Genomic DNA, 906,097 nt, shown 5'->3' on the forward strand with positions numbered 1-906,097 from the left:
CGAACCTACGGCATCAGTCGCGGCCCGCTGCGCGAAGCCATCCACCGCCTGGAAGGCCAGCGCCTGTTGGTGCGTGTGCCTCATGTCGGGGCCCGGGTGGTATCCCTGAGTCACGCCGAGCTGATCGAACTCTACGAAATCCGCGAATCCCTGGAGGGCATGGCCTGTCGCCTGGCGGCGGAGCGCATGACCAGCGAGGAAATCGACGAATTGCGCCGGGTGCTCGATACCCATGAGCGCGATGCGGCGTTCCAGGCCGGGGTCGGCTACTACCAGCAGGAAGGGGATTTCGACTTCCACTACCGGATCATCCAGGGCGCGGGCAACCGCACCCTCACGCAAATGCTCTGTGGCGAGCTGTATCAGTTGGTGCGCATGTATCGCATCCAGTTCTCCGCGACCCCCAACCGCCCGCACCAGGCCTTTGCCGAACACCACCGGATTCTCGACGCCATTGCCGATCGCGACGGCGAACTGGCCGAGCTACTGATGCGCCGCCACATCGGCGCCTCGAAACGCAACATCGCGCGTCACTACCAGGACAGCGCCCATCAGACAGCCACTCCACGAGGTGAGTCATGAGTTCCAACAAGAGCACTCCAGGCCAGCGTTTCCGCGATGCGGTCGCCAGCGAACAGCCATTGCAAGTGGTGGGCACGATCAACGCCAACCACGCCCTGCTGGCCAAGCGCGCCGGCTTCAAGGCGATCTACCTGTCTGGCGGCGGGGTCGCCGCCGGTTCCCTCGGCGTGCCTGACCTGGGCATCACCGGCCTCGACGACGTCCTCACCGACGTGCGCCGCATCACCGACGTCTGCGACCTGCCGCTGCTGGTGGACGTGGACACCGGCTTTGGCTCCTCGGCCTTCAACGTGGCCCGCACTGTCAAGTCGATGATCAAGTTCGGCGCGGCGGCGATCCACATCGAGGACCAGGTCGGCGCCAAGCGCTGCGGTCACCGTCCTAATAAAGAGATCGTGTCCCAGCAGGAAATGGTCGACCGCATCAAGGCTGCGGTGGATGCTCGCACCGACGACAGTTTCGTGATCATGGCGCGTACCGATGCTTTGGCGGTGGAAGGCCTGGAGTCGGCCCTGGAGCGCGCCGCGGCGTGCATCGAGGCCGGTGCCGACATGGTGTTCCCGGAAGCCATCACCGAGCTTGAGATGTACAAGATCTTCGCCGACCGGGTGAAGGCGCCGATCCTGGCCAACATCACCGAATTCGGCGCGACCCCGCTGTACACCACCGAACAACTGAAATCCGTGGATGTTTCCCTGGTGCTGTACCCGCTGTCGGCGTTCCGCGCCATGAACAAGGCGGCGGAAAACATCTACACCGCGATCCGTCGCGACGGCACCCAGCAGAACGTGATCGACACCATGCAGACCCGCATGGAGCTCTACGAGCGCATCGACTACCACAGCTTCGAGCAGAAGCTCGACGCGCTGTTCGCGCAGAAGAAAGGTTGATTCGCGAACCACGAACAAACCGTTGATGAAGTTGCCAAGTCCCTAACAAATTCAAGATTGGAGAGAGCAATGGCCGAAGCAAAAGTATTGAGTGGCGCAGGTCTGCGCGGCCAGGTGGCCGGGCAAACCGCGCTGTCCACCGTGGGCCAGGCCGGTGCCGGGTTGACCTATCGCGGCTATGACGTGCGCGAACTGGCGGCCGATGCGCAGTTCGAGGAAGTGGCCTACCTGCTGTTGTACGGCGATCTGCCGACCCAGGAACAGTTGGCCGCCTACAGCGCCAAGCTGAGCAAGCTGCGGGACCTGCCTCAGGCGCTCAAGGAAGTGCTGGAGCGGATTCCGGCCCAGGCCCATCCGATGGACGTGATGCGCACCGGTTGCTCGTTCCTCGGCAACATCGAGCCGGAGAAGGACTTCTCCCAACAGCATGACGTCACCGACCGCCTGCTGGCGGCCTTCCCGGCGATCATGTGCTACTGGTACCGCTTCAGCCACGAAGGCGTGCGCATCAGCTGTGTCAGCGACGAGCAGACCATCGGTGGCCACTTCCTGCACTTGCTGCACGGCAAGAAGCCCAGCGACTTGCACGTCAAGGTGATGAACGTCTCGCTGATCCTTTACGCCGAGCACGAATTCAACGCTTCCACCTTCACCGCCCGGGTCTGTGCCTCGACCCTGTCGGACCTGTACTCGTGCATTACTGCAGCCATCGGTTCGCTGCGCGGCCCGCTGCACGGTGGTGCCAACGAGGCAGCCATGGAACTGATCGAGCGCTTCCAGAGCCCCGAGGAGGCGACTGCCGAGTTGCTGCGGATGCTGGAGCGCAAGGACAAGATCATGGGCTTTGGTCACGCGATCTACAAAGACAACGACCCGCGCAACGAGGTGATCAAGGGCTGGTCGAAGAAGCTCGCCGACGAAGTGGGCGACAAGGTGCTGTTCCCGGTATCCGAAGCCATCGACAAGACCATGTGGGAGCAGAAGAAACTCTTCCCCAACGCCGACTTCTACCACGCCTCGGCGTACCACTTCATGGGCATTCCCACCAAGTTGTTCACGCCGATCTTCGTGTGTTCGCGCCTGACCGGCTGGGCTGCTCATGTGTTCGAACAGCGTGGCAACAACCGCATCATCCGTCCAAGCGCCGAGTACATCGGCGTTGACCAGCGCAAGTTCGTGCCAATCGAACGCCGCTGACCGGGAGGGCGCCGGCATTGTGGCTTGAATGAACCACAAACCTGTAGGAGCGAACTTGCTCGCGATAGCGATGGATCAGCCGACAGCAATGTCGGATCTGATTCAGTCATCGCGAGCAAGCTCGCTCCGACAAGGGATAGATGTCCATTCAACACGGTGCCAGGCGCTCCCTTTGAAACTACCGTGATCGAGTCCCCTGACCATGAACACTGAATTTCGCAAGACGCTGCCCGGCAGCCAGCTGGACTACTTCGACGCCCGTGCGGCGGTCGATGCGCTTCAGCCAGGCGCTTACGACAGCCTGCCCTATACCTCCCGCGTGCTGGCGGAGAACCTGGTGCGTCGCTGTGATCCGGCGACCCTCAAGGCGTCCCTGGGCCAGTTGATCGAACGTCGTGACGACCTGGACTTTCCCTGGTTCCCAGCCCGCGTGGTGTGCCATGACATCCTTGGCCAGACTGCGTTGGTGGATCTGGCCGGCCTGCGCGACGCCATCGCCGACCAGGGCGGTGATCCAGCGCTGGTCAACCCGGTGGTGCCGACCCAGTTGATCGTCGACCACTCCCTGGCCGTGGAGTGCGGCGGCTTCGATCCGGACGCCTTCGACAAGAACCGCGCCATCGAAGACCGGCGCAACGAAGACCGTTTCCACTTCATCAACTGGACCAAGAAAGCCTTCAAGAACGTCGACGTGATCCCGCCGGGCAACGGCATCATGCATCAGATCAACCTGGAGAAAATGTCCCCGGTGATCCAGGTGCGCGACGGGGTGGCCTTCCCGGATACCTGCGTCGGCACCGACAGCCACACCCCCCACGTGGACGCCCTGGGTGTGATCGCCATCGGCGTCGGCGGCCTGGAAGCCGAGAACGTCATGCTCGGTCGCGCTTCGTGGATGCGCTTGCCGGAAATCATCGGCGTCGAGCTCACCGGCAAGCTGCAACCGGGGATCACCGCCACCGACATGGTGCTGGCGCTGACTGAGTTCCTGCGCAAACAGAAAGTGGTGGGGGCCTGGCTGGAGTTCTTCGGCGCAGGCGCCGCGGCCCTGACCCTGGGCGACCGAGCCACCATCTCCAACATGGCCCCGGAATACGGCGCCACCGCGGCGATGTTCTACATCGACCAGCAGACCATCGACTACCTCAAGCTCACCGGTCGTGAAGACGAACAAGTGCGTCTGGTGGAGAGCTACGCCAAGCACACCGGCCTGTGGGCCGACAGCCTGAAGAGCGCGCGTTACGAGCGCGGCCTGCAGTTCGACCTGTCGTCGGTGGTGCGCAACATGGCCGGGCCGAGCAACCCCCACGCCCGGGTCGCCACCCGCGACCTGGCGGCCAAGGGCATTGCCGGGCAGTGGTCCGAAGTGCCGGGGCAGATGCCCGACGGCGCGGTGATCATCGCCGCCATCACCAGTTGCACCAACACCAGCAACCCGCGCAACGTGATTGCTGCCGGCCTGCTGGCGCGCAACGCCAACAAGCTGGGGTTGACCCGCAAGCCGTGGGTCAAGTCGTCCCTGGCTCCAGGTTCGAAAACCGTGGCCATGTACCTGGAAGAAGCCGGCCTGGGCCATGAACTGGAACAGCTGGGCTTTGGCGTGGTGGCTTTTGCCTGCACCACCTGCAACGGCATGTCCGGCGCCCTGGACCCGGTGATCCAGAAAGAGATCATCGATCGCGACCTGTACGCCACCGCCGTGCTGTCGGGCAACCGCAACTTCGACGGGCGCATCCACCCTTATGCCAAGCAGGCGTTCCTGGCTTCGCCGCCGCTGGTGGTGGCCTACGCGATTGCCGGCACCATCCGCTTCGATATCGAGAAGGACGTGCTGGGCCTGGATGCCGACGGCCGGGAAATCCGCCTCAAGGACATCTGGCCGAGCGACGAAGAGATCGACGCCGTGGTCAAGTCAGCGGTCAAGCCGGAGCAGTTCCGCAAGGTCTACATCCCGATGTTCGCCATCCACGAAGACACCGGCCCGAAAGTCGAGCCGCTGTACGACTGGCGCCCGCAGAGCACCTACATCCGCCGTCCGCCTTATTGGGAAGGGGCGCTGGCCGGGGAGCGCAGCCTCAAGGGCATGCGCCCGCTGGCAGTGCTGCCGGACAACATCACCACCGACCACCTGTCGCCGTCCAACGCCATCATGCTCGACAGTGCGGCCGGTGAGTACCTGGCGAAAATGGGCCTGCCGGAAGAGGACTTCAACTCCTACGCGACCCACCGTGGCGACCACTTGACCGCCCAGCGTGCGACCTTCGCCAACCCGAAACTGTTCAATGAAATGGTCGAGGAAAACGGCAAGGTCAAGCAGGGCTCCCTGGCGCGCATCGAGCCGGAAGGCAAAGTGACGCGGATGTGGGAAGCCATCGAAACCTACATGCAGCGCAAGCAGCCGCTGATCATCATTGCCGGCGCCGACTACGGCCAGGGTTCGTCCCGCGACTGGGCGGCCAAGGGCGTGCGCCTGGCGGGCGTGGAAGCCATCGTCGCCGAAGGCTTCGAGCGCATCCACCGCACCAACCTGGTGGGCATGGGGGTGCTGCCGCTGGAGTTCCTCGCGGGCACCGACCGCAAGACCCTGGGCATCGACGGCACTGAAACCTACGACGTGATCGGCGAACGCACGCCACGGGCGCAGTTGACCCTGGTGATCAACCGCCGCAACGGCGAGCGGTTGGAGGTGCCGGTTACCTGCCGCCTCGACACCGCCGAAGAAGTGTCGATCTACGAGGCGGGTGGGGTGCTGCAACGCTTCGCCCAGGACTTCCTGGAATCGGCCGTAGCCAGCTAAGCAACGTACCGGGGGCGGGCCGCAAGGCACCGCCCCCGGTCATTATCGGGACCTGAAATTCATGGCATTTGTAGCGCAAATCAAGATTCCCGCCACCTACATGCGTGGCGGCACCAGCAAGGGTGTGTTCTTCAACCTGCAGGACCTGCCCGAGGCCGCGCAGTTGCCGGGCGCGGCCCGCGATGCCCTGCTGCTGCGAGTGATCGGCAGCCCCGATCCCTATGACAAGCAGATCGACGGCATGGGCGGTGCCACCTCCAGCACCAGCAAGACGGTGATCCTGTCCAAGAGCATCAAGGCCGATCACGACGTCGATTACCTGTTCGGTCAGGTGGCCATCGACAAGGCCTTCGTCGACTGGAGCGGCAACTGCGGCAACCTCTCGGCGGCGGTCGGCTCCTTCGCCATCAGCAGCGGCCTGGTGGACCCGGCGCGCATTCCGCAGAACGGCGTGGCGGTGGTGCGCATCTGGCAAGCGAATATCGGCAAGAGCATCATCGCCCACGTGCCGATCACCAACGGCGAGGTTCAGGAAACCGGTGATTTCGAGCTGGATGGGGTGACCTTTCCGGCGGCCGAAGTGCAGCTGGAATTCCTCGATCCGGCGGCCGAGGAAGAGGGCGCCGGTGGTTCGATGTTCCCCACCGGCAACCTGGTGGACGACTTGGAAGTCCCCGGTGTCGGCACCTTCAAGGCGACTCTGATCAATGCCGGGATTCCGACGATCTTTGTCAACGCGGCGGACATCGGTTATCGCGGCACCGAACTGCAGGGCGACATCAATGGCGACCCCAAGGCCCTGGCGATGTTCGAGACCATCCGCGCCCACGGTGCCCTGCGCATGGGGCTGATTCAGCACCTGGACCAAGCCGCCCAGCGTCAGCACACGCCGAAAGTGGCCTTTGTGGCGCCGCCGGCGGATTACCAGGCTTCCAGCGGCAAGGCGATCAAGGCCGGGGACGTCGATCTGCTGGTGCGGGCCATGTCCATGGGCAAGCTGCATCACGCGATGATGGGCACCGCCGCGGTGGCCATCGGCACCGCGGCGGCAATTCCCGGGACCCTGGTCAATCTGGCGGCCGGTGGCGGTGCACGCAGCGCGGTACGTTTTGGTCACCCTTCGGGCACCTTGCGCGTCGGCGCCGAAGCCACTCAAAGCGGCGCTGACTGGACCGTGGTCAAGGCCATCATGAGCCGCAGCGCCCGAGTGCTGATGGAAGGCTGGGTGCGAGTGCCTGGCGACAGTTTCTAAGCAGAGCCACGCTGGCGTGGTGGTGGGGCTTGCTCCCTCGCCACCACCGCCAGTCGTGATGTTGTTATTGAATCGCTGAGCAGGCGCAGACCTGCCATGCCGTTATTGACCTGTACCTGAGGAATCACCGCCACCCACAACCTTGCAACAGGAGTGAAGCACTCATGAGCGCCAACGTTGACCTGAACAACCGTCCCGATTACGACCCGGTTTTGCGGGACATTGCCGACTATGTCCTGGACTACGTCATCGACTCCCGGGAAGCCCTCGATACCGCCCGCAATTGCCTGATGGATACCTTGGGCTGCGGCTTGCTGGCCCTGCGTTTCCCTGAATGCACCAAGCACCTGGGACCGATTGTCGAAGGCACGGTGGTGCCCTTCGGTGCCCGGGTTCCCGGCACCAGCTATCGTCTGGACCCGGTGAAGGCGGCCTGGGACATCGGCTGCATCGTGCGTTGGCTGGATTACAACGACACCTGGCTCGCGGCCGAATGGGGGCATCCCTCGGACAACCTCGGCGGCATTCTCGCGGTGGCCGACCATCTCTCGCAAAAGCGTGTGGCCAATGGTGAAGCGCCGTTGACCATGGGCGATGTGCTGCGAGCGATGGTCATGGCCCATGAGATCCAGGGGGTGATGGCCCTGGAAAACTCCTTCAACCGGGTCGGTCTCGATCATGTGCTGTTGGTAAAGGTGGCCTCCACAGCGGTCTGCGCCAAGTTGATGGGCGCCAACCGCGAGCAGTTGCTGGCGGCGCTGTCCCATGCCTTTGTCGACGGCCAGGCGCTGCGGACCTATCGTCATGCCCCCAATGCCGGTTCGCGCAAATCCTGGGCGGCGGGCGATGCTTCAAGCCGTGGGGTGCGCCTGGCGGACATCGCCCTGCGTGGCGAGATGGGGATTCCCGGCGTCCTGACGGCGCCGCAATGGGGCTTCTATGACGTGCTGTTCAGTCACACCAACAAGGACCTGGCGTTGAAGCCCGAGGCGCAGCGCTGTTTCAGCCTGCCGCAGAAGTACGCCAGTTACGTGATGGAAAACGTACTGTTCAAGATCAGCTTCCCAGCGGAGTTCCACGCTCAGACCGCCTGTGAAGCGGCGGTGACTCTGCATCCCCTGGTGCGCAATCGCTTGCCCGAGATCGACCGGATCGTCATCACCACCCATGAATCGGCGATCCGCATCATTTCCAAGGTCGGCCCCTTGGCCAATGCCGCCGATCGTGATCATTGCCTGCAATACATGACCGCCGTGCCCCTGGCGTTCGGTAACTTGGTGGCCGAGCACTATGAAGATGATTTTCACGCTGCGCATCCGATCATCGATCAGTTGCGGGGCAAGATGGAGATCGTCGAAGACCCGCGTTACACCCGGGAATACCTGGAGGCCGACAAGCGCTCCATCGCCAATGCCGTGCAGGTGTTCTTCAAGGACGGCTCCAGTACCGAGCAGGTGGCGGTGGAATATCCCATCGGTCACCGTCGTCGCCGCGCCGAAGGCATTCCATTGCTGGAGGACAAGTTCAAGGCCAATCTGGCCACGCGCTTCACCGCCCAGCGTTCGACGCAGATTTTCCAACTGTGCAAGGACCCAGCACGCCTGGAGGCAACACCGGTGCATAGGTTCGTCGATCTGCTGGTGATCTGAGGCAACCTTCTCCCTTTGTAGGGACGAGCTTGCTCGCGATGAATGTCAGTGATGACACCGGTTCGCCGGGCGGCCCCGGCGTTCCGATGGGCTTGGTGAGCAAACTCGCCGCTACTGAGTTCCTTTAGTCTTGGGCAGGTGTTCTGGACAGCCATTTATCCAATGGCAATTTGGTGATGGCAAAGCCGCCGAGCAGGGTGGCGGAGTACAGCAGCAAGTCCCGGGACAGGCTCTGTCCTTCGTACCAGGCGCCGATGATCACCGCGAACACCGGGAAAATGATGAACACGAAGGACAGGATCACCGGGTTCAGTCGCTTGAGCAGGAAGAAGTAGACAATGAACCCGCCCACCGAAGCGGCCAGCCCCAGATACAGCAAGGCGCCCCAGGAACGCGGGCTGATGGCGGCAAAGTCCGGTTGCTCAATCCCCAGCCCCGTCAGGCACAGCAGTAAACCGGCGATGCCGATTGGCAAGGTGTTGTAGGTGATGACACTGATGGCGCTGCCGTGTTTCTTGGTGACCACGTAGCACAGTGCATGCAGCAGCGCCGCGCCGAGAATCGCCAGTACCCCCGACAGTTCGTTGTGATCGCTGAGCAGGCCCTGGCCGCGGATGATCTGGAACAGGCTGGCGAAGCCGACAGCGATGCCCAGCAGTTGTGCCAGATGAATCTTCTCGCGCAACAGCAAGGCGGAAAAAATCAGGATGAACACCGGCATGCAGCTGAACAGCAGCGCGGTCAGGCCCGAGGAGACGTGGACCTCGCCGTAGTTGAGCAAGGTGTAGGGCAGGCTGAAGTAGCACAGGGTGACGAACAGCAAGAAACCGCGGCTGCCTTTGGGAAACATCAGTGGTTCGCGGCGCAGCCAGGCAAAGCAGGCGAACAGCGGGAAGGCGATCAGAAAGCGCAGCCCGGCGGCGGTCAGCGGCGGCACGCTCTCCACGGCAATCTTGATGCCCAGCCAGGTGGTGCCCCAGCTCAGGCAGACAATCAGGAACAGGGTGCAGGTCACCAGCGTGGCGAGCCACTGGCGCGATGACACAGGCGTGTTAGGTGCTGCCGTGAGGGTGTTCACACTGACATTCCTTTCGTGATTGGCAATTGACCCCTATATTTGGCGAGTCATTTCCGGTGATTGAACCTGTAAAGCACGTTATTGGGGTAAATGATGGCTGTCAAAGTAAGTATTGACATGGTGTCAATGTTGCGTTCCGCGTTGCAGGAGGGCTCGGGACCCAAGTACAAGCGGCTGGCAGAGGCCCTGGACCAGGGCATCGAGCAAGGCCTGCTGGCGCCCGGTAGCAAACTGTCTCCCCACCGGCTGCTGGCCGATCAACTGGGCGTGACCATCGGCACCATCAGCCGTGCCTATGCCGAACTGGAGCGCCTGGGGCAGGTGGTGGCGCGGGTCGGTGATGGTACGTACGTGCGTCAGGACGGTTTGCAGCGTCAGCGCGACACCGGCTTTCGTCATGTGGGTGCGGAGTCGCCCGAGCTGTTCGACATGAGCCGCAACACCCATATCCCCGGGCCGGAGAGCCGTTTCATCGCCCAGAGTCTGCGGGCTTTGGCTGACGATCCTCAGGGGTTGCTGGAGGTGGCTCGCTACAGTCCGGAAGCCGGGCTGGCGCGCTATCGCGAGGCCGGCGCCCGCTGGCTGAGCCAAGAGGGATTGCAGGTTGATCCCCAGCAGGTCATTTGCGTCAACGGGGCTCAGCACGGCTTGCATGTCGCCTTGCTGGCGCTGCTCAAGGCCGGGGATACCCTGGCTACCGAACACCTGACCTATCCGGGTCTGATCAGCACTGCACGGATGCTGGGGATCAAGTTGCTGGGGCTGTCCATGGATGAGCAGGGGCTGTTGCCCGAAGCGCTGGAGGAGGCGTGCCGGCATCACCGGCTGGCGGCCCTGTATTGCACGCCGACCTTGCAGAATCCCAGCACGGCGGTGCAGTCCCCGACGCGGCGGGAGGCCATTGCCGAGGTCTGTCGGCGACACAATCTGTTGATTCTTGAAGACGAAACCCATGCCGTGCTGATGGATCGGCGCCCGGCGCCGTTGGCGCATTTTGCCCCGGAGCGCACGGTCTTGATCAGCAGCCTGAGCAAGGCTGTGGCGGCTGGGTTGCGGGTCGGTTTCCTGTGCGGGCCGCCGCCACTGGTGGGACGATTGGCCGCAGCGCTGCGGGCAACCTGCTGGATGGCCACGCCGTTGGTCCTGGAGCTGGCTGCCGGGTGGATCGACGACGGTATTGCCGAACGCCTGCGTCAGCAGCAAATGGCCGAGATCACTCGCCGCAAGGGGCTGGTGGCGGGTTTGCTGCAAGGGTTGGAGTGGCGCAGTCCGCAGGCATGCCCGCATTTCTGGATTCAGGTTCCCGAGCCCTGGCGGGCCTCGGAGATCGAAGCGCATCTGAAGCAGCAGCACTATCTGGTGGCCACGGCCGAGGCCTTTGCCGTAGGCCAGGCAGGGGTGCCGCAGTTCATTCGTGCCAGTGTCTGCAATACCACGGCCGATGATCGGAAACTGACTGAGGGCTTTGCTGCGCTGGCTGCGGCGTTAAGCCAGGAGCCTGGATTGCCGGGGTGGTGAGACGCTGAAGGCGGTGTGGATGTGGCAAGGGTGCGTCCTTGCCACATCGGATCGGCTGAAGTGGCGTCGATGCTTACTTGAAGCGCCGCTCCACGCCTTTTTCCACGAGGATCTTGGCCGAGATCTCCTCCACCGAGAAATGCGTGGAGTTGATGTGGGGAATGTTTTCGCGGCGGAACAGATTTTCCACTTCACGCACTTCGAACTCGCACTGGGCGTAGCTGGAATAGCGACTGTTGGGCTTACGCTCGTTGCGGATCGCGGTGAGCCGGTCCGGGTCGATGGTCAGGCCGAACAGCTTGTGCTTGTGGGCGCGCAGGGCGTTGGGTAGTTGCAGGCGCTCCATGTCTTCTTCGGTCAGCGGGTAGTTGGCCGCACGGATGCCGAATTGCATGGCCATGTACAGGCAGGTCGGGGTCTTGCCGCAGCGCGACACGCCCACCAGGATCAGATCGGCCTTGTCGTAATAGTGAGTGCGGGCACCGTCGTCGTTGTCCAGGGCGAAGTTCACCGCCTCGATCCGTTCCATGTAGTTGGAGTTATGGCCAATGGAATGGGACTTGCCGACGGAGTAGGAGGAGTGCTCGCTGAGTTCCTGTTCCAGGGGAGCGAGGAAGGTCGAGAAGATGTCGATCATGAAACCATTGGAGGTGGCGAGAATCTCACGAATGTCCTGATTGACGATGGTGTCGAAGATAATCGGCCGATAGCCGTCTTTTTCGGCGGCTATATTGATTTGTTGTACCATGGCCCGCGCTTTTTCCATGCTGTCGATATACGGCCGCGTGAATTTGCTGAAGGTAACGTTTTCGAACTGCGCCAACAGGCTCTGGCCGAGGGTTTCCGCTGTGATGCCGGTACCGTCGGAGATAAAGAAAGCAGATCGTTTCATTTGCGGCTTGGGCCTTAAGCTAGTGACGATTCTTGGATATGATAGGCGCGATTTGTCGGCCGGGAATGGCCCGCATTCTCACTTATTTTCCAGGTCCAGGCCATATAGCGGGCAAACGCTCCAAAGAGCAGCCGGCTTCTGAGCTTTTCCAACACAGTTAGTGGAGAGATCACCTTGGTAGAGTACGTAGTTTCCCTCGATAAGCTCGGCAAACACGATGTTGAGCATGTGGGGGGCAAGAACGCATCCCTGGGCGAGATGATCAGCAACCTCGCAGGTGCGGGCGTATCGGTCCCTGGTGGCTTCGCCACGACAGCTCAGGCTTATCGTGATTTTCTTGAGTTGAGCGGTCTGAACGACCAGATCCATGCCGCCCTCGATGCGCTGGATGTCGATGACGTGAATGCCCTGGCCAAGACCGGCGCGCAGATCCGTCAATGGATCATGGAAGCCGAGTTTCCCGAGCGCCTGAACACCGAAATCCGCACCGCTTTCGCCGCTTTGTCGGCGGGCAACCCGGACATCGCCGTAGCCGTACGTTCCTCGGCTACCGCTGAAGACTTGCCGGACGCCTCCTTCGCCGGCCAGCAGGAAACCTTCCTCAACATCCGTGGCGTGGATAACGTGATTCGCGCGGCCAAGGAAGTGTTTGCTTCTCTGTTCAACGATCGCGCCATTTCCTATCGCGTGCATCAGGGTTTCGACCACAAGCTGGTGGCCTTGTCTGCGGGTGTGCAGCGCATGGTCCGTTCGGAAACCGGCACCGCCGGCGTGATGTTCACCCTCGACACCGAGTCGGGCTTCCGTGACGTGGTATTCATTACCGGCGCCTACGGCCTGGGTGAAACCGTGGTTCAGGGTGCGGTCAATCCGGACGAGTTCTACGTCCACAAGAACACCCTTGCAGCCGGTCGTCCGGCCATTCTGCGCCGCAACCTGGGCAGCAAGGCGATCAAGATGATTTACGGCGATGAAGCCAAGGCCGGGCGTTCGGTGAAGACCGTCGACGTGGACGCGGCCGATCGCGCGCGTTTCTGCCTGACCGATGCGGAAGTCAGCGAGCTGGCCAAGCAGGCGATGATCATCGAGAAGCACTACCAGTGCCCGATGGACATCGAATGGGCCAAGGACGGCGACGACGGCAAGCTGTACATCGTCCAGGCCCGTCCGGAAACCGTGAAGAGCCGCACCCAGGCCAATGTCATGGAGCGCTACCTGCTCAAGGAAACCGGCACCGTGCTGGTGGAAGGTCGTGCCATCGGCCAGCGCATCGGCGCTGGCAAGGTGCGGATCATCAAGGACGTTTCCGAGATGGACAAGGTCCAGCCGGGCGACGTGCTGGTCTCCGACATGACCGACCCGGACTGGGAGCCGGTGATGAAGCGCGCCAGCGCCATTGTCACCAACCGTGGCGGCCGTACCTGCCACGCGGCGATCATCGCTCGCGAGCTGGGTATTCCTGCGGTGGTCGGTTGCGGCAACGCCACCGAGCTGCTGAAAGACGGCCAGGGCGTGACCGTTTCCTGCGCCGAGGGCGACACCGGTTTCATCTTCGAAGGCGAACTGGGCTTCGACATCAAGAAGAACTCTGTGGATGCCATGCCGGAGCTGCCGTTCAAGATCATGATGAACGTCGGTAACCCGGATCGCGCCTTCGACTTCGCCCAACTGCCCAATGCCGGCGTGGGCCTGGCTCGCCTGGAATTCATCATCAACCGCATGATCGGCGTGCACCCCAAGGCGCTGTTGAATTACGCCGGGCTGCCGCAGGAGATCAAGGACAGCGTCGACAAGCGCATCGCCGGTTACCACGATCCGGTGGACTTCTATGTCGACAAGCTGGTCGAGGGTATCAGCACCCTGGCGGCAGCGTTCACGCCGAAGAAGGTCATCGTGCGTCTGTCGGACTTCAAGTCCAACGAGTACGCGAACCTGATCGGCGGCAAGCTCTACGAGCCGGAAGAAGAAAACCCGATGCTGGGCTTCCGCGGTGCTTCGCGTTACATCAGCGAATCCTTCCGTGACTGCTTCGAGCTCGAGTGCCGCGCGCTGAAACGCGTGCGCAACGAGATGGGCCTGACCAACGTCGAAATCATGGTGCCGTTCGTGCGTACCTTGGGCGAAGCCAGCCAAGTGGTTGATCTGCTGGCTGAAAACGGCCTCAAGCGTGGCGAAAACGGCCTGCGCGTGATCATGATGTGCGAACTGCCATCCAACGCCATCCTGGCTGACGAGTTCCTCGAGTACTTCGATGGTTTCTCCATCGGTTCCAACGACCTGACCCAGCTGACCCTGGGCCTGGACCGCGACTCCGGGATCATCGCCCACCTGTTCGACGAGCGTAATCCGGCGGTCAAGAAACTGCTGGCCAATGCCATTGCCGCCTGTAACAAGGCTGGCAAGTACATCGGCATTTGCGGCCAGGGGCCTTCGGACCATCCGGATCTGGCCAAGTGGCTGATGGAGCAGGGCATTGAAAGCGTTTCGTTGAACCCGGACTCGGTGCTGGAAACCTGGTTCTTCCTGGCTGAAGGCCAGGGCGCGGCGTAATCGGTGAACGAAGAGCCGGTCGCTCGTGAGGCTGGCCGGCTCTTGAAGATTCAAGCAGGGCGTGCTTCTTCTGGATGCCGCCCTTTTTTGTGCAAGAAGAATATGCAAAGCAGCAGCAATCTATTTCCCGTCGCCTTGATCAGTGCCGAGCGTCGAGGCGACCTCAGCGAAGATGTCTATCGCTTGAAACCCGGCAACAGTCCGGACAGCTCCGTAGAGCTGGCGGTGACCCGCCTGGGGCTGGCCGATGAGCCCGAGGCCCGGGGTGTGCCTGTGGTCTTGCTTCACGGCAGTTTTTCCAACCGGCGTTTCTGGTACTCGCCCAAGGGCATTGGCCTCGGGGCCTATCTGGCCCGAGCGGGCTTTGATGTGTGGATTCCCGAGATGCGCGGTCACGGTCTGTCGCGACGCAATGCCGATTACCGCAAGAATCGGGTGGCTGACTACGCGCGTTACGATCTGCCGGCGATTGCTGCCTTCGTTCGTGAGCAAAGTGCGCAAATACCGCACTGGATTGGCCATTCCCTGGGGGGGACCACCCTGGCGGCGGCTTTGGGCGGGCAGTATCTGGGGGATGCGGGGGTGGCTTCGGCGGCGTTTTTCGGCACCCAGGTCAGTCGCACCTACTGGCCGCTGAAAATTCCTATGGTGGAGTGGGGCGGGCGCCTGGTCATCAAGCGTTTTGCCCAACTCTCTGGTTCCCGGCTCAAGCGCGGTCCGGAAGACGAGCCCATTGGCCTGGCCTTGGAAAGCATGCGCTGGCATGGCCTGTTCGGTCGTTTTGGCGATGCTGATAAGGATTGGTGGGCAGGGCTAGCGGAGGTTTCAGTGCCGGTGCTGGCGGTCAGCGCAACCGGGGATCACCAGGACCCGACCTGGGCCTGTCGCAAGTTGTTCGATCAGTTGGCCAGCGAGCAGAAACAATTTGTCTGCCTGGGGCGTGAGCTAGGGTTCAGTAGCAATTTCGGTCATGTCGAGATGTTGGTGAGCAAGCCGGCGCAGACTGAGGTCTGGCCGTTAGTGGAGCGCTGGCTCAAGGATCAGCACACGCCGTTGCTGGTTTCAGCGCCCGAGCAGGTGGCTGCGGTCTGATGCGAAGGCTCTGAGAAGGGCATTTCGCTCGATAACGCTTGCGGCTAAGATATGACGCATTGTGCTGTTTTGGTCACATTCAGTTTTTGAGTCGACTTTCCGTTCCAGTGAGACGGCTGCAAAATACGCGACAGGCCGACCAGCTTCTCAGGCACTGTGGGTTAAACATCTGCCGCTTGAGCTCGTATTTCCAAGGCAGCCCTGGAATTTGCCGATACCTTCGATCGTGTTCTTTCTGCTACAGGAGTTTCTCGATGAACCATTACCTCACTCCCGACCTGTGCGACGCCTACCCGGACCTGGTACAGGTGGTTGAGCCCATGTTCAGCAACTTTGGTGGTCGCGATTCCTTTGGTGGGGAAATCGTCACCATCAAGTGCTTCGAAGACAATTCGCTGGTCAAGGAGCAAGTCGAACTCAAGGGGCACGGCAAGGTACTGGTGGTTGATGGCGGTGGTTCCCTGCGTCGCGCGCTGCTGGGCGACCTGCTGGCCGAGAAGGCGGCGAAAAATGGCTGGGAAGGTCTGGTGATCTACGGTTGCATCCGCGATGTGGATGTCATCGCGCAGACTGACCTCGGTGTCCAGGCCCTGGCCAGCCACCCGATGAAGACCGACAAGCGTGGCATTGGTGATCTCAATGTGGCAGTGACCTTTGCCGGTGTGACTTTCCGTCCGGGCCAGTATGTCTACGCCGATAACAACGGCGTGATCGTGTCGCCGAGCCCGCTGAAAATGCCTGAATAAGTAGTTGGCCTGACAAGGGATGAGGATGTTCGAGGAAGAAAACGCGCAATGGGGGCTGGTGCATGCCCTGGTGCTGGATGGTGAAGGTGGTGCGCGTTCGATAGCCCGGACTGAGCTTGACGATCTGCAGCTACAGGCCCATGAAAGCCTGTGGCTGCATTGGGATCGCAGTCATCCACAAACCCAGACCTGGTTGCGCCGCTCCAGCGGCTTGAGCGAATTCAGCTGTGATCTGCTGCTGGAGGAAAATACCCGGCCGCGCTTGCTGGCCTTGCCGGAGTCGGAACTGCTGCTGTTTCTGCGGGGCATCAATCTCAATCCGGGAGCCGAGCCTGAAGACATGGTCTCGGTGCGCATCTTTGCGTCCGCGCAGCGGGTGATTTCTCTGCGCTTGCGGCCTTTGCGGGCCACCGATGAGCTGTTGGTGCAACTGGCCGAGGGCAAGGGGCCGAAAACCGCCGCCGAGCTCCTCCTCTATATGGCCGAATACCTGACCCATAAAGTGCAGGATCTGGTCAGCGATCTCTCTGAAGTGGTCGATGCTGAGGAAGAAAAGCTAGATGCCGACGAACGGTATACCCCGGAGCATGGGAGTATTTTGCAGATCCGTCGCCGGGCTGCCGGACTGAAGCGTTTCCTGGCGCCGCAGCGGGATATTTTCTCCCAACTGAGTCGGATAAAACTGCCCTGGTTCGCCGTCGATGATGGTGATTATTGGAATGAACTGCACAACAGCCTTACCCGTTACCTGGAAGAGCTGGAGTTGACTCGAGAGCGCGTGGGGCTTGTGCTGGAGGCCGAAGACCGGCGCTTGAGCGTACGCATGAATCGAACCATGTATCGCTTCGGGATCATCACCGGGATCTTCCTGCCCATGAGTTTTCTCACCGGTCTTCTGGGGATCAACGTCGGCGGCATTCCGTTCTCCGCCAGCCCTTACGGATTCATCATTGCCTGCCTGCTGCTGGTGTCTGTGGCCCTGGGACAATGGTGGTTGTTTCGCCGTTTGCGCTGGGTGTGATGATGCGTCATGTGACCCGAATAAATCTGATCGCGTCTTTTCCAGACATCACCCGAGGTGCGTATGCACGATCCGTTTGAACAGTCTTTGCGTGACATGCTCAAAGCTTCGCCATCGAGCCGCGATGACGATGCCTGCCTGGGCCGCGTACTGAAAACCGCCAACCGCCAGGTTGGGGCGGGGGATCTGTTCAGCCTGCTGGGCCGCTGGCTGCCGGCGCTGATGATCGCCTTGAATAACGGATCGGCCCATATCGCGCCGGTTTCCCGTCGTAAATCTTCTGCTCGCACTGCTGATAAGGCTGATTGAATATGGAACTTGATCTCTGGACGCAGAGCCTCGTCACGGCGATGACTGCCTTGTGGACCAAGGTAGCGAACTTCATTCCGAACCTGTTCGGCGCGCTGGTGGTGCTGTTGCTGGGCTTCGTGGTGGCCAAGCTGCTGGATACCCTGTTGTCGAAATTGCTGGCCAAGCTGGGCCTGGATCGCCTGATGGGCGGTACCGGCTTGACCAAATTGCTGTCCCGCGCGGGCTTGCAAGTACCGATCTCGACCTTGATCGGCAAGATCGTCTACTGGTTCGTTCTGCTTATTTTTCTGGTTTCTGCTGCTGAATCCCTTGGCCTTGAGCGAGTTTCGGCTACGCTCGACATGCTTGCGCTGTATTTGCCGAAGGTTTTCGGTGCTGCGCTGGTGCTGTTGGTGGGGGTTCTGCTGGCGCAATTGGCCAACGGTCTGGTGCGCGGAGCGGCGGAAGGTGTAGGCCTCGATTACGCCAGTGGCCTGGGACGGATTGCCCAGGGGCTGGTGATCATCATCAGTATTTCCGTTGCGATCAGTCAGTTGGAGGTCAAAACCGACCTGCTCAACCATGTGATCGTGATCGTATTGATTACCGTTGGTCTGGCCGTTGCGCTGGCGATGGGTTTGGGAAGCCGGGAAATTGCCGGACAGATTCTTGCGGGAATCTATGTGCGTGAGTTGTACCAGGTTGGGCAACAAGTACGTGTTGGTGAGGTCGAAGGCCAGATCGAAGAGATCGGCACGGTTAAAACTACATTGCTGACCGAGGAGGGTGAGCTAGTCTCTCTGTCCAATCGGATCTTGCTGGAGCAGCATGTAAGTAGCCGCTAACCCGGCAAACCCTGCTAATGTATGCCGCCGCAAAATGCCCTCATCGGGCTGCGGCGGACATTGACCTGACTGTCGGCACGACTCGTTTTGAATAAAACCCAATCGCTATCCACGCGCTATGACCCCCGTGAGCTCTCTGATGAGGAGTTGGTTGCGCGCTCACATACGGAGCTGTTTCACGTAACACGCGCCTATGAAGAGTTGATGCGACGCTATCAGCGGACCCTATTTAATGTTTGTGCGCGTTATCTAGGGAACGATCGTGATGCGGATGATGTCTGTCAGGAGGTGATGTTGAAGGTGCTGTATGGCCTTAAGAACTTTGAGGGCAAATCGAAGTTCAAGACATGGCTATATAGCATCACGTACAACGAATGCATCACGCAGTATCGCAAGGAGCGGCGCAAGCGTCGGTTGATGGACGCTTTAAGTCTTGACCCCCTCGAGGAGGCCTCTGAAGAGAAGGCGCCGAAACCTGAGGAGAAGGGCGGACTTGACCGATGGCTAGTGCATGTGAACCCGATTGATCGAGAGATTCTGGTGCTACGATTTGTCGCAGAACTGGAGTTTCAGGAGATCGCGGACATCATGCACATGGGTTTGAGTGCTACAAAAATGCGTTACAAACGTGCTCTTGATAAATTGCGTGAGAAATTTGCAGGCATTGCTGAAACTTAGTTCGGCGCAAATATCTCTTACGTCTAGGTGAGTTCTGATAGACTTACCGCCGAGTTGTCCCCCGGTATGTGGGACTGCTTTACAATCACCAGATGGGGATTTAACGGATGAAACTGAAAAACACCTTGGGCATTGCCATTGGTTCTATTGTTGCCGTGACTTCGTTCGGCGTTCTGGCGCAAGGCCAAGGCGCGGTCGAGGGTGAACTGTTTTACAAAAAACAGTACAACGACAGCGTTAATCACGTTGAAGACGGCTTCAACCCAGGCGCATCGATCGGTTACTTCCTGACCGACGATCTGTCGTTGAACGCCACCTACGACAAGACCAACCACACCCGTTCTAACGACGGTACTGGTAACCAGAAAATCAAAGGCGACAACTTCGGCCTGAACGCTCAGTACCACTTTGGTACCGTGGGTGACGCTCTGCGTCCATACGTTTCCGGCGGTGTTGCTCACAAGAGCATGACCAACGTGATCGCTGACGGTCACAGCGGCCGCGACCAGTCGACTTTCCTGACTGCAGGCGCTGGTGTTAAGTACTACTTCACCGACAACCTGTTCGCCCGTGCCGGCGTTGAAGCTGACTACAAGCTGGACAACGGCAAGTGGGACTACGCTCCTACTATCGGCCTGGGTGTGAACTTCGGTGGCAGCGGCGGCAAAGTCGCTCCAGCTCCAGTTGCTCCAGCTCCAGCTCCTGAGCCAGCTCCAGAAGCTCCAGTTGCTGAAGTTGTTCGTGTTGAGCTGGACGTTAAGTTCGACTTCGACAAGTCGGTCGTTAAGCCTAACAGCTACGCTGACATCAAGAACCTGGCTGATTTCATGAATCAGTACCCACAGACCACCACCGTTGTTGAAGGTCACACTGACTCCGTCGGTCCTGACGCTTACAACCAGAAGCTGTCTGAGCGTCGTGCAAACGCCGTTAAACAAGTTCTGGTCAACCAGTACGGCGTTGGCGCTAACCGCGTTCAATCCGTTGGTTACGGTGAGTCCCGCCCAGTTGCCGACAACGCAACTGAAGCTGGTCGCGCAGTTAACCGTCGCGTAGAAGCATCGGTTGAAGCTCAAGCTAAGTAATTAGCCTTGTAGCTTGGAAAAACCCGGCCTAGGCCGGGTTTTTCTTTGTCTGCGATTTACCTGGCCCAGAGGCGCGCTCAGGCTTGGCACGCAGAGGCTTGGACAGCGGACTCAGTGGCCGCCACTGCACCGATCACCAGGATCGCCGGGCTCTTCAACTCGAAGCGCAGGGCATCGCGCTCCATCCCCGCCAGATCGCTGCGGCATTCCCGCTGTTCAGGCAGCGAGGCATTTTCAATCATCGCCACCGGCGTATCGGCTGCCAGACCGCCGTCACGCAAGTGCCCGGCAATCTCCGCCAGCTTCGCCACCCCCATGTAGATCACCAGGGTCGTACCGCTTTGAGCCAGAGCCTGCCAGTTCAGGCTGCTGTCATCTTGAGTGTGGGCGGTCACCAGGGTCACGCCCCGAGCCACGCCTCGCAGGGTCAGGGGAATATCACAACGGGTTGCACCCGCCAGCCCCGCGGTGATGCCATTGACCAACTCCACCTCGATCCCACGCTCCTTCAGCCACTGAGCTTCCTCGCCACCTCGCCCGAAAATGCATGGATCGCCACCCTTGAGGCGCACCACGCAGCGCCCTTGCCGGGCATAGCGCAGCATCAGGCGATGAATGAAGGCCTGGGGCGTGGAGCGACAGCCACCGCGCTTGCCCACCGGGATGACCCGCGCTGTGGGGCAATGGTCCAGCACCGCGCTGTTCACCAGATCATCGATCAACACCACATCGGCTTCGCCAAGGGCGCGTACGGCCCTGAGGGTCAACAGCTCGGGGTCTCCAGGCCCTGCACCTACCAGCCAGACTTTTGCGCTCATACGTTTTCCTCACACAGGGATGGCGGCGACAGGTTGCACCGGAGCCGCCAGCAGGCGCTTGATCTCCGGCACGCAGGAGCCACATTGGCTACCGCAACCCAGTTGTTGTTTCAGTTGGTCGAGATTCAGGCCTTCAGCGATACCGGCACAGACCGCCCGGTAGCTGACGTTCTTGCAGTTACACAGGGTCCGCTCCCGTTCCCCGCCCAGGCCGCTGGCCCCCGGCGGACTGCTCATCGGTGCCAGCAACCAGCGTCGTAGTTGCTCATCGGCGCGCCCCTCGAGCCACAGTTCCTGCAGCCAGTGCTGGGCCAGGGTTTCGCCGGCCAGGCGAATCGCGGTGATCCGCCCTTGTTCGATGCGCACCCGCTTGCCGATGGCCCGACGCGGATCGTCATAGGCCAGCACCGGCCCAGTTTCGAGCCCCAAGTGCTGATCGATGAGCTTGAGCAATGCTGGCGGCGGTGCTTCCTGGTGAGCGGCCCGAATCACCAGGGCCGGACGTTCGCGACCGGTCAGGCTCAGGCTGACATAGGCAAAGGCTTCGCACAGGGGGCGCAGAGCCCTGAAGTGCGCCTGCACGTCGCCTTCGATCAGGGCAAACAATTGCCAAGGCAGTTGCACCGGCTCCAGGCGCACGCCGCTGTGTTTGAGTTCCGGCTGTTTGGACAGAGGGTCAAAGGCCGGCTGAGTAACGACATTGATCCCGCCCTTGAGGAAGCGATCCCCCCAGTGCATCGGCACAAAGGCCTGGCCGGGACGCACGCTGTCATCGCTGCTGACGGCGACGATCACACTGCCACGGCGGCTTTTCAGGTTGACCAGATCTCCCTCCCGTAGCCGCTGGCGCCGCAGTTCGTCCGGATGCAGGCTCAGCAGTGCTTCGCTGACATGGCCGAACAGCTGCGCCGCGGTGCCGGTGCGGCTCATGCCGTGCCATTGGTCCCGCAGCCGACCGGTGATCAGGGTCAGGGGAAAGCGGGCATCGCGCTGTTCCTTGGCGGGCAGGTAAGGGTCGCAGACAAAGTGCGCACGGCCACTGGCGGTGGGAAAACGCCCATCCCCATACAAGCGCGGCGTGCCCTGTGTCGCGCCGCTGGGGAAGGGCCACTGCTGGGGGCCGAGACGGTCGATCAACTGGTGACTGAGGCCGGACAGGTCCAGATCGCGGTCCTGGGTCAGGCCTTTGTACTCATCGAACAGCTGGGCTGGGGAGTCGAAGTCGAACAGGCTCGGCAGCCCGGGCCGCAGGCGTCGCTCCAGACGTTGGGCGAAATCCACGGTAATGGCCCAATCAGGCCGTGCCTCACCGGGTGCGATTACCGCCTGACGCACATGAGAAACCCGCCGTTCCGAGTTGGTCACTGTGCCTTCCTTCTCGCCCCAACTGGCGGCAGGTAGCAGCAGGTCGGCAAAGGCCGCGGTTTCCGTGGTGGCGAAGGCTTCTTGCAGGACCACGAACGGGCAGTGCTGCAGGGCCGCACGCACCGCGTTCTGGTCCGGCAGCGACTGCGCCGGGTTGGTACAGGCGATCCACAAGGCCTTGATGCGACCGCTTTGCAGCTGTTCAAACAACTCGATAGCGGTCAGTCCGGGGCTGGCTGGCACCTGTTCCACTCCCCAATAAGCGGCGACCTCAGCGCGATGTTGGGGATCGGCAGCTTCCCGGTGCCCGGGGAGCAGGTTGCTCAGACTGCCGGTTTCGCGCCCGCCCATGGCATTGGGCTGACCGGTGAGGGAGAAGGGCCCCGCACCCTTTCGGCCGATTTGCCCGGTGGCCAGGTGCAGATTGATCAGCGCACTGTTTTTTGCGCTGCCGGCGCTGGACTGATTCAAGCCCATGCACCACAACGACAGGAAACAGGGCGCCGTTCCTATCCATTGGGCGCACAGCTGCAGTTGCTCAAGGCTGATACCACAGAGTTGCGCCACCATCGCCGGGGTGTAGTCGCGGACCAGCACCTTCAGCTCGGCCAGGCCCTCGGTGTGTTCGCGGATGAAGTCACGATCGACCCAGTCCTCCCACAGCAACAGGTGGAGAATCCCGTGGAACAGTGCGACATCGGTGCCGGGGAGGATCGCCAGATGCAGGTCGGCCAGATCGCAGGTGTCGGTACGACGCGGGTCGATGACGATGACTTTCATGTCCGGACGCTGGCTTTTCGCGTGTTCCAGGCGCCGAAACAGCACGGGATGGGCGTAGGCCATGTTACTGCCGACGATCACCACGCAATCGCTGTGCTCCAGGTCCTCATAACTGCAAGGCGGCGCATCGGCCCCCAGGCTGCGCTTGTAGCCCACCACCGCCGAGGACATGCACAGCCGGGAATTGCTGTCGATATTGTTGGTGCCCACCAGGGCCCGGGCCAGCTTGTTGAAGGCGTAGTAGTCCTCGGTCAGCAGTTGCCCGGAGACATAGAACGCCACGCTGTCCGGGCCATGCTCGGCGATGGTCTGGGCGAACACCCCGGCGGCATGCTCCAGGGCGCTGTCCCAGTCGCAGCGGCTGCGAGCCAGGTCCTTGCCCAGGCGCAGTTCCGGGTACAGGGCACGGGCGTTGCGGTCGCCGGTCAAATGCAGGCTGGCGCCCTTGCTGCACAGCTTGCCGAAGTTGGCCGGGTGCGCCGGATCGCCGCTGACCCCGAGGATCTGCCGGCCGTCATGCTCGATCAGCACACCGCAGCCGACCCCGCAGTAGCAACAGGTCGAGGCCGTGCTCTGCAGCTTCATCAGCCGGCATCCCGCAGGGCCAACTGCACCCGGCCACTTGCCACCCGCGCCGGATGGTGATGGGCGCAGCCGGTGTCCGGGGCCTGGGCTTCGCCGGATTCCAGGTCGATCTGCCAGTTGTGCAGTGGGCAGGCCACGCGCTTGCCGTAGATCAATCCCTGGGACAGGGGGCCGCCCTTGTGCGGACAACGATCGTCGAGGGCGAAGACCTGATCGTCGCTGGTACGAAAAATCGCGATATCGCCCTTGGGGCCCTTGATGATGCGCGAGCCCAGGGCATTGATCTCTTCCAGGGCGCAGATATCCAGCCAGTTCATGCCGGCACCTCCAGTTGTTTCACGGGGATCGACTCGTACTCTTTTTTCAGCTGCGGCTCGGCCAGGCGCTGCTGCCACGGGTCTTGCTCGAAGGAGAGGGAGAACTGCAGGCGCTCGTTCAGCGCCTTGCGCCGTTGCGGGTCTTCCAGCACGGCCTTTTTCACGTGCTCCAGGCCGACCCGTTGCAGGTAGTGCACCGTGCGTTCGAGGTAGAAGGCCTCTTCGCGGTACAGCTGGAGGAAGGCGCCGTTGTATTCGCGGACTTCTTCGGCAGTCTTGAGCTTGACGAAAAACTCTGCCACCTCGGTCTTGATCCCGCCGTTGCCGCCGATGTACATCTCCCAGCCCGAATCGACGCCGATGATGCCTACGTCCTTGATCCCGGCTTCCGAGCAGTTGCGCGGGCAGCCGGAGACCGCCAGCTTGACCTTGTGCGGCGACCACATGTTGAACAGGTCGTGTTCCAGCTCGATTCCCAGCTGGGTGGAGTTCTGCGTGCCGAAGCGGCAGAACTCGCTGCCGACACAGGTCTTCACGGTGCGGATGGATTTGCCATAGGCGTGGCCGGACGGCATGTCCAGGTCTTTCCAGACTCCGGGCAAGTCTTCCTTGCGGATGCCCAGCAGGTCGATGCGCTGGCCGCCGGTGACCTTGACCATGGGCACCTGGTACTTGTCGGCGACATCGGCGATGCGTCGCAGCTCGGACGGATTGGTCACGCCCCCCCACATCCGCGGCACCACCGAGTAGGTCCCATCCTTCTGGATATTGGCGTGGGCCCGCTCGTTGATCAGCCGCGATTGCGGATCGTCCTTGGCTTCTCCCGGCCAGGTGGAGATCAGGTAGTAGTTCAGCGCCGGGCGGCAAGTGGCGCAACCGTTGGGGGTACGCCAGTTGAGGTAGCTCATGGTGCCGGCGACGGTCAGCAGATGCTGGTCGCGAATGGCCTGGCGGATCTGCCCGTGGTTCAGGTCGCTGCAGGCGCAGATGGCTTTTTCGCTTTTTGGTTTGACGTCCGCCGCGCCGCCCACGGTGTTGATCAGGATCTGCTCCACCAGTCCGGCACAGGAGCCGCAGGAACTGGCGGCCTTGGTGTGCTTCTTGACCTCGTCGACGCTGAACAGCCCCTGTTCCTGGATGGCCTTGACGATGGTGCCCTTGCACACGCCGTTGCAGCCGCAGACTTCGGCGCTGTCGGCCATGCTCATGGCCTTGTCCTGGCCCTGGTGGCCGACATCCCCGAGGGCCTGCTCGCCGAACATCAAGTGATCGCGGATTTCGCCAATGCCGTGCTGTTCGCGGATCTGCCGGAAGTACCAGCCGCCGTCCGCCGTATCGCCGTACAGGCAGGCGCCCACCAGTATGTCGTCCTTGATCACCAGCTTCTTGTACACCCCGCCAATGGGGTCGGAGAGGGTGATGGTCTCGGTGCCGTCGCCGCCCATGAAATCCCCGGCGGAAAACAGATCGATGCCCGTGACCTTCAATTTGGTCGAGGTCACTGAGCCTTGGTAGCGGGCAAAGCCCAGTTGGGCCAAGTGGTTGGCGCAGACCTTGGCCTGTTCGAACAGCGGCGCCACCAGGCCGTAGGCGATACCGCGGTGACTGGCGCACTCACCGATGGCGTAGATACGCGGGTCGAAGGTTTGCAGGGTGTCGTTGACCAGAATCCCACGGTTGCAGTGCAGGCCGGCCCGTTCCGCCAGCTCGGTGTTGGGGCGGATGCCGGCGGCCATCACCACCAGGTCGGCGGGGATGATCTCGCCATTCTTGAACTGCACCGAGCCGACCCGGCCATTGCCGGCATCGATCAGGGCCTGGGTCTGTTCGCACAGGCGAAACTTCAGGCCACGGCTTTCCAGGGCGCCTTGCAGCAACTGGCCGCTGGTCTGGTCCAGTTGCCGTTCCAGCAGCCATTCGCCGATATGCACCACGGTCACGTCCATGCCCCGCAGCTTGAGGCCGTTGGCAGCTTCCAGGCCCAGCAGGCCGCCGCCGATCACCACCGCATGCGTGTGAGTCTTGGCCGTGTCGATCATCGCCTGGGTGTCGGCAATGTCGCGATAGCCGATCACCCCCTGCAGGTCCTTGCCGGGAATCGGCAGGATAAAGGGTGTGGAGCCGGTGGCGATCAGCAGGCGGTCGTACTCGGCTTCGCTGCCGTCCTCGGCGATCACCCGGCGCTTGATCCGGTCGATTTCCACCACTTTGCGATTGAGCAGCAGCTTGATGTTGTGGTTCAGGTACCAGTCCAGGTCGTTGAGGGCGATGTCCTCGAACGTCTGTTCACCGGCCAGCACCGGCGAGAGCAGGATGCGGTTGTAGTTGGTGTGGGGTTCGGCACCGAACACGGTGATGTCGTACAGCTCGTCGCTCAGTTTGAGCAACTCTTCCAGGGTGCGGACCCCGGCCATGCCGTTGCCGATCATTACCAGTTTGAGTCTTTTCATGGGCTTCTCCGGAGCTCAGGCAGGTTCAGTGCGGCCTGGCTCGAAAAACTGCGCGCAAACAAAAAAGGCGTCCCGTCAGTGGCCTGACGAGGACGCCTTTGTCCGATCCCGTTCTCTCGGGAAGCCTGCCTTCGTCGTTGAAGGCCGGGCTTTATGTCTGTTGTCCGCTCTCATGCAGCGCTTGTGCCAAGTTGCCGAGGGCGCGGTTTTATGGGGCTCCGATGAAGATTCTGCCCTGGCCGAGTTCGGCTGTTGCACCGAATCGAGGCGTCACGCCCTCTTTCGGCTCTTTGCGGCGGCTGCTGGGGGCGATGAATGGCCTGGGGGATCGCCAAGCAAGGTCCTGCGGAGCGTTTCGCAGCCTCGCTATGGCTCGACAGCGGCTACACCTGTTGCCAATGCCGAAGGGGGTTGTAGCCGCTGCCGCAGGCTGCGAACGGCTCCGCAGGAGGCGCAGGTGGGGCTGAGGAGGCTGGAGGTTATCGGGAGATTGAACGGCTGTGCCCGCCACCTGTTGGCTTCAGCGATGCAGCAGTGCCAGCAGCAATATCAGGTTGACTAGCAGGGCGAGCAGGGCAAGGCCGCGCCAGACCTTCAGCGGCTCTCGTTCCAGCAAGGGGCGCGGCCGCAGGCTCAGGCTGCGGCGTTCACCCTGTTCCAGCACCAACAGCCATTCTTCGGCGGTTTCATAGCGCTGGGCCGGGTCGGCACAGACCCCGCGTTCCAGGCTTTGCTCCAGCCATTGCGGCAGATCCGGGCGGTAGCGGCTGGGGGGAACAGCAGCGGTGAAGCGCGGGCGCTGGAAGGCTTCGATCTCGCCATGGGGGTAGTGCCCGGTCAGCAGGTAATACAGGCTGACACCCACCGCATAGAGATCCTGTTGCGGGCTGGGAGGTTCGCCGGCGAAGGCTTCCGGGGCGATATAGCTCGGGGTGCCGGGCAGCAGGTGCGCCAGGTCCGCCGACAAGCCCGGGCAGTAGGCCAGGCCGAAATCCAGAATCCGCAGTTCGCCATCGTCTCCCAGCAGCAGGTTGTCCGGCTTGATGTCGCGGTGCAGGATCTGCCGGCGGTGCAGCAGGCCAATGGCTCGCAGCAGGCGCTCGGCCAGGGACTGCCACTGGTCCAGGGGCAGGGGGCCGTTGTAGCGAAACAGCTGTTGCAGGGTGCGACCGGGGTATTCGCGCATCAGGTAATACAGGTGCTGGCGCGCAGTGCCACCGTGCACCTGGGGGAAATACCGCCCGGCAACGCGGCGCAGCAGCCATTCCTCGGACAGCAGCCCCTGGCAGGCCGCCAGGTCGTTGTGCAGGGCTGCCGGCAGGGTTTTCAGCAGCCAGGCCTGGTGCTGTTCATCACGCACGCGGTATAGCAGCGATTGCTGGCTCTGGCTGACCAGGCTCTCCACCTGCCAGCCTTCGAAGCGTTGCCCGGGTTTCAGCAACGGCGGCAGGGGCCATTGTTGCAAGTGCAGCAGGGCATCGCCGAGGCTGCTTTCGCCAAGCGCGTCGACCCGCACCAGCAGCGCGCTGGCATTGTCCTGACTACCGGCCAGGTGCGCTGCGTTGACCAGGGTCTGTGTTGCGCTGTCCAGGTCGGGCTGGTCCCGCAGAATGGCGGCGATGGCGCTGTCGCCCAGGGTGGCCCAGACCCCGTCGCTGAGCATCAGGAAGCTTTCGCCCTGGCGCAGTTCGCCATCGAGGAAGTCCAGTACCAGATGCTGGTCCAGGCCCAGGGCGCGCTTGAGCACATGCTGCATGCCCGGCTGGTCCCAGACATGGTCCTCGCTGATGCGTTGCAACTGCTGTTGGTGCCAACGGTAGACCCGGCAGTCGCCGACATGGGCCAGGGTAAAGCGCCGGCCCCGCAGTACCAGGGCGCTGAGGGTGGTGAGCAGGGGCTGGCCGCCGCCGTTGGCCTGGAGCCAGCGGTTCTGGGCGCTCAGCAGGCGTTCCAGGGCCTGGGCCACGGCCCAGGTTTCCGGGGTGGCGTAGTAATCCAGGGCCAGGGCCTGCAGGCTCGAACGCGCTGCCAGGCCGCCGTCGGCACACTGACTGACGCCATCGGCGATGGCGAACAGCAGGCCCTTGCTCGCCGCCAGATCCGGCGCCGGGGTGACCCGGCGCAAGGCGTCCTGATTTTCCGCCCGCGGTCCGGTGGCGCTGGCCTCGGCATGGCTCAGTTGCAGGCCCATGGCGCGCTCAGACCCGTGCCGCAGTCACGGCGGCGGAGCCCCAGGTGGTTCTCCAGCGGCGCTTGACCCCGTGCAGGCCGAACCAGGCCAGGACCCCGAGACTGGCGAACAGCCACAGTGCCAGTTGATAGCTGCCGGTGCTCTGCTTGATTGCGCCCATGCCTGCCGCCAGGGCGAAACCGCCGATGCCGCCGGCCATGCCGATCAGCCCGGTCATGACCCCGATTTCCCGACGAAAGCGTTGCGGTACCAGCTGGAACACCGCGCCATTGCCGGCGCCGAGGCCCAGCATGGTGCAGACGAACAGGGCCAGAGCAGCGTAGGAACTGGGCAGGTTGAATCCCACGGCGGCGATGCAGACCACCGCCACGCTGTACATCGCCAGCAAAGTGCGGATACCGCCGAAACGGTCCGCCAGGGCGCCGCCCAGAGGGCGCATCAGGCTGCCGCCGAAGACACAGGCGGCGGTGTAGTAGCCAGCAGTCACCGGGCTCAGGCCGTACTGGTCGTTGAAATAGCCGGGCAGGGCGCTGGCCAGGCCGATGAATCCGCCAAAGGTCACGCTGTAGAAGAACATGAACCACCAGCTGTCGCGGTCCCCCAGGGCCTTGAAGTAGTCGCCCATGGATTTGGCCCGTGGCCGCTCGGGGGCGTTCTTCGCCAGCCAGGCGAACAGCACCAGTGTCAGGAGCAGCGGGATCAGGGCGAAGCCGAAGACATTGCTCCAGCCGAAAGCCGCTGCCAGCACCGGAGCGAGCAGCGCGGCGAACACCGTGCCGGAGTTGCCGGCACCGGCGATGCCCATGGCCTTGCCCTGGTGTTGCGGCGGATACCATTGGGAGGCCAGGGGCAGGGCCACAGCGAAGGAGGCGCCGGCCATGCCGAGGAATACCCCCAGTAGCAAGGCTTGCTCATAGCTGTGTATGCCCAGCTTCCAGGCGCCGAACAGCGCGCCGATGACAATCACCTGGCCGATCAGGCCGGCGGTCTTGGGCGACAGGCGATCGGCCAGCAGGCCCATGATGAAGCGCAGCACTGCGCCGGCGAGGATCGGTGTGGCCACCATCAGCCCGCGTTGCTGGGGGCTCAGGTGCAGGTCGGCAGCAATCTGCACCGCCAGGGGGCCCAGCAGGTACCAGACCATGAAGCTCAGGTCGAAATACAGAAAGGCTGCGAACAGGGTCGGGGTGTGGCCGGATTTCCAGAAGCTTGAATTCATCGCGCACCTCAGCTGATAAGAGTCGTTGGAGTCGTCATGAGCTTGCAGGTGGAGCGCCGCTACGGCCGCGCCACCGACCCCGGTCAGTGGGGCCAAAACGAAAAAACGTCGGCACCCGGCTCGTTGTGGCGAGCAGGGTGCGCGACGTCTTTGTCGTAGGTGGGGCAACCGCCGTTGGTTACCGTTGTGGATTTGATAGCAAGAGCCGAGCCAACCGGCGGCCATGTTGGCTGGCATGGGCAGGCTCGCTGTAGGAGCTGGCTTGCCAGCGAAGGCGCCCTCAAGACTGGCACAAGGTTCAGAGGCCTATTCGCCGGCAAGCCGGCTCCTACGGTGCGCAGGTCAGCCCAGCAGTTCCTGCATGGCGATGATCTGTTCCGCGACCTGGATCAGCTTCTGCTGCTTGCCCATGGCCTGACGGCGCATCAGGGTGTAGGCCTGTTCTTCGTCGCAGTCCTTCATCTTCATCAACAGGCCCTTGGCCAGCTCGATGCGCTTGCGCTCGGCCAGTTGCTGGTCCCGGGCCTGGAGTTGCGCGCGCAGGGCCTGGTCGCTTTCAAAGCGCGCCATGGCCACGTCGAGGATCGGTTGCAGGCGCTGGACCTGGATGCCCTCGACGATGTAGGCGCTGACCCCGGACTTGATCGCCTGGCGCATCACCCCCGGATCGTGTTCATCGGTGAACATCACGATGGGCCGGGGTTGATCGCGGCTGACCAGCACCACTTGCTCCATCACATCACGGCTGGGTGACTCGGTATCGATCAGGATCACGTCCGGGCGCACCGTTTCGACGCGGCCCGGCAGGTCGATGGTCAGGCCGGATTCGTCAATCACCTCGAAGCCGGCTTCGCTGAGGGCGGCCTTGAGCCTTCCGACTTTTTTTGCGGTGTCGTTGATCAGCAGGATACGCAGCATGTTCGCGGACTCCGGTCAGCGCTGGGCGGCAAGGGCAGGGCTGTCGTTGAGGGCATGCAGGCGGAAGCTGCGGGCATAGGCGGCAGGCTCAGAGCCGTCCCACACCTTGCCATCGATCAACTGGCTGCTGCGCATGTCCGGGCCCGAGGTGGTGATGCCCAGCGCGCTGGCGGCTTCGCGATAGAGTTCAAGCTGCTGCACGTGGCGAGCGACGCCCAGGTAGTCCGGGTCTTCCCGCAGCAGGCCCCAGCGCCGGAACTGGGTCATGAACCACATGCCGTCGGATAGGTAGGGCAGGTTGACGGCGCCATGGTGGTGAAAGCGCAGCGCGTGGGGGTCCTGCCAGCGATTGCCCAGGCCGTCGGCGTAAGCCCCCAGCAGCCGCGGCTCGATGCAGTCCAGCGGTGCATTCAGGTAATCGGCGGCGCTCAGCAACTGGGCGGTGCTGCGGCGGTTTTCCGGACTTTGTTCGATAAAGCGGCTGGCCTCGAGGATCGCCATGACCAGGACCCGGGCGGTGTTGGGGTATTGCTCGACGAAGGCGCGGGTGCAGCCGAGGACTTTTTCCGGGTGGTCCGGCCAGATTGCCTGGCTGGTGGCCAGGGTGAAGCCCTGATCCTGCTGCACTGCACTGGCGCTCCAGGGTTCGCCGACGCAGAACCCGTCGATGCGCCCGGCCTGCAGGTGAGCCACCATCTGCGGCGGCGGCACCACCACGCTGTCGACGTCTCGCAGCGGGTGGATGCCCTGGCTGGCCAGCCAGTAGTACAACCACATGGCGTGAGTCCCGGTGGGGAAGGTCTGGGCGAAGGTCAGTCGTGCCCGGCTTTGGTGCACATGGTGGTCCAATGCTTCAGGGCTGGTCACTTTGAGGGCTTGCAGTTCCCGGGACAGGTTGATGCTTTGGCCATTCTGGTTCAGGCCCATGAGCACCGCCATGTCGCAGGGATGGGTCCCGCCGATGCCCAGGTGCACGGCGTAGATCAGGCCGTACAGGCTGTGGGCAGCGTCCAGTTCGCCACTCACCAGCTTGTCCCGCAGCCCGGCCCAGGAACTCTGGCGCTTGAGGTTCAGGGTCAGGCCGTAGGGCTGGGCAAAGCCCTGGGTGGCGGCGACCACCACCGAGGCGCAATCGGTCAGGGCCATGAAGCCCAGGTTGATGGCGGACTTTTCTGGGGCATCGCTGCCGTTGACCCAGGCCAGTGCGCAGTTGGGGTGTTCAGTCATGGCTTGGCACCTTGCATAAAAAAGCGTCGTACCCACTGGCCAGGCAAAGCCTGTGTGGGTGACGACGCCGTTGTCCTTGAACCTGGGCCGCCATTGGCCCAGGTCTGATGAGCAAGTGGGTGCAAGGCATATGCCATTGTCGGGGATTTCATTCTGCGCCTCGCCTGCAAGCCCTGGGCGCGGCTATAATCGGCGCCTTATTTCGCCGCCAACCGAGTTCATCCCGCCCATGTATACCCTGGCCCGCCAGCTGTTGTTCAAACTCTCCCCGGAAACCTCCCACGATCTGTCCCTGGACCTGATCGGTGCGGGCGGGCGTTTGGGCCTTAACGGTCTGTTGTGCAAGGCGCCGGCGCAGTTGCCGGTGCAGGTCATGGGCCTGGAGTTTCCGAACCCGGTGGGCCTGGCTGCCGGTCTGGACAAGAACGGCGCCGCCATCGATGGCTTCGCTCAACTGGGCTTCGGCTTTGTCGAGATCGGCACCGTCACTCCGCGTCCGCAGCCGGGCAACCCCAAGCCGCGGATCTTCCGCCTGCCTCAGGCCGAAGCCATCATCAACCGCATGGGCTTCAACAACCTGGGGGTCGATAATCTGCTGGCGCGTGTGGCCGCCTCCCAATACAAGGGCGTGCTGGGGATCAATATCGGCAAGAACTTCGACACCCCGGTGGAGCGGGCGGTGGACGACTACCTGATCTGCCTGGACAAGGTCTATGCCCATGCCAGTTATGTCACGGTCAATGTCAGCTCGCCCAATACCCCGGGCTTGCGCAGCCTGCAGTTTGGCGAGTCCCTCAAGCAGCTGCTGTCGGCTCTGAGCCAGCGTCAGCAGGAGCTGGCGAGCATTCATGGCAAACGCGTGCCCCTGGCGATCAAGATCGCGCCGGACATGAGCGATGAGGAAACCGTTGAAGTGGCTCGGGCCTTGCTGGAAACCGGCATGGACGCGGTGATCGCCACCAACACCACCTTGAGTCGCGAAGGCGTCGAAGGTATGGAGCACGGCGATGAGGCAGGCGGCTTGTCCGGCGCGCCGGTGCGCGACAAGAGCACCCACACTGTCAAGGTCCTGGCCGCTGAACTGGCCGGTCGCTTGCCGATCATTGCCGTGGGCGGCATCACGGAAGGCAAGCACGCGGCTGAGAAGATCGCCGCGGGCGCCAGCCTGGTGCAGCTGTATTCGGGCTTCATCTATAAGGGGCCGGCGTTGATTCGCGAGTCGGTGGATGCCATCGCGGCCATGGGCCGATAAGAACGGGCGCCAGCGCGGCCATAAAAAAGGGCTCCTCGAAGGAGCCCCTGGGCCGAAGCCCGCCGCCCGGATGGGGCGTGCGTGGTTAAGTCGTCATCTATTCAAGTTGTAGGTGTCGGAATGTGCCCTGATCAGCCGACAGCGCGAAGTTCGTTGAGTCTGTGGATGCCCGCAGTGCCAGTCATACCGTCCCAGTTGTCGCCGCGTCCTTCTCGCCAGCCGTTAATCCAGGCTTGGCGTACCGACGGTAGAGTAAATGGGCAAAGCTCACGGGACTTGCCATTAACGCCATACTGATATCCGCGTAAAAATGCTCTTTCCAACGGATCACGCTTTAGTCTTCTCATAGGGTGTTTCCCTCACTTGTTGACTGTCTTATGTCCCGTCGACCTTCTTCTGAGGTCGGGCAGATTGTCTCTGCCGTTGGTGCTCGCTGCCGGCGTGGCGAGCCTTGATGTTGACGCCATTGCGGCGTCAACCTGTGTTGAGTTCTAACCAATAGGTCACAGCAAGTGAATGATCGTTTTGTCATAAGGACGTAACGATAATGCTGTCCAGGCCATAAGCCGGGACGGGTTTTTTAGCTTGTTTGCCAGGCAAAGCCCGCTGTGATCAGCCTCTCACTAGATGATGAGGTTAATGCTTTAGTGAGAATGTCGAACGGTTGCACTCAACTACTATTCGACGAAGGGTCGACTTATGTCATTTTGTTGCCCTGACTTTTTTATCTGTCCCGGCCTCTAAGCTTTTTTGCCCTGCAAGAAAGCCTGTCTGCCGGGGTGGGACGGCACAGTTTCGTGCCACACGAGCGCTCTTGAAGAAAAGCGCTTGATTGAAAACCGAACGGGCGATGCGTTGTCCGTTCACTTATTGCTAAAGGCCCTGGTACTCCCATGTCGGATCGTTACGAACTCTTCCTCACCTGCCCCAAAGGCCTTGAAGGCCTGCTGATCGAGGAAGCCGTCGGGCTTGGCCTTGAGCAAGCGCGTGAGCACACCTCTGCCGTGCGCGGCATGGCCGACATGGAGACGGCCTATCGGCTGTGTCTGTGGTCGCGCCTGGCCAACCGGGTGCTGCTGGTCCTCAAGCGCTTTCCAATGAAGGACGCCGAGGACCTTTACCACGGCGTGCTCGACGTCGACTGGCAGGACCACATGCTGGCCGATGGCACCCTGGCGGTGGAGTTCAGCGGTCACGGTTCGGGCATCGACAACACCCACTTTGGTGCCCTGAAGGTCAAGGACGCCATTGTCGACAAACTGCGTACACCCACCGGCGAGCGTCCTTCGGTGGACAAGCTCAATCCGGACCTGCGCATCCACCTGCGCCTGGATCGCGGCGAAGCCATCCTGTCCCTGGACCTGTCCGGCCACAGCCTGCACCAGCGCGGCTATCGCCTGCAGCAAGGCGCCGCGCCGCTCAAGGAAAACCTGGCGGCCGCGATCCTGATCCGTTCCGGCTGGCCGCGCATCGCCGCAGACGGCGGAGCCCTGGCCGACCCGATGTGCGGTGTCGGCACCTTCCTGGTGGAAGCGGCGATGATTGCCGCGGACATCGCTCCCAACCTCAAGCGTGAGCAGTGGGGCTTTACCGCCTGGCTCGGCCATGTGCCGGCGCTGTGGCGCAAACTGCATGATGAAGCACAGGCTCGGGCCCAGGCCGGACTGGCCAAGCCACCGCTGTGGATTCGCGGCTACGAGGCCGATCCACGATTGATCCAGCCGGGTCGCAACAACGTCGAGCGCGCGGGCTTGAGCGACTGGATCAAGATCTACCAGGGCGAAGTGGGGACTTTTGAACCGCGTCCGGACCAGAACCAGAAGGGCCTGGTGATCTGCAACCCGCCCTACGGCGAGCGTCTGGGTGACGAAGCCAGCCTGCTGTACCTCTACCAGAACCTCGGCGAGCGCCTGCGTCAGGCCTGCCTGAACTGGGAAGCGGCGGTGTTCACCGGTGCCCCGGACCTGGGCAAGCGCATGGGCATTCGCAGCCACAAGCAGTACTCGTTCTGGAACGGCGCCTTGCCGTGCAAGCTGCTGCTGATCAAGGTGCTGCCGGACCAGTTCGTCACCGGTGAGCGACGCACCGCCGAGCAGCGCCAGGTGGAACGCGAGCAGGCCCAGGCCGCTGCAGACGAGCCGCCGGTGCGCCAGTACAACAAGAATGGCAACCCGATCAAGCCGGCTCCTGCGCCGGCGCCGGTGGTCGAGCAGGCCCGTCTGAGCGAGGGCGGGCAGATGTTTGCCAACCGCCTGCAAAAGAACCTCAAGCTGCTGGGCAAATGGGCCAAGCGCGAAGGTGTCGAGTGCTATCGGGTCTATGACGCGGACATGCCGGAATACTCCCTGGCCATCGACCTGTACCAAGATTGGGTGCACGTCCAGGAATACGCGGCGCCCAAGTCGGTGGACCCGGAGAAGGCCCAGGCGCGTCTGTTCGATGCCCTGGCAGCGATTCCCCAGGCACTGAACGTGGATAAGAGCCGGGTGGTGATCAAGCGTCGCGAGCGCCAGAGCGGCACCAAGCAATACGAGCGCCAGAGCGCCCAGGGCCAGTTCACCGAAGTTCGCGAAGGCGGGGTCAAGCTGCTGGTGAACCTGACCGACTACCTGGACACCGGGCTGTTCCTCGACCATCGGCCGATGCGCATGCGTATCCAGAAAGAGGCGGCTGGCAAGCGTTTCCTCAACCTGTTCTGCTACACCGCCACCGCCAGTGTGCACGCGGCCAAGGGTGGAGCCCGCAGCACGACCAGCGTCGACTTGTCGAAAACCTACCTGGACTGGGCGCGACGCAACTTCTCCCTCAACGGTTTCTCCGACAAGAACCGTCTGGAGCAGGGTGATGTGATGGCTTGGCTGGACAGTTGCCGTGACGAGTTCGACCTGATCTTCATCGACCCGCCGACCTTCTCCAACTCCAAGCGCATGGAAGGGGTGTTCGACGTGCAGCGTGACCAGGTGCAGTTGCTGGACCTGGCCATGGCCCGTCTGGCGCCGGGTGGCGTGCTCTACTTCTCCAACAACTTCCGCAAGTTCCAGTTGGACGAGAACCTCGCCGCGCGCTATCAGGTCGAGGAGATCACGGCGAAAACCATCGACCCGGATTTTGCCCGTAACAGCAAAATTCACCGTGCTTGGAAAATCAGCGCCCGCTGATGGCCGGATAAGTCCCCAACGCCCGTTTTTTCGGGCTTTGGGGGCTGTTTAGCGCTGGTCAAATTAGTGGCTAATAGCTATAACTCACACCAAGTCCGGATGACACCCAAACTCGCTGGCGTGATGAGTTCTACTTATGCCGTTGCATGTGGTACGCCCGAAGATCCTGGGTTTCATTAGTGAAGAAGTCTCTGCCTGGCTAGTGGCTGTGCTGGTGTTGCTTGCGGGCGGCATTCTCACCGGGCTGCTGGCCTGGTCCACTTACAACTCGAACAAACAGCAACTGCGCCAGCGCTTCCAATTGCTCGCCAGTGAACGCTACAGCCGTATCGAAGAGCGCTTTCAAGACCAGGAGCAACGCCTGGACGGTCTGCGGCGTTTCTTTGTCAATTCCGACCTGGTGACCCGCCAGGACTTCGATGGTTACGCCAAGCCTCTGCTGCGCCACACTCAGGCCTATGCCTGGGCGCCTCTGGTGAGTCGTGCCCAGCGGCCGGCGTTCGAACAGGCGGTGCGGGATCAGGGGGTGGCGGGGTTCACCATCCTGCAATTGAACGCCAGCGGCCAGATGGAGCCCGCCGGTGAGCAAGAAGACTTTGCGCCGATTCTGTACAGCCAGACGCAAAGCCCCCTGGGGTCGCCCCTGGGGCACGACTTGCTGGCCCAGCCTCAGCGCCGGGCTACTCTGGAGCGGGCCAGGGAGCTCAACGGCCTGGCGGTTTCGCCGCCTTTGCACCTGGTTGCCGTGGACCCGGCCTATGCCCGGGGCGTGCTGCTGGCGGCGCCGGTCAGGCGCCCCCAGGACAGCCCCTTGCCCGAGGCCAGGCCTTACGGTTATGTGCTGGCGGTGATCAGCCTGCGGCAACTGGTGGCGGACGGCTTGCCAGTGCCGGCCAGCGACAATTTGTCGGTGCGCATTCTCGATCTGTCCACCGAGGGCCAGCACGAGGTGCTCTATGAATCGAACAACCCGCCGATCGCCAGTCACCTGATGGCCAGCCGTCTGTTGCGCCTGGCGGACCGGGATTATCAGGTTGATATCCGCCCCAGCGCGGCGTTCCTGCATGCCAACCAATCTTCCCTGAGCAGCCTGGTGATTCTCGGTGGCTTGCTCAGTCTGCTGCTCAGCGCCTTGCTCTATGTGCTGGTGAGTCAGCGGCAACGGGCCTTGGCCCTGGTGGAGCAACGCACGGGGGAGCTGCGCAGTCGCGAGCAGGAATTGCGCGGCACTCACAGTCAGTTGCGCTGCGTGCTCAATGCCGCGACCCAGGTGGCGATCATCGCCACGGACCTGCGTGGTGTCATCAGTACCTTCAATGCCGGGGCCGAGCAGATGCTCGGCTACAGCAGCAGTGAAGCGGTAGGCCACCTGACCCTGGAAAGCCTGCACCTGCCCCGGGAGCTGGAAAGCTGGGCTCAGAGCCTTACCCAGCGCTATGGCAAGGCCATTCCAGTGTCCCGGGCCATGCTGGTGGAAGAAGGCCTGGCCGGTGGCCACGAGGCGCGAGAGTGGACGCTGGTCAGGCGTGACGGCAGCCACCTGCAAGTGAACATGCTGGCGACCCCGGTGCTGGATGATCAGGGGCTGTGGATCGGCCACCTGGCCATCTGCATCGACATCACCGAGCGCAAGCGGGTGCACGAGGCCCTGGCGGCCCGGGACCGCCTGTTGAAAAGGCTCAGTGCCCATGTTCCCGGAGGGATCTACCAGTTCAAGCTGGATGCCGAGGGACACGCGAGCTTCACCTATGCCAGCGATGGCATACGCGAAATCTACGAGATCGAGCCGCAGGTGTTGCAGGAGGATGCCGAGGCAGTGTTCGAGCGTATCCATCCTGAGGATGTGCAGCGGGTGCGCAAGTCGATCCAGGTTTCCGCCAAGCAGCTCAGTCCGTGGCGCGAGGAGTATCGGGTCTGCCTGCCGCAACGGGGGCTGCGCTGGATGCGTGGCGCGGCGACCCCGGAAAGCCTGCAGGGCGGCGGCGTGCTCTGGCACGGCTATATCTCGGACATTTCCGACCTCAAGCGGGTCGAGGAAGAGTTGCGTGCGTTGTCAGTGACTGACTCCCTGACCGGCATTCACAACCGGCGCTATTTCCAGGAGCAGTTGCAGAGCGAAATGCAGCGTCTTGAGCGTGTTGGAGGCGAGATGGCGGTGATCATGCTGGATATCGATCATTTCAAGCGGATCAACGACCAGTACGGACACGGCGTCGGGGATCAGGTATTGCGGGGGCTCTGTGTCCGCATTGGTGGGCGTCTGCGGCGTACCGATGTGTTCTGCCGTCTCGGCGGTGAGGAGTTCATGGTGCTGTGTCCGGGCACCAACGCCCAGCAGGCGCTGATCCTGGCTCAGGAACTGTGGCAGGGACTGCGCAGTTCGCCGATCGAGCCGGTGGGCAGTGTCACCGCCAGTTTCGGCATTGCCAGCTGGCGCGAAGGCGAGGGTGCGGACGGTTTGTTGTTGCGGGCCGACTCCGGGGTCTATGCCGCCAAGCAGGCCGGACGCGATCGAGTCCAGCCAGAGCTGCCCTGATCGCTGACAGCGGCGGAGCGGGTCCGCCACTGTCGCAACAGCGAGTTAGAGAACGGATGCGCTGGTGGCCAGTTTTGGCTGGCGATACAGATCCAGCAGCACCTGATCCAGCACCGAAGAGGCGCCGAAGGGGCGCGGATCGTTGAGGATCGCCACCACCGCCCAGGTGTTGCCATTGTCATCGCGGCTATAGCCGGCGATGGCGCGCACGGTGTTCAGGGTGCCGGTCTTGATGTGGGCCTCACCGGACATGGCGGTGCGTTTCAGGCGCTTGCGCATGGTGCCGTCCATGCCGGCAATCGGCATGGAGCTGATGAACTCGGCGGCGTAGGGGCTCTTCCAGGCCGCTTGCAGCAGGCCGGCCAGTTCCCGGGCGCTGACCCGTTCGGCACGGGACAGGCCGGAGCCGTTTTCCATTACCAGATGCGGCGCGGTGATGCCTTTTTTCGCCAGCCACTGGCGCACCACACGCTGGGCCGCCTTGGCGTCATCGCCGTCGGCTTCATTGCGGTACTTGGCGCCCAGGCTCAGGAACAGCTGCTGGGCCATGGTGTTGTTGCTGTATTTGTTGATGTCGCGGATGACCTCCGCGAGGTCTGGAGAGAAGGCACGGGCCAGGACCTTGGCATCCTTGGGTACTACCGCGAGGCGGTCCTTGCCCTGGATGCTGCCGCCCAGTTCGCTCCAGATCGCCCGCACCGCACCGGCGGTGTAGGTGGCGTGGTCCAGCAGCGACAGGTAGGTCTGGGAACTGCAGCCATCACCCAACTGGCCGCCAACGGTGACGATCACGCTGCCATCGGCCTGGGGCACGGGGTTGTAGCGAACGTCGCCGGTGCACTGCTTGGTGTTGACTGCCTTGACCTGATTGTCGATGCGGATCTTGGCAATCGGCGGCTCTACCGACACCAGCACCCGGCCGGAGTCATTGCGGGCGACGAAGCGCAGGGCCTTGAGGTTGACCATCAGCGCGTCGGGCTTGACCAGGAACGGCTTGTTCTCGTCGTTGCCGTCGTCATTGAACTCAGGCAACTGCGGTTGCACGAAGTAGTTGCGGTCCAGTACCAGGTCGCCGGTGACTTGCTGCACGCCATTGGCCCGCAGGTCACGCATCAGCAGCCAGAGCTTCTCCATGTTCAGCTTGGGATCGCCGCCGCCCTTGAGATAGAGATTACCGTTGAGAATGCCACCGCTGAGGGTGCCATCGGTGTAGAACTCGGTCTTCCACTGGTGGGTCGGGCCAAGCATTTCCAGGGCCGCGTAGGTGGTCACCAGCTTCATGGTGGAGGCCGGGTTGACCGAGACATCGGCGTTGAAAACCGTCGGCGTGCCAGGGCCGTTCAGGGGAATCATCACCAGCGACAGGGCGTTGTTCGGGAGCTTGCTGGCTTTGAGGGCTTGTTGAACCTTGGGGGGCAGGGTGGTGTTGACCGGAGCCGCAGAGACAGGAAATGCCAGGGGAAGAAAAACACTGGCAAGCAACAGAGGACGCAACGATTTGATCATATGAAGTGGAACCCTGCAGTCGAGGGGAAAAAAGGCGAGGGCATGCAGATAAAATCCCTCAGTGATCATGAAAGTGTCGGCATTATGCCCCAAGGTATAGCGGCTTGTGCCGTGCCACGGGCCGCCGTGGCGGTATTTTTTTTACCAATGGCGGTCCCGCATCCTCATAGAGTCAGGCAATCGCCCGCCTAAACTGGTAAAGTGCCGCCCGTTATTACTTATGAGGATTGTTCCATGGCCACTAACCGTTCCCGCCGTCTGCGCAAAAAACTCTGCGTAGATGAATTTCAGGAGCTGGGTTTTGAGCTGAACCTGGATTTCAAAGAAGATCTGGCTGAAGAAGCTATTGACGCTTTCCTCGACGCGTTCCTCAAAGAAGCGATGGAAGCCAACGGTCTGGGCTATGTTGGCGGCGATGACTTCGGTCTGGTTTGCCTGAGCAAGCGCGGTTCCGTCAGCGAAGCACAGCGTGCAGCTGTTGAAGCCTGGCTCAAAGGCCGTACCGAGCTGACCAGCGTTGAAGTCAGCCCGCTGCTGGACGTCTGGTACCCGGACAACGCGATCAACCCAGTCGCGTGATGTCATGTGTGAGCGGCCCGTCCGGGCCGCTCATGCGTTGCTGCCCTCCCTGGGCGGCCTTTCGAATTTCCCCTGTGTTCCTTGTCTCTGTGCGGGCTTGCCAGGGAGATGCTCGTGGGCGCCGTTCGCCGGCAAGTCGGCTCCTACAGTGGGTGCTGTCTTGGGTAGGAACAGGTAGGCCGGCGAAGTTCTTCAGGCATTGCGCCCATTCAGAATCATCAAGGTCACGACCCCAGCGACAATTCCCCAGAACGCCGAGCCAATGGAAAACAGCGTCAGCCCCGAGGCCGTCACCATAAAGGTGATCAGCGCCGCTTCTCGCTCCTTCACTTCACTCATGGCGATGCTCAAGCCGTTGATGATCGAGCCGAACAGCGCCAGGGCGGCGATGGACAGCACCAGTTCCTTGGGCAAGGCCGCGAACAGCGCAGCCAGGGTGGCGCCGAAGACCCCGGCGATGCCATAGAAAACCCCGCACCACACTGCGGCGGTGTAACGCTTGCTGCGATCTTCGTGGGCGTGGGGGCCGGTGCAGATCGCAGCGCTGATCGCCGCCAGGTTGATGCCGTGGGAACCAAACGGCGCCAGCAGCAACGAAGCCAGCCCGGTGGCGGTGATCAGTGGCGAGGCCGGGACGTTGTAGCCGTCGGCGCGCAGCACCGCGATCCCGGGCATGTTCTGCGAGGTCATGGCGACCACGAACAGTGGAATACCGATGCTGATGGTGGCCGCCAGAGAAAAGTGCGGCGTGGTCCAGACCGGCGTCGCCACTTCCAGGTGGAAGCCACTGAAGTCCAGCAAGCCCATCAGCCCGGACAGTGCAGTGCCGATCAGCAGGGCCGCGAGAACGGCATAACGTGGCGACAGGCGCTTGACCACCAGGTAGGTAAGGAACATCCCCAGTACCAGACCGGTGCGGTGTTGGGCCGCCACAAAGATTTCACTGCCGATCTTGAACAGGATTCCCGCCAGCAAGGCGGCTGCCAGGGATGCCGGGATCTTTTTCACCAGGCGCTCGAAGCTGCCGGTGAGTCCGCAAATGGTCACAAGGACCGCGCAAGTGATGTAGGCGCCAATGGCTTCGCCATAGGTCACCCCCGACAGGCTGGTGATCAGCAGGGCAGCGCCGGGTGTGGACCAGGCGATGGTGATGGGGGTGCGATAGCGCAGAGACAGGCCGATGCTGCACACCGCCATGCCAATGGAGATGGCCCAGATCCAAGAGGAGATCTGACCGCTGGTCAGGCCGGCGGCTTGTCCAGCCTGAAACATCAGTACCAGTGAGCTGGTGTAGCCGGTCATCATGGCGATGAAGCCGGCAACGATGGCGGAGGGCGAAGTGTCCGCGAGGGGGCGTAATTGCGCGGGGGTGGCATCGGACATTACTGCTGTTCCTTGTTCTTGAAAGACGCAAAACCCATACCCGGCGAACGCTGCTTGCAGCCTGAGCAAGCAACGAGCCGGTAATAGGGTTCAAGGTTCAAGCCTAAACTTAAAAGCAACTTTGCATTGCAATACAGCCGTGACTACAAATAGCCGTACAGTCGTTGAATAAGTGGTGGGGCCGATAACACTTTTTGCTAGTGATCCCCAGCGGTTGTGTACAATGTGCCCCTGTTTTAACGCGATACTTGCCAGCGACCCACCGTGGCGTATTAAAGTCACGCCGAAATCGCCGCAGTCCTCCCGACCCGAGTGCCCATGAACGAACAGTTGCAACCTCTCAAGAAACAACCGCGAGCAGGCAAAGCCGGTCGCAGCGGAACCCAGGACGATATTGTCTACGCGCACATCTTTGAGGCCATCCTCGAGCAGCGCCTGGCGCCCGGCACCAAGTTGAGTGAAGAGGCGCTTGGGGAAATATTCGGAGTCAGTCGGACCATCATCCGTCGTGCATTGTCGCGGCTGGCCCATGAAGGCGTAGTCCTGTTGCGGCCCAATCGGGGGGCGGTGGTTGCCAGTCCGAGCGTCGAGGAAGCCCGTCAGGTCTTTCTCGCCCGGCGTCTGGTGGAGCGAGCCATTACCGAGCTGGCGGTCCAGCATGCCACCGCCGAACAGCTGCTGGAGTTGCGGCAGATGGTCAACGAGGAGCGCGACAGCTTTTCCCGAGGCGATCGTGGTGCCGGTATCCGCCTGTCCGGGGAGTTTCACCTGAAGCTGGCGGAAGCTGCGAAGAATGCACCGCTGATCAGCTTCCAGCGTAGCCTGGTGTCCCAGACGTCGCTGATCATTGCCCAGTATGAAAGCGGCAACCGCTCCCACTGCTCCTACGATGAGCACACCCAACTGATCGACGCCATCGAGGCCCGGGACGGCGAGCTGGCGGTGAACCTGATGATGCATCACATGGATCACATCGACAGCAAGCTCAACCTCGACGAGGAAAGCGCCTCGGATGACCTGCATGCGGTGTTCTCGCACCTGCTGCAGACCAAGAAGCCGGGGCGGCCGACGGCCAAGCTGTAAGCTTCGATCAGACTGAAAATCCCTCGCTGCGTAGCCCTATGCAGCGGGGGATTTTTGTTTGGCGGCGGGTCTGCCTGCTGATCAGGAAGATTGTTTTAAATTTTAATTAATATTGTATACAGTGCCTGCTTCGAGGCTCACGGCCGGCAATCCGTGCGCCTCTGGTCCTGCGAAAGGAGCCCGCGGCATGATCGGCAGAACGCTACGCATTCATTCTTCCGCCATCCATTACTTCGACATGGTTCGTCGCTGTCATTCGATCCGCGAAGCTGCTCGGCGCCTGAATGTCGCGTCTTCGGCGGTGAACCGGCAGATCCTGAAGATCGAGGATGAAATCGGCGCGCCCTTGTTCGAACGCCTGCCGGGCGGCCTGCGCCTGACCCTCGCGGGAGAGGTCATGAGCCGTCATGTCAATCTGGTGCTGCAGGACCTGGAGCGGGTGCGCCTGGAGTTCGATGCTCTGCGTGGCCTCAAGAGCGGGCATGTGGAGATTGCCGCTGTGGAAGGCGCGACGGTGGATTTGCTGCCCTCGGTGCTCAAGCGCATGCGCGATCTGTATCCACAGGTGACCATCGGCGTCACGGTGCAGGGCTCGCAATCCATTCCCCAGGCCTTGATCAACAGTCGTGCGGACCTGGGCCTGGCGTTCGCCTTGCCCAGGGCGCCGGAGATCCGCCCGTTGAGCGTCGGTCATTTTCGCCTGGGGGCTCTGGTCAGTCCCGATCATCCCTTGGCCGAGCGGGGCAGCGTCAATTTCGCCACCTGCGCCGAGCACGGGCTGATCCTGGCCAAGAGCGAGCTGTCGATCCATCACTTGCTGGCGCCGTTGCACAAGCGCCTGGGGCTGTTGGACAAACCGCCCTTGCAGAGCAACTCCATGGAGCTGGCGCGGCAGATGGCCCGGCACAACATGGGGGTGGCCTTCCAGACCCGGGTCGGGGTCGAGGGCGACCTGAGCAAGGGCGAACTGGTGCATATCCCGCTGAGCGATCAGGGAGGTATCTACAGCGACCTGGGGCTCTATGCCCGCAGCGGTCGCGATCTGCCCAGCGCGGTGGAGGCGCTGGCGCATCTGCTTGGCGAGGAGATCGCCATTCGCGAGCGGGCCGAGCGCGCTTTCGGCCAGCTAACGCTCTGAGTCCATGGTTGTGGGCGGCTGTTGCCGTTTTGGCAGCGCGCTGATCGATATTCTGTGCTTTGGGGCCTGTGGCGCTTGTGCCGATACTGCGTGTGGATGGCAGCCAGCGAAGCTGCCTTACGCCACACCGCCACAGGACATAATAAAAATGAAAAAGGCATTACAAGGCGCAACCCTGCTGATGACACTGATCGGAGCAGGGGAAGCAGCCGCCCTGGAGTGGATGAACAACAGCGTCGGCTTTCGGTACGGCAAGGAGTTCACCAACCCGAACAATCCGCACTACATCAGCAAGCGCATCTACAGTTTCACCCACGCCAGTGGCTACCAGTACGGCAGCAACTATCTGCACCTGGACCTGCTGCTCTCTGATAGCGACGATCCGCGCAAGGGCACCCACAAGGGCAGCAGCGAAGTCTATGGCGTCTATCGTCACCAGCTCTTCGCGTCCCGGGTGTTCGATACCCCCTTGGGCACCGGCCTCGTCAAGGACTACGCGCTGACCCTAGGCTTCGATGCCAGTCGCAACAACAACCTGGGTTCGGCCAAGAAACGCGCCCTGGTCTTCGGTCCGACCCTGAAATTCAACACCGTCGGCGTGCTGGACCTGAGCTTGCTGTACTACAAGGAAAACAACCATTCCGGCATCCCCGGGGCCAAGGACCCGGATCACACCTTCGACGATACTTACATGCTCAACCTGGCCTGGATGCGTCCCTTCGAAGTTGGCAGTCACGTCGCCAAGTTCCAGGGCTTCGTCAACTACACCGGGGAAAAGGGCCACGACTACAACTATCGTGACACCGCAGCGGAAACCCTAGTGCGGACGTCGCTGATGGTGGCCGTGTTGCCCGGCAAGAACGTCAAGCCCAACCTGTACCTGGGTGTTGGCTACGAGTACTGGCACAACAAGTTCGGGGTGGACGGTGGACGGGGTACGCGGACCACGGCGCCGACCTTGAACATGGAAGTGACGTTCTAGATCTGCACCTGATCGCCTGGGACTCAGGCATGAATAATCCCCCGTTCGATGTTCCGCGAGCGGGGGATTTTTCGTTTGCGGGGTTAGCGCTGGTGGACTGGCTGGCCGGCGGCGTAGGTCTGCAGCACGGTGCGATCGTCCCCCAGGGTCATCAGTACAAACAGGGTTTCAGCGATGCTGTTGGCCTGCTTCAGGCGATAGCTGAGCAAGGGAGTGGCGTGGTAGTCGAGGACCACGAAGTCGGCGTCGGTGCCAGGGTGCAGAGTGCCGATTCGCTCCTCCAGGCGCAGGGCGCGGGCGCCGCCCAGGGTCGCCAGGTACAGGGACTTGAACGGGTTCAGGCGTGCGCCCTGTAGCTGCATGACTTTGTAGGCTTCGTTCAGGGTCTGCAGCAGCGAGAAACTGGTGCCGCCACCGACGTCGGTGCCCAGGCCGACATTGAGTTTGTGTTTTTCCGCCATGGGCAGGTTGAACAGGCCACTGCCGAGGAAGAAGTTCGAGGTTGGGCAGAAGGCCACGGCCGAACCGGTTTCCGCCAGGCGCGCACATTCGTCATCGCACAGGTGCACGCCGTGGGCGAACACCGAGCGTTCCCCCAGCAGTTGATAGTGGTCATAAACGTCCAGGTAACCCTTGCGCTCCGGGAACAGTTCCTTGACCCATTCGATCTCCTGCAGGTTTTCACTGATGTGAGTCTGCATGTAGAGATCGGGATACTCGGTCAGCAGTTTGCCGGCCAGGGTCAGTTGTTCCGGGGTGCTGGTCGGGGCGAAACGCGGGGTCACTGCGTAGTGCAGGCGCCCTTTGCCGTGCCAACGTTCGATCAGTTCCTTGCTTTCCAGGTAGCCGGACTCTGCGGTGTCGGTCAGGTAGTCCGGGGCGTTGCGGTCCATCATCACCTTGCCGGCGATCATCCGCAGGTCGAGTTTCTCGGCGGCGGCGAAGAAGGCGTTGACCGACTGTGGATGCACGCTGCCGAACACCAGCGCGGTGGTGGTGCCGTTGCGCAGCAATTCCTTGATGAAGATGTCCGCCACTTCATCGGCGTGGGCCTGATCGGCGAACTGGCGTTCACAGGGGAAGGTGTAGGTGTTCAGCCAGTCCAGCAACTGTTCGCCATAGGCACCGACCATGCCGGTCTGGGGCAGGTGGATGTGGGTGTCGATGAAGCCCGGGGTGATCAGGGCATCGGGGTAATGATTGATCTCTACATCGGCGGGCAGGCCGGCAAGCAGTTCACTGGCGTGGCCGAGGGCGCTGATCCGGCCGTCCTCGACCACCAGCAGGCCGTCTTCGAAATACTCGTAGGAGGCTTCGATTCCGACTTCGGCCGGGTCGGCGATGCTGTGCAGGATGGCGGCACGGTAGGCTTTGCGAGTCAAAGGCATGGTCGTTCTCAGTGTGTGGCGTGTCAGTTCGAAGTCTGGCTGCGGCGCGAGACCGGCAGCAGCTTGGCAATGGGTTCGGCGCTGGCGCTGGACTGGCCGAAATGGGCGTTGTAGGTAGCGATGATCTCACCGGCAATGGAGATGGCGATTTCCACGGGCAACTTGCCTTTGACTTCAGCGAGCCCCATCGGGCAACGCATGCGCTGCAAGGTGGTTGCGTCGAAACCGCGATCGCGCAAGCGGTGCTCGAACTTCACCCGCTTGGTCTTCGAGCCGATCAGGCCGAAATAGGCAAAGTCGTTGCGCTTGAGCAGGGCGGCGGTCAACTCCAGGTCCAGTTGGTGATTATGGGTCATGACGATGCAATAGCTGCCAGGTGGCAGGTTATCGATTTCCTCCACCGGTTCTTCGCTGACGATCTTGCTCACGCCCTGGGGAATCTGTTCGGGGAATTCCTGTTCCCGGGAATCGATCCAGCGTACCCGGCACGGCAGGCTGGCCAGGAGTGGCACCAGGGCGCGGCCGACGTGGCCGGCACCGAACACGGCGATTTGCGCTTGCACCTGGCCCATGGGTTCGAACAGCAGCACCGTGGCGCCGCCGCAGCACTGGCCGAGGCTGGCACCGAGGCTGAAGCGCTCCAGGTGGGTGGCCTGCTGGCCGCTGGCGAGCAGGTCACGGGCGATCTGCATGGCCTTGTATTCCAGGTGCCCGCCACCGATGGTGTCGAAGGCCTGGGTGGCGCTGACAACCATTTTCGAACCGGCATTACGCGGCGTTGAGCCAAGCTCCTCGATAATGGTCACCAACACGCAGGGTTCACCCTGGGTCTGCAGGTCGGCGAGGGCGCTGATCCAGTTGTACATGTTCACCTCGACATCTTGGTGGTCTGTTCGGGCTGCTTCGGCGGCAAGCCAGCTCCTACGGGCGCGGTGCAGGAGCGGGCTTGCCCGTGAAGGCCGTTACAGCGGCGCCAGCTCGACTTGCTGATCCGCGGCCCTGGTCACCTGCAAGCGACGCATCTGCTCGCAGCCCCACAACACTCGCTCCGGTGTCGCCGGGGCATCGATCTGCGGTTGATGGCGGTAGTCTCCAAGGCTGGCCACTGCGTCCTTGATGGCGCACCAGGCAGCGATGCCAAGCATGAACGGCGGCTCGCCCACGGCCTTGGAGTGGAACACCGTGTCTTCCGGGTTCTTGCGGTTCTCCACCAGCTTGACCCGCAGGTCCAGGGGCATGTCGGCCACCGCCGGGATCTTGTAGCTGGCGGGACCATTGGTCATCAGCTTGCCTTTGGCGTTCCACACCAGTTCTTCGGTGGTCAGCCAGCCCATGCCCTGGATGTAACCGCCTTCCACCTGGCCGATGTCGATGGCCGGGTTCAGCGAGGCACCGACGTCGTGCAGGATGTCGGTACGCAGCATCTTGTACTCGCCGGTCAGGGTATCGACTATCACCTCGGCGCAGGCTGCGCCAAAGGCGAAGTAGTAGAACGGCCGACCCCGAGCCTGACTGCGGTCGTAGTAGATCTTCGGGGTCTTGTAGAAACCGGTGCTGGACAGCGAAACCTGGGCGAAATACGCCTGCTGGATCAGTTCCTCGAAGGTCAGGATATGGTCGCGGACCCGTACGTGGCCGTTGTGGAATTCCACATCCTCTTCGCTGACCTGGTACTTGCGCGCGGCAAACTCCACCAGGCGCGACTTTATGGTCTGCGCCGCGTTCTGCGCGGCCTTGCCGTTGAGGTCGGCGCCACTGGATGCCGCGGTCGGTGAGGTGTTGGGCACCTTGTCGGTGTTGGTGGCAGTGATCTGTACCCGCTCGATGTCCACCTGGAACACCTCGGCCACTACCTGGGCCACCTTGACGTTCAGGCCCTGGCCCATTTCGGTGCCGCCGTGGTTCAGGTGGATGCTGCCGTCGGTGTAGATGTGGATCAGCGCGCCGGCCTGGTTGAGGAAGCTGGCGGTGAAGGAGATGCCGAACTTCACCGGGGTCAGTGCCAGGCCCTTTTTCAGGATCGGGCTGTTGGCGTTGTACAGCCGGATGGCTTCGCGACGCTCGGCGTACTGGCTGCTGGCTTCCAGTTCGGCCGTCATCTCTTCGAGCATGTTGTGCTCGACGGTCTGGTAGTAGTGGGTGACGTTGCGTTCGGTCTTGCCGTAGTAGTTGGCCTTGCGCACCGCCAGCGGGTCCAGGTGCAGGTGGCGGGCGATGGCGTCCATCACCTCTTCAATGGCGACCATGCCTTGCGGGCCGCCGAAACCGCGGTAGGCGGTGTTGGAGGCGGTGTTGGTCTTGCAGCGGTGGCCGTTGATGGTGGCATCGCCCAGGTAGTAGGCGTTGTCGGAGTGGAACATCGCCCGGTCGACGATGGACGCCGAGAGGTCCGGTGAGCAGCCGCAGTTGCCCGCCAGTTCCAGCTGGATGCCGTGCAGGCGGCCGTTGCTGTCGAAGCCCACGTCGTATTCGATGTAGAACGGGTGACGCTTGCCGGTCATGAGCATGTCTTCGACCCGGGGCAGGCGCATCTTGGTGGGCTGGCCGGTGAGGCGGGCGATCACCGCGCACAGGCAGGCGGGGCTGGCGGCCTGGGTTTCCTTGCCGCCGAAGCCGCCGCCCATGCGCCGCATGTCCACCACTATCTTGTTCATCGACACGTCGAGCACTTCCGCCACCAGTTTCTGCACTTCGGTGGGGTTCTGGGTCGAGCAGTAGACGATCATGCCGCCGTCTTCGGTGGGCATCACCGAGGAGATCTGGGTTTCCAGGTAGAAATGCTCCTGGCCGCCGATATGCAGCGTGCCCTGGATGCGGTGTTCGGCGTTGGCCAGGGCGCCGGCGGAATCGCCGCGCTGGTGAGTGTGGCTGTCCAGCACGAAGTGGCGTTTGCGCAGGGCTTCCACCACGTCCAGCACCGGCTCCAGGTCCTCGTACTCGATGATCGCGGCCATGGCCGCCTTGCGCGCGGTTTCCAGATCCTTGGCGGCCACCGCCAGCACCGGCTGGCCGACGAACTGCACGGTATCGATGGCCAGCAGCGGGTCGCCGGGCAGCAGCGGGCCGATGTCCTTGAGGCCGGGAATGTCTTCATGAGTAATGGCGATGCGCACGCCTTCGAAGGCGTAGCAGGGGCCGGTGTCAATGCTGATGACTTTGGCGTGGGCTCGGTCCGACAGTCGCGCGTAGACGTGCAACTGGTTGGGGAATTCCAGGCGGTCGTCGATGTACAGCGCTTCGCCGGACACGTGTTTGTCGGCGCTGTCGTGCTTGACGCTGCGGCCAACGCCCGTGGTCAGGTCCTGGTGAAACAGGGCCGTCAGTTCGGCTTGAGTCTTCTCGACTTTGTGATGATTAGACATAAGCGGTCACCCGGGTCTCGATGTGCGGTGTTTGCAGTTCGATGAAGTACTTGCGCAGCAGGTTCTGCGCACTCAGCAGGCGGTATTCCTTGCTCGCACGGAAATCCGAAAGCGGGGTGAAATCCTCCGCCAGGGCCGCGCAGGCGCGCTCCACCGTGGACAGGTTCCAGGGCGCGCCAATCAGTGCGGTTTCACAGCTCTTGGCTCGTTTCGGGATCGCCGCCATACCGCCGAAGGCAATGCGAGCATCGCTGACCACGCCGTTTTCAATCTGCAGGTTGAATGCCGCGCAGACCGCAGAGATATCGTCGTCCAGGCGCTTGGAGACCTTGTACGCACGGAACAGCCGTTCGGCGCTGGCCCGGGGCACGATGATCTTTTCGATGAACTCGCTGTCCTGACGGGCCGTGACCCGGTAATCGATGAAATAGTCTTCCAGGGCCAGGGTGCGGCGTACTTCACCCTTGCACAGTACGATCTGCGCACCCAGGGCGATCAGCAGGGGCGGTGAGTCGCCGATGGGCGAGGCGTTGCCGATATTGCCCCCCAGGGTGCCCTGGTTGCGGATCTGCAACGAGGCGAAGCGCTGCAGCAATTCGCCGAAGTCCGGGTACTCGGCGCGCAGTGCGTCGTAGCAGTCGGTGAGGGCCGTGGCCGCGCCGATCTCCAGGCGATCGTCGAAGCGTTCGACGCGCTTCATCTCGGCAATGTTACCGACGTAGATCATCACGGGCAGGGTGCGGTGGAACTGGGTGACTTCCAGGGCCAGGTCGGTGCCACCGGCCAGCAGCCGTGCCTGGGGGTAGGCGTCGTAGAGGTCGGCCAGGTCGGCCACGGTCAGCGGCACCAGGCAGCGCTTGTCGCCACTGTTGAGTTCACCGGTGTCCTTGGGCGCGATGGCCTTGAGGCGACTGATGGTCTCGGTCTGGCGGGCGTCGAACTGATCGCTCTGCTGGCCGCAGCAGGCCTGTTCGGCAGCAGCGAGGATCGGCCGGTAGCCGGTGCAACGGCACAGGTTGCCGGCCAGGGCCTCATGGGCCTTGTGGGCGTCGGGTTCACTGCTGTTCTTTTGCAGGGCGAACAGCGACATGACGAAGCCCGGGGTGCAAAAGCCGCATTGTGAACCGTGGCATTCGACCATGGCCTGCTGCACGCTGTGCAGTTGGCCATGGTGCTTGAGGCCTTCGACGCTGATCAGCTGTTTGCCGTGCAAGGAGGAGACGAAGGTCAGGCACGAGTTGAGGCTGCGATAGCGAATGGATTCGCCGCCCTGGGCATCCACCTGCAACTCGCCCACCACCACGGTGCAGGCGCCGCAGTCGCCGCTGGCGCAGCCTTCCTTGGTGCCGGGTTTGCCCAGGTGCTCGCGCAGATAGTTGAGCACGGTCAGGTTTGGGTCCAGGGCGTGCTCGCTACGGAGTTCCTGGTTGAGTAAAAACTGGATCACGGAAGGCCTCGCAGACTCTTTATTGTTGTTAAGCGAACTGAGCTGAATTTAGTCATGTCTGACTTTTCGGTCAATGATTTTCTGACCTTTGGGTCAGGAAATTTCTGTGCTCAACATTTCAAGTATGAACGGCATTTGAGAAACCCTTGAATCAACATCAATCTGCTTGTTTCATGCCAAATTCCCCTGTCGGAGCACTCCGCGATGAGGTAGCAATTGCGCTACACTGCGCCGCTTGTGCCGATTAAAGATTTTGAAGGAAAACCATGACGTTCAAGGCGCCGGACAGCCTCGCCGAGCAGATTGCTCACCACCTCGCCGAACGTATCATTCGCGGGGATCTCAAGCCTGGAGAGCGCATTCAGGAACAGAAGGTCACCTTGGCCCTCAATGTCAGTCGTGGTTCGGTCCGCGAGGCCTTGCTGATTCTTGAGCGCCGCCATCTGATTGCCATCCTGCCGCGCCGTGGTGCCCACGTGACCGAGCTCACCGAGCACAAGGTCCGCAGTCTTTGCACCCTGATGAGCGAGTTGTACATCCTGCTGGGCAACTGCGTGGCCAGTGGCTGGGTGCAGCAGAGCGACATGACGCCGTTCCTGCAGATCCAGCAGCGTCTGGAGGGTGCCTACGAGCGCCAGGACATCCGGGCCTTCGTCGAGGACAGCTTCAGCGTGATGCGCGCGGCCTATCCTTTTGCCAACAACCCTTACCTGCAGGAAACCGTCGAGAATCTGCAGCCGGCCATGAGTCGTGCCTATTACCTGGCACTGGAGCAGCGCAAGGCGTCGATGAGCGAGTACCTGGAGTTGTTCGAGCAGTTGCTGGCCGCAGTGCTGGCCCGTGATCTGGAGCAGATCCGCCAGGTGTTGACGGCCTACGCCCAGCGCAGCAGCGATCTGGTGGTGTCTGCGTTGGCGGATGCTTAAGCGTGCGACTCAAGTGCATCAAGCTGGCGGGGTTCAAGTCCTTCGTCGATCCGACCACGGTGAACTTCCCCAGTAACATGGCGGCGGTGGTGGGGCCCAATGGCTGCGGCAAGTCGAATATCATCGACGCCGTGCGCTGGGTGATGGGCGAAAGCTCGGCGAAAAACCTGCGTGGCGAGTCGATGACCGATGTCATCTTCAATGGCTCCACCAGTCGCAAGCCGGTGAGCCAGGCCAGTATCGAACTGGTGTTCGACAACTCCGACGGCACCCTGGTGGGCGAATACGCGGCCTACGCCGAGATCTCCATTCGCCGCAAGGTCACACGCGACAGCCAGAACAGCTATTTCCTCAACGGCGCCAAGTGCCGCCGTCGGGACATCACCGACATCTTCCTTGGCACCGGCCTGGGGCCACGCAGCTACTCGATCATCGAGCAGGGCATGATCTCCAAGCTGATCGAGGCCAAGCCCGAGGACCTGCGCAACTTCATTGAAGAAGCCGCGGGCATCTCCAAGTACAAGGAGCGCCGGCGCGAGACGGAAAACCGCATCCGCCGCACCCATGAGAACCTCGCCCGCCTGACCGATCTGCGCGAAGAGCTGGAGCGTCAGCTGGAACGCCTGCATCGCCAGGCCCAGGCCGCCGAGAAGTATCAGGAATACAAGGCCGAGGAGCGCCAGCTCAAGGCGCAACTGTCGGCTCTGCGCTGGCAGGCATTGAATGAGCAGGTCGGCCAGCGCGAGTCGGTGATCGGTAGCCAGGAAGTCAGCTTCGAGGCCCTGGTGGCTGAGCAGCGCAATGCCGATGCTGCTATCGAACGCTTGCGTGACGGTCACCATGAATTGTCCGAGCGCTTCAATCTGGTGCAGGGGCGCTTCTATTCGGTGGGCGGCGACATTGCCCGGGTCGAGCAAAGCATCCAGCACGGCCAGCAGCGCCTGCGGCAATTGCAGGATGATCTCAAGGAAGCCGAGCGTGCGCGCCTGGAGACCGAGTCACACCTGGGCCACGACCGCACCTTGCTGGCAACCCTGGGGGAAGAGCTGGCCATGCTCGAGCCCGAGCAGGAGGTCACTGCAGCCGCCGCCGAGGAAGCCGCCGCGACCCTGGAAGAAGCCGAAACCACCATGCACGGCTGGCAGGAGCAATGGGACGCCTTCAACCTGAGTTCCGCCGAGCCGCGGCGCCAGGCGGAAGTGCAGCAGTCGCGCATCCAGCAGCTCGAAAGCAGCATGGAGCGGCTGGCCGAGCGTCAGCGACGCCTGGGGGAGGAGCGCGAATTGCTCTCGGCCGACCCGGAAGACGCGGCGATCCTCGAACTCAACGAACAATTGGCCGCCAGCGAAGCAACTCTGGAAGACCTGCAAGCCAGTGAGGAATCCCAGGTCGAGCGCCTGGAGCAACTGCGTCAGCAATTGCAGCAGGCGACCCAGGCCCAGCAGCAGGCCCAGGGTGAATTGCAGCGGCTCAATGGCCGCTTGGCGTCTCTGGAGGCCCTGCAGCAAGCCGCGCTGGACCCGGGCACCGGTACTGCACAGTGGCTGCGTGAACAGCAGTTGGCCGAGCGTCCGCGCCTGGCCGATGGCATGCAGGTGGAGGCGGGCTGGGAGCTGGCGGTGGAAACCGTGCTTGGCGCCGATCTGCAAGCGGTGCTGGTGGATGATTTCACCGGTATCGATCTGGCCGGTTTCCAGCAAGGCGACCTGCGCCTGCTGAGCCTGCAAGACGATGCGCTGCGCATGCCCGGCAGCTTGCTGGACAAGGTGGAATCCACGGTCGATCTGTCGCCCTGGCTGGGGCAGGTCAAACCGGTGGAAAACCTCGAACAGGCCCTGGCCTTGCGTGGGCAACTGGCAGCCGGGCAGAGCCTGATCAGTCGCGACGGCTACTGGGTCGGCCGGCATTTCCTGCGGGTGCGGCGGGCCAGCGAAGCGGAAAGTGGCGTGCTGGCGCGAGGCCAGGAAATCCAGCAACTGACCCTGGAGCGCGATGAGCGCGAAGCCAGTGTCGAAGCCCTGGAGAGTCAATTGCTCAACCTGCGGGCCCAGCAACGTCAGCAGGAGAACGGTCGCGAACACTTGCGTCGCCTGTTGCAGGATGAGGCTCGCCAGCAGGGTGAATTGAAAGCCAAGCTGTCCGCCGGCAAGGCCAAGGCCGAGCAGTTGAATCTGCGTCGTACCCGCCTCGATGAGGAACTGGTAGAGCTCGGCGAGCAGCGTGAGCTGGAGCATGAACAAGTGGGCGAGGCGCGCCTGCAATTGCAGGAGGCCCTCGACAGCATGGCCCTGGACACCGAGCAGCGTGAGCTGCTGTTGGCCCAGCGCGACAGCTTGCGCGAGCGCCTTGATCGGGTGCGCCAGGAAGCACGCCAGCACAAGGATCACGCTCATCAATTGGCGGTGCGCATGGGCTCCCTCAAGGCCCAGCACGATTCCACGCGTCAGGCCCTGGAGCGCCTGGAGCTGCAGTCCGAGCGCCTGACCGAGAAGCGCGAACAGCTCAGCCTCAACCTGGAGGAGGGCGAGGCACCGCTGGAAGAACTGCGCCTCAAGCTCGAAGAGCTGCTGGAAAAGCGCATGACCGTAGATGTCGAGCTCAAGACCGCGCAGATCGCCCTGGAAGATGCCGATCGCGAACTGCGCGATGCCGAGAAGCGCCGTAACCAGGCCGAGCAGCAATCCCAACTGATCCGCGGCCAGCTCGAACAGCAACGCATGGAATGGCAAGCCCTGACCGTGCGCCGCAAGACCTTGCAGGAGCAGTTGCTGGCCGATGGCTACGACCTGGACGGCGTGCTGGCGACCCTGACCGGGGAGGCCAGCGAGCAGGCCGCCGAAGAAGAGCTGGAGCGCATTGCGGCAAGAATTCAACGCTTGGGCGCAATCAACCTTGCGGCCATCGACGAGTATCAGCAGCAGTCCGAGCGCAAGCGCTATCTGGATGCCCAGGACGCCGATCTGGTGGAGGCCCTGGAAACCCTGGAAAACGTGATTCGCAAGATCGACAAGGAAACCCGCAATCGATTCAAAGATACCTTTGATCAGATCAACGGCGGTTTGCAGGCACTCTTTCCAAAAGTTTTCGGTGGCGGCAGCGCTTATTTGGAACTGACGGGCGAAGATCTACTCGATACAGGGGTAACGATCATGGCGCGTCCTCCCGGGAAGAAGAACAGCACCATTCATTTGCTCTCGGGGGGCGAAAAGGCATTGACTGCCTTGGCCCTGGTATTCGCCATCTTCAAGTTGAATCCGGCGCCATTCTGCATGCTCGATGAAGTTGACGCGCCGCTGGATGACGCTAACGTTGGACGCTATGCAAGATTGGTTAAAGAGATGTCGCAGACTGTGCAGTTCATCTATATCACCCACAACAAGATCGCCATGGAAATGGCCGATCAGTTGATGGGGGTGACGATGCACGAACCCGGTTGTTCGCGCCTGGTAGCCGTGGATGTCGAGGAGGCGATGGCGATGGTGGACGCTTGAGTCCGTGCGACTAAGGCGACTATTGGACGGCAAGCCGGGGGATTTTTCCCATTACCAAGCTGGCCAATCGACATATTGGCCGTAACCGTTGCGACAGACGGTGTAAAGTTGCCTTTGGTCGTGCTAGTTTAATGTCAATTTTTCCTATGCGTGGGCAAAACGCCATTCAGAACATAGAGTTGGCGCCACGTTTTAAAGCGGTTTGCAGATTGTAAACCCCTTATTTTTCAGCATTTTTTATAGAGGCACGGGATTACATGGAAATCGGTCTGCGCGAGTGGCTGATCGTCATCGGCATTATTGTTATCGCCGGTATTCTTTTTGATGGCTGGCGGCGTATGCGCGGCGGCAAGGGGAAGTTGAAGTTCCGTCTTGATCGAAGTCTTTCCAATCTGCCGGACGATGAAGGCAGTGCCGAACTCCTGGGTCCGCCTCGGGTGCTGGATACTCATAAAGAACCGCAACTGGACGAGCACGATCTGCCGTCGGTGAGCATGCCTGCCCGCGAGCCTCGGGATAGTTCTTCGTCCAAGCGCGGCAAGCGTGGGGGCGAGCCTCATCAGGGTGACCTCAATCTGGACCTGGATCTGGATAGCGGCCCAAGCTTCAGTAGCCGCGACGATGACTTCCCGGCGGATGAAGGCAAGGCTGCCAGTCACAGCGACAAGGAACAGCCGCAGGCCGAAGAAGTGCTGGTGATCAGTGTGATCTGCCGCGACAGCGCCGGTTTCAAAGGCCCGGCGCTGTTGCAGAACATCCTTGAAAGTGGCCTGCGTTTTGGCGAGATGGATATCTTCCACCGCCACGAAAGCATGGCGGGCAATGGCGAAGTGCTTTTCTCCATGGCCAATGCGGTCAAGCCCGGCGTGTTCGATCTGGATGATATCGATCACTTCAGCACTCCGGCGGTGAGCTTCTTCCTCGGCTTGCCTGGCCCGCGTCACCCGAAGCAAGCCTTCGACGTGATGGTGGCGGCGGCGCGCAAGCTGTCCCAGGAGCTCAATGGCGAACTCAAGGACGACCAGCGCAGCGTGCTGACTGCCCAGACCATCGAGCACTACCGCCAGCGTATCGTCGAATTCGAACGCCGCGCTCTGACCCAGAAGCGCTAAGCTTCCACAGTCAGTTCCTCTCGCAGGAGCTGACTGTGCAGGAACTGGCTTGCCAGCGAAGCCCACGCCCCCATCTTCAGATCGAGCAGCCTAGGCTGCTCTTTTGCTTTATGAGAGAACCCCCATGACCGCCGCTGAAACCCGCATTCTTGAGCTGCGCGCCGAGCTGGACCAACACAACTACCGTTATCACGTACTGGACGAACCGAGCATTCCGGACGTCGAGTACGACCGCCTGTACCACGAGCTCAAGGCCCTGGAGGCCGAGCACCCGGAGCTGGTCACCAGTGACTCTCCAACCCAGCGTGTGGGCAGCGCGGCGCTCTCGGCCTTCACCCAGGTGCGCCATGAAATCCCCATGCTCAGCCTGGGGAACGCCTTTGAAGAAGTCGACATGCGCGAGTTTGATCGCCGGGTCAACGAGGGCCTGGACCTGCCGGCGGGCGATCTGTTTGGTGGCGGTGCGGCGGTGGAGTACAGCTGCGAGCCCAAGCTCGACGGCCTGGCAGTCAGCCTGCTGTATCAGGATGGTGTGCTGGTCCGTGGCGCCACCCGTGGCGACGGCACCACCGGTGAAGACATCAGCGTCAACGTGCGTACCGTGCGCAACATTCCGCTCAAGCTGCAAGGCAGCGGCTGGCCGGCGACCCTGGAAGTGCGCGGCGAAGTCTTCATGTCCAAGGCCGGTTTCGAGCGCCTGAATGCGGCGCAACTGGAGTCGGGCGGCAAGACCTTCGCCAACCCGCGCAATGCGGCGGCGGGTAGCCTGCGCCAGCTGGATTCGAAGATCACTGCCAGCCGGCCGCTGGAGTTCTGCTGCTACGGCCTGGGCCAAGTCAGTGCCGACATTGCCGACACGCATATCGGCAACCTGGAGCAACTCAAGCAGTGGGGCATGCCCATCAGTCGTGAGCTGCGCCTGGCCAAAGGGGTTGATGAATGCCTGGACTATTACCGTGAGATCGGCGAGCGGCGCAATGCGCTGCCCTATGAGATCGACGGTGTGGTGTTCAAGGTCAACAGCATCGCCTCTCAGCGTGAACTGGGCTTCCGTGCTCGGGAGCCGCGTTGGGCCATTGCCCATAAATTCCCGGCCATGGAAGAGCTCACCGAGTTGCTGGATGTGGAATTCCAGGTCGGCCGTACCGGCGCCGTGACGCCGGTGGCACGCCTGAAGCCCGTCAAGGTGGCGGGAGTCACTGTGTCCAACGCTACCTTGCACAATATGGATGAGGTGGCGCGCCTGGGGCTGATGATCGGCGACACGGTGATCATCCGCCGCGCCGGTGACGTGATCCCGCAAGTGGTGCAGGTGGTCGTTGAGCGTCGCCCTGAAAACGCCCGGCCGGTACAGATTCCGCAAAGCTGCCCGGTCTGTGGCTCTCATGTCGAACGCACGCAACTGGTCAAGCGCAGCAAGGGCCGGGAAACCGTCAGCGAAGGCGCGGTGTATCGCTGTGTTGGTCGTCTGGCCTGCGGTGCCCAGCTCAAGCAGGCGATCATCCACTTCGTTTCCCGTCGAGCCATGGACATCGAAGGCCTGGGGGACAAGACCATCGAGCAACTGGTGGACGAAAAGCTCATTGCTTCGCCTGCGGATCTTTATCAGCTCAAGTACGAACAGATCATCGATCTGGAAGGTTTTGCCGAGGTTTCCAGCAACAAGCTGCTCAAGGCCATCGAGGACAGCAAGCGTCCGGCCCTGGCTCGCTTCATCTATGCCTTGGGTATTCCTGATGTGGGTGAGGAAACCGCCAAGGTCCTGGCCCGTTCCCTGGGAACCCTGGAACGGGTCCAGCAGGCTTTGCCCCAGGTGCTGACCTACCTGCCGGATGTGGGGCTGGAAGTGGCCCACGAGATTCACAGCTTTTTCGAAGACAGTCATAACCAGAGCGTGATTGGTGCCTTGCTGGCCGAGGATCAATGCGGCCTGGTGTTACAGGATCAGGGTGAGCTGGGGGCAGAGTTTGCCGCCAGCACCACGCTGGGCGGCATGCTCGACAAGCTTAATATCCCCTCGGTGGGGCCGGGTGCGGCGCAGAAACTGGCCGACAAGTTCGGTTCCCTGCAGGGCGTGATTGCGGCTGACTGGCTGGATATGCGCCAGGCCCTGCCGGAGAAGCAGGCCAAGTCGGTGCGGGAGTTCTTCGACAACCCGGCCAATGCCCGGTTGGCCCAGGCCATCGAAGAGCAGCTCAAGGCCTTTGGCATGCATTGGCAGAGCGAGAAGAAGGTGGTCGAAGGCCTGCCGTTGGCTGGCAAGACCTGGGTGCTCACCGGCTCCCTGGAGTTGATGAGTCGCGATGTGGCCAAGGAAAAGCTGGAAAGCCTGGGGGCCAAGGTGGCGGGGTCCGTTTCGGCGAAAACCCACTGCGTCGTCGCCGGCCCCGGAGCCGGCTCCAAACTGGCCAAGGCCAATGAGCTGGGGCTCAAGGTCCTGGATGAAGCGGCCTTTGTCGCCTTTCTCGTCGACCACGGCATCCCCATCCCCGCGTGATCCTTGGGAGCCGGCTGGGCAGCGATGGTTTCGCCGGCAAGCCGGCTCCTGACAGGCCGAGGGAACGATGAGGCAGCCAGGATGATCTAGTCTTGGCAAGCCCCAGGGAGGATGCGTCATGTACCGTTTCTTCGAGCAGCTCAGTTCCCGGATCGCCGCGCCCTTCGTCGGCGACCGCTCACGCAACAGCAAACTCTGGTCATGCCGCTGTGGGCAGTCGCTGTTCTTTCGCAACAGCCAGTGCCTGGCGTGCTCTGCCTTGCTCGGTTATGCGCCGCAATCAGGCTGTCTGTCGTCCCTGCAGCCAGGGCCCGCCGCCGGGACCTGGGTGCTGGATGCCGAGCCTGAGGCGGGAACCTTCAAGCGCTGCGCCAACCTCGATACGCCCGCCGCTTGTAACTGGCTGCTGCCGGCCCACCTGACCGGCAATCTGTGCGTAGCCTGCAGCCTCAACCGCACGATCCCCGACTTGTCCGTCCCGGAGAATCCTGAGCGCTGGCGCAAAGTGGAAATCGCCAAGCGCCGCCTGGTCGCCCAACTGATCGCCCTCGGGCTGCAAGTGATCCCCAAGAGCGACGACGAGGAGCGGGGCCTGGCTTTCGACTTCCTTGGTGTTGATCTTGAGGGAAGGACGCCGATTACCGGGCATGCCAATGGCCTGGTCACCCTGGATATCAAGGAAGCCGATGATGCCCATCGCGAGCGGGTGCGGGCGCAGATGCACGAACCTTACCGCACCCTGCTTGGGCACTTTCGCCATGAAGTGGGGCACTACTACTGGGATCGGCTGATTGCCAACAGCCCCTGGCTGGAGTCGTTTCGCAGCTTGTTCGGCGACGAGCGCTACAGCTACGCCGAGGCTCTGGAGCAGCACTATCAGCAGGGCGCGCCAAACGGCTGGCAGCAAAGTCACGTCAGCGCCTACGCCACCATGCACCCCTGGGAGGACTGGGCGGAAACCTGGGCTCACTACCTGCACATGATGGACGCGGTGGACACCGCCCTGGGCTTTGGCATGAGTGCCCGCGACGTCGATCTCGACTACCAGCCTTTTCCCCTGAACAGCCTGTACGACCCGCAGCATCCTGGCGGACCGGCGTTCCTGGCCTTCGTCAACGCTTGGATCGAATTGGCTGGCATGCTCAACGAACTGTCCCGCAGCATGGGCCAGCCGGATTTCTACCCCTTCATCCTGTCGCCGGCGGTGATTGCCAAGCTGCATTTCATTCATTTGGTGATCCAGCAAGAAGGCGGCCGCGCCGACGAAGTGCTGTCCCTGGACTGACTCCACCGTCCTTCAGGCGGTGGGGGAAGGCTTTTACCCAGAGGTGTATCCAAGTGCTTGAAGCTCATCGGATTTTTTAATCTGCAACGAGCGGTTGTAAGTTCAACTCAGATAGGTACAATGGCGCGGCTCGCCGTCAGGCGAACGTCGTTATGGTGACCCCATCGGTCCCCCCGCAACGATTACCCGTGAACCTGGTCAGAGCCGGAAGGCAGCAGCCACAGCGGGAACATTGTGTGCCGGGGTGTGGCTGGTGGGGTTGCCTCCATAACGCTTCTCGTTGGTCCTCAGCGAGATTGATCAAAATTCTTAAAGCACCTGAAAGTCTTCGAAGCCGCGCAGCATCCCTGTTGGCGTGTTTTTTGTCGTGCGCCCGATTTCTGGTTCGCTAATCCCTTGTCCAGCAAGCCCGTGCGGTTCGTTTCTGGAATATCCAACGCCTTTGCATCAAGGAGTGGTCATGGCGCTTACCAGTAAGATTTCCCTCTATGACGATCAGTGGCCTGGTGCATTCAGCGCTGAGAAGGGGCGCCTAGCCAAAGGTTTCGGTTGCGAACTGATAGCGGTACATCACGTGGGTAGCACGGCTGTGCCTGGGCTGGCGGCCAAGCCGGAAATCGATCTTCTGGCAGTGGTCGTGGAGCATCGGGATGAGGTTGCGCGCAACGCCTTCATGGCGACCCTGGGCTATGTCCGGGGCAGTGATCTGTCCCCGGGGCATCACTTTTACCGCCGCGATGTCGAGGGCGTGCGCACCCACAAAGTGCATGTCTGCATCTGTGGTCATGAGCAGGTCGGGCGCATGCTGCGTTTTCGTGATCTGTTGCGTCAGGACAGCGGCATCCGTCAGCAGTATCAGGATCTTAAGCTTCGGCTTGAAGCCGGCAATCGCGAGGGCATTGGCGAGTATCTCGCGCAAAAGGCGCCCTTCATCGATGCGGTGATGGATGGCCTGTCGCAGTGATGCGCGCTGGCTAGATCGCTGCCCGCAGTTCTCGGGGCGAAAGCCCGTAATGTTTGCGAAAGCGCACCGCAAAGCGTGATGCCGAGGCGTAGCCGCTGGCTGCGGCGATTTCACCGATGGGGCGTGGCGTGGTTTGCAGCCACTGCAGGGCCAGGCCCAGCCTGACGTTCTCGAGGATGTTGCTGAAACTGTCGTTCTCGTTCGCCAGCTGGCGACGCAATGTGGAAGCCCCAAGGTTCAGGCGCTCGGCGACGCAGGCTACTGTCCAGTCCCGCGCCGGGTTGCTCATGAGGATCTGTTGCACCCGTTCGCACAGTGGGTCGTGACGATCCAGTAGCAATGGGCCGGCCCAGCCGCCAAGGGCCAGGGCCAGCAGCACCGCTTCGCCGTAGTGGCTGCGCAGGGCGTCCGGTGCATCGCTGGCAATGCACTCCAGCAGGTTGTCCCAGGCCAGGGCGGTGTGCCGCTCCAGGGGGACGCAGAGGTCCGCGCCGCTGCGCCCGGGACGGGTAATGATCTGCTGGCGGTAGCGCAGGCTGAACGCCCGCAAGGCCGGTGCAGGAAAGGTCACGACATCGGCGATGTAGTGACCCTGCGCGCCCGGATAGTTGCTGATGCCCACTTCGCGTCCCGCCGGCAGCAGGATCAGGTGCTGGCCGCCCACGCGCATCTGGCGGTCGTCCCACTCCATGCGTTTCTCGCCCTGGCGCACCCGGCACAGAGCACTGACGAAAATCGGTACCCGTTGCAGGACATGGGCTTGCCGGGCGCGGATGACGCAGGTGTCGATACGGCTTTCATGATGCAGCAGGCCGGCAGGAGCATTCATCGTTACTAGCGTCCGTAAGTAGCGGTCAGTGTGGTCTTGGCCAAGGCGTTGGCGTTGAGCATGTAGCCCACCAATGCACCGCTGGCCTGGGCATCGAGGGGCAGTTTATCCACCTTCAATGCCCAGACGGTGAATTGATAGCGATGCGGTTTATCGCCCACTGGCGGGCAGGCGCCGCCAAAGCCGGGTTGGCCGTAATCGGTACGCCCCTGAATGGCGCCGGGCGGCAGTTGCTCGCCGTTGGCGCTACCGGCGCCCCTGGGCAATTGCTGGGTGGACGTCGGGAGGTTGACCAGGGTCCAGTGCCACCAGCCGCTGCCGGTGGGGGCGTCCGGATCATAAACAGTGATGGCAAAGCTTTTAGTACCCGGTGGGGCATTCTTCCAGGACAGTTCGGGAGAGGTGTTGCCGCCTTCGCAGCCAAAGCCCTGGAACACTTCACGAGGGCTCAAGGGGTGGCCGTCGCTGATGTCGTGGCTGCTGATGCTGAACTCGGCGGCGTGGGCGCCAAGGCTCAGACCCAAGGAAAGCACGCTGAGTAAAAGTCGGTTTTTCATGAGGGGCTCGTCTGGGTGTTGGTGATGAAAGACGAGTCTATTGGCCGGCTGAGTCCGTTGTTGTGCCGGGGCGCTCGTGCATTGTGCCGAAACGCTCGCCGGCTTGCCGGGAAAGGGCGTCATGCTCCCAGCTGTTCCCGCAACAACTGGGCAAACGCATCCCGTGCGCTGTGGCGCTGCACGTCCTGGTGCCAGACAAAGCGGTTGTCCACCGGCAGCAGGTCGCTGAAACGCTGCACGTTCAGGGTCGCCGATTGCGAATAGCGCTCCAGCACGCCTTCCGGTATCAGCGAGACGCCGGCACCGACACTGACGCAGCCGATAATGGTGCCCCAGCTGGCATACCCAGTAATGGGCAGGTTCAGGCCGTGCCTGGCGAGCCAGGTTTCCAGGGCGCGGCGATAGGGGCAGCCCGGTGGCCACATGAACAGATTCTGCCCCTGCAAATCGCTGGCGCTGCGGATGGCGGCGGTGCCTGCACTGGAGATCAGCACCAGTGGCTCGTGGTAGAGCACGGTTTGCTGAAGCTTGGGCGGCAAGGTATCGATGGCCACCAGGGCGCCGTCGATACGCTGGTGTTGCAGTTCTTCAAAGAGTTGCGACCAGGTGCCGGTTACCAGTTCCACGTTCACTTTGGGGTAGCGTCGGTGGTATTGCGCCAGCAGCGGTGGCAGGCGGCCGCCAGCGCAGGACTCGATCGAGCCCAGGCGCAGCAATCCGCTGGGCTCCGCCTGGCTGTCCACGGCGCGTTTGGCTTCGTCGACCAGAGCCAGGATTCGCTCGCTGTAGCCGAGGAATATTTCCCCGGCCGGGCTGATCTTCAGGCCGCGCCCGACCCGGGTGAACAGCGGGGTCCCGAGCTCGTTCTCCAGCTGCTTGAGGCGGTTGGTGATGTTGGAGGGCACGCAATGCAATTGCTCGGCTGCGCGGGCAATGCTGCCGGAGCGGGCCACGGCTTTCACCATCTTCAGTTGGGTCAGTTCCATTGCTCATTTCCAGTGATGGGTGGCGTTAGTATCGGTTAGTTGTGGTGAGTTATGGGGGGCGAGAGACTGCGTTTCTTCTTATTGTCTGGATGCCTGTGCCGTGAAGCGCTTACCTGGGTTCAAGTCATTGCTGGCTACCGCTGCGGTCATTCTGTGCTGGGCCTATTCACCGGTGGGTATCCATATTGGCCTTGAGGGCTACAGTCCGGGGCATCTGGCGCTGCTGCGCTTCCTGATCGCTTCGCTGTTCATGGCGGCAATGGCAGTGGCGTTGAAAATATCCCTGCCGCGCTGGCGTGATCTGCCTTGGCTGCTGGTGCTGGGTTTTTTTGCTATCACCCTGCATCACGTCAGCCTCAATTATGGTCAGCAGGGCTTGAGTGCCGGCGCGTCGAGCGTGCTGGCGCAGTCGGCACCGATCTTCAGCACGCTGATCGCCTTCTTCTGGCTCAAGGAGCCGGTCAGTGGTTGGCGCTGGGGCTGCGTGGGGGTGGGTTTGCTTGGAGTGGTGCTGGTGGTGGCGGCCGACAAGGGGCTGGGCTCGGTCGAACCGCGCGGATTGCTGGTGTTGTTGGCGGCTTTTTCCTGGGGGTTGTACTTCGTTTTGCAGCGGCGCTTTTCCGGGCACTATGGCGTGTTGACCACGGTGTGCTGCATGGTTTGGGGCGGCACGTTGTTGTTGTCGGTGTACGCACCCGGGTTGCCCGAGGCGGTGGCACAGGCGTCGTGGCGGGTAAATCTGGCGGTGCTGTTGCTGGGGTTGTTTCCCAGTGCTTTGGCCTATCTGGCCTGGGCTTACGTATTGGAGCGGGTGGAGGTCAGTCGGGCATCGATCGCCATGTATCTGATTCCGCCGGTGGCGATGCTGCTGGCTGCGATGGTCCTGGGAGAGCGGGTGCAATCTTCTGTGGTGCTGGGGGCGGCCGTGGTGCTGGGCAGTGTGATGGCCATGCAATTGGAAGGGCGTTGGCGGCTGCGGGCCTTGCCGGCGAAGGAGCGAGATGTGTAGGTAAAACAGGGTGGTTGATGAGTTGCAACGCCCCCTCATCATGCGGGAGGCGTTGCACCTTGCAGTCAGCCTTTTTTCTTGAACAGCCGGCCGGCGAACGCGGCAAGTGCGAGCACGCCGATGACAATGAACTTCTTGCCGGCCAGGAGCAGTACCCCCAGCTTGGCGAACAAGCCAGCCTTGCTGGCCAGGCCTCCGGCCACCAGGGCGGCCAGGCCGTAGGACGCCAGTTTGTCGGTGCTTGGGTTGTAGTCGGCGTAGCGGTTGCCGTCGGTGAAGTTGGTGAAGGCCAGTACCTTGGGAATTTCGCGCTTGATAGTTGCCAGGTCGTCCATGGAGGCGACCGCGTTGAGTTCCAGCACGCCTTCGCGTCCCAGCACCCGGATGCTGTAGTTCAGGGTGTGGCTCTGGGCGCCTTCAGCCTTGAGTTCGCGGGCCCAGTACATCTTGTGGGATTGCGCGTCATAGCTTGGCTGTTCGGCCCAGCCCAGCAAGTGGATGGCGCCATAGCCCTGTTCCTTGCGTTGCTTATTGTCTTCCTCGTCCGCTTCCTGCATTTGCTTGAGCAGGTCCTGATAATCGATTTTCGCCGCGTCGTCATCGGAAATGTGGCCGTCATTCTTGTAGCTGATGATCACGCCCCAGCCTTCGGCGGACAGTGGGCTGACTGCGCTGGGCACGATCATGCCCAGGGTGGTGAAGCCGGGCGGGTTGCCCCAGCCCTCGGTCAGCAGCTTCTCGGTGTCCTTGGGGTTGAGGTAGTAGAACTCCTGGCTCAGGTCGAGGCTGGCGATATCACCGGGCAGCTTGACGTTGCCGTGGCGTGGGGAGAGCGAGGCGAGAAACTGTTCGGCGGTCTGGGGTTCGGCGTCCTTGTTCTCGTTCGGCGCGGCGGCAAAGGCAAGGAGGGGCGTGGCGCAGAGGACGGCCATCGCCATGAGGAGGCGCAGGTACTTCATCGTATTCCCTTACAAATTGTGACAAGTCGGAGGGGAGGATAGCGATGAGTGTTGGAGGGCTCAATGAGGTGTTTCTAGTAATCTCTCAGCGTTGGCGGGGAAGGCGCTGGTATAGCGCCTCTGTTGGGGCATGGATTCAGTCGGCAGTGAGATAGAGCACGCGCAAGCGATGTCCGTCCGGATCAAGGGCGAGCAGGGTGTAGCCGAAGTCCATCTGGGTGGGGGGCTGGGCGATGGTCATGTCCAGCGCCTGCCAGCGGCGATGCAATTCGTCCACGGCTTCTCGACTGTCCACGGCCCAGCCCAGTTCGCCGCCACCACCGGTTGATTGGGCGCTCGGTTCAACCGTGTGCCGGGACCAGAGGCCGAGCTTGATCCCCGAGTCGAGGATGAACAGGGCGAAGGATGGGGATGATTCCACCGGCTGTTTGTCCAGCAGGCGGCTGTAGAACTCTGCACTGAGGGGCGGGCTGTCCACATAAAGCAGGAAGTAGGTGTTATTGATCATGACGACTCCAGGGGCCTTTGGGCTGTGCTGTGGGCACAAGCTTATGGGCTGGGTCTGTCAGTTCCTGTCAGGAGTCGTGGATTAAAAAAGAGGCCAACTTATCAGGGGTGATAAGCGTGCCTCTTCTCGTTGATTTGTTGCGGGGCTCAAGGCTTGGACAAGGCCTGGTCTACCGCTGCTATCAGCTTTCCCAGATCCTTCGGGGTGGCTTTGTGAATGACACCGAACAAATAAGCCCGCTGTTCCTCTTCGTCGCCCAGATCGGCGAAGAAGGCTTTCAGCTTCACTCCCAGTACTTCGGCTAGCAGAAATAGAGCTTCAACGCTGGGGGTGTAGGTGCCGGTTTCGAAGCGGCTGATGGTTTTTGGGTCAAAACCGGTTTTTTCACCTAGTTCAGCCTGAGTAAGCCCCGCTACCTTTCGATAACGCTTGATGGCTGCACCCAAACTTGAAATTTGCATCGCTCAATTCCCATTTAGAATCAAGAACTTAACGATAAATATTGGCATTAGACAACACCATGATTCATCACCTTGCTTTGCAAAATGTGATGCATTTCGTAGAATCGGCGCTTCGGACAGGTATTTGGTGATCTAGTTTCAGAGGGCAGGTTTATGAAACAAGAAATCATTGCATTTCCCTTGTTCACCTAAACCGAGGACTTGGCAGAGGCTCGACCGTCTCGTAAATCCCGCCAACGCACCGTCCGCCGTCCCCCACCTGACGCCTTATCTGATCCTAGTTGATCTTCGTCGAATCGACGGTCAACTGCCGCGCAAACCGCTGTACGGCCGCAATCAGGGCGATCCTTTCGATTGAGTCGTACCGCCAGGAAAGTACATTTCGAATCAACCTGTTGCCGGCTTCCCGGTGCTGTTGATCGCAGGCTGTCTATGGAGTTCTAAAGTGCGTCTCAATTTGCCGGTCACCTCTGTTGAGCAGACCTTTCCCGACCAGCAGCGGCTCATATCCGCCACCGATACCAACAGCCACATCACCTACTGCAATGCCGAATTCGCCGCGATGAGTGGTTTCAGCCAGGCCGAGCTGATTGGCAGCACCCATAACCTGGTGCGTCACCCGGATATGCCGGCGGCGGTGTTCGAGTCGATGTGGGGGTATCTCAAGGCAGGGCAGAGCTGGATGGGCGTGGTGAAGAACCGCTGCAAAAACGGCAATTTCTACTGGGTCAGCGCCTATGTCACGCCCATCCTCGAAGAGGGTCGACTGGTGGGTTATGAGTCGGTGCGGGTCAAGCCGACCCGGGAGCAAGTGAACCGCGCTGAAATTCTCTATGCGCGATTGCGTGCTGACAAGGCACCGGTCTCGGCCTGGCGGCACCTGGAGGCAGCAGCCAGGCCATTGCTGTTGCCGGTTGCGGTGGCGGTGGGTTGCCTGGCGGCGTTCACCTGGTTGCCGACGCTGCTGGCCCAGGGGCTGACGGTCACGGGATTCGTGGGGGTCGGGCTGATGGCCCAGCGCCGTTTGGGGCAGCAGCTCAAGCAGATTGTCCGTAGCACTCCAAACACCTTTGCCGATCCGATCTGTGCCCTGGCTTACAGCGACGCGCTGGGACCGGCGGCGCAGTTGCAACTGATCCTGGCCAGTGAAGAGGCGCGGCTGAAAACCGCCTTGACCCGACTCAGCGACCTGGCTCGACAGATGGCTACGGCGGCGGCCGACTCCAGTCAGTTGTCCAGCCGCACTGAGTCGGCGCTGCTGGAGCAGCGAGCGGAGACCGACATGACGGCCGCTGCCATGACCCAGATGGCCGCTTCGATCACCGAGGTTGCCGAACACGTACAGCACACTGCCAGTGAGGCTCACACTGCCAACCTGCTGGCCCAGCAAGGCAGCCAGGTGGCGGGCACTTCCCGTGACGCCATCCAGTTGCTGGCCCGCACTGTTACCCAGATCAATCAGGCGGTGGGTGACCTGGCCGGGCAGACCCAGGACATCATGGTGGCGGCGAGCATGATCCAGGCGATTGCCGACCAGACCAACCTGCTGGCCTTGAACGCAGCCATCGAAGCCGCTCGGGCCGGAGAGCAGGGGCGCGGGTTTGCCGTGGTGGCCGATGAGGTGCGCGCCCTGGCCGGTAAGACTCGTGAGTCCACCCAGCAGATCCAGGGCATCATCCAGAGCCTGCGGGCCGGTGCCGATGAGGCGGTGCAGATCGCCAGCCTGGGCATCGAGGAAGCCGAGCAAGGGGTGCAGCAGGTCTTGCAGGCGCAGCAAGCCTTGCAGGGCATAGGCGCGGCGGTGGAGCGTATCACCGACATGAGTCAGCAGATGGCTGCGGCGTCCCAGGAGCAGTCCCATGTAGCGGAATCGGTTTCCGAACAGATCAACAGTGTCGCCGCCACGGTGCAGCGCACTGCCGAGAATGCCAGTGCCGGAGTCGTTCGCGGCGCGGAGCTGGAAAACATCTCTTCCGGGCTGCGTGCCTTGGTCGAGCGGTTCAACCGCTAGCGACAGTGAGTTCGACTCATGGATGAGAAATACCGCAGGGCCGTCGATGCCGCCGCCATCTTCTCCGAGACAGATCTCGGCGGTTGCATCACCTATGTCAACGACCTGTTCTGCCAGATCTCGGGCTACAGCCGTGAAGAGCTGATCGGAGCCAATCACCGGATGCTCAGTTCGGGTCTGCATCCACCGGAGTTCTTTACCGAGCTGTGGCAGACCATCATCCAGGGGCGGGTGTGGAAAGGTGAGATCTGCAACCGTGCCAAGGACGGCAGCCTGTACTGGGTCGACAGCACCATGGTGCCCCTGGTGGATCAGCGCTCCGGCAAGGTGATGCGCTATGTATCGATCCGCTTCGATGTCAGCGAGAAGCGTCAGTTGCTGCATTCGCTGCAATGGCGGGTTGGACATGACGTGCTCACTGGTCTGCCCAATCGGGCCTTCCTTTCCGACCTGTTGCACCAGGCGCTGGACTTCTCCCGCCAGGAGAATATTCCCCTGGCGGTATGCATGCTCGATCTGGACGGTTTCAAGGCGGTCAATGATGGCTACGGTCACGCCTGTGGTGACCTGCTGCTGGTGGAAGTGGCTGCGCGCCTGCGTTCGATCATCAGGGGTGAAGATGTGGTGGCACGCCTGGCCGGAGACGAGTTCGTGCTGATCCTGCGTTACGTCAGGGACATGCTGGAGCTGCGGGCGGCACTGCAGCGGGTGTTGGCGACCATTTCCCAGCCGTATTCGATCCAGGGCAAGGACATCAATGTGTTTGCCAGCATTGGGGTGACCCTGTTTCCCACCGACAACCATGATGCCGATACCTTGCTGCGCCACGCCGACCAGGCGATGTACGTGGCCAAGCAAAGCGGACGCAATCGCTTCCACCTGTTCGATGTCCTGCGTGATCGTGAAGTGATGGTCACCTACCAGACGGTGGAGCACGTGCGCCAGGCGCTGAACAGCGGCGAGCTGCAGCTGTATTTCCAGCCCAAGGTCAACATGCGCAGCGGCGCGGTGGTGGGGTTTGAAGCCATGTTGCGCTGGCAGCACCCGCAGCGCGGGATGCTGGGTTCCCAGGATTTCCTGCCTCAGGTGGAAGAGACCGACCTCATCGTCGATATCGGCGAGTGGGTCATGGATCAGGTGATGAGTCAGCTGCAACGCTGGCAGGCGGCGGGCCATGTCTGGCCGGTGAGCCTGAACGTCGCGGCCCGGCATTTCCAGCGCACGGATTTTGTCGAGCGGCTCAAGGGGATGCTCGATCGCTACCCGGATGTGTCACCCGTCTTGCTGGATCTGGAGATCGTCGAGTCGGTGGCCATCGACAATATCCAGCGAGTCAGCGATTGCCTCGATGCCTGCCAGGGCTTTGGTGTGCAGTTTTCCCTGGGGGACTTCGGTACTGGGCATTCGTCCCTGAGCTACCTCAAACGTCTGCGTACCCAGACCATCAAGATCGATCGATTGTTTGTCCGCGACATGCTTCACGACCAGGATGACCAGGCCCTGATTCAGGCTCTGGTCGGGCTGGCCCGGGCGTTTGGCCGCCAAGTTGTGGCCGAGGGCCTGGAAAGCCTGGCCCATGGTGAGCGATTGATGGCCCTCGGATGTGAGGTGGCCCAGGGTGAGTTCATTGCTGCGCCCATGCCCGCTGACGCCGTGCTGGAGTGGGTAAGCAACTTCGAGCCGCCGCTGTCGTGGCGGTGCGGCACGCTTCAGGGCGACACGGTGTCGGAGGCCTGAGCGCCGGTCTGTGGGTCGACGTAGCGCTGGACGATGGCCTCGATCTCGCCGGACATCTTCATCTTCAGCAGGGTCCGCAGAATTCGCTGGGCCGGCACTGCCGGGTCATTGCGCACGTAGCAGCCCACGGCTTGCTCCTGCAGCAGCGCGACGCGGTGCAAGGGGTTGCCGGAGGACTGGGTCTTGTTGAACCAGTCCAGGGTCCACTGGCTGGCGATAGCGTACTGGTAGCGTCCTACCTGGAGCTTTTGCAGGACTTGCTCCTCGTTGCGGGCATCGTCACGAATCAGCTGGGCGCTCTCGAACAGGGGTTGCAGCGAGGTGTAGGTGTAGCTCAGTACGGTGCCGATGTGCTGAGTGGGCAACTGCTGCGGGTTGATCGGCTCATGATGGTAGCGGTTACTGACCAGCAGGTTGCGTTGCACGAACAGCGGCACGCTCCACAGGTAATCCCCGGACAGGTTCGGCAGCCAGGCTTGTGCGGCGAAGCAGCGCACGTCGACTTCGCCCTGGGCCATGGCGTTCTGCACCCGGGCGCGAGCCAGGACGTGGAACTCGGCACGGGTGCCCATATGCCGGGCGAGGCTGTTCATGGTGTCGTAAAGGATGCCGGCGGTGGGTTGCTCGCCATCGACCTCGATGGTCGGCATGGCCCAGCTGTCGGCGATGACAAAGCGTAAAGGCGCTTCGGCGGCTTCCAGGCTGGTGCTCAAGAGTAGCAGGGCGCTCCAGGTCAAATGCATACGGTCTCCCACGGTTCCAACGACCGAGCAATCCTTTGCGAAATGCAGCTTAGACAGATTAGACGAGCGCGCCGGATGCAATTTCGCCCTTGCTCCGCTAGCATTACCGGCTTCCGCTTTCCAGTTGCGACGGTTTTCGATGAGTTATCAGGTTCTTGCACGTAAATGGCGTCCGCGCTCGTTCCGCGAAATGGTCGGCCAGACCCATGTGCTCAAGGCTCTGATCAATGCCTTGGACAGCCAGCGGCTGCACCACGCCTATCTGTTTACCGGCACCCGCGGGGTGGGCAAGACCACCATCGCGCGGATCATTGCCAAATGTCTGAATTGTGAAACAGGCATCACTTCCACGCCGTGCGGCACCTGTTCGGTGTGCTGCGAGATCGACGAAGGACGCTTCGTCGACCTGATCGAGATCGACGCCGCGAGCCGGACCAAGGTCGAGGACACTCGTGAACTGCTGGATAACGTGCAATACGCGCCGAGCCGCGGGCGCTTCAAGGTCTACTTGATCGACGAAGTGCACATGCTTTCCAGTCACTCGTTCAACGCCTTGCTCAAGACCCTCGAAGAGCCGCCACCCTACGTCAAGTTCATCCTCGCAACCACCGACCCGCAGAAGCTGCCGGCGACCATTTTGTCCCGTTGCCTGCAGTTCTCCCTGAAGAACATGACCCCCGAACGGGTGGTCGAGCACCTGAGCCACGTGCTGGGTGTAGAGAACGTGCCGTTCGAAGACGACGCATTGTGGCTGCTGGGCCGCGCCGCCGACGGCTCGATGCGTGACGCCATGAGCCTGACCGATCAGGCCATCGCCTTCGGTGAAGGCAAGGTCATGGCCGCCGACGTGCGAGCGATGCTCGGCACCCTCGATCACGGCCAGGTCTATGACGTTCTCCATGCCCTGATCAATGGTGACGCCAAGGCGTTGCTGGAGGCTGTGCGCCATCTGGCGGAGCAGGGCCCGGACTGGAACGGCGTGCTCTCGGAAATTCTCAACGTGCTGCACCGGGTAGCGATTGCCCAGGCGTTGCCCGAAGGGGTCGACAACGGTCATGGCGATCGTGACCGGGTACTGGCTCTGGCCCAGGCGCTGCCGGCTGAAGACGTACAGTTTTATTACCAGATGGGCCTGATCGGCCGTCGCGACCTGCCGTTGGCGCCGGACCCGCGAGGGGGCTTCGAAATGGTCCTGCTGCGGATGCTGGCCTTCCGCCCAGCGGACACCGCCGATGCACCGAGACAGCCGCTAAAGCCAGTGGGGATCAGCCAGGCCACAGTTGATTCCGCCCAAGCCGTGGCGGTACCAGCACCTGCTGTGCCTGTGGCTCCCGTTACTCCTATTGCCAGCGCGCCGGTCGCATTGGCTGCCGCTCCGGCTCCGATTCCAGCTCCGCCGGTCGCGCCTGTACCTGTCGCGCCGCCGGTTGCCGAAGCGGTTGCCGTCGAAGCGGTTGACGTCGAGCCTGAGCCGGTGGCCGCCGAGGAGGTGGTCGACCTGCCTTGGAACGATCCGGTAGTGCCGCAGATCGAGCAGCAACCAGCTGTTGAACCGGTGCTGGAAGTGGTGGCCGAACAGCCCGAGCTGACGCCAATGCCAACTCCAACGCCCGACAGCGTGGTGCCGGATGCGCCGGAGTGGGTCAGTGCGCCGGTGCCCGAGCCGAGCGTGGCCGAGGTCGACGCTGCCACCCCGGGCATTGATCTGGACGACGAGCCGCCCCTGGACGAGGACTACATCGAGCCGGACATGGATTCGGCCTACAGCTACCTGGACGAGTTGGCCAGCGAGCACGTCGCCGATCCGGCCCCGGAGCCCGAGCCCGAACCTGCTGCCAAGCCGGCCACCGGCCTGGCCTTGGAGTGGCTGCAACTGTTCCCGAAACTGCCGATTTCCGGCATGACCGGCAGCATCGCCGCCAACTGCACCCTGATGGCCGTAGAGGGCGACAACTGGCTGTTGCACCTGGACCCGGCCCACAGCGCACTGTTCAACGCCACTCAGCAGCGCCGGCTCAATGACGCGCTGAACCAGTACCACGGACGTACCCTGACCCTGACCATCGAGCTGATCAAGCCCGAGCAGGAAACCCCGGCCCAGGCGGCTTCGAGGCGTCGGGCCGACCGTCAGCGCGAGGCGGAGGACTCGATCCACGGCGATCCGTTCATCCAGCAGATGGTCCAGGAGTTCGGCGCCGTGGTGCGCCAGGATACTATTGAACCTGTCGAGGCCCTGGCCGCTCAGGGTTGATCACTTAAAGGGCGCCGGACCCTGGGTCGGGCGCTGTTTCAATCCCCGTACTTTGAGGTAATTCCCATGATGAAAGGTGGCATGGCCGGCCTGATGAAGCAGGCCCAGCAAATGCAAGAAAAAATGGCCAAGATGCAGGAAGAACTGGCCAACGCTGAAGTCACCGGCAAGGCTGGCGGCGACATGGTCACTGTGGTCATGACCGGTCGTCACGACATCAAGCGTGTGAGCATCGACCCGAGCCTGCTGGCAGGCGTCAGCGAAGATGACCGTGAAGTGCTGGAAGACCTGTTTGCCGCTGCGGTCAATGATGCCGTGCGCAAGATCGAGTCCAACAGCCAGGAAAAAATGTCCGGCATGACTGCCGGCATGCAACTGCCTCCAGGCATGAAGCTGCCGTTCTGAGTCGCCCAGGCGCTTCGGATGGACGCAAAAAGCCAGGCCTTGAGCCTGGCTTTTTTTATCCTGTCGATAAGCACTGCGCTGTTCGTGGGAGCTGGATTGCGGGCGAAGGCTGCCGCCGATCCGTCTGTAGAAACATCGAACGCCACGGCCCTCGCGGGGTCTGCACCCTATACAGTCCTTTCCAACCCTCGATACAGGAGTGTCTGTGATGTCGCAAACATTGACCCTCAACCAGCGTGTGGTGCTGGTCTCTCGTCCCCAGGGTGCACCGGTCCCTGAGAACTTCCGTCTGGAGCGGGTCGCCTTGCCGGAGCTGGCGGACGGCCAAGTCCTGCTGCAGACCCTCTACCTGTCCCTGGACCCCTACATGCGCGGCCGCATGAGTGACGCGCCGTCCTACGCCGCACCGGTGGAAATCAATGAAGTCATGACCGGTGGCGCGGTGAGTCGGGTCGAGCGTTCGCTGAATCCGAAGTTCCAGGAAGGCGATCTGGTCGTGGGGGCCACTGGCTGGCAGAGCCACTGCATCAGTGATGGTCGTAACCTGATTCCGGTGCCTTCCGGCCTGCCCAGCCCCTCCATGGCCTTGGGCGTGCTGGGTATGCCAGGTATGACTGCCTACATGGGGCTGATGGACATCGGTCAGCCCAAGGCCGGGGAAACCCTGGTGGTGGCTGCGGCGTCCGGCGCTGTGGGCTCGGTGGTAGGGCAGGTGGCCAAACTCAAGGGGCTGCGGGTGGTGGGTGTGGCCGGTGGCGCGGACAAGTGCCGCTACGTGGTCGAGGAGCTGGGTTTCGACGCCTGCATCGATCACAAGAGCGCCGATTTTGCCGCTGAGCTGGCCCAGGCCTGCTGCAAGGGCGTGGACATCTATTTCGAGAACGTCGGTGGCAAGGTGTTCGATGCCGTGCTGCCCTTGCTCAATCCCAAGGCGCGCATTCCCTTGTGCGGGTTGATCGCCCAGTACAATGCTCAGGAACTGCCGCCAGGCCCGGACCGTCTGCCGCTGTTGCAGCGCGCCTTGTTGACCAAGCGGGTGCGGATCCAGGGCTTTATCGTCTTCGACGACTATGGTGACCGGCATCCAGAATTCATCAAGGCCATGGCGCCCTGGGTGCGCGAAGGCAAGGTCAAGTTCAAGGAAGATGTGGTCGAAGGCCTGGAGCAGGCGCCTGAAGCCTTCATCGGCCTGCTGGAGGGGCGCAACTTTGGCAAGCTGGTGGTCAAGGTTGCCGCACACGCGAGTATTTGACGCTACCCTGAGGCGCGGGTATAAACCGCGTCTCGTCGTTTTGTCGGACCTTTGCCCATGAGCTTCAGCCCCCTGATTCGCCAACTGATCGATGCCCTGCGCACCTTGCCGGGCGTGGGTCAGAAAACCGCCCAGCGCATGGCCTTGCAGCTGCTTGAACGTGATCGCAGTGGTGGTTTGCGCCTGGCCCAGGCCTTGAGCCAGGCCATGGAAGGGGTGGGGCATTGCCGTCAATGCCGGACACTGACTGAAGACGAGCTGTGCCCGCAGTGTGCCGACCCGCGTCGCGACGACAGCTTGCTCTGCGTGGTGGAAGGACCGATGGATGTGTACGCGGTGGAACAGACCGGCTATCGCGGTCGATATTTCGTGCTCAAGGGGCACTTGTCACCGCTGGACGGTCTAGGGCCCGAAGCGATCGGTATTCCGCAGTTGCTGGCACGGATCGAGGAGCAAGGGAGCTTCAGCGAAGTGATCCTGGCCACCAACCCGACCGTGGAAGGCGAGGCTACTGCGCACTACATCGCCCAACTGCTGACCAACAAAGGCCTGATCACTTCGCGTATTGCCCACGGCGTGCCTCTGGGGGGCGAGCTGGAGCTGGTGGACGGCGGCACCCTGGCCCATTCCTTCGCCGGTCGCAAACCCATAGCGCTTTAACGCGGTAGGAGCCGGCTTGCCGGCGAAAGACCCGCCACACATTTTCTTGAAAACCAAGCAAGCGCTTGGTAAGTTCCCTCGACCCTTCAGAGGAGCTTGCCGATGTCTGCCTGCCAGGAATACTTCGACCCCAGCCACCAGTTGGTCCGTGACAGCGTGCGACGTTTCGTCGAACGGGAAATTCTCCCCGAGATCGATCAGTGGGAGGAGGCTGAAAGCTTCCCCCGCGAGCTGTATCTCAAGGCCGGTGCGGCAGGGATTCTGGGGATCGGCTATCCCGAAGCCCTGGGGGGCAGTCACGAAGGTGACCTGTTCGCCAAGATCGCCGCCAGTGAAGAGCTGATGCGCAGCGGTTCCGGCGGCCTGGTGGCAGGGCTGGGTTCCCTGGATATCGGCCTGCCGCCCATCGTCAAATGGGCTCGACCCGAAGTGCGGGACCGAGTGGCACCCCAAGTGCTGTGCGGCGAGAAAATTTGCGCTCTGGCGGTGACGGAGCCCAGCGGCGGCTCTGACGTGGCCAACCTGCAAACTCGCGCCGTGCGTGATGGCGATCATTATCGGGTCAGTGGCAGCAAGACCTTTATCACCAGCGGCGTACGCGCCGATTTCTACACCGTTGCGGTGCGTACCGGTGAGCCCGGTTACGGCGGCATCAGCTTGCTGCTGATCGAAAAGGGCACGCCGGGCTTCACCGTGGGGCGACAGCTGAAAAAGATGGGCTGGTGGGCCTCGGACACTGCCGAACTGTTCTTTGACGATTGCCGGATACCGGTGGGCAACCTGATCGGTGCCGAGAACATGGGCTTTGCCTGCATCATGGGCAATTTCCAGAGCGAACGCCTGGCCCTGGCGCTGATGGCCAACATGACGGCGCAGATGGCTCTGGAGGAAAGCCTGAAGTGGGCCCGCGAGCGCGAGGCGTTCGGCAAGCCCATCGGCAAGTTCCAGGTGCTCAAGCATCGTCTGGCGGAGATGGCTACGGCTCTGGAAGTCTCGCGGGAGTTCACCTATCGCCAGGCGGCGAAGATGGCCGCCGGCAAGAGTGTGATCAAGGAAATCTCCATGGCCAAGAACGTTGCCACCGATACCGCCGACCGTATTACCCATGATGCGGTGCAGATACTCGGTGGCATGGGCTATATGCGCGAGAGCCTGGTGGAGCGCCTGTATCGCGACAACCGTATTCTCTCGATCGGCGGCGGCACTCGCGAGGTGATGAACGAAATCATCAGCAAGCAGATGGGTCTGTAGAAACCTGCTTGCTGGTGAATACGCGGGTAGATCCTAGCGCTCAGTCAGCGAGAACTGCGTCAGGCAGAAGGTTGGGATGCCCATGTCTTCCAGTTTCTGCGAGCCGCCCAGCTCCGGCAGGTCGATGATGGCGGCGGCCTCGTAGATCTTCGCCCCCATGCGCCGTACCAGATTGGCCGCGGCGATCAGGGTGCCGCCGGTGGCGATCAGGTCATCGAACATCAGTACCGAATCGCCTTCGCACAGACTGTCGGCGTGGACTTCGAGAAAGGCTTCGCCGTATTCGGTCTGATAGCCCTCGGCGAGCACGTCCGCAGGCAGCTTGCCCTGTTTGCGAAACAGGATCAGCGGCTTATTCAGTTGGTAGGCAATGATCGAGCCGATCAGGAAGCCCCGGGCATCCATGGCACCGATGTGGCTGAAGTCTTCTTCGACATAACGCTGGGCGAAACTGTCGGCTACCAGGCGCAAGGCCCGGGGAGACTGGAACAGAGGGGTAATGTCGCGGAAGATCACGCCCGGTTTCGGGAAGTCGATGACAGGGCGGATCAGGGATTTGATGTCGAAGGAATCGAAGGCCATCTTCAGGTGTCCTGGCGGGCAAATAGGCCGCGCCAGTATACCCGCGACCGAGCGGCTTGGCTCAGTCGCAAGTGCTGTGGTTCAGCCGTCTACCGAGCCGCCGGCCAGGGCGCAGAGCTGGATCGGATCGAGGATGTGCACTTCCTTGCCTTCGGCGGCAATCAGTTCGTTCTGTTGGAAACGGGTGAACACCCGGGATACGGTTTCCACCGCCAGGCCCAGGTAGTTGCCAATTTCGTTGCGCGACATGCTCAAGCGGAACTGGTTGGCCGAGAAGCCTCGTGCGCGGAAACGTGCGGAGAGGTTGACCAGGAAGGTAGCGATGCGCTCGTCTGCGGTCTTTTTCGACAGCAGCAGCATCATCTGCTGATCGTCACGGATTTCACGGCTCATGACCCGCATCAACTGACGGCGCAGTTGCGGCAGTTGCAGAGCCAGTTCGTCGAGGCGTTCGAAGGGAATCTCGCACACCGAGGTGGTTTCCAGGGCTTGTGCCGAAACCGGATGGCTTTCGGTATCCATGCCGGACAGCCCCACCAGCTCGCTGGGGAGGTGGAAACCGGTGATCTGTTCTTCGCCGCCGTCACTGAGGCTGAAGGTTTTCAGGGCACCTGAACGCACGGCATACACCGAGTCGAAGCCGTCACCCTGACGGAACAGGAATTCGCCTTTTTTCAATGGGCGGCCACGTTTGACGATTTCGTCCAGCGCGTCCATGTCTTCCAAATTCAAGGAAAGTGGCAGGCACAGAGGGGCCAGGCTGCAATCCTTGCAATGGGCCTGGTTATGAGCGCGCAGTTTAACTGGCTCGGACATTCTAGAATCCTTGTGGGAAAACACACATAAGCCGTAAGGGTAACTCACGGGAGGAGGTTCCGGCCAGTCCGTGCCGTATTGATTGTTAGTCGTAAAGCATTCCTTTTATGAGTCGATAACCAGTTAACAAAGTTAACTTGGAGAGCTGAAACTATGTCCTCTGTTGGCGGTATTACTAATGGCAGCAACAACTTGCAGCTACTTTCAGAGACCTCGAAAGGCAGTGATGACGATGAACTAAGGAACTCTCCATTAGTTGCTGAATCGGTGATCGGAGAGGGCGTCAAAGTGTCGCTGTCGGGCGTTGGATTGCAGAAATCCTCCAGTGCTGCGGGCGATGACCGTGACATCGAGGAAAGCGGCCTGCCCGAAAATATTCAACAACTCCTCAAAATGATCAGAAAATTGCAACAACAGATTGCCGAAAAGCTTGCCCGGCTTCAGGCAGTCATGGCCGACAAACACCTGAGCCCTGAAGAGGCCAAGGCGAAGGTTGCCAGCTTGCAGTCTGCCCTGGCGAGCCTGAACAGCGGTTTGCTGACCGCCAATGCCTCCCTGGCCAAGGCGATGAAAGAGGCAGGTCTGAGCCCCGAGCAGGTGATGAAGGCCGCTTCCCTGATCATGAAGTCCTAGATCACCCGGGAAAAACGCTGGCGATTCTGTTGGCCCAGGTATGCATCGAAGATCATGCACACCGAGCGCACCAACAGGCGTCCTGCTGGAAGTACGATAATCGCCTCGGCGCTGAGTTGAATCAGGCCATCTTCGGCCATCTCCTGCAGATCCGGCCATAGTTCGTTGAAGTAGCCACGAAAGTCGATATTGAATGCTTTTTCTATATCTTCGAACTTAAGACTAAAGTTGCAGATCAGTTGTTGAATAACTTCGCGGCGCAGACGGTCGTCGGTGTTGCATACCAAGCCACGACTAGTGGCCAGTTGTGCACCCGCCAAAGCATTTTGATACTGGGTCAAGTCACTGCTGTTCTGGCAGTAGAGATCCCCGATCTGACTGATGGCCGATACTCCCAGCCCAATCAAGTCGCAATGACCATGTGTGGTGTAACCCTGGAAGTTGCGTTGCAGGGTCGACTCCTCCTGGGCGATTGCCAACTCGTCATCGGGCAGGGCGAAATGGTCCATGCCGATGTAGCGATAACCAGCTGCGGTCAATTGCTCGATGGTGCGTTGCAGCATTTCCAGTTTCTCTGCCGGAGCCGGCAGCTCATTGCCATTGATCCGCCGTTGCGGCATGAAGCGCTCGGGCAGATGGGCATAGTTGAAGACTGAGAGGCGATCCGGTTGCAGGCTGATCACTTCTTCCACGGTGCGGGCGAAGTGCTCTGGTGTCTGCTTGGGCAGGCCGTAGATCAGGTCGATGTTGATGGAGCGAAATTGCAGGGTACGGGCCGCTTCGATCACGGCCCGGGTTTCCTCCAGGCTCTGCAGGCGATTGACCGCCCGTTGTACCGCCGGGTCCAGATCCTGCAGGCCAATGCTGACCCGATTGAAGCCCAGCTCCCGGAGCAGGCCCATGGTGGACCAGTCGGCTTCCCGGGGGTCGATCTCGATACCGTAATCCCCGGAATCATCGTCCAGCAGGTTGAAGTGCTTGCGCAGCAGCGCCATCAGTTGGCGCAGCTCATCGTGATTGAGAAAGGTCGGGGTGCCGCCGCCGAAGTGCAACTGCTCGACCCGCTGGTTGGGCGCCAGGTGGCAGGCGATCAGTTGCATCTCCTGTTCCAGGCGTTGCAGGTAGGGCAGGGCGCGGCTGCGATCCTTGGTGATGACCTTGTTGCAGGCGCAGTAGTAGCAGATGTTGGCGCAGAACGGGATGTGTACGTACAACGACAACGGGCGCTGGGCCTTGCGGCTGTCGCGCAGGGCGTGCAGCAGATCGAAGGCGCCGACCTGGCTGTTGAATTGCACCGCGGTCGGGTATGAGGTGTAGCGTGGTCCCGCCAGGTCATAGCGGCGGATCAGATCTGTGTCCCAACGAATGGCGTCGAGCATGCGGGAATTCCCCCGGATAGGCTGGCAGTGTTCGCGAGTCTAGGGGGTTAGGGCTGCGGCCATCTTGATTTGTATCAAGGGTGTTCGGGAGCCGCTGAGGTAGCGCCGACGGGGCGTGCAAGCCCTGTAGTCGGGCACTTTCCTGGGATCAGTGGCCCATCAGCCAGTGCTGGTGAGGACCAGGCAGGGTCCAGATGCCGAACAGCATGACCAGCAGCCCTCCGGCCATGCGCACGCTGCGACGGCGCAGCAGGGCGGTGACCCGTTCTGCCGCGAGGCCCGTGGCCAATAGCACAGGCCAGGTGCCGAGGCCGAACGCCAGCATTAGCAGAGCGCTGTCCAGAGCGTTGCCCTGGCTCGCCGACCACAGCAGGGTGCTGTACACCAAGCCGCAAGGCAGCCAGCCCCAGAGCGCACCCAGGAGCAGTGCACGAGGCAGGCTGGAAACTGGCAGCAGGCGGTTGGCGACAGGCTGGATATGCCGCCACAGGCCCCGTCCAAGGCCTTCGATGCGGGTCAGGCCGCTCCACCAGCCGGCCAGGTACAGGCCCATGGCGATCAACAGCAAGCCAGCCAGTACCCGCATGAACAGCGCCACCGGGCTGCTGGCCACGGCCCAGCCAGCCAGGCCCAGCAGCAGGCCGGCCAGGGCATAACTGAGGATGCGCCCCAGGTTGTAGGCCAGTAGCAGGCGGAAACGCCGGCTGCGTTGCTCCTGGGGAATGGCCAGGGTCAGAGCGCCCATCAGGCCGCCACACATGCCCAGGCAATGCCCTCCACCCAGCAAGCCAAGGATCACCGCCGAAACCAATAGGGGAGCCAGCTCAAGCATGAGGTGGTTCCGCTTTCTTGACCGGCTCGGCGTCGTTGCCTGGCTGGCCCTTGGCTTCGTCCACCGCTGCGGTGTGGCTAGGGTCTTGATCGTCGAACAGGATGCTGTGGGCCGGGCCGTCGAGGTCGTCGTACTGACCGCTGTCGACGGCCCAGAAGAAGATATAGATGGCGATGGCCACGATCAGCAGGGCGGCCGGAATCATCACATATAGAGCTGGCATCTGGACTCCAGGCCCGGCGGCTCAGGCCGGCAACAGGCGGGTTTCGGGGGCGCCGGCGCTGTCGGCTGACCGCGGCATGCGGGTCAGGCGCAGGGCATTGAGCACCACGGTCAGGGAACTGATGGACATGCCGATTGCAGCCCAGACCGGAGTGATCCAGCCCAGGGCGGCGAACGGCAGCATCAGGCCATTGTACAGCCCGGCCCAAAGCAGGTTCTCGATGATTACCCGGCGGGTCCGGCGGGCCAGGCTGAAGGCCTGCACCAGTGCGTCCAGGCGGTTGGACAGGAGCACTGCATCGGCGCTGGTTTTGGCCAGGTCGGTGGCCGAACCCATGGCCACGCTGATGTCGGCGGCGGCCAGCACCGGCACATCGTTGACCCCGTCGCCGAGCATCAGCACTTTGCGGCCCTGTTGATGCAGCTGTTGCAGTACCTGCAGCTTGTCATCCGGGCGCAGGCCACCACGGGCCTCGTCGATCTGTAGTTCGGCTGCGACGCTGGCCACCATCGGTGAGCTGTCCCCGGACAGTAGCAGGGTATGCCAGCCGCGAGCCTTGCAGGCGGCCAGGAGGGCTGGGGCGTCGCTGCGCAGCCGGTCATCGAGCACCAGCCAGGCGAGGGCACCCTGGCTGTCACCCAACAATAGCCACTGGCCGGCTTCATCGGGCATCGAGGGCACCGGGCAACCGCTGAGTTCGCAGACGAATGCCGGCTGGCCGATGCGCAAGCGCTGTGTGCCCACCAAGCCTTCCAGGCCCAGCCCCGGGCTGCTGGTGACCTCTTCGGCCGCTACTGGAGCACGGCCGAAAGCCCGGGCAATAGGGTGCTCGGAGCGGTTCTCCAGGGCGGCCGCGAGGCTCAGGCAGTCATCGCTGGACAGCGGCCCCAAGGGGCGAATGGCGCGCAGTGCCAGGCGTCCTTCGGTGAGGGTGCCGGTCTTGTCGAAAATCACCGTGTCGATCTGGTTCAGGCCTTCGAGCACATGGCCGCGGGTCAACAGCAGACCGAGCTTGTGCAGAGTGCCGGTGGCGGCGGTCAGGGCCGTTGGGGTGGCCAGGGACAGCGCGCAAGGGCAGGTGGCAACCAGCATGGCCAGGACGATCCAGAAGGCGCGCGAGGCATCCAGTTGCCACCACAGCAGGCCGATGGCTGCTGCAGCGATCAATGAAAACAGCAGGAACCACTGGGCCGCGCGGTCGGCGACCTCCGCGAGCCGCGGTTTCTCTGCCTGAGCCCGATCCAGCAGGCGGACGATGGCGGACAGCCGGGTGTCCTGGCCCAGGGCCTGAACCTCCACCGTCAGCGCGCCTTCGACGTTCAGGGTGCCGGCAGTGACGCTATCTCCCAGGCTGCGTGGTTGCGGCAGGTACTCGCCGGTGAGCAGGGATTCGTCGATGCTCGACTGGCCGTCGAGGATCTTTCCATCGGCCGGCAGCACCGCGCCAGGATGCACCAGTACCCGGTCGCCCAGGCGCAGTTCGGTGAGCAGGATGCGTTCACTCTGGCCGTCCTGGCCCAGGCGCAGGCAGGAGGCAGGCAACAGGTTGACCAACTGCGCTGTGGCCGCTGCGGTGCGTTCCCGGGCCCGACGTTCCAGGTAGCGGCCGGCGAGAAGGAACAGCGCGAACATGCCCACAGCGTCGAAGTACAGTTCGCCGACACCGCTGATGGCGGTCCAGATTCCTGCCAGGTAGGCCCCGCCAATGGCCAGGGACACCGAGACATCCATGGTCAGGTGACGGGTGCGCAAGTCGCGCATGGCGCCCTTGAAGAAAGGTGCGCAGCTGTAGAACACGATGGGAGTGGTGAGGAACAGTGCGACCCAGCGCAGGATGGTGTGCAACTCCGGGCTCAGGTCGATATTGAATTCCGGCCAGGTGGCCATGGTCGCCATCATGGCCTGGAACCACAGCAGTCCGGCGACCCCCAGCTGGCGCAGGGCCAGGCGGTTTTCGCTGGCCAGTTGCTCGGAGGCGCGGTCCGGCTGGTAGGGGTGGGCGGCGTAGCCGATGTGCCGCAGTTCGCTGAGAACCTGGCTCAGGGGCAGTTGGCTATCGGCCCAGCGCACATGCAGGCGGTGGTTGGAAAGGTTGAGGCGGGCCTCGACCACTGCTGGCAGGCTGCGCAGGTGTTTTTCGATCAGCCAGCCACAGGCGGCGCAACTGATGCCTTCCATGAGCAGTGTGGTTTCCGCCAGCTCGCCTTCGTGGCGGACAAAGGGCTGTTGCACGTCGGCACGGTCGTACAGTGCCAATTCGTCCAGCAACTGCACAGGCAAGGCTTCGGGGTTGGCCGAGGCTTCACTGCGGTGGCTGTAGTAATGCTCCAGGCCCCCAGCAACAATGGCTTCGGCCACCGCCTGGCAGCCCGGGCAGCAGAACTCCCGAGGCTCGCCGAGCACGACGGCGGTGAACCGGCTGCCAGTGGGAACCGGCAGGGCGCAGTGGTAGCAGGGCAGTGGCGTGGTCATCGGCGGTCTTTGTGGTCGGGAAAAAACTCATCGCCGGCCAGTCGCCTGCAACCCGGGTGACGGGGAGGGCGGCGGGCCGGCGATGGACGACAGGTGTTGTTCAGTTCAGGTCTTCCGCCCCTTGCAGCGGCTCATCGCCCAGCAGCAGGTCTTTGTCGTGGCTGACTTGTTCCTCTTCGAACATGCGCCAGGTCTTGTCGCCTTCGACTCCCAGCAGCTCGACGAAGCGCCGGCCTTCGACCTGATCGCTCAACTGGCCAATGTAGCGACCTTGTTCGGTTTCGCTGCGGGTGAGGGCGATCTTGCGGTCTTTCTCGGGCTGGGTCGGCGAGATCAGGTTCAGCTCCAGGGTCTTGGGCTGGCTGTTACCGCTCAGGCGCAGTTCCACTTCGCCGGTCAGTTCGTCGAGGTGCACGTTGGCGCGCATCTTCAGGGTCTGGGCCAGCAGTTCACGGTCCAGGGAGCGGTTGATGCCCTTGCCAGCCTCGTAGTAGTTGTCGTTGACCAGGTTGTCCGGGTTGTTCACGGCAATGGTCACCATGGACAGGGTCAGGGTCACCGAGCAGGCGAGGATGCCAATGATGATCCAGGGCCAGAGGTGTTTGTACCAGGGGCTGGTGGTGGTAGCTGCGGGCATGATCACTTCTCTTGGCTCTTAACGAATTTGTGGGCCGATGAACCGGCTCTTGGCTTCAACGTGGACGCTGTCATCGTCGGCATCCTTGAGGATGAACTTCACCTCGTTGGTGGTCGATGGCAGTTGCTCTGGAGCGATGGACAGTTCCACTGGCATGCTGACGATATCGCCGGCCTCCACGTGGATCTCGCGCTTGCCTTGCAGCTTCAGGTCCGGCAGGCCAGCGGCATCGAGCACGTAGGTGTGGTCGCGCTGGTCCTTGTTCATGATCTTCAGGCTATAGACGTTTTCGATCCGGCCTTCTGAGTTTTCGCGGTACAGCACCCGGTCCTTGCTGACATCGAAGCCCACCAGCGAGCGCATGAAGAACGCGGTGACCAGCAGGCTGATCATGGCCAGTAACACCAGGGCGTAACCGATCAGGCGCGGACGCAGTTTATGGGTTTTCTGTCCGGAGAGGTTGTGTTCGGTGGTGTAGCTGATGAGTCCGCGTGGGTACTCCATCTTGTCCATGATGCTGTCGCAGGCGTCGATACAGGCGGCGCAGCCGATGCATTCGATCTGCAGGCCATCTCGGATATCGATGCCGGTGGGGCAGACCTGGACGCACATGGTGCAATCGATGCAGTCGCCCAGACCCTGGGCCTTGTAGTCGGCGCCCTTCTTGCGTGGGCCACGGCTTTCACCACGGCGCGGATCGTAGGACACGATCAGGGTGTCCTTGTCGAACATCACGCTCTGGAAGCGCGCATAGGGGCACATGTAGATGCACACTTGCTCGCGCAGCCAACCGGCGTTGCCGTAAGTGGCCAGGGTGAAGAAACCGACCCAGAAGTACGACCAGCCATCGGCCTGGCCCGTGAAGAACTCGATGACCAGTTCGCGGATGGGCGAGAAGTAGCCGACGAAGGTCATGCCGGTGGCGAAGCCAATCAACAGCCAGAGGCTGTGCTTGCTGAGTTTGCGCAGGAACTTGTTGGCGCTCATGGGCGCCTTGTCCAACTTGATGCGCTGATTGCGGTCGCCTTCGGTGACTTTCTCGCACCACATGAAAATCCAGGTCCAGACGCTCTGCGGGCAGGTGTAGCCGCACCAGATACGTCCGGCATAGACGGTGATGAAGAACAGGCCGAAAGCGGCAATGATCAACAGTCCCGAGAGCAGGATGAAGTCCTGGGGCCAGAACGTGGCGCCAAAGATGAAGAACTTACGTTCCGGCAGGTTCCACCAGACGGCCTGGTGACCACCCCAGTTGAGCCACACGGTGCCGAAGTACAGCAGGAATAATCCGGCGCCGCCCAGCATGCGCAGATTGCGGAACAGGCCAGTGAAGGCGCGGGTGTAGATTTTTTCCCTGGAGGCGTAGAGGTCGACGCTGTTGGTCGCGTTTTTGGCAGGCGGGGTAACGTCTTGTACGGGAATCTGGTTGCTCATCATTGCATCCCACGGCAGTGGAAAAATGCCTCGGCCAGTACATGCCGGCCGGGGTCAAAAGGGGTGTTGCAGTGGCGCAATGATACGCCTGTAGCTCTAGCGCAAGGGTGCGACCTTTGGTCGCGTTGGGGGAAATCAACTGATGGTGTAATGACTTGAATCAATTGACTTACGAATTATGGACCCATTTGCAGGCGGCGCCGTTCAATTCTTCCAGGGAGTGATCAGGCGGACTCCGCAGGCCTCAAAGTCCTTCTTGTTCTAGAAATGTTACTACCGGGTTGCCGGGAAGGGTGATCCACCGTCGAGCACCAGCCGATGCAAGGCGCAAACAAAACGGCCCCGTCAATTTTCATTGGCGGGGCCGTTGGGTATTGCTTTCAGGCGTCGGTCTTACTCGGCGTCGGCCTGCTTGTTACCGTGGGACAGGCTGTAGACATAGGCGGCCAGCAGGTGAACCTTGTCATTGCCTTGCAGTTGTTCCTGGGCAGGCATCACGCCCTGACGGCCATGACGAATGGTCTGCTGCAGTTGGGCGAAGCTCGATCCGTAGATGAAGGCTGCCGGGTGAGTCAGGTTCGGGGCGCCCATGGCCGGTGTGCCTTTGCCTTCCGGACCGTGGCAGACCGCGCAGTTGGCGGCGAACAACTTCTGACCATTGACCGGGTCGGCCTTGATGCCTTCCGGCAACTTGCGGCCGTCGAGGTTGGTCAGGACATAAGCGGCAACGTCACTGACGCCCTGTTCCTTGATCACGTCCACCCAGGCCGGCATCACCGCGTGGCGACCGCCCATGATGGAGGCCTTGATGGTTTCCGGCTCGCCGCCCCAACGCCAGTCGGCGTCAGTCAGGTTAGGGAAGCCATAGGCGCCCTTGGCGTCGGAACCGTGGCAGACCGAGCAGTTGGACGCGAACAGGCGACCGCCCATTTTCAGGGCTTGCGGGTCCTTGGCCACTTCTTCGATAGGCATGGCGGCGTACTTGGCGAAGATCGGACCGAACTTGGCGTCTGACTTGACCATTTCCTTTTCCCACTCATGCACACCGGTCCAGCCGGGCTGGCCGTTGGCAAACGGGGTCTGCTTCTCGTTATCGAGGTAGTTGTAGCCCGGCAGGACGCCTTTCCAGTTGCCCAGGCCCGGGTACAGCACCAGGTAACCCAGGGCGAAGACGATGGTGCCGACAAACAGCATGAACCACCACTGTGGCAGCGGGTTGTCGTACTCCTCGATCCCGTCGAAGGAGTGGCCGACCGTCTCGTCGGTCTGCTCGGTGCGCTGGCCCTTGCGGGTCGACAGCAGCAGCCAGGTCAGGGCGAAGATGGTACCCAGACTGAGGACTGTGACGTACAGACTCCAGAACGTAGTCATTCTTTGTTACTCCTAGAAGCTTGCTCGACGTGCTTGATGGCGTCGGGATCATCCGCGAACGGCAGCAAGGTCGCGTCTTCAAACTCGGACTTGCGCTTGGGGCTGAACACCCAGAGCGCCAAGCCGATGAAGGCCACCATCACAACAAGGGTGCCCAGGCCACGAATCATCCCGATATCCATCTAGATCACCGTTTGCTTTTGATGATGGTGCCCAGGCCTTGCAGATAGGCCACCAGCGCGTCCATTTCGGTTTTGCCCTTCACAGCATCCTGAGCGCCGGCGATGTCTTCGTCGGTGTAAGGGACGCCGAGTGTGCGCAAGACTTCCATTTTCTTCGCGGTGTCTTTGCCGTCGAGCTTGTTTTCTACGAGGAACGGATAAGCCGGCATCTTCGACTCGGGGACCACGTTGCGCGGGTTGTACAAGTGCGCACGCTGCCAGTCATCGGAGTAGCGGCCGCCGACACGGGCCAGGTCCGGGCCGGTACGCTTGGAACCCCACAGGAACGGGTGGTCCCAGACGCTTTCACCGGCCACCGAGTAGTGGCCATAGCGTTCGGTTTCAGCGCGGAACGGACGGATCATCTGCGAGTGGCAGCCGACACAGCCGTTGGCGATGTAAACGTCGCGACCTTCCAGTTCCAACGCGGTGCGCGGCTTCATGCCCTCCACCGGCTTGTTGGTAACGTCCTGGAAGAACAGCGGGACGATCTGGGTCAGGCCGCCGATGCTGACGGCGATGACCATGAAGAAGGCCAGTAGGCCAATGTTCTTCTCGACTACTTCGTGCTTCATCAGTGAGCTCCAACTACAGCGATCTGAGCGGCGGCTTCAGCTTCAGCCGGGTTCGAGGCGCGAACGGTGCGGAACACGTTGTACGCCATGATCAGCATGCCGGCGGCGAAGAACGCACCGCCCAGAGCGCGGACGATAAAGCCCGGGTGACTGGCTTGCAGCGCTTCGACGAAGGAGTAGGTGAGGGTGCCGTCATCGTTGATTGCACGCCACATCAGGCCCTGGGTAATGCCGTTGACCCACATCGAGGCGATGTAGAGCACGGTACCGATGGTGGCCAGCCAGAAGTGGGTGTTGATCAGGCCGGTGCTGTGCATCTGCTGACGACCGAAGACTTTCGGGATCAGGTGGTACAGGGCGCCGATGGAGATCATTGCTACCCAGCCCAGAGCGCCAGCGTGTACGTGGCCGATGGTCCAGTCGGTGTAATGCGAGAGCGAGTTGACGGTCTTGATCGCCATCATCGGACCTTCGAAGGTCGACATGCCGTAGAACGCCAGGGACACCACCAGAAAGCGCAGGATCGGGTCGGTGCGCAGCTTATGCCAAGCACCCGACAGGGTCATCATGCCGTTGATCATGCCGCCCCAGCTGGGTGCCAGCAGGATGATCGACATGGCCATGCCCAGGGACTGGGCCCAATCCGGCAGTGCGGTGTAGTGCAGGTGGTGCGGACCGGCCCAGATGTACAGGGTGATCAGCGCCCAGAAGTGCACGATGGACAGGCGATAGGAGTAGATCGGACGCTCGGCCTGCTTGGGTACGAAGTAGTACATCATCCCCAGGAAGCCGGTGGTCAGGAAGAAGCCCACGGCGTTGTGGCCATACCACCACTGGATCATGGCGTCAGTCGCACCGGCATAGGCCGAATAAGACTTGAAGAAGCTGACCGGCAGGGAGGCGTGGTTGACGATGTGCAGCATCGCGGTCACCACGATGAAGGCACCGTAGAACCAGTTACCGACGTAGATGTGCTTGGTCTTGCGCTTGGTGATGGTGCCAAAGAACACCAGGCCGTAGGTGACCCAGACGATCGCCAGCAGGATAGCCAGGGGCCATTCCAGTTCGGCGTATTCCTTGGTGGTGGTGTAACCCAGTGGCAGGGTCACGATCGCGCCGACGATCACCGCTTGCCAACCCCAGAAGGTGAAGGCCGCAAGGCTGTCGGAAATCAGTCGCGTCTGGCAGGTTCGCTGCACGACATAGTAAGAGGTGGCAAACAATGCACATCCACCGAAGGCGAAGATCACCAGGTTGGTGTGCAGCGGGCGCAGGCGTCCAAAGGTCGTCCATGGCAGATCGAAGTTCAACTCCGGCCAGACCAGTTGCGAGGCGATGAAGACACCGAGCCCCATGCCAAGGATCCCCCAGACCACCGTCATGATGGCGAACTGGCGGACTACCTTATAGTTATAAGCAGTCGGACTGATTGCTGTGCTCATTCTAAGGTTCCACGGTTTGGGTGTTTTATTAGGGATAAAAATCGGCCGCAAGTATGGAGAAAGCAGGGGGTCATTGCAACGCGCCATGACCTGGGTCAATGCGTTCCATGCCTGATTCTGCGGCCTTTCCCTATGCCGAGTAGGGACAAAAATTGCCCTCGGACAAAATGTCGCAGTGGACAAAAAACTTGGGGTGTCAGGTCAGTTGTAACCGGGTGTGTGGAAGTCCGCGGATCAGCTGACAGGTGGTAAGCCAGTCGACAGCCGGTATAAACCAGCCTTTGCGGCCTGTCATCGAGCGAAAGCTTCGAACGTCAAGGATACCGATGGCCTGTGACCGGTCATTGCCAGTCCACTTCGGGGCAAGCTTAGACCTGATTCGGATCAGTGCAAAGGCGGTGGGGGAGAGGGGTGCGACACTTGGTCGCAAAGAGGCAGGAGGGAAAGCTTCAAGCGGCAAGCTGCAAGTGAAATCTCGCAGCTTGCCGTTGATCTTTTACTGGTCGCTTTCTGCTTGTGGCTTGTTGCTGTTGTGGTGGGAGAGGCTGTACACGTAGGCGGCCAGCAGTTGCACCTTGTCATTGCCGAGCAGTTCGCTCTGCGCCGGCATATGACCCTGGCGACCGTGGCGGATAGTCTGCTGCAGTTGCGCCAGGCTGGTGCCGTAGATGAAGCCGGCAGGCTGGGTCAGGTCGGGCGCGCCCATGATCTGGGTGCCCTTGCCGTCGGCGCCGTGACAGGCCACGCAGGTGGTGCTGAACGCTTGCTGCCCGGCCACCAGGTCGGCGTCGCTGTCCGCTGGCAGGGGCAGGCCGGCCAGTTCGTGACGGACATAAGCCGCTACGTTCTTCACGCCTGCTTCCTTGAGCACTTCACCCCAGGCCGGCATGGCCGCCATGCGGCCGCCCATGATGGTGGCCTTGATGGTGTCGGCGCTGCCGCCCCACCGCCAGTTGTCGTCCGCCAGGTTGGGGAAGCCGAAGGCACCCTTGGCGTCAGAGCCGTGGCACACCGAGCAGTTGGACGCGAACAGGCGTCCGCCCATCTTCAGTGCTTGTGGGTCCTTGGCCACTTCTTCCACGGGCATGGCTGCGAATTTGGCGAAGATCGGCCCAAATTTCACATCCGCCTTGGCCATTTCCTTTTCCCATTCCTTGGTCTGGGTCCAGCCGTCTTCATAGCCCGGCAGAATGCCTTTCCAGTTGCCCAGGCCCGGGTAGAGGATCAGGTAGCCCACGGAAAACACCAGGGTCCCGGCGAACAGCAGGAACCACCATTGCGGCAGGGGGTTGTCGTACTCCTCGATGCCATCGAACGCGTGGCCCATGGTCTGGTCCACGCTGCCCTTGGTTTCACCCTTGCGGGTGCCGACCAGCAGCCAGGTCAGGCCGATCAGGCTGCCGATGGTCAGTACGCAGATCCACGTACTCCAGAAGGTGGTCATGGCCGAATGCTCCTTGTTGCAGGCTCTTGAGGTTGAGCGTCATCAGTTGTATTGCCGGCCGGTGCCGCACCCGGCATCGGGTCGTCGGCGAAGGGCAGCAGGCGTGCCTGGGCAAACTCGGGATTGCGTTTTGAGTTGAACACCCAGATCGACAGACCGACGAAGGCGATCATCACCACCAGGGTCCCGAGCCCGCGGATCATGCCGCTATCGAGTTCAAAACCCATGGCTCACCTCTTGCTCTTGATCGCAGTGCCAAGCACTTGCAGGTAGGACACCAGGGCGTCCATCTCGGTCTTGCCCTTGAGCGAGGCGGTGGCCCCGGCGATGTCGTCGTCGGTATAGGGCACGCCGAGGGTGCGCATGACCTTGAGCTTGGTTTCGGTATGGCTGCTGTCCACCGCTGCTGTCACCAGCCACGGGTAGGCCGGCATCTTCGACTCGGGCACAACGTTGCGCGGGTTGTACAAGTGCGCACGGTGCCAGTCATCGGAGTAGCGGCCGCCGACACGGGCCAGGTCCGGACCGGTACGCTTGGAGCCCCACAGGAACGGGTGGTCCCAGACGCTTTCACCAGCCACCGAGTAGTGACCGTAACGTTCGGTTTCAGCGCGGAACGGACGGATCATCTGCGAATGGCACTGTACGCAGCCTTCGCGGATGTAGATGTCGCGGCCTTCCAGTTGCAGGGCGGTGTAGGGCTTCATGCCTTCCACCGGCTTGTTGGTGACGTCCTGGAAGAACAGCGGGACGATCTGGGTCAGACCGCCGATGCTCACCGCGAAGACCATCAGCAGCATCAGCAGGCCGACGTTTTTTTCAATCGTTTCGTGTTTCATGGCGGACTCCTCAGGCCATCTGCGCAGCGGCGTTGACTTCGGCTGGCACGGCGGCACGCACGGTGCGCCAGGTGTTGTAGGCCATCAGGAACATGCCGCTGAGGAAGATCGCACCACCGACCAGTCGCACGATGAAGCCTGGGTGGCTGGCCACCAGGGTTTCGACGAAGGAGTAGGTGAGGGTGCCGTCTTCGTTGACTGCACGCCACATCAGGCCCTGGGCGATACCGTTGACCCACATCGAGGCGATGTAGAGCACGGTACCGATGGTGGCCAGCCAGAAGTGGGTGTTGATCAGGCCGGTGCTGTACATCTGCTCGCGACCGAAGACTTTCGGGATCAGGTGGTACAGCGCGCCGATGGAGATCATCGCCACCCAGCCCAGAGCGCCGGCGTGAACGTGGCCGATGGTCCAGTCGGTGTAGTGGGACAGGGCGTTGACGGTCTTGATCGCCATCATCGGACCTTCGAAGGTCGACATGCCGTAGAACGCCAGGGACACCACCAAGAAGCGCAGGATCGGGTCGCTGCGCAACTTATGCCAGGCACCCGAGAGAGTCATCATCCCGTTGATCATGCCGCCCCAGCTTGGCGCCAGCAGTACCAGGGACATCACCATCCCCAGGGACTGAGCCCAGTCCGGCAGTGCGGTGTAGTGCAGGTGGTGCGGACCGGCCCAGATGTACAGGGTGATCAGTGCCCAGAAGTGCACGATGGACAAGCGATAGGAATACACCGGACGCTCGGCCTGCTTGGGTACGAAGTAGTACATCATCCCCAGGAAGCCCGCGGTCAGGAAGAAGCCCACGGCGTTGTGGCCGTACCACCACTGCACCATTGCATCGGTCGCACCGGCATACACCGAGTAGGACTTGGTGAAGCTGACCGGCAGTTCCAGGTTGTTGACGATGTGCAGGATGGCCACGGTGATGATGAAGGAGCCGAAGAACCAGTTACCCACATAGATGTGTTTGGTCTTGCGCTGCATCACGGTGCCGAAGAACACAATGGCGTAGGCCACCCAGACAATGGTGATCAGGATATCGATCGGCCATTCCAGTTCGGCGTATTCCTTGGAGCTGGTGTAGCCCAGTGGCAGGCTGATAGCCGCCAAGAGGATGACCAGCTGCCAGCCCCAGAAGCAGAACGCGGCGATTTTCGGCGCGAACAACTGAGTCTGACAGGTGCGTTGCACCGAGTAGAACGAGCTGGCAAACAGTGCGCAGCCGCCAAAGGCGAAGATCACCGCGTTGGTGTGCAACGGACGTAGACGGCCGAAGCTGGTCCACGGTAGGTCGAAGTTGAGTTCAGGCCAGACCAACTGGGCAGCGAGAAAAACCCCGAGCCCCATGCCGACGATGCCCCACACCACCGTCATAATGGCGAATTGGCGGACCACCTTGTAGTTGTAGGCGGTACTGATAGAAGTGTTCATGGTTCCCCATCCACGGTTCAGCTGAAGTGAAAGCGACTGCGCACGGCAAGGCGCGCTCACTTCGTCTGGAGTTATAGGCAGACTAAAAGCGAGGCAAGCATGAGCAATGAGCACAAGGCCAGTATTGACGGGGATCAATGGGCGCAGTGCGTGCGAAAACGGGGCTGGTTATGGGAGGTCGCCGCTGTTGCCAGCCCGTTGCAGGCTCCGACCCTGATCCTGGCCCATGGTGCCGGCGCGCCGATGGACAGCGGCTTCATGAACGACATCGCTGTACGCCTTGCCGGGCATGGGGTGAACGTCTTGCGCTTCGAGTTTCCCTACATGGCCCAGCGGCGCCTGGATGGCGGCAAGCGCCCGCCCAACCCGGCACCCAAACTCCTGGAGTGCTGGCGCGAGGTGCATGCCTTGGTGCGACCTTATGTCACTGGGGTTCTGGCGGTGGGCGGCAAGTCCATGGGCGGACGCATGGCCAGTTTGCTGGCCGATGAATTGGCTGCCGATGCCCTGGTGTGCCTGGGCTATCCCTTCTATGCCACCGGCAAGCCGGAGAAGCCGCGGGTGGCGCACTTGGCCGAGTTGGCGACGCCGAGCCTGATCGTGCAGGGCGAGCGTGACGCCCTGGGCAATCGCCAGGCGGTCGAAGCCTACTCACTGGCACCGAGTATCGAGCTGTATTGGCTGACGGCCGCTGATCACGATCTCAAGCCCCTGAAGGCCTCCGGTTGCACCCATGAGCAGCACCTGGAGTCTGCGGCGACCAAGGTCGCTGCGTTCCTGCAAGCACTGGCCTGATCCTGTAGGTGCGGGCTTGCTCGCGAAGCGCTCACCCGGCCCTCGAATTGGTATCGCGGCGTAGATCTGTCGCGAGCAAGCTCGCTCCTGCGGCTGTTGGGCGAGTTCGCAGGCATAAAAAAACCGCAAGCCGGTGCTTGCGGTTTTTTTGTCGCCGGCCCGGGAGCTTAGCGGTTGAAACGCTCCACCAGCGAGTACTGGGTGTGGGCGGTGCGGGTCAGGGCTTCGCTGAGTTCGGCCGAGTGCTGGGCCTGCTCCGAAGTCTGGTCCGCCAGTTGCGCGATGGTGCTGATGTTGCGGCTGATCTCTTCGGCCACCGAGCTTTGCTCTTCGGTGGCGGCAGCGATCTGGGTGGTCATGTCGGTGATGTTGGCCACCGCTTCACTGATGCCCACCAGCGCCTGGTCGGCTTCCAGCACTCGCGCCACGCCTTCTTCGGCCTGACGGTGACCGGCGTCCATGGTTTGCACGGCGGTGGCGGCGGTTTGTTGCAGCTTGGCGATCAGGGTGTGGATCTGCCCGGTGGACTCGCTGGTGCGCTGGGCCAACTGGCGCACTTCATCGGCGACCACGGCAAAGCCGCGGCCCATTTCCCCGGCGCGTGCCGCTTCGATGGCCGCGTTCAAGGCCAGCAGGTTGGTCTGGTCGGCGATGCCCTTGATCACATCCACCACGCCGCCGATCTCGTCGCTGTCCTTGGCCAGCTGGGTCACGGTCAGGCCGGTTTCGCCCACCACCACTGACAGGCGCTGGATGGCTTCGCGGGTTTCCCCGGCGATGTCCCGGCCACGACCGGTGAGGCGATTGGCTTCCTGAGTGGCGTCGGCGGTGCGTTGTACGTGGCTGGCCACTTCCTGGGTGGTGGCAGCCATCTGGTTGACTGCGGTGGCCACCTGCTCGGTCTCTACCCGCTGACGTTCCAGGCCGCTGGAGCTGTTGTGGGCCAGGGTGTCGGACTGGCGAGCCTGCTCGTTGAGGTGCTCGGCGGTGTCCTGCAGGCGGGTCAGGCAGGTCTTCAGGCGCGCTTCCTGGCTCAGGATCGACATTTCCAGGCGTGCCTGGGCGCCGCGGCTGTCGGTGTACATCTGGGCGATCAGCGGGTCGGAGGTGGTCTGCTCGGCCAGGCGCAACAGGCGCTTGAGGCCGCGTTGCTGCCAGCTCAGGCCCAGCAGGCCCAGCGGCACCGAGAGCGCCGCAGCCAGGGCAAAGCCCCAATGGGAGTTGAGCCAGGCGCCGATCATGAAGCTCAGTTGGCTGACCAGAATGAAGGGCAGCCAGTCCTGCAGCACCGGTAGCCACTTGTCACGCTTGGGAATGGCCGACTTGCCGGAGTTGATACGCTGGTAAAGCGCTTCGGCGCGGCGCACTTGTTCGGCGGTGGGCTTGACCCGTACCGATTCGTAACCCACCACCTGGTTGCCTTCGAACACCGGAGTCACATAGGCGTTGACCCAGTAGTGGTCGCCGGTCTTGCAGCGGTTCTTGACGATGCCCATCCATGGCAAGCCTTGTTTCAAGGTGCCCCACATGTGCGCGAACACTGCCGCTGGGACATCAGGGTGACGGACCAGGTTGTGCGGCGCGCGAACCAGTTCTTCACGGGAGAACCCACTGATCTCGACAAAGGCATCGTTGCAGTAGGTGATCACGCCTTTGGCGTCGGTGGTGGAAATCAACCGTTGTTGAGCCGGGAAGGTACGTTCGCGCTGAGTGACAGGCTGGTTATTACGCATGGTTTTTCAATCCGCAAGGCTTTGATGGGTTGTCGGCCGCTTCAGCCGATTATTGAAATTATTTTTCAATAATCGGCGCTGGGTCTCATTAGGCAGAAGCTGTCGCTTGCAAAATGCGCCACCGAGGTTCCGATGGCGTTGGCGAGGCGTTAATCATTGATCTTCTTCCTTGATAGTCAATTGTCCTGAAGTACTGGTTTGGGCAACTTTTCGCTGGGTTATCCGGCGAGCATCGGATAGCTGAACAGGCCGAAATGCAGCAGATTGAGACCGAAGTGCGTAGCAATTGCCGCACCCAGCCCCCCAAAGCGATAGGCCAGACCGTAGCCGACCCCGGCGATGGTCGCCAGTAGGGTCCATTGCCAGCCAGCACCCAGGTGTACCAGGCCAAATAACAGGGCCGCACACAGCAGTGCCAGGTTCTCACCATAGGGAAGGGCCTTGAATTTACGGCTCAGGCCGCCCTGGATGTAACCCCGGAACAGTGCTTCCTCCACCAGGGTGACCAGCAACAGATTGTTCAGCACCCACAACCAGGCCTGATCCGGCCATTTCGGCGCCCAACTGATGATTCCCAGCAGCAATGCTCCGCCCAATGCGGCGATTGCGCACAACGTCAGGGCCAGAACCGTTGCGTAGAGCGACAGACGTAGCGAGCGCCGACCGACGATCCAGGGGCAGACCAAGAGCAGCCAGAAGCCGATCAGCGGTTTGTCCTGATTCAGGTACATGGAGAAGGGCACGGCGTCGTCGGTAAAGCGCTGCGGGTCGATGGCCCGGCCGTTGTAGAAGCCTGGCAGCCAGTGCATGGCCAGAGCCAGGGCGAGCACCACGAACAGGCCGTGGCCCAGGTATTGGCCGATGCGGCTGCGTTGCTGGCGTACGGCAAATCCGGCGCAGAGCAGCAGGAAGATCGAGAGGGCGGCCAGCAGCCCCAGTTGCCCGTAGCTCAGGGCCAGTGCGTAGCCAATAGAAAGGAGTGCCAGATACATCCATGGCAAAGCGGTCATGTGGAATCCTTGTTGCAAAAGAAAGAGGTATTGCAGAAACGTTGTTCAGCGGCGGATCTGTAGTCGCCATTGCGACCGGTGAGTCAGCTTTGGCGGGCGGCAAGTATAACCAGCTGAGTTTTGTTCGACAGACCGACGAAAAACACCGCCCTGAGGCGGTGTTTTATTTCGTGGTGGATCAGGATGCAATCAGTTGGCGCAACACGTAGTGCAGGATCCCTCCGGACTTGAAGTACTCGACTTCGTTCAGCGTATCGATGCGGCACAGCACCTCGATTTTCTCCTGGCTGCCATCCTCACGGGTGATCACCAGGGGCAGGTTCATCCGCGGGGTCAGTTCCACGTCGCTCAGGCCGAGGATGTCCAGGGTCTCCTTGCCGGTGAGTTTCAGGCTCTTGCGGTTCTGGTCGAGCTTGAACTGCAAGGGCAAGACCCCCATGCCCACCAGATTGGAGCGATGGATGCGCTCGAAGCTTTCGGCGATCACCGCCTTGACCCCCAGCAGGTTGGTGCCCTTGGCGGCCCAGTCACGGCTGGAGCCGGTGCCGTATTCCTGACCGGCGATGACCACCAGCGGCGTGCCCGAGGCCTGATATTTCATGGCCGCGTCGTAGATCGGCATTTTCTCGCCGCTGGGGATGTAGAGCGTATTGCCGCCTTCTTCGCCGCCGAGCATTTCGTTGCGGATGCGGATGTTGGCGAAGGTGCCGCGCATCATCACTTGGTGATTGCCCCGACGCGAGCCGTAGGAGTTGAAGTCCCGGGGTTCCACGCCCTTGTCCCGCAGGTAGCGCCCGGCCGGGCTGTCGGCCTTGATGTTGCCGGCGGGAGAGATGTGGTCGGTGGTCACCGAGTCCCCCAGCAGCGCCAGCACCCGTGCACCGTTGACGTCCTTGATTTCCGGCAGGGGGCCGGCAATGTCGTCGAAGAAGGGAGGGTGCTGGATATAGGTCGAGTCGTCCTGCCAGACATAAGTGGCCGCCTGTGGCACTTCAATGGCTTGCCATTGGGCGTCACCGGCAAACACCTCGGCGTATTCCTTGTGGAACATCCGTGTGTTGACCTGGGCCACGGCCTCGGCGATTTCCTGGCTGCTGGGCCAGATGTCCCGCAGGTACACCGGCTGGCCATCCTTACCTTGACCCAGCGGTTCGCTGCTGATGTCGATACGTACCGTGCCGGCCAGGGCATAAGCCACCACCAGGGGCGGGGAAGCCAGCCAGTTGGTTTTGACCAGGGGATGCACCCGGCCTTCGAAGTTGCGGTTGCCCGACAGCACCGAAGCCACAGTAAGGTCGGCTTGCTGGATGGCTTTCTCGATCGGTTCCTGTAGCGGGCCTGAGTTGCCGATGCAGGTGGTGCAGCCATAGCCCACCAGATCGAAGCCCAGTTGGTCCAGGTAAGGCGTAAGTCCGGCGGCTTTATAGTAGTCAGTCACCACCTTGGAGCCTGGAGCCAGCGAACTCTTGACCCAGGGTTTGCGCTGCAGGCCCTTTTCCACGGCTTTTTTGGCCACCAGGCCTGCCGCCATCATCACGCTAGGGTTGGAGGTGTTGGTGCAGGAGGTGATGGCGGCGATCACCACCGCGCCGTTTTTCAGGCGATAGGTCTGGCCTGCATCCTGGTAGTCGGCTTCGCCCACCAGGTCGGCATTGCCCACGGCGACACCGCCGCCGCCCTCGCTTTCCAGGCGACCTTCTTCCTTGCTGGTGGGCTTGAACTGCAGGTCGAGGAAGTCGGTGAAGGCTTGGGCCACATTGGGCAGCGCAACCCGGTCTTGTGGCCGTTTGGGGCCGGCGAGACTGGCCTCCACGGTGCCCATGTCCAAGGCCAGGCTGTCGGTGAACACCGGCTCCTTGCCCGGCAGGCGCCACAGGCCCTGGGCCTTGCTATAGGCCTCCACCAGTTTCACCAACTCGGCAGGGCGCCCGGACAGGCGCAGGTAATCCAGGGTGATGTCGTCCACTGGGAAGAAGCCGCAGGTGGCGCCATATTCCGGGGCCATGTTGGCAATGGTGGCGCGGTCTGCCAGGGGCAGGTCGGCCAGGCCATCGCCATAGAACTCGACGAACTTGCCCACTACGCCCTTCTTGCGCAGCATCTGGGTCACCGTCAGCACCAGATCGGTGGCGGTGATGCCTTCCTTGAGCTTGCCGGTGAGTTTGAAGCCGATGACTTCCGGAATCAGCATCGACACCGGCTGGCCGAGCATCGCCGCTTCTGCCTCGATCCCGCCCACGCCCCAGCCCAGCACGCCGAGGCCGTTGATCATGGTGGTGTGGGAGTCGGTGCCCACCAGGGTGTCGGGGAAGGCGTAGGTGCGGCCATCCTCGTCCTTGGTCCAGACCGTGCGCCCCAGGTATTCCAGATTGACCTGGTGACAGATGCCTGTGCCCGGCGGCACCACGCTGAAGTTGTCGAAGGCGCTCTGGCCCCAGCGCAGGAAGGCATAGCGTTCGCCGTTGCGCTGCATCTCGATGTCGACGTTCTGTTCGAAGGCGCTACTGCTGGCGAACTTGTCCACCATCACCGAGTGGTCGATCACCAGATCCACCGGGGACAGCGGGTTGATCCGTTGTGGATCGCCACCGGCCTTGGCCATGGCAGCGCGCATGGCGGCCAGGTCAACCACGGCGGGCACACCGGTAAAGTCCTGCATCAGGACGCGAGCGGGTCGGTATTGGATCTCCCGGTCGGAGCGACGCTCCTTGAGCCAGGCGGCGAGGGCCTTGAGGTCGGCGCCGGTGACGGTCTTGTCGTCTTCCCAGCGCAGCAGGTTTTCCAGCAGGACTTTCAGCGACATGGGCAGGGCGTCGATATCGCCCAGGCTCTTGGCGGCGTCCGGCAGGCTGAAATAGTGATAAGTCTTGTCGTCGACTTTTAGGGTTTTAAGGGTTTTCAGGCTATCGAGGGATGGCATTGAATGACTCCTTGTGGCCCGCACGGCTACGGGCCTGTGATACGGACAGAGGGTTAACCTAGCTCTGTTTGGGGCTTATAGCTAATCACTGGACTCCTGGGGTCAGTCCAAGGTTCCGAACTCGGTTATGATGCGCCGGTTTTCGTGACAGGCTTTGCTACAGGGCAGGTTTGCGCATCGATTCGTCGCCATTTGCCCAGGAGATTCAATGAACACCCTGTTTATCCATTGCCGGCCCGGTTTTGAGGGCGAAGTCTGCTCCGAGATCGCCGACCACGCGGCTCGGCTGAATGTCGCCGGCTACGCCAAGGCCAAGCCCAGCACTGCCTGCGCCGAGTTCATCTGCACCGAGGACGATGGCGCCCAGCGCCTGATGCAGGGGCTGCGCTTTGCCGAACTGATCTTCCCCCGGCAGTGGGCCCGCGGCGGCTTCATCGAGTTGCCGGAAACCGACCGCATTAGCGTGATCCTGGCCTACCTGGCCGGCTTTCCCCAGTGCGGCAGCCTGTGGCTGGAGGTGGTGGATACCAATGACGGCAAGGAATTGTCGAACTTCTGCAAAAAGTTCGAAGGTCCGCTGCGCAAGGCCCTGAGCGCTGCCGGCAAGCTGGTGGAGGATGCCGCCAAGCCGCGCTTGCTGTTGACCTTCAAGAGTGGGCGTGAAGTCTTTGTCGGCCTGGCGGATGCCGGCAACTCGGCCATGTGGCCGATGGGCATTCCACGCTTGAAGTTCCCCCGGGAAGCGCCAAGCCGTTCGACCCTGAAACTGGAAGAGGCCTGGCACCACTTCATCCCCCGGGATCAGTGGGATGAGCGTTTGCACAGCGACATGACCGGGGTCGATCTGGGTGCGGCGCCAGGGGGCTGGACCTGGCAGTTGGTCAATCGCGGCATGCTGGTGACCGCCGTCGATAACGGCCCTATGGCTGAAAGCCTGATGGACACTGGCCTGGTGCAACACCTGATGGCGGACGGCTTTACCTTCAAGCCGCGACAGCCGGTGGACTGGATGGTCTGCGACATCGTCGAGAAGCCGGCGCGCAACGCCGCACTTCTGGAAACCTGGATCGGCGAGGGCCATTGCCGCGAGGCCGTGGTCAACCTGAAGCTGCCGATGAAGCAGCGTTATGCCGAAGTGAAGCGTTTGCTGGAGCGGATTGAAGAGGGCTTCAAGGCGCGGGGAATTCGGGTGGCGATTGGCTGCAAGCAGCTGTATCACGACCGCGAGGAAGTGACCTGCCACCTGCGGCGCCTGGATGTGAAAAAGCCCAGATCGGCGTAGCCCTCGTCATAGCGCCGGATGCCCCGCAGGAGCCCGCTTCTACATAAGTAGGTTCCTGGGCGTGGGGTGTTGTGGCGACGCCCGCAGGAGCCCGCAACTGATGACCCGATGGCACCATTGCGCGACAATGGCCGCCTGTTTCAGGAGTGAACCATGAGTCAAATCATCGATACGCCGGTTGACGGCACCCTCGACGCCACCGGCCTTAATTGCCCCGAGCCGGTGATGATGCTGCACCAGCACATTCGCGACCTGCCCGCAGGCGGGCTGCTGAAGGTGATCGCCACCGACCCTTCCACCCGCCGCGACATTCCCAAGTTCTGCGTGTTCCTCGACCACGAACTGGTGGCGCAGCAGGAAGAGGCCGGCACCTACCTCTACTGGATTCGCAAGAAGCTCGATTAACCCGCCGAACGGCCGATGCGGATCTGCTTGCGCGCACTGCGTGTCAGGCGGATCAACAGCATCAGCGCGGCGCAGGTCAAGCCGGCAATCAACCCCTCCCACAGACCGCTCGGGCCCCGGGCCGCTCCGAACCAATCGGTCAGGCCCAGGGCGTAGCCCACCGGCAAACCAATCCCCCAGTAAGCGAACAGGGTCAGGATCATGGTCACCCGAGTGTCCTGATAGCCGCGCAGCGCGCCAGCGGCGGTGACCTGAATGCCATCGGAAAACTGGAACAATGCCGAGTACACGATGAGCATCGAGGCTACCTGGATCACCATCGGGTCGTTGGTGTAGATCGAGGCGATGGGTTCACGCAGCAGGTACATCAGGCTTGCCGACAGGCAGGCGTAGGCCAGTGCCGCGCCCATGCCGACTCCGGCGCTGAAGCGTGCGTCGCGCGGTTGCTGACGGCCCAGAGACTGGCCGACCCGTACTGTTACGGCCATGGCCAGGGAGTAGGGGATCATGAACATCAGGGCGCTGACGTTGAGGGCAATCTGGTGTCCGGCCACTACCGTGGCACCCAGGCTGCCGATCAACAGGGCGATGACCGCGAAGATGCTCGACTCGGCGAACACCGCGATGCCGATGGGCAGGCCGACACTCACCAGGCGTTTGATCACCGCCCATTGTGGCCAGTCGAACCGGCTGAACAGCTGGATCTTGCGATAGGCCGGTGCCCAGTGAACCCAGCCGGCCATGCCCAGCATCATGGCCCACATCACGATCGCCGTGGCCCAGCCACAGCCGACGCCGCCCATGGCCGGCACACCGAAGTGGCCATAAATGAAGATGTAGTTGATGGGGATGTTGAGGGCCAGGCCACAAAGCCCGATGACCATGCTCGGCACTGTGCGGCCCAGGCCGTCGCTCAAGCAGCGCAGCACGTAGTACAGCGCTACAGCCGGCAGGCCGCTGGCGATGCCGTGCAGATAACCCATGCAGGGCTTGATCAGTTCCGGATCAACCTTCATCAGGTGCAGTATCGGTTCGGCGCTGATCAATATCAGCGTGGCCGAGAGGCCCGTCACTACCGCCAGCCACAGGGCCTGGCGCACCACTGGACTGATCTCGTGCAGCTTGCCGGCACCAAAGCGCTGGGCCACTTTGGGTGTGGTGGCCAGCAGGGTGCCGGTCATCAGCAGGAACACTGGAATCCAGATTGAGTTGCCCAGGGCTACGGCCGCGAGATCCCGCGGACTGACCCGACCGGCCATGACGGCATCGACAAAGCCCATGGCGGTGGTGGCCACCTGGGCAATCATGATGGGCAGGGCCAGTCGCAGCAGGTCATGCAGTTCGCGGCCAACCCGTGCAGGGCGGCTGGTGGCTGGGGTGATGGGGGTGTCGGTCACGGAATTCACGGGGCGTAGCGTCCATAGGCGTGTTGCGCGGGACGCGACAGTCTACGCGTTGACACTCTGGTCAGGAAAAAATCCAGTGTTGTGGATTTGTAATGGCCGGCCGCGGGGAAATGAGCGCTCGACCTTAAGCCGCGCTGGCTCGGCCTGTCATCTGCGCCTACACTGCGGCTCCGCACGAGGAGCCAGCCATGTTGATTGTTGCCGACGAAAATATTCCCCTGATCGAAGAGTTCTTTGCCGGCTTCGGCGAGATCCGGCGTTTCCCCGGGCGTGCCATTGATCGGGCGACCGTGGAGCAGGCGGATGTATTGCTGGTGCGCTCGGTGACTCAAGTCGATCGCCAATTGCTGGAAGGCAGTCCGGTGCGGTTTGTCGGCACCTGCACCATCGGCACCGATCATCTGGACCTGGATTACTTCCAGCAGGCGGGTATCAGTTGGTCCAGTGCGCCGGGCTGCAATGCCCGTGGCGTGGTGGATTATGTACTGGGCAGCCTGTTGACCCTGGCCGAGATCGAAGGAGCGGACCTGGCTCAACGCTGTTACGGCGTGGTGGGGGCTGGTGAAGTCGGCGGACGCCTGATCAAGGTCCTGCGCGGTCTGGGTTGGCAAGTCCTGGTCTGTGACCCGCAGCGACAGGCGGCGGAAGGCGGCGACTACGTCAGCCTGGAGCAATTGATCGAGCGTTGCGACGTCATCAGCCTGCATACGCCACTGGCTCGGCATGGCGAGCATGCCACCTGGCACCTGCTGGATCGCCAGCGCTTGAACCAGCTCAAGCAAGGTACCTGGCTGATCAATGCAGCCCGTGGCCCGGTGGTGGATAACCAGGCACTGCGTGAAGTGTTGCTGCAGCGTGAGGATTTGCAGGCGGTGCTGGATGTCTGGGAAGAGGAGCCGACAGTGGATCGCGAGCTGGCGGACCTGTGCGTGCTGGCCACGCCCCATATCGCCGGCTACAGCCTGGATGGCAAGCAGCGTGGCACGGCGCAGATCTACCAGGCCTACTGCCGCTTCCTCGGTCAGGCCGAACAGGTCAGCCTGGCCACCTTGCTGCCGGCGCCCTGGGTGCCGCAAGTCAGCCTGAATGCCAATGCCGATCCGGCCTGGGCCCTGGCGATGATCTGCCGGGCGGTGTATGACCCGCGCCGTGATGATGCGGATTTTCGCCGTAGCCTGTCGGATGATGTCGCCCAGCAACGCAGCGCCTTCGACGGCCTGCGCAAGCATTATCCGGAGCGTCGCGAGATTGACGGGCTGCAGGTGCGGATTCAGGGTGATTCGCCAGCCCTGAGCCAGATCGTTCGGGCCCTGGGCGCCAGCGAAGTCTGAACCCGTTCAAGCAGTATTGCGCGGGCATAAAAAACCCGGCCGTCTGGCCGGGTCAAGAGGACATGAGGCTGATTGTCAATCTTGCCGAGCAGGCTTGACCAGTCGCTTTTCCAGCTCGCGGCAGGCGTTCTGGATCATTTCTTCAGTAATAGGTACTTCGCGACCCTGGGCGTCGATGATGGCACACCCCAGAGACTGGTTCGGCTGGGTACGGATTACTTGAATCTTGTCATTGCTGCTGTGTTGCAAGGACATGGCCTGTCTCCTCATCAGGTTGTGTGCTTACTCTAGAATGGCCGGGTGACCAAGCTGTTACAGACCGCCGCAAGGGCTGGCCCGGCGACTTCACTCCAACAGAAATGCCCGGGGAGTGCCAGCCACGGATTAGACCGATAATCTCTAGGCGCTAGTGTCAGCGGTCATAATCAACCTGACTCATTGTGATTTAGCAAAGTTCCTGCGAATTCCTCTCGTTGCCGCCGCTGCAACGGGTCAGTCGCCGGTGCGTCAATGGATTAACTGCATGCTCTCTTCTCGTCACCGCCGGGCGTTGCATCTGGCCAGCCGTTTTATTGCTCCCTACCGTTGGCAGGCGCTCGGCGCCCTGTTGGCATTGATTGTTACTGCGGGCATCACCTTGTCCATGGGGCAGGGGATTCGCCTGTTGGTGGACCAGGGGTTCATGACCCAGTCCCCGCATTTGCTGAACCAGTCCATTGGCCTGTTCCTGCTGCTGGTCCTGGCACTGGCGATAGGCACGTTCGTGCGTTTCTATCTGGTGTCCTGGATCGGCGAGCGCTGCGTGGCGGACATCCGGCGTCAGGTGTTCAATCACCTGATCTACCTGCATCCCGGCTTCTACGAGAACAATCGCAGTTCGGAGATCCAGTCGCGGCTCACGGCGGACACCACCTTGCTGCAGTCGGTGATCGGTTCTTCGCTGTCGTTGTTCCTGCGGAATGCCCTGATGGTGTTGGGAGGGATCGTCCTGCTGTTCGTCACCAACCCCAAGCTCACCAGCATCGTGGTGGTGGCCTTGCCGCTGGTGCTGGTGCCGATCCTGATTTTCGGTCGCCGGGTGCGCAGCCTGTCGCGCTTGAGTCAGGACCGGATCGCCGATGTCGGCAGCTATGTGTCCGAGACGCTGGGGCAGATCAAGACGGTCCAGGCCTACAACCACCAGGCCCAGGACGAGCAGCGCTTTGCCGTGACGGTGGAGCAGGCCTTCGATACCGCGCGCAAGCGTATTGTCCAGCGCGCCTGGCTGATCACCCTGGTGATCGTCCTGGTCTTGGGCGCGGTGGGGGTGATGCTCTGGGTAGGAGGCATGGATGTGATCGCCGGGCGTATTTCCGGCGGTGAGCTGGCGGCTTTCGTGTTCTACAGCCTGATTGTCGGTAGCGCCTTTGGCACCTTGAGTGAGGTCATTGGCGAACTGCAGCGCGCTGCCGGAGCTGCGGAGCGGATCGCCGAACTGCTGCGGGCGGAGAACATTATCCAGGCGCCCAGTAGCGGTCTGGTGAGCTTGCCGGCACGTGTGCAGGGCGATCTGGAGTTGGACGGCCTGAGCTTTTCCTATCCGTCAAGGCCGGACCGCTACGCCGTCGATGGCCTTAGCCTGAAGGTTCAGGCCGGAGAAACCCTGGCGTTGGTCGGGCCGTCGGGGGCAGGCAAATCCACCCTCTACGATCTGCTGCTGCGTTTCTACGACCCGCAGCAGGGGCGGATATTGCTGGATGGGGTGCCCCTGACCCAGCTCGATCCGCTGGATCTGCGGCGCTGTTTTGCCCTGGTGTCGCAAAGCCCGGCGCTGTTCTACGGCAGCATCGAAGAGAACATCCGCTATGGCAATCCTGGTGCCACCCTGGCCCAGGTCCAGGAGGCGGCGAAGATCGCCTATGCCCACGAGTTCATCGAGCAGATGCCAGAGGGTTATCAGACTCACCTGGGGGATGGCGGGCTGGGACTTTCTGGCGGACAGCGGCAACGCCTGGCAATTGCTCGAGCGCTGTTAGTGGATGCGCCGATCCTGTTGCTGGATGAGGCCACCAGCGCCCTGGATGCGCAGAGTGAGCATCTGATTCAGCAAGCCTTGCCCAGTCTGATGAAGAACCGCACCACCCTGGTGATCGCCCATCGCCTGGCCACGGTGAAGAATGCCGACCGGATTGCGGTCATGGATCAGGGCAGGCTGGTGGCGGTAGGTACTCATCAGCAACTGATCGCCAACAGTCCTCTCTATGCGCGATTGGCGGCCCTGCAATTCAACGACGGCCCTCAGGCATCTGCGTAGGAGCCGGCTTGCCGGCGAAAGCGGCCATCAAGCTGGTGCCGAGTCCGAAGGCCTCTTTGCCGGCATGCCAGCTCCCGCAATGGGTGGCCGCCCAATAAAAAGCCCGCATCGCTGCGGGCTTGTAGAAGGCTGGCCTCACTGATCGTCGAAGTAGCGCTCATGCCAGTCCACCAGCGGCTGCGGTGAGTTGAGCTTCTGGCCGTAGATCACCGAGTAGGACAGCACGTTCTGCACATACTGGCGGGTTTCGTCGAAGGGAATGCTTTCCACCCACACGTCGAAACTCAGGTGGTCGGCGCCCTTGAGCCATTGCCGCACCCGTCCAGGACCCGCGTTATAGGCCGCAGATGCCAATACCCGGTTGCCGTTGAACTGGCTGTGGACCTGGCTCAGGTACGCCGCGCCCAATTGGATGTTCTTGTCCGGGTCCAGCACTTGCTGGGGAGAGGCCAGGGGAATACTGAACTTGCGCGCGGTTTCCTTGGCGGTACCAGGCATCAGTTGCATCAGGCCGCTGGCGCCCACGTGGGAACGGGCATCGTCCATGAAGGCGCTTTCCTGGCGGGTGATGGCGAACACCCAGCTGGAATGCAGGCCGCGGACCTTGGCTTCGCGCACCAGGGTGTCGCGGTGAGCCATGGGGAAGCGGATGTCCAGGTCATCCCAGTACTGGGCCTGGCTGATGGTGCGAATGGCCGGGAAGTACCATTTCAGGTCGTAGGCCAGCCTGGCCTGGGCCACCATTTCGTCACGGTTGAAGTGCCGGCTGACGTGGTACCACTCACGGCGCCCATCAACGATCTGGCCCCGGGCATGGAATTCCAGGGCGCGACGCACGCCCGGAGTGTTGCGCACTTTGTTGATGACTGCCTGGCTCAGCATCAGCGGCTGGTTGTTCAACTGATAAGGGGCCTTGGCGTGATCCGCGGCGAGGAATCCGTAGAAGTCACGCTCCCGGGCCAGGCCTTTGAACAGCGCCAGGGCCTGGGGATTCTTCGGCTGGGCCAGTTCCAGGCTGCGCGCCTGCCAGTAGCGCCAGCGGTTGGTGCTGGCCAGGTCCTGAGGCAGCTTGCGGGTCAACTGGTAGGCATCTTCCCAGCGCGCCAGACGCAGTAGCAGGCGCAGGCGCCATTCGGAGACGGTGTTGTCCCGCAGCTCTGGGTCGTACTTGGTCATGACGTCCAGGGCGCGGCTGTCGAAGCGCCGGGCCAGGGTCAGGCCGATTTCGCGGGCAATGGCCACTTTTTCGTCACGTGAGAAGTGCATGCTGCTGGCATAGCCGTCCAGCAGGGCCATGGCCTTGTCCGGGTCCTGGCGAGCCAGTCGGCGCAAGCCGAGGCCGACCACGTCGGACATCGCCTCATCGGCGGGCTGGAAGCGCGAAGGCTGGCTCAGCAGCTCCGGCTTTTGTGCCACGTCCACCAGCAGACGGCCCTGGGGCGCGAGGGTGGTCATGCTCTTGACCAGGCTGTTGGCCAGGGGGTAGTTGCGGGCTTCGGCCGCCAGCTTGGCCCGCTGCCAGCGCTTCTGTTCGGTCAGTTGGCCTTCAGCGGCCCATTGGGCGAACAGCGCGTCACAGGCGGCCGGTTGGGATTTGCCGGTCAGCCAGAGCTTTTCGGTAGCGGCGTAGCCCTGCGCCTTGAGGTTGTGGCCCAGTTGGTACTGGCCATTGAGGCAGTCCAGTTCGGTGAAGTTGAGTTTCGGGTCGTAGTACCGGGTGAAGGTGGCCCAGTCGCCGCGTTCCGCCAGCCAGCGCAGCCAGCGCAGTTTCATCCAGTTGGCTTGAGGCAGGTCGCCATGTTCGGCGAGGAATTTCTCGATCTCGGCGTTGCTGGCGGATTTCAGCCGGGCAGTCAGCTCGTCATAGGCCAGGTAGGGTTCCAGCGGGTAGTCGCGCAGCGCATCGGCGTAACGGAAGTAGGGGCCGGAATCACCCTTGGCCAGGGCGCGCTTGGCTTCATCGTAATACTGGCGTTGTAGAGTCAGGTCTGCCGCCTGGGCGGATTGGACGGCTGCGGCGGTGAGAAGCAGGCAAGATAAAACACTGAAAAGGCGACTGCGCATGAGACATCCGGGCAGAGAAATCATGACAAGTGCCGACAATGCCAACACTGATTGTTCACTAGCTTAGCCTTTTGCCAGCAACCGGTGAAAGCTTTGCCGAGCCCTTGGCATCAGTTGGCAACAAAAGTGCCTTCGGGGTTGCCGGTGGCGAAATAGCGGGCCTTCTGAGGGCGCAAGTCAGGTAGAATGCGCGCCCGGTTTTTGGAGAAGAACATGACCCTGCTCAAATTCAGCGATGTGTCCCTTGCTTTCGGCGCCATGCCGTTGTTGGACAAGGTGTCCTGGCAGATCGCCCGTGGTGAGCGGGTGTGCATCATCGGCCGTAACGGTACTGGCAAATCCAGCATGATGAAGCTGGTCAAGGGCGATCAGAAGCCCGACGACGGCTCCGTATGGCGCGCACCCGGTCTGAAGATCGGCGAATTGCCTCAGGAACTGCCTGTGGCCGACGAGCGGACCGTGTTCGACGTGGTTGCCCAGGGCCTGGACGGTGTCGGCGAGCTGCTGGCCCAGTACCACCACCTGAGCCAGAACATCGTCACCGACGCCGATCTGGAAAAACTGATGCACGTCCAGCACGACCTCGAAGCCCGTGACGGCTGGCGCCTGCAGCAACTGGTGGACAGCACTCTGAGCCGCCTGCAACTGCCAGCCGACAAGACCCTCGCCGAGTTGTCCGGTGGCTGGCGGCGTCGCGTGCTGTTGGCGCAGGCCCTGGTATCCGAGCCGGATCTGCTGCTCCTCGACGAGCCGACCAACCACCTGGACATCGGCGCCATCGCCTGGCTGGAAGAGGCGCTGAAGGATTTCCAGGGCGCGGTCCTCTTTATTACCCACGACCGTTCCTTCCTGCAGAACCTGGCCACCCGCATCCTCGAACTGGATCGTGGCGGCCTGATCGATTGGAACGGCGACTACGCCAGTTTCCTGGTGCACAAGGAAGCCATGCTGGCGGCGGAAGAAACCGCCAACGCGCTGTTCGACAAGCGCCTGGCCCAGGAAGAAGTGTGGATTCGCCAGGGTATCAAGGCCCGGCGTACCCGTAACGAAGGCCGCGTGCGTGCGCTCAAGGCGCTGCGCGTGGAGCGCAGTGAGCGTCGCGAGCGTACCGGCAAGGCCAACATTCAGCTGGAAACCGCCGACAAGTCTGGCAAGCAGGTAATGGTGCTGGAGAATGTCAGCTTCGCTCACCCGGACGGCCCGTTCCTGGTCAAGGACTTCTCCATGGTCCTGCAGCGCGGCGATCGCATTGGCCTTCTGGGCGCCAACGGCACCGGCAAGACCACCTTGCTCAAGCTGATGCTCGGCGGTCTGGTGCCGAGCAGCGGCAAGGTGGAAGAGGGCACGCGGATCGACGTGGCCTACTTCGACCAGTTGCGCCACCAGTTGGACCTGGAAAAGACCGTGATCGACAACGTTGCCGAAGGTCGCGACTTCATCGAGATCGATGGCCAGAGCCGTCACGTGCTGAGCTACCTCGGTGATTTCCTGTTCAGTCCGCAACGTGCCCGTACGCCAGTCAAGGCCCTGTCCGGCGGTGAGCGTGCCCGTCTGTTGCTGGCCAAGTTGTTCAGCAAACCGGCCAACCTGCTGGTGCTCGACGAGCCGACCAACGACCTCGATGTGGAAACCCTCGAGCTGCTGGAAGAAGTGTTGCTGACCTTCCAGGGCACCGTGCTGATGGTCAGCCACGACCGGGCCTTCCTCGACAACGTGGTGACCAGCACCCTGGTCTTTGAAGGCGAAGGCAAGGTTCGCGAGTACGTTGGCGGTTATCAGGACTGGTTGCGCCAGGGTGGCTCGCCGCGGCTGCTGGGGGTTACCGAGAACAAGTCCGGCAAGGCCGAACTGAATTCCGCCGTGGTTGCGCCGGTGCAAGCCGCAGCGCCAGCCCCCGTGCAAGAGGCTCCGGCGAAGAAGAAGCTCAGCTACAAATTGCAGCGTGAGCTTGAGGCGCTGCCGGGGCAGATCGATGCCATGGAACAACAGATTGCCGGGGTCGAGGCGGAGATGGCTGATGCCGGTTTCTATCAGCGCCCGGCGGCTGAAACCGCTGCGGTCATTGCCCGGCTGGAGCAGTTGAATGCCGAGCTGGAGCAGATGGTCGAGCGCTGGGCCGAGCTGGATGCCTGAGTGACCGGTGTTTGATAAAAAAGCCCGACTTTAGCGTCGGGCTTTTTTTCGGAGCAGTGACCGGTCTGGTAACTGTCGGGTGAGGGCTTAGCGTTTGGCCAGGTGCACAGCCAACACGTCACACGGTGCGCCGTGCAGGACGTCATTGGCGGTGGAGCCCAGCAGCAGGGCCAGGCCATGACGGCCGTGGCTGCCCACCACAATCAGATCGCATTCCTGTTCCTTGGCCAGGTGATGTATTTCCTGGCGCGGTTGTCCATAGGTCAGGTGACTGTATTCCTTGGTCAGCTCCGGGTACTTGTGGATCAGCCGGTCCAGGCGTTCCCTGGCCTGATCGAACTGTTGCTGCTGCAGCTGCGAAAGATCCATGGGCACGTCACCGCCGAAGGCCATGGCCATGGGTTCGACGATGTGCACCAGGGACAGCTTGGCTCCATTGCTCACCGACAGCTCGCGAGCACGGTGGATAACAGGATCGCACTCTTCGGTTAAATCTACGGCGACCAGAATATGGTGGTAGGACATGAGGCGCTCCTCCTGAGGATTGCAATAGCTTCAAGTATGGCTGGTTTCAAGCGGGTTGGTTCCACCCAGGCCCCGCTCATCTAAAAATCGAGAGTACTGATATGACGGTCTGGATAGTGGTGTCAATCCTTGCGGTGGTTCTGAGCCCGTTGGCGTGGCTGCGGCCCTCGCGCCGCCAGAGCGGCTTGATCGCCCTACGCCTGGAGGCGCGGCGCATGGGGTTGGCCATGCAACTGGCGCCCCAGGAATGGCCGCACTGGTTGGGGCAGGAGCCGCCCAATCCTTGCCCGCAATACCACCGGCCGAGGCGCAGCGCACAATCGGCTTGCTGGAGTTACTGGCAGATAGCCCCTGGTAGCTGGGTCAACCAGTGGCGTGAACCCTGTGTCGATGAGTTGCTGCTCCAGCATCTGCAGACCTTGCCGCCAGGGGTCTTCAAGGTTGAAGCGGACAAGCAACTGATCGCCCTGTACTGGAGCGAGCGCGGCGAGGCCAGTGTCTTGCAGGATATCGCCTCGGTGCTCAAGGCCTTGGCCTGAAGTCATGGGGGAGGGCGCCCGCGGCAATCGTGGGCGTTTGGCAATAAAAAGCCCGACTCAGCATCGGGCGGGATGGCCAGGCAGGCCGGTAATCTCGTTTGAGCCACCCTGGGGTGGCTTCTTGCTGTCTGGGCTGTGCCCCTATTTGATAAAACTTTCTGACCTTTTCTTCAGATATATCTCCAGCTTAGTCGCTATCGTTCCCTGTGGGCTGACGATTTAGGGCGATTTTTCTAAATATTGATCCTATGAATGGCGATGAATGCAGGGGTGTGTTGATCATCTGGGGAGCAGTGAAGTGACCGCAAAGTCGCGTTTCAAACAGCGTTTTGTACGATTGACAATTGCCGGATTTTCCCTGAATGTGGCGTACCCAAATCAAACGGGCGTATGAAATGAGCGTTTGTATCTCAGGCGGCTCTATACAGAATCCCGACTATCGCGTTGGCGGGTGTGCCTGGCGGATTGGCGTTAGCATCGACGGTGACGTTAGTGCCAAGCCAGAAGTCAGCGTCCGACGTGTACTGTTCAGCTTCCATATCGTGGAGATCAGTTGATGATTTACGAAGGTAAAGCCATCACGGTTAAGGCTCTTGAAAGTGGCATCGTCGAATTGAATTTCGACCTCAAGGGTGAGTCCGTCAACAAGTTCAACCGTCTAACCCTGAATGAATTGCGTCAGGCTGTTGACACCATCAAGGCAGATGCTTCGATCAAGGGCGTGATCGTCAGCAGTGGCAAGGACGTATTCATCGTCGGCGCCGACATCACCGAGTTTGTCGATAACTTCAAGCTGCCGGATGCCGAGCTGGTGGCAGGTAACCTCGAAGCCAACAAGATCTTCAGCGATTTCGAAGACCTCAACGTGCCGACCGTTGCCGCGATCAATGGCATCGCCCTGGGCGGCGGCCTGGAAATGTGCCTGGCGGCGGACTACCGCGTCATGGCGGCCAGCGCCAAGATCGGCCTGCCGGAAGTCAAGCTGGGCATCTACCCGGGCTTCGGCGGTACCGTGCGTCTGCCGCGCATCATCGGTGCCGACAACGCCATCGAGTGGATTGCCGCCGGCAAGGAAAACCGTGCTGAAGACGCGCTGAAAGTCGGTGCCGTCGATGCTGTGGTTGCTCCCGATAAACTCAAGGACGCCGCTCTGGCCCTGGTTAAGCGCGCTATTTCCGGCGAGTTCGACTACAAGGCCAAGCGTCAGCCGAAGCTGGAAAAACTCAAGCTCAACGCCATCGAGCAGATGATGGCTTTCGAAACCGCCAAAGGTTTCGTCGCCGGTCAGGCAGGCCCGAACTACCCGGCGCCTGTTGAAGCGATCAAGACCATCCAGAAGGCCGCCAACTTCGGCCGCGACAAGGCTCTGGAAGTGGAAGCCGCCGGCTTCGTCAAACTGGCCAAGACCTCTGCCGCACAAAGCCTGATCGGTCTGTTCCTGAATGATCAGGAACTGAAGAAAAAGGCCAAGGCCTACGATGAGATCGCCAAGGACGTGAAGCAGGCCGCAGTACTCGGCGCCGGCATCATGGGCGGTGGCATTGCCTACCAGTCGGCCTCTAAAGGCACGCCGATCCTGATGAAGGACATCAACGAACACGGTATCGAGCAGGGTTTGGCGGAAGCTGCGAAACTGCTGGTCGGTCGCGTTGATAAAGGCCGCATGACTGCCGCGAAAATGGCTGAAGTGCTCAACGGCATTCGTCCAACCCTGTCTTACGGGGACTTCGGTCACGTCGACCTGGTGGTCGAGGCGGTGGTCGAGAACCCTAAGGTCAAGCAAGCGGTATTGGCTGAAGTCGAAGGTCAGGTCAAAGAAGACACCATTCTGGCGTCCAACACTTCGACCATCTCCATCAGCCTGTTGGCCAAGGCACTCAAGCGTCCGGAAAACTTCGTCGGCATGCACTTCTTCAACCCGGTGCACATGATGCCTCTGGTGGAAGTGATCCGCGGCGAGAAGTCCAGCGAGCTGGCCGTTGCCACCACCGTTGCCTACGCCAAGAAAATGGGCAAGAACCCGATCGTGGTCAACGACTGCCCGGGCTTTTTGGTCAACCGCGTTCTGTTCCCGTACTTCGGCGGTTTCGCCAAGCTGGTCAGCGCCGGTGTGGATTTTGTGCGCATTGACAAGATCATGGAAAAATTCGGCTGGCCAATGGGCCCGGCGTACCTGATGGACGTGGTCGGCATCGACACCGGTCACCACGGTCGTGACGTGATGGCTGAAGGCTTCCCGGATCGCATGAAGGACGATCGTCGTTCGGCCGTGGACGTACTCTACGAAGCCAAGCGCCTGGGCCAGAAGAACGGCAAGGGTTTCTATGCCTACGAAACCGACAAGAAGGGCAAGCAGAAGAAGGTCGCTGATCCGTCGGTGCTGGAAGTGCTCAAGCCAATCGTCTACGAGCAGCGTGAAGTCACTGACGAAGACATCATTAACTGGATGATGATCCCGCTGTGCCTGGAAACCGTTCGTTGCCTGGAAGACGGCATCGTCGAAACTGCTGCCGAAGCTGACATGGGCCTGGTCTACGGTATTGGTTTCCCTCCATTCCGTGGTGGTGCGCTGCGCTACATCGATTCCATCGGTGTTGCCCAGTTCGTTGCCCTGGCCGACCAGTACGCCGATCTGGGCGCGCTGTACCACCCGACCGCGAAGCTGCGTGAAATGGCCAAGAACGGCCAGAGCTTCTTCGGTTAAGCGCCCACACTAGAGCGAGAGTGAACATATGAGCTTGAATCCTAGAGACGTCGTGATTGTCGACTTCGGTCGTACTCCGATGGGCCGCTCCAAGGGCGGCATGCACCGCAACACCCGCGCCGAAGACATGTCGGCGCACCTGATCAGCAAACTGCTGGAACGCAACACCAAGGTCGACCCGGCGGAAGTCGAGGACGTGATCTGGGGCTGCGTCAACCAGACCCTGGAACAGGGCTGGAACATCGCGCGCATGGCGTCGCTGATGACCCAGATCCCTCACACCTCGGCCGGCCAGACCGTCAGCCGCCTGTGCGGCTCCTCCATGAGCGCACTGCATACCGCTGCGCAAGCGATCATGACCGGGAACGGTGATGTGTTCGTGGTGGGCGGCGTCGAGCACATGGGGCACGTGAGCATGATGCACGGTGTCGATCCGAACCCGCACATGTCCCTGTACGCGGCGAAAGCCTCGGGCATGATGGGCCTGACCGCCGAGATGCTGGGCAAGATGCACGGCATCACCCGTGAGCAGCAGGATGCCTTTGGCGTGCGTTCCCACCAGCTCGCCCACAAGGCGACCGTGGAAGGTAAGTTCAAGGACGAAATCATCCCGATGCAGGGCTATGACGAGAACGGTTTCCTGAAACTGTTCGACTACGATGAAACCATTCGTCCCGAAACCACCCTGGAAAGCCTGGCGGCCTTGAAGCCGGCGTTCAACCCTAAGGGTGGCACCGTGACTGCCGGTACTTCGTCGCAGATCACCGACGGCGCTTCGTGCATGATCGTGATGTCGGCCCAGCGTGCCCAGGATCTGGGCATCCAGCCGTTGGCAGTGATCCGTTCCATGGCGGTGGCGGGTGTGGACCCGGCGATCATGGGCTATGGTCCAGTACCGGCCACGCAGAAAGCCTTGAAGCGCGCAGGCCTGAGCATCAACGACATCGACTTCTTCGAGCTCAACGAAGCTTTCGCTGCACAGGCTCTGCCAGTGCTGAAAGATCTGAAAGTGCTCGACAAGATGAATGAGAAGGTTAACCTGCACGGCGGCGCGATCGCCTTGGGTCACCCGTTCGGTTGCTCCGGTGCGCGTATCTCCGGGACCCTGCTCAACGTCATGAAGCAGAATGGCGGCACCTTCGGTGTGTCCACCATGTGCATCGGCCTTGGCCAGGGCATCTCGACCGTCTTCGAACGCGTTTAAGCGTTGGGTTGATGGAAGCCGGGGCCCTGTGCCCCGGTTTTTGTTTTTCTGAAGATTTATTTGTTTTTATTTTGAAAAAAATTGCACGAGGGCCAGAGCATGCAGTTACAACCCGGGCTCTATCAGCATTACAAGGGGCCGCAGTACCGCGTTTTCAGCGTGGCGCGGCACTCGGAAACGGAAGAAGAAGTAGTGTTTTACCAAGCCCTGTATGGGGATTACGGTTTTTGGGTGCGACCCTTGAGCATGTTCCTGGAGTCGGTCGAAGTTGACGGCGAGCAGGTCCCACGCTTTGCTTTGGTGCAGGCCGAACCCAGTCTTTTTTCACCGACGTAAGTGCAGGTCGCGCAGTACCCTGCGCTTGACCTCACCTTGTTGCCACTATATATAGCGGGGCCGCGTCAGGCGCCAACCGCCTTTCACTTCTCGAATTCAGGAATTTTCTGATCCATGGGCAAATCGCTGGTCATTGTGGAATCCCCGGCTAAGGCCAAGACCATCAACAAGTACTTGGGCAACCAATACGTGGTGAAGTCGAGTATCGGCCATATCCGAGACCTGCCCACCAGCGGTTCGGCGAGCGCCGCCAAAGAGCCAGCCGCCAAGCGTGGCAAGGCCGCTGCGGGCGAAGCCCCGGCCTTGTCGCCGAAGGAAAAAGCGCGCAAGCAGCTGGTTTCACGCATGGGCGTCGACCCCGAGCATGGCTGGAAGGCCAAGTACGAAATCCTTCCCGGCAAGGAAAAGGTCATTGAAGAGCTGCGCCGCCTTGCCAAGGATGCCGACACCATCTATCTCGCAACGGACTTGGACCGCGAAGGGGAAGCCATCGCCTGGCACCTGCGGGAAGCCATCGGCGGTGACGACAGCCGCTACAAGCGCGTGGTGTTCAACGAAATCACCAAGAAGGCGATCCAGGAAGCCTTCTCCCAGCCCGGCGAGCTGGACATTCATCGGGTCAACGCTCAGCAGGCCCGTCGCTTTCTTGATCGCGTGGTGGGCTACATGGTTTCGCCGCTGCTGTGGGCGAAGATTGCCCGTGGCCTGTCCGCCGGTCGTGTGCAGTCGGTAGCCGTGAAGCTGGTGGTGGAGCGCGAGCGCGAAATTCGTGCCTTTATCCCGGAAGAATACTGGGAAGTACACGCTGATCTGGGCACCGCCAAGGGCTCGAATGTGCGTTTTGAAGTGGCCCGTGAAAACGGCGAGGCCTTCAAACCGCTCAATGAAACACAGGCCATGGCTGCCCTGGAGAAGCTCAAGGCTTCGGCCTACAGCGTCGCCAAGCGCGAAGACAAACCCACCAGCAGCAAGCCGTCGGCGCCATTTATTACCTCCACCCTGCAGCAGGCCGCGAGCAACCGCCTGGGCTTCGGGGTGAAGAAGACCATGATGATGGCCCAGCGTCTGTATGAGGCTGGCTACATCACCTATATGCGTACCGATTCCACCAACCTCTCGGCTGATGCCGTGGCGATGGCGCGGACCTATATCGAAGACGAGTTCGGCAACAAGTACCTGCCGGCCTCGCCCAACGTCTACAGCAGCAAGGAAGGGGCCCAAGAGGCGCACGAAGCGATTCGTCCGTCCGACGTGAACACCCATCCAAGCAAACTGTCGGGCATGGAACGTGACGCTGAGCGGCTCTACGAGCTGATCTGGCGCCAGTTCGTTGCTTGCCAGATGCTGCCGGCGCAATACCTGTCCACTACCGTCAGCGTGGCCGCTGGCGACTTCGAGCTGCGCGCCAAGGGCCGTATCCTCAAGTTCGACGGCTACACCCGGGTCATGCCGCAGATCAGCAAGCCAGGTGATGACGATGTGCTGCCGGACATGGCGCAGGGCGAAGTGCTGAAGTTGATCAAGCTCGATCCAAGCCAGCACTTCACCAAGCCGCCGGCGCGCTATTCCGAAGCCAGCCTGGTGAAGGAAATGGAAAAACGCGGCATCGGTCGTCCTTCGACCTATGCGGCGATCATTTCGACCATTCAGGATCGCGGCTACGTAACCCTGCACAACCGTCGGTTCTATTCGGAAAAGATGGGTGACATCGTCACCGAGCGTCTCTCCGAAAGCTTCTCCAACCTCATGGACTACGGCTTCACCGCCGGCATGGAAGAGAACCTCGATGACGTGGCCCAGGGCGAGCGCGACTGGAAGAACGTCCTTGACGAGTTCTACGGCGACTTCAAGAAGAAACTCGAAGTGGCCGAGGGCGCTGACACCGGCATGCGCGCCAACCAGCCGGTGATGACCGATATTCCGTGCCAGACCTGCGGTCGGCCGATGCAGATTCGTACCGCTTCCACCGGCGTGTTCCTGGGTTGCTCGGGCTACAGCCTGCCTCCGAAGGAGCGATGCAAGGCCACCGTCAACCTGGTGCCGGGCGATGAGATCGCTGCGGACGACGAGGGCGAATCTGAATCCCTGGTACTGCGCGGCAAGCACCGTTGCCCGATCTGCAGCACGGCGATGGACGCTTACCTGCTGGATGAAAAGCGCAAGCTGCACATCTGCGGTAACAACCCGGATTGCGCTGGTTACGAGATCGAAGAGGGCAGCTACCGGATCAAGGGCTATGAAGGCCCGAGCCTGGAATGCGACAAGTGCGGGAGCGAGATGCAGCTCAAGACAGGCCGTTTCGGCAAGTTCTTCGGTTGCACCAATCCGACCTGCAAGAACACTCGCAAGCTGCTGAAAAGCGGCGACGCGGCGCCACCGAAGATGGACCCGGTGAAGATGCCTGAGCTCAAGTGCGAGAAGGTCAACGACACTTACATCCTGCGCGATGGTGCTTCGGGTCTGTTCCTGGCCGCCAGTCAGTTCCCGAAAAACCGTGAAACCCGCGCGCCGCTGGTGCTGGAGCTGATCCCGCACAAGGACGAAATTGATCCGAAGTATCACTTCCTTTGCGAAGCGCCGAAAAAGGACCCGGACGGTCGTCCGGCGGTGGTGCGCTATAGCCGCAAGACCAAGGAGCAGTACGTACAGACCGAGGTTGATGGCAAGCCGACCGGCTGGCGTGCGTTCTACGACGGTGGTACCTGGAAGGTCGAAGACAAGCGCTAAGCACTGTTTGTTTCGAGGGGCTTGCTCCTCGATGTAGCGCTGTACAGGGCCGCATGATTCCGTTGGGAGTCATGCGGCCTTTCTTTTGCCTTGCGGTGCGCGGGAGTGATCCTTGAAACTGTGCCGTCCGCATTCGGTTCTCTTCTTGTAGTGGAGGCTGCCTACATGGCCCACGAGCTCTATACCCGTACCAATCAGAAAATCTACTTTGCCGGCCTGGCCCTCGAGTCCCTGGCCCGGGCCGAAGAGGGGCGGGCGATGAATGCCCAGGCACAGGTTCAGGCCGGGCGCGAATCGGTGCTGTTCCACCTGTACGGTGCCTTGCTGGGGCTATGCCACGAAATTGCGGGGTTCTACCGGCTGCCGCAGGCCAATACTGCGCGGGTCGAGCAGATCCTTAGCCGTGAAGTGCTGGATAGCATTGCGATTCCCGAGCTGGCGGAGCTGGTGGAATTGGCGCAGAGCCCGCAGACCTGGCTGGCGCAACTGCTATCCGCTTACAGCGAACTCTTTCAACCGCCGCGAGCACCACACAAGCCCAAGGGTGATGTGACCCAGCCGCTGATCGTGGCGGTCAATCTGGACGAGGAAGAGTCGGAGCAGGAACTGAGCCGGGAAGAGTTGGAAAGTTGGCGGCAGAATCTCAAGGCCCTGGCCATTCGTTTTCGAGATGGCTTGAACGAGTGTTGAGCCTGAGCGTCGCTTGATGCGCGACGCGTTTAATTGATCAAGGAAGATTTATGTTGTTCTTCTTGCGTGACCAAGCGCTAGTTCGCCTGCTGAGCGATTGCCAGATGCGAGTCATCAACGCTCAGTCCAAGGCGGATCTGCTGGAGGTGCTAGACCGGCTGGAGATATTCCCCGGTGGCCTGGAGTTCGATCATGTGCAGTCAATAACGCTCCTGGTGCTGGCGTTTGCCGCGCTAGCGGCTAGGTTGTTGATGGATGGCATGGGCGGAATGTTCTGGGTGTTTGTGGCTCTTTGTTTCTTCAGCTACCGGGTCAGCAAGGGCGTCTCTGGGGCGTTGACGGATCTGGCGGCGAGCATTACCCGCAAGTGCATGATGTTGGGCAACGACTTGAGCGAATTCGACAGCAGTGCCGACTGGCACCTGAAGAGACTGGACAACGAGTTCACCGATTACCAGCGGGGCAGCGAGATTGAGCAGCGCCGTATCCTGGACTCGCTCCAGGGGGGGTATCGAGGAGAGCGGCATTCGCTGGCATTCGAGTATCACCATCTACGATATGTGATCTCCAGTCGCGAACGTGAGGCCAGCGGAGGCTTCAGGACGGTTTACACGAACTACCACCGCTACAGTCTGGTGGTGGATTTCCCTTGGGTGAGAGAGATTGCGGTTCGGTCCAGCCCCTTGGAAATACCGCTGTCTGGACAGCCCTTCAAGACCGACCGCGACGATTTCAATCAGACCTTTGTGCTGCGCGGCATTGACCCCGCCCGTTGCGAGCGCTTCGCCACGCTTGCGACGCTGGATCTGTTGATGGCGCTTTCGCGCCAGCTCCATGGGGTCAATCTGGAGTTCTCCAGCCAGGGACGGCTCTGCCTGAGCTTCAACAATGAAGACATCATGGCTTATGCCGATCCGGGGTTGCTGAGTGATCTGGCGGTCTTTCGTGAGCGGATCGAGGCTGGCATCGAGTTGCCAAAGTTGTATCCGTTGTTGGCGCAGATAGAGCGGTTGGCCCAGCAGCACGACGGTCATGTTGTTACTGCTGTCGTTCCACAGACTTCTGAATCCGGCGAATTGAGCAAGGAAGAATGATGCAGTTTCTCAAGCATGATGCCGAGCTGGTCCGCTTGTTGGCCAACTGCGACGCGGAAGTTGCGCGCGCCAGGTCAAACGAGGATTTGCTGAAGGTTATCGACAAGCTCCGCACTTTCAAAGGTGGGTTGAAATTCGATCATGCCCAGCCCCTGGTGCTGTTGATGCTGGCTATTGCTGCAGCCGTGCCTGCCATGGTTGGTGTGATCCCGATGGTGTTTGTCGCGGCGTGCCTGGGTTTTGCCAGTCTGTACATCTGGATGAGCCGTAAGGCGGCCTTTGACGAGTTACCGAAGAAGATAGCCCGTAAATGTTCGTTCCTCAGTAATGGTCTGTGGGACCCGGGTGGATCAGCTGATGAGCGTTTCAGGCAATTGAGCAGTGAGTTTGATGACTATGACCGTGGCAATGACAGTCGTCGTATCGAGGCTTCGGCCAAGGGGGTCTATCAGGGAGCTCGGCACGAGCTGTCTTTTGTCTTTCACCACCTGCGTTATGTGAACTCTCATATCAAGAAAAAATCCGATGGCGAGTCCGAGCGGGTGTATGAGAGCTTCGATCGCTTCAGTCTGGTGGTGGAGTTCCCCTGGGTGAGGGGCGTGGCAGTGCGCAGCAATCTCCCGGATAAAAAAATTACCAGGCGCAAGGTCTTCGAGACTACCTTCGATGACTTCAACAGGACTTTCATGTTTTGTGGTGAGAGTGAGCTGGCTTGCGCAAGGTTCGCAACGCCCACCACCCTGGTTTTCTTGCTGGGTCTTTGTCGGCAGCTGAAGAATGTGAATCTGGAGTTTTCCAGTCAGGGGCGCTTGTGTCTGAGCTTCGATGATGCCGAAGTCATGGCCTATCAGGCCCCGGGAACCCTTGAGGACCTTCCGGGCTTCTACGCAAAGATCAAGCAGGGGCTTAAATTGCCGAACCTTTTTCCGGTTCTGGCCCTCGTGCATGAGTTGGCGGAGTTGCAGGACAACAATTTCGAGCTTCCGCTGACAGTCACCGATGATATGGAGCAGTAGGGTATGGAATTGTTGTTATTGATTGCGATTGTCTTGGGTGTTCTTGCCTATGTGCATTACAACAAGATCGTCAGCGCTTATAACCGCGTGCAACGGGCCTGGTCAGATGTGCTCACCTACCAGAGGCAGAAGATCAAGGTGCTGGATGTGCTTGAGCCGCAAGTGGCCGGTTTTCAGGATTACGAAAGCCAGTTGCTGGAGAAAATAGTCGGGCTCCGTAGCGCTATCACCAGCTTGCCATCTGTGGCGGATGGCGAGGCGTTGAAGTCGGTGGATCGGGAGACCAAGGCGTTGCTGGGAGGGTTGAACCTGGCGTTTGAAGCCTATCCCGAGCTCAAGTCTGCGGAGCTGATGAACAACCTGATGCGTGAGGTAGCCGAGCAGGAGGGCAATGTCAGCGGCGCCATTACCCTGTTCAATCTGAATGTGGAGCATTTCAATAACAGCATTCAGTTGTTTCCCGGCTCGCTGGTTAATCGGTTGACCCTGAAAAAGTCACTGGTCACGCCGTTTTCCGACAGCCAGGCGTCGGCGGGTTTTGAATACAAGCCGAATTTCTGAGGGGCTCTGCTGCGCCTCTTTGGCGGGTTCGGCTTAGGGGGCATCGGGTGGAGAAGGGAAGGTGGCGCGTCGAGCAGTGGCTGCTGCCATGCAAGATCCTGAGCGAGGTGGGGGTTATGACTGATATAATCCCCGCCTTTCGTGGAGACCAGACTTTTATGCCAACGTCCTTTCTAGAAATTGTCGAATTGCCAGACGGTCGTATTGAGCTGCGCAGAGCTGAGGACGAGGGTTCTCTGGTTACTTTGGATTTTTCCGAGGATGCCAAAGTCTTTTTGCAAGGTCAGCATGTGGAAGTGGCCAAGGCCATGTTGAGCGTCGGCGTGCAGATGGCCGGACGCTTGGTTGAAGGTGAAATCGACAAGGAAGACGGTCCGCGGGTTCTCCACTAAACCCGTTTATCGGTTTTCTTCCGGTTATTCGTCATATTTGTTTCGGCTTCTCAATCCTGGAGAAGCCTCGCGTCATTCAAGCGCATTTACTGTGACTTCCCGGTATTTATCCCAGGCGAATATTCAGGCTTTGCGCATCACCCGTGCGTGCGGCACTGATCAATTGTTGCCGAGCACTGCCGCTTAGCGGGTTCAGCCAACTGACCACGGTATGGCTGCGGCCCAGTCTTAAGGCTTCACAAGCGAGCTGCTGCGGGCTTTGATTACCCCGTGGATGCAGCAGCAGGATGCGCTCGCGATTCAGTCCAGCCTCCCGCAACCAGCTTTGGGTCAGGCTGGATGGAGGGGCGATCAGGGTCAGCCAGCGGGCGTCCTGATCCTGACTCAGCTCCCTGAGGATGGGGGCCAGAAGGTTCAGGCAGTTCCCGGTGGCGCCGCGCAGCGACAGTTCACTGAAGGCTTCTGGATCGTTGTTCCAGGGCGATTCGACCGCTTCCTTGAGTACGGGCGCCAGTGGCTGGGCCAGGAACGCTTCGAACAGTGGTAGTTGTGCTTGCTGTGGTGTCTGGGGGAACTGCATGGAGCCTCCTTTAGCGGCGAATGACGCCGACACTCAAGCCTTCGATCACCAGTTCCTGATCTTTCAGGTTGACTTCGATAGGGGCAAATTCCGGATTCTCGGCGATCAGCCAGACCTTGCTGCCTTCGCGCTTGAAGCGCTTGACCGTGACTTCATCGCCGATGCGCGCTACTACAATCTGGCCATTACGAGCTTCGCGGGTGGTATGCACCGCGAGCAAGTCGCCGTCGAAGATGCCGATGTCTTTCATGCTCATGCCTTGGACCCGAAGCAAGTAGTCGGCGCGAGGATTAAAGAAGGTCGGGTTAATGTTGCAGGACTCTTCGATGTGCTGTTGGGCGAGAATAGGGGCGCCGGCGGCGACACGACCAATGATGGGTAGCGAGTCGTCGGTTTTGGCTTCAAAACCGGGGATGCGAATGCCGCGAGAGGCTCCTGGAGTCATCTCGATAGCGCCTTTGCGGGCCAGAGCCTTGAGGTGTTCTTCGGCGGCATTGGGTGACTTGAAGCCCAGCTCCAGGGCAATTTCGGCACGGGTGGGGGGATACCCGTTGTCTTCGAGGCAGCGTTTGATAAAAGCCAGAATCTCAGCTTGGCGTGGCGTCAGTTTTAGCATGTCGATCGCTCTGTCTTTTTATACAGTGACTGGGATTATATACAGTGAGTGTCACTTGGCAATCCTCCTTTTTCTGGGGGCTACCGGGCGGTCGTCATCCTGATGCTGGAATCCGTTGCCGAAGGCTGGCTACAGAGGTCGGTAGGTATGATTAAATAGCGCGCCGTATGGCCTCTGCAGAGGCCGGCAGGCTTGACATTGCAGAGCCTGAAACGTATGTTTCAAACAAGTGTTTGTCAGGCGGAGTAGCCATGGCCCAGTCGGAAACCGTTGAACGCATTCTCGATGCTGCCGAGCAGTTGTTCGCGGAAAAAGGTTTTGCCGAAACCTCGTTGCGGCTGATCACCAGCAAGGCCGGGGTCAACCTGGCGGCAGTCAACTATCATTTCGGTTCCAAGAAGGCGTTGATCCAGGCAGTGTTCTCGCGCTTCCTTGGACCTTTCTGCATCAGTCTTGATCGCGAGCTGGAGCGGCGGCAGTCAAAACCGGACAGCAAGCCGAGTCTTGAGGAACTGTTGGAAATCCTCGTCGAACAGGCGCTGGTGGTGCAGCCTCGTAGTGGTAACGATCTGTCGATCTTCATGCGTCTGCTGGGACTGGCCTTTAGTCAGAGCCAGGGCCATTTGCGGCGTTATCTGGAAGACATGTATGGCAAGGTATTCCGCCGTTATATGTTGCTGGTTAACGAAGCGGCGCCGCGTATTCCCCCCATCGAGTTGTTTTGGCGTGTGCACTTCATGCTGGGTGCTGCGGCCTTCAGCATGTCTGGTATCAAGGCGCTGCGTGCCATTGCCGAGACCGATTTCGGGGTCAATACCTCCATCGAGCAGGTGATGCGGCTGATGGTGCCGTTCCTCGCCGCCGGCATGCGTGCCGAAACCGGGGTCACGGACGAAGCCATGGCTAGCGCTCAGCTCAAGCCGCGTAGCAAGTCGGCCCCGGCAGTCGCCAAGGCTTGACCTCACGGGTGGGCGCGACAGCTTACATCCGCTAAGCTAGCCGCCCATGCCGATTCCCGTTTTTACCCCTGTGCTTTCCTCTCGTCGATGTCGATCGGCTCGGCTGTGTCCCTCGCGGATACGGCCTTGTCTGCGTCGCCAGGAAGCCATCGCTGATGGCGCGCGTATTTGTGATTAAGGAAATTTTATGACCGTTGGCCTGCAAGGCTCCTTGATGGTGGACGTCGCCGGTACTTGGCTGACGGCTGAAGATCGCCAACTCCTGCGCCAGCCGCAAGTGGGTGGATTGATCATCTTTGCTCGCAATATCGAGCATCCGCGCCAGGTGCGTGAGCTCTGTGCGGCGATCCGCGCCATCCGTCCTGATCTGCTATTGGCGGTGGATCAGGAAGGTGGCCGGGTACAGCGGCTACGCCAGGGCTTTGTTCGTCTGCCGGCCATGCGCGCCCTCGCGGATAACCCGAATGCCGAATACCTGGCTGAACAGTGTGGCTGGATAATGGCCACCGAAGTGCTGGCTGTGGGCCTTGATCTGAGTTTTGCTCCGGTCCTGGACCTTGATCATCAGCGCAGTGCGGTAGTGGGCAGTCGGGCTTTCGAGGGGGATGCGGAGCGCGCGGCGTTGTTGGCCGGTGCCTTTATCCGCGGCATGAACAGCGCCGGGATGGCGGCCACGGGCAAGCATTTCCCCGGGCATGGCTGGGCCGAGGCCGATTCCCATGTGGCGATTCCCAACGACGAGCGCAGCCTGGATGAGATTCGTGCCAAGGACCTGCTGCCATTTGCGCGCCTGAGCAAGCAACTGGCGGCAGTGATGCCGGCTCATGTGATCTACCCGCAAGTCGACCCCCAGCCGGCTGGTTTCTCTCGGCGCTGGTTGCAGGACATCCTGCGCGGCGAGCTGCAATTTGACGGGGTGATCTTCAGTGATGACTTGTCCATGGCCGGCGCTCACGTGGTGGGGGATGCCGCGAGCCGGATCGAAGCCGCTCTTGGTGCCGGTTGTGACATGGGCCTGGTGTGCAATGACCGTGCTGCGGCCGAGCTGGCATTGAGCGCGGCGCAGCGCCTGAAAGTGCAGCCGTCGCCGCGCATTGCACGGATGCGTGGTCAGGCGTTTGCCAGTGTCGAGTACAAGCAGGACCCTCGCTGGCTCAAGGCCCTGGAGGCGTTGAGGGCTGCTCAGCTGATTGACTGAGGACGCCGGACTAATGGGCACCAGGAGCAAGTCCCGGGTGCCCATATCGGGTCAGCGGCCGGCTTTGTTGTCTGGCAGCGGGGCGAACAGGGCTTCGATGTCTTCGCTCTGCAGTTTCCAGTCGCCGGCCTTGCGTCCGTCCAGTACGCCTGCCGCCAGGTCCGACTTCTCCTGTTGCAGGAGCTGGATCTTCTCCTCCACGGTGCCCCGGGCAATGAGCTTGTAGACGAACACCGGCTTTTCCTGGCCGATGCGGTAGGCGCGGTCGGTAGCCTGGCTCTCGGTCGCCGGGTTCCACCACGGATCGTAGTGGATCACGGTGTCGGCCTCGGTCAGATTCAGGCCCACGCCGCCCGCTTTGAGGCTGATCAAAAAGATCTGCAGCTTGCCGCTCTGGAAATCCCGCACCGGCGTGCGCCGATCCCGGGTCTGGCCGGTGAGCAGGGCGTAGGCGATTTTGCGTCGTTTGAGCTCGGCTTCGATCAGGCTCAGCATCGAGGTGAACTGCGAAAACAGCAGAATGCGCCGGCCTTCTTCGAACAACTCCTCAAGCATCTCCATCAGGCTGTCGAGTTTGCCCGACGAGCTGCCCCGTGCCGGGGGCGAGTCGTTGACCAGGCGCAGGTCGCAGCACACCTGGCGCAGCTTGAGCAGCGCTTCGAGGATGATGATCTGGCTGCGCGCCACGCCCTTGCGGGTGATCTCGTCGCGGACTTTCTTGTCCATGGCCAGGCGCATGGTTTCGTAGACATCACGTTGCGCCTCGTTGAGCTCGACCCAATGGATGATCTCGGTCTTGGGCGGCAGCTCGGTGGCCACCTGCTCCTTGGTGCGGCGCAGCAGGAAGGGTTTGATCCGGCCGTTGAGGTGCTGCAGGCGCACTTCGCTGGCGTGCTTTTCGATCGGCACCCGGTAGTCGCGGTTGAAGCTCCTGGCATCGCCAAGCCAGCCCGGCAACAGGAAGTGGAACAGCGACCAGAGTTCTCCAAGATGGTTTTCCAGGGGCGTGCCAGACAGGCACAGGCGCTGCCGGGCGTTGAGTTCGCGTGCGGCTTGGGCGGCCTTGCTCGACGGGTTCTTGATGTACTGCGCCTCGTCGAGGATCAGTACGTGCAAGGGCTGCGCGGCCAGCAGTTCAACATCCTTGGGCAGCAGTGCATAGGTGGTCAGCAGCAGGTCGTAGTCGGCCAGTTGCGCGAAGTGTTTCTTGCGTCCCGCGCCATACAGCGCCAGAACCTTGAGTTGCGGGGTGAAGTGCGCCGCTTCGTCCAGCCAGTTGGGAATCAGGCTGGTGGGCATGACCACCATGCAAGGGCGGTCCAGGCGGCCGGCGTTTTTCTCGCTGAGGATATGGGCCAGGGTCTGCAGGGTTTTGCCCAGGCCCATGTCATCGGCGAGGATGCCGCCCACTTCCAGCTGGCGCAGGGACTGCATCCAGCTCAAGCCTTCCTGTTGATAGGGGCGCAGGGTGGCATTCAACCCTTCTGGCACCGGCGCCGAGTAGTCCTTGATGTCGCGCAGGCGCTGGGCAAAGGTGCGGATATGCTCGCCACCCTCCCAGAGCAGCGGCAGGTCCTGCAGTGGGTTCAGGCGTGTGGCATCGGCACTGCTCAGGCGCAGGGCGGTTTCCCCGGGCTCATGCAGATAGAACTCACCCAGGGTTGCCAGCACCGGTTTCAGGCGGCCGTAGGGCAGTGCCACTTGCAGCGGGCCGTGCAAGGAATTGGGTCGGTTGGGAATGTTCACCAGGATCAACTCATCGTCACGGCGCCTGGCCAGGCGTTCCGGGTTGAGGAGTTCGGTGTGGGAGCGCATCAGGTTAAGTAGGATCGGCAGCAGGCTCAGGCGCTCGCCATTGACGATGATCCCCAGTTCCAGGTCGAACCAGTCGCGCCCTGGCGCTTCGTCGACGCTGGCGTACCAGTCGTCCACGGCTGTCAGGTCGAAGCCGAAGCCTTCGTCGATCTGCAGCTCCCAGCCCTGGTTGCGCAGCTTGGGCAGCTCATTGAGGGTGAAGGTCAGCCAGGCGCTGTCGTTGACCATCTCGAACAGCTCGCCGGCGCTTTCCGGTAACGCCTTGCTCTGCCGGGTGGCGATCTTGAAACCCAGGTTTCGCAGTTGCTCGCGCCAGCCTTGCTCACGCTCGGGGTGGCGCTTTATACGCAGGGTCTGATGCTCCTGGCGGATGATCACATCGGCATACTTCTGGCCGCTGACGTGTTCGCCCATGTAGTTGAATGACAGTGCGGCGCGGTGCTGAATATAGCGCTGCATCTTGCCGTTGCGTGGTTCGAAAGCGCTGAATTCGATGCTTGCCAGCCACAGGCGCGGCACGGGTTGCACATCCTCCAGCAAGTGCTGTGGCGGCGCGGCGGGGCGGCGGCTGTCGAGGACAGCGGAGAGTTTCTCCAGCAGCTCGGCATCCTTGGCGGCGGCGGGGAAGGCCAGGGTTTCTTCCACTTGCAACAGCACGGCGGCGATGTGTTTGCAGTTGCTGCGGACCGGGCAGGTGCAATGAGCGTCGATCAGCAGCAGGTTGCCCTTGCTCGATTCTCGCAGGCTGATGTTCTGCCGATAGACATTGCCACCGGAGCCTTCGCAACTGGCAGTGATAGCGCTGTCTGCGGCAGTCACGATGCGCACGCGTCTTTCCAGGGCGTAACGCCGGCCACGCTCCAAGGTTTGTTCCTTGAAGCGATTGACCCAGGACGGGGCCAGGGGTTTGGTCAGGGGCGGGGTCATAGGGACTTCGATCAGTCCGGTATTTCAGTTGGAGCAGGGCGCGGCGCCGGTGCGGTGAGCGAGGTGATCTTGATCAGCAGCGCCAGGTGGCCGTTGTCCAGGTAGTTGAGCTGACCGTTCTTGGTGTGGCTTTGCTGCTTCAGGCGTTCGCTGCGGGTGACCAGGCCATTGCTGTCGATCTGGTTGATCCAGAAGTCTGCGTCCACATCGGTGAAGCGCCCGAGCTTGAGGTTCAGGGTGCCCTCGATGGGGAACTGGCCGAATTGCTCCGGCCCGTCGCTGAGGGCCACCTTGACCGGGGTTTCCCCCAGGGTCTGCTGCCAGGCCTTGTGCAGCAGCACGCTGTAGTTGCCGCTGGCGTTGAGCTTCTCGACGATCCCGCCCAGGGACGGGGTGCGCTGGCTGTCCGGGCTCAGGTGTTGAGCGCCGGCGGCCCAGTCTTCCGGGGCAGCACGGCTGAGGATCTGCGGCTCGGCATTCTGCCGTACAAGGATCATTTCCACCTGGTACAGGTCGTCGGCAAACGCCATCGGCGCGATCAGAGTCAAGAGCAGGGACAGGGAGCGGAACAGGCGCATGGGGCGTCCTTCAAGCAGTTTTCGGGGTGAGGCGTTCAAACAGCGCCTCCAGTGTATTAAAGCGCTCTTCCGGGCGCTCCATCGGCACCATGAACTTGAACAGGGTTGCGCCTTCGAATTTGTAGCGTTTGGGCTGGCTCTGAATCAGTTTGATCAGTGCCAATGGGTCCACCGGCGTATCCGCGGCAAACTCGATGCGCCCGCCTTGCGGGCCGCCATCGACCTTCTTGATCCCCAGGGTTTCGGCCTGGAGTTTGAGCAGGGTCAGGCGGACCAGGTTCTTGGTCGGCTCCGGCAGCAGGCCGAAGCGGTCGATCATCTCCACTTGCAGGTCCTTCAAGCCGTCCTCGTCGGTCGCCGAGGCAATGCGCTTGTAGAGGATCAGGCGGGCGTGGACATCCGGCAGGTAGTCCTCGGGAATCAGTGCTGGCAGGCGCAGGTTGATTTCCGGGCCGCCGCCCAGGGGCTGGTCGAGGTTCGGCTGTTCGCCCTTGCGGATGGCCTTCACCGCGCGCTCGAGCATCTCCATATAAAGGGTGAAGCCCACAGCCTGGATCTGCCCGCTCTGGCCGTCGCCCAGCAGCTCGCCGGCGCCGCGAATCTCCAGGTCGTTGGTGGCCAGCACGAAACCGGCCCCCAGGTCCTGGGTATTGGCGATGGCTTCCAGGCGCTTTTCAGCGTCCGGGGTGATTTGCTGGCGCGGGGGTGTCAGCAGGTAGGCATAGGCCTGGTGGTGACTACGGCCGACCCGACCGCGCAACTGGTGCAACTGGGCCAGGCCGAACTTGTCGGCGCGCTCGATGATGATGGTGTTGGCGCTCGGCACGTCGATCCCGGTCTCGATGATGGTCGAGGCGATCAGCACGTTGAAGCGCTTGTGGTAGAAGTCGCTCATCACCTGTTCGAGTTCGCGTTCGCGCATCTGCCCATGGCCGATGCCGATCCGTGCTTCGGGCACCAGTTCGGCCAGGTCGGCGGCGCATTTCTCGATGGTTTTCACGTCGTTGTGCAGGTAGTACACCTGGCCGCCACGCAGCAGCTCACGCAGCAGGGCCTCTTTGACCGTGCTCTTGTTCTGCTCCATGACAAAGGTGCGCACCGACAGGCGTCGCGCCGGCGGCGTGGCGATGATCGACAAGTCGCGCATGCCCGAGACGGCCATGTTCAGGGTTCGCGGGATCGGCGTGGCGGTCAGGGTGAGGATGTCGACTTCGCTGCGCAGGGCCTTGAGCTGTTCCTTCTGGCGCACCCCGAAACGGTGTTCTTCGTCGATGATCACCAGCCCCAGGTTCTTGATCTTCACATCGTCCTGCAGCAGTTTGTGGGTGCCGATGACGATGTCGATCTTGCCTTCGGCCAGGTCCGCCACCGCGGCGTTCACTTCCTTGGCCGACTTGAAGCGGCTCATCACCTCCACGGTCACCGGCCAGTCGGCGAAGCGGTCGCGGAAGCTGTTGTAGTGCTGTTGGGCGAGCAGGGTGGTGGGCACCAGGATGGCCACTTGCTTGCCGCCGTGGACCGCAATGAAAGCGGCGCGCATGGCCACTTCGGTCTTGCCGAAGCCGACGTCGCCGCACACCAGGCGGTCCATCGGCTTGCCCGAGAGCATGTCCTCGCGCACCGCTTCGATGGTGCTCTGCTGGTCCGGGGTTTCCTCGAAGGGGAAGCCGGCGCTGAAGGTGGCGTAGTCGGCCTTCGGATCGGCGAAGGCGTAACCTTCCCGGGCGGCGCGCCGGGCATAGATGTCCAGCAGCTCGGCGGCCACATCGCGCACTTGCTCGGCGGCCTTGCGCTTGGCTTTCTGCCAGGCTTCGGAACCGAGGCGGTGCAACGGCGCCAGGGCGTCGTCGCTGCCGGTGTAGCGGGCGATCAGGTGCAGGTTGGCCACGGGCACATAGAGCTTGGCGCCCTCTGCGTATTCCAGGGTCAGGAACTCGGCGGCCTGGTTGTCGATCTCCAGGGTCGCCAGACCCAGGTAGCGGCCGACACCGTGGTCGATATGCACCACCGGCGCGCCTTCGCGCAGCTCGGTGAGGTTCTTGATCACTGCATCGTTATTGGCGTCGGCGCGTTTTTCCCGGCGCCGACGCTGCATCACCCGCTGGCCGAACAGTGGACTTTCCGCCACCAGGGCCAGGGCCGGGTCGTCCAACACCAGTCCCTCGTCCAGAGGGGCAATGGTGATCGCCAGGCGCTCCTTGCTGGCGACGAAATCCGGCCAGCTGTCGACGGTCTTCGGTCGCAGCTTGAGGCGTTCCAGCAGCTCCAGCAGCACTTCCCGGCGGCCGGCGGATTCGGCGGTGAACAACACCCGGCCGGGGAACTCGTCGAGGAAGCCCGAGAGCGCCGCCAGCGGCTGGTTGGCCTTGGCCTCGATGGCCAGGTTGGGCAATTCGTGGGCCGGGAAACGCTCGCGGCCGACGCCGGTTTCGATGTCCTGCTGGCTGGCCACCACCCGTGGCCAGTTTTTCAGGCGGGCGAAGCAGTCTTCCACCGGCAGGAACAGTTCCGCCGGAGGCAGGAGCGGGCGCGATGGATCGACGCGGCGCTCTTCATAGCGGTTGCGTACATCGTTCCAGAAGTTTTCCGCGGCCTGTTCGATGCCCGGCAGGGAGAACACTTGGGTGTCCTGGGGCAGGTAGTCGAACAGGGTCGAAGTATCTTCGAAGAATAGCGGCAGGTAGTACTCGATACCGGCCGGGGTAATCCCGCTGCTCAGGTCCTGGAAGATCGGGCAGCGGCGGAAGTCCACGTCGAAGCGCTCGCGAAAGCGCGCCTTGAAGCGAGTCACTGCTTCTTTCTGCAGAGGGAATTCCTTGGCCGGCAGCAGGCGCACCGAGTCGACCTTGTCGATGGAGCGCTGGTTCTCCGGATCGAAGGTGCGCAGGGTCTCGATTTCGTCGTCGAACAGGTCGATGCGGTAAGGCAACTTGCTGCCCATGGGGAACAGGTCGATCAAGGCGCCGCGCACGGTGAATTCGCCGTGCTCATAAACTGTATCGACGTAGCGGTAGCCGCTGGCCTCCAGGCGCGTGCGCATCTGTTCCACATCGAGCTTCTGGCCAACGTCCAGTACCAGGCTGCTGCCCAGCAGGAACTGGGTTGGCGCCAGGCGGTGCAGGGCGGTGGTGATGGGCACCACCAGTACGCCGTGCTCCAGCTCCGGCAGCCGGTAGAGGCTGGCGATGCGCTGGGAAATGATGTCCTGGTGCGGCGAGAACAGGTCGTAGGGCAGGGTTTCCCAATCGGGGAAATGCAGCACCGGCAGATCCGGTGCGAAGAAGCCCAGCTCCTGTTCCAGCCGGTCAGCGCTTTGGCTGTCGGCGGTCAGCAGGAGGGTAAAGCGCTTGGCGGCGCTGGCGGCTTCGGCGATGGCCAGGCTCAGGGCGGCACCGGGCAGGTTGCCCCAATGCTGTTTACCGGCGGCGGCAGGGAGTAGCGGTAGACGCAGGACGGGCACGGACGGTCAAGCTCCAAGCGTTGCGACGAAAGTCGGTAATTGTAACGGCCCCGGGTGGCCACTGTCAGTGGCTGATGCGTCTATTACGCCGGTCAGGGCAAATGTAGTGGCTATGACAACAAAATGTGCTTTTTTGGTGGAAATGTAGTGCCGAATTTGCTCGGTGTTACGGAGGGTTACATACAGGTTGCTTGGCTGTCCAAAAAATTGACGCGGCTGGAAGCCGCGGTTTTACTGGCCTCCAGCATAGTGGTGTTTTTTTGCAAGGGCTTTTTGTTACGTTCCGCACGACAGGCGCGCATTGCTACGAGAGGGACTCGGCGTCATAATGTAGCCCCTTTTTTCTGCCCCTACATGTGGAAGGTTCCCGTGACTCAGAAGCCCGACCAGTGTCTTGGTGAATGGATCGACCGTGAAGCACTCGCAGAAGCGATGATTCCGCTTATCGGTCAGCTCTACCGCAATAACAATGTGGTGAGCTCGATCTATGGCCGCAGCCTGATCAACCAGTCTGTCATCGCGATTCTCAAGGCTCATCGCTTTGCTCGCCATCGCTCCTCCGACGACAGCGAACTCTCCGTCCACGAAACATTCCCTCTGCTTAAAGCAATGAGCGAGCTCAAGCTCGGCGCAGCTTCGGTAGACCTGGGCAAGTTGGCGTTCAAATTCCGTAACGAAGGCAATGGCCGCAGCGCCGAGCAGTTCGTTCGCGAAGAAATGGCTGACGTGGTTGGCCAGCAAAACGCTTCGGCCCGCAAAGGCACTGACGTTGTCCTGTACGGCTTCGGTCGTATCGGCCGTCTGCTGGCGCGCATCCTGATCGAGAAAACCGGTGGTGGCGACGGCCTGCGTCTGCGCGCCATCGTGGTGCGCAAAGGCGCCGAAAACGACCTGACCAAGCGCGCCAGCCTGCTGCGTCGCGATTCGGTACACGGTTCGTTCAACGGCACCATCACCATCGACGAAGAAAACAACACCATCACCGCCAACGGCAACCTGATCCAGGTGATCTACGCGAAGAACCCGACCGAGGTGGACTACACCCAGTACGGGATCAAGAATGCGCTGCTGGTGGACAACACCGGTGTATGGCGTGATGCCGACGGCCTGGGCCAGCACCTGACCTGCCCGGGTATCGACCGCGTGGTTCTGACCGCGCCTGGCAAAGGCAAGCTGAAGAACATCGTTCACGGTATCAACCACAACGAAATCACTGCTGACGACAAGATCGTGTCCGCCGCTTCCTGCACCACCAACGCCATCGTGCCGGTGCTCAAGGCGGTGAATGACAAGTTCGGCATCATCAACGGTCACGTTGAAACCGTTCACTCGTACACCAACGACCAGAACTTGATCGACAACTTCCACAAGGGCGATCGCCGTGGCCGTAGCGCCGCGCTGAACATGGTGATCACCGAGACGGGTGCTGCTACCGCTGCTGCCAAGGCCCTGCCTGAGCTGGCCGGCAAGCTGACCGGTAACGCGATCCGCGTTCCAACGCCAAACGTGTCGATGGCCATTCTCAACCTGAACCTTGAGAAAGCCGCCACCCGTGAAGAGATGAACGAGTACCTGCGCTACATGGCGCTGCACTCCGATCTGCATAAGCAAATCGACTTCGTCAATTCGCAGGAAGTGGTGTCCACCGACTTCGTGGGTTCGCGTCACGCCGGTGTTGTCGACGCTGAAGCGACCATCGTTCAGGACAACCGCGTTGTTCTGTACGTCTGGTACGACAACGAGTTCGGTTACAGCTGCCAGGTTGTGCGCGTGATGGAAGACATGGCGGGGGTCAACCCGCCAGCATTCCCACGCTAAGCGACTGCTGAAATGAAAACGCCCCGACTTGTCGGGGCGTTTTTGTTTGTGGCTTTCGCCTGCGAGGCCGGCGTCATTTGTAGGTGCCAACTTGTCCGCGCTGTTGGCTGTCAGGCGCTGCCAGCCGCCTGCGCTGTACGCAGTTCGTGGCGGTTGCCACGGAACAGCACCAGTGTCGCAATCAGCCCCAGCACCGCCGCGCCGCTGAGCCAGATGCCCGGTGCCGCCTGGTTGCCCAGAACGTGGATCAGGTAGGTGCAGGCCGCCGGGGTAAAGCCGCCGAAGGTTGCGGTTGCCAGGCTGTAGGCCAGCGAGAAGCCGGTGGTGCGCACTTCCACCGGCATGATTTCAGTCAGGGCCACCACCATCGCGCCGTTGTACGAGCCATAGAGGAAGGACAGCCACAGCTCGACGATCAGCAGGTGGCTGAAGCTGGGGTTGGCCACCAGCCAGGACAGCGCCGGGTAAGCGGTGAAGATGGCCAGGATGGTGGCGCCCAGCAGCAGCGGTTTACGACCGATGCGGTCCGACAGCGAGCCCATGACTGGCAGCCAGAAGAAGTTCGACAGGCCGATGCACACAGTCACCAGCAGGGCGTCGAAGTCCGACAGGTGCAGCTCGGCCTTGCCAAAGGTCGGGGTGTAGGCGGTGATCAGGTAGAAGGACACGGTGGTCATCACCACCAAGGCCATGCCGGCAATGACGACTCCGAAGTTCTGACTGATGGAGCGGATGACTTCCTGCAGGGTGGGGCGATGTTTGCGGGCCTGGAACTCGGGTGTTTCCTCGAGAGAACGGCGGATCATGAAGATTGCCGGAACAATCATGCAGCCCACCAGGAACGGCGCGCGCCAGCCCCAGTCACCCATTTGTTGGGGGCTCAGCCAGTGGTTCAGACCCACCCCCAGCAAGCCGGCAAACACCACGGCCGCCTGTTGGCTTGCCGATTGCCAGCTGACGAAGAAGCCCTTGCGACCCGGTGTCGAGATCTCGGCCAGGTACACCGACACGCCACCCAGTTCCACGCCAGCGGAAAAGCCCTGCAGCAAGCGACCCAGCAGCACCAGCAGTGGAGCGGCGACGCCGAGAGTGGCGTAGCCCGGCACGCAGGCAATCAGCACAGTGCCCGCGGCCATCAGTACCAGGGTAATGATCAGGCCCTGGCGGCGGCCGTGACGGTCGATGTAGGCGCCGAGGAAGATCGCTCCCAGTGGACGCATCAGGAAGCCGGCGCCGAAAGTGGCCAGGGACAGCATCAATGAAGCGAAAGCGCTGTCGGCCGGAAAGAAGGTCTTGGCGATTGCCGTGGCGTAGAAGCCATAGACCATGAAGTCGAACATCTCGAGAAAGTTGCCGCTGACAACGCGAAAGATCGCCTTGCCGTTGCCCGTGGTCGTGGACATTTTTTCACTCACTTTGGCTGTTTTGTTAGCAATCCCTGGTCAGTACTCGTCCTCACTGCAAAGGTGGGGCGCGAGGCAGCACGCTGAACAGTTTTGTAACAATATGTGTGCTGGTGGCGTCAGGCAACAAAAACTCTTGGGTGCTGCGCGATGGCTCTGGGTCGAGCTTCTGGTGCCGGCCAGGCTGGCAGGTCTGGCGCGCATGCCGCATCCGCCTGTCGCATAATGGCCATTTGCGCTGTCAGCTCGCCCTCTGGGGCAATTGATCTGGAGGGGAATCGTGTCGGGAGGGCGATGGTGGTGGAACGCATTGTGGGGTGCGATGGCGCTGTTGGCGGGCTGCGGTGGCGATCGCCTGCACAGCGTCTCCGGGCCGACCATGGGCAGCACCTACTCCGTTCAGTACGTGCAGCGCCCCGGCGTGCCGGATGAGTCGCGGGTCAAGGCCGAGGTCGAGCAAATCCTGGCCGAGGTTGATCGGCAGATGTCCACCTACCGCAGTGACTCGGATATCGAGCGTTTCAACGCCTTGCCCGGCAACAGCTGCCAACCGATGCCTGAGTCGGTGTTGCACTTGGTGCGAGTTGGCGAGCAGCTGTCCCGGGACAGTGGCGGCGCCTTTGATCTGACGGTGGAGCCGCTGCTCGACCTCTGGGGCTTTGGGCCTCAGGGGCGAGAAGAAAAAATTCCCAGTGCGTCAGCCCTGGCCGAGGCTCGGCAGCGGGTCGGACATGGGCACTTGCATATCGAAGGCCTGGAGCTGTGCAAGGATGCGCCGGTGGAGGTGGACTTCAACAGCCTTGCCGCCGGTTACGCAGTGGATCGCATCGCCGCGCGGCTTGCGCAGTTGGGGATCGACAGTTTTCTCGCCGAAGTCACTGGCGAGCTCAAGGCCGTGGGCCGCAAACCGGACGGCGCGCCCTGGCGTATCGCCCTGGAGGAGCCGCGGGACGACCAGCAGGTGGCCCAGCGGGTGATCGCACTGGACGGCTATGGTGTATCCACGTCTGGCGACTACCGTAATTACTTCGAGCAGGACGGCCAGCGCTATTCCCATACCTTCGATGCCAGGCTCGGCAAGCCCATCACTCACAGGCTGGCGTCGGTGACCGTGATTCATCCTTCGGCACTCATGGCCGATGGCCTCTCTACGCTGTTACTGATTCTTGGTCCCGAAGCAGGCTGGGACTACGCACAAAAACACCGTATCGGCGCATTTTTTGTGATGCGTGCCGATAAAGGCTTCGTCACACGTAGCAACCCGGCGTTCGATGCGCTGTTGGCCGGACCAAAACAATAACCAGGCACGCTGTTGTGAATGCTGTAGTGCAGGCAAAAGTAGCCTACGACGCGACCAAGGGTTAATGTGCGCGGCGTTGACGCTTCTATAGACTGTGCCCGGGTTCGTAACCGAGCCAAATTGATCCTTCATGCCGCTGGCCGCGGCATGATTTAGCCGGAGATGCCAGAAGGGCATCTCGGCCTGTTCTGAGGAGTACGCATGGCTGTCTACAACTACGACGTAGTGGTGCTGGGCTCGGGCCCCGCTGGAGAAGGTGCGGCAATGAACGCCGCGAAAGCAGGACGCAAAGTGGCGATGGTCGATAGCCGTCGCCAGGTCGGCGGCAACTGCACCCACCTGGGTACCATTCCGTCCAAGGCCCTGCGTCACTCGGTCCGGCAGATCATGCAGTTCAACACCAATCCGATGTTCCGGGCCATTGGCGAGCCGCGCTGGTTCTCCTTCCCGGACGTGCTCAAGAGCGCCGAGAAGGTCATCTCCAAGCAAGTGGCTTCGCGCACCGGCTACTACGCCCGCAATCGGGTCGACGTGTTCTTCGGCACTGGCAGCTTCGCCGACGAGCAGACCGTGGAAGTGGTTTGCGCCAATGGCGTGGTGGAAAAACTGGTAGCCAAGCACATCATCATCGCCACCGGTTCGCGTCCTTATCGCCCGGCGGACATCGATTTCAGTCACCCGCGTATCTACGATAGCGACACCATCCTCAGCCTTGGCCACACCCCGCGCAAACTCATCGTTTACGGCGCCGGGGTCATTGGTTGTGAATACGCCTCGATCTTCAGTGGTCTTGGGGTGTTGGTGGAACTGGTGGACAACCGCGGCCAGTTGCTCAGCTTCCTGGACTCGGAGATTTCCCAGGCCCTGAGCTACCACTTCAGCAACAACAACATCACCGTGCGCCACAACGAGGAATACGACCGCGTTGAAGGTGTGGACAACGGGGTGATCCTGCACTTGAAATCCGGCAAGAAGATCAAGGCCGACGCCTTGCTCTGGTGCAACGGCCGGACCGGCAACACCGACAAGCTGGGCATGGAGAATATCGGGGTCAAGGTCAACAGCCGCGGCCAGATCGAAGTCGACGAGAACTACCGCACCTGTGTGCCGAACATCTACGGTGCCGGTGACGTGATCGGCTGGCCAAGCCTGGCCAGTGCCGCCCATGACCAGGGACGCTCGGCCGCCGGCAGCATCGTCGACAATGGCAGCTGGCGCTTCGTCAACGATGTACCGACCGGGATCTACACCATTCCGGAGATCAGCTCGATCGGCAAGAACGAGCAGGAGCTGACCCAGGCCAAGGTGCCTTACGAAGTGGGCAAGGCGTTCTTCAAGGGCATGGCCCGTGCGCAGATCGCCGGCGAGCCGCAAGGCATGCTGAAGATCCTGTTCCATCGGGAAACCCTGGAGGTCCTCGGCGTGCATTGCTTCGGTTACCAGGCTTCGGAAATCGTCCACATTGGTCAGGCGATCATGAGCCAGCCGGGTGAGCACAACACCCTGAAGTACTTCGTCAACACCACCTTCAACTACCCGACCATGGCCGAAGCCTATCGGGTAGCAGCGTACGACGGCCTCAACCGGCTTTTTTGAGCGGCTCCGGCCGGTGGCCTGAGCCGGCCGGGGAGACCGATTTCAGTAATTCTCGAGGGTGGCGCTGGCCAAACCGGGAAAGTCTGTAATCAGGCTATCTACGCCGAAGTCGGCGAGCCTGCGCATCAGCGCGGGCTCGTTGACCGTCCACACTGACACATGCAAGCCCTGACGCTGCGCCCTTTGCAGTCGCTCCGGGGTGCACAGGGTCCAGTTCAGCGCAAGAATCTCGCAGCCATAGCTCTGGGCGACCTTCAAGGGGTCGAGCCAGGCGTATTCGGCTACCAGTCCGCGAGACAGGTCCGGGGTCAGTTCGACCGCCGCTTTCAGCACTTCCCGCGAGCTTGAGGTCACGGTGACCTTGTCCAGCAGGCCGAAGCGTTGGGCCATTTCCCGAATCGCCAGCACTGTCGTAGCGGCGCGGGTGCGTGAGGCGCTCTTGACTTCCAGCTGCCAGTGCTCGAAGTCGCATTTCTCGAACAGCTCTTCCAGGCGCGGAATAGGGCAGGGGCTGACCCAGCCCGGGCCGCCTTTGCGTGCGTCGTAGGTCACCAGTTCGGCGGCGGAATGCTCCACCACCTTGCCGCGCCGGTCAGTGGTGCGCTTGAGGGTCGGGTCGTGAATCACCATCAGCTCGCCGTCCATGGACAGGTGCAGGTCGAGCTCGCAGCGGCGCACGCCGTGCTTGAGACATTCCTGAAAGCTGGTCAGGGTGTTTTCCGGTGCTTCGCCTTTAGCGCCGCGATGGCCATAGATCAGGGTCACAATTGCTCCTTCACGGATGTTGTTCCTTAAGAGGGGGTCAGGCTTGCGGCTCAACCAGCGGCGGGGTCTGTCTGGTCCCGGGCCATGCGGCGTTGCTGAGCCTGTTTTTGCAGGATGTAGCGCGCCAGCAGTTGGCGCTGGGCATCGGTCAATGCTTCGAATTCGGTGCCGATCTCGAAGGTGCCGAAGCTCTGTGGCTCACAGTGGATGACCCTGGCTCGCAGCAGCAGGCCCAGGGCTTGCGGCATCAACAGCAGTTTCACCGCCAAGTGGCTGCCGCTGGGATAGCTCAGATGGTGGTTGAACTCGATGCCGCCTTCGGAAAGGGTGACCCGCTGCGGCTCGCCGAACTTGCCGAACACGGTCTGCGCCACCACCTGGCTGAGCAGGTCGATGCGTTTGTTCATGGCCTTGAGGTAGCTGGCCAGGGTGCGATCGCGCTCGCTGACCTGGCGCAGCAGGTGCTGTGATTCGAATTCGCTCAGGTGCAGTTCGCTGAGCAGATTGAACAGCGGAGACTCATCCTGCAACACTTCCTTGCTCGCCGCGTCGTGGGCGGACAAGGGGCTAATTTCCAGTGCGATCGTGTCCTCGATACGGTAGTATTCGCGGCGATCTTCTTCATCTAATGTCGACATGGCGAACCCATGGTAGAGGCAGTGGTCTGAGTGTAAAGCTGCTTACCAGGCCCCGCCACAAGGACGTCTTCTTTTCCTCTGCACAAGCCCCGACATGTTCAGACCTCTGTTTGCTTTTATCGGCACGCGTTACACCCGTGCAAAGCGTCGCAATAATTTTGTGTCATTCATTTCCCTGACCTCGATGATCGGACTCGCCCTTGGCGTGATCGTGATGATCGTGGTGCTGTCGGTGATGAATGGCTTCGATCATGAAATGCGCACCCGCGTGCTGGGCATGGTGCCCCACGCCACCATCGAATCCGGTGAACCCATCAGTGACTGGCAAAGCCTGGCCGACAAGGTCAAGCAGAACCCGAAAGTGCTGGCGGTGGCGCCATTCACCCAGATGCAGGGCCTGCTGACCAACAACGGCCAGGTGCAGAAGGTGCTGCTCAACGCCATAGATCCTGGCAAAGAGCGGCAGGTGTCGATCATCGACCATTTCATGCAGCAGGGGCAGCTGGACGCGCTGGCGTCCGGTAGCTTCGGTATCGTCATCGGCGATAAGGCGGCCGCCAAGCTGGGTGTTGGCCTGGGGGACAAGCTGACCTTCGTTGCCCCGGAAGTCACGGTGACCCCGGCCGGCATGTTCCCGCGGATGAAGCGCTTTACCGTGGTGGGCATCTTTCATGTCGGCGCCGGCGAGATCGACGGCTACCTGGGCCTGACCAACCTGGAAGACCTGGGCCGCTTGCACCGCTGGAAGCCGGATCAGGTCCAGGGTCTGCGCCTGAAGTTCGACGACCTGTTCCAGGCCCCGCGCACCGCTTGGGAAATCGCTCAGCAGTTGGGCGAGAACCACTTCTACGCCCGTGACTGGACCCGTACTCACGGCAACCTGTACCAGGCCATCCGCATGGAAAAAGCCATGATCGGCCTGCTCTTGCTGCTGATCGTCGCGGTCGCTGCATTCAACATCATCTCGACCCTGGTGATGGTGGTGAACGACAAAAAGGGCGACATCGCTATTCTGCGCACCCTGGGCGCTACGCCGGGCACCATCATGGCGATCTTCATGGTCCAGGGCACGGTGATCGGTGTGGTCGGCACCTTGATCGGTGCGGTGCTGGGGATGCTCGCAGCCTTGAATGTCAGTGCTGCGATCTCCGCCCTTGAAGGTCTGATCGGCCATAAATTCCTGAATGCCGACGTGTATTTCATCGACTACCTGCCGTCGCAACTGATGGCCGAGGACGTGTTGATGGTCTGCGGCGCGGCATTGGTCCTGAGTTTCCTCGCCACCCTGTATCCAGCCTGGCGTGCGGCGCGCACCCAGCCTGCGGAGGCGCTACGTTATGAGTGAGTTGGGCATGAGTGAAAAAGCAATCCTGAGCTGCCGTGACCTGGGCAAGTCCTACGAGGAAGGTCCGGAATCGGTGGTGGTCCTGTCCGGCCTGCAACTGGAACTGCATCCGGGGGAGCGAGTGGCCATCGTCGGTACGTCGGGCTCCGGCAAGAGTACCTTGCTCAACTTGCTGGGCGGCCTGGATACGCCCTCCAAGGGCAGCGTCTGGCTGGCCGGCGAAGAACTCTCGGCACTGGGTGAGAAGGCTCGCGGTCAACTGCGCAATCGCGCCCTGGGCTTCGTCTACCAGTTCCACCACCTGCTGCCGGAGTTCACCGCACTGGAGAACGTCTGCATGCCGCTGCTGATCGGCCGTACACCGATTCCTGAAGCCCGTCAGCGTGCTACTGCGCTGCTGGAGCGGGTCGGCCTGGGTCATCGCCTGGAGCACAAGCCGGCCGAACTGTCCGGCGGTGAGCGTCAGCGGGTAGCCATCGCCCGGGCCCTGGTGAACCAGCCGGGGCTGGTGATGCTCGACGAGCCCACCGGCAACCTCGACTCGCACACGGCCCAGGGCATTCAGGACCTGATGCTGGAACTCAGCACTTCGATGCGTACCGCCTTCCTGGTGGTGACGCACGATATGAACCTGGCCCGGCAGATGGATCGTGTACTGCACCTGCAAGAAGGTCACCTGGTCGCCATCTGATGCGGCCGCACGCGGTGTCGGCGGCTGGCCCGTTGACACCGGGTCATTAATTTTTCCAGGGTGCCTTGCCCATGTTCAGACCTTTATCGATCTTTATCGGCACGCGCTACACCCGCGCCAAGCGGCGCAATCGTTTTGTCTCGTTCATTTCCATGACCTCGATGATCGGCCTCGCCCTGGGCGTATTGGCGATGATCGTGGTGCTGTCGGTGATGAACGGCTTCCAGCGGGAAATGAGCTCGCGCATCCTTGGTATGGTGCCCCACGCCACCATCGTCGGGGTCAAGCCCATTGATGACTGGCAGCCAGTGGCCGCAGCGGCCTTGAAGAACCCGGAAGTCACTGCGGCGGTGCCCTTCACCGAGATGGAGGGCATGCTCTCCTACAAGGGGGCGATGCAACCGATCCAGATCAGCGGTATCGACCCGGCCCAGGAGGGCAAGGTGTCCATCGTCGCCCAGCATATTGTCCAGGGCAGCCTGCAAGACCTGAAACCCGGCGAGTTCGGTGTGGTGATCGGTGAGATCACCGCTCGGCGTTTCCGCTTGAATGTAGGCGACAAGCTGACCCTGATCGTGCCTGAAGTGAGCACGGCCCCAGGGGGTATCACCCCGCGTATGCAGCGCCTGAACGTGGTGGGGGTGTTCAAGGTGGGCGCCGAGCTGGATGGCTCCATGGGCCTGATCCATATGGCCGACGCCGCAGAGATGCAGCGCTGGCAGCCCAATCAGGTGCAGAGCGTGCGCCTGGCGGTCAAGGATCTGTATGCCGCGCCACAGGTGGCGGTGGATATCGCCAAGGGGCTGGGTGCGGACTTCCGCGCCGATGACTGGACCCACACCCAGGGCAGCCTGTTCAGTGCAATGAAGATGGAAAAGACCATGATCGGCCTGTTGCTGCTGATGATCGTCGCGGTGGCGGCGTTCAACATCATCGCCACCCTGATCATGGTGGTGAACGACAAGGGCGCGGACATCGCAATCCTGCGCACCATCGGCGCCACGCCGCGGCAGATCATGGCGATCTTCATGGTCCAGGGCACGGTGATCGGGATTGTCGGCACCCTGATCGGCGGGGTGCTAGGGGTCATTGCGGCGTTGAACGTGAGCGAGCTGGTGGGCTGGCTGGAGCGGATCAGCGGTCAGCAGATTTTCAGTTCGGATGTGTACTTTGTCAGCAACCTGCCTTCCGAACTGCAGGGTGGGGATGTGGCGCTGATTTGTAGCGCTGGGTTCATCCTCAGCTTCCTGGCCACTGTGTATCCGGCCTGGCGCGCATCCAAGGTCGAGCCGGCTCACGCTTTGCGGTATTCCTGAGGTCCGCTCTCGCCGGCAAGCCGGCTCCTGCCTGATTGGTGAAGGAGCCGGCTTGCCGGTGAACAGGCTCTCAACGCTTGCTCGGCAACTCGATCACGAAGCGTGTCCAGCCCGCTTCCGATTCGCAACGTATCCGTCCGCCATGGGCGCGAATGATCGACTGCGTGATCGCCAGTCCCAATCCTGCATGTTCACTGCTGCCCTCGCGTCGCGCCGGATCTACCCGGTAGAAACGGTCGAACAACCGCGGCAGTACCTCCCTGGCGATACCCTCTCCGCTGTTTTCGATGCTCAGGTTCAAGCCCTGTAGGCTGTCGCTGATCCGTACCTGGACCGATCCTCCAGGAGGTGTGAAGCGCAGGGCATTGTCCAGCAGGTTGGACAATGCCCTGCGCAGCATGCTGCGATCACCGATAAAGCCGGCATGGCCTTCACGGCTCAGGCTGACGTTTGCGTCTTCCGCCAGGGGGCCATAGAACTCCAACAGCATGTCGGTTTCCTCGGCCAGCTCCAGTGCTTCGCATTTCGGGGTCAGCAGTCCATGGTCGGCCTTGGCCAGGTACAGCATGTCGTTGACCAGTTGCGCCATCCATTGCAGTTCCTCGAGGTTGCTGTGCAGGGCTTCGCGGTAGTCCTCGATCGCTCTCGGGCGGGTCAGGGTGACTTGGGTGTGGGTCAGCAGGTTCGACAGGGGCGTGCGCAACTCGTGGGCAATATCAGCGGAAAAGGCCGAAAGGCGTTGGAAGGATTCCTCAAGGCGGCCGAGCATGGCGTTGAAGCTGCTGGCCAGGTCGGCCAGTTCGACGGGCATCTGTTCCTGGGGCAGGCGCTGGGTCAGGGAACTGGCGGAGACTCCTGCGGCCACTGCGCTCATGCGTCGCAAGGGTCGCAGGCCGCTGCGGGCGGCCCAGGCACCAAGCAGGGCAGTGGCCAGGGCCGAGAGCCCTACTGTGAACCAGATCAGGTGCTGCATGCGCTGCAGAAAGTGCTGGTGATGGGTGATATTCAGCAGCAGGGCCAGCTGTGGCGAGTCGGGTTGACCTGGCTTGAGCGGCGCGGAGTAGATCCGGTAGGCCGCACTGTTCAGATTCAGGTTGTGCAGGCCGGCTTCGCTGGGCAAGGAGGCGGGTAGGGCAGGGGCACTGTCGAACCAGAGTCGGCCGTCACTGCCGATAATCCGCAGGGCCAGGTCCGGTTGATGGCTCAGCTCGTCCTGCAGCCGTGCCTGATGCCGGGCAAAATCTCGGGCCTCGGTCACATCCTGCAAGACGCTGCGCAGGGCGATCAGCTTGCTGTCCAGCAGTTGCTGGTCCAGTTCGATGAAGTGGGCTTCGCTGGCGCGACTGAACAGCACCCCTGCAAATAGCGAGACCACGGCGGTGCAGGCGGCGAACAGCAGCGCCAGGCGTGCGCTGAGTGACAGGCGGCGCATCAGGCCGGACGCTCTTCGAGCACATACCCCATGCCGCGTACGGTATGGATCAGCTTGTTCGGGTAATCGTCATCGATTTTCAGGCGCAGACGGCGGATTGCTACTTCGATGACGTTGGTGTCGCTGTCGAAGTTCATGTCCCAGACCTGGGAGGCGATCAGCGATTTGGGCAGGACTTCTCCCTGGCGTCGCAGGAGCATTTCCAGCAAGGCGAACTCCTTGGCGGTCAGATCAATGCGCTGGCCGCTGCGTTCTACCCGGCGGCGGATCAGGTCCAGTCGCAGGTCAGCCAGTTGCAGGCTGGTTTCCTGGGTCATCACGCTACCCCGGCGCAGCAGGCTGCGAACCCGTGCCAGCAGTTCGGAGAAGGCAAAGGGCTTGACCAGATAGTCGTCGGCTCCCAGTTCCAGGCCGTGGACTCGGTCCTCCACGGCGTCCCTGGCGGTGAGGAACAACACTGGGATGTCCAGGCCGGCGCTGCGTACGGCCTGGAGGATCTGCCAACCGTCGCGCCCCGGGAGCATCACGTCGAGAATCAACAGGGCGTAGTCACCGGTCAGCGCCAGGTGCTGGCCGGTATTGCCATCCGCTACCAGCTCGGCATTGAAGCCGGCTTCGCTCAAGCCTTGGCGCAGGTACTGGCCGGTTTTCGGCTGGTCTTCGACGATCAACAGTTTCATGGTGGTACTCGTGGCTTGTGTAACCCGGGCTTTATACCTTGCCGAGGGGCAGGGCAGATCAAGCTGACAAAGTTGTAATCTAGCCGTCAGCTGGCTGGCAGCGCTGGGCCGTTAGAGTTTGCCACATGCTCAATCCTGATCTTGTTGGAGCCTGATGATGAATCTGCAAAACCTGTTGTTGCGACGCCGCTCGGCCCTGGGAGGCTGTCTGATGCTGTTGAGCGTACCGCTCTGGGCTTCACCGGCGGCCTCTTATGACTTCGGCCAGCCGGCCGCGGCCGCCGAGGCCACTCGGGTGGTCGAGGTGGTGATGGGCGATATGTCGTTCAATCCCAAGGTCCTGGAGATCAAGGCCGGCGAGACTGTGCGTTTTGTGTTGATCAACAAGGGGCAACTGCTCCACGAATTCAACCTGGGTAACGCGGCGATGCATGCCGAGCACCAGCAGGAAATGCTCAAGATGCAGCAAAGCGGGATGCTCACGCCTACAGCCATGAAAACCATGGATCACGCAGCCATGGGCCACGGCTCCATGGCGGGCATGGATCACGGCATGCAGCATGACGATCCCAACAGTGTGCTGGTGGAGCCTGGCAAGCAGGCCGACCTGACCTGGACCTTCAGCAAAAGCGGCAGCCTGGAGTTCGCCTGCAATGTTCCCGGGCACTACCAGGCGGGCATGGTCGGCAAGCTCACCGTCAGCCCGTAAGCGTTCGGGGCTCAAAGGCGGGAGCAAAGGCTGGTAGAATCCGCTGATTCTTCAGTCAGGTTTCCGCCATGCATCCCGCAGCCGAACATTCGCCGCTGGGCAAGTCCAGTGAATACGTTTCCACTTACACGCCATCCCTGCTGTTCCCGATTCCCCGGGCAGCAAAATGGGCCGAGCTGGGCTTGAGTGCCGATACCCTGCCGTATAAGGGAGTGGATTTCTGGAACTGCTTCGAATTGTCCTGGCTGCTGCCTTCAGGCAAGCCGGTGGTGGCCATTGGTGAATTCAGTATTCCTGCAGATTCGCCGAACATCATCGAGTCCAAGTCTTTCAAGCTGTACCTCAACTCGTTGAACCAGACCCCCTTCGCTGATCGAGCGACGCTTGAGGCAACTTTGCGTCAGGATCTCTCGGCCGCCGCAGGCAAGCCCGTAGGGGTGCGTATTCGCAGCCTTGGGGAGGTCGAGGCGCAAGGTGTGGTGGCACTGCCAGGCATCTGCATCGACGAGCTGGATATCAGTGTCGACAGCTATGAGCATCCGCGACCTGAGCTGCTGCGTTGCGATGATTCGCAAGTGGTGGAGGAAAGCGTGCACAGCCACTTGCTCAAATCCAATTGCCCTGTGACCAGCCAGCCGGACTGGGGCAGTGTCGTGGTGGAGTACCGTGGCGCGGCGCTGGATCACGCCAGCCTGCTGGCCTATCTGGTGAGTTTCCGTCAGCACTCGGACTTCCATGAGCAATGCGTGGAGCGGATTTTCCTTGATCTGCAGCGGTTGCTCAAACCCGAGAAACTCACCGTCTATGCTCGCTATGTGCGTCGCGGCGGGCTGGATATCAATCCGTACCGCAGTACCGAAACCATGGAGTTCGCTAATCAGCGATTGGTTCGCCAGTAAGCAGAAGCCCCGCAAATGATGCGGGGCTTTGTTTTTATGGGGCGGTGTTATCGAGCGCTATCAGATACCGATGTTGCCCAGGGTCTGGACGATATTGCGCAGGGTTCCGGCGATGGCCGGATGTTCCAGTTCGAAGCGTTCCACTGCCAGGTTGACGCCGTCGGCGAGGCTGGCGTCGTGGGTGCTGGTCTCCAGCTTGAGTTGCAGTTCGATCTGCTGCATCAGTTCCTGCAGATTGGCGCGCTCGGCTTCCGAAAGCGGTGGGTTCTGCTCCAATTGCTCGCGCAGGGTATCGAGTTGTTCTTGCAGTTCGCGGGCAGGCATGGCGTTCTCCCTTTATTGATAGGCACAGGGATGGACCGCGCGTTTGAGGCAAAGGTCCATGCCCACGGCTTAGAGTAATCCACTCCCGGGCACTGTGCATGATCCTGATCAACAGGCTTATGTCAGGGTTTTTCACCTTTGAGCCGGCGCAGTTCGATGTCCGCCAGGCAGGTGTTCAGGTCTCCCAGGTGGTCGATGACCGAGTGCACCCCCAGGCCGAAGAGTTGCAGGGTGGCCTTGCCGCGCTTGAGTTCGCGCTCCTGCTGGCTCAGAGCCTGCCATTCACTAGGCGTAAGGCCGCACAGGGACCCGCAGGAGGCCAGACCTATGGTCCAGAGACCGGCGTTGAGCCCTGACTGCAGAAGTTGCGGTTCGCCGCTGACCAGTACACAACCCTCGAGGCGGGACACCTTGAGGGTCATCAGCGCCTGCCAGCAGGCGTCGGGAGCGGGCCAGGGAGCGGGGGCGGCTGGGGTGGGTTTGATCCAGTCGGGCAGGGCGGCGGCCAGGTGGCTGCTGCTGGCGCAGGGTAGTTGCTCAAGCCAGGCGCAGGGAATGCCCAGTTGTTGCAGATGACGCAAGGTGTCCAAAGCCCCTGGAGTGGTCCGGACCTGTTCCGGGCCAGGGTGCGTGGTGGTTTGCAGGCGCGTGCGCGCACCGAAATCCACCAGGCAGCCACTGAGGCCGAAGAGCACCGCGGTCAATGGCGCTGCAGTCTGGGCTAAGGCATCGGCGTGGGGCATATCAACGTCCTTGAAATTCTTCTCCAGGCTAGCCGGGGAAGATGACATGCAGGTGACAGTGAGGTGAATGCGAACAGGATTGATTGACTGATGCCTCCAGGCTGCTTGCAGTGATGCTGCCTAAACAGGCCTATCCGCTTTATACTCCTCGACCTAACCTCAGGGCATAGCCCCACGAGAGAACAATCCAAGGAGTTTCCTGCTATGCGCTGGAGCCGTTATCTAGTTCCGCTATGTATGAGTGCCGGTGTGACGCTGGCTCCCCTGGCCGCCCAGGCGGCCGAAGAGGACCCGTGGGAAAGCATCAACCGTCCCATCTTCACGTTCAACGACACCCTTGATACCTATGCCCTGAAGCCGTTGGCCCAAGGCTACCAGGCGGTGACGCCGCAGTTTCTGGAAGACGGTATCCACAACATGTTCCGCAACCTCGGTGACGTCGGCAACCTGGCCAACGACATCCTCCAGGCCAAGCCTCGTGCCGCCGGTGTGGATACTGCGCGCCTGCTGATGAACACCACGTTGGGGCTGGCGGGCTTCTTTGACGTCGGTACCCAGATGGGCCTGCAGCGCAATGACGAAGACTTTGGCCAGACCCTCGGCTATTGGGGCGTGGGCAGCGGTCCTTACGTGATGCTGCCGTTGCTGGGCCCTAGCACCCTGCGTGACGCGCCGGCCAAGTATGTGGACAGCTACACCTTGCCTTATCGCTACATGAACGACATCCCTGCGCGCAACATCACCATGGGCGTGAATGTGGTTGATACTCGTGCCAGCCTGCTGGCTGCGGACAAGCTGATTCGCGGTGATCGCTACACCTTTGTGCGCAATGCCTATCTGCAGAATCGTGAATTCAAGGTCAAGGATGGTCAGGTCGAAGACGACTTCTGATCGGGCGACTGTCTTGCAGAAACTGAAAAGGCGGCCATCAGGCCGCCTTTTTCATGGACGGAAGTTTTACTTCATCTTAAGGATTGTAAGCCCAAGTTTCTGGCCGCCACCCTCCTGTGAGTTGACCCAGACCACTTCGGTCTCCGCTTCCAGGCCTCTGAGGGCTGCATGTTCCGAGTCGATACGCACACTCAGTAGGTCGCCGACCTGAAATGAGCGAGGCGCCTGGACCTGCATGCCGCTGCTGGAAAGGTCAATGCAGACCGCTTCTATCACCTGTCCCTGGTGGATCAGCGTGACCTCGGCATCCACCCGCATACGGATGTAATCGCGCTTTTCACTGTAGTCACGCTGGTTCTGATTCATGGGTTCCATCCTGCGATTGAGTTGCGGTTTTAGCGGTTTTTATAACTCCCGGTGATTTGCGGTGTAAAGACGTCAGGCGACCATCGGCATGAGCTTGAAACGCCCCGCGGATGGGAGTACCGTCTGCGCCTTAGAAGGGCACCTCTGATGAGCGGGCGTGCAGGGCTGAAGGTCCTGGCTCCACTTCAGAGTGGCTAGAAAGCGAATCCAGTAGCGTGCGCCAGGCCTTGGGCCAAGCCACCTACGCCAACCTAATTCTGGCGCCGTTTGCCCACATGCAAAAAACCAGTGCCACGCTGCTGATAATCGATGACGACGAAGTAGTACGCGCGAGTCTCGCGGCCTATTTGGAAGACAGTGGCTTCAGCGTACTGCAGGCTGCTAACGGCCAGCAGGGTCTTCAGGTATTCCAGCGCGACAACCCCGATCTGGTGATCTGCGATCTGCGCATGCCGCAGATGGGCGGTCTCGAACTTATCCGTCAAGTGACCGAGTTGTCGCCGCAAACCCCGGTGATAGTGGTTTCGGGGGCGGGCGTGATGAATGACGCGGTTGAAGCACTGCGCCTGGGTGCGGCGGACTACCTGATCAAGCCTCTGGAAGATCTGGCCGTGCTCGAGCACTCTGTGCGTCGAGCCCTGGATCGAGCGCGCTTGTTGCTGGAAAACCAGCGTTATCGAGAAAAGCTCGAAGCCGCCAACCGCGAACTCGAGGCCAGCCTCAATCTGCTTCAGGAAGATCAGAACGCCGGTCGCCAGGTGCAGATGAACATGCTGCCCACCAGTCCCTGGTCGATTGATGAGTTTAATTTCGCGCACCAGATCATCCCTTCGCTCTACCTGTCGGGGGATTTCGTCGACTACTTCCGCGTCGACGAGCGTCGGGTTGCCTTCTACCTGGCTGACGTTTCCGGCCATGGCGCGTCATCGGCCTTCGTCACCGTGCTGTTGAAGTTCATGACCACGCGCCTGCTGTTCGAGTCCAAGCGCAACGGTACCTTGCCGGAATTCAAGCCTTCGGAAGTACTGGGCCATATCAACCGTGGCCTGATCAGTTGTAAGCTGGGCAAACACGTCACGATGGTCGGTGGAGTTATCGACGAGGAGACTGGTTTGTTGACCTATAGCATTGGCGGGCACTTGCCGTTGCCGGTGTTGTACACACCAGACAGTGTGCGTTATCTGGAAGGGCGTGGTTTGCCGGTGGGGCTGTTCAACGAGGCTACCTATGAAGACCACATTCTGGAACTGCCCCCGGTGTTCAGCTTGACGCTGATGTCCGATGGCATTCTGGACCTTTTGCCCGAACCTACACTCAAAGAAAAAGAAGCGGCCTTGCCTGAACGGGTGAGAGCTGCGGGCGGCAGCCTGGATGGCCTGCGGCAAGTTTTTGGATTGGCCACGCTAGGGGAGATGCCGGATGATATCGCCCTGTTAGTGTTGAGCAGGAACCTTTAATGAGTACCGGTAGAATCCAGTTCGCCGAGCAGGACGGCACTTTTGTCCTGAAGTTCATCGGTGAAGTGCGCCTGACCCTGTGTTCGGCGTTGGATGCGACTATTGAGCGGATTTTCACTGCGCTGAATTTCTCGGCGATCGTGATCGACCTCACTGAAACCCGCAGCATCGACAGTACTACTCTGGGCCTGCTGGCCAAGTTGTCGATCCTATCGCGGCAGAAGGTAGGTCTATTGCCCACCGTCGTCACCACCCACGAAGACATTACCCGGCTGTTGCAGTCCATGGGCTTCGATCAGGTGTTCAACATCGTCGATCGTCCGATTCCTTGCCCGGAATGCCTGGCCGACTTGCCTTCCCAGGACCAGTCGGAAGAAGTGGTGCGGATTAAGGTCCTGGAGGCTCACAAGATCCTGATGGGGCTCAACGACTCCAACCGCGAAGCCTTCCACGATCTGGTGAACGCTCTGGAGCGTCACTGACTCGCTGAAACAACATGCGTAAAAAAGGGCGAACCTGTGAGGGTTCGCCCTTTTTGCGTTGGTACTGAGCAATCAGAGCTTGGCAGCCAGCAGGGCTTCGAGTTTTTCCTGGTCACGGGCAAACTGACGAATGCCTTCGGCCAGTTTCTCAGTGGCCATGGCGTCTTCATTGGAGGCCCAGCGGAACTGCGATTCGTTCAGGCTCTGACGGGCTTCGCCGGTCTTGCCCGGGCTCAGCTTGCGCTCTAGCTGGCCAGTGTCGGCTGCCAGCTTCTCGATCAGGTCTGGGCTGATGGTAAGGCGGTCACAGCCGGCCAGTTGCTCGATCTGGTTCAGGTTGCGGAAGCTGGCCCCCATGACTACGGTCTTGTAGTCGTTGGCCTTGTAGTAGTTGTAGATGCGTGTGACCGACTGTACGCCCGGATCATCGGCGCCGGTGTAGTCGCTGCCGTTGGCTTTTTTGTACCAATCGTAGATCCGACCCACAAATGGCGAGATCAGGAAGACTCCAGCTTCGGCGCAGGCCACGGCCTGAGCGAAGGAAAACAGCAGGGTCAGGTTGGTCTGGATGCCTTCACGCTCCAGCTTCTCGGCGGCACGAATACCTTCCCAGGTGGAAGCGATTTTGATCAGCACTCGATCGCGTCCTACGCCAGCCTTTTCATAGAGTTCGACCAGGCGATGGGCGCGTTTGAGCATCGCGTCGGTGTCGAACGACAGCCGGGCGTCCACTTCAGTGGAAATACGACCGGGAATGACCTTGAGAATCTCCTGGCCGACAGCCACGCCAAAGCGATCGCTGGCCAGACCGACATCACCCTTGCAGTCGCTGACGCAAGCGTTCAACAGGTCGGCATAGCCAGGAATGGCTGCAGCCTTGAGCAGCAGCGAAGGGTTGGTGGTGGCATCCACCGGCTTGACCCGGGCGATAGCGTCGAAGTCGCCGGTATCGGCTACCACGGTAGTGATTTTCTTCAGTTGTTCCAGCTTGGAAGTCATGAGCGTGCTCTGTCCTATGGGTCTGATGACATTACCCGAGCGCTGTCAGGCGCTCAAGGGCGCGGAAGGCTTACAACGGCCCCAAGGGCGGAGGCCTGAAAACAGGTGTTTGAATGCTGGGGCGTGATTCAGGTAATTGAGATACCAAAAGCCACATCAGGTTCAACCCGGCTGATGGTTAACGCCCTTCAAGCAGTTGCCCGGCCTGATCCAGCAGGCCCAATGGGTCCTTGGTCTTGTGAATATCCACCGACAACAACTGGCGAAACTTGCGAGCCCCAGGGAAGCCCGTCCCCAGTCCCAGCACATGGCGAGTGATGTGGTGCATCGCGCCACCGCAAGCCAGATGCTCGGCAATATATGGTCGCAGTTGTGCCAAGGCCTCGGCCCGGGAAATGACCGGTGCGGTGCTGCCGAACAGCTGTTGGTCCACCTCGGCCAGCAGATAGGGATTGTGATAGGCCTCACGACCCAACATCACCCCATCAAAGGTCTGCAGATGTTCATGGCAGGCCTCCAGGGTCTTGATTCCACCGTTAAGGATGACTTCCAGTTGCGGGAAATCCGCCTTCAACTGTGCTGCCACGTCATAGCGCAGCGGTGGAATATCCCGATTCTCCTTGGGCGATAGCCCTTCGAGAATCGCGATCCGCGCATGCACGGTAAAACTGGTGCAGCCGGCATCCTGGACCTGGCCGACGAAATCACACAGTTCGGCATAACTGTCACGACCGTTGATCCCGATGCGATGCTTGACCGTCACCGGAATCGACACCGCATCGCGCATGGCCTTCACGCAATCGGCCACCAGCGCCGGATGCCCCATCAGGCAGGCGCCGATCATATTGTTCTGCACCCGATCGCTTGGGCAACCGACATTCAGGTTAACCTCGTCATAACCATGCTCCTGGGCCATGCGCGCGCAGGCCGCGAGGTCCGCCGGGTTACTGCCGCCCAGTTGCAGTGCCAAAGGATGTTCGGACTGGTGATAGCGCAGGAAGCGCTCATGATCACCGTTGAGCAGCGCACCGGTGGTAACCATCTCGGTGTAGAGCAGGGTGTGTTTGGACAGTAGACGCAGGAAGAATCGGCAGTGACGGTCTGTCCAATCCATCATCGGCGCCACGGAGAAACGACGGGAAAAGGTTTGCTGTAAGGAGGCTTCGTTGTTCAAGGACATGAGGTTCTGCTTTGAGACGTTACGGCGGCAAATGAAGCAAGCTTCTTCGCATCGTGAACAAAAGATCTGATAGCGCGGAGTTTATCAGGAAAGCGCAGGGGTAATTTGTTTGTCCCCGGGATGGACGGGGGACGATTGGTGAGTCATCGAGTTACGCCGACTATCTGCCTCAACCGCACCGCAGAGTAGTACCCCACCATTGCGCCGAACCTCAGCCATACCCCCGCGCAAATGCACCAGGAAAGAACCTTCGGATAATCATCACGAAAGAACTTGCCATAGAAGCGGATCATGCCTCGATGTTTATGCCATTCGACGAACAACGGGCGTGAGCGGCTGCAGGCGCCCCAGGCGTGAAAGATTTTTGCCTGGGGCACGAAGCAGACTTTCCAGCCTTCATGGCGAAAACGCATGCACAGGTCCAGGTCTTCGCAGTGCAGGAAATAGCCTTCGTCCCAGCCGCCGACGCTGTCCAGGGCTTCGCGTTTGACCAGCATGCAGGCGCCGGAAATGGCTTCGACGTTGGTTGGTCGGGTCGGCAGGGGCTCGCGGTGCAGGAGAAAGTCGGAAAACAAGCGGGGTGACAGCCAGGCCAGACCCGAGAGGTTGAGGGCGCGAACCACCGCTCGGCGTGGGGTCGGAAAGACTCGGCGACCACCGGGCTGCTCGCTACCGTCGAAATTGCACAGCAAGCCACCTGCCATGCCCAGGTCTTTGGAGTGGCACAAGGCGCCGATCAGACCTTGGAGTGCCCCGGGTTGCAGCACGGTGTCGGGGTTCAGGAACAGGATATGGGGCTGCGTGCACTGTGTGGCGCCGAGGTTGCAGGCAGCGGCAAAGCCAGTGTTGCTCGGGTTGCGCAGGATACTCAGGCGTTTGTCGGCACCGTAGCGGGTCAGCACCCGTTGCAGGCTGTCGTCGTGGGAGGCGTTGTCCACCAATACCAGTCTGCCGACACCCTGTGCCAGCACTGAGGCGACGCACTCTTCCAGCAGAAGGCCAGCGTTGTAGTTGACCACCACCACGTCACAGGATTGCGGCATGGGCCACCTCGAAACGTTTCGTCCAAGAGTTGGCCTCGCGGAACTGCAGGGTATTCGCCAGCGGCTCGCTGAACGCCAGGGCTTGGCGCATCACTTGGGGAATGTCCGTGGCGGTATCGCTGAGAAAAACTCCCGGTGTATGACGGCGAGCACTCATTTCGCCAAAGTCGGTGCTGACCACCGGCAGGCCCAGGGCCCGGTATTCGTAGTACTTGATCGGATCGACAAAACGGGTGATGTCGTTTCTCTTGAACGGAATCAGCCCGACGTCGAATTCGCTCATCGCCGCCAGTGCGGCTGGGTGCGACAGTGCCGGTAAGCAGCGGATGTTGGCGGCTAGGGCCGGAGGTGAGGTGCCGTGTTGCGGGCCTATCAAGCGCACCTCGGCTTCCGGGAAGGCCTGGGCCAGGGCGAGGATGAAGTCCCAGTCGAACCACTTGGCGAGGGTGCCGATGTAGCCGAATACGGGGCGCGTGGCAGGTGCTGTGGATCGGCACAGTGGCAGGGAGGGCAACCGTTCGCTGGCACAGCCATTGAGTAGCAGGCGTGCATTGACCTGCTGCTGCAACCAATAGTGCTGCAGGTTCGAGCAGGAGGTCAGGGCGGTGGTCACGGCTCTGGCCGTTTCGCGCTGGCGTTGCTGCATGGCGCGCCGGGACCAGCCGCTATAGAAAGCCGGTACGTTGTCCATCACGTCGTAGAAACTGCTGACGAAGAGCGGCTCGCGCAGCAACTGCAGGGCCAGTCGCGAGGGCTTGCCGATGCCTAGCTGGGTCGGTCCCTGAGCGAAGTGCCTGACCTGCTGCATCAGGCGCCCCCAGAACAGTCGATTCAACCACCCCGAACCGGGCAAGGGCTCTATCGGCAGGGCTCGGGGACGGATCAGGGTCAACCAGTCGGGCACCGGTTCGCTGGGAGGGGCTGGGGAGCGCTGCAGCAGGTCGCGGGGCACCGGGAGGCGAGTGGGGTAGGGTTCGATCCACAGCACCGGAGCCCGGGTGCTGGCGTGGAACTGTCGAACCAGTTCCTGGGGCCGTTGGGCGAAACTGTGCCAACTGACAGGCGACAGATAGACCAGTTTCATGGCTCCTCCCTGGAGGTGTGCGGGACCCATGGGCGGTTCCATTTGGCTTCATAGAAAGCCTTGTTGCGGTTGAACAGTTGCTGGCGCTGGCTTCCGGACATCAGTTCGAAGGAGGCGGACAGGTGGTGATGAATGAACACGTCCTCGGCGAAGGCACAGGACAAGCCGGCTTGCTCGACCCGGCGGCAGTAATCGTCGTCCTCGAAAAAACCCAGCCCGAAGGCTTCGTCGAGGGGGCCTAGGCGTTGATAGGTTGACCTGGACATCATCACCGCGAAGAAACCGAGGGTGGCGCAAGGCACGCTCAGGCCGGCGTGGCGCCAGGTGTATTGGCGGGCACGGATGGCCATCTCCCGTGAGTCCTGATAGCGGATGTCGATCTTCGCTTCATTGCCGATATTGTTGGTCACCGGTCCGATCAGGCCGAGCCCCGGGTCGCGCTGCAGGTGGCGGCGCAGGGTTTGTGCCCAGCCGCTGGTGACCTGGGTGTCATTGTTAAGCAGTGCCAGGAACTCGCCCTTGGCCAGGGCCAGGCCCTGATTGCTGGCGGCGGCAAAACCCCGGTTGCTGTTGTTGAGAATCAGCGAGTGTCCGCTGTTCGCTGACCAGTGCTGGAGGAATTCGACGCTGCCATCGGTGGAGGCGTTGTCCACGACGATGATTTCCAGTGGCTCGCTCAGGGAATCGGCAGCCAGGCTCGCCAGGCAGTCCCGAGTGAAGGCCAAGTTGTTGTAGGTCACCACTATCACGCTCACCAGCGGTTGAGAGGCAACATTCTCTGTCAGGTTAAGCAGGGCCTGTACCCGGTGTTGCCAGGTTTGCTGCGCGGCGAAGGCCTGGCGTTGGCAAGAAGCAGCGCTGTATCCAGGTTCCTGCAACGCCCGGGCGATGGCATTGATAAACGCGGGCGTGTCCTCGGCGATGGCGACCTGTTGCTTGAATTCGTGCAATTCAGGGAGATCCACCGCCACAACCGGTTTACCGGCGCTCAGGTACTCGTAGACCTTGACCGGGTTGGTGGCCAGGGTTAGCGGTTCGATGCGGAACGGCAGGATGCAGACGTCGAAAGCCTGCAGGTAGGCGGACAGCTGCGCATAAGGAATCTCGCCCGTGAGCTTGATATTGGCGTGGCCCCGCAGGCGCGCGCCGATACCTGCGGTATCTGCGCCAATCAGCAGCACGGTGCAGTGGGCAAAGGCGCTGGCTATGGCAGACACCAGGTCTACGTCGAACCAATGGGCTAATGCCCCGTAGTAGCCGATCACGGGACGTTTTTGCGGATCTTGATAGCGGCGTTTCGTGGGTGTTGAGAAGTAGTCGAAGTCGGCGGCGTTGCGCAGAATCGCTCGCTGCTGTGCAGCTGTCCTTGGCCTTTGCGGGTGCCAATGTTGTTCAAGCCATGCCGAGGCAAACAGCACCACATCGGCTTCGCGGATCAGGCGGCACTCCAGTTGTTGCAACTGCGCGGCGTTGTTGCCAAATCCCTGATGGTGATCCATGCAGTCATAGACCACACGACTGTTGGGCAGCACTCCCGCCACGGGAGCCCAGAACGGGTGCTGGATCAGCGATACCACCTGGGGCGAATTCGCCCAACTCAGGAGTTCACCGATGCTGCGCCGCAACTGCCAGATCAAGGTTTCATCCGGTACTGCGTGGTAAATGATCGGCGCGGTGTGGGCAAAGAGCCGAACTTCGAACAGGCGCCCCGTTTCATCAAGAGGGCGCAGTGTAAAACCGTCGCGAGGGTCATCCTCCAGAGCTGCCGAGATGTAGAACACACGGCGTCCGCCAAGGCTCAACTGCTCGGCCAGCTGTTGCGGGCGCTGGTGTCGAAAATCCCAGTCGATGACGCCCCAGAATACGTAGTCGGGCGCATTCGCCAGCGGCTCCTGCAAGTTGCAAAGTGGAGGTTGAAACAGACTGTCGGCTATTACGTCGCGGTGCAGGGCTCGTCGTACTGATGTCATTTGGCGATAAATTCGACCCAATAGGACGCGCAGAGGATTGGGCAGTGGCAGTCTCCGATAGGTGTTGCGCAGTTGCCTGAGTAGTGCTTTGGGGTCAGGCCGTGGCATTCCCGGTTTCCTTTGGGGCGATAACGTTGCCAATCAGGTTTGCGTGCGCTTTAGCCATGAGGCCCTTCATAGTCATGCAGAGGAGTCTGGTCTGCGGCTGGCCACATCGAGCTCAGAGAGCCGGGACGGTAGAAGGTTACGGTCATGCTGCGGCGTGAGGTCCGGCAGTTGTCCACTACCTGTGATACGGCGTGCCATGAATGTTCGGCACGCACCAGGACGGCAGAGTTACCGACCAGGGGTGGGATCACCGCTACCACATCCGTTGGATCTGCAGAGCCGAGGATGTTCAGGCAGCCACCCTCTTTGATGTTCCAGGATTCGTTGAAATACAGGATATGGGTCACCAGCTTGTCGCTGAGGTCGGGATGAGGACCCAGGCAGGCCTGCGGCCCGTAGTGGAATACATTGATTTCCATGGGGGCTGTGCGCAGGTCCAGGTCGGTCAGTGTCGACATCGCCAGGCGGTAGGCCGCAGAGCTCAGTTCTGTCGCCAGTGCCAGCCATGCGGGGCTCAGGCCTTCAGGGTGGACGATGCGCCCAGTCCCCATTTCCACCAATTGTCGCGCCTGGTACTCATAGTCTTTTTCTCCGCCATATCCATACACTCGCTTGAAGGCGTCATGGGGGTAGGTCGCTGCCAACGCCGCGGCGTCTTGCGCTGTGTACAGGCCATCGATCTGGCCCCAGCGGAAAGGTTGATTGTGCAGTGGCTGTTTGGTGAGCCTCGTCAGATCTAGCATCCTGTTCATCTTCCCAGTAGATGGTTGAAACGGCGTCGAAGGGAACGCAGTGGCGCAGTGATGCGAAAGGAGCTGGAGCGATACACCCGGTCGAGTTCGCCGCAGGCGTGTCCCATGAGTTCCTGTTGCTGGCGCTGTTGTTGTTTCAGTTGCTCCATTTGCTTATGCAGTGCCTCCAGCTCAGCCTGTTTTTCCAGGCATTCCTCACGCCAGTCCAGGCGGGTTTCTTCCAGTAGTCCAGGCAGTGCTTGCCAAAGTCGGTCGATTGACTGGCGGGTGGGGCGGCGGCCCTGGCTGATGAGTTCGGCCACTCGATCCCAATGGCGCTGCAATTGCTCTCGGGCATCGACCAGTCGGGCGCAGGGGGCTCGCCGTACAAGGCGCTCCAGGAACCACTGGGGATCTATCTCTTGCACAGCGTGCAGGGGGTGGATTCCCTCGTAGTCCCGCAGGGCGGTGTACTTGCCCAGGTCCAGGCGGGCCGAGCTGAAGAGGGGGACACCGAAGGCCAGGGCGGTAATCGCCAGGTGGTAACTGTGGCCGATCACGCCTTGGGCGTGGCCGAGGATCTCGGCCAGCAGCAGCGGTGCTGGCCAGGTAGGCAGGCGTACGGCCCTTGGCAGGTCGTCGCCAAGAATCGATTCGTGATCTCCCAGTACCGGGCCGATGGGCAGCAACAGCAGCTGCCACCTTGCAAAGAGCGGGTTGTGGGTTTTCCACAGTTGTAGGAACCCCTCCAGGCCGGCAATCGCATGCACCACCAGGTAGGGCCTGTTCAGTCCGGCCTGTTCACAGAGTTGGCGGTATTCCACGGAGGGCTGCTGCAGGTCGATCAGGTTGGGCAGGCCGAATGCGGTGTCCGGCAGCACCTCGACTCGGGCCTCATCGCTCAGCGCCGACAGGGTGTCTTGAGACAAGGTGTCCCGTACTTGCACGTGGGGGCTCAGCTCCAGGGCCAGTTTGACCAGAGGGACTGCCCAGGTCGGTACGTTGTTGCAGTGCATGCCCGGGGCATTCCAGATCAGCGGTACGTCATGCTGCAGGGCAATCAGTGCGGGGGATAGCCAATAACCCGTGGGATGGTGGATCTGCGGGTCTGGCGGGTAATACCCCGGGGCCACCTGTTTGTCGAAGCGGATGATGAAACCGCCTCCAATCAGTACCCCGTCCAGGGTCTCGATCAGCCGGGGCAGTTCGCTGACCGAGGTGACGTTGTAGGGCCATTGTGGCGTCGTGCGGGTGTTATAGGAGAAGGCATGCAGGTGCACAGTGCCCAGGCGCGCCTGCAACTCGGCGGCGGCGATCAGGGGAAACAGCAGATCGCCGTAGTTGGCCACGTCAAAGGTACCGAAGATCGCTACCTGCCACTCCTTGTCCTTCATGAGTGTTCCTCGGTCGCCCTGATTGTTTGTCCTTCACGGGTGACGGGCTTGATGTGCAAATCGACGATTCCCAGGAAATGCTTGTTGCCCGGCAGAATGTCGAAGGCCAGCAGGGCGACCTGCTTTTCAATCAGTTGTGAGGTTTCTTCGGTCTCGCCATCCATCAGCTTGAGGGTGATGTGGTAGCGCCCGGCAGCCAGGTTGGCCGCGAACTGCAGGCGGATCGAAGCGCGGCGCCAGCCATTCTCGGATGCGCCGCTTTGCAGGGACGCATTGACTCCGCTGATCACCAGCAGCCTGGCCTCCTGGATGGTCAGGCTGATGTTGGGGCGGCTGACGGCGTCGCTGACGAGCGTGTCGATGGCGATCTCGATGCTTTCGCCATGGACAAAGCTCGAGTACAGCGCTCCGGTGTTGCTGAAGACCGCCGAAGTGATGCGTCCTTCATCGGTGCCAAAAGCCATGCCGTGTTCCGGGTTGAGCGCTGTCTTGACCGTGACCTGGATGGCTCCGGCGCTGGCCCAGCGCCGCTGTTCGTCGCGCATGTCCAGCAGGTAGAGCTCGGCCATCGCTTCCGGCGCGCCGCTGGCGCGGATTTCGCCGTTACGCAGATACAGGGCGCGGTTGCAGAAGCGCTTGATCAGGCTCATGTCGTGAGACACGAACAGCAGGGTCATGCCTTGTCGTGTCAGGCGATCGAGTCGCTCCAGGCACTTGAACTGAAAGGAAGCGTCGCCCACGGCCAGGGCTTCATCGACAATCAGGATGTCCGGCTCCACGCATACCGAGACGGCAAAGGCCAGGCGTACCAGCATGCCGCTGGAATAGGTCCTGGTGGGCTGGTCGATGAACTCACCGATATTGGCGAACGCGGCGATTTCGTCGAAGCGCGCTTCGATTTCCGCGCGCTTGAGCCCCAGCACCGCACCGTTCAGGTAGACGTTCTCGCGGCCGGTGAACTGCGGATTGAATCCCGAACCCAGCTCCAGCAAGGCAGCGATCCGGCCGTGGCGGGTCAGGCTGCCGCAAGAGGCGCCCGTGGTGCCGCAAATCAGTTGCAGCAAGGTCGATTTGCCGCTGCCGTTGCGCCCGATGATGCCCAGGGCTTCGCCTTTGCGAATCTCCAGGGAGACCTCTTTCAGTGCCCAGAACTCGCGATAGCGCGGTTTACCGCGAGGCAGCAGCAATTGCAGCAAGCGATCCCGAGGCTGGTCGTAGATCTGATAGCATTTGCCCAGGCCCTGGGTCTTGATCACAGGATCAGAGCACATCGGCAAACCCCTGGCGGGTCTTCTCGAACCACGCGTGTCCGAGAAAAGCCACAGCGCTGGCACCCACCAGTTGGCCCAGCCATAGGCTGATATCGGGGACGACGCCCCAGATCAGCACGTCGCGGGATGACTCGATGACCAGGGTCAGGGGATTCAGATAGAGCCAGTGCTGATAGGCAGTCGGCAGCGCGCTCACGGGATAGAACACTGCGGACAGCAGCATCAGGGCCGACATTAGCACTCCAATGACCTGGCCGATGTCCCGCAGGTAGACCCCCAGGGACGCCAGGAACCATGACAGCCCAAGCGTGAACAGCACCAGCGGCAGCAGTACCAGGGGAAACAGCAAGGTGGTGAACGGTGGCAGGCCGAAGACCAGTAGATGAAAGATCAGCCAGACGATGAAACTCACCAGGGTATGGAACAGCACGGCCCCGAGTATCACGCCGGGCAGGAGGTCCAGGGGGAACACGACTTTCTTCACGTAGTTGGCGTTGCTCGGGATCAGGCCCGGGGCACGGCTGATGCATTCTGAAAACAGGTTGAAGACCATCATGCCGGTGAATACCAGCAAGGCGAATTGGCTTTTCGAGTCGCTGCCGGTGTCCCAGCGCACCTTGAACACCACGCTGAAAACGAAGGTGTATACCAGCAGCATGAGCAGGGGGTTGAGGAAGGACCAGAGCAGACCGGCGATCGATCCGCGATAGCGGCCTGTGATTTCACGCTCGATTAGCGCCAATAGCAGTTCCCGATGGCGCCAGGGCCTGAACATGAAACGGTTAAGCGTGTTACCCCCAATCAACATCCACTCCTTGGTGATCAACTTCCAACACCGCCATACGCACGACCTGAAAGTACTGAGGAGCGGGACGGTGGTTTGTATCGAAGAATTTTATGAGTTGTGTATAGACCAAAAATGCATGGGCCGACGGCGTTTTTGTGAGCTTTTTGATGATTCGTGCCGATCAGTGCAGGCCTGTTGATAAAAGGGGGCGAGGCGGTGGGAGTTTCGCCTGGGGAACTGTGGAAGGTTGCAGACCGGCGGAAACTGTCAGTCGCTCCACCGGTCTTTTTCGAGTACTAGGGACGGCGGGCTGCCAGTTGCTCGGCCAGGCCGTGTGCCTGGCGCGCGGTCGCTTGCCGGGAGGCCTGGTCGATGTCAGGCCCGAGAATGGTTTTCTCCACCACCAGCGAATGCTGGTCGGCAATGCCGATGAAGTTCAGCCAAGCCTCGATGTAGGGTTTCTGGAAATCGAACGCTTGGGCCGGAGTGTTCGACTGGGCTGAAAAATCCAGGCCGCGGGCGTAGCTCACCACCGCTGTCTTGTTGCGCAACAGGCCCTGCAGCCCGTGCTCGGGGTCGAAGCTGAAGAGGATTCCCTGGTGTGATACCAGGTCAATGAAATGCTTGAGCTTGTAGGGAATGCTGAAATTCCACAGCGGCACGGAGAACACCAACAGGTCGGCCTGATGCAGGGGCGCGGCGAGTTCCTGGAGTCGGTCCCACGCGCTTTGTTCGCTAGCGTTCAACGGCTGGCCACCGAGTCGGGCGTACTTGGCGTCCATTGCTGTCTGATCGAGCTCCGGCAGTTCCAGGCTCCAAAGGTCCAGGGTGCTGACTTGAGTGTCGGGAACCTGTTGTTGATAGCGCTGGATAAAACTGCGGGCGATTTCCAGGGAGGCGGAGCGATGTAAGCGAGGCGAGCATTGGATGTGCAGGAGCCGGGTCATGAACGAATCTCTTGGTGGACAGGGATGACCGCTATTGCAACATAGCTGATTTATAAATATAAATTGTCGATCTAAGGCTTATTGATGGCGATATGAAATATGTTCGATGCCTTGCTGCTTCGTACCTTTGTCGCTGTTGTCGATGAACAGGGGTTCAGTCGTGCAGCACAAAAACTGCATTTGACCCAGTCGGCGGTCAGCGGCCATCTGCGGCGCCTGGAACAGCAGGTCGGCAAGCCGCTGCTGCAACGCACCACCCGCTCACAGCAACTGACAGCCGATGGCGAGCGGCTGATGGCCTACGCCCGAGCCATTCTGGCGTTGAATCGCGACGCCTGGACCGAGTTGACCCGGGTGCCGTTCCATGGGCGTGTGGGGATTGGGTTGGCGGAGGATTTCGCCGAGCCCCGTCTGTTGCGCGCGCTACTGGATTTTGCCGGGCAGTTCCCGGGTATCCAGCTCGATGTGCAGGTGAGCATCCCCGGTACCCTCCTGGATCTTCTGGCTCAGGGCAGTTTGCAGCTGGTGGTGGGGTCCTTGTGCGAAACAGCAGCGCCAGGCCAGTTGCTCTGGTCCGAACCTCTGGTCTGGGCCGGGCTGCCACAATCAGTGGCACCCTTGCCTGAGCCTTTGCCCCTGGCGCTGTTTCCTGAGCCTTGTCCTTATCGGGCGGTGGCCCTGGGGCGGTTGGCCAAAGCCGGCATCGCCCAGCGTACGGCCATGCTCTGCAGCAGCAATGGGGCCTTGCGTGCCGCAGTGCTGTCGGGCTTCGCCGTGGCGCCCATGGCGGTCAGTCAGTTGGGAGCAGGGCTGTGTGCACTGGGGGCGGAATACGGTTTGCCGGAGTTGCCTCAGGCCCAGTTCCGGCTGTTTACTGCGTCCGACGCGGACCCGGCCGTTGTGGCGGCACTGACTCAGGTCATCGTCGAATATTGTTCCAGCCGACGATCCGCGCTTTAGGCATCGTCCTCTGCGGCCGATAACCCCTGCAAGGGGCTAGATCGGATGCGGTTGCGAGCGGCCCCTGGCCTGTGTTTGAACGCCATGGAGCCGATGTTTTACAGGATGCTGGTCAGTGAACCGGTCTCGAAAACAACCAGGGATCTGCCGCGTAGTTCAGGCTTTTCCCGTCAGGACGCCCCTTTTGCCTGTCCCCATTTACGACGCTCAACACGCCCCGGGTGGCACCTTGAAACGCTTGCCGCTGCTCAAGGCCGCGGTGGCCTTTATCGCCACGGTGTTCCTGTGCCTGTGCGGTTTGCTCTACCTCCAGCTAGAGCAGTCCTGGCGCCATGACCTGGCGCAGGCAGAGGTCAACTCCACCAACCTGACTCGGGCCATTGCCCAGCAGGCGGAGGACACCTTCATGGAGGCCGACCTGGTGCTGATGAGCCTTTCCGAGTGGATCCAGGCCATCGGCGAGGGGCCCGTGCAGCGACTGCGTCTGCAACAGATCTTTGCTCGGCGGGTACAGGCCCTGGTGCAACTCAGCGGAGTGTTTCTCTATGACAAGCAAGGCCAGTGGGTGGTCAGTTCCTTTAACGATTCGCCTCATGGCAAGGACGTGGCAGATCGTGACTACTTCAGGTTCCACCAGCAGAACGCTTCGCTGCAGGCCCATATCAGTCCGGCGATTCGCAGTCGCGCCAACGGCGAGTGGATCATTCCCATTTCGCGGCGGATCAATGACCAGAACGGGAACTTCCAGGGCGTGCTGATGGCCGGCATCAAGCTGGCTTACTTCGATCAATTCTTCAAAAGCTTCAATATCGATGAGCAGGGCGTGATGTTTCTCGCCCTGTCCGATGGCACCCTGATCGCGCGGCGGCCATTCGAGGAGCGGCAGGTGGGGGCCTCCTTGTCCCGTGGCGAGATTTTCAGCAAGTACCTGCCTGAGGCCACCTCCGGCAACGCCATGATCACCTCGATCGTGGATGGGGTGACGCGCTTGTATGGCTATCGCCAGTTGCAGGCGTATCCGCTGGTGGTGGCGGCGGCCAACTCCAAGGACTCGATTCTCAAGGGCTGGTACGCCTCGGCCTATCAATCCACGGCCATCGTCGCCCTGGTGCTGCTGGGAGTGGGGCTGTTCGGCTGGGTGTTTGTGAGCCAGGTGCGCAACAACGAGCGGATCGAAACCGATCTGCGCAAGGCCCAGGAGGCTTTGGAGGTGATTGCCACCCATGACAGTCTGACCGGTTTGGGCAATCGGCGGCTGTTCGAGCGTTCCCTGGAGATCGAGTTCGGTCGCGGGGCGCGGCAGAGCACGCCGCTGAGCCTGATCATCGCCGACATCGATTACTTCAAGCGTTACAACGATACCTACGGCCATGTGGCCGGCGATCATTGTCTGGCAGAGGTGGCCCAGGCCCTGAAAGGGTGTTGTCATCGCAAGACCGACCTGGCCGTGCGTTATGGCGGGGAAGAGTTCGCGGTGCTGCTACCCGATACCGATATCCACGGTGCCCTGGCCATGGCCGAGCAGATTCGCCAGAGCGTCATGGAGCGCAACATCAGCCATTCCGGTTCTCCAGTGGGGCGCGTGACCATCAGTCTGGGCTGTTACTCCTTCGTCCCTACGGGGCGCGACAGCATCGAAGTCTTCATAGAACGGGCGGATGCAGCGCTGTATCAGGCCAAGGCCACGGGGCGCAACCGGGTGATGGCCCTGGCGGTGGAGAGCGCCGAGGATCTGCTGCAGCGCTCCGACCGTTGAGTCATTGTCAGGCTTTGCAGAAGATCTGATTGGCGCAGGTATTGCCACCAAGCTCATAGGTGGTGGTGCCTGCGGCGTCATGTCCCTGGTCGCGTTAGAAGCCCCGTGCCGAATGATTTTTGAGCCACAGGCAGGACGCTCGCCGCGCCTGGGCGAGGCCACTGGGGCGGTGGCTACTACAGAATCACCGTCAGCTCTTGGCAAGAGCCAATCCCGGGCCAATGCGATAAAAAATATCAGCCGAATCGATTGTTGGAATGCCTCGTTTCTGGCTTATACCTATCGTTGACCTGGCAGGGACCGGTGCTGGACAAGCGGATCGGCACAAGCATCTCCGGAGCCCTGCGCGACACTCATTTCAAGGATTTGTGCATGAGCCAGCCGCACCTGATGAACATTGACCTCTATTTGCGCCGACTGGGTTACCACAGCGCGCCGCCGCCGACCCTGGAAACCCTGCGAGAACTGCAATGGCGACATGTCTGCGAGTTTGCCTTCGAAAGCCTTTCTACCTTGTTGCGCCTGCCGGTGCCCATCGACCTGGGCACGGTGGAACGCAAGATTCTGCAAGAGGGGCGCGGTGGCTATTGCTATGAACTCAATCAGACGTTCCTGGTGCTGTTGCAGCATCTGGGCTATGAGGCGCGTGGCATTACCGGGCGGGTGGTCATGGGCGGGCCGGAGGATGCGCTCACCGCGCGCAGTCACAGGTTGACGCTGTTGCACCTGGACGGGCAGCGCTACATCGCCGATGTCGGCTTCGGCGGCATGGTGCCCACTGCGCCCTTGCTGCTCGATACCGAAGCAGAGCAGGCAACACCCCACGAGCCCTATCGCATTACCGAGCGAGACGGTAGCTACACCCTGCGCGCCAAGGTCATGGATGAGTGGCGGGCCCTGTACGTCTTTGATCTGCAGATACAGGGCGATGTGGACTACGAAATGGGCAACTGGTACGTCTCGACTCACCGTGACTCGCCTTTCCTCGGTCAGTTGAAGGTGGCGCTGATAGGGCCGGGGGTGCGCCGAACCCTGAACAACGGCAGCTACGCTTTGCATCGCGTGGGGCAGCCCAGCGAGCGGCGGCAGATCACTAATGCGGGGGAGCTGATGCAGTTGTTGCGGGACGAGTTTGCCTTGCGTCTGCCGGAGCATCCCGAGCTGTCGCGAGTGCTCGAGCGCTTGCTGGAGGCCTGATCACCACCTGTCGTACCGGGAGCGGGAGCCGAATACGGAAGCACTTCCCGATTAAAATCCCAAGCTGGCGCTCCATAGAATCCACCGGCAAACCGGCAATTTTCTATGGAGAGAATCATGCAGAAAATACATCGATCCACGGTGTCCGGCAGTACCGCAACACCGCTGAGGCGTTTCAAGCAGGGGCTGTTCGCTGCGCTGCTGGCAGTGGTCAGCCTGTGTTCCACCAGCAGCTTCGCGGTCCCCAACCCCGACGGCAACTACAACCTGAGCATGGACGCGCGGGCCGGGTCGCCCTATCCACCGTCCGACAACTACAGTGCCGATCTCAAGACGTCCGGAGTCGGGCCGGCGTTCACGGTGCCGGTGAGTCGACACCACATCATTGCCTACAACCAATTGCGGGATTTCTACATGTCCGTGGTGCAGCGTGGGCACTTGAAGGAGCTGAAGGGTTTCTGGGACGGCTTTGGCGCACGTTTCCTCAGCTATGGCCAGGACAATCGAGTCAACGTCACTGCGCCGGTGGCGGCGGATTATGACCAGGCCAAGACGTTGCTCGAGGAGATCGGTCGGGGCGTGGTGCGGGCCAATGCGGGCGTGCCGCCACGGCCCCTGGGTTGGGACACCTTTCATGGCTTCTACACCTGGATGCCCTGGAACCTGTTTCTCGGTCCGAACGGTCGCAATGATGATCCGGGTGAGCAATTCGAAACCAATGCCCAGTACATCATCAATAACAAGGACACCTGGAACACCATCATCAATGTGCGCGACAACATGCTCAGCTATCAGCGTGACGGCAACGTGAAGACCCTGGCTAACATCAACTCGCAGCTGTTGCGTTTGTCGGCGCGGACCCGGGTCTATCCGCTGGTCAGCGATCAGTGGATTCGTGTCGCACCCAATGTGTACAAGATCCGCGTACCGTCCAACTGATTGGTCTTTTTGTGTGCAGCGAGGGTCGATCCAGCCAATGGATCGGCCTTTTTTTGCGTTGTGTTTCAGCGGGTGGAGTTGGGGAAGAGGATGTCGGCTTGCTGCACAGGTCCTGCCGGCCCGATGTGGGGCGGTGGCTCTGGGGCGGCCATTCAGGCTGGAAAAGGGTGATCCGTACGACCTGAGCGGGGCTTTTTATCGGTGAATCAGCAGGGGGAAGTGCCCGAAGATTGACCGATAAACTGTATACAATCCTATGGACAGTTGTCTTTGTTGTTGCATACAGTGTGCGCATAACAAAAACAGGGAACCCCACACCATGAATACGCCCCAGGTTTCACAGCAACGTCCCGAAGATGAAAATTTGGGTATTGCCGCGAATATGGCTTATGGCCTGCAACACGTTCTGACCATGTATGGCGGTATCGTTGCGGTGCCACTGATCGTCGGCCAGGCGGCCGGTCTGTCGCCAGCGGAGATCGGCCTGCTGATCGCCGCTTCGTTGTTTGCAGGGGGGCTGGCAACCTTGCTGCAAACGCTCGGCGTGCCGTTTTTCGGCTGCAAGCTGCCGTTGGTTCAAGGGGTGTCCTTTGCGGGCGTATCGACCATGGTGGCGATTGTCACCAGCAGCGGCGAGGGCGGCTTCCAGTCAATTCTGGGGGCGGTGATTGCAGCTTCGCTGATCGGCCTGCTGATTACGCCGGTGTTCTCTCGCATTACCAAGTTCTTTCCCCCGCTGGTCACCGGCATTGTCATCACCACCATCGGCTTGACGCTGATGCCTGTGGCGGCGCGCTGGGCGATGGGCGGTAACAGCCGGGCGGCGGATTTCGGCAGCATGTCGAACATCGGTCTGGCGGCCCTCACCCTGGTGCTGGTGCTGCTACTGAGCAAGATCGGCAGCGCGGCGATTTCCCGGCTGTCGATTCTCCTTGCCATGGTCATCGGTACGGTGATCGCGGTGTTCCTGGGCATGGCGGATTTTTCCGGTGTCACTCAGGGGCCGATGTTTGGCCTGCCCACGCCGTTCCACTTCGGGATGCCGACTTTCCATGTCGCAGCGATCCTGTCGATGTGCATCGTGGTCATGGTGACCCTGGTGGAAACCTCGGCGGACATCCTCGCGGTGGGTGAAATCATCCACACCAAGGTCGACTCCAAGCGCCTGGGGGATGGGCTGCGTGCCGATATGCTGTCGAGCATGATCGCGCCGATCTTCGGTTCCTTCACTCAGAGTGCGTTTGCCCAGAACGTCGGGCTGGTGGCGGTCACCGGGATCAAGAGCCGTTTTGTAGTGGCTACCGGCGGCGTGTTTCTGGTAGTCCTCGGCCTGCTGCCCTTTATGGGGCGGGTGATTGCGGCGGTGCCCACCTCGGTATTGGGCGGTGCCGGTATCGTGCTGTTTGGCACCGTGGCGGCCAGTGGCATTCGTACCCTGTCCAAGGTCGACTACCGCAACAACATGAACCTGATCATCGTTGCGACCTCCATCGGCTTCGGCATGATCCCGATCGCTGCGCCGAGCTTCTACGACCACTTCCCCAGCTGGTTTGCGACGATCTTCCACTCGGGCATCAGCTCGTCGGCGATCATGGCGATCCTGCTGAACCTGGCGTTCAACCATTTCACCGCCGGCAACTCGGACCAGCAGTCGGTGTTCGTCGCTGGCACCGAGCGCAGCCTGCGCTTCCAGGACATTGCCGTACTGCGTGAGGGGGACTACTTCAGCGGTGGCAAGCTGCACGATGCCGAAGGCAATGAAGTGCCGCTGGTAGCTGAGGTTTCGGGACAGTCGTCGAATCCGCTTGGGGACGGCTCGGCACCGAGCCATGCTCGAGGCAGTGCGCAAACTACGCACTGAGTGCAATCATTGCGACATTAAAAAACGGCGCCCTGAAGGCGCCGTTTTTTATGGGTGAGTCATTATTCGAGGTTGTCCAGGGGCTCCAGGGCTTGCAGGGCCTCGGGGTTGTCCTTGTACTGCCCGCGCAAGGTTGCGAGCTGGCGATCATGGCCGATACAGACGTCGTTAATGGCTTTCTCCAGTTCGGCCCGACGCTCCTCGTCATACGCCTCCTCGCCGGCAAAGTGCTGGCAATCTTCGTGACGCTGGATAAAGGCCGTGACCTCGGCCGGCAGCTGTGGGCCGCCGTAGTGACCGCCCAGTTGCAGGCGTTTTTCCTCGACCCAGCCACTGTAGTCCTCACCGTTTTTGGCGATGTACATGACTTGGGCCCAGCCGCTGTCGCTGGAGGCGTACACGGTCAGGCCGTCGCCCGGAATCACATAGAGCTTCTGGTTCACGCAGGCGGCATTCGGCCCACTGTGAAAGTGCAACCGTCCTTGGCCTATGACCTTGGCTTCCAGGGGCGGGCGGTACTCGCCGGCTTCCAGAGAGGCGTTGTCGCTCAGGGTGGCGCAATCCACCGTGGAGGCGGCCAGGGCCTGTAGCGGTAACAGAGACAATAGCCCCCACAGGGACAGGAGGCACAGAGGTCGGTTCATTGCACAGTTTTCATCAGGGGATTCGGATGGCGCGATGGTAATGACAAAGAGGCGGCCTGTGAATGTTTCCAGGCCGCCCTTTGAGCAGCGTGACTTACTCCGTGACCTTGCTGAACTGCCCCTGGCGCACCAGGGACAGAGCCATTACCACCACCACGGCGGCGGCCGCCGACAGGGTCAGGGGCAAACCATAGCTGCCGCCGCTCATGGCGGCGCCACTGAGCAGTGGTCCCAGCAGGCTGCCGATGCCCCAGAGCAGACCGGCGCTGGCATTGGCGGTCACCAGATCCGCTCCGCTGAAGGATTGCCCGATCAGCACGATCGCCAGGGTGTAGATGCCGCCCGCCGCCGCGCCGAGGATGACCAGGCTCGGCCAGAGCAGACCGGGGGATTGCATCAACAGTGGCAGGCACAGGCCGATCAGCAGAGCGATGATGCCGCAGCCGAGGTAGATCCCCGGGCGCCCCAGCTTGTCCGAGAGCCAGCCCAGGGGGAACTGGAACGCCGTATCTCCCAGGAGAATGATGGTCACCATCAGTGCCGCCAGTTTGATGCTGTAGCCATGAGTGGCCGCGTACACCGGAAACAGCGACAGCACGACGCTGTCGAAGAAGGCGAAGAACAGTATGCCCACACACAACGCCGGGGCGATGCGGATAAAGCCCAGCACCGAGAAGGTCCGGCTTTCCTCGTGAGGACTTGGGGAGTCTTCCTGGGGCAGGGTCAGCCAGACCACGGCGATCGCCACGGCATAACCGAGGCTGACAATGGCGAGTACGAGCGGCCCCTCGGTGCCCAGCAGTGATACCAGGCCAGGGCCCAGCAGTTGGAAGAAGGTGAAACAGGTGGTGTAGACCGCCACCAAGCGGCCACGGCTGGCGTCTTCGGCCATTTCATTGACCCAGGTTTCCCCGAGAATGATGATCAGCCCGGCCCCAAGCCCCATGGCGACCCGGGCCAATCCCAGGCTGAAGAGGTTGGCGCCCGGCAGTTCCAGGGCTGCCACGCTCAGGGCGCAGAGGCTGAAACACAGCAGATAGATCTGGCGCCGGGTCAGGCGCTGGCACAAGGCATTGACCAGGAAGGCCGAAAGCATCATGCCCGCCGCAGGCAGGGCTGACATGATGCCAATCTGATTGTTCGACGCGCCGGCCTGGTACAGGCGCAGGGCAAGGATCGGCACTGTGGAGCCGATGCTCAGGCCGACAATGGAAATGCCCAGGATCAAGGCAGCTAACAAGGCTTTGTTCATGATCAAGACTCGCGCCTGAAGCGTCAGGCGCTGAAAAATGGAGATGTTGCGGACGCCGCGTGACAGCATCCGCCGAGATACGGGCGAGAGCCGGGCCTGTGCCCTCGGCGTAGGGGCTGGCTGCTGGCGAAGCGGTCATTGAATGGTGCGGCGCACTTCGAGACGTCTTCGCTGGCGAGCCAGCCTCTGCATCGGCGCCAAAGGTGGCGGGGCGGTGCCAGGCTCAATTGCGGTTAGCGACTGCCTTGGTGCGGGGAGAAGGTGAAGGCGAACAGGACGCTGCGGCGGCGACGGTTGATCGCGCAATCATGCTGGGCAACGGCCAGGGTTGCCGAAGGGCTCATCGAGGGGGAGAGGCACGGGGACTGTGCTGGCAGGAACATCGTTGTCTGACTGGCCGGAAAAATAGGCGCACAGCCTACGTCAGGCCATTGCGGCAAGGCAACCAGACCTTTGTCTGAGCCATTCGGCTCGCAAAGCACTTTATCCGCATGTCTGGCTGACATGCGGATCATGGAACTGATAGTGGTTTTTTTCTGCTGATTTGCCAAAAGAGCAGGGCGCTCTTGTTGGGTTTGAGGCAAATCAGTGTAGGAATATGGCTCCACGACCTGGACTCGAACCAGGGACCCAGTGATTAACAGTCACTTGCTCTACCAACTGAGCTATCGCGGAATGCGCCGTATCTTACTGATTCAGAAAGGGAAGTCAACAAGCTGTGAATGTTTTTTTCAGTGCGGCGAGGTTCTGAATGATCTGCTGACATTACTTCAAGGGTTTTATCAGCTAGCGGGGCTGTACGTGATCCGATAGGGGCTACCATGGCTCCCCGGAAGTGGTTTCACGCGCTGCCGGCCTCAAGCCGCAAAGGTACGTTTTTATGATGCGCTTCGATTTATCCCAGGTTCCCACTCATTTTTTTGCATCGCGATGCGAGGTGCTGTCATGAGCATCGAGCAGATCAACCTGCCCAAGGGAGTCGGGCCTCAGGCCGACAAGTTGTGGGATGCCATTACCCAGGCAGCGGCAGCGGCGGATCTGAACCGCGCGGCGGGCAAGGCCGAAGGTTTTGTCCTGGGGCTGGAGAGTGCCAAGGCCATCAAGAGCCAGGTCGCTGAGGCGTTGTACGTGGCCTTTGATGATGCCGCCAGTCAGCGAATGCGTGAACTGGCGGGTTGAGTCGGTTCAGCCGCCGAAGGTCAGGGTGCCCAGCATCAGCTTGGCCATCAGCGATGTGGCTGCCAGTTGCACCAGCCACAGGGCCAGACCACCGAGGAACACGCCGAGGGCGATTTGCAGTACCAGGCTCTTTTCGCGTTTCTGCGAGCGGGGCAAGTAGTGCTCCAGTTCGTCGCGGTCGGCCCGCAGGTCATCGTCTTTCATCTGGATTCTCGATCGGCAAGGGAGGCGTGGCCTCAGTCTAGAGGATGCAGGGGCTGGACTGGTTATTAGCTGAGCGCGCACAAAAAAGGGGAAGCACCATGGCTTCCCCTTTTTGCGCGACGGCCGTGAATCAGATCACCTGGAGGATGGCCTTGGTCACCACGTCGATGTTGTTCTGGTTCAGTGCGGCCACGCAGATGCGGCCGGTGTCCAGGGCGTAGATGCCGAATTCGTTGCGCAGGCGGGTCACTTGCTCAACGGTCAGGCCGGAGTAGGAGAACATGCCGCACTGGCGGCCGACAAAACTGAAGTCGTGCTCAGGGGCGCCTTTGGCCAGCAAGTCGACCATCTGGGTGCGCATGCCGCGAATGCGCAGGCGCATTTCCGCCAGTTCCTGCTCCCACTGGGCGCGCAGTTCCGGGTTGTTCAGCACCGCGGCAACGATGGTTGCGCCATGGGTTGGCGGGTTGGAGTAGTTGGTGCGGATCACGCGCTTGACCTGGGACAGCACGCGAGCGCTTTCTTCCTTCGAGCTGCTGACGATGGACAGGGCGCCAACGCGCTCGCCGTACAGCGAGAACGACTTGGAGAACGAGCTGGACACGAAGAAGGTCAGGCCCGACTCGGCGAACAGGCGCACGGCCGCGGCGTCTTCGTCGATGCCGTCGCCAAAGCCCTGGTAGGCCATGTCGAGGAATGGCACGAGGTTTTTCGCCTTGACCACTTCCAGGACGTTTTTCCAGTCCTGCGGAGTCAGGTCGACACCGGTCGGGTTGTGGCAGCAGGCATGCAGCACCACGATCGATTGGGCCGGCAGGGCGTTGAGGTCTTCCAGCAGGCCGGCGCGGTTTACGTCGTGGGTGGCGGCGTCGTAGTAGCGGTAGTTCCGCACCGGAAAACCAGCGGTTTCGAACAGTGCGCGGTGGTTTTCCCAGCTTGGATCACTGATGGCGACTACAGCGTTGGGCAGCAGTTGCTTGAGGAAGTCGGCGCCGATCTTCAGTGCACCAGTACCGCCAACGGCCTGGGTGGTGACCACGCGGCCAGCGGCCAGCAGGGGCGAGTCGTTGCCGAACAGCAGTTTCTGTACCGCTTGGTCATAGGCGGCAATGCCGTCGATCGGCAGGTAACCACGGGAGGCGTGTTGAGCGGCGCGAATTGTCTCGGCTTCGACAACGGCGCGCAGGAGTGGAATGCGTCCCTCCTCGTTGCAGTACACGCCCACCCCAAGGTTGACCTTGTTGGTTCGGGTGTCGGCGTTGAATGCTTCGTTGAGGCCCAGGATTGGATCGCGTGGTGCCATTTCGACAGCGGAGAACAGGCTCATTTTTACGGCGGCTCTGAATGGAGTTGTGGAGGGACGTGTCGCGCTCCAGCCGAATGCACTAGAGCGGTGCACAAACGGGGAGCTAGTATAGAGGCCATCATCGCGGGGGGCGACAGCCGATTGACCTTTTGCGACAAGTTTTTCGCTTTATTTTTCGACCGTTAGTCTTATTGCAACCTTCCGGGTGTTAACGGGTGTAAGACCTTTACCTTGAAAGCCGTGGTATCTGCCTCCACATCCAGCTCATTCCGGTTTTTTCCTCGGCGACATGGGTCGTACGCGGTGTTTCTCGTTCCTGTACGGTATAGCCGCGCATGAATGATCCCAGAGGTAGATATGTCCGAATTCCAGCTAGTCACTCGCTTCCAGCCCGCCGGCGACCAGCCGGAAGCCATCCGCCTGCTGGTCGAAGGCATCGAGGCCGGACTGGCCCACCAGACCCTGCTCGGCGTGACCGGCTCGGGCAAGACCTTCAGCATCGCCAACGTCATCGCTCAGGTGCAGCGCCCGACCCTGGTACTGGCGCCGAACAAGACCCTGGCAGCCCAGTTGTACGGCGAATTCAAGGCCTTCTTCCCGAACAATGCGGTGGAGTACTTCGTTTCCTATTACGACTACTACCAGCCCGAAGCCTATGTGCCTTCCTCGGATACCTTTATCGAGAAGGATGCCTCGATCAACGACCATATCGAGCAGATGCGCCTGTCGGCGACCAAGGCGCTGCTGGAGCGCAAGGACGCGATCATCGTGACCACGGTGTCCTGCATCTATGGTCTGGGCAGCCCGGAAACCTACCTGAAAATGGTTCTGCACGTGGACCGCGGCGACAAGCTCGACCAGCGTGCCTTGCTGCGGCGCCTGGCGGACCTGCAATACACCCGCAACGATATGGACTTCGCTCGTGCCACCTTCCGTGTGCGTGGCGACGTGATCGACATTTATCCGGCGGAATCCGACCTGGAAGCGATCCGCATCGAGCTGTTCGACGACGAAGTGGAAAGCATCAGCGCTTTCGACCCGTTGACCGGTGAAGTGATCCGCAAGCTGCCGCGTTTCACCTTCTACCCCAAGAGCCACTACGTGACCCCACGGGAAACCCTGCTGGACGCTATCGAGGGGATCAAGGTGGAACTGCAGGAGCGCCTGGAATACCTGCGCTCCAACAACAAACTGGTGGAAGCCCAACGTCTGGAGCAACGCACCCGTTTCGATCTGGAGATGATCCTCGAGCTGGGCTATTGCAACGGCATCGAGAACTACTCGCGCTACCTCTCCGGCCGTCCCGCCGGCGCCGCGCCACCCACTTTGTATGACTACCTGCCGGCGGATGCGCTGTTGGTGATCGACGAATCCCACGTCAGCGTGCCTCAGGTGGGCGCCATGTATAAGGGCGACCGTTCGCGCAAGGAGACTCTGGTGGAATATGGTTTTCGCCTGCCATCGGCGCTGGACAACCGGCCGATGCGTTTCGACGAGTGGGAAGGCGTCAGCCCGCAGACCATCTTCGTCTCTGCTACCCCGGGCAACTATGAAGCCGAGCACGCCGGGCGCATTGTGGAGCAGGTGGTGCGTCCCACCGGCCTGGTGGACCCCCAGGTGGAAGTACGCCCGGCCCTGACCCAGGTGGATGACCTGTTGTCGGAAATCACCAAGCGCGTGGCGGTGGAAGAACGAGTGCTGGTCACCACCCTGACCAAGCGCATGGCCGAGGACTTGACCGACTACCTGGCCGACCACGGCGTGCGCGTGCGTTATCTGCACTCGGACATCGACACCGTGGAGCGTGTGGAAATCATTCGCGACCTACGCCTGGGCACCTTCGATGTGCTGGTGGGGATCAACCTGCTGCGTGAAGGCCTGGACATGCCGGAAGTGTCGCTGGTGGCGATTCTCGATGCCGACAAGGAAGGCTTCCTGCGTTCCGAGCGTTCGCTGATCCAGACCATCGGTCGCGCCGCGCGTAACCTCAATGGCCGGGCGATTCTCTATGCCGACCGCATCACCGGTTCCATGGAGCGGGCGATTGGCGAGACCGAACGGCGGCGTGACAAGCAGATTGCCTTCAACCTGGCCAACGGCATCACCCCCAAAGGGGTGTTCAAGGATGTCGCCGACATCATGGAAGGCGCCACCGTGCCGGGCTCGCGCAGCAAGAAGCGCAAGGGCATGGCCAAGGCCGCCGAAGAAAGCGCCCGCTACGAAAACGAACTGCGTTCGCCCAGCGAAATCACCAAGCGCATTCGCCAGCTCGAAGAAAAAATGTACCAACTGGCCCGGGACCTGGAGTTCGAGGCGGCGGCGCAGATGCGCGACGAAATCACCAAGCTGCGCGAGCGCTTGCTGACCGTCTAACGGCGTTCGATCCCTAAACCGTGGGATCTGCGAGATGGTGATCATGATCCGCGGCTGCCCCAGGGCGCGAATGATCTGGATCTGATTGCGCTGCGGCCCGGCGAAGTCCGGGTTGAGCACTCCGAAAAAGAGGCTCGCCAGCCCGAACAGGCCAAATCCCAGGGCGCGCGGCCGCAATCAAAAAGTGTAAGAAAAATCACTAGCGGGTGAACCTGGCAGATAGCCCGTGGGTGGTAAATGCCAGGCGCTGATATTTGACCATTCATGGGCTCTGCGGCGGCCTGTAGTCGCAACCTTGGCTTAAATGCCCTCCTTACTGGAGCCGGGCCTGGGTCGCCTGTTACCATTCGCCCCCTGTTTTATTCCTCGTTTTTCTATCTTTTCGAGATATGCCATGACCACCGTCCGCACGCGCATCGCGCCATCGCCTACCGGGGACCCCCACGTAGGTACCGCTTACATCGCTTTGTTCAACTATTGCTTTGCCAAGCAGCATGGCGGTGAGTTCATCCTGCGTATCGAAGACACCGATCAGTTGCGTTCGACCCGTGAGTCCGAGCAGCAGATTTTCGATGCCTTGCGCTGGTTGGGCATCAACTGGAGCGAAGGGCCGGATGTGGGCGGTCCCCATGGTCCTTATCGCCAGAGCGAGCGCGGCGAGATCTATCAGAAATATGCTCAGCAATTGGTGGACCTGGGACACGCGTTCCCATGCTTCTGCACGGCCGAAGAGCTGGACCAGATGCGCGCCGAGCAGATGGCTCGTGGCGAGACGCCGCGTTATGACGGCCGCGCCTTGCTGCTGTCCAAGGAAGAGGTGGCCCGGCGTCTGGCGGCCGGTGAGCCCCATGTGATTCGTATGAAGGTGCCGACCGAAGGCGTCTGTGTGGTGCCTGATCTGCTGCGTGGCGATGTCGAAATTCCGTGGGATCGCATGGACATGCAGGTCCTGATGAAGACCGATGGCCTGCCGACCTACTTCCTGGCCAACGTGGTCGATGACCACCTGATGGGCATCACCCATGTGCTGCGCGGTGAAGAGTGGCTGCCTTCGGCACCGAAGCTGATTCTGCTCTACGAGTACTTCGGTTGGGAGCAGCCGCAGCTGTGCTACATGCCGCTGCTGCGCAATCCGGACAAGAGCAAGCTGTCCAAGCGCAAGAATCCGACCTCTGTGACCTTTTACGAGCGCATGGGCTTCATGCCGGAAGCCATGCTCAATTATCTGGGGCGCATGGGCTGGTCGATGCCGGACGAGCGCGAGAAGTTCTCGTTGCAGGAAATGGTCGATAACTTTGACCTGTCGCGGGTATCCCTGGGTGGGCCGATCTTCGATATCGAGAAACTGTCTTGGCTCAACGGCCAGTGGTTGCGTGACCTGCCGGTGGAAGAGTTCGCCAGTCGCGTGCAGACCTGGGCGCTGAATCCTGAATACCTGATGAAGATCGCGCCCCATGTGCAAGGCCGGGTGGAGACCTTCAGCCAGATCGCACCGTTGGCCGGCTTCTTCTTCGCCGGTGGCGTGACCCCGGACGCCAAGTTGTTCGAATCCAAGAAGCTTTCTGGCGATCAGGTGCGGCAAGTGATGCAGTTGATCCTGTGGAAGCTCGAGAGCCTGCGCCAGTGGGAGAAAGACAGCATCACCGCGACCATTCAGGCAGTGGTTGAATCCCTGGAGCTGAAACTGCGTGACGCCATGCCGCTGATGTTCGCTGCGATCACTGGCCAGGCCAGCTCGGTGTCGGTGCTCGATGCCATGGAGATCCTGGGGCCTGACCTTACTCGTTTCCGTCTGCGCCAGGCCATCGACCTGCTCGGTGGCGTGTCGAAGAAAGAGAACAAGGAGTGGGAAAAACTGCTGGGCGCCATCGGCTGACGGCGCTTCGCAGCAGGGGAGCTACAAGGGACTACGGGCTTTTCGACTACGCTTGATTCTCAGGCGCCAGGTCGATTGGTCGCTGGCCAAGTGGGTTCCAGGCGGCTCGCGGCCCCCCGTTTATGGGAGTTGGCACGGGCCGCTAAGGCTGAAAAAGCCAGGGTTTTTGGGGCAGGGCGGTAAGTGGTTGTTATCCCGGCAAATTTTTTTTCAAAATACGGAAAAAAAATTGACAGCCTTCCGATCGCCCCTTAAGATTCGCCCCGTCCTCACCGACGAGGGGCTATAGCTCAGCTGGGAGAGCGCTTGCATGGCATGCAAGAGGTCGACGGTTCGATCCCGTCTAGCTCCACCAAATTTTCAGTTCAAGGTCTGGCCACACCGGCCTTGAATCGATCAGTACTCAGCACTGATCAGTTGTATAGAAGGGTTTGCGTCCCCTTCGTCTAGTGGCCTAGGACACCGCCCTTTCACGGCGGTAACAGGGGTTCGAGTCCCCTAGGGGACGCCAGTTTTACACAAGTGATGTTGCAAGATGTCGCTGCGCCGCGAGGCGAAAATCCGGGGCTATAGCTCAGCTGGGAGAGCGCTTGCATGGCATGCAAGAGGTCGACGGTTCGATCCCGTCTAGCTCCACCAATTTACAGTTCAAGGCCTGGCCACACCGGCCTTGAATCGATCAGGACTCAGCACTGATCAACTGTTAGAAGGGTATGCGTCCCCTTCGTCTAGTGGCCTAGGACACCGCCCTTTCACGGCGGTAACAGGGGTTCGAGTCCCCTAGGGGACGCCAGTTTTACACAAGTGATGTTGCAAGATATCGCTGCGCCGCGAGGCGAAAATCCGGGGCTATAGCTCAGCTGGGAGAGCGCTTGCATGGCATGCAAGAGGTCGACGGTTCGATCCCGTCTAGCTCCACCAATTTACAGTTCAAGGCCTGGCCACACCGGCCTTGAATCGATCAGAGCTCAGCACTGATCAACTGTTAGAAGGGTATGTGTCCCCTTCGTCTAGTGGCCTAGGACACCGCCCTTTCACGGCGGTAACAGGGGTTCGAGTCCCCTAGGGGACGCCACGTTTACCCGCTATGCGGGATTTTTAAGGGTCATTCAATTATTGAATGGCCCTTTTGTTTTTCTGGCGTCCGGCCAACTTTTACTCTCTTCCTCAGCCTGCACTTCTGACCGGCGGTCACACTGACGACTTGCGGAAAATTATTATGAGAATAATATTTTGTCCGTAATATTCGGAGGCAACGATGAACGATAAAAAAGCTCAAACCCGCGAACGTATTCTCCAGGCTGCCAGTTCAGCGCTGATCCAGCGAGGCCCGGCCGAACCGAGTGTGGGGGAGGTGATGGGGGCTGCCGGGCTGACGGTGGGTGGCTTCTATGCGCACTTCGAGAGCAAGGATGCGCTGATGCTTGAGGCGTTCACCCAACTGCTCGCCCACCGACGTGGCTTGCTCGACGAGCTGGACGCAGGTTTGAGTGGTGAGGAGCGAAGGGCGCTGACGGCAGCGTTCTATCTGTCGCGCAAGCACCGCGACTCCACTGAGCAGGCCTGTCCGATTCCGGCATCTGTGGGTGAGCTGGGGCGGCTTCCAGAGAGTTTTCGCAAGGCTTTGAACGAGCATATGGAGCTGATGGTCGCGCAGTTGGCCGCAAGCCCCGAGGATACGGACAAGGCGTTGGCGGATATGGCGTTGATGGTGGGTGGGCTGTCCCTGGCGCGAGCTCTGGGGCCGGGTGAATTGTCCGATCGTCTACTGCGTGCCGCCAAGTCGGCGGTTCTATGACCTGAAGTTCGGTTGCGAGGTGTTGGGCGATGAGCGGATTGAGCTGGATTCGTGGTGTCAATGGCACTCTGGGCTGGGTGGCTCCTCAGTGGGCGGCGAATCGGATGCGCCAGTTGTTCATGACTCCCCGTGAGCTGCCGCCCCGAGAGTGGGAATTGCCCCTGCTGGAGCGTGCTGAGCGTCTGACCTTGCGCTTTGGCCTCTCTGCCTTGCGTTGGGGGCAGGGGCCGACAGTGTTGCTGATGCATGGCTGGGAAGGGCGACCCACTCAATTTGCCAGCCTGATCGAGGCGCTGGTGGCGGCTGGCTATACCGCAGTGGCGCTGGACGGTCCCGCCCACGGCCGCTCTCCAGGGGAGGAGGCCAATGTGGTGCTCTTTGCCCGGGCGATGTTGGAGGCAGCGGCGGAATTGCCCCCCTTGCGCGCAGTGATTGGTCACTCCATGGGCGGTGCCAGCGCCATGCTCGCTGTGCAGTTGGGACTGCGCACCGAAACCCTGGTCAGTATCGCCGCGCCGGCTCGGATTCTTGGCGTTTTGCGAGGTTTTGCCCGCTACATGCGCTTGCCGCCCAGGGCGCGCTCGGCCTTTATCCGTCAAGTGGAGAAGGATGTAGGGATGCGTGCCGCGACCCTGGACGTGGCTCAGTATCAGTTGGAGATGCCTGGCCTGATCATTCATGCCGAAGATGATCGATTTGTACCGGTCAAGGAGTCGGAGTTGATCCACCAGGCCTGGTTCGATAGTCGCTTGCTGCGCTTGAGTGAAGGTGGTCATCAGCGAGTGTTGGCCGATCCCCGAGTGATCGACGCTGTGATCACTCTGGTCACCGGACGCCATCTGCCGGCGCGCCAATCTGCCTGAGCATCCGCTACACTGCCCCGGTCAAAAAAACTGACCGGGAGTTGGGCATGAGTTGGGATCTGGCAACGCCATTCGTTATCGATCTGCAGGTGGTGGCCGAGGATATCGATGGCTTGGGGCACGCCAACAATGCGGTCTACGTGACCTGGCTGGAGCGTTGCGCCTGGCGTCACTCGCAACGTCTGGGGCTGGATCTGGCCGAGTATCGTCGCCTGGATCGGGCGATGGCCGTGGTGCGGCACGAGATCGACTATCTGGCCGCGGCTTATGAAGGCGATGAGCTGCAACTGGCCACCTGGATCGTCGATTGGGATCAGCGCCTGAAGATGACTCGACGTTTCCAGCTGGCCCGTCCGAGCGATGGCAGTACCTTGTTGCGGGCCCAGACCACTTTTGTCTGCATCGAGCTGTCCAGCGGCAAGCCCAAGCGTATGCCCGCCGAATTCCTTGAGGGCTACGGCCCAGCCCTGCAGGGCTCGTGATCACCTTGGCTCCTGTGTGGATACCGTCTTGCCAGCGAAGGCGTGTTCAAGGGCGCTGTCAGGCCCGAGAGTCCATTTGTCGCTAAGCGCAACGCCGCTCGGCCGTTCCTACAAAATTCCTGTTATCGGGTGAAACCCAGTAAACTGGCGGACGTTTTTTCGCCTGATTTTTCGTTGAGTGTGTTTCATGCAAATTGCCCTGGCGCCCATGGAGGGGTTGGTCGACAACATCCTGCGGGATGTGTTGACTCGTGTTGGCGGGATCGACTGGTGTGTCACCGAGTTCATTCGCGTCAATGACCGTCTACTGACGCCTGCCTATTTCCACAAGCTCGCTCCCGAGTTGCTGCAAGGCGCGCACACCGCTGCCGGCGTGCCATTGCGCGTGCAGTTGCTGGGGTCCGATCCGGTGTGCCTGGCCGAAAATGCTGCGCTGGCCTGCGAGCTTGGCAGCGAGGTGATCGACCTAAATTTTGGCTGTCCAGCCAAGACCGTCAACAAGTCCCGGGGTGGGGCGGTGCTGCTTAAGGAGCCCGAACTGCTGAATCAGATTGTCGAGCATGTGCGGCGAGCGGTGCCTGCGCATATCCCGGTCACGGCAAAAATGCGCCTGGGCTTCGATAGCCCGGACGGTTCGCTGGTGTGCGCTACGGCGCTGGCTGAGGGCGGCGCGGAACATATCGTGGTTCACGCACGGACCAAGGTTGATGGTTACAAGCCGCCCGCTCATTGGGAGTGGATTCCTCGGGTGCAGGATGTGGTCAAGGTGCCGGTGTTCGCCAACGGCGATATCTGGAGCGTCGAGGATTGGCGGCGCTGTCGGGAGATCAGTGGCGTGGAGGACATCATGCTCGGTCGTGGGCTGGTCTCGCGTCCGGACCTGGCCCGGCAGATCGCCGCCGCTCGCGCTGGGGAGGAGGTGGTGGAAATGTCCTGGGCCGATCTGCAGCCCATGCTTCAGGACTTCTGGGCCCAGGTGGTGGTGCAACTGACCCCCCGTTCAGCCCCGGGGCGTTTGAAGCAATGGCTGGCCATGCTGACTCGCAACTATCCGGAGGCGGTTGAGCTGTTTACCGCTCTGCGTCGGGAAACCGATCTGGATCAGGTGGGGCGGCTGCTGGGCATGCCCCGCAGCGAAGCGGCGTAAAAAATTCAAAAAAAACCTCTTGAAATGTCAGGAGCGGTCCCTATCTCTTGGGTACGCGACGCCGAATTCGGGTCGCGGAGATAACCACTCGCTGAAAAATCAGGAGATAGACCCATGAGTACTGCATTTTCCCTGGCTCCACTGTTCCGTTCCTCTGTTGGCTTCGACCGTTTCAACGACCTGTTTGAATCGGCGTTGCGCAACGAACCGAGCAGCAGCTATCCACCCTACAACGTTGAAAAACACGCCGACGACCAATACCGCATCGTCATCGCCGCTGCCGGCTTCCAGGATGACGATCTGGAACTGCAAGTGGAGAAAGGCGTGTTGACCGTGAGCGGTGGCAAGCGCGACGCCAATGAAAGTTTCACTTACCTGCACCAGGGCATTGCCCAGCGTGCATTCAAGCTGTCCTTCCGCCTGGCCGACCATATCGAGGTCAAGGCCGCGGCCCTGAGCAACGGTCTGTTGAACATTGACCTGCTGCGGGTTGTACCGGAAGAGGCGAAGCCAAAGCGCATCCCGATCAACGGTGCGCAGCAGCCGGCTCTGCAACACTAAGACCGCTGTAAAAAAAGGGCGCCCTGGTGGCGCCCTTTTTCGTGCCTGTCATTTCAGCAGCTTCTTGAATTCGCTCAGAGGTAGCGGCTGGCTGTGCAGGTAGCCCTGGTACAGATGGCATTCCAGCCCCTGGAGGAATTCCAGTTGCTGTGGGGTTTCCACGCCTTCGGCGATGACCTTCAGGTTCAGGCTGCGGGCCATGGCGACGATGGCCCGGATGATTTCCGCATCGTTGGGGTCGTGGGTGGCATCGCGGACAAATGACTGGTCTATTTTCAGGGTGTCCACCGGCAGGCGTTTTAGGTACGTCAGGGAGGAGTAGCCGGTGCCGAAGTCGTCCATGGCAAAACTGACCCCGAGTTTTTTCAGTCGACGCATCTTGTTGATGGTGTCATCCAGGTTCTGGATCACGATGCCTTCGGTGATCTCCAGCTTCAGCAATGATGAGGGCAGGGCATAGGCAGTCAGGCTGTGTTCGATTCGTTCGACGAAGTCGTTCTGGCGAAATTGCCGAGGGCTGATGTTGACGCATAGGCTGAAGTGGTGCGGGTCCACCAGGCCTTGCTCGATCAGTTGGCTGAAGGCCAGGCAGGCTTCATCGAGAATCCAGGTGCCCACTTCAAGGATCAGTCCGCTGTCCTCCAGCACCTTGATGAACTCCGTCGGTGATTGCGCCCCCAGCTCCGGGTGCTGCCAACGCACCAGGGCCTCGGCGCCGACGATGCGGTTGTCGCGGGCATCCACCTGTGGCTGGTAGTGCACGCTGAATTCGCCGCGGGACAGGGCCAGACGCAGGTCGGTTTCCATGCGCAGGCGTTCGCTGGCGGCCTTCTGCATGGTGTTGTGGTACATCTGCGTGGTGTTGCGCCCGGAGTCCTTGGCGCGGTAAAGGGCAATGTCGGCGCGCTTGAGCAGGTCGGTGGGGGTCGAGCCGTGATCGGGAATCAGCGCCACGCCGATGCTGGGGGTGACCTGCAGGCGCTGGCCGTCGAGGAACATCGGTTCCGAGAGCAGCTCGCGCAGGGTCCCGGCCAGTTGCCGCACCTGTTCACTGACCTCATTGCGCGAGCCTTCCAGGCCGCTGAGCAGCACCACGAATTCATCGCCGCCGAGGCGCGCGACGGTGTCCTCCATGCGCACGCTGGCTTCCAGTCTGGCGGTGATGATCTTCAGTACGGTATCGCCCACCGGGTGCCCCAGGGAGTCGTTGATGTGCTTGAAGTGGTCCAGGTCGAGGAACAGCAGGGCGCCCCGCAGATTGTGGCGCTTGAGCAGAGCGATCTGCTGGCTCAGGCGGTCCATCAGCAGGGCGCGGTTGGGCAGGTTGGTCAAGGGATCGTGGTAGGCCAGGTGGCGGATCTGCGCCTGGGCATTCTTCAGCAGGCTGACGTCCCGGGCCGTCAGCAGCAGGCACGGGGTTTCATTGAGGATGATCGGCTCCACCGAGACCTCTAGGGTGAGGATTTCCCCGCGCTTGTTACGCCCGAGCATTTCCAGGTGATGCACCCGGCCCTTGAGCCTGAGCTCCGCCAGCAGTGTGGCGAGCTGGGCTTCTTCGGCCCAGATGCCGACCTGATACATGGTGTGGCCGAGCACTTCATCGGTGCGGTAGCCGGTCAGGCGGCAGAAGCCGTCGTTGACCTCCAGGTAGCGGCCGGTGTCGCGCTCGGTGATGGTGATGGCGTCAGGACTGGAGTGGAAGGCCTTGGCGAACTTCTCTTCGCTGGCCTTGAGCGCGGCCTCGGAACGCTGTTGCTGGGTGATATCCCGCAGCGTGGTGACGATGCACGGCTGCTTGTCGACGGTGATCAGGCGGCTGGAAATGATGCAGGTCAGTGCCTGGCCGCTCTTGTGGTTGACCACCACTGCCACGTTGTTCAGCGCCTGTTCGCGAATCACCTGTTCGATCCGCCGCAGACGCGGGGCGGGATCTGCCCAGAAGCCGATCTGTTCGGCGCTGCGGTTGATCACATCTTCCGGGGTCCAGCCGAAGGTCTGGGTGAAGCTTGAATTGATCTCGATGAACTGACCGGTTTCCAGCAGGGTCAGGCAGATGGGGTCCGGGCTGACCTGGAACAGGCTGGCGAACTTCTCTTCCGAAGTGATCAGGCGCTGTTCGCGTTCCACCTGTTCGGTGATGTCCAGCAGCGTTCCGGCCATGCGCAGTGGATTGCCCTGCTCGTCGCGATAGAGGCGAGCGCGGCTTTCCAGGTAGCGCGAGCTGCCGTCCGCCAGTTGCACCCGGTAAGTCAGCTGGTAGTTGCCCGCCGGGCCTTCCCGCAGGCTGCGATAGGCATCGCGCATGCTGTCGCGTTCTTCAGTGGGGACGCCCTCGAAAAAGGCTTCGAAGGATTCATGGAAGGGCGCCGGCTCCAGGCCGTGCAATTGTGCGGCCCGGGCCGAGCCATAGAGCATGCCGCTGGGAATGTGCCAATCCCAGGTGCCCAGTTGCGCCGAATCCAGGGCGAGGTCGAGGCGTTCCTGACTGTCTTTGAGGGCTTGTTCGGCTCTTTTGCGTTCGCTGGTATCGAGAAAGGTGCTGAGCAGGTAGGGCTTGCCTTCCAGTTCGATTTTCTGCGCGCTGAGAATGCCGTCGTGGATCTGGCCATTGCTGGCGCGGAACTGGACTTCGAGGCTGGCGGCCTGGCCCTTTTTCTGCACGGCCTTGATCAGTTGGGCGCGCTGTTCGGGATTAACCCACAGGCCGATCTCCAGGGTAGTGCGGCCTATCACATGTTCGGCGGGCCAGCCGAACTGGCTTTCGAAGTATTGGTTGGCCTCGCTGATCAGGCCATCTTCCAGGCGGGTCAGCAGCACCATGTTGGGGCACAGGTGAAACAGGGTGGCGAAACGTTTTTCCGAGCTGCTGAGGGCTTCCTCCCGCTGGCGTTGGTGGGTGATCTCGCGGATCACCCCGATCATTCGGGGCTTGCCATGCTTGTCCGGTAGCACGCTGCCGTTGATCTCCAGCCAGTGCAGGCTGCCATCGGGCCAGCGAATGCGGTGGTGCATCGCGTGTTCCAGGGGCGCTCCCGCCAGCACTGAATGAAAAGCCCGTATGGTTCTGGCCCGGTCTTCAATGGGGAGCAGATCGAGGTATTCGAGGTTTTCCGGCAGGGGTTGGCGTGGATCGAAGCCAAACAGTGCCTGGGTGCCCCGGGACCAGCTGATCTGTCCGCTTTCAATATCCCAATACCAGGCTCCCAGCCGCGCGCCATTGAGAGCAGCGAGCAACTGCGGTGCGCTTTCCCAGCTTTGCTCCGACTCCCTGGGGTCGACAGCATGGATACGCGGCATGGGTGGAATACGGTCAGCGGGTTTTGGCATGGGTGTCAGGCCTTGAGCTGAGTCATTCGTTTGGCGCGGGATACTCATGACAGTTCGGCTTGGCACGGGCAATACCCGGAAGAGCTATGCCGGGTTCCCTGGCCAATCGACTTGTGCATCCAGTAAGGCCATGAAGGCCCGCGCAGCATTCGACAGCGTCCGTTCGGTATGCAGGATATAGCCTAGCTGGCGTCGCAGTTGTATGCCCGGTAAAGGAATGCGCGCCACTTGATCGTCGAGCATGGTGCGGGGCAGGACGCTCCAGGCCAGACCGATGGAAACCATCATCTTTATAGTTTCCAGATAGTTAGTGCTCATGGCGATGTTCGGCGTCAGGCCTTGGGCCTCAAACAAGCGTTGGACAATATGGTGGGTAAAGGTGTTGCCGCCGGGAAAAACTGCCGGATGCAGGGCAATATCCGCCAGGCTGACCTGGCCGTTGCTGACCAGCGGATGTTCCGGGGCGGCGACAAAGTCCAGCGGGTCGTCCCAGACCGCGGTGGCCTTGATCAGGCTGTGGGGCTCGGGTGCCAAGGTGATCACCGCCAGTTCGGCGCGGCCGTGGAGGATTTCCTCGTAGGCCACCTCGGAATCGAGGAATTGGATGTCCAGCGCCACTTGCGGGTAGCGCCGGGTAAAGGCCCGCAGCAGCGGCGGCAGGCGGTGCAGGCCGATGTGATGGCTGGTGGCCAGGGTCAGGCGGCCGCTGACTTCCCCGGTGAGGTTGGTCAGGGCGCGACGGGTGTCGTCCAGAACGTTGATGATCTGATACGCCCGGGGCAGCAGAGCGCGTCCGGCCTCGGTCAGGCCGACCTCGCGGCCCAGGCGGTCGAACAGCCGCACATTGAGCTGCTGCTCCAGGCCGGCGATACGTTTGCTGATAGCGGGCTGGGTCAGGTGCAGGCGTTCACCGGCGCCGGAAAAGCTGCCGGTCTCGGCGATGGCTATAAAGGCATTGAGGTTGGCCAGGTCCATGGTTGTATTCCAGTTGGTTATCCAAAGCATGAAAAATATGAATTTGAGTTATTTAATCTAACGCCATAGCATCAGCCTCACAAGCCAAGGGGTTATTGATCGGCCGACGGTCAGGGCCCGGGGCATAGAAACAAGCTGATGAGGAATGGTCCGATGGCCGGCAAGACGCTCTACGACAAGCTCTGGGATTCGCATTTGGTCAAGCAGCGCGACGATGGTTCGGCGCTGATCTATATCGATCGTCACATCATCCATGAAGTGACCTCGCCGCAAGCGTTCGAAGGCCTGCGTCTGGCCGGACGCAAGCCATGGCGCATCGATGCCAACATCGCTACCCCGGACCACAACGTACCGACTACGCCTGAGCGCAAGGGCGGGATCGAAGCGATTGCCGATCAGGTCTCCCGGCTGCAGGTGCAGACCCTCGATGACAACTGTGACGAATACGGCATCGTCGAATTCAAGATGAACGATGTGCGTCAGGGCATCGTCCACGTGATCGGCCCGGAACAGGGCGCCACCTTGCCGGGCATGACCGTGGTCTGCGGTGACTCCCACACCTCCACCCACGGTGCCTTTGGTGCCCTGGCCCATGGCATCGGCACTTCCGAGGTGGAGCATGTGCTCGCCACTCAGTGCCTGGTGGCCAAGAAGATGAAGAACATGCTGGTGCGCGTGGAAGGCACCTTGCCCTTTGGCGTGACCGCCAAGGACATCGTCCTCGCAGTGATCGGCAAGATCGGCACCGCCGGTGGCAACGGCCACGCCATCGAGTTCGCCGGCAGCGCGATTCGCGACCTTTCCGTTGAAGGCCGCATGACCATCTGCAACATGTCCATCGAAGCCGGTGCCCGTGTCGGACTGGTGGCGGCGGACGAAAAGACCGTGGCTTATGTCAAGGGTCGTCCATTTGCACCCAAGGGCGCCGAATGGGACTTGGCGGTCGAGGCCTGGAAAGACCTGGTGTCCGATGCCGATGCCCAGTTCGACACCGTGGTCGAGCTCGACGCCGCGCAAATCAAGCCGCAAGTCAGCTGGGGCACTTCGCCGGAAATGGTTTTGGCCGTGGATCAGCGCGTGCCGGACCCGGCCAAGGAAATGGACCTGGTCAAGCGTGACTCCATCGTCCGTGCCTTGAAGTACATGGGTTTGAGCGCCAACCAGGCCATCACCGACATTCAATTGGATCGCGTGTTCATCGGTTCCTGCACCAACTCGCGGATTGAAGACTTGCGTGCCGCGGCGGTGATCGCCAAGGGCCGTAAAGTGGCCTCCACCATCAAGCAGGCGATCGTGGTTCCGGGTTCGGGGCTGGTGAAGGCCCAGGCTGAGTCGGAAGGCCTGGACAAGATCTTCCTCGAAGCCGGCTTCGAATGGCGTGAGCCGGGCTGCTCGATGTGCCTGGCGATGAACCCGGATCGCCTGGAGTCCGGTGAGCATTGCGCTTCGACGTCGAACCGCAACTTCGAAGGGCGCCAGGGTGCCGGTGGGCGCACCCATCTGGTCAGCCCGGCCATGGCCGCCGCCGCCGCTGTCAGCGGTCGTTTCGTCGACGTCCGTGAATTGATCTAAGGAGCGCAGCATGAAAGCTTTCACCCAGCACAATGGTTTGGTCGTGCCTTTGGATCGTGCCAACGTCGACACCGACCAGATCATCCCCAAGCAATTCCTCAAGTCGATCAAGCGCACCGGCTTCGGTCCGAATCTGTTCGATGAGTGGCGCTACCTCGACGTGGGCCAGCCCTACCAGGACAACTCCAAGCGTCCGTTGAACAAGGAGTTCGTCCTTAACGCCGAGCGTTACCAAGGGGCCAGCGTGTTGCTGGCGCGGGAGAACTTCGGCTGCGGCTCGAGCCGTGAGCACGCGCCCTGGGCCCTGGAAGAGTACGGTTTTCGCAGCATCATCGCGCCAAGCTATGCCGACATCTTCTTCAACAACAGCTTCAAGAACGGTTTGTTGCCGATCATCTTGAGCGACGCCGAAGTCGACGAGCTGTTCCAGCAGGTCGAAGCCACGCCGGGTTACCAGTTGCACATCGACCTTGAGGCGCAGACCGTGACCCGTCCCGACGGCAAGGTGTTGAAGTTCGAGATTGATGCCTTCCGCAAGCATTGCCTGCTCAACGGTCTGGACGACATCGGCCTGACCTTGCAGGACGCTGACGCCATTGCCGCCTTTGAGGCCAAGCATCGGGCCAGCCAGCCCTGGTTGTTCCGCGACGCCTGATCACCGGCAGCCAGCTCCTGCGGATTTGTGTTGCAGGAGCTGGTTGGCCAGCGAACGCCGTTCCCCTGATCAAAAGGACCACAGCATGACCAGCAACGCCCATAGCCAGGTGGTACAGAAGCAATTCGGTGAACAGGCCTCGGCCTACCTGAGCAGTGCCGTACACGCTCAAGGCGCCGAATTCGCGCTGCTACAAGCCGAAGTGGCGGGCCGGGGTGCTGCCCGGGTCCTGGACCTGGGCTGTGGCGCCGGTCATGTCAGCTTCCACGTTGCGCCGCTGGTCAAGGAAGTGGTGGCTTACGACCTCTCCCAGCAGATGCTGGATGTAGTGTCGGGAGCCGCGCAGGAGCGTAATCTGAACAACGTCCGCACCGTTAAAGGCGCAGCTGAGCGCTTGCCGTTCGCCGACGGCGAGTTCGACTTCGTCTTCAGTCGCTACTCGGCTCACCATTGGAGCGACTTGGGCCTGGCCTTGAGAGAGGTGCGCCGGGTGCTGAAGCCGGGTGGCGTGGCGGCGTTCATTGATGTCTTGTCGCCGGGCAGTCCACTGCTGGACACTTACCTGCAAAGCGTCGAAGTGCTGCGTGACACCAGTCATGTTCGTGACTATTCGGCTGGGGAGTGGCTGCGCCAGGTCAGCGAGGCAGGGTTGCATACCCGCAGTACCGCTCGTCAGCGTCTGCGCCTGGAGTACAACTCCTGGGTCGAACGCATGCGCACGCCCCAGGTGCTGCGGGCGGCAATTCGCGAGCTGCAGCAGGCAATGGGCAATGAAGTGCGCGAATATTTTGAGATTGAGGCCGATGGTTCGTTCAGTACAGATGTACTGGTGCTGTGGGCCGAGCGATAGAACTTTTCCGGGCGCGCCTGCGGATGCGCCGACAGAGCAAATGAGGAACGCATGAGCAAGCAGATTCTGATTCTCCCAGGTGACGGTATTGGTCCGGAAATCATGGCCGAGGCGGTCAAGGTGCTGGAATTGGCCAATGACAAGTACAGCCTGGGCTTCGAGCTGAGCCACGACGTCATCGGTGGTGCTGCCATCGACAAGCACGGTGTGCCCCTGGCCGATGAGACCCTGGATCGTGCTCGTGCCGCCGATGCTGTGCTGCTGGGTGCTGTGGGTGGTCCGAAGTGGGACAAGATCGAGCGTGATACCCGTCCTGAGCGCGGCTTGCTGAAGATTCGTGCGCAGTTGGGTCTGTTCGGCAACCTGCGCCCGGCGATCCTCTATCCGCAACTGGCCGATGCCTCGAGCCTGAAGCCGGAAATTGTCTCGGGCCTGGATATCCTCATCGTGCGCGAGTTGACCGGCGGCATCTACTTCGGCGCGCCTCGCGGCACCCGTGAGCTGGAAAATGGCGAGCGCCAGTCCTACGACACCCTGCCGTACAGCGAAAGTGAAATCCGTCGTATCGCCCGGGTCGGCTTTGACATGGCGCGGGTGCGTGGCAAGAAGCTCTGCTCGGTGGACAAGGCCAACGTTCTGGCCTCCAGCCAGTTGTGGCGTGAAGTGGTCGAACAAGTGGCGCTGGACTACCCGGATGTCGAGTTGAGCCACATGTATGTGGACAACGCCGCCATGCAACTGGTGCGTGCGCCGAAGCAGTTCGACGTGATCGTCACCGACAACATGTTCGGCGACATCCTCTCCGATGAGGCTTCAATGCTCACCGGTTCCATCGGCATGCTGCCGTCGGCTTCCCTGGATGCCAACAACAAGGGCATGTACGAGCCTTGCCACGGTTCGGCGCCGGACATCGCCGGCCAGGGTGTTGCCAACCCGCTGGCGACCATCCTCTCGGTGTCGATGATGCTGCGTTACAGCTTCAACCTGAATGACGCGGCAGATGCCATCGAGCAGGCGGTGAGCCGAGTGCTGGATCAGGGTTTGCGCACCGGTGACATCTGGTCGGCCGGTTGTACCAAAGTCGGTACGCAGGAAATGGGCGATGCAGTAGTCGCCGCGCTGCGGAATCTGTAATCTTTCGGGCCCACCGCACAGACGGTGGCCCACTTTTGTAAAGGTGTAGTTGCGATGAAACGTGTAGGTCTGATCGGTTGGCGCGGTATGGTCGGTTCCGTGCTCATGCAGCGGATGCTTGAAGAGCAGGACTTCGATCTTATTGAACCGGTGTTTTTCACCACTTCCAATGTCGGTGGCCAGGGGCCGTCGGTGGGCAAGGACATTGCTCCACTGAAGGACGCCTACAACATTGAAGAGTTGAAAACCCTCGACGTGATTCTGACCTGCCAGGGTGGCGACTACACCAGCGAAGTCTTCCCCAAGCTGCGTGAAGCCGGCTGGCAGGGTTACTGGATCGACGCCGCTTCCAGCCTGCGCATGCAGGATGATGCGGTGATCATTCTTGACCCGGTGAACCGCAAGGTCATCGACCAGCAACTGGATGCCGGGACCAAGAACTACATCGGTGGCAACTGCACCGTCAGCCTGATGCTGATGGGCCTGGGCGGCTTGTTCGAAGCCGGTCTGGTGGAGTGGATGAGCGCCATGACCTACCAGGCGGCCTCCGGCGCCGGCGCGCAGAACATGCGCGAGCTGATCAAGCAAATGGGCGCGACCCACGCGGCTGTCGCTGATGACCTGGCCAATCCGGCCAGCGCCATCCTCGACATCGACCGTAAAGTGGCTGAAGCCATGCGCAGCGATGCCTATCCGACCGAGAACTTCGGCGTGCCCCTGGCCGGCAGCCTGATCCCGTGGATCGACAAGGAACTGCCTAACGGCCAGAGCCGTGAAGAGTGGAAGGCCCAGGCCGAGACCAACAAGATCCTCGGTCGCTTCAAGAGCCCGATCCCGGTGGATGGCATTTGCGTGCGTATCGGTGCGATGCGCTGCCACAGCCAGGCGCTGACCATCAAGCTCAACAAGGATGTGCCGATCGCCGATATCGAAGGGCTGATCAGCCAGCACAATCCCTGGGTCAAACTGGTGCCGAACCAGCGCGACATCAGCATGCAGGAGCTGAGTCCGACCAAGGTCACCGGCACTCTGAACATTCCGGTTGGCCGTCTGCGCAAGCTGAACATGGGCTCGCAGTTCCTCGGTGCCTTCACCGTGGGCGACCAGTTGCTGTGGGGTGCAGCCGAACCGCTGCGCCGCATGCTGCGGATCTTGCTGGAGCGTTGATTCTCTAAGCGTTTGAAACAGCCCGCCCCTTGCACAAGGCGCGGGCTTTTTCATGCTCATGTAGCGGACTCGCCCGCGAAGAGTGCTTTAGCCCAACCGGCACTTTCCCCCGCGAATTGCCTCGTCACCCCGTGCCGGGTAAAGTGCCGCTCCCCCCGTTCCGCCTGAGGTAGCACCATGACCCCGTCCTTTGATATTGCTGTTATCGGCGCCACCGGCACGGTTGGCGAAACCCTGGTGCAGATTCTCGAAGAGCGTGATTTCCCCGTTGCCAACCTGCACCTGCTCGCCAGCAGTGAGTCGGCCGGTCACTCGGTGCCGTTTCGCGGCAAGAATGTTCGTGTGCGAGAAGTCGACGAGTTCGACTTTGGCAAGGTTCAGTTGGCGTTTTTCGCCGCGGGCCCTGCGGTGACCCTGAGCTTCGCTCCGCGAGCCACAGCGGCCAATTGCGCCGTGATCGACCTCTCCGGTGCCTTGCCGTCGGCCCAGGCACCCAATGTCGTGCCTGAGGCCAATGCCCAGGCGCTGGCTGGTCTAAAGAAGCCGGTGCAACTGAGCAGTCCCAGTGCTGCGGCCACGGCACTGGCGGTGGCGCTGGCGCCATTGCAGGGCGTGCTGGATATCCAGCGGGTCAACCTGACGGCCAGCCTGGCGATTTCCAGCCAGGGGCGTGAGGCCGTCAGCGAGCTGGCCCGGCAAACCGCCGAACTGCTGAATGTGCGACCGCTGGAGCCGCGTTTCTTCGACCGCCAAGTAGCCTTCAATCTGCTGGCTCAGGTCGGTACGCCAGATGCCCAGGGACACACTCTGTTGGAAAAGCGTCTGGTGAGAGAGTTGCGGGAGGTGCTGGGGCAGCCTTTATTAAAGATTTCTGTCACTTGCATTCAAGCACCGGTGTTTTTTGGCGATAGCTATAGCGTGACTTTGCAGTCAGGTGCCGACGTCGATCTGGCGGCGGTGAATGCGGCGCTGGAGGCGGCTCCCGGCCTGGAACTGGTGGACGCCGGTGATTATCCCACCGCAGTGGGTGACGCCGTGGGCCAGGACGTAGTCTATGTGGGGCGGGTTCGTGGGGGCGTCGACGATTCGGCGGAACTGAATCTGTGGCTGACTTCGGACAACGTCCGCAAAGGTGCGGCCTTGAACGCTGTGCAGCTGGCTGAATTGTTGATAAAAGACCTGCTGTAAAAGATACTTGGCAACAATTTGCAGAATGAATCTAGCTGGGCGCTATGCTTGGCAAGTTGCTGGAGGTGAGTGGCCGTCAGGTGCTCCCGGGGCATGCAGTAAATAATCCCGCGTGGCGGTCGCTCATGATCCCGCGCAGTGCCTTATGGCAGCCGCTACAAAACCTTCTCGCTGGCCGAGGAATGTTCAAACAAAGGATGAGGCTATGGTTCAAGTTCGCAAACTGGTGTTAGCAATAGCGGCCGCCTCGGCGCTGTCCTCCGGTATGGCGCAGGCGCTTGGGCTCGGGGAGCTGACCCTGAAGTCGAGTCTGAACCAGCCTCTGGTAGCAGAAATCGAATTGCTCGATATCAAGGACCTTACTGCTGCGGAAGTGGTGCCCAGCCTGGCCCCGGCAGAAGAGTTCGCCAAGGCCGGCGTCGATCGTCAGGCCTTTCTCAATGACCTGAGTTTTACTCCTGTTCTCAATCCAGGCGGCAAGAGCGTACTGCGGGTGACCTCTAGCCAGCCGTTGTCGGAGCCGATGGTCAAGTTTCTGGTCCAGGTAATGTGGCCCAACGGTCGTCTGCTGCGCGATTACAGCGTGCTGCTGGACCCTTCGAAGTTTTCCCCGCAAACCGCTGCTGCTGCACAGGCGGCACCGGTCAGTGGCCCGGCGGTGAATGCCCCGGTCACTCGGGCCAACAAAATCAGCAAGCCTGAGCAATACACAACTGCGCCTCGTGACACGCTGTGGGAAATCGCCGCAAAGAATCGCAATGGCGCGTCGATCCAGCAAACCATGCTGGCGATCCAGGCGCTGAACCCGGATGCCTTTATCGACGGCAACATCAATCGATTGAAAGCTGGCAGGGTCCTGCGCCTGCCTGACGTGGTGCAGAGCACCGCGTTGCCGCAGCCCAAGGCCATTGCCGAAGTTGCTGCGCAGAATGCTGCCTGGCGTCAGGGGCGTCGCGCTGGTGCACGGAGCCAGCTGCAGGTGGATGCGACTCGTCGTGCGGGTGCCGAAAAGGCGCCCAAGCAGGTCAACACCAAGGACAACCTGAGCCTGGTTTCTGCGGACAGCGGCAAGGCTGGTGGCAAGGGCGTCGCGGGTGATAGCAAGGCCCTGAACAACAAGCTGGCGGTGACTCAGGAAAGCCTGGATGCAACCCGTCGCGATAATGCTGAGCTCAAGGAGCGCATGGCGGATCTGCAGAGTCAGCTGGACAAGCTGCAGCGCCTGATCGAATTGAAGAACAACCAGTTGGCCAAGTTGCAGGCTGAAGGTGCAGCCCCTGTCGCTCAGCCAACAGCGGTGATGCCTGCTGAGCTGGTGGCCAAACCTGAGGCGCCTGCGGCGACGCCAGTGGTTGCGCAAGCTCCAGTCAGTGAGCCAGCAGCCAATCCGGCTCCGGATGTGCCAGCGGCCCAGGCTGACGAAGACAAGTATGGCGACCTGCTGACCAATCCAATCCTTCTCGGGCTGGTAGGTGGCGGTGCGATAGTGGCGGTGTTGCTGCTGTTGCTGTTGCTGGCGCGTCGTCGCAAGGCTCAGCAGGAAGCGGAAAAGCACCTGCGCATGGCGCGGGCGTTGTCCGAGGAAAATAGCGACTTCGCCGAGGAACTGGATCTTCCGGAAGGTAGCTTCGAAGGCCTTGAAGTCCCGCCACCAAGCGTCAAGCTTGCTCCAGCTCCAGCTCCAGCTCCAGCTCCAGCTCCAGCTCCGGTGATGGCGCCAGTTCCGGCGGCGCCGGTTGAGCGAGCCACCGATGTGCTGGGACAGGCGCAGAACCATATCGATGGTGGTCGCCTGAATCAGGCGGCAGCCATTCTTGAAGAGGCGGTCAAGCTCGAGCCGCAGAGCAGTGATCTGCGCCTCAAGCTGATGGAAGTGTATGCGCATCAGGGGGATCGCAGTGCCTTCGTCGCTCAGGAGCGGCAGCTGGTAGCCAATGGCGATAACCACGCTCAGGTCGAGCAGCTCAAGAGCCGTTTCCCGGCGATGGTGGCGGTGGCGGTGGCGGCGACAGCGGGGCTGGCTGCTGCGGCTGTGGCTGCGGAACTGGATGCTCAGTATGTCAAGGAGCTGCTGGATGAGCCTGAGCCCGCGGCGCCTGTGGAAGGTCTGGACGCGGATTTCGATCTGAGCCTGGATGACCTCGAGGCAGCTTCGCCAGCGGTAGTGGCGTCCGAACCTGAGGTTGAGCTGGAGGAGTTCCCTCTGGACGACGACCTGAGCTTTGGTTCGGTTCTTGAGCAGCAGACTGCGGCCCAGGAAAGCCTGGATGATCTGGGGGATTTCGACCTTGATCTCGGAGCGGACCTGCCGGCGTCGACCCAGAGTGACGACGACTTCCTGTTGAGCCTGGAAGACGATCTCAAGGATCTGCCGGCTGGCGATGTGCCTACCGTCACCGAGTCCACGCTGGATGACTTGGATCTGTCGGCGGACTTCGATCTGTCCCTGGCTGATGAAATGGATGCCGCGGCAGAGCCCAAGGACGCCTTTGCCTCCGAACTGGATGATGTCAACGCCGAACTGGATCGTCTGGCCCAGAGTCTGGATCAGGCGGAGCCGGCTACGCCAAGCTTCACGGCTGAAGATGCTGCGGCTGCGCCTGAGGAAGCGGATTTCGACTTCCTCGCCGGCAGCGATGAAGTGGCCACCAAGCTGGATCTGGCTCAGGCCTATATCGATATGGGTGACAACGACGGCGCGCGGGATATTCTGGGCGAAGTGCTCAGCGAGGGTAATGAAGGGCAGAAGAGCGAAGCGCAGGAAATGCTCGCAAGGCTGGCCTGAAACAACCCGATGCTTGAGCAGAACGGCAGCCGATAAGGCTGCCGTTTTTGTTGGTGGCGCTTTTGGCGGTCATTCAGACCAGCAGGTCTTCGTAGAAGGCGCCAAAGGGGCGAGTGGGGTGGGCGATCTGGATTTCCAGGATCCACAGGCCCACTTGTGGGCAGTCGGCGAAGTCCCCCAGGTCTCCAGCGCGATAGATGGCGTGGGGGAAGTCGCTGACCCGATGCCCCTTGATCTCCAGGTTGAGCATCCAGCCCATGGCGCGGGCCTGTTCTTCGGCATATTGGTACAGTTCGGCGCCGGCCACTTGATGGGTTTTCCAGTGATCGTGCACCTGATCGAACAGGCTCTTGGCGGCCGCGGCACAGGCGTGCATTTCCTCGTCGCAACCTACGACGTAAGTCGCTCCACAATCGCCTTCGTGGCGATCCCAGACGACTCCCAGGTCAATGAAGAACAGATCGTTTTCATTCAGCTGGGGGTCGCTGTCGGAGCGTTGCTTGAAGGTCTTAAGGGTGTTGGCGCCAAAACGAATCAGCAGTGGGTGCCAAATACGTTCCATGCCCAGCTCCTGTAATACTTGCAGGCCCATCTCCCTGGCGGTGGATTCGTGCATGCCGGGTCTGATCCGCCTGGCCATTTGCGCGATGGCCTCCCAGGTCATGCGCTTGGCGTGGAGCATGCCTTCCAGGCTGTAGGCCAGGCCCACGGCTTCTTTGTTGGTTGCGATCATTCGTCGGCTCTCGGTCAGGGTGTTTGTTTTTCTACCGCTATGTAGATTGCTATATAGCGATGACCTGGCGGCTGATGCAATCGTTGTCGAGGTGAAGCAATCTGCAACTAAACCGCGGCAGTGCATGGCGTCTGCTCCCGCCAGCCTTATAATGAGCGCCTTTGCGCATATCAGCAGGCTGTAAGTTCTTGGCAAATATAGATAACCCGGCCGCCGAAATGGCGGCCGCAGGCTTTTCCCGCATCGCTCTGGGTGTTGAATACAAGGGATCGCGCTATCGCGGTTGGCAGCGTCAGGCTTCTGGTGTGCCCAGCGTCCAGGAAACCCTGGAGAAGGCCTTGTCCAGGGTCGCGGATTCTCCCGTGGTGGTGGCTTGTGCGGGGCGTACCGATGCCGGTGTGCATGCCTGTGGTCAGGTGGTGCATTTCGATACCCAGGCCGTGCGCTCGATGAAGGCTTGGGTCATGGGGGCCAATATCAACCTGCCTCATGACATCAGTGTCAGTTGGGCTCGTGAGATGCCAGCGCATTTTCATGCTCGGTTCAAGGCGATTGCCCGGCGCTATCGCTATGTGATCTACAACGATCAGATCCGTCCGGCCCATCTCAATGAGGAGGTCACTTGGAATCACCGGCCGCTGGATATCGAACGGATGGCCCAGGCTGCCGCGTTTCTGGTGGGGACCCATGATTTCAGTGCGTTCCGGGCCGGTCAGTGCCAGGCCAAGTCACCGATCAAGGAGATTCACCACCTGCGGGTTACCCGGCACGGCAAGATGATTGTCCTGGACATTCGCGCCAGTGCCTTCCTGCATCACATGGTGCGCAATATTGCCGGGGTCTTGATGACTATTGGTGCGGGCGAGCGGCCGGTGGAGTGGGCGCGGGAGGTCTTGGAGAGCCGGATTCGCCGCACGGGCGGGGTCACCGCCCATCCTTTCGGCCTGTATCTGGTGCAGGTGGAATACAAGGATGAGTTCCAGTTGCCGGAGCGATACATCGGGCCACATTTCCTCACCGGTTGGTCTGAACTTGACGGCTGACGCCCGGAAAAGCATTTGCTACCATCCGGAACTTTCCGAATTTGCCCCCGAGGTTCAAACGACATGTCAGCTGTTCGCAGCAAGATTTGCGGTATTACCCGCATAGAAGATGCGTTGGCAGCGGTGGCGGCGGGGGCCGATGCCATCGGTCTGGTGTTCTATGCCAAGAGTCCCCGGGCGGTGAGTGTGCAGCAGGCGCGGGCGATCATCGCCGCCTTGCCGCCGTTCGTGACGACGGTCGGGCTGTTCGTCAATGCCAGTCGCTGCGAGTTGGGGGAGATCCTCGATGCCGTTCCGCTGGACCTGCTGCAGTTCCATGGCGATGAGTCGGCAGCGGATTGCGAGGGTTATCACCGTCCCTATATCAAGGCGCTGCGAGTCAAGGCCGGGGATGACGTTGCTGCTGCCTGCCTGGCTTATCCGCGCGCCAGCGGAATTCTGCTGGATACCTATGTCGAGGGTGTGCCGGGGGGAACTGGCGAGGCCTTTGACTGGTCCCTGGTTCCTCAGGGGCTGAGCAAGCCGATCATCCTGGCTGGCGGGCTGTCTGCGCAGAACGTCGCCGAGGCCATTACTCGGGTTCGCCCCTACGCGGTGGACGTCAGTGGCGGTGTGGAGCAGAGCAAGGGCATCAAGGACCCGGCAAAGATTCAGGCATTTATGCAGGCAGTGCGTCGTAGCAACGAGTCGATGTGACGGCTGGCAGTCTGCCGCCGTCCATAACACCACTGTACAAAACAGGCAGGCGCCGCCTTAAGGCGGGGTCGGAATCGAGTGGCAACCGCTCTATTGCGGGTTGTCGGGATGGCTGAGGGGCGCTTCATTGCAGGCAGGTCGAGCCCGGTGCTGACCGCGGTAGCGAAGTGATCATCGCCGCACACATGAATTTAGCTCAAGGGCATACGCGGGGTTGCGAACCAGAGCGTTCGGGCCGCCGGTACTGGAGAAAGAAAGCATGAGCAACTGGTTAGTAGACAAACTGATCCCTTCGATCATGCGTTCCGAGGTGAAGAAAAGCTCGGTGCCCGAAGGTCTTTGGCACAAGTGTCCGTCCTGCGAGGCGGTGCTTTATCGTCCGGAGCTGGAAAAGACCCTGGATGTTTGCCCCAAGTGCAATCACCACATGCGCATCGGTGCTCGCGCCCGGATCGATATTTTCCTCGACGCCGAAGGTCGTGCCGAGCTGGGCGCTGACCTGGAGCCGGTTGACCGTCTGAAATTCCGTGACGGCAAGAAGTACAAGGACCGTCTGACAGCAGCGCAGAAGCAGACGGGCGAGAAGGACGCTCTGATCTCCATGAGTGGCACTCTGCTAGGCATGCCGGTCGTGGTCTCGGCCTTTGAGTTCTCCTTCATGGGCGGGTCCATGGGCGCCATCGTTGGCGAACGCTTTGTCCGCGCGGCCAACTACGCTCTGGAAAACCGTTGCCCAATGATCTGCTTCTCCGCCTCCGGTGGTGCGCGGATGCAGGAGGCGCTGATCTCCCTGATGCAGATGGCCAAGACCTCCGCCGTGCTGGCGCGCCTGCGTGAAGAAGGTATTCCATTCGTCTCCGTGCTGACCGACCCGGTCTACGGTGGTGTTTCCGCCAGTCTGGCGATGTTGGGTGATGTAATCGTCGCCGAGCCTAAAGCCCTGGTGGGCTTCGCGGGGCCGCGAGTGATCGAGCAGACCGTGCGGGAAAAACTGCCGGAAGGCTTCCAGCGCAGCGAATTCCTTCTGGAGCACGGTGCCATCGACATGATCATCTCCCGTCAGGAGCTGCGTCCGCGCCTGGGTAATCTGCTGGCCCAGCTCATGGGGCTGCCGACGCCTGAATTCGTGGCTGCTCCCGTTGAACCGATCGTGGTTCCGCCGGCTCCAGCAAACCTATGACCCAGCGTACCCTGGGCGATTGGCTCGCCTACCTTGAGCAGTTGCACCCTTCGGCCATCGATATGGGGCTTGAGCGCTCGCAGCAGGTAGTGGCCCGGATGGGGCTGGGCAAGCCGGCGCCTCGGGTCATCACAGTCACGGGTACCAATGGCAAGGGCTCTACTTGTGCCTTTGTCGCTTCCCTGTTGCGGGCTCAGGGCCTGCAGGTTGGGGTCTACAGCTCGCCGCACCTGCTGCGCTACAACGAACGGGTGCAGATCAATGGCGTTGAGGCCACTGATCAGCAACTGTGCGAGGCCTTTGTTGCGGTAGAGGCGGGGCGTGGTGATGTTTCCCTGACCTATTTCGAGATGGGCACCCTGGCGGCGTTCTGGCTGTTCCAGCGCGCGGCCCTGGATGCCGTAGTCCTGGAAGTGGGGCTGGGTGGGCGTCTGGATGCGGTCAATCTGGTGGATGCCGACCTGGCATTGGTCACCAGCATTGGTGTCGATCATATCGAGTACCTGGGGGATTCCCGGGAGTCCGTGGCTTTCGAGAAGGCTGGAATCTTCCGTGCCGGCGCTCCAGCTCTGTGTGGCGACCTGAATCCGCCGCAGCCTTTGCTGGACAAGGCGCGAGAGCTGGGTTGTCCGCTTTTTCTCCGGGGGCGAGATTTCGACCTCGGGCTCACCGAAGAATATTGGCAATGGCGTGGTCTGGATGCCCGGGGCAATCAGGTTGAGTTGCGGGATCTGCCGCTGCTCGATTTGCCCATGGAAAACGCGGCGTTGGCGTTGCAGGCCTACCTGCTTACCGGGTTGCCCTGGCAGCCTGAGCTGATCGGTGCAGCTCTGCAGCGGACCCGGGTGACCGGCCGTCTGGATCGTCGGCAGATCGAGTGGCAGGGCAAGCGTCTGAACCTGCTGCTGGATGTGGGGCACAATCCCCATGCCGCGCAGTATCTGGCTGAGCGCCTGGCGCGTCGACCCGTAGCCGGCAAGCGCCTGGCGGTATTCGGCCTGCTGGCAGACAAGGATCTGTCGGGAGTTGTCGGCAGTTTGCAGGCCTCGGTCCAGCACTGGGCGGTGGCTCCACTGGATTCGCCTCGGGCGCGTCCTGTTGAGGATCTGCAGGCCGCCTTGGAGAACCTTGGTGCTTCGGTAGCGTCTTATGCCAGTGTCGCAGCGGCGTTGGACGCGCAATGTGCGCAAGCGACTGCAGATGACGAAATTCTGCTGTTCGGATCTTTTTATTGTGTTGCCGAGGCGCTTGAGTGGCTCGCCCGGCGCTCCACGGAGGAAGCTGCACATGGCAATGCTGGATAAGGTCTACAAGCAGCGAATGGTTGGAGCGCTGGTGTTGGTGGCTTTGGCGGTGATTTTTCTGCCGATGCTGTTCTCGCGAGAGGATGAGCAGCGCCACGTAACGGTTGAAGCGCCGCCGGCGCCACAGGCCTCGACCATGCCTCAGGTTCAGGTTGAGCCGGTGGTGGTGCCTGAGTCCCAGGTATTGCCCCAGGAACCGGTGCCTGTCGAGGAGTCCGTGGTGCAGCAGGTTGCACCGTCGATGTCGATTGCTCCGAGTGCGCCAGCGGTTGCGCCAGCACCTGTAGTGGCCAGCAAGCCGGCGCCAGCGCCTAAGCCTGCCCCTGTGCCGGCCCCAGCCCAGCCGATTGCCGTAGCCAAGCCTGATACCAGTCAGAGTCGGATCGATGCCAATGGTCTGTCCATCAGCTGGTCGGTGCAGTTGGCCAGCCTGTCGAGCCGTGAAAGTGCGGAAAACCTGCAGAAAACCCTGCGCAGCCAGGGCTATAACGCATATATCCGTTCTGCTGAAGGCAAGAATCGGGTGTTTGTCGGGCCGTTGATCGAGCGGGCCGAGGCTGATCGTCTGCGTGACCTGTTGGGTCGTCAGCACAACCTCAAGGGGTTTGTGGTGCGCTTCCAGCCGGAGCGTGGCTGAGGCTATCTGGCTGATTTCAAAAGCACAGTGAATCGCAGCTTACCGACAGCCAAGCGCTCTGTTAAAATGCGCCGCCTTATCCGTCTGTAGGCTGCACTGTGCCATTTACCTGGGTTGACTGGGCGATCATTGCAATAATCGCCATCTCCGCTTTGATCAGCTTGAGCCGCGGTTTCGTCAAAGAAGCCTTGTCGTTGCTTACCTGGATCATCGCAGGAGTCGTTGCCTGGATGTTTGGTGGCTCACTGTCCGAGTACCTCGGCGGTTATATCGAAACTCCTTCGGCTCGCGTGATCGCGGGCTGCGCAATCATGTTTGTCGCCACCTTGCTGGTGGGGGCAATGGTCAACTATCTCATCGGCGAATTGATTCGTGTCACCGGTCTCTCCGGAACCGATCGATTTCTCGGCATGGCCTTCGGCGCGGCGCGTGGCGCGTTGCTGGTGGTCGTGGCCGTCGGGCTCTTGAGCCTGGGGCCGGTTCAGCAGGATTCCTGGTGGCAACAGTCGCGACTGGTGCCACAATTTCTATTGGTTGCAGACTGGTCCAAGAACCTCATTCTGGGGTGGAGCAGTCAGTGGCTGGCCAGCGGTATCAGCGTACCCGCTGAAATGCCGTTCAAGGAGCACCTCTTACCGGCCAAAACGCCTCAGTAAGATGTGTTCAGTTCAGTTTCATTAAGTAGGGGTTGCGTCGCATGTGTGGCATCGTCGGTATCGTCGGTAAGTCGAACGTCAATCAGGCGCTGTATGACGCGCTAACCGTCCTCCAGCACCGCGGCCAGGACGCTGCCGGTATCGTGACCAGCCATGATGGCCGGTTATTCCTGCGCAAGGACAATGGCCTGGTTCGTGATGTGTTCCAGCAGCGGCATATGCAGCGTCTGGTCGGTCACATGGGTATTGGCCATGTGCGTTACCCGACTGCGGGCAGTTCGACTTCGGCCGAGGCTCAGCCGTTCTACGTCAACTCGCCGTACGGCATCACCCTGGCGCACAACGGCAACCTGACCAATGTCGAGCAGTTGGCCAAAGAGATCTATGAGTCCGATCTGCGCCACGTCAACACCAACTCCGACTCCGAAGTGCTGCTCAACGTGTTCGCTCACGAGCTGGCCCAGCGCGGCAAGCTGCAGCCTACCGAGGAAGACGTGTTTGCTGCGGTGACTGACGTGCACAACCGCTGTGTCGGTGGTTACGCAGTGGTGGCCATGATCACCGGTTACGGCATCGTCGGTTTCCGTGATCCACACGGTATCCGTCCGATCGTCTTCGGCCAGCGTCATACCGACGAAGGCGTGGAGTACATGATTGCCTCGGAAAGCGTTTCCCTGGACGTGCTGGGCTTCACCCTGATTCGCGACCTGGCTCCGGGCGAGGCGGTCTACATCACTGAAGAAGGCAAACTCTACACCCGCCAGTGCGCCACCAACCCGCAGCTGACTCCGTGCATCTTCGAGCACGTTTATCTGGCTCGTCCTGACTCGATCATTGATGGTGTCTCGGTGTACAAGGCGCGTCTGCGTATGGGCGAGAAGTTGGCCGAGAAGATCCTGCGCGAGCGTCCGGAGCACGATATTGATGTGGTGATCCCGATTCCGGACACCAGTCGTACCGCGGCGTTGGAGTTGGCCAACCATCTGGGCGTCAAGTTCCGCGAAGGTTTCGTCAAGAACCGCTATATCGGTCGCACCTTCATCATGCCGGGGCAGGCGGCGCGGAAGAAATCCGTGCGTCAGAAACTCAATGCAATTGAGCTGGAATTCCGCGGCAAGAACGTGATGCTGGTGGATGACTCCATCGTCCGTGGCACCACCTGCAAGCAGATCATCCAGATGGCCCGTGAAGCCGGCGCGAAAAACGTCTACTTCTGCTCGGCGGCCCCTGCTGTACGCTATCCGAACGTGTACGGCATCGACATGCCAAGCGCCCATGAACTGATTGCCCACAATCGTTCGACCCAGGATGTGGCGGACCTGATCGGTGCCGACTGGCTGATCTATCAAGACTTGCCAGACCTGATCGAAGCGGTCGGTGGTGGCAAGATCAAGATCGAGAGCTTCGATTGCGCCGTGTTTGATGGCAAGTACGTCACTGGCGATGTGGATGAGGCCTATCTGAACAAGATCGAGGACGCTCGTAATGATGCTTCCAAGGCCAAGACTCAGGCAGTCAGCGCCATCATCGATCTGTACAACAACTGATCCAGAGCATTTAAGAAGACATTAGGAGTAGGCGGCATGAGTCAGGATTGGGATGCCGGTCGGCTGGACAGCGACCTTGAAGGCGTAGCGTTCGATACCCTGGCGGTGCGCGCCGGCCAACACCGCTCGCCGGAAGGCGAGCACGGTGATCCAATGTTCTTTACCTCCAGCTATGTGTTCCGTACAGCCGCCGATGCGGCTGCGCGGTTCGCCGGCGAGGTTCCTGGTAACGTCTATTCGCGCTACACCAATCCGACGGTGCGCTCGTTCGAAGAACGAATCGCGGCGCTGGAAGGTGCGGAGCAGGCAGTCGCCACGGCCACTGGCATGGCGGCCATTCTTTCGGTGGTGATGAGTCTTTGCAGTGCTGGAGACCACGTGCTGGTGTCGCGCAGTGTATTCGGCTCGACCATCAGCTTGTTCGAGAAGTACTTCAGGCGTTTTGGTGTTGAGGTTGATTACGTACCCCTGGCGGACCTGTCCGGCTGGGATGCGGCAATCAAGAGCAACACCAAATTGCTGTTTGTCGAGTCGCCATCCAATCCCTTGGCCGAGTTGGTGGACATCGCCGCACTGGCCGAGGTAGCTCATGCCAAGGGTGCGATGCTGGTGGTCGACAACTGTTTCTGTACCCCTGCGTTGCAGCAGCCGCTGAAGCTTGGCGCGGATGTGGTGGTGCATTCGGCGACCAAGTTCATTGACGGTCAGGGCCGTTGTATGGGCGGTGTGGTGGCCGGCCGCAGCGAACAAATGAAAGAAGTGGTGGGTTTCCTGCGTACTGCAGGGCCGACCCTGAGTCCGTTCAATGCTTGGATTTTCCTCAAGGGGCTGGAGACTCTGAGCTTGCGGATGCGTGCCCACTGCTCCAATGCCCTGGCCCTGGCGCAATGGCTGGAGCAGCAGGACGGTGTCGAGAAGGTGCACTATGCAGGTCTTGCCAGTCATCCGCAGCACGAGCTGGCCAAGCGCCAGCAGCGTGGTTTCGGTGCGGTGGTGAGCTTTGAGGTCAAGGGCGGTAAAGAGGGCGCCTGGCGCTTTATCGATGCCACTCGGCTGATTTCGATCACTGCCAACCTGGGCGACAGCAAAACCACTATTACCCATCCGAGCACCACTTCCCACGGGCGTCTGGCGCCTCAGGAGCGTGAGGCTGCGGGTATTCGTGACAGTCTGATCCGCATTGCGGTGGGGCTGGAGGATGTGGCTGACCTGCAGGCCGACCTGGCTCGCGGTCTGGCAGCCTTGTGATCGAGTTGTCCACGCCTCAGGGTGGCGTTAATGGTCGTGTTGCGCTGGTCACCGGCGCGGCGCGGGGCATTGGCCTGGGGATCGCTGCATGGCTGATCAGTGAAGGCTGGCAAGTGGTGCTGACCGATCTGGATCGGGAGCGCGGTTCCAAGGTTTCCAAGGTGCTGGGTGAGAATGCCTGGTTCATCACCATGGACGTGGCGGATGAGCAGCAGGTGGCTCAAGGGGTTGCCGAGGTGCTGGGGCAGTTCGGGCGCCTGGACGCCCTGGTCTGCAATGCTGCGGTGGCCGATCCGCACAACATCACCTTGGAAAGCCTGGACCTGGCCTACTGGAATCGGGTGCTGGCGGTGAATCTTGGCGGGCCTATGCTGCTGGCCAAGCATTGCGCGCCTTATCTGCGTGCCCATGGCGGTTCTATCGTCAACCTGGCTTCTACTCGTGCTCGGCAATCGGAGCCCGACAGTGAGGCCTATGCGGCGAGCAAGGGTGGTTTGCTGGCCTTGACTCACGCCCTGGCAATTAGCCTGGGGCCGGAAATTCGGGTCAACGCCGTGAGTCCTGGCTGGATCGACGCTCGTGATCCAGCGGTGCGACGTGCCGAGCCTTTGTCTGATGCTGATCACGCCCAGCATCCAGCGGGCAGGGTGGGGGCGGTTGAGGACGTGGCAGCGATGGTGGCTTGGCTGCTGTCGCGCAACTCGGGATTCGTTACTGGTCAAGAGTTCGTGGTGGACGGCGGCATGACCAAGAAAATGATTTATCAGGGATGATGCGGTCTTGGCTTTTGCCTGAGCCTCGCAGTGTGTCGCTTGCAGCTGTTTCTGAAAAAAACTTCAAGCCTGCTATTGACTTAGCTTCGGTACCTGCGTAAATTTCGCGGCCTCAGCGAAGCAAAGGGTGATTAGCTCAGCCGGGAGAGCATCTGCCTTACAAGCAGAGGGTCGGCGGTTCGATCCCGTCATCACCCACCATTGCTGAGAGTCTTTCGAGAGAAAGGCGGAAGCTTCCAGGGAAGCCTCCAACCGACGCGCAGCGGTAGTTCAGTCGGTTAGAATACCGGCCTGTCACGCCGGGGGTCGCGGGTTCGAGTCCCGTCCGCTGCGCCATATTTTCCAGATCAGGTTGACCTGGTTTGAGATTGAAAAGTCCAAAAGCTTTTTAGTCAGACGATTTAAACGGTTCACATGGACGCAAGTCCAAGCGATACGCAGCGGTAGTTCAGTCGGTTAGAATACCGGCCTGTCACGCCGGGGGTCGCGGGTTCGAGTCCCGTCCGCTGCGCCATATCAGTTTCAAGGACCACTGAACGCCTTGAAGCAACGAAGAAAGCCAAAGGCTTGATTCGCATAGATAGCAAAGACCCTGGTCGAAAGACCGGGGTTTTTTGTTTTTGCAATAAGCATGGCGCAGTTGTGCAATTTGAGTGGAAATGTCCGAGCATAAAAAAACCGCCTGTTGGGCGGTTTTTTATGGTGTCAGAAAGGCCGTTTATCAGAGGCCGAACTTGTCTCGTAGGCTGTAGTACCAGGCTCCTAGTGCAGTGAATGGAGTGCGTAGCAATTGGCCTCCAGGGAAAGGGTAGTGGGGTAGATCGGCGAAGGCGTCAAAACGCTCTGCCTGGCCTCTTAGGGCCTCTGCCAGGACCTTGCCCGCCAGGTGGGTATAGGTCACGCCGTGTCCACTGCAGCCCTGGGAGTAGTAGATGTTGTCTCCCAGACGGCCAACCTGTGGCAGGCGTGACAGGGTTAGCAGGAAGTTGCCGGTCCAGGCGTAGTCGATCTTCACGTTTTGCAGCTGCGGGAAGGCCTTGAGCATCTTCGGCCGGATGATCGCTTCGATATTGGCCGGGTCACGGGCGCCATACACTACTCCGCCGCCGAAGATCAGGCGCTTGTCGCCGGAGAGGCGGTAATAGTCCAGCAGGTAGTTGCAGTCCTCGACGCAGTAGTCCTGGGGCAGCAGGCTGGCTGCCAGCTCATCGCCCAAGGGTTCGGTAGTGATCACCTGGGTGCCGCACGGCATGGATTTGGCTGCCAGCTCCGGAATCAGGTTGCCCAGGTAGGCGTTGCCGGCGACGATGATGAACTTGGCGCGGACTTTACCCTGCGGGGTATGTACCACGGGGCTGGCGCCGCGCTCGATGCGTAGCGCTGGGGATTGTTCGTAAATGGTCCCGCCCAGGGATTCCACGGCAGCCGCTTCACCCAGGGCCAGGTTCAGCGGGTGGATGTGGCCGCCACTCATATCGAGCATGCCGCCCTTGTACTGGTCGCAGGCCACGACTTCACGAATCCGCCGCTCGTCCAGTAACTCCAGCTGAGTGTGGCCGTAGCGCTCCCAGAGACGCTTTTGCGACTCCAGGTGACCCATTTGCTTGTTGGTCAGTGCGGCAAACACGCCCCCGTCTTTCAGATCGCACTGGATCTGATACTTGGCGACGCGCTCGCGGATGATACGGCCGCCCTCGAATGCCATCTGACCCAGCAGTTGTGCTTGCTTGGGGCCGACAGTGCGTTCGATTACATCGATGTCGCGACTGTAGCTGTTGACGATCTGCCCGCCATTGCGCCCGGATGCACCGAAGCCGACCTTGGCGGCCTCGAGCACGGTCACCCGGAAGCCGTTTTCCAGAAGAAACAGGGCGCTGGACAGGCCCGTGTAACCTGCGCCTATCACGCAGACGTCGGTTTCAACCTCATCTTGCAACTGTGCGCGTTCCGGGGCCGCATTGGCGGAAGCAGCGTAATAAGACTGTGGGTAGGGAATGTTCGCCATCCTGCGACCTCATGTGTTTAATATATTTTACGAGTGCGTCGATGCTACCTGAGTTGAAAATCCGCTACCAGACAGGAAGAAAAACTTCTTCGTGGCCGCGAAATTAAAAAATTCGCATATTCATAGGCTTAGCTGCAAAAAAGGTGTTGACACCCCTTTGGAATTCCGTAGAATGCCGCCTCACAGCAGGCACGTAGCTCAGTTGGTTAGAGCACCACCTTGACATGGTGGGGGTCGTTGGTTCGAGTCCAATCGCGCCTACCAAACAAAATCCGCTCTGCTGGGCGGTCTAGAAGGGGTTCACCGAAAGGTGAGCCCCTTTTTGCTTTGGGCGTTTTAATTGTATTGCGAGGCGCTCTTCAGAACTTCGGTGCGATCTCTGTTTTTCCGCATGGCGCTTCTTGTCCTGATGGCGGCCGGAGTGAGCGGGCTGCTTGGGGATGTCGGGTCAGGGCGCTCGAACGAACTCCTTCCAGTGCTGAAACAACGCCGCGATATTGCTACTGGTCATCAGTTGCATTACCGCTTTTAACTGGTCGTCGCTCCAGTGCCTCCAGTGCCTCCACTGCATCGCCAGAAGCCTCTCGATGCTACGTTTGTCGAAGCGTTTACGGATCGTCTTGAAAGGACTGCCGCCGACGATTGCCTAAGGTTCGACATCTCGTGTCACCAGGTCGCGGGTGCCTATCACTGCACCGTCTCCGATTTTGATGCCGGGCATGACAACGGCTTCGGAACCCATCCAGACATCATTGCCGATCACCGTGTCCCCAGCGGCTTCGTAGCCGTTTTGCGCGCCTGTGAACGCAGGCTCCTCGGACATCCAATAGAAGGGGAAGGTGCTGATCCGCTCGTTCCTATGCCCTTGGTTGCCGGGCATTATGAATGCCGCCCCTGAGCCAATTGAGCAGAAGCTGCCGATAATCAGTTGGTCAGCGCCTTCATCATGAAGAAGGTAGTTTGCGCAGTCATTGAAGCTGTGATCGCGCTAGTAGCCTGAGTAGTAGCTGTAGCGGCCCACCTGGATATCCGGGTGGGTTACTTGCTGATCAAGGGGATGCCTTTGAAGGGGGCTTTCAAAATAGCTGTTAATCAAGGTTTTTACTCCGTGTCTTCAATTGTCCTGGTCGTTGCCGTCCACGGTTCTTTTTGTGGGTGGCGGTCCTGTTGGCGAGCGGGTTGAGGATTTTTTACGTGCGGTTCCCTGTTTGCGCAGGCGAAGCTCGCCAACTTCTGGTGCAGGGAGCCGTCGTGATGGCCGGCTCCCGTGCCGGGGGTCAGTCTTGGGCTATGAACGCGTTGCCGTTGAAACGGCGTACCGGGTTGCCGCGCTCCACTCGGTGATGGGCGTCGCGGCGTTGCAGACGCAGTGCTTCCTCGGATTGCTGTTGCCGATCCGCCAGGCGCTGCTGGATCAGCAGGCGAGCAACGCGCTTGTTGTCGTGCTGACTGCGTTCGGACTGCACTTTCACGCTGATTCCAGTTGCCAGGTGCGTGGCACGCACTGCGGAGTCGGTGGTGTTCACGTGTTGTCCGCCCGGACCTGATGCACGCATGGCTTCAAAGCGGATTTCGCCGTCCATGCTGTCTTGTGGAGCCTTGAACAGTTGCCCGGCGAAATACCAGTTCTTGCGTTTGTGTCCAGGGCGACACGGGCTTTTGCAGGTCCAGAGCAGGGTGCCTGTCCAGCGTTCAGCCAGTCTTGCAGCCTGTTCGCCATCAAGGCTGATCAGGACCGACTTGTGGGTGTCCCGGGTTTGGCCGGGTACCTGCTCGACCAGGCTGGTACGTACGCCTTGTGCCTCGGCTTCGCGATACAGGAGGCGCAAGGCCTTGGTCACCGCCAGCTCGCACTCGGCAGGCCCCTGGGCAGAGGACAGCTGTAACAGCAGCATCAGCAGCACCCCCGGCGTTTGTAAGTCAGTACCGGCTTGAGCCGGGCGATGACCTTTACCAGGCCGGCGTCCCGTAGGCTGCCCACTACGCTGTCGATGCTCTTGTAGGCTTCGGGCGCTTCCTCGTACATCAATCCGCGGTCTTCGCAGATCACTCGGCTGCCCAGTTGCGTGCGCTTGAGCTGGTCGAAACTGAATCGGGTCGCCAGCCGGCCCTTGCAGTCGCTGCGCAGCCATTTGCGTCCGGCGCCGTGGGCCAGGGAGAACAGGCTGACAGGCGTCGGAGTGGGCTGTACCAGGTAGCTGTAGTCACCGCGGGAGCCCGGAATGACCACTGGACCCTGGTCCGATGGTGTGGCGCCCTTGCGATGCAGCCAGCCCTCGACGCCATCGATATTCGCCGGGGACACCAGGTTGTGGTTGATGTCCAGAGCGGCGTGCCCCTTGGCTCGCAGGTTGTGCAGCAGGCGTTCGGCAATCAGTCGTCGGTTGGCTTCGGCGAAGCGCAGGGCCTCATCATGCTCTTGCAAGTACTGGGCGCCAGCGGCGCTGGTCATCTCCAGGCCGTTGTGCCCGTGCTGATCCACATGGCGCCGCAGTATGGCCTCTCCCAGGCCGCGAGAGCCGCTATGCACCAGCAGCAACAAGGCTTTCGGATTCAGTTCCAGAGCCAGCAGGGCTGCGGTGTCGTACACCTGATCGAGCTGTTGCAACTCGGCGAAGTGATTGCCGCCGCCAATGGTGCCCAGTGAGTGCTCGTGACCGGTGAGGGGCAGGCCCAGCTGGGCACGTTCTTCATCCCACTGTTCATCCAGAGGGAGATCGATATTGCCGATTTTCTTTTCCAGCTTGTCCAGATTGAGGCGGCTGCTGGAGAGGTCGGTTTGCCACAGCGCCATGCCGCAGCCGATGTCGTTGCCCACCAGTGCCGGATAGGCCACCTCAGTGGAAAAAAATGCTGCACCCACCGGGTAGCCTCGGCCTGGGTGCAGGTCAGGCATGCCGACGACCTGGCGCATGCCGGGTAGTTGGGCGGTGGTGTGCAGTTGCTGGAGCGCTTTGTCTTCGATCCAGGTGGTGTCGGAGGCGATAAGAGAGACGCCATTCGACAAATGACGGATGCAAGTGTCCATGTCCAATTCCTGATTGGAAAAAAATATTCAGGTAGTGGCAGGACGGAGCGGGGTTAAGCGAAGGCGCTAACGGGTAGCGGATACAGCGTTTAAACCAGGCACGTCCTGCAAGGGGTGATCAGCTGTTGCATGGTGGATCTCCTTGGCAAAAGTGTGGGAAGGGGCGCGAAGGTTAATCCTTTGCCTGAGGCCTTGCAATGGGGTTTGTAAACAAAAGGCAATTGGCATTGTGGCTTCTTTTTTTCTGCTCAAACGCCTTTTCTCCGCCGTGTGAGCGATACTCTCGCGTTTTATGGACGAGGTGGCAGCATGCGGGTTTTGATGGCGGTGATGGTTGCGGTGTTGTTGGCCGGCTGTGCAAGTTCCACCATGGACGATGCCCGGACAAGAACGCCCAACAAGACCCTGACCTCGGCCAAGGCCGATCAGCTGGTGGCGCAATGCGTACAGTTCGCCTGGCAGGATGAGGCGGTCTTTGGTGTGGATGCGGCTGCCTACCTGCAAGCTGGCAAGGTAGGCGGATATACGGTGTATACCCGTGCAGCTGAAGTCTTCGTGGATATCAAGGCCGAGCCCTCGGGCACCGCTGTCCACTATTACGCGATCGAGGACAGCTCTGTTTCGAAGCGTCGATTGGCCGCGTTGGCGACCTGTCTGTAAGCCCAGACAGCGCTTCAGGTGTAGGCGTTCAGCCTTTCTGTCAGCAAACCCGGCAATCGCCGGGTTTTGTTGTTTCTGGGTGCCGTGTTTTCAACGCAAGTTGTATGGCTTGATATTTTCTCTCGGCAGAAAGTATGAGTTTTAGTGTAGAAAAGCGTGTAATACATTGACTCTTTAAAGTGTCAGTTCAAACAAAGAAGTCTAGTGTTTAATAGGGCTGGCGCTGAATTGTGTAAATTGTTCTGGATGGTTAGTTTGTGATGTGGTGAAAAAAATCGAGAAAAGTGCGCTAAGTTAAAGGTGCTCAACAAGGAGCAAGACTTACTTAATCAATGGAGTGAAAGATATGAACAAGCCACAAGCTCAAGTTAAACATGGTCGCGTTGTTTCGCCTTCCAGTCGTGGTGCGGTTGCTGTAGAGCTGGGATTGCTGGGAACCTGGCAGGTGAATGAGATGGAAGGCGGGAAAAACTTTCCGGCTCTGACCGCCGGGCCTTTCCCGAAACCTTACGACAGCGATGTCGGGAGCGCGGTACCTCCCGCAGATGGCCACATTCTCAGTGGTGGCAAGGTGGATGAGCGCGACTGCATCAACTTCACCAACGAGGAAATGTCGAAGAAAATCAATCGTGCCTTCAGCTGGCCGCTGCTCAATGTGGACCCCGGTCAGGTGTTCCGGGTGCAATGGGAGTACACCGCGCCCCACGTCACTCGTGGCTACAGCTGGTTCATCACTAAAGATGGTTGGGACCCGAAGCAACGCATCAGCCGCGCACAACTGGAACCTCAGGCTTTTTATCAGGATTTTTATACCGAAGTTCCATTCGACAAGTTTGGCTCGGTATTGAAGGCCAAGACTAATCATGAAGTTGTGCTGCCAAAAAACAAGAAAGGCCACCATGTTGTGGTGCTGGTGTGGGTTGTCGCCAATACCGGAAACGGATTTTATCAGGCCTTCGATCTGGACTTCAAGTAAGTCTCGGTCGTGCAGCCCCCTTTAACAGTTCTGAAGGATTAGAGCGTGAATAAAATCGATTTTGCATTAAACAAGAGTCAAGCTGCCGATGCGGCCGCCATGATGCCGAGCATTGCCGGCAAGAAGATCCTCATGGGCTTCTGGCATAACTGGGCCGCCGGTTCTGCCGACGGTTATCAGCAGGGGCAATTTGCCAATCTGAGCCTGCTGGATGTCCCCAAGGAGTACAACGTGGTGGCGGTGGCCTTCATGAAGGGCAACGGCATTCCCACCTTCAAGCCCTACAACCTCTCGGACGCCGAGTTCCGGCGTCAGGTCGGTGTGCTCAACAGCCAGGGGCGCGTCGTGCTGATTTCCCTGGGTGGTGCCGATGCGCATATTGAGTTGCGCAAGGGCGACGAGCAGCCTTTGGCCAACGAAATCATCCGTCTGGTGGAGACTTACGGCTTCGATGGCCTGGATATCGATCTGGAGCAGAGTGCAATCGACTATGCCGACAACAAGAGTGTGTTGCCGGCAGCCTTGAAGCTGGTGAAGGATCACTATGCCGGTCAGGGCAAGCATTTCATCATCAGCATGGCGCCGGAGTTTCCGTACCTGACCAGCAATGGCAAGTACGTGGCTTACCTGCAAGCCCTGGAGGGCTACTACGACTTTGTCGCGCCGCAATACTACAACCAGGGTGGCGATGGACTCTGGGTGCCGGAGGCTAATGGCGGGCAGGGCGCCTGGATTGCCCAGAACAATGATCAGATGAAGGAGGACTTCCTGTTCTACCTGACCGACAGCCTGGCTTCGGGCTCTCGCGGTTACACCCGGATTGCGGCGGACAAGCTGGCAATCGGCTTGCCCAGCAACGTCGATGCCGCGGCCACGGGCTATGTCATCGATCCCGCGGCTGTGAGTAATGCGTTCAAGCGGCTGCAGAATGCTGGTCATGCCATCAAGGGCTTGATGACCTGGTCGGTGAACTGGGATGCCGGAGTCAGTCGGCAAGGCGTGCCGTACAACTGGGAGTTCCGCAACCGTTATGCGCCGTTGATCCATGGCGATGGCGCAGAGCCCGAGCGTCCCGGAGCACCTGGCAACCTGCAGGTGCTGGGAGCCACTCGTAGCAGTGTCACCTTGAGCTGGGGCGCCTCCAGTGGTGTGCGCCCGGTGGAGTTCTACACCCTGTATCGCGATGGCAATGCGGTGGGCCAGGCGACTTCCCTGGGCTTCGAAGACAAGGGGCTGAGTGCCGATACCCAGTACAGTTACTTCGTCACGGCCACTGATACTCAGGGTCGTGAATCGTTGCCCAGTCGCAGCCTGAGTGTCAGGACCGCGGGTGGCGCCGTCGATCCGAGCTTTCCTGAGTGGAGTAGCAGTCAACGCTATCTCCGGGATGACGGAGTGAGCTACGAGGGCAATCACTATCTCTGCCTTCAAGAGCACACTTCAAACCCGGCATGGACGCCCTCCGTGGCCTTCACCCTGTGGAGCAAGGTGTTGCTGGAGCGTCATGGCTGAACAGTGACGTCGTTGTTTTTCTCAACGGCAAGGCGGCCCGCACGGATGTTGTCGATCCGAATGCGGGTCGCCTTTTCTTTCTGAAGGCTGTCCATGGATGATCGGCTGCAGGTGGATGGGCGTGGCGCCTGGTGTGGCATTGGCTCAGTTGTAATCATTGGTAAGCGGGGCTGCACTTGGGATCGGCTTGGGCGTAGTCTCGCGGCTCGATCAATGAGCAATGGACTTTTGCCATGTTTCAAATGAATAACCTGGTTCCGGAAATGCTGGTCACGGACTTGGAGCGCAGTCTGATTTTTTATCGCGATACCCTCGGTTTCAAGGTGGAGTATCAGCGTCCGGAACACTTCTTTGCCTTTCTTTCCTTCAACGGCGCTCAGTTGATGCTGGAGCAGGATGATCAGGAGGAATCAGAGTGGCGCGTCGGCCCCTTGCAGGCGCCTTTTGGCCGAGGCATGAACTTGTCCATCGAGTGCCCGGACATTCGCCAGATGGCTGCCGCTCTGGCGCATGCCGGTATCGTCCTGCGCAGGGAAATCCAGGAGTGCTGGTACCGGCATGATGAGTTACTGCATGGTGAGTTGAACCTGCTGGTGCTTGATCCGGACGGCTACCTGCTGCGGTTCACTGAGGATCTGGGGTTCAAGCCAGCGGTCAGCGCCTGACCGCCGAGCCCGGGTGCGACGCCTGTATTGCTGAGGCGCCGCGTACCGGGAGGCCGCGGTTGGTACTTGCCAGAAAAGGGCATAGTCAGTGCTAGACGACAATCCAGTGGGCGGGAATCTGTTATAGCCGCAATCCGGTCAGGGCATGCAGGTGTTCTGTAGGAGAGGTTCAAGACAAATAGGGCACGCGCCGCGCCAGCTGTTGGGCACAGGCAGGGAGCGGGTGCTCATTGGATTCATGGGGTTTCGCGTTTGTCCGGGGCGGTCAGTCCGGCTTGAATGCGTTGATAGATTTCCTCGCGGTGTACCGCGACGTCTTTTGGCGCGTTGATACCGATGCGGACCTGTTGGCCGCTGACGCCGAGAATGGTGATCGTAATGTCGTCACCGATGTTTATGCTTTCACCGACTTTGCGGGTGAGTATCAGCATGATCTTCTCCTTGATGGCTTTGTAGAGCACCAGATTCAAACAGTGCAGAGGTCGGTCTTAGGTATAGATTAGTGCGAAGTTCCACTGAGTGGGTGCCTCTTTCTGACGCGCAGACGATCTATTAATTCCCAAGGCGCAACTATACAGAGGCAATAAATATCATTCTTCCTGTTTCGGCCTGATTTTGTGACGAGGTCTCTTTTGTCTTGAGTGCTAAAATCGCCGCCTCAGACTTTCTAGGGGTAGGTTGTGCGCACAGTAGCGATGATGATGGCGGTGTTGGCGTTGGCCGGTTGCGGTGAAGGCAAGCCAGTCGAGGCGAACAAGAGCGCTTTGGCGACGACGCAGGTTCAGCCGGTTCAGGCTTCTACCGCGCCGCAGTGGGATGTGTGGGTGGGCAGCGAACTGCCCCTGGCGGTCAGTGATCTCACAGGTTGGCTGATCGAGCACGGGATCATGTCCAATGTGGTGACCGTGGAAGGCAAGAAGCGGGTGCTGCTCGGGCCTTTTGCGTCCCAGGCCGAGGCCGAGGCAAAAAAGACCGAAGTGGTCGAGAAACTCATCAAGGCCAAGAAGCGTGACATCGATGTCACGGTTATCGAGCACCAGGCTGCACAGTAAGTAAGTCTGCTCCCGCCTTATCGAGAGGCGCCCACATCAAGGGGCGCCTCTGGGTCAGCCGCAGGCCTTGAGGTTGACGCTTCCGACAAACTCGTTCCCACGCCCCATCACACAGGCCACGCTCTGATTGCGTTGGCGCTCCCAATCCTGCACCGGATAGGTTTTGTTCCAGGCTTCGAAGAGCTGTCGATCCTGTTTCGACAGGCGCAGACCGTATTGCTTGCTCATGTAGAAGTAGGTGCGGGCGATCATGCCGCGAATCGAGGGGCGGGGCATGACTTTCTTGGCCTTGAAATCCACCTGGGTCAGGCATGAGCCATATTGCCCGGATTGCTCCGGCAGCCAGCCGAAACTGAAGTTGCTGCGGTCGCCATTCACTTCGCCAATGCTTGGTACCAGGTTATGCAAGTCCGCTTCGGCCCGCTGATAGACCGGGTCGGTACGGGTGCAATTCTTGCGCCCGCCTTGCTGCCAGCATTGGCGCTGATGACCGATCTGCCAGGCCGGCACTATGTGTTCCCATTCGATGCGCTCCGCACGCTTGGCGTTCTTGCGCGGTATATAGCCGCAAGCGGCGAGGTTTATCCGGTTGCCGTTGTACTTGCAGCCGCAGTAGAACTCGGTTGATTGGGGGGCATAGAGTTTCCAGGCGACTTTCTTGGCTTCGCTGAAGGTGCGTGGGGCATCGGCTTGGGCGGTGAAGGTGACGAAAAACAGCAGTACGGCAAAACAACGGACACTCATCAACTCAGTCTTCCTTCGGTACGACCCAGAAAATTTGCACGCCACCATCGTCGCGATAGGCGAGGGTGACGTTGTCGTTCTCGGCGATTTCCTCCAGCAGGCGTTCCCACTCGTCCTGGGGCTCATCGGCAAGGCGGAAGATCAGGGCTGCCTTGGCTTTCTGTGCGGTAGGGGAGTTGATGATTTTCTGGATGCGTACACCCAGGCGTTCGTAGGAGCTGAGGGGCGTTTGGGTCGTGGCCACGGAACAATCCTTAATAAGCTGTACGTGTATACAGTATTTAACTGTAGGACATTTCGCAACTGCTTAAGATTCAAGAAGTTCCTCTGACCATGCTTTACGCATTTGTCTCACGGATGAGGGAGATTTTTTACGGGGGAGGGCGCGACGAGGCTGTTAGGCGGGGGCGGAACCACTCGCCTGGATGGGCGAGTGGTTGAAGCCTGCTCGACCGGAGTCGGTCGAGCGGAGGGCTGTCAGTATTCCCAGAACATGCGTTGCAGTTCTTTGCTGTCCTGAGTTTTGGTCAGAGCGACCATGGCCAGGATGCGGGCTTTTTGCGGGTTCAGGTCGTGAGCCACGACCCAGTCGTTCTTGTCGTCAGGCTGTTCAGCGTTGCGCAGTACGAAGCCGCCAGCATTGACGTGGGAAGAACGAATGATCTGCACGCCGTTCTTGCGCAGCTCTTGCAAGGCTGGCACTACGCGGGAGGACACGGAGCCGTTGCCGGTACCGGCATGGATGATGGCTTTTGCACCACCTTGTGCCAGGGCCTTGTAAGCGGTGTCGCTGACGTTGCCGTAGCCGTAGGCGATTTCTACGTCAGGCAGGCTCTTGATGTTCTTGATGTCGAATTCCGAATCCATGGTGTGACGCTTGGCAGGCAGGCGGAACCAGTAGGATTTGCCTTCCACTACCATGCCCAGTGGGCCCCATGGGCTCTTGAAGGCTTCGGTCTTGATGTTGATCATCTTGCTGACATCGCGACCGGACTGGATTTCATCGTTCATGGTGACCAGCACGCCTTTACCGCGGGCGTTCTTGCTGCCGGCTACGGCTACTGCGTTGTACAGGTTGAGCATGCCGTCGGCCGACATGGCGGTGCCTGGGCGCATGGAGCCGACGACCACGATCGGCTTGTCGGTCTTTTCTACCAGGTTGAGGAAGTAGGCGGTTTCTTCCAGGGTGTCGGTGCCGTGGGTGATGACGATGCCATCGACGTCTTTGCTGTCGGCCAGTTCGGCAACGCGGCGACCCAGTTGCAGCAGGTTTTCGTTGGTGATGCTTTCCGAAGCGATCTGCATGACTTGCTCGCCACGCACATTGGCCAGTTGGCTCAGCTCGGGGATGCCGGCGATCAGTTGTTCGATGCCGACTTTGGCTGCTTGGTAGGTGGCGCTGTTCGCGGCACTGGCGCCGGCGCCGGCGATGGTGCCACCGGTAGCAAGGACCACAACGTTGGCGAGTTTCTGTTGGGTTTCAGCTTCTTTGGCCTGCACAGCTGCGGGCAGAAGCAGGAGGAGGGCCAAAGCGCCCGGAACGAAGGTTTTGAAGGCAGATTTCATTATTTTCTCTCTAGTAGTGAGACGGTGCTGATGCAGGTTCATCTAGAAACACCCCGATCGCAGATCTGTATGCGGTGAGGCGGTGAGGGTTGAGCAGGATCTGTACCAGCGCTACCTTGGTCCGATAAGTATTTTAAGTTACTGATTTATATCAACTTTATTCATTTTTCTGACGGCGATGGAGTGGTGTGTGTCCGGGTTTCCGAACGTTTGCGTGGCTAGGCGTTCGGCAATCCGAAAATGCCCGTCAGCGGTTTGGTGAAAAGGGGCAGGGGCGGTCATTAAAGAATGTCGCGAGACGGTCGATGACCCGACAGGATCTTTTTTTCAGGAGTTCATATGTCTCTGTCAGTCGGATTTCCTGGCGCAGGAGCGATTTTGATCAATGGCAAGTCACCGGCGACCATTGATGCGTTGAGTAACGCCACTGCCGAGGAGGCGTCCACGGCGCTGGGCACCGATGAGTCGGACACCCTCCGGGTGGGTTCCGGCAAGCAGGCGGAAAAGTCCGAAGCCGCAGACTCGGGTGGAGATAATCAGAGCATCGTCGTCAAGATGCTGCTCAAGCGTATGCAAGAGTTGCAGGAGCAGCTCAAGCAGCAGCAACAGCAACTGGCTGCCGCCCAGGCCGCCGACTATCCGACCCCTGAAGCCAAGCAGACCGTGGTGATGGGCCTTCAAGGGCAGATCGCCCAGACCAACGGGGCCCTGGCCGAGGTATCGGGCAATCTGGTCCGTGAGCTGGCCAAGGACTCCTCCTCGGGCGGCCTGGTAAACACCACCGCATGACCCTCTGAGCCTGTTCGACGCTACGGTGCGGACAGGTTTCTCCTCTCCAGCAGTGGGGTTTTTGCCCCCTGTCTGTCTGCTTTTTCCAGACACTGATCGGCGTTGACAAACTCTGGCTAGGTTCGCATAGTTCGTTTTACGCAAACGTTTGCGCGGCCTTTGGACAACGACAATCGTCTATCTTTCCAAAGTGCGGCACCGGCCTCCCATCCCTGCTGATGACGGCCTGCTCACCCTGCCGTGCGGACGCTGCTCACAATAATCATAAGATCGGAGTGAATTCATGAAGCTGCCCTTCGCTGGACGTCTACTCGCTGTTGCTGTTCTGGCTGCTGCATCCGCTGCCCTCCCTCTCTCTTCGGCCCATGCCGACACCGCGCAGAAACCCAAGGTCGCCCTGGTCATGAAGTCCCTGGCCAACGAGTTCTTCCTGACCATGGAAGACGGCGCCAAGGCTTATCAGAAAGAGCATTCCGCCGATTTCGAGCTGGTGTCCAACGGCATCAAGGACGAAACCGATACCGCCAACCAGATCCGCATCGTTGAGCAAATGATCGTCTCCAAGGTCAATGCCCTGGTGATTGCACCCGCCGACTCCAAGGCCATGGTGCCAGTGATCAAGAAGGCGGTGGATGCCGGGATCACCGTGATCAATATCGACAACCAACTCGATCCCGGTGTGCTGAAAAGCAAGAACATCAGCGTACCTTTCGTGGGGCCGGACAACCGCAAGGGGGCTCGCCTGGTGGGTGAGTACCTGGCCAAGCAACTGAAGGCCGGCGACGAAGTGGGGATCATCGAAGGGGTCTCCACCACCACTAACGCACAGCAGCGCACCGCTGGCTTCAAGGACGCGATGGACGCCGCGCAGATCAAGGTGGTCTCGCTGCAATCCGGCGACTGGGAAATCAACGCAGGCAACCGTGTGGCCTCGGCGATGCTCAGCGAGTACCCGAATCTCAAGGCATTGCTGGCCGGTAACGACAGCATGGCAGTGGGGGCGGTTTCCGCCGTGCGGGCCGCCGGTAAGGCAGGCAAGGTCCAGGTAGTGGGCTACGACAATATCAACGCCATCAAACCCATGCTCAAGGATGGCCGGGTCCTGGCCACTGCCGACCAGTTCGCTGCCAAGCAGGCGGTGTTCGGCATCGAGACCGCGCTGAAGATCCTCAAGGGCGAGAAAGTCGACAGCGGTGCCAACGGTGTGATCGAAACTCCAGTTGAGCTGGTCACCAAGTAGTCCTTCCGGCGGCACAACGGCGCTCGCCCGTTCGGGCGAGCGCATGGAGAGTTTCTTATGTCAGTTTCCGCTGCGAACGCTGTCCTCTCGGTCAGCGGTATCGGCAAGACCTATGCACAACCGGTATTGACCGGCATCGATCTGACGCTGATGCGCGGGGAGGTGCTGGCCCTGACCGGTGAGAACGGCGCCGGCAAGAGCACCTTGTCGAAGATCATCGGTGGTCTGGTCAGCCCCACCACCGGCCACATGCAGTTCAATGGCCAGGACTATCGTCCCGGTAGCCGGACCCAGGCGGAAGAGGCGGGGGTTCGCATGGTCATGCAGGAGCTCAACCTGCTGCCGACCCTGTCGGTGGCCGAGAACCTGTTTCTCGACAACCTGCCCAGCAGTGGTGGCTGGATCAGCCGCAAGCAATTGCGCAAGGCGGCGATCGAGGCCATGGCCCAGGTCGGCCTGGACGCCATCGATCCCGACACGCTGGTGGGTGAATTGGGCATCGGTCACCAGCAGATGGTGGAGATCGCCCGCAACCTGATCGGCGACTGTCATGTGCTGATTCTCGATGAGCCGACGGCCATGCTCACTTCCCGCGAGGTGGAGATGCTCTTCGAGCAGATCACCCGCCTGCAGGCTCGGGGTGTGTCCATCATCTATATCTCTCATCGCCTGGAAGAGTTGGCACGGGTGGCCCAGCGCATTGCTGTGTTGCGTGACGGTTGCCTGGTGTGTGTCGAGCCCATGGCCAACTACAACAGCGAACAGTTGGTGAACCTGATGGTGGGGCGCGAGCTGGGCGAACACATTGACCTGGGCGAGCGCAAGATCGGTGCGCCGGCGCTGACGGTCAGCAACCTCAGTCGCTCGGACAAGGTTTGTGATGTGTCCTTCGAGGTGCGCAGTGGCGAGATCTTCGGCATCTCCGGCCTGATCGGGGCAGGGCGTACCGAGTTGCTGCGGCTGATCTTTGGTGCCGACGTCGCCGACAGCGGCAGCATTGCCCTGGGCACGCCGGCCCGTCCGGTGACCATTCGCTCCCCGGTGGATGCGGTGGCCAACGGCATTGCGTTGATCACTGAGGATCGCAAGGGCGAAGGGCTGCTGCTGACCCAGTCCATCAGCGCCAATATCGCCCTGGGCAACATGCCGGCTATCTCCAGTGGCGGCCTGGTCAATGGCCAGGACGAAGAGCAACTGGCCCGGCGGCAGATCGATGCCATGCGCATTCGCAGTTCCAGTCCGGCGCAATTGGTGTCCGAATTGTCCGGCGGCAACCAGCAGAAAGTGGTGATCGGTCGTTGGCTGGAGCGCGACTGCTCGGTGTTGCTGTTCGACGAGCCCACTCGCGGTATCGATGTCGGCGCCAAGTTCGATATCTATGGCTTGCTGGGAGAGTTGACCCGTCAGGGCAAGGCCCTGGTGGTGGTGTCCAGCGACCTGCGCGAGTTGATGTTGATCTGTGATCGCATCGGCGTGCTCTCCGCCGGGCGTCTGATCGACACCTTCGAGCGTGACAGCTGGACCCAGGACGAATTGCTTGCCGCCGCCTTTGCCGGCTATCAAAAACGAGATGCGTTGCTCAGCGAAGCGACGCCTAGGAATGCATCATGAAAACTGCACCTGCAAGCGGCAAGCGAGGCGGCCATTACTACGGCCTCGGCACCTACCTGGGTCTGGCGGGGGCGTTGTTGGGGATGATCGTCCTGTTCTCCCTGCTCAGCAGCCACTTCCTTTCCTATGACACCTTCAGCACCCTGGCCAACCAGATTCCCGACCTGATGGTGCTGGCGGTGGGTATGACCTTCGTCCTGATCATCGGTGGCATCGATCTGTCCGTGGGATCGGTGCTGGCCCTGGCGGCCTCGACAGTCAGCGTGGCGATTCTCGGCTGGGGCTGGAGCGTGGTACCTGCGGCATTGCTGGGCATGGCCTGTGCAGCGCTGGCGGGAACCATCACCGGCTCGATCACTGTGGCCTGGCGTATCCCGTCGTTCATTGTGTCCCTGGGGGTGCTGGAAATGGCCCGGGGCGTTGCCTATCAGATGACCGGCTCGCGCACGGCTTATATCGGTGATGCCTTCGCCTGGTTGTCGAATCCGATTGCCTTTGGCATTTCGCCGTCGTTTATCATTGCCCTGCTGATTATCTTCCTGGCCCAGGCGGTGCTGACGCGCACCGTGTTCGGCCGCTACCTGATCGGCATCGGTACCAACGAAGAGGCGGTGCGTCTGGCGGGGATCAATCCCAAACCCTACAAGATCCTGGTGTTCAGCCTGATGGGGTTGTTGGCGGGCATTGCAGCGCTGTTTCAAATTTCTCGCCTGGAAGCGGCAGACCCGAATGCGGGCTCCGGTCTGGAGTTGCAGGTCATCGCTGCGGTGGTGATTGGCGGCACCAGCCTGATGGGCGGACGCGGTTCGGTGATCAGTACCTTCTTCGGCGTCTTGATTATTTCCGTGCTGGCTGCAGGCCTGGCGCAAATCGGCGCATCAGAACCGACCAAGCGCATCATCACCGGCGCGGTCATTGTGATTGCCGTGGTGCTGGACACCTATCGCAGCCAGCGCGCCAATCGGCGGGTTTGATTCATGGCAACAATCAAGGATGTGGCAGCGCTGGCGGGGATTTCCTACACCACGGTGTCCCATGTACTGAACAAGACGCGGCCGGTCAGTGAAGAGGTGCGGGTCAAGGTCGAGGCGGCGATCAAGCGCCTCGACTATGTACCCAGTGCGGTGGCCCGTTCACTCAAGGCCAAGACCACCGCGACCATCGGCCTACTGGTGCCCAACAGTCTCAACCCCTACTTCGCCGAACTGGCACGAGGGATTGAGGACTACTGCGAGCGCAACGGTTACTGCGTGATCCTCTGCAACTCCGACGATAACCCAGACAAGCAGCGCAACTATCTGCGTGTGCTTCTGGAAAAGCGCATCGACGGGCTGATTGTGACATCCGCTGGTGGCGACAGTGGTCTGGCCCAGGGCCTGGCCGGGGTGCGCACGCCGATGGTGATTGTCGACCGTGGGCTGGAAGGGGTGGACGCCGATCTGGTGCGTATCGACCACCATTACGGTGCCTACCTGGCGACCCGGCACCTTCTGGAGCTGGGGCACCGGGACATCGCCTGTATCGGCGGGCCGGCCAACACCAGCGTGGCGCAGATGCGTCTGGCGGGGTTTCGCCAGGCGTTGCAGGAAGCCGGTGTCGAGGTGTCAGCAGGGCGCATCCTGGAAAGTGACTTCAGCAGCACTGGTGGTTATCGGGCTGCGGCGCAGTTGCTTGAGAGTCGCCCGCCAAGCGCCATTTTCGCCGCTAACGACATGATGGGCATCGGTGTGTTGCGGGCCGCGGCGGAGCGCAATATCCGTGTGCCCAGTGAGCTCTCGGTGATCGGCTTCGACGACATTCTCATGAGCCGTTATGTCTACCCGGCGCTGACCACGGTGGGTCAGTCGATCCTGCAACTGGGGGAGACCGCGGCAGAGTTGCTGCTGCGCCGGATCGCTGCGCGGGAGTTGCCGGTCGACCAGCGCATCGTTACGCCGAATATTGTCTTGCGGGAATCGACAGCGCCGCTCAGTAGCGCATTTGCCGAGTACCGCTGAATCCAAATGATTGAGTATCGATGTATGCCAGCAAAAGTAGTGGTAGTGGGAAGCCTCAATATGGATCTGGTGACCCGGGCCGAGCGCTTGCCGCGAGGAGGCGAGACGCTGATTGGCAAATCCTTTGCGACGGTGTCCGGTGGCAAGGGAGCCAATCAGGCAGTGGCGGCCGCCAGGCTGGGGGCGCAGGTGTCGATGGTCGGCTGTGTTGGCGATGATGCCTATGGCGAGCAATTGCGCAGTGCCTTGCTCGCCGAGCAGATCGATTGCCAGGCGGTGAGCGCGGTAGAGGGCTCCAGCGGCGTGGCCCTGATCGTGGTGGATGACAGTAGCCAGAATGCAATTGTCATCGTCGCCGGTGGCAACGGCCTGCTCAGCCCCGAGAAGGTTGCGGGGTTTGATCGGGTGTTGCAGGAGGCCGACGTGATCATCTGTCAGTTGGAAGTGCCCCTGGCAACGGTGGGGTACACCCTCAAGCGCGGGCGTGAGCTGGGCAAGACGGTGATTCTCAATCCGGCGCCGGCCAGCGGCCCGCTGCCGGAGCAGTGGTACGGCTCGATCGACTACCTGATTCCCAATGAAAGCGAGGCGTCCTCCCTCAGTGGTGTGGCGGTGGACTCGCTGGAGAGCGCCGAAGCTGCGGCCGGTCGCTTGATCGCCGCCGGTGCCGGCAAGGTCATCATCACCCTGGGGGCACAAGGTTCGCTGTTTGCCAATGGCCGCAGTTTCGAGCATTTTCCGGCACCCAAGGTCAAGGCCATCGACACCACGGCCGCGGGGGATACCTTCGTCGGTGGTTTTGCCGCCGCCCTGGCTGCCGGCAAGAGCGAGGCCGAGGCGATCCGCTTTGGTCAGGTCGCTGCGGCGCTTTCGGTGACGCGCGCCGGGGCACAACCTTCCATTCCCACACTGTCCGACGTACAGGCCTTTGTCCCTTCATGAAAAAGACACCTTTGCTCAATATTGCCCTGTCACGCTTGATTGCCTCTTTGGGCCACGGCGACATCGTGGTGATCGGTGATGCCGGTCTGCCGGTGCCTCCTGGCGTCGAATTGATCGATCTGGCCCTGACCCACGGCGTGCCCGATTTTCTCGGCACGCTCAAGGTGCTGCTCAGCGAGATGCAGGTGGAGAGTCACGTGCTGGCCGAGGAAATTCTGCTCAAGCGGCCGCAGCCTTTACTGGGGCTGGACGTGCTTAACCTCAGTGGCGAGCTCGGGGCGCGCAGACTGATGAGTCACGAAGATTTCAAGGTGCTCAGTCGCCAGGCTCGTGCAGTGATTCGCACGGGAGAGTGCCAGCCGTATTGCAACATCGCCCTGGTTGCCGGGGTGACCTTCTAGGCCGCTGTCCGGCTTTTCCTTACCTTGCACAAGGAGTGCGCCATGCACCGCTATGCTCTGCTGTTTCAACACTGGTTCCGGAGTCTGCTGCTCTTGTCTCTACTCACTGCTACCGGCGCTCAGGCGGCGGAAAAAATCGATCTGATCATCGACACCGACCCGGGGGCCGACGATGTGGTGGCTCTGTTGTTCGCCCTGGCATCGCCCGAGGAGCTGCATATTCGTGCCTTGACCACGGTGGCGGGCAACGTACGCTTGGACAAGACCTCGCGCAATGCGCGCCTGGCCCGTGAGTGGGCTGGTCGCGATGAAGTACCGGTCTACGCCGGGGCGCCAAAACCGCTGCTGCGCACGCCGATCTATGCCGAGAATATTCACGGCAAGGAAGGCATTTCCGGGGTGACTGTGCATGAGCCCAAGGCGCCGCTGGCCAAGGGCAATGCGGTCAACTATCTGATCGATACATTGCGGGCGGCCAAGCCCCACAGCATCACCATTGCCATGTTGGGGCCGCAAACCAACCTGGCACTGGCATTGATCCAGGCGCCGGATATTACCCAGGGCATCAAGGAAGTGGTGGTCATGGGGGGCGCGCACTTCAATGGCGGCAATATCACCCCGGTGGCAGAGTTCAACCTGTTCGCCGATCCTCAAGCGGCCGAAGTGGTGCTCAAGAGTGGCGTCAAGCTGACCTACCTGCCACTGGACGTCACCCACAAGGTGCTGACCAGCGAGGCGCGACTGCAGAAGATCGCCGCCTTGAACAACAATGCCAGCAAGGTGGTTGGGGATATCCTCAATGAGTACGTCAAGGGCGACATGGAGCACTACGGTATTCCCGGCGGCCCGGTGCATGATGCGACGGTGATCGCCTATCTGCTCAAGCCTGAGCTGTTCAGCGGGCGTCAGGCCAACATGGTTGTCGACAGTCGTGAAGGGCCGACGTTCGGCCAGACCATCGTCGACTGGTACGACGGCCTGAAGCAGGAAAAGAACGTGTTCTGGGTTGAGAACGGTGATGCTCAGGGCTTTTTCGACTTGCTCACCGAGCGTCTGGCTCGCCTCAAGTAAGCAGCGCCCCCGCAGGCTCCTGCCTGCGGGGTTCTATTCCCGTTCCGGGTCCTGTGCGCCTGGGTGATCAGCAGGGTACTTCTCGAAAACCTGCTCAATGAACGCCCAGGCGGATTGGGTTCCCAGCTCCTTGACCAGCAGGTCTATGCCAATGATCGCCAACTCTTCCGGGCTCCCTGGGCTGTAGGAGCACTGGCCCTGGGGCCATTTGGCTTTGATGTCGGCGTCGATACTCACGGTGGCCATGAAAGTCTCACGAATTCGGATAAGGCGGGCGCCAGGGCCGGGCCTGGGCGGGTGTTTGCTGCGTCGCAGAGTTAACCATGTTGCCGGGCGTTTGGCACTCCGACTTAGGCATCAAGCGGGGGCTATGCGACACTGGCGCTTTTCCTGCGCTCAAGGAAGCTTCTGTGCAAATCGATTTGAATCAGCCTGATGCCCTGACCCTGGAGGCGGTGCGCCAGCTTCTGGCTTCGGCCAGTGACAACGTGCATACCCAGTTGCGTGTCACCAGGACCGGGATTGCCTACATCTCTTCGGGAGTGGTGGGAGGTGTCGACATCGAGGGTTTGTTGTTTCGCCTGGAAACCTGGGCCGCCGGATCCGGCTATGTCGGTAACGTGGCGGCCAGTGATGAGGTTTGGGTAATGCAGATCTTCAATGCACTCAAGCAGAACTGGCCGAAACCGGCGTTCGACTACATCGATATCTATTGAGTACTGTTCATATTCAGTGACGATTGTCCTGTGAAAGTGTCGCGATGCCTCAGGCAGACTTACTCGCTGTCCGTGACATAGGGCAAAAGGCCATTTTGTTTTGAAACCAAAAGCCAAATCGGCTGTCGCACGATCTCTGCTTAATTTTGAAAAGGAGGCTTCATGCCTTGGAAGCTCGCTTCATTCGGAACCTTGTTGGCCGCTGTTGTCCTCAGTGGATGCAGCACCACCGGGTCGACAAAGGAACCTGTGGCCTCTGAATCCGGGCACACGCGTTGTGAAGCAACAGCTGCCGAATTTGCCGTCGGCAAGAAGGCTTCTCCCGAACTGCTGGAGCAGGCCCGTACTCGCGCAGGAGCGCAATATGCGCGTTTCCTCAAGCCTAATGACATGATTACTCTGGAGTACCGCTCCGACCGCCTGAACCTCAATACCGATGCCGGCCTGGTGGTTACTCGGGTTAACTGTGGTTGAGGGTTAGGCTTTTTGCCCGCGCATAAAAAACCCCGTCACATGGACGGGGTTTTTTTAGCTCGCTGAAAACTTACTCAGGGCGAACTTGTGCAGCTTGCATACCCTTTTGGCCTTTCTCAGCCACGAAGGAAACGGTTTGGCCTTCTTTCAGGCTTTTGAAACCGTCGCTTTCAATAGCTTTGAAGTGTACGAACAGGTCGTCACCGCCACCTTGAGGAGTGATGAAGCCGAAGCCTTTTTCATCGTTGAACCATTTTACGGTGCCGGTTTGGCGATTAGACATGGTGTATCTCCAAGAAACATATATTTTCAGTAGTGCTGTGCTGCTCAGGCCAACTGGGCACACCGAGCTATCATAGTCGAAATGTTCGGCTTGGGAGCCCCCTGTAGGTGCTCTTTGCCCGGTGTGTCCGTGTATTTTGCCGTTCGATTTGCCTGTAGGCCCCGGTTTAAGGGGCTTTCGCGGAAAACAAACGGTGATAAAAAAACCCGTAAAAGCTGCGTAAATTGTGAAAAAAAACGCGTTTTAGGCCTGCTGACATGCCTTGGTACAGCCTGTTTCGAGCGGTGGTTGGTTATTTGACCACTCGGCAAGCAGCGATGGCGTCCAGGGCTCGGGTTCTCAGTTCTGCACTAGGTTGCTTGGATTTACTCATCAGCTCCTTGATTTCATCGGTGGTGAATTTTTCATTCAGCTTGTCTGCACCGCAGGCGCAATGTTTCTCGGCGCTTTTGGCGTCGATGCTTTGGCTGGCTGCTGCAGTGCAATCCTTCATATAGTCGGCACGAGCTCCGGCAGGCCATGCAGCCTGTGCGCTCAAGGGCAGGAGCAGGGCGAGTGGGGCGGCAAGGGTAAGCAATTGGGTAAGGCGCATGAGTCGAGTTCTCCTGAGGTCGATAGCAAGGACGACGATTCTCTTGGTATTTGAGGTTCGGCGTACATCGCAAGTTCACTTTCTTCAATAAAAGACCGGAAAGTATCTTTTGGGAAACTTGCTGCGCGGTGCTTGCGATTTATCTGTGCTAGCATGCCCGGCTTGGGTGTTTTCAAGCTTTGGGTGTTGCACTTCTCCCTCGCGGTCTATGCCTCATTAATTTTGATTTGAACCCCAGTCACTCTGGTTCGGTTTCCCGGTTGGCCGCAAGGCTCTTGCCACTGTGAGGCAGGCGTTTGTTACAGAACGGCCGGACTGAATCGCGTACTGGCTCATCCCAACCCACGTGACCTTTGGTAGGGGTCACCACTAGGAGAGGAGGCGCCATGCCCACCATTACTCTTCCCGACGGCAGTCAACGTTCATTCGATCATGCGGTATCCGTAGCCGAGGTCGCTGCATCTATTGGCGCAGGTTTGGCCAAGGCCACCCTGGCCGGCAAGGTCAATGGCAAGCTGGTCGACGCCTGCGATGTGATCGACAGCGACGCAACCCTGCAAATCATCACGCCAAAGGACGAAGAGGGGCTTGAGATCATTCGCCACTCTTGCGCTCACTTGGTAGGGCATGCGGTCAAGCAGTTGTATCCGACCGCCAAGATGGTCATCGGTCCGGTCATCGATGAAGGCTTCTATTACGACATCGCTTACGAACGGCCTTTCACTCCTGAGGACATGGCTGCCATCGAGCAGCGCATGCAGCAGTTGATCGAGAAAGACTACGACGTGATCAAGAAGGTTACGCCGCGAGCCGAAGTCATCGAAGTGTTCAAATCCCGCGGCGAAGACTACAAGTTGCGCCTGGTGGAGGACATGCCGAATGAACAGACAATGGGCCTCTACTATCACGAAGAATATGTCGACATGTGCCGCGGTCCGCACGTGCCTAACACGCGCTTCCTGAAGTCGTTCAAATTGACCAAGTTGTCTGGTGCCTACTGGCGCGGCGACGCCAAAAACGAGCAATTGCAGCGGGTTTACGGTACTGCGTGGGCGGATAAGAAGCAGCTCGCTGCCTATATCCAGCGTATCGAAGAGGCCGAAAAGCGCGACCATCGTAAGATTGGCAAGCGTTTGGGGCTGTTCCATACCCAGGAAGAAGCGCCGGGCATGGTGTTCTGGCACCCCAATGGTTGGACTTTGTACCAGGTGCTCGAGCAGTACATGCGCAAGGTGCAGCGTGAAAACGGCTATCTGGAGATCAAGACTCCCCAAGTGGTCGATCGCAGCCTTTGGGAAAAGTCCGGGCACTGGGCCAACTATTCCGAGAACATGTTCACCACCGAATCGGAAAGCCGCGACTACGCGATCAAACCCATGAACTGCCCGTGCCACGTGCAGGTGTTCAATCAGGGTCTGAAGAGCTACCGCGAGCTGCCGATGCGCTTGGCCGAATTCGGTGCTTGCCACCGTAACGAGCCTTCGGGAGCGTTGCACGGCATCATGCGTGTGCGCGGTTTTACCCAGGACGATGCTCACATCTTCTGTACTGAAGATCAGATGCAGGCCGAGTCCGCTGCGTTCATCAAGCTGACTATGGATGTCTATGCCGACTTCGGCTTCAAGGACATCGAGATGAAACTTTCCACTCGTCCTGAAAAGCGCGTGGGTTCCGATGAGTTGTGGGATCGTGCGGAAAATGCGCTAGCTGCGGCTTTGGATAGTGCCGGGTTGCCGTATGATCTGCAGCCGGGCGAGGGCGCGTTCTATGGTCCGAAGATCGAGTTCTCGTTGAAAGACTGCCTGGGGCGTGTATGGCAGTGTGGTACCTTGCAGCTGGATTTCAACCTGCCGATCCGCCTGGGTGCTGAATACGTATCCGAAGACAACAGCCGTAAGCATCCGGTGATGCTGCACCGGGCGATTCTCGGCTCCTTCGAGCGTTTTGTCGGGATTCTGATCGAGCATTACGAGGGCGCGTTCCCTGCGTGGCTAGCTCCGACTCAGGCCGTGGTGATGAATATCACTGATAAACAGGCAGATTTTGCCCTTGAAGTAGAAAAAACACTCAATCAAAGCGGATTTCGTGCCAAGTCCGACTTGAGAAATGAAAAGATCGGCTTTAAAATCCGCGAGCATACTTTGCTCAAGGTTCCCTATCTCTTGGTTATTGGAGATCGGGAGGTCGAGATGCAGACTGTCGCTGTGCGTACCCGTGAAGGTGAAGACCTGGGCTCGATGCCTGTGGACCAATTCTCGGCGTTCCTCGCACAAGCGGTTTCCCGGCGTGGTCGCCAAGATTCGGAGTAATTATTATTAAGCGTGATATGAGACAAGATAAACGAGCTGCACCGAAAGCCCCGATCAACGAGAATATCTCGGCACGCGAGGTTCGGTTAATTGGCGCTGACGGCGAGCAGATTGGCATCGTCTCGATTGATGAAGCGCTTCGTATAGCTGAAGAAGCCAAGCTGGATTTGGTGGAGATTTCCGCCGACGCAGTCCCACCTGTTTGCCGGGTGATGGATTACGGCAAATCGATCTTCGAAAAGAAGAAGCAGATTGCTGCTGCGAAGAAGAACCAGAAGCAGATTCAGGTTAAAGAAATCAAGTTTCGTCCAGGGACGGAGGAAGGGGATTACCAGGTAAAACTGCGCAACCTGGTACGTTTCCTGAGTGACGGGGACAGGGCCAAGGTATCCTTGCGATTCCGCGGCCGTGAGATGGCCCACCAGGAGCTGGGGATGGAACTCCTCAAGCGGGTTGAAGCTGACCTGCAAGAGTACGGTTCGGTCGAACAGCATCCTAAGATGGAAGGACGCCAGCTGATCATGGTCATCGCCCCGAAAAAGAAGAAGTAATCAACAGGGCACGGCAGGCCTTCTGATTATGTTTATCAACTGAATGCGGAGTATCCGAACATGCCAAAGATGAAAACCAAAAGTGGTGCTGCTAAGCGGTTTCTGAAAACTGCTAACGGTATCAAGCACAAGCACGCTTTCAAGAGCCACATCCTGACCAAAATGTCGACCAAGCGTAAGCGTCAACTGCGCGGTAGCAGCTTGCTGCATCCGTCTGACGTGGCAAAAGTCGAGCGCATGCTGCGCCTTCGTTAATTTTTGGATCAAGAATAGAGGAAGTAACTCATGGCTCGTGTAAAGCGTGGCGTCATTGCCCGTAAACGTCACAAAAAAATTCTGAAACTTGCTAAAGGCTACTACGGCGCTCGCTCGCGCGTATTCCGTGTTGCCAAGCAAGCGGTAATCAAGGCAGGCCAATACGCCTACCGTGACCGTCGTCAGAAAAAACGTCAGTTCCGCGCTCTGTGGATCGCTCGTATCAACGCTGGTGCTCGTACTAACGGTCTGTCTTACAGCCGTCTGATCGCTGGCCTGAAAAAGGCGTCCATCGAGATCGACCGTAAGGTTCTGGCTGATCTGGCAGTGAACGAAAAAGCGGCGTTTGCTGCGATTGTCGAGAAAGCTAAAGCCACCTTGGCTTAAGTACCCCCGACAGTCATCCGGGCTCACCTTTCGTGGGCTCTGGTGTTAAACGTCATAAATAGGGGAAGAGCCTTCAAGCTCTTCCCCTATTTTGTATCTGGAGTCTGTACATGGAAAACCTGGATGCGCTGGTTTCTCAAGCACTTGAGGCCGTGCAACACGCTGAAGACATCAATGCCCTGGAGCAGATCCGGGTTCACTTCCTTGGCAAGAAGGGCGAGCTGACTCAGGTGATGAAGACCCTGGGCAATCTCCCTGCCGAAGAGCGCCCGCAAGTCGGTGCGCTGATCAACGTGGCCAAGGAGCGTGTGACAGAGGTTCTCAATGCGCGTAAAGCCGCTTTCGAGGAGGCGGAACTCAGCGCCAAGCTCGCCGCCGAATGCATTGACGTAACCCTGCCGGGCCGTGGCCAGACCTCTGGCGGTCTGCACCCGATTACGCGGACCCTGGAACGTATCGAGCAATTCTTTACCCACATTGGCTACGGCATCGCCGAAGGCCCTGAGGTTGAAGACGACTATCACAACTTCGAGGCGCTCAACATCCCTGGCCATCACCCGGCCCGGTCGATGCATGACACCTTCTATTTCAATGCGAACATGTTGTTGCGCACCCACACCTCGCCGGTACAGGTCCGCACCATGGAATCGCAGCAGCCGCCGATTCGCATCGTCTGCCCAGGCCGTGTGTATCGTAGCGACTCCGATATCACTCACTCGCCGATGTTCCATCAGGTCGAAGGCCTGCTGGTCGACCGCGATATCAACTTCGCCGACCTGAAAGGCACCATTGAAGAGTTCTTGCGGGTGTTCTTTGAAAAAGAACTGGCCGTACGTTTCCGTCCTTCCTACTTCCCGTTCACCGAGCCTTCCGCTGAAGTTGATATGGAATGCGTGATGTGCAGCGGTAAAGGCTGCCGTGTCTGCAAGCAGACTGGCTGGCTGGAGGTGATGGGTTGCGGCATGGTTCACCCGAACGTGCTGCGTATGTCCGGGATCGACCCGGAAGAGTTCCAGGGCTTTGCCTTCGGCATGGGCGCCGAGCGCTTGGCCATGCTGCGTTACGGTGTCAATGACTTGCGCCTGTTCTTCGACAACGACTTGCGGTTCCTTGCGCAATTTCGCTAGTCGCGCGTCCGTAACGAATCTATTAGGAGAGCAGGATGAAATTCAGTGAACAATGGCTGCGTGGCTGGGTTAGCCCGCAAGTAAGTCGCGACGAGTTGGTTGCTCGTCTGTCGATGGCCGGTCTTGAGGTTGATAGCGTAACGCCAGCCGCCGGAGATTTCAGTGGGGTAGTGGTGGGTGAGGTGTTGAGCACCGAGCAGCACCCGGATGCCGACAAGCTGCGTGTGTGCCAGGTCAGCAATGGCGCGGAAACCTTCCAGGTGGTCTGCGGCGCACCCAACGTGCGTCCAGGCTTGAAGATCCCATTCGCGATGATTGGCGCCGAGCTGCCGGGCGATTTCAAGATCAAGAAAGCCAAGCTGCGTGGCGTTGAATCCAACGGCATGCTGTGTTCCCAAGCCGAACTGCAGATTGGCGAAGGCAGCGATGGTCTGATGGAGCTGCCGGCCGATGCTCCGGTGGGGGAGGACGTTCGCGTCTATCTGAACCTGGACGATGCCAGTATTGAGGTCGATCTGACTCCAAACCGTGGTGACTGCCTGTCGCTTGCCGGTCTGGCCCGTGAGGTCGGTGCGCTCTATGCCGCTAAAGTGCAGCGCCCTGAAGTGAAAGTGGTTGCCGCAGTGCACGACGAAGTACGCCCTGTGGAAGTACTGGCTCCGACGGCCTGCCCGCGCTATCTGGGTCGGGTTATTCGCAATGTCGATTTGTCCAAGCCGACCCCTCTGTGGATGGTTGAACGCTTGCGTCGCGCCGACGTGCGCAGTATCGATGCGGCGGTGGATATCACCAACTATGTGATGCTCGAATTGGGCCAACCGCTGCATGCTTTCGATCTCGCCGAAATCAACGGCGGCATTCGGGTGCGCATGGCAGAAGAGGGCGAGAAACTGGTGCTGCTCGACGGCCAGGAAGTTACCCTGCGTAGCGATACCCTGGTGATTGCTGACCACACCCGTGCTCTGGCAATCGCTGGCGTTATGGGCGGTGAGCACAGTGGCGTTACCGCAAACACCCGCGATGTGTTTTTGGAAAGCGCTTTCTTCGACCAGATTTCGGTTGCTGGCAAAGCCCGTTCCTATGGCCTGCATACCGATGCTTCTCATCGCTATGAGCGTGGTGTGGACTGGCAGTTGGCTCGCGAGGCCATGGAGCGTGCAACTGGCTTATTGCTGGAGATCACTGGCGGCGAAGCTGGTCCGATCATCGAAGCTGTCAGCGAGCAGCACTTGCCATCTGTTGCACCTGTGACGCTGCGCGCTGAGCGCATCACCCAGATGCTGGGCATGCAAATCGACGGTCCCGAGGTCGAGCGTCTGCTCACGGCGTTGGGCCTGACAGTCACTGCTGATGGTGCAGACCAGTGGCGCGTTGAAGTGCCAAGCCACCGTTTCGATATCAGCCTTGAAGTCGACTTGATCGAAGAGTTGGCGCGTCTCTACGGCTACAACCGTTTGCCGGTTCGTTATCCGCAGGCTCGTCTGGCTCCTCAGGCTAAGGCGGAAGCGCAAGGTGATCTGCCTGCCCTGCGGCGTCTGCTGGTAGCCCGTGGTTATCAGGAAGCAATCACTTACAGCTTCATCGATCCGAAATTGTTTGAGCAGTTCAATCCAGGTGTTGAACCGCTGCTATTGGCCAACCCGATTTCGGCTGACATGGCGGCCATGCGCTGCTCTTTGTGGCCTGGCCTGGTCAAGGCACTTCAGCACAACCTGAACCGTCAGCAAGATCGCGTCCGCATGTTTGAAAGCGGCTTGCGCTTTATCGGTCAACTGGAAGGCTTGAAGCAGCAGCCAATGTTGGCCGGCGTCGTTTGCGGCAGTCGCTTGCCTGAAGGTTGGGCGCAAGGTCGCGACGGTGTCGACTTCTTTGACGTCAAGGCAGATGTCGAGGCAGTGCTGGGCCTTGCTGGCGCACTGGATGAATTCACTTTTGCTCCGGGCAAGCATCCTGCGCTGCATCCTGGTCAGACTGCACGTATCGAGCGTGATGGTCGTGAGGTCGGTTATCTGGGGGCTATTCACCCGGAACTGGCAAAAAACCTCGGCCTGGATCGTCCGGTTTACGTGTTTGAGCTGGTTCTGGGCGAGGTGGCTCAAGGTCGTCTTCCGAAGTTCCACGAGCTTTCGCGTTTCCCAGAAGTACGCCGTGACCTGGCATTGCTGGCGGATCGTGACGTAGCGGCGAGCGCAGTACTGGACGTAATTCGTGAAAATGCAGGCGAATGGCTGACAGACCTCAGGCTCTTTGACGTCTATCAGGGTAAAGGCATTGATCCGCATAGAAAAAGCCTTGCCGTCGGCTTGACCTGGCAGCATCCATCGCGCACTCTTAATGACGATGAGGTGAACTCCACGACACAAAACATCCTCACCTCGCTCGAACAAAGGTTGAACGCCACGTTAAGGAAGTGACGTATGGGGGCTCTGACGAAAGCTGAAATGGCCGAACGTCTCTACGAAGAGCTAGGCCTGAATAAACGCGAGGCCAAGGAATTGGTCGAGCTTTTCTTTGAAGAAATCAGGCACGCTCTCGAAGATAACGAACAGGTCAAATTGTCCGGTTTCGGTAACTTCGACCTTCGGGATAAACGCCAGCGTCCTGGCCGCAACCCGAAAACGGGTGAAGAAATCCCGATCACGGCTCGCCGTGTGGTCACCTTTCGTCCAGGGCAGAAGTTGAAGGCCCGAGTTGAGGCTTATGCTGGAACCAAGTCATAACGACGAGCTCCCGGTCATCCCGGGTAAGCGCTACTTCACCATTGGTGAAGTCAGCGAGCTCTGTGCGGTAAAACCGCATGTGCTGCGTTATTGGGAGCAAGAGTTTCCTCAACTCAACCCCGTCAAACGCCGCGGAAATCGCCGGTATTATCAGCGCCAGGACGTGTTGATGATCCGGCAGATCCGCGCGTTGCTTTATGATCAGGGGTTTACCATCGGTGGAGCGCGCTTGCGCCTTTCCGGTGATGAGGCCAAAGACGACACCACCCAATACAAGCAACTGATCCGTCAGATGATCTCTGAGCTTGAAGATGTGCTTGTGGTGCTCAAGAAGTAATTCATCGTATTAAATACTTCCACTTTTCAAAAGCTTGCGGTATATTCCTCAACGTTTCCTGAGAAGTGAAACAGGTTTCACGCCTAGTCGGGGCGTAGCGCAGTCCGGTAGCGCACTAGCATGGGGTGCTAGGGGTCGAGTGTTCGAATCACTCCGTCCCGACCATATTTTTCAATGACTTAGCCGCTTTCGAGCGGTTTTGTTGTTTCTGCCATAGTGACTTTCCAAGTGACCCTGGCCTTTTTCTTCAGGCCTCCCCCCTTTTCAAAATCGTCAGCGCTGGTGCATGCGAGTCAGTTGCTGATACGTTGTTTGCCGCCTCAATGAGCTGATCCAGTTCTGCTGCCGAGCAGTGCTTTTCGATCCTCCTAAGTCACGCCCGCGGCACGTCGCCTTCCCCCCAAGGTGTCGCGAATGCGGATTCTGACAAAGCCATCATGCGTCGGCCGCAGGAACTTCTCCTGCCACTTTCTCGCCGCCCTGACCCTGGCCTGCTTCCAGGCTGAGTCATTCATGTGGTGGAACGTCGTTTCATTCCCCACGCTATCAGGCTTGCCAAGCGGGAACGCGTAGAGCGGTTGCTTTCCCCGCGGCTTCTCGATTACCGACCTGGCCAACTCTCCGCCCATGGCAAGGACGCTATAGAAGGGCATTCCAACCGGACGAGAAAGCCCTACGGAGTTTGAAAGACTGTCAAAGCATGGCACTCAGCAACCATCCGGCTACACCACCACCGATCACCACCAACCAGGGCGGTTGCTTCCAAAACATCAGAGCGACCAGGCACACCAATGCCAAACCGAAGTCCTGTGGCTTAAGGATCGCGCTCGTCCATACAGGCTGATAAAGCGCCGCTAGAAGCAAACCAACCACCGCCGCATTGATCCCAAGCAACGCTGCTTGGATATGTACGCTGCGCCGCAGTTGTTCCCAAAACGGTAACGTACCAACGATCAATAGAAACGACGGCAGAAAAATGGCTAGCAAACAAATGACCCCGCCGACCCAGCCAGAGGGTTCGACGCTCATCGAAGCGCCTAGAAATGCCGAGAAGGTCAAAAGCGGGCCAGGAACAGCCTGCGTTGCACCATACCCGGCAAGAAAGATTTCATTGCTGACCCAGCCTGAAGGCACTACTTCGGCCTGCAACAATGGCAACACCACATGACCACCACCAAACACCAGAGACCCGGAGCGATAAAACGCATCTACCATGGAGAGCGTCTGGTTGAGTAGCATCTGGCTCATTATCGGTAAGCCGACCAGCAAAGCGAAGAACAGTGATAACCAGAACAAACCTGCTCGGTAACCGACCTTTATAGGCAGTGGATCATGTTCGGCGGCGTGAGCGGGTTTGAATAAAAGCAAGCCGGCAAAAGCCGCGACAACAATTGAGCCGATCTGCCCCCATGCAGACGGAACCAACAGCACCACACACGTCGTAATCGCCATGATCGTGATACGCAACGCATCAGGGCATAGATTCCGTGCCATTCCCCATACGGCTTGAGCGACCACCGCAACGGCCACGACTTTCAGGCCGTGCAGTACGCCAGGCGCAATGATGTCGCCATGGTTGGAAATACCTAACGCAAACAGGATCAGAAGGATGGCCGAGGGCAGCGTGAAACCTGCCCAGGCGGCCAGCGCCCCAGAGTAGCCCGAACGAGAGAGTCCCAGCGCCATACCAACCTGACTACTCGCGGGGCCGGGCAAGAACTGGCAAAGTGCGACCAGGTCAGCATAGCTACGCTCAGTCAGCCATTGCCGGCGCGTGACGAACTCATCGCGGAAATACCCCAAGTGTGCGATGGGGCCGCCAAATGAGGTCAGTCCCAAGCGCAAAAAGATGAGGAATATAAAAAACGGTCGACGGTCACCTTTGCTGTTTATGTTCATGCACATGTTTTCTGCATTGAATTAGACATTCATGACGATGAGGAAAAGAGGGCTGCAAACGGGTCTGCGTCTACGAAAGCTGGGGGCGGAAAAAAGGTCGTGAATCTTCATGTCGTGGTTTTCCTTGCGATTTGCGCCGCGTAGACCAGAGCGCGGTAGAGATACACCTCGAATCTGGGCGCCACCATAGTGTTCGATTGAGGTGCCAAAACTCACTAAGCCAGTTCATACGAACTCGTTGTACCTTGAAAGTCTGACAGTGGCTGCCATGGCATGAAAACAGGAGAGGGTATTCCTCCTTTCATCACGGGCTTCTGTGGCGGACTGACCACCTTTTCCACATTTTCCGCCGAGACAGCTGCCGTGATTCAGGAGGGCAAATGGCTGTGTTCACTCGGCTCGGTTTCATTGCACGCCGCAGGGCTTCTGTCCTAGCAAATGATCGGTACGCGCTGAGGAAATGAAAATGGAAGGTTTTCTGGTGATTTTCTTTACCCCACAGAAGCGTCGTTATCACAGACCCCCCAAGGGGCAGCGCAAGTCCGCAGCTTGGGTCAAAAACCACATCAGCACTAACAGCCGGCTGCGATAGTGGCGGTTTTTCCGTTCATTGATCCGCTTCTCCCGTGATGGCCAGAACGCTGCACGGCACCTGATGCAGAACATGCTCGGTAGTACTGCCAATAAGCTTGTCCACCCCTTTGTGCTGGGTATTTCCCATTACGAAGACATCTGCTCGAGTATGAGTGGCAAATTCGGCCATCGCTTTGGTTGGCGGCCCTGCAATGAAGTGTTGCCGCTCAGGTGGCACGCCATGGCGTTCCGCCAAGGCAATGAAGCACTTTTCAAGTGACCGGCGCACGTCGTCGCTGAAGCCTGGCATCGTCACGGCGCCGGCACCCGCATCAGAGAAATGTGTGTGTGTCAGTTCATAGGCATACAGCATGTGCAATTCAGCCTCACATTGCGTCGCCAGTTCGTTCGCCGCCTGAATGATGCTGTCGTTGATTCCGCTGATCTGACCCTCTGGATGCGATGGGTCAACCGCCGCCACAATCATCCGAGGAAGCGGACACCTGACTTCACTGACCAGATGTAAGGGGGTCGGACATTGACGCAACAACTGCCAATCCAAAGGTGTGACGAATACGCGTTTGAGCGCTGGTTCATGATGTACGTCCTTGATAATCAGGTCCGGCTGCATTTCAGCCACATGCTCAAGGATTGCTTGCAGCGGGTCACGGGTCACTGCAACTTCGGTGGTCACGTTGATGCCCTGCCTGCGCATGAGTTCGGCCTCATCCGTCAACCACTGCAGGTTCTCCTGCCGGCAACTCTCACGAAGTTGTTCGCTGTTGCTCATTAACCGCATAAGGTCGAAGTCTTCGATGAACACTGCGATATGCAGCGCGGCGCCCGTAGCGTCGGCCAGGGCGATTGCCCGCTCCATCGCCGGCGAGTGACGCATGGTGGGACCTGCGATCAGAAAGAGTCGTTGATATTGCCTCATGTGACACCTCCAGCGTTTCGGGTTATCCGCTAGCGCCCCCAGCACCCTCGCTTGTCCCACCATTGGCGACCTTTTGTCGCCTCAACTACCTGGATCGACACTATCAATATACGCCTGCATCAGCGGCTGGCCAGTTGCCAAGACTGTCGAAGTGTCTAGCAGACCTTTGCACGTGCATGGCTACAGCAGAGAGTTGGTGGGCAGCGACGTCAATGGCAACGATCTGCTCATCGTTGGAGGTGGGGCAGAGGCCCGGGTGGCATGCCGCTAGCGCCCACAGATTGCGGTTGCGCCTGGAGCAATTCGTCGAGCACCCCCATGAAGGCGTCCACCAGTAGGCTGCGCCCTTGCTTGCGGGTCAGTACCAGCAGTTGCGCCGTGGCGCCGGGGTCCGTCAGCGGTCGGTAGGTCACGCCTTTTTTGGCCAGGGTCTGGGTACAGCGAGGCACTAGGGCAATGCCCCGGCCGGCGGCGACCAGGGCGATGATCGAGGTGATCTGCCGGCCGCTGGGGCCCGGTCGCAGGGGCAGGCCGTTGCGCCGGTAGAGTTGTTCGATCGCCTCGTTGAGCCCCGAGCCGTAGTCCGCCGGAAACAGGATCAACGGGTGTTCGCTGAGCTCGGCCAGGGTCACCTGATCCTGGGCGGCCAGGGGGCTGTCGCTGGAGATGGCCGCCACCAGGGGTTCGTCCCCCAGGGACAGGGCCTGGATTTCGCTCTGCTCGCTGGGTGGCTGCATCCGGCTCATGCCGATATCGATTCGCCCGTCGACGATCTGTGACCACTGGCTGACCGACGCGCCCTCGACTAGGGTCAGTTGCACGTCCGGGTAGCGCTGGGCGAAGGCCTGGATCGCCTGGCTGAACAGGTCCGACAGGGCGATCGAGCTGGCGTAGCCCAGGGCCAGTTGCCCGGCGCTGCCCTTGGCCAGCTTGCTGGCCATGACCTGGGTCAGGTCCACCTGTTCCAGCACGGCCCGGGCGTAAGGCAAAAAGTGCCGGCCCTGGGCGGTGAGGGAGACGGTGCGACTGGTGCGGTCGAACAGGCGAAACCCCAGTTCGGCTTCCAGTGCCGAAATCTGCCGGGTCAGCGGCGGTTGCGCGAGGTGCAGGCGCAGGGCGGCACGGCCAAAGTGCAGCTCCTCGGCGACGGTCAGAAAGTAACGCAACTTGCGTAGATCGAGCATCCTGTTCCCTGGGTATTGATCGGTCGTAAATCGGTATTGGTCTTGGGGTCGCGGGGTATTTTATAAAGGCCTTTCGTCATAAAACGAGAGGTTTCATGAATCCGCGCCAGCATTGTGCTCGCATCGCCCTGTTTTTGTGCGGTTGTGCGGCCTTTCTCAACCTGTATGCAACCCAGGGCATTCTTCAGGAGCTCGCCCAGAGCTTTCAGGTGAGTATCAGGGACGCGGGCTGGAGCATCACCGTGACCACCCTGGCGGTGGCCATCACCGCACCTTTTGTCAGCCGTTTCACCGGCCGTTTCCAGCAGCGCTCGGTCATGGTCCTGGCGTCCCTGCTGTTGGCGCTGCCGGCGCTGCTGGCGGCCTGTGCCGGCAGCTTTGCCCAGTTGCTGTTCTGGCGTTTTATCGAAGGCATGCTGATCCCGGTGGTGTTCGCCACCAGCGTGGCCTACATCGGCGATCGCTGGAGCGGCGGCACCGTCACCGAAGTCACCAGTCTCTACGTGGCCGGCACCGTGCTGGGCGGTTTCGCCGGACGTTTCGTCACCGGCTTCATGACCGAGTACGTCGGCTGGCGCGAGGCCTTCGCGCTATTGGCCGGCCTGAGTCTGCTGATCGGCGTGGCCATCCATTTCCTGCTGCCGGCCAATGCGCCCGTGGTCAGCAGCCGTGCACAGAACCGCATGCGGGATCTGCGCGAGCTGTGCAGCCGGCCCTTGCTGGCGGCCTATGGCGTGGGTTTCTGCGTGCTGTTCTCCCAGGTGGCCACCTTCACTTACGCCGGGCTCTACCTCAGCCTGCCGCCCTTCGACCTGGGCGCCGCGGCCCTGGGGGCCATCTACAGCGTATTCCTGCTGGCACTGGTGGTGATTCCCATCGCCGGCCGCCTGAGCAAGTCCCGGCCCCAGGCCGAGTTGCTCAAGGTCGCGGCCCTGCTCGGGGTCGGCGGCTCGGCCCTGACCCTGCTGCCTTCGCTGTGGCTGATCGTGCTGGGCCTGGCCTTGAGTTCCACCGGGGTGTTCATGGCGCAGGCCGCCGCCAACTCCTTCACCACCGCCACCGCCCGCCACAACAAGGCCGGGGCGGTGGGGCTGTACCTGACGTTCTACTACTTGGGCGGCAGTTTCGGCGCTGTGGTCCCGGCACTGCTCTGGAGCCATTGGGGCTGGCAGGGCTGTGTGGCGCTGATCGTGGTTTTCCAACTGCTGTCGCTGCTGATTGCCTGGGGCGGCTGGAAGCCCCTCGAACCCGAAGCACCGGTCGCCGATCCCAGGCCGGTGAACCCCCTAGATGCATCATCCAACAAGGAATACGTGAGGTGACCATGAATAACGTACTGACCCGGCAGAGCCAGTTGTTGAAGATTGTCGAACCTGTGTTGAACGACATGCCGGCCAGTGTCTTGAAGCATGCGCTGTTCGAGGCGTTCTGGAGCGAAGAGAGCGCCCTGGTGGACATCGAGCATGCCTTCGAGAAGCTCACCTCGCGCCGCCACGCGCCTGCCGTGCTGCGCAAGTTCTTTGCCAGCTGGTCGAAGACCAACAATTCCGCCACCAGCGTTTCCGGCCTGGCCAACCGCATCACCTTGCTGGCCCGTTCGGGGCAGGGCTCGGCAGCCGCCGACGGCCTCTATCGTGCCTGCGGCAGCCTGCAGCGCATCACCGATGAAGACCTGGGCGCTCTGGGCAACACCCTGCATTCAGACCTGTTCTACAACATGGCAACGCCCATCTGCGGCGACGATCAGTGGCTGCTCAAGGAAAACTGCCTGCCCTCGGCGCAAGGCTTCAAGGACTGGACCGACTTCCGCCGTCTGCGCGATCGCGATCTGCTCCAGGGCCTGCTGACCACCCTGATCCATGAGGTCTATACCCACGGTGAAGTGGAGTTCATCCACCCGCTGTACAAGCAATGGTTCGTGCGCGACATGGGTGTGCCGGCGGAAAAGGCCCGGACCACCGTGGCCTGGGTCACGGTGCACACCGGCGGCACCGAGAGCAACCACTTCGCCCATGCGGTGGCGGCGGTCGAGGAATTCGTCGATGCCATGCAGGTGCGTGTCGACCCCCAGGTGGCGCGGGAAATCTTCTGCGAATACCTGCAGCGCAAGGCCCGGGTGATGCGCGACTGCAGCCAGTTGTTGCGCTGATGGCGTGCGGCCCGGCCCTGGCAACGGGGCTTGTGGCTGGCCCAGGCTTGCCTATCCTGTGACTGATTCCTATCCCTTCGACCTCGCAGCCCGCCCCCAAGATGAATGACCTGAAACACAGCGCCTCCCTGGAGGCCATGCCGGCCACCGACACTTCGGTACGCCGCCGCTCCCTGGTGGCCGGTTGCAGTGCTCATGCGGTACACGACGGTCTCACCGATGTGATCTACGTGCTGCTGCCGATCTGGCAGGCGCAGTTCGCCCTGAGCTATGCCCAGATCGGCCTGTTGCGCGGGGCCTATTCCGGGATGATGGCCGGGTTCCAACTGCTGGCCAGCCGTGCTGCCAAGCGCTGGGGCCGCGAGCGCCTGCTGGTGGGCGGCACGGCGCTGGCCGGGCTGGCCTACCTGCTGGCAGGGCAGGCCGGGGGCTTGAGCGTGTTGCTCCTGGCCCTGCTGCTGGGCGGCCTGGGGGCCAGCACCCAGCATCCGCTGGCGTCTTCCTTGATCACCGACACCCACGAAGCCGGAGGCGGGGTCAAGGAGGCCCTGTCCCAGTACAACTTTGCCGGGGACATCGGCAAGACCCTGATCCCCGGCCTGGTGGGCCTGTTGCTGACGGTGATCAGCTGGCGCGCCAGTGTCACCCTGATCGGCCTCCTGGGGCTGGCCGCCGCGCTGTTGCTGTGGTGGCTGATTCCCTCCCGGGCCGTCACCGCGGCCATGAGCGAGAAGGCGCCCAAGGCGGTCAAGGGCCAAGGCTCGGCCAGCGGAATGCGTGCGTTGATCCTCACCGGCACCCTGGACAGTGCAGTGCGCATGGGCTTCTTGACCTTCCTGCCGTTTTTGCTCAAGGCCAAGGGCGCCGGCACCGCCGGCATCGGCCTGGCCCTGACCCTGTTGTTTGTCGGTGGCGCCTTCGGCAAGTTGCTGTGCGGTTACCTGGGGGCGCGCATCGGCATGATGAAGACGGTGTGGATCACCGAATTCACCACCGCCAGCCTGATCGTGCTGGCGGTGTTTCTGCCCTACAACGGCCTGATGCTGATGTTGCCCCTGCTGGGCCTGGCGCTGAACGGCACCTCCTCGGTGCTGTACGGCGCGGTGCCGGACCTGGCGGGGGCCGGCAAACGCGAGCATGCGTTCTCGTTGTTCTATACCGGCACCATCGGTGGCGGGGCGCTGGCCCCGGTGCTGTTCGGCAGCCTGGGGGACGTTACCGGGATACCCCTGGCGGTGATGGCCCTGGCCGCCACGCTGCTGCTGACGCTGCCGCTGTCCTGGTACGTGCAGCGCGGCCTGGACGCCGATGCCCGGGCATTGTCCAGCCCTGGCTGATGCTTGCTGTCGACCCTTGAATCATCAGGCCCGGGGCTGTTCTGCCCGGGCCTGATGCGTTCTGCGCCCGGGCTCGCGGCAGGGGCCTCGCGATCATCAGATATTTCTTACTTTTGCAGTATCAATCACGACGCAAACGGTATTGGCCGGACATTCTGACTGTCATCAGAATGTAAGAAGACCTGGCTGGAGCCCCCATCCAGGTTGGCTGCGCAGGGTGTTTCCGGTATTCGGGGCGCCTTGTTTCCAGATCGTTTTCGCAGGTAAGAACATGAATAACAGCGAAGCCACTGCAAGCCGATTTTCCTTGTCCAAGCGTGCCCTGGGCCTCAGTGCCCCCGGTACGTCCAGCATGCGCAGCAAAGCCAACGCCCTGAAGGAAAGCGGGGTCAAGGTGATCAACTTCGCCGCCGGCGAATTGTCCTTCGACGCCTGCCAGGACATGCGCACCGGGGCCATCGACGCCATCGAAAACGCGCGCAATCGCTACACCCCGCCCATTGGCCTGCCGGCCCTGCGGGAAAAGCTCGCCCAGCAGGTCAGCCAGCGCACCGGCGTGACTTTTGCGGCCAATGAGGTGGCGGTGACTGCCGGGGCCAAGCAGGCCCTGTACAACGCCTGCATGGTGCTGCTCAACCCCGGTGACGAGGTGATCGTGCCGAACCCGTACTGGGAAACCTTTCCCACCCAGATCCGCCTGGCGGGCGCCACGCCCGTGTTGGTCGAGACCCGGGGCGACGACTACCGGCTGACCCTTGAGGCGGTGCAGGGCGCGCTGAGCGAGCGCACCCGGATGATCGTCATCAACACCCCCAACAACCCCACGGGCACCGTCTATCAACGCCAGCAACTGCTAGCGATCGCTCAGTTGGCCTTCAACCAGGGGCTCTGGGTGATGTTCGACGAGTGCTATCGCGGCCTGGTGCGCGAGCCCCATGAGCATCACAACATCCTCTCGCTGTTTCCGGCACTGAAACCGCAAACCGTGCTGATCGACTCCTTTTCCAAGAGCCAGGCAGTGACCGGCTGGCGGATCGGCTACGCCTGCGCCCCGGCGCCGGTGATCGCGGCCATGCACAACCTCCAGGGCCACACCACCTCCAACCCCAGCAGCCTGTCCCAATACGCCGCGCTCAACACCCTGAACGCCGATTCATCGCAGTTCGCCGACCAGGTCAATCCGTTCCTGCAACGGCAGCTGCACGCTGCCCGCACCTACCTGGATCGCCTGGAAGGCATCCGCTACGCACCACCGGAAGGGGCCTTCTATCTCTACCTGGACGTCTCCTCCCGCCTGGGGGGCTACTACCGCGGCGAGCAGGTGCGGGATGTCGAGCACCTGGCCGACCTGCTGCTGACCGAGGCGCATATCGCCGTGGTCCCGGGCTCGGGGTGTGGCGACCCGCATTGCATCCGGATTTCCTACGCCGTCGAGTACCAGGAGTTGATCGAGGGGCTGGGCCGCTTCAACCAGTTCATGTCGGCCATCGTCATGGACTGAAGGCGCTTCAAGTCGCCCGCCGTTGCACCGTCATCACCGCTGTTCCCGCGCCCCCTGTGGTGGCCCGGGTGGCGTCGCTCGTCTTGCTGTCCGTGAAGTGAACAATAAATACAGGAGAGAAACATGGAGAGTTCCCGCAAAGCGTTCATCGGCTACGTGCACCAGGCCCTGGTGGATGTCGAAGACCGGAATCTGGTGGAGGCCCTGCTGACCGGCTTTGAAAACCATCCCGACAAGCTGGACGGCTACTGCCAGACCTACCAGCGCATGACATCCAGCCGCTGGTCCGAGGATTCGCTGTGCACCTTTTTCTGCGGCTGGCGCAGCCCTGATGGTGCGGCCCACGCGGTGTCCAGCATCATCGTGCGGCTGTTGCAGGAGTCCGCGGACCTGCCCGGCGACGACAACAAACTCAAGCTGCTGGAGGCCGCCCGGCATTGCGGCGAGATCATCGTCGAAGACGTCGGCCTCGGCGAAATGCACGGCCATCCCCACCATTCCAAGCTGTACCACCGCATGGCCTCGGCCATCTGCGGCTCCGACAACTGGCGCCTGCAGGACAAGTACCTGAACCCCATCACCAAGGAGTTCTCCACCTGGGTCGGGGAGAAGCGCCCCCTGGCGCCGAACCTGGTGGAAGCCCTGGAGATGATGGCCCTGACCGAGCTGTTCAACACCGGCGAATACAACCTGATGACGCCGCTGTGGAAGAACTGGCTGCGCGAGTCCTGCGGTTATCCGGCGGGGGAGGCCAACCGCATCGCCGGTTTCCTCAGCGTCCATTGCGGCGCCGTCGAGGCCCGGCATTTCCGCCACGCCACCGACGCCCTGAAGCTCTACACCCAGGCCACCGGCCAGCAGATCAACTACCGGCGCATCGCCGCGCTGTCCGACGAGTACGTGGTTCGGGCCTGCGCGCACCTGGAAAAAATGGCCTCCGTGCTCAAGGCGTAGGGCCCCTGCAAACCATGCCGGGCGCGGCGACGGCCCGGCCTCCCATGACTGACTGTGCTGCATAGCAAAGACTGGAGAACCATGAACATGCGTCTTGAATCCGACTCGATGGGTTCCATTTCCGTACCGTCCAACAAGTACTGGGGCGCCCAGACCGAGCGCTCGATCCTCAACTTCCCCATCGGCCGTTCGCGCTTCCAGTGGGGCGCGCCGATGATCCGTGCCATGGGCATCCTGAAAAAGGCCGCGGCCCTGGCCAACCTCAAGCTTGGCGAACTGCCTGAAGCCATCGCACTGCCCATCGTCAAGGCGGCGGACGAAGTCATCAGTGGGCAGTTGGATGATCACTTCCCGCTGGTGGTGTTCCAGACCGGCTCCGGCACCCAGTCCAACATGAACGCCAACGAAGTGATCGCCAACCGGGCCATCGAGATGCTCGGCGGCGAGCTGGGCAGCAAGAAGCCCATCCACCCCAACGATCACGTCAACCGTGGGCAATCGTCCAACGACACCTTTCCCACGGCCATGTACATGGTGGTGGTGACGGAAATCTTCGAGACCCTGCTGCCCGGGGTGGCAACCCTGCGAGACACCCTGTTCGAGAAATCCCAGCAGTATCGCGATGTGGTCAAGGTCGGCCGGACCCACCTGCAGGACGCCACCCCGATCACCCTCGGCCAGGAAATCGGCGGCTGGGTCGAACAGATCGACTACGCCCTGGGGGCCATCGAACTCAACCTTGGCGGCCTCTACGACCTGGCCATCGGCGGCACGGCGGTGGGCACCGGGCTCAACTCCCACCCGCAGTTCGGCGACGAGTGCGCGCGAATCATCGCCGAGCTCACCGGCTACCCGTTCAAGTCCTGCGCCAACAAGTTCTTCGCCCTGTCGGCCCATGACGCGCTGATCAACACCTCGGCGGCGATCCGCACCCTGGCCATGGCCCTGATGAAGATCGCCAACGACGTGCGCTGGCTGGCCAGCGGCCCGCGCTGCGGCATCGGCGAGATCGACATCCCCGAGAACGAGCCGGGCTCTTCGATCATGCCGGGCAAGGTCAACCCGACCCAGTGCGAGGCGCTGACCATGGTCTGTGCCCAGGTCTTCGGCAACGACGCCAGCGTGGCCTTCGCCGGCAGCCAGGGCAATTTCCAGCTCAACGTCTACAAGCCGGTGATGGTGCACAACGTGCTGGAAAGCATCACCTTGCTGGCCGAATCCTGCCGCGCCTTCAACGACCATTGCGCAGTGGGCATCGAGCCCAACCGAGCGCGGATCGAGGCCAACATCGAGAAGAACCTGATGCTGGTGACCGCCCTCAACCGGCACATCGGCTACGACAAGGCGGCCATCATCGCCAAGACCGCCCACCAGGAGGGCAAGTCCCTGCGGGAGGTGGCGCAACAGCTTGGCTACGTTTCGGCCGCGGATTTCGACCGCTATGTGGTGGCCCTGGACATGACCCATCCCTGAGCCCAGGCCCCGCAGCCAACCCGCTGTTCCTACTCACAAGAGGCGCGTGAATCCCATGCAGGACGCTGATATTCGCCGAACCAACCTCAGCCAGTTGCTGCGCCGCAAGCGCTGTCTGCGGGTCCTTGAAGCCCACAGCCCGATCTCGGCGCTGCTGGCCGAACAATCCAGGCTGGAGCGCGGGCCCGGGCCCAGCCTGAGTTACGACGCCATCTGGTCCAGTTCCCTGACCGACTCGACCCACAAGGGCCTGCCGGATATCGAGATCCTCTCGCCCAGCAACCGCCTGCACGGCATTCGCGAGATCTTCGATGTCTGTTCGCTGCCGATGATTTTCGACGGCGACACCGGGGGCAAGGCCGAACACTTCGCCATCCACGTGAAGATGCTGGACCGGGCCGGGGTCTCGGCGGTGGTCATCGAGGACAAGTGCGGGCTGAAGAAGAACTCCCTGTTCGGCAACGCCGTGAGCCAGCTTCAGGACTCCATCGAGGAGTTCTGCGACAAGATCCGCGTCGGCTGCAGCAGTCGCAGCCACGAGGACCTGCTGATCATCGCCCGCTGTGAAAGCCTGATCCTCGACAAGGGCATGGACGACGCCATCGAGCGCTGCCTGGCCTATGTCGCCGCCGGCGCCGACGGGATCATGATCCACAGTCGGAAAAAGGACGGTCTGGAGATTCTCGAATTCGCCCGGCAGTTCCGTCGCCAATGCCCGCGGGTGCCGCTGATCTGCGTACCCACCAGCTATGCCCACTTGAGTTTCGACGAGCTGGAAGGAGCCGGCTTCAACGCGGTGATCTACGCCAACCACATGCTGCGCAGTGCCTACATGGCCATGCGTGATGTGGCGGTGGGCATTCTCGAACATGGCCGGACCCTGGAGGTGGAACCCCGTTGCCTGGGCATCGAGGAGATCCTTGATCTGGTGCCGGGCACCCGTTAACCGCGGGCGACAGCGGCGGTCCCGAGCATTCTTGGAAGATTCTGGTTTTATCCCCGTCGATTGCGCGACCGAGGATATGCAGGAATAAGAATTTTCTTACATACGTTGCCAGGACCGCTGCTTAGAATTGCCCCGTTCGCCCGGCCAGCCACCACAGGCTCCATGCCCAGTGGTGGTTTCTGGTCAGGGCGGGCTGCAACATCGCAATACCTGCCTGCCCGGTCCGTGTTCTGCCTACTGCCCTTGGCTGGCCGGGTCGGCACTTCAGGTTCGATGCGTTCAACATTCCCCGCTAGCCGCTACTTCCCCCCTCCAACCTAGAATCTCAATTCGGACCTCAAGCCGAGGACCGCGTCAGGGTTGTGCCTGGGTGCCGGCCAGGCTCGGTGCTGCGCTCCAGGCGCCCCCCAGGGCCCGGTACAGGTCGACCTCGGCCAGCAGCTGCGCCAGGTGGTCGTTGATCAGGCCCTGCTGGGCGCTGAACAGCGAGCGTTGGGCATCGAGGAACACCAGGTTGCTGTCCACGCCGATGCGATAGCGATGCTCGGCCAGGTTGTAGTAGTCCTGGCTGGCCTGCACCAGATTGCCCTGGGCCATCAATTGCTGCTGATAGGTCTGGCGAGCGGCCAGGCCGTCGGCCACTTCCTGGAAGGCGGTCTGAATCGACTTTTCATACTGGGCGACGCTGATGTCCTTCTGCAGCCGGGCGTAGTCCAGGCTGGCGCGCAGGCTGCCGGCATTGAAGATCGGCAGGTTGATCTGCGGTTGAAAGGTCCAGCCGCCAGCCCCTCCCTTGAACAGCCCGGAAAGCTCCTTGCTGGAGCTGCCGGCATTGGCAGTCAGGCTGACGCTGGGGAAGAACGCCGCTCTTGCCGCGCCGATGTTGGCGTTGGCGGCCTGCAGTTGGTACTCGGCCTGGAGAATGTCCGGGCGCCGTTGCAACAGGCTCGAAGGCAGGCCCGCGGGCACCTGGGCCAACATGCCTTCGGCCAGCCTGCGCTGGGGCAGGTCGGCGGGGAGGGGCGCCCCCACCAACAGGGTCAGGTTGTTCAGGTCCTGGGCCACCTGGCGCTGGTAGCGGGCCAGGTTGGCCCGGGCGCTGTCGACGCGGGTGCGGGCCTGGGCCACGTCCAGGGCCGAGATCTTCCCGGCATGGCCGTTGCGGGTGGTCAAACGCAGGCTCTGCTCATCCGCGGCCAGGGTCTTGCGGGTCAGCTCCAGCAGTTCCTGGTCGGCGCACCAGGTCAGGTAGGCACTGGCGACATTGGCCACCAGGCTCAACTGCGCGCTGCGCCGGGCTTGCTCGCTGGCCAGGTAGGTCATCAACGCCTGTTGGCTGAGGCTGCGGATGCGGCCGAAGAAATCCAGCTCGTAGGCGCTGATGCCCAGGTTCGCCCCATAGCTGGAATTGATCAGCGCCTTGCCGCCGGTCATCTGCTCGGGCAGCCGCTGGCGCTTGCCGTTGACACTGGCCGCCACCGCCGGCAGCAGGTCGGCGCGCTGGATGCGGTACTGGGCCTGATAGGCCGCGACGTTCAGCGCCGCCACCCGCAGGTCGCGGTTGTTGTCCAGGGCACTGTGGATCAACCGTTGCAGCAAGGGGTCCTGGAACAGGCCGGACCAGTCGGCTCCCGCGGTGCCGGCGGCCGAGGCGTAGGCCAGGCCTTGAGGGTAATGGGCAGCAACCGGCGGCGCTGGGCGCTGGTAGTCCGGGATCAGCGAGCAGCCGCCGAGGGCCAGGGCCAGGGCCGCCAGAATCGAAGGGGAGGTACGCATATCAGCCTCGTGACAAGGACCGCCTGAGGGTGGACGACAGGGGCGCAGCAACCGCGCCTCAGGCGCCGACCATCCACTTGGCCAGGCCGTGGCGGCCACTGACCCCGAGCTTGGCGGCGGCACGCTTGAGGTAGGTTTCGATGGAGCTGTTCTTGACGCTCAGGCGCTGGGCCATTTCCGGCACCGTGCCTCCGGTCAACAGCCCCAGGCAGACTTCTTTTTCCCGGGCCGAAAGGCTGATGTCCCCCAGGGACAGGCGCTCGTCGAACTCCCGTTGCAGGGGCGTCTGCTGACGCGCATCCACCGGGCGGCTGCTCCAGCTGCGCAGGTTCTTCAGGGCCTGTTGCCGGTGCAGTTGGGCATGGCGCTCCAACAGCGGCAGCAGGGTCGCCGACAGGCTCTTGAGAAAGGACAGTTCGGCCAGGGAAAAACCGCCCTGGGAGGGTTCGCGGTAGAGGGCGATGACACAGCGGCGGTTGGCTTTGCGCGAGACCAGATGGCATTGGTGCGGGGTGTGGCGCGATGTTCCGCCCTGGGCCTGGGCATTCATCTGAATCAGCAGCGAGTCGTCCATTTCCAGCATCTTGTGCAGCAGCGGATCATGGCGTCGCGGGGGCTCCGGCAGAGGCAGGTCCTCCTGCAGCCCGGCCCGCCCCAGCAAGGTGATTGCCAGGGAGCTGGCCTGGCGTTCGTCGAGGGTCCACTCACTGAGCAGCAGTTGGCTGACCGGCACCAGCTTGTCCACCAGTTGCAGCATGTCCCTGGCGAATCCGCAATGGCCGGTACTGGAGATCAACTGCCCCAGTTCGAAGTAGAAGGGTGGAGTTTCCATGTTGGCGATACTGCTGGTCAGACCCATATCCTTATCATCCTTGATCGAGACAAATCGCTGATCGAAACGCGGTCGCCACGGTGTCCCGCGGCACAGTGTTCATGCACCTGATTTGGTCGGAAAAATCTGATTTAAGCCTAAGAATTTACTTCGCGTCTGTAGGGGTAAACCGGGACAGGCAGGCCGCATCAGAGCGCTGCCGGGCTGTCCCCGTGGGTCGGCAACAGGCGCGCAATCCCCGCTGGCGTTCGTCCTCGCGGTTGTGCAAGGCGCTGCCGGCACAGGCTCATCAGGCCTTGACGGCAAGGCAGGCGAGGCCAGGAGCCTCATGTACGGGTGGTCAATGTCCTACAGCTATTTCAGCCGATCCGCAGCAGCGTCCCGGCGCTGACGGTGCCTGCGCGGGGGCTTGCCTGGCGGCCTGCCAGAGCCGTTCTCAAGGCCTTGAGCCTGCTCCGACAGGGCTCGGGAATGTCCGGGTTTCGGGTGACATACAGGGTGTGGGGCCGATGCTTAAATCCGCGGACGCTGGTGCCCGGGCCCATCACATGAGAAGGATCTTATGACGCGTTTTTCTGCCTTTGCCGTGGCCGATCTGGTCGCGCCAATCACCCTTGTCATCCACGGTGCGCTGCCTGCTGGACGTTCAGCACCGGTGATGGCATGAGCGCCGGGGCGGAGCTGGCCCAAGGCTTGCCGCTGACCACCGGGCAACGGGATATCTGGCTCGATCAACTGAGCCGCGGTGACTCGCCGCTGTACAACATCGGCGGCTATGCCGACCTCAAGGGACCGCTCCAGCCCGAGCTGATGCAGCGCACGGTGGAGGCGCTGGTGCGCAAGCATGATGTGCTGCGCACGGTGCTGTCCCTGGAGGGCAGCGGCGACGGCCTGCCGTTGCAGTACTTCGACCGCGACTGGCCGGTGCAGTTGGCATTTCACGACTTGTCCGCCGAGGCCGACCCGCTGGCCACTGCCCTGGCGCGGATTCACTGGCAGATGCAGCAGCCGTTCAAACTCAGTGGCGAACGCCTGTGCCGCTTCTCGCTGTTTCGCCTGAGCCCCGAGCATCACCTGATGCAAGCCGAGGCCCATCACCTGATCCTCGACGGTTGGGGCTTTGCCCAGTTATCCCAGTCCTTGGGTAGCCTCTACAGCGCCCTGGTGCGGGGCGAGCAGCCCGGCCCTGGCGCACCGTCCTTTGTCGATTTCATCGAGGACGACGCGCGCTACCAGCAGTCCAGCCGTTATGCCCGCGACCAGGACTACTGGCTGGCCAAGTACCAGAGCCTGCCGGAGCCGCTGCTGCGCCCGCGCCATCGTCCGGGCCAGGAAGCCGGGACGCCCGGGGCGACCCTGGTGCAGGCCTTTCCCGCAGCCCTGCATGAGCGGATGAAAGCCCTGGGCACAAGCACCGGGGCTTCGGCCTTCCACGTGCTGCTGGCGGCCTTGCATGTGTATTTCGCCCGCACCGGCCAGCGCGACCACTGGGTCCTGGGCATGCCGGTGCTGAACCGGCCCAACGCCGCCTTCAAGGTGACCCTGGGCTGTTTCACCCAAGTCAGTGCGGTGCACATGGACTTCGGCCGCGAGCTGAGTTTCGAGGCGCTGGTGGCGGCGGTGCGGGACGTGCTCAAGCAGGATTATCGTCATCAGCGCTTTCCCCTGAGCGAGCTCAATCGCGCCCTCGGCCTGCTGCGTGAAGACCGCGGGCAATTGTTCGAACTGACCCTGTCCTATGAACTGGAGGACCTGCAATACCGCTACGGCGATGCCGTGGCCTCGTCGGTGAAAGTTTCCAATCGCCACGAGCCGACGCCCCTGGCCATCCACCTGCGCAGCAACCGTTTCGACGACAACGCCTGGATGCATTACGTCTACGACACGGGGTATTTCCAGCCCCATGAGATCGAGGCCCTGGCCGCTTGCCTGATCCATGTGCTGGAGCAGGGGTTGGCGAACGTGGCCTTGCCGGTGCAGCAGTTTTCGCTGCTCAGCGCAGAGCAGAACGCGCGTTTGCAAGGGTGGAACGCCACCCGCCAGCCGCTGGCTGCCGAGCAGCGCATCCACAAGCGGGTCGAGGCCTGGGCCCAGCGCACTCCGAGCGCCGTGGCCCTGGTTGCCCAGGGCCAGCAGCTGAGCTACGACCAGCTCAACCGCCGGGCCAATGCCCTGGCCCTGCACCTGCAAGGGCTTGGGGTCGGTCCCGATCAGCGGGTGGCGATCCTGGCCCGACGCAGCCTGGAGACCCTGGTCGGCCTGTTGGCGATCCTCAAGGCCGGTGCTTGTTACGTGCCGCTGGACCCGGCGTATCCCCCTGAGCGACTGGCCTACCTGCTGGAGGACTGCGGGCCGGTGGCGCTGCTGACCCAGGCCGGTTTGCGCGAGCGCCTGCCGAGCCTGGCAGTGCCGCTGATCGAGCTGGACGATCAGCAATGGCAGTCAGGCTCGGCGCCTGGTCCCCAGGTGCCCGGGCTGACGGCGCAGCACCTGGCCTACGTGATCTACACCTCCGGCTCCAGCGGTTTGCCCAAGGGCGTGATGGTGGAGCACCAGAGCCTGTCCGCCCTGGTGGACTGGCATTGTCGGGCCTTCGAGCTGCAGGCCGGCAGCCACACCTCCTGCCTGGCCGGCTTCGGTTTCGATGCCATGGCCTGGGAAGTCTGGCCGGCCCTGTGCGCCGGGGCGACCCTGCACCTGGCCCCGGCCAGTGACGGCCCCGAAGACCTCAATGGGTTGCTCGCCTGGTGGCGGGCCCAGCCGCTGCAGGTGAGCTTCCTGCCCACGCCGGTGGCCGAGTACGCCTTGAGCCAGCGGCTCGGTCATCCGACCCTGCGCACCCTGTTGATCGGTGGCGATCGCCTGCGCCAGTTACCCGAGCCACAGCGCTTTGCCCTGATCAACAACTACGGCCCCACCGAAGCCACGGTGGTGGCCACCTCCGGGAGCATCGAGGCCGGGCAGCCGCTGCATATCGGCCGGCCCATCGCCAATACCCGGGTCTATCTGCTGGATGAGCGCCAACGCCCGCTGCCCATCGGCATTGCCGGCGAACTCTATATCGGTGGCCACGGGGTGGCCCGGGGCTACCTCAATCGCGACGAACTGACGGCCGAGCGTTTCCTCGACGATCCCTTTAGCGACCGGCCCGGTGCGCGCATGTACCGCACCGGCGATCTGGCTCGCTGGCTGGAGGACGGCCGCCTGGAGTACCTGGGGCGCAATGACGATCAGGTGAAGATCCGTGGCCAGCGCGTCGAGCTGGGAGAAATCGAAACCCGCCTGGGCGCCCATCCCGCGCTGCAGGAGGTGCTGGTCCAGGCCCGGGACGGCCAGTTAGTGGCCTGGTTCACCGCCCGCGAGGCCGTGCCGATCAGTGACCTGCGGGACTTCCTGCGCCGGCAGTTGCCCGACGCCCTGGTGCCCGTGGCCTATGTACGGCTCGAGGCATTGCCCCTCACCGCCAACGGCAAGCTGGACCGCCAGGCCTTGCCCGCACCCGGGCCCGAGGCCCTGGTCAGCCGCGAGTACCAGGCCCCCCAGGGCCCGTTGGAAACCACCCTGGCCCAGCTCTGGGCCCAGGTGCTGCAGGTGCAACAGGTGGGTCGCCATGACCATTTCTTTGAACTGGGCGGCCATTCGTTGCTGGCCCTGGAACTGATCCAGCGCATGCAGGAGCAGGGGCTGCATGCCGATGTGCGGGTGCTGTTCGGCCAGCCGACCCTGGCCAGCCTGGCCGCGGCGGTGGAGGGCCGGCAGGACGTGGAAATCCCGGCCAATGGCATACCTGCCGATTGCCGGCACATCACCCCGCAGATGCTGACCCTGGTGGACCTGGACCAGGCAAGCATCGACCGGGTGCTGGCCCAGGTTCCCGGTGGTGTGAGCAACGTGCAGGACATCTATCCCCTGGCGCCGCTGCAGGAGGGCTTGCTCTACCACCACATGACCTTTGCCGCGCATGACCCGTACCAGCAGCACGCGCTGCTGGCCTTTTCCCGTCGCGAGGACCTGGACGCCTTCGCCCAGGCCTTGCAGGCGGTGATCGAGCGCCACGATATTCTGCGCACCAGCCTGGTCTGGGACGCGGCAGAGCAGCCGCTGCAGGTGGTCTGGCGCCAGGCCCGGTTGCCGGTGGAGCAGTGGCAGCCGGCGGCCGAGGGCGGCTCGCTGGCGGAGCAGTTGCGCGAGCATTACCACCCGCGGCACAACCCGCTGGATATCCGCCAGGCACCGCTGCTGGCCCTGGTCTGGGCCGAGGACCGGCCGAACCAGCGCTGGCTCGCGCTGCTGCGCTTTCATCATCTGGTCAACGATGCCACGTCCACGGCCCTGCTGATGGCGGAAATCGCCGCCCACATGAACGGCCGGCAACAGCCGCTGGCGCCGGCCTTCGCCTACCGTGACTACGTGGCCCGCACGCGGTTGGGACAGGCCTCCCATGCTGCGTTCTTCCGTGAATACCTGGCCCAGGTGGACCAGCCGACCCTGGCCTTCGAGTGGCAGGAGCGTGCGGGCGAGCCGCTGGATCAGCAGCATGCCAGTGCTCTGCTGGATCACGACTTGAGCCTGCGCCTGCGTCATCAGGTGCGGCAGTTCGGGGTCAGTGCCGCCAGCCTGTTCCACCTGGCCTGGGGCCTGGTGCTGGGGCGCTCCAGCGGCCGCGAGGACCTGCTGTTCGGCACGGTACTGCTGGGGCGCTTGCAGGCCGGTGCGGGAGCGGACCGGGCCCTGGGCATGTTCATCAACACCTTGCCGCTGCGTCTGGAACTGGCGGGGCTGACGGTGGCGGCCGGGTTGCGCCAGACCCAGGAACGCCTCAGCGCGCTGCTGGCCCATGAGCAGGGGCCCCTGTCCCTGGCTCAGCGTTGCAGCGGCGTGGCGGCGCCGACGCCACTGTTCAATGCCTTGCTCAACTACCGGCACAACGTCGCCGCCGACGCCCAGGCCCTGTTGCAAGGGGTGCCGGGGGCGCAATGGCTGAGCAGCGAAGAAGTGCTCAGCTACCCCTTGATGCTGGCGGTGGACGACCTGGAACCGGGCTTTCGCCTGGGAGCCCGGGCGCCCCGGCGGATCGGCGCGCAGCGTCTGCTGGACTACCTGAGCTGCGCCCTGGAGGGGCTGGTCCAGGCCTTGGAACAGGCACCGCAGACCCTGCTGCAGAGCCTGTCCATCCTGCCGGCGGCGGAGTATCGGCAGCAGATGCTGGCGTTCAACGCCACCGCGTCCGACTACCCCAGCGAGCTGACCCTGCACGGGCTGTTCGAAGCCCAGGTCCGCCGCACGCCCCAGGCGATTGCCCTGCAGGCCGGCGAGCAATGCCTGAGCTACGCCCAGCTCAACCAGCGGGCCAATCAGCTGGCCCATCACTTGCGCGAGCAAGGGGTGGGGCCGGACGTGCGGGTCGGGCTGTGCGTGGAGCGCGGCCTGGAAATGCTCATCGGCCTGCTGGGCATCCTCAAGGCCGGTGGCGCCTATGTGCCCCTGGACCCGGAGTACCCGCCGGAGCGGTTGAGCTTCCTGATCAATGACAGCCAGCCACTGGCGGTGCTGGTGCACCAGCCCACCCGGGCGCTGCTGCAGGCCCAGGCCGTGCCGCTGATCGATTTCGACCGCGACCACTGGCAGCACCCGGGCCAGGATGACCCTGTGGTGCCGGGGCTCGGGGTCAGGCACCTGGCCTATGTGATCTACACCTCGGGCTCCACCGGCAACCCCAAGGGGGTGATGGTGGAGCACCGTGGCCTGGGCAACCTGATGCACTGGAGTTCGCGACTGTGTGGGCCATGTCCGGGCGGCACCTTGCTGCAAAAGACCCCGTTCAGTTTCGACGGCTCGGTGTGGGAGCTGTTCTGGCCCCTGGTCAGCGGCATGCGCCTGCTGCTGGCGCGGCCCGACGGCCAGCGTGATCCGGGCTACCTGGCGCAGCTGGTGCAAGCGCAGCAGGTGACCATGATCAAGTTCGTGCCGGCGATGCTCCTGCAGTTCCTGCAACTGGAGGAGAGCGGACAGTGCCACAGCCTGACCGACGTTTTCTGCGGTGGTGGCGAGCTCACCGAGGCCATCGCCCGGCTGTTCCAGCAGCGCCTGCCCAAGGCCCGGTTGCATAACGTCTACGGCCCCACCGAGGCCACGGTGGACAGCAGTGCCTGGACCCTGGAACCCGGGGCCCCTGTACCGCCGGTGCAGTTGCCCATCGGCCGGGCCATTACCAATACCCGGCTGTATGTGCTCGATGCCCATGACCAGCCGGTGCCCCTGGGGGTCAGCGGCCAGTTGCATATTGGCGGCGTCGGCGTGGCCCGGGGCTACCTGGGCTTGCCGCAGTTGCAGGCCGAGCGCTTTATCGACAGCCCCTTCGTGGCCGGTGACCGCCTGTACCGCAGCGGCGATCTGGTGCGCTACAACGCCGACGGCGACCTGGAGTTCCTCGGCCGCAACGACTTCCAGGTCAAGCTGCGCGGGTTGCGCCTGGAGCTGGGGGAGATCGAGGCACGGCTGGCGCAACACCCGGCCCTGCGCGAGGTGGCGGTGCTGATGCGCGATGAGCGCCTGGTGGCCTATTTCAGCCTGCACCCGGACCAGGCGCCGCCGGGTATCGAGGCACTGCGGGCCCATGTCCTGGAGCAGTTGCCGGAGTACATGGTGCCGGCCGCCTATGTGCGGCTGGCATCGCTGCCCCTGAGCGCCAACGGCAAGCTGGACCGCAAGGCGTTGCCGGAACCCGGGGTGGACGCAGTGCTGAGCCGCGAGTTCGAGGCGCCCCAGGGCGAGCTGGAAACGACCCTGGCGCGGCTCTGGGCCGAGGTGCTGCAGGTCGAGCGGGTGGGGCGCCATGACCATTTCTTCGAACTGGGCGGGCACTCGCTGCTGGCGGTCAGCCTGGTGGCGCGCATGCGCCAGGAGGGCCTGCATGCCGATGCCCGGCTGCTGTTCAGCCAGCCGACCCTGGCGGCCCTGGCGGCCCATACCCAGTGCCAGTTGCAGCGCCTGGAGATTCCCGTCACCACCATTCCCCAGCTCAAGCGCCAGCGGCGTCTCTGAGCCCATCTTCGGCCTTGCAGGGGCGCCACAGGACGGAGGCCGGGACAGCGCCGGGGCATGTCCTGGCTTCCCATGTCAGACACTCAAGGACGGATGTTTTAGCGTTTCCAGGCTGCCGGGAGCCCTGGCGGGATCAGTGCCTGCGGCGTTTGCCCGAGCCGCTGGCCGCTGAGCGCTCGGGCCCTGCGCCGCCTCTGAAAGGTTGCATCTGAAACAAGGACGTTCTCTTCAACCATTTCCGAATTCCCAGGCAGGTTACGACATGCAGTTCAGCGAATTGATGGCCGTTCTTTCGACCCTCGCGATCCGTCTTCAACGGGACGGCGAGGATCTGCTGGTGCAGGGCGATGACGAGTCCCTGGACGACGCACTCTGGGACAGCCTGATCCAGCACAAGGCGCAGCTTCTGCAGCAGGTGAGCGAACAGGGCGGCCACTGGCTGAGCCCGGCCTTCAGGATCACCCCGGACATGCTGCCCCTGGTGTCACTGGAGCAGCCGGCCATCGACCGCATCGTTGCCGGCGTGCCGGGGGGCGCCGCCAATGTGCAGGACATCTACCCCCTGGCGCCGCTGCAGGAAGGCATGCTCTATCACTACCTGTCCGCGCCCCAGGGCGATCCCTATGTGCTCCAGGCGCATTTCGCCTTTGCCGATCGACAACGGCTGCAGGCCTTTGCCGAGGCCTTGCAATGGGTGATCGAGCGCCACGACATCCTGCGCACCGCGATCGTCTGGGAACGCCTCGATGAACCGCTACAGGTGGTCCTGCGCCAGGCGCCGCTGCAGTGTGAAGCACTGCCGCTGGACGCCGCCGGGGGCGATGCCCTGGCCCAGTTGCAGCAGCGCTACGATTCCCGGCATTTCCGCCTGGACCTGCGTCAGGCGCCGCTGTTGCGCCTGGTGCACGCCGAGGACCCGGTCAACTCGCGCCAGGTGGCGTTGCTGCTGTTCCATCACATGGCCCTGGACCACGCCGCCCTGGATGTGGTGCGCCAGGAAATCCGGGCCTGTCTGCTGGGCCAGCGCGAGCAGTTGCCGCTGCCGGTGCCGTTTCGCAACCACCTGGCCCAGGCCCGCCTGGGGCAGAGCGAGGAGCGCCACGCCGCCTTCTTCCGCGACATGCTCGGGGATATCGATGAGCCGACCCTGCCGTTCGGCCTGGGGGATGTGCAGGGCGCAACCGGCCGCATTGAAGAACACCGGCTGCCTCTGGAGCGCCAGCTCAGCCAACGCCTGCGCAGCCAGGCCCGGCAACTGGGGGTGAGTGTGGCAAGCCTGATGCACCTGGCCCTGGGCCGGGTCCTGGGCCAGCTGTCCGGGCGCGAGGCGGTGGTGTTCGGCACCGTGCTGCTGGGGCGCATGGAGGTGGGCGAGGGCGGTGAGCGGGCCCTGGGCATGTTCATCAACACCCTGCCGCTGCGGGTGGATGTGGGAGCGCAAGGCGTGCGCGCCGGGGTGCTGGCGACCCATGCTCGGCTGAGCGCCTTGCTGGCCCATGAGCACGCCTCCCTGGCCCTGGCCCAGCGTTGCAGCGCAGTCAGTGCGCCGACCCCGCTGTTCAGCGCCATGCTCAATTACCGCCACAGCCACCGGGCCGATGGCGACCAGGTCCAGGAGCTGGTGCCGGGCATCCTGGTGCTGGGTGCCCAGGAGCGCACCAACTACCCGCTGACCGTCAACATCGACGATCTGGGCGAGGACCTGCAGATCACCGCCCTGGTGGACGCCAGCCTGGGGGCCGAGCGCATCAGCGGCTACCTGCTGACCACCCTGGAAAGCCTGGCCCTGGCCCTGCAGGCAAACCCCGAGGCGCCGTTGTACAGCCTGGAAATGCTCCCGGCCAGCGAGCGGCGTTACCTGCTGCAGGGCCTGAACACGCCCCTGGGGCAGTACCCCGACAGCCCGCTGATCCATCAGCAGGTGGAGGCCCAGGCCCGGGTCCAGCCCGAGGCGCCGGCGCTGCTTTTCCAGGCGCAGCGCCTGAGTTACGGCGAGCTCAACCGCCGCGCCAATCAGGTGGCCCATCGCTTGCTGGCGCTGGGGGTGCGTGCGGACCAGCGCGTGGCGATCTGCGTCGAGCGCGGCCCGGAAATGATCATCGGCCTGTTGGGCATTCTCAAGGCCGGTGGGGCCTATGTGCCCATCGACCCGGCCGCTCCCCGGGAACGCATTGCCTACACCCTGGAGGACAGCGCCCCGGTGGCGCTGCTGGTGCAGGCCGATACCCAGGCCCTGGTGGCCGACCTGCGGGTGCCGCTGATCGACCTCGACAGCCGCACCCTGGCCCACGAGTCCGCGGACAACCCCGACGTGCCGGGGCTGACCCCGGCCAACCTGGCCTATGTGATCTACACCTCCGGCTCCACCGGTCTGCCCAAGGGCGTGATGGTGGAACACCGCAACGTCGCCCGGCTGTTTTCCGCCACCCGCGACTGGTTCGATTTCAACTGGCGCGACGTCTGGGCGCTGTTCCATTCCTTCGCCTTCGACTTCTCGGTGTGGGAGATCTGGGGCGCCCTGATCCATGGCGGCCAGTTGCTGGTGGTGCCCCAGGTCGTCAGCCGTTCCCCGCAAGCTTGCTACGCACTGCTGTGCGAGGCCCGGGTGAGCATCCTCAACCAGACCCCCAGTGCCTTCCGCTCGCTGATTGCGGCCCAGGGCCAGAGCGGGCTCAAGCACTCCCTGCGCCAGGTGATCTTCGGCGGCGAAGCCCTGGAGCCGGGGATGCTCAAGCCCTGGTACGCCCGGCTGGAGAACGTCGGCACGCAACTGGTGAACATGTACGGCATCACCGAAACCACGGTGCACGTGACCTACCGGCCGTTGCAGGCGGCGGACGCGCAATGGGCGGGCAGCAGCCCCATCGGCCGACGGATTCCCGACCTGCAACTCTATGTCCTGGACGCACGCCGCGAGCCCTTGCCCACGGGGGTGGTGGGGGAACTGTATGTAGGGGGCGCCGGGGTGGCCCGGGGTTACCTCAACCGGGATCAACTGACCGCCGAGCGCTTCATCGCCGACCCCTTCAGCAATCGACCGGGGGCGCGGCTGTACAAGACCGGCGACCTGGCCCGCTGGCGCAGCGATGGCAGCCTGGAGTACCTGGGACGCAACGACGATCAGGTGAAGATTCGCGGTTTCCGCATCGAGCTGGGGGAGGTCCAGGCGCGGCTGGCGGCGTGCGACGGGGTGGGCGAGGCGGTGGTGATCGCCCGGGAACAGAGCCCGGGAGACAAGCGCCTGGTGGCCTATGTGATTCCCCGGCCGGGAGCGGCCCCGGGCGCCGCGCAACTGCGTGAGCAACTGCGCCAGAGCCTGGCGGACTACATGCTGCCCAGCGCCTTCGTGCTGCTGCAGGCCTGGCCCCTGACCACCAACGGCAAGCTCGACCGCAAGGCCCTGCCGGCGCCGGACAGCGCCGCGCTGGCCCGACGCGACTATGAAGCGCCCCAGGGCGAGGTGGAGCAGGCCATCGCGAAGATCTGGCAGGAGCTGCTGCAAGTGCCCCAGGTCGGGCGCCAGGACCATTTCTTCGAGCTGGGCGGCCATTCGCTGCTGGCGGTCAAACTGATGGAACGCATGCGCCAGGTGGATCTGTGCGCCGATGTGCGGGTGCTGTTCGGCCAGCCGACCCTGGCCGCCCTGGCGGCCGCCGTGGGTGGGCAGCGCGAGGTGCAGGTGCCGGCCAACCGGATCGCTGCCGATTGCCGGCGCATCACGCCAGAGCTGCTGCCCCTGGCGGACCTCGATCAAGCGGCCATCGACCGGGTGCTGGCCCAGGTGCCCGGTGGCGCGGCCAACGTTCAGGACATCTATGCCCTGGCCCCCCTGCAGGCGGGCATCCTGTATCACCACCTGAGCAGCACCGAGGGCGACCCCTATGTGCTCCAGGTGCAGTTCGAGTTCGCCAGCGACGACGTCTTGCAAACCTTTACCCTGGCCTTGCAGCAGGTGATCCAGCGCCACGACATTTTGCGCACCAGTGTGGTCTGGCAAGGCCTCGACGCGGCAGTGCAAGTGGTCTGGCGCCAGGCTCCCCTGGAGCTGGAAGTGCTGGAGCTGGACCCCGCCCGGGGGACGATCCTCGGGCAACTGCAGGCCGGTTTCGACCCCCGTCACTATCGCCTCGACCTGGGCCGGGCACCTTTGCTGCGCCTGGTCTGTGCCCGGGACGCTGACCCGCAGCGCTGGTTGGGCATCCTGTTGCTGCATCACCTGGCCCTGGACCACAGCTCCCTTGAGGTGCTGGTGCAAGAGATCAGTGCCGTGCTGCAAGGCCACGGCGCGCAGCTGCCGCCTGCCGTGCCTTACCGCAACTATGTGGCCCAGGCGCGCCTGGGGCTTGGCGAACCGGAACATCAGGCGTTCTTTCGCCAGATGCTGGGGGACATCGACGAGCCGACCCTGGCGTTCGGCCTGCAGGACGTCAATCGCGACGGCAGCGGCATCCGCGAGCAGCAGCTGCGTCTGGAACCGGCACTGTGCCGGCGTTTGCGCCAGCAGGCGCGCAGCCTTGGCGTCAGTGTCGCCAGCCTGATGCACCTGGCCTGGGGCCGGGTCCTGGGGCCGCTGTCCGGCCGCGACGACGTGGTGTTCGGCACCGTGCTGCTGGGCCGCATGCACGGCGGGGCAGGGGCCGACCGCGCCCTGGGCATGTTCATCAATACCTTGCCACTGCGGATCGGCCTGGGCCCCCAGGGCGTGGCAGAGGCCCTGCGCCGTACCCATCAGCAACTGGCGCAACTGCTGGGGCATGAGCACGCCTCCCTGGCCCTGGCCCAGCGTTGCAGCGGCGTACCGGCGGCGCAGCCGCTGTTCAACAGCCTGCTCAACTACCGTCACAGCCCCCAGCAAGCCGCTGGGGACCAGGGGCCGGCGGCCTGGGACGGCATTCGCGTGCTGGCGTCCGAAGAGCGCAGCAACTACCCGCTGGCGCTGAACATCGACGATGACGGCGAGGGCTTGCGCCTGACCCTGCAGGCGGTGGCCCAGGTCAATGGCGAGCGGGTCTGCCGCTACATGGAATGCGTCCTGGAGCACCTGGCCCAGGCCCTGGAGCAGACGCCGGACATGGCCCTGCAACAGATCCCGCTGCTGCCCGCGGCCGAACGCCGGCAGCTGCTGGTGGAGTTCAATGCCACGGCCCGTGACTATCCGCGCCGACAGACCCTGCACCAACTGTTCGAAGCCCAGGCCCAGGCCCATCCGCAGCGGGTGGCGGCGGTGGAGGGCGATGCGCTGCTCAGCTACGCCGAACTCAATACCCGGGCCAACCAGCTGGCCCACCATCTGCTGGAGCTGGGGGTACAGCCCGGGGATCACCTGGCGATTCTGTTGCCACGCTCCCTGGACCTGTTGCTGAGCCAGTTGGCCATCAGCAAGTGCGCCGCGGCCTATGTGCCCCTGGATATCCAGGCCCCGGCCCAGCGCCAGGGCTTCATGGTCAGCGACAGCCGCAGCGTGGTCTTGCTGACCCGCAGCGACGAGGTGCTGGATTGCCCGGCCCGGCGCGTAGACCTGGATCGCCTGCGGCTGAGTGCCTTGCCCACCCACAACCCGGACCTGCCCCAGTCCTCCGAGAGCGTGGCGTACATCATGTACACCTCAGGCTCCACCGGCACGCCCAAGGGGGTACGGGTGCCGCACCGGGCCATCAGCCGCTTGGTGATCAACAACGGCTACGCCGATTTCAATCCCGAGGATCGGGTGGTCTTCGCCTCCAACCCGGCCTTCGACGCCAGCACCATGGACGTCTGGGGGGCCTTGCTCAACGGCGGACGGGTGCTGGTCATTGATCACCACACCCTCTTGGACCCGTTGGGTTTCGGCCAGGCCCTGAGTACCTTGGGGGCCACGGTGCTGTTCGTCACCACGGCGCTGTTCAACCAGTATGTGCAGCTGATTCCCGAGGCCCTCAAGGGCTTGCGGATTCTCCTCTGCGGCGGCGAGCGTGCCGACCCGGCGGCCTTCCGCCGGCTCTTGGCGCACGCGCCGCAACTGCGCTTGGTGCACTGCTATGGCCCCACCGAAACCACCACCTACGCCACCACCCATGAGGTCCGGCAATTGGCGGTCGACGCCGAGCACGTGGCCATCGGCCGGCCGATCTCCAATACCCGGGTGTATGTCCTGGATCAGCACCAGCAGCCAGTGCCCCTGGGGGCCCAGGGCGAGATCGTCATCGGTGGCGATGGCGTGGCCCTGGGTTACCTCAACCGTCCCGAACTGAGCGCCGAGAAGTTCATCCGCGACCCTTTCAGCGACCAGCCGCAGGCGCTGCTGTACCGCACCGGGGACCTGGGCCGCTGGCTGGACAACGGGGTGCTGGAGTGCCTGGGGCGCAACGACGATCAGGTGAAGATTCGCGGCCTGCGCATCGAACCGGGCGAGATCGAAGCGCGCTTGCTGAGCTGTCCCGGGGTCAAGGAAGGCGTGGTCCTGGCCCGCGAGGATGAGCCCGGGGACAAGCGCCTGGTGGCCTACTACAGCGTGCAGGCCGACACCCCGGAGCCGTCCGCCGAATCCCTGCGCCAGGCGCTGCAACAGCAACTGCCGGACTACATGGTGCCCCTGGCCTATGTGCGCCTCGATGCGTTGCCCCTGACCAACAACGGCAAGCTGGACCGCAAGGCCCTGCCGGCGCCGGATCAGTCGGCCCTGCTCAGCCGTGGCTTCGTCGCTCCCGAGGGCGAGGTGGAGATGGCCCTGGCACGGATCTGGAGCGAACTGCTCAAGGTCGAGCGGGTCGGGCGTCACGATCATTTCTTCGAGCTGGGCGGGCACTCGCTGCTGGCGGTGAGCCTGATCGAGCGCATGCGCCAGATCGGCCTCAGCGCCGATGTGCGGGTGCTGTTTGGCCAGCCGACCCTGGCGGCCCTGGCCGCCGCGGTGGGCAGCGGTCGCGAGGTGCAGGTGCCGGCCAATCTGATCGGCGCCGATTGCCAGCGCATCACGCCAGAGCTGCTGCCGCTGATCGAACTGGACCAGCAGGCCATCGATCGGGTGGTGGCCAGCGTCCCCGGGGGCGTGGCCAATGTGCAGGACATCTACCCCCTGGCGCCGCTGCAGGAGGGCATCCTCTATCACCACCTGAGTGCCGAAGAGGGCGATCCCTACCTGCTGCAATCGCGCCTGGCCTTCGACAGCCTGGAGCGTTTGCAGCGCTTTGCCGGGGCCATGCAACAGGTCATCCAGCGTCACGACATCCTGCGCACCGCAGTGCTCTGGGAGGGCTTGCCGCAGCCGCTGCAGGTGGTCTGGCGGCAGGCCGAACTGCAGGTTCTGGAGCAGGTCCTGGACCCGGCCGACGGCGATCTGCTCGAACAACTGCAGCAACGTTTCGACGCCCGCCACTGGCGCCTGGACCTGACCCGCGCGCCGCTGATCCGCCTGGTCTATGCCCGGGTCCCGGGGCAGTCGCGGGTGCTGGCGATCCTGCTGTTCCACCACCTGGCCCTGGATCACACCGCCATGGAGGTGATCGGCGAGGAAATGCACGCGCTGCTGTTCAACCACCACGAGCGCCTGGGCACCCCGAAGCCTTATCGCAACTACGTGGCCCAGGCTCGGCTGGGGGCCGGTCAGGCGGAGCACGAGGGGTTCTTCCGGCAGATGCTCGGTGATATCGACGAGCCGACCCTGGCCTTTGCCGTGGAGGATGTGCAGGGCGATGGCCGGGATCTCGAAGAGGCCCGGGTGCCCGTGCCCGACGCCCTGAGCCTGCGCCTGCGCGAGCAGGCGCGGCAGTTGGGGGTCAGTGCCGCGGCGCTGATGCACCTGGCCTGGGGCCTGGTCCTGGGGCAGGTGTCCAATCGTCGGCAGGTGGTGTTCGGCACCGTGCTGATGGGGCGGATGCAGGGCGGCGAGGGCGCCGACCGGGCCCTGGGGGTGTTTATCAATACCTTGCCGCTGCGGGTGGATGTGGACGCCGGCAGCGTGCGGGCCGGGGTCCGTGCGACCCATGCCCGGCTCAGCGCCCTGCTGGCTCATGAACATGCGTCCCTGGCCCTGGCCCAGCGTTGCAGCGGGGTGCCGGCCAGCTCGCCGCTGTTCAGTGCCTTGCTCAACTACCGGCACAGTGTGGCGGACGCCGGACGCGGCGCTGGCCTGGATATCTGGCAGGGGATTGAGCTGCTGGGGGGCGAGGAGCGCAGCAACTATCCGCTGAGCCTGAGCGTCGACGACCTGGGCCAGGGCTTCAGCCTGTCGCTACTGGCGCTGCCGGCGATTGGCGCACAGCGCATGGCCGGCTACATGCTCCAGGTGCTGGAGCAACTGACCGATGCCCTGGAATGGAGCCCGGACCTGGACCTGTGGCAGCTCTCGGTATTGCCGACGGCGGAGCGCCAGCAGTTGCTGGAAGGCTTCAACGCCAGCGTCGCCGACTATCCCCGTGGACAGACCCTGCACGGCCTGTTCGAGGCCCGGGTGCAGGCCGCGCCCGAGGCCGTGGCCCTGGTGCAAGTGCCATTGCGCCTGAGCTACCGGCAACTGAATCAGCGGGCCAATCAACTGGCCCGGCAACTGCTGGAGCTGGGGGCCGGCCCCGACGAGCGCGTGGCGCTGTGCCTGCCACGGGGGCCGCAACTGCTGACGGCCATGCTGGCGATTCTCAAGGCCGGAGCCAGCTATGTGCCCATCGACCCGAGCCATCCGCCGGAGCGCATCGCCTACCTGCTGCAGGACAGCGCGCCCCTGGCGGTGCTGGTGCAGGGCGCAACCCGCGAGCTGCCGGGCACGCCAGGTCTGGTGCGGATCGACCTGGACGGCTGCGTCTGGCAGCAGGCGCCCCTGGACAATCCCCAGGTGCCGGGGCTGACCCCGGCGCACCTGGCCTATGTGATCTACACCTCCGGTTCCACCGGCCAGCCCAAGGGCGTGATGGTGGAGCACCAGAGCCTGGAGAACCTGGTGCACTGGCACTGCGCGACCTTCGACCTGGGGCCGGGGCGCCACAGTTCCAGCGTCGCCGGCCTGGGTTTTGACGCCATGGCCTGGGAGGTCTGGCCGACCCTGTGCAGCGGCGCCACCTTGCACCTGCCACCGGCCGAGGTCGGCAGCCAGGACCTTGACGCCTTGCTCGGCTGGTGGCGGGCCCAGCCCCTGGATATCAGCTTCCTGCCGACCCCGGTGGCCGAGTACGCCTTCAGCCAGGGCCAGGGTCACCCGACCCTGAGCACCTTGCTGATCGGCGGCGACCGCCTGCGCCAGTTCCCGGCCGATCCGGGGTTTGCCGTGATCAACAACTACGGGCCCACCGAAGCCACGGTGGTGGCCACGTCCGGCCCAATATCAGTGGGCGGCTCCCTGCACATCGGCCGGCCCATGGCCAATGCGCGGATCTACCTGCTGGACGAACGGCTGCGCCCGGTGCCCCTGGGGGTAATCGGTGAGCTCTACGTCGGTGGCGCCGGGGTGGCCCGGGGTTACCTCAATCGCGACGCGCTGACGGCCGAGCGTTTCCTCGACGACCCGTTCTGCGCCGAGCCCCAGGCGCGCCTGTATCGCACGGGCGACCTGGCCCGCTGGCGTGCCGATGGCAGCCTCGACTACCTGGGGCGCAACGACGATCAGGTCAAGGTCCGTGGCATGCGCATCGAGCCGGGCGAAATCGAGGCGGCGCTGCTGAGCCATCCGGCCCTCAAGGAAGCCCTGGTGCTGGTGCGCGAAGGGTGTTTGCTGGCGTACTTCACCGAGCATGCCGAGGTTTCCAACCAGGAGCTGGATCTCCAGGATTTGCGCGACCATCTGCAAGGCCGGCTGCCGGACTACATGCTGCCGGTGGCCTATGTGCGCTTGCTGGCGCTGCCCCTGACCGCCAACGGCAAGCTCGATCGCAAAGCGTTGCCACAACCGGATCAGGACGCCTGGCTGAGCCGCGAATTCGAAGCGCCACAGGGCGAGGTGGAAAACACCCTGGCGCAGATCTGGAGCGAGCTGCTGCAGGTGCAGCAGGTGGGACGCCACGATCACTTCTTCGAGCTGGGCGGGCACTCGCTGTTGGCAGTGAGCCTGATCGAGCGCATGCGCCAGATCGGCCTTGGCGCCGATGTGCGAGTGCTGTTCAACCAGCCGACCCTGGCGGCCCTGGCCGCTGCGGTGGGCAGCGGCCGCGAGGTGCAGGTGCCGGCCAACCGGATCGGCGCCGATTGCCAGCGCATCACCCCCGAGCTGTTGCCGCTGATCGAACTGGACCAGGACGCCATCGAACGCATCGTCGCCACGGTGCCGGGCGGGGTGGCCAACGTGCAGGACATCTACCCCCTGGCGCCATTGCAGGAGGGCATCCTCTATCACCACCTGAGCGCCCGCCAGGGTGATCCTTATCTGCTGCAATCCCATCTGGCCTTCGCCGACCGGCAGCGCCTGGAAGACTTCACCCAGGCCTTGCAGCGCGTGGGCGAGCGCCACGACATCCTGCGCACCGCGGTGCTCTGGGAGGGCCTGAAACAGCCGCTGCAGGTGGTCTGGCGCCGGGCCCGGGTGGCGGTGGAGGAGGTCATCCTCGACCCGGCCGAGGGCGACATCCTTGAGCAGTTGCAGGCTCGCTTCGATGCCCGGCATTGGCGCCTGGAGCTGACCCAGGCGCCGTTGATGCGCCTGGTCCATGCCCAGGACCCGGTCCGGCAACGCACGGTGGCGATCCTGCTGTTCCATCACATCGTTCTGGACCACACCGCCCTGGAGGTGGTCCGCGAGGAAATCCAGGCCTGCCTGTTGGGGCAGGAGCCTGCCGGCACGGCGATTCCCTATCGCAACTATGTGGCCCAGGCCCGCCTGGGGGGCAGTCGCGAGGAGCATGAGGCGTTCTTCCGCGAGATGCTCGGGGACATCGACGAACCGACCCTGCCGTTCGGCCTGCAGGACGTGCAGGGCGACGGTGAGGCCATTGAAGAGTTGCAGCGGGTGCTGGACGCCGACCTGAGCGCGCGCCTGCGGGCCCAGGCGCGGTTGCTGGGAGTCAGTGCCGCGAGCCTGTTCCACCTGGCCTGGGCCCGGGTCCTGAGCGTCACCTCGGGCCAGGAGCGGGTGGTGTTCGGCACCGTGCTGCTGGGACGCCTGCAAGGCGGACTGGGGGCCGACCGGGCCCTGGGCATGTTCATCAACACCTTGCCGTTGCGGGTCGACCTGGACCACAGCGGCACCCGGGCGGCGGTCAAGGCGACCCATGCCCGGCTCAGCGCCTTGCTGGGGCATGAGCATGCCTCCCTGGCCCTGGCCCAGCGTTGCAGTGCCGTGGCCGCGCCGCTGCCGCTGTTCAGCGCCATGCTCAACTACCGCCACGGCAGCGACGCAGCGCCGAGCCCGGCCATGCAACAGGCCTGGCAAGGCATCCAGACCCTGCGCAGCGAAGAGCGCACCAACTACCCCCTGAGCCTCAACGTCGATGACCTGGGCCAGGGCTTCCGCCTGACCGCCATGACCCTGGCGCGGATCGGCGCCGAGCGCATCTGCGGCTACATGGAGCAGGCCCTGCACGCCCTGGTGGACACCCTGGAACAGGCGCCCCAGCGGCCCTTGCGCCAGGTGCCGATCCTGCCGCCGGAGGAGCGCCGGCAGTTGCTGCACGCCTGCAATGCCACGACCCGGGACTATCCGCTGGAGCAGACCCTGCACGGCTTGTTCGAGGCCCAGGTCGTGCGCACTCCCGAGGCATTGGCGGTGCAGGCCGGTGAGCAGCGCCTGAGCTATCGCCAGCTCAACCAGCGGGCCAACCAGTTGGCCGGGCACTTGCTGCAACTGGGGGTGAGGCCCGATACCCGGGTGGCGATCTGCGTCGAGCGCGGCCTGGAAATGGTCATCGGCCTGCTGGCGATCCTCAAGGCCGGCGGCGCCTATGTGCCCATCGACCCGGCGTACCCCGCAGAACGCATCGCCTACATGCTTGAGGACAGCGCGCCCCTGGCGGTACTGGTGCAGGCTGGCGGCCGGCCCCTTCCGGGCGAGCTGAAAGTGCCTCTGGTGGAACTCGACCGCTGGGTCTGGAGCGAGGCGCCCCAGGCCAATCCGCAACACCCTGGACTGAGCCCGAGCCATCTGGCCTATGTGATCTACACCTCCGGTTCCACCGGCCAGCCCAAGGGCGTGATGAACGAGCACCGGGCGGTGGTCAACCGCCTGCTGTGGATGCAGGAGCATTACCGCCTGACGGCCGATGACGCGGTGCTGCAAAAGACCCCCTTCAGCTTCGACGTTTCGGTCTGGGAGTTCTTCTGGCCGCTGTTCACCGGTGCACGGCTGGTGATGGCCCGCCCGGAAGGGCACAAGGACCCGGCCTACCTGCGCCAGGTGATCCGCGATGAAGGCATCAGTACCCTGCACTTTGTGCCGTCGATGCTCGATGTGTTCCTGGCCCATGGTCAGGACGTGGAGGACCTCGGCCTGCGCCAGGTGATGTGCAGCGGTGAGGCCCTGCCAGGCAGCCTGGTGCGGCGCTTCAAGCAGCAGCTGCCCCAGGTCGGGCTGCACAACCTCTACGGTCCCACCGAAGCGGCGGTGGACGTCACCGCCTGGGATTGCGCCGGGCCGTTGGCCGAGACCCCGGACAACACCCCGATCGGCAAGCCCATTGCCAACACCCGCATCTACCTGCTGGACGGGCAGATGCAGCCGGTGCCTCGGGGAGTGGTGGGCGAGCTGTACATCGGCGGGGTGCAGGTGGCCCGGGGTTACCTCAACCGTGAACAACTGACCGCCGAGCGCTTCCTCAAGGACCCGTTCAGCGCGGCCCCCGGGGCGCGCCTGTACCGCACCGGCGACCTGGGTCGCTATCGGGCCGACGGCGCTATCGAGTACCTGGGGCGCAACGACGATCAGGTGAAGATCCGTGGCCTGCGCATCGAGCTGGGGGAAATCCAGGCTCGCCTGACCCAGCTGGACGGGGTCAAGGAAGCGGTGGTGCTGGCCCGGGAAGACGTGCCCGGGGATCTGCGTCTGGTGGCCTACTACACCTGCCACGAAACGCACCGCCAACTGCCCATCGACCGCCTGCGGGCGCAGTTGCGCGAGCACCTGCCGGACTACATGGTGCCGGCCTTGTTCGTGCACCTGGAAGCGCTGCCCTTGAGCCCCAACGGCAAGCTGGCGCGCAAGGACCTGCCGGTTCCGGGGCGCGACGCGGCCCTGGTGCGCGAATACGAGGCGCCCATCGGAGACACGGAGATCACCCTGGCCCGGCTCTGGGCCGAGTTGCTCAATGTCGAGCGGGTGGGGCGCCAGGATCATTTCTTTGAACTGGGCGGGCATTCGCTGCTGGCCGTGAGCCTGATCAGCCGGATGCGCGAAGAAGGCATGGAAGCTGATGTCAGGACGCTGTTCGAACAACCGACCCTGGCGGGCTACGCGGCAATGACCGAACGAATGGAGATCGTCCTGTGAGCGTGACCGAACTGTTGGCGACACTGAAGGAAAAAGACGTGCAACTGGTGCTCAAGGGCGAGCAACTGGTGGTCCAGGGCAACAAGCAGGCCTTGAGCGAACCGGCCCTGCTGGCCCGGCTGCGGGAGTACAAACCGCAACTGATCGAGCTGATCAAGGCCGGGAAATACTCGGCCACCAAGGCCGGGCAGGTCCAGGTGCCGGCCAACGGCATCACCCCGGCGACCCGCCACATCACCCCGGACCTGCTGCCCCTGGCCGACCTCAGCCAGGAGGCCATCGAGCGCATTGTCGCCACGGTGCCGGGCGGGGTGGCCAACGTGCAGGACATCTACCCCCTGGCGCCGCTGCAGGAGGGGATTCTCTATCACCATGTCAGTGCCGTGCAGGGCGATCCCTATGTCATGCAGGCGCATTTTGCCTTCGCCAGCCGCGAGCGCCTGGAGGCCTTTGCCGAGGCCTTGCGCGGGGTCATTGCACGCCACGATATCCTGCGCACCGCGGTGCTCTGGGATGGCCTGGAGCAGCCGATGCAGGTGGTCTGGCGCGAAGCCGCGCTGGTGCTCCAGGAGGTCGAGACCGACCCGGGCGCGGGCGACGTCATGGCCCAGTTGCATGGCCGTTTCGACGCCCGCCACTTTCGCCTGGACATCAGCCAGGCGCCGATGCTGCGCCTGGTGCATGCCTGGGACGCCGCCGGGCAGCGCATTGTCGCCATGCTGCTGTTCCATCACATGGCCCTGGATCACAGCGCCCTGGATGTGGTGCGCCATGAAATGCAGGCGTTGCTCATGGGCCAGGGCGAGCGCCTGGGGCCGGCCCTGGCGTTTCGCAACTACGTGGCCCAGGCCCGGCTGGGCACCCGTGAAGAGGAGCACGAAGCCTTCTTCCGGCAGATGCTCGGCGATATCGACGAACCGACCCTGGCGTTCGGCCTGCAGGATGTGCAGGGCGATGGGCGAGCCATCGAGGAAGCCAGCCTGATCCTGCCGGAGCCGTTGAGCCAGCACCTGCGGGCCCGGGCGCGGCAGGCCGGGGTCAGCGCCGCGAGCCTGTTCCACCTGGCCTGGGGCCGGGTGCTGGCGACCCTGGCGGGCAAGCGCAAGGTGGTGTTCGGCACGGTGCTGATGGGGCGCATGCAGGGGGCCGAGGCCACCGACCGGGCCCTGGGGATCTTCATCAACACCTTGCCGTTTCGCCTGGATGTGGACGAACGCCCCCTGGATGAGGCCCTCAAGGCCACCCATGCGCGCCTGACCACCTTGCTGCGCCATGAACACGCGGCCCTGGCCCTGGCCCAGCGCTGCAGCGGCGTGAGCGCGCCGACCCCGCTGTTCAGTGCCTTGCTCAACTACCGCCACAGCGGCGCCGCCGTCAGTACCGAGGCCCAGGCCGCCTGGGCCGGGATCAGCACCCTGCACTCCGAGGAGCGCACCAACTACCCCCTGACCCTGAGTGTCGACGACCTCGGCGCGGGCTTCGGCCTGACCTTGCTAGCCAGCACCCAGGTCGATCCGCGACCGATCCTCGACTACCTGCTGTGCACCCTGGAACACCTGGCCCAGGCCCTGGAACAGACGCCCGGGCTGGCCCTGGCACAACTGCCGATCCTGTCCCGGGACCTGCGCCAGCAGTTGCTCGAAGGCTTCAACCACAGCGCCGTGGATTACCCCCGGGGCCAGACCATCCATGAGCGCATCCAGGCCCAGGCGGCCCGTACCCCTGAAGCGGTGGCCGCCTGGTACCAGGGCCGGGCCCTGAGTTACGTCCAGCTCAACCGGCAGGCCAATGGGCTGGCCCGGCAATTGCGCGAGCTGGGCGTGCAGCCCGACGACCGCGTGGCCATCGTCGCCCGGCGCGGCCTGGAGACCCTGGTGGGCTTGCTGGCCATCCTCAAGTCCGGGGCCTGCTATGTGCCGATCGATCCGGCCCATCCCGCCGAGCGCCTGGGCTACCTGTTGCAGGACAGCGGCCCGCGGGCAGTGCTGACCCAGGCCGATCTGCTGGGGCGCTTGCCGCCTGTGGCGGTGCCGGTGATCGAGCTCGATCAAGGTCTCTGGCAGGACCCGGCCCAGGACAACCTTGACCTGACCGGGCTGACCCCGGCCCATCTGGCCTATGTGATCTACACCTCCGGCTCCACCGGCCTGCCCAAGGGCGTGATGGTGGAACACCAGACCCTGTGCAACCTGGTGGACTGGCACTGCCAGGCCTTCGACCTGCACGCCGGCAGCCACACGTCGAGCCTTGCCGGGTTCGGCTTCGACGCCATGGCCTGGGAGGTCTGGCCGGCCTTGTGCGTCGGCGCCACCCTGCACCTGGCACCGGCCCAAGAGGGTAGCGAGGACGTGGATGCCTTGCTCGCCTGGTGGCGTGCCCAGCCCCTGGACGTGAGCTTCCTGCCGACCCCGGTGGCCGAGTACGCCTTCAGCCAGGAACTGCAACATCCGACCCTGCGCACCCTGTTGATCGGCGGCGACCGCCTGCGCCAGTTCAGCCATCCGCAGCCCTTCGCCCTGATCAACAACTACGGCCCCACCGAAGCCACGGTGGTGGCAACGTCCGGCCCGATAGCGGCGGGCGGCTCCCTGGACATCGGCCGGCCCATCGCCAACGCGCGGATCTACCTGCTCGATGAGTTGCAGCGGCCGGTGCCCATCGGCGTGGCCGGCGAACTCTATGTGGGCGGCGCCGGGGTGGCCCGGGGTTACCTCAATCGCGATGCGCTGACGGCCGAGCGTTTCCTCGACGATCCCTTCAGCGACCGGCCCGGGGCGCGCATGTACCGCAGCGGTGACCTGGCCCGCTGGTTGGCGGACGGGCGTATCGAGTACCTGGGGCGCAATGACGACCAGGTGAAAATCCGTGGCGTGCGCATCGAACTGGGGGAAATCGAGAGCCGCCTCAACCCGTTCCCCGGGATCAAGGAAGCGGTGGTGCTGGTCCGCGAAGACCAGCCGGGCAACCCGCGGTTGGTGGCCTACTTCACTGCGCACGAGGGGGCTGCTGCGCTGTCGGTGGCGGACCTGCGGGCCCACTTGCTGGCGCAACTGCCGGACTCCATGGTGCCGGTGGCCTATGTGCAGCTCGATGCCTTGCCCCTGACCGCCAACGGCAAGCTGGACCGCATGGCGCTGCCGGCGCCGGATCAGGCGGCCTTGATCAGCCGCGAGTACCAGGCCCCCCGGGGACCCACCGAAACCACCCTGGCGGATATCTGGCAAGAAGTGCTGCACTTGCCGCGAGTCGGGCGCCACGACCACTTTTTCGAACTGGGCGGCCACTCCCTGCTGGCCATGCGCATGGTGTCCCAGGTGCGTCAGCGCCTGGGGGTGGAGCTGGCCCTGGGCGAGCTGTTCGCCAATGCCGAACTCTGCGCGGTGGCGGCGGTGCTCGACCGGGCCGGACGCAGCCAGTTGCCGGAGATCTTCCCGGCGTCCCAGGACCATGACCTGCCACTGTCCTTTGCCCAGCAACGCCTGTGGTTCCTGGCGCAGATGGACGGCGCCGGCAGTGCCTACAACATTCCCATCGGCCTGGGCCTGCGCGGGCGCCTGGATCGCCCGGCGCTGCAACAGGCGCTGCAGGCCATCGTCGCTCGGCACGCCACCTTGCGCAGCCGCTTTGTCCTGGGGGAAGACCAACCTCAGGTGCTGATCGGTGCCATCGAAGAGGCCCTGGAACTGGGCTTCGAAGACCTGCGGGACGCGCCCCGGAACCTGGCCGAACGGGTACGGGCCGAGGCGGCCCAGGCCTTCGACCTGGAACGCGGGCCAGTGATCCGCGGGCGCTTGCTGGCCCTGGCGGACGATCATCATGTGCTGCTGCTGACCCTGCACCACATCGTCGCCGACGGCTGGTCCATGGGGGTGCTGACCCGGGAACTGGTGGCCCTGTACCAAGCCTTCAGCCAGGGCCGCCCGGACCCGCTGCCGCCGCTGGCGGTGCAGTACAGCGACTTTGCCCTGTGGCAGCGCCGCTGGCTCAGTGGCGAGGTGCTGCAGCAGCAGGGCGACTACTGGCGCCAGACCCTGGCCGATGCCCCGACCTTGCTGACGCTGCCCTACGACCGGCCACGGCCGCCGCACCAGGACTTCAGCGGTGGCAGCGTCGAGATCCTCCTCGATGGGCCGCTGAGCGCCCAGCTCAAGCGCCTCAGCCAGCGCCATGGCTGCACCCTGTACACGACCCTGCTGGCGGCCTGGGGCTTGCTGTTGGGGCGCCTCTCGGGACAGACCGATCTGCTGATCGGCATTCCGGTGGCCAACCGCATGCGCGCCGAGGTGGAAGGGCTGATCGGCCTGTTCGTCAACACCCTGGCCCTGCGCCTGGACCTGGACGCCGAGCAGAGCGTTGCCGCCTTGCTGGCCCAGGTCCGCGCCCGCAGCTTCGCCGCCCAGGCCCACCAGGACCTGCCCTTCGAGCAGGTGGTGGAGATCGTCCGGCCCCAGCGCAGCCTGTCCCACAGCCCGCTGTTCCAGGTGGTGCTGACCTGGCTCGACGATTTCACCCAGGACCTGGTGCTCGATGAGCTGACGCTCGAAGGCGTGGCCGGGGCCACTCAGGTGGCCAAGTTCGACCTGACCCTGAGCCTGGGAGAAAGCCAGGGGCAGATCCGTGGCGCCCTGGACTACGCCAGCGCCTTGTTCGATGCAGCGACCGTGCAGCGTTACGTCGGCTACCTGGTGCAGGTACTGCAGGCCATGGTGGCAGACGATCAGCAACGGCTGGCCCAGGTGCAACTGCTGGAGGAGGGCGAGCGTCGACAACTGCTGGAGGTCTTCAACGCCAGTACGCAGGACTACCCCAAGGGCATGACCCTGCACCAGCGCTTGGAGGTACATGCCAGGCAGCAAGCCGACGCCACGGCGCTGCAGGCCGGTGAGCAGAGCCTGAGCTACCAGCAGTTGAATACCCGGGCCAATCAGCTGGCCCACCATCTGCGCGGGCTGGGGGTGGGCCCGGATAGCCGGGTGGCGATCTGTGCACCGCGAGGCCTGGAGCTGGCCGTCGGTCTGCTGGCAATCGTCAAGGCCGGTGGCGCCTATGTGCCCATCGATCCGAGCCATCCGCCGGAGCGTATCGCCTACCTGTTGCAGGACAGCGCACCGCTGGCCGTGCTGGTGCAGGGGGCAACCCGCGCCCTGGTGGGCGATCCGCCGGTTGCGGTGATCGATCTGCAGCAGCCGGACTGGCAGCAGCAGTCCTTGGCCAACCCCCAGGTGCCCGGGCTGTGCAGCGAGCATCTGGCCTATGTGATCTACACCTCCGGTTCCAGCGGATTGCCCAAGGGGGTGATGGTGGCACACGCCACCCTGGAGAACCTGGTGGACTGGCACTGCCAGGCGTTCGACCTGGGCCCGGGGCGCCATGCTTCCTGTGTCGCCGGCCTGAGCTTCGATGCCATGGCCTGGGAGTTCTGGCCGACCCTGTGCGCAGGCGCCACCCTGCACCTGCCGCCGGCCAGCATCGGCCACCAGGACCTCGACCAACTGCTGCAGTGGTGGCGCGCCCAGCCTCTGGACCTGAGCTTCCTGCCCACGCCCGTGGCGGAATACGCCTTCAGCCAGTCGCTCGGGCATCCGACGCTGCGCACCCTGCTGATCGGTGGCGACCGCCTGCGGCAGTTCAGCCAGCCGCAGAGTTTTGCCGTGATCAACAACTACGGCCCCACCGAAGCCACGGTGGTGGCGACTTCCGGGCTGATGGAAGCCGGCGGGCCCCTGGACATCGGCCGACCCATCGCCAACGCGCGGATCTATCTGCTCGATGAGTTGCAGCGGCCGGTGCCCATCGGCGTGGCCGGTGAACTCTATGTGGGCGGCGCCGGGGTGGCCCGGGGCTACTTCAATCGCCACGCACTGACGGCCGAGCGTTTCCTCGACGATCCTTTCAGCGACCAGCCCGGGGCACGCATGTACCGCAGCGGCGATCTGGCTCGCTGGCGGGCGGACGGGCGCATCGAGTACCTGGGGCGCAACGATGACCAGGTGAAGATCCGTGGCGTGCGCATCGAACTGGGGGAGATCGAGAGCTGCCTCAAGCGGCTGCCCGGGATCAAGGAAGCGCTGGTGCTGGCCCGGGAGGATCGACCGGGACAGACCCGCCTGGTGGCCTATTTCACCGCGACCGGCGCCGTGGCAGTGACCCCGGCGGCGTTGCGCAGCCAATTGCTCGGGCTCTTGCCCGAGTACATGGTGCCGGCGGCCTACGTGGGCCTGGAGGCGCTGCCGTTGACCGCCAACGGCAAGCTGGATCGGCGGGCGCTGCCCCGGCCTGAGCTCGATGCGCTGCTGACCCAGGACTACGTGGCTCCCCAGGGCGCCAGCGAGATCGCCCTGGCCGAGATCTGGAGCGAGCTGCTGCAGGTGCAGCAGGTGGGACGCCACGACCACTTCTTCGAACTGGGCGGGCATTCGCTGCTGGCCATGCGCATGCTGTCCCAGGTGCGCCAGCGCCTGGGGGTGGAGCTGGCCCTGGCCGAGCTGTTCGCCAATGCCCGGCTCAGCGCCGTGGCCCAGGCCCTGGAACAGGCCGAGCGCAGCAGCCTGCCGGACCTGCTGCCGGCGCCGCGCAATCAGCCGTTGCCCTTGTCCTTCGCCCAGCAGCGCCTGTGGTTCCTGGCGCAGATGGAGGGGGCCAACACCGCCTACAACATTCCCATTGGCCTGCGCTTGCGCGGGCAGTTGGATGGCGATGCCCTGCAACGGGCCCTGGAGCGTATCGTCGCGCGCCATGAAACCCTGCGCAGCCGCTTTGCCCAGTACGCTGATGAAGCCGAGGTGCTGATCGCGCCCGTGGAGGCGGGCCTGGGCCTGCTGCTGGAAAACCTGCGGGGCCATCCTCAGGCCGACAAAGCCTTGCAGGCCCTGGTGCAAGGAGAAGCCTCGGCGCCCTTCGACCTGCAGCGCGGGCCGCTGATCCGTGGGCGCCTGATCAGCCTGGCGGATGATCATCACGTGTTGCTGCTGACCCTGCACCATATCGTCAGCGATGGCTGGTCCATGGGCGTGCTGACCCGGGAACTGGTGGCGCTGTACGCCGCCTTCAGCCGCGGCCTGCCCGATCCGCTGCCGCCCTTGGCGGTGCAGTACAGCGACTTCGCCCACTGGCAGCGGCGCTGGCTCAGCGGCGCGGTGCTGGAGCAGCAGGCGCAGTACTGGCGCCAGGCCCTGGAGGGCGCGCCGCCCTTGCTGATGCTGCCCGGCGACCGACCACGGCCGGCCCGCCAGGACTACGCCGGCAGCAGCGTCGAAGTCCGCCTCGATGCTGCCCTGACGGCCGGGCTGCGAGCCTTGAGCCAGCGCCATGGCACCACCTTGTACATGACCCTGATGGCGGCCTGGGGGCTGCTGCTGGGGCGGCTGTCCGGGCAGGCCGACGTGGTGATCGGCACCCCGGTGGCCAACCGCATGCGCGCCGAAGTCGAAGGGCTGATCGGCCTGTTCGTCAACACCCTGGCCCTGCGCCTGGACCTGGGCGCCGCGCCACGGGTGGAGGCCTTGCTGGCCCAGGTCAAGGCCCGGACCCTGGAGGCCCAGGCCCATCAGCACCTGCCGTTCGAACAGGTGGTGGAAATCCTGCGTCCGGTGCGCAGCCTGTCCCACAGCCCGCTGTTCCAGACCCTGCTGACCTGGCAGAACGGCGACGGGCCGCAACTGGTGCTGGGGGACCTGCGCCTGGAAGCCATTCACGAGGCCAGCCACTTCGCCAAGTTCGACCTGTCCCTGAGCCTGGGGGAGGTGCAGGACCGGATCGAAGGCAGCCTGGAGTACGCCACGGCGCTGTTCGATGGGTCGACCATGAGGCGGTATGTCGGTTACCTGCAGCGGGTGTTGCAGGCCATGGTGGCGGACGACCAGATGCTGCTGGAGCAGGTGCCGCTGCTGGACGCCGCCGAACGTCGGCAACTGCTGCACGGCGTCAACGCCACCGCCCGCGACTACCCCCTGGAGCAGACCCTGCACGGCTTGTTCGAGGCCCAGGTACTGCGCACCCCCGAGGCACTGGCGGTGCAGGCCGGTGAGCAGCGCTTGAGCTATCGCCAGCTCAACCAGCGGGCCAACCAGTTGGCCGGGCACCTGCTGCAACTGGGGGTGGGGCCGGACAGTCGGGTGGCGATCTGTGTCGAACGCGGGCTGGAAATGGTCATCGGCCTGCTGGCGATCCTCAAGGCCGGCGGCGCCTACGTGCCCATCGACCCGGCGTACCCCGCAGAACGCATCGCCTACATGCTTGAGGACAGCGCGCCCCAGGCGCTGCTGGTGCAGGGTGCCACCCGGGCACTGCCGGGCCGCCCGACCGTGCCCCGGGTGGACCTGGACCAGCCACTCTGGGCGCGCCAGCCCCGGGTCAATCCCCGGGTCAACGGGCTGACCCCCGGGCACCTGGCCTATGTGATCTACACCTCCGGTTCCACCGGCCAGCCCAAGGGCGCGATGAACGAGCACCGGGCGGTGGTCAACCGCCTGCTGTGGATGCAGGAACAATATGCTCTGAGCGCCGATGACGCGGTGCTGCAGAAGACCCCCTTCAGCTTCGACGTTTCGGTCTGGGAGTTCTTCTGGCCGCTGTTCACCGGCGCACGGCTGGTAATGGCCCGCCCCGAAGGGCACAAGGACCCGGCCTACCTGCGTCAGGTGATCCGCGATGAGGGCATCAGCACCCTGCACTTTGTGCCGTCGATGCTGGATGCGTTCCTGGCCTATGGCGATACCCGGGATTGCAGCGGCCTGCGTCAGGTGATGTGCAGCGGCGAGGCCCTGCCGGGCAGCCTGGTACGGCGCTTCAAGCAGCAGTTGCCCCAGGTCGGGCTGTACAACCTCTATGGCCCCACCGAAGCGGCGGTGGACGTCACCGCCTGGGATTGCGCCGGCCCTTTGGCCGAGACCCCGGACAACACCCCCATCGGCAAGCCCATTGCCAACACCCGCATCTACCTGCTGGACGGGCACATGCAACCGGTGCCTCGGGGAGTGGTGGGCGAGTTGTACATCGGCGGGGTGCAGGTGGCCCGGGGATACCTCAATCGAGATGAGCTGACCGCCGAGCGCTTCCTTAAGGACCCGTTCAGCGAGGCCCCCGGGGCGCGCATTTACCGCACCGGCGACCTGGGTCGCTATCGGGCCGACGGCGCTATCGAGTACCTGGGGCGCAACGACGATCAGGTGAAGATCCGCGGCCTGCGCATCGAACTGGGGGAAATCCAGGCCCGCCTGACCCAGCTGGACGGGGTCAAGGAAGCGGTGGTCCTGGCCCGGGAAGACGTGCCCGGGGACCTGCGTCTGGTGGCCTACTACACCTGCGCCGCCGGGCGTCCGGCCCTGGCAGTGGAACAGCTGCGCCAGGCGTTGCTGGAACACCTGCCGGATTACATGGTGCCGGCCTTGTTCGTGCACCTGGAGGCGCTGCCCTTGAGCCCCAACGGCAAGTTGGCGCGCAAGGAGCTGCCGGCCCCGGGGCTGGCGGCAGCCAGCGTGCGCGAGTACGAGGCGCCGGTAGGCGAGGTGGAGATCCTCCTGGCCGGGCTCTGGGCCGAGCTGCTCAATGTCGAGCGGGTGGGGCGCCAGGATCACTTCTTCGAACTGGGCGGGCATTCGTTGCTGGCGGTGAGCCTGATCGGCCGCATGCGTCGGGCCGGGCTCTCGGCGGATGTGCGGGTGCTGTTCGGCCAGCCGACCCTGGCGGCCCTGGCCGCCGCCGTGGGGCGTGGCCGTGAAGTGCAGGTGCCGGACAACCTGATCTACCGCGACTGCCCGCGCATCACCCCCGAGCTGCTGCCGTTGCTGACGCTGGATCAGGCGGCCATTGACCGGGTGGTGGCCACGGTGCCGGGCGGCACCGCCAACGTCCAGGACATCTACCCCCTGGCGCCGTTGCAGGCCGGCATCCTGTTTCACCATCTGGCCGCCGGCCGGGGCGATCCCTATGTGTTGCAGGCGCAGTTTGCCTTCGACACGGCCCAGCGCTTGCAGACCTTCGTCCGAGCCTTGCAGGGGGTGATCGAACGCAACGACATCCTGCGCAGCGCCGTGCTCTGGGAAGGGCTGGACGAGCCGCTGCAAGTGGTCTGGCGCCAGGCGCCCCTGGAGGGCGAGGAAATCGTCCTTGACCCGGGCCAGGGCGACATCCTCGGCCAGTTGCAGGCGCGCTTCGACAGTACGCGCTATCGCCTGGACATTGCCCGGGCGCCGCTGTTGCGCCTGGTCTACGCCCGGGACCCGGTCAACCAGCGGCTGGTGGCGCTGTTGCTGTTCCATCACCTGGTGATGGACCACGTGGCCCTGGAAGTGCTGCAGCATGAACTGCAGGCCTTCCTCCTTGGCCAGCAGCAACGGCTGGGTGACCCCGTGCCCTATCGCAACTACGTGGCCCAGGCCCGACTGGGCATCGGTGAGGCCGAACATGAAGCCTTCTTCCGCGAGATGCTCGGCGATATCCGGCAACCGACCCTGCCCCTGGGCTTGCAGGACGTGCAAGGCGCCAGCGCGCCGCTCAACGAGGCACGCCAACCCTTGGACCGTCTGCTGAGCCGGCGCCTGCGCTTGCAGGCGCGGCAACTGGGGGTCAGCGCTGCGAGCCTGATGCACCTGGCCTGGGGCCGGGTCCTGGGCTGCCTGGCCAACCAGCAGCAGGTGGTGTTCGGCACCGTGCTGCTGGGACGGATGCAGGGCGGCGAGGGTGCCGAACGGGCCCTGGGGGTGTTCATCAACACCTTGCCGCTGCGGGTGGACCTGGGGGACCTGCCGGTGCGCCATGCGCTGCTGGCCACCCATGAACGCCTGGCGCAACTGCTGGGCCATGAACAGGCGCCCCTGGCCCTGGTGCAGCGTTGCAGCGCGGTGGAGGCGGGTACGCCGCTGTTCAGCAGCCTGCTCAACTACCGCCACAGCGCGCCGTCGACCGGGCTGCCTGGGCAAGCCAACGCTGCCTGGGAGGGCATGCAGTTGCTCAATGCCCAGGAGCGCAGCAACTACCCCCTGACCCTGAGCATCGACGACCTGGGGGATGGCTTCATGCTCACCACCGTGGTGGCGGGCATCGATGCCCAGCGCATTTGCCACTACCTGCACGAGGCCCTGGACAACCTGTTGCAGGCCCTGGAGCAGACGCCCGATCTGGCCATCGGCCAAGTGCCGGTGTTGCCGGCTGCCGAGCGCCAGCAGGTGCTGGTGAACTTCAACGCCACCGCCCGCGACTATCCACGCCAGCAGACCCTGGATCAGCGTTTCGAGGAACAGGTGCAGGCCCGTCCCCAGCAGGTGGCGGCGGTCCATGGCGAGCAAGTGCTCAGCTACGCCCGGCTCAATACCCGGGCCAATCAGCTGGCCCATCACTTGCTGGGGCTGGGGGTGCAGCCCGGGGACAGGGTGGCGCTGCTGTTGCCACGCTCCCTGGATCTTTTGCTGGCGCAGTTGGCGGCCAGCAAGTGCGGCGCGGCCTACGTGCCGCTGGACATCAACGCCCCCGCCGAACGCCAGGTGTTCATGCTCCAGGACAGCGGCGCCAGGGTGCTGCTGGCGCACTCGGCGCAGGCCCTGGAGGGGGCGCTGCCGGGGGCGCAGTTACTGCGGGTGGACCTGGATCGCCTGCGCCTGGACCGGCTGCCGGGGCACAACCCGGCCCTGGCCCAGTCCTCCGAGGCGGTGGCCTACATCATGTACACCTCAGGCTCCACGGGCGTGCCCAAGGGCGTACTGGTGCCGCACCGGGCCATCACCCGGTTGGTGATCAACAACGGCTACGCCGATTTCAACCCCGGGGACCGGGTGGCCTTTGCCTCCAACCCGGCCTTCGACGCCAGCACCCTGGACGTCTGGGGGCCCTTGCTCAACGGCGGCCGGGTCGTGGTGGTGGACCAGCAGACGCTGCTGGACCCCGAGGCCTTCGCCGAGTTGCTGAAGGCCGCGGGAGCCACGCTGCTGTTTCTCACCACCAGCCTGTTCAACCAGTACGTGCAACTGATGCCCCAGGCGTTCAGCGGCCTGCGCATGCTCCTGTGCGGCGGTGAACGGGCCGACCCGGTGGCCTTCCGGCGGATGCAGGCCGAGGTGCCCGGCCTGCGTCTGGTCAATGGCTACGGACCGACGGAAACCACCACCTTTGCCGTGACCCATGAGCCCGAGGCACTGGCGGCCGACGCCGACAGCGTGCCCATCGGCCGGCCGCTGTCCAACACCTGCGTGTACATCCTCGATGCCCAGGGCCAGCCGCTGCCCATCGGTGTGGTGGGGGAGATCTACATCGGCGGCCAGGGCGTGGCCAATGGCTACTTGAATCGGCCTGAACTGAGCGCCGAGAAGTTCCTCCCCGATCCCTTCTGCAGCGAGGCCGCCAACCCTGGCTCCGAACCCCTGATGTACCGCACCGGCGACCTGGGGCGCTGGCAGGAGAACGGCCTGCTGGAGTACCTGGGGCGCAACGACCAGCAGGTGAAGATCCGTGGCTTTCGTATCGAACCGGGGGAAATCGAGGTGCGGCTGGCGAGCTTCCCCGGACTGCGCGATGGCGTGGTACTGGTGCGCGAGGAGGCGCCCGGGGACTTGCGCCTGGTGGCCTACTACACCCTGCAGCCACAGGCGCCGGAGCCGGCCGTCGAAGCCTTGCGCAACCACCTGCTGGCGCAACTGCCGGAGTACATGGTGCCTCAGGCTTACGTGCGTCTGCCGGCACTGCCCCTGACCAACAACGGCAAGCTGGACCGCAACGCGCTGCCGGCGCCGACCCCTGCGGCGCAGGTCACCGCCTGTTTTGAAGCGGCGCAGACGCCCCTGGAGCAGACCCTGGCGGCCCATTGGGCGCAGGTGCTGAAACAGCAGCAAGTGGGGCGCCACGAGCATTTCTTCGAACACGGCGGGCATTCGCTGCTGGCGATCCAGTTGGTCAACCGCCTGCAACAGGCCGGGCTCGACGTGAGCCTGGCGCAGTTGTTCCAGCACCCCAGCGTGGCCGCCATGGCGCGTTTGCTGGAGGCGCGCCCGGCGACCCCGCCACAGGCCCCCGAGTGGGTCACGGTGCGCAGCGGCAGTGGCCCGGCGCTGTTCCTGGTGCATGAGTTCACCGGCCTGGATGCCTACTTCCCGGCGCTGGGGCAGCACCTGGAAGGGGATTTCCCCATCTATGGCCTGCCGGGCGTGGCCCTCGGCCAGCCGCAGTTGCGCACCCTGGAGTGCCTGGCCACCCGCTTGCTGGAGGTCATGCGCCGGGTCCAGCCCGAAGGGCCGTATCGCCTGGCGGGCTGGTCTTTCGGTGGGGTGCTGGCCTATGAGATCGCCCAGCAGTTGCTGGGGCAGGATCAGCAGGTGGCGTTCCTCGGCTTGATCGACAGCTACGTGCCGCGCCTGACCGACCAGGGCAAGGCGCGCTGGTCCGCAAGCGATCCCCGCAAGCAGCACCTGCTGTTGCAGTGCAGTGCCTACTGGAGCGCCCAGGGCCCGGCGGGCGTGCAACCGCTGGCGCTCGTCGAACAGCTGCGCCAGGCCCTGGACCGCCTGGACTTCCCCGAGCTGCTGCAGCGCTGCCGGGAACAGGGTCTGCTGTTCGAGCAACTGGCAAGCGCGGCGCCCGAGACGCTGGGGCATTACCTGGACCGTGAGGTGGCTCACGGCCATGCACTGGCCCATTACCGCCTGCAGCCGATCAGTGTGCCGGTGCACCTGTTCTGCGCCGCCCAGCGGCCCAGTGCATTGTCCCGGCGCAGCCCGACCCTGGGCTGGGGCGAGGTGCTGCCGGGGCCATGCCTGCACTGCATCAGCGTGCCCGGGGATCACCTGAGCATGATGAAGGCGCCGCATATCCATGAACTGGGCCAGGCCATGAGCCAGGCCATCGAGCAGGCCGGGGTCGCTGCCAGCACCGGAGCAACGTCCCACCAGCCGTTGCTGCGGATTCAGAGCGGGCGCTGCGGGCAGACGCCGATCTTCTGTGTACCGGGGGCCGGCGACAGCGTTACCGGCTTTATCGGCCTGACCGAAGCCCTGGGGCCGGACTGGCCGATCTTCGGCCTGCAGCCCCGGGGCCTGGATGGCCAGGGCGAGCCCCACACCCGGGTGGAGGCGGCGGCGCGCTACTACCTGCAAGCCATCGAGCAGGAGTACCCCCAAGGGCCGTTGCACGTGATCGGCCACTCCTTCGGCGGCTGGGTTGCCTTCGAAATGGCCGGGGCCCTGCAGGCCGCGGGGCGCGAAGTGGCGTCCCTGACCCTGATCGACAGCGAGGCCCCGGACGGCCACGGCGTGGTGGGGCGGCCCTACACCAGCACGGCCGCGCTGTTGCGGCTGATCGAGTCCATGCAACTGGCGTGCGGCCAGAGCCTGGGCATCGATCCGCAGCTGTTTGCCGCCGAGGACGACGCCATGCAGATGCACCTGCTGCATGCCGGCATGGTCCGGGTCGGCCTGCTGTCCCAGCGTGCCGATCCTCGGGCGATGCAGGGGCCGGCGCGAACCTTCGCCAGCGCCCTGCGCACCCGCTACCAGCCGCAACGCCCTTACCGGGGACCGGTGCGCCTGGTGCTGGCGGACGATCCGCGCCTGGACGCCGCCGGCAACCTGCGTGAGCAGGAGGCGATGGTCCAGGGCTGGCGTGGGCAGGTGACGGAGCTGGGGCTGTGGCAGGGCCCGGGCAACCACTTCAGCCTGCTCAAGGCACCCCACGTCCAGCATCTGGCGGCCTGGTGGCGTGACGGGCTGGCGCTGCCCCAGGGGGAGGCTGTGTCATGAGCCTGGATGCGGCGGCGGGCCGGGTGCCCGCCGCTGGCTGACAGACTTTCATTCATCTGGAACACCGCTCACTACGGCAGCACGGTGTTCTGTAAGGGGGCTCGCCGCTGGCCGGTGGAGCCCGCCCTCAACGCACTTGTGGTCATCTATGGAAAAGTCGAAGTTTCGCAAAATCGGTATGGGGCTGTTGCTGGTGGTTGTGGCCGGATTGATTTTCTATACGGTGCGGGCGCCGGCAGAGCCGCCGCAGTACCTGACCGCCCGGGTCGAGCGGGGAGACATCGAGAACGCGGTCCTGGCCTCGGGCCTGCTGGAGGGCATCAAGCAGGTGGACGTCGGGGCCCAGGTTTCCGGGCAGTTGAAGTCGCTCAAGGTCAAGGTCGGGGACAAGGTGAAGAAGGGCCAGTGGCTGGCGGAAATCGATCCCCTGGTGTTGCAGAACACCCTGCGCCAGGCCCAGGTGGACGAGGAAAACCTGCAAGCCAAGCGCCGCGCCACCGCGGCCCAGCTCAAGGAAACCAAGGCCATCTACGAGCGTTACCGCGACCTGCAGTCGGACGCGTCGATTTCCCAGCAGGACTTCGAGACCGCCGAGTCCAACTACGAGGTGCAGCGTGCCAACCTGCTGTCCCTGGACGCGCAGATCAAGAGCGCCCATATCCAGATCGACACCGCCAAGGTCAACCTGGCCTACACCCGCATCGTCGCGCCGATTGACGGCGATGTGGTGGGGGTGGTGACCCAGGAAGGCCAGACGGTGATCGCCAACCAGCTGGCGCCGGTGCTGCTGAAACTCGCGGACCTGGACACCATGACCGTCAAGGCCCAGGTCTCGGAGGCCGACGTGATCCATATCGCTCCCGGCCAGCAGGTGTACTTCACCATCCTCGGTGAGGCCGACAGGCGCTATTACGCCAAGCTGCGGGGCACTGAGCCGGCACCGCAGAACTTCCTCGAAACCCAGACCGCCGGCACCCCCAAGCAGAACACCGCGGTGTTCTACAACGCCTTGTTCGACGTGCCCAACCCCGACCACCGACTGCGCATCTCCATGACCGCCCAGGTGCGCATCGTCCTCGACACCGCCAAGGATGTGCTGATGGTGCCGGTGGCCGCCCTGGGGCCGCGCAACGCCGATGGCCGCTTCGCGGTGCGGGTGCTGGACGCCAAGGGCCATGCCCAGTCGCGCAACGTCAGCACCGGGATCAACAACAACGTCAAGGTGCAGATCAAGGACGGCCTGGCGGAGGGCGACCAGGTGGTGATCGGTGATCCGCTGCCCGGCACGGCAGGGGCCTGACCATGACCCAGCCATTGTTGGAGCTCAAGGGCATCAGCCGCAGCTTCACCGCCGGGGAGCGGGAGTTCCTGGCCCTGAAACACATCGACCTGAGCATCCAGGCCGGGGAAATGGTGGCGATCACCGGGGCCTCGGGCTCGGGCAAGTCGACGCTGATGAACCTCCTCGGTTGCCTCGACTACGCCACGGCCGGCAGCTACAAGGTCAACGGCCAGGAAACCCGCGACCTGGACGATCAGGCCCTGGCGGAGCTGCGCCGGGACTATTTCGGTTTCATCTTCCAGCGTTATCACTTGCTGCCGCACTTGAGTGCCCTGCACAACGTCGAGATGCCGGCGATCTACGCCGGCACCCCGCAAGTCAAGCGCCATGGCCGGGCCCGGGAGCTGCTGGCGCGCCTGGGGCTGTCCGGGCACCTGGCGAACCGGCCCAATCAGTTGTCCGGCGGCCAGCAACAGCGGGTGAGCATCGCCCGGGCCCTGATGAACGGCGGCGAAGTGATCCTCGCCGACGAACCCACCGGGGCCCTGGACAGCCACAGCGGCAAGGAGGTGATGGGCATTCTCCAGGAACTGCATGCCCTGGGGCATACGGTGATCATCGTCACCCACGATCCTCAGGTGGCGGCCAACGCCGAGCGCATCATCGAAGTGCGCGACGGCGAGATCGTCAGCGACCGGGTCAATGCGCGCGGGGTGGACGAGGAGCCGGCGCAACCCCCGATGAGCACCCGGCCGGGCGGAGCACGACGCCTGGTGGCCAGCCTCGGGCTGTTCAAGGAAGCCTTCGTCATGGCCTGGGTGGCGCTGGTCTCGCACCGCATGCGCACCTTGCTGACCATGCTCGGGATCGTCATCGGCATCACCTCGGTGGTGTCCATCGTGGCCATTGGCGAGGGGGCCAAGCGCTACGTGCTCAAGGACATCCAGGCCATCGGCAGCAACACCATCGACATCTTCCCCGGAGCCAGTTTCGGCGACAGCCGGGCGGCGGCAATCCAGACCCTGATGCCCGCCGACGTGACGGCCCTGAACCAGCTGTACTACGTCGACAGCGCCACGCCGATGGTGGGCCGCAGCCTGCTGCTGCGCTACGGCAACATCGACCTCAATGCCACGGTCAACGGTGTCAGCCACCTGTACTTCAAGGTTCGCGATCTCAAGCTGGCGGCGGGCATCGCCTTCAGCGAGAACGATGCCCGGCGCCAGGCCCAGGTGGTGGTGATCGACCACAACACGCGCAACCGCCTGTTCGGTCCCGATGTGGACCCCCTGGGGCAGGTGATCCTGGTGGGCAACCTGCCGTGCACGGTGATCGGGGTCACGGCCGAGAACAAGAACATGTTCGCCGCCAGCAACCTGCTCAACGTCTGGCTGCCTTACGAGACGGCGGCGGGGCGGGTGCTGGGCCAGCGCCACCTGGACAGCATCAGCGTGAAGATCAAGGACGGCCAGCCGAGCAAAGTGGTGGAGGAGCATGTGAAGAAGCTCATGGAGCAGCGCCATGGCACCAAGGACTTCTTCACCAACAACCTCGACAGCATCATGCAGACGGTGCAGCGCACCAGCCGCTCCCTGGCCTTGCTGTTGTCGCTGATCGCGGTGATTTCCCTGGTGGTCGGCGGCATCGGGGTGATGAACATCATGCTGGTGTCGGTCACCGAACGTACCCGGGAGATCGGCATTCGCATGGCGGTGGGGGCGCGGCAGTCGGACATCCGCCAGCAGTTCCTGGTGGAGGCGGTGATGGTCTGCCTGATTGGCGGGGCCATCGGCATCGCCCTGTCGTTTGCCATCGGCTACCTGTTCACCCTGTTCATCAAGGAATGGGAAATGGTGTTTTCCATGGGCTCGATCGTCACCGCGTTCGCCTGTTCGACCCTGATCGGCATCGTCTTCGGCTTCGTTCCGGCGCGCAACGCCGCCCGGCTGGACCCGATCGAGGCCCTGGCCCGGGATTGAGCGGCCCACAGACAGAACCGCCGGCTCAGGGGCCGGCGGGGCGGGGTTACGGGGTCAAGGCCATTGGCGGATCAGGCCGGCGCGTCATCGCGGGTGCCTGGCGCCTGTGCCTGGGGCGAGTACATCCAGCGCAGCAGGGAGTGGCGACCACTGATGCCGAGCTTGATGGCGGCGCGCTTCAAGTAGCTTTCGACGGTATTGACCTTGAGCTTGAGCTGCTCGGCCAACTGCGGTGCGGTGCGCCCGGCCAGCAGCCCGACACAGACTTCCAGCTCGCGGTTGGACAGGCGCAGCCCGGACTGCTCCAGGCGCTCGGCAAAGCGCAGGCGCACGGTCGCCAGGCCCTCGATGGCGGCGCGGTCCTGCTCGGCAGAGTCGCTGCGCGGCTGCAGCGCGCTGATATGGTTTTCCACCATGGGCAGCAGCAGCGGCGAGATGTCCTCCAGCAGCAGGCGTTCCTGGGGGGAAAAGCTCTGCTCCTGGCTGCTGCGGTACACCGACAGCACGAAGTGGTACGAATCCTTGCGACCGGTCAGGTGCAGTTGCGCCGGGTCCGCGTTGCCCCGGTGCCGCAGCAGTGGCGGGCTGCCGCAGGGCTCGTCGGGCTGCTCGGGAAAGCCTGTGTGCAGCAGCGGGTCATTGCTGGCGTGCAGATCGCTGTACAGCGGGTGACGGCTCTGCATCAGGGTATTGCCGGTTCTGCCAGTGGCTTGTTCCGGGGCGGTGCGCAGTTGGGTGATGTGAGTGGCGTCCACAGCCAGTTGGGTGAGTATCAGGTCGTGCAGCATGCGCGGGAAACTGCGGCTGCCGGTGCTGGCGATGACCTTGCCAATATGTGGAAACAGTACTTGTGAGTTCATCATTTCATCCATGAATGTGAAGGTGTGGAAGGACTGCCTTATAACAACGAGTTTGGGTCGCGCTTGATTTACCTCCTGTTTGCGCTGACCGACAAAGGGTCGCCTCGTATCCTAGTACAGGGTGGCGACTGCTGTTTGATGAAGTGCGCAAAAACTTGCACCGCAGGCGCGCAGGCGCTCGGGCCTGTGGACGAACTGCCATGGCAAAGCCCTTACCGGCCTTGCCCGGAGTTTTTTGGATGGCTGTTCCCTGCTTGCCAGAGCCGCCATGACCGCCGCCGCGCCTGGGGTTGACGCGGTGGCGGCTGGCGCAGGTTACAGGCGCGGTTGCTCCTGGGGCATGCCCAGCAACTGGTGCAGGGTGTTGATCAGCGCCTGCTGGCGCAGGCGGTCTTGCTGGTGCCGGGCCTCGGCTGCGGCGACATCGGCGTGGCAGTGGGGGCAGGTGCTTTCATGGGCGTGGATGTACTCCAGGCAACTGCGGCACAGGGCCAGGCGCGGCGGGATGCGGCCTTCTTCGGGGGAGGCGTGGCCCTGGTTGGCCCAGGCCAGCTTGATCACCTGACCGCTGTCGCTGACGCTGGAGACCGCCTCGCCGGTGTCGATGCGCTCGGTGATCAGGTCGAAGCGGCCCACCGAAAAAGAGGCGGGGCCGGCGTCTTCGAGTTTGACGATGCGCTCGCGCAGGCCTTTTTTCTGCAGGTCCAGGGTCCGGTAATGGCAGTAGGGGTTGTTCCCCGGCTTGCCCAGCAGCGAATGCGAGGTCCAGGTGCAGCCGCCGCGGCACACGTCGTTGTAGTAGCAGGTGCGGCAGTAGCCCCACAGATCGTCCACCGAGCGCAGGCGGCCGAAGTGCATGCCTTCGCTGTAGTGCCAGATGTCGTGCAGGCTCATGCTGCGCACATTGCCGCCGGAGAATCCGACGGTGGCCAGGGACGGACAGCCCTTGACCGTGCCGTCGGCTTCCAGGGCCAGCACCGTCTGCCCGGCGGCGCAGCCGCTCCAGTGCACGCGGTCGTCGCCAAAACCGCGCCACATGTGTTCGTAGGGGCCGTAGTAGCCGATGTTGTTGCCCACATTCATCAGCAAGCCGCGCTCTTCGCCTTCGCGATACAAGCGGGCCAGCAGCGGCATCACTTCCAGCAGTTGATAGGGTTGCAACAGCAGCTCCGGGTGATCCACGGCGTTGCCCATGGCCACTGTCAGTTGGATCTGCCAGTGGCTGGCACCGGCGTCGATGATCAGTTCCATCAGGGCCGGCAGGTCGGGCAGGGTGGCGGCGCCGATCTGGGTGTTGACGCTGACCTTGAGCCCGGCCTGCTTGGCCCGGCGCAGGGTGTCCAGGGCCTTGTCGAACGAGCCGGGTACATTGCGCACCGCGTCGTGCAGCGGCGCCAGGCCGTCCAGGGACACGCCGACGCCATTGAGCCCGGCGTCCACCGCGGCCTGCATCTTGGCGGGGGTCAGGTTGCGTCCGCCGGTCTGGATCGCCACGTACATGCCGTGGTCGTGGATGGCCTGGATCAGCCGCGTCCAGTCCTTGCGCAAATAGGCTTCGCCGCCGATCAGGGTGACTTCCCGAGTGCCCAGGGCGGCGATGGAGTCGATCACCGACAGGCATTCCTGGGTGTTCAATTCGCCGGGGCGCCGATGCCCGGCCCGGGAGCCGCAATGCAGGCACTTGAGGTCGCAGGCGAGGGTGATTTCCCAGACCACGTGCACCGGCACATAGCGCTTGAGGTCGGTTTCGCTGAGGTAGCGGGCGGGGAGACTGTCTGACATGAAAGATCCTTGCGCACCCAGCGGTGCGCGGCACCAACCCATCGAAATAGGCGCGCCTTCCTTGTGCGGCAATGGCGCGATCGGTTTACCGCAACCCTGGGGCCGACCTGTGTCGGCCGGCCCCGGGTGCCTGGACTCAGCGACGTTCCAGGCGGCTGATTTCCGCCTGCAATTGCTGCACTGCCTGGCTCAGGTTGTCACTGTTGGCCAGTTGCTGCTCGCCCTGAGCCACCAGCGCCTTGAGCCGCGTCAGATCGCCGCTGCTCTGGGCCTGTTGCAGCGCCACGGCATACAGTGGCTGCGGATACAGGTGCCGTTGATCGTCCTTGGGCGCCAGATCGGCGTTGGCCGCTTGATCCACCGGCGCCTGGCTCACGGCGGCATGCTGAACCACATGCCAATGGCCCTGGTACTGGTAGCGATAACTGGCGAAACCGCTGGCCCAGTCGAGGCCGAGAATGCCCTGCAGATGGAAGGTTTCGGCAATCTGGCTGGTAGGGCCGCTGGGGTTGCCGGTCAGGTTGAGGATGATATGGCCTTCACTGGAGGGGTCCAGTTTGACCTGGGAGTAGTCGCCCCAGACATCCGCGAGGAAGTGCATCGGTGGCGAGGTGCTCTGAGTCACCCGGGCCACGCCGCTGACTTTCTTCTGCGGCGTGTTGACCAGCAGATCGAGGGGCAGCACCGGCCCTCCGATCACAGGGTTGGCGACGATGAGGCGGGTATGGAACAGTCCGATTGTCATGCTGCAACTCCTTATCTTGTGGAAGACATCAGGTTCGCTGGACGGTCGCCAGTCAGCGCCGCTCGTGCTTGCTGATCTCGGCCTTGGCCGCCTCCAGCGCCGTGCGGATCAACGGCAACTGCTCCAGTTGCTGGGTGGCCACCTTGTGCAGGCTCTTCATCTGCGCCAGGTCGCCGCTGGCGATGGCGCCGTGGATCGGCGCCGCGTACAGCGCCGAGATCGGCGGCAGCGGACGGTTGGGCTGGCCATGGCGGGGGGCCGAGAGGGTGCTCGACTGCACGGGTTCCTGCAGATGGGCGGGGACCTGATTGACCGTTACCCAGCTGTGTCCGTTGTAGTACTGGTAGTTGGCCACGCCTTCCTTCCAGTCATCGCTGACCACCAGATGCAGCTTGAAGTTGATGATGGAGTTGGAACCGGGTCCGCCCTGATTGCCCTGGGCGGTGATGAGGATCTTGCTGGAGCTCGGTGGCATGACCGTCAGGTAGGTGTACTGACCCCAGACATCGCTGTGCAGGTCCAGGGGCGGATTGACCGCCTGAGTGATGGACGAAGTGCCGCGCACGCTGTGCTCGGGGGTGTAGACCAGCAGATTGAGAATCAGGGTCGGGGCCCCGGGTTGCGAGGTACCGATGCGGTAGCTCAGGGGGAACAGGCCTTCTTGGGAGATAGAACCAGACATTTGCTTTGCCTCCATTCAATGACGGGGAAACAGCGATTAGTGCTGTTCCAGGCGGGCGACTTCCTTGGCCAGTTTTTCGTAGGCGGCTTTCAGATCCTTGGGCTCGTCGTGCTTCGGATCGCGCTTGGCCAGCAGGGCTTTCATCTGGGGTAGCTGGCCTTCGGCGATGGCCGACTGGATCGCCACTCCGTAGGGGACAACCGTGTGTTGCGAGGTGGGGCTCATGGTGTGTGCCTTCCTTGGGGGTTAGGGGGGGCTGCGGTACTTGGCAGCTTTTGCAGTTAAGCAGCGCGGGGGGAATTGGCGGGGTAATGGCACATTGATTTTGTGGGTTTCCGACAGGTGGATTCACGGGGGTAAGGGGGGGATTTTTGGGGTATTCCATGGGACGATATGGAGGGGTGGGGGTGATTGCGGATGGCGATAGAGGGGGTGGTTTTGTTCCTGCGGGGGCGGCCGTTGACGGTTGTGCCTTTATGACGACGGGGGGGGGAGTACATATCCGTTGCTGCGGGTGTGGCCACTTATGGTTTCGCCCTTACGGCGAGTCCCTTTTTTTCAAACGCCAAAAAAAGGAACCAAAAAACGCTTGCCCCTCCATGGGCCCCTCGCTAGGGCTCGGGGTTCCCTCTCTCCGGCATTGCTCCGGGGGCCCGCCGCCAACCGGCCATCCATGGCCGGGTGGCGGCTAGCTCGGCATCCATGCCGAGCTGCCCCCTACGCAACGCCTACGCTCGGCCGGCTGGGAAGGGGCCTGAAGATCAAGATCAAGATCAAGATCAAAAGCCAAAACCAAGGTGCGCAGGCCGGCTCCTTGTAGCCGCTGCCGAAGGCTGCGAACGAGCGCTCGCGCTCGCAAAACCAGGCGGCGCGATAGGTCAGGAATATCGGGGAGGCAGGTTTAGCGTCTCCTGCGGAGCCGGTCGCAGCCTGCGGCAGCGGCTACATGTAACGCGAACGGCGATGAAACAGGCCGGCCGGCAGGCCGCCGTCAGATTTTGATCTTGCTGTTGATTTTGATCTTGATCTTGATCTTGATCTTGATCTGAACGCCCCGTTAACCACGATGGCCGAACGCAGGCATTGAGCCGTGGGTAACCCGGCAGGGATGCCGGGTTAGCCGCCACCCGGCCATGGATGGCCGGTGGCGGCGGCCCACGGATCAATGCCGGAGTGAGGGCATGCCGAGCCTAAGCGAGGCACCGAGTGGAGGGGCAGAAGCGTTTTGCTTACTTTTGCGCTTTTCAAAAGTGAGCCGCTGTAAGAGCGGAACCGCCAGCGGCCGCCCCCGCAGGAACGGATATGTACCCACCCCCGCTGTAAGAGCGGAACCGCCAGCGGCCGCACCCGCAAGAACGGCTATGTACCCAAACCCGCTGTAAGAGCGGAACCGCCAGCGGCCGCACCCGCAAGAACGGATATGTACCCAAACCCGCTGTAAAAGCGAAACCACCAGCCGCCACTCCCGCAGCAACGGATATGTCCCCCTCCCCAAAAAAAGCCCCAGGACTCAAACCACCCCCAACTCCCCCAACTGCCGCCGCGTCTCCCCCGCGGCCACGTGATGAATCGCCCGCCACCCCAACGCTCTGGCCGCGACGATGTTCGGCGCATGATCATCAATGAACACCAACTCCTCAGGCGCCACCCCCGGCAAATGCGCACGAATGCGCCCCAAGGCCGTGTGATAGATCTCGGCATCGGGCTTGATCTGCCGCTCCTGCCCCGACACCACAATGTCGCGAAACTTCTGCAAAAACGGGTAATTCTCCCAGGCATAGGGAAAGGTTTCCTGGGACCAGTTGGTCAACCCGAACAGCGGCATCTGCGCCTGGTGCAGATCCTCCAGCAGGGCCACGCCTTCCTCCAGCGGTCCCTTGAGCATCTCCGGCCAGCGCCCGTAATAGGCTTCGATCAGCGGCGCATGCTCGGGATGCTCGGCCACCAGGCTGCGGGTCGCTTCGGCCAGGGGCCGGCCGGCGTCCTGCTGGGTGTTCCAGGCCTGGGTGCAGACGGTGTCGAGAAACCACTGGCGACGCTGGTCGTCGGGGATCAGTTGGCGGTACAGGTGGTGCGGGCTCCAGTCGAACAGCACGCCACCAAAATCGAAAACCACGGCACGAATCGTCATCAGCACTTCCTTTTCAGCGGTTGTGGATCAGGGCGTCATCCTGCGACGCTGCGCCGTGCAATGCAATTTGCCGGTGGCCATTGGTCCGCTGGCCGGCACCCAGGGAACGGATCGCGATCCAACGGCTGTCCCCGTCCTTTTGCGGGCTAGCACAGGAGCTGACCATGGCTGCCAAGACCCCCACGGGGCCGCGCTCGTCCGAGCACGCCTCGAATCACCACGACCCGGGTTTCGACCCCGATTCACCAGACCTCGCCGACCCCCAGGTCGATCCGGTGGGCCCGGCCAGGGCGCCCCTGGATCAGCCCGAACCCGAGCATCAGCGCAAGCGTTCGCGCGCCTACGACCCTCTGGCCAACCTGAGGAAATGACCGAGCGCCGACATGCGGCCGTCGCCGGATGGTTCTGCGGGTGTAAGGTAAAACGGCCAAGCCCCAGGCACGCTGACAAAAAGGAGGTGTCCATGAGTACGCCACTGTTGAACAAGTTGCAGATCAACGGTTATCAGGTATTGAGCGTCAACCACGGCCCCTGGAAGGTCTGTACGGCGGGTGATCGGCTCGCCAGCTTCGGCACCCGGGAAGAGGCCATGGCTTTCGCCGCCGCCTTGCCGGTGCGCAGGGCATCACCGGCCACCCCGCATCGATAGCAGCCGGCAGAAAAAAAGCCCCGATCGGTTCGGGGCTTTTTTCTGTCCGGGCTGCTGCAAGCGCCGGGTCAGTCGACAATGACCTGCTCGTTCGGATCATCGCTCAGGCACACGGTCAATTGCGCCCCGGCCTTGTTGAACGCGCAGCGGGGCAGGGATTGCTGCTTGATGAAACTCAGCGGCGGGAGGATGAACGCCGCCGCCAGGACCAGCGCCCACAGGGTCTGCAGAAACAGCACATCGGCGCTGGTGGCGGCGGGCCGTGAGACGAGGCGTCGGCGCCAGTAGAAGTACAGGCCGCTGATAACGAACAGGCACACGATGCCCATCATGTAGTCCAGTTCCCAGTCCTGGGGGCTGAAGGAGCGGCTGCCATCTTCATCATCCGGGTAGGTGAGCCGCCACCAGGCCCCCAGCAGCAAGGGCACCAGCCCGGCCAGCAGCCACGCCAGGCGCGCGCCGGGCATCCGGGTCAGCAGGGCCAGGACCAGGCCGATCAGGCACAGCACCCAGGCAAACAGGTACAGCTGAAAACCCATGCCCCCGCCGAACAGCGTGCCGCTGACATCCCGCGGTTGCATCATCTGCACGTCGCACAACAGCATCACCGACAGCGGGAGGGCGACGACGATCCAGCACAGGGGGCGGTACAGCCACAACCACAGGGTAAACAGGCGAGACATGGGCACACTCATCAAGGTCAAGAAAAGGAGGAATGAAGTCAGGGGGCCGTTCAGTCGACAATCACCCGGGGGCCCGGGCCCAGGCACACGCTCAACTGATTGCCGGCCCGGTCGAAGGCGCAATAGGGCAGTGGCTTGCGGGTGATGGCCAGCAGCGGTGGGAGCATGAAGGTCGCCGCCAGCACCAGGGCCCACAGGGTGCGCAGCGTGAGCAGATTGCCATTGGCGGGTGGACGCGGCTTGAGCCGCTGCTGACGCAACAGGTAGACGCCGCTGTAGACCAGGGCGAAGCCGAAGACCATCACATAGTCCAGCTCCCGGGGCTGGATGCTGAAGAGCAGGTTGCCGTCGAAATCATCCGGGTAGTTGATCCGCCACCACAGGCCCAGCAGCAACTGCGCCAGCCCGGCGACGATCCAGGCCAGACGCGCGCCGGGCACCCGGGTCAGCAGCGCCAGCACCAGGCCCAGGACGCTGAGGGCCCAGCCGCCCAGGTACATCACAAAGCCCATGGAGCCGCCGAACAAGGTGCCGCCGACCTCCCGGGGCACAATCAGGTTCAGGTTGCAATGGATCATGCTGGCCAGGGGCGCGGCCACGGCGATCCAGCACAGCGGCAGGTAGAGCCAGGAACAGAGGGTGTACAGACGGGACATGAAGGGACTCGATTGGGCAGCGGGTATCCGGCCCGGCGCCACTGGGCGCCAGGCCGGCAGGTTCAGCGTTTGTTGTGTTTCATCGCAAAGGCGATTCGGTTCTGCAGGTCGACCGATTGGCGGTACTCACTGGCCCGGCTCAGCAGTTTCGTGCGCAGGGCCAGCAGGGCAAAGGCCAGTGCCGGAACCAGATAGATCAGCAGCAGCGCGGCGTGGGCCAGGGTGTCGCCGCTGTACAGGCGGTCGATGATGCCGAACAGCTGCAGGCCCACTTCCAGGCAGCAGAGCACGCCAAAGGCCACGATGTACTGCGGTTTCAGCTTGATCAGGTTGATGATCAGCAGCAGTACGCCGCCGAGGATCAGCACCGAACTGACTTGCAACAGCAGCGGCTCATCGGCGAACACCCTTCGCGCTAGCTGGCTCAGAGGGCCGCCGATGCCGATCAGGGCCCAGATCGCCATCAGGTAGATATACCAGGGGCGTTTGCCGGGTTGACGCAGGGCGGCGGCGCCTTCGTTGGGGGTTTGACGTTCCATGTGAACTCCGGAATTTATTCAGGTCGGGCAGGGCTGGAGCGGTTGGGCAACGGGTACCCGTCAGCTGAAAAGCAGCGTAGTTCCTGCGGCGAAAAGCACCAGGGCGAGGCTGATGCCCGCCTGGGGAATACGGAACCAGTAACGGATCGCCAGCAGCCACAGGCTGGCGAGAAAGCCCAGGCCGATCAGCAGCAGGCCGCGGGCTTCCAGCAGCAGGGCCGGGTGCAGCCAGGCCAGGTAGCCATAGACCAGGCCGAACAACATCGCCCCCAGGCTATGGCTGGCATTGAAGCCGACCCAGGCCCGCCACAGGCTGGTCTGGCCGCTGATCATTGGCGACACCTGGCGCATGCGTTCGGCCAGGGCCGGATCACGGGGCTGGAATTTGTCGCTGGCGAAGGTGTAGATCAGGTGCAGGCTGCCGAGCAGCAGCACGATGGCTGAGCTGGCGACGATCAGGGCGGGGGCCAACACGTTTCTTCCTTGGGCGGTGCTCGGGTGCGCGGAGTATGCAGCGGCGCCCGAGGTTTTGCACCTGCGGGCGCGGCTTTTTTACCGGCACGGGGCAGGGCGGCGGGCGCCCTGCCCAGGCCCTCAGAAGTGCTCGGCGTCCAGGCCGAACAGCGAGTCACTGCCGGCGCGAATGCTCTGCTCCAGGCTGAGGATGCGCGGCAGCAGGCGGCTGAAGTAGAAGCGCGCGGTGGCCAGCTTGGCGCCGTAGAAACCGTCGTCCTCGGAGCGCTTGTGCTCGGCCACCTGGGCCATGCGCGCCCACAGGTAGGCATAGGCCACGTAACCGAACAGTTGCAGGTACTCGACGCAGGCGCTGCCCACCGCATTGGGGTTCTGCGCCGCCTGTTCGCGCAACCAGTCGCTGAGGTCTTCCAGGCGTTGCACCGCGTCCAGCAGCTCGGCGGCGTAGGCGGCGCCGGGCAGGTAGGCGTAGTCGCGGATCTCGCCGGTGAACAGGCGCAGGGCCACGCCGCCGTTGCCCACCACCTTGCGCCCCAACAGGTCCAGGGCCTGGATGCCGTTGGTGCCTTCGTAGATCTGGGCGATGCGCACATCGCGCACCAGTTGCTCCTGGCCCCACTCGCGGATGTAGCCGTGGCCGCCGAAGACCTGTTGGCCGAGCACGCAGCTGTCCAGCCCGGTGTCGGTGAAGAAGGCCTTGGCCACCGGGGTCAGCAGCGCCACCAGGGCTTCGGCGTTGTGCCGCTCATGGGGCTGGTCGGCGAACTTGGCCAGGTCCAGCTGCTGGCCGACGTAGCTGGCGAAGGCCCGGCCGCCTTCGGTCATGGCCTTCATGGTCAGCAGCATGCGCCGCACATCGGGGTGGACAATGATCGGGTCGGCGATCTTGTCCTTGGCCACCGGGCCGGCCGGGGAGCGGCTCTGGATGCGTTCGCGGGCGTAGGTGCGGGCGTTCTGGTAGGAGTTCTCGGCGCAGCCGATGCCCTGGATGCCGATGGACAGGCGCTCGTAGTTCATCATGGTGAACATCGCCGCCAGGCCCTTGTTGGCCTCGCCGATCAGCCAGCCGCTGGCGCCGTCGAAGTTCAGCACGCAGGTGGCCGAGGCCTTGATGCCCATCTTGTGTTCGATGGAACCGCAGCTCACCGCGTTGGCCGCGCCGAGCACGCCGTTGGCGTCGACATGGATCTTCGGCACCAGGAACAGCGAGATGCCCTTGGGCCCGGCCGGGGCGTCCGGCAGCTTGGCCAGCACCAGGTGGATGATGTTTTCGGTCAGGTCCTGCTCGCCGCCGGTGATGAAGATCTTGCTGCCGCTGATCCGGTAGCTGCCGTCGGCCTGGGGTTCGGCGCGGGTGCGGATGATCCCCAGGTCGGTGCCGGCGTGGGCCTCGGTCAGGCACATGGAACCGGCCCAGCGGCCTTCGTACATCGGTGGCAGGTACAGCTGCTTGAGGGCTTCGCTGGCGTGGGCGTCGATGGCCAGGCAGGCCCCGGAACTCAGGGCCGAGTACAGGGCGAAGCTGGAGTTGGCGGCGTAGAGCATCTCTTCGAACTGCACCGCGAGCATCTTCGGCATGCCCATGCCGCCGTAGGCCGGGTTGCCGCTCAGGCCGACCCAGCCGCCCTGGATATAGGTGCTGTAGGCCTCCTTGAAACCGGCCGGGGTGCGTACCTGCCCGGCGTGCCAGCTGGCGCCTTCCTCGTCGCCGCTGCGGTTGAGCGGGGCGATCAGATTGCCGGTGACCTTGGCCGCTTCTTCGAGAATGGCGTCGGCGGTGTCACCGTCCACGGTATCGGCCAGGGCCGGCAGACGGGCCCAGAGCTTGGGCGCGTTGAACACTTCATGCAGGACAAAGCGCATATCGCGCAGCGGAGCGTTGAATTCGGGCATTGCAGGAACCTCGGGCAAAAGGGGAGGTTGAACGGCCGTGGCCGCATGAATCGAAAATGACCGCACCAACCCATTGTAGGAGCCGACTGACCGGCGAAGGCGTCGCTGCCAGCGCCTTGGCTGGCAAGCCGGCCCCTGTGGGTGTTGGGGCCGTCAGAGCGCTTTGCGCTGGCAAGCCAGCTCCCTCGGGAGCTGGGTCTGGTGCAGTCAGGCTAGAGGTTTTTCGCCAGGTCGCGCAGGACGAACTTCTGGATCTTGCCGGTGGAGGTCTTGGGCAATGTGCTGAAGACCACGGTGCGCGGCACCTTGAAGCCCGCCAGGTGTTCGCGGCAGAAGGTGATGATCTCGGCTTCGCTCACGTCCTGGTGATCGGCCTTGAGGGTGATGAAGGCGCAGGGGGTCTCGCCCCATTTTTCGTCGGGCCGGGCCACCACTGCCGCTTCCAGCACCGCCGGGTGGCGATAGAGCACGCCTTCGAGCTCAATGGTGGAGATGTTCTCGCCGCCGGAAATGATGATGTCCTTGAGCCGGTCGCGAATTTCGATGTAGCCGTCCGGGTGGGTCACCCCCAGGTCGCCGGTGTGGAACCAGCCGCCCTCGAAGGCTTCGGCGGTGGCCGTGGGGTTCTTCAGGTAGCCCTTCATCACGGTATTGCCGCGCATGAAGATCTCACCGATGGTCTGGCCGTCCCGGGGCATGGGTTCGAGGGTTTTCGGATCGGCCACCATCACCCCTTCCAGGGTCGGGTAGCGCACGCCCTGGCGCGACTTGATCTGCGCCCGCTGCTCCAGCGGCAGTTCGTCCCAGGCCGCGTGCCAGGCACACAGGGTCACCGGACCATAGACCTCGGTCAGGCCGTAGACGTGGGTGACCTTGATGCCCATCTCCTCCACGGCGCCGATCACCTTGGCCGGTGGCGCGGCCCCGGCCACCATGGCGTTGACCGGGTGGTCGATGGCCGCCTTGGCCGAATCCGGCATGTTCACCAGGGCATTGAGCACGATGGGCGCGCCGCACAGGTGAGTGACCTGATGCTCGCGGATCAGGTTGAGGATCTTCTGCGGGTCGACCCGGCGCAGGAACACATGCACCCCGGCCAGGGCGGTGACGGTCCAGGGGTAGCACCAGCCGTTGCAGTGGAACATCGGCAGGGTCCACAGGTACACCGGGTGGTTGCCCATGGCCCAGGTCATCTGGTTGCCCAGGGCATTGAGGTAGGCGCCGCGGTGGTGATAGACCACGCCCTTGGGGTTGCCGGTGGTGCCCGAGGTGTAGTTCAGGGCGATGGCCTGCCACTCGTCGTCCGGCCACTGCCAGGCAAACTCCGGATCGCCCTCGGCGAGAAAGGCCTCGTAGTCCAGATCGCTGACCGGCTGGCCTTCGCCGTACTCGGGGTCGTCAAGGTCGATCACCAGGGGCGGGTGGTCGAGCATGGCCACGGCGGCGTGGATCACCTCATGGAACTCGCGGTCGGCGATCAACACCTTGGCTTCGCCGTGGGCCAGCATGAAGGCGATGGCCTCGGCGTCCAGGCGCACGTTGAGGGCATTGAGCACGGCGCCGATCATCGGCACGCCAAAATGCGCTTCGAGCATCGCCGGGATATTCGGCAGCATCACCGCCACGGTGTCGTTCTTGCCGATACCGCGCCCGGCCAGGGCCGAGGCCAGACGCCGGCAGCGGCTGTAGGTCTGGGCCCAGGTGCGGCGGATCGAACCGTGGATCACCGCCGGATAATCGGGGTAAACCGCAGCGGTGCGTTCGATGAAGCTCAAGGGGGAGAGGGCGATATGGTTGACGGCAGACGGCGCGAGGCCTTGCTCGTAGATGGACATGGTTCGGGTACCCGGTGGCTGATTATTAGCTCTATTGGCCGAGGCTTTTTACAGGCGCTCGGTGACTTATCCGGGGTCTTTTATATACTGTTTGTCGATTGATATGGAAGTACTACCTGAGTTGTATAGTAGTTGTACTATATTGAATCTTCGCTGTTGCCACCCACAGGTTGATCGACCATGCCCACCTCCACCCACCTGAGCCGCTGGTTGCAGCTACAGCTCCAAGGCCAGCTGCCGGACTCGCCCTGGCTCGGCCACGACCCGCAGCCGAGCCTGCTGCTGGACGCCCGGGCGCAGCCGCTGGACCTCAACCCGGCATTGCGCCAATGGCTGGACGATGCGGCCACTGGCGATCTCGCGGCCCTGCTGCCGATCAACCACCCGGCCCTGGTACGGGCCTGCCTGGAGCAGCAGCGTGCCATCGAACAGGTGGAAGCCCAGTGGGGCGAACGCATCCTGCTCTGGAGCTTCATTCCCGACCCCCTGCACCAGCGGGTGCTGGCGCGCTGTCAGGAGGCCACCGCCCAGGTCCAGGCCGAGCGCGAGTCGGCCCGGGCCCGGCGCCTGTACCGGCTGATCACCGAAAACACCACCGACCTGATTTCCCGGCACACCCCGGACGGCACCTTCCTCGATGCCTCGCCGGCCTCCTGGACCCTGTTGGGCTACTGGCCCGAACAACTGCGCGGGCTGCTGGCCCGCAGCCTGTTCCACAGTCAGGATCTGGCCGGGCTGATGCAGCGCACCCGGGACGCCCTGGAGCAAGACGGCTACCACACCATGACCTACCGCATCCGCCATCGCGACGGTCATTACCTGTGGTTCGAAACCGCCTGCCGCGGCATCCGCGACACCTACACCGGGACCGTGGTGGAAGTGGTGGCGGTGTCCCGGGACATCACCGCCCGGGTCCAGGCCGAGGAGAACAAGCGGCGCCTGGCCGAAGTGGTAGAGGCCAACCCCGACCCGGTGCTGTTCATCCAGCCCGGCGGCGCGGTGACCTACCTCAACCCGGCCGCGCGGCGCACCCTGGGGCTTGCCGCCGGGCAGGCGATGCCGGAGCTGGCGGCGATCCTCAGCCAGGAAGTGCTGCAGAGCCTGCAACAGGAAGGCTGGAGCTGTGCCGAGCGCAGCGGCCGCTGGAGCGTCGAGACACGCCTGCAACCGCCGGCCGGCGGCGCCTCGGTGCCGGTGTCGCTGATGCTCCTGGCCCACCGCGCGGCCAGTGGCGAGCGCTTCTATTCCCTGGTGGCCCACGACCAGAGCGAGCGCGAACTGCGCGAGGCCCAGCAGCGCCATCACCAGGATGAACTGGCCCACAGCGCGCGGCTGGTGACCCTGGGCGAACTGGCCTCGGGCATCGCCCACGAGATCAACCAGCCGCTGGCCGCAGTGGTCAACTACGCCAACGCCAGCCAACGTTATTTGCAGGCCCTGGACACCCAGCCCGAGGCGGTCCGCAAGGTCGCCCAGGGCCTGGAGCGAATCGCCGAACAGGCGACCCACGCCGCCGAAGTGATCAAGCGCCTGCGGGCCTTCTTGCGCAAAGGCGGGCGCCGGGTGCAGGCCCTGGACATCGCCGAAGTGGCCCGGGAAACCGTGCGCCTGTGTGCCTGGGAAGCCCAGTCCTGTCAGGTGGCGATCGAGCTGCGCCTGGCCGATAATCTGCCGCCGGTGTACGCCGACCGGGTGCTGCTGGAACAGGTGCTGCTGAACCTGCTGCGCAACGCCATCGAAGCCAATCGCGAAGTGCATCCACAGCAAGGCTCGCACATTGTGCTGGGCGCCGAAGCGGCGGCCGAGGGCGGGGTGCGGATCAGCGTCAGCGACCAGGGCCCCGGGGTGTCTGCCGAGCAGTTGCCCCAGCTGTTCACCCCGTTCTACACCAGCAAGGCCAACGGCCTGGGGCTCGGACTGTCCATGAGCCGCAGCATCGTCGAAGGCTTTGGTGGCGACTTGCAGGCTCAGCTCCAGGAGCGTGGCTTGACGATGTGCTGCCACCTGCCGGCCACGGCCCCGGCCGATCCCGATGCAACTTCCCACCCGACAACAGGAGCAAGGCAATGACAAGTGAGGCGCAGCAGCTGGTGTATGTGGTCGACGACGACCCGGGCATGCTCGACTCCACCGTCTGGCTGCTGGAGTCGGTGGGGCTCAAGGCCGTGCCCTTCACCAGCGGCCGGGAGTTTCTCGAACACTGCGACCCCAGCCTCAATGCCTGCGTGCTGCTGGATGTGCGCATGCCCGGCATGGGCGGCCTGAATGTCCAGGAAGAGCTACGCCAGCGCGATATCCACCTGCCGCTGATCTTTGTCAGCGGCCACGCCGACGTGCCCATCGTGGTCCGCGCCTTCAAGGCCGGTGCGGTGGATTTCATCGAGAAGCCCTACAACGAACAGCTGCTGCTGGACAGCGTGCAGCAGGCCCTGAACCGCGCCGACCGTCATCAGCACCAGAGCGCCGGGCAGGCCCGGGTGCAGGCGCTGCTGGAGAGCCTGACGCCGCGGGAGAAGGACGTGCTGCTGCCTCTGGTGCAGGGCTACAGCAACCGCGAGATCGCCGAGCAGTTGGGGGTCAGCGTCAAGACCATCGACCTGTACCGCTCACGGGTGATGAAGCGCATGCAGGCCGAGCACCTGCCGCAACTGGTGGGCATGGCGATTGCCGCCGGCCTGGTGGACCCGCTGCAACTGCGCTGAGGCTCAGGCCACCGCGCTGTGCAGCGGCGCGCCACCCAGCAGGCGCTCGATGGCGCCGCTGAGCAGGTTTTCCAGCAGCGCCTCACGTTCAGGCTCGGCCAATGGCTGCTCGCTGAACCAGCTGGGGGCGCTGTTGAGCAGGTTGGCCAGGGCATGGGCGGCGGCGCGCTGGGCCTGCGGACCTAGGCCGGGCGGGGTGCCCAGCAGTTGCAGCAGCTGTTGCTCGTAACGCTCGCGCAATTGCCCGACCCGCACCTGCTGGTCGGGATTGAGGCAGCCGCTGTCACGTTCCACCAGGCGAAAATGCCGCGGCAATTCCCGGTGCAGCTTCAGGTGGGCGCGAATCAGCGCCGGCAGGCAGTCGCCCTGCAACTTGCGCCGTTGCAGGCGCTTGAGGGTGCTGTGCAGCTCATCGAAGAACTCTTCGATCAGGTCCAGCAGCAGGTGCTGCTTGCTCGGGTAATGGTGGTACAGCGAGCCCGGGGTCAGCCCCAGATGGCTCGCCAGCTCACGCATGCCGACCTGGCCGAAGCCCTTGCTGGCGAACAGCTCCAGGGCCTTGTCGCGGCTTTCGGCAAAGCGTGAGCAGCGCTCAGCCATAGTGATGGAAACCCCGACCGGTCTTGCGCCCCAGGTAACCGGCGGCAACCATTTCCTTGAGCAGCGGCGCGGGGCGGTACTTGCTGTCGTTGAAGCCGTCGTAGAAGGCTTCGAGGATCGCCAGCAGGGTGTCCAGGCCGATCAGGTCGGCCAGGGCCAGCGGGCCGATCGGCTGGTTGCAGCCCAGGCGCATGCCGGCGTCGATGTCCTCGGCGCTGGCCAGGCCTTCCTGGAACACCAGGATCGCCTCGTTGATCATCGGCACCAGGATGCGGTTGACCACAAAACCCGGGCGGTTGCCGGCGGTGATCGCGGTCTTGCCCAGGCGCTCGGCCATGCCCATGGCCAGGGCGTGGGTCGCGTCGCTGGTCTGCAGGCCGCGGATCACCTCGATCAGGCCCATCACCGGCACTGGGTTGAAAAAATGCAGGCCGATGAAGCGCTCCGGCGCGCTGACGCTGGCGGCCAGCTGGGTGATCGACAGCGACGAGGTGTTGGAGGCGATCACGCACTCGGCGCTGACCTGGGCGGCGATCTGCTGCAGCACCTTGAGCTTGAGGTCGAGGTTCTCGGTGGCGGCTTCGATCACCAGCTGCGCGTCCTTGAGCGCACGGTAGTCGGTGCTGATGCGGATCCGACCCAGGGCGGCGAGCTTGTCGCCTTCGCTCAGGGTGCCCTTGCTCACCTGCCGGTCGAGGTTCTTGCCGATGGTGGCCAGGGCCTTTTCCAGGGCGCCCTGGGCGATGTCCAGCAGGGTCACGTCGAAGCCCGCCTGGGCGCAGACCTGGGCAATGCCGTTGCCCATGGTGCCGGCGCCGATCACCCCGATATTCGCAAGATTCATCTTCAGCTCTTCCTTTGTTCATGGCCTTCGCGGAGCATGGCGCGGTTGCCTTGCCCAGCGCGTTATCCAGCGCGAGTCTAGAGCCGCACACGGTGGCCGGCCTATGCCGAAAGCGGTCAAGGGTGCTGGCGTTTTTTGCCATAGGTCCTGCTACGGGAGCACAGCCTCTACATGCGTGAAACGGATTCGGTCGCGGTCTACTTTGTCCGGGTGATGACCCACGCCCTGCGTGAGCAGCCGCAGCGGCTGGCGGCGGTACTGAGGGAGGCCGGCATCGACCCGGCGCTGCTCGACCAGCCCCGGGCGCGGGTGCCCGGCAGCGCCTTTGCCGCCCTGTGGCTGATCCAGATCCGCGAATTGCAGGACGAATTCTTCCAGCTCGACTCCCGGGGCATGCCGCCGGGGGCCTTTGCCCTGATCTGCCGCGGACTGATCCAGGAACCCAACCTGGAGAAGGCCCTGCGCCAGTGCCTGAACAACTTTGGCCTGTTTTTACGGGACGTCGGCGCCCACCTCAGCGTGCGCGGCAAGCGCGCGGTGATCAGCGTTGAAAGCCACTGCGCCGACCCGCTGCGCGGCCACTACGCCGAAGAAACCCTGCTGGTGCTGATCATCAGCCTGCTGTGCTGGCTGGGTGGGCGGCGGATCCCCATCGACCGCGCCGACTTTCGCCATTCCCGCCTGAGCCTCAGCGACGATGCGCTGCTGTGGGGCAGCAACCTGAGCTGGAATGCCGGGCGCACCGAGATCGAATTCGCCAGCCGCTTTCTGCGCCTGCCGGTGGTCCAGGACCTGGCCTCGCTCAAGGTCTTCCTGCGCAGCGCCCCGCAATGGCTGGTGATCCGTTTTCGCAACCAGCACGGCCTGACCCGCCAGGTGCACCAACGCCTGCGGGGCAGCCACTACAGCCAGTGGCCGACCCTGGAAGCCTTTGCCCGCGAAGTGCAGATGAGCGCCAGCACCCTGCGCCGGCGCCTGGAGCGCGAGGGCGGCTCGTACCAGGAGATCAAGGACGAAGTGCGCCGCGGCGTCGCCGTCGAACTGCTGCGCCGCACCAGCGTCAGCATCAGCGAGATTGCCGAACTCACCGGTTTCCAAGAGCCCAGCGCCTTCCACCGCGCGTTCAAGAAATGGACCGGCGAAAGCCCCGGGCGCTACCGCGCCCGCCTCAACCCCACCCTGTAGCCGCTGCCGCAGGCTGCGCACGGCTCCGCAGGAGACGCGGGGATTTTGAAGGCGCTGAAGATTCGGCGGGAGACCGCCAAGCAAGGCCCTGCGGGCCTTTGCGCAGCTTCGCAGGCTCAGCAGCGGCTACACAGACCGCAGGGATCGCAGGGCCGCTTCCTGTAGCCGCTGCCGCAGGCTGCGAACGGCTCCGCAGGAGACGCGGGGGACTTCTCAGACGCTGAAGATTCGACTGGAGATCGCCAGGCAAGGCCCTGCGGGCCTTTGCGCAGCTTCGCCAAGGCTCAGCAGCGGCTACACAGACCGCAGGGGGGGCGCAGGGGCGGTTCTTGTAGCCGCTGCCGCAGGCTCCGCAGGAGACGCGGGGATTTTGAAGGCGCTGAAGATTCGACTGGAGACCGCCAAGCAAGGCCCTGCGGGCCTTTGCGCAGCTTCGCGGGCTCAGCAGCGGCTACAGGTTTTCATTGGGGTTAGACCGGGCTGCGGCCGGGCATCTGGATGCCGTGCTGTTGCACGCGGCGGTACAGGGTGGCGCGGGAAATGCCCAGGGCCTTGGCCGCCGCGACGGGTTTCCAGCGGTGGCGCACCAGGGCATCCAGCAGGGCCTGGCGTTCGGGGCTGGTGGCGCTTTCCTGGGCGGGCAGGGCGCCTTCGGCTGCTGTGCCGCGCAGTTGTTCGGGCAAGTCATGCAGTTGGATCAGCGGCCCTTCGCACACGGCGCAGGCGTAGCGCAGCACGTGGCGCAGTTGCCGCACGTTGCCCGGCCAGCGGTAGCCCAGCAGGCACTCCAACGCGGCATTGCCCAGTTGCACCGGCGCGCCGCAGCGCTTGGATTCTTCTTCGACAATCTGGGTGATCAGTGCCAGCCGGTCGCTGCGTTCGCGCAGCGGCGGCAGTTGAAAGCGCGCGCCACCGAGGCGGAAATACAGGTCCTCGCGAAAGCTGCCCTCGGCCACCAGGGCGTCCAGGTCGCGGTGGGTGGCGCAGATCACCTGGATGTCCACCGCCTTGCGTTGCGCGGCCCCCAGGGGCGCCACTTCACCCTCGGCCAGCACCCGCAGCAGGCGGGTCTGCAAGGCCAGGGGCATGTCGCCAATCTCATCGAGGAACAGGGTGCCGCCATCGGCCTGTTGCAGCAGGCCCTGCATGCCCTTGCTCGACGCACCGGTAAAGGCCCCGGCGACATAGCCGAACAGCTCGCTCTCGATCAGGTTCTCGGGAATCGCCGCGCAGTTCACCGCGACAAAGGGCCGGTCCCGACGCTGGCTGGCCTGGTGCAACTGGCGGGCGAAGACTTCCTTGCCGGAGCCGGTCTCGCCCTGGATCAGCACCGGCAGATGCCGGTCCTTGACCCGCACCGCCAGGCGCAGGCTCTGTTCCACTCGCGGGTCCAGCGGCTCGCCGGCCAGGCTCAGGCGCGGGCGGCTCTGGGGCCGGCGCGGCGCCTGCAAGCGGCCGTGCAGCTCGGCGGACAGCGGGCACAGGGCCTCGTCCCGGGCGCGTTGCAACAGTTGCGGGTCGAACACCTGGGTGATGTGCTGCGGCAAGCGGCCATAGCGGCGCAGCAGGTAATGGCGCGCCGCCGGGTTCAGTGCCCGCAGGCAGCCGTCGTCGTCCCAGGCCAGCAGGTAGTCCGGCTGGCTGTCGACATAACCCGGGCTGGCATGGGCCCGCAGCACCCAGTAGCCCTGGGCGCTGTTCATGAAGAACGCCTGTTCGATCTCCCGCGCGCTCTGCACCACCATCTGCCGGATCAGGTGCTGGGAACGGCGGTCATCCGGGGAGCGCACCGCCGACACGTCCAGCACCCCCAGCAGCTCGCCCTGGGGATCGAACACCGGGGCGGCGGAGCAGGTCAGGCCGATGAAGGCGGCACGAAAATGATCGCGCTTGTGCACGGTGATCGGCGTGCGCGCGGTGAGCACCGCGGCCACGCCGCAGGTGCCTTCTTCACCCTCCGACCAGCAGGTGCCCAGGTACAGCCCGGCCTTGCGGCAGTCGTTGCGCAGGGTGGATTCCACCCGGTAGTCGATGGTCTGGCCCTGGGCGTCGGTGAGCAGCACGCAGTAGTCGGCGTCGCGCACCCGGCCATGCAGGCGCGCCACTTCTTCGCTGGCGATGCGCAGGAACAGCTCGGAGCGCTCGCGGCATTCCTTGAGCACGTTTTCCGAGAGGATGCGCGGCCCCTGCAGCGAACCGGGGTCCAGCTGGTGCTGCTCCATGGAGCGCCGCCAGGAGTCGAGGATCAGGCTCGGCACCGGCGCCTGGGGCAGGTGCGCGGCGTTTTTCAGGACCCGGCTGACGCAGTCCACATGGGCTTTGGAATGTGCGGAAAGCATGAAGGCCTCCGGTTGCAGCTTCTTATCGTTGTCGGCGCATTAAGCGCCGATCCGCCGCCCTGGACAAGCACCGAACGCCGCCGGGACGGCAGTGAGACGCAACGTCTCAAGGTCTCGCCCAGGCCCCGTGCAGCCTGACATGCGACGTCTCACGGGCGGCTGGCTTCAACGCGTCGCAGCAAGCCTGTCAGCCGCTCTGGAACGGCCTTTTTCAGAGATTTTCCGACAACTGGCACCGGCCTTGCTCTGGCCCTTGGCAACCAGTCCCCGGCAACCCGCGTCGACTGGCCCATCGAAGAATAAGAACGAGGTGCCCGATGTTTTCTCCTGCCTGTGCTCCGCCCGCGGTGAGCTCATGAACCGCCGCCCCCTGACCGTCGGCATCATCGCCAACCCGGCCTCGGGCCGTGATGTGCGCCGCCTCACCGCCAACGCCGGGCTGTTCTCCAGCACCGACAAGGTCTCGGTAATCCAGCGTCTGCTGGCGGCCTTTGGCGCCACCGGCATCGAGCAGGTGCTGATGCCCACCGACATGACCGGCATCGCCGCCGCGGTGCAGAAGAACAGCCGCAGCCGCCAGGCCCGGGAGCAGCACTGGCCGGTCCTGGAGTTCCTCGACCTGACCCTGCGCCAGAGCGTCGAGGACACCCGCCAGGCCGCGCGCTGGATGGCCGAGCGCGGGGTGGCGCTGATCGCCGTGCTTGGCGGCGACGGCACCCACAAGGCGGTGGCCGCCGAGGTTGGCGACATCCCGCTGCTGACCCTGTCCACCGGCACCAACAACGCCTTTCCGGAACTGCGCGAAGCCACCAGCGCCGGGCTGGCCGGCGGGCTCTACGCCAGCGGCCGGGTGCCGGCCGACATCGCCCTGCGGCGCAACAAGCGCCTGCTGGTGCGCGAGCCGGCCCGGGGCCTGTGCGAAGTGGCCCTGGTGGACGTGGCGGTGTCGCCCCTGGCCTTCGTCGGCGCCCGGGCCATCAGCCGTGGCAGCGACCTGGCGCAGGTCTTCGTGACCTTCGCCGAACCCCAGTCCATCGGCATTTCCGCGCTCTGCGGGCTGTGGTTGCCGGTGACCCGCCAGGACCCCCACGGCGCCTGGATGCGCCTGGACCCGCAATCCCCCGAGGCGCTGCTGGTGCCCCTGGCCCCCGGCCTGCTGCAGGGCTGCGGCGTGCTGGAGGCCGGCTACCTGCAACCCAATGAGCCCCAGCCGCTGTGCCTGAGCGCCGGCACCCTGGCCCTGGATGGCGAGCGCGAGATCGAATTCAACCCCCACGACCGGCCCACGGTCACCCTGGATGCCGGCGGCCCGCTGAGCATCGACGTCAACGCGGCCCTGGCCCACGCGGCGCGCCAGCGCCTGCTGGCCATCGACCGCCATCACCGGCAACACCCCGTGAACCTTCAGTCCGAAGACACCCTGGAGAATAAAAATGTCGACACCCCTGACCACTGATCAGTTGCTCCACGCCTACCGGGTGATGCGCACCATCCGCGCATTCGAAGAACGCCTGCACGTGGAATTCGCCACCGGCGAGATCCCCGGTTTCGTCCACCTCTACGCCGGGGAAGAAGCCTCCGCCGCCGGGGTCATGGCCCACCTGCGCGACGACGACTGCATCGCCTCCAACCACCGCGGCCACGGCCATTGCATCGCCAAGGGCGTGGACGTCTACGGGATGATGGCGGAGATCTACGGCAAGAAGACCGGGGTCTGCCAGGGCAAGGGCGGCTCCATGCACATCGCCGATTTCGAGAAGGGCATGCTCGGCGCCAACGGCATCGTCGGCGCCGGGGCGCCGCTGGTGGTGGGCGCGGCCCTGGCCGCCCGGCTGCAAGGCACCGACGGCGTGTCGGTGGTGTTCTTCGGCGACGGCGGCTCCAACGAAGGCGCGGTGTTCGAGGCCATGAACATGGCTTCGGTGTGGAACCTGCCGTGCCTGTTCATCGCCGAGAACAACGGCTACGCCGAGGCCACGGCCTCCAACTGGTCGGTGGCGTGCGACCACATCGCCGACCGCGCCGCCGGCTTCGGCATGCCCGGGGTGACGGTGGACGGTTTTGACTTCTTCGCCGTGCACGAAGCCGCCGGCGCCGCCGTGGAACGGGCCCGGGCCGGGGAGGGGCCGTCGCTGATCGAGGTCAAGCTGACCCGCTACTACGGCCACTTCGAGGGCGACGCCCAGACCTACCGCGCCCCCGACGAGGTCAAGCATTACCGCGAGCACAACGACTGCCTGATGCAGTTCCGCGAGCGCACCACCCGTTCGGGCCTGGTGCAGGCCAGCCAGCTGGACCAGATCGATGCCGACGTGGACGCGCTGATCGAAGACGCGGTGCGCAAGGCCAAGTCCGATCCCAAGCCGAGCCCCGCCGATCTGCTGAGCGATGTGTACGTCGCTTACCCATAACGCCCCACAGAACAACAAGAGACCACCATCATGGCGAGAAAAATCAGTTACCAGCAGGCCATCAACGAAGCCCTGGCCCAGGAAATGCGGCGCGACCCCAGCGTGTTCATCATGGGTGAAGACGTGGCGGGCGGCGCCGGCGCCCCCGGCGACAACGACGCCTGGGGCGGTGTGCTCGGGGTGACCAAAGGCCTCTACCATCAATTCCCCGGACGGGTGCTGGACACCCCGCTGTCGGAGATCGGCTACGTCGGCGCCGCAGTGGGGGCTGCCACCCGTGGGGTGCGCCCGGTGTGCGAGTTGATGTTCGTCGACTTCGCCGGCTGCTGCCTGGACCAGATCCTCAACCAGGCGGCGAAGTTTCGCTACATGTTCGGCGGCAAGGCCCAGACCCCGCTGGTGATCCGCACCATGGTCGGCGCTGGCCTGCGCGCCGCGGCCCAGCACTCGCAGATGCTCACCTCGCTGTGGACCCACATCCCCGGGCTGAAAGTGGTCTGCCCGTCGTCGCCCTACGACGCCAAGGGCCTGTTGATCCAGGCGATCCGCGACAACGACCCGGTGATCTTCTGCGAGCACAAGCTGCTCTACAGCCTGCAGGGCGACGTGCCGGAAGAGTCCTACGCGATTCCCTTCGGCGAGGCCAACTTCCTGCGCGATGGCAAGGACGTGACCCTGGTGTCCTACGGGCGCACGGTGAACACCGCCCTGGACGCGGCGCGCAGCCTGGCCGGGCGCGGCATCGATTGCGAGGTGATCGACCTGCGCACCACCAGCCCGCTGGACGAAGACAGCATCCTGGAAAGCGTGGAGAAGACCGGGCGCCTGGTGGTGATCGACGAAGCCAACCCGCGCTGCTCCATGGCCACCGACATCTCGGCGCTGGTGGCGCAGAAAGCCTTCGCGTCGCTGAAGGCACCGATCGAAATGGTCACCGCGCCCCACACCCCAGTGCCGTTCTCCGACGCCCTGGAAGACCTGTACATCCCCGACGCGGCGAAGATCGAACAAGCCGTGCTCACTGTGATCGAGTGGAGCCGCTGATGAGCCAGATCCATACCCTGACCATGCCCAAGTGGGGCCTGTCGATGACCGAGGGCCGGGTCGATGCCTGGCTCAAGGAAGAAGGCCAGAGCATCAGCAAGGGCGATGAAGTGCTGGACGTGGAGACCGACAAGATATCCAGCAGCGTCGAGGCGCCGTTCTCCGGTGTCCTGCGCCGGCAGATCGCCCGCCAGGACGAGACCCTGGCGGTGGGCGCGCTGCTGGGCATCGTGGTCGAAGGCGAAGCCAGCGACGCCGAGATCGACGCGGTGATCGCGCAGTTCCAGGCCAGCTTCGTGCCCGGCGACAGCGCCGACGAAGACAGCGGCCCGGCGCCGCAGAAGGTCGAACTGGGCGGCCGCCTGATCCGCTATTTCGAGCGCGGTGAAGGCGGTACGCCGCTGCTGCTGGTGCACGGCTTTGGCGGCGACCTCAACAACTGGCTGTTCAACCACGAAGCCCTGGCTGCCGGGCGCCGGGTGATTGCCCTTGACCTGCCGGGCCACGGCGAATCGGCCAAGGCCCTGCAACGGGGCGACCTGGATGAGTTGAGCGAGGTGCTGCTGGCATTGCTGGATCACCTGGAGATTCCCGTGGCCCATCTGGTGGGCCACTCCATGGGCGGCGCGGTGTCCCTCAACACCGCGCGGCTGGCGCCGGACCGCGTGCGCACCCTGACCCTGATCGGCAGCGCCGGGCTGGGCGCTGAGATCAACGGCGACTACCTGCAAGGCTTTGTCGAGGCCAGCAACCGCAACGCGCTGAAGCCGCAGTTGGTGCAGCTGTTCTCCAACGCCGAACTGGTGAACCGGCAGATGCTCGACGACATGCTCAAGTACAAGCGCCTGGAAGGGGTGCAAGCGGCCCTCGGGCAGTTGGCCGACACGCTGTTCGCCGCCGGCCGCCAGCAGGCCGACCTGCGCCCGGTGGTGCAGGACGGCGCGCAGCCGGTGCTGGTGATCTGGGGCAGCGACGACCGGATCATTCCAGCGAGCCACAGCGCCGATCTCAAGGCGCAGATCGAGGTGCTGCCGGGGCAGGGGCACATGCTGCAGATGGAAGCGGCGGAGCAGGTCAACCGCCTGATCCTCGACTTCATTCGCCAGCACTGAGGTGTGCTGCGGCGGCCATGGGGCCGTCGCAGCTCTACAAGAATATGGAGAAGCCAAGATGAGTGTTTCCCTCAAATCCGTCCCGAGCATGCGCGCCGCGGTCTGGCACGGCCGCCACGATATCCGCGTCGAAGACGTACCGCTGCCCGACGCGCCACCCGCCGGCTGGGTGCAGATTCGCGTCGACTGGTGTGGCATCTGCGGTTCCGACCTGCACGAATACGTGGCCGGGCCGGTGTTCATTCCGGTGGACGCGCCGCACCCGCTGACCGGGATCAAAGGCCAGTGCATCCTCGGCCACGAGTTCTGCGGCGAGATCGTCGCCCTGGGCGAAGGGGTCCAGGGTTTCAGTGTCGGCCAGCCGGTGGCCGCCGACGCCTGCCAGCACTGCGGCACCTGCTACTACTGCACCCATGGCTTGTACAACATCTGCGAAAACCTGGCCTTTACCGGGCTGATGAACAACGGCGCCTTTGCCGAGCTGGTCAACGTCCCGGCCAATCTGCTGTACGCCTTGCCGGAGAACTTTCCCGCCGAGGCCGGGGCCTTGATCGAGCCGTTGGCGGTGGGCATGCACGCGGTGAAAAAGGCCGGCAGCCTGCTGGGGCAGAACGTGGTGGTGGTCGGCGCCGGCACCATCGGCCTGTGCACCATCATGTGCGCCAAGGCCGCCGGCGCGGCCCAGGTGATCGCCCTGGAAATGTCCGGCGCGCGCAAGGCCAAGGCTCGGGAAGTGGGCGCGACCCACGTGCTCGACCCCAAGGAATGCGACGCCCTGGCCGAGGTCAAGCGCCTGACCGGCGGGCTGGGGGCCGATGTCAGCTTCGAGTGCATCGGCAACAAGCACACCGCCAAGCTGGCCATCGACCTGATCCGCAAGGCCGGCAAATGCGTGCTGGTGGGGATTTTCGAAGAGCCCAGCGAGTTCAACTTCTTCGAACTGGTGGCCACCGAGAAACAGGTGCTCGGGGCCCTGGCCTACAACGGTGAGTTCGCCGATGTGATCGCCTTTATCGCCGATGGCCGGCTGGACATTGCGCCGCTGGTGACCGGGCGCATCCAGCTGGAAGAGATCGTCGGCCAGGGCTTCGAGGAACTGGTCAACAACAAGGAACACAACGTCAAGATCATCGTGTCCCCCGGTCAGTTGCGACGCTCCTGAGTGAGCGATTTGGCGATGGTCGGCAGCGGCCATCGCACTTTTTTACAGTTTTGCGTTCTATCACCAGGCCTGGCCGCGCCGATCCCCGCCGCAGCCCGTGAATTTCGACCCGGTGCCGATGGCCTACGCTCCCTCTTCTTGCATGATGCAAACCCGCTTTGCGCGCCTTTTCCTGGTGGCGCTGCTGATGCTTGGCACCACGGCCTGCACCCAGCAGCAAGGGCGCGATATCGCCAAACAGTTTCGTGAAGGCAAGCCTGACGAATTCTTCCAGACCAGCGTCGATCGCATGGCCACCATTGGCATGCGCGACAACCTGCAGAGCCTGTACCTGCTGATGGGCAAGCTCTACCTGCGCAATCCCAGCCAGTGGCGCAAGTCGGGGTTCCCCGACGGCACCACGGCCCAGCGCGAGATCCGCAACGCCATCGAAAAACGCCAGCCGCTGCCGGCCCTGGGAGATCGCCGCGACCTGGCGGCCTTGAGTTACTCGTTGAGCCCGGAGTTTGAGGGGGATCGGGTCGGCGCCTTCATCTATGCCATTGGCAGCATGTTGGTCACCGCCCATGGCGGGCGGACCGAGTTCTACATGACCGATACCATCGACCCGCAGTTCATCAGCAATGCGGCGCGCAATATTGAAAAAGCCACCTGGCTGCTGAGCCAGCGCCAGGATGCCAATGGGGTGCTGTTGCTGTTCTCCAACGAGATTTCCGAGGAGGGCAGCAACCTGAGTTTTGCCGTGGAGTTCGGCAAGATTGTGGCGCGGTTGGATTTGCTGACGCAGATTCTGGATGAGCGCTATCGGCGGGTGGGCTTCAATTATGCGCAGAGTCTGTTGCTGATGAATTTTCTGCCGGTGCAGTAAGGGGCCGACCATCGCTTTGCAGGCGCTGGTTTTCGCTGCGGACTCACCCCTCAAAAATGACCCATGGATACAGGCATTCAATCGTTGAAAACGCTGAAAAAATTTACCGTGCATGGCACCGCTGTGGGCAGCGACAGGCGCATTCAACTGGACGAGATTTCGATTCTCGCCGAGCCGGACACGCTCAGGGCGCTGGGTGAGTTCCTGATCAAGGCTGCAACTGACATGGCGGCCGATGGCCTGGAGCACGTGCACCTGCAAGACGTGATCGAGCACTTCTCGCACCAAGCGCATGTGGATGTGATTGCCCTCAACCGGGCGCTGATCAAGCCTGCCTGAGGTAGCGCATTGCGGCCTAGTTACATGTTGCGAATCCGCTCGTCGGCCCGCAGTTCGAACTCAAAGCCAATGCCCACCTCATTCAGGGTTTCGGTAACCCGGGCCATGAAGTACTCGGCCTGCTCGGGCAGTTCATACAAGCCTACGACCTGGATGATCGGGTACTTGCCATAGGCGCCGGGGATCTCGGTGTAGATCTGGCCACCTTCGATGAAGGCGATGTAGCTGTTGATTTTCTCTTGCAGCAACAGCAGGTGTTCGCCTTGTTCCGCCTTGCTGCCCCATTCGAGGTGGTCGGTCATCACCAGCAACAGGCTGTCGGGCGGGTCTTTGGGAATTGCCCAGAAATCGATGACTTTTGGATTGGTGATGGACACGTCTGATCCTTAACGAGGTCGGCTGGCAAGCATTCCATTTACCGGGTCACTGAGCGCCAGGTCACCAGCCCATCCAGGCCATGCTCGGACTTCAGGTAGTTGAGGGTATTTTGTGCCTCGGCCTTTTCTTCGAAGGGGCCGGCAAAAAGGTGCGGTGGTTCATCGAGAACCGTGGGTATATCGATGAGCCCCATCTGGGCCGCCATGCGCGCAAAGTCTTCATCGGTTTGCGGGGTGATGCGGGCCACCCATCCGCTGCGATCCCTCAAGGCGATAGGCTCCACGTCGGCACCGCAGCGCTTGCATCGTGAGGCGTTGGCCTTGATGTCCTGGCCGCAGGCAGGACAAGGGCGCAGATCTTCATGCACCAGCGCGTCAACGCCGGTCTTGGCCAGCCGGGGCATCAACCACAGGGCAAGCAGGGCGACACCCGGAAAGAACAGCCCGATTGCAAACCATCTTGGCCCCGAGCGCCCACGTGTACTGGCCGCGTAAGCGGTCATTGCCGTGAGAATGAGCCAGAGGGGGAGCGAGATGCCCATTGCAACTCCTTGTGTTGAGGTGTGAGTAATGCTCCCGCTGAACGGGGGCTGCAAAATATCCGTTCTTTGGCGGCGACGCCATAAACCATCATGCGAGCGGCCTGGTGTGCGGTAGCGGCCAGTGAGGTCAAGCGGCCGCTCGGTCGGCGCCGCTGCCGTTATCAAACAGGAGCGCCTCTGTGTTGCTGGCGCGCCAGGCCATTGGCTTGCTGTCGAATGATGAGGACAATCACGGCGCGGGGTGATTCAAGGCCTTTCCCCGGGCGGCTGCCACGAACCACCCGGGTGCACCTTGAGCAAGAGCGGCTAGGCGCGTGCCTGCCGGGATAGCCGATCCTGTGCCTACCGTTATTCCCGGAGCCTTTGCCCAGTGCCTGACCTGTCGATCAACGCCGCCTACGCCAAACGCTTCAACGCGGTACTGGCCTACATCAATGAGAACCTTGAAGGCGATCTGTCGGTGAAGACGTTGAGCCGGGTGGCGAACTTCTCCGAGTTTCACTTCCATCGGCAATTCACCGCCTTCGTCGGCGTGCCGGTTGCACGTTATGTGCAACTGATGCGCTTGCGCGGTGCGGCCCATCGTCTGGTGTCCCGGGCGGACTACTCGGTGCTGGAGGCCGCGCTCGGCGCCGGTTTCGAAAGCCCCGAGGCGTTTTCCAGGGCGTTCAGACGGGCGTTCGGCATGAGCCCGAGTGCGTTCAGGAAGCAGCCGAACTGGCAGGTCTGGAATGCGGTATTTGCCATCCCTCATTTTTCCAGGAGCATCATCATGCAGGTACGAATCGTGGACTTTGCCGACATCCGGGTTGCAGCGCTGGAGCACTGCGGGCCTGCCGAGCTGGTCAATGAAAGCGTGCGCAGGTTCATCGATTGGCGGATGCAGAGCGGACAGTCGCCGGTGGCGTCGAGTCGCAGTTTTGGCATTCCCTTCAACAACCCCGATACCACGGCGCCGCAGGAATTCCGCTTTGCCATCTGCGGCGAGATTCATGAGCCGGTGGTGGCCAATGAGGCGGGTATTGGCCAGATGCAGATTGCCGGTGGCCGCTATGCGGTGGTGCGGCATGTGGGCTCGCCGGATCACATTGGTGAAAGCATCTACCCGATCTACCGCGATTGGTTGCCGGGCAGTGGCGAGGAACTGCGGGATCAGCCGATGTTCTTTGAATACCTGAGTATTTATCCGCAGACCCCACTGGAGCAGTGGCTGACGGATATTTATGTGCCCTTGCAGTAGTGGGGATGGGGCAAACCTTGCTCATGACCTCGATTTGAGCATGACCTACGGGTACAGGAGTTCGACCTTTGCCAACGTTGAAACGCTTTAGCGTTCAGGGAACCGCGGTGGGCAGTGAGCAGAGCATCCAGCTGGACGAGATCTCGATTCTCGCCGAGCCGGACACGCTCAGGGCGCTGGGTGAGTTCCTGATCAAGGCTGCAACTGACATGGCGGCCGATGGCCTGGAGCATGTGCACCTGCAAGAGGTGATCGAGGGCTTTTCCCATGAGCGGCATGTGGATTTCATTGCGCTTAACCGGGCGCTGATCCTGCCGGCATAAGGTGGTGCTGCGCGCTGCTCGACCGAGGGGCAGCGCGCAGCTGGCGAGCTACAGGCCGGGAGCCTCTTCGGTCACTTTCAGCTCGAAATCAAAGCCAATGCCGCGCTCGTTGAGGATCTCGCCAATGCGTTTGAAAAACCAATCGACCTGCTCGGGCAGCTCGTGCAAACCCAGGACCCGGATCATCAGCTGCCTGCCGCGGGCATCGGGAATTTCGCGGTAGATCTCCTCACTTTCGATAAAGGTGATGTAGGTGTTGATCTTCTCCTGCAGCAGGAGCAGGTGCTCGCTGTGCGCCGCTTCGTCACCCCATTCGAGAGGGTCGACCATGATCAACAGCAGGCTGTCGGGCGCGGATTTGGGGATTGCCCAGATATCGATGACTGTTGGGTTGGTGATGGACATGGCTGATCCTTCAGGCGGTTGAGGGCGGCATTGTATGCCGTAGCGGCTGGATTCTTCAGTGGGCAGTCGGTTTTTGCCCCGTTCAGGCGCAACCTGGCCGAGCGGTTTTCAAGAGCGGTCGGATCGACGGCAGTGACAAAATGCCATCATCTGCTATGGCTTGTTAGGCCCCCCGGTGGATAGACGCCGGGCTCCAGGTGCCATTGCCCCGAAGCATCGAGACGGCGCGGGCCGCGTTATTCGACTTAACTGATGCTCACCTGCCCGGGAGGCGGTTCATGGGCGCAGGAGGACGGAGTGTGGCCTGCAATCCCGACAGGCCTGGATTGACCCGAGTGAGTATCGACGTTGCCGTGCCGGGTGGGCCGCTACCCCAGTCGTCGGCTTGTTTACAGCTCTCTGACACTCAGTCGATAGCGTGGAATGACAGCAGTGAAGTACCGACCATTCTATTAGAGAGATAAAAAATGAACGTCAGGACAATGAATCTTGCTCCAAGGTCTGCCGCCTTTTTCTCGCTCATTGTCCTGGTGGTGTTTGCCCTGGGCATTGTCGCGGTGCTGCAAATGGGCAAGCTGCGAGACGCGGAACAGGATGTGGAGACCAACTGGATGGCCAGCATCCGCGAGATCGGCAAGATGAAGACCGGCATCTTGCGCCTGCGCCTGGAAAGCATCCGCATCACCGTGACCACCGACGAACAACAACGCCAGACCCGCATCGCCTCCTTGAGCGGTTACCGAAGCGCCCTGCAGAACACCATCAGCCAGTACGTCCCCCTGATCACCGGGCCGGCGGAGCGTGAGCTGTACCAGGCGGTGGCGACCGATGTGCAGGCTTACTTCAAGCTGATGGACGAGCTGGAGCCGCTGCTGCGCAGCGGTGACAACGCCGCGGCCATCACCTTGATCAACACCCGCATCAGCCCCATGACCAACGCCATGCAGGAGAAGATGGACAAGCTCTCGGACTTCAATGACGAGGGCGCCAGGCAGGCGGGGATCACCGCTTCGTCGGTGTACAACAGCGGCCTGACGCTGGTGCTGGTGTTGATGGGGGTGACGGTGGTGCTCACCGTGGTGCTGGCCACCGTGCTGACCCGCAGCATCACCGCGCCCATCGGCGATGCCCTGGCGGTGGCCGAGCGCATCGCCGGCAGCGACCTGTCCCGGGAGATCGGGGTCAATGGCCGCGATGAAGCCGGTCGCCTGCTGGCCGCCCTGGCCAAGATGCAGAGCAACCTGCGGGAAACCATCGCCCACATCGCCGACTCTTCGACCCAACTGGCCTCGGCCTCGGAAGAAATGACCGCGGTGACCGAAGACGCCAGCCGCGGGCTGGTGCGGCAGAACGACGAAGTCAGCCAGGCAGCCACCGCGGTGACTGAAATGAGCGCCGCGGTGGACGAGGTGGCACGCAACGCCGAAGCGGCCGCGCAGTCGTCCCGCGAGTCCATGGAGTTCACCCGTTCCGGCATCGAGAACGTGGCCCAGACCCTGAAGGCCATCGAAGGCCTGGCCGGCAACGTGGCCAGCACCGGCGAGCAGGTCAAGGCGCTGTCCGGCAGGGCCCAGGACATCAGCAAAGTGGTGGAAGTGATTCGCGCGATCGCCGAGCAGACCAACCTGCTGGCCCTCAACGCCGCCATCGAAGCCGCCCGCGCCGGTGAGCAGGGCCGGGGCTTTGCGGTGGTGGCCGATGAAGTGCGGGCCCTGGCCCACCGCACCCAGCAGTCGACCCAGGAAATCGAGCAGATGATCAGCGCGATCCAGGCCGATTCGACCCAGGCGGTGAGTGCCATGAACGTCAGCGCGGAGATGGCCAACAGCTCGATTTCGGTGGCGCAGAACGCCGATGTGTCGCTCAAGCAGATTGCTCAGGCGATCACCCAGATCAATGAGCGCAACCTGCTGATTGCCACCGCCTCGCAAGAGCAGGCCCAGGTGGCGCGCGAGGCGGATCAGAACCTGACCAGTATTCGTGAGTTGTCGATTCAGAGCTCGGCGGGGGCCAGCCAGACGGCCAGTGCCTGCGGGGAGATGGCCAATCTGGCGATTGAGCTGAATCGGTTGGTGGCGCGGTTCAAGGTTTGAGGGTTGCTTCCAGGACAATGACCTTTGTGGGCAGTCACTGCTGCGTTTTGAGTCGATCGGCGAAGGTTGTCTGGGCTCAAAGGGTGATACCGGATGCGGACATAGAGCATTGGGTGAGCGGTTTGAAAATGTGCATCAACACGTTAGTAGCGGCTGCAGCACGTATGTCATTCAATTGTTGCAGGTGGTCTTGAGCGACATCTTGCGGCCCAGAGTGTGTAAAAACGCTTCCGAGAGTTAATCTTGAAGATCGCAGTGTTGTCCGCGCAGATGAGTCAGGTAGGGTGCCAAAGCAAACACGGGGGATATCTAGTGGTTACATCAACGGGCGAGCTGGCGATACGTCAGATCTCAGCGCTTCCTCCGGAAATCCTAGTACTAGAAGCGGAGGCAGTTACAGATGGTTTTAGGTTTCTCACGGCCGGCAGCGGTCATTAGGGTCTAGACAAAGGTACGACTTGGGCGGGTATGGGATGTTTTGTCGAAACCGGCCGGTGCTCATGATCACCGTAAATCTCCTTCCACCCCCAGCGTCCCCCCAGGCAATTTGACTGGGCCTGCCCGACAGACATGCCCTATGGCTATATGATATCGTCGCAGGATTACTCTCAAGGAATCTACGAGCGTGTCTGCAGGCAAGGAGCTGATCTGGCTACATCTTTCCGATATCCACTTTCATCCCAAGACAGGCTGGCGTGATGACCATGTACGGCGGGAGTTGTTGGACTTTCTGCAGGCCGCTTTCATCTGTGGCAGTCTGCCGCGACCGCACTTGGTGTTTTGCACTGGGGATATTGCTTTTGGTGAAACCAGTGGGGCACCGCTGCGGCAGCAGTACGAGGAGGCAGCTAGTTTCTTCGATGAACTGCTGAATTGCTGCGGGCTGCCACGCGAGCGGTTGTTCATGGTGCCTGGCAACCATGACGTCAACCGAATAGAAATATTGAGCGATCAGCAGGACCACCTGATCGCTATGGCTGACAGCGCGGTAGATCATGTCTCGGCCATCAATCAGCGTTTCGACTCCGGCAACAAGGATCATCGCTCGGCGATGGAACGCTTGAAGGAGTACGGTCAGTTTGTGCAGGGTTACCGACCAGAGCTGCACTGGGAGAATTACCATCTCTATGCTAAGCAGCTTGAAGTGGATGGCTGGAAGGTTGGCGTAGCGGGGTTCAACTCGGCTTGGAGCTGTGCCGGCCCAGAGGATGATCGACATGTCTGGCTGGCTGGGCAATGGCAATTCAACTATATGGCTAATGGGTTGCGCGGAGCTGATCTGAAGATCGGTCTTATCCATCATCCCTTTGACTGGCTGAATGTAGCCGAGCACCACGAGGCAGAACAGCGTGCCAGCAAAGACCTGCACTTCCTGTTGCATGGTCATACACACACTGCCTGGGTTCGCCCGACCGATAATTGCGTGCAAGTGGCTGCAGGCGCCACTGGGGCCTCTACCCCGGATCAGTTTGGCATCAATCTGACTCGGTTGAATCGGGTCACGGGTGAGTGTTGCATCCACCTGTATACCTATCAGCAAGGCTGGGTTATCGCACCGGTAGCGAAACACGCCCCCATAGGACAATGGCACCTTAAGTCCGGCCTGCAGCTTCAGAGAAACGTGACGCCCGAGTCCGTTGTATCCATCGCTGGGCCAGAAGCCCTGCCGGCAGAGGCGCCTGAGCCGGCGAGCTCCAAGCGTACCCTATTTGGCCGTGATGGATTGCTCAAGCTACTCTCCCATCACTTGCGGGAAAAACCGGCGCTGGCTTTGTACGGTATGCGTGGCAACGGAAAGAGCGAGTTGATTCGCGCACTCCATCAGCAAGAACCTCTGGCCAGCCTGGAGTCGCTGCACATTACCGTGGCTGCCGATACCACACCGGGCGAGTTATTTCGCCAATTGCTGAATTTGCTCAACGACCATAGTGAGTGTCCGGTTGTACCTGAAGGATCGCTGCTAGAACAGATCAGGAGCCTGCAACAACGCTATCCAAACTCTCGGCCCGCGTGTATCTGGATTGATCGTGCCCATCTGCTGCTGGCGGACAAGCAGTGGAAGAAGCTGGAGCTATTCACCCTAGTGACTGCGTTGCGCAAGGCCTTTGCGAATTGGTATTGGATTTTCGAGCTGCGCGAGAGGCCCGAGCCAGGAAGTTTTGGCGCGGACTGCCACCTTGAAGAAGTGCCTGGACTGGACAAGCTCAGTCTGAGCGAGTTTCTCAACGCCTCTGCGCCCAGCGGACAGGAAAGTGAATGGAGCTATAGCGGGCAGAATCTCAAGTCTTTGTACCAGTGGCTGGGCGGTGGCCATGGGCAACAGGCGCATCCTCTGGCGACTCGGTTGCTGATTGAAGTGGCATATGGAAAGAAACAATCACCCTGGCGGGTGTATCAGCATCTGCGCCAAGAGCTGCTCGGCAAAGTCGAGGAAGGTCTGCTGGGTGAGCTGTACAGAAAAGTCCTTGCTCCCAAAGAGCGTGACCTGCTTCAGGCCTTGGCGTTATATCGGGTGGGTATCCCGCATGATCATGCCGACTGGCTGGAAGAAGCTCTGAGTGCTGGGGGGGGCTGGCAGGCGCTAGAGCGCCGTTGTCTATTGCCGGTCGATGCCGAAGGCCAGCGCTTTTATCTGCACGGTTTCATCAGCAGTTGGATCTGCCGTGAGCAACTGAAAACCGCAGAGCTGGAGGAACATGAAGATCAGGCTCTGCCGGCGGCTGACACTGTGGCGGCAAGGTTGCATCTGCAGGTCGGGCGTTGCTGGCAGCGTCAGCTCGGTAATACTCGGCGACTCAGCAGTGTGAACATCGAACGGGCCAATGAAGCTTGCCATCACCTGTTGAATGCTGGAGCGACTGCGGAGATGGGCGACTGGGTGGAGCATCTGCTGCGTGGGCAAGCCGGTTGGAGTGCTGAAAAACTCTGGGGTTATGAAATTCGAATGCACGCTAACCATGCGCCGTTACAAGCCCAGGTCAATGTATTGCAACTGCTGGTGCGATTGCATCCTAGAGACCCCAAAGCGTGGAGTTTCCTGGGAGAGGGCCAGCAAAAAATCTCCGGATTGGTCAATAGCCAGTCACTGCAGTCTTTTGAGCATGCATTGGAGTTATCTCCAGAAAATCCGCGCAATCTGGCTAATCTTGGCAAGGCTCTGCGTGCACGTGGACCTGTTGGCGCCGAGGAGTTCCTGCGTCGGTTGGCCGGGTACCGTGAGCGATACCCTGAAGCCATTAATGACTATGTGCTCAGCATTGAGGCTGATTGTCTGGAGGCAACTGGGCAGACTGAGGCTGCTTCACTGCAACGGAACGAGCAGATCAAGACTAATGCTAAAAACCCTGTGGCCTACAACGACGAAGCAAGTTACCAGTTGGTGGCAAAGAACGATCCCAAGGAAGCCCTGCGCATCCTTGAACTGGCTGAGTGTAATCGGAGCAGCAATGACCACACTGATGCCATCCGTGGCAAGGTGCTGGAGGCCTTGGGTGAAGGTCACATTGCGTCGGAGTTACGTTGGAAAAAGATAAACGCTGGCAACCTTAATCCAGTGTTTTACGCTGATGAAGCCAACTATCAGCTGGAGCAGTTGAAAGATCCGGAGCAAGCACTGAATGTGCTGCGTTTAATGGAGCAGCGAGGTATTGCCAATGCTTTCACCCAGACTTTGCGGAGCAAGGCTGAGCGTAGGCGGTGATCAGAGGTGGGATCCAGTACCGGCCGGCATTGGTAGCCCTTTACCAAGAGGGTGTCTGGCACGTTTCGGCCACCGTATCGAACGTGGCTGAGTCAGCAGAGGATGGATGTACTAAAAGGGCCAAGCACTTGTTTTGTGCTGTTTACTGCGGGTTGTGATCAATGCCAAGTATGGAGCATTCCGTGGTTTTATCTCTCCTAGCCCTTCGAGTTATCCTCTTGGTCATCTCCTCGGTAGAAAGCTTGACTCGCATTTTTCCTGGATAAGGGTGGACGCGTTCTCCGTAGGAGCTGGCTTGCCAGCGAAGGCGTCGGTCCAGGCAACGCATGGCCTACCGGCCCTGAGGCATGGCCCTCTGCAACCGACCGCTAAGCTGCAAACCATCACGCACGTTCAACCCCATCAATGTGAGGTTGGTGGCCCCGGCGATCAGTTCGATGATCTGCACCAGGTAAAAAACCGTGTCGAAGTTGCCAGCCGACGCCCACCGGTTGAGCGCAATTGCGCAGGGCACGAGCACCAACAGGCCGTTGGCGGCAATGAAGGGCATGCGTTTTTTCTTCGAGGCGATCAGGCGTCCCTGTCGCGCCTGGCTCAGTCCCATGCCGCTGGCTCCTGCCACTGCCATCGCCGGGATCAGCACCCAGAGCCCGGGGCTCACGATCAGTTGCTTGAGCTGAGCGATCGCATGTCGGGTGCCCATGCTTTCCACCAGCAGGGTCGAGACAAAGAACGTGGCGATGCACAGCAGGGCCAGCAGGCTGGCGGTGAGGTGGAGTCGTTTGAGCATGGGGCGCTTTCCGTCAGTCAATGGGGCGGTGTTCAAGCCGTGCAGATGTTCGGCACGGCTACCTTGGTGAACAGATGGGGCATGGCCAGGGCGCTTGAGGGGTAACGGCCCAGGGCGTTGGCGAAGTCCGGGTGATTGAAGGCTTCGCGAAAGCGCTCCACCGACTCCCATACGGCGTAGTTCAGGAACATGCAGCTGCCACCGATGGCCTGGTGGAGCTGCGTGGAAATGTAACCGGCACGCTGTTTCATCCAGTTGGCATCCAGCTCCCAGGCACGCAGAAGCTCGGGTATATCGTCCTCGTCGACGCTGAACAGGTTGACCAGCACCACCGGTGACTCGCTGCACTGGAGTTGCTGATGGATGGGGACTACAGGATCAAGCGGGCGAATGGACAACATGGCGGTCTCCAAGATGTAAACATGATGACAAGATGGTGCTATGGATAAAACTAGCTTGATTGACATCATGATGTCAATGTGGAAAAGTTCGCGGCATGAAAAAACCAAACCACACCCCCGCTGGACGCGCCATGACCGATCTGGTCCTTGAGCTCTTTCGAGCCAGTGCGCGCATGCTCACCGCAGGCGATCGCCTGGTGGCTGAGATAGGCCTCACCAGTGCCCGCTGGCAGCTACTTGGCACGATCGTCGCTGCCGATCGGGCGCAGCCCGTCTCGTGGATTGCCCGCGACATGGGCGCGAATCGGCAGAATGTTCAGCGGATCGTCAACGATCTGGTGAAGGATGGCCTGTTGGAATTTCAACCGAACCCTCACCATCGCCGAGCGCAACTGGTGGTGCTGACGGAGGCTGGAAAGGCGGCATTCGATCAGGCATTGAAGCTTCAAGCGCCCTGGATCAACGACCTTGCTCAGGGGCTGGAAGTCGATGAGATCCAGACGACCCACCGTGTGCTGAACCAGCTGCGCAACCGGTTAGAGCAAGACCAGGACGAATGAGCCGGGCCGGCCTGGAGACGAGCAACTCCTCAGGGGGACTCGGCCACAGGCTATCGGCATCCCCGATGATGATCGTGTCAACATCACCGCCAGCGTTTCAGGACCTGGGCCCTTTATTGGGAGAATGGCCTGTTTCCCATAACGCGCTCTGCCCACCCTGCAGCGATCTTTTGCACAGTTTTAAGGTTGATGTATGAATGCATTCGATTTTAAGAAATTTAATGTGGGTTCCATTGTTCGAACAGCTGATAGTTGCGCTGCGCTCAAACACCAGATCGGATTCTTGATCCAGGTTCTGGAGGCCTTGGATATCAAGTTCTCTGACTGCGAGCAGGACCCTTTGCTTCTGGTGAAAGCCTATGTGGCCGGGGATATTCCCATTGAACAGTGCAAGGCGCAGGCTGCGGTCTGGTGGGCAAAAATCGACGAAAAAGGCGCCGTGCGAGCGTTTCAGGATCGGGACGTCTTGATGGCCCGGCTGGCCATTTGCTTACTGTCGAATGATGAGGACGATATCGCTGTTTTGGGAGATAACCTTTCGTGGTTTTTTGAGGTGTTGGGTTTCTTGAAAGTGGAGCCGATGAAGCCTATTGAGATGATGAAAGAGTACTTTGAATTCAAATAACCTTTAGTTCGCGGCCGACTCGCTCATTGGTGTTCCCCCCTGATGAGTCACAAGATCAAAGACGCCCTTCGTTTCGCAGACTCCCTCCGCCACTCTGGAGTCATACGCGAAGCGTTTTCCCAAACTTAACCCAATGGGTAGCCGATTTGCGGGCGTTGGTCACAACGTCATTTGCTTGCGGTTCAATACCATCCTCTGCAAGGAGCTGGCTTGCCAGCGAAGTTCGCCAACGATGACGTGCAGGTACCTTTACATCGCGTGCGCGTGGTAGCGGGTGGTGGACACATCCGTTGCAGCGGGTGTGGCCACTGGCGGTTCCGCCCTGACGGTGGCTCACTTTCGTAGAGCGCAAAACTGATGGTTGGATGTACCAAAATTCAAACAAATCAGTACTTTAATTGACGTCATTAAAACGCCAACCTAATATCGCCGCCGTTTAATGGCACAAAGCCATGTAGAGGGATCTAGAAATGTGGCGTTTGGTACGTCGGACCAGGCTCAGCTTGCTGTCCGCTTTTTTTTGCCTGGGCACCGTCGGGATGGTCGAGTCCGCGCCCCTGCAGAATGCTCCAGGCGTCACCGACCTGATCCGGGACCGCCAGGATCGCTTGCTCGAAGAGCAACAACGTCGCCTTGAAGAACTCAAGGACCTGCCCGGAAAAATCGTAGCGCCTAGCAAGCAGGCGGCGCCCACCGACACTCGTTGCTTCACCATCAAAACCGTCGACCTCAGTGGTGCCGATGCCTTGTCCGAGCGCGAGCGCAGCAACTTGCTCAAGCCTTACATCGGCCAATGCCTCGGCGTGCCTCAGCTCAATGAATTGCTCAAGGTCATCACCGACCAATACATGGCCAAAGGGTGGGTCACCAGCCGCGCGTACTTGCCACAGCAAGACCTTTCCAGCGGCAACCTGAAGGTGCAGGTGGTCGAGGGCCGATTGGAGGGAATGAAGGGCGCAGAAGGCAGTGGCATCACCGACCGCCAGCTGTTTATGAGCTTCCCCGGAAAAACGGGCGATCTGCTCAATCTGCGGGAAGTTGAGCAGATGGTTGATCAACTGAACCGCTTGCCTTCCAACCAGGCGCAGATGGAATTGGCACCGGGCAAAGCCGTTGGCGGTAGCGAAGTGCTGGTCAAAAACACTCCACAAAAGCCCTGGCGCATTGGCCTGTCGCGCCACAATGGTGGCCAGCGCAGCACGGGGGAGCAGCAGTGGGGCGTCAATCTGGATTGGGATAATCCTCTCGGCCTGGCCGATCAACTCTTGTTGCGCGGCGGCCACGATGCGCTAAGCGATCACCAAAAAACCTCGCGCAACTCGATGCTCAACTACAGCCTGCCGTTCGGCTGGTGGAACCTCAATTACACCTACAGCGAAACCGAATATCGCTCCTTGGCCCAGGCCAGCGGTTTCAATTTCAAGCAATCGGGCGACAGCCAAAATCATCAGTTGCGCCTGGAGCGCGTGATCCATCGCGATGCCCTGAGCAAAACATCCCTCAGCACCGGCGTGGCGTACCTGCGCACCAACAACTTCATCGAGGACAGCAAGCTCGCGTTGAGCAGCAACCGCCTCAGCGAAGCCCAGTTCGGCATTAACCATGGTCGACGCATCGGTGGCTCATTCCTCAACATCGACCTGGGCATGCAGGATGGCATCGGTGCGTTCGACGCCCAGGCCAATCACAACCCGCGCCCCGGCCAGGCCGATGCGCGCTATCGCAAATACACCGCGACCCTGAGCTACCTGTACCCGTTCAAGCTGTGGGGCGAGTCGTTCAGTTTCAGCAGCCTGATGACCGGCCAGCGCAGCGAAGATGTGCTGTTCAGCCCTCAGCGCATGAGCCTCGGTGGGCAGTCGTCGATTCGCGGCTACAAGGATCAAAGCCTGGCCGGCGACAGTGGCGGTTACTGGCGCAACGACCTGCGCTGGAGCCGCCCGGTGACCTGGGCCTGGATGCAGCCGGTATTCAGCGAGTACGGCACCAGCCTGGGGTATGACCAGGGCGTGATCCGCCGCGACCGCTATAACGCCGAACAGCACGGGCGCATGACCAGCAACTCGGTGGAGCTGTTTGCACGCGGCCATAACGTCGCCGCCACCGTGACCTTTGCCCACTCTTTGGAACGACCGGCGCCGATCACTGAGCGTGAAGCGCCGATCTATTTCCGCCTGGATTTCTTTCTCTAAATTTTTACCGCCCTTGGGCATCGAGACATGACATGGACGTTCAACAGCTCGCCTTCCTTGCGCGCCAACCTTCTGCATCCCTGAAAAGCCGCTCCCACTTCATGGGCTTGCCCAAACGCGGGTTGGCGTTTGTTTTGGCGAACGTCATGTTCTGGCAACCGTTGCTGGTGCAGGCGGAGGGGATTGTGGTCAGCGCACCGGGCACCAGCCTGGGCCAGGCGGCGAATGGTGTGCCTATCGTCAACATCAGTGCACCCAATGGCAGCGGGCTGTCGCATAACCAGTTCCAGGACTACAACGTCGGCCAACAGGGAGTGATCCTCAACAACGCCACCAGCCGCACTCAGTCCACGCAGTTGGGCGGGATCATCCTCGGCAACCAGAATCTCAACGGTACGGCTGCCAGGGTGATCCTCAACGAGGTCAACGGCGGTAGCCCCAGCCAACTGCGCGGTTTTACCGAAGTGGCGGGGCAGTCGGCCCATGTGATCGTGGCCAACCCGTATGGTGTTACCTGCAACGGCTGCGGCTTTATCAACACCCCGCAAGCGACGTTGACCACCGGCAAGCCTGTGCTCGAAAACGGCCAGCTTCAGCGGTATCAGGTGGACCAGGGCAGCGTTGTTATTGAAGGGGCCGGGCTCAATGCCAACAACATCGACCGCTTCGAGATCATCACCCGCTCAGCCAAGCTCAATGCCGAAATCCAGGCCAAGAACCTGACAATCATTGCCGGCGCCAATGATGTTGATGCCAAGACCCTGAACGCGACTGCGCGTGCCACCGACCCGGCGACGGCCCCTCAACTGGCCATCGACTCCTCGGCCCTGGGCGGCATGTACGCCGGGGCGATCAAGCTGGTCAGCAGTGAAGCCGGTGTCGGCGTAAAGCTTGACGGCAACATGCTCGCCAGTGGCGGCGATATGCAGTTGGATGCCAATGGTCACTTGAGCCTGGCGCAGGCCACGGCGGCGCAAGCGGTTGTCATCAATGCCAAGAGCCTGGATGCCCAGGGCGCGGTCTATGCCGGTACCCGTGTCGACGCAACCACCCAAGGCACACTGACCAACCGCCATTCCATCGCCGCTCGGGACAGCGTCAAGCTGACCAGTGAAGGTCAGCTCAACAACCTTGGCTTGATCGAGGCCGGTGTCACCCCACAGAGCACCCGCAACCAAACCGGTGATGTGACCCTCACCGCCAAGAACATCGACAACCGTGGCCAGAGCGTCATCGCCAGTCGCGACCTCAAGGCAACCGTCAGCGAGACCCTCGACAACCGCGCCGGCACGCTGTCGGCGAACACCGGGATGACCCTCAACGCCCAGGACATCGACAATCGCGGCGGCACCCTGACCAGCCAGGGCACGCTCAAAACTACCCTCGGTGGTCAGCTCGATAACCGCGCCAACGGTACCCTCGCCAGCGGCGGTGAGCAAACACTGAAAGCGGCAGCGGTGAAGAACACCAACGGGGTCATCAGCAGCCAGGATACCCTTGGCCTGGACGTGGCCAGCCTCGATAACAGCGGCGCTAAGATCACCGCCAAAAGCACGTTGACCCTGGATGGCACCACCGTCGACAACGCTAAGGGGCAGATCACCAGTCAGGGTGACATCCTCGCCACCGCCAAAGCCTTCAACCAGCAAGGCGGCAAACTGATCAGCCAAGGCCAGCTCAGCCTGACCGCTGACACGATCGACAACAGCCTCGACGGCTACATCGCCTCCGTCAATGCCATGGGCCTCACTGCCCATCAGCAACTGATCAACACCGGTAAAGGCATCGTCAGCACCCAGCAGGGCCTGACAATCAACGGCGGTGCGGTGGACAACACCACGGGCAGCCTGCTCAGCCAGAGCGGCATCACCGCGACCTTGGGCGCAGGGCTGAATAACCAAGATGGCAGCGTCATCACCCAGACCGAAAACCTCACCATCGAAGCCCACAACGTTGATAACCGTGGCGGTGTATTGGCCAGTGTTGCGGGCAAGCTCAAGGCCACCTCGGCGACCGTGCTGGATAACGGGAAATCGCTCACCGCAGCTGACGAAGCGGGGCTGATCCAGGCCCAGTCGATCAACCTGGGCGCGCAACAATCGCTACTGAACAATGGCGGCCAGATTGCTGCCCTGAGCGGCGATACCCAGATCACCAGCACGATCCTCGACAACCAGAACGGTGCATTGCTGGCCAAGCAAGCCCTGAACGTACGCGCTACCCATCTCAACAACAGCCAAGGCCGAGCTGCCGCAGATGCCATCGATTTTGGCCTGACCGGCGAACTGAACAACCAATCTGGCTTGGTCGAAGGCGCCAGCGCTTTGCTGATTGACGCCGCGTCCATCAATAACCAGAACGGCAAAATGCGCTCCCTCGGTCAACAGGGCACCGCCAGCGTAGCCAGCGCGCGGTTGCTGGATAATCAGAGCGGCATGATCGAAGCCGCCAACCATGACGTCTCGTTGCGCATGGCCAGCTTCAAGAACGCCGGCGGCAATGTCCGTCACGTCGGCACGGGCACTTTTGGGGTCGATCTGGCGAAGTTCAGCAACATCGGCGGAAGTGTCGCCACTGCCGGCACGCTGACCGTCGACGCCGCCACCTGGGACAACAGCACGGATGTTCAGGCTGATGTGCTGAATGTCACCGTAGGCCAGCTCAACCAGGCAGCCACCGGCAAACTTGCCGCCAGCCAAAGCTTCACCGCCAAGGGCGACAGCTGGACCAATGCCGGACGCATCACCAGCGGCGGAGCGTTCTCCCTGACCGTCGCCAATGTCACCAACACCGGCACCCTCGGCGGCGCCGGCAAGGTCGATCTGAACGCCGAAGCGGTGCGCAACGATCACGGTCTGATCTTCAGCGGCACCGACATGGCGCTGCGCTTCAAGAACCTGACCAACTACTACGCCGACATCTACAGCCTCGGCGGCCTGAGCATGATGGCCCGCGACGGTGTGGCTCGCAGTGCGTCACTGGAAAACATCTCCAGCCATATCGAAGCCGCCAACGATGTGCTGGTGCGCAGCGACAGCGTAATCAACCGCAAGGACGTGTTCAGCACTGTCGACCAACTGGTATCGGGCAGCCTGAATGTGAGGTGCTACGACTGCAGTGGTGACCACCACAACGTCGATTACATTGCCAACGAAGTCTCCAAAAGTGTGGTCGCGACAGATTCGGCCAGCTCATCTATCCAAAGTGGGGCCAAGCTGACCGTCGATGGATCCAGCGTGCTGAATAAATACAGCACTATGGCCTCGGGCGCGGATCTGCTGATCACCGCCGACAACTTCGCCAACATCGGCGCTACCACCGGTACCAGCACACGCACACGCACCTGGAACACGGGCCGCGTTACCGACGGTACGGATGAGCGCTTCCGCGCCAACTGGATCTACCCCTACAACGCCCAACCCAACCCCAAGGTATTGCCGGTGGGCGCGCTCAACTCTTTCAACCTGGTGGGCGACACCACCACCGTGACCCCGGGCGATCCCATTGCCTCGGTGATCCAGGCGGGCGGCAACATCAGCATCCAGGCGACCCAGCAGCTGGAAAACAGCAGCATCGTGCAGTTCACGCCGCCTACGCCCGTCGCGGACAAGGGCGGCGCCACGACCGTGACCAAGCCCGCCGTGGTGGTGCTGAACCCGCAACTGCCACCGGACCTGGCACAGCAACAAGTCAACCCGACCAGCATGCCGGGCTTCGCCCTGCCGAGCGGTACGAACGGGTTGTTTCACGTGGTCGACAGCGCCGCTGTTGCCAAAAACAGCCAGGACCTGAGCCAAGCCAACATCCAGGGCTCGGACGCCAGCCGGGTGTTCGTCGGCCCCAAATATCTGGTCGAAACCAACTCCGCCTTCACCGATCTCAAGCAGTTCATGAGCTCGGACTACCTGCTGGGCAAGCTGGGCTACGACCCTGAAACCAGCTGGAAGCGCCTGGGGGATGGTCTCTATGAACAACGCCTGATTCAACAAGCCGTCACCGCGCGCACAGGTCAGCGTTTTATCGCCGGCCAGAACACCGACGAAGGCATGTTCAAGTACCTGATGAACAACGCCATCGCCAGCAAGGAGCAACTCAACCTATCCGTTGGCGTGACTTTGACCTCGCAGCAAGTCGCCGCACTGACCCATGACATCGTCTGGATGGAAGACCAGGTGATCAATGGCCAGCACGTGCTGGTCCCCGTGCTGTACATGGCCCAGGCGAACAACCGCCTGACGGCGGATGGGGCGTTGATTCAGGGCAAGGACGTCACCTTGATTGCCGGTGCGGATTTGAAGAACTCCGGCACGTTGCGCGCCAGCGAAAACCTTTCGGCAGCAGCGGGGAACAACCTCGTCAATACGCGGCTCGCGCAGGCCGGTGAAAAGCTGAAGCTGGTGGCGGGCAAGGACCTGGTGAACATGCAAGGCGGCATTCTCAAGGGTAAGGATGTTGACCTGAGTACCTTGACTGGGGATATCCGCAATGACCGGACCATCACCACGATTGAAAACAGTGGGAAGGGCTTCAGCTCCAAGACGGCAGTCGTCGATAGCGCCGCGCGGGTTGAGGCCGAGAACAACCTGACGATGCATGCAGCGCGGGATTTGCTGAATGTCGGCGGGGCCATTACCGCAGGCAAGAACGCTGAGCTGGGCGCGGGTAACGACGTGGTGATTGCGGCGGCTCGCGAGGAAACCGGCTCGACGCGCCAGGACAAACGGCATTTCTGGGCGCAGAGCCAGACGGTGCAGCATGCCAGTGAGATCAAGGTCGGTGGGAATCTTGATGTTGTGGCGACGAACGATTTGACGATGGTTGCCAGCCATGTCAAGGCAGGCGGCGACGTCAATTTATCGGGCAAGGATGTGAGCCTCCTTGCGGCTGCCAACGAAGAATCAAGTGAGTACCGCTATAAGCGCAGCGGCAAGAAGATCAAGCAGGAAGAAGACCATGTTCGCCAGCAGGGCACGACGATTGAGGCCGGTGGTGATGTAAACGTTGCGGCGCTGCAAGACCTGACGATGGTCGCCAGCAAAATCAACGCCGGTAACGAGGCCTATCTGGTGGCCGGTAAGCAGTTGAATTTGATGGCTGAACTCAACCGCGACTATTCCCTCTACGACATGAGCAAAAAAGGCAGTTGGGGGAGCAACGCGGCGAAACGCGATGAAGTGACGCAGTACACTAACGTCGGCAGTGAAATCAAGACGGGCGGTGATCTCACGCTCAAGAGCGGCGGGGACCAGCGTTACCAAGTGGCAACCCTGGACAGCGGTAAGGACCTGACGCTGGACAGCGGTGGCCGCATCGTGTTCGAGGGAGTGAAGGACTTCCACGACGAGAGCCATACCAAGAGCAAAGGCGATTTGGCTTGGTACAAGATGAAGGGCGAAGGGAAAACCGATGAGACCCTTCGACAAAGCGCCCTGGTCGCTCAAGGCAAGCTGGTGATCAAAGCTGCCGAAGGTATTCGTATCGATATCAAGCAGGTCGATCAACAGAGCGTTAGCCAAACCATCGATGCGATGGTGCAAGCGGACCCCAAGCTGGCTTGGATGAAGCAGGCGGAGGCCCGTGGTGATATCGATTGGCGCCAAGTCAAAGAAATTCACGACAGCTTCAAGTATGAGTCTTCTGGCCTCGGCGCTGGCGCCAAGATTGCCATCGCTATTCTGATGTCTTTCATCCTCGGCCCCGCTGGTTTGGGGTTGAGCGGGTCAAACCTGGCAGTTGCTGCCAGCCTGAGCACGACCGCGGTCACTAGCACCATTGATAACAAGGGCAACCTTGGTCTGGCGGTGAAAGATACGTTCAGTACGGGGAGTCTGAAGAACGCTGCGATTGCGGGATTTACGGCTGGATTCCTGGATTATGCGGACAAAAATTGGTTTACGGCAGCAGAGGGTACCAGTACCGCTACGCAGGGTATTCAACCTGCAGATGGTTCAACGTTAAGCACCGCCAACTCATCCAAAGATATTTTCCGTTGGAGCAACGCAACGGATGCGGCGACTCGCACCGTAGGGCGAGCGCTAATTTCTAGTGGCGTTTCCTCTGCCATTGGTGGCGGCAGTTTCGGTAGTAACTTCAACGCCGCCCTGATGGGGGAGGCGGGCAATATGGCCATGGCCACGGGATTTAACTGGGTCGGAGACCAAATCACCTTTCCAAATGGAGGCGTTCAAAAGATTGCTGCCCACGCAATCATGGGCGGCCTATTGGCAGAGCTGACAGGGAGTGATTTCAAGACCGGTGCAGCCGCTGCAGGCCTGAACGAAGCCTTGATTAATGTCATGGCCGATATGGCCGGCAAGAATGAAGAGTTGCATCTGGTCTTCTCCCAACTGGCGGGATTGGTTGGAGCTGCTGCTGTTGGGGGGGATCTTAATACCGGTGCGGTAATTGCACAGAAAGCGACTACCTTCAACTACCTATTTCACGAAGAACTCCTTGAGAAAGACCGCAAGCTTAATGCGTGTGCTTCTGAAGATGAATGTCAAAGGGTGCGAGAGTATTACGACAAGTTGGATGTTGCGCGTAATAAAGCGTTTCCAGATTTATGCCGTAATAATCCAACCATGTGCGAGCAGATTTATGAAAGACTCAGGGATGAGACTGCCTCCAATTGGGAGTTGGCGGAGACTATAAGAAAGTCGGGTGCGAAAGATCAGTTTGGACGTTCCATGGCGCACCTGGCCACAATGGAAAGAAATCAACAAGCCATCTATTTAAATATTTCGGAAGGTGTTCGGTCGACGGATGGTAACCTTGCAGCCGCTGCTGCGGACTTTGCGATGGGGGGACTGAGTCCTGGGGCGGATATCTTTTCATCGACAGTCGGTAAACCTGGAGCTATTGGAACTGGAATAAAAAATGGAATTGTTGGTACAAAAGAGGTAACAGGTACAGCCACGAAGGGCGAGACGAAGGTTGTTGCAAGGGAAGGAACGTTCCCGGACGAAGTGTTTACCGGAAAGAAGCCGCATCAGACGACGCCTGGCACAAAAAGTACGACACAAGAGAGATATAACCCAGCGACTGGGAAGCTTGAAAAATCTGTTATCGAGTACGATCAGTACGGTCGGCAGGCTAAGAGAACGGATTACACGAATCACGGATATGGAGACAAATCAAAGCCTGCGGAATATCATTCCGATCCTCATGTGCATACCTATGAATATGGTCCTGGCTATGGACCAAAGGGTAAAGAAACGAGGATAAATAATGATTAAAGTTCCGCAATTGAATGAGTTGCTTGTCGCTCACAACTGCTTGCAAGCCATTAGTATTCAGTTGAACGAAGATGGGGTGGCTTATGATTTGTCTCTGTCGATTTCAGACTCTGACAATGCAGGGGCTGATGTTGTGCGTATCAGATTTATTGATATCAGTCATTTTGCGTCCCGTGATATTGGCGGTGGGTTGACTCAGTTGATGCATATGAGTGTGAGTAAGCTGGATTCGGGTTTCGACAGGATGCGTTATCAATTGATCGATCTTGAAGATGAAAAGTTATCATTTTACTTCTCGTCATTTTTGGTTGAGTAGATGCTGCAAAAGAGACGCAGTCCGTAGTTGGAGTTAGGAGTGCAACTGGTTGTCTCAATGCAGTCAGGTGATGCAGCTATTTGTAAGGCTACAACCCCTGTAGCGAGGGAACTTGCTCCCGCTGGGTTGCGCAGCAACCCCAACCGGCCTCACTCCGCTTGGCCTGCCCTACGCAGCCGCTTTCAGCGTCCGAGCTTTTCCAGCGCGGCATCGGCCAGGAAAGACGACCGGCTCTTGATGTTGTGCTCGCGGACGAAGCGGTCGATCTGCTGAATCACATACCCCGGCAAGGTCACGTTGACCTTCTCGGTCTTGCCCAGGTAAGGCGTGATGTCGATCTCCAGCATGCCCCAGCCCATGCCCGCGAAATCGGGGTGGGTGCGGTGTTTGCCGGTGGGCGAGGGCAGGGGAATGGCGTGCCCGGCTCGGGCCCGTTCTTCGAGCATGACGTGGGCAATCTCGATGGCCGCGCTATAGGCGCTCTCGAAGCTGTCGCCCGCGGTGACAGCACCGGGAATATCAGGAATCTGGATGCCGGTGGCGGTGTGTTCGTCGCCCTACTCGATGCAGATGGGATAGTGCACTGGGATCTCCTCAATAGATGAAGGCTGAAGGGCTAGACCAGTCCAGCCAGTTTCCTGATGGCCCTGACCATCGAAACCTGTAGCCGCTGTCGAGCGCAGCGAGGCTGCGCACGAGGACGTAGTCCTCGCCAAACCTGCCGATGCTTTTCACCTGGCTGCATACGGTTCTGTGGACATATCCGTTGCTGCGGTCACGGCCGCTTAGGGTTTCGCTCTTACAGCGACTCACTTTTGAAAAGCGCAAAAGTAAGCAAAACGCTCCTGCCCCCGCATCCGGCGCCTCGCCTAGGCTCGGCGTTCCCTCGCTCCGGCATTGCTTCGGGGGCACGCCGCCACAGGCCATCCATGGCCTGGGGCGGCTAGCTCGGCATCCATGCCGAGCTGCCCCCTACGCAACGCCTGCGTTCGGCCTTCTGGAGGGGGCAGGAAGATCAAGATCAAAAGCCAGATCAAAAGCCAAAGCAAAGCCAAGCGCGTTTTACGCGCTTGTTGAGTTCAATGGCGTTCAGGGCTCTTGCGCTGTTCGCCACTGAATCACCTCCAGCACCGCGCAACCCTCCCGGGTGAGCAGATGCACCCCTCGGGTGACCCGCGTCAGATCGCAGTCGGCAATGTCTTTCAGGTGAAGGGTGGACAGCGTGTCCATCAGATCCCGCACCACGGTGAAACGATGGGCCGCACTGCTGGCCAGATCGTTCAGAGAGGCTTGGGTGTCGAGGTAGAAAACGGCTTGGTTGGCGTCGTGGGTGTCGACGGGGGAGAAGCGGGAAGTCGATTGATCGTCCATGGTCGTTACTCGTTGTAGAGCTTCCACCGTTTGCGGCCAAGCAAATGGAGGGTGGCAGCTGTGCGAGGGTTGGCCGACCGGCTACAACGACACCGGCACACCCGAAGGTGTCCCGCACACAGCCGCCATAACACAGAATCGCAGGCACAAAAAAAGCGTCTGCAATGGTGTTTTGGACGCTGATGCGTCGTTGTAATTCGACCGGCCAAGGTCGTTCGCGGATTTTGCCGCGAAGTGCGAACTATAGGGGGGGGGAGTGAGAGGTGCAACCGTGTATTGGTGTGGGTGTTTGAAGTGGTGTGTCATGGCGTTAGCCATGGCTAAGACGTGGATATGATGATTTTTGAATCGCCCTCGACAGATATGGAAAACCGCTATGTGCCAGAAGCCAGTCGTTACCGGCGGAAATCAGCCAGCAATCATCCACCGGCTAAGAATGGGGCTTCGGATCGTAGTAGAACGCGCTATAGGATGGTTTAGTATCTTTCGTCCGCGGGGATCAACAGCACATAAGAAATAGGAAGCAAAGGAATGCAATTCATCACTAACGGTCCAGATATTCCGGATGCGCTTTTGCAGTCGCATGAGGAAGGTCGTGTGGTCTTCTTTTGTGGCGCTGGAATTTCCTACCCGGCAGGTTTGCCCGGCTTCAAAGGACTAGTGGAAGATATCTTTCGCTTGAACGGGACTGTGCTTTCAGACATTGAAAGAGACGTCTTCGAGCGAGGACAGTTCGACGCCACGCTTGATCTGCTGGAACGCCGATTGCCCGGGCAACGCCTAGCTGTCCGCCGCACATTGGCAGAGGCACTAAAGCCGAAACTTCGCCGCAAAGGGGCTACTGATACGCAAGCAGCATTATTGCGGCTGGCGCGCTGTCGTGAAGGTTCACTACGGTTGGTTACTACCAACTTCGACCGTGTATTTCACGCAGCAGCCAAACGCATCGGCCAAACCTTCCAGAGCTTCGCCGCGCCAATGTTGCCGATTCCCAAGAACAGCCGATGGAATGGACTGGTTTACCTCCACGGTTTACCTCCACGGTTTACTTCCGGAAAAAGCAGATGACACCGCTCTTAACCGCCTAGTGGTTACCAGTGGCGATTTTGGTTTGGCTTATTTAACTGAGCGGTGGGCCGCTCGTTTTGTAAGCGAGCTGTTCCGCAACTATGTGGTCTGCTTTGTCGGCTATAGCATCAATGATCCGGTGCTGCGCTACATGATGGATGCTCTGGCAGCTGATCGGATGCAGGGCGAGATCACGCTGCAAGCTTGGGCTCTTGGCGACTGCGAACCAGGAAATGAGCAGCACAAAACCATTGAGTGGGTAGCCAAAGGTGTCACGCCCATCCTATATAACGTGCCGGCTGGTACATACGATCATTCGGCGCTGCATCAAACACTACACGCTTGGGCAGACACCTACCGAGATGGGGTGCAGGGAAAGGAAGCCTTCGTTGTTAAACATGCTCTAGCGCGACCACAGGACAGTACGCAGCAAGATGACTTTGTAGGTCGAGTTTTGTGGGCTTTGTCAGATAAGTCTGGTTTGCCGATGAAGCGTTTTGCCGACTCCAACCCTGTCCCATCACTGGATTGGTTGTTGGAAGCATTTGCAGACGAGCGCTTTGGGCACGGTGATTTACCCCGCTTTGAGGTGCCGCCACACGACCAGACCGATACCAAACTGTCCTTCAGCCTAATTCGGCGGCCTGCGCCTTATGATCTAGCGCCACCGATGTTGTTGGCCTCCGGCGGCGGAAATGACAGCCAGTGGGATGATGTGATGTTTCACATGGCCCGTTGGTTAACACGTCATCTGGATGATCCAAGGTTGATTCTGTGGATTGCGCAACGTGGTGCCCGGCTGCATGAACGCTGGCCGTGGCTTATAGAGGAAAGGCTGGATCACTTTGCCGCGCTGAGGCGTGACGGCAAAACTGCCGAGCTGAATGACATCCTCTTGCAAGCGCCAAAGGCCATTCCCGGTCCCTTGATGTGTAAGTTGTGGAGTCTCTTGCTTAACGGTCGAGTCAAATCTGCTTGGCAGAAACGCAACCTGTATCACTGGAAAAATCGGTTAAAACGGGAGGGGTTAACTACCACTCTGCGCTTAGAACTACGTGCGGTACTCGCGCCTTTAGTGACCTTGAGAGAACCATTTCGTTGGGGAGAAGATGCTGACGGCAAAGAGGTGCCCACTCGGATCAAGCAATTGGTGGATTGGGAACTCGTGCTTGCTGCCGATCATGTTCACTCAGTACTAAACGACCTGACAGACACGTACTGGACATCGGCCTTGCCATACCTGTTGGAGGATTTTCAGCAGCTTCTACGTGATGCTCTAGATCTTCTGTTCGAAATGGGAGAAGCCAGTGAGCGAAGCGATTGCTCACACTGGGATTTGCCATCCATTACACCGCACTGGCAGAACAGGGGATTCCGCGACTGGGTCAGTCTGATCGAGTTAGTGCGCGACGCTTGGCTGGCAGTTTTCAAGCAGGAACGAACGCGTGCGACCCGGATCGCACAGGTTTGGTTTGAGTTGCCTTACCCCACGTTTAAGCGCCTTGCGCTATTTGCCGCCAGTCAAGATAACTGCGTACAGCCTGATCTGTGGGTGGAGTGGCTGCTCGTAGATAACTGTTGTTGGCTTTGGTCCACTGATACAGGAAGGGAGGTATTTAGGCTGTTTGTTCTGCAAGGGCGTTTCTTAAAAGGGGCCGCCCAGGAACGTTTGGAAAAGGCAATATTGGCCGGCCCTCCTCGCGATATGTATCGGGAAGACCTCGAATTTGATCGATGGCAGGAGATAGTAGCTCGCTCCGTCTGGCTCCATTTGGCGAAACTGAGCGCATCGAGTCTCACTCTTGGAACACCTGCGGCGAATCGGCTTAGAGAATTGGTTGCAGCCTATCCAGAATGGAAGTTGGCCTCGAACGAAAGCGACGAGTTTTCCCACTGGATGAGTGGTTCCAGTGACCCGGACTACGAGGAAAATCGTTACGTTGACATTGCCCCTCGTAAGCGCCAGGAGCTAGCTACTTGGATCAAGACGCCTCAGCTCGAAAGTCGATCGTTCTACGAAGATACCTGGCGAGATGTTTGCCGCACTCGCTTTTTTCATAGCTTGTGCGCGCTATGCGATCTAGCACAAGACAATATCTGGCCAATAGGTCGATGGCGTGAGGCGCTGCAAACCTGGGCGGAAGAGGGCTTGGAGTTACGTTCTTGGCGGTACGCTGCATTTTTGGTACTACGCATGCCCGAGGCTGTTTTGCGGGATATCGTCCACGCTGTTACTTGGTGGATGCAGGCAGTATCCAAATCAATTAAACACCACGAAGGCCTCCTGCTAGAGCTGTGCCACCGTGTATTAGGGATGCAGATTGATGCTGGGACGGGGATGACGCTCAATGGCGCCCCCATTGAACAGCCTGTCACTGAGGCTATTAATCATCCTGTCGGACATGTCACGCAAACTCTTATCAATATTTGGTTCAAACTCAATCCGAACGACAATGATTCACTTCCGGCCAACCTTAAGATTTTCTTTACCGAACTTTGTGATGTTCAGGTAGACAGATTTCGTCATGGCCGGGTACTGCTGGGTTCGCGACTAATCAGTTTTTTCCGTGTGGACCGGCCATGGACTGAGGAATATCTCTTACCTCTCTTCAGCTGGAGCAATCCTGTAGAAGCTAAAAGCGTTTGGGAAGGTTTTCTTTGGTCTCCCCGTCTGTATCAGCCTTTATTGTTAGCCTTCAAACAACAGTTCCTTGGAAGCGCATGTCACTACGCGGATCTTGGGGAGCACCGGCAACAATTCGCAGCATTTTTGACTTATGCAGCGTTGGGTCCGACTGAGGGATATACCGTAGAGGATTTTCGTTCCGCGGTTGGTGCTCTTCCTCAGACTGGGCTGGAAGATTCTGCACAAGCACTCTGTCAAGCACTGGAAGGCGCTAGCGATCAGCGCGAAGACTACTGGAAAAATCGTGCCCAACCGTTTTGGAAACAGGTTTGGCCAAAGTCTCGCGATTTAGCCACTCCGAGAATCTCCGAGTCTTTGGCACGACTGGCTATTGCGGCACGAGGCGAGTTTCCAGCTGCGTTGACAGCAATACAGGATTGGTTGCAGCCAATCGAGTACTCGGACTACGTTGTTCACCGATTGCATGAGTCTGCTTTGTGTCGACAGTTCCCAGCGGAGGCTTTGCTGCTGCTGAGTGCGGTGCTTGCTGATCAACAGTGGGTCGGAGTGGAACTCGGACAATGTTTGGATGATATCGCCGAGGCCGCTCCACAGCTCGTAAAGGATGCTCGCTACCTCCGGATTCGAGAGTATTCGCGTAGACGCGGGCAGTAGGTAGGCGATTTTTCCTTGCATGAACGAGCTGAACAATCTAATGCAGTTCGCAACCCTTGGCAGCTCCTACAGAGACCGCGAACAGCACTAAAACAGGCCGGCCGATAGGCCGCCGTCTGCTTTTGCTGTTGATCTGGTTTTTGATCTGCCTGCCCCCTTAGACACGATGGCCGAACGCAGGCATTGAGCCGTGGGTAATCCGGCAGGGATGCCGGGTTAGCCGCCACCCGGCCAGGGATGGCCGGTGGCGGCGGCCCACGGATCAATGCCGGAGTGAGGGCATGCCGAGCCTAGGCGAGGCACCGAGTGGAGGGGCAAGAGCCTTTGGTTACTTTGGGCTTTTCAAAGTGACTCGCTGTAAGAGCGAAACCATAAGTAGCCGTTACCGCAGCAACGGATATGTCCACTTACCTCAATGCACAATCTGCGCAAGAAACGCCTTAGCCCTCGGGCTTTTCGGCGCCCCAAAGAACTCTTCGGGCGGCGCGTCTTCAACGATGCGCCCCCCATCCAAAAACAACACCCGCTCCGCCACCTGCCGCGCAAACCCCATCTCATGGGTCACACACAACATCGTCATCCCACTCCCGGCGAGTTTCACCATCACATCCAGCACCTCACTCACCATCTCCGGGTCCAGTGCCGAAGTCGGTTCATCAAACAACATGATCTTCGGCTCCATGCACAACGCCCGGGCAATCGCCACGCGCTGTTGCTGCCCACCTGAAAGCTGGCTCGGGTATTTATCCGCCTGATTCTCAATCCCCACCTTGGCCAGAAACCCCCGGGCCAGTTCTTCAGCCTTTTTCCGCGATAACCCGCGCACGGTCATCGGCGCCAGGGTGCAGTTGTCCAGCACGCTCATGTGCGGGAACAGGTTGAAGTGCTGGAACACCATGCCCACCTGGCTGCGCACCTGGGCGGCTTCGCGGGTGTTTTGCGAGAGGTCGGTGCGGTCCACCAGGATGCGGCCTTTTTCGGCAATCTCCAGGCGGTTGATGCAGCGGATCAGGGTCGATTTACCCGAGCCGGAAGGCCCGCAGAGGACGATGCGTTCGCCCTGGCGCACCTTGAGGTCGATGTCGTGCAGGACGTGGAAGGCGCCGTAGAACTTGTTCAGCCCGGCAATATCGATCACCACTTCACGCGGATCGACGGCGGGGTGAACGGGCGCTTGGGATGCGGCGGGAAGCGGGGCGGTCTGGGTCTGCATGGCGGTTCTCCGTCGGTCAGTTGAAGCGCTCGGCGCGGTAAGGGGTGGGGTCGGTAAATGGGGTTTCGCCGGTGACCAGCTGCGCCAGCAGCTGGCCGCTCACCGGGCCCAGGGTCAGGCCGTGGTGGGCGTGGCCGAAGTTGAACCACAGGCCGGGGTGGCGCGGGGCGGGGCCGATCACTGGGCACATGTCCGGCAGGCACGGGCGGCGGCCCAGCCAGGGTTCGGCGTCGAGGCGTTCGCCCAGGGGGTAGAAGCTTCGGGCCAGGGCTTCGCAGCGGCGCAGTTGGATTTCGTTGATCGGGTCTTCACAGTCGGCGAATTCGATGCCGGTGGTCAGGCGGATGCCGCCCACCATCGGTGCCAGGACGTAGCCGCCCACTGGGTCGAGGATCGGGTGTTGCAGGCGGGTGCCGGGCAGGGCGGCGTAGTGCATGTGGTAGCCGCGCTTGATCGCCAAGGGAATGCGGTAGCCCAGGGGTTCGAAAATGCCGCTGGCTTGCGGGCCCAGGGCCACCACCACTTCCTGGGCGGTGATCGGGCCGAGTTCGCTCTGCACCTGCCAGCCGCCTTCGATCTGGGTCAGGGTCAGGGCATCGCCGATGACGAATTGGCCGCCGCGCTGCTTGAACAGTTCGGCGTAGCCGCGGGTCAGGCCGCCGGGGTCGCTGACGGTCTTGGGGTCGAGCCAGTGCAGGCCGCCCACGATGTCGGGGTGCAGGCCGGGTTCCAGGGCCAAGAGTTCGGCGCGGTCCAGTACCCGGTAGTTGAGTTCGTAGTCCCGCAGGTCGGCGGCGGCGCGTTGGGCGAAGTCGAAGGCCTGCTGGTCGTTGAAGGCTTCGAGCCAGCCGCCGTCGGCGATCAGCTCCAGCATGTTGGCCGGGCGGGCCAGGGCCAGGTGTTCGGTGACGCAGCGTTCGATCAGCGGCAGCATGGCGCGGGTGGCGGCGGCCAGGCCCTTGGGCGAGGAGTGGCGCCAGTATTGCAGCAGCCAGGGGCCGGCCTTGGGCAGGTGGCGCAGGCTGTAGCGCACGTCCGATTGCTGGTTGAGGCCGTAGCGCACCAGCTTGGTCACTTCCCGGGGGAAGGCGTAGGGAATCACGCTGGCGCGTTCGATCAGCCCGGCGTTGCCGTGGCTGGTGCCGTTGCCCGGGGGCTGGCGGTCCAGCAGCACCACTTGGCGGCCGCGGGCCTGCAGGTGCAGGGCGCTGCTGACGCCGACGATTCCGGCGCCCAGAACTAAGGTTTGGCAATGCATGTTTGGGTCCTTATGACAGGGGCCGCGGGGCGGCCCGCTAAAGGGTTCAGTTCAGGTGCCGGCCCAGGCGGCCTTCCAGGTATTTGAGGCTGCGCCGTACCACTTCGACGATCAGCAGGTAGAGCACCGCGGCCCACAGGTAGATCTGGAAATCGAAGCTGCGGGAGAAGGCCAGTTTGGTCACCCCCATCAGGTCGTAGATGGTCACCAGGGAGGCAATGGCGCTGGCCTTGATCATCAGGATCAGCTCGTTGCCCAGAGGCCCGATGGCGATCAGCAGCGACTGCGGCAGTATCACTTTGCGAAACGCGGTCCAGCGCGACAGGCTCAGGGCCTTGCAGGCTTCGCGCTGGCCCTGGGCCACGGCCAGCAGGCTGCCGCGCAGGATCTCCGCCTGGTAGGCGGCGGTGTTCAGGGTGAAGGCCAGCAGGGTGCAGAACCAGGCGTCGCGGAAGAACCACCACAGGCCCACGTCCTGCCAGAAGCCTTTGAACGAGCCCAGGCCGTAATACAGCATGAACAGCTGGGCCAGCAGCGGCGAGCCGCGGAAGAAGTACACATAGGCCCCGGTAAAACGCCGCAGCAACTGATTGCTGGACAGCCGCCCGAGGGCGATCAGCAGGCCGAGCACGGCGCCCAGGCTGAAGGAAATCGCCACCAGCTTGGCGGTCACCAGCAGGCCGTCGATAAAGCGCGGGCCGTAGCGTTCCAGCAGGTCCTGGTTGAGGAACAGGTTCAGCAGGTCATCCAGGCTCATGGTTGCAGGCTCCGTTGCGCACGGTTGAAGCGCCGTTCAAGAAAGCTGAACAGGTGCCCCGACAGCGCCGAGAAGAACAGGTAGCCAAAGCAGGCCACGCTGTAGAACAGCATGGGTTCCTTGGTCACGCTGACCGCGAGGTTGGTCTGGCGCATCAGGTCCACCAGGGAAATGGTCGACACCAGGGAGGTGTCCTTGAGCAGCGACAGCCAGTTGTTGGAAAGCCCCGGCAGGGCGATGCGGGTCAGTTGCGGCAGCAGCACCCGGCTGAAGGTGGTGCGCCGCGACAGGCTCAGGGCGCTGGCGGCTTCGTACTGGCCCTTGGGCAGGGTCTTGAACGCGGCCAGCCAGATCTCGCTGGAGAAGGCGGCGAACACCAGGCTGAAGGCGATCATCGCGGCGACAAAGGTATTGATCGCCACTTCACCGGGGTAGCCCAGGGCGCCGAGGATCTTCTGCGCGGCAATCTGGCAGCCGTAGTAGATGATCAGCAGGGTCAACAGCTCCGGCAGGCCGCGAAACACCGTGGAAAAGGTCGTGGCCCAGGCCCGCGCCCAGCGGTTTTTCGAGCGTGCGGCCAGGGCGACCAGCAAGCCCAGGGGCAGGCCGATGGGCACGCAGGCCAGGGCCAGGGCGATGGTCACCAGGCCCCCGGCAAGCAGGGCCGAGCCCCAGCCGCCGCTGGCAAAGGACAGGAGTGACAGCTGTTCGAACATGCGCGAACCCTCTGGAGGATTGAACCGTGCAGGGCGCCGCCGCGCTCGGGGGAACGCGGGGCAACGGCAGCGGCAAAGGCGGGCGGTCAGTAGATGTCGAAGGCGAAGTAGCGGCTGGAGATCTGCTTGTAGGTGCCGTCGGCGACGATCGCGTCCAGGGCCTTGTTCAGGCGCTCGCGCAGGGCGTTGTCTTCCTTGCGCACGGCGATCGAGGCGTCGGCGGTGGTGCCGTTGACGTCACCGATGATCTTGCAGCAGTCCTTGCCGGCGCTTTCGGCCCAGGCCAGCAGTGGGAATTTGTCGGCAATCACCCCGTCCACGCGTCCGGCGGCCAGGTCGCTGTTGGCTTCGTCCAGGGTTGGGTAGAACTTCACGTCGGCGCCGGCCGGGCCGTAGTGGTCCTCGGCGTAGATGGCCTGCGTCGATGAGGCCTGGGCGCCCACGGTGCGGCCCTTGAAGTTGGTCTGGGCGTCGGTGATGTCCGAGTCCTTGGCCACCGCCACCGACAGCGGGGTGCGGTAGTAGTGGTTGCTGAAGGCGATCTTTTTCTTGCGCTCGTCGGTGGCGATCATGGAGGCCACCACCGCGTCGTATTTCTTCGCCAGCAGCGCCGGGATGATGCCTTCCCAGTCCTGGGCGACGATCTGGCATTCGACCTGCATCTGCTTGCACAGGGCGTTGGCGATGTCCACGTCGAAGCCGTGCAGCTGGTTGTTGGAGTCCACGTAGTTGAAGGGCGGGTAGGCGCCTTCGGTGGCGATCTTCAGGGTTTCGGCCTGGGCCGCGGAGGCGGCGAAGACCAGGGCGCAGGCACTGGCGAAGCGGACGACGTTGTTCATGGAGCACCTCGGTTATTTATTGTTTTGCGCGGGTGGACGATGTGTAGCCAACAAATTCGTTATGCAGGGCGGCCGTGGCTTCCAGGCGTTTTTCCACCTCGGGGCCCAGGTGCTTGCACACCTCGTTGATCAAGAGGTGAACCAGCGACAGCATGGCCGCGGTGGATTCCCAGAACAGGTTGAACTCGGTGGGCACGCGGAACACCTCGTCGGCGTTCTGCTCGGCCCAGTCGCAGAAGGTGTCGGTGACCAGGGTCACCGGAATCCCCGCCTCGCGGGCCTTGTGGCACAGGGTCAGGGCGTGGCGCGAATAGCGCCGGGCCTCGAACACCACCAGGGCGCAGTCTTCGGCGGGGCTGAGCAGTACGTCGGCGAAATGCCCGGCAGAGCCGTCCACCAGGTGCACGCCGTCGCGCAGGTATTGCAGCAGGTGGACCATGGAGGCGGCGATGCCGCGCTCGGTCTGGAACCCCGCCACGTACACCCGGCGCCGGCTGGCCAGGCGCTGGACCACGGTCTGCCAAGCCGGGGTCAGGCTGTATTCGTAGACCTTGACCAGCGCCGCCACTTCCAGCTCGAAGCTGCGCGGCAGGCCCTGGGCCGCCGGGTTGGGCTGCTGGCGAAATTCCTGCAGGCGGTCGCCCACCAGCCACGGGCCTTCGCCGAGGTCGTTCTTCAGGTCGTTTTTCAGATCCTTGAAATGGCTGTAGCCGATGGCGCGGCAGAACCGGCCGACGCTGGATTCGCTGACGCCGAGTTTTTCGGCGATGTCGGCGGCGGTCTGGAAGGGCAGCTCGTAGAGGTTGGCCAGCATGTAGCTGGCAATTGCCCGGCCCGACGCGGTGGCGCTGGACAAGCTGCTTTCAAGGCGTTGTTTGATGGGCTGGCTCATGGCCGCTCCTTGTTTTTATTGACCGCTGGAAACGGAAAATGAAGGTTTTCTGTCATGAAGTCAACATTTGACAGTTAACTGGCGTGACGCGATAGTCAGGCCCCTTCCAATAACAATTCCAATGGAGCTGCAATGACCGACGCGAACCACGCGACCGTGGCGCAGGCTGATGCCGAGTGCCTCGACCTGCCGGCCTTGACCGACTTGCTGCAACGGATTTTTCTTCGCCACGGCACCTCTGCCGAGGTGGCCCGGGTGCTGGCCGACAACTGCGCCCGCGCCGAGCGCGACGGCTCCCACAGCCACGGGGTGTTCCGCATCCCCGGTTACCTGTCGTCCCTGGCCAGTGGCTGGGTCAACGGTCAGGCCGTGCCGCAAGTGGAGGATGTGGCCCCCGGCGTGGTGGCGGTGGACGCCGCAGGCGGCTTTGCCCAGCCGGCCCTGGCCGCGGCCCGCGCGCTGCTGCTGAGCAAGGCCCGCAGCGCCGGGATCGCGGTGCTGGCGATTCGCAATTCCCACCACTTCGCGGCGTTGTGGCCGGATGTCGAGCCCTTCGCCGAAGAAGGCCTGGTGGCCCTGAGCCTGGTCAACAGCATGACCTGCGTGGTGCCCCATGGCGCCCAGCGCCCGCTGTTCGGCACCAACCCGATTGCCTTCGCCGCCCCCCGCGAGGGCGCCGAGCCCATCGTCTTCGACCTGGCCACCAGCGCCATCGCCCACGGCGATGTGCAGATCGCCAAGCGCCAGGGCCAGCAGCTGCCACCGGGCATGGGGGTGGACCGCGATGGCCAGCCCACTTGCGATCCGGCGGCGATTCTCGACGGCGGCGCCTTGCTGCCCTTTGGCGGGCACAAGGGCTCGGCGCTGTCGATGATGGTGGAGCTGCTGGCGGCGGCGCTGACTGGCGGCAACTTCTCCTTCGAGTTCGACTGGTCACAACACCCCGGGGCGCAAACGCCGTGGACCGGGCAACTGCTGATCGTCATCGACCCCAGCCACCTGGGCGGTGGGCATTTTGCCCAGCGCAGCGGCGAGCTGGTGCGGCAGATGCAGGCCGTGGGCCTGGAGCGCATGCCCGGCGACCGGCGCTACCGCACCCGGGCCAAATCGTTGGAGCACGGCATTCCCCTGGCTACCGCCGAGCTGGCGCGGTTGCGCGCGCTCGCGGGCGACGATAAGACGGGCGACGACTGAACGGCCGACGACTTAAGGACTTCATCCCTTCGCACCCGGGGCCATGAGCCCTTGGTGTTACTCCAGGTAGTGGGCCCGGTAGCGGGCCGGTCGTGGATCGGATTTGCCGCTCCCTGCCAGCCCCTCCAAAGCACTGGCAATCTGCCTCCAAGGCAGCCTGTCAGTGCCCTGGGGCCCTTTCGATAATCGCCTCCGACATTTCGTCCCCCGTTTGCGGAGCGCGCCATGCATAACAATAAGAACTGCCAGTACCCTCTGATTCCGGCCCTGCTCGTCGGCCTGTCGACCCTTGGCCTGGGCACTGTCGCCGAAGCCGAGATCATGCTGTACGACAAGGACCAGACCACCTTTTCCACCGACGGCTACGTCAACGCCTTCTACGTCAACAGCGACGTCGACCGCGCCGGCGAGCAGTACGACCGCCGTCAGGCGCGGGTGAAGATGGGCTTTCTGCCCAACTACCTGGGCTTCAACATGGGCAAGCAGGTGGACGACCTCAAGCTCGGCGCCCGGGCCTCGTTCTGGGTGACCATCAACGACAGCGAAACCAACGGCACCGACACCGCCATCGACGTGCGCCAGTTCTACGGCACCGTGGCCAACCCGGAGTGGGGCGAGGTGCTGATCGGCAAGGACTTTGGCCTGTTCGCCCGTTCCAACATCCTGCTCGATGAAATGCTCGCCGGGTACGGCCAGGTCAGCGACAGCCTGGGGCTGGTGGACGGCGGCGGGGTGTCGTTCGGCAACATCGGCAGCGGTTACCCCTATCCCTTTCCGTCGTCGCAGATCACTTACCGCAGCCCGGTGATGGACGGCCTGCGGGTGGCGGTGGGCATCCTCGACCCGGTGGACACCAACGACAGCAGCGCCCTGGGCAAGGCCTACCAGAAGAACCCGCGCACCGAGAGCGAGGTCACCTACCAGTTCGACCTGGGCGGGGCCAAGTTCTACAGCTGGCTCAACGGCAGCTACCAGACTTCCGACAACACCGACCCCAACGTGCAGTCGGTGACCTCCAAGGGCCTGGGCTATGGCCTGCAGGCCAAGATGGGCGGCCTGTCCCTGACCGGTTCCGGGTTCCAGGCCAAGGGCATCAACCCGTTCTTCACCAACAATGCCGGCGAGGCCACCCTGCGCAATGTCGACAGCAAAGGCTACCTGCTGCAGGGCTCGTACAAACTGGGCAAGAACCGCCTGGCGCTGTCCTACGGCAAGACAAAGGACGACGGCAACGGCGTGGTCGGCAGCGGCGCCGACTACCAGACCCGGGGCGTGGCGCTGTTCCACGACATCAACGACAACCTCAAGCTGGTGGCCGAGTACAACCAGTTCGAGATCGACGGCCACCAGACCAATGCGCAGAACGAAAACACCGACACCTTCGCCGTGGGTGCGGTACTGACCTGGTAACCCCAGCGCCGGCCCTGGCGTGCGCATCGCGCCCGGGCCGGCGCCCCCTCCATTCCCCATATCTCCCGCATGTCCCGTAGGAGCCGGCTTGCCGGCGAAGCGGCCCGCCAGCCTTGCACCAGCCCGGATGACGCCTGCGTTGGCAAGCCTGCACCTACGCCCATGGAACTGCCCACCCGCTACCCAAGTAGCATTCGTGCCCGGGGGCCGGCTTCGTACACTCATTGCTCAGACAACCGGCGCCGGAGGCGACGATGCAGCAAGCCCAGAGCGAGGGCGTGGTCAGTGCCATGTCCCAGGCCGTCGATCCGCAGCAGGTGGCCCAGGACCTGGCCAGCCAGTTGCTGCATCCGCACCTGGGCTTCGTGCTGTTTTTCTGCTCCGCCGAATACCCCCTGCACACCCTGGGCCCGGCCCTGCAGCAGAGCTTTGGCGGCATCCCCCTGGTGGGCTGCACCAGCGCCGGGGAAATCACCCCCCTGGGCTACGGGCGCAATTGCGTGACCGCCATCGGCTTCGATCACCGACACTTTTCCATCGCCGCCGAGCTGATCGACCAGATGGAGCACTTCAGCCTGATCGACGCCCAGCAGATGGTCGAACGCCTGGTGGGCCGCTGCCGCAGCAACACCCTGGCGCCGATCAAGGGCAACAGCTTCGCCCTGACCCTGCTGGACGGCCTGTCGAGCCGCGAAGAAATGGTCCTGGCCGCCCTCAGCGCAGCCCTGGGGGACATTCCGCATTTCGGCGGTTCGGCCGGCGATGACAACTACCTGACCCACACCCACGTGTATTACGGCGGCGAGTTCCACAGCGGCGCGGCGGTGGTGGTGCTGGTCAACACCTGGCTGGATTTCGAGGTGTTCACCACCCACCACATCCAGCCCCGGGAAGAAAAACTGGTGGTCACCGGCGCCGACAGCGCCTCGCGCCGGGTTTATGAACTGAACGCGGAACCGGCCGCCGAGGAGTACGCACGGTTGATCGGCGTGCCCCTGGCGCAGCTCGACCACCGGGTGTTCGCCGCCCACCCGCTGGCGGTGCGCATCAACCAGCACTACTACGTGCGCGCGGTGCAGCAGGTGCACCCGGACCTGAGCCTGAGTTTCTACTGCGCGGTGGAGAACGGCATCGTCCTCACCGCCATGACCCCCGGCCCTTTGCTGCCCAACCTGCAACAGCTGTTCGACGGCTTGCAGCAGCGCCTGGGCAGCCTGTTGCTGACCATCGGCTGCGACTGCTTTTTGCGCCGCCTGGAGCTGGAGGATCGCGGCAGCCTGGATGAGATCGGGGCCTTTTTGCGGGATCAACGGGTGATGGGTTTCAACACCTACGGAGAACAGTTCAATGGCATGCACATCAACCAGACCTTCACCGGGGTCGCCATTGCCCGCAGTCGAACTCCGGCCCGCCGCTGAGCTGCAAGCGCAGCTCGACTGCCTGCAGCGCGAGAACCGCAAGCTGCGGCGGATCAACGCGGCGCTGATCGAACGGGTCGAATCCGGCATCACCCGCGGCAACGACCCTTATGCGGCGTTCCAGCATTCGGTGGTGCTGGCCGAACAGGTGCGCGAACGCACCGACGCCCTGAACCAGGCCATGGCCGAGCTCAAGGCCGGCAACCATCTGCTCAGCGAGGCGCGGCTGCGGGCCGAGACGGCGCACCAGCACCTGATCGACGCCATCGAGAGCATCTCCGACGCCTTCGTGCTGTTCGACCAGGAGCAGCGCATCGTCCTGTTCAACAGCCGCTTCCGCGCCTTCTGGAGCCACAGTCGGGTGCGGATCATGGCCGGCATGCGCCTCTCGGAAGTGCGCCGGCTGATGACCAGCACCGGGCTGTTCAGCGAGGAACCACGCAGCGCTGGCGACGAACAACTGCTGTATCGCCTGCACAACGGCCGCTGGCTGCAGGTCAGCGAGCGGCCGACCCGGGAAGGCGGGCGGGTGATCCTGTTCACCGACATCACCGAGGTCAAGCACAGCGAAACCCTGCGCCGGGAACAGGCGGTGGCGCAGAAATCCCACCTGCTGCAACGGGCGGTGGACAACCTGTCCCAGGGCGTGGCCATGGTCAATGCCGAGGGCATCCTCGAACTGTGGAATCGGCGCTTCCTGGAACTCAGCGGGCTGGCCCCGGTGGCCGCGCACCGCTTGTTTGCCGAGGTCATCGGCGACAGCGAGCTGAGCCTGCTGACCCCCGCCAGCCGCGACGGCAATGGCCGGGTGATCCATGAATGCGAGCAGCGCCTGAGCGACGGCCGGGTCCTGGAGATCCGCACCCATCCGCTACCCACCGGCGGTTTCGTCAACACCTTCACCGACATCACCGAGCGCTACCAGCACGCCGAGGCCCTGAGCGAGAGCGAGCGCTGGATTCGCCTGATCACCGACCATGTGCCGGCGCTGATCGCTTACCTGAATGCCGATCTGGTGTATGAGTTCACCAACAAGGTCTACGAGGAATGGTACTGCTGGCCCCGCGGCGTGATGCTCGGCCAGAGCCTGCGCGAGGTGCACAGCGAACAGCACTACCAGCGCCTGGAAAGCTATGTGGAACGGGCCCTGGCCGGGGAGAGCGTGACCTTCGAATTCGCCGAAACCAACATCAACAACCAGGAGCGCTACATGCTGCGCTCCTACGTGCCCAACCGCCTGGCCAATGGTGAAGTGGTGGGGATTTTCGTGCTGATCCGCGACATCACCGAACGCCGGCGCACCGCCGAGGCGCTGCATCAGGCCTACCAGAACCTGGAGCTGCGGGTACGCGAACGCACCGCCGAACTGACCACCCTCAACCAGCAACTGCTGCGCGAGATCGAAGAGCGCAGCCGGGTCGAATCGCGGCTGCGCGAGGCCAAGGCCGAGGCCGAACGGGCCAACCTGTCGAAGACCAAGTTCCTCGCCGCGGTCAGTCATGACCTGCTGCAACCCCTGAACGCCGCGCGGCTGTTCACCAGCGCCTTGCTGGAGCGTCGCGATCCCCAGGCCAGCAGCGCCCTGGTGCGCAATGTCAGCAACTCCCTGGAAGACGTGGAAAACCTGCTGGGCACCCTGGTGGACATTTCCAAGCTCGATGCCGGGGTGATCAAGGCCGACATCGCGCCCTTTGCCTTGAGCGAACTGCTGGAAAACCTCGCCGCCGAGTACGCCCAGGTGGCCCGCAGCGAAGGCCTGGAACTGCACTTCGTGGCGTGCTCGGCCCTGGTGCGCAGCGACATCCAGCTGCTGGCGCGGATCCTGCGCAACCTGCTGAGCAACGCCATCCGCTACACCCGCCAGGGCCGCGTGGTGCTCGGTTGCCGGCGCCAGGGGCACTGGCTGTCGATCGAAGTCTGGGACAGTGGCATGGGCATTGCCGCCGAACGCCTGGAAGAAATCTTCCAGGAATTCAAGCGCGGCGAAGAACAGCGCCCCGACCAGGATCGCGGCCTGGGCCTGGGGCTGGCCATCGTGGAGAAGATTGCCGGGATACTCGGGCACCGCATCGGCGTGCGCTCCTGGCCGGGGCGCGGTTCGGTGTTCAGCGTGCAGGTGCCGATCAGCGCCAGCGCGCCCTTGCCGGCGCCGCGCCCGGAGCTGGGCGACGCCCTGCTGGAGCGTTTGCACGGCGCGCGGATCTGGGTGCTGGATAACGACGCGGCGATCTGCGCCGGCATGCGCACCTTGCTCGAAGGCTGGGGCTGCCAGGTGATCACCGCCTTGTCCGAAGAAGACCTGGCGCGCCAGGTCGACGACTACCGCGCCGACGCCGACCTGCTGATTGCCGACTACCACCTGGACCACCAGCAGAACGGCATCGACGCCGTGGCACGAATCAACGCCCGCCGTGCCCTGGCGATCCCAGCGATGATGATCACCGCCAACTACAGCAACGACCTCAAACAGCAACTGCGCGAACTGGGCCACACCCTGATGCACAAACCGGTGCGGCCGATGAAACTCAAGACCGCCATCAGCCACCTGCTGACGCCCCCCCTGTAGCCGCTGCCGCAGGCTGCGCCCGGCTCCGCAGGAGACGCCAACCCTGGCCACGCGGTCCACCAGAACAACCCGCGTGATCCGATTCACCGCCACGGCGTTGGTCGCAATGATTGCGCCGGTCTTCAGAATCGCAGGAAGGGCCTTCGGCCCTTGTCGCAGCCTCGCCGAAGGCTCGGCAGCGGTTACAGGACCTGCAGGGCGCGCAAGGCTTCGTGTAGCCGCTGCCGCAGGCTGCGCCCGGCTCCGCAGGAGACGCCAACCCTGGCAACGCGGTCCACCAGAACAACCCGCGTGCCCCGATTCACCGCCACGGCGTTGGTCGCGATGAATGCGCCGGTCTTCAGATCGCTGGAAGGGCCTTCGGCCCTTGTCGCAGCCTCGCCGAAGGCTCGGCAGCGGCTACAGGGGTTAGCGGCGCAGGTAGGCGCCGAAATCGATATCACCGGCGCTGAGGATCGCTTGCACCCGGTTGTGCACGTTGAGCTTGCGCAGGATCGCCGAGACGTGGGCCTTCACTGTGGTTTCGGCAATGTCCAGGGTGTAGGCGATCTGCTTGTTGGATTCGCCCTTGGTCATGCGTTCCAGCACCAAAAGCTGTTTGCGGGTCAGGGCCTGGAGCAGTTCCGGGGGAAAGCTCGGGGTCTCGCTGTTGCGGCGCCCCGGCTGGCTTTTCTGGGTGCGGATGATGTCCGGCGGCAGGTACACGTTGCCGTTGAGGATCTGTTCGATGGCCTCGGTCATCTGCGAGCGCGCCGACGATTTGGTGATGAAGCCGACGGCGCCGTAGGTGATGGCCTGGAGCACGATCTGCTTGTCCTGCTCGGCGGAGACGATCACCACCGGAATGGTCGGCGCTTCGTTGCGCAGGGTGATCAGGCCGTTGAGACCGTGCATGCCGGGCATGTTCAGGTCCAGCAGGATCAGGTCGAGGTCGTCGTGCTCCTGGGTCAGGGCCAGGGCGCTGTCCAGGTCGGCGGTTTCCATCACCTCGCTGCCGGGAAATCCGTCGCTGATGACGTTGTGAATGGCTTCGCGAAACAGTGGGTGATCGTCGGCTATCAGAATTTTATACATGGCCTTTCACCTCGTTATTGTGATTGTGCGGGGGGCGCGCTGGCGGCTTCAGGGAAAGGCTTCCGGCTGGGCCGCCACCACGGGCAAGCCGGCGGCCTCCCAGGCGTCCAGGCCGTCGCGATACCAGTAGAGGGAGGTATAGCCCAGGGCTGCGGCGCGTTTTACCGCGTTCCAGCTCAGCCAGCAATCGGCGCGGCAATAAAAGACCAGCGGTTGTTGCAGGTTACCGGCGCTGAGCTGCTGTAGGTAGCGGCTGAAGTAGCCTTGCCACTCGGGGCTCAGCTCGCCGTCGCCGGTATTGGCCAGCCAGTGGCTGCCGGGCAGGTTGGCGTGAGGCTCGCTGTCGATGAAGCGGCCTTGCAGCCATTGCCGGCGATAGACGTCGATCAGCAGGGGTTTGGGTTGCGCCTGGAGCAGGGCCTGCAAACCCTGGGTGTCGATGATCTGCGCGACCTCGATCTGCGTGGGCGTCGGGCTGCGGTAGAGGCGGGTGCGATAGCCGTCGGCGGAAAACAGCGGCGTCTCGGCCTGGGCCATTCCCAGGGTCAGGCTCAGGGACAGCAGGGCCAGGGTCTGCAGGGCACGGGGCATAAGGGGGTTGTCCTTCTTGTTATGGGCCCATTACATGCCAGCGCGGGGGCATTTGTGAATGCGACCATCGACAGCAAAAGCAGTACCAAAGTCGTAGGTCCTGGCTGGGTGACGCTCTTGTACTTGTCTGTCGCCGCTGCCGCAGGCTGCGAACGGCTTGGGCGGCATTCCGACGGAGGAGACGCTAGACCTGCAGGCGCGGTCCAGCAGGACAGTCCACCGGGTTCTCTTCACAGCTATGTGCCGGTCTTTGTATCGCTGGAAGGGCCTTCGGCCCTTGTCGCAGCCTCGCCGTAGGCTCGACAGCGGCTACAGGCGTTGTAGAGATTGCGGAGATTGCAGGGCTTCGTGTAGCCGCTGCCGCAGGCTGCGAACGGCTCCGGAGGAGACGCTAAACCTGCCGACGCGGTCCAGCAGGACAGTCCACCGGGTTCTGTTCACAGCTATGTGCCGGTCTTTGTATCGCTGGAAGGGCCTGCGGCCCTTGTCGCAGCCTCGCCCTAGGCTCGGCAGCGGCTACAGTGGCTCTTTATCTGGAGATAGCTAGGCGGTGCTTTTGCGCAGGGCGGCGTGTTGCGGGTTGAAGGTCAGTACCGCCAGCAGGGAGAACACCAGGGTCAGGCCCAGGCACACGGCCAGGGCCAGGAGGTTGAGGCGTTGATACAGGGCGAAGCGCACCAGCTCCACGGCGTGGGTGAAGGGGTTGAGGGCGCACAGCCAGTACAACCAGGGGCTGGCGTCGAGCATCTTCCACAGCGGGTACAGCGCCGAAGACAGGAAGAACAGCGGGAAGATCACGAAGTTCATCACCCCGGCAAAGTTCTCCAGTTGGCGGATGGCGTTGGACAGCAGCAGCCCCAGGGCGCTGAGCATCAGGGCCACCAGCAGCAGGGCCGGCAGCGCCGCCAGCAGGCCCATGGCCGGCGGCTGCACGCCATACAGCCAGGCCACGGCGAGGAAGGCGTAGACCTGCAGCAGCGAGATCAGCGAGGTGGCCAGCAGCTTGCCGGCCAGCAGGAAGGCCCGGGGCAGGGGGCTGGTGAGCAGCACGCGCATGCTGCCCATTTCCCGGTCGTAGACCATCGACAGCGAGCCCTGCATGCCGTTGAACAGCAGGATCATGCAGGCCAGCCCGGGGACGATGTAGACCTCGTAGGGAATGTAGGTGCTGTAGGGCTCGATGATGGCGATGCCCAGGGCGGCGCGAAAGCCGGCGGCGAACACCAGCAGCCACAGCAGGGGCCGCACCAGGGCGCTGAGAAAGCGTGTGCGTTGCAGCACGAAGCGCAGCCATTCGCGCAGCACGATGCCGCACAGGCACTGCCAGTAGGCGTTCATGCGAGCGGTTCTCCGATCGGCGCCGGGCGCGGCTGGGGATTCTGGGTCAGGCGGGCGAAGGCGGTGCCCAGGTCGCCGCCCTGTTGCTGGCTGATGGCGCTGGCCACGCCACTGGCCACCAGGCGCCCCTGATGCAGGATCAGCAACTGGTCGTCGGCCTGCACTTCGTCCAGCAGGTGGGTGGTCCACAGCACGCTCAGGCGCTGTTCCTGGCACAGCTGGCGAATGTGCCGGTTGAGGGCCAGGCGGCTGGCCGGGTCGAGGCCGGCGCTGGCTTCATCGAGCAGCAGCAGGCGCGGTTCATGCAGCAGGGCGCGGGCGATCTCCACCCGTCGGCGGTGGCCGCCATTGAGGGCGCGCACGCTCTCCCGGCGCCGTTCGGTGAGGCCCTGGCGCGCCAGTTCGGCGTCGATCCGCGCCTGGCCCTGGCGCCGCGACAAACCGTGCAGTGCGGCGTGGTAGTGCAGGTTCTGCTCGACGCTCAGGTCCAGGTCCAGGGTGCTTTGCTGGAACACCACGCCGAGCTGGCGCAGGGCGGCGCGGGCGGCGTTGCGCAGGGAGCAGCCGCCGACGCGGATGTCGCCCTGCTGCAGGTCGTAGAGCCTTGTGAGCAGGGCGATCAGGGTCGACTTGCCGGCGCCGTTGGGCCCCAGCAGGGCGGCAAAGCGCCCGGGAGCCAGGCTCAGGCTGACCTGATCGAGGGCCTGGCGCGGGCCGTAGGCGAAGCTCAGCTGGCTGACCTCCAAAGCGTTCATGGGGTCACCACCACGCCCCAGGGATAGCGCCCGACCTTCACCGACTTGAGCACCTTGAGGCTGTTGACATCGATCACCGAGACATCGCCGCTGACCCCGTTGGTGGCCAGCAACTGGCTCTGGTCCGGGGTGAATGCCAGCTGCCAGACCCGCCGCCCCACCAGCAGGTAGTCGAGGATCTCGTAGGTCTTGGCGTCGATCACCGCCACGTGGTTGGCCGGGCCCAGGGCGACGAAGGCGTACTTGCCATCGGCGCTGAGCTTGATGCCCACCGGCTGCACCTTGTCCGGGTGCACGCCCTTGATCTTGAAGTTCAGGGTCTTGAGCACCTGGCGCGTGGCCACGTCGAGGATGGTCACGGTGCCGCCGATTTCCGCCGAGGCCCAAAGCCTTGAGCCGTCCTGGTTGAACTCGACGAAGCGCGGGCGCTGATCCACCAGGGTGCTGTCGGCCAGGGTCTGGGTGCTGGTGTCGATCCAGTGCAGCATGTTGGTGGTTTCGCTGGTGTTGACCGCCCACTTGCCGTCGGGGCTCACCGCCATGCCCTCGGGCTCGACCCCGACGTTGATCTGGCCGAGGACCTTGGCGGTCTCGGTGTCGATCACCGTGACCAGCGCATCGTCCTCGTTGGACACGTACAGCCAGCGGTTGTTGGGGTGCAGGGCGAACTGCTCGGGGTCCTTGCCGGAGGGCAGCTCCTTGATGATCTTGCGGGTGGCCACGTCCATCACCTGGACCCGGTCCGAATCGCTGGCGCAGATGTACAGCAGCTTGTTGTCATGGGACAGCAGCAGCCCGCGCGGGCGCTGGCCCACCGGCAGGGTCTGGGTGACTTCCAGGGTCTGCAGGTCGATCAGGCTCAGGCTGTTGTCCTTTTCGTTGGAGACCCAGGCCGTGGCGGCCATGGCGTGCCCGGCGGCGAGCAGCAGGCCCGCGCAGAGGGCGGAGCGGCAGAGAAGAGGGCGGCGCATGGCGGATTCCTTGTTGTTGTGGTTATCGGATCAGGGGTAGCGGCAGGTCACTTCGGGGCGGTCGTAGCCCAGGCTGTCCATTTCGTTGAAGGGGTGCAGGAAACCGTCCTGGGGCGAGGTGCTGACCAGGGCTCGGGGTTGCACCAGGGGAATCGGTTGGCGCAGTTCGCCGTTCCACGGCCGGTAGCTGAGCTTGCGGCCCTTGAACCCGTCCAGCGGCAGCTGGTCGCTGAGCAGCAGCGCCTGCAGGGTCCGCGGGTCGGCCTGGCGCAGTTTGCTCACGGCGCTGGCGACGCTGCGCACGGCCATCCAGGCGGCGAAGTCGCGGTCGTTCATCCAGCGCCCGGCCTGGGCTGCGAAGCGTTTTTGCAACTGTGCGGCGCCGAAGGTCTCGACGCTCTTGTGCCAGCCGGTGGGGGTCAGGCCCTGGGTGCCGGCCACCGGGCGCGGGTACCAGGTCTGGTAGGGCAGGTATTCGCCGAAATCGCCGCGTTCGTCGGCCACCAGCACCACGTCGTATTCGGCGGTCTGGGTGAACAGCGGCATGTCGGCCTGGGCGCTGCGGCGCTGGTCGTTGTCGAAGCTCCAGGCTTTCTCGGCGACGATCTTCAGGCCGAAGCGCTGCATGGCCCGGCGCAGGGCATCGGCGTAGGCCCGGTCATCCTCGGTCTGGCCGACGATGAGCAAGGCCCGCTGCCATTTGCGCAGCACCATGAACTGCACCAGGGCGTCGGCCAGCATCGCCCGGCCGGGCAGGCTGTGCAGCACGTTGCCCAGGCACTGGCTGCTGCGCAGGGCGTCGTCGGGGCTGCCGGCGTTGAACAAGAGGCTGTCGGGCAGGGCCGCCGACAACTCCCGCAGGCTGGCCGCCGGGGCATTCACCACGAACAGCCGCAGGCCCTGGTCGTGCTGGGCCCTGGCGGCTTGCAGCAGCGCCTCGGGGCTGTCGACGCTGACACTGTCGAGCTGGAACTGCTGCTTGAGAAAGCGCCCGGTGCTGTTGCTGTCGACAATCGCCAACTGGGCGCCTTGCAGACCGGCGTCGGCGGGCTCGGGGATGATGTTGGACAGCAGCGGGCCGGGGTCGGGGCGATAGCCCAGGTAGCCGATGCGCACCTGCAAGGGTTCCTCGCTGGCCTGGCTGGCGCTCAGGGGCAGCAGGAGCGAGGCCAGCACCAGCAGGCAAGTCGGGATAAGCGGGGCAGGCTTGTGCATAGGGCGCTCCACGGCAGGTGGCGCCAGCATAGGAACAGCGTCGGGGCGGGGAAATATGCAGAAAGTAGCGCCCGGGCAGTACCAAGGTAGTAACCCGGCGCGGGCGCGGCGGTCTTAGCATGGTCCCAGCGGCCTCGATCCTGGCCTGAATCTGCCCCAAACCCTGAGCCCGAACCTTGAGAGCGACGCCCATGCGCATCATCAAAGTGCTGCTCCTGCCCTTGCTGCTGATCCTCAGTCTGATCGGCGTCGATCGCCTGCACGGCCAGCGCCCGGTCGTGCCCCTGGCGGTGCCGCTGGTTCCGGGGCGCTAGGCATGTCGGCGCTGTGGCGGATCAACCTGTGGGTCACGGCGTTCTTTGCCGTGGTGACCCTGGCCTGCGCCGGCTTGCTGCTGCATCAGGCGGTGGCCGATGTCGAGCGTGAACTGCAGTCCGCCGAAGCGGTGGTGGAGTACTTGAGCGACAGCGCCGAGCGCAACCCGGCGGGCCTGCAACCGCATCTCACCCAGAGCCTGCGCCATGTGCGGGTGCACTGGCTGGGGCCGGACGAGGCGGCGCGCATGCCCGAGCAGGCCGGGCTGGACGCCTGGCTTGGCCGCCAGCTGTTCAGTGACCGCCGCCACAGCGCCCGCGAACTGGACCTGGGCGACGGCCGCCGGGTGCTGATCGCCGTGGACGCGCGCGACGAGATCGATGAAGTCTGGGATTCCCTGCAACAGCTGTTGAGCCTGTGCGGCCTGGCCCTGCTTTTGAGCCTGCTGACCATCCGCTGGGCAGTACGTCGGGGCATGGGCTTGCTGGATGATTTGCTGCGGGCCTTGCAGCAGGTGTCCGGCGGGCAACTGGCGGTGCGCCTGCGCGAGGCCGGGCTGCCGGAAGCGCGACAACTGGCCGGACACTTCAACCGCATGACCGCGACCCTGGAGCAGACCCGGGCCGACAATGCACAACTGACCCAGGCCCTGCTGGCGGTGCAGGAGCGCGAACGCACCTACCTGGCGCAGACCCTGCACGACGACCTCGGGCAATACCTGGCGGGCATCCGCGCCCAGGTCTGCCTGCTGCGCATGGTCAGCGGCCAGCCCACGGTGGTGGAACATACGGCCCAGGCCCTGGAACTCAATTGCGAACGCTTGCAGCAGGGCTTTCGCGCCCTGGTGCAGGACCTGTACCCGGTGGTGCTGCAGCACCTGCCGCTGGCCGAAGCCTTTGGCCTGCTGGTGAGCCAATGGCAGGACAGCCAGGGCATCGACTGCCAATTGCGGGTCGGCGCCGACCTGCCAGCGTTGCCCGACGCCAGCAAGACCCACCTCTACCGCCTGCTGCAAGAAGCGCTGACCAACGTCGCCCGGCACGCCGGCGCCAGCCAGGTGCGGGTGCGCCTGCAACGCAGCGCCCGGGGCCTGCGCCTGCTGGTGCGCGACAACGGATGCGGCGCGCGCCAGCCCCAGCGCCCCGGCGTCGGCCTGCACTCGATGGCCGAACGCGCCCGCAGCCTGGGGGGCGAACTGCACATTCTCAGCCGTCCCGGCGCCGGTTGGGCGCTGGCCTTGAACATGCCCCTGAACATGCCCGTGGAGGCCTGATGAACATCTTGTTGGTGGATGACCACGCCGTGGTTCGCCAGGGTTACGCCAGCCTGCTGCGCGCGGTATTGCCGGCGATGCAGGTGCGCGAAGCGGCCAGCGGCGAAGAAGCTCTGACCCGGGTCGCTGAAGAAGTGCCGAACCTGGTGATCATGGATTTCGGCCTGCCGGGCATCAGCGGCCTGGAGACCACCCGCCGCCTGCGCCAGCGCCTGCCGCAACTGCGGGTGCTGTTTTTCAGCATGCACGACGAACTGCCCCTGGTGCGCCAGGCCCTGGAGGCTGGCGCCTCGGGCTACCTGACCAAGAACTCCGCGCCCCAGGTGCTGATCGAAGCGGTGCACCGGGTGCTGGCCGGGCACGCCTACATCGAACAGCCCCTGGCCACCCAACTGGCCTGCACCCCGGCGCAGAACGCCAGCGACCCGCGCTTGCAGAGCATGACCCAGCGCGAGCTGGAGATCTTCGTGATGCTGGCCAAGGGCACCCCGGCGCGGGTGATTGCCGAGCAGCTGTGCATCAGCGCCAAGACTGTGTCGAACCATTTGACCTTGCTCAAGAGCAAGCTGCAGGTCAGCTCCCATGCGGAGTTGGTGCATTTGGGGATTGATATGGGGGTGGTGCGGGTGGCGGGGTGAGGGGGTATGGTTTGGCAAAATTTGTCAAAGGCGGACAAAGCCATGAGCACCATGAACATTTCCCTGCCGGACGCTCTCAAGTCCTTTGTCGATGATCAAGTCAGCCAGCGCGGCTACAGCACCAGCAGTGAATATGTGCGTGAGCTGATTCGCAAGGATCAGGATCGGCAACATCTGCGTGGCCTGTTGTTGGCCGGTGCTCAATCGGGGCCGGGCACTGCTGTGCAGGGTGACTATTTCGAATCCCTGCGTGCCAGGGTTCACAAGGCGCGAAGATGAAAGCCAAGCCGGTCATGCCACGCGCCCTTGCCAGCCAGGATGTGGAAGGCGTTATCAACTACTACCTTGACCAACAGGCCGAGCAGGCTGCGCTCGGTTTTATCGATGCTTTGAAAAGCCCTATCTTCATATCGGCCGCCATCCGGCCTCGGGTATGTCTCGCTACGCCCACGAGCTGGATCTGCCGGGGGTGCTTTGCTGGCCGCTGAAACGCTATCCCTATCTGGTGTTCTACGTTGAACGCGATGACCACATCGATGTATGGCGGGTTTTGCATGGTATGCGGGACTTTCCTGAGTGGTTGGCTGAAGGTGTTTTCCGGTAGTGGTGGGGGATGTTGGGGGCTTTTTGTGGTGAAGGGGCGGGGTGTATATCCGTTGCTGAGGGTGTGGCTGCTGGTGGTTTCGTCTTGATGGTTTGGGGGTTGGGTACATATCCATTCCTGCGGTTACGGCCACTTAGGGTTTCGCCCTTACGGCGATGGGGGACGGAGTACATATCCGTTGCTGCGGTTATGGCCCCTTATGGTTTCGCCCTTACGGCGAGTCCCTTTTTTTCAAACGCCAAAAAAAGGAACCAAAAAACGCTTGCCCCTCCATGGGCCCCTCGCTGGGGCTCGGGGTTCCCTCTCTCCGGCATTGCTCCGGGGGCCCGCCGCCAACCGGCCATCCATGGCCGGGTGGCGGCTAGCTCGGCATCCATGCCGAGCTGCCCCCTACGCAACGCCTACGCTCGGCCGGCTGGGAAGGGGCCGGAAGATCAAGATCAAGATCAAGATCAAGATCAAAAGCCAAAGCCAAGGTGCGCAGGCCGGCTCCTTGTAGCCGCTGCCGAAGGTTGCGAACGAGCGCTCGCGCTCGCAAAACCAGGCGGCGCGATATGTCAGGAATATCGGGGAGGCAGGTTTAGCGTCTCCTGCGGAGCCGGTCGCAGCCTGCGGCAGCGGCTACATTAACGCGAACGGCAATGAAACAGGCCGGCCGGCAGGCCGCCGTCAGATTTTGATCTTGCTGTTGATTTTGATCTTGATCTGAACGCCCCGTTAACCACGATGGCCGAACGCAGGCATTGAGCCGTGGGTAACCCGGCAGGGATGCCGGGTTAGCCGCCACCCGGCCAGGGATGGCCGGTGGCGGCGGCCCACGGATCAATGCCGGAGTTCGGGCATGCCGAGCCTAGGCGAGGCACCGAGTGGAGGGGCAGGAGCCTTTGGTTACTTTGGGCTTTTCAAAGTGACTCGCTGTAAGAGCGAAACCGCCAGCGGCCGCACCCGCAGGAATGGATATGTCCCCCCTCCCACTCGCTGTAAGAGCGGAACCCTAAGTGGCCGTGACCGCAACAACGGATATGTCCACAGCCCACCGCTGTAAAAGCGAAACCGCCAGAGGCCGCCCCCGCAGCATCGGCTATGCCCCCAACCCCCTACTTATCCCAAGTCCCCGGACACCCCTGGCACCCCTCCATATTGGCATCCTGAAAATTCCCATAATGTTGTCGCGCCCCGCGCAAATCGGCGCGTTCCAGATTGCTCTCACCCAACTTGGCCTCTTGCAGATTGGCCTCGCTAAGATTGGCCCCTTGCAGATCGGCCTTGCTCAACCAGGCCATTTCCAGATCCGCCGCTTGCAGGTTGGCCCGGTGCAGCTTGGCCCCGGACAGCCGGGCAAATTGCAGGTAGGCCGCGCTGAGGTTGGCGTTCTCGAATTGCGCGCCCTGGGCAAACAGGCCCCAGCCCTGAATGGCCATCAGCTTGGCGTCGGTAAAGTCCGCCAGCCGCAGGTTGCTCTGTTGCAGGCTGGCACGGGTCAGGTTGGCGCCTTGCAGGCGGGCTTTTTCCAGATTGGCCAGGTCCAGCTGGGCATGGCGCAGGTCGGCGCCGGAGAGGTCGGCGCCGGCCAGGTTCATCTTGCGCAGGTCCTGGTTGGCCAGATTGGCGCCGCGCAGGTTGGCGCCCGGGCATTGGCTGGATTCGGCAATCAGGCAGCCATTGATGGTCAGGGGTACATCGTTGCCGTCGTCGTCGACGTTCACCGCGAAGGCGGGCGAGAGGCCCAACAGCAGGACCAGGGGCAGGTAGTTCATGGTGCGGTTCTCCAGGCGGGAGTGAAGGCGGGTGGGGCGAGGGCGCTGGCGCCCGCTGGACCGGCCGGCGCCCCGGGGGCGTAGCCGTCGTGAACCCGGCCCACGCGGTAGGCCTGAGCTATCGCGTGGGCAGGGTTCGGAGCCGCTGCGCGGCCCAGCGGGCGCCAGCGCCTCGCCACCAGTCGGTCAGCGCTGGGCGGTCTTGTTATCCCAGCTCGGGATCTTGAACACCCAGAATGAACCGCCTTGGGCCACCGGCTTGGTCAGTTCGGCCATGTCGCCACCCCACAGCGGCACCGCGCCGCCGTAGCCCACGGTCACGCCGATGTACTGCTCGCCATCCTGTTCCCAGGTGATGGGCGGCGAGACGATGCCGCTGCCGGTCTGGAATTTCCACAGCTCCTTGCCGGTCTTGGCGTCGAAGGCCTTGAAGAAGCCGTCGCCGGTGCCGGTGAACACCAGGTTGCCCTTGGTCGCCAGGACGCCGGCCCACAGCGGCAGCTGCTCCTTGTGTTCCCACACCAGCTTGCCGGTGGTGGGGTCCATGGCGCGCAGGGTGCCGACGTGGTCGTCGTACATGCGCTTGATGCGGAAGCCCATCCCCAGGTAGGCCGAGCCTTTCTTGTAGTTCACTTCCTCGGTCCAGTACTCCTCCTTCCACTGGTTGCCGGGGATGTAGAACAGCCCGGTGTCCTGGCTGTAGGCCATGGGGTTCCAGTTCTTGCCACCCAGGAACGGCGGCGAGACTTCCACCGGCTTGCCCTTGGTTTCACCCGGCAGCGGCTTGGCCGGACGCTGGCCGGGATTCTCTACGGGGCGCCCGGTCTTGAGGTCGATGTGGCTGGCCCAGGTGATGTTGTCGACGAAGGGAAAGGCGTTCTGCAGTTTGCCGTTGTTGCGGTCCACCACGTAGAAGAAGCCGTTGCGGTCGGCGTGGCCGGTGGCCTTGACCACCTTGCCGTCCTTGTTCTTGTAGTCGAACAACACCAGTTCGTTGTTGCCGGAGAAGTCCCAGGCGTCGTTCGGCGTGTGCTGGTAGAACCATTTCACTTCGCCGGTGCTCGGGTCGACGCCGACCTGGCCCGAGGTGTAGAGGCTGTCGTAGTCGTGGGGGTTGCCGTCTTTCGAGGTCCGCGCCCAGGTGTTCCACGGGCCGGGGTTGCCGGCGCCGACGATGATGGTGTTGGTTTCGGCATCGAAGCTGGCGCTCTGCCAAGGGGCGCCGCCGCCGTGGCTCCAGGCTTCGACCTTGCCGGTTTCGGTGGTCTTGTCATCGGGCCAGGACGGCGCCTTGACGTCGCCGGTGGGGGTGCTGTCCTTGCCGTTCAGGCGGCCCATGTGGCCTTCGACGAAGGGCCGCATCCACACCTCTTCGCCGGTGTCCGGGTCGCGGGCGAACAGCTGGCCGACCACGCCGAATTCATCGCCGGAGCTGCCGTGGATCAGCAGCACCTTGCCGCTGGTCTTGTCCTTGATCAGCACCGGGGCGCCGGTCATGGTGTAGCCCGCGCTGTGGTCGCCGAACTTCTTGTTCCACACCACCTTGCCGGTGTTCTTGTCCAGGGCGATGACCCGGGCGTCGAGGGTGCCGAAGTAGATCTTGTCGCCGTAGATCGCCGCGCCGCGGTTGACCACGTCGCAGCACGGGCGAATGTTGTCCGGCAGGCGGTGGTTGTAGGTCCATAGGCGTTTGCCGGTCTTGGCGTCGAGGGCGAATACCCGCGAGTAGGAACCGGTGACGTAGACCACGCCGTCGCGGACGATGGCCTGGGATTCCTGGCCGCGCTGCTTCTCGTCGCCAAAGGAGTAGGACCAGGCCGGGGTCAGCTTGAACACGTTTTTATCGTTGACCTGGGCCAGGGGGCTCCAGCGCTGGGCGTTGGTGCCCATGCCGTACTGCAGCACGTCCCGGGTGGTCAGGTGGTCGTTGGCGATGTCTTCCCAGGTGACGTTCTTGCTGGCAGGTGCCGCCGGGGCGGTAGCCGCTGTGGCCGCCGCGCCCAGGGACAAGCTGGTGGTCAGCAGCAGGGCTTGGACGGCGAGGCTCAGGGGGGAAAGGGCGGGTAGCGATCTTATTGTCATGGTTGCAGTTCCCAGTGGAGGTTTTGGCCTGACTAGGGTCTGCCGCGAGACGCGCTTTGAGATACGGAAAAAGTCCCGCCTTTGCCGGGAAAAGTTCCCGGGCGGCACCTGATTTAGGCCCGCGCCACAAGCCCTACTACCAAGGGAGTAGGACGCGACCACCAAAGCAGCATACGGCCGTCCGCCGGCTGTTCCTAAGATGGCGCCATGGCCTCTGTAGCGAGGTCTTGCGTGCAATCTTGAGGGCATAACAATGACAACAAAACGCAACGCCTTGCTCGCGGTAGGGCTGCTGACCGGTGCCTTGGCCACCGGCGCTGTATGGGCCCATGGCAACGTGGTGCCCCAGGCGGTGGAAACCCAGGGCCTGACGCCGATCAAGGATGCCGGTGTGAGCCTCGATGGCGACGGCTGGGCCGCGGTCAACCCCTATCGCACCTCGCCCGAGCGCGACAAGGCAGTGGAAATCGGTGCCTCGGCCTACAACCAGAACTGCGCCGCCTGCCATGGCCTGGAAGCCAAGTCCGGCGGTATCGCCCCGGACCTGCGCATGCTCGATGCCGGCGAAGCCGGGGATGAATGGTTCGTCGAACGGGTGCGCCACGGCGCGGTGCGCGATGGCCGGGTGTACATGCCGAAGATGGCCGACTACCTGAGCCAGGAAGCCCTGTGGGCGGTGCGCACCTACCTGGACAGCGTGCGCGTCGAGGAGTGATCGCCATGGGCCGCCTCGGCGTGTTCCTCAGTGGCCTGCTGTTGTGCTGCGCGGCTGTGCAGGCCGAGGTGCGCAACTACGACACGATGATCGCCTCCGGTGAGCTGAAGGTGGCGGTGTACCAGGATTTTGCCCCCTACAGCTTCGAGGACCAGGGCCAGCCCCGGGGCGTCGACGTCGAGCTGGCGCAAGCCCTGGCCGAGGCCCTGGGGGTGCGCCTGCAACTGATCTGGGCGCCCCCCGGTGAGAAGCTCGACGACGACTTGCGGGATTACATCTGGCGCGGCAGTCCGCTGCGCCATCAGCAGTTGGCCGACCTGATGATGCGCGTGCCCTACGACCACGACTTTGCGCAAAAGCGCAACGAACTGGGAGAGCTGACCAACGACCACGTGGTGATGTTCGGCCCCTATCAGGAAGAGCGCTGGCAGGTGGCATTCGACCGCCGCCGGCTGGACTCGGTGGCCAGTGTCGCGGTGTTCCAGCAGCACCCCATTGGCGTCGAGGTGGACAGCGTGCCGTCGTTCTACCTGACCTCGGTGTTCAACGGCATGCTCAGTGCCAAGACCCATCATTACCCCAGCGTGCAGCAGGCCTTCGGTGCCTTGCGGGCCGGGCAGGTGGACGCGGTGATGGCCATGCGCGGCGAGATCGACTGGCAGTTGCACCAGGCCGCTGACCCGCAATTGGCCTTGGCGGAAAACGCCTATCCGAACATGGGCAAGCAGGTGTGGGAGATCGGCATGGCGGTGCATGAAAGCAACCGCCAGCTGGCCTATGCCGTGGAGGAGGCCCTGGAAGGGTTGATCCGCGACGGTCGCCTGCAGGCGCTGTACGCCCGTTATGGCCTGCGTTACGAGGTCCCAGAGATGTATCAATAGGAGCTGCGATGAACTGGCGAGCGACCTGCCTTTTGGCGTGCTGGCTGCCCTTGGCGACCCCGGCGCTGGCTGCCGATCCCCAGGCCCCGGGTGCGGACCCGGTGCCCTCGGTGATGTGGGCCTTCTACCACAAGCAATTGCTGGGGGACGCGGCGTTCGTCTTCGATGACCGGGTCAAGCTGCTGGCGCCGCCCTTTGCCGAGGACGCGCGGCAGGTGCCGCTGGAGATCGACGCCCGGGCCTTCAGCGGCGACGTGGTGCGCATCCTTGCCTGGGCCGAGCTCAACCCCTTGCCGCGTATTGTCGATTTCGTGCCGGGGGAGCGGGTGCTGCCCTGGCTGTCGATCCGCATCCGCATCGAGCAGGCCACGCCGCTGCGCGCCGCGGTGCAGACCCGCGACGGCCTGTGGCACGTGGGCTCGACCCTGATCGATGCCGCCGGTGGCGGCTGCACCGCCCCCAGCGTGGTGCGCACCCAGCCCGGCTGGGAAGAGCACATCGGCGAGGTGCTGGGCGGGCGTTACCCCCGGGGTGATGCCAGCCGTCTGCGCCTGCAAGTGTCCCACCCGATGGACAACGGCCTGGTCAGCGGCATCCCCGAGTTCTTTCTCAACCACGCCGAATTGCGCGACCCGAACGATCAGCTTCTGGCCAGCCTCGAACTGTTCCCGGCGGTCAGCGAAAACCCCAACCTGGGGTTCGACATCCAGGGGCCGGGGCAGACCCGCTTGCTGTTGCGCGACAACAGCGGCAACCAGTTCGAGGCCAAGCTGCCCTGAGCGCATCCTTTGACCCACCCGAGCCGAGGCGCACCATGCGTTGGATCCTGCTGTTGCTGCTATGCCTGGGCCTGCCGGCCCGGGCCGACCTGGACTATCAACTCAAGCCCCGGCAGATCGCTGAGGGCACCTGGCTGCTGGAAGGCAGCACCGACAACTTCGCCAAGGCCAATGGCGGCAATATCGTCAACACCGGGTTCATCGTCACCGACAGCGGGGTGGTGGTGATCGACAGCGGGCCGTCCAAGCGCTACGGCGAAGCCTTGCGCCGGGCGATTGCCGCCACCACCGACAAGCCGGTGATCCAGCTGCTGTTGACCCATCATCATCCCGACCATGTGCTGGGCAACCAGGCCTTTGGCGATGTGCCCATCGGCGCCCTGGCCGGCACCGGCGATCTGCTGCGCCAGCAGGGGGACGCCATGGCCGAGAACCTGTACCGCCTGGTCGGCGACTGGATGCGCGGCACCGAGGTGGTGTTGCCGACCCAGGTGCTGGAGCCCGGGGTGCTTGAGGTGGGCGGGCATCGCTTGCGCCTGCTCAGTTTGAGTGGGCACACCGGTGCCGACCTGGCGATTCTCGATGAGAACACCGGGGTGCTGTTTGCCGGTGACCTGGTGTTCTACGAGCGCGCGCTGACCACCCCCAACAGCCCGGGGCTGGAGGCATGGCTCAAGGACCTGGACACCTTGCAGGCCCTGCCGTGGAAGCTGATCGTCCCAGGCCATGGCCCGGTGGCCAGCGATGCGGCGCCTTTTGCCCAGATGCGCGATTACCTGAGTTGGCTCGATGGGCTGATGCGCGACGGCGCGGCCCGGGGCGACGACATGGCGGAGATGATCCGCCGCCCGATCCCCGAGCGTTTTGCCGGCATCAGCCTGACTCGCTACGAGCTGATCCGTAGCGTCAGCCACCTGTACCCGCGTTACGAGCGCCAGCAACTGCAGCGCATCGACGCCCATTGACCTGGGTGGCGAGGGCGCAAGCTCGCCACCTCCAACCTCAACACAGACGCACCTCAGCGCCGCCTGGTCGGCGCGGCTGCGCGACGTTCGTGTGCCGGCGAAGAAGGCTTTATGGGCCTCTGCCTACCCCCTTGCAGCCTGCCGCTCCTGTACCAAGGAACTAGAAAACTCCGCACTGCGGGCAATTGTTGGCAAACAGGCCGGGACCAAGAATTCCCGGCAGACCGGGAAAATTTCCCGGGAACAACAATAACCGCCGAGGTAGCCGTCATGACCCAACCCCCACGTCGTCCCTGTTTCGCCGTGAGCCTGGTGCTCAGCGCCATGCTGCTGTCCAGCGCGGCCCTGGCCGCCGTCACCGATGAAGAGATCCTCCAGGACCCGAAGAACCCGCAGCAGATCGTCACCAACGGCCTGGGTGTCCAGGGCCAGCGCTACAGCCCGCTGGACCTGCTCAACGTCGATAACGTCAAGGAGCTGCGGCCGGTCTGGGCCTTCTCCTTCGGCGGCGAGAAGCAGCGCGGCCAGCAGGCCCAGCCGCTGATCAAGGACGGGGTGATGTACATGACCGGCTCCTATTCCCGGGTGTTCGCGGTGGACGCGCGCACCGGCAAGAAGCTCTGGCAGTACGATGCGCGCCTGCCCGATGACATCCGCCCGTGCTGCGACGTGATCAACCGCGGCGTGGCGCTGTACGGCGACCTGGTGTTCTTCGGCACCCTGGACGCCAAGCTGGTGGCCCTGAACAAGGACACCGGCAAGGTGGTGTGGAGCAAGAAGGTCGCCGACCACAAGGAGGGTTACTCCATCAGCGCGGCGCCGATGATGGTCAACGGCAAGCTGATCACCGGGGTCGCCGGCGGCGAGTTCGGGGTGGTGGGCAAGATCCAGGCCTACGACCCGAAAAACGGCGAGCTGCTGTGGATGCGTCCCACCGTGGAAGGCCACATGGGCTATGTGTACAAGGACGGCAAGGCCATCGAGAACGGCATTTCCGGTGGCGAGGCGGGCAAGACCTGGCCGGGCGATCTGTGGAAGACCGGCGGCGCGGCGCCGTGGCTCGGCGGCTACTACGACCCGGAAACCAACCTGCTGCTGTTCGGCACCGGCAACCCGGCGCCGTGGAACTCCCACCTGCGCCCTGGCGACAACCTGTATTCCTCGTCGCGCCTGGCCCTGAACCCGGACGACGGCACCATCAAGTGGCACTTCCAGAGCACCCCCCACGACGGTTGGGACTTTGACGGCGTCAACGAGCTGATCTCCTTCAACTACAAGGAGGGCGGCAAGGAGATCAAGGCCGCCGCCACCGCCGACCGCAACGGCTTCTTCTACGTGCTCGATCGCACCAACGGCAAGTTCATCCGCGGTTTCCCCTTTGTCGACAAGATCACCTGGGCCACCGGCCTGGATAAGAACGGCCGGCCGATCTACAACGAGGCCAGCCGTCCCGGCGCCCCGGGCAGCGAAGCCAAGGGCAGTTCGGTGTTCGTCGCCCCGGCCTTCCTCGGCGCCAAGAACTGGATGCCCATGGCCTACAACCGCGACACCGGGTTGTTCTATGTACCGTCCAACGAGTGGGGCATGGACATCTGGAACGAAGGCATTGCCTACAAGAAGGGCGCGGCGTTCCTTGGCGCGGGCTTCACCATCAAGCCGCTGAACGAGGACTACATCGGCGTGCTGCGGGCCATCGACCCCATCAGCGGCAAGGAAGTCTGGCGCCACAAGAACTTCGCGCCGCTGTGGGGCGGGGTACTGACCACCAAGGGCAACCTGGTGTTCACCGGCACGCCTGAAGGCTTCCTCCAGGCGTTCAATGCCAAGACCGGCGAGAAGGTCTGGGAATTCCAGACCGGCTCCGGAGTCCTGGGCTCGCCCGTGACCTGGGAAATGGACGGCGAGCAGTACGTCTCGGTGCTCTCCGGCTGGGGCGGCGCGGTGCCGCTGTGGGGCGGCGAAGTGGCCAAGCGGGTCAAGGACTTCAACCAGGGCGGCATGCTCTGGACCTTCAAGCTGCCCAAGGACCTGGTGAGCAAACGCTAATCGTAGGAGCCAGCTTGCTGGCGAAGAGGCCCGCAAGAGCGCCTTCATCGGCAAGCCGGCTCCCGCACTGGGCAATCAACCTACGACCAAATGACGAGAGCCCCCCCTGCCAACGATGCATTCGTCCGGCCCCCGAGGCTCTCTACCATCGGTCCATCGCCTGTCGTCGGACAGGCCTCGACCAGCAGAGGCTCAGCATGATCTACGCACAACCCGGAACCCCAGGCGCCGTCGTGTCCTTCAAGCCACGCTACGGCAATTTCATCGGCGGCCAGTTCGTGCCGCCGGTGGCTGGCCAGTACTTCACCAACACCTCGCCGGTCAACGGCGAAGTGATCGCCGAATTCCCCCGTTCCAGCGCCGCCGATATCGACCTGGCCCTGGACGCCGCCCATGCCGCCGCCGATGCCTGGGGCAAGACCAGCGCCCATGACCGTTCGCGGGTGCTGCTGAAGATCGCCGACCGCATCGAGCAGAACCTGGAGATCCTCGCGGTCAGCGAGACCTGGGACAACGGCAAGGCGGTGCGCGAAACCCTCAACGCCGACGTGCCCCTGGCCGCCGACCACTTCCGTTACTTCGCCGGTTGCATCCGCGCCCAGGAAGGCGGCGCCGCCGAGATCAACGAACTGACCACCGCCTACCATTTCCACGAACCTTTGGGCGTGGTCGGGCAGATCATCCCGTGGAACTTCCCGCTGCTGATGGCCGCCTGGAAACTCGCCCCGGCCCTGGCCGCCGGCAACTGCGTGGTGCTCAAGCCCGCCGAGCAGACCCCGCTGTCGATCATGATCTTCGCCGAGCTGATCGCCGACCTGCTGCCGGCCGGCGTGCTGAACATCGTCCAGGGTTTCGGCCGTGAAGCCGGCGAGGCCCTGGCCACCAGCAAGCGCATCGCCAAGATCGCCTTCACCGGCTCGACCCCGGTGGGCTCGCACATCATGAAATGCGCCGCCGAGAACATCATTCCGTCCACCGTGGAACTGGGCGGCAAATCGCCGAACATCTTCTTCGAAGACATCATGCAGGCCGAGCCCAAGTTCATCGAAAAGGCCGCCGAGGGCCTGGTGCTGGCGTTCTTCAACCAGGGTGAAGTCTGCACCTGCCCGTCCCGCGCCCTGGTGCAGGAGTCGATCTACGAGCCATTCATGGCCGAGGTGATGAAGAAGATCGTCAAGATCAAGCGCGGCAACCCGCTGGACACCGAGACCATGGTCGGCGCCCAGGCATCGCAGCAGCAGTACGAGAAGATCCTCTCCTACCTGCAGATTGCCCAGGAGGAGGGCGCCGAGCTGCTCACCGGTGGCGCCGCCGAGCGCCTGGAAGGCGACCTGTCCAGCGGTTACTACATCCAGCCGACCCTGCTCAAGGGCCACAACAAGATGCGCGTGTTCCAGGAAGAAATCTTCGGCCCGGTGGTGGGCGTGACGACCTTCAAGGACGAAGCCGAAGCCCTGGCGATTGCCAACGACAGCGAGTTCGGCCTGGGCGCCGGGCTGTGGACCCGCGACATCAACCGCGCCTACCGCATGGGCCGGGCGATCAAGGCCGGTCGGGTGTGGACCAACTGCTACCACCTGTACCCGGCGCATGCCGCGTTCGGTGGCTACAAGAAATCCGGCGTGGGCCGCGAGACCCACAAAATGATGCTCGACCACTACCAGCAGACCAAGAACCTGCTGGTGAGCTACGACATCAACCCCCTGGGCTTCTTCTAAGGGCAAGAAAGGGCGGGGTAGTTGGGTGCTGCCCCGCTTTGTGTGGCAACGGCGCGACGTCTTGGGTGGACGTCGCGCCGTTTTTTTTAGAGACCCCGATCCCCTCAACTTGCGCCATCCTGTAGCCGCTGCCGAGCCTCGGCGATCCCCCGCCAAACCCGCAGCGGCCTCAAGAACGCTGCGGCCCTTCGTGCCGTTCGCAGCCTGCGGCAGCGGCTACACCAACCTCGGATCGACACCGGCCCTGTAGCCGCTGCTGAGCCCCAGCGAAGCTGCGCAAAGGCCCGCAGGGCCTTGCCTGACGATCCCCCGCCAAACCCACAGCGGCCTCAAGAACGCTGCGGCCCTTCGTGCCGTTCGCAGCCTGCGGCAGCGGCTACACCAACCTCGGATCGACACCGGCCCTGTAGCCGCTGCCGAGCCACGGCGAAGCTGCGCAAAGGCCCGCAGGGCCTTGCCTGAAGATCCCCGCCAAACCCACAGCGGCCTCAAGAACGCTGCGGCCCTTCGTGCCGTTCGCAGCCTGCGGCAGCGGCTACACCAACCTCAGATCGACACCGGCCCTGTAGCCCTGTAGCCGCTGCTGAGCCACGGCGAAGCTGCGCAAAGGCCCGCAGGACCTTGCCTGACGATCCCCCGCCGAACCCGCAGCGGCCTCAAGAACGCTGCGGCCCTTCGTGCCGTTCGCAGCCTGCGGCAGCGGCTACACGTGCGCCCAGCCCCTACCAACGCACCCCGCCGGCTCGTCCCAAAGTAGCATTCGGCCGCCGCGCGCCCCGTGCATTAATGCCTCTACCGGAATCGTCCGGCACAACAAGAGGATTGACCCCATGTGGCATAAACCCGCGTACACCGACCTGCGCATCGGCTTTGAAGTGACCATGTACTTCGCCAACCGCTGAGCCGTCCCGCTCCGGCCGCTCCTGGTGTTGGCCGGAGTCTTTTGCCCTTCAGGAGCACGTCATGCATATCCGCATTCTCGGGTCCGCGGCGGGTGGCGGTTTTCCCCAGTGGAACTGCAACTGCCGCAACTGCGCCGGGGTGCGCGACGGCAGCCTGCGCGCCCAGCGCCGTACCCAATCGTCGATCGCCTTGAGCGACCACGGCAACGACTGGATCCTGTGCAACGCCTCGCCGGACATTCGCGCACAGCTGGAGTCCTTCCCGGTGCTGCAACCGGCCCGGCACTTGCGCGACACCGCCCTGGCCGGAGTGATCCTGCTGGACAGCCAGATCGACCACTGCACCGGCCTGCTCAGCCTGCGCGAAGGCTGCCCGCATCAGGTCTGGTGCACCGAGATGGTCCATCAGGACCTGTGCAGCGGCTTCCCCCTGTTCACCATGCTCAGCCACTGGAACGGCGGCTTGCAGTGGCAGCCCATCCACCTCGATGGCCGCGAGTTCAGCCTACCGGCCTGCCCAGACCTCGCCTTGCGGGCCATTGCCCTGCGCAGCAGCGCGCCGCCGTATTCGCCCCACCGTGGCAACCCGCACCCGGGGGACAACATCGGCCTGTTCATTGAGGACCGGCGCAGCGGCGCCAGCCTGTTCTACGCCCCGGGCCTGGGGCAGGTGGATGAGGCCCTGCTGGAATGGATGGACCGCGCCGACTGCCTGCTGGTGGACGGCACCCTGTGGCGCGACGATGAAATGCGCGTCTGTGGCGTCGGCGACAAGCTGGGCAGCGAGATGGGCCACCTGGCGCAAAGCGGCCCCGGCGGCATGCTCGAGGTGCTGGAGCGCTTTCCCCGGGCGCGCAAGGTGCTGATCCACATCAACAACACCAACCCGATCCTCGACGAAGACTCCGCCGAGCGCGCCGAGCTGACCCGCCGCGGCATCGAAGTGGCGCATGACGGCATGGACATCCATCTCTGACGCCACCCGGTCCCTGTAGCCGCTGCCGAGCCACGGCGAAGCTGCGCAAAGGCCCGCAGGGCCTTGCCTGACGATCCCCCGCCAAACCCGCAGCGGCCTCAAGACCGCCGCGGCCCTTCGTGCCGTTCGCAGCCTGCGGCAGCGGCTACACCCTCGGATCGATACTGGCCCTGTAGCCGCTGCTGAGCCACGGCGAAGCTGCGCAAAGGTCCGCAGGACCTTGCCTGGCGATCCCCCGCCAAACCCGCAGCGGCCTCAAGAGCGCCGCGGCCCTTCGTGCCGTTCGCAGCCTGCGGCAGCGGCTACACAACCTTGGATCGGCACTGGCCCTGTAGCCGCTGCTGAGCCACGGCGAAGCTGCGCAAAGGCCCGCAGGGCCTTGCTTGACGATCCCCCGCCAAACCCGCAGCGGTCTCAAGCACGCTGCGGCCCTTCGCGCCGTTCGCAGCCTGCGGCAGCGGCTACAGGGCCTGCGAGGCTGCGAAGTCCGCCGATGGTCGGATTGCTTTCAGCAACGGATGCTTTAGGCTGGCGTTCTCCTTCCAGAACAATAAGAAAACAGGCTTCCGTCATGAGCCAGAATCTCAGTCTGCTGCGCAAGTTCGTGTCTCCGGAAATCATCTTTGGCGCCGGTTGCCGGCATAACGTCGGCAACTATGCGAAGACCTTCGGCGCGCGCAAGGTCCTGGTGGTCAGCGACCCCGGGGTGATTGCCGCCGGTTGGGTCGCCGATGTCGAGGCCAGTCTCCAGGCCCAGGGTGTCGACTATTGCCTGTACAGCCAGGTCTCGCCCAACCCGCGGGTGGAGGAGGTGATGCAGGGCGCCGAGGTCTACCGCGAAAACGCCTGCGATGTGATCGTCGCCGTCGGCGGCGGCAGCCCCATGGACTGCGGCAAGGGCATCGGCATCGTGGTGGCCCACGGACGCAGCATCCTGGAGTTCGAAGGGGTGGACATGATCCGCGTGCCGAGCCCGCCCTTGATCATGATTCCCACCACCGCCGGCACCTCGGCGGACGTCTCGCAGTTCGTGATCATCTCCAACCAGCAGGAACGGATGAAGTTCTCCATCGTCAGCAAGGCGGTGGTGCCGGATGTGTCGCTGATCGACCCGGAAACCACCCTGGGCATGGACCCGTTCCTCTCCGCCTGCACCGGTATCGACGCCCTGGTGCATGCCATCGAGGCCTTTGTTTCCACCGGCCACGGGCCGCTCACCGATCCCCATGCCCTGGAAGCCATGCGCCTGATCAACGGCAACCTGGTGCAGATGATCGCCAACCCCGGCGACATCGCCCTGCGCGAGCAGATCATGCTCGGCAGCATGCAGGCCGGGCTGGCGTTCTCCAACGCGATTCTCGGCGCGGTGCATGCCATGTCCCACAGCCTGGGAGGCTTTCTCGACCTGCCCCACGGATTGTGCAACGCGGTGCTGGTGGAGCATGTGGTGGCCTTCAACTACAGCTCGGCGCCGGAGCGCTTCAAGGTGATTGCCGAGACCTTCGGCATCGACTGCCGCGGGCTCAACCAGCGGCAGATCTGTGGGCGCCTGGTGGAGCACCTGATCGCCCTCAAGCACGCCATCGGTTTCCACGAAACCCTGAGCCTGCATGGGGTCAGCAGCAGCGACATTCCGTTCCTCTCGCAGCATGCGATGGACGATCCGTGCATCCTCACCAACCCGCGCGAGTCCAGCCAGCGTGATGTCGAGGTGGTGTATGGCGAGGCCCTCTGACGAACAGCAACGAGCCCTGGCCGGGCTCTTGGGGCTGGGCAATCACTCGGCGCGCAAGAGTCACTACCCGGAACTGGCGGCGCGCCTGGAAGACCTGGAAACCGAGCGCAACCGCTACAAGTGGCTGTTCGAGCATGCGGTGCACGGCATCTTCCAGGCCAGCCTGCAGGCCGGCCTGCGCGCGGCCAACCCGGCCCTGGCGCGCATGCTGGGCTATCAGGACCCGCAGGAAGTGCTGTTCTCCCTGGCCGACCTGGCGGGCAATCTGTTCGTGGGCGGTGCGGCGGAACTGGCGGCCATCGGCGAGGAGCTGCAGCGTCAGCGCAGCCTGTTGGGCTATGAAACCCAGTTGCGGCGCAAGGACGGCAGCAGCATCGATGTGCTGATGAACCTGCTGCTCAAGCCCGACCAGGACGGGCTGGTGGAAGGTTTTGTCGCCGACATCACCGAACGCAAGCTGGCCCAGCAGCACCTGGAACAGCTCAACGACCAGTTGGAGCAGCGGGTCGCCGCGCGCACCGATGAACTGCTGGAAGCCAACCGCAACCTGCAGCAGCAGATCGCCCGGCGCGAACGCATCGAGTGTGATCTGCGGGATGCCCGGGACGCCGCCGAGGCGGCCAATCGCAGCAAGGACAAATACCTGGCCGCCGCCAGCCACGACCTGCTGCAACCGCTGAATGCCGCGCGCCTGCTCATCTCTACCTTGCGCGAGCGGCGCCTGCCGGCGGCCGAGCAACTGCTGGTGGAGCGCACTCACCAGGCCCTGGAAGGCGCCGAGGACCTGCTCACCGATCTGCTGGATATCTCCAAGCTCGACCAGGCGGCGGTCAAGCCCGACCCTGCGGTCTATCGCCTGGATGAGTTGCTCGCGCCGCTGGTCTCGGAGTTCCAGTCGGTGGCCGAGGCGGCGGGCCTGGAGCTGCGGGTGCGCTTTGGCGACTTTGCCCTGTTCACCGACCTGCGGCTGATGACGCGGATTCTGCGTAACTTCCTCAGCAATGCCTGCCGCTACACCGAGCGCGGCAGCATCCTGCTGGCGGCGCGGCGTCGCGGCGATCAGTTGCGGCTGGAGGTTTGGGACACCGGGCGCGGCATTGCCGCCGACCGCCTGGATTCGATCTTCCTCGAATTCAATCAGCTGGACGTGGGCCGCGCCGCCGACCGCAAAGGGGTGGGCCTGGGGCTGGCGATTGTCGAGCGCATCGCCAAGATCCTCGGCTACCGGGTGCAGGTGCAGTCGCGGCCGGGGCGGGGCTCGCGGTTCAGTATCGAGGTGCCCCTGGCGGACCGGGTGCCATTGCCCATCAGCTTGCAGGCACCGCAGCCGGGCACCGGCAACCCGCTGCCGGGGCGGCGCCTGCTGGTGCTGGACAACGAGCTGAGCATCCTTGAGAGCATGGCCGCGCTGCTCGGGCAGTGGGGCTGCGAAGTGCTCACCGCCACCGATCAGGCGGCGGCCCTGGCGGTGCTTCAGGGCCGGGCGCCGGAGCTGATCCTGGCGGATTTTCACCTGGATCACGGGGTCACCGGCTGCCAGGTGGTGCAACAGCTGCGCGAGCACTTCCAGCAGCCGCTGCCGGCGGTGATCATCACCGCCGACCGCAGCGACCAGTGTCGCCGGGCCTTGCAGCAACTGGGAGCGCCGCTGCTCAACAAACCGCTGAAACCGGGCAAGCTGCGGGCCGTGCTCAGCCAGTTGCTGGGCTAGGGCTGGGCCTGGTCCTCGGGGCATTCCAGTACGGTGCGCTCGGGTGCAGGGCTTCTGGCATGGGCGCAGGCTTGCCGCTAAGATGCCGCTCTTTTTTTCAAGGACGAAGCCGGCTCCTGCGTCGTCGCGCCGGGCCGCCGTTTAACCATCGATGAAACCCTTGTCCTCGTATCACCCGCTGCTGTACTGGCTGCGAGTACGCCAGAGGCGCCTGATGCGTCATCTGGCCTGGCGCTGTTCCGGGCGCCGTTACGCCCGGCCCGAGCCCGGCAGCTCGCACTTGCCCCATCGGCTGATCAAGCACACCTCGAAACTGATCCGCACCCTGGGCGACTGCGACCTGGCGCTGCAGCACAACAAGGTGATCAACCTCAAGCTGGCGGTGGCCTGCATCGATGGCGTGCGCATCGCCCCCGGCGAGTATTTTTCCTTCTGCAAGCTGGTGGGCCGGCCCAGTCGCCGGCGCGGTTTTGTCGAAGGCATGGAGCTGTCGTTCGGCGAGGCCCGCCGCGGCATCGGCGGTGGCATCTGCCAACTGAGCAACCTGATTCACTGGATGGCGCTGCATTCGCCGCTTGAGGTGGTGGAGCGGGCCAACCACAGCTTCGACCCGTTCCCCGACGAGGGTCGGGTGCTGCCCTTCGGTTCCGGTGCGGCGATCTTCTACAACTACATCGACCTGGTGCTGTACAACCCCGGCCCCCAGACCTTGCAGCTCAAGCTGCTGGTCGGCGCGCAGCAACTGGAGGGCGAGCTGCTCTGCGAGCGGCCGCGGGAGTATCGCTATCACGTCTACCAGCGGGCCCATCGCTTTGTGCGCGAGGGCACCCGGGTGTACCGGGAGAACCAGATCTGGCGCGACATTCGCACCAAGGGCCAGGACGCCCAGCTGCTGCGGCAGGAGTGCCTGTATCGCAACCGGGTGCTGGTCAAGTACCCGGTGGCCGAGGCGCTGCTCGATCAGCCAGTGCCGGGCTCAGATGATGCCCAGCATCCACAGTAGGCCCAGGTAGACCGCGGCGCCGCCCAGGGGCCAGACCACCAGCAGGCGGGTCTGGCTGAAGAACGCTGGCGCGGCCTCCACCCGGGTCGACTCCTCCAGCTGTTGCAGGGTCCTGGCGGGCACGCCGTCCTCGACCGGGGCGTTGAGCTGGGCCTCGATCAGCGGTTCCACGGCCTCGACCTTGCGCATCAGCGTCCGGCCCGAGGCGAACAGGGCGGCGCCGACGAAGATCAGCAGGTAGATCACCAGGAATTTCCAGTGGGAGGAGTAGCTCAGGTCGATGAAGCTGGGGGTCGGGCTGTTGTCCCAGAACCAGTCCAGGGCCCGGGTGTTTTCCGAGACCATCAGGGTGAACTGCTGAATCGGGCGGTTGATGGTGCTCGCCATGGCGGTGTAGCTGTCCAGGCGCCAGTGGAGCATTTTGAGGGTGGAGAACAGCGTGGAGATCAGTGCGCCGGTGAACATCAACGCGCCTGCGCCAATCTGCAGCCGGTACTTCAATTGGGCCTGGGTGTAGTTCATCTGTGCGTCCTGCCATGAAGAAAGTGGCGCAATACTATATTTCACCGGCACGGGCCGATAGGGGCGGTGCTGCTCAGGCTATCCTTGGCTCCCTCTCTACTCGGACGAATCAGCCCATGCTGCAGGTACAAGGCGTCTTCAAGAGTTACCCCACGCCCCAGGGCCCGTTGGCGGTGCTGCAGGGCGTGGACCTGCAGCTGCGGCACGGCAGCAGCCTGGCACTGATGGGCGAGTCGGGCAGTGGCAAGAGCACCTTGCTGCACCTGATCGCCGGGCTCGACCGGGTCGACACCGGCAGCATCCGCATCGGCGGGCAGCACCTGGAGCAGATGACCGAGGGCCAGCGTGCCGACTGGCGACGCACTGAAGTGGGCCTGGTGTTCCAGCAGTTCAACCTGATCAGCAGCCTGCGGGTGGAAGACAACCTGAGCTTCCAGGCACGCCTGGCCGGGCGCCTCGATCCACTGTGGCAGGCGCAGTTGGTGGAGCGCCTGGGCCTGGGGGATTTGCTGCGGCGTTACCCGGAGCAGCTCTCCGGTGGCCAGCAGCAACGGGTCGCCCTAGGCCGGGCCCTGGCGGCGAAACCCGGGTTGCTGCTGGCGGACGAACCCACCGGCAGCCTCGACGAGGCCACCAGCGACGAAGTGTTGCAGCTGTTGCTGGAGCTACTGGCGGACAGCCCCACCAGCTTGTTGATGGTCACCCATAGCCAGCGGGTGGCCAGCCGCCTGCAACAGACGGTGGTGCTGCAACGCGGTCGTCTGGCCGACCCGGTCGGGGCTTGAGATGGGGGTCTTTGTCACAGCGATGCAGGCGCTGCTGAGCCACTGGCGCCGGCATCCGGTGCAGTTTTTCAGTGTGCTCACCGGACTCTGGCTGGCCACCAGCTTGTTGACCGGCGTGCTGGCTCTCAACAGTCAGGCTCGGGACAGTTATGCCCGGGCCAGCCAGTTGATCGGCGGCGAGCCTCAGGCCAGCCTGGGCAGCGCCAGTGGTGCGAGTTTTTCCCAGCAGGGGTTCGTCGAGCTGCGCCGTGCCGGCTGGCCGGTGTCGCCGGTGCTCCAGGGGCGGGTGCAGCTCAAGGATCACCCCGACCAGCCCCTGCAGGTGATGGGCATCGAGCCCTTATCGTTGCCCGCCGGTTCCGCGGTGGCCGGGCAGGCCCTGGCGCTGCAACAGATGGTCGAGTTCTTCAGTGCGCCGGGCACCACCTGGGTGGCGCCGCAGACCCTGGCCAGCCTGGGCTTGCAAGAGGGCGAGCAACCCCAGGCAGTCAATGGCCAGCGCTTACCGCCGCTGCGGGTGCAGTCGGACATGGCCCCGGGGCTGCTGTTGATGGACATCGGTTTTGCCCAGCAGGTGCTCGGCCAGCCCGGGCAGTTGAGCCGCTTGTTGCTGCCCAGGGACTTTGCCGCCCAGGCACCGCCACTGCCGGCGCAACTGGCGGGGCAACTGGTGCTGCGCCAGGGTGAAGCAGAGGGCGATCTGGCGCGCCTGACCGAAAGCTTTCACCTGAACCTGGATGCCTTGGGGTTCCTGTCCTTTGTGGTGGGGCTGTTTATCGTGCACGCCGCCATTGGCCTGGCCCTGGAGCAGCGGCGCGGCTTGCTGCGCACCCTGCGGGCCTGCGGGGTCAGTGCGCGGCTGCTGATTGCCTGCCTGATCGTCGAGCTGGGAGGGCTGGCGCTGTTGGGCGGTGTGGCTGGCGTGGTCAGCGGCTACCTGCTGGCCGGGGTGTTGCTGCCGGACGTGGCCGCCAGCCTGCGGGGCTTGTACGGCGCGCAAGTGGCCGGGCAGTTGAGCCTGAGTCCCGGGTGGTGGTTCAGCGGTATCGGCCTGAGTCTGTTGGGCGCCTTGCTGGCCGGTGGCGCCAGCCTGCTGCGGGCAGCGCGCCTGCCGCTGCTGGCCCTGGCCAATCCCCAGGCCTGGCACCAGGCCCATGCCCGCTGGTTGCGGCGCCAGGGTTGGATCGCTTGCCTGGCCTTGCTGGTGGCCCTGCTGGCGTGGCACTGGGGCGACAGCCTGGCCAGCGGTTTCGTGCTGCTGGCGGCTTTGCTGCTGGCGGCGGCCCTGGGCCTGCCGGTGCTGCTCAACGCGGTGCTGGGCGGTTTGCTGGGGCGCAGTCGCGGGGTGCTGGGGCAATGGTTTGTCGCCGATAGTCGGCAGCAGTTGCCGGCCCTGAGCCTGGCCTTGATGGCCCTGCTCCTGGCCCTGGCGGCGAACATTGGCGCCGGCAGCATGACTGCCGGTTTTCGCCAGACCTTCAACGACTGGCTGGAGCAGCGCCTGAGCGCCGAGCTCTACCTCAACCCGCAAAGCCCCGAACAGGCCGGGCAACTGCTGGACTGGCTGCCGCGCCAGCCCCAGGTGACGGCGGTGCTGCCCAGCTGGCAGGTGGCGTTGCAGGTTCAGGGCTGGCCGGCGGACCTGTACGGGGTGATCGACCATCCCAGCTATCGCCAGCATTGGCCGTTGCTGGAGGCCCAGGGGGCCGATCCCTGGGCGCAGTTGGCGGCGCACGACAGCGTGATGCTCAGCGAACAGTTGGCCCGAAGACTCAAGGTGCGCCTGGGGGATCGCCTGGAGCTGCCGGTGCCGGCAGGGCACTGGGCGCCCCAGGTGGTGGGGATCTATGCCGACTACGGCAATCCCAAGGGGCACTTGCTGGTGAATGTGCAGCACCTGTTGGCGCATTGGCCGCAGTTGGCGCCGAACCGTTTCAACCTGCGCCTTGCGCCGGAGGCGGTTGCGCCGCTGATCGGTGCCTTGCAACAGCAGTTTCAGCTGGATGACAGCCGGATCATCGATCAGGCCCGGCTCAAGGGTTGGTCGCTGCAGGTCTTCGAGCGTACCTTCGCCGCCACCGCCGCCCTCAATAGCCTGACCCTGGGGGTGTCCGGGGTGGCACTGTTCATCAGCCTGCTGACCCAGAGCCAGAGCCGCCTGGGCCAGTTGGCACCGCTCTGGGCCCTGGGGGTGGGCCGGCGCCAGTTGATGCTGCTGAACCTCGGGCAGACCTGGCTGCTGGCGGTGCTCACCCTGATGCTGGCGTTGCCCCTGGGGATTGTCCTGGCCGGGTGCCTGAACAGCGTGATCAATGTCCAGGCCTTTGGCTGGAGCCTGCCGTTGCGGGTGTTTCCAGGGCAGATCCTGCAACTGCTGGGCTTGGCCATGTTGGCCACCCTGGCGGCTTCGGCCTGGCCGCTGTTGAAGCTGTACCGTGCACAACCGGCGGATTTGCTGAGGACCTTTGCCCATGAAGAGTGATTGCCGGTGGCTGTCGCTGCTGTTTCTGCTGCTGGCCGGCTGCGACCAGGACGCCGCGGCGCCCCAGGGTTTTGCCGGGCTGGGCAACGAGGCCTCGGCCTTTGCCCCGGTGGTGCCGGGGCGCACCTTCAGCTTTCCTGCCGATCATGGCCCACATGACGGTTTTCGCATCGAGTGGTGGTACCTGACGGCCAACCTGAAGGACGCTCAAGGCCGGCAATTCGGTGTGCAATGGACGCTGTTTCGCAGTGCGTTGCGGGCCGCGCCCGAGCAGCCCGGCTGGGGCGCACCGCTGGTCTGGCTGGGGCACGCGGCGGCCACTTCGGCCAGCCGTCACTATGCCGCCGAGCGTTATGCCCGGGGCGGGGTGGGGCAGGCCGGGGTCACGGCGCAGCCGTTCCAGGCCTGGATCGATGACTGGCGCTTCACCAGCCTGCCCACCGGGGCCAATCCCCTGGCCCGGATGCAGGTGCAGGCCAGTGGGCCGGGGTTCGCCTATCAGTTGCAACTGTCCAGCCGCCAGCCGCTGGTGCTGCAGGGCGTGGGCGGCTACAGCCGCAAGTCGGACCAGGGTCAGGCGTCCTATTACTACAGCCAGCCGTTCTTCCAGGCGTCGGGGCAGTTGCAGATCGACGGCCAACGCTATGAGGTCAGCGGCCCGGCCTGGCTCGATCGGGAGTGGAGCAGCCAGCCCCTGGCCGCCGACCAGACCGGTTGGGACTGGTTCTCCCTGCACCTGGACAGCGGAGAACGGTTGATGCTGTTCCGGGTGCGGGAGAACCGTCGCGCGCCTTACATCACCGGCACCTGGATCAATGCCGATGGCAGCACCCAGAGCCTGGGGCGTGAGCAGATCCAGATGACGCCCCTGGAGGAAGCCCAGGTCGAGGGGCGGCGCCTGCCGAGCGCCTGGCAACTGAAGATTCCCGATAAGAAACTGGACATCAGAACCCGGGCCTTGAATCCCCAGTCGTGGATGAAACTGAGTATTCCCTATTGGGAGGGGCCGATCACCCTGGAGGGCAGCCACACCGGCAGCGGTTATCTGGAGATGACCGGGTATTGAGGGGGGGCTGCAGGACAGCCCCAGGGGCCAGGGCTGACGGGGCTGAACTGAGGGGCGAGCCGGCGGCGAGGGCGACGGATCACCCTGGTGTCCAGTTTTATTCAGAATCCGCCCACGGATTTTCCCCTTCAGTTGCACTAGAATGCCAATCGTTCGCCCGGTGCAAGGGCTCTTTACCGGTGCATGGATTGCCAAGGCCAGAGCACTGGGCGAACACCCTCCCTGAACAATGTCCTGCGAATGCCAGGTTGTGTAACTGTCGCGTCCGGCGACGTTCGAGCCCTTGAAAGGCGCTCAGCTTCCCCTTCAAACACCCCCCTGCGGGTTTTCTGCGCTGCGCCGTGGTTGGTCGTGGGTGCTTAAAGCGCGATGGGCTGCAGGCTGATCTGGTGGGCGCGCAGACTGACCCACTGCGGCAGGCGCTCGGGGCCACCCCGCAGGGACAGGAGGATGATCGAGGGGCCTACTGCCAGGGCGGCGACGCCATCCTCATCGAGCTGAACCAGGCGCCCACTGACCTGCAAGGCACCCTGGTCCCAGTGCAGGCGGAACGGGCCCTGGGCACAGGGCTCCAGGTTGTCATTCCAGCTGAACTCGTCCTCCAGGCTCAGTTCCACTTCGTAGTCGTGCCCGACCCTCGGTGAGGGGCCCAGCCATTGGCCGCGGCCCTCGCCGAAGGCACAGCAGAAGCCGACGCAGAGGTCTTGCGCCGCAGTGAGGCGGATGTCCGTCAGGGTGATACGCATGCCAGGGTGTCTCGATAGAGTTGAAGTGGCGCCAAGCCGCTTGCACGGTTACCGCGCCGGGCAAGGCTGAAGGCTCTGCCGGCGTCTGGCAAGTGCCTGCGGTTTTTCATTGCGCAGTCGCGGGGCCTTCAACAAAATGGCCGACTGCTCCGCGGGACCGCTCGCGGAGGTGGATGGTAGTGGAGATCCTGGATTGATCTGGTTGAAGCGTTTTCTCATGTCGATCGGCGCACTGACGCTGATACTGGTTGCCCTCGGGATGGCCTGGACAGGCCTTTTCAAAGAAGCCGTGCACACATTGCCGGAACATCCCCGGGCCCGGTGGCAGGGCGGCGTCGATGGTGGGCACTACGTTGAAGTCACCCGCAGCGAAGCGCCTTACTACTTCGTCCAGATCCGTTATGAAAGCGGCGACCTGTGGTCCGAGGGCTGGCTGCGGCATGAGCACGGCGACGGTGCTCCGTTCAGCGCTGACGACGTGATCGCCTTTGACGGTGACGGGGTGATTTTCCTTCAGCAACGCAAGGTGCTGGCCGGTGGCAAGTCCGGGGCCCGTTGAGCCCCGGGGCGCGACCTATCTGCCCTGGCTGTCGGTGCCGTAGGCGTCCCACAGCTTGTTGCGAAACTTGTTGTGCGGATCGACCCGCGCCTTGAGCGCGAGAAATTCCCCGGCCCGCGGATAGGCCGCCCGAAACTGCTGCGGTGTGGCGTGGATCTGATACGGCAGGTAATAGCTGCCGCCGCGCTTGATCGCGCTGTCCACCAGGGCCCGGGTCCATTCCCGCACGGCGTCCCGCTCCGCCTCTGCCGTGCTCTGCTGGTAATACAGCACCAGGGCGAACACGTCAGTCTTGGCCCAGGCCAGCAAGGTGCCGGGGTCGGCCTTGGCGTGGCGGATGGACAGGTTGATCACGTTGACCCTGTGCGCCCGCAGGGTCGCGCCCATCTCCTGGACGAAACTTTCCAGCTGGTCGGTGGGTACGAAGTATTCCTGCAGCACGTAGGTGCGCTTGCTCCGGGAGTCGGGCTCCAGTTCGCGCACGTCGAGGCTGGCCTCGTGGTTGCGCCAGGAGACTTGGGGTTTCTTCAGCACCAGGGGGTCGATCACCTCCTGGCGCAGGGCCTTGCCCCCGGGCCATTGGCTCACCACTTTCAGGGCTTTCTGTTCTTTCCAGTAGTTCTGGTCCAGGGGCGTGAGGCGCTCCTTGACCGTTAGCGGCAGGTCGGTCTGGCTGTAGGACACTGCGCGCAGGGTCTGGTACTGGTCGGGGTAGAGCACGGCGTTATGCAGGATGACCTTGGGGTTGTGCTCGATCCGGGCAAAGAAAAAGGGGCGGTAGTCGCCCAGGGGCATTTCTTCGAAGCTGCGCAGCAGGCGCACGTTGTCACTCAGGCGCAAGGTGGCTTCGACTATCACCCCGAGGCCGCCGTAACCGCCGATGGCGCCGTAGAACAGTTCGGCGTTGCTTTGCGGGCTGGCCTCGACCACTTGGCCGTCGGCCAGCACCAGCTTGATGGATTTGACCGAGGTCACCAGCGGCCCATAGCCGACATAGCGGCCATGGGCGTTGACGCTCAGGGCGCCGCCGACGGTGAAGTTGGCGTAGCTCTGCATGATGCTCACGGACAGATCGTAGGGGTCGATGAAACTCTGCAGGGCGCGCCAGGTGATGCCGGGCTGCACGGTGATTTCCTTGTGCTCGCGGGAGAAACCGAGCACCCGGTCGAAGCCGCGCATATCGATCTGCAAGGCATGCTCGGTGGCAGTCTGGCCGCCCATGCTGTAGCGCCCGCCGCCGATGGCGATGGGGCCGGGGTGTTCGGCCACCCGTTTGACGATCTGCTCCAGGGTGGTGGGCCGGGCCACCTGGTCCACCACGATGGGGTTGAGCTGGGTGATGTCGTTGACGGTTTCTGCTGCGTGGGTGCTCAGCGCGGCGCCGAGGGCGCAGCATAAAAACAGGCCGGTCGCGAATCTCATGTCGCCGTGTCCATCCTTGGTGGTGGCGCGCCGCGGGCTCGGGCGCAAGTTCCGGCACAATAGCGTCCCGGCCAGGCCATGACCATGGGGCAAAACGACGAAGGGGGAATCCGGCACCGACCCGCAAGGCCGATGCCGGACAGGGCTTAGAGCGCTGGCAGGCCCAGGCTGGCGGCGCATTGCTCCAGGGAGCGCTGCTGGGTCTGGGCGTAGAGCTGCAACTCATCCAGGGTGGCGCGGCCCAGGGCCGTTTCGAAGGCCTGGCGGTTGGAGTGTGCGGCGTAGTGGCTCTGGCTGTCGTCCCCCAGGTTGGACTGGAAGATCCCGGCGGCGCTCACCGGCAGGAAGTCCTCATACACCAGGGGTTCGGCCCGCAGGTGCCCGGCGGCCAGCAACGCTGACAAGGTGGTGGGCCGCTGGGGCTGGTGGCGTGCCGCCAGCCCGGTGTCGCTGACGAAGTAGCGGAAATAGGCCAGGCCCTGTTCACGCATGGCGTCGTGGTTGTCGGGGAACTCGTCGAAGTGCGCTTGCATCAGCTGGTTGTAGCGCTGGGCGTTGCTCTCGCTGGGGAAGTCGCCCAGGGCGTCGCGGGCCGCATTCAGCAGGCGGTCGTAGAGGGCCCGGCCCTTGGGTGTCAGTGCCGCGCCGCGTTGCTCGATCTCGCCGAAGCGGGCGCTGTGGCTGCCCTGGGGCAGGTCCTGATCGGTGAAGGCCACCCGTTCCTCCAGGGCCTTGAAGCTGGTCTGGCGCAGCAGGATCGGGCACGCCCGGCGTGGCGGGCCCTCGATCACCGCCTTGGGGGTGATGCCGTGCTCGGGCATCAGCCGTTGCACTTCATCGATGTCCAGGGTGCGTGGGGTCAGGTGGTTGATGTGCGGCCCCTTGAACGCCACCACGTCGGCGATCAGCCGGTGCTGGGCACTGAGACTGGCGTACTGGGCGGCGGTCACCGTGGCGTGGTGGTGCCAGCGGAAGGTCTCCAGGGCTTCCTGAATGAAGCGTTGGGCATCCTGCTCATCCAGGCCGCCTTGGGCGTGGGCCTGTTCGATCAGTTCCAGCACCTTGGGGGTGAAAATCGAGCGTTGGGCCAGCACCTGTTCGGCAAAGCGCCGCAGTTCGGGGTTGTCGATCAGTTCCAGGCGCAGCAACGAGGTGAAGACCCGGAACGGGCTGACGTGCAGGGCCTCTTCGTGCACCGCGCGAAAGGCCGTGGAGTGCACCGGCACCCCGGCCGGGGTCAGGTCGTAGTAGCCCACCGGCTGCATGCCCATGACCGCGAACAGCCGGGCCAGGGTCGCCAGCTCGGCGGCGCTGCCGACACGGATGGCGCCGTGGCGCTCCAGGTCCAGGCGCTGCAGTTCGCCGCTGTGCTGCAAGTGCCGGGCAATGGCCGGCTGCTGTTCCAGGACCTGGGCATTGACCTGGGCCACCAGCGCCATCAGGGCGCCGTAGAGGGGCACCTCCTCACGGTACATATCCGACATGGCCCGGGAAAATCCCTGGCGGATCAGATCAGGACTGACGAAGTGCTGGTTGCTCATGGACAAGGTTCCCGTGGCAGTGGATATCGAAACGAGAGAGGTAAGGATCGGCCCCGATTCTGCTGGCCGGTGCCGGGGCTGACAAACGAAGTTTCCTCTGAACTTCATTCTGCAAATGAATGCATGGTGCCGGCGGGCAGATTCCCGCTCAGCGGGCCCGTCTTGAGCGGGCAGGCTGTGTACACTGATGGCGTTTTGCATCCGCGTGGCTAGACTTGCAACGGTCAAGCTCACCTATCGCTCGCTGCATCTTTCCCATCGCTGGACGGAGGCAACTTGGCCCCTGCGCAGTACACCAGAGGCAAGGGACTGTCATTGGCCAGGAGGCTGTATAAATCGCGGATTCTGGGCCTTGGCCTGGGCTTGCTGTGCGTGGCCGCCGGGATGTGGCCGCTGCAACCGGCGCCCTGGGTCTGGGGACTGATGCTGTTCAACGCCCTGGTCTGGCCGCACCTGGCCTATCAGTGGGCCCGATGGTCCCAGGTGCCGTTTCGCGCCGAGTACCGCAACCTGTTGGTGGATTCGCTGCTGGGCGGGTTCTGGGTCGCGGCCATGCAGTTCAATCCGCTGCCGCTGGCCACCACCCTGGGGATGATGGCGATGAACAACATCGCCCTGGGCGGGGTGCGTTTTTTTCTTGCCGGCTGTGGGGCCCAGGTCCTGGGCATTGGCATCGGCCTGGGGGTGTTCGGGCTGTCGTTCACTCCCCTGACCACGCCGCAGCAGTTGTATGCCTGCCTGCCGATGCTGACTCTGTACCCGATGGTGCTGGGCTACATCTGTTACCAGCAAGCGGCGACCCTGGGCCGGCACAAGCGCGAGCTGCTGGCCCTGAGTCGCACCGACAGCCTGACCGGGCTGCTCAACCACGGCGCCTGGAAGGACCAGTTGGAGATCGAGTTCCAGCGTTGCCAGCGCCAGGCCCATGGTGGCGCCATCGCCCTGATCGACATCGATCACTTCAAGGCCATCAACGACACCTACGGCCATGTGGCCGGGGATGTGGTGCTGCGCCAGTTGAGCAAGCTCCTCCGGCAGAACCTGCGGGCCAGCGATCAGGCCGGGCGTTATGGCGGTGATGAGTTCTGCGTGATCCTGCCGGACGTGCCGCTGGAGCACGCCGCCGATCTGATGGAGGCGCTGCGCGGGCGCTTCGCGGCCCTGGGCTACGAACAGAATCCGGCGTTGCAGGTGAGCCTGAGCATTGGCCTGGCGGCGTTCAACCCCATGCACGAGGACGCCATGGATTGGTTGAACGATGCCGATCAGGCCCTGTATGCCGCCAAGACCGCTGGTCGCAACAACGTCACCTGCCATCCGCCGGAGCGGCCTTCGCGCCGGGTGTTGAATCCTCTGTAATACCTGCCTCTGGTCGGGCTTGCCCATGAAGGCGTCGGCATGTACGCCGCGTGATTGGCGGTGTTCCTTTCGCCGGCAAGCCGGCTCCTACAGTGGGTGCGGTCTGTAGGAGCGGGCTTGCCCGCGAAGGCGTCAGGTGGCGCGTCGCGGGGGCTGGCGGTGCTTGCTTCGCCGGCAAGCCGGCGCCTACGGGGGAGCAGGGTGCAGGCGCCGCGCCAGTTCCAGCGCGGTGCGGCCGCTGGCGATGCCCGGCACCAGTTGGGCGAAGGGGATGTCGATCAGCCGCTCTTCGCGCACCGCCCGCAACCGCGACAGCACCGGGTCTCGCTGCAGCAGCTGGCGTTTGCGCGTGGCCGGTGACCAAAGGGCGTCTGCCAGGAGCAGCACGTCCGGGTCGTTGCTCAGCAGGGTTTCGCTGTCGACCGTCAGGCGCGGGCGGTCGATGGCGGCGAAGCTGTTGCGGGCGCCGGCGGCTTGCAGCAGTACCCCGACAAAACCGCGCTGGCCCTGGCTGGCCAGGCCGTTGACCTCGCTGTCCAGGTAGAACACCGCGGGCGTGTCGCGACCCCGGTACAAGGCCGCTGCCGCAGCAAGGTCGGCCTCCATGGCCGCGATCAGTTGCTCGGCCCGGGCTGGCTGCTGCAACAGCCGGCCCAGGGTCCGCAGGTCGCGACGGATATGCCCGAAGTAGTCCTCATCATGCCCGGCGCAGGCCGACTCCAGCAGGTAGCTGGCAATGCCGATGCGGCCCAGGCGCTCCCGGGAGCTGAAGTTATCGGGAAATGCCGAAGCGAAGCCGCCCACCACCAGGTCGGGCTTCAGGCTGTAGAGCACCTCCGCCGACGGGTATTGCCGGGCGATCACCGGCACGCCGTGGTACTGCCCCTGGGTTTGGGCCTGACTGTCGTCATCCAGGTAGGCGACGCCGATCATCGACGGCCCGGCGCCCAGGGCCAGCAGCAGATCGGCGCTGTGCTGGTTGAGGGCCACGATGCGCCGGGGAGGGTCCTCGACGGTCCAGGTCTTGGCGCAGTTGTCGTAGCTGGCCGCCAGGGCCGGCCCGGTCGCCAGCCATAGCAGGAGGCCGAGGATCTTCCTAGGCATCCGCCACCCCCGCATACGGCGAAGGGATCAGCAGATCCTGCACCGGCTCACCTGCCAGCAGATGCCCCTGCACCAGACGCACGACCTGGCGGTCGTCGCTGACCCGGTACCAGCAGCCATCGGGGTGCACGGTCAGCACCGGCCCCAGGTTGCAGGGGAACTGGCAGGCGGTGCGGGTCAGCAGCACGCCGCCGGGGGTTTCCATGTGGTCAAGGCGCAGCAGTTCACGGCGCAGGGTCTTCCACAGCGCCAGGGCACCGCGGCGCACGCAGCGCGGGCCGGTGCACAGGAACACCTGCCGGGCATGGGGTGGCACCCGCGACCAGTCCGGGTCGCTGGCCACGGCGTTGACCTGATCGCAGGGCAGGTGCCGCTCGTGCTGGGCGATGCTGGCGCAGGCCAGCGCTGCATCCAGCCCGCGACGGCCCAGGGCCTGGGCGGTGATCCACAGCTGCGGCGCCTGGGGATGGGCCCGGGCCAGGCGTCCCAGCTCATCGCGCAGCCAGTCCAGGTAAGCGCTGTCGGAACTGGGCTCCAGGTCCACCACCAGCAGTGCCGCGCCGTGCTCGGGCAAGGGTTCCTCCAGGGCGGCCCAGAGGCTGTCGAAACCGTCCAGGGTGTCGATCACCCGGGTGTCGGCGTCCTCGTTGCGCAGCGCCTTGAGCTCGCGGCGAAAGGCTTCGCCCAGGGTGCCGCCGTGCAGGCCGGGGCCGACGAATAGCACCCGTTGATAGTCCTTGTGCATGTCGTTGGGCCTCAGAAGCGGTAGGTGTAGCGCACTTCGCTGGTAAAGGGCCGGCCGAGGTTGTCCACCGCCGGCGCGCTGCTGGTCATGCTGGTGGTGTAGTCGCGGTCGAACAGGTTCTCCACCAGCAGGCTCAGGCGATGTTGCTGGGCCCTGTCGAGGTAGCGATAGGCATCGGCGTCCACCACCGAGTAGTGGCCGTAGTCGACCTTCTTCGCGCTGTCGATCTGGCCGATGTAGCGGATCGCGCCCCCCACGCCCCACTGACCATCCTCGGACTCGTAGCCCAGTCGCGAGCGGGCGAAGAAGCCGGGAATGTTGCTCAGGGTCACGCCGTTGCGCGACTCCAGCAGATTGCGGGTCAGGTCCGCCGAGAGGTTCCATCGTGGGCTGAACTGCCAGCGGCCGTCGACCTCCATGCCGCGCACCTTGATCCGCCCCTGGCCATTGACCCAGTGGATGCCATCGAGGGCAATCAGGTCGTCGATCTTGCGCTGGAAGGCCGTGACGCTGGCGTTGAACTCGCCGGCCAGCAGGCTGCCCTTGTAGTCCAGGCCGAGCTCGGCATTCAGGCTCTTTTCCGGCTTGAGGTTGCGGTTGCCTTGCTCGTAGTCCTCGTTGACGAACAACTGCTCGGCGTTGGGCAGCTTGAAGGCGCTGCCGTACTGGCCGCGCAGTTGCCAATGGGCGTTGAGGTCGTACAGGGAGGTGAGCATGCCCACGGTGGCGCTTTCGCCGCCGCTCATCTTCTCGTGGCGTATGCCCAGGCTCGGGTGCCAGTCGGGCAGCGCCGCGAACACCGGGCGCAACTGGGTGTACAGGGCATTGGCCTGGGCCTGGTTATTGTCGATCTTGAGCACATCGTCCTGGCCCTTGAACCACTGGTTGTCGGTGCCGAACACCAGCACATGGCCGCCGTCCAGCTCGGCCTTGCCTTCGGCCTGCAGGCCCCAGTCGGTGAAGCCCCAGTAGTCGTTACGGTTTTTGCTCACCAGGCGGCCGTCCTTGAGGCTGTCGATCTTGGTGTAGCGCGTGTCCCAGTCGTTGACATGGCCCTTGACGAAGTAGCTGAAACGCTCGCTCAGGCGCTGCTCGAAGGTCGCGGTGGCGATCTGCTGGATGCGGTCGTTGGTGGTCTTCTGGTTGTTCACCGGGCGGGCGAAATCCAGGTTGGCATCGCTGTACTGGTAGAACAGTTCCAGGCGCGAATCGTCGGCGAAGCCCTGGATCGCCTTGGCGCCGAAGGTGGTCACTTCATAGCCGCGTTTCTTGTCCCGGGTGCTGGCGCTGTAGGCGCTGTTGCGATAGGGCTGGTAGCCATCGGAGACGTTGTGGCTGACATAGGCCAGCAGGCCCAGGTCGCCGAAACCATTGCTGAGGATGCGCTCCACCCGGGCATCGCCGCTTTGCCCCATGAAGCTGTCCAGGCCCAGGTTGACCTCGCCGGAGGTGTCGCGGGTCTGGGGGCTGCGAGTGACGATGTTGATCACCCCGGACACCGCCTGGGTGCCGAACAGCAGGCTCTGGCCGCCCTTGAGCACTTCGATGCGTTCGATGGCATTGGCCGGCAAGGTGTCCAGGTACAGGCCGCCGTACAGACGGTTGTTCAGGCGTACGCCGTCCAGCAGGATCAGGGTGTCGTCGTTGCGGCCCCCCAGCAGTGAATAGGTGCCGTAGTCGAAGGGGCCGTTTTTCGGCGCGACGTAGAGGCCGGGGACGTACATCTGCAGCACTCGGGTGATGTCGCTGCTGGGGCCGGCGCGTTCGATCTGCTGGCGGTCGATGATCTCCACCTTGCTGCCGTACCGGGCCATTTCGGCCACTGTGGTGGACTCCACCGAAGGGGCGGAAACCCATTGCCGCTCCAGTGTCAGGGGAGTGTCGTCCGCCAGCAGCAGGGGGCTGAACAGGCAGCCGAGCAGGGCACCGCTGAGGGGGCGCCGAGGTGCACGCCAGTCGCATGCAAGGAAGGTGTCAGTTGTTGTCATTCTTGGTCTTCTCGAAAGTGACTTCGGGAAGCACGCAGGAGAAGGTATCGGCCACAGGCACGCGACCATACCGGCCCATGCCCGCCCACCGCAGGATTGCCAAACAGACGTTTCAGGCCGGTCTCCGGGCTTGCGAGTCTGGCGGCATTCGCCTTCCCATACCTTGGGTACAGTGGCGTGTTGAATGCAGCACTCGCTTACCGTTGCGGGGGCAGCACCGGACTGGCCCTGAAAGGGCGCACCGGTTTCCCGTTTCACCTCGTGCACGGCGGCATGAGGCACCTGAAACTGGGCGGCATATGAACATTCGCCCCGGCGTTCGTCAATCTCGTGGCTACAGGGGCAGGGCGGCGTCCGGCGCGAGGGCGATCCCGGACTGGCCCTGAGGCCGCGCCGGGCAGGCCAACAGTGGCACGGCGCGTACCGAGTCCCCTGGCTGCAGTTGCAGGCGCTTGGCGGTCAGGCGGTCCACCAGCAGGCAGCCTGAAACCAGGCGCCCGGGGGCGGCGGTGATGCGGCAGTTTTCCAGGCGGCGGTTGTGAATCAGCCACACCGGCGCCTGTTCGTCCGGGCGGCCCACCAGCAACGGCAGGGTCTGGCTTTCGCGCACGCTGCGGATCTTCGCCACTTCGGCCTCGATCAGCGGCCCGCCGTCGAAGATATCGATGCAGCCCTGATGGCTGAAGCCTTCGTCGCGCAGGATGTTCACCGCCTGCTCGGTGCTCTGGTGGGCCTGGCCGATGGCCGCCTGGGCCTGTGGGCTGAGCAGGCAGGTGTATAGCGGCTGGCGCGGCATCAGTTCGGCGATGAAGGATTTGCTGCCATGGCTGGACAGGCGATTGGCCTGCTGGAAGTCCATCTTGAAAAAGTGTCGGCCCAGGCTGTCCCAGAACGGCGAGCAGCCCTGGCTGTCGAGCTGGCCACGCAATTCGGCCACCAGCTTGTCGCCGAACAGCGTCGGGTGCTCGGCGACGAACAGCAAGCGTGCAGTGGACAGCAGGCGGCCGGTGTAGCCCTGGCGCTGGTCGCGGCGCAGGAACAGCGAACACAGCTGGGAGTGCCCGGTCATCTCGTTGCACAGGAACAGGGTCGGGATCTCTTTGTCGATACCCAGCCCCGGGGCTCTGCCACGGGTGATGCCGACCCGGTAGTTGTAGCAAGGCTCGCGCAGGCCGATGGCGCCGCTCAGGCCGCAGATGCCGATGATTTGCTGGTCGTCGTCCTCCAGCACGAACAGGTAGTCGGCATCGGCCCGTTCCACCCGGCTGGCGAAGGTGCGCTGGGCCCAGCGCAAGCGATGGGCCAGGCGCTCGGGGTCGGTGGAGAGGTTGTTCAACTCGCGACAGCTGCCCTCCAGCAAAGCCAGCACGCCGGGCAGATCGGTGACGCGGATCGGACGGACGATCATCGGTGCACTCCTTGCAACAGTCCCGGGCAGCGCAGAAGCGGCGGGCCACTCATAACGCGATTCCCCGCACCGGTTCGCCCGGTGTCACTTGCAGGGCCTGGAGCATCGACGGGTCGAGCCCGACCACATCGCCCGGGGCTTCATCCAGAGGCGCGACAATGGCGCGAAATCCCTGCAGTCGGTCATTGCTCAGCAACCAGTGGCGACCCTGGCCACTCTGGGGGCTGAGGTAGCTGGTCGCGACCCGGCTCTGAACGATCGAGCGTAGCTGGTTATTGCGCGCCTGCAGGGTCGGCCCGGCATCGAACAGGTCCACATACTGGGTAGGCGCGAAGCCCTCGTCGATCAGGATGTCGCAGGCCTCCCGCGCATCGGGGTGAATCCGTCCGATGCAGTCCTGAGCCGACGGCGGCAGCATCGGGATGTACAGCGGGTACTGGGGCATGAGTTCGGCCAGAAAGCCCCGGCCCTGAAGGGCGCACAGGCGTTCGGCCTCGATGTAGGGCAGGTCGAAGAAGTGCTGGCCCACCGCCTCCCAGAACGGCGACTCGCCGGCGGCGTTGCTGTAGCCGACGATCTCGCTGATGGTGCTCTCGGCAAAGCGCTGGGGGTGAGCGGCCATGAACAGCAACCGCGCCCGGGACGTCAGTTGCGCCAGGGGCGTGCCCGACAACGCCGGGTCCACGTGGAAGCTCCGCAGCAGGGTCTGTTCGCTGAGGTCCTGGCACAGGGACAGGGTCGGCACCCCGTGTTCGATGTTCAGCTCCCGGGAGCTGCTGATGAAGGGCCGGTTGCGCAGGCTGTAGAACGGCGCGGCAAAGCCCGCCGTGGCAAGAATGTCGGAACAGCCGTGGAGCAGGCCGCTGTCCGGGTCCTCGAGCACCAGAAAGTAGTTCTCCGGGCCCTGGCTGGCCTCGGTCTTGGCAAAGGACGCCAGGGAGTCGAGGATCCTTTCCCGCAGGTAGGTTTCGTCATCCACCAGGGACGTTACGCCCAGCAGGCGTTGGCGGGCCAGGCGCAGCAGTTGGGGCAGATCGAATAACGCCACGGGACGCAAAGCCAGCATGGGTGCACTCCTGTATCAAGGGCCGCTCGCCCCGGGGGGCGAACATGGGCCAGACATCACTGTCGGTTACCACGCAGTTCCACGGCCGCGGGATCCGCCGGCCTGTCCCCGGGCGGCTCTTGGCGGCTGCCTCGGGGGGAAGCGCGACGCCATCCGGCGCCGCAGGTAATTCACTTAGGGTTTGAGCGGATCGGGCAGGGCGGCACCGCTGCCCAGCTTGTTCAGCAGGAACAGGTAGACCAGCCCGGCGGCTATCCAGATGGCGCCGAGCTTCTGCGCATCCACGCCCATGTTGTACATGATGGCGCTGACGATCACGAAGCCGATCACCGGGCAGATCAGGTGGCGGATCACCTGGCCGGACTTCTGCCGGCGCCAGTAGAAATTGATCACGGTGATGTGCAGCAGCATGAAGCCGCTCAGGGCGCCGAAGTTGACCAGTGAGGTCAGGGTGTCCACCGAGTTGATGAACAGGTAGCAGATCAGCAGCGACAGCACCGCCACCAGGTAGATGCTGATGTGCGGGGTGTTGTGTTTCGGGTGGACCTTGGCCAGCACCTTGGGCAGCTTGCCGTCCCGGGCCATGCCGAACAGCAGGCGCGACACCGCGGCTTGCGAGGTGATGGCCACCGCCACGCCCCAGGCCAGCGCCGTGGCCACCCCAGTGAGGGTCGCCAGCCAGCTGCCGGCGGCCAGTTCGGCGATCTCGTAGAAGGCGGTGTCGGCGGACTTGAAGCCCATGCCGGCGGCCAGGTCCGTGGCGATCCAGGTCTGCACCACGAAGATCGCCCCCATCACCACCAGGGTGATCAGGGCGGCGCGACCGACGCTGCGGCCGGGATCGCCCTTGACCTCTTCGGCGAGCGTCGAGATGGCGTCAAAGCCCAGGAACGACAGCACCGCAATCGAGACGCCCTGCATCAGCATGCCGAAGTGGAAGTTTTCCGGGCTGTACAGCGGCGCCAGGGTCAGTTGGCCGTTGCCGGTGCCGCCGTGCAGGGCGTTCCAGGCGTAGAACAGGAAGATCCCCAGGACCACCAGTTGCGCCAGCAGGAACAGGATGTTCATCCGCGCAGTGAAGGTGATGCCCCGCAGGTTGACGAAGGTGGCGCTGACCAGGAACGCCAGGATGAAGCCGACCTTGGGCACTTCCGGGTACAGGTGGTTGAGGGCCATGGCCGCGTAGACGTAGAGCAGCGGCGGGATCAGCAGGTAGTCCAGGAGCATCAGCCAGCCGGCGAGAAAGCCGACATGGGGATTGAGGCCGCGCTGGGCATAGGAGTAGACCGAGCCGGCGATGGGGAAGGCGCGGGCCATGGCGCCGTAGCTCAGGGCGGTGAAGACCATCGCCACCATGCCGATGATGTAGGCCAGGGGCACCATGCCCGGGGCTTCCTGGTTGACGTAGCCGTAGACCCCGAACGGGGCGATGGGGATCATGAAAATCATCCCGTAGACCACCAGGTCGCGCAGGCTCAGCCCGCGCTTGAGTTCCTGTTTGTAGCCGAATTCTTCAATCTCCATGAAGCAGTTCTCCTTGTAGCCAATGTAAGTGGGCGCATCCGGCGGCGAGGGTCGTCATTGACGCCTCGCGCGCCGGTCTGTGTTTGAACCTGGCAGGGTTAAAGACACACCACAGCGGTTTTTCTTGTTGTTGTTCCTGTCCTGCAAACAGCCTTTGTTGCGTTCAAGCGTCTTTCAACATCCGTTACAGCAGTGGCGCCAGACAGTCGCTCCAGTGCTGCACCGCTTCAGGGCTGCGCAACAGGTCGTTGCGCACCTCGATCAGTACCGACTCCAGGCCCCGCGCATCACCGTGCACCGGCACGGTCATGTCGCTCAAGGGGTCGATTTCATAAGGCTGGTTGCCCGCCACCTTTATCGGCAGGGTCCACAAACCTTCCAGTATCCGCGCCGCGTAGGCGGTGGCGCTGCCATACAGCACGCCGACTTCCAGCGCGCGTGGCTGGCTGTAGTACACCGGGGTGAAGCTGTGAATCCCCACCACTCGTACCTCGCGCCCCTCGGCCAGGCGCCGGTCGATGATCCGCTGCAGACGCTGGTGGAACGGCGTGAACAGCTGCTGGCGGCGGTACTCGCGGGTGGCCTCGTCCAGGTGCTGGTTGCCGGGCACCTGATAGATCTCGCTTTGCAGCGGGATGCTGTCGGGGGCATGCCGCGGCCGGTTGAGGTCGATCAGCAGCCGCGAATAGTTGGCCGCGATCAGGGTCGCGCCCAGGGCCTGGGACAGGCTCTGGGCCAGTTCCAGGGCGCCCGGGTCCCAGGCGATATGCTCGCGGGCCGCCACCTTGTCCAGGCCCAGGTCGTGCAGGGCCGGTGGAATGTAGTGGCTGGCGTGTTCGCACACCAGGATCAGCGGATGCGTGGAGTCTTCGCGGAACAGGCGATAGGCCGGCTCGGTATAGAAACCGTGCTCGGCGGATTTAGTACAGGTGTCCATAGTGCTCACAGAGATCGGCAGCGGTCAGGTGCTCGGTCAGGGACACTTCCTTTTGTTTGACGGCGAAATAGGTGCTCAGCAGCTCCGGCGGCAGGGTCTGCAGCAATTCCGTGTTGCTGCGCAGGCATTCCAGGGCCTGGGTCAGGGTGCTGGGCAGGGGGACGATGCCGCTGGCCAGGCGCTGTTCGGTGCTCAGCTCATCGGGGACCTTGTCGGTCATTGCGTTGAGCGGCAGCTTCTGTTCAAGGCCCAGGCGTCCGGCGATCAGGATCACGGCCATGGCCAGGTGTGGCGAGGCGGTGGCATCCAGGGCGCGGAATTCCAGGTTGTACTGCGGCGCCAAGGGCTTGCCGCCGATGTCCACGGTGGGGCAGATGCGCAGCGAGGCTTCGCGGTTGCGCAGGCCCAGGCAGGCGTAGGAGGCGCTCCAGTGATGGGGTTGCAGGCGTTCATAGGACAGCGGCGTCGGCGCGGTGAAGGCGCACAGTGCCGGCAGGTGCTTGAGCACCCCGGCGGCCCAGTGCTGGCCCAGCCGTGACAGGTCGTCGCCGCGGACCGCCTGGGGATCGTAGAGCAGTGGCGTGCCGTCCAGGTCTTGCAGGCTCAGGTGCAGGTGCACCCCGTTGCACACGGCGTCCGCCGCGGTCTTGGGGGCGAAGCTGACCCGTTGCCCCAGCTGCCGGGCCACCTCCCGGGTGATCTCGCGCACGTTCACCGCGCGGTCGGCGGCGGCCAGGCCCTGGGTCGGGCGGCAGGTGATCTCGTATTGCTGCTTGCCGTATTCGGGGAGGAACATTTCCGGTTCGACAGCGGCCGCCCGCAATGCCGCCAGCAGCCAGCCACCGAAGGCCGCGCCCTGGCGCTGGGCCTCCAGGGAGAAGGCCAGGTGCTCGCGCTGAGCGGCGCCGCTGTCGAGGTTGAATTCGTGCTCGAAGGCGGCGGTGATCTGGATGCCCAGCTCACGGTAGCGCTCGACCTCGTTGCGCAGCAGGGTGCGCGGGCAGGCGGCCCAGGGCTGGCCATCGGTCTGGCAGATATCGGCGTGAATGAAGTCCAGGGGCGCGGCCGTGGCATCCGGACCGGCGCCGACAGTGACCCGGCTGTCCAGGTCGGGTATTAGCCGCAGGTCGCCATAGGCGCCCCAGGGGTTGTCCTCGGCGATCAGGTCCTGGGGCGTCAGGGCGCTGTTGGCCGGCACCCAGCCACAGCCGCCGACCCGGTAGCGCTCCAGCTCGTCGCTGGGAAAGGAGCGGCCCCGGGTGACGCCGATCAAGTCGGTGGTGACGATGCTGGTCATGGCCAGTGGCGTCAGGGCCTCGATGCCCTGGCCGCGGCTCATCCGCGGATCTCCCGCAGGCGGCCGAGCACGGTCTGGGTATCGGTGATCCAGCAGTAGCCCTTGATCGCATTCAGGCAGGCCTGGTGCCGAGTATCGCTATAGGTGGCGCAGGCGTCCTCGACCAGGGTCACCAGGTAGCCGCGGTCGGCGGCGTCACGCACGGCCATGTCCACGCACTGGTCGGTGACGATCCCGGCGACGATCAGGTGCCGGGTTTCCAGGTTGCGCAGCACGTAGTCGATGTTGGTGGAGTTGAACACCCCGGAAGAGGTCTTGGGCAGGACGATCTCGTTTTCCACCGGTGCCAGCTCGTCGATGATCGCTGCCTGGGGGCTGCCCTTGGGCAGGTGCATGTCCGACAGCTTGTGGTCCAGGGAGCGGTCACGGCCGTCGGCGGTCAGGCTTTCGATAATGGTGTGCAGCACGTTCTGCCGTGCTTCGCGCACTGCGGCCAGCAGGCGTTGCTGGTTGGGGATCACCTGCTCCCGGGCACGCTTGAGAAAGGCCTCGCCCTCGGGGCCTTGCAGGTGCGGGTCGAACTGCGGTTCGAGCCAGGCGCGCTGCATGTCCACCAGCAGCAGGGCCGTGTGATCGACGACGAAGGGCAAGTCCCGGGGCGAACGGTGGGGCAGGCTGAACATCCTTATTTCTCCTCCAGCACATGGGTATCAAATTGCGCCCGCAGGGCGTCGATGCCCTCCAGGCGTTGATCAAGATCGGCGCTGCGCGGGGTCAGGCAGGCGATCAGCGCCTCGACCTGGGCCAGCGCCGGCACCAGGGTGTCGAATGGCGACAGGGACTCCACCGGGGCACTGATGATCAGGTCCGCCAGCTCCCGCAGCGGCGAGGCATAGATATCGGTGAACAGCACCACCCGGGCGTTGCGCGCCTTGGCTGCGCTGGCCACCCGCAGGGCCTGGGACTGATAGCGGCGGTAGTCGAACAGCAGCACCACATCCTGGCGCTGCAGATCGAACAGGCGGTCCGGCAGTTGCGCGTTGTCTTCAAGAAAGAAACAGCCGGGGCGCATCAACCGCAGGTGGTTGAGCAGGTAGTGGGCGAGGAAGCTGCTGAAGCGTCCGCCAAAGCAGTACAGCTGATGACGGCTGTCCAGCAGCCAGTCCATGAGTACGCGGATGTCTTCGGGCTGGGTCAGGGACTGGGTGTCGTGCAGGGCGCGCTGGCTGTCCGCCAGGTAGCGGCTCCAGGTATCGCCCTGGGCCACTTGTGAGCGTGGGCGCAGCAGGGTGCTAGGGGAGCGCAGGCGGTCGTCCATGTCGCTGAGCAGGGCTTCCTGGAATTCCCCGTAGCCGCTGAAGCCGAGTTTCTTCACCAAGCGCACGATGGTCGGGTCGCTGACCCCGGCGTGTTCTGCCAGGCGTGACATTGGCCCCAATCCGTTGCGCGGGTAGTGGTCGAGCAGGGCGCGCACGACTTTGCGCTCTGAAGGCGTCAGGTCGAGGGCGGGGTCGGTGATCAGGTCTCGGAGAGAGGGCATCGGGGTGCCTTGGAAACTGAGTGTCGTTTTTGTTTCATAAAATGGCTAAATGATATTTATGTAATGGACGTTACATGTCTAGTGAAATTTGCGTTGGTGGTGAAATGCTCTGAAATGGGGCGGGGCGGGGCGGGGCGGGGCGGAGGCGGGGTGGGGTGGAGTTGAGGCGGGGGGACATATCCGTTGCTGCGGGTGGGGCGGTTGGCGGTTTCGCCCTTACGGCGAGTCACTTTGGAAAGAGCCCAAAGTAACCAAAGGCTCTTGCCCCTCCACTCGGTGCCTCGCCTAGGCTCGGCATGCCCGAACGCAGGCATTGATCCGTGGGCCGCCGCCACCGGCCATCCCTGGCCGGGTGGCGGCTAACCCGGCATCCCTGCCGGGTTACCCACGGATAAATGCCTGCGTTCGGCCATCGTGGTTAACGGGGCGTTCAGATCAAGATCAAGATCAAGATCAAGAGCCAGACGGCGGCCTTGCGGCCGGCCTGAAGCTAAGGGTCGTGCGTTTCTGTAGGAGCTGCGGTGGTTGGGCCTCCGTAGGAGCTGGCTTGCTAGCGAAGGCGTCCGCCCGGGCGCTGCAGGTCTTGCGGGGCTCTTCGCCGGCAAGCCGGATCTTGCCCTGACGGAATGGTTCAACAAGGTGGGCAATGAGGCGCTGGGCGAAAGGCGTTCGATCAAGGCGCTCAGGCTTTGCCCACGCTGCCCACTGGTTGATCGAGGGGCGCTTTCTTTGGCCCGTCGCTATCCAGTTCGATCAGTTCGGCCAGGGGGACTGCCGGGGAGAAGATGTAGCCCTGGGCGCAGCGGATGCCAATGCTCTGGAGAATGTCGATCTGCTCCTGGGTTTCAACCCCTTCGGCCGTCAGTGTCGCCTGGTACAGGCGCGCGCTTTCCTGGGCGATGGAGACCGCGGTGCGCATCCGTTCATAGTGCAGCAGGGAAATCATCGAGTGGTCGATCTTCACTTCGCTGAAAGGATATTTGGCCAGGATGCTCAGGGCCGAGTAGCCGGTGCCGAAATCGTCCAGGGACAATCCCACGCCGTGATCCTTGAGCAGAAGCATGTTGTGCGCCACTTGCTGGGTGTCTTGCAGCAGGGTGCTCTCGGTCAGTTCCAGGGTCAGGCGAGCGCCGGGAAGCCCGGCTTCCTTGAGGCGCTGGATCAGCAGGACGGCAAAGTTGGCATCGCTCAGGGTCGAGGACGAGACGTTCACCGCCAGCGGTCCTTGGAGTCCGGCATCGATGTAGTACCGGGCGTCGCGGATCACCGCTTCGATGGTCGCCCATTCGAAGGCTTGCTGCAGGTCGTGGTGGCGGATCACTTCCAGGATCAGCAAGGGGGAAATCGCCGCGCCCTGGTCGTCCTGGGCCCGCAGCAGGGCTTCGGCGCCGATGATCGTGCGTTGGCTCAGGCAGAACTTTGGTTGGTAATACAGCGGCGGGGTGTTCGATCGCACCCACTCCAGCAGTTGCTGGCGGATGCGTTCGTTGTTTTGCGCCTGTTCGATCAGCGACTGGTGCAGGTACCGCACCGGCTGTCTGTTGTCCTGCAGGGCCAGGCTGATGTTGCGCAAGGTGACGTTGGCGCTGTCTCCGGCGCAGGCATCGATCACGCAGAACTGCAGCTTGGGCGACAGGCTGCCGTCGCTGGGCAAACCGGCCTGCAAGGTCATCTGCAGGGTGGCGAGCAGCGCCGATTCTTCGACCTGCTGGATGGAGCGGTACGGCACCACCAGTGCCAGGCTCAGGTCCGAGAACATGAAGGCGCGGTGGGCGGCGCTGGCTTGCAGGGCATGGCTGGAGGCGCCGCTGCTGAATTCTTGCGCCAGGGAGATCAGCAACTGGTCGGTCCAGTCATGGCCGTGGATGGCGACCAGGTCCTTGAGGTTGCTGATTTTGATCACGATCAGGGTGTGGGGGATGCGCCGCTCTTTGTTTTGCTCCAGCATCTGGTCGAGGTGGTCGCGCAGGGCACGGCGATTGGGCAGTTGGGTGGTCGGATCGGTCAGGGCCTGTTGCAGCAGGCTTTGCTGGGCCAACTGGTAGCGCGCTTCGCGGCGCAGCATGGCGAATATCAGGATGATCATGGGCAGGGAGAGCAGGGTCGAGCTCAGTCGCAAGGACAGCAGTTGCGCGGTGATGCTGGAGCTGACCGTGCCCATCCAGTCGATGATCTGCATCGGGACGATGGCCGCGCCGAGTCGCATCAGGATCACCAGCAGCATGTCCTTCAGGCTCAGGGCGCTCAGGTCGCGGGTTTCGAACCAGCGATGGAGCAGCATGCCCCCCAGGGCCACCAGGCTAAAACTGAACAGCGCCTCTTCGAACTGCGCGGCGCCGGCAATCCAGTAACGAGCCAGTGCCACCAGGACCAGGCAGGTCATGCCGCCCCACCAGCCTCCCAGCAAACCGGCGAGAAACAGCATGTCGTTGCTCAGGAAAATCTTCACCGGGGTCTGCATGAACCCGGAGGCGAGGGCGATCAAGGCGGCGTTGCTGGTGCCCAGGATCAAACCCAGCAGGATCTTTTTCGACTTGATCAGGCGCTGGGCGTCCTGACGCAGCATCAGCAGGATGCTGAAGATCCCTACCAGGGCAACGTATTGCAGCAGGACGATGGGTTGGAGTGAGGCGTTGAGCGCAAGGTCGAGAGACAGGAGCTCCCACATACCGCTGTGCATGGTGTCGAGGTACCTGATTCGAGTCGAAGTGTGGGAACTTCGCGGAGAATAAAGGCGTACTGTTTGGGTTGCCTATAAGCCATTTCTTGTTTGGTGATCAGGCTTTTCTTGAGTTTCTGAGGAATTTTCAACCTGTCCCCTGCTGGGAAATAGCCCCGTGGTCGTGCTAAAAACCGGCCTCAGCCCTGATGTTCCTTTGTCGAGATAACCCCTTGCCGGCCACCCGTTTGACGCTGATCTGCCACGCCCGTACCGCCGCCCAGAAGCTGGGGCGCTTTCCCCTGGACGAAGCCGTGGAGATGGATTGGCAGGCCCAGGCCCTGAGCCGGGCTGCGCAGTTCAGGCACCACCCGCAGGTGCTGTGCGGGCCGGAGCGGCGAACCTGTCAGACGGCGGCGCTGTTCAGCGCAGCGCCGCAAGTGCAGGAAGCCCTGCGTGACTATGGCTTCGGCGCCTGGCAGGGGATGGGGATCGGCGATCTGCAACGCCAGCAGCCGCAAGCCTTGCAGGCCTGGCTGGACGACCCTCACAGCGCCCCGCCGGGAGGCGAGTCGGTCGTCGGGTTGTGCCGGCGCGTGGCGCAGTGGCTGGAGCAGATGGCCCAGCGTCCGGGGCACTGGTTGGCAGTGACCCATCCCTTTGTCATGCGTGCGGTGCTGCTGCAGTTGCTGCAGGCGCCCCTGGGCAGTTTCAACCTGATGGATATCGAGCCCCTGTCGCGGATCGATCTCAGCCATGCCGGTCGCTGGCGCCTGCGCCTGGATGGCCGTGACTGAGAACTGTGCCCGGCGTTCGGGGCATTTCTCCGGGCGCCAAAGCCGCCCATACTTGCCCCCTGGCACAGCAGCGAGAACCGGATCCCCATGAAAACCCTCCTGATCATCGGCATCGGCGCCGGCAACCCCGATTTCATCACCATTCAGGCGATCAAGGCGCTGAACCGCAGTGACGTGGTGTTCCTGATGGACAAGGGGCCGAGCAAGGACTCGCTGATCGATCTGCGGCGCGAGCTGTGCCAGCGTTATCTCACCGAGCGTCCTTATCGCTTCGTCGAAGCCCAGACCCCGGAACGCCAGCGCGGCGATGTGGACTACCAGGCCAGCGTCCAGGCCCTGAACCAGGACAAGCAGCAGGTCTTCGAGCGGCTGATCAACGAGGAACTGGCAGAGGGCCAGACCGGTGCCTTCCTGGCCTGGGGCGACCCGTCGCTGTATGACAGCACCCTGCGCATCCTGCAGCAGATCCTGGCCAGTGGTGCGGCGCAGTTCGAGTATCAGGTGATCCCCGGCATTACCAGCGTCCAGGCCCTGGCGGCGCAACACAAGGTGGCGTTGAACCGTATTGGCCGTTCAGTGGAAATCACCACCGGGCGGCGTCTGGCGGCGGGACAGGTCGGTGATGCCGACAGCCGGGTGGTGATGCTCGATGCCGAGGACTCCTACCGCCAGCTGCGCAATCAGGACCTGGACATCTATTGGGGCGCCTACCTGGGCACGGCGGACGAAATCCTCATTGCCGGGCGCCTGGACGAGGTCGCCGACGACATCCAGCGGGTCCGTCGCCAAGCGCGCGAGGCGCATGGCTGGATCATGGATACCTACCTTCTGCGCAAACCGGAGCCTTAGACACTGGCCGGAATGGACGCCACCGGATAAGCGTGGTGTTCTTCGCCGGCAAGCCAGCTCCTACGAGGGGGATTTTTGGCCGAAGCGTTCGCGGTAGGCCGAGGGCGGCAGGCCCACCAGGCTGCGAAAGGCCACGCGAAAACTTTCCACCGAACGATAACCGCAATGCAGGGCGATGCTTTCCGTGGTCTGGCTGCCGCTTTCCAGCAGTTCCCGGGCCCGGGCCAGTCGCTCATGTTGCAGCCAGGCCTTGGGCGTGGCGCCGGTGGCGGCGCTGAAACGTCGCAGGAAGGTGCGTTCGCTCATCAGCGCTCGGGCCGCCAGGTCGCTCACCGTCAGCGGCTCATGCAGGCGCTCCCGAGCCCATTGCATGACCTGCGACAGGTCGCTGCGCGGGGTGCGGCTGACCGGAGCCGGAATGAACTGGGCCTGGCCGCCGGTCCGTTGGGGCGACATCACCAGGCGTCGGGCCACGCTGTTGGCCACCCGAGTGCCAAAGTCCCGGGCCACCAGGTGCAGGCAGGCATCGATCCCGGCGGCGCTGCCGGCAGACGTGATCAGTTGGCCGGCGTCCACGTAGAGCACATCCGGGTCCACCCAGATGTCCGGGAAGCGCTCGGCCAGCTCTTGGGTGTAGCGCCAGTGGGTGGTGGCGCCCAGGCCGTTGAGCAGGCCGCTGGCCGCCAGAGCGAACACCCCCGAGCAGATCGACAGCAGCCGCGCACCGCGGTGGTAGGCCCGGCGCAGGGCCTCCATCAGCTCGGGCGGCGGCGCCTGGTCGCGGCTGCGCCAGCCGGGAATGATGATGGTCCGGGCCTGCTCCAGCAGTTCCAGGCCGCCATCGGCCAGTATCCGGATACCGCCCGCGGCACGCATCGGCCCCGGGTCCACGGCGACGATGCAGTGCTCATACCAGGGAAAGTCGAACTCCGGCCGGGCCAGGCCGAAGATTTCCACGGCGATGCCGAATTCGAAGGTGCAAAGGCCGTCATAAGCCAGGATCGCGACCAAGCCGGGAGGATTGTGCATTTGGCGGAAAGTTACCAGAGGGTGTCCGGAGCGCCACTTTAACGCGGTGGGGCAGGGCCGATAAAGTTCTTCCCACCTTAATCGCCACGTTCTGGAGACGCCCATGACCAGCCTGGTCCGCAGCATTGCCGCCGCCCCTTCGGCCATTGCCCTGATGCATTTTTGCAACCGCCTGACCTTTGAAACCGACTGCTCCGACGTCTACAGCAGCCAGGAGGCCGGTGAAGTGGATTTTGTCCTGGTGGATGTGCGGGGCCCCGAGGCCTTTGCCCGCGGCCATGTCCCCGGGGCGATCAACCTGCCCGGGCACTTGCTCACCGTCGAACAGCTGGCCGGTTATCCCCGCGACACCCTGTTCGTGGTGTATTGCGCCGGTCCTCATTGCAACGGTGCGAACAAGGCGGCGGTCAAGCTGGCGGCCCTGGAATACCCGGTCAAGGAGATGATCGGTGGGGTCACCGGCTGGCTCGATGAGGGCTTTGAGCTCAGCACCGGGCAACCGCGCAGCGAGGGGCCGGATCTGTCCTGCGCCTGCTGAGGGGCCACTGCGCTGGCGGCGGCCCCAGGCTGCGGCTAGCGCAGGATGTGTCGGTAAAAATGGTCCGTTCTGAGGCGAACGTCGGGTGTTTCAGGGTCAAATGCACCACGCCGGGGCGAGGGGGAGGGCGCAGAATCGCGGCAGCGTGTTTTTTATAAGTATTTGTCGCATAAACACAATTTGCTTCCCGGGAGCCGCTCTAGACTGCTGGCCACTTCGATTTGCCCATAATCGAAACCAGCCAATAAAAGTCTCCGCCTCCTGGAGTTATAAATGAATAAGTTTGCGCTGTTTGGTGCCTTGGCACTGTCGCTGTTTTCCCTGACCGCTTCGGCCGATGAGGCCAAGCCGATCCGTATCGGTATCGAAGCCGGCTACCCACCGTTCTCGATGAAGACGCCCGACGGCAAGCTCACCGGTTTCGACGTGGACCTGGGCGATGCCCTGTGTGAGCAGATGAAGGTCAAGTGCACCTGGGTCGAGCAGGAGTTCGACGGCCTGATCCCGGCGCTGAAGGTGAAGAAGATCGACGCCATCCTGTCGTCCATGACCATCACCGACGATCGCAAGAAGAACGTCGATTTCACCATCAAGTACTACCACACCCCGGCGCGCTTCGTGATGAAGGCCGGCACCACGGTCAAGGACCCGCTGACCGAGCTCAAGGGCAAGAAAGTCGGCGTACTGCGCGCCAGTACTCATGACCGTTTCGCCACTGAAGTGCTGGTGCCGGCCGGCATCGACCTGGTGCGCTACGGTTCCCAGCAGGAGGCCAACCTGGACATGGTGTCCGGTCGTGTCGACGCGCTGCTGGCGGACTCGGTCAACCTCGACGACGGTTTCCTGAAAACCGACGCCGGCAAGGGCTTTGCCTTCGTCGGTCCCGAGTACAACGATCCGAAGTACTTCGGTGGCGGTGCCGGCATTGCCGTGCGCAAGGGCGACAAGGAGCTGGCAGAGAAATTCAACACGGCCATCACCGAAATCCGCGCCAACGGCAAGTACAAGCAAGTGCAGGACAAGTACTTCGACTTTGATGTCTACGGCGAGTAAGCCGCAGGCTGCAAAGCTTGGGTAAAAAAGGTGGCGCCCGTGATCCGGTCGCCACCTTTTTTGTGCGCCGCTGTTTTATTCTGCGCCACGCCTTTTTTGATCCCTGGAGCCACTATGCAACGCATCGACCATTCCTTGCCCTGGGGCCACCTGGGCACTGCGCGCCAGCTCAGCGTGTTTCGCTTCGGCAGCGGTGGCCGCAAGGTGTACATCCAGGCCAGCCTGCACGCCGATGAGCTGCCGGGCATGCGCACCGCCTGGGAGCTGAAGCAGCGCCTGACGGAACTGGAGCGCCAGGGGCGTTTGCAGGCTGTGATCGAACTGGTGCCGGTGGCCAACCCCATCGGCCTCGACCAGCAGGTTCAGGGCAGTCACCTGGGGCGTTTCGAACTGGGCAGCGGCAAGAACTTCAACCGTGCCTTCGTCGAGCTCAGTGGTCCGGTGGGCGACTTGATCGGCAAGCAACTGGGCACTGATGCCGCCGTCAATATCGCCTTGATCCGCCGCACCATGGTCCAGGTGCTGGATGAGCTGCCGGCTCCGGACTCGCAGCTGCAAGCCCTGCACCGATTGCTGCTGCGCCATGCCTGCGACGCCGATATCACCCTCGACCTGCATTGCGATTTCGAAGCGGCGATCCACCTCTATGCTTTGCCCCAGCACTGGCCGCGGTGGCAGTCCCTGGCGGCGCGTCTGAAGGCTGGGGTGGCGTTGCTTTGCGAGGACTCCGGCGGCAGCTCTTTCGACGAATCCTGCTCCTCGCCCTGGCTGCGCCTGGCCCGGGACTTTCCCCAGGCGGCGATTCCCCCGGCCAACCTGGCCACCACCCTGGAGCTGGGCAGCATGGGCGACACCCGGGTCGAGCAGGCGCGAGCCCACTGCGAGGCCATCCTCGGCTTTCTGGCCGAGCAGGGCCTGATCAGTGGCCAGTGGCCCGCTGCACCGGATCACTGCTGTGAAGGCATGCCTTTCGAAGGCACCCAATACCTGTTCGCACCGCACCCCGGAGTGGTCAGTTTTCTGCGCGATGCCGGCGAGTGGGTGGAGCGCGGCGATGCCCTGTTCGAAGTGGTGGACCCCTTGAACGACAGGGTCAGCACCGTGCGTGCCGGCACCAGCGGCGTGCTCTTTGCCCTGGACCGCGGGCGCTACACCCAGCCGGGCATCTGGCTGGCCAAGGTGGCCGGCCGCGAGGCGATTCGCGCCGGCAAGCTGATCAACGACTGAACCGCCAGGGGCGACGCTGACGAGGCGCAGCAACTGGGTTGCCAGGGAACGCTCGGCTGCGTCGGCCCTCGATCCGCCATCGCGCCCTCGCCGGCAAGCCGGCTCATACAGTAGATGTGTCCATGTCCCGAGTGTCCGTGTCTATCCGCCTGCTGTTCACCCTGTGCCTGCTGGCAGCCGGCTTCAATCACCTGCGCGCCGCCCTGGACCATGGGTTGCTCTGGGACTATGGCTATGGCGTCGACACGCCCCTGGCCAGCCGGACCTTCTGGGGCGCCCTGACCTTTTTTGATCCGCTGGCGGCGTTGCTGCTGTGGGTGCGCCCGCGCTGGGGGTTGGTGCTGACCCTGGCGATCATCGTGCTGGATGTCGTGCACAACAGTTTCTATGTGGCGGCCCACAGCCAGTGGCTGGAAACCTTCTACCTGTCCCAGGCGGGGTTCGGGCTGGCGGTGCTGGTGCTGCTGCCTTTGGCCTGGAGGGGGCTGGGCTCACCCCCTGAGTTGAAGCGGGTCTACTGACCGAGGATGTGCTTCATCAGCGCCGCATGGCCGGCCTTGTCGGCGGCCCGGGAAATCACCTGGATCACCGCCATGCGGGTGCCGGAGCCGGCGATCAGGGTCGAGTTCAGGGTCTGGCCGCCGCCCTGGGTCGCGGTGCTGTCGATCTGCCGCACACCGAGGCCCTTGAGGGTCATGCTCTTTTCACTCTGCTTGCTGAAGTCCGGCAGCGCTGCGGCCTGTTGCGACAGGAACCCGCTGACCGCGGCATCGAGAAAGGCGCTGTCGTTGTCCTTGACCTGAGCCGCATTGGGAATGCTGTTCTGCGCGGCGATCACCACGGTGCGGGTGGTGGCGTTGGAATACAGAGTGCCGCTGGCGCCCGCGGTGCCGTCGGCCTCGCTGCCGGCCGGCAGGGCCGAGGCACTGAAGCCCTTGGGCAGGGTGAAGGACAGCTTGCCGTCGAGCATTGAGACTTTTTCTCCCGGCGCCGCTTTGGCCGTGGACTTGTCGGCGGCAACCGCGTTCAGCGCACCGAAGCCCGCCACTGCGGCGAACACCAGGACCAGGGCTTTTCTAGCGAAGGATGACATGCACAATCTCCGGGCATGGGATCAGGGGTGCGCATCATCCCACGGTCGTTACAGAAGGCTCCAGAAGGATTTTTCGTAGTGGATCAATGACCACAAGCTGTTTCGGTTCTTGAGGTTTACAAGACACCGAACAGTGGCAATCGGGTTTCTACTTCTCGGGGAGCTGGTTACGTATTGACCGGCCAAGTGCCGCGCCGAACCATCTCTTTGACTCGATCTGCGCCATTGGCACGGACTAGAAGTTCCAGCCTGGCCTTTTCGATGTCCTCAGCGCTCCACAACTCGGTTGCCATCGTGGCCTTCTCATGGGACCAGCCATTGTCGTAGTGACGCACCACATACTGCTGCTGGTACTCCCACATTTCAGTGCCAGGAATGGGCGTCACGATAAACGGGTTGGCGTAGGCCATTCCCGCGCCCATTAGGCTGACCGCGTAGTCGGTGGTTCTTTCTATCAATTCCAGGCTTTCGATAAACGGTTTGGCGCCCGGAGTGGCGGGCGGATTGACAAAGCCCAACATGAAACCGCCAGTGACTTGGATGCCGTGCGCGGTGAATATCTCGATGATTTCAAAGGTGGCTTGCTGAATCGCGTTGAAGCGCGACTTGTTGGAGTTGATCAGGCTTTCCTCGTTGGCACTCTCCACGGCGAGGTAGATGTTGTAGCAGCCGTTTTCGGCAATCGAGCGAATGAACTGCCGGGCTGTCAGTCCGCCCTTGATCGCGGCGATGACGTTGCGGTATTGCGGACTTTTCAGTTCCTGATCATCCAGCTCAGCGAGGAAGCGCTCTCCTTTGTGTAGTAGCACCAGATTGAACAGGCTCAGACCACCTTCTTCGACCCAGGGCAGGTTGTGTTTTTTCAGCAGGCGTCCCACTTCCATGGCATACAGCGGATCGTGCATCAGGTGGTCGTCCTCGATCAGTACCTCGCTCACGCCCTGACTGACCAGGTCCGCCAAGTGCAGGTCGAACCAATCCAACCCCAGGGCACGCCATGGGCCGTTGATCTTGGGTATGTAGCAGAAGTTGCAGTTCACATTGCAGCCAATGGTGGAGAAAATCTGTGCCCAGGCGCCGTGTTTGTGCACCCGAGCGCCGGAGGAGTGATAGGGCTGCAGATAGTGGTTCATATCCAGGAAACTGAAGTCGGGCAAGGGCATGACCCCAAGACGCTCCTCCAGACCCTGGCGGCCAGGGACAATGCTCAAGTAGCTGGATTTGCGCGACGGGCGAACCAGTTGTCCCTGCTGGCCACGATAGGCGACCCCCGGAACTGCATGAATGTCGCCGCCGTCATGGCTTAAGGCGTCAAGCAACAGGGTGAAGGCCCGGTCTGCTTCATTGATCAGGACAAAATCAAATGCGGAGTCCAGCAGCGCGTTCTGCCAATCGCCGCTGGAGTGCGCGCCGCCTGTCACCAGTACCAGGTTGGGATCAATGGACTTGATCAGATCCGCCAGCGCCCGAGCGTTGCCCCATTGCACGGTGTAGTTGCACTGGATGCCGACGATATCGGGTTGTGCCGTCTCGATGATGGTGCGCATCTGCGCATCGCTCAGGCCGTAGCGCAGCAGGTGTCCCTGATCGACTTGCACCAGGGGGGATTCCTGTTCCCAGCCAGCGAAGGGGGCGTCGATGATCTGTACGTCGTAACCGGCGCGCCTGGCCACTGTAGCGATGCGCAGCAGGCCGATGGGAGTACCTGCACGCTTCATCACTTCAAAGGTATCGATGCCGATTTGGGTGAATGCGCTGTCCTTCGGTGCCGGTTCGACCAGGCGCGTGTAGGGCGGAACGAATAGCAGCACTCTTGGGGCTTCGCCATGGGAGCGGCGGCGTGTGGCGCTATGGCTGGTCGTTCGGGAGGGGAGCCCCAGATGCTGCAGGGTCGCTCTGGTGGGGGCTACCGAAAAAAACGGGCCGGTACGATCGAGCCTCTCAGCCCCTTGGGAGGCAATCAGATGCATTTTTTGAGTTCCTTGTTGGTACAGAGAATCAGGCGCCGGAGGTGCGTCGACGTGAGGTAGCGATCACCGCTCCAGCGATGATGAGTAGCGCCGGTATGAGCAGGATCGGGTTGGCGTGGGTTTGGCCGACCAGGATCAGCAACAGGGTGGAAAACAGTGGGGCGAGATAGGAAAGAGCGCCGAGACTCGCCAGGTTGCCGTGTTTGGTCGCGTGATCCCATGCAAAGAACGCCAGGCCAACCGGGCCCAGCCCGAGGCCGATGATCGCCGCCCATTGCCCGTAGTCAGGCTGAACCGTGGTTTCGAACGCCAGGTGACAAAGCGCTCCGGCCACGGCCACCAGGCCGCAGATTGCCCCGATGATGCTGCTGGGAACGTTGCTGAAGCGTCGATTGATCACCGAGTAACCCGACCAGACCAAGGCACAGAGCAAGGCAGCCGCATAGCCAGCGATCGGCATGCTGGCCACGCCGGACTGTGAGCGTTGCTGCATGATGAACGCCGTACCGGCGAGCCCCAGGAGTGCTCCCAGCAGTTGTCGCGGGCGCAGTCGCTGGCCGCCACTGACACCGGCCAGCAAGACGATCAGCAGGGGCCAGAGGTAGGCAATCAGGCTGGCCTCGGCCGGGGGGGCGGCCTTGAGTGCGAAGAAATACAGCGCGTGATAGCCGAAGATTCCCAGAAAGCCTGTGGCCCACACCTTCCATGGCTGACGCCAGCCTTGAAAGCCCGCTGCGCCTCGCAGCCCGAGAATGACCAGGCTGGCCAGAAAGGCTACGGCAAAGCTCAGCGCCAGCAACTCAAAAGGCGGGATGCCTGACGTCAGAGTGGTGAGCAAGGCCAGGCAGGACCACAGAAACACGGCAATCACCCCAATGGCGGTTGCCGAGGCGGCAGATCTTGGGGGTGTGAGCGTTTTGGTAGACGTCGTTGCTTGTGTCATGGGTCCCGCCCGATGAGCGTTTCGAAGCGGGGATGATAGGAAGGACGGTCGGTCGGGTATTGGCCTGTGCTGCCTAATACTTGTTCCAGGCTGCATGTTTCAGCAGGTTATGGTGCGCCTTCGAGCCGATGCCGGTGTCAGGTTGCGGTTTTTTTTCAGCGCATGGTTCAAGGCGCTCTGGTCTGCGTAACCCACTCGATGAGCAATTTCCGTGATCGACAGTCGGGTATCGCGCAGCAGGTCAATGGCCAAGTCCAGGCGCAGCCGCGTCACATGGGCAAAAGGCGTGGTTTTCAGGTGTTGCTCGAAGAGTATGTACAAGCGTCGTTCGCTGGTGCCTGAGATTCGGGCTATTTCAGAGGCGGTCAGATGAGTGTCCAGATTGTTTTCGATATGGGTCAGCGCCCTGGCCAGGGTGAACTGTCCGTGGTCAGGGGTGTGGCTGTGGGGCTGGACCAGAGACGACATCAACAAAGTACTCCAGGATTGAGCCACCTCAGGTGAGCTGGTCAGCAATGGAACGCTGCGTGTGGCGTAGTCAAGCAGGTGACGAATCTCCGGTCTTACCGGAAAGAAGCTTTTTTCGTTGAGCCTCTTGATGGTTTCAGCTTCGAACTTTTGGGTGCGGGGCGATGAAAGCGGAACATCAAGGACCAGGAAAGTGTTTGCGGTACTGGCGGAAAAGGTATGAGAGCAACCTGCCGGGATGATCACGCCCTGGCTCCAGTCGACTTTGCCGCCACGGCCATCGACCTCTATCTCCATGGAGCCTGATTGCGGCAGCACGATCTGGTGATAGTCGTGGTCATGCAGCTCAATCTGGCCGGAGTAGGATCGCAAGGCCAATGAAGCCTTTGGGGGGTCTATGTTGCTCATCACACTCTTCCATAAGACTGACGACGCATGATGCATGAGTGCCTGAGTTCGGCGCCAGTCTCTGTATGCCGAGGTTTTGTGCCGGTTTATTTGCGGTTCAAGGATGTTGTCTGGCGGCGCAACTGATGGTGCTTCGCGCCAACAGGCGCTTGCTCAAACCCAGCACCAGCATTGACACAGCCACTGCCAATCCAAAGGCGAGCATTCCCAGTTTCGGCAGGGCCAGGGCCAGTACCAGGCAGAACGCCGCAAAGGAATACAGGCCGGTGCTCAGCGAGCGCAGCAGCACGGTGGTGAAGGCCACGCCGTGACTCTGGTGGGAGAACACCGCCAGCACGCTGCCGAGCACCGGAAAGACTGCGAGCATGCCGCTCCAGCGTTCGCCAACGGTGCTGGCCAGCAAGGTGACTGCCAGGGTCAGCAGGGCCCCGGCGAGCATGCGGTACACCAGCTTGTCCGACTGGGTGCCGGGCAGGGCGGGCACAGTCTTGACCCGGGGAAACACCCGGGGCGCCAGCAACAGGGCGCTGGCGGCACAGAAAATCGAGAACCCCAGGGAGGGCGGGACCTGGGCGATCACGCTGGCCAGCAGCACCCAGACCAGGGTGGCGATGCTCAGGGCTCCAGGCCAGGCCAGGGTCTGCGCGGCATGGGTGTAGGCAACGCTGAAAGCGATCATGGCGAACAATGCCGAGAGCGCAGCCACTGCGGCGTGGGTGGCGAACACCGGACCTTGCTCCAGGGCCAGAAACAGCAGGATCGGCCCCACCACCACGGGAAAACCCGCAAGCCAGCCGGCAACATTCGGCCCCCAGCGCTTGCTCGCCAGGGAAATCAACAGCAGGAATCCGGGAACTGTCAGCAGTTTCAACAGCAGCATGGGGGGGGGCTCGGTGGATGAACGGTGCGCCACCCTAGCATCCAACCCTGCATCTGACGCGTATCTGGCACGTGTATCTGGCAAAAAGCGAAGCACCGGAGAGAGCAGGCTGGTGCGGGTTTTTCTTGTACGAAATAATGAGGCTGAATCGGTTTTTGAGTTTTTTGTACAAGTATTTACGGGTTTTATCGGGTTTTAATCGATAAAAGTTGTACAAAAATGAAATTCTCGTATAGGTTTTTCAGTGTGAGATGAGGTGGTCACTGGCCAGTTTTAGCTGTCCAGGCTGTCACTCTCCACACTTTGGGGTTCCCGAGGTCAAGCCCTGGTGGAATCAGGGCTGGGCCAGTTGTGTGGTTGGTCACCTCGGGGCCCTCTTTTTCCCCTTGGCGCGTGCAAGGATTTGCCCGCCTCATTCACTTTGCGGAACCTGTGCGCCATGTACGATCCTCTCTCCGAGCATTTCCACTGCATTCTTCAGGGGCTGGGTGAAGATCCATCCCGCGAGGGCCTGCGCGATACCCCGCAGCGAGCGTCAAAGGCCTTGCGTTATCTGTGTCACGGTTACGACACCAGCCTCGAAGAGTTGGTCAACGGCGCGTTGTTCAGTTCCACCAGCGACGAGATGGTGATGGTTCAGGACATCGAGCTGTATTCCCTGTGCGAGCACCATCTGCTGCCCTTCATCGGTCAGGCCCATGTGGCTTACATCCCCACCGGCAAGGTGCTGGGGCTGTCCAAGGTGGCGCGGATCGTCGACATGTATGCGCGACGCCTGCAGATCCAGGAAAACCTGACCCGGCAGATTGCCGAGGCGGTCCAGGAAGTGACCGGGGCGGCCGGGGTGGCGGTGGTCATCCAGGCGCGGCACATGTGCATGATGATGCGCGGGGTCGAGAAGCAGAACTCGCTGATGAACACCTCAGTGATGCTCGGGGCCTTTCGCGACTGCGCCAGTACCCGCCAGGAATTTCTCCAGCTGTTGCCCAGGCGGTCTTGAATGAACAGCATCCGGCGAGTGCTCGCGGCGCGGTTGTTGTGGCTGCTGGTGTTGTTCAGCGCCACCGCCAGTGCCGGCTGGCAAGAGTCGCTGCCCAATGCACGGCTGCTGGGCAGCGGTGAGTTCAGCTGGTTCGGCTTCAAGGTCTACAACGCCCGGCTCTGGGGCACGGCCTTGCCGTTGACGGCCGACAGCCCCTTTGCCCTGGAGCTGACTTATCGGCGCACGATCCGTCGTGACGAGCTGGTGCAGACCAGCCTGGATGAGATCCAGCGTTTGTCCGGCACTGCAGTCAGCCCGGAGCAACTCAAGGATTGGCAGGCGCAGATGCAGCGCGCCTTCGTCGATGTCGAACCGGGCCAGCGCATCACCGGGGTGTTCCTGCCCGGTCGCGGGGTGCAGTTCTTTGTCGACCAGCGCTTGCAGCACGTGGTCGACGACGAGGCCTTCGCCCGAGCGTTCTTTGCCATCTGGCTCGACCCGCGCACCCGCAATCCGCAGTTGCGCGCACAACTGCTGGGCCGATAGCGGGCGCAGCACAGGAGATGTTCCATGTTCAAGAAATACTTGCTGGTGCTGTGCCTTGGCCTGGTTGCTTGCAGCGACACCGACGTCAAGCAGTACCGTGACCAGAAGCCCGAGCTGGAACTGCGGCAGTTCTTCAGTGGCCGGGTCGAGGCCTGGGGCCTGTTCCAGAAGCGCTCCGGTGAGGTGATCAAGCGCTTCCATGTGCAGATCAACAGCCGCAGCGAAGGCGAGAAGTTCATCATGCATGAGGACTTTACCTACAGCGATGGCACCCGCCAGACCCGGATCTGGACCCTGGTCCCGACGGGGCCCGGTCTGTGGCGCGGGACCGCCGACGACGTGGTCGGCGAGGCCCGGGGCGAAGTCTCCGGCAATGCCCTGCGCTGGCGTTACGTGCTCAACCTGCCGGTGGACGGCACCACCTATCAGGTGCATTTCGATGACTGGATGTACCTGTTGGACGAAAACACCCTGGCCAATCGTTCCTACATGACCAAGTTCGGTTTCGAGCTGGGGCAGGTGACCCTGTTCTTCCGCCGTCAGCCCGGCTGAGGCGCGCTGGCCGGCTCCGGACTCAGGACGGGTCGTCGAGAAAGCGCCCGTGATGGTCGGGGCTGGGCAGCAGGCAGACGTCATGCCGGCCGAACCAGCGGTAGCGGTTGCCGGCGATACGGTCGTAGCCCCAGTCCCGCAGCGGCCGGGGAATCCAGCGCAACAGGCGCAGCCAGCACCAGGGGGCAGGCAGTTGCGCCATCAGGCGGATAAAGGCCTCGGAGCGTTGCGACAGCCCCTGGTCCTCGATCAGCAGCACGCTGTCGAACTGCTCGGTGGGCTGGCCGAACCATTTCAGCAGCGCCTGGCCCTGGGGTGATTGCATCGATGCCAGTTTGATACGCCGCTGGCGGTCGTGGCGGATGACGAAACGCACCGAGGCATTGCACAGCTTGCAGACCCCATCGAACAGCAGCACCCGGTCGCCGGGTTGCAGGAAGGGGGGCTGAGTGTCGGGTTCGGGGGGTGTCGCAGCGCTGTTCACGGGGCCACCTTGGGCGGGAAATCGATACCTGCAGCAGGCGTCGCAAGGGTCTGGAGTGGCAGCAGCATACTCGCCTTCAGGGTGAAAAATCAGGCTTGGGTGGCTGTGCTGAAACCTCTAAGCTGAGCCCTTGCGTCAATTCGTCGTGGAAATCCCCGTGAAATTCAGCCTACCGAAAGTTGCCACCGCCCCCTTTTGTCCGCCGGAGGTGGCGGGCTCCGTGTCCGTCGATCCCAGCGCTTCGCTGTTCAAGCGCCTGCTGCGTTTTGCCGGCCCCGGGTTGCTGATTTCCATCGGCTACATGGACCCGGGCAACTGGGCCACCGCCATCGAGGCGGGGTCGCGCTATGGCTACAACCTGCTGTTCGTGGTGTTGCTGGCAAGCCTGGCGGGGATGGCGGTGCAATGCCTGTGCTCACGCCTGGGTATCGCCACCGGGCGCGACCTGGCGCAACTGTGCCGGGAGCGCTACAGCCGCCGTTCGGCCCGGGCCCAGTGGCTGGCGGCCGAGGTGTCGATCATCGCCACCGACCTGGCCGAAGTGCTGGGATGTGCCCTGGCGTTCCACCTGCTGCTGGGGGTGTCCCTGAGCACCGGGATTGTCATCACCGCCTTCGACACCTTGCTGGTGCTGGCCTTGCAGAACCGCGGTTTTCGCCGGCTGGAAGCGATCATGCTGGCGCTGGTGGCGACCATCGGCGTGTGTTTCTTCATTGAACTGCTGCTGATCAAACCCTATTGGCCGGACGTAGCCCGGGGCTTCACCCCGTCGCTCTCGGCCATCAGCGACGCCGCACCGCTGTACCTGGCGATTGGCATCCTCGGCGCCACGGTGATGCCCCACAACCTCTACCTGCACACCTCGGTGGTGCAGACCCGCTTGATCGGCCAGGACCGGGCCAGTCGTGCCGACGCCATCAAGCTGGCGCGCATCGACACCATCGGCTCCCTGGCCCTGGCGCTGCTGGTGAACGCGGCGATCCTGATCCTCGCCGCCGCGGCCTTCCACAACACCGGCCACAGCAACGTGGTGGAGATCCAGGATGCCTACCACCTGCTCGATCCGCTGGTGGGCGGAGCCCTGGCCAGCGTGCTGTTCGGCGTGGCGCTGCTGGCCTCGGGGCAGAGCTCGACCTTCACCGGGACCATTGCCGGGCAGGTGATCATGGAGGGCTACCTGAACCTGCGGATTCCCTGCTGGCAACGACGCCTGATCACCCGCGGGCTGGCGCTGATCCCGGCGTTCATTGGCGTCTGGCTGCTGGGGGATGGCGCAGTGGGCCAACTGCTGGTGTTGAGCCAGGTGGTGCTGAGCCTGCAACTGCCGTTTGCCCTGTACCCGCTGATCCGCATGACCAACGACCGGCGCCTGATGGGCGAATTCGTCAACCGTTGGCCGACGCGGATCCTCGCCTGGAGCCTGTTTGCTGTCATTAGCGCAGCCAACGCCTGGCTGATCGCTCAACTCTTCCTGTAGGAGCCGGCTGGCCGGCGAAGGGGCCGCTGAGTCTTGTGCAGGGCTTGCCGGCGCTTTCGCTGGCAAGCCAGCTCCTAGGGTTACGGGGCGGGGGCGCGGCGATCCCAATAGGGCTCCGGGCCGAATTTCTCGACGAAGAAGTCGATCACCGTGCGCACTTTCAGTGAGAGGCGCCGGCTGCCGGGCCAAAGGGCGGCAATCTGCTGCGGCTCGAGGCTGGTGGCCACGTCGAAGTCGTCGAACAAGGCCACCAGGCGGCCTTGATGCAGGGCCTCGCCAATCAGCCAGGAAGGAAACATCACCAGCCCCAGGCCCTGTTCGGCGGCCTGGGTCAGGGTGTCGGCGTGGTTGCCGGTCAGGGGGCCCTTGACGCTGTAGGGCGTCCAGTCTTCCCGGCCCCGGCGAAAGAACCAGCGCTGCTGGCCGGTTTCGCCCTTGTAGGCCAGGCACTGGTGCTGCTGCAACTGCTGCGGGTGCTGTGGCGTGCCATGGCGTTCCAGATAGGCGGGGCTGGCCGCCACCCGGTAACGCTGCGGGGCCAGCAGGCGTGCCTGCATCGAGGAATCTTCCAGGGTGCCGATGCGAAACAGCAGGTCGGTGCCGTCCTGCAAAGGATCGATGTAGTTGTCGGTCTGCTGGATCTCCAGTTGCAGTTTGGGGTGGCGGCCCAGCAGCTCGCCCAGCCAGGGCGCCAGGTGTCGCTGGCCAAACACTACCGGAGCATTGATCCGCACCAGCCCGGCCGGTTCGTCCTGCTGTTCCTGCAGCGCCTGTTCGGCTTCTTCCCATTGCGCCAGCACCCGCCGCGCATGGTGGCCCAGCAAGCGCCCGGCCTCGGTGGGGCTGACGGCGCGGGTGTGGCGATAAAGCAACTGCTGGCCCAGGGCCTGTTCCATGAGCTGGATCTGCCGCGAGATGGACGAAGGCGCCAGCCCCTCGCGGCGTGCCACGGCGGAAAAACTGCCCTGGTCGAGCACCGCGATGAACAGGCGCAGGGCCTTGAAGCCCAGGTCGTTGAAGCCTTGCATAGGAAATCCTTGCTGTGCGTTTTACGCAAAGGTGTTGTCGGCATGCTCCCATTTATCGCAAAGAGGGCGCAATCGATAATGCCCGCCATTCCTTGATCCCCAAGCAGGTGTTGTATGTCCTCCAATGTGTTAGATCCAGTGCTGCCGACTCCGGCGGCCCAGGTTGAACCCCGCGCTGGCTGGCAGCGCTTGATGTTGTTGCCCCTGGTGATTCTGGCGGGCATGGGCCTGTCGGTGGAGGCCGGCTTGCTCGGCCCGCTGGGCGCCCAGGTCGGGCATTTGTGGGCGACCTTGAGCATCTTCGGCGTGGGCACGGCATTGCTGTTTCTGCTGCTGTTGTTCAGCGGTCCGCAGCCGGGGCCGGCCTTCAGCCAACTGCCGCGCTGGCAATTGCTCGGCGGGGTGCTGGGACCGATCTACGTGGTGGTGCTGACCCTGGCCACGCCCCATATCGGCATTGCCATGACCATGATCGCGATCCTCTCCGGGCAGGTGGGCAAGAGCGTGCTGATCGACCATTTCGGCTGGTTCGGCAGCGCCCGCAAGCCGGTCAATGGCGAACGCTGGCTGGCCCTGGTGCTGATTGTCGTGGCCCTGATCCTGATCGCCCGAGGTTGAACATGAACCTGATTCTTTTGCTGGTCCTGGTGGTGGCTGCGGGTGCGGTGCTCAGTGTGCAAGCGGCGATCAATGGCCGCCTGGGTGAAAGCGTGGGGGTGTTGCGCAGCAGCCTGCTGACCTTTGCCGTGGGTGCCCTGATCACCGGGCTGCTGATTGTGTTTTTCCAGCCCCCTCAGGCCATGAGCCTGTTGCAGGCGCCGAAATGGCAACTCACTGGCGCGCTGTTTGGCGTGGTCTACATGCTGGTGATGGTCGGCGCGGTGCCCCGGGTCGGCACCGCGGTGGCCACGGTGGCGGTGATCCTCGGACAACTGGCCATGGGCATGCTGATCGACAACTTCGGCTGGTTCGGCAACCCGGCCATCGAGCTGTCGTCCAACCGCCTGCTGGCGCTGCTGTGCCTGGCCCTGGCGCTGTTGTTCATGTACCGCAGCAAGGCACGGCCCTGAGCTGCAAGTGGCAGGCCGCAGGCCACACGCCACAAGTTTCCAGCTTCCAGCTCGGAGCTTGGCGCTTAGCTCAGCTCAGCGCGTCTTCCAGCACCTCGATCCAGTGGCGGACCGGGGTGCGGCCGGCGCCATCGAGGTGGGTCTGGCAGCCGATGTTGGCGGTGACGATCAACTCCGGCTGGCCGCTTTCCAGGGCCCGCAGCTTGTCGTCCCGCAGTTGCCGCGCCAGCGCCGGCTGGGTCAGTGAATAGGTGCCCGCCGAGCCGCAGCACAGGTGGCTGTCGGGCACCGCAGTGAGGTTGAAGCCCAGGCGCTGCAGCAGGCTTTCCACAGCGCCGCCGAGCTTCTGCGCGTGCTGCAGGGTACAGGGGCAGTGGAAGGCCAGACGCTGTTCGCTGTGGGCGCCGAGCTGCTCCAGGGGTTCGGCGCGCAACACTTCCACCAGGTCCCGGGCCAGGGTGCTGACCTGCCGGGCCTTGTCGCGGTAGGCCGGGTCATGGGCCAGCAGGTGCTGGTAATCCTTGATGAAGGCGCCGCAGCCGCTGGCGGTCTGGATGATCGCCTCGGCGCCCTGTTGCAGGTGCGGCCACCAGGCGTCGATGTTGCGTCGGGCGCGCTGCAGGCCGGCTTCCTGGGCGTCCAGGTGATAGTCCACGGCGCCGCAGCAGCCGGCCTCGGCGACCGGCTGCACGCTGATGCCCAGGCGATCGAGGACTCGCGCCGCCGCGGCATTGGTATTGGGCGACAGCCCCGGTTGCACGCAGCCTTCGAGCAACAGCACGCGCCGTGCATGGCGCAGGGGCGGACGCGGCTTGGCGCTGGGCAACTGGCGCGGCAGCTTGTCCTGCAGCGCCTGGGGCAGCAGCGGACGCAGGCGGCTGCCGCCCTGGATCAGGGCCTTGAACAGCTGCGGGTTGGCGCTAAGGGCTCGCAGCCCGCGGCGCAGCAGTTGCTGGCCGGCGGGCCGGGGCAGGGCGGCATCCACCACGGCGCGGCCGATGTCCAGCAGGTGGTGATAATCGACTCCGGACGGGCAGGTGGTTTCGCAGTTGCGGCACTCCAGGCAGCGGTCCAGGTGTTGCTGGACCTGTGCGGTGGCGGTGGCGCCTTCGAGCACCTGCTTGATCAGGTAGATGCGCCCGCGGGGGCCGTCCAGTTCGTCGCCCAGCAACTGGTAGGTAGGGCAGGTGGCGTTGCAGAAACCGCAGTGCACGCAGCTGCGCAGGATGCGCTCGGCTTCGGCTGCCCGGGGCAGTTGCCGGGCCTCGGGGCTGAGGGTGGTCTGCATGGTCTAGAGCTCCGCGTAGAGTCGGCCGGGGTTGAAGATCCCTTGCGGGTCCAGCTGCGCCTTGAGCCGCTGGTGGTAATGCAGCAGGGTCGGCGCCAGGGGCTGGAACGGGCTGTCCTGCAGGCCGTGGCTGTAGCAGCTGGCGTGGCCGCCAACGGCGCTGACGGCGGCGCGGATCTCGCTGGCTGGTGCAGCGGTTTTCAGCCAGCGCTGGGCGCCGCCCCAGTCCAGCAGTTGTTCGCCGGGCAGTGCCAGCAGCGGCGTGTTGTGTGGCAGTGACAGGCGCCACAGCGGCAGGCCGGGGTTGAAGAAGTCCAGCTGCTGTTCATTGAGCTGGCTCCAGTAGCCCGAATCCAGAGGCTCGCCGCCCAGGCGCTCATGGGCCGCCGCCACCGAGCCTTCGCCGCCTTCCAGGCGCAGGTGCAGGCGTTCGCCGTCGTGGCAGGCGGCGCTGATCGGCAAGGGCTGCTGGCCCCATTCGGCCAGTTGCGCGAGGGCGCGCCGGCGGTCCATTTCCAGGCTCAGGCTCAGGCATTGCCGGGGCTTGGGCAGGACCTTCAGCGAGACTTCGGTGATCAGCCCCAGGCAGCCGTAGCTGCCGGCCATCAGCCGCGACAGGTCGTAACCGGCGACGTTTTTCATCACCTCGCCACCAAAGCGCAGGTGCTGGCCGCTGCCGCTGATGATCCGGGTGCCGAGGACGAAATCCCGTACCGCGCCGGCCCAGGGTCGACGCGGCCCGGACAGGCCGCTGGCGAGCATGCCGCCCAGGGTGGCCCCAGCGCCGAACGATGGCGGCTCGCAGGGCAGCATCTGCCCGGCGGCCTCCAGGGTGGCGTGCAACTCACTGAGCGGGGTGCCGGCCCGGGCGCTGATCACCAGCTCCGTGGGGTCGTAGCTGACGATGCCGCGATGGCTGCGGGTATCGAGGATTTCCCCAGCGCACTCGCGGCCGAGAAAGGCTTTGCTGTTGGAGCCCTGGATACGCAGCGGCGTACGGCTCTGCAGGGCGTCGCGCACCTGTTCCAGCAACGCCTCGGTGGCATCGAAATCGCTGTCCGTGCTCATCAGAACCGCTCCAGTTCGGGGAAGGGCAGTTGCCCGTGATGGATGTGCATGGCGCCGAATTCCGCGCAGCGTTGCAGGGTCGGGATGTTCTTCCCGGGGTTGAGCAGGCCGCCGGGGTCGAAGGCCGCCTTGATGGCGTGGAACAGGTGCAGTTCGTGGTGGTTGAACTGGGCGCACATCTGGTTGATTTTTTCCCGGCCCACGCCGTGTTCGCCGGTGATGCTGCCGCCCACCGCCACGCACAGTTCGAGGATCTTGCCGCCCAGGGCCTCGGCCCGCTGCAGCTCGCCCGGCCGGTTGGCATCGAACAGGATCAGCGGGTGCATGTTGCCGTCGCCGGCATGGAACACATTGGCCACCCGCAGCTGGCACTCCTCGGCCAGGCGGGCGATGCCCCGCAGCACCCCCGGCAACTGCCGGCGGGGAATGGTGCCGTCCATGCAGTAGTAGTCCGGCGCCAGGCGCCCCACCGCCGGGAAGGCGTTCTTGCGCCCGGCCCAGAAGCGCACGCGCTCGGCTTCGTCCCGGGCCAGTCGCACCTCCCTGGCGCCGGCGCGTTCCAGCACCTGGCGCACCCGCTCGCAGTCGTCATGCACATCAGCCTCAACCCCGTCCAGTTCGCACAGCAGGATGGCTTCGGCGTCCACCGGGTAGCCGGCGTGGATGAAGTCCTCGGCGGCGCGGATCGCCAGGTTGTCCATCATCTCCAGGCCGCCGGGGATGATCCCCGCGGCAATGATCTCGGCCACGGCGCGGCCGGCGGCTTCCACCGAATCGAAGGCCGCCAGCAGCACCTTGGCGATCGGCGGCTTGGGCAGCAGCTTGACCGTGACCTCGGTGATTACCCCCAACAGGCCCTCGGAGCCGGTGACCAGCGCCAGCAGGTCGAACCCCGGCGCGTCCAGGGCCTGACTGCCCAGGGTCATGGCTTGGCCGTCGACGCTGAGCATCTGCACCTGCAGCAGGTTGTGCACGGTCAGGCCGTATTTCAGGCAATGCACGCCCCCGGCGTTTTCCGCGACGTTGCCGCCGATGGAGCAAGCGATCTGTGATGAAGGATCGGGGGCGTAGTACAGGCCAAAAGGCGCCGCCGCCTGGGAAATCGCCAGGTTGCGCACCCCCGGCTGGAGCCTTGCGCAGCGGGCGGCCGGGTCGATCTGCAGGATGTCCTTGAAGCGCGCCATCACCAGCAGCAGGCCTTTTTCCAGGGGCAGGGCGCCTCCGGACAAACCCGTACCGGCCCCTCGGGGGACCACTGGCACCCGGTGCTCATGGCAGATCTGCAGCAAGCGCTGGACCTCGTGCAGATGCCGCGGCAGGGCCACCAGCATCGGTGTGGTGCGATAGGCACTGAGGCCGTCGCATTCGTAGGGCTTGAGTTGCGGCTCCTGGTCCAGCAGTTCCAGGTCCGGCAATTGGCTGCGCAAGGCCCGGATCAAGGCCTGTTGGTCGACGTCGGGCAGGGCGCCGTCGAGGGTTTCGTCATAGAGAATCGTCATGGGCGGCGAATGACCTTGGGTTGTTCTTGTCAGGTCGAGACAGCATGACCACGGCCTGCATCATTGGCTGGCCGGGCCGGGGTGGCCATCGGTCCATGCGGGCGCTGGCCGAATCACTTTAGTCGCTGTTGGCGTGGCGGGGGGGCTGGGTTGGCCTAGTCTTTGGAGGGCTCGTACCGTGCAGTGGCTGCCATTGTCTGAGGTGGCGCGGTGATCGAGTCCCCTGAAAGACTGATAAAAAGGAACCCTGCCATGTCCAATGAAACCTGCGCCTGTCCGGCCTGCACCTGCAAGTTGGGGCCCCATGCGATTGTCCGTCACGGCAAGCACTACTGCTGTCAGGCTTGCGCCGATCATCACGCTCATGGTGAGCCTTGTGCTTCCACCCAAGGGTGCAAATGCGCCCAAGGCGCCCACGGCTGAAAAGCGCAAACGGGTGGGGCTGCGGCCCCACCCGTTTGCGGCGGGCCTAGACCGAAGGCCGCCAGGTGACATTCTCGATACCGAACTTTTCCGCCATGGGCTTGCTGGTCTTCTTCACCCGTTCCCGGCCGAAACGGCCGATGCGGCCCACTCCCGCATCACAGCTTGCCCAGTGCCAGGCCTCGGCGTTGTCCATCTTTTCCTGGCGGATGATGAAGGACTTGGGAGCGCCGTGAAGGGTGTATTCGATGACGAAGAGTTTTGCGTTGTTCATAAAGCCTCTGTTCCTCCCTGTGATCCTTGAGTGATCCCCCGCAGGCGCAAAAATTCACTTTGATTGGCCGACTCTGGCGCCAACGGTCGTGGCCCTGAGCGCGCCTTCGTCGGCACGCCGGCTCCTGCGGGTTGCCACGGATCAGGCGTCGGGGACGCCTGTTTCCCAGGTCGACCAGTTGTTGAGAATGTCCTGCACCAGCGGATTGCCGGCCCGGTAGAGGTTCTCCAGGGCCGGGACAAAGCCGCCCTGGTCGGCGTACTTGAGCAGGTTGTCCACTTCACTGGCCCCCGGCGCCGGGCGGTCGAAATCGGAACCGGCACGCAGCACCGCCAGGCGCTGGATGTCCACCAGACCCTCGCGGCTGGCCCGCAGTAAGGCTTCGTAGGTGGAGTTGTCTTCCTGCTGGGTGGTGCAGTAGGTGCCTTTGTTGTCGGTCAGCAGGCGGGTCCAGACTTCGGCCCGTTCGCTCAGGCGAGTGCCGGAGAACCAGGTGTTGCCCGCCAGGGTGTCGCAGCGGGTCACCACCGGCGGCTGGTTGGCCGGGGCCTTGGGGTATTTCAGGCGCCAGGCCGCCGATTCCTGGCTCTCGCTCAAGGTCACCCGCTGGCTCAGGGCGAAGGCCTTGGCCTGGAGCTTGGGGTTGAGCTCGAAGACTTCGGTCTTGTAGTCCAGGGGCGGTTTTTCGTTGGGGCCCTTGGTGTTGATCCCCAGGTAGCCGGTGGGCCAGTCCTTGGGCGCATCCCGGGAGTCGAGTTCCCACTGGGTGCCGAACTCCACCAGGTAATGAGCCCAGGCAGCGGTGCCGAGGGTGCCGTGGTGCGGGCTGATGCCGGCGATCCCGGCAATCAGGAAATAGCTTTTGCGCAGGTCGAACTTCGGCGACAGGGCCAGGGCCAGGGTCGACGCCGCGGCATTGGTCTGGCCCATGCCGGTGGTCAACAGGCACACGTCCCGGTCATTGCAGCGAATGCTCGGATACTCCGCCGCCAGCCCCGGCACGCGAATCTCGCGCTTGAGCTCCAGGCGCTCGATCCAGTGCTGCGCTTCCGGCGCGAACATGCTGATCAGCACCACCTTGGGCTTGATCGGCGCCTCATTGGCCCAGGCGCCGCCTGCCAGCACAGCCCCCAGTCCCAATACCCACGAAACCTTTGTAATCCCACGCATACAACCTCCATGACTGCCGTTAACCGGCGCTTATCCTGCCTGGTCCAGGTTGCAACTCATCGCAACCGTTCTTGTCTTGCCGTTTGCCGCTCGAAGCTTGCCATTGCTCTAGAACTGATAGCCGACCCCGGCGTAATAGCCCCAGCCATTGGAGCGGGCACGGAACTCGCCGTCGCCGAAATTCAGCACGCTGCCATCCTCCCAGTTGCCGCCGTTGTGGAAGTAGCGGCCCACCAGGGTGAAGCGCAGGTGAGTGAAGGCGTACAGCAGCACGTTGGTGGCCACCGTGGCATTGGCGGTGCGCGCCGGGTTGTCCTTGTGCAGGTCGGAGCCGAAATCGAAATTGGTGAAACCGATGTAGGTCAGCGAGGCGCCGTTGCTGTAGCTGTCGATGGGCACGATGTATTTGAGCTGGGCGCGGTAGCCGTCCCAGGAATACTCGTTGCTGGCGCCGTAGTTTTCCCACTGGTAGCGGCCATAGAAGTTGGCCGAGAGGTTGACCCGCGAATGGGTGTCGATGTCGGTGCCCAGGCCGCTGTACAGGGTGTTGGCGCGGTTGGCGGTGCGGCTGCCGTGGTCGTAGATCCAGTCGAAGGCCACATACCACTCCTTGATCGGACCGATGGCCAGGCTGCGACCGGCCAGGTAATCGATGGAGATCCGCGGTTCGTGCTCCATGAACAGCGGCGAGCCGTGGTCCCAGATGCCTTTGTCGTGGCTGTTGCCGATGTCGAGGATCTTCGGCAGGTCGATGTAGCCGTACAGCTCGAAGGGGCCCTTGCGCCCGAAGTATTCGTACTCCAGGTAGATGTCGTCCGCCGGGCGCGGGCCGAAGCTGATGTCCTTGCTGCCGATCAGCATCAGGTCCTGGTTGTACCAGTCGGAAAGGTAGGCACCCTGTTTCGCGGATTGCACATCGGCGCTCAGGCTTTCGCCCTGGGCTGACGCGTCCGGCGCGGGGGATTGGGCCAGCGTGGCGTGACTGAGTAGACCCGTAACGCCGGCCAGCCCGAGGGAAACAGCCCATTGGCCATGACGGGGGAAGCGGTTGTGCATGGAAAGTCCCTGTTCGTGCGGTGTGAAGTCCCTGATGTCCGTTCGCGCGCGTGGCGGTGGCGAACACCCACAAATTTGCAACTCGCAAACGTTTGCACATGGCGTACCAACTTGAAATAGGCAGTTGAAAAACAATTGGAAACGCCTCGGAAGCTGGCTCTGGGGTCAAAAAATGCCCGGGCAGGGGGCGGTGCGCGCGAAAGCGGGGCACTGTTAAAGTCCGGGGCTGGATTTTCTGCGGAGCTCGACCATGGCGTTGCATCAACTCTTGCTGGAATTGGAAACCCGCCTGCAGCAGGCCGAAGTGCGTGCCGATCGCCAGTTGCTGGACGCCTTGCTGGCCGACGACTTTCTCGAGTTCGGCGCCAGTGGCGGGCGTTGGGACAAGGCACAGGTGCTGGAAAGCCTGCCGCAGCAAGTGTTTATCGAGCGCCGGATCAGCGAGTTCTCGTTGCAGCTTCTCGCGGCCGATCTGGCCCAGGTCACCTACCTGTGCCATAACGCCGCAGCCGGCGGGCGCGCGGCCGGCAGCGCCTGGCGCAGTTCGCTGTGGCGCTGCCGCGAAGGGCGCTGGCAGATGCTGTTCCACCAGGGCACGCCCCGGCCCGGGGCCTGACCCCCTCTGCTAGAATCCTGCGTCCCGAACTTGACGAGGTGCCCCATGAGCGAGCCGATTCGCCTGACCCAGTACAGCCACGGAGCCGGCTGCGGCTGCAAGATTTCCCCCCAGGTACTGGAGGTGATCCTGGCCGGCAGCGGGGCGCAGAACCTCGACCCCAAGCTGTGGGTCGGCAACGCTTCGCGCGATGACGCGGCGGTCTACGCCATCGATGAAGAGCGCGGCGTGGTCTCCACCACCGACTTTTTCATGCCCATCGTCGACGACCCCTTCGACTTCGGCCGCATCGCCGCCACCAACGCCATCAGCGATATCTACGCCATGGGCGGCGACCCGCTGATGGCCATCGCCATTCTTGGCTGGCCGGTGAACGTGCTGGCCCCGGAAATCGCCCGGGAAGTGATCCGCGGCGGCCGCGCCGTGTGCGACGCGGCGGGCATTCCCCTGGCGGGCGGCCATTCCATCGACGCACCGGAGCCGATCTTCGGCCTGGCGGTGACCGGGCTGGTGGAAAAGCGCTTCATGAAACGCAACGACACCGCCACCGCCGGCTGCCTGCTGTACCTGACCAAGCCCCTGGGGATCGGCGTGCTCACCACCGCCGAGAAAAAGGGCAAGCTGCGCGACGCCGACATCGGTCTGGCCCGCGACTGGATGTGCACCCTGAACAAGCCCGGCAGCCGTTTCGGCAAGCTCGAAGGGGTGACCGCGATGACCGACGTCACCGGTTTCGGCCTGCTCGGGCACCTGGTGGAAATGGCCGATGGCAGCGGCCTCACCGCACAGATTCACTACGACCGCGTGCCACGCCTGCCCGGGGTCGAGTACTACCTGGACCAGGGCTGCGTGCCCGGCGGCACCTTGCGCAACTACAGCAGCTACGCCGAGAAAATCGGCCGGGTTCAGGAGCTGCACAAGCGCGTGCTCTGCGACCCGCAGACCAGCGGCGGCCTGCTGGTGGCGGTGACGCCTGAAGGCAATGCCGAGTTCCTCGCCCTGGCGGCGGAGCTGGGCCTGGAACTGGCGCCCATCGGTGAACTGGTGGAGCGACAGAGTCATGCGGTCGAGGTGTTCTGATGCCTCTGGACTGCACCGATTACCGCGAGATCTTCCTCAACGACCGGCCGATGATGGACACTCGGGCGCCGATCGAATTCACCAAGGGCGCCTTTCCCGGGGTGCTCAACCTGCCGCTGATGACCGACCAGGAACGCCAGCGGGTCGGCACCTGCTACAAGCAGCAGGGCCAGCAGGCGGCGATTGTCCTGGGCCATCAGCTGGTGTCCGGCGACATCAAGCAACAGCGCGTCCAGGCCTGGGCCGATTTCGCCCGGGCTCACCCCGACGGCCTGCTGTACTGCTTCCGTGGCGGCCTGCGCTCGCAGATCGTCCAGCAGTGGCTCAAGGAAGCGGGCATTGACTACCCGCGGGTTGGCGGCGGCTACAAGGCCATGCGGACCTTCCTTTTGGACACCACCGAGCAGGCCCTGCAGCAGTGCGATTTTGTCCTGTTGGGGGGCATGACCGGCACCGGCAAGACCGAAGTGCTGGGCCAGCTGGATAACGCCCTGGACCTGGAAGGCCACGCCAACCACCGCGGCTCCAGCTTCGGCCGCCGCGCCACCGGGCAGCCGAGCAACATCGACTTCGAAAACCGCCTGGCGGTGGACCTACTGAAAAAGCGTGAGCGCGGCGTGCAGAGCTTTGTCCTGGAAGACGAAAACCGCATGATCGGCAGCTGCGCCTTGCCGCTGCCGCTGTACCAGAGCATGCAGGGCCTGCCCATGGTCTGGCTGGAAGACCGCCTCGACAGCCGGGTACAGCGCATCCTTGACGATTACGTGGTCAACCTCAGCGCCGAGTTTGTCGCCGTGCATGGCGAGGAAGGGTTTGCCCTGTTTGCCGAACGCCTGCTGGAGAGCCTGAACAAGATCCACAAACGCCTGGGTGGCGAGCGTCACCAGCGCCTGTTCCTGCTGATGGAAGCGGCGCTGGCGGAACAGGCCCGCAGCGGCGATGTGGAGCTGCACCGGGCCTGGATCGAAGGCCTGCTCGGCGAATACTACGACCCGATGTACGCCTACCAACGCGAGAGCAAGGGCGCGCGGATCGAGTTCAGCGGCGACCACGGCGCGGTGCTCGATTACCTGCGCCAGCGCCAGTCGCCCTCGCGCTAGCGCTCAATGATCCGCGCGCTCACAGCACCTGAGCGCGCGGTGTGCGCGGGCGTCAGCCGGCAGGGCGTGGACGGTCGAGCAAGGCCTCGACCACGGCCCGGGCCATTTCCACGGAATGCACCATGGACCAGATCAGGCCGCGTTCGATGCCGCTGGCGCGCTCGGTGATTTCATCGGACACCTCCTCGGCGCACTTGAGCAGCAGGGCGACGTGCCTCAAGGCCTGTTCGGCGTTGACCCCGGCTTGCACGCTGAACAGGGCATTGCCCTGGGCATCGCGCAGGCCGAACGGGCGTGCCTGGGTCGGTTTCAGTGCGGCGAGCAGGTTGGCGTTGGCGCGATCCAGCTCGGGATCGCGCAGGGGGCGGGGTGGATCGGGGACGAGCTTTTTCATGAGTTGGGTCCTCCAGTCGTTCAAGAACTGCCGGAACTCACTTCCACATGAGAGGGTGGCAGCTGTACGCAGGTGTGGAAGACCGGGACTGAAGGATCCGGCGCACCCGAGAGTGCCCCACGTACAGCCGCCATAGAGCGAGGTCACCCATATTGAAAAATACAGGTGTTCCCATTGAGGCAAGTTGCACGTTCTTCATGTCCGGACTTCCACATCCGAGTCGCTGATGGTGCAGCGACCGGGGGAGACTGCCTGACGAACACCCAGGGCACAAGCCGCTCAAAGGCGTTGGCGATTCTCTCGGACAAGCCTTACAAAACAAAGCGAAAACTCTGGTTTCGGGAGCGGCATTCCCTGATCAATGTGTTTCAAGACGATGCTGTGGCGGAGGGGTGGTGCTTCGATTGGAAACCTGTGCTCAACGGAGTTGAGCGGGGACAGCCGAGTGTTTGCAGGTGCTCAAATAGTCATCGACCGCCTCTTTGAACGCGACCTCCAGCTCAGCCAGGGTTTGCCCTTCATAGCTCACCAGGGCTTTGATGAACTGGAGCCTGCCAAAGAGGCGGTGATCCTCGGGGCTGACTTCAATAGAGCCGTAATAGCCCTTGTGTTGCAGCAGGTTGTTCACGGTATCGAGGCCTCCGGGTCTGCGTTGTTCGATGACGTGGCGAAGCATCTCGCTCTTTAGCTCATGACCGGGGCGCGCTTTGCGCAGGTTGCACATCGCGCGCGATCGAGTCGATGCCGATGCCAAGAGCCGACGTGTCGCTGCCTATTCGAGCCTGACCCGAATCGGCGGCAGCGACAACCAGAGCCTTACAACAACACCGCACCAATCAATCCGCAGACAATCCCCACCAGCATGGTCAGCACGGCCACGGTCACCAGCACCCTGGCATCGAAGTCTTTGCGCAGCATCAGCAGCGACGGCAGGCTGATGCTTGGCAGAGTCATTAACAGCGCCACCGCCGGACCGGTACCCAAACCCAGGGTCATCATGGTCTGGACGATGGGAATCTCTGCCGCCGTAGGGATCACGAACAGGGTCCCGGCAATCGCCAGCGGCACCAGCCACCACAGGCTGTCGCCCATGGCGCCGTCAATGTGCGGGAACAGCCAGACCCGCGCCGCGCCCAACACCAGTACCGCCAGCACGTAGATTGGAATGGTGCTCCAGAACAGTTGCCACAGGGTCTTGCCCCAGCGGCTGAGGAACGACTGCTCGTTCACCGTGCTGGCTTCCACCACCGCATCCACCGCGGCTTCTGGCAGTTGCTCGGGGCCGGCGACCCGCTGCGCCACCAGCGACACGCCCAGCACCAGGACGATGCCCGCCACCAGGCGCAGGGCGGAAAACCCCCAGCCCAAAACAAAGCCCATGAACACCAGGGTCGCCGGGTTGAGCACCGGGTTGGCGATCCAGAACGCCAGGGCCGCGCCCACCGAAACCTTCTGCCGCCGCAGGCCGGCAGCCACTGGGGCGGCGCAGCAGGAACACATCATGCCCGGCAAGGCGAACAGCCCGCCGCGCAGGGTCGAGCCGAAACCGGCGCGGCCGAACAGGCGCAGCAGCCAGTCCCTTGGAATCAGCACCTGCAACAGGGAACCTAAGATCACCGCCAGTACCGCAGCCTTCCAGATGGCCAGGAAGTACACCTGGGAATAGGCCAGGGCGGCGCTCCAGGGCGAGCTTTGCTGATCGTTGAGGATCGACGCGCCGATGCTGTGGCTGTCGGCGGCGACAAAGGCCTTGAGGTAGTAGGGCGACCACTTCACGTAATACAGGCCGATGGCGGCCACCAGCAGGAACAGCAGGGGTTTGCACCAGAACGCCCAGCCGCGGGTGGGCTGGGTGGAGGCGAGGTTGGACATGAAGGGAATTCCGCACAAGACAATAAGCGCGAATTGTAGCCGCTGGCGCCGGTGCGCCGCGAACCGATCTCGCCCGGCATTGGACTGTAGCCGCTGCCGAGCGTCAGCGAGGCTGCGCGAAGGCCCGCAGGGCCTTGCTTGGCGATCTCCCGTCGGGGCTCTGTCGGTCTTGAGAGCGCCGCGGCCCTGCCGGCCGTTCGCAGCCTGCGGCAGCGGCTACACCGATCTCGGATCGGCATTGGACTGTAGCCGCTGCCGAGCGTCAGCGAGGCTGCGCGAAGGCCCGCAGGGCCTTGCTTGGCGATCTCCCGTCAGAGCTCTGTCGGCCTTGAGAACGCCGCGTCCCTGCGGGCCATTCGCAGCCTGCGGCAGCGGCCACAGGGGAGCGATTTTCAGAGGGTGCGAATCGAGGTGCGGATGGCCCGGGCGCATTCGATCACTGAAGGCGCGAGCTTGCGTTCGGCTTCCTCCAGGGTCCAGCGGCTGCTGGGCACCACCACGTGCACGGCGGCCACCGGCAGGCCCTGGCTGCCGAGGATCGGTGCGGCAATGCTCATGTCCCCCAGGAACAGTTCCTCCGGGTTCAGGGCGTAGCCGCGGCGCTGGGTGAGCTCGATCTCGCGCTGAATATCCGCAAGCTCGGTCAGGGTGTGCCGGGTATGAGCCTTGCGCTCGCTGGCTTCGAGGATCTGTGTGGCCTCGGCGGCGGGCAGGGCGCTGAGGTAGGCGCGCCCGGAACCGGTGCAGTACATGGGGATGCGGCTGCCGATGGGCATGTGGATGGGGATGAACTTGGGCGCCACGAAGCGCGCCACATAGACCATGTCCAGGCCATCGGGCTCGGTGAGGTTGGTGGTTTCTCCGGTGATCTGCGCCAGTTCGGCGAGGAACGGGTTGGCCACGTCCACCAGGGTGTCGGCGGCCAGGTAGTTGTAGCCGATCTCCATCACCCGCGGAGTCAGTTGGAAGCGTTTGGTCTGCGGGTGCTTACGCACGTAGCCCAGCTGTTCCAGGGTGTGAATCATGCGCTGCGCCGAGCTCTTGTTGATGTCGGCGGCCGCGGCGATTTCCGCCAGGTTCATGGTTCGTTGCGCGGCGTTGAAGGCCCGCAGCACTGCCAGGCCTTTCTCCAGCGACTGGTTGAATAGGGAATTGTTGTTATCGCTCATGACAGTCCTGTCTGGCTATTTCATGTTTTGAATATCGATATTCGATATTTATAAATCTCTTTACGATTTTTGTAAATTGTTTATAGTCGGGTCCATGCCTCCTGCCTTCCACACCAGAGGCTATCCATCACGGACTTCAAACAATAAAACCGTCCAATGGGAGATTCGCCATGCATACCCGCACTCGTGTCCTTGCGCCCGCTGTATTCGCACTCTGTTGTGCCCTGGGCCTCTCGCTGTCGGCCCAGGCCGAGCCGCTGTACAAGGTCGGGGCCACCGCCACCGGCATTCCCTTCACCTTTCTTGACGTCAAGAGCCAGAGCATCGAGGGCATGATGATCGATGCCGCCCGGGCCGTGGGCAAGGCTGGCGGTTTCGCCGTGGACATCCAGCAGACCACCTTCGCCGCGCTGATCCCGTCCCTGACCTCGAACAAGATCGACATCATCTCCGCCGCCATGCTGCGCACCCCGGTGCGCGAGAAAGTGGTGCAGTACTCCGACCCGGTGTTCAGCTACGGCGAGGGCCTGATCGTCAAGGCCGACGACACCGGCGACTACCGCCGCATGGAGGACCTGGCCGGGGAAACCGTCGGCGCCCAGGTCGGCACGGTGTTTATCGACGAGTTGAACAAGCGCGGGATCTTCAAGGAAGTGCGCGGCTACGACTCGATTCCCGACCTGATGCGCGACCTGGCCCTGGGGCGGATCAAGGCCGGTTTCGCCGACCGGCCGATCCTCGCCTACCAACTGGCCCAGGGCACCCAGAACAAGGTGCGGCTGGTCAAGGGCTACCAGCCGGTGGTCATGGGCGACGTCTGCCTGATCGTGCGCAAGGGCGATGCCCAGACCCTGGCCGAGGTCAATCGCGGGATCGCCGCGATCAAGGCCGACGGCACCCTGGAGCGCATCATCGAGCGCTGGAAGCTCAACTGATCCAGTCGCGGCCCGGCACCTGGTCCGGGTCCCTTTCTTGCTGATTAAACGGGTCTCTCCATGTTTCTCCAGAACGCTCTGGACTTCCTGCCCATTCTATTGAAAGGCGCAGTGGTCACCCTGCAGGTCACTGTTGGCTCATTCGTGCTCAGTTCGCTGATCGGCCTGGTCTTCGCCTTGATGATGGTGTCCAAGGTGCGCTCGGTGGCGTTGTTCGCCATCGGCGTGGTCAACGTCATTCGCGGGCTGCCGATCATCGTCCAGCTGTTTTACATCTACTTCGTGCTGCCGGATTTCGGCATCCAGCTCACCGCCATGCAGGCCGGGGTGATCGGCCTGGGCATCGCCTACTCGGCGTACCAGGCGGAAAACTTCCGCGCCGGCATCCAGGCCATTCACCAGGGGCAGATCGAGGCCGCCGAATCCATCGGCATGCGCGGGCCGATGATCATGCGTCGGGTGGTGCTGCCCCAGGCCCTGCGCATCGCCTTGCCGCCCTACGGCAACACCCTGGTGATGATGCTCAAGGACTCGTCCCTGGTGTCCACCATCACCGTGGCCGAGATGACCCGGGCCGGGCAGCTGATCGCGTCCTCGACCTTCGAGAACATGACCGTCTACACCCTGGTGGCCTTGCTCTACCTGGCCCTGAGCCTGCCGCTGTCCTTTGCCCTGCGCCGCCTGGAGGCGCGCATCAGCACCCGGAGAAAGCCATGATCCAGATCAAGGGCGTACACAAGAGCTTTGGCAACGTGGCGGTGCTCGAAGGCATCGACCTACAGGTGCGCAGCGGCGAGGTGGTGTGCCTGATCGGCCCCTCGGGGTCCGGCAAGTCGACCCTGCTGCGCTGTATCAACGGCCTGGAAAGCTACGAGCAGGGCGACATCCTGGTGAGCGGGGCGCGGGTCGAGCGGCAGGCCAAGAGCATCCACGAGCTGCGTACCCGGGTGGCCATGGTGTTCCAGCGCTTCAACCTGTTCCCCCATCGCACGGCGTTGCAGAACGTCACCGAGGGGCCGATCTACGTCAAGAAGCAGGACCCCCGGCAAGCACGCCTGCGGGCCGAGGCCCTGCTGGAAAAGGTCGGCCTGGCCCATCGCATGCACGCCTACCCGGACGAGCTCTCCGGCGGACAGCAGCAACGGGTGGCGATTGCCCGGGCACTGGCCATGGACCCGGAGGCGATTCTCTTCGACGAGCCCACTTCAGCACTGGACCCGGAACTGGTGGGCGAGGTGCTGGCGGTGATGCGCAAACTGGCCGACGAGGGCATGACCATGATCGTGGTCACCCATGAAATGGGCTTTGCCCAGGACGTGGCGGACCAGGTGTGCTTCCTTCACAGCGGGCGCATCGTCGAGGCCGGGCCGGCGCGCACCGTGCTCAGCACCCCGAGCCACCCGCGCACCCAGGACTTCCTGCGGCGCCTGCTTAACCAGGGTGCGGAGGTGCAGGCATGAGTGCGTCCCAGCCTCTGCGCATGCCGCCCTCGCTGTGGGCGGCCACGGCCATGCCGGCCGAGCACACCCCGGCGCTGACCGAGGACCGGGAGGTCGATGTGGCGATTGTCGGCGCCGGCTACACCGGGCTGGTGAGTGCCCTGCGCCTGGCCCAGAGCGGTGCCCGTGTCTGTGTGCTGGATGCCGGCGAACCCGGCTGGGGCGCCTCCGGGCGCAATGGCGGGCAGGTGATCCCCGGGCTCAAGTTCGACCCCGAGCAACTGCTGGCCAAATTCGGCCAGGTGCGGGGAGAGGCACTGATCGAAGCCGTGGGCTCGGCGGCCGATGAAGTGTTCGAGCTGATCAAGGAACACCGCATTCGCTGCGACGCCACGCGCAAGGGCTGGATCCAGCCGGCGTTTTCCGGCGCGGCGATGCGCACCCTGGAGCAGCGCGCCGAGCAGTGGCGCCAGCGCGGCGTGGCCGTGGAATTGCTGGACAAGGCGGCGGTAAGCCAGCGCATCGGCAGCCCGCAGTACCTGGGCGGCTGGGTCGACCCACGGGCCGGCAGCCTGCACCCGCTGAACTACGCCCGGGGCCTGGCCCGGGTGGCGATGGGGCTGGGGGTGAGCATTCACGGCCAGAGCCGGGTCCGGCAGCTGCAGCGCGACGGCGGGCGCTGGACCCTGGAGACCGACTGTGGCGCGCGGGTGCGCGCCCCGAAGGTGCTGCTGGCCACCAATGGCTACACCGACGGCTTGTGGCCGGGGTTGCGCCAGACGGTGATCGCCGCCAACAGTTTCATCATCGCCACCCGGCCACTGCCCGCCGAGCTGCGCCAGAGCATCCTGCCGGGCGGCGAGGTGTGTTCCGATGCCCGGCGCCTGCTGCTGTATTTCAAGCAGGACGCCCAGGGACGCCTGCTGCTGGGCGGGCGCGGACCGTTTTCCGAACCGCGCCGGGATGCCGATTGGAACCATCTGGAGCGCTCGTTGCTGAACCTGTTTCCCCAGTTGGCGGGCACCCCCATCGAGTACCGCTGGAGCGGGCGCGTGGCCCTGACCCCGAGCTTTCTGCCGCAGTTGCACGAACCGGCGCCGGGGCTGTCGATCCTGCTGGGCTATAACGGGCGCGGCATTGCCTTGTCGACCCTGCTGGGCAAGCACCTGGCGGCGCGGCTGACGGGAGCGGGGCAGGCCTTTCCGTTTCCGCTCACGCCCGTGCGGCCGATTCCGCTGCATGGCCTGCAACGCCTCTACCTGGGAGCGGGGATTGCCTGGTACCGCTTGCTCGACGCCCTGGGCTGATCAGCTCGGGCAATCCTGCTCGCCGCCGTCCAGGCCCTGCTTGTAGCTCTGGCTGTGCAGGCTGGCCTTGCCGTTGCGCCAGGTCAGGGTCAGCACGTACAGCGAGTCGAAGTCGCTGGAGGCCCAGTCCTCAGTGATCGGGCGCTTCTGGCCCACGGCCTCTTCGGCGACCTTGTTGATCAGCTCCGGCAGGTAACCGTGGGACCAGGCGGTGTAGATGATCGCGTTGTGGTAGCGGTCGTGCAGCAGCTCGTCCGCCAGGTCGCTGGTGTCGTTGGCGGCAAAATCGATGTTGACCGGCAGGCCGAGCTTGATGGCGCTGGGGCTGATGGTCATCAAGGGGCGGATGTAGCTGTAGGAGTTGTCCAGCTCGCCTTCCTCGACGTTGCGCGTCGGGTTGGCGGCGAACACGTACTGCGCCTTGCCGAATTTTTCCGGCAGCAGCGAGGCCAGGTCGAGGGCTCGGTTCAGGCCCTGGCAGTTGAGCTGGCCGAGGCCGCCGGCGGGCTTTTCCGCGTGGCGCAGGAACACCAGGGTCTGAGTGCCGTCCACCGGTTGCGCGCGGCTGACGCTGGACTCCAGCGACAGGCACAGGGCGCTGCCCAGCAGCAAGGCCGGTAGCAGCAGGTAGGCGCGGTTCTTGAAGCGGCGGAGCAGGGGCATGGCGGGATTCTTCAGCGCAAGGGGTGGAGGCTGACAAACCTGTGTGTTCCCTGTCATCACGGCCGGTGAAGGCAGTGCTTCTGAGTCCCTGGACGGCGTTTGGTTCGATGAGGCGCCAGACTAACCGCGGTATGTTGCCGATTTAAGAAAACCCGGCGGATAATCGCCGACCGTTGCCTCGTGTGGCGCCCCCCTTTGACTGTCATTGGAAGCCTGTCATGACCGATCTTTCCGCTTTTGCCGTTACCCAGAAATGGCCTGCGCAGTTTCCCGAATGGATTCAGCTGTACTCCCTGCCGACCCCCAACGGGGTCAAGGTTTCGATCATGCTCGAAGAGATCGGCCTGCCTTATGAAGCGCACCGGGTCAGCTTCGAGACCCAGGACCAGATGACCCCGGAGTTCCTCAGCGTCAGCCCGAACAACAAGATCCCGGCGATTCTCGATCCCCATGGTCCTGGCGACCAGCCTTTGGCATTGTTCGAATCGGGGGCGATCCTGATTTACCTGGCGGACAAGAGCGGGCAGTTGCTGGCCCAGGAATCGGCGGCGCGTTATGAAACCATCCAGTGGCTGATGTTCCAGATGGGCGGCATCGGGCCGATGTTCGGGCAGGTGGGGTTCTTCCACAAATTCGCCGGCAAGGACTACGAGGACAAGCGGCCGCTGGAGCGTTATGTGAACGAGGCCAAGCGGTTGCTGGGGGTGTTGGACAAGCACCTGGAGGGGCGCGAGTGGATCATGGGCGAGCGCTACACCATTGCCGATATTGCGACTTTTCCGTGGATTCGGAATCTGGTCGGGTTTTATGAGGCGGGCGGGTTGGTGGGGATTGATAGCTTCCCGCAGGTGCAGCGGGTGCTGGCCAAGTTTGTGGCGCGGCCGGCGGTGATTCGTGGGTTGGAGATTCCCAAGGTGGTTTGAGGTGTTTTTTTAGGGTGGGGCGAAGGGGGGCATCTTCGGTGTTGCGGGTGTGGCTACTTAGGGGTTTGCTCTTGTAGCGAGTGGGACGGGGTACATATCCATTGCTGCGGTCACGGCTACTTAGGGTTTCGCCCTTACGGCGAGTCCCTTTTTTTCAAACGCCAAAAAAAGGAACCAAAAAACGCTTGCCCCTCCATGGGCCCCTCGCTGGGGCTCGGGGTTCCCTCTCTCCGGCATTGCTCCGGGGGCCCGCCGCCAACCGGCCATCCATGGCCGGGTGGCGGCTAGCTCGGCATCCATGCCGAGCTGCCCCCTACGCAACGCCTACGCTCGGCCGGCTGGGAAGGGGCCTGAAGATCAAGATCAAAAGCCAAAGCCAAAGCCAAGGTGCGCAGGCTGGTTCTCTGTAGCCGCTGCCGAAGGCTGCGAACGAGCGCTAGCGCTCGCAAAACCAGGCGGCGCGATATGTCAGGAATATCGGGGAGGCAGGTTTAGCGTCTCCTGCGACGGAATGCCGCCCAGAGCGGTCGCAGCCTTCGGCAGCGGCTACATGTAACGCGAACGGCAATGAAACAGGCCGGCCGGCAGGCCGCCGTCAGATGTTGATCTTGCTCTGGCTTTTGATCTTGATCTGAACGCCCCGTTAACCACGATGGCCGAACGCAGGCATTGAGCCGTGGGTAACCCGGCAGGACGCCGGGTTAGCCGCCACCCGGCCATGGATGGCCGGTGGCGGCGGCCCACGGATCAATGCCGGAGTTCGGGCATGCCGAGCCTAGGCGAGGCACCGAGTGGAGGGGCAGGAGCCTTTGGTTACTTTGGGCTTTTCAAAGTGACTCGCTGTAAGAGCGAAACCGCCAGCGGCCGCACCCGCAGGAATGGATATGTACCCCCTCCCACTCGCTGTAAGAGCGGAACCCCAAGTAGCCGTGACCGCAGCAACGGATATGTACACAGCCCACTCGCTGTAAGAGCGAAACCCTAAGTAGCCGTGACCGCAGCAACGGATATGTACACAGCCCACTCGCTGTAAGAGCGGAACCCCAAGTAACCCTGACCGCCGCACCGGATATGTACCCAACCCACCGCTGTAAGAGCGAAACCACCAACCGCCACACCCGCAGCAACGAATATGTACACTTCACCCCCAGCCCCCACCGACCCCAGGCTCCCTCTAATATGCCCGCCCTGAATTTCAAGCAAATCGACGTCTTCAGCGCCACCCCCCTCAAGGGCAACCCCCTGGCCGTGGTGTTCAACGCCGACGATCTCAGCGACGAACGCATGGCCGCTTTCGCCACCTGGACCAACCTCAGCGAAACCACCTTCCTGCTCAAGCCCCGCGACCCTCGGGCCGACTATCGCTTGCGGATCTTCACCACCACCCAAGAGCTGCCCTTCGCCGGTCACCCGACCCTGGGCAGTTGCCATGCCTGGCTCGAAGCCGGCGGGGAGCCTCAGGGCGAGGAGATCATTCAGGAGTGTGAAGTCGGTCTGGTGCGCATTCGTCGTCAGGGCGATCAGCTGGCCTTTCTCGCGCCGCCGCTGCTCAAGTCCGGCCCGGTGGAGCCCGAGGTGCTGGAGCAGGTAGGCCGTGGCCTGGGCCTGAAAGCCGGGGATATCGTCCAGGCGCAGTGGGTCGACAACGGCGCCGGCTGGCTGGCGGTGATGCTCGGCGAGCGCCAGCAGGTGCTGGATCTGCAACCGGACTACCCGGCACTGATCGGTCTGGCCGTAGGGGTGATCGCGCCCTGTGACCCCGAGCGCGATGACACCGAGGCGCAGTTCGAGGTGCGGGCCTTTATCGCCGGCGACGGCATGCCCGAGGACCCGGCCACCGGCAGCCTCAATGCCGGGATCGCCCAGTGGCTGCTGGGGGCCGGGCTGGCGCCGTCGCGCTATCGGGTCAGCCAGGGCCTGAGCATGGGCCGCGCTGGGTCCATCGATGTGGAGCAGGTGGGCGATGAGGTGTGGATCGGCGGCTCTGCCGTCACCTGTATTGAAGGCAAGTTTCTCGCGGGGTGAAGCCGCGGCAAGTTTCCAGCTCCAAGCCCCGCCCGGCGCAGTTGCCACTTGCCGCTCGAAGCTTGTTGCTTGTTGCTTGTTGCTTGTTGCTGCTCCTCTGTCTTGCGTCAGATGGTCGCAGGCCGGCCTGCGCGGGCCCTCGCCAAGCCCATGAATAGCGGGCCTGGCGCTGATTGTTAGCAGATTCGCAAGACTCTCTTGAGCCGTGCGGGTTTGTACCCTGGCGGCTCTGGGCATAAGCTTTCAGCCTTTTTTCGCCATCGCTCGTGTTGTCCCGCGCTCAGCCTTAGGAAAAATCATGTCCAGCCAGTTCCCAGAAGCCCGTCCCCGTCGCCTGCGTCGCTCCGAACAACTGCGCAGTCTGTTCCAGGAAACCGAATTCACCCTCAATGACCTGGTGCTGCCGATTTTCGTCGAGGAGGAAATCGACGATTTCGTGCCGATCAAGAGCATGCCCGGGGTGATGCGCATTCCCGAATCCAAGCTGGCCGGGGAGATCGAGCGTTACGCCCGCGCCGGGATCAAGTCGGTGATGACTTTCGGTGTGTCGCACCACCTGGACTGCGACGGCAGCGATACCTGGAAGGAAAACGGCCTGGTGTCGCGCATGTCGCGCATCGCCAAGGACGCGGTGCCGGAGATGATCGTGATGTCCGACACCTGCTTCTGCGAATACACCGAGCACGGCCACTGTGGCGTGATGCACGGCCATGAAGTGGACAACGACCAGACCCTGATCAACCTCGGCAAGCAGGCGGTGGCCGCGGCCCGTGCCGGCGCCGACGTGATTGCGCCGTCGGCGGCCATGGACGGTCAGGTCCAGGCCATCCGCCGCGCCCTGGACGCCGCCGGTTTCACCCAGACGCCGATCATGGCCTATTCCACCAAGTTCGCTTCGGCGCTCTACGGCCCGTTCCGCGAAGCGGGCGGCAGTGCGCTCAAGGGCGACCGCAAGAGCTACCAGATGAACCCGATGAACCGTCGCGAAGCGGTGCGCGAGTCCCTGCTGGACGAGCAGGAAGGCGCCGACTCGCTGATGGTCAAACCCGCCGGGGCCTACCTAGACATCATCCGTGACATCCGCGAGGCCTCGCGCCTGCCGGTGGCGGCGTATCAGGTCAGCGGCGAGTACGCGATGATCAAGTTCGGCGCCCAGGCCGGGGCCATCGACGAGCAGCGGGTGGTGCGTGAAAGCCTGGGTTCGATCAAGCGCGCCGGCGCCGACCTGATCTTCACCTACTTCGCCATGGACCTGGCCCTGGCCGGGATCTGACCAGGCCCCCGCCATACCGCCACGAACGTCGTCCGGCGTTCGTGGCTCTTGCCAAGACTTCCGCCCCTACATGACAATGCGATTCATTATCAAATATGAATCCTTATTGTCATGCCCGCCGACGACTTATCCCTGCGCAGTGCCGTCACCGATCTGTATATCCATCACCACGGCTGGCTGCAGGGCTGGTTGCGCCAGCGCCTGGGCAACACCTTCGATGCCGCCGATCTGGCCCAGGACACCTTCGTGCGGGTGCTCAAGGCGCGCAATGCCCTGGAGATCCGTGAGCCGCGGCCCTACTTGTCGCGCATCGCCAATGGCCTGCTGATCGACCTGTTTCGCCGCCGCTCCCTGGAGCAGGCGTACCTGGAGGCCCTGGCCCTGGTGCCCGAGGGCGAGCAGCCGTCGCCGGAGGAGCAGAACCTGATGCTCCAGGCGCTGTTGGAGGTCGACCGGCTGCTGGACGGCCTGGGGGCCAGGGTCAAGCAGGCTTTCCTGCTGTCCCAGTGCGATGGCCTGACCTACGAGCAGATCGCCGAACGCCTGCAGATCTCGGTGCGCAGCGTCAACAACTACATGGCCAAGGCCATGGAGCATTGCTGCCTGATGCAGATGCGGATGCAGCTGTCATGAGTTTTGCCAACCTGCAACTGAGCGTGAGCGAGCGCCAGGCCATCAGCGGCGCGGCGCGCTGGTATGCGCAGTTGCGCTCCGGCACCGCCAGCGAACAGGAACAGGCGGCCTGGCGCGAATGGCTGGCCGCCGACCCCTTGCATCGCCAGGCCTGGGAACGCATGCAGCAACTGGGCGAGCAGATGTCGGCCCTGCCTGGCGGTCTGGCCGGTTCCACCTTACGCGGGGCCGGGCGCTCGCGCCGCGAGCTGATGCGCAATCTGGTGGTGCTGGCTTCGGCCGGCTCCCTGGGCTGGCTGGGTTGGCGCAGCGACAGCGCCCAGCAATTGCTGGCGGACTATCGAACCCAGGTCGGCGAGCGCCGCGAAGTGCGCCTGGCGGACGGCAGTGCATTGCTGCTCAACACCGACACCTCGGTGAATGTGGCTTTCGACGGTCAGCAGCGCCGGTTGCAGTTGCTCTGGGGCGAGATGCTGGTGAGCGCTGGCGTTGATGCGCAGCACAGGCCATTGCGGATCATCACCCGCCACGGCGAGGTCCAGGCCCAGAGCGCGCGTTTCGTGTTGCGCAGCGAAGAGCGCGAGGATCAGGTGGCGGTGCTGGAGCAGGGCGTGCAGGTCAGCCTGGGTAACGGGGCGCTGGTGCGTCGGGTCGAAGCCGGGCAGCAACTGGCTTTCAACACCCGGAGTTTCGCCGCGCTACAACCCAACGACGCTTCAGTAGGCGCCTGGCGCCAGGGCAGCATCATCGCCCTCGACCGACCCTTGGAGGACTTGCTGGCGGACCTGTCGCGCTACCGCCGGGGTGTGGTGCAGTGCGATCCGCAGATTGCCGGCCTGAAGATTTCCGGGGCCTTTCCCATCGATGACACCGACCGCGCCCTGGCGGCGCTTGAGAGCGGTTTCTCGCTGCGCATCGAGCGCTACACCCGCTATTGGGTGCGGGTGTCCCAGCGCCGCCTCGGCTGAAACCAAGCGGTAAAAAATAATTATTCCGGTCTTTGCACTTTTGCCCATTCTGATCCGGCTCATCCCCCAGTGGATTCATTTTCAAGATTGGGGGAAGGCAAAACATGTCTGAAGTTCACAAGTCGAAGTTGGCCCAGGCCATCAAGGTCGGGCTCTGGGGCGCGCTGGCGGTGTATGGCGCGGCACTGCTGCCGTTGACTGCGGTGGCGGCCAGCGAACAGACGGCGGTGCGCCGCTTCGATATCGCGGCGGGGGATCTCACCGAAGTGCTGAGCCGTTACGCCAGTGCCGCCGGGGCGGCCATCTCCTTCGATGCGCGACAGACGGCCGGCTTGCGTTCGGCGGGGCTCCAGGGGGATTACGGGGTGCAGGAAGGCTTTGCGCGGATTCTTGCCGGCAGCGGCTGGCAGGCCGAACCGCAGAGTAACGGCAGCTATGTGCTGCGCCCCGTGCCCAAGGGCAATGGCACTCTGGAGCTGGGCACCACTCAGGTCCAGGGCCAGGAGCTGGGGGCCACCACCGAGTACTCCGGTTCCTACACCACCGGCGCGGTGACCATCGGCAAGGGCCAGCACTCGCTGAAGGAAACCCCGCAGTCGGTGACCGTGATCACCCGCAAGATGCTCGATGACCAGAACCTCAACACCATCGACCAGGTGATGGAAAAGACCCCGGGCATCACCCTCTACGACTCGCCCATGGGCGGCAAGTATTTCTACTCCCGTGGCTTTCGCATGACCGGCCAGTACCAGTACGACGGCGTGCCCCTGGACATGGGCAGCAGCTACGTGCAGGCCGACAGCTTCAGCAGCGACATGGCCTTCTACGACCGGGTGGAGATCCTGCGCGGCGCCGCCGGCATGCTCAAGGGTGCGGGCGGCACCGCCGGTTCGGTGAACTTCGTGCGCAAGCGTGGCCAGGCCACGCCCCACACCCAGCTGATGATGTCCGCCGGCAGCTGGGACAACTACCGGGCCCAGGTGGATACCGGCGGGCCGCTGAACGACGCTGGCACCGTTCGCGGCCGTGCGGTGGTGACCCAGCAGACTCGGCAGTACTTCTATGACCTGGGGGAGCGCAAGGATCAGGTCTACTACGGCGCCCTGGACTTCGACCTCAGTGACGACACCACCCTGGGCCTGGGCATGGCCTATGAAGACGTTGACTCGCGCCCGTGCTGGGGCGGCCTGCCACGCTACAGCGACGGCAGCGACCTCAAGCTCGGCCGTTCCACCTGCCTGAACACCGCCTGGAACAACTCGCGCAGCAAGCGCGCGACCTATTTCGCCGACCTCAAGCAACAGCTCAACGATGACTGGGCGCTGAAGGTGGCCGGGGTCTACAGCCGCAACACCCAGGACATCGAGTACGCCTTCCCCAGCGGTTCGGTGCCGGTGGGTGCCGGCCGTTCCAGCACCCTGATGCTGGGCAGCACCTATGACTACGATCAGGTGGACTACGGCTTCGATGCCTATGTCGACGGCCATTTCCAGGCCTTTGGCCAGGAGCACGAACTGACCTTCGGCGCCAACGCCAGCCGCTCGATCAAGGACGACTTCTATGCTGTGGCCGGCTTGCCGCAGCGGCAGAACGTGCTGGACCCCGATCACCATCTGCCCAAGCCTGATGCCAGCTACTACGAAAGCAATTCCACCCGGGGCGGCCCCTCTGATCTGCGGATCCAGCAGCAGGGGCTGTATTCCACTCTGCGCCTGAAACTCGCCGACCCGCTGACCCTGGTCATGGGCAGCCGGGTCAGTTGGTACAAGTCGCAGAACGATGCCGTGGCCTACTGGCGCGACACCCGCACCCCCAGCAGCGCCCGTTCCAAGGAAACCGGCGAGGTCACGCCGTTCGCCGGGGTGTTGTACGACCTCAACGACAACCTCACGGCCTACGCCAGCTACTCCAGCATCTTCACCCCCCAGGGCAGCTATCGGACCCTGGACGGTGCCTCTCTCAAGCCGCTGGTGGGCAAGAGCTACGAAGCGGGGATCAAGGGCGAGTGGTTTGACGGTCGCCTGAACAGCGCCTTCAGCCTGTTCCGCACGATTCAGGAGGATGCGCAGCAGGACGACCCGGCCTGCCCGGACAGCACCTGCTCGCTGAACTCGGGCAAGGTCCGCGCCCAGGGCTTTGAAGCCGAAGTCAGCGGTGAGGTGATCGAGCGCCTGCAACTGCTGGCCGGCTACACCTACACCCAGACCAAGACCCTGGAGGATGCCGACAGCAGCAAGAACGGCCAGTCGTTCAATTCCTACGTACCGCGGCACCTGCTACGGGTGTGGGGCGACTACCAACTGGGCGGTGCCCTGGAGCGCTTCAATGTGGGGGCTGGGGTCAACGCGCAAAGCGACAACTACCGGGTCTCGCCCACCAGCGGCAATCACATCAGCCAGGCCGGCTATGCGATCTGGAACGGGCGCATCGGCTATCGCATCGACGACACCTGGTCCCTGGCGCTCAACGGCAACAACCTGCTGGACAAGCGTTACTACACCACCATCGGTACCGAAGGCTTCGGCAACTTCTACGGCGACCCGCGCAACTTCACCCTGTCGGTCAAGGCCGACTTCTGAGGTCGGGTTGACGGTCGCGCCGGTGCTGGCCGTGCGGGGACCGGGCGCGGCCGCTTCAGGCCCTGGGCGGGTGAGCGTCGAGCAGGGCCATGAAGCGTTGCAATTGCGGCGACGGGTTGTCCCGGTGCCAGTTCATGTAGAGCCCGATGCTCGGCCTGGATTGCGTGCCGACGGCGCTTAGCGGGCGGTAGGCGACGCTGCCTTGCAGCGCCGTGTCGGCCATCGATTGCGGTACCAGGGCCACGCCGAAACCGCAGGCCACCAGACCCAGTAGGGTGTGGATGCGCTCCGCTTCTTGGGCCACCTTCGGGGTGAAGCCGGCTGCCGTGCACAGCGCCATCAGCTGGTTGTGGTAACCGCTGCCCAGGGCCTGGGGGGTGAACACGAAATCTTCAGTGGCCAGGTCCTGCAGGTCCACCTCGGATGCTCGGGCCTGGGGGTGGTCGTGGGGCAGGGCGATGACGATCGGTTCATCGAGGATCAGCCGCGAGACAATCTGCCCTGCGGGCAGCGGCAGGTCGCGCATGAAGGCGAGGTCGGTGTCGTCGTTGAGCAGGGCCTTTAGCTGCCCGGCCGATGGCATTTCCCGCAACGCCAGGCGCACCCCAGGCAGAGTCTGGCGAAAGCGTCGCAGGCTGGCGAGCAGCATCGGGTAGCCGGCCAGTGACAGGCTGCTGATCCGCAGGGTGCCGGCCAGCCCCTGGGCGACATCGCGCGCCTGTTGGATGCCTTGCTCCAGGGTTTCCAGGGTGCGTTGGGCGCTGTGCAGGAAGTCCGCCCCGGCCGGGGTCAGGGTTACGCCACGACGATTGCGCAGCAGCAGGCTGAAGCCGAGTTTTTCCTCCAGGCGGGCGATGGCCTGGCTCAGGGGCGGCTGGGCCATGTGCAGGCGCGCAGCGGCCTTGTGAAAGTGCAGCTCCTGGGCGACGACGATGAACTGGCGCAACAGGCGCGTCTCGATCATGGCGAATGCTCCTTGCTTGGGGGGAACCGCTGGGACTGTAAACCTGGAGGTCCATGGTTTCACAGGTTTTTCTTTGATATTCAGAACCTCTCACAGGGGCTGTAATTTAGTATTAAGTCGTTGATTTTCATGCTGTTACTCTGAGATTGAAGCGGCCTGAGGCTTAAGCGGCCCGAGGTTCAAACAGGAGGAAAAGCGATGGATTTCAGCGGCAGGACGGCCATTGTCACTGGTGCCGGGCGCGGCCTGGGCCTGAGTTATGCCAGGGCCCTGGCCAGCCGTGGCGCCCAGGTGGTGATCAGTGATTGCGGGAGCGACGGCACGGGCCTGGGGATGGATGAAAGCGTCGCCCATGAGGCGGTGCGGGCCTTGCGGGCCAGCGGCGCCAGGGCGGTGGCCGACACCAGCGACCTGAGCACCGAAGCCGGGTGCCGGGGGCTGGTGCAGTGCGCCGTGGCGGCCTTTGGCGGCCTGGATATCCTGATTCACAATGCCGGCTGGGTCGGCTACCAGGCGCTGGAGGAGCTCGACGCCGAGTTTCTCCAGCGCATGCTGGGGATCAATCTGCATGCGCCGATCTGGCTGGCCAAGCACGCCTGGCCCTTTCTCCGGCAATCCACGGCGCCCCGGCTGTTGCTGACCACTTCCGACCGCGCCCTATATGCGGAATATGCACAGCCCGGGCTGTTGGCCTATTGCGCGGGCAAGATGGCCCAGGTGGGCATCATGAATGCGCTGAGCCAGGAAGGCGCGGAGCACGGGATTCGGGTCAACGCGGTGTCGCCGGTGGCCAAGACCCGCATGTGGGGCGTCAGCGACGAGCCGCTCGAACTCAAGCCGGACTGGGTGACGCCGGGGGTGATGTTTCTGGTCAGCGAGGGGTGCCAGGACAGCGGCTATATCCTGCGGGCCAGCAACGGCCAGTTCAGCGCCTGGCGCCCGCAAGAGGCGCCCGGGGTGGATTATCCCCGGGACCTGAAGCGGGTGCGGGCGGCCACGCCGGAGCAGTTCGCCCAGCGCTGGACGCAGATCAGGCTGCCTTTCAACGGGGCTTGAGAGGCGCTGTGCCGCTGTGTGGGGAGAGCTCGCGCTCGCGGAAATAACGCTCCAGCACCCGCGGATCGGCCGAACGTTCGGCCAGGGCCACGTAGGTGTCCGGGCGCAGCAGGTACAGGGCGTTGCGCGCCAGCCCCGCGCGGGCGTGGGCCGGGCGCCAGTCGAAGACCCGCAACGGCACCCGGTGTTCGGCGCACCAGTCCTGTACTGCGTTGCTGGTGACGCCGTAGACGTGCACCTGCCAACCCAGGTACTCCAGGCTGTCGAAGTTGTCGTGCTCGTCGTCGCGGACCCAGGGCAGGCGATCGCCGCCGTGCACCGGGCCGACGCCACCGGCGCTCAGGGGCATGCCCCGGTAGTTGAGTGTGATCTGCGACACGGTGCGAAAGAGAAACTCCCGGGCACTGTCGAAGGCGGCGATCTTCGGCAGCAGCAGGGGCGCCAGGCGGGTGCGTACCAGGTAGGCGACCGGGCCGTCGGCGGTGGCGAAGCTGAACACCCGGTCGGTGGTGGCCACCAGGCGCCGGGCAAACTCCATGCGTTCGATTTCATAGCTGTCCAGCAGGCTTTCGGCGCTTTGGCCGCTGAGCACCGCCGCCAGTTTCCAGGCCAGATTGATGGCGTCGCCGATCCCGGTGTTCATGCCCTGGCCGCCGGCCGGGCTATGGACGTGGGCGGCATCCCCCAGGAGAAACACCCGTCCCTGGCGAAACTGCTCGGCCACCCGGTGGTGCACCTTGTAAGTGGAGAACCAGTTGACTCGGGTGACGTTGACCTTGAGCTGATGCATGGCGCGCTGGCTGACGTCTTCGAAACACAGGTTTTCCGGGTGCTCGGCGCGCTCGTCGCGCACGGTGCCGATCAGCCGCGCGCGGCCGCTGTGGGCCAGGGGAAACACCGCGAGAAAGTCGGCATCGTCCAGGTCCACGTGCAATTGGCCGTCGATGCTCGGGCCGTCGGCCTCGACATCGGCGACGTAGAACACCTGCTGGTAGGTGCCGCCGGGAAAGCCGCTGCCCAGGGTCTTGCGCACCGTGGAGCGGGCGCCGTCGCAGCCGGCCAGGTAGAAGGCCTGGCAATGTTCCTCGCGGCCGTCGGGGCCACGCAGGCGAGCGTTGATCAGGTGGCCGTGATCGGTGAAGGCCAGCAGCTCGGTGTCGCGCTCGACGCGCACGCCCAGCCGTTCCAGGCGTTCGATCAGCAGTTGCTCGTGCTCGTCCTGGGGAAAGATCTGCAGGAAGGGGTAGGGCGTCAGGTCCTCGCCGATGGCGTTGAACGGCAGTTGCGCGGCCCGCTCGCCGCGGACCCAGAGGTTGACCGCCGGCACGTGGTGGCCGCGTTCGACGATGGCCTGGGTCAGGTCCAGCTGGCGGTAGAGCTCCAGGGTCCGGGCCTGCACCGCCAGGGCCCGGGAGGTGGTGCCCGGACCCAGGGTCTTGTCGATGATCCGTACCTTGACCCCCTGCTGGCGCAGCCAGAGCGCCAGCACCAGGCCGGTGGGGCCGGCGCCGATGATCAGTACGTCGCTGCAGTTCATGTGTTTGCCCTCGCTACGAGATCAACGTTATGCATCGGACTGCGGGCGGCGCCTGCCGCGGAGTCAACGCTGGGCGAAGGCCAGGTTCAGGCCCAGCCCCGCGAAGCTTGCGGCAAAGCTGCGGCGCAACCAGTTCTGGACTTTGGGCGACTCGATCACCGCGGTACGGAACAGATTGGCCAGCAACCCGTAGAGCACGAACACGAAGAAGGTCATGGCCATGAACACGCCGCTCAGGAGCAGCATCTGCGGGATCGGATCGCTGCCGTCATGGGCGATGAACTGGGGCAGGAAGGCCAGGAAGAAAATGGTCAGCTTGGGGTTGAGGATGTTCAGCAGGCAGGCCTTGAGCATCAGCGCGCCGGCGCCGTGGCTCACCGCGTTGCTGTCCACGGCAAAGGCCGAGCGATCACGCCAGGTGGCGTAGGCCAGGTACAGCAGATAGGCGACCCCGGCGAACTTCAGGCCCTGGAAGGCCAGGGCGCTGGTGTGCAGGATCGCCGACAGGCCGAGGATCGAGGCCAGCAGGTGCGGGACGATCCCGGCGGTGCAGCCGATGGCGGTGAACAGGCTGGCGCGCTTGCCGGCCACCAGGGCGGTGGAAATGGTCAGGATCACGCCGCTGCCGGGAATCAGCACGACAATCAGGCTGGTAAGCAGAAAATCCAGGGTCAACATCCGGGTGTCACTCCATTGAGGGCGGGGTCATCAAAGTACACCCAGCCACACCGCCAATAGAAGGATTTTAGCCTGTAGCCGCTGCTGAGCCTGCGAAGCTGCGCGAAGGTCCGCAGGACCTTGCCTGGCGATCTCCCGTCGATCACGCAGAGGCCTCAGGGTCCGCATCCTTTCGCAGCCTGCGGCAACGGTGACACAGATCCCGGATCGGCATTGGCCCTGTAGCCGCTGCTGAGTCAAGGCGAAGCTGCGCGAAGGTCCGCAGGACCTTGCCTGGCGATCTCCCGTCGATCACGCAGAGGCCTCAGGGTCCGCAGCCTTTCGCAGCCTGCGGCAGCGGTGACACAAATCCCGGATCGGCATTGGCCCTGTAGCCGCTGCTGAGCCAAGGCGAAGCTGCGCAAAGGTCCGCAGGACCTTGCCTGGCAATCCCCAGCCAAACCGCTATCGATCCTGAGAGCCCTGCGCCCCTACAGACCGTTCGCAGCCTGCGGCAGCGGCTACAGGGGCGTTGCGGGAACAGCGCTCGCATTCTTTGGTCGAACGCCCCATGCCGCTGCTTTACTTGCACGGCCCTCGTCCAGCCCTCTTGCGGAGTCCCATGATTTCCTCTCGTCTTCTCAGTTGCTGCCTGGGCCTGTCGCTGCTGGCCGGTTGCGCCAGCCCGCGTGGCCCCCAGGCACCGACGCTGACCCCGGAGCAGACCCAGGCGCGGATCCTGCGCCTGCTGCCGGCCCAGGTCAGCGACCGCCAGGGCTGGGCCCGGGATATCCAGGTGGCCTTCAGCGCCCAGGGCCTTGAGCCGAGCCCGAGCAACCTGTGCGCGGTGCTGGCGGTGACCGAACAGGAATCCACCTTCAAGGTCGACCCGACAGTGCCGGGCCTGGGGCGCATTGCCCGGGAGGAAATCGACCGCCGCGCGGCCAAGGTGCATGTGCCGGCGTTGCTGGTCAGTGCCGCCCTGCAAGTGCGCGGCGCGGACGGTCAGTCCTACAGCCAGCGTCTGGCCAAGGCTCGCAGCGAGAAGGAACTGAGTGCGATCTTCGATGACTTCATCGGCCAGGTGCCCCTGGGCCAGACCCTGTTTGGCCGTTTCAACCCGGTGCACACCGGCGGGCCGATGCAGGTCAGCATCGAATTCGCCCAGCAACAGGCCCAGGGTTATCCGTACCCGGTGCAGGACTCAATCCGCCATGAAGTCTTCAGTCGCCGTGGTGGCCTGTACTTCGGCATCGCCCACCTTTTGGGTTATCCGGTGGACTACCCGCAGCCGCTGTATCGCTTCGCCGACTTCAACGCCGGCTGGTACGCCAGCCGCAACGCTGCCTTCCAGGCTGCGGTGAGCCGCCTCAGCGGGATCAAGCTGGCCCTGGACGGCGACCTGATCCGTTACGACTCGCTCCTGCCCGGCAGCACCGAACTGGCGGTGCGTACCCTGGGCAAGCAACTGGGGCTGCGCAACCCGCAGATTCGCGCCCAGCTGGAAAAGGGCGACAGCCAGGCCTTTGCCCAGACCGAGCTGTACCGCCAGGTGTTTGCCCTGGCCGACCGCGCGGCGGGCCGACCCGTGCCGCGCCAGCAACTGCCGGGCATCGAACTCAAGAGCCCGAAGATCACCCGCCAGTTGACCACTGCCTGGTTTGCCAAGCGCGTGGATGAACGCTATCAGCGCTGCCTGCAAAGGCCGCTGTAACCCCAAGGGCCTGCCCGTTGTAGGAGCTGGCTTGCCAGCGGCAGGACTCACAGGCCTCTTCGTCGGCGAGTGCCGGATGATTGGGCGGCTTGTCAGGCACTTGGGCCGCGTGGCAGGATGCGGCATGAATTTTTTCCGCCTCGACTCCCGCCTTCATCACCATCGACCTCACCCCCGGGGCCGTGGTCGCTTGTGCGCGTCGAGCCGTCAGTTATCGAGAGAACGCGATCACTGACCGTCGATGAAAAAAAACCAAGGCGCCCTGCAAGGCGCCTTTTTTATTGCCTGTCAAAAACCAAGAGGAAACACCCATGACCATGCTCCGTGGCACTCGAATGATCACCGGCCCGCAAGCTGCCGCCCTACGCACCCTGGAAGAGCGCTTCCGGAGCTGGCTTCATCGAAGCGGGTGCTGAAGAAGTCATAGTCCCGGCGCTGTGGGGCCAGGACACCTTTATCGAAAAGGCCGGAGGCAGTGAAGTCATCGGCCAGATGTGGGCCTTCAATGACAAGGCCGGACGGCCCTGCTGCCTGATTCCGGAAGCCACTGCACTGTTCCAGGAAACCGCCCGCGAGCTGTTGGCAGGACGGGAGCAGGCGATCTTTTTCTACGTCGCTCGCTGTTATCGCTATGAACGGCCGCAAGCCGGGCGGTATCGAGAATTCACCCAGTTGGGCCTGGAGATACTGGGCCCCGAACCCTTGCAGGCGCTGGAGCGCGCGCGGGAACTGTGCGTTGGCTTTCTGGATGCCCTGGGCCTGGAGTACGAGCTCAACCTCGGGGTCAAGCGCGGCCTGACCTACTACCTCAATGGCGAAGGTTTCGAGGTGCGTTGCCCGCAGTTGGGTGCGCAACAGCAAGTGGTAGGTGCCGGCGCCTACCGCGAAGGTGCCGGATTCGGCATCGGCCTGGAGCGCCTGCAACTGGCGCTGCAACCCCAGTCGTAGGCGCTGGCTGGCCAGCGAAGGCGCCGTTGGGAGCGCTGCAGGATTCGCCGGCCTCTTTGCCGGAGAGTCGGCTCCTACGGGGCCTTACGCGGTGTGTGGGCTAACCGTAGGAGCTGGCTGGCCAGCGAAGGCGCCCTTGAGGGCGCTGCAGAACTCAGGGGCGGCGACGGACGAACTTGCGCCACAGCCACACCCACAGCATCGCGAGGGGGAAGGCCAGGATCACGAAAGGCAGGGCATAGCTGCCTTTCTCCAAGGCTTCGGCTGTGCCGTCGGACAGGTTGTCCAGCAGGTTGCTGAAGGCGCGCTTGAGGCTTGAACCGCGTTCGGCGCCGTTGCTGGGCAGGAAGTTCAGGGTCAGGCGGTTGGTGTCCAGGCGACGCTGTTGTCCGGCAGCTGTCTGGGCCAGCGCTTGCAGGTCGTTCTCGATGCCCGCTTGCTCCTTGCTCAGGGCGATCAGGTCGCTGACGCTGATGTCCTTGCGCGCCGCCAGTTCATCCAGGCGCTGTTGCTGGGCCTTGAGTCGCTGTTGCTGGCGTTGCACATCGGCCACGGCATCGGCCAGGTCTTCGGCGCTGGTGATGCGCTCCCCCAGTTCTGCCCCCTGGGACGCCTGCTGGACGATGGGCTCGACCCCCTCCGGAACGATTCGCAGCACCACCCGGGCGCGGTACGGGCCTTGCTCCAGGAGCAAGATGTTGCAGGGGCCGAACTGGGCTTTTTCGCAGGCTTCACGGGTTTGTGTCAGGTGCGGGCCGATTTGTTCGGCAGGCAGGGACAGGGTCAGTTCGTGCTCGTAGGCCAGCAGGGCGCCGGCCTTGCCCTGGGCCCCACCGAGGGCCACCGCAGAGCTGTTGTGATCACTGGGGGAGCAGGCGCTGAGGGCCAGGGCACCGAAGAAGGCAAAGGCCAGTCGGCGGCGGATGGCAGGGTGATCGTCCTGATGTTGCATGGAGGCTCCTTGAGTACTTGAAACTGCGGCTAGAGCGCAGGCGCGCATCTTACCGTTGTTCCCGGGATCACCACGATCGTGGCGCAAGTTATTTTCATCCATTTGCCTGGCTGATGCTCATGGGCACCGTGGTCAATCAGGGCTACACCTGTCGCCCTGTGCAACCCTCGTTACCCAGCGGTTCAAGGAGAACCTCATGAGCGAATCGGACATCCCTCCGGGCTTCAGTCCCTGGCCTCGCAGCAGCCCGCTGCTGGAGCTGATCGGCCCGGTCTATGGGCGTGGCAGTGGCCGTGAACTGTGCCTCGGCCTGCGCGCCGACACCCGCCACGCCAACGGCCGGGGCACGGTGCATGGCGGCATCATCGCCACCCTGGCGGACATCGGCATGGGCTACGCCATGGCGTTCTCCAGCGAGCCGCCGTTGCCGCTGATCACCGCCAGCATGACCCTCGACTACCTGGGGGCGGTGCAGGTCGGGGAATGGATCGAGGTGCGCCTGGAGCATGCCAAACGCGGCCGGCAGATGGCCTTTGCCACCGTGGTGCTGCGAGTCGGCGAGCGTGAAGTGGCCCGGGCCAGCGGCGTCTTCGCCGTCCCAACCGCAGCCCTGTAGCCGCTGCTGAGCCTGCGAAGCTGCGCAAAGGTCCGCAGGACCTTGCCTGGCGATCCCCAGCCAAACCGCTATCGATCTTGAGAACCCTGCGTCCCTGCGGGCCGTTCGCAGCCTGCGGCAGCGGCTACACAAATCCCGGATCGGCATTGGCCTGTAGCCGCTGCCGAGCGTCAGCGAGGCTGCGCAAAGGTCCGCAGGACCTTGCTTGGCGATTGCCAGCCAAACCGCTATCGATCTTGAGAACCCTGCGTCCCTGCGGGCCGTTCGCAGCCTGCGGCAGCGGCTACACAAATCCCGGATCGGCATTGGCCCTGTAGCCGCTGCCGAGCGTCAGCGAGGCTGCGCAAAGGTCCGCAGGACCTTGCCTGGCGATCCCCAGCCAAACCGCTATCGATCTTGAGAACCCTGCGGGCCATGCGCAGCCTGCGGCAGCGGCTACAGCTGCTTCCAGTCCAGGCCGAAGCGCGCCAGGTATTTGCGCAGGCGGTCGGCGTCGTTGGGGTTGGCCTTGCCCTGGCGCGATACGCTGAACAGCCGACGCCCGGCGTCCGACAGGCTGTCGGCGCGGCGGCATTCGGCAATCACCGCCTTGAGTTGCAGGCGGTCGAACAGGTCCAGCTCTACCTCGTCGCCCAACAGTTGCTGCAGTTCATCCTCGGCATTTTCCAGGCCCCAGGCGTGGCGCAGGCGCTGGATTTCCTCCTCGACCTGGGCCTGGTCGATGCGTCCGCTGTCGGCCAGGGTGGCCATGCGGGTGATGGATGCCGACAGCTCGCGGAAGTTGCCCAGCCACGCCGCTTCGCTGGAGCTGGCGAAGGCCAGGTATCGGCGCCGCGCCTCCAGGTTGAAGCGCACCAGTTGCCCTTGCTCCCGGGCGTGGCGTTCCAGTTCGAAGTCAATGTTCGGCTCGATGTCTTCGCGGCGCCCGGCCAGCCCCGGCAGGTTGAAGGTCCAGAGGTTGATCCGCGCATACAGGTCTTCGCGGAACAGGCCCTGGGCCACCCGGTCGCGCAGGTCGCGGTGGGTGCCGGCGATGATCAGGAAGTCACTCTCCACTTCCTGGTCCGCGCCCATGGGGAAGAAGCGCTTTTCCTCGATGGCCTTGAGCAGCATGGCCTGTTCGTCCAGTCCCAGCTCGCCGATTTCATCAAGAAACAGCATGCCGCTGTGGGCCGCCCGCAGCAGGCCCTCCCGGGCGTTCTGGGCGCCGGTGAAGGCGCCCTTGATATGGCCGAACAGCGCCGACATGGCACCGTCGCCGCGCAGGGTGGCGCAGTTGACCTCGACAAAACGCCCCTGCACCTGATGCCGCCCACGCTTGAGCTCATAGATGCGCCGGGCCAGGAACGACTTGCCGGCACCGGTGGGGCCGATCAGCAGCATCGGTGCCTTGGAGCGCACCGCGACCCGTTCGATCTGCTCGATGGAGCGGTTGAACGTCGGGTTGCGGGTGGCGATCCCGGACTTGAGGAAGGCCAGGCCTTCCAGGCGCCTGTGGGCAAAACGCGAGGCGATGCGGTCGTAGCGCGACAGGTCGAGGTCGATCAGCGCATGGGTGCCGGTGGCGTGTTCGCTGGGGTCGCGGCGCCGGGCCGGCGAGGTCTGGATCAGCCGGGCAGGGAGGTAGCGCGCCTCGGTCAGCAGGAACCAGCAGATCTGCGCCACGTGGGTGCCGGTGGTGATGTGCACCAGGTAATCCTCGCGCTCGGTATCGAACGGGTAGGCGCTGGTGAAGTCGTGGAGGGCGCCGTACACCTCTTCAAAATCCCAGGGATTCTTCAAGCCCATGGGGTGCAGGCGTACTTCGGTTTCCGGCGATACCTGGCGCACATCGTTGGCCACCCGTTCGGCCAGGCTGACATCCCGGGCGTCCAGGCCGTGGATCAGTTCCAGGCGCTGGATCAGCACGTCCTGCTGCTGGCACAGACCGACCGTGGGCCGCCAATGGCTCCAGCGATTGGCGCCCTTGCCGACGCGATCGAGGGTGGAACCGATAAAACCGATGGCGACCGTGGGCTTGCTCGACATGTTTATACCTGAAGATAAAAAGCGATAGGCAAAGATATAAAAATATCGAGTCGTTTGTCTTGTCGAATGGCCAGTGAAAAAGCGAATAAAAATAAAACCTTTATAAATCAATAAGTTGAAAAATAATTTGCTGGAAAAATAAAACCTGGCACAGCGGCTGCAATGTATCTGGCAACGAACGAGACAACAGAGCGAGACGCCAAGATGGCCAACTTCCAGCTGTTCAACACCCAACAGGCAAAAGCGCCAGCGAGCACCACCCTGAACGCTTCCAAGGCACCGGCCTATGCCTACAACGCCAAGCATCGCCTGGCCCAGCTGGCGGTCACCGGTTGCCTGAACTCGACCTTCTACACCTCGCCTGAAGGCCAGCTGGACGCGGTGCTGCAACTGGTGAGCGAGCTGGACAGCCGCTTCGTCGCCCAGGCCGCCCGTTACGCTCGGCAGCAAGGCCATATGAAAGACATGCCGGCGCTGCTGCTGGCGGCGCTGACCGCGCAACGCTCGGCCCTGGTGCCGGAGCTGTTCGCCCAGGTGGTGGACAACGGCAAGATGCTGCGCAACTTCGTGCAGATCCTGCGCAGCGGCGTGACCGGGCGCAAATCCCTGGGGTCGCAGCCCAAGCGCCTGGTGCAGAACTGGTTGAACACGGCCAGCGAGCGTCAGCTGTTGCAGGCTTCGATCGGCACCAAGCCGTCCCTGGCGGACGTGCTGAAGATGGTTCACCCCAAGCCAAGCGATGCCTGGCGCGAAGCCTTCTTTGCCTGGGTGATCGGCAAGCCGGTGGATGTGCAGGCGTTGCCTGAGCTGACCCGCGACCTGCTGGCGTTTCGCAGCGGGGCGACACAGGAAGTGCCGCAGGTGCCGTTCCAGCTGCTCGGCAACGAGACCCTGAGCGCCGGACAATGGGCGGCACAGGCCCGCAACATGGGCTGGCAGGGGCTGCGCATGAACCTCAACACCCTGGCGCGCCACGGCGCGTTCCAGGTGCCGGGTTGCAGCGAGTACGTGGCGGCGCGGCTGGCGGATGCGGGGGAGGTGGCCAAGGCCCGGGTCTACCCGTACCAGTTGCTGGCGGCCTACCGCATGGCTGGCGAGGACGTGCCGCAAGCGGTCCGCGAGGCGCTGCAGGATGCCCTGGAGCTGTCCCTGGCCAACGTGCCGGCGCTGGCGGGCCACGTGGTGGTCTGCCCGGATGTCTCGGGCTCGATGCACAGCCCGGTCACCGGCTATCGCCAGGGCGCCACCACGGCGGTGCGTTGCATCGATGTGGCGGCCCTGGTGGCGGCGGCGGTGTTGCGCAAGCAGCCGGCGGCGCGGGTAATGCCGTTCGAGCGGGGTGTGGTGAACATCCACCTCAACCCGCGGGACAGCGTGATGAGCAATGCGCAGAAGCTGGCCAACATCGGCGGAGGCGGGACCAACTGCTCGGCGCCCCTGGCTCAACTGGCCAACGCCAAGAGCCGCGTGGACACCCTGATCCTGGTCTCGGACAACGAGTCGTGGATCGATGCGCGGCGCCACGGCGCTACGGAAACGATGCGCCAGTGGGAGCGGATCCGGGCCATCAACCCGCAGGCGAAGCTGGTGTGCATCGATATGCAACCCGGCGCCACGACCCAGGCGCCAGACCGCGAGGACATCCTCAACGTCGGCGGCTTCAGTGATGCGGTGTTCGATGTGATCGAGCAGTTCACTGCGGGCAACTACGGTGCGCAGCACTGGGTCAAGGCAATCGAGGCGATGCCGCTCTGATCGCTGGAACATGAGATAAACCGTGCGCCGGCCAGCCGGCGCACACCACAGATTTTTTGATCATTGGCCCTGAATGCCGCTGTGACTACATCCAAAGGCGTCTCAGCAACTTTTGTCAGGGCCGGTGACGGCACGAATGCCAGTGGCTGTACATCCTGGTTAAGCCGGTTCGAATCCGGCCATCAGTCACTACTTTTGTCGTGCCACCTTTTTTGCAGTTTTTGCGACGAATGCGGATGGAACTACATCCCAGGTTCGGGATGCGGGTTCGATTCCCGCCGGTGCTGGAAAACGGCGCCGTGGTTCAATGGTCAGAACACGAACGCATTGTTCCATCGACTCTTGTCGTCGCATCTTTTTTCCCGCCTCGGCGGGATGGCAGCGAATGCCACGGGTACTACATTTTGTCGCGGGTTCGAGCCCCGCCAGCCGCAAGGCTGTAGCTCAGTCGGTAGAGCAAATGTGCCTGTTCCCTTGTCGCTGCCCGCAGGCCTGGCCTGCACCGATTGACCCGGCGAATGCCGGTGGAACTACAGGACAGCGAGGTCGCGGGTTCGAGTCCCGTTCACCGCAAGGTGCTAGCTCAGAGGCAGAGCGCGCTGCATGTTCCACCTTCACTTGTCGCCGTCTGTACCAAACACCGCAATTCCGTAGGAGCTGGCTTGCCAGCGAAGAGACCCTTGAGATCGTCTTCTGCGCCCCCGGCTCCTACACACCCTAATGAACAAGGCCGGATCAGCGGCCACAGGAAAAAGAGTCAACGACATGGAACACAAAACCTACCAACTGCTGGAAGTGGCCAACGGCAAGCCGATCAAGATGTGGACCCAGGGCGTGCCGGTGGAAAACGAAGCCCGCCAGCAATTGATGAACACCGCGAAGATGCCGTTTATCTTCAAGCACCTGGCGGTGATGCCCGACGTGCACTTGGGTAAAGGTTCGACCATCGGTAGCGTGATCCCCACCGTAGGCGCGATCATTCCGGCGGCGGTCGGGGTGGATATCGGTTGCGGAATGATCGCTGCCCGTACTTCGCTGACCGCCTCCGACCTGCCGGATAACCTGGCCGGTTTGCGTAGCGCCATCGAGGCCGCGGTGCCTCACGGTCGTACCTCGCCCCGTAGCGGTCGCGATAAGGGCGCCTGGGGTGATGTGCCGCAGCAGACCGACCAGGCATGGGCTGCGCTGCACCCGCGCTTCAAGGCGATCACCGATAAGTACCCGGCCCTGGCCAACAGCAACAACCGCCAGCACCTGGGAACCCTCGGCGGCGGTAACCACTTCATCGAGGTTTGCCTGGATGAAGCCAACCGGGTCTGGTTCATGCTGCACAGCGGTTCCCGTGGCGTAGGTAACGCCATCGGCAACCTGTTCATTCATCTGGCACAGGCCGATATGCGTCAACATATCGCCAACCTGCCGGACCGTGACTTGGCCTACTTCGAGGAAGGCAGCCAACACTTCGACGATTACGTGGAAGCCGTGGCCTGGGCCCAGGATTTCGCCCGGCAGAACCGTGAGCTGATGATGCAACTGGTGATCCAGGCCACCCGCAAGGTGATCAGCAAGCCCTTCGAAGTGGCGCTGGAGGCGGTCAACTGCCACCACAACTACGTGCAGAAGGAGCGCCACTTCGGTGAAGAGGTGCTGGTGACCCGCAAGGGCGCGGTGTCGGCGAAGAAGGGCGAGCTGGGGATCATTCCGGGGTCGATGGGGGCCAAGAGCTTCATCGTTCGCGGGCTGGGTAACGAGGAGGCGTTCTGCTCCTGCAGCCACGGTGCGGGGCGTACCATGAGCCGCACCAAGGCCAAGAACACCTTCACCCTGGCCGACCAGATCCGCGCGACCGCCCATGTGGAGTGCCGTAAGGACGAAGCGGTGATCGATGAAATCCCGATGGCCTACAAGGACATCGACCAAGTGATGCACGCCCAGCGCGAGCTGGTGGAAGTGCTGCACACCCTGCGTCAGGTGGTGTGCGTTAAGGGGTAGAACAATGGACGACATGGACGCCTTGATAGCGGCGCCGCCCGGCTGGCATTACCAGCTGAGCGACTACGAAGCCCGCCGCGTGCGGGAGGTGATGGACGAATTGGACCGGCACCGCGCCTGGCTGGAACTGAGCCGCTTCGGCAACGGTTTCGTGCGTCAGGCCGCCGTGCGCGGCCTGGCCGCACAGCCTTCGGCCGAGGCCCTGGCGGCCTTGCTGGAGCGCCTCAACGATTGGGTGCCCCAGGTACGCCAGGAGGCCGCTGCGGCGGTCGAGGGGTATCTGGCGCCAGAGCGCGCCGAGCTGCTGTTGCAGAGCCTGAAGCCGCTGCTGGCCCTGGCCGGCAAACAGCGCGCCGATCACGGTGCGACCCTGGAACGGGCGCGTTCGGTGTTGCAGTTGGCCCAGGTACGCGAAGAAGTTGAAGGCGCCTTTGGTGATTGCCGGGGCAAGGCCGCGCGCTTTGTCTTCGAACTGTTGCTCGAAGGGGCGCAGGATCGGGCAGCGCTGCTGGCCCGGGCTTTGCGCCACAGCGAAGTCAGCGTGCGGCAGATGGCCGTGGATGCCTGCGCCGAGCTGCCCGCCGGGCAGGCCGTGCCCCTGCTGGAAGAGGTGATGCACAGCTGCGGGGCCAGTGTGCGGGTCAAGGCGCTGCGCTTGCTGCTGCCGTTGCTGGCCGATCCTCGTGAGTATCTGAGTCAGGCCCTGCTGGACCCTTCGGGGGCCTTGCGTTGCCTGGCCCATTGGGCCGCGCCCCGTCACGGGCTGGACCCGCGCGAGGTGTTGCTGCAACGGCTGCAACAGCCAGCACCACGGAACAAGCGCGCTTGGCTGGGGCTGTTGGGGCTGGTCAAGGAACTGCAGGAGCCCATGGCCGATGCCATGGTTCGCCAGGCCCTGGCGTCGCCGGCGCCGAGTGTGCGCCTGCTGGCCCTGCAGACCCTGGGCGAGCGTGGCATGGCCGAGCAACTGGCGGCCCTGGACGACGCCTCGGACAAGGTCTTCAACTGCGCCCTGGGCCTGTTGCACGAGCAACCCTGGGCGGTGTTCGACGAGGTCCTGGAGCAGCGTCTGGACCAGCACTGGCACGACCTGCCGAAGGCGCGGCGCTGGGCCCTGCTGGCCCTCAAGCCGGGCTGGCGCCAGTTGGAATACCTGCTGTGGCGTCTGGGGCAGGGCGGCAGCGACGCCGCCTATTGGCGCCAGACTCTGGCGCACTGGTGCGATAGCCGCTACGGGATGTTCGACCCGGTCACCCCCAAGCCGCTGCGCGAAGCCATGCTGCAGCGCTTGCAGGCCATGGAGGCAGCCGGTGAATTGCCCGCAGGTACAGCCCAGCGCCTGCTTTGAAAAATGGAGAGCGCCTTTATGCAGCCGCGGCCACTGTTGACCCGAATAGAAGATGAACACTGCCGCGCGCTACGCCAGCAACTGAAGGAGGTGTACTGCGTCTTCGATTTTGTGCTGCTGGCGGTCGAGCCCGAGGCTGAGGTGGATCAAGCCCTGCATCGCCAGGGCTTGCAGCACCTGTACCAGTACTTTGTGGCCGAACGCCGCGAGCGCTGGGAGCAACTGCGCCAGGACCCGCGCTATGCCGACGTCGGCTTGACGTCGATGCGCTGGGAGCAGGAGCGGGCGGTGCCTGAGGTGCTCAGTCAGGAACAGGTCCGGCAGTTGGTCTGCGAAAACCTGGAGCAGCAGGAGCTGGCCTTGTACCGGGCGTTTCGCCAGCCGCCATACGGGCTGCGTTTCCCCGGCGGCGCCGAGCAGGCGCGGCAGGTGTACGGCCAGTGGCTGGATGTGCTGGGGCTGGCCCCCGAACAGCAGCCCCAGGTGATCAACTGGGTAGGCAACCTGGAACTGGACTGTCAGGCGCCGGACATGGGCCCGCACCTGCAGCCCTGGAGTGACTATTTCGACGAAGGCCTGGAGTGGTGGGGCGTCTGGTGCCTGACGGTGTGGAACCCCGTGCGCCGGACCCTGAGTGTGCTGGCTGCCAGCGCCACCGATTGAACAAGGAAAAAGGATCATGGAACACCTGGAGCGTCATCCCCTGAGCAGCGCCATGCGCGAGCGGGTATTGGCCGAGCTGGCGCGGATCGAGCGCGAGCGCAATGTGCAGGTGCTGTACGCCTGCGAATCCGGCAGTCGGGCCTGGGGTTTTGCCTCCACCGACAGTGATTACGACGTGCGTTTCGTCTACGTGGAAAAGCCCGAATGGTTCATCCAGGTGGATGCCGGGCGCGATGTGATCGAGCGGCCCCTGGACGACGAGTTGGACATCAGCGGCTGGGAACTGCGCAAGACCCTGGGGCTGTTGCGCAAGTCCAACCCGACCCTGCTGGAATGGCTGGATTCGCCCCTGGTGTATCGCAGCGAAGCGGCCGCCACCGCGCGCCTGCGGGAGCTGGCGGAGGCGTTCTACAGCCCGCCGGCGGCACGCAATCATTATCTGTCGATGGCCAAGAAGAACTTTCGCGGTTACCTGCAAGGCGACAGCGTGCGTTTCAAGAAGTACTTCTACGTACTGCGGCCCTTGCTCGCGGTGCGCTGGATCGATCAAGGCCGCGGCCGACCGCCGATGACCTTCGCCGACCTGCTGACCACGGTCGACCACCCACCGCTGCTGGACGAAGTGGCCGAGCTGCTGGCCTTGAAACGCAGCGCCGAGGAGTCCGCCTACGGGCCGCGACGCCCGGCACTGCACGCCTTTATCGCCGCCGAGCTGGAACGCCCGGTGCCGAAACTGGCGCGCACCCATGAAGACAACGCGTTGCTGGACGCCTACCTGCGGGAAACCGTCCGGCACTACGCCTGAGGAATGAGATGAAACAGGATGTAATCGAACTGGACGGCGCCATCGGCGGCGGCCAGGTACTGCGCAGCGCCTTGAGCCTGTCGATGCTCAGCGGCAAGACCCTGCGCATTCATAATATTCGTGCCCGGCGCAGCCGCCCGGGGCTGCTGCGTCAGCACCTGACGGCGGTGCAGGCCGCGGCCCAGGTCTGTGGCGCCAAGACCTCGGGGGTCGAACTCGGCTCCCAGGCCCTGACCTTCGAACCGGGGCCGATCCGTGGCGGCGACTACCGCTTCGCCATCGGTACGGCGGGCAGTTGCACCCTGGTGCTGCAGACCCTGCTGCCCGCCTTGTTGCACGCACCACAACCCAGCCGCGTGAGCATCAGCGGCGGCACCCATAACCCCCTGGCGCCACCAGTGGATTTCCTCCAGCAGGCTTGGTTGCCGTTACTGCGGCGCATGGGCGGGCGGGTCGAGCTGCAACTGCTGCGCCACGGTTTTGTCCCGGCCGGCGGTGGCGAGCTGGAGGCCTTTGTCCAGCCTTCGGTGCTGCAGCCCCTGCACCTGGAGGCGCGTGGCGCACTGCTGGGGAGTCGGGCCTGGGCGCTGAGCGCGGGCCTGCCCGAGCATGTGGCGGAGCGCGAGTTGCGTCGGGTGCACAATCGCCTGGAACTGCCGCGGGAGCACCTCACCCCGGTGCAGCTGGATGAACAATACGGCCCGGGCAATGTGTTGTTGCTGGAGTTCGCCTTCGAGCACCTGACCGAGCTGTTTTGCGGCTTCGCTCAGAACAGCCTGCGGGCGGAGAAGGTCGCTGACCTTGCCATCGATCAGGCTCGGGACTGGTTGGATTCCGGCGCCGCGGTGGCCGAGCACCTGGCCGATCAACTGTTGCTGCCCATGGCCCTGGCCGGTGGCGGCAGTTTCACCACGCCGCGCATGACCGAGCACCTGGAAAGCAACATCCGGGTGATTGAAGCGTTCCTGCCGGTGCGCATCGAGGCGCGTTCGCTGGGCGCGCACCTGTTGCGGATGGAGTGCCACGGCCTGGGATGACAGCCCGGGGCGCGAGGCCCTGGCGCGGCTCAACCCGCTGTTGCAGATGGCCACCCTGACGGCCGTATCCTCAGCGACAGTGCGGCGATCCTGATCCGCCTCGGCCTGGAGTGTCGCGACTCCGGGCTGCTGCCTGAAGCGCCGTCGGCCTGCGCATCTGCACAGGCACTGGCTTGCTGGCGGCCCCCTCGGCGGCCCCCCGCTTCTGCAGTAGGCGGTGTGAGGGCGACAGATTGCAGCGGCAGTTGAGTTTGTACCGGCGAAACTGGCAGTCTGCGCGCCCGCGCTGGTGTCGGTTTTCTCACAAGGATGTACCCAATGGATGGCAATACCTGGCTCAAGGCCTTGAACGCACTGCTGACGTTTCTGCAACGCGTGGTGTTGCTCAGTGGCTGGTTTATCGCCGCGCTGATACTGGGGTTCACCATCAAGTCCGGGTTGCAGCCCTTTCTGGCGATGTTCCTGGCGTCGCTGCTGGGGGTGGTCGCGCTGGTGGTGCATGAGGGCGGGCATTACCTGGGGGCACGCGGGTGCGCAATGCCGGTGTTGCAGGTGCGGGTGGCCGCGGTGGAAATCCAGGTGCAGCGACGCGGCTGGCGGTTGCGCTGGGCGCCGCAGCTCAAGCGCAATCGCCTGGGCGGTTATGTGATTGCCGTGAGCAATCTGCAACGCCCGCTGCGGCGGCAGTGGATGGTGGTGGTCCTCTGCGGGCCGCTGCTGAACCTGCTGCTGGGCGCCGCTGCCCTGGGGCTCGGGCTGTCCTGGTCCGGGGTGCCCGGGGCCATGGCCCTGGCGTTCGCCGCGATCAATCTGGCCATGGGCCTGGGGAACCTGATGCCGGCCTGGCGGGTGTCGCCCAGCGACGGCATGCTCCTGCTGGGCTGGTTTATGCATCGCGACGATCAACGCCCGGAACTGGCCCAGGCGCGCCTGCTGGCCCAGACCGTGGCCGGGGTGCCCAGCGCGGAGTTGCCGCAGGAAGATCTGCAGCGTTTGGCCGAAGGCGCCATGCCCGGGCCGCTGCTCGCTTTCGGCTGTCGCCTCAATGCCCTGCAGGATCAGGGTGACTGGCCGGCCGCGGTGCAGATGGAACAGGCGCTGGAACAGCTGCTGGTGGCCCGGGCGACGGAGCTGAACGGCATGAGTGGCCTGATCGAATTGTTGCGTAGCGAATTGGCCTTCTGCCGCGCTTTTGTGCAGCGTGACGTCGCCCCCTTGAACAGCCCCCCGATGAGCGCCGAAGTGGATTGGAATGCGCCCTGGCTGCGACCGCGCTGCCTGGCCTTGCAAGCCTTCCTGGAGGGCGACCGGCAGCAGGGCGAGCATCATCTGCAGCAGGCGCTGCAGGCGGCCAATAACAGCGTGGTGCTGGCCCAGGGCAAGAGCGAAGCGCTGCTGGCCGAATACCTGCGGGCGTTGCCGGCACCAGGCCGCTAAAGGTCCGGCCCCCGGCATCGAATAGGCCGTTGTGCTGGCGCGGGCTTGCCTGCGAAGGTTTGCCGCAGGGGGACCAAGGTCTGTGCAGCGCCCAGCCGGTTTCCGGTGTGATGGGGGAGTGGGCGGGGTGAAAATAATCGGTTCGCGGCGGCAAACCTCTTATACTCCGGCGCCTTATTTTCCCTACCAGCCAGAGGAACGCCCCGTGGCCAACGAACCGGATCAGGATTTCTACAACCGCGCCGATGCCATCATCGAGTTGACCAACTCCCACATCGCCGACAGCAGCCGGGGCAAGGCCAGCGCTTCGCTGATGTACGCCAATGCGCGCTTCAGCGCCTGGGTCAGCGCCTGTGGCTGCCGTAATGCCGAGGAGCTGGCGGCGTCCAAGCAGCAGGCGGTGGACTATTTCCTTGAGGAGTTCCGCCTGATGCTGGAGGAGAACCTCACCGACTACGTCGAGAACTACTCGCGGTACATGAACGCCAATCCGGATTGAAAACAGTCGATGCGGTCTTGCCTGGGCCGCTTTCGTGAGACTGTCGGGCAGTCGCTTGCTGCCCCGCTGCAACCCGGGCACTTATCGCCTCGGGTTGTCTGCCGCCCACCTTGCATAACCCTTTGATCTGAGTGTTCCAGGACCACGGCAACCGTTGGTCCTGTTGTCTTGCGGCCATCCCGAGCGCCGCCAGGGGCTCAACTACACTGCGCCTGCGGCAAGTCTTGCCGGGCGTCGTACCTCCTCCTCAGGGAGGCCGATGGCACGGTGGCTTCAGGCCCCGCGACAGACAGGAACACATCCAATCAGCAAGGAGTGCCAACCATGATCGTCATTCCACAACGTGTCATTGAAAACGGTAGTGTCATCTCGCTGCGCGGCGACTCGGGCAACTATATGTCGCGGATGGGCGCGACCGGGCTTGAGCTTTCCAAGGGCTCCATCGACCAATACTGCAAGTTCCGGGTGGTGCTGGTGCAAATCGGCACCGACAAGAAACTCGCGCTGCAGGGCGACACAGGCAAGTTCATGTCGCGCATGGGGGCGACGGGGCTGGAGTTGTCCAAGGACAGCATCGATCAGTATTGCCAATTCGCCTATGCCATCGATACCGCCAGCGGACAGGTTTCCCTGCGCGGCGACAACGGCAAATGGATGTCGCGGATGGGCGAGACCGGGCTCCAGTTGTCCAAGGACGGGATCGACCGGTTCAGCCAGTTCATGCTGGTTCTGGAAGGTTGATGCCCGGGTGATTGGGTAGCTCCCTGGCGCTGGCCGGGGCAAGACGGTGACGGTCATTCGCAGCTGCGAGCATTCGTCCACCGATTGAACCCGTGGTGCAGGGCCGGACACACTCTGTCGAACGCGAGTGCTGTCATCAGCGCCGTTGCCGAGTCGCTCGCGGGTATTCACACACACACACATTCTGGTCACACAAAACGTGATCGGCGTCACTCTTTTCTCAAGTGATCCATGACCTTGGTCGATAAGCTCTGCATGCCTATTGATACGGAGTTCGTCATGGCCTTGCTACCGGTTCGTCTGTCTCATCGTTTGACCCTCGGCAGTGTGCTGCTGTTGCTGTTCACGGCGTTGGCGGTGTTCGCCGTGATGACCTTGCGGGGGCAGCCCAGAGTGGTGGCGGCGAGCTCGGCCCTGATTGAACAGACCGGCAGTGCCATTGTCCGGCAACTGGCCTTGCAGTTGGCCGGGATCGAAGGGGTGACGGCCAGCATGGCCCATCTGGTGGAAGGGCTGCCCAAGGAGCAGGCGCTGGTGATGGCCACCTTGCCCAAGCTGATCGATCACGAAGGCGACAAGGCGATCGCCGGGGGCGGCATCTGGCCGCAACCCAATGCCTTCTCTGCCGGGGTCGAGCGCCGCAGCTTCTTCTGGGCGCGCAGCGATGCCGGGTCCCTGACGTTCTCCGATGACTACAACGCTGCCGGCAGCGCCGGCTATCACCATGAAGCCTGGTACACCGGCGCGCGCAACAGTGCGCCGGGGCGTTGCCTGTGGTCCGAGGCCTACCAGGACCCGGTGACCCAGGTGCCGATGACCACGTGCAGCGTGCCCTATCGTCAGGACGGCGCCTTCGCCGGGGTCGCCACCATCGACCTGCGCCTGGATGACTTGGCGCGTTTCCTCAAGGAACAGGGCGCGGTCACCGGCGGTTATGCCTTTGCCCTGGATCAGGCCGGCAATGTCTTGTATTTCCCCGATGCCCAGGCCAGTGCCGGTGGGCAGATGCTCAGCTTCGACGCCTTGAGCAAGCAGCAGCCCTGGCTGCATCCGGTGGCCGAGGCCCTGGCCAAGGCGGCGCCTGCCGGGCAGGTGCGCAGCCTGGATCTGGCAGAGGATGGCCGGCTGATGGAAGCGGCGCGGGTCAGCCTGTTCAGCATGCCCGGCAGCGGCTGGACCATCGGCCTGGTGACCCCCGAGCAGAAGGTCACCGGCCTGGCTCGGGCCATGACCACCGAGATTCTGCTGTTCCTGCTGCCGTTGCTGGCGCTGTTGTTGTTCTTCGCCTGGCTGGCCGGGCACAAGCTGATTGCCCAACTGGAGGAAACCACCCAGCAGATCGATGCCCTGGGCCGTGGTCAGGCCACGGACAACGCCGAGCTGCATGTGGCCCGGGCCGATGAGATCGGCGCCTTGCGCGGTGCGGTGAACCGCTATGCCGGGCAACTGCGGCAGATGTTGCAGAAGATTGCCAGCGAAGCCCAGCAGTTGCAGAACGAAGCCGCGCGCCTGGGTGAACTCAGCAGCACCCTGGCCCAGCGCGCCGAGCAGCAACGCCAGGAGAACACCCAGTTGGCCACGGCCATTACCCAGATGTCCTCCAGTGCTCTTGAAGTGGCGCAGAACACCAACAACTGCGCCGACACTGCCCGCCAATCCCTGGTGGTGGTGCAGGACGGTCAGCAGCGGGTCGCGGCCAACAGTCAGTCGATCCAGCTGCTGTCCACGGAAATGGCCGAGGCCACTGCGGTGATCCAGCGTCTGGAACAGGACAGCCAGCAGGTCGGCGCGGTGTTGGATGTGATCAAGGCCATCTCCGAGCAGACCAACCTGCTGGCGCTCAACGCCGCCATCGAGGCCGCTCGGGCCGGTGAGCAAGGCCGCGGCTTTGCCGTGGTGGCGGATGAAGTACGGACCCTGGCCGGCCGGACCCAGACCTCGGCCAACGAGATCAGCGGCATGATCAGCGATTTGCAGCAGGCGTCACGTCAGGCGGTCCAGGCGATTCAGGCCGGTGAGGCGCGGACCCGTGAAGCCGTGGGCGAGGCCTCTGGCGCGTCGCAGGCGCTGTCGAGCACCGTCACCAGTTTCGACGATATTTCCCAGCGCGCGCAGCAGATTGCCGTGGCGGCGCAGCAGCAGAGCCATGTGACCCAGGAGATCAACGAACTGGCGGTGCGCATCCACGGCATCAGCGAGGACAACGCCCGGGACGCCCAGGCACTGGACAAGGTCAGTGAGGCCATGCAGGCCCTGTCCGGGCGCTTGTCGCACCTGAGCCAGGGCCACAGCTGAAGACTCACTCACCCGGGCCGCCGGCGGTCCGGGTGAGTTTCAACTCCCTCTGCGGGGCGCTGTCGTCGCCCCGATTCAGTGTTGGCTGAACAGCACCAGCTGAAAGTTCAGCAACAGCCCCAAGGCCACCCCACCAAAACCCAGCAGCCCGCTCGCCAGCGGTTTGCCCGCGGCCCTGTGCGTGGCCAGGAAGCGGGCAATGGCGGCACCGACCAGCGCGCCCGGAAAATCGAACAGGTAGAACAGCCAGCCCATGCTGTCGATCGGGGAGGTGATCCACAGGCAGAACAGCTGCAGGTGCGCCGCCAGGGCCAGGGCCACTCCGGTGAACAGCGCCGGCGTGGGCCGGGTGCACAGCAGCAGGCCGAGGATCAGCCCCTGGGGCAGCCAGTAGGCGGCGAAGTTTTCCCAGAAATAATCCATCGGCTGCCAGGCCCGAACGATTGCCAGGGACAGCCCCCAGAGCAGCGCGACGATGGCGGGTAGGTACCTGAGGGGGGCAACGGGTACGGCTAGTGAGGGTGAGGGCATTGCAGAGTCTCGACGATCAGGGGCATCAGCGGTGGTGGCCGCCGGCTAGGGTATCTGTGGTGTCGCTGCAGAGTTCGTGGACGCATTGGCGCAACCAGCGATGGGCCGGGTCGGCCTCCATGCGCGGGTGCCAGAGCAGGGAAATGGTCAGCTCCGGTAGCGGTACCGGCAAGCGGAAACTGTGCAGGCCTTCTCGCAGGTTGCTGGTGTGGCGCTCGGGCACCAAGGCGATCAGGTCCGAACCCCGGGCCAGGGCCAGGGCCGCGGAAAAACCGCTGACCAGGGTGACGATCTGCCGCTGCCGGCCCAGGGCCTGCAGAGCATCGTCCATGCGGCTATGGTCGTGCCCCTGGTGGGACACCAGGATGTGCTGGCCGGTCAGGTAATGGTCGAGACTCACCGGGCCGCGGCTCAAGGGGTGGTCGCTGCGCACCACGCCGATAAAACGATCGCGAAACAGCGCCCGGGTGCGCAACTCGGGGCTGGTGTCGGCATCGATCACTGCGGTTTCCAGATCGACGCTGGCCTCGCGCAGGGGCTTGCTGTCGCGGTCCAGCTTGGGCACGAAATGCACCCGTACCCCGGGCGCTTCGGCCCGCAGGCGGTTGATCAGGGCCGGGCCGAAGTTCTCGACGAAACCGTCGCGGCTACGCAGGGTGAAGGTGCGCACCAGTTGCCTGAGGTCGATCTGCTCGGCCGGGCGCAGGGCGGCCTGAGCTTGCTCCACCAGCGGTCCGACTTGCTGGCGCAGCTCCAGTGCCCGGGGCGTGGGCACCAGGCCGCGTCCGGCGCGGACCAGCAGCGGGTCACCGGTGGCCTGGCGCAGGCGGGACAGGGCCCGGCTCATGGCCGACGGGCTCAGGTTCAGGCGCAGGGCGGCCCGGGCCACACTGCCTTCGCTCAGCAGTACGTCCAGGGTCAGCAGCAGATTCAGATCGGGAGTCGACATGGGCGGAATCTAGCACGCCCAGGGCTGGCATGGCGTTGCATGCATCAATTAACTGCAAAGCCTGCGTCTTCCGCCAGGTCTGGCGCGGACATAGGCTGGCGGGCAAATGCCTTGATGGAGTCTGCGCAATGCCCACCCTTGAGTCGAACCGTCCCGCGCTTGAATCCCGTGCACGCTGGGCCCTGGCCAGCCTGTCGCTGGCGACGCTGATGCCGTCCCTGGACACCAGCATTGCCAACGCCGCGCTGCCGAGCCTGGCCCGGAGCCTGGAGGCATCCTTTCAGCAGGTGCAGTGGATTGTCCTGGCCTACCTGCTGGTGATCACCACCTTGATTGCCAGCGCCGGGCGCCTGGGAGATCTGCTGGGCCGGCGCCGGGTGCTGCTGGGCGGGATCGCCCTGTTCACCCTGGCTTCGCTGCTCTGTGGTCTGGCGCCAAGCTTCGGTTGGCTGCTGGCGGCCCGGGCCCTGCAAGGCCTGGGGGCGGCCCTGATGCTGGCCCTGAGCATGGCCCTGGTGGGCGACGCGTTACCCAAGGCTCACATGGGAACGGCCATGGGCGTGCTGGGCAGCCTGTCGGCCCTGGGCACCACTGTCGGCCCGTCCCTGGGCAGCCTGCTGCTGGCCGGCGTCGGCTGGCGCTGGATATTCCTGGTCAATGTGCCGTTGGGACTACTGGCGTGGCTGCTGGCCTGGCGTTGCCTGCCACAGGACCCCAAAGCCACCTCAGCCAGCGCTTTCGATCTGCCCGGGACGCTGCTCCTGGCCCTGAGCCTGGGTGCCTATGCCCTGGCCCTGACCCTGGGTGAGAACCCGCTGGCGCTGTTGAACCTGGGACTGTTGTCGGTAGCGGTGGGTGGGGGCGTGCTGTTGGTGTGGGTCGAGCGACGGGTCGCCGCGCCGCTGTTTCAGCCCGCCTTGCTGCGCCGGCCGCAACTGCGCCGCAGCCTGCTACTGAGCCTGCTGGTGTCCACGGTGATCATGAGCACTCTGGTGATCGGGCCTTTCTATCTGTCCCAGGGGCTGGGGCTGGCGACTGTCTGGGTGGGCCTGTGCCTGTCCCTGGGGCCGCTGGTGGCGACCCTGAGCGGGGTACCCGCCGGACGCCTGGTGGATAGGCTCGGCGCCCGGCGCTTGTGCCGGCTCGGGCTGCTGGGCATGTTCTTCGGTCTGTGCCTGCTGGCGCTGTTGCCCGTGAGCCTGGGGCTGGCGGGGTACCTGCTGCCCATTGCCCTGGTGACCGCCAGCTATGCGTTGTTCCAGGCGGCCAACAACAGCCTGGTGATGCTCGACGTGGCAGCGCAGCAACGGGGGCTGACGGCGGGCCTGTTGAGCTTGTCACGCAACCTTGGCCTGATCAGCGGCGCGGCCGCCATGGGGGCGTTGTTTGCCGTGATGTCGCGGCCGGGTGAGGGCGGTCCTGCCGATGTCGCGGCGGTGGCCCGTGGCATGCACTGGACCTTTGCGGTCGCTGCCGTCCTGATGCTGCTGGCGCTGATTGTCGCCTGTTTCGACCGGTTGTCCGAGGCGCCTGATCCGGCTTGTCGGTTGCCGCGCCCGAACTAAGCTTGGCCTGCACACCCCACCAAGGAGCAGGTCACCGTGAGTACACTTCGCACCCCTTCTTTAGGCCCGATTGTCGGGCACACCACTGATACGTCCTGCCGTTTATGGATCGCCGCCTCCGATGCCCTGGACGAGAAGGGCGTGGCGGAGGATATCCGCACCATCGGCGTGATTGGCGTGGTGGGCAGCAATGGTCGGGTCGCGGCGGACAACATCTTCTATTTTCGCTTGCGACGCGAGTACCACCGTACCGGCACTTTCAATCTCGGTGTCGACACCAGCCTGTGGAGCAACCAGGCCGCGCGCAAGCAGCTCAAGCCCTTTGTGCTGACGCCTGACACCCGGTATCGGGTGCGCATGGCGTCGCTCAACGTCGATGACGCGGGCAGCAACGATGATGATGTGTCCAGCGAGTCGGTGGTGCAGCGTCTGCCCGAGCCTGGCGCCTGGGCCAATGATCTGAACCGCACCGGGGCCGACAAGATGTACGTCGAAGCCGAGTTCACAACCCACCCCAGTGCCGGCGCCAAACCAGCGCCCCTGAGCTTTCTGCTGGGGTCTTGCCGCTACCCGGGGCTGCTGTGGAAACGCAAGAATTCCGACACCATCTTCGGGCCGATGCTGGCCGACCATGGGGATGCGCAACTGGTGCTGATGGTGGGCGACCAGATTTATGCCGACCTGTTCAACCGCCTGGTGCCGGTGGGGCTGGCGGATACGTTCGAGGAATTCGAGGAGCGCTACCACAGCGCCTTCGGCTCGCCGAACATCCGCCAATTGCTGGCCCACCTGCCCACCTACATGATCCTCGACGACCACGAGATCGAGGACAACTGGACCCAGGACCGGATTCGCAAGGACCGTGACAAGCGCCTGCTGTTCAACCTCGCCATGGGCGCCTACATGAGCTACCAGTGGAGCCATGGACCCCGCTTTGCCGACAGCTATGTCCATGGCCGGGCCATGACCGGTGACGACAAGTACCTGCAGCACTTGCAGACCAACCAGCTGTTCTACGACTTCTCCTGTGGCGACTACCCGTTCTTCGTGCTCGACACCCGTACCCAGCGCTTTCTCGATGATGTGCCCGACGCCCTGGAGGACAACCATCTGCTGGGTCGTCCTTCACTGCACCCCAGCGAACCGGGTCAGCTCGACCGGCTGTGTGCCTGGTTGCGCCACATGCAGGAGGATCGGGGCAACATCCCCAAGTTCGTGGTCACTTCCAGCGTCTTTGTGCCCAACGGTGTGGATACCGTGGGCACAGACTCTGATGCCGTGCGCCACAAGAACGACAGCGACTCCTGGTCGGCTTTCCCCTCCACGCGGCGCGCCGTGCTGGAAACCATGATCGAGCACCAGGTGCAGAACGTGGTGTTCCTGTCCGGAGACATTCACTGCTCGAACATTTCCCGGCTGACGTTCAGTGCCGCGGGTCAGGCCCTGAAGTCCTATGCCGTCACCTCGTCGGCCTTCTACTGGCCTTTTCCCTTTGCCGACGGTGACCCGGCCGGTTACGTGCACGACTCAACGGCGCCGCAGACGCCCGATAGCTTTGCGCTTCTCGACGGTACCCACACCATGGATTACCACACCTGGGCCTTTACCCAGGCCGATAACTTCGCCCGTCTCGACTTGCATCCCGACAGCGCCGAGTTGGTGGTGCAGTTCTACGGCGCCGACGGTGCGCCGCTGTTGACCCGCAAGCAGGACGACAGCGTGAACAACCAGGAGGAACGGCTCCGGCTGGAGCCCTGGTAGCGGCGCCTTACAACCCCAGTTCCAGCGCCAGCAAGTCCGCCAGGGGCTGGCGCCGGCGGATCAGCTGTGGCTGGCCGTTGGCGAACAGCACTTCCGGCAGCAGCGGCCGGCTGTTGTAGTTGGAGGACATGCTGGCGCCATAGGCGCCGGTGTCGTGCAGCACCAGCAGGTCGCCAACCTGGGCCTGGGGCAGCAGGCGCGGGGTCAGGCATTCGTCGTCCTGGGTGAAGATATCGCCGGATTCGCACAGTGGGCCGCCGACCACGGTCAGCTGTTGCGGGCGCTGCACCGGCTGGCCGTTGGCGTCCAGCAGGCTCATGCCGTGGTAGGCGCCGTACATGGCCGGGCGCATCAGGTCGTTGAAGCCGGTGTCCACCAGCACGAAGTGATGCTGGCCGGCGGTCTTCACCACCCGTACTTCGCTTACCAGGCAACCGGCCTCGGCCACCAGGAAACGCCCGGGCTCGATCTCCATGCGCACGCCGTGGCCCAGGTAGGCCTCGATCTCCCGGCGCGCAACGCTCCAGGCGTTGGCGTAGCGCTGCACGTCCACCGCGGTGTCGCCGTCGCGGTAAGGGGTGGACAGGCCGCCACCAATGGAGAACGCCTCGATGTCGTGGTCCAGGGATTTCACCGCCGCCACCATGGCCGCGCCCACTTGTTCCAGGTGGTCGTAGTCGACCCCGGAACCGATGTGCATGTGCAGGCCCACCAGGTGCAGGCCGTACTGGCGGATCACCGCCAGGGCTTCGCCGACCTGATCGTGCCAGATGCCGTGTTTGCTGTTCTCGCCGCCAGTGTTGGTCTTGCGGCTGTGGCCGTGGCCGAAGCCTGGGTTGATCCGCAGCCAGACCCGGTGCCCCGGGGACTGCTCCCCGAGTTGACGGAGCATGTCGATGGAGCCGGCGTTGACCTCCACTTGCAGTTCCACCACGCGCTTGAGGGTGGCTGCGTCGAACAGGTCGCAAGTGAAGACGATGCCGGCATCCACCGGGCTGAAGCCGGCCAGCAGGGCACGCTCGATTTCTCCCAGGGATACGGCGTCGACCCGTACCCCGGCCTCGCGGATCAGGCGCAGCAGGTGCAGGTTGGACGAGGCTTTCTGGGCGTAGCGCACCACGTCGAAGGCCAGCAGCTGGGCAATGCGCGCCTGGATGGTGGCGGCGTCATAGCACCACAGTGGAGTGCCATATTGGCGGGCGGCGGCGGCGAGTTGAGCAGGAGAGAAGGGAATGGCCATGGCGATTGCTGTCTGTGGTCAGTGAGAGTGGCTGCAGCATGCCGATTTCCGGTCATTCAATAAAATATCTATTCTTTGTAGCCTGATTCAGATTTGATATGGGTTGAGCGATCAAGCGAGCCTCTGTTCATGGACATCTCCCTGCGGCACATCGAAGTCTTCCGCGCCATCATGCAGGCCGGCAGCGTCACCGGCGCCGCGCGCCTGCTGTTCACCTCGCAGCCCACGGTCAGTCGCGAACTGGCGCGGCTGGAGGCGCTTTCCGGTCTGCGCCTGTTCGACCGCGAAGGCGGGCGCCTGCTGCCCACGGCCCAGGCCCTGCTGTTGCTTGAAGAGGTCGAGCGGGCCTATGTGGGGCTGGAGCGGATTAACAGCGTGGCCCAGTCGATCCGCCGTTTCGAGCACGGCCAGTTGAGCCTGAGCTGCCTGCCACTGTTCTCCCAGACCCTGCTGCCGCGGGTGTGCCAGCGCTTTTTGCAAGCGCATCCGGGGATCGGCCTGAGCATCACTGCCCAGGAGTCGCCGCTGCTGGAAGAGTCCCTCAGCGCCCAGCGCCATGACCTGGGCCTCACCGAAAGCGAGCACCTGCCACGAGGTACTCAAGGGGAACTGCTGTTCTGCGCCGATATGGTCTGCATCCTCCCGGACGATCATCCGCTGTTGGCCAGGCCACGGCTGACTTCGGAGGATTTTCGCGGGCAGAACTTCATCAACCTCTCGGGCCTGGATATCTACCGGCAAACCCTGGACGAGCATTTTCGCCAGGCCGGGGTCGATCGCCGGGTGGTGGTGGAAACCACCAACGCCGCCTCGGTGTGCGCCATGGTGCGCCAGAAACTGGGGGTGGCGATCATCAATCCGTTGAGCGCCATGGAGGAAGTGGGGCGTGGCTTGGCGATCCGTCCGTTGCAGCTGTCGGTGCCGTATCGGGTGATGCTGATCCGCCCGGACTACCGGCCTTCATCGAGTTTTGTCGAGGGCTTTTGCCAATCGTTGCGAGAGGAAGTGCGGTGCCTGGAGGGGCAGCTACGAAACACCCTATGAAAACCGACACCCTCGCTATAGGAGCCCGCTAGCTGGCAAAGGCGACCTCTCGAACGCCTTCGCCAGCAAGCCATCTCACAGCGGGATGCTTCTGAGGGACTGGCCCGCGCAGGTCGCGGGCCGGATGGTTAGCGCTCGATGGCCAATGCCACGCCCTGACCGCCGCCGATGCACAGGGTCGCCAGGCCTTTCTTGGCATCGCGCTTGAGCATTTCATGCAGCAGGGTCACCAGCACCCGGCAACCCGACGCGCCGATCGGGTGGCCGATGGCAATGGCGCCACCGTTGACGTTGACCTTGCTCGCATCCCACGCAAGCTCCTTGGCCACGGACAGGGATTGCGCGGCGAAGGCTTCGTTGGCTTCGATCAGGTCCAACTGGTCCAGGGTCCAGCCGGCCTTGTCCAGGCAGCGGCGGGTGGCCGAGACCGGGCCGATGCCCATGATCGCCGGGTCGACCCCGGCGTTGGCGTAGGCGGCGATCCTGGCCAGTACTGGCAAGCCCAGGGCCCGGGCCTTGCTGGCGCTCATCAGCATCACCGCGGCGGCGCCGTCGTTCAGCGCCGAGGCGTTGCCGGCGGTGACGCTGCCGTCTTTCTTGAATGCCGGCTTGAGCTTGGCCAGGGCTTCGGCGGTGGTGCCGGGGCGCGGTTGTTCGTCGGTGGCGAAGGTCAGCGGTTCGCCCTTGCGCTGGGGAATCTGGATCGGCGTGATCTCGTCAACAAAGCGCCCGGCCTCGATGGCCGCTGCGGCTTTCTGTTGGGAGGCGGCGGCGAAGGCGTCCTGGGCTTCGCGGCTGATGCCGTATTTTTCCACCAGGTTCTCGGCGGTGATGCCCATGTGGTAGTCGTTGAAGGCGTCCCACAGGCCGTCGCTGATCATGCTGTCGATCATCTGGCTGTGGCCCATGCGCAGGCCGGTGCGGGCGCCGGGCAGCACGTAGTTGGAAAGGCTCATGTTTTCCTGGCCGCCGGCGATGATCACTTCGGCATCGCCGCAGCGGATGGCCTGGGCGCCCAGGTGCAGGGCTTTAAGGCCAGAGCCGCAGACCTTGTTCAGGGTCATGGCCGGCACGGCGTGGGGCAGGCCGGCCTTGATCGCGGCCTGGCGCGCGGGGTTCTGCCCGGCGCCGGCGGTGAGCACCTGGCCCATGATGACTTCGTCCACCTGGGCCGGGTCGATGCCGGTCTGGGCCAGCAGTTGGCGAATCACCGCGGCGCCCAGGTCGACGGCGGGAATGCCCGCCAGGGAGCCCTGGAAACTGCCCACGGCGGTACGAGTAGCGGCAACGATAACGACGTCTTGCATGGTGGGGCTCCTTAAGCGAACTGCATTTCAGGCACGTGGTCCGGCACGATCAGCTTGCCGGCGGTCTTGCTGACGATTTCCTCGACGCTGACCCCGGGGGCGCGCTCCTTGAGGATGAAGGCGCCGTTCTCGATCTCCAGGTAGGCCAGGTCGGTGAGCACGCGCTTGATGCACTGGGCGCCGGTCAGCGGCAGGCTGCAGCGGCTGAGCAACTTGGATTCGCCGTCTTTCGAGGCGTGGGTCATGGTGACGATGATGTTCTCGGCACCGGCCACCAGGTCCATGGCGCCGCCCATGCCCTTGACCAGCTTGCCGGGGATCATCCACGAGGCGATGTTGCCCTGCACGTCGACTTCGAAGGCGCCGAGTACGGTGAGGTCGATATGGCCGCCGCGGATCATCGCGAAGGATTCGGCGGAGGAGAAGATCGAGGCGCCAATGCGGGCGGTCACCGTCTGCTTGCCGGCGTTGATCATGTCAGCGTCGACTTCGTCTTCAGTCGGAAAGGCGCCCATGCCCAGCAGGCCGTTTTCCGACTGCAGCATGACTTCCATGCCGTCGGGGATGTAGTTGGCCACCAGGGTCGGAATGCCGATGCCGAGGTTGACGTAGAAGCCGTCCTGCAGTTCGCGGGCGACGCGCTGAGCCATTTGTTCGCGGGTAAGAGCCATGTTGGTTGTCCTTGTTAGTCGGGCTGGGGAAGGGCGATCACTTGCGCACGGTGCGCTGTTCGATGCGCTTCTCGAAGGTGCCGCAGATGACCCGGTCGACGTAGATGCCAGGGGTGTGGATCTGCGTCGGGTCCAGCTCGCCCGGCTCGACGATTTCTTCCACTTCGACCACGGTGATCTTGCCGGCGGTGGCCGCCAGGGGGTTGAAGTTCTGCGCGGTGTGGCGATAGACCACGTTGCCGAAATGGTCGGCCTTCCAGCCCTTGACGATGGCGAAGTCACCGGTGATGGATTCTTCCATCAGGTAGGTGCGGCCCTTGAACTCGCGGGTTTCCTTGCCGTCGGCCACTGGGGTGCCGACGCCGGTAGCGGTGAAGAAGGCCGGGATGCCGGCGCCGCCAGCGCGCATTTTTTCCGCCAGGGTGCCTTGGGGGGTCAACACCACTTCGATTTCGCCGCTGAGCAGCTGTTTCTCGAACAGGGCGTTTTCACCGACGTAGGAGGCGATCACCTTGCTGATCTGGCGGTCTTCCAGCAGTACGCCCAGGCCGAAACCGTCGACCCCGCAGTTGTTCGACACCACGGTCAGATCGCGGGTGCCGCGGCGCTTGATCTCGGCGATCAGGTTCTCGGGGATACCGCACAGACCGAAGCCGCCGGCGATCACGGTCATGCCATCTTGCAGACCTTCCAGGGCTTCCTCATAGGACGCCACGCGCTTATCGAAACCTGCCATTTGCACCATCCTCTTTCTTGTTCGTTGGCGGCTGGCCAGCCGTTTGCGGATCAGTGTTGCGCTGCACGATTGATTTGTTAAGTTGATTTTTAAGGTTGATTGATTTGAAAAGCAGCATAATTAGCTCCAAGCTTGCGGCCTGAAGTTTATAGCTGGCGGCTGCCCCCATGAGGATGACAGATGACGGTTAAACAGATTCGGGCCTTTCTGGCGGTGGCCCACAGTTTGAGCTTTGCCCTGGCCTGCGAACGCCTGCACCTGTCGCAGTCGGCCTTGAGCCTGACCATCAAGGCCCTGGAAGAAGGCTTGGGCGGACGGTTGTTTACCCGCAATACACGCAATGTGGCGCTGACCCCGGAAGGCGAGGCTCTGCTGCCCCTGGCCCGGCGCCTGATCGCCGATTGGGACAACGCCGAGGACGAACTGCGCCAGCGTTTCACCCTGCAGCGCGGGCGGGTCACGGTGGCGGCCATGCCGTCCTTTGCCGGTAACCTGCTGCCGCCGATTCTCAAGCACTTTCGTGCCCGCTACCCCCAGGTCAACGTCACGGTCAATGACGTGGTCAACGAGCAGGTGCTGGAGATGGTCCGCGACCGCGAGGTGGAGCTGGGGGTGGCCTTCGAGCCTCAGGACAGCACTTCCTTGCTGTTCACCCCGCTGTACATCGACCGTTTCGTGGCCGTGGTGCCCAAGGATTCGCCCCTGGCGCAGCGCAGCCGCATCGACTGGCAGACGCTGCTGCAGGAGCCCTTTATCACCCTGCAGCGGCCGTCCACGGTGCGGGTGATGCTGGAGGACCATCTGCGGGCCCGGGGCGTGCAGTTGCCGGTGGAATTCGAAAGCCACCAGTTGGCGACTGTGGGGCGCATGGTCGCCAGCGGCCTGGGTGTCAGTGCGGTGCCGGCGCTGTGTGCCCAGCACATGCGCGAGCTGGGCGGGCATTGCCTGACCCTGGATGATCCGGTGGTGGAGCGGGCCATCGGCGTCTTGACCAAGCCGGGGGAGGAGTTGTCCACCGCGGCCCAGGCGCTGTTCGACATCCTGCGCGAGGAAAACCTCGACCAGCGCGTGGCCATGCTTTGAGGCTTAGCGCAGCAGGCGTTCGGCCAACAGCGGCAGGAGCTGGTCACAGGGCTCGCCGAGCTTGAGGTCCAGCAACTCGTCGGCGCGGGTCTTGCCGAAGTTGATGGCCAGCAGCGGCTTGCCCTGGTCCGCCACGGCGCGGCACAGGCGAAACGCCGAATACGCCATCAGCGATGAACCCACCACCAGCAGGCCGGCGGCCTCGTGCACGGCACTCAAGGCCCGGGCGGCGGTGATCTGGGTCACGTTCTCGCCGAAGAACACCACGTCGGGCTTCAAGCGGTCACCGTCGCAGTAGGGGCAACGGGGGACCTGGAAGCGTTCCTCGAAGGCCGGGTCCAGCAGGGTGTCGCCATCCGGTGCCTGCACCGCGTCGACCCCGGCCAAGTACGGATTGAGTGCCTGCAACTGCTGCTGGATGGCATCGCGCTGGCTGCGTTGGCCGCAGTCCAGGCACAGCACCCGGTGCAGGCTGCCGTGCAGCTCGATGACGTCCAGGCTGCCAGCCTGATCGTGCAGGGTGTCGACATTCTGGGTGATCACCCCGGCGATGCCTCCTGCTGCCTGCAATTGCGCCAACGCCTGGTGCGCGGCATTGGGCCGGGCCTGGCGCATGCGCGGCCAGCCGAGCATGGCCCGGGCCCAGTAGCGGCGCCGGGCTTCGGCCTGGCCGAGGAACTCCTGATACATCATCGGCTGCTTGCCGCGGCGCACGCCGTCGTTGTCGCGGTAGTCGGGGATGCCCGACGGGGTGCTGATGCCGGCGCCGGTCAGGACCATGAACGGCTGGCCGTGCATGGCGGCGGCGAGTTGTTCGAGCGGTGGGGCAGTAGGGCGGTCGATCATGGGCTGCACTCGTTTCCAGTGACCAGGGACGCCTACCAGAAATAGACGCAAAGCCTTCGCGGCGCCAGTGTCTTACCCGTGGTTCAGCGCCGGGGGCCGAACACCGACTTGGGTGACTTGCCATAGAACCGGGTAAAGGCCGCGCTGAAGTTGCCGGGAAAGCGGTAGCCCACCTGATAGGCCGCCTGGGCCACTTGGCAGCCGCCTTCCAGCAGGCGGTGGGCATGGCCCATGCGGATTTCCAGGAGCATGCGCTGCGGCGTGGTGTGGTAGTGCTCGCGCAGGCCCTGCTTGAGCTTGAACTCGTTCAGCCCCACAGCGGCGCACAGATAGGCCACGCTCAAGGGCTGGTGCATCTGCTCGAACATCAGGTCGCGTACCCGCTGCAGCCGTTCAAGATCGGCGGCCTTCAGGCGCCGGCCCGGGGCGACAGGGGCGGGGGCCAGGGCCTGCAATTGCAGGGACAGCAGGCTCAGGGCGTGAATGTGCAACTCCAGCGTCGCTGGCTGCTGCCGGCCCCAGGGTTGGGCCAGGGCACTGAGAGGGCCGGCGCTGGCCCGGGAGGTGGGCCCGCAGGCCAGCAATTGCACGGCGTCCTGGCCCAGCAACTGGCGAGCCCGGGTGGGGCCCAGGTACTGCTGGAGCAGGGTTTCGCCCACCAGCAGGCGCAGTTGCTCCACCGTTTCATTGGCGCCATAACGGCGTTCGCCGCGGCTGGCCTGGAAGGCGCTGACGCTGGTGTGCCCGGCGCGAAACACCAGGCTCGAACCCTTGGCGTCGAGGTAGCCCGAGGTGCCTTGCAGGGCACAGGTGATCACCAGTAGACGGCCAGCGTGGCAACTGCTGGCCTCTTCGATCAAGGGGCGATTGGGGTGGTAGCGCGAGCGCACCAGGGTGAGGTCCTGGGCCAGGGGCAGGCTGTCGCTGTAGCAATCGCCCAGGGCCTGGGGCAACTGCTGGCGTGACCCGCCGCCCGGGGCCTGGCGGTGCTCGCGTGGTGCGTGGCACGGCAAGCGATAGGACTGGGAAGAACCGGGTGCAACGGCCATGTTCGCGCTCCTGCAATGGATGTTCTGCGTTTGCCATGGGAATGGATCCGTTTCCCATATGAACACGCATGATAAGTATTCTCGCTGGAAAGTAAGCTGTTTCCCAAGCAGGGGTGAGCGTCGTCACCCGGCGGCGCGCCACCTGCCACGGAGCAAGGGATGAACCCTCAGAGCTTGAAAAACGCCAGTCCCCGGGGGCTCTGGCTGCGTACGGTGCTGGTGTGTGCCATGGGCCTGCCGATGCTGATCTTCTATGCCATCGGCGCCCTCGGGCCCCTGCTGATCGCCGATCTTGGGATTGCGCCCCACTGGCTGGGCTGGCTGCTGACCAGCGCCTTTGGCCTGGCGGCATTGCTGTCCCTGTGGGCGGGGCCGCTGGCCAGCCGACTCGGCATCCGCCGGGGCCTGGCCTTGCTGTTCTGGGCGACCCTGGCCGGGTATGGCCTGCTGGTCAGCTTGCCGGGCTTTGCCGGGGCGCTGCTGGCCCTGGCGATCTGCGGAGTGGCCCAGGCCCTGGCCAACCCGGTGACCCAACTGCTGGTGGCCGAGTGTGTCGAGGCCCGCAGCAAGGCCGCGGTGGTGGGGCTGAAACAGTCCGGGGTGCAGTTGTCCGCGCTGATCGCCGGCCTGTTGCTGCCGCCTCTGGCCGGGTCTCTGGGCTGGCGCGCAGCCCTGGCCTGCCTGCTTGTGCCGACATTGCTGCTGGCCCTGTGGGGGCCCAGGGTGGCGCCGGACAGCGCCGTGGGCAAGGCCGTGAGCCTGACGATTCCCCGGCCCAATTCACGGCTGACGCTGCTGCTCAGCGTGCAGCTGTGTGTCGGCCTGGTGCTTTCGTCCTTCGTGACCTTTCTTGGGGTATTCGCGGCCCGCCAAGGAGTGACGGTCGGCGAGACCGGGGCCATGGTCGCCGGGTTCGGGGTCATGGGCATCCTGGCCCGAACCCTGCTGACGCCATTGGCGGCCCGCATGGCCGAGGAGTCCTGGCTGCTGCTGACGCTGATGCTCCTGGCCAGCCTGGCCCTGGCGGTGACTGCCCAGGCCACGCCTCAGGCGCACTGGCCCTTGTGGTTCGGCGCTCTGGGCATGGGCCTGAGCGCCGTGGCCACCAACGCTATCGCCATGAGCATGCTGCTGCGCGATCCGGCCTTTGGCAGCCCCGCCTGCGCCTCGGGTCTGCTCTCGGCAGGCTTCTTCGCCGGGTTCGCCCTGGGACCGGTGCTATTCGGCGCCGTGCAGCAGGGCGCGGCGGATTTTGCCAGCGCCTGGCTGATGCTGATCGCGGTCCTGCTGCTGGGTGCGGGGCTGAGTCTGATGCTGGTGCGTGCCCGAGCGCTTGAGTCGGGCAGTGCCAGTCCTAGAGCCTGAACACACTCACCTGCTGTTCCAGGTTCTGCGCCAGTTGCTGCAGGGAGCGGGCTGTCTCGGTGGTTTCCTCCACCGCCTGGCTGTTCTGCTGGGACATCTGCGCGATGCGCTCGACATTGCGCGCCACATCCTGGCTGGCGGCGGTCTGCTCCCGCAGGGCCAGGGAGATCTGGTCCACCACCCGCACCACATTGCCGGACGAGGTGCGGATATTGACGATGGCCTCACCGGCCTGCTGGGCCAGTTCGACACCGTTTTTCACCTGATTGACCCCCACGTCCATGCTGCTCACCGCCTCTCGGGTGCCCAGCTGGATCTTGCCGACCATTTCGGTGATTTCCTGGGTCGAGTTGGCCGTGCGCTGGGCCAGCAGGCGCACCTCATCGGCGACCACGGCGAAGCCGCGACCCTGTTCCCCGGCCCGGGCGGCTTCGATGGCCGCGTTGAGGGCCAGCAGGTTGGTCTGCTCGGCAATGCCCTTGATCACCCCGACGATGCTGGAGATCTGCTCGGCGTGCTGGCCCAGTTCACCGATCTGGGAGGCCGAGGCCTGCACGGTCTCGGCGATCAGGCGCATGCTGCCCAGGGTGTCCTGGATCACGCTGCCGCCTTCCTCGGACTGGCGCCCGGACTCGCTGGACAGGGCGTGGGCATCCCCGGCGTTGTCCGCCACATGGTTGATGCTCACGGTCAGCTCTTCCACCGTGGCCGCCATGGAGGAGGCCGAGTGGGACTGCTCCTGGGCCGAGGCCGAGAGCTGCAACGAAGCGCTGGAAATGCTCTGGGAGGCGCTGACCAACTGGTCGGCCCCCTGCTTGATCTGGCTGATCATGCTCCGCAGGCGCTCCTGCATGGCGGCGAAGGCCTGCAGCAGGTTGCTCACCTCATCACGGCCGGTGGCGCTGATGCTGCTGTCCAGACGGCCGGCGGCGATGGCCTTGGCCACGTCCACGGCCTGGCGGATACGGCCCACCAGATTGCTGGACAGCGACCAGGCCACCAGCATGGCCAGCGCCGCCGCCAGCAAGCCACCGCCGATCAGGATCGCCAGGGCCGAGGCCTTGGCGTCGTCCATGGCCTGGCTGCGGGCGTCCTGCAGGCTTTTTTCCGCGTCGCGCAATTCACTGGTGAGCTGGCGCATGGCGTCCATCTTGGCCTTGTCGCGACCGGCGCTGATCTGTTCGGCCATGGCGGTGGCCGGCTGGCTGCCGGCGTTGATCGCCCGGCGCAGGTCCAGGTTGCCCTGGACGTCGTCGCGCAGCCACTGGTCGTGCAGGGCCTTGAGTCGCTCCAGGCGCGCCTGCTGCTCGGGGTTGTCGGAGGTGCTGCTTTTGATCCGGGCGTAATAGTCGGCAAAGGCTTTTTCGCCTTGCTCCAGAGGTTCGAGGAAGCTGTCGCGACCGGTGAGGGCATAACCGCGCATGCCGGTCTCGACATTGATCAGGCTGCGCAGCAGGGCGTCGGACTGGCTCAGGACCTCGTAACTGTGGATGTTGCTTTTGACACTGCTGCTGACCTGATCGAAACCGCGCAGGGCCGCTAGCACCAGCAGCAGGAGGATCAGCAGGACGACGCCGAAACCGGCATAGAGCTTTTGTGAAATGCTCAGATTGGAAAACATAGGAAGGACCGCTCCTAAACCGTTGACTGAATGCTTCACAGGGCTGTGTCTCGACGAGGCAGCGTGATAGCTCAATGATGTTCAAATGACATCAACGGTCCGACTTTTCCTGTACAAAAAAAGTTTCATGTACAGGAAAATATTTTTTGCGGGGCGTGTAGAGGGGCGCATCGAGCGTCGCCCGAAAGGGCGCTGCTCGATGTCCGGCAGGGTTCAGCTGGAATGGGCGCTGCTGTCTTCTTCGGGGTCGACGTTTTCAGGTTGCCCCGGCAACTCGGTGATCACGCTGAAGTCGCTGACTTCCACCGCGCCCAGGCCGTAGCCCAGAAGGTGGAAGGAGAACGCCTTGCGGGTTTCCGGGTTGTCGAAGCTGAAGTCCATCTGCAGCGGCTGGTCGGGGGTTACCAGCATTTCTTCCGGCAGGCCCAGGGGGACGTCCTGTTCCAGTTCCTTGCCCTTGAGCAGGATGTAGGCGTTCTGCTGCGGGTCGGCGGAGCGCACGGTGAAACGCACCCGGGTCTGGGAACCCTTGGGCATTTCCAGGTACTGGGCGCCAATCAGGTTGTCGGCCCAGTCATCCTTGATCTGCGCCTGCAGCGGGATGATCGCCGGGCTGCCGAACTGATAGTGCTGGTTCAGCGGCGATTGCAGCAGGCTGCGATCCAGATGCGTGGCTCGGGCACTGATCTGCCGGGCCCGCAGGCCGCCGTACTGACCCTGCAGACTGGCGCTGTCGGCGATGAAACCGGTGCTTGAGTAGTAGCGGCAGCGCTGCTGGAAATCACATTCGGTGAAGGTGCCCTGGCCGTCGTGGTAGCGCAGCTTGCCGTTGGTGTAGGACATGATTTCCCGGCCCTGGGCGTAGTCGCGGAACAACGAGCGGCCGCTGAGGCTGGCGGGCACCGGCAGGCCGAAGTAGTCCAGCACCGAGGCGCTGAGGTCGACGTGGCCGTAGGTGCCCGACTTGAGGTGGGGCAGCAGGTCCTGGTCCGGGGCCAGCATCAGGTTGAAGCCCCAGGACGAGGCCAGGCGCACGCCGTCGATGCCGTGGGATTCATCGGAGGTGATGATCACCAGGGTGTCCTTGAGCACGCCCTTGCGTTCCAGCCCCGTGAGGAACTGGTCGATGGCGTCGTCCAGGTAGCCGACCGCCGCCTGCTTGGGCGTCTCGTAGCGCTCCAGGTAGTCCTCGGGCGCGGAGTAGGGCTGGTGGGTGCCGACGGTCAGCAGGGTGAGCATCCAAGGCTGTTTTTTCTTCTTCAACTGATCCACGTAGCTCAGGGCGCCTTCGAAGAAGGCCTTGTCGTCCTTGCCCCAGGGGAATTCCAGGTAGTTGTCGTTCTTGAACCACTCAAGGCCATGGGTCGCGTCAAAGCCGATGTGCGGCATGATCTTGTCTTTGGCCATGAAGCGCAGGCCGGCGCCTTGCAGGTAGTGGGTGTTGAAACCGAACTTGTGCATCTGCGCCGGCAGGCAGGCCTGGTTGCGCTGGTTCTGGGTGAGCATCTCGACGCCTTTGGGGGTGCCGTTGTCGAGCTTGTCGTAGTCGCCGCAGAGCATGGCGTACAGGCCGCGAATGGTCTGGTGGCTGTGCAGCACGTAGTCCGGGGTGTTCATGCCACGCTCGGCCCAGGCGCTGAGCTTGGGCATCAGGTCTTCCTGGTAATGGCTGTTCAGGGCCTCGCGGTTGGTGCGGATATAGGCCCCGGGAATGCCTTCCAGGGTAATCAGCAGCACGTTGCGCGCGCGGCCGGCGCTGGGCAGCAGCGGCTGGCCTTCAAGGTCGAGACGGGTCAGCCCGGCCATGGGCGGCGGCACATCGGCGACATCGCCTTGCAGCCAGTCTTCCAATTGCATCTGCGCCTGGCCGGTGGCGGTGGCCAGGGCCTGGTGGGGCAGGTTGAACAGCTGCCACTGATCGGCTTCGCTGGGTTTGAGGTATTGGGTGGCGCCGTGGGCCAGGAGCAAGCCCAGCGGCAGAATCCAGAGCGTGCGTGGCAGTGTCGGGGTTTTCACTGCACGACTGCTGCGCTGGACCACCAGCCACAGCGCCAGCCCCAACATCAGGGTCAGCCCCAGCTCAGGGTGGGTCAGGCCGCCGCCGGTGGAATTGCCGACAAACTGCGGGTCCACCAGGTAGTGCAGATCGGCGAGGTTGGGCATGCGGCCCACCGCGCTCACCAGCTCGGCGCTGACCAGGGTCAGCAGCGCCCACACCAGCAGCACCGGCAGCGCCAGCCACCAGCGGCGGCGGTACAAGAGCAGGGTCAGCAGACTGGCGCTGGCCAGGTCGGACAGGTAACCCAGCGGATTGGACCAGCCCAGAGCCAGGCGTGCGCCCATTGGCACCAGCAACAGCAAGCCGAACAAGGTGCACAGGGGAGCAAGAGGGTGTTGGAGGCAACGACGGATCAACTTCACAAATAACCTGCCTGTCATCAAATCTTCACGCAAATGTGCGCGAGTTTAACAAGAGCTTCAGGTGAGACGTTTCTTATTCGTGGGGGGAATTCAGTTTTGGCCGAGTTGAGAATTGGCCCGGATGCTCTTCAGATTGAGCTGAAGGCCAGTGTTCAGGCGTCTGACGGCTGTTGTGGACAGGGCTGTCAGTGACGGGATTTACTATTTCAGAGTGTGAAAAAAACCGCTCCGCTGGATCTGCTCCAAGGTGATGGCGCCGCGCTGTTGCAGGTGCTGACTTGCCAGCGATGGCGCCCGGCAGGGCGGTGCGGGTCTTGAGGGGCTATTCGCCGGCAAGCCTGCTACCGGCTCAGACCACGCTACCGAACAGGCTGCCCACGGCGGCGGTAAGGCCCATGGCCAGGGCGCCCCAGAGGGTCACGCGCCAGGCACCCGGGAGCACTTTGGCACCACCGGCACGGGCTGCCAGGCCCCCCAGGCCGCCGAGGAACACCAGGGACATGCCGGCAATCCACGGCACCACGCTGTGGGTCGGGGCCATGAAGGTCACCGCCAGGGGCAGGGCCGCGCCCACCACGAAGCTCGCCGCCGAGGCCAGCGCCGCCTGCAGCGGGTTGGCCGCCAGGGCCTCGCTGATGCCCAGTTCGTCCCGGGCGTGAGCTCCCAGGGCGTCGTGGGCCATCAGTTGCTCCGCCACTTGCCGTGCCAGTTCCGGCTTCACGCCGCGGCTCTGGTAGATACGGGCCAGTTCGTTGAGCTCGGCCGGGTGGTCGCTGGCCAGTTCGAGCCGTTCCCGGGCCAGGTCGGCCTGTTCGGTGTCCGCCTGGGAGTGCACGGAAACGTATTCTCCGGCGGCCATGGACATGGCCCCCGCCACCAGCCCGGCCATGCCGGTCACCAGCAGTGTGCCGTGGCTGGCGCTGGCCGCGGCCACGCCGATCAGCAGGCTGGCGGTGGAGACGATCCCGTCATTGGCCCCCAGGACGGCGGCGCGCAACCAACCGATGCGGTCGTTGCGGTGCAGTTCGCGGTGTCGGTGCATGAATTTCATCGGCGATGGACTCAGGTTGATGGCATTGCAGACACGGAAGCTGCGGATACGGGTTTCAGCGGGCCTCGATCTCGGCCTGCAGCTGTCCACCCACAATAGACACTTCCCGCCACTGCGTACCGTCGCGGATCACGAACAAGGCATCCATACCGCGTTCCTGGGCCAGCCGTGGCCCCTCGACTTCACCGAGTACCAGCAGCGCGGTGGCCCAGGCGTCGGCCAGCATGCAGCTGCTGGCCACCACACTGACCGAGGCCAGACGATTGCGCAGGGGTTCGCCCGTCGTCGGGTCGAGGGTATGGGCGTAGGAATGCCCGGCGATGTCCACCCACCGGCGGTAGTCGCCGGAGGTGGCAATGGCCGCATCTTCCAGTTCCATTACCCCCATCACTTGGCGTTCGCCGCGCAGGGGTTTTTCCACGGCCACGCTCCAGGGCTGGCCCCCGGGCTTGCGGCCCCGGGCGCGCATTTCGCCGTCGATCCCTACCAGGTAGTCGCGGATGCCGGAGGCTTCCAGGGCCCGGGCCAGCTCATCGACGCCAAAGCCCTTGGCGATGCCGTTGAGGTCCAGGCGCAGTTTGCCGCGCTTGCGCAGGCGGTGGCGCCTGGGCTCCAGCACCAGGGCGCTGGTGGCCGGGCAGCGACGCTGCCGGCCCAGTTCACGCAAGGCCGGCAGGTCCAGGGTCCGTGGCGTGGGGCCAAAGCCCCAGCTCTGGACCAGATCCCCCACGCCAATCTCGAAGGCACCGCACGATTGCTCGCTGACCCGCAGCGCCGTGGTGATGACGCTCATCAGCTCCCGGGGCACGCTGATCCAGCGATGCCGGGGCGCGGCGTTGAGGCGGTTGAGATCGGACTGGGGGTTCCACCCCGACATCTGCTGCTCGACCCGCGCCACGGCCTGGGCCAGACGCTCGCCAAGGTCCTGGGTGGCGAAGCCCGGGGCGGCGTAGAACAGCGCGCTGTAGCGGCTGCCCATGGTCGGGCCGTTGAGGCTGTAGCGCTGCAGTGCGGCGGTTTCAGTAGACATCTTCACGGTAACGTCCTTGGGCCTTGAGGGTCAGTACGCTGAGATTGAGCGGGGCCAGCACTTCGTCCAGGGCCAGCATCACGCCCTTGGCCATGTCCCGGCTGCCGCAGACCAGCACCTGGGCGCCTTTTTCCACCAGCCGGCGCAGTGCCAGGGCATCGGCCAGCAGCCGGTCCTGCACGTAACCGCGCTCCTGGACCTGGGAGAAGGCCGCGCGCAGGGCGGTCAGGCGCCGGTCGGCCAGGTAGCCCTTGAGCTCCGGCTCGTAGAGAAAGTCCGAGGCTGGGTGACGCCCGCCCCAGTACAGGTGCATGGGCTGCCGGGAGCGGTTGCCGCGGATGAACCCCGCCAATGGGCCGATGCCAGTGCCGGCACCGATCAGGATCACCGGCTGCGCGCCTTTAAGCGGACGAAACTGCGGATTGGGCTGGATGAAACCTTGGATTCGCGCGCCCAGGTGCAGATCATGGAGAAAGCCCGAGCATAGGCCGCCCGGGTGCTTGCGCACGCAGATCTCCAGCACCCCGTCGACGCGGCTGCTGGCCAGGGAATAGAAGCGGGGCTGGGTCGTGCCGGGGGGCAGGATGCCCACCAGGTCGCCGGCCTGGAACTCGGGTAACTGTTGCCCGCTGCCGTTGGCGGCCTTGAAGCGCAGGATCCGCGTCGGCGCCTGGACCTGATCGCCATAGGCCACCGACTCCACCAGTTGCCACTCGTGGCAGGGCAGGGCGTGGGCCTGATGCTGCAGGTCCAGGGGCAAGCCCAAGGCCTGTCCCAGGGCCTGGCCCCAGCGGCGGAATTCCTGGGGCGACTGGCGATGGATGTTTTCCTGGGGCAGCAGGCACTGCGCACCGCTGGCGCTCAAGGCCTTGTGTGCCTGTTCGGCAAAGCCGCAGAAACGCGGGAACTGCCGGTCGCCAAAGCCCAGCACGGCGTACTTCAGATCAGGCGCCAGCGGCTGTTGTTGCAGGCGCGCGAGGAAGTCGCTGGCCGAGGCCGGGGCATCGCCGTCGCCGTGGGTGGCGGTGAGGATCAGTAACTGGCGGGCCTTGGGGTAGTCGCCGCGCAGCTGGTTCATCGGTGCGCTGTGGACCTTGCGTCCTGCCGCCACCAGGGCCTGCTGCAGGGTCCGGGCAAAGCCCCAGGTGCTGTTGTTTTCGCTGCCCACCAGGATCACGCAGTCGGCGGCGTCGGCCGGGCAATTGTCGTCGATCGCCACCGCGTCGCGACGCCGGCGCCACCACAGCCACAGGCCGGTGAGGCTCATCAGCGGTACCCCCAGGGCGCACACGCCCAGCAGCAGGCCCAGCCACCACAGGCCTTCCCCGGTGTGCAGTTGATAGATGAGCGCACCAAGCTGCTGCATCCCGCTGTCGGGTTGGAAGGCCAGCAGGGCACCGCTGGCCGGATCGACATAACCTTGGCCGCTGCGGGTGTGCAGGCTGTACAGGTCCTTGGGGTTGCCAGGGTCGAGGTAGACCAATTCGCGCAGATCGTTGAGGTCCAGGGCCTGCAGCGCCGCGAGGCTGGCCACCGGCAAGGCCGGGCCGGCGCTGATCGGGGGCGGCTGGGGCGGTTGGCCCTGGCCGTCGTCGGCGATCAGGCCCAAGGTGCCGGCCGACAGGTACAGCCCGCTCAGGGCCGACAGCAGCAGGCCAAGGATCGTCAGACGTCCCACCTCGGCGTGCCAGCGCTGGCTGAAACTGCCGCGCAACGGCCGCAGCAGCTTGCCCCAGCCACCGGCGCGGCGAGCCAGCAGCACGGTGCCGGACGCCGACAGCAACAGCATCGCCAGGGCGCCCAGGGCCGACACGATATGGCCCGGAGTGTCGAGAAACAGCGAGCGGTGCAGTTCCTTGACCCAGCGGGCCAAGGCCGAGGGCGTGTAGGGCGCGAGCAGCGCACCGGTCTGTGGATCGACGCGGCTGGCCAAGGTCTGGCCATGCTCTCGGTGATAGACGATCAGCGTGCCCGAAGGCGTGCGGCGGATCTGCTCGATCCCGCCCAGCTGGCCGGCCACGCGTTCGGCCAGTTGCGCCACGCTGATGTCGGCCGCCGCGGGGGGCGCCTGCAGGCGTTCCAGGGCCGGGATCAGCGCCAGGGTCGCGCCGCTGATGGCCAGCAGCATCACCAGCAGGGCGGCCAGCAGTCCGGGGATTGAGTGCAACGAGCGCAACATGGTCGGGCCTCCTCAAGGCGTAGGGCTTACAGGTCGTAGCGCAGCGACTGCACATAGGTGCTGCCGCTGGCGGGCTGGCCCGCGCCCTTGAGTGTCAGGGGCAGGACCACGTCGGCACGCACATCGCGCTGGTCTTCCACGGCGCTGTCGATGCGGATCTGATAGCCGGCGTCGATCAGGCTGTCCGCCAGATCGGCGCTGACGGTCAGGGTCTCGCCGCTGCCCACGCTGGCGCCGCTGACGCCGTCGTACTGGCCGGCGGCCGAGCCGCCACCGCGGGCCCAGTCCGGCAGGTGCTTGTAGTACTTGGCCTTTTTGCCGGCGACCCACAGGGTCTTCTGGTAGGCGCCGTTGGCGTCGGTGAGGTAGATCGCCAGGTAAGCACCGTTGCCGCTGTAGGGCTTGAGCTGGGTGGTCAGGGTCACTTCACGGGCCTGGGCCAGTGCTGGCAGGGCCAGGGCCGCGGTGAGGCAACCGGCGGCGACAAGCTTGTTCATGAGGCTGTCCTTTTCGATGAATGTGGCTGCAGCCTGGGCCGGTTAGCTGACAGCAACCTGAAGGCCGGGAAAAAACTTCAGGTCGTGGTGCTCTCGGCGATTCGGGCTTTTGCTGATCTGCCTCGCATCCCGCGGGCGCGACACTGGCTACCCTGATCAGGCCGGCGGCGTCTTCAGATTCGCGTCAGGTTCAGCGGTTAAGGTGCAGCACCACACAGGTACAGGAGAACGTCGATGCGGGTGTTATTGGTCGAGGATGCGACAGGGCTGGGGGACGCGGTGCGCGAGCAGATTGCCGACGATGGCCACGCCGTGGACTGGGTGCAGCGCCTGGAGCAGGCCCGGGCCAGCGTCGCCAGCACGCCCTATGACCTGATCCTGCTGGACCTGATGCTGCCTGACGGGCGCGGCCTGGAGTTTCTGCGTCAGCGCCGCAGCGCCGGGGATGTGACCCCGGTGATCATCCTCACCGCCCAGGACCAGATTTCCGAGCGCATCGCCGGGCTCAACGCCGGCGCCGACGACTACCTGGTCAAGCCCTTCGACCTGTTCGAACTGTCGGCGCGGGTCGCCGCGGTGGCCCGGCGCTACAGCGGCAACCCCAACCCGCAGATCCGCCTCGGTGAGCTGCAGGTGGACCTGAGTGCCCGCACCGTGCAGCGCGGCGGCAGCATCATCGACCTCACTGCCCGCGAATGGGCGGTGTTCGAGGCCTTTGTCCAGCGTCCCAGCGCCTTGCTCTCCAAGTCCCAGCTGGAGGAGCGGCTGTATGCCTTCGGCGCGGAAATCGAAAGCAACACCATCGAGGTCTACGTCAGCCGCCTGCGCAAGAAGCTCGGCCGCGAACTGATTGAAACCGTGCGCGGCATGGGCTACCGGCTGATGCCCGCATGAAGCGTCCCATCAGCCTGCAAAAACGCTTGAGCCTGGGCCTGACCCTGGGCATGACCCTGCTCTGGCTGGGGGCTACCGCCGGCACCTGGCTGGTGGTCCAGCACGAGCTGGATGAAACCTTCGACAGCGCCCTGGAAGCCACTGCCCAGCGCATCCTGCCCTTGGCGGCGTTGGAAATCGGCAACCGTCGCGGGCCGCGTCGGGCGCGGCACGTGGCGACCCTGAAGATGGACAGCGAGTACCTGACCTACCTGGTGCGCGACGCCGACGGGCGAATCCTCATGCGCTCCCACGATGCCAAGCTGAAAATCTTCAGCCACCGCCCAAGCCCCGGCTTCAGCACCACGGACAAATACCGCCTGTACAGCGCCAGCATCGAGAACGACTCGATCGTCATCGAAATCGCCGAGCCCTTGGCCCACCGCCGCGAAGCCTCGCGGGAGGCGTTGCTGGCGTTGTTGCTGCCTTTGCTCGGGCTGATTCCCATCAGCCTGCTGGGCACCTGGGTGTTCGTGCGCATCAGCTTGCGCAGCGTGCTGGCATACCGGCGGGCGGTGGAGTCCCGGGGTGTGGGCGACTTGTCACCGATCAAGGTGGCGCGCCTGCCGGCGGAAATCGATCCCCTGGCCGAGGCGGTCAATCATCTGCTGGAGCGCCTGCGCAAAGCCCTGGAAGCGGAACGCAGCTTCACCGCCAACAGCGCCCATGAACTGCGCACGCCCCTGGCGGCGACCCTGGCGCAGATCCAGCGCCTGCGCCAGGAAGCCCCAGAGGGCCCCTTGCAGGTGCGGGCGGCGAAGATCGAGAACGCCCTGCGGGAACTGGCCAGGCTCTCGGAAAAGCTCATGCAACTGGCCAAGGCAGAGGGCGGCGGGCTGCTCTCGCAAACCCCCGAGGACCTGATTCCGTTGCTGGCCCATGGCGTGGAGGAGTGGAATCGCGGCGCGGCGGAGCGTATCCGCCTGCAGTTGCCGGAGGCGGCCCGGGTGTGCACGGCCATCGATCCGGACGCCTTTGGCATCCTGCTGCGCAACCTGATCGAGAACGCCCTGAAATATGGCGATCCGGCGCAGCCGGTAGAGATCAGCCTCGGCGCCGACGGTTGCTTGCGGGTGATCAATGGCGGGCCGCGGGTGCCAGCGGAGGTACTGCAACGCCTGACCGAACGTTTTGTGCGTGGCAACAGCGAAACCAGCGGTTCGGGCCTGGGCCTGGCGATTGCCCAGAGTATCGTCCACGGCGTCGGCGGCCAGTTGCACCTGGCCTCACCGGCCAGTGGCCGCGACGACGGCTTCGAAGTTCGCGTGCACTTTCCCCTGGAGAGGCCGAGCCAATCGTAGGCGCTGGCTTGCCAACGAAGGCGCCGGTTGGATCGGTGCAAGGCTTGCGGGCCTGTTCGCCGGCAAGCCGGCTCCTACGCAATGGGCTGCCGCTGAGCGAGCGTCTGTAGGAGCTGGCGGGCCAGCGAAGGCGCCGTTTGGGGCGGTGCAAGGTTTGCGGGCTTACTCGCCGCGAATGTATTGCTCCAGCTGGCGGATCAGGTCGGCCTGTTCGGCAATCGCTTCCTTGACCAGGTCGCCAATGGACAGCAGGCCCAGGAGTTGGCCGTTCTCCACCACCGGCAGGTGGCGCAGGTGGCTGTCGGTCATGATGCTCATGCAGGTTTCCACGCTCTGGTGGGAGTCCACGGTGATCACCGGCGAGCTCATGATGGCGCTGACCGGGGTGCCCACCGAAGAGCGCCCGTGGAGCACCAGTTTGCGCGCATAGTCGCGCTCGCTGATGACCCCGACCACTTGACCGTTCTCCATCACCGGCAAGGCGCCGACGTTTTTTTCGGCCATCAGCATCAGCGCTTCCAGGACCATCTGGTGCGGGGCGATGGTGTGCACTTGCTGGTTGTGCTTGGCCTTGAGTTTCAGCAGTTCTGCGACGCTCTTCATGGGGCGCTCCGAGGGTTCTACGTGGGGCGGCGATGTGCCGCCCTGAGGGGTTTCTAAAGAATCGTAGAGACTCGACCAACCGGCAAGGCTGAAAACGGCAGATAAACGGCGAAAAACGTCAGCCCGGGGATTTTTTTTCATCGCGGCCCCGATAACGGGGCCGTGGCCGTCAGTGGAAGCGTTGCAGGGAGAAACTCTGCAGGTCGATTTCGCTGCGGCCGTCCACCTGCAACTGGGCCAAGGCTTCGCCAATCGCCGCCGAGTGCTTGAAGCCATGGCCGGAGCAGGCGCTGACCACGGTGACGTTGTCCAGGCGCGGGTGACGGTCGATGATGAAGCCCGAATCCGGAGTCACGGTGTAGGCGCAGACGCTGGCCTTCACCAGCTCCGGGGCGAGCCCGGCGATATGCGGGGCCACCAGCTCGCGGAACAGGCGCTGGGCATCGGCGAGGCTGGGCTGGCGGTCGAGGCTGTCCGGCTGGCTGCTGACGCTGTATTGCTCGGTGGCGATTTTCACGCTGCCTTCGCCGGGAATCGGCGGGAAACCGTAGCAGGCGTCGACATCGCCGGCGCTGTGGAGGATGAAGCTCGGCGAGCGGGCCGGGTAGTGTCGGGGCTCATCGAGGCGGAACCAGTACAGCTGCTGGCGGCAGACCTGCAGCAGGGCGTCGAAGGGCGCGCCGAGCAGCTGCGCCGACCACATGCCGGCGCTGACGATGACCTGCCGGGCAAACAGTCGCGAGCCGTCGCTGATGATGTGCACCCCGTCATCCTGGGCGTCCAGCTCCAGCACCGTCTGGCCGGTGATCAAGGTCGCCCCCAGTTGCCGGGCCCGGGTCAGTTGCGCGTCGATGCAGCGTTCCGGGCGGACAAAACCGCCGCCGGGTTCGAAGTAGCCCCGGGCGCTGTCGGCCAACGGGGCGAACTGCGGAAAGCGCCGGCGGATCTCGGCGGCATCGAGTACCTGGTGCTCGATGCCGTAGTGCCGGGCCAGCGCGATGCTGTTGTCGGTGAAGTCCCGGTCCTGCGCCGGGCGCTGCGGATCGGTGCTGGCGGTCATCACCAGCACCCCGCACTGCTCGAACAGCGCCACGTCCAGTTCGGCTTCCAGCTCGCGCCAGATCTCTTGCGAACGGATCGCCAGGGGCACGTAGGCCGCGCCTTCGCCCACCGCCTGGCGGGTGATGCGCGTGTCGCCGTGGCTGGAGCCCTGGTCATGGGGCGGGGCGAAGCGGTCGATGCCCGCCACCTTGACCCCGCGCTTGGCCAGTTGATAGAGGGTGGCGGCGCCCATGGCGCCCAGGCCTACGACGACAACATCGAATTCGGGTGTCTGCACGGCAAGATCCTTGGGGGTGAAGGCTCAGCGGTTATTGATGGTGGCCAGGGTCATGGGCGCGATGATCCGGTGGAACGGCGCCACCGGCAGCATGTACAGGCGTCCCAGGCGGTTGTGCGGATGCACCACGGTGCTCAGCACCACCGGGCGTAGGCCCTCGGCGTTCAGGGGCTGGAGGTTGAGGGACAGGTGCACGTCCAGGTGCTTGTCGCGGTCCACCACCAGCACCTCATTGGGGCTCTGGGAGATCAGGGTAAAGATGCCGACCCGGTCGCCGGGCTGGTAATCCTCGTCGGGGCGCGCCAGGTCGATGCGGGTCAGGCGTCCCAGGTCCTTGAGGCCGAACAGCTGCACCACGCGATTGCGCAGGCCCATCATGCGGTTGATCCAGGCCGGGGTCTGGCTCATCAGGCACAGCAGGTGGCGCATGGCGCTGCGCTCGGGGTCTTCGGCCAGGGTGCGGCGACAGTCGATGAAGCTCGCCCCCGGGGCCAGGGCAGCGATGCTGGAGTCATGGGGCAACGGGCAAGGGTGAACGGCGGATTTCATCGATACGGCTCCCTGTAGAACTGGCGGCTGGGGCTGCATGCCGATCAGCCACGCCAGAAGCGGCAAAAAATACCACTTCCAGGGGCGGGGAACAGCCAGCGACAGCGGCTACAAGGTGCACAAGAAGGTATCTGGAGTCTTTGTAGCCGCTGTCGAGCGTCAGCGAGGCTGCGACAGGGGCCGCAGGACCCTCTGCTGCCTTCAGGATCGCAGCGTTTGCTGCATCGGTCTGCCGCCCAAGCCTTTCGCAGCCTGCGGCAGCGGCTACAGGGTGCACAAAAAAGGCGCCCGAAGGCGCCAAGGATTCACCCCAACCGAGGGAGCCGGGTGAAGCCGTTCGCAGGAGTGTCGCGGTGGTAAGGCGCGACATGAACGGAAAAAGGGCAGCCGTGCCCGCCCGCGGCGGGCACCTTGGATCATTTACCCAGCTTGATCCTGGTCCAGCCGCGGTTCATCACGCGCTGGATGGCAATCGGCTGATCCGGCACCGCGTACAGGGTGGCCAGTACCTCTTGTGGCGGGTAGGACGCCGGGTCGTTGCGGATCGCTTCGTCCACCAGTGGCGTGGCCGCCGCGTTGGCGTTGCTGTAGCCGAGGCTGTTGGTGACCTCGGCGATGATGTCCGCACGCATCAGGAAGTTCATGAACAGGTAGGCGTTGTCGACGTTGGTGGCGTCCTTGGGGATGGCCATCATGTCGTAGAAGCTGCCGGCGCCTTCCTTGGGAATGCTGAAGGCGACCTTTTCCTTATTGCCGGCTTCTTCGGCGCGGGAACGGGCCTGCAGTACGTCGCCGGAGTAACCCACGGCCACGCAGATGTTGCCGTTGGCCAGGTCCGAGATGTACTTGGAGGAATGGAAGTAGGTCACCGAAGGCCGGATTTTCATGAACAGTTCCTGGGCTTCGAGGATCTGCGCCTTGTCCTTGCTGGTCACCGGGTAGCCCAGGTAGTGCAGGGCGGCGGGGAGCATTTCGGTGGGCGAGTCGAGGAAGCTGATGCCGCAGGCCTTGAGTTTCTCGGCGTTCTCCGGCTTGAACAGCAGGTCCCAGGAGTTGATCGGGGCATCAGTGCCCAGGGCCGCCTTGACCTTGTCCGGGTTGTAGCCGATGCCGATCGAGCCCCACATGTAGGGGAAGGCGTGGGCGTTGCCCGGGTCGCTGGCGGAGGCGTTTTTCAGCAGCACCGGGTTGAGGTTCTTCCAGTTGGACAGTTTGGACTTGTCCAGTTCCTGGTAGACCCCGGCCTTGATCTGCTTGGCCAGGAAGCTGTTGGACGGCACCACGATGTCGTAGCCGGACTTGCCGGTGAGCAGGCGCGCTTCCAGGGTTTCGTTGCTGTCGAAGACATCGTAGGTGACGTGGATACCGGTTTCGGCCTCGAACTTTTTCAGGGTGTCCGGGGCGATGTAGTCCGACCAGTTGTAAACGCGCAGCACCTTATCGTTGGCTTGAGCGCCGGTCACCATCGCGCCCATCAAGGACAGTGAGAGCAGGGTTTTGGCGAACAGTGTCCTGCCAAGCATTTTCATCACTACAACTCCATTTCTTATTGTGCAGATTGCTGCGTGTGCAAGGTGGATATTGGGGGAGCTTTTTACCCGCTTCACCAGCCAGCGGGCACCTACGGATAACATCAACCTGTAGGCGTCAGCGGGCTGGCGAAGCGGTCACGGTCAGGCCGTCGCCGGCGTTTGTACCGCAGGTTTTTTCGCCGCCGGTGGCTGCCAGGATTCGTTGGCGGTGAAGTCCATGGCTTCCTGGATCGCCCGCTTGCGGGCGGCTTCGGCACGACGGCCGAAGTACCAGACCAGGAAGGTCACCAGCGATACCGCCAGCAGGATCAGGCTGGCCACGGCGTTGATCTCGGGCTTGACCCCCAGGCGCACCGCCGAGAACACTTCCATCGGCAAGGTGGTGGAACCCGGGCCGGAGACGAAGCTGGCCAGCACCAGGTCATCCAGGGACAGGGCAAAGGACATCATGCCGCCGGCCGCCAGTGACGGCGCGATCATCGGAATGGTGATCAGGAAGAACACCTTGAACGGTCGCGCTCCCAGGTCCATGGCCGCTTCTTCGATGGACAGGTCCAGCTCCCGCAGGCGCGCGGAGACTACCACGGCCACGTAGGCGGCGCAGAATGTGGTGTGGGCGATCCAGATGGTGACGATGCCGCGTTCCATGGGCCAGCCGATCAATTGCGCCATGGCCACGAACAGCAGCAACAGCGACAGGCCGGTGATCACCTCGGGCATCACCAGCGGCGCGGTGACCAGGCCGCCAAACAGGGTACGGCCCTTGAAGCGCGTGACCCGGGTCAGCACGAAGGCCGCCAGGGTGCCCAGGGCCACCGCCGCCACGGCGGTGTACAGGGCGATTTCCAGGGAGCGCATCACCGAGCCCATCAGTTGCTGGTTGTCCAGCAGGCCGACGTACCACTTGATCGACCAGCCGCCCCACACCGTCACCAGCTTGGAGGCGTTGAACGAGTAGATCACCAGGATCAGCATCGGCAGGTAGATGAACAGCAGGCCCAGCACCAGCATCAGTTTGGAAAATTCGAAGCGTTTCATGCCCGTGCCTCCATCTCTTTGGCCTGGCTGCGGTTGAACAGCAGGATCGGAATAATCAGGATCGCCAGCATCACCACCGCCAGGGCGGAGGCCACCGGCCAGTCACGATTGTTGAAGAATTCCTGCCACAGCACGCGGCCGATCATCAGGGTTTCCGGGCCGCCCAGGAGTTCCGGAATCACGAACTCGCCGACCACCGGGATGAACACCAGCATGCAACCGGCAATGATGCCGTTCTTGGCCAGGGGCACGGTGATCTTCCAGAAGTTGTTGAAGTTGCTCGAACCCAGGTCGGATGCGGCTTCCAGCAGGCTCTGGTCATGCTTGACCAGGTTGGCGTACAGCGGCAGCACCATGAACGGCAGGTAGGCGTAGACCACGCCGATGTACACGGCGATGTTGGTGTTGAGGATTTCCAGCGGCTGGCTGATCAGCCCGGTCCACAGCAGGAAGCTGTTGAGCAGGCCGTTGTTGCTGAGGATGCCCATCCAGGCGTAGACGCGGATCAGGATCGCGGTCCAGGTCGGCATCATGATCAGCAGCAGCAAGACGTTCTGCGCTTCCTTGCTGGCCTTGGAGATGGCGTAGGCCATGGGAAAACCCACCACCAGGCACATCAGGGTGCTCAGCAGCGCCACCTTCAGCGAGCCCAGGTAGGCCGAGAGGTACAGCTCGTCGCCGGCCAGCATGGCGTAGTTGCCGAGGTTCAGCAGCAGCTGGAATTTCTGCTCGGCGTAACTGTAGATCTCCGAGTAGGGCGGGATCGCCAGGGCCGCTTCCGAGAAGCTGATCTTCATCACCAAAAAGAACGGCAGCATGAAGAACAGGAACAGCCAGAGAAAAGGAATGCCGATCACCAGCTTGCGCCCGCTGGGCAGCATACGGAACAACTTCTGATTGAACGTGCTCATGGTCGCAGTCCTCATGCTCGCAGCACCACGCCGCTGTCGTCTTCCCACCAGACGTAGACCTGGTCGTCCCAGGTCGGTCGCGCGCCACGGCGCTCGGCGTTGGCCATGAACGACTGGACGATCTTGCCGCCGGGCAGCTCGACGTAGAACACCGAGTGGCCGCCCAGGTAGGCGATGTCGTGCACCTTGCCTTTGGACCAGTTGTAGCGGGCGTCGGGCTTGAGGGTGGTGACCAGCATCTTTTCCGGGCGGATGGCGTAGGTCACCGACTTGTCCTGCACCGAGGTGCTGACCCCGTGGCCGACGTAGATCTGTTGCTCAAGGTCCGAGCAGTCGATGATGGCGTAGCCTTCCAGGTCTTCGGTGACGGTGCCGTCGAAGGCGTTGACGTTGCCGATGAATTCGCACACCAGACGGCTCACCGGCGCCTCGTAGATGTCCACCGGGCTGCCGGTCTGGGCGATCCAGCCCAGGTGCATGATGGCGATGCGCTGGGCCATGGTCATGGCCTCTTCCTGGTCGTGGGTCACCATCACGCAGGTCACGCCCACGCGTTCGATGATTTCCACCAGTTCCAACTGCATCTGCGAGCGCAGCTTCTTGTCCAGGGCGCCCATGGGTTCGTCCAGCAAGAGCAGCTTGGGGCGCTTGGCCAGGGAGCGGGCCAGGGCCACGCGCTGGCGCTGGCCACCGGACAACTGGTGCGGCTTGCGTCGGGCGTACTGGGTCATGTGCACCAGCTTGAGCATTTCCTCGACCCGGGCCTCGATCTCGGCGGGCGGCAGGCGGTCCTGCTTGAGGCCGAAGGCGATGTTCTGGGCCACGGTCATGTGCGGGAACAGGGCGTAGGACTGGAACATCATGTTGATCGGCCGCTCATAGGGCGGCATGTCGGTGATGTCCACGCCATCCAGCAGGATGCGGCCCTCGGTGGGGCGTTCGAAGCCGGCGAGCATGCGCAGCAGGGTGGATTTGCCGGAGCCGGAACCGCCCAGCAGGGCAAAGATCTCGCCCTGGTGGATCTCCAGGGACACATCGTCCACGGCCACGGTTTCATCGAACTTCTTGGTCACGCGGTCGATCTTGACCAGGACCTTCTGCGGGCTCGGGGTGCCTTCGAGGGCCTTGCGGTAAGTGCTGGAGGCGTTTGCCATGTGAAACTCCCAACAGGTGTCAGCAGCCTGGCCAATTCGGCCGGGCCTAAAGGTTGATTGCCAGCCCGCAGGGGGTGCGGGCTGATTCGGCGCTGCCTTCCTGGCGGCCTGACGCTATTTGTTGTTGTGGTCTTGCCGTTTGCTGCTCACGCCGGACGTCGGGCGCGCACAGGCGCGCTCGCCGCGGGGCAGGGCGTGGTGAATCTCGTTGAATGCCTGGAAGGCCGCCGCAGCGGCCGGGGTTTGCCGGTTAGCGGCGTTGCGCGGCTCGTTGCCGGCAGGCGTCGCCAAAGGCCTGGAAGATTCGCAGGTAGGCCGGGTTCGACAGCACCTGCCATTCCGGGTGCCACTGCACGCCGAAGGCAAAGGCTGTGCTGTGTTCCACCGACAGCGCCTCGATCAGGCCATCCGGTGCCACGGCCTCGACCCGCAGGCCGGGGGCCAGGCGGTCGACGCCCTGGCTGTGGATCGAGTTGACCTGGATCTCGCCGGCCAGGCCCATGGCCTCGAACACGCCGCCGGGCTGGATCGCCACCGGGTGCGCCGGGGCGTACTGCACTTCGATGCGCGGGTCGTCGGCTTCGCGGTGGTCCATGTAGCCCGGCAGTTCATGCACCTTCTGGTGCAGGCTGCCGCCGAAGGCCACGTTCATTTCCTGGAAGCCGCGGCAGATGCCGAGCACTGGCACGCCAGCGGCAATCGCCGCGCGCAGCAGGGGCAGGGTGGTGGCATCGCGTTGCGGGTCGTGGGCGGTGCCCGGTTCGCTGGGCGTGCCCTGGTAATGGAAGGGTTCGACATTGGATGGCGAGCCGGTAAACAGCAGCCCGTCCATGTTGTGCAGCAGATCGTCGATATCGATCAGATCCGCCAGGGAAGGAATGATCAGGGGCAGGCCCTCGGCCGCGACGCTGACAGCACGCAAGTACTTGTCGCCGCTGACGTGGTAGGGGTGCAGGCCGATCTCTTTGACGCACGCAGTAACGCCGATCAATGGCTTGAATGCCATTTTTATCACCTCGAAATTCACGCTGGAACGAGTTTTTCCAGAGCTTATCCTCGTTGATTTTAATTAACAACTTCCATGTAAAAAATTCTAAACGTTAATCGTCCGAAACCCGCAGCTGGCGCGGATTGCGCCGGTTATTTGTCTCTGGTGGAGCAAAATAATTGACGAAAAGCCGCTGTTGCTGGCTATTGACTCCGGTTTTTCTTTCGGGTTGACTGCTGGCGTGTCACAGCAGTGAACATAATAATTAACACAATAGGTGCATCATGTCGGTCCCCCCGCGTGCCATTCAACTCAATGAAGCCAATGCCTTCCTGAAAAAACACCCCGAGGTTCTCTACGTCGATCTGCTGATTGCAGACATGAACGGTGTGGTGCGCGGCAAGCGCATCGAGCGCACCGCGCTGCACAAGGTCTACGAGAAGGGCATCAACCTGCCAGCCTCGCTGTTTGCCCTGGATATCAACGGCTCCACGGTGGAAAGCACCGGCCTGGGCCTGGACATCGGCGACGCCGACCGCATCTGCTATCCGATCCCCGGCACCCTGAGCGTCGAGCCCTGGCAGAAGCGCCCCACCGCGCAACTGCTGATGACCATGCACGAGATTGAAGGCCAGCCATTCTTCGCCGACCCCCGCGAAGTGCTGCGCCAAGTCGTCACCAAGTTCGACGAGCTGGGCCTGACCATCTGTGCCGCCTTCGAGCTGGAGTTCTACCTGATCGACCAGGACAACGTGAACGGCCGTCCACAGTCGCCCCGCTCGCCGATTTCCGGCAAGCGTCCGCAGTCGACCCAGGTCTACCTGATCGACGATCTGGACGAATACGTCGACTGCCTGCAAGACATTCTCGAAGGCGCGAAAGAGCAGGGCATTCCGGCCGACGCCATCGTCAAGGAAAGCGCCCCGGCGCAGTTCGAAGTCAACCTGCACCACGTCAGCGACCCGATCAAAGCCTGCGACTACGCGGTGCTGCTCAAGCGCCTGGTGAAGAACATCGCCTACGACCATGAAATGGACACCACCTTCATGGCCAAGCCTTACCCGGGCCAGGCGGGCAACGGCCTGCACGTGCACATCTCGATCCTCGACAAGCAGGGCAACAACATCTTCGCCAGCGAAGACCCGGAAACCAACGAAGCCCTGCGTCACGCCATCGGCGGCGTGCTCGACACCCTGCCCGAGCAGATGGCCTTCCTGTGCCCCAACGTCAACTCCTACCGCCGCTTCGGCGCGCAGTTCTACGTGCCGAATTCGCCGACCTGGGGCATCGACAACCGCACCGTGGCCGTACGCGTACCCACCGGTTCTGCCGATGCGGTGCGCATCGAGCACCGGGTGGCCGGTGCCGACGCCAACCCTTACCTGCTGATGGCTTCGGTACTGGCGGGCATTCACCATGGCCTGACCAACAAGATCGACCCGGGCGCGCCGGTTGAAGGCAACTCCTACGAGCAGAACGAACAAAGCCTGCCCACCAACCTGCGGGACGCCCTGCGCGTACTGGACGACAGTGAAGTGATGGCCAAGTACATCGACCCGATGTACATCGACGTGTTCGTGGCCTGTAAGGAAAGCGAGTTGGCGGAGTTCGAAAACTCCATCTCCGACCTGGAATACAACTGGTACCTGCACACGGTCTGATGACCGTGTCACTTCCTGTCTTGAGTATTTGCCATGACTAAATCCCGCAGCGACTGGGAGCAGTACTTCCAGTCCCTCAGCCTCGAAGGCCGTGCCTTTATCGACGGCCAGTACTGCGCCGCCGCCAGCGGCGCCACCTTCGAATGCCTGAGCCCGGTGGACGGGCGCTTCCTGGCCAACGTTGCCAGCACCGATCAGGCCGATGCCGATCGTGCGGTGGCGGTGGCGCGCCAGGCGTTCAACAGTGGCGTCTGGTCGAGCAAGGCCCCGGCCGAGCGCAAGCGCATCCTGCTGCGCTTCGCCGACCTGATCCTTGCGCACCAGGAAGAACTGGCGCTCCTGGAAACCCTGGACATGGGCAAGCCGATTGGCGACTCCATGAGCATCGACATTCCAGCCACGGCCAACGCCATCCGCTGGAACGCCGAAGCCATCGACAAGCTCTACGACGAAGTGGCGGCCACGCCCCACGACCAGCTGGGCCTGGTGACCCGGGAGCCGGCAGGCGTGGTGGCGGCCATCGTGCCGTGGAACTTCCCGCTGATCATGGCCAGCTGGAAGTTCGCCCCGGCCCTGGCGGTGGGCAACTCGTTCATCCTCAAACCATCGGAAAAGTCGCCGCTGACCGCGATCCGCATCGCCCAGTTGGCCCTGGACGCCGGCATCCCCAAGGGCGTGTTCAACGTCCTGCCGGGCTACGGCCACACCGTCGGCAAGGCCCTGGCCCTGCACATGGACGTGGACGTGCTGGCCTTCACCGGCTCCACCGCCGTGGGCAAGCAACTGCTGGTGTATTCCGGCGAAAGCAACATGAAGCGGGTGTGGCTGGAGGCCGGCGGCAAGAGCCCCAACGTGGTGTTTGCCGACGCCCCGGACTTGCGCGCCGCGGCTGAAGCGGCGGCCGCGGCCATTGCCTTCAACCAGGGCGAAGTCTGCACCGCCGGCTCGCGCCTGCTGGTGCAGCGCTCGATTCGCGAGCAGTTCATCCCGCTGCTGGTGGAGGCCCTCAAGGGCTGGAAGCCGGGCCATGCCCTCGACCCGCAAACCCGGGTCGGCGCGGTGGTGGACCAGCGCCAGCTGGACAACGTGCTGCGCTATATCGACATCGGCAAGCAGCAGGGCGGGCAACTGCTGGCCGGTGGCGTCCGTACCCTGGAAAACACTGGCGGCCTGTATGTCGAGCCGACGATCTTCGACGGCGTGACCAACGCCATGACCATCGCCCGGGAAGAGATCTTCGGCCCGGTGTTGTCGGTCATCAGCTTCGATACCGAAGAAGAAGCGCTGCAGATCGCCAACGACAGCATCTTCGGCCTGGCGGCCGGGGTCTGGACCGCCGACCTCAGCCGCGCCCACCGCTTTGCCCGTGGCCTGCGGGCCGGCAGCGTGTGGGTCAACCAGTACGACGGCGGCGACATGACCGCGCCGTTCGGCGGCTTCAAGCAGTCCGGCAACGGCCGCGACAAGTCGTTGCACGCCTTCGACAAATACACCGAGCTCAAAGCGACCTGGATCAAGCTCTAACTCTTATAACAACAGCGGCGGCGGGCCTGGGCCCGTACCCGCTGGGGAATTTCTCATGCAAACCTACGTGAACAGCTACTACGCCGCGACCCGCAACCAGACCACCGACTACCCGCAACTCGAAGAGAGTGTGGAGTGCGACGTCTGCGTGATCGGCGCCGGTTATACCGGTCTGTCCTCGGCCTTGTTCCTGGCGGAAGCGGGCTACAGCGTCACCGTGCTCGAAGCGGCCAAGGTCGGCTTCGGCGCCAGCGGGCGCAACGGCGGGCAACTGGTCAACTCCTACAGCCGCGACGTGGACGTGATCGAAGAACGCTACGGCGAAAAAAGCGCCGAAGTGCTCGGCAGCATGATCTTCGAAGGCGCCGACATCATCCGCCAGCGCATCCAGCACTACGACATCCAGTGCGACTACCGCCCCGGTGGCATCTTCGCCGCCCTGAACAACAAGCAGCTCAAGGGCCTGGCGGAACAGAAACGCAACTGGGAACGCCTGGGCAATCACAACCTGAAGATGCTCGACAAGGCGCAGATCGACCGCGAAGTCGGCACCAGGAACTACATCGGCGGCCTGCTGGACATGCAGGGCGGCCACATCCATCCGCTGAACCTGGCCCTGGGCGAGGCCAGCGCCATCATCGGCCTGGGCGGCAAGATCTTCGAACAATCGGCCGCGGTGGAAATCACCTACGGCGAACCCAACGTGGTGCGTACCGCCAAGGGCCTGGTGCGCGCCAAATACCTGCTGATCGCCGGCAACGCCTACCTGCAGCAAGACCTCGATCCACGAGTGACCCGCAAGAGCATGCCCTGCGGCTCGCAGATCGTGGTTACCGAGCAACTGCCCGAACAACTGGCCCGCAGCCTGATCGCCAACAACTACTGCGTGGAAGACTGCAACTACCTCCTGGACTACTTCCGCCTCACCGGCGACAACCGCCTGCTGTACGGCGGTGGCGTGGTCTACGGCGCCCGGGAACCGGACGACATCGACCAGTTGATCCGGCCGAAGATCCTCAAGACCTTCCCCCAGCTCAAGGATGTGAAGATCGACTACCGCTGGACCGGCAACTTCCTGCTGACCATGTCGCGCATGCCGCAATTTGGCCGGATCGAAAAGAACGCCTACTACATGCAGGGCTACAGCGGCCACGGCGTCACCTGTTCGCACCTGGCGGGCAAGCTGATTGCTGAAATGATCCGCGGCGACGCCGAACGCTTCAACGCCTTCGCCTCCCTGCCGCACATGCCGATGATTGGCGGCCGCACCTTCCAGGCCCCACTGACCGCCATGGGCGCCGCGTACTACGCCCTGCGCGACCGCTTCGGCATCTAAATGCACGTCACGGCTACAGCCCCCACTCTGTAGCCGCTGCCGCAGGCTGCGACGAGGTCCGCAGGACCTCCCAACGCTCCCCGACAGCGCCCACATTTCCCCCGCGGCACCCCTCATCGCCAGCCTTTACAGCTTGCCTGTCAAACATGTTTAAATAGCCGCCTTTTCAGGCTCCAGGGCAGCCAAATCGCGATCCTCGCGACCCAACCGCCGCAAAAATACCCTTAAGTACTTCTCACATAAGGCTGTTATGGACACGGGCACCCGACTCAAACTCGTTCGCGAAAGCTACAAACTCTCCCAGCGCGAGCTGGCCCGTCGTAGCGGCGTCACCAATGCCACCATCTCCCTGATCGAACAGAACCGCGTCAGCCCCTCCGTCAGCTCCCTGAAAAAGCTGCTGGAAGGCATCCCCATGTCCCTGGCCGACTTCTTCACCTTCGACCAGCCACCCCGGGAACACCAATACGTGTTCCGCGCCAACGAACAGCCGGACCTGGGTCGCGACGGCCTGCGCCTGTTGATGATCGGCGCCCCGGTGGCCAACCGGCAGATGCGCTTTCTGCGCGAGCAGTACGCCCCCGGCGCCAGCTCCGGCGAAGAAGCCATCGTGCACAGCGAAGGCGAGGAGTGCGGCCTGGTGACTCGCGGTACCGTGGAGTTGACCGTGGACGGGCAAGTCAGCGTGCTCAACCCGGGGGATGGCTATTACTTCCCCACCACCTTGCCCCACAGCTTTCGCAACATTGGCCAGGATGAGGCGGAAATCATCAGCGCCAACACCCCGGCGAACTTCTAAGGGGCCGGGTAACTGATCCGGCTCGACCTGCTGCAACCCTATCCAGCCTGCGCCTTGTGTCGCAGGCTTTGTTTTTTAGGTCGGTGACTGCCGTTGCCGCGCTTGCGGTCAGGGCCTGGAGCGGGCGCCGTTCAGATAAGGAAGACCCATGATCAAGGACAGACGACAAGCATTCCTCAGCGCTGCGCGCCTGGAGAACTTCTTCAGCAATTACCAGCACAGCGTGCAGTTCTTTGCCGAAAACACCTTTGAGGCCGACTCCGAAGCCCAGGAAAAGTCCCTCAGGGCCCGGCATTTCCAGAAGTGGATCTTCAAGGAAATCCTCATCCGCTACACCGCCGGCCACAGCATCGACCTGCTGATTCCCTTGCTGGAAACCCTGGTGGACAGTTACGAACACCTGCAAAGACAACTGGCCGAGTACAACCAGATTCCGAACATCACCCCCTTGGCGATCGACGACTGGCTCGACCAGTACCAAGAGTGCGTCCAGGTGTTCAGCCTGTGCATCCTGCTGCACCGCACCGACCTGCTCCAACGCTTCGTGGCCCTGATCGACCCCGCGGGCTACGCCGGGGACGACACCCTCTACGAAGACCTGCTGTGCAAACTGCTGCCCGACCGATATGACGTCGATGACTGGTACCACGACGTCTACACACCGCTGATACAAGCCATCTACGCCGACGACCCGACCGAGGCCAGCGACCTTCTGCAGCAGTACTGTGACGACTGGTACCCCGCGTTCGAGCAAGCGCCCTGGCACGACAGCCACCTGCAAGGGGACGAGGGCAGCTATTGCGGGTATTGGACGTTCGAGGCGGCGGCCATTGCCTTCCTTTATGGCATCGATGACAGCGGGGTCGAGCACAGGGTCTATCCCAAGGATCTGGTGGCCTATGCGAGGAGTCTTCAGCCGAGCGATTCGAAGCATGTAGCGCCGGTGGTGGCGGGGCAGTCCTGCAGCAAGGCCGGTTATTGGTTTACCCCGGCGCAGCCGGAGTCGCGGCGCTGCTTTGCACAGGGGGAAGTGATGCCGGAGTTTGAGGGGGGAGCGGTTTGGTATTGGGTGGGGTAGGGGTGGGCTGCCATTCGTTGTAGCGTTTGCCAACCCTTGTTTCTGGTCGAATGCAGAAGGGGCTGCTATCGACTCAACGGCATCGTCCTTGAGTGGCAGTTTTCGGTCAGCAGTGGACTGCCCCTCGTCCGACGTACATGAGGTGCTTAATGGATAGCCGCTATTGCTTTTCTCATACCAGAGCAGCCCAAGACTTGCACACGGCACGTTTGCTGGTGGGTAAGCGACTGAGCGCGCTGATGCATGACCAGTACTATTTCAACGGGGAAAGGAGTCTGGGATATGTAGGCTCTATTGAATGGCATTTCGGCGGGCAAGAGGTGATATCCATGTACCTCTTGAGTGATGGTGAGAGTGTTGGGGCTGACATATACCCTATCAACACGCCTGTTTCCTTCGAGATAGAGCCTGGCGTGACCTGTGCCTGGAAAAGGGAAAACCTCCTTGCAGCGTTATCAGCGTCCCACCTTGAAGGCGAGAAAGTTCTCGAGCTCAAGGGCGTTCTCGATGCCCTCAATGGCAGGTATCTCGGCTAGTCGGATTTAGGATCGAGTTTGAGTCCGGGGACTTCCTGATTTTTCTTAACCAGGGCGACGATGCCGTCATGCTGGTCAATACGCTCCCGCCAGCATGCGTCGAAATTGAAACCAGCTTCGTGACCTTCATTCAATGAAAGCTATGGGTTGAAAAGCTTTTTCGTGGTGGGCTGTTTTCGTCCAAAAGCGGACGCGGGCGCAAGGTCCTGTCAGATGAGTACGCTGGATCTGTAGCTTCGCTATGAGCTCCGAAGGTATGTATGCAACCAGCTGCGATTCACTGAGGGGGGAGTGGCTGTTCAGGTGATATTACCGTGCTACTATCGCCGGCTTTTTTACAGAGTCGGTATCTTTTGTGTCGCTACCTATCGTTAGAGTTCCCCTGCTTGTTCGTGCCTTGTTGCTAGTGCTGGCATGTGGTGTAACCACACCCGCATTTGCCATGCAGATATTCGTCAAGACCCTCACTGGCAAGACCATCACGTTGGACGTTGAAGCTAGTGACACGCTCGAGAATGTCAAAGCCAAGATTCAGGATAAAGAAGGCATTCCTCCCGACAAGCAGACGCTGAGGTTTGCCGGAAAAACCCTGGAGGATGGCCGAACTCTTTCGGATTACAACATTGCAAAAGACTCGACGCTTCACCTGGTGATGGTGCAGATCGTATTGCAGCCTAGTGGGCTGGATGGACTTGCCCGGCAGGCGAGCGACGTGTCAAAACTCGCAGTGAACTCCGCTGTTTTAGTACTGAGTGGAAACCACGGGCACCCCCTGGATTTTCGTGTTGCCTCCGGCAAGCAAAATTGCGCTTGGCTAGCCGGAGATTGGGGCGGGGATGACCTCGGCGGTGCCGGTAGCTCGGTTGGGGTTGCTGAGGTCGGAGGGTGCCAGCGTCTTACGGAAAGCGGCGCGCAACTGGGGCTTGCGGTGGGCAAAAGCCGTGTACGCGACAGCTCTGGAGGGGCGAATGCCATCAAAGAGCAAGGATCCTACCTGTTGGTGGAGTTCATCGCGCCAGTGACCGCGCTGTCTCCCGATCTTTGGTCGACTCTGACCGCGTATTACAACCATGGCGATGCTGACATTCGCCGTGGTTATTCGACACTTTCAGGGGATGAGGGCTCAAGCGCCACTCCAGGAGTCGATACCGTGGCGTTGCGTACCCGGTTGGACTGGGAAGCTCTCTGGCGCCCCATGGGCGTGGAGCTCTCACCCTATGCAGACTTGAACTATGTGCAAACGCGAGTTTCATCCTATGACGAGGCCGGTGGTAGTCAGGCCATGTCGCTGGGTGAACGCAATCACAGCATTTCTGAGCTTCGGTTCGGGATGAATGGCAAGTACCTGTTAGCGGATCACCTTGAGTTGCTCGCCGGTATTGAAGGGGTTCGCCGTGTTCATGATGATGCTGACCCGATAGACGCCTATTGGTGGACGCAGCATTTTCGTCTGGACCCAGAGCAAAGCGACCGAGCCTGGATGCGCGGCCAGCTCGGAGTCGCGTGGTTGATGCTAGATAGTCGGTTGATGTTCTTGCTCAATGCCACCAATGAGGGGCAGCAGCCAGCACGCTGGGTGGCAATGAGTTGGACAGGTTCGTTCTGATACGGCCGCGATGAATCGTCACTTCTAGCCCCAAAACCTTTGCCATGAAGGAAAGCGGGACAGATTTTTTTCCTACTGCTGGAAATCCTTGACTGCGCTTCTGGCCCGCAGGACCTCTCACAGATCCGCTTTGCCATCGGCCTGTTGCTCGGTGATGGCTTCGATCTGTTGCGTACCCCGGGTGATAGAACCTTGAGGCAGGCTGATCCTGCCTGACCCCTGGTTGAGTAATGAAGCAACAAAAAAGGCGACGCAATGCGTCGCCTTTTTGCTTGAGCGGGATGCTTTCCAGCGATCGGCTCTGTGTCCGCTGTCCTGCCTGTGCTCCAGTGCTTTTTTCTAAAAGTTGAAGTGTTGGTCAAACACGGTCTGCTCACTCACCATCACACTGCACTGGCGGGCCACTTCAACCGGCATCACTTTGCCCAGCAACGGCGCCAGCGACTTGTAGAACACCTTGTCGCAGGCGTCGTCTTTGCTGAAGGCTTGGGCGTTACCGGCCGCGTCTTTTGTGATCTGGCAGCCTGCCACCAATTCGCTGGGCAATTCGTTCAATGGCACTGTTGTCGAGCCGGAGCCCTGCAACTCGATCAGCTCGTTGCATGTGCCCTTGGCCGGACCTTCCTTGATGGTTTTGGTAAAGGCGACGCGTTGGTAGTCAGTACCGGTGAACAGCACCTGGTCGTTAACAGTGACTCGGTATTGTGAGGGTTTGAAGGCGATGGTCTTGATGCAGAACTGCGTGGTGACCGGTTTCCCATTGACCTCAGCGGTGGCCGCTTTACAACCTGGGGTGGCCTGGGTGAAGGAGGTATCGGGCGAGCTGACACAACCGGCCAGTGATAGCAGACACACACCGAACAGCATTCTTTTCATGGGACTTCCTGTGCTCAAACACACCGCCTCCAGCAGGCGGCTCCGGACGCGGATCATACCAGCGACCTGTTGGCCAAAGGCGCAGAAAGGCAATGAGGCCCTTTAACTCGGCTACCGAACCCTATCTCGACAGCTGTCTGCTTCCGGCCCAGGCGGTGTGAAGAGCCCAGGTAAAAATCGAATCCCGCGTTTCTACATGAAAGCTGAACTGTAGTGGTCGCCCCAAGAGACACGGACAGATTTATTTCTCTAGCCTAAACGTCCGCTGAACGATTTAGCCAATCTGTTGCATCGACCGGTTGAATCCACAGCCAAAAGCAGACATTCACGGGAGACAGCTATCGACCCATAGCGACCCTTAGCGAAAGGCAGCTACCGGCCAGAAGCGGACTTCGGCTTGGTCCGCCTCGAGGCCGCGAATCAGAACGCCAGGGCTTTACGCGCCCCTAGAGCTGCATTACTGCGAGCGCCCTGCGCAGGGGCTCGTCGGATATCTGGATAGGACCATGAAATGGCACGTCCATGTCCAAAACAAGGTAAACGGAAGCCGCAATGAGCAATGACGAGATGATGAACATTCCTATCACCATCGAATTACGGGGAGCGCGGTATCCAAAACTGGCGAAAATGAGCGTCAACCAGGCAGCAAGCATCCCAATAAGCGGACCAGGAATCGCGCCCTCTGACTGCTCTACGATCCTCCAGCGTTGCTCGATGAGCGAATGATACTGCTGACGAATATCCTGAAGCATCGTTTCATGGTAGCGGTCCGGGGGCTTTATAAGAGCCAAAGACTTGCCTATATCATCCAGGTGTTTAGCCGCCTCGCTGTTACGATGCTGCAGCGCCTCGTCTCCCCGATACGGGGTCTCGATAGCGCGCTCAAGATAGATGATCAGACGGTTTCGCGTGTCTTGTGCCGCATCGCCATAGCCCCTCAGTGTCCGATCAAAAATGATCATGCTGGTTGCATACCCATGGAAGTTTGCATCAATGGACTCGAAAGTGTTTTTGGCAGAATTGATCATCAAACCAAAGACCAGCGATGTCATAACCACAAAAATGTTGGCTACTAGACGAATTACGGAGTTGGTGTCTTCATCCCTGTGGTGGGATGCCAGCTTTGGGTACCACTGCATCATGAGAAGCGAGGCAGCAACGAGGCACCCAAAAATGGCCAGTGCGATCCAGAGAGAGTTCATACATCAGCCCTGATCAATTGGAGTCAAGTCTTGAAGGATAGACCGTGGGGGTTCTCTGCGAATTCTGCTCGGTAGATACTGCGGTTGCACTCCGGGAATGCCCCCCATATTGGTTTTAACGCCAGCGCTGATCATCGGTAGATACTGGTCGAGTTCTGCCAATCCTTAGAGGCAACAGATCACGACCGTCTGCTTATGGCCGTTTTTAACGATGAGCGTGTCTCTTTATGTAGGTAAGCGCTTCAATCAGTCGTTCTTGAATCCCGGCAGTCCCTGGGCTTTCCGCCATTCCTTCACTGTTTTAGTAACTCCCTCGGCGGAGTTATCCGCACCGAGTTCAGGGTGGAAAATCAGGTCGTAGCCATCTGGATGGCCTGCGAGTCTGCTGAACTTTTCAAGTAACTCACCCAGCTCATCGTCCGTCCCGCCCTTGTTGACGACCCGTATGTTTTTGACGAAGGAAATGAATTCGGCTTCGGTAAAATCAGAAGTATCTTCCATGTTGTGCCTATTTTTTCTTGTGAAGATTAATGTGATTTTGTGGGTTTTTAACCCTCAAGCTTTCTGCCGTCATGCTGGAAACTCCACCCGTAGCCGCTAAACCCGCAACGGTGCTGACTGCACCCTTGGCCACGGCCTGTCCGGCCATTGATCGGGCCACATGATAGGCCGCGGTCTTGGTTCTCGGTGCGGTATGTGCGCTCGAAAGCACGGGTATTGGGTGGTGCAGGGGTAGGGCGTCCTAGCCCTTGTCGCCATGCACCAATATCCGGCCGTCATACCCACAACTGATCCAGCGACCGGCGCGGGTGGGGAGCACATCGGTTGCAAAGTTGTCGTGTGAGCCGATGATCGCCCCCTGCCGTGAGGGCAGGTTCCAGCGTCTGACGAATCCATCCTCGCCGCAGGTCAGCAGTATGTGTCGCGCCTCGAAGCGCACGCGCCGGACCGGCCCGTCATGAGCGGCCAGGCAATCCAGGAGCGCCAGCCTCGGTTCGGTCGCTAGCAGGTGCACCGCGCCGTCGAGATCACCAGCGGCCAAGGTGACGCTGCCATCGGCGTCGATCCAGCTCGCCAGCGTCCTCAGGGGGCGGCCCAGATCGAGCACTTGTACGCAGTCCCGCTCCTGGGGTTGCCACAGCCTGACGGTTCCGTCCTCCGATGCGCTGGCGAAACCGCCGTCGCCCGTAGGTGCGATCGCCCAGACCCAGCAGGCGTGGGCCTGACGCCGGTCCGCGGCACCTGTCGCCAGGTTCCAGACTGTCAGGCGACCGTCAGCAGCCCCGGTCACGAAGCGGCCAGCGCCTAACCTTGCCGAGGACAGGACGGCCGAATCCGATGTGCCGACCAACCTTGACTTGCCGCTCGCCAAGGACCAATGCCGGATCGTACGGTCCCGCGAGTGAGAAACCAGCTCGCCAGGCGCCACTTCCACCAGACCCAGAATGGATTGTGTATGTCCGTCAAGCTGACCCAGGCAGCGGCCCTCGCGATCCCACAGCCGGATGGTTGCGTCACGCCCGGCGCTTGCCAAGCCCCTGTCGCCCAGGTCGGCAAGCGCCCATACGTACCCGTGGTGGCCCGGCTGGAAGGGACCGTCGACGTGCAAGGTATGCTGGGGCTCGTACATCAGGTCACTGCGCATGATGTATTTTTGGCCTGCGTCCACTAAGGCGCCGGCATGCCAGAGGGTGTGGTCGAATACGATCAGGCTGCCCTTTCGGGGGCGCAGCCTGAGCGTGGAATTCCGGTTCGACATGGCTGCGGACCGCCCCTCGAAGAACACGGTCTCTCCGCCGCTGAATGCATCGTCGTTAAGATAAATCATGAAGGTCAGGCGTGACTGCTGGCGCTGGCGATGGTGTACACCATCCTGATGGGCACGGAACTGGGTGCCGGGCCGGTAGCGGCAGAAGCGCAGCCGCTCATTGATGCCGACCAGACGCCACCCATCCTCATCGATCACCGTCCCCAGCCTCGGTATCCGCAAGGCGCAGTGCTTCAAACGCTCGAAGAGTCGACCAGCCAGAGCCGGGTCGTCTGTGACGATGCGGTCATTATCGCGGTACGAGGACGGGTAGTCAGACCCTGAGCTGGCGAACCCGCACTTCTGCGTGGCTTCTATCAACGCTTCGCACTCGCTGGCCGAAAGGAACGCGTGGACCAGCACACAGCGCACGCGGTCACCCAGCGGTAGTTCGACCGAGGCCGACGGAGCAGTCGCCCCGGCCACCAGTTGTTCAGCGAAGGAATTCATCGTGATCTCCAAAGTTGGTCTGATAACCAATATTTGGAAAGCTAGGGTGCGACGGGGTCGATGTCAATGCTAAGCTGGTCGCGCAACCAACATTGGGAAGGTGACATGGCACGGCGCTCGAACACTGATGAAAGACGCGGCCAGATTGTGGCGGCACTCCAGGCCGTCATGGCCAAGGCCGGCTACGCGGGTGCAACCATAGCGGCCATCGCCCGGCACGCGGAGCTGGCGCCTGGCCTGGTGCACTACCACTTCAAGGACAAGCGCGAGATCTTGGTGGCACTGGTCGACTCACTGGCCGGCTACGCCCGTCAGCGCTACGAGGCCCGGGCCGCTGAGGCCCAGACGGCCGAGCAAAGGCTTCAAGCCTATATTGCAGCACACCTGGCCTACGGTTCGGACGCGCAGCCCGATGCGGTGGCGGCGTGGGTGATGATCGGCGAGCAATCGGCCCACGACCCAGACGTGCGTGAGGTCTATCAGGCTGTGCTAGCGGCGCAGATGAAGCTTCTCAAGGGCCTGCTCCGGCAGCGATTCGCCGAACGCGAACGCCGCGTCCGAGGGCTCGACGCGCTGGTGGCGGGCATTACATGCTTTATCCAGGGGGCGTTCACGCTGTCCACCACGGCGCGGCCACTGCTGCCGACAGCCTTCGCCGCACCGACGTTGATCGATTGGGTGGAGCGTTACATTGATACACAGGAGGAGCGATGATCAAACCGCCAGAAGGGCACAGTCTCTTTCCGGTCGGCGCGCACGGCGCCCCTGAGGTGCCTGATGGTGTGGGTTTCGCCGCCTGGGCCCGCCTCTGGGCGGAGCTCGGCGCCGGCTGCCCGCCGCGAGAAACTTACGAAGAGCTCCTTCGACGCTACCGCGAGCCGCACCGTGCGTACCACAACTGCCAGCATTTGCAGGAATGCCTCCAGGTGCGCCGGCTCATCAACGCTGCCTGCCATGCCCCCGCTGAAGTCGACCTTGCACTTTGGTTTCATGACGCCATATACGACCCCCTTCGCAGCGACAACGAGTTGCGCAGTGCGCAATGGCTGGACGAGGTGGCACGTGATAGCGGCCTGGGCGATGAAATCCGCCGCAGGCTTTACGGCCTGATCATGGTGACGCGACACGACGGCGCTCCAGCGTCGGCAGACGAGGCCGTGTTGGTGGACACGGATCTGGCGATCCTTGGGGCACCGACCGCACGGTTTGAAGCGTACGACCGCCAAGTCCGTCGCGAGTACCGATATGTGCCTCTGTTTGTGTACCGCCGAAAGCGGCGCCAGGTCCTGGAAGGCTTCCTGGCACGCGGGCGCATCTATACGACTGCACCGTACTTCGATGCATTCGAACAGCAAGCCCGCGTCAATCTTGCCCGCGCCATCGCGCGTCTCGACTGAGAAACAGCCAACAGCGGAGGTGGGGCATTCGCCTTTTCAGGTGCCTGGTCACGCTGCAGTTCAACCCGTCACCGCAAACAGATGACGGGGCATCGCCGGCCAAAAAACCATGGTTACCGGTCACACAGGCTGCCGTTGCGCCCGTGATTTCGACCTAAGGCTTGGCCCGATCCCAGCGACATTCCGCCAATCGGTTCCGCTCTGTTCTGTCGATGTCGCAGCCGGTCGTTATCCACTTCCGGCTGCTGTGTGGCTTTTCGTGCTGACTGTCAGCAACCGGAAGCTTTGAGCCCGGTGCCGATGGTGACCGCGTTGACCTGCACCTTTTCAAAGGCCTTCTGCGCCGCGGCGTCGTATTTCTGGTCGCAGTTGAAGCGAGTTTCCATCACGTAGTCTTCGCCTTCTGCTTTGCGCATCTGCGATTCCCATTGGTCGGCGGCGCTGAGCGCGGCATCCGAGACCAGCACCACCTCCAGCAGCACCTCTCTGAAACCTATGGCGCGGGGGCCTTCCCAGTGGGCGTAGACGGAAGGGTCGGCGGCGTTGCCACACATGCTCAGGCAACTGGCGCTGTAGCTCAGGCCGCCACCGGACGATTCGGTGAACGCGCCTACGGTGAGCGGCTTGCCGGGAGCGGGGGCGAAGGTGTCGACGAACTGGGTCAGGTCGGCCTGGCATTTGGGCGTCAGCTCCATGCGCAGTTTGCTGACTGTGCCGCCTTCTATGGTGGCGGTGATGTTGCAGCCCTGGACTTTGAACTTGTGCTCATCGCCGAAGGACTCTCGAGGGATTCCGGCGACGGATTCAAAGTACCGCTGATTGGTGCCCAGCATGTCGCCGGTGAAGACTTCGGCCACGGAGGCAGCATGGGCAACGTCAACGGACAGGGCCAGTGTCGAGGCAAAAAGGCTAAGGATCAGCTTGTTCATGGGAGAGTCCTTTCAATCGGCGACCAGAGTCTTTGGTCATCTTCAAGTGGGTTGGGGGACGGGAGTTTAGCAGGCGTTGCTGCTGTGTTCTTTGGGCGGCTTGCTGATTTCTCTGTGTACCGGCCATGCAGAAAGAGTTGTGGCCTGGTGCATTTTCTCGAGGAAATACCGGGTATCCGGCAAGCCGCGACCCATCCGTTCAAGGTCACCGACCGCCAAAGCAATCAGGGCCCGCAAATAGCTCATTCGACAGAAGGCACCGAGGCTTTGCTGCCCAAGCGAATCAGCTCATTGGAGAAGCACAGACCGAGGATGATCAGTGCCGCGCCCGCATACAGGCTTTCACGGGGAACTTCATTGAGCGCCACAAACGCCAGCAGCGCGGCGAACAGTGGCTCGGTCAACTCCAGCGCTTGCACTTGGGATGGCTTGAGGTACTCGATGGCCTTGGTGGTGCAGAAGAAGCCCAGGATTGTCGGCAGTGTGGCCAGCGCCAGCAGGGCGGCGATCGCCAGTGGCGACAGTTCGCCCAGCGTGAAGCCGTCGGCCGCCGCCGGCATCAGCAGGTACAGGCCGCCGAAGAACAACAATTGGCGGGTGAAATGCAGTCCTCCCGACACCCCCATGCGCTTCATGGCAACCGAAAAGGCCCCATAGCCGCAGCCGGCCATGGAGGCAAGCGCCGCACCTTCCAGGGTAAAGCCCTGCTGCAGGTCGCCGCCGAATATCACCGAGATCCCGGCGATGGCCAGTGCAGCGCCAACGGTGGCATTCGCGGTGATGGGATCCCTGAGAAAAATGCGCCCCAGAATGATCGAGGAAATGGAGGCGCTGGCCATCAGAACCACCACCACACCTGCCGCCGCGTAGTGTCGATAGGCGGAGGTTTCGAAATGGAACAGCACAAAGATGCCAAGGAAGGCGCAGATAGCCGCCTGGACCCATTGGCTCGATTTCGCCGGGCGCTTGAGGAAAAACAGCAAGATCGACAGCAGCACGCAACCCAGTAGGGTCTTGATGACAGCGACACTGCTCGCGGTGAAACCATTATTCATGAGGACTTTGCTGAGTACACCGATCGTTGCGTTCAGTGCCGCAGCACAGAGTGCAAACATGACGCCTTTGCTGAAAGTGGATTGCATCGATGACGATCCCTGTCGCTGAATGGTTGTTCGATAGAATGCCGCCCGCATCGACGGCGCACAGTTTGAGTGGACGAAGATCCCAGCCGTGATCGGGGCATAAGCTCGATCCCCCAGCTGGAGGTTGTCGAGCTTCTTGAAATGCCCGCAAGCAAGGCTGGAGAACGTGGCTGGATCAGGTGGACGTTCACTTCCGGGCAGCGCGGTAAAGTCCTGCCCAAGTGGATGGCCTAGGCAATGGGCTGTCCGGCAAACGAGCTCTCCACGCCGCAGGCGATTATGCACTGAGTACTCCCTCTACGGGATCCACACGCCCCGACAAGAGCCGAATGCAAGCACCCTGGTTGCGCTCGCCAGTTGATCAGCCCCCATCACTGAGCCGAGGAAAGCTCCTCCAGCCGGTGTCGCCCCGAAGGGACAGTCAGCCGGCCTGGCTCTTGGCGAGGCAAAGAGCGTTGACGAAGGTTGCAGTGTGCTGCAACGACTGACGTATATCCGGTTTGGCTATGCCATGCCTGCTGGCAAATTGCTCGACGGCCGCGGTATCAAAACGAGTGGTCTGGATGAAGTCCAAGGCTTCGGGCTGGGTATTCATGAATCGCGCGACAGGAGGAATGCTCAGTAGCCACTTCAGCAGTCGGAGCGAAACGTGATGCTTGGGAGACTTCAAGCCCAAAGGTTGTGCCACCTGCACCAACATTTCTCGCAAGTTGGGCGTTTGCGCATCCAGCGCCAGCAGTTCCTGGCCCGCCATGGCCGGATCAAAAGCACTCGCCGTCATCAGCTCCACCAGGTAGTCCACGGTGACCAGTGGCAGCCAGTGCCTGGCGGTACCGGGCACGGCCGTGAGCTTTCCCTGCACCAGGTTGCGTATCAGCGCCACCAGCGGCTGGCCGTCGAGAATATGCCCCGTGCGGCTGTGGCCACACACTGTCGCGGGGTGGACAACGGTCAGCTCTCCGCCCTTGGCGGACATGGTCTCCAGGGTCACAAAATGCGCTTCCAGCTTACTCGCCTCGTAACCACCGACATGCCGGTAAAGCGCAGGCCAATCGGTCCGCTGCGGATGGTGAGGATCGATGCCGATGCGTCGCAGGTGTTCATGATTTTGCAGCATGTAGCCGCCGATCATCACCAACCGGCTGTTTTGCTCAGCCGCCAGCAGCGCCACGCGCTTGGCTCCTTCCACGTTCACCGCACGAGACTGTTCCAAGGTAAGCCCCCAGGCGAAGTGGGCACCCAGGTGGAAGACGACTCTGGCGTGCCTCAACGCTTCTCGGTCGGCAGGACTCAGCCCGAGCTGATCCCGTTCCAGATCGCCGGCCACGGCCAATACCCGGGAGGCGCAGCCGCCCAAATGGTCGACTTGCTCCCGCAGTGCCGCGAGTCGCTCCGGGCGACGCATCAACACCCGAACGGTGTGACCTTTTGCACTCAGGTGTGCCAGCAAATGTTGACCGATGAAGCCGGTACCCCCGGTGACAAAGCACTCCACGCTCATTTCCCTGTTCCTTGTTGAAGGTGAGAAACCAAGCGTAAACTATCGACCCAACTCTATGGTCAAGTGGTGTTTTCATGAAAATTGGTGAAATCGAGGCCCGCAGCGGCGCCAGCCGCCATACGCTGCGTTACTACGAGCAAATCGGCCTGATCTCACCGCAGCGACGAACGAACAACTATCGTGTTTACACCGCGCAAACACTGCAGGACCTGGACTTTATCCAGCGCGCGCAAAGCATGGGGTTTTCCCTGGGGGAAATAGGCGAGATTCTCGATGCGCAGCGCAACAAGCTGATCGACTGTGCCGAGGGCGCCAAGCTCATTGAAAAAAAGATGGCCGAAATCAAACAGAAAATCGCCAACTTCCAAAGCATCTATCGGTATCTGGACGAAGAGCGTGCCAAGCTCGAAGCCAGTGCTGCCGAGCAACTTGCGCTGCAGCGGTTGAACGACGCTTCCAGCTGAGCGGCCCGCATCCAGCCATCGGCGTAGCCCCGCAGCAGTGCGTCATGCGCGGTCGACAGCAACAGGCCTGCCGAACCAGCACCTTTCCTGTGTGCTCAAGCCGGAAGCGGAGGTCGTGCTGGTTACCACAGGGCTCTGGCCGTAGTGGAGACCTAAGGTTTGGCCCGATCCCATCGACATTCCGCCAACCGCTGCACATCGGTTCCGCTCTTTTCTCGCCTGTCGATGTCGCCGTCGGCGTTCAGGTAGATATGGGTATGGGGCCATTGCGGGGTGATGCTGATGCAGTGATTACGCCCCGTGTTCTTGCTCCACCAGGAAAATTCCATGAAGAACTCGTCGTCGGGGAAGAGCACGCCATGATCGGTTGCGCCGCCTCCGGGAAGCATTCCTCCTTTATCAATCCGATCCTGGACATTCCAGATGTACCTGAGCTCATCCCGGCCGGCTTGGGAGTAGTGAACATTCACCCTTGGCAACGCGAAGTCCCAATGCGTGACCAGCCCAAACAGCAGCGGTATCCAGAGCAGCTTTACGTACCATGGCCGGCGCGTGCCTGCATGGAGGGGCCAGAGTTTCATCTCCATCCTTTGGGCGTATTTTTTTGGGGGGGCGTGGGTTGAGAGTGGAGACGGCAGTGTCGCAGCCGGTCGTTGTCCACTTCCGGCTGCTGGGCTGAATCGCCCTTAGCAATATTACGAAAAAATACAACGTTAAGACAGTCGATGAGTTGAAGGCTCTAACTAAAGGTGGCAGATCAACGACGCACAGGAATGATGGCGTTTTGAAGCATTCTGTAAGTCATGTAAACAAGTTATGAGTAGGCTAGAAATGGAAGATGGAGCCACACAATGATTGATAGTATAGAAGTTAAAGAGTTTGATGATCTGGAGGGGCAGTTGCTTGATGCGAATGTTTCTTATGGCGAGATGACGCGTGAGTACGCTAGTTATCTAATGGGTCTTATCCAAAGAGGTGAATTAAAAACTATTGCTGCCAGCAAGTTGGAAAAGTTGGTGCCGTTCTTGAAAGAGGCCATCTTGCGCGAGCGTATCGAAAGTGATGAGGTACTTCGAAAGAAGCTCACTGTCGATCTCTGGAAAATGGAGCAGCAAAGTCGCAAGGAAGATGAAGATTTTGCAAATTTCATCCGAGGTGTGCTCTATTGCTATGGTACAGAGGAGGTTTGGGAAGAGGAGGGCGATGGTCCAACCCCTATCTATCTTTACTTTTTGATCCTGAAAAAAATATTGCCGGGTCTGAGGAAAGATTTTATTAGTAGTTTTAATCGATTCCTTGGAGGGCGCAGCTAAGCCATTCTCTGTTTTTTTGTCGGGCTCAGATAATAATGGCTGGAGAGAATCTCTCCAGCATTACTTAGGCCAGAACTACAAAGATAGTGCAATCGGTTCATAAGAAATTTTAATCGCAAGGCTCAAAACACAACCCCGGACTAATACACAATGCAGGTTGGACAATAGTGGGGGCGGCTTATGTTCTTGAGGGGCTACCGGGCATCTTGTAATCCGCGATCAATGAGTCAAACCTGGCCACCAAGCAGGCCGAGCCTGCTGCCATTGCCGCGGTCAACTCACTGGCGCGGTCAGCGCCGCTCAGCGCCTTTGAAAATCACCTTGGCCCCGCTGAGGCGGGGCAGTCCGTGCGTTCTCCTCGATATCACCCGGCAAGTGGTGCCGATCCGTCGTACTGCTCAAGCAGCTGCTGTTCAAGGGTCACGATGGCCTGTTTAACCTGCTCAACACAGTCGCTCACCAGGGGCATGTTCAGGTCCGGGCTCTGACAGGCGTCTTCCAATTGCCGGCAGCTCTCCACCAGTTGCTCGCCCTTGACGACTCGCGCAGCCCCCTTGATGCGATGCGCCAACTCGGACAGCTCCGCTGTTGCTTGGTCGCGCAGCAGTGTCTCCAGGGTCTGCAGGTCGGTGCGATTGTTGCTGAGCAGTTCACTGAGGATGTGTTGCAGCATGGTCGGCTCGCTGCCCACCAAGGTATGCAGGGACTCCAGGTCGAATACCTGTGGGGATTGGCTGCTGACGCGTTCTTCGGGCGGCAGGGGCGCGCGTTCCTCTTCCTCGACCTGGCCCAGGGCCAACAGGCGCGCCTCCAGTTCATCCAGGCTGATGGGCTTGATCAGGCAGTCATTCATTCCGGCCTGGATGCAACGCTCCACTTCCTCGGGCTGGGCGTCGGCGGTCAGGCCGATGATCACGATCGGTTCGTGGTGGCTGTCGCGTTCATCCTGACGAATCGAGCGGGCCAGTTCGGCACCGTTCATGACGGGCATGTGGCAGTCGGTGATGATCAGGTCAAGAGCGTGCTCGCGCCAGGTCTTCAGTGCCTGTTGTCCATTTTCCGCCTCGACTATGTCGTGCCCGAGAAACGCCAGTTGCTGTCCCAGGACCTGACGGTTCACCGGGTGGTCGTCCACCACCAGAATCTGCAGGCGGTACATCTGCCGTCGCTTGATGCTGGGTGCAGGTTCTACGGCGGCCAGGCGCTCCAGCACTTGAAGGCGAAGATCCACCTCCACCTGGGTGCCCTGGCCCAGGGTGCTGTTCATTGAGACAGTGCCGCCCATCATTTCGCACAGGGAGCGACAGATCACCAGTCCCAGGCCGGTGCCTTCGGTGTTCAGGACATTGCGTTCGACTTGGGCAAAAGGTTGGAACAGTCGCTGCTGGTTACTAGGAGATATGCCTATCCCTGAATCTTCGACGCGCAGTTTGACCTGTAGCAACGAGTTCTCCACCAGATCGCCGCTGATGCTCACTTTAATGAAGCCGGCTTCGGTGAACTTGATGGCGTTGCTTATCAGGTTGGACAGAATCTGCTTGAAGCGCATGCCGTCTACCAGCACATCGCAATTGATGCTGGAGTCGATTTCGAGGATGAGGCTCAGGCATTTCTGTCGTGCCAGACCTTCGAACACACGGGCTATGGATTCCACCAGCTCGCGCAGGTTGGCGCGTTTGGGCGAAAGGCTCAGGCGCCCCGACTCGATGCGGGCGATGTCGAGAATATCGCCGATCAGCTCCAGCAGGCTCTTGGCCGAGCTGTAGGCAATTTCGATGCTGGAGCGCTCAATCCGGTCGCTGTCGGCCCGTTTGAGCGCCAGTTCCAGAATGCCGATGATCGCGTTCATGGGGGTGCGGATTTCATGACTCATGGTGGCCAGGAACGTGGTCTTGGTGCGACTGGCCTGGTCGGCCAGGTTCTTCGCCTCTTTCAACTCCTGGACCAGGTGGCGATGCTTGGTGATGTCCAGCCAGCCGCAGATAACGCCTTTGGTGACGCCATTGTTGTCCTGGAAGGGTTGGATCCAGTGATCGATCCAGACCTCCTTGCCCTGCAACTTGACCTGGTACACCGAACTGATGGTCTGACCGTCGCGTATGGCTTGCAGGTAGCTGTGATGCAGGTCGGGTTCAGCGCAGAAATGCTCCTTGGGCAGCTGTTGCACGGATTTGTGCAGAACCTGCTCGGCGCTCAGGCCGACACTCTGCAGGTAACTGCGGTTGCACGAGAGCATCTTGCCGTCCATGTCACGAATGTAGAGAACCGGAGGCATGTTTTCGGCCAGGGTCTCGATGAAGCGCAACTGGTCGTTCAGGGTTTTCTCGGCCTTGATCCGACGTCGCAGATAGAAGGCCCAGGCCAGTGTCAGCAACAGCAGGAGCGCCGCGGCGGCGATGATTTCGGCGATCAGCAGCGCATAGTCGCGCCAGGTTTCGCCACTCATGCCCGGTGGTGAGCGCCAGTGGTTGGCAATGGCGTTCAGATCGTCCGCTGGGAGACTGAGCAGGGCCTTGTCGAGAATCGACTGCAGCTCCGAGTCGCTGCGGCGCAGAGCAAAGCTGGCGGTTGCCCGACTGGTGTGGATCAGGTCGGCGATGCTCAGGCGATTGTGAAACAGGCGGACAATGTAGTAGCGAGCGGCCGGCAACGACACCACGGCGGCGTCGGCGCTGCCGTCATAAACTTTGTTCATGGTGTCCAGAGTGGTGCCGGCCTCGATCAATTGCGTGCTCGGATAAAGCTCGCGGACGTGTTGCAGGGTCACGTGACCTGATGGAATGGCAAGACGCTTGCCTGTCAGGTCCTCTGCTGTCAGGCCCTTGTCTTTCGCGCCGCTGGGTGTGATCAGGACAAAAGGGCTGGTCAAAAAGGGCCTTGTGAAACGTAGCTTTTCCTCGCGCTGCGGGCCAGCCGTCATGATGGCCATGTCTGCCTCGGAGTTGCTCAAGGCTTCAATCTGCTGCGGATAGCCGCCATTACGCACAGTCACCTGGAAATGCAGGCCGGTGCGCAGCGAGATGATCTCCAGCAGTTCGGCGGCAACTCCGGAGAACACCCCGTTGGCGTCGAAGAACGCCACGGGCGCCAAGTCATCGTTGATGATCAGGCGTATCACCGGGTGACGACCGATCCAGCGTGACTCTTCTGGAGTCAGAACAATTTTTTCGTTGGTCGGCACGAAACCGCTACCGACCCAGCGTTGACTCAGATGGCTCAGTTTTTCCTTGCCAATGGCCTCGATGCTTCGATCAAGGATGCGCTGAAGACGAGCGTTGTCCTTGTTGATCGCATAGCCATAGCCACCCGTGTCAAGGTCAGTGAAGCGCTCGAACTTGAGGAAGCCGTAGTAAGAACGGTTGATCTGGAAGTAGGCGCTCAGTACATCGTCCAGGTACATGTCGGCATGGCCAAATGCCGCCGCAGCTATGGCTTCGTTATGGGTGGGGTAGATCATCAAGCGGGCACGAGGAAAGCGCGCCTGCGCTTCGCCGCTGTGTTCCTTGACCACGGAAACCCGCAGTCCGGCCAGGTTTTCCGGGGACTGGCGCAGTTCGGCGTTGCGCTTGAACAAGGCCAACCGCCCATCGGCGAACGGTCGGGTGAAGCTGATGGCATCGCTGGATTGCCCGGGGCTGTTGTAGCTGCCCATCAAGTCGATGGCGGAGGCCTGCAGGGCCTGTAGGGCTTGTTCTCGGGTGGCGAAGGGAACCACCGTCATGCCGACTCCGAGCATCTGCCCGATCAATGAACTGACGTCCGCTGTAATGCCTTCGTAGTGACTGTCGTTGTAATCGACATTGAAGGGAGGCGACTCTTGTGCGACCACACCGATTTTCAACTCCGACTTATGCCGTAGCCAGTGCCAGTCCTCTTGTTCAAGTACCAGTTCTTGGTGATCGAGGCGCACCTCGCTATACAGCGTATTGGGCAGTAGGGGTGGCTGGGCCGCTGCCGTCTGAGCGGCAATGGTCACCAAGCAGGCAAGTAGCCAGATAAGTCGTGAGTGCATGGTCTCTTCAGAAAATGAGGGAGGCTTAGTTGAGTCGAGAACGCTGAAAATACAGAGTGAAAATAGTAGCTGTCGGGGGTTGCTTTGGCCTATCAATTTATATCGTTAGTGGGGGGACTTGAGGGCTTGTTGCAATAGGCGATGAAGTGACTTTCCGGCATGGGGCGGGCAAATAGAAAACCTTGGGCAATCGAGCCCCCCAACTTCAATAGTTGCTCCTGCTGTTCATGGGTTTCCACGCCTTCGATGATCACTGACATTCCCAGGGAGCCAGCCAGGGCCAAGGTATAGCGGATGATGGCGCTGCTTGCAGGGTGATGTCTCATCTTGCGCACGAAGTCGCGGTCCAACTTGATTTGGTTGAAGGGCAGCTCGTAGAGCCGTTCCAGAGACGCGAAGCCGGCGCCGAAATCGTCCATGGCCAAACCGCAGCCCATGAGCCGCAGGCGCACCATATTTTCCAGGCTGTACGCGGAAGCGCTCATCACACAGGTTTCGGTGATTTCAAAGGTGATGCAACTTGAAGGCACCTGGAAGAGCGCCAACAAGGACGTCACGGATTCAGTCAGAGTTGCGGAGGATAATTGTGAGGGGTGCAAGTTGAAGGAAAAATTCAGCGGTAGGTCGTTTCTTGCCAGTTTGCGCCGCAGCGCCAGACCTTGATCGAACAATTGCCAGAACAGTCGATCCAGTAGGTTGTGGTCTTCCATGATGTTCAGGAAGTGTGACGGCGGCAGCACCCCCAGTTGTGGGTGGTTCCAGCGAGCCAGGACTTCGGCGCCCAGCACGGCAGCGGTATCGAGTGCCGCCTTGGGTTGGTAGTAGGGCTCGAACTCTCCGTTGTCCAGACCGCGCAACACATCACCTAGCGTGGGCAGCGCAATGCTCTTGAGCGGGCTGGCCAGGTCATGCCGCAGGGACTGGTATCGCTTCAGCAAGGTGGTCAGACGCTCCAGGTTGAAGGGTTTGCTCAGGCTTCCGAGAAAATGCAGACCCAGGCGCTTGATCATGGACACGGTGGTGTTGCGCAGCGCCAGATCAATCTGGCTGCAAAGGATGACCGCGCGCAGTTTGCCGCTGTGACTGGCGTGACGAAGGAAAGCCAGGCCGTCCATGCCGGGCATTTTCAAATCGCAGATGGCAATGTCGATGGCTTCACAACTTTCCAACAGTGCCAATGCCTGACTGCCGCTGATGGCTTCATGAATCTGGACGGGTATCACCTTCCTTAACGCAGTGATGGTAACCAGGCGTTGCAGGGGCTCATCTTCCAAAACTAGAACGTTCAGGTGTTGCATTGCTGGCTCGTGTTGTTGACTCGTCGGATATCTTGCTTAAGTCATTTGATATGGGGCCATTAGATGTATCTTCATGTCTTGTAGGAAATTTCCTAATGAAAAAATCAGAGCGTCTGAATTTTTCAATGATCGTCAATAACCACTTGTAAGTCGGGTCAAATCCGAGGAGTTTGCGCCCTCGCAGTTGCTGCCCGGCGGCAAGTTATAAGGTGAAATGACATTATGCACAGCGTATTAATAGTGGATGATCATCCCGTCGTTCGATTGGCGGTGAAGGTTCTGCTGGAAAAGCACGATATGCAGGTGGTGGGCGAAACCGATAACGGGCTGGATGCAATAGAACTGGTACGCGAGCATGTTCCGAGTGTGGTGATTCTCGATATCGGCATTCCCAAACTCGATGGCCTCAAGGTGTTGTCCCGGATCAAGGCGCTGGGCTTGCCCACCGAGGTACTGGTACTGACATCGCAGTCTGTCGAAAGCTTTTGCAAGCGCTGTATCCAGCTTGGCGCTAGAGGCTTCGTCAACAAGGAAGAAGACCTGAGCAATCTGGTGGTGGCGCTGAATGCGGTGCTGGCCGGCTACACTTTTTATCCTTCCCAGGTAACCGATGTGTCCAGGTCGGCTGCCGAGCAGTTGTCCGAGAACGAGCTGATTGGCTCACTGACCGATCGGGAAATGATCGTGCTGCAGTATCTGGCTCAGGGCTATTCCAACAAGGCCATCAGCGAGAAGCTGTTTCTCAGCAACAAGACCGTCAGCACCTACAAGGCTCGCTTGTTACAGAAGCTTGGTCAGGGCTCGCAAGTTGGCCTGGCAGAGTTCGCTAAGCGCCATGGGCTGATTCTCTGAAAGATGGCAAAGCGGCAACATTGATATTCGGCAACCCGATTTGAACTGCGGGTATCGGGGCATCCTCGTGGATGCTCCGATCAAGTCCGCAGATGTGCTGAATACGCCTGACTTCCCGATCCGCGCTCTTGTGAGCCATCTATAAAATTACCCCAAGCGCCAGTTCGCACGTCTGACGCTGAGCGCGCCGATCCCCGAAGACGCCACGATCATGAACTTCAGGCACCTGCTAGAAAAGCACCAACTGGCGCCCGTGACCCTTGTGGTCATCAACGGTTATTTGCAGGAAAAGGGGCTCTTTCTGCGCCAAGGCATCATCGTTGATATCACTATTGTTCATGCCCCGAGCTCGACCAAGATCGAATATTGAAAACGCAGGCGCGGGCCAAGATTGAGCATCCACTTCGGGTGATCAAGCGGCAGTTTGGTCAGGTGAGCGTGCGCTCTCGCGGACTAAAACACAGCCATCTGGCGACGCTGTTCGTCCTGTGAAACCAGCTGATGGGTATGGGCGTGTTACGCGTTTAACACGTGATACCGGGCAAAACATAATGCGTCGGCCGATGTTCGGAAATTGACGCTTCGTGACGCAGGAGTTTTGACTTGGAGCCGTTGCGCGACAAGTTGATCGGAGCATCACCGGGGATGCTCTGAGATTACTGGCACTGTTCAATACAGACATGAATCTTGACAGTCTGACTATTGTTGATGAATCAATAATTGGCCTGGAGTATGACTGCTTGCGAGCCAGGTTTAACGAGATGTCAACTCCCTAAGATTCGACTTTCCTCTTTGCCCAGTCGCAGATGTGGACTTTTAGTGTCTATGAAGTCGTGCGGACGAAGATCGAAAAAGCAAAGCACTATGTTAGAACTGCTGAGAACTCCGGAGTGAGCCTAAAACTGAAGGTTGGGAAAATTCAACTTCACTTAACTGTCGTCCCACGGCATGAAGATATATCTGGCGATCTTGGCGTCCGTACATGTAGTGATCTTAGGGTGGTGAAATAGTTACTACTGTGGACCCACTGAATTGACCAGGCGTAACGTTCCCGCGCTTGACCAGGGTCGAGGTAATGGTCAGCGGTGTGGCCAGGTCTTGTGTAATCGGGACATTGATACCCGCTGTGGCATCCTTGCCATTGACTGTTATCTTGCTGTACAGACTGCCATCGCTCTTGAGGCGTACGCCGTAGGAATCGGTCCGGGACGTCGAGACAGTTACGCTGGCTGGACCACGGCATTGCATCTGGATCTGCGTCGAGGCGGTTGCTCCGTCCACGGCATCGTCCATCAGGATCTTGTGGTCGATCACAGCATACCCTGTGACATTGCATTGCAGTGTTGGTAAAGCTACTGGTTGACAGTAACCAAGGGGATTTAAAGCACCACCAATGCCTGGCCCAATTCTCGCAAAAGTAAAACCGATGCAGAGGTCAGAGGGTGTATATTTCGAGGATGCAAAAATTGATCCGCTGAGCGGAATTCGAAACCCCTTATTCTGCAAATCCCTCAACAACTCCCCCATGTTAGAGTCACGACGCACGGGGACCTCCCAAGTGGCGTAATGAGCTGCTGAACTGTTGAAGGTCGACCTAATACGTGCACTCAGGCTTACAACACAAACTGTGTAAGCCGGATCATTCGTTGAACAGGGGCTAGACGCATACGGATTATCCCAACTGGTCACATCGAAGTAGTAACGTGCCCCCCCTGAAACATACTCACTTTTAGTCGTGGTGATGGCGATGTTGTTGGACTGGGCGGACATACTCCACAGCAGCATAGTTGCCAGGGCGCCCTGCAGCGCTGCCATATAGGCTTTCTTCATGATGATCACTCGTAACTAAGGGAGAAGGTCAGGGAGGCTTCGAAGTTGCCCTGTCCGATGGTGTGATTGGCTAGCACCTTAGGTTCGCCTTGCAGGTAGGCATTGAAGCTGATCAGGTTTTCACCACGAGTCAGCTCGCCCATGCGGTGGGTCTTGTTCAGCGGCAGCGGTTCGCCACCCATTGCCTCCAGCCCTACCAGCAGGCCTTGCACGGTTGTGCTTCGCAGCATCAGAAATCCGGGTGGTTCGCTGCTTTCGTTGCCGCTGAAGGTGATGCTGACCATGCGCTTGCCGACGTCCAGATCGCAGTTCTGCAGGTGCAGTTCGATGGGGCGACCCTTGGTCCTGCTGTTAAGGTACAGGTCCTTGTCGATCACGCTTTTGAAGTCTATTTCAATCAACTTATCCCCTTCGGCGAGCATGCAAGGCTCGTTCACCAAGGTGCCAGAAAAGTACAGGTTGTCTTCTGCCGCCTGGATCGCCGGCAACCACAGGCATACGATCCAGGCGCCCAGGTTCATGGCCCAATTGCTCATGGATCCTCCTAATAGAGCTCGGCCATCAAGAGCGCCGAGGCAGTAAATTCGGTGCTGGGCAATGCCGCGCCAGCGAGCTTTACCGGTACGGCCTCCAGCACGGGGGGGGGCGACGCGCGAACATCGATTTCTCGTGGCTCGTTGGGCGTCAATGCGGTGCCGCCAAGCAGGACCTTGATACCCAAATCGTTTTCCGAGGTTTTCAGCGCAGTGGTGTCGAAAGGCGCGGGCGTGCCCTTGAGGGTCAAACGCATGTGCCAGGTAATGTTGGTGTCGGCGGCTCCCGGGCAATCGATCTGGTAGGGGATTGCCTGGCGATAGCGCTCGCCATCGATGCGGTTGACGGCGATGTTTTGCGCGAAGCGCACGTTGATTCGGCCGCCCTGGTCACTGACGATGCAGCCGGGCGGTGCCAACAGGGTTCCACTGAACACCAGATTGTCCGCGTCAACGCACGACAGGGGCAGGGCAGTGATTGAAAGGATTGCCAAGGTGCGATGCAAGAGGATCATCGATAGTCCACCACCAGGGTTGCACTGGCCTTGAATGCGCCGGCCTTGACTTCGCTGGCGTCGCGTTTGACCAGCACGGCTTGCAGCACGGGCTGCTTGCGCGTATCGAAGTTGGACCAGGTGTTGAGTGCCCACCGGTCGCCGTCCTTTTTCAGGGCGATACCGATATTGTCGTAACCGGGTATCTGCAGCAGCGAACTGTCGAAGGCCCCATTGCCGCGCACCTGTATCCGCAGTTCATTGGTCGCTGCGCGGCTACAGTCGAGCGTGTAGTCGATGGAAATGGTCTTGTAGTCGCCATCGATGCCTGCAATCTGAACATCATGAAAAGGGGCGCTAATGGGCGCGTCTCTGTTGATCACGCAGGGAATCGCCGCATGGATGACACCTTGTATCGTCACCCGGCTCTCGACGGCCTGGGCCAAGGGGCCGCAGCCGAGCAAAAGTGCCAGCAACGCGGGACGTGCGACCGTCATGATGAGGGGCTCAGTCATACGCTAGATTCACATTGAGGCTGGCGCGTAAAGCCCCCGGGCTGACGGCATGAGTGGTGACACTGGCACAGCACAGGCGTGCTGCTAGGGATACACGGAGTCTGGGCTTCATGATCGGCGCTCACAGGAACTGGTCATTGAACGTCAGCGTTTGCTGGCCACGGGGATGGCAGTGCAGGTACTGATTGCGCAGCTGAACTGCAGCTGTGGGCGGCCGCCGTAGTCATTGACATAGGTCAGCACTGGCTGGTTGCCCAGCACTTTGCTGCTCACGCCCAGGTCGAGCTGGCCACTGGGTTCGATCATCAGTGGCTTGAAGCCGGCTGCTCCGTCGGCCTTGAGGTCGGGCGCTGCATCGATCAGCGTGACGTAATAGGGCGTTGGGTTGTTCACCAGGTAGCGGTCCTGCTGGCGGGTGAGGGTCAGCTTTTCCTGCCAGGGGGCTTCATTGACGCCGGCCCGTGGAGCAATCGCTGCGGGCCGGTAGAACAGTTTGACCCGCGTTTGCAGGGCGATTTGCAGCGTATTGGGTTTGTCGCTGCGTGGAGGGATCTCGCGTAGGTTGAAGTAGAACAGCGATTCGCGATCCTGGGGCAACCGGGTCAGCTCCGGCAGCCCCTGGATTTTCACCTGGCTGTTGGCTCCAGCTTCCAGGCGCTGGATTGGCGGTACCACCACCAGTGGGCTGGTGATCTTTTCGGCCTGTTCGTTTTCGATCCAGGCTTGGGCCAGGTAGGGCAACTGGGTGTTTTGGTTGCTGATGCCGAGGCTGACCGATTTCTCGCCTCCTGTGAAAATTACCCGAGTGCGGTCCAGCGATACGGCGGCCAGGCTGGCTTGCGCCGCGCAAATGCTCAGCAGGGCGAGCAGGGATAAAGTGGTGCGTTTGTAGCAAGTTTTCATGAAGTTACCTGGTGTAGTGAGTCAAGCAGTGGCGTTATCTGGGTCGCTGGTCGGCAGGCAGAGCAGCTCCAGTTGTCGGTCGGGCGAAACCACCTGCTCGGGTAGGGTGAAGTGGCAGCGCGCGCTGCCATCCCAATACAGAGACATGAGCTCGCCCGGTTTCATACCGCTCAGGTAGGTCGAACCGTCCTCGCCGACGATGCCGGTTTCCTGACCGCGGCTGTTCTGTACCGAGGCACCGAAGGGCGGCACGCGGTGGTTGGTCATGCGAATCACGACCATGGCCTTGTGGCCGGCGATCAGATCAAAGCGGCGGTAACCGATCGCCCCTTCAGTCAGGGTCGCCTGGGTGACGGACTGAGTGGCTTCGACATCCTCGGCCAGGCTGTCCAGCACGATGTTGGCCTGGTTGCGGTAGTAGCTGTTGATGTCGGTCACTACGGCCTTGCCGAAACGGTTGGTGCGTGTGACTGCGCCGTTTCCGCGCACTGGCACGTCGGCAACGCCTTGGGTATCGATCAGCAGCCGGGTGCCGCCCATGATGTTGCTGCGGTGCAGCGCTGCGCCTTGGCCGGTAATCGTCGCTCCGCCTTGCAGGGACAACCCGGCCGAGGTGTACTCGTCGGCTTGGTAGCTGGCCCTGGCCACAACCTCTGCCTGGTCGCCGTCATGGGACAGGTAGCCGCTGGCGGTTTGACCGCTTGAAGCCTGTCCGACGCTGACCATGTAGTGGTTGCGTTCATCGATCTGGTCGTAATAGCTCAGGTTATGTGAGGTGTCGCCGCGGTTGACCGACGAGCTGTAGCTGATCGAGCCATTACTGTCCCAGGGGATGTTGACCGACAGGTAGGCACCGTCATCGGCGGTGCCGTTGCCCTTGTTCTGGTAAGCGGTCAGCGACAGGCTGAGGTTTTTCAGGCTGCCGACATTGAAGTAGCGCGACAACGACAGGCTGTAGCGATCGCTCGTCCGGCTGTTCCAGTACGTCTGGTGGTTGTAGTTGAAGTACAGGCTGAGCGCGGAATCTCGAAACTGCTTGCTCAAGGTCGCGGTATACAACTCTTTACTCTGGTTAAACGACTGGCTGTCACGCCGGGCCTCGATGAATTCGCTCATGCTCAGGTAGTTCTGCTCGGAGAACCGGTAGCCTGCGAAGGTGACCTGGCTGTCGTACTCATCGAAGCGCTTGGAATAGCTGGCACGGTAGGATTTGCCGCTCAGCGTGTCGTCCTGCAGCGTCGCGCGCGACTGGGTGACGTCGAACGACAGTGCACCGAAGGCCATCAGGTCGCGGCCCACGCCCACGGCCAGCGAACCGTAGTCCTCGGCGCCGAGGCTCCCGCCATACAGCGACCAGCCGTTGCTCACCCCCCAGGAAAACTCACCGGTGGCGAACGCCGGCCCATCCATCTGGTGCTCCCAGTCGGAGGGTTTGCCTGCGGCAAGCTTGTAGCGAACGGTACCGGGACGGGTTAGGTAGGGGATGCTGGCGGTGTCCAATTGGAACTCCTGGACGCTGCCGTCCTGTTCCTCGACGCGCACGTCAAGCTGGCCGGAGACTGCATCGTTGAGGTCCTGGATACGAAAAGCCCCAGGTGGCACCTGTGTGTCGTAGAGCACCCGGCCTTGTTGGCGAATCACCACGCGCGCGTTGGTCCGCGCCACACCAGTGATTTCCGGGGCATACCCCCTGAGGTTGGGGGGTAACATGTTGTCGTTGCTGCTCAGGTTGGCGCCAGTGTATCGGAAGCTGCCGAACACGCTGGAGTCCAGATAGTCTTCACCGAGTATCAGGTTCGAACGTAGCGAAGGCACGGCGCGTTGCGCATAAAAACGGCTCCAGGCGAACTCGTTGTTTGATGGCTGGTCGTCACTGCGTTGCACCTGGGTCTGCCAGTCACCGCGCAGGCGCCATGCGCCTAGGTTGATCCCCATGGTGCCGTTGCCGCTGAGGGAGTCGCTGCGGCCTTTACCGCGTTTGCGCTCGGTGGTCTGGGCGTTGACGTTGTAGTCGAACAGCACCCCGGAAATGCCGTCGTCCCAGCGCGAGGGCGGGTCCCAGTTGGGTGAGCTGTATTCCAGCTGGTCCTGGGGGATGCTCACGTACAGCGCCGAATTGCCCAGGTTGCCACGTGCCTGCATGCCAGGAACGCTGGTCAGGTCCAGGCAGGCTCCATCGTGCCACCAGACCAACTGCTTGATGGCTTTTTCTTTCAGGCCCAGTTCATTGACCAAGGCCGGCGAAAGACAGGCAACGCTGCTTTTCGGATCGTCCTTGGCCGGGTAATAGTCGACGGCAAACTCCGTCAACGTATTGCGGTTCACGTGGACCATCAGGCTGTACTGGCCGGGCATGATGAAGTTGGCCGAAGCAAACACCCCAAGATCAAGGTTTTCGCGATCCTTGAGGTCTAGTACATCGGTGTTGAATTGGAATTCTTCGGCTGCACTTGCCAGCGTCGCGACACAACATAGCGCCGTGGTAGCCAGTACCTTACGGTGATCCACGTGACTTAATCCTTGAGCGAAACTGCACACCGAGTGTGCAGTTCAGAAGTGCTGAATACTCAGCTTGATCGAAGCGTGATAGCTGTCCGCTTCCAGTGCATGTCCGCTACCCACGAGCGTCAGTGAGTAGTTGAGCATCTAACTGTCGGTGGACAGTGTGCTGCGCTCAAGTAACATGCCGGGCGTAATCAACTGCCCTTGTTCATCTTTAATCTGCAATGCGATGCCTTTTGCGCCGCCCTGAATGCCGAAGTGTTTACCATCAGGCTGGCTTTCGAACTTCAGTTAGAAACGCTGGGAGGGCTCGGTGTTGTTCTTTGTGGTCGACGTAATGCAATTGTTGATATGGATGTTCAGCTATTGTTGGGGTGACGTATTGCCGCTGACTAATCCATTAAGTGCCAGGGGGTGAACACAACCGTCTGATTGTTATTACCCAAACGGTGGTACAGGCGCTGTCGACGGTGCTCCCGGCCAGTTGCACACGCCTCTTGAGTGCACCGGCAGCACAGATGGGCAGGCCCACGGAGCAGAGGGAAACTAGCAGCAGTGCGGTAGAGCGAATTATCCAAACCTCCGCAAGCTCCCCCGCAGTACCCAGCCAGTGCGTACTGCGGAGCACGTCAGTGACGCAATACGTTACTGATAAGCGAGGGTGAAGTTGGCGAAGGTTTCGAAGTTGCCTGGTACGATTTCGGCAGGCGCTGCTGCGCCGCCGCCCTCTGGGGTCACCATGTCGCCCTGCAGATAGGCGCTGAACTGCAAGAAGGTGTCGCCATTACTCAGCGTTTGTGCAGGCGAAGCGTTGCCCAGCTTGAGCAGCGCGCCGGAGTGGTCTGCGATTGCCAGGCTTGCGCCCTGTGCGGTGCCTTTGATTGCCAGCAGGTCAGGGTTGGACGAAGGCGAGCCAGTGAAGGTCGCCGTGGCCGATTTCAGGGCACCCAGTTCACAGCCGCGCAGTTCGATCTTGAAGGTCTTCGGACTTGATTTGCCACCGTTCTTCAGGGCAACGTTGGAAACCTGATCCAGATCTACGGTCTGGTATTGCGACTCCTGAGCAATGGAGCATGGTGCGTCGATAATAGCGCCCTTAAAGGTAATCACACCGTGGCCTTGATCTTTGGCAAAGGTTATAGCCGAAGTTGCTGCCAAGGTGACGGTCATGATTGCACCAGCCAACAAACGAACTTTCATTTGATACTCCTAGGTTGAAATTTAAATCCCTGAAGGTACTCAATGGAGCACACAAGCTGCTCCGGTATCTGTGCACCGTTGAGGTTGGGTTATCCTAGAAAGAGGAAGGGAGAATGTAAGTAAGGCGATGCCGAGGTGGGCTTAGGGATTCTCCGAACAAGTCCGCAGAATTTCTTAAGTGCACCAGGCATCCCCATGAGCCAGATGAGCTTTTCCGACACACTTTGAACTTTAAGTGAGGGTGTGGCCGAGTCTAAGACGGCGCCGTTGCCTCCCTGGCGCAACAGCACCTGCGGCCCGCGCGAGCGCAGCCTCGCTAAGCATGCAAATGCTTTTTCAGGAACGACCGGGTGCGTTCGTGGGTCGGGTTTTGCAGGATCTCCTGCGGCGCGCCTTCCTCGACCACCACGCCGCCGTCCATGAAGATGATCCGGTCCGCCACCTCGCCGGCAAAGCGCATTTCGTGGGTGACGATCAACATGGTCATGTGCTCGGCGGCCAGTTGTTTCATCACCTGGTTGACCTCTTCCACCAGCTCCGGGTCCAGGGCCGAGGTGGCTTCATCGAACAGCATGACCTTGGGGCGCATCGCCAGGGCCCGGGCAATGGCCACGCGCTGTTTCTGTCCGCCCGAGAGGCGAGAAGGGTACTCGTCGAACTTGCTGGCCAGGCCCACCTTGGACAAGTACTCCATGGCCAGCTCACGGGCCGCGGCTTTGTTCAGCCCTTTGAGTTTGATCGGTCCGAGGGCGATGTTTTCATGCACGGTCAGGTGCGGGAACAGATTGAAGTGCTGGAACACCATGCCCATCTGCTGGCGCACGCTGTTGATGTGCTGTTCGAATGCGCGACCTTTCAAGGGCCGGTTGACGTGTTCGCCCTCCAGCCAGATCTCTCCTTCGTTCAGCACTTCCAGGTGATTGATCGAGCGCAGCAGCGTGCTTTTGCCCGAACCGCTGGGGCCGATGATGGCGATGATCTGTCCGCGCGAGACAGACAGATCGATGCCTTTGAGCACTTCAAGTGCGCCATACGCCTTGCGCGCGCCCTTGACTTCAACCATGAACTTTTCTGTGGTCATCGTGACATCTCTACCTTGGTTTCAAGCAGGTGCAGGCCGGCTTCCAGAACAAGATTGACCGCGTAATAGATCACCGCGACGGCCAGATAGAATTCGAACGGGCTGTAGGTTTCGCTCACGGCGCGCTGGGCGCTGTAGACCAGTTCGGCAATGCCGATGATCGACACCAGGGAGGTGTCCTTGAGCAGGACGATCAGGTTGTTGCCCAGCGGGGCCAGGGTATTGCGCAGTGCCTGTGGCACCACCACGTAGCGTTGCGCCTGACTGCGGCTCAGGCCAATGGAGCGCGCACCTTCAATCTGCCCGGGGTCGACCGACAGGACCCCGGCACGAATCACGTCGGCGTTGTAGACCGCAAAATGCAGGCTCAGGCCGATGATGCCGGCCGCGAGGGCCGGGATATCGATCCCCACTTGCACCAGGCCGTAATAGATCACGTACAGCTGCAGAAGCAGGGGCGTGCCCATCAGCAGCCAGGTCAGGAAACGTATGGGCAGGGAGACCAGTTTCGGGGTGTAGAGCACGATCAGGGCAAAGGCTATTCCGGCGATCAGGCTCAGCACACTGGAGCAGAGGAACAAGACGATGGTCCACCAGAGCCCGGTGGCCAGCAGCTCGGAATAGGGGGTCACGATACTCAGGTCAAGGCTTGGCATGGAGGCGTCTCACTTGGCCGCGAAGCGTTTATCGAGGTGGTCCACCATCAGCCTGACCGTGTAGACCATGGCGATGTACAAAATGGCCGACACCATGAAGATCTCGAATGGCTTGTAGGTGGAGCTGATAAAACGCTGCGCCGTGTAGGAGAGTTCCACCACGGAGATGGTCGACACCAGGGCCGAGCCTTTGATCAGCGCGACCGCATTGACCCCCAGTGGCCTGATCATCAACTTGGCGGTTTGCGGGAGGGTGATCAGCCACAGGGTCTGGCCCTTGCCGAAACCGATTGAGCGGGCGGCTTCGACCTGGCCGGGATCGACGTTGCTGATTGCGCCACGAATGGATTCGGCCATGTAGGCCGCGATGTTCAGGCCCAGGCCGATGACGCCTGCGGTGAATGGCTCCAGCTCAAGGCCGATTTGTGGGCCGCCAAAGTAGATGAGGAACAGCTGGACCAGGCAGGGGGTGCCGCGAAAAACGCTGATGTAGACCCGGGCCAGGCAGCGAAGCATGAAGAAGCCGGACAGCCGGGCCGCCACCAGCACCACCGCCACCAGCAAGCCCAGCAGCAGCGCCAGCAGCGAAACGTGCACCGTGACCCAGGCCGCCTCCAGAAAGAACGGCAGGGTGCGCTGTATAAGTGTCAGATCCATGGGCAGGCTCGAAAAGGTCGGATTGACTGGCCCGACCCCAGGTCGAGCCAGGCTGCAGATGAGTCAGCGAATGTCCTTGCCAATCCACTGCATCGAGATCTTTTCGTAGCTGCCATCGGCCAGCATGTCGTTCAGCGCCTGCTGCATCGCGGCCTTGAGCTCAGGGTTGTTCTTGCGCAGGGCAATGCCCATGCCTTCAACCCCACCGTCGCTGTCGGGTGGGGTGATGATGCGCACCTTCTGCCCGGTTTCCTTGACGGCCACCAGCACCGGAACGCTGTCCATCACCAGCGCATCGAGGCGCCCGGCGTCCAGGTCGACCAGCATCTCGGGAAGCCCTTTGTAGGTTTTCACCTTCAGGTTGCCCCGCGCCCTGGCCCATTTGTCGTGGGCATCGCCCAGGGTGACGCCCACCTTCACCTCCTTCAGGTCATCCAGGCTGTGGATCGGCGAATCCTCTTTCACCACGATGGTGCGGCCGGCGTGGTAGTAGGGGCCGACGAAGTCCACGGCCTTCTGGCGCTCCGGGGTAATGGTCATGGAGGCGATGATGGCGTCATATTTTTTCGCCAGGAGCCCGGCAATGATCCCGTCGAAGGGCGTTGTGACGATGCTGACTTTCACCCCGAGCCGCTGGGCCAGGGCTTCGCTGATGGAGGCGTCGAAGCCGACGATCTGGTTCTGCTCGTTGGCAAAGCTGAAGGGCGAGTACTGCCCGCTCATGGCGATGCGAATCTCTTTGGATGCCTGGATCGATTGCAAGTCATCAGCCTGAGCGGCCGCGGGGGAGAGGAGTGCCGCAGCCGCGACGGTGGATGCAGCAAGCAGACCCTTGAGCGTTCTGGTTAGCATTGGATGGCACCTTTGAAGAATTATTAATTATTGTTGTTTGGGCTCTTCACCCAGGCCTCGGGAAAAGCTTTGCATAGGCCGTTCTGGAAAGCACCCGGCAAGGTGTCCGCCAGCCGGACACATTGCCGGAGTTGGCCGACACTATGTCGGCCAGGCACGCAGGCTGTCACTCGTGCGCCGATCCGGGCGCTCTAGCGCAGGGCCGCCTTGAAGCTGTCGTCCAGCACCTCGAGCAGGAAGTCGGCATTTTTGTGACTGAAAATCATCGACGGGCGCATTTTCAAAACGTTGTCATAGGGGCCTTCGGTGCCGATCAGAACGCCGCGCTCCCGGGCGCCATCGGCAACCTTTTTCGCCAGTTGCGTGGCCGGAGCCTTGCTCTGGCGATCGGTGACCAGCTCGATCCCGAGAAACAGCCCCAACCCGCGTACATCGCCAATGGCATCGTAGCGCTGCTGCAGTGTGCGAAAGCCATCGAGCAGGTAATTGCCCACCGTCAGTGCGTTGAGTTTCAGGTTGTCGCGCTCGATCACATCGAGAACGCTGAGCCCCACGGCACATGAAACCGGGCTGCCGGCGAAGGTGTTGAAGTACTCCATGCCGTTGTTGAAGCTGTCGGCTATTTCGCGGGTGGTCACCACCGCCGACATCGGATGGCCGTTGCCAATGGGCTTGCCCATGGACACCGCATCGGGCACCACGCCCTGGGTTTCAAAGGCCCACCAGTGGCTGCCCACCCGGCCAAAGCCGACCTGGACCTCATCTGCCAGGCACAGCCCGCCCTCGGCGCGAACCATGGCATAGACCTCCTGCAAGTAGTTTTCCGGGAAAAACAGCTGCCCGGCGACACTGGGAATCGACTCCGCCAAAAAGAACGCCGGGGCTCGGCCCTGCCGGCGCATGTTGTCGATCTGCTCGGCAACACTTTGCGCAAAACGCTTGCCCAACTCTTCGAATGGCCAGTCATCCGCTGCGCGGTAAACGTCCGGTACGGCCGCCTCGAATACATGCTCTGCACGGCCCTTGCCGGCCTTGCGCTTGTACTTGTAGGGGCTCAGATCAATCAGCTCCTGGGTGGTGCCGTGGTAGGCCCAATCCAGCACGATGGCGTCGTTGCGCCCGGTGTGATTGCGTGCCATGCGCAGCATCAGGCTGTTGGCTTCACTGCCGGAACAGCCGAAGGAGGCGACGGCCAGGCCCTTGGGCAGGGTCGCCGTGAGTCGCTCGGCATACTCGACGATGTTGTCGTGCAGGTAGCGGGTGTTGGTGTTCAGTCGTGAAGCCTGGCGCGAAAGGGCTTGCACCACATCGGGATGGCAGTGGCCGAGGTGGCAGACGTTGTTGAAGCAGTCCAGATAGGCCCGGCCAAAGTTGTCGATCAACCAGACCCCATCACCGCGCACGAACTTGATCGGGTCCGAGTAGGAAATCGACAAGTTGGGCAGCAGCAGTTGCTTACGCTTGGCCACGATCTGCGCTTTGCTCCTGCCTTCCTGGCTATAGGTTTCCGCAGGAATTCCGGCCAGGGTCGAAGCATCCGGGAACAGGTCGGCCCACACCTCAAGATAGGCGCGCTCACCGACGCCGATGAACTCGCTCGCCTTCAACTGGGTGTCGGTGGACATCTGGAAATGCACATGGGGCAGCCAGCCGCCATTTTCCGTGTCCGCGCCCATGTAGCCCACCAGCGCGCCGGCTTCAAGGTGGTCCCCGGGTTTGAGGCGGGTCAGCGCTTCGTGGGCCATGTGCCCCCACAGGGTCAGGAAGGGCGGGCAGCCTTCAGGCGAGTGCTTGAGCATGATCAAACCGCCATAGCCCAGCGGTTCAGGCTCGACCTCGACGCTCTGCACCACACCGGCAAGCGGCGTGTACAGCGGCGTTCCGGCCGGCATGATCAAGTCGACACCCAGGTGCATGATCCGGCGCTCTCCTGCAATGAATCGCGATTCAAAGGCGCTGTCGGTGTAGATGGTCCTGGCTTCGCCCCAGGGCCCGATGCCCAGCGGCACCTGATGTTCAGCTGAGAAATCATTCCACCACTGGGTCGCCTCTGCCGGGCGCTGCGCGGCGGAAGCGATGGTCATTTCATGGGCGGCATCGGCGAACGGCACAATGGCCTTGTTCAGGGTTGCCGCCGAAGGATGCACGATGTCCGCGAAGGACTGGCGGTGTTCATCCACCCAGCGGCGAATCGCGCCGGCACCTTCTATCGCGTCGTAACCGCAGGCTTTGCGCAGGATCGCCGTCGCCAGGCGCGGGTTCATGCGATCCATCTTTTCCAGCAGGCGCCAGGCCGGGGCTTCGCTGATGGCCAGGTAGGGGTTGTCCTGGGTCTGCTGGTGGCGCGAGGCTGACAAGGTGACGCTGATCACCAGGCGCATGGCGATCAGATTGAACAGCACGTCCAGCTCTTGCGGCTGCAGCGGGTAGCGCTCATGGAAGCCGCCGGTGAGGGCGGCGGCCGCGCCGATGGGGTCTTGCATGTCGAGAATGGCGTAGGCGCAGGTGATGGCGACTTCGGCAATCAGCACCGTGTGCACCGCATCGCCAAAATCGATGATGCCCGAGACCTGCTGGTGGTTTTGCGGGTTGACGAGGATGTTCCAGTCATTGCCGTCGTTGTGAATGACCTGGGTGCGCAAGCGCGCAAGCTTGGGTTCGACCCGGGTTTCGAAATCATCGATGAAGCGCTGCAGAAGGGCGCGTCTGGCGGGGTCCTTGATGAAGTGCAGGCGGGCGCGGGAACGGGCGGCGTGCCGTAGGTCCCAGTCCAGATCGCGGACCGCGCCGGGATGCATGAAGCCCTGAAGGGCACGGTCCATGTCGGCGAATGATTGACCCAGGTTGCGCATGAGTTCGAAGGTGCGCGGGACCTCGGCCAGCGGAGTACCGTGCAACCAGCTCACCAGGCGCACCGCGTGGGTTTCGCCAGAGGGGGCCACGGCCGAGGCGAGTAAATCGCCGGCCAGGCTTTTCTTCAACTGCGGTACGCCAAGCTCGGGGCTGTGATGGGCCAGATGGCTGAGGATGGCGGTCTGCAGCTGGCTTTCAATGGGCGGTTCGCTGGCGTTGACGACTTTCAGAATCCATCCCGCATCGCTTGCTGTGTTCAACCGGAAGTTGCAGTCTCGCTCGCCGTCCAGAGGCGAAGCCGTAGCGATGACATTGAAAAGCTGCTCAGCCAAGTGTTCGGCATCGCGTGGCGAGAACTGCGGGGCGGGGTGGGAAAGGTCGGTCATGGTAATGGTTTTCCAAGTTATTTTTTTCAGTTAGCTTGGCATGCGAAATCTTCGAGGGCAGTAGGTATGCGGTCGGCTTTGGCCTGCATATTGTCGGAATCGACCGGCACAAACTCGGCAGTCAATGTGAGGAGTTTCAATGCGCGACCTGGACGTGAAAGATCGGGAAATACTCGACATTCTTTCTAAAGAGGCGCGGATCGCCCTGAAGGCCCTGGCCGCGAGAATCGGCTTGTCCAGAAGCGCCACCAGCGAGCGCGTCAGCAACCTTGAGCGCAATGGTGTGATCAGGGGCTACCGGGCGGATATCGGCGAAATCGACGCCAACGTGATTCGCGCCATGTTTCTGGTATGCCTGAAACGCACCCCGGCCATCAGCCTGCTGGACATGCTGGCCCAGCACTCGCAGGTGCGCCGCATCTCTTCGGTCAGTGGCCAGTTGGACCTGGTGATCGAGATCGAATCACGCACCATTGATGACCTGAACCGAGTCCGGGATGCCGTGGCCAGCCACGAATCGGTCGAGGACATCACCACCGCCGTGGTCCTTCGCCGCGATATCGATCGACAGACCTCCTGATCCGCCGCGGCGGCAAGACTTGATGGCGCGTGCCTGCGGGAAATGCCGGGCACCGCTCAGACGCAGCTGCAATCCACGCTTGGCACCTGATCCCGGTGGCCTGTCCGTGAAGGCGGGCCTGGCTCTTTACGGCAATCGCAATGTGCCGTGCTGTACAACTCCCATTCGCAAACCATAAAATGAGAAGCATTATCATTAATGCGAATCTCCCATGCACAACCACAGCCTCTCTTCGCCTGTCGCTCAGCTGTATGCGAACCATCACGGCTGGCTGCGTGGCTGGTTGCATCGGCGCCTGGGGCACAGCGCCGATGCCGAGGATTTGGCCCACGACACCTTTATCCGCGTGCTGCGGTCCCAGGAAGATGTGCGTGAGCTGCGCCAGCCCATGGCGTTTCTGGCCACCATCGCCAATGGTCTGTTGATCAATCGCTGGCGTCGTCAGGCCATCGAGCGGGCTTACCTGGAGGCGCTGGCGGCACGGCCGGTGGGGGAGGAGCCTTCGCCGGAAGAGCGGCATCTGATGATCGAGACCCTGCTGCAGCTGGATTCACTGCTGGTGGGCTTGTCGTCGCGGGTGCGGCAGATTTTCTTTCTGTCCCAGCTCGATGGCTTGACCTACCCGCAGATCGCCGCGCAGTTGGGCCTGACCGTGGCCCAGGTGCAGCGGGCCATGGGCAAGGCGTTCAGCGTCTGCTATGCGAGCCTGTTTGAATGAGTGGCGTCGCGGTCGATCCCCGGGTGCGGGACAGCGCCATTGATTGGCTGGTGCGGATGCAGTCCGGGCTGATGAGCGCCGCGGACCATCAGGCCTTGCAGCAGTGGCGCGAGGCCAGTGCCGAGCATGAGTACGCCTGGCAGCGGGTCAGCGGTTTGCCGCTGATGTTGCAGCCGGGGGCCCACCTGCTGGCTGATGCCACGGCGCGCCGGGCCTTGCAGGCGGCAGGCGCCGATCCGCAACGGCGGCGCCAGGTACTCAAGTGCCTGTTGGCGCTGGGACTGCTGGGAGGCGTGTCCTGGCAGGGGGCGGATTCCACCCTGGTGCGTTCAGCCTTGGCCGGTTATCGCACCGGCATCGGTGAGCGGCGGCGTTGGGCCCTGGCGGACGGCGGTTCGCTGTGGCTGAACACCGCCAGTGCGGTGAACCTGGACTTGAGTGCGGGGCAGCGCAGCGTGCAGTTGATCGAGGGCGAGCTGGCCCTGGATACCCCGGCCGGATCGGCCTCCCTGCAACTGCAAACGCCGGATGCGCTGTTGTACAGCCAGGGCGCCCATCTGCTGGTGCGCCATGATCGCCAGGGCACTCAGGTGACCGTGCTGCGCGGGTTGGTACAGGTCAGTGCCCGGCAGCCGTCGACCCCGCTGCCCTTGCAGGCTGGCTGGCAAACCCGGGTCGATGGCCGGGGAGTCGGGCGGCCGACTTCCATCGATGTGTTTCTGGCCCAGGCCTGGATGCGCGGCATCCTGCCCGCCGAGCGCATGCGCCTGGATCAATTGCTGGCAGAGCTTTCGCGCTATCGTCCGGGCTTTTTACGTTGCAGCGAAGCGGTTGCCGCTTTGCGGGTGACCGGCAGTTTCCAGCTGGACGACACCGATGCCGCCCTGGCCCTGGTGGCCAATACCCTGCCGGTGCGCATCGAGCGCAGAACCCGTTATTGGGTGACGGTGGTGCCGGCCTGAACGTTTTTTTTCACCTGCGCGATAGTTTTTTCGATCTGGCTTGGCCTTCAGGTATTACCCACCGGCACAGGTGGGTTTCGATCCCTAGGAGCCTTGCATGATTTTCCCCGCTCGTGTCTTGCGTACCCATACCTTCGGCCTGCTGTTGCTCAGCCTGCAACCGCTCTACAGCGAGATGGCGCTGGCGGCCGGCGAACGTCACTACAGCATCGGCGCCGGTCCCCTGGACCAGGTGCTGTCGCGGTTTGGCGCCGAGGCGGGGATCAGCCTGGCCGGCAGTGCACTGCTTACGGCGGGCAAGACCAGCCAGGGCCTGCAAGGTGATTTCAATGCCGAAGCGGGCCTCAACCGCCTGCTGGCGGGCACCGGCCTGGGCTACGTGCGCCAGGCCGACGGCGGCTATGCCTTGCGCCTGCGCTCTGATGCGGTGTCGCTGCCGACGCAGAAGATCAAGGGCGAGAACCCTGACGAGGAGGAGGTGTACCGGGCGCCGCGTTCGTCGGTGTACATCTCCGCCGACGACCTGCAGCGCTTCGGCGTGGTGTCGGTGGGCGACGTGCTCAAGGGCCAGCCCGGGGTGCAGGTCGGCGACAGCCGCAATGGCGGCGGCCTGGATGTGAACATTCGCGGCATCCAGGGCCAGAGCCGGGTGGCGGTGACGGTGGACGGTTCGCAGCAGGCGCTGGATGTCTATCGCGGTTATGCCGGCACCCAGCAACGCAGCTACATCGACCCGGACATGATCAGCGACATCGCCATCGACAAGGGCCCGAGCCTGACCTCCAGCGCCATTGGCGGCACGGTGAAGATGCGCACCCTCGGCGTCGGCGACATCCTCAAGGACGGTCAGCATGTCGGCCTGCGGCTCAAGGGCGATGTCTGGAACAATGGCGTGGCGCCGGCCCGTCGCGACCCTCATTCGAAGACCGAGGATCTGTACGCGGAGCCGCACCAGAGCCGCGGCGGGCTGTTCGGCTCGGACGCGGAGTCCGGCAGTGCCGCGTTTGCCTACAGCCTTGACTTGTTCGATGTGGTGGCGGCCTACGCCCAGCGCAACCAGGGCAACTATTTCGCCGGCAAGAAGGGCCAGGATCGCTACCGCACCTTTGACCGCTACGGCGATGAAGAGACCAGCGTGGCCACCACCTACAATGCCGGGGAAGAGGTGCTCAACTCCTCGTCGAAGACCCAATCGTGGCTGCTCAAGACCACCCTGCGCCCAGCGGACGGCCACAGCTTCGACCTCGGCTACCGGCGCTATGACGGGCGCATCGGCGAGATCATGCCCTCGGATATCTTCCGTTTCGGCACCGGTGGCATCTATCAGTACCCTCTGGGCCACACCCAGATCGACACCTACACCGCACGCTACAACTACCTGCCCGCGGACAATCCGCTGCTGGACCTGACTGCCGACCTGTGGCTGACCGATGCGCAGACCAGCCAGTTGAGCGCCTGGTCGGCACCGGCGTCCCAGGCCTATCGCACGGACCGTTCCTGGGCCCGCCAGGCCAACCGCCGCACGGGCGGCGGTCTGGCCAATACCTCGCGTTTTAGCACCGACTACGGCGACTTGAAGCTGGACCTGGGCGGCTCGTTCCAGCTGGAAGAACTGCGTCCGCAGAAGGGCGTGGTCACCACCCAGGACGACATCAACGCCAACCGCAGCTTGCGCGAAGGCTCGCGGCAGGAGTTCAGCTTCAACGGCAAGCTGGAATACCAGCCGGTGGAGCGCCTGACGCTGTGGGGCGGCGGTCGTTACACCCACTATCGCAGCAAGGACCATGTGGCCAATGCCACGGCGCGCAGAGAGGAACGCGAACACAGGTACGTGACCGTCTCCAGGCCCGGCGACTATGGCTACCTGATGTGGTTCCCGGACCAGAACGGGCGGTACACCGATGCCACCGATCCACGCTTGAACAACGGCATTGTCTTCAACAACACCAACTACCCGTTCGAGGGCACGCCCTATAACCAGTACGGCGCCACCGATACCGAGGTGGGGGATTCGCAAGTGGATCGGGTGGTCACCGGCTACAACTATTCGGGCAAGGACAGCAACAGTGGCGGCGCCTTTGCCCCGGCGTTCGGCATCAATCTCGAGGTGCTGCCGGACACCTTCGTCTATGCCTCCTACACCCAGGGCTTTCGCATGCCTTCGCTGTTCGAAACCGGCTACGGCGTGCAGCAGACCACCCCCGGCAAGGGCCTCAAGCCCGAGCGCTCAAGCAACTGGGAGATCGGCGCCAGCACCTTGCACAAGGGACTGTTCGTGGATGACGATTCGGCGGCGATCAAGCTCGCCTACTTCAACAACAGCATCAAAAACTACATCACCCGCTACTACGACCCGAGCCCGGGCCTGTGGGGCCTGATGCGCTTCAGCAACACCGACAGCTACACCACCCGCGGCCTGGAACTGCAGACCCACTACGATGCCGGGCGGGTGTTTGCCGACCTGTCGTCCACCTACTACCTGAAGACCGAAACCTGCGACGCGGCCTTCGCCGCCACCCTGCGGGCCACCAGCAACCCCTACCGGAAAACCGCCGACACCCCGGACTGCACCCCGGGCAGCTTCATGGGGTCCTACACCAACACCCAGAACCCGCCGCGCTTTGCCGGCAACCTGACCACCGGCCTGCGCTTCTTCGACCAGAGCCTGACCCTCGGCACCCGCATCACCTACACCTCGGGGCCCACCGTCACCGCCGACAAGCCCTGGCAGACCGGCGCCACCACGCCACAGCTGAACTACCGCGAAGTGGCGCTGGTCGATCTGTTCCTCAACTACAAGCTGCAGGAACACGCCAGCCTCAACGTATCGCTGCAAAACCTCACGGATCGCTACTACCTGGACCCGCTGGCGCAGAGCTTCATGCCGGCGCCGGGGCGCACGCTGCGGGTGGGGATGCAGGCGAAGTTCTGAGGGGCCGGCAGTGGCCTGCCGGTTGCGGTGAGTCAACGCGATGGCCATTCAGAGGGCGCTTTTGCGGCTACAGTTTTCAGTGCCCTGATTGAGAGGAATCCAGATGAACCTTTTGTCTTCTGTATCGCCACCCAAGCCTGTTGCCCTGCTGGGTTATGGCGGTTTGCTGCCGTTTCTCGGGCTGGCGTTGCTGGCCGTGGTTGCGCACGGACAGCGGCTGTTGTGGTGCCAGGCCCTGGTCAGTTACGGGGCGGTGATCCTGAGTTTTGTCGGAGCCCTGCATTGGGGCTTTGCCATGATCGCTCCCGGCATGAACGCGCAGCAGCGTCACACACGCTTTATTTGGAGCATCGTCCCTGCGCTGATGGGCTGGGTCGCCACTTTGCTGCCGCTGTCATGGGGCGGGCTGTTATTGATTGGCGGATTCTTCGCGCACGGGTGGCATGACCGGCAGCTCTCGCAGGTCATGCACCTACCGGCCTGGTACCTGCCGATGCGTTTGCGACTGACCATTGTGGCCAGCGCCTGCCTACTGCTGGGTGTGCTCGTGATGGCCATCGGGAGTTAAGCGCGACGTTCAACTGCCGCCTCCTACCGAAGGGGCGGTGGTTGAAGCAACAGGCATCGCTGAGCAAGGGCGCAAAGGATCATTCGCTGGGTCGGCAAAGAGTTACCAGCCCCGGCGAGCGGCGGCTGATATCATTCCGGCACTTAAAAAGCCGGGTAGCCCCACATGAATCGTCGCAAGAAAATCCAGCAGCTATTGAAGGCTCACGCCAAGAAGGCCAGCGCCAAACTGGCTCCGCAAAAAAAGTCCAAGTACATCAGCAAGGCTGACCGGGCGAAGCTGGCCACCGAGGCCAATGACGACGCTGTGGTTGTCACTCAGAGCTGATCCATTTGCTTGAAGCCCGATGGACCGTTATCTGGCCGACTTGCGCGACGCTCTCTTTTCTCGGGCGGAGCACGCCTCTGGCCAGCAAAGACGCGGCCGGGTCAGTTCTACAGAGGGCAGAGCATGGTCTGCACCTTCGATCGATCTAGATCGAGCCGACCGAGCGCAGGTATTTTCGTGCCTGAGGGCCGGTGATCTTTTCTGGCTCAAGGACATACAGCGAGCTCCAAAGCGGCGGTAAACCCAGCTCCTCCATGTAGGAAGTGAAACAGTTGAACGGCTCGGTAGCCATGACCTCGGCAGTGAGCCACAGCGATTCGCACTCTTGGCAAACGTACAGAGTCTCCTGTGTTGCCCGCACTTGAACCTTGGTCACTTCGCCCTGTTCGCATTCTGGACAGAGCATTTTTTAGCCCGCAAATGGGCGCGGTGTCTATCACTGACCAGGGGGCACGCTGCCAGCAACGAAGGTCTGCTTCTGCTCAGAAACCCGCCATGCAGGACGGTGCTTTCGACCCCGTCCGGAGTGGACCCTCTGTGCACCACATCCCAGGTTTTGGTCGCATAAATTTGAAATGCCCGGCATTGCCCGCCAGAATCGCCCCCCGATCCGGCCCTGGCTGGCGGACGTATGTGGTGAAAAGGGGCAGCAGTTGAAGCAACAGACATTGTCCATGCGCCTGGCGCGTGTGGCGGCGCATGTGCCGGCCGGTGCGCGGCTGGCCGATATCGGCTCGGATCACGGCTACTTGCCGTTGGCCTTGATCAGCCGCGGCGCCATCGTTGCGGCGGTGGCCGGGGAGGTGGCGTTGACGCCGTTTCGCTCGGCCCAGCGCGCGGTGCGCGAGAGCGGCATGGAGCAGCAGATCGACGTGCGCCTGGCCAACGGTCTGGCCGCGATCGAACCGACAGACGGGATCACCGCGATCAGCCTCTGTGGCATGGGCGGCGAGACCATCCGTGACATCCTCGACGGCGGTCAGGCGCGCTTGAGCGGTGAGGAGCGTCTGATCCTGCAGCCCAACGGCGGCGAGCAGCCGTTGCGCCAATGGCTGATGGAGCATGACTACCAGATCCTCGCCGAGGAAGTGCTGCGAGAGAACCGCTTCGACTACGAAATCATCGTCGCCGAGCGCGTCGGGCCGGTGCAGTACAGTGCCCGGGAGCTGTACTTTGGCCCGCTGCAGATGCAGGCCCGCAGCCCGGCGTTCCTGGCCAAGTGGCAGCGCCTGCTGCGGCTGAAGCAGCGCACCCTGGCCAATTTCACTCAAGCCCAGGCCGTGCCCGAGGACAAGGTGCAAGAGGTCGTCCGCCAGACGCAATGGATCAGCGAATTGCTGGCTTGAGCCGGCGCTTCAAGTGGGCCGCAATGTCCGGGCCCCAGCGAGAGGGCACGGGGATCGTGCTCTCAGATCGAACGCTGGTTGACCCGGGCCATGAGTTGCTCGGCGCTTTCCTTGCGCTCCGAGTAGCGATCCACCAGGAACGCTTGCTGGTCCCGTAGCACAAGGGTGAACTTCACCAGCTCTTCCATCACGTCGACGACTCGGTCGTAGTAGGCCGAGGGTTTCATCCGCCCCGACTCGTCAAATTCCAGGTAGGCCTTCGGCACCGAGGATTGATTGGGGATGGTGAACATGCGCATCCAGCGGCCCAGCACCCGCAGCTGATTGACCACGTTGAACGACTGCGAGCCGCCGCACACTTGCATCACCGCCAGGGTCTTGCCCTGGGTCGGGCGCACGGCACCGAGCTCCAGGGGAATCCAGTCGATCTGTGCCTTGAACACCGCCGACATCGCGCCGTGGCGTTCCGGCGAGCACCAGACCTGACCTTCGGACCATTGCACCAGGTCCCGCAGTTGTTGAACCTTGGGATGGTCCACGGGAGCGTCGTCGGGCAGGGGCAATCCGGACGGATCGAAGATCCGGGTTTCGGCACCCAAGTGCTGCAGCAGGCGCGCGGCTTCTTCGACCAGCAGGCGGCTGAACGAGCGCTCCCGGGTCGAGCCGTACAGCAGCAGGATGCGCGGTTTGTGCTCGGGCCTGGCGTGCTTGCCATCGAGCAGGGAGAGGTCGAGGTTGGGCAGGTGTTCTGACAGGTGTTCTGACATGTAGCCTCCGGCTCAGAGTGTGCCGATACGGTTCAACTCGTGCTGCAGTTGCTCACGGTTGAGGTGGTTGAAAGGCAGGCCCAGGAAGGCCCGGCAACGTAGCTCGATGTGCGCCAGGGTGGCGCGGAAGGCGGCGTCGACGCAGGCTTCGTCACCCCGGACGTCGGAGGGATCTTCCAGGTTCCAGTGGGCCTTGAGTGCGGGGCCGAAGTACACCGGGCAGGCCTCGCCCGCCGCCTTGTCGCAGACGGTAATCACGATGTCGGGCGGGTTGTCGGCGAAGGCGTCGTTGCCCTTGCTGTACAGGCCGGCGGTGGCGATACCGGCCTGCTCCAGGGTGGCCAGGCTGCGGGGCAGCACCTGGCCCCTGGGAAAACTGCCGGAACTCAGGGCCTGGAAACCCTGGGGTGCCAGGTGGTTGAACAGGGCTTCGCAGAGGATGCTGCGGCAACTATTGGCTGTGCACATGAACAGGACTCGCATGGGGTATTCCTTGCGCTGTGGGCGGATGTCAAAGGCTCAAGACTTACGGGGTTGCGTTATCAGCAGCAGGCGGCGCGGACCGGGCGTCCCTCCATGTGCTGCAGGCGCAAGGCGTTGTCGCGCAGCCAGTCGCTGTTGGCCCGGAAGGTCACTTGCAGGATTTCCCCGACCCAGGCCGGCAGCTGCGGGTTGAGGCGGTAATAGACCCATTGCCCCTGGCGCCGGTCGAGCAGCAGGCCGCTGCTGCGCAATTGGGCGAGATGACGGCTGATCTTTGGCTGGCTGTCGTCGAGGGCGCACATCAACTCGCAGACACACAGCTCACCCTGGTTGGCGATCAGCAGGGTGGCGCGGGCGCGGGTTTCGTCGGCAAGACTCTTGAATACGTCGGCAGGCGTCATCATGGTGCTGGCTTGAATATATGGAAAATCGAATATACGGAAATCCATATGTTTCATGCAAGCCACGGGAGTAGCAAAGCCCGCACTTGCCATTTGCCAGCATCTTGTCGGTGCCGAAAGCCTGCCTTTATGATCGTCGCGTCATGCACGACGCCGCCGACGCAGTCCGCGGTTTTCTACAGGCTCACAGGGACGTTCAAGCGATGAAAATCACGATCAAGGCCGGTTCGCTCATGCAAGGCTGCTTGGGCAAAGGCCTGGCAGGCCTGCTGTTGTCCACCTTCACCCTGGCAGCGCCAGCGCTGGCCCAGGCCAAGGACGCACCGATCCCCCCCGGTGCGGTGCTGGCGGTGATGCAGAACGTCGAGGTGCCCGACCAGGATGAGGAAGTGGAACTCCAGGACGGCGTCACCGCGACCTTCTGGTACGGCCAGGAGCTGGACTTGGACGGCAAGCACTACTACGCCACCTTTGTCTGGCATACCCGGGATAGCGCGGCCCGCCAGGGCGAGGACTTTGCCGCGCCCGAGGTCCAGGTCCGGCTGGCGGATGCGACCTTCGAACTCACCCACCCGGGCCAGACGCCGGCCTATTCCATCCGCAGCATCGAACGCAAGATCGGTTTCTTCGGCGGCCGGGAAAAGCCCGAGGAAGTGGACAGCAAGCGCCAGGCCGTGCAGCACCGCACCGCCGATGGCCGGCTGTTGCTGGCAGTGCCCACCGCCACGTTCGACGACGGCGTGGTGACCAAGGGCTACACGATGTTGCTGTTCAACCCGAACAAGAAGCCGGAAGACGATGGCTGGGTCTGGTCCTATCTGGGGCAGGTGCGCACCGGCGAGGACAACTCCGCCGCTTGTGACGAGGGCGCGGTAATGCCCTGTATCGGCAGCGACGGCGAGTTGAATTTTGTTGCCGGCCAGGGGCCGTTGCCGCAGGTGCAGGTCAAGGTCAGCGGCACCACCTTCCAGGGCCCGGGTAAAATCCGCTCGCTGGCCGCGGCCGATGACCTGACCTACGTCTACGACAGCAAGACCCAGCAGTACACCAGCCAGGAACTGGCGGTGCGGCAGCCATGAATCCGCCGTCGGCATGAGCCGCCGCAGGGCCTCGGCGCGGGGCGTGCCCAGGCCTTTGCTCCGCCGGGGACTGCACCGGCGGCAGACGCCGATGCTGACGGTCGAACCCGTGTTGCACAGGGGCGCGCGCAGTCAGCGCGCCCGGTGGCGCCGCTGCGGTCATGGGGCGCTGTGCTGCTTGAGCCAGCGGCGCAAGCGTCCGCGGGCGTTGGCGTAGGGCGCGGCGGTGTTGAGCTGGATCATCCGGCCCAGGGTCCACTTTGCGTACCAGGGGCATTGATAGAGCGCGGCATTGTCACGCTGCCGGATCAGGCTGACGATTCGTTGCTTGGCCGCGTCGAGGCGTTGGCGCTTTTGCGGGTAGGCCATGGCGGCATAGTCGCGGTAGAACTTCTGCGCGAGCGGGCCCAGCTGGTTCCACTTGAAGCCGACAGCCGGAAAGGCCATGGGCAGGCCGGCCAGGTCCTTTTCCAGCCAGTCCAGTACCCGCTCGTTCCAGCCCAGCAGGTAGGCCACCAGCTCGGAGACACTGATCTGCGTGCCCTTGACGTGGCCTTCCAGGCTGCGTTCGTCGACCCGCGCCGGGGGCACTTGATCCAGCACCTGGCTCAAGGCATTGAAGTGGCTGTCGATGGCCTTGAGCAGTTGTTCCTTGTCCTGGGGAATCGCCATGATCGTTGTTCCTGTGCGGCGAAAGCCCGGAGTGTGCCAGCGATTGGCCGCTGCTGCCTGCGCTGCATCAACGCCTGCCAGGATGGGCCCCGGCATCGGGTATGCTGGCGGTCGATGAACCTGAGCAGAGGCACGCAACATGACTCGCCCGCAGTTGCTGGAAATCGATGTACGCGACCTGGTCACGGCCCGTGAGCTGCACCTGGCCTTGCGCGATGCCTTGGGCTTGCCCCAGTGGTATGGCTGCAACTGGGATGCCTTCTGGGATGCCATTTCCGGGCTGGTGGAGATGCCGCTGCAGTTGCGCATCAGCGGCTGGCACAGCCTCTCCCGACGCTTGCCGGACGATGCGCGGCTGATGGAACAATGCCTGCGGCGCCTGCAGACCCAATACCCGGCATGGGCTGCGCAACTGCAGTTCGATTGAGGCGCAATGCAAAAAGCCGCGCCCGGGCGATTTACTAATGCCGCGCAATCCTCTATAAATTTTCCCCTCGGCGCCGACCTTTGCGGCGCCACCGGGTGATAACAGGAGGATGCTATGTCACCGTTAAACGTGTAACCGCAACGCTTTGCCCCATCGCCACACCCTCGCTTGAACACCTCGAAACACGCTGGTCCCAGCGCTGGCTGGAAGAGGGCACCTACGCCTTCGATCGCAGTGCCACCCGGGACGCGGTCTACTCCATCGACACACCGCCACCCACGGCCTCGGGCTCCTTGCACGTCGGCCATGTGTTCAGCTATACCCACACCGACATCATCGCGCGCTTTCAACGCATGCGCGGCAAGGCCGTGTTCTATCCCATGGGCTGGGACGACAACGGCTTGCCCACCGAGCGCCGGGTCGAGAACTACTACGGCGTGCGCTGCGATCCCCAGGCGCCTTACCAGCCGCAGTTGCAGCCACCGGCCCGGGTCGCCGAGCGGCGTGCCGACTATGCGCCGGTCAGCCGGCGCAACTTTGTCGAGCTGTGCCACTGCTTGACCGCCCTCGACGAGCAGGCCTTTCGCCGCTTGTTCATGCAACTGGGCCTGTCGGTGGACTGGGGCCTGACCTACGCCACCATCGATGAGCGTGCGCAGCGGGTCAGCCAGCGCGCCTTGCTGCGCAACTACCGGCGCGGCGAGCTCTACAGCCAGCAGGCGCCCTGCCTGTGGGACCTGACCTTCCAGACCGCCGTGGCCCAGGCTGAACTTGAGGAACGGGAGGTGGCAGGGGCGTATCACGACCTGCGGTTCCAGGGCATCGAAGGTGAGGATTTATGCATTGCCACCACCCGCCCCGAATTGCTCGCGGCCTGCGTGGCGTTGGTGGCGCATCCGGATGACCCGCGTTACCAGGGACGCTTCGGCCAATACCTGCGTTCGCCGTTGTTCGAGGTCGAGGTGCCGTTGCTGGCCCACGCCCTGGCCGATCCGCAGAAGGGCAGCGGGCTGGCGATGGTCTGTACCTTTGGCGATCTGACCGATGTGCTCTGGTGGCGCGAGCTGCAGTTGCCCACCCGCTCGATCATCGAGCCGGACGGTCGGCTGCTGGCCCAGCCACCCGATTGGCTGAGCACGCCGGGCGCGCGTCAGGCCTATGAGGCCCTGGCGGGGTGCAGTTTGCCCCAGGCCCGCAAGTTGATACTGCCGATGTTGCGTGAATGTGGCGCTTTGCTTGGCGAACCGCGGCCGATCCGTCACGCGGTGAAGTTCTTCGAGAAGGGCGACCAGCCTCTGGAGATTGTCGCCACGCGCCAATGGTACTTGCGCAACGGTGGGCGCAGCGCTGAGCTGCGCCAGCAGCTGCTCGGCCGCGGCCAGTCCCTGGAGTGGCATCCGCCGTTCATGCGCAGTCGTTACGAGCACTGGGTCGGCGGCCTCAATGGCGACTGGCTGATCAGCCGGCAGCGGGTGTTCGGCGTGCCGATTCCGTTCTGGTATCCCCTGGATGCCCAGGGCGTAGCGGACTACGCCAGGCCGATCCTGGCGGACGAAACCTCACTGCCGGTGGACCCGACCCTGGACACGCCAGCGGGCTACCGCCCCGAGCAACGCGGCCAGCCCCATGGCTTTATCGGCGAGCGCGACATCATGGACACCTGGGCCACCAGTTCCCTGACCCCGCAGATCGCCGCCGGCTGGGAGGAGGACGAGGATCTGTTTCAGCGCGTCTACCCCATGGACCTGCGCCCCCAGGGCCACGACATCATCCGTACCTGGCTGTTTTCGACCCTGGTGCGCAGCCACTTCGAGGCGGCCGCGGTGCCCTGGAAGCATGTGGCGCTGTCGGGCTGGATCCTCGATCCGGACCGCAAGAAGATGTCCAAGTCGCGGGGCAATGTGGTCACGCCCCAGGGCTTGCTGGAGCAATACGGCAGCGATGCCGTGCGCTATTGGGCGGCCCTCGGGCGCCCGGGCAGCGACACCGCCTTCGAAGAGCAGCAGATGAAGATCGGCCGGCGCCTGGCGCTCAAGCTGTTCAACCTGTCGAAGCTGGTATTCGGCGTGCCAGGCGACCCGCAGGGGCCGGTCGAGCAGAGGCTGGACCAGGCCATGCTGCAACGCCTGGGAGCGGTCACCGCCGCCGCCGAGGCAGCGCTGGAGGGCTACGACTACAGCAGCGCGCTGATCGGCATCGAGGGCTTCTTCTGGTGGTTCTGCGATGACTATGTCGAGCTGGTCAAACGCCGCGCCTATCGCCCCGAGGGCCACTCGGCGCGCAACGCCCTGGCGGCGGCCTTGAGTGTCCTGCAACGCTTGTTCGCGCCGTTTCTGCCCTTTGTCTGTGAGGAGGTCTGGCGTTGCTGGCAGCCGGGCTCGGTGCACCGGGCTCCGTGGCCCGAGGCGCAGGTGGCCGAGGACTATGTCGAACCGTTGCTGGAGGCGGTCAGTGCCACGCTGGCGGCCATTCGCAAGGCCAAGTCCGATGCCCGGCAGTCGATGAAGGCCGCAGTGGCGCGCGTTGAGCTGGTGCAGCACGCGCCGCTGCTGGAGTCCCTGCAATGCGCCCGACAGGACCTGATCGAGGCGGGGCAGGTGGCCAGCCTGGTGTTCATCGAAGGCGCGCAGCCTCAGGTGCGGGTCTGGTTGCAGGATTGACCTGCTCCACCTCGGCGCCCCCATGAAGCGTCAGCTGCGTGGGGGCGCCCCGGCAGGATGAATCTTGTCGTGATCTGAGCGGCAAGCGGTTTATGCTTCCCGGGCGCAGTAGGTCGCAGCCCATGGAGAAGCCGGTGAGCATCAAAGACAGTCCCGAGGATTATCAGGACCTGAAGCGGGCGGTCAGCCTGCTGGAATCCCCTTCATTGACCGCGCGCCTGTCCGGCCTGCTCGGCTCGCCGATTGAAAGCGCGGTCAAGGCCTTGCCCAATTGGGTGTCCGCAAAGATCAACGGCGCGGTGGTGGCTGCGCTGCATACCTCGGCCGATGCCGCGCTGTGGAGCCTGGAGAACACCCCGAAAAAACAGGCCTCGACGCTCTTGCACAAAGTCTATGCCGCCACTTCCGGTGCGGTGGGCGGCGCTTTCGGGTTTGCCGCGCTGTTCGTCGAGCTGCCTATTTCCACCACCATCATGATGCGCTCGGTGGCCGATGTGGCCCGCAGCGAAGGCTTCGACCTGGAGGACTTCGCCACCAAGCAGGCGTGCATCGAAGTGTTTGCCATGGGTGGCAACAGCCAGGCCGACGACGCCACCGAGACCGGCTATTACATCACCCGCAGTTTCACCACCCAGGCCATGCAGCAATTGTCCAAGGAGCTGGCGGCCATTGCCGCCCGGCAAGGCGCCGGGGCGGCCGGCAGGCTGTCTCCGGGGCAGGTGGGCAAGTGGCTGGCGCTGTTGATCGAGAAGGTCGCCAGCCGTTACGGCGTGACCATTTCCAGCAAGTTCGCGGCCCAGGCGGTGCCGGTGATCGGCGCCTTTACCGGCGCCACCATCAATGCGCTGTTCACCGACTTCTATCAGGACATGGCCCGCGGGCACTTCATCGTCAAGCGCCTGGAGCACAAGTACGGCTTTGAGCCGATCAAGGACGAGTATGCGCTCATCCTGGGCAAGCGCTTGGCAGGCTAGGGCGGGTGTCGATATGAGCGACTTTCCGGTTATCCGTACCCCACGCCTGATCCTCAGGGAACTGTGCACGGCCGATGTCCCGGCGTTGTTCGCGATTCACAGCGATGCCGAGGCCATGCAGTGGTTCGGCACCGACCCCATCACGGATGACCGGCAGGCCGAGCAATTGCTGGCACTGTTCGCCGGTTGGCGGAGCTTGCCCAACCCGGGCGTTCGCTGGGGCATCGAGCGCCAGTCCGATCCCGGCCTGCTGGGCACCTGTGGCCTGTTCAAATGGAACCGCCCGTGGCGCAGCTGCGCCATCGGCTTCGAACTGGCAAAACCGGCACAAGGGCAGGGACTGATGAGCGAGGCGTTGCACGCCGCGGTGGGCTGGGGCTTCGAGCAGATGGCGCTGAACCGTATCGAGGCCCAGGTGCACCCGCAGAACCTGGCGAGCCTCAGGTTGCTGGAGCGGCTGGGGTTTGTCCGCGAAGGGCTTTCCCGCCAGGCGGGGTATTGGCTGGGAGCTCATCATGATCTGGTGCAGTACGGCTTGTTGAGGGCCGATTGGTCCAGCCCGGCGCCGCTCGCCGCGCATGTTGTGTAACTGCGTGGCGTGACAATCAAGCCGGTGCTGGCACCTTCAGCGGTGCCCCGGCGTCGCTACATCGCTGTCCTCGACGGGCTCCAGGTGGTGGTAGGAGGGAAAGACCTTCCGCTGGCTGATCTGCAAGCCTGTTGGTAGTGCGAGCCCTTGGGTTTTACTGGAGCCCCAGGTCCGACGTTCGCCGCAATAGGTATGCACCACTTCCGAGCTGTCCCAGAACAAGCGCTCCAGCAGGGCTTCGTATTCGGCCAGCCACGAATCCTCGAAGTCATAACTGCTTTTGGGGGCGCAGGCGAAGTGCAGCATATGCCCGTAGTAGCAATGCCCCCGGCTGTGGGGCAGGAGGCTGAAAAGCGCCCTGGTGATTTGCGCCCCGGTCACAGGCAGGCTGTGCAGAACCGCGCGATTGTGCGCTTCGGCGGCCGGCGAAGGGTCAAGGCAGTGGATGTATCCGTACAGGTTGCCGCTCATGGGCTCAGTGGCCTCTGTTGTCGGTGGGTTGGCGGCATCCGTTGTCGCGGGCCAGCCGATTGATCGCTTGCACCCCCGCGCGCATCTTTTCCACGGCGGAGGCATTGGCCGAGTGGATATGAATCTGCGGCGGACAGAACCCCTGCAGCGCCACCGCCTCTTCGATCCACAGGATCACGTCGTAACCGGTGCCGCGCGCGTCATCTCCGAGGTCGTGGTCGAGGCTGATCTGTTCGACGCCGCCGGCTTCGAGCAGCGCGATGACTTCATCCGGCCAGTAGGTGCGAATCCAGCCGGGCGGGGTCTGGCGTTCGTCGTCGAGGTAGATTTTCATGGGCCTGTTTACTCTTTCAAATGCAGTTCACGCATCGGCGTCGTTCGCGATGACATGATCGCGTCGGTCAACGCCTGCTCATTGCAACCTGCGCCGGAGCGCTAGCAGGAGCGCGGCAGCGTGGCAGAACTGTTCGTCCAGAGGAACCGCGCCGGCTGTTTCAGGCGTCAAGGTGATCGTGCTGGGCACGCCTTGGTCGCAGAGTTGCCGTTGAGCCTGCAACAGGACTCGGCGGCTGCCTGTAAGCCAAGGCTTGTTCTGTTCTGACAGCAGTGCAATGACCTGCGGATAGGTGCAGGCCAGTTTTTGTCGCAGATTGCTCATCGCGGTTTTGTCGTGGCGATCGAATGCAGGAGTCAGTACATAAAAGTTGCCCATCGCAGCGCCCTGATCGTACTTGTCTTGCAGGTAGTCATCCACGTGGGTGGCACTACCGATGGCATCGACCACTCCAGTCTGCACGTTGACCAGATGCGCGTTTATGCCGATATAGCAACTCGACTCTACGCCGTGCTGCACATAATCCGCGCTGTTGCAGCGGATCACCCAGTAAGCCCCCTGGGGGCAGAGCTCGCAGGACTGAATGACAAAACGCTCGGGCTTTCCATCGTTGATCATGCCGTCATGCATGGCGAGCACCAGGGCACAGGCTTGTTGGGCTGAAAGCATCGCTGGGGGCTTTACGTTGAGGGGGCGGATGAATTTTCGACCCGTTGTATAACCCGATAGTGCGCAAGAAGCCATTACCTCGCTCAAGGTGGCGCAGGTTTTTTCCAGCAGTGGATTAGTCCGCCGCAGTTGTGTAGAAACGCTCCATTATTCAATCCGGCACCCGCTGCCAACCCAGGTGGACCCCAATGCGGCCCAATGCCGAACTCCGATTGTTTGCACTGCCGGCATGCGCCGGCCTGGTCTATGCCGTGACCAAGGGCCTGATCAAGGGCTGGAATGGTACGCAGCTGTTTTCCGGGTTTCTGTTTGGCAGCGTGATTGCCATGGTCCTGGGCATTCCCCTGTTGCTGTGGATGGACCGGCGCTGGCCGCAAGCCAGGACGCGCTACCTGTGGCTCGGCCTGATCCTGAGTCTGGTCGCTACCTTGCTGGTGCGCACCTCGTGGACGCAGTTGTTGCTGTTGCCGCTGGCCGGCGGGTTGCTCCTGGGCGGTCTGTACAGCCTGCTGATCCGCGGTATCGAGCAACTGTCGGTGCCGCTTCATGGGCGGGCGCGGCAAGGGTGGCGGGTTCTGGCCGTGCCGCTGTCAGGGGCGCTGACCCTGGGCGGGGTGGCGGTGACGCTCTATCCGAAGGGGGAGCAAAGCCTGGCGGTTTTCTCGCTCGGGGCGCTGATCGGCGCGTGGCTCTCGATGCTGGTTAGCTGGCCGATGCTATGGCTGGTGGACCGTTTCCTCGCCACCGGCTGGCGCCATGTAATCGGTGGCGGGCTCAGTGGCCTGTTGATCTGGCTGCTGTCCGGGGCCCCGGGATTGTTCGCCGGATCACTGAAGGGGGCCTCGGGGCTGGACTACTGGGTCCCCTTGTTCAACCGAGGGATCTTTCCGTTCCTGCTGCTCGGGCTGCTGGCCGGGGTGCTGTTCTCGCTGCTCAACGGCATGGGCCCGCGGCGCCCCGTGGCCGCTGGCGAGTAATCCGCCGGCCCAGCGCCATTGACCCTCTTTATGCAAGGATCTGCTCGATGAACCTCAGCCCCATCACCCATGTCAGCTTCGACGCCGAAATGCTCTGCCTCGGCTGGGCCGATGGCCTGCACCTGCGGCAGCCGTTGAGTCGCTACCGATTCCTGCAAGAGGCCACGCCCGAGCAGCGGGTGGACTTTCAGATCGAGCACCGAGGGCGTCGGGTGTCCTGGCCGCAGTTGGGAGAGTCGGGTGTCAACGTCGAGGCCATCGATTGGATCTGGGAGCACCTGTGCAATGAGTCCATGGCGCGCTTGCAGGCCGTGGAGTGGCAGCTCGACCGGTTGCCGACGGACGATCAAGCCATCGTCGCGCTCTGGCGCCTGGAGGCGGACGGTTACAACGGCGGCTTCCTGCAGTTCTTCTGCAACTGGGGCGAGCAGACCTGTGAGCTGGCGCTGGACACCCTGGCGGCCATCGGTGCGCGCAACACCCGCAGGCTGGTCAGCCGCCAGCGGCAGTTGCTCGGACCTCTTGAACATCACCCGCCACTGCAGCGGTTGTGGGACCTTCCCGAGCTGCTGAGCGACGAGCAGCATGAGTTGATCAGCGGCGAGCTGGACGAGCAGCTGTGGTCGGCGATGGAGGAGGTGCCGGCGTTGGCGGTGAAGTATTTTTACCTTGGTTGATGCTCGCTGCGCTGTGTTCTAATGCCGCGCCTCGTACCGGCAAATGGACTTTATCCCGTGTCTGAACCCCGTATTCGCGCGCTCGCGCTGTGTGTCTTCCACCACCAGGGCAAGATCCTGGTCAATCAGTTCGTTGATGCCGACACGCAACAGACGCTGTTCCGGCCGCTGGGCGGTGGGATCGATTTTGGTGAGCACAGCGCCCAGGCCATTGTTCGTGAAGTGCAGGAGGAACTGGGGCAGTCGATCAACAACCTGCGGCTGATCGGCACTCTGGAAAGCCTGTTTGTGTACGACGGCAAACCCGGCCATGAAATCGTCCAGGTGTACGATGCCTGCTTCGAGGATGCGACGGTCTATCAGCGCGCTCAACTTGACGCCCAGGAAAGCGACGGCGCGCCCTTTGTGGCCCGCTGGCAGGGCAGCGCCAGTTTCACCGAGCATACGCCGCTGGTTCCCCAGGGGTTGGGCGAACTGCTGAAGAACGCCGGCTTGCTGGACTGACCGGGCTCCGGCCGCGATTGGCCGCAGGCGCCCGACCGCGGCCTTGATTCACGAAACACCCCGCAACGCATCTGGTGCCCGATCGGCCTCGGCCTATGTCATTCGGCAGATGTGCACGTTTACCTGCTTCTCGATACTCAAGCCTCCCTGGCACAGCCCGCCGTGATCACGGCTGGCGGGTTGGCCGTTGTTCGAGTAGTGGAGTGATGCATGCGTAAATTGACCCTTCTGAGTACCAGCCTGCTGTTGTCTGCCCTGGCCGTTTCCACGGCCCAGGCTTTCGAGGCTGGCGACATTATTGTCCGCGCCGGTGCGGTGACGGTGGACCCGCGTGAGAGCAGCTCCAGCGTCAAGGTCGATCGCGGCGCACTGGCCGGCACCAGCCTGGGGGGCAAGGCCAGCCTGGGCAGCGATACCCAATTGGGCCTGAACTTCGCCTACATGCTGACCGATAACCTGGCGGTGGAACTGCTGGCGGCGACCCCTTTTGAACACAACGTGAGCCTCAGTGGCACCGCTGGCGGCATTGCCGATGGCAAGCTCGGTTCCCTCAAGCACCTGCCACCGACCCTGAGCCTGCTGTACTACCCGATGCACAGCAAATCGGCGTTCCAGCCCTATGTCGGGGCGGGGCTCAACTACACCTGGATCTACGATGAAAAGGTCGGCAGCCGGGCTTCAGCCGCCGGTTTCGACAACTTCCGCGCCGGCAACTCCTGGGGCTGGGCGGCACAAGTGGGCATGGACTACATGCTCACCGATCGGCTGATGCTCAACGCACAGATGCGCTACATCGACATCAATACCGATGCCTATGTGAACAACAGCCAGCTTGGGGTGCGCTCCAAGGTCAATGTGGATGTCGACCCGTTCGTGTACATGGTGGGCTTGGGCTACAAGTTCTAGGTGCTGCGCCGGGGCGCTGCGCCGAGGTCCAGCGTCCCTGGTCCGGTCAGCGTTTTTCAAGGGAATGTTTTTGTGGCGCCATGGTCGACTCGATATGGCCCGCTCATGACCCGTCGCTTGTCGCCGACGTGCCCATGCGCCGGCCTCGGTGCGCGGCTCTGTCGCTTGAAGGCTCAGGGTTGGCGTTGACCCAGGGTCCATGACTTGTTGGAAGAGTCGATCATGCACATCATTGCAAGGCTTACCTGCTACGGTTTGATGCTCTACATCGCCCAGCTCCTGGCCGCCGAGCCGCAACCTGCGGTCCAGGAAGTCGCCGAGGACAAGGCCCAGGTCCTGGAGCAGAAGGTCGCGGACAAAGAGAGCCCCAAGGCCGAGCCCCAGGCGGCCCCCATCACCAAGACGGAAGTCCAGGCCGTGGATCCCGCCGGACAGGCACCGGTGGACGATGCCATCACCTGTCTGTCGCGGACCCTGTATTGGGAAGCCAAAGGGGGGGAGTCTGCCGATATGGAAGCGGTGGCCGATGTGGTCCTGAACCGTCTGGGCCATGAGGGTTTTCCGTCTACCCTGTGCGAAGTGGTCAAGCAGGGCTCGGAAAAAAGTCCGTGCCAGTTCTCCTGGTGGTGCGATGGTCGCCCGGATCAGGTGCAAGAGGAGGGGCGCTATAGCCTGGCCAAGGAGATTGCGCGCAAGGCGCTGAATCAGCAGCTCCAGGACCGCACCGGCGGCGCCCTGTACTTTCACGATCGCAGCGTTTCACCCCAGTGGGCCAAGAGCTACATCAAGACCACTGAAATCGGCAATTTCCTGTTCTACAAACCCAAGGACCTGGCGGCGCGCTAATGGCGGGTCGAGCAGTCAGGGTACTTGCGGGTATTGATCGCAGATCTGGTGCCAGCTGGCCTTCATTGCCACGCAGTGGTGCTTCTGCTTGGGGGCCGTGAAGGGCGTATCCAGGGTGGCGATGGCGATTGAAATCCACTCGGCGTATTCACCTCGCACATCTTGCCAGAACAGTGATGAGCCACAGTGGCAGCAGAACTGGCGCAGCACGCCAGGGGAGGACTCATAGCCCTTGAGGGCTGTGCCGGCGTCGCTGACGTGCAGATTCGCGCGCGGGGTGCTGGCGTAGGAGGCAAAGGCCGCGCCATGGCCTTTCTGGCACTTGCGGCAGTGGCAGTGGGTGACGGCTTTCAGTGCGCCGGACACTCGGTAAGTGACTGCGCCGCACAGGCAACTGCCTTGATGGGGGATTTGCATGTTGTGAGGGATTCCGAGGTTTCAGGGCCATTCGCGCTGGAACCAGTCCAGTTGGGGGGGCAGAGTGGATGGGGACAACCAGGTCGAGGCCCGGAGGATGTCCAAATGCGCGCTGATGCTCAAGTGGGCAGTGCCAGCTTCCCAGGAATTTCTTTTCGCATTATTGAGCGACGGTAAGCTGTGGCGGGTGGCGCGCAACCTCTGGGGTCAGAGATCCGCCGCCCGTCTATTGCGCAACGTGTCGAGGGAAGAATCATGCTGCAGGCACTGGAAAACAAGGTTCCGCCCCCGCTGGTGGCGCTGGTCTTCGGCGGGCTGATGGGCGGTGCATCACTGGGGCTGCCGGGACTTGACCTGGCATGGAGCACACGCCTGTTGTTGGCGCTGCCCGTGATCGGGGCGGGTCTGCTGTTCGTCCTGGCGGGCGGGATCTCGTTCCGGCGTGCCCGGACCACGGTCAACCCCTTGAAACCCGAAGCGGCCTCAGCGTTGGTCACGTCGGGCATCTACCGCTACACCCGCAACCCGATGTATGTCGGCTTTGCCCTGTGGTTGCTGGCCTGGGGGCTGTACCTGGCCTCGCCCCTGGTGCTGCTGGGCGTCCTGGGTTTTGTCCTGTACATGAACCGCTTGCAGATCGCTCCCGAAGAGCGGGCGCTCGGGCGGTTGTTTGGTGCGGATTTTACCGACTATCGACAGCGAGTGCGGCGCTGGCTCTAGGTCGCACGCCTCTGTGCTCGCGGCAGAGGCGTGATGGTTGTCTCAAGCCGCCACTTGCGCCTGAATCTGCAACTGGCCATCCACTTCGCGAGTCAGGCCGCTGGCGACGAACAGCGGCACCAGCAGCTTGTGCAGTTCGGGCTCGACGAAGTCCTTGACCGTCGCCAGGTCCAGCTCGCCGCTCACTGCAAGCTCGATCTTGGTGAAGGACAGCCAGGCTTTCTTCAGGGCCAGCAGCACGTCGCTGCCAGCGGTGCTGGCGAAGCGGCGGTGGGCCACGCGGCCGGCGAAGTTGAAGCTGTGCTGGTATTCATAGCCGGTTTCGTCACCCTGGCTGGCGACGCAGCGGCCACAGGTGCAGGGGCCGTCGGCGAAGGCGGCGCGCAGGTAGCTGTTGAAGTCGACGATGGGCTTGAGGGCCAGGCGCTTGTCGACTTCGAACAGGTCACCGGTCATTTTTGCTTCACTGCTCAAGGTCAGGTTCCTCAGGGTCGGGCGGTGTATTTCCAAGGGGCGCACCATACCAGCCGGATCGGCGCACGGGTACTTTTCTGGCGTTGAGCGGCCTGCCACATCGCGGCGTGCCCTTGGGCAAGGCCGATGACACCCAGCATATGTTTGCCTGCATGCGTCAGCCGTCATGTGTGTCGCCGCGCCGCTCGATCATTCTCCGGCAAGCGTCAGGTAGCCGCGGATGGCGCGCATGACCCGGCGCTCCAGGTCCGGGGCGTCGGTTTCACCTCGCTCACCTGCGGCATCGATCATGCCGTGGGTCAGGGCGAACAGGTCGTGGGCCACCGTGACCACGTCATCGAGCACCCAAGGTGCATCGGCCAGTTGCAGGGCCTGCACCAGGGTTTGATGAATGACCTGGGCCACTCGCTGATGGCGCTCCTGCAGCGGCAGCCGGCGCTCTTCGAAATCGATCACTCGGGCCAGTTCCGGCCGGCGCAACTGGTGGGCCACTGCGGCCTGGACCATGGCGCGGATGCGCTCCAGGGCGCTGCCGTGACTGCTCGCGTCGTGGACATCGCTGAGCAACTGCGCGGTCTCGCGCTCGATCAGCGCCACCGTCAGGGCATCGCGGTTGGGAAAGTACTGATACAGCGAGCCGATGCTGACACCGGCCCGTTGCGCCACGGCGTTGGTGGAGCAGGCGGTGAGTCCCTGGGTTTCCAGAATGCGAGCAGCCGCTTCCAGAATAGCCTCGACGGTGTGCGCCGAACGGCGCTGGCTCGGGGTTTTACGCGGGGTCAGAGGAGGGCTGGCAGGGTGTTTTGACATGGCGGCAATGCGAGTTTCAAAGGTGAGTGATGACTCGTATTCTGCTTGGGCAAGCAGCACTCATCAACCCTTTGTCTGTCAGGAGTCAACACCATGTCTGTCACCGTGCTCAGCGTATTCATGCTGGTAAAAACCACCCCGGAGTGGTTGGGGTTTCCGGTTGAGGAGCGCTTTCGCCTGTTGCGTACCCAGATGGAGCCGATTCTGCAACGGCATTCGGCCGAGGTATCGCTGCGCTTCTTCGATATCGAGTTCTACTCGGCGCGGGTCACCGATCTGTGGCTGTGGGAAGCCAGCAGTCACCATGCCTATGAGTTGTTGGTGGAGGAGTTGCGGGAGACGCCGTTCTGGGACCGCTACTTCTCGATAGTGGAAATCCTTCCCGGCGTGGAGAACGCCTACGCCAAGAACTATGAGCAGCAGCCCTTACTGGCGTCCTGAGTCGTTTGCGTCACTGAATCAGGTACCCTCCCGGATTTGCGGGAGGGTTTTTGCATTGGCGGCTCATCAAACGCATCCGCCCCAGGCCGCTACAGCGCCGGCCGCGGCAACCGCAGCCATTCCTGCACTGCCGGCCGCTGCCATTGGCGCCGGGCATAGTCCACCAGGTTCGCGGGCATCGGGTCACCGTTGAGGATCAGCCGGTTGAGCATCAATGTCAGGTCGACATCGGCAATCGACCACTGGCCGAACAGGCAGTCACGGCCATCGGCCAACAGCGCTTGCGCCGTATCGATCAGCTTGGCCACCGCCGCTTCGGCGGGTGGCGACAGAGGTTCGCCCTTGCAGCCATAGAACACCACCAGGGTCGAGCGCTCCTGGCGGATCGGCAGCAAGTCGCTGCGCAGCCAGGCCTGGACCTGGCGGGCCTTGGCTCGCTGTTGTCGGTCGAGGGGATAGACCGCGGGTTCAGGGAACAGCTCCTCCAGGTATTCAGTGATGGCCGAGGATTCGGACAGGGCAAAGCCGTTATGCACCAGGGTCGGCACCCGCTGGGTCTGGGACAGGCGGGCATAGTCCGGGGCGCGATTCTCACCGGCATCGAGGTCAAGGGGCATGAGTTCGAAGTCGATGCCCTTTTCCCGCAACGCCACGAACACTGACAGGGCATAGGGGCTGGTGAACTGGGCATCGACGTACAGGCGTGGACGGGCGTCGGTCACGGCGGGATCTCCAATGGGGGAACGGACACGCTAAGAGATCCCGGGCGATAAATAAAATGCGCGATTTTTATCCGTGCATTCCTCGCAGGAATACCGGCCGCTATCAAATGTCCTTGCCGAGAAAACTGTCGCTGTCCAACGGTGCCTGCTTGCGTGCCCTGAAGCGCCTGAGCAGCCGGCCGTCAATGGCCGCCAGGCCCAGGGCGATCATGCCCATGCCCAGCAGGTGCCTGGCGTGCAACTGCTCGCCCAGCACCAGGCAGCCCAGGACAATGGCGCTGATGGGAATCAGGAAGGTCACCAGCATCAGGTTGGTGGCGCCGGCGCTGGAGAGAATCCGAAAGAACAGCACATAGGCCAGGGCGGTGGACAGCAGGGCGATTCCCAGTAGCGCGCCCCAGGTGGCCAGGCTCGGCAGTGGCAGGTTCCAGGGCCGCTCCAGCAGCAGCGCCAGGGGGATCAGCAGCAGGCTGGAGGCGCAGATCTGACCGCTGGCGCTGAGCAGTGGGGCGACGCCCATGGCCTTGAAGCGCCGGCCGAAGACTCCGGCGAAGGCATAGGACAGTGCCGCACCCAGTACCGCCAACTGTGCCCCGAGATGATCCCCGAGGCCCGCCAGGGCATCGGGGCCGATCATCATCGCCACCCCGACAAAGCCGACCAGCACCCCTGCCAGTTTGTTGCCGCTGATTTTTTCATCAGTGGTCAGGACGTGGGCCACCAGTACCGCGAACAGGGGCGTGGTGGCATTGAGAATGGCGGCCAGGCTGCTGGCGATATGGGTCTGGCCCCAGACAATCAGGCCAAAGGGCAGCAGGTTGTTGAGCAGCCCCATGCCGAAGAACGCCAGCCACACTCGTCGGTCCCGGGGCAGTGACAGGCCGAGGATACGGATCAGCGTCAGCAGGGCGAGGGCGGCCAGGCTCACTCGCAGCATGACGATGGTCAGTGGCGGCAGCTCCTTGACGGCAATCGCGACAAAAAAGAACGAGCCACCCCAGAGGATCGACAGCACCAGCAATTGCCCCCATTCCATCACTCCCATGACTTTTTGCCTGGTCATGCCGCTTACTCCCACGTGTTTCAATGATTGAGTCCTGCTCGTCGATGCACGGACGCCTTGGCTATTTGAATGGCTGCCGTGTCGAATTATTCTGCGAGTTGCGACCGCGGACAAACGAGCGTTTTTCGCTCAATGGTTGAGGAGAGCTAAATCATGAGCATGGCCTTGCCGCCCCTTGCGGCACTGCGCGCATTTGAAGCCACAGCGCGTCATCTGAGCGTGACCCTGGCGGCCAGGGAGCTGAATGTCACCCCGGGCGCCGTCAGCTTGCAGGTCAAGGAGCTGGAGTCGGTGCTGGGTCTCGCGCTGTTTTTGCGCCGCCCCCGGCGCTTGATCCTGACCGCGGCCGGTGAGGAGTACTTCGCGACCTTGCGCACGGCCTTTCGGATGATGCGCGAGGCCACGGCGCAGATGGTCGGGCGTGGGCGTCTGGAGGTATTGGTGGTCAGTTGCACGCCGAGTTTCGCCACACAGTGGCTGGTGCCGCGGCTCTCGGGATTCGAAGCGCAGGCACCTGGGGTGGATGTGCGGATCAGCGCCTGCAACCGCCAGGTGGACCTGGCCCGCGATGGCGTCGATCTGGCGGTGCGCCACGGCTTTGGCCGCTATGAGGGGCTGCTCAGCGAACGCTTGCTCGATGACCAGCTGACCCCGGTGTGCAGCCCGCAGTTGCTGGGGCAGGACGCCGGCCTGACGGTCGCCGAGCTGGCAGGGCTGCCGTTGTTGCATGATGAGCATCGTCACGACTGGGCGCTGTGGCTGGCGGCGGCCGGGGCCGGGCAGATCGACGGCGGCCGGGGCCGGGTGTTCGTCGACAGCAATGGCGCCATAGAAGCTGCCAAGGCGGGTCTGGGGGTTGCCCTGGTGCGCCGCTCGCTGGTCCGCCGGGAATTGGCCGAGGGCTCCCTGCTGGCGCCGCTTGCCCAGGGTGTGGCCAGTGATCTGGCTTACTATCTGGTCTATCCGGCAGCGGCCCTGGAGCGACCCAATGTCGCGCTGTTGCGCCAGTGGTTGCTGGCCGAAGCCGGGCGCGGCGAGCCGCTGGCATAGTGCGTTGCGCCTGTACCGCATGACTGGCCAGCAGTGGCAGGCACTTTGCCTTGATCGATAAGGCAATCTGCTGGCCCCGCACTGGCCAAGGTGTCGGCAAAATCACTTTATTTTCAGGTGGTTAGGTGACCGATAAATGCGCCATGTGTTGATAACGCTGACTTCCTGCGCCCTGCTGGGCGGGGCCGGAATGGCCCAGGCCAGAGAGCTGCAGGCCAATGACCGTTATGTTTGCAGTTGGGGCGCAGGCACTGCTGCCCGGGCTCAGGAGCTGAAGTTGTCCGGGGTGTCGCTGTACGCGGCGCGGCAGAAGATCCAGACCTACAAGTTCAGCAAGGGCTGGATGCGCATGATGGCCCTGGGGATCACCGAGCAGACCTACGACAGCCCGTCGCGGATCAGGCCCGAAGCCTTGCGCAAAAGCTTTTACGACGACTGTGTGCGCTACAAACTGGCCCGTCGATAGTCGCTGCTACAGGCTCTAGCCTGAGTGTTGCGTAACGGGACTGACGTTTCTGATCCGTATTTTTCTAGATCATCTGCATCTGTTATCAGAACAGCCAAGGTTTGAAAATGGCGCGCCCACTGGGTCTCCTGGCTGGAGATCCGGTCCGCTGCACCGCACACCTACTGTTCAGGAGGCCTGATGACTAAGATGGCGTTTTTCTTGTTTGGATTTTTAGCCTTGACCATCGCGATCGGTGCGCTTGCCACTATCTCTCCGACCTAGACCCCAAGCCGTTTGCAGCACCCGTCGCCAGGTAAGGCGCAAGCAGTGGCAGGCCTCTTGAGCCTGCCACTGTCGTTTCTGTCACTTGGCCCAACGCTTCGCTCCGGCCACGCACAGGATCACTGCCACTGTGACCCCGAGCATGCCCAGGCTGACCTGTTCATGCAGCAGGCCGGCGGCCAGGGCCAGGCCGAAGAATGGCTGCAACAACTGCAGCTGGCCGACGGCAGCGATCCCGCCTTGAGCCAGGCCGCGGTACCAGAAGACAAACCCGATCAGCATGCTGAACAGCGAGACGTAGCCCAGGCTGAACCAAGCCGGCAGGCTGATGCCGCTAAAGGAGGCCGGAGCGCTGAACAGGGTCAGGACCGCCATGACCGGCAACGACAAAACCAAGGCCCAGGAAATCACCTGCCAGCCTCCCAGGGGCCGGGACAGTTGCGCGCCCTCGGCGTAACCCAAGCCGCACACCAGCACCGCCAGGAGCATGAGCAAATCGCCCTGGGGCGACGCCGACAGCCCCTGGGACAGGGCATAACCCATTACCAGCAGGCTGCCCAGCACCGAGAACAGCCAGAACACCGGACGTGGCCGTTCACCGCCGCGCAATACGCCGAATACCGCGGTGGCCAGGGGTAGCAGGCCGAGAAACACGATGGAGTGAGCCGAGGTCACGTACTGCAGGGCCAGGGCAGTCAGCAAGGGAAAGCCCAGCACTACGCCCAGGGCGACGATGGTCAGGGGCAGCAATTGCTGCCTGCTGGGGCGTCGTTCCTTGAACAGCAACAGGATGCACAGGGCCAGGATCGCAGCGAGGGTGGCGCGGGCAACGGTAAGGAACAGCGGATCGAACTCCAGCACCGCGACCCGGGTCGCCGGTAGTGAGCCGCTGAAGATCAGTACCCCGATAAAGCCGTTCAGCCAGCCGCCGGCGGTATTTTCCAGCGGGGGGGATTGCAGGTGCGATGTCCGTTGCATTCAACAAGTGCTCACTACGGTTGGCAGGGGCAGGCCCGGGGTGGGACTTGCGTCCAGCTCATCCTAGGATTGAAAATCAGCACAATCAAAAAATTGTCATGGATACAGCGCCAATGGCCCGCGCCCGCTACAAGCAGTTAGTCGATGTGTTCGCCGCCGATATCCGTCGCGGCGTGCTGGCCCCTGGCACCCGCCTGCCCACCCATCGAGAGCTGGCGGCCAGGGAAGGGCTGGCGTTGGTAACCGCCTCGCGGGTGTATGCCGAGCTGGAAGCCATGGGCTTGATCAGCGGCGAAACCGGGCGTGGCACCTTTGTCCGTGAAACCGCGCTACCGCCCGGACAGGGTGTAGATCAGCAGGCCACGGCGGCCGGAACCCTGGACTTGAACTTCAACTACCCGTCCTTGCCCGGGCAGGCAGAGTTACTGCGCGCAGCCTTGCGTCAGTTGGCGTCCTGCGGCGATCTGGAGGCCCTGCTGCGTTATCAACCCCACGCCGGCCGCAGCCATGAGCGGGCCACGGTGGCGCAGCATTTGGCGGGTCGCGGTCTGGCAGTGAAGGGCGAGCAGGTGCTGATTGTCAGTGGGGCCCAGCACGGCCTGGCGACCACGGTCATGGCTCTGCTCAAGCCCGGCGACGTGGTGGCCACCGATGCCCTGACCTACCCGGGGTTCAAGGTGGTGGCGGATGCGCACGGATTGGAGTTGCTGGCCATCCCATTGACGGCAGAAGGTCCGGACCTCGATGCCTTCGAGCGCTTGTGCCAGCGTCGGCGGGTAAGGGCGGTGTACGCCATGCCGACTTTGCACAACCCCATGGGCTGGGTGCTTGACCTGGCCTGGCGCCAGCGTCTGGTGGCCCTGGCCCGCCAGCATGGGTTGCTGATCATTGAGGACGCGGCCTATGCCTATCTGGCGGACGATCCACCTGCACCCCTGGCGGCCCTGGCCCCGGAAAGCACGGTGTACATCTCGGGTTTTTCCAAGAGTGTGGCCGCCGGGCTGCGGGTCGGCTACGTGGTGGCCTCCGCAGACCGAGCGCCCTTGCTCGAACGCGCGATCCGCGCCACCACCTGGAACACCCCCAGCGTGATGACCGCCATGGCCTGTGCCTGGATCGAGGACGGCACCGTGGCGCGCCTGGAGCAGGAAAAACGTCAGGACGCCCAGGCCCGTCAGCATCTGGCTCGGGAGCTGTTGGCAGGGCTGGAGCATATCGGCCACCCCAACTCGTACTTCCTCTGGCTGCCTTTGCCCGAGGAAGTACGCGCCGATCAGGTGGCCATGGCGTTGCTGCGTGAGAACGTCTCGGTGTCTACCGCCGAGCCCTTTGTCTGCGCCGGGCCGGTGCCCCACGCCATTCGCCTGGCCCTGGGCTCGGTGGACCTGGCCGATTTGCCCGAGGCGCTGGCCAAGGTCCGGCAAGTGATCGCCCGTTACGCGTTCTGAAGCGGCACGTTCGACGTTTCGAACGTGCCGCTGACAACTGCTTTTTTAGAGCTTGAACTGGGTCACCAGCCCGTTCAGGTCCACCGCCAGCCGCGACAGTTCCTGGCTGGCGGCGTTGCTCTGGTTGGCCCCGGCCGAGGTCTGGGTCGACAGGTCGCGGATGTTGATCAGGTTGCGATCCACTTCCCGGGCCACCTGGGCCTGTTCTTCGCTGGCGCTGGCGATCACCAGGTTGCGCTCGTTGATCATGGTGATGGCCTGGGTGATCTGGTCCAGGGCCAGCCCCGAGGCGCGGGCCGCCTCCAGGGTCAGGTGTGCCCGCTCGTTGCTGTTGCGCATGGCGCTGACCGCACCCTCGGTGCCTTCTTCGATGGTGTTGATCATGCTTTCGATTTCCTGGGTCGACTGCTGGGTGCGATGGGCCAGGGCCCGCACTTCGTCGGCGACCACGGCAAACCCCCGTCCGGCATCCCCGGCCCGGGCCGCTTCGATGGCCGCATTCAGGGCCAGCAGGTTGGTCTGTTCGGCAATCGAGCGGATCACTTCCAGCACCTGGCCGATATTGCGCACGTCCACTGCCAGGTGCTCGACCTGTTCGCAGGTCTGGGTCACGTCTGCCGCCAGTTGGCCGATGGAGTCTACGGTGTGTTGCACCTGCTCGCGGCCGTGGTGGGCGGTGCGGTCGGTTTCCTGGGAGGCTTCGGAGGTGCTCACCGCATTGCGCGCTACTTCCTCCACGGCGGCGGTCATCTCGTTGACTGCCGTGGCAGCCTGCTCCACTTCATTGCTTTGCTGGTGCAGGGTTTGGCTGGAGTGTTCGGTGACCGCATGCAGTTCCTCGGCGGCGGAGGCCAGTTGGTTGGAGGAATCGGCGATCCGCTGCAGGGTGCCCCGCAGGCTGGCCTGCATGGTTTGCAGGGCTTGCAGCAGGCGTGCCGGTTCGTCCTTGCCGCTGACCGTGATGCTCTGGCCGAGGTCGCCGCTGGCGATGGTTTCCGCCACGGCCACGGCCTGGCCCAGTGGGCGCACGATGCTGCGGGTCAGCAGCAGGGCGAGGGCGATGGTCAGGGCCACCACGATCAGCATGATCAGCACGACCATGGCAATGGCGCCCTGGAACACCTCACTGCTCAGCTGCGCGGCGGCGACGCCACCCCGAGTGTTGGTGTCGATGATGTCCAGCAGCTCCTTGAGCATGGCGTCGGCCTGGGTCAGGAACGAACCGCCGTCGACGACATCGATGGCCGCTTCCTTGTGCCCCTGGCGCACCAGTTCCACCACCCGGTGCTGATCCTTGATGTAGGCCGCCTTGGCGCTGAGAAAGCGTTCATAGGCCGAGCGCTCCTCGGCCTCGGTGATCAGTTTCTCGTAAACGCCTTGCTGGCGATTGAGTTGCTCGTCGAGTTCGCCGACGCGCTTGAGCATGGCCTGTACATCGTCGTGGTCACGGACCACCAGCATGCGCAGGGTGATGGTACGGATCTGGGTGCTGGTCAGGGCCAGGGCGTTGGCGGCGACAATCGATGGCTGCCAGTTCTGGTCGACCTCAAGGGATTGCTGGTTCATGCGCCGCATTTCCAGCAACGAGAAGCCCCCCAGGCCCAGTGCCAGCAGGGCGATCAGGGCGAAGCTGAACCCTGCGCGGCGGGAAATATTCATCGTTCTCAAGAGCATGACTGTGTTCCTTGTGGCGGCAAAAAGTACAACCGGCGAAGCGAGTCGCGGTTTGCATCTGTGCGGTGCGCTGTGGAGCGAGGCTTCACGGCACCGTCGGTTTTTGCACACAAGGTCGGCGGTAGGCGCATCTGATCGGCGCCTTTGCCAGGGTTTTCCAGGGGGGGCAGGAGGCACGGCCGGCCTGGAAAACCCGCCGATGATATCACGATGACATCTATTTGCGGGCGCCTGGCCCGCAGCTTTCAATGGGCTTCGGTGTGCAGGAAGCCTGCGATGGAGCGGGCACTGGTCACTGGGTCGACTTGCATGAAACAGTGCTGGCCGTCGATCACCTGGGTGCTCAGGTGCCGGTTGAGGGCGGCCCAGCGTTTGATCGAGCGGGCGACGTAGGGGTAGCTGTCGCGCCCGTGGATCACCAGGGTCGGGGTCTGCACCCGGCGCAGGGATCGCCACAGGCGCTGCGGGAAGCTGCTGAAAATGTCCACCTCGCGTTCAGGGGAGCATTTGAGCGCTACGCCTTGACCGTCGTCTTTCAGACCGTGCTCGACATAGGCGTTCAGGGCCTCGTCGCTCCAGCCCTTGAAGATCCCCCGGTTGGCCAGGGCGGCCTTGGCCGAGGCGCGGTCCGGCCAATGCTGGCGGCGGGCAGCGGCCTTGCGAGCCAGGGTATGGCGACGGTTGAGGCCCAGGGCCGAGAGCAGCCTCAGGGAGCTGATCATCGACGGGCTGAAAATCACCGGGTCGAGCATCACTGCCTTGGCAAACAGCTGGGGGCGTTCGGCCACGATCAGACTGGTGAGCACGCCGCCAAAGCTGTGGCCGACGGCGTAGCGGGGCACGTCACCGTAGGCCTTGAGCCCGGCCTCGAAGGCTTCGGCCGCCAGTTCTGCGGTGCGGTTCCAACCCACAAACGGGCCGCCATGATCACTATCGCCATGGCCCTGGACGTCGCTGAGCCACAGGTCGAAGGATTCGGCCAGCAAGGCCAGCAGCGGACGATAGGCCATGGAGCAGAAGCCGTTGCCGTGGAGGAAGTGCAGCAACGGTTTGCCCGAAGGTTCGGAGCGCAGGCCGCGCAGGGTGAAGCCTTCGGGGCAGGGGTAGGACCAGGGGAGCAACTGCATGGGGCCTCTATTCGAGCGGTGATCACAGCCGGGCATTGTCGATGGCGCGGCCCTTGAGTCAAGGGTCGATCCTGACCGAGTCCAGCACTACGCGGTCTTGAGCTGGCGAAACGACAGGCTGATGCGTTCACCGGCATTCGGGGCCTTGGGGATCGCGTGCAGCCAGTGTTTCTGCAGTTCGTCCGACATGTGCAGCAGCGAGCCGCTGGCCAGGCTGTAGTCGAAGGTGGCGCCGCTTTCCTTGTGGCGAAAGACCATGGCCCGGGCGTGACCCAGGGAGACGATCACCACCCCGGTGCCTTCCACCAGTTGCTCGTTGGCATCGGAGTGGAAGCCCATGGAGGATTGGCCGTCCGGATAGAAGTTGAGCAGGCAGTTGTTGGGGCGAAAGCCCAGCAACTGCTCGATCGGCCCGCACAGCTGCTCCAGCGCCTCGGGCATCGGCACCGCCGGGTAGGTGATCTGCGAGTAGTCGTAGGGCGCGCCGAAGCTCGCGGTCTTGCGTGCGCGCATGCGTTCATCCCAGAGCACGCTGTCCTTGAGGTGGTTGAACAGGGCGTCGGGGGCCGTGATGAAGTCAGGGAACAGATCGATTGCAGGTGGCGTCATGGGGCGGCTTCAAGTGCTAGAGGGACGAGCAGCGAGTCTAACCCGGTTACGGGCGCCCTCGCTGATCGGCATTGCGCCACCGAGCAATCAGCCGCCGTTGCTGCTCAGGATGCTCGCCACCTGACGCGGCTGGCAATTGAGGTAGGCCGAGGATTTCAGCCAGCGCTGGTCCGGATACCAGGAAAACATGAACTGGCCATCCTTGAGCTTGTCTATCACCTGGCGCGCCACCTGGGGTCGTACCGCCGGGCAGCCCTGGCTGCGGCCGATGCGGCCCTGGCGCTGGCTCCACAAGGGGTTCACGTAGTCGGCGGCATGGATCACGATGGCCCGGTCCCGGGCCCGATCATTGAAGCCGGGCTCCAGGCCGTCCATGCGCAAGGAGTAGCCGTGGCTGCCTTCGTAGCTCTCCTGGGTGCGGAACAGGCCCAGGCTGGATTGATAGCTGCCCAGGCGGTTGGAGAACTGGGTGGCGAAGTTTTCCCCGGACTTTTGTCCGTGGGCCACCAGGTCGCGCAGCACCAGTTTTTTGCTGCGCAGGTCGAAGATCCACAGGCGCCGCGCGGTGGACGGTTGCGAGTAGTCGATCACCGCCAGGTGCCGGGCCTGTCGGGCACCACTGTTGACCGCGCATTGCATGGCGTTCAGGGCACTTTTCAGGGCCTGGGGATTGAGTTCCGGTGCGGCGTGAGCGAGGCTGCTGTACAGCGCGGGAGCGGGTTTGCTGGCGGCGAAGGAAGGACTGCAAAAGGCGCCCAGGGCGATAGTCGCCAGGCAGATTCGGCACAAGAAGTTCAACATGTTTAGAGCATCCCCATGATCACTTTGGCTCCTGACGTCCTGTCGTTCCCCCGGCAGTCTGGTCTATATGTTTAGATCCCAGGCCTGATTGTTCCCCATCTGCCGTAACGGTTGGCCAACGCACTGAAGGCCACGGATTGGAGTAAAGCAGTTGTTCAAAAAAACCGCATGTTACTTGAGCCTGTGCCTGCTCGCTGCGCCATTGGTCGCGCTGGCCGAGGACCCTGCGCTGGCGCCGCCCAGTGCGCTGCAACTGACGTTGACCCAGTTGGCAGTGGCTTGCCCGGCACTGAGTCCACGCCTGGATGCTTCCGCGCAACTGCTGTTGCAGGCGTTCTACCGCCAGAACGGCGAGCAGCCGGTGTGGTCCGCCGAGCATCGGCTGGCCAGCTTGCAGGCGCAATTGGCCCAGGTGATCGATGACGGCCTGGATCCAGAGCGCTATCGGCTGCCGGTGAGCAGCGCAGCTGGGGATGAGCTGTGCACCGATATCGCGATCACTCATCAGTACCTGCAAGCCTTGCAGGACCTGCACTACGGTCGCCTGTCACAGAGCCGCTTCGAGCCCTTGTGGCGGGCCCAGCCGCTGGCGGACGATCGCCAGGCGGCGTTGCTGGCGATGGCCGTGCCCGGGCTGGAAAACCTCGCCGGCGCCTTCGATCAGGCCCGTCCGAATCTTGAGCAATATCGCAACCTGCGCCAGGTCTATGCCCGTGAACGCCAGCAACCATTACCCCGTTGGCAGGCGGTAGCCGGTGGCCCGCTGTTGCGTCCGGACATGCAGGACAAGCGAGTCCCGGAACTGGCCCAGCGCCTGTACCTGGGCGGCTTTCTGCCAAGCCCCGAGGTCAGTGACGATAATACCTACAGCAGTGACCTGGTAAACGCGGTGAAAAATTTCCAGCTCAGTCATTCGCTGCAGGCTGATGGCGTGATGGGGGCGGGCACCCTCAAGGAGCTGAATATCAGCCCGGCCCAGCGCCGTGAGCAACTGCGCATCAACCTTGAACGCCTGCGCTGGCTGGCCCAGGATTTCGAACCCAATATCGTGTTGGTCAACGTCGCGGCCGCGCAACTGACCTTCTATCAGGACGATGCGGTGGTGTGGCAGACCCGCACCCAGGTCGGCCGTGCCGAGCGTCAGACACCGCTGTTGAAGTCCCAGGTCACGCGCTTGACCCTGAACCCCACCTGGACGGTGCCGCCGACCATTCTCAAGGAAGACAAACTGCCGGAAATCCGCCGTGACCAGGGCTTCCTCAATCGTCAGAACCTGCAGGTGCTGGACGCCAATGGCCAGCCCCTCGCGCCCGAGGACGTCGATTGGGAGCGTCCCGGCAATATTCTTCTGCGCCAGGGGGCGGGCCCGCGCAACCCCTTGGGGCGCATCGCCATCCGTTTTCCCAATCCGTTCTCCGTGTACCTGCACGACACCCCGAGCCAGGCGCTGTTCAGCAAGGGGCCCCGCGCCTTCAGTTCCGGCTGCGTGCGGGTCGAACAGGCGCTGCAACTGCGCGACTGGTTGCTGAGCCCGGCGGAGCGACTGCGCACCAACGAACTGCTGGCCACCGGCCTGACCCATGAATTCCGCCTGGCCAGGCCGGTGCCGATTCTGCTCAGCTATTGGACGGTGCAGGCCGACAGCCATGGGCAACTGCTGTATGCGCCGGACATCTATGGGCACGACGACGTCCTGTCCAGCGCCTTGGGTAGCAAGCTTCTGTAGGCGCTAGCCCAGGTGCAACGCGCCGCCGCGAGTGGCGGGTTTGAGGTATCTTGTGCGGCCTTTTTTCCCTTGCTCAAGGTCCTTCATGCCACTCGACAAACGCCGGCAAGCCGCCATGGAACGCCAGCTGGCCGCCACCCTGACCGAAGCCTGCGAGGCCGCCAAGGCAGAGATCGTCGGCTTTTCCTGGTTGACCCACGAAGTGAATTACGCCGCCTTTCCGGCAAGCCTGGTGGTGGCCTGGATCTTCGACACCCAGGCCCACAAGGAGCAGGCCCTGGCGGCGGGCCAGGGCTCACGGATGATTGAACTGACAGCCCGCGCCTTGGGCGAGGCCGATGTGCGCCTTGAGTCATTGGCGGCCCATGTGTTCTTCGACAGTGAGGAACAATGCCGGCGGATCAATGGCGGCGATTGGGCGCAACGCCTCAAGCGCCTGCGTCCGGGGCGGGGTTGAGCCATGGCCAAGGAAATCGACAACCCCTGCATCGCCCTGTGCCAGCTCAGCGGCGACCTGTGCGTGAGTTGCGGACGGACCAAGGACGATATCCGCAAATGGAAGCGCATGAAGCGCCCGGAAAAGATGGCCGCCGTGCAGCGGGCCAGTGCGCGACTAAAGGCCTTGCAGAAAAAGAAGGGTTGAAGGCCGCTTCACTCCCCGCAAGGCAGATCAGGTGCCCGGTCAGGCGTCTGGTCAGACCGTTTGCCGACGCATCGCCAGGATGGTGGTGCCGAAGAAGATGAAGGTCGAACCCACCACGCGATTGACCCACTTTGACAGCGCCGGCCGGGTCAGCACGCCCTTGGCTCGGGAAGCGAGCACGGCATAGACGCTGAGGGAGACCAGCGACAGCGCCATGAAGATCAGGGTCAGGATGAAGAACTGCGGCAGCAGCGCGGCGTGCTGGTCGATGAACTGCGGGAACAGCGCGGTAAAGAAGATCGTCGCCTTGGGGTTGGTGGCGGCGGTCAGGAAGGCCGACTTGAACAACTTCAGACGCGGCGGGGGCGCGAGCTTGCCGTTGTCGGCGCTGCTGGCGCTCAGTAGCTGGCTTTTACTGAACAGCTGCTTGGCACCGAGGTAGAACAGATAGCCGGCGCCGACGATCTTCACCGCATTGAAAACCCACTCGGAACTGGCGATCAGCGCGCCGAGGCCGAGCATGGCCGCGGCAGACATGCAGAACAGCCCGCTGATATTGCCCAGTGACGACCACAGGGTCGACTTGGCACCGTAGGCCACACTGTTGTGCAGCGCCACCAGGGTGGCAGGGCCGGGGCTGGCGATGGCGATCGCCGCCACCAGGGTGTAGGTCAATATCGAGTGAGCATCCATGGTTCGGACTCGTGTTGCAGAAAAAGGGGGCTTGATTCTATAGCGGCGGTGGCCAGCTGTATGCCAGAAAATGAGGGTCTTGCAGGTCGTGGCGGGTGATCGAGGTTGCACCTTCGCAGGCGAATCGGTGCCTATTGTCAACCATTGCTGCAATCGATAGTTATCATCAAAAAGTGCAGGTTCCGTTTTTCCAGCAAAGGAGGAAGATGGCGCTTACACCGTGCTGGCTGCAGAAGGAAACACCCGATGAGAATCTCGACTCTATTGACCCTTGTGGTTGTCTTGATCGCGGGAACCGGTGCTTCTGCGACAGCCTTCGCCGCCGATGACATGTCCTGCCACTTCTTGCCCATGGCCGACAGCAGCGCCGATCTGCGGCAGGCCCAGTCGGTAGGGTTGCTGTACAGCGAAAACACCCTCAATACCCTGGAGTACCTGGAGCACTACCACTCGGTGGCGCTGAACGGGGCGAAAAATGCCGGGCTCGACCCGCGCATCAGTGCCGCCTTTGTCGACAGCTCCGACCCGCAACGGGCGATCAACTGGTTGACGGCGTCGTTGCAGAAACACTTTGGTAGCGTGACCCTGTATGACAACCTCGATGCCGTGGTCCAGGCCCGGCCTGACGTGGTGGTCATGCTCGATACCTACAACCAACTGGTGACCAAGGCCAACCGCAAGGTGGAGGCGCGGTTCATCGCCAAGTTCTATGACGCCAACCTGCAATACATCGGCAAGGCCGAAGGCATTCAGGCCAAGGAGCTGCCTTCGGTCTGGGTCCGGGGCAAGGCGGCACCGGAAATTGCCGCGCAGATCAACCAGCAGACCGAGCTGCAGGTCAATGCGCTGAAGCAGTTCGACGCATCCCTCAAGGCGCTGGTGAGCCAGGGTGATGCTGGGCAGGTGGCGACCAACCAGTAAGGTCACCATTGGCTGAAAAAAAACGCCCCGGTTGATCGGGGCGTTTGCGTTCATGGCCGGGCTCGAGCCCTGCCCAGGGGTTGCCGGCAGCTGTGGTCGGCAGGTCACATCTGGAGCCGGCGCCTCAAGGCGCGCCGAACATTGCAGTCCAGTAGATGCCCGCATCGCTTTTCGGGTCCACCGCATAAGCTGCACCCAGCTCGCGGTAGGCCGGATTCATCAGGTTGGCGCAGTGCCCGGGGCTGGCCAGCCAGCCGTCCAGCACCTTGCGCGCGCTGTCCTGGCCGGCGGCGATGTTCTCGCCCACCTGTTGCCCGGCATAACCGGCCAGTTCGGCGCGATCGCCCGGGGTGCGGCCGTCATGGTCCTTGTGATCGAAATAGTTCTGGTTGGCCATGGCCCGGCTGTGTGCTTCGGCGGTGCTGCCCAGGGTGGCGTTCCAGGCCAGCGGCGCGCTGGCGGCGAAGCTCTGGCCACCGCATTGCCGGGGCTGGCTGCGGGCGCTGTTGATCTGTGCCAGCAATTGCTGGCCCTCGGCTTGCCAATCCCCGAGGCGGGCGGCCAGCAACGGCCGGGCGAGGACGATGCGCCACTGGTTGGCCTGGCGATTGACGCCGATATCGACGAACTGCGGGTCCAGCACCACCTGGCAGAAGCTCTCGCGCACCGCTTGCATCGCCGCCTGGGCGTCCCGGGGGCCGGAGAGGCTGATGGCCTGCACATTGACCATGGGATAGGCCGCCCGTGCCAGGGCCTGTTGCAGGTCACCGACGTTGTCCACGGGCAGGATCAGGCGCGGATCGCTGGCCAGCGGTGGCAGCTCCGAGGAGGCCTGGTTGGCGCAACGTTGCGGCTGGCTGCGGTAGGCGTTGATCGATTCGATCAACTGCGACCGATCATCGGCCATGGCGCTGGCCGAACCCAGCAGGCCCAGCGCCAGAGCGGCGGCGGGCAAGAGCAATGGACGCAGGGGCATGAAGGTCTCCCGAGAAATGACAGCGCTCATGATGCACCCGGCGTCCGGGCTTTTCATCCGTTGGAGCATGAAATCGCTATTCACCGGCCGGTCTCAATAGAAGTCGAAGTACAGCGCCCATTCGCCCGTGTCGCGATGTTTCCAGAACATCAACTTTCCGCCGTCCACCACGTTGAGTCCGATCTTGGCGTCGGAGGCAATCTGCATCACGAATTCGAAACCGTCTCCGACATCGATCCCTGATTGGCAGTAGGACGGATAGCCCCCCAGCTTGTGTTCATAGCAGTGGCTGATCAGGTCGTAGTAACACTCAATGCGGCCGCTGCGTTCCAGGTCGAGAATGGCCTGCTCCACCTCATCGGGGATGCCGCCACCGTCCCACAGCGGAAAGTCCTCGGCCACGGCTTCGGCTTTGATCGGCATGGCTTTGAGGAAGGCTCCGGGAGCCACCAGCTCCTTGCGCACCAGCACCTCGTCGTCGCGGTATTCGCGGATCAGCCAACGTTCGCCCATGGGCTCCAGGGGTTCGGGAAAGGGGTTGGCGACAAACACGCTCAGCACCCGCACGCCTTCCAGCAGCGGGCTGTGAAAGGGCAGGGCCGGGAGATAGAGCTGTGCGAAGGGCAACAGGGTTTCACCGGCGCCGTTGCGCGGCCACTCTTCGTCTTCGCGAAACAGAAAGACTCGGCCCAGCCAGCTTTCATCCATGGCCTGGGTGGGGCGAAAGCCGCCGGCGACGAGTTTTAGCGCGGGTCTTGCCAGGCTGCGCTGGATGTCTTGAATGTCCATGCTCAAATGAAACGTCCTCAGGAAGGGGCGGGGCGAGGGCGGATCATACAAAAGCCCGGCGCTGTCTGCAGCGCCCGCAGGGGGGGCGCTGCGACAAGGCCGATTCAGAACTGCGGTGTGTACTTCACGCTGAGCATGAAGTTGCGTGGATCACCGAAGTTGTTGTTGCCATTCAACTGGTTGTAGCCAGAGATGTAGTAGTGCTTGTCGAACAGGTTGTAGGCGTTCAGTGCCAGGCTCACCTCGTCGTTCAACTGATAGGCGATGCGGGCGTTCCAGACGGTGTAGCCCGGCACCTTGTAGCTGCGTTCATAGCCCAGGGTGTGGCTCTGGCTGGTGAAGCCCAGGCCGGTGCTGACCCGGCTCAAGGCACCGTCCAGCTGGTAGTCGCTCCACACCCGCAGCATGTGCTTGGGGGTCCATTGGCTGAATGTCCGACCCTGATCCTGCGGATCTTCAAGGAAGGTGGTGGTGTTGTAGGTGTAGCCGGCGAACAACTGCAGACGATCCACCACTTCGCCGCTGACTTCGGCTTCCAGCCCCTGGCTGCGCACCTTGCCCGAGGCGGTGGAGCAGTACCAGCCGTCACAGGCGTAGCCCGAGGCGGTGTCCTGTACGGCACGGTTTTTCTGGTCGTAGCGGAACAGTGCCAGGGAGGTGTTGACCCGGCCTTCGAGCAGCTCGCCCTTGAGGCCGACTTCATAGTTGCTGCCAATCACCGGTTGCAGTATCGAGCCGCTGGCGGTGCGCGCGGTCTGCGGCTCGAACACATCGGTGTAGCTGGCATACACCGACCATTCGCGACTCAGGTCGTAGACGATGCCGGCGTAAGGCGTGACTTCGCCGCTGTCGGTCATGGTGGACGGATCGTCCGCGGTGCCCTTGTGGCTGATGGCCTGGTAGTTGGTAGCGTCGTAGCGGTAGTCATACCAGCTGACCCGGGAACCCAGCACCAGGGTCAGGTCGTCCATGGGCTTGATCCGCCAACTGCCATACAGGCCTTTCTGGCGGACATCGTACTGACTGTGGGTGCCGCGTCCGCCGGGAGTATTGAGCAGGCTGTCGTAGCTGACCTTCGGCCGGTCGTGATCGATGGCGAAGATGTTGCCGCCATTGTTGAAGGTGCGGGCGAAGACATCGTCAGTGGTCAGTTTCGAATAGTTGCCGCCCAGGGTGATTTCCTGATCCATGGACAGGCCCTCGAAGCGCCCGGTGAGGTTCATGTCGAGGCCGATCTTGGTGTTGTCGAAGTCGGTGACCCAGTCGGCGTACTGCAGGCCGCTGCCGTCGGCGTTGACGCCCTGGAGGGTGGTCTGGATGCGTTGCTGGATCGAGTCGTTGCTTTCGCTCATGCGCACGGCACCGAGCTTGAAGGTCCAATCCTGGTTGAAGCGGTGCTCCAGGTCGGCGTAGAGCGTGGTGACGTTGATCTGCGAATGGTTCCAGCGCGCGCCGCTGTAGGTCGAGCGCGGCAGATTCACCGTGCTGCCGTCGGTATAGCGCGGCAGGCCGCGGAGCATCGGCCGCGATTCGGCCTCGGAGCGGCTGGCGGCCAGGCCCAGGGTGGTGTCGTCGCTCAGATCGAAGTCCAGGGACCCGTACAGCGAGTGGGTCTTGCTCCATTGCTTGTCGATGAACGAATCGCTCTGGTCCTCGTCGGCCACCATGCGCCCGCGTACCGTACCGGCGGCATTCAGTGGGCCGCCGGCGTCCAGTTGCAGGCCATAGTGGTCCCACGAGCCGGCCTTGCCGGTCAGGGTCACGGTCGGGGTGTTCTGGCCGCGCTTGCGCACCAGGTTGATCGCGCCCCCCGGGCTGCCGGTGCCCTGCAGCAGCCCCGAGGCACCGCGCAGCACTTCCAGGCGGTCGAAGAAGATCAGGTCCTGGGTCGCCCAGTTGCCCAGAGAGTAGGTGTTGCGCGGGATCGGCACGCCATCGTATTGCCAATCGTCGATCTGGAAGCCGCGGGAGGAGAGGATCATGCCTTTGCCCACCCCTTGCACCCCCACCAGGCCGGTGGTCTGGTTGGCGGCGGCCTTGAGGTCGGTCAGGCCCTGATCATCCATCTGCTTACGGGTCATGACCGTGATCGATTGGGGAATCTCCCGCAGGCTGTGGGTGCCCTTGCCGATGGTCACTGCACGTGCGGCGTAGGAGCCGGAGCCTTCAGTGGTGGTGTCGAGCCCGCTCTCGATGATGCTGGTCATGCCCAGTTGCACGGGGGCACCGTCGGCCGGGAGCGGCTCGACGCTGTAGTGGCCGCTGACGGTGAGCTTCAATTGCAGGCCGCTGCCGACCAGCGCGCTGTGCATGGCCTGCAGCGCAGTCATCCGGCCAATCACCGCCGGGGCCTGCTTGCCCTGGACCAGCGCCGGTTCCAGGGCCAGCACGGCGCCGCTCTGGCCAGCGATGGCGTTGAGCGTCACGGCCAGGGGGGCCGCCGGCAAGTTGAACGACTGGAGCTGCTCCTGGGCCTGAGCCTGGCTGTTCAGGGCAGCCACGGCGAAGGCAGCGGGAAGGACATGGAACCAAGGGTTGCGCACGGAATTCTCCTGATTGTGTTGGCGTGTCAGGAGATAGGTGGGACAAGAAATGAAAACCGGACACAAATAAGAGTGATTTTCAAAAAATATTCATTCTTGGTTGCGGGGGCGGATCAGTGTGAGCCAGGGGCTGTAGCGATCGATCCTGATCGGCAGGGTCTCCGCCAGGGCGCTGAGGGCCCGTTCCGGCTGATCCAGAGGGAACACGCCCTGCACCCGTAGATGGCTGACCGAAGGGGCTACCCGCACGTAGCCCCGACAGTAAGGGCGTAGGGCTGCGACCACCTGCTCCAGGGAGTCATTCAGCACGTTGAGGCGACCGTTGAGCCAATCGCCGCGATACCGCTGATCCTGCTCCAGCAGTTCGATACGTTCGGGGTGCAGCAGGGCGGCCTGCCCCTGTTGCAGATCGCGTTCATCGCCCGTCAGCAGGCGCAGCCGCACCGAGTGCTCCAGCACGACGACCCGGGTGGCGCTGGCTTCCTGGCTCACCAGGAAACGGGTGCCCAGGGCCTGGACCTGGCCCTGGGCGCTGCGCACTCGCAGTGGTCGCCGCGGGTCGGCGGCAACCTGAATCAGCAACTGGCCATGGCGCAGGATCACCAGCCGTTGCTGGTCGTCGAAGCGCAGGTCCACGGCGCTGTCGGCGTTCAGGCTCAGGTGGCTGCCGTCGGCCAGGGTGACGTCCCGACGCTGGCCGCGGCCGGTGCTGACATCCGCCAGCAGGGTTTCGCCATACCGAGTCTGGGCGCCCAGCCACAGGCCGCCGCCCAGCAGGCCGAGTCCGGCCAGGCCGCGCAACAGTTGGCGCCGAGAGCGGCGGGGGCTGAGCAGCAGTTGTCGGGCTTCGCCAGCCTGCCCGGGCACGCGTCGATCAAGAGCACGCAAGGTATTGAATGATGTGCCAAGCCGTTCTTGCAGGTGATTCCAGGCCTGGGCGTGGGCCGGATCGCTGGCCAGCCAGGTGGCCAGGGCTTGTTCCAGGCGCGGGTCCGGATCACCGGCGCGCAGCCGCACCATCCAGTCGATGGCCTGCTCGGTCAACGGGTCCAGGGGTTGCCGGCTCACAGGGCCAGCTCACTCAGGTAGCACTGGCGCAAGGCCTGCTTCATGTAGCGGCTGACGGTGCGTTCGGACAACTCCAGCTTGCGGGCGATGGCCACGTAGCTCAGGCCATCGAGCTGGCTGTAGAGAAACGCGGTCTTGACGATCAGTGGCAGGCCGTCCAGCGCCCGGTCGATGGCCACCAGGGCCTCGACCAGCAGCAACTGCTCTTCGGGGGAGGGTGCCAGCAGTTCCGGCAGGGCAGACAAGCGCTGCAGGTAGGCCTGCTCCAACTGGCGTCGGCGATGGCGATCGAACATCAAACGCCTGGCGATGGTGGACAAGTAGGCCCGTGGCTGCTCGATGCTGTCCGGGTCGACCTCTGCCGCGAGCAACTGGCAGAAGGTGTCGGCGGCGGTGTCTTCGGCGTCGGCGCGATTTCCCAGGCGCCTGTGAATATGCTGCAGCAGCCAACGGTGATGGTCGCTGAAAAAGAAGCCCAGCTTGTTGCTCGAAGATGAATGCACCGTTGCCTGCCGAGATGTGAGTGTGAATCGTTCTCAATAGTACAGGGGCGCGCCGGAGGATCGCAATCGTTGTATGTGAGTGCTGAAGTCCTCGCCGGTCATGGCGCTTTGGAGGGGCAGGAGTGGCGGGGCACGCCTGCCAATTTCAGGGGCGAGGCTGCTGTCCGATCAGCTTTCACGACCATGAGCGGCGGCGGCCAGCTGTCCGGTATCGACCCGAACAAACACCGAGTCGCCAATGGCGGTCAGTACATCGCCGGCATACACCTCACAGATCACACGGCTCTTGCGGCCCACGTCGCCGTCGACCCGGGCCCGCAGGGTCAGCGGCACGCCCATGGGCGTGGGCTTGATGAACTTGATGCCCAGGTTGCCGGTGACGCAGTCGATGCGCGGCAGGCTGCCCGGTTCCCGTTGTTCGTTACGGTAGTGGTAGGCCATGGCGGTCCAGTTGGAGTGGCAGTCCACCAGCATGGCGATCAGGCCGCCGTAGACCAGGTCCGGCCAGCCGCAGTACTGGGATTGCGGCAGGTGCTCGGCGATCACATGCACGCCGTCTTCATGCCAGTGGCTCTTGATCTGCAGGCCGTGGTGGTTGCTGCTGCCGCAGCCGAAACAGACGCCCTCGGGGGCGGTGGTGTCTTGCAGGGAAGTCTCGTGCATGGTTGTTCTTCTTGTCCTTGACGATGGTCTGGCAGGTCTTGCGGCCGGTCATGATGCCTGTGCCATTGCTGACCGCCAAGGCTCAGTGCAGTGCCGAGGCGTAGCGACCGGCCAGCGTCTTTGTGACGCATTGATTGTGGCGAGTGTCGTAGTGCGTCGCGGTTTTTTCGAGGGCCAGGGCAGCCGCTCCGGCCAAGACAGGCTGATGCCGTAATGATATTCTTGCGCTGAATCGGTTCATCGTTTGTGCAGAAATACCTCCCCTATGCTTTGCTTCAAGTGGCCTGTTCGGGTCCTTGCAAGCGCGTGGGAGTGTCTGGGCAAACTCGCCGAATGCAATGTCAGGCAGTGTTCGTCTACCTCCTTTGGTTGACCCCGACCCTTCTTTGTCCTGCTGGCCCCGTGTAGACGGGTGTCAGTGTTGTGCGTCGAATCGAGTCCGGTGTCGGTGAAAGGAGTGGGGCGTCATTGCCCGTTGGTCTACGTCCCGTGACGTGTCCTGAGAAACAAGTGTCACTCAAGTAGCTGAAGCCAAAAACGACAAGAAGTCAGCGCCGGAGCGATATAAAACTGAGGTCGAGCCAGTCTCGTCGGCCTTGTGTGCCCACCCTCCAGTTCTTTTGAATGCGCTCATCCAGGGCCTGCGAAATGCCTGTTTCGCAATGCACTGAGTTCGCAGGATCGAGGATGGGGCGGCGGATGGCGTTCTATCGTAGGTACTACAGAATGTTGAAGAAAGTGAACACGGCCCTGATCGGGCTGGCGATGTCGATAGGCCTCACGTCCGCGCACGCGGCTGAGCCGAAGAAAGTGGATGTGCTGCTGATCGGTGGCGGCATCATGAGTTCGACCCTCGGGGTCTGGCTCAATGAGCTGCAGCCCGATTGGTCCATGGAGATGGTCGAGCGCCTGGATGGCGTGGCTGAAGAAAGCTCCAACGGCTGGAACAACGCCGGTACCGGTCACTCCGCCCTGGCTGAGCTGAACTACACCCCGGAAGGCAAGGACGGCAAGATCGAGATCGCCAAGGCCATCGAGATCAACGAAGCGTTCCAGATTTCCCGCCAGTTCTGGTCGTGGCAGGTCAAGAACGGTGTGCTGAAGAACCCGCGTTCGTTCATCAACTCCACGCCGCACATGAGCTTTGTCTGGGGCGATGACAACATCAAGTTCCTCAAGGCACGCTACGAGGCCCTGCAGGCCAGCCCGCTGTTCAGCGGCATGCAGTACTCCGAAGACGCCGAGCAGATCAAGAAGTGGGTGCCACTGATGATGGAAGGTCGTGATCCGGCGCAGAAGATCGCTGCGACCTGGAGCCCGATCGGCACCGACGTCAACTTCGGCGAGATCACTCGCCAGTTCGTCGCTCACCTGCAAGCCCAGCCGAACTTTGCCCTCAAGCTGTCCAGCGAAGTGCAGGACATCGAGCGCAATGAAGACGGCTCGTGGCGCGTGACCTACAAGAACCTCAAGGACGGTTCGAAAACCGAAACCGACGCCAAGTTCGTGTTCATCGGCGCCGGCGGCGGTGCCCTGCACCTGCTGCAGAAGTCGGGCATTCCCGAGGCCAACGAATACGCCGGCTTCCCGGTGGGTGGCTCGTTCCTGGTGACCGAGAACGCCAGCGTTGCCGAGCAGCATCTGGCCAAGGCCTACGGCAAGGCTTCGGTGGGCGCTCCGCCGATGTCGGTTCCGCACCTGGACACTCGCGTACTGGACGGCAAGCGGGTCATCCTGTTTGGCCCATTCGCTACCTTCTCCACCAAGTTCCTCAAGGAAGGTTCGTACTTCGACCTGCTGACCAGCACCACCACCCACAACTTCTGGCCGATGACCAAAGTCGGTATCGAACAGTACCCGTTGGTGGAATACCTGGCCGGCCAACTGATGCTCTCGGATGACGACCGCTTCAACGCCCTGAAGGAATACTTCCCCAACGCCAAGCAAGAAGACTGGCGCCTGTGGCAGGCCGGTCAGCGCGTGCAGATCATCAAGCGTGACGAAGAGAAGGGCGGCGTGCTGAAACTGGGCACCGAGATCGTCGCTTCCCAGGACGGCAGCATCGCCGGTCTGCTGGGCGCCTCCCCAGGTGCCTCGACCGCCGCGCCGATCATGCTCAGCGTGCTGCAGAAAGTCTTCAAGGACCAGGTCGCGACGCCAGCCTGGCAAGAGAAGCTGAAGCAGATCGTACCGAGCTACGGCACCGCCCTGAACGACAGCCCCGAGCGTGTGGCCAAAGAGTGGGCCTACACCGCCGAAGTGCTGCAACTGACCCCGCCACCAGCGGTCAAGGGCGCTGCACCTCAGGCTCCGGCCAGCATGGCCAAGCCAGAGAGCAACCCAGCGGCCGACATGGCGCTGTAAGCCTCGGCCCCGTCCGCGTTCGTCGGATGGGGCGCAGCGGCTGCCACCGTGCAGCCGTATCTTGCATGGGTTGCGGCGATATCCCTGATGTCGTCGCAACTGGCCGGTCTTGCCGTTACCTCTGAAACAGCATCTCCGTATCTTTCTCAACGAGGCTTGAGCCCGACTCAAGCATCTTGTTGGCTGCCTGTGCCTTGCCGTGACGCGGTATGATTGCCGCGCCCGCCGTTGCGGGCACGCCTCAACCCTCGGAGTCACTGCCTCGATGTCCAGCATCACCCTGTTCCAAGCCCCGCCGCCCGAAGCCATCCAGAGCCAGATCCAGCAAATGGTCGTGGACTACATCACCGACATCAGCGCGGTGGCCATTGCCCCGAGCAACCCGCTGTACAACCTGTACCAGTACGGCGTCGGCTACGAAGTGCACCTGTACCTGCAGGCCATGGACGGTTCCCGGGGGATCGCGGTAGAGCTGGTGGTGGCCACCGACACTCAGGACCCTGAGCAGGTGCTGGGCTTCACCCTGTACCTGCCGCTCAAGGACGATCCCCAGGCCTGTGCCGTGGCTTATATGGCGGTGCGGCAAAACCATCGGCGCCAGGGCATTGCCCGGCAGATGCTGGAGGCGCTGCGTGCCCGCTATCCCCATGCCGAGCTGGCCTGTCACGTGGCCAAAGTGGAGTGTTTCGAGGCCCTGGGCTTTCAGCTGCTGGGCGCCCGCGGTCCGCAAGTGCTGATGAATACCCGAGACCATGGCAGCGATGGCCTGCTGGCGGTACTGGACGTGGCGCCGATCTACCAATCGGTGGAAGTGCGGCAGATTCACAGCTACCTGCTGGCCCAGCACGGGCGCAAGGCCATGCTGGAAGCGGAGAAGAAGCGCGACCGGCACCTGGACCAGATGACCCGGCAGGCCCAGGCCCTGGTGCGCGAGCGCCTGGGTGAGGCGGCGCTGTACAACGCAAGGCCCCCACAATTGATCTCCTGAGCGCGGCTGCTTGTTTTCGCGAGAGGGCTTGGCTAATCTCGCGAAAACACGCAAAAACGGGCAAGAACATGCAAAACCTGCACCCGGCAGCCGAACTGCCCTCCCTGCGTCGACAAAAGATCCTTCTACTGCTGGAGCGCGACGGCAAGGTCATGGCCGCTGAGCTGAGCCGGCACTTCGCGGTTTCAGAAGACACCATCCGCCGCGACCTCGCCGAGCTGGATGCCAATGGCCTGGTGCAGCGGGTGCATGGCGGTGCGCTGCCGCGACCCAAGGACAGCGGCAAGGACTACTTCACGCGGGTCGGCGAAACCAACGAGGCGAAACTGCGTCTGGCGCAGTTTGCCGTGCAATGGGTGCGGGACGGCCAGACGGTGCTGTTCGATTCCGGCTCTACCACCTTGCATATCGCCCAGTCCCTGCCGGCCGATATCCGCCTGACCGCAGTCACCGCGTCACCAATGATTGCCGTGGCCCTGGCCGAATACCCCGGGGTCAAGGTGATCCTCGTGGGCGGCCAGCTCAACCCGGCCACCCTGTCCGCCAGCGGCCATGAAGCACTGCGGATGATCCAGGGGATCAAGGCCGACCTGATGTTCACCGGGGTCTGTGCGATTCATCCGGAGATCGGCATCAGCTCCCTGCATTTCGATGAAGTGCCGATCAAGCAGGCGATGTTCGACAGCGCCGCCGAAGTCATCGCCGTGACCACCGCCGACAAACTCGGCGCCATGGAGCCCTTTGTGGTCGCACCGTGCAACCGCCTGCAGCGGCTGGTGACCGAGCAGGAAGTGCCAGAGGTGGATATCGAAGGTTATCGCCAGTTGGGGATTGAGGTGCTGCTGGCCTGAGCCGCCCCTGGGTGACTCAACGGGTTGTCAGTTCTTGAACGCCGAGTGCTTGCGCCCCTGGTCGAAGAGGGCAAACACCATCACCAGCACGGCGGCGACCGCGAGGATGATCACCACGCCGTCGGTGGAGTGCGTGGCCGAGGCGGTCACCAGGGATAGGGCGCCCAGTGGCGCCAGGCCGCCGGCAATCGCGGTGCCGATCTCGCGCCCTGTGCCAAAGCCCGAGGAGCGGGTCGCGGTGGGGAACTGGCGGCTGAGGAATGAACCCTGAGGTGCGAACATCATCGGTGCCAGGATGCCGGTGCCGACACCGATGGCGATGTAGATCATCAGGCTCTCGCCGGTATTGAGCAGGGCCAGGAACGGGTAGGCGAACAGCAGCGAGAACACCCCGCCCAGAATCAGCACGGTCTTGCTGCTCCACTTGTCGCAGAGCCAGCCGAAGAAGGGCACGGCGACGATGGCGATCAGGCTGGCGATGGTCACCGACAGCGAAGTGACGTGCACATCGACGTTCTTGTACTGGGTCAGGTAGGCCAGGGAAAAGGTCTTGAAGATGTAGCTCAGGGCGTTGTAGCCAATGGCGACGAAGAACACCACCGCCAGGCCCTTGAGGTCGTTCTTGAACAGTGCCTTGAGGGGCGAGGCCTTGGCCTTCTGGCTTTCCTTGCTCAGCTCCTTGAACTCCGGGGTTTCCGGAATGCTGTTGCGCACCCACAGGCCCACCGCCACCAGGACGATGCTGCAGACGAACGGAATGCGCCAGCCGCCGGCCAGCAGGAACTCGTTGCCGTTGATGGTCAACAGGTAAATGGTCAGCGACGACAGCAGCAGGCCCAGGTTCAGCCCCAGCGCCGGCCAGGCACCTTGGCTGCCGCGTTTGCCTTCGCTGGCGTGTTCATAGGAGGTGACCGCCGCGCCCGACAGTTCGGCGCCGGCCCCCAGGCCTTGGATGATGCGGATCGCCACCAGCAGGATCGGTGCCCAGATGCCGATGGAGGCGTAGCTGGGGATCAGGCCAATCAGTGCGGTGCACACGCCCATCAGGCAGAAGGTCAGCACCAGCACCTGCTTGCGGCCGAACTTGTCCCCCAGGTAGCCGAACAGGATGCCGCCGAAGGGACGGGCGATAAAGCCGATGGCAAAGGTGGAGAAGGCCATCAGCGTGGCGCTTTTCGGGTTGCTGTTATCGAAGAAGATCTTCGAGAAGACGATGGCCGCCATGGTGGCGTAGAGGTAGAAGTCGTACCACTCCAGCATCGAGCCGAAGATGGTGGCCGCCGCGACCTTGCGCAGGCGTTTCTGGGTTTGTTGTGGGGTTTCCGCTGCAGTAATGCCGGTTTCAACTGCGGTCATTGTGTACATCCTCTTGGATCATTGTATTTATTGTCGAGTTGACGCGGGTCTTGCTCGGTGTGCCCCAAAGGGACTGCCGAGGGGTATTCCGGCGGCACGGGGCTCCGCAGACAGCGCAGCTGCGCTGTGCAACAAGGCGTGCCGCGCCTGTGTTTCAGTCGGCCTGGAAAATCTTGTCGGCAATCATCGAACCAATGGGAATCGCCGAGGTGGCGGCGGGCGAGGGCGCGTTGCATACGTGCAACATGCGTGGGGTCTGGGCGAACAGGAAGTCGTGCACTAGGCTGCCGTCACGCATTACCGCCTGGGCGCGAATCCCCGCCTCGTAGGGCAGCAGGTCGGAGACTTCCAGGGACGGGCAGTACTTGCGGCACTGCTCCAGGTAGCCGGACTTGAACAGCGAGTTCTTCATCTCCGTGGTGCCGGAACCCAGGTTCTGCCAGATGGTTTTCCAGAACCCGGGGAAGCTGGCGTACTGCGCCACGTCGCGCCAGTTGATGGAGAACTTCTTGTAGTTCTCCCGGCCCAGGCCCAGCACCGCATTGGGGCCGACGGTGACGCTGCCGTCGATCATGCGGGTCAGGTGCACGCCGAGGAATGGCAGCTCCGGGTCGGGGATCGGGTAGATCAGGTGATTGACGATGTTGTTCTTCGAGGCCGGCAGGCGGAAGTACTCGCCGCGGAAGGGGATGATCTGGTGGTCGATCTTCACCCCGGCCAGGGTCGCCAGGCGATCCGATTGCAGGCCGGCACAGACCACCAGTTTCTTCGCCTGCCAGCTGCCGCCATGGCTGTTGACCGTGACGCTGTCGGCGTTTTCCTGGATCGCGGTCACGGTCTGGCTGAGGCAGATTTCTCCACCGTCGCGGCGGATCACCCGGGCCATGGTTTCGCAGACTTCGCGGTAGTCGACGATGCCGGTGGCGTCGAGGAACAGCCCGCCGAGGCCGACGATGTTCGGCTCACGCTGACGCAGTTGCTCGGCGTCCAGGCGCTCCACCTTCAGGCCGTTCTGTTGTGAGCGCTGGTACAGGGCTTCCATGCGCTGCATTTCCAGGGCGTTGGACGCTACCAGCACCTTGCCGCAGACCTCGAACTTGATTCCGTGCTCGCTGCAGAACTGCTTGGTGGCCTCGGCGCCGCGCTTGCACAGGTCGGCCTTGAGGCTGCCCGGCGCGTAGTAGATACCGGCGTGGATCACCCCGCTGTTGTGACCGGTCTGGTGCCGGGCCAGGACATTTTCCTTTTCCAGGATCACCAGCGAGGCGCCCGGCTGGCGCTTGAGGATCTCCATGGCCGTGGCCAGTCCGACGATGCCGCCGCCGATGATGCAAAAGTCATAAATCATGGTTCTGGGTACCTTGGATCAAACGGTTTCAAGTCTGGTTATCAGGTTGTCAGACTAAGTGTTCCGATAAAAAACCGCAGGCTAGCGCTTGCGGCTTGAAGCGTGTTGCAGGTGTCAGTCGAGGGTTGGCAGCTCCAGGTCCAGGCGCTTGGCCGCGGCACGCAAGTGAGCATCGGCACAAGCGGCGGCGGCCTGGCGATCACCGGCGGCAATGGCCTGGTACAGCGCCTGGTGTTCCTGGGTGGCATCGGCGGAACCGCCGACCTGGCGCCGCGCCGAGTTTTCCCAGGCGGCCTTGCGGGCGCTGGTTAGCTGGCTGCGCAGAAAATCATGGAAGGCCACGAAGTAGTCGTTCTTGCTGGCCTCGGCGATGGCCCGGTGAAACTCCACGTCAGCCAACCCCGCGGCTTCGAAATCGCTGCGCTTGTCGTGCATTTCCTGCAGGGCTTGCTGCATGCGCTGCAGATCGGCGGCATCGCGGCGCTGGGCGGCAATCGACGCGGCCTGGGTTTCGATCCACAGGCGCATCTCGAACATCTGCGCCAGATCCGGCAGGCGGCCATCGGCCTGGGGGAAGCGGAACACCGTGCCGGCCGGGGTCTTGGAAATGTACGACCCCAGGCCGCGCCGGGCGATCAGCACGCCATCGGCCTTGAGCTGGGCAATGGCTTCGCGCACCACCGAGCGGCTGACATTCAGCTGCTCGGCCAGTTGCTGTTCAGTGGGCAGGCGCGACTCGGGAGCCAGGCGGCCGGAGTCGATCTCGGTACGGATCGCATTGACCACACGCACAACGAGAGAGTCGGGACGCTGGAGTTCGAGCATGGAGAAACCTTGGTAGTCAGGTTGTCAGACAATAGCGGGTGGGATTTTTCACTGTCAAGAAAAAACCATGGTGCAGCGGCGCCGGTAATCGCTAGAGCCCCGGCGCCGCGTGCTCAGGCGTTGCCTGGGCTGCCACTCGCTGGCGCTGGGCAATGCCTCCGGGCGCCGGGCGGGCGGGGTCACACCGCGTCCTCGTTGCCGCGCAGCAGTGCTGCTTGCAACCACTCACAGAAGCTTCGGGTCAGTGCACTGCTCTCGCTGTCCCGATGAACCAGCCAGGCCCAGGTCGGGCCGCGCACGCTCTGTTCGCACAGGGGCACCAGCAGGTCCTGACGGCGGGCCTGTTGCGCCAGCAACTGGCTGACCAGGGCAATCCCATGGCCGGAGCAGGCGGCGTCCAGGAGCAACCCGGGATCGGAAAAATTCAGGCCGTTGCTGCGCTGGCCGATGTCTGTACCGCCTTCCACCACCCAGTGGCTCCAGTCCATTTCCCGTTCGCCATGCAAGGTGGTGCGTAGCTCCTGGGGCTGCTCCAGCAGGGACGGGTGGCAGGCCGGGTACAGACGGTCGTGGTACAGCTCCAGGTAGCTGCACTCGGCCTGGGCGCTGAGGTCGTCGCGCAGGGTCAGGTCGATGGTCTGGGTGCTCATGTCTGGCGGTTCGAAGCTGGTGAACAGCCACAGGTCCACCTCGGGGTGCAGGCGATGGAACTCCCCCAGGCGTGGCAGCAACCAGTGACGGGCAAAGGCTGGGCTGGTATTGACCACCAACTGATTGGGCTTGCGGTACTGCTCGAGGCGACGGATGCCCACCGCCAGTTGTTGCAGCAGCGACTGGGTGGTGCTGCGCAGGTCATGCCCGGCATCGGTGAGGGTGACGCTGCGGCCGCTGCGGTGGAACAGCGGCTGTTCGAGGAAGGTTTCCAGGCTGCGGATCTGCTGGCTGATGGCCGACTGGGTGAGGTGCAGCTCTTGCGCGGCCTTGTGGAAACTGCCCAGGCGCGCGGCGGCTTCGAAACCGCGCAGGGCATTCAGGGGAGGCCAGTGTTTCAACATGATTGATAAGCCTTGCTGATCAGAATTGCGCTAAATCTATCGTTTGTTGAGGGTTTTTCAAAGTCATAGCATGGGCGCAATGGTTCGACCCTGTTGGTCGATTGATAAAAAAACCTTACTTCAGAGGTGCAGCGCCCATGTTCAGCAATCACCATCAAACCCAGGGTTGGAGGATGCCCGCCGAGTGGGCGCCCCACGCCGCGACCTGGATGGTCTGGCCCCACAATCAGGCCCTGTGGGAGTCGGTCTGGGGCGTGACCCTGGCCGATGTGCAGGCGGATTTTGCGCGGGTGGCTAATGCCATTGCCCGTTTCGAGCCGGTGAAACTGGTGGTGGACCCGGTGGCTCTGGACAGTGCCCGCGCGCTGTGTGGCGACAATGTCGAGCTGATTGCCCAGGCGGTGAATGACAGCTGGTGCCGCGACTCCGGACCGAGTTTTATCTGTCATCCGCAGCAAGGCCTGGCCGGGGTCAGTTGGCGCTTCAATGCCTGGGGTGAAAAATCGGCTCACGACCTGGATCGAAGCCTGGCTCGGCGCCTGCTCGACGAGCTGGGGCTGCCCAGTTTCGGTAGCCCGCTGGCCAACGAAGGCGGTGCCATCCATGTGGACGGCGAGGGCACCCTGATCACCACCGAGTCGGTGCTGCTCAACCCCAATCGCAACCCGGGCCTGAGCAAGGCCGAGATCGAGGACGTCTTCAGCCGTTTGCTGGGGGTGCAGAAGACCATCTGGCTGCCGGGTGACCCGGACCATGTCACCGGTGACATGACTGATGGCCATGTCGACGGGGTGTGCGCCTTCGCGCGCCCAGCGGTGTTGTTGGTGGATGCTACCCACGATCAGGAGTCGGTGTACGCCGAAGTGGTGCGCGAGAACCGCCGGGCCTTGGAGCTGGCCCGGGATGCCCAGGGGCGCAGCTTCGAACTGATCGAACTGTTCGAAGCCAGTGCTGCGGTGGACGCTCGGGCCGAGGTGTTCTGCGCGTCCTACACCAACTTCTACCTGGCCAATGGCGCGGTGATCATGCCGGCCTACGGCATCGCTGCCGATCAAGCGGCGGCCCAGGTGTTGTCCCGGGCTTTTCCCGGGCGGGAAGTGGTGCCGGTACGGATCAACCACCTGGCCCACGGCGGCGGTGGCGTGCACTGCATCACCCAGCAGCAGCCGCTGTGGCCGCTGGAGGTGCTGGCATGAGCCCGTTGATCGTCGCTACCGTCCAGATGCCCTGTACCTGGGACTTGCCAGGCAACCTCGATCGCGCCGAACAACGGGTGCGGGAAGCGGCGGCCCAAGGTGCCCAGGTCATCCTCCTGCAGGAACTGTTCGCCACGCCGTACTTCTGCATCGAGCAACAGCACCAGCACCTGGCCCTGGCCGAGGACTATGCCGGCAGCCAGGTACTCAAGCGCTTCGCCGCCCTGGCCCGGGAGCTGGGGGTGGTGCTGCCCCTGAGCTGGTTCGAGCGGGCCGGCACGGCCTACTTCAATTCCCTCAGCGTCGCCGACGCTGACGGACGCCTGTTGGGGGTGTACCGCAAGACCCATATCCCCAACGCGGTGGGTTATCAGGAGAAGGAATACTTCAGCCCAGGCGACACCGGTTTCCGGGTCTGGGATACGGCTTACGGACGCCTGGGGATCGGCATCTGCTGGGACCAGTGGTTTCCCGAGACCGCCCGCTGCCTGGCGTTGCAAGGGGCCGAGGTATTACTGTTTCCCACCGCCATCGGTTCTGAGCCGGGAGCGGCCGATCTTGATTCCCGGGACCACTGGCAGATGACCATGCGCGGCCATGCTGCGGCCAATCTGCTGCCCGTGGTAGCGGCCAACCGCATCGGCCGCGAAGTGGCCACCAGCGATCCGACGCTGCATATGGATTTCTATGGCTCGTCCTTTATCTGCGATCACAAGGGCAGCCTGCTGGCCGCGGCTGATCGCACGACCGACGGCGTGCTGTTGTACAGCCTGGACCTTGCGGCCATGGCCGAAGAGCGCCGCACCTGGGGCATCTTCCGTGACCGGCGCCCGGAGATGTACGGCCCCCTGCTGAGCCTCGATGGACAACGCATCCACCCCCACTGGACTACCCGGGAGGCATGATATGCAACCGACTGGCAAACCCCGCTTGCAGGCACTCGGCTGGTTGCTCGCCGCGACCCTGGTATCGACCCAGGCCCGGGCCGAAGCCGAGGACAAGACCCTGCGCCTGTACAACTGGGCCGACTATTTCGCCGCCGATACCCTGAGTCGCTTTACCGCCGAAACCGGGATCAAGGTGATCTACGACGTCATGGAAGGCAGCGAAGTGCTGGAAGCCAAGCTGATGACGGGCGGCAGCGGCTACGACCTGATCTTCCCCGGCGACACCGTGGCCGAACGGCTGATGCGCGCCGGCAGCCTGCAGACCCTGGACCCGAGCAAGCTGAGCGGCCTGGACGACATCGAGCCCGGTCTGCAAAAACTGCGGACCCAGTACCCCCGCGCCAGCCAGGCGACGGTGCCCTACACCTGGGGCACCATCGGCTTGACCTACAACGCACAGCAGGTCGCCGAGCGCCTGCCCAATGCCCCGGTGAACAGCCTGGACCTGTTGTTCAAGCCCGAGCTGGCGAGCAAGTTTGCCGATTGCGGAATCTCGGTCATCGACTCGCCGGATGAAGTGCTGGCGGTGGCGCTCAACTACCTCGGGCGTGAACCGCGCAGCGCCAAGCCGGCGGATCTGCAGGCCGCCGGCGAACTGCTGGGGAAGCTGCGGCCCTACATCCGCAAGTTCCAGTCGCAGCCAGTGACCGACCTGGTCAACGGCAATCTGTGCCTGTCTCTGGGTTACAGCGGCGACATGACCCAGGCCCAGCGCGCTGCCGATGCCGCGGGGAAAAAGGTCGACTTCCAGTACCGCATCCCCCGTGAAGGCACCACGGTGTGGATGGACACCATGGCGATCCCCAAGGACGCCCGGCACCCGGAGTACGCCTATGCCTTTATCAACTTTGTCATGCGCCCGGAGAACATGGCGGCCATCAGCAACTCCACCGGCTATCCCACGGCCAATGCCAAGGCCCGGCCCGCTGTCGATCCGCAGATGCGCGACAACCCGGACATCTACCCGGATCAAGCCAGCTTCGAACGCCTGATCCCCGGCCGGGACATCCCACAGGCCGACATGCGCGCCCGAATGCGCGCCTGGACCAAGTTCAAGACCGCGACAGCACCAAGCCCCTGAACCCGGGCCGGCAGGCCGCAGTGCGGTTCGCCGGCAAGTCGGCTCCTAGAATGTCCGGGTAGGAACAGGCTTGCCCGCGAAGGCGCCCGTGAGCACCTCGCCTGCTTTTGTACCCCCTTCAGCAAACCCCACCCAGAGAATTGCCCCATGCCCACCCGACGTGAACTGATCAAACAGGCCTCGCTGCTGGTCGCAATCACCGCGATGACCAGCCTGGGCCTGGGCTCCCGCCAAGCCCGAGCCCAGGAGCAGGACGACTGGTACCTGCCTGACGAAGGCGACCGCCAGCAGCGGGCCTTCATGGCCTTTGGCGCCCAGGACGCGATCTGGGAAGACTTCACCTCTGATGTCCAGCAAGCCCAGGGGCGCATCGCCCGCGCCATCGCCGTCCATCAACCCCTGACCCTGTTCTGTCGCGAAGAGGAGCGCGACCTGGCCGAAACACTGTGCGGGACGCACAACATCAGCTACGTGATCACCGAGCTGGACGATATCTGGATGCGCGATATCGGCGCCAACTTCGTCACCAACGCCCAGGGCCAACTGGGCGCGGTGGACTTCAACTTCAATGGCTGGGGCAACAAGCAGCGCCACGTCCGGGATGCCCGGCTGGCGAGGCAAATGGCCGACGCCGCCGATGCCCGGTACCTGCGCAGCGAGCTGGTAGGCGAGGGGGGCGGTATCGAGGTGGATGGCCACGGCACCGGAATCATGACCGAAAGCAGCTGGATCAACAGCAACCGCAACCCGGGTTGGAGCAAGGCCGAGGTGGAGGCTGAACTCAAGGCTTGTCTCGGCTTACGCAAGATCATCTGGCTACCGGGGATCAAGGGCCGGGACATCACTGATGCCCATGTCGACTTCTATGCACGTTTCGTCAGGCCCGGGGTGGTGGTGGCCAACCTCGACAACGACCCGGACTCCTACGACCACCAGGTGACCCTCAAGCACCTGGAGATCCTGCGCAATGCCACCGATGCCGATGGCCGCAAGCTGCAGGTTCACACCCTGTCGCCGCCGCTGAACCCGCGCAAGACGCGCTTCAGCCGGGGCAACGACGATTTTGCCGCGGGCTACATCAACTACTTCGTGATCAATGGCGCGGTGATTTCCCCGCAGTTCGGCGATCCGGCGGCGGATACCAAGGCCCTGGCCCTGCTGGAGAGCCTGTACCCCGGGCGGCAAGTGGTGCAGTTGGACATTGACGCCATCGCGGCGGGAGGCGGGGGAATCCACTGCGTGACCCATCAGCAGCCCGAGGTGTGAGGTTCGAGGGCGCTGGCAAAAGTGGTCTGCTCCTTTCGATTGAACTGGACTGATCAAGCCCTCCACTCAAACCATAAGCTGGCGCTCCTCACCATCCAGGGGTTGACGTCTGGAGTGGGTTTTCAACAGGAGAGTGCAATGAGTGATCAACAACACGCAGTGACGATACGACCGATTCAGCCTGGCGATTATCAGCAGTGGTTGCAGTTGTGGCTGGCGTATCAGGATTTCTATCAGGTGACGCTGGATGAGCAGGTCAGTGTGGTTGCCTTCGAGCGTTTCTGCGATCCGCAAGAGCCGGTGTTTTCAGCGGTGGCGGTGCAGGGTGATGAACTGATCGGTTTCGTCAACTCGGTGTTGCACCGTTCGACCTGGGCGGTAACCGACTTCTGTTATCTGGAGGACCTGTATGTCGCACCGGCAGTGCGGGGCAGTGGTGCGGGGAAACTGTTGATCGAGTGGGTGCAGGCCTTTGCCCGGGAACAGCGGTGTGGGCGCTTGTATTGGCATACCCAGGAGAGCAACAAGCGTGCGCAGAGGTTGTATGACTGGGTGGCGCACAAGCCTGGGGTTATTGAGTATCGGATGGGGTTGTGAGGAAGAGCGGGGGCTTTGGGGATTTTTTTGGGGGCATATCCGTTGCTGCGGGTGTGGCGGCTGGCGGTTTCGCCCTTACGGCGAGTCACTTTGGGGCCCCAAAGTAACCAAAGGGCTTTGCCCCTCCACTCGGTGCCTCGCCTAGGCTCGGCATGCCCTCACTCCGGCATTGATCCGTGGGCCGCCGCCACCGGCCATCCATGGCCGGGTGGCGGCTAACCCGGCATCCCTGTCGGGTTACCCACGGCTCAATGCCTGCGTTCGGCCATCGTGGTTAACGGGGCGTTCAGATCAAGATCAAAAGCCAGAGCAAGATCAACATCTGACGGCGGCCTACCGGCCGGCCTGTTTCATCGCCGTTCGCGTTACATGTAGCCGCTGCCGAAGGCTGCGACCGGCTCCGCAGGAGACGCTAAACCTGCCTCCCCGATATTCCTGACCTATCGCGCCGCCTGGTCTTGCGAGCGCTAGCGCTCGTTCGCAGCCTTCGGCAGCGGCTACAAGGAGCCGGCCTGCGCACCTTGGCTTTGGCTTTTGACCTTCCGGCCCCTTCCCAGCAGCGATGGCCCCTCTATTCCCCCTGACGAAACACCAGCGCCTTGAGCCCACATTGCGGATCGGCATCGGGAAACTCCGGCGGGTTCTCCAGCCGCTGTTCAAAACGCAACCCCGGCGCTGCCTCGGCCATGCCCTCCAGCAGAAACTCCACGGTAAACGCCGGGTCGTTCATGCAGGCCAGCACGCAGCCGTTGGCTGTCAGCAACTCCGGCAAGCGCCGCAGGACGCGGGCATAGTCCTTGCCCAGGACAAAGCTGCCTTTCTGGAACGATGGCGGATCAATGATCACCAGGTCGTAAGGGCCACCTTGCTTGACCTTGCTCCAGGACTTGAACAGGTCATGGCCGAGAAAACTCACCCGGCTGGTGTCGTGGCCATTGAGCCGGTGGTTGTCGCGGCCACGGCTCAGGGCCGCTCGGGACATGTCGAGGTTGACCACTCGCTCGGCACCGCCAGCGATCGCTGCTACCGAGAAGCCGCAGGTGTAGGCGAACAGGTTGAGCACGTTCTGGCCCCGGGCATGGGCCCGGACCCAGTTGCGCCCGTAGCGCATGTCGAGGAACAGCCCGTTGTTCTGCTTGCTGCCCAGGTCCACCTGGTAGCGCAGGCCTTCCTCGGTGATGGTGCAGGAATCCACCGGCGGGCCCAGCAGCCATTCGCCATGGCTGTCGGGCAGGTAGCGGTGTTGCAGCATCAGGCTGCGGGCGCCGCTGGCGGCCCATTGCGCGGAGTCGCCCAGCTCCACCAGCAGCAGCTTCAGGGCCGCGAGTTGTTCAGGCTCCGGCGCCTTGAACAGGGACACCAGCAGTACCCCTTGCAGCCAGTCCACGGTCAGTTGCTCCAGCCCCGGCCAGCAGCGGCCGCGGCCATGGAACAGGCGCCGGGTTTCGGTGGGCGCGGTGGCCAGGGCGGTTAGCAAGTGCTGGTTGAGGGTGGCGAGGGCTTGAGGGGTCATCACGGTAACCGGCGATTTTCGGGGGCGGCATTTAACCACAATTGCCGGCGTCCGGCGCTCAGTCGATGTACTGCGCTCGCCCCGTGGCGCGCCAGTGTGCAAGTCGCTCGTCCATCACCGATGCCAGCCGGTCGTAGTTGCTCCAGCTGTTTTCCACCCGGTAGAGGGTGCCCGGCTCGGGGGCCAGGATCTGTTCGTAGTCGCTGGAAAACCGACCGCTGTCCCGCCCCTTGTAGTAGGCCAGGGCAAAGGCATTGCCTTCGTCGTTGAAATCGCCGTCGCTGAGCTTTTCATCCAGTATCCGCAACAGGAACTCGCGGCCATCGAGGGTGCGGGCCTGGACTTGGCGGATCTCCTCTTCGACATCGTCCAGCAGCTCCTCGCTGGCAAAGTCGTTGATCAGCATCCAGGCCAGGAACAGGCCGATGTGGGTGGCTCCGGCCGTGGTGGGCAGGTCGTCGGGAAAGTCGCCGCCGTAGTGCCAGGAGGCGTCGTCGTATTTCATGGGGACAGGTCCTGAAAGGTGAGAGGGGCGTGCAAGTTGCAGGGGCGTCACAGAATCGCGTTGGTCCATTTCGGGGTGCCGGCCAGGCGCCGCTTGACGCTGTCGATGCGCCATTGCCCCGCGACCCGTTTGACCAGGAAGCGATGCTCGTAGCACAGCGTCCGGGAGGCTGGATCACGCATCAGCACTTCGGCCTGGGCGGGCTTGAGCAGCTGGCAGCCCAGTAGTTGGTCGGCCTCGGAGTAGGTTGTGGGGTAACCGTAGGCGGCTCGGGGATAGGTCCGCGGCCGCAGGGTGCAGAAACGTTCGAGGAGCTGTTGCGGTTCGGCCCAGAAGGCCGCGTCGGCAGCCTTGTGGCCCAGGGCATTGCCCCGTTGTTCCCAGGCCTCCAGCGCCAGGGTATAGGCCCGCACCTGGGTGACCGGATCGCCACTGTTGTCATCGCCTGGTGCCAGTGGCGGCCAGGGCAGGCAAGGGGCCGCCGCGGACGCTGGCGGCGCTCCGGCACCGGCCTGCGCCAGCTGTTGCATGATCTGGGTATGGCCCTTCTCTTCGGCCAGGGACCAGGCATTGCGCTGCTGGAAGTCCAGGCGCTGGGGATCGGCGCCGGCTTTGAGCAGCAAGCTCAGCATTGCCTCGTGCCCGGCCTGGGCGGCGTTCATCAGGGCAGTGCGTTGCAGTTCGGGGCTGGCGTGTTCGAGCGCTGCGCCATGGGCTATCAGCAACTCGGCCATGGCGCTATCACCTTGGCTGGCGGCCCAGGCCAGGGGGCTGTAGCCCAGGGCCTTGCACGGTTGCTGGACATTCGCGCCGCGCGCCAGCAGCAGCGCCACGGCCGGCCGGTGCCCGGCGATAGTGGCGGCCAGCAGGGCCGTGCGGCCGGTGCCCTTGTGCTGCCATTCAAGGTCCGCGCCAGCATCAAGGAGGCGCTCGATGGCCGCGAGATCGCCGCGTGCGGCGGCTTTTTCCAGTAGGTGAGACAAGGTCGAGAATCCGTTCGGTCAGGGTAGAAACACCGCGGCATGGTAACGCTGCATGCTGCGTTTTTGCCACGCCCGATAGGCCCCTCATCGCCGTTCTGGCAGGCCAGTTGCGCTGGGCTACGTTGCGATAGGGGACGCTGGGTGCGGCCCGGGCCATTGCGAGCGTCGCCGGCGGGGACTGGGGTGAGGGCGGATCAATGACCGGCAGCACCGGCCCGGCCAGTGGAGCAATTCTGCGGCGGGCAGGGGTGTTCATGGACGCCTTCCGAAGGCTTGCGTAGGATGGCGCGTTCGCGTTCTACGCCGTTGCAGCCAGCGCTGCAGCCTCCCTTGCCAACAGGAGTCCGTGATGTTCAAGGCCATTGTGATTGACAAAGACACTGCAGGTTATCGCGCCCATCTGAGCCAGCTGGAGGAGGTGCAACTGCCGGCAGGTGATGTCACGGTGCGGGTGGCCTACAGCACCCTGAACTACAAGGACGGCCTGGCGATCACTGGCAAAAGCCCGGTGGTGCGGCAGTTTCCCATGGTCCCCGGAATCGACCTGGCAGGCACCGTCGAAGCCAGCAGCCATCCGCGCTTTCGCCCGGGGGAGCAGGTGCTGCTCAATGGCTGGGGCGTGGGCGAGAGCCATTGGGGCGGGCTGGCGCAGAAGGCCCGGTTGCAGGGGGACTGGCTGATCCACCTGCCAGAAGCCTTCAGCGCGCGCCAGGCCATGGCCATCGGCACTGCCGGTTACACCGCCATGCTGTGCCTGATCGCCCTGGAGCGCAGCGGCCTGACCCCCGAGCACGGCGAAGTGCTGGTCACCGGTGCCAGCGGCGGCGTCGGCAGCTTTGCCATCAGCCTGCTGTCGCGCCTGGGCTACTCGGTGATTGCCGCCACCGGGCGGCCGGAAGAGGCCGACTACCTCAAGACGCTGGGGGCCAGCCGTATCATCGAGCGTGCCGAACTGTCCGAACCGGGACGCCCGCTGGCCAAGGAACGCTGGGCGGCGGCCATCGATTCGGTGGGCAGTCACACCCTGGCCAACGTCTGTGCCGGCACCGCCGCCGATGGTCTGGTGGCTGCCTGCGGGTTGGCTCAGGGCATGGATTTCCCGGCTTCGGTGGCGCCCTTCATTCTGCGGGGTGTGAGCTTGCTGGGGATCAACAGCGTGACCCGTCCCTACCACGAACGGGTGCATGCCTGGGAGCGCCTGGCTGCCGAGGTGGACCAGCAGCACCTGCAGCGGATCACCCGCGAAGTGGGCCTGGAAGAGGCGTTGACCGTCGCCCGCGAACTGCTCGAAGGCAAGGTCCGCGGGCGGGTGGTGGTGGACGTCAACCGCTGATACAAACCTCGGGCCGCTGCGCTGCCGGAGCGTCGCGTGCGGCCTTCATTGCTGCACCTTCCAGGACCGACGCGAGCCCCGTACCACGGACTGCTTCGCGGCCCTTCGTCCTCTTGATCCGAGGTTGCCTGCCCCATGTCGATTCCCGCCCAGCGCCCGCTCTGGCAGGTGTACCTGATCTTCCTCTTGCCCATGGTGCTGTCGAACTTCCTGCAGTCGTTCTCCGGCACGCTCAACGGCATCTACATCGGGCAGATGCTGGGGACCCAGGCGTTGGCCGCGGTGTCGGGGATGTTCCCCATCGTGTTCTTCTTCATTGCCCTGGTGATCGGCCTGGGCGCGGGGGCCTCGGTGCTGATCGGCCAGGCCTGGGGCGCCCGGGAGTTGGGCACGGTCAAGGCGGTGGCCGGCAGCACCCTGTTGCTCGGCGCATTGATCGGCCTGCTGGGGGCGCTGCTGGGCATGCTGTTTGCGCGGCCGGCATTGCAGGGGCTGGGGACCCCGCTGGATGTGTTGGACGATGCGGTGGGCTATGCCCGGGTGATGATGCTGATCATGCCGCTGCTGCTGGTGTTCGTGCTCTTTACCCAGTTGCTGCGGGGCGTCAGCGATACCCTGTCGCCGCTGCTGGCGCTGATCGTGTCGACCCTGGTGGGCCTGCTGCTGACTCCGGCGCTGATTCGTGGCTGGCTGGGCCTGCCGCCGATGGGCATCCAAAGTGCGGCCTTCGCCGGGCTGGTGGGCAATATCCTGGCCATGGGTTTCCTGGTCTGGCGCTTGAGTGGCCGGGCCCATCCCCTGGCGCCGGATCGGGCGCTGTTCGCGGCGATGAAACTGGACCGGGCGATCCTCGCCAAGGTGCTGCGCATCGGCTTGCCCACCGGGGTGCAGATGGTGGTGATCTCGCTCTCCGAGCTGGTGATCCTGGCCCTGGTCAACCGCCACGGTTCCCAGGCCACGGCGGCCTACGGCGCGGTGACCCAGATCGTCAACTATGTGCAGTTCCCAGCGCTGTCGATCGCCATCACCGCGTCGATCCTCGGGGCCCAGGCCATCGGCGCCGGGCGCCTGGAGCGCATCACCCCGATCCTGCGCACGGGCCTGGCGATCAACCTGTGCCTGACCGGGGCCCTGGTGTTGCTCGGCTACCTGATTTCCCACTGGCTGTTGGGGCTGTTCATCATCGACCCCACAGCCCTGGTGCAGGCCGAACACCTGCTGCACATCATGCTCTGGAGCATCCTGGTGTTCGGCTTCCAGGCAGTGGTGGGCGGCATCATGCGCGCCAGCGGCACGGTGCTGATGCCGGTGGCGATCTCGATTTTCTGCATCCTCGGGGTGCAGTTGCCGATGGCCTATCTGTTGGACGCGCACTTCGGCCTGCAGGGGGTATGGATGGCGTTCCCGGTGGCCTACCTGAGCATGCTGGTGCTGCAGACCGGCTACTTCAAGCTGGTCTGGCGGCACAAGCAGATCCAGCGGCTGATCTGAGGCCGGTGCCGCTCAGGCGCTGTGGGGCGAGCCTCGGCCAAAGCCGTTGACCACGATGTACAGCAACGGGCCGATGGAGACGAAGACCGCCGTCAGCAGCAGGTAGGGCAGCACCGACAGCGCCGAGCGTCCGCGGGCCCGGGCGTCTCGCAGCATCCACAGTCCAGCCAGCAGCGCCATCAAGTACAGGTCGATGACCACCTGTGCAGTGTCGGGTTGCGACAGCAGTTGCATGCCGAATTGCAGCAGCGACTGCTGTGCCTGGAGCAGGGTGAACAGGGTGTAGGCGCTGAAGACCAGCAGGGTCAGCAGCGCGAGGTAGGGACGGGGCATGGTGGGTTCCTTGAGCAGGGAGGTGATCAGTCGTTGCACGGGGAGCGTTGCCGGCCCAGGTCCAGCATCAGGTAGAGCAGGCCGGTGGCACCGCAGGCGAAGATCAGCGTTTGCGACAGCAGCGAGTCGAAGAGGTACAGCGGGTGCTGCTGAAGGTTGTAGTGCAGCCCGGCGTGAACCACGGCAAACGCGGCCAGCAGTTGCCGGCTGGTCCGGCGCATGGCCTGGCGCGGGTGCCCGATCAGCCACATCAGTGCGACGCACAGCGGGACATGCAGCGCAATGAACCACTGCTGGCCCAGTGCCGGATCGAGGTCGCGCAAGCCATACAGCAGGCGCCACTCGGCTTGGGCCACGGCGTCCAGTTCATGGCCGGCGAACAAGGCCAGGCATAGGCGCCAGAGTGTTTTTCTCACTGTTAAACTCCTTGAACTACGGGGAGCGAACAGGCTAAGTGGCAACCCCCGGGGCACTCAATGACCTCCCAGGTCATAGACAGGCGTGGGGCACAAGCGCTCAGCTGGGCCGCACCGGACGACCAACACCCTCAAGGAATGAGTAGCGATGAGTGACAACCAACAGCTTCCCCAGCCAGGTATCCCGCGGTTGATTCGTGAGGCTCGGCCTGAGGATGTGCCAGCCATGCTTGGCTTTGATGCTTACGCGCAAGCTCATGCCAGCCGAGGCCAGGCGCTTCGTGAGGCGGTCGGGCGGGGCCAGGTGTGGGTCGAGGTGGCGTGCGACAGGGTCGCCGGCTATGTGCTGCTCAAGCATGATTTTTTCGAGCAGGGGTTCGTTTCCTTGGTGGTTGTGGCACCCGAGCAGCAACGTCAGGGGGTGGCACAACGGCTGCTCGCTGCCGCCGAGAGGGCTTGTCGGACGACCAAGTTGTTCACCTCCACCAACCGCTCCAATCTGGCGGCCCAGGGGTTGCTGGCCAAGGCGGGGTTTCGCCCCAGTGGGGTGGTCGAGAACCTGGACGAGGATGATCCCGAACTGATCTTTTTCAAGCCTGTTCGCTGAGCTGTCCGCCAACGGCTAACCCACCCAAAGGATGACGGAACCCGATGATTGAACCCCTTGGACGCGTTCCCGCGCCAGCGCTGCCGGTCGGCGCGCAACTGCGCCAGCTGCGGCGCCAAGCGCGCTTGAGCCAGCTGGATCTGGCGTTGCAGGTGGGCATGTCACAACGGCACCTGAGCTGCGTCGAGACGGGCCGGGCCCAGCCCAGCCCGGCGCTGCTGCATGGCTTGCTGAGCACCCTGGATACCCCACTGGAAATACGCAACCGGGTGTATCTTGCTGCCGGCTATGCCCCCCGTTATGCCGCTTTGCCATTGGACGATCCGGGCCTGGAGCCGGTGCGCGCCGCGCTGATGCACCTGCTCCAGGCCAACAACCCGGCGCCGGCCATTGTCATCGACAGCGGCTGGCAGGTATTGGCCGCCAATCGCGCCACCACGGCCTTGTTCGGGCTTTTGGGACTGCCGGCGGCGGCGCTGGAGCAAGGCTTCAATCTGTTGGCGAGCCTGCTGCTGCCCGGTGGTTTTGGTGACTGCCTGATCAATGCCGAAGAGATCCGTCAGGTGGCTTGGCAGCGGGCGGCCCGGGAGGCGGCGCAACAGCCAGGGCTGGTGGCGCTGCTGGCGAGCCTGCCGTGTCCCGGCGAGGCGGCGGGTGCTGCAAGCCTGGCCACGCCGTTGCTGCTGACTCGGGTGCGCGGGCCCACGGGCGAACTGCGTTTTCTTTCCACCTTCACCACCTTTGGCATGCCCCAGGACATCACTGTGGCGTCATTGCGCATCGAGCACTTGATCCCCGCCGACCAGGCCACCTGGCAGGCGCTGACCCAGGCCTGCGAGGCCGATCCGTCCTAGAGCGCCAAGGTGCGGGCCAGTTCGCCGCTGCGGTCACAAGGGGGGAGGCTTCAGGCGTGGCGGGTACGGCTCCAGCGCCGTGCCAGGTAGCCGTAGACCGAGAGGTTGATCACTAGAACCAGGCTGCCCAGCCAGAGCTGGATGCCCGGGGTCAGGCCGGCGGGGTAGATCAGTGGGATCAGGTAGTGCTCGATGAACCCGGCCCCGTAGCCATCCTGGCCGGCGGCGTGGCGCAACAGGTTTTCCCAGCGGGTCAGCGGGCATTCCAGGTGCAGGACTTCCACCGCCACACCCCAGGCCGCGGCGGGCAGGTGCAGCAGCATCAGCCGCGGATGGCTCAGCACCAGCAGGCCTCCCAGCAGCACGAAGACGATGAATGACAGGTGAAACAGCACCAGGCTGTCAGCGGCGATGCGGTAGAGCATGAAGGTTCCTTGTAGGGGGGAGGCAGGTCCGTGGCGCAGGCGCCCCGGGCAATATACCGATGCCGTAACGATTGCACGAGCGCCTGGCAAAACGCCCCGGGCCTCGCAGTGGCGCTACCTATACTGCAAGTAGGCCAGGCCGGACAGTCGAGTCTGGCCTGGCCTTGCCTTCAGGGAGGGACTTGCCTTGTGCTCACTGGCGCTGCGTTGCTGTCGCCCCAGGTCCTGGTTGTTCAGCCTGGGGCTGGCGGTGCTGGTACTGCTCCTTCCTGGCTGCGCCAGCCGTGTCGCCGAACCCGTCGCCCAGGCGCCGGTCAGTCCGGCCGTCTGGCGTCAGGTGGACGGGGAACTGCTGAACGCCTCACGCTCCGCCACCCAGCAGGCTGAAGTCTATGCCCAGGGCTCCATGGAGCATTGGCGCACACGGATCTATCAGCAGACCGACGAACACTTCATTCCCTGGTTCAGTGGCTACTGGACCCAGGAATGGCTGGCGCTCAAGGTCGGTTGGTATTCCCTGAACGACCGGGGCGATGACGCTCAGGCTTCCAGGCGCCTGGCCGTTTACCTGCAGGAACAGTATCAGCAGCGGGTCCTGGCACCAGTGGCGCTGGAGATCGATGCCGATGGCATTACCGGCGAGGCCATGGAGTTCTATGTGCAGTTGCTGCGTCAGCAGGTGCAGCTCAGCACTGTGCGTCACCAGTTGCCCGTGCCGCAATTGGATCAGCATCTGGCGCGGATCATCGCCATCGATCTTGGGCCCCAGGCCGGGCAGCGCGCTTCGTTGCAGCAGCTGTTGCAGGTCGAGCCGGTGGCCCGTCTGCCGGCCTATGCGCCGCTGTTGCAGCAGATTCATGCCGGGCCGGCGACCGATCAGGGGGAGGCGGCGCCGGGCGTGTCCCAGGTGGCCCAGGTCACCAGCGAGAAACTTCAGGCCCAGTTCGCCAGTCGCGGTGTGGCCGGTGCCGTGGCCGCCGCGGTGGGGCGGGTGGCCGGAGCGCTGATTTCCGTGGGGGTGGCGGGCGTACGGGCCCTGGTCCAGAGCAATAAGCGCGAGGACCTGCAGGCGCAGACCCGGCGCGATCTGGGCGTGGCCTTCGATCAGGCCTGGCTCAAGCAGTTGCATGATCCTGAGCACGGGGTCATGGCCGGGGTGTATTACCTGGCGCGGCAGATCGAGGCGCAGTTGCAGGCGTCGCAGCCCCTGGTGGAGCAGGGCCCCGGCTGGAGCCCATGAACCCGCGGCGCCAGGTCAATGCATCGCAGCGCATTGTCCGGAACCTGCGCCAAGGGCCGGTTCGAGGATCACCTCATAGTCACTGACGCCTGCGGCATGGCGCCCGGCAATGTAGCCGAAGGTCATGGCCGGCCCCAGGTTGATGCCCCCGGACGGGTAGAAGCCGCCCATGACACTGGCCATGTCGGTGCCCGCGGCATACAGCCCCGGGATCACCGCCCCGGCCTGATCCAGTACTTGGGCCTGGGGGCTGGTCTTGAGCCCGGCAAAGGTGCCGAAACTGCCGGGCAGCACTTTGACCCCATAGAACGGCCCTTGCTGGATAGGCGCCACGCAGGGGTTAGGCCCTGGGTGCAGGGCGTCACCCTGCTTGCGGTTGTAGGGCGTCGAGCCGCGACCGAACTCAGGGTCCTGACCCTGCCGGGCATGCTGGTTGAACGCTTGTACCGTGGCGGCCAGGCCTTGTGGGTCGATGCCGCAACGCCGTGCCAGCTCCTGGATGGAGTCGGCCCGTTGCAGGTAGCCGTTGCGCACCAGATGGCCCACGGGCAGGGGGAAGGGGCGGGCATAACCCAGTCCGTAACGACGCTGGAAGCGGTGGTCGCAGATCAGCCAGGACGCCACTTCCTCGCCGGCCGGAACCGCTTCCACCATGGCCGCGGTGTAGTCGTAGTAACCGTCGGCCTCATTGACGAAGCGTTTGCCATTGGCCAGCACCCCGATTACCCCGGGCTTGGCCCGATCGATGATATGGGGAAAGTGGCCGATGCTGCCGTCGGCGTGTTGCACCCGCGATACCGGGGCCCAGGCCACCGGGCTGGCCAGGTCGGTGGCCAGCACGGCACCGGCGGCCTCACCGAGACGAATGCCGTCTCCCGAGCAGCTCAAGGGGGGCAAGGCCAGATGCTCATCGGGGCCAGACGCCCGGGGAAACAGCGCCTGGCGTCGAACCGGGTCGTGGGCAAAACCGCCGGCCGCCAGGACCACGCCGCGACGGGCACGGATCTCCCGCGGCCCTTGAGGCGTGTCGACCAGGGCGCCGTGCACCCCTTGTTCGTCCTGTAGCAGCGAACGGGCCGGCGACGACTCCAGCAGATTCACTCCCAGGTCCTGGGCCGACTTCGCCAGCCGGCCGATCAGCGCCACGCCGTTCACCAGGTGCATGGCTCGGCCATGCAGCGCCAGGTCCCGCAGATGGCGGATAAAGCGCTTGCCCACATGCAACAGCGACTTGAACGAGCGCGTCATGCTGAGAAAGGCGCCCAGGTCGGCCCCGGCCATGATCGGCATGCCCAGGAACGAGGTCTCGCGCAGGGTCCGGCGCAGGCGCGCCAGCAAGGGACCGATGGCCCGGGCGTCATAGGGCGCGGCGATCACCTGATGACCCTCGATGCCAGCCCCGGGCACCTGGCCGTGGATGTCCGGAATGCCATTGCCGTCGACGAACTGCAGGGCGGTGTGCTGTTCGAAGAACGCCACCATTTGTGGGCCGTTATCAAGAAAGGCGTCGATGCGTCCGGCATCGTAGCCTTCGCCCAGTTCATGCCTGAGGTAGGTGCGCGGTTGCTGCGGGTTTTCATGGATGCCGGCGCGGCGCGCCAGGGGATTACCCGGCACCCACATCCAGCCACCGGACCAGGCACTGGCACCGCCGAAAGTGGAATCCTTTTCCACTACTACCACCTTCAGGCCATGCCAGGCGGCGGTCACGGCACAGGCCAGGCCGGCAGCGCCGGAGCCGATCACCAGCAGGTCACAATCCAGGGGTGGGAGGGTTGCGGCGGGAACTTCGCTCACGATGACAGGCCTTTTCGACGTAATTATAAAAAGTGGAATTATGTTCCATATTGTTGGAAAACTATTTCACGTGGCCGCGAGGCTGTCAAACCCGCTGCGTTTTGCAGGTGGCAACACCCTGTGCAGCGGCGTTGCCCGAGGATGGGAGGGGGGATAGGGCGGCGGCCTTGGTGGCGTCCGTCAGGGTTTGCGCAGGATCAGGTCGAACCTGTGGTTGTGCTTGGGACCGCGCAGGCTCTTGCCCAGCCCTTCGCTTTCCTCGAAATGCTCGATGTGCAGGCCGGCGCACAGTGCCTGTGCGGCGCTGCGGGAGTGAAAAGTCAGGTCTGGCGCCGTGGCCCATTGGTCCCGCTCACCGAACAGCTGGCCCACCAGCAACGCGCCGGGTTGCAAGGCCTCGACTTGCACCTGCCAGAACCGGACGAAGGCGTCGGGGCGACAGAACGGCCAGGCCAGTCCGGCGTGAATCAGCTGGGCCGGCGCCAGTTCATTGAGGGTTTCGAACTGCCCCTGGACGGCACGTAGGCGACCTTCGGCGAGGGTTCCGGCGCGTTCTTTGAGGCGCTCGATGGCGCTCGCTTCCTGGTCGATGGCCAGCACTCTCCAGCCGCGCTCCAGCAATAAGCGGGTCTCGATGCCCGAGCCGCAACCCAGGTCGATGGCCTGAGGGTGGTCCATGTCGGGCAGGTTCAAGGCCAGGGCGCGGCACAACAGGGGCGAAGGAGGGCGACCCTCGAAAGTCTTGTAGAAGGCTTCCCACCGGGCGGACGTCTCACTGTCTGGTGCTGGCATGAATCACTCCTTGATGGTTGGCGCCACATCCTACCGGAGCCCGGCCATCCTTTGCCGGGTTTCAGCTAGCACAAAGCCGAGGGGGCGGCCTGGCGCGGGAGGCCAATGCCAGGCAAGAAAAAGCCGCGCGCTCCCAGGGAACGCGCGGCGCTGTTCAACCACCGAAGGGGCTGGGGATCAGCTCACTACGCGGTAGCACGGCACATAGGCCGCGCCGCCTGGCAGCTTCATGCGGTGCTGCTCGACGAAGGCTTTGAGCAGTTGGTCCAGGGGCTGCATGATCGCCGGGTCACCGTGAATGCTGTAGGGACCTTTCTGTTCGATCAGGCGGATGCCCTGGTCCTTGACGTTGCCGGCGACGATGCCGGAGAACGCCCGGCGCAGGTTGGCCGCCAGTTCGTGGGGCGCCAGGGCGTGGTTCAGTTGCAGGTTGGCCATGTTCTCGTGGGTCGGATCGAAGGGACGCTGAAAGCCCTCGTCGATCTTCAGCAGCCAGTTGAAGTGGAAGGCGTCGTTGCGTTCGCGGCGGAACTGCTTGACGGTCTTCAGCCCTTCGGTCATCTGCCGGGCCACTTCTGCCGGGTTGTCGATGATGATCTGGTAGTGCTTCTGCGCCGCTTCGCCCAGGGTCGCCAGGACAAAGGCGTTGAGCTGCTCCAGATAGGGCGCTGCGCTCTTGGGACCGGTCAGGATCACCGGGAACGGCAGTTCACGGTTGTCCGGGTGCATCAGGATGCCCAGCAGGTAGAGGAATTCCTCGGCGGTGCCGGCGCCCCCCGGGAAGATGATGATGCCGTGGCCGACACGCACGAAGGCCTCCAGGCGCTTCTCGATGTCCGGCAGGATCACCAGCTCGTTGACGATGGGGTTCGGTGCTTCGGCGGCGATGATCCCCGGCTCGGTCAGGCCCAGGTAGCGGCCGCCGCTCATGCGCTGCTTGGCGTGGGCGATGGTGGCGCCTTTCATCGGGCCCTTCATCACGCCCGGACCGCAGCCGGTGCAGATGTCCAGCTTGCGCAGGCCCAGTTCGTGGCCGACCTTCTTGGTGTATTTGTATTCTTCGGTATTGATCGAGTGGCCGCCCCAGCACACCACCATCTTCGGCTCCACGCCGGGCCGCAGGGTGCGGGCGTTGCGCAGCAGGTGGAAGACGTAGTCGGTGATGCCCTGGGAGCTCTCCAGGTCGATGCGCTGGCTGTCCAGTTCGTTCTCGGTGTAGACGATGTCGCGCAGGGCGCTGAAGAGCATTTCCCGGGTGCTGGCAATCATCTCGCCATCGACGAAGGCGTCGGCCGGTGCGTTCAGCAGTTCCAGGCGCACGCCACGGTCCTGCTGGTGAATGCGCACTTCGAAATCGTGGTAGGCGTCGAGGATGGTCTTGGCGTTGTCGACGTGGGCGCCGGTGTTGAGGATCGCCAGGGCGCACTGGCGGAACAGCGTGTAGATGCTGCCGGAACCGGCGGCGCTGAGTTGTTGCACTTCACGTTGCGAGAGGGTCTCCAGGCTGCCTTTCGGGCTCACCGAAGCATTGATCACTTGTCTTTGCGGCATTAATCCATTTCCTGAAATCGGCGCCACCGCGCCATGTGCGGTCAGTGGCGAAAAAACGGCGGGGCAGTGAAAGAGCCACCGGTACGGGGCTTGGTTTCCAGCGGCAGGGCAAGAAAGCAAACGTCGTCGCGAGATTGTTCGCTGTCTGAATCTACCTCAAGCGGGCCCGCTGTGGCTGGAAAAATGACGATCCGTCACGGTCGCGGTGAATTTTCATCGAGCCTCAGCAGACGCTGGCCCGTGCCGGATCCATCACCGGCGAGGCTACGGCCTGGGTCAGGCGTTGCTGCAGGGCCGGATAACCCGCGCTCTGGCCCCAGGCGTGTTCGTCCAGGGTCAGACCGACGATCTGCAGGAATTCGAAGCGTCCGCTCAGCAATTGATGAGGCCCGGAAAATGCCGGCGCGGGAATGAACAGCAATGCCCGCAACAGGCTGTCGCCGCCGTCGATGGGTTGCCCGGTACGCATGCGGTCCCATTCGCCCAGAGGCTGCTGCTCGCCGAAACGGCCGGCGGCCAGTAGCAGTTGATAGGCGCAAAATTTACGCAGCAGGTGCAGGGCCCAGGGCGCCTGCTCGCGGGTTTCCAGCAGCAGTTCCTGGCCCATCCCGGACCAGCCATCGGCTTCGGGTTGCGCATCTTCCCAGGCATTGGACAGCCCTGAAGTGACGTACAGCCAACTGCTGCGCGTGGTGGTAGGCGGAGATTCGAAGACTCCGTGGCTGAGCCAGCGCGGGTCGATTTCGGTCTGACCGAAGACCTCGCTGAACAGCGCCATGTCCAGGGGGTAGATGCCTGGGCCCAGGTCGCCGAACAGCGCCGGGTAGAGTTGTTCCTCACGTTGTGCCCAGGCGGCTTCAAACCATGAAGAGTCGGGGGATTGCAGCATGTGAAAGCGTCCTTGAACAGAAACGGTGGCTCGGCTTGAGCCGCCAGAAAATCAGGCAAAGGCCCGGCGCAGCAGTTGCGGCAGAATCTCTCCGGCCTTGCCCACCAGGCTGTATTCCTCAGGCTTCGTACAGGCCTGGGGCTGCGGGTTGATGTGCACCACGCAGGCACCTTGCTCCAGCGCCAGTTGGGGGATCTGCGCCGCCGGCTGCACCAGACCCGAGGTACCTATCGACAACAGCAGGTCGCATTCGCCTGCCGCTTTGAATGCCTCCTTGAGGATGTGCGGTGGCAGGGCTTCGCCGAACCACACCACCCCGGGGCGGATCTTGCCGTTGCAGCCGGTGCAACGGGGGGGCTCCAGGCTGCAACCCTGCTCCGGCAACAGGGGTTCTGGCAGTTTGCCGCTGAAGGGGCGGTTGCAGGCGAAGCACTTGGGGTGATGCAGGCTGCCGTGCAGGTGCAGCACCGAGGGGCTGCCGGCGCGCTCGTGCAGGTCATCGACATTCTGGGTGATCAGGGTCAGGCGCGTTACGCGCCGGGCCAGTTCGGCAATCGCCAGGTGGGCCGGGTTGGGTCGGGCCTGGAGCACTTTCATGCGGCGCCATTCATACCAGCCCCAGACCAGCGCCGGGTCCTCGCGAAAGGCTTGGGGCGTGGCCAGCCGCGCCGGGTCGAAGTTCTCCCACAACCCGGTCAGGGCGTCGCGAAAGGTCGGGATGGCGCTTTCGGCCGAGACTCCGGCGCCACTGAACACCACCAGGTGTCGGGCCTGGGCCAGGCGTTGGGGATCGAACTCCATGGATGACCTGTCTCCCTTGTTACGCTGATATCGGGGTCGCATTATCGCCAGCCGGTTCGGACCTGTCCGAAAAAAACACTGCGGGCGCATCGGGAATGAATTTATCGTCAAGCCGCCGCTCATAACTCTTGTCAGCGGTCCTGTCCGTAGAGTCCTCAAACCTTCAGGGAGTGTTACCCCATGTGCCCAGCCTCGTCCGTCAACCCAGACGCCACCTCCCGTTTGATCCTGGTGGTGGAGGATGAACCGACGGTGCTGGAGTTCCTGTGCGAGATTCTGCAGGACGAGGGGTTTGCCACCGAGGCCATGGAGAGTGCCGACCGGGCCTGGGAATTCCTCCAACAACATGCCGCGGACGTGGCCCTGCTGCTGACCGATATCACCATGCCCGGCCGGCTCAATGGCGCCAGCCTGAGCAACCTGTGCGGTGAGCACTGGCCGTCGCTGCCCATTGTGGTCATGTCGGGGTTCGAGACCCCCGAGAGTTCCGGGGTGCGTTATCCGGTGTCCTTCATTCGCAAGCCCTGGACCATCGGGCAGATCCTCGACTGTGTGGAAGGCGCGCTGAAATCGGCCCAGGGTTGAGGCGTTGCGCCTCACCCCGGCCCATCGCCGGTGTTACTCCTTGACGCTCATGAACTCCTTGGCCCAGACGATGTAGTCCTCGGGCTGGGTGTAGGTATGAGCCAGTTCGGTGGCACTCAGGTCCGAGGCCTGGGTGAAGATCTGCCGCTGTTCCCGCAGGCAGTCGTAAGTGGCCTTGATCGCGGCGAAGTAGGCGGCGTGGCCGTCCACCACGATTTTCACTCCCAGCTCCGCCAGGCGTGCGTCATCGCGCAGGGCCGGGTTGCCGTAGGTCACCAGCATCAGCGGCACACTCAGGTGCTCGGAGATCTGTTCCAGTTGCTCGAAATCACGGATGCCCACCATGCAGATGGCGTCGGCGCCGGCACGTTGATACTGCTGGGTGCGGCTGATGATTTCCTGCACCGGAAGAATCCCGGCGTTGGTCCGGGCGATGATCGCCAGTTCGTTATCGACCCGGGCTTCCAGGGCGGCGCGGATCTTGCCGACGCCTTCGGCAACGCCAATCAGGTCGGTGGATTTACGCCCGAATTGCGCGGGCAGCAGGGTGTCTTCGATGGTCAGCGCGGCGATGCCGGCACGCTCCAGTTCAACCACGGTGCGCATCACGTTGAGGGCATTGCCATAACCATGGTCGGCATCGGCGATCACCGGCAACTGGGCCACGCGGCCGATGCGGGTGGCCTGTTCGGCGAATTCGCTGAGGGTGATCAGGGCGAAGTCAGGGGCCGCCAGCACTTGCAGCGAAGCCACGGAGCCACCCAGGATGCCCACTTCAAAACCCAGGTCGGCGGCGATACGGGCAGACATCGGGTCGAACACGGAAGCGGTGTGGTAGCAGGAGTTGGAAGCGATCAGTTCACGGAAACCGCGGCGCAAATCTTGATGGGAAAGCCTGGACATAACAGCTCCGAGATAGGATCGAGAGATCGACCTTGAGGTCGAGTCAGATTTTGCAATCAGTTCCCTTGGCGAGCCGATGATTGAAGGGCTCACAGCGAAACGTTAGTTGGGCAGATGAAGGTGAAGCAAAGGGGGGTAACAAGGCGTCTGGGTCTCACTCGGTTGCGTGAACCGGCAAGTTTATTATGCGAAGCCGACATAGCGGGACGAGGCTAACACGCTCCAAGGCCCGAGTTGATGAGGAATTTGCATAGCATTATGCCGGACCGGCATTGGCATTTTTTTTCTAACCGAATATTACGACGCTTCGCCGAAGGCGGTTGAGGAGGCCGCCGCGGGCAACCGGGGGCTTGTCGATCCCTGGCAAATCCACCAAGCTGCCGCGCCTCGAATGGCAGCTTGGCAGCTGCGCAATGGCTTGGTTCAAGGATGCAGGTAATGACGCTCAGGGTGTTGGTGGTCGGTGGTTATGGCAATTTCGGCAGCATCGTCTGCCGCTATCTGATCCAGACGCCCGGGGTGCATCTGCTGATTTCCGGGCGTGACCCGCGCAAGCTCGCGGCCAAGGTTCAGGCGCTGCAAGCCGAGGCTGGACAGCCCTGCGAAGGCTGGTGCGGCGATGCCATGGGCCCGCAGTGGGTGCCGGCGCTCAAGGCCCTGGATGTGCATTGGGTGATTCACACCGCAGGGCCGTTCCAGGGCCAGTCCTACGCGGTGGCCCAGGGCTGCATCGAGGCTGGGGTCAACTACTGCGACCTGGCCGACTGCCGCCAGTTCGTGCGCGGTATCGGCACCCTGGATGAGGCGGCTCGGGCCGCCGGGGTGACTCTCCTCAGCGGGTGCAGTTCGGTGCCGACCCTGTCGACGGCGATTATCGATGAGCACCGTGAGCGTTTCTCCCGCATCGATCGGATCGAGCACGGTATTTCCTCCTCGGCGAAAATGCCCGGCTTGTCCACCATCCAGGGTGTACTGGCCTACGCCGGCCGGCCGATCCTGCAACTCAAGGACGGCCAGCCGCTCCCGGTGATCGGCTGGCAGGGCCTGACCTTGCGCAAACTGCCCAGGCTGGGCACGCGGCTGGTGGCCAATGTCGATGTACCGGACCTGGACCTGTTCGCCGAGCGTTATGGCGCCCACACCTTGAGCTTCAAGGCGGGTGCCGGGCTGAAGGTCGCCGGGCTGGCCAACGCCCTGCTGGCCCAGGCGGTGAAGCTCGGGCTGATCGCCGACCCGGCGCCCTGGGCTGCGCGTCTGCATCGTTGCGGTACTTGGTTTGAAGGTTTCGGCGACGGCCTCAGTGCCCTGTACGTGGACGTGCATGGCCTGGGCCAGGACGGTCAGCCGCTGTCGATGTACGCGCAGTTGACCGCCACCCACGATCACGGCCCGGAGATCCCCAGCTGCGCTGCGGTGGCCCTGGTGCACAAGCTGCTGGCCGGCCATGTGCCGGTCTCGGGGGCGCGCTCCAGTGCTGGCGAGGTCAGTGTCGAGGAGTACCTGCGGGCGATCGATGATCCGGATCACCTGCAACTGCAGGTGAGTTTCTCGCGCCCGCCGGTTTAAAACCCACTCACCACAGCAGCGGCTTGGCGAAGTCCTTCCAGAACAGCCAGCGCCGCAGCTCATGGTGCTCGCCGGTGCCGATCTGCCAGTCCGGTCGTCCGCTATCCAGGGCGATCTGGACGATGATCCCGGCATAGGTCGCGGCCACCAGGGTCTTGCCGTCGACGCTGATGTCCATGGCGGTGAGGGTCGAGCCGATGTAGTGCTGCCAGCGTTCTTCGCCGGTTTCACTGATGGCCCGCAGGTAACCGTAGGCGTCGCCGATGATGAACTCGTCGCCCCGTGAAGCCGCGGCATACACCCGGGCGCCTTCTTGCAGCACCGGGGTGCGCGGGTCGTCGCTGTAGAAGTCGGTGGAGAGCCCCGGCAGGTCGGCTACCGCCACCCCCACGCTGGCGCCGCCATAGAAGTGGCAGGCATTGAGCAGCAGGCGGTCGCCGCGCTGGTTGAAGTGAGCGAAGTGCGGGTACTCGCTGGCGGGGCCGATCTGCGCGACCTGTTGCAACCTCGCATCGAACACCAGGTGCATCCCGCTTTGCTCGCCGATGGCGATCCACTGGCCATCGGGCGACACCGCGCCATGTTCCATGCTCAGGCCGATGCTCAGGTCTTCGGCGGCGACGCCGTCGGCCAGGTCCTGCTGGATGTCCTCAAGGCTGCGCAGCAGGCGGGTGGCGCCATCGGCAGCCAGGACGAAGATGCCGTCGGCACTCACCAGCAGCACCCGGCGCCCGTCGGGGAAAGGGATCAGGCTGGTGGCAGAGGGGCGTCCGTTGTCTTCAAGCTCCAGACCTGCCGGCAGGCCGGTGTGAGGGGCGGGCCAGGGAAAGCTGGCCACCTGAGGCCCATTCCAGCCGTCAGTGACCTGGATGCCGTCGGCCCGGCCCCAGGCGAAATAACGCCGCTGCGGGCACATGCCGAAGCACTCCACCTGCTCCAGGGGCTGGATCCGCGCGTCGTCGATATGCACCACGAAGCCGGCCTCGTAGGGCGCGCCGATGCGTGCCAGCAGGCTACCGTCCGGCAACAGGGCCAGGGTCGGAATCATCCGCCCCTGGCTTTCCAGGCGTGGCGTCAGTGGGAAGTGTGCCGGTGGCCAGTCCTGGCGGAACGCCTGGCGCGCGGCCTCATCATGGGGGGGCTGATTGCTCGCTTCCAGGGCCGCTTGCCAGTCCTGCAACAGGTGCTCGGTGTCGGGCATGTTCGGTTCCTTCAAGCCCTTCCAGCCCTCGCGGGTGCCGGTTTCGACATAGTGGTTGATGTCGCGGGCATAGGTCAGCACGGCTTGCTGCCATTGCTGTTGCGGGGACAGGTTCGAATTCGACTGGGACATGCGCGCAGGACTCCTTGTGGCGCTGGAAAAGGCGTAGCAGACCGGGGGATGGACCGGAAAAGCGCGCAGTTTATCCCTTGGCGGCGGCTTTTTTTCAAGGGGCCTGAGTGCCCTTGTTCAAGGCGCCCGAGTCCTGCTGTTCAAGGCGCGTAGGTGCTGACCCGATTGCGCCCGGCGTGCTTGGAGGCGTACAGCGCCTGGTCGGCCCATTCGATCAGGCAACGGTGGTCCCGGGCCGGACGGTCGAGGCAGGCGATGCCCAGGCTGATGGTGAAGGCGATGGCCTGGCCGTTGTGGATCACCTGTTGTGCTTCCACCGACTGGCGCAGGCGCTCGGCCAGGGTGTGGGCACCGGCCAGATCGGTGTGGGGCAGGAGGATGGCGAACTCTTCGCCGCCATAACGCCCGGCCACATCGCTGTCGCGCACATGCTCGTGGATCAGTTGCGACACGCGTTTGATCACTGCATCGCCGGCCTGGTGCCCGTAGCGATCGTTGATCGACTTGAAGTGGTCGATGTCCAGCATCAGCAGGGCAATGGCGTTGCCGTGGCGGCTGTATTCGAACGCCAGGCGCTGTTCCCAGTGGCCGCGGTTGAACAGCTGGGTCAGGTGATCGACGCGTGACAGGTGCTGCAACTGCTGGTTGGCCTTCTGCAACGCCAGGCTGTTGATCGCCACGTCAGTGAGGTCGTAGATCACCAGGCAGACGTGATGGATCTCGCTGTTGGACGAACGCAGCGGCAGCAGCGTGGTGTTCTGGTACATGAACTCGCCCTGGCCGGTGATCGGCTGGTAGTTGTTGAAATGCACCAGGTATGGCCGTTGCTTCCAGATGGTGAAGGCCGGCGTGCCCAGGGCCACCACACGCCCGACCTTGCGGGTGAACCAGGGTCGCTCGACCTCGGGGAACAGCTCGAAAAAGGACTGGTCGATGGCCTGCTTGGACGGCACGCCGGAGCGGTTCTCCATGAAGCTGTTCCACACCTGGACCCGGCACTCCAGATCGAGCACCACGATCCCCACATCGATGCTCTGGACTACCGCCAGCAGCCAGTGCAGTTCACTGAAATCCATTCGTTTGGGCATGGCTCAATTCATCAGGTAGGCGAGCTTCTGTTCCAGCAAGGCCATGGAGCTCTCGGTGAACAGCAGCAACAGGTCGAAGTGGATGTTCTGTTCTTCCAGGCTGTAGCTGATCTCCACCGCTTGGGTCCTGTTCCAGCGTTGCTGGTTGAGCACGATCAATTCATCGATGGTGGTGTGTTCGCCGAGCACCTGGGGATGACCCACGGAAAAGAACACATCCAGCTGCTCGGCAATGCTGCTCAAGCAGGCACCGATCAACACGCTGGACAGGTCGATCAGCACTTCCATTTCCTGATAGGGATCGGTGCCCTGTTCCATCAGTTGGGCGATGTCGGCCACTTCCGAGTCGTAGAACATCAGCAGCGCTTCGCCGGCAATGCCGCTGCCGATATAGCTTTGGCAGATGGCAGTCAGTTGCCGGGCGCGATTGGCATCGGCCAGGAGCATCTGCAGTTCGCCGGCCTCCAGCACATTGACGTGAGGGATCGGCAGGTGCACGAACACGTCCAGGACCTTGGCGATCAGCGCCGCGGCGTAGCCCATGGAGACGTTGACGGTTTCCCGGAACGCGTCGCGAAAGGTCACCAGGGGGGGCGGCGAGAGGGGGGCGACGGGTGATGCGCCAGGGCTGTCCAGCAGTTGCAGTTCGTTGAGCAGTGCACGCAACTGCTGGGGATCGAAGGGCTTCTTCAGGAAGGCCCGGGCCCCCAGTTCGCGGGTGCGACGGACCGCTTCTTCCTGGACGTCGCCGGAGATGACGATGATCTGTGCGTCGATGCCTTCTTCCTGTACCGCACTCAAGACCTGGTAGCCGTCCATCACCGGCATGGTCAGGTCCAGCAACGCCACCTTGCCCAGCCCCCGGCGCAGGGCTTCCAGGCCTTCGCGGCCGTTGCAGGCCTGGGTCACGGACACCCGCCACTCGCTGGGCAAGGTCCGCAGCACCTGCTTGCGGGCCATGCTCGAGTCATCGCAGACGAGGAGAGGGATCATCGGGGTCGGACGCTCATTCGAAAAAACCGCCGTTGGATAACGTTCAGGAATATAACGAGTTGCCGCGCAATAAGGGTGGTGTAACGGGCTGTCCGTGCCGCGCCGCACTATAGTTCGGTCGGCAATGGAAGAACAAGTCGGCGTTCATTACGTTATTTGTTCCAGATCATTGTTCTGTGCATTGAACTGCAGAGCGAGTTGCAACTTTCGGCTGATATCAGTCTGTGCCTCGATGCGTTGTTCCCTTTGCATTGCTGGGTGAGTTCAGCGAGATGCTGAAAGATCGAAAGCCCCCATATAGAAAGGGTGGTTAAAGGTCAGCGAACCGTTGTGCCTGTTTTCTGGCGTTTGCAAAATGACACTTTGCAAGCAACTTTAAAATGCGGCCGTTCAATATGCTTGATGTACGAGCGGGTCAGGGACGGTGGTATGAAAGACGGCATATTCTGCTGCCGGAGGAGGGCATGAAAGTTTCGGCGCAACCGCTGTTCCGATACTCCGTACAGCCCGCTTATATGCAACAAAACCTTACCGTGGAATGCACTTCGATGATCGCTGCCAACCCTGTAGCCCTTGTTTCCCGCCGCCTATAGAGCACGAGGCACAGGCCCGGCCGGCCGGGCAAAAAAATGTCAGATTTTGAGTCCCGGCCTGGACCTTTTCCTGCAATGCGCAATCATTACTGCGTGGAAAACATAAGGAGAGACGCATGTTCATTCGGTCATTGACCCTCGCTACTCTGCTCGCTGTCGCCGGCCCGGTCCTGGCGGCCGACAACGACGGCCCATTGGCTCAGGACCTGGGCAAGTCACGGCCATTGATCGTGATCGCTCCCAGCACCGTGGACCCGACCCTGGTGAGCCTGAAGAAGTCCCTGGATGAGCCGGCGACCCGTCAAGCCTTCAACGAACGCAACATGGTCCTGTACACGGTGATCAACACCATCGGCCAGCGCGATGGCAAGGACATCGACCCGCAATCCACCATGGCCCTGATCCGCAGCCTCAAGCTGGGGGCGGGGGCCCAGACCAAGGTGATCCTGGTGGGCAAGGACGGCGAGAAAAAGCTCGAGCACTCCGGGAGCATCGAGCTCAAGGAAGTCTTCAGCGCGGTCGACCAGTTGCCGGCGGCAGAGAAACAGGCCGCGGCTCCAGCTCCGGCTCCCGAGCCGGAAACCAAACCGGCCAGTGCCAAGGCCGGCAAGGCGGCCAAGCCGGCGGCGCCCAAGCCGCTGGACGACTGAAATGCATAGCCGGCTAGCCCGGGGCAGGCGCTGCGCGCCCCGGAATTTGCCCAGCGTCATCGCGTCAGCCCTGGCGCGATGACAGCGCCTCGAGGGTCTGGCGCAGCCCGTCGACGATCATCTCCACTTCTGCGGCATCGATCACCAAGGGGGGCAGCAGGCGGATGGTCGTGCCCCGGGTGACATTGATCAGCAGGCCATGATCACGGGCAGCGATCTGCACCAACTGCTGGGCCGGCTGCACCAGCTCGATACCCACCATCAGCCCCTGCCCGCGAATCTCCCGTACCGCCGGATGTCCCGCCAGTTCCTCCCGCAACCGACCTAGCAACTGGGCGCCGCGTTGCTCGGCGTTAGTCAGCAACTGCTGTTCCTCGATGATGTCCAGCACGGTGCAGGCCGCCCGGCAGGCCAGGGGATTGCCGCCGAAGGTACTGCCATGGCTGCCTGGGGTGAACAGTTCGGCGGCCTTGCCCCGGGCCAGGCAGGCACCGATGGGAATGCCATTGCCCAGGCCCTTGGCCAGGGTCATCACGTCCGGTACCACGCCTTCGTGCTGACAGGCGAACCAGCGCCCGGTGCGGCCGATGCCGCTCTGGATCTCGTCGAGCATCAGCAGCCAGTTGCGCCGGGTGCACAGCTCACGCACGGCCTTGAGGTAGCCGGGCGCAGCCAGCTGGATGCCGCTTTCACCCTGGATCGGCTCCATCAGCACCGCGCTGATGCGCGGACCGTGCTTGGCAACGACCGATTCCAGGGCGGCCAGATCGCCGAACGGCACCTTGAGAAAACCGTCCGGCAACTGGCCGTAGCCCAGGCGCACTGCCGGGCCGTCGCTGGCGGCCAGGGTGGCCAGGGTCCGGCCATGAAAGGCGTTTTCCATGACCACCACCAGGGGCTGCTCGATGCCTTTGTGCCAGGCGTGCAGGCGCGCCAGCTTGAGGGCGGTTTCATTGGCTTCGGCCCCGGAATTGTTGAAGAACACCCGCTCCATGCCACTCAGCTGGGTCAGTTTGGCGGCCAGTTGCTGCTGCCAGTGGATGTCATAGAGGTTGGAACTGTGCAGCAGCAGGCCGGCCTGTTCGCGGATGGCGCTGACCAGGCGTGGATGAGAGTGGCCGACAGCGGTCACCGCGACTCCGGCGATGGCGTCCAGGTACTCACGCCCGGTCTGGTCCCAGAGGCGGCTGCCCAGGCCCTTGCAGAAGCTCAGGGCGAGGGGCTGGTAGGTGCTCATCAGGCAGGCGGCGGTCATGGCGGGTGACTCCATCTCAGGGGGTGTGCTGCCAGTATCGTTAGCCATTCAGGCTAGATAAACTCGCCATTTCTTTAATCATCTTGAAGTCAGGGTTGATAATGGATCTGTTCCAGGCAATGTCGGTGTACGTCAGGGTGGTGGAGGCGGGAAACATGACGGCCGCCGCCCGGGAATGCGCAATGTCCACCACCATGGTGGGCAATCACTTGCGGGCCCTGGAGCAGCGCCTTGGAGTGCGCCTGCTCAACCGCACGACGCGACGCCAGCGCCTTACCGAATTCGGCACCGAGTACTACCAGCGTTGTCTGGCGGTACTGGGCCTGGTAGCGGACTCCGAGCGCCTGGCGGAGCAGGCTCAAGGCGAGCCCTCCGGCACCTTGCGCATCACCGCGCCGCTGACCTTCGGCACCGAGCGCCTGGCTCCGGCCCTGAGCGAGTTCCGGGAGCGCTGTCCGCAGGTCAAGGTGGAACTGACCCTGGCCAATCAGCGTTTCGACTTGAGCGACGGCGCCTTCGATGTGGCCGTGCGTCTGGGCAACCTGGACAACTCAGCGCTGATTGCCCGGCCGCTGCAGGATTACACCCTGACCATCTGCGCCGCTCCGGAGTACCTGGAGCGTTGCGGCACCCCGCAGGTTCCCGAGGATCTGCAGCAGCACAACTGCCTGGCATTTGCCTACCCGGCCGGTGACGAGTGGAGTTCCACCGCCACGCAATGGCCATTGCGCGGGCCCGAGGGGGATGTGCTGATTCCGGTGTCCGGCTCGTTGCTGACCAACACTTCGTCCGGGTTGCACCGGGCGGCGCGGGGTGGGCTGGGGCTGGTGATGATGCCCGATGCGCTGGTGGAGGAGGACCTGCAGCAGGGCCGGCTGGTGCCGGTGCTGCAGGATTATCAGTTGCCGTTTCGGACGATGCACCTGCTGTATGCCCAGGACCGCTATCGCCTGCCCAAGCTGCGCAGCTTTGTCGACTTCGCCCTTGAGAAGTGGGGGCGTCAGGCCGACTCGGCGGCCAGCAACATCATTGCTGCCGACAGGGTGTGAGCGTCGGTGATCTGGCCGGCGGCGATCATCGCCAGCAACTCCTGGCGGCTGACCCACAGTACATGGTCCACCTCGCCATCGGTGGCGGTGGTCTGCTGTTCGGCGATTTCGACCTGACACACCGCCACCGCGCTGGCGATCAGCGAAGTGTTGCTGTGCAGCAAGCCCAGTTGGCGGACCTGCGATGCCTGCCAGCCGGTCTCTTCCAGCAGTTCCCGGGCCGCCGCGTCACAGGCGCTTTCACCGGCATCGATGGCGCCCCGGGGAAACTCGATGGACTGGCCACCAATGGCCCGGCGCTTGAGGTCCACCAGCATCAGCCGGCCATCGGCCAGGGTCGGTATGGCGACCACGCCGTTCACCGCCTGGGCTTCCTTGATGATGAAGTAGCCGTTTTCGCGGACTACCTTGAAGTACGGGGTTTGCAGCAGGCACTGGCTTTCGGTGACGGAACTCATGGGCGGCATTACTCCAGAAAACAACGATCGAACAGGTACAACTCGGTGGGCTTGAGGCTTTCCACTGTGGCCTGAGGGCGGCCGCCATCGCCGCTTTTCTTGCGTCCGGTTTCCTGCAGGTAGCCGGCTTCGCTCATCTTCAGCAAGCGCTGGCGGATGCTGGTCTTGAGCACCGGCCGTTGCAGCACCAGGGAGAAGATGCTCACCGCCTCGGGGGCGCTGAATTCCTGGCCGAGAAACATCAGCGGCAGGCTGCTGTACAGGGATTTGGAAAACAGCCGCTCCCGTGTCTGGGCCACCAGGCTGTTGTGGTCGAACGGCAACTTGAAGGCGCCGCTGGCCACCTCGCCAAGGGCAAAGAAACCCTGCTGCGGGCCGGGCTGCACCGGGTCGCTGACGATCCCCAGGTAGAAGGTCGAGGACGACCAGCAGCGCGGGTCGCGGAAGGCGTCGCCGACGGTGCCCACCTGTTCCAGCCAGGCCAGGGGCATGTCCACTTTGCTTGATCGGCGCAGGCGTTCCACCGCGTCATTCAGGCTGCGGTCCTCGACATCGCCGTTGACCACGATGCCCGGCAGCGCCCAGTGTCCGGCAAATGGCTCGCTGTCCCGCTGGTGAAGGAGGATTTCCAGCTCGCAGCGCTCGCGGTTGTAGCGCAACAGGCACAGGTCGATGGTGTGCAGGTAGGCGCTGGGGAGGGTGGTGCGGTCTTGCATATCAACTTCCGTGGACGGCGTAGAGGCCGTAGTTTAGCGGATTCAGGCCCGGTGCCAGCCACTGCTTGGGCGGTGTTTCGCCCCGGGCCAGGCACTGGCGCAACACGCTGCTGCGCACTCCGGGTTGTTCCTCGATGCAGAGGATGGAAAAGCGTTGCAGCAATTCTTCGCCGCGATGGAACCTGGGCAACTGCCGCGCCACGTCTTCACCCACCACCAGGGCGATGCGCTTGCCATCCAGGGCCAGGTCGTCGGCCAGGCGTTGCAGCAGGGTGAAGCTGTAGACCGGACCCGGGTCGGCCAGGGCCAGCTGGCGCTCCAGGCGGCTGACCGCCAGCTCGGCCTGGCACTCGGGCTGCAAGTGCGTGGTGATCGCTTGCAACCAGTTGGCCCGTTGCTCGAAATCGGCCATGCGCTTGCCATCCGGGTGGCGAAAGCTCGGGACTACCAGTACCCGGCGGGCGTGGCGAGCGGCTTCGAGCATCACCTGGGCGTGTCCGGCGTGGGGCGGGTTGAAGGCGCCGCCATAGAGGGCCAGTTCAAACATCTGCTTTTCCTCGTTTGGTACATGACGTGTACCTTAGCATTGCTTTTGTCGGCGGAGAATCTCCTTTGCACCTTGCTAGTGCAGATTGATTGAAGATCGACTGATAAAAATAAAATCCATAGGGGGCTTGCCATGAAAGTACATGACATGTACTTTGTGCTCCATGCAGAGGAGAGACCCAGCATGAACAGCCAAACGATGAAGACCGCTTCCTTCGATGTCGATGCACAAAAGAGCTTTACCCCGCTGTGCCCGAACGAGTTGCCTGTGGCCGAAGGCGATCGCATCGGCGGCGAGCTGAATTTCATGGCGACCCTGGCCAGCCTGCGCATCGGCAGCAAGGACGCCCACAGCCCCCAGGCTCCCTGGGTGGTGGCCGAGCACGCACAGATGCTCCAGCCCACCGGCCTGGAACACGCCGACCTGACCTGGGTCAGCCACTGCGTACCGGGCACCGCAGGCTTCACCCTGCTGGACGAGTTGCCCACGCCGTACGACTACGACTACTTCGTGTGGAAGGGCGTGGAGCCGGACCTGCACCCCTATGGCGCCTGCTATCACGACCTGCACGGCAAGCTGTCCACCGGGGTCATCGAGTACCTCAACAGCCAGGGCGTGCAACAAGTCATCGTCGGCGGCCTGGCCCTGGATTTCTGCGTCAAGACCACCGCCCTGCAACTGGCCGCCGCCGGCTTCAAGGTGATCATTCACCTGCCGGCCTGTCGCGCCATCAGCGCCGAGGGTGCTACCCAGGCGATCGACGACATGCAACGAGCGGGCATCGCGGTGGCCGCGACCCGCGAAGCAACCGCCAGACTGGCCAAGGCCTGAGGAGTCATCATGGAAAGTGCATTCGACCGTAACAACGGCGTGATTCAGAGCCTGCTGGACACCGACTACTACACCTTCACCATGATGCAGGCGGTGCTGCACCAGCACCCCAATGTCGATGTGGAATATCAGTTCATCGTCCGCTCCAAAGAGTCCCTGGTGCACCTGATCCCCGAGATCCGCCAGGAACTGGAAAAGCTTGCCGGCCTGCAGATGCGCGAAGGCGAACAGCGCTTTTTGTTCAACAAGCGCTTTCGTGAGTACCTGACCCCGGACTTCGAACAGTTCCTCGGCCTGTTCCGCTTCAACCTGCGCTACATCCACGTGGCGGCGGTCGACGGCCAACTGAGCATCCGCGTCCGTGGTCCGATGCTGCACTGCATCATGTTCGAGCAGCCGGTGCTGGCCATGGTCAGCGAGTTGCGCAACCGCGATAAGTACCCCGAGGTGGAGCTTGAGGATGTCACTCGCCGGCTCTACCAGAAGTTTGAATGGCTGGAGAAAAACGCCAGCCGCGACGAGCTTGCCGAGTTCCGCGTTTCGGATTTTTCCACCCGCCGGCGCCTGTCGTTCAAGGCCCAGCGCGAAGTGGTGAAGATCATGCGCAGCGACTTTCCCGGGGTCTTCGTCGGCACCAGCAATGCCCACCTGGCCTACGAGTTCGACCTGCCGCTGATCGGCACCATGGCCCACCAGTGGCTGATGGTGCACCAGCAACTGGGGCGGTTGCGGGAGAGCCAGAGCGCCGCCCTGGAGAATTGGGTGCACGAGTATCGCGGACGCCTCGGCATCGCCCTGACCGACTGCATCAGCACCGACTTCTTCCTCAAGGATTTCGACCTGTACTTCGCCAAGCTCTACGACGGCCTGCGCCAGGATTCCGGGGACCCGCTGCTCTGGGCCGACAAGGTCCTGGCCCGCTACCGCGAACTGGGCATCGACCCACGGACCAAGGACCTGATGTTCTCCGATGGCCTGAACTTCGAGAAATGCCTGCCGATCCTGCGCCACGTGCGTGGCCAGGCCAGGTTCGGTTTCGGCATGGGCACCAGCCTGGCTTGCGACGTCGAAGGCGTCGAGCCGCTGAGCATCGTGATGAAGCTGGTGCGGGTGCATGGCGAGCCGGTGGTGAAGTTCTCCGACGACCCGATCAAGAACGTCTGCGAAGACCCGTCGTTCCTGCGCTACGCCGCCCAGGTGTTCAACGTCGATCTTGCCCACTCGCCCCTGGAGGCCTGACATGAGCAACCCAACCCAAGAACGTATCGCCCGGGAACTGGGCATCGACCGGCAACTGGTGCGCGGTGGCGAGGCCGCCGAGATCGCCCGGCGCGTGGACTTTATCCAGCAGGTGCTGCGCGAGTCCGGGTGCGGCAGCCTGGTGCTGGGCATCAGCGGCGGGGTGGACTCCCTGACCGCCGGCCGCCTGTGCCAACTGGCGGTGGAGCAACTGCGCGGGGCAGGGCATGAGGCCCGCTTCATCGCCATGCGCCTGCCCTACAAGAACCAGGCGGACGAAAGCGATGCCCAGGCGTCCCTGGACTTCATTCGCCCGGACAGCGTCAGTACCTGCAACATTGCCGACAGCGTCGATGGAATGATGAGCCAGGTGCGGATCGACGGCTTGCAACCCTCGGCGGCCCTCACGGACTTTGCCAAGGGCAACGTCAAGGCCCGGGCGCGGATGATCGCGCAGTACGCCGTGGCCAACTTCAGCAATGGCCTGGTGGTGGGCACCGACCACGCTGCCGAGGCCCTGATGGGCTTCTTCACCAAGTACGGCGACGGCGCCTGCGACCTGGCCCCGTTGTCGGGCCTGACCAAGACCCAAGTGCGGCTGCTGGCCGATGCCCTCGGCGCGCCAGGCCATCTGGTGCACAAGGCGCCCACTGCGGACCTGGAGGAACTGGCTCCGGGCAAGCTGGATGAAACGGCTTATGGTTGCAGCTACGAAGAAATCGATGCCTACCTGATGGGCCAACCGGTGCCCGATAGCGTGCGCCAACTGATTGAAAGCGCCTACCGGCGCACCGCTCACAAACGCGCCTTGCCCCGCAGTCCCGCCTGAGCCGACGCCTTCGCCGGCAAGCCGGCTCCTACTCCATCACCCCCGGCCGTAGGAGCTGGCTTGCCAGCGAACAACCGCGCTAGCCAAGCGCGGCCACCCGCCCTTCAATCCGGCCATTTCCTCAAGCTCGCCCGGCATTCTTCAATCAGCTCGGGCATATGCTCGCGCACGTCCTGCCAACCCAGCATGCCCAGCAACTCGCGCGCTTCCTGGCGCAGGGGCAGCCATTGCGGGTGTTTGAAGCCGTTGTCCTCCAGCGTTACCCCGTAGGCCTCTCGGCACAGCGCTTCACAGCCGCTCAACAGGGTTTGCAGGCGCGGGTGCAGAGTGGGCGCCAGGTACGCCGGAAAGTGCTTCACGAAGCCCTCGAGATAATCCAGGTGGTTGGACCACAGGCCACACTCGGCGCAGCAGCCGACCTCCGTGCGCTGGCGGTCGGCCTCCGAGGCCAGGAACTCCAGGGCCGGGCCCAGCTCTCCCAGCAGGATGATCTTTCGGTACTCGTCCTGGCCGTACCAGGTCCAGACATTCGAGGCGAGGGGCGCGCAGCAGTGCGACGGTGATTCACTCATGCTGTCCACCTTTATCCTGCGTTGTCGGCGCGGGCTGCCAGCCCTCGGGCCAGCGGTCGCTGAACGAATGGCTGTGCGGCATCAGCGCCGGGTCGCGGTTGTCGTCGAAGCAGCCCAGGAGCAAGGCAATGGTCGGTTGATCATCGATGGCCCCCAGGGAGCTGCCGCAGGCCCGGCAGAAGGCTCGGCTCGAATAGTCCGAAGACCTGAAGGTCGCCGGAGCGCCGGCGGGGCCGGTCCAGGTCACCTGGGTGCTGGGGAACTCGACCCAGGCCAGGGTCAGGGCGCCGCTGTGGCGCTGGCACAGTTTGCACGAGCAGGTATGGGGATTGGCGGCAGGCCCTCGGGCCTCGAAGCGAATCTGCCCGCACAGGCAGCCGCCCCGGTACAGGCTGGCAGTCATCAGCGTGGGTTCTCCTGAGGAATCAAACGGTCCTTTTCCAAGTCATGCAGCAGTTCATCGAGCATCTGTCTGCGGCTTTCGACCTGCACCGGCGGAACATACCAGGCCGCTACGCTATAGCCTTCACGGCGGTAGTCGTAGGTCTTGAGCAGTTGGCCGTCCTTGAGCAGGCTGCCGCGCAAGTTGCTCTGGTAGGAGTAGGGCATGGGGAAGGTCAGCAGGGTGATGGCATTCAACGCGCCAAGCAACCCCGCGCTCTTGCCGCCTGGCTCGCTGATCAGCAGGCGGTAGCCGCTGCGGCTGTAGCCACCATCGAGAAAGGAGAAGGCTCCGGTTTGACGCAGGGCGGCGATGGTTTCCCGTTGCTCCTGTTCGTCGAAGCGACTTTTCACCGGGCCCAGGTCCAGGGTCAGCGGTACATAGGGATGTTGGCTGCGGTAGTCCAGCGGTGCCATTCGGGTGCCACAACCGGTGATGATCAGTGCGCTGCACAGCAGGGTGGTCAAACCTATGGGGTTCATTGGGCCTGACTCGCGGTTGGCAACAGTTGATCCTGACGCAGATCGCCAGCAAAGGCGCGGGCGATGCGCTGGATATTCTGTTCTTGCATTTCACCGCCTTGATCCAGCAACCAGGTGTATTTATGCGTCAGGTTGCGATAGCTGTAGCGCTTGAGGAGCTTGCCCTCGTGCAGCAGGCTGATGTCGGTGTGGGTGTCGATGCCATTGGAGAGCGGCATCAGGAACAGAGTGGCGGCACTGAGGAAGATCAACGGCATTGGCGGCATGTCCCGCTCGGACTTGAACTGAATGCGGGCGCTGTAGTCGCCAGCTTGTCCGGCGCCGGTCTGGACATCTGCGAACACCCCGGTGGCACGCAAGGCGTTACGTAACTCAGCGGCGCGCAATGGGTCATCGACCATCACATGCAGGGGCATCAAATAGGCTTGGCCATCCGTCAGCGGACGGTCCGGCAAGGTGTCGGTTGCCGTGCAGCCCGCGAGCAGCAGGAGGGCGCAAAGGGTCAGGCAGGATTTCATGGATGAATCTCCGCAGTGGCGTTGGCTGGGCTGGTTTGCTTGTCGACGGGAAGGATGAAGGGCTTGGCCTTGTCCAGATCCAGCGGCATCCATTGCAGGTCCGGCAGCCCCGGCACCTGGCGCTGGGCAATCACGGCGTCACGGGGCATCTGATTGCTCCAAGCCAAGAAGCACTGGGTCACTTGGCTGCAGACCGAGCGAAACTCGCCGATGTAATACGCCTTGCCCGCCTCCAGGCGCAGCGGCAGTACGAACTCTTCGCGCGCTTCCTGGGATTGCAGGCGTGAGCCGAGCCCCGGGGTGTAGACCATGGACCAGAACTGGAAGTTGTAGAACTCGTAATCACCCGGTTTGAGCGGCATGACAAATACACTGCCGGCTGCGCGGGGTTCATGGATGTCCTCAGGCGTTGGCCGTGGGTCGCCCTCCCAGAGTGCCGCGGCGCCATTGATTGAGCCGCGCTTGCGAATCAGCAGGCGCAGGTTGGTGGCGGCACCGCCGCCGCCCAGGTACTGCGGGCCAATAGCGCCCACCAGATAGGTCGTGGGTTCGTTGGCTGCGGGTTGCAGAGGGGCGCTGACGATGGCGGCGGGTTGGCTGATGCAGCCAGAAATTATGCTGGTGGCCAGCAGCAAGGACGAAGCCTTGAGTACGCGGAACATGGGGAACCCTGAAAGTGACTTTGGACAAGGCGCAGGCAGGGAGGGAGGCATGAGTGTCTGTACATGGCCTTCCCTGGCGCCGCTCGTGAGCGGCGCGATGGTACGGAATCGGTTGGGCTTTGGGTAGTTGCGGCCAGTGACAATGACCAGAGGGGGGCCTATTGACCGAACCCTCAGCGCAGTTTCTCCAGCATCTGGTAGTACCACATGCCCGCCGCCAGCATCGGGTTGCCCAACTGGTCGCCAAAGGGCACGCGGATGTGTCGGCAGGCGGCGAAGGTGTCGTAGTGGCCGAGGTGGCCGGTCAGGGCTTCGGCCATGATCTCGCCCATGATGTGGCTGGTGGCCACGCCGTGCCCGGAGTAGCCCTGACAGTACCAGACGTTGTCCGAGAGCTTGCCCAGTTGCGGGATGCGGTTGATCACGATGCCCATGGCGCAACTCCACTGGAAGTCGATCCCCACGCCCTTGAGCGCCGGGAAGGTGCGTTCGATGCACGGGCGCAGTTCGCCGGCGATGTCCCGCGAGTCCTTGCCGCTGTAGTTGGCGCCGCCGCCGAACAGCAGGCGGCCGTCGGCGGTCATGCGGTAGTAGTCGAGGACGAAGCGGCAGTCGTAGACCGCCAGGTCTTCGGGGTTCAGGCGCTTGGCCAGGTCGCCCAACGGCTCGGTGGTGACGATGCCGCCCATGGCCGGGAAGATCTTGCCCTTGAGCTTCTTCGGCTCCAGCTTGTGGTAGACGTCGCCGGCCAGCAGCACTTGCTTGGCGTTGATTCGGCCTTGGGCGGTGATCACTGCCGGGTGTTCGCCGTGGACGATCTGCAGCACTTCGCTGTGCTCGAAAATCAGCGCCCCCAGGCTTTCGGCGGCCCGGGCTTCGCCGATGCACAGGTTCAGCGGGTGCAGGTGCAGGTTGCGGGTGTTCTTGATCGCGCCGTGATAGAGGTCGCTTTCCAGCAGGCCGCGCACCTGGGCCCGGTCCAGCAGGCTGACTTCGTCGCCCATGCCGCGGCGCAGCGCTTCGTCGTAGTCGGCGCGCAGGCCGGGCAGGTGGCTGGGCTTGTAGGCCGCGTGCAGGTGGCCGTGCTTGAGGTCGCAGGCGATGGCGTATTTCTCGACCCGTTGCTGGATGATCCGGTGTCCGCGCCAGCGCAGGTTCCAGATGAAATCGTCGACCTCGTCGCCCAGTTCGCGGCGCATCTGCTTGCGCATGGCCGCATCGCCGGAAAGGCTGCCGGTGACCTGGCCACCGTTGCGCCCGGTGGCGCTCCAGCCGATCTTGTGGCTTTCGACGATGGCGACTTTCAGGCCGCGTTCGGCCAATTCCACCGCGCTGGCGACGCCGGTGAAGCCGCCGCCGATGATCACCACATCCACCTGATGGCTGCCTTGCAGGGTCGGGTAATGGGTTTCCTGATTCAGGGTGGCGCTGTAGTAGCTGGGGCAGCGCTCGGCTGCCGGGGTCCGCGGATCGAAGGCGGCTGTCATTGAAAAATCCTCGTGGAAAAAACAACCGGCTGCTGCGTGGGGGCAGCGGCCAGCGCTTCAGCAACTGTCGATGATCTGCCGGGCGCAGCTCAGGTCCGGCAAAGCGGTTTCAGGCCGCCTTGCCCATGAGTCCAGCACCGCAGATCGTTTCTGCGGCTCAGGCCTGGGTCAGGTACCAGCGCCAGTCCTGCTCGCCGACTTCGGCCATGAACTGGCGGTATTCGGCACGCTTGACCGCCAGGTACACGCCGAGGAACTCATGGCCCAGGGCATCCCGGGCCCAGGCCGATTGCTCCAGGGCGATCAGCGAGGTCAGCCAGTCGGTGGGCAGCAGCTCGGTGGCCTGGGCGTAGCCATTGCCCTGCACCGGATCGCCCGGATCGAGCTGTTCGCGCAGGCCACGATGGACGCCGGCGAGGATCGCCGCCGCCGCAAGATAAGGGTTGGCATCGGCGCCGCAGATGCGGTGTTCGATGTGCCGACTGTTGGCCGGGCCACCGGGCACCCGCAGGCTCACGGTGCGATTGTCGACGCCCCAGGTCGGCGCGAGGGGCGCGTAGCTGTTGGCCTGGAAGCGCCGGTAGGAGTTGGCGTTGGGGCAGAACAGCAGCAGCGATTCCAGCAGGGAAGCGAGCATCCCGCCCACCGCCTGGCGCAGCAGCGGGGTGCCGGCCGGGTCCTCGGAGGCGAACAGGTTACGGCCCGCCGCATCGGCAATGCTCACGTGCATGTGCATGCCGGTGCCGGCCAGGTGATCGAACGGCTTGGCCATGAAGGTGGCCTGCATCCCGTGCTTGTGAGCCACGGCCTTGACCAGGCGCTTGTAGCGCACCGCCTGGTCCATGGCCTGCAGGGCATCGCCGTGTTCCAGGGTGATTTCCACCTGGCCCGGGGCGTATTCGGAGATCGCCGTGCGTGCTGGAATACCTTGCAGTTTGCAGGCGGCGTAGAGATCGGCGAGGAACGGCTCGATCTGCTCCAGCTCGCGCAGGCCATAGACCTGGGTGCTGCGCGGACGACCGCCGTCGGCGTCCAGGGCCGGTTGCGGTCGGCCGTTGCCGTCACGCTTGGCGTCCAGCAGGTAGAACTCCAGCTCGCAGGCCATCACCGGGTGGTAACCCTCGGCCTTGAGGCTGTCGATCACCTTGATCAGCAGGTGGCGCGGGTCGGCGATGCTGGCGGGCATGCCCTCTTGCGGATGCATGCTGACCTGCACCGCCGCGGTGGGAATCTGCCGCCAGGGCAGGCGCACCAGGCTGCCGGCCAGCGGGTAGGCGCGGCAGTCGATATCACCGACGTCCCACACCAGGCCGGAGTTCTCCACGTCGTCGCCGTTGAGAGTCAGGCCGAGGATGGTGCTGGGCAGGGGCCGGCCGCTTTCATACACCGCCAGCAGTTCTTCGCGGTGCAGCAGCTTGCCTCGGGGCACGCCGTTGGCGTCGAGGATGAACAGCTCGATCATGTCGATGTCAGGGTTGGCGGCCAGGAAGTCACGGGCTTCGTCGAGGGCGGCAAATTTCATCAGGATTCTCGCTTGCGCCATTGGGGCGCGCAGGTTTTCAGGTCCTGCAACAACGCCGTGTGCGGCTCGGTTGCAAGGGCAGAAATCAGTTCTGGGGCGTTACGCGCAGAGGCGCGCGATCAGGCCGCAGGCGAGCGATCCGGAGGACGTGAGGAGTGGCGCAGACGGGAGCGGCACAGGGCCATGGGCAGGTTGACCATTAGCTTCATGGGCAGGACCTGCCCAGCAAGTACAAGCCGATAACGGCGGCGCGGTCCTCATGAACCTCACGAGGCGTGGCGGGGCGTGAGCGGGGCAGCGAGAACCGAGCGTCGACATCACCACCGCGGCCACTGTGCAGGGGCGCGGGAACTGATCTGTCGAATCCGTGAAACGGGCTCAGGGGGTACATCGCCGGGTGATCTCGCTGTCGAGTTCGTTGTAGTTATTGGTTATGGGAACCGGGCGCTGCTGGGGCAGAGCAATGGAGCCGTTGTCCCAGGGCGGATCAATACTGCAAGAATCCGTCCGCCAATGTAAGGGGGGTAAACGGCTCCAGTGCCCTGGCGGGTGCCCTGCACCCACGGGGAGAGGTGCGAGCTAGAGCGGTGCTTTCTGGTTGCCAGAAGTGTCTGATTTTTTTTACAGAACCCCAGTAGACACCGGGCACAGGTGCCGGCAGCCCCTGTCGGCGGTGCATGAGGCCCGGGGCTTCAGCTCGGGCCGGCGTTCGCTAGGCTCTGTACGAAAAGTTTCAAGACGAAGGTCAGGCAAGGCGAAAACGGTCGAGGAACGGCCGGGGTCGCGTTCGACTTTACGGGGTGTAAATGAGCCTTCCGATCGGACTCGCGCACGAGGCCGTTTTCCACGCAGCATCACCGAGTATCAAGGCTCTTCGTACAAAGCCTAGGGATCGACCGACTCTGCCTGGTGCCGTACCACCGGCGCTGCATGGCTGGCTGGCAGGTGAGGGGATGCTTGCGTCGCTCCCCGCTCAACGATCTTCATCGCCCGTACATCGCAGCCCAGGTTCGAACAGATGTAGTCGAATGCCTTGACCGGGTCGCAGGTTGTGCCGCAGGTAAAAATGTCGAGAAACAGCGCGCCATGCTCGGGGTAGGTGTGGAAGGAGGCATGGGACTCCTCCAGCATCACCAGGACCGTTGCGCCTTGTGGCTCGAAGCGTTTTGTCAGCGTGCCACAGACCGTCGCGCCGGCTTCGGCGGAAGCGGCACACAGCAGTTGGGTCAAGGCATCCAGGTCATTGAGCTTTTCGGGGGCGATCTGATAGAGCTCGCCCAGCGTGTGCCTGCCAAAAAAAGCATTGGCGTTCGGGTTCATAGGACTTCCCTGTTTCGACACCAGTACGGATGGCGCGGGTCGGTGAGTGACAGGCTGCGCAGGCCTGATTGCAGGCGCCGATGATGGGATAGCCGGTACTCGATTTCCAGGCAAATTGCCGGCGGGTTATTTGAGTATGTAAGAGGTTGATACCAATTGTTTCGCAGGCCCTGGCGGAGCGATCAGCACCTGGCGCGCAGGCCCCGAGGCAAGGCGGCGCACGGCACCGGCAATGATTCATGGGCCTTGATCAACTCACTCATCGGTTCAGCTATCGCCATCGGCAGGCGTCGCCGTGCTGTCCGGGGGCGAATCTGTTCCTTTATTAGTTTCTGGAAATATCGATTCATACTCGGATTGATTTTGTTACAAGTCTGAAATTATTTTCGGAGTTCTTTGTTTGATGTCGGTGTTAGCTTGTTTTCGCTGCTGTTCCGGCTGTGCCTGGTAGTTGTGGGTCTCGAACTTTGTCGGTTGGTTTTCGAATGGCGTCGCAATAGCGCTTCTTATACGTCGCTGCTGTTTGAAATGTTGTTCTGCAATGTTGATGAAAGTTTATCTGGTTGAACTTTAGTGTCGGAGGTGGGTGATCATGGAAGATCAGAAGTTGAAGTTGTTGGTCTTCGGTATCGACGGGGCGTCCCATGCTGTCCTCCAGCAACTGATGGCTCGGGGATTGCTGCCGAACTTCAGCGCACTGCGCCGGCGCGCCTCCCATGGGGTACTGCAATCGACCTTCCCACCGCACACGGCACCGGGCTGGGCCTCCATGTTTACCGGGGTTTCTCCGGGTGAACACGGGATCTACCAGTTCTGGTCGACCCAGTCTGCGGACTATCGTTTCCGGGCAATGAACGCTGCCGACTATGGGCGTGAACCCTGCTGGCTGACCCTGGAACGCCAGGGGCTGAAAGTCGGTGCCTACAATATCCCCATGACTCATCCGCCGGCAGATCTTCAGGGCGGCTATATGATCAGCTGGCCATTGGCCAAAACCCTGAGATATACCTCGCCCGCCAACTTGATGCATGAGTTGATGCAGGCGGGACTGCACTATCACTCAGACATTGTCACTATGTATCGCGGTCAGGAAGACTACTGTGAGCAGGCGCGAAAGTTTATCAAGGGGCGTGCCGATACTTGCTGTTTTCTGCAGCGGACCCGACCAGTGGATGCACTGTTTGTAGTCTTCACCGAAGTTGATCGTGTCAGTCACTATTATTGGGGCGATCACTCGGCGCCAAGTTCAGTAGTGGAACAGTGTTATATCGATATTGATCAGGCGCTGGGCACGGTATTGACCCTGGCCGATGACGACACCCTGGTGGTGGTGGCTTCCGACCATGGCTTTGGCCTGTGTGAAGCGGACTTCAGCGTGCACGAGTTCCTCGAACAACAGGGCCTGCTGGCGACCCGCTATGAACTCCAGGACTCGGGCGCCGAGGCCTCCCACGACGACCCGGGGGCGCGTTCCTGGTTCGACGCCCCCGGAAGCTACCGACGTGTGGTGGATTGGTCGCGCACCGAGTTCTACATGCCCACCCCTGGCTGCTTCGGTGTCAATGCCAATCTGATGGGGCGCGAGGCCCAGGGGGTGCTGCGCGCCGAGCAGTTGCCGGAGGCCGAAGCGCGTTTGCAGCAAGCCCTGGCGCAGGTGCTCGACGAACAGGGGCGCCCCTGGTTCACGCTGGTCAAGGCCGATCAGGTGTATGCCGGCGCACGCCTGCAGGACGCTCCCGACTACCTGCTGATCCCCAGGGATTTCAGCGTCATGCCGACGCCGGCACTCACCGGCCGGGTCTGGAGTACACCGGCCCAGCGTGGCGTGCATCGGCCCGACGGCATCGTGTTTATCCGTGGCTCGACCTTTCCCGAGGACGCCGCGCTGCAAGCGCGGATCGAAGACATCTACCCGACGATCCTGGCCCATCTGGGGCTGCCGGTCCCTGAAGGGCTGGAAGGCCACTGGTTGCTGGAACCGGCCCACGAGCCGCAGCGCGAGCCCGGCCGCAAAGGCTGTGGCGGGCAACGAATGAGTGAAGAAGAACAGCGCTTCATGGACAGCCAATTACAACAAATTGGGTATTTTTAATGGAAACCGTGCAGTTCACCAACGCCGCCGACGGGTTGATTCCGCTCGCCAACCTGGCTGAGCCGATCGACGCGCCACCGACCAATCCGCTGCATTCCACTGTCGACTTCCGCAAGCCGCAGCCGATGCGCGTGTGCTTTCCGGTGTTGCTCGATGGCGACCTGGTGATGAGTTCCGAACACCTGGGCGTCAGTTACCTGGTGTCGATCCTGCGGGACCTGGGAGCCGAGTGCCAGGTGGTCGAGGTCAAGTCGATCCAGCACGGCGACGAGATTGCCATTGCTGAAGTGGTGGCCTTCAAGCCCGACCTCATTGGTTTCTCCCTGACCACGGTCACCGTCAGTCATGCCACCGCTTTCGGTTCGGCATTGCGTGCGGCCCTGCCCGAGCAGGTGGCGTTTCTGGCCGGTGGCCCGCTGGCCACCTTCCTGGGCTCCAAGTTGCTGAGCAACCCCAACTGGAGCTTCCTTGACGCCCTGGTGCGCGGTGAGGGCGACGTGCCGCTGGTGCGCTACGTCGAGGCCTTCTGGGATCACGGCGACTACGCCCGGGTGCCGAGCCTGAGCTGGCGCGAGGAGGGCGGGTTCGTCATCGACAACCCCATTGGCAAGCCGGTGCCGGAGCTGGACATGCTGCCTGAGCCGGCGCGGGATCAGTTCGAGCTCAACAGTGGCAAGCTGCCCTACCTGCGCCTGGCCACCACCCGTGGCTGCACTGCGCGCTGCACCTTCTGCAACGCGCCTCACGCCGGCAACAAGATCAACCCCGGCAAGCTCTGGCGGGCCAGGACCCCGGACAATATCGTCGATGAAATCGAGCGGCTTTATCACAAGTACAACTTCAACACCTTCGACTTCGTCGACTCGACCTTCGAAGACCCGGGCGGTGCGCCGTTCGCCAAGCAGCGGATTGCCGACATCGCCCAGGGCGTGCTCGATCGTGGGCTGAAGATCTATTACAACTGCTGCATGCAGGCCAAGAACTGGCACCCCGAAGACCAGCCGCTGCTGGACCTGCTGTACCGCTCCGGCCTGGAGAAGGTGCTGATCGGCATCGAGTCGGGTTCACAGATCGGCCTGGACCGCTGGAAGAAGAAGTCCACGGTCGAGGACAACAAGCGGGCCATCGAGCTGGTGCGTGGTGCCGGCATCTACGTGGCCTTCGGATTCATTGCCTATCACCCCTGGTCGACCTTCCAGGAGATCCGTGACAACAACCTCTTCCTGCGCGAATACATGGGCTACAACCTGCGCCGCTACACCGTGCGCCTGGAGCTCTATCCCGGGGCGGAGGCGGTCGAGACCCTGCGCGCCGAGGGCAAGCTGCATGACGACTTCGATGTGTCGCTCAATGCCCTGAGCTACGACTTCGAAGACCCGCGAGTGCGTCAGTTGTCGACCATCAGTGCCTTGCTCTACGGCGAGAAGTACGCCTCGGAAATGGTCATCGAAAAGGAACCGGCGGTGTTCGAGTTCGAGACCTACGACATTGTCATGCACACCTTCATGTCGCGCTTGCGGCGTGCGGTGCTCGGCGACGCCCGGGGCATGGCGATTCTCGAAGCCGGCGAAGCCAAGGCCGCCGAATTGCGCCGGCTCATGAGCGATTTCAACTATGCGCTGATTTCCGAGATGACTGACCTGGCCGAGCAGGGGACCCTCGACGAGGCCTATGCCCATGAACGGCGACCCCAGGTCGAGCAGTTCTACCGGGTCAAGCTCGGCGAGCTGCGCCAGGTCCAGTTGGGTATCAGCATGCAACTCCACCGCGCCGGGCTGAGCCTGCGCGACATCCAGTTCAGCAAAGGGGCTTGAGCCATGACGAATGCCGAACCGGTGAACTTTCTCGGTCACAGCCAGTTGCTGGGCAATGACCTGGTCATCAACGAGGACTCCTGCAACCTGGGGTGCACCTACTGCCTGACCGGGCAGAGCAACATGAAGTCGTCCCACGAAGGCAAGCTGATCTTCCAGCCGCCGGTGCACGACGTCTACAGCCAAGACAGTGACCTGGGCCGGCGTCTGCAGACCATCGTCGAGCGGGTCAACCGCACCTTCAAGCCACCGCTGCTGAAACTCACCGGCGGCGAGATTTTCATCATCAAGGGCATCATGAGCTTCATCGAGAGCATGTCGCCCCTGCATGAAGTGCTGATTGTACAGACCAACGGCCTGCCGTTGACCCGGGACAAAGTGCGGCGCCTGGCCCAACTGGGCAATGTCGTGGTGCAGATCTCACTCGACAGCAGCAACTATCAGGGCAACAGCTATCGGGTCCTGTCGCCACGCATCCACGAGATGATCATGGAGCGTATCGCGATGGTCCTGGAGGCCGGCCTGCCGCTGGAAATCTACGGCGTGCTCAATGACCGCAGTGCGCCGTATCTGCGCGAGTTCGTGGAGTGGTGCTCCGGGTTTGCAGACAACCCGCCGCAGCTGTTTCCGTTCCCCGTCCGCGGCCCGGACAGCGAGAAGTTCAAGGTGCGCCCCGAGCAGTATCCCTTCATCGACGCGTTGTTCGAGCTGCGCGAGCGTTACCCGCAGATCCTGCCACCCAAGGCCTACCTGGACCGCCTCAGTTCGTTCTATCACCAGGGGCGGCGCACCTGGCGCTGTCACCTGCCGCGCCTGGTGCTGTCGACCTTCAGCGACGGCGTGGCCACGCCCTGTCCGAACATTTGGTTCCACAACATGGGCAACGTGCTGGAGCAGGACTGGAACAAGGCTCTGGCGCCGGTGAACCGCTCACCGTTCTATCAGTTGCTGCTGGCTGAACGACCACGGCTGGATGCCTGCAAGGGGTGCTTCACGCCCTGGGACACCCTGAGCCTGTATTTCGAAGACGCTATCAGCCTGGACGATTTGTGCCGTGCGCCTTCCTACGCGCCCCAGGCCGTCAGGAACCTGCTCGAACAAGCCAAGGAAGCGTATCAACATGGCGCCTGAGTCACGGACCGATGACCGCTGGTTTGCCCAACTGAGCGCGGGGCCGGTACTGGCTTCGCTGCCGGCAACCCGGCGCAGTGAGTGGGCCCGGCAGCTTGGTGAACTGGCCAGCAGCGGCCAGCAGCGCCTGCTGCTGGTGTTCGACAGTACGCTTGAGCATGCCGCGCTGTTGCTGGTGCTGCTGGAGCAGGGCTTGTCGCCGTTGCTGGTGGCCAGCGATGCCAAGCCCCAGGAACTGCAGCGCTATGCCGCCCAGGGGGCGATCAGCCACAGCGTCCATCTGGAGCAGGGCGAACTGCGGGTGACATCGCTTGAGCCTGGCGCTGCACTGCCTGGCGATCCGGCAGTGCAGCCACACCGGCGTGGCATCTATCTGCTGACGTCGGGCACCACGGGGGAACCGTCGCTGGTTTTTCGCGACCTGCACAGCTGGCGCGACGAAGGCTTGCGCTATTGCCGGCTGTTGCAACTGAGCCACGAGGACCGGGTACTGTTCATTGCCCCGGTGTATCACGCCTATGCACTGGGCTGGTTGTGGGGCGCGTTGCTGGCCGGGTCCCAGGTGGAAATCTGCAAGCCCACGGAACTGGGGGCGGCGCTGCAGGCGCTGCGTCTGCGCGCCAGCCATTGCGTGGTCACGCCGATGCTGGCGACCCTGATGGCCCAGCGGGTTGGCCAGGGTGAGCGTCCGCCCCAGCTCAAGGTGGTGATGTCCGGCGCCGGCCCGGTGGACGGACAGCTCGACCAGCAATTCCAGCAGGCCTTCGGCATCGGACTGTCGCGCAACTATGGCAGTACCGAAAGCGGTGCCGTGTTTGCCGGCGTCGCGCCATTGCCGCCGTTGTCCATCGGCTTTCCAATGCCGGGGATCGAAGTCGTGGAGCCGGCGGCGGGTCAGCCGTTTGCCCTCAAGGTGCGACTGGAGGATGGCCGCCTTTACGACACCGGCGACATCGCCGAACAAAGTCCGGTCGGCTACAGCATTGTCGGTCGTGAAAGCAGTGCGATCCGTCGGGGCGAACGCTGGATTTCGCCGTTTGAGATTGAATCGGTACTGACCAGCCACCCCGACGTACTGGATTGCTCGGTGCGGGCAGTGAAGTCGGCCCGGGCAGGCAACGACCACATTTTCGCCTTCGTGGTCTGGAGTGCCGAGCGGCCCTGGAACCCGGGACTGCTGCGCGAATACTGTCAGGCGAACCTGGCGTCGGCCAAGGTCCCCGACCGCTTCGAGCGCACGGCATTGATTGCTCGTAGCAGTAATGGCAAGCCGCTGCTCAGTCGCCGCTACCGCCCGGCTGCCAGCCAGGTATTGCTCGACGCGGCCCACGCTTACAAGCGTTCGCAATTGCTGTTGGCATTGTGGGATTGCGGCGCCTTGCAACTCAGTGCCCAGGGCTTGAGCGTCGATCAGATTGCCCAGCGTACCGGGCTGCATGCGCAGACTCTGGCGGTGGCCTTCGACACCGCCCAGGCCAACGGATTGGTGCAGGAAGCCGCAGGCGTCGAGGCGCATGCGCAGGACCTTGAGGCCCTGGCTCCGGTGCTCGATCTGGAAGCTTTCAACAACCGCCACTGGAACCGTCTGGACGAGCTGCTGGCGGTGCTGCATGACGGCCTCGACCGGCGCGCTTTCGAGCAGAGTCCCAAGCATCCGCAATTGCTTCGGCGCTACCAGCGCGCAGTGTCCGGGGCGGACAAGCAACTGGCTGCGCAACTGACCTGGCGCAAGGCCTTGCTCCACACGACGGGCGCCATTCGCCTGCTCGATGTCTGTGCCACCGGCGCGGTGTACACCCAGGCGTTGCTTGGTCGCCGACGCCTTGACTGCAACGCCAGCCGGATCGTGCCACTGGGGGGGCTCAACCCTGTGGCGGCGGATATTCCGGTGCACAGCCGGGAGACATTGGCCGAGCTCGATGAGTGCCGGTTCGACGTCATCGTGCTCGACAACACCTTGCACCAGCCCAGCGTAGCCCAGGCCCTGCCTGCCTTGCTGGAGCGCCTGGGGGCAGGTGGCCGGCTGATCATTGACGAGATTTTCTTTTGCGACACGGCCTCGGCAGCTGTCGGCGTGGATTGGCTGACCCATGGCGGCTGCCAGTACCCGAGGCAGGACGAGGTGGTTGCGGCGCTGGCGCGCCTGGGGTTCGTCGGCGAGCAAATCTGGCGCCGCAAATCGATGATTTATCAATGCACGATGTTATTCAGCAGGAGCTAGAAAATGACCGATACCGACCGCTTGATCAAAGTGTTCTCCAGCACCGTGGGCCGTGAGCTGAGCCGCGAAGACCTTTCGGGGGGCGACCTGATCGGCACCCTGGGCCTGAACTCGATCGACGCCTTGCAGTTGCTGATCCAGGTGGAAACCGAGTTCGGCTTTTCCATCGAGGACAACGAGCTGTCCATTGAACTGGTCAACTCGCTGGAGCGCCTGGAAGCCTTCGTCGCCGACAAGACCCAGGCCCGGGTCGTCTGAGGACGATGACGGCATGTGTCTCTTTGCCAACGTCGGCCGCGCGCTTTGCAGTGCGCGCCGACCTGGGCGGCCCGGCGCCCGCCGGGCCGCCCGGAAGAACCGAACGACGAGGGAATTCGTGTGAACGATGCAAAAAAGACTGAGGCAATGTTTGCCAATCGTCCCGGCACCGATGCCCAGTTGCCCTGGCTCAACCAGCTCAACCGCCAGCGTCTGGCCGGGCCGGCGATGGAGAACAATCGCTGGCTGACCGAAGGCGAGGCCCCGGCGACACTCTGCGTGCACGCCGGCACCTACGAGGACCCGGTGACCGGGGCCGTGGGCACGCCGATATTTCCCAGCACCACCTTTCGCTTCAGCCAGTCCACCTACGAGTCGTTCCTGGAAGGCTACGTGCGTGACATTCCAACCTACAGCCGCTACGGCAACCCGGGGCAGTGGTCGGTGCAGTTGAAGGTGGCGGCCATGGAGGGGGCGCAAAGTGCCTTGGTTCTGTCATCGGGCATGGCGGCGATCGCCTCGACCCTGTTCGCCCTGACCAACCGCAATGGCCATATCATCTCTTCCTACGATCTCTACGGTGGCAGCTACAGCCTGCTGCACGCCGACATCAGCCAGGCCGGGCGCTCGGTGAGCTATGTCGACCCGCTGGATCTGCAGGCGATTCGCCGGGCGATCCGCCCGCAGACCCAGATCATGTTTTTCGAGCTGCTGTCCAACCCGCTGATGAAGGCCATCGATCTGCTGGCCATCGCTGCCTTGTGCAAGCAGGAGAACATTCTCCTGGTGGTGGACAACACCTTCCTTTCACCCATCAGTTGCCGTCCCCTGGAGTGGGGGGCCGATATCGTCATCCACTCGGCGACCAAGTACCTCAACGGGCACAGTGACGCCACCTGTGGCGCGGTTGCGGGCAGTCGCAAGCTGGTGGACCGGGTCTGGGCACAGCTGTTGCGCTTTGGCGGTAACCTGGACCCCTTCGTGTGCTTCCTTCTGGAACGGGGCATGAAGACCCTGGCCGTGCGCATGCAGGCTCATGCCGCAGGGGCCCGGCAGGTGACGCGTTTTCTCGAACGCCATCCGCAGGTGACCGCGGTGCATTCGGTCTATGCCGAGGAGTATGCCCACCCCCATCTGTACCAGTACGCCGCCCAGGCCACCTGCGGCATGCTCGGTTTTGAGCTGCGGGGCGGCGATCCGGCGGCCCTGCAACTGCTGGAACACCTCAAGCTGATCACCTGTGCCACCAGCCTGGGCGGTGTCGAGTCGCTGGTGAGCCTGCCGTTCAACACCTCCCACAGCGGCCTGACTCGCGAGCAGCAGAAAAAGATCGGGCTCAACCCCGGGCTGGTCCGGCTGTCGGTGGGAATCGAGGACCCTGATGACCTGTGTGCCGATCTCGAGCAGGCGTTGCGTCAGGTCTACCAAGGAAGGAGTCAGCCATGAGAAACGGAATGAACATCTCGGGCTTCAGTGAGATTGTCCACGAGATCCAGCAAGAGCCGGCCCAGGCGATCTTCCGTTACGCCGCCTATGCGCACTGTTCGCCGGCCGGCGGCATGCTGGCCGGCGTGGCTCCGGCCTTGATCGGCCTGTTGCGCGCGCCGCGGCATTTCGAAGTACCGATCCGCCCCAGCCCGGCGTTGCAATGCCAAGGGCTGCTGGACCCGGCCTGGCCCCAGGAATTGGCCCTGGCGGCGCTCTCCGGCTGTTTCCTGGTGTCCGCGGTGTCGGGGTTTTCCGCGCGACGGACCACGGTCGATCATCTGTCCATGACCACCAGCGCGATCCTGCAGGAAGCGGCCGCTGCTGCTCCCCAAGTGCGCTACGAGATCCGTTCGGGCACCGACAAGAAGATCAGCGAAGCCCTGGAGGTGATCGAGGCGGTGAAGAGCCACAGTCCCAATCACCAGACTTTCGTCCAGCCCCTGGGGCTTTCGGCACGTCTGGTGGATGCCGAGGGCGCTGGCCCCTGGCACAGGTTTTGCCCCTTCGAGCAGGCGCCTGCGGATACTGCGGCGGTCCAGACCAAGACCCAGGCCCTGTCCCTGGATTGCCAGTGGCTCTATGGCACTCAACTGCGGGCGGACTTCGTCCACCAGGACCCTCAGGACCTGCGCAGCTTTCCTATCGACCAGCCCAAGCAGCTGGCCGGTATCGACTGGGGCCCCAACCCCCAGGAATACCTGCTGATGGCGATTGCCGCCGATGTCCTGGCGCAGCTCAACCGTCGCCAGCAGTTGCCGGGTGCGGTGCACCTGGACGTGCGGGCCATGGTGGACATCCGCGGCATGTGTGAAGTGGCGCCGACCCCGGTTCACCTACAGGACATCGAGCTTGAACTGCAAGTCGAAGGCTGGCCGGCCGCCCAGTTGGCGACGCTGATGCAACAGCTGGCGGCGAGCATCGAGGCCTCGGTGGTGTGTGCCCTGATTCGCCATCGGGTGGGTTTCGAGTTCCAGGTCGGTGCCCGGCCGCTGCCCGAGGATGCCCGCGAGTGCCAGCCATGCTGAATCAGTCGACCCTGTGTTTCGCCACCCTGGCGGTTCCCGACCTGGCGGCTGCCGAAGCCTTCTATGTGCAGGTCCTGGGTCTGCAGGTCAGCCGGCGCTTTGCCCCGACCCGCTGGATCAGCCTGGATGTGGACGAGCAGGGCGGTGCCGGACTCGGCCTGATCGAAGACCCGCTGATGGCCCGACCGTCGCCGGCCAGCATGCTTGACCTGATGGTGCCTGAGCTGGATGCGCTGGTTGCCCGGATGCCGCCGCAGGTGACCCTTGTCGAGGCGCCAGGGCCGACCCTGTGGGGCAGTTACAAGGCGGTGATCGAGGACCCGTTCGGCAACCGCCTGGGCCTGGTCCAGTGCAGCCCGCAGGCCGCTGTCCGGGATACCGGGCAGCCGGGAAAGAACGAGTAAGGAGCTGGGATGCTTAAGCAATATGAATGCATGAATGTACCGGACTGCGTTGCTGGCGATGGCGGCTTCGTGTCCGTGGTCTCCGGGCTGCCGCGCAGCGGCACCTCTATGATGATGCGTGCCCTGGCCAGTGCCGGCCTGGCGCCGCTGACTGACAACCTGCGCCAGGGCGATGAACGCAATCCCCATGGCTATTTCGAATGGGAAGCGGTCAAGTCCCGCGACGGCTACCTGGGGTGGATGGACCAGGCCCGCGGCCGTGCGGTCAAGCTGGTGTCGCGCTTTCTCCAGCACCTGCCAGCGACCCACGGGTATCGGGTGTTGTTCATGCACCGTGATATCGATGCGGTGATCCGTTCCCAGCGAGACATGGCCGAGCACCACAGCGGTCAGGTCTGGGGAGGGCAGGAGGTCGAGGAACTGGCGCGGCTGTATCGCGAGCATGTGGCCCAGGTGCTGGCATGGGTCCGTTCGCGGCCGAACATGCAACTGCTGGAACTGGATTATCAACGGGTGCTGCAAGACCCTGACGGCGAATTCACCCGGGTTGCGGCATTCCTCTCACCCTTGCCCCTGGCGGTGCAGTCGATGGCGGCCACCGTGGATCGAGGTCTGAATCATCAAGCGGCGATGGAGGCTGCGAGCCATGTCTGAATTGCCCATCCGTGCAGTCATCTTCGACCTCGACGGAACCTTGATCGACAGCAAGCAAGTGATTCGCGAGGCCTACCACGCGGCCCATGCCCAGGTGGTAGGGGCGGACGTCGAGCCACCACCGTTCAGCGAGTACTGCAAGCACCTGGGACGCAGCTTTGTGCAGATCATGAAGATCATGGGGCTGCCGGCGCAGATGCACCCGGTGTTCATGCGTGAAAGCAACGCGCGAATGCAGCGCATCCGCGTGTTCGAAGGCGTCGGGGGACTCTTGGCGAGCTTGCATGCCAGGGGCATTCCCATGGCGATCGCCACGGGCAAGGACCATGGGCGCACGGTGGCGATTCTCGAGTACCTGGGCCTGCTGAAGTATTTCTCCTGCATCGTCGGCAGCGACGACGTGGCCAATCCCAAGCCGGCGCCGGACATGGCCCGGATGATTGTCGAACAGTTGCATCTGGACCCGGCGAGCTGCCTGTTCGTGGGCGATGCCCTGGCTGACCTGCAGTGCGGCCAGGCGTCGGGCATGCAGACCGCGCTGGCGCTCTGGGATCATCCCGGCGAGGAGATCCGGCGCTATCCCTGCACCTATCAACTGACTGCGCCAGGCCAGATCCTGGCCTTGCTGGAGGTGGCTCGCCATGCCGACATTACTCCTGCTTAACGGCCCCAACCTGGGGCGCCTGGGGCTGCGCGAACCGCAGGTCTATGGCACCAAGACCCTGGACCAGATCACCGCTGAGGTCACCGCGGTCGCCGCCTCCCGTGGCTGGACGGTGCTGGCCCGACAAAGCAACCATGAGGGCGAGTTGATCGACTTCATCGAGAGCCAGCATCAGGCCGAGGCGATGATCATCAATCCGGGGGCGCTGATGATGTCCGGCTGGGCCTTGCGCGATGCCTTGCAGGACTACCCGGGGCGCTGGATGGAGGTGCACATTTCCAACCTGTTTGCCCGCGAGAGCTTCCGTCACAGTTCGTTGCTGGCGCCCCTGTGCCACGGCTTCATTGCCGGTCTGGGCACTGATGGCTATGCCCTGGCCGCCGCGGCACTGGTGGGAGCCCGCCATGTGTAGTGCAACGGCGGTACCGCTGCAGACTCAGGTGATGGACGACGTGCTGGGCCTCTGCGCCCGTTTGCTGAAGGTGGCGCAGGAGCAGTTGCATGCCGGGCAGAACTTCTTCGCCATCGGGGGCAGCTCGTTGCAGGCCCTGCAACTGTGTGCACTGCTCGAACAACTGCATCCGCAACTGTGCGGCGAGGACGGGATTGACCTGACCCTGATCGTCGGCACCGCGACCCTCGGCGAGTTTGTTGCCGCCGTGCTGCAGGGGGCGGCCGGCCGGCGTGCCGGGGCAATCTGCGAGGGCGAACTATGAGCCAGGCGATGGCGACATTGATCGAGCATTGGGAGCAGCGCGGTGTGCACCTCTATGAAGATGGCGGGCGCCTGCGCTACTACTGCGGCGCAGACGGACTGCCTGAAGATATCCGCCATTTAGTGGGTCATGAGAGGAGTCGCCTGCTGGCGTACCTGGCCCCAACGGACCCACTGGCGTCTCACCTTGGCGGGCTGCGCCAGGCCTACTGGCTGGGTGAGCATTCGGCTTTCAGCCAGGGCAGTGCTGCCTATCTGCACCTGGTCTATGCCGGCGCGGTGCCCACGGCCGCGCAATTGCAAGCGGCATTGCCCCGCCTGCTGGTCTTGCACCCGATCCTGGCCTACACCCTGGACGCCCAGGCCCCGCGCTTCAAGCCGCTGGTCGCGCCGCAGCTGATGGTCGAGCAGCAGGTCGCTGCAGAGGGGACGGACCCACGGCGTTGCACGGCCCTGGCGAACAGCGCCATGCCGATTGCGCCGTTGACCGCGGAGCAGCCGCTGTTTCGCCTGGTGCTGGTGGCAGGTCCCCATGAGCGCTGTTTGCATGTGGTCTATCGGCTGGCGCTGTTCGATGCCCCGGCGGTGCAGATTTTTATCGGTGACTTGCTGGCACTGGTCGCCGGAGACAGTCCTCTGCAAGCGCAGGGCTATGCCCCGGCGCAAGTCGCGGCGTGGAGCCGGGCCCAACGCCTGGCGCGTTTCAAGGCCCGGCACTACTGGCTGCAAAAGATTCCCCAACTGGCTGCGGGTCCGGACCTGCCGCTGGCTCGGCGTCGGCAGGCGAGTGCAACACCGGCGCGCTTCATCGAGCATCGGGTGGTCCTGACGCCGGCGCTGCAGCAGGCGCTGAGTGCGGCGGCACGGCATCACCGGGTGTCGCTCAATGCGGTCCTGCTGACGGTGTATCTGCAGACCCTGGCACGCTGGTCGGGCAGGACCACGGTGACCTGCAGCGTCATGTACAGCACCCGGACGCTGCTGGGGCCGGAGTTCGCCCGCACCATCGGCAATTTCGCCGATACCCTGCTGCTCGATCTGCCATCCCAACCCCTGGCCTTTGCCGCCTGCGCCCAGCGAGTCCAGCAGGACCTGTACGGTGCGCTGCAGCATGCCGCCTACGATGGCGTGTCAGTGGTCCGCGAATGGATTCGCGAACACGACCAGCGTCTCGACAGCAGCGAGCCGCCGATGCCTTATGTGTTTTCCTCGTTGCTGGAAATGGACCTGCCGGCGCCACCGCTGCAACAGACCGATCACGCGATGATGACGCCGCAGATCTGGATCGACGCCCAGGCCTTCGCAAGCGAGGCGGGCCTGTGCCTGTCCTGGGACGAGCGCGAGGGCTTGTTCGAGCCCGGGCTTGTCGCCCAGGCCTTCGAGCATTTTCATGGCGCCCTGGAGCGCCTGGCCAACCAGCCGTCGACCTGGGAGCTGACCGAGCTGGCCTTGCCTGAGTCACTGCTGGCCCGGGTCGATGCCTTCAATCACTGCACGCGGCCGCTGCCTCGGCAGGCTCTGCATCAGGGCCTGTCCAGGCAAGCGGCGCTGCGCCCGGATGCGCCGGCGCTGTTGAGCGCTGGCAGCAGTCTGAGTTTTGCCGAGCTGTTGCGCCTGGCCAGTCGTCTGGCCAGCCACCTGAATGAAAACGGCGTGGGGCCCAGTGACCATGTGGTGGTGCGCGGCAGTCGGGACAGCGCCAATGTGGTGGCGATCTACGCGGTACTGATGGCCGGGGCGACCTATGTTCCGGTGAGCAAGAGTTCTCCGGTGCGCCGGGTGCATTCGATCATCACCCAGGCAGCGGCCACCACGGTGCTGGGAGACGATGCTGCGGACATCGCGGCGGTGCTCGCATCGCCGGTGAACTGGTCGCTCGACTACCGGCACTGGCTGGCGTCGCCGGAGGCGCAGGGCGCCGCTATCGCACCGGCTTATCCGGCGGTGGACAGTTCCCTGGCCTACCTGATGTTCACCTCCGGCACCACGGGCACGCCCAAGGGGGTAGCGGTCAGCCATCGCGCCGCGTTCAATACCCTGCTGGACTGTCGCGAGCGCTTTGCCATCGACGCCCAGGACCGGCTGCTGGGGGTCAGTGAGTTCAGCTTCGACCTGTCGGTGTTCGACCTGTTCATGCCGGCATTGTGCGGCTGTGCGCTGATCCTGCCGGCCAATGGCGAGCGGGCCGAGCCCCAGGCCTGGCTCGACGCGGCACGGACCCATGGGGCGACTGTCTGGAACTCGGTCCCGGCGATCATGGAAATGGCCCTGGGCTACGCCAGGGCGGTGGGCCTGCCGACGCCGGCGGCGAGTGTGCGCCTGTGGATGGCCAGCGGCGACTGGATCGCCCTGGGGTTGCCCGAGCGCCTGCGGGAGCTTACACCGGGTTCGCGCTTCGTGGCCTTGGGGGGCGCCACCGAGGCGGCCATCTGGTCCAACTGCTTCGAGGTCCAGCAAGTGCACCCCGAGTGGCCGAGCATTCCCTATGGCCGACCGCTGAGCAACCAGCGGTTCTACATTCTCGACGCGCTGGGCCGGCGTTGCCCGCCTGGGGTCAAGGGCATGCTGTACATCGCCGGCGACGGCCTGGCAGCGGGCTACATCCATGATCGGCAACGGACCGAGCAGGCCTTCTTCATCGAGCCCGGGTTGCAGCAGCGGGTCTACCGCACCGGTGACATGGGACGGCTGCGAATGGACGGGGAGATCGAGTTTCTCGGCCGCGAGGACTTGCAGGTCAAGCTCAATGGCATGCGTGTGGAACTGGCGGAGATCGATGCGGTGCTGGGACGCGCCCCCGGGGTTGAACAGGTGGCGGTGTGTGTAGACGCTGCCGGGGCCTTGTACGGGTTTTTCGTCGCCGGTCAGCCGGCACCCAGTGGCCCGCAGTTGCTGGCCTTCGCGGCGCAGTACCTCAATCCCTACATGCTGCCGGTGCAGTTGTTCGCGCTGGCGCAGATGCCGCTGAGCGCCAACGGCAAGGTGGATCGGGGGGCGCTGGTGGCCTTGCTGCCAGGGCTTTGCGAGCCCGGCGAGCCGGTGCAGGAGGTGGGCTTCTCGGCTCGGCAGGAACTGCTGCTGAGCTGCGTCCAGCGGGTGTTGCCGGCGGTACGTGGCGCGGCTGATTCATGGTTCGACATGGGCGCCTCGTCACTGCACGCGGTGCATATTCTGTTGGGGTTGAACACTGAGCTGGGGCTGGACCTGAGCCTGGCGGACATCTACGCCTATCCCTCGGTCAGTGCCTTGCTCGGGCATGTGCAGGGCACGGGCCGGCGGCACCGCAACCGGGTGGATTTCTGCGCCGGCAGCGGTGAGCCGCAACCCTTGCTGGTGCTGGTGCACCCGGTGGGCGGGGCGTTGTCGTGCTATTGGCCGATGATTCGTGCCACCCGCGAGGACTTCCAGGTGATTGGCCTGTGTGCCGACGCCGGCCAGCGTTTCGATACGCTTGAGGATCAGGCTCTGGAGTACCTGGAGCAATTGCAGGACAGCCTGCAGGCAGCACGTCCGGTGGTGCTGGCCGGTTGGTCGTTCGGTGGCGTGCTGGCGGTGGAAATGGCCCGCTTGCTCAGTGACCGCGGCCGTCAGCAACTGGCGCTGGTGACCCTCGATGCGGGCGCGCCGCTGGACAGCGTGGTGCAATTGCCGCCGAGCCTGTTGCAGCAACTGTTTCAGGACGACCTGGAGCATTGCGCCCAGATCCAGGCCACGGGCCAGGCGGTAGCCGAAGTCTGCGAGAGCGCCACCCAGGAACGCTTTGCCTTGTTCTGTCGGCACTACGCCGCCTTGCTCGATTATCGCTACCGAGCGCCGGCTTGCCCGACCTGGCACCTGCAGGCCAGCGTCGAGCAGCCGTCCAGCGGGCTGCGTCCCTTGGCCGGACAGGACCGGGATGCCCATTGCCTGACCCTGGCTGGTGACCACTACAGCATTCTTTCCGGGGCGGCCCTGGAGCAGATTTTGCTGAGCCTGGCGGCGGCGGTGCGCGAAGTCAGCGCGGCGGATGACCGCCAGGCAGGGACATGAACGCTGGTGAACACAGGCGTGCGCGCCCAGTGGCCACCCCGGCAGGCGGCTCACTAGTGGCTGCGGGCCATGATGTGGAGTGTCTGAAAGTGCTGTTCCAGGCTGATTCTGCACTGGCGGATCGCCCCGCTAACCGGGAAAATTCGCCTCGGCTCCAAGGCTGCCACCCAGGCGCCAGGAGCCTCATAAACAGGGTAATTAAAGGAGTGACACTGTGAAGTTTGGATACACGATTGTTTATGTTCCCGATGTTGAAGCCTCGATCCGTTTCTTCGAGGACGCCTTCGGTTTCTCCCGTCGTTTCCTCGACGAGTCCGGTGATTACGGTGAACTCGACAGTGGCGCCACGACCCTGGCCTTCGCCAGCCGCGGCCTGGCGGACTCCAATTGTGAAGGCGGCTACCAGTTCTGCAGCCCTCAGCACAAACCTCTGGGCATCGAGATCGCCCTGGTCACCGATGATGTGCCCAAGGCCCATGCCAAGGCCCTGGCCGCCGGCGCCACCGAGCACGCGGCTATTCAGCACAAGCCTTGGGGGCAGGTGGTTTCCTATGTGCGTTGCCCGGCCGGAACCCTGGTCGAGTTGTGCACTCCGGTGGGCCAGTGAGCACCGGGCTTGAGGTTGCGGGCTGCCAGGGAGTACGCGGTCATGGTTAAAACCGAGGATGCGGTCCTGGCGTTGCTCGAGGACATCGGCAGCACCCACGGAGCCTTGCTGGACATCGTCCAGCGTGTGCGCCAGGTGGTGGAGGAAACCTGCGGCGGCGTCGAGGAAATGGTCAAGTACGGGGGCATCATGTTTTCCCGTGCAGCGCCGTTCTGCGGGGTCTATGCCTATACCGACCATGTATCGGTGGAGTTTGGTCAGGGCTATCTGTTCGAAGACCCGCACGGGGTGCTCGAAGGCTCTGGAAAGTTTCGCAGGCATATCAAGTTGTTTGCTGTATCGGATGTTCAAAAGAAGCATCTTGCTGATTATGTAAGGCAAGCAATCACTCAATAGTCTTTTGAACTGAACACCTAACTAACGGTTGTTTCCTGCGGGGGATCATATCCCCCGCACGGGACCTTATTGCCCTGAAAAAACCACAGAGTGGAATGAGCACATGAACGATGCCAGCACTTACGGCGAAACCCTGGCCGATATCTATGACGACCTGTACGGCGAGGCTCCGGCCAATGCCATCGAGGTCCTGGTGGCAATGGCCGGCACCCGCGAGCCGGTGCTGGAGCTGGGGATCGGCACCGGGCGTTTCGCCTTGCCGATGCATGCACGCGGTGTGCAGGTGCATGGCGTCGATGCATCACCGTCGATGCTGGAGAAGCTGCGGGCCAAGCCCGGTGCGGCCGGCATTCCCCTGACCGAGGCGGATTTCGCCACCCTGGAAGGGGTCGGGGGCGGTCCGTTCAGCCTGGCCTTCTGCACCTTCAGTTCATTGTTCCTGCTGCTGTCCCAGGCCGCCCAGGTCAGTTGCTTCAAGGCCACCAGCGCCTTGCTCAAGGACCATGGACGCCTGGTGATCGAGACCTTTTATCCGGACCTGTCGCGCTACGGCAAGGACCAGCCGGTCTATGTCGGCGGCCTGGAGCGCAACGAAGTGCTGCTGGAAGCTTCGCGCCTGGATGCCGTCGCGCAGCGGGTCAGCTGCCGCTTTATCCGCATGCAGGAGCAAGGGGTGAAAGTGATTCCGGTGGAGCTGCGCTATGCCTGGCCGGCGGAACTGGACCTGATGGCCGAGCTGGCGGGCATGCGCCTGGTGCAGCGCTGGTCAAGTTGGGACAAGACGCCTTTCGTCGAGGGCTCGTTCAAACATATATCGACCTATGAAAAGTTGCCCCAGGCCTGACTTTCCAGAACTTCGGAGTTGGACATGGACGTTTCTCAATCACCACGCATTGTGATCGACGAAAGTCGTTCGGCCCGCGAGTTGATGCTCGCGGGAGAGTGGTTCTGTACGCCTGATCTGGAACTTGCGCGCATGCGTTTTCGCTCCCAGGCATTGCAACGACGCTTTAACGATTGCTCTGTTCTGGCGTTCAAGGAGCAGCAGGCCCTGCTGGCGAAGTTACTCAAGCGAGTGGGCCTGAACAGTTGGATAGAACCCAACTTTTATTGTGATTACGGGGTGCATATCGAGATTGGCGATGAGGTGTTTATCAACATGAACTGCACCTTTCTGGACGCAAACCGGATCCTCATCGGCGATCGCACCTACCTCTCGCCCGGCGTACAGCTGATGACCACCGCCCACCCCCTGGACCCCCGGGCACGTACGGTGCGCATCGACGCTCGCCTCAAGTGCGTGCAGCGGGCGGCACCGATTGTGCTGGGCAACGATGTGTGGATCGGCGCGGGGGCGGTGCTGTTGGGCGGGGTGGAGGTCGGCGATGGCAGCGTCATCGGCGCCGGCAGCGTGGTGACACGCTCGATCCCGGCCGGGGTACTGGCGGCAGGTAATCCCTGCCGAATCATCCGCTCGGTGTACGAGTGAACCTACTGGATCTGTTTATGAGAGACGTGACAGTGAATATCGATGACACAGGCAAGGGCCACACCGGCGCTATCGCCTCCCTCGGCGAGGCGGCCGGCCGGTTCGTCCATGGACCGTTGTGTGTGTGGTTCACCGGCCTTTCGGGGGCCGGCAAGTCGACCCTGGCCAGGGCCCTGGAAGCGCGGCTCGGGCAGTTGGGCGCACGAGTGCGGGTCCTGGATGGCGACGACCTGCGTGGCGGGTTGAACAGCGATCTGAAATTCAGCGCCGCCGACCGCAAGGAGAATATCCGCCGCCTGGGGGAGGTTGCCCGGCTGTTCTACGACAGTGGCTACATCGTCCTGGTCAGTGCGATTTCGCCATTCATTGAAGACCGCGAGCGGGCGCGGGCGTTGTTTGCCGCGCCGTCGTTCATCGAGGTGCACGTCGCCACTGCTCTGGCCTTGTGCGAAGCGCGCGACCCCAAGGGCCTGTATGCCAGGGCCCGCAGTGGCCTGCTGCCGGAGTTCACCGGGATTGACAGTGCCTACCAGCCGCCGACGGCCTGCGAGTGCCTGATCGAGACGGCAGGGCGCAGTGTCGACGACGGCGTCGGGCAGTTGCTGGAAGTCATTGGGCGCATCGGTGGAGGACATCATTGATGGCCACTTCGACCTTCGAGCGCGTGCTCAAGCGTTACCGTTTCTGGCTGTTTGCCCTGGTGCTGGTGCTGGTCGCGGGGTTGTCCTGGGGGATGACCTCGATCCGCTTCGCCGCCGACTACCGGGCGTTTTTTCCCGAGGGCGAAAAAACCGTCGAGCAACTGGACGCCTTGCACCGGCAGTTTGGCAAGTCCGACACCCTGCTGTTCGTGATCAAGAACCCCAAGGGCACGGTGTTTACCCGGGAGTACCTGGAGCAGTTGCATGAGCTGACGCAACAGGCCTGGCACATTCCCCACGCTTATCGGGTGGACTCGGTAACCAACTTCCAGCATGTGTTCGCCGAAGGCGACACGGTGCATGTCGAGGCCCTGGTACGCGAGCCCACGGACCTGACGCCGTCCCACATCGAGTTGATGGAGCGCCTGGGACGCAATGACATCGAACTGGTCAAGCGCCTGGTGTCCAGCGATGGCCAGACGCTGGGGGTGCTGGTCACCCTGCAGTTTCCGCCACAGACCCTGGATGCGGCGCTGGCCGCCACCGCCGAAGGCCAGCGCCTGCTGGATGACTTTGCCCGCAAGAACCCGCAACTGCAGGTGCACCTGACCGGGCTGGCGGCCGTGGAGGCGGCCTATCCGGCAGCGGCGCAGCAAGACATGGCGGTGCTCACGCCGTTGATGTACCTGATCATTCTGCTGGTGAGCGTGCTGATGCTGCGCAGTCTTGGCGCCCTGCTGGTGGTGCTGATCGCCATCAGCATGGCCACCGCCGCGACCCTGGGCGCCAGCGGCTGGCTGGGCTTTGAGGCGACGGCCTTGACCGGCCTGCTACCGACCATTGTTCTGGCGACCTCGGTGGCGGAGATCATGCACGTGCTGTCCGCCGCGCGGCAGATGAGCGCTGAGTATGGCCAGCGCCGGGTGGACCTGGCCTGCGCGGCGATCAAGGACACCATCAAGCCGATTGCCATTGGCACGGCGACCAATGCCGTGGGTTTCTATAGCCTGGTGTTCGCCGCGTCGCCGCCCTACAAGGAGTTCGGGGTGCTGGCGGCCATCGGTGCGGTCATGGCGTTGCTGGTGACCATTTCGGTGGCCGCGGTGCTGATCCCGCTGCTGCGGCTCAAGCCGCTTGAGGGGGCCGCCAGCCGGCGCTATTCGCTGTACATGGAGCCGTTGTTGCGCTACCCGAAGCTTTGGCTGCTGGGGTTTGTGGTGCTGTTCGTGCTGGCGATCGAGCCGGCGCGCAACAACCTGATCAATGACCGGATCGTGGAGAACTTCGACACCAGCATCCCGGTGCGCAACGCCACCGAGTTCGCCATGGACAACCTGTCCGGGATCTATCGCCTGGAATATGTCGCCACCTCGGCCAGGGGCGATATTTCCGATCCGGGCTTTCTCGTCGAACTGGACCGTTTCGCCCAGTGGCTCAGGACTCAGCCGGAAGTCGATTCGGTCACCACCCTCGGTGATGCCCTGAAGAAGCTCAACCAGACCATGAACGGCGGGCAGGCCGGGGAATACCGCTTGCCCAGCGACCCGGCGTTGGCCGCACAGATGCTGCTGGTGTACGAAATGTCACTGCCGTTCGGCCTCGACCTGGGCAGCCAGATCAACATCGACAAGTCGGCCACGCGCCTGGTGGTGACCCTGAGCCGGCTCGACACCCAGCAGATCCGCGACATCAAGCAGCGGGCCGATGACTGGTGGCAGACCCATGCCGATCGTGCGGCGCTGGTGCCGAGCCTGGGCACCGGCGAGGCGGTGGTGTTTGCCAACCTCACGCACATCAGCATCGAGTACATGGTCAATGGCCTGCTGTTCGAACTGGTGACCATCACCCTGATGGTCGCGCTGTTCCTGCGCAACGCCGGCCTGGGGTTGATCAGCATCCTGCCCAACGTCTTTCCGTTCTTCATCATGTTCGGCCTCTGGGGCCTGTGGCGCGGTGAGATCAATACCGCGGCGATCAATGTCTGCGTGGTGGTCTACGGCCTGATCGTCGAGGCCACGATCCACATCATGAGCCACTACAAGGAACTGCGCCTGGTGCAGGGCCACCCGCCACGAGAGGCACTGCGCCTGACCTACCAGCATGTGCTGCCGTCGGTGTTCGCCAATGCGGTGATTCTCGCCTCGGGCTTCATGGTGATGACCTTGTCGCCGTTTTCGATGAACGCCGATTTCGGCCTGCTGGCAGTCATCGCGATTTTCCTCGGACTGATCTTCGACGCTCTGTGCCTGCCCCTGGTGCTGCTGACCTTTGACCGCTTCCTGTGGGGCCGCGCCGCCACGCGACTGGCCACGCGCGAAGCCTGAACCCGACCCGTATTCAGAGAAGGAATCGACAATGAACTGCAATGCCGTATCGAGCGTCTGCCTGTCACTCTGCGCACTGCTGTACCAGGGGACATCGCTGGCCAGCCCGGAGCAGGAACTGGGGCAGCAATACGCCCATCACTGGCGCGACAGTGACCTGGGCTACCAGGACACCAGTGCCAGAATCCGCCTGACCCTGGTGGAGAAGGAGGGCGCCAGCACCGACCGCTTCATGCGCATGAACAGCTTCGAAACCGCCAGCACGGCGGTGGGCGACAAGGTGCTGCTGACCTTCGAGGCCCCGGAGAACATCAAGAATTCCCGGGTGCTGATCCACTCCAAGATCAAGGAAGGCGATCAGGTCTGGCTGTACCTGCCGGCCCTCAAGCGGGTCAAACGGGTGGCGGCGGCCGACCGTTCCGGGTCGTTCTCGGGCAGCGAGTTTTCCTACGAGGACATTGGCTCAATGGAAGTCGGCAACTACGACTACCAATGGTTGCGCGACGAACCCTGCGGCGACTTCCAGTGCGCGGTGGTCAAGCAGGTGCCGCTGTATCCGTATTCGGGCTATTCGTCGATCTGGGTCTGGTACAACAAGACCGACTACCGGCAGATGAAGACCGAGTACTACGACCGCAAGGGCAGCAAGTTCAAGACCCTGACCCTGGGTGACTACCAGTTGTTCCTGGGGCGCTACTGGCGTGCCCTGAACATGACCATGGTCAATCACATCACCGGTCGGCAAACCGTGCTGGTCAGTTCCGACGTGCAGTTTCGCACCGGCATCCGGGAGGACGCTTTTGAACCTGCAAGGCTTGGAAACCTGACGCAATGAATCCAGGCAAGGTCCACCGCAGGCTCCAGGCGTTGATGCTGGGGCTGTGCTGGAGCGTCACCCAGGTGCAGGCCGAGGCGGAGCAGGGGTTGTCGGCGAAGATCGCGCTCAAGCGCTACTTCTTCAGCTCATCGCCGGCCGAAGGCGTCGACGATGGGCAGCTGTCCGGCACCGCGCAACTGGGCCTGGACTACCAGTACCTGCAGAGCTGGGACAGCCTGCGCCTGCGCCTGGTGGTCAACCCGCGCTACCTGGAGAGCGGGTCCAGGGACCCGCGGCCGAGTTTCTATTGGGATGAGCTGTTCGTGCTCCTCGAGCAGGACAACCGTGAGCTGAAAGTGGGGCGGATCAAGGAGCATTGGGGTGTCATGGAGACCCGCCAACTGGTGGATGTGATCAACACCTACGACAACCTCGACGGTCTGCAACCGGAAGAAAAGCTCTCGCAGAAAGCCATCAAGCTGGGCAGCACCCTGGGGCCCGGGCATCTGAGCCTGTACCTGCTCGACGGCTTCGAACCGGTGCAGTTCTACAGCGAGCCGGCGCGGTTTGCCGCTTACCGGGTCCAGCCAGCGGCCGAGTACATCCACGGTGCCGATCCGGATTCCCTGGATCTGGCGGCGCGTTATTTCGTCTCGGTGGCCGACCTGGACATCGGCCTGAGCTACTTCAAGGGCACCAATCGGTCGCCGGCATTGCGCGCCGAAGGTGACAGCCTGGTGGCCCAGTACACCGAGGTCACGCAATGGGGGCTGGATGCGATCTGGGTCAGGGAACAATGGTTGTACAAGCTCGAGGCCCTGGATCAGCGGGTTAGCGACAATGCCTACAGCTCGCGCAAGCTGTCGGTGGGGCTCGAATACGCGATTAACCGGGCCTGGCGCGATGCCGACCTGAGCCTGATCGGTGAATACCACCACGACCGTGACCAGCCCCTGGCCCCGGTGAGCATCTTTGATCGCAAGTTCCTGTTGGGGGCGCGTCTGGAACTCAACGATGCCCATTTGTCCTCGGTGTTCCTGGGCTACACCGCGCAGGCGTCCGATCTGCGCAACAACATGCTCAGCGCCTCCCTCGACCTGGGGCTCAGCGATGCAGTGCGGGCCGGTGTCAGCGCGGCGCTGATCAACAGTTCCGCGAGCGACGTGGTCTGGGATGCGCTGGCCAGCGATTCCCACGTGGCGTTGGAGCTTTCCTATTCATTCTGATCGTACCGGCGCACGCCGGGCCGATCCCATGCAATTGCTTAAAGGGATAAGGCCATGGATACCTTGCTACAGATCATCGGATTCGGGCCCGCGGCCCTGGGTCTGTTCATTACTGCAGATCGCAATGGCCGTTTGCAGCAATTGCTCGACTGCGGGTTGCAGGTGCATGAGCGCAGTGCCTCCCTGGAGCAGTGGGATGGCCTGGGCTACGAAATCGAAGCCAATTCGCCGATTGCCGATTTTCTTGGCGGCATTCGCCGCGACGGGGTGTTTGCCCAGTGCCTGGATCAACCCCAGGTCCAACGCTGGCTGCAGGTTCCGGAGCAGGTAGTGCCCCTGGTGCAGGTCTCGGCGTTTCTGCGTCAACTGGCGCAGGTGATCATCGAGCGCTGTCAGGCTCACCCCAGAGCGGCGATCCATTTTGCCCACGGGGTCGAGGACGTCCGATGCGAGGCGGATGGCTTCACGGTCAGTGGTGGCTGGGGTAACAGTTCCAGCCGTTACCTGGTGCTGGCCTGTGGCGCCCGGGTGCGTGACCTGCAACCGCAGGAGGCGATGCCGGCCACTTCGGTGCTGTGCTCCGACCGGGTGCTGCGGGGGCGGGTTGACCCGATCCTGCGCCAGACCCTGGAGCAAGGGCGGCCAGTGGTGGTGCTGGGGGGCAGTCATAGCGCCTTTTCCGTGGTCGGCTACCTGCTTGAGCGTTTCACCGGACTGCTCGGTCTGGGGTCGATCCAGGTCCTGTGCCGTCGCCGCCCGGCATTGTGGGCGGCCTCGACCCGGGTTGCCGCGCCATTGGGGGCCCAGGACCGGGTGGATGAGGACAGTGGCGAGGTCAACCGCTTCTGCGGCTTGCGCGGTGCCGCCCAGGACACCCTGCTGCAGATCGAGGCTGGCGCGCGCGCCAGTGTCGTCTTGCACATCGGCTCCACCGATCCGCAACCCTGGCTCGCCCGCGGTGCGCTGTTGATCAATGCCACCGGTTACCGACCCCGATTGCCCGGGCTGCTGGATGCCCAGGGCCGTCAACTGCGCCTGGACCAGCGCGACGGCAACCTGTGCAAGCACCCGCAGAGCCACGAACTGACGGTGGGCGGCCAAGCGGTGCGCGGGTTGTTCGGCACCGGGCTGGGGTTTTCCGACCGGCGCGGCGCGACCCTGGAAGTCGGGGTCAACTTCTTTCACGGCCGTTGTGCCGGGAACATTCTGCACGCCGTGCTCTGACGGCATCTCACTTCAACCAGGCATACAGGAGGCTGCATGCGCACACTCGCGGCAACTCGATCGGATCTACAGACAGGACTGGCGATGCTGCCCAGCGCTTTACCCGCGGACCCCGCCGCACTGGACGACCTGCTGTCCAAACTCGCCACCCCCCAACGGGTCTATCAATTGCTGTCGTCGCGCCTGACGGTGCGGCAGGTGCTCTGGTGCCTGGCGCAACTGCTGGCCGAGGGACAGCTGCGCGTGGTGCCGGGAGGCTCGCCGCAGCGCTTTGTCCGGGAGGGGCCGGATGAGACTCCGCTGCCGGGCTGCGGCCTGCATCTGGTGGGCGACGACAGCCTGCGCCTGAACCCGCATTTTCGCGAGATCCTCACCGATCTCATCAGTGACAAGCAGAGCCAGTACAGCCAGTCCGTCGAGACCTACGAAACCTTGATCCGTCGTTACAAGATCATGCAGAGCCTGGGCGACTTGAATCACGAGGCACTGTTGCTGTTGGGGGATGACGCGTTGTTCTCGCTGTTCCTCGCGGTACATGGTTATCGCCGACGGATCGTCGTGGCGGACATCGACCCGCAGTTGCTGGCGACCATTGCCCGGGTCGCGGCGCAGCAGGGTTTCAATAACATCGAGGTGGTTCAGTACGATGTCTTCCAGCCCTTGCCCCAGAGCCTGGTCGGGCAGTTCGACTGCTTTGCGGTCAATGGTTTCAAGGACCTGGGAGGCTTGCTGATGTTCGTCTGTCGCGCCTTGCAGGCACTCAAGGCGCCACCGGCCATGCGCAGCGGCTACCTCAACTTCGGCAGTCACGATGTGCTGTCAGTGGAGCAGGTCAGGCAGGAGGTCGAGATGCATCAGGCGCTGCTGCGCTTTGGTCTGTACCTGGACTACTGCGTGCCCTGTCCCGAAACCCATGTGTGCAGTGCCTTCGAGGAAGCCTTCAGCGCCAGCGCGCAACGCCTGGCCGAGGTGCCGCCGGTGTTGCGAGTGCAGGCGTGCGAGCGTGAACTGCAGGCGCTGTACCAGGCCTTTTCCCACCTGTCCTGGGTGCAGATGCGCAACTTCCCGGACATCCAGCTCTCGCCCCTGAAGATGGGCCGCTGCCGGGTGGTGGAGCGCAATGACCGGGAGATCTCCCGGTTCCTGCGCTTGGGCCAGTTGTACGCAGGCAGCACCGCCAATGCCCAGTGAGGCCGGCAATGGCCGGGTGGTGGTGCTGTCGCCGCACCCGGACGATGGGGTCTGGTCCCTGGGCAGCGGCCTGGCACGCTGGGCGCCGCGGCAGGAGATTGAGCTGTTGAGCCTGTTTGCCGGCGACGCCCCGGCGGGGCTGACCCGGGCCCGTGCGCCGGAGCAGCGCTGGCGCTGTTTTTCCACGCCCGGGCAACGTCGCGCCGAGGATCGGCGTGCCGCCGCAGTCCTCGGCTACGGCTGTTCGAACCTGGAGGCAACGGATGGTGCATTGCGTCTGGATCAGGGCGGAGGTTTTGCGCATGCCAGCCTGCAGTCGCTGTTCCTGGACAGCACCCCGGCCTCCTGGCCAGCCCCGGAGGCTGCCCTGGTGGCTGCGCTGCAAGGTTTTCTACGGCCGCAGGATGTGGTCTGCGCGCCGCTGGCCATCGGGGGGCATGTCGACCATTGCCTGACCCATCGCCTGGCCCGCGAGCTGCCTAACCGGGTGTATTTCTACAGTGAGTTTCCCTATGCCGAGCAGTTGTCGCAGCAGGCGCTGCAGGGGCATGTGCGGGCCTTGGGCCTGCAGCTGCAAGCCCGGGATATTGCCTGTTCCTGGCCGGCGTGGCGCGAGGCGGCGCTGTGCTACCGCTCCCAGGTGCTGATGCTGTTCGCCGGTCAGGGCCGTTTTCTCCAGGCCCTGCAGCGTCACTGCCGCGTACAGGGGGACACGGCGTTCTGCCGGATCTGGTCGACCCGGGCGATGTAGCGCTGCACCGAGCCGGTGGGCGAGAGCAGTTCGTCCAGGGCCAGGGCCTCGGCGATTGGTGCCTGGGCCTGGAACAGTTGCAGGTTATGCCGATGGTCCTCCCAGCGCTGGGGATTGTGATGGGACATGTGGTAACCGCAGGCGCGGGGTTCCAGGCTCAGCCTGACCCCGGCCCGCCACAAGCGGTAGCCCAGGTCCAGGTCTTCCATGCCCCAGCGTCGGCCATAGGACGCATCGAACCCGCCTACTTGGCGCCAGGCGCTGCGCGACAGGGAGATGTTCGCCCCGGCACTGGCCAGCCATGGCCACTGGCTGGCCCGTGGATGTTCTGCGGCCTGCTCCAGGGGATTGGCCAGGGTCCGCGCGCTCTGTGGTGTCCAGCGCCCGGCCAGCAAGTCTTCCACCAGGATCGGTGGGCAGCCGACGGTGCCCAGGGCCGGATCGCTCACCGGACCCAGGGCAATCAGTTCCCGCAGCCGGCCGTGTACCAGGCCGCTGTGTGTCTGCTGGGCCTGCAGGTGGGCCTCGAAGAAACCGTCCTGGACCAGGATGTCATCGTCGAGAAACAGCAGGATCTCACCCCTGGCGACACTGGCCCCAAGATTCCTCGCCGCTGCGCGCCCCAGGCCCGGCGAGCTGAGCAGCCGTACGTCCGGCAAGGATTCGACCAGGGCCAGTACGGCGGGCTGGGCGCCGTCGGCGACGATCACGGTCTCGAATTCACAGCGTGCCTGTTGGCGCTGCAGGCTGGCCAGGGTCAGGCGCAGGCGCTCGGCCTTGGCATGCACCGGAATGATCACGGAGAGCTGCATCAGGCACCTTCGTCGCGCAAGTCGCTGGCAGGGCCAGCCTGGCCGGGCTGGTGGTTCAGTTGGTGGTGACGCTGGGTCATGAGCACCGCAGCGATCAGGTTGCCGATCAGCATGGCTTCCACCAGACCATTGAGGCCGCGCTGCCAGTGCAGGGTCAGCAGCCAGCCCAGGGGCACCATCAGCAGCAGGTAGGCAATGGCATGGATCAGGGTGGGGGCCATGGCGTCTTCGCGTCCGCGCAGGGCATTGGACATGATTCCCTGCCAGGCATCGAAGGGCAGCGCCAGGGCCAGTAGCAGCATGCTCGGCAGGGCCACGGCCAGCAGTTGCGAGTCATGGCTGTATTGCGCCAGCAACGGTTCCGGCAGGGCCGCCAGGACCAGGGCGCAGAGGGTGCTCAGGGACACCCCCAGCAGCAGCCCGGCGCGGGTCGACAGCTTGATGTCCGGCAGGTCGCGGTTGCCGTGGGCCATGCCCACCTGGATCGAGGTGGCAAAGCCGACCCCCATGGGAATCATGAACAGGATCGAGCGGATATTGACCAGCACCGCGCAGGCGGCGGCAATTAATGGCGAGGCCACTGCGGCCATGACCGCGATGAGCATGAAGGCCAGGGCTTCGATGCCGAAGCTCAAGCCGCCGCCGTAACCGATGCGGCGCTGCATCTGCCATTGCGGCCAGGCCCAGCGAAAACGCTGGTTGATCGCGAAATCGTCACGGTCAGCCATGATCCGGTGCACATACAGCACGATCGCCAGTGCCATTAACAGCCGGACAATGGTGGTGCACCAGGCTGAGCCCAGGGCGCCCATTTCCGGCAGGCCGAACTCGCCGTAGACCATGGCGTAGCACAGCACCGCGTTGACCAGGTTGCCGCCCAGGATGACCAGGGTGGCGGGCATGGGGCGAGAGATGCCTTCGAGGAAAAACGAGTAGGCGATGTAGATCAGGATCGCCGGCAACCCCAGCGCCACGATGACCATCAGTTCGGCAATGGCCGCGGCCAGCTCCGCCTGCACCCCGAACCGCGCGAGCAAGGGCAGGCTGGCGACACTGGCCAGGGCGCAGGCCAGCCCGAGACCGAGGGCCTGGACCACTCCGCGCTGGGCGGCCAGGCCGGCGGCGCGCGGGTCCTGCTGGCCGATGGCGATCGAGCCCATGACCAGGATGCCGAACAGCAACCCGGCGGCAATCAGCATGTAGGTGTCGGCAATCGCGTGGGTGATGGAGATCGCAGCCAGCGACTCGGTGGCATAGCGCCCGACCATGATGGTGTCCACCAGGGACAGCAACAGGAAGCCGATGCGCGACACGACGATCGGCCCCGAGAGTTTGGAGAGTTGCAGCAACTTGTCTTTGAGCGGTGTGGAACTGGCCATGGGAGTGGCTCCTGGCTGCGGTGCCCGGTCAGTGACCTGGCCGGGCGGTGCAAGATGGCGTGAGATGGGGGTAGAGGGCGGACATCGCCGAGGCCAGCGAGCGCAGCTTGCGGTACTCGTGTTCGCGGGTCTGCGCACAAGTGCCCAGGCTGGCGATGCGGCTGCCGAGGAAGTCCCGGTAGGGCGCGAGGTTGTCCTCGGCGGCGAAGGCCAGAGAGGTCTGGGTGCCGTCCACGGTCAGGGTCAGGCTCGGCTGTTGGATGCGGTTCTGGCTGAAGCCGAAGGTGGTGCGCAAACACAGCTCACCGGCGCTGCCGTACAGGGTGATACGGGTTTCATCGTGCTCCTGGTGGCTGGCCCAGGCAGTACTCATGCGCACCAGCGTGCCGCCCCGGGCCTGCAGGCAACTGAATGACTGCGACTCGACTTCGATCGTGCCTCCCGGGCCCTGGTCGCCACGCCAGGTGGCCTGCTGTTGAGCTTCATCGGCGGTCGCCGGCACATGGTTGCACAAGGCCGCGTCGATCAACGGATAGTCCAGTGCATGCAGAGCCACCTCCAGCAGGTGCCAGCCCAGGTCCGCGCCCGAGCCGGCCAGGGCCTGGCTGGCCTGGGTGAACCAGGAGCCCGGGCGCGGCACCCCACGGCGCCGACGCCAGCTGACATCGATGCAGTGCAGTGTGCCCAGCGCGCCCCGGGCCGCGGCCATGGCGCGAACGTCGCTGCGGTGGGCCGCCGCGGCGCTGACCAGGAGTTCGGCACCGGTTTCACGGCTGCAGCGGATCAACTGTTCGGCATCCGCGGAGGACAGGCAGGCGGGTTTTTCCAGGATCACGTGCAATCCCTGGCCCATGGCCCTCAAGGCCTGCTGCACGTGATGCACGTTGGGCGAGCAGATCAGGGCCAGATTGCAATTGTGCAACGCCTGGTCACTCATGCAGCGATGCCAGCGCGGGCCAGGCGACATGGCAGGGAAGGCCGTACTCGCATCGGTCTGTGGATCGATCACCGAGACAATGTGCGCATTGTGTTGCACCAGCAGTGGTGCCCAGACATTGCGCACCACCCAGCCGGCTCCGACGAGGGCTATACGGGGCTCGATCATCGTTCGCCGGCCAGATGCTGGTGGACCTTGGCGATGGCCGTGGCGATGTCCAGGGTGTCCTGTTCGTTGCCGAGCAGGGCGCGGTGATGGATCCAGATACCTCGTTGTGCCATGTGCTCGGTCACCGGACAGGAGGCGATGCATTGGGCCAGGTCCTGCCGGGTCGGTGCCGGTGCCTGCCAGAAGCTGGGAATGCGGTACAGCGCCTGGTAGGAGCGGAACGCCGGGATGCCTTCGGCCACCAGGCAGTCCACCACCCGGTTGCGATCCAGCGCGCGCTGGCCCGGGAGGTCGTTGAGGGTGAACAGGAACATGTAATAGGGATGGGTGTGGGCATCTTGGGTGCGCACCTGTGCGGTGACCAGTCCCTGGCGGGCCAGGGTGTCACTCAGGAGCCGGGCGTTGTGCTGGCGCACACGGGTCTGTTGCTCCAGGCGTGAAAGCTGGACACCAAGCACCGCGGCGCTGAACTCGCTCAACCGGGCATTGGTGCCGACCACGGTGTGCTGATAGCTGCGATCACCCAGCGGACGCCCGCAATTGCCATACAGGAAGACCTTCTCGCGCAGCTCTTCGTTGGGGCACAGGACCAGGCCGCCTTCACCGGCGGTCATCAGCTTGAAGTTCTGGAAACTGAAGCAGGCCAGGGAGCCATACTCGCCGATCCCGGTATCTGCGTAGCCCCGCGCGCCGTGGGCATGGGCGGCGTCCTGGATGATCACCAGCCGATGCTGGTCGGCGATTCTCGACAGGCTGAGCATGTCGCACATGTGCCCAGCCATGTGTACTGGAATGATGGCTCGGGTGCGGGGGCCGATGTTCGCCAGCACGGCGGCCGGGTCGATGCACAGCGTGTCGGGCAGTACATCCACGGCAATCGCGGTGGCACCGATACGCTGGCAGGCCATCGAGGTGGAGATGAAGGTGAACGCCGGCACTATGACCTCGTCACCGGCACCGATGCCTGCGGCTTGCAGGGCGATTTCGATCGCCACTGTGCCGTTGCTCACCGCAAAGGCCGAATGGGCGCCGTGCATCTGCGCGAAGGCCTGTTCGAAGTCCAGGTTTTCGCAGCCTTGCATGCGCCACCACTGGCCCTGATGCAGGCTGCGCAGCAGAGCGCTTTCCTCTTCGGCGCCAAACTGTGGCCAGCCGGGATAAGGGGTTTGTCGAACAGGGGTACCGCCATCAATAGCCAGGGTCATACATCCATTCCCTTGGAAAGGTTGATAAATAAACAGGCAAGCAGATGTTTACCGGGATGTTTTGGAAGAAGTCCCGGTGTTTAAAGTGTCTTTCCTGAAGTTGTAGTTGGGCTGCCAAATGTGTCGCGCTATAGGTTTTGTAGTTCGTGGGTGGTGCTTCCCTAGTTGTTATTTTCAGAGTCGCCGTGAAGATAACATGGGATTAAAAGCTGGGTGCAAGGTTATTTTTAGTAATCCTTTGTAATATTGTGAAATACTCTCGGAGTTGCAGTTGTCGTGTCCGAATTAATCCCTGTGTTAAAAAATCGGAAATAGCTGATTTGTCCTGAAGCCCCCGTTCTGAATGGCTTTGAGGTGGGTTGGTGGCGGGCGTAGGCGCGCTTTATAAGAATAGCTGACGTCAAGGAAGTGTCGTTTCATATCTGGGAATTTATATGCAGCTCTCCTTTTTAAATAAAGGAGTGGTTTGTGTCTTTCTGCCTTTTATTCGCTTTCTTGACAGGGTGGTATTCGCGACATTGCAAAGGGATTGTCACTTTGCGGTCATGTCTAAGTGTTGGTTCGGTATTCACTAAGTTTGCCGGATTCAGGGATGATAAGAGGCTAATTGATATTATGAAGACATTGATTGTCATTGCCGAAGGGATGGACCCACTGGTACTGGAGTCCGAAGTTGCCAAAGGCCGGCTTCCATGGTTCTCGCAGCGCTTGGGCGCGCACTCTTATCGGCATTTGAATTGTGGGCCGGTGCCCTATGAGCCAAGCAACCTGGCGACCGCTTTCTCGGGGGTCAACCCGGGTCGGCATGGCTGCTTTTCCTACTGGAGCGCCCACAGTTCGGGGGAGATTCCGCGGATTCTCGAAACCACCGATGTCATGGCGCCCCGGCTTTGGGAGTGGCCGGAAATGGCCGGTCAGCGTTTTGCGGTGGTCAATGTGCAGCTCACCCATCCGCCGCGGCCGCTCAATGGCACGCTGATTACCTACCCGATGCACAACTCGATGAACACCAGCCACCCGCGCAGCCTGCTGCGCGACCTGAATGCCCAGGGGGTGCGCTACGCCCATGACGTTTCGCTGTTCTACACCGGGCAGCCCTTCGACCAGTTCGCAGCCCAGGCCTTCCGGATTGCCGAGCATCAGCTCGACAGCGCCATGGCGCTTGCGCAAGAGGCGGATGTGATGATCGTCAACCTGACCCTGGCCGATCGTCTGTCACATTTCATGTGGTACGAAATGCTTGAGTCCGAGCCCGCGCAGCGCCCGCAGATTCTGCGCGCTTATGACTTCATCGACCGTGCCTGCGAGCGTCTGCAGTCCCTGGCTCCAGAGTCGATGCTGGTGTTTTCCGAAATGGGCTTCGGCGAACTGGCGGGGTTCTTCTCCATCGATCAGCACTTGCGGGCCGCGGGCCTGCAAGTGCTCGACGAGCAGGGGCAGGTTGACCTCAAGCGCAGCGTCGCCCTGGAGACGGTGCAGGGTTCCCATGGGGTGATGTTGTGCGCCGACCTGTGCAATGAAGGGCACGCCAGCGCTGCTCAACGCCAGGCGGTGATGCAATGCCTGAGTGACATCCGCTTTGCCGATGGGCAGCCGGCGCTGGCCAGCGTCCGTGCCCGGGAGGAGGTGTACCAGGGCCCCCATACTCACCTGGCCCCGAGCCTGATCGTGACTCCGGCGGACCCCAAGCGCCCACCTTTGGGCGATCCGCGCTGGGCCAACCACGTGCGCCGCACCGCGCAGTCGGGATGGCATCGCGACTGCGGCTTCGTGCTGCTGGATGGGGCCAGGATCAAGGCCGCGCCGGGGCCCCTTCAACTGCAACAGATCGCCCCGACAATCGCCGGGCTGAGTGGTTGTCAGGCGGCTGCCCAATGTGAAATGACGAGCTTCGCATGACCAGCCTGGCGCTTGTTCGGCAGCCGTTGGCGCAAGCTGTTCTCGATAACCTGGGCAAGGTCGAGGATCACCATCGCCGGTTCAGCGTGGCGGCAGGGGAGGCGGGGCTCTATGGCTTTGTCGACAGTGACTTGCAGGCACTGAAGTCCATCGGCCTGGTGTCGCGTATTCAGGAGCACGACGAGTTCTTCGATCCTGACGATCTGTACAGCCTGTCCCTGCACCTGCGCTTGCCGTCGTTGCACAAACTGGCCATGCGCAGTTGGGCCACGGCGTTTCGCCAGTCCGATCGTCAGCGACAGGTTGAACTGGTGTATACGCTCAACGAGAAACAGCCGCCCCAGGGGCCGATCCAGGTGCTGACCGCCGCGGAGCGCCTGTGTGTGCTGGAGGCACCGCAGGGCGGTGACTTCTATCGCCAATGCCTAGTCATACCGGGCCAAATGCGGCTCCTGCCGAGTCCGTTTCGGGAGCTGATCGAAGAGGTCAGTGCCGGCATGCAGTTCTACATGCTGCATGACGGAGTTCGTTGGGATCTTGAATTCATGAGCCGGCACAAGCTGGCCGAATGCGGTGGCTTCTCGAAACTGCTGGTTGAGCGGGCCAAGGCACTCGGCTTGCCTGCCAGGCAGGTATTCGGCCTGCTGCTCAGTTCCCCCTATGCCACCGGCCATTACTGGGCCGAACTGCAGATCTGTGGTGAGTGGATTGCCGTGGACCCCTTGATGATCCGCCTGCTGTCACAGCAGGCGGGGCTTGTCTGTGATCAATGGCCGCTGCACAGGTCACCGCTGGGCGCGCTGTTGAGGCTGTGCGTTGTCGAATCCTACGACCACAACGGAGCTCCCTGCCTGAGCTGCTTCGAAGACAAGTACTTTCGCCAGCTTCCTGTGGCGACGGCAGGAACCACGCAGTACCAGGTGTCATACAGGGTAGCGGTTCAGCTGCCTGTTTAAATCGATTGCAGATAGGGAAAATCATGCTGGAACTGAATGGACGGGTGTGCCTTGTCACAGGGGCTTCAGGTGTGCTGGGCGCTGCGATATGTGAAGAGCTGGTCCGCGAAGGCGCTTGGGTCTTCGGGGTCTATCAACACAACATCGAGCGTATGCAAGCCCTGGTCGCCGAGACCGCGGAGCTGCCTGGCACACTGATTCCGGTCGCTTGCGACCTGACATGCGCAGAAGATACCTCAAGGATGCTGGTCACCCTGGCCGCTGACTCAAGGCCGATTCATGCCTTGGTCTGTTGTGCCGGGAAGATGTTGCGCAAGTCTGCCCTGCTCAGCAATCAACTCGATGGCGACCCGCTGTTCGAACTCAATGTCGAGGCCACGATCCGCCTGGTGCGTCAGGTTGTGCGGCCGATGCTGGGGCAGCGAGCCGGGCGCGTGGTGCTCCTGGGGTCACTGGCCGGCGAGAGCGGGATGCCCGGGCAAAGCCTTTATGCCGCGTCCAAGGCGGCGCTGCATGGTTACGCCCGATCACTGGCCTTTGAGGTCGGTGGGTTCGGCATCACCGTCAATGTGGTAGCTCCGGGGGCCGTGGCCGGACCACCGACCCATTACAGCGCCGCCGAGGAACAGCAGGTGTGCCAGCGTATTGGCCTGCGACGCTTGGGACGCCCCGAGGAAGTGGCGGCAGTGGTCGGCTTTCTCGCCTCGGCCCGGGCCTCCTATATCAACGGTGCGGTGATCGCGGTCGATGGCGGAGGGCGTTTCTGATGCATTGCGCAAGTATCGACCTGGGCGGCAGCAAGATGGCCCTTCACTTCAGCATCGCCGGACGCGTTGTGCAGCGTGAGCGCATCGAGATTCCGGCCGGTTGTGTTCCGCAAAGCATTCTTGAACAGGCGGTGGTCCTGTTGTGCCAGCAAATAGCGCTGTACGGCCCGATCAATTGCCTGGTGATTGCCAGCGCGCCGACGATCAATGCCGACGGCACAATCATTCGCTGGCCCAATCGACCCGACTGGGAAGGCCTGGCCATCGGCCCGGCTTTTCGCATCGAGGGGGTCGAACGGGTGATCTGGTGCGATGACGGAACGGCGGCGACTTTCGGCGATGCCACGGTCATGCGTGCCTCCAACCTGGTGCATTTTTCTCTGGGCACCGGGGTTGGTGGCGGCGTGGTGTATCAGGGCCGCATGTTGCCCGATCGCGAATTGGGACACCTGCTGGTCTGGCCCGGAGGAGCGCCCTGCAGTTGTGGACGGGCGGGTTGTCTGCAGGCCTATGCGTCGTTCCGTTCACTGGACAAGTTTGTCGCCTCGATGGGCTTTTCCGATGAGGCCACGCTTAACCACTGGCGCTTGCGGGCGGTACAGGCCCTGGCGCTGGCCACGGCCAACCTGGTGGAGCTGTTCCGGGTGGAGGTGATCTGCCTTGGCGGGGGCATGCTCGGACGCTTCCCGGAAATTCCCCATCAGGTGGGCATGCTGCTGCGCGAGCCGGGCTACCTGAAACCCTCCTTGAATCCGCCCCTGGTGATGCATTCCCCCCAGGGCACCGAAGCCTCGGTGCTGGGCGGGTTGTATCTGGCCCAGGCCAGCCACGAAGTGCAGAACGAGATTTGCGAAGGTGGCATCGACAACTCCAGGGTCAGCATTCGCCATGTCAGCAACGGCATGAGTTTTATCTCCATGAGCTCGAGGTGAATGGGCGCATGGCAGGACACAACGGATGTATCCATTCTGAGAAAAGGCAAACGATATGATCAACGAACCAATCCACGAGCCCAAGCGCCTCAAGAAAGTCCTGGCCGCCTCTGTGCGTGCCTGGCTGACGCCGAGTCGGCTGGCGATGTACTTGATAGGCGTGATGATCTTTTCGCTGGGGGCACTGTTCTTTATTGTCAGCCGATTGGGCACCGATCCACTGGATGTGTTTGTCATCGCCTTGAACAATCATCTGCAGGTGGGACTGGGGGCTTGTTCTGCATTGTTCTCCGTGGGCTTGTTGCTCTGGTGGGCACTGTGGAACAGGCAGTGGCCGCCGATCAGTCCCTTTGTGACCACGACCCTGACCGGACTGTTCATCGATCTCTGGCTGTTTCTGGAGTTTGACGAGGTGTTGGCGGCGGCCCTGGGGCCTTATGTGCTGCTCGCCATTGGCTTGGGGCTGTGCGCTTATTCCTCGGCGCTGATCATCATGAGCGGGATCGGCATCCGGGTCATCGATTTGCTGGTGATCAGCATGATGAACAAACTCGGTTGGTCCTTCACCCTGGCGAAGATGGTTCTGGAGATTTCGGTCTTTGTCCTCGGCTGGTTCATGGGTGGGCCATTCGGCATCGGGACCATCGCGTTTCTATTGATCATCGCGCCGATGATCAAGCCCTTCATGAACATGAACGAGCGTTACCTGCGCATGGGCAACTATGGGCTAAAGCGCCGCGATGTGTATTTCGTCCCTCCGGCGTCGCTCACTGGCAAGTAAGGCCGCTGTGCTCGAAGAGCATGCCCAGGTGCCGGATCGAATGGTCGAGTAACAGGCGCGTCAGGGAAGTTCCGAGCCACTTGTTGCAACGCTGTGGCAAGTCATGAGGGGAGTGAAAGTTGCTAGAGGTGGGCTGCAACACGCAGAAGTTGGTTATGTGCCGTGTTGCAGTTGTTCCAGGAAGAGGGTGGATCAACGGGGGTTCAACCCGTTGATCACACAAGGTACTCAACAAAACCGATCAATAACCCGAACTTCCGACTTGTCCCGCAGCGATTGCCATTCGGCTTTCAGGGTCTCCAGGACCCGACCGATGAAGTCTTTGTCGGCGGCGGCTTTCTTGCCGACGTAGCCTTGGCCGCGGCGGTACATCTTCAGGCGGGCCGCCAGTTCCTGGTTGTTCTGGTCGAACTCTGCTTCATGGCTATGGGGCGACAGGCAGTCGATATGCACTTGGCCCGACTTGGCAATCCACAGGATGTGGCTGTCGTGGCTGTCTTTCTGTGCGGCGAACATACGTGCCAATTCATCAATAGTGGGTTGATTATTAAGATTCATTTGTAGCCCCCTTGACCATTTATCGATCTATCTAAGTTGATTCGCTAATTCATCTTGCTACGTCGGTAAGTTGAACCCTGATACCGGAAACAGGGCGACAGAGGGTGTCTGTCGGATACAGATAAGGCCCAGAGCCTGATGCGTGTAGTTGCCTTGATTAACTGCTACGCAATAGCGTCACAACGAAGAGAAGCAGCGTAAACCTGGATGAAGCTGCCGACATTCCCACCATCGGCCACAAGCATCTTGAAGAGTTTTCGCTAGCTTGCTGTCCTTGTTCTGGACGATCAATGCCAGGTCAGTTTCATCAATCTGCCTTGTGGGCAGTACACATCCGGGTCACAGCTCGGCGGTCAGACGAGCTTGCTCATAACACCTTTGCCTCGTCCCCCGATCGGGGGGACGCCTGCATCATGCAAGGGCGAAATCCTCTCGTCAACGGTTTTGTAGTGAAAATTTCAAGGCACTACATATTGTCTGACAAAAGCCGAAAAGCCATCACTCAGGCCCCCCAATGCCGGTCAGGGCAGGTAGAATCGGCGCCTTGAAATGTTCTGAGGTTGCAGCGGTGGATGTACAACAAGGCTTCGTCCTGACCCGGCACTGGCGCGACACGCCGGCGGGCACGGAAGTCGAATTCTGGCTGGCCACCGATCAGGGGCCGCGCCGTATCCGCTTGCCGTTGCAAACGTCCGTGGCCTTTGTTCCGGCGGCCCAGCGGGCCCAGGCCGAGCGTTTGCTGGCCGACGACCCGGATGTCCAGCTGCGCCCCTTGCAGTTGCGGGACTTCCACCAGCGCCCGGTGCTGGGCCTGTACTGCCCGCAGCACAATCAGCTGATGCGCCTGGACAAGACCCTGCGCCGTGCCGGTGTCGAGGTGTTCGAGGGCGACGTTCGTCCGCCCGAGCGCTACCTGATGGAGCGTTTCATTACCGCGCCGGTGTCCTTTGGCGGCCAGCCAGGGCCCGACGGCCTGTTGCTTGAGGCGCAGATGAAGCCGGCGCCGGACTACCGCCCGACCCTCAAGCTGGTGTCCCTGGACATCGAAACCAGCGAGCGCGGTGAGTTGTACTCCATTGCGCTGGAGGGGTGTGGCCAGCGCCAGGTGTACATGCTCGGCAAGGCCCGGGAGGACGACAGCCCGGTGGACTTCGACCTGGAGTTCTGCGCCAGCCGCGAGCAGTTGCTGGAGAAACTCAACCAGTGGCTGGCCGAGCACGACCCCGACGCGATCATTGGCTGGAACCTGGTGCAGTTCGACCTGCGGGTGCTTCACGAACATGCCCGGCGCCTGGCCGTGCCCCTGCGCCTGGGGCGTGGTGGCGAGGAAATGCAATGGCGCGAGCACGGCAGCCGCACCCATTACTTCGCCTCGGCCGCCGGGCGCTTGATCATCGACGGCATCGAGGCATTGCGTTCGGCGACCTGGAGTTTCTCGTCCTTCAGCCTGGAGAACGTGGCCCAGACGCTGCTGGGGGAGGGCAAGTCCATCGACAACCCCTACCAGCGCATGGACGAAATCAACCGCATGTTCGCCGAGGACAAGCCGGCCCTGGCCCGCTACAACCTCAAGGACTGCGAGCTGGTGACGCGGATCTTCGCCAAGACCGAGCTGCTGACCTTCCTGCTGGAGCGGGCCACGGTCACCGGCCTGCCCGCCGACCGCAGCGGTGGCTCGGTGGCGGCCTTCACTCACCTGTACATGCCGCTGATGCATCGCCAGGGCTTTGTCGCGCCCAATCTCGGCGAGCTGCCGCCCCAGGCCAGCCCCGGCGGTTTTGTCATGGATTCGCGGCCCGGGTTCTACGAGTCGGTGCTGGTGCTGGACTACAAGAGTCTGTACCCCTCGATCATCCGCAGTTTCCTGATCGACCCGGTGGGGCTGGTGGAGGGCCTGCGTCAACCGGATGACCCGCACTCGGTGCCAGGCTTTCGCGGCGCGCGCTTCTCCCGTACCCGACATTGCCTGCCCTCGATCGTGACCCGGGTCGCCGAGGGCCGCGAAGTGGCCAAGCGCGAGCACAACGCGCCATTGTCCCAGGCCCTGAAGATCATCATGAACGCCTTCTACGGCGTGCTCGGCTCCAGCGGCTGCCGCTTCTTCGATCCACGCCTGGCGTCATCCATCACCTTGCGTGGCCACGAGATCATGGCCCGTACCCGGCAGTTGATCGAAGCCCAGGGCCATCAAGTGATCTATGGCGATACCGACTCCACCTTCGTCTGGCTCGGCAGCCTGCATGACGAGGAGCAGGCGGCGCTGATCGGCCGCGGCCTGGTGGCCCACGTCAATCAGTGGTGGCGCGAGCATCTGCAGCAGCAATATGGCCTGGACAGCGCCTTGGAGCTGCAGTTCGAAACCCACTACAAACGCTTTCTGATGCCCACCATCCGCGGCGCCGAGGAGGGCAGCAAGAAGCGTTACGCCGGCCTGGTGCAGCGCGCCGATGGCAGTCAGGAGATGGTCTACAAGGGCCTGGAGACCGTGCGCACCGACTGGTCGCCCCTGGCCCGGGAATTCCAGCAGGAGCTGTACCAGCGCATCTTCCACCGCCAGCCCTATCAGGACTATGTGCGCGACTACGTGCAACGCACCCTGGCCGGGCAACTGGACGATTTGCTGATCTACCGCAAGCGTCTGCGCCGTCCCCTGGACGACTACGAGCGCAACGTGCCGCCCCATGTGCGCGCGGCGCGCCTGGCGGACGAGTACAACCGCGAGCAGGGCCGGCCCCTGCAGTACCAGAACGGTGGCTGGATCAGCTACGTGATCACCCTGGCCGGCCCCGAGCCCCTGGAAAACCGCCGCGCGGCCATCGACTACGAGCACTACCTGACCCGGCAACTGCAACCGGTGGCAGACGCCATCCTGCCGTTCGTGCAGGACGACTTCAGCACCCTGGTGGGCGGGCAGATGGGCCTGTTCTGAGGCGCCTCAGTCGTCCACGGCTTCGCACAGGCCACTGGCACCGTGTTTGTCGCTGTACTTCACGCTCACTGAATCGTCGTCCTCGACGCTGATGGTCAGGCTCGTTTCCGGCGTCTTGACCTGGAAATGCCGGTCATCCACGGCGCGGCTCTTGACCACTTTGCCGTTGATGTAAATCGGACCGCCCTGGTCGGCGCTGACGGCCAGATTGCCGGGGCAGGAGACGTTGAACAGCGGTACAGCTTCGGCGTGGGCGGCGCCGGTGAACATCATCAAAGTGCCCAGCAGCAGGATTTTGCGCATTGCGGACTCCTCGTGGAACAGCCTGGAGGCAGAGGCCTGAGCGGCCCTTTGCAACCCCGGATGGGGGCTTAGCCTATCGGCTGCCAGAGCCGTGCGCGAGTGGAATATTTACCCCGGGGCAGAGTGGTTTTCGGGCTTTTGTCGGACAAAAAAAACCGTGGACTCGCCGTTGACGACTGTGTCAGGTTTCCTGGGCCTCAATGGGCGAGTGATAGGACGATCTCGCAGGCGGGGTCGTGGCTGTTCTATCGGAAATTTTTTGTCTGGAACAAGGACGTAACAATGTCAAACGCACTATCCAAAGCACTTCCTGAAACCATCGGTTACGGGATCGACCCGCTCGCAGCGGGCAGTAATGCCTACCAGCAGGTCCACGCCTTCAGCCATCTGTATGACCGGGGCGGCAGCGAACTGGTGAACGGCAAGCCATCGTTCACCGCCGACCAGGCCGCCGACTCGATCCTGCGCAAGGGCCTGTCCTGGCACGACCAGAATGGCGACGGCAAGATCGACCTGAGCTACAGCTTCCTCACGGAAAAACCGGCCAACTACAACCCGGCCCTGGGCAGTTTCAGCGAGTTCAGCGCGCTGCAGAAGGCTCAGGCCTTCCTGGCCCTGCAGTCCTGGTCGGACGTGGCCAACGTCACCTTCAGCGAGTCCGCCAAGGGCGGTGACGGCCACCTGAGCTTCGGCAACTACAACGTCAGCACCGGCGGCGCGGCCTTCGCCTACCTGCCGTCCGGCAGCAGCTATGACGGCCAGTCCTGGTACCTGATCAACGACCAGTACCGGGTCAACGAAACTCCGGGCAATGGCAACTATGGTCGCCAGACCCTGACCCACGAGATCGGCCACAGCCTCGGCCTGTCCCATCCGGGTGTGTACAACGCCGGCAGCGGTAGCCCCACCTACAACGACGTCACCTACGCCCAGGACACCCGCGGCTACAGCCTGATGAGCTACTGGAGCGAGAGCCACACCGGGCAGAACTTCAGCAAGGACGGCGGCGGTGCCTACGCCTCGGCGCCGTTGCTGGACGATATCGTCGCGGTGCAGAAGCTCTATGGCGCCAACCACGAGACCCGTGCCGACAACACGGTCTATGGCTTCAACTCCAACACCGAGCGTGATTTCTACAGCGCCCACAGCGCCTCCGACAAACTGGTGTTCGCGGTCTGGGACGGTGGCGGCAACGATACCCTGGACTTCTCCGGCTTCACCCAGAACCAGAAAATCAACCTCAACGAGGGTGGTTTCTCCGATGTCGGCGGCCTGGTGGGCAACGTCTCCATCGCCCATGGCGTGACCGTGGAAAACGCCATCGGCGGTTCCGGTAATGACCTGCTGATCGGCAACGCTGCGGCAAACATCCTCGAAGGCGGTGCCGGCAACGACATCCTCTACGGCGGTGGCGGCGGCGATAGCCTGTGGGGTGGGGCGGGGGCCGACACCTTCGTCTACGGCGCGGCTGCGGATTCGACCTTCGACGCCCCGGACTGGATCATGGATTTCGCCAGTGGCGAGGACAAGATCGACCTCAGCGGCCTGTTTGCCTCCACCGGCGCCACCCTGAACTTCGTCAGCGGCTTCACTGGCCACGCCGGCGACGCGATCCTCACCTACTTCGCCGAGACCAACCAGACCAGCCTGATGATCGACCTGACCGGTCATGGCGCGGTGGACTTTGCCGTGGGCACCGTGGGCCAGGCGGCCGTCACCGACATCATCGCCTGATCAACGCTGTGTGACGGGAGCGGCGCCAAGGCGCCGCTCTTCACTGAATGTCAGTCACCCCCGCCGCCGCCACAACCGCCACCCCCGCAACCGCCGCTGTCACCGCCGCCATCGCTGCCACTGTCTGCGTCGCCGCCCAAACGCGAGTTGTCGCTGTCAGAGCTGCTATTGGAGGAATCGCTGTCGAAGGAACTGCTGTGCAGGTCGCTGCCGCAGTGGATCACTGTGGTCGTGCTGCCGTTATCCGTCAGACGCCGCAGGGCTTGGCAGTCAGCGACGTAGTGAAAGCCCCGGGCGATCTTCAGCTTGGCATCCAGGGCGAACAGCAGCGGCAGGCGGCTGGGTTTGGCCGGATTGATGTTTTCTTCCAGGCAGGCCTGGCGCCAGACCTGACGCAGGCCGTTGTCGCTTTTTCGCGCAGCGTTCTTGCCGAGCACCGCAGCGGGGGTGTGATGGAGGAACTGGCCGAAGGCCTTGTTGCAGAAGGCCTGGTAGTCCCGGGTATGCAAGATGAATTCATGCCACAGGTCGTCCACCACCTGGGACGGCATCGACACGTAGTGCTGGCCGCCCTTGAGGTAGGCGAGGAAGAACTGGCGCAGGCCCTGGGCCACCAGTTGGCAGTCCTTGAGGCTCAGGTGCGGATGCTGGGTGCGCAGGGGCTCGAACAGCCGTGGTGGCAAGGTGAAGTTGCGGATATGAGCTTCCCGACGCAACGCGGTGAGGGTGTTCTGATGGCGCCAGAACACCAGGATCAAGGCCAGGACCACCACTGCAGGAAGGATCAACAGCATGCTCGGTCTCCGCCGGAAAAAGTGCCGAGACAGTGGCGCAAAGCAGCGCGATATTCAAGCCGTCCCATCGATGCCGCCCTTGACGATCGCCGGCAACCCGCCCGAGTGGAACCTGGAACTGTCGCAGTCCAGCACCTCTAACCAAGACACCATCGCCAGCGGCTGCAACAACACCTGACAGCCGCCGGCTCCTACGCAATCCTGCTCGCCCGTGAAAGGCCCCGTCAGACGTGGTCGATATCGATATCCCGGGTCTCACGCAAACACAGCAAGCCCACCACCAGGCTGACCCCGGTAATCAGCACCGGGTACCACAGGCCGTAGAAGATATCGCCGGTGTACACCACCAGGGCAAAGGACACGGTGGGCAGGAAGCCGCCAAACCAGCCGTTGCCAATGTGGTAGGGCAGGGACATCGAGGTGTAGCGGATACGGGTCGGGAACAGCTCCACCATCAGCGCTGCCAGCGGGCCGTAGCACATGGCGGCAATCAGGATCAGCGCCACGATCAACAGCACCACCATGGGCTTGTTGACGTTCTGCGTGTCCGCCTGCTGCGGATAGCCGGCCAGGGTCACCGCGCCACGCAGCGCCGCTTCGTCGAAGCCGTTGATCTTCACGTCACCGACGCTGACCTGCACCGGGCTGCCGGCCGGGGCGGCGACGCTGCTGTAGGGCAGGCCCTGTTTCACCAGGAAGGTCTTGACCTTGTCGCAGGGGCTGTCGAAGCGCGCCTTGCCCACCGGGTCGAACTGGAAGGTGCAGGTGGCCGGGTCGGCGCTGACGCTGATGGGCGCCTGGCGACTGGCCTGGTCGATGGCCGGGTTGGCGTAATGGGCCAGGGCCTTGAAGATCGGGAAATACAGCACGGTGGCCAGCAACAGGCCGAGCATCAGCACCGGCTTGCGGCCGACCTTGTCCGAGAGCCAGCCAAAGAAGATGAACATCGGCGCGCCGATCACCACGCTGATGATCAGCAGGCTGTTGGCCAGGGCCGGGTCCATCTTGAGGAACTGGGTGAGGAAGAACAACACGTAGAACTGCGCGGCATAGAAGGTCACCGCCTGCCCGGCGTTGATGCTGAACAGGGCGATCAGCACCACCTTGAGGTTTTCCCATTTGCCGAAGGATTCGCGGATCGGCGCCTTGCTGGCGCGGCCTTCTTCTTTCATTTTCAGGAAGGCCGGCGACTCGTGCAGGCTCATGCGGATCCAGGTGGAGATGCCCAGCAGGACGATGGACAGCAGGAACGGCAGGCGCCAGCCCCAGACCTCGAACTGATCGCCGGTGAAGTAGCGACAAGCCAGTACCACCAGCAGCGACAGCAGCAGGCCGAGGGTCGCGGTGGACTGGATCCAACTGGTGTGCAGACCGCGCTTGCCCTGGGGCGCGTGCTCGGCCACATAGGTGGCGGCACCGCCGTATTCACCGCCCAGGGCCAGGCCCTGGAGCATGCGCAGGGCCACCAGGATGATCGGTGCGGCGATGCCGATGCTGGCGTAGTTGGGCAGCAGGCCCACGGCGAAAGTCGCCACTCCCATGAGGACGATGGTGGCGAGGAAGGTGTACTTGCGGCCGATCATGTCCCCCAGGCGACCGAACACCAGGGCGCCGAAGGGGCGCACCACGAAGCCGGCGGCGAAGGCCATGAGGGCGAAGATGAACGCCGTGGTGTCGTTGACCCCGGCGAAGAACTGCTTGCTGATCACCGCCGCCAGGGCGCCATAGAGAAAGAAGTCATACCACTCGAACACCGTGCCGAGTGACGAGGCGAAGATCACCTTCTGACTGCCCTTGGCGGCGCAGTCGTCCAGGGACGCATTGAGAGGCTGAGCGTGTTCTGACATAGGGGGCTTCCTTACAGTGATTATTGTTGTTGTTCCACTGCCGGCGCCGTGACCGGCGCCGTTGTTGCGATTCACCGCGACCGTGCGATGAACCCTCGTTTACCTCCCGAGCGCAGGAGCTGGCTTGCCAGCGAAGAGGCCCTTGAGCCGGGTTCCGGCCTTGTGGACGCCTTCGCCGGCAGGCCGGCTCCTACATCAGGTGCATCTGTTCCTACGGTCATGCCGGGGTGGCGGGTTGCTTGTGCTGGACGGTACTCCTGGGGGCGGTGGCGAGAATCAGTTCGGCGGCTTTCTCGGCGATCATCAGGGTCGGCGAGCAGGTGTTGCCGGAGGTGATGCGCGGCATGATCGAGGCATCGGCAATCCGCAGTCCGGGAATGCCATGCACCCGCAGTTGCGAGTCGACGACGGCGTGGGCGTCGCTGCCCATGCGACAGGTGCCCACCGGATGAAAGATGGTGGTGCCGATGCGCGCCGCCGCTTCATGCAGTTGTTCCTCACTCTGCAGTTGCGGCCCGGGCAGGTATTCGCTGGGTTTGAACGGCTGCAGGGCCGGGGCGCCGACGATGCGCCGGGTCAGGCGGATGGCATCGGCGGCGACGCGCAGATCCTCCGGATGGCTCAGGTAATTGGGCTGGATCAGCGGTGCATCCCCGGGTTCCACGGAGCGTATCTCTATCCGGCCGCGGCTTTGCGGACGCAGGTCGCAGACCGAGGCGGTGAAGGCCGGGAAGCTGTGCAGGGGCTCACCGAAGCGCTCCAGGGACAGCGGCTGCACGTGGTATTCGAGGTTGGCGCTGGTCTGCTCCGGGCCCGAGCGGGCAAAGGCGCCCAATTGGCTTGGGGCCATGGACAGCGGGCCGCTGCGGTCATACAGGTAGCGCAAGCCCATGCCCATCTTGCCCCACAGGCTGCCGGCGATCTGGTTCAGGGTGCGAGCGTTTTCCAGCTTGTAGATCAGGCGCAACTGCAGGTGATCCTGGAGGTTGCCGCCGACCCCTGGCAGGGCATGGCTGACCCCGATCCCCAGCCGCTGCAGCAGCGCGCTCGGACCAATCCCGGAGCGCTGCAGAATACTTGGCGAGCCGACGGAACCGGCGCACAGAATGATCTCCCGGCGGGCCTTGAACGTCTGCTGGCGGCCCTGGCTGATGGCCCGTACTGCGGTGGCGCGGCCGTCCTCGAGTATCAGCCGCTGCACCTCGACATCGGTCAGCACCACCAGGTTGGGGCGGTTGGCGATGGGCTTGAGAAAAGCCTTGGCGGCGTTCCAGCGCACCCCGGCCTTCTGGTTGACCTGGAAGTAGCCGCAGCCTTCGTTGTCGCCGCCATTGAAGTCGTCGATGTTGCGGATGCCGCTTTGCTGCGCAGCCGTGCGGAAGGCGTCGAGGATCGGCCATGACAGGCGCTGGCGCTCCACCCGCCATTCACCGGCGGCGCCGTGCAACTCGCTGCCCCCGGCAAAGTGGTTTTCGCTTTTCTTGAACAGCGGCAGGACCTCGTTCCAGCTCCAGCCCGGGTTGCCTTCAGCGGCCCAGCCGTCGTAGTCGGCGGCCTGGCCGCGCATGTAGATCATGCCGTTGATCGAGGAGCAGCCGCCCAGCACCTTGCCCCGCGGGTAGCTCAGGCTGCGGCCTTGCAGGCCCGGTTCGGCTTCGGTCTTGAAGCACCAGTCGGTGCGCGGGTTACCGATGCAGAACAGGTAGCCCACGGGAATGTGAATCCAGGGGTAGTTGTCGCGGCCGCCGGCTTCCAGCAGCAGCACCCGGTGCTGGGGATTGGCCGACAAGCGATTGGCCAGCAGACAGCCGGCAGGACCGGCGCCGACCACGATGTAGTCGTAGGCGTCAAAGGCAGGGAGCATCCGTGACCTCTTTTCTTCGTTCTTGTTTTGCCCTCATCCTAGTTGTTAGCTTTCGTTAAAAGAATGTTAGTTTTTACCCACCTGCTGTGCGTTTTCTAACAGCATCCCTCTTCGACATCGACCAGGATTTTCCATGTTCGACTGGAACGATCTGCGCTACTTCCTCGAGCTGCAACGCAGCGGGCGCCTGCTTACCGCGGCCCGGCGGCTGAACACCACCCACGCCACGGTGGCCCGGCATATCGAGGCGGTGGAGAAGGCCCTGGGCACCGCGCTGTTCGTCCAGCATGCCCAGGGCTACGAGCTGACCCCGGCCGGCGAGGCGCTGCTCAAGCACGCCGAGGCCATGGAAAACGTCGCTCTGCTGGTGCAGGAGGAAATCACCCAGTCCAGTGCGCCCCTGGGCAAGATCCGCGTCGGCGTCACCGAAGGCCTGGGGGTGAAGTTCCTGGCCAGCCGCATGTTTGGCCTGTTCGAACGTTATCCGGGGTTGGAAGTGGAGCTGGTGGCGGTGCCGCGCTTTGTCAGCATTCTCAATCGCGAGGCGGAGATCAGCATTCACCTGGAGCGCCCCAATGCCGACATGCTGGTGACCCGCAAACTCACCGACTACCGCCTGGCCCTGTACGCCAGCCAGGCCTACCTGGACCGCGCGCCGCCCCTGCGCAGCCGCGAGGACCTGGGGCGCCACGCCTGGATCGGTTATGTCGACGACCTCTTGTTCAGCCAGGAACTGATGTTCCTCAACAGCTTCTGCCGCAACCCCCAGGTGGTGTTCCACAGCACCAGCGTCATCGCCCAGCAGGAAGCGGCCCGCTCCGGTCTGGGGATCGCCGTGCTGCCGTGCTACATGGCTGCCGCCGACCCGCAACTGGTGCCGCTGTTACCGGCCGAGAGCATCCAGCGCGCCTACTGGATCAGCACCCGCCGCGAGCTGCACAAATCGGTGCGGCTGCGGGTGGTCTGGGACTATCTGGTGCAGCTGTGTGCGGCGCAGCAGCAGGTGTTGCTGGGGCCCGAGATCTAGCCTGGTTCAGAGGATCGGCCCGCAATGGGCCGAACTGCGGATCGGTGCACCGGGCTTGATGTCGACGAAGCGCGAACCGTAGGACACCGGGTTCAGCGGGCCGCCGTCCAGGCCCATGCCCAGGCCACCGGCGCTGCGGGTTTCACCTTCCTGCATCAGTGGATCAAGGCATGCCCGCCAGTCCAGCAAGCGCAGGGTCACGGCCTGGCGCCGTTCCAGGTCGCCGGCCAGCAAGGGGCTGGAGCGGTGCCACAGGTATTTGCTGAACAGCAGGGCGTCGCCGGGATCGAAGGCCTCTTCGATGCGTTGTTCCTCGAAGGCGTCGGTAAGCACCCCGGGCGTGCAGTAGGTCTGGCGCAGGTGCGCGGAAAATTCGGCCACCGACTCGCCCCGTGCCAGCTTGCCTGCCAGCAGGCGCGAGAACTGGAAGTTCTCCTGGGCCGAGAACAGCGACAGGGGCACCCAGGCCATGCCGCCACCTTGCAGTTGGGGGCGGATCGGCTGCAACGGCATCCACAGACTGAAGGCCGGGTCCTGGGGGCGGATGTAGCGAAAGTTCAGCGAATCGTAGTGCCAGGCAAAGCCCGAGCGTCCCACCCCCAGCTCGAAGCTCTGGGCCTCGCTCATGATCAAGCGGCAGCCGGTGAGGCAGGTCAGCACCTGGGCGAAGGCCGGTTGCCAGTAGAGGCGTTCGAGGATGCCCACCTGGGTCACTCGGTGGGTCAGGCGGCTGAAACCGTCGCCATGGGCCGAGGTGCCCGAGGGGGCAGGGCGCAGTTGGCTGTTGGCCAGCTCGCGCAGTTGCAGGATGGCCGCGGGCGTCAACAGACTGCGCAGTTTGATGAAGCCACGCTCTTTGAAGTGCCGCAGATCGTCCTGGTCCAGGCGCAGCGGGTTGACCAGGGCAGGGGCGGTGTCAGGCAGGACCGGTGGCAGGTTCACAGGGGTATTCCATTACCAGGGGACAAGGCCCTTGAGTATGGACAGCACGCGTTGGGTCGGCAGGCTGGATTCGACCTCGAACAGCGCCTTTGCGACATCGGGCAGAGAAGGCGGCGCCTTAGCCGCCAGGCCGGACGTAGCGGTCCTGGGTCTGGATGAACTCATCGAAGGCCCGGGAGTTGTAGACCTCAAGGCAAGCATGCAGCACCACCTTGTCGCGGCTGTATTTGCTGCTCCCCGAGGCCTGCTCATAGGCTTGTGCCACGTAGTTGGTGGTGGCGGTGTAGGGGTTGTGCAGGGTTTCCAGGGTGTCTTCGTTCTGCAGCACGTTGTACAGGCCTATCCCCAGCACGCCGTACATGCCGACGGCGTGGCCGACGTCCTGACGCATGGCCGAGGGTTCCTCGAAGCGCGCGGCCAGGCAGTTGGCCAGGCCGTAGTTCTTCAGGGATTGGCGGGCAGCGTCGACTTCACTGGTGGCCTGGGCCGCGCTGCAGGCAGCGGCCAGTGATAACAGCAATACGCTCATCCTTTTCACCCTTGCCACTCCTCGATCCAGGCATCCGCCAGTGCTGACGGCGGCAGATGGTCGGCGTTGCCACGGCGCTTGTCAACGAGCCGGCCTGCCGTCGATCCCATGCGCCAGGCAGCCCTTGCAGCGCAGGAATCCCAGCTCTCTTTTGCGCCGCTATTGCTCTAGAATGCCGGCGCTTTGAGCGCCGCCGTCGAGGACCATGCCCGACCCTGCTCAAGGCGATTGTCCAGGCCTGCCTGCGCCTGCTGGACCGGCCCCCTCTTGAAGACCCCACGGGTAAAAGGAACGACCCTCCCGATGCAAAAAATCAAACTCATTCTGGGCTCCGCACTGGCGGTGTTCCTGGCGTACCAGGCCTACGGTTCGTTCTACTACGGCACGCCGTATCAGGGCCGCGACTACAGTCCCGACCAGGCCTTCTACTACCAGAAATACCGCTTGTTCAGCTGGCGCACCTGGATTCCCACCATGACCATGCCCGGTGATGGCGACAGCTCGCGGTACAGCGTTGGCGGCTACCTGCGAGTGTTCAAGGCCGACGGCACGCTGGTGGGGCAGTCCTATGACGGCTGCATTGCGGTGGTGGAAGTGTCCTGGTACGACGATGCGGTGGGCGGCTTCGGCTGCAGCGAGCACTTGATCGCGCTGTCCGCGAAGGCCACGTCGGACTGAGCGTTCAGTCCCGGCGCCCGCCCATGGGCTATGGCTCGCGGCGCGCCGTCCAGGCGCTGCCCAGCCGCAGCGGTTGCTGGCAGGGAATCGACAAGGTCGCGCGCAGGCCGCCCAGGGGCAGGTTGTCGAGGCTGATCCGGCCACCCAGGTGGCGGGCGATGACGCTGACGATGGTCAGCCCAAGGCCGGCGCCGTGGGCGTTGCCGCGACTGTAGAAGCGCTCGAACAGCCGCTCGCGTTCCCCTTCATCGATGCCCGGGCCCTGGTCTTCCACGCTCAGTTCGAAGTGTTCGTCGACCTGGGTCAGGCGCACGCTGATCACGCCATTGGCCGGTGAAAAGTTCACCGCGTTGCTGATCAGGTTATTCAGGGCAATGTCGATGGAGGCCGCTTCAGCGCGAACCGGATAGGGACGCTCGTCCACCTCGAAGGACAGTTCCAGGCCCTTGTTCAGCAGCCACGGGGTCAGTTGCACCAGGCTGTCGCGCACGGTATGGGCCAGGTCCACGGTCTGCTCGCTGGGCATCTGCGCCTTGGGTTCCAGGCGGGCCATGGTCAGCAACTGGTTGACCAGGCGTCCGGCGCGGTCGACGCCCAGGATCAGCGATTCCAGGGAGGCCCGGCGTTCCTGTTCGGTGCCGGCTTGCAACAGGTTCTGCGTGTGCACGCGCAACACCGCCAGGGGCGTGCGCAGCTCATGGGCGGCGTCGGCAATGAAGCGCCGCTCGCGGCCCAGCAGTTCCTGAATCTGCGTCAGCATGCGGTTGAGGGCAGCCTGCATGGGTTCCAGTTCCCTGGGCAGCGGTTCCAGGTGCAGGGGTTCCAGGGAACCGCTGGGCCGGGCCCGGAGCAGGGCGGCCATATTGGCCAGGGGGCGCAGGCCCCAGCCGATGGCCAGCCAGATCATCAGCACCAGCAGCAGGCTGCCGACCACATTGGGCCACAGGGTGTGGCGCATGATGCGGTTGACCAGGTCACTGCGCACATCGACTCGCTCGCCGACCCAGACCCGCAGCCCGGAATCCTGATCATCCAGGATAAAGGTACGCCACTGATGGTCGTTGCCGTCCTGTTCATTGCCGAACCCTGGCGTCAGCGGCTGCACCGCCAGGGCGGGGGCGCTGGTGGTGCGCACCAGCAGGCTGCCTTTGCGGTCCCACACCTGGAAGGCGATCTTGCTTTCGTAGGGGTGACCGTCGACCTGGGGCATGGCCTGGCTCAGTGCCAGGTTGAAGGCGTGATACAGCTGGGCCTGCTCGGCGCTGCTGTTGGGCATGCGCATGATGCCCAGCAGCAGCCTTGCATGTTGCGCCAGTTGGGCGTCGTAGACCTCGTCGATCTCGTGGTTGCTGTCGTGCAGGTTGAAGGTCGTCAGAATCAGCAGGCCGGCGAACAGCAGACCGATGATCAGGGTCAGGGTGCGTCGGCGGATCGAATTCATCGACGCTCCTCCACCAGATAACCGACCCCGCGAATGGTGCGGATCAGGTCGGCGGAAAACTTCTTGCGCAAATGATGGATGTGCACTTCCAGGGTGTTGCTCTCGGCCTCTTCATTCCAGCCGTAGAGCAACTGCACCAGGCGGTCGCGGGTCATCACCCGGCCCGGCGGCGAGAGCAGTTCGTAGAGCAGCTGGTACTCCTTGGGTGTCAGGGCCACCGGCTCGCCGTGGTAGTGCACCTGTTGGGTGCCAGGGTCGAGGCTGATGCCGGCATGCTCGATCAGCACCCGGGCGCGCCCGGCACTGCGCCGCAGCAGGGCCCGCAGCCGGGCCTTGAGTTCGTCCAGGTCGAAGGGCTTGATCAGGTAGTCATCGGCGCCGGCGTCCAGGCCGGCGATACGGTCCTCGGTGGCGTCCCGGGCGGTGAGAATCAGCACCGGCAGGGTCGAGCCGCTGTCACGCAGGCGCTTGAGCACTTGCAGTCCATCCAGGCGCGGCAGGCCGAGGTCGAGCAGGGCCAGGTCGAAGGTTTCGCTGAGCAGCGCATGCAACGCGCTGCTGCCGTCCTTGAGCCAGTCCACGGTGTAGCCTTCGCGAGTCAATGCTTGGTGGATACCTTCGCCCAGGGGCTGGTCGTCCTCGATCAGTAGTAAGCGCACAACGACTCCTGTCCTGTCCGGATCATTTGATTTTCTTGCCCACCTCGGCCAGCAGCGCCTGGATCTCCTCGCGCCGGCCCTTGTCGGCCACTTCCCGCCCAGGGCGCGGAGCAGCTTGCAATGCCTTGAGCAAAGCGACCCGGGCCTCGCCGTAGCGGCCCTGGCGATACAGGTGGTCACCCCAGAAGTACAGACTATCCAGGCCCTCTGGGTTTTGCTGCAAGGCTTGCTTGAGCAGCTCCTCGGCCTTGTCGGCGTCGCCGAAACCGATGGGCCAGCCAGGAACGCGATCATACAGTGCACCCAGGCTGGTGTAGGCAGAACCCTGCAGGGCCTTGGGGTCCAGATTCAGCGCCCGTTCCAGGTCGGCCTTGGCTGCCTTGACCTTGCTCAAGGCCCCCAGCCCGCCCTGGGCTCCGGCCCAACTGCTGGTGACGATGCCCGACCAGATCCAGGCTTCGGCGACCGCCGGGCGCTCCTGGGTAAAGGCTCGGGTTTGCGTGGCCAGCTGTTCAAAGGCGGCGGCCCGTTGCTCGGCCGGCACCTGGTACTGAATGTGCGCCCAGCCTTGCTGGATGACGCCGAGACGTTGCTGGTCCGCCGTATCCAGGGCCCAGGCGGGCAGGCTCAAACAGCCCAGCAACAGTGCGCTGATCAGGTTCTTCATGGTTTCTCGTGCTCCCGTTCGGATCGGATACTCAGCCGCCGGATCAGCGGCAGGTGTTTACGCAGGCCGCGGTCCACCAGGTTGGGCAGCAGACTGTTGAGGCGGACAAAAAAACGTTCCGGCCAGCCCAGGTACAACTCGCGGTGGTCGCCGGCGATGGCGTGGACCACCGCGCTGGCCACGGTCTGCGGATCGTCGACGTTGCTTTTCAAGGCATCGTTCAAGGCCTGGGCGGCGGGGCTGTTCATGCTGGTGCGGGTGGCTCGCGGCGCCACATAGAGCACGTTGACCCGGGTGTCCGCCAGTTCCCGGCGCAGGGCCTCGGAGAAGCCGCGCAAGGCGAACTTGCTGGCGCAGTAGGCGGCATAACCGGGGTAGCCGATGGAGCCATAGGTGGAGCCGACGTTCACCACCATGGCGCTGGGAGCCTGTTGCAACAGCGGTAGCAGCAGGCGAGTCAGGCACATCGGTGCGCCGATGTTGACCGCCAGCATGGCGTTGATCTCGGCGTCTTCGAGCTGTTCGAGCATGGCGAAGTGATTGATTCCGGCGGCGTTGATCAGCAGGTTGACGCTACCGATGGCCTCGGCGGCCAGCAGCACCTTGCGCCGGTCGCTGAGGAAGGTCAGGTCTGCCGAGACCCAGCACAGTTGATTCGGGTAACGCGCCAGCAGCGGCTCCAGGGGTTCCTTGTGCCGGGCCACGGCCAGCACCTGGGCGCCACTGGCACACAGGGCCTCGGCGATGGCCAGGCCGATGCCGCCACTGGCCCCGGTGAGCACGGCGCGGGTTTCAGGCAGGCGCATGGGCGCGCTCCCCGACACGTGGCAGACCGCGGAACATCTCGCTGTACAGGTGGTAGACCACCTTCGAGGCATGGATCACTGCGGCCTGGTCGGCAGGGTCGTCGAGACGGTCCATCAGGCGCTTGTAAGTCTGCATATGCTCGATGTCCAGGGAGCCGTGGGAGGCCAGGTAACTGAAGGCGCTCGGGGGCAGTTGCAGACTGTCCTGGATGCTGCCGGCGGCCAGGGTGGCCAGGGCGATGCTGGTGCCTTCGAGCACGTTGACCATGCCGAACAGTCCCACCGGATTGTCCCGGGCGATCAGGTCATAGAGAAAGCTCACCATCAACTCGATGGCCAGGGACGGGCGGCCATCGCGAACCGCCAGACGGTCGCCGCCGCAGGCGACGATGTCGTTGAGCACCCACTGTTCATGGCCGTACTCCTCCTCGATGTACTCGCACACCGCGCCGCGCAGCCATTCCAGGCGTTCCGGCAGGCGTGCGCCGCACGCCATCATCAGCGGCACGGTGTGGCGCACGTGGTAGTAGGCCTGGGTCAGGAATGCCCGGTAGCCCTCAAGGCTGACCTGGCCGGCCAGGGCTTCACGAATGATCGGCAGGCTGAACAGCTGTTCCCGTTCCCGGGAGGTGGCGGCTTGCAGTTGGTCGAAAAAACTCATGACGATGATTCCTCGGAATGAACAGTAGGGCAGAGCAGGTCGCGGTAGCGTTCAACGATGGCCTCGCGGCGAGGCCGGCCGTTGGCGGTGAGCAGGCCGTTGGCTGGGGTGAAGGGTTGCTGCAGGCGGGTCCAGTGGTGGACCTGGGCGTAGTCCGGCAAGGCCTCGTTGGCCTGGGCCACGGCAGCGGCCAGTTGGCTGTCGCTGCAGTCCGGCCGATGGGGCCAGAGCAGGGCGTGGTTGCGGGGCAGGGCCTCGCCGTAGACGAAGGCCTGGGCAATATGGCTGCGCTGGGTCAGTTCGGCTTCGACCCATTCAGGGTTGACGTTGCGCCCGTAGCTGGTGACGAACTGATGCTTCTTGCGGCCCTTGAGATAGAGGTAGCCATCGCTGTCGAACTCACCGATATCGCCGCTGTGCCACCAGCGCTCGACCCGCTCGGGTTCACCCAGGTAGCCCAGTAGCAGCGAGCCCTCGATCAGCACCTCGCCGTCGGCTGCCAGGTGCACTCGGACATGGGGCAAGGGCTGGCCGACGCTGCCCGGGCGGTGTGCGCCGGGACGGTTGAGGCACACCACCGAGGCGCATTCCGACAGCCCATAGCCCTCGTACACCGGCAGGCCCAGGCGCTGGGCGCGTTGCAGCAGCTCCAGCGAGACCTTGGCCCCGCCCACGGCGGCAAAGCGCAGGCTGGCGGGATTGAACAGGCGCTGTTCGGCGGCCCCCACCAACAACAGCAACAACTGCGGCACCAGGATCAGGCTTTCGGGCTGGCGCTGGGCCAGGCAGCCGAGCAAGGTGGGCGCGTCGACCCCGCTGGCGCCCTGGATGCCCAGGGTTTTCTGGCTTGGCAGGCTGAGGGTGGCACCGGCATAGAGCGCGGCGTAGCAGCCCAGGTTTTCCAGGAGAATCCCCAGGGGCAGCAGCGCCAGGTGATGGCGCGGGTTGCTGGAGTGACTGGCCTGTTCCAGTTCCCGGGCCACCTGCAGCAGGCTGTCGGCGCCCAGGCACACGCCTTTGGGGGTGCCGGTGGTGCCGGAGGTGAAGGTCAGTTTCGCGGTGCCTGGCGGCAGGATTGAGGGTCCATCGAAGCGTCGGCGCCAGAACTCGCCCTGGCGCTCATAGCCGGCGGCTTGCAGTGGCGCCTCCTGGCCGTCTTCGGCCAGCAGCAGCTCGGCGCGGCTCTGTTCCAGGCAGTGCTGGCGCTGGGCAGCGCTGAAGAAGGGCGGCAGGGTCAGGCAGGTCAGGCCCTCGAACAGGGCCGCCAGGTCCCAGAGCAGCAGTTCCGGGCTGTTGTCCAGGGCCAGGGCCAGCACGTTGACCTGTGCCTCGCGCAGCCGTTGCTGGCGGTCGATCACCTCGGCATACAGGGTGGCGTAGTCCAGGCGCAGGCGATCGCCCCAGAGTGCAATGTGGGTGGTCTTTTCTTCGGCGTGCTTGCGTAGTGCTTCCTTGAAACGCTGCACTTCAGGCGACATGGGTGTTCTCCTCGAATGACTCCGGCAAGCCCAGGCGGTTGAACATCCCCATGTTGCGCAAATGGATGAAGCCTGCGCGGATGCTGCCCACGTGTACCGATGGCTGGCTTTGGTAGTAACTGCCCCAGTGATGCCGCTCTTCACCCAGGCGCTCGGGGTCGGCCGCGCACAGGGTCAAGGGGCGCAGGCCCAGGCGATGAAAGCTGTTGACCAGGCCGATGTTGCCGGTGAACGCCACCCACTCCAGGCCACCCATGGCCAGCAGCCAGGTGATGGCGATGATGGACAGGCGTGCGCTGCCGGTGTCGCTGGCCGCCAGGTTGCCCACTTCCACCACGCCCTGACGCGCCGTCGGGCGCTGGGCGGCGAAGTCGATCAACTCCTCGATCGGTGCATCCAGATAACGTTCCAGAAACAGCGGGCCGCTGCTGGCCAGGCGCACCCCGGCGACGGCGCACAGCGCGCCCTGGGGATCACTCAAACCGAACAGCTCCGGCATGAACTGACGGATGGTGGCGCCGTGGACCTGCTGGAATCGCTGGCTGACGTAGGTTTCGAAGACGGGGCGCTGAACCTCCCCCGGCAGGCTGCGGGCCAGGGTCAGGGCCGTGGCGCAGTCCCGGCCGAAGTTGAGGGGCAGATGGATGTTCCAGTCAAAACCAGGCATGGATGCAGAGCCTCCCGAGGCATGTTGGGGAGGAGTATCGGCAGGCTTTCTTAACGAAGTCTGAAGATGGCCAAAAGACATTTTTTGCGCTCTTCAGGTTGCCTTAAGGCTGGCAACACAAGGTGGCGCACCCGAGCGACCGAAGAAGGCGTTGCGCGGGTCCTGCGACGACCTGAATGACTCGGGCGTCCCGAACCACCGTGAGGACTGTGTATGACTGCTCAATCCGTACCATCGCGTTACGCGCGACTGTCGATCCTGATGCACTGGCTGATGCTGGCGCTGTTCGTCGGTGTCTACGCTTGCATTGAACTCAAGGGCCTGATGCCACGGGGCAGTGCGGCCCGGGGGCTGTTTCTCGGGCTGCACAGCCTGTTCGGGATCAGCATCTTCGCCCTGGTGTGGATTCGCCTGGTGGCCCGCCTGCAACCGCGACCGCCGATCTTGCCGGCGCCCTCAGCCTGGCAGACCGGGCTGTCGCACCTGATGCACCTGGTCCTTTATGCGCTGATGATTGCCACGCCGCTGCTGGCCTGGCTGATGCTCTCGGCGGCGGGCAAGCCCGTGCCTTACTTCGAGTTCTTCCTGCCGGCCGCGCCAGTGACGGTGGACCCTGATCAGGCGCGATTCTTCAAGCACTGGCACGAGCAACTGGGTAGCGCCGGCTACTGGCTGATCGGCCTGCATGCCGTGGCCGGGCTGTTCCACCACTACTGGGTCGGCGACAACACCCTCAAGCGCATGCTGCCGGGTGCCCGGCGCTGACATACGGCGTGGCCGGCAGACGCCGGCTGGCCAGCGAACCGCCGCGCCGCGGTCTGTCGATTCTCCACGGCGGCCTCAGGATCGCTTTCGCCGGCAAGCCGGCTCCTACGGGGGGACGGGCCGTGGGGGCTGTCGATGGCTTCAGGTCCTGGCCTTCCACAGGCCGAACTTGCCCGCCAGATCCAGCTTGGGATCACGTACCCGGGTCAGGTTGATCGCGGCGCCGGACCAGCCGCCCTCCATCTCTTCACTCAGGTGGTATTTCAACAGGTTGTACTGGATCGCCGTCCCCCCCAGTTGCTGGTAGCCGATGCGTGAGGTCACCGCCTCCAGCAAGCTGGAAATCAGGTACTGCAGCGGCGTTTCGTAGGCCTTGATGGCGATGCCGTAGTCGAAGCTCTCAGCGTTGCTTTCGCGGAAGCAGGCAAAGAATTCCTGCTTGCTCATGCTGCTGGACATGGCCGTGTTGTAGCTCTGGCGACAGGCTTCGAGGTCGGCAGCGCCGGGCCGGGGCAGGGCCAGGTGGTTGTTGAGGTTCTTCAGGGTCACACAGCCCTGGGTGGCGATGACCTCGGGCATCAGGGTCACGTCCAGTTCACCGGCACGGTCGGGGAGGTTGTGCCAGGTGTTCAGGCTGTTGCGCAGTTGCTCCAGGCTGGCGCCGGGATAGCCTCGATAGCCGTACACATACGCCGGCGGCAGCACCAGGCCCATGACCGAATTCATCTGCGAGACCGTCAGGTTCTGATAGTCGCGGTCATAGATGCGCGCGCTGTACTCGTCGAGGGAATGGCGCAGCACCGAGGGCTTGAGGTTGCGCACCGACTTGCCGTTCTCCAGGGCCTCGAACAGGCTCTTTTCGTTGAGCTGGGACTTGACCTCCACGGTGGCGATCACCCCTTCGATCAGGTACACGTCGGCCGAGCCGAAGGTGCGCAGCGTGGGGAAATCGTTGCGGTAGATGATCAGGTCGATCTGCTTGGAGATGCCGCCTTGGGCGTCGATGATCTGTCCGGCACCGATGCTGATGTTGCTCGGTAGAAAACGCTTGAGGACGTCACGGATGAAGCTCTCCCGGGCGTCGCCAAGGACCCCGGAGTGGCTGGCAATGGTGCTGCTGACGCTGAAACTGCTTTCCAGGACCCGGGCGATGGATTTCGCCCATTTGCTGATGATTGCCACACGGTCTTCCTTGAATGTCAGGGGATGAGCAAGTCGAAATGGCTGGTGGCCAGGGGTTCGCCGTTGACCAGCAACTGCACGCCATGGCGTCCGGGATAGTGACGGCGGGTGGTCAGTTCGCGGATCTGCTGGCTGCGGCCCAGGTCCACCCGGGCCAGGCCTTGCAGGGTGAAGGTCTTGAGCTTGAACACCTTGCGCGCCGTGGCGCCTGAAGCCTTGACGTAGTCGATGGCGTAATCCACCACCAGGCGCTGGTGGCGGGGGCTGGTGGAGACCAGGGTCAGGGACAGGTTGAGGCTGTCCCCCAGGCGCAATTGCCCGGGAGCCACCTGGAAGCGGCTGACCTCGACCTCGGGCCGGGCCCCGGCCCCGATGATCGCCAGGGCTCGGCGGTCGCCCTGCTTGATCAGGCTGCGCAAGGCGTGACGGGCGATCCAGGCACTGTGGGGTTGCTCCAGGGGCCAGCCTTCAAGGCGTTCCAGGACCCACTGCGGGTGCTCCTTGGTGATGTCGTTGAGGTGATTGGCCACGGATTTGCGCACGTACAGGCTGGGGTCGTTGCGCAGGCGTTCGAGGATCGGCGCCGCCAGCTGCGGGTCGGCTTGCAGCTGTTCCAGGCGAAACGACCAGGGCAGGCGCGGGCGGCTGCCCTCGCTGGCCAGGCGACGCACGTGTTCATCGCTGTCGGTGGCCCACTCCTGCAGGACGGCCAGCGTGCGCTGGCAGTCCTGGCGCAGAAAGTGGCGCACGGCGAACTCGGATGAACCAAACCCGGTGAAGTACTTCAGGGCTTGCATGGAGCGCTCGAAATCGTCCAGGCCGAAACTGGCCACGTAATGGGGCAGGAAGATGCACACGAAGCGGCTGTTCAGGCGCGGCGCCAGTTGGCGCAACAGCTCGAGGCTGGTGGCGTAGTCCAGGTCCAGCACCTGATGCAGGCTGTCGCTGACCCGGGCCAGGCGCTGCATCAGCGACAACTGGGGCAGATCTTGGCTGGCCAGCTGCAAGAAGGCCTGGCGCTGGAAGTCTGGATACACCGCGTGCATCTGTTCGGCGATGTGTTCCAGGCGTTCCTGGTTGAAGATCTCCTTGAGGGCGGGAGCGTTCTGCTGGCTTGAGCTCATGGGGTGTATCCGTTCAGTGGCGAGGCGGCGTCCACTTTACACAACCGCTCCTGACAGAATCTGTCGGTAGTCGCTGGCCACCACCACAACCTGCCGTCCCCAGTCGCTGGTTGGCCAGCCAAGCAGTCCCTGGGGGCGAGGCAAGGTTCAGTGGCCTGTTCGCCAGCAAGCTGGCTCCCACGCGGTGTGGTCTGAAGCGCCGTCAGCGCATCGGCGGCAGCGGGCTCTCGATCTGCTCGTCCTGCTCGTCGGCGGCGAACAGTCGGGCCAGTTCGGCCCGGGCTTCCTGGGCGCTCTGCAGCACTTTGGCAGCGTCGTCGTAGACCGCGTGCTGGGCCGCCAGCAGTTGTTCGTCGTGCTGGGTGAAGCGCTGGATTCGCGAGTCGGCCTGGGCCTGGCTGAGCCCCAGGCCCACCAGGGTGCGGCGGCTCATTTCCAGGCTGGAGTAGTAGGTTTCCCGCACGGCCTGGGCCTCCAGGTCCATCAGCCGGTGCACGTGCTGGCGGTTGCGCGCCCGGGCGATGATCTTCAGGTGCGGGTAGAGTTTGCGCACTTGTTCGGCGGTCTTGATGTTGGTTTCCGGATCGTCGGTGGCGATGACGAAGTACTCCGCTGTACCGACCTTGGCCGCGCTGAGGATTTCCGGGCGCATGGGGTCGCCGTAGAACACCGGCATGCCGCCAAAACTGCGGATCAGTTCGATGGTGTCCACCGAGGTGTCCAGGGCGACGAAGGGGATTTTCTGCGCCCGCAGGATACGCGCCACGATCTGCCCCATGCGGCCCATGCCGGCGATCACCACCCGCGGGCTGTCGGCATCGATCTGACGGTACTCGGCGGGCATTTCCAGGGGTTTGGCCTTGGGTTTGAGCCAGCGCGAGCAGGCCAGCAACAGCAACGGGGTCAGGGCCATGGACAGGGTAATGGTGAGCACCAGCAGGTCATGCAGGCGGGCCTCGAACAGGCCCTGGTCGCGACCGATCTTGAACACCACGAAGGCGAATTCACCGCCGGCCGCCAGCACCACGCCAAGGCGCACCGCGCTCTCGCGATTGAGCTCGCCGGCCAGCCGCCCGACCACAAACAGCAGCGGCAGCTTGAGGCCGATCAACAGCAGGGTCAGGCCCAGCACCGCGACGGGCGCGCTGAGCAGCAGGCTGATATTGGCGCCCATGCCGACGCTGATGAAGAACAGCCCCAGCAGCAGGCCCTTGAAGGGTTCGATCTGCGCTTCCAGCTCATGGCGGTATTCCGAGTCCGCCAGCAGCAGGCCGGCAAGGAAGGCGCCCAGGGCCATGGACACGCCCACCAGATCCATCAGCCAGGCGGTGCCGATCACCACCAGCAGGGCGGTGGCGGTGGACACTTCCGGCAAGCGGGTGCGGGCCACGATGCGAAACACCGGGCGCAGCAGGTAACGCCCGCCCACCACCACCACGGCGATGCTGCCCAGCACTTGCAGGCCGTGACGCAGATCCTCGGCGCTGCTGGTGTGGTGATCGTTGCCCGCCAGCACCGGGACCATGGCGATCAGCGGAATGGCGGCGATGTCCTGGAACAGCAGGATGGCGAAGGCCATGCGCCCGTGGGGGCTGTTCAACTCCTTGCGTTCGGCCAGGCTTTGCAGGCCCAGGGCGGTGGATGACAGGGCCAGGCCCAGGCCCAGCACGATGGCGCTGTTCAGCGATTGGCCGAACAGAAACAGGGCCACCACGCCGATCACCGTGCCGGTCAACAATACCTGGGCCAGGCCAGCGCCGAACACCGCCTTGCGCATCACCCACAAGCGCTTGGGCGACAGCTCCAGGCCGATGATGAACAGCAACAGCACCACCCCCAGCTCGGAGATGTGACTGACGCTTTGCGGATTGCCCACCAGCCCCAGCACCGAGGGGCCGATCAGCACCCCGGCCAGCAGGTAGCCGAGCACGGCCCCCAGTTGCAGGCGCTTGGCCAGGGGCACGATGAGCACGGCGGCGCAGAGGAACACGACGGCGGCTTGTAGCAGGTTGCCTTCATGGGGCATCGGGGGGACTCCAGGGAGAACGGGGCGCAGTGGATGATAAAGGCTCGCCGGTGACAAACAGCGGATGGCTGTTGCCAGTCTGCGCCCGGATAAAAACGGCGTGGATGTTCTGAGACTGGCGGTGCGCCCTGCAAGGCACGTCGGAGTAGGGGGCAAGCTGGAGGGGGGAGAAGCTGGAGGGGCGCGCCGGTCAGTGCGGCCACTGCTCCAGCAGGATCGCCACGAACTTTTCCGCCGCCGGCGACAGCGATGCGCCGCGTCGATACACCAGGCCCAGGGTGCGATTGACCACGGGGTCGGTCAGCGGAACGCTGACCAGGGTCGGGTGATCGGCGGCCGGCATGGCCAGGCTCGGCATCGCCGACACCCCGAGGCCGGCCTCCACCATGCCCAGCGACGTGGACAGGTGCTGCACCTCGTAGAACCACTGGGGCCGCCAGCTCAAGCCGGACAGGGCGTGGTCCAGCAGCATGCGGTTGCCGCTCAGGCGGCCGACGCCGATCAAGCGATAGTCGCTCAGTTCCGACCAGGTCACCGAGCTGCGCTCGGCCAGTTCGTGGTCGCGCCGGCAGGCCAGGACAAAGGGCTCGTTGACCAGTGGCACGAACTCGATGTCCGGGTGCTGGCCGCTCATCATGTTGATGCCGAAGTCCGCTTCGCCGCGCAGCACCGCTTCAAGGCCCTCGTTGGCACTGAGGTCGAGCAGACGGATGCGGATTTTCGGGTAGCGCTGGTTGTACAGGCGGATCACCGACGGCAGGAAGTAGAAGGCCGCCGTGGGGATGCAGGCCAGGGTCACCTGACCGATCTGCCGTTCTGCCAGCTCACGGATGTTGAGGATCGAGTCGTCGAAGTCGTCCAGCAGGCGTCGGGCCTTGGGCAGAAAATCGCGACCGACGCTGGTCAGGCTGACCTTGCGCGTGGTGCGGTCGAGGAGGGCGGTGCCCAGTCCCTCTTCGAGCTTTTTCATGCGTCGGCTCAGGGCCGGTTGGGATAGGTGCAAGGCGTCGGCCGCTTCGTGAAAACTCCCCAGTTCGGCGATTTTCACGAAAGATCTGATGTCCTGAAGCTCATATTCCATGGGGGCTACTCAAGGCGGGAGTCGGGTGGGGCGCTGGCGGACACGATATTTAACTCATGCGCGAAACGCAATAATCTCTCTGATCTTTGCATTGGAAACACATTTTAATCCCTGACACTCTTGTGCCCAGAACATCAATTACCTCGATTGATCAACAAGAGTCAGTGTTCATGCAACGAATTCCTTGTGTGTTGATGCGCGGCGGCACCTCCAAAGGGCCGTTTTTTCTGGCCTGGGATCTGCCGGTGGCCGTGTCCGAGCGTGATGAGCTGTTGCTCAACCTGATGGGCTCCGGCCATGAGCTGGAAATCGACGGCATCGGCGGTGGCAGCCCGCAAACCAGCAAGGTGGCGATCGTCAGTCCTTCGCTGCACCCGGACGCCGATGTCGACTACCTGTTCGTCCAGGTCATGGTGTCCCAGCGGCGGGTCGATACCGCACCCAACTGCGGCAACATGCTGTGCGCTGTCGGGCCTTTCGCCATCGAGCAGGGGCTGGTCAAGGCCACGGGGGCACAGACCCAGGTGCGGATTCGCAACCTCAACACCGGCACCCTGGTCCATGCCCAGGTCCAGACCCCCGATGGCAAGGTCAGCTACGAAGGCGACACCACCATTGACGGCGTGCCGGGCAGCGCGGCGCCGGTGGCCCTGACCTTTCTCGATGCCGCCGGGAGCAAGACCGGCCAGTTGTTCCCCACCGGCCAGCCCCAGGACCTGATCGACGGCATTGCCGTGACCTGCATCGACATGGCCATGCCCATGGTGCTGGTGCAGGCGGCCTGCCTGGGCAAGCGCGGCGATGAAAGCCCCGCCGAACTGGACGCCGATGCGGACTTTCTCCAGCGCCTGGAGAGCCTGCGGGTGAAGGCCGGCCTGGCCATGGGCCTGGGGGATGTCAGCGACAAGGTGATTCCCAAGCCGGTGCTGGTGTCCCCGGCCCGGGCGGGGGGCACCCTGGCGGTGCGCTATTTCATGCCTCACAACTGCCATCGGGCCCTGGCCATCACCGGCTCCATCGGCCTGGCTACCGCCTGTGTCACCGCCGGCAGCGTGGTGGCCGAGATGCTCGGCGGGATCAGTGAACCGCGTCTGCATCAGGTTCGAATCGAACACCCCAGCGGGGCGATAGATGTCGTATTGTCCTACAGCGGAACCAGCCCCGAGACCATCCGCGCCTCGGTGGTCCGCACCGCTCGCCGATTGTTTTCCGGGTATGTCTACGCGCCTGCTGCACAACGTCTAGCCGGTTAGTCGACGCGCTGTCGATCCTGGTTGCATCAGAACAATTCTAAAAATGGGTGATGCCATGAAAGTTGTTAAATCGCTCTACTTCCAGATCCTCTGCGCGGTGTGCCTCGGGGTACTGGTGGGGCACTTCTGGGCCCAGCAAGCCATTGCCTTGAAGCCGCTGGGCGACGCCTTCATCAAGCTGATCAAAATGATGATCGCTCCCGTGGTGTTCTGCACCATCGTCACCGGCATCGCCGGCATGAGCGACAAGCGTTCCCTGGGTCGGCTGCTGAGCAAGACCATGCTGCTGTTCCTGGGCCTGACGCTGATCAGCCTGTGCATCGGCCTGGCGGCGGTCTACCTGTTCCAGCCCGGCGCGGGGATGAACATCGACCCCACCCGGCTGAACACCCAGGGCCTGTCCCAGTACACCGAGTCGGCGGCCAAGCTGGGGGTGGTGGAATTCTTCATGCACATCATCCCCGAGACCTTCATCGGCGCCTTCAACAAGGGCGAGGTGCTGCCGGTGCTGTTTATCGCGGTGCTGTGCGGGTTTGCCCTGTCGTCCCTGGGCGAGCGCGGCAAGCCGGTGCTGGAGGTGCTGGAGTCGGCCTCGCAGATGGTGTTCAAGATTTTTTCCTACCTGATGCGTTTTGCCCCCGTCGGCGCCTTCGGGGCCCTGGCCTTTACCGTGGGCCAGTACGGCATCACCTCCCTGGGCGCCCTGGCCAAACTGATCATGACCCTGTATGTCGCCTGCGGCTTCTTTGTCTGCGTGGTCCTGGGGGGCATTTGCCGGGCCAACGGCTTCAGCCTGTGGAAGCTGCTGCGCTACCTGCGCGAGGAGTTCCTGGTGGTGCTTGGCACCTCGTCCACGGAGCCGGTGATGCCGCGCATGCTGGAAAAACTCCAGGCCCTGGGCTGCCGCAAGAGCGTGGTGGGGCTGGTGCTGCCTACCGGCTATTCGTTCAATCTCGACGGTACGGCGATCTACCTGTCCCTGGCGGCGATCTTCATTGCCCAGGCGTGCAACATCGAGCTGAGCGCCGGCCAGATCGTCACCATGCTGGCGATCATGCTGCTGTCATCCAAGGGCGCCGCCGGAGTGACCGGCAGCGGTTTCGTGGCCCTGGCCTCGACCCTGACGGTGATTCATGACATCCCCCTGGCCGGCCTGGCGTTGCTGATCGGCATCGATCGCTTCATGTCCGAGGCTCGGGCCTTGACCAGCCTGGCCAGCAACGCCGTGGCAACCGTGGTGATCGCCATTTCGGAGCAGGCCTGCGACCGCCAGGTGCTGTTGCGCACGCTCGATGGCCAGCCTCTTGCGGCCCAGGCCGCTGCTGCCGACGACACCCCGGCGAGCGCGCTGGCGAACAAGCTCGGCTAGACCTCCCAGGCCGCACCGCTTCACCCCAAGTACCGACTCAACACCTGTGCCGGGCGCCCTTGATCGGGGCGTCCGGTGCTCGGGTGGCCGTGCGCCCGCGCGTCGGCCACGCTCATCATAAAAACAAGAGAATCGACTTATGCTCGCTTTACTCGGCCTCGCCATGGTGGTGGTCTTCACCTTCCTGATCATGACCAAGCGCCTGTCGCCCATCGTGGCGTTGACGCTGGTGCCCATCGTCTTCGCGGTGCTCGGCGGGTTTGCCGGCACCACCGGCAAGATGATGCTCGACGGCCTGAAAATGGTCGCGCCGTCGGCGGCGCTGTTGCTGTTCGCCATTCTGTTCTTCGGCTTGATGATCGATTCGGGGCTGTTCGACCCGCTGATCCGCAAGATTCTCAAGCGGGTCAATGGCGATCCGACCAAGATCGCCATCGGCACCGCGCTGCTGTCGCTGGTGGTGGCCCTGGACGGTGACGGCACCACCACCTACATGATCACCTGCGCGGCCATGCTGCCGCTGTACAAGCGCATTGGCATGAACCCGATGATCCTCGCCACCATCTCCATGCTGTCGTTGAGCATCATGAGCGGCATGACCCCCTGGGGCGGGCCGGCAACGCGGGCCATCGCCGCCCTGGGCCTGGATGCCGGCGAGTACTTCGTGCCGCTGTTGCCGACCATGATCGGTGGCGCCGCCTGGGTGGTGTTCACCGCCTACCTGCTGGGCCGGGCCGAGCGCAAGCGCATCGGCAACACCCAGCTGCAAAGCGGCGGTGGCGACTGCTACATCCAGGCGATTCTTGAAGACACGCCGCACAAGCGGCCCAAGCTGGCCTACGTCAACCTGCTGCTGGTGGTGGCGGTGATGACCGCGCTGGTGCTGGGCCTGATGCACTCGGCGGTGCTGTTCCTGATCGGTTTTGTCCTGGCCTTGATGATCAACTACCCGCAGTTGGATATTCAGAAGGAGCGCATTCTTGCCCATTCAGGCAACGCCATGACTGTGGTGCTGCTGGTATTCGCCGCTGGGATCTTCGCCGGCATTTTCTCCGGCACCAAGATGGTCGATGCCCTGGCTCAGACCCTGGTGGACTGGATTCCGCCCTCCTGGGGTCACCTGTTCCCGCTGGTGGTGGCGCTGACCAGCATGCCGTTGACCTTCGTGCTGTCCAACGACGCCTACTACTTCGGCGTGGTGCCGATCCTGGCCAACGCGGCGGCGGCCTATGGCATTTCTCCCCTGGAAATCGCCCGGGCCTCGATCCTCGGCCAGCCGGTGCACCTGATGAGTCCGCTGGTGGCCTCGACCTTGCTGCTGGTGGGCATGGTGGATCGCGACATCGGCGACTTCCAGAAAGCCACGGTGAAGTGGGCCGTGCTGACCTCCCTGGTCATTACCGCCCTGGCCTTGCTGACCGGGGCCCTGACCCTGTTCGTCTGATTGCCTCGAAACCCTCTTTTGTAGCCGGGCGCGCCTGCTGGCGGGGCGCTTGGCGAGCTGCGCCTTGAATAACAACAACGAGAAGTACGACATGAGCCATTTGCTGATTCGCGCAACGGTATTTTCCTGCTTGAGCCTGCCACCCGTGGCCGGGCTCCAGGCCGCTGACTTCATCGACGACAGCAGCCTCAAGCTGCAACTGCGCAACGTCTATTTCAACGAGAACTTCCGCGACGAACACGGCCTCAGCGCCAAGGCCGCGCGCGCGGCCAAGAGCGAGCGCACCGAATGGGCTCAAGGCTTCCTGCTGGACTATCAGTCCGGATTCACCCCGGGCACCCTGGGGTTCGGGGTCGATGCCCTGGGGCTGCTGGGGGTCCGGCTCGATTCCGGCAAGGGCCGCAGTGGCACGGGGCTGCTGCCGGTGCACGACGACGGTCGCGCCGCGAGCGAATTTGCCAGTGCCGGCGCCACGGCCAAGGTGCGGCTGGCCAAGACCACCCTCAAGTACGGCACCTTGCTGCCCAAGACCCCGGTGCTGGTCTACAACGATGCCCGTCTGTTGCCGCAGACCTATCAGGGCACCCAGCTCACCAGCACCGATATCGACGGCCTGAGCTTGACCGGCGGTTATCTGCAGCGCTTCAAACTGCGGGATTCCACCGACAGCGTAGGGTTGGTGCCCGACGGCTACAGCGGCGGCCAGTCCGGGGACTTCCGCTACGGCGGGGGCGAATACAAATGGAGCAAGACCCTGCGCCTGAGCTATTTCCATGGCGAGCTCGAGAACTTCTATCGGCAGGACTTTGTCGGCCTGCAACATGACCTGGCGCTGGGGCAGGGGACCTTGACCAGCGATCTGCGCTACTTCCGCAGCGCCGATTCAGGCGCGGCCTTTGACGGCAAGATCGCCAACCGCATGTTCAGCGGCCAGTTGACCTACGCGATTGCCGGGCATTCCCTTGGCGGCGGCTATCAGCGCCTGAGTGGCGATGCCGGCTTGCCGTATATCAGCGGCGCCACGGTCTACTCCTTCAGTAACGCCGGCATCGGCAAGTTCATCGAAGAGGGCGAGAAGACCTGGATGCTCAGCTATGGCTACAACTTCGCCAGCCTGGGTGTCCCCGGCCTGACCTTCAGCTCGCGCTACCTGAGCGGCAACGACGGCAAGTCCGGGACCCGGGGCGATGAGTGGGAGCGAGACGCCGAACTGGCGTATGTACTCCAGCAAGGCTCGCTCAAGGGGCTGGGGGTGAAGCTGCGCAATTACGTGTATCGCTCCGACTACTCCCGTGGACGCGACAGCAACCGCCTCTACATCACTTACGACATCGCCCTCTGGTAGCGCATCTACAACGGCGTGAAGCGCCCATCCCACTGCGGGTCCAGGCGCTGGATGCGTGCGGCCAGCGGCGGGTGGGTGGCGAACAGGCGTTCCAGGCGCAGTTTCACCCCCTGGTGGAAATACAGGTGGCTGTACTGGGCGGCGGCGAAGGCTCGCAGGCGTGAGCCGGCGCTGCTGCCGCCGATCTTTTTCAGGGCCCCGGCAATGCCCTGGGGGTTGCGGGTGAACTGCACCGCCGAGGCATCGGCGAGAAACTCGCGCTGACGGCAGATGGCGGCCTTGATCAGGTTGCCCAGCAGGCTGCCCAGGGAGCCGAAGATGAGCAGGGCCAGGCCCAGCACGGCAAACACGATCTGCCAGAAGAAACGGTTGCGGTCGCTGCCCAGGTGCTGCTTTTCAGCCTGGCGCAGCACCGCGATGCCCGCCAGGCTGAACACCAGCAGACCGTGGATCACCGCCAGCAGCCGGGTGTTGAGGCGCATGTCACCGTTGTAAATGTGGCTGAACTCATGGGCGACCAAGCCCTGCAATTCGTCGCGGTCCAGATGGACGAGGGCACCGCGAGTGATTCCGAGCACCGCCTGCTCCGGGGTCAGCCCGGCGGCGAAGGCATTGATCGCGTCTTCCGGCAGTACATACACCGCCGGCAGGGTGGCGCCGGAGGCCAGGGCCATTTCCTCGACGATGTTCAGCAGGCGCTGTTCTTCGCTGCCCCGCGGCGAGTCGTTGATCAGGCGTCCGCCCAGGTGCTCGGCGATCACCTTGCCGCCGGCCCGCAGGCGCCAGGTCTTGTACCAACTGCCCAGCACCACCACCAGCAGCATGAGCAGTGCTATGACCGCGACCACGGCCCAGTTCAGCACCTTGGGCTGGCCGTACTCCTGGCTCAGCTCGCGCCATAACAGGCCCAGCCCCAGGCTGCTGAGGCTGACCAGGGTGGTCACCGCCAGGGTCATCAACAGCAGCAGTTTGAGGGTGTGGCGCCGGGCACGGGCCTGGTGTTGAAAGAACTTCATGCAAGTTTCCGGGGGCAGGCGGCGGGGTTATTGGAACGACACTTTGCTGGCGTCCTGGATCTGCGCGCTGTCGGCGAATTGCAGCAGCGCGGCATCGGCGCGATGGCCGAACAGCCCGGCGAAAAACAGCGCCGGCACTTGCTGCTTGCACAGGTTGTAGTCGGTCACGGCGTCGTTGAAGGCCTGGCGCGCGTAGGCGACCTTGTTCTCGGTGCTGGTCAGTTCTTCGCTGAGCTGCGCCATGTTCTGCGAGGCCTTGAGTTCCGGGTAGGCCTCCAGGCTCAGGTGCAGGCGGTCGAGGACCTGGTCCAGGGCACCCTGGTCCTGGCCCAGGCGGGCAATGCGCGCGCTGTCGCCGGGTTGCGCGGCGGCCGCTTGCAGGCTGTCCCGGGCGCTGTTGCGCGCCTCGGCCAGGGCGGTCAGGGTCTGGCGCTCGTGCTGCAGGTAGCCCTTGACGGTTTCCAGCAGGTTGGGGATCAGGTCGTAGCGGCGCTTGAGCTGCACTTCGATCTGGGCGAAGGCATTGCGCAGGCGATTGCGCCGGGTCGTCAGACGGTTGTAGAGACTGACCAGGTACAGCGCCAGAACGGCGAGCAGCACCAGGGCGACGATATCGGCGGTGGCCATGGGATGTCCTTATCGGGGTGAGGCGTGGGGGCGGCCATGGTAACGGAAACGTCCCGGGCCGTGACAGCGCTTTGCTCAAGTAGCCAATCAGGGATTGCCCCGGGCCGGCAATTCTGCGAAAAAGCGCGCGGCGCTCCGGCTTCAAGGTCGAGGGGGCGCCTTTCATTCGATGAACCAGGGACAGGCAATGGACAAGATCATGCTCAGGTTGACGGTGGTCGACGATTACCCACCGGTTGCCAGCGAAGGGGTCTGGGCTGAGCAGCAGCCGGACGGCCTGTACCGGATCGCCAATCTTCCTTTCTATTCCCAGGACGTCTGTTATGACGACGAGGTGGCCGTCCAGGTCGAGGCCGATGGCCTGAAATGGTTCAGGCAGGTGGGACGCAGCAGTGGCAACAGCACCCTGCGCGTGGTGTTCTTCAAGGCCGGCCGGGAGCGGATCCCGGAGGTGCTGGAGCGGATCAACGCCCTGGGTTGTCGCTGGGAGGGCATGAGCCAGGCCTTCTTCGCGGTCAACGTACCGGCCTCGGTGCCGTTGGACAGCGTGCTGGAGTACCTGCAGGCGTGCGTTGACCAGGATTGGTTGGATTATGAAAGCGGGCTGTTGCGCCAGTGACCGCGCCAGGGAGCAAGGACCGATGAACTTGAAATTTCATGCCAACACCTACAGTGCCTATACCGAGGACGACGTGCAGATCCTGGGTTTTGCCGACGATGGGCAGCAGCCCGAGCACTACCTGCTGTTGCAGCGTGCCGAATGCTTCGACGAGCAGGATCGGCAACTGGGCATGGACACCTATTACGTCGAGCTGGGCGGGCAGGGCGTGGCCGGCTATGGCGGCATCGAGCAGCTGCAATTGGCCCCGGGGCGCTTGACCCTGCAGTTCTCCAGCACCCTGGACTGGTGCCGGGGCCTGCCCGGCCTGGACATCAGCTGGGACGCCGGGCTGGCCAGTGTCGAGGAAGTCCGGGCGGCGCTCGGCGAAATGCTGCTCGGTACCGACACGCGCATTCAGCTTCAGTCCGGGCCGGGGGCGCCGCAGTGATTGCCAAGGCGCGGCAATTCTGCGAAAAAGCGCGCCGCGGTCCCGTGTCGGGGCAATGTTTGAACGGGAGTGAAGCATGAGTGACCAATTACAGGTGATCGATATCCAGCTGGGCGACGGCAAGGCGGTGGTCAAGGGCGCTTTGATCACCACCCAGTACCGGGGCTTTCTGGAGGACGGCAGCAGCTTCGATTCCTCCTACGATCGCGGCAAGCCGTTCCAGTGCGTGATCGGCACCGGGCGGGTGATCAAAGGGTGGGACCAGGGCCTGATGGGCATGCAGGTGGGCGGCAAGCGCAAACTGCTGGTGCCGGCGCACCTGGGCTACGGCGAGCGCAGCATGGGCGCGATCCCGCCCAACTCGAACCTGATCTTCGAGATCGAGTTGCTCGAAGTGCTGACCCGTGACGACTGAGGGGCCGGCGCACACCTCAGCCGCACCCTCGACACCCGCCAACAAGGCGTGCCCGGTGCTGCTGCGCTACACCACCGAGCTTGAGGTCTTGGCCTTTCGCCATCCGCTGGCCGGCCTGCAACTGGTCAAGGGCACGGTGGAGACGGGAGAGTCGACGGCCGCTGCGGCGGTCCGCGAGCTGGCGGAAGAAGCGGGCGTCAAGGCCGAGGAAAGCCGTTTTCTCGGCCTCTGGCACTCGGGGTTTGCCGGCCAGGTGTGGGCTTTCCATGAGTGCCGGGTGCCGGCGCCGCTGCCCGAGAGCTGGACTCACTTCACCGCGGATGACGGCGGCCATCACTTCGAGTTCTTCTGGCATGCCCTGGCCAGCCCGCCGTCGGCCCAATGGCACCCGCTGTTCCAGGCGGCCCTGGTGTTTTTGCGCGAGCGCCTGCTCGGCGCGGGCGCCGACGCCTAGGCCGGGTTGGCGGGTATCACTGCCCCAGGCGGTACTGGTTGTTGCCGCTGCGCTTGGCTTCGTACATTGCCAGGTCGGCGATGTGCAGCAACTGGTCCATGCGCCCGGCATGGTCGGGAAACACCGCCACCCCCAGGCTGCTGCCGATGCTGTGGCGCTGGCTGTCCACCTCCACCGGGGGCGATAGCTGGCTGAAGATCTTTTCGCCGATGCGCCGGGCTTCTTCCGTCAGGTCGAGCCCCGGGGACAGCCCCTCCAGAATCACCACGAATTCGTCGCCGCCGATCCGCGCCACGGTATCGCTGCTGCGCAGGATGCCTTGCAGGCGTTGGGCCGTGGCGCTCAGGACCCGGTCGCCGGCAGCGTGGCCGTACTGGTCGTTGATCGCCTTGAAACCGTTGAGGTCGACGAACACCAGGGCCACCCGGGTCTGATTGTGACGCGCCTGCTCCAGGGCCCGGGACAGGCGCTGTTCCAGCATCAGGCGATTGGGCAGGCCGGTCAGCGGATCGAAGTGGGCCAGTTGCTGCAACTGGCTGGTGGAGACTTTTTCATCGGTAATGTCCCGCACCACCCCCATCATCTTGATGGTGGTGTCGTGCACGTTCTTCACCACGTTGCCGGTTTCCCGCAGCCAGTGGATGCTGCCGTCGGGCCACACCACGCGGTACTCCTCATCGTGGTTCTCGCCGGTTTCCAGGCAGCGCAACTCGCCGGCGCGGACCCGTTCGCGATCGTCCGGATGCACGCAGGAGCAGAACAGTTCGTAGGAGGGCACCACTTCGCCGACCTTGAAGCCGAACATGCCGTAGATGGCTTCCGACCAGTACAGGCGCTGGGTGTCCACTTCCCAGTCCCAGGTGCCGATGCGTGCGAAGTACTGGCTGCGCTTGAAGCGCTCGGCATCGTCGGGCACGCCTTCGGCGAGTGTGCGATAGACGCGCAACTGGGCCTGGGCGCGGCGTTCGCGGCGCAACAGCCACAACGCCAGCAGGGCCAGCAACAGGGACAGACACAGCAGGGGCCAGACAGCAATCATCGGATTCTGGACAGCATGGAAGAGGGTGGTCCTGAGGGGTGGATAGCACTTGGCTATGTTAATTCATGGCGTGCTTCCCACAGGAGATTTTTATCGGCTGGCGAGCGGTTTTTCCACAATGTCGCCACGGGCTACGAATGCCCGGGGCACAGTCACGCGTCACCGGTGGGCGCCGGCATTGCTCAGTTCCAGCACGGCGTAGCCCAGGCCCAGCAGAGCCACCAGTAGCAGCGCCAGGCTGGAAATGCCGGTCACCAGGCGTTTGTACTTCAGCGAGAAACCCTGACGCGCCACCAGGATGTAAGCCCCCAGCACGGCAAAATCCACCAGCACCCAGACCAGCGTCAGCAGCAGCGCACTGTGCTGCAAGGAGCGGGTGACCTGGATGAACTGGGGGAAGAAGGAGGCAAAGAACACGATGTCCTTGGGGTTGCCGATTCCCACCAGGAAACCGCTGGCCAGGCCCTGGCGGCCCTGGTCGGTGCGTGGCGCCGCTTCCGCGGGTGCCGGGCCAAACACCTCCCGCAGTCCTTGCACGCCCAGCCAGCCGATGAAGCAACAGCCCAGCAGACTGACCCAGCCGATCAGGCGCGGGTCCAGCGCCAGGCCGGTGGTCAGCATCAGCACCGCCAGCAGCGCCAGCAGCAGTGAGGCGGCGTTGGTGCCCAGGGCGGTCAACACGGCCTGGCGCGGCCCGGCGTTCATGCTGGTGTTGACGATCAGGGCCACCACGGGCCCCGGGGTGGCCACCAGCATCAGTACGCTGAGTGCATAGGCCAATAATAACGACAGGTTCAGGTCCACGAATAACGCCTTTCAAGTCATGTGCAAGGCCTCAGCTTGGCGGCTTTGAGCTGCATTGAAAAACGCAAAAAGCTATGACCTACTATGAGTTTTAATCATTATTGGTACCTGTCGATGGTCGAATCCCTGCCGCCGCTCTACGCGTTGCGGGCCTTTGAAGTGGCCGCCCGTTCCAGCTCCTTTACCCGGGCCGCCGAGGAACTGTCCCTGACCCAAAGCGCCATCAGCCGGCATATCCGTACCCTGGAAAGTCAGTTCGGCTGTCGCCTGTTCGAGCGCCACGGCCCCAGGCTGGTGCTTACCGAAGCCGGACAGCGCCTGGCCCGGGAGCTCAAGGTGGGCTTTCGGATCATCGAGGATGCCTGCCTGCCGCTGCGGGCCAACACCGGCCAGTTGCGTCTCAAGGCGCCTTCGACCCTGACCATGCGCTGGCTGCTGCGGGTTCTGGAGGCTCTCAAGGGGCAACAGCCGGCACTGGCGGTGCAACTGGCCAGTGTCTGGATGGACTTCGACCATGTGGATTTTTACGCCGAGCCCTACGACTGCGCGATTCTCCTGGGCAACGGACACTTTGGCGCCGGGATCGAGGCCTGCAAGCTGTTCGATGAGTGGCTGATTCCCATCGGCCCACCCGAGCCCGCGGACGGACCGCCCTGGACCCTGGAACGGCTCAAGGACGCCGAGCTGATCCATCCTTCGGCGGACCGTCGCGACTGGCGCCGCTGGCTGCAGGCACAAGCACCGCAGGACCGGGCGTTGCTGGAGCAGGTGCGGCTGGAGCGGGGCAATGTCTTCGACACCTTGGACCAGGCGATCTGCGCTGCCATGGCCGGGCACGGCCTGTCGATCGGCGACCTGCATCTGGTGGCGCAGGACATTCGCCTGGGGCGGATCAGCCTGCCGTTCCCCAACGCGGTGGCCTCAGGGGACGGCTATTACCTGGTGTGGCTGCGCGACAGTCCCCGCCAGGAGCACATCGCCCGGTTGCGGGCGTTTCTATTGAGCCAGGTGCTGGATATCAGCGACCTCGAACTGGACTACCGGGTGCCGGGGGCGGTCACCGGCCGTCCTGAACTCAGTTGAGGAGGATGTAGTCGTTGCGCTGTACGATGCCCCGGTGCGGGCCGGGCACCAGGTGCACATAACGGCCCTCCAGCAGGTCGATCGGCAGGCAGTCGTCCACGTCCAGCAAGGCATCGGTGTGGGATTTGTGCCAGTGGGCCAGCATCTGCCGTTTGCCTTTGGCCTTGGCTTCGGCCTTGTCCCGGGCCACCACCAGCAGGTAGCTGTGGGCCTCGCCAAAGGCCGCCGCTTCGTAACCGCCCAGGTTCAGGAAGTACAGGCGTGGTGCACCCGGCTGCGGTGCCAGGGGGCTGAGTTCGACCTTGTAGTCCTCGACCCCGTCGACCTGCATCCAGGCATCGATGTGCAAGCCCGCCTGGCTGCCGAACCAGCCTTCGCGCAGTTGCGGGTAGGCGGCTTCGAGACGCTCGGCGACCACGAACTGGACATCGTGGACTTCAATTTTCGCTCTGGGGTGTTTTCCCCCCAGCATCACCACAAACAGCATTGTTGTTCCTTTTCCAGGATCGGTTTTGGCAGTGGGGCACCTTTTACCTCAAGCACGCGGAGACTGCCAAGGCGCTTGCCGGTTATCCGGCGGCATCGGTGAACAGCGGCAGGCGGCCGTTGACCGAAGGCAGGTAATTCCAGTCTAGCGTCAGGGTGCTCAGCCCCGGCGAGCGCAGCAGCTGCTGCAGCAAACTCTGGACGATATTCAGCGCCAGGCCCTGGCCGGGACAGCGGTGCGTGCCGCTGCCAAAGCTGAACCCCTGGTATGCCGGATCGCAGCCGGTGACCGCGGCCAGGGCCGGGTCGTGGTTGGCCGCCGCCAACAGCACCAGCACCGTCTCGCCGGCTTGCAGGTCCACGCCCAGCAGGGTGCAAGCCGTGGCGACGAACCGTCGGGTGTTCTGCACCGGCGGGTCCAGGCGCTGGCGTTGGAGCAGCCAGGCACTGAGCCGGTCCGGGTCATGGGACAGGCGCTGGCACAGTGACGGCTCCGCCAGCAGGGCGATCAGGCTGTTGCCGATCAGCCCGGCGCAGGCGTCGTGGGTTTGTGCCAGCAGGCCCAGCAGGTTGGCCTGCAGATCTTCTGGGGCAAGGCCCTGGCTGCGCTCGAGGATCGCCCTCAGGAACGGGCTGTGTTGCGGCGCATCGAGCAATGCCTGCATCTGTTGGATCAAGTGCTGCGCCGCTGAGTCGGCGGCCTGCAACTGTTCTGCGTTGCTCAAGGGGGAGAGGCAGGCTACGAATTCGCCGGTGCGTCGGGCAAGGTCTTCGCGCCGCTCGGCGGCTATTCCCAGCAGTCCTGCCAGCAGTGCCACCGGCAGGCGCCATTGCCAGCGTTGCAGATCGTTGGCGCCTTGGGGGGCGCTCAGGGCAGGGCGCCACTGTTCCAGCCAGGGCTGCAGGTCGATGGTGCCCAGCTGCTGCAGCGGCGCCGCCATGGCTGCACGGGGACAGCCGTGGCGCAGGCCATCGTTCATCCGCATCAGGCGTGCAAACACGTCCCCGGCAGGCCGCCCGGCGATGGCCCGGGGCACCGGCTCCTGGGGCGGTCGGACACGGCAGGCGGGGTGGTTCAGCACCGCCGCCACTGCGGCGGCGCTGCTGGCGACCCATAGGCCCAGCGCTGAATCGTAGGTCAGGCCTCCCCGGGCACGCAGGCGGGCGTAATAGAAATCGTAGGGGGCAAAGTGGGTGGCAGCGCTGATCGGGTCCATGATTTGTCTCTTTGTTGGGCAGATATCCAGGTTGCTACTATCCTCATCTTTTCGAAGACACGATTCGTCATGGAGCGAAATATGAATGTAGTGCAGAACGACCTGGGGGTATCCAACGTGGCGGCGGCCATCGCCGAGCCGGCCCGTACCCGGATGCTTTGTGCGCTGATGGATGGCCACGCCCGTACCAGCACCGAGCTGGCGGCGATTGCCGAGGTCAGCACTTCCACCGCCAGCGCCCACTTGGCCAAGCTCAGGGACGCCGGCCTGCTGCGGGTGCAGGTACAGGGGCGGCACCGTTACTACGGCCTCGGCGATCCGCTGGTGGCCCAGGCCCTGGAGGCCCTGATGGTGATCGGCCAGGGCAGCACCTTCACCCCGCGTACCCCGGACCGCCTGCAATTTGCCCGCACTTGCTACGACCACCTGGCGGGCACCCTGGGAGTGCAATTGCACGACCGGATGCTGGAAGCCGGCTGGTTGCTGATGGGGGAGGAGGGCGAGGACTACCGGGTCAGTGACAGTGGTGTCGAGTTCTTCCGCGGCCTGGGCATCGACGTTGCCGAACTGAGCAGGCTGCGCCGAAACCTGGCCTGTCCGTGCCTGGACTGGAGCATGCGCAGCCCGCACCTGGCGGGCGCCTTGGGGGCTGCGCTGCTGCGGGTGCTGTTGCAGCGCAAATGGCTGAGGCAGGATGTGGACAGCCGAGCCCTGACCCTGACCGGCACCGGCGGGCGCTACATCAGCAAGTACTTCGGTATCGCCTTGATTCAGCCATCCAAGCCGCTGTCGGCGTCGGCCAGTCTGGAGCTGCAAAGCCTGGGGGCCTGAACCCCGGCGGCTGGGCGGTAAGGGGCTCTGGTGCGGTGCCCGAGTGTGCGATCAGCTGATGCCAGGGCTGCTCAATCGGGCACCACGGACTCCAGCAAGTCACGATCCAGCCCCACCATGGCCTGCTCCAATCGCGTCAATGCCGTCTTGATCTGGCCGGCATTCGCGCCTTCGCGGCAGGCCTTCTCCAGGTATTCGCATTCATCGATCAGGGCCTGGGCATTGATGATCCGCGCCGCGCCGCGGATACGGTGAGCCAGGTCGGTCACGCCTTTATTGTCGGGGTTGGCCAGCAACCCGCGGATCTGCTTCAAGTCCTGCTGGTTGCTCTGGTGCAAGCCCTTGAGCACCCGCTGAATGGATGCTGGGTTGCCGCCGGTGAGGTGGTCCAGTTGCTGGATGTCGAAGCGCTCACTGTTGGCCTTGAGTTGCAAGCGGAGCAGGGCGGGCAGTTCTCGCAGACGGCGGTCCAGTTCCGGCAGGGCAATAGGCTTGAAGATGCATCCATTCATGCCGGCGTCCCGACAACGCTGTTCCTCTTCGGGTTGGACGTTGGCGGTAAAGCCGAAGATCTGCACCGGCGGCCGGCCCTGGATCTGTTCGGCAACACGGATTTGTCGGGTCAGTTCATAGCCGTTCAGCACCGGCATGTTGCAGTCGGTGATCACCACGTCGAAAGTTTCCCGCTGCCAGACTTTGTAGGCTTCGGCGCCGTTCTGCGCCTGGCTCAATGAATAGTTCAGGAAGCGCAGTTGTTCGCACAGCAGTTGGCGATTGGCCTGGCTGTCGTCCACCACCAGGATATGCAGCGGTGCCCTGGCGGCGACCGACGGGGTGGCTTGCGCTACAGCAGGCGGGGCATCGGGCAGTGGGTCGAGGCGATTCAACTGCACCTGCACCCGGGCCAGGGTGCCGACGCCCGGCTGGCTCTCCAGACGCAGTTGGCCGCCCATCATTTCGCAGAGCGTGCGGCAGATCACCAGCCCCAGTCCGGTGCCCGAGCGGGCGTTCTGATGTTGCCCTGGCACCTGGCTGAAGGGCTGGAACAGCCGTTGCTGGTCGTCGGGATCGATGCCGATCCCGGTGTCCTTGACGGTCAGCAGCAGGGGCAAAAGTTGCGCATCGTCACCCTCGGCCTGCAAACGGATCTGCACCCCGCCGTGTTCGGTGAACTTGATCGCATTGCTCAGCAGATTCGACAGCACCTGCTTGAAGCGCAGTGGGTCCACCAGCACGTCGCCATTGACGCTGCTGTCCAGATCCAGCTCCAGGCGCAGGCCCTTTTGCCGGGCCAGGCCATCGAAGACCCGGAACACCGACTCCACCAGATCCCGCAGGTTGGCCCGTTCGGGGCTCAGGCTCAGGCGTCCGCTTTCGATCCGGGCGATGTCCAGGATGTCGCCGATCAACTCCAGCAGGCCCTGGGCCGAACTGTAGGCCACCTCGATCGAGCTACGGTCGAGCTGGCCCTGGTCGGCACGCTTGAGGGCCAGTTCCAGCATGCCGATGACCGCGCTCATGGGGGTACGGATCTCATGGCTCATGGTGGCCAGGAAGGTGGTCTTGGCACGGTTGGCCTTGTCGGCGTCGTTCTTGGCCTGGGTCAGCTCGTCCAGCAGTTGCTGGCGCTCACTGATGTCCAGCCAGCCGCCGATGATGCCGAGGATTTCGCCCTGGGCATTTCGATAGGGCAGCATCCAGTGGTAGATCTGCGTCTGCTGCCCGCGGATATGGACGGTGCGGTCGATCAGCAGCGGCGGGCCACCGTCGAGGATGCTTTGGAAATCTTTGGCGAACAGACCGGCTTCGGGCACCGCCAACTGTTCGAGGTTGCTGCCCAGCACGCTCTCGCGATCGGTGCCCATGGTCTTGAGATAGCTGTCATTGCAGATCACCAGGCGCCGCTCGAGGTCGCGCACGTAGATCGGATTCGGCGTGCCGTTGATCAGCGCGTCCATGAAGCGCATTTGATCGTTGAGCGCATGCTCGGCCCGTTCGCGCTGGCTGACCTGGCGGCGCATGGCATAGCCCCAGGCCAGGGCGATCAGCAGCAACAGCACGCAGACGGCACCCGCCAGGTAGAGGGTGGTGCGGTAGTCGCGCCAGGAAGGAGGGACGACAGCGGCCTTGGAGCGCCAACGATTATTGAGCTCGGTAATGGCGTCGGGAGAAATGCTGCGCAAGGACTTGTCGATGATGCTGAACAGCTCCAGTTGGTCCCTGCGCACGCCGAAGGATTCGTTCAGCAGCGGCAGGTTCAGGGCCGATCGGACCTTGAGCTGGTCTTGCTTGATGCGCGGCAAGTTGAAACTGACGGCGATTTCCGCTTGCACCGCAGCATCGCCCTTGTGGTCGCGCAACAGGGCCAGGGCTTCGAAGTTGGTTTGTACTTCTTTGATCCGGATCTGTGGATAGCGCTGGCGCAGCAGCGGCACCAGGGCATGGCCGCTGCCGATCAGCAGGGTCTTGCCGGCCATTTCTTCCAGGGTTCTCGGCGCATCGGGAGCGTCGCGAGTGATCAACATGTAGGGCCCGACCAGGTAGGGGCGGGTGAATTGCAAATAGCCTTCGCGCTCGGGGTTGCGGGCTCGATCGGCCACCATCTGCACCCGGCCCTCGCGTACGGCGTTGTTGAGGTCCGTGAAGCTGGGCATGGCATCGATCTCGAAACTCAGCCCGGTCTTGGTCTCCAGCATGGCCAGCAGGTCGGAGGTAATCCCCAGGTAATTGCCTTCGGCGTCGAAGTAGGACATCGGTGGCAGATAGCGGTGGATGCCGATGCGCACCACGGGGTTGTTTTCGATCCAGCGTTGTTCGTCGGCCGTGAGATCGGTTTTTTCCATGCTCAGCAGCAGGCGGTCGCCCCAGCGATTGCGGATGCTGATGTCCTGTTCCTTGTGGATCGCTTGCAGCGCACTGTCGATCAGGCGTTGCAACTGCTGGTTGTCCGGGTTCACGGCGAAGGCGAAACCCGGGATGCTCGCGGGGCCGCTATAGATGATCCGCAGGTAGTCGCTGTAGTTGCGCGAGATCAGGAACTGCGCCGAGACCGCATCGCTGAGCAGCACATCGGCATCACCGAAGGCCACGGCGGCCATGGCGGCATCCGTGCTGTCGTAGCCTTCGATCTGTGCCTTGGGGTACATGGCCCGGGCAACGGGCAGGCTGATGGTGTCCGGGGAAATGGCCAGGCGACGTCCCTGCAAGCCGTTTTTCAGCGATGGAGAGTCCCCGAGGCGGGCCACCAGCGTCGGGCGATTGACCAGGTAGCGTTGGCTGCGCAGGAGCTGATGTTGCTGGGCATCGACCGGTGTCACGCTGCCCATGAAGTCGATCTCACCCTTGGCCAGGGCCTTGAAGACCTGTTCGCGGTTGTCATAGGCGCGGACGCTGATCTTCACCCTCAGAGCGTCCGCCAGCAGGCCGATGTAGTCTGCGGTGATGCCTTCGTATTCCCTGGACTCGTTGACCATCTCCAGCGGTGGCAGGTTCTGCTGCGAGGTGCCCAGCACCAGTTCGCGCTTGTTGCGCAGCCATTGCCAATCATCGTTGGTCAAGGGCAGTTCATGGTGGTGGGGTGATTCATAGTTGAGCAGTTGCAAGGGAGTTGCTGTGTCTCCCAAGGCGGGAAAGCATGCCAGCCATATCAGCGTTGGCAGGAGGAAGCGGGGCATCGGGGCTCCTGATCGAAGAACGGCACAAGGATGAGTCGAGGAGGAACTGGGCTGGCTGAGTTGACCGCCGCACAAGGGCTGATCGTCAATGCTGGATATCAATATAGATCAAGGAAGAGCGCGAAACGGGCCTATTTTCCTGAGTTGCTCGGGCTTGGGCAAGCCCGTCAAGGCTGGCGGACCGAAGGTAGGGGCTTAGTCTTGACCCGCGTTCGGTTGGCGATACGCTTGTGTCTATCTGCACCCTTGCGATACTTCTGTCGGTTAGTGCCACAGAAGGCGCCTAGCGATCCGTTATCGGGCCCCTGGGCAGTCGCCGCTCACCCTGGAGCCGCGCGTGAATACCCTGAAAATATTGGTGCTTGAAGACCATCCGGTGCAGCAACTACTGGCCCTGGAGCAATTGCGACGCCTGGATGTAGCTCAGCCATTGGCGGCGTCCGATGGGGACAGTGCCCTGAACCTGCTGCGTGAGCGCGGTGCGGCGGACATCGTTCTGTGCGACTTGCAGATGTCGGGCATGGACGGCCTGGAGTTCTTGCGGCGAGCCAGTGAGGAGCACTTGGTGCGGGCGGTGATTCTCTACAGCCTGATTGAGTCCGATCTGCGTCGCGCAGTGTTGCAGATGATCAGCCTGCATGGGTTGATCGTCCTGGGGGACGTGGGCAAGCCGGCGGACCTGGAAGCCTTGCAGGCGATGCTCGAACTGTATCAGCAGCGCCATCAGCAACAGGTTCCGGCACCGTCCCGGCACTTTGCCCCGGTGAGCCTTGAAGACCTGCAGCGGGGCGTCGAGCAGGGCCAGTTCGTCGCCTACTACCAACCCAAGTTCGACCTGCGCCACGCCAGTTGCTGTGGCGCCGAAGTGCTGATGCGTTGGTGCCATCCCGAGCGCGGGGTCCTGGCGCCGGCGGCCTTTCTCGATGAGCTGGAGGCCGCAGGCCTGCTGGACGAGGTTCTCCACCAGCAGCTTGACCAGAGCATGGCCCTGCAGCGCCGACTGCTGGACCAGGGTGAAGAACTGGAGCTGGCGTTCAACCTGATGCCCCGACAACTGGCCAGCGGTGACATCGTCAGGCACATCCGTCAGGCCATCGACCGGCATCAGGTTCCGCCGCGGTTGCTGACGTTCGAAATCACCGAGGTGGGCCTGGTGCAGGCGCCGGCCATCAGCCTGGAAAACCTGGTGCGTCTGCGGATGATGGAGTGCAACCTGGCCATCGACGACTTCGGCGCCGGCTATTCCTCCTTGCAGCGCCTGTGCGAACTGCCGTTCAACCAGATCAAGCTCGATGCGCATTTTGTCCGTGAACTGGTGCGTCAGCCCCGCTGTCGCGCGGTGGTCGGTGCCTCCCTGGCCTTAGCCAGCAACCTGGAAATGTGCCTGGTGGTGGAGGGGGTGGAAACCCAGCTCGAACGGCGCCTGCTGCTGGAAATAGGCTGCGTCATGGCCCAGGGGTACTGGTACGCCCGGCCGATGTCGGAAAGCGCACTGTTGTCCTGGCCGCGAAGCATCCCGGCCGAGCAACCTTTAGTGTTTCCCTGACACTGCTCTGCGGTGTTGGAGGGTCCCGCGCTGGACGTCGACGGCGATTGCGTTGAAGCTTGCCCTCCAACGTTCCAGCCAGGGCCTTGCATGCTCATCGTATTCAGCGGATTGCCGGGCTCCGGCAAGACCACCATCGCTCGCACCCTGGCTCCCCACTTGGGAGCCACCTACCTGCGTATCGACAGCATCGAGCAGGGCCTGCGCGATGCCGGCCTGGCAGAGGTCGGCAAGGCCGGTTACCAGATCGCCCTGCAACTGGCCGAGGCCAATCTGGCCCTGGGCAACCCGGTGCTGGCCGATTGCGTCAATCCCGTGGCCGAAAGTCGTCAGGCCTGGAGCGATCTGGCGCAGCGACTGGGAGTGCTCCTGCTGGATGTCGAGGTGATCTGTTCCGACCCCCGGGAACATCGACGGCGGGTCGAGACCCGGCAGGTGGATGTGCCGGGGCTGCAAGCGCCCAGTTGGCAGTCGGTACTCGATCACGACTACCAGGCCTGGGCGCAGTCGCCCTTGCGCCTGGACAGTGCGAGCCTGTCGCCGCAGCAGGCGGTGGCGCTGATCCTGGCTCGGTTGCCGGTGCGCAGCTGACGGCCGACCGGCCAATCCTCGCTGTGGCCAGTCAATGCCTTGAACCTCGATGGTGCGCTGGCGGTCAGTGTTCAGGGGCCGCTGCTGGCCAGTGCACGCCCTATTGCCAGCAAAGCTCCCGATAACGGGGCAAAAAAATCCTCCCTGGGGCTTTGTGCACCGATTCAGCCCGCAACCGTTTGCCATGACTCGGGCAGGGTCCCCATGGGCGTCCCCAAGACCGCTTCCTGGTGGGGATTTATGTCTCTTTTATGAATGTATTTGTCGCTATTTGTGGGGTTTTTCAGACCATATGCCGCAGTGGCCGTGGTTTGGGCATTTGCGGCATAGCCTTTGCTACCGCTCTGTGAAGCGGGCGGCAGGGGCCGTCCGACCGTGGGCCCAGGAGGTGCTCGCACACAGGGGAACTATCATCCCTTCAAGGTTAAAGCCGGGTCACGCACACACAGGGTTCAAATAAAAAGCCGTTCATATCGCGGCAAGGAGTTGGCTATGTCCCGCGCTTTTTTCGATGAAATGTACGCTGCCAGCGGCACCTGTCGACCACACTACGAAGCGTTCGCCCGTTGGCTGGCGGACACGCCCCTGGAGCTGCTGGACCAGCGTCGGCGTGAAGCCGACCTGTTGTTCCACCGCGCCGGTATCACCTTCACCCTGTACGGCGACGAACAGGGCACTGAACGCCTGATTCCCTTCGACATCATTCCCCGCAGCATCAAGGCCAGCGAGTGGCGCACGGTGGAGCGCGGCTGCGTGCAGCGGGTCCAGGCGCTGAACCTGTTCCTGGCGGATATCTATCACGGCCAGCGGATCATCAAGGAAGGCATCATTCCCGCCGAGCAGGTGCTGGCCAACGAAGGCTATCAGGTGGCCATGCAGGGCCTGGACCTGCACCGGGGCACCTACGCCCATATCGCCGGGGTCGATCTGGTGCGCGACGGCGATGGCAGCTACTACGTGCTGGAGGACAACCTGCGCACCCCCAGCGGCGTGAGCTACATGCTTGAAGACCGCAAGATGATGATGCGTCTGTTTCCCGAGTTGTTTGCCGCCCAGCGCATTGCCCCCATCGATCATTATCCCAACCTGTTGCTGGACACCCTGAAGAGCTCCAGCCCCCTGGACAACCCGACGGTGGTGGTGCTGACCCCGGGACGTTTCAACAGTGCCTATTTCGAGCACGCGTTCCTTGCCCGGGAAATGGGCGTGGAACTGGTAGAAGGCGCCGACCTGTTCGTGCGTGACGACCGGGTGTTCATGCGCACCACTTCCGGCGCCCAGGCGGTGGACGTGATCTACCGTCGGCTGGACGATGCCTACCTCGATCCGCTGTCGTTCAACCCCGATTCCATGCTCGGCGTGCCCGGGCTGATCGCCGCCTATCGCTGCGGCAATGTGGTGCTGGCCAACGCCGTGGGCACCGGGGTCGCCGACGACAAGTCGATCTATCCCTATGTGGACGAGATGATCCGCTTCTACCTGAGCGAAGAACCGATCCTCAAGAACGTGCCCACCTGGCAGTGCCGCAAGCCCGCCGAGCTGTCCCATGTGCTGGCCAACCTGCCGGACCTGGTGGTCAAGGAAACCCAGGGCTCCGGCGGCTACGGCATGCTGGTAGGGCCGGCGGCCACCGCAGCGGAGATCGAAGAATTCCGCACCCGCCTCAAGGCTCGCCCCGAGGCTTACATCGCCCAGCCGACCCTGTCCCTGTCCACCTGCCCGACTTTTGTCGAAAGCGGCATCGCCCCGCGGCACATCGACCTGCGGCCGTTCGTACTCTCCGGCCGGGAAACCCGCCTGGTGCCCGGCGGCCTGACCCGCGTGGCGCTGCGCGAAGGCTCGCTGGTGGTGAACTCGTCCCAGGGCGGCGGCACCAAAGACACCTGGGTAGTGGAGGACTGAACCATGCTCTCAAGAACCGCTGCGGACCTGTACTGGATGTCCCGCTACCTGGAGCGCGCCGAGAATCTGGCGCGCATGCTCGAGGTCAGTTATTCGCTGTCGCTGATGCCCCAGGCCGGGCGCGGTGACGGCCATGCCGAACTGGCCATGTCGTTGCTGGCGGCCGGCACCCTGGATGACTACAACCAGCGCTACGGTGAACTGAACACCGAGCGCATGCTGCACTTTTTCGCCCTCGACGAGACCAACCCGGGGAGCATCTACTGCTGCCTGCGGGCGGCCCGCAGCAATGCTCACGCGGTGCGCGGGCGGATCACCGCGGACATGTGGGAGAACATCAACGCCACCTGGCTGGAGATGCGCAACATCGCCCGCAATGGCCTGGGGCGCTACGGCATCAGCCAGTTCTGCGAGTGGGTCAAGGAGCGTTCGCACCTGTTCCGCGGCGCCACCGCCGGCACCATCATGCGCAACGACGCCTATCGCTTCATTCGCCTGGGGACCTTTATCGAGCGCGCCGACAACACCCTGCGCCTGCTGGACGCACGCTATGAAATGTTCGGCGAGGAGTCCGAGGAAGTCAGCGATAACTCGGCCCGGGGCTATTACCAGTGGAGCGCCTTGCTCCGTGCCTTGTCGTCCTTCGAAGCGTTCAACGAGATCTACCGCAATGCCCCGGGGGCCGAGCAGGTGTCCGAGATGCTGCTGTTGCGCGCCGATGTACCGCGCTCGCTGCATGCCTGTGTCGAGGAACTGGACCAGCTCCTGGCCACCTTGCCGGGGGACAACGGGCGTCCGGCCCAGCGCCTGGCCGCCGAGCTGAATGCGCGCCTGCGCTACACCGGGATCAACGAGATTCTCGATTCCGGCCTGCACCAGTGGCTGACCGATTGCATCGGGCAGATCCGCCACTTGGGGCAGACCGTGCATGAGTCCTATCTGGAGGTGGTATGAAACTGTCCATTCGTCACGACACGACCTACAGCTACGCCGATGAAGTCTGCACCAGCATCCAGTTCCTGCGGTTGACACCCCAGGACAGCCAGCGCCAGCAGATCCTCCAATGGCACCTGGAGCTGCCACGGCAGGTGCGCGCCCAGCGCGACCCCTACGGCAATATCCTGCATGTCATGACCCTCGACGAGCCCCACGGCGCCATTGTCCTCACGGCCTTTGGCGAAGTGCAGATCGATGGCACGCGGGAAGTGGAGGGCGACAGCCAGTCGCCGCTGCCGTTCCTGCGTTGCAGCCACCTGAGCAAGGCGGACTCGGCCCTTTGCGACTTTGCCCGGCGCCATTGCGGCGAGCGCCGTGATCGCGCCGCGCTGATCGAGCTGATGCAGGCCCTGGCCGAGCACATGCCCTACAGCCCGGGCGCCACCGGGGTTGGCAGTACTGCGGCCGAAGCTTTTGCCGGCGCTGCCGGGGTCTGCCAGGACCATACCCACGCGTTCCTGGCCTGCGCCCGCAGCCTGGGGATTCCCGCGCGTTACGTCTCCGGCTACCTGTGCACCGAGGACGCCAGCCACCTGGCCAGCCATGCCTGGGCCGAAGCCTGGCTCGACGACGGCTGGTACAGCTTCGACGTGACCAACCGCCTGGCGCGACCCGAGCGTCACCTGAAACTGGCGGTGGGCCTGGACTACCTGGATGCCTGCCCGGTGCGCGGCATGCGTCGCGGGGGAGGGGCTGAACAGATGCAGGCTCGGGTCCAGGTCAGTTCCATGGTGCAGTTCCAGCATCAGTAACGCCGCGCAGCGTCGCCGCCCGTGCCCTGACGGGCGCGGCGCTACGGGTCGATTGTTGCCTGGGGCCGTGGCCACAGCTAAGGAGTTTTGGATAGACAGCCAGATGTTATAAAGTAACGGCCGATTTGCCGGGCGCGAGACCGGCACCGTCCCTTTGAACCTGACGCTGCGATCCCTCCTTATGAGTTCTTTACCCAACCCTCCCGCGAGCCTCGGCACCCGGCTGCTGAGTATCGATGCCCTGCGCGGCCTGGTGATGCTGTTCATGCTACTGGACCATGTGCGGGAAACCTTCTTCCTGCACCGGCAGGTGAGCGATCCCATGGACGTGGCCACCACCGAGCCCGGGCTATTTGTCAGCCGCACCCTGGCACACCTGTGCGCGCCGGTGTTTGTCCTGCTGACCGGGCTTTCGGCTTACCTGTTTGCCCAGAAGCACGGCCATCGGGCCGAGGCCAGCACTTTCCTGTTCAAGCGTGGGTTGTTCCTGGTGGTGCTGGAACTGACCCTGGTGAACTTCGCCTGGACCGGGCAGATCCCGCCGACGCTGATCTACCTGCAGGTGATCTGGGTCATCGGCCTGAGCATGCTGGCGCTGTCGGCCCTGTTGTGGCTGCCTCGGGCGCTGTTGTTGGGCCTGAGCCTGCTGCTGATCGGCGGGCACAATCTGCTGGATGGGCTGCATTTCGCCCCGGGCGAGGCGCTGCACGTGCCCTGGGCGATCCTGCATGATCGCGGCTGGATCGAATGGGGCGAAGGGCTGCGTCTGCGGACCTCCTATCCGTTGCTGCCATGGATCGGCGTGATCGGCCTGGGTTATGCCCTGGGGCCCTGGTTCGCCCGCGAAGCCGGGGCCGCTCAGCGACAGCAGCGTCTGTTGCGATGGGGGCTGGCGGCGCTGGCGGGGTTCATCGTGCTGCGGCTGCTTAACGGCTATGGCGAGCGGCCCTGGGTCAGTGGCGAGACCTGGGGGCAAACCCTGATGAGCTTTTTCAACATCACCAAATACCCGCCGTCGCTGCTGTTTATCGCCCTGACCCTGGGCGCCGGGCTGCTTCTGCTGCGGGCCCTGGAGCGGCGGCAGGACAGCGGTTTGATCCGGGTGCTCGGCGTATTTGGCGCGGCGCCGATGTTCTTCTACCTGTTGCACTTGTATGTGCTCAAGGGCCTGTATCTGCTGGCCGTGGCGCTGCTGGGACGCAATCAAGGGGCCTATTTTGGCTTCGACTCGCTGGGCTGGCTGTGGCTGATCACGTTGCTTCTGGCCTTGGTCCTGTACCCGCCGGTGCGGGGCTTCGCCCGACTCAAGGCCCGGCGCCGCGACCTGGCCTGGCTGAAGTACTTCTAAGGGGCCAGTCCCTTGCTGCCTGCACCGGATTGCTGGCGCAGGCAGGGCGATCAGCGTTTTTTTGCCGGCGCCGATAAACACCGCTTGAACGGCACGGGGCACTCTCTGTACTGTATATAAAAACAGTATTCGAGCCTCGCCATGCAACTGATCGACAAGCTGAGCATCCTCGCCGACGCCGCCAAGTACGACGCTTCCTGCGCCAGCAGCGGCGCGCCCAAGCGCAGTTCCGAAGGCAAGAGCGGGTTGGGCTCGAGCAATGGCATGGGCATCTGCCACAGCTATACGCCGGACGGGCGCTGCGTCTCGCTGCTCAAGGTGCTGCTGACCAATTTCTGCCTCTACGACTGCCAGTACTGCGTCAACCGCCGTTCCAGCGATGTGCCCCGGGCCCGTTTCAGCCCCGAGGAAGTGGTGCGCCTGACCCTGGATTTCTACCGGCGCAATTGCGTCAGCGGGCTGTTCCTCAGCTCCGGGATCATCCGCTCGGCGGACTACACCATGGAGCAGTTGGTGCAGGTGGCGAGGCTGTTGCGTGAAGAACACGAGTTCCGCGGCTACATCCACCTCAAGACCATTCCCGACGCCGACCCGCTGCTGATCGAGCAAGCCGGGCGCTATGCCGACCGCCTCAGCGTCAATGTCGAGCTGCCTACTGACCAGGGCCTCAAGACCCTGGCCCCGGAAAAACACCTGGGCTCGATCAAGCAGGCCATGGGCACCATCTATACCGGCGAGCAGACCGTGCGCAACGAGCCCCGGGCGCCGCGTTTCGCCCCAGCGGGGCAGAGCACCCAGATGATCATTGGTGCCGACGACACCGATGACAGCACCATTCTCCACAGCGCCGAGGCGCTGTACGGCAATTTTCGCCTGCGCCGGGTCTATTACTCGGCGTTCAGCCCGATCCCCAACAGCCCGAAAAGCGTGCCCCTGGCCGCGCCGCCGCTGATGCGCGAGCACCGCCTGTATCAGGCCGACTTCCTGCTGCGCGGCTATGGCTTCAGTGCCAACGAACTCTTCAAGGGGCCGGGGCACCTGGCCCTGGACATCGACCCCAAGCTGGCCTGGGCGCTGGAGAACCGCAACCTGTTTCCCCTGGACCTGAACCGCGCCGAGCCAAGCTTGATCGCGCGCATTCCGGGGATCGGCCTGCGCACCACCCAGCGCCTGGTGGAGCTGCGTCGCGAGCGGCGCATCCGCTTCGAGGACCTGGCGCGCATGCGCTGTGTGCTGAGCAAGGCCAAGCCGTTCTTCATCACCAGCGACTATCACCCGCAGCAGGCGGAAACCAGCAGTGCGCTGCTCTACCAGCAACTGCGGGACCGGCCGCAACCGCAGCAGATGGGGCTCTGGGGATGATCAGCCTGGACTGCGACGACCTGTTCGACACCTGGCGCCAGCAGGCGCGCTGGCTGCTCAGTCATTCCATCGATCCGAGCCGGGTCAGTTGGGCCGGGACCCGGGAGGCCGACCTCTTTGCCAGCGACGAGAGCTGCCCCGAACAGCCCGGACCGTTTCGCGCGCGCATTCCCCAGGCCCTGCTGGAGCTGTTGCAGCGGGCCGCCTGCTACCGCGGCGAGCAGCGCTGGAGCCTGCTTTACGAGGTGCTGTGGCGGGTCAGCCATGGCGACCGCACGGCCATGCTCAGCGGCGATCAACTGGGCAGCGAGTTGCAGCGGCGGATCAAGCAGGTGGACCGCGAGGCTCATCACCTGCATGCCTTCGTGCGCTTCGTCAGGCTGCCCGAGGGCCGTTCATCCCTGGCCGAGCAACCCGAATACGTGGCCTGGCACGAACCGGCCCACGACATCCTGGCCCAGGCCAGCCGGCACTTCATCGGACGCATGGGGCGCCACCGCTGGATGATCGCCACGCCCCGGGACGGGGTGTACTTCGACGGCGAGCAACTGCACCACCAGCGCCAGTGCCCCGCTGGTTGGCAGCAACTGGCCCAGGCCGGCGACGACCCCGGAGGCGAGCTGTGGCTGGCCTACTACAGCCACATCTTCAACCCGGCGCGGCTCAACCCCAGGGTCATGCAGGGGCATTTGCCGACCCGGTTCTGGAAGCACCTGCCGGAGGGACCGCTGATTCCGGCGCTGATCAGCGAAGCGCGCCACGGCAAGCAGCGCGACGGCCAGGCCAGCCAGGTGGCAGCGCGGCCAGGCAAGCGGATCGGTCAGGTGCGCAGCGATAGCGCTGGGCAGACGCCAGGACCTTCCCTGACAATGCGCGGCTTTGAACAATGAGGCAGGCAGTCAATGGATGACGGTGTGGATGACGGCAAGGGCATTACCGAGGAGTTCTGGTCGAAGGCAGTGACTGACGACGCCAAGATGATGTGGCGGGTGGGCAGCCGCGGCGTGACCTTCCTGGCGGCGCTGCTGCTGCCCAAGACCGGGTTCAAGGTCGTGGACATCGCGGTTGGAGTGCTGACCATGCTGATCCCCTTGCTGGTGATCGAGACCCAGAGGGCCTATTCGAAGTTTTCCCCCGGGTTCCTGGCCTGGGTGGTTCGCATCAGTGTCTTTGCCAGTGGTGTGGCCATGGCCAGCCTGGGGTTGGTGATTTACGCCTGGGTAGTTGGGCCTGTGGTATCGGTGGTCGGCCTCGCCTTTTTTCAACAGACAGTCAGTCTTGGCGGGTACGGGAACAAAGGGGTTGAGTTCGTTGTGTTCTGGTGTATCGCGATAGTCACTGCGATGGGGGTGATACACGCGGTGATCAAGCAGTTTCGCGAGCTGAAGATTTTCGAACTTGTTTATCACCTGCCACGCAATCGAATGGAGTGGCTCATGCAGGGCCGACCGCTGCGAGCCAGCGACTGGCCGATGTTCGTCTGCTTCGAACTCTGTGTGCTGATCACGAGTTTTCTCTACACCTTGGTGGCGTCCCGGGCTGCACTGCTGGTGGTGGATGGAACGCAACAGGTGCTGATGTCGTTCGGTATCAGCCTCTGAGGGGGGAGCCCCGCCTTCGGCAGGCATCCTGCAGTCTCCAGGCATGAAAAAGCCCGCCCCTGGCAAGCAGGGGCGGGCTGGGGTGCAGCAGGGGGCGAATCAGACCTTGACGATCCAGCCCGCTGGCGCTTCCACGTCGCCGGTCTGCACGCCGGTCAGCTCTTTGTAGAGCTTCTGGGTGATCGGGCCGACGTCTTTTTCGCTGTAGAACACGTGCAGCTTGTCCTGGTACTGGATGCCGCCGATCGGCGTGATCACCGCGGCAGTACCGCAGGCACCGGCTTCCTTGAAGTCCGAGAGCTTGTCGATGAACACGTCGCCTTCGACCACTTCCAGGCCCAGGCGGGTCCTGGCCAGCTCGATCAGCGACAGGCGGGTGATACCCGGTAGTACCGATGGCGAGTTGGGGGTGACGAATTTGTCGTCGTGGGTGATGCCGAAGAAGTTCGCCGAACCGACTTCCTCGATCTTGCTGTGGGTCAGCGGGTCGAGGTAGATGCAGTCGGCGAAGCTGGCCTTCTTGGCCTGGGAGCCCGGCATCAGGCTGGCGGCGTAGTTGCCACCGACCTTGGCCGCGCCGGTGCCTTGTGGGGCGGCGCGGTCGTAGCTGGAGATCAGGAAGTTGTGCGGGGTCAGGCCGCCCTTGAAGTAGGCGCCGACCGGGATGGCGAAGATCGAGAAGATGAACTCCGGCGCGGTGCGCACGCCGATGTTGTCACCCACGCCGATCACGAACGGACGCAGGTACAGCGCGCCGCCGGTGCCGTACGGCGGAATGAAGCGCTCGTTGGCCTTGACCACGGCCTTGCAGGCTTCGATGAACTGTTCGGTGGACACCTGCGGCATCAGCAGGCGGGCGCAGCTGCGCTGCATGCGCGCGGCGTTCTGGTCCGGACGGAACAGGTTGATCGAGCCGTCCTTGCAGCGGTAGGCCTTGAGGCCTTCGAAGCATTGCTGACCGTAGTGCAGGGCGGTGGAGCCCTCGCTGATGTGCAGCACGTTGTCTTCGGTCAGGGTGCCCGCGTCCCACTCGCCGTTACGCCAGTGCGACAGATAGCGCTTGTCTGTCTTGATGTAGTCAAAACCCAGCTTGTCCCAATTGATGCTTTCGTTACCCATGACACCCTCTATCACTTAACAACCGCCGGAACGGCTTAAGGCTTCTGACGTTTTTTTGGATGGGCACAACAATACTGCATTCCGGGGGCTTACCGCATCCCCGTATTGAACCCTGTAACTGCTGCCGCAGGCTGCGATCGGCCTCGAAGAGAACGTGCTCTTGAGGCCCTCGGAAGGTCCTGCGGACCTTGTCGCAGCCTGCGGCAGCGGCTACAGGTTGTGTTTACAGGTGCAGGGCGTGCCCCAGTGCCCGCAGCGCCGCTTCCTGGACCGCTTCACCCAGGGTCGGGTGGGCGTGGATGGTGCCGCCGATGTCTTCCAGGCGCGCGCCCATTTCCAGGGATTGGCCGAACGCCGTGGACAATTCGGAGACACCGACCCCCACCGCCTGCCAGCCGACAATCAGTTGATTGTCACTTCGGGCCACCACCCGCACGAAACCGCTTTTCGATTCCAGGGTCATGGCCCGGCCATTGGCCGCGAACGGGAAGCTGCTGACGATGCAATCCAGCCCGGCAGCGCGGGCCTCGTCCGGAGTCTTGCCCACCACCACCAGTTCCGGGTCGGTGAAACACACCGCCGGGATCGCCGCCGGGTTGAACTCGCGGTGCTTGCCGGCGATCAGCTCGGCGACCATCTCGCCCTGGGCCATGGCCCGGTGCGCGAGCATGGGTTCGCCGCTGAGGTCACCGATGGCCCAGACGTTGCGCATGCTGGTCTGGCAGCGGTGGTCGATCTTGATCGCCGCGCCGTTCATGTCCAGGTTCAGGCTTTCCAGGTTCCAGCCCTGGGTGTTGGGTTTGCGACCCACCGCCACCAGTACCTGATCGGTGGCCAGGTTCAGGGTGTCGCCGTTGGGCTCGCGCACCTGCAGGCTGCTGCTGGCGGCATCGAAGCCCAGCACGCTGTGCTTGAGGTAGAGCTTGATGCCCAACTGCTTCACCGACTCCAGCACCGGCTGGGTCAGTTCGGCGTCATAGGCCGGGAGAATGCGCTCCTGGGCCTCGACCACGCTGACCTCGACACCGAGCTTGCGATAGGCGATGCCCAGCTCCAGGCCGATGTAGCCACCGCCGACCACGGTCAGGCGCTTGGGCAGGGTCTTGGGCGCCAGGGCCTCGGTGGAGGAGATGATCGGCCCGCCGATGGGCAGCATCGGCAGGTTGACGCTTTTCGAGCCGGTGGCCAGCAGCAGGTGTTCGCACTGGATGCGGGTATCAGTGCCTTCGATCTCCACGGTCTTGCCGTCGATGACCTTGGCCCAGCCGTGAATCACCTGGACCTTGTTTTTCTTCAACAGCGCGGCGACCCCGGTGGTCAGGCGGTCGACGATGCCGTCCTTCCATTCCACGCTCTTGCCGATGTTCAGGGTCGGCGCCGCCACTTCGATGCCCAGGGCCGAGCCCTGGCTGTGGTGACGGGTCTGGTGAAACTGCTCGGCCACATGAATCAGCGCCTTGGACGGGATGCAGCCGATGTTCAGGCAGGTGCCGCCCAGGGCCTGGCCTTCCACCAGGATGGTGGAAATGCCCAGCTGGCCGGCACGGATCGCCGCCACGTAACCGCCAGGCCCGCCGCCGATGATCAGCAGTTGGGTGTTGAGAGTCTGTTGCATGCCTGCTCCTCTGAAAGTCAGTCCACAAACAGCGTGGCGGGTTGTTCGAGCAGGCCGCGAATGGCCTGGATGAATTGCGCAGCGTCCATGCCGTCGACCACCCGGTGATCGAAGGAGCTGGAGAGGTTCATCATCTTGCGGATCACGATCTGGCCCTTGATCACCATCGGCCGCTCGACGATGCGGTTGACCCCGACAATCGCCACTTCCGGCAGGTTCAGCACCGGGGTGCTGACAATCCCGCCCAGGGCGCCGAGGCTGGTGAGGGTGATGGTGGAGCCGGACAGTTCATCCCGGGCCGCCTTGCCGCTGCGGGCCGCCTTGGCCAGGCGCGAGATTTCCTCGGCGTTGCCCCACAGGCTGCGGGCTTCGGCGTGACGTACCACCGGCACCATCAGGCCGACGTCGCTCTGGGTGGCGACCCCGACATGCACCGCGCCGTGGCGGGTGATGACCTGGGCTTCGTCGTCGTAGCGCGCGTTGATCTGCGGGAAGTCGCGCAGGGCGACGACCATGGCCCGCACCAGGAACGGCAGCAGGGTCAGCTTGCCGCGGCTGGCGCCGTGTTTTTCATTGAGGTGGATGCGCAGCTCTTCCAGGGCGGTGACGTCCACTTCCTCGACATAGCTGAAGTGCGCGGCGCGGTGCTTGGATTCCTGCATGCGCTGGGCGATCTTGCGGCGCATGCCGATCACCTGGATCTGCTCTTCGTCGTGGCGTTCGGCATAGCCTGTGCCCGGCGCCGAGTAGCCCTTGAGCGGCTGGCTGTCCTGGGCCAGGTAGGCCTCCAGGTCTTGGTGCAGGATGCGCCCGGCGGGGCCGCTGCCTTGCACCAGGCGCAGCTGGATGCCCAGGTCCAGGGCGTGCTTGCGCACGGCGGGCGAGGCCAGGGGGCGTTCGTCGGCCTGGCGCGCCACCGGCGCCTGGGGCGCAGGGCGGCAGGCGGCTTGGCTGACGACGGCTTGTTCCACCTTGGGTGCTTCGACCACTTGCGCGGCAGCCGGCTTATTAATAGCGGCCGGTGCTTGTTGCGCCGGCGCGGCGGCCTGGGCGGATTCCTTGAGGTTGCCCGCGCCTTCGACTTCGATGCTGATGAGGATGCTGCCCACCGCCATCACTTCACCGGGTTCGCCGCCCAGGGAAATGACCGTGCCGTGCACTGGCGAGGGAATGTCCACCATGGCCTTGTCGGTCATCACGTCCGCCAGGACCTGGTCTTCGACCACCTGGTCGCCGACTTTTACGTGCCACTGCGCCAGTTCAACTTCCGCGATGCCTTCGCCGATGTCCGGCATCTTGATAACGTGCGTGCCCATTCAGACCTCCATGACCCGTTGCAGCGCCGCGCCCACTCGGGACGGCCCTGGGAAATATGCCCACTCCTGCGCGTGGGGATACGGCGTATCCCAACCGGTGACGCGCTCGATCGGGGCTTCCAGGTGGTGGAAGCAGTGTTCCTGCACCAGCGACACCAGCTCGGCGCCGAAGCCGCAGGTACGGGTGGCTTCGTGCACCACCACGCAACGGCCGGTCTTTTTCACCGACTTGACGATGGTGTCCAGGTCCAGGGGCCACAGGCTGCGCAGGTCGATGACCTCGGCGTCGATGCCGGTTTCCTCGGCCGCCACTTGCGACACATAGACGGTGGTGCCGTAGGTGAGGACGGTGACGTCCTTGCCCGGACGGGCGATGGCCGCCACATCCAGCGGCACCTTGTAGTAGCCGTCCGGCACCTGGGCCGCCGGGTGTTTCGACCAGGGGGTTACCGGGCGGTCGTGGTGGCCATCGAACGGGCCGTTGTACAGGCGCTTGGGTTCGAGAAAGATCACCGGGTCATCGTTTTCGATGGAGGCGATCAGCAGGCCCTTGGCGTCGTAGGGGTTGGAGGGCATCACGGTGCGCAGGCCGCAGACCTGGGTGAACATCGCCTCGATACTCTGGCTGTGGGTCTGGCCGCCATAGATGCCGCCGCCGCAAGGCATACGCAAGGTCATCGGCGCGGTGAACTGGCCGGCGGAGCGATAGCGCAGGCGCGCGGCTTCGGAAATGATCTGGTCCGAGGCGGGGTAGACGTAGTCGGCGAACTGGATTTCCGCCACCGGACGCAGGCCGTAGGCGCCCATGCCGATGGCCGCGCCGACGATGCCGCTTTCCGAGATCGGTGCGTCGAACACCCGCGAGGTGCCGTACTTGGCCTGCAGGCCCTCGGTGCAGCGGAACACGCCGCCGAAGTAGCCGACGTCCTGGCCGAACACCACCACGTTGTCGTCACGCTCGAGCATCACATCCATGGCCGAGCGCAGGGCCTGGATCATGGTCATGGTGGTGGTGGTCATGGCGGTTTCCAGCTGGATATTGTTGTTGTGATCGTTCATGTCAGACCCCCAGTTCCTGGCGTTGACGTTTCAGGTGCTCGGGCATGTCCTTGTAGACGTCCTCGAACATGGTCGCGGCGCTGGGGATCTGGCCGCCGGCGAGGGTGCCGTACTGCTCGGCTTCCTTCTGCGCGGCAATCACCTGGGCTTCGAGCTCGGCGCTGACCGCGGCGTGTTCCTCTTCGGACCACTGGCCGATCTTGATCAGGTGCTGCTTGAGGCGGGCAATCGGGTCGCCCAGGGGGAAGTGGCTCCAGTCGTCGGCCGGACGGTACTTCGACGGGTCGTCGGAAGTGGAGTGCGGGCCGGCGCGGTAGGTGACCCACTCGATCAGGGTCGGCCCGAGGTTGCGGCGGGCGCGTTCGGCGGCCCAGCGCGAGGCGGCGTAGACCGCGATGAAGTCGTTGCCGTCGACCCGCAGGGAAGCGATGCCGCAGCCCACGCCGCGTCCGGCGAAGGTGGTGGCTTCACCGCCGGCAATGGCCTGGAAGGTGGAGATCGCCCACTGGTTGTTGACCACGTTGAGGATCACCGGCGCGCGGTACACGTGGGCGAAGGTCAGGGCGGTGTGGAAGTCCGATTCGGCGGTGGCGCCGTCGCCGATCCAGGCCGAGGCGATCTTGGTATCGCCCTTGATCGCCGAGGCCATGCCCCAGCCCACGCCCTGCACGAACTGGGTCGCCAGGTTGCCGGAGATGGTGAAGAACCCGGATTCCTTCACCGAGTACATGATTGGCAACTGGCGTCCCTTGAGCGGATCGCGCTCGTTGGACAGCAGTTGGCAGATCATCTCCACCAGCGGCACTTCCCGGGCCATCAGGATGCTCTGCTGGCGGTAGGTGGGGAAGCACATGTCGTCGATGTTCAGGGCCAGGGCCTGGGCGCTGCCGATGGCTTCCTCGCCCAGGCTCTGCATGTAGAAGGACATCTTCTTCTGGCGCTGGGCGACCACCATGCGGTTGTCGAAGATCCGCGTCTTGAGCATGGCGCGCATGCCCTTGCGCAGGATTTCCAGCGGCACGTCGTCGGCCCAGTCGCCCAGGGCGTTGCCCTGATCGTCGAGCACACGGATCAGGCCGCGGGCCAGGTCGGCGCAGTCGGCAGGTTCGATATCGATGGGAGGTTTGCGGGCCAGGCCGGCGTCGTTCAGACGCAGGTAGGTGAAGTCGGTCTTGCAGCCGGGACGGCCCGAGGGTTCGGGAACGTGCAGGCGTAGCGGTGCATACGCGGTGGTCATGGCTTTCTACGCTCGATCTTGTGGATTTCTTGTAATTGGGCGCGCTAGCTGACAGTCATTCCCTGGGTAAGGGAAATTTTGTCCTACAAACATCATAGGCCGGGCGTAGAAGAATATTTATCTCTGTTTCATTGCGCTGGAAGTTATTTGCAGATAAAAAATCTGCATAAACATAAAAAACAGGTTGTTTTGTCTCATGCGCAAACTGGATCGTACCGACATCGGCATTCTCAACAGTCTTCAGGAGAATGCTCGCATCACCAACGCCGACCTCGCCCGTTCGGTGAACCTTTCACCCACGCCGTGCTTCAACCGGGTCAAGGCCATGGAGGAGCTGGGGCTGATCCGCGAGCAGGTGACCCTGCTGGATGCCGACCTCTTGGGGCTGCACGTCAACGTGTTCATTCACGTCAGCCTGGAGAAGCAGGTGGAGGAGGCCTTGCAGCACTTCGAAGAGGCCATCGCCGACCGCCCGGAAGTCATGGAGTGCTACCTGATGGCCGGCGACCCGGACTACCTGATCCGCGTGCTGGTGCCGACTATCCAGTCCCTGGAACGCTTCATGATGGACTTTCTGACCAAGGTGCCCGGGGTGGCCAACATCCGCTCCAGCTTCGCCCTCAAGCAGGTGCGCTACAAGACCGCGCTGCCACTGCCGGCCAACGGCCTGACCCTGGGCACCTGAGGCTCAGGCGGAGACTCCGCTCCAGAGCCGATCCAGGTTCTTGAACTCCCAGTCTTCCGGGGCTTCGCGAGCGACGATGCGATCCTGGCCGTGGATCTTGGCCAGGTCGACCACGTTCTGTTCCAGGGGCAGGTTGGAGCGGGTGGAGAAGAACACCCGGACCTTGGGCGTCAGCAGCGACTTTGGGTTTTGTTCGATCACCACCGCCAGGCGACCGCTTTCCAGGCGCACCAGGGCCCCGACGGGATAGATACCCACGCTCTTGACGAAGGCCTGGAACACCCGCTGATCGAAATGACCTTTCCAGGTGGACATGCGCTGGATCGCTTCGGCCGGGTCCCAGCCACGGTTGTAGGGACGATTGGAGGTCACCGCGTCGTACACATCGCAGACCGCGCCCATCTGCGCGAACAGGCTGATCTGGTTGCCGGCCAGACGGTGCGGATAGCCCGAGCCGTCGGCCTTTTCGTGGTGATGCAGGCATACATCCAGAACCAGCGCATCCACATCGGGGCTTTGACGCAGGATCGCGCCACCGGCTTCGGGGTGCAGCTTGACCCGTTCGAACTCGGTGTCCGAGAGCTTTTGCGGCTTGTTGAGAATGCTGTCGGGGATGGTCAGCTTGCCCACGTCATGCAGCAATCCGGCAACGCCTGCCAGGCGGATATAGTCCTCCGACAAGCCCAATTGCCGCGCCGTGGCCAGCATCAGCGCACAGACCGCCACTGAATGCATGTAGGTGTAGTCATCGGCGTTCTTGAGCCGCGCCAGACTGATCAGCGCATCGGGATGACGCAGCAGCGACTGGCCGATCTGCAGCACCAGATCCTCGGCTTGCTGCATCTCCAGGGCCTGGCCCATGCGCACTTCCTGGAACATCGCCATTACCGCCTTGCGCGAGTGGGCGCAGAGCTTGAGGGCGCGCTGCACTTCCTCATCCATGCTGGCCCGGGGCGTGGCAGCGGTGGCTGGTTGTGCCGTCGGCGGCAGGTCCGGCGTGGTGGTTGCACTGGCCTCGGGCAGGTCGCCACCTTTGCTGGTGTCGATCCACAGGCTGCTGAGGTTGGAGCTTCGCAGGCGTTGCAGGTCGGCATGGCTGTCGAGGACAAAGCCAGCCTTCCAGAAAGAGTGGTCCAGCCAGGAGCCACAGAACTGATGGATGTACATGCCCATCTGCAACTGATGGATCGAAATCAGTTTCAGCATCAACAACACTCCCTTCCAGGGCAGCCGGCCATTGCCGGTCATCTGGCTCCTACAGACCCGTGTAGGAGCCGGATCGCCGGCTAACAGCACCAGCGCTTTTCTCTACCTGACGTCTTACCGGGCCTGGGCCCGCCTCACAGGGAGAAGCGTGCCACCAGTTTGTTCAAACTCACCGCCAGGGACGACAGTTCATTGCTGGCAATGGACGTCTGGCTGGCGGCGGACGAGCTTTGCAGCGACAGGTCGCGGATGCTCATCAGGTTCTGATCCACCGAGCGCGCCACCTGGGCCTGTTCCTCCGAGGCGGTGGCGATCATCAGGTTGCGTTCGTTGATCTCGCTGATGGCCTGGGCGATATGGCCGATGGCGGCGCCGGCCTCGTGGGCGATGGCCAGGGTCTGGCTGGCATCCTCGCTGCTTTGCTGCATCGACAGCATGGCCTTGCTCGAACCGTTCTGGACGCCCTGGATCATCTGCTCGATCTCCTGGGTCGAGAGCTGGGTGCGGTGGGCCAGGGCCCGCACTTCATCGGCCACCACGGCGAAACCACGGCCTTGCTCGCCGGCCCGAGCGGCCTCGATGGCCGCGTTGAGGGCCAGCAGGTTGGTCTGCTCGGCAATGGCGCGGATCACGTCCAGGACCTTGCTGATGTCCTGGGCCTGTTGCGCCAGGCCGGCCATTTCCACCCGGGTGTTTTCCACGGTGCCGGTGAGCTTCTCGATGGAGTGGATGGTCTGCTCGACCCGCTCCTTGCCCAGCCCGGCGGAGCGCTCGGATTCCTGGGTCGACTGCGAGGCGGACACCGCGTTGCGCGCCACTTCCTCCACCGCGGCGGTCATTTCGTTGACCGCGGTGGCGGCCTGATCGGTCTCCATGCTCTGTTGCTGGATGCCGGCGTTGGACTCGCGGGTAATGGCGCTCATTTCCTCGGCGGCGGAGGCCAGCTGGGTCGAGGAGTCGGCAATTTGGCGGATGGTCGACTTCAGGTTGTCGAGCATGGACTGGGTGGATTTCTGCAGGTCGGTGAGTTCGTCCTGGCCGCTGACTTCCACCTGGGTCCGCAGGTCGCCCTCGGCGATTTTGCGCGTGGTGGCCAGCAGCGATTGTACCGGGCGGGTGATGCTGCGGGTGAACAGGGTGGCGATGAGCACGGTCAGGACAATCGCCAGGACGATGATCAGCGAGGTCAGGGTCAGGCCACTGTCGAACTGATGGTCGGCCAGGGTCGCCGAGTGCGCGGCACCGCTCTCGTTGATCGCGATCAGGGCTTCGATGGCGCTTTGCAAGGCATTGGCCAGGGGCACCGTGACCTGATTGATGTAGTCACTGCTCTGCTGCGCGGTGTTGGTCTTGCTGGCATCGATCAGCACCGCCAGCTTGTCCAGGTAGTCCTGGGCGCCGCGCTTGACCTGATCAAAGGCGGTTTTCTCTTCGGCGCTGGACACCAGCGGCTCGTAGTCCTTGATGGCCTGGGCCAGGGTGGCTTTCAGGCTACCCAGCTTGTCCAGGGATGCGCCTTTCTGGGCTTCGCTTTCAGTGGCGTAGTGCAGGGCCTCCAGGCGCACACGCAAGGTGGAGGATTCGATTTTCGTGGCTTGCCTGACGCTGGGCAGCCAATTGTTTCGCAGGTCCAGTGCAGCATCGTGAATCTGTCCCATTCTCCACAGCGCCAGTCCCCCCAGACCGACCACTAGCACACAGATAGCGCCAAAACTCAGGAGCGCCCTGGACGTCAGTTTCAAGTTTCTTGTCACCATACAGGCACCTTGCAGGTTGGAGTGATACCGCCAATTGCTTTTCGACTCCTTGTCGCCCTGATAGCACTGTGACTCCAAAGAGATGAAAAATCTGTAGGGATGTAAAAATATTTCTTTGCGTCCAACGCGCTTCAACCTAGCGTCGCCGCAAGGGCGGGCAACCCCGCGGCTTGACCTTTATCAACGCGCTTTTGGCGGTTTTGTAGCAAGCTTGGCGCCTCTCCAATTGCAAAGGAAAAGGCCCATGACTACGCCTCCGACAACGGCGCCCGCGGCCAAGGCTGTACTACCGATTGGATTGCTGATCGCCGTGCTGGCCATGATCGGGGTGCTGTTTCTGCCACTGCCCGCCGACCTGCCGGTGGCCGGCCAGCGGATGCTGGCGATCCTCGCCTTCGCGGTGGTGGTGTGGATCAGCGAAGCGGTGTCCTACGAGGCCAGCGCGATCATGATCACTGCACTGATGGCGTTCCTGATTGGCACCGCGCCGACCCTGCAGGACCCGACCCAGGTCTATGGCAGCTCGGCGGCCATCAGTCTGGCGCTGACCGGGTTCTCCAATTCGGCCCTGGCCCTGGTGGCCGGTGCCTTGTTCATCGCCGCCGCCATGACCCACACCGGCCTCGACCGGCGCATCGCCCTGGTGACCCTGACCCGGGTCGGCACCAGCACCCGGCGCATCCTCATCGGTGCCATTGCGGTGACCATCCTCCTCAGCCTGCTGGTGCCCAGCGCCACGGCCCGCAGTGCCTGCGTGGTGCCGATCATGATGGGAGTGATCGCCGCGTTCGGCGTCGACAAGCGCTCCAATATCGCCGCCGGGCTGATGATCGTGGTGGCCCAGGGCACCAGCATCTGGAACGTCGGGATCCAGACCGCCGCGGCGCAGAACCTGCTGACCGTGGGCTTCATGGACAAGATGCTCGGCCAGCGCGTGGCCTGGCTCGACTGGCTGATCGCCGGCGCGCCCTGGGCGCTGATCATGTCCCTGGTGCTGCTGTGGCTGGTGCTCAAACTGCTGCCGCCGGAAACCGACAGCATCCCCGGCGGCAAGGAAGCGGTGGCCCAGTCCCTGGTGGACATCGGGCCCATGACCGGGCCGCAGAAGCGCCTGTTGGCGGTGTCGCTGTTGCTGCTTTTGGCCTGGTCCACCGAAGGCAAGCTGCACCCCTTCGACACCACGACCACCACCTACGCCGGGCTGGTGATCCTGCTGTTGCCGCGAGTCGGCATCATGACCTGGAAGGACGTGCAGTCGCGCATTCCCTGGGGCACGGTGATCGTCTTCGGGGTCGGCATCAGCCTCGGTTCGGCGCTGCTCAGCACCCAGGCCGGGCAATGGCTGGGCGGGCAGGTGGTGGCCCACACCGGCCTGGACCAGGTCGGGCCGTTGGCGGTGTTCGCGATTCTCGCGGCGTTCCTGATTCTCATTCACCTGGGGTTCGCCAGTGCCACGGCCCTGACCTCGGCCTTGCTGCCGATCCTGATTGCCGTGCTGCAAACCCTGCCGGGCGAGTTCAGCCGCCTGGGCATGACCATGCTCCTGGGCTTTGTCGTCAGCTACGGTTTCATCCTGCCGATCAACGCGCCGCAGAACATGGTCTGCCTGGGTACCGAGACCTTCAATGCCCGGCAGTTCGCCAAGGTCGGGCTGCTGGTGACGCTGATCGGCTACCTGTTGATGCTGGTGTTCGCCATGACCTGGTGGAAATGGCTGGGCTGGATGTAGAGCCCTTCACAGTGACCCGCTGAACACCCGGGTCACGCTGCCGGCCAGGCGCACCTTGCCCTGGCCGTCCCAGCTCACCGTCACCGGCCCGCCGTCGCACAGCACCCGCACCGGGCTGTCGAGCAAGCCGCGACGGATGCCATTGACCGCCGCCGCGCAGGAACAGGAACCGGAGCCCAGGGGGATGGCGCCATGGCGCTCCCAGATGCGCAGGCGGATGGTCTGGCGGTCGATCACCTGGATGAAGTGCACATTGGTCTTGTGTGGAAACAGCGGGTCGCTCTCGATCGTGGGACCCAGGGCGGCCACGTCCAGTTGCTCCAGATCGTCGACGAAAAAACTGCAATGGGGGTTGCCCATGCTGCATGCCGCCGGTGTTCCTGGCAGCGGCAGGTGCAGGCTGTCCAGCTCTCGGGCCAGGGGGACGTCCCGCCAGTCGAACGATGGTCGGCCCATTTCCACGGACACCGACTGATCCTCAAGGCGCAAGCAGTGCTGCAGGCCGCGGGCGGTTGTCACCTGCACCGAGGTGGCACCGTTTTCCTCCATCAGCAGGTCGGCGGCGCCGCGGGTGGCGCTGCCGCAGGTGTCCAGGCTGGAACCATCGGCGTTGAAGAAGGTCAGTTGCGCCGCACTCTCGTGGCAATCGCCGAGCACCACCAACTGATTGAAACCAATGCCGCGTCGGCGATCGCCCAGGGCCCGGGCCCGTTCGGCAGTGATCGGGTTGTCGCGGCCACGGGCATCGATCAGCACGAAGTCGTCGCCATTGGCGTGCATCTTGACAAAGTTCAGCGACATGCGAGCTCCGGTGGGCGAGGGCAGGCGACGCCCGCTTCGCCGGGCGCCAGCGAGGGCAGGATTGCGAAAAAACGCCACCGGCGCCAGCGCCTTAAAATAAAATTCATCCTGCAAGCCTGGGCACTGCCTGGACGGCGGGTTTTTCCGGCACACTGCCGGAGCACCGCGAACATCGCCGGGCGCTGCAACAGCGGCCGGTACAGCACAAGGTCACGGCATGGATCACTACGCCCCGCGCAACTGGCAGCCCCACGAAAAGCCCAGCTTGCCCGGTTCCCCCTCGACACCGCTGCACCCCGGCCACAAGCGCCTGGCCTATGCCCTGGTGGGCTTGCTGGTGGCGATTACCGGCGGCCTGGGCAACTCGCTGGTGATCGCCAATCTGCCGTACCTGCAAGGGGCGCTGGGGGCGACCACCGCGGAAATGGCCTGGCTGCCGGCCGCCTATGTGATGACCAACGTGTCGATGAACCTGCTGCTGGTGAAGTTTCGCCAGCAGTTCGGCCTGCGTGCCTTCACCGAAGTGTTCCTGGTGCTCTACGCCCTGGTGACCTTCGGCCACCTGTTCGTCAACGACCTGAGCTCGGCCATCGCCGTGCGCGCGGCCCATGGCATGGTCGGCGCGGCGCTGAGCTCCCTGGGCCTGTACTACATGGTCCAGGCCTTCCCGGCGAAATGGCGGCTCAAGGCCCTGGTGCTGGGGCTGGGTACTTCGCAGCTGGCCTTGCCCCTGGCCCGGCTGTTTTCCGAGGACCTGCTGCAGATCGCCGAATGGCGCGGCCTGTACCTGTTCGAACTGGGCCTGGCGCTGACCTCCCTGGGCTGCGTGTTCCTGCTCAAGCTGCCGCCGGGGGACCGCTTTCGCACCTTCGAGAAACTCGACTTCCTGACCTTCGCCTTGCTCGCCACAGGCGTTGCCCTGCTGTGTGCGGTGCTGTCCCTGGGGCGCATCGACTGGTGGCTGGAAGCGCCGTGGATCGGCTATGCCAGTGCCGGTTCCATCGTGCTGATCCTGGCCGGGCTTTGCATCGAACATAACCGCAGCAACCCGATGCTGATGACCCGCTGGCTGGGCAGCGGGGCGATGATCCGCCTGGCCCTGGCGGTGATCCTGATTCGCATGGTGCTGTCGGAACAGTCCACCGGCGCCGTGGGGTTTCTCCAGGCGCTGAACATGAGCAGCGAGCAGATGCGCCTGCTCTACGGGGTGATGCTGCTGGGCAGCATCGCCGGGCTGGCCACCAGCGCGCTGACCATCAACCCGGCGCACCTGTTGATGCCGCTGGTCATTTCCCTGGCGCTGATGGCCGTGGGCTCGGTGATGGACAGTTTCTCCAGCAACCTCACGCGCCCGGCCAACATGTACCTCAGCCAGTTCCTCCTGGCCTTTGGCGGCACCTTCTTTCTCGGCCCGACCATGGTCCTGGGCACCCGCAATGTGCTGACCAACCCGCGCAATCTGGTCAGCTTCTCGGTGCTGTTCGGCATCTGCCAGAACCTCGGCGGGCTGATCGGCTCGGCCTTGCTCGGGACCTTCCAGATCGTGCGCGAGAAGTATCACTCCAGCCATATCGTCGAGCAGTTGACCCTGCTCGATCCCCAGGTCCTGGCCCGGGTGCAGAGCGGCGCGGCGGCCTACGGCAAGGTCATCGCCGACCCGGACCTGCGCACCCTGCAAGGCATTCGCAGCCTGGCCAGTGCGGCCACCCGCGAAGCCAACGTGCTGGCCTATAACGATGTATTCATGCTGATCGCGGTGATTGCCGTACTCACCATGCTCTGGATATTCATCCGCAGCCTGTGGCTGATGAGCACGACCCGAGCGGTCGCGCCCGCGGCTCCCGTTCAACAAAGTGGTGCCCCAACTTCATGAGCGAAACCGTCAACCCCACCACCAATGCCATCGCCTCGACTCCCGAGCCTAACGGCCCGCCGAGTCTTCCGGCGACCGAGCCGCGCCCGCTGGCGGTGCGCATCCTCTCGTCCCTGGGCTTTGCCGCCATCGCCATCGTCGGTGTGCTGATCGTGCTCTACGCCTGGCAGCTGCCGCCGTTCTCCAGCGCCATCGAAAGCACCGAGAACGCCCTGGTGCGCGGGCAGGTGACCATTATCGGCCCGCAGCTCAGCGGCTATGTGTTCGAGGTGCCGGTGCAGGACTTCCAGCAGGTCAAGGCCGGCGACCTGCTGGTGCGCCTTGACGACCGCATCTATCGCCAGCGCCTGGACCAGTCCCTGGCGCAACTGGCGGTGCAGAAGGCGGCCCTGGCCAATGCCCTGCAGCAACGCAACAGCGCCGAAGCCACGATCAAGCTGCGCCAGGCCGCTCTGGTCGACAGCCAGGCCCAGGCGCGCAAGAGCGCGGCCGACCTGCAACGCAACCAGGCGCTGATTGCCGACGGTTCGGTGTCCCAGCGTGAGCTGGACGTGACCCGCGCGGCCAATGCCCAGACCGTCGCCGCCGTGGCCCAGGCCCAGGCGCAACTGGACATCGCTCGCCAGGACCTGCAGACGGTGATCGTCAACCGCGGCTCCCTGGAAGCGGCGGTGGCCAGCGCCGAAGCCGCGGTGGAGCTGGCGCGCATCGACCTGTCCAACACCCGCATCCTCGCGCCCCGCGACGGGCAACTGGGGCAGATCGGCGTGCGCCTGGGGGCTTACGTCAACTCCGGCGCCCAGCTCATGGCCCTGGTGCCGAACCAGCTGTGGGTGATGGCCAACATGAAGGAAACCCAGATGGACAATGTGCGGGTCGGGCAGCCGGTGAGTTTTACCGTGGACGCCCTGAACCACCGCACATTCAGCGGCAAGGTGCAGCGGATTTCCCCGGCTACCGGTTCCGAATTCGCCTTGTTGCAGGCCGACAACGCCACCGGCAACTTCGTCAAGATTGCCCAGCGCGTCCCGGTGCGGATCAGCGTCGACCCGGATCAGCCGGAGTTGGAGCGGTTGCGGCCAGGGTTATCAGTGGTGGTCAGCATCGACACCTCCGTCACGCCTTGAACCCTCTCGCCGCGGATCCTCTGTAGCCGCTGCCGCAGGCTGCGACCGGCTGCGCAGCAGACGCCAAGGATGGCGCTCCACCGCGATGCTCCAGACCAGGAGGGGGAGGCCTTGAGATCGCTGAAGGTCCTGCGGACCTTTTCGCCGCCTGCGGCAGCGGCTACAGAGGCGCGGTGCGCGGGAGGCTATGCCGCCTGCATCGGCGGCAAGGTGCCCAGTAACGAAACGGCGGCCACGGCGGCCACACCCAGCAGCCACTCCACCTGCACGCTGCTGCGCAGGCTCGACAGGCGCTGGTCGCAGCCGCGGATGCGCAGGCGATTGAACAGCGCCAGCCCGAGCATGCCCGCCACCAGCAGCACCTTGATCAGCAGGATCAGGGCAAAGCCGCTGAACAATGGCGTCGGCCACCACTGTCCGGTGAGCACCCGGACGTTGATCAGACCGGTGATCAGCAAGCCGCTGACCAGCCCGTAACCCACGCCGCTGAAGCGCTTCAACAAGGGCTCGACAGACAGCCCCGCGGGTTGGCGCAACACCAGCAACAACACCAGCAAGCCCCCCAACCAGATGGCGACACAGCTTAAGTGCACGATCTGATTGAGGATCAGCAACTGCCCCTGCAGCCCATCGAGCATGGCGCCGTGACCCACCGGAGCCAGGGTGGCCAGGAGCAGGGCACCGAGCCCCAGTTGCAGCGGCAGGCGCCGACCCAGCGGCGTCAGCAGCAGCCCCAGCAACAACAGATTGAGCAGCAGGTGCCAGGTCCAGACCTGGCCGAAGAAGGTCTTGCCCAGCACCAATTGCACGGTCGCTGGGTCCAGCGCCGCCGGCCAGGAACCGGCCATGCTGGCGGTGATCAGCAACAGCCAGCACAGGCCGCTGCAAAGGCCGATCAGCGTCAACCAGCGGCTGAGCCGATCGAGCTGTCGATGCACGGCGCCATGGCCGTTCTGTGCTGAATCACGGCCCAGCAACAGCGGGCGAAACACCCAGGCCCCCACCAGGATCAGCACTACCGCAAAGTGCACGAAGCGGCACAGCACCAGCCATGACGCCACGGCTTACGGGCTCACCTTGAAGCTGTAGCTGCCTTCGCTCTTGTGGGTGTCCACCGACACCGCGTGCCACTCCACCTTGTACTCGCCAGCGCGCAGCGGCGTGGCGGCCGGGGTGACCACCAGGGTCTTCTTGTCCGCACCTTCGGTGGCCAGGCTTTTCACTGCGAGGGGGGCACCGTCCTTGCTGATCGTCACTTGAGTGAAGGCCGCTTCCACGCCTTCGCTGAACATCAGGCGCAGTTCGTTGGGCGCAACCACGCTGCTGTCGGCCGCCGGGTTCGAGCTTTTCAGATGGGCGTGGGCGAATACCGAGGAGGCGCCCAGCAGCGAGGCGAGCAGGGCGGTGGTGGTGAAGAGGTTTTTCAGTGACATGAGAGGGTTACCTTTATATGGAGGGCAGGGGCTCAACGATCGCGCAACTGCATGTGGATGATCGGAAACGGCCGGCCTTCGCCATCGGTTTCCGAGCGGCCGCAGTCGACGAAGCCGTAGTGACGATAGAAACCGTGGGCCTGTGGGTTCTGTTCATTGACGTCGACCTTGAGGCCGGGACGGCGAACGTGATCCAGAAGCGTTCGACCGATGCCCTGGCCGCGTTGGGCCGGTTCGATGAACAGCATCTGTACGGTGTTGTCGCTGGTGGCGATAAAGCCTGCGGGGCTGGCGTCGGGGTTTTCGAAGACCCAGGTCTCAAGGGCCGGCAGGTAGCTGTCGCGTACCAGCGGGTACAGGCGCTGGATGTCGTCTTCAGCAATGAAGTCATGGGTGGCGCGTACCGAACGCTCCCAGAGCGCGGTCAGCAGGGCGTCGTCCGCAGCGACGCGAGGGCGAATCGTCATGAGTGTGTTCCATCAGTAACAGGACAGATGGCCGGCGGTGGGGCAGGGCCGGCATTCGGGCAGAGACCTGTATGCCCGTGTCGCGAGTTAACGCCTGGACGGAGCACCGCAGTGGCTGCTGCAAATGAGCGGGAGGCCGATCCTACTCAATCCGGCCAGGCGGCGAAAGACCCATCGGCGGCGCGCAATGTCGCGGCCCTGACAGCCCCCGCAAGACCCGGGCGAATGCTAGTCTTGCCGCAGACTGTTTTCGTAGGAGCCCTCATGGGCAATCACAAGATCGAGATTCGTCGCAGCAACGTGGAAAAGATCCTCCTGGCGGCCGAGAAAATCTTCGCCGAAAAAGGTTATGCCGGGACTGCCATGGCCGACATCGCCGAAGAAGTGCAACTGCCGCGTTCCAACCTGCATTACTACTTCAGTACCAAGAACGAGCTTTACAGCGCCGTGCTCATGGACCTGCTGGACCTGTGGAAGCAGGACGCCCTGTGCTTCGAGATGTTCGACGACCCGCGGGTGGTGCTCAGCAGCTACATCCGCGCCAAGATGCAGCATTCGCGCAGCCGGCCTTACGGCTCCAAGGTCTGGGCCAACGAAATCATCCATGGCGCGCCGACCCTGGGCGCGGCGCTGGATGCCAGCCTGTACGACTGGGCGAAGATGAAGGAAGCGAAGATCCGCCAATGGGTCGAGGCTGGACGAATCATGCCCGTGGAACCGTCGAGCCTGCTGTACATGATCTGGGCCTCGACCCAGCATTACGCCGACTTCGACCACCAGGTGATGATCCTCAACGACCACCAGCCGCTGTCGGACCTGCAATTCGAACGCGCGGTGCAGACTGTCACCAGCGTCATCCTGCGCGGCATCGGCCTGGAGCCCTGAGCAACAGCAGCGGCCACACGACCCCCCCGACCCTCCGCAATTCCTGTAGCCGCTGCCGAGCCTGCGAGGCTGCGAAAAGGCCCGCAGGGCCTTGCTTGACGGTCTCCCGCCACTCCTCTGTTGGCCTCACGAGCGCCGCGAGCGTACCGCTCGTTCGCAGCCTGCGGCAGCGGCTACACGAAACCATCCGATCCCCGCAATCCCTGTAGCCGCTGCCGAGCCTGCGAGGCTGCGAAAAGGCCCGCAGGGCCTTGCCTGGCGATCTCCCGCCAATCCTCTGTTAGCCTCACGAGCGCCGCGAGCGTAGCGCTCGTTCGCAGCCTGCGGCAGCGGCTACAAGTGGTGCGGTGTTACACGGCTTCGCGGTAGGGGTTGCGCGGGTCGTGCTGCCAGTCGAGGAAGGGTTTGCCCGTGTCCTGGGGCACCATTTCGATGCAGTCCTGCACCGGGCAGGTGATCTGGCACAGGTTGCAGCCCACGCATTCGTCGTCGATCACTTGATAGGTGTGGGTGCCGTCGGCCTGGCGGATGCTGGCAATTGCCTGGTGTGAGGTGTCTTCGCAGGCGATATGACAACGGCCGCAACCAATGCACGCCTCCTGGTCAATTTTCGCGATCACCTGGTAGTTGATGTCCAGGTACTTCCAGTCGGTGGTGTTGCCCACCGCGCGCCCGGAGAAGTCCTGCAGGCTGTGGTAGCCCTGGCTGTCCATCCACCGCGACAGGCCGTCCTTCATCTCGTCGACGATGCGAAAGCCATGCAGCATCGCCGCCGTACACACCTGCACCGCACCGCAGCCCAAGGCCACGAACTCCGCCGCATCGCGCCAGCTGCCGATGCCGCCAATGCCGCAGATCGGCAGGCCGCGGGTCTGCGGGTCACGGGCAATCTCGGCCACCATGTTCAGGGCAATCGGCTTGACCGCCGAGCCGCAGTAGCCGCCGTGGGTGCTCTGGCTGCCCACCATCGGGTGGGCCACCATGCGCTCCAGGTCGACGCTGGTGATGGAGTTGATGGTGTTGATCAGCGACACCGCATCGGCGCCACCGCGGTGGGCGGCGCGGGCGGCCATGCGGATGTCGGTGATGTTGGGCGTCAGCTTGACGATCACCGGCAGCGAGCAGTAGGTCTTGCACCAGCGGGTCACCTGCTCGACGTACTCCGGCACCTGGCCCACCGCCGCGCCCATGCCGCGTTCCGGCATGCCGTGGGGGCAGCCGAAGTTCAGCTCGATGCCGTCGGCGCCGGTGGCTTCCACCAGGGGCAGGATGGCTTTCCAGGATTCCTCGACGCAGGGCACCATCAGCGACACGATCAAGGCGCGATCCGGCCAGTCCTTCTTCACCTGGGTGATTTCCTTGAGGTTGATCTCCAGGGAACGGTCGGTGATCAGCTCGATGTTGTTGATGCCCATGACCTCGCGGTTCGGTCCGAAATGCGCGGAATAACGGGACGAGACGTTGACCGCCGCCGGGTCCTCGCCCAGGGTTTTCCAGACCACGCCGCCCCAGCCGGCCTCGAAGGCACGGACCACGTTGTAGGCCTTGTCGGTGGGCGGTGCGGAGGCCAGCCAGAACGGGTTGGGGGCCTTGATACCGGCAAAGACAATCGATAGATCGGCCATTTACGCAGCCTCCACATTGAGCATGAGTTGGGCATGCATGGCTTCTGCGGCCAGCTTGCCGTGTTGTACCGCCTGCACGGTCAGGTCCTGGCCGAGGCTGACGCAATCGCCGCCGGCGTAGACCCCGGGAATGCTGGTGCGCAGCTGTTCGTCCACCTGGATACGTTCCCCGCAACGCTGCAGTTCCCGCGCCAGTGGATCGGCTAGGGCACCGCCGTCGAACGACTGGCCGATGGCCTTGAAGATCGCGTCGGCCGCCAGCTCGAAGGTTTCCCCGGTGTGTTGCAAACGTCCCTCCAGCATTCGGGTGCGAACGAAGCGCATGCCGCGCACCCGGCCCTGATCATCCAGCAGCACCTGTTGCGGTGCGGCCCAGGTCAGCAGGCGCACCTGATTGGCCTTGGCGATCTCTTGCTCGTGCCCGGTGGCGCCCATGTCCTCGACGCCCCGGCGGTACACCAGGTTGACGTCCCGGGCGCCGAGGCGGGCCATTTGCACCGCCATGTCGATGGCGGTGTTGCCGGCGCCGAGAACGATGCAGCGGTCGGCCAGGGGCAGTTGGCTGAGGTCGTCGGCCTGGCGCAGTTCGCGGATGTAGTCGGTGGCGGCCAGCAGCCCGGGGGCGTCTTCATGCTCCAGCCCCAGCTGTTTGCTGGCGGCCAGCCCGAGGCCGAGGAACACCGCATCGAACTCCTGATGCAGTTGGCTCAGGCTCAGGTTGGCGCCGAGTTTATGCCCGTGGCGGATCTCGATGCCGCCAATGCCCAGCAGGAACTCCAGCTCCTGCTGAGCGAAGTCATCCACCAGCTTGTACTTAGCGATCCCGTATTCGTTGAGGCCACCGGCTTTTTCCCGGGCTTCGAAAATCACCACGTCGTGGCCGTGCAGGGCGCTGCGGTGGGCGCAGGACAAACCCGCCGGGCCGGCGCCGACCACGGCGATGCGCTTGCCGGTGGGCGCGGCGCGCTGGAACGGGTGCTCGGTGAAGTGCGCATTGTCCAGGGCATAGCGTTGCAGCAGGCCGATCAGCACCGGCGCACACTCTTGGGCGTTGTTGCGCACGCAGGCCTGCTGGCAGAGGATTTCGGTGGGGCAGACCCGGGCGCAACTGCCGCCGAGGATATTGGCCGAGAGAATCTTCTGCGCCGCGCCCTGGACGTTGTCGGTGTGGATATTGCGGATGAACGAAGGAATGTCGATCTCGCTGGGGCAGGCGTTGACGCAGGGCGCGTCGTAGCAATACAGGCAGCGCGAGGCTTCCAGATGGGCCTGGCGGGCGTTGAGTGGTGGCGCCAGATCGCTGAAATGGCCGGCCAGGGTGGCGCCGTCCAGGGTCGGGTGGGGCAAGTGGTTCAAGGTCTTGATCACGGTTTTGGCCTCACGGTTTTTCATCTGCCTCTGACGGGCATGGGTGTTCACGAAACTGCTAGCTGTCCTGTCGTCCTGCCATCCTGCTGTCCTGTAGCCGCTGCCGAGCCTGCGAGGCTGCGAAAAGGCCCGCAGGGCCTTGCTTGGCGATCTCCCGCCAATCCTCTGGTGGCCGCAAGAACGCCGCGAGCGTACCGCTCGTTCGCAGCCTGCGGCAGCGGCTACACGAAGCCCCGATCCCCGCAGTCCCTGTAGCCGCTGCCGAGCCTGCGAGGCTGCGAAAAGGCCCGCAGGCCTTGCCTGACGATCTCCCGCCAACCCTCTATTGGCCGCAAGAACGCCGCGAGCGTGCCGCTCGTTCGCAGCCTGCGGCAGCGGCTACACGAAGCCCCGATCCCCGCAGTCCCTGTAGCCGCTGCCGAGCCTGCGAGGCTGCGAAAAGGCCCGCAGGGCCTTGCTTGACGGTCTCCCGCCAATCCTCTGCTGGCCTCAAGAACGCCGCGAGCGTGCCGCTCGTTCGCAGCCTGCGGCAGCGGCTACACAGAGCGTGGATTGGCATTGGGGCATTCCGGGGTCAGCGTTTGACGGCGGTCGGTTTGTGCCGCTCGGCGCGCTTGCTCAACAGATCGAACACCGCCGGGTAGGCCGGGCGTTCGATGTAGCGACCGGCGCCGCGTTCGGCTCGCAGGTCGCCGTCGGCCCACACCAGCTTGCCCTGGCTGATGGTGTGGCTGGGCACGCCGCGCACGGTCTTGCCTTCGAAGATGTTGAAGTCCACCTGCTGGTGGTGGGTCTTGGCGGAGATGGTCCGCGTGCCTTGCGGGTCCCAGAGCACCAGGTCGGCATCGGCGCCGACGCGGATCGCGCCCTTGCGCGGGTAGAGGTTGAAGATCTTCGCGGTGTGGGTGGAGGTCAGGGCCACAAACTCCTGCATCGACAGGCGTCCGCTGTTGACCCCTTCATCCCAGAGCACGGCCATGCGGTCCTCGATGCCGGCGGTGCCGTTGGGGATCTTGCTGAAGTCGTCGCGGCCGGCGGCTTTCTGCTCGGCGCAGAAACAGCAGTGGTCGGTGGCGGTGGTGTGCAGGTTGCCCGATTGCAGGCCGTGCCACAGCGCTTCCTGGTGGCCACGAGGGCGGAAGGGTGGGCTCATCACGTAACCGGCGGCGGTCTGCCAGTCCGGGTCGCGGTACACGCTGTCGTCCAGCAGCAGGTGGCCGGCCAGCACTTCACCGTAGACCGGTTGACCCTTGCTGCGGGCGTAGGTGATTTCGTCCAGCGCCTCTTTGGTCGAGACGTGCACCAGGTACAGCGGCGTGCCCAGGGTTTCGGCGATACGGATCGCCCGGCTGGCGGCCTCGCCTTCCACTTGCGAGGGCCGCGACAGCGGGTGGGCTTCCGGCCCGGTGATGCCCTGGGCCAGCAGCTTGCGCTGCAGGTGGTACACCAGCTCGCCGTTTTCCGCGTGCACCGTGGGCACCGCGCCCAGTTCCAGGCAGCGCTCGAAGCTGGCCACCAGGGTGTCGTCGGCGGCCATGATGGCGTTCTTGTAGGCCATGAAGTGCTTGAAGCTGTTGATGCCGTGGTGCTGCACCAGCTCGGCCATTTCCTCGCGCACCTGTTCGCTCCACCAGGTGATGGCCACGTGGAAGCCGTAGTCGCTGGCGGATTTCTCGGCCCAGCCGCGCCACTGGTGGAAGGCTTCCAGCAACGACTGCTGCGGGTTGGGAATCACGAAGTCGATGATCGAGGTGGTGCCCCCTGCAAGACCCGCCGCGGTGCCGCTGAAGAAGTCTTCGCTGGCCACGGTGCCCATGAAGGGCAGTTGCATGTGGGTGTGGGGATCGATGCCGCCGGGCATCAAGTACTGGCCGCTGCCGTCGAGTACTTCACAGCCGGCGGGAATATCCAGATTGTTGCCGATGGCGCGAATTAGACCGCCTGCGCAGAGTACATCGGCTTTGTAACTTTCATCATGGGTAATAACGGTGGCGCCACGGATCAACAGAGACATTCCGAGTTCCTCGCAGGCATGACCGACTGGTGCCGGTTCTAACTTTTTTATTGAACGCGCTGACAACTTAATAATCCTGTCAGCAGTGTCAGGATTAGAAGCTAGCCGGAGTTCAAAGAAACAGCAAGAATATTTTATATAAGCTTATATTCTATTTAACTTATTGAAAAATAAGGATAAATAATACAAATCCGCAAAATGGTGCGGCTCATCACCATTTTGACGCACTTGACAGGATCGAAAAATAGTCGAGATTTCCTATGTCAAATCAGCTGCTTGAGGAGTCGCGAGAAAGACTAATCGATAACTTGGAAAATTAACGTGCACTGCTTTGGGTCCTGACCAAACGGACAACTTGCCAAACACCCGGCCTGAGTGAGTTGGCAACTAACCGAGGGCTGCAAAGTTGGTTGAATAAAACTGAGTGGTATCAGTTGTTTACATGGATTTCGCACACTGTGCAGTAGCGAGTTCGGCCTTAGTTGGCATCTTTATTGAGTGCCGCCGCAGATCGCTGGCCAGGAGGGCGGAAGTCGTCAGTTCTCCGGCCATCGTCCGGCGCACTGTTCCTGGGTGCGCTGGCCTGATGAGCAAAATAATCAGAACAACAGTGGAGCGGCCATGCAACAGATCAGATCCCAGGTGACCGAGCGCGAAGGCTTGTACGAGCTGGACGCCGGCAGCGACGTGCTCGACAGCCCCCGTTACAACCACGACATCGCACCAACCAAGGTCCAGGAACGCACCTGGAACAAATGGCACATCACCGCACTGTGGATCGGCATGTCGATCTGCGTGCCCACCTACACCCTGGGCGGGGTACTGACCGCCTACTTCGGCCTCAGCGTCGGCGAGGCGCTGCTGGCGATCCTGCTGGCCAATATCGTGGTGCTGGTGCCCCTGACCCTCAATGCCTTTGCCGGCACCAAGTACGGCATTCCGTTTCCGGTGCTGCTGCGCTCGTCGTTCGGCATCATCGGCTCCAACGTGCCGTGCCTGATCCGCGCCCTGGTGGCCTGCGGCTGGTTCGGCATCCAGACGATGTTCGGCGGGTTGGCGATCCACCTGTTCCTGGGCTCGATCTTCGAGGGCTGGAAGGCCCTGGGCGGCACCGGTGAGGTGATCGGCTTCATGATCTTCTGGACCCTCAACCTGTGGGTGGTGCTGCGCGGCGCCGAGTCGATCAAGTGGCTGGAAACATTGTCTGCGCCGCTGCTGGTGGCGGTGGGCATCGGCCTGCTGGTGTGGGCCTTGCCCAGCGTGTCGCTGACTGAGTTGCTGGCAATCGCGCCCAAGCGTCCCGAGGGCGCCAGCGTCACGGGTTACTTCATGGCCGGGCTCACGGCGATGGTCGGCTTCTGGGCCACCTTGTCGCTGAACATTCCCGACTTCAGCCGCTACGCGAAGAGCCAGAAGGACCAGATCCTCGGGCAGATTTTCGGTCTGCCGCTGACCATGTTCCTGTTCGCCGCCCTGGGGGTGGTGATGACCGCCGCCTCGGTGAAGCTGGTGGGCGTCACCGTATCCGATCCGGTGAGCCTGATCGGCCACATCCAGAGCCCGGGCTGGGTAGCCCTGGCCATGGCGCTGATCATCATCGCCACCTTGTCCACCAACACCGCGGCCAACATCGTCTCGCCCACCAACGACTTCCAGAACCTGGCGCCCAAGCTGATCGGCCGCACCACCGCGGTGATCCTCACCGGCCTGGTGGGGCTGGCGCTGATGGGCCACGAACTGCTGAAAAAGCTCGGCCTGCTGATTTCCGACGTCAGCTTGGAGACGGTGTATTCCAACTGGCTGCTGGGCTACTCCAGCCTGCTGGGGCCGATCGCCGGGATCATGGTGGTGGACTATTTCCTGATCAAGAAACAGCGCCTGGACCTGGCCGGCCTGTACCGCGACGACGTCTACCCGGCATGGAACTGGCACGGTTTCATCGCCTTCGGCGTACCGGTGGCCCTGACCCTGATGTCCCTGGGCAGCAGCGCCTTCAACTGGTTCTACAGCTACGGCTGGTTTACCGGTTCGGCCCTGGGCGGGTTGATCTACTACGGCCTGTGCACCTGGCGCAGCACCCAGGTGGCGACCGCCAAGACCCCAACATGAACACCCAGCCAGCGCTCACGTGCTCACCACATACGCGCGGTTTTTTGTAGGCGCTGGCTTGCCAGCGAAGACGTCGGCACGGGCGACGCACATCTTGCGCGGCCTTTCGCCGGCAAGCGCAACACCGCCCGGCCTGCTCCTACCGATTGTTGCTAGGCCGTTATCCCGGGTGATTGCGTCATGCATCCCCCGACAAAATCAGAAGAAATGCCTGAGGAGATCACCATGAACGCTGCCGTCGAGGTTCTGCAATCCAGCCATCAGCACATCAACCGCGACCGCCTGTGGCAGTCGCTCATGCAACTGGCCCAGCTCGGCGCCACGGTCAAGGGCGGGGTCTGCCGTCTGGCCCTGACCGACCTCGATCGCCAGGCCCGCGACCTGTTCGTAAAGTGGTGCGAGGAGGCCGGTTGCACGGTCACGGTGGACGGCATCGGCAACATCTTCGCCCGCCGCCCCGGGCGCAATCCGCAGCTGCCACCGGTGATGACCGGCAGCCATATCGACACCCAGCCCACCGGCGGCAAGTTCGATGGCTGCTTTGGCGTGCTGGCCGGGGTGGAAGTGCTGCGCACCCTCAATGACCTCAAGCTGGAGACCGAGGCGCCCCTGGAAGTGGTGGTGTGGACCAACGAAGAAGGCTCGCGTTTCCCGCCGTGCATGATGGGCTCCGGGGTGTTCGCCGAGAAATTCACCCTAGAGGACACCCTGGCCAAGACCGACGCCGAGGGCATCAGCGTCGGCGAGGCGCTGAACGCCATCGGCTACGCCGGCACGCGCCCGGTCAGCGGGCACCCGGTGGGCGCCTATTTCGAGGCGCACATCGAGCAAGGCCCGATCCTGGAAGACGAGCGCAAGACCATCGGTGTGGTGCTGGGCGCCCTCGGCCAGAAGTGGTTCGACCTCAAGCTGCGAGGGGTCGAAGCCCACGCCGGCCCGACCCCCATGCACCTGCGCAAGGACGCCCTGGTGGGCGCTGCCGCGGTGGTGGCGGCGGTCAACCGTGCCGCCCTGGGGCACCAGCCCCACGCCTGCGGCACCGTCGGCTGCCTGCAAGCCTACCCGGGCTCGCGCAACGTGATTCCGGGGGAGGTGCGCATGACCCTGGACTTCCGCCACCTGGAGCCGGCGCGCCTGGATTCGATGATTGCCGAGGTGCGCCAGGTGATCGACAACACTTGCGAAGAGCACGGCCTGAGCTTCGAACTGACCCCCACCGCGGACTTCCCGCCGCTGTACTTCGACCCGGTGTGTGTCGACGCCGTGCGCGGAGCCGCGCAGGGCTTGGGGTTGTCCCACATGGACATCGTCAGCGGCGCCGGGCACGACGCGATCTTCGTCGCCGAGCTGGGCCCGGCGGGGATGATCTTCGTGCCCTGCGAAGGCGGCATCAGCCACAACGAAATCGAAAACGCCGACCCCGACGACCTGGCCGCCGGCTGCGCCGTGCTGCTGCGGGCCATGCTCGCTGCCTCCCAATCCATCGCCCAGCGCCAACCTTAGGAGTCGGCCTGCCGGCGAAGGGGCCCGCCAGAGGTGGGCCGCCGACGCCTTCGCCGGCAAGGCGCATCGTCAGGCGCATCGTCAGGTGCTCGGCTGGCGTACACTGGCGAACTTTTCGCACGGGATGTCGACTATGCACAGGATGGCGCTTTGTCTGGCCCTGGCTCTGAGCCTGGGGGGGTGTATCGATTACAAATGGGGCCACGACTGGAAGGCCGACAGCCTCGGCGGTTGGCAGGACGCCAGCAAGGGAAGCTATGACCAGGGCACCTCGTTCAAGCTGGCCTGCGGCCCCGAGCCGCTGTATGTGAAGCTGACCTCCGCGCCGTCCCACCATCTGATGTCGCTGCTGTTCATCCCCCTGGTCCCGGCGGCCACCGGCGATGACAACCATCTGAGCATCAACGCCCGCCACCCCAGCCTCTCGGCCTGTTCGGCGGCGCAGAACCCCCTGGTGATCAAACTGGACAACCGGGTGATCAGCCAAATCGGCTACGCGGCAGGCGACCAGGCGGGCAGTTGCGAGCTGCGGCTGGACGAGCGCGAGTTGCAGGGCGAGCGGGTGTCGATCGAAGTCAATCAGGCCGTGCTGCCTTGCGCCGTGGCACCGCTGACCTTGAAGAAAAACGGCTTCTTCTGCCTGCGCAAAACCGAGTTCGGCGGTTCCAAGCCTTGTGACCGTTAGGGGTGGTCGGTCGCACGAACCTAAGCTAATTCCTAAAAAGTATTTATTTTCGATTTATTAGATCGATTAGCTTTTAGCGACTGTCCTGTCTCCGAGAAGGTTCGCCCCCATGCGCCTGCCCTTTGCTTTGCGTCGTAGCTTGTCGATTACCGCCCTGGCCGGTCTGGCGCTGGGCATGGCCCTCAATGCCCAGGCCGATACCGACCTGCGCATCGGCTACCAGAAATCCTCGACCCTGCTGGCGCTGCTCAAGGCCCAGGGCACCCTGGAAAAACAACTGGCGGGGCAGGGCGTCAACATCACCTGGCACGAGTTCACCAGTGGCCTGCCGCTGGCGGAGTCGCTGAACGTGGGCAACGTCGACATCAGTGCCGATGTCGCCGACACGGTGCCGGTCTTCGCCCAGGCCGCCGGGGCCCAGCTGACCTATTTCGCCACCGAAACCCCATCCCCCGCGGCCCAGTCCATCGTCATCCCCAAGGATTCGCCGCTCAAATCCCTGGCCGACCTCAAGGGCAAGCGCATTGCCGTGACCAAGGCCGCCGGCAGTCATTACCTGCTGATCGCCGCCTTGCGCGAAGCGGGCTTGAGCTTCGCCGATATCCAGCCGGTGTACCTGACCCCGGCCGATGGCCGCGCGGCCCTGGAAACCGCCAAGGTCGATGCCTGGGTCACCTGGGAGCCCTTCGTCGCCAGCGCCCAGCGCCAGCAGGGCGCGCGGGTGCTGCACGACGGCCAGGGACTGGCCAGTTATCGCCGCTATTACCTGGCCTCCAATGACTACGCCAAGGCCCATCCCGAGGTGCTGAACCAGGTGTTCGCCGAGTTGCAGAAGACCGGCGCCTGGGTCAAGGCGCACCCGAGCGAGGCGGCCAAACTGCTGGGCCCGCTGTGGGGCAACCTGGACGTGCCGACGGTAGAGCTGGCCAACAGCCGCCGCACCTACCAGGTGGAAGCGGTCAAGCCCGATGCCCTGGGCGAGCAGCAGAAAATCGCCGATGCCTTCTACCAGGAAAAGCTCTTGCCCAAGCCGGTGGATGCCCGGGCCGTGCAGTTGTGGAGCCCCAAGAAGTTGTGATCGCTGGTTAGATTGCCTTCGCTGGCAAGCCAGCTCCTACATGCACCACGCGATGCCGTTGTAGGAGCCGGCTTGCCGGCGAACAGGTCCCCCCTTTTTTCTTGTTCACCGCCGGTTACGCCATCCCGCGCCCGGCGTCAGGAGTTCCCGTGTCCGCCGTTCACCCCCAAGAGGTCTTTGCCGTCTCAGCCTCAGCCGCCACGCCACCGAGCCCCGCCGACGTGGTGCTGGAGTTGCGCAACCTGACCAAGCACTACACCCGTCGCCGTGGCCAGAGCGCGCCGCCAGCGGTGCAGCAGGTCAGTCTGCAGGTGCGCCGTGGCGAAGTGCTGTGCCTGATGGGCACCTCCGGCAGCGGCAAGTCCACCTTGCTGCGGCATATCAACCGGTTGATCGAGCCCAGCAGCGGCGAAGTGCTGATCGACGGTTCGGCCATCAGCCAACTCTCGGCCCAGGAACTGCGTACCCTGCGTTCCCGGCGCATCGGCATGGTCTTCCAGCACTTCGGCCTGCTGCCCCATCGCAGCGTGCGCGACAACGTCGCCTTGCCCCTGGAACTGCGCGGCGAGCCCGAGGCCCTGCGTCACGCCGCAGCGGATGTGCAACTGCAGGCCATGGGCCTGGACGGCTGGGGCGAGCACTATCCCCATGAACTGTCCGGCGGCATGCAGCAGCGGGTCGGGCTGGCCCGGGCGCTGGTCAGCGAGCCGGACATCCTGCTGATGGACGAACCCTTCAGCGCCCTGGACCCGACCATTCGCCGCGACCTGCAAAGCCACTTTCTGCGGGTGGTACGCGAGCGCGGCATCACCACCTTGCTGGTGACCCACGACCCGGCCGAAGCCCTGCGCCTGGCGGACCGCATTGCCGTATTGCGCCACGGCCAGCTGATTCAACTGGGCACCCCCGCCGAACTGCTGGAGCAGCCGGCGGATGCCGAAGTGGCGGACTTCTTCCAGGAGCACGGTGCCCGCAGCGCTGCGCCTGCGGTGGCGGCGATTGCCCCGCACCCGCGCGCGACGACCCCGGCTCCGGCCCCGGTCAGCCCCGGGCTGTCCCTGGCCCAGGCCCTGCTGCTGGGGCCCGCGGCCCTGGCCGCCAGCGGTCGCGGTAGCCTGTACTGGCTGGGCTTTGCCCTGGAGCTGGGCGCCGCCGCAGCCTTGGGGCAGGGGCTGGCCACGGCCGGTTTCGCCTGGGTCGCCTTGGCGCTCATCGGCTTGCTGTCCAGCCGCCTGTTGAGTGTGACCCTGGCCCGCCGTCCCAGCCGCCTGGGCCGCTCCGGCTGGCGTCTGCCGTGGCTGGTGTTGCTGCTGTCCCAGGCCCTGGTGCTGTGGCGAGTACTGGCCGCCGATGCCTCGGGCCCCTGGCTGCAGTTTCCCGCCGACCGCCAAGTGCTGCTGGGCACCGCGGCGGCCATCGACCAGTTGATCGGCTGGTCCCAGGTCACCTTTGAAAGCAGCTTTGTCGGCGTGATAGTCGCCGTGCGCACGGTGATCGAAAGCATCGAAAGCCTGCTGGGCTGGCTGCCCTGGCCGGTGCCGGCCCTGGCCCTGGTGCTGCTGGCCTGGCGCAGCGCCGGCGCCGCCCTGGCCCTGACCAGCGCCGCGGCCTTGCTCTACATCGGCCTGTTCGGCTTCTGGGAACGGACCATTGCCACCCTGGCCCTGGTGGGTTCCTCGGTGCTGATCTCGCTGTTGATCGGCGTGCCCGCCGGCATCCTCCTGGCCAAGCGCGCCCTGGCCCGGCGCCTGATCACTCCCTTGCTGGACGTGATGCAGACCCTGCCGACCTTCGTGTACCTGATCCCGGCGGTGGCGTTCTTCTCGGTGGGCAAGACCCCGGCGGTGATCGCCACGGTGATCTTCGCCCTGGCGCCGATGATCCGCCTTACCGCCCTGGGGATTCAGGAAGTGCCCAAGACCGCCGTCGAAGCCGCCCTGGCCCACGGCGCCACGCCGTGGCAGATCCTGACCAAGGTCGAGCTGCCCCTGGCGGCCGGCTCGCTGCTGCTGGGGATCAACCAGACCCTGGTGATGAGCCTGTCGATGGTGGTGGTGGCGGCGCTGATCGGCGCCGGCGGCCTGGGCTACGACGTGATGACCGCGTTGCGCAACATCAAGGGCGGCGAGGGCATGTTGGCCGGCGTCGCGATCGTGTTCTGCGCGCTGATTCCCGATCGAATCATTCAAGCGACCCTGCGCCAGCGGGATCGCACATTGCATCAATCATGAGGTGTCCCTTGAACAAGTCGTTTACCCGTACCCTTGGCGCCGCTGCGCTGTTGTTGGGTCTGTCCCTGCCGGTGCTGGCCAAGGACAAGATCGTCATTGGCGAACAGAACTGGACCGGCGCCATCGCCATCCAGAACATCCTCGGCGAAGTGATCAAGAGCCGCCTCGACGGCGACGTTTCCTACCTCGCCGGTGACGTACCGGTGCTGTTTGCTGCTGCCGCCAAGGGCGACGGCTCGGTGGACGTGCTGACCGACATCTGGCTGCCCAACCAGTCCGCCGCCTGGGCCAAGTACGTCACCGGCGGCACCCGCTCCCTGGTGCCCAACAAGCAGCCGTACCTGGGGGTGCAAGGCTTCTACATCCCCGGCTACCTGCAAGATAAATACGGCGTGAAGTCGGTCTACGACCTGCAAAAGCCCGAAGTGGCGAAACTCTTCGAACCCCTGGGCGGCGGCAAGGCCCAACTGCTGGTGGGCCCGGCGGGCTGGGAGTCGACCTACATCGGCCAGATCAAGGCCAAGGATTTTGGCTTTGCCGATAAATTCGAATCGGTGTCCACCGAAGCCTCGGTGACCTACGCCAAGCTCGCCGCGGCCTACAAGGCCCAGCGCGGCGTGGTGTTCTACGCCTACACCCCGGACTGGATCTTCTCCGCCTTCGACCTGCGCCGCCTGGATGAACCGGCGTTCGACGGCTACGCCCAGGACAACAAGAAGGGCGACCCGCTGTACAAGTCCGACGGCTGCTGGAAATTCATCAGCCCCACGGTGGACGCCGACTGGCTGAGCAAGAGCAAGATCACCTGCGCCTACCCGGATGCCCGGGTGTATGTCCTGGCGTCCAGCGCTTTGCAAAAACGCGCACCACGGATCGCTGCGTTCCTGGAGAACTTCAGCATCGAACCCCAGGCCTTGAATGACCTGATTCTCAAGATCGAAAAGGAACAGCAACCGGCGGCGCAGGCGGCCAAGGAATGGGTCGCCGCGCACCCGCAGATCGTTGATGGCTGGCTGGGTGCCAGCGGTGAAAAAGTGGGAGTGGCGCAATGAGTGGGGCGCCGGTGAACAGCCTCGAACAGGCGACCTTCGGCGCCGGTTGCTTCTGGGGCGCGGAAGCCGCGTTCCGGGCGCTGCCGGGTGTCATCGACAGCCGCGTGGGCTACGCCGTGGAAGCGGCGGACGAAGCCTTGCAAATTGAAGTGGTGCAGGTGGATTTCGATCCGCAGGTGCTGGCGTATTCGACCCTGATCGAACACTTCTGGGGCCTGCACGATCCCACCTCGGTGGATCGCCAGGGCGAACATGGCGGGGTGAAATATCGCTCGGCGATCTTCCACACCACTGCCGAACAGGCCGAACAGGCGAGGGCGGCCAAGACCGCCCTGCAAGACTCCGGACGCCTCAACAAACCCGTGGCCACGGTGATCGTGCCCCTGGGCCGCTTCGAGTTGGCGGATGAAGCGCACCAGCGTTACCTGGAGAAGAATGGCCTGAGCACTTGCCATATCTAGAAGCTGCAAGCTGCAAGCCGCAAGCTTGGAGCTTAAGCTTCAGTTGCTGGCGGCTCTTCGTGGCGAGGGAGCTTGCTCCCGCTGGGCTGCGCAGCGGCCCCAAACCCTGATGACGCGGTGCATCAGGATGTATGGGGTTGAGGCCCAATCGGGAGCAAGCTCCCTCGCCACAGGTCCGCGAATAGGGTTGCTACGCGACCCGCCACTGAATCACTTCCAACACCGCGCAGCCTTCTCGTGTCAGCAGGTGCACGCCACGGGTGATGCGGGTCAGGTCGCAATCGCTGATGTCTTTCAGCCCCAGGGTGGAGAGGCTGTCCATCAGGTCGCGGACCACGGTGAAACGGTGAGCGGCGCTGCTGGCCAGGTCGCTCAAGGGGGCTTGGGTGTCGAGGTAGAACACCGGGTGTTCGCTGTCGTGGGTGTCGATGGGGGTGAAGCGAGGGAGGTGATGGTCAGTCATAGCTGCGGCTCCTTTTTCAGAGCAGTCACCTTTTTCGCCGATTGGGAGGAGTAGGGCGGTAGTACGCGGAAAGACTGGCCGGAGACAGGACAGCAGTGCACCAGAAGGTGTCCTGCGCATCACCGTCATGTCCCTCGATCACTGGCGCAAAAAGCGACTGCAATGATGGTTTGATAGTCGATGCGTTCCTATATTCGACCGGCCAAGGTCGCTCGCGGATTGGGTTGCGAGTGGGGACTATAGGAGCGACGTCATAGCGCTGTAACAGGGTGGTTGGGGAGATGTTTGAGCGCTTGTTTCGTGGTGTTGGTGGCTGGTTTTGCTGGGGGGCATATCCGTTGCTGCGGGTGTAGCGGCTGGCGGTTTTGTCTTTGTGGCGAGGTTGACGGGGTACATATTCGTTGCTGCGGTCATGGCCACTTAGGGTTTCGCCCTTACGGCGATTCCCTTTTGTCAAACGCCGGAGTGCCGGCCCAGCAAAAAGGAACCAAAAGGGCTTGCCCCTCCATACGGCCCCTCGCTGGGGCTCGGGGTTCCCTCGCTTCGGCATGGATGCCGAGCTGCCCCCTATGCAACGCCTACGCTCGGCCTGCTGGGAAGGGGCCGGAAGATCAAGATCAAGATCAAGATCAAAAGCCAAAGCCAAGGTGCGCAGGCCGGCTCCTTGTAGCCGCTGCCGAAGGCTGCGAACGAGCGCTCGCGCTCGCAAAACCAGGCGGCGCGATAGGTCAGGAATATCGGGGAGGCAGGTTTAGCGTCTCCTGCGGAGCCGGTCGCAGCCTGCGGCAGCGGCTACATTAACGCGAACGGCAATGAAACAGGCCGGCCGGTAGGCCGCCGTCAGATTTTGATCTTGCTGTTGATTTTGATCTTGATCTGAACGCCCCGTTAACCACGATGGCCGAACGCAGGCATTGAGCCGTGGGTAACCCGGCAGGGATGCCGGGTTAGCCGCCACCCGGCCAGGGATGGCCGGTGGCGGCGGCCCACGGATCAATGCCGGAGTTCGGGCATGCCGAGCCTAGGCGAGGCACCGAGTGGAGGGGCAGGAGCCTTTGGTTACTTTGGGCTTTTCAAAGTGACTCGCTGTAAGAGCGAAACCGCCAGTGGCCGTGACCGCAGCAACGGATATGTACCCAGAACTCGCGGTAAGGGCGAGTGACTTTGGCAAAGCCGGAATGCCGGTCCAGCTCAAAATAACCAAAGGGTTCCTGCCCCTGCATCCGGCGCCTCGCTCCGGCCTCCTGAAGGGAGAGCAAAGCCAAAGCCTGAACCCTCACCCTTTCAATCAAAACCCTCAAACGCCCTGCAAGACCCTCAACGCAGCCTGAGCCAAAAAGCCCGATCGGCTTTTCTGTTCCGGATGATGTTTCACATATTCATCAATTCGATTCAGCAAATAGCCCGGCAGCGTGATGTTGAGTTTTTCCGCCTTGCCCATGTAGCGAGTGATGTCGATATCAATCACGGCCCAAGTGCAGCCTTGATACTGGGGATTGGCGGCGTGGAGGGTCACTGTGCGTGCTGTGGGAATGGCTGCTCCTTCTTCGGCCAGTAATTCCAGGTGGCCTTCGATGGCTTCGCGGGCCATGGCCATGGCGTCGTCGAGGTCGTCGCCGGCAGAGAAGCAGCCAGGAATATCGGGTACTTCCACACCCCAGGCGTGTTGGTCGTCACCGGGGAGAATGGCAATGGGATAGAGCATGGACTGATCCTCCTTCGGACCTGGGAGCCTTGAGCCTGGGTGGTTAGAGCCGGGCTTGTTTCAATATGCTGCTTACCGTTTTGACCAGTAGATCTTTTTTGGGATGGGGAATGGTGACCAGGCCTGGCTTGGTTGGGTGTTTGAAGTGGTGGTGACTGCCCTTGACCCTGACCAGATACCAACCATCTGCTTCGATCTGGGCGATGAGTTGCCGGATGTTCACATCACTTTCAACTCCCTGTCGTGGTGGTGGGTATGATAACTACTTTTTTCCGCTCAACACGATCAGCAACGGTTGGCGACTCATAGGGCGAGGCGGCAAACCTCAAGCTTTTAGCTTGCCGCTTGCCGCTACAAACTTGCCGCTGACTCTCCTCCGCCTAACGCCACCACCAACCCCACACTGGCCTGCAACTCCCGGGTCTGCAGCGCCTGCAACCCCCGTTGTGCCTGCAAGGCTGCAGTCTGCGCTGTCACCACATCCAGGTAACTCACCGCCCCGGCCTGATAGCTGTTCATGGCCAAGGTCTGGGTATGCAGCGCCGCATTCACCGCTGCCTGCTGATCCAGCGCTTCCTGGCGCAAGTCCCGCAACTGCCCGAGGTTGTCCTCCACCTCGCGCACCGCTCGCAGCACTTGCCCACGGTAATGGGCGGCGGCTTCTTCGAACTCGGCATGGGCCTGACGCTCATTGGCGCTCAGCCGCCCACCATCAAAGATCGGCAGGTTCATCAGGGGGCCCAGGGCCCAATAGCGATTGCCCGCCGCCAGCAGGTTGCCCACGCCCTGGGTCTGCCCGCCGAGCATGCCGGTCAGGCTGAAATCCGGGTACCAGGCGGCGCGGGCGATGCCGATGCCGGCATTGGCGGCGTACACCCGGCGTTCGGCGGCGGCAATGTCGGGTCGGCGTTGCAGCAGGGTGCTGGGCAGTTGCTGGGGAATACTCGGCAGGCTCAGCAGCCGCGAAGAGGGCGCCAGGCTGAAGCGGCTGGCCGGTTCCCCCACCAGTTCGCCAATCGCATGTTCGGTGAGGTTGCGCTGGGCGCGCACTTCGTCCAGTTCAGCCTCGGCGCTGGCCAGTTGGCTCTGGGCCCGGGTCAGGTCCAGTTCCGAGGCGATCTGCCCCTGATAGCGGTCGCGGGTCAGTTGCAGGGCCTGGGCGTAATCCTCCAGGGAACGGCTGAGGATCCGGCTCTGGGCATCCAGGCCGTTGAGTTGCACATACAGGCTCGCCAGCTGTTTTTGCAGGCTCAGGCGCGCCGCCGCCAGGTCGTCGCCGGAGGCCTGGGCCTGGGCATCACCAGCCACCGCTTGATTGCGGATTCGGCCCCAGAGGTCGAGGTCGAAGCTCAGGGCAAAACCGGCGCTGTTGCTGTTGTAGATCGACGGTTGCGTGCTGCCGCGCAGGGGGCGGCTGTCCGACTGGCGCTGGCGCAATGGCTGGGCGCTGGCGCTGATCTGCGGGAACAGCCCGGCATGCAGTTGGCTGGCGTAGGCCTGGGCGCCGTCGTAGTGGGCCAGAGCCGCGGCCAGATCCGGGTTGGCTCGGAGCAGGCGTTGTTGCAGGTCATCCAGCTGCGGGTCCTGGTACAGCCGCCACCAGTGCTCGGCGAGGCTCTGGGGCGCGGCGGCCGGGTGCCAGGGGCCGTCGCTGCTCTGTTCGCGGTAGTGCGCCGGCAGGTCGATGGCCGGCACTTGGTAATGGGGCGCCAGGGAGCAGCCGTGCAGGGCCAGCACCAGCAGGGCGGCGAGGGGCTTAAGCCTTGGGCGCATGCTCACCTCCTGCGTCGGCCAGTTGCACCAGGTCACCTTCGCGCAGGGCGTCCGGCGGGTTGTCGATGACGTGATCCGTGGCTTGCAGGCCCTGGTCGATCACCAGTCGCTCGCCCAGGTCCAGGCCAATATGGATGCTGCGCAGGTGCACACGCTTGGCACTGTCGATCACCGCCACTTGGGTGCCCTGGGCACGGAAGATCAGCGCGCTGGCGGGGATGCTCACGCCGTGGGTGTCGGCAGGGATCGCCAGGGTGGCTTCGGCATAGTCGCCGGGCAGCAATGCGCCGTCGGGGTTGGCGGCGACGAACTGCGCCAGCAGGGTGCCGGAGCGCGGGTCGATGGCGGTGGAGTCGCCCACCAGTTGCGCGCTGAAGTGCTGGCCCGGGTGCTCGGGCACGGTCAGTTGCGCTTGCAGGCCGGGGCGGATCACGCTGGCGTAGTTCTGCGGAATCGGCACGTATAGCCGTAGTTTGTGGGTGTCCGCCAGGTCGAACAGCTCCGGGTCGCTGTCGTTGTCGGCCTTGATCAACTGGCCGATGTCGGTGTGGCGAGCGGTGATGGTGCCGGCGAAGGGCGCGCGAATGGTCTTGTAGTCTTCCAGCGCCGTGAGCCGTGCGTAGTCGGCGGCGGCTGCCTCGGCATTGGCCTTGGCCGCGGCGGCGTTGGAGCTTTTTTCATCGGCCTCCTGGCGCGAAACCGAGTGGCTGGCCAAAAGGTGCTGCCAGCGCTCGGCGGTGGTCTGCGCCAGCCTTGCATTGGCCTGCTGCTGGATCATCCGCGCCCGGGCCTGGGCCACTTGCTGGTCCAGGTCGGGGCTGTCGATATGGGCCAGTACCTGCCCGGCGGCCACCTTGGCGCCGATGTCCTGGCTCCAGTCCTTGAGGTAGCCGCTGACCCGGGCGTGGATCGGCGCCTTGCTCCAGGCTTCCAGGTGCGCCGGCAGGCGCAGGGTGTCGCCCAGCAGGTTGTGCTGCGGCTGGAACACCAGCACGTGCGGCACGGCGGCGGTTTCGGTCCAGGCGACCACCGCCCGTTCATGCCGGGTGCGCGCCGCCAGGCCGCTGGCGACCAGCAGCGCGGCCAGGCTCAGGCCGCCGATGCCCAGGAGCATCAGGCGTTTGCGCGAAGGGGTGTGATCAGGCGACATGGGTGTTTTCTCCAACGACAGCGGATTGGGGGTGACGGCCGTGGACCAGGCTGAAGACCACGGGGACAAAGATCAGGGTGGCGACGGTGGCGAGCAGCAGCCCGCCGATCACCGCGCGGCCCAGGGGCGCGTTCTGTTCCTCGGACAGGGCCAGGGGCAGCATGCCGATGATCATCGCCAGGGCGGTCATGCACACCGGGCGAAAGCGTGTGTAGCCGGCTTCCAGGGCGGCCTTGAGGGCGTCGCCATGTGCCGCCAGGCGCTCGCGGCAGAAGCTCACCACCAGGATCGAGTTGGCGGTGGCCACCCCCATGCACAGGATGGCCCCGGTCAGCGCCGGCACCGACAGCGAGGTGCCGCTCAGGAACAGCATCCAGACGATCCCGGCCAGGGCCGCCGGCAGGGCGGTGATGATCACGAACGGATCGACCCAGGACTGGAAGTTGACCACGATCAGCAGGTAGATCAGCACCACCGCCCCGAGCAGGCCCAGGCTCAGGCCGCTGAAGGCTTCGTGCAGGGCGTCAATCTGCCCGTGCAGGCTGACCGTGGCGCCCTTGGGCCGCAGGGCCGCGGCGTCGTCCAGGACCTTTTGCATGTCGTGGGCCACGGCGCCGAGGTCGCGCCCCTGCACGTTGGCGTACAGGTCCAGGGTGGGCTGGATGTTGTAGTGGCTGACCACCGCCGGGCTTTCTACGCGGGAGATGTCCGCCAGCCCGCCGAGGATCTGCGACTGGCCGTTGCTGCCGGTGACCGGCAGCGCCTCCAGGGCCGGCAGGCTGTCCAGGCGGTACTGCGGGGTGGCGGCGACGATGGAGTAGGACACGCCGTTCTTCGGGTTGAGCCAGAAGGTCGGCGCCACCTGGGAGCTGCCGGCGAGCGAGGCCACCATGCTGTTGGTCACGTCGCGCTCGGTGATGCCCAGGCCGTTGGCCCGCAGGCGGTCGACCTTGACCTGCAAGGACGGGTAGCCGGTGGACTGCTGGATGCGCAGGTCGGCAATGCCCGGCACATGCTGCAGGCGCCGTTGCAGTTCCAGGGCGAAGGCGCGGTTGGCTTCGGCGTTGGGCCCGGAGACTTTCACGTCCAGCGGGGCCGGGGCGCCGAAGTTGAGGATCTGGCTGCTGATGTCCGCTGGCAGGAAGGCGAACTGACTGCCGGGGAAGCTTTCCGGCAGTGCTTCGCGCAGCTGTTTCACGTAGTCGGCGCTGGGCGCGTGGCCGGGCTTGAGGGTGACCTGGATATCACCGTCCTGGGGGCCGATGGTGCCGCTGTTGCTGTAGGCCATGTCGATGCCGCTCAGGGGGATGCCGATGTTGTCGATGATGCTGTCCAGTTGCTCGGCCGGGATCACTTCGCGAATCCGCGCTTCGATGCGGTCGAAGGCCGCCGCGCTTTCCTCGATCCGCGTGCCCAGGGGCAGGCGCACGTGCAGGGCCAGGGCCCCGGCGTCGGTGGCGGGGAAGAAGTCCTGGCCCAGGCTCGGCAGCAGGGCGAAGGAGGCCAGCACGCAGGCCAGGAAGCCGAGGATGAAGGTCTTGCGCCGACCCAGGGCCAGGTGCAGCAGGCCGTGGTAGGTGTCGCGCACGTTGGAGAAGCGCGCCTCGAAACCCTGCTGCAAGGCCAGCAGCCCGCGCACCAGGGCGCTGCGCGGCTTGGCGTGCTGTTCGCCTTCGTGGTGGTTGATGAAGGCGTCTTCCGGGTGATGCCCGGGCCCGGCTTCCGGCGCGTGGGGCTTGAGCAGGTACAGGGCCAGTGTGGGCACCAGGGTCCGCGAGAGGATGAACGAGCTGGCCATGGCGAAGATCACCGCCAGGGCCATGGGCCGGAACAGGTAACCGGCGATGCCCTGCAGCAGGAACATCGGCACGAAGACGATGCAGATGCACAGCAGCGAGACGAAGGCCGGGCCGACGATCTGCTTGGCGCCGTCAAGGATCGCTTGCTTCACCGCCTTGCCCTGTTCCAGGTGCCAGTTGATGTTCTCGATGGTCACCGTGGCGTCGTCCACCAGAATCCCCACCGCCAGGGCCAGGCCGCCCAGGGTCATGACGTTGAGGGTCTGGCCGCTGAGCGCCAGCAGGGCAATCGCGGAAAGCACCGCCAGGGGAATCGAGGCGGCGATGATCAATGTCGAGCGCCAGCTACCGAGGAACAGCAGGATCATCGCGCTGGTCAGCAGGGCGGCGATGATGCCTTCCCGGGCCACGCTGCCCACCGATTGCTTGACGAACACCGAGGCGTCCCCCAGCAGCGAAGTCTTCAGCGCCGGCGGCAGGGTTTCGTTGATCCGCGGCAGCATCTGGCGGATGCCGTCGACGATCGACAGGGTGGAGATGTTGCCGTTCTTCAGGGCCGGCATCAGCACCGCGCGACGCCCGTCGACCCGCACGATATTGGTCTGCGGCGGCGAGCCGTCGCGCACGTGGGCCACCTGGCCGATGGTGATCAGCGCACCGTCCACGGTCTTGATCGGCAGGTCGTTGAGCTCGTCGATGGCGGTCGGGCTGTTGTTCAGCAGCACTGTGTATTCATCGCCGCCGAGCTTGGCGGTGCCCACCGGGATGATCTGGTTCTGCGCCGCCAGGGCATTGCCCACGTCCTGGGCCGACAGGCCCTTGGCGGCCAGGGCTTGCGGGTCCAGGTCGAGGGTGATCTGGCGCTGCTTGCCGCCCATGGGCGTGGGCATGGCCAGCCCCGGCAGCGAGCTCAGGGGCAGGCGGATGTTGTTCTGCACCAGGTCGCGGATCTTCGCCTCCGACAGGGTCGGGCTGGAGAAGGCCAGCTGCAGGATCGGCACCGTCGAGGCGCTGTAGTTGAGGATCAGCGGCGGGGTGATGCCCGGCGGCATCTGCTTGAGCACGGTTTGTGACACCGCGGTCACCTGGGCGTTGGCGGTGCGGATATCGACCCCGGGCTGGAAGAATATCTTGACGATGCCCATGCCCGGCAGCGACTGCGATTCGATGTGCTCGATGTCATTGACCGTGGTGCTCAGGGAGCGCTCGTAGGTGTAGATCACCCGGCCGGCCATGGCGTCCGGCGACAGGCCGTTGTACTGCCAGACCACCGCCACCACCGGGATGCCGATATCCGGAAACACGTCGGTGGGGGTACGCAGGGCCGCCAGGGGCCCGATGATGCAGATGAATATCGCCAGCACGATGAACGTGTAGGGCTTGAGCAGTGCGGTCTTGACCAGCCCGAGCATGCCGAAAACCTCCGAGGGAGTGGGGTTGCAAACCTCGGCAGCCTGCAGCGACCCACCTAACACGCGGCTTTCAGCCAGGTGAAGGAAGTTTTAGGTAAGGCCTGAAATTCCTTTCACTGGGATTCATTTGTACTCGCACCGACACCTCGACACCCTTGATGGGCATCGACGCAGCCGATTGTCCTGGACTGGCGTCGCACTCATTTCTGTCATTGGCGAGGTACGTTTTCATGACACTCAAACCGCTGTTGCTGATTCCCGCCCTGGGGCTTGCCTGCTTGCTCAGCGCCTGCGCCGGGCCGATGCCCCAGCCCGACCCCAGCCAGGCCTGGATTGGCCTGCAGGAAGAGGCGCCCAACGACCTGATGGCCGAACGGGTGGATGGGCAGAAGGTCGACGATGGGCGTTATTTTGAGGTCAAGCCCGGCGCCCATCGCCTGGACGTGACCCTGTTTGAAGAGAGCGTCGGCGACTCCAATCAGCAAGACTGCAATGGCCATATCAGCTACAGCGGCTTCAAGGCCGGTGAGCATTACAAACTGGTGGAGTCGAGCCTGGGGACCGAGGTGTCGGTTCGCTTGTATGACGCCAAGGGCAAGCAGGTGGCCAGCACCCACGGCTTTGCCTGCATGCCAGGCTGACGGGGCTGTTTGCGTCACTGAAACAAGGACGTTTCGCTCAAGCTAAAGAGACGGGGCCGACTATAGCGGCACGGTGAGCCGGGTGATGATGGAGGCCTTTATCCAGGCAACCGGGCGTTCGTCATGAAGCAAGAGGCGCAAGCGGCCGTCACCTCCACCGAGGTGGCATTCAATGAAGTGGCACGAATGATCACCGCCGCACGGCAGCGGGCGGTGCGGGCGGTGAACACTGAACTGGTGGAACTGTACTGGCAGGTCGGGGCCTATATCAGCCGCAAGCTCGAGGCGGCGGAATGGGGCGATGGCGTGGTCCAGCAATTGGCGGATTACCTGGCGCGGCAGCAGCCGGGGCTGCGGGGGTTTACCCGGGCCAACCTGTTTCGCATGCGCCAGTTTTATGAGACCTATCGCGGTGACGAGAAAGTCGCACCACTGGTGCGACAATTGTCCTGGAGTCACCATCTGGTGGTGATGGGGCAGAGCAAAGGATCAAGTGAACGTGAGTTCTACCTGCGCTTGGCAGTCCAGGAGCAATGGTCACGCAGAGAACTGGAACGACAGATCAAGTCCGCCCTGTTCGAACGCACGCTGACCCGCCCGGCAAGCGCCACGGCCACCTTGAAACAGGCCCGTCCCGAGGCCCTGAAGGTCTTCAAGGATGCCTACATGGTGGAGTTTCTCGGCCTGGCCCAGGGGCATGATGAAGCCGATCTGCACCAGGGGCTGGTGCGCCAGCTCAAGGATTTTCTGATCGAGATGGGGCGCGACTTCTGCTTTGTCGCTTCGGGCTACCCCTTGCAGGTCGGCGGGCGCGATTTTGCCCTGGATCTGCTGCTGTTCCATCGTGGGTTGAATTGCCTGGTGGCCGTTGAACTCAAGGTCGGGCGCTTCGAACCGGAGTACCTGGGCAAGCTGGACTTCTACCTGGAGGCCCTGGACCGCCAGGTGCGCAAACCCCATGAGAACCCGGCGCTGGGCGTGTTGCTCTGTGCCAGCAAGCATGACGAGGTGGTGGAATATGCCCTCAACCGTTCACTGTCGCCGGCGTTGATCGCCGAGTACCGGACCCAACTGCCGGACAAGAAGCTGCTGCAGGCCAAGCTGCAGGAGTTTTATGCCCTGGACACGCAGGCGCGGTGAGTCGAACGGCCATTGTGTCCGGGGTTCTGCACCGCCTTGCTGAGTCCTATGCGCACCCTGGCGCCGACCTCCGGTTCATTCCGGCTCACTGCCGAACCAGTCGGCCAGGCGGGCGCTGGCTTGTTCCCGGACCTCGGCGTTGATATGCGCAGCTACAGCCACCACTGAACCGGCCAGCAGTCCGAGGTCATCGGTGTATCCGGCCCCGGGGAGCAGGTCGGGGACCATGTCCAGCGGCAGTATGAAGTAACCCAGCGCGGCGTAGATGGTGGTCTTGGCCCAGATCGGGGTTTGTGGTCGTTGCGCGGCGTAGTAGAGCCACAGGGCTTTTTGGATCAAGGTCCGGCCGATGCGCGAGGCGTAGCGGCCGATCTTGCGCCAGAGACAGAGTTCAAGGGATTGGGTGGTGGACATGGCGTACTCCTGGGAGATACAGGTCCAGGCCATCGTCGCCGCCCGCGCCCCTGACCGGCAGAGGCCAATATTTCCCTGGCCGTTTCCCAGGCAGGAGCAGGCTCGCCGACGAAGAGGCCGGTGACGGCGTCATCAATCCTCTGTCAGGTCAGCGGTGCCAGCGAGAGCCTGCGCTGGCAAGGCCGTTCCTGTGCAGGGGTGGTGTATGCGTGGGTGTGCGCTTCAGCCGCGTTGGCGGGCCTCCAGGCGCTGGAACAGCAACATGCCCAGGAGCATCGCCAGGACGAACACCCAGGCTTGCCAGTGCCCGCCCGGCAACAGCACCAGGGCCGGTCCCGGGCAGATTCCGGCGATGCCCCAGCCGATGCCGAACAGCAGGCTGCCGCCGATCAGGCGCCGATCGACACTGCGCTTGGCGGGAATCTGCATGGGGGCCCCGAGCAGCGAGCGCGAGTGGCCCATGGCCCAATGGAAGGGCCACCAGGCCGCCGCGATGGCGCCGAGCATCACCAGCGCCAGGGACGGGTCCCAGGTGCCGGCCAGATCGAGAAAGCCCAGGACCTTGGCCGGGTTGGCCATACCCGCCAGCAACAGGCCGATGCCGAACAGCAGGCCGGCGACAAAAGCGCTGAGTTTTCTCATGGCAGCAGCCCCAGTCCGTGGCGCAGCACCCAGACCGTGGCGAAGCCGGTGCCCATGAAGCACAGGGTGGCGATGATCGAGCGTGGCGACAGCCGGGAAATACCGCAGACCCCGTGGCCGCTGGTGCAACCGGCGCCATAGCGGGTACCGATGCCCACCAGCAGGCCGGCGCTGATCAGGCCGAGTAGCCCGCCCTGGAACTCGGCGACGGGCAGGGTGTGAAACAGGCCCCACAGCAGCGGCGCCAGCAGCAGCCCGAGGATGAACAGGGCTTTCTCGCCCCAGCCGTCGCTGCCCGGTTGCAGCAGGCTGCCGAGCAGGCCGCTGATTCCGGCGATGCGCCCGTTGGCGACGATCAACAGCCCGGCCGCCAGGCCGATCAACGCGCCCCCGGCCAGGGCCGAGCCTGGGGTGAAATGTGCGGCGTCAAAGAGCATATCGATTTCCTCTGCATGGCCCTTGCTGGTGCAGGGGCCGGTCATGGCTCAGGCATTTCCGCCGCGCAACCGCAGCGTCGGTGCGCACGCCTGCGCTGGCAAGCCAGTGCCCATGGGGGATCTGTACCCACTGTTGCAGGAGCCGGCTTGCCGGCGAAAGGGCCTCAATGGGACAGCCAACCCAGGGCCCCGCCCGCCAGCAGCAGCGCTGCCAGCATGCCGGTGATGGCAAACAGTTGTTGCAGGCGCGGGCCGGCCAGGTGGCTGGCCACTTGTCGTCCCAGTACCAGCCCCACCACCGCGCCCAGGGCAAAGGGCGCACCCACGGCCCAGTGCATCACGCCGCTGAGGCTGGCGGTCACCACGCTGCCCAGGGACACCAGGGCAATCACCGCCAAAGAGGTGGCGACGATGCTCTTGCTGTCCAGGTTGGTGTAGCGGCTCAGGGCCGGGATGATCACGAAGCCGCCGCCGACACCGAGCAACCCCGACAGCAGGCCCGAGAGCATGCCGGTGAAGGTCAGTGCCCGGGCGCAGGGCAGGGTCCAGCGCAAACGGCCCTGGGCCGGGTTGAGCACGCAGGGCAGGAACGCCGGACGCGCCGCCGCCCGGCCCTGTTTCAATTCCAGGCTGGCCTTGCGCAGGATGCGTCCGCAGGCGTACAGCAGCACCAGGGAAAACAGCAGGGCCAGGGGCAGGTTGGGCAGGCGGTGGGCCAGCCACAGCCCCAGCGGCGCCATGAGAATACCGATGCTGGCGACAAACCCCGCCGCACGGTAGCGCACGATGCCCTGGCGCAGGCCCAGCACCGCGCCGACGCTGGCGGCCAGACCCACCGCCAGCAGGCCGATAGGGGCGGCCTCGACCATGCTCAAGCCCAGGCCGAACACCAGCAGTGGCACCGCGAGGATGCCGCCGCCGGCTCCGGTCAGCGCCAGGATCGCGCCAATGACCGCCCCCAGCCCAGCGCCCAAAAGACTGTGTTCACTCATGTCTTCGGGGTGTCCGTGGCCAGGGTCGGTTGTGCCAGCCATTCATGGCCCTTGAGCATGCCGCGCCAGTACAGCGGCGGCAGGATTCGTTCCTTCAGCCACCAGGCGCGACGGGTCGGTTGGCGGCCGTCCAGCAGCCAGCGCGGGAAGCTCGGCGCCAGCTTGCCGCCGTAAGTGAATTCGGCGAGGACGATCTTGCCCCGTTCCACGGTCAGTGGGCAGGAGCCGTAGCCGTCGTACTCGGCCAGCCGGGTCAGGCGCTTGAGGGCCACCAGTACGTTGTTGGCCACCACCGGCGCCTGCTTGCGTGCCGCCGCGGCGGTCTTGGCATTGCTGGTGTTGGTGGCATCGCCCAGGCCGTGGACATTGATGAAGCGCTTGTGGCGCAGGCTATGGGGATCGACATCGACCCAGCCAGCGGCGTCGGCCAGGGGGCTGTGGCGGATAAAGTCCGGGGCGCATTGTGGCGGCACCACGTGCAGCAGGTCGAAGGCGCGCTCCAGGGTTTCCTGGCGGCCGTCGGCCAGGGTGCGCACGAAGGTTGCGCGCTGGGCCGGGCCGTTCACCGCCACCAGGTTGTGGCCGAAATCCAGTTCGATGCCGTACTTCTTCACGTATTCCATCAGCGCCGGCACATAGTCCGCCACGCCGAACAGCACGCCGCCGGCATTCAGGAAGCGCGGTTTGATCGACCCCAGGCGGCCGTTGCGCCGCCAGTGGTCGCAGGACAGGTACAGGGCTTTCTGCGGCGCCCCGGCGCACTTGATCGGCATTGGTGGCTGGCTGAACAGCGCCTCGCCCTGTTGCAGCTGCTGCACCTGTTGCCAGGTGTAGGGCGCCAGGTCGTAGCGGTAGTTGGAGGTCACGCCGTGGTTGCCCAGGGCCTGGGGCAGGCCGTCGATGGCCGCCCAGTCGAGCTTGAGCCCGGGGCACACCACCAGTTGGTCGTAGCCCAGCACGCGGCCGTCGTCCAGCACCAGGGCATTGTTGTCGGGTTCGAACAGGCTGACGGCGTGCTGCAGCCACTTGACGCCCTTGGGCATCAGCGCGGCCATGCTGCGTTCGGTGGACTGGGCGCTGAACACCCCGGCGCCCACCAGGGTCCAACCGGGTTGGTAGTAGTGGCTGCTGGCCGGGTCGATGATCGCCACGTCCAGGTGTGGATCGCGGGACATGAGGCTGGCGGCGACGGCAATGCCAGCGGCACCGCCACCGACGATCAGCACCTGATGGCTGCCGTCGACGGCGCGCAGGGCCGGGTTGAAGGGACGCATGGCAAGTTCTCCGTGTGGAGTCGTTAGTCGTTATAGGGTGTTCAGGGGAATCTTCAGGTAGCTCACGCCGTTGTTTTCGGGCTCGGGGAAGTGCCCGCTGCGCATGTTGACCTGCACCGAAGGCAGGATCAGCACCGGCATGTCCAGGGTTGCGTCGCGGGCTTCGCGCATCTTCACGAAGCTGTCTTCGTCGACGCCCTGATGGATGTGAATGTTGTTGGCGCGTTGTTCGGCAACGGTGGTCATGTACTGCAGTTCGCGACCGTTGGGCAGGTAGTCGTGGCACATGAACAGCCGGGTTTGCGGGGGCAGGGCGAGGATCTTGCCGATGGAGCGGTACAGGGTCCGCGCATCGGCCCCGGGGAAGTCGCAGCGGGCGGTGCCGTAGTCGGGCATGAACAGGGTGTCGCCGACAAAGGCCACGCACTCATCGCCCACTTGCACCAGGTAGGTCATGCAGGCCGGGGTATGCCCCGGGGTATGCAGGGCCCGGGCGCCGAGGCCGCCGATGGCGAACTCGGCGCCGTCTTCAAGCAGCACGTCGAACTGGCTGCCATCCCGGGCAAAGGCCGGGGCTTCGTTGAACAGCGCACCGAAGACTTTCTGCACCCGGGTGATCTGATTGCCGATGGCCACTTGGGCCCCCAGCTGGTCCTTGAGGTAGGCGGCAGCGGACAGGTGGTCGGCGTGCACGTGGGTTTCCAGAATCCAGTCGACCCGGGCCTCCAGCTCGCGCACCCGGGCGATCAGGCGGTCGGCGGACTCGGTGCGGGTGCGGCCGGATTTCGGGTCATAGTCCAGCACGCTGTCGATCAGCGCGCAGCGGCGGCTGGCCTGGTCCATCACCAGGTAGCTGATGGTCCAGGTGTGAGGGTCGAAAAAGGCTTCTACACGCAGCGTGTCGCTGATGATCATGGGGCACTCCAGGCAATGAAGGTGAGGGCAGTCTGCGCTGTCGCTCGTCCCTTGGACTGTCAATAAACGTGCCAACCTCAAACACCCGGATTGGCCACCTGTTCATTGAAGTAGAAGGCCGCAGGGGCTGCCATCAGGCGTTTTTCGAGGCAACTGCCAGCGTCATTTGGCAGTGACATGGCAGTTTGTGGCAGAAAATGGCAGAAGGCCGCGGCGTGCTTTAAGCTGCCGCCACTGCCTCGGAGTTGCCCCATGTCCCTGATCGCCACCGACCGTGCCCAGCCGTCCATGTCTGCCCTGGTGTCCTACCTCGAACACGACCCGCAACCGACCATCGTGCTCGACACCGACTACAACATCATCGCCGCCAACACCGCCTACCAGCGCCAGTTCGGCGTGGCCGGCAAGCCCCATGTGGGCGCCAAGTGCTATCGCGTGTCTCACCAGTTCGCCGTGCCCTGCGACCAGGCCGGGGAGCATTGCCCGATGCGCAAGGCCCATGACAGCCGGGTGCCGGAGCGCATGCTGCACATTCATCACACACCTCGCGGCCCCGAGCATGTGGATGTGGAGCTGCGGCCGATCATTGGCGAGGCCGGCACCGTGGTGGCCTATGTCGAACGCCTGAGCTCAGTGGCGGTGGCGTCGGTGCAGCCCCAGCAGAAGGGCCTGGTGGGGCGCTCGCCAGCCTTCAACGAAGCGCTGAGCGCCCTGCAGCGGGCAGCTCCGGCGCCGATTCCGGTGCTGCTGCAGGGTGAGTCCGGCACCGGCAAGGAACTCTTTGCCCGCGCCCTGCACGATGGCAGCCCCCGGGCCAGTGGGCCGCTGGTGGTGGTGGACTGCACCGGGCTCACCGAAACCCTGCTGGAAAGCGAACTGTTCGGCTATGAAAAGGGCGCCTTTACCGGCGCCCTGCAACGCAAGATCGGCCTGGCGGAAGCGGCCCACGGCGGCACCCTGTTTCTCGACGAAATCGGCGAGGTGCCCCTGGCCATGCAGGTCAAGCTGCTGCGCCTGATCGAGTCCGGCAGCTTCCGTCCGGTGGGCAGCCTGCGCACCGTGCACTCGGATTTTCGCCTGGTGGCGGCGACCCACAAGCCGCTCAAGGAAATGGTCGCCGCTGGCACCTTTCGCCAGGACCTGTACTACCGCATCAGCGCCTTCCCGATCCGCCTGCCGGCCCTGCGCGAACGCAGCGACGACCTGCCGCTGCTGATCGACAGCCTGCTGCGCCGCCTCGATCCCGGTGTGGTGCCGCGGGTCGATCCCCAGGCCCTGGAACAACTGCGGCTGTACACCTACCCGGGCAATATCCGCGAGCTGCGCAACATCCTCGAACGGGCGCGGTTGTTCAGTGATGACGGGGTGATCCGCCCGCAGGACCTGCCGGCAGAACTGCGCAGCCCACAGGCACCGGTCCCGGTGACCCGCCGTCGCGCCGGCAAGGACCTGGAGCAACTGGCCCATGCCCTGGAAGTCTTCGACGGCTCGCGCAGCGAACTGGCCAAGACCCTGGGCCTGAGCGAGCGAACCCTGTACCGACGCCTCAAGGCCCTGGGCCTGTAGCCGCCGGGTGGACGGCCGCAGCCGGGTTCAAGCCTCGGCCGGTGGCCGGGCCAGCGGCAGGTCGCAGGCCATCACCCACATGCCGATCTGTTCCAGGTCGGTGCTGAAGGGCACTTCACCGATCTGCCGCAGCCCGGCGCTTTCATAAAAGCGCCGGGCGCCGCTGTTGCTCTTGAGCACGTCCAGCCACAGGCAGGATTCCCCGGCGGCGCTGGCCCGTTGCAACACGTGTTCGAGCAGGCGCCGGCCATGGCCCTGGCCGGCCTGGGACTTGAGCAGGTAGATCTTCTGCAGTTCGGCCCCGAGCCGGCCGCTGCCCGGCGTCGGGCGGGCCCAGTTGAGCTTGGCAAAGCCGATGGGTTGGTGCTGCGGGTCCAGGGCCAGTAACCACAGGTGCCGGTCCCGGGCCGCTACGGACGCTTCGAGGTTGGCGGGGGAGAAGTCCTGGTCGAGAAACTGCTGCATGCCGTCAGTCGTCCAGATCGCCGCGAAGTGTTCGCGGTAGGTGGCGCAGCCTATGGCCTGCAGGGCATCGATATCGCGGCTGTCGGCTTCACGGATGGTGATCATGCTTCACTCCTTGAGGGCGGTCGGACCAGGCGCAGCAGCTTAACCCTTGGCGCGAGGTGGCTCCAGTGCGCAGCGGCGGAGGTGCAGGGCACGATGGCGAGCGGCCGTGGTCGTAGTGTTCAGCCCCTTTTTTGCGGCGCGCAGCCTGTCCGCTGTGGCGCCGGTTCTGACTGGAGATGCCATGAGCCAGGCCGTACTTGCTACCGAAACCAATCGCCGCCAGTTGCAGCAGATCATCGCCGGTCTGTCCGACGGGGTGATCCTGATCGAAACCGACCAGGCCCGCAGCCTGCTCTGGGCCAATGAGGCGGCGCTGGCCATGCATGGAGTGAGCGAGGTCGGCGAGCTGGGGGCCAATGTCCGTGAGTACGCCCGGCGCTATGCCTTGCGCTATCGCAACAATCACCCCCTGGCCCTGGAGGCCTATCCCATCAATCGGGTGGCCGCCGGGGAAACCTTCAGCGACGTGGTGGTCGAGGTACAGGCCGAGATCGACGGCGAACCCCGGCACTGGGTGCACCGGGTGCGCAGCATGATCCTCACCGATCGCAGCGGCGCGCCGGAATCCCTGGTGCTGATCCTCAGCGATGCCAGCGATTGGGCCGGCGCCGAGCAGCGCTTCGAGAAGACCTTCAACGCCAACCCGGCGCCAGCGGTGATCTGCCGCCTCAGCGACTTGCGCTACATCAAGGTCAACCAGGGCTTCCTGGAAATGACCGGCTATGCCCGGGACCAGGTGATCGGCCGTTCGGTGTACGAGCTGGATGTGCTGGAGGACGCCGAGCACAAGGACCTGGCCATCGAGCGCCTGGGCCAGGGCGCGACCATCCCGCAGATGCAGGCCGAGCTGCGCCTGCCCGACGGCGGCAGCAAGCTGGTGATCGTCGCGGGCCAGCCCCTGGACATCAACGACGAGGACTGCATGCTGTTTTCCTTCATGGACCTGGAGCCGCGGCGCAGGATCGAGATTGCCCTGCGCCAGAGCGAGGAGCGTTTTGCCAAGTCGTTTCGCCTGACCCCGGTGCCGACCCTGGTGTGCAGCGCCGAGCAGCAGATCGTCGATGTCAACGAGGCCTTTCTCAATACCTGCGGCTACAGCAGCGAAGAACTGCTGGGCAAGAACGTCGAGGCCATCGGCTTCATCGCCGAAGCCGCGGCGGCCAGCCAACTGTTCAGTCAACTGGAGAAGGTCGGCAACGTCGATGGCCTGGACCTCAAGGTGCGCCAGAAGAACGCCGGGCTGATCGATTGCGTGGCCTACGCCGACACCGTGCTCATCCAGGACAGCCCCTGTTACCTGCTGGTGCTGATGGACATCACCGAGCGCAAGCGCTCCGAACTGGAGCTGGTGGGCGCCATCGAGGAAGTGATGCGCGACGCCTCCTGGTTCAGCCGAACCCTGATCGAAAAGCTGGCCAACGTGAGAAGCCCCAAGGCCCGGGACACGCCTGGGGTGTCCTCTGCCGACCTGACGGCCCGCGAGCGGGAAGTGCTGGGGTTGATCTATCAGGGATTGGCAGACAAAGAGATTGCCGCCCAGTTGAGGCTGGCGCCCAACACCGTGCGCAACCACGTCGCCACCCTGTATTCCAAGCTCGGAGTGCACAGCCGGGGCGAAGCCATCGTCTGGGCCCGGGAGCGCGGGCTGTTCGTCGGCACGGTCGGCAGTCGGGGACGCTGAACTGGTGCATATGCACCAGGGCAACCCGTGCAAATGCGCCTTCTTTGCGTGGTGGGTGTTTTCTACCCTTGGAGCCGCCACAGGTCCGGTCAATGGGGCTGTGGCAGAGCACAACCACAGCACAAGGACAGCCCGCATGGGTGATGAACAGAGCAAGGGCACCGTGACCGATCAGGCACCGGCGGTGCTCACCCAGGCCCAATGGCGCGCCTGTATCGAACAGCGCCTGGCGCCCCTGGCCTGCAGTTTCAGCCATGCCGGCGACGGCACCCTGACCCTGCGGGTGTTCGAGCCCGACAGCGGTCGGGTCGATCTGGTGGTCAGCGGGTTGCGCATCAAGTCCCAGCAGAGCGAGGCCGACGTATTGCGGCTCATCGACGAGTTGCTCTACGAGCTGGACAGCAACTCCCTGGGCCACCTGTAGCCGCTGCCGAAGGCTGCGAACGCTTTGGGCGGCACTCTGCCTCAGGAGACGCGGGGAGTTGAAGCCCGCTGGAGGTTCGTCGGGAAATCGCCAGGCAAGGTCCTGCGGACCTTTTCGCAGCTTCGCGGGCTCAGCAGCGGCTACAGGGATGGGGCGGGTCAGTGGTCGGCGATCAGGCTTGGCCGGCAATCCAGGCTCAGGCGCGCGCCGCCGTGTTCGCTGCTGCCCACTTCGAGCTTGAAGCCGTGCAGGCTGACAATCGCCGCGACAATCGACAGGCCCAGGCCAAAGCCGCCCTGGGCGTTGCTTTCGTCGACCCGGTAGAAGCGCCGGAACACCGCCGCCCGTTCCGCCGGGGGAATGCCGGGGCCTGAGTCCAGCACTTCCAGACGCGGGCTGCCGCCGTCGTCGAGGCCGCGCAGTATCACTTCGCCGCCCGGCGGGGTGAACTTGATCGAGTTGCTCAGCAGGTTGGCCAGGGCCTCGAACAGCAGGGCGCGGTCGCCGATCAGCCGGGGCAGGCTGGCCGGCACGTCGAGCTGCAGGGTCAGGCGGCCTTCCTCGGCCAGGGGCAGGTAGAAGTCGTACAGCTCTTGAAGCAGCGGCAGCGGATCGAGTTCGAGGAAGCCCGAACGCCGTTGCTGGTCCTCCAGTTCGGAGATGCGCAGCAATCCGCGAAAGCGCGCCATCAAGGTGTCGGCCTCGGCCAGCAGCTGGTCCATCTGCAGGGCCTGGGGCGAACCTTCCTCGGCCTGTTGCTGCAGACGATAGAGCTGGGCCCGCAGGCGGGTCAGCGGGGTGCGCAGGTCGTGGGCGATGTTGTCGCACACGCCCTTGACCTCGTGCATCAGCCGCTCGATGCGTTCGAGCATGGCGTTGACGATAGCCGCCAGCATGTCCAGCTCGTCACGCCGGTCCGACAGCGGCAGGCGCCGGGTCAGGTCGCCGGCGACGATGGCTTCGGCGCTGGCCTGGATCTGGCGGATGCGCCGCAGCGGCCGGCGGCGCAGCAGATGCCAGCCGGCGACCCCGGGAATGATGGTCAGGGAAATGCCCCACAGCAGCGCGTGGAGAATGATCCGGGTCACCGCGAACAGCGAGCCGTTGTCGCGCACCAGCACCAGCCAGCGGCCGTCCCGGGTGTGGGTGGCCACGGCGTCGCAGCTGTCCCGGGGCAGGCTGGTGTCGTCGGAGTCGATGCAGCTCTTCAGCTCGTGGATCTGGCCGTCCAGGGGCAGGTCCTCGGGGATCTGCCGGATCGGCCCGCTCAAGGGCCGGCGCTGCTCGTCGAACAGGCCGTAGGCGTCGATGGCGCGCATGTCGAAGGTCATGCTGGTGGCCAGGGCCTCCACCAACTGCTCGCCTTCGAAGCGGGCGAACAGGTGCTGGCGCTGCATCAGCGAGTGTTTGGCCAGGCTGTCCAGGTAGGTGGAGACTTCGTAGTACAGCACCCCCATGAGGATGCAGCTCCAGGCCACGAACAGCGTGCTGTACAGCGCCAGCAGGCGACTGCTGGAGGAGCGCCAGCCTTTAGAGGGGTTCAGCAATGACATAGCCCGAGCCTCGCACGGTGCGGATCAACGGGGTCATGCCGGGCGGGTCGATCTTCTTGCGCAGGCGGCCGATGTGCACGTCGATCAGGTTGGTTCCCGGGTCGAAGTGATAACCCCAGACCTCTTCGAAGATCATCATCCGCGAGAGGATCTGCCCGGTGTTGCGCATGAGGAATTCCAGCAGCTTGTATTCGGTGGGCAGCAGGCTCAGCAACTGGTCGGCGCGGGTCGCCTCGCGGCTGATCAGGTTCAGCTCCAAGTCGGCCACCCGCAGGCTGGTGGCGAAGTCCTTGACCGTGTTCTTGCGCCGCAGCAGCACCTCGACCCGGGCCGCCATCTCGTCGGAGGCGAAGGGCTTGGTCAGGTAGTCGTCGCCGCCGGCCCGCAGGCCGCGCACCCGTTCGTCGACGTCGGAGAGGGCGCTGATCATCAGGATCGGCGTCGACACACCAATGGTGCGCAGGGTGGTGACGATGGCCAGGCCGTCCAGCTCCGGCAGCATGCGGTCCAGGGTGATCAGGTCGTAGTCGCCGCTCACGGCGCGTACCAGGCCTTCACGGCCATTGTCCACCCAGTCCACGTCGAGGCCGTGGCTGCTCAGTTCGGCGACGATCTCCCGGGCCGTCACGGCGTCGTCTTCGATGGTCAGAATGCGGGTCATAGGCGTTACCTGCTTGGCGGTTCGTGACACAGGCGGGCATTTTGCCAAGAAACCAGGGCCGGGATTCTAAATAAACTTTCATCTGGCTTGTGGTCTGGTCCGGACAGCCCAAGTCAGGGGCGTTGAAGCTTGATATCATCCGGCCAGTTTTTTGCCAGGAGGCGTCACCATGAGTGCCCTGACCCGGGTCGGCTGGAAGCCCTTTTTCGCGGTGTGCCTGATGCTGCTGTGCAGCGCGGCGGCCCAGGCGGCCAATCAGCCCTGTTCTGGAAAGAAAGGCGGCATCGCCCGTTGTGACGGCGAACTCTTCCTGTGCAACGACGGCTCCATCAGCGCCTCGAAGAAGAACTGCGCGCTGATGTTCGGTCAGCGTTCCTCCACCTCTCGTGCCGAGCCACTGCTGCGCGACGCTCAGGGTTGTACCTGCGGCAGCGGCAGTTTCTGCACTGGCCCGCGGGGCGGGGTCTACTGCCTGACCCCCAGTGGCAATAAAAGCTACAAGCGGCGTTGAAGCCCCGACTGAGCTTCTCTGTATCAAGGTGTCATGCAATGAAATACGCATCACGTTTCAAGGGGCTGCTGTGGCTGGTGGTGGCTGCTCTGCTGTTGAGTCTGGCCGTGGATCTGGCGTTGCGCCTGCCAGGCTACCTGGAGGCTTATGCCGCCGATCCCCACTATGCGCGCTGGATGCTGGGGTATCGCGGCCTGGACGTGCTGGTCATTGCCCTGATGGCGGTGATCGTGCCGGGCATCATGCGCCTGCTGGACTTTCGCCGTTCAGCCTGGCTGGCATTGCCGCTCTTTATGCTGTGGGGGCAGGGCATCGCGCAATTGACCCTGGTGGGCAACCTGCTGCTGGCGCTGTGGGTCCTTGGGCTGCTGGTGCACTGGTGCTACACCCGGGGCCGGGAGCTTTACCTGAGCAGGCGTGCCTGAGGGGGGGCCGTGCAGAACGCCCGCCACAAAACTCCCAGGCCGGTAAATTGCACGACCCTGGCGCGGGAGCTGATCGCAAGTCATTGAAATGCATTGAGTTATAAAGTTCGTGCAACTGGCACGCTGACTGCACTTGTCCCCTGGAGACGTGCAACAGCCTTTTTCATGCCTGGAGCAGAACAACAATGAACAGACCCTCTGAACACCAGCTCGCCACTGCGGACGCCTCGAGTCATTACTCGGGGGTGTCCTGGGCGGCGATCTTCGCCGGCGCCGCGGCGGCCGCCGCCTTGTCCCTGATCCTTTTACTGCTGGGCTTCGGCCTGGGCTTTTCCGCGGTTTCGCCCTGGGCCGGCAGCGGCATCAGTGCCAAGGGCCTGGGTATCTCCAGCATTGTCTGGCTGGCCCTGACACAGATTCTCGCTGCCGGGCTGGGGGGTTACCTGGCCGGGCGCCTGCGGGTGAAGTGGGCCAATCTGCACGGCGATGAAGTGTACTTCCGGGACACGGCCCACGGCTTCCTGGCCTGGGCCGTGGCGACCCTGGTGACCGCGACCCTGGTGGTGGGCTCGGTGACGAGCGTCATCAGCGGCGGTGTGCAGGCTGGTGCCCAGGTCGTTTCCGGTGCCGCCAGCGCCGCGACCCAAGTGGCCGGTCATGCGGCGGCCCAGGGCTCCCAAGACGATTACGGCTATTTCGTCGACAGCCTGTTCCGCGATGATCGTCCGGTAGCGGTCAGCGATGACGCGGCGCGGGGCACGGTGTCGCGGATCTTCGTGCGTACCTTGAGCAACGACGGTCAGCTCTCGTCTGAGGATCGCCGCTACCTGGCGCAACTGGTGGCCCAGCGCACCAACCTCAGCCAGGCCGAAGCCGAGCGCCGGGTGGACGAGGTGTTCGCCAAGACCCAGCAAGCGCTGCATGAAGCCAAGCAAGCTGCCAGGGAAGCCGCCGACAGCGCCGCCAAGGTGGCCGCCTGGTCGTCTTTGTGGATGTTCATCGCGCTGCTGTGCGGGGCTTTCTTCGCCAGCCTGGCGGCGACCTTCGGTGGCCGTCGCCGGGATGCCGTGGTCTGGTTTGAAACCGACGTCCAGCCGCGCACCGTGGCCCCGACTCCCATTCACTGACCCAAGAGAATTCCCATGCGCTCATTACTGTTGTGGTTCCTCGGTGTGCCGATCCCGGTGATTATCCTGATCGCCATTTTCATGCACTAAGCAGCCTCCCGAAACGGGTTACCCGTTGTCCATGCGCCGCTGCCGGCTTCTGCCAGCAGCGGCTTTTTTGTGGCCCGTGTCGCAAGTTTGAGAAGGGGGATGCACTGCTTGGGTGCACTCCGGCCTTTTGCTTGGCCCAGATCAATATTTCTGTCGGACAAAAGCACTAGATTGGCCCGCGCTCGGTTCTGACAGAGTTTTCGGAACCGCGGTGTTACCACGTCCTTGCCCCAGGACTGCGGGTGGCAGGACGCCGGTAACCCCACTCACTTCTCACGGATGAACCGCAATGCGTCAGATAGACCGCAATTTTGATATTCAGCCGCTGCAGCATGCGGACATGACCATCAGTCTCAACGGCCAGCCGGTCACTGCCGCCCTGGGTGAAACAGTCCTCAGCGTGATCCAGGCCACCGGCCTGCGCCAGGTGGCGCGCAATGACCACGGACAGTTGGTCGGTGCCTACTGCGGCATGGGTGTGTGCCATTGCTGCCTGGTGCAGATCGACGGCCGCCACAAGCGCCGCGCCTGCCAGACCCTGGTCAAGCCGGGCATGCAGGTGCAGACCCTGAGCAACCGCATCAGCGAGACGGAGCCCACGGTATGAGCCTGAACCCGGTGATTGTCGGCGGAGGGCCGGCGGGCATGGCGGCGGCTATCGAACTGGCCAAGCACGGCGTGCGCAGCACCCTGATCGAAGAAGCCTCGCGCCTGGGGGGCGTGGTCTTTCGCGGCCCGCTGCGCGATGGCGTGCAACTGGATTACCTGGGGCCGCGCTACTGCGAGACGCTGGCCAAGCTGCACGGCGAATTTTCCGATCACGAGCAGATGATCGAGGTGCGCCTCAACCACCGGGTGATCGGTGCCGAGGGCCTTGACAGCCTGATGCTGCTGGATGCCGACGAGCAGGTGCAGCGGGTGGCCTATGGGCAATTGTTGCTGGCGGCCGGCTGCCATGAACGCAGCGTACCGTTTCCCGGCTGGACGCTGCCGGGGGTCAAGTTGCTCGGTGGTCTGCAACTGCAGATCAAGAGCGGCGTGGTCAAGCCGCAAGGTCCTGTGGTGATCGCCGGCACCGGGCCCTTGCTGCCACTGGTGGCGTGCCAGTTGCACGCCTCGGGCGTGCGGGTGGCCGGGGTCTACGAGGCCAGTGCCTTGAGCAAGATCGCCAAGCAGAGCCTGGCCCTGCTGAACAAGCCCCAGCTGTTTCTCGACGGCCTGAGCATGCTGGCCTACCTCAAGCTGCACAGCATCCCCCTGCGCTATGGCTGGGGCGTGGTCGAGGCCCAGGGCCAGGACGCCTTGAGCGTGGTCACGGTTGCCCCGTATTCCGCCGACTGGCAGCCGGACATGGCCAAGGCCGAGCGCATCGCCGCCCAGACCCTGGCGGTAGGTTACGGCTTCATTCCCCGCACCCAACTGAGCCAGCAGATGGGCCTGGATCACGGCTTCAGCGATGACGGCTATCTGCGGGCCAACGCCAACGCCTGGCAGCAGAGCAGCGAGCCGCACATCCACCTGGCCGGCGACATGGGGGGGATTCGCGGTGGTGAAGCGGCGATGCTCACCGGCCGCATCGCGGCGCTGTCGATCCTCATGCAGCGCGATGTGCTGAGCAACGAGGCGGCCTTGCAACGGCGCCAGGGTTACGAGCGCAAACTGGCCTCGATCCTGCGCTTTCGCGGCGCGGTGGACCGCTATACCGCACGTGGCACCGGGCAGATAGACCTGCCCAAGGGCGACACGGTGATTTGCCGTTGTGAACACACCACTCGCAACGATATCGAGCGCGCCCTGAGCCAGGGCGTGCAGGACATGGCCAGCCTGAAAATGCGCACCCGGGTGAGCATGGGCGACTGCCAGGGGCGGATGTGCGTCGGCTATTGCAGCGACCGCCTGCGCCAGGCCACCGGACGCAAGGATGTGGGCTGGATTCGCCCGCGCTTCCCGTTGGACCCGATTCCGTTTTCCGCCTTTGCAGCCCCAGACCAGGAGGTCCCCGGACATGAGTAAGTATTACGACGTGGTGATTGCCGGTGGCGGCGTGATCGGGGCGTCCTGCGCCTATCAGTTGTCCAAGCGCAAAGACCTCAGAGTGGCGCTGATCGACGCCAAGCGTCCGGGCAACGCCAGCCGGGCTTCGGCCGGCGGCCTGTGGGCCATCGGTGAGTCGGTGGGCCTGGGCTGCGGAGTGATCTTCTTTCGCATGATGTCGGCCAACCGCAAGCGCGAGGCCCAGGGTTCGGCGGTGGTGGTGGACTCCAGCACCCCGCACATCCTGCCGCAGTCGTTCTTCGACTTCGCCCTGCAGTCCAACGAGCTGTACCCGCGCCTGCACCGCGAACTGATCGGCCTGCACGGCATGGACTTCAAGTTCGAACAGACCGGGCTCAAGTTCGTCATCTATGACGACGAGGACCGCCTGTACGCCGAACACATTGTCGGTTGCATCCCGCACCTGTCCGATCAAGTGCGCTGGCTCGACCAAGCGGCCCTGCGCGCCGCCGAGCCGAAGGTCAGCCACGAAGCCCAGGGCGCCCTGGAGTTCCTCTGCGACCACCAGGTCAACCCCTTCCGCCTGACTGATGCCTACACCGAAGGCGCACGGCAGAACGGCGTGGATGTGTACTTCAACACCAACGTCACCGGGGTCCTGCACCAGGGCAACCGGGTCAGTGGAGTACAGACCGCCGAGGCCGGGCTGTTCCATTGCTCGACCCTGATCAATGCCGCCGGTGCCTGGGCCGCCGAGCTGAGCCTGCAGGCCACTGGGGTGGAGATTCCGGTCAAGCCGGTGAAGGGCCAGATCCTCCTCACCGAGCGCATGCCCAAGCTGCTCAATGGTTGCCTGACCACCAGCGACTGCTACATGGCGCAGAAGGACAACGGCGAGATCCTGATTGGCAGCACCACCGAGGACAAGGGCTTCGACGTCAGCACCACCTACCCGGAAATCAACGGTCTGGTGCAGGGGGCGGTGCGCTGCATTCCCGAGCTGGCCCAGGTCAACCTCAAGCGCTGCTGGGCGGGCCTGCGTCCGGGCTCGCCGGATGAACTGCCGATTCTTGGGCCGATGGATGGGGTCGAGGGTTACCTCAATGCCTGCGGGCACTTCCGCACCGGCATCCTGACCTCGGCCATCACCGGCGTACTGCTGGACAAACTGGTGAACGACGAAGCCCTGCCGCTGGACATCACCCCGTTCCTGGCCCGGCGTTTCGCCACCGCCCCGGTGAAGAAACAGCCCGAACCGGCCTGACAGATCCCCACGAGGATCTGTTGGACTTGCGTAGGAGCTGGCTTGCCAGCGAAAGCGTTTCCAAGAGCGCCGCACGGCTCGCGGGCCTCTTCGCCGGCAAGCCGGCTCCTACGGTCGGCAGGGTCTGTTGGACTGTCGTAGGAACTGGCTTGCCAGCGAAAGCGTTTCCAAGAGCGCTGCATGGCTCAGGGGGCTCTTCGCCAGCAAGCCGGCTACGGTGATGGCGCTGTGTGGGTCAGGTAGCGGGGGTGTCGAGGAACACCGGCAGCTGTTCGGCGTAGTCGGCAAAACCGCGCACCGCCGGGAATTGCTCGGGACCGAACAGGTCCGCCAGCATCATCTGGCTGAAACTCCAGGCCACCGCCAGGCTGATCCCGGCCTGGCTCAGGGCGCCGTCCTGGGGCAAGGGCTGTTTCTGCAGTTCCTGTTCCAACTCGGTATAGGCGGCCTGCAATTGGCCGCCGATCCGCTCCAGCCAGGGGCCGTGCTGTTTCTCCGCCGGACGCAGCTTTCGTTCGTAGACAATCTGCACCGACTTCTCACAGGCCGCCAGGGCCAGGCCGATCAACCGCAACTCATGCAAACGCGCTGGCAGGGCCAGGGGCATCAGGCTCCTTTGCGGGCCGGCCAGGCTTTCCAGGTAATCGAGGATCAGGCTCGAATCCATCAGCACCTCACCCCCGTCGCAGACCAGGGTTGGTGCCTTGACCACCGGGTTGATGGCCTTGAACTGCTCGAAGGTGCTGAACACCGAGAGCGAATGATGCTCGAAGGGCAGGTCCATGCATTTGAGGCTGATGGCGACGCGGCGCACATAGGGTGAATCGAGCATTCCAATGAGTTTCATCGCGTATTTCCTTGTCTTGAACGGCGCAACGGATGGGGAAGGCGCGGTTAATGTAGCGGCATTGAATCGGCCTTGCACAGCTCCTTGTCATGGCTCAGCAGCGGCTACAGGCCAATGCCGATCGGGGGTTGGTGTAGCCGCTGCCGCAGGCTGCGAACGGCACGAAGGGCCGCGGCGTTCTTGAGGCCGCTGCGGGTTTGGCGGGGGATCGCCAGGCAAGGCCCTGCGGGCCTTTGCGCAGCTTCGCCGTGGCTCAGCAGCGGCTACAGGGCCAGTGCCGATCCGAGGTTGTGTAGCCGCTGCCGCAGGCTGCGAACGGCACGAAGGGCCGCAGCGCTCTTGAGGCCGCTGCGGGTTCGGCGGGCGATCGTCAGGCAAGGCCCTGCGGGCCTTTGCGCAGCTTCGCCGTGGCTCAGCAGCGGCTACAGGGCCAGTGCCGATCCAAGGTTGTGTAGCCGCTGCCGCAGGCTGCGAACGGCACGAAGGGCCGCGGCGCTCTTGAGGCCGCTGCGGGTTTGGCGGGCGATCGTCAAGCAAGGTCCTGCGGACCTTTGCGCAGCCTCGCCGAGGCTCGGCAGCGGCTACAGGGACGGTGCCGATCCGAGGTTGGTGTAGCCGCTGCCGCAGGCTGCGAACGGCACGAAGGGCCGCAGCGCTCTTGAGGCCGCTGCGGGTTCGGCGGGCGATCGTCAGGCAAGGCCCTGCGGGCCTTTGCGCAGCTTCGCGGGCTCAGCAGCGGCTACAGCCAGGCAGGTAATCGGCGACCGGCGGGTTGCGCGTCGCGTTACCACAGGTGCTAGGGCTGCCGTGGTCGCAGGCACCACCAGACCAGGCCCAGGGCGAGGCTGGACAGGCCGGTCAGGGCCTGCAGCGAGCCGGCCGGGTGGTTCGCCAGCAGGCTGGCAAGCAAGCCGCAGCCGGCGGTCAGGGCCATCTGGATAAAGAAGAACAGCCCCGAAGCGGTGCCCGCCATCGCCGCATAGGGTTGCAGGATCGCCAGCTGGCAGGCGGGTATCGCCAGGCCCACCGAGAGCATCAGCGGCAGCATCGGCAGGACGATTGCCCACAGGCTGTCGGGCCACAGGCTGCGAGCGAGCAGCAACAGGCCGGCGCCCGCCAGGTTCAACAGGCAGGCCCGGGCTATCAGGCGGTCGGCGCTGTGGCGCGCGCCCAGGCGCTGGAACAGCCGCGAACCCAGCAGGTAGCCGGCCACGGTGGCGGCGAATACCAGGGCGTAGGCCGTGGGTGACAGCCCCAGCTGGCGCTGCAACAGCGCCGACGATTGCAGGATGAAAGGGAAATAGGTGCAGTACAGGCAGCCGATGGCCAGGGAATAGCGCATGAAATAGCGCTCGCCCAGCAGGCGCAGGTACAGGCTAGGCAGGCTTCTGGCGGCCACGGGGCAGAGCTGCGGCGGGCGGGTTTCGGCAAGCCGTTTGTACATCAGCAGCCAGGCCGCCGCGGCCACCAGGCTCAGGCACAGGAACAGCCCGCGCCAGCCCAGCAGGCGGTCGATCAGGCTGCCCAGCGGCGCGCCAGCATCGGCGACAGGGCAATGCCCATGGACAGCAGCCCGAGCAGGCGCGGCTGCTCTTCGGGGGCGCAGCGGTCGCGGACCATGACCCGGCCGATCAGGGTGCCGCAGCAACCGCCCAACGCTTGCAGCAGGCGGGCGACCATCAGCACCTCGACGCTGGCGGCGAGCATGCAGGCCAGGCTGGCCAGTAGGAACAGCGCCGTGCCCGCCAGCAGCACCGGGCGTCGGCCATAACGGTCGCACAGCGGCCCGCCCAGCAGCATCGACAGGGCATAGCCGAGCATGTACAGGCTCAGGGTCAGTTGCAGCTGGGCGTCGCTGGCCACCAGGTCGTCGGCCATGGCCGGCAGCGCCGGCAGGTACAGGTCGATGCTGATCCGTGGCAGGCAGACCACCACCAGCAGCAATAGGGTCCAGAGCCAGGGAGCAAGGGGGCGTGTAACAGCAATGGAGCGGGGCGGGGCGTCGGCAAGCGGGGGCATGGCGGGCTCGGGGCAAGTGGGTACGGCGCTGAAATTAAGGTCTTTATGGTTTAATGCCGAGCACCGTTTAGAGCCCATTCGACTGGACCACTATGAGCCGTGGAAAACACCCCGTGCCCCTCGACCTGCCCCTGCCGGAGCGCATGGATGAAACCCTGGGCAAGCAGGACAGCGCCTACGCTGCCTTGCGCCAGGCGATCCTGGAAAAACGCCTGCCTGCCGGCTGCCGCTTGCCTTCGACCCGCACCCTGGCCCAGCGCTGGGGCCTGTCCCGGGGCACCCTGGAAGTGGTCTTCGACCGCCTGCGCAGCGAAGGCTATGTGAGTCGCGCCAGCGGTTCCGGGACCCGGGTCTGCGCGGTGGTACCGGACCTGTATCTGAGCGCGCCGGCACGCGTTGCACCGTCCGCCAGCCGTGACAACGAGCCCTCGTGTCCGCCGCTGAGCGTACGTGCCGGCCAGCCCTTTGTGGCACGACTCGCCGACCCGGCGCTGTTTCCCCTGCAGCGCTGGACCCGTTCCCTGACCCGAGCCCTGGGCAGTGCCACGGCGCAATCGCTGTGCGATGCCGACCCCGCCGGCCTGCCGGCGCTGCGCCAGCAGATCGCCGAGTACCTGGGGCAGCACCGGGGCATCGCCTGCCATGCCGGGCAAGTGATGATCACCACCGGCATCCGCCATGGCCTCGACCTGCTGGCCCGCAGCCTGCTCAATGCAGGGGACAAGGTTTGTATCGAAGACCCCGGCTACCTTTCGGCCCAGGGCCTGTTTGCCCTGGCCGGTGCGCAGCTGGTGCCGATTCCGGTGCAGGAGGAGGGCATCGACGTGGCGCAACTGCAAGGCCACCGCGATGCACGCATGGTCTACGTGACCCCGGCCCATCAGGCGCCCCTGGGCATGACCATGCCGGTGTCCCGGCGTCTGGCGCTGCTGGAATGGGCCCGGCACAGCGACACCTGGGTGGTGGAAGACGACTACGACAGCGAATTCAACTACCAGAGCGCGCCCCTGGCGGCTCTCAAGTCTCTGGACCCGGATGACCGGGTGATCTACTGCGGCAGTTTCAACAAGACCCTGTTCGCCGGTTTGCGGGTGGGCTTCATGCTGGTGCCCGAGGCGCTGCGTGCAAGGCTGCTGGCCACCTTGCAGAACACCGGGCGCTCGGTGGGGGTGATCGAACAGCTGGCCCTGGCCGACTACATCGCCAGTGGCGCCTTTCTGCGTTGTCTGCGGGCGGCGCGTCAGGCTTATCAGGAGCGCCGCGACCTGCTGCTGGCGATTCTCGCGCGGGAGGCGCCCGGCTGTTACCGCATCAGTGGCCAGCAGGCCGGGCTGCATCTGCTCCTGGAGTTGCCTCCGGGTAGCGACGAGGCGGGCTTTCGCCGGCGCGCGGCAGAGCAGGGCCTGCTGCTGCAAGGGGTGATTGAACATTGCCAGCAGGTGCGCCGGGCGCCGGCGGTGATCATCGGCTATGCGGCCCTGAGCCTGGCGCAGATCCGTTTCAGCGGATCGCGGCTGGCGGCGCTGCTGGTGGCCGCGGCGCGGCAAGAGCAAGAACAAGTGCAAGCGCGCTGAGCCTGGGCTGTCATCTGCCTGTCATGTGGTTCGGGCACCCTCGACGCCCCGGCCTTCGGCCTTTGTGGATTACACGGACGTCATGATCATTGTCACCGCCGGCGCGGCCTATCTGGATATCGACGCCTACGCCGGTTGCATCGCCTACGCCGAATTGCTCAACCTCAGCGGCCGCCCGGCCCGGGCCCTGAGCAGCGCACCGCTGAACGAGAGCATCCCGGCCCATTTCCGCCAGCAGCTCAAGGGCCTGGACCGCCACGTCCCGGAGGGCGCCGATCAGTTCGTGCTGGTGGACATTTCCAACCACTTGCACCTGGACCCGTTGGTGGACCTCGCCCGGGTGATCGAGGTCATCGACCATCACCCCGGGTTCGAGGCCTTCTGGGACGAGCGCCTGGGCAAATACGCGGATATCCGCCCGATCGGCGCCGCCTGCACCCAGGTTTTTGAGCGCTGGCGCGATTCCGGGCTGCTGCCCAGGATCAGCCGCGACAGCGCGCAACTGCTGGCGGCGGGAATCCTCGACAACACCCTGAACTTCACCGACCAGGGATGCACCGCAGCGGACCGCGAGGCCTACGCTGCCCTGGCCGCCCATGCCGGCCTGGGGCCGCAGTGGCCCGACGAGTATTTCCAGCAATGCCAGCGGCAGATCGAAGCGCAACTGGCGCAGGCCCTGCTCAAGGACCTGAAAGTCCTCGAACCGTCCAGCAACCTGCCGCAGCGCTTTGCCCAGCTGACCCTGTGGAATGGCGAGGACCTGCTGGCGCGCCAGCGCAGCCTGATCGAGCAGGTGCTGGGGCAGTGGGGCGATGACTGGCTGCTGAACCTGATCAGCCTCAGTGAGGGCAAAAGCTACCTGCTGACCGGCAGCCAGGGCAGTGCCCACAAACTGGAGCGGCTGCTAGAGTGCCGCGCCCTGGACGGCGTGCATTGCCTGGCCCGGCCGATCCTGCGCAAGGAACTGCTGCGCAAGGGCCTGGCGCTGCAGGCCCCGTCCTGTCGGACGGGCTAGTCGTCGAAGCCGCCCTGTTCGTGAATCTCGTCCATCTTCAGTTCCAGGCGGTAGGCCACGGCGATGAACAGTGCCTGGCACAGGCACAGGGTGGCGCTCAGTGAGCGGAAGGCGAAGGAGCTGCCTTCATTGACCAGCAGCACGCTGTTGGCGCGCTTGGCCAGGGGCGACAGGGTGCTGTCGGTGATGATCAGGGTCTGGGCCTGGTTGTGCTGGGCAATGCGCAGGCAGTGCTGGGTCTCTTTGCCATAGGGGGTGAAGCTGATGGCGATTACCAGGTCGTTGGGGCGGATGCTGCGCATCTGCTCGCGGTAGCTGCCCCCCAGGCCCGACACCAGGTGAATGCGCTTGTTGGTGTGCTGCAGGTTGTACACCAGGTAGTCGGCCACGGCGAAGGAGCGGCGCACCCCGACCACGTAGATGTTGTCGGCGTTGACCACCAGGTCCACGGCCTTGTCGAAGGCCGTGTCGTCCAGTTCCAGGCCCAGGCGCTCGATCCCCGAGAGGGTGGCGTTGACGCATTCCCGAGCCAGGTCACCGCCGCTGGCCTTCTGCGACTTGTTGGCAATCATGCTGCGGATGCGCTGCTGGTAGTTCTGTACCGGCGTGGCCTTGTGGGTGTAGGCCTGGCGAAACAGCGCCTGCATTTCACTGAAGCCGCTGAAGCCGAAACGCTGGGAGAAGCGCACGATGGCCGAGGGATGCACTTCGCATTCCCGCGCGATGTCACTGATGCGGTCGACCATGATCCGGTCGCTCTGCTGGCTCATGTAGCTGGCAATGCGCTTGAGCTGGCGCGGCAGGCTCTCGTATTCCTCGGTGATCAGTTGCAGCAGGCGTTCGGCATTGATCGGAGGGCTGACGAGGTCGCTCTCGGGCGTGCTCTCGGACAAGGCCGGCTGATCGGTGCGGGACATAGAAAATCCTTCTGGCTTGTGCTTATGGGAACGGCCTGTGGCCCCGTCCCCTGACAATAGGTGGGCAGCCGGCAGTCTACAGGGTAGGGGCCCATAAAATCTTCGGGCTGATGCCGGCCGGCACCTTGCTGAAACGATGCATGACCTCTGGCTCAGGCTAGAACAAGTTTAATGGAAAAAATATTCCACGTAAAAAACTTATAGAAAAAATATTGATTGGCGCCGAGAGACGTTTTAGTCTGCATCCACCAAGAGTGTTCGGCGCCTGCCAAGGGTGGCGAGCACAGGCTGATAAAAATAACAGGAGCCAGCATGGGCCAGACTCGTTTTGCCAGTGGGCGTCAATTGGATCTGATTTGCCTCGGACGCCTGGGCGTCGATCTCTATGCACAGCAGGTCGGTGCGCGGCTGGAGGATGTCAGCAGTTTTGCCAAGTACCTCGGCGGCTCGTCGGCGAACATTGCCTTCGGCACCGCGCGTCTGGGCCTCAAGTCGGCGATGTTGAGCCGGGTCGGCGACGATCACATGGGGCGCTTCCTGGTGGAGTCCCTGGCACGCGAAGGCTGTGACGTCAGTGCCATCCAGGTCGACCCGCAACGCCTCACCGCCATGGTCCTGCTGGGCCTCAAGGACCGCGAAACCTTCCCCCTGGTGTTCTACCGCGAGAACTGCGCGGACATGGCGCTGCGCGCCGAAGACATCGACGAAGCCTTTATTGCCTCCAGCAAGGCCTTGCTGATCACCGGCACCCATTTCTCCACCGACGGCGTCTACCGGGCCAGCCTCCAGGCCCTGGACTACGCGCAAAAGCACGGGGTCAAGCGGGTCCTGGACATCGACTACCGGCCAGTGCTCTGGGGCCTGGCGGGCAAGGCTGACGGTGAGACCCGGTTTGTCGCCGATCACCAGGTCAGCCAGCATGTGCAGAGCATCCTGGGGCGTTTCGACCTGATCGTCGGCACCGAAGAAGAATTCCTCATTGCCGGTGGCAGCGACGACTTGCTGACGGCCTTGCGCACGGTGCGCTCTTTGAGCGCCGCGACCCTGGTGGTCAAGCTCGGCCCGCAAGGGTGCTCGGTGATCCACGGCGAGATTCCGCCGCGCCTGGAGGACGGGGCGATCTATCCCGGTGTGCGGGTGGAGGTGCTCAACGTGCTGGGCGCCGGCGATGCCTTTATGTCCGGCTTCCTCAGTGGCTGGCTGAAAGACGCCAGCGATGAGCGCTGCTGCCAGTTGGCCAACGCCTGCGGCGGCCTGGTGGTGTCGCGCCATGCCTGTGCCCCGGCGATGCCGACCCGCGCCGAACTGGATTACCTGTTCAGCAGCCCGGTGCCCATTACCCGTCCCGACCAGGACCCGATCCTGCAACGCCTGCATCAGGTCAGCGTGCCGCGCAAGGCCTGGAAGCAATTGTTCGTCTTTGCCTTCGATCACCGTGGGCAACTGGTGGAACTGGCGCAACAGGGCGGCCAGGACCCGACGCGCATCAGCGTCCTCAAGCAGCTGTTTATCCAGGCGGTCGAGCGGGTCGAGCAGCTGCTGCGCGAGCAGGGCGTGGCGGCCGATGTCGGCCTGCTGGCCGACCAGCGCTTCGGCCAGGATGCGCTGAATGCCGCCACCGGGCGCGGCTGGTGGGTGGCGCGTCCGGTGGAGGTGCAGGGCTCGCGGCCGCTGGCCTTCGAGCATGGGCGCTCGGTGGGCAGCAACCTGATCGCCTGGCCCCAGGAGCAGATCATCAAGTGCCTGGTGCAATATCACCCGGACGATGAACCCCTGCTGCGCCTGGAGCAGGAAGCACAGATCCGCGGCCTGTATCAGGCGTCCCAGGTCAGCGGCCACGAGCTGCTGCTGGAAATCATCCCGCCCAAGGACCTGCCCGGCGCCCATCCCGAGGTGCTCTACCGCAGCCTCAAGCGCCTGTACAACTTGGGTATCTACCCGGCGTGGTGGAAGATCGAGGCGCAGTCGGCCGAGGAGTGGCAAAAGCTCGACGAGCTGATCCAGGAGCGTGACCCGTACTGTCGTGGCGTGGTGCTGCTGGGCCTGAATGCCTCGGCCGAGTGCCTGGCCGAGGGCTTCCGGCAAGCCGCCAACAGCCAGACCTGCCGTGGTTTTGCCGTGGGCCGGACGATTTTCCAGGAGCCGAGCCGTGGGTGGCTGGCGGGGGAGATCGACGACGAAACCCTGATCCGGCAAGTGCAGGGCACCTTCGAACAACTGATCAACGCCTGGCGCAGCGCCCGCTCACGTTAGCAGCCGGCTTGCCGGCGAAGAGGGTCTTGAGCCTGGTGCCAGGCTCGCCGGAGCCTTCGCTGGCACGCCAGCTCCTACGAGTGCGAGGCCGTACTCCACGCTTTCATGAATAACAACAAAAGGTGCAGCCATGCCCGCTATCCGAATTGGCATCAACCCGATCTCCTGGAGCAACGACGACCTGCCGGCCCTGGGCGGTGAAACGCCCCTGAGCACCGCCCTGAGCGAAGGCCGTGACATCGGTTACCAAGGCTTTGAACTCAACGGCAAATTCCCCAAGGACGCCAAGGGTGTGGGCGATGTGTTGCGCCCTTATGACCTGGCGCTGGTCTCGGGCTGGTACTCCAGCCGCCTGGCCCGGCGTTCGGTGGCGCAGGAAATCGACGCCATTGCCAGCCACGTCGAACTGCTGAAACGCAACGGCGCCTCGGTGCTGGTCTACGGCGAGGTGGCCGACTCGATCCAGGGTTCACCGGTGCGCCTGATCGAGCGTCCGCGCTTCCACAGTGAACAGGCCTGGCAGGATTACGCCGACAAGCTCACGGAGCTGGCGCGCTTCACCCTGTCCCAGGGTGTGCGCCTGGCCTATCACCATCACATGGGCGCCTACGTCGAGTCCCCGGCAGACATCGACAAACTGATGAGCCTGACCGGCGAGGAAGTCGGCCTGCTGTTCGATTCGGGCCACTGCTACATGGGCGGCGGCGAACCCCTGGAGGTGCTGCGCAAGCACATCCGCCGCGTCTGCCACGTGCATTTCAAGGACGTGCGCAAGCCGGTGGTGCAGCTGGCGCGCAACAACCTGTGGAGCTTCCCGGACTGCATCGTCAACGGCACCTTCACCGTGCCCGGTGATGGCGACCTCGACTTTGCCGCCTTGCTCGATGTGCTGCTGGACGCGGGCTACCAGGGCTGGCTGGTGGTGGAAGCCGAGCAGGACCCGGCCGTGGCACCGAGCTACGTCTATGCGAAAAAAGGTTACGACACCTTGCGGGCCCTGCTGGACGCCGCTGTGCAACGCAGGAGTACTGCCCAATGAACCTGCTGGTGAAAAGCGCGGCCAAGGGCCGGACCCTGGTCCAGTTGCCAGAGGGCGCCCTGGAATACGTGGGCTTCAGTGCCTACCGCCTGAGCCTGGGGGAAAGCCTGCCGCTCAGCGCCGGCGACCAGGAACTGTGCCTGGTGCTGCTCAGCGGCCGCATCGATGTGCAGGGCCAAGCGCCCCAGGGCGCCTTCCAGTGGGACAACCTGGGCGACCGGCAATCGGTGTTCGAAGACAAATCGCCCTTTGCCGCCTACTTGCCGCCGGGCAGCCAGGCCCAGGTCACCGCTCTGAGCGAGGTGCAGATCGCTGTGTGCGCCGCCCCGGGTGATGCCGCCGCTGGCCTCGGCCCGCGGCTGATCCGCCCGGAGCAGTGCAAGCGCAGCGTGCGCGGCAAGGGCGCCAATACTCGTTATGTCTGCGACATCCTGCCCGACAGCGAGCCGGCCCATTCCCTGCTGGTGGTGGAGGTGCGCACGCCGTCCGGGCATTCCTCCAGCTACCCGCCGCACAAGCACGACACCGATGACCTGCCGCACCAGAGCTTTCTGGAAGAGACCTATTACCACCAGGTCAACCCGCCCCAGGGCTTCGTCTTCCAGCGGGTCTACACCGACGACCGCAGCATCGACCAGGCCATGGCCGTGGAAAACAGCGACCTGGTGGTGGTGCCCAAGGGCTATCACCCGGTCAGCGTGCCTTACGGCTACGAGTCCTATTACCTGAACGTCATGGCCGGGCCCAAGCGCGTCTGGCAGTTCCATAACGACCCGCAGCACAGTTGGCTGCTGGATCTCTGAAGCGCCGAACTCAGACGGCAACCCTTTACGGAGAACAAGAACAATGAGCGACACCCCGGTAATAGGTCATTACATCGGCGGCCAGGTGCAGGACGCCGGCGAGCGTTTCAGCCAGGTGTTCAACCCGGCCACGGGTGCGGTCCAGGCCCGCGTCGCCCTGGCCAGCCAGAAGACCGTGGACGAGGCCGTGGCCGCGGCGCTGCGGGCTTTTCCTGCCTGGTCCGAACAGTCCTCCCTGCGCCGTGCGCGGGTGATGTTCAAGTTCAAGGAACTGCTGGACCGGCACCACCAGGAACTGGCGCAGATCATCACCCGCGAGCACGGCAAGGTGCTGTCCGACGCCATGGGCGAGGTGACCCGTGGCATCGAGATCGTCGAATACGCCTGTGGCGCGCCGAACCTGTTGAAAACCGATTTCAGCGACAACATCGGTGGCGGCATCGACAACTGGAACCTGCGCCAGCCCCTGGGCGTGTGCGCCGGGGTCACGCCGTTCAACTTCCCGGTGATGGTGCCGCTGTGGATGATTCCCATCGCCCTGATCACTGGTAACTGCTTCATCCTCAAGCCGTCCGAGCGCGACCCGTCCGCTAGCCTGCTGCTGGCGCGCCTGTTGACCGAAGCCGGGTTGCCCGAAGGGGTGTTCAACGTGGTCCAGGGCGACAAGAGCGCGGTGGACGGCTTGCTCCAGCACCCGGACATCGAGGCGATTTCCTTTGTCGGTTCGACGCCGATTGCCGAGTACATCCACCAGCAGGCCAGCGCCCGAGGCAAACGCGTGCAGGCTCTGGGTGGGGCCAAGAACCACATGATCGTGATGCCCGACGCCGACCTGGACCAGGCCGCCGATGCACTGATCGGTGCGGCCTACGGCTCGGCCGGCGAGCGCTGCATGGCCATCTCCATCGCCGTGGCGGTGGGCGAGGTAGCCGACGAATTGATCGCCAAGCTGCTGCCGCGCATCGACCAGCTCAAGGTCGGCAACGGCTTGCAGGGCGACAGCGACATGGGGCCGCTGGTGACCGCCGAGCACAAGGCCCGGGTTGAAGGTTTCATCGACCAGGGCGTGGCCCAGGGCGCACAGCTGCTGGTGGACGGACGCGGCTTCAAGGTACCTGGGGCGGAGCAGGGCTTTTTTGTCGGCGCCACCCTGTTCGATCACGTCACTACCCAGATGAGCATCTACCAGCAGGAAATCTTCGGGCCGGTGCTGGGCATTGTGCGGGTGCCCGACTTTGCCAGCGCGGTGGCGCTGATCAACGCCCATGAATTCGGCAATGGCGTGTCCTGCTTCACCCGCGACGGCGGCGTGGCCCGGGCCTTTGCCCGCAGTATCAAGGTGGGCATGGTGGGCATCAACGTGCCAATTCCGGTGCCCATGGCCTGGCATTCCTTCGGCGGCTGGAAGCGTTCGCTGTTCGGCGACCACCATGCCTACGGCGAGGAAGGCGTGCGCTTCTACAGCCGCTACAAGAGCGTGATGCAGCGCTGGCCCGACAGCATCGCCAAGGGCCCGGAATTCAGCATGCCGACGGCCAAGTAACTGTCTCGACGGGATGGATTTGGGAGCACAAGAAGAATGAGCCAGCCCCTGCGTTTCGCCCTGAATCGTATGGTTGCACCGGGTTTGTCACTGTTGGAGTTCATCGACCTGGCGCTGACGCTGAAGGTCGATGCCATTGAGCTGCGCAATGACCTTGCGGGCGTGGAAATCGAGGACGGCACGCCGCCGCAGCGGGTCCGCGAATTGTGCGCGGCCCAGGGCATCAAGGTGTTGTCGATCAACGCCCTGTACCCCTTCGATGTGTGGAACGACGAGCGTCGCCAGCAGGCCCTGAAACTGGCCGCCTATGCCCGTGCCTGCGGCGCCGAGGGGCTGGTGCTGTGCCCGCTCAATGACCCTGCCGATCCGCGCACTGAGGCCCAGCGCAGCAGCGCGTTGCGCACGGCCCTGAGCGAACTGGCGCCGATCCTGCGGGAGCACGGCCTGCTGGGGTTGATCGAGCCCCTGGGCTTTGAGGAATGCGCGCTGCGCCACAAGCGCACGGCAGTGGAGGCGATCCGTGCCACTGGCGGCCTGGATGTGTTGCGCCTGGTGCACGACACCTTCCACCACCACCTGGCCGGCGAGCATGAGTTCTTCCCCGAGCTGACCGGGCTGGTGCACATCTCCGGAGTTGAGGACCGCCAGGCGCCGCTTGGCAGCATTCGCGACGGTCATCGGGTACTGGTCGGCGAGGCGGACATCCTCGGCAATGCGGCGCAGATCGACACCTTGCGCAGCCGTGGCTACAGCGGCTACCTGTCGTTCGAGCCGTTTGCCGAGAGCGTGCACGGGCGGGCGGATATCCAGCAGGCGCTGGCGGCGAGCATTGCCCACTTGCGGCAAGCCCTGGCCTGAGGTCATTTCCTTGTGGGCGCTGGCAAGCCGGCTCCCCCAGGGCGACATAACAAGATGAAGGTGCAAACCATGAGTACGACACGCTTGACCATGGCCCAGGCCCTGGTGAAATTCCTCGATAACCAATACGTCGAGGTGGATGGGGTCCAGAGCAAGTTCATCGCCGGGGTCTTCACCATTTTCGGCCACGGCAACGTGCTCGGCCTGGGCCAGGCCCTGGAGCAGGACTGTGGCGACCTGGTGGTGCACCAGGGCCGCAACGAGCAGGGCATGGCCCACGCCGCCATCGGTTTCGCCAAGCAGCACCTACGGCGCAAGATCTACGCCTGCAGCTCCTCGGTGGGCCCCGGCGCGGCCAACATGCTGACCGCGGCGGCCACCGCCAGCGCCAACCGGATTCCCTTGCTGCTGTTGCCGGGGGACGTCTACGCCAGCCGCCAGCCGGACCCGGTGCTGCAACAGATCGAACAGTTCCATGACCTGAGCATCAGCACCAACGATGCCTTCAAGGCCGTGAGCCAATACTGGGACCGCATCAACCGCCCCGAGCAACTGATGAGCGCGGCGCTCCACGCCATGCGCGTGCTCACCGACCCGGCGCAGACCGGCGCCGTGACCCTGGCATTGCCCCAGGATGTGCAGGGCGAAGCCTACGATTACCCGGACTCCTTCCTCGCCAAGCGCGTGCATCGCATCGACCGCCGCCCGGCCACCGAGGCCATGCTCGGCGATGCCCTGGCGCTGTTCGAGGGCAAGCGCAAGCCGCTGATCATCTGCGGCGGCGGGGTCAAGTATTCCGGGGCCAATCGGGCGTTGCAGGCCTTTGCCGAACGCTTCGGCATTCCTTTTGCCGAAACCCAGGCGGGCAAGAGCGCGGTGGTTTCCGAGCACCCGCTGAACGTCGGCGGGATCGGTGAGACCGGCTGCCTGGCAGCTAACCTGCTGGCCAGGGAAGCCGACCTGATCATCGGCATCGGTACCCGCTACAGCGATTTCACCACCTCGTCGAAATGGCTGTTCCAGCACCCGGAGGTGGCGTTCCTCAACCTCAATGTCTGCCCTGGCGACAGCCTCAAGATGGAGGGCGTGCAGCTACTGGCCGATGCCCGCGCCGGCTTGCAGGCCCTGAGCGAAACCCTGGGCCGCAGCGGCTATCGGGCGGCTTGGGACGGGCAGATCGGCGAGGCCAAGGCGCAGTTGGAAGCCGAGGTGGACCGGGTGTATCAGGTGCAATACCAGGACGACGGTTTTGTCCCGGAAATCAATGACCACCTGGACCCGGCGGTGCTGCGCGAATTCATCGAACTGACCGGCTCCTGCCTGACCCAGAGCCGGGTGCTCGGGCTGCTCAACCAGGCCTTGCCCGAGGACGGCATCATCGTTGCCGCCGCCGGCAGCCTGCCCGGCGACCTGCAGCGCAGCTGGCGCAGCAAGGGGGTCAATACCTACCACGTGGAATACGGCTATTCGTGCATGGGCTACGAGGTCAACGCGGCCCTGGGGGTCAAGCTCGCCGAGCCGGATCGCGAGGTGTACGCCCTGGTGGGCGACGGCTCCTACCTGATGCTGCACTCGGAGCTGGTCACCTCGATCCAGGAGCGGCGCAAGATCAACGTGGTGCTGCTGGACAACATGACCTTCGGCTGCATCAACAACCTGCAGATGGGCCACGGCATGGACAGCTTCGGTACCGAGTTCCGCTACCGCAACCCGCAGAGCGGCAAGCTCGACGGCGGCTTTGTGCCGGTGGACTTCGCCATGAGCGCCGCCGCCTACGGCTGCAAGACCTACAAGGTCAGCACTGAGGAGCAACTGCTGGCGGCCCTGGCCGATGCCCGGACCCAGACGGTATCGACCCTGATCGACATCAAGGTCCTGCCCAAGACCATGATCCACAGCTACCTGTCCTGGTGGCGGGTGGGCGTGGCCCAGGTGTCCACCAGCGAGCGCACCGATGCGGCGGCCAAGACCCTTAATGAACGCCTGGCCCAGGCCCGGCAGTACTGATTGCTCTGCAACGAACAACAACAGGAGTATCTGCATGTCTTTGAAACTTGGCGTTATCGGGACCGGGGCCATCGGCCAGGATCACATCCGTCGTTGCAGCCAGACCCTGCTGGGCAGCCAGGTGGTGGCGGTCACCGACATCAACCTGGCGTCGGCGGCCAAGGTGGTCAGCGACCTCAAGCTCAGCGCCGAGGTCTACCCGGACGGCCACGCGCTGATCAAGGCGGCGGACGTCGAGGCAGTGCTGGTGACCTCCTGGGGCCCGAGCCACGAGGAGTTCGTGCTGGCGGCGATTGCCGCGGGCAAGCCGGTGTTCTGTGAAAAGCCCCTGGCGGTGACCGCCGCCGGCTGCCGGCGCATCGTCGAGGCCGAAATCGCCCACGGCAAGCGCCTGGTGCAGGTGGGTTTCATGCGCCCCTACGATGCCGGTTACCAGGCCTTGAAGGCGGTGATCGACAGCGGCCAGATCGGCGAGCCGCTGATGCTGCACTGCGCCCACCGCAACCCGCGGGTGGGGGAGAACTACAAGACCGACATGGCCATCACCGACACCCTGATCCACGAACTGGACGTGCTGCGCTGGCTGCTGGCCGACGACTATGTGTCGGTGCAGGTGGTGTTCCCGCGCAAGACCAGCAAGGCCCTGGCCCACTTGCGCGACCCGCAGATCGTGCTGCTGGAAACCGCCCGTGGCACGCGCATCGACGTCGAAGTGTTCGTCAACTGCCAGTACGGCTACGACATCCAGTGCGAAGTGGTGGGGGAGAGCGGTATCGCCAGGCTGCCGGAGCCGTCCCAGGTGCAATTGCGCAGCGAAGCCAAGCTGTCCAACGCCATCCTGATGGATTGGAAGGAGCGTTTTATCGCCGCCTATGACGTGGAGTTGCAGGCCTTTATCGACGGCGTGCGCGCCGGCCAGGTAGGCGGGCCCTCGGCCTGGGACGGCTTTGCCGCCGCCGTGGCGGCCGATGCCTGCATCGAAGCGCAGGGCAGCGGCCAGATCGTCAAGGTTGAGCTGCCTGTGCGCCCGGGCTTCTACGACTGACCTTGTACCGGGCCTGCCCGGGGGATTTGCGGGGGCGCCTGCGGTTGGGCGCCGCTGAACCGCCGCCCGGGTTTTCCCCGGGCGCGACCCCACCGGGCTTGGGCGCACATTGGCCACGGGCCAGGATTTTCAAGGCTTTAACTGATTTGGAATAAAATTCTAAAATGAGTTGATATAGAAATTATTTTCCAATAAAGTCATTTTCAGGTTGCCGACTCGCTAGGTCGCATGCCCTCAAGCAAACCATGAGAGGCGTGCGGACCGACCCACAAAAACAACAGGTACCGTCGATGAAAATCTTCACTAGCACCATCCTCGCTCTCGGTTCGCGGTTTCGCAGCTCGCCCGCGCCAACCTCCGCTTCGCCTCGGCCCAGCCGCTCTGCCGTCCTCCTGACCTGCCTCGGCTTTCTGTGTGTAGAACGCAACGGTTCACTGCTGTGCTGCGTACCCGGTGCCCCCATCGTGCATCTGTCGCTCTGAGTGGTTTCTGCGCTTTATCCATAAAACCTACAAGAATGTGGAGAAAGACCTGTGATGAACACCAAGATCCGTTTTGCCTCGCTTGCACTGTCGATGCTGCTGGCCAGTGGGGCCGCCTTCGCCGACATCAAGATCGGCGTGAGCATGTCGCAGTTCGATGACACCTGGCTGACCTATCTGCGCGAGTCGATGGATCAGAAAGCCAAGTCCCTGCCCGATGGCGTCAAGCTGCAGTTCGAAGACGCCCGCAGCGATGTGGTCAAGCAATTGAGCCAGGTCGAGAACTTCATCAGCCAGAAAGTCGACGCGATCGTGGTCAACCCGGTGGATACCGCCGCCACTAAGAAAATCACCGAGGCCGCGGTGAAGGCCGGCATCCCCCTGGTGTACGTCAACCGCCGCCCGGATGACCTGAACCTGCCCAAGGGCGTGGTGACCGTGGCTTCCAATGACCTGGAAGCCGGGAAAATGCAGATGCAGTACCTGGCCGACAAGATGGGCGGCAAGGGCGACATCGTGATTCTGCTGGGCGACCTGGCGAACAACTCCACCACCAACCGCACCAAGGGGGTCAAGGAGGTGCTGGCCCAGTACCCGGGGATCAAGGTCGACCAGGAACAGACCGGGGTCTGGCTGCGGGACAAGGGCATGACCCTGGTCAACGACTGGCTGACCCAGGGCCGCAAGTTCGACGCGGTGGTGTCCAACAACGATGAAATGGCCATTGGTGCCGCCATGGCGCTGAAGCAGGCCGGGGTCGAGAAGGGCAGTGTGCTGATCGCGGGTGTCGATGGCACCCCGGATGGCCTGCGCGCGGTGAAAAAGGGCGAATTGGCGCTCTCGGTGTTCCAGGACGCCAAGGGCCAGGCGGACGGTTCCATCGATACCGCGGTGAAGATGATCAAGCATGAGCCGGTAGAGCCGGCGGTGTGGGTTCCGTATCGGCTGATCACCCCGGACAACGTCGACCAGTTCAAGTAACGCCGCTCACCTTCCAGAGCTGTTCCAGAAGAACAGGCTCTAACAACAATAAGTAATAAGTGGCAAGGCGGCCTTGGGTGGCCTTGCCGATGGAGTACCTGATCATGTTCTCTAGCGCGACTGCCTCGAGCACCCCGCAGGCGGGAATCTCGCCTGCCGCCACATCGATTGAAGAACCCTTTCTGCTGGAGGTCATCAACGTCAGCAAGGGCTTTCCCGGTGTGGTGGCCCTGTCCGATGTGCAACTGCGGGTACGCCCGGGAACGGTGCTGGCGCTGATGGGCGAGAACGGCGCCGGCAAGTCGACCCTGATGAAAATCATCGCCGGCATCTATCAGCCGGACGCCGGCGAGCTGCGCCTCAAGGGCCGGCCGGTGGTCTTCGAAACGCCCCTGCAGGCCTTGCAATCGGGCATCGCCATGATCCATCAGGAGCTCAACCTGATGCCGCACATGAGCATTGCCGAGAACATCTGGATCGGCCGTGAGCAGCTCAACGGCCTGCGCATGATCGATCACCGCGCCATGCACCGCTGCACCGCGCAGTTGCTGGAACGCCTGCGCATCAACCTCGACCCCGAGGAGCAGGTGGGCAACCTGAGCATTGCCGAGCGGCAGATGGTGGAGATCGCCAAGGCGGTGTCCTACGACTCCGACGTGCTGATCATGGACGAACCGACCTCGGCCATTACCGACAAGGAAGTGGCGCACCTGTTCTCGATCATTGCCGACCTCAAGGCCCAGGGTAAGGGCATCATCTATATCACCCACAAAATGAACGAAGTGTTCGCCATCGCCGATGAAGTGGCGGTGTTCCGTGACGGTGCCTATATCGGCCTGCAACGGGCCGACAGCCTGGACGGCGACAGCCTGATCTCGATGATGGTGGGGCGCGAGCTGAGCCAGCTGTTTCCCCAGCGCGAGAACCCCGTCGGCGACCTGCTGCTCCAGGTCCGCGACCTGCGCCTGGACGGGGTGTTCGACAAGGTGTCCTTCGACCTGCACGCCGGGGAGATCCTCGGCATCGCCGGGCTGATGGGCTCGGGCCGGACCAATGTTGCCGAGACCCTGTTCGGCATCACCCCCTGCGACGGCGGCGAGATGGTTCTCGACGGCCAGGCCCTGCGCATCAGCGACCCGCACCAGGCGATCGAGAAGGGCTTTGCCCTGCTGACCGAGGATCGCAAGCTCAGCGGGCTGTTCCCGTGCCTGTCGGTCCTGGAAAACATGGAAGTGGCGGTGCTGCCGCATTACGCCGGCGGCGGCTTTGTCCAGCAGAAGGCCTTGCGTGCCCTGTGCGAGGACATGTGCAAGAAGCTGCGGGTCAAGACCCCGTCCCTGGAGCAATGCATCGATACCTTGTCCGGGGGCAATCAGCAGAAGGCCCTGTTGGCGCGCTGGCTGATGACCAACCCGCGCATCCTGATCCTTGATGAGCCGACCCGGGGTATCGACGTCGGGGCCAAGGCCGAGATCTACCGCTTGATCTCCTTCCTCGCCAGCGAAGGCATGGCGGTGATCATGATTTCCTCGGAGCTGCCCGAAGTGCTGGGCATGAGCGACCGGGTCATGGTCATGCACGAAGGTGAACTCATGGGCACCCTCGACCGCAGCGAGGCAACCCAGGAACGGGTGATGCAATTGGCGTCGGGAATGTCGGTGGTGCACTGATTCTTCAATCGATGGCGGCCGGCGGCGCTGTGATTCGCCGCGGCCAGGCACTAACAAAGGTGAGTGGTTATGAACGTGATGTCTGAAAACAAACCGGCCGCGGCGCCCGCTAGAACGCGCCGGCGCCTTCCCACCGAATTGAGTATTTTTCTGGTCCTGATCGGCATCGGCCTGGTCTTCGAGCTGTTCGGCTGGATCGTGCGTGACCAGAGCTTCCTGATGAACTCTCAGCGCCTGGTGCTGATGATCCTCCAGGTGTCGATCATCGGTCTGCTGGCCATCGGCGTGACCCAGGTGATCATCACCACGGGCATCGACCTGTCCTCGGGCTCGGTGCTGGCGCTGTCGGCGATGATCGCCGCCAGCCTGGCGCAGACTTCGGACTTTGCCCGGGCAGTGTTTCCGTCCCTGACCGACTTGCCGGTGTGGATACCGGTGGTGGCCGGGCTGGGGGTGGGCCTGCTGGCGGGGGCGATCAACGGCAGCATCATCGCCATCACTGGCATTCCGCCCTTTATCGCCACCCTGGGCATGATGGTGTCGGCCCGCGGCCTGGCCCGCTATTACACCGAAGGCCAGCCGGTGAGCATGCTGTCCGATTCCTACACCGCCATCGGTCACGGGGCGATGCCGGTGATCATCTTCCTGGTGGTGGCGGTGATCTTCCACATCGCCTTGCGCTACACCAAGTACGGCAAATACACCTACGCCATCGGCGGCAACATGCAGGCGGCGCGCACCTCGGGGATCAACGTCAAGCGCCATCTGGTGATCGTCTACAGCATCGCCGGGCTGCTGGCGGGGCTGGCCGGGGTGGTGGCCTCGGCGCGGGCCGCCACCGGGCAGGCGGGGATGGGCATGTCCTATGAACTGGATGCGATTGCCGCGGCCGTGATCGGCGGCACCAGCCTGGCCGGTGGCGTGGGGCGCATCACCGGCACGGTGATCGGCGCGCTGATTCTTGGCGTCATGGCCAGCGGCTTCACCTTTGTCGGCGTGGATGCCTACATCCAGGACATCATCAAGGGCCTGATCATCGTGGTGGCGGTGGTCATTGACCAGTACCGTAACAAGCGCAAGCTCAAGCGCTGATCCACCAGCCTGTTGTCGGCGCCGGCTGGCCAGCGAAGGCGCCCACAAGATGAGGTGCAACGGACGGGGCTGTTCGCCGGCAAGTTGGCTTCTGCGGCGGAGAAACGGGGGAAAAGGCTCCGAATCCGCCGCCCGGTACTGCCGTTTGTCTTCTAAAAGACCTGCTTGTATGGAATTTTTTGTTATAAAAGCACTCTGACAAATGCCACCAAAGCCCGCAATTGCGGGCTTTGTGCGGTTTGTCAGACAGATTCGCTGTCATTTCAGTTGCTGCGCCCTCAAACCGGCCTTAGACTGCCGCCCCTCGTAAATTGAGTGCCGGGTGGCGCTTGGAAGGTATGGCGCCTTTCTGATGACCTGACGGGTCAACCGGAAACAGTTTGAATTCGCCTTAATGCACGTATTTTTTATAGAGAAATCAATGACCAAGGAAAAGTTGCTGGCCATGCCGGCGGATGACTACATGAATGCCGAGCAGCACGCTTTTTTCAGCGACCTGTTGCAAGCCATGAAGGTGGAAACCCACGAGCGCATCGAACAGAACCGGATCGCCATTGAAAGCCTGGACACCCCGGCTGACCCGGCCGACGCCGCTTCCGTCGAAGAAGAGCGCACCTGGTTGGTCAACGCCATTGATCGTGACCAGCGCATGCTGCCGCAATTGGAGCAGGCCCTGGGCCGGATCAGTGACGACAGCTTCGGCTGGTGCGATGACAGCGGCGAGCCGATCGGCCTCAAGCGCCTGCTGATCAGCCCAACCACCAAGTACTGCATCGAAGCCCAAGAGCGCCACGAGCAGATCGACAAGCATCAGCGTCAAGCCTGATCGCCAGCCCCCGCCACAGCGGGGGCTTTGTTTTTTCGGGTACGACTCCATACCCGTTCATTCCCTTGATCTACTGCAAACCCCCGACTAAGGGACCATGGATAATGGCCTTCTAGTGGCGTCTAATGCCGAAAATAATTAGAACGATGTGGGGTGCTAAACATGTCAAGAGAAGGATCTCTAGCGGTGCCGATCGCGCAACCGCTGGCAGCAACACCCGCCGTCCGTTGGTGGGCGCCGACTTTGCAGAGCGCGGCCTTGATGGGCTTGCTGGGCGGCCAGGCACTGGGTGACTGGCCGCTGTACCTGTGCCTGCCCCTGGCGGTGCTGGTGGTCTGGCTGCCTCGGCTGAGAAGCCGCAAGGTGCCCGAGGCGCCGACGGCAACGGCCGACAGCGAGCTGTCCTCGCTGACCCGCGACCTGTCCTACAGCACCACCCATAACGCCCTGTCTGCCGCTGGCGTGGCCTATTCGGTGACGCAACTGGCGGGCAAGCTGCAATCCCAGCTGGATGCCGCGGCGCGCATCGTCGGCAACGCCGAAGTGATGATCAAGACCGAACAGGCCACCTCGCAACTCAGCCGGCAAGCCCTGGAGGCGGCCAGTGAAGCCCACGCCAGCAGCGCCGAAGGGCGCACGGTGCTGGGGGAGTCCATCAGTCGCATGCACTCCCTGAGCGAGCGGGCCAGTGGCAGCCGCGAGCTGATCGAGGCCTTGAGCCAGCGCAGCGAAGAGATCCAGCGGGTGACCCTGGTGATCCAGTCCATCGCCAGCCAGACCAACCTGCTGGCCCTGAATGCCGCTATCGAGGCCGCCCGGGCCGGGGAGCACGGACGGGGTTTTGCCGTGGTCGCCGACGAGGTGCGCGGGCTGGCCGGGCGCACCGCCACGGCCACCGATGAGGTCGGGGTGATGGTGGCCGATATCCAGCAACGCACCAGCGATGTGGTGGAGCAGATCCGTCAGCTGTCCGACGACCTGAACCTGGGGGTGGAGCAGGTGGAACACACCGGTCGGCACTTGGACAACATCGCCCGTCTGGCAGCAGGGGTGGAAGGCCAGGTCAGCGAGATCGCCCGGGGCGCCGAGACCAACCGCGAACAGTTGGACAGCCTGTTCCATGCCGTGGAGCAGATGCGCAGCGACCTGGCGGTCAGCGATCAGCAGACCCGCAGCCTGGCTCAGGCGGCGGTGCAGATGGAAGGGCAGGCCGAAACCATCAGTGAGCGTCTGGCGGCTGTGGGGCTGGATGACTACCACCAGCGCATTTATGACCTGGCCCGTGAAGGCGCCCGGCGTATTGCCGAGCAGTTCGAGACCGACCTGGCGCAGAACCGCATCAGCCTCGACGACCTGTTCGACCGCCATTACCAGTTGATTGCCAACACCGATCCGGCCAGGTACCAGACCCGTTTCGATCGCTACACCGATCAGGTGCTGCCGCCGATCCAGGAATCCCTGCTGCCGCGCCACGACGGCCTGGTGTTCGCCATCGCCTGTACCCAAGAGGGTTATGTACCGACCCACAACCTGGCCTTCTCCCAGCCGTTGACCGGCGATCCCGTGGCGGACAACCTGCATAACCGCAGCAAGCGCAAGTTCGCCGATCGCACCGGCATTCGTTGTGGCAGTCACCAGCAACCGCTGTTGCTGCAAACCTATACCCGCGATACCGGCGAACTGATGCACGACTTGTCGGTGCCGATCTGGGTCCAGGGGCGGCATTGGGGAGGGTTGCGACTGGGCTACAAGCCCGAGCAGGCGCCGTCCCAGCGCAAGGGCTGAGAACATTGTTACCAGGGGCGTAAGACTGCTGTGCAGGATGTGACTGTTTCAGACGCCGGGAACTGACTAGTATGCTCACATCGTTAGGGAGCTAACTAATTCATCGAGGTTCTCCATGCACAGCAAAGTTGATGTAGCCGTGATGATCGGCAGTGGTGTTCCCCCCATGCTGCGGGACCTGGGACGCAAGGCGTGCTGGGTGGTGCTGGTCAATGGCGAACAACGTGGCACTGCCTTTGCCAGCCGCGTCGAGGCCGAGGAGTGCCGGCAGGCCTGGCAGGCGAAACTGGCGCAGTGCCGGCCTGGGCGCCATGCATTCCAGCATTCGGCTTGATGCTCGGGCGGTAGATAGAGGCTTGATCGGTTGGGGCGGATGTCTGGATTCAGGCTGTTGCAGGCAGGGCCCGAAGGCGAGTCGCTAGTTTTAAGTTAATCATCATGATGCTCTTAAACGGATCTCGCCTGGGTCACGGGGGCGCCGCTGGGTTCCCGGGCGGCGCGCTATGGCAGGTATCAGGCGTTCAGGGCGCCCTGGTCAATGGCCAGCTTGAGGGCCTTGGCGGATTCCCTGGCCGCCGCTGCAGCTTCTTCGGAGGTCTTGAACCAGCGGTCGCGTTCCACCTGGTGGAAGGTGATCTGGGTCAGTGGAGGTTTGGCGCGCATGGCAATCACGGCCTGGAATTCGCCTTCGACTTCTCTGCACTCGCCACGAATGAAAAACTCGCCAATATCTAGTTCGGTCACTTCTAGCCTTCCCTTGGAGATGAGTGAGTGCTTGAGCGCCCGTACCGCGAGCGCTCAACCAGCGAGGGAGTATGGCAGTTGTTGCGTTGCGACGGGCTGAGTTATGTCATTGCGGTTTTAGGTAGAGATTGTTCTGAGGTACTAAAGTGAACTTTCTTACGCTTTAATCCGCCCATCCAGATCACTGCACCAGAGTATTACTGGTTAGAATGCCGGGCCTTGTGTGACGACTGCGGGCAAGATTACCCGCTGATGAGCAACATTAGTCTTTGTACTAATCAATGGCCGTGCAGTCATGAATCGCTCGCTTTAAATGGTCGAAATGCACAAAGTTGCTCTAGAATTGCTTCTGCAACCCGAAGTGGCTGCCGATCCGGGGATTCAATCTCAGGGTATATCCGGCTTTCCGGCCTGTTTCAGTACCCGCCCCAGATAGCTCGCCGCCACACTTTTCGGGGTGTCAGAGCCTACTCCTACAGCCTTTGACCTGTGCCTGATGCTTCGGCGAAATGCCCGCAGCTCAGCGCCGGCGTTAACGCCGTGGCCTGGAGTACCCGCTGCATTTGAGTGTTTTTTTGGGGTAACTGATTGGGGTGATCACGCCGTCATGGCGGTTTTTTGTGCTGTCCGTTTTTCCTCGGACGGCACCCTTTTGAGTATCGGGGAGTGTTCCTTGGCAGTAAGTAATCTTGAAATGCATGCGCTGTTCGTTTTGGGTGATTTGCGCGCAAAGCTGGTCAAGCAGTTCCAATCTCGTTTTGTCTACATCACCGAACAGTCCGCCGAAGGCATCTACATCGCCGAGATCGATACCGAGAGCGCGTTGGTGGTGGACGACAAGCCTCGGCTGGAGCTCAAGGTGGGCGATCATTTTCGCGCTGCTGTACTGCCCAGCCGGGAAGGCGGCAAGCTGGAGATCCGCTTTCGCGAGATCAAGCTGACGGTATACGGCCTGGGCGACTATGCCTTTGTCAGCAGTCCCCTGGGGCAGGGGATTGTGTTCAAGGAAGGTCACTCGGTGGTGATGGTCTTCGCCGCCAACGAGCAATTGCAGGAAGGCTTGAGCAAGACCCTCAAGGCGGTCAGCGCCAAGGCGGCCAAATTCCGCAAGGGCGAACTGGTGAGTTTCAAGGCCAGCGAGTGATGAGCCAGAGCCGCGCCGAGTTTCACCAGCAACACCAGCAGGCCGCGTGTGACGAAGCTCAACGCCTGTTCGCCGAGAAGGCGCGCTTGCAGGGCGCCTGGCTGAACTGGGTGGCCGGCCAGCTGTACCACCTGCGCCCGGCGGCATACGCCAGCATGGTGCGCCGCGAGTTGCAGCGGCTGCAGGAGCCGGCGGACCCTTGATGGCCCGATCCGGGCCGCGCCCTGGTTGAAAATATGGAACCTCTACTACAGTCAGTTGACTGAATGCTTCAGGGGCCTGGCAGCTTTGCGTGGCGTGTCCCTTTGGTCCTGGTCCTGATCCGAGAGGTGCACCCATGAAAGGAATTCGAGCGCTGCTGGCCAGCAGCCTGTTGGCCCTTGCCGCCTTGAACGCGCCCCCGGTGGCGGCGGCTTCCGCGCCGATTCACTTCGCCGACCTGAACTGGGAGAGCGGCAGCCTGATCACCGAGATCCTGCGGATCGTGGTCGAGAAGGGTTATGGCCTGCCCACCGATACACTGCCTGGCACCACCATCACCCTGGAAACCGCCCTGGCCAACAACGATATCCAGGTGATTGGCGAAGAGTGGGCGGGGCGCAGCCCGGTGTGGGTCAAGGCCGAGGCCGAAGGCAAGGTGCTGGCCCTGGGGGACACCGTCAAGGGCGCTACCGAAGGCTGGTGGGTGCCGGAGTACGTGATCAAGGGTGATCCCGCCAAGGGCATCGCGGCCCTGGCGCCGGAGTTGCGCAGCGTCACCGACCTGGCGCGCTACAAGGATGTGTTCAAGGACCCGGAGAGTCCGACCAAGGGGCGTTTCCTCAACAGCCCGATTGGCTGGACCTCGGAGATCGTCAACCAGCAGAAGCTCAAAGCCTATGGCCTGGAGGACAGCTACGTGAACTTCCGCAGTGGCTCCGGCGCAGCCCTGGATGCGGAGATCAGCTCGTCGATCCGTCGGGGCAAACCGATCCTGTTCTACTACTGGTCACCGACGCCGCTGCTGGGGCGCTTCAAACTGGTCCAGCTGCAAGAGCCGCCCTTTGATGCCGAGGCCTGGAAGACCCTGACCGACGCCAGCAACCCCAACCCGCGTCCGAGCCGTTCCCTGGCCTCGAAACTGTCCATCGGCGTGTCTGCGCCATTCCACAAGCAATACCCGCAGTTGGTGAGCTTCTTCAGCCAGGTCGAGCTGCCCATCGAGCCCCTCAACCAGGCCCTGGCGCAGATGAGCGAAAACCACAGCACGCCCCGTGACGCGGCCCGGGCCTTCCTCAAGCAGCATCCTGATCTATGGCGCAACTGGGTGCCCCAGGACGTCGCCGCCAAAGTCGCCGCCGCCCTGTTGTAGGAGCCGCCTTGCCGGCGAAAGGGCCCGCAGGCCTTGCACCGTCCATGGCGACGCCTTCGCTGACAAGCCAGCTCCTACGCTCGCCCTGACACCGCGCAATGTTCCCGTAGGCGCCGCTTGCCGGCGAAGAGGCCCCCAAGGCAGGTCAGAAGCGGGTCTGCACCGCCAGTTCGAAGGTGCGCGGGGTGCCCAGGTAGTAAGCCGGGGAGACATGGGCGAACTTGCCGTAGACCTCGTTGGTCAGGTTGCGTACCCGGCCGGTGACGGTGGTGTGGCTGTCGACCTGGTAGCGCAGGAAGCTGCCGTACAGGGTGTAGGCCGGCAGCGTCAGGGTGTTGGCGTTGTCGGCGTACACCGAAGCCACATAGCGCGCATCGACGCCGGTCTGCCAGCTCGGGGCCAGGTCATAGGTCAGCCACAGGTTGGCCACCCGCTCGGGGACGTTGGTCGGGGTGTTGCCCTTGCGCGAGACCACCGCGCCGCTGGCCACCTTCTCGTTGAACGCGTCATATTCGGCGTCGACCCAGGCGAAGTTGGCTTCCGCCAGCAGCTTGGGGGTGACCCGCAGGGAGCTGGCCAGCTCGATGCCCCTGGAGGTCTGCTGGCCCACGGGAATGCTGTTGGCCGGGTCCAGGGGATCGGTGACGGCAAAGTCCTTGCGTTCGATGCGGTAGGCCGCCAGGGTCGCCGAGCCGCGTCCTTCCAGGTAGTCGAACTTGCTGCCCACTTCCCATTGCTTGCCGGTGGACACCTCGAAGTTCTGGGTGCCGCTGGGCTGTTCGGCGGCCGTGCTGTATTGCACGTAGACGTTGGCGCTGGGCAGGAACTGCCAGGTCAGCCCCAGGCGTCCGGTGACCGGTTCCCAGCTTCGCTTGAGATGTCGCGGGTTGCTGGCGCTGATCGCGCGGTGGTTGGTCACGTCCAGGTCGATGGCGTCATAGCGCAGGCCGCTGAGCAGGGACAGCTCGTCGGTCAGGGCCAGGCGGTTCTCGACGAACAGGGCACGGGTGGTGACCTGGTTGGTCTTGTCCTTGACCCAGCCCTGGCGGGTGCCCTTCAGGTCGTAGAAGTACCCCGGCTGGAAGTTGCCGGGGTCCACGCTGTTGTTGGCCGGCACGTTCCACGGTGAGTTGGTGGTGCTGTTGACCTTGTACTCAAAACCCCCGGACCAGGTGGTGTCGAGGCCGAACAGTTGATCATCATGGCGCAGTTCGAACTGGTTGCCGTCCTGCTGGCCCTGGTGCCGCACCAGATAGGCGGTGGAGCGGTTCACCCGGCTGTTGTCGGGGCTGTACTGGTAGGTCTCCAGGTTGCGGTAGTCGCGCTGGCTGTCCAGGTGATAGAGGGTGTTGCGCAGGCTGGTGCTGGGGTTGATCCGGTAATCGATGATCGAGCGCAGCCACACGGTGCGCTGTTCATACAGGCCGTCGGCGACGTTGTAGTTGTTGAAGCGCTGGTGCTTGTCGATCTTCAGCTCGCCGGCCTTGGGGTTGCGCACCGGGGTGCCCCAGTAGGGGCTGTCTTCGTGCTCGTCCTGGTATTCCACCGCCAGGGTGTGGGACAGGTCAGGGGTCAAGTCGCTGAGCAGGGAGAAGGCCAGGCTCCAGGCATCGCGCTCCTGGCGGTCGATGTAGCCGTTGCTGGTGTTGTGGCTGACATCCAGGCGTGCGTAATGCTGCACCTCGGCACCCGCCGGGCTCAGGGCGTGATTGACCCCGAAAGCGGTTTGCGTGGTGTCGTAGCTGCCGTAGCCGAGCAGGCCCTCGGCCGCCTGTTCGCGGCGGTCCGCCAGCTTGGTCACGTAGTTCAGCGAGCCGCCCACGGAGCCGGCGCCATTGATCAGCGACGAGGGGCCGCCCACCAGTTCCACCCGGTCATAGATCCAGGCGTCCACCGGCCGTGCCAGGCCGGTGGCGACATTGATGCCGTTGAACATCTGGGTGATCTGGCTGCTGGTGAAGCCGCGGTAGGAGATGAAGCCGCCGAACCCCGGTGGTGCACTGGCATTGACCCCGGGCAGGGCGTTGGCGGCGTCCTGGAAGGTCTGGGCGCCACGGCGCTCGATGTCCTGGCGGCTGGCTATCGCCACCGAGGCCGGGGTTTCCCGCAGGCTCAGGCCCAAACGCGAGGCCATGCCGCTGGACTGCTCCAGGGACAGGCCGGGTTCAACGTCTGCCTCTTCGGCGTTAACGGTGGTAGGGACCAGCTCCAGGCCGGATTTGCCCCAGGCGTTGACGGACAGGCAGGCCAGCAGGCTCGCCAGCAAAGGAAGGTGTTTCATGCATGCATCCTGAATTCTTGACTAGGAAAAGGCCCACGAAAGCGCGCCGCGCAGCAGCGCAGTGGGCGGGTCGAGCACGAGCAAGAATCAGGCGTAGGGCGGTGCCCGAGGATGGGCGGCGGGCCAGGTGAAACGGGCCGGGAGGTGGGTCTGAAGCTGACGCGCCAGCGGCGGCGCCTGGGGTTGGGGCAACAGTGCCAGGCTGACGCTGGAGTTCAGTGCCGGACCCATGCCGCCGGTGGAGCACAACGGGCAACCGAAGGCCTTGGACAGGGTGGGCAGGGAGTCCTGGTCAGTCGGCTGTTGCAGGGGGGGCTTGGGTGTTGGGATCGATGCTGCAGAACTGCCCGCCGATGCCGTTGAGCTGCATGCCGAGCATTTGCCCGTGGCCGATGCTGCAGGCAAACACGTTGAACAGGACGCAGCAATAAAGCATCCAGGCAACGAGCGAGCGATCGGAACGGGTCAATTTCATGGGGCGGCACTTTATCATCGAAGGCGACGAACGTACTTACAAAAACCGGCAATCGAGTCCATTCTCTTTACGACTTTTTTACAAGGACGTCTGAACATGAATCTTCTGCTCGCTCAGGGGATGTCCGGCACTTTTCTGTTCATCAGCCTGATCCATCTGTACTGGGCCGCCGGAGGCAAGCGTGGAAGCGATGCGGTGATCCCCCAAGTGCCGGGGCCGGTTCCCGGGCAGAGCCAACCGGCCTTTCACCCTCCGGCCCTGGCCACCTTGCTGGTGGCGGTGGGGCTGTTACTGGTGGCGATGCTGGTCTGCCTGCGGGTTGGGCTCTACCTTCCGACCGTGACCCATCCGTCCCTGCAATGGGTGATCAGCGCCATTGCCTTGCTGATGTTCGCCCGGGCCATTGGCGACTCCGAGCTGGTTGGCTTCTTCAAGCAAGTGCGTGACTCGAAGTTCGCCCGTCTCGACACCCTGTTCTATTCCCCGCTGTGCGTGGTACTGGGTGCCGGATTGCTGGTGCTGGCCTGGGCCTGAAGGGCAAGCCCGCTCGCTGCCGGCGCTGGCGTGTGCAGAGACTGGCTTGCCAGCGAAGGCGATCCCGCCTGGCACCTGCCTCACGGGCCTCTTCGCCGGCAAGCCGGCTCCTGCATGGGGTGGTGCGCTCAGTTGCCGCTTTCGTTGCGTTTGCTGCTGACCTCTGCCGGCACATCGTCACCGGCCATGCGCTTGCGGAACAACGCCGCGCGGGCCAGCAGCAGGGTGGTCACCGGCACCGTGATCGACAGCAGGATCGGAATCAGCCAGGCATGCAGCACCGGCCCGGACTTGAGCGCTGAAAAATACAGGATCGAGGCCAGGGCCACGGTCCAGGAACCCATGGTTGAGGCCAGGGCCGGCGGGTGCATGCGCTGGAAGTAGCTCTTCATGCGCAGGATGCCCAGGGCACCGATCAGGGCGAAGACGCTGCTGATCACCAGCAGCACGGCCACCAGGACCTCCACCCAGAGGGGCAGTTGTTCCAGGCTGTTCATTCGATCACCTCGCCGCGCAGAAGGAATTTGGCCAGGGCGAAGGAGCCGACAAAGCCGAACAGGGCAATCAGCAGCGCCGCCTCGAAGTAGGTATCGCTGGCATAGCGGATGCCCAGCACCAGCATCATCAGCATCGCCAGGATGTACAGGTAGTCCAGGGCCAGGACCCGGTCCTGGGCCGAGGGGCCCTTGAACAGGCGCACCAGGGTCAGGACCATGGCCAGGGAAAACAGGAACAGGCTCAGCAGGATCGCGTTGGTCAACAGCACGCTCATTCGAAAATCTCCATCAGCGGGCGCTCGTAGGTCGCCTTGAAGTGCTGGATGAATTGCCCTTCGTCCTGCAGATCGAAGACGTGCAGCAAGAGGATGCTGCGGTCCAGGGACAGCTCGGACCAGACCGTGCCCGGCACCACCGTGGTGATGGTGGACAGCGCCGCCAGGCCGTTGGCGTCGCGCAGGTCCAGGGGGATCTTGACGAAGGCCGAGCGCACCGGCCGGCGCCCGTTGTTGAGCACGCCCCAGGCCACGATCAGGTTGGAGACCAGCACATCGCAGCCCACCCGCAACAACAGCCGCAGGATGGTGCCGGGGCGGCGGATACGGATCGGCAACGGCCGCAGCGGGCGCATCAGCAGCGGTGCGAGAAAGCCCAGGATGGCCCCCAGCAGCAGATTGCCGGGGCTGATGGACAGGTTCAGCACCAGCCACAGCAGCCACAGCGCCAGGGACAGGAAGGGGGCAGGGAACAGACGCTTCATGGTTGCACCTCCGCCGCCTGGGTGGCCTTGGACTCAGGGCTGAGCACGGTGCGGGTGCCCAGTACCGCCATGACATAGTGCTCCGGATGATTGAGGCTGTCGGCGGTGGCCTGGGTGAAGCGCAGCAGCGGCTCGGCCTTGAAGCTGAGCAGCACGCAGAGCCCCAGCAACGCCACGATCGGCACGCATTCCAGACGCCGCAACACCGGTGAAGGTCGCTCCTCCGGGCTCCAGAAACGCTGGATGCCCAGGCGCGCAAAGGCGATCAGCGAGGCCAGGCCGGAGAGGATCAGCAGCACCAGGAAAATCCAGCCCGCCAGCGGGATCGGCGTGTCGCTGCTGGTTCCCAGGCCCGTCGGGTTGAGCAGGGCGGCGATCAGGTTGAGCTTGCCGATAAAGCCCGACAGCGGCGGCATGCCGATGATCAGCAGGGCGCAGGCAATGAAGCTCAGGCCGAGGAAGGCCATGGTCCAGGGAATCACCTGGCCGACCACCACTTGCTGTTCGTCGTCGAGGTTGCTGCCCCGGGGCGGGGGAAGGGTTTCCATGGGCCTCGGGAGGATTTCGCCTTCGTCTTCCAGAGGCACTTCCACCGCCGAGCGCGAGCGCTCGATCAACTCCGCCAGCAGGAACAGCGCGCACAGCGCCAGGGTCGAGCTGAACAGGTAGAACAGCGCCGCGCCGGTGAGCGCCGGCTGGGCGAAGCCGATCACCGCGATCAGGATGCCCGCCGACACCAGGATGCTCAGGCTGGCCATGCGCTCCAGGCGCTGGGCCGGAAGAATCGCCAGGGCGGCGCAGAAGATCGTCGCCAGGCCGCCGTAGATCAGCCACTGGTTGCCGAAGTAGGCCGAGGCCCCGGCCTGCCCGGAGAACAGCAGGGTCCACAGGCGCAGCACGGTGTAGATCCCGACCTTGGTCATGATGGCGAACAGCGCCGCCACCGGTGCGCTGGCCGAGGAATAGGCCGGCACCAGCCAGAAGTTCAGCGGCCACATCCCGGCCTTGGCCAGGAAGGCGATGGCCAGGATCGCCGTGCCGGCGTGCAGCAGGCCGCGGTCGGCTTCCGGCACCAGCGGGATCTTCATCGCCAGGTCGGCCATGTTCAGGGTCCCGGTGACCCCGTAGATCATTGCCGTGCCGATCAGGAACAGCGACGAAGCCAGCAGGTTGATGGTGATGTAGTGCAGTCCCGACGACACCCGCGCCCGTCCCGAACCGTGCAGCATCAGGCCGTAGGAGGCTGCCAGCAGCACCTCGAAGAACACGAACAGGTTGAACAGGTCGGCGGTGAGGAAGGCGCCGTACAGGCCCATCAGCTGGATCTGGAACAACGCATGGAAGCTGGCCCCGGCGCCGTCCCAGCGGGCCATGGCGAACAGCAGCGCGCTGACCCCGATGATTCCGGTGAGCACCATCATCAGTGCCGACAGGCGATCCACCACCAGCACGATGCCGAAGGGCACCTGCCAGTTGCTCGGCAGGTACACGCCGAAGGAACCGGTGGCGCCCTGGACCTGGGTCCAGTACAGCAGGTACGCCGCCAGGGCCAGCCCCAGCAGGCTGGAGAACAGGTTGATCCGCGCCTTGAGCGGGCGGTGTTTCTCCCCCAGCAGCAACATGATGGCCGCCGTCAGCAGCGGCAGGAGGATGGGGGCGACGATCAGGTGGGACAACGAACTCATTCCTTGGGCTCCCGGCCGTCGACGTGGTCAGTGCCGGTCAGGCCCCGGGACGCCAGGAGCACCACCAGAAACAGCGCGGTCATGGCGAAGCTGATGACGATGGCGGTGAGCACCAGCGCCTGGGGCAACGGGTCGGTGTAGTGCAGCAGGTCCTGGGGCACGCCGTCCTTGACGATGGGTTCCTTGCCGATGAACAGGCTGCCCATGCTGAAGATGAACAGGTTGACCGCGTAGGACAGCAGGCACAGGCCCATCACCACCTGGAAGGTCCGCGGGCGCAGGACCAGCCAGACTCCGGAAGCGGCGAGGACCCCAATGGCGATTGCGATGACTTCTTCCATCAGGCGGCTCCGCTCTTGATCAGGGATTTGGACTGGCTGGCCGGCTTGTGGGCCCGCACCGACTGGTGCGCCAGGGCGGTGAGGATCAGCAGGGTCGCGCCCAGCACCACCGCGTACACGCCGATGTCGAAGAACAAGGCGCTGGCGATATGGATATCACCGAACAGCGGCAGGTCCACATGCACCGTGTGGGTGGTGAGGAACGGGTAGCCCCAGGCCAGGGCGCCGAGGCCGGTGGCCAGGGCGAAAAGCAGGCCCGTGCCCATCCAGCGCAGCGGCCGCAGGCTCATCTGGGCCTCGACCCACTGGGTGCCGGCCACCATGTACTGGAGGATGAAGGCCACCGACATCACCAGCCCGGCGACGAAACCGCCGCCCGGCAGGTTGTGCCCGCGCATGAACAGGTAGAAGGACACCACCAGGGCAATCGGCAGCAGCAGGCGCACCAGCACCGCCGGCACCATCATGAAGCCCAGGGCGGTGTCGCTGGCCTGGCGCGGGTTGACCAGATCGGTGACCACGTCCGGGGCCAGCAGGCGCTGTTGCGCCGGCAACTGCATGCTCTCCTTGGGCGGGCGGAAGCGACGCAGCAGGGCGAACACGGTCAGGGCCACGGCTGCCAGCACGGTGATTTCGCCCAGGGTGTCGAAGCTGCGGAAGTCCACCAGGGTCACGTTGACCACGTTGGTGCCGCCGCCTTCAGGCAAGGCACGGCTGAGGTAGAACGAGGAAATATCGTTGGGTGTGGGGCGGGTCAGCATGGCGTAGGACAGCACCGCCATGCCCAGGCCGACGGCGATCGACAGGCTCAGGTCGCGCAGGCGGCGGATGCGCGCCTTGGGCACGCTGCTGGGCAGCGGCGAGACATCCTCGATCCGCCGTGGCAGCCAGCGCAGGCCAAGGAGGATCAGCACCGTGGTCACCACCTCAACCACCAGCTGGGTCAGGGCCAGGTCCGGCGCGGAGAACCAGACGAAGGTCACGCAGGTCATCAGCCCGCAGACGCTGACCATGGTCAGGGCCGCCAGCCGGTGGTACTTGGCCTGCCAGGCGGCGCCCAGGGCGCAGGCAATGGCCAGCAGCCAGAAGGTCACGAAGACGATGGAGCCGGGGATCTTCGGCCGGTCGCCCCAGGTCAGCTGGCTGTAGAGCATGGGAATCAGGCCGGTGATCACCGCCGCCAGAATCAGCAGAAACAGCTGGGTCTGCAGGCGCTTGGTGCTCAGCCGCCGCTCCAGACGCCGGGCCAGGCGGGTCATGCCCACCAGGCTGCGCTCGAACAGCAGCTTGCCGTTGAGTCGGCCCACTCCCGGCGGGTAGGCGAAACGCCCGGCCACCAGCGGTTTGTGCAGCAGCAGGTAAAGCACGATGCCGCAGGACATGGCGATCAGGCTCATGATCATCGGCGCATTGAGGCCGTGCCAGATGGCCAGGCTGTATTCGGGCAGGGTGCCGCCCACCACCGGCCGTGCGGCGGCGGCCAGCAATGGACCAATGATCTGCGCCGGGAAGATCCCCACCAACAGGCAGGTGAACACCAGCAGTTCAACCGGCGCACGCATCCAGCGTGGCGGCTCGTGGGGCGTGTGCGGCAGGTCGGTGGCCGGTTCGCCGAGGAACACATCCACGGTAAAGCGCAGGGCGTAGGCGACGCTGAAGGTCCCGGCGATGGTGGCGATCACCGGCAGGGCGATTTCCACCCAGGCGCTGGAATTGATGAACACCGTCTCGGCGAAGAACATCTCCTTGGACAGGAAACCGTTGAGCAGCGGCACCCCGGCCATCGAGGCACTGGCGACCATGGCCAGGGTCGCGGTGTAGGGCATCAGCTTGATCAGGCCGTTGAGCTTGCGGATATCGCGGCTGCCGCTCTCGTGGTCGATGATCCCGGCGGCCATGAACAGCGACGCCTTGAAGGTGGCGTGGTTGAGAATATGGAACACCGCCGCCACCGCCGCCAGCGGGCTGTTCAGGCCCAGCAGCAGGGTGATCAGCCCCAGGTGGCTGATGGTGGAGTAGGCCAGCAGGCCCTTGAGGTCGTTCTGGAACATCGCGCAGTAAGCGCCCAGCACCAGGGTGCAGGCCCCGGCGCCGCTGACGATGTAGAACCATTCTTGCGTACCGGACAGCGACGGCCACAGGCGGGCCAGGAGAAACACCCCGGCCTTGACCATGGTCGCCGAGTGCAGGTAGGCCGAGACCGGCGTCGGCGCGGCCATGGCGTGGGGGAGCCAGAAGTGGAAGGGGAACTGCGCGCTCTTGCTCAGGGCGCCCAGCAGGATCAATGGCAACAGGATCGGGTAGAGCGCATGGGCGCGGATCTTGTCTCCGGCAGCTAGCACCTGATCCAGGTCGTAGCTGCCGACCACATGGCCGAGCAGCATGACCCCCGCCAGCAGGCACAAGCCCCCGGCGCCGGTGACCATCAGCGCCATGTAGGCGCCACGGCGGGCGTCGGAGCGGTGATGCCAATAGCCGATCAGCAAGAAGGAGAAGAGGCTGGTGAGCTCCCAGAAGAACACCATCTGGATCAGGTTGCCGGAAATCACCAGGCCCAGCATGGCCCCCATGAACGCCAGGAAGAAGGCGAAGAAGCGCGGCACCGGGTCTTGCGGCGACATGTAGTAACGCGCGTAGAGCGCCACCAGACTGCCGATACCCAGCACCAGCAATGAGAACAGCCAGGCGAAGCCGTCCAGGCGCAGCACGAAGTTCAGGCCCAGGCTCGGCAGCCAGGTATATTCCTCGCGGATAATTCCGCCATCGGCGATCTGCGGGTACAGCAAAGCCACCTGGACGGTGCCAATGAGTGCCACCAAGCCGGCCAGCAGGGATTCGGTGTTACGTGCGTTGTGCGGCAGCACGGCCGCCAGACAGCTGCCTATGAATGGCAGAAGCAGTAGAACTATCAGGGACATAGGCTTCTAATCTGCGGAAAAGTATGACGCATAATACGTGCCAGGCCCTGGATCACCAACCGCCATGCGCGGCCCGGCCCCCCAAAGAAATGTTACATACGCTTTCAAAGGTAGGAGACAAATGCCTGATGCGCCCGTTCACCGGGCGCTGTAGGGCCAAGGTCCTGCCCAGGTCAAAACACCACAAGGATCGACAAGGGTGGACATGATTAAAGGATCGGCCATGGGCCGGATGATTCGACGCGGATGTTTCGCTTTACTGTTCACCGCCTTCGGCGCGGCGCTGGGCATTGGCCTGGAGCATTATCTCCAGCGTCCCGACATGCTCCAGACCCGCCAGGCGCTGATCATCGAAGGGCCGTTGGGCGATGAGTCCAGCTACCGGCTGCCGCCGGGCACGGTGCTTTACTTCGACCGCGCGCTGGCCGAGGGTCATGCGCTCTACCACGCCTATTTCTACTTCCACGGTACGCCCGAGCATGACCCGGTACGGCTTGAGCCCAAGCACCGGGGTTCGCTGACCGCCCCGACCTGGCTCTACGCCCCCGGCGACCCCGCGCTCTAGGCGCTGGCTTGCCAGCGAGGGAACCTGCCGGATCGCTTTCGCCGGCAAGCCGGCTCCTACATGTCCCTGCGATATCCCAGCCAATCGTAGGCGCTGGCTTGCCAGCGAAGAGGCCCGCAAGACCGTTTTCGCCGGCAAGCCGTCTCCTACACACCGTCCGCTGTCTGGTCGGTCAATGCCGGCGTGGCCCGGCCCTTGGGCTTCCATTCGCTGATGATCACCGCCAGCACGATCAAGGCGCCCCCCAGCAGCGCCAGCCCCGGCAAACGTTCCCCGGCGATCCGCCCGACAATCCCGGCCCACACCGGCTCACCGGCATAGATCAGGGTGGCGCGGGTCGGCGAGACGCTTTTCTGCGCCCAGTTCATCGCCACCTGGATCGCCGCGCTGGCCGCCCCCAGCCCCAGGGCGCTGGCCAGCAGCAGCCAGGAAAACTCCGGCAGCGCCTCGCCGGTCGGCAGCACCATGGCAAAGGCCAGCAGTGAGGTGACCGCCAGTTGCACCACCGTGACCCGGCGCACATCCACCTGCCCGGCGAAGCTGCTGATCAGAATGATTTCCGCGGCAATCGCCACGGTGCTGATCAGGGTGGCGATCTCCCCGGGGCTGAAATCCAGCGACGCGCCATTGGGGCCGGACAGCAGCATCAACCCGGTAAACGCCAGCATGATGCCGATGCTTGGCAGCAGCCCCGGACGCTTGCCCATGAACAGCCATTGCAGCAGGGGAACGAAGGGTACATAGAGGGCGGTGATAAACGCCGACTGGCTGCTGGGAATGCTTTGCAGGCCCACCGTCTGCAAGCCGTAGCCGAGCATGATGGCGCTGCCGATAAAGGTTCCGGCACGCAGTTCGAACAGGGTCAGCCCGCGCAGGTGGCGCAGTGAAAACAGGGCGACGATGCACGCCGCCGCGGCAAAGCGCAGGCCGACGAAAAACATCGGTCCGCTGACGCTCATGGCCTTCTGCACCAGCAGGAAGGTGCCGCCCCAGATCATGGTGATCAGCACCAGCACCGCTTCGGCCCTGCTGAGTGGGAAGCGCATTGCGCGGGAGGGCGTTGAAGTCATGGCCTTGCGTGCTACCTGAGGGGGGACGCACAATGCGCCGGAAGCTGGGCAGTATACTGCGCAGGCCCGCAGAGCGAGCAATATAGTGCACAAAGATAACGTCCAACGGGCTTCGGTCCTGCAACATGTCAGCCTTAACGTGCGACGCCTGCGCCATGCCGCAGGCTTGAGCCAGAGCGCCCTGGCAGAAAAATCCGCCGTCAGCCGGCGGATGCTGGTGGCCATCGAGGCCGGGGAGAAGAACGTCAGCCTCGGCACCCTGGACCGAGTGGCCGAGGCCTTGAACGTGGCGTTCAGCGACCTGATCCAGGCCCCGGATGCCCGAGACCCGAGCCGTATCAACGAGCTGGCCTGGGCCGGCGTCATCCCCGGGAGCAAGGCACTGCTCCTGGCCAAGGCCGAGGCCAGCCGTGAAGTGGAACTCTGGGAGTGGCAGCTCGAGCCTGGCGAGGTCTACCACTCGGAGTGCGACACCGTCGGCTGGAGCGAGCAGATCTATGTCGTCGAGGGCTGCCTGACGCTGTTCTTCGGCGACGCCGAGCGGCGCCTGGAAAGCGGTGATTTCTTTATGTTCGCCAGTCATGTGCCTCACGGCTATCGCAATGACGGCGCCCAGGCCACGCGCTTCGTGCGCAACGTGGTGTACTGATTGCCCAGGCGTGCCGGCCACTGTTGGCCAGTCAACAGCGGTTGAACATTCTGCCTGTTTTCAGTTGATGCCTTTTCTCCGAAGCAATCTTCAAGCTGCTGAAATAAAAGGATTTTATATTTAGGCACGACTCCTGCAATTGTCCTGATAGCGAGCACCCGAGCGGTGTTCATCTTGATCTTCAGGACGTGGAGTCGGCCCATGACAGCCCCAGCCCAACCCTTACCCAATGCCCACCTGATCCGCAGCGATGCCGAGGCCATCAGTGTCGCCCGGGACCTGGCCCAGCGCTTTGTCGTGGAGGCCGCGGTGCGCGACCGCGAACGGCGCCTGCCGCGGGCCGAGCTGGACCAGTTCTCCGCCAGCGGCCTGTGGGGCATCACCATTCCCCGGGCCTACGGCGGCGCCGGGGTGTCCTATGTGACCCTGGCCGAGGTGATCAAGATCATCTCCGCCGCCGATCCGTCCCTGGGCCAGCTGCCGCAGAACCACCTCGGGGTGGTAGACATCCTGTTGCAGACCGCCAGCGAAGAGCAGAAGCAGCACTACTTCGCCAAGGTGTTGCAGGGCTACCGTTTCGGCAATGCCTTTTCCGAAGCCGGCAGCAAGCATGTCGGCGCCTTTGAAACCCGGATCCGCTTCAGCGGCGAGCAGGCGCAGATCGACGGCGAGAAGTTCTACTGCACCGGCGCCTTGTTTGCCCACATCGTGCCGACGGTGGCGGTGGATGAGCACAACCAGGCCCACATCGCCTTTATCGAGCGCGACAACCCCGGCCTCACGGTGATCGACAGCTGGGACGGCTTCGGCCAGCGCACCACCGCCAGCGGCGGGGTCAGCCTCAAGGCGGTGCAGGTGCCACGCAGCGCGGTGATCCCGGCCCACCGGGCCTTTGACCAACCCACCGCCGACGGCCCGATCTCGCAGATCATTCAGGCCGCGGTGGACACCGGTATCGCCGTCGCCGCCCTGGAAGACGCCAAGCATTACGCCCGGCAGTCCCGGCCGTGGATCGACAGTGGCCTGGATCACGGCTGGCAGGACCCTTTTACCCAGGCCGCCATCGGTGATCTGGAATGGCGGGTGCACGGCACCGAGGCGATCCTGGTCAAGGCCGCCGAGGCGGTCGACCAGGCCCTCGCCAGCCCCAGCGAAGACAGCGTCGCCCACGCCTCGCTGGTGGTGGCCCAGGCCAAGGTGCTGTCGGCAGAAAGCGCCTTGCTCGCCGCCAGCAAGCTGTTCGAACTGGCCGGCACCCGCTCGGTGTCGGCCAAGTACAACCTCGACCGCCACTGGCGCAACGCCCGCACCCACACCCTGCACGATCCGGCGCGCTGGAAATACCACCTGATCGGCAACTTCCTGCTCAACGGCGTCAAGCCACCTCGTCACGCCTGGAACTGAAAGGACACCGCCATGAACGCATTGACCCAACCCGACAGCCCCCAGGCCGCCCTGGCCGCCAGCGGCGAGCAGCTGCAACGGGCCCGCGACCTGTTGCAGCGGACCCTGGAATTCGTTCGCCAGCAGGCCCGGCCCTGGTCCGGCAGCGGCCTGAGCAAGGCCAGCGACGACCCGTATGTGATCAGCCGCTTTGGCGATCTGCAGATCCGCATCGAAGTGGCCGCCGCCCTGCAGGAGCGGGCCCAGTACCGGCTGCAAGAGGGCAAGGACCCGGCTGAGATCGCCATCGCCCTGGCCGAGGCGGCGATTGCCGCCGCCGAAGCCCTGGCGGCGGCCGGCAACGCCGAATTCGAACTCACCGGCCAGCGCAGCCCGCAGCCGCAGAGCCTGGATGATCCGCTGCGCTGGAAGTATCAACTGATCGGCAACTACCGCCTCAATGGCGTGCTGCCCCAAGGTTTCAGGAGTGCTGTGTGATGTCCCGTGAAATTCGCCTCAATGCTTTCGACATGAACTGTGTCGGACACCAGTCGCCGGGACTCTGGGCCCACCCCCGGGACCGCTCCTGGCAGTACAAGGACCTGGAGTACTGGACCGACCTGGCGCGCATCCTTGAGAAGGGCAAATTCGACGGGCTGTTCATCGCCGATGTGCTGGGCATCTACGACGTCTACAACGGCAATGGCGAGGCGGCGATCCGCCAGGCGGCCCAGGTGCCGGTGAACGATCCGCTGCAATTGATTCCGCCCATGGCCCTGGTCACCGAGCACCTGGGCTTCGGCCTCACCGCCTCGCTGTCGTTCGAGCATCCGTACCCCTTTGCCCGGCGCCTTTCGACCCTGGATCACCTGACGAAAGGCCGTGCCGGCTGGAACATCGTCACCTCCTACCTGGAGAGCGGGGCGAAGAACATCGGTCAGCAGGCCCAGACCGAACACGATGCGCGCTACGACTACGCCGAGGAATACCTGGAGGTCTGCTACAAGCTCTGGGAAGGCAGTTGGGAGGAGGGCGCGGTGCTGCGTGACCGCGAGCGGCGGATCTTCAGCGACCCGAGCAAGATCCACGAGATCCGCCATGCGGGCAAACACTTCCAGGTGCCGGGGATTCACCTGTGCGAGCCGTCACCGCAACGCACACCGGTGCTGTACCAGGCCGGGGCGTCCAGCCGCGGCAAGCAGTTCGCCGCCGAGCACGCCGAATGCGTGTTCGTCGCCGCGCCGTCCAAGGTGCTGCTGAAAAAGACCGTGGCCGACATCCGCCGCCGCGCGGCCGAGGCTGGGCGCGACCCGTCGAAGATCCTGATCTTCAACCTGCAGACGGTGATCCTCGGCGAGACCGACGCCCTGGCCAAGGCCAAGTTCGAGGAATACAAGTCCTGGGTCAGCTATGAGGGCGCCATGGCGCTGATTTCCGGCTGGACCGGTATCGACTTCAGCCGCTTCAAGCCTGACGAGCCCCTCAAGCACGTGCACACCAATGCCATCCAGTCGGCGGTGGAGGCCTTCTCCACGGCGGACCCGAACAAGGTCTGGACCCCCCACGAACTGGCCGACTGGGTCGGCATCGGCGGCTTTGGTCCGTTGTTCGTCGGCAGCCCGGAAACCGTGGCCGACCTGCTCCAGGAGTGGGTGGAAGAGACCGATGTCGACGGCTTCAACCTGGCCTACGCCCTGACCCACGAAACCTTTATCGACGCGGTTGAGCTGCTGGTTCCGGAGCTGCAGAAACGCGGGGTGTACAAGACCGAATACACCCCCGGCACCCTGCGGGAAAAACTCTTCGGCGCCGGCCCGCGCCTGCCCGAAAGCCACCCGGGCAACGCCTGGCGCAACCTGGGCGAGCAACGCCAAACACTCGCGCAACGCGCCCGCGCCTGACCCAACCCCTGTAGGAGCTGGCTCGCCAGCGAAAGGGCCCGTAAGACAGGCGTCGGATTCAGCAACGCCTTCGCCGGCAAGCCGGCTCCTACCAGGGAGCCGCCCAATTCCGGTAGGAGCTGGCTTGCCAGCGAAGAGGCCCGCACGACCTGCGTCCAAGGGCCAGCCCCGTTTATTTCCAGCCAGCGGACCACCGCACGCGTTTGCCAAGTTGTCGAGGTCAATTCATGAGCGTGCATGAACTCAAGCGTCCGCCCACCACGGATGCGTCAGCCCCCGAGGACCGCTTGCAGTTGAGCGGTGCCCTGGAGCAGTTGCGGCACTGGGCCCAGGCCCGGCCGTTGGACAATGCCCTGCGCCACAAGCGCCACGGCCATTGGTACGCCTGGCGCTGGATCGATGCCCTGCGCGATGTCGAGCGTCTGGCCGACGGCCTGCGCCAACAAGGCCTCGACTCGCAGTCCCGGCTGGCCCTGAGCGGGCCGTTCGAGCCGGACCTGTTGCTGCTGGCCCTGGCTGCCCGGAGCCTGGGCGCCGAGGTGCTCAGCCTCGACCCGGAGCTGGCGCCCGAGGCCCTGCGCCAAGCGCTTTGGCGCCTGCAGCCGAGCCACGCCTTCGTCCACTCGCGGCGCCAGGTCCTGGCCTGGGTGGCCGCCGGGGAACAGGGCCCGGCCCCGGGGCTTTTGATCGCCGGACAAGCCTTGCCGCGCCTGCCCGCCGGGGGGCGCCAGCCGCTGCTGTGCTTTGCCGACTTGCTCGGCCCCAGCGAAGCGCCCCAGCGCCAGCTCTATTGGCGCCATCCGGCCACTGCCGAGCAACTGTGGAGCGAAGAGGGCACGCAATGGGCGGCGGGTCTGCAGGTGTTGCTGGAGCACTGGCTGAACAGCGGCCACAGCCTGGCCTTCCCCGAAACCGCGGCATCCGCCAGTCGCGACCGCCGCGACGTGGCGCCCAGCGGCCTGCTGCTGTCGCCGCCGCGCCTGCAGCAGCTGGCGGACGAAATCGAAAGCCGCCTGGCGCCTCCCGGCAGCTGGCGCCGGCGCCTGTGCGAGTGGGTCATCGCCCATCCTCGCCGGCCACTGCCCCGGCTGCTCAAGCAACGGGTGCGCCGGTTGCTGGGCTTTGCCCGCTTGCAGTTCATCTGGCAGCCGGCGCCGTCGCATGCTCACCCCTCAACCCCGGCCTGGATCGCCGAATTCAAACGGAACATTGCATGAGCCCCAGCGAACCCATCCTGCAAGTGCGCGCCGTGTCCCTGTCGTTCAAGGGGGTCAAGGCCATCAACCAGCTGTCGTTCGACGTGCGCCGTGGCGAAATCTGCGGCCTGATCGGACCCAACGGCGCCGGCAAGAGCTCATTGCTCAACCTGCTCAACGGCGTCTATCGCTTCGACAGCGGGGCGATTGTCTTCGACCGCCAGAGCTATTCGCGCATCGACCCGCTGAGCGCCGCTCGCCGTGGCATTGGCCGGACGTTCCAGAACAATGCGCTGTTCAAGAAGATGAGCGTGATCGACAACCTGCTCACCGGCCTGTCGCGGCATTCGCGCACCTACCTGATCGAGCAGGCCCTGGGCTTGCCCCGGGCCCGGCGCGAGGCCGCGACCTTCCGCCAACTGGCCCAGGGCATCCTGCAGTTTCTCGATTTGCAGGCACTGCGGGATGTCCCGGTGGGCAACCTGTCCTACGGCCTGCAAAAGCGCGTGGAGCTGGGGCGGGCGCTGATCGCCGGGCCCAGCCTGCTGTTGCTGGACGAGCCCCTGGCGGGCATGAACGCCGAGGAAAAGCAGGAAATGGCTGGCTTCATCGCCGACATCAATCGTGACCTGGGCACCACCGTGGTGTTGATCGAGCACGACATGGGGGTGGTCATGGAGCTGTGCCACCACGTGGTGGTCCTGGACTACGGGCGCAAGGTGGGCGATGGCACGCCGGCCGAGGTCCAGGCTAATCCCGACGTGATCGCCGCCTACCTGGGGGTGGTGCACTGATGAACTTCTTCCTCGAAACCCTGCTCGGCGGCCTGCTGGCCGGGACCCTGTACTCCCTGGTGGCCATCGGCTTCGTGCTGATCTACAAGGCCAGCGGCGTGTTCAATTTCGCCCAGGGCGCGATGCTGCTGTTCGCCGCCCTGACCTTCGTCAGCCTGCACGACCAGGGTGTGCCCTTCGCCCTGGCGCTGCTGCTGACGGTGCTGGTGATGATCATCGGTGCCTGGCTGATCGAGCGCCTGGTGCTGCGGCCCCTGGTCAATCGCTCGCAGATCACCCTGTTCATGGCCACCCTGGGCCTGTCGTTCATCATCGAGGGCCTGGCCCAGGGACTGATGGGCTCCCAGGTGCGCGCCCTGGACCTGGGCATCGACGACGTGCCGCTGTTCCTCGGGCCGCTGATGGTCAGCCAGTTCGACCTGATCGCCGCCGCGGCCGCCCTGGTGCTGGTGACGGTGCTGGCGCTGCTGTTCAACAAGACCCGAATCGGCATTTCCCTACGGGCGGTGGCTGACGACACCACGGCGGCGCTGTCCATCGGCATCAACCTCAACCGCATCTGGCAGATCGTCTGGGCCGTGGCCGGGGTCGTGGGGCTGGTGGCCGGGCTGCTCTGGGGCGCGCGCCAGGGGGTGCAGTTCTCGCTGTCGCTGGTGGTGCTCAAGGCGCTGCCGGTGCTGATCATCGGCGGCTTCACCTCCATCGGCGGGGCGATTGCCGGGGGGCTGATCGTCGGTGCCGCCGAGAATCTGGCGGAGGTCTATATCGGCCCGCTGATCGGCGGCGGCATCACCCCCTGGTTCGCCTATGTCCTGGCCCTGGCCTTCCTCTACATCCGTCCCGCCGGCCTGTTCGGCGAGCGGGCCATCGAGCGAGTGTGAATTGATGTCCATCCCCCTGACCCGGCAAACCGCGCCGCTGCTGCTGGTCCAGCGCCGTCTGCCCCTGGGCCTGAGCGGCCTGTTGCTGTTGACCTGCGGCGTGGTGCCCCTGGTTGCCAACGACTATTGGCTCAACGCGATCCTGATTCCCTTCCTGGTGCTGTCCCTGGCCGGGCTCGGGCTCAACCTGCTGACCGGCTACACCGGCCAGACCTCGGTGGGCGCCGCCGGCTTCATGGCGGTCGGAGCCTTTGCCACCTACGGCTTCGTGCTGCGCCTGCCAGAGCTGGGGCTGCCTGTGGCGCTGCTCGGCGGGGGCCTGATCAGTGCCCTGGTGGGCTGGCTGTTCGGCCTGCCCAGCTCACGGATCAAGGGCTTCTACCTGATGGTCACCACCCTGGCGGCGCAGTTTTTCCTGGAGTGGCTGTTCGTCAAGTTTCCCTGGTTCTACAACTACGGCTCCTCGGGCACCATCTCGGCGCCGCAGTTGAGCCTGTGGGGGCATGACCTCAATACCCCGACCGGGCGCTACCTGTTGACCCTGGTGGTGGTCCTGCTGCTGACCCGGGTGGCGCAGAACCTGGTGCAAAGCCAGGTCGGGCGCAACTGGATGGCGATCCGCGACATGGACACCGCGGCCGCGGTGATCGGCATCCCGGTGGCCCGCTACAAGCGCCAGGCCTTTGCCGTCAGTTCGTTCTACCTGGGCATCGCCGGGGCGCTGTGGGCCTTCGCCTACCTGGGCACCGCCAGCGCCAGCAGCTTCGATATCAATCGTTCGTTCCAGATCCTTTTCATCATCATTATCGGCGGCATGGGCAGCGTGGCCGGCAACTTCGTCGGCGCGGCCTTCATCAGCCTGCTGCCGATCTTCCTCAGCCACGCCGGGCAGTGGCTGCTGGGCGGGGCGGTGGACGCCGGGCAATTGCAGAACCTGCAGAAAATCATCTTTGGCGTGCTGATCATCCTGTTCCTGATCAAGGAGCCCGAGGGCCTGATCCGCCTGCTGAGCAACCTGCGCGAGCGCCTGCGGCACTGGCCGCTGCGCTTCTGAAATTCCACTCAAGACCTAGAGAGACAACATGCGTGCATCCTTGAAAGCTTCCCTGGCCAGTGCGGCCTTGCTGCTGTCCGCGGCGCTGACCCCGCAGGCCCAGGCCGCGCCGGACCAGCAGTTCTTCCCCCTGGCCACCTACCGGGTCGGCGCCTATGCCTCCAGCGGGGTGCAGGTGTGGGCCGGGATGATCGACTACCTGAACTACATCAATCAGGTGGAAGGCGGGATCAACGGGGTCAAGCTGGTGTGGCAGGAATGCGAGACCGAATGGACCGCGGAGAAGGGCATCGAGTGCTACGAGCGCTTCAAGAAGGGCCTGGACGGCGCGCCGGTGGCGGTCTATCAGCCCAACGGAGCGCCGGCGGCCTATGCCCTGAGCGAGCGAGCCGAGGTCGACAAGATCCCGCTCATTACCCTGGGCTACGGGCGTACCGAAGCCACCGATGGCACGGTGTTCCCCTACAACTTCCCGGTGATGCTGACCTTCTACAGCGAGGCCTCGACCCTGGTGAACTACATCGCCCAGCGCGAGGGCGGGTTCGACAAGCTCAAGGGCAAGAAGATCGCCACGGTCTATCACGACTCCGCCTATGGCCGGGAAACCCTCGGGCCGCTCAAGCTGCTGGCGGAAAAATACGGCTTCGAGAACATCCAGATTCCGGTGGCCGACCCGGGCAACGAGCAATCGGCGCAATGGCGGCAGATCCGCCAGCAGAACCCGGACTGGGTGTTCCTGCGCACCTGGGGCGTGTCGACCCCGGTAGCGGTCAAGACCGCGGCGCGCTTCGGCTTCCCGGTGGATCACATCATCGGCGACATCTGGGCCAGTTCCAGCGAGGACGTGCTGCCGGCCGGGGTCGCCGCCAAGGGCTACCTGGCGCTGACACCCTACCCGGCGGGCAGCGACTTCGAGATCCACAAGCGCCTGAAGCAGTACATCCTCGATACCGGCAAGAGCGACCTCAAGGACCTGAAGAACTTCGGCAGCGTGTACTACAACTCGGGGCTGGTGAACGCCGCGGTGGCGGTGGAGGCGATCCGCACCGCCCAGGGCAAGTTCGGCAAGCGCCCGCTCAACGGCGAAGAAGGGCGCTGGGGCCTGGAGCACCTGAACATCGACGACGCCCGGCTCAAGGACATGGGTTACCTGGGGCTGATGCAGAACCTCAAGCTGTCGTGCCGCGATCACGAAGGCGGCGGCGCGGCCCGGGTGCAGCAATGGGACGGGGCCAACTGGACCCTGATCAGCGACTGGATCGCTGCCGACCGCGCGCTGCTGCGGCCGCTGATCGACGAGAAGGCCGCGGCCTTCGCCAAGGAAAAGCAACTGACGCCACGCACCTGCAACGGGGATGACTGAAGCATGAGCCACAGCGCCACGGCCACCGCGGCCGAGCACCTGTTGCAGGTGCAGGACATCGAGGTGATCTACGACGGCGCCATCCTCGGGGTGGCCGGGGTGTCCCTGGACGTGCCTCGGGGGGCGATCGTCGCCTTGCTGGGGGCCAATGGCGCCGGCAAGAGCACCACCCTCAAGGCCATCTCCGGCCTGGGCCGGGCCGAGCGGGCCCAGCTGGGGCGGGGCAGCATCCGCTTCGCCGGGCAGGACCTGGCCGGGGTCGACCCCAGTCGCCGAGTGCGTCAGGGCATGGTCCATGTGCTGGAGGGGCGACATGTGTTCGGCCAACTGACCGTGGAGGACAACCTGCGCAGCGGCGGCTTTGTCCGCGGCCTCGGCCGTCGGCAGCTGGCCCAGGATCTGGAGCGCATCTATCACTGGTTTCCGCGGCTGCTGACCAAGCGCCGGGTGCGTGCCGGCCTGACCTCGGGCGGCGAGCAGCAGATGCTGGCCATCGGCCGGGCGTTGATGACCCATCCTACTTTGGTACTGCTGGACGAACCTTCCATGGGCTTGGCGCCTATCATCGTCCAGGAGATTTTTCAGATCGTCGCCCAGCTCAATCGCGAGGCGGGGGTGAGTTTTCTGATCGCCGAGCAAAGCATTAATCTGGCGCTCAAGTACGCGTCCCACGCCTGCCTGCTGGACAACGGACGGGTGGCCCTGTCCGGCACCGCCGAGCAGTTGCTGGCCCGGGGCGATCTGCAGGATTTCTACCTGGGCAAACACTGACCGCGAGCATGCCATGAGCCAGAACCACACCCCGCCGACCATCCCGGCCGACCCTGATGCGGACATTCTGATTGTCGGCGGTGGCCTGAGTGGCGCCTTGCTGGCCGCGCAATTGCTGCGCCGGCCGGGCCGGCGGCGGATCCTGGTGATCGAGCCGCGCCGCGAGCTGGGTCGCGGCGAGGCCTACAGCGCCGTGGAGCTGGGGCACACCCTGAACGGCAACGCCGCGCGCATGAGCGTCGACCCGGACAACGCCGATGACCTGACTCAGTGGCTGACCCGGCACATTGCCGAGGGCGGTTGGCCCGAGTCGGATCGCCAGCATGTGCCGGTCAGCGAACTGTTTCCGCCCCGCGGACTGTTTGGCGTCTATGTTCAGCAGCGGCTGGCCGAGGCGCAAGCGCAGGGCCGGGGGCAGGGCTCCTCGGTGAGCCATGTGCAGGGCGAAGCGGTGGACCTGGAAATCGAACCTGACGGCGTGCTCCTGACCCTGGCCGATGGCCGGCAACTGCGGGGTGCGCGGGCGGTGCTGGCCACCGGCATGTTCCCCGCGGCGCGCACGCCACAGACCCGGTCCAGCGGCCTCAACGCCGCCGCGCTGGACCCCTGGGACGTGGCCGCCATGGCCCGCCTCGATCCCCGGGCGACGGTGCTGATCATTGGCTCCGGGCTGACCATGGTCGACGCCGTGGTGTCCCTGGAGCAGGTCGGGCATCGCGGGCCGATCGAAGTGTTCTCTCGCCATGGGCTGTTGCCGCACGTGCGTCGCCAGCCGCCGGCCTGGGAGGATTTTCTCGCCGCCGACCCGAGCCTGCGCAGCCCCCGGCAGTTGTTCCGGGCGCTGCGGCGCCAGTGCCAGGCGGCGCAGGCCCGGGGCATCGACTGGCAAGCGCCGCTGGACACGGTGCGGGCCCATATCGGGCGCTTGTGGAGCCAGGCCAGCGAGGCGCAGAAACGCCAATTCGTGCGGCATGTGCGGCCCTGGTGGGAGAGCCACCACCATCGCTCGCCGCCCTTGAGCGCGGCGCTGGTGGCGCGCCTGCAGGAGCAAGGCCGGTTGCGGGTGCATGCCGCGTGCTACCAGGGGCTGGAGGCGGGCGCCGACGGCCGCCTGGCGATCCGCCTGCGCTATCGCGGCAGCCCGCACAGCGTGCGCGTGCCGGGCGATGCCCTGATCAACTCCAGCGGCATCGAATACGACTGGCGCCGGGTGGCGCGGCCCTTGCCACAGCAACTGCTGGCTCGCGGCCTGGTCACCCCCGGTCCGCTGGCCCTGGGCATCAGCGCCACGGCGGACGGCGCCGTGCACGATGCCCGGGGCCAGGCATCCGCGCGCCTGTTCGCCCTGGGCCCACCGTTGCGCGGCCTGTGGTGGGAAAGCACCGCCGTCACCGACGTCGCCCTTCAGTCCAAGGCCCTCGCCGCGCACCTGGCCGCATTGCCCTTGTAGCCGCTGCCGCAGGCTGCGAACGGCCCGCTAGGGCCGCGGCGCACTAAAGGCCGCTGCGGGTCCTACCGACGCAGGAGACGCGGGGATCTTGAGGCCGCCCAAGATCGGCGGGTGATCGTCAAGCAAGGTCCTGCGGACCTTTTCGCAGCTTCGCCGTGGCTCAGCAGCGGCTACAGGGCCAATGCCGATCCGGGATTTGTGTAGCCGCTGCCGCAGGCTGCGAACGGCTTGGGCGGCATTCCGACGCAGGAGACGCGGGGATCTTGAGGACGCCCAAGATCGGCGGGCGATCGTCAAGCAAGGTCCTGCGGACCTTTGCGCAGCTTCGCCGTGGCTCAGCAGCGGCTACAGGGCCAGTGCCGATTGGGGTTGTGTAGCCGCTGCCGCAGGCTGCGAACGGCCCGCAGGGCCGCGGCGTTCTTGAGGTTGTTGCGGGTTCGGCGGGTGATCGCCAAGCAAGGCCCTTTGGGCCTTTGCGCAGCTTCGCCGTGGCTCAGCAGCGGCTACAGGGCCAGTGCCGATTCGAGATTTGTGTAGCCGCTGCCGCAGGCTGCGAACGGCCCGCAGGGCCGCGGCGTTCTTGAGGTTGCTGCGGGTTCGGCGGGCGATCGTCAAGCAAGGTCCTGCGGACCTTTGCGCAGCTTCGCGGGCTCAGCAGCGGCTACAGGAGGGGGACCCAGCGCTGTTCTTGGGCGGCGGTGCGGATTGCCGCGGCCAGGCGCTCTATTTCACAGGCCTCGGCGAAATCCGTGCCGTCCCGACCCTGGCCGCACAGGGCCATGATCAGTTCATGCACTTCCAGGGTCTTGAGTTCGTTGTAGCCCAGTTGATGCCCGGGGGCCGGGCTGAAGGCGGCGTAGCCGGGCAGGTCGGGCCCGGCCAGCAGGCGCTGGAAGCCTTTCTGTCCGACCCGGTACAGGCGCAGTTCGTTGAGCCGTTCCTGGTCGAAGGCCAGGGTGCCCAGGGTGCCGCTGATCTCGAAGCTCAGGTGGTTTTTGTAGCCATGCTTGATCCAGCTGCTGCTCAACGTGCCCCGCGCACCGTTGGCGAAACGCAACAAGGCGTGGGCCTGATCGTCCACGGCAATATGGCGCCGTTCCTGGCTGCCGGCGTGGGTCGGTCGTTGCTGGTGCACTGTCTGCACATCGGCGCACACCGCCTGCACCGGCCCCATGAGAAAGCGCGCCATGGCCAGCAGGTGGCTGCCCAGGTCGGCCAGGGCGCCGCCGGCGTGCTGCGGGTCGCAGCGCCAGGACCAGGGCGAATCCGGGTCGGCCATGAAGTCTTCGCTGAACTCGCCCTGGAAGCTCACCAATTGCCCCAGCTCGCCCTGGCCGATCAACTGCCGGGCCAGGGCGATCATCGGGTTGTGCTGATAGTTGTAACCGACCCGGGTCACCACCCCAGCGGCCTGGGCGGCGTGGTGCATCTGCCGGGCCTCATCGACGCTGATGGCCAAGGGCTTTTCGCAGTACACCGCCTTGCCTGCCGCCACGGCCGCCATGGCCATGGGGAAATGCAGATGGTTGGGGGTGGTGATGGCCACCAGATTGACCCGGGGATCGGCGATCAAGCCTTGCCAGTCGCTATGGGCCCGGGCAAAGCCCCAGGCCCCGGCGCAGTGCTCGGCGCGCTGCGCATCGGCATCGGCCAGGGCGGCCAGGTGAAGGCGCACCGGCAGTTCGAACACTGCGCCGACGCTGCGAAACGCCAGGGCGTGGGCCCGGCCCATGAAGCCGGTCCCGATCAAGCCAATGCCAAGTTCATCCATAGCCGCACCTGCAGAATTATTGTTTTAGGAAGGGCTAGTTATGGAATAAAAATTCTCTAATTGCAATTGCTGGAATTAAAATTTTGACGGGCGCTGTAGGAGCCGGCTTGCCGGCGACAGGGCCCCTGTGGCTTGCGCTGGGTTCAAGGTCCTGTTCGCTGGCAAGCCCGCTCCCAAGGCAAATGAAAAAGGCAGCCCGGAGGCTGCCTTTTCGGTGGTGCAAGCGGGCCTCAGGAGAGGAAGCCGCCGTCCACGTTCAGCGCAACACCGGTGGTGTAGCTGGAGGCATCGCTGGCCAGGTAGAGCACCGCGCCGGCCATTTCGCTCGGGTCGGCCACGCGCTTGAGGGGGATCTGCGCCAGGGCGGTCTTGAGGATGGCGTCGTTCTTCACCAGGGCCGAGGCAAACTTGGTGTCGGTCAGGCCCGGCAGCAAGGCGTTACAGCGGATGCCGAACTGTGCGCATTCCTTGGCGAAGACCTTGGTCATGTTGATCACCGCCGCCTTGGTCACCGAGTAGATGCCCTGGAAGATCCCTGGCGAGATGCCGTTGATCGAGGCGACGTTGATGATGCTGCCGCCGCCGTTGTCGCGCATCAGCTTGCCGGCTTCCACCGACATGAAGAAATAGCCGCGGATATTGACGTCGACGGTCTTCTGGAAGGCCCTCAGGTCAGTGTCCAGGACGTTGCAGAACTGCGGGTTGGTGGCGGCGTTGTTGACCAGGATGTCGAGGCGGCCGAACTGCTCGCGAATCCCGGCGAAGACCTGGCTGATCTGCTCCATTTCACCGATGTGGCAGGCAATCGCCGTGGCCTTGCCGCCAGCGGCGATGATGGCGTCGGCCACGTGCTGGCAGCCTTCGAGCTTGCGGCTCGACACGATCACGTGGGCCCCTTGCTGGGCCAGGAGCTTGGCAATGGCTTCACCGATACCGCGGCTGGCGCCGGAGACGAATGCGATTTTGCCGTCGAGGTCGAACAACTGAGTCTTGGACATGGTTTTTCCTTGCTGGGCTGTCGGGCGCCGAGGGCGCGGTCAGAGGCTGGATTTTTCGATGACCTGCAGGCTCATCTGCTCCAGCAGTTTGTTCATGTGAATGAACTGCGCGAAGCGTTTGTCCTGGGTCTGGCCGTGGTAGAAGCGGTAGTAGATCTGCTGCACGATGCCGGCCAGGCGGAACAGGCCATAGGTGTAGTAGAAGTCGAAATTGCCGATCTGGATGCCGGCGCGTTCGGCGTAGTAATCGACGAATTCCTGGCGGGTCAGCATGCCCGGCGCGTTGCTCGGCTGGCGCCGCATCAGTTGCACCGGCGCCGGGTCGGCGGCCTCGATCCAGTAGGCCAGGGTGTTGCCCAGGTCCATCAGCGGATCGCCCAGGGTGGTCAGTTCCCAGTCCAGCACGCCGATGATCTGCATCGGGTTGTGGGGGTCGAGGATGACGTTGTCGAAGCGGTAGTCGTTATGCACGATGCTCGAGGTTGGGTGGTCGGCGGGCATCTTGTCGTTGAGCCAGGCCTTCACGGTTTCCCAGTGCGGCGCATCGGGGGTCAGGGCTTTCTCGTAGCGCTCGCTCCAGCCCTTGATCTGACGCTGCACATAGCCTTCAGGCTTGCCCAGGTCGCCCAGGCCGCAGGCGTTGTAGTCGACCCGATGCAGTTCGACGAAACGGTCGATGAAACTCTTGCACAGGGCTTGGGTCTTGCTGGCATCCAGGCCCAGTTCCGCCGGCAGGTCGGAGCGCAGGATGATGCCCTTGACCCGTTCCATGACATAGAACTCGGCGCCGATCACCGACTCGTCGGTGCAGTGCACATAGGCCTTGGGGCAGTAGGGGAAACCGTCCCTGAGCTGGTTGAGAATGCGGAACTCGCGGCCCATGTCATGGGCGGACTTGGCCTTGTGGCCAAACGGCGGGCGGCGCAGGACGAACTCCTGATCCGGGTACTCCAGCAAGTAGGTGAGATTCGAGGCACCGCCCGGGAACTGGCTGATTTGCGGTGTGCCGCTGAGGCCGGGAATATGCGCCTTGAGGTACGGATCGATCAGGTTGGCATCGAGCTCCTCGCCGGGGCGAGTACGGGTGGATTGGTCTGTAAGCGCCATGCTTATCCCTTCTGCTTATTCTGGAGGCCAGAGATTATTGACTAATCTAATGCGCCTACCGGCCCCTCACAATCGCGGCGGGCCTTTATAGGTGCGCGTGTTGCCGGACAATCATTGCTTTTGATACAAGCGTTTGAATTTACCCCCGTACTTCCACGATCTGGTAGCACCAAGCCCCCACAGGAGCCGGCTTGCCAGCGAAGGGAGCGTCATGACGCAGCCGCGTTTGAGACGGCTTCCCTGGCTAGCCCGCACTTTCCCAAGCCATGCAGGCCCAGAGGCAAGCCGCCCCACGAGCATAGGCGTTGCCCAGGGGATGGGTCAGTTGGGTGTCGGCAGGGGAAGAGGGGTCAGCAGGGGCCGGCCCTCGAAGTGGGCCAGCAGGTTCTGGCCGACCATGTCCACGGTGTCGCGGCTGGCCTGGGGCGAAAGGCCGGCGACGTGGGGCGTCAGTACCACATTGTCCAGGCCCTTGAAACCGTCCGGCACTTGCGGTTCGTCATCGAACACGTCCAGGGCCGCGCCGGCAATCCGCCGCTGATTCAGGGCCTGCAGCAGGGCGTTGGTGTCCACCACGCTGGCCCGGGCGATGTTCACCAGGAAACCTTCGGCGCCAAGGGCTTGCAGCACTGGCAGGTCCACCAGATGCCGGGTGTCGGCGCCGCCGGGGGTGGCAATCACCAGGGCATCCGAGTCCCGGGCCAGCTCCAGCAGGGTCGGGCAAAAGCGGTAGGGCTGGTCCGTCCGGGGCTGACGGCTGTGATAACTCACGGTCATGTCGAAACCCAGGGCGCAACGCCGGGCGATGGCCTGGCCCACGGCGCCCAGCCCGAGGATGCCCAGGCGCATGCCGGCCACGGAAGGGCGCAGGACCTTCGGCCATTGCCCCTGGCGCACGGCGGCATCGGACTGGGGAATGCCCCGCACCAGAGACAGCAGCAGGGCGAGGGCATGATCGGCCACCGACGAGGCATTGACCCCGGCGCCGTTGGTCACGGCAATCCCGCGGTTGCTGGCCGCTTGCAAATCGACGTGTTCGTAGCCGGCGCCGATCACGCAGATGATCTGCAGCCGGGGCAGGGCGTCGATTTCCGCCGCAGTCAGTCCCAGTGGGCCGCGGGTCAGCACGGCGTCGATCCGCCCGGCATGGTCCTGGATGGCCCGGGCCCGTTCGGCGGGGGTGGGCGCCAGGATCAGGTGAAAGCCCTGCTGTTCGAGCAGCGGCAGGTAGGCGTTGACGTTTTCAACCAGGACCAGGACGGTGGCACGCATCAAGGGATTCCTTGTGAATAGCTGAAATGGCGCAGGGGAGGCGGTGCACGGCTTCGGGCGAGGCGCGCAGCAGGCCGGCGCGAAGGCTCAAGGGTGCGGGTTGCGAGGGAATTTGGCAATGCTCGCCGGCACCGTTCCCGGGGGAATCACGCCATGTTCGGCGTGCCCGGGGCGGTGTGGGGACGATGGGGTCAGAAGGTCACATCGGCGGTCGTGGCCAGGCGCACGAAGGGGCCGTTGAGGGTGGCGTTATGGTGGGCGATGATTTTCTTCGCCCCCAGCACGGGCGTGTCCATGCAGGTATGGGCGTCCTCCACCAGCACGGCGGCAAAGCCCAGGTCGCCGGCGGCGCGGCAGGTGGCATCGACGCAGTACTGGGTCTTCATGCCGACGATCACCAGCTCATTGACCTGGGCTTCCTGCAGGCGCTCGGCCAGCCCGGTGCCGACAAAGCAACTGGGGCGGGTCTTGTCCAGTACGCAGTCCAGTTCTTCATCCACTTCCAGGGTCGGCAGCAGTTGCCAGAGCGGGCTGCCGGCGGCAATCGGCGATTCGGCGGGGCCGGTATGGCGCACGGCGAAGATCGGCGCCCCGGCCTGGCGGGCGCGGCGGATCAGCTGGTTGATGTTTTCCAGGGTCTGTTCGCGCTTGTAGGGCTTGTCCGGTCCGTTGAAAAGGCCAACCTGCATGTCGATGACCAGCAGGGCACGCTTGGCGTTGGATAAAGGCATCTTGTCTCTCCTTGTAGTGCCAGCTGGACGGAGAAACAAAAGGCCCCGTCCATTGCTGGCGGGGCCTTGGTTTTACTGTGCTTGCATCATCCCGCACAGCTACCACACGACCCGCCGTAGGCAGTCGTGGTGGTAGAGGTAGGGTTGAGCGCGTAGATATTCATGGGGCCCGATCATGCCGCCTGGCCGTGAATCTTGTCAACGCAGCCCAGCGCGCGTCGGCTTGCCGAGGAACAGGTACCTGGGATGTGCATCGCCTTCGCGGACGCTTGCGCCGGCAAGCCGCTGCCTGGGGGAGGCGTGAGAGGGCCGGGCCAGAGGCTTCGCCACGGCAAAAAAATACATCTGCACCGTACAAACCGTTCCTCAGCTAAGTCTATGCAGCGCTCGCGGAATCCCGGACAATCGCGCCCCCTCTGTTTCGGTCGGGGTTCTGTCTGTCGGGTACTCCGACGCGCCCTGATCGAATGGCAAACGACCGGAATGTGGAGATCCCACCGGATGAATGATCAGGCCAACAGCGTTGATCAACGCTTTGAAACGGCGACTCCAGCGACCCTGAGTAGCTGGAACCGCCAAGACACCACCTGGATGCTGGGCCTGTTTGGCACCGCCATCGGTGCCGGTACCCTGTTTCTGCCCATCAATGCCGGTATCGGCGGTTTCTGGCCGCTGTTGATCCTGGCGCTGCTGGCCTTCCCCATGACCTTCTATGCACACCGCGGCCTGACCCGCTTCGTGCTCTCCGGGCGTGACGGTGCGGACATCACTGACGTGGTGGAGGAGCATTTCGGCCTCACCGCCGGTGCCCTGATCACCTTGCTGTACTTTTTGGCGATCTTCCCGATCCTGCTGATCTACAGCGTGGCCTTGACCAACACCGTCGACAGCTTCATGACCAACCAACTGCACATCGCGCCGCCACCGCGGGCGATCCTGGCCCTGGTGCTGATCTTCGGCCTGCTGGTGGTGGTGCGTTGCGGCGAGCAGGTGATCGTCAAGGCCATGAGCCTGATGGTCTATCCGTTCATCGTGGCCCTGCTGTTCCTCGCGGTGTTCCTGATCCCGCACTGGAATGGCGGCATCCTTGCCACCGTCAGCGATGTCCCGGCGCCTTCGGCCTTCCTGCATACCCTGTGGCTGGCGATTCCGGTGATGGTCTTCTCGTTCAACCACTCGCCGATCATCTCGGCCTTTGCCGTGGACCAGAAACGCCGCTATGGCGTGCATGCCCAAGAGCGCAGCTCGCAGATCCTCTCGCGTGCCCACCTGCTGATGGTGGGCATGGTGCTGTTCTTCGTCTTCAGCTGCGTGCTGACCCTGAACCCGGCGCAACTGGCCGAAGCCAAGGCGCAGAACCTGTCGATCCTGTCCTACCTGGCCAACCACTTCCAGAACCCGACCATCGCCTTCGCCGCGCCGTTGATTGCCTTCGTGGCCATCGCCAAGTCCTTCCTGGGTCACTACATCGGTGCCAGCGAAGGCCTCAAGGGCCTGATCGGCAAGAGTGGCCGGCGTCCTGGGGCGAAAACCCTGGACCGGGTCACCGCTGCCTTCATGCTGGTGATCTGCTGGGCCGTGGCGACCCTCAACCCGAGCATCCTGACGATGATCGAGACCATGGGCGGCCCGGTGATCGCGGCGATCCTGTTCCTGATGCCGATGTACGCCATTCGCAAAGTGCCGGCCATGGCCCGCTATCGCGGCCAGGCCTCCAACGTCTTCGTGACCCTGGTGGGCCTGGTGGCCATTACCGCCCTGGTGTACTCCCTGGCTTCGTGAGTTGCGCGACGCGCTGGCGGGTGCCTTCGCTGGCATTCCACACCTGCGCGATGCTCACCGCCTGGAGCCGGCTTGCCGGCGGACAGGCCCTCAAGCCTGACGCGATTGCTGGCAACACAACCAACGCCGCCGGTGCTCACAGCACCGGCGGCGTTGTCGTTCAAGGCATTGATCAGGATCGTTTGCGGCCTTGAATAAAGGGCTAAGCTGGTGCTCTTATTGCTGCCCGAAACCCGCCAATGGCCACTCCCGTCACACGGGCTGCAATCTGGCCCAAACGCGTTGATGCCGTTGGGCGACACCCTCTGAATTCGAATCTTGCCTTGTCACGGACGAACCCGATTGGCCACTGAACCCCTCACCCAGCCAACTGTTGCCCCCAAGCGCAGCCGTGACCTGCTGGCCGGCTTGTCCATCGCCGGCCTGTTGCTGCCGGAGGCTGTGGCCTATTCCGGTATTGCCGCCTTGCCGCCCCAGGCCGGGGTCATCGCCCTGTTCGCCGGGCTGCTGTGCTACGGCCTGCTGGGCAGCAGCCGCTTCGCCATTGTCTCGGCCACGTCCTCATCGGCGGCGGTGCTGGCTGCTGCCACCTTGTCCCTGGCAGAGGGCGACGTGCAGCTGCGCCTGAACCTGGCGTTCGCCCTGGTGCTGCTGACTGGAGGCTTCTTCCTTCTGGCGGGACTGTTTCGCCTCGGCGGCGTGACCGCGTTCATTGCCAAGCCGGTGCTGCGCGGCTTCGCCTTCGGCCTGGCCGTGACCATCATCCTCAAGCAGTTCGCCACCATCGTGGGGGTGCACCTGAGCACCGGCAATCTGGTGCGTTTTCTGCCCCAGTTGCTGGAGCAGTGGCCGCAGTGGAACTGGGCTGGCGCGGCGGTGGCGGCATTGGCCCTGCTGGTGCTGGCGATCTGTTCGCGGATTCCCTACGTGCCCGGTGGGCTGGTGGCGGTGGTGATCGGCATTGGCGCCGGGCAATGGCTCGATCTGCCGGCTCATGGGGTGGCCCTGATCGGGGTGATCGAACTCAAGTTGCAGGTACCGAGCCTGCCGGACCTGCCCTTTGCCGACTGGCTGCGCCTGGGGGAACTGGCGTTTGCCCTGGTGATGATCCTGTATGCCGAGTCCTATGGCTCCATCAGCTCCCTGGCGCTCAAGCATGGCGACCGGGTCTCGTCCAACCGCGACCTGCTGGCCCTGGGCGCTGGCAATCTGCTCTCCGGTCTGTTCCATGGCATGCCGGTCGGCGCCGGTTATTCGGCCACTTCCGCCAACGAAGCGGCCGGGGCCCGCTCGCGGCTGGCCGGGCTGACCGCTGCTGCGGTGATGCTGATCATCGTTCTGACGGTGCTGCCCTATATCGCCCTGACCCCGGAGCCGGTGCTGGCGGCGATCGTCATCTACGCCCTGGGCCATGGCCTGAGCCTGCAACCGCTGGGGCGCTATTTCATCTGGCGCCGAGATCGGTTGCTGGTGATCTGTGCAGTCACCGCGGTGCTGGTGCTGGGGGTGCTGGATGGTTTGCTGCTTTCGGTAGGGGTGAGCATTCTGTTGATGCTGCGCCAGTTGTCGGCGGCGGATATCCAGATCCTCGGTCAATTGGGCAGCGGACATGATTTTGTCGACCTCAGTCGCCACCCTCAGGCGCGGCAGGTGCCGGGGGTGCTGATTCTGCGTCCGGGGGAGGCGCTGTTCTTCGCCAATGCCGAGCGCATCCTGGGCGGTGCCTTGCACCTGATCCGGCACGTACAGACGCCGATTCACACGGTCATTCTCAGCCTGGAAGAGTCGCCGAATCTGGACGGCACCAGCATCGAGGCCCTGGACGACTTCTTCCGTCAGGTCCGCCTGGAGCACAAGCGCCTGGCCCTGGCCCGGCTCAAGCACAGGGCCAAGGAAGCCCTGGCGGGCCTGCCGTCGACTGCCGAGCATCAGGTGTTGCTCAGTGGCACCAGCGTCGACGATACGCTGCAGGAAAGCCTGCAGATCTGGAGCGGTCAGGCTCAGGCGGGACTCTGGCATTGAGTCTTGGCGCTTGGGTGTATCGCGCCTGGCCTGTCGCAGCGCAGCCCAGGGCGAACGAGCGGGCAGGGCAGTCAGCAAAAGTTACAGGCATAAAAGAACGCCGCGTATCGTGGAATACGCGGCGTTCTTTTTTACAACGCTAGAGCCTTAGGCTTGCACCACCGGGATCTTGGCGTTGGCCGCCGCTTCACGGAACTCGGCGATCTGGTCGAAGCTCAGGTAGCGGTACACGTCCGCTGCCATGCTGTCGATCTTGCCGGCGTATTCCATGTACTCCTCGACGGTCGGCAGGCGACCCAGGATCGAAGCCACCGACGCCAGCTCGGCCGAAGCCAGGTAGACGTTGGCGCCATCGCCCAGACGGTTCGGGAAGTTACGGGTCGAAGTCGACACCACGGTCGAGTTCGGCTCAACGCGGGCCTGGTTACCCATGCACAGCGAGCAGCCCGGCATTTCCATGCGCGCGCCAGCCTTGCCGTAGATGCCGTAGTAGCCTTCTTCGGTCAGTTGGTGAGCGTCCATCTTGGTCGGCGGCGACAGCCACAGACGGGTTGGCAGCTGGCCCTTGACCTGATCCAGCAGCTTACCGGCGGCGCGGAAGTGACCGATGTTGGTCATGCAGGAACCGATGAACACTTCGTCGATCTTCTGGCCAGCGACGCTGGACAGCAGGCGAGCGTCGTCCGGGTCGTTCGGCGCGCAGAGCACAGGCTCCTTGACGTCGGCCAGGTCGATTTCGATGACTTCGGCGTACTCGGCGTCCTTGTCGGCTTCCAGCAGCTCAGGGTTGGCCAGCCAGGCTTCCATCGCTTGAGCGCGACGCTCCAGGGTACGGGCATCGCCGTAGCCTTCGCCGATCATCCAGCGCAGCAGGGTGATGTTGGACTTCAGGTACTCGGCGATCGACTCTTTGGACAGCTTGATGGTGCAACCGGCAGCCGAACGTTCGGCCGAGGCGTCGGACAGTTCGAAGGCTTGCTCGACGGTCAGGGTTTCCAGACCTTCGATCTCCAGGATGCGGCCGGAGAAGGCGTTCTTCTTGCCTTTCTTCTCGACGGTCAGCAGGCCTTTCTGGATCGCGTAGTAAGGGATGGCGTGGACCAGGTCACGCAGGGTGACGCCAGGCTGCAGCTTGCCCTTGAAGCGAACCAGGATCGATTCCGGCATGTCCAGTGGCATGACGCCAGTGGCGGCGGCGAAGGCCACCAGGCCGGAACCGGCCGGGAACGAGATGCCGATCGGGAAACGGGTGTGGGAGTCACCACCGGTGCCGACGGTGTCCGGCAGCAGCATGCGGTTCAGCCAGCTGTGGATGATGCCGTCGCCCGGACGCAGGGACACGCCGCCACGGGTCATGATGAAGTCGGGCAGGGTGTGGTGAGTGGTGACGTCGATCGGCTTCGGATAGGCCGCGGTGTGGCAGAACGACTGCATCACCAGGTCGGTGGAGAAGCCCAGGCAAGCCAGGTCCTTGAGTTCGTCACGGGTCATGGGACCGGTGGTGTCCTGGGAGCCGACGGTGGTCATCTTCGGTTCGCAGTAGGTGCCTGGACGTACGCCAGTCACGCCGCAAGCCTTGCCGACCATTTTCTGCGCCAGGGTGAAACCCTTGGTGCTTTCAGCCGGGGCTTCAGGCTTCTTGAACAGGTCGGATGGCGGCAGACCCAGCTCGGCGCGAGCCTTCTCGGTCAGGCCACGGCCGATGATCAGCGGGATACGGCCGCCGGCACGGACTTCGTCGAGCAGCACCGGGGTCTTCATTTCGAAGGTGGCCAGGACTTCGTCGCTGTTGTGCTTGGTGACTTTGCCAGCGTGCGGGTACAGGTCGATCACGTCGCCCATGTTCATCTTCGACACGTCGAATTCGATCGGCAGGGCGCCGGCGTCTTCCATGGTGTTGTAGAAGATTGGAGCGATCTTGCTGCCGAAGCAGAAGCCGCCGGCACGCTTGTTCGGCACATAAGGAACGTCGTCGCCGAAGAACCACAGCACCGAGTTGGTGGCCGATTTACGGGACGAACCGGTGCCGACCACGTCGCCGACGTAGGCGATCGGGAAGCCGTCGTTGCGCATCTGCTCGATCTGTTTCATCGGGCCGATGGAACCTTGCACGTCAGGCACGATGCCGTCACGGGCCATTTTCAGCATGGCCAGGGCGTGCAGCGGGATGTCCGGACGGGACCAGGCGTCAGGTGCAGGGGAGAGGTCGTCGGTGTTGGTTTCGCCGGTGACCTTGAACACCCGCAGGCTGATCTTGTCGGCCAGTACCGGGCGGTTCTTGAACCACTCGCCGTCGGCCCAGGATTGCAGTACGGCCTGGGCATGAGCGTTGCCGTTCTTGGCTTTTTCCGCGACGTCGTGGAAAGCGTCGAACATCAACAGGGTGTGCTTGAGTTGAGCGGCAGCCACAGGCGCCAGCTCGGCGTCGTCCAGCAGGTCGACCAGGGTCACGATGTTGTAGCCGCCCTGCATGGTGCCCAGCAGTTCTACGGCGCGCTTCTTGTCGATCAGAGGGGAGGAGGCTTCGCCTTTGGCCAGCGCGGAGAGGAAACCGGCCTTGACGTAGGCGGCTTCGTCGACTCCTGGTGGAACGCGGTTGGTGATCAGGTCAACGAGGAAAGCTTCTTCGCCAGCCGGGGGATTCTTCAGCAGCTCGACCAGGCCTGCAGTTTGTTCGGCGTTAAGCGGCTGGGGAACGATACCCAGTGCTGCGCGCTCTTCGATATGTTTGCGGTAGGCTTCAAGCACAGTTATTACCCTCATCAGTGGTCCCAAATGGGTGTCCGGGACGCTCATCCCGAAATTGCCGTACTCATGCGCTGCGTGGCGTTGTGGGCCACTTAGCCAGAATTACCGACAATTCCTTACAGAAGCTGCTTTCAAAGTTTTACGCCTGCAGAACGGGGAGCTGATGAGGGTTGGCGCTGGATTTTTCCCCGCTGGAAAAACCCCTCGCCAACACCGCTCTGAAGGAACGACTGTGCTCGTGACGCTTTGAAAACAGCTTCAAACGGACATTGGCGCCTAAAAAGGCTGGCTGATTCTACGGCAAAAAAAATCTAAACGTAAGTTGCTGTATTGAAGTTTGAGGGGTGATCAATCTTAGACAAAGGGCTAACATTGCCGACTGTTTTGCCTTTGCGTGTGTTGTTTTTCTATGCCCAATCAGACCATCAAGACCCCTTGCGTCGGCCTCTGCTCCACCGTCTACGGCGACCTGGTGTGCCGCGGCTGCAAGCGTTTCCATCACGAAGTGATCAACTGGAACGGTTACAACGAGGAGGAGAAACGCGCGGTCTGGTTGCGTCTTGAACAACTGCTGGTGCAGGTGATGACGGCCAAGCTGGAAGTCTTTGACCCGGCGCGTCTGCGCGGGCAACTGGAGCAGCGCAAGATCCGTTTCGTGCCGCACCAGTCCGAGTATTGCTGGGCCTATCAGCTGATTGCCCGGGGCGCGCGGGTGATCAACCAGCTCGACGCCTACGGCATGGCGCTGTTGCCGGAGTTCCGTGACTGGGGCCTGCCGGAATTGCGTGACGCCATCGATCGGGAATTCTTCCTGCTGTCGGAAGCCCACTACCAGCGCTACATCGCCCCGGGGTTTCTCAAGGACGCCCTGGGCTGAGAGGTTCGTCGGCCAGCCACTTCCTGCGCAAAGGGTGCTGCAGGCGTGGGCTTGCCAGCGACAGCGTCGTCATGGGCGACGCAGGTTAGGCGCTGGCGTTGCGGGGAAGGGGCTCAGACTTTGGCGGCGAGTTCTTCCAGATGGTCCATGATGTCCGCCGGTTTGAGCACCAGCACGTCACTGTCCAGGGAGTCGAGCACCACTTCGGCGGTGTTGCCGATCAAGGCCCCCGACAACCCGGTACGGGCCACGGTGCCGATGATGGTCAGCACGGCCCCCAGCTTGTGGGCCATATGGGGAATCAGCACGTCCGCCGGACCTTCCTCGATATGCAGGTGCGCATCGTCGATATCGAACTCGGCCTGGAACGCCCTGCATTCCTCGCGGTAGCGCTTCTCGATGGTTTCCTTGAGCTGGAACACCGGGTCGGATGCCGAAAGCATCGGTGATGGATGGGCGCTGATCACGTGCAGTTGAGCCCTGGCCAGGCTGGCGATGTCGAAACCATAGTCAACGATGCTGGCATGCAGGGTGCGGTGTTCGCCGTCCATGTTGCCGACATCGATGGCCGCCATGACCACGCCACCGGCCCAGGGGGTGGCGGTCTTGACCAGCAGCACCGGGGTTGGGCAGTAGCGCAGCAGCTTCCAGTCCGCCGGGGTCAGCAGGACTTTCTTCAGCGGATTGTCATGGGAATGCTGCTTGATCACCAGGCCGCAACCCTCGGCCTGCTGCACGTCGATGATGGTTTCATGCAGGCTCTCGTTCCAGGCCTGCTCGGTGGTGACGCTGTAGCCTTCGCCGGTCAGGCTGCTCTTGAGCACGCTGAGCAGCGCCGAGTGTTCGTGTTTCTTGTCGCAGACCAGCAGATGCAGGTGGGCCTGGGTGACCCCGGCAATCAGCTTGGCGCGCTTGAGGGCCAGACTTTCGCCAGGCGTGGGATCGATGACCACCAGGATGCTGCGGATACTTTGCATGATCGGGATCTCCAGGAAAGGGATGAACGGTTAGGGTCTGTTCCCGTTTGGCCCAGCAACGCGGCTCGTCACCAAACGGCAACAGACCCTGGCGTGCACAACTATAGTTGCTGGCGCCCGCGCCGCATGTTGATGCATATCAAGCGCGGCCGCTGGTGGTCTGCGACGTGGCCGGTATAATCGCCAGCCTTTCGCTGTGAAGCCTTATTTGTCTCGTGAGCCTCATGTTATCGATCACTGATAGTGCCGCCATTGCTCGCCTTGCTGTGGCGGATTGCTCGGAAATGCGCCGATGAACTTTCCGGAAATTCATGACTTCCTCGGCTGTCGGACTCCCGACGCCTGGGTCCAGGCGGCCCTGGCCGACCAGGAAACCCTGCTGATCGACCACAAGAACTGTGAGTTCAAGGCCGCCAGCACCGCCCTGAGCCTGATCGCCAAGTACCATTCCCATGTCGACCTGATCAACATGATGTCGCGTCTGGCCCGGGAAGAACTGGTGCACCACGAACAGGTCATGCGCCTGATGAAACGACGCAAGGTCGAGCTGCGCCAACTGCATGCCGGGCGCTACGCCTCGGGCCTGCGCAAGGTGGTGCGCAGCCATGAGCCGGTGAAGCTGGTGGACACCCTGGTGGTCGGCGCTTTTATCGAAGCCCGCAGTTGCGAGCGCTTCGAAGCCCTGGTGCCACACCTGGACGAGGAGTTGGGCAAGTTCTATTTCGGCCTGCTCAAAAGCGAGGCCCGGCACTATCAGGGCTACCTGAAGCTGGCCTACCAATATGGCGACGCCAAGGACATCGCCCAGGTGATCGACAAGGTGCGGGCCGCCGAGCAGGAGCTGATCGAGTCCCCGGACCCGGAGTTCCGCTTCCACAGCGGCGTACCGGCCTGGTAAGGCACAACCCTTGTGTCGCTGCCCTTGTGTAAAAACAGGGGCAAATTGTTAAAAACTCTTAAAAGAATGAAACTTTGCGCAAAACCGCGATAAGTCGCTGGTTTTGCCGCGACCTTAGCCTTTTTTTAACCTCGGTCCTTCTATAATGCGCGCACTCAAAATTGTGTGCTTGCGAACGGGAAGGTATGGAAAACCTGGGTCTTGGCAAAGTCCTGCTGGTGGAAGATGACGAGAAGCTCGCCGGGCTGATTGCCAGCTTCCTGTCCCAGCATGGCTTTGAAGTGCTGACGGTGCACCGGGGCGATGTGGCCTTGGCGGCGTTTCTCGAATTCAAACCGAAGCTGGTGGTGCTCGACCTGATGTTGCCGGGCCAGAGTGGCCTGCACGTGTGCCGGGAAATCCGCGCCGTGGCCGATACCCCGATTGTCATCCTCACCGCCAAGGAAGACGACCTGGACCACATTCTCGGCCTGGAGTCCGGCGCCGACGACTATGTGATCAAACCCATCAAGCCGGCGGTGCTGCTGGCGCGGCTGCGGGCCCTGCAGCGGCGCCAGGTGCCGGAGTCGAGCGCCTTGCGCGGGGCCCTGGAGTTCGGCGTGCTGAGCATCGACCGCAGCAGCCGCGAGGTGCGTCTGTCCGGCGAGCCGATCGAACTGACCACCATGGAGTTCGAGCTGCTCTGGCTGCTGGCCAATGCGGCAGGCAAGACCCTGTCCCGGGATGACATCCTGAACCGCATGCGCGGCATCGAGTTCGACGGTCTGAACCGCAGCGTCGACGTCTACATCAGCAAATTACGCGGCAAGCTCAAGGACAACCCGCGCGAGCCGGTGTGCATCAAGACCGTGTGGGGCAAGGGCTACCTGTTCAATCCATTCGCCTGGGAGATTTGAATGCTGCGGCTGTTTCTGGGGCTCTACCTGTTCCTGGCCTTAGGCTTTGCCGGAGCCATGACCGCGGTGCAACACATCTTCCTCAACTACCTGGCGGTGGACCTGATCGAGGCCTACAACCGCGATGCGGTGCGCGGGCCGGCCTATAGCCTCAGCGAGCAGCTGCGGCCCTTTGACGAGGCCGGGCGTCAGCATCAACTGGAGTTGCTCAAACCCCATTACGGGCTGGGGCTCAAGCTGGTGCAGGCCGGCGAGCTGGACCTCAACCAGAAGGAGCGGGCGCTGCTGAGTGCCAAGCAACTGGTGGTCCGGGATGATTTCAACGAATTCATTTCCAGCATCGACGACGGTCCCCAGTTACTGAGCATCAAGCTCCCGGAAGACCCACCCCTGACCCTGCTGTACAACATCGCCGCCTATGCCTTGCTCGGCACGCTGCTGGCCATCGTCCTGTACTTCTGGGTGCGCCCGCACTGGCGCGACCTGGAGCGCCTGCGCCTGGCCGCCGAGCGTTTTGGCGGCAATGACCTCAGCACCCGCCTGCAACTGTCCCAGCGTTCCAACATTCGCGACCTGGCCCAGCACTTCAACCGCATGGCGGCGCGCATCGAGGGCCTGATCGCCAACCAGCGCGAGCTGACCAACGCGGTGTCCCACGAGTTGCGTACGCCCATCGCGCGGCTGTCTTTCGAGCTGGACCAGTTGCAGCAGCAACCGGACCCGGAGGAAAACCGCGAACTGATCGCCGACATGTACGCCGACCTTGGCGAACTGGAGGACATGGTCTCCGAGCTGTTGTCCTACGCCAGCCTGGAGCACGGCGCGGCCACCATCAGTCGCGAGAATATCCAGGCCCAGAGCTGGCTCGACAGCGTGGTCGGCAGTGTCGCCCTGGAGGCGGAAGCGGCGGGGGTGCAGTTGCTGATCCGCTCCTGCCAGGTCGAGTACGTGCGGATCGAGCCACGCTTCATGGCCCGGGCGGTGATCAATCTGTTGCGCAACGCCATTCGCTACGCCGACCGGCGGGTGGAAGTGTCCCTGGTCCGCCTGGAGCAGGGCTACGAAGTGCGGGTCAATGATGACGGGCCCGGCGTGCCGGTGGACGGACGGGAGAAAATCTTTGAACCCTTTTCCCGGCTCGACGCCAGCCGCGACCGGCGTACCGGTGGTTTCGGCCTGGGCCTGGCCCTGGTGCGACGGGTTTCCCAGTGGCATGGCGGCAAGGTCGAGGTGGTGGATTCGGAGTGGGGCGGGGCCTCGTTTCGCCTGACCTGGGCCCATGTCGATTAGCGGCAGCGGCAAGCTTCAAGCCGCCAGTTCGCTGCTTGCCGCTTGCCGCTCGAAGCCTACCGCTTAAAAGCTGTACTCAAGCTGGGTGCCCAGCACCGTCTGCATGCGCCGATCGACGATCGGACTGTCGCCGGCTTCCTTGCCCAGGTACTGCAGGGACAGCAGGGTCGAAAGCTTGGTCTGCTCGTTGAGGGGCAGGCTCCATTCCAGGTCCAGGCCATTGCTCACCAGCCCGCCCTTGGCGCGGTAGGCGCTGAAGCGGCTGTTGGCGGCCTGGGTGCCGCTCACGCCGTACCAGGTCTGCATATAGTCGGCATTGCCGAACAGGCTGTTGAGGCTGGCATCGAGGCTGCCCAAACGTCCCTCGTACAGGTTGGTGCCAATGCTCAGCTGCAGCTGGCTGTAAGCTGAACCGGTGTCCTTGTTGTCATTCTTCTTCACTGCGTGGGTCACCGTGGCTCCCAGTTCGAACGGGCCCAGGTCGTAACCCAGGTGTGCGCCGAACTGTGCACGTGACTTGATCTGGCCCATGCCCTTGAGCCGCTTGGAGCCTTGGCCCAGGTGGTTCTTGTCGCGCCGTTCGTCGCTGGGGCCGACCCAGGTGCTGAACGACAGGTCGCCCCATTCATGGCCCCAGCCCAGTCCCTGGTCGGTGTTGAGGAAGAGGCCATAGGGGCTGATGATTTCGCCGCCGAAAATCGGCGCCACGGTGCGCTCGTCACTGCCGCTGTAGCGCGGCACGCTGGCCACACCGCCGCGCACGCCATATTTCCAGTCCTCGGCATGCAGCGCTGCAGACCCTGTGGCCAGGCCGAGGGTGCCCGCCCAAAGGGCGACGGTGGTGCAGCGTTTCAGGCTTTTCATAGTGTTTTAGAACCTCAGGTAGTGGGGGGTGTAGATACGTTTGAAGGAGTAGCCGAGGACGTTGACCCCGTTGACCTGGCGGCGCACGGTGTCGCCCAGCCCGGGGCCATGGCCGGCAATCACCGCATGGGCGTTGTCCACCGGAGCCAGGATGTAATCGGTGAGGGTGCGACCCTGTTGCAGGCTGCGGATCATCAGGAAGCCGTCTTCCAGGGCGATGCTGACGCCGTTCACGGGGGCGTTGGCTTCGTCATCGTTGAGGGCGTGATAGGTGCCGACCATGGCCAGCCAGTTGTCGGGCAGGGGCACCGGGTCGATCCGTTCCCCCATGGCCAGTAGCTGGCCGTGGCGCTTGGCGGTAAACACCCGGTTGCCCTGAACGTTCATGACGTCCAGTTGCACCCGCCCCAGGTCGCCCAGGTCCTGCTGCCACAGGCCGAGGATTTTCTTCTGCGCCCGCAGCCAGCCGTGTTCGTCGCGCAGCAGCTCGAAGCGCGTGCCGGCCAGTTCGCCAAACAGCCGCTGGTTCTGGTCCTTGATGCGCAGCACGCCCCAGGTCGTGGCATAGAACCCCGCCAGATGCTGGCGGTCGGCGGCTTCCGGCACCCGGCGCCGCGGGGTGGGCTGGTCGGAGCCGTTCTGGTCTGAGCCCTTCAGGTCAGTGCGACTCTGGACGGAGTTACTCAGTAGGGGGCTATCCACTACGGAGCTATCCAGTACGGAGCCATTCGGGACGGAGCCATTCTTGACGAAGCCATCCTGGCCGGAATCGTGCTGAACGCAGCCCTGCTGAACAGGGCCGGCTTGCATCCCTCCGGGGGCGCCATGGGCCTGCTGCAGCATGCGCAGAATCTGCGGCACCAACGGCTGGGCCAGGGCTGCGCCGGAGCCGGAATTGCTCATCACGATCACCGCCAGTTGCTGCTCCGGGAGCACGCTGATCCGGGCGTGGAAATCATCGCCGGAGCCACTGCGCTGCCAAGTGCCAACCCCCGGGTTGACCCACTCATCGCCACAGGGCGAGAGGAACCAGCCCAGGCCCACCTGACAATCGAAATCCAGCGGGTTGCCGCTGTTCTGCGGACGCACCATCTCCTTGATCGAGGCCGGCGAGAGCAACGCCTGATGCTTGTAGCTGCCCTGGGCGAAGAGCATGCGCACGAAGTGGCTCAGGTCCCGTGGATTGCTCCACAAGCCAGCGGCGGACAGGTCGCGCACCAGGACATCATTGCTGCGGGAGCCGTCGGTATAGCCTTGGGTGCGGTAGGGTTGTGCGCCGCTGCCGCCGATGAAACTCGACTGGCTCATGCCCAGCGGGCGCAGCAGGCTTTTTTGCAATTGCATCTCGAAATCCAGGCCGCTGCTGCGTTCCACCGCCGCGCCCAGCAGGGCGTAGCCCAGGTTGGAGGGGGCGGTCCGGGTGCCCGGGGCATTGTTCAGCCAGACCCCGCTGACCTTTCTCGGCAGCTCGTTGAGGGCCTGGGGCGTACGTGAGTCGCGCAGGTACTCGGCGGGCATCCCGGCCTGATGGCTGAGCAGACGGCGCACGGTCACGGCCTGGTCGGCGGCGTTCTGGTCCTGGTGAAAGCGCGAGCGGACGTAGAATTCCTTGAGGCTGTCCTGCAGGGGCGCATCCAACTGCAGGCGTCCCTGTTCCACCAGTTGCATGACCGCCGTAGCGGTCAGCAACTGCGACAGGGCGCCGGCACGAAACGCGGTGTTCTCGGTCACCTGCAGGCCCCGTGCCTGGTCGGCAAACCCGAAGCCCCGGGCCCAGATCAGCTCCTGGCCGTCCACCAGGGCGATGGACAGCCCCGGGACCTGGTGCTCGGCCATCTCCCGGGGGATGTACTGCTTCAAGTAGCTGATGATGCTTGCGTAGTCGCCGGGCGCTATGACCGGCGGCGCAGGTGGTTGGCCATTGCAGCCGAGGCTGCTCAGCAGGATGCCCAGCAGTGGCAGGCCGAGAAGTTTGGGGGACATGCAGCACCCGACCGGAAATTCGATGAGCGGATGCTAGGGAAGGGCGCCTGAGGAGTCTTTGGCAGCTTTGTCTGGAAACTGTCAAAGAGTGTTAAGCGAAGGTGGCCGCGCCTCGGACCGAGGCGCGGCTTGGGCGGGTTACAGCTCCAGGCTGTGGATCACCTGGGTGGCATCGTCGGGGTCGATGGCGCTGCGCATACCGAGGGTCTTCGCCAGGCGGCGCATGCTGTAGTTGGCGGCGCTGTCCACCGAATACAGCTGCTGGAAGCCATTGCTACGGGCTTCGTCGATCAGATGCTGCATCAGCAGGGCACCGAGGCCCTTGCCTTGCCATTGATCGGCGATGGTCACGGCAAACTCGCAGCGCCAGGGTTGGTCGTCGACCTGGGCATAGCGGCTGATGCCGACTTCCCGCAGCTCGCCGTTGTCGTGGACCAGGGCCACGTAGGCCACCCGTTGCGGGGTGCCGACGTCCATCAGTTGATCCAGCAACTGATCGCCGACTTCCTTGACCTCACCGAGAAAGCGCTGGTGCCGGGTGACGGGGGAGAGGTTTTCGATAAAGGCCTTTTCCCGGCCCCGGTCTTCAGGACGCAGCGGGCGGATCAGCACATGGCTGCCGTCGCTCAGGGCGTCGATCCAGTATTGGCCTTGCTGGGCCGGAAAGGGCGGTTGGGCGAGGACATCGAGGGCGCTGCTGGACATGATCAAGTCTCCGGGGAAGCAAAGGGCAGGTGATTGCCACAAGCTTTACTCCGCCGGCGATCCGGGCGCTTGATCGGCATCAATGTCCGCTGCTGTCGCGCCGCGACTGGCGATCACCGGTCATGGCCCCATCCGCTGCCTATCAGGTGGACGGGCAGATGGTCGACGCGCCAGTGCTGCAACAGGCCCGGCGTCTGCTGGCCCTGGCCTGAACCGGTCGGGTTAGTATGGCCCCGGCATTGTTGCCAAGATCCGGAGCCACCGCCCATGAGTACCCTGGAACGCGCCATCGCCATTGCTGCCCGGGCCCATGCCGGGCAAGTCGACAAGGGCGGGGCGCCCTATATCCTCCATCCCCTGCGGGTCATGCTGCGGCTGTCCGAGCCCCGGGAACAGCTGGTCGCGGTGCTCCACGACGTCATTGAAGACAGCCCGGTGACCCTGGAACAACTGCGCGGCGAAGGTTTCAGTGAAGAGGTGCTGCAGGCCCTGGCGGCGCTGACCAAGGTCGAGGGCGAGGACTATCCGGGGTTTATCCGCCGCGCGGCACAGAATCCTTTGGCGCGACGGGTAAAGCGGGCGGACCTGGCGGAGAACAGTGACCTGTCACGCATCCCCGAACCCAGTGACGATGACCGGCGGCGCCTGGAGAAGTACCGCCAGGCCATCGAGTACCTCGACAGCCTGGACCGGCCTTGAGCCGCTAACCCAGGGCCAGCGGCGCCGGGGCGTTCAGTTGCTGTAGCTGGAAAGGGCGACTTCGGCGTTGCGCGCCGGTGGCTTGCTGCCCCGGGTGCGCCAGTGTTCGATCAGGGCGCGACCATGGGCCAGGCCGGCTTGCAGGGCGGCTTCGGTGCTGGCGTAGTCGTTGCCGTAGGGCGGGCAGGCAAAGTGCACGGAAAAGCACGGGTGCTGGCCATGGCCGGTGAGCCGCCCGACGTAGCTGAAGCTGGCACCGGATTGATGTGCATAGAGACTCGGTGAACTCGGCTCACGAATGATCATCACGTAGATGTCGTGGTCGAATTGAGTGTCTTGATACCAACTGCTAGAAGACTCCATGGTCCACCTCCTTGTCCGTAAAGCGGCGCGTTGTTGCTGCGTCAGCGGGTTGTTCAGTGCAGTTCACGCCCGGGGGGGCGTCCAGCAGGCCGGCGGGGTGAGCGAACACCCCGGCAGGCAGCAGTTTTTCCAGGGCCCGGGCGGCCCGCAGGACCCATTCGTCACGGCCGAAGCGGGCGACGATCTGCAGGCCTATGGGCAGGCCGGCGGCGCTCAGGCCGCAGGGCATGCTCAGCGCCGGTTGGCGGCTGAAATTGAACGGGAAGGTGGTGGGCTGCCACATGGCGCTGATCTGCTCCGGCCAGTCGGGCGGCATCTGGCGCTCCACGGCGAAGGGCTCGACCACCGCAGTGGGGGTCAGCAGCAGGTCGTAGTCGCCGAGAAAGTCATGCAGTTGTTGCGCGACCCGATGCCGCTCCTGCACCGCGCAGGCGTAATCCAGGGCATTGAGCTGGCGTGCGCGGACCTGGGCCTGCTGGAGGAAGTCGCCGACCAGGTGCTGGCGCTCCAGCGGGATTTCCTCGGCCATGGCGCTGGCCACTTCCACCGGCCAGGCCCGCAGGTAATTCGCGGCCGGCTGGCCGATGTCCGGCGAGGCCTGGACCACCGTTGCCCCGGCCTGCTGCAGCAACTGGGCAGCGGCCAGGCAACGGGCGGCAATCTGCGGATCGACATGGGCGGCATGGCCCAGGTCGGCGCTGAAGGCGATGCGCAGGCCGTTGATGCCGTCCTCGATGCCGGACAGGAACTGGCCGGGAGCATGGGGCCAGGCGAAAGGTTCATCAGGCTCATGGGCGCTCATCAGCTCCATCAGCAGGGCGATATCCCGTACATGCCGGGCAATCGGGCCTTCGGCGGCCATGCCCCCCGGGTCGATGCTCGGGCAGGCGGACACCAGGCCATGGCTGGGCTTGAAACCGATCACCCCGCAAAAGCTCGACGGGGTGCGGATCGATCCGGCGGCATCATTGCCGGTGGCCGCCGGGGCGTAACCGGCGGCCACGCCAGCGGTGCTGCCGCCACTGCTGCCACCGGCATGCAGGGCCAGGTTCCAGGGGTTGCGGGTGATGCCGGTCAGCGGGCTATCGGTCAGGGGTGTGCTGCCCAGTTCCGGCAGGGTGGTCTTGCCAATGAAGATCGCCCCGGCCTCGCGCAGCCGCGCCACCAGGCTGGTGTCGCGGGGCATGGGCGGGCGGTCGGCCAGCGCCCTGGAGCCGCTACGGGTGTGCCAGCCCTGGATGTCGCTGTTGTCCTTGACCAGGATCGGGATGCCGTCCAGCCGGCCCAGCGGTTGCCCGGCGGCCCAGCGCGCGGTAGCCGCCTGGGCGGCGGCGAGAGCGGCCGCGTCCTGGCGCTCGCAAAGAGCGTTGAGTTGCGGCTCATGGCGTTCGATCCGGGCCAGCACCGCGTGCAGCAGATCCACCGGGGTGAACTGCCGGGCGGCAAAGCCGTGCAGCAATGCCTCGATGGACAGCAGGTGCAGGGCCGGTGTGCTGGACGGGGATAACGACATGGGCAGCTCTTCTATCAAGGCCGTGGGGCGCCGGTGGCGGGCCAACGGGCAAGGGCTGCGGACGCGCCGCTGGTGGCGGCCCGCAAACCCTTGAGGGTCAAAAACTCAGCGGCCACTGGTGACCTTGACCCAGGTCCGGGTCCGGGTGCGTTCGGCCTTGGCCGGCAGCGGTGCCAGGGGGTACAGGCGGGTCATGGTCTCGGCGCTGGGGAACAGGTCCGGGTTGTCCAGCAGCGTCTGCTGGATGAACGGTTTGGAGTCGGTCACGCCATTGGGGTAGCCGACGTAGTTGCTGATGGAGGCGATGACTTTCGGTTCCATCAGGTAATTGAGAAAGGCGTGGGCGGTGTCCACGTGCTTGGCGCCGGCGGGAACGGCCACGGTGTCGATCCACACCAGGGTGCCTTCCTTGGGAATGCGCATTTCAATGTGCACGCCGTTCTTGGCTTCGTTGGCGCGGTTGGCCGCCTGCAGGAAGCCGCCGGAGTAGCCCACGGCCACGCAGATGTTGCCGTTGGCGATATCGCCCATCCACTTGGCGCTGTGGAAGTAGCGCACATAAGGACGCAGCTTGAGCAGCAGGGCCTCGGCCTTGCGGTAGTCCTCGGGGTTCTGGCTGTTGGGGTCCAGGCCCAGGTAGTGCAGGGCCAGGGGCAGCATCTCGGCGGGCGAGTCGAGGAAGGTTACGCCGCACTGGCTGAGCTTCTTCAGGTTCTCTTCCTTGAACACCAGGTCCCAGCTGTTGACCGGGGCATCGCTGCCCAGCAGTTCCTGGACCTTGTCGCGGTTGTAGCCGATCAGGTTGGTGCCCCACATGTAGGGGATCACGTAGCGGTTGCCCGGGTCGCTCTGCTCCAGCAGCTTCATCACTGCCGGGTCGAGGTTCTTCCAGTTCGGCAGTTGGCCACGGTCCAGGGGCTGGAAGGCGCCGGCGCTGATCTGCTTGCTGACGAAACCGCTGGAAGGCACCACCACGTCGTAGCCGCTGTTGCCGGTCAGCAGTTTGGCTTCCAGCACTTCATTGCTTTCGAAGATGTCGTACTTGACCTTGATCCCGCTCTGGGCCTGGAAGTCCTTGATGGTGTTGGGAGCGATGTACTCCGACCAGTTGAAGATGTTCACCGTGCGCTCGGGGGCGGCGTGGGCGCTGAAGCTGGCGCTCAGGGCCAGGGCGCTCAGGGAGCAGCTCAGGGCCAGGCGGGTGAGGGCGGTATGCAGCGATTTCATGCGACAACTCCATGTCTGAAATGAGCGGGACCTTCCGGGTGGATCATTCTTGGCCGGATAGGTCCCTGAGAGAATGTTGGCAACGGTCAATAGGGGATATTTAGCGTCAATCTTCAGCGCAGTCCGAGAGCGGGCCGAGCTGGCCGGCCAACTGCCGGAAGCGCCCGGGAGCAACGCCGCTCCAGCGTTGGAAGGCATGGCGGAAACTTGCGGTTTCCTTGAAGCCCAGGGCTTCGGCGATGCGGTAGATGGGCAGGCTGTGCTGGCCCAGCAACTGTTGCGCCCGGGCATAGCGCAGCTCATCGAGCAACTGCTGATAGCTGGTGTCCTGGGCCCGCAGGCGTCGGCGCAGGGTGCTGGGGGAACAGTGCACCTGGCGCGCCAGGCTGTCGAAGTCCGGCACCGCGTGCAGCTGTTCATTGAGGATGCGCCGCACCTGATCGATCCAGGTCGGCCGGGCGCTGAGCTCTTCGTTGAGGCGGATGCAGCGTTGCAGCATGTCGTTCTGGGTCACCAGGTCCGCCAGGGGCAGGCGCCGGTCCAGCCATTCCAGGTCGAAGCCGATGGCATTGCGCCCGGCGTTGAACTGCACCGGGCAATTGAACGCCTGCTCGTAGCTGTCCAGATAGGGTTGCGGCGGGTGCTTGAGGTGCACCTCGCGCAGCGGCAGCTTGCAGCCCAGCAGGTCCTGGCAGGTGACCCGGTAGGACGACATGCAGAAGTCGGTGTTGAACACCTCAAGTTCGGTTTCGCTGTACTGGTCGGCGGTGAGCCAGGCCAGGCCGTCGCGGATCTGCAGGTCGAGGTGGAAGAAGGTGCCCAGCAGCAAGGGGTAGCGCAGCGCCAGGGACCAGCCTTCGCGCAGGGTGGCGCTGGTCAGCAGGGTCAGGCCGAACATGCCGTAGGCGCTGATATGCAGGTTGCGTCCCAGCACCAGCCCCAGGTCCTGGCGAAAGGCCACGGCGTTGCTGAACACGCGCATTTCCTGGCTGATGTTGATCAGGCTGTTGGGCAGCTCCAGGTCGGCCAGCTGGATGCCACTGCCTTCGAGCAGCACCTCGGGCGATACATCGCTGTCGCGAAAGGCGTCCAGCACCGCTTGAGTGGTGTGCAGGGTAGTCAGGCGAAGAGCGGCCATCGGCGATCTCAGATTGATAGCGGGAGGCGTGACTTTAGGGGTTACGCGCGCGCGGTTCAATTGCCCACTTGCAGGCGCTGGCGCGCCGGCGAAGGCGTCGGCCTGGCCCACGCCAACGCCTGCGTCGGCCATATCCGCGGCGGCCTGGCGTTTGCCGCGGTACTGGCCTGCATGCTGTTCGCCGCGTTGTCCGGTTCGTCGCCGGCCACGGTGGCGACGGTGGGCTCGATTGCCGTGGCGGGTACGGTGCGCTCCGGCTACCCCAAGGAATTCGGCGCCGGGATCAACTGCAACGCCGGGACCCTGGGCATCCTGATTCCGCCGCCGATCGTCATGGTGGTGTACTCGGCCTTCGTCGCGCTGTTGGTGTACCGCGGCATGACGCTGCGCGACTGCGCCAAGGTGTTGCTGGAGTCGGGCCGACTGTCGATCCTGCTGCTGTTCCTGATCCTGGTGACCTAGGTGCCGCTGATCTCCCTGGCCTTGCCCAACTGGCTGCGCTGGCTGTCTGTAGCCGCTGCCGCAGGCTGCGAACGACTGCGAAGCAGGCGCCGCTCTTGAGGTCCCTGAAGCCCCTTCGGGGCTTTTCGCAGCCTGCGGCAGCGGCTACAGGGTTAGGGTTGGTGGGGCGGTACGCGCCACAGGTACCAGGCGGCGGTGGTGCGCCAGGGGCTCCAGGCCTGGCCGATCTGGCGCAGCTGGCGGGGGCTGGGCGGTTGCTCAAGGCCCTTGAGGCGGCGGTAGCCTTCGCGTACGCCAAAGTCGTCCACCGGCAAGATGTCCTCGCGCTCAAGGCTGTAGATCAACAGCATCTCCACGGTCCAGCGGCCAATGCCGGGCAGTTGGGTCAGGCGCTCTATCAGCTGTTCATCGTCCAGGCCGCGGGCGCTGGCGGCATCGGGCACGCGGCCGTCGAGGGTGGCCTGGGCGATGCCATGCAGGGTCGCCACCTTGCGTGCGGAGAAGCCGCAGCCGCGCAGGCACTCCAGGCTGGCATCGGCCAGTTGCCGGGGCGTGGGGAAGGCTTGCCCGGGAAACAAGGCGCGCAGGCGGCCGAGTATCGCGTCGCCAGCGCGGGCATGCAGTTGCTGGTAGGCCACCGCGCGCACCAGCGCCTGATAAGGCTCGCGCTCCGGGCGGGGCTGGTGCAGGCAGGGGCCGACGGCGGCGATCAGTGCGGCCCAGTCGGCATCCAGTGCGGCAAGAAAACGAGTGGCGGGGCAGGTGGGCATTGGCGATCCGGAACATGTGGCGGGGCGAGCGGCAGATTAGCCCGCCGCCCCAAGGCTTGCACCCCGTCTCTTGCGCTGGAACTCGGCGCCCGGGCCTTGCACCCGGGCGCAGGGTTTTCAGTCCTTGGCCGCCGGCAGGTAGAGCCGCTGCAGCACGTAGTGCAGCGACGCCGCCAGGGTTTGGCCATGGCTGAGTTTTTCGAAGCTGTGGTAGTCCAGGGCCAGCCCCGGCACCTGGGCCAGTTGCGCCTGCAACTGGCGGGCACGCTGGTCGGCCTCGGGCCCCGCTGGCTGACGCGGGTTGCCCGGTTCGGCGCCGCCACGCATCAGCAACAGTTGTGCACGCTGGCCGTGAAGGCGCCCGGCCAGGCCCTGGGCCTGAGTCAGGATCAGGCCGTCGCCCCACCACAGTGAAGGACTCGCAGCGGCGTAGTGGCGAAACTCCTGGGGCTGGGCGAACAGCGCTTGCAGCACCAGCAAGCCGCCATAGGAATGGCCCCACAGGGTCTGCTGCGCCGGGTCGATCGGCGCCTGCGCCGCCACGGCCGGGCGCATGCGCTCGCGCAACAACTGCAGGAAGGCCTCGGCGCCGCCGCTGGGCTGCCCGGTCAGTGGGTCTTGCTGCTGCGCCAGGCCCGGCTGCTGGGGGGTGTAATCGTAGGTGCGGGCGTTACGCTCGATGCGCAGCGGGGTCTGGTAACCCACCGCCACCAGCAGCGGCGCCGGACTCCGGTCCAGGCGCTTGAGTTGCTCGGGGTCCAGAGCGCCGATGGCGGCATTGCCATCGAGCATCCACAGCACCGGGTAGCCCTGGGGCGGCGGCGCCTGCAGCGGCTGGCCGATCCACAGCTGGTAGTGGCGCTGGCCGTCGACGGAATCCAGTTGCAGGCTGCTGAAGCGGTAGGGCAGGTCCTGGCGCTGTAGCAGGCTGCGGTCCATGGGCTGGTCCGGGGCGGGGGCGGCCAGGGCCGTTCCCGCAAGGCCCCAGGCCAGGGCCAGGGGCAGAACAAAACGTCTCATCAGGCGTTCTCGGCGGGGGCTGGGTGATGACATCAGAACGATGCGCTCAGGCTGGTGTACAGGGTGCGCCCGGGTTCGTTGTAGGTGGCGGCGCCGGCCCCGGCGATGTTGTTCACGCCCTGGGCATTGCCTTCACGGAACAGGCGTTTGTCGAACAGGTTGTCGACCCCGGCGGTGACGCTCAGGTGGCGGGTCAGGGCGTAGGTGCCGCTGACCCCGGCAATCGCGTAGGGCGCCAGTTGCTGGGTAGCGCTGCCTGTGACCCGGTCGCCGTGGTAGTCGTACTTCTTCGGCGTCTGCTGGCCGTACCAGGCCACGCTGGCCTGCAGCGACAGGTCCTGGGTGGCCTGCCAGTCGAGCATCGAGTTGAGGGTGTAGCGCGGGGTCACCGAGAGGTAGTCGCCGGTCTGCTTGTTCTTCGATTGCAGCATGTAGGTGAAGTTGTTGTTCCAGGTCAGCTGGCTGGCCAAAGGAATGGTCAGGGTGCCTTCCAGGCCTTCCACCAGGGCCTTGGGCACGTTCTCCCACTGGTAGATCGCCGCGTTGCGGTAGGCGCCGCTGCCGCCGCTGGCACGGCTCACTGGCGCCAGGCCGGATTCCACCTTGTTCTTGTAGTCGTTGCGGAAGTAGGTCAGGCCGGCGACCCAGCCGTCGGCCTTGTACTCCAGGCCCAGTTCCTTGTTGACGCTGGTTTCCGCCTTGAGCCGGTCGTTGCCCTGCAGGTAGCAGCTGGTGCTCTGGCCATAGCAGCCCTGGCCGCGGCTGTAGAGCAGGTAGTCGGCGTTGAGCTGGTACAGGTTCGGCGCCTTGTAGGCCCGGGCGATGCCAGCCTTGAGGGTCAGGGTGTCGCTCAGGGCATGGGACAGGTTGAGGGACGGGCTCCAGTTGTCGCCGACGATGCTGTGATGGTCGAAACGCAGGCCCGGGGTGAGCATGGTGCCCGGGCGCAGTTCGATGTTGTCTTCGGCGAACAGCGAGAAGATCTGCGCGCTGGACTGGGTGCTGCGGTTGCTGCTGCTCAGGCCGCCCACGGCGCCGCCTTCGCTGGTGCTCTGGGTGTTGGCGCTGGGGTCATCGAGCTTCTGCTGGGACCATTCGCTGCCCAGGGTCAGGGTCTGCTCGAAGCCTGCGTGCAGCGGCAGGTTGACTTCGCCATGGGCGGTCAGGTCGCGCAGCACCGCAGTGTAGAACTCGCTGTTGCTGAAGATGCCTTCGGTGCCGCCGGCCAGGCCTTCGTTGATCCGCGTGTTGCGGGTCTTCTCGTATTGCAGGTAGGCCATGGAGCTGCCGAAGTCCCAATCGCCGCGATGGGTCAGGGCGTAGGTTTCGCGGTAGCTGCGGTTGGTCTCGTGGCCCAGCAGGTTCTGCACATTCTTGTTGCTGTTGGTGTTCTGGGTATCGCCGGTGTAGATATTGCCCTGGCGGCTGAAACCGGCCTCGAAATCCAGGGTCTGGTCCGGAGTCATGCGCCAGCTCAACAGGCCGTTGAGGTCCTTGTTGCGTACGCCTTCGCGGCCGGCGGGCAGGGTGCCGATCTGGTTGCCGGTGCGCAGGGATTCATGGCCGGCGTTGATATCGGCGTCGTCGGAGTCGGTCTTGGCCACGTTGCCGTAGACCCGGAAGCTCAAGGTGTCGGTGAGCGGGCCGTTGAGGCCGAAGCTTGCACGCTGGGTGGCGCCTTCGTCCTTGTGGGTCGGGAACGAGCTGTAGAGCGTGGCGTTGCCGTGGGTCTGGCTGCCGGCCTGCTTGGTGATGATGTTAATCACCCCGCCAGCGGCACCGTTGCCGTAGCGGGCCGCCGCCGGGCCGCGGATCACTTCGATGCGTTCGACCTGATCGGCCGGCACCCAGTTGCTGTCGCCGCGGCTGTCGCGCTCGCCGCGCCAGCCGTAGCGCACCGAGTTGCGGCTGCCCACCGGCTTGCCGTCCACCAGGATCAGGGTGTTTTCCGGGCCCATGCCGCGGATGTCGATCTGCCGGTTATTGCCGCGCTGGCCGCTGGTGGAGTTACCGGTTAGGTTGACCCCAGGCATGGTGCGGATGATCTGCGACAGGTCGTTGGCCGGCGGGCGCTTCTGGATGTCCTCGGCGGTGATCACCGAGACCCCCGGTGCCTGCTTGGTTTCTTCCTTGGCGGTGGCGATGACGCTCTGGGGTTCCAGCTCCAGGACCGGCGGGGTCGAGCCTGCATTGGCGGCCTGCACCGCGTGGCTGAGCAGGCAGCAGCCGGACAGCAGGAAGGGGGCGAAAGGACGCAGCGAGGGCATGGACATCGGTGATCTCCGGACAGAGGCAGAAACAGAAGGTCACGAATGATAATGACTGCTATTTGCGAGTAAAGCGCATTAACTTTCTAAACACTTCCAGGTCGTGGGTCTAGGCGGCAGGCAGCAGCAGGTGCAGGCACAACCCGGGGTTGCCATTGCTGGCCCAGATCCGCCCCTGGTGCAGCTCCACGGCGCGCCGGGCGATGGCCAGGCCCAGGCCGAAACCGTCGCCCTGGGCCGAGTCCAGGCGCTGGTAGGGCTGGAAGATCCGTTGCAGGTCCTGCTCGGCCACGCCCGGTCCCTGGTCTTCCAGGCACAGGTGCCAATAGCTGCCTTCACGCCAGCCGCGCAGGCTCACCCGGCCGTCGGCGGGGGAGTAGCGGATGGCATTGCGCAGCAGGTTTTCCAGGGCCTGGGCGATGCTGTCCAGGTGCACCTGGACCCGGCACTCGGCGTCCAGCAGGCAGGGCAGGCGCTCGGCGTCCCAGGCGCTTTCAAAGCAGGCGTCCTCGCGCAGCGCCTCCCAGATCGACAGCACCTGCACCGCTTCGGTGGGCAGCTGCGGGCGCTCGGTGTCGAGCCAGGCCAGGTCCAGGGTGTCTTCCAGCAGGCGCTGCATGTCGGCGATCTCGCGGTCCAGGCGCTGGCGCAACTGCTCCGGCGGCAAAGGGCTGTCGTGGGCAATGCGCAGCCGCGCCAGGGGCGTGCGCAACTCGTGGGACAAGGTGCGCAGCAGCAGGCGCTGCTGGGCCAGGCTCTGGCGCAGGCGCTCGGCCATGTGCTCGAAGGCCAGGGCCAGCTCCCCCAGTTCGTCGTGGCGGTTCACCAGGGGCGTGCCCAGCCCCTGGCTTTCCAGGTCGTCGGCGCGCAAGGCATCGGCGCGGTCGCGCAGGCGGTTCAGGGGCAGCACCAGATGGCGATAGAGCAACAGGCCGAGCAGGGCGGCGAGCAGGGTCGGCACCACGCCATGGCTGAAGAGGTGGGTCCAGGGCGTCAGGCCGCTGGGCAGCAGGCGCTCGGGCAGTTGCAGCACCAGCCGGCCTTGTTCCGGGTGCTCGGGGAATTCGATGCTGACGTAGGGCAACTCGTCCTGCAGGCGCCGGCTCATGGGCCAGTCGAGCTTGCGCATGAAGGTCAGGTGGCTGGCGTCCTCGGCGCTCAGCGGGGTGCTGCCCAGGCGTTGCAGACGCTCGCCAAGCACCGCGACCCAGGTGTGCTCCTCGGCCGCCAGGCGTTGTTCGAAGGCATCCACCGCCGCCGCGCCACCCTGTTGCCAGGCGGCCTCGGCCTGCTGCGCATAGCGGGCCAGGTACTGGCGATCGGCGGGGTCGAGGAAGTAGGTGCTGCGCTCGGCCGACAGGCCCCAGGTCCAGATGATCCAGGTCAGCAGCAGGCAGAAGCCGATCTGCAGCCCGGCCAGTTTCCACAGCAGGGGATGACGGCGCATCAATGGCGCTCCGCTTCCACCAGGATGTAGCCGGCGCCGCGCACCGCCTGGATCTGCAGGTGCTGCACCCCCAGCTCGGCGAGCTTGCGCCGCAGGTTGCACACGTGCACATCCAGGCCGCGATCCAGGCGCGTATAGATGCGGTGCAGCACGTGCTGATAGAGAAAGGGCTTGCTCAGGGTTTCTCCGGGGTGCTCGCGCAGGGTCACCAGCAGCCGGTATTCCGAACCGGTGAGGCCCGCGGCGTGGCCCTGGAGCAGTACGTCCTGGGCCTGCTCGTCGAAGCTGAGTTCCGGGTCCTGGCGTGTGGCCTGCTGCTGTTGCACCCGGACCATGCGCCGCAGCAGGGCGTCGGCGCGGGCGTCCAGTTCGGCCAGGCTGAAGGGCTTGGGCAGGTAGTCGTCGGCGCCCCGGGTGAAGCCGGTGATCCGGTCCTGCTCGGCCCCCAGGGCCGACATCAGCATCACCGGCGTGTCTTGCTCCTGGCGCAGGGTTTCCAGCAGGGCCAGGCCGTCGAGGCCCGGCAGCATGATGTCCAGCAGCACCAGATCGAAGCGGCCGGCGCGCACCGCTGCCAGGCCCTGGCGGCCGTCGCTGCAAGGGGTCACGGCAAAGCCGCGCTGGTGGAAATGCCGGTGCAGATCGTCGCGCAGTCGGGCGTCGTCTTCCACGAGGAGCAGGGTGGGGGTCATGGGGGCACTTGAAGGAAAGTATTTAATGAGAATGTTTTACATTTGCGAATATTGCCGCAATGTCCCGAGCGCTGCAATTGCCGCAATCGGCTGACCGGGCAGGGCATTGCAATCAACTAAAAGTTGAATATTCAACAGTGTGTTGATATTTTTTCCCGTCCGCCCAGTTTGGTAAACACCAATGAACGTGCCTTCCGATACCCTTCTTGCCGAGCGCCAACTGGTCCTGCAGGTGCTGCGCAGCACCTTGCAGATGCTCGCCAGCGTGGTTGGCCAGCATGTGGAAATCGTCCTGCATGACCTGGACCGCCCGGAATCCTCGATCGTCGCCATCGCCAACGGCCATGTCACCGGGCGCCGGGTCGGCGACCCGGTGTTGGGCGGGCCGCGCCAGGACCTGGGTTTTGCCGCGGTGCTGAGTGCCCTGCAAGACCGATCGGCGAGCACCCCGCTGGTGCTGGAAAACTACCCGACCCTGGCCCCCGACGGCCGCGAGCTGCGTAGCTCCACGGTGATCTTTCGCGACCGCAGCGGGCAGCCCTTCGCCAGCCTGTGCAGCAACAGCGACCTGAGCGGCATCGCCGCTGCCCATGCCTGCCTGGGCCAGTTGCTGGGCCTGGGCAGCGCCCCTGCGCCGCGCCGCGACGAAGCCCCCGACATGGAGCAGTTGCTGGCCCAGATCATCCAGGGTGCCTGCCCGGCGAGCGCGACGCGCATGAGCAAGTCGCACAAGCTGGAGGCCGTGCGCCAGATGCAGGAGCGCGGGGTGTTCATCGTCAAGGGCGGGATCGAGAAGGCCGCCGCGGCCCTGGGGGTGACCCGCTACACCATCTACAACTACCTGGAACAGATCCGCGCCGAAGGCGCCGAGGAATGACCGCGATGCAACTCGATATCTTTCAAGTGGATGCCTTTACCTCCCATGTCTTCGGTGGCAACCCGGCGGCGGTGTGCCCCCTGGACGCCTGGTTGCCGGATGAACTCCTGCAACGCATCGCCCTGGAGAACAACCTGTCGGAAACCGCCTATTTCGTGCCCCGGGGCGAAGTGTTCGAACTGCGCTGGTTCACCCCCACGGTGGAAGTCGACCTGTGCGGGCACGCCACCCTGGCGGCGGCCTGGGTGCTGTTCGAGCAGTTGGGCGAGCGCCGCGACGTGCTGCGTTTTGCCACCCGCAGCGGTGAGTTGCGGGTGAGCCGCGAGGGCGGCCTGCTGTCCATGGATTTTCCCGCCAAGCAGCCCGAGGCGCTGGCGATTCCTGCGGCCCTGTTGCAAGCCCTGGGGTTGCCGGCGGCCGAGGCCCTGTTTCGCACCGACGATTACCTGCTGGTGGTGGACGACGAAGCTCTGGTGGAATCGCTCAAGCCGGATTTCGCCGCACTGGCCGCCTTTGATGTACGGGGCATCGCCGTGACGGCGCCGTCCCGGGCATTCGATTTCGTCTCGCGCTGGTTCGGCCCGCGGGTCGGAGTCAATGAAGACCCGGTCACCGGTTCCGCCCATACCTCCCTGGCGCCTTACTGGGCCGAGCGCCTGGGCAAGCGTCAGTTGCGGGCGCAACAGGGCGGGGCGCGCAAGGGCCAGTTGGAGTGTCAGGTGCTGGATAACGGGCGGGTGATCATCAGCGGCTACGGCGCCTTGTACCTCAAGGGCAGCATTTTCCTCTGACGCGGCGGTGGCGTTAACGAGCCGGCCTGATACCCGCCGGCGGATTTGTCTGGGCGCCGCCTGCGGGAGTAGAGTCGCGCCCTTCAGCCCGGCCAGGCCATGATCAGCTCGGCTTCTCCGGTATTGGGGTCAATACCATCGCCGATCACCTGGAAACCCTGCTGGCGGTAAAAGCCGATGCTTGGCAGGTTGGCGGCATACACCGCCAGCTCAAGGCGTGAGCGCCGCTCGCGGGCATCGGCCAGCAGCTGTTTGCCCACGCCCTGGCCCTGGTGCTGCACACTGACGAAAATCGCTGCCAACTGATCCTCATGCAGGCAATAGAAACCCAGGAGCTGGCCGTCGCGTTCGGCCACTCGGGTCTGGGCATGGGGAAGGTAGAGGTTGCGCATGTCCTCGACCCTGGAGCGCCAGAAATCGGGGTCGACAAAATGATGGGCCTGGATCGAGGCGTCCAGCCAGAGCGCCAGCAACGCTTGCAGATCGCTGCTTTGAAAGTCCCTGATCAGCATGTTTGGGGGCCTGTCGGATTGAAATGTGCGCCGCACGCTACCCAGCTGGCGGCGGTCTGTCCAATTGTTGAGAGCCAAGGAAGTATTCGATGCTGGAAAGCAACCGCACCATCACCCTCTCGGGGGAGCAGGCCCTGCAAGCCCTGGCGGAGCTGGAGTTCGTGTTGATCTCGCTGCACAAGATGGGCGCCTACTACAGGGATAAACCCGTGGCCGACTACCAGCGCGCCACCACCGATTTCATCGATAACCAGCAGGTCACCCAGCGCCTGGCCCAGGTGCGCAGGATTCTCAGCGAGCCCTTCGACTGCACCCTGGGGGAGGACGACATGGACGACATCGAGCGTCATGTGCAGGGGCTCGAACTGTGGCGCCCCGAGTAACCGCGCGGTCATTACCTGTCGTTTTTCAAGGAACCTGCCATGTCCCGCATCAGCCTCGCCACGGCCACTCCCACCACCAGCCTGGCGCTGGTCAAGTTTCTCCATCAACGCCTGGGCCTGCCCCTGAGCGTTGCCCAGGGCTATCTGCGCCGTGGCACCGAGGGTTTCTTCTACAGCGCCAAGCTGTTTCACAACGACCATGTGCAGCGCGAGCAGGAACTGCGCGACATCCTCGCCTTCTTCAACAGCGCCCAGGTGCCGCTGCTGATTGTCGAAAGCGACCCCGATGAGGAGTGGAACGGGGTTGCGCCCGAACCTTTGCAGGACTGCGCGATGCCCCAGGAGCACTTGTTCAATCTGCTCCAGGCCCATGAAGAGGGCTATCAATAGGGGGCCGCAAGCGGGCCAGTGCCGCTCGACGCAATGCGCGGTTTTCCTAAAGTTCTGGGCGCCGGGGTCGAGACGTTGGTGCTGTTTGTCTTTCAATAAGGATATTTCGTGTTCAGAACCCTGCTCGGGGCCGCCGCCCTCATCGCCACCCTGGCGCTGACCGGCTGTGTCTCCTACCACGTCACCGGCCCGCTGGGCGCGCCGTTGCATCCTGCACCCATCAGCAGCCCGCGCACTGCGCAAATTGCCGATGTGCAGGTCACCGCTCCCGGTATCGACGAAGCCACCCGCACTGCCATCAGCCGCTCCCTGACCGCCCAGCTGACTCCCTACGTCAAGAGCGCCGGCTACTTCCGCCAGCTCAGCGAATTCCCCACCCGCCTGGGCGAGGAAGACGTGGTGCTGAAATTCAACATGACCTCCCTCAAGGGCCACCGCGCGCCCCATCCGGGCTACCTGCCCGGGGCCTTGCTGACCCTGACCGTGTGGATCTGGGTCAACGGGCCGATCTACGTCGACAGCTTCGACCTGGCCGGCGAGCTGTCGATCGTCGACCGCAACGGCCAGGAACTGGCCAGTGCCAAGGAGCAGCTCAAGTTCGAGCGCAACGTCGGCCTGTACGGCCGCGAATACTGGGCCTCGACCCAAGGCGCCAAGCAACTGAATGAACTGGTTGCCAAATTGCTCGACAACGCCAGCGCCCGGTTGGCACAACGCTAAGGTCAAGGAGAGACATATGTTGGTTTCCATCAAGCACGTCCTGGTGCTCGGCGCAGTGCTGCTGAGCGGCTGCGTGTCCTACTCGCAACACGAACTGGCAGCCGTCGGCACCTGGCCTCCGGCGGCACAGACCACCGAGCAAAAGCCCAGCGCCTTTGTTCGCACCACCGCCATGTACCAGGTCAACGGCGGCCCGGCCAATGCCGCCGCCGGCGCTCCGGCGGCCGCCTGGGAAACCGTGGTGGCCGATGCCTACCGCCAGTCCGGGCGCTTTGCCCGGGTCAGCACCGACAAGGTCGAGTCGGACCTGTATGCCGAAGCCACCCTGTACAACAACGAACAGTTCAGCATGGCCTCGGCCATCATCACCGGCGTCACCTTCTTCGTGATTCCGTCAACGGCGAAGAACACCTTCACCCTGGAGACGGTGTTCAAGGACAAGGACGGCAAGGAGCTGGGGCGGATTCGCAAGAGCGAATCGGTGCGCACCTGGATGCAATTGCTGCTGATCGTCGCCATTCCTTTCCAGGCAGACACCCGCGACGTGGTCCAGCAACTGGCCCGCAGCACCCTGGAGGAGGCGGTGCAGCGCAAATTGCTGTAAGCCTCGCGCCGAAGGCAGGATGCAGACAAAAACGCCGCGGGCTCTGATCGGAGCCCGCGGCGTTTTTTTTCGGATGCGGTTTATTTCAGCGCTGTGCCGACCAGTAGGCATGCAACTGCCGCGCGGCAGGTTCGATGGCCGCGATCTGCTGGCGATGCTGCTCCAGATCCAGGTCGGCGGGCAGCTCGAAGTTGTCCTGTTCGGCGCAGTCGATGATCAACTGCAGCGCCTGGACCTGCGGCGCCGGCATCTCCGGCCAGTTGCCCACGGCCACCCCGCGCAGGTAGCCGAAGCACCACTCTTCGGCCAGCAGCAGGTCCTGGCCCTGGTGCTCGGTGTGTTCGAAGCGCGCCTTGAAGGCTTGCGGGGCCTGGGTCAATTGCACGGCCAGGGTGTTGATGTGGCGCACGCACAGGTCGATGAACTGCCGGCATTGCTCCGGGGTTTCCCAGGCCGGGTTTTCGCCGCCCCAGATGCCCGGGAACCATTCGGCGATATCGACCTGAGCCGGGCCCGACACCAGCGCGGTGAAGTAACCGTCCAGCTCGCAGGGATTGAGCACCGAGTGGTCGTCGCCGTACTGGAGCAGGGTGTCTTCGATCAGCTCGAAGTCGGCGGCGTTGAGAGGCGAGTTGGGCATGTACGGAATCCTGAAAAAAAGCAGCGGCAAGTTTCCAGCTTTGAGCCACAAGCCGCAAGCCTGCTGCTTGTAGCTGAAACTTGCCGTCAGGTATCGCGCAGCAAGTCCTGGGCATCGAGCAGGCGGTAGGCAATTTCCGGGCGGTTCTCCATGGCCCGGCGGATGGCGGCGGGTATCGACTGTCGGGTCTTGCGGCACAGGCCGGGGTGCTCGGCCAGGGCGATCGTGATACCGCGCATGCTGCGCACTTCGTTGTCGCTGGGGGTGATCTCCACACGGACTCCCAGTTGCTGGTAGATCCGTCTCTGCATGTGCTCCAGATCCGCCAGGTCCTTGAGATTCTCCAGGCGTTCGAGCAGGCGTTTTTCCTCCTGGCGCGTCAGATTGAGGATGCGCAGGTCGGCTCCGGGGGTGTCCAGCAACTGCTCGCGCTCGCAGATGCAGGCGCCGGGCGGACAGGGTTGGCGGATCGCAGGGCTTGGATTCATGGTGATCCATCATAGCCATGTCGCCGGGGCATTCAGAGAAAATTGTGTGGCATCCCCGGTGCTGGGGGAATGCGGTAGGGCCTGGCTTTCCAGCGGCTGTATGACGAACGCCTGTCGACCTTGCCCAACGTCCAGCGCCTGACCTCGACCCTGGTGATGAAGCAGGTGATTCCGGACCGCACCCTGCCATTGTGATCGGGATCAAGCCCCGAAGGCCCCGCAGGTTTTAAGGTGCAGGCTCCTTCATCCAGGTTCTGCGAGGCGCCATGGCCAAGCCCTTTCCCCTGAACCCCAAACACCCCGAACGGATCTGCTGGGGCTGCGACCGCTACTGCGCGGCCAATGCCCTGGCCTGCGGTAATGGTTCGGACCGCACCATGCACCCGGCGGAGATGCTCGGGGAGGACTGGTACCTGGACGGTGACTGGGGCGTCGAGATACCCGCCGGTAGTGAGCCGGCCGCGAAACGGGTGGAGTAACGGACGTTTCCCAACAGTGACAGTGCGTAGGACAAATATTACCCGGGTGATATTTAATGTCTGATTAATATCCGGGTAATATTCAGCCTCGTTTCCTTGGGGCCACTGCCATGTCTGATTTCCTCACTCAGTCCGTTACCGCTTTCCAGGCCCAGCATGTGCTGGCGGCCGGCCCGTTGCTGGAGGTAGCGCAGGCGGTCAAGCGTGCCAGCGAAGAGGCGGCGCCGCAGCCGTTGCTGGTGTTCGACGATGCCAGCGGCCGGGTCATCGATCTCGACCTGCGAGGCAGTGCGGAGGAAGTGCGCCAGCGTTTGGCCGCGACGCCGCAGCCCGGCAACGGGCGCTATCGTCCACGTCAGCCCGCCGCCGCGCCGGTGGAGAGCGAAGAGGCAGCACCTCGTGGGCGAGGGCGGCCCAAGCTTGGGGTCATCGCCCGGGAAGTGACGCTGTTGCCGCGCCAGTGGCAATGGCTGGCCGAGCAGCCGGGAGGTGCCTCGGCGGTGCTGCGCCGGCTGGTGGACCAAGCCCGGCGCAATGGCGCCGAACCGCAGCGCCAGCGGGCCGCGCAAGAGGCGGCTTACCAGTTCATGCTGGCCATGGGCGGCGACCTTCCCGGTTATGAGGAAGCCACCCGGGCGCTGTTCGCCGCAGACCTTGCGCGCCTGCAACAGTGCATCGAGCACTGGCCCGGGGATATCCGCGACTACGCTTTGCGCCTTGCCGGCGCGCTTTGACAGGCGAGCGATACATCGCCAATCCAAGGCTCTGCCTGAGCGGCCAGCCGGGCTGTGCGGTTCAGGCCGCCGGGGGAGAGTGGCCAGGCATTGGCGGCTCCTGGCCTGGCCTGGCCAGACTAGCCCCGCCGCGCCATCAGCAGCACCGACGCCGCCCCTGACAACAGCAGCGCACAGCCGCGATTGAACAGGCGCTTGCCCCGGGGTTCGGCGAGCCAGCGGCGCATGTGCAGGCCCATGTAGGCGTAGGCGCAGATGGCGATCCACTCCAGCCCCAGGAACAGCGCCCCCAGGATCAGGAACTGCGGACCCATCGGCTGCGCCGGATCGACGAATTGCGGCAGGAAGGCGGTGAAGATCAGGATCGCCTTGGGGTTGCCTGCCGCCACCAGGAATTCCTGGCGGGCCAGGGCCCAGAGGCCGACGCGGGCGCTGTCCTCGCTCGCTTCAGTGCCCGGATTGGCCCGCCACAGTTGCCAGGCCAGGTACAGCAGATAGCCCGCGCCGAGGATCTTGATCCCATGGAACAACAGCTCCGAGGTTTGCAGGACCACCGCCAGGCCGGCGGCGGCCAGGGCGATCATGGCGGCGAAGGCCAGCAACCGGCCGCTGCCCGCCAGGCAAGAGTGGCGATAGCCGTAGCGGGTGGCGTTGCTCACGGACAACAGGTTGTTCGGGCCGGGGGCCATGTTCAGGGCGAAACAGGCGGGGATGAACAGGCTCAGGGTGGTGAGATCCATACAGTCTCCGGGACAAGGCAAGGGAACGGGCCCACGCCATCGGCGACCTCGGGGCTGGCCGGGAGGTTGTTGCGGCGGGGGTCGATAAAATACGGGCCGCGTCGGGCGGGAGGCAAGTGCCTGGTTCGCGGTGCATCAAGGCTTGGCCAAGATTGAGCGGGGAGCAGAGGCAGTGACAGTGATCGGGCAGGGCGACGGCAAGCCCCTCTCCCGGTGCCGACAGGGAGAGGGGCAAGGCACTCAGTTGATATTGATGTAGGGGTCCCAGTCGCAATAACCCACCACCTGATTGTCACTGTCGACAATCATGAAGGCCCAGGTATAGGTGATGCTGCCTTGGCGCACGGCGCGGCCTTCCCAATAGAAATTCTTGACGCTCTGGGCGATGGGCTGCCCGGATGGATTGCTTTGATTGATGATCGGCATGGGCGTGTGGTTCAAGACCACCGGCGTGATGTCTTGCACGTAATTGGGGTTCTGTTGCGTCACTACCGGCGACGTCTGGGTGTACTGATACAGCAGCACCGTGTGGTACAGCCCCTCGGACAGGCTGGTGCTGCGCCAGTGGATCAGGTCGCCCTCCTTGAGGTTGACCGACAGTTCATCCGTACCTTCGCCGACTGGGGCGTTGTTGCGTCTGGCGACCATGTAGATCGCCTGACTGGAGAGCCTTACCCCGCCGGTGGTGAAGTTGTAGAGGTGGCTGGGCTGCGTCGGGTCGCTTTTTTGCAGGTTGAATGTCTGGCCGCTGTCGAATGTTTTGCCCTGGCTATTGAGAATGGTGTCCACATCAATGGTGACCATGATGTCGATGATGTTGTCGTTCATGTCCAGCTCCCTGCTGTCGCGTTAGATGCCTGGAGTGCCCAGGCAAACAGGCAATCGAGTTTCCGGGCGCGGCCACTGAGCATCGCTACCCGGGCCCCGGTTTGCCGGGCTTCGAGCTTGATGCACTTCCATGAAGTCGCGAGTGGAATCTAGATCCTCAAGACGGTTAGTCAAATGGCCCGCTGTAAAAAGAGCGAGCGCAAGACGAGCGGTGCAAGGCCAGGGCCAGGCGCCCACTTGGGCGTCTTCAGCCCGGCCACCGACCCGAGATCGGCCGCGAGGGTTTATCATGCCGCGCTGCCGCCCGTTGCCCGGCCGACAAGGGGCTGCTCTTTTCGCCCACCGTGGAGGCGCCCGCCATGCCCGATCTGCCAAAGCCTGCTGCTATCCCTGAGTTCCCCGTGTGCCACGCCCGGGGCGGCACCTCCACCGGGCTGATCCTGGCCCGCGAAGCGCTGCCCCGGGACGAAGCCCTGGTGGAAGAACTGCTGCGCCACCTGATGGGCGTGCCCCTGCAGGGCGAGTGGCCGGGCAATACCCAGATCACCGGCCTGGGCCGCGGCGGACCCACCAGCAACAAGGTGTTCATCGTCGAACGCCGCCCCGGCGAGACACGGATGATCAGCACCCTGGCGCAACTGGCGGCGGGCAAGAGCGCCATCGACTGGAGCGTCAACTGCGGCAACATGTCCGCGGCATTGCCGCTGTACGCCCTGCAACGCGGCTGGCTGCAGCCCGGGGAGGGCGGCGGGCAGATCGAGATCTTCAACAGCAACACCCAGACCACGATGTATGCGCGCCTGAGCCTGCGCGACGGCCGACTGCTCAGCGACACGCGGATTCCCGGGGTCAACGGGGTGTTTCCCGGGGTCGACCTGTTTCTCGACAAGCCGGTGGGAGCCAAGACCGGCGCGCTGTTTCCCAGCGGGCAACGGGTCGACCTGCTGGATGGGATTGCCGCCACCTGCATCGATGTGGCGGTGCCCATGGTCATCCTGCGCGCGGCGGACCTGGGCAAGACCGGGCAGGAAAGCCCGGCTGAACTGGATGCCGACCCACAGTTCAAGGCGCGCCTGCTGGAGCTGATGGTGCTGGGCGGGTTGCGCATGGGCCTGCGCCAGCGCGACGGCCGTTTGATGAGCGCCGACGACCTGCGGCGCAGCGAAACCATCCCCAAGATCTGCATCGTCAGCCCGGCGCGAGAAGGCGGTGATATCGCCACCCGCTACTTCACCCCACAGAACGCCCACCCGTCCCTGGCGGTGTCCGGCGGCTGCTGCCTGGCGGCGGCCTGCCTGGCCGAAGGCACCGTGGCCCATGCCCTGTTGGCGCGGGCACCGGTGCTAGGCGAGGAGCAGGGCGAGTACCCACTGGCGATTGAAAACCCCGCCGGAGTGCTGGAAACCCTGATCAATGCCCGACAGGAGGCCGGGGAGCTACTGATCGACGGCGCCGCCTACCGGCGCAGCGCGCAGATTCTGCTACAGGGCAGCACCCCGCTGTACAACGCCTCCCCCGAACTGACCGCCGCCCTTGGCGCCGCACACCGCGCCTGACCCCGCCCGCATCCGCCTCATGTAGCCGCTGCCGAAGGCTGCGAACGAGCCGCAGGCTCGCCAGCCGATGGGGTCTTGCGCAGCTCCAGCCGCCGCTCAGGCGGGGCCCTGAATGCCAAAGGCATATCAGCGAGCCGCGTCGCCATCGGGAAGAAACGGCGGCACCTTCTGCCGCAGCAACTGGATCAACTCCGGGTCCATGAAGTCGTAATCATCGGGAATGTTCAGGCACACGATCTGCTGGTTGTTCAACTGCGCCTTGAAGCGCTTGCGCAGTTTTTCCCGGTGGCGGGTTTCCATCACCACAATTAACCCGGCCCATTGCACCAGCTCCGGGCCCAGGGGTACTTCGGCATCGTGATTGAGCCCGGCGGAGGCGGTCTGGATCCCCGGCCAGTCGGCAAACACCTGCTCGGCGGTGGGGCTGCGCAGCTTGTTCTGGCTGCAGACAAACAAGACATTGAGCATTGGGCCGAACTCCTTGGCACAGACACCCGGCCCGTAACGGGCAGGGCAAAGGCGCTGATTTTTCGGGGCCTTGGCCGCGCTGTCCAGCAACTTGTGACGGGCCGGGCCAATGGCGTTGGTCAGCCCCGGTTGCCCGCCAAGGGCTGTGGCTGCGAAACTGCCAGCCCCTTGACTTGCATCGCTCACGCCATGTCCGCAGCCCTGTTCACCTCACCCCATCTGGGCCTGGCCCTCAGGCGCTGGCGCCTGTTGCACCGGGTCAAGCAGCAGCACGCCGCCGAGCTGTTCGGCGTGGCGCAGTCGAGCATTTCCCGCTGGGAAAACGGCCGGCAGGCCATGGAGCCGGCGGAGCGTGCGCGCCTGGAGCACCTGCTGGCGGCCAACCTCAGCGCCGCCGCCGATCAGGCCCTGGCGCGGCTGGTGAACGACAGCCCGCGCGCCGTGCACCTGGTGTGCGACCTTACCCACCGCCTGCTGGCCTGTTCGCCGACCCGCGCCGCGCAGTTCGGCGTGCCCTTGAGCGAGCTGCTGGGCCAATCGCTGTGGGGCTTTTGCACCGAGGAAATCGTGCGCAAGGAAGCCGCCCTGGATGACCTGGGCTGGCGCGAAGTGCTGGCGCCGCCGTCCCTGGAATTCTTCAGCGGCCACAACGATTCGGCCATCGTGCCCATCGCCCCCAGCCAGTGCCGCTGGACCCGCCTCAACCTGTCCGACGGCAACGCCGTGCGGCTGGTGGAAACCCTCTGACGCGCTTGTCGAGGCACGTCACGCATATTTTATCCGTGGACCGGTTGCTGCCCGCTGGCTAGTCTGGCAAGCCTTCGCCCGCCGCCCCACGGCGCGGGCCTCATTCACGTGCAGCAGGCTTGTCCATGACCCCCGAACTCCTCAGCGGCCGCCTCGACTTTCTCCGTGAAGCGGAAAAACTCAAGGACGTGCTGCGCAGCGCCCACACCTCCAGCGGCCGCCAGGAAAGCACCGCCGAGCAAAGCTGGCGCCTGTGCCTGATGGCGCTGCTGTTCGAAGACCAACTGGGGGACCTGGACCTGTTGCGGGTGCTGAAACTGTGCATCGTCCACGACCTGGGGGAAGCCATCCATGGCGACATCCCGGCGGTGGCCCAGGCCGCCCACCCGGACAAGAGCCAACAGGAACGCGACGACCTGCAATACCTCGCCCGGGCCCTGGACGCCCCGGCCCGCCGGCGTCTGCTGGAGCTGTGGGACGAATACGAAGGCGCCGCCAGCACCGAGGCGCGCGCGGTCAAGGCCCTGGACAAGCTGGAAACCCTGCTGCAACACACCCAGGGCCAGAACCCGGCGGATTTCGACTACGGCTTCAACCTCGATTACGGCCGCCGCTACACCGATGCCAGCCCGTTGTTCCAGGCCCTGCGCCAACAGATCGATGCCGACACCCGGCGCCGCCTCGACGCCCAGGACTGAGCGGCGGTTCACGATCGGCGGTGCCTGGCTCAGGCACCGCTGAGCATGCCCGGGCAGCATTCGCAAAAGGATGAACAGGCTCCGACAGGGGGCAGGGCGCCCGCTTGGGGCCTGGCACGGGTCATGGTTTTTTTCTGGCAGGGTCATCAAGCGAAGCTATTTTTACCTTCGCTTGTCCTTCACTACGCTTTTCACACGGTTGTCCAACCCGGGGCCAACGTCGAGCGGCAGGTTTTCGATGACCGAAGGAGTGATCCATGTCCAATGAATCCAAGTGCCCGTTCAAACACACCGCCGGCGAAGGCACCAGCAACCGTGACTGGTGGCCCGGCCAACTGAACCTGAAGATCCTCCACCAGCACTCGCAGCTGTCCGACCCGATGGCCGAGGACTTCGACTACGCCGCCGAATTCAAGACCCTGGACCTGGCCGCCGTGAAGCGCGACCTGCTGGCCTTGATGACCGACTCCCAACCCTGGTGGCCGGCGGACTTCGGCCACTACGGCCCGCTGTTCATCCGCATGGCCTGGCACAGCGCCGGCACCTACCGCATCGCCGATGGCCGCGGCGGCGCCGGGGGCGGGCAGCAGCGCTTCGCCCCGCTCAACAGCTGGCCGGACAACGTCAGCCTGGACAAGGCGCGGCGGCTGATCTGGCCGATCAAGCAGAAGTACGGGCGCAAGCTCTCCTGGGCCGACCTGATCATCCTCACCGGCAACGTCGCCCTGGAATCCATGGGTTTTAAAACCTTCGGCTTTGCCGGCGGCCGCCAGGACGTCTGGGAGCCGGAAGACCACGTCTACTGGGGCAGCGAAACCACCTGGCTCGGCGACCAGCGCTACAGCGGCGACCGCGAGCTTGAGAACCCCCTGGGGGCTGTGCAGATGGGCCTGATCTACGTCAACCCGGAAGGCCCCAACGGCAACCCCGACCCGCTGGCGGCGGCCCGCGACATCCGTGAAACCTTCGCCCGCATGGCCATGGACGATGAAGAAACCGTGGCCCTGATCGCCGGCGGCCACACCTTCGGCAAGACCCACGGCGCCGGCCCCGCGACCCACGTCGGCCCGGAACCGGAAGCCGCCGGCCTGGAAGAACAGGGCCTGGGCTGGAAAAGCAGCTTCGGCACAGGCGTCGGTGGCGACGCCATCACCAGCGGCCTGGAAGTGATCTGGACCACCACCCCGACCCGCTGGAGCAACGACTTCTTCGACCACCTGTTCGGCTTCGAATGGGAACTGACCACCAGCCCCGCCGGCGCCCACCAATGGCGGCCCAAAGCCGGCGCCGGTGCCGACAGCGTGCCTGACCCCCACGACCCGAGTAAACGCCGCACACCGTCGATGCTCACCACCGACCTGTCGCTGCGCTTCGACCCGGCCTACGAGGCCATCTCCCGGCGCTTCCATCAGCACCCCGAGCAACTGGCCGAAGCCTTCTCCCGGGCCTGGTTCAAACTCACCCACCGCGACATGGGCCCGCGCGCCCGCTACCTGGGCCCGGAAGTGCCGGCCGAGGAACTGATCTGGCAAGACCCGATTCCCGCCGTGAACCACCCGCTGATCGACGCCCAGGACATCCAGCAGCTCAAGGGCCAGATCCTCAACTCCGGCCTGTCGGTTGCGCAACTGGTGTCCACCGCCTGGGCCTCGGCCTCGACCTTCCGCGGCTCGGACAAGCGCGGCGGCGCCAACGGCGCACGGATTCGCCTGGCCCCGCAGAAAGACTGGGAGGTCAACCAACCGCAGCAACTGGCTCAGGTGCTGCGCAGCCTGGAAGCGGTGCAGAGCGCCTTCAACAGCGCGCAAAGCACTGGCAAACGCGTGTCCCTGGCGGACCTGATCGTCCTCGGCGGCTGCGCGGCGGTGGAGTTGGCGGCAAACAATGCCGGCTACAGCATCAGCGTGCCCTTCGCACCGGGGCGCATGGACGCCAGCCAGGAACAGACCGACGTCGAATCCTTCGCCGTGCTCGAACCCGTGGCCGACGGCTTTCGTAACTACCTCAAGCCGGTCAGCGGCGTCACCGCCGAAGCCCTGCTGGTGGACAAGGCGCAACTGCTGACCCTGACCGCCCCGCAACTGACCGTGCTGCTGGGCGGCCTGCGGGTGCTGGGGGCCAACGTCGGGCAAGCGCCCCACGGCGTGTTCACCGCGCGCCCGGGCACCTTGAGCAACGACTTCTTCGTCAACCTGCTGGACATGGGCACCCAATGGAAACCCCAGTCCGAGGCCCGCGAGCTGTACGAGGGCAGCGACCGCGCCACCGGGCAATACAAATGGAGCGGTACCCGGGTCGACCTGCTGCTGGGCTCCAACTCGCAACTGCGGGCTTTGGCCGAGGTGTATGCAGCGACGGATGCGGGAGAGAAGTTCGTGAAGGACTTTGTCGCCGCCTGGGACAAGGTGATGAACCTGGACCGGTTCGATCTGCGCTAAGGAGATTTACAGCTAGGTCAAACCACAACGCCTCACAAGGGACTCACGCTGATGATCTGTGGCGAGGGAGCTTGCTCCCGCTGGGCTGCGAAGCAGCCTCAAAAACGCCACAGTCACCTCCCCAGTAAGGCGTTCCCAGCAACGCGGTCGCAGCCCTCTGGCCGCGACCACCCTTGAATCCGCGGGCGCTGCACCCACAGCGCCCGCCCGAGGCTCTACTGGGCCTTGAGGTACTCATTGAGAAACGCCTGGGCATCGCCATAGCTGGACAGGTTGCTGTCATAACCCACCTTCAGCGGCTTGGCCTCACCCGGCAGATGCAGCTCGCCATAGCCCTCCTGAAGCAGCAGCACCACGAACTTCTGTCCGTCCACCTGAGTGAAGTAACGGGTGTCGCGATCGGTTTGCTCCACGTTCATTTTCTGAATGCGCATGTTCCAGTCGTGGTCGGCGTCTTCCACCTGCACCAGCGCCTGATGGGCGCTGCGCTCACCGATGCGCAAGGTCCAGACCTTCACCCCGTGCGGCCCGGTGTAGGCCAGGATCTTGTCCGCCACCTGTGGCCGTTCCTCGGCCTGGGCCAGCCCGGTTCCCAGTACCCACGCCATGACCCATGCGGCCGCCCAACGGTAATAAAGCTGCATCCTTCTAGCTCCTGAACATGAAAAGGGGCGCTCATTGAAGCCGACCCGTGCAGCGCTGCCAAGCACCCGAGGCAACAGGCGGAATAAAAAAACCATCGTGTACAACCCGCGCCGGGCGAGGCGCGAGTGGGTTACCATCCGCCGCCTGGGCGCCAAGGCACAACGCATGCGCATGCTCGGCAAGGGAGCCAGCAAATCCCCAGCCTCTTAAGGACAACCCCCATGAGCAAACTGACAGCGCTGATTGAACAAGCCCGTGAAGGCCTTAGCATCCAGCAAAACATCTCCCCGATCGGCTGGGAACTCATCTCCAGACAATGCGGCGCGGCGGAAATCGCCGAGATCAAAACCCGCATCGCCTCACTCAAGGCCGCCCGCGAAGCCGTCGAAGAATGGGACGGCGACACCCGCGATGACCTGTATTTCGCCATCGCCAACTTCACCCGCCTGCTGGAACTGGCCACCGCCTACGCACAAGGTGAATGACATGTCGGCTGAGCGCACAACGGATTATGTCGAGAGCAGCGAGGGCGCCGTGCGCCTATGGATAGAGCAGGGCAGTGCCATTCATCTCAAGGCCTGCACCGAACACAACGACCCCGTGGAGCTAACGGCAGAACAGGCCCTGGAACTGGCCCAGGCACTGCAACGTTTGGCCAGCCGCCTTGCGGACTGAAAGCAGCCCCAAGACCCGCGCCCACGCAACTACCTGGGTAACGACACACCTGAGAGGAACAGCCCCTGTTTAACGAACTAGTGTTTTTGCCCGAAGACCCGACCAGGACTCCGCCTACCTCGGCGGCAACCCCTACCTGCCTGAGTCCATCCCTTGGCCCACCGACTCGACGGGCGCCCCCTTGCTGCACCTTGCCAGCCTGCCGGCCAGCGTTATCAATCGATACCTTGCCGGCATGCAGTTGAATGACGAGCTGGTGATTTCGCTGTTTACGCCTTACTCAATCGTCAGCGACACCTACATCGAGCAGGCCATGCAAGAGGGCGGCAAGGTGCTGGCCTACAGGCCCGCGGCGCGACAGGTGGATGGTTACGGACAGCCCATCACCCCGGCGCGGCGAATCGCAGTGATTGAAAATCCGGGGCAGGACAGCGACGAAAACGGCCTGGCCAAGATCGCCGGAATACCCGCCTGGATTCAGGGGCAAGAGACACGCCCAGGCTTGAACTATGTGCTGCAGATCAACAACTCCCGGCTGAACAGGGCCGCTCCAGGGCACAAGGGCATTTTGGTCGGCGGAACCGGCTATCTGCTATTGAAGCAAGGCATTGATGACGAAGACCTGATGGCCGGGGCCCTGATCATCCAGAGTTCATAAGACAGGGGGCGGGCCCTCAGCCCACGAGGGCAAATCCTTGGGATCGAAGCGCTCGCGGGTGTCCATCTGAACATTGCGCTGGCTCGCGGTTTGCTGCTGGCTGGCGTACAGCGGCTCGGCAAAGTAACTGATCAGTAGCGAACGCCGGCGCGCGCCACTGGGGTTGCGGCAGGCCCCGTGCACCAGATCGACATCGAACAGCAGAATGTCCCCCGCAGCACCGGACAGCTGCACCGCGCGGGATTCATCGGCGAAGTCGAACGGCGGCTCCTGCGCACCGGGGCGATGACTGCCGGGAACCAGACGCGTCGCCCCGTTCTGCGGCCCGTAGTCGTCGAGAAAGGCGATGGCATTGACCACATCCCCCGGCCGCTGCACCGACAAATCCCGGTGCAACACCTGATGACCGCCCCCGGCCACGGGCTCGCGCCCTTCCACCTGGGACAGATAGAAACGCTCGCCGATCAACTCGCCCACCACCGCCAGCACCTGGGGCAAGCGGCACAGGGCCTGCACCTGCGCATCCGTATCCAACTGCGAATGGCGCCAGTCCCAGCCACGGGGCACCGGCCACTGATCCGACGGCTTTACCCCGGCATCGAAGGTGGCGCGCAGGTCCGCCAGCCAGTCGGTCGGGATGACCTGGCGCAGCAGGGCATAGCCATTGCGGTGGAGTTGTTCGCGGGCGGTCATGGGGGGCTGGATATCCTTATCTGCAATAACCCGTCGAGCATACCTGCGCGCAAAAGCCCTGGACATAACCGGCGACGGTTTAGCCATTGCCCCAACGCGAACAGCCGCCTAGTCTGCTGCGGTCGCTGCAAAATCAGCGACCGGGCCTGAGAACCCGATCAGATGCAGGCACATTTTTGATCAGGGAGTTTCAATCATGTCTGCCGGTAATCTGTCTGAAATTTGCTGCCGTTCCTTTCGCCTTTCTCCGCTCAAAAACCTCTGCTGCCAGACCCTGGCGGGAGGTGCACAATGAGCCAGTCAACCCCCATCAAAACCCAGGGTTTTGTCACCTTTGGCAATTGCGCCGATCCTGAACTAACGTTGTTTCGCGTTAATGCGGATGTGCCTTTGCAGCAGGCGTTGGAGCAGGCTTCTACCTTGTTGTACTACGCCAAGAAGTTAGCGCTGGATGCTGCTATGGAAGAGCAGGGGGAGCGGTATGCGTGGGCTGCGTATTTTTTGGCGGAGATGGGGAAGGCGGTGATTGATGATGTTGAGTTGGGGTTGAGGGAAAGAGGGAGTGGTGGATCGACTCTGAGTTAGGGCAACATCGCACGGAGTAGATAAAAGCGCCGCTATCGTTGCTTGATAAGCAGTGTCTCTATTACTTGAGAGGCTGCTTTCGGCCAATAGCGGCCGTTCTGGAATGGCAGGAAACGACCGATAACTGCCTTCGATACGCGACTTTCGCCCGTCAGCGGCTCGATTGTAAGAATATGGCGGAGAGCTGCAAAACCGCCTACGCTTATAGAATGATTCCTCGAACGCCTTGCCCATCTGGTGGTATAGAGCCGAGAGATCTGACTTCCTTTGACCGTCCGCTTAACACCTACCCGGACCAACCCGCGCCTATCGCCAGCAACTGCCCCCTGAGTCCGGTCCACACGACCAGCAGTACGGCGCAACGGGTAAAAGCCAGACCCAGTCCCCCCACCTGCCGTTCAAAAGCGACCGATGCCGCAGCACCTCTGGAAACGGGGGCGCTGTTCACGTTCTGTCATGAGGTCAATCCGTATGTATCGGCCGAGCACGATTCCTTACCAGCAGCATCGAGGGTTCAGCCGAACCTTCACTCAGGGGCATTTGAGCCTTGGATTATTCTTTCCCATGGAGGCGTTCGACGGGGACACTCCGAGCATGCTCAACCAGGTCACACTGGCTAAAAAAGCCGAGGCGCTGGGCTTCTGCGCGCTCTGGTTTCGCGACGTGCCGCTTCGCGACCCTGGCTTCGGCGATGTCGGCCAAGTCTTCGACCCCTGGGTTTACCTGGGTTATATGGCCGCCCATACCTCGGAGATTGCACTTGGCACCGCCTCCATCGCCATCCCGCTGCACCATCCCCTGCACACGGCCAAGGCGTCAGCCAGCGTCGATCAGTTGAGCACTGGTCGCTTGATTCTGGGGGTTGCTTCGGGAGATCGGCCAGTGGAGTTTTCGGCGTTTGGCGTCGATCCCGAAAGGCGTGGAGAGATCTTTCGAGAACACTACGAAGTGATTCGCCGCGCCCACAGCACCAGTTTTGAGCCCATCCACTGGAGCACTGGTGAAATGCAAGGCGCAGACCTGATTCCGAAACCTACCACCCAATTCATTCCAATGCTCGTGACCGGCAACAGTCGCCAGTCACTGGATTGGATCGCGCGTGAGAGCAACGGATGGATCAACTATCCACGCATTCCGAACATGCAGCGGCTGGTCGTGGAAGATTGGCGACTGGAGGTCACGAAACAATGTGGCTCTGTGTATAAGCCCTTTACTCAGTCGCTGTACATCGATCTCGATGAGAATCCGTCAACGCCACCCACACGTATCCATTTGGGGTTCAGACTTGGACGTTACCATCTACGATTTTTGCTGGAGTCGCTTGAGGAAATCGGCGTGGACCACGTCATTCTCAATCTCAAATACGGCAAGCGCCCTGCGGTGGAAGTTATTGAGGAATTGGGTACGCACATCGTTGCGCAGTTCGGAGTGCAGCCGCGTCAGGCAGCTCATTGAACATCGGTCACTGCTACGCCGACGAATGCTCACTTGACGAAACCATAAGGTGTCACGGCGCGGATGACCTCCGGTTCTATATCAATGATGGAGATCTTCGCGGCATGAGCGACCGGTGCCCGGCAAACAATCTACCCTACCCAGCCTAAACCCGTGATGAGCACATTGCCTTGCAGATTCTGTGCGGCCTCCACGCCGTCCATGGACACGATTTGCGCGCGTATCCTTTCACTTCTACCGAGCGCGCAAGCATGGCATGAATCCTGGACACGGCACTTTAGCCATGACATTTATCTTCAATACAAGTGTTTTAATTGATCACCGCCCGGGACAGCAGCAGGCCCAGGCGATCCTGATTTTCATACAAGACATCGTGAGCCTCCCCGAACTGAATGGAACTTCCTGTTGGATTTGCTTAACCGGGCAGCTTGGCCGCAAGGACGTCAACCTTCTCGATTGATGGCGGTTCGGCAAATAGCTCGGCAGCGTTTGCCATAAGCGCCGCCGCGACCTTGCCCGAAAGATGAGCCTGCCGGCCCGCTTCATCCGGGAATGCGTCAAAGATGCCAAAGGTGGACGGCCCCAAGCGGATTCCAAACCAGGCTGTAGTGGCTGGCTCCTCCTCCACTAACGGAAGGCCGCCCAAAAGAAAACTTTCTACATCCTTTTCTTTCCCGGGTTTTGCTTCCAGGCGAACGAACAACGCTACTTTGACCATTATGTGGCTCCTGTTGTTACGATGCGGCTGGCGCTATCAGATCGCGATAGCTAAGAGGGGTATCCGAGACTCTTAACTATGGTCGACGATACCAGGATTACAAACCCAAATAGACCAAGGGTAGCGGCGAGTAGCGCACGGGCAGTGAGAACGACGTAGTGGGCAGCATGTAACCGCAAGTCAGCCACTTGCTCACTTGGTCCCACCCTCTGGTCTGATAATAATGATTCAACGATATCTGAAATTTAGAAAAACATAAGAGATCATGGTTGCTGTCAGGCCGACCAATATGTACTCGATGCGGGGTAAAAATACGACTAACCCGCCCAAAGAAAACACTATCAACGTGTTTTGTAGTATGTATTTCCTTATTCTACTCACGGCTATGAAATAGCCATATTGCTTACCTAGGAAAAACAAGGCCATGCCGGTGATCGACATAATCTGAAAATCGCGTATCGCAATGTCGTTCAGGATCGCATGCCTGATCAAATTTGCCAGAAGTGCCAGCCCCATAAAAAGAAAAAGGTGCGAGTAGATTAAGGCGTGCCCACTCATACTGCTTTGATGTTTTTTCAATAAGTAAAAACTATCAAAATAGATCCACCAGATACTGCAAATCATGATAAATCCGGTGATGGCCGCCATCACATTATAATAACCCCATTGAATGTTAGACAGGCCTCCGGAAAGGCTAATAATTGACTCCCCCAATAAGATTAGGGTGAGTAGGCCTATGCGCTCAACCAAGTGTTCCGTGTGCGCTGGCAACGGTTTTAGTTTAGTCCAGAAAAATACAGGAAACAGAATATCAAGAACAATCCCAATATAAGCAACAAGGTAACGCAAGGGCGGGTCAAAAATAACGGATGAAAGACTAATAACTGCGCTAACTAATAGGGCAAAACCAAGCCTTGAGGAAAGTTCGCCGCGAGAATCGAGTTTACTAATGGATGAAATGTACATAACACTGATGATCGCTCGTATACCAAAATAGCAGGCAATAATAAGCGGGTAGTTCACTTCCAGGTCTTCCCCAATCCGTGCCGATAGCACAATGAGCAGGAGCATTATGAATAATGTTGCCAAACGGTGAAGATTACTGTCTGTATCGAACCTGTTAGAGTAAATCGTGTGACTGGACCAGATCCACCACAACGGTACAAAAAGCAGTAAGAATGTCCATAATTGCTTATGTTCAAAGTGGCCGTCATGAACATGTCCGAGAGTGTGCGTAACCTGGCCTATCGTAACAACGAAAGTCAGGTCAAAAAACAACTCCAACCATGTGGCGTGTCGATTTTCTTCATAATACTTCAAAGATTTCATTAGTTGCCGGCTCCGTATCCACCTCTTTAATGTAAAGGAAGCTAACGTTGGTTTTTCCTCGGCTCCGATGTGGGTGATGCCAAGCCGATTTGGCTCTCTAGCGATTTCGTCCACGCACTAACAAAAGCTCAATCATCTGACTCATCCCGATGAACTCTGGAACTCCGTCATAGCGAAGCCCGTCAATGTAAAACGCTGGGGTGCCATTCACGCCGCTGCGTACACCGCCATTGAAATCGGCTTGTATTTTGGGAATGTAAGTATCCTCTTGCATTGCAAGATCGAATTCCTCCTTGGGAAGGCCGTGTTTGAGAACGATGGCGCGATACAGCGGCAGGCCCAATCGTTCCTGATTTTCGTACAATTCGTCGTGGGTCTCCCAGAAGAATCCTCGACTCCCGGCATACTCAGCGGTGACCGCTGCACCCAATGCATGGGGGTGAGCGGTGGTCAGAGGGAAGTTACGGAACACAAACAGCAAGTCATCGCGAAAATGCTGTTGCAGATTCTTGACCATCCAATAAGCTTCACCGCAATAGGGACATTCATAGTCGCCAAATTCCACCAAGGTGACCTTGGCATGCGCACTTCCCTGGCGATGGTCGTTGGCACTTACCGGGACTTTGAGAGTGGCCATGTAATCACCTGTTAATTTTTGGTTGGCGTGCTTTGTGGCGAATTCACCTGAGCATCCAGCGCATCCAGAATGCCGTCCGCCCCAGGGTTGATTGCCATTGGTGAGACGTAGCTCCAGGCGACCACCCCCTCCTTGTCAATCACGAACAGTGCCCTCTTACAAACTCCGAGCTGGGACTCGTACGCTCCATACTGTCGTGCCACCGCCCCTTTGGGCTCGAAATCGGCCAGCAGGCTGAAGTGGAAATTTCGATCTTTGGCAAAGGCCTGATGACACCAGGCGCTGTCAACCGAGATACCCAATAGCACCGCACCATATTCTCTGAAGGTGGGTAACAACTGGTTGTACAAGGTCAGTTGGTCACCACACACCGAAGTCCAGTCAGCGGGATAAAACGCCAGTATCACGGGATTTCCCTTTAGCTCACGCAGCGACAACTGTTGATCAGGGGTTGCGTGAAGAGTGAAGTCGGGCGCGACAGTGCCGGCCGGCAGCGGACCCTGAACCAGGTCGCCATTGGTTTTTTGTGCATCATCTAACTCTGAAGTATTCATTGCTTGAACCTTGATAGATGGGTGGTTGGGACGTGCTCAGTGGGATACGACGTGCCCGGCGGGATAACTCCATCCACCATCAAGGGGAAAAAAAAAGACAACGCTGCCTCGATCTCAGCCTGAGCCTGAGTAATTTCGGCAGCGAAACGTTTACGTTCCGCATCAAGGAACACAAGAAGATCCGCCGTGTAATCGCGGAATTGGATTAGGCCAGGTTGGCAGGGGAATGGTCGGATTCGCTCTGGCTCACCAATGACTATAGTCGTTGATGACGCTTACCGTAGTAACTGAACGAATTTTCGGTACCCTCCAGTGCCAACAACAGTCACGCGCTTAATGCGTCCACGGCCAGGCGTGTTGAGCAGAGCTTGGGTCTAAAGCGCTCAGTTTCCCAAACGCTTCTGGACCCGGCAAAAGATCTGAAGCGCTCAACAGGAACGCTCCAGGACAGAAGTGGCAACTGAAGTGTAGTTCAGGACAACCGGACGCGTTTGAATCTGCGAATTCCCCCGTTCAAACCTGCGGACAAACAAGACCGGGCTTCAGGGACCGGGATGCGCGTAGGCTAAGGAAGGCTTCGAGGTCTACACAGGGCATCGGTTTGGCAAAGTAGTACCCCTGAAAAATATCGCAGCGACTGCCCTTCAGGAAATCGATTTGAGACTTGGTTTCCACACCTTCGGCGACCACCGACAGGCTGAGGTGATGGGCCATGGAAATAATGCCTTGGGTGATCGCTGCATCGTGATGGTCGGTAGCGATATCCCGAATGAAAGAACGGTCAACCTTGATCTTGTCGATGGGTAAACGCTTGAGGTAGCTGAGGCTGGAGTAGCCCGTGCCGAAATCATCGAGCGCAATGCGTACACCTAAAGCCTTGAGCTGGTGCAAAGTGTCGATGGCTTGTTCAACGTTATGCAACAAGAGCGACTCGGTAATCTCCAGTTCCAACTGCCCGGCGCTAAGTTCGTACCTGTTCAGCACTGCCTGGATACACTCGACGAATTGCCCACGCTGGAAATGAATCGGCGAAATATTAACGGCCATCGAGAGACCTGTGATGCCCTGTTCGCTTAGCTGTCGCAGCTGTGCGCAGGCGGTATCGAGCACCCAAAGGCTCAGCGGGATGATCTGGCCACTGTCCTCTGCCACCGGCACAAACACCGCTGGCGAGATAAATCCTTTTTCTGGATGATCCCAACGCAGCAACGCTTCGATCCCGACCACCCGCCCCGTGCGTGCGTCTATCTGCGGTTGATAATGCAACTGGAAGGATTGAGTTTCGATAGCCTTTTGCAGGTCATTGCGCAGGCTCGCGTGCTCGCAAAAACGTTGATTGAGGTCGCTGGTGTACCACTGAAAGTTGTTGCGCCCTTCCTGCTTGGCTTTGTACATGGCCATGTCCGCCTGCTGAATCAGTTGCATCGGCTGCTCGATGTCACCATCGCTCAGGGTGATGCCGACGCTTGCACTCACATGCAGGTCAATACCCTGGATGCAGTAGGGTCTGGCAATGCTCGCCATCAGGCGCTCGGCTACGGGTACAACGTCCTCGTCACGCAGCAGGTCAGGCAGGAGCACAATGAATTCGTCACCGCCCATGCGCACGATGGTGTCACCGGGACGAACTTGCTGGGTCATACGTTGCGCCACTTCGATCAGCACCTGATCGCCAAAGAAATGCCCGATCGAATCGTTGATGGATTTGAATCCATCCAGATCAATGCACATCACCGCGAGCCGCCGATTACGCCGACGACTGATGTGGCAATCCAGAACCAGTCGCTCTTCAAGCGAAACACGGTTAAGCAAACCGGTAAGCCGGTCATGGCTGGCGTTGAAGCTCAATTCGCGTTCGAAATGTTTCTGCGCGCTGATATCCCGGGCAATGCCGAATACTCCGACGATTTCTCCGTTGACCATGATGGGCAGGTTGGAGATATCCATGGTCAACAGTTGCTCACTTTCGTCGCGAAGCTGTGCCTCGAAGCGCTGAGGCGCTCCGGCACGGGCTGCGCAAAAATGCTGACTAACCCGTTGCAGATCCTCATCGAGAACCAGATGGGAAAAGTGATGACCAATGAAATTGACGGCCGTGTGCGGTTTCAGCTTCAGGCCTGCAGGATTGACGCTCTGGATGTTGCCGGCCAGATCGAGGGCGAACACCGGGTTGGGGTTATAGGTGAACAATGAACGAAAACGTTGTTCGCTCTCCTCCAATCGCCGACCGTCACGCTCATGACGGATCGCAATGACGGCCAGTTGCGCGGCAAAAACCAGTTGTTGAATCTGCGCCTCGTCCGGCGCATGGATGCTCTTTTGGTACAGGGCAAATGTCCCCAACACCGTTCCTTGATGGGAGAGCAAGGGGACAGACCAGCAGGAATGCAGGTTATGCCCCAGCGCCAAGCTGCGGAAACGGTCCCAGTTCGGGTCCCGGGCGATGTCTTCAGTGACCACAAGCTCGCGCCGGAACGCCGCGGTGCCGCAGGTCCCTTCCTGCGGACCAATGGCCATGCCATCTATCGCCTCGCTGTACTCGGTCGGCAGGCCGGGTGCCGCGCCGTTAAGCAAGTGTTTGCCCTCGGCATCCGCCAGCAAGATAGAGCAGTAGGTTTCGGGAGTCTGTGTGTCGAGCATCTGGCAGATGGCGCAGAGTACATCGCCCAGATGCTGATCGGTCGCAATCATGCCGAGAATGTCACGTTGCGATTGGTGGAAGGTCTTGCTCTGAAAACTTGGACGAGGATTCATTGTAAATTCCTGAAGACTCTCGATTCGTCCGGTCTTCAGAGAGCCAGAAACAGTGGCGGGCCGATCACTGTCCACTTGTGTGTCGGGTACACACTCTATAGAGCGTTGACCCGTTAAAAACAGGTTCAGATCCAACAAAAAAAACAGGATCACATTGTTGCCGTCTGGCTGACTTCGCTTTCTCGACTTGTGGCAATCCCCCCTACAGCCCTTCACGACACCGCAGTTGGCCAGATTGAACGCTGCAATTTAAGCCCGATTGTTCACCCGTGGCTACGGCGTGGGCGATGCCAAGACGACGCCGCACCCTAGCGATTTCGTCCGTGCCCTACAGACCGCTCTACTGGAGTCCCGTCATACTCCCTATGGCCGAAAGCAGTCATTTGTGGACGGCAGCTATCGGCTAAAAGGAGACTTTCGCATACATCTAGGATGGAAATCCGGATGGTTTACTTCACCTAAGTGAATCGCCCCGGGTGAAGTGACAACAGAAGAGCAGCTATCCTCTGCATCAATCTAAAGGCTGCTTATCCAAACGCTCTGTTTAAGGGACCAGACATGACCGTTGAGATCACCGAATACAGAAAATTGCTAGAAGCCGGGCGGCGTTACCTGGAAGGCACCGCCACCCTCGCCGAACTAAACGGTCGAGTCAGGGCAACGCTGGAGACTGGACACTTCTGGGGAGCAGCAGCGCCACTCATGGAAGTCGCCCGAGATTGGGAGCACATGATTAACCGCACCTGGAATGAAATGGGCGAGCAACCCGCTCCGCTGACCGAGGTCCAGTTCAGCGAGTGGTTGCGACAGCAGTTCTACTTCCCAGCCCGTGACAGCTAGTTGTCACTAAACAAAAGAGCGGTGCAGGGCGCTACCGTTCAGAATCACCCCCCTCAAAACGTCGGCGGCGTTATCACCCACAACACCACCGCATCCTCCTCCCCAGGGTTCCCATACTTATGCGGTTCCTGGCTGGAAAAGCTAAAGCTATCCCCCTCACTCAACTGAAAATACCGCTCGCCCACCCACAGCTCAAAGCTCCCCGACAGCACATACCCGGCTTCTTCCCCCTCATGGCTGTAACTCTCCTTGCTGTACGTCCCCGGCGGAAACCGTGAGTGCAAAAACTCCAGCTGCCGGGTCGGCTGTGGCGTCAACAGTTGATCGATAATCCCGTTCTCATAATTCACCTGCAGCCGCTGTTTCTTGCGCACCACGTAGCCCTGATCCTCGGGCGCGGTCTGGGTTTCGCTGGCGAAGAACCATAGGATGGTCACGCCCAGGCTGCGGGCGAAGTTAAATAGTGAGGTGTGGGGAGGGAGGGTGCGTTCCAGTTAGATGATAGGAGGAATTTTTTGGTTGCTGAGGCTGCTTTCGGCCAGAAACGGTCATCCAGGTTGGGCGTCATCCGGGTTGATTTTGTCTTTGACGTCAAATCTACTCAACAATGCGGCTCCATCCGAAACACCAAGAATCTGATCAATTGCGGCTATTTTCTGGGTCGCACAGTCGAGTTGAAAGTCAGCATTGCTGTATGTAGCCTCCGCCTCATTGTGGAGTGCATAGGCCATATGGGCCGCAACACGGACGCTCATTGGAGCATCTACATCACTGCCCAGATAATCTGCAAGCAACGTCCTGATCTCTATCAGTGCAAGCGCGAGTAGCCTAGTTTGAGCAGTCTGCATAAAGGTATCCCGGGTATTACAACGAATTTGCGAACGGATTTCGCGAGATTACATAAACTTTCAGACTGTCAAAAGCGAAAGACTGTTATGGGTCGGCTTCTGCCGGTCACGACAGGCAGAAACCGGCCAAAATCAGTCATCGAGTGACTACGAGTTTAGGGGCGATTCAGAGATAGGAATTATCTGGCACGGCGTATTCGACACGTCATGAAAAGCAGCATGGCCGTGGAAGCGCTCATTCTGTTCTCTACCAACGTATGGACGATTCAGCCGCAATCGTAATCACAACGAAGATACAAAGGACGTTTCCAGTGGAAAAAGCTTCTCTTAAGAGTTTTTTGGCTGTTGTTTCTGTTTTTTTAGCCACATTCGCTAGCGCGAATGAAAAAAATCTAAAAGTGTCCGCAGAAAGCGAAGTGTTTTACTTCAAAGCGTTGCCTTATCTAGAAAAAATCGATGAAGCACAAAACGATTTGTTCACTTTTCGAAAGCAGTTAGCAGTCAACGAAAAGGTGCCCGACCAAAAAAAGGAACAATATAGAGAAGAAATGCTTCTGCTTGTAAAAGAAGGAATGCCTTTGCTCAAGCGTTCAGCTGAGGAAGGCAACCCAGCAGCGCAGTACCGTCTAGCGTTGATGTTGTCGACTTTTGAATCTCGCGATCAAGTCGCCGAAAAAGTCTGCACTCTCCTAAAGTCCAGTTTCAGTAACGGATTTACTCCAGCGGGTTTGCAGATGCTTTTCTATTGCTTCGATGAGGTTAAAACACCTGGGTATCGGTCACTTGTCGACGCGTTGCCTAATGATGAAACGCTGTATAGCAGATACTACCCCCAGCCAACGATGATGCCGAGTTGCGATAGAAATAGTCGCTCTGACAGCAATCCAATCGTGTTGCTCGACGAAAAAAGTTTTCGCGCCAACCTTTATATGAGTATGGCGACTCAAATGTTGACGCAAAACCTTAAGCAAGAGCAGGTGCAGTTTCTCAATAAAGCTGCTGAGCATGGATGCGTCAGGGCAATAGAAAGGCTAAAGCTCAGCAGCGCCACTAATGGAGCTCACCCGAAACTGGGAACACATGATTAACCGCGCCTGGAATGAAATGGGCGAGCACCACGCTTCGCTGACCGAGGCCCAGTTCAGCGAGTGGTTGCGGCAGCAGTTCTACTTCCCAGCCCGTGACAGCTAGTTTTTCAGTCAACGAAAGAGCGGTGCATTGCGCTTCCGCTCAGTAGCTCACCTCAAAACGTCGGCGGCGTAATCACCCACAACACCACCGCATCCTCCTCTCCAGGATTCCCATACTTATGCGGTTCCTGACTGGAAAAGCTAAAGCTATCGCCCTCACTCAACTGAAAATACCGTTCCCCCACCCACAGCTCAAAGCGCCCCGACAGCACGTACCCGGCTTCCTCGCCCTCATGGCTGTAACTCTCCTTGCTGTACGTCCCCGGCGGAAAGCGTGAGTGCAAAAACTCCAGCTGCCGGGTCGGCTGTGGGGTCAACAGCTGATCAATAATCCCGTTCTCATAATTCACCTGTAGCCGCTGTTTCTTGCGCACTACATAGCCTTGATCCTCGGGCGCGGTCTGGGTTTCGCTGGCGAAGAACCATTGGATGGTCACGCCTAGGCTGCGGGCGATGTTGAACAGGGCGGGGATGGAGGGGTAGGCGAGGTTGCGTTCCAGTTGGCTGATGTAGCCGGCGGTGAGTTCGCTCTGTTGCGCCAGTTCGCTCAGGGTCAGGCCGCGGCGTTTGCGCAGGCCGCGGATGCGGGTGCCAAGAAACTGTGGGCCGCCAGGGGCTTGGTTGTCGCTGCCGGGCTCGGGCGGCGTCTTGCTGCTTTGATTCATGGCGGGCTCCAGGCCTGGAAGGCGGGCGCATCCGGGCACCCGTCCTGCAAAAGGCCTGGAGTATAAAGCAGCCTCAAAGCGCCCAGGCGACTTTCAAGCCTTCATGGATGGCTTCTTCCACGGTGCGCGGTGCCAGGCAGTCGCCGATGCGTTGGAAGGGCACCAGGCCTTTGAGTTGCTGGCCGAGGTCGTCCACGGATTGGTGGCCTTGGCACAGCACCAGGCTGTCGACGTTTTCCAGCAGCATGGGTTCGCCGCTGGCGGTGTGTTGCAGGTAGACGGTGCTGTCGTCGCAGCCGTAGAGGCGGGCGTAGGGGATGATCGGGATCGCCAGTTTGTGCAGTTCGCCGGCCATCTGGTCGCGCACGTACAGCGGCAGGCTTTCGCCGCAGTGGGTGCCGTTGACCGCCAGTTGCACCTGGTGCCCGGCGCGCACCAGGCGCTCGGCGATACCGGGGCCGATCCAGTCGCAGCGCCAGTCGGCCACCACTACGCTGCGGCCCAGTTGCACTTCATCGCGCAGTACTTGCCAGGCGTCCACCACTTGCAGCTCGCCGCCGCGTTCGAAGTTCGGCCAGTAGGGCTGGGCGCCGGTGGCGATGATTACGTGGTCGGGGTTTTCCCGCTCGATCAGGGCGCGGTCGACTCGGGTGTTGCGCACCACTTCCACCCCGGCCAGTTGCATTTCCCGTTGCAGGTTGGTGCTGGTACCGCCGAATTCGCTGCGCCGGGGCAGCAGTTGCGCCAGTTGGATCTGGCCGCCCAGTTGCGCGCTGGCTTCGTAGAGGGTGACGTGGTGGCCGCGTTGGGCGGCGACGGCGGCGGCTTTCATCCCGGCCGGGCCGCCGCCCACCACCATAATGCGTTTGCCGCGGGTGCTGGGCTTGGGCTGGCCGTAGAGCAGTTCGCGGCCGGTTTCCGGGTGCTGGATGCAGGAGATCGGCAGGCCCTTGTGGAAGTGGCCGATGCACGCCTGGTTGCAGGCGATGCAGGCGCGTACGTCATCGCTGTGGCCGCGCTCGCTCTTGTTGGGCATCTGCGGGTCGCAGATCAGCGCGCGGGTCATGCCGCACACATCGGCCTGGCCCTTGGCGATGATGGCTTCGGCTTCCTGGGGCTGGTTGATGCGCCCGGTGACGAACAGCGGGATCGACAGCTGGGCCTTGAAGGTGCCGGCTTCCCGGGCCAGATAAGCCGCTTCCACCGCCATGGGCGGGACTATGTGCACCGCGCCGCCGAGGGAGGCCGAGGTGCCGGCGACGATGTGCACGTAGTCCAGTTGCCCTTGCAACAACTGCACGGCGGCCAGGGATTCGTCTTCGGTGAGGCCTTCGGGGTCGCGTTCATCGGCGGAAATGCGCAGGCCGATGATGAACTCGGCATCGGTGCTGGCGCGCATGGCATCGAGGATTTCCCGGATAAAGCGCAGGCGCTGTTCCAGTTCGCCGTTGTAGCCGTCGGTGCGGCGGTTGACTCGCGGGTTGATGAACTGCGCCGGCAGGTAGCCGTGGCTGGCCACCAGTTCCACGCCGTCCAGCCCGGCCTGATGCAGGCGCCGGGCGGCGTCGGCGTAGCCCTGGATGATCTCGTCGATCATGTCCTGGTCCAGGGCCCGGGGCATGACCCGGAAGCGTTCGTTGGGCACCGCCGAAGGGGCGTAGGCCACCGCCAGCAGGCCGTCGGCGGACTCCATGATTTCCCGCCCCGGGTGGAAAATCTGCGACAGCACCACCGTGCCGTGGGCGTGGCAGGTTTCCGCCAGGCGCCGGTAGCCGTCGATGCAGGCGTCGTCGGTGGCCATCAGCACGTGGCTGGTGTAGCGCGCGCTGTCGTGGACCCCGGCCACCTGCAGCACGATCAGGCCGACGCCGCCTTCTGCCCGGGCGCGGTGGTAGGCAATCAGCTGTTCGTTGACCAGGTTGTCGGTGGGCATCGAGGTGTCGTGGCCGCTGGACATGATGCGGTTCTTCAGGCGTTTGCCACGGATCTGCAAGGGTGCGAACAGGTGCGGGAAGGCGCTGGTCATTGCGGTGACTCCAGGCGGGCCAAGGGCAGGGGAGCACAGCCTTGGCGTTGTTATTGTTGGCCTATAAAAATTTACCGCCAGTAAAAAATCAACTTGTTTTTTTACTGATGCTTGCAGTAGTTTCGATCTGCGCCCGCTTTTGGCGCGAACCTCACAACAATAAAAAAGGGCCGTGCCGGCGCCTGCCGGTGTGGCACCGCGACGAGGATTCACAGATGAAAGCGCTCACCCGCAAGCACGGTTGTTCTTTCCTGGCCCTGAGCCTGGCCCTGGGTTTTTCCCTGGGCCAGGGCACTGCCCAGGCAGCCCCCGACATGGTGGTCGTGGCGTACGGCGGAGCCGGACAAAAAGCCCAGGATGTGGCGTTGTTCCAACCCTTCAGCAAGGCCGATGGCAGCAAGCTGATCCAGAGCGAATACAACGGCGAAATGGCCCGTATCAAGGTCATGGTCGACACCGGCAACGTCGACTGGGACCTGGTGCAGATCGAAGGCCCGGACCTGATGCGCGGCTGCGAGGAGGGCATGTACGAGCCCCTGGACTGGAAGGCCCTGGGCCGTGCCGAGCAGTTGATTGCCGACGCCGCCCAGCCCTGCGGCTCGGCGGTGCTGGTGTGGAGCGTGGCCATCGCCTACGACCGCAACAAGCTGGCCAAGGCCCCGGCGTCCTGGGCGGATTTCTGGG

The 906,097-nt window shown here is 63.3% G+C and carries 781 protein-coding genes, 12 tRNA genes, 1 other RNA gene, 23 pseudogenes and 1 riboswitch (2 of these 818 running past the window's edge); of the genes and pseudogenes, 438 read left to right on the plus strand and 379 right to left on the minus strand.

Annotated elements, in window-relative coordinates; genetic code table 11:
- The 6 genes from Q8O96_RS01400 to prpD all read left to right on the plus strand — a co-directional run.
- Positions 1-582 carry the 3' portion of a GntR family transcriptional regulator gene (locus Q8O96_RS01400; protein WP_221808865.1) on the plus strand. Its footprint begins 141 nt before the window's first position, so only the last 582 of its 723 coding nucleotides appear in the window; the start codon falls outside the window, past its left edge; its stop codon occupies positions 580-582.
- The gene (prpB, locus tag Q8O96_RS01405; protein WP_305948239.1) at positions 579-1,472 is read left to right on the plus strand and encodes a methylisocitrate lyase; all 894 of its coding nucleotides are present in this window, start codon (positions 579-581) and stop codon (positions 1,470-1,472) included. Before Q8O96_RS01400 ends, prpB begins: the two co-directional genes overlap by 4 nt.
- Positions 1,473-1,541: 69 nt before the next feature.
- Positions 1,542-2,669, plus strand: a complete 1,128-nt coding sequence (gene prpC, locus Q8O96_RS01410; RefSeq protein ID WP_102863856.1) for a 2-methylcitrate synthase — start codon at positions 1,542-1,544, stop codon at positions 2,667-2,669.
- A gap of 202 nt (positions 2,670-2,871) precedes the next feature.
- Positions 2,872-5,466 (plus strand): Fe/S-dependent 2-methylisocitrate dehydratase AcnD, encoded by a 2,595-nt coding sequence (gene acnD, locus Q8O96_RS01415; RefSeq protein ID WP_207167305.1) that lies wholly within the window; start codon positions 2,872-2,874, stop codon positions 5,464-5,466.
- A 61-nt stretch (positions 5,467-5,527) separates the two neighbouring features.
- Positions 5,528-6,718 (plus strand): 2-methylaconitate cis-trans isomerase PrpF, encoded by a 1,191-nt coding sequence (gene prpF, locus Q8O96_RS01420; protein WP_102863854.1) that lies wholly within the window; start codon positions 5,528-5,530, stop codon positions 6,716-6,718.
- Positions 6,719-6,882: 164 nt separating this feature from the next.
- On the plus strand, positions 6,883-8,367 hold the full coding sequence (prpD, locus tag Q8O96_RS01425) for a 2-methylcitrate dehydratase (protein WP_305948240.1): 1,485 nt from the start codon (positions 6,883-6,885) through the stop codon (positions 8,365-8,367).
- Positions 8,368-8,491: 124 nt separating this feature from the next.
- On the opposite strand, the gene Q8O96_RS01430 is transcribed toward prpD, so the two are convergent.
- Entirely contained in the window at positions 8,492-9,445 is a 954-nt protein-coding gene (locus Q8O96_RS01430; RefSeq protein WP_250329342.1) for a DMT family transporter, read from the minus strand.
- A 93-nt stretch (positions 9,446-9,538) separates the two neighbouring features.
- Between Q8O96_RS01430 and Q8O96_RS01435 the strand changes: the two genes are divergently transcribed.
- A complete protein-coding gene (locus Q8O96_RS01435) occupies positions 9,539-10,963 on the plus strand; it encodes a PLP-dependent aminotransferase family protein (RefSeq protein ID WP_115582487.1) in 1,425 nt (474 codons plus the stop codon).
- A 73-nt stretch (positions 10,964-11,036) separates the two neighbouring features.
- Here the strand turns inward: Q8O96_RS01435 and Q8O96_RS01440 are convergent, their stop codons facing one another.
- Positions 11,037-11,855, minus strand: a complete 819-nt coding sequence (locus Q8O96_RS01440; protein WP_102863851.1) for a pyruvate, water dikinase regulatory protein — start codon at positions 11,853-11,855, stop codon at positions 11,037-11,039.
- 174 nt (positions 11,856-12,029) lie between these two features.
- Here Q8O96_RS01440 and ppsA point away from each other — a divergent pair, with 174 nt between their 5' ends.
- From ppsA to Q8O96_RS01480, 8 genes are all read left to right on the plus strand, one after another.
- Complete coding sequence (ppsA, locus tag Q8O96_RS01445) at positions 12,030-14,405, plus strand: phosphoenolpyruvate synthase (protein WP_102863850.1); 2,376 nt, start codon at positions 12,030-12,032, stop codon at positions 14,403-14,405.
- 102 nt (positions 14,406-14,507) lie between these two features.
- On the plus strand, positions 14,508-15,497 hold the full coding sequence (locus tag Q8O96_RS01450) for an alpha/beta fold hydrolase (protein WP_102878971.1): 990 nt from the start codon (positions 14,508-14,510) through the stop codon (positions 15,495-15,497).
- 254 nt (positions 15,498-15,751) lie between these two features.
- The gene (gene rraA, locus Q8O96_RS01455) at positions 15,752-16,243 is read left to right on the plus strand and encodes a ribonuclease E activity regulator RraA (RefSeq protein ID WP_102863848.1); all 492 of its coding nucleotides are present in this window, start codon (positions 15,752-15,754) and stop codon (positions 16,241-16,243) included.
- A gap of 25 nt (positions 16,244-16,268) precedes the next feature.
- The gene (locus tag Q8O96_RS01460; RefSeq protein WP_102863847.1) at positions 16,269-17,264 is read left to right on the plus strand and encodes a zinc transporter ZntB; all 996 of its coding nucleotides are present in this window, start codon (positions 16,269-16,271) and stop codon (positions 17,262-17,264) included.
- Positions 17,265-17,327: 63 nt separating this feature from the next.
- Entirely contained in the window at positions 17,328-17,573 is a 246-nt protein-coding gene (locus tag Q8O96_RS01465) for a hypothetical protein (protein WP_011060193.1), read from the plus strand.
- Positions 17,574-17,575: 2 nt separating this feature from the next.
- Positions 17,576-18,400, plus strand: coding sequence for a mechanosensitive ion channel domain-containing protein (locus Q8O96_RS01470; RefSeq protein WP_016964357.1), 825 nt, complete (start codon positions 17,576-17,578; stop codon positions 18,398-18,400).
- Positions 18,401-18,487: 87 nt separating this feature from the next.
- Positions 18,488-19,078 (plus strand): RNA polymerase sigma factor SigX, encoded by a 591-nt coding sequence (gene sigX, locus Q8O96_RS01475; protein ID WP_011060195.1) that lies wholly within the window; start codon positions 18,488-18,490, stop codon positions 19,076-19,078.
- Between the two features lie 107 nt (positions 19,079-19,185).
- Positions 19,186-20,163 (plus strand): OmpA family protein, encoded by a 978-nt coding sequence (locus Q8O96_RS01480; protein WP_025128772.1) that lies wholly within the window; start codon positions 19,186-19,188, stop codon positions 20,161-20,163.
- 77 nt (positions 20,164-20,240) lie between these two features.
- On the opposite strand, the gene cobA is transcribed toward Q8O96_RS01480, so the two are convergent.
- The 8 genes from cobA to Q8O96_RS01520 all read right to left on the minus strand — a co-directional run bounded on the left by cobA (position 20,241) and on the right by Q8O96_RS01520 (position 32,033).
- On the minus strand, positions 20,241-20,981 hold the full coding sequence (gene cobA, locus Q8O96_RS01485; protein WP_115581934.1) for a uroporphyrinogen-III C-methyltransferase: 741 nt from the start codon (positions 20,979-20,981) through the stop codon (positions 20,241-20,243).
- A 9-nt stretch (positions 20,982-20,990) separates the two neighbouring features.
- Complete coding sequence (locus Q8O96_RS01490; RefSeq protein ID WP_305948241.1) at positions 20,991-23,711, minus strand: nitrate reductase; 2,721 nt, start codon at positions 23,709-23,711, stop codon at positions 20,991-20,993.
- A complete protein-coding gene (gene nirD / locus Q8O96_RS01495) occupies positions 23,711-24,028 on the minus strand; it encodes a nitrite reductase small subunit NirD (protein WP_102863844.1) in 318 nt (105 codons plus the stop codon). The genes Q8O96_RS01490 and nirD overlap by 1 nt, the downstream gene beginning before the upstream one ends.
- Complete coding sequence (gene nirB / locus Q8O96_RS01500; RefSeq protein ID WP_305948242.1) at positions 24,025-26,478, minus strand: nitrite reductase large subunit NirB; 2,454 nt, start codon at positions 26,476-26,478, stop codon at positions 24,025-24,027. Before nirB ends, nirD begins: the two co-directional genes overlap by 4 nt.
- Before the next feature lie 520 nt (positions 26,479-26,998).
- Complete coding sequence (locus tag Q8O96_RS01505) at positions 26,999-28,669, minus strand: bifunctional protein-serine/threonine kinase/phosphatase (RefSeq protein WP_305948243.1); 1,671 nt, start codon at positions 28,667-28,669, stop codon at positions 26,999-27,001.
- Positions 28,670-28,676: 7 nt separating this feature from the next.
- Positions 28,677-29,888, minus strand: coding sequence for a NarK/NasA family nitrate transporter (locus tag Q8O96_RS01510; RefSeq protein ID WP_102878976.1), 1,212 nt, complete (start codon positions 29,886-29,888; stop codon positions 28,677-28,679).
- A 342-nt stretch (positions 29,889-30,230) separates the two neighbouring features.
- On the minus strand, positions 30,231-30,806 hold the full coding sequence (locus tag Q8O96_RS01515; RefSeq protein ID WP_102863840.1) for an ANTAR domain-containing response regulator: 576 nt from the start codon (positions 30,804-30,806) through the stop codon (positions 30,231-30,233).
- 15 nt (positions 30,807-30,821) lie between these two features.
- A complete protein-coding gene (locus tag Q8O96_RS01520; protein ID WP_305948244.1) occupies positions 30,822-32,033 on the minus strand; it encodes a CmpA/NrtA family ABC transporter substrate-binding protein in 1,212 nt (403 codons plus the stop codon).
- 229 nt (positions 32,034-32,262) lie between these two features.
- Here Q8O96_RS01520 and Q8O96_RS01525 point away from each other — a divergent pair, with 229 nt between their 5' ends.
- Positions 32,263-33,285 carry a quinone-dependent dihydroorotate dehydrogenase gene (locus Q8O96_RS01525; RefSeq protein WP_102863838.1) on the plus strand — a complete coding sequence of 341 codons (1,023 nt, stop codon included), beginning with the start codon at positions 32,263-32,265 and terminating at the stop codon, positions 33,283-33,285.
- A gap of 131 nt (positions 33,286-33,416) precedes the next feature.
- Here Q8O96_RS01525 and rmf read toward each other — a convergent pair whose 3' ends face one another.
- A complete protein-coding gene (gene rmf, locus Q8O96_RS01530) occupies positions 33,417-33,632 on the minus strand; it encodes a ribosome modulation factor (RefSeq protein WP_016965693.1) in 216 nt (71 codons plus the stop codon).
- A 546-nt stretch (positions 33,633-34,178) separates the two neighbouring features.
- Between rmf and rlmKL the strand changes: the two genes are divergently transcribed.
- Together rlmKL and Q8O96_RS01540 are read left to right on the plus strand one after the other, a co-directional pair.
- Complete coding sequence (gene rlmKL, locus Q8O96_RS01535) at positions 34,179-36,443, plus strand: bifunctional 23S rRNA (guanine(2069)-N(7))-methyltransferase RlmK/23S rRNA (guanine(2445)-N(2))-methyltransferase RlmL (protein WP_102863837.1); 2,265 nt, start codon at positions 34,179-34,181, stop codon at positions 36,441-36,443.
- 136 nt (positions 36,444-36,579) lie between these two features.
- The gene (locus Q8O96_RS01540; RefSeq protein WP_102863836.1) at positions 36,580-38,979 is read left to right on the plus strand and encodes a diguanylate cyclase; all 2,400 of its coding nucleotides are present in this window, start codon (positions 36,580-36,582) and stop codon (positions 38,977-38,979) included.
- A gap of 45 nt (positions 38,980-39,024) precedes the next feature.
- Here Q8O96_RS01540 and dacB read toward each other — a convergent pair whose 3' ends face one another.
- Complete coding sequence (gene dacB, locus Q8O96_RS01545; protein WP_305948245.1) at positions 39,025-40,485, minus strand: D-alanyl-D-alanine carboxypeptidase/D-alanyl-D-alanine-endopeptidase; 1,461 nt, start codon at positions 40,483-40,485, stop codon at positions 39,025-39,027.
- 234 nt (positions 40,486-40,719) lie between these two features.
- Here dacB and Q8O96_RS01550 point away from each other — a divergent pair, with 234 nt between their 5' ends.
- Positions 40,720-41,064, plus strand: a complete 345-nt coding sequence (locus tag Q8O96_RS01550) for a YggL family protein (protein ID WP_102863834.1) — start codon at positions 40,720-40,722, stop codon at positions 41,062-41,064.
- 192 nt (positions 41,065-41,256) lie between these two features.
- On the opposite strand, the gene Q8O96_RS01555 is transcribed toward Q8O96_RS01550, so the two are convergent.
- Positions 41,257-42,447, minus strand: coding sequence for a benzoate/H(+) symporter BenE family transporter (locus Q8O96_RS01555; RefSeq protein ID WP_102863833.1), 1,191 nt, complete (start codon positions 42,445-42,447; stop codon positions 41,257-41,259).
- 318 nt (positions 42,448-42,765) lie between these two features.
- Here Q8O96_RS01555 and Q8O96_RS01560 point away from each other — a divergent pair, with 318 nt between their 5' ends.
- From Q8O96_RS01560 to Q8O96_RS01570, 3 genes are all read left to right on the plus strand, one after another.
- Positions 42,766-43,530, plus strand: a complete 765-nt coding sequence (locus tag Q8O96_RS01560) for a GntR family transcriptional regulator (RefSeq protein ID WP_025128787.1) — start codon at positions 42,766-42,768, stop codon at positions 43,528-43,530.
- A gap of 187 nt (positions 43,531-43,717) precedes the next feature.
- On the plus strand, positions 43,718-44,668 hold the full coding sequence (locus Q8O96_RS01565; RefSeq protein WP_102863832.1) for a LysR family transcriptional regulator: 951 nt from the start codon (positions 43,718-43,720) through the stop codon (positions 44,666-44,668).
- Between the two features lie 148 nt (positions 44,669-44,816).
- A complete protein-coding gene (locus Q8O96_RS01570; RefSeq protein ID WP_305948246.1) occupies positions 44,817-45,650 on the plus strand; it encodes a nucleoside-binding protein in 834 nt (277 codons plus the stop codon).
- Positions 45,651-45,733: 83 nt separating this feature from the next.
- On the opposite strand, the gene guaD is transcribed toward Q8O96_RS01570, so the two are convergent.
- From guaD to xdhA, 4 genes are all read right to left on the minus strand, one after another.
- The gene (gene guaD, locus Q8O96_RS01575) at positions 45,734-47,038 is read right to left on the minus strand and encodes a guanine deaminase (protein ID WP_102863830.1); all 1,305 of its coding nucleotides are present in this window, start codon (positions 47,036-47,038) and stop codon (positions 45,734-45,736) included.
- A gap of 23 nt (positions 47,039-47,061) precedes the next feature.
- On the minus strand, positions 47,062-47,904 hold the full coding sequence (gene xdhC / locus Q8O96_RS01580; protein WP_102864103.1) for a xanthine dehydrogenase accessory protein XdhC: 843 nt from the start codon (positions 47,902-47,904) through the stop codon (positions 47,062-47,064).
- Between the two features lie 96 nt (positions 47,905-48,000).
- Complete coding sequence (gene xdhB / locus Q8O96_RS01585; protein WP_115581941.1) at positions 48,001-50,400, minus strand: xanthine dehydrogenase molybdopterin binding subunit; 2,400 nt, start codon at positions 50,398-50,400, stop codon at positions 48,001-48,003.
- Positions 50,393-51,847, minus strand: coding sequence for a xanthine dehydrogenase small subunit (gene xdhA / locus Q8O96_RS01590; protein ID WP_305948247.1), 1,455 nt, complete (start codon positions 51,845-51,847; stop codon positions 50,393-50,395). The genes xdhB and xdhA overlap by 8 nt, the downstream gene beginning before the upstream one ends.
- A gap of 266 nt (positions 51,848-52,113) precedes the next feature.
- On the opposite strand from xdhA, the gene Q8O96_RS01595 reads away from it, so the two are divergent.
- The 7 genes from Q8O96_RS01595 to Q8O96_RS01625 all read left to right on the plus strand — a co-directional run bounded on the left by Q8O96_RS01595 (position 52,114) and on the right by Q8O96_RS01625 (position 62,122).
- Positions 52,114-52,773 carry a GntR family transcriptional regulator gene (locus Q8O96_RS01595; RefSeq protein ID WP_102863827.1) on the plus strand — a complete coding sequence of 220 codons (660 nt, stop codon included), beginning with the start codon at positions 52,114-52,116 and terminating at the stop codon, positions 52,771-52,773.
- Positions 52,774-52,775: 2 nt separating this feature from the next.
- Positions 52,776-56,264, plus strand: coding sequence for a chromosome segregation protein SMC (smc, locus tag Q8O96_RS01600; RefSeq protein ID WP_102863826.1), 3,489 nt, complete (start codon positions 52,776-52,778; stop codon positions 56,262-56,264).
- 257 nt (positions 56,265-56,521) lie between these two features.
- Complete coding sequence (gene zipA / locus Q8O96_RS01605) at positions 56,522-57,376, plus strand: cell division protein ZipA (protein WP_102863825.1); 855 nt, start codon at positions 56,522-56,524, stop codon at positions 57,374-57,376.
- A 124-nt stretch (positions 57,377-57,500) separates the two neighbouring features.
- Positions 57,501-59,873, plus strand: coding sequence for an NAD-dependent DNA ligase LigA (gene ligA / locus Q8O96_RS01610; RefSeq protein WP_115581944.1), 2,373 nt, complete (start codon positions 57,501-57,503; stop codon positions 59,871-59,873).
- Between the two features lie 118 nt (positions 59,874-59,991).
- Positions 59,992-61,158 (plus strand): putative zinc-binding metallopeptidase, encoded by a 1,167-nt coding sequence (locus Q8O96_RS01615; RefSeq protein ID WP_305948248.1) that lies wholly within the window; start codon positions 59,992-59,994, stop codon positions 61,156-61,158.
- A 162-nt stretch (positions 61,159-61,320) separates the two neighbouring features.
- Positions 61,321-61,417, plus strand: an RNA gene (ffs, locus tag Q8O96_RS01620) — signal recognition particle sRNA small type.
- Positions 61,418-61,618: 201 nt separating this feature from the next.
- Positions 61,619-62,122: a GrpB family protein gene (locus Q8O96_RS01625; RefSeq protein ID WP_305948249.1), complete on the plus strand. Its 504-nt coding sequence runs from the start codon at positions 61,619-61,621 to the stop codon at positions 62,120-62,122.
- 10 nt (positions 62,123-62,132) lie between these two features.
- Here the strand turns inward: Q8O96_RS01625 and Q8O96_RS01630 are convergent, their stop codons facing one another.
- The 3 genes from Q8O96_RS01630 to Q8O96_RS01640 form a co-directional block, all read right to left on the minus strand.
- On the minus strand, positions 62,133-62,951 hold the full coding sequence (locus tag Q8O96_RS01630; protein ID WP_305948250.1) for a helix-turn-helix transcriptional regulator: 819 nt from the start codon (positions 62,949-62,951) through the stop codon (positions 62,133-62,135).
- Positions 62,952-62,956: 5 nt separating this feature from the next.
- Complete coding sequence (locus tag Q8O96_RS01635; protein ID WP_102863820.1) at positions 62,957-63,508, minus strand: kinase inhibitor; 552 nt, start codon at positions 63,506-63,508, stop codon at positions 62,957-62,959.
- 119 nt (positions 63,509-63,627) lie between these two features.
- The gene (locus Q8O96_RS01640) at positions 63,628-64,494 is read right to left on the minus strand and encodes a LysR family transcriptional regulator (protein WP_207816210.1); all 867 of its coding nucleotides are present in this window, start codon (positions 64,492-64,494) and stop codon (positions 63,628-63,630) included.
- Positions 64,495-64,594: 100 nt separating this feature from the next.
- Between Q8O96_RS01640 and Q8O96_RS01645 the strand changes: the two genes are divergently transcribed.
- Positions 64,595-65,503, plus strand: coding sequence for a DMT family transporter (locus Q8O96_RS01645; RefSeq protein ID WP_305948251.1), 909 nt, complete (start codon positions 64,595-64,597; stop codon positions 65,501-65,503).
- Positions 65,504-65,568: 65 nt separating this feature from the next.
- Here Q8O96_RS01645 and Q8O96_RS01650 read toward each other — a convergent pair whose 3' ends face one another.
- The 3 genes from Q8O96_RS01650 to Q8O96_RS01660 form a co-directional block, all read right to left on the minus strand.
- Complete coding sequence (locus Q8O96_RS01650) at positions 65,569-66,462, minus strand: DUF2167 domain-containing protein (RefSeq protein ID WP_102863817.1); 894 nt, start codon at positions 66,460-66,462, stop codon at positions 65,569-65,571.
- Between the two features lie 136 nt (positions 66,463-66,598).
- A complete protein-coding gene (locus tag Q8O96_RS01655) occupies positions 66,599-66,970 on the minus strand; it encodes a VOC family protein (protein ID WP_115581948.1) in 372 nt (123 codons plus the stop codon).
- Positions 66,971-67,116: 146 nt separating this feature from the next.
- Complete coding sequence (locus Q8O96_RS01660; RefSeq protein WP_011060220.1) at positions 67,117-67,431, minus strand: helix-turn-helix domain-containing protein; 315 nt, start codon at positions 67,429-67,431, stop codon at positions 67,117-67,119.
- Positions 67,432-67,876: 445 nt separating this feature from the next.
- Here Q8O96_RS01660 and Q8O96_RS31110 point away from each other — a divergent pair.
- From Q8O96_RS31110 to Q8O96_RS01670, 3 genes and pseudogenes are all read left to right on the plus strand, one after another.
- A pseudogene (locus tag Q8O96_RS31110) lies at positions 67,877-68,158 on the plus strand (PAS domain-containing protein); the annotation flags it as partial.
- Between the two features lie 192 nt (positions 68,159-68,350).
- The gene (locus tag Q8O96_RS01665) at positions 68,351-69,442 is read left to right on the plus strand and encodes a methyl-accepting chemotaxis protein (RefSeq protein WP_371826161.1); all 1,092 of its coding nucleotides are present in this window, start codon (positions 68,351-68,353) and stop codon (positions 69,440-69,442) included.
- A gap of 18 nt (positions 69,443-69,460) precedes the next feature.
- Positions 69,461-71,179: a bifunctional diguanylate cyclase/phosphodiesterase gene (locus Q8O96_RS01670; RefSeq protein WP_102863814.1), complete on the plus strand. Its 1,719-nt coding sequence runs from the start codon at positions 69,461-69,463 to the stop codon at positions 71,177-71,179.
- Here Q8O96_RS01670 and Q8O96_RS01675 read toward each other — a convergent pair.
- Complete coding sequence (locus Q8O96_RS01675) at positions 71,152-71,922, minus strand: ABC transporter substrate-binding protein (protein ID WP_207167317.1); 771 nt, start codon at positions 71,920-71,922, stop codon at positions 71,152-71,154. The two genes, Q8O96_RS01670 and Q8O96_RS01675, sit on opposite strands and share 28 nt — an antisense overlap.
- A gap of 139 nt (positions 71,923-72,061) precedes the next feature.
- Here Q8O96_RS01675 and dnaX point away from each other — a divergent pair, with 139 nt between their 5' ends.
- The 5 genes from dnaX (at position 72,062) to Q8O96_RS01700 (ending at position 77,741) form a co-directional block, all read left to right on the plus strand.
- Positions 72,062-74,173 (plus strand): DNA polymerase III subunit gamma/tau, encoded by a 2,112-nt coding sequence (dnaX, locus tag Q8O96_RS01680; RefSeq protein ID WP_305948252.1) that lies wholly within the window; start codon positions 72,062-72,064, stop codon positions 74,171-74,173.
- A 66-nt stretch (positions 74,174-74,239) separates the two neighbouring features.
- A complete protein-coding gene (locus Q8O96_RS01685) occupies positions 74,240-74,578 on the plus strand; it encodes a YbaB/EbfC family nucleoid-associated protein (protein WP_305948253.1) in 339 nt (112 codons plus the stop codon).
- 208 nt (positions 74,579-74,786) lie between these two features.
- A complete protein-coding gene (locus Q8O96_RS01690; RefSeq protein ID WP_305948254.1) occupies positions 74,787-75,830 on the plus strand; it encodes an NADP-dependent oxidoreductase in 1,044 nt (347 codons plus the stop codon).
- 57 nt (positions 75,831-75,887) lie between these two features.
- Positions 75,888-76,490 carry a recombination mediator RecR gene (gene recR, locus Q8O96_RS01695; RefSeq protein ID WP_102863810.1) on the plus strand — a complete coding sequence of 201 codons (603 nt, stop codon included), beginning with the start codon at positions 75,888-75,890 and terminating at the stop codon, positions 76,488-76,490.
- Between the two features lie 102 nt (positions 76,491-76,592).
- A complete protein-coding gene (locus Q8O96_RS01700; protein WP_110652564.1) occupies positions 76,593-77,741 on the plus strand; it encodes an acyl-CoA dehydrogenase family protein in 1,149 nt (382 codons plus the stop codon).
- 33 nt (positions 77,742-77,774) lie between these two features.
- Here Q8O96_RS01700 and Q8O96_RS01705 read toward each other — a convergent pair whose 3' ends face one another.
- Together Q8O96_RS01705 and fnr are read right to left on the minus strand one after the other, a co-directional pair.
- A complete protein-coding gene (locus Q8O96_RS01705; RefSeq protein WP_102863808.1) occupies positions 77,775-78,323 on the minus strand; it encodes an adenine phosphoribosyltransferase in 549 nt (182 codons plus the stop codon).
- Between the two features lie 81 nt (positions 78,324-78,404).
- Positions 78,405-79,139: a fumarate/nitrate reduction transcriptional regulator Fnr gene (gene fnr, locus Q8O96_RS01710; RefSeq protein WP_102863807.1), complete on the minus strand. Its 735-nt coding sequence runs from the start codon at positions 79,137-79,139 to the stop codon at positions 78,405-78,407.
- A 153-nt stretch (positions 79,140-79,292) separates the two neighbouring features.
- On the opposite strand from fnr, the gene Q8O96_RS01715 reads away from it, so the two are divergent.
- Entirely contained in the window at positions 79,293-79,772 is a 480-nt protein-coding gene (locus Q8O96_RS01715; RefSeq protein WP_102863806.1) for a hypothetical protein, read from the plus strand.
- Here Q8O96_RS01715 and hemN read toward each other — a convergent pair.
- The 14 genes from hemN to ccoN (Q8O96_RS01785) all read right to left on the minus strand — a co-directional run bounded on the left by hemN (position 79,769) and on the right by ccoN (Q8O96_RS01785) (position 94,076).
- Complete coding sequence (hemN, locus tag Q8O96_RS01720) at positions 79,769-81,151, minus strand: oxygen-independent coproporphyrinogen III oxidase (protein ID WP_102863805.1); 1,383 nt, start codon at positions 81,149-81,151, stop codon at positions 79,769-79,771. The genes Q8O96_RS01715 and hemN overlap by 4 nt on opposite strands.
- 148 nt (positions 81,152-81,299) lie before the next feature.
- Positions 81,300-81,983: a sulfite exporter TauE/SafE family protein gene (locus Q8O96_RS01725; protein ID WP_102863804.1), complete on the minus strand. Its 684-nt coding sequence runs from the start codon at positions 81,981-81,983 to the stop codon at positions 81,300-81,302.
- Positions 81,976-82,206 carry a cbb3-type cytochrome oxidase assembly protein CcoS gene (ccoS, locus tag Q8O96_RS01730; protein ID WP_102863803.1) on the minus strand — a complete coding sequence of 77 codons (231 nt, stop codon included), beginning with the start codon at positions 82,204-82,206 and terminating at the stop codon, positions 81,976-81,978. Before ccoS ends, Q8O96_RS01725 begins: the two co-directional genes overlap by 8 nt.
- Before the next feature lie 21 nt (positions 82,207-82,227).
- On the minus strand, positions 82,228-84,678 hold the full coding sequence (locus tag Q8O96_RS01735) for a heavy metal translocating P-type ATPase (protein ID WP_110596942.1): 2,451 nt from the start codon (positions 84,676-84,678) through the stop codon (positions 82,228-82,230).
- Positions 84,679-84,778: 100 nt separating this feature from the next.
- Entirely contained in the window at positions 84,779-85,315 is a 537-nt protein-coding gene (locus Q8O96_RS01740) for a FixH family protein (RefSeq protein ID WP_102863801.1), read from the minus strand.
- A gap of 18 nt (positions 85,316-85,333) precedes the next feature.
- Positions 85,334-86,749 (minus strand): cytochrome c oxidase accessory protein CcoG, encoded by a 1,416-nt coding sequence (gene ccoG, locus Q8O96_RS01745; protein WP_305948255.1) that lies wholly within the window; start codon positions 86,747-86,749, stop codon positions 85,334-85,336.
- Positions 86,750-87,142: 393 nt separating this feature from the next.
- On the minus strand, positions 87,143-88,120 hold the full coding sequence (ccoP, locus tag Q8O96_RS01750) for a cytochrome-c oxidase, cbb3-type subunit III (protein WP_305948256.1): 978 nt from the start codon (positions 88,118-88,120) through the stop codon (positions 87,143-87,145).
- A complete protein-coding gene (locus Q8O96_RS01755; RefSeq protein WP_011060239.1) occupies positions 88,117-88,302 on the minus strand; it encodes a CcoQ/FixQ family Cbb3-type cytochrome c oxidase assembly chaperone in 186 nt (61 codons plus the stop codon). Before Q8O96_RS01755 ends, ccoP (Q8O96_RS01750) begins: the two co-directional genes overlap by 4 nt.
- A gap of 5 nt (positions 88,303-88,307) precedes the next feature.
- The gene (gene ccoO / locus Q8O96_RS01760) at positions 88,308-88,916 is read right to left on the minus strand and encodes a cytochrome-c oxidase, cbb3-type subunit II (RefSeq protein WP_102863798.1); all 609 of its coding nucleotides are present in this window, start codon (positions 88,914-88,916) and stop codon (positions 88,308-88,310) included.
- On the minus strand, positions 88,916-90,358 hold the full coding sequence (ccoN, locus tag Q8O96_RS01765; RefSeq protein ID WP_102863797.1) for a cytochrome-c oxidase, cbb3-type subunit I: 1,443 nt from the start codon (positions 90,356-90,358) through the stop codon (positions 88,916-88,918). The genes ccoO (Q8O96_RS01760) and ccoN (Q8O96_RS01765) overlap by 1 nt, the downstream gene beginning before the upstream one ends.
- 496 nt (positions 90,359-90,854) lie before the next feature.
- Positions 90,855-91,802 (minus strand): cytochrome-c oxidase, cbb3-type subunit III, encoded by a 948-nt coding sequence (ccoP, locus tag Q8O96_RS01770; protein ID WP_102863796.1) that lies wholly within the window; start codon positions 91,800-91,802, stop codon positions 90,855-90,857.
- A complete protein-coding gene (locus tag Q8O96_RS01775) occupies positions 91,799-92,029 on the minus strand; it encodes a cbb3-type cytochrome c oxidase subunit 3 (protein ID WP_016967269.1) in 231 nt (76 codons plus the stop codon). The genes ccoP (Q8O96_RS01770) and Q8O96_RS01775 overlap by 4 nt, the downstream gene beginning before the upstream one ends.
- 3 nt (positions 92,030-92,032) lie before the next feature.
- On the minus strand, positions 92,033-92,641 hold the full coding sequence (gene ccoO, locus Q8O96_RS01780; protein ID WP_102863795.1) for a cytochrome-c oxidase, cbb3-type subunit II: 609 nt from the start codon (positions 92,639-92,641) through the stop codon (positions 92,033-92,035).
- 10 nt (positions 92,642-92,651) lie between these two features.
- A complete protein-coding gene (ccoN, locus tag Q8O96_RS01785; RefSeq protein ID WP_102863794.1) occupies positions 92,652-94,076 on the minus strand; it encodes a cytochrome-c oxidase, cbb3-type subunit I in 1,425 nt (474 codons plus the stop codon).
- 99 nt (positions 94,077-94,175) lie between these two features.
- Here ccoN (Q8O96_RS01785) and Q8O96_RS01790 point away from each other — a divergent pair, with 99 nt between their 5' ends.
- The gene (locus Q8O96_RS01790) at positions 94,176-94,871 is read left to right on the plus strand and encodes an alpha/beta family hydrolase (RefSeq protein WP_305948257.1); all 696 of its coding nucleotides are present in this window, start codon (positions 94,176-94,178) and stop codon (positions 94,869-94,871) included.
- A 167-nt stretch (positions 94,872-95,038) separates the two neighbouring features.
- Here the strand turns inward: Q8O96_RS01790 and Q8O96_RS01795 are convergent, their stop codons facing one another.
- From Q8O96_RS01795 to acnA, 3 genes are all read right to left on the minus strand, one after another.
- The gene (locus Q8O96_RS01795) at positions 95,039-96,604 is read right to left on the minus strand and encodes a PAS domain-containing methyl-accepting chemotaxis protein (protein WP_102863792.1); all 1,566 of its coding nucleotides are present in this window, start codon (positions 96,602-96,604) and stop codon (positions 95,039-95,041) included.
- Positions 96,605-96,822: 218 nt separating this feature from the next.
- The gene (locus Q8O96_RS01800; RefSeq protein ID WP_110652567.1) at positions 96,823-97,614 is read right to left on the minus strand and encodes a CPBP family intramembrane glutamic endopeptidase; all 792 of its coding nucleotides are present in this window, start codon (positions 97,612-97,614) and stop codon (positions 96,823-96,825) included.
- 178 nt (positions 97,615-97,792) lie between these two features.
- Positions 97,793-100,534 carry an aconitate hydratase AcnA gene (acnA, locus tag Q8O96_RS01805; RefSeq protein ID WP_110596938.1) on the minus strand — a complete coding sequence of 914 codons (2,742 nt, stop codon included), beginning with the start codon at positions 100,532-100,534 and terminating at the stop codon, positions 97,793-97,795.
- A 208-nt stretch (positions 100,535-100,742) separates the two neighbouring features.
- Between acnA and rlmM the strand changes: the two genes are divergently transcribed.
- Together rlmM and tusA are read left to right on the plus strand one after the other, a co-directional pair.
- Positions 100,743-101,816: a 23S rRNA (cytidine(2498)-2'-O)-methyltransferase RlmM gene (rlmM, locus tag Q8O96_RS01810; protein ID WP_207167323.1), complete on the plus strand. Its 1,074-nt coding sequence runs from the start codon at positions 100,743-100,745 to the stop codon at positions 101,814-101,816.
- 153 nt (positions 101,817-101,969) lie between these two features.
- Positions 101,970-102,221, plus strand: coding sequence for a sulfurtransferase TusA (gene tusA / locus Q8O96_RS01815; protein ID WP_047302965.1), 252 nt, complete (start codon positions 101,970-101,972; stop codon positions 102,219-102,221).
- Here tusA and Q8O96_RS01820 read toward each other — a convergent pair.
- A complete protein-coding gene (locus Q8O96_RS01820) occupies positions 102,218-103,627 on the minus strand; it encodes an MATE family efflux transporter (protein ID WP_115581955.1) in 1,410 nt (469 codons plus the stop codon). The genes tusA and Q8O96_RS01820 overlap by 4 nt on opposite strands.
- Positions 103,628-103,815: 188 nt before the next feature.
- On the opposite strand from Q8O96_RS01820, the gene pdxB reads away from it, so the two are divergent.
- Entirely contained in the window at positions 103,816-104,958 is a 1,143-nt protein-coding gene (gene pdxB, locus Q8O96_RS01825) for a 4-phosphoerythronate dehydrogenase PdxB (RefSeq protein WP_305948258.1), read from the plus strand.
- Between the two features lie 75 nt (positions 104,959-105,033).
- On the opposite strand, the gene Q8O96_RS01830 is transcribed toward pdxB, so the two are convergent.
- On the minus strand, positions 105,034-105,213 hold the full coding sequence (locus Q8O96_RS01830) for a PA1571 family protein (protein ID WP_102863786.1): 180 nt from the start codon (positions 105,211-105,213) through the stop codon (positions 105,034-105,036).
- 259 nt (positions 105,214-105,472) lie between these two features.
- On the opposite strand from Q8O96_RS01830, the gene Q8O96_RS01835 reads away from it, so the two are divergent.
- Positions 105,473-107,251, plus strand: a complete 1,779-nt coding sequence (locus Q8O96_RS01835; protein ID WP_162884122.1) for an ABC transporter transmembrane domain-containing protein — start codon at positions 105,473-105,475, stop codon at positions 107,249-107,251.
- 135 nt (positions 107,252-107,386) lie between these two features.
- Here the strand turns inward: Q8O96_RS01835 and Q8O96_RS01840 are convergent, their stop codons facing one another.
- Positions 107,387-109,315, minus strand: a complete 1,929-nt coding sequence (locus tag Q8O96_RS01840; RefSeq protein WP_250329361.1) for a transglycosylase SLT domain-containing protein — start codon at positions 109,313-109,315, stop codon at positions 107,387-107,389.
- Positions 109,316-109,528: 213 nt separating this feature from the next.
- Between Q8O96_RS01840 and Q8O96_RS01845 the strand changes: the two genes are divergently transcribed.
- Positions 109,529-111,448: an ATP-binding cassette domain-containing protein gene (locus Q8O96_RS01845; RefSeq protein ID WP_102863783.1), complete on the plus strand. Its 1,920-nt coding sequence runs from the start codon at positions 109,529-109,531 to the stop codon at positions 111,446-111,448.
- Positions 111,449-111,535: 87 nt separating this feature from the next.
- Here the strand turns inward: Q8O96_RS01845 and Q8O96_RS01850 are convergent, their stop codons facing one another.
- Positions 111,536-111,973, minus strand: a complete 438-nt coding sequence (locus Q8O96_RS01850) for a universal stress protein (protein ID WP_047302975.1) — start codon at positions 111,971-111,973, stop codon at positions 111,536-111,538.
- Positions 111,974-112,074: 101 nt separating this feature from the next.
- On the opposite strand from Q8O96_RS01850, the gene Q8O96_RS01855 reads away from it, so the two are divergent.
- The 10 genes from Q8O96_RS01855 (at position 112,075) to Q8O96_RS01900 (ending at position 123,236) form a co-directional block, all read left to right on the plus strand.
- A complete protein-coding gene (locus Q8O96_RS01855; RefSeq protein WP_250329362.1) occupies positions 112,075-112,512 on the plus strand; it encodes a hypothetical protein in 438 nt (145 codons plus the stop codon).
- Between the two features lie 556 nt (positions 112,513-113,068).
- The gene (gene fadB, locus Q8O96_RS01860) at positions 113,069-115,216 is read left to right on the plus strand and encodes a fatty acid oxidation complex subunit alpha FadB (RefSeq protein ID WP_102863780.1); all 2,148 of its coding nucleotides are present in this window, start codon (positions 113,069-113,071) and stop codon (positions 115,214-115,216) included.
- A gap of 28 nt (positions 115,217-115,244) precedes the next feature.
- The gene (fadA, locus tag Q8O96_RS01865; protein WP_102863779.1) at positions 115,245-116,420 is read left to right on the plus strand and encodes an acetyl-CoA C-acyltransferase FadA; all 1,176 of its coding nucleotides are present in this window, start codon (positions 115,245-115,247) and stop codon (positions 116,418-116,420) included.
- Positions 116,421-116,519: 99 nt separating this feature from the next.
- The gene (locus tag Q8O96_RS01870) at positions 116,520-116,756 is read left to right on the plus strand and encodes a DUF1653 domain-containing protein (RefSeq protein WP_102864102.1); all 237 of its coding nucleotides are present in this window, start codon (positions 116,520-116,522) and stop codon (positions 116,754-116,756) included.
- Positions 116,757-116,870: 114 nt separating this feature from the next.
- A complete protein-coding gene (topA, locus tag Q8O96_RS01875) occupies positions 116,871-119,483 on the plus strand; it encodes a type I DNA topoisomerase (protein ID WP_102863778.1) in 2,613 nt (870 codons plus the stop codon).
- 165 nt (positions 119,484-119,648) lie between these two features.
- Positions 119,649-120,173: a DUF6586 family protein gene (locus Q8O96_RS01880; protein WP_102863777.1), complete on the plus strand. Its 525-nt coding sequence runs from the start codon at positions 119,649-119,651 to the stop codon at positions 120,171-120,173.
- 50 nt (positions 120,174-120,223) lie between these two features.
- Positions 120,224-121,267 carry a hypothetical protein gene (locus Q8O96_RS01885; RefSeq protein WP_305948259.1) on the plus strand — a complete coding sequence of 348 codons (1,044 nt, stop codon included), beginning with the start codon at positions 120,224-120,226 and terminating at the stop codon, positions 121,265-121,267.
- Positions 121,267-122,283, plus strand: a complete 1,017-nt coding sequence (locus Q8O96_RS01890; protein WP_305948260.1) for a hypothetical protein — start codon at positions 121,267-121,269, stop codon at positions 122,281-122,283. The genes Q8O96_RS01885 and Q8O96_RS01890 overlap by 1 nt, the downstream gene beginning before the upstream one ends.
- A 3-nt stretch (positions 122,284-122,286) precedes the next feature.
- Positions 122,287-122,844, plus strand: a complete 558-nt coding sequence (locus Q8O96_RS01895; protein WP_305948261.1) for a LemA family protein — start codon at positions 122,287-122,289, stop codon at positions 122,842-122,844.
- Between the two features lie 158 nt (positions 122,845-123,002).
- Positions 123,003-123,236 (plus strand): hypothetical protein, encoded by a 234-nt coding sequence (locus Q8O96_RS01900; protein ID WP_102864101.1) that lies wholly within the window; start codon positions 123,003-123,005, stop codon positions 123,234-123,236.
- 106 nt (positions 123,237-123,342) lie between these two features.
- Here Q8O96_RS01900 and sulA read toward each other — a convergent pair whose 3' ends face one another.
- The gene (gene sulA / locus Q8O96_RS01905; protein WP_102863773.1) at positions 123,343-123,816 is read right to left on the minus strand and encodes an SOS-induced cell division inhibitor SulA; all 474 of its coding nucleotides are present in this window, start codon (positions 123,814-123,816) and stop codon (positions 123,343-123,345) included.
- Positions 123,817-123,826: 10 nt separating this feature from the next.
- The gene (lexA, locus tag Q8O96_RS01910; RefSeq protein WP_305948262.1) at positions 123,827-124,432 is read right to left on the minus strand and encodes a transcriptional repressor LexA; all 606 of its coding nucleotides are present in this window, start codon (positions 124,430-124,432) and stop codon (positions 123,827-123,829) included.
- Positions 124,433-124,683: 251 nt separating this feature from the next.
- Between lexA and Q8O96_RS01915 the strand changes: the two genes are divergently transcribed.
- Positions 124,684-125,391 carry a TetR/AcrR family transcriptional regulator gene (locus Q8O96_RS01915; RefSeq protein ID WP_016967101.1) on the plus strand — a complete coding sequence of 236 codons (708 nt, stop codon included), beginning with the start codon at positions 124,684-124,686 and terminating at the stop codon, positions 125,389-125,391.
- A 199-nt stretch (positions 125,392-125,590) separates the two neighbouring features.
- Positions 125,591-126,589, plus strand: coding sequence for a beta-N-acetylhexosaminidase (gene nagZ, locus Q8O96_RS01920; RefSeq protein WP_305948509.1), 999 nt, complete (start codon positions 125,591-125,593; stop codon positions 126,587-126,589).
- A gap of 51 nt (positions 126,590-126,640) precedes the next feature.
- On the opposite strand, the gene Q8O96_RS01925 is transcribed toward nagZ, so the two are convergent.
- Genes Q8O96_RS01925 through mfd form a run of 3 tightly spaced genes read right to left on the minus strand, consistent with a single transcriptional unit; the run spans position 126,641 to position 133,369 of the window.
- Positions 126,641-129,331, minus strand: coding sequence for a DEAD/DEAH box helicase (locus Q8O96_RS01925; protein ID WP_305948263.1), 2,691 nt, complete (start codon positions 129,329-129,331; stop codon positions 126,641-126,643).
- An 11-nt stretch (positions 129,332-129,342) separates the two neighbouring features.
- A complete protein-coding gene (locus Q8O96_RS01930) occupies positions 129,343-129,909 on the minus strand; it encodes a CsiV family protein (RefSeq protein WP_250329366.1) in 567 nt (188 codons plus the stop codon).
- A gap of 10 nt (positions 129,910-129,919) precedes the next feature.
- Positions 129,920-133,369 (minus strand): transcription-repair coupling factor, encoded by a 3,450-nt coding sequence (gene mfd / locus Q8O96_RS01935; RefSeq protein ID WP_305948264.1) that lies wholly within the window; start codon positions 133,367-133,369, stop codon positions 129,920-129,922.
- Between the two features lie 354 nt (positions 133,370-133,723).
- Here mfd and Q8O96_RS01940 point away from each other — a divergent pair, with 354 nt between their 5' ends.
- Positions 133,724-135,187 (plus strand): glyceraldehyde-3-phosphate dehydrogenase, encoded by a 1,464-nt coding sequence (locus Q8O96_RS01940; protein ID WP_102863767.1) that lies wholly within the window; start codon positions 133,724-133,726, stop codon positions 135,185-135,187.
- 110 nt (positions 135,188-135,297) lie between these two features.
- Here the strand turns inward: Q8O96_RS01940 and Q8O96_RS01945 are convergent, their stop codons facing one another.
- A complete protein-coding gene (locus Q8O96_RS01945; RefSeq protein WP_305948265.1) occupies positions 135,298-136,590 on the minus strand; it encodes an MFS transporter in 1,293 nt (430 codons plus the stop codon).
- Between the two features lie 322 nt (positions 136,591-136,912).
- On the opposite strand from Q8O96_RS01945, the gene Q8O96_RS01950 reads away from it, so the two are divergent.
- Together Q8O96_RS01950 and sthA are read left to right on the plus strand one after the other, a co-directional pair.
- Positions 136,913-137,890, plus strand: a complete 978-nt coding sequence (locus tag Q8O96_RS01950; protein WP_305948266.1) for an FAD:protein FMN transferase — start codon at positions 136,913-136,915, stop codon at positions 137,888-137,890.
- 201 nt (positions 137,891-138,091) lie between these two features.
- Positions 138,092-139,486: a Si-specific NAD(P)(+) transhydrogenase gene (sthA, locus tag Q8O96_RS01955; RefSeq protein WP_016967736.1), complete on the plus strand. Its 1,395-nt coding sequence runs from the start codon at positions 138,092-138,094 to the stop codon at positions 139,484-139,486.
- Positions 139,487-139,528: 42 nt separating this feature from the next.
- Here the strand turns inward: sthA and Q8O96_RS01960 are convergent, their stop codons facing one another.
- Positions 139,529-140,251, minus strand: coding sequence for a glycerophosphodiester phosphodiesterase family protein (locus tag Q8O96_RS01960; RefSeq protein WP_016967735.1), 723 nt, complete (start codon positions 140,249-140,251; stop codon positions 139,529-139,531).
- Between the two features lie 50 nt (positions 140,252-140,301).
- Positions 140,302-140,889, minus strand: a complete 588-nt coding sequence (locus Q8O96_RS01965; RefSeq protein WP_102863764.1) for a PilZ domain-containing protein — start codon at positions 140,887-140,889, stop codon at positions 140,302-140,304.
- A 94-nt stretch (positions 140,890-140,983) separates the two neighbouring features.
- Between Q8O96_RS01965 and Q8O96_RS01970 the strand changes: the two genes are divergently transcribed.
- From Q8O96_RS01970 to Q8O96_RS01980, 3 genes are all read left to right on the plus strand, one after another.
- A complete protein-coding gene (locus tag Q8O96_RS01970; RefSeq protein WP_305948267.1) occupies positions 140,984-142,234 on the plus strand; it encodes a lipoprotein-releasing ABC transporter permease subunit in 1,251 nt (416 codons plus the stop codon).
- Positions 142,235-142,241: 7 nt separating this feature from the next.
- Positions 142,242-142,925: a lipoprotein-releasing ABC transporter ATP-binding protein LolD gene (gene lolD, locus Q8O96_RS01975; protein WP_162884123.1), complete on the plus strand. Its 684-nt coding sequence runs from the start codon at positions 142,242-142,244 to the stop codon at positions 142,923-142,925.
- 71 nt (positions 142,926-142,996) lie between these two features.
- Positions 142,997-144,241, plus strand: coding sequence for a lipoprotein-releasing ABC transporter permease subunit (locus Q8O96_RS01980; protein ID WP_102863761.1), 1,245 nt, complete (start codon positions 142,997-142,999; stop codon positions 144,239-144,241).
- A gap of 70 nt (positions 144,242-144,311) precedes the next feature.
- On the opposite strand, the gene Q8O96_RS01985 is transcribed toward Q8O96_RS01980, so the two are convergent.
- Together Q8O96_RS01985 and Q8O96_RS01990 are read right to left on the minus strand one after the other, a co-directional pair.
- A complete protein-coding gene (locus Q8O96_RS01985; protein ID WP_102863760.1) occupies positions 144,312-145,673 on the minus strand; it encodes a heavy metal sensor histidine kinase in 1,362 nt (453 codons plus the stop codon).
- Positions 145,673-146,353 carry a heavy metal response regulator transcription factor gene (locus tag Q8O96_RS01990; protein ID WP_102863759.1) on the minus strand — a complete coding sequence of 227 codons (681 nt, stop codon included), beginning with the start codon at positions 146,351-146,353 and terminating at the stop codon, positions 145,673-145,675. The genes Q8O96_RS01985 and Q8O96_RS01990 overlap by 1 nt, the downstream gene beginning before the upstream one ends.
- A 157-nt stretch (positions 146,354-146,510) precedes the next feature.
- Between Q8O96_RS01990 and Q8O96_RS01995 the strand changes: the two genes are divergently transcribed.
- Both Q8O96_RS01995 and queF read left to right on the plus strand, forming a co-directional pair.
- The gene (locus Q8O96_RS01995; RefSeq protein WP_250329369.1) at positions 146,511-147,062 is read left to right on the plus strand and encodes a plastocyanin/azurin family copper-binding protein; all 552 of its coding nucleotides are present in this window, start codon (positions 146,511-146,513) and stop codon (positions 147,060-147,062) included.
- Between the two features lie 68 nt (positions 147,063-147,130).
- Positions 147,131-147,961, plus strand: a complete 831-nt coding sequence (gene queF, locus Q8O96_RS02000) for an NADPH-dependent 7-cyano-7-deazaguanine reductase QueF (RefSeq protein WP_102863757.1) — start codon at positions 147,131-147,133, stop codon at positions 147,959-147,961.
- Between the two features lie 60 nt (positions 147,962-148,021).
- Here the strand turns inward: queF and Q8O96_RS02005 are convergent, their stop codons facing one another.
- Together Q8O96_RS02005 and Q8O96_RS02010 are read right to left on the minus strand one after the other, a co-directional pair.
- The gene (locus Q8O96_RS02005) at positions 148,022-148,285 is read right to left on the minus strand and encodes a DUF4404 family protein (protein WP_102863756.1); all 264 of its coding nucleotides are present in this window, start codon (positions 148,283-148,285) and stop codon (positions 148,022-148,024) included.
- A gap of 122 nt (positions 148,286-148,407) precedes the next feature.
- Complete coding sequence (locus tag Q8O96_RS02010; protein WP_102863755.1) at positions 148,408-149,028, minus strand: phosphatase; 621 nt, start codon at positions 149,026-149,028, stop codon at positions 148,408-148,410.
- A gap of 204 nt (positions 149,029-149,232) precedes the next feature.
- Here Q8O96_RS02010 and Q8O96_RS02015 point away from each other — a divergent pair, with 204 nt between their 5' ends.
- Entirely contained in the window at positions 149,233-149,919 is a 687-nt protein-coding gene (locus Q8O96_RS02015; protein WP_102863754.1) for a VacJ family lipoprotein, read from the plus strand.
- 66 nt (positions 149,920-149,985) lie between these two features.
- Here the strand turns inward: Q8O96_RS02015 and Q8O96_RS02020 are convergent, their stop codons facing one another.
- A complete protein-coding gene (locus Q8O96_RS02020; RefSeq protein ID WP_102863753.1) occupies positions 149,986-150,285 on the minus strand; it encodes a PilZ domain-containing protein in 300 nt (99 codons plus the stop codon).
- Positions 150,286-150,560: 275 nt separating this feature from the next.
- Between Q8O96_RS02020 and rssB the strand changes: the two genes are divergently transcribed.
- Both rssB and rssC read left to right on the plus strand, forming a co-directional pair.
- The gene (rssB, locus tag Q8O96_RS02025) at positions 150,561-151,742 is read left to right on the plus strand and encodes a two-component system response regulator RssB (protein WP_102864100.1); all 1,182 of its coding nucleotides are present in this window, start codon (positions 150,561-150,563) and stop codon (positions 151,740-151,742) included.
- Positions 151,742-152,224: an anti-sigma factor antagonist RssC gene (gene rssC / locus Q8O96_RS02030; protein WP_102863752.1), complete on the plus strand. Its 483-nt coding sequence runs from the start codon at positions 151,742-151,744 to the stop codon at positions 152,222-152,224. The genes rssB and rssC overlap by 1 nt, the downstream gene beginning before the upstream one ends.
- 72 nt (positions 152,225-152,296) lie before the next feature.
- Here rssC and tal read toward each other — a convergent pair whose 3' ends face one another.
- From tal to Q8O96_RS02080, 10 genes are all read right to left on the minus strand, one after another.
- Positions 152,297-153,223, minus strand: a complete 927-nt coding sequence (gene tal, locus Q8O96_RS02035; RefSeq protein WP_102863751.1) for a transaldolase — start codon at positions 153,221-153,223, stop codon at positions 152,297-152,299.
- Between the two features lie 178 nt (positions 153,224-153,401).
- Positions 153,402-154,403: a tRNA dihydrouridine(20/20a) synthase DusA gene (gene dusA / locus Q8O96_RS02040; RefSeq protein WP_115581971.1), complete on the minus strand. Its 1,002-nt coding sequence runs from the start codon at positions 154,401-154,403 to the stop codon at positions 153,402-153,404.
- A 143-nt stretch (positions 154,404-154,546) separates the two neighbouring features.
- The gene (locus Q8O96_RS02045; RefSeq protein WP_102863705.1) at positions 154,547-155,446 is read right to left on the minus strand and encodes a glycosyltransferase family 2 protein; all 900 of its coding nucleotides are present in this window, start codon (positions 155,444-155,446) and stop codon (positions 154,547-154,549) included.
- Positions 155,430-156,530 (minus strand): hypothetical protein, encoded by a 1,101-nt coding sequence (locus Q8O96_RS02050; RefSeq protein WP_305948268.1) that lies wholly within the window; start codon positions 156,528-156,530, stop codon positions 155,430-155,432. The genes Q8O96_RS02045 and Q8O96_RS02050 overlap by 17 nt, the downstream gene beginning before the upstream one ends.
- Positions 156,527-158,500, minus strand: coding sequence for a glycosyltransferase (locus tag Q8O96_RS02055; RefSeq protein WP_305948269.1), 1,974 nt, complete (start codon positions 158,498-158,500; stop codon positions 156,527-156,529). The genes Q8O96_RS02050 and Q8O96_RS02055 overlap by 4 nt, the downstream gene beginning before the upstream one ends.
- 158 nt (positions 158,501-158,658) lie before the next feature.
- Positions 158,659-159,351: a 2OG-Fe(II) oxygenase family protein gene (locus tag Q8O96_RS02060; protein WP_102863702.1), complete on the minus strand. Its 693-nt coding sequence runs from the start codon at positions 159,349-159,351 to the stop codon at positions 158,659-158,661.
- Between the two features lie 5 nt (positions 159,352-159,356).
- Positions 159,357-160,733, minus strand: a complete 1,377-nt coding sequence (locus Q8O96_RS02065; RefSeq protein WP_250329375.1) for a polysaccharide pyruvyl transferase family protein — start codon at positions 160,731-160,733, stop codon at positions 159,357-159,359.
- Positions 160,730-162,004, minus strand: a complete 1,275-nt coding sequence (locus tag Q8O96_RS02070) for an ABC transporter ATP-binding protein (RefSeq protein ID WP_305948270.1) — start codon at positions 162,002-162,004, stop codon at positions 160,730-160,732. The genes Q8O96_RS02065 and Q8O96_RS02070 overlap by 4 nt, the downstream gene beginning before the upstream one ends.
- Entirely contained in the window at positions 161,994-162,809 is an 816-nt protein-coding gene (locus Q8O96_RS02075) for an ABC transporter permease (protein WP_102864095.1), read from the minus strand. Before Q8O96_RS02075 ends, Q8O96_RS02070 begins: the two co-directional genes overlap by 11 nt.
- A 278-nt stretch (positions 162,810-163,087) precedes the next feature.
- Positions 163,088-163,738, minus strand: coding sequence for an FMN-dependent NADH-azoreductase (locus Q8O96_RS02080; RefSeq protein ID WP_207816308.1), 651 nt, complete (start codon positions 163,736-163,738; stop codon positions 163,088-163,090).
- 99 nt (positions 163,739-163,837) lie between these two features.
- Between Q8O96_RS02080 and Q8O96_RS02085 the strand changes: the two genes are divergently transcribed.
- The 5 genes from Q8O96_RS02085 to Q8O96_RS02105 all read left to right on the plus strand — a co-directional run bounded on the left by Q8O96_RS02085 (position 163,838) and on the right by Q8O96_RS02105 (position 170,451).
- On the plus strand, positions 163,838-164,698 hold the full coding sequence (locus Q8O96_RS02085; RefSeq protein ID WP_102863698.1) for a LysR family transcriptional regulator: 861 nt from the start codon (positions 163,838-163,840) through the stop codon (positions 164,696-164,698).
- A 184-nt stretch (positions 164,699-164,882) separates the two neighbouring features.
- Positions 164,883-166,454 (plus strand): GGDEF domain-containing protein, encoded by a 1,572-nt coding sequence (locus Q8O96_RS02090; RefSeq protein ID WP_102863697.1) that lies wholly within the window; start codon positions 164,883-164,885, stop codon positions 166,452-166,454.
- Between the two features lie 372 nt (positions 166,455-166,826).
- Positions 166,827-167,651, plus strand: coding sequence for an arylamine N-acetyltransferase (locus Q8O96_RS02095; RefSeq protein WP_102864094.1), 825 nt, complete (start codon positions 166,827-166,829; stop codon positions 167,649-167,651).
- A gap of 117 nt (positions 167,652-167,768) precedes the next feature.
- The gene (locus tag Q8O96_RS02100) at positions 167,769-168,590 is read left to right on the plus strand and encodes a hypothetical protein (protein ID WP_102863695.1); all 822 of its coding nucleotides are present in this window, start codon (positions 167,769-167,771) and stop codon (positions 168,588-168,590) included.
- 319 nt (positions 168,591-168,909) lie between these two features.
- Positions 168,910-170,451: a nucleobase:cation symporter-2 family protein gene (locus tag Q8O96_RS02105; protein ID WP_102863693.1), complete on the plus strand. Its 1,542-nt coding sequence runs from the start codon at positions 168,910-168,912 to the stop codon at positions 170,449-170,451.
- 62 nt (positions 170,452-170,513) lie between these two features.
- On the opposite strand, the gene Q8O96_RS02110 is transcribed toward Q8O96_RS02105, so the two are convergent.
- The 3 genes from Q8O96_RS02110 to Q8O96_RS02120 all read right to left on the minus strand — a co-directional run bounded on the left by Q8O96_RS02110 (position 170,514) and on the right by Q8O96_RS02120 (position 173,022).
- Positions 170,514-171,095 (minus strand): SH3 domain-containing protein, encoded by a 582-nt coding sequence (locus Q8O96_RS02110; RefSeq protein ID WP_305948271.1) that lies wholly within the window; start codon positions 171,093-171,095, stop codon positions 170,514-170,516.
- A gap of 94 nt (positions 171,096-171,189) precedes the next feature.
- On the minus strand, positions 171,190-172,347 hold the full coding sequence (locus Q8O96_RS02115; protein WP_102864093.1) for an MFS transporter: 1,158 nt from the start codon (positions 172,345-172,347) through the stop codon (positions 171,190-171,192).
- A gap of 599 nt (positions 172,348-172,946) precedes the next feature.
- Positions 172,947-173,022, minus strand: a tRNA-Asn gene (locus Q8O96_RS02120).
- A gap of 270 nt (positions 173,023-173,292) precedes the next feature.
- On the opposite strand from Q8O96_RS02120, the gene Q8O96_RS02125 reads away from it, so the two are divergent.
- Positions 173,293-173,526, plus strand: a complete 234-nt coding sequence (locus tag Q8O96_RS02125; protein WP_102863689.1) for a hypothetical protein — start codon at positions 173,293-173,295, stop codon at positions 173,524-173,526.
- 6 nt (positions 173,527-173,532) lie between these two features.
- Here the strand turns inward: Q8O96_RS02125 and Q8O96_RS02130 are convergent, their stop codons facing one another.
- Positions 173,533-173,730 carry a hypothetical protein gene (locus Q8O96_RS02130; RefSeq protein ID WP_102863687.1) on the minus strand — a complete coding sequence of 66 codons (198 nt, stop codon included), beginning with the start codon at positions 173,728-173,730 and terminating at the stop codon, positions 173,533-173,535.
- 130 nt (positions 173,731-173,860) lie between these two features.
- Positions 173,861-175,057, minus strand: a complete 1,197-nt coding sequence (locus Q8O96_RS02135) for an amino acid aminotransferase (RefSeq protein ID WP_102863685.1) — start codon at positions 175,055-175,057, stop codon at positions 173,861-173,863.
- Between the two features lie 336 nt (positions 175,058-175,393).
- Between Q8O96_RS02135 and uvrB the strand changes: the two genes are divergently transcribed.
- Positions 175,394-177,409 (plus strand): excinuclease ABC subunit UvrB, encoded by a 2,016-nt coding sequence (uvrB, locus tag Q8O96_RS02140; RefSeq protein WP_102863684.1) that lies wholly within the window; start codon positions 175,394-175,396, stop codon positions 177,407-177,409.
- Between the two features lie 24 nt (positions 177,410-177,433).
- Here the strand turns inward: uvrB and Q8O96_RS02145 are convergent.
- Positions 177,434-177,574, minus strand: a pseudogene (locus tag Q8O96_RS02145) (hypothetical protein); the annotation flags it as partial.
- Between the two features lie 229 nt (positions 177,575-177,803).
- Between Q8O96_RS02145 and gltX the strand changes: the two are divergent.
- The 12 genes from gltX to Q8O96_RS02205 all read left to right on the plus strand — a co-directional run bounded on the left by gltX (position 177,804) and on the right by Q8O96_RS02205 (position 184,136).
- Positions 177,804-179,285, plus strand: a complete 1,482-nt coding sequence (gltX, locus tag Q8O96_RS02150) for a glutamate--tRNA ligase (RefSeq protein ID WP_102863683.1) — start codon at positions 177,804-177,806, stop codon at positions 179,283-179,285.
- 279 nt (positions 179,286-179,564) lie between these two features.
- Positions 179,565-179,640, plus strand: a tRNA-Ala gene (locus Q8O96_RS02155).
- An 80-nt stretch (positions 179,641-179,720) separates the two neighbouring features.
- Positions 179,721-179,796: transfer RNA gene (locus Q8O96_RS02160), tRNA-Glu, on the plus strand.
- 52 nt (positions 179,797-179,848) lie between these two features.
- Positions 179,849-179,924: transfer RNA gene (locus Q8O96_RS02165), tRNA-Ala, on the plus strand.
- A 78-nt stretch (positions 179,925-180,002) separates the two neighbouring features.
- Positions 180,003-180,078: transfer RNA gene (locus Q8O96_RS02170), tRNA-Glu, on the plus strand.
- A 52-nt stretch (positions 180,079-180,130) separates the two neighbouring features.
- A tRNA-Ala gene (locus Q8O96_RS02175) sits at positions 180,131-180,206 on the plus strand.
- 78 nt (positions 180,207-180,284) lie between these two features.
- Positions 180,285-180,360 (plus strand) — tRNA-Glu (locus Q8O96_RS02180).
- Between the two features lie 183 nt (positions 180,361-180,543).
- The gene (locus Q8O96_RS02185) at positions 180,544-181,083 is read left to right on the plus strand and encodes a TetR/AcrR family transcriptional regulator (protein WP_250330792.1); all 540 of its coding nucleotides are present in this window, start codon (positions 180,544-180,546) and stop codon (positions 181,081-181,083) included.
- A 29-nt stretch (positions 181,084-181,112) separates the two neighbouring features.
- Entirely contained in the window at positions 181,113-181,946 is an 834-nt protein-coding gene (locus Q8O96_RS02190; RefSeq protein ID WP_115581979.1) for an alpha/beta fold hydrolase, read from the plus strand.
- 47 nt (positions 181,947-181,993) lie between these two features.
- On the plus strand, positions 181,994-182,428 hold the full coding sequence (locus Q8O96_RS02195) for a thioesterase family protein (protein ID WP_305948272.1): 435 nt from the start codon (positions 181,994-181,996) through the stop codon (positions 182,426-182,428).
- A gap of 187 nt (positions 182,429-182,615) precedes the next feature.
- Positions 182,616-183,575 (plus strand): tRNA-dihydrouridine synthase, encoded by a 960-nt coding sequence (locus Q8O96_RS02200; protein ID WP_102863678.1) that lies wholly within the window; start codon positions 182,616-182,618, stop codon positions 183,573-183,575.
- Positions 183,576-183,689: 114 nt separating this feature from the next.
- Complete coding sequence (locus Q8O96_RS02205; RefSeq protein WP_305948273.1) at positions 183,690-184,136, plus strand: Hsp20 family protein; 447 nt, start codon at positions 183,690-183,692, stop codon at positions 184,134-184,136.
- A gap of 48 nt (positions 184,137-184,184) precedes the next feature.
- Here the strand turns inward: Q8O96_RS02205 and Q8O96_RS02210 are convergent, their stop codons facing one another.
- On the minus strand, positions 184,185-187,463 hold the full coding sequence (locus Q8O96_RS02210; RefSeq protein ID WP_207167344.1) for an EAL domain-containing protein: 3,279 nt from the start codon (positions 187,461-187,463) through the stop codon (positions 184,185-184,187).
- Positions 187,464-187,547: 84 nt separating this feature from the next.
- Positions 187,548-188,438, minus strand: a complete 891-nt coding sequence (locus tag Q8O96_RS02215; protein ID WP_102863672.1) for a LysR family transcriptional regulator — start codon at positions 188,436-188,438, stop codon at positions 187,548-187,550.
- 153 nt (positions 188,439-188,591) lie between these two features.
- Here Q8O96_RS02215 and leuC point away from each other — a divergent pair, with 153 nt between their 5' ends.
- From leuC to Q8O96_RS02250, 7 genes are all read left to right on the plus strand, one after another.
- Positions 188,592-190,010 (plus strand): 3-isopropylmalate dehydratase large subunit, encoded by a 1,419-nt coding sequence (gene leuC / locus Q8O96_RS02220; RefSeq protein ID WP_102863671.1) that lies wholly within the window; start codon positions 188,592-188,594, stop codon positions 190,008-190,010.
- Positions 190,011-190,020: 10 nt separating this feature from the next.
- Entirely contained in the window at positions 190,021-190,665 is a 645-nt protein-coding gene (gene leuD, locus Q8O96_RS02225) for a 3-isopropylmalate dehydratase small subunit (RefSeq protein ID WP_305948274.1), read from the plus strand.
- 85 nt (positions 190,666-190,750) lie between these two features.
- Entirely contained in the window at positions 190,751-191,515 is a 765-nt protein-coding gene (locus tag Q8O96_RS02230; RefSeq protein WP_305948275.1) for a class I SAM-dependent methyltransferase, read from the plus strand.
- 51 nt (positions 191,516-191,566) lie between these two features.
- On the plus strand, positions 191,567-192,649 hold the full coding sequence (gene leuB / locus Q8O96_RS02235; RefSeq protein ID WP_102863665.1) for a 3-isopropylmalate dehydrogenase: 1,083 nt from the start codon (positions 191,567-191,569) through the stop codon (positions 192,647-192,649).
- A 54-nt stretch (positions 192,650-192,703) separates the two neighbouring features.
- Positions 192,704-193,816: an aspartate-semialdehyde dehydrogenase gene (gene asd / locus Q8O96_RS02240; RefSeq protein ID WP_102863663.1), complete on the plus strand. Its 1,113-nt coding sequence runs from the start codon at positions 192,704-192,706 to the stop codon at positions 193,814-193,816.
- 177 nt (positions 193,817-193,993) lie between these two features.
- A complete protein-coding gene (locus Q8O96_RS02245; RefSeq protein ID WP_102863662.1) occupies positions 193,994-195,004 on the plus strand; it encodes an aspartate-semialdehyde dehydrogenase in 1,011 nt (336 codons plus the stop codon).
- 205 nt (positions 195,005-195,209) lie between these two features.
- On the plus strand, positions 195,210-197,789 hold the full coding sequence (locus tag Q8O96_RS02250; RefSeq protein ID WP_305948276.1) for a FimV/HubP family polar landmark protein: 2,580 nt from the start codon (positions 195,210-195,212) through the stop codon (positions 197,787-197,789).
- 73 nt (positions 197,790-197,862) lie between these two features.
- On the opposite strand, the gene Q8O96_RS02255 is transcribed toward Q8O96_RS02250, so the two are convergent.
- Entirely contained in the window at positions 197,863-198,522 is a 660-nt protein-coding gene (locus Q8O96_RS02255; protein WP_102863659.1) for a M24 family metallopeptidase, read from the minus strand.
- 218 nt (positions 198,523-198,740) lie between these two features.
- Between Q8O96_RS02255 and truA the strand changes: the two genes are divergently transcribed.
- From truA to Q8O96_RS02315, 12 genes are all read left to right on the plus strand, one after another.
- Complete coding sequence (gene truA, locus Q8O96_RS02260; RefSeq protein WP_102863657.1) at positions 198,741-199,565, plus strand: tRNA pseudouridine(38-40) synthase TruA; 825 nt, start codon at positions 198,741-198,743, stop codon at positions 199,563-199,565.
- Positions 199,566-199,628: 63 nt separating this feature from the next.
- On the plus strand, positions 199,629-200,261 hold the full coding sequence (locus Q8O96_RS02265) for a phosphoribosylanthranilate isomerase (RefSeq protein ID WP_102863655.1): 633 nt from the start codon (positions 199,629-199,631) through the stop codon (positions 200,259-200,261).
- Positions 200,262-200,520: 259 nt separating this feature from the next.
- On the plus strand, positions 200,521-201,441 hold the full coding sequence (accD, locus tag Q8O96_RS02270; protein ID WP_060838410.1) for an acetyl-CoA carboxylase, carboxyltransferase subunit beta: 921 nt from the start codon (positions 200,521-200,523) through the stop codon (positions 201,439-201,441).
- Positions 201,438-202,745, plus strand: a complete 1,308-nt coding sequence (gene folC / locus Q8O96_RS02275) for a bifunctional tetrahydrofolate synthase/dihydrofolate synthase (RefSeq protein ID WP_170002259.1) — start codon at positions 201,438-201,440, stop codon at positions 202,743-202,745. The genes accD and folC overlap by 4 nt, the downstream gene beginning before the upstream one ends.
- On the plus strand, positions 202,729-203,382 hold the full coding sequence (locus tag Q8O96_RS02280) for an SPOR domain-containing protein (protein ID WP_305948277.1): 654 nt from the start codon (positions 202,729-202,731) through the stop codon (positions 203,380-203,382). The genes folC and Q8O96_RS02280 overlap by 17 nt, the downstream gene beginning before the upstream one ends.
- 98 nt (positions 203,383-203,480) lie before the next feature.
- Complete coding sequence (locus tag Q8O96_RS02285) at positions 203,481-204,038, plus strand: CvpA family protein (RefSeq protein WP_305948278.1); 558 nt, start codon at positions 203,481-203,483, stop codon at positions 204,036-204,038.
- 41 nt (positions 204,039-204,079) lie between these two features.
- Positions 204,080-205,585 carry an amidophosphoribosyltransferase gene (gene purF / locus Q8O96_RS02290; RefSeq protein WP_102863649.1) on the plus strand — a complete coding sequence of 502 codons (1,506 nt, stop codon included), beginning with the start codon at positions 204,080-204,082 and terminating at the stop codon, positions 205,583-205,585.
- A 36-nt stretch (positions 205,586-205,621) separates the two neighbouring features.
- On the plus strand, positions 205,622-206,833 hold the full coding sequence (locus Q8O96_RS02295; RefSeq protein WP_102863647.1) for an O-succinylhomoserine sulfhydrylase: 1,212 nt from the start codon (positions 205,622-205,624) through the stop codon (positions 206,831-206,833).
- Positions 206,830-207,606 carry an SDR family oxidoreductase gene (locus Q8O96_RS02300; protein ID WP_102882498.1) on the plus strand — a complete coding sequence of 259 codons (777 nt, stop codon included), beginning with the start codon at positions 206,830-206,832 and terminating at the stop codon, positions 207,604-207,606. Before Q8O96_RS02295 ends, Q8O96_RS02300 begins: the two co-directional genes overlap by 4 nt.
- A 125-nt stretch (positions 207,607-207,731) precedes the next feature.
- A tRNA-Val gene (locus Q8O96_RS02305) sits at positions 207,732-207,807 on the plus strand.
- A gap of 58 nt (positions 207,808-207,865) precedes the next feature.
- A tRNA-Asp gene (locus Q8O96_RS02310) sits at positions 207,866-207,942 on the plus strand.
- Positions 207,943-208,043: 101 nt separating this feature from the next.
- Positions 208,044-208,120 (plus strand) — tRNA-Asp (locus tag Q8O96_RS02315).
- A gap of 207 nt (positions 208,121-208,327) precedes the next feature.
- On the opposite strand, the gene Q8O96_RS02320 is transcribed toward Q8O96_RS02315, so the two are convergent.
- The gene (locus tag Q8O96_RS02320; RefSeq protein WP_207167348.1) at positions 208,328-209,611 is read right to left on the minus strand and encodes an FAD-binding oxidoreductase; all 1,284 of its coding nucleotides are present in this window, start codon (positions 209,609-209,611) and stop codon (positions 208,328-208,330) included.
- Between the two features lie 187 nt (positions 209,612-209,798).
- Here Q8O96_RS02320 and Q8O96_RS02325 point away from each other — a divergent pair.
- Positions 209,799-209,875 (plus strand) — tRNA-Val (locus Q8O96_RS02325).
- A gap of 184 nt (positions 209,876-210,059) precedes the next feature.
- Here Q8O96_RS02325 and Q8O96_RS02330 read toward each other — a convergent pair.
- The 3 genes and pseudogenes from Q8O96_RS02330 to Q8O96_RS02340 form a co-directional block, all read right to left on the minus strand.
- Positions 210,060-210,704, minus strand: a pseudogene (locus tag Q8O96_RS02330) (CatB-related O-acetyltransferase).
- Between the two features lie 184 nt (positions 210,705-210,888).
- Complete coding sequence (gene prfH, locus Q8O96_RS02335; RefSeq protein WP_221808759.1) at positions 210,889-211,506, minus strand: peptide chain release factor H; 618 nt, start codon at positions 211,504-211,506, stop codon at positions 210,889-210,891.
- A complete protein-coding gene (locus tag Q8O96_RS02340) occupies positions 211,506-212,639 on the minus strand; it encodes an RNA ligase RtcB family protein (protein WP_250330803.1) in 1,134 nt (377 codons plus the stop codon). The genes prfH and Q8O96_RS02340 overlap by 1 nt, the downstream gene beginning before the upstream one ends.
- Positions 212,640-212,948: 309 nt before the next feature.
- On the opposite strand from Q8O96_RS02340, the gene Q8O96_RS02345 reads away from it, so the two are divergent.
- From Q8O96_RS02345 to Q8O96_RS02360, 4 genes are all read left to right on the plus strand, one after another.
- Positions 212,949-213,299 carry a hypothetical protein gene (locus tag Q8O96_RS02345; RefSeq protein ID WP_102882495.1) on the plus strand — a complete coding sequence of 117 codons (351 nt, stop codon included), beginning with the start codon at positions 212,949-212,951 and terminating at the stop codon, positions 213,297-213,299.
- A gap of 346 nt (positions 213,300-213,645) precedes the next feature.
- Positions 213,646-214,275, plus strand: coding sequence for a lytic polysaccharide monooxygenase auxiliary activity family 9 protein (locus Q8O96_RS02350; RefSeq protein ID WP_102863640.1), 630 nt, complete (start codon positions 213,646-213,648; stop codon positions 214,273-214,275).
- A gap of 45 nt (positions 214,276-214,320) precedes the next feature.
- Positions 214,321-215,787 (plus strand): carbohydrate-binding protein, encoded by a 1,467-nt coding sequence (locus tag Q8O96_RS02355; RefSeq protein WP_371826152.1) that lies wholly within the window; start codon positions 214,321-214,323, stop codon positions 215,785-215,787.
- 233 nt (positions 215,788-216,020) lie between these two features.
- Positions 216,021-216,452: a VOC family protein gene (locus Q8O96_RS02360; RefSeq protein WP_102863638.1), complete on the plus strand. Its 432-nt coding sequence runs from the start codon at positions 216,021-216,023 to the stop codon at positions 216,450-216,452.
- Positions 216,453-216,688: 236 nt separating this feature from the next.
- On the opposite strand, the gene csrA is transcribed toward Q8O96_RS02360, so the two are convergent.
- Positions 216,689-216,883 carry a carbon storage regulator CsrA gene (csrA, locus tag Q8O96_RS02365; protein ID WP_007920550.1) on the minus strand — a complete coding sequence of 65 codons (195 nt, stop codon included), beginning with the start codon at positions 216,881-216,883 and terminating at the stop codon, positions 216,689-216,691.
- Positions 216,884-217,147: 264 nt separating this feature from the next.
- Between csrA and Q8O96_RS02370 the strand changes: the two genes are divergently transcribed.
- The gene (locus Q8O96_RS02370) at positions 217,148-217,504 is read left to right on the plus strand and encodes a penicillin-binding protein activator LpoB (protein WP_102863637.1); all 357 of its coding nucleotides are present in this window, start codon (positions 217,148-217,150) and stop codon (positions 217,502-217,504) included.
- A 54-nt stretch (positions 217,505-217,558) separates the two neighbouring features.
- On the opposite strand, the gene Q8O96_RS02375 is transcribed toward Q8O96_RS02370, so the two are convergent.
- The 3 genes from Q8O96_RS02375 to Q8O96_RS02385 all read right to left on the minus strand — a co-directional run bounded on the left by Q8O96_RS02375 (position 217,559) and on the right by Q8O96_RS02385 (position 219,814).
- Positions 217,559-218,248, minus strand: a complete 690-nt coding sequence (locus tag Q8O96_RS02375; RefSeq protein WP_207167351.1) for an endonuclease — start codon at positions 218,246-218,248, stop codon at positions 217,559-217,561.
- A 4-nt stretch (positions 218,249-218,252) separates the two neighbouring features.
- Positions 218,253-218,522 (minus strand): DUF1654 domain-containing protein, encoded by a 270-nt coding sequence (locus Q8O96_RS02380; RefSeq protein WP_102863635.1) that lies wholly within the window; start codon positions 218,520-218,522, stop codon positions 218,253-218,255.
- A gap of 203 nt (positions 218,523-218,725) precedes the next feature.
- A complete protein-coding gene (locus tag Q8O96_RS02385) occupies positions 218,726-219,814 on the minus strand; it encodes an asparaginase (protein WP_110596810.1) in 1,089 nt (362 codons plus the stop codon).
- A 339-nt stretch (positions 219,815-220,153) separates the two neighbouring features.
- On the opposite strand from Q8O96_RS02385, the gene Q8O96_RS02390 reads away from it, so the two are divergent.
- From Q8O96_RS02390 to Q8O96_RS02425, 8 genes are all read left to right on the plus strand, one after another.
- Complete coding sequence (locus tag Q8O96_RS02390; protein WP_102863631.1) at positions 220,154-220,603, plus strand: hypothetical protein; 450 nt, start codon at positions 220,154-220,156, stop codon at positions 220,601-220,603.
- A gap of 283 nt (positions 220,604-220,886) precedes the next feature.
- Positions 220,887-221,843, plus strand: a complete 957-nt coding sequence (locus tag Q8O96_RS02395; RefSeq protein WP_102863630.1) for a sugar ABC transporter substrate-binding protein — start codon at positions 220,887-220,889, stop codon at positions 221,841-221,843.
- Positions 221,844-221,900: 57 nt separating this feature from the next.
- Entirely contained in the window at positions 221,901-223,454 is a 1,554-nt protein-coding gene (locus Q8O96_RS02400; protein ID WP_115581992.1) for a sugar ABC transporter ATP-binding protein, read from the plus strand.
- Positions 223,451-224,428: an ABC transporter permease gene (locus Q8O96_RS02405; RefSeq protein WP_102863626.1), complete on the plus strand. Its 978-nt coding sequence runs from the start codon at positions 223,451-223,453 to the stop codon at positions 224,426-224,428. The genes Q8O96_RS02400 and Q8O96_RS02405 overlap by 4 nt, the downstream gene beginning before the upstream one ends.
- Positions 224,429-224,431: 3 nt before the next feature.
- Positions 224,432-225,451, plus strand: coding sequence for a LacI family DNA-binding transcriptional regulator (locus Q8O96_RS02410; RefSeq protein ID WP_305948279.1), 1,020 nt, complete (start codon positions 224,432-224,434; stop codon positions 225,449-225,451).
- 24 nt (positions 225,452-225,475) lie between these two features.
- Positions 225,476-226,393, plus strand: a complete 918-nt coding sequence (gene rbsK / locus Q8O96_RS02415) for a ribokinase (RefSeq protein WP_305948280.1) — start codon at positions 225,476-225,478, stop codon at positions 226,391-226,393.
- Positions 226,390-226,794 (plus strand): D-ribose pyranase, encoded by a 405-nt coding sequence (gene rbsD / locus Q8O96_RS02420; RefSeq protein ID WP_102863620.1) that lies wholly within the window; start codon positions 226,390-226,392, stop codon positions 226,792-226,794. The genes rbsK and rbsD overlap by 4 nt, the downstream gene beginning before the upstream one ends.
- A 42-nt stretch (positions 226,795-226,836) precedes the next feature.
- Positions 226,837-227,865: a nucleoside hydrolase gene (locus Q8O96_RS02425; RefSeq protein ID WP_102863619.1), complete on the plus strand. Its 1,029-nt coding sequence runs from the start codon at positions 226,837-226,839 to the stop codon at positions 227,863-227,865.
- A 33-nt stretch (positions 227,866-227,898) separates the two neighbouring features.
- Here the strand turns inward: Q8O96_RS02425 and Q8O96_RS02430 are convergent, their stop codons facing one another.
- Positions 227,899-228,111, minus strand: coding sequence for a hypothetical protein (locus Q8O96_RS02430; RefSeq protein ID WP_102882485.1), 213 nt, complete (start codon positions 228,109-228,111; stop codon positions 227,899-227,901).
- A gap of 164 nt (positions 228,112-228,275) precedes the next feature.
- On the opposite strand from Q8O96_RS02430, the gene Q8O96_RS02435 reads away from it, so the two are divergent.
- Together Q8O96_RS02435 and Q8O96_RS02440 are read left to right on the plus strand one after the other, a co-directional pair.
- Positions 228,276-228,581 (plus strand): hypothetical protein, encoded by a 306-nt coding sequence (locus Q8O96_RS02435; RefSeq protein ID WP_102863615.1) that lies wholly within the window; start codon positions 228,276-228,278, stop codon positions 228,579-228,581.
- A gap of 162 nt (positions 228,582-228,743) precedes the next feature.
- Entirely contained in the window at positions 228,744-229,055 is a 312-nt protein-coding gene (locus tag Q8O96_RS02440; RefSeq protein ID WP_102863613.1) for an I78 family peptidase inhibitor, read from the plus strand.
- 70 nt (positions 229,056-229,125) lie between these two features.
- On the opposite strand, the gene Q8O96_RS02445 is transcribed toward Q8O96_RS02440, so the two are convergent.
- Together Q8O96_RS02445 and Q8O96_RS02450 are read right to left on the minus strand one after the other, a co-directional pair.
- Positions 229,126-229,338 (minus strand): cold-shock protein, encoded by a 213-nt coding sequence (locus Q8O96_RS02445; protein WP_003179963.1) that lies wholly within the window; start codon positions 229,336-229,338, stop codon positions 229,126-229,128.
- A gap of 292 nt (positions 229,339-229,630) precedes the next feature.
- A complete protein-coding gene (locus tag Q8O96_RS02450) occupies positions 229,631-229,930 on the minus strand; it encodes a hypothetical protein (RefSeq protein WP_102863612.1) in 300 nt (99 codons plus the stop codon).
- Positions 229,931-230,316: 386 nt separating this feature from the next.
- On the opposite strand from Q8O96_RS02450, the gene thrS reads away from it, so the two are divergent.
- The 9 genes from thrS to Q8O96_RS02495 all read left to right on the plus strand — a co-directional run bounded on the left by thrS (position 230,317) and on the right by Q8O96_RS02495 (position 237,781).
- Positions 230,317-232,239, plus strand: coding sequence for a threonine--tRNA ligase (gene thrS / locus Q8O96_RS02455; RefSeq protein ID WP_305948281.1), 1,923 nt, complete (start codon positions 230,317-230,319; stop codon positions 232,237-232,239).
- Positions 232,239-232,790, plus strand: coding sequence for a translation initiation factor IF-3 (infC, locus tag Q8O96_RS02460; RefSeq protein WP_169893379.1), 552 nt, complete (start codon positions 232,239-232,241; stop codon positions 232,788-232,790). Before thrS ends, infC begins: the two co-directional genes overlap by 1 nt.
- A gap of 60 nt (positions 232,791-232,850) precedes the next feature.
- Positions 232,851-233,045 carry a 50S ribosomal protein L35 gene (gene rpmI, locus Q8O96_RS02465; protein WP_002553160.1) on the plus strand — a complete coding sequence of 65 codons (195 nt, stop codon included), beginning with the start codon at positions 232,851-232,853 and terminating at the stop codon, positions 233,043-233,045.
- Between the two features lie 30 nt (positions 233,046-233,075).
- Complete coding sequence (gene rplT / locus Q8O96_RS02470) at positions 233,076-233,432, plus strand: 50S ribosomal protein L20 (RefSeq protein WP_016963673.1); 357 nt, start codon at positions 233,076-233,078, stop codon at positions 233,430-233,432.
- Between the two features lie 110 nt (positions 233,433-233,542).
- Positions 233,543-234,559, plus strand: coding sequence for a phenylalanine--tRNA ligase subunit alpha (pheS, locus tag Q8O96_RS02475; protein ID WP_011060419.1), 1,017 nt, complete (start codon positions 233,543-233,545; stop codon positions 234,557-234,559).
- A 35-nt stretch (positions 234,560-234,594) separates the two neighbouring features.
- Positions 234,595-236,973, plus strand: a complete 2,379-nt coding sequence (gene pheT, locus Q8O96_RS02480; protein ID WP_305948282.1) for a phenylalanine--tRNA ligase subunit beta — start codon at positions 234,595-234,597, stop codon at positions 236,971-236,973.
- Between the two features lie 3 nt (positions 236,974-236,976).
- Entirely contained in the window at positions 236,977-237,279 is a 303-nt protein-coding gene (gene ihfA, locus Q8O96_RS02485) for an integration host factor subunit alpha (RefSeq protein ID WP_002553164.1), read from the plus strand.
- Positions 237,260-237,616, plus strand: a complete 357-nt coding sequence (locus tag Q8O96_RS02490; protein WP_007920509.1) for a MerR family transcriptional regulator — start codon at positions 237,260-237,262, stop codon at positions 237,614-237,616. The genes ihfA and Q8O96_RS02490 overlap by 20 nt, the downstream gene beginning before the upstream one ends.
- A gap of 88 nt (positions 237,617-237,704) precedes the next feature.
- Positions 237,705-237,781, plus strand: a tRNA-Pro gene (locus Q8O96_RS02495).
- An 82-nt stretch (positions 237,782-237,863) separates the two neighbouring features.
- On the opposite strand, the pseudogene Q8O96_RS02500 reads toward Q8O96_RS02495, so the two are convergent.
- Both Q8O96_RS02500 and chrA read right to left on the minus strand, forming a co-directional pair.
- Positions 237,864-238,251, minus strand: a pseudogene (locus Q8O96_RS02500) (site-specific integrase); the annotation flags it as partial.
- Between the two features lie 58 nt (positions 238,252-238,309).
- The gene (chrA, locus tag Q8O96_RS02505; RefSeq protein WP_305948283.1) at positions 238,310-239,515 is read right to left on the minus strand and encodes a chromate efflux transporter; all 1,206 of its coding nucleotides are present in this window, start codon (positions 239,513-239,515) and stop codon (positions 238,310-238,312) included.
- Positions 239,516-239,818: 303 nt separating this feature from the next.
- Here chrA and Q8O96_RS02510 point away from each other — a divergent pair.
- Positions 239,819-239,950: pseudogene (locus tag Q8O96_RS02510) on the plus strand (CrcB family protein); the annotation flags it as partial.
- A gap of 172 nt (positions 239,951-240,122) precedes the next feature.
- On the opposite strand, the gene Q8O96_RS02515 reads toward Q8O96_RS02510, so the two are convergent.
- On the minus strand, positions 240,123-241,025 hold the full coding sequence (locus tag Q8O96_RS02515; RefSeq protein ID WP_305948284.1) for a universal stress protein: 903 nt from the start codon (positions 241,023-241,025) through the stop codon (positions 240,123-240,125).
- A gap of 227 nt (positions 241,026-241,252) precedes the next feature.
- Positions 241,253-242,209 carry a LysR family transcriptional regulator gene (locus tag Q8O96_RS02520; RefSeq protein ID WP_305948285.1) on the minus strand — a complete coding sequence of 319 codons (957 nt, stop codon included), beginning with the start codon at positions 242,207-242,209 and terminating at the stop codon, positions 241,253-241,255.
- 95 nt (positions 242,210-242,304) lie between these two features.
- Here Q8O96_RS02520 and Q8O96_RS02525 point away from each other — a divergent pair, with 95 nt between their 5' ends.
- The 7 genes from Q8O96_RS02525 to aepX all read left to right on the plus strand — a co-directional run bounded on the left by Q8O96_RS02525 (position 242,305) and on the right by aepX (position 250,569).
- Entirely contained in the window at positions 242,305-243,531 is a 1,227-nt protein-coding gene (locus Q8O96_RS02525) for an MFS transporter (RefSeq protein WP_102863605.1), read from the plus strand.
- A 2-nt stretch (positions 243,532-243,533) separates the two neighbouring features.
- Positions 243,534-244,358: a hypothetical protein gene (locus Q8O96_RS02530; protein WP_102863604.1), complete on the plus strand. Its 825-nt coding sequence runs from the start codon at positions 243,534-243,536 to the stop codon at positions 244,356-244,358.
- A 101-nt stretch (positions 244,359-244,459) separates the two neighbouring features.
- Positions 244,460-245,695: an MFS transporter gene (locus tag Q8O96_RS02535; protein ID WP_102882424.1), complete on the plus strand. Its 1,236-nt coding sequence runs from the start codon at positions 244,460-244,462 to the stop codon at positions 245,693-245,695.
- A 271-nt stretch (positions 245,696-245,966) separates the two neighbouring features.
- A complete protein-coding gene (locus Q8O96_RS02540) occupies positions 245,967-247,196 on the plus strand; it encodes a pyridoxal phosphate-dependent aminotransferase (protein ID WP_305948286.1) in 1,230 nt (409 codons plus the stop codon).
- A gap of 123 nt (positions 247,197-247,319) precedes the next feature.
- A complete protein-coding gene (locus tag Q8O96_RS02545; RefSeq protein ID WP_110596831.1) occupies positions 247,320-248,150 on the plus strand; it encodes a hypothetical protein in 831 nt (276 codons plus the stop codon).
- Positions 248,151-248,237: 87 nt separating this feature from the next.
- Positions 248,238-249,623: a class II fumarate hydratase gene (gene fumC, locus Q8O96_RS02550; RefSeq protein ID WP_102864088.1), complete on the plus strand. Its 1,386-nt coding sequence runs from the start codon at positions 248,238-248,240 to the stop codon at positions 249,621-249,623.
- A gap of 55 nt (positions 249,624-249,678) precedes the next feature.
- On the plus strand, positions 249,679-250,569 hold the full coding sequence (gene aepX / locus Q8O96_RS02555; RefSeq protein ID WP_115582002.1) for a phosphoenolpyruvate mutase: 891 nt from the start codon (positions 249,679-249,681) through the stop codon (positions 250,567-250,569).
- 354 nt (positions 250,570-250,923) lie between these two features.
- On the opposite strand, the gene Q8O96_RS02560 is transcribed toward aepX, so the two are convergent.
- Entirely contained in the window at positions 250,924-252,345 is a 1,422-nt protein-coding gene (locus Q8O96_RS02560) for an efflux transporter outer membrane subunit (protein WP_305948287.1), read from the minus strand.
- Between the two features lie 58 nt (positions 252,346-252,403).
- Entirely contained in the window at positions 252,404-253,204 is an 801-nt protein-coding gene (locus Q8O96_RS02565; RefSeq protein ID WP_207167360.1) for a helix-turn-helix transcriptional regulator, read from the minus strand.
- A 636-nt stretch (positions 253,205-253,840) separates the two neighbouring features.
- Here Q8O96_RS02565 and Q8O96_RS02570 point away from each other — a divergent pair.
- From Q8O96_RS02570 to Q8O96_RS02590, 5 genes are all read left to right on the plus strand, one after another.
- The gene (locus tag Q8O96_RS02570) at positions 253,841-260,221 is read left to right on the plus strand and encodes a non-ribosomal peptide synthetase (protein ID WP_305948288.1); all 6,381 of its coding nucleotides are present in this window, start codon (positions 253,841-253,843) and stop codon (positions 260,219-260,221) included.
- A gap of 262 nt (positions 260,222-260,483) precedes the next feature.
- The gene (locus tag Q8O96_RS02575) at positions 260,484-273,599 is read left to right on the plus strand and encodes a non-ribosomal peptide synthetase (protein ID WP_305948289.1); all 13,116 of its coding nucleotides are present in this window, start codon (positions 260,484-260,486) and stop codon (positions 273,597-273,599) included.
- On the plus strand, positions 273,596-288,319 hold the full coding sequence (locus tag Q8O96_RS02580; protein ID WP_305948290.1) for a non-ribosomal peptide synthetase: 14,724 nt from the start codon (positions 273,596-273,598) through the stop codon (positions 288,317-288,319). The genes Q8O96_RS02575 and Q8O96_RS02580 overlap by 4 nt, the downstream gene beginning before the upstream one ends.
- A 148-nt stretch (positions 288,320-288,467) precedes the next feature.
- Positions 288,468-289,619, plus strand: a complete 1,152-nt coding sequence (gene macA / locus Q8O96_RS02585) for a macrolide transporter subunit MacA (protein ID WP_102863595.1) — start codon at positions 288,468-288,470, stop codon at positions 289,617-289,619.
- 2 nt (positions 289,620-289,621) lie between these two features.
- Positions 289,622-291,580: a MacB family efflux pump subunit gene (locus tag Q8O96_RS02590; protein ID WP_115582006.1), complete on the plus strand. Its 1,959-nt coding sequence runs from the start codon at positions 289,622-289,624 to the stop codon at positions 291,578-291,580.
- Between the two features lie 71 nt (positions 291,581-291,651).
- Here the strand turns inward: Q8O96_RS02590 and Q8O96_RS02595 are convergent, their stop codons facing one another.
- The 6 genes from Q8O96_RS02595 to Q8O96_RS02620 all read right to left on the minus strand — a co-directional run bounded on the left by Q8O96_RS02595 (position 291,652) and on the right by Q8O96_RS02620 (position 297,780).
- The gene (locus Q8O96_RS02595; protein WP_102882413.1) at positions 291,652-292,440 is read right to left on the minus strand and encodes a helix-turn-helix transcriptional regulator; all 789 of its coding nucleotides are present in this window, start codon (positions 292,438-292,440) and stop codon (positions 291,652-291,654) included.
- Positions 292,441-292,755: 315 nt separating this feature from the next.
- Complete coding sequence (locus Q8O96_RS02600) at positions 292,756-294,222, minus strand: GDL motif peptide-associated radical SAM/SPASM maturase (RefSeq protein ID WP_102863592.1); 1,467 nt, start codon at positions 294,220-294,222, stop codon at positions 292,756-292,758.
- A gap of 136 nt (positions 294,223-294,358) precedes the next feature.
- Complete coding sequence (locus Q8O96_RS02605) at positions 294,359-294,967, minus strand: DUF1842 domain-containing protein (protein WP_305948291.1); 609 nt, start codon at positions 294,965-294,967, stop codon at positions 294,359-294,361.
- A 52-nt stretch (positions 294,968-295,019) separates the two neighbouring features.
- Positions 295,020-295,649, minus strand: coding sequence for a DUF1842 domain-containing protein (locus Q8O96_RS02610; protein WP_207167364.1), 630 nt, complete (start codon positions 295,647-295,649; stop codon positions 295,020-295,022).
- A 36-nt stretch (positions 295,650-295,685) separates the two neighbouring features.
- Positions 295,686-295,874, minus strand: a complete 189-nt coding sequence (locus Q8O96_RS02615) for a DUF1843 domain-containing protein (protein WP_102863589.1) — start codon at positions 295,872-295,874, stop codon at positions 295,686-295,688.
- Between the two features lie 1,285 nt (positions 295,875-297,159).
- The gene (locus Q8O96_RS02620) at positions 297,160-297,780 is read right to left on the minus strand and encodes an HAD family phosphatase (RefSeq protein WP_102861848.1); all 621 of its coding nucleotides are present in this window, start codon (positions 297,778-297,780) and stop codon (positions 297,160-297,162) included.
- Between the two features lie 164 nt (positions 297,781-297,944).
- On the opposite strand from Q8O96_RS02620, the gene Q8O96_RS02625 reads away from it, so the two are divergent.
- A complete protein-coding gene (locus Q8O96_RS02625) occupies positions 297,945-298,151 on the plus strand; it encodes a DUF6021 family protein (protein ID WP_162884127.1) in 207 nt (68 codons plus the stop codon).
- A gap of 92 nt (positions 298,152-298,243) precedes the next feature.
- Complete coding sequence (locus Q8O96_RS02630; protein WP_060838462.1) at positions 298,244-298,429, plus strand: hypothetical protein; 186 nt, start codon at positions 298,244-298,246, stop codon at positions 298,427-298,429.
- Positions 298,430-298,497: 68 nt separating this feature from the next.
- Here Q8O96_RS02630 and Q8O96_RS02635 read toward each other — a convergent pair whose 3' ends face one another.
- From Q8O96_RS02635 to Q8O96_RS02660, 6 genes are all read right to left on the minus strand, one after another.
- Positions 298,498-299,112 (minus strand): hypothetical protein, encoded by a 615-nt coding sequence (locus Q8O96_RS02635; protein WP_305948292.1) that lies wholly within the window; start codon positions 299,110-299,112, stop codon positions 298,498-298,500.
- Positions 299,113-299,162: 50 nt separating this feature from the next.
- A complete protein-coding gene (locus Q8O96_RS02640; RefSeq protein ID WP_305948293.1) occupies positions 299,163-299,768 on the minus strand; it encodes a hypothetical protein in 606 nt (201 codons plus the stop codon).
- 62 nt (positions 299,769-299,830) lie between these two features.
- Complete coding sequence (locus Q8O96_RS02645) at positions 299,831-300,307, minus strand: hypothetical protein (protein ID WP_060838465.1); 477 nt, start codon at positions 300,305-300,307, stop codon at positions 299,831-299,833.
- 60 nt (positions 300,308-300,367) lie between these two features.
- On the minus strand, positions 300,368-300,781 hold the full coding sequence (locus Q8O96_RS02650; protein ID WP_305948294.1) for a hypothetical protein: 414 nt from the start codon (positions 300,779-300,781) through the stop codon (positions 300,368-300,370).
- Positions 300,782-300,901: 120 nt separating this feature from the next.
- Positions 300,902-302,674, minus strand: a complete 1,773-nt coding sequence (locus tag Q8O96_RS02655) for an acyl-CoA dehydrogenase C-terminal domain-containing protein (protein WP_102861843.1) — start codon at positions 302,672-302,674, stop codon at positions 300,902-300,904.
- A gap of 212 nt (positions 302,675-302,886) precedes the next feature.
- Positions 302,887-304,509 (minus strand): acyl-CoA synthetase, encoded by a 1,623-nt coding sequence (locus Q8O96_RS02660; RefSeq protein WP_207816627.1) that lies wholly within the window; start codon positions 304,507-304,509, stop codon positions 302,887-302,889.
- A 180-nt stretch (positions 304,510-304,689) separates the two neighbouring features.
- On the opposite strand from Q8O96_RS02660, the gene Q8O96_RS02665 reads away from it, so the two are divergent.
- Both Q8O96_RS02665 and Q8O96_RS02670 read left to right on the plus strand, forming a co-directional pair.
- Complete coding sequence (locus tag Q8O96_RS02665; RefSeq protein ID WP_305948295.1) at positions 304,690-306,579, plus strand: PAS domain S-box protein; 1,890 nt, start codon at positions 304,690-304,692, stop codon at positions 306,577-306,579.
- The gene (locus tag Q8O96_RS02670; RefSeq protein ID WP_250330890.1) at positions 306,576-307,211 is read left to right on the plus strand and encodes a response regulator transcription factor; all 636 of its coding nucleotides are present in this window, start codon (positions 306,576-306,578) and stop codon (positions 307,209-307,211) included. Before Q8O96_RS02665 ends, Q8O96_RS02670 begins: the two co-directional genes overlap by 4 nt.
- A 3-nt stretch (positions 307,212-307,214) precedes the next feature.
- Here the strand turns inward: Q8O96_RS02670 and Q8O96_RS02675 are convergent, their stop codons facing one another.
- Together Q8O96_RS02675 and Q8O96_RS02680 are read right to left on the minus strand one after the other, a co-directional pair.
- A complete protein-coding gene (locus Q8O96_RS02675; RefSeq protein WP_102861839.1) occupies positions 307,215-307,811 on the minus strand; it encodes a TetR/AcrR family transcriptional regulator in 597 nt (198 codons plus the stop codon).
- The gene (locus Q8O96_RS02680) at positions 307,804-308,655 is read right to left on the minus strand and encodes a 3-hydroxybutyryl-CoA dehydrogenase (protein ID WP_305948296.1); all 852 of its coding nucleotides are present in this window, start codon (positions 308,653-308,655) and stop codon (positions 307,804-307,806) included. Before Q8O96_RS02680 ends, Q8O96_RS02675 begins: the two co-directional genes overlap by 8 nt.
- Before the next feature lie 171 nt (positions 308,656-308,826).
- Between Q8O96_RS02680 and Q8O96_RS02685 the strand changes: the two genes are divergently transcribed.
- Positions 308,827-309,840 (plus strand): AraC family transcriptional regulator, encoded by a 1,014-nt coding sequence (locus Q8O96_RS02685; RefSeq protein ID WP_250330888.1) that lies wholly within the window; start codon positions 308,827-308,829, stop codon positions 309,838-309,840.
- Positions 309,841-310,310: 470 nt separating this feature from the next.
- Here the strand turns inward: Q8O96_RS02685 and Q8O96_RS02690 are convergent, their stop codons facing one another.
- On the minus strand, positions 310,311-312,179 hold the full coding sequence (locus Q8O96_RS02690) for a sigma-54-dependent Fis family transcriptional regulator (RefSeq protein WP_305948297.1): 1,869 nt from the start codon (positions 312,177-312,179) through the stop codon (positions 310,311-310,313).
- Positions 312,180-312,534: 355 nt separating this feature from the next.
- Here Q8O96_RS02690 and Q8O96_RS02695 point away from each other — a divergent pair.
- The 7 genes and pseudogenes from Q8O96_RS02695 (at position 312,535) to Q8O96_RS02725 (ending at position 319,115) form a co-directional block, all read left to right on the plus strand.
- Positions 312,535-313,610 (plus strand): annotated as a pseudogene (locus Q8O96_RS02695) (ATP-NAD kinase family protein).
- A gap of 2 nt (positions 313,611-313,612) precedes the next feature.
- Entirely contained in the window at positions 313,613-314,590 is a 978-nt protein-coding gene (locus Q8O96_RS02700; protein ID WP_060838476.1) for a thiamine pyrophosphate-dependent dehydrogenase E1 component subunit alpha, read from the plus strand.
- Positions 314,591-314,620: 30 nt separating this feature from the next.
- Positions 314,621-315,634 (plus strand): alpha-ketoacid dehydrogenase subunit beta, encoded by a 1,014-nt coding sequence (locus Q8O96_RS02705; protein ID WP_250330885.1) that lies wholly within the window; start codon positions 314,621-314,623, stop codon positions 315,632-315,634.
- Positions 315,634-316,746: an acetoin dehydrogenase dihydrolipoyllysine-residue acetyltransferase subunit gene (locus Q8O96_RS02710; protein WP_305948299.1), complete on the plus strand. Its 1,113-nt coding sequence runs from the start codon at positions 315,634-315,636 to the stop codon at positions 316,744-316,746. Before Q8O96_RS02705 ends, Q8O96_RS02710 begins: the two co-directional genes overlap by 1 nt.
- An 88-nt stretch (positions 316,747-316,834) precedes the next feature.
- A complete protein-coding gene (locus tag Q8O96_RS02715; protein WP_242553942.1) occupies positions 316,835-317,908 on the plus strand; it encodes a 2,3-butanediol dehydrogenase in 1,074 nt (357 codons plus the stop codon).
- A 145-nt stretch (positions 317,909-318,053) separates the two neighbouring features.
- Positions 318,054-318,776 carry a hypothetical protein gene (locus Q8O96_RS02720; RefSeq protein WP_240322081.1) on the plus strand — a complete coding sequence of 241 codons (723 nt, stop codon included), beginning with the start codon at positions 318,054-318,056 and terminating at the stop codon, positions 318,774-318,776.
- 84 nt (positions 318,777-318,860) lie between these two features.
- On the plus strand, positions 318,861-319,115 hold the full coding sequence (locus tag Q8O96_RS02725) for a hypothetical protein (protein ID WP_305948300.1): 255 nt from the start codon (positions 318,861-318,863) through the stop codon (positions 319,113-319,115).
- 20 nt (positions 319,116-319,135) lie between these two features.
- Here Q8O96_RS02725 and Q8O96_RS02730 read toward each other — a convergent pair whose 3' ends face one another.
- Positions 319,136-319,492, minus strand: coding sequence for a DUF6572 domain-containing protein (locus tag Q8O96_RS02730; protein WP_207816634.1), 357 nt, complete (start codon positions 319,490-319,492; stop codon positions 319,136-319,138).
- Between the two features lie 38 nt (positions 319,493-319,530).
- Complete coding sequence (locus Q8O96_RS02735; protein WP_305948301.1) at positions 319,531-320,034, minus strand: zinc ribbon domain-containing protein; 504 nt, start codon at positions 320,032-320,034, stop codon at positions 319,531-319,533.
- A gap of 370 nt (positions 320,035-320,404) precedes the next feature.
- Here Q8O96_RS02735 and Q8O96_RS02740 point away from each other — a divergent pair, with 370 nt between their 5' ends.
- Complete coding sequence (locus Q8O96_RS02740; protein ID WP_115582022.1) at positions 320,405-321,274, plus strand: GyrI-like domain-containing protein; 870 nt, start codon at positions 320,405-320,407, stop codon at positions 321,272-321,274.
- Positions 321,275-321,342: 68 nt separating this feature from the next.
- A complete protein-coding gene (locus Q8O96_RS02745) occupies positions 321,343-321,597 on the plus strand; it encodes a hypothetical protein (protein WP_060843049.1) in 255 nt (84 codons plus the stop codon).
- A gap of 48 nt (positions 321,598-321,645) precedes the next feature.
- Here the strand turns inward: Q8O96_RS02745 and Q8O96_RS02750 are convergent, their stop codons facing one another.
- A complete protein-coding gene (locus Q8O96_RS02750) occupies positions 321,646-322,002 on the minus strand; it encodes a DUF6572 domain-containing protein (RefSeq protein WP_102861825.1) in 357 nt (118 codons plus the stop codon).
- A gap of 482 nt (positions 322,003-322,484) precedes the next feature.
- On the opposite strand from Q8O96_RS02750, the pseudogene Q8O96_RS31115 reads away from it, so the two are divergent.
- From Q8O96_RS31115 to Q8O96_RS02765, 4 genes and pseudogenes are all read left to right on the plus strand, one after another.
- Positions 322,485-323,240: pseudogene (locus Q8O96_RS31115) on the plus strand (MCP four helix bundle domain-containing protein); the annotation flags it as partial.
- A 66-nt stretch (positions 323,241-323,306) separates the two neighbouring features.
- Positions 323,307-324,095, plus strand: a complete 789-nt coding sequence (locus tag Q8O96_RS31120) for a methyl-accepting chemotaxis protein (RefSeq protein ID WP_371826162.1) — start codon at positions 323,307-323,309, stop codon at positions 324,093-324,095.
- Positions 324,096-324,407: 312 nt separating this feature from the next.
- A pseudogene (locus Q8O96_RS02760) lies at positions 324,408-324,515 on the plus strand (GNAT family N-acetyltransferase); the annotation flags it as partial.
- A 205-nt stretch (positions 324,516-324,720) separates the two neighbouring features.
- On the plus strand, positions 324,721-327,795 hold the full coding sequence (locus Q8O96_RS02765) for an AAA family ATPase (protein WP_305948303.1): 3,075 nt from the start codon (positions 324,721-324,723) through the stop codon (positions 327,793-327,795).
- A gap of 331 nt (positions 327,796-328,126) precedes the next feature.
- On the opposite strand, the gene Q8O96_RS02770 is transcribed toward Q8O96_RS02765, so the two are convergent.
- Positions 328,127-328,585 carry a hypothetical protein gene (locus Q8O96_RS02770; RefSeq protein ID WP_305948304.1) on the minus strand — a complete coding sequence of 153 codons (459 nt, stop codon included), beginning with the start codon at positions 328,583-328,585 and terminating at the stop codon, positions 328,127-328,129.
- Positions 328,586-328,617: 32 nt separating this feature from the next.
- Complete coding sequence (locus Q8O96_RS02775; RefSeq protein WP_102880282.1) at positions 328,618-328,986, minus strand: antibiotic biosynthesis monooxygenase; 369 nt, start codon at positions 328,984-328,986, stop codon at positions 328,618-328,620.
- A gap of 131 nt (positions 328,987-329,117) precedes the next feature.
- Between Q8O96_RS02775 and Q8O96_RS02780 the strand changes: the two genes are divergently transcribed.
- The 5 genes from Q8O96_RS02780 to Q8O96_RS02800 all read left to right on the plus strand — a co-directional run bounded on the left by Q8O96_RS02780 (position 329,118) and on the right by Q8O96_RS02800 (position 339,914).
- Positions 329,118-329,546 (plus strand): MarR family winged helix-turn-helix transcriptional regulator, encoded by a 429-nt coding sequence (locus tag Q8O96_RS02780; protein WP_110597098.1) that lies wholly within the window; start codon positions 329,118-329,120, stop codon positions 329,544-329,546.
- 193 nt (positions 329,547-329,739) lie between these two features.
- Positions 329,740-330,171: a hypothetical protein gene (locus tag Q8O96_RS02785; RefSeq protein WP_305948305.1), complete on the plus strand. Its 432-nt coding sequence runs from the start codon at positions 329,740-329,742 to the stop codon at positions 330,169-330,171.
- Between the two features lie 470 nt (positions 330,172-330,641).
- Entirely contained in the window at positions 330,642-332,363 is a 1,722-nt protein-coding gene (locus Q8O96_RS02790; RefSeq protein ID WP_305948306.1) for a ShlB/FhaC/HecB family hemolysin secretion/activation protein, read from the plus strand.
- 32 nt (positions 332,364-332,395) lie between these two features.
- A complete protein-coding gene (locus Q8O96_RS02795; RefSeq protein WP_305948307.1) occupies positions 332,396-339,598 on the plus strand; it encodes a DUF637 domain-containing protein in 7,203 nt (2,400 codons plus the stop codon).
- Positions 339,591-339,914, plus strand: coding sequence for a hypothetical protein (locus Q8O96_RS02800; protein ID WP_305948308.1), 324 nt, complete (start codon positions 339,591-339,593; stop codon positions 339,912-339,914). The genes Q8O96_RS02795 and Q8O96_RS02800 overlap by 8 nt, the downstream gene beginning before the upstream one ends.
- A gap of 182 nt (positions 339,915-340,096) precedes the next feature.
- Here Q8O96_RS02800 and Q8O96_RS02805 read toward each other — a convergent pair.
- Both Q8O96_RS02805 and Q8O96_RS02810 read right to left on the minus strand, forming a co-directional pair.
- Positions 340,097-340,498, minus strand: a pseudogene (locus Q8O96_RS02805) (type II toxin-antitoxin system HicB family antitoxin).
- Between the two features lie 505 nt (positions 340,499-341,003).
- On the minus strand, positions 341,004-341,285 hold the full coding sequence (locus Q8O96_RS02810) for a hypothetical protein (RefSeq protein WP_305948309.1): 282 nt from the start codon (positions 341,283-341,285) through the stop codon (positions 341,004-341,006).
- A 531-nt stretch (positions 341,286-341,816) separates the two neighbouring features.
- Here Q8O96_RS02810 and Q8O96_RS31125 point away from each other — a divergent pair.
- Complete coding sequence (locus tag Q8O96_RS31125; RefSeq protein WP_371826153.1) at positions 341,817-342,353, plus strand: hypothetical protein; 537 nt, start codon at positions 341,817-341,819, stop codon at positions 342,351-342,353.
- Positions 342,295-345,654, plus strand: a complete 3,360-nt coding sequence (gene dsr1, locus Q8O96_RS02815; RefSeq protein WP_371826154.1) for an anti-phage defense-associated sirtuin Dsr1 — start codon at positions 342,295-342,297, stop codon at positions 345,652-345,654. Before Q8O96_RS31125 ends, dsr1 begins: the two co-directional genes overlap by 59 nt.
- 412 nt (positions 345,655-346,066) lie before the next feature.
- Here dsr1 and Q8O96_RS02820 read toward each other — a convergent pair whose 3' ends face one another.
- From Q8O96_RS02820 to Q8O96_RS02845, 6 genes are all read right to left on the minus strand, one after another.
- On the minus strand, positions 346,067-346,867 hold the full coding sequence (locus Q8O96_RS02820) for an amino acid ABC transporter ATP-binding protein (protein ID WP_296408009.1): 801 nt from the start codon (positions 346,865-346,867) through the stop codon (positions 346,067-346,069).
- Between the two features lie 16 nt (positions 346,868-346,883).
- A complete protein-coding gene (locus Q8O96_RS02825) occupies positions 346,884-348,125 on the minus strand; it encodes an FAD-binding oxidoreductase (protein WP_305948310.1) in 1,242 nt (413 codons plus the stop codon).
- Between the two features lie 46 nt (positions 348,126-348,171).
- Positions 348,172-348,882: an ABC transporter permease gene (locus tag Q8O96_RS02830; RefSeq protein ID WP_235758576.1), complete on the minus strand. Its 711-nt coding sequence runs from the start codon at positions 348,880-348,882 to the stop codon at positions 348,172-348,174.
- Positions 348,879-349,598, minus strand: coding sequence for an ABC transporter permease (locus tag Q8O96_RS02835; RefSeq protein WP_305948311.1), 720 nt, complete (start codon positions 349,596-349,598; stop codon positions 348,879-348,881). Before Q8O96_RS02835 ends, Q8O96_RS02830 begins: the two co-directional genes overlap by 4 nt.
- Before the next feature lie 86 nt (positions 349,599-349,684).
- The gene (locus tag Q8O96_RS02840; RefSeq protein ID WP_060838505.1) at positions 349,685-350,437 is read right to left on the minus strand and encodes a transporter substrate-binding domain-containing protein; all 753 of its coding nucleotides are present in this window, start codon (positions 350,435-350,437) and stop codon (positions 349,685-349,687) included.
- Positions 350,438-350,453: 16 nt separating this feature from the next.
- A complete protein-coding gene (locus Q8O96_RS02845) occupies positions 350,454-351,329 on the minus strand; it encodes a MurR/RpiR family transcriptional regulator (protein WP_060838506.1) in 876 nt (291 codons plus the stop codon).
- A gap of 132 nt (positions 351,330-351,461) precedes the next feature.
- Between Q8O96_RS02845 and Q8O96_RS02850 the strand changes: the two genes are divergently transcribed.
- From Q8O96_RS02850 to nahK, 4 genes are all read left to right on the plus strand, one after another.
- The gene (locus tag Q8O96_RS02850) at positions 351,462-352,523 is read left to right on the plus strand and encodes an Ldh family oxidoreductase (RefSeq protein WP_305948312.1); all 1,062 of its coding nucleotides are present in this window, start codon (positions 351,462-351,464) and stop codon (positions 352,521-352,523) included.
- 225 nt (positions 352,524-352,748) lie between these two features.
- On the plus strand, positions 352,749-353,933 hold the full coding sequence (locus tag Q8O96_RS02855; RefSeq protein ID WP_207816662.1) for a porin: 1,185 nt from the start codon (positions 352,749-352,751) through the stop codon (positions 353,931-353,933).
- Positions 353,934-354,187: 254 nt separating this feature from the next.
- Positions 354,188-355,351, plus strand: coding sequence for a nitric oxide-sensing protein NosP (gene nosP / locus Q8O96_RS02860; RefSeq protein ID WP_060838509.1), 1,164 nt, complete (start codon positions 354,188-354,190; stop codon positions 355,349-355,351).
- The gene (gene nahK / locus Q8O96_RS02865; RefSeq protein WP_207816673.1) at positions 355,281-357,917 is read left to right on the plus strand and encodes a hybrid sensor histidine kinase/response regulator NahK/ErcS'; all 2,637 of its coding nucleotides are present in this window, start codon (positions 355,281-355,283) and stop codon (positions 357,915-357,917) included. The genes nosP and nahK overlap by 71 nt, the downstream gene beginning before the upstream one ends.
- Positions 357,918-358,325: 408 nt before the next feature.
- Here nahK and Q8O96_RS02870 read toward each other — a convergent pair whose 3' ends face one another.
- From Q8O96_RS02870 to Q8O96_RS02895, 6 genes are all read right to left on the minus strand, one after another.
- A complete protein-coding gene (locus tag Q8O96_RS02870) occupies positions 358,326-358,991 on the minus strand; it encodes a response regulator transcription factor (RefSeq protein WP_092316068.1) in 666 nt (221 codons plus the stop codon).
- 48 nt (positions 358,992-359,039) lie between these two features.
- A complete protein-coding gene (locus Q8O96_RS02875; RefSeq protein WP_305948313.1) occupies positions 359,040-359,582 on the minus strand; it encodes a PQQ-dependent catabolism-associated CXXCW motif protein in 543 nt (180 codons plus the stop codon).
- Between the two features lie 543 nt (positions 359,583-360,125).
- Positions 360,126-360,920 carry an ABC transporter permease gene (locus Q8O96_RS02880; protein ID WP_305948314.1) on the minus strand — a complete coding sequence of 265 codons (795 nt, stop codon included), beginning with the start codon at positions 360,918-360,920 and terminating at the stop codon, positions 360,126-360,128.
- Entirely contained in the window at positions 360,917-361,675 is a 759-nt protein-coding gene (locus Q8O96_RS02885; protein WP_108542700.1) for an ABC transporter ATP-binding protein, read from the minus strand. Before Q8O96_RS02885 ends, Q8O96_RS02880 begins: the two co-directional genes overlap by 4 nt.
- Positions 361,672-362,646 carry a YVTN family beta-propeller repeat protein gene (locus Q8O96_RS02890; protein WP_011060508.1) on the minus strand — a complete coding sequence of 325 codons (975 nt, stop codon included), beginning with the start codon at positions 362,644-362,646 and terminating at the stop codon, positions 361,672-361,674. Before Q8O96_RS02890 ends, Q8O96_RS02885 begins: the two co-directional genes overlap by 4 nt.
- A 30-nt stretch (positions 362,647-362,676) precedes the next feature.
- Positions 362,677-363,861 (minus strand): ABC transporter substrate-binding protein, encoded by a 1,185-nt coding sequence (locus Q8O96_RS02895; protein ID WP_305948315.1) that lies wholly within the window; start codon positions 363,859-363,861, stop codon positions 362,677-362,679.
- 191 nt (positions 363,862-364,052) lie between these two features.
- Here Q8O96_RS02895 and Q8O96_RS02900 point away from each other — a divergent pair, with 191 nt between their 5' ends.
- From Q8O96_RS02900 to Q8O96_RS02920, 5 genes and pseudogenes are all read left to right on the plus strand, one after another.
- Entirely contained in the window at positions 364,053-364,175 is a 123-nt protein-coding gene (locus Q8O96_RS02900) for a hypothetical protein (RefSeq protein WP_305948316.1), read from the plus strand.
- Positions 364,176-364,177: 2 nt separating this feature from the next.
- Complete coding sequence (locus Q8O96_RS02905; RefSeq protein WP_060843071.1) at positions 364,178-365,449, plus strand: HAMP domain-containing sensor histidine kinase; 1,272 nt, start codon at positions 364,178-364,180, stop codon at positions 365,447-365,449.
- The gene (locus Q8O96_RS02910; protein WP_060838517.1) at positions 365,449-366,087 is read left to right on the plus strand and encodes a response regulator transcription factor; all 639 of its coding nucleotides are present in this window, start codon (positions 365,449-365,451) and stop codon (positions 366,085-366,087) included. The genes Q8O96_RS02905 and Q8O96_RS02910 overlap by 1 nt, the downstream gene beginning before the upstream one ends.
- A 42-nt stretch (positions 366,088-366,129) precedes the next feature.
- Positions 366,130-366,366 (plus strand): type II toxin-antitoxin system ParD family antitoxin, encoded by a 237-nt coding sequence (locus Q8O96_RS02915; RefSeq protein WP_305948317.1) that lies wholly within the window; start codon positions 366,130-366,132, stop codon positions 366,364-366,366.
- Positions 366,363-366,691, plus strand: a pseudogene (locus tag Q8O96_RS02920) (type II toxin-antitoxin system RelE/ParE family toxin). The gene Q8O96_RS02915 and the pseudogene Q8O96_RS02920 overlap by 4 nt, the downstream one beginning before the upstream one ends.
- 1,097 nt (positions 366,692-367,788) lie before the next feature.
- On the opposite strand, the gene Q8O96_RS02925 reads toward Q8O96_RS02920, so the two are convergent.
- Entirely contained in the window at positions 367,789-368,448 is a 660-nt protein-coding gene (locus Q8O96_RS02925) for a pentapeptide repeat-containing protein (protein ID WP_305948318.1), read from the minus strand.
- Positions 368,449-368,634: 186 nt separating this feature from the next.
- Complete coding sequence (gene exaA, locus Q8O96_RS02930; protein WP_102861879.1) at positions 368,635-370,530, minus strand: quinoprotein ethanol dehydrogenase; 1,896 nt, start codon at positions 370,528-370,530, stop codon at positions 368,635-368,637.
- A gap of 253 nt (positions 370,531-370,783) precedes the next feature.
- On the opposite strand from exaA, the gene pedF reads away from it, so the two are divergent.
- The 11 genes from pedF (at position 370,784) to Q8O96_RS02985 (ending at position 383,961) form a co-directional block, all read left to right on the plus strand.
- Positions 370,784-371,245: a cytochrome c-550 PedF gene (pedF, locus tag Q8O96_RS02935; RefSeq protein WP_102861878.1), complete on the plus strand. Its 462-nt coding sequence runs from the start codon at positions 370,784-370,786 to the stop codon at positions 371,243-371,245.
- A 5-nt stretch (positions 371,246-371,250) separates the two neighbouring features.
- Positions 371,251-372,126 (plus strand): ABC transporter substrate-binding protein, encoded by an 876-nt coding sequence (locus tag Q8O96_RS02940; RefSeq protein ID WP_305948319.1) that lies wholly within the window; start codon positions 371,251-371,253, stop codon positions 372,124-372,126.
- A gap of 8 nt (positions 372,127-372,134) precedes the next feature.
- Positions 372,135-372,905: a quinoprotein dehydrogenase-associated SoxYZ-like carrier gene (locus Q8O96_RS02945; RefSeq protein WP_250330311.1), complete on the plus strand. Its 771-nt coding sequence runs from the start codon at positions 372,135-372,137 to the stop codon at positions 372,903-372,905.
- Between the two features lie 35 nt (positions 372,906-372,940).
- Complete coding sequence (locus Q8O96_RS02950) at positions 372,941-373,870, plus strand: quinoprotein relay system zinc metallohydrolase 1 (RefSeq protein WP_250330312.1); 930 nt, start codon at positions 372,941-372,943, stop codon at positions 373,868-373,870.
- 270 nt (positions 373,871-374,140) lie between these two features.
- Positions 374,141-375,916, plus strand: coding sequence for a PQQ-dependent alcohol dehydrogenase PedH (gene pedH / locus Q8O96_RS02955; RefSeq protein WP_102861874.1), 1,776 nt, complete (start codon positions 374,141-374,143; stop codon positions 375,914-375,916).
- Between the two features lie 197 nt (positions 375,917-376,113).
- Positions 376,114-377,634, plus strand: coding sequence for an aldehyde dehydrogenase family protein (locus Q8O96_RS02960; RefSeq protein WP_305948320.1), 1,521 nt, complete (start codon positions 376,114-376,116; stop codon positions 377,632-377,634).
- 830 nt (positions 377,635-378,464) lie between these two features.
- On the plus strand, positions 378,465-378,536 hold the full coding sequence (gene pqqA, locus Q8O96_RS02965; protein ID WP_011060521.1) for a pyrroloquinoline quinone precursor peptide PqqA: 72 nt from the start codon (positions 378,465-378,467) through the stop codon (positions 378,534-378,536).
- Between the two features lie 61 nt (positions 378,537-378,597).
- Positions 378,598-379,512 carry a pyrroloquinoline quinone biosynthesis protein PqqB gene (pqqB, locus tag Q8O96_RS02970; protein ID WP_305948321.1) on the plus strand — a complete coding sequence of 305 codons (915 nt, stop codon included), beginning with the start codon at positions 378,598-378,600 and terminating at the stop codon, positions 379,510-379,512.
- Between the two features lie 571 nt (positions 379,513-380,083).
- Positions 380,084-381,247 (plus strand): alcohol dehydrogenase-like regulatory protein ErcA, encoded by a 1,164-nt coding sequence (gene ercA, locus Q8O96_RS02975; protein ID WP_060838525.1) that lies wholly within the window; start codon positions 380,084-380,086, stop codon positions 381,245-381,247.
- On the plus strand, positions 381,231-382,958 hold the full coding sequence (locus tag Q8O96_RS02980) for a NahK/ErcS family hybrid sensor histidine kinase/response regulator (RefSeq protein WP_102861871.1): 1,728 nt from the start codon (positions 381,231-381,233) through the stop codon (positions 382,956-382,958). Before ercA ends, Q8O96_RS02980 begins: the two co-directional genes overlap by 17 nt.
- A gap of 151 nt (positions 382,959-383,109) precedes the next feature.
- The gene (locus tag Q8O96_RS02985; protein WP_305948322.1) at positions 383,110-383,961 is read left to right on the plus strand and encodes a VanW family protein; all 852 of its coding nucleotides are present in this window, start codon (positions 383,110-383,112) and stop codon (positions 383,959-383,961) included.
- Here the strand turns inward: Q8O96_RS02985 and Q8O96_RS02990 are convergent.
- Positions 383,935-384,483 carry a YniB family protein gene (locus Q8O96_RS02990; protein WP_102861869.1) on the minus strand — a complete coding sequence of 183 codons (549 nt, stop codon included), beginning with the start codon at positions 384,481-384,483 and terminating at the stop codon, positions 383,935-383,937. The genes Q8O96_RS02985 and Q8O96_RS02990 overlap by 27 nt on opposite strands.
- A 116-nt stretch (positions 384,484-384,599) precedes the next feature.
- On the opposite strand from Q8O96_RS02990, the gene Q8O96_RS02995 reads away from it, so the two are divergent.
- The 3 genes from Q8O96_RS02995 to Q8O96_RS03005 are packed head-to-tail and all read left to right on the plus strand — an operon-like array spanning position 384,600 to position 388,816.
- Entirely contained in the window at positions 384,600-385,268 is a 669-nt protein-coding gene (locus tag Q8O96_RS02995) for an ABC transporter ATP-binding protein (RefSeq protein WP_305948323.1), read from the plus strand.
- A 1-nt stretch (position 385,269) separates the two neighbouring features.
- Complete coding sequence (locus tag Q8O96_RS03000) at positions 385,270-387,750, plus strand: FtsX-like permease family protein (protein ID WP_305948324.1); 2,481 nt, start codon at positions 385,270-385,272, stop codon at positions 387,748-387,750.
- Positions 387,740-388,816 (plus strand): lipocalin-like domain-containing protein, encoded by a 1,077-nt coding sequence (locus Q8O96_RS03005; protein WP_305948325.1) that lies wholly within the window; start codon positions 387,740-387,742, stop codon positions 388,814-388,816. Before Q8O96_RS03000 ends, Q8O96_RS03005 begins: the two co-directional genes overlap by 11 nt.
- 359 nt (positions 388,817-389,175) lie before the next feature.
- On the opposite strand, the gene Q8O96_RS03010 is transcribed toward Q8O96_RS03005, so the two are convergent.
- On the minus strand, positions 389,176-389,562 hold the full coding sequence (locus tag Q8O96_RS03010) for a hypothetical protein (protein ID WP_115582064.1): 387 nt from the start codon (positions 389,560-389,562) through the stop codon (positions 389,176-389,178).
- Positions 389,563-389,764: 202 nt separating this feature from the next.
- On the opposite strand from Q8O96_RS03010, the gene Q8O96_RS03015 reads away from it, so the two are divergent.
- Positions 389,765-390,121, plus strand: coding sequence for a hypothetical protein (locus tag Q8O96_RS03015; protein ID WP_240321968.1), 357 nt, complete (start codon positions 389,765-389,767; stop codon positions 390,119-390,121).
- Positions 390,122-390,136: 15 nt separating this feature from the next.
- On the opposite strand, the gene Q8O96_RS03020 is transcribed toward Q8O96_RS03015, so the two are convergent.
- Together Q8O96_RS03020 and Q8O96_RS03025 are read right to left on the minus strand one after the other, a co-directional pair.
- Positions 390,137-391,543 (minus strand): FAD-binding oxidoreductase, encoded by a 1,407-nt coding sequence (locus tag Q8O96_RS03020; protein WP_305948326.1) that lies wholly within the window; start codon positions 391,541-391,543, stop codon positions 390,137-390,139.
- A 146-nt stretch (positions 391,544-391,689) separates the two neighbouring features.
- Entirely contained in the window at positions 391,690-393,084 is a 1,395-nt protein-coding gene (locus Q8O96_RS03025; RefSeq protein WP_305948327.1) for a VOC family protein, read from the minus strand.
- A gap of 276 nt (positions 393,085-393,360) precedes the next feature.
- Between Q8O96_RS03025 and Q8O96_RS03030 the strand changes: the two genes are divergently transcribed.
- Positions 393,361-394,443, plus strand: a complete 1,083-nt coding sequence (locus Q8O96_RS03030; RefSeq protein ID WP_102861861.1) for a diguanylate cyclase — start codon at positions 393,361-393,363, stop codon at positions 394,441-394,443.
- Positions 394,444-394,629: 186 nt separating this feature from the next.
- Here Q8O96_RS03030 and Q8O96_RS03035 read toward each other — a convergent pair whose 3' ends face one another.
- The 11 genes from Q8O96_RS03035 to Q8O96_RS03085 all read right to left on the minus strand — a co-directional run bounded on the left by Q8O96_RS03035 (position 394,630) and on the right by Q8O96_RS03085 (position 408,732).
- Entirely contained in the window at positions 394,630-395,547 is a 918-nt protein-coding gene (locus tag Q8O96_RS03035) for an ABC transporter substrate-binding protein (protein WP_102861860.1), read from the minus strand.
- A complete protein-coding gene (locus tag Q8O96_RS03040) occupies positions 395,540-396,292 on the minus strand; it encodes a ferredoxin (RefSeq protein WP_305948328.1) in 753 nt (250 codons plus the stop codon). Before Q8O96_RS03040 ends, Q8O96_RS03035 begins: the two co-directional genes overlap by 8 nt.
- 11 nt (positions 396,293-396,303) lie before the next feature.
- Entirely contained in the window at positions 396,304-398,280 is a 1,977-nt protein-coding gene (locus tag Q8O96_RS03045; protein WP_240321969.1) for a TonB-dependent siderophore receptor, read from the minus strand.
- Between the two features lie 97 nt (positions 398,281-398,377).
- Positions 398,378-398,581, minus strand: a riboswitch (cobalamin riboswitch).
- A gap of 33 nt (positions 398,582-398,614) precedes the next feature.
- On the minus strand, positions 398,615-399,688 hold the full coding sequence (locus Q8O96_RS03050) for an arginine N-succinyltransferase (RefSeq protein WP_305948329.1): 1,074 nt from the start codon (positions 399,686-399,688) through the stop codon (positions 398,615-398,617).
- A 49-nt stretch (positions 399,689-399,737) separates the two neighbouring features.
- Positions 399,738-400,754: an arginine N-succinyltransferase gene (locus Q8O96_RS03055; RefSeq protein WP_115582069.1), complete on the minus strand. Its 1,017-nt coding sequence runs from the start codon at positions 400,752-400,754 to the stop codon at positions 399,738-399,740.
- A gap of 174 nt (positions 400,755-400,928) precedes the next feature.
- Positions 400,929-402,278, minus strand: a complete 1,350-nt coding sequence (locus Q8O96_RS03060; protein ID WP_102861855.1) for an APC family permease — start codon at positions 402,276-402,278, stop codon at positions 400,929-400,931.
- Positions 402,279-402,462: 184 nt separating this feature from the next.
- The gene (locus tag Q8O96_RS03065; RefSeq protein WP_115582070.1) at positions 402,463-403,215 is read right to left on the minus strand and encodes an N-formylglutamate amidohydrolase; all 753 of its coding nucleotides are present in this window, start codon (positions 403,213-403,215) and stop codon (positions 402,463-402,465) included.
- A complete protein-coding gene (locus tag Q8O96_RS03070) occupies positions 403,199-404,554 on the minus strand; it encodes a glutamine synthetase family protein (RefSeq protein ID WP_305948330.1) in 1,356 nt (451 codons plus the stop codon). Before Q8O96_RS03070 ends, Q8O96_RS03065 begins: the two co-directional genes overlap by 17 nt.
- Positions 404,551-405,195 (minus strand): isochorismatase family cysteine hydrolase, encoded by a 645-nt coding sequence (locus Q8O96_RS03075; RefSeq protein ID WP_102861852.1) that lies wholly within the window; start codon positions 405,193-405,195, stop codon positions 404,551-404,553. Before Q8O96_RS03075 ends, Q8O96_RS03070 begins: the two co-directional genes overlap by 4 nt.
- A gap of 2 nt (positions 405,196-405,197) precedes the next feature.
- Complete coding sequence (locus Q8O96_RS03080; protein ID WP_102861851.1) at positions 405,198-406,052, minus strand: MurR/RpiR family transcriptional regulator; 855 nt, start codon at positions 406,050-406,052, stop codon at positions 405,198-405,200.
- Between the two features lie 682 nt (positions 406,053-406,734).
- A complete protein-coding gene (locus Q8O96_RS03085) occupies positions 406,735-408,732 on the minus strand; it encodes a bifunctional diguanylate cyclase/phosphodiesterase (protein ID WP_305948331.1) in 1,998 nt (665 codons plus the stop codon).
- A 212-nt stretch (positions 408,733-408,944) separates the two neighbouring features.
- On the opposite strand from Q8O96_RS03085, the gene Q8O96_RS03090 reads away from it, so the two are divergent.
- Positions 408,945-409,508, plus strand: a complete 564-nt coding sequence (locus Q8O96_RS03090; protein WP_207167411.1) for a histidine phosphatase family protein — start codon at positions 408,945-408,947, stop codon at positions 409,506-409,508.
- Positions 409,509-409,595: 87 nt separating this feature from the next.
- Positions 409,596-410,357 (plus strand): precorrin-6A synthase (deacetylating), encoded by a 762-nt coding sequence (gene cobF / locus Q8O96_RS03095; RefSeq protein ID WP_115582075.1) that lies wholly within the window; start codon positions 409,596-409,598, stop codon positions 410,355-410,357.
- A 60-nt stretch (positions 410,358-410,417) separates the two neighbouring features.
- Here cobF and ftrA read toward each other — a convergent pair whose 3' ends face one another.
- A complete protein-coding gene (gene ftrA, locus Q8O96_RS03100) occupies positions 410,418-411,386 on the minus strand; it encodes a transcriptional regulator FtrA (RefSeq protein WP_115582076.1) in 969 nt (322 codons plus the stop codon).
- A gap of 103 nt (positions 411,387-411,489) precedes the next feature.
- Here ftrA and Q8O96_RS03105 point away from each other — a divergent pair, with 103 nt between their 5' ends.
- From Q8O96_RS03105 to Q8O96_RS03120, 4 genes are all read left to right on the plus strand, one after another.
- Positions 411,490-411,924 carry a rhodanese-like domain-containing protein gene (locus tag Q8O96_RS03105; protein WP_102864118.1) on the plus strand — a complete coding sequence of 145 codons (435 nt, stop codon included), beginning with the start codon at positions 411,490-411,492 and terminating at the stop codon, positions 411,922-411,924.
- 273 nt (positions 411,925-412,197) lie between these two features.
- Positions 412,198-412,977: an ABC transporter substrate-binding protein gene (locus tag Q8O96_RS03110; protein WP_102864119.1), complete on the plus strand. Its 780-nt coding sequence runs from the start codon at positions 412,198-412,200 to the stop codon at positions 412,975-412,977.
- Positions 412,978-413,091: 114 nt separating this feature from the next.
- Positions 413,092-414,204: a M14 family metallopeptidase gene (locus Q8O96_RS03115; RefSeq protein ID WP_305948332.1), complete on the plus strand. Its 1,113-nt coding sequence runs from the start codon at positions 413,092-413,094 to the stop codon at positions 414,202-414,204.
- 122 nt (positions 414,205-414,326) lie between these two features.
- On the plus strand, positions 414,327-414,725 hold the full coding sequence (locus Q8O96_RS03120; protein ID WP_305948333.1) for a hypothetical protein: 399 nt from the start codon (positions 414,327-414,329) through the stop codon (positions 414,723-414,725).
- Here Q8O96_RS03120 and Q8O96_RS03125 read toward each other — a convergent pair.
- The 5 genes from Q8O96_RS03125 to Q8O96_RS03145 all read right to left on the minus strand — a co-directional run bounded on the left by Q8O96_RS03125 (position 414,719) and on the right by Q8O96_RS03145 (position 419,966).
- The gene (locus Q8O96_RS03125; protein WP_102864122.1) at positions 414,719-415,297 is read right to left on the minus strand and encodes a hypothetical protein; all 579 of its coding nucleotides are present in this window, start codon (positions 415,295-415,297) and stop codon (positions 414,719-414,721) included. The two genes, Q8O96_RS03120 and Q8O96_RS03125, sit on opposite strands and share 7 nt — an antisense overlap.
- A 167-nt stretch (positions 415,298-415,464) precedes the next feature.
- Complete coding sequence (locus tag Q8O96_RS03130; RefSeq protein WP_242553918.1) at positions 415,465-417,108, minus strand: B12-binding domain-containing radical SAM protein; 1,644 nt, start codon at positions 417,106-417,108, stop codon at positions 415,465-415,467.
- Between the two features lie 187 nt (positions 417,109-417,295).
- Entirely contained in the window at positions 417,296-418,210 is a 915-nt protein-coding gene (locus Q8O96_RS03135) for a DMT family transporter (protein ID WP_115582081.1), read from the minus strand.
- A 99-nt stretch (positions 418,211-418,309) separates the two neighbouring features.
- Entirely contained in the window at positions 418,310-419,086 is a 777-nt protein-coding gene (locus Q8O96_RS03140; RefSeq protein ID WP_305948334.1) for an AraC family transcriptional regulator, read from the minus strand.
- Positions 419,087-419,183: 97 nt separating this feature from the next.
- Entirely contained in the window at positions 419,184-419,966 is a 783-nt protein-coding gene (locus Q8O96_RS03145; protein WP_115582083.1) for a hypothetical protein, read from the minus strand.
- Positions 419,967-420,405: 439 nt separating this feature from the next.
- Here Q8O96_RS03145 and folE point away from each other — a divergent pair, with 439 nt between their 5' ends.
- From folE to Q8O96_RS03160, 3 genes are read left to right on the plus strand one after another with little or no spacing between them, the layout of a single operon-like run.
- Positions 420,406-420,966, plus strand: a complete 561-nt coding sequence (gene folE / locus Q8O96_RS03150; protein WP_102864126.1) for a GTP cyclohydrolase I FolE — start codon at positions 420,406-420,408, stop codon at positions 420,964-420,966.
- Complete coding sequence (locus tag Q8O96_RS03155; protein WP_115582084.1) at positions 420,967-421,494, plus strand: chalcone isomerase family protein; 528 nt, start codon at positions 420,967-420,969, stop codon at positions 421,492-421,494.
- A gap of 24 nt (positions 421,495-421,518) precedes the next feature.
- Entirely contained in the window at positions 421,519-422,046 is a 528-nt protein-coding gene (locus tag Q8O96_RS03160; RefSeq protein ID WP_102864128.1) for a DUF3833 domain-containing protein, read from the plus strand.
- 22 nt (positions 422,047-422,068) lie between these two features.
- Here the strand turns inward: Q8O96_RS03160 and Q8O96_RS03165 are convergent, their stop codons facing one another.
- Positions 422,069-422,530, minus strand: a complete 462-nt coding sequence (locus tag Q8O96_RS03165; RefSeq protein ID WP_102864129.1) for a thiol-disulfide oxidoreductase DCC family protein — start codon at positions 422,528-422,530, stop codon at positions 422,069-422,071.
- A gap of 157 nt (positions 422,531-422,687) precedes the next feature.
- On the opposite strand from Q8O96_RS03165, the gene Q8O96_RS03170 reads away from it, so the two are divergent.
- Positions 422,688-424,007, plus strand: coding sequence for an Nramp family divalent metal transporter (locus Q8O96_RS03170; protein ID WP_305948335.1), 1,320 nt, complete (start codon positions 422,688-422,690; stop codon positions 424,005-424,007).
- 80 nt (positions 424,008-424,087) lie between these two features.
- Here Q8O96_RS03170 and Q8O96_RS03175 read toward each other — a convergent pair whose 3' ends face one another.
- Positions 424,088-425,035 carry a LysR family transcriptional regulator gene (locus Q8O96_RS03175; RefSeq protein WP_305948336.1) on the minus strand — a complete coding sequence of 316 codons (948 nt, stop codon included), beginning with the start codon at positions 425,033-425,035 and terminating at the stop codon, positions 424,088-424,090.
- Between the two features lie 192 nt (positions 425,036-425,227).
- Between Q8O96_RS03175 and Q8O96_RS03180 the strand changes: the two genes are divergently transcribed.
- Positions 425,228-425,653, plus strand: a complete 426-nt coding sequence (locus Q8O96_RS03180; RefSeq protein WP_249735905.1) for a DMT family transporter — start codon at positions 425,228-425,230, stop codon at positions 425,651-425,653.
- A 2-nt stretch (positions 425,654-425,655) separates the two neighbouring features.
- Entirely contained in the window at positions 425,656-426,105 is a 450-nt protein-coding gene (locus tag Q8O96_RS03185) for a DMT family transporter (protein WP_115582086.1), read from the plus strand.
- A gap of 70 nt (positions 426,106-426,175) precedes the next feature.
- Here Q8O96_RS03185 and glcF read toward each other — a convergent pair whose 3' ends face one another.
- From glcF to glcD, 3 genes are read right to left on the minus strand one after another with little or no spacing between them, the layout of a single operon-like run.
- A complete protein-coding gene (gene glcF, locus Q8O96_RS03190; RefSeq protein ID WP_305948337.1) occupies positions 426,176-427,393 on the minus strand; it encodes a glycolate oxidase subunit GlcF in 1,218 nt (405 codons plus the stop codon).
- A gap of 3 nt (positions 427,394-427,396) precedes the next feature.
- On the minus strand, positions 427,397-428,461 hold the full coding sequence (gene glcE, locus Q8O96_RS03195; protein ID WP_250330337.1) for a glycolate oxidase subunit GlcE: 1,065 nt from the start codon (positions 428,459-428,461) through the stop codon (positions 427,397-427,399).
- Entirely contained in the window at positions 428,461-429,960 is a 1,500-nt protein-coding gene (gene glcD, locus Q8O96_RS03200) for a glycolate oxidase subunit GlcD (protein ID WP_305948338.1), read from the minus strand. Before glcD ends, glcE begins: the two co-directional genes overlap by 1 nt.
- Before the next feature lie 252 nt (positions 429,961-430,212).
- Between glcD and Q8O96_RS03205 the strand changes: the two genes are divergently transcribed.
- Positions 430,213-430,383, plus strand: a complete 171-nt coding sequence (locus Q8O96_RS03205; protein WP_102864137.1) for a metallothionein — start codon at positions 430,213-430,215, stop codon at positions 430,381-430,383.
- A 46-nt stretch (positions 430,384-430,429) separates the two neighbouring features.
- Here the strand turns inward: Q8O96_RS03205 and Q8O96_RS03210 are convergent, their stop codons facing one another.
- The 3 genes from Q8O96_RS03210 to Q8O96_RS03220 form a co-directional block, all read right to left on the minus strand.
- The gene (locus Q8O96_RS03210; protein ID WP_011060569.1) at positions 430,430-430,657 is read right to left on the minus strand and encodes a DUF6555 family protein; all 228 of its coding nucleotides are present in this window, start codon (positions 430,655-430,657) and stop codon (positions 430,430-430,432) included.
- Between the two features lie 141 nt (positions 430,658-430,798).
- Positions 430,799-431,827 (minus strand): purine nucleoside permease, encoded by a 1,029-nt coding sequence (locus Q8O96_RS03215; RefSeq protein WP_305948339.1) that lies wholly within the window; start codon positions 431,825-431,827, stop codon positions 430,799-430,801.
- Between the two features lie 108 nt (positions 431,828-431,935).
- A complete protein-coding gene (locus Q8O96_RS03220; protein ID WP_102864139.1) occupies positions 431,936-432,883 on the minus strand; it encodes a nucleoside-specific channel-forming protein Tsx in 948 nt (315 codons plus the stop codon).
- Between the two features lie 250 nt (positions 432,884-433,133).
- On the opposite strand from Q8O96_RS03220, the gene Q8O96_RS03225 reads away from it, so the two are divergent.
- From Q8O96_RS03225 to mnmH, 3 genes are read left to right on the plus strand one after another with little or no spacing between them, the layout of a single operon-like run.
- Positions 433,134-433,499: a nuclear transport factor 2 family protein gene (locus Q8O96_RS03225; protein WP_305948340.1), complete on the plus strand. Its 366-nt coding sequence runs from the start codon at positions 433,134-433,136 to the stop codon at positions 433,497-433,499.
- A gap of 45 nt (positions 433,500-433,544) precedes the next feature.
- Complete coding sequence (gene selD, locus Q8O96_RS03230) at positions 433,545-434,579, plus strand: selenide, water dikinase SelD (protein ID WP_060838607.1); 1,035 nt, start codon at positions 433,545-433,547, stop codon at positions 434,577-434,579.
- On the plus strand, positions 434,579-435,679 hold the full coding sequence (mnmH, locus tag Q8O96_RS03235; RefSeq protein ID WP_305948341.1) for a tRNA 2-selenouridine(34) synthase MnmH: 1,101 nt from the start codon (positions 434,579-434,581) through the stop codon (positions 435,677-435,679). Before selD ends, mnmH begins: the two co-directional genes overlap by 1 nt.
- A 52-nt stretch (positions 435,680-435,731) precedes the next feature.
- On the opposite strand, the gene Q8O96_RS03240 is transcribed toward mnmH, so the two are convergent.
- The 4 genes and pseudogenes from Q8O96_RS03240 to Q8O96_RS03255 form a co-directional block, all read right to left on the minus strand.
- Positions 435,732-436,073, minus strand: coding sequence for a DUF3077 domain-containing protein (locus Q8O96_RS03240; RefSeq protein ID WP_060838609.1), 342 nt, complete (start codon positions 436,071-436,073; stop codon positions 435,732-435,734).
- A gap of 448 nt (positions 436,074-436,521) precedes the next feature.
- Positions 436,522-436,701: pseudogene (locus tag Q8O96_RS03245) on the minus strand (type II toxin-antitoxin system HicB family antitoxin); the annotation flags it as partial.
- Positions 436,702-436,889: 188 nt separating this feature from the next.
- Positions 436,890-437,945, minus strand: coding sequence for a permease (locus Q8O96_RS03250; RefSeq protein WP_108542802.1), 1,056 nt, complete (start codon positions 437,943-437,945; stop codon positions 436,890-436,892).
- Positions 437,946-438,337: 392 nt separating this feature from the next.
- Positions 438,338-439,114 (minus strand): IclR family transcriptional regulator, encoded by a 777-nt coding sequence (locus tag Q8O96_RS03255; RefSeq protein ID WP_060838611.1) that lies wholly within the window; start codon positions 439,112-439,114, stop codon positions 438,338-438,340.
- A 170-nt stretch (positions 439,115-439,284) separates the two neighbouring features.
- Between Q8O96_RS03255 and Q8O96_RS03260 the strand changes: the two genes are divergently transcribed.
- The 4 genes from Q8O96_RS03260 to Q8O96_RS03275 are packed head-to-tail and all read left to right on the plus strand — an operon-like array spanning position 439,285 to position 442,795.
- The gene (locus tag Q8O96_RS03260; protein ID WP_060843143.1) at positions 439,285-440,049 is read left to right on the plus strand and encodes an ABC transporter substrate-binding protein; all 765 of its coding nucleotides are present in this window, start codon (positions 439,285-439,287) and stop codon (positions 440,047-440,049) included.
- A 60-nt stretch (positions 440,050-440,109) separates the two neighbouring features.
- A complete protein-coding gene (locus Q8O96_RS03265) occupies positions 440,110-440,766 on the plus strand; it encodes an amino acid ABC transporter permease (protein ID WP_011060581.1) in 657 nt (218 codons plus the stop codon).
- Positions 440,763-441,509, plus strand: coding sequence for an amino acid ABC transporter ATP-binding protein (locus tag Q8O96_RS03270; protein ID WP_305948342.1), 747 nt, complete (start codon positions 440,763-440,765; stop codon positions 441,507-441,509). The genes Q8O96_RS03265 and Q8O96_RS03270 overlap by 4 nt, the downstream gene beginning before the upstream one ends.
- Positions 441,506-442,795 (plus strand): FAD-binding oxidoreductase, encoded by a 1,290-nt coding sequence (locus Q8O96_RS03275; protein WP_060843144.1) that lies wholly within the window; start codon positions 441,506-441,508, stop codon positions 442,793-442,795. The genes Q8O96_RS03270 and Q8O96_RS03275 overlap by 4 nt, the downstream gene beginning before the upstream one ends.
- On the opposite strand, the gene Q8O96_RS03280 is transcribed toward Q8O96_RS03275, so the two are convergent.
- On the minus strand, positions 442,796-443,458 hold the full coding sequence (locus tag Q8O96_RS03280) for a histidine phosphatase family protein (protein ID WP_305948343.1): 663 nt from the start codon (positions 443,456-443,458) through the stop codon (positions 442,796-442,798). It lies immediately after the preceding gene.
- Between the two features lie 218 nt (positions 443,459-443,676).
- Between Q8O96_RS03280 and Q8O96_RS03285 the strand changes: the two genes are divergently transcribed.
- The 6 genes from Q8O96_RS03285 (at position 443,677) to Q8O96_RS03310 (ending at position 451,859) form a co-directional block, all read left to right on the plus strand.
- Positions 443,677-444,381 carry a glutathione binding-like protein gene (locus tag Q8O96_RS03285; protein WP_102864156.1) on the plus strand — a complete coding sequence of 235 codons (705 nt, stop codon included), beginning with the start codon at positions 443,677-443,679 and terminating at the stop codon, positions 444,379-444,381.
- Between the two features lie 1,179 nt (positions 444,382-445,560).
- A complete protein-coding gene (locus tag Q8O96_RS03290) occupies positions 445,561-446,406 on the plus strand; it encodes a PhzF family phenazine biosynthesis protein (protein ID WP_305948344.1) in 846 nt (281 codons plus the stop codon).
- A 298-nt stretch (positions 446,407-446,704) separates the two neighbouring features.
- A complete protein-coding gene (gene hemB / locus Q8O96_RS03295; protein ID WP_016962997.1) occupies positions 446,705-447,679 on the plus strand; it encodes a porphobilinogen synthase in 975 nt (324 codons plus the stop codon).
- Positions 447,680-447,790: 111 nt separating this feature from the next.
- Positions 447,791-448,312: a sigma-70 family RNA polymerase sigma factor gene (locus Q8O96_RS03300; RefSeq protein WP_305948345.1), complete on the plus strand. Its 522-nt coding sequence runs from the start codon at positions 447,791-447,793 to the stop codon at positions 448,310-448,312.
- On the plus strand, positions 448,309-449,280 hold the full coding sequence (locus tag Q8O96_RS03305) for a FecR domain-containing protein (protein WP_207167428.1): 972 nt from the start codon (positions 448,309-448,311) through the stop codon (positions 449,278-449,280). The genes Q8O96_RS03300 and Q8O96_RS03305 overlap by 4 nt, the downstream gene beginning before the upstream one ends.
- 104 nt (positions 449,281-449,384) lie before the next feature.
- Positions 449,385-451,859 (plus strand): TonB-dependent siderophore receptor, encoded by a 2,475-nt coding sequence (locus Q8O96_RS03310; protein ID WP_305948346.1) that lies wholly within the window; start codon positions 449,385-449,387, stop codon positions 451,857-451,859.
- A 55-nt stretch (positions 451,860-451,914) separates the two neighbouring features.
- Here Q8O96_RS03310 and Q8O96_RS03315 read toward each other — a convergent pair whose 3' ends face one another.
- Positions 451,915-452,823 (minus strand): LysR family transcriptional regulator, encoded by a 909-nt coding sequence (locus Q8O96_RS03315; protein WP_305948347.1) that lies wholly within the window; start codon positions 452,821-452,823, stop codon positions 451,915-451,917.
- 198 nt (positions 452,824-453,021) lie between these two features.
- Between Q8O96_RS03315 and Q8O96_RS03320 the strand changes: the two genes are divergently transcribed.
- Positions 453,022-453,879, plus strand: a complete 858-nt coding sequence (locus tag Q8O96_RS03320) for an SDR family NAD(P)-dependent oxidoreductase (RefSeq protein WP_305948348.1) — start codon at positions 453,022-453,024, stop codon at positions 453,877-453,879.
- Here the strand turns inward: Q8O96_RS03320 and Q8O96_RS03325 are convergent.
- Positions 453,866-455,416, minus strand: a complete 1,551-nt coding sequence (locus Q8O96_RS03325) for an FAD-dependent oxidoreductase (RefSeq protein ID WP_305948349.1) — start codon at positions 455,414-455,416, stop codon at positions 453,866-453,868. The genes Q8O96_RS03320 and Q8O96_RS03325 overlap by 14 nt on opposite strands.
- A gap of 63 nt (positions 455,417-455,479) precedes the next feature.
- A complete protein-coding gene (locus Q8O96_RS03330) occupies positions 455,480-456,094 on the minus strand; it encodes a LysE family translocator (RefSeq protein WP_102864163.1) in 615 nt (204 codons plus the stop codon).
- 601 nt (positions 456,095-456,695) lie between these two features.
- Here Q8O96_RS03330 and Q8O96_RS03335 point away from each other — a divergent pair.
- Together Q8O96_RS03335 and Q8O96_RS03340 are read left to right on the plus strand one after the other, a co-directional pair.
- On the plus strand, positions 456,696-457,787 hold the full coding sequence (locus Q8O96_RS03335; protein ID WP_305948350.1) for a DUF1615 domain-containing protein: 1,092 nt from the start codon (positions 456,696-456,698) through the stop codon (positions 457,785-457,787).
- A 354-nt stretch (positions 457,788-458,141) separates the two neighbouring features.
- Entirely contained in the window at positions 458,142-458,735 is a 594-nt protein-coding gene (locus tag Q8O96_RS03340; RefSeq protein ID WP_250330454.1) for an ATP phosphoribosyltransferase regulatory subunit, read from the plus strand.
- A 154-nt stretch (positions 458,736-458,889) separates the two neighbouring features.
- On the opposite strand, the gene Q8O96_RS03345 is transcribed toward Q8O96_RS03340, so the two are convergent.
- Complete coding sequence (locus tag Q8O96_RS03345) at positions 458,890-459,687, minus strand: DUF4349 domain-containing protein (RefSeq protein WP_102880000.1); 798 nt, start codon at positions 459,685-459,687, stop codon at positions 458,890-458,892.
- Between the two features lie 196 nt (positions 459,688-459,883).
- Here Q8O96_RS03345 and Q8O96_RS03350 point away from each other — a divergent pair, with 196 nt between their 5' ends.
- Positions 459,884-460,303, plus strand: a complete 420-nt coding sequence (locus Q8O96_RS03350) for a PaaI family thioesterase (RefSeq protein WP_060843155.1) — start codon at positions 459,884-459,886, stop codon at positions 460,301-460,303.
- Positions 460,304-460,738: 435 nt separating this feature from the next.
- On the opposite strand, the gene rtcR is transcribed toward Q8O96_RS03350, so the two are convergent.
- Positions 460,739-462,331, minus strand: coding sequence for an RNA repair transcriptional activator RtcR (rtcR, locus tag Q8O96_RS03355; RefSeq protein ID WP_305948351.1), 1,593 nt, complete (start codon positions 462,329-462,331; stop codon positions 460,739-460,741).
- 204 nt (positions 462,332-462,535) lie between these two features.
- Here rtcR and Q8O96_RS03360 point away from each other — a divergent pair, with 204 nt between their 5' ends.
- From Q8O96_RS03360 to Q8O96_RS31135, 11 genes and pseudogenes are all read left to right on the plus strand, one after another.
- Positions 462,536-464,086 (plus strand): RNA-binding protein, encoded by a 1,551-nt coding sequence (locus Q8O96_RS03360; RefSeq protein ID WP_060838628.1) that lies wholly within the window; start codon positions 462,536-462,538, stop codon positions 464,084-464,086.
- Between the two features lie 765 nt (positions 464,087-464,851).
- Positions 464,852-466,078, plus strand: coding sequence for an RtcB family protein (locus Q8O96_RS03365; protein ID WP_060838629.1), 1,227 nt, complete (start codon positions 464,852-464,854; stop codon positions 466,076-466,078).
- Positions 466,079-466,082: 4 nt separating this feature from the next.
- Positions 466,083-467,426, plus strand: a complete 1,344-nt coding sequence (locus Q8O96_RS03370; protein ID WP_305948352.1) for a PBS lyase — start codon at positions 466,083-466,085, stop codon at positions 467,424-467,426.
- An 18-nt stretch (positions 467,427-467,444) separates the two neighbouring features.
- Positions 467,445-468,089: a hypothetical protein gene (locus Q8O96_RS03375; RefSeq protein ID WP_305948353.1), complete on the plus strand. Its 645-nt coding sequence runs from the start codon at positions 467,445-467,447 to the stop codon at positions 468,087-468,089.
- Positions 468,090-468,105: 16 nt separating this feature from the next.
- Positions 468,106-468,894, plus strand: a complete 789-nt coding sequence (locus Q8O96_RS03380; RefSeq protein ID WP_108542823.1) for a nucleotidyltransferase domain-containing protein — start codon at positions 468,106-468,108, stop codon at positions 468,892-468,894.
- Positions 468,895-468,902: 8 nt separating this feature from the next.
- Positions 468,903-469,931, plus strand: a complete 1,029-nt coding sequence (gene rtcA / locus Q8O96_RS03385; protein WP_305948354.1) for an RNA 3'-terminal phosphate cyclase — start codon at positions 468,903-468,905, stop codon at positions 469,929-469,931.
- A 318-nt stretch (positions 469,932-470,249) separates the two neighbouring features.
- Positions 470,250-471,368 (plus strand): site-2 protease family protein, encoded by a 1,119-nt coding sequence (locus Q8O96_RS03395; RefSeq protein ID WP_115582107.1) that lies wholly within the window; start codon positions 470,250-470,252, stop codon positions 471,366-471,368.
- Between the two features lie 205 nt (positions 471,369-471,573).
- Positions 471,574-471,867, plus strand: a complete 294-nt coding sequence (locus Q8O96_RS03400; RefSeq protein ID WP_102864173.1) for a DUF3144 domain-containing protein — start codon at positions 471,574-471,576, stop codon at positions 471,865-471,867.
- A gap of 324 nt (positions 471,868-472,191) precedes the next feature.
- Positions 472,192-472,608, plus strand: coding sequence for a hypothetical protein (locus Q8O96_RS03405; protein WP_047285711.1), 417 nt, complete (start codon positions 472,192-472,194; stop codon positions 472,606-472,608).
- Positions 472,609-473,145: 537 nt separating this feature from the next.
- A pseudogene (locus Q8O96_RS31130) lies at positions 473,146-473,781 on the plus strand (cache domain-containing protein); the annotation flags it as partial.
- A 606-nt stretch (positions 473,782-474,387) separates the two neighbouring features.
- Positions 474,388-474,903: pseudogene (locus tag Q8O96_RS31135) on the plus strand (methyl-accepting chemotaxis protein); the annotation flags it as partial.
- Positions 474,904-474,978: 75 nt separating this feature from the next.
- Here the strand turns inward: Q8O96_RS31135 and Q8O96_RS03415 are convergent.
- Together Q8O96_RS03415 and Q8O96_RS03420 are read right to left on the minus strand one after the other, a co-directional pair.
- Positions 474,979-475,434, minus strand: a complete 456-nt coding sequence (locus Q8O96_RS03415) for a hypothetical protein (RefSeq protein WP_102864175.1) — start codon at positions 475,432-475,434, stop codon at positions 474,979-474,981.
- 25 nt (positions 475,435-475,459) lie between these two features.
- Positions 475,460-476,383: a LysR family transcriptional regulator gene (locus Q8O96_RS03420; RefSeq protein ID WP_305948355.1), complete on the minus strand. Its 924-nt coding sequence runs from the start codon at positions 476,381-476,383 to the stop codon at positions 475,460-475,462.
- Between the two features lie 128 nt (positions 476,384-476,511).
- On the opposite strand from Q8O96_RS03420, the gene Q8O96_RS03425 reads away from it, so the two are divergent.
- Positions 476,512-477,948: an MFS transporter gene (locus tag Q8O96_RS03425; protein ID WP_305948356.1), complete on the plus strand. Its 1,437-nt coding sequence runs from the start codon at positions 476,512-476,514 to the stop codon at positions 477,946-477,948.
- Positions 477,949-477,984: 36 nt separating this feature from the next.
- Positions 477,985-479,709, plus strand: a complete 1,725-nt coding sequence (locus tag Q8O96_RS03430; RefSeq protein ID WP_102864178.1) for an alkaline phosphatase D family protein — start codon at positions 477,985-477,987, stop codon at positions 479,707-479,709.
- A 7-nt stretch (positions 479,710-479,716) separates the two neighbouring features.
- Here the strand turns inward: Q8O96_RS03430 and lysA are convergent, their stop codons facing one another.
- Positions 479,717-480,949, minus strand: a complete 1,233-nt coding sequence (gene lysA / locus Q8O96_RS03435; protein WP_305948357.1) for a diaminopimelate decarboxylase — start codon at positions 480,947-480,949, stop codon at positions 479,717-479,719.
- A gap of 129 nt (positions 480,950-481,078) precedes the next feature.
- On the opposite strand from lysA, the gene Q8O96_RS03440 reads away from it, so the two are divergent.
- The gene (locus tag Q8O96_RS03440) at positions 481,079-481,993 is read left to right on the plus strand and encodes a LysR family transcriptional regulator (RefSeq protein WP_250330357.1); all 915 of its coding nucleotides are present in this window, start codon (positions 481,079-481,081) and stop codon (positions 481,991-481,993) included.
- A gap of 128 nt (positions 481,994-482,121) precedes the next feature.
- Here Q8O96_RS03440 and Q8O96_RS03445 read toward each other — a convergent pair whose 3' ends face one another.
- Genes Q8O96_RS03445 through Q8O96_RS03455 form a run of 3 tightly spaced genes read right to left on the minus strand, consistent with a single transcriptional unit; the run spans position 482,122 to position 484,707 of the window.
- Entirely contained in the window at positions 482,122-483,300 is a 1,179-nt protein-coding gene (locus Q8O96_RS03445) for an acetyl-CoA C-acetyltransferase (RefSeq protein WP_110652954.1), read from the minus strand.
- A gap of 11 nt (positions 483,301-483,311) precedes the next feature.
- On the minus strand, positions 483,312-483,971 hold the full coding sequence (locus tag Q8O96_RS03450; RefSeq protein ID WP_011060620.1) for a CoA transferase subunit B: 660 nt from the start codon (positions 483,969-483,971) through the stop codon (positions 483,312-483,314).
- A 37-nt stretch (positions 483,972-484,008) separates the two neighbouring features.
- Positions 484,009-484,707: a CoA transferase subunit A gene (locus Q8O96_RS03455; protein ID WP_011060621.1), complete on the minus strand. Its 699-nt coding sequence runs from the start codon at positions 484,705-484,707 to the stop codon at positions 484,009-484,011.
- A 180-nt stretch (positions 484,708-484,887) separates the two neighbouring features.
- Between Q8O96_RS03455 and Q8O96_RS03460 the strand changes: the two genes are divergently transcribed.
- Positions 484,888-485,790: a LysR family transcriptional regulator gene (locus tag Q8O96_RS03460; RefSeq protein WP_102864184.1), complete on the plus strand. Its 903-nt coding sequence runs from the start codon at positions 484,888-484,890 to the stop codon at positions 485,788-485,790.
- A gap of 3 nt (positions 485,791-485,793) precedes the next feature.
- On the opposite strand, the gene Q8O96_RS03465 is transcribed toward Q8O96_RS03460, so the two are convergent.
- Both Q8O96_RS03465 and Q8O96_RS03470 read right to left on the minus strand, forming a co-directional pair.
- On the minus strand, positions 485,794-486,636 hold the full coding sequence (locus Q8O96_RS03465) for an NAD-dependent protein deacetylase (protein WP_305948358.1): 843 nt from the start codon (positions 486,634-486,636) through the stop codon (positions 485,794-485,796).
- Positions 486,637-486,719: 83 nt separating this feature from the next.
- Positions 486,720-487,685, minus strand: a complete 966-nt coding sequence (locus tag Q8O96_RS03470) for an AraC family transcriptional regulator (protein ID WP_305948359.1) — start codon at positions 487,683-487,685, stop codon at positions 486,720-486,722.
- 159 nt (positions 487,686-487,844) lie between these two features.
- Between Q8O96_RS03470 and Q8O96_RS03475 the strand changes: the two genes are divergently transcribed.
- On the plus strand, positions 487,845-489,050 hold the full coding sequence (locus Q8O96_RS03475) for a CynX/NimT family MFS transporter (protein ID WP_207167441.1): 1,206 nt from the start codon (positions 487,845-487,847) through the stop codon (positions 489,048-489,050).
- Here Q8O96_RS03475 and Q8O96_RS31140 read toward each other — a convergent pair.
- From Q8O96_RS31140 to Q8O96_RS03505, 7 genes and pseudogenes are all read right to left on the minus strand, one after another.
- Positions 489,040-489,903, minus strand: coding sequence for a methyl-accepting chemotaxis protein (locus Q8O96_RS31140; protein ID WP_371826163.1), 864 nt, complete (start codon positions 489,901-489,903; stop codon positions 489,040-489,042). The two genes, Q8O96_RS03475 and Q8O96_RS31140, sit on opposite strands and share 11 nt — an antisense overlap.
- Positions 489,898-490,671, minus strand: a pseudogene (locus Q8O96_RS31145) (CHASE3 domain-containing protein); the annotation flags it as partial. The pseudogene Q8O96_RS31145 and the gene Q8O96_RS31140, both read right to left, overlap by 6 nt.
- Positions 490,672-490,884: 213 nt before the next feature.
- The gene (locus tag Q8O96_RS03485; protein WP_371826155.1) at positions 490,885-493,110 is read right to left on the minus strand and encodes an LTA synthase family protein; all 2,226 of its coding nucleotides are present in this window, start codon (positions 493,108-493,110) and stop codon (positions 490,885-490,887) included.
- Positions 493,111-493,441: 331 nt separating this feature from the next.
- Positions 493,442-494,143 carry a VIT family protein gene (locus tag Q8O96_RS03490; protein WP_102864190.1) on the minus strand — a complete coding sequence of 234 codons (702 nt, stop codon included), beginning with the start codon at positions 494,141-494,143 and terminating at the stop codon, positions 493,442-493,444.
- A gap of 55 nt (positions 494,144-494,198) precedes the next feature.
- Positions 494,199-495,173 (minus strand): FAD:protein FMN transferase, encoded by a 975-nt coding sequence (locus Q8O96_RS03495; RefSeq protein WP_180988606.1) that lies wholly within the window; start codon positions 495,171-495,173, stop codon positions 494,199-494,201.
- Complete coding sequence (locus tag Q8O96_RS03500; RefSeq protein ID WP_305948362.1) at positions 495,163-497,352, minus strand: PepSY domain-containing protein; 2,190 nt, start codon at positions 497,350-497,352, stop codon at positions 495,163-495,165. The genes Q8O96_RS03495 and Q8O96_RS03500 overlap by 11 nt, the downstream gene beginning before the upstream one ends.
- A 26-nt stretch (positions 497,353-497,378) precedes the next feature.
- Positions 497,379-497,849 carry a DUF2271 domain-containing protein gene (locus Q8O96_RS03505; protein WP_305948363.1) on the minus strand — a complete coding sequence of 157 codons (471 nt, stop codon included), beginning with the start codon at positions 497,847-497,849 and terminating at the stop codon, positions 497,379-497,381.
- Between the two features lie 234 nt (positions 497,850-498,083).
- Here Q8O96_RS03505 and Q8O96_RS03510 point away from each other — a divergent pair, with 234 nt between their 5' ends.
- Together Q8O96_RS03510 and Q8O96_RS03515 are read left to right on the plus strand one after the other, a co-directional pair.
- Positions 498,084-498,743 (plus strand): response regulator transcription factor, encoded by a 660-nt coding sequence (locus tag Q8O96_RS03510; protein ID WP_102864194.1) that lies wholly within the window; start codon positions 498,084-498,086, stop codon positions 498,741-498,743.
- Positions 498,740-500,083, plus strand: coding sequence for an ATP-binding protein (locus Q8O96_RS03515; RefSeq protein WP_305948364.1), 1,344 nt, complete (start codon positions 498,740-498,742; stop codon positions 500,081-500,083). Before Q8O96_RS03510 ends, Q8O96_RS03515 begins: the two co-directional genes overlap by 4 nt.
- Before the next feature lie 162 nt (positions 500,084-500,245).
- Here Q8O96_RS03515 and Q8O96_RS03520 read toward each other — a convergent pair whose 3' ends face one another.
- The 8 genes from Q8O96_RS03520 to Q8O96_RS03555 form a co-directional block, all read right to left on the minus strand.
- Positions 500,246-500,686, minus strand: a complete 441-nt coding sequence (locus Q8O96_RS03520; protein WP_102864196.1) for a CBS domain-containing protein — start codon at positions 500,684-500,686, stop codon at positions 500,246-500,248.
- Between the two features lie 169 nt (positions 500,687-500,855).
- A complete protein-coding gene (gene solA / locus Q8O96_RS03525; protein WP_305948365.1) occupies positions 500,856-502,025 on the minus strand; it encodes an N-methyl-L-tryptophan oxidase in 1,170 nt (389 codons plus the stop codon).
- 24 nt (positions 502,026-502,049) lie between these two features.
- On the minus strand, positions 502,050-502,574 hold the full coding sequence (locus tag Q8O96_RS03530; RefSeq protein WP_305948366.1) for a DUF2867 domain-containing protein: 525 nt from the start codon (positions 502,572-502,574) through the stop codon (positions 502,050-502,052).
- 416 nt (positions 502,575-502,990) lie between these two features.
- Positions 502,991-504,097, minus strand: coding sequence for a polyamine ABC transporter substrate-binding protein (locus Q8O96_RS03535; protein ID WP_240322082.1), 1,107 nt, complete (start codon positions 504,095-504,097; stop codon positions 502,991-502,993).
- Positions 504,098-504,247: 150 nt separating this feature from the next.
- Entirely contained in the window at positions 504,248-505,144 is an 897-nt protein-coding gene (locus Q8O96_RS03540; protein ID WP_305948367.1) for an ABC transporter permease subunit, read from the minus strand.
- On the minus strand, positions 505,141-506,022 hold the full coding sequence (locus Q8O96_RS03545; protein ID WP_180988607.1) for an ABC transporter permease subunit: 882 nt from the start codon (positions 506,020-506,022) through the stop codon (positions 505,141-505,143). The genes Q8O96_RS03540 and Q8O96_RS03545 overlap by 4 nt, the downstream gene beginning before the upstream one ends.
- A gap of 44 nt (positions 506,023-506,066) precedes the next feature.
- Positions 506,067-507,209 carry an ABC transporter ATP-binding protein gene (locus Q8O96_RS03550; RefSeq protein WP_305948368.1) on the minus strand — a complete coding sequence of 381 codons (1,143 nt, stop codon included), beginning with the start codon at positions 507,207-507,209 and terminating at the stop codon, positions 506,067-506,069.
- A gap of 250 nt (positions 507,210-507,459) precedes the next feature.
- Positions 507,460-508,215, minus strand: a complete 756-nt coding sequence (locus tag Q8O96_RS03555; RefSeq protein WP_102864202.1) for a gamma-glutamyl-gamma-aminobutyrate hydrolase family protein — start codon at positions 508,213-508,215, stop codon at positions 507,460-507,462.
- A gap of 266 nt (positions 508,216-508,481) precedes the next feature.
- Between Q8O96_RS03555 and Q8O96_RS03560 the strand changes: the two genes are divergently transcribed.
- The 7 genes from Q8O96_RS03560 to Q8O96_RS03590 all read left to right on the plus strand — a co-directional run bounded on the left by Q8O96_RS03560 (position 508,482) and on the right by Q8O96_RS03590 (position 516,737).
- A complete protein-coding gene (locus Q8O96_RS03560; RefSeq protein WP_102864203.1) occupies positions 508,482-509,858 on the plus strand; it encodes a glutamine synthetase family protein in 1,377 nt (458 codons plus the stop codon).
- A gap of 33 nt (positions 509,859-509,891) precedes the next feature.
- Complete coding sequence (locus Q8O96_RS03565) at positions 509,892-511,382, plus strand: aldehyde dehydrogenase (protein WP_305948369.1); 1,491 nt, start codon at positions 509,892-509,894, stop codon at positions 511,380-511,382.
- A gap of 55 nt (positions 511,383-511,437) precedes the next feature.
- Positions 511,438-512,718 carry an FAD-binding oxidoreductase gene (locus Q8O96_RS03570; protein ID WP_305948370.1) on the plus strand — a complete coding sequence of 427 codons (1,281 nt, stop codon included), beginning with the start codon at positions 511,438-511,440 and terminating at the stop codon, positions 512,716-512,718.
- Between the two features lie 250 nt (positions 512,719-512,968).
- The gene (locus Q8O96_RS03575) at positions 512,969-513,517 is read left to right on the plus strand and encodes a cupin domain-containing protein (protein WP_015635120.1); all 549 of its coding nucleotides are present in this window, start codon (positions 512,969-512,971) and stop codon (positions 513,515-513,517) included.
- A gap of 148 nt (positions 513,518-513,665) precedes the next feature.
- Complete coding sequence (locus Q8O96_RS03580) at positions 513,666-514,595, plus strand: PoNe immunity protein domain-containing protein (protein WP_305948371.1); 930 nt, start codon at positions 513,666-513,668, stop codon at positions 514,593-514,595.
- A 239-nt stretch (positions 514,596-514,834) separates the two neighbouring features.
- The gene (locus Q8O96_RS03585; protein ID WP_305948372.1) at positions 514,835-515,131 is read left to right on the plus strand and encodes a hypothetical protein; all 297 of its coding nucleotides are present in this window, start codon (positions 514,835-514,837) and stop codon (positions 515,129-515,131) included.
- Positions 515,132-515,573: 442 nt separating this feature from the next.
- Entirely contained in the window at positions 515,574-516,737 is a 1,164-nt protein-coding gene (locus tag Q8O96_RS03590; RefSeq protein WP_305948373.1) for a ubiquitin-like protein, read from the plus strand.
- A 339-nt stretch (positions 516,738-517,076) separates the two neighbouring features.
- Here Q8O96_RS03590 and Q8O96_RS03595 read toward each other — a convergent pair whose 3' ends face one another.
- From Q8O96_RS03595 to Q8O96_RS03610, 4 genes are all read right to left on the minus strand, one after another.
- Positions 517,077-517,613: a hypothetical protein gene (locus tag Q8O96_RS03595; protein WP_305948374.1), complete on the minus strand. Its 537-nt coding sequence runs from the start codon at positions 517,611-517,613 to the stop codon at positions 517,077-517,079.
- Positions 517,614-518,059: 446 nt separating this feature from the next.
- Complete coding sequence (locus tag Q8O96_RS03600) at positions 518,060-518,815, minus strand: DUF4239 domain-containing protein (protein ID WP_102864209.1); 756 nt, start codon at positions 518,813-518,815, stop codon at positions 518,060-518,062.
- Positions 518,816-519,061: 246 nt separating this feature from the next.
- A complete protein-coding gene (locus Q8O96_RS03605; protein WP_102864210.1) occupies positions 519,062-519,316 on the minus strand; it encodes a bacteriocin immunity protein in 255 nt (84 codons plus the stop codon).
- Positions 519,317-519,557: 241 nt separating this feature from the next.
- On the minus strand, positions 519,558-521,072 hold the full coding sequence (locus Q8O96_RS03610; RefSeq protein WP_305948375.1) for a 2OG-Fe(II) oxygenase: 1,515 nt from the start codon (positions 521,070-521,072) through the stop codon (positions 519,558-519,560).
- Positions 521,073-521,177: 105 nt separating this feature from the next.
- Here Q8O96_RS03610 and Q8O96_RS03615 point away from each other — a divergent pair, with 105 nt between their 5' ends.
- Both Q8O96_RS03615 and Q8O96_RS03620 read left to right on the plus strand, forming a co-directional pair.
- The gene (locus Q8O96_RS03615) at positions 521,178-521,786 is read left to right on the plus strand and encodes a TetR family transcriptional regulator (RefSeq protein WP_305948376.1); all 609 of its coding nucleotides are present in this window, start codon (positions 521,178-521,180) and stop codon (positions 521,784-521,786) included.
- Positions 521,783-522,469 carry a hypothetical protein gene (locus tag Q8O96_RS03620; protein WP_305948377.1) on the plus strand — a complete coding sequence of 229 codons (687 nt, stop codon included), beginning with the start codon at positions 521,783-521,785 and terminating at the stop codon, positions 522,467-522,469. Before Q8O96_RS03615 ends, Q8O96_RS03620 begins: the two co-directional genes overlap by 4 nt.
- A gap of 269 nt (positions 522,470-522,738) precedes the next feature.
- Here Q8O96_RS03620 and Q8O96_RS03625 read toward each other — a convergent pair whose 3' ends face one another.
- The 3 genes from Q8O96_RS03625 to Q8O96_RS03635 form a co-directional block, all read right to left on the minus strand.
- A complete protein-coding gene (locus tag Q8O96_RS03625) occupies positions 522,739-523,398 on the minus strand; it encodes a hypothetical protein (RefSeq protein ID WP_115582135.1) in 660 nt (219 codons plus the stop codon).
- A gap of 242 nt (positions 523,399-523,640) precedes the next feature.
- The gene (locus Q8O96_RS03630) at positions 523,641-524,540 is read right to left on the minus strand and encodes a DMT family transporter (protein WP_102864215.1); all 900 of its coding nucleotides are present in this window, start codon (positions 524,538-524,540) and stop codon (positions 523,641-523,643) included.
- Between the two features lie 421 nt (positions 524,541-524,961).
- On the minus strand, positions 524,962-526,041 hold the full coding sequence (locus Q8O96_RS03635; RefSeq protein ID WP_207815352.1) for an SDR family oxidoreductase: 1,080 nt from the start codon (positions 526,039-526,041) through the stop codon (positions 524,962-524,964).
- Between the two features lie 74 nt (positions 526,042-526,115).
- Here Q8O96_RS03635 and Q8O96_RS03640 point away from each other — a divergent pair, with 74 nt between their 5' ends.
- Complete coding sequence (locus Q8O96_RS03640) at positions 526,116-526,505, plus strand: MerR family transcriptional regulator (RefSeq protein WP_102864217.1); 390 nt, start codon at positions 526,116-526,118, stop codon at positions 526,503-526,505.
- Between the two features lie 152 nt (positions 526,506-526,657).
- On the opposite strand, the gene Q8O96_RS03645 is transcribed toward Q8O96_RS03640, so the two are convergent.
- Positions 526,658-527,086 carry a hypothetical protein gene (locus tag Q8O96_RS03645; RefSeq protein ID WP_082729224.1) on the minus strand — a complete coding sequence of 143 codons (429 nt, stop codon included), beginning with the start codon at positions 527,084-527,086 and terminating at the stop codon, positions 526,658-526,660.
- Positions 527,087-527,356: 270 nt separating this feature from the next.
- Between Q8O96_RS03645 and Q8O96_RS03650 the strand changes: the two genes are divergently transcribed.
- Entirely contained in the window at positions 527,357-527,818 is a 462-nt protein-coding gene (locus Q8O96_RS03650) for a hypothetical protein (protein WP_123393064.1), read from the plus strand.
- Between the two features lie 364 nt (positions 527,819-528,182).
- Here the strand turns inward: Q8O96_RS03650 and Q8O96_RS03655 are convergent, their stop codons facing one another.
- The gene (locus Q8O96_RS03655) at positions 528,183-531,830 is read right to left on the minus strand and encodes a transporter substrate-binding domain-containing protein (RefSeq protein ID WP_305948378.1); all 3,648 of its coding nucleotides are present in this window, start codon (positions 531,828-531,830) and stop codon (positions 528,183-528,185) included.
- Positions 531,831-531,922: 92 nt separating this feature from the next.
- Entirely contained in the window at positions 531,923-533,128 is a 1,206-nt protein-coding gene (locus Q8O96_RS03660) for an EAL domain-containing protein (protein WP_207815342.1), read from the minus strand.
- A 222-nt stretch (positions 533,129-533,350) separates the two neighbouring features.
- Between Q8O96_RS03660 and Q8O96_RS03665 the strand changes: the two genes are divergently transcribed.
- Both Q8O96_RS03665 and Q8O96_RS31150 read left to right on the plus strand, forming a co-directional pair.
- Positions 533,351-533,980, plus strand: coding sequence for a response regulator transcription factor (locus tag Q8O96_RS03665; RefSeq protein WP_305948379.1), 630 nt, complete (start codon positions 533,351-533,353; stop codon positions 533,978-533,980).
- A 157-nt stretch (positions 533,981-534,137) separates the two neighbouring features.
- Positions 534,138-534,338: pseudogene (locus Q8O96_RS31150) on the plus strand (IS5/IS1182 family transposase); the annotation flags it as partial.
- Positions 534,339-534,973: 635 nt separating this feature from the next.
- On the opposite strand, the gene Q8O96_RS03675 reads toward Q8O96_RS31150, so the two are convergent.
- The 12 genes from Q8O96_RS03675 to Q8O96_RS03730 all read right to left on the minus strand — a co-directional run bounded on the left by Q8O96_RS03675 (position 534,974) and on the right by Q8O96_RS03730 (position 548,442).
- Positions 534,974-535,810 (minus strand): hypothetical protein, encoded by an 837-nt coding sequence (locus Q8O96_RS03675; protein WP_305948380.1) that lies wholly within the window; start codon positions 535,808-535,810, stop codon positions 534,974-534,976.
- Positions 535,811-535,815: 5 nt separating this feature from the next.
- Complete coding sequence (locus Q8O96_RS03680; RefSeq protein WP_305948381.1) at positions 535,816-536,346, minus strand: fimbrial protein; 531 nt, start codon at positions 536,344-536,346, stop codon at positions 535,816-535,818.
- Between the two features lie 8 nt (positions 536,347-536,354).
- Complete coding sequence (locus Q8O96_RS03685) at positions 536,355-536,849, minus strand: fimbrial protein (protein ID WP_305948382.1); 495 nt, start codon at positions 536,847-536,849, stop codon at positions 536,355-536,357.
- A gap of 5 nt (positions 536,850-536,854) precedes the next feature.
- Positions 536,855-537,334 carry a fimbrial protein gene (locus tag Q8O96_RS03690; RefSeq protein ID WP_250330381.1) on the minus strand — a complete coding sequence of 160 codons (480 nt, stop codon included), beginning with the start codon at positions 537,332-537,334 and terminating at the stop codon, positions 536,855-536,857.
- 162 nt (positions 537,335-537,496) lie between these two features.
- The gene (locus Q8O96_RS03695; RefSeq protein ID WP_305948383.1) at positions 537,497-538,255 is read right to left on the minus strand and encodes a fimbria/pilus periplasmic chaperone; all 759 of its coding nucleotides are present in this window, start codon (positions 538,253-538,255) and stop codon (positions 537,497-537,499) included.
- A gap of 21 nt (positions 538,256-538,276) precedes the next feature.
- On the minus strand, positions 538,277-540,763 hold the full coding sequence (locus tag Q8O96_RS03700) for an outer membrane usher protein (RefSeq protein ID WP_305948384.1): 2,487 nt from the start codon (positions 540,761-540,763) through the stop codon (positions 538,277-538,279).
- Positions 540,764-541,402: 639 nt separating this feature from the next.
- Positions 541,403-541,957 (minus strand): fimbrial protein, encoded by a 555-nt coding sequence (locus tag Q8O96_RS03705; protein ID WP_115582145.1) that lies wholly within the window; start codon positions 541,955-541,957, stop codon positions 541,403-541,405.
- Between the two features lie 316 nt (positions 541,958-542,273).
- Positions 542,274-543,038 (minus strand): amino acid ABC transporter ATP-binding protein, encoded by a 765-nt coding sequence (locus tag Q8O96_RS03710; RefSeq protein ID WP_305948385.1) that lies wholly within the window; start codon positions 543,036-543,038, stop codon positions 542,274-542,276.
- Positions 543,035-543,694: an amino acid ABC transporter permease gene (locus tag Q8O96_RS03715; protein WP_305948386.1), complete on the minus strand. Its 660-nt coding sequence runs from the start codon at positions 543,692-543,694 to the stop codon at positions 543,035-543,037. Before Q8O96_RS03715 ends, Q8O96_RS03710 begins: the two co-directional genes overlap by 4 nt.
- Before the next feature lie 9 nt (positions 543,695-543,703).
- On the minus strand, positions 543,704-544,351 hold the full coding sequence (locus Q8O96_RS03720; RefSeq protein WP_102864222.1) for an amino acid ABC transporter permease: 648 nt from the start codon (positions 544,349-544,351) through the stop codon (positions 543,704-543,706).
- A 63-nt stretch (positions 544,352-544,414) separates the two neighbouring features.
- On the minus strand, positions 544,415-545,203 hold the full coding sequence (locus Q8O96_RS03725; protein ID WP_305948387.1) for an ABC transporter substrate-binding protein: 789 nt from the start codon (positions 545,201-545,203) through the stop codon (positions 544,415-544,417).
- Between the two features lie 191 nt (positions 545,204-545,394).
- Positions 545,395-548,442 (minus strand): aminotransferase class III-fold pyridoxal phosphate-dependent enzyme, encoded by a 3,048-nt coding sequence (locus Q8O96_RS03730; RefSeq protein WP_305948388.1) that lies wholly within the window; start codon positions 548,440-548,442, stop codon positions 545,395-545,397.
- A 139-nt stretch (positions 548,443-548,581) separates the two neighbouring features.
- On the opposite strand from Q8O96_RS03730, the gene Q8O96_RS03735 reads away from it, so the two are divergent.
- The 7 genes from Q8O96_RS03735 (at position 548,582) to Q8O96_RS03765 (ending at position 555,875) form a co-directional block, all read left to right on the plus strand.
- On the plus strand, positions 548,582-549,022 hold the full coding sequence (locus Q8O96_RS03735) for an Lrp/AsnC family transcriptional regulator (protein WP_102864225.1): 441 nt from the start codon (positions 548,582-548,584) through the stop codon (positions 549,020-549,022).
- 211 nt (positions 549,023-549,233) lie between these two features.
- Entirely contained in the window at positions 549,234-549,740 is a 507-nt protein-coding gene (locus Q8O96_RS03740) for a sigma-70 family RNA polymerase sigma factor (protein WP_110595868.1), read from the plus strand.
- Positions 549,737-550,702 (plus strand): FecR domain-containing protein, encoded by a 966-nt coding sequence (locus Q8O96_RS03745; protein WP_305948389.1) that lies wholly within the window; start codon positions 549,737-549,739, stop codon positions 550,700-550,702. The genes Q8O96_RS03740 and Q8O96_RS03745 overlap by 4 nt, the downstream gene beginning before the upstream one ends.
- 97 nt (positions 550,703-550,799) lie before the next feature.
- Entirely contained in the window at positions 550,800-553,634 is a 2,835-nt protein-coding gene (locus Q8O96_RS03750) for a TonB-dependent receptor (protein WP_305948390.1), read from the plus strand.
- 103 nt (positions 553,635-553,737) lie between these two features.
- A complete protein-coding gene (locus tag Q8O96_RS03755) occupies positions 553,738-554,202 on the plus strand; it encodes a DUF3429 domain-containing protein (RefSeq protein ID WP_305948391.1) in 465 nt (154 codons plus the stop codon).
- A 165-nt stretch (positions 554,203-554,367) separates the two neighbouring features.
- Positions 554,368-554,529: a DUF2986 domain-containing protein gene (locus Q8O96_RS03760; protein ID WP_115582149.1), complete on the plus strand. Its 162-nt coding sequence runs from the start codon at positions 554,368-554,370 to the stop codon at positions 554,527-554,529.
- Between the two features lie 653 nt (positions 554,530-555,182).
- Positions 555,183-555,875, plus strand: a complete 693-nt coding sequence (locus Q8O96_RS03765) for a tRNA (adenine(22)-N(1))-methyltransferase TrmK (protein ID WP_277989245.1) — start codon at positions 555,183-555,185, stop codon at positions 555,873-555,875.
- Positions 555,876-555,937: 62 nt separating this feature from the next.
- Here the strand turns inward: Q8O96_RS03765 and arsH are convergent, their stop codons facing one another.
- From arsH to Q8O96_RS03780, 3 genes are read right to left on the minus strand one after another with little or no spacing between them, the layout of a single operon-like run.
- Positions 555,938-556,630 (minus strand): arsenical resistance protein ArsH, encoded by a 693-nt coding sequence (arsH, locus tag Q8O96_RS03770; protein ID WP_102864577.1) that lies wholly within the window; start codon positions 556,628-556,630, stop codon positions 555,938-555,940.
- 24 nt (positions 556,631-556,654) lie between these two features.
- Positions 556,655-557,125 carry an arsenate reductase ArsC gene (locus Q8O96_RS03775; RefSeq protein ID WP_102864233.1) on the minus strand — a complete coding sequence of 157 codons (471 nt, stop codon included), beginning with the start codon at positions 557,123-557,125 and terminating at the stop codon, positions 556,655-556,657.
- 59 nt (positions 557,126-557,184) lie between these two features.
- Positions 557,185-557,529, minus strand: coding sequence for a metalloregulator ArsR/SmtB family transcription factor (locus Q8O96_RS03780; protein ID WP_102864578.1), 345 nt, complete (start codon positions 557,527-557,529; stop codon positions 557,185-557,187).
- A gap of 200 nt (positions 557,530-557,729) precedes the next feature.
- Between Q8O96_RS03780 and Q8O96_RS03785 the strand changes: the two genes are divergently transcribed.
- Entirely contained in the window at positions 557,730-558,605 is an 876-nt protein-coding gene (locus Q8O96_RS03785; protein WP_305948392.1) for a hypothetical protein, read from the plus strand.
- A 159-nt stretch (positions 558,606-558,764) separates the two neighbouring features.
- On the opposite strand, the gene Q8O96_RS03790 is transcribed toward Q8O96_RS03785, so the two are convergent.
- Positions 558,765-559,277, minus strand: a complete 513-nt coding sequence (locus Q8O96_RS03790) for a ClbS/DfsB family four-helix bundle protein (RefSeq protein WP_102864235.1) — start codon at positions 559,275-559,277, stop codon at positions 558,765-558,767.
- 139 nt (positions 559,278-559,416) lie between these two features.
- Between Q8O96_RS03790 and Q8O96_RS03795 the strand changes: the two genes are divergently transcribed.
- The 4 genes from Q8O96_RS03795 (at position 559,417) to Q8O96_RS03810 (ending at position 563,927) form a co-directional block, all read left to right on the plus strand.
- A complete protein-coding gene (locus Q8O96_RS03795) occupies positions 559,417-559,704 on the plus strand; it encodes a barstar family protein (RefSeq protein WP_060838708.1) in 288 nt (95 codons plus the stop codon).
- Positions 559,705-559,799: 95 nt separating this feature from the next.
- Positions 559,800-562,364 carry a valine--tRNA ligase gene (valS, locus tag Q8O96_RS03800; RefSeq protein ID WP_305948393.1) on the plus strand — a complete coding sequence of 855 codons (2,565 nt, stop codon included), beginning with the start codon at positions 559,800-559,802 and terminating at the stop codon, positions 562,362-562,364.
- 122 nt (positions 562,365-562,486) lie between these two features.
- Positions 562,487-563,338, plus strand: a complete 852-nt coding sequence (locus Q8O96_RS03805; RefSeq protein ID WP_250330390.1) for an EcsC family protein — start codon at positions 562,487-562,489, stop codon at positions 563,336-563,338.
- Between the two features lie 13 nt (positions 563,339-563,351).
- Complete coding sequence (locus tag Q8O96_RS03810) at positions 563,352-563,927, plus strand: GNAT family N-acetyltransferase (RefSeq protein ID WP_305948394.1); 576 nt, start codon at positions 563,352-563,354, stop codon at positions 563,925-563,927.
- A gap of 36 nt (positions 563,928-563,963) precedes the next feature.
- Here Q8O96_RS03810 and Q8O96_RS03815 read toward each other — a convergent pair whose 3' ends face one another.
- The 3 genes from Q8O96_RS03815 to Q8O96_RS03825 form a co-directional block, all read right to left on the minus strand.
- Positions 563,964-564,398 carry a hypothetical protein gene (locus Q8O96_RS03815; protein ID WP_305948395.1) on the minus strand — a complete coding sequence of 145 codons (435 nt, stop codon included), beginning with the start codon at positions 564,396-564,398 and terminating at the stop codon, positions 563,964-563,966.
- 4 nt (positions 564,399-564,402) lie between these two features.
- The gene (locus Q8O96_RS03820) at positions 564,403-564,732 is read right to left on the minus strand and encodes a cyclic-phosphate processing receiver domain-containing protein (protein WP_060843215.1); all 330 of its coding nucleotides are present in this window, start codon (positions 564,730-564,732) and stop codon (positions 564,403-564,405) included.
- A 78-nt stretch (positions 564,733-564,810) separates the two neighbouring features.
- On the minus strand, positions 564,811-565,362 hold the full coding sequence (locus tag Q8O96_RS03825; protein ID WP_305948396.1) for a hypothetical protein: 552 nt from the start codon (positions 565,360-565,362) through the stop codon (positions 564,811-564,813).
- A 227-nt stretch (positions 565,363-565,589) separates the two neighbouring features.
- On the opposite strand from Q8O96_RS03825, the gene Q8O96_RS03830 reads away from it, so the two are divergent.
- From Q8O96_RS03830 to Q8O96_RS03850, 5 genes are all read left to right on the plus strand, one after another.
- Complete coding sequence (locus tag Q8O96_RS03830; protein ID WP_060838713.1) at positions 565,590-566,378, plus strand: hypothetical protein; 789 nt, start codon at positions 565,590-565,592, stop codon at positions 566,376-566,378.
- 47 nt (positions 566,379-566,425) lie between these two features.
- Positions 566,426-567,055, plus strand: coding sequence for a DUF4375 domain-containing protein (locus Q8O96_RS03835; RefSeq protein ID WP_305948397.1), 630 nt, complete (start codon positions 566,426-566,428; stop codon positions 567,053-567,055).
- A gap of 57 nt (positions 567,056-567,112) precedes the next feature.
- Positions 567,113-567,559: an NUDIX hydrolase gene (locus Q8O96_RS03840; RefSeq protein WP_305948398.1), complete on the plus strand. Its 447-nt coding sequence runs from the start codon at positions 567,113-567,115 to the stop codon at positions 567,557-567,559.
- A gap of 210 nt (positions 567,560-567,769) precedes the next feature.
- Positions 567,770-568,465, plus strand: a complete 696-nt coding sequence (locus tag Q8O96_RS03845; protein ID WP_102864246.1) for an OmpW family protein — start codon at positions 567,770-567,772, stop codon at positions 568,463-568,465.
- Positions 568,466-568,687: 222 nt separating this feature from the next.
- Positions 568,688-569,311 carry a cell wall hydrolase gene (locus tag Q8O96_RS03850; protein WP_250330395.1) on the plus strand — a complete coding sequence of 208 codons (624 nt, stop codon included), beginning with the start codon at positions 568,688-568,690 and terminating at the stop codon, positions 569,309-569,311.
- 15 nt (positions 569,312-569,326) lie between these two features.
- Here the strand turns inward: Q8O96_RS03850 and Q8O96_RS03855 are convergent, their stop codons facing one another.
- Positions 569,327-569,728 carry a GFA family protein gene (locus Q8O96_RS03855; RefSeq protein ID WP_305948399.1) on the minus strand — a complete coding sequence of 134 codons (402 nt, stop codon included), beginning with the start codon at positions 569,726-569,728 and terminating at the stop codon, positions 569,327-569,329.
- 258 nt (positions 569,729-569,986) lie between these two features.
- Between Q8O96_RS03855 and Q8O96_RS03860 the strand changes: the two genes are divergently transcribed.
- Positions 569,987-570,448: an isoprenylcysteine carboxylmethyltransferase family protein gene (locus Q8O96_RS03860; RefSeq protein WP_305948511.1), complete on the plus strand. Its 462-nt coding sequence runs from the start codon at positions 569,987-569,989 to the stop codon at positions 570,446-570,448.
- A gap of 42 nt (positions 570,449-570,490) precedes the next feature.
- On the opposite strand, the gene Q8O96_RS03865 is transcribed toward Q8O96_RS03860, so the two are convergent.
- Both Q8O96_RS03865 and Q8O96_RS03870 read right to left on the minus strand, forming a co-directional pair.
- Positions 570,491-570,928, minus strand: coding sequence for a hypothetical protein (locus tag Q8O96_RS03865; RefSeq protein WP_102864582.1), 438 nt, complete (start codon positions 570,926-570,928; stop codon positions 570,491-570,493).
- Positions 570,929-571,111: 183 nt separating this feature from the next.
- Positions 571,112-571,732, minus strand: a complete 621-nt coding sequence (locus Q8O96_RS03870) for a TetR/AcrR family transcriptional regulator (protein ID WP_102864249.1) — start codon at positions 571,730-571,732, stop codon at positions 571,112-571,114.
- 93 nt (positions 571,733-571,825) lie between these two features.
- Here Q8O96_RS03870 and Q8O96_RS03875 point away from each other — a divergent pair, with 93 nt between their 5' ends.
- The gene (locus Q8O96_RS03875) at positions 571,826-572,173 is read left to right on the plus strand and encodes a darcynin family protein (RefSeq protein WP_240321974.1); all 348 of its coding nucleotides are present in this window, start codon (positions 571,826-571,828) and stop codon (positions 572,171-572,173) included.
- Between the two features lie 89 nt (positions 572,174-572,262).
- On the opposite strand, the gene yfcF is transcribed toward Q8O96_RS03875, so the two are convergent.
- Both yfcF and Q8O96_RS03885 read right to left on the minus strand, forming a co-directional pair.
- A complete protein-coding gene (gene yfcF / locus Q8O96_RS03880) occupies positions 572,263-572,895 on the minus strand; it encodes a glutathione transferase (RefSeq protein WP_305948400.1) in 633 nt (210 codons plus the stop codon).
- Positions 572,896-572,998: 103 nt separating this feature from the next.
- Positions 572,999-573,958, minus strand: coding sequence for a DMT family transporter (locus tag Q8O96_RS03885; protein ID WP_162884134.1), 960 nt, complete (start codon positions 573,956-573,958; stop codon positions 572,999-573,001).
- Positions 573,959-574,111: 153 nt separating this feature from the next.
- Between Q8O96_RS03885 and gcvA the strand changes: the two genes are divergently transcribed.
- The gene (gcvA, locus tag Q8O96_RS03890; RefSeq protein WP_305948401.1) at positions 574,112-575,008 is read left to right on the plus strand and encodes a transcriptional regulator GcvA; all 897 of its coding nucleotides are present in this window, start codon (positions 574,112-574,114) and stop codon (positions 575,006-575,008) included.
- A gap of 136 nt (positions 575,009-575,144) precedes the next feature.
- Positions 575,145-575,474, plus strand: coding sequence for a hypothetical protein (locus Q8O96_RS03895; protein WP_102864253.1), 330 nt, complete (start codon positions 575,145-575,147; stop codon positions 575,472-575,474).
- 345 nt (positions 575,475-575,819) lie between these two features.
- On the opposite strand, the gene Q8O96_RS03900 is transcribed toward Q8O96_RS03895, so the two are convergent.
- The gene (locus Q8O96_RS03900) at positions 575,820-576,716 is read right to left on the minus strand and encodes a DMT family transporter (RefSeq protein ID WP_305948402.1); all 897 of its coding nucleotides are present in this window, start codon (positions 576,714-576,716) and stop codon (positions 575,820-575,822) included.
- A 113-nt stretch (positions 576,717-576,829) separates the two neighbouring features.
- Between Q8O96_RS03900 and Q8O96_RS03905 the strand changes: the two genes are divergently transcribed.
- A complete protein-coding gene (locus tag Q8O96_RS03905) occupies positions 576,830-578,164 on the plus strand; it encodes a PLP-dependent aminotransferase family protein (RefSeq protein ID WP_305948403.1) in 1,335 nt (444 codons plus the stop codon).
- A 45-nt stretch (positions 578,165-578,209) separates the two neighbouring features.
- Here the strand turns inward: Q8O96_RS03905 and Q8O96_RS03910 are convergent, their stop codons facing one another.
- The 4 genes from Q8O96_RS03910 to Q8O96_RS03925 form a co-directional block, all read right to left on the minus strand.
- Positions 578,210-579,838 carry a methyl-accepting chemotaxis protein gene (locus Q8O96_RS03910; protein ID WP_305948404.1) on the minus strand — a complete coding sequence of 543 codons (1,629 nt, stop codon included), beginning with the start codon at positions 579,836-579,838 and terminating at the stop codon, positions 578,210-578,212.
- A gap of 245 nt (positions 579,839-580,083) precedes the next feature.
- A complete protein-coding gene (locus tag Q8O96_RS03915) occupies positions 580,084-580,965 on the minus strand; it encodes an alpha/beta fold hydrolase (protein ID WP_305948405.1) in 882 nt (293 codons plus the stop codon).
- An 87-nt stretch (positions 580,966-581,052) separates the two neighbouring features.
- The gene (locus tag Q8O96_RS03920) at positions 581,053-581,574 is read right to left on the minus strand and encodes an alpha-ketoglutarate-dependent dioxygenase AlkB (protein WP_305948406.1); all 522 of its coding nucleotides are present in this window, start codon (positions 581,572-581,574) and stop codon (positions 581,053-581,055) included.
- Between the two features lie 87 nt (positions 581,575-581,661).
- Positions 581,662-582,375: a murein L,D-transpeptidase catalytic domain family protein gene (locus Q8O96_RS03925; protein WP_102864261.1), complete on the minus strand. Its 714-nt coding sequence runs from the start codon at positions 582,373-582,375 to the stop codon at positions 581,662-581,664.
- Positions 582,376-582,526: 151 nt separating this feature from the next.
- Here Q8O96_RS03925 and Q8O96_RS03930 point away from each other — a divergent pair, with 151 nt between their 5' ends.
- The 3 genes from Q8O96_RS03930 (at position 582,527) to Q8O96_RS03940 (ending at position 584,744) form a co-directional block, all read left to right on the plus strand.
- Positions 582,527-584,101, plus strand: a complete 1,575-nt coding sequence (locus Q8O96_RS03930) for a murein L,D-transpeptidase (protein ID WP_305948407.1) — start codon at positions 582,527-582,529, stop codon at positions 584,099-584,101.
- 85 nt (positions 584,102-584,186) lie between these two features.
- Positions 584,187-584,558 carry a hypothetical protein gene (locus Q8O96_RS03935; protein WP_162884135.1) on the plus strand — a complete coding sequence of 124 codons (372 nt, stop codon included), beginning with the start codon at positions 584,187-584,189 and terminating at the stop codon, positions 584,556-584,558.
- A 3-nt stretch (positions 584,559-584,561) separates the two neighbouring features.
- Positions 584,562-584,744 (plus strand): DUF1289 domain-containing protein, encoded by a 183-nt coding sequence (locus tag Q8O96_RS03940; RefSeq protein ID WP_102864264.1) that lies wholly within the window; start codon positions 584,562-584,564, stop codon positions 584,742-584,744.
- A 51-nt stretch (positions 584,745-584,795) separates the two neighbouring features.
- Here Q8O96_RS03940 and Q8O96_RS03945 read toward each other — a convergent pair whose 3' ends face one another.
- Positions 584,796-585,437 carry a LysE family translocator gene (locus Q8O96_RS03945; protein ID WP_305948408.1) on the minus strand — a complete coding sequence of 214 codons (642 nt, stop codon included), beginning with the start codon at positions 585,435-585,437 and terminating at the stop codon, positions 584,796-584,798.
- Between the two features lie 246 nt (positions 585,438-585,683).
- On the opposite strand from Q8O96_RS03945, the gene Q8O96_RS03950 reads away from it, so the two are divergent.
- The gene (locus Q8O96_RS03950; RefSeq protein WP_305948409.1) at positions 585,684-586,358 is read left to right on the plus strand and encodes an ATPase; all 675 of its coding nucleotides are present in this window, start codon (positions 585,684-585,686) and stop codon (positions 586,356-586,358) included.
- A gap of 124 nt (positions 586,359-586,482) precedes the next feature.
- Here the strand turns inward: Q8O96_RS03950 and Q8O96_RS03955 are convergent, their stop codons facing one another.
- The 6 genes from Q8O96_RS03955 to Q8O96_RS03980 all read right to left on the minus strand — a co-directional run bounded on the left by Q8O96_RS03955 (position 586,483) and on the right by Q8O96_RS03980 (position 592,900).
- Complete coding sequence (locus Q8O96_RS03955; RefSeq protein ID WP_102880092.1) at positions 586,483-587,334, minus strand: CAP domain-containing protein; 852 nt, start codon at positions 587,332-587,334, stop codon at positions 586,483-586,485.
- Between the two features lie 93 nt (positions 587,335-587,427).
- Positions 587,428-588,123, minus strand: a complete 696-nt coding sequence (locus Q8O96_RS03960; protein WP_305948410.1) for a DUF1963 domain-containing protein — start codon at positions 588,121-588,123, stop codon at positions 587,428-587,430.
- A 104-nt stretch (positions 588,124-588,227) separates the two neighbouring features.
- The gene (locus Q8O96_RS03965) at positions 588,228-590,666 is read right to left on the minus strand and encodes a TonB-dependent siderophore receptor (RefSeq protein ID WP_115582169.1); all 2,439 of its coding nucleotides are present in this window, start codon (positions 590,664-590,666) and stop codon (positions 588,228-588,230) included.
- Between the two features lie 90 nt (positions 590,667-590,756).
- Positions 590,757-591,734: a FecR domain-containing protein gene (locus tag Q8O96_RS03970; protein ID WP_115582170.1), complete on the minus strand. Its 978-nt coding sequence runs from the start codon at positions 591,732-591,734 to the stop codon at positions 590,757-590,759.
- Entirely contained in the window at positions 591,731-592,237 is a 507-nt protein-coding gene (locus tag Q8O96_RS03975) for a sigma-70 family RNA polymerase sigma factor (RefSeq protein ID WP_102864273.1), read from the minus strand. The genes Q8O96_RS03970 and Q8O96_RS03975 overlap by 4 nt, the downstream gene beginning before the upstream one ends.
- A 168-nt stretch (positions 592,238-592,405) precedes the next feature.
- On the minus strand, positions 592,406-592,900 hold the full coding sequence (locus Q8O96_RS03980; RefSeq protein ID WP_102864274.1) for a PaaI family thioesterase: 495 nt from the start codon (positions 592,898-592,900) through the stop codon (positions 592,406-592,408).
- A gap of 726 nt (positions 592,901-593,626) precedes the next feature.
- On the opposite strand from Q8O96_RS03980, the gene mqo reads away from it, so the two are divergent.
- The 3 genes from mqo (at position 593,627) to Q8O96_RS03995 (ending at position 597,103) form a co-directional block, all read left to right on the plus strand.
- Positions 593,627-595,264 carry a malate dehydrogenase (quinone) gene (mqo, locus tag Q8O96_RS03985; RefSeq protein WP_102864275.1) on the plus strand — a complete coding sequence of 546 codons (1,638 nt, stop codon included), beginning with the start codon at positions 593,627-593,629 and terminating at the stop codon, positions 595,262-595,264.
- 265 nt (positions 595,265-595,529) lie between these two features.
- Positions 595,530-596,252 (plus strand): GNAT family N-acetyltransferase, encoded by a 723-nt coding sequence (locus Q8O96_RS03990; RefSeq protein ID WP_102864276.1) that lies wholly within the window; start codon positions 595,530-595,532, stop codon positions 596,250-596,252.
- A 68-nt stretch (positions 596,253-596,320) separates the two neighbouring features.
- The gene (locus Q8O96_RS03995; protein WP_102879901.1) at positions 596,321-597,103 is read left to right on the plus strand and encodes a DeoR/GlpR family DNA-binding transcription regulator; all 783 of its coding nucleotides are present in this window, start codon (positions 596,321-596,323) and stop codon (positions 597,101-597,103) included.
- 27 nt (positions 597,104-597,130) lie between these two features.
- Here the strand turns inward: Q8O96_RS03995 and Q8O96_RS04000 are convergent, their stop codons facing one another.
- The 4 genes from Q8O96_RS04000 to Q8O96_RS04015 form a co-directional block, all read right to left on the minus strand.
- Positions 597,131-598,459, minus strand: coding sequence for an MFS transporter (locus tag Q8O96_RS04000; RefSeq protein WP_102864278.1), 1,329 nt, complete (start codon positions 598,457-598,459; stop codon positions 597,131-597,133).
- Between the two features lie 154 nt (positions 598,460-598,613).
- The gene (gene lhgO, locus Q8O96_RS04005) at positions 598,614-599,807 is read right to left on the minus strand and encodes an L-2-hydroxyglutarate oxidase (protein ID WP_115582175.1); all 1,194 of its coding nucleotides are present in this window, start codon (positions 599,805-599,807) and stop codon (positions 598,614-598,616) included.
- 114 nt (positions 599,808-599,921) lie between these two features.
- Entirely contained in the window at positions 599,922-600,632 is a 711-nt protein-coding gene (locus tag Q8O96_RS04010) for a FadR/GntR family transcriptional regulator (RefSeq protein ID WP_102864280.1), read from the minus strand.
- A gap of 179 nt (positions 600,633-600,811) precedes the next feature.
- On the minus strand, positions 600,812-601,687 hold the full coding sequence (locus Q8O96_RS04015; RefSeq protein ID WP_115582176.1) for a LysR family transcriptional regulator: 876 nt from the start codon (positions 601,685-601,687) through the stop codon (positions 600,812-600,814).
- A 137-nt stretch (positions 601,688-601,824) separates the two neighbouring features.
- Here Q8O96_RS04015 and Q8O96_RS04020 point away from each other — a divergent pair, with 137 nt between their 5' ends.
- The 5 genes from Q8O96_RS04020 (at position 601,825) to Q8O96_RS04040 (ending at position 606,774) form a co-directional block, all read left to right on the plus strand.
- Positions 601,825-602,883 carry an agmatine/peptidylarginine deiminase gene (locus Q8O96_RS04020; protein ID WP_102864282.1) on the plus strand — a complete coding sequence of 353 codons (1,059 nt, stop codon included), beginning with the start codon at positions 601,825-601,827 and terminating at the stop codon, positions 602,881-602,883.
- Positions 602,880-603,788 (plus strand): N-carbamoylputrescine amidase, encoded by a 909-nt coding sequence (gene aguB / locus Q8O96_RS04025; protein ID WP_305948411.1) that lies wholly within the window; start codon positions 602,880-602,882, stop codon positions 603,786-603,788. Before Q8O96_RS04020 ends, aguB begins: the two co-directional genes overlap by 4 nt.
- Position 603,789: 1 nt before the next feature.
- Positions 603,790-604,911, plus strand: coding sequence for an extracellular solute-binding protein (locus Q8O96_RS04030; protein WP_102864284.1), 1,122 nt, complete (start codon positions 603,790-603,792; stop codon positions 604,909-604,911).
- A 147-nt stretch (positions 604,912-605,058) separates the two neighbouring features.
- Positions 605,059-606,177, plus strand: a complete 1,119-nt coding sequence (locus tag Q8O96_RS04035) for an agmatine/peptidylarginine deiminase (protein ID WP_305948412.1) — start codon at positions 605,059-605,061, stop codon at positions 606,175-606,177.
- 138 nt (positions 606,178-606,315) lie between these two features.
- The gene (locus Q8O96_RS04040; protein ID WP_102864286.1) at positions 606,316-606,774 is read left to right on the plus strand and encodes a GNAT family N-acetyltransferase; all 459 of its coding nucleotides are present in this window, start codon (positions 606,316-606,318) and stop codon (positions 606,772-606,774) included.
- 571 nt (positions 606,775-607,345) lie between these two features.
- Here Q8O96_RS04040 and Q8O96_RS04045 read toward each other — a convergent pair.
- The 3 genes from Q8O96_RS04045 to Q8O96_RS04055 are packed head-to-tail and all read right to left on the minus strand — an operon-like array spanning position 607,346 to position 609,775.
- The gene (locus Q8O96_RS04045; protein ID WP_102864287.1) at positions 607,346-608,287 is read right to left on the minus strand and encodes a class I SAM-dependent methyltransferase; all 942 of its coding nucleotides are present in this window, start codon (positions 608,285-608,287) and stop codon (positions 607,346-607,348) included.
- Positions 608,288-608,345: 58 nt separating this feature from the next.
- Positions 608,346-608,792, minus strand: coding sequence for a hypothetical protein (locus Q8O96_RS04050; protein WP_102864288.1), 447 nt, complete (start codon positions 608,790-608,792; stop codon positions 608,346-608,348).
- 47 nt (positions 608,793-608,839) lie between these two features.
- Positions 608,840-609,775 (minus strand): ankyrin repeat domain-containing protein, encoded by a 936-nt coding sequence (locus Q8O96_RS04055; protein WP_305948413.1) that lies wholly within the window; start codon positions 609,773-609,775, stop codon positions 608,840-608,842.
- Between the two features lie 349 nt (positions 609,776-610,124).
- Between Q8O96_RS04055 and Q8O96_RS04060 the strand changes: the two genes are divergently transcribed.
- Positions 610,125-611,108, plus strand: a complete 984-nt coding sequence (locus tag Q8O96_RS04060; protein WP_102864290.1) for an MDR family oxidoreductase — start codon at positions 610,125-610,127, stop codon at positions 611,106-611,108.
- Positions 611,109-611,243: 135 nt separating this feature from the next.
- A complete protein-coding gene (locus tag Q8O96_RS04065; RefSeq protein ID WP_207167532.1) occupies positions 611,244-612,599 on the plus strand; it encodes an MATE family efflux transporter in 1,356 nt (451 codons plus the stop codon).
- 12 nt (positions 612,600-612,611) lie between these two features.
- On the opposite strand, the gene Q8O96_RS04070 is transcribed toward Q8O96_RS04065, so the two are convergent.
- Positions 612,612-612,932 (minus strand): DUF2834 domain-containing protein, encoded by a 321-nt coding sequence (locus Q8O96_RS04070; protein WP_305948414.1) that lies wholly within the window; start codon positions 612,930-612,932, stop codon positions 612,612-612,614.
- A gap of 26 nt (positions 612,933-612,958) precedes the next feature.
- Positions 612,959-613,348: a DUF6713 family protein gene (locus Q8O96_RS04075; protein ID WP_102864293.1), complete on the minus strand. Its 390-nt coding sequence runs from the start codon at positions 613,346-613,348 to the stop codon at positions 612,959-612,961.
- Between the two features lie 148 nt (positions 613,349-613,496).
- Between Q8O96_RS04075 and Q8O96_RS04080 the strand changes: the two genes are divergently transcribed.
- Together Q8O96_RS04080 and Q8O96_RS04085 are read left to right on the plus strand one after the other, a co-directional pair.
- Positions 613,497-613,955, plus strand: coding sequence for a GNAT family N-acetyltransferase (locus Q8O96_RS04080; protein WP_207167537.1), 459 nt, complete (start codon positions 613,497-613,499; stop codon positions 613,953-613,955).
- A gap of 44 nt (positions 613,956-613,999) precedes the next feature.
- The gene (locus Q8O96_RS04085) at positions 614,000-614,809 is read left to right on the plus strand and encodes a helix-turn-helix domain-containing protein (protein WP_102864295.1); all 810 of its coding nucleotides are present in this window, start codon (positions 614,000-614,002) and stop codon (positions 614,807-614,809) included.
- A gap of 50 nt (positions 614,810-614,859) precedes the next feature.
- Here Q8O96_RS04085 and Q8O96_RS04090 read toward each other — a convergent pair whose 3' ends face one another.
- Positions 614,860-615,234, minus strand: a complete 375-nt coding sequence (locus Q8O96_RS04090) for a DUF2784 domain-containing protein (RefSeq protein WP_305948415.1) — start codon at positions 615,232-615,234, stop codon at positions 614,860-614,862.
- Between the two features lie 187 nt (positions 615,235-615,421).
- Here Q8O96_RS04090 and Q8O96_RS04095 point away from each other — a divergent pair, with 187 nt between their 5' ends.
- Positions 615,422-616,474 carry a hypothetical protein gene (locus Q8O96_RS04095; protein ID WP_305948416.1) on the plus strand — a complete coding sequence of 351 codons (1,053 nt, stop codon included), beginning with the start codon at positions 615,422-615,424 and terminating at the stop codon, positions 616,472-616,474.
- 15 nt (positions 616,475-616,489) lie between these two features.
- Here Q8O96_RS04095 and Q8O96_RS04100 read toward each other — a convergent pair whose 3' ends face one another.
- From Q8O96_RS04100 to Q8O96_RS04120, 5 genes are all read right to left on the minus strand, one after another.
- On the minus strand, positions 616,490-618,271 hold the full coding sequence (locus tag Q8O96_RS04100; RefSeq protein ID WP_250330412.1) for an FAD-dependent oxidoreductase: 1,782 nt from the start codon (positions 618,269-618,271) through the stop codon (positions 616,490-616,492).
- A 180-nt stretch (positions 618,272-618,451) separates the two neighbouring features.
- Positions 618,452-619,063 carry a trans-aconitate 2-methyltransferase gene (locus Q8O96_RS04105; RefSeq protein WP_305948417.1) on the minus strand — a complete coding sequence of 204 codons (612 nt, stop codon included), beginning with the start codon at positions 619,061-619,063 and terminating at the stop codon, positions 618,452-618,454.
- A gap of 177 nt (positions 619,064-619,240) precedes the next feature.
- Positions 619,241-620,614, minus strand: coding sequence for a nucleotide 5'-monophosphate nucleosidase PpnN (gene ppnN, locus Q8O96_RS04110; RefSeq protein ID WP_102879885.1), 1,374 nt, complete (start codon positions 620,612-620,614; stop codon positions 619,241-619,243).
- A 223-nt stretch (positions 620,615-620,837) separates the two neighbouring features.
- Positions 620,838-621,503, minus strand: a complete 666-nt coding sequence (locus Q8O96_RS04115; protein ID WP_115582189.1) for a suppressor of fused domain protein — start codon at positions 621,501-621,503, stop codon at positions 620,838-620,840.
- A gap of 51 nt (positions 621,504-621,554) precedes the next feature.
- On the minus strand, positions 621,555-622,304 hold the full coding sequence (locus Q8O96_RS04120; protein ID WP_305948418.1) for an NAD-dependent deacylase: 750 nt from the start codon (positions 622,302-622,304) through the stop codon (positions 621,555-621,557).
- Positions 622,305-622,484: 180 nt separating this feature from the next.
- On the opposite strand from Q8O96_RS04120, the gene Q8O96_RS04125 reads away from it, so the two are divergent.
- On the plus strand, positions 622,485-622,889 hold the full coding sequence (locus tag Q8O96_RS04125; RefSeq protein WP_102864305.1) for a response regulator: 405 nt from the start codon (positions 622,485-622,487) through the stop codon (positions 622,887-622,889).
- 33 nt (positions 622,890-622,922) lie between these two features.
- Here Q8O96_RS04125 and Q8O96_RS04130 read toward each other — a convergent pair whose 3' ends face one another.
- Positions 622,923-623,792, minus strand: a complete 870-nt coding sequence (locus Q8O96_RS04130; RefSeq protein ID WP_102864306.1) for an oxaloacetate decarboxylase — start codon at positions 623,790-623,792, stop codon at positions 622,923-622,925.
- 438 nt (positions 623,793-624,230) lie between these two features.
- Here Q8O96_RS04130 and Q8O96_RS04135 point away from each other — a divergent pair, with 438 nt between their 5' ends.
- Entirely contained in the window at positions 624,231-625,358 is a 1,128-nt protein-coding gene (locus Q8O96_RS04135; RefSeq protein ID WP_102864307.1) for a saccharopine dehydrogenase NADP-binding domain-containing protein, read from the plus strand.
- A 7-nt stretch (positions 625,359-625,365) separates the two neighbouring features.
- Here Q8O96_RS04135 and Q8O96_RS04140 read toward each other — a convergent pair whose 3' ends face one another.
- From Q8O96_RS04140 to Q8O96_RS04150, 3 genes are all read right to left on the minus strand, one after another.
- Complete coding sequence (locus tag Q8O96_RS04140) at positions 625,366-626,691, minus strand: hypothetical protein (protein ID WP_305948419.1); 1,326 nt, start codon at positions 626,689-626,691, stop codon at positions 625,366-625,368.
- Between the two features lie 140 nt (positions 626,692-626,831).
- The gene (locus tag Q8O96_RS04145; RefSeq protein WP_102864309.1) at positions 626,832-627,779 is read right to left on the minus strand and encodes a sensor domain-containing diguanylate cyclase; all 948 of its coding nucleotides are present in this window, start codon (positions 627,777-627,779) and stop codon (positions 626,832-626,834) included.
- Between the two features lie 3 nt (positions 627,780-627,782).
- Positions 627,783-628,772 (minus strand): response regulator, encoded by a 990-nt coding sequence (locus Q8O96_RS04150; protein ID WP_102864310.1) that lies wholly within the window; start codon positions 628,770-628,772, stop codon positions 627,783-627,785.
- 709 nt (positions 628,773-629,481) lie between these two features.
- On the opposite strand from Q8O96_RS04150, the gene Q8O96_RS04155 reads away from it, so the two are divergent.
- A complete protein-coding gene (locus tag Q8O96_RS04155; RefSeq protein ID WP_305948420.1) occupies positions 629,482-630,015 on the plus strand; it encodes a DUF4174 domain-containing protein in 534 nt (177 codons plus the stop codon).
- Between the two features lie 64 nt (positions 630,016-630,079).
- Here Q8O96_RS04155 and Q8O96_RS04160 read toward each other — a convergent pair whose 3' ends face one another.
- Positions 630,080-631,270: an aspartate aminotransferase family protein gene (locus Q8O96_RS04160; protein ID WP_305948421.1), complete on the minus strand. Its 1,191-nt coding sequence runs from the start codon at positions 631,268-631,270 to the stop codon at positions 630,080-630,082.
- 101 nt (positions 631,271-631,371) lie between these two features.
- On the opposite strand from Q8O96_RS04160, the gene Q8O96_RS04165 reads away from it, so the two are divergent.
- The gene (locus tag Q8O96_RS04165; RefSeq protein ID WP_305948422.1) at positions 631,372-632,319 is read left to right on the plus strand and encodes a LysR family transcriptional regulator; all 948 of its coding nucleotides are present in this window, start codon (positions 631,372-631,374) and stop codon (positions 632,317-632,319) included.
- On the opposite strand, the gene Q8O96_RS04170 is transcribed toward Q8O96_RS04165, so the two are convergent.
- Genes Q8O96_RS04170 through Q8O96_RS04180 form a run of 3 tightly spaced genes read right to left on the minus strand, consistent with a single transcriptional unit; the run spans position 632,271 to position 634,040 of the window.
- Positions 632,271-632,777: an NUDIX hydrolase gene (locus Q8O96_RS04170; RefSeq protein ID WP_102864314.1), complete on the minus strand. Its 507-nt coding sequence runs from the start codon at positions 632,775-632,777 to the stop codon at positions 632,271-632,273. The genes Q8O96_RS04165 and Q8O96_RS04170 overlap by 49 nt on opposite strands.
- An 8-nt stretch (positions 632,778-632,785) precedes the next feature.
- The gene (locus Q8O96_RS04175; protein WP_305948423.1) at positions 632,786-633,493 is read right to left on the minus strand and encodes an NUDIX hydrolase; all 708 of its coding nucleotides are present in this window, start codon (positions 633,491-633,493) and stop codon (positions 632,786-632,788) included.
- Position 633,494: 1 nt separating this feature from the next.
- Positions 633,495-634,040, minus strand: a complete 546-nt coding sequence (locus Q8O96_RS04180; protein WP_060843262.1) for an adenylyltransferase/cytidyltransferase family protein — start codon at positions 634,038-634,040, stop codon at positions 633,495-633,497.
- 183 nt (positions 634,041-634,223) lie between these two features.
- On the opposite strand from Q8O96_RS04180, the gene Q8O96_RS04185 reads away from it, so the two are divergent.
- Genes Q8O96_RS04185 through nadE form a run of 3 tightly spaced genes read left to right on the plus strand, consistent with a single transcriptional unit; the run spans position 634,224 to position 636,939 of the window.
- Positions 634,224-634,871 carry an isochorismatase family protein gene (locus Q8O96_RS04185; protein WP_110595813.1) on the plus strand — a complete coding sequence of 216 codons (648 nt, stop codon included), beginning with the start codon at positions 634,224-634,226 and terminating at the stop codon, positions 634,869-634,871.
- Positions 634,872-634,880: 9 nt separating this feature from the next.
- A complete protein-coding gene (gene pncB, locus Q8O96_RS04190; RefSeq protein WP_305948424.1) occupies positions 634,881-636,110 on the plus strand; it encodes a nicotinate phosphoribosyltransferase in 1,230 nt (409 codons plus the stop codon).
- A 1-nt stretch (position 636,111) separates the two neighbouring features.
- Positions 636,112-636,939 (plus strand): ammonia-dependent NAD(+) synthetase, encoded by an 828-nt coding sequence (gene nadE / locus Q8O96_RS04195; protein WP_305948425.1) that lies wholly within the window; start codon positions 636,112-636,114, stop codon positions 636,937-636,939.
- Positions 636,940-637,043: 104 nt separating this feature from the next.
- On the opposite strand, the gene Q8O96_RS04200 is transcribed toward nadE, so the two are convergent.
- From Q8O96_RS04200 to speD, 8 genes are all read right to left on the minus strand, one after another.
- Positions 637,044-637,511 (minus strand): hypothetical protein, encoded by a 468-nt coding sequence (locus Q8O96_RS04200; RefSeq protein WP_250330420.1) that lies wholly within the window; start codon positions 637,509-637,511, stop codon positions 637,044-637,046.
- Positions 637,504-637,914 (minus strand): GFA family protein, encoded by a 411-nt coding sequence (locus tag Q8O96_RS04205; RefSeq protein ID WP_102864320.1) that lies wholly within the window; start codon positions 637,912-637,914, stop codon positions 637,504-637,506. The genes Q8O96_RS04200 and Q8O96_RS04205 overlap by 8 nt, the downstream gene beginning before the upstream one ends.
- Positions 637,914-638,435, minus strand: coding sequence for a hypothetical protein (locus Q8O96_RS04210; RefSeq protein WP_060838787.1), 522 nt, complete (start codon positions 638,433-638,435; stop codon positions 637,914-637,916). The genes Q8O96_RS04205 and Q8O96_RS04210 overlap by 1 nt, the downstream gene beginning before the upstream one ends.
- The gene (locus Q8O96_RS04215; RefSeq protein WP_060838788.1) at positions 638,432-638,953 is read right to left on the minus strand and encodes a hypothetical protein; all 522 of its coding nucleotides are present in this window, start codon (positions 638,951-638,953) and stop codon (positions 638,432-638,434) included. The genes Q8O96_RS04210 and Q8O96_RS04215 overlap by 4 nt, the downstream gene beginning before the upstream one ends.
- Entirely contained in the window at positions 638,950-639,615 is a 666-nt protein-coding gene (locus tag Q8O96_RS04220; RefSeq protein WP_305948426.1) for a hypothetical protein, read from the minus strand. The genes Q8O96_RS04215 and Q8O96_RS04220 overlap by 4 nt, the downstream gene beginning before the upstream one ends.
- A gap of 173 nt (positions 639,616-639,788) precedes the next feature.
- Complete coding sequence (locus Q8O96_RS04225; protein WP_305948427.1) at positions 639,789-641,102, minus strand: FAD-binding oxidoreductase; 1,314 nt, start codon at positions 641,100-641,102, stop codon at positions 639,789-639,791.
- Between the two features lie 157 nt (positions 641,103-641,259).
- On the minus strand, positions 641,260-642,624 hold the full coding sequence (locus Q8O96_RS04230; protein WP_305948428.1) for a glutamine synthetase family protein: 1,365 nt from the start codon (positions 642,622-642,624) through the stop codon (positions 641,260-641,262).
- Positions 642,625-643,509: 885 nt separating this feature from the next.
- The gene (gene speD / locus Q8O96_RS04235) at positions 643,510-643,944 is read right to left on the minus strand and encodes an adenosylmethionine decarboxylase (RefSeq protein ID WP_102864325.1); all 435 of its coding nucleotides are present in this window, start codon (positions 643,942-643,944) and stop codon (positions 643,510-643,512) included.
- A gap of 592 nt (positions 643,945-644,536) precedes the next feature.
- Between speD and Q8O96_RS04240 the strand changes: the two genes are divergently transcribed.
- The 24 genes from Q8O96_RS04240 (at position 644,537) to Q8O96_RS04355 (ending at position 671,105) form a co-directional block, all read left to right on the plus strand.
- On the plus strand, positions 644,537-646,036 hold the full coding sequence (locus tag Q8O96_RS04240; protein ID WP_305948429.1) for an alkaline phosphatase family protein: 1,500 nt from the start codon (positions 644,537-644,539) through the stop codon (positions 646,034-646,036).
- Complete coding sequence (locus tag Q8O96_RS04245) at positions 646,036-647,850, plus strand: B12-binding domain-containing radical SAM protein (RefSeq protein ID WP_102864327.1); 1,815 nt, start codon at positions 646,036-646,038, stop codon at positions 647,848-647,850. The genes Q8O96_RS04240 and Q8O96_RS04245 overlap by 1 nt, the downstream gene beginning before the upstream one ends.
- Before the next feature lie 3 nt (positions 647,851-647,853).
- Positions 647,854-648,981 carry a radical SAM protein gene (locus Q8O96_RS04250; RefSeq protein ID WP_305948430.1) on the plus strand — a complete coding sequence of 376 codons (1,128 nt, stop codon included), beginning with the start codon at positions 647,854-647,856 and terminating at the stop codon, positions 648,979-648,981.
- Entirely contained in the window at positions 648,971-651,202 is a 2,232-nt protein-coding gene (locus Q8O96_RS04255) for a fatty acid--CoA ligase family protein (RefSeq protein ID WP_305948431.1), read from the plus strand. Before Q8O96_RS04250 ends, Q8O96_RS04255 begins: the two co-directional genes overlap by 11 nt.
- 3 nt (positions 651,203-651,205) lie before the next feature.
- Positions 651,206-651,460 carry an acyl carrier protein gene (locus Q8O96_RS04260; protein WP_102879862.1) on the plus strand — a complete coding sequence of 85 codons (255 nt, stop codon included), beginning with the start codon at positions 651,206-651,208 and terminating at the stop codon, positions 651,458-651,460.
- 147 nt (positions 651,461-651,607) lie between these two features.
- On the plus strand, positions 651,608-652,906 hold the full coding sequence (locus Q8O96_RS04265) for a PLP-dependent aspartate aminotransferase family protein (RefSeq protein ID WP_102879861.1): 1,299 nt from the start codon (positions 651,608-651,610) through the stop codon (positions 652,904-652,906).
- Positions 652,903-653,973 (plus strand): OsmC family protein, encoded by a 1,071-nt coding sequence (locus Q8O96_RS04270; RefSeq protein ID WP_110595803.1) that lies wholly within the window; start codon positions 652,903-652,905, stop codon positions 653,971-653,973. The genes Q8O96_RS04265 and Q8O96_RS04270 overlap by 4 nt, the downstream gene beginning before the upstream one ends.
- On the plus strand, positions 653,967-654,377 hold the full coding sequence (locus tag Q8O96_RS04275; protein ID WP_102864333.1) for a VOC family protein: 411 nt from the start codon (positions 653,967-653,969) through the stop codon (positions 654,375-654,377). The genes Q8O96_RS04270 and Q8O96_RS04275 overlap by 7 nt, the downstream gene beginning before the upstream one ends.
- Positions 654,378-654,386: 9 nt before the next feature.
- Positions 654,387-655,031, plus strand: a complete 645-nt coding sequence (locus tag Q8O96_RS04280; protein ID WP_102864334.1) for a sulfotransferase — start codon at positions 654,387-654,389, stop codon at positions 655,029-655,031.
- Entirely contained in the window at positions 655,024-655,695 is a 672-nt protein-coding gene (locus Q8O96_RS04285) for an HAD-IA family hydrolase (protein WP_305948432.1), read from the plus strand. Before Q8O96_RS04280 ends, Q8O96_RS04285 begins: the two co-directional genes overlap by 8 nt.
- The gene (locus tag Q8O96_RS04290; RefSeq protein ID WP_102864336.1) at positions 655,673-656,107 is read left to right on the plus strand and encodes a type II 3-dehydroquinate dehydratase; all 435 of its coding nucleotides are present in this window, start codon (positions 655,673-655,675) and stop codon (positions 656,105-656,107) included. Before Q8O96_RS04285 ends, Q8O96_RS04290 begins: the two co-directional genes overlap by 23 nt.
- The gene (locus Q8O96_RS04295; RefSeq protein WP_162884136.1) at positions 656,100-656,411 is read left to right on the plus strand and encodes a phosphopantetheine-binding protein; all 312 of its coding nucleotides are present in this window, start codon (positions 656,100-656,102) and stop codon (positions 656,409-656,411) included. Before Q8O96_RS04290 ends, Q8O96_RS04295 begins: the two co-directional genes overlap by 8 nt.
- A gap of 8 nt (positions 656,412-656,419) precedes the next feature.
- A complete protein-coding gene (locus Q8O96_RS04300; RefSeq protein WP_305948433.1) occupies positions 656,420-660,439 on the plus strand; it encodes an amino acid adenylation domain-containing protein in 4,020 nt (1,339 codons plus the stop codon).
- A 214-nt stretch (positions 660,440-660,653) separates the two neighbouring features.
- Positions 660,654-661,046: a VOC family protein gene (locus tag Q8O96_RS04305; RefSeq protein WP_102864339.1), complete on the plus strand. Its 393-nt coding sequence runs from the start codon at positions 660,654-660,656 to the stop codon at positions 661,044-661,046.
- Between the two features lie 42 nt (positions 661,047-661,088).
- Positions 661,089-661,442 (plus strand): DUF1801 domain-containing protein, encoded by a 354-nt coding sequence (locus Q8O96_RS04310; RefSeq protein ID WP_102864585.1) that lies wholly within the window; start codon positions 661,089-661,091, stop codon positions 661,440-661,442.
- Positions 661,443-661,545: 103 nt separating this feature from the next.
- On the plus strand, positions 661,546-662,286 hold the full coding sequence (locus Q8O96_RS04315) for a class I SAM-dependent methyltransferase (protein WP_102864340.1): 741 nt from the start codon (positions 661,546-661,548) through the stop codon (positions 662,284-662,286).
- A 24-nt stretch (positions 662,287-662,310) separates the two neighbouring features.
- The gene (locus tag Q8O96_RS04320) at positions 662,311-662,931 is read left to right on the plus strand and encodes a sugar O-acetyltransferase (RefSeq protein ID WP_102864341.1); all 621 of its coding nucleotides are present in this window, start codon (positions 662,311-662,313) and stop codon (positions 662,929-662,931) included.
- A 17-nt stretch (positions 662,932-662,948) separates the two neighbouring features.
- The gene (cysC, locus tag Q8O96_RS04325) at positions 662,949-663,572 is read left to right on the plus strand and encodes an adenylyl-sulfate kinase (RefSeq protein ID WP_102864342.1); all 624 of its coding nucleotides are present in this window, start codon (positions 662,949-662,951) and stop codon (positions 663,570-663,572) included.
- Complete coding sequence (locus Q8O96_RS04330) at positions 663,572-665,896, plus strand: RND family transporter (protein WP_102864343.1); 2,325 nt, start codon at positions 663,572-663,574, stop codon at positions 665,894-665,896. Before cysC ends, Q8O96_RS04330 begins: the two co-directional genes overlap by 1 nt.
- A gap of 31 nt (positions 665,897-665,927) precedes the next feature.
- Positions 665,928-666,731 carry an outer membrane lipoprotein-sorting protein gene (locus Q8O96_RS04335; RefSeq protein WP_102864344.1) on the plus strand — a complete coding sequence of 268 codons (804 nt, stop codon included), beginning with the start codon at positions 665,928-665,930 and terminating at the stop codon, positions 666,729-666,731.
- Positions 666,728-667,939: a hypothetical protein gene (locus tag Q8O96_RS04340; RefSeq protein WP_102864345.1), complete on the plus strand. Its 1,212-nt coding sequence runs from the start codon at positions 666,728-666,730 to the stop codon at positions 667,937-667,939. The genes Q8O96_RS04335 and Q8O96_RS04340 overlap by 4 nt, the downstream gene beginning before the upstream one ends.
- 54 nt (positions 667,940-667,993) lie before the next feature.
- Positions 667,994-669,163: a hypothetical protein gene (locus Q8O96_RS04345; RefSeq protein WP_102864346.1), complete on the plus strand. Its 1,170-nt coding sequence runs from the start codon at positions 667,994-667,996 to the stop codon at positions 669,161-669,163.
- Between the two features lie 84 nt (positions 669,164-669,247).
- Positions 669,248-670,354 (plus strand): bis-aminopropyl spermidine synthase family protein, encoded by a 1,107-nt coding sequence (locus Q8O96_RS04350; RefSeq protein WP_162884138.1) that lies wholly within the window; start codon positions 669,248-669,250, stop codon positions 670,352-670,354.
- A complete protein-coding gene (locus Q8O96_RS04355) occupies positions 670,344-671,105 on the plus strand; it encodes a PIG-L deacetylase family protein (protein WP_162884139.1) in 762 nt (253 codons plus the stop codon). Before Q8O96_RS04350 ends, Q8O96_RS04355 begins: the two co-directional genes overlap by 11 nt.
- On the opposite strand, the gene Q8O96_RS04360 is transcribed toward Q8O96_RS04355, so the two are convergent.
- From Q8O96_RS04360 to Q8O96_RS04375, 4 genes are read right to left on the minus strand one after another with little or no spacing between them, the layout of a single operon-like run.
- A complete protein-coding gene (locus Q8O96_RS04360; protein ID WP_250330425.1) occupies positions 671,045-671,917 on the minus strand; it encodes a glycosyltransferase family 2 protein in 873 nt (290 codons plus the stop codon). The two genes, Q8O96_RS04355 and Q8O96_RS04360, sit on opposite strands and share 61 nt — an antisense overlap.
- Positions 671,917-673,296 (minus strand): MATE family efflux transporter, encoded by a 1,380-nt coding sequence (locus tag Q8O96_RS04365; RefSeq protein ID WP_102879846.1) that lies wholly within the window; start codon positions 673,294-673,296, stop codon positions 671,917-671,919. The genes Q8O96_RS04360 and Q8O96_RS04365 overlap by 1 nt, the downstream gene beginning before the upstream one ends.
- Positions 673,297-673,324: 28 nt before the next feature.
- Complete coding sequence (locus Q8O96_RS04370; protein WP_253085463.1) at positions 673,325-674,401, minus strand: Gfo/Idh/MocA family protein; 1,077 nt, start codon at positions 674,399-674,401, stop codon at positions 673,325-673,327.
- Complete coding sequence (locus Q8O96_RS04375; RefSeq protein WP_102864352.1) at positions 674,398-675,606, minus strand: DegT/DnrJ/EryC1/StrS aminotransferase family protein; 1,209 nt, start codon at positions 675,604-675,606, stop codon at positions 674,398-674,400. Before Q8O96_RS04375 ends, Q8O96_RS04370 begins: the two co-directional genes overlap by 4 nt.
- Positions 675,607-676,221: 615 nt before the next feature.
- Between Q8O96_RS04375 and Q8O96_RS04380 the strand changes: the two genes are divergently transcribed.
- From Q8O96_RS04380 to Q8O96_RS04400, 5 genes are read left to right on the plus strand one after another with little or no spacing between them, the layout of a single operon-like run.
- Positions 676,222-677,505 carry an alkaline phosphatase family protein gene (locus tag Q8O96_RS04380; RefSeq protein WP_305948434.1) on the plus strand — a complete coding sequence of 428 codons (1,284 nt, stop codon included), beginning with the start codon at positions 676,222-676,224 and terminating at the stop codon, positions 677,503-677,505.
- On the plus strand, positions 677,502-678,461 hold the full coding sequence (locus Q8O96_RS04385) for a transglutaminase domain-containing protein (protein WP_305948435.1): 960 nt from the start codon (positions 677,502-677,504) through the stop codon (positions 678,459-678,461). The genes Q8O96_RS04380 and Q8O96_RS04385 overlap by 4 nt, the downstream gene beginning before the upstream one ends.
- Positions 678,462-678,484: 23 nt before the next feature.
- Positions 678,485-679,228, plus strand: coding sequence for an SDR family NAD(P)-dependent oxidoreductase (locus Q8O96_RS04390; protein WP_162884140.1), 744 nt, complete (start codon positions 678,485-678,487; stop codon positions 679,226-679,228).
- Positions 679,228-680,160 carry an ROK family protein gene (locus Q8O96_RS04395; protein ID WP_102864356.1) on the plus strand — a complete coding sequence of 311 codons (933 nt, stop codon included), beginning with the start codon at positions 679,228-679,230 and terminating at the stop codon, positions 680,158-680,160. Before Q8O96_RS04390 ends, Q8O96_RS04395 begins: the two co-directional genes overlap by 1 nt.
- A gap of 55 nt (positions 680,161-680,215) precedes the next feature.
- On the plus strand, positions 680,216-680,941 hold the full coding sequence (locus Q8O96_RS04400; RefSeq protein ID WP_102864357.1) for a YitT family protein: 726 nt from the start codon (positions 680,216-680,218) through the stop codon (positions 680,939-680,941).
- Positions 680,942-681,169: 228 nt separating this feature from the next.
- On the opposite strand, the gene Q8O96_RS04405 is transcribed toward Q8O96_RS04400, so the two are convergent.
- Positions 681,170-681,499, minus strand: coding sequence for a hypothetical protein (locus tag Q8O96_RS04405; RefSeq protein WP_016968704.1), 330 nt, complete (start codon positions 681,497-681,499; stop codon positions 681,170-681,172).
- Between the two features lie 568 nt (positions 681,500-682,067).
- On the opposite strand from Q8O96_RS04405, the gene Q8O96_RS04410 reads away from it, so the two are divergent.
- Complete coding sequence (locus tag Q8O96_RS04410) at positions 682,068-684,428, plus strand: DNA polymerase II (RefSeq protein WP_305948436.1); 2,361 nt, start codon at positions 682,068-682,070, stop codon at positions 684,426-684,428.
- A 6-nt stretch (positions 684,429-684,434) separates the two neighbouring features.
- On the opposite strand, the gene Q8O96_RS04415 is transcribed toward Q8O96_RS04410, so the two are convergent.
- Positions 684,435-684,731, minus strand: a complete 297-nt coding sequence (locus Q8O96_RS04415) for a hypothetical protein (protein ID WP_102864359.1) — start codon at positions 684,729-684,731, stop codon at positions 684,435-684,437.
- Between the two features lie 282 nt (positions 684,732-685,013).
- Between Q8O96_RS04415 and Q8O96_RS04420 the strand changes: the two genes are divergently transcribed.
- The gene (locus tag Q8O96_RS04420; RefSeq protein ID WP_240321978.1) at positions 685,014-686,465 is read left to right on the plus strand and encodes a serralysin family metalloprotease; all 1,452 of its coding nucleotides are present in this window, start codon (positions 685,014-685,016) and stop codon (positions 686,463-686,465) included.
- A gap of 50 nt (positions 686,466-686,515) precedes the next feature.
- Here the strand turns inward: Q8O96_RS04420 and Q8O96_RS04425 are convergent, their stop codons facing one another.
- A complete protein-coding gene (locus Q8O96_RS04425) occupies positions 686,516-687,259 on the minus strand; it encodes a hypothetical protein (RefSeq protein WP_305948437.1) in 744 nt (247 codons plus the stop codon).
- Between the two features lie 85 nt (positions 687,260-687,344).
- On the opposite strand from Q8O96_RS04425, the pseudogene Q8O96_RS31155 reads away from it, so the two are divergent.
- Positions 687,345-687,437: pseudogene (locus tag Q8O96_RS31155) on the plus strand (hypothetical protein); the annotation flags it as partial.
- 46 nt (positions 687,438-687,483) lie between these two features.
- On the opposite strand, the gene Q8O96_RS04435 reads toward Q8O96_RS31155, so the two are convergent.
- Positions 687,484-689,106, minus strand: coding sequence for an MFS transporter (locus Q8O96_RS04435; protein ID WP_110595790.1), 1,623 nt, complete (start codon positions 689,104-689,106; stop codon positions 687,484-687,486).
- Positions 689,107-689,323: 217 nt separating this feature from the next.
- Complete coding sequence (locus tag Q8O96_RS04440; protein ID WP_305948438.1) at positions 689,324-690,970, minus strand: GMC family oxidoreductase; 1,647 nt, start codon at positions 690,968-690,970, stop codon at positions 689,324-689,326.
- Between the two features lie 133 nt (positions 690,971-691,103).
- Here Q8O96_RS04440 and Q8O96_RS04445 point away from each other — a divergent pair, with 133 nt between their 5' ends.
- Positions 691,104-691,997, plus strand: a complete 894-nt coding sequence (locus Q8O96_RS04445; protein WP_115582219.1) for a LysR family transcriptional regulator — start codon at positions 691,104-691,106, stop codon at positions 691,995-691,997.
- A 6-nt stretch (positions 691,998-692,003) separates the two neighbouring features.
- On the opposite strand, the gene Q8O96_RS04450 is transcribed toward Q8O96_RS04445, so the two are convergent.
- Both Q8O96_RS04450 and Q8O96_RS04455 read right to left on the minus strand, forming a co-directional pair.
- The gene (locus tag Q8O96_RS04450) at positions 692,004-692,939 is read right to left on the minus strand and encodes a phytanoyl-CoA dioxygenase family protein (RefSeq protein WP_305948439.1); all 936 of its coding nucleotides are present in this window, start codon (positions 692,937-692,939) and stop codon (positions 692,004-692,006) included.
- Between the two features lie 118 nt (positions 692,940-693,057).
- Entirely contained in the window at positions 693,058-693,468 is a 411-nt protein-coding gene (locus tag Q8O96_RS04455) for a hypothetical protein (protein WP_240321979.1), read from the minus strand.
- Between the two features lie 303 nt (positions 693,469-693,771).
- Here Q8O96_RS04455 and Q8O96_RS04460 point away from each other — a divergent pair, with 303 nt between their 5' ends.
- Complete coding sequence (locus tag Q8O96_RS04460; protein WP_115582222.1) at positions 693,772-694,146, plus strand: hypothetical protein; 375 nt, start codon at positions 693,772-693,774, stop codon at positions 694,144-694,146.
- A gap of 28 nt (positions 694,147-694,174) precedes the next feature.
- Here Q8O96_RS04460 and Q8O96_RS04465 read toward each other — a convergent pair whose 3' ends face one another.
- Genes Q8O96_RS04465 through Q8O96_RS04495 form a run of 7 tightly spaced genes read right to left on the minus strand, consistent with a single transcriptional unit; the run spans position 694,175 to position 700,525 of the window.
- A complete protein-coding gene (locus tag Q8O96_RS04465) occupies positions 694,175-695,587 on the minus strand; it encodes an ATP-binding protein (RefSeq protein ID WP_305948440.1) in 1,413 nt (470 codons plus the stop codon).
- Complete coding sequence (locus tag Q8O96_RS04470) at positions 695,584-696,246, minus strand: response regulator (protein WP_102864368.1); 663 nt, start codon at positions 696,244-696,246, stop codon at positions 695,584-695,586. Before Q8O96_RS04470 ends, Q8O96_RS04465 begins: the two co-directional genes overlap by 4 nt.
- Before the next feature lie 22 nt (positions 696,247-696,268).
- Entirely contained in the window at positions 696,269-696,913 is a 645-nt protein-coding gene (locus tag Q8O96_RS04475; protein WP_102864369.1) for a tetratricopeptide repeat protein, read from the minus strand.
- A complete protein-coding gene (locus Q8O96_RS04480; protein WP_102864370.1) occupies positions 696,910-697,719 on the minus strand; it encodes an SDR family oxidoreductase in 810 nt (269 codons plus the stop codon). Before Q8O96_RS04480 ends, Q8O96_RS04475 begins: the two co-directional genes overlap by 4 nt.
- Positions 697,706-698,380 carry a TenA family transcriptional regulator gene (locus Q8O96_RS04485; RefSeq protein ID WP_102864371.1) on the minus strand — a complete coding sequence of 225 codons (675 nt, stop codon included), beginning with the start codon at positions 698,378-698,380 and terminating at the stop codon, positions 697,706-697,708. The genes Q8O96_RS04480 and Q8O96_RS04485 overlap by 14 nt, the downstream gene beginning before the upstream one ends.
- Positions 698,377-699,858: an AMP-binding protein gene (locus tag Q8O96_RS04490; protein WP_305948441.1), complete on the minus strand. Its 1,482-nt coding sequence runs from the start codon at positions 699,856-699,858 to the stop codon at positions 698,377-698,379. The genes Q8O96_RS04485 and Q8O96_RS04490 overlap by 4 nt, the downstream gene beginning before the upstream one ends.
- Positions 699,848-700,525 carry a thermostable hemolysin gene (locus Q8O96_RS04495; protein WP_102879825.1) on the minus strand — a complete coding sequence of 226 codons (678 nt, stop codon included), beginning with the start codon at positions 700,523-700,525 and terminating at the stop codon, positions 699,848-699,850. The genes Q8O96_RS04490 and Q8O96_RS04495 overlap by 11 nt, the downstream gene beginning before the upstream one ends.
- Before the next feature lie 213 nt (positions 700,526-700,738).
- Here Q8O96_RS04495 and Q8O96_RS04500 point away from each other — a divergent pair, with 213 nt between their 5' ends.
- A complete protein-coding gene (locus Q8O96_RS04500; RefSeq protein WP_102864374.1) occupies positions 700,739-701,290 on the plus strand; it encodes a cytochrome b in 552 nt (183 codons plus the stop codon).
- A gap of 141 nt (positions 701,291-701,431) precedes the next feature.
- On the opposite strand, the gene Q8O96_RS04505 is transcribed toward Q8O96_RS04500, so the two are convergent.
- The 4 genes from Q8O96_RS04505 to Q8O96_RS04520 form a co-directional block, all read right to left on the minus strand.
- A complete protein-coding gene (locus tag Q8O96_RS04505; RefSeq protein ID WP_102864375.1) occupies positions 701,432-702,472 on the minus strand; it encodes a DUF6602 domain-containing protein in 1,041 nt (346 codons plus the stop codon).
- Positions 702,473-702,489: 17 nt separating this feature from the next.
- Positions 702,490-703,596 carry a DNA alkylation repair protein gene (locus tag Q8O96_RS04510; protein WP_102864376.1) on the minus strand — a complete coding sequence of 369 codons (1,107 nt, stop codon included), beginning with the start codon at positions 703,594-703,596 and terminating at the stop codon, positions 702,490-702,492.
- Positions 703,597-703,798: 202 nt separating this feature from the next.
- Positions 703,799-705,622: a monovalent cation:proton antiporter-2 (CPA2) family protein gene (locus Q8O96_RS04515; protein WP_305948442.1), complete on the minus strand. Its 1,824-nt coding sequence runs from the start codon at positions 705,620-705,622 to the stop codon at positions 703,799-703,801.
- Between the two features lie 190 nt (positions 705,623-705,812).
- Positions 705,813-706,703, minus strand: coding sequence for a LysR family transcriptional regulator (locus Q8O96_RS04520; protein WP_102864378.1), 891 nt, complete (start codon positions 706,701-706,703; stop codon positions 705,813-705,815).
- A 170-nt stretch (positions 706,704-706,873) separates the two neighbouring features.
- Between Q8O96_RS04520 and Q8O96_RS04525 the strand changes: the two genes are divergently transcribed.
- The 4 genes from Q8O96_RS04525 (at position 706,874) to Q8O96_RS04540 (ending at position 712,114) form a co-directional block, all read left to right on the plus strand.
- A complete protein-coding gene (locus Q8O96_RS04525; RefSeq protein WP_115582227.1) occupies positions 706,874-707,956 on the plus strand; it encodes a 4-oxalomesaconate tautomerase in 1,083 nt (360 codons plus the stop codon).
- A gap of 43 nt (positions 707,957-707,999) precedes the next feature.
- Positions 708,000-709,325: a C4-dicarboxylate transporter DctA gene (gene dctA, locus Q8O96_RS04530; RefSeq protein WP_115582228.1), complete on the plus strand. Its 1,326-nt coding sequence runs from the start codon at positions 708,000-708,002 to the stop codon at positions 709,323-709,325.
- Between the two features lie 139 nt (positions 709,326-709,464).
- Complete coding sequence (locus Q8O96_RS04535) at positions 709,465-710,769, plus strand: CitMHS family transporter (protein ID WP_102864381.1); 1,305 nt, start codon at positions 709,465-709,467, stop codon at positions 710,767-710,769.
- 91 nt (positions 710,770-710,860) lie between these two features.
- Positions 710,861-712,114 carry an OprD family porin gene (locus Q8O96_RS04540; RefSeq protein WP_305948512.1) on the plus strand — a complete coding sequence of 418 codons (1,254 nt, stop codon included), beginning with the start codon at positions 710,861-710,863 and terminating at the stop codon, positions 712,112-712,114.
- Between the two features lie 5 nt (positions 712,115-712,119).
- On the opposite strand, the gene Q8O96_RS04545 is transcribed toward Q8O96_RS04540, so the two are convergent.
- Complete coding sequence (locus Q8O96_RS04545) at positions 712,120-713,130, minus strand: M48 family metallopeptidase (protein WP_207815240.1); 1,011 nt, start codon at positions 713,128-713,130, stop codon at positions 712,120-712,122.
- Positions 713,131-713,157: 27 nt separating this feature from the next.
- Complete coding sequence (locus Q8O96_RS04550; protein WP_060838821.1) at positions 713,158-713,757, minus strand: LemA family protein; 600 nt, start codon at positions 713,755-713,757, stop codon at positions 713,158-713,160.
- Positions 713,758-713,944: 187 nt separating this feature from the next.
- Here Q8O96_RS04550 and Q8O96_RS04555 point away from each other — a divergent pair, with 187 nt between their 5' ends.
- The 4 genes from Q8O96_RS04555 to Q8O96_RS04570 all read left to right on the plus strand — a co-directional run bounded on the left by Q8O96_RS04555 (position 713,945) and on the right by Q8O96_RS04570 (position 715,675).
- Positions 713,945-714,376 (plus strand): DUF4265 domain-containing protein, encoded by a 432-nt coding sequence (locus tag Q8O96_RS04555; RefSeq protein WP_060838822.1) that lies wholly within the window; start codon positions 713,945-713,947, stop codon positions 714,374-714,376.
- A gap of 22 nt (positions 714,377-714,398) precedes the next feature.
- A complete protein-coding gene (locus Q8O96_RS04560; RefSeq protein ID WP_102864383.1) occupies positions 714,399-714,806 on the plus strand; it encodes an Imm10 family immunity protein in 408 nt (135 codons plus the stop codon).
- A 76-nt stretch (positions 714,807-714,882) separates the two neighbouring features.
- Positions 714,883-715,221: an FKBP-type peptidyl-prolyl cis-trans isomerase gene (locus tag Q8O96_RS04565; RefSeq protein ID WP_060843293.1), complete on the plus strand. Its 339-nt coding sequence runs from the start codon at positions 714,883-714,885 to the stop codon at positions 715,219-715,221.
- Complete coding sequence (locus tag Q8O96_RS04570; protein WP_305948443.1) at positions 715,211-715,675, plus strand: NUDIX domain-containing protein; 465 nt, start codon at positions 715,211-715,213, stop codon at positions 715,673-715,675. The genes Q8O96_RS04565 and Q8O96_RS04570 overlap by 11 nt, the downstream gene beginning before the upstream one ends.
- A gap of 16 nt (positions 715,676-715,691) precedes the next feature.
- On the opposite strand, the gene Q8O96_RS04575 is transcribed toward Q8O96_RS04570, so the two are convergent.
- Complete coding sequence (locus Q8O96_RS04575) at positions 715,692-716,714, minus strand: sensor domain-containing diguanylate cyclase (RefSeq protein ID WP_102864385.1); 1,023 nt, start codon at positions 716,712-716,714, stop codon at positions 715,692-715,694.
- Positions 716,715-716,873: 159 nt separating this feature from the next.
- Positions 716,874-717,512, minus strand: coding sequence for a LysE family translocator (locus Q8O96_RS04580; RefSeq protein WP_305948513.1), 639 nt, complete (start codon positions 717,510-717,512; stop codon positions 716,874-716,876).
- A gap of 120 nt (positions 717,513-717,632) precedes the next feature.
- Between Q8O96_RS04580 and Q8O96_RS04585 the strand changes: the two genes are divergently transcribed.
- A complete protein-coding gene (locus Q8O96_RS04585; protein WP_305948514.1) occupies positions 717,633-718,601 on the plus strand; it encodes a LysR substrate-binding domain-containing protein in 969 nt (322 codons plus the stop codon).
- Here Q8O96_RS04585 and Q8O96_RS04590 read toward each other — a convergent pair.
- Together Q8O96_RS04590 and Q8O96_RS04595 are read right to left on the minus strand one after the other, a co-directional pair.
- A complete protein-coding gene (locus tag Q8O96_RS04590) occupies positions 718,594-719,088 on the minus strand; it encodes a DUF1543 domain-containing protein (RefSeq protein ID WP_102864388.1) in 495 nt (164 codons plus the stop codon). The genes Q8O96_RS04585 and Q8O96_RS04590 overlap by 8 nt on opposite strands.
- An 82-nt stretch (positions 719,089-719,170) precedes the next feature.
- Entirely contained in the window at positions 719,171-720,304 is a 1,134-nt protein-coding gene (locus Q8O96_RS04595) for a cytochrome P450 (protein WP_102864389.1), read from the minus strand.
- Positions 720,305-720,385: 81 nt separating this feature from the next.
- Between Q8O96_RS04595 and Q8O96_RS04600 the strand changes: the two genes are divergently transcribed.
- Positions 720,386-721,135, plus strand: a complete 750-nt coding sequence (locus Q8O96_RS04600; protein ID WP_102864390.1) for a helix-turn-helix transcriptional regulator — start codon at positions 720,386-720,388, stop codon at positions 721,133-721,135.
- Between the two features lie 71 nt (positions 721,136-721,206).
- Here Q8O96_RS04600 and Q8O96_RS04605 read toward each other — a convergent pair whose 3' ends face one another.
- On the minus strand, positions 721,207-724,809 hold the full coding sequence (locus Q8O96_RS04605) for a transporter substrate-binding domain-containing protein (protein WP_305948444.1): 3,603 nt from the start codon (positions 724,807-724,809) through the stop codon (positions 721,207-721,209).
- A gap of 337 nt (positions 724,810-725,146) precedes the next feature.
- On the opposite strand from Q8O96_RS04605, the gene Q8O96_RS04610 reads away from it, so the two are divergent.
- The 9 genes from Q8O96_RS04610 to Q8O96_RS04650 all read left to right on the plus strand — a co-directional run bounded on the left by Q8O96_RS04610 (position 725,147) and on the right by Q8O96_RS04650 (position 734,907).
- Positions 725,147-726,355 carry an EAL domain-containing protein gene (locus Q8O96_RS04610; RefSeq protein ID WP_115582234.1) on the plus strand — a complete coding sequence of 403 codons (1,209 nt, stop codon included), beginning with the start codon at positions 725,147-725,149 and terminating at the stop codon, positions 726,353-726,355.
- 90 nt (positions 726,356-726,445) lie between these two features.
- Positions 726,446-726,946 carry an ATP-binding protein gene (locus Q8O96_RS04615; protein ID WP_115582235.1) on the plus strand — a complete coding sequence of 167 codons (501 nt, stop codon included), beginning with the start codon at positions 726,446-726,448 and terminating at the stop codon, positions 726,944-726,946.
- Positions 726,947-727,438: 492 nt separating this feature from the next.
- Positions 727,439-728,848, plus strand: a complete 1,410-nt coding sequence (locus tag Q8O96_RS04620) for a circularly permuted type 2 ATP-grasp protein (protein ID WP_102864394.1) — start codon at positions 727,439-727,441, stop codon at positions 728,846-728,848.
- A gap of 3 nt (positions 728,849-728,851) precedes the next feature.
- Positions 728,852-729,802 carry an alpha-E domain-containing protein gene (locus Q8O96_RS04625; protein WP_102864395.1) on the plus strand — a complete coding sequence of 317 codons (951 nt, stop codon included), beginning with the start codon at positions 728,852-728,854 and terminating at the stop codon, positions 729,800-729,802.
- Complete coding sequence (locus tag Q8O96_RS04630) at positions 729,799-730,596, plus strand: transglutaminase family protein (RefSeq protein ID WP_102864396.1); 798 nt, start codon at positions 729,799-729,801, stop codon at positions 730,594-730,596. The genes Q8O96_RS04625 and Q8O96_RS04630 overlap by 4 nt, the downstream gene beginning before the upstream one ends.
- Before the next feature lie 181 nt (positions 730,597-730,777).
- Entirely contained in the window at positions 730,778-731,944 is a 1,167-nt protein-coding gene (locus Q8O96_RS04635; RefSeq protein WP_305948445.1) for a DUF1624 domain-containing protein, read from the plus strand.
- Between the two features lie 141 nt (positions 731,945-732,085).
- Positions 732,086-733,306 (plus strand): putative DNA modification/repair radical SAM protein, encoded by a 1,221-nt coding sequence (locus tag Q8O96_RS04640; RefSeq protein ID WP_305948446.1) that lies wholly within the window; start codon positions 732,086-732,088, stop codon positions 733,304-733,306.
- Entirely contained in the window at positions 733,303-734,196 is an 894-nt protein-coding gene (locus Q8O96_RS04645) for a TIGR03915 family putative DNA repair protein (RefSeq protein WP_305948447.1), read from the plus strand. The genes Q8O96_RS04640 and Q8O96_RS04645 overlap by 4 nt, the downstream gene beginning before the upstream one ends.
- A 24-nt stretch (positions 734,197-734,220) precedes the next feature.
- Positions 734,221-734,907 carry a hypothetical protein gene (locus Q8O96_RS04650; RefSeq protein ID WP_305948448.1) on the plus strand — a complete coding sequence of 229 codons (687 nt, stop codon included), beginning with the start codon at positions 734,221-734,223 and terminating at the stop codon, positions 734,905-734,907.
- A 99-nt stretch (positions 734,908-735,006) separates the two neighbouring features.
- On the opposite strand, the gene Q8O96_RS04655 is transcribed toward Q8O96_RS04650, so the two are convergent.
- From Q8O96_RS04655 to Q8O96_RS04675, 5 genes are all read right to left on the minus strand, one after another.
- Complete coding sequence (locus Q8O96_RS04655; RefSeq protein ID WP_207167615.1) at positions 735,007-736,026, minus strand: branched-chain amino acid aminotransferase; 1,020 nt, start codon at positions 736,024-736,026, stop codon at positions 735,007-735,009.
- 223 nt (positions 736,027-736,249) lie between these two features.
- Positions 736,250-737,641, minus strand: a complete 1,392-nt coding sequence (lpdA, locus tag Q8O96_RS04660; RefSeq protein ID WP_305948449.1) for a dihydrolipoyl dehydrogenase — start codon at positions 737,639-737,641, stop codon at positions 736,250-736,252.
- Positions 737,642-737,658: 17 nt separating this feature from the next.
- Positions 737,659-738,957 carry a dihydrolipoamide acetyltransferase family protein gene (locus Q8O96_RS04665; protein ID WP_305948450.1) on the minus strand — a complete coding sequence of 433 codons (1,299 nt, stop codon included), beginning with the start codon at positions 738,955-738,957 and terminating at the stop codon, positions 737,659-737,661.
- Positions 738,958-740,016: an alpha-ketoacid dehydrogenase subunit beta gene (locus tag Q8O96_RS04670; protein ID WP_047303847.1), complete on the minus strand. Its 1,059-nt coding sequence runs from the start codon at positions 740,014-740,016 to the stop codon at positions 738,958-738,960.
- 1 nt (position 740,017) lies between these two features.
- Positions 740,018-741,253 carry a 3-methyl-2-oxobutanoate dehydrogenase (2-methylpropanoyl-transferring) subunit alpha gene (locus Q8O96_RS04675; protein ID WP_102864402.1) on the minus strand — a complete coding sequence of 412 codons (1,236 nt, stop codon included), beginning with the start codon at positions 741,251-741,253 and terminating at the stop codon, positions 740,018-740,020.
- Positions 741,254-741,449: 196 nt separating this feature from the next.
- On the opposite strand from Q8O96_RS04675, the gene bkdR reads away from it, so the two are divergent.
- Positions 741,450-741,938, plus strand: coding sequence for a Bkd operon transcriptional regulator BkdR (gene bkdR / locus Q8O96_RS04680; RefSeq protein ID WP_060838848.1), 489 nt, complete (start codon positions 741,450-741,452; stop codon positions 741,936-741,938).
- Positions 741,939-741,941: 3 nt separating this feature from the next.
- Here the strand turns inward: bkdR and Q8O96_RS04685 are convergent, their stop codons facing one another.
- Together Q8O96_RS04685 and Q8O96_RS04690 are read right to left on the minus strand one after the other, a co-directional pair.
- Positions 741,942-743,144, minus strand: a complete 1,203-nt coding sequence (locus tag Q8O96_RS04685) for an HD-GYP domain-containing protein (protein ID WP_250330446.1) — start codon at positions 743,142-743,144, stop codon at positions 741,942-741,944.
- A 134-nt stretch (positions 743,145-743,278) separates the two neighbouring features.
- Complete coding sequence (locus tag Q8O96_RS04690) at positions 743,279-744,901, minus strand: methyl-accepting chemotaxis protein (RefSeq protein WP_102864589.1); 1,623 nt, start codon at positions 744,899-744,901, stop codon at positions 743,279-743,281.
- Between the two features lie 244 nt (positions 744,902-745,145).
- Between Q8O96_RS04690 and Q8O96_RS04695 the strand changes: the two genes are divergently transcribed.
- Positions 745,146-746,630 carry a DASS family sodium-coupled anion symporter gene (locus tag Q8O96_RS04695; protein WP_102864404.1) on the plus strand — a complete coding sequence of 495 codons (1,485 nt, stop codon included), beginning with the start codon at positions 745,146-745,148 and terminating at the stop codon, positions 746,628-746,630.
- Between the two features lie 6 nt (positions 746,631-746,636).
- On the opposite strand, the gene dapF is transcribed toward Q8O96_RS04695, so the two are convergent.
- Positions 746,637-747,431 (minus strand): diaminopimelate epimerase, encoded by a 795-nt coding sequence (dapF, locus tag Q8O96_RS04700; RefSeq protein ID WP_305948451.1) that lies wholly within the window; start codon positions 747,429-747,431, stop codon positions 746,637-746,639.
- 217 nt (positions 747,432-747,648) lie between these two features.
- Between dapF and Q8O96_RS04705 the strand changes: the two genes are divergently transcribed.
- Both Q8O96_RS04705 and Q8O96_RS04710 read left to right on the plus strand, forming a co-directional pair.
- Positions 747,649-749,304, plus strand: a complete 1,656-nt coding sequence (locus Q8O96_RS04705) for an MFS transporter (protein ID WP_110653438.1) — start codon at positions 747,649-747,651, stop codon at positions 749,302-749,304.
- Positions 749,301-750,431: an HlyD family secretion protein gene (locus Q8O96_RS04710; protein WP_115582244.1), complete on the plus strand. Its 1,131-nt coding sequence runs from the start codon at positions 749,301-749,303 to the stop codon at positions 750,429-750,431. Before Q8O96_RS04705 ends, Q8O96_RS04710 begins: the two co-directional genes overlap by 4 nt.
- A gap of 185 nt (positions 750,432-750,616) precedes the next feature.
- Here Q8O96_RS04710 and copD read toward each other — a convergent pair whose 3' ends face one another.
- Genes copD through Q8O96_RS04725 form a run of 3 tightly spaced genes read right to left on the minus strand, consistent with a single transcriptional unit; the run spans position 750,617 to position 752,331 of the window.
- Entirely contained in the window at positions 750,617-751,492 is an 876-nt protein-coding gene (gene copD, locus Q8O96_RS04715) for a copper homeostasis membrane protein CopD (protein ID WP_305948452.1), read from the minus strand.
- A gap of 3 nt (positions 751,493-751,495) precedes the next feature.
- The gene (copC, locus tag Q8O96_RS04720) at positions 751,496-751,864 is read right to left on the minus strand and encodes a copper homeostasis periplasmic binding protein CopC (RefSeq protein ID WP_207167622.1); all 369 of its coding nucleotides are present in this window, start codon (positions 751,862-751,864) and stop codon (positions 751,496-751,498) included.
- 32 nt (positions 751,865-751,896) lie between these two features.
- Positions 751,897-752,331 carry a GNAT family N-acetyltransferase gene (locus Q8O96_RS04725; protein ID WP_060838856.1) on the minus strand — a complete coding sequence of 145 codons (435 nt, stop codon included), beginning with the start codon at positions 752,329-752,331 and terminating at the stop codon, positions 751,897-751,899.
- Positions 752,332-752,595: 264 nt separating this feature from the next.
- Here Q8O96_RS04725 and Q8O96_RS04730 point away from each other — a divergent pair, with 264 nt between their 5' ends.
- Positions 752,596-753,216 carry a TetR/AcrR family transcriptional regulator gene (locus tag Q8O96_RS04730; RefSeq protein ID WP_102864410.1) on the plus strand — a complete coding sequence of 207 codons (621 nt, stop codon included), beginning with the start codon at positions 752,596-752,598 and terminating at the stop codon, positions 753,214-753,216.
- Positions 753,217-753,566: 350 nt separating this feature from the next.
- Here Q8O96_RS04730 and preA read toward each other — a convergent pair whose 3' ends face one another.
- From preA to hydA, 3 genes are all read right to left on the minus strand, one after another.
- Complete coding sequence (preA, locus tag Q8O96_RS04735; protein ID WP_108543106.1) at positions 753,567-754,841, minus strand: NAD-dependent dihydropyrimidine dehydrogenase subunit PreA; 1,275 nt, start codon at positions 754,839-754,841, stop codon at positions 753,567-753,569.
- Positions 754,842-756,209, minus strand: coding sequence for an NAD(P)-dependent oxidoreductase (locus Q8O96_RS04740; RefSeq protein WP_305948515.1), 1,368 nt, complete (start codon positions 756,207-756,209; stop codon positions 754,842-754,844).
- Between the two features lie 574 nt (positions 756,210-756,783).
- The gene (gene hydA / locus Q8O96_RS04745; protein ID WP_115582248.1) at positions 756,784-758,223 is read right to left on the minus strand and encodes a dihydropyrimidinase; all 1,440 of its coding nucleotides are present in this window, start codon (positions 758,221-758,223) and stop codon (positions 756,784-756,786) included.
- A gap of 621 nt (positions 758,224-758,844) precedes the next feature.
- Between hydA and Q8O96_RS04750 the strand changes: the two genes are divergently transcribed.
- The 7 genes from Q8O96_RS04750 (at position 758,845) to msrA (ending at position 767,342) form a co-directional block, all read left to right on the plus strand.
- Positions 758,845-760,332: an NCS1 family nucleobase:cation symporter-1 gene (locus tag Q8O96_RS04750; RefSeq protein ID WP_207167623.1), complete on the plus strand. Its 1,488-nt coding sequence runs from the start codon at positions 758,845-758,847 to the stop codon at positions 760,330-760,332.
- Positions 760,333-760,557: 225 nt separating this feature from the next.
- Entirely contained in the window at positions 760,558-761,835 is a 1,278-nt protein-coding gene (locus Q8O96_RS04755) for a Zn-dependent hydrolase (RefSeq protein ID WP_305948453.1), read from the plus strand.
- Positions 761,836-761,968: 133 nt separating this feature from the next.
- Positions 761,969-762,520: a hypothetical protein gene (locus Q8O96_RS04760; protein ID WP_305948454.1), complete on the plus strand. Its 552-nt coding sequence runs from the start codon at positions 761,969-761,971 to the stop codon at positions 762,518-762,520.
- A gap of 109 nt (positions 762,521-762,629) precedes the next feature.
- Positions 762,630-763,598, plus strand: coding sequence for an aliphatic sulfonate ABC transporter substrate-binding protein (locus Q8O96_RS04765; RefSeq protein WP_060838862.1), 969 nt, complete (start codon positions 762,630-762,632; stop codon positions 763,596-763,598).
- Between the two features lie 149 nt (positions 763,599-763,747).
- Positions 763,748-765,829 (plus strand): ATP-binding cassette domain-containing protein, encoded by a 2,082-nt coding sequence (locus tag Q8O96_RS04770; protein WP_305948455.1) that lies wholly within the window; start codon positions 763,748-763,750, stop codon positions 765,827-765,829.
- Positions 765,826-766,881, plus strand: coding sequence for a glycine betaine ABC transporter substrate-binding protein (locus Q8O96_RS04775; protein ID WP_305948456.1), 1,056 nt, complete (start codon positions 765,826-765,828; stop codon positions 766,879-766,881). The genes Q8O96_RS04770 and Q8O96_RS04775 overlap by 4 nt, the downstream gene beginning before the upstream one ends.
- The gene (gene msrA, locus Q8O96_RS04780; RefSeq protein WP_371826156.1) at positions 766,878-767,342 is read left to right on the plus strand and encodes a peptide-methionine (S)-S-oxide reductase MsrA; all 465 of its coding nucleotides are present in this window, start codon (positions 766,878-766,880) and stop codon (positions 767,340-767,342) included. Before Q8O96_RS04775 ends, msrA begins: the two co-directional genes overlap by 4 nt.
- A 190-nt stretch (positions 767,343-767,532) precedes the next feature.
- On the opposite strand, the gene Q8O96_RS04785 is transcribed toward msrA, so the two are convergent.
- From Q8O96_RS04785 to Q8O96_RS04810, 6 genes are all read right to left on the minus strand, one after another.
- Complete coding sequence (locus Q8O96_RS04785; RefSeq protein WP_102864417.1) at positions 767,533-767,805, minus strand: hypothetical protein; 273 nt, start codon at positions 767,803-767,805, stop codon at positions 767,533-767,535.
- Positions 767,806-769,102: 1,297 nt separating this feature from the next.
- Positions 769,103-769,510, minus strand: coding sequence for a type II toxin-antitoxin system HicB family antitoxin (locus Q8O96_RS04790; protein ID WP_102864418.1), 408 nt, complete (start codon positions 769,508-769,510; stop codon positions 769,103-769,105).
- Between the two features lie 43 nt (positions 769,511-769,553).
- Positions 769,554-769,733 carry a type II toxin-antitoxin system HicA family toxin gene (locus tag Q8O96_RS04795; RefSeq protein ID WP_102864419.1) on the minus strand — a complete coding sequence of 60 codons (180 nt, stop codon included), beginning with the start codon at positions 769,731-769,733 and terminating at the stop codon, positions 769,554-769,556.
- A 128-nt stretch (positions 769,734-769,861) separates the two neighbouring features.
- The gene (locus tag Q8O96_RS04800) at positions 769,862-771,283 is read right to left on the minus strand and encodes an efflux transporter outer membrane subunit (RefSeq protein WP_305948457.1); all 1,422 of its coding nucleotides are present in this window, start codon (positions 771,281-771,283) and stop codon (positions 769,862-769,864) included.
- Positions 771,267-772,433, minus strand: coding sequence for an efflux RND transporter periplasmic adaptor subunit (locus Q8O96_RS04805; RefSeq protein ID WP_305948458.1), 1,167 nt, complete (start codon positions 772,431-772,433; stop codon positions 771,267-771,269). Before Q8O96_RS04805 ends, Q8O96_RS04800 begins: the two co-directional genes overlap by 17 nt.
- On the minus strand, positions 772,423-775,644 hold the full coding sequence (locus Q8O96_RS04810; protein WP_305948459.1) for an efflux RND transporter permease subunit: 3,222 nt from the start codon (positions 775,642-775,644) through the stop codon (positions 772,423-772,425). Before Q8O96_RS04810 ends, Q8O96_RS04805 begins: the two co-directional genes overlap by 11 nt.
- Positions 775,645-775,874: 230 nt before the next feature.
- On the opposite strand from Q8O96_RS04810, the gene Q8O96_RS04815 reads away from it, so the two are divergent.
- Both Q8O96_RS04815 and Q8O96_RS04820 read left to right on the plus strand, forming a co-directional pair.
- Positions 775,875-776,285, plus strand: a complete 411-nt coding sequence (locus Q8O96_RS04815; protein WP_102864423.1) for a hypothetical protein — start codon at positions 775,875-775,877, stop codon at positions 776,283-776,285.
- A gap of 123 nt (positions 776,286-776,408) precedes the next feature.
- The gene (locus Q8O96_RS04820; RefSeq protein WP_305948460.1) at positions 776,409-777,425 is read left to right on the plus strand and encodes a YhcG family protein; all 1,017 of its coding nucleotides are present in this window, start codon (positions 776,409-776,411) and stop codon (positions 777,423-777,425) included.
- Positions 777,426-777,500: 75 nt separating this feature from the next.
- On the opposite strand, the gene Q8O96_RS04825 is transcribed toward Q8O96_RS04820, so the two are convergent.
- The 6 genes from Q8O96_RS04825 to Q8O96_RS04850 form a co-directional block, all read right to left on the minus strand.
- Entirely contained in the window at positions 777,501-777,839 is a 339-nt protein-coding gene (locus Q8O96_RS04825) for a YkvA family protein (RefSeq protein WP_102864425.1), read from the minus strand.
- 222 nt (positions 777,840-778,061) lie between these two features.
- Positions 778,062-778,481: a DUF6691 family protein gene (locus tag Q8O96_RS04830; protein ID WP_207815215.1), complete on the minus strand. Its 420-nt coding sequence runs from the start codon at positions 778,479-778,481 to the stop codon at positions 778,062-778,064.
- The gene (locus tag Q8O96_RS04835; protein WP_102864592.1) at positions 778,478-778,918 is read right to left on the minus strand and encodes a YeeE/YedE family protein; all 441 of its coding nucleotides are present in this window, start codon (positions 778,916-778,918) and stop codon (positions 778,478-778,480) included. The genes Q8O96_RS04830 and Q8O96_RS04835 overlap by 4 nt, the downstream gene beginning before the upstream one ends.
- A 164-nt stretch (positions 778,919-779,082) precedes the next feature.
- Positions 779,083-779,910 (minus strand): sulfite exporter TauE/SafE family protein, encoded by an 828-nt coding sequence (locus Q8O96_RS04840; protein WP_102864427.1) that lies wholly within the window; start codon positions 779,908-779,910, stop codon positions 779,083-779,085.
- Positions 779,907-781,184 (minus strand): FAD/NAD(P)-binding oxidoreductase, encoded by a 1,278-nt coding sequence (locus Q8O96_RS04845; protein WP_305948461.1) that lies wholly within the window; start codon positions 781,182-781,184, stop codon positions 779,907-779,909. The genes Q8O96_RS04840 and Q8O96_RS04845 overlap by 4 nt, the downstream gene beginning before the upstream one ends.
- Before the next feature lie 30 nt (positions 781,185-781,214).
- A complete protein-coding gene (locus Q8O96_RS04850) occupies positions 781,215-782,099 on the minus strand; it encodes an MBL fold metallo-hydrolase (protein ID WP_305948462.1) in 885 nt (294 codons plus the stop codon).
- A 252-nt stretch (positions 782,100-782,351) separates the two neighbouring features.
- On the opposite strand from Q8O96_RS04850, the gene Q8O96_RS04855 reads away from it, so the two are divergent.
- Positions 782,352-783,665, plus strand: coding sequence for a sigma-54-dependent Fis family transcriptional regulator (locus Q8O96_RS04855; RefSeq protein WP_110597261.1), 1,314 nt, complete (start codon positions 782,352-782,354; stop codon positions 783,663-783,665).
- A 27-nt stretch (positions 783,666-783,692) separates the two neighbouring features.
- On the opposite strand, the gene Q8O96_RS04860 is transcribed toward Q8O96_RS04855, so the two are convergent.
- On the minus strand, positions 783,693-784,235 hold the full coding sequence (locus Q8O96_RS04860; protein ID WP_102864431.1) for a GNAT family N-acetyltransferase: 543 nt from the start codon (positions 784,233-784,235) through the stop codon (positions 783,693-783,695).
- 181 nt (positions 784,236-784,416) lie between these two features.
- Here Q8O96_RS04860 and Q8O96_RS04865 point away from each other — a divergent pair, with 181 nt between their 5' ends.
- Positions 784,417-785,916 carry a helix-turn-helix transcriptional regulator gene (locus tag Q8O96_RS04865; RefSeq protein ID WP_305948463.1) on the plus strand — a complete coding sequence of 500 codons (1,500 nt, stop codon included), beginning with the start codon at positions 784,417-784,419 and terminating at the stop codon, positions 785,914-785,916.
- A gap of 136 nt (positions 785,917-786,052) precedes the next feature.
- Positions 786,053-786,340, plus strand: a complete 288-nt coding sequence (locus tag Q8O96_RS04870; protein ID WP_305948464.1) for a DUF1652 domain-containing protein — start codon at positions 786,053-786,055, stop codon at positions 786,338-786,340.
- 158 nt (positions 786,341-786,498) lie between these two features.
- On the opposite strand, the gene Q8O96_RS04875 is transcribed toward Q8O96_RS04870, so the two are convergent.
- Together Q8O96_RS04875 and Q8O96_RS04880 are read right to left on the minus strand one after the other, a co-directional pair.
- Positions 786,499-787,893: a HAMP domain-containing sensor histidine kinase gene (locus tag Q8O96_RS04875; RefSeq protein WP_305948465.1), complete on the minus strand. Its 1,395-nt coding sequence runs from the start codon at positions 787,891-787,893 to the stop codon at positions 786,499-786,501.
- Positions 787,871-788,554, minus strand: coding sequence for a response regulator transcription factor (locus tag Q8O96_RS04880; RefSeq protein ID WP_060838882.1), 684 nt, complete (start codon positions 788,552-788,554; stop codon positions 787,871-787,873). The genes Q8O96_RS04875 and Q8O96_RS04880 overlap by 23 nt, the downstream gene beginning before the upstream one ends.
- A 169-nt stretch (positions 788,555-788,723) precedes the next feature.
- On the opposite strand from Q8O96_RS04880, the gene Q8O96_RS04885 reads away from it, so the two are divergent.
- The 6 genes from Q8O96_RS04885 to hcnC all read left to right on the plus strand — a co-directional run bounded on the left by Q8O96_RS04885 (position 788,724) and on the right by hcnC (position 793,966).
- Complete coding sequence (locus tag Q8O96_RS04885) at positions 788,724-789,065, plus strand: hypothetical protein (RefSeq protein ID WP_115582261.1); 342 nt, start codon at positions 788,724-788,726, stop codon at positions 789,063-789,065.
- 38 nt (positions 789,066-789,103) lie between these two features.
- Complete coding sequence (locus tag Q8O96_RS04890; protein ID WP_102864435.1) at positions 789,104-789,490, plus strand: hypothetical protein; 387 nt, start codon at positions 789,104-789,106, stop codon at positions 789,488-789,490.
- 185 nt (positions 789,491-789,675) lie between these two features.
- Positions 789,676-790,617, plus strand: coding sequence for a hypothetical protein (locus tag Q8O96_RS04895; RefSeq protein WP_305948466.1), 942 nt, complete (start codon positions 789,676-789,678; stop codon positions 790,615-790,617).
- A gap of 379 nt (positions 790,618-790,996) precedes the next feature.
- The gene (hcnA, locus tag Q8O96_RS04900) at positions 790,997-791,314 is read left to right on the plus strand and encodes a cyanide-forming glycine dehydrogenase subunit HcnA (RefSeq protein WP_102864437.1); all 318 of its coding nucleotides are present in this window, start codon (positions 790,997-790,999) and stop codon (positions 791,312-791,314) included.
- On the plus strand, positions 791,311-792,720 hold the full coding sequence (hcnB, locus tag Q8O96_RS04905; protein ID WP_102864438.1) for a cyanide-forming glycine dehydrogenase subunit HcnB: 1,410 nt from the start codon (positions 791,311-791,313) through the stop codon (positions 792,718-792,720). The genes hcnA and hcnB overlap by 4 nt, the downstream gene beginning before the upstream one ends.
- Entirely contained in the window at positions 792,713-793,966 is a 1,254-nt protein-coding gene (hcnC, locus tag Q8O96_RS04910; protein WP_102864439.1) for a cyanide-forming glycine dehydrogenase subunit HcnC, read from the plus strand. Before hcnB ends, hcnC begins: the two co-directional genes overlap by 8 nt.
- Before the next feature lie 235 nt (positions 793,967-794,201).
- On the opposite strand, the gene Q8O96_RS04915 is transcribed toward hcnC, so the two are convergent.
- Entirely contained in the window at positions 794,202-794,813 is a 612-nt protein-coding gene (locus tag Q8O96_RS04915; RefSeq protein ID WP_305948467.1) for a glutathione S-transferase, read from the minus strand.
- Positions 794,814-795,609: 796 nt separating this feature from the next.
- Positions 795,610-796,832: pseudogene (locus Q8O96_RS31160) on the minus strand (multidrug effflux MFS transporter).
- A 92-nt stretch (positions 796,833-796,924) separates the two neighbouring features.
- Between Q8O96_RS31160 and Q8O96_RS04930 the strand changes: the two are divergent.
- Both Q8O96_RS04930 and Q8O96_RS04935 read left to right on the plus strand, forming a co-directional pair.
- The gene (locus tag Q8O96_RS04930) at positions 796,925-798,406 is read left to right on the plus strand and encodes a PLP-dependent aminotransferase family protein (RefSeq protein ID WP_305948470.1); all 1,482 of its coding nucleotides are present in this window, start codon (positions 796,925-796,927) and stop codon (positions 798,404-798,406) included.
- Between the two features lie 82 nt (positions 798,407-798,488).
- On the plus strand, positions 798,489-799,421 hold the full coding sequence (locus Q8O96_RS04935; RefSeq protein WP_305948471.1) for a bifunctional oligoribonuclease/PAP phosphatase NrnA: 933 nt from the start codon (positions 798,489-798,491) through the stop codon (positions 799,419-799,421).
- On the opposite strand, the gene Q8O96_RS04940 is transcribed toward Q8O96_RS04935, so the two are convergent.
- Positions 799,418-800,338: a MurR/RpiR family transcriptional regulator gene (locus tag Q8O96_RS04940; protein WP_207167655.1), complete on the minus strand. Its 921-nt coding sequence runs from the start codon at positions 800,336-800,338 to the stop codon at positions 799,418-799,420. The two genes, Q8O96_RS04935 and Q8O96_RS04940, sit on opposite strands and share 4 nt — an antisense overlap.
- A 312-nt stretch (positions 800,339-800,650) precedes the next feature.
- On the opposite strand from Q8O96_RS04940, the gene iolC reads away from it, so the two are divergent.
- The 13 genes from iolC to Q8O96_RS05005 all read left to right on the plus strand — a co-directional run bounded on the left by iolC (position 800,651) and on the right by Q8O96_RS05005 (position 817,056).
- A complete protein-coding gene (iolC, locus tag Q8O96_RS04945; protein ID WP_207167657.1) occupies positions 800,651-802,591 on the plus strand; it encodes a 5-dehydro-2-deoxygluconokinase in 1,941 nt (646 codons plus the stop codon).
- Positions 802,592-802,721: 130 nt separating this feature from the next.
- Entirely contained in the window at positions 802,722-803,630 is a 909-nt protein-coding gene (gene iolE / locus Q8O96_RS04950; RefSeq protein ID WP_102864446.1) for a myo-inosose-2 dehydratase, read from the plus strand.
- Entirely contained in the window at positions 803,627-804,433 is an 807-nt protein-coding gene (gene iolB / locus Q8O96_RS04955) for a 5-deoxy-glucuronate isomerase (protein ID WP_102864447.1), read from the plus strand. Before iolE ends, iolB begins: the two co-directional genes overlap by 4 nt.
- A gap of 43 nt (positions 804,434-804,476) precedes the next feature.
- Positions 804,477-805,976: a CoA-acylating methylmalonate-semialdehyde dehydrogenase gene (locus tag Q8O96_RS04960; protein ID WP_102864448.1), complete on the plus strand. Its 1,500-nt coding sequence runs from the start codon at positions 804,477-804,479 to the stop codon at positions 805,974-805,976.
- 36 nt (positions 805,977-806,012) lie between these two features.
- Positions 806,013-806,834: a TIM barrel protein gene (locus tag Q8O96_RS04965; RefSeq protein WP_115582268.1), complete on the plus strand. Its 822-nt coding sequence runs from the start codon at positions 806,013-806,015 to the stop codon at positions 806,832-806,834.
- A 69-nt stretch (positions 806,835-806,903) separates the two neighbouring features.
- Entirely contained in the window at positions 806,904-808,841 is a 1,938-nt protein-coding gene (iolD, locus tag Q8O96_RS04970) for a 3D-(3,5/4)-trihydroxycyclohexane-1,2-dione acylhydrolase (decyclizing) (RefSeq protein ID WP_207167662.1), read from the plus strand.
- A gap of 34 nt (positions 808,842-808,875) precedes the next feature.
- Positions 808,876-809,886 carry a Gfo/Idh/MocA family protein gene (locus tag Q8O96_RS04975; protein ID WP_115582269.1) on the plus strand — a complete coding sequence of 337 codons (1,011 nt, stop codon included), beginning with the start codon at positions 808,876-808,878 and terminating at the stop codon, positions 809,884-809,886.
- A 536-nt stretch (positions 809,887-810,422) separates the two neighbouring features.
- Complete coding sequence (locus Q8O96_RS04980; RefSeq protein WP_102864452.1) at positions 810,423-811,349, plus strand: sugar ABC transporter substrate-binding protein; 927 nt, start codon at positions 810,423-810,425, stop codon at positions 811,347-811,349.
- A 104-nt stretch (positions 811,350-811,453) separates the two neighbouring features.
- Positions 811,454-813,019: a sugar ABC transporter ATP-binding protein gene (locus tag Q8O96_RS04985; RefSeq protein WP_305948472.1), complete on the plus strand. Its 1,566-nt coding sequence runs from the start codon at positions 811,454-811,456 to the stop codon at positions 813,017-813,019.
- Positions 813,020-813,088: 69 nt separating this feature from the next.
- Positions 813,089-814,111, plus strand: coding sequence for an ABC transporter permease (locus Q8O96_RS04990; protein ID WP_102864453.1), 1,023 nt, complete (start codon positions 813,089-813,091; stop codon positions 814,109-814,111).
- Positions 814,112-814,532: 421 nt separating this feature from the next.
- The gene (locus Q8O96_RS04995; protein WP_011060892.1) at positions 814,533-814,937 is read left to right on the plus strand and encodes a TraR/DksA family transcriptional regulator; all 405 of its coding nucleotides are present in this window, start codon (positions 814,533-814,535) and stop codon (positions 814,935-814,937) included.
- A gap of 162 nt (positions 814,938-815,099) precedes the next feature.
- Entirely contained in the window at positions 815,100-816,722 is a 1,623-nt protein-coding gene (locus tag Q8O96_RS05000) for a methyl-accepting chemotaxis protein (protein ID WP_102864454.1), read from the plus strand.
- A gap of 115 nt (positions 816,723-816,837) precedes the next feature.
- Positions 816,838-817,056, plus strand: coding sequence for a hypothetical protein (locus Q8O96_RS05005; protein WP_102864455.1), 219 nt, complete (start codon positions 816,838-816,840; stop codon positions 817,054-817,056).
- A gap of 179 nt (positions 817,057-817,235) precedes the next feature.
- Here Q8O96_RS05005 and Q8O96_RS05010 read toward each other — a convergent pair whose 3' ends face one another.
- Complete coding sequence (locus tag Q8O96_RS05010; RefSeq protein WP_102864456.1) at positions 817,236-817,466, minus strand: hypothetical protein; 231 nt, start codon at positions 817,464-817,466, stop codon at positions 817,236-817,238.
- 673 nt (positions 817,467-818,139) lie between these two features.
- Here Q8O96_RS05010 and Q8O96_RS05015 point away from each other — a divergent pair.
- The 3 genes from Q8O96_RS05015 (at position 818,140) to Q8O96_RS05025 (ending at position 819,961) form a co-directional block, all read left to right on the plus strand.
- Positions 818,140-818,610 (plus strand): hypothetical protein, encoded by a 471-nt coding sequence (locus Q8O96_RS05015; RefSeq protein WP_102864457.1) that lies wholly within the window; start codon positions 818,140-818,142, stop codon positions 818,608-818,610.
- Positions 818,610-818,813 carry a hypothetical protein gene (locus Q8O96_RS05020; RefSeq protein ID WP_102864458.1) on the plus strand — a complete coding sequence of 68 codons (204 nt, stop codon included), beginning with the start codon at positions 818,610-818,612 and terminating at the stop codon, positions 818,811-818,813. Before Q8O96_RS05015 ends, Q8O96_RS05020 begins: the two co-directional genes overlap by 1 nt.
- A gap of 134 nt (positions 818,814-818,947) precedes the next feature.
- Complete coding sequence (locus Q8O96_RS05025; RefSeq protein WP_115582271.1) at positions 818,948-819,961, plus strand: ABC transporter substrate-binding protein; 1,014 nt, start codon at positions 818,948-818,950, stop codon at positions 819,959-819,961.
- Positions 819,962-820,106: 145 nt separating this feature from the next.
- On the opposite strand, the gene Q8O96_RS05030 is transcribed toward Q8O96_RS05025, so the two are convergent.
- Positions 820,107-822,242, minus strand: a complete 2,136-nt coding sequence (locus Q8O96_RS05030) for a TonB-dependent siderophore receptor (RefSeq protein WP_305948473.1) — start codon at positions 822,240-822,242, stop codon at positions 820,107-820,109.
- A gap of 87 nt (positions 822,243-822,329) precedes the next feature.
- Positions 822,330-822,717: pseudogene (locus Q8O96_RS05035) on the minus strand (DUF2946 domain-containing protein).
- Positions 822,718-822,813: 96 nt separating this feature from the next.
- On the opposite strand from Q8O96_RS05035, the gene Q8O96_RS05040 reads away from it, so the two are divergent.
- Positions 822,814-823,251, plus strand: a complete 438-nt coding sequence (locus Q8O96_RS05040) for a DUF3995 domain-containing protein (protein WP_102864462.1) — start codon at positions 822,814-822,816, stop codon at positions 823,249-823,251.
- A 128-nt stretch (positions 823,252-823,379) separates the two neighbouring features.
- Here the strand turns inward: Q8O96_RS05040 and Q8O96_RS05045 are convergent, their stop codons facing one another.
- Genes Q8O96_RS05045 through Q8O96_RS05070 form a run of 6 tightly spaced genes read right to left on the minus strand, consistent with a single transcriptional unit; the run spans position 823,380 to position 829,452 of the window.
- A complete protein-coding gene (locus Q8O96_RS05045) occupies positions 823,380-823,748 on the minus strand; it encodes a Na+/H+ antiporter subunit G (RefSeq protein ID WP_102864463.1) in 369 nt (122 codons plus the stop codon).
- Positions 823,745-824,023, minus strand: coding sequence for a K+/H+ antiporter subunit F (locus Q8O96_RS05050; RefSeq protein ID WP_016962858.1), 279 nt, complete (start codon positions 824,021-824,023; stop codon positions 823,745-823,747). The genes Q8O96_RS05045 and Q8O96_RS05050 overlap by 4 nt, the downstream gene beginning before the upstream one ends.
- A complete protein-coding gene (locus tag Q8O96_RS05055) occupies positions 824,020-824,508 on the minus strand; it encodes a Na+/H+ antiporter subunit E (RefSeq protein ID WP_102864464.1) in 489 nt (162 codons plus the stop codon). The genes Q8O96_RS05050 and Q8O96_RS05055 overlap by 4 nt, the downstream gene beginning before the upstream one ends.
- A complete protein-coding gene (locus Q8O96_RS05060; RefSeq protein ID WP_102864465.1) occupies positions 824,505-826,193 on the minus strand; it encodes a monovalent cation/H+ antiporter subunit D in 1,689 nt (562 codons plus the stop codon). Before Q8O96_RS05060 ends, Q8O96_RS05055 begins: the two co-directional genes overlap by 4 nt.
- Positions 826,190-826,534 carry a Na+/H+ antiporter subunit C gene (locus Q8O96_RS05065; protein ID WP_011060906.1) on the minus strand — a complete coding sequence of 115 codons (345 nt, stop codon included), beginning with the start codon at positions 826,532-826,534 and terminating at the stop codon, positions 826,190-826,192. The genes Q8O96_RS05060 and Q8O96_RS05065 overlap by 4 nt, the downstream gene beginning before the upstream one ends.
- Positions 826,534-829,452, minus strand: coding sequence for a monovalent cation/H+ antiporter subunit A (locus Q8O96_RS05070; protein WP_102864466.1), 2,919 nt, complete (start codon positions 829,450-829,452; stop codon positions 826,534-826,536). The genes Q8O96_RS05065 and Q8O96_RS05070 overlap by 1 nt, the downstream gene beginning before the upstream one ends.
- Before the next feature lie 205 nt (positions 829,453-829,657).
- On the opposite strand from Q8O96_RS05070, the gene Q8O96_RS05075 reads away from it, so the two are divergent.
- Positions 829,658-830,017 carry a hypothetical protein gene (locus Q8O96_RS05075; RefSeq protein ID WP_180988601.1) on the plus strand — a complete coding sequence of 120 codons (360 nt, stop codon included), beginning with the start codon at positions 829,658-829,660 and terminating at the stop codon, positions 830,015-830,017.
- 146 nt (positions 830,018-830,163) lie between these two features.
- Here Q8O96_RS05075 and Q8O96_RS05080 read toward each other — a convergent pair.
- A pseudogene (locus Q8O96_RS05080) lies at positions 830,164-831,178 on the minus strand (DMT family transporter).
- On the opposite strand from Q8O96_RS05080, the gene Q8O96_RS05085 reads away from it, so the two are divergent.
- From Q8O96_RS05085 to Q8O96_RS05135, 11 genes are all read left to right on the plus strand, one after another.
- On the plus strand, positions 831,173-831,736 hold the full coding sequence (locus Q8O96_RS05085; protein ID WP_102864469.1) for a helix-turn-helix domain-containing protein: 564 nt from the start codon (positions 831,173-831,175) through the stop codon (positions 831,734-831,736). The pseudogene Q8O96_RS05080 and the gene Q8O96_RS05085 overlap by 6 nt on opposite strands.
- 201 nt (positions 831,737-831,937) lie before the next feature.
- Positions 831,938-833,140, plus strand: coding sequence for an SfnB family sulfur acquisition oxidoreductase (locus Q8O96_RS05090; protein WP_305948474.1), 1,203 nt, complete (start codon positions 831,938-831,940; stop codon positions 833,138-833,140).
- A 12-nt stretch (positions 833,141-833,152) separates the two neighbouring features.
- Positions 833,153-833,617, plus strand: coding sequence for an acyl-CoA dehydrogenase family protein (locus tag Q8O96_RS05095; RefSeq protein WP_115582278.1), 465 nt, complete (start codon positions 833,153-833,155; stop codon positions 833,615-833,617).
- Entirely contained in the window at positions 833,617-835,020 is a 1,404-nt protein-coding gene (locus Q8O96_RS05100; protein ID WP_305948475.1) for an LLM class flavin-dependent oxidoreductase, read from the plus strand. The genes Q8O96_RS05095 and Q8O96_RS05100 overlap by 1 nt, the downstream gene beginning before the upstream one ends.
- 227 nt (positions 835,021-835,247) lie before the next feature.
- Entirely contained in the window at positions 835,248-836,237 is a 990-nt protein-coding gene (locus Q8O96_RS05105) for an AMP-binding protein (protein ID WP_305948476.1), read from the plus strand.
- Positions 836,234-837,010, plus strand: a complete 777-nt coding sequence (locus tag Q8O96_RS05110; RefSeq protein WP_060838923.1) for an ABC transporter ATP-binding protein — start codon at positions 836,234-836,236, stop codon at positions 837,008-837,010. The genes Q8O96_RS05105 and Q8O96_RS05110 overlap by 4 nt, the downstream gene beginning before the upstream one ends.
- The gene (locus Q8O96_RS05115) at positions 837,010-837,891 is read left to right on the plus strand and encodes a branched-chain amino acid ABC transporter permease (protein ID WP_060838924.1); all 882 of its coding nucleotides are present in this window, start codon (positions 837,010-837,012) and stop codon (positions 837,889-837,891) included. Before Q8O96_RS05110 ends, Q8O96_RS05115 begins: the two co-directional genes overlap by 1 nt.
- Positions 837,892-837,895: 4 nt before the next feature.
- Positions 837,896-838,945: a branched-chain amino acid ABC transporter permease gene (locus tag Q8O96_RS05120; protein WP_060841929.1), complete on the plus strand. Its 1,050-nt coding sequence runs from the start codon at positions 837,896-837,898 to the stop codon at positions 838,943-838,945.
- A gap of 28 nt (positions 838,946-838,973) precedes the next feature.
- Positions 838,974-840,308 (plus strand): ABC transporter substrate-binding protein, encoded by a 1,335-nt coding sequence (locus Q8O96_RS05125; protein WP_102864475.1) that lies wholly within the window; start codon positions 838,974-838,976, stop codon positions 840,306-840,308.
- A 3-nt stretch (positions 840,309-840,311) separates the two neighbouring features.
- A complete protein-coding gene (locus Q8O96_RS05130) occupies positions 840,312-841,079 on the plus strand; it encodes an ABC transporter ATP-binding protein (RefSeq protein ID WP_305948477.1) in 768 nt (255 codons plus the stop codon).
- 13 nt (positions 841,080-841,092) lie between these two features.
- A complete protein-coding gene (locus tag Q8O96_RS05135; RefSeq protein WP_305948478.1) occupies positions 841,093-842,529 on the plus strand; it encodes an FAD/NAD(P)-binding protein in 1,437 nt (478 codons plus the stop codon).
- A 661-nt stretch (positions 842,530-843,190) separates the two neighbouring features.
- Here the strand turns inward: Q8O96_RS05135 and Q8O96_RS05140 are convergent.
- The 5 genes from Q8O96_RS05140 to Q8O96_RS05160 all read right to left on the minus strand — a co-directional run bounded on the left by Q8O96_RS05140 (position 843,191) and on the right by Q8O96_RS05160 (position 848,408).
- Positions 843,191-844,300 carry a Gfo/Idh/MocA family protein gene (locus tag Q8O96_RS05140; protein ID WP_305948479.1) on the minus strand — a complete coding sequence of 370 codons (1,110 nt, stop codon included), beginning with the start codon at positions 844,298-844,300 and terminating at the stop codon, positions 843,191-843,193.
- A 230-nt stretch (positions 844,301-844,530) separates the two neighbouring features.
- Positions 844,531-845,298 carry an SDR family oxidoreductase gene (locus tag Q8O96_RS05145; RefSeq protein ID WP_305948480.1) on the minus strand — a complete coding sequence of 256 codons (768 nt, stop codon included), beginning with the start codon at positions 845,296-845,298 and terminating at the stop codon, positions 844,531-844,533.
- Between the two features lie 39 nt (positions 845,299-845,337).
- Positions 845,338-846,405, minus strand: coding sequence for a phosphotransferase family protein (locus tag Q8O96_RS05150; RefSeq protein ID WP_305948481.1), 1,068 nt, complete (start codon positions 846,403-846,405; stop codon positions 845,338-845,340).
- Between the two features lie 321 nt (positions 846,406-846,726).
- Positions 846,727-847,677 (minus strand): 2-hydroxyacid dehydrogenase, encoded by a 951-nt coding sequence (locus Q8O96_RS05155; protein WP_305948482.1) that lies wholly within the window; start codon positions 847,675-847,677, stop codon positions 846,727-846,729.
- A 191-nt stretch (positions 847,678-847,868) separates the two neighbouring features.
- Positions 847,869-848,408, minus strand: a complete 540-nt coding sequence (locus tag Q8O96_RS05160; RefSeq protein WP_102879731.1) for a cysteine hydrolase family protein — start codon at positions 848,406-848,408, stop codon at positions 847,869-847,871.
- Positions 848,409-848,909: 501 nt separating this feature from the next.
- On the opposite strand from Q8O96_RS05160, the gene Q8O96_RS05165 reads away from it, so the two are divergent.
- Both Q8O96_RS05165 and Q8O96_RS05170 read left to right on the plus strand, forming a co-directional pair.
- A complete protein-coding gene (locus Q8O96_RS05165; RefSeq protein WP_102864482.1) occupies positions 848,910-850,190 on the plus strand; it encodes a serine/threonine transporter in 1,281 nt (426 codons plus the stop codon).
- 342 nt (positions 850,191-850,532) lie between these two features.
- A complete protein-coding gene (locus Q8O96_RS05170) occupies positions 850,533-852,212 on the plus strand; it encodes a SulP family inorganic anion transporter (RefSeq protein ID WP_102864483.1) in 1,680 nt (559 codons plus the stop codon).
- Positions 852,213-852,359: 147 nt separating this feature from the next.
- Here Q8O96_RS05170 and acnB read toward each other — a convergent pair whose 3' ends face one another.
- The gene (gene acnB, locus Q8O96_RS05175) at positions 852,360-854,960 is read right to left on the minus strand and encodes a bifunctional aconitate hydratase 2/2-methylisocitrate dehydratase (RefSeq protein WP_102864484.1); all 2,601 of its coding nucleotides are present in this window, start codon (positions 854,958-854,960) and stop codon (positions 852,360-852,362) included.
- A gap of 409 nt (positions 854,961-855,369) precedes the next feature.
- On the opposite strand from acnB, the gene Q8O96_RS05180 reads away from it, so the two are divergent.
- Positions 855,370-855,837, plus strand: coding sequence for a DUF1289 domain-containing protein (locus Q8O96_RS05180; protein ID WP_102864485.1), 468 nt, complete (start codon positions 855,370-855,372; stop codon positions 855,835-855,837).
- 113 nt (positions 855,838-855,950) lie between these two features.
- Here the strand turns inward: Q8O96_RS05180 and Q8O96_RS05185 are convergent, their stop codons facing one another.
- Positions 855,951-856,814 carry a universal stress protein gene (locus Q8O96_RS05185; RefSeq protein ID WP_102864486.1) on the minus strand — a complete coding sequence of 288 codons (864 nt, stop codon included), beginning with the start codon at positions 856,812-856,814 and terminating at the stop codon, positions 855,951-855,953.
- A gap of 292 nt (positions 856,815-857,106) precedes the next feature.
- Here Q8O96_RS05185 and Q8O96_RS05190 point away from each other — a divergent pair, with 292 nt between their 5' ends.
- The 3 genes from Q8O96_RS05190 to Q8O96_RS05200 all read left to right on the plus strand — a co-directional run bounded on the left by Q8O96_RS05190 (position 857,107) and on the right by Q8O96_RS05200 (position 859,898).
- Positions 857,107-857,712 (plus strand): tRNA-(ms[2]io[6]A)-hydroxylase, encoded by a 606-nt coding sequence (locus Q8O96_RS05190; RefSeq protein WP_092315271.1) that lies wholly within the window; start codon positions 857,107-857,109, stop codon positions 857,710-857,712.
- Positions 857,713-857,897: 185 nt separating this feature from the next.
- A complete protein-coding gene (locus Q8O96_RS05195; RefSeq protein ID WP_102864487.1) occupies positions 857,898-858,608 on the plus strand; it encodes a winged helix-turn-helix domain-containing protein in 711 nt (236 codons plus the stop codon).
- Positions 858,609-859,898: an ATP-binding protein gene (locus Q8O96_RS05200; RefSeq protein ID WP_102864488.1), complete on the plus strand. Its 1,290-nt coding sequence runs from the start codon at positions 858,609-858,611 to the stop codon at positions 859,896-859,898.
- Positions 859,899-859,961: 63 nt separating this feature from the next.
- Here the strand turns inward: Q8O96_RS05200 and Q8O96_RS05205 are convergent, their stop codons facing one another.
- From Q8O96_RS05205 to Q8O96_RS05215, 3 genes are all read right to left on the minus strand, one after another.
- Entirely contained in the window at positions 859,962-860,762 is an 801-nt protein-coding gene (locus Q8O96_RS05205; protein ID WP_250330765.1) for a MipA/OmpV family protein, read from the minus strand.
- 6 nt (positions 860,763-860,768) lie between these two features.
- Positions 860,769-862,745: a serine hydrolase gene (locus Q8O96_RS05210; RefSeq protein ID WP_305948483.1), complete on the minus strand. Its 1,977-nt coding sequence runs from the start codon at positions 862,743-862,745 to the stop codon at positions 860,769-860,771.
- A gap of 138 nt (positions 862,746-862,883) precedes the next feature.
- Complete coding sequence (locus tag Q8O96_RS05215; protein WP_115582292.1) at positions 862,884-863,450, minus strand: GNAT family N-acetyltransferase; 567 nt, start codon at positions 863,448-863,450, stop codon at positions 862,884-862,886.
- A 267-nt stretch (positions 863,451-863,717) separates the two neighbouring features.
- Between Q8O96_RS05215 and Q8O96_RS05220 the strand changes: the two genes are divergently transcribed.
- Positions 863,718-864,149 (plus strand): HD domain-containing protein, encoded by a 432-nt coding sequence (locus Q8O96_RS05220; RefSeq protein WP_102864491.1) that lies wholly within the window; start codon positions 863,718-863,720, stop codon positions 864,147-864,149.
- 33 nt (positions 864,150-864,182) lie between these two features.
- Here Q8O96_RS05220 and Q8O96_RS05225 read toward each other — a convergent pair whose 3' ends face one another.
- The 4 genes from Q8O96_RS05225 to Q8O96_RS05240 all read right to left on the minus strand — a co-directional run bounded on the left by Q8O96_RS05225 (position 864,183) and on the right by Q8O96_RS05240 (position 868,390).
- Entirely contained in the window at positions 864,183-864,512 is a 330-nt protein-coding gene (locus tag Q8O96_RS05225) for a hypothetical protein (RefSeq protein ID WP_102864492.1), read from the minus strand.
- Entirely contained in the window at positions 864,499-866,025 is a 1,527-nt protein-coding gene (locus Q8O96_RS05230; RefSeq protein ID WP_305948484.1) for an amidase, read from the minus strand. Before Q8O96_RS05230 ends, Q8O96_RS05225 begins: the two co-directional genes overlap by 14 nt.
- A gap of 105 nt (positions 866,026-866,130) precedes the next feature.
- The gene (locus tag Q8O96_RS05235; RefSeq protein WP_102864494.1) at positions 866,131-867,252 is read right to left on the minus strand and encodes a polyamine ABC transporter substrate-binding protein; all 1,122 of its coding nucleotides are present in this window, start codon (positions 867,250-867,252) and stop codon (positions 866,131-866,133) included.
- A 106-nt stretch (positions 867,253-867,358) separates the two neighbouring features.
- On the minus strand, positions 867,359-868,390 hold the full coding sequence (locus Q8O96_RS05240) for an AraC family transcriptional regulator (RefSeq protein ID WP_180988602.1): 1,032 nt from the start codon (positions 868,388-868,390) through the stop codon (positions 867,359-867,361).
- A 111-nt stretch (positions 868,391-868,501) separates the two neighbouring features.
- Here Q8O96_RS05240 and Q8O96_RS05245 point away from each other — a divergent pair.
- Positions 868,502-868,840, plus strand: a pseudogene (locus Q8O96_RS05245) (TRAP transporter large permease subunit); the annotation flags it as partial.
- Positions 868,841-869,004: 164 nt separating this feature from the next.
- Here the strand turns inward: Q8O96_RS05245 and Q8O96_RS05250 are convergent.
- The 5 genes from Q8O96_RS05250 to Q8O96_RS05270 all read right to left on the minus strand — a co-directional run bounded on the left by Q8O96_RS05250 (position 869,005) and on the right by Q8O96_RS05270 (position 875,048).
- Complete coding sequence (locus Q8O96_RS05250; protein WP_305948485.1) at positions 869,005-869,622, minus strand: DNA-3-methyladenine glycosylase; 618 nt, start codon at positions 869,620-869,622, stop codon at positions 869,005-869,007.
- A 117-nt stretch (positions 869,623-869,739) separates the two neighbouring features.
- On the minus strand, positions 869,740-870,642 hold the full coding sequence (locus Q8O96_RS05255) for an alpha/beta hydrolase (RefSeq protein ID WP_305948486.1): 903 nt from the start codon (positions 870,640-870,642) through the stop codon (positions 869,740-869,742).
- 32 nt (positions 870,643-870,674) lie between these two features.
- Positions 870,675-872,909, minus strand: a complete 2,235-nt coding sequence (locus Q8O96_RS05260; RefSeq protein WP_371826164.1) for a TonB-dependent siderophore receptor — start codon at positions 872,907-872,909, stop codon at positions 870,675-870,677.
- Between the two features lie 109 nt (positions 872,910-873,018).
- Entirely contained in the window at positions 873,019-874,356 is a 1,338-nt protein-coding gene (locus Q8O96_RS05265) for a sensor histidine kinase (RefSeq protein WP_305948488.1), read from the minus strand.
- Positions 874,356-875,048 carry a response regulator transcription factor gene (locus Q8O96_RS05270; RefSeq protein ID WP_102864499.1) on the minus strand — a complete coding sequence of 231 codons (693 nt, stop codon included), beginning with the start codon at positions 875,046-875,048 and terminating at the stop codon, positions 874,356-874,358. The genes Q8O96_RS05265 and Q8O96_RS05270 overlap by 1 nt, the downstream gene beginning before the upstream one ends.
- Before the next feature lie 181 nt (positions 875,049-875,229).
- On the opposite strand from Q8O96_RS05270, the gene Q8O96_RS05275 reads away from it, so the two are divergent.
- Together Q8O96_RS05275 and Q8O96_RS05280 are read left to right on the plus strand one after the other, a co-directional pair.
- The gene (locus tag Q8O96_RS05275) at positions 875,230-875,925 is read left to right on the plus strand and encodes a transcriptional regulator (protein WP_207167694.1); all 696 of its coding nucleotides are present in this window, start codon (positions 875,230-875,232) and stop codon (positions 875,923-875,925) included.
- 5 nt (positions 875,926-875,930) lie between these two features.
- Positions 875,931-876,716, plus strand: coding sequence for a PhzF family phenazine biosynthesis protein (locus tag Q8O96_RS05280; RefSeq protein ID WP_305948517.1), 786 nt, complete (start codon positions 875,931-875,933; stop codon positions 876,714-876,716).
- An 83-nt stretch (positions 876,717-876,799) separates the two neighbouring features.
- Here Q8O96_RS05280 and Q8O96_RS05285 read toward each other — a convergent pair whose 3' ends face one another.
- Entirely contained in the window at positions 876,800-877,228 is a 429-nt protein-coding gene (locus Q8O96_RS05285) for an N-acetyltransferase (RefSeq protein WP_371826157.1), read from the minus strand.
- Positions 877,229-877,317: 89 nt separating this feature from the next.
- On the opposite strand from Q8O96_RS05285, the gene Q8O96_RS05290 reads away from it, so the two are divergent.
- The 4 genes from Q8O96_RS05290 to Q8O96_RS05305 all read left to right on the plus strand — a co-directional run bounded on the left by Q8O96_RS05290 (position 877,318) and on the right by Q8O96_RS05305 (position 879,325).
- Positions 877,318-877,611: a hypothetical protein gene (locus Q8O96_RS05290; RefSeq protein ID WP_207167695.1), complete on the plus strand. Its 294-nt coding sequence runs from the start codon at positions 877,318-877,320 to the stop codon at positions 877,609-877,611.
- Between the two features lie 39 nt (positions 877,612-877,650).
- Positions 877,651-878,001, plus strand: coding sequence for a hypothetical protein (locus Q8O96_RS05295; RefSeq protein WP_305948489.1), 351 nt, complete (start codon positions 877,651-877,653; stop codon positions 877,999-878,001).
- 108 nt (positions 878,002-878,109) lie between these two features.
- Positions 878,110-878,721 carry a hypothetical protein gene (locus Q8O96_RS05300; RefSeq protein WP_305948490.1) on the plus strand — a complete coding sequence of 204 codons (612 nt, stop codon included), beginning with the start codon at positions 878,110-878,112 and terminating at the stop codon, positions 878,719-878,721.
- A gap of 16 nt (positions 878,722-878,737) precedes the next feature.
- Positions 878,738-879,325 carry a hypothetical protein gene (locus tag Q8O96_RS05305; protein ID WP_102864506.1) on the plus strand — a complete coding sequence of 196 codons (588 nt, stop codon included), beginning with the start codon at positions 878,738-878,740 and terminating at the stop codon, positions 879,323-879,325.
- An 85-nt stretch (positions 879,326-879,410) separates the two neighbouring features.
- Here the strand turns inward: Q8O96_RS05305 and Q8O96_RS05310 are convergent, their stop codons facing one another.
- Entirely contained in the window at positions 879,411-879,965 is a 555-nt protein-coding gene (locus tag Q8O96_RS05310; RefSeq protein ID WP_102864509.1) for a UPF0149 family protein, read from the minus strand.
- Positions 879,966-880,051: 86 nt separating this feature from the next.
- On the minus strand, positions 880,052-880,453 hold the full coding sequence (locus Q8O96_RS05315) for a hypothetical protein (protein ID WP_123725173.1): 402 nt from the start codon (positions 880,451-880,453) through the stop codon (positions 880,052-880,054).
- Positions 880,454-880,537: 84 nt separating this feature from the next.
- On the opposite strand from Q8O96_RS05315, the pseudogene Q8O96_RS05320 reads away from it, so the two are divergent.
- The 3 genes and pseudogenes from Q8O96_RS05320 to Q8O96_RS05330 form a co-directional block, all read left to right on the plus strand.
- Positions 880,538-880,648: pseudogene (locus Q8O96_RS05320) on the plus strand (AsnC family transcriptional regulator); the annotation flags it as partial.
- A gap of 71 nt (positions 880,649-880,719) precedes the next feature.
- Complete coding sequence (locus tag Q8O96_RS05325) at positions 880,720-880,932, plus strand: DUF3079 domain-containing protein (RefSeq protein WP_115582307.1); 213 nt, start codon at positions 880,720-880,722, stop codon at positions 880,930-880,932.
- 110 nt (positions 880,933-881,042) lie between these two features.
- Positions 881,043-881,666: a DUF2239 family protein gene (locus tag Q8O96_RS05330; protein ID WP_305948491.1), complete on the plus strand. Its 624-nt coding sequence runs from the start codon at positions 881,043-881,045 to the stop codon at positions 881,664-881,666.
- 119 nt (positions 881,667-881,785) lie between these two features.
- On the opposite strand, the gene Q8O96_RS05335 is transcribed toward Q8O96_RS05330, so the two are convergent.
- Entirely contained in the window at positions 881,786-882,406 is a 621-nt protein-coding gene (locus Q8O96_RS05335; protein WP_102864513.1) for a LysE family translocator, read from the minus strand.
- A gap of 240 nt (positions 882,407-882,646) precedes the next feature.
- Positions 882,647-883,234, minus strand: a complete 588-nt coding sequence (locus tag Q8O96_RS05340; protein WP_207167704.1) for an AidA/PixA family protein — start codon at positions 883,232-883,234, stop codon at positions 882,647-882,649.
- A gap of 359 nt (positions 883,235-883,593) precedes the next feature.
- Between Q8O96_RS05340 and Q8O96_RS05345 the strand changes: the two genes are divergently transcribed.
- Positions 883,594-884,790: a PrpF domain-containing protein gene (locus tag Q8O96_RS05345; RefSeq protein ID WP_305948492.1), complete on the plus strand. Its 1,197-nt coding sequence runs from the start codon at positions 883,594-883,596 to the stop codon at positions 884,788-884,790.
- A gap of 126 nt (positions 884,791-884,916) precedes the next feature.
- Here the strand turns inward: Q8O96_RS05345 and Q8O96_RS05350 are convergent, their stop codons facing one another.
- Positions 884,917-885,258, minus strand: a complete 342-nt coding sequence (locus Q8O96_RS05350; protein ID WP_250330791.1) for a low molecular weight protein tyrosine phosphatase family protein — start codon at positions 885,256-885,258, stop codon at positions 884,917-884,919.
- A gap of 189 nt (positions 885,259-885,447) precedes the next feature.
- Here Q8O96_RS05350 and Q8O96_RS05355 point away from each other — a divergent pair, with 189 nt between their 5' ends.
- The 3 genes from Q8O96_RS05355 (at position 885,448) to katG (ending at position 889,141) form a co-directional block, all read left to right on the plus strand.
- Positions 885,448-886,005: a helix-turn-helix transcriptional regulator gene (locus Q8O96_RS05355; protein ID WP_060843387.1), complete on the plus strand. Its 558-nt coding sequence runs from the start codon at positions 885,448-885,450 to the stop codon at positions 886,003-886,005.
- Positions 886,006-886,130: 125 nt separating this feature from the next.
- Complete coding sequence (locus Q8O96_RS05360) at positions 886,131-886,703, plus strand: HD domain-containing protein (RefSeq protein ID WP_305948493.1); 573 nt, start codon at positions 886,131-886,133, stop codon at positions 886,701-886,703.
- A gap of 257 nt (positions 886,704-886,960) precedes the next feature.
- Entirely contained in the window at positions 886,961-889,141 is a 2,181-nt protein-coding gene (gene katG / locus Q8O96_RS05365) for a catalase/peroxidase HPI (protein WP_305948494.1), read from the plus strand.
- Between the two features lie 215 nt (positions 889,142-889,356).
- On the opposite strand, the gene Q8O96_RS05370 is transcribed toward katG, so the two are convergent.
- The gene (locus Q8O96_RS05370) at positions 889,357-889,785 is read right to left on the minus strand and encodes a hypothetical protein (protein WP_273922474.1); all 429 of its coding nucleotides are present in this window, start codon (positions 889,783-889,785) and stop codon (positions 889,357-889,359) included.
- A gap of 222 nt (positions 889,786-890,007) precedes the next feature.
- Here Q8O96_RS05370 and Q8O96_RS05375 point away from each other — a divergent pair, with 222 nt between their 5' ends.
- From Q8O96_RS05375 to Q8O96_RS05385, 3 genes are all read left to right on the plus strand, one after another.
- Positions 890,008-890,271, plus strand: coding sequence for a hypothetical protein (locus tag Q8O96_RS05375; RefSeq protein ID WP_102864520.1), 264 nt, complete (start codon positions 890,008-890,010; stop codon positions 890,269-890,271).
- Position 890,272: 1 nt separating this feature from the next.
- Positions 890,273-890,461, plus strand: a complete 189-nt coding sequence (locus Q8O96_RS05380; protein ID WP_305948495.1) for a hypothetical protein — start codon at positions 890,273-890,275, stop codon at positions 890,459-890,461.
- A gap of 181 nt (positions 890,462-890,642) precedes the next feature.
- Positions 890,643-891,119: a hypothetical protein gene (locus Q8O96_RS05385; RefSeq protein ID WP_371826158.1), complete on the plus strand. Its 477-nt coding sequence runs from the start codon at positions 890,643-890,645 to the stop codon at positions 891,117-891,119.
- On the opposite strand, the gene Q8O96_RS05390 is transcribed toward Q8O96_RS05385, so the two are convergent.
- Positions 891,114-891,812: a phytanoyl-CoA dioxygenase family protein gene (locus Q8O96_RS05390; RefSeq protein WP_305948496.1), complete on the minus strand. Its 699-nt coding sequence runs from the start codon at positions 891,810-891,812 to the stop codon at positions 891,114-891,116. The genes Q8O96_RS05385 and Q8O96_RS05390 overlap by 6 nt on opposite strands.
- Positions 891,813-892,103: 291 nt before the next feature.
- On the opposite strand from Q8O96_RS05390, the gene Q8O96_RS05395 reads away from it, so the two are divergent.
- Both Q8O96_RS05395 and Q8O96_RS05400 read left to right on the plus strand, forming a co-directional pair.
- On the plus strand, positions 892,104-892,397 hold the full coding sequence (locus Q8O96_RS05395; protein WP_305948497.1) for a DUF3077 domain-containing protein: 294 nt from the start codon (positions 892,104-892,106) through the stop codon (positions 892,395-892,397).
- A gap of 471 nt (positions 892,398-892,868) precedes the next feature.
- The gene (locus Q8O96_RS05400) at positions 892,869-893,852 is read left to right on the plus strand and encodes an LLM class oxidoreductase (RefSeq protein ID WP_078047889.1); all 984 of its coding nucleotides are present in this window, start codon (positions 892,869-892,871) and stop codon (positions 893,850-893,852) included.
- Positions 893,853-893,890: 38 nt separating this feature from the next.
- Here Q8O96_RS05400 and Q8O96_RS05405 read toward each other — a convergent pair.
- The 6 genes and pseudogenes from Q8O96_RS05405 to Q8O96_RS05435 all read right to left on the minus strand — a co-directional run.
- Positions 893,891-894,073, minus strand: a pseudogene (locus tag Q8O96_RS05405) (potassium transporter); the annotation flags it as partial.
- A 194-nt stretch (positions 894,074-894,267) separates the two neighbouring features.
- Positions 894,268-894,570, minus strand: a complete 303-nt coding sequence (locus Q8O96_RS05410) for a putative quinol monooxygenase (protein ID WP_023047152.1) — start codon at positions 894,568-894,570, stop codon at positions 894,268-894,270.
- Positions 894,571-894,798: 228 nt separating this feature from the next.
- Positions 894,799-895,899 carry a low temperature requirement protein A gene (locus Q8O96_RS05415; RefSeq protein ID WP_305948498.1) on the minus strand — a complete coding sequence of 367 codons (1,101 nt, stop codon included), beginning with the start codon at positions 895,897-895,899 and terminating at the stop codon, positions 894,799-894,801.
- Between the two features lie 97 nt (positions 895,900-895,996).
- Positions 895,997-896,536 carry a DsbA family protein gene (locus tag Q8O96_RS05420; RefSeq protein WP_305948499.1) on the minus strand — a complete coding sequence of 180 codons (540 nt, stop codon included), beginning with the start codon at positions 896,534-896,536 and terminating at the stop codon, positions 895,997-895,999.
- Positions 896,537-896,547: 11 nt separating this feature from the next.
- Complete coding sequence (locus tag Q8O96_RS05425) at positions 896,548-897,090, minus strand: redoxin domain-containing protein (RefSeq protein ID WP_305948500.1); 543 nt, start codon at positions 897,088-897,090, stop codon at positions 896,548-896,550.
- Positions 897,091-897,603: 513 nt separating this feature from the next.
- Positions 897,604-899,844 carry a bifunctional diguanylate cyclase/phosphodiesterase gene (locus Q8O96_RS05435; protein ID WP_305948501.1) on the minus strand — a complete coding sequence of 747 codons (2,241 nt, stop codon included), beginning with the start codon at positions 899,842-899,844 and terminating at the stop codon, positions 897,604-897,606.
- 558 nt (positions 899,845-900,402) lie between these two features.
- On the opposite strand from Q8O96_RS05435, the gene Q8O96_RS05440 reads away from it, so the two are divergent.
- On the plus strand, positions 900,403-900,684 hold the full coding sequence (locus tag Q8O96_RS05440) for a hypothetical protein (RefSeq protein WP_305948502.1): 282 nt from the start codon (positions 900,403-900,405) through the stop codon (positions 900,682-900,684).
- Positions 900,685-900,737: 53 nt separating this feature from the next.
- On the opposite strand, the pseudogene Q8O96_RS05445 reads toward Q8O96_RS05440, so the two are convergent.
- Both Q8O96_RS05445 and Q8O96_RS05450 read right to left on the minus strand, forming a co-directional pair.
- A pseudogene (locus tag Q8O96_RS05445) lies at positions 900,738-901,178 on the minus strand (cupin domain-containing protein); the annotation flags it as partial.
- A 54-nt stretch (positions 901,179-901,232) separates the two neighbouring features.
- The gene (locus Q8O96_RS05450; RefSeq protein ID WP_305948503.1) at positions 901,233-901,532 is read right to left on the minus strand and encodes a hypothetical protein; all 300 of its coding nucleotides are present in this window, start codon (positions 901,530-901,532) and stop codon (positions 901,233-901,235) included.
- A 311-nt stretch (positions 901,533-901,843) separates the two neighbouring features.
- Between Q8O96_RS05450 and Q8O96_RS05455 the strand changes: the two genes are divergently transcribed.
- Positions 901,844-902,620 carry a hypothetical protein gene (locus tag Q8O96_RS05455; protein WP_305948504.1) on the plus strand — a complete coding sequence of 259 codons (777 nt, stop codon included), beginning with the start codon at positions 901,844-901,846 and terminating at the stop codon, positions 902,618-902,620.
- A 155-nt stretch (positions 902,621-902,775) separates the two neighbouring features.
- On the opposite strand, the gene Q8O96_RS05460 is transcribed toward Q8O96_RS05455, so the two are convergent.
- On the minus strand, positions 902,776-903,387 hold the full coding sequence (locus Q8O96_RS05460) for a cupin domain-containing protein (RefSeq protein WP_210482171.1): 612 nt from the start codon (positions 903,385-903,387) through the stop codon (positions 902,776-902,778).
- A gap of 73 nt (positions 903,388-903,460) precedes the next feature.
- Positions 903,461-905,413, minus strand: a complete 1,953-nt coding sequence (locus Q8O96_RS05465; RefSeq protein WP_305948505.1) for an FAD-dependent oxidoreductase — start codon at positions 905,411-905,413, stop codon at positions 903,461-903,463.
- 215 nt (positions 905,414-905,628) lie between these two features.
- Here Q8O96_RS05465 and Q8O96_RS05470 point away from each other — a divergent pair, with 215 nt between their 5' ends.
- Positions 905,629-906,097, plus strand: partial view of an ABC transporter substrate-binding protein gene (locus tag Q8O96_RS05470; protein ID WP_305948506.1) — the 5' portion only. It continues 593 nt past the right edge of the window; 469 of the gene's 1,062 nt are visible here — the first part of the coding sequence; the start codon lies at positions 905,629-905,631; the stop codon falls past the right edge of the window.

Origin of the sequence: Pseudomonas sp. LPH60, from assembly GCF_030718165.1 — a bacterium.
Lineage (GTDB): Bacteria > Pseudomonadota > Gammaproteobacteria > Pseudomonadales > Pseudomonadaceae > Aquipseudomonas > Aquipseudomonas danubii.

Excerpts from the sequence above, each read along its gene's own strand:
- Q8O96_RS05185 (WP_102864486.1), bottom strand. The coding sequence starts at position 856,814 with ATGCAAAGTATCCGCAGCATCCTGGTGGTCATCGATCCCACGCCTGGC.
- Q8O96_RS05195 (WP_102864487.1), top strand. The coding sequence starts at position 857,898 with ATGGAAAACCTGGGTCTTGGCAAAGTCCTGCTGGTGGAAGATGACGAG.
- Q8O96_RS03610 (WP_305948375.1), bottom strand. The coding sequence starts at position 521,072 with ATGAATTCCTTCGCTGAACAACTGGTGGCCGGGGCGACTGCTCCGTCG.
- ftrA (WP_115582076.1), bottom strand. The coding sequence starts at position 411,386 with ATGCACAATCCTCCCGGCTTGGTCGCGATCCTGGCTTATGACGGCCTT.
- Q8O96_RS01660 (WP_011060220.1), bottom strand. The coding sequence starts at position 67,431 with ATGCAAATTTCAAGTTTGGGTGCAGCCATCAAGCGTTATCGAAAGGTA.
- Q8O96_RS04685 (WP_250330446.1), bottom strand. The coding sequence starts at position 743,144 with ATGCTGAAACTGATTTCGATCCATCAGTTGCAGATGGGCATGTACATC.
- Q8O96_RS05110 (WP_060838923.1), top strand. The coding sequence starts at position 836,234 with ATGAGCCCCAGCGAACCCATCCTGCAAGTGCGCGCCGTGTCCCTGTCG.
- Q8O96_RS03825 (WP_305948396.1), bottom strand. The coding sequence starts at position 565,362 with ATGCATGACGGCATGATCAACGATGGAAAGCCCGAGCGTTTTGTCATT.
- Q8O96_RS04420 (WP_240321978.1), top strand. The coding sequence starts at position 685,014 with ATGTCAAACGCACTATCCAAAGCACTTCCTGAAACCATCGGTTACGGG.
- hcnB (WP_102864438.1), top strand. The coding sequence starts at position 791,311 with ATGAGCCTGAACCCGGTGATTGTCGGCGGAGGGCCGGCGGGCATGGCG.
- Q8O96_RS03835 (WP_305948397.1), top strand. The coding sequence starts at position 566,426 with ATGAACCTCAGCCCCATCACCCATGTCAGCTTCGACGCCGAAATGCTC.
- Q8O96_RS03045 (WP_240321969.1), bottom strand. The coding sequence starts at position 398,280 with ATGACAACAACTGACACCTTCCTTGCATGCGACTGGCGTGCACCTCGG.
- Q8O96_RS02185 (WP_250330792.1), top strand. The coding sequence starts at position 180,544 with ATGAACGATAAAAAAGCTCAAACCCGCGAACGTATTCTCCAGGCTGCC.
- Q8O96_RS04540 (WP_305948512.1), top strand. The coding sequence starts at position 710,861 with ATGAGCCATTTGCTGATTCGCGCAACGGTATTTTCCTGCTTGAGCCTG.
- Q8O96_RS05435 (WP_305948501.1), bottom strand. The coding sequence starts at position 899,844 with ATGAATCCTCGTCCAAGTTTTCAGAGCAAGACCTTCCACCAATCGCAA.
- lolD (WP_162884123.1), top strand. The coding sequence starts at position 142,242 with ATGAGTGAAAAAGCAATCCTGAGCTGCCGTGACCTGGGCAAGTCCTAC.
- Q8O96_RS03690 (WP_250330381.1), bottom strand. The coding sequence starts at position 537,334 with ATGACGGTCGCACGTCCCGCGTTGCTGGCACTTTTGCTCGGCTGCGGC.
- Q8O96_RS03050 (WP_305948329.1), bottom strand. The coding sequence starts at position 399,688 with ATGATCGTCCGTCCGATCCGCGTCACCGATCTGCCCGGCGTGCTGGCT.
- Q8O96_RS02660 (WP_207816627.1), bottom strand. The coding sequence starts at position 304,509 with ATGTCCATCTACGAGCAAGGCCTCGCGCCGTCTGCCGTCAACCATATC.
- Q8O96_RS03110 (WP_102864119.1), top strand. The coding sequence starts at position 412,198 with ATGAATAAGTTTGCGCTGTTTGGTGCCTTGGCACTGTCGCTGTTTTCC.
- Q8O96_RS05160 (WP_102879731.1), bottom strand. The coding sequence starts at position 848,408 with ATGCCTTTATCCAACGCCAAGCGTGCCCTGCTGGTCATCGACATGCAG.
- rtcR (WP_305948351.1), bottom strand. The coding sequence starts at position 462,331 with ATGTCGAGCAAGCCCACGGTCGCCATCGGTTTTATCGGTTCCACCCTC.
- Q8O96_RS01700 (WP_110652564.1), top strand. The coding sequence starts at position 76,593 with ATGTCTGCCTGCCAGGAATACTTCGACCCCAGCCACCAGTTGGTCCGT.
- Q8O96_RS03260 (WP_060843143.1), top strand. The coding sequence starts at position 439,285 with ATGCATACCCGCACTCGTGTCCTTGCGCCCGCTGTATTCGCACTCTGT.
- Q8O96_RS04010 (WP_102864280.1), bottom strand. The coding sequence starts at position 600,632 with ATGCTCGAACTCCAGCGTCCCGACTCTCTCGTTGTGCGTGTGGTCAAT.
- Q8O96_RS01520 (WP_305948244.1), bottom strand. The coding sequence starts at position 32,033 with ATGACTGAACACCCCAACTGCGCACTGGCCTGGGTCAACGGCAGCGAT.
- Q8O96_RS02045 (WP_102863705.1), bottom strand. The coding sequence starts at position 155,446 with ATGCCGCAATCCTGTGACGTGGTGGTGGTCAACTACAACGCTGGCCTT.
- rbsD (WP_102863620.1), top strand. The coding sequence starts at position 226,390 with ATGAAAAAGACACCTTTGCTCAATATTGCCCTGTCACGCTTGATTGCC.
- Q8O96_RS04320 (WP_102864341.1), top strand. The coding sequence starts at position 662,311 with ATGGACGTTTCTCAATCACCACGCATTGTGATCGACGAAAGTCGTTCG.
- Q8O96_RS02810 (WP_305948309.1), bottom strand. The coding sequence starts at position 341,285 with ATGGACGATCAATCGACTTCCCGCTTCTCCCCCGTCGACACCCACGAC.
- Q8O96_RS04850 (WP_305948462.1), bottom strand. The coding sequence starts at position 782,099 with ATGATCATCAGCGACACGCTGCGTGTAGAAGCCTTTTTCGACCCTCAC.
- Q8O96_RS04435 (WP_110595790.1), bottom strand. The coding sequence starts at position 689,106 with ATGTCAGAACACGCTCAGCCTCTCAATGCGTCCCTGGACGACTGCGCC.
- Q8O96_RS02750 (WP_102861825.1), bottom strand. The coding sequence starts at position 322,002 with ATGTCCATCACCAACCCAACAGTCATCGATATCTGGGCAATCCCCAAA.
- selD (WP_060838607.1), top strand. The coding sequence starts at position 433,545 with ATGAGCGAGCCGATTCGCCTGACCCAGTACAGCCACGGAGCCGGCTGC.
- Q8O96_RS04350 (WP_162884138.1), top strand. The coding sequence starts at position 669,248 with ATGCTGCCCAGCGCTTTACCCGCGGACCCCGCCGCACTGGACGACCTG.
- Q8O96_RS01995 (WP_250329369.1), top strand. The coding sequence starts at position 146,511 with ATGAATCTGCAAAACCTGTTGTTGCGACGCCGCTCGGCCCTGGGAGGC.
- Q8O96_RS01465 (WP_011060193.1), top strand. The coding sequence starts at position 17,328 with ATGCACGATCCGTTTGAACAGTCTTTGCGTGACATGCTCAAAGCTTCG.
- Q8O96_RS01560 (WP_025128787.1), top strand. The coding sequence starts at position 42,766 with ATGAACGAACAGTTGCAACCTCTCAAGAAACAACCGCGAGCAGGCAAA.
- Q8O96_RS03070 (WP_305948330.1), bottom strand. The coding sequence starts at position 404,554 with ATGAGCCGCGGCCAGGGCATCGAGGCCCTGACGCCACTGGCCATGACC.
- Q8O96_RS05315 (WP_123725173.1), bottom strand. The coding sequence starts at position 880,453 with ATGAATCCAAGCCCTGCGATCCGCCAACCCTGTCCGCCCGGCGCCTGC.
- Q8O96_RS01775 (WP_016967269.1), bottom strand. The coding sequence starts at position 92,029 with ATGGGTTTTGAACTCGATAGCGGCATGATCCGCGGGCTCGGGACCCTG.
- Q8O96_RS04315 (WP_102864340.1), top strand. The coding sequence starts at position 661,546 with ATGAACGATGCCAGCACTTACGGCGAAACCCTGGCCGATATCTATGAC.
- Q8O96_RS04260 (WP_102879862.1), top strand. The coding sequence starts at position 651,206 with ATGACCGATACCGACCGCTTGATCAAAGTGTTCTCCAGCACCGTGGGC.
- Q8O96_RS02850 (WP_305948312.1), top strand. The coding sequence starts at position 351,462 with ATGACCGACGCGAACCACGCGACCGTGGCGCAGGCTGATGCCGAGTGC.
- Q8O96_RS05285 (WP_371826157.1), bottom strand. The coding sequence starts at position 877,228 with ATGCTGATCAGGGACTTTCAAAGCAGCGATCTGCAAGCGTTGCTGGCG.
- Q8O96_RS02960 (WP_305948320.1), top strand. The coding sequence starts at position 376,114 with ATGATCTACGCACAACCCGGAACCCCAGGCGCCGTCGTGTCCTTCAAG.
- Q8O96_RS04670 (WP_047303847.1), bottom strand. The coding sequence starts at position 740,016 with ATGAACGATCACAACAACAATATCCAGCTGGAAACCGCCATGACCACC.
- Q8O96_RS02020 (WP_102863753.1), bottom strand. The coding sequence starts at position 150,285 with ATGAATCAGAACCAGCGTGACTACAGTGAAAAGCGCGATTACATCCGT.
- Q8O96_RS05045 (WP_102864463.1), bottom strand. The coding sequence starts at position 823,748 with ATGAACAGCCTGGAACAACTGCCCCTCTGGGTGGAGGTCCTGGTGGCC.
- Q8O96_RS02950 (WP_250330312.1), top strand. The coding sequence starts at position 372,941 with ATGCGTTGGATCCTGCTGTTGCTGCTATGCCTGGGCCTGCCGGCCCGG.
- Q8O96_RS02545 (WP_110596831.1), top strand. The coding sequence starts at position 247,320 with ATGGAGAGTTCCCGCAAAGCGTTCATCGGCTACGTGCACCAGGCCCTG.
- Q8O96_RS04080 (WP_207167537.1), top strand. The coding sequence starts at position 613,497 with ATGAGTGACAACCAACAGCTTCCCCAGCCAGGTATCCCGCGGTTGATT.
- Q8O96_RS04520 (WP_102864378.1), bottom strand. The coding sequence starts at position 706,703 with ATGGAATATGAGCTTCAGGACATCAGATCTTTCGTGAAAATCGCCGAA.
- iolE (WP_102864446.1), top strand. The coding sequence starts at position 802,722 with ATGCCCGCTATCCGAATTGGCATCAACCCGATCTCCTGGAGCAACGAC.
- Q8O96_RS03520 (WP_102864196.1), bottom strand. The coding sequence starts at position 500,686 with ATGAAGAGCGTCGCAGAACTGCTGAAACTCAAGGCCAAGCACAACCAG.
- Q8O96_RS04810 (WP_305948459.1), bottom strand. The coding sequence starts at position 775,644 with ATGCTCGGGCTGGTCAAGACCGCACTGCTCAAGCCCTACACGTTCATC.
- Q8O96_RS02320 (WP_207167348.1), bottom strand. The coding sequence starts at position 209,611 with ATGGCGAACATTCCCTACCCACAGTCTTATTACGCTGCTTCCGCCAAT.
- Q8O96_RS02985 (WP_305948322.1), top strand. The coding sequence starts at position 383,110 with ATGAAACCCTTGTCCTCGTATCACCCGCTGCTGTACTGGCTGCGAGTA.
- Q8O96_RS01505 (WP_305948243.1), bottom strand. The coding sequence starts at position 28,669 with ATGGGCCTGCAACTGAGCCATGCCGAGGCCAGCGCCACCGGACCGCGG.
- aguB (WP_305948411.1), top strand. The coding sequence starts at position 602,880 with ATGAGCCCGTTGATCGTCGCTACCGTCCAGATGCCCTGTACCTGGGAC.
- Q8O96_RS03665 (WP_305948379.1), top strand. The coding sequence starts at position 533,351 with ATGCACAGCGTATTAATAGTGGATGATCATCCCGTCGTTCGATTGGCG.
- Q8O96_RS03695 (WP_305948383.1), bottom strand. The coding sequence starts at position 538,255 with ATGAAAACTTGCTACAAACGCACCACTTTATCCCTGCTCGCCCTGCTG.
- Q8O96_RS03290 (WP_305948344.1), top strand. The coding sequence starts at position 445,561 with ATGCCCGCCCTGAATTTCAAGCAAATCGACGTCTTCAGCGCCACCCCC.
- ccoN (WP_102863794.1), bottom strand. The coding sequence starts at position 94,076 with ATGAACACTTCTATCAGTACCGCCTACAACTACAAGGTGGTCCGCCAA.
- Q8O96_RS03900 (WP_305948402.1), bottom strand. The coding sequence starts at position 576,716 with ATGCAACGGACATCGCACCTGCAATCCCCCCCGCTGGAAAATACCGCC.
- Q8O96_RS02620 (WP_102861848.1), bottom strand. The coding sequence starts at position 297,780 with ATGACGATTCGTGCCGTGGTTTTCGATTTTGGTGGCGTGCTGTTCGAC.
- pncB (WP_305948424.1), top strand. The coding sequence starts at position 634,881 with ATGGAAAGTGCATTCGACCGTAACAACGGCGTGATTCAGAGCCTGCTG.
- Q8O96_RS04035 (WP_305948412.1), top strand. The coding sequence starts at position 605,059 with ATGCCCACCCGACGTGAACTGATCAAACAGGCCTCGCTGCTGGTCGCA.
- Q8O96_RS04375 (WP_102864352.1), bottom strand. The coding sequence starts at position 675,606 with ATGACCCTGGCTATTGATGGCGGTACCCCTGTTCGACAAACCCCTTAT.
- Q8O96_RS03205 (WP_102864137.1), top strand. The coding sequence starts at position 430,213 with ATGTCCAATGAAACCTGCGCCTGTCCGGCCTGCACCTGCAAGTTGGGG.
- Q8O96_RS04120 (WP_305948418.1), bottom strand. The coding sequence starts at position 622,304 with ATGGAGTTCGATCCCCAACGCCTGGCCCAGGCCCGACACCTGGTGGTG.
- Q8O96_RS03655 (WP_305948378.1), bottom strand. The coding sequence starts at position 531,830 with ATGCACTCACGACTTATCTGGCTACTTGCCTGCTTGGTGACCATTGCC.
- Q8O96_RS05375 (WP_102864520.1), top strand. The coding sequence starts at position 890,008 with ATGAGCAAACTGACAGCGCTGATTGAACAAGCCCGTGAAGGCCTTAGC.
- dsr1 (WP_371826154.1), top strand. The coding sequence starts at position 342,295 with ATGGACTGGTTTACCTCCACGGTTTACCTCCACGGTTTACTTCCGGAA.
- Q8O96_RS03420 (WP_305948355.1), bottom strand. The coding sequence starts at position 476,383 with ATGTCGACTCCCGATCTGAATCTGCTGCTGACCCTGGACGTACTGCTG.
- Q8O96_RS05410 (WP_023047152.1), bottom strand. The coding sequence starts at position 894,570 with ATGGTCAAAGTAGCGTTGTTCGTTCGCCTGGAAGCAAAACCCGGGAAA.
- Q8O96_RS04885 (WP_115582261.1), top strand. The coding sequence starts at position 788,724 with ATGAGTGCCCTGACCCGGGTCGGCTGGAAGCCCTTTTTCGCGGTGTGC.
- Q8O96_RS04635 (WP_305948445.1), top strand. The coding sequence starts at position 730,778 with ATGAGTTCTTTACCCAACCCTCCCGCGAGCCTCGGCACCCGGCTGCTG.
- Q8O96_RS02895 (WP_305948315.1), bottom strand. The coding sequence starts at position 363,861 with ATGCACAAGCCTGCCCCGCTTATCCCGACTTGCCTGCTGGTGCTGGCC.
- Q8O96_RS03155 (WP_115582084.1), top strand. The coding sequence starts at position 420,967 with ATGAACAGCATCCGGCGAGTGCTCGCGGCGCGGTTGTTGTGGCTGCTG.
- Q8O96_RS03720 (WP_102864222.1), bottom strand. The coding sequence starts at position 544,351 with ATGGATCTGACACTTATACAGCGCACCCTGCCGTTCTTTCTGGAGGCG.
- Q8O96_RS02255 (WP_102863659.1), bottom strand. The coding sequence starts at position 198,522 with ATGATCGCAACCAACAAAGAAGCCGTGGGCCTGGCCTACAGCCTGGAA.
- Q8O96_RS04265 (WP_102879861.1), top strand. The coding sequence starts at position 651,608 with ATGTTTGCCAATCGTCCCGGCACCGATGCCCAGTTGCCCTGGCTCAAC.
- Q8O96_RS05100 (WP_305948475.1), top strand. The coding sequence starts at position 833,617 with ATGTCCCGTGAAATTCGCCTCAATGCTTTCGACATGAACTGTGTCGGA.
- Q8O96_RS04750 (WP_207167623.1), top strand. The coding sequence starts at position 758,845 with ATGCAACAGATCAGATCCCAGGTGACCGAGCGCGAAGGCTTGTACGAG.
- ccoS (WP_102863803.1), bottom strand. The coding sequence starts at position 82,206 with ATGCCAGCTCTATATGTGATGATTCCGGCCGCCCTGCTGATCGTGGCC.
- Q8O96_RS01525 (WP_102863838.1), top strand. The coding sequence starts at position 32,263 with ATGTATACCCTGGCCCGCCAGCTGTTGTTCAAACTCTCCCCGGAAACC.
- Q8O96_RS04620 (WP_102864394.1), top strand. The coding sequence starts at position 727,439 with ATGTCCCGCGCTTTTTTCGATGAAATGTACGCTGCCAGCGGCACCTGT.
- gcvA (WP_305948401.1), top strand. The coding sequence starts at position 574,112 with ATGAGCATGGCCTTGCCGCCCCTTGCGGCACTGCGCGCATTTGAAGCC.
- Q8O96_RS02050 (WP_305948268.1), bottom strand. The coding sequence starts at position 156,530 with ATGAAACTGGTCTATCTGTCGCCTGTCAGTTGGCACAGTTTCGCCCAA.
- Q8O96_RS01790 (WP_305948257.1), top strand. The coding sequence starts at position 94,176 with ATGAGCAATGAGCACAAGGCCAGTATTGACGGGGATCAATGGGCGCAG.
- ccoP (WP_102863796.1), bottom strand. The coding sequence starts at position 91,802 with ATGACCACCTTCTGGAGTACGTGGATCTGCGTACTGACCATCGGCAGC.
- Q8O96_RS03940 (WP_102864264.1), top strand. The coding sequence starts at position 584,562 with ATGGCCAAGGAAATCGACAACCCCTGCATCGCCCTGTGCCAGCTCAGC.
- rssC (WP_102863752.1), top strand. The coding sequence starts at position 151,742 with ATGAGTACCGGTAGAATCCAGTTCGCCGAGCAGGACGGCACTTTTGTC.
- Q8O96_RS02690 (WP_305948297.1), bottom strand. The coding sequence starts at position 312,179 with ATGCTTTCCGCACATTCCAAAGCCCATGTGGACTGCGTCAGCCGGGTC.
- Q8O96_RS03995 (WP_102879901.1), top strand. The coding sequence starts at position 596,321 with ATGCAAAACCTGCACCCGGCAGCCGAACTGCCCTCCCTGCGTCGACAA.
- Q8O96_RS01435 (WP_115582487.1), top strand. The coding sequence starts at position 9,539 with ATGGCTGTCAAAGTAAGTATTGACATGGTGTCAATGTTGCGTTCCGCG.
- Q8O96_RS02800 (WP_305948308.1), top strand. The coding sequence starts at position 339,591 with ATGATTAAAGTTCCGCAATTGAATGAGTTGCTTGTCGCTCACAACTGC.
- Q8O96_RS04205 (WP_102864320.1), bottom strand. The coding sequence starts at position 637,914 with ATGACTGCCAGCCTGTACCGGGGCGGCTGCCTGTGCGGGCAGATTCGC.
- Q8O96_RS03470 (WP_305948359.1), bottom strand. The coding sequence starts at position 487,685 with ATGGCCGTTGCACCCGGTTCTTCCCAGTCCTATCGCTTGCCGTGCCAC.
- Q8O96_RS04445 (WP_115582219.1), top strand. The coding sequence starts at position 691,104 with ATGTTCGACTGGAACGATCTGCGCTACTTCCTCGAGCTGCAACGCAGC.
- Q8O96_RS02595 (WP_102882413.1), bottom strand. The coding sequence starts at position 292,440 with ATGAACTCACAAGTACTGTTTCCACATATTGGCAAGGTCATCGCCAGC.
- Q8O96_RS04535 (WP_102864381.1), top strand. The coding sequence starts at position 709,465 with ATGCTCGCTTTACTCGGCCTCGCCATGGTGGTGGTCTTCACCTTCCTG.
- sulA (WP_102863773.1), bottom strand. The coding sequence starts at position 123,816 with ATGCAGTTCCCCCAGACACCACAGCAAGCACAACTACCACTGTTCGAA.
- Q8O96_RS03465 (WP_305948358.1), bottom strand. The coding sequence starts at position 486,636 with ATGATCGACCGCCCTACTGCCCCACCGCTCGAACAACTCGCCGCCGCC.
- Q8O96_RS03815 (WP_305948395.1), bottom strand. The coding sequence starts at position 564,398 with ATGAGCGGCAACCTGTACGGATACATCCACTGCCTTGACCCTTCGCCG.
- glcF (WP_305948337.1), bottom strand. The coding sequence starts at position 427,393 with ATGCAGACCACCCTCAGCCCCGAGGCCCGGCAACTGCCCCGGGCAGCC.
- glcD (WP_305948338.1), bottom strand. The coding sequence starts at position 429,960 with ATGACGATTCTCTATGACGAAACCCTCGACGGCGCCCTGCCCGACGTC.
- Q8O96_RS04625 (WP_102864395.1), top strand. The coding sequence starts at position 728,852 with ATGCTCTCAAGAACCGCTGCGGACCTGTACTGGATGTCCCGCTACCTG.
- Q8O96_RS05050 (WP_016962858.1), bottom strand. The coding sequence starts at position 824,023 with ATGAGCGTGCTGTTGACCAACGCGATCCTGCTGAGCCTGTTCCTGTTT.
- Q8O96_RS03640 (WP_102864217.1), top strand. The coding sequence starts at position 526,116 with ATGAAAATTGGTGAAATCGAGGCCCGCAGCGGCGCCAGCCGCCATACG.
- Q8O96_RS04875 (WP_305948465.1), bottom strand. The coding sequence starts at position 787,893 with ATGTCATTGCTGAACCCCTCTAAAGGCTGGCGCTCCTCCAGCAGTCGC.
- Q8O96_RS02400 (WP_115581992.1), top strand. The coding sequence starts at position 221,901 with ATGTCAGTTTCCGCTGCGAACGCTGTCCTCTCGGTCAGCGGTATCGGC.
- Q8O96_RS04690 (WP_102864589.1), bottom strand. The coding sequence starts at position 744,901 with ATGGTGACAAGAAACTTGAAACTGACGTCCAGGGCGCTCCTGAGTTTT.
- Q8O96_RS03895 (WP_102864253.1), top strand. The coding sequence starts at position 575,145 with ATGCGCCATGTGTTGATAACGCTGACTTCCTGCGCCCTGCTGGGCGGG.
- Q8O96_RS01715 (WP_102863806.1), top strand. The coding sequence starts at position 79,293 with ATGTCCTCTGTTGGCGGTATTACTAATGGCAGCAACAACTTGCAGCTA.
- Q8O96_RS05220 (WP_102864491.1), top strand. The coding sequence starts at position 863,718 with ATGAGTACCCTGGAACGCGCCATCGCCATTGCTGCCCGGGCCCATGCC.
- prpD (WP_305948240.1), top strand. The coding sequence starts at position 6,883 with ATGAGCGCCAACGTTGACCTGAACAACCGTCCCGATTACGACCCGGTT.
- Q8O96_RS01925 (WP_305948263.1), bottom strand. The coding sequence starts at position 129,331 with ATGACCCCGCCCCTGACCAAACCCCTGGCCCCGTCCTGGGTCAATCGC.
- ccoO (WP_102863798.1), bottom strand. The coding sequence starts at position 88,916 with ATGAAGCACGAAGTAGTCGAGAAGAACATTGGCCTACTGGCCTTCTTC.
- Q8O96_RS05070 (WP_102864466.1), bottom strand. The coding sequence starts at position 829,452 with ATGTCCCTGATAGTTCTACTGCTTCTGCCATTCATAGGCAGCTGTCTG.
- folE (WP_102864126.1), top strand. The coding sequence starts at position 420,406 with ATGTACGATCCTCTCTCCGAGCATTTCCACTGCATTCTTCAGGGGCTG.
- Q8O96_RS02375 (WP_207167351.1), bottom strand. The coding sequence starts at position 218,248 with ATGAGTGTCCGTTGTTTTGCCGTACTGCTGTTTTTCGTCACCTTCACC.
- fadB (WP_102863780.1), top strand. The coding sequence starts at position 113,069 with ATGATTTACGAAGGTAAAGCCATCACGGTTAAGGCTCTTGAAAGTGGC.
- Q8O96_RS04250 (WP_305948430.1), top strand. The coding sequence starts at position 647,854 with ATGACGAATGCCGAACCGGTGAACTTTCTCGGTCACAGCCAGTTGCTG.
- Q8O96_RS04930 (WP_305948470.1), top strand. The coding sequence starts at position 796,925 with ATGAGCCGTGGAAAACACCCCGTGCCCCTCGACCTGCCCCTGCCGGAG.
- Q8O96_RS04130 (WP_102864306.1), bottom strand. The coding sequence starts at position 623,792 with ATGTCCAGGCTTTCCCATCAAGATTTGCGCCGCGGTTTCCGTGAACTG.
- Q8O96_RS05060 (WP_102864465.1), bottom strand. The coding sequence starts at position 826,193 with ATGAGTTCGTTGTCCCACCTGATCGTCGCCCCCATCCTCCTGCCGCTG.
- Q8O96_RS04805 (WP_305948458.1), bottom strand. The coding sequence starts at position 772,433 with ATGTCGCCTGATCACACCCCTTCGCGCAAACGCCTGATGCTCCTGGGC.
- Q8O96_RS03630 (WP_102864215.1), bottom strand. The coding sequence starts at position 524,540 with ATGCAATCCACTTTCAGCAAAGGCGTCATGTTTGCACTCTGTGCTGCG.
- Q8O96_RS02105 (WP_102863693.1), top strand. The coding sequence starts at position 168,910 with ATGAATACGCCCCAGGTTTCACAGCAACGTCCCGAAGATGAAAATTTG.
- Q8O96_RS03275 (WP_060843144.1), top strand. The coding sequence starts at position 441,506 with ATGAGTGCGTCCCAGCCTCTGCGCATGCCGCCCTCGCTGTGGGCGGCC.
- Q8O96_RS03645 (WP_082729224.1), bottom strand. The coding sequence starts at position 527,086 with ATGAAACTCTGGCCCCTCCATGCAGGCACGCGCCGGCCATGGTACGTA.
- Q8O96_RS04630 (WP_102864396.1), top strand. The coding sequence starts at position 729,799 with ATGAAACTGTCCATTCGTCACGACACGACCTACAGCTACGCCGATGAA.
- Q8O96_RS03785 (WP_305948392.1), top strand. The coding sequence starts at position 557,730 with ATGAAAATCACGATCAAGGCCGGTTCGCTCATGCAAGGCTGCTTGGGC.
- Q8O96_RS03135 (WP_115582081.1), bottom strand. The coding sequence starts at position 418,210 with ATGACACAAGCAACGACGTCTACCAAAACGCTCACACCCCCAAGATCT.
- Q8O96_RS04695 (WP_102864404.1), top strand. The coding sequence starts at position 745,146 with ATGACTACGCCTCCGACAACGGCGCCCGCGGCCAAGGCTGTACTACCG.
- Q8O96_RS02390 (WP_102863631.1), top strand. The coding sequence starts at position 220,154 with ATGTCTCTGTCAGTCGGATTTCCTGGCGCAGGAGCGATTTTGATCAAT.
- iolC (WP_207167657.1), top strand. The coding sequence starts at position 800,651 with ATGGGCCAGACTCGTTTTGCCAGTGGGCGTCAATTGGATCTGATTTGC.
- Q8O96_RS01675 (WP_207167317.1), bottom strand. The coding sequence starts at position 71,922 with ATGCATTTGACCTGGAGCGCCCTGCTACTCTTGAGCACCAGCCTGGAA.
- Q8O96_RS04995 (WP_011060892.1), top strand. The coding sequence starts at position 814,533 with ATGACCAAGGAAAAGTTGCTGGCCATGCCGGCGGATGACTACATGAAT.
- speD (WP_102864325.1), bottom strand. The coding sequence starts at position 643,944 with ATGAACCCGAACGCCAATGCTTTTTTTGGCAGGCACACGCTGGGCGAG.
- rraA (WP_102863848.1), top strand. The coding sequence starts at position 15,752 with ATGAACCATTACCTCACTCCCGACCTGTGCGACGCCTACCCGGACCTG.
- Q8O96_RS04960 (WP_102864448.1), top strand. The coding sequence starts at position 804,477 with ATGAGCGACACCCCGGTAATAGGTCATTACATCGGCGGCCAGGTGCAG.
- Q8O96_RS04590 (WP_102864388.1), bottom strand. The coding sequence starts at position 719,088 with ATGCTGTTTGTGGTGATGCTGGGGGGAAAACACCCCAGAGCGAAAATT.
- Q8O96_RS03305 (WP_207167428.1), top strand. The coding sequence starts at position 448,309 with ATGAGTTTTGCCAACCTGCAACTGAGCGTGAGCGAGCGCCAGGCCATC.
- Q8O96_RS02085 (WP_102863698.1), top strand. The coding sequence starts at position 163,838 with ATGTTCGATGCCTTGCTGCTTCGTACCTTTGTCGCTGTTGTCGATGAA.
- Q8O96_RS02005 (WP_102863756.1), bottom strand. The coding sequence starts at position 148,285 with ATGCCTGCCCGCGAACTGCAAGAACAACTCGATACCCTGCGCGAGCAA.
- Q8O96_RS01965 (WP_102863764.1), bottom strand. The coding sequence starts at position 140,889 with ATGTCGACATTAGATGAAGAAGATCGCCGCGAATACTACCGTATCGAG.
- Q8O96_RS05355 (WP_060843387.1), top strand. The coding sequence starts at position 885,448 with ATGTCCGCAGCCCTGTTCACCTCACCCCATCTGGGCCTGGCCCTCAGG.
- Q8O96_RS03595 (WP_305948374.1), bottom strand. The coding sequence starts at position 517,613 with ATGAAAAGAATGCTGTTCGGTGTGTGTCTGCTATCACTGGCCGGTTGT.
- Q8O96_RS01850 (WP_047302975.1), bottom strand. The coding sequence starts at position 111,973 with ATGTCCTACCACCATATTCTGGTCGCCGTAGATTTAACCGAAGAGTGC.
- Q8O96_RS02080 (WP_207816308.1), bottom strand. The coding sequence starts at position 163,738 with ATGACCCGGCTCCTGCACATCCAATGCTCGCCTCGCTTACATCGCTCC.
- Q8O96_RS03750 (WP_305948390.1), top strand. The coding sequence starts at position 550,800 with ATGATTTTCCCCGCTCGTGTCTTGCGTACCCATACCTTCGGCCTGCTG.
- Q8O96_RS04150 (WP_102864310.1), bottom strand. The coding sequence starts at position 628,772 with ATGATCCCTCTCCTCGTCTGCGATGACTCGAGCATGGCCCGCAAGCAG.
- tusA (WP_047302965.1), top strand. The coding sequence starts at position 101,970 with ATGAGTCAAATCATCGATACGCCGGTTGACGGCACCCTCGACGCCACC.
- Q8O96_RS02230 (WP_305948275.1), top strand. The coding sequence starts at position 190,751 with ATGACCAGCAACGCCCATAGCCAGGTGGTACAGAAGCAATTCGGTGAA.
- Q8O96_RS01855 (WP_250329362.1), top strand. The coding sequence starts at position 112,075 with ATGACGGTCTGGATAGTGGTGTCAATCCTTGCGGTGGTTCTGAGCCCG.
- Q8O96_RS03625 (WP_115582135.1), bottom strand. The coding sequence starts at position 523,398 with ATGAACAAGCTGATCCTTAGCCTTTTTGCCTCGACACTGGCCCTGTCC.
- Q8O96_RS02915 (WP_305948317.1), top strand. The coding sequence starts at position 366,130 with ATGAGCACCATGAACATTTCCCTGCCGGACGCTCTCAAGTCCTTTGTC.
- Q8O96_RS03000 (WP_305948324.1), top strand. The coding sequence starts at position 385,270 with ATGGGGGTCTTTGTCACAGCGATGCAGGCGCTGCTGAGCCACTGGCGC.
- Q8O96_RS02410 (WP_305948279.1), top strand. The coding sequence starts at position 224,432 with ATGGCAACAATCAAGGATGTGGCAGCGCTGGCGGGGATTTCCTACACC.
- Q8O96_RS05415 (WP_305948498.1), bottom strand. The coding sequence starts at position 895,899 with ATGAAATCTTTGAAGTATTATGAAGAAAATCGACACGCCACATGGTTG.
- Q8O96_RS04140 (WP_305948419.1), bottom strand. The coding sequence starts at position 626,691 with ATGTCCCAGTCGAATTCGAACCTGTCCCCGCAACAGCAATGGCAGCAA.
- Q8O96_RS05000 (WP_102864454.1), top strand. The coding sequence starts at position 815,100 with ATGTCAAGAGAAGGATCTCTAGCGGTGCCGATCGCGCAACCGCTGGCA.
- Q8O96_RS03315 (WP_305948347.1), bottom strand. The coding sequence starts at position 452,823 with ATGATCGAGACGCGCCTGTTGCGCCAGTTCATCGTCGTCGCCCAGGAG.
- Q8O96_RS05190 (WP_092315271.1), top strand. The coding sequence starts at position 857,107 with ATGAACTTTCCGGAAATTCATGACTTCCTCGGCTGTCGGACTCCCGAC.
- Q8O96_RS03060 (WP_102861855.1), bottom strand. The coding sequence starts at position 402,278 with ATGGAGATTGAAGAATTCGGCTACAAACAGGAACTCAAGCGCGGGCTG.
- dacB (WP_305948245.1), bottom strand. The coding sequence starts at position 40,485 with ATGATCAAATCGTTGCGTCCTCTGTTGCTTGCCAGTGTTTTTCTTCCC.
- Q8O96_RS05155 (WP_305948482.1), bottom strand. The coding sequence starts at position 847,677 with ATGCGTGCCACCGTCCTGGTCCTGGTTGAAAACGTCAACGCCTACCTG.
- Q8O96_RS04855 (WP_110597261.1), top strand. The coding sequence starts at position 782,352 with ATGTCCCTGATCGCCACCGACCGTGCCCAGCCGTCCATGTCTGCCCTG.
- Q8O96_RS01635 (WP_102863820.1), bottom strand. The coding sequence starts at position 63,508 with ATGAAAAACCGACTTTTACTCAGCGTGCTTTCCTTGGGTCTGAGCCTT.
- Q8O96_RS02430 (WP_102882485.1), bottom strand. The coding sequence starts at position 228,111 with ATGGCCACCGTGAGTATCGACGCCGACATCAAAGCCAAATGGCCCCAG.
- Q8O96_RS04710 (WP_115582244.1), top strand. The coding sequence starts at position 749,301 with ATGAGCGAAACCGTCAACCCCACCACCAATGCCATCGCCTCGACTCCC.
- Q8O96_RS03775 (WP_102864233.1), bottom strand. The coding sequence starts at position 557,125 with ATGCGAGTCCTGTTCATGTGCACAGCCAATAGTTGCCGCAGCATCCTC.
- Q8O96_RS03025 (WP_305948327.1), bottom strand. The coding sequence starts at position 393,084 with ATGAGCAACCAGCACTTCGTCAGTCCTGATCTGATCCGCCAGGGATTT.
- Q8O96_RS05075 (WP_180988601.1), top strand. The coding sequence starts at position 829,658 with ATGATTAAAGGATCGGCCATGGGCCGGATGATTCGACGCGGATGTTTC.
- Q8O96_RS02590 (WP_115582006.1), top strand. The coding sequence starts at position 289,622 with ATGACCCAGCCATTGTTGGAGCTCAAGGGCATCAGCCGCAGCTTCACC.
- Q8O96_RS03225 (WP_305948340.1), top strand. The coding sequence starts at position 433,134 with ATGGCGTTGCATCAACTCTTGCTGGAATTGGAAACCCGCCTGCAGCAG.
- Q8O96_RS03955 (WP_102880092.1), bottom strand. The coding sequence starts at position 587,334 with ATGCCCCTGCGTCCATTGCTCTTGCCCGCCGCCGCTCTGGCGCTGGGC.
- Q8O96_RS01940 (WP_102863767.1), top strand. The coding sequence starts at position 133,724 with ATGTGGAAGGTTCCCGTGACTCAGAAGCCCGACCAGTGTCTTGGTGAA.
- Q8O96_RS03585 (WP_305948372.1), top strand. The coding sequence starts at position 514,835 with ATGCATGACCAGTACTATTTCAACGGGGAAAGGAGTCTGGGATATGTA.
- Q8O96_RS03560 (WP_102864203.1), top strand. The coding sequence starts at position 508,482 with ATGTCGGTCCCCCCGCGTGCCATTCAACTCAATGAAGCCAATGCCTTC.
- ihfA (WP_002553164.1), top strand. The coding sequence starts at position 236,977 with ATGGGGGCTCTGACGAAAGCTGAAATGGCCGAACGTCTCTACGAAGAG.
- Q8O96_RS05340 (WP_207167704.1), bottom strand. The coding sequence starts at position 883,234 with ATGAACGACAACATCATCGACATCATGGTCACCATTGATGTGGACACC.
- Q8O96_RS04475 (WP_102864369.1), bottom strand. The coding sequence starts at position 696,913 with ATGAAGAACCTGATCAGCGCACTGTTGCTGGGCTGTTTGAGCCTGCCC.
- Q8O96_RS31140 (WP_371826163.1), bottom strand. The coding sequence starts at position 489,903 with ATGCAGGAGCGCCTGCGGAGCATGATCAGCCAGATCAAGCAGGGGGCC.
- Q8O96_RS03740 (WP_110595868.1), top strand. The coding sequence starts at position 549,234 with ATGCACAACCACAGCCTCTCTTCGCCTGTCGCTCAGCTGTATGCGAAC.
- Q8O96_RS04330 (WP_102864343.1), top strand. The coding sequence starts at position 663,572 with ATGGCCACTTCGACCTTCGAGCGCGTGCTCAAGCGTTACCGTTTCTGG.
- Q8O96_RS04155 (WP_305948420.1), top strand. The coding sequence starts at position 629,482 with ATGTTCATTCGGTCATTGACCCTCGCTACTCTGCTCGCTGTCGCCGGC.
- Q8O96_RS02770 (WP_305948304.1), bottom strand. The coding sequence starts at position 328,585 with ATGCTCAAACGACTCCACCTCACCGCCAGCCTGCTGGCCCTGCTGTGC.
- Q8O96_RS01510 (WP_102878976.1), bottom strand. The coding sequence starts at position 29,888 with ATGAATTCAAGCTTCTGGAAATCCGGCCACACCCCGACCCTGTTCGCA.
- Q8O96_RS03220 (WP_102864139.1), bottom strand. The coding sequence starts at position 432,883 with ATGCACAACCGCTTCCCCCGTCATGGCCAATGGGCTGTTTCCCTCGGG.
- Q8O96_RS04935 (WP_305948471.1), top strand. The coding sequence starts at position 798,489 with ATGATCATTGTCACCGCCGGCGCGGCCTATCTGGATATCGACGCCTAC.
- Q8O96_RS03730 (WP_305948388.1), bottom strand. The coding sequence starts at position 548,442 with ATGACCGACCTTTCCCACCCCGCCCCGCAGTTCTCGCCACGCGATGCC.
- Q8O96_RS04345 (WP_102864346.1), top strand. The coding sequence starts at position 667,994 with ATGGATACCTTGCTACAGATCATCGGATTCGGGCCCGCGGCCCTGGGT.
- Q8O96_RS02205 (WP_305948273.1), top strand. The coding sequence starts at position 183,690 with ATGAGTACTGCATTTTCCCTGGCTCCACTGTTCCGTTCCTCTGTTGGC.
- Q8O96_RS02780 (WP_110597098.1), top strand. The coding sequence starts at position 329,118 with ATGACCGATCTGGTCCTTGAGCTCTTTCGAGCCAGTGCGCGCATGCTC.
- Q8O96_RS03530 (WP_305948366.1), bottom strand. The coding sequence starts at position 502,574 with ATGAAATCCGCCGTTCACCCTTGCCCGTTGCCCCATGACTCCAGCATC.
- Q8O96_RS05135 (WP_305948478.1), top strand. The coding sequence starts at position 841,093 with ATGAGCCAGAACCACACCCCGCCGACCATCCCGGCCGACCCTGATGCG.
- Q8O96_RS04365 (WP_102879846.1), bottom strand. The coding sequence starts at position 673,296 with ATGGCCAGTTCCACACCGCTCAAAGACAAGTTGCTGCAACTCTCCAAA.
- Q8O96_RS03075 (WP_102861852.1), bottom strand. The coding sequence starts at position 405,195 with ATGTTCAGCCTGCCCCACCGTTCGCCCCGGGACTTGCCCTTCGTCGTC.
- Q8O96_RS02010 (WP_102863755.1), bottom strand. The coding sequence starts at position 149,028 with ATGCCCCACGCCGATGCCTTAGCCCAGACTGCAGCGCCATTGACCGCG.
- ccoP (WP_305948256.1), bottom strand. The coding sequence starts at position 88,120 with ATGACTACGTTCTGGAGTCTGTACGTCACAGTCCTCAGTCTGGGTACC.
- fadA (WP_102863779.1), top strand. The coding sequence starts at position 115,245 with ATGAGCTTGAATCCTAGAGACGTCGTGATTGTCGACTTCGGTCGTACT.
- Q8O96_RS04965 (WP_115582268.1), top strand. The coding sequence starts at position 806,013 with ATGAGCCAGCCCCTGCGTTTCGCCCTGAATCGTATGGTTGCACCGGGT.
- Q8O96_RS01895 (WP_305948261.1), top strand. The coding sequence starts at position 122,287 with ATGGAATTGTTGTTATTGATTGCGATTGTCTTGGGTGTTCTTGCCTAT.
- Q8O96_RS04185 (WP_110595813.1), top strand. The coding sequence starts at position 634,224 with ATGAACAGCCAAACGATGAAGACCGCTTCCTTCGATGTCGATGCACAA.
- Q8O96_RS04975 (WP_115582269.1), top strand. The coding sequence starts at position 808,876 with ATGTCTTTGAAACTTGGCGTTATCGGGACCGGGGCCATCGGCCAGGAT.
- Q8O96_RS04790 (WP_102864418.1), bottom strand. The coding sequence starts at position 769,510 with ATGCTCTATCCCATTGCCATTCTCCCCGGTGACGACCAACACGCCTGG.
- pqqB (WP_305948321.1), top strand. The coding sequence starts at position 378,598 with ATGCATATCCGCATTCTCGGGTCCGCGGCGGGTGGCGGTTTTCCCCAG.
- Q8O96_RS04105 (WP_305948417.1), bottom strand. The coding sequence starts at position 619,063 with ATGCCAGCACCAGACAGTGAGACGTCCGCCCGGTGGGAAGCCTTCTAC.
- Q8O96_RS02680 (WP_305948296.1), bottom strand. The coding sequence starts at position 308,655 with ATGAATCTTGCGAATATCGGGGTGATCGGCGCCGGCACCATGGGCAAC.
- Q8O96_RS04510 (WP_102864376.1), bottom strand. The coding sequence starts at position 703,596 with ATGAGCTCAAGCCAGCAGAACGCTCCCGCCCTCAAGGAGATCTTCAAC.
- Q8O96_RS01735 (WP_110596942.1), bottom strand. The coding sequence starts at position 84,678 with ATGACCACGCCACTGCCCTGCTACCACTGCGCCCTGCCGGTTCCCACT.
- Q8O96_RS02200 (WP_102863678.1), top strand. The coding sequence starts at position 182,616 with ATGCAAATTGCCCTGGCGCCCATGGAGGGGTTGGTCGACAACATCCTG.
- Q8O96_RS02605 (WP_305948291.1), bottom strand. The coding sequence starts at position 294,967 with ATGACAATCGGACTGTTCCATACCCGCCTCATCGTCGCCAACCCTGTG.
- Q8O96_RS03780 (WP_102864578.1), bottom strand. The coding sequence starts at position 557,529 with ATGATGACGCCTGCCGACGTATTCAAGAGTCTTGCCGACGAAACCCGC.
- Q8O96_RS02450 (WP_102863612.1), bottom strand. The coding sequence starts at position 229,930 with ATGCGCCTTACCCAATTGCTTACCCTTGCCGCCCCACTCGCCCTGCTC.
- Q8O96_RS02665 (WP_305948295.1), top strand. The coding sequence starts at position 304,690 with ATGCCCACCTCCACCCACCTGAGCCGCTGGTTGCAGCTACAGCTCCAA.
- Q8O96_RS05380 (WP_305948495.1), top strand. The coding sequence starts at position 890,273 with ATGTCGGCTGAGCGCACAACGGATTATGTCGAGAGCAGCGAGGGCGCC.
- Q8O96_RS04665 (WP_305948450.1), bottom strand. The coding sequence starts at position 738,957 with ATGGGCACGCACGTTATCAAGATGCCGGACATCGGCGAAGGCATCGCG.
- Q8O96_RS04460 (WP_115582222.1), top strand. The coding sequence starts at position 693,772 with ATGCAAAAAATCAAACTCATTCTGGGCTCCGCACTGGCGGTGTTCCTG.
- uvrB (WP_102863684.1), top strand. The coding sequence starts at position 175,394 with ATGTCCGAATTCCAGCTAGTCACTCGCTTCCAGCCCGCCGGCGACCAG.
- Q8O96_RS03710 (WP_305948385.1), bottom strand. The coding sequence starts at position 543,038 with ATGACCACAGAAAAGTTCATGGTTGAAGTCAAGGGCGCGCGCAAGGCG.
- Q8O96_RS03620 (WP_305948377.1), top strand. The coding sequence starts at position 521,783 with ATGATCAAACCGCCAGAAGGGCACAGTCTCTTTCCGGTCGGCGCGCAC.
- Q8O96_RS05465 (WP_305948505.1), bottom strand. The coding sequence starts at position 905,413 with ATGACCAGCGCCTTCCCGCACCTGTTCGCACCCTTGCAGATCCGTGGC.
- Q8O96_RS02135 (WP_102863685.1), bottom strand. The coding sequence starts at position 175,057 with ATGAGCCTGTTCTCCGCTGTCGAAATGGCACCACGCGATCCAATCCTG.
- lhgO (WP_115582175.1), bottom strand. The coding sequence starts at position 599,807 with ATGATTTATGACTTTTGCATCATCGGCGGCGGCATCGTCGGACTGGCC.
- Q8O96_RS05280 (WP_305948517.1), top strand. The coding sequence starts at position 875,931 with ATGCAACTCGATATCTTTCAAGTGGATGCCTTTACCTCCCATGTCTTC.
- Q8O96_RS02845 (WP_060838506.1), bottom strand. The coding sequence starts at position 351,329 with ATGAGCCAGCCCATCAAACAACGCCTTGAAAGCAGCTTGTCCAGCGCC.
- Q8O96_RS03615 (WP_305948376.1), top strand. The coding sequence starts at position 521,178 with ATGGCACGGCGCTCGAACACTGATGAAAGACGCGGCCAGATTGTGGCG.
- Q8O96_RS02350 (WP_102863640.1), top strand. The coding sequence starts at position 213,646 with ATGAACAAGCCACAAGCTCAAGTTAAACATGGTCGCGTTGTTTCGCCT.
- ccoO (WP_102863795.1), bottom strand. The coding sequence starts at position 92,641 with ATGAAACACGAAACGATTGAAAAAAACGTCGGCCTGCTGATGCTGCTG.
- Q8O96_RS05450 (WP_305948503.1), bottom strand. The coding sequence starts at position 901,532 with ATGCAGACTGCTCAAACTAGGCTACTCGCGCTTGCACTGATAGAGATC.
- Q8O96_RS02880 (WP_305948314.1), bottom strand. The coding sequence starts at position 360,920 with ATGAACGCCTACTGGCAGTGCCTGTGCGGCATCGTGCTGCGCGAATGG.
- Q8O96_RS05350 (WP_250330791.1), bottom strand. The coding sequence starts at position 885,258 with ATGCTCAATGTCTTGTTTGTCTGCAGCCAGAACAAGCTGCGCAGCCCC.
- Q8O96_RS03675 (WP_305948380.1), bottom strand. The coding sequence starts at position 535,810 with ATGAAGAAAGCCTATATGGCAGCGCTGCAGGGCGCCCTGGCAACTATG.
- Q8O96_RS02525 (WP_102863605.1), top strand. The coding sequence starts at position 242,305 with ATGAATCCGCGCCAGCATTGTGCTCGCATCGCCCTGTTTTTGTGCGGT.
- Q8O96_RS05305 (WP_102864506.1), top strand. The coding sequence starts at position 878,738 with ATGTTGGTTTCCATCAAGCACGTCCTGGTGCTCGGCGCAGTGCTGCTG.
- hemN (WP_102863805.1), bottom strand. The coding sequence starts at position 81,151 with ATGCTCGACGCCATTCGTTGGGACACAGATCTGATCCGCCGCTATGAC.
- Q8O96_RS02600 (WP_102863592.1), bottom strand. The coding sequence starts at position 294,222 with ATGTCAGACAGTCTCCCCGCCCGCTACCTCAGCGAAACCGACCTCAAG.
- Q8O96_RS02615 (WP_102863589.1), bottom strand. The coding sequence starts at position 295,874 with ATGAGCCCCACCTCGCAACACACGGTTGTCCCCTACGGAGTGGCGATC.
- Q8O96_RS02130 (WP_102863687.1), bottom strand. The coding sequence starts at position 173,730 with ATGAAAGACGATGACCTGCGGGCCGACCGCGACGAACTGGAGCACTAC.
- Q8O96_RS01595 (WP_102863827.1), top strand. The coding sequence starts at position 52,114 with ATGACGTTCAAGGCGCCGGACAGCCTCGCCGAGCAGATTGCTCACCAC.
- Q8O96_RS04160 (WP_305948421.1), bottom strand. The coding sequence starts at position 631,270 with ATGACCGCCGCCTGCCTGATGAGCACCTACCAGCCCCTCGCCCTGAGC.
- sthA (WP_016967736.1), top strand. The coding sequence starts at position 138,092 with ATGGCTGTCTACAACTACGACGTAGTGGTGCTGGGCTCGGGCCCCGCT.
- Q8O96_RS04705 (WP_110653438.1), top strand. The coding sequence starts at position 747,649 with ATGGATCACTACGCCCCGCGCAACTGGCAGCCCCACGAAAAGCCCAGC.
- Q8O96_RS01450 (WP_102878971.1), top strand. The coding sequence starts at position 14,508 with ATGCAAAGCAGCAGCAATCTATTTCCCGTCGCCTTGATCAGTGCCGAG.
- Q8O96_RS02940 (WP_305948319.1), top strand. The coding sequence starts at position 371,251 with ATGGGCCGCCTCGGCGTGTTCCTCAGTGGCCTGCTGTTGTGCTGCGCG.
- Q8O96_RS04820 (WP_305948460.1), top strand. The coding sequence starts at position 776,409 with ATGAAGCAAGAGGCGCAAGCGGCCGTCACCTCCACCGAGGTGGCATTC.
- nahK (WP_207816673.1), top strand. The coding sequence starts at position 355,281 with ATGGCATGCACATCAACCAGACCTTCACCGGGGTCGCCATTGCCCGCA.
- Q8O96_RS02110 (WP_305948271.1), bottom strand. The coding sequence starts at position 171,095 with ATGAACCGACCTCTGTGCCTCCTGTCCCTGTGGGGGCTATTGTCTCTG.
- prpB (WP_305948239.1), top strand. The coding sequence starts at position 579 with ATGAGTTCCAACAAGAGCACTCCAGGCCAGCGTTTCCGCGATGCGGTC.
- Q8O96_RS04180 (WP_060843262.1), bottom strand. The coding sequence starts at position 634,040 with ATGTTTGAACTGGCCCTCTATGGCGGCGCCTTCAACCCGCCCCACGCC.
- Q8O96_RS04890 (WP_102864435.1), top strand. The coding sequence starts at position 789,104 with ATGAAATACGCATCACGTTTCAAGGGGCTGCTGTGGCTGGTGGTGGCT.
- Q8O96_RS03440 (WP_250330357.1), top strand. The coding sequence starts at position 481,079 with ATGGACATCTCCCTGCGGCACATCGAAGTCTTCCGCGCCATCATGCAG.
- Q8O96_RS01830 (WP_102863786.1), bottom strand. The coding sequence starts at position 105,213 with ATGTCCTTGCAACACAGCAGCAATGACAAGATTCAAGTAATCCGTACC.
- Q8O96_RS01480 (WP_025128772.1), top strand. The coding sequence starts at position 19,186 with ATGAAACTGAAAAACACCTTGGGCATTGCCATTGGTTCTATTGTTGCC.
- Q8O96_RS04210 (WP_060838787.1), bottom strand. The coding sequence starts at position 638,435 with ATGAACCCCATAGGTTTGACCACCCTGCTGTGCAGCGCACTGATCATC.
- Q8O96_RS05420 (WP_305948499.1), bottom strand. The coding sequence starts at position 896,536 with ATGGCCACTCTCAAAGTCCCGGTAAGTGCCAACGACCATCGCCAGGGA.
- Q8O96_RS05275 (WP_207167694.1), top strand. The coding sequence starts at position 875,230 with ATGAACGTGCCTTCCGATACCCTTCTTGCCGAGCGCCAACTGGTCCTG.
- Q8O96_RS01625 (WP_305948249.1), top strand. The coding sequence starts at position 61,619 with ATGGCGCTTACCAGTAAGATTTCCCTCTATGACGATCAGTGGCCTGGT.
- Q8O96_RS31120 (WP_371826162.1), top strand. The coding sequence starts at position 323,307 with ATGACCGCGGTGACCGAAGACGCCAGCCGCGGGCTGGTGCGGCAGAAC.
- Q8O96_RS05265 (WP_305948488.1), bottom strand. The coding sequence starts at position 874,356 with ATGCGCCGTCATCCCCTGCTGTGGAAACTGGCCGGGCTGCAGATCGGC.
- Q8O96_RS01470 (WP_016964357.1), top strand. The coding sequence starts at position 17,576 with ATGGAACTTGATCTCTGGACGCAGAGCCTCGTCACGGCGATGACTGCC.
- Q8O96_RS04985 (WP_305948472.1), top strand. The coding sequence starts at position 811,454 with ATGTTCTCTAGCGCGACTGCCTCGAGCACCCCGCAGGCGGGAATCTCG.
- Q8O96_RS02195 (WP_305948272.1), top strand. The coding sequence starts at position 181,994 with ATGAGTTGGGATCTGGCAACGCCATTCGTTATCGATCTGCAGGTGGTG.
- Q8O96_RS03735 (WP_102864225.1), top strand. The coding sequence starts at position 548,582 with ATGCGCGACCTGGACGTGAAAGATCGGGAAATACTCGACATTCTTTCT.
- Q8O96_RS01705 (WP_102863808.1), bottom strand. The coding sequence starts at position 78,323 with ATGGCCTTCGATTCCTTCGACATCAAATCCCTGATCCGCCCTGTCATC.
- Q8O96_RS02945 (WP_250330311.1), top strand. The coding sequence starts at position 372,135 with ATGAACTGGCGAGCGACCTGCCTTTTGGCGTGCTGGCTGCCCTTGGCG.
- Q8O96_RS04425 (WP_305948437.1), bottom strand. The coding sequence starts at position 687,259 with ATGCTGTTGATCCTTCCTGCAGTGGTGGTCCTGGCCTTGATCCTGGTG.
- Q8O96_RS01740 (WP_102863801.1), bottom strand. The coding sequence starts at position 85,315 with ATGCCCGCAGCTACCACCACCAGCCCCTGGTACAAACACCTCTGGCCC.
- iolB (WP_102864447.1), top strand. The coding sequence starts at position 803,627 with ATGAACCTGCTGGTGAAAAGCGCGGCCAAGGGCCGGACCCTGGTCCAG.
- Q8O96_RS03345 (WP_102880000.1), bottom strand. The coding sequence starts at position 459,687 with ATGCAACATCAGGACGATCACCCTGCCATCCGCCGCCGACTGGCCTTT.
- bkdR (WP_060838848.1), top strand. The coding sequence starts at position 741,450 with ATGCGCAAACTGGATCGTACCGACATCGGCATTCTCAACAGTCTTCAG.
- Q8O96_RS05240 (WP_180988602.1), bottom strand. The coding sequence starts at position 868,390 with ATGGCCGCTCTTCGCCTGACTACCCTGCACACCACTCAAGCGGTGCTG.
- Q8O96_RS03210 (WP_011060569.1), bottom strand. The coding sequence starts at position 430,657 with ATGAACAACGCAAAACTCTTCGTCATCGAATACACCCTTCACGGCGCT.
- Q8O96_RS02345 (WP_102882495.1), top strand. The coding sequence starts at position 212,949 with ATGCGGGTTTTGATGGCGGTGATGGTTGCGGTGTTGTTGGCCGGCTGT.
- Q8O96_RS03535 (WP_240322082.1), bottom strand. The coding sequence starts at position 504,097 with ATGCTTGGCAGGACACTGTTCGCCAAAACCCTGCTCTCACTGTCCTTG.
- Q8O96_RS04495 (WP_102879825.1), bottom strand. The coding sequence starts at position 700,525 with ATGCCTGGTTTTGACTGGAACATCCATCTGCCCCTCAACTTCGGCCGG.
- Q8O96_RS02565 (WP_207167360.1), bottom strand. The coding sequence starts at position 253,204 with ATGGGTCTGACCAGCAGTATCGCCAACATGGAAACTCCACCCTTCTAC.
- Q8O96_RS03285 (WP_102864156.1), top strand. The coding sequence starts at position 443,677 with ATGACCGATCTTTCCGCTTTTGCCGTTACCCAGAAATGGCCTGCGCAG.
- accD (WP_060838410.1), top strand. The coding sequence starts at position 200,521 with ATGAGCAACTGGTTAGTAGACAAACTGATCCCTTCGATCATGCGTTCC.
- Q8O96_RS01990 (WP_102863759.1), bottom strand. The coding sequence starts at position 146,353 with ATGAAACTGTTGATCGTCGAAGACCAGCCGAAAACCGGCCAGTACCTG.
- Q8O96_RS05140 (WP_305948479.1), bottom strand. The coding sequence starts at position 844,300 with ATGGATGAACTTGGCATTGGCTTGATCGGGACCGGCTTCATGGGCCGG.
- cobF (WP_115582075.1), top strand. The coding sequence starts at position 409,596 with ATGAAAACCCTCCTGATCATCGGCATCGGCGCCGGCAACCCCGATTTC.
- hcnA (WP_102864437.1), top strand. The coding sequence starts at position 790,997 with ATGCGTCAGATAGACCGCAATTTTGATATTCAGCCGCTGCAGCATGCG.
- Q8O96_RS04865 (WP_305948463.1), top strand. The coding sequence starts at position 784,417 with ATGAGCCAGGCCGTACTTGCTACCGAAACCAATCGCCGCCAGTTGCAG.
- Q8O96_RS02870 (WP_092316068.1), bottom strand. The coding sequence starts at position 358,991 with ATGTATAAAATTCTGATAGCCGACGATCACCCACTGTTTCGCGAAGCC.
- prpC (WP_102863856.1), top strand. The coding sequence starts at position 1,542 with ATGGCCGAAGCAAAAGTATTGAGTGGCGCAGGTCTGCGCGGCCAGGTG.
- Q8O96_RS04085 (WP_102864295.1), top strand. The coding sequence starts at position 614,000 with ATGATTGAACCCCTTGGACGCGTTCCCGCGCCAGCGCTGCCGGTCGGC.
- Q8O96_RS02710 (WP_305948299.1), top strand. The coding sequence starts at position 315,634 with ATGAGCCAGATCCATACCCTGACCATGCCCAAGTGGGGCCTGTCGATG.
- Q8O96_RS05400 (WP_078047889.1), top strand. The coding sequence starts at position 892,869 with ATGTATCGGCCGAGCACGATTCCTTACCAGCAGCATCGAGGGTTCAGC.
- Q8O96_RS04165 (WP_305948422.1), top strand. The coding sequence starts at position 631,372 with ATGGATCTGTTCCAGGCAATGTCGGTGTACGTCAGGGTGGTGGAGGCG.
- Q8O96_RS05215 (WP_115582292.1), bottom strand. The coding sequence starts at position 863,450 with ATGTCCAGCAGCGCCCTCGATGTCCTCGCCCAACCGCCCTTTCCGGCC.
- Q8O96_RS03115 (WP_305948332.1), top strand. The coding sequence starts at position 413,092 with ATGCAACGCATCGACCATTCCTTGCCCTGGGGCCACCTGGGCACTGCG.
- Q8O96_RS04390 (WP_162884140.1), top strand. The coding sequence starts at position 678,485 with ATGCTGGAACTGAATGGACGGGTGTGCCTTGTCACAGGGGCTTCAGGT.
- Q8O96_RS03085 (WP_305948331.1), bottom strand. The coding sequence starts at position 408,732 with ATGCACAGCGGTATGTGGGAGCTCCTGTCTCTCGACCTTGCGCTCAAC.
- Q8O96_RS01655 (WP_115581948.1), bottom strand. The coding sequence starts at position 66,970 with ATGATCAATAACACCTACTTCCTGCTTTATGTGGACAGCCCGCCCCTC.
- Q8O96_RS03240 (WP_060838609.1), bottom strand. The coding sequence starts at position 436,073 with ATGAAAAAGCTCGTCCCCGATCCACCCCGCCCCCTGCGCGATCCCGAG.
- Q8O96_RS03725 (WP_305948387.1), bottom strand. The coding sequence starts at position 545,203 with ATGCTAACCAGAACGCTCAAGGGTCTGCTTGCTGCATCCACCGTCGCG.
- Q8O96_RS02095 (WP_102864094.1), top strand. The coding sequence starts at position 166,827 with ATGAGCCAGCCGCACCTGATGAACATTGACCTCTATTTGCGCCGACTG.
- ligA (WP_115581944.1), top strand. The coding sequence starts at position 57,501 with ATGACCGCCGCTGAAACCCGCATTCTTGAGCTGCGCGCCGAGCTGGAC.
- Q8O96_RS04280 (WP_102864334.1), top strand. The coding sequence starts at position 654,387 with ATGCTTAAGCAATATGAATGCATGAATGTACCGGACTGCGTTGCTGGC.
- Q8O96_RS04335 (WP_102864344.1), top strand. The coding sequence starts at position 665,928 with ATGAACTGCAATGCCGTATCGAGCGTCTGCCTGTCACTCTGCGCACTG.
- Q8O96_RS03010 (WP_115582064.1), bottom strand. The coding sequence starts at position 389,562 with ATGCGTATCACCCTGACGGACATCCGCCTCACTGCGGCGCAAGACCTC.
- Q8O96_RS04825 (WP_102864425.1), bottom strand. The coding sequence starts at position 777,839 with ATGTCCACCACCCAATCCCTTGAACTCTGTCTCTGGCGCAAGATCGGC.
- Q8O96_RS02980 (WP_102861871.1), top strand. The coding sequence starts at position 381,231 with ATGGCGAGGCCCTCTGACGAACAGCAACGAGCCCTGGCCGGGCTCTTG.
- Q8O96_RS03450 (WP_011060620.1), bottom strand. The coding sequence starts at position 483,971 with ATGGCTCTTACCCGCGAACAAATGGCTCAGCGCGTCGCCCGCGAACTG.
- Q8O96_RS05295 (WP_305948489.1), top strand. The coding sequence starts at position 877,651 with ATGTCCCGCATCAGCCTCGCCACGGCCACTCCCACCACCAGCCTGGCG.
- hcnC (WP_102864439.1), top strand. The coding sequence starts at position 792,713 with ATGAGTAAGTATTACGACGTGGTGATTGCCGGTGGCGGCGTGATCGGG.
- Q8O96_RS03460 (WP_102864184.1), top strand. The coding sequence starts at position 484,888 with ATGACGGTTAAACAGATTCGGGCCTTTCTGGCGGTGGCCCACAGTTTG.
- Q8O96_RS05335 (WP_102864513.1), bottom strand. The coding sequence starts at position 882,406 with ATGGATCTCACCACCCTGAGCCTGTTCATCCCCGCCTGTTTCGCCCTG.
- Q8O96_RS02125 (WP_102863689.1), top strand. The coding sequence starts at position 173,293 with ATGAGCATCGAGCAGATCAACCTGCCCAAGGGAGTCGGGCCTCAGGCC.
- Q8O96_RS03065 (WP_115582070.1), bottom strand. The coding sequence starts at position 403,215 with ATGGACACCTGTACTAAATCCGCCGAGCACGGTTTCTATACCGAGCCG.
- Q8O96_RS04730 (WP_102864410.1), top strand. The coding sequence starts at position 752,596 with ATGGGCAATCACAAGATCGAGATTCGTCGCAGCAACGTGGAAAAGATC.
- Q8O96_RS02855 (WP_207816662.1), top strand. The coding sequence starts at position 352,749 with ATGCATAACAATAAGAACTGCCAGTACCCTCTGATTCCGGCCCTGCTC.
- Q8O96_RS03570 (WP_305948370.1), top strand. The coding sequence starts at position 511,438 with ATGCAAACCTACGTGAACAGCTACTACGCCGCGACCCGCAACCAGACC.
- Q8O96_RS04940 (WP_207167655.1), bottom strand. The coding sequence starts at position 800,338 with ATGTCCCGCACCGATCAGCCGGCCTTGTCCGAGAGCACGCCCGAGAGC.
- Q8O96_RS04645 (WP_305948447.1), top strand. The coding sequence starts at position 733,303 with ATGATCAGCCTGGACTGCGACGACCTGTTCGACACCTGGCGCCAGCAG.
- Q8O96_RS01950 (WP_305948266.1), top strand. The coding sequence starts at position 136,913 with ATGGCGCTGTTGGCGGGCTGCGGTGGCGATCGCCTGCACAGCGTCTCC.
- Q8O96_RS03575 (WP_015635120.1), top strand. The coding sequence starts at position 512,969 with ATGGACACGGGCACCCGACTCAAACTCGTTCGCGAAAGCTACAAACTC.
- Q8O96_RS04845 (WP_305948461.1), bottom strand. The coding sequence starts at position 781,184 with ATGCGTCCCTTCAACCCGGCCCTGCGCGCCGTCGACGGCAGCCATCAG.
- Q8O96_RS01640 (WP_207816210.1), bottom strand. The coding sequence starts at position 64,494 with ATGGAACTGACCCAACTGAAGATGGTGAAAGCCGTGGCCCGCTCCGGC.
- leuD (WP_305948274.1), top strand. The coding sequence starts at position 190,021 with ATGAAAGCTTTCACCCAGCACAATGGTTTGGTCGTGCCTTTGGATCGT.
- Q8O96_RS04500 (WP_102864374.1), top strand. The coding sequence starts at position 700,739 with ATGACTGCTCAATCCGTACCATCGCGTTACGCGCGACTGTCGATCCTG.
- Q8O96_RS02700 (WP_060838476.1), top strand. The coding sequence starts at position 313,613 with ATGTCGACACCCCTGACCACTGATCAGTTGCTCCACGCCTACCGGGTG.
- Q8O96_RS02925 (WP_305948318.1), bottom strand. The coding sequence starts at position 368,448 with ATGAACTACCTGCCCCTGGTCCTGCTGTTGGGCCTCTCGCCCGCCTTC.
- Q8O96_RS01890 (WP_305948260.1), top strand. The coding sequence starts at position 121,267 with ATGCAGTTTCTCAAGCATGATGCCGAGCTGGTCCGCTTGTTGGCCAAC.
- msrA (WP_371826156.1), top strand. The coding sequence starts at position 766,878 with ATGAGTGGGGCGCCGGTGAACAGCCTCGAACAGGCGACCTTCGGCGCC.
- Q8O96_RS02570 (WP_305948288.1), top strand. The coding sequence starts at position 253,841 with ATGAGCGCCGGGGCGGAGCTGGCCCAAGGCTTGCCGCTGACCACCGGG.
- Q8O96_RS03365 (WP_060838629.1), top strand. The coding sequence starts at position 464,852 with ATGGAACACAAAACCTACCAACTGCTGGAAGTGGCCAACGGCAAGCCG.
- lexA (WP_305948262.1), bottom strand. The coding sequence starts at position 124,432 with ATGCTAAAACTGACGCCACGCCAAGCTGAGATTCTGGCTTTTATCAAA.
- recR (WP_102863810.1), top strand. The coding sequence starts at position 75,888 with ATGAGCTTCAGCCCCCTGATTCGCCAACTGATCGATGCCCTGCGCACC.
- leuC (WP_102863671.1), top strand. The coding sequence starts at position 188,592 with ATGGCCGGCAAGACGCTCTACGACAAGCTCTGGGATTCGCATTTGGTC.
- Q8O96_RS03445 (WP_110652954.1), bottom strand. The coding sequence starts at position 483,300 with ATGCAAGACGTCGTTATCGTTGCCGCTACTCGTACCGCCGTGGGCAGT.
- Q8O96_RS05095 (WP_115582278.1), top strand. The coding sequence starts at position 833,153 with ATGAACGCATTGACCCAACCCGACAGCCCCCAGGCCGCCCTGGCCGCC.
- Q8O96_RS01970 (WP_305948267.1), top strand. The coding sequence starts at position 140,984 with ATGTTCAGACCTCTGTTTGCTTTTATCGGCACGCGTTACACCCGTGCA.
- Q8O96_RS04525 (WP_115582227.1), top strand. The coding sequence starts at position 706,874 with ATGCAACGAATTCCTTGTGTGTTGATGCGCGGCGGCACCTCCAAAGGG.
- Q8O96_RS02995 (WP_305948323.1), top strand. The coding sequence starts at position 384,600 with ATGCTGCAGGTACAAGGCGTCTTCAAGAGTTACCCCACGCCCCAGGGC.
- Q8O96_RS04200 (WP_250330420.1), bottom strand. The coding sequence starts at position 637,511 with ATGAGTGAATCACCGTCGCACTGCTGCGCGCCCCTCGCCTCGAATGTC.
- Q8O96_RS02890 (WP_011060508.1), bottom strand. The coding sequence starts at position 362,646 with ATGCGCCGCCCTCTTCTCTGCCGCTCCGCCCTCTGCGCGGGCCTGCTG.
- pheS (WP_011060419.1), top strand. The coding sequence starts at position 233,543 with ATGGAAAACCTGGATGCGCTGGTTTCTCAAGCACTTGAGGCCGTGCAA.
- Q8O96_RS05150 (WP_305948481.1), bottom strand. The coding sequence starts at position 846,405 with ATGGCGCTTACAGACCAATCCACCCGTACTCGCCCCGGCGAGGAGCTC.
- topA (WP_102863778.1), top strand. The coding sequence starts at position 116,871 with ATGGGCAAATCGCTGGTCATTGTGGAATCCCCGGCTAAGGCCAAGACC.
- Q8O96_RS04860 (WP_102864431.1), bottom strand. The coding sequence starts at position 784,235 with ATGATCACCATCCGTGAAGCCGACAGCCGCGATATCGATGCCCTGCAG.
- Q8O96_RS03185 (WP_115582086.1), top strand. The coding sequence starts at position 425,656 with ATGAACCTGATTCTTTTGCTGGTCCTGGTGGTGGCTGCGGGTGCGGTG.
- ercA (WP_060838525.1), top strand. The coding sequence starts at position 380,084 with ATGAGCCAGAATCTCAGTCTGCTGCGCAAGTTCGTGTCTCCGGAAATC.
- Q8O96_RS04285 (WP_305948432.1), top strand. The coding sequence starts at position 655,024 with ATGTCTGAATTGCCCATCCGTGCAGTCATCTTCGACCTCGACGGAACC.
- Q8O96_RS02370 (WP_102863637.1), top strand. The coding sequence starts at position 217,148 with ATGATGATGGCGGTGTTGGCGTTGGCCGGTTGCGGTGAAGGCAAGCCA.
- Q8O96_RS03855 (WP_305948399.1), bottom strand. The coding sequence starts at position 569,728 with ATGCAAATCCCCCATCAAGGCAGTTGCCTGTGCGGCGCAGTCACTTAC.
- acnD (WP_207167305.1), top strand. The coding sequence starts at position 2,872 with ATGAACACTGAATTTCGCAAGACGCTGCCCGGCAGCCAGCTGGACTAC.
- Q8O96_RS02785 (WP_305948305.1), top strand. The coding sequence starts at position 329,740 with ATGAATGCATTCGATTTTAAGAAATTTAATGTGGGTTCCATTGTTCGA.
- katG (WP_305948494.1), top strand. The coding sequence starts at position 886,961 with ATGTCCAATGAATCCAAGTGCCCGTTCAAACACACCGCCGGCGAAGGC.
- Q8O96_RS05020 (WP_102864458.1), top strand. The coding sequence starts at position 818,610 with ATGAGCCAGAGCCGCGCCGAGTTTCACCAGCAACACCAGCAGGCCGCG.
- Q8O96_RS02610 (WP_207167364.1), bottom strand. The coding sequence starts at position 295,649 with ATGTCTGGTTCTATCTCCCAAGAAGGCCTGTTCCCCCTGAGCTACCGC.
- Q8O96_RS01880 (WP_102863777.1), top strand. The coding sequence starts at position 119,649 with ATGGCCCACGAGCTCTATACCCGTACCAATCAGAAAATCTACTTTGCC.
- Q8O96_RS05105 (WP_305948476.1), top strand. The coding sequence starts at position 835,248 with ATGAGCGTGCATGAACTCAAGCGTCCGCCCACCACGGATGCGTCAGCC.
- Q8O96_RS04175 (WP_305948423.1), bottom strand. The coding sequence starts at position 633,493 with ATGCAAGACCGCACCACCCTCCCCAGCGCCTACCTGCACACCATCGAC.
- Q8O96_RS03490 (WP_102864190.1), bottom strand. The coding sequence starts at position 494,143 with ATGAAATTCATGCACCGACACCGCGAACTGCACCGCAACGACCGCATC.
- cobA (WP_115581934.1), bottom strand. The coding sequence starts at position 20,981 with ATGAGCGCAAAAGTCTGGCTGGTAGGTGCAGGGCCTGGAGACCCCGAG.
- Q8O96_RS05290 (WP_207167695.1), top strand. The coding sequence starts at position 877,318 with ATGCTGGAAAGCAACCGCACCATCACCCTCTCGGGGGAGCAGGCCCTG.
- Q8O96_RS03715 (WP_305948386.1), bottom strand. The coding sequence starts at position 543,694 with ATGCCAAGCCTTGACCTGAGTATCGTGACCCCCTATTCCGAGCTGCTG.
- Q8O96_RS03660 (WP_207815342.1), bottom strand. The coding sequence starts at position 533,128 with ATGCAACACCTGAACGTTCTAGTTTTGGAAGATGAGCCCCTGCAACGC.
- Q8O96_RS02775 (WP_102880282.1), bottom strand. The coding sequence starts at position 328,986 with ATGTTGTCCATTCGCCCGCTTGATCCTGTAGTCCCCATCCATCAGCAA.
- lpdA (WP_305948449.1), bottom strand. The coding sequence starts at position 737,641 with ATGCAACAGACTCTCAACACCCAACTGCTGATCATCGGCGGCGGGCCT.
- Q8O96_RS04405 (WP_016968704.1), bottom strand. The coding sequence starts at position 681,499 with ATGAATCTTAATAATCAACCCACTATTGATGAATTGGCACGTATGTTC.
- Q8O96_RS03990 (WP_102864276.1), top strand. The coding sequence starts at position 595,530 with ATGTCCAGCATCACCCTGTTCCAAGCCCCGCCGCCCGAAGCCATCCAG.
- Q8O96_RS02070 (WP_305948270.1), bottom strand. The coding sequence starts at position 162,004 with ATGTGCTCTGATCCTGTGATCAAGACCCAGGGCCTGGGCAAATGCTAT.
- Q8O96_RS04830 (WP_207815215.1), bottom strand. The coding sequence starts at position 778,481 with ATGAGAAAACTCAGCGCTTTTGTCGCCGGCCTGCTGTTCGGCATCGGC.
- prpF (WP_102863854.1), top strand. The coding sequence starts at position 5,528 with ATGGCATTTGTAGCGCAAATCAAGATTCCCGCCACCTACATGCGTGGC.
- Q8O96_RS01650 (WP_102863817.1), bottom strand. The coding sequence starts at position 66,462 with ATGAAGTACCTGCGCCTCCTCATGGCGATGGCCGTCCTCTGCGCCACG.
- Q8O96_RS04550 (WP_060838821.1), bottom strand. The coding sequence starts at position 713,757 with ATGGCCACCGCCGATATCGTCGCCCTGGTGCTGCTCGCCGTTCTGGCG.
- Q8O96_RS02575 (WP_305948289.1), top strand. The coding sequence starts at position 260,484 with ATGCAGTTCAGCGAATTGATGGCCGTTCTTTCGACCCTCGCGATCCGT.
- Q8O96_RS31125 (WP_371826153.1), top strand. The coding sequence starts at position 341,817 with ATGCAATTCATCACTAACGGTCCAGATATTCCGGATGCGCTTTTGCAG.
- cysC (WP_102864342.1), top strand. The coding sequence starts at position 662,949 with ATGAGAGACGTGACAGTGAATATCGATGACACAGGCAAGGGCCACACC.
- Q8O96_RS01630 (WP_305948250.1), bottom strand. The coding sequence starts at position 62,951 with ATGAATGCTCCTGCCGGCCTGCTGCATCATGAAAGCCGTATCGACACC.
- Q8O96_RS04225 (WP_305948427.1), bottom strand. The coding sequence starts at position 641,102 with ATGACAGCCGCCTTCGATCCGCGGACCCCGGCAGCCGAGCGCTGCCCC.
- Q8O96_RS05025 (WP_115582271.1), top strand. The coding sequence starts at position 818,948 with ATGAAAGGAATTCGAGCGCTGCTGGCCAGCAGCCTGTTGGCCCTTGCC.
- Q8O96_RS02735 (WP_305948301.1), bottom strand. The coding sequence starts at position 320,034 with ATGGGCATCTCGCTCCCCCTCTGGCTCATTCTCACGGCAATGACCGCT.
- Q8O96_RS04515 (WP_305948442.1), bottom strand. The coding sequence starts at position 705,622 with ATGCCCCATGAAGGCAACCTGCTACAAGCCGCCGTCGTGTTCCTCTGC.
- Q8O96_RS04765 (WP_060838862.1), top strand. The coding sequence starts at position 762,630 with ATGCGCCTGCCCTTTGCTTTGCGTCGTAGCTTGTCGATTACCGCCCTG.
- Q8O96_RS04455 (WP_240321979.1), bottom strand. The coding sequence starts at position 693,468 with ATGAGCGTATTGCTGTTATCACTGGCCGCTGCCTGCAGCGCGGCCCAG.
- Q8O96_RS02560 (WP_305948287.1), bottom strand. The coding sequence starts at position 252,345 with ATGCGTACCTCCCCTTCGATTCTGGCGGCCCTGGCCCTGGCCCTCGGC.
- guaD (WP_102863830.1), bottom strand. The coding sequence starts at position 47,038 with ATGCCTTTGACTCGCAAAGCCTACCGTGCCGCCATCCTGCACAGCATC.
- Q8O96_RS03300 (WP_305948345.1), top strand. The coding sequence starts at position 447,791 with ATGCCCGCCGACGACTTATCCCTGCGCAGTGCCGTCACCGATCTGTAT.
- Q8O96_RS04760 (WP_305948454.1), top strand. The coding sequence starts at position 761,969 with ATGCACAGGATGGCGCTTTGTCTGGCCCTGGCTCTGAGCCTGGGGGGG.
- Q8O96_RS04600 (WP_102864390.1), top strand. The coding sequence starts at position 720,386 with ATGAATGTAGTGCAGAACGACCTGGGGGTATCCAACGTGGCGGCGGCC.
- Q8O96_RS04545 (WP_207815240.1), bottom strand. The coding sequence starts at position 713,130 with ATGAAGTTCTTTCAACACCAGGCCCGTGCCCGGCGCCACACCCTCAAA.
- Q8O96_RS02875 (WP_305948313.1), bottom strand. The coding sequence starts at position 359,582 with ATGCCCCGTGCCCTGCAGACCCTGGCCCTGCTGTCCCTGAGCCTGACC.
- rlmM (WP_207167323.1), top strand. The coding sequence starts at position 100,743 with ATGAACACCCTGTTTATCCATTGCCGGCCCGGTTTTGAGGGCGAAGTC.
- Q8O96_RS03175 (WP_305948336.1), bottom strand. The coding sequence starts at position 425,035 with ATGCAAGGCTTCAACGACCTGGGCTTCAAGGCCCTGCGCCTGTTCATC.
- Q8O96_RS01460 (WP_102863847.1), top strand. The coding sequence starts at position 16,269 with ATGTTCGAGGAAGAAAACGCGCAATGGGGGCTGGTGCATGCCCTGGTG.
- Q8O96_RS05210 (WP_305948483.1), bottom strand. The coding sequence starts at position 862,745 with ATGTCCCCCAAACTTCTCGGCCTGCCACTGCTGGGCATCCTGCTGAGC.
- Q8O96_RS01915 (WP_016967101.1), top strand. The coding sequence starts at position 124,684 with ATGGCCCAGTCGGAAACCGTTGAACGCATTCTCGATGCTGCCGAGCAG.
- fnr (WP_102863807.1), bottom strand. The coding sequence starts at position 79,139 with ATGTCCGAGCCAGTTAAACTGCGCGCTCATAACCAGGCCCATTGCAAG.
- Q8O96_RS05125 (WP_102864475.1), top strand. The coding sequence starts at position 838,974 with ATGCGTGCATCCTTGAAAGCTTCCCTGGCCAGTGCGGCCTTGCTGCTG.
- thrS (WP_305948281.1), top strand. The coding sequence starts at position 230,317 with ATGCCCACCATTACTCTTCCCGACGGCAGTCAACGTTCATTCGATCAT.
- Q8O96_RS02065 (WP_250329375.1), bottom strand. The coding sequence starts at position 160,733 with ATGAAGGACAAGGAGTGGCAGGTAGCGATCTTCGGTACCTTTGACGTG.
- Q8O96_RS03270 (WP_305948342.1), top strand. The coding sequence starts at position 440,763 with ATGATCCAGATCAAGGGCGTACACAAGAGCTTTGGCAACGTGGCGGTG.
- dusA (WP_115581971.1), bottom strand. The coding sequence starts at position 154,403 with ATGTCCTTGAACAACGAAGCCTCCTTACAGCAAACCTTTTCCCGTCGT.
- zipA (WP_102863825.1), top strand. The coding sequence starts at position 56,522 with ATGGAAATCGGTCTGCGCGAGTGGCTGATCGTCATCGGCATTATTGTT.
- Q8O96_RS03255 (WP_060838611.1), bottom strand. The coding sequence starts at position 439,114 with ATGAGCGATAACAACAATTCCCTATTCAACCAGTCGCTGGAGAAAGGC.
- dctA (WP_115582228.1), top strand. The coding sequence starts at position 708,000 with ATGGGTGATGCCATGAAAGTTGTTAAATCGCTCTACTTCCAGATCCTC.
- macA (WP_102863595.1), top strand. The coding sequence starts at position 288,468 with ATGGAAAAGTCGAAGTTTCGCAAAATCGGTATGGGGCTGTTGCTGGTG.
- Q8O96_RS04880 (WP_060838882.1), bottom strand. The coding sequence starts at position 788,554 with ATGACCCGCATTCTGACCATCGAAGACGACGCCGTGACGGCCCGGGAG.
- Q8O96_RS05250 (WP_305948485.1), bottom strand. The coding sequence starts at position 869,622 with ATGCCCACCTGCCCCGCCACTCGTTTTCTTGCCGCACTGGATGCCGAC.
- Q8O96_RS04135 (WP_102864307.1), top strand. The coding sequence starts at position 624,231 with ATGACGCTCAGGGTGTTGGTGGTCGGTGGTTATGGCAATTTCGGCAGC.
- Q8O96_RS03360 (WP_060838628.1), top strand. The coding sequence starts at position 462,536 with ATGGCCAACTTCCAGCTGTTCAACACCCAACAGGCAAAAGCGCCAGCG.
- Q8O96_RS01945 (WP_305948265.1), bottom strand. The coding sequence starts at position 136,590 with ATGTCCACGACCACGGGCAACGGCAAGGCGATCTTTCGCGTTGTCAGC.
- Q8O96_RS02250 (WP_305948276.1), top strand. The coding sequence starts at position 195,210 with ATGGTTCAAGTTCGCAAACTGGTGTTAGCAATAGCGGCCGCCTCGGCG.
- Q8O96_RS01615 (WP_305948248.1), top strand. The coding sequence starts at position 59,992 with ATGTACCGTTTCTTCGAGCAGCTCAGTTCCCGGATCGCCGCGCCCTTC.
- Q8O96_RS05460 (WP_210482171.1), bottom strand. The coding sequence starts at position 903,387 with ATGAATCAAAGCAGCAAGACGCCGCCCGAGCCCGGCAGCGACAACCAA.
- Q8O96_RS04090 (WP_305948415.1), bottom strand. The coding sequence starts at position 615,234 with ATGCTCTACCGCATCGCCGCTGACAGCCTGGTGCTGTTTCACCTGTCA.
- lysA (WP_305948357.1), bottom strand. The coding sequence starts at position 480,949 with ATGGCCATTCCCTTCTCTCCTGCTCAACTCGCCGCCGCCGCCCGCCAA.
- Q8O96_RS04555 (WP_060838822.1), top strand. The coding sequence starts at position 713,945 with ATGGACAAGATCATGCTCAGGTTGACGGTGGTCGACGATTACCCACCG.
- Q8O96_RS03005 (WP_305948325.1), top strand. The coding sequence starts at position 387,740 with ATGAAGAGTGATTGCCGGTGGCTGTCGCTGCTGTTTCTGCTGCTGGCC.
- Q8O96_RS04565 (WP_060843293.1), top strand. The coding sequence starts at position 714,883 with ATGAGTGACCAATTACAGGTGATCGATATCCAGCTGGGCGACGGCAAG.
- asd (WP_102863663.1), top strand. The coding sequence starts at position 192,704 with ATGAAACGTGTAGGTCTGATCGGTTGGCGCGGTATGGTCGGTTCCGTG.
- Q8O96_RS03035 (WP_102861860.1), bottom strand. The coding sequence starts at position 395,547 with ATGCCTAGGAAGATCCTCGGCCTCCTGCTATGGCTGGCGACCGGGCCG.
- Q8O96_RS04870 (WP_305948464.1), top strand. The coding sequence starts at position 786,053 with ATGGGTGATGAACAGAGCAAGGGCACCGTGACCGATCAGGCACCGGCG.
- Q8O96_RS03600 (WP_102864209.1), bottom strand. The coding sequence starts at position 518,815 with ATGAACTCTCTCTGGATCGCACTGGCCATTTTTGGGTGCCTCGTTGCT.
- gltX (WP_102863683.1), top strand. The coding sequence starts at position 177,804 with ATGACCACCGTCCGCACGCGCATCGCGCCATCGCCTACCGGGGACCCC.
- Q8O96_RS04605 (WP_305948444.1), bottom strand. The coding sequence starts at position 724,809 with ATGCCCCGCTTCCTCCTGCCAACGCTGATATGGCTGGCATGCTTTCCC.
- Q8O96_RS03580 (WP_305948371.1), top strand. The coding sequence starts at position 513,666 with ATGATCAAGGACAGACGACAAGCATTCCTCAGCGCTGCGCGCCTGGAG.
- Q8O96_RS03875 (WP_240321974.1), top strand. The coding sequence starts at position 571,826 with ATGTCTGTCACCGTGCTCAGCGTATTCATGCTGGTAAAAACCACCCCG.
- tal (WP_102863751.1), bottom strand. The coding sequence starts at position 153,223 with ATGACTTCCAAGCTGGAACAACTGAAGAAAATCACTACCGTGGTAGCC.
- Q8O96_RS04785 (WP_102864417.1), bottom strand. The coding sequence starts at position 767,805 with ATGACTGACCATCACCTCCCTCGCTTCACCCCCATCGACACCCACGAC.
- Q8O96_RS03565 (WP_305948369.1), top strand. The coding sequence starts at position 509,892 with ATGACTAAATCCCGCAGCGACTGGGAGCAGTACTTCCAGTCCCTCAGC.
- Q8O96_RS01570 (WP_305948246.1), top strand. The coding sequence starts at position 44,817 with ATGAAAAAGGCATTACAAGGCGCAACCCTGCTGATGACACTGATCGGA.
- Q8O96_RS04980 (WP_102864452.1), top strand. The coding sequence starts at position 810,423 with ATGAACACCAAGATCCGTTTTGCCTCGCTTGCACTGTCGATGCTGCTG.
- Q8O96_RS01985 (WP_102863760.1), bottom strand. The coding sequence starts at position 145,673 with ATGCGCCGCCTGTCACTCAGCGCACGCCTGGCGCTGCTGTTCGCCGCC.
- Q8O96_RS04725 (WP_060838856.1), bottom strand. The coding sequence starts at position 752,331 with ATGACGATTCGCCCTCGCGTCGCTGCGGACGACGCCCTGCTGACCGCG.
- Q8O96_RS05120 (WP_060841929.1), top strand. The coding sequence starts at position 837,896 with ATGTCCATCCCCCTGACCCGGCAAACCGCGCCGCTGCTGCTGGTCCAG.
- Q8O96_RS04310 (WP_102864585.1), top strand. The coding sequence starts at position 661,089 with ATGGTTAAAACCGAGGATGCGGTCCTGGCGTTGCTCGAGGACATCGGC.
- queF (WP_102863757.1), top strand. The coding sequence starts at position 147,131 with ATGCATCCCGCAGCCGAACATTCGCCGCTGGGCAAGTCCAGTGAATAC.
- Q8O96_RS04275 (WP_102864333.1), top strand. The coding sequence starts at position 653,967 with ATGCTGAATCAGTCGACCCTGTGTTTCGCCACCCTGGCGGTTCCCGAC.
- Q8O96_RS04465 (WP_305948440.1), bottom strand. The coding sequence starts at position 695,587 with ATGAATTCGATCCGCCGACGCACCCTGACCCTGATCATCGGTCTGCTG.
- aepX (WP_115582002.1), top strand. The coding sequence starts at position 249,679 with ATGCAGGACGCTGATATTCGCCGAACCAACCTCAGCCAGTTGCTGCGC.
- Q8O96_RS04050 (WP_102864288.1), bottom strand. The coding sequence starts at position 608,792 with ATGAAATACGACGACGCCTCCTGGCACTACGGCGGCGACTTTCCCGAC.
- dapF (WP_305948451.1), bottom strand. The coding sequence starts at position 747,431 with ATGTCGCTGAACTTTGTCAAGATGCACGCCAATGGCGACGACTTCGTG.
- Q8O96_RS02395 (WP_102863630.1), top strand. The coding sequence starts at position 220,887 with ATGAAGCTGCCCTTCGCTGGACGTCTACTCGCTGTTGCTGTTCTGGCT.
- Q8O96_RS05370 (WP_273922474.1), bottom strand. The coding sequence starts at position 889,785 with ATGCAGCTTTATTACCGTTGGGCGGCCGCATGGGTCATGGCGTGGGTA.
- Q8O96_RS03540 (WP_305948367.1), bottom strand. The coding sequence starts at position 505,144 with ATGAAACGCTTCGAATTTTCCAAACTGATGCTGGTGCTGGGCCTGCTG.
- Q8O96_RS02630 (WP_060838462.1), top strand. The coding sequence starts at position 298,244 with ATGAGTACGCCACTGTTGAACAAGTTGCAGATCAACGGTTATCAGGTA.
- xdhB (WP_115581941.1), bottom strand. The coding sequence starts at position 50,400 with ATGTCTAATCATCACAAAGTCGAGAAGACTCAAGCCGAACTGACGGCC.
- Q8O96_RS03350 (WP_060843155.1), top strand. The coding sequence starts at position 459,884 with ATGAGCGAATCGGACATCCCTCCGGGCTTCAGTCCCTGGCCTCGCAGC.
- Q8O96_RS02210 (WP_207167344.1), bottom strand. The coding sequence starts at position 187,463 with ATGCCAAAACCCGCTGACCGTATTCCACCCATGCCGCGTATCCATGCT.
- Q8O96_RS03925 (WP_102864261.1), bottom strand. The coding sequence starts at position 582,375 with ATGTTGAACTTCTTGTGCCGAATCTGCCTGGCGACTATCGCCCTGGGC.
- Q8O96_RS04000 (WP_102864278.1), bottom strand. The coding sequence starts at position 598,459 with ATGACCGCAGTTGAAACCGGCATTACTGCAGCGGAAACCCCACAACAA.
- Q8O96_RS04560 (WP_102864383.1), top strand. The coding sequence starts at position 714,399 with ATGAACTTGAAATTTCATGCCAACACCTACAGTGCCTATACCGAGGAC.
- Q8O96_RS05235 (WP_102864494.1), bottom strand. The coding sequence starts at position 867,252 with ATGAAATCGCTGCATACCGCCCTCACCCGCCTGGCCCTGAGCTGCTCC.
- hydA (WP_115582248.1), bottom strand. The coding sequence starts at position 758,223 with ATGTCTCTGTTGATCCGTGGCGCCACCGTTATTACCCATGATGAAAGT.
- Q8O96_RS04240 (WP_305948429.1), top strand. The coding sequence starts at position 644,537 with ATGGAAGATCAGAAGTTGAAGTTGTTGGTCTTCGGTATCGACGGGGCG.
- Q8O96_RS04340 (WP_102864345.1), top strand. The coding sequence starts at position 666,728 with ATGAATCCAGGCAAGGTCCACCGCAGGCTCCAGGCGTTGATGCTGGGG.
- rplT (WP_016963673.1), top strand. The coding sequence starts at position 233,076 with ATGGCTCGTGTAAAGCGTGGCGTCATTGCCCGTAAACGTCACAAAAAA.
- Q8O96_RS02190 (WP_115581979.1), top strand. The coding sequence starts at position 181,113 with ATGAGCGGATTGAGCTGGATTCGTGGTGTCAATGGCACTCTGGGCTGG.
- Q8O96_RS04380 (WP_305948434.1), top strand. The coding sequence starts at position 676,222 with ATGAAGACATTGATTGTCATTGCCGAAGGGATGGACCCACTGGTACTG.
- Q8O96_RS01980 (WP_102863761.1), top strand. The coding sequence starts at position 142,997 with ATGTTCAGACCTTTATCGATCTTTATCGGCACGCGCTACACCCGCGCC.
- Q8O96_RS02625 (WP_162884127.1), top strand. The coding sequence starts at position 297,945 with ATGGCTGCCAAGACCCCCACGGGGCCGCGCTCGTCCGAGCACGCCTCG.
- Q8O96_RS04255 (WP_305948431.1), top strand. The coding sequence starts at position 648,971 with ATGGCGCCTGAGTCACGGACCGATGACCGCTGGTTTGCCCAACTGAGC.
- Q8O96_RS04370 (WP_253085463.1), bottom strand. The coding sequence starts at position 674,401 with ATGATCGAGCCCCGTATAGCCCTCGTCGGAGCCGGCTGGGTGGTGCGC.
- Q8O96_RS03055 (WP_115582069.1), bottom strand. The coding sequence starts at position 400,754 with ATGCTGGCTTTGCGTCCCGTGGCGTTATTCGATCTGCCCCAACTGCTG.
- pheT (WP_305948282.1), top strand. The coding sequence starts at position 234,595 with ATGAAATTCAGTGAACAATGGCTGCGTGGCTGGGTTAGCCCGCAAGTA.
- nosP (WP_060838509.1), top strand. The coding sequence starts at position 354,188 with ATGCAGCAAGCCCAGAGCGAGGGCGTGGTCAGTGCCATGTCCCAGGCC.
- Q8O96_RS03635 (WP_207815352.1), bottom strand. The coding sequence starts at position 526,041 with ATGAGCGTGGAGTGCTTTGTCACCGGGGGTACCGGCTTCATCGGTCAA.
- Q8O96_RS03320 (WP_305948348.1), top strand. The coding sequence starts at position 453,022 with ATGGATTTCAGCGGCAGGACGGCCATTGTCACTGGTGCCGGGCGCGGC.
- Q8O96_RS02060 (WP_102863702.1), bottom strand. The coding sequence starts at position 159,351 with ATGCTAGATCTGACGAGGCTCACCAAACAGCCACTGCACAATCAACCT.
- Q8O96_RS02520 (WP_305948285.1), bottom strand. The coding sequence starts at position 242,209 with ATGCTCGATCTACGCAAGTTGCGTTACTTTCTGACCGTCGCCGAGGAG.
- Q8O96_RS02790 (WP_305948306.1), top strand. The coding sequence starts at position 330,642 with ATGTGGCGTTTGGTACGTCGGACCAGGCTCAGCTTGCTGTCCGCTTTT.
- rssB (WP_102864100.1), top strand. The coding sequence starts at position 150,561 with ATGCAAAAAACCAGTGCCACGCTGCTGATAATCGATGACGACGAAGTA.
- Q8O96_RS03120 (WP_305948333.1), top strand. The coding sequence starts at position 414,327 with ATGTCCCGAGTGTCCGTGTCTATCCGCCTGCTGTTCACCCTGTGCCTG.
- dnaX (WP_305948252.1), top strand. The coding sequence starts at position 72,062 with ATGAGTTATCAGGTTCTTGCACGTAAATGGCGTCCGCGCTCGTTCCGC.
- Q8O96_RS02820 (WP_296408009.1), bottom strand. The coding sequence starts at position 346,867 with ATGCAGACCCAGACCGCCCCGCTTCCCGCCGCATCCCAAGCGCCCGTT.
- Q8O96_RS05005 (WP_102864455.1), top strand. The coding sequence starts at position 816,838 with ATGCACAGCAAAGTTGATGTAGCCGTGATGATCGGCAGTGGTGTTCCC.
- Q8O96_RS04230 (WP_305948428.1), bottom strand. The coding sequence starts at position 642,624 with ATGAAATTTGCCGCCCTCGACGAAGCCCGTGACTTCCTGGCCGCCAAC.
- truA (WP_102863657.1), top strand. The coding sequence starts at position 198,741 with ATGGCGGCCGCAGGCTTTTCCCGCATCGCTCTGGGTGTTGAATACAAG.
- Q8O96_RS05390 (WP_305948496.1), bottom strand. The coding sequence starts at position 891,812 with ATGACCGCCCGCGAACAACTCCACCGCAATGGCTATGCCCTGCTGCGC.
- Q8O96_RS04415 (WP_102864359.1), bottom strand. The coding sequence starts at position 684,731 with ATGCGCAAAATCCTGCTGCTGGGCACTTTGATGATGTTCACCGGCGCC.
- Q8O96_RS02645 (WP_060838465.1), bottom strand. The coding sequence starts at position 300,307 with ATGGAACGTCAAACCCCCAACGAAGGCGCCGCCGCCCTGCGTCAACCC.
- Q8O96_RS01900 (WP_102864101.1), top strand. The coding sequence starts at position 123,003 with ATGCCAACGTCCTTTCTAGAAATTGTCGAATTGCCAGACGGTCGTATT.
- Q8O96_RS03080 (WP_102861851.1), bottom strand. The coding sequence starts at position 406,052 with ATGCCCTCTCTCCGAGACCTGATCACCGACCCCGCCCTCGACCTGACG.
- glcE (WP_250330337.1), bottom strand. The coding sequence starts at position 428,461 with ATGAGCACGGACAGCGATTTCGATGCCACCGAGGCGTTGCTGGAACAG.
- Q8O96_RS02830 (WP_235758576.1), bottom strand. The coding sequence starts at position 348,882 with ATGAGCCTGGATGACCTGCTGAACCTGTTCCTCAACCAGGACCTGCTG.
- Q8O96_RS04300 (WP_305948433.1), top strand. The coding sequence starts at position 656,420 with ATGGCGACATTGATCGAGCATTGGGAGCAGCGCGGTGTGCACCTCTAT.
- Q8O96_RS01540 (WP_102863836.1), top strand. The coding sequence starts at position 36,580 with ATGCCGTTGCATGTGGTACGCCCGAAGATCCTGGGTTTCATTAGTGAA.
- Q8O96_RS04170 (WP_102864314.1), bottom strand. The coding sequence starts at position 632,777 with ATGAGTTCCGTCACCGAAAGCCAGTGCCTGCTGCAAACCCCGTACTTC.
- Q8O96_RS03215 (WP_305948339.1), bottom strand. The coding sequence starts at position 431,827 with ATGCGTGGGATTACAAAGGTTTCGTGGGTATTGGGACTGGGGGCTGTG.
- Q8O96_RS03870 (WP_102864249.1), bottom strand. The coding sequence starts at position 571,732 with ATGTCAAAACACCCTGCCAGCCCTCCTCTGACCCCGCGTAAAACCCCG.
- Q8O96_RS02825 (WP_305948310.1), bottom strand. The coding sequence starts at position 348,125 with ATGCATTGCCAAACCTTAGTTCTGGGCGCCGGAATCGTCGGCGTCAGC.
- Q8O96_RS03915 (WP_305948405.1), bottom strand. The coding sequence starts at position 580,965 with ATGCAGTTGCTCCCCTGGTCCTACCCCTGCCCCGAAGGCTTCACCCTG.
- Q8O96_RS01755 (WP_011060239.1), bottom strand. The coding sequence starts at position 88,302 with ATGGATATCGGGATGATTCGTGGCCTGGGCACCCTTGTTGTGATGGTG.
- Q8O96_RS03920 (WP_305948406.1), bottom strand. The coding sequence starts at position 581,574 with ATGACGCCACCTGCAATCGATCTGTTCCCTGACTTCATCACGGCCCCC.
- rbsK (WP_305948280.1), top strand. The coding sequence starts at position 225,476 with ATGCCAGCAAAAGTAGTGGTAGTGGGAAGCCTCAATATGGATCTGGTG.
- Q8O96_RS03550 (WP_305948368.1), bottom strand. The coding sequence starts at position 507,209 with ATGGCAAACGCCTCCAGCACTTACCGCAAGGCCCTCGAAGGCACCCCG.
- Q8O96_RS02675 (WP_102861839.1), bottom strand. The coding sequence starts at position 307,811 with ATGGCTGAGCGCTGCTCACGCTTTGCCGAAAGCCGCGACAAGGCCCTG.
- Q8O96_RS02490 (WP_007920509.1), top strand. The coding sequence starts at position 237,260 with ATGCTGGAACCAAGTCATAACGACGAGCTCCCGGTCATCCCGGGTAAG.
- Q8O96_RS03380 (WP_108542823.1), top strand. The coding sequence starts at position 468,106 with ATGGAACACCTGGAGCGTCATCCCCTGAGCAGCGCCATGCGCGAGCGG.
- Q8O96_RS02340 (WP_250330803.1), bottom strand. The coding sequence starts at position 212,639 with ATGGACACTTGCATCCGTCATTTGTCGAATGGCGTCTCTCTTATCGCC.
- Q8O96_RS03555 (WP_102864202.1), bottom strand. The coding sequence starts at position 508,215 with ATGGCATTCAAGCCATTGATCGGCGTTACTGCGTGCGTCAAAGAGATC.
- Q8O96_RS02795 (WP_305948307.1), top strand. The coding sequence starts at position 332,396 with ATGGACGTTCAACAGCTCGCCTTCCTTGCGCGCCAACCTTCTGCATCC.
- Q8O96_RS04245 (WP_102864327.1), top strand. The coding sequence starts at position 646,036 with ATGGAAACCGTGCAGTTCACCAACGCCGCCGACGGGTTGATTCCGCTC.
- mqo (WP_102864275.1), top strand. The coding sequence starts at position 593,627 with ATGTTGAAGAAAGTGAACACGGCCCTGATCGGGCTGGCGATGTCGATA.
- Q8O96_RS04915 (WP_305948467.1), bottom strand. The coding sequence starts at position 794,813 with ATGAAACTCATTGGAATGCTCGATTCACCCTATGTGCGCCGCGTCGCC.
- Q8O96_RS02990 (WP_102861869.1), bottom strand. The coding sequence starts at position 384,483 with ATGAACTACACCCAGGCCCAATTGAAGTACCGGCTGCAGATTGGCGCA.
- nirD (WP_102863844.1), bottom strand. The coding sequence starts at position 24,028 with ATGAACTGGCTGGATATCTGCGCCCTGGAAGAGATCAATGCCCTGGGC.
- Q8O96_RS01670 (WP_102863814.1), top strand. The coding sequence starts at position 69,461 with ATGGATGAGAAATACCGCAGGGCCGTCGATGCCGCCGCCATCTTCTCC.
- Q8O96_RS02440 (WP_102863613.1), top strand. The coding sequence starts at position 228,744 with ATGCCTTGGAAGCTCGCTTCATTCGGAACCTTGTTGGCCGCTGTTGTC.
- Q8O96_RS03945 (WP_305948408.1), bottom strand. The coding sequence starts at position 585,437 with ATGGATGCTCACTCGATATTGACCTACACCCTGGTGGCGGCGATCGCC.
- Q8O96_RS03505 (WP_305948363.1), bottom strand. The coding sequence starts at position 497,849 with ATGAACAAGCTTGTCGCCGCCGGTTGCCTCACCGCGGCCCTGGCCCTG.
- Q8O96_RS03160 (WP_102864128.1), top strand. The coding sequence starts at position 421,519 with ATGTTCAAGAAATACTTGCTGGTGCTGTGCCTTGGCCTGGTTGCTTGC.
- rpmI (WP_002553160.1), top strand. The coding sequence starts at position 232,851 with ATGCCAAAGATGAAAACCAAAAGTGGTGCTGCTAAGCGGTTTCTGAAA.
- Q8O96_RS03515 (WP_305948364.1), top strand. The coding sequence starts at position 498,740 with ATGAAGCGTCCCATCAGCCTGCAAAAACGCTTGAGCCTGGGCCTGACC.
- Q8O96_RS04215 (WP_060838788.1), bottom strand. The coding sequence starts at position 638,953 with ATGAAATCCTGCCTGACCCTTTGCGCCCTCCTGCTGCTCGCGGGCTGC.
- Q8O96_RS03960 (WP_305948410.1), bottom strand. The coding sequence starts at position 588,123 with ATGGACATTCAAGACATCCAGCGCAGCCTGGCAAGACCCGCGCTAAAA.
- Q8O96_RS04020 (WP_102864282.1), top strand. The coding sequence starts at position 601,825 with ATGTTCAGCAATCACCATCAAACCCAGGGTTGGAGGATGCCCGCCGAG.
- Q8O96_RS05180 (WP_102864485.1), top strand. The coding sequence starts at position 855,370 with ATGCCCAATCAGACCATCAAGACCCCTTGCGTCGGCCTCTGCTCCACC.
- Q8O96_RS02280 (WP_305948277.1), top strand. The coding sequence starts at position 202,729 with ATGGCAATGCTGGATAAGGTCTACAAGCAGCGAATGGTTGGAGCGCTG.
- Q8O96_RS04585 (WP_305948514.1), top strand. The coding sequence starts at position 717,633 with ATGGTCGAATCCCTGCCGCCGCTCTACGCGTTGCGGGCCTTTGAAGTG.
- Q8O96_RS05225 (WP_102864492.1), bottom strand. The coding sequence starts at position 864,512 with ATGGAGTCTTCTAGCAGTTGGTATCAAGACACTCAATTCGACCACGAC.
- Q8O96_RS01930 (WP_250329366.1), bottom strand. The coding sequence starts at position 129,909 with ATGCGCCTGTTCCGCTCCCTGTCCCTGCTCTTGACTCTGATCGCGCCG.
- Q8O96_RS02655 (WP_102861843.1), bottom strand. The coding sequence starts at position 302,674 with ATGCCCGAATTCAACGCTCCGCTGCGCGATATGCGCTTTGTCCTGCAT.
- mnmH (WP_305948341.1), top strand. The coding sequence starts at position 434,579 with ATGCCTCTGGACTGCACCGATTACCGCGAGATCTTCCTCAACGACCGG.
- Q8O96_RS03805 (WP_250330390.1), top strand. The coding sequence starts at position 562,487 with ATGGAGAAGCCGGTGAGCATCAAAGACAGTCCCGAGGATTATCAGGAC.
- acnA (WP_110596938.1), bottom strand. The coding sequence starts at position 100,534 with ATGCCATCCCTCGATAGCCTGAAAACCCTTAAAACCCTAAAAGTCGAC.
- Q8O96_RS04295 (WP_162884136.1), top strand. The coding sequence starts at position 656,100 with ATGTGTAGTGCAACGGCGGTACCGCTGCAGACTCAGGTGATGGACGAC.
- exaA (WP_102861879.1), bottom strand. The coding sequence starts at position 370,530 with ATGACAATAAGATCGCTACCCGCCCTTTCCCCCCTGAGCCTCGCCGTC.
- Q8O96_RS03475 (WP_207167441.1), top strand. The coding sequence starts at position 487,845 with ATGAACCCTCAGAGCTTGAAAAACGCCAGTCCCCGGGGGCTCTGGCTG.
- Q8O96_RS03790 (WP_102864235.1), bottom strand. The coding sequence starts at position 559,277 with ATGGCGATTCCCCAGGACAAGGAACAACTGCTCAAGGCCATCGACAGC.
- Q8O96_RS02535 (WP_102882424.1), top strand. The coding sequence starts at position 244,460 with ATGAATGACCTGAAACACAGCGCCTCCCTGGAGGCCATGCCGGCCACC.
- Q8O96_RS04815 (WP_102864423.1), top strand. The coding sequence starts at position 775,875 with ATGACACTCAAACCGCTGTTGCTGATTCCCGCCCTGGGGCTTGCCTGC.
- Q8O96_RS04655 (WP_207167615.1), bottom strand. The coding sequence starts at position 736,026 with ATGGGTAACGAAAGCATCAATTGGGACAAGCTGGGTTTTGACTACATC.
- nadE (WP_305948425.1), top strand. The coding sequence starts at position 636,112 with ATGAGCAACCCAACCCAAGAACGTATCGCCCGGGAACTGGGCATCGAC.
- Q8O96_RS05130 (WP_305948477.1), top strand. The coding sequence starts at position 840,312 with ATGAGCCACAGCGCCACGGCCACCGCGGCCGAGCACCTGTTGCAGGTG.
- Q8O96_RS05310 (WP_102864509.1), bottom strand. The coding sequence starts at position 879,965 with ATGCCCAACTCGCCTCTCAACGCCGCCGACTTCGAGCTGATCGAAGAC.
- Q8O96_RS03820 (WP_060843215.1), bottom strand. The coding sequence starts at position 564,732 with ATGAAAATCTACCTCGACGACGAACGCCAGACCCCGCCCGGCTGGATT.
- Q8O96_RS01685 (WP_305948253.1), top strand. The coding sequence starts at position 74,240 with ATGATGAAAGGTGGCATGGCCGGCCTGATGAAGCAGGCCCAGCAAATG.
- Q8O96_RS04595 (WP_102864389.1), bottom strand. The coding sequence starts at position 720,304 with ATGGACCCGATCAGCGCTGCCACCCACTTTGCCCCCTACGATTTCTAT.
- Q8O96_RS02515 (WP_305948284.1), bottom strand. The coding sequence starts at position 241,025 with ATGAGGCAATATCAACGACTCTTTCTGATCGCAGGTCCCACCATGCGT.
- Q8O96_RS05090 (WP_305948474.1), top strand. The coding sequence starts at position 831,938 with ATGACAGCCCCAGCCCAACCCTTACCCAATGCCCACCTGATCCGCAGC.
- Q8O96_RS04060 (WP_102864290.1), top strand. The coding sequence starts at position 610,125 with ATGTTCAAGGCCATTGTGATTGACAAAGACACTGCAGGTTATCGCGCC.
- Q8O96_RS02215 (WP_102863672.1), bottom strand. The coding sequence starts at position 188,438 with ATGGACCTGGCCAACCTCAATGCCTTTATAGCCATCGCCGAGACCGGC.
- rlmKL (WP_102863837.1), top strand. The coding sequence starts at position 34,179 with ATGTCGGATCGTTACGAACTCTTCCTCACCTGCCCCAAAGGCCTTGAA.
- hemB (WP_016962997.1), top strand. The coding sequence starts at position 446,705 with ATGTCCAGCCAGTTCCCAGAAGCCCGTCCCCGTCGCCTGCGTCGCTCC.
- Q8O96_RS02900 (WP_305948316.1), top strand. The coding sequence starts at position 364,053 with ATGCGCATCATCAAAGTGCTGCTCCTGCCCTTGCTGCTGATCCTCAGT.
- Q8O96_RS05325 (WP_115582307.1), top strand. The coding sequence starts at position 880,720 with ATGGCCAAGCCCTTTCCCCTGAACCCCAAACACCCCGAACGGATCTGC.
- Q8O96_RS04115 (WP_115582189.1), bottom strand. The coding sequence starts at position 621,503 with ATGCTGCAATCCCCCGACTCTTCATGGTTTGAAGCCGCCTGGGCACAA.
- Q8O96_RS03495 (WP_180988606.1), bottom strand. The coding sequence starts at position 495,173 with ATGTCTACTGAAACCGCCGCACTGCAGCGCTACAGCCTCAACGGCCCG.
- fumC (WP_102864088.1), top strand. The coding sequence starts at position 248,238 with ATGCGTCTTGAATCCGACTCGATGGGTTCCATTTCCGTACCGTCCAAC.
- Q8O96_RS04440 (WP_305948438.1), bottom strand. The coding sequence starts at position 690,970 with ATGCTCCCTGCCTTTGACGCCTACGACTACATCGTGGTCGGCGCCGGT.
- Q8O96_RS04125 (WP_102864305.1), top strand. The coding sequence starts at position 622,485 with ATGTGCCCAGCCTCGTCCGTCAACCCAGACGCCACCTCCCGTTTGATC.
- Q8O96_RS01490 (WP_305948241.1), bottom strand. The coding sequence starts at position 23,711 with ATGAAGCTGCAGAGCACGGCCTCGACCTGTTGCTACTGCGGGGTCGGC.
- Q8O96_RS03330 (WP_102864163.1), bottom strand. The coding sequence starts at position 456,094 with ATGTTGACCCTGGATTTTCTGCTTACCAGCCTGATTGTCGTGCTGATT.
- Q8O96_RS03950 (WP_305948409.1), top strand. The coding sequence starts at position 585,684 with ATGAGAATCTCGACTCTATTGACCCTTGTGGTTGTCTTGATCGCGGGA.
- Q8O96_RS05330 (WP_305948491.1), top strand. The coding sequence starts at position 881,043 with ATGTCTGATTTCCTCACTCAGTCCGTTACCGCTTTCCAGGCCCAGCAT.
- Q8O96_RS04045 (WP_102864287.1), bottom strand. The coding sequence starts at position 608,287 with ATGACCCCTCAAGCCCTCGCCACCCTCAACCAGCACTTGCTAACCGCC.
- Q8O96_RS03105 (WP_102864118.1), top strand. The coding sequence starts at position 411,490 with ATGACCAGCCTGGTCCGCAGCATTGCCGCCGCCCCTTCGGCCATTGCC.
- Q8O96_RS04065 (WP_207167532.1), top strand. The coding sequence starts at position 611,244 with ATGTCGATTCCCGCCCAGCGCCCGCTCTGGCAGGTGTACCTGATCTTC.
- Q8O96_RS02530 (WP_102863604.1), top strand. The coding sequence starts at position 243,534 with ATGAATAACGTACTGACCCGGCAGAGCCAGTTGTTGAAGATTGTCGAA.
- Q8O96_RS02635 (WP_305948292.1), bottom strand. The coding sequence starts at position 299,112 with ATGTCTCGCCTGTTTACCCTGTGGTTGTGGCTGTACCGCCCCCTGTGC.
- Q8O96_RS03510 (WP_102864194.1), top strand. The coding sequence starts at position 498,084 with ATGCGGGTGTTATTGGTCGAGGATGCGACAGGGCTGGGGGACGCGGTG.
- Q8O96_RS01440 (WP_102863851.1), bottom strand. The coding sequence starts at position 11,855 with ATGAAACGATCTGCTTTCTTTATCTCCGACGGTACCGGCATCACAGCG.
- Q8O96_RS02840 (WP_060838505.1), bottom strand. The coding sequence starts at position 350,437 with ATGAACAACGTCGTCCGCTTCGCCAGTGCCTGCGCCCTGGTCTTCGCC.
- Q8O96_RS05200 (WP_102864488.1), top strand. The coding sequence starts at position 858,609 with ATGCTGCGGCTGTTTCTGGGGCTCTACCTGTTCCTGGCCTTAGGCTTT.
- Q8O96_RS02720 (WP_240322081.1), top strand. The coding sequence starts at position 318,054 with ATGCAAACCCGCTTTGCGCGCCTTTTCCTGGTGGCGCTGCTGATGCTT.
- Q8O96_RS02295 (WP_102863647.1), top strand. The coding sequence starts at position 205,622 with ATGAGTCAGGATTGGGATGCCGGTCGGCTGGACAGCGACCTTGAAGGC.
- preA (WP_108543106.1), bottom strand. The coding sequence starts at position 754,841 with ATGGCCGATCTATCGATTGTCTTTGCCGGTATCAAGGCCCCCAACCCG.
- Q8O96_RS04640 (WP_305948446.1), top strand. The coding sequence starts at position 732,086 with ATGCAACTGATCGACAAGCTGAGCATCCTCGCCGACGCCGCCAAGTAC.
- folC (WP_170002259.1), top strand. The coding sequence starts at position 201,438 with ATGACCCAGCGTACCCTGGGCGATTGGCTCGCCTACCTTGAGCAGTTG.
- Q8O96_RS03455 (WP_011060621.1), bottom strand. The coding sequence starts at position 484,707 with ATGGCAGGTTTCGATAAGCGCGTGGCGTCCTATGAGGAAGCCCTGGAA.
- Q8O96_RS03310 (WP_305948346.1), top strand. The coding sequence starts at position 449,385 with ATGTCTGAAGTTCACAAGTCGAAGTTGGCCCAGGCCATCAAGGTCGGG.
- Q8O96_RS02425 (WP_102863619.1), top strand. The coding sequence starts at position 226,837 with ATGCACCGCTATGCTCTGCTGTTTCAACACTGGTTCCGGAGTCTGCTG.
- Q8O96_RS04360 (WP_250330425.1), bottom strand. The coding sequence starts at position 671,917 with ATGCAGCTCTCCGTGATCATTCCGGTGCATGCCAAGGCCGAGCGCCTG.
- prfH (WP_221808759.1), bottom strand. The coding sequence starts at position 211,506 with ATGCTGCTGTTACAGCTGTCCTCTGCCCAGGGGCCTGCCGAGTGCGAG.
- purF (WP_102863649.1), top strand. The coding sequence starts at position 204,080 with ATGTGTGGCATCGTCGGTATCGTCGGTAAGTCGAACGTCAATCAGGCG.
- Q8O96_RS03370 (WP_305948352.1), top strand. The coding sequence starts at position 466,083 with ATGGACGACATGGACGCCTTGATAGCGGCGCCGCCCGGCTGGCATTAC.
- Q8O96_RS02405 (WP_102863626.1), top strand. The coding sequence starts at position 223,451 with ATGAAAACTGCACCTGCAAGCGGCAAGCGAGGCGGCCATTACTACGGC.
- Q8O96_RS05255 (WP_305948486.1), bottom strand. The coding sequence starts at position 870,642 with ATGAGACGTTTTGTTCTGCCCCTGGCCCTGGCCTGGGGCCTTGCGGGA.
- Q8O96_RS03180 (WP_249735905.1), top strand. The coding sequence starts at position 425,228 with ATGTTGTTGCCCCTGGTGATTCTGGCGGGCATGGGCCTGTCGGTGGAG.
- Q8O96_RS02445 (WP_003179963.1), bottom strand. The coding sequence starts at position 229,338 with ATGTCTAATCGCCAAACCGGCACCGTAAAATGGTTCAACGATGAAAAA.
- Q8O96_RS02540 (WP_305948286.1), top strand. The coding sequence starts at position 245,967 with ATGAATAACAGCGAAGCCACTGCAAGCCGATTTTCCTTGTCCAAGCGT.
- Q8O96_RS04990 (WP_102864453.1), top strand. The coding sequence starts at position 813,089 with ATGAACGTGATGTCTGAAAACAAACCGGCCGCGGCGCCCGCTAGAACG.
- Q8O96_RS03280 (WP_305948343.1), bottom strand. The coding sequence starts at position 443,458 with ATGCCCCTGCTCCGCCGCTTCAAGAACCGCGCCTACCTGCTGCTACCG.
- Q8O96_RS01840 (WP_250329361.1), bottom strand. The coding sequence starts at position 109,315 with ATGCGCAGTCGCCTTTTCAGTGTTTTATCTTGCCTGCTTCTCACCGCC.
- Q8O96_RS03810 (WP_305948394.1), top strand. The coding sequence starts at position 563,352 with ATGAGCGACTTTCCGGTTATCCGTACCCCACGCCTGATCCTCAGGGAA.
- Q8O96_RS04145 (WP_102864309.1), bottom strand. The coding sequence starts at position 627,779 with ATGCCCAAACGAATGGATTTCAGTGAACTGCACTGGCTGCTGGCGGTA.
- Q8O96_RS05425 (WP_305948500.1), bottom strand. The coding sequence starts at position 897,090 with ATGAATACTTCAGAGTTAGATGATGCACAAAAAACCAATGGCGACCTG.
- Q8O96_RS03040 (WP_305948328.1), bottom strand. The coding sequence starts at position 396,292 with ATGCACAAGGACTATCAACGGGTGCTATTCGTCGGCCCCGGCCTGCAC.
- iolD (WP_207167662.1), top strand. The coding sequence starts at position 806,904 with ATGAGTACGACACGCTTGACCATGGCCCAGGCCCTGGTGAAATTCCTC.
- ppnN (WP_102879885.1), bottom strand. The coding sequence starts at position 620,614 with ATGCCGCAAAGACAAGTGATCAATGCTTCGGTGAGCCCGAAAGGCAGC.
- Q8O96_RS04220 (WP_305948426.1), bottom strand. The coding sequence starts at position 639,615 with ATGTTCCGCGTACTCAAGGCTTCGTCCTTGCTGCTGGCCACCAGCATA.
- Q8O96_RS01515 (WP_102863840.1), bottom strand. The coding sequence starts at position 30,806 with ATGCTGCGTATCCTGCTGATCAACGACACCGCAAAAAAAGTCGGAAGG.
- Q8O96_RS05115 (WP_060838924.1), top strand. The coding sequence starts at position 837,010 with ATGAACTTCTTCCTCGAAACCCTGCTCGGCGGCCTGCTGGCCGGGACC.
- Q8O96_RS02245 (WP_102863662.1), top strand. The coding sequence starts at position 193,994 with ATGACCCCGTCCTTTGATATTGCTGTTATCGGCGCCACCGGCACGGTT.
- Q8O96_RS03250 (WP_108542802.1), bottom strand. The coding sequence starts at position 437,945 with ATGTCCAACCTCGCCTCCACCCAGCCCACCCGCGGCTGGGCGTTCTGG.
- Q8O96_RS04755 (WP_305948453.1), top strand. The coding sequence starts at position 760,558 with ATGAACGCTGCCGTCGAGGTTCTGCAATCCAGCCATCAGCACATCAAC.
- Q8O96_RS03745 (WP_305948389.1), top strand. The coding sequence starts at position 549,737 with ATGAGTGGCGTCGCGGTCGATCCCCGGGTGCGGGACAGCGCCATTGAT.
- Q8O96_RS05230 (WP_305948484.1), bottom strand. The coding sequence starts at position 866,025 with ATGTCGTTATCCCCGTCCAGCACACCGGCCCTGCACCTGCTGTCCATC.
- chrA (WP_305948283.1), bottom strand. The coding sequence starts at position 239,515 with ATGAACATAAACAGCAAAGGTGACCGTCGACCGTTTTTTATATTCCTC.
- pedF (WP_102861878.1), top strand. The coding sequence starts at position 370,784 with ATGACAACAAAACGCAACGCCTTGCTCGCGGTAGGGCTGCTGACCGGT.
- Q8O96_RS03650 (WP_123393064.1), top strand. The coding sequence starts at position 527,357 with ATGATTGATAGTATAGAAGTTAAAGAGTTTGATGATCTGGAGGGGCAG.
- Q8O96_RS04895 (WP_305948466.1), top strand. The coding sequence starts at position 789,676 with ATGAACAGACCCTCTGAACACCAGCTCGCCACTGCGGACGCCTCGAGT.
- Q8O96_RS03910 (WP_305948404.1), bottom strand. The coding sequence starts at position 579,838 with ATGCTCTTGAGAACGATGAATATTTCCCGCCGCGCAGGGTTCAGCTTC.
- Q8O96_RS02670 (WP_250330890.1), top strand. The coding sequence starts at position 306,576 with ATGACAAGTGAGGCGCAGCAGCTGGTGTATGTGGTCGACGACGACCCG.
- Q8O96_RS05145 (WP_305948480.1), bottom strand. The coding sequence starts at position 845,298 with ATGTCCAAGACTCAGTTGTTCGACCTCGACGGCAAAATCGCATTCGTC.
- Q8O96_RS05165 (WP_102864482.1), top strand. The coding sequence starts at position 848,910 with ATGAATGATCAGGCCAACAGCGTTGATCAACGCTTTGAAACGGCGACT.
- Q8O96_RS03760 (WP_115582149.1), top strand. The coding sequence starts at position 554,368 with ATGAATCGTCGCAAGAAAATCCAGCAGCTATTGAAGGCTCACGCCAAG.
- Q8O96_RS04030 (WP_102864284.1), top strand. The coding sequence starts at position 603,790 with ATGCAACCGACTGGCAAACCCCGCTTGCAGGCACTCGGCTGGTTGCTC.
- xdhC (WP_102864103.1), bottom strand. The coding sequence starts at position 47,904 with ATGTACAACTGGATCAGCGCCCTCGCCGACCTGCAGACCCAGGGTGAA.
- Q8O96_RS05260 (WP_371826164.1), bottom strand. The coding sequence starts at position 872,909 with ATGCCCTCGCTGCGTCCTTTCGCCCCCTTCCTGCTGTCCGGCTGCTGC.
- Q8O96_RS04800 (WP_305948457.1), bottom strand. The coding sequence starts at position 771,283 with ATGCGCCCAAGGCTTAAGCCCCTCGCCGCCCTGCTGGTGCTGGCCCTG.
- Q8O96_RS05360 (WP_305948493.1), top strand. The coding sequence starts at position 886,131 with ATGACCCCCGAACTCCTCAGCGGCCGCCTCGACTTTCTCCGTGAAGCG.
- Q8O96_RS04775 (WP_305948456.1), top strand. The coding sequence starts at position 765,826 with ATGAGGTGTCCCTTGAACAAGTCGTTTACCCGTACCCTTGGCGCCGCT.
- Q8O96_RS03680 (WP_305948381.1), bottom strand. The coding sequence starts at position 536,346 with ATGAGCAATTGGGCCATGAACCTGGGCGCCTGGATCGTATGCCTGTGG.
- Q8O96_RS04015 (WP_115582176.1), bottom strand. The coding sequence starts at position 601,687 with ATGTTGAAACACTGGCCTCCCCTGAATGCCCTGCGCGGTTTCGAAGCC.
- rmf (WP_016965693.1), bottom strand. The coding sequence starts at position 33,632 with ATGAGAAGACTAAAGCGTGATCCGTTGGAAAGAGCATTTTTACGCGGA.
- Q8O96_RS05395 (WP_305948497.1), top strand. The coding sequence starts at position 892,104 with ATGAGCCAGTCAACCCCCATCAAAACCCAGGGTTTTGTCACCTTTGGC.
- Q8O96_RS03885 (WP_162884134.1), bottom strand. The coding sequence starts at position 573,958 with ATGACCAGGCAAAAAGTCATGGGAGTGATGGAATGGGGGCAATTGCTG.
- Q8O96_RS03405 (WP_047285711.1), top strand. The coding sequence starts at position 472,192 with ATGATCGTCATTCCACAACGTGTCATTGAAAACGGTAGTGTCATCTCG.
- Q8O96_RS03020 (WP_305948326.1), bottom strand. The coding sequence starts at position 391,543 with ATGAGATTCGCGACCGGCCTGTTTTTATGCTGCGCCCTCGGCGCCGCG.
- Q8O96_RS03325 (WP_305948349.1), bottom strand. The coding sequence starts at position 455,416 with ATGAACTGCAGCGACGTACTGATCATCGGCGCCGGCCCCACCGGCCTG.
- Q8O96_RS04400 (WP_102864357.1), top strand. The coding sequence starts at position 680,216 with ATGATCAACGAACCAATCCACGAGCCCAAGCGCCTCAAGAAAGTCCTG.
- Q8O96_RS02905 (WP_060843071.1), top strand. The coding sequence starts at position 364,178 with ATGTCGGCGCTGTGGCGGATCAACCTGTGGGTCACGGCGTTCTTTGCC.
- Q8O96_RS03795 (WP_060838708.1), top strand. The coding sequence starts at position 559,417 with ATGACTCGCCCGCAGTTGCTGGAAATCGATGTACGCGACCTGGTCACG.
- Q8O96_RS05055 (WP_102864464.1), bottom strand. The coding sequence starts at position 824,508 with ATGAAGCGTCTGTTCCCTGCCCCCTTCCTGTCCCTGGCGCTGTGGCTG.
- Q8O96_RS03265 (WP_011060581.1), top strand. The coding sequence starts at position 440,110 with ATGTTTCTCCAGAACGCTCTGGACTTCCTGCCCATTCTATTGAAAGGC.
- Q8O96_RS02705 (WP_250330885.1), top strand. The coding sequence starts at position 314,621 with ATGGCGAGAAAAATCAGTTACCAGCAGGCCATCAACGAAGCCCTGGCC.
- Q8O96_RS03935 (WP_162884135.1), top strand. The coding sequence starts at position 584,187 with ATGCCACTCGACAAACGCCGGCAAGCCGCCATGGAACGCCAGCTGGCC.
- Q8O96_RS02100 (WP_102863695.1), top strand. The coding sequence starts at position 167,769 with ATGCAGAAAATACATCGATCCACGGTGTCCGGCAGTACCGCAACACCG.
- Q8O96_RS03375 (WP_305948353.1), top strand. The coding sequence starts at position 467,445 with ATGCAGCCGCGGCCACTGTTGACCCGAATAGAAGATGAACACTGCCGC.
- Q8O96_RS01870 (WP_102864102.1), top strand. The coding sequence starts at position 116,520 with ATGCAGTTACAACCCGGGCTCTATCAGCATTACAAGGGGCCGCAGTAC.
- Q8O96_RS02015 (WP_102863754.1), top strand. The coding sequence starts at position 149,233 with ATGCGCTGGAGCCGTTATCTAGTTCCGCTATGTATGAGTGCCGGTGTG.
- ccoG (WP_305948255.1), bottom strand. The coding sequence starts at position 86,749 with ATGAGCAACCAGATTCCCGTACAAGACGTTACCCCGCCTGCCAAAAAC.
- Q8O96_RS04290 (WP_102864336.1), top strand. The coding sequence starts at position 655,673 with ATGCCGACATTACTCCTGCTTAACGGCCCCAACCTGGGGCGCCTGGGG.
- pdxB (WP_305948258.1), top strand. The coding sequence starts at position 103,816 with ATGTTGATTGTTGCCGACGAAAATATTCCCCTGATCGAAGAGTTCTTT.
- Q8O96_RS02385 (WP_110596810.1), bottom strand. The coding sequence starts at position 219,814 with ATGAAATCTGCCTTCAAAACCTTCGTTCCGGGCGCTTTGGCCCTCCTC.
- Q8O96_RS03395 (WP_115582107.1), top strand. The coding sequence starts at position 470,250 with ATGGATGGCAATACCTGGCTCAAGGCCTTGAACGCACTGCTGACGTTT.
- Q8O96_RS01800 (WP_110652567.1), bottom strand. The coding sequence starts at position 97,614 with ATGACCGCTTTGCCATGGATGTATCTGGCACTCCTTTCTATTGGCTAC.
- Q8O96_RS03850 (WP_250330395.1), top strand. The coding sequence starts at position 568,688 with ATGCACATCATTGCAAGGCTTACCTGCTACGGTTTGATGCTCTACATC.
- Q8O96_RS01565 (WP_102863832.1), top strand. The coding sequence starts at position 43,718 with ATGATCGGCAGAACGCTACGCATTCATTCTTCCGCCATCCATTACTTC.
- Q8O96_RS04490 (WP_305948441.1), bottom strand. The coding sequence starts at position 699,858 with ATGTCGCCTGAAGTGCAGCGTTTCAAGGAAGCACTACGCAAGCACGCC.
- Q8O96_RS04840 (WP_102864427.1), bottom strand. The coding sequence starts at position 779,910 with ATGAGTGAACACAGTCTTTTGGGCGCTGGGCTGGGGGCGGTCATTGGC.
- Q8O96_RS02055 (WP_305948269.1), bottom strand. The coding sequence starts at position 158,500 with ATGACATCAGTACGACGAGCCCTGCACCGCGACGTAATAGCCGACAGT.
- Q8O96_RS04675 (WP_102864402.1), bottom strand. The coding sequence starts at position 741,253 with ATGACCACCGCGTATGCACCGCTACGCCTGCACGTTCCCGAACCCTCG.
- Q8O96_RS04615 (WP_115582235.1), top strand. The coding sequence starts at position 726,446 with ATGCTCATCGTATTCAGCGGATTGCCGGGCTCCGGCAAGACCACCATC.
- Q8O96_RS03415 (WP_102864175.1), bottom strand. The coding sequence starts at position 475,434 with ATGCCCTCACCCTCACTAGCCGTACCCGTTGCCCCCCTCAGGTACCTA.
- Q8O96_RS01795 (WP_102863792.1), bottom strand. The coding sequence starts at position 96,604 with ATGCGTAATAACCAGCCTGTCACTCAGCGCGAACGTACCTTCCCGGCT.
- Q8O96_RS04270 (WP_110595803.1), top strand. The coding sequence starts at position 652,903 with ATGAGAAACGGAATGAACATCTCGGGCTTCAGTGAGATTGTCCACGAG.
- Q8O96_RS02715 (WP_242553942.1), top strand. The coding sequence starts at position 316,835 with ATGCGCGCCGCGGTCTGGCACGGCCGCCACGATATCCGCGTCGAAGAC.
- ccoN (WP_102863797.1), bottom strand. The coding sequence starts at position 90,358 with ATGAGCACAGCAATCAGTCCGACTGCTTATAACTATAAGGTAGTCCGC.
- Q8O96_RS04385 (WP_305948435.1), top strand. The coding sequence starts at position 677,502 with ATGACCAGCCTGGCGCTTGTTCGGCAGCCGTTGGCGCAAGCTGTTCTC.
- Q8O96_RS05440 (WP_305948502.1), top strand. The coding sequence starts at position 900,403 with ATGACCGTTGAGATCACCGAATACAGAAAATTGCTAGAAGCCGGGCGG.
- Q8O96_RS04040 (WP_102864286.1), top strand. The coding sequence starts at position 606,316 with ATGAGTGATCAACAACACGCAGTGACGATACGACCGATTCAGCCTGGC.
- Q8O96_RS02885 (WP_108542700.1), bottom strand. The coding sequence starts at position 361,675 with ATGAACGCTTTGGAGGTCAGCCAGCTGAGCTTCGCCTACGGCCCGCGC.
- Q8O96_RS01885 (WP_305948259.1), top strand. The coding sequence starts at position 120,224 with ATGTTGTTCTTCTTGCGTGACCAAGCGCTAGTTCGCCTGCTGAGCGAT.
- Q8O96_RS04395 (WP_102864356.1), top strand. The coding sequence starts at position 679,228 with ATGCATTGCGCAAGTATCGACCTGGGCGGCAGCAAGATGGCCCTTCAC.
- Q8O96_RS05040 (WP_102864462.1), top strand. The coding sequence starts at position 822,814 with ATGAATCTTCTGCTCGCTCAGGGGATGTCCGGCACTTTTCTGTTCATC.
- Q8O96_RS05065 (WP_011060906.1), bottom strand. The coding sequence starts at position 826,534 with ATGGAAGAAGTCATCGCAATCGCCATTGGGGTCCTCGCCGCTTCCGGA.
- Q8O96_RS03845 (WP_102864246.1), top strand. The coding sequence starts at position 567,770 with ATGCGTAAATTGACCCTTCTGAGTACCAGCCTGCTGTTGTCTGCCCTG.
- Q8O96_RS02115 (WP_102864093.1), bottom strand. The coding sequence starts at position 172,347 with ATGAACAAAGCCTTGTTAGCTGCCTTGATCCTGGGCATTTCCATTGTC.
- Q8O96_RS04575 (WP_102864385.1), bottom strand. The coding sequence starts at position 716,714 with ATGATTGCTGTCTGGCCCCTGCTGTGTCTGTCCCTGTTGCTGGCCCTG.
- nirB (WP_305948242.1), bottom strand. The coding sequence starts at position 26,478 with ATGAAAAGACTCAAACTGGTAATGATCGGCAACGGCATGGCCGGGGTC.
- Q8O96_RS03140 (WP_305948334.1), bottom strand. The coding sequence starts at position 419,086 with ATGAGCAACATAGACCCCCCAAAGGCTTCATTGGCCTTGCGATCCTAC.
- Q8O96_RS04835 (WP_102864592.1), bottom strand. The coding sequence starts at position 778,918 with ATGCTCTTTGACGCCGCACATTTCACCCCAGGCTCGGCCCTGGCCGGG.
- Q8O96_RS03905 (WP_305948403.1), top strand. The coding sequence starts at position 576,830 with ATGGCCCGCGCCCGCTACAAGCAGTTAGTCGATGTGTTCGCCGCCGAT.
- Q8O96_RS02835 (WP_305948311.1), bottom strand. The coding sequence starts at position 349,598 with ATGTTCGAACAGCTGTCACTCCTGTCCTTTGCCAGCGGCGGCTGGGGC.
- Q8O96_RS01555 (WP_102863833.1), bottom strand. The coding sequence starts at position 42,447 with ATGTCCGATGCCACCCCCGCGCAATTACGCCCCCTCGCGGACACTTCG.
- csrA (WP_007920550.1), bottom strand. The coding sequence starts at position 216,883 with ATGCTGATACTCACCCGCAAAGTCGGTGAAAGCATAAACATCGGTGAC.
- Q8O96_RS02360 (WP_102863638.1), top strand. The coding sequence starts at position 216,021 with ATGTTTCAAATGAATAACCTGGTTCCGGAAATGCTGGTCACGGACTTG.
- Q8O96_RS04070 (WP_305948414.1), bottom strand. The coding sequence starts at position 612,932 with ATGCCCCGTCCCTACCTCGCGCTGCTGACCCTGCTGGTCTTCAGCGCC.
- Q8O96_RS03335 (WP_305948350.1), top strand. The coding sequence starts at position 456,696 with ATGATTTCCTCTCGTCTTCTCAGTTGCTGCCTGGGCCTGTCGCTGCTG.
- rtcA (WP_305948354.1), top strand. The coding sequence starts at position 468,903 with ATGAAACAGGATGTAATCGAACTGGACGGCGCCATCGGCGGCGGCCAG.
- Q8O96_RS03485 (WP_371826155.1), bottom strand. The coding sequence starts at position 493,110 with ATGACAGGCAGGTTATTTGTGAAGTTGATCCGTCGTTGCCTCCAACAC.
- Q8O96_RS03605 (WP_102864210.1), bottom strand. The coding sequence starts at position 519,316 with ATGGAAGATACTTCTGATTTTACCGAAGCCGAATTCATTTCCTTCGTC.
- Q8O96_RS02685 (WP_250330888.1), top strand. The coding sequence starts at position 308,827 with ATGCGTGAAACGGATTCGGTCGCGGTCTACTTTGTCCGGGTGATGACC.
- Q8O96_RS01550 (WP_102863834.1), top strand. The coding sequence starts at position 40,720 with ATGGCCACTAACCGTTCCCGCCGTCTGCGCAAAAAACTCTGCGTAGAT.
- Q8O96_RS04480 (WP_102864370.1), bottom strand. The coding sequence starts at position 697,719 with ATGCGCCTGCCTGAAACCCGCGCCGTGCTCACCGGGGCCAGTGGCGGC.
- Q8O96_RS02640 (WP_305948293.1), bottom strand. The coding sequence starts at position 299,768 with ATGTCCCGTCTGTACACCCTCTGTTCCTGGCTCTACCTGCCGCTGTGC.
- Q8O96_RS05270 (WP_102864499.1), bottom strand. The coding sequence starts at position 875,048 with ATGACCCCCACCCTGCTCCTCGTGGAAGACGACGCCCGACTGCGCGAC.
- Q8O96_RS03145 (WP_115582083.1), bottom strand. The coding sequence starts at position 419,966 with ATGCTGCTGTTGAAACTGCTGACAGTTCCCGGATTCCTGCTGTTGATT.
- Q8O96_RS04355 (WP_162884139.1), top strand. The coding sequence starts at position 670,344 with ATGCCCAGTGAGGCCGGCAATGGCCGGGTGGTGGTGCTGTCGCCGCAC.
- copC (WP_207167622.1), bottom strand. The coding sequence starts at position 751,864 with ATGTCACTGAAAAACCTCTTCACCACCACCGCCCTGCTCGCCTCGCTG.
- Q8O96_RS03755 (WP_305948391.1), top strand. The coding sequence starts at position 553,738 with ATGAACCTTTTGTCTTCTGTATCGCCACCCAAGCCTGTTGCCCTGCTG.
- Q8O96_RS01690 (WP_305948254.1), top strand. The coding sequence starts at position 74,787 with ATGTCGCAAACATTGACCCTCAACCAGCGTGTGGTGCTGGTCTCTCGT.
- leuB (WP_102863665.1), top strand. The coding sequence starts at position 191,567 with ATGAGCAAGCAGATTCTGATTCTCCCAGGTGACGGTATTGGTCCGGAA.
- Q8O96_RS03425 (WP_305948356.1), top strand. The coding sequence starts at position 476,512 with ATGCCCACCCTTGAGTCGAACCGTCCCGCGCTTGAATCCCGTGCACGC.
- Q8O96_RS01845 (WP_102863783.1), top strand. The coding sequence starts at position 109,529 with ATGACCCTGCTCAAATTCAGCGATGTGTCCCTTGCTTTCGGCGCCATG.
- Q8O96_RS03500 (WP_305948362.1), bottom strand. The coding sequence starts at position 497,352 with ATGTTGCGCTCGTTGCACTCAATCCCCGGACTGCTGGCCGCCCTGCTG.
- Q8O96_RS02910 (WP_060838517.1), top strand. The coding sequence starts at position 365,449 with ATGAACATCTTGTTGGTGGATGACCACGCCGTGGTTCGCCAGGGTTAC.
- pedH (WP_102861874.1), top strand. The coding sequence starts at position 374,141 with ATGACCCAACCCCCACGTCGTCCCTGTTTCGCCGTGAGCCTGGTGCTC.
- Q8O96_RS05205 (WP_250330765.1), bottom strand. The coding sequence starts at position 860,762 with ATGAAAAGCCTGAAACGCTGCACCACCGTCGCCCTTTGGGCGGGCACC.
- Q8O96_RS03705 (WP_115582145.1), bottom strand. The coding sequence starts at position 541,957 with ATGAAAGTTCGTTTGTTGGCTGGTGCAATCATGACCGTCACCTTGGCA.
- Q8O96_RS03830 (WP_060838713.1), top strand. The coding sequence starts at position 565,590 with ATGCGGCCCAATGCCGAACTCCGATTGTTTGCACTGCCGGCATGCGCC.
- Q8O96_RS05030 (WP_305948473.1), bottom strand. The coding sequence starts at position 822,242 with ATGAAACACCTTCCTTTGCTGGCGAGCCTGCTGGCCTGCCTGTCCGTC.
- Q8O96_RS04485 (WP_102864371.1), bottom strand. The coding sequence starts at position 698,380 with ATGAGTTTTTTCGACCAACTGCAAGCCGCCACCTCCCGGGAACGGGAA.
- Q8O96_RS03590 (WP_305948373.1), top strand. The coding sequence starts at position 515,574 with ATGCAGATATTCGTCAAGACCCTCACTGGCAAGACCATCACGTTGGAC.
- Q8O96_RS01725 (WP_102863804.1), bottom strand. The coding sequence starts at position 81,983 with ATGCTTGAGCTGGCTCCCCTATTGGTTTCGGCGGTGATCCTTGGCTTG.
- Q8O96_RS03125 (WP_102864122.1), bottom strand. The coding sequence starts at position 415,297 with ATGTCATCCTTCGCTAGAAAAGCCCTGGTCCTGGTGTTCGCCGCAGTG.
- Q8O96_RS03980 (WP_102864274.1), bottom strand. The coding sequence starts at position 592,900 with ATGCACGAGACTTCCCTGCAAGACACCACCGCCCCCGAGGGCGTCTGT.
- Q8O96_RS05345 (WP_305948492.1), top strand. The coding sequence starts at position 883,594 with ATGCCCGATCTGCCAAAGCCTGCTGCTATCCCTGAGTTCCCCGTGTGC.
- Q8O96_RS02265 (WP_102863655.1), top strand. The coding sequence starts at position 199,629 with ATGTCAGCTGTTCGCAGCAAGATTTGCGGTATTACCCGCATAGAAGAT.